This is a genomic window from Streptomyces sp. NBC_00287, from assembly GCF_036173105.1.
Lineage (GTDB): Bacteria > Actinomycetota > Actinomycetes > Streptomycetales > Streptomycetaceae > Streptomyces.
Genome location: NZ_CP108053.1, coordinates 7,239,594 through 8,162,339 on the forward strand (window position 1 = coordinate 7,239,594; position 922,746 = coordinate 8,162,339).

Consider the following 922,746-nt stretch of genomic DNA (forward strand, 5'->3'; position numbering starts at 1 on the left):
GTGCCGCTCGGACTCGGCTGGGGGGAGGCCGTGTTGACGTTCAGGTCCGGGCGGGGCTTGAGGACCAGGACGGGGGAGCCGGGCTGCGGCGGGGGCGGGGTGAGCTGGTCCTTCGGCAGCTTCGGGGGCGTCGTCTGCTGGAAGTTGATCTGGTCGTAGTTGACCAGGCCGGTCTTCTCCAGCACGGTGATGTGGTCCAGGACCGTGTCGTTGGCCAGGTCCGCCAGCTGCCGGACCAGTGTGTTCTGGGTGCTTGCGCGGATCTTGGCGATGACCGGGAAAATCTGGCCGTGGGTCACGCGCATGATGGTGACCGCGGTGGAGTCGAACTCCTTGCCGCTCTTGGAGTCCACGGTCGCCACGAACTGCTGCTGCTGCGGACTGGCCTGGTTGGGCAGCGTGACACCGAGCTCGGGCGCGATCTTGCGGCACAGCTCGTCGAGGCCCGAGTGCCCGACGATCAGATGCGCGCCCGCCTCCTTCATCGCCGCGCTGGTGCCACGCTGCATCGCCATCTCGCCGAGCGGGTACTCCCACAGTCCGGCCGCCCGCACCTTGACCACGAAGTCCCGGTCCGCCTCGGTCAGCGGCCCGTACTGGGTGTTGGCGATGATGCGGGACGTGTCGGACGAGGTGTTCTCCACCCCGAGCATCGCGGGGTACGCGAGAGCGGAGAGGGTGAGCACCAGGGCGCCGCCGACGAAGACGGTTCCCGCCGTGCTGCGCGAGATGCGCATCGGACCTCCTGAGGCGAACGGCTCGGACATCAGGAGATACGGGCGGGCTGCGCCAAACAATCATCGCCGCCGGTAAAACTTCCCGGCGCCAAGGGGTGTCGTACGTCACACCCGCGGCAAGCTCCGTGTCCTATCAGATGCCACGCGGCATACGCCCATTCCCGTTCGCCGTACGGCTGCTGCTGGTCAACCAGCTCGGCGTCAACACCGGCTTCTATCTCCTCGTCCCCTACCTCGCCACCCATCTCACCGACAACCTCGGTATGTCGGCGGCCAGGTCGAGTACGCGCATGAGCTCAACCCGACCACCGCCCGCGCCCACGAGGGCAAGGGACAGATCGAGATCGTGCGGCTGCGCAACAGCGCGATGCAGGCGTTCTGCATGAAGACCGATCGGCCGCCCTTCGACGACAAGCGGGTGCGCGAGGCCTTCTTCCTCATCGCCGACCGCAAGGAGCTCGTCGACGGCGCCCTGTCCGGCGCGGGCGAGATCGGCAACGACCTGTTCGGCAAGGGGTACGAGTACTACGCCGACAGCCTCCCGCAGCGCGAGCAGGACCTCGACCGGGCCAAGGCGCTGCTCAAGCAGGCCGGCGCCGAGAAGCTCAAGGTCACCCTGGACACCTCCGCCGTCGCCGCCGGGTTCACCGAGGCCGCGAGCATCTTCCGCGACCAGGCGGCCAAGGCGGGCGTCACGATCGACGTCAAGATGGGCAGCAAGGATTCCTACTGGGCCGACATCCTCGACTCCGGCACCCTGTGCTGCTACCGCTCCGGCGCCATGCCCAGCGAGGCGCACCTCTCCCAGCGGCTGCTCACCGAGTCCACCACCAACGCCACCCAGTGGCGGCACAAGGACTTCGACGCCCTCTACCAGCAGGCCCAGTCCACCCGCGACAAGGCCGAACGGTCCGCCGTCTACGAGCGGATGCAGCGCCGGCTGTACACCGAGGGCGGCTTCCTCATCTGGGGGTTCGCCGACTGGATCCTCGGAACGGCGAAGAACGTGAAGGGGGTCGAGGTCGACGCTCCCGCCAACACGCTCGACTGGGCACGCTTCGACAAGGTGTGGCTCGGGTGACGGGACTTCGTTCCGTCGTGCTGCTGGTCTTCGCGCTCACCGAGGCGCTGCCGGGCGACGCGGCGGTCGCGCTCGCCGGTGACCAGCCGGACCCCGCGCGGATCGCGGCGATCCGGGAGGCCATGGACCTGGACCGGCCTGCGCACGAGAGGCTGGCCGACTGGGCGACGGGCCTACTGCACGGCGACTTCGGCACCTCCCTCACCTCCGGCCGCCCGGTGACCGAGTACCTCACCGACGGCTTCGGGCCGACGCTGCTGCTCGCCGCGCTCACTCTCGCGCTGCTGATCCCGCTCGGCCTCGGCCTCGGCGTCGCCGGACGGTCGGGCAGCGGCAAGACCACTCTCGCTCGCTGTCTCGCGGGCCTGCACCGCGACCACGACGGCGAGATTCTGCTCGACGGCGCCGCACTGCCGCGCAGCCTGCGCCACCGCGACCGGGAACAGCTCGCCGCCGTCCAGTACGTGTTCCAGGACGCCCGCGCCGCCTTCGACGAGCACCGGCCCGTACTGGACCAGGTCGCCCGCACCGCTGTCCGGCTGCGGGGCGCGGCAAAGGAGGCCGCTCGGGCCGAGGCGCTGGCCGCGCTGGTCCGGCTCGGGCTCACGGACGACCAGGCGCACCGCCGCCCCGGCGCGCTGTCCGGCGGTGAGCTCCAGCGGGCCGCGCTCGCCCGCGCCCTGCTCGCCCGGCCCCGGATCCTGGTCTGCGACGAGATCACCTCGGGGCTCGACACCGTCACCCGGCGCTCCATCCTCGACCTGCTCGCCGGGCTGCCGGCCGACCGCGACGACCTGTCCCTCGTACTGATCACCCACGATCCGGAGACCGCACGGCTCGCGCACCGGACCGCCGTGGTGGACGCGGGCGAGGTCGTCGAGCGGGCTCCCAGCCCCCTTCACGGATTGTTGTGAGGTGAGTCACAAAGGGTCTAGGGTGAAATCGCCCGAGGGAAGTGAGCTCTTTGTCCGTCGCCTGGGACGACATCGGCGGACTCGTCGATGCCCATGAACGCTTCCTCGCCGGAGCCCGCGTCGACACGGACGTCCGGGACGCCGTGCTGGACTCCTGGAAGCGATGCCGCTCGGCGGGGCTCGAACCGGACCGGCTGTTCATCCCCTACGAGCCCGACGTGGTGCTCGGCGAGCGGTTCCTGCGCGCCGCCGAGCCCGTCCTGGGGCGGCTGACCCAGACCCTCGCCGGGATGGGCACGACCATCGCGCTGTGCGACGGGCACGGGCGGATGGTCCAGCGGCTGGGCGGTGAGCCCGCGCTGCTCGCCCGGCTCGACGCGGTGAGCTTCGCCCCCGGCTTCAACGCCTCCGAGCAGAACGCGGGCACCAATGGCGTGGGCACCGCGCTGGTCGAACGCGGACCCGTCCAGATCATCGGCCGCGAGCACTTCGCCGACTGTCTGCAGCCCTTCGCCTGCGTCGGCGCCCCGGTCCGCGACCCGCTCAGCGGGCGGATCGAGGCCGTCCTGGATCTGACCTGTCTGCGCGACGACGGCGACCCGATCATGCTCCGGCTGGTCCGGGAGGCCGCCCAGGCCATCGAGGGCCGGCTGCTGGACCAGGCCACCCAGCGGGAGCGGGCGCTGCTCGCGGCCTACCGGCGGGCCACCCACGAGGCGGGCCCGGAGACGGACGGCACCGGGCTCGGCCGGATCGATCTGGCCGTCCTGCGCGAGAAGGCCGAGGCGCTGCTCGCCTCGCCCCACCGCACCCTCGACGAGGTGAACCTGACCGGCGGCCGGATCGCCACCCTGCTGCGCCGCCAGGTCGTGGGCGCCGCCGGGGAGACCGGCGTGGTCGTCGAGGCCCGCATCCTGGGCCACCCGCGCCCGGTCGCCCTCACCCCACCCACGCCCCCTCCGACGACGGCCACCGCGACGCACGTGGTCACCGCCCCCGCCGTCACCGGCGACGGATCCGGCGGACGGCTGGTGCTCGTCGGGGAGCCCGGCGTCGGACGGCTCGCCCTGCTCGCGCGCAGGCGGCTGGAGTTGCTGCACGAGGCCGGGGTGCGGATCGGCGCCACCCTCGATGTCACCCGCACCGCCGAGGAGCTCGCCGAGGTCGTCGTGCCCCGCTTCGCCGACTTCGCCGCCGTCGACCTGCCCGACGCCGTACTGAACGGAGAGGAGCCCGAGCCGCTCGGGGCGGAGGCGCCGCTGCGCCGGGTCGCCCTGCGCAGCCGGAACGACGAGCCACGGCTCTACCACGTCGGTGACGGCTTCGCTTATGTCGGCTCCACCCCCCAGGCCCGCAGTCTGGAGAGCGGCCGGGCGGTGCTGGAGCCGGTGCTGTCCGAGGCGGGCGGCTGGTTCGCGCAGGATCCGGTACGTCTGGAGCGGGTGCTCGCGGCCGGGACGCACACCCTGATCACCGTGCCGCTCAGGGCCCGCGGCGCCACCCTCGGCGTAGTCAGCTTCTACCGCTGCGCCAACCCCGCCCCCTTCGAGGACGACGACCTCTCCCTCGCCCAGGAGCTGGGCGGACGCGCCGCGATGTGCATAGACAACGCCCGCCGTTTCACCCGCGAGCACAACACCGCCCTCGCCCTCCAGCGCAGCCTGCTGCCCCGGGGGCGGCCCGAGCAGAGCGCCGTCGAGGTCGCCTACCGTTATCTGCCCGCACAAGCCGACGTGGGCGGCGACTGGTTCGACGTCATCCCGCTCTCCGGCGCGCGGGTGGCGCTGGTCGTCGGCGATGTCGTCGGGCACGGGCTGCACGCCGCCGCCACGATGGGCCGGCTGCGGACGGCCGTGCACAACTTCTGCTCCCTTGACCTGGCGCCGGACGAACTCCTCACCCACCTCGACGACCTGGTGGGGCGTCTGGACCGGGGCGAGGGCTGGGCGAGGGAGAACGCACCCGCGGAGACCGGCGGCATCGGCGCCACCTGTCTGTTCGCGGTCTACGACCCGGTGTCCCGGCGCTGCACCCTCACCCGCGCCGGGCACCCCCTGCCCGCGGTCGTCCACCCCGACGGCTCGGTGGAGTTCGTCGACCTGCCGACCGCTCCGCCGCTCGGTCTCGGCGGGATGCCCTTCGAGACGGTGGAGCTCGAACTCGCGGAGGGCAGCCAGCTGGTGCTCTACACCGACGGTCTGGTCGAGGACCGCCACCAGGACATCGACACCGGCCTCGACCGGCTCCGCGAAGTCCTCACCCACGCCGGACGCGCCCCCGAGGACACCTGCGAGGCCGTCCTCGACGCGCTGCTCCCGGCCCGCCCCAGCGACGACGTGGCGCTGCTGGTCGCCCGCACCCATGTCCTCGGCCCCGACCGGGTCGCCCAGTGGGACCTGCCGAGCGATCCGGCGGTCGTCTCCCGCTCCCGCGCCGCGGTCACCGAACAACTCGCCGCCTGGGGCCTGGACGACCTGGCGTTCACCACCGAACTCGTCGCCAGCGAACTGGTCACCAACGCCATCCGGCACGCCACCGGACCCGTCCAACTCCGGCTGCTCCGCGACCGCGCCCTGATCTGCGAGGTCTCCGACGGCAGCGGCACCTCGCCGAGGCTGCGCCGGGCCCGCACCGAGGACGAGGGCGGCCGCGGGCTCTTCCTCGTCGCCCAGCTCACCGAGCGCTGGGGCACCCGCTACACCCCGCACGGCAAGGTCATCTGGACCGAGCAGCCCCTGCCGTGATCACCAGCCCGTCCACAGCAGATGGTTGACGAGCAGCGCGAGCACGGCCTGTACCGCGAGCCAGCCCCGCGGCCCGGTCAGGAACGCGCACGACGGCAGCAGCCAGAGCGCGAACGGCAGCCAGATCCGCTCGGTCTCCGCCTTGCTCATCCCCGACAGATCGGCGACGAGCATCGCGACCAGCGCGGCGAGCACCAGCACCCCGAGCCGGAAACCCGCCGCGCTCTCCCGCCGGATCACCGCCACCCCGGTCCGCCGCAGCCCCGCCGCCGTCGCGAGGCCCACCACGAGTACCTGGCAGGCGAGGTTGGCCCACACCCAGTAGGCCTGCGGGCGGGTGCCGCCGGCGCCCTGGTTGTAGCGGGTGACCAGCAGGTCGTACGCCTCCCACCAGTAGAAGCCCAGCGCCGTGAACACGATCGGGACCACCAGGAACCCGGCCACCGCGAAGAGGAGGGGACGCACCCGCTCCGAGCCCAGGAACAGCACGGCCGCCGCGATCACGACGTAGAGCGTCAGGCCGTACGACAGATAGACCGTCAGGCCGAACAGGAGGCCGGAGGCTAGGCCCGTCCAGCGTGGTCGCCGGCCCGTCACCGCGAGTGCCAGCAGGGCCACCGCCCAGGTGGCGACCGCCGCGAAGTAGCCGTCGGCGGAGGCGCCGAGCCACACCGCGCCCGGCGCCAGGACCAGGAAGGGCGCCGCGCGGCGGGCGAGTTTCTCGTCGGCCAGGGTGCGGATGGTGACGAGGATCGCGAGGGCGGCGGTGGCGCCCACGACGATGCACCACACGCCCGCCCAGGCGCCGCCGCCCAGGCCGATCCGGTCCAGGTACACGAAGGTGAGCGTGGCCCCCGGAGGGTGGCCGGCGATGTGCGCGGGCCAGTGGTCGGGGGAGCCGATGAGGATGTGGTCGGTGAAGTCCCGCAGGGTGGCCGGGATGTCGTGGAAGCGGTCGATGACCTGGAGGTACTCGTACCGGGTCGTCAGCCGGCGGGCGATGCCGCGCTGCCAGCCGTCGACCAGGGCCAGCGAGAAGGTCCACGCCATGCCCGCGCCCCACACGGTGAGCAGCAGTCCGCGCCAGGGGAGCCGGGCGGCGAGGGGTGGGCCGTACGCCACCACCGCCACTGCGACGACGATCGCCGCCGCGGTGCCGGGGCCGACGTGCGGGCCCCAGTCCGCCAGCAGGGGCGGCCAGTTGACGAAGAGGGTGCCGTCACGGTGCTCGATCGCGGTGCCGACCAGGGCGGCGGTCGCGAAGAGCAGTGCGGCGGCCGTGGCGGCGTACAGGTCGCGGCGCAGGTCTCGGGAGGGATCGCGGGTCACGTCTGCACGCTAGGGCGGCGGGCCTCGACCGGACGGCTGACAGGCGGCGACGTCAGAGTTTCGTCATGGTTCGTGACGCCTGCGCGAGGTGCTCGCGGCCTACGGTCGAGGCATGAATCGGCCTGAGAGACTCTCTCCCTTCTCGCCCGGCTTCTGGCGCAGTCCGCTGCGCGGCCCCTGGCTCACCTCGGTGCTCGGTGTGGTGCTGCTCGGCGGGATCACGGTGCTGTTCGTGACGGGTCTGGTGTCGTACGCGGCCTACAACCCGGATCTGTCGCCGGTGAACGACCAGACCCCGGACAAGGGGATCCTCGGCTTCTATCTGTTCTCCTGGCCGACCGATCCGCACTGGCTGTACCGGCTCAACCAGGGCATCCATGTCACCCTCGGCATCACCCTGATCCCGGTGCTGCTGGCCAAGCTGTGGTCGGTCGTACCGCGGCTGTTCACGCTGCCGCCCGCCCGTTCGCTGGCCCACGCGCTGGAGCGGATCTCGCTGCTGCTCCTGGTCGGCGGGGCGCTCTTCGAGTTCGTGACCGGAGTGCTCAACGTCCAGCTGGACTACATCTTCCCGGGCTCCTTCTACACGCTGCACTTCTACGGGGCGTGGGTGTTCTTCGCCGCGTTCGTCGCGCACGTCGCGCTGAAGACGCCGACGGTGCTGCGCAATCTGCGGCAGATGAAGGAGGAGAAGAACGACCTCGTCCCCACCGAACCCGCCGAGCCGACCGTCTCCCGGCGCGGCGCCCTGTGGTTCGTCGGGGGCGGCTCGGCGCTGCTGTTCGCCACGAGCGTCGGCCAGAACTTCGACGGACTGCGCTGGACAGCCCTTCTCGCTCCGCACGGCCCCGCCGAACCGGACGAGGGACCCAACGGCTTCCAGATCAACAAGACGGCCGCCTACGCGGGAATCCGCCCCGCGGACACGAGCGACGAGGCCTGGCGTCTTGTCGTCACCGGCCGCACCGGAACCGTCCGGCTCAGCCGCGCCGATCTGCTGCAACTCCCCATGCACAGCGCCGCGTTGCCCATCGCCTGCGTCGAGGGCTGGTCGACCTCCGACCAGTGGTGGCGTGGCGTACGGCTGCGGGACCTCGCCGCGCTCGTCGGGTACGACGATCCGCCGGACCTCTTCGTGGAGTCGCTGCAACAACGCGGTGCGTTCCGGCGGGCCGCCCTGCGTGCCAACCAGGTGGCCGACTCGCGTTCCCTGCTCGCCCTGTTCGTCAACGGCGAGGAGCTTTCCCCCGACCACGGCCACCCGGCGCGGGTCATCGTGCCCGCGGCACCTGGAGTGCTCAACACCAAATGGGTGGCCCGGATGACGTTCGGAGACCTGTGATGCGACTGCGGCTTCCCCTCGGCAGCCCGTTCCAAATCCTCCTGCTCGCCGCCTCGTTCGCGCTCGCCGGATACGCGGGTGTGCGGCTGCTGGACGGGGACTGGTTCGAGATCGTGCTGTGGTTCGTGGGCGCGGCCGTCGTCCACGACCTCGTCCTGGTGCCGCTGTACGCGGCGGCGGACCGGGCGCTCGGGGCGGCGGCGGGACGGCATGTGATGTACGTCCGGGTGCCCGCCGCCCTCTCCGCGCTGCTGCTGCTCGTGTGGTTCCCGCTGATCACCGGACGGGTGACGGACCGCTACGAATTCTCGACCGGACTGTCGGCGGACGACTTCTTCGCCCGCTGGCTGCTCATCACGGCCGTGCTGTTCGCCGGTTCGGCGCTCCTGTTCGTGCTGCGGCTGCGCAGGGCGGCGAAGGAACGCCCCCCGACCGCCCACTGACCCACGGCACGCCAGCCCGCGCGCTCCGCGAGGCGCAGCAGGGCCGGCGTGCCGAGCCGGGCCCAGGGGAACGGCGTTCCGGCGGTGCCCTGCGCGTCGGTGACATGCACCAGGACCCGCTCGTCGAGGTCGAGCCCCGGTACGGTCTCCACTATCAACAGGCCGCCGGTTGCGAGCAGTTGAGCCATCCGGTCGAGCAGGGCGCCCGGGTCGCCGCCGATGCCGACGTTGCCGTCGATCAGCAGGGCGGTGCCCCAACGGCCCTCGGCGGGCAGCGGTTCGAAGACCGACCGGCGCAGGGCCTGCCCGCCGAGCCGCAGGGTACGCGCCACGGCGGCCTCACTGACGTCGATGCCCAACGCCGGCCGCCCCTGCGCCCCCAACGCCGCCACCAGCCGCCCCGGACCGCACCCGACGTCCAGCACCGCACCCTCACACCGCCGCAACACCTCCAGATCCGCCGCATCGGCCGCCGCACACCACCGCTCCACGTCCAACGGCAACAGCCAGCCGTCGGCCCGCCGCAGGAAGAGGGGACCGCGGCCGGTGCGTACGGCGTCGGAGTAGGGGTCGGTGGACCATGGGCGGGGGTCGACCGGGGCGGGTGCCGTCGGTCGGCCGATTCGGGAGCCCGCCGCACGCGTAATGCCCCGCGTCGTCCGGCCCGTGCTCATCGGTGCCCCGTCGCGGTGAGTTCCGTCAGGCGGGTTGCGAAACGTCCTCCGGGCGCGGCCTCGGCGACCAGGTGGGCGTCGTGGGCCGTGTCCACGTCCCGCAGTACCGGCAGGTCCCGTACGCGTAGGCCCGTGAGGCGGGCGCGTTGTGCGGCGCCCGTGTGCGGGGTCGACATCGGGACGCCCCGGAGGATTGACGGGTCCGGTTCCGCCAGACCCAGGGCCCAGAAGCCGCCGTCCTCGGCGGGGCCGAAGTACGCGTCGCAGTCCGCGAAGTCGACGGTCAGCAGCTCCGGCGTCACCTGCGGGGTGTCCATGCCGATGAGCAGGGACGGGCCGGTGCAGGCCGCGAAGGCGGCGGCGAGGCGTTCGTCGAGGCCGCCCGCGCACTGCGGTACGACCTCGAACCCGGGCGGCAGCCAGGGGCCTGGCGTCCCGTCCAGTACCAGCACCCGGCGCCGCGCGGGCGTCCGGGCCACCGTGTCGAGGGTGTCCGCGAGGGCGGCCTCCGCCAGCGCCGCCGCCTCCTCGGGGGTGAAGGGCGGAGTCAGCCGGGTCTTGACCCGGCCCGGCCTGGGTTCCTTGGCGATGACGAGGAGAGTGGTCATGCGTGGGCCCCCTCCCGCTCCGACAGGACCCGGCTCATGTCCCGCACGGCTTGCCAGGTTCCGCGCCAGGTGCCGGTCACCTTGGAGGCACCGGTGCGCGGGCGGTACGGCACGTCGTACTCGGCGATCCGCCAGCCCGCGTCACAGGCGCGGACCACCATCTGGAGCGGATAGCCGCTGCGCCGGTCGGTGAGGCCGAGCGCGAGCAGCGGCTCGCGACGGGCGGCGCGCAGCGGGCCCAGGTCGTGCAGCCGAAGCCCGGTACGGCGGCGCAGCAGGTGGGAGAGCGCGAGGTTCCCGGCGCGGGCGTGCGCCGGCCAGGCGCCCCGGCCCTGTGGACGGCGCCGGCCGAGCACCAGGTCGGCCTCGCCGGACCGGATCCGGTCCACGAACGGCACCAGGTCGGAGGGGTCGAGGGAGGCGTCGCAGTCGCAGAAGCACACCACCTCGGCGGTGGCGGCGGTCAGGCCCGCGTGGCAGGCGGCGCCGAAACCGCGCCGCTCCTCACGCACCACGGTCGCGCCGAGCGCGCGGGCGACGGCGGCCGAGCCGTCGGTGGAGCCGTTGTCGACGACGAGCGCGCGCCAGCCCCGCGGGATGCGCTCCAGCACCCACGGCAGCGCCTCGGCCTCGTCGAGACAGGGGAGGACGACGTCGACCGACGCCGGGTCCGGTTCTGAAGCGGAAGAGGAGGTCACAGGGTTCACCCTACGAGCGCAAAAAGGGCATACCGGGCACCGGCTCCTTACGAAACAAGGACGTCAGCAGGGGACGGGAGCACATGCGCGCGCGAGGTGCGAGGCTTGCGGCATGGAACAGCAGCCGCCCCGGGTCCTCGTCGTGGATGACGACCCGACCGTCGCCGAGGTCGTCTCCGGCTACCTCGACCGCGCCGGATACGTCGTCGACCGCGCAGGTGACGGCCCCGACGCCCTCGCCCGGGCCGCCGAGCACTGGCCGGACCTCGTCGTCCTGGACCTGATGCTGCCCGGCATGGACGGACTCGAGGTGTGCCGCCGGATGCGGGGACAGGGGCCGGTGCCGGTCATCATGCTGACCGCGCGCGGCGACGAGGACGACCGTATCCTCGGCCTGGAGGTCGGCGCCGACGACTACGTCACCAAGCCCTTCAGCCCCCGCGAACTCGTCCTGCGCGTCGAGTCCGTACTGCGCCGCGTCCGCCCCGCACAGCCCGCGGGACTGCTGCGCGCCGGAGGCCTCTCGGTGGACCCGGCGGCCCGCCGCGCCGCCAAACAGGGCACTGAACTCGCCCTGACGATCCGCGAGTTCGATCTGCTCACCTTCTTCCTGCGGCATCCGGGGCGGGTGTTCAGCCGCGAGGACCTGATGCGTGAGGTGTGGGGCTGGGACTTCGGCGACCTGTCGACCGTCACCGTCCATGTGCGCCGGCTGCGCGGCAAGGTCGAGGACGATCCGGCCCGCCCCAAGCTGATCCAGACGGTGTGGGGCGTCGGCTACCGGTTCGAGGAGGCCTGACCGTGCAAGACGCGCTCCTCATCGCCCTGTTCGCCTTCCTCGGCGCCGCCGCGGCCGGGGTGCTCGGCGCGGGCGTTCTACGGCTGATCCGGCGCCGTTCGCTCGCCCTGCACCTCACGGTGGTCACCGCCGTCGCCGTTACCGCGATGCTCGCGGGCACCCTCGCGGTCGCGCAGGCGATGTTCCTGTCCGATCACGACCTGAAGGTGGTCACCCTGGTCGTCGCCATGGCCGCCGTGGTCTCCCTGGCCACCGCCCTGCTGCTGGGCCGCTGGGTCGTCGCCCGCAGCCGTGCCCTCGCCCTCGCCGCGCGTTCCTTCGGCGACGGTGGCGCCTTCACCTCGCCCGACGGTCCCGCGACCGCCGAACTGGCCGACCTGAGCCGTGAGTTGGAGGCCACCAGTGCCCGGCTCGCCGAGTCCCGCGAGCGTGAGCGCGCGCTGGAGTCCTCCCGCCGGGAGCTCGTCGCCTGGATCTCCCACGATCTGCGCACCCCGCTGGCCGGACTGCGCGCGATGTCCGAGGCGCTGGAGGACGGTGTGGCCGCCGATCCCGACCGGTATCTGAAGCAGATACGGACCGAGGTCGAGCGCCTCAACGCCATGGTCGGGGACCTCTTCGAGCTCTCGCGCATCCATGCGGGGGCGCTGGCGCTGAGCCCCAGCCGGATCTCGCTGTACGACCTCGTCGGGGATGCCCTTGCGGGTGCGGATCCTCTTGCGCGCGAGCATGGCGTACGGCTTGTCGGTGATCGTGTGGAGCCGGTGCCGGTCGAGGTGGACGGGAAGGAGATGAGCCGGGTCCTCGGCAATCTGCTCGTCAATGCCATTCGGCGTACGCCGGCGGACGGGACGGTTGCTGTGGCTGCCGAACGCTCGGTCGACGGTGTGGTGTTGTCGGTCACCGACGGCTGTGGGGGTATTCCTGAGGAGGATCTGCCGCGTGTGTTCGACACCGGGTGGCGGGGCAACGATGCGCGTACGCCTCCGGCGGGGGCGGGGCTCGGTCTGGCGATTGTGCGGGGGATTGTGGAGGCGCATCAGGGGCGGGCCGCGGTTCACAATGTGCCCGGTGGGTGTCGGTTCGAGGTGACGCTGCCGATGGTTGGGGGGTGACGGGCGGTTTTTTTCGCCCCCGCCGCCCCTACCCGTCCCATCCCTGGGGGCTCCGCCCCCAGACCCCCGCTCCTCAAACGCCGGAGGGGCTGATTTTCCGGCGAACGTCGGAGGGGCTGGTTTTCCGGCGAACGCCTGAGGGGCTGGCTATCAGGCGAACTCCCGCATTCCGGCCTCGAACCCCACCTCCGCCTTCCACCCCAACTCCGCCCGCAGTCGCGACGAGTCGGCCGTGATGTGTCGTACGTCCCCCAGGCGGTACTCCCCGGTCACCACCGGATCGGGGCCGCCGTACGCTGCCGCCAGGGCGTGGGCCATCTCGCCGACGGTGTGTGGGTCGCCGCTGCCGGTGTTGTAGGCGACGAGCGTGCCGGTGGGTGAACTCGCCTCCAGTGCTGCCAGGTTGGCCGCTGCCACATCCCGTACGTGTACGAAGTCCCGTCGCTGGCGGCCGTCCTCGAAGACACGGGGGGCCTCGCCGCGGGCGAGTGCGGAGCGGAAGAAGGAGGCGACTCCGGCGTACGGGGTGTTGCTCGGCATGCCCGGTCCGTACACGTTGTGATAGCGCAGCGACACCGCCTGAGCGTCCGTCACCCGAGCCCAGGCCGCCGCCAGATGCTCCTGGGCGAGCTTGGTCGTGGCGTACACGTTCCTCGGGTCGACCGGGGCGTCCTCCGCGACCAGCCCGGGCGACAGTTCGGCCCCGCACTCCGGGCAGCGCGGCTCGAAGCGCCCGGCGTCCAGGTCGGCCACGGCACGCGGTCCCGGACGGACGACACCGTGCCGGGCGCAGGTGTAGCGGCCCTCGCCGTAGACCACCATCGACCCGGCCAGCACCAGCCGCCGTACGCCCGCGTCCGCCATGGCGGTGAGCAGGACGGCGGTGCCCAGGTCGTTGCGGGAGACGTACTCCGCCGCGTCGGCGAAGCCGTTGCCGAGGCCGACCATCGCGGCCTGATGGCAGACCGCGTCCACGCCGGACAGGGCGCGAGTGACGGCGGCCCGGTCCCGGACGTCGGACGCCGGATCGGCGTGGACGTCGTACACCACCGGCTCGTGGCCGTGTTCCGCCAGTGTCTTCACGATGTGGGACCCGATGAACCCGGCACCGCCGGTGACCAGTACGCGCATGCGTCCACGCTATGGCCGAGGGCGGCCCTGACGACCGGGCCGCGCCCGTCACGTCATGGCTTCGTAAGACTCAGCGAGACCGTGAAGGTAGTCGAGCCCGGCTCGCCGGCCAGCTCGATCGTGCCGCCGTGCGCCCGGATCAGGGAGGCGGCCACGGCGAGGCCCAGGCCGCTGCCGCCGCGGTCTCGGCTGCGGGCCTTGTCGACGCGGTAGAAGCGGTCGAAGACGCGTTCGCGGTCGGCGGGTGGGATGCCGGGGCCCGCGTCGGCGACCCGGATCCGGGCCATGCCGCCCGAGACCGACAGTGTCACCGAGACCTCCGTGCCGGGCGGGGTGTGCATCGCCGCGTTGGTGAGGAGGTTGTCCAGGACCTGTCGGACGCGCTGTGGATCCACTCGCGCGGGCAGCGAGGGCGGGCCGGGCTCGACCGTCAGCGGATGGTCGGCGTGGCTCGCGCGGAAGGCGTCCGCGGCCTCCTCGACCAGTTCCACCAGGTCGGTCTCGCGGGGGCGCAGCGGGGTCTCGACCTCCGCCGCGTCGAGGCGGGCGAGCAGCAGGAGGTCGTCCAGGAGGAAGCCCATCCGGGCGGCCTCGGCGCGCAGCCGGGCCAGGTGCTTGTCGCGCTCCTCGGGGGCGTTGGCGGCCGCGTACTGGAAGAGGTCCGCATAGCCCCGTACCGACATCAAAGGGGTACGCAGCTCGTGCGAGGCGTCCGCGACGAAGCGGCGCAGTCGCTGCTCGGCCTCCGTGCGTACCGCGAGGGACTCGTCGATGTGCTCCAGCATCGTGTTGAACGCGGTCCGCAGCTCCTCGACCTCGGGCCCGCCGCTGCGCCCGTCGTGCCGCACCGGCAGCCGGGCCGAGTCCGTCAGATCGTGCGAGGTGATGCCCCGCGCGGTGTGCGCCATGTCGCTCAGCGGCTGCAGACCGCGCCGCAGCAGCGACCGCCCGGCCACCACCAGGGCCGCCAGCGCGAGCCCGAAGGTGACGGCCTGGATGGTGATCAGCTGACCCACGGTGTCGTCGATGTCGTCCATCGGCGCGGCACTGACCAGCACCACCCCGGGCTCCACCTCGCAGGCGCGCAGCCGGTACTCGCCCACGCCCTTGAGGTGCTCGGTGCGCAGGACCTCCGTGGACGCGGCGGTCTGCGCCCGGGCCAGGGCGGTGAAGTCGTCGACGTCCTCCGGCAGATCGGCGGGGTCCTCGGGCCTGCGCAGCACGGGCGCGCCGTCCGTCACGTCGTACACGGCGTAGAACCAGCTGTAGTACTTCTTGCCCGTGAGCGTGCCGTGGTCCTCGATGCTCTTGGACTGGGCGATCTGGCCCTGCGCAAGCTGGGTGTCCAGCTGGGCCGACAGATAGTCGCGCATATACGTCGTCAGCGCGGTGCCGACGACGGCGAACACCACCAGGGACAGCACGCCCAGGCCCAGTGCCAGCCGGGTGCCGAGCCGCAGTCTGCCGTACGCCCGCCGCAGTCGCCCGATCACTCCGCGGCCTGCCGGATGACGTACCCGAAGCCCCGCACGGTGTGGATCATCGGCCGGCCGGTGTCGTCGAGCTTGCGGCGCAACCTGCTGACGACCAGCTCGACGACGTTGGAGCGGCCGCCGAAGCCGTACTCCCACACATGGTCCAGGATCTGCGCCTTGGTCTGCACGGTCGGCGACTTGCGCATCAGGTAGCGCAGCACCTCGTACTCGGTCGGGGTGAGCGTGAGCAGCTTCTCGCCGCGGCGCACCTCGCGGGTGTCCTCGTCCATGGTCAGATCGCCGACCCGCAGCACCGAGCGCTGGAAGCCGGGCCCGGCGCTGCGCCGCAGCACGGTCCGCAGCCGGGCCATCAGCTCCTCCACCGCGAACGGCTTGACCAGGTAGTCGTCGCCGCCCCGGGTCAGCCCCGCCACCCGGTCGGCGACGCCGTCGCGGGCGGTGAGGAACACCACCGGCACCATCGTGCCGGAGCTGCGCAGCCGGTCGAGCACGCCGAAGCCGTCCACGTCCGGCAGCATCAGATCGAGCACGACGATGTCCGGATGGAACTCGGCGGCGCGGCGCAGCGCCTCCTCACCGGAGTTCGCGGTGACCGCTTCCCAGCCCTCGTACCGGGCGACCGTCGCGACGAGGTCGGCGATCGGCGGGTCGTCGTCCACAACGAGGAGTCGTACTTTTTCCACCCGCTCATAGTGCGTTATGCGGCCCTGGTCACCACAGGGGGTCCGGGCGTCCCTGTCACATCGATAACCACTTGAAAGATGTACGACAGGTGATCGACAGCTTTCCCCGGACAAGCTCGTTACCCCGGCACCGGACCCCAGCGAGGAGCTGCCGCCCGTGACGACCGTCCAATCACCCCCTGCGCCCCCCACGGCGATACGCCCCAGGGTGGTGGCCCGCACCGGCCTGTACGCCGTGCTGGCCGCGAACGTGGCCGTGGTGACCTACTTCTTCGTGGACGCCGGCTTCGGCGCCTCCAACGCGCTGCTCGTACTCGGCCGTCTCTGCGGCCTCTACGGCGCCCTGCTGATGGCGTTCCAGCTGCTGCTGGTGGCCCGGCTGCCCTGGCTGGACCGCCGGATCGGCATGGACCGGCTGACCTCCTGGCACCGCTGGACCGGCTTCGGCATCCTGTGGACCCTGCTCGGGCACGCCGTCTTCATCACCTTCGGCTACGCCGACTCCTCCGGCCTCGACCCGGTCAGCCAGCTCGTCGACCTCGCCGAGACCGTCGAGGGCGTACTGCGCGCCGTCGCCGCGCTGGTGATCATCCTCGTGGTCGGCGCGGTCTCCGGACGCTTCGCCCGCCGCCGGCTCGCGTACGAGACCTGGCACTTCATCCACCTGTACACCTACCTCGCCGTGGTGCTGGCCTTCACCCACCAGGTCGCGGTCGGTACGACCTTCACGGCGTCGTCGGCCGCCACCACCTACTGGTACGCCCTGTGGGGCGTCGCCCTCGGCTCGGTGCTTGTGGGCCGCCTGGTCCTGCCGCTCTGGCGGAACTGGCGCCACCAGCTCCGGGTCGAGGCGGTCGTCCCCGAGTCGGACAACGTCGTCTCCGTCTACATCACGGGCCGCGACCTGGACCGGCTGCCCGCCCGCGCCGGACAGTTCTTCCTGTGGCGGTTCCTGACGAAAGACCGCTGGTGGCAGGCGAACCCCTTCTCCCTGTCCGCCGCCCCCGACGGCCGCACGCTCCGGCTCACCGCCAAGGCGGCCGGCGACGGCAGCGCGGGCCTGCGCCACCTCAAGGTCGGCACCCGCGTCTTCGCCGAGGGCCCCTACGGCGCCTTCACCGCCCTGCACCGCACCCGCCCCGAGGCCGTGCTGATCGCCGGCGGCGTCGGCGTCACACCGATCCGGGCGCTGCTCGAGGAGCTGCACGGCCACGCCGTGGTCGTCTACCGCGTCGCCACCGACCGGGACGCGGTCCTCTACGACGAGCTGCGCGAGCTGGCTCTCGCCAAGGGCGCCGAGCTGCACCTGGTGACCGGCCCCGTCCACCCCGACAAGCTGGCGCCCGGCGAGCTGACCCGGATCGTCCCGGACATCGCCGACCGGGACGTCTTCCTGTGCGGACCGCCCCCGATGATGAACGCGGTGCTGCGCAGCCTGCGCGAGCTGGGCGTGCCCAAGCCGCAGATCCACTTCGAGCGTTTCAGCCTGGCGGGATGAGAGGGACACCGTGAAGCGAGCCATACCCGTCCTGGTCCTGACCGCCGTCGGTCTGGTCCCCCTGTGGCGCTACGAACCGTCGACGGACACGACGTCCACGACGGAGGCGGTCGCGCCCGCCCCTTCTGCGTCCTCCTCATCCTCTTCGTCCTCCTCGTCCGGCAGCTCCGCCCTGGTCGTCGAGGGCTCGGTGGTGAACACGGAGAAGGGCCCCGTGCAGGTCGAAGTGACCTTCGACGGCGACAAGATCGCCTCCGTACGGATGCTCCAGCAGCCGAATCATCCGCAGACGACGGCCGCGGTGCCGAAGCTGATCGAGTCGACGCTGGAGGCGCAGAGCGCGGACATCGACACGGTGTCGGGGGCGACGATCACGAGTGAGGGGTACAAGGAGTCGCTGCAGGCGGCTCTGGACGAGCAAGGGGCGGTGGCTTCGGCTTCGCCTTCCCCCACCTCCGAGGTCGTCGCCGGCTCCACCGTGAACACCGAGAAGGGTGCCGTGCAGGTGGAGGTGACGTTCGAGGGCGATGCCATCGCCTCCGTACGGATGCTGCAGCAGCCCGACCACCCGCAGACCACGGCCGCCGTGCCGAAGCTGATCGAGGCGACCCTCGAGGCCCAGAGCGCGGACATCGACACCGTGTCCGGCGCCACGATCACCAGCGACGGCTACAAGGAGTCCCTCCAGGCCGCCCTCGACGCGAAGGGTGCCTGAGGTGCGGCGCGTCGAGCATGTGATGGGGTTCCCGGTCTCGCTCCGGGTGGACGACGAGCAGGTCCCCGGTGCGGCCGTGGACGGCGTGTTCTCCTGGCTGCGCGAGGTCGACGAACGGTTCAGCCCGTTCAAGCCCGACAGCGAGGTGTCCCGGCTCGACCGGGGCGAGATCGGCCTCGGCGAGGTCAGTGCCGACCTCGCCGAGGTCCTCGGCCTGTGCGAGGAGTACCGGATCGCCACCGGCGGCGCCTTCGACGTACGGCTGCCCGGACGGGGCCTCGACCCCTGCGCGGTGGTCAAGGGCTGGTCGGTGCAGCGGGCGGCGGAGCTGCTGAAGGCGGCCGGGGTGCGGCGGTTCTGTCTGAACGCCGGGGGTGACGTGGTCGCCGCGGGCGGGCCCTGGCGGGTGGGGGTACGGCATCCCGAACAGGCCGACAAGCTGTGCACGGTGCTCGAGATCACCGACGGGGCGGTGGCGACCTCCGCCCTCTACGAGCGCGGCGCGCACATCCTCGACGGCCGCACCGGGCGTCCCGCGACCGGGCTGCTCAGCGTCACCGTCGTCGCGAACTCCCTGACAGAGGCCGACAGCACGGCCACGGCGGCGTTCGCGATGGGCGCGGAGGGCATCGCGTGGGCGTCCTCCCGACCCGGGTGCGAGGTGTTCGCGGTGGACGCGGAGCGGCGGGTGGTGCGGACGGAGGGGCTGCCGGTGGCGGTCGCCGTCACGGCTTGACCCCGCTCACCGACCAGGCCCTGGCCGACAGTTCGATGGAGCCGTCCGGATCCTGGGGGAGGGTCTCGGCGAGCGCGTCGCGCAGCCGGTCCCGGTCGTCGGGCGGTAGGTCGGCGACGTAGCCCGGGGCCGGGCCCTGGCCCGCGAGGAACGGGGTCCACAGGTCGGCGAGGTCGGTGAAGACGGTGCGGATGACGATCGGGGTGACCCAGACGTTCTCCAGACCGGCCGCGGTCCACAGCGCGTGCAGCGGGTCCGGTCGGCACATCGGGAACCGGCGTCCTTCGTCCAGCTCGGCCGCCGCCGCATCCAGCGCCGTGGCAGCGTCCCAGAACCGGCGCAGCAGCTCCATGCCCTCCGCGTAGTCCCAGACGTACGCGGTGACCTGCCCGCCGGGGCGGACCGCCCGGGCCATCTCGGCGACGCCCTCGGCGGGCTCGGGAAGGAAGTTCAGCGCGAGCCCGCTGACGGCGGCGTCGAAGGCGCCGTCCGGCACCGGCAGCGCCCTCGCGTCCGCGACGACGAACCGCACCGGACCGTATGCCGTGTCCCGCGCCGTCGCCAGAAGCTCCGCGGACCGGTCACAGCCCAGCACCAGTGCCGGCCGGCACCGGGCGGACAGCACCGCCGACAGCGCCCCGGTCCCGCACCCGACGTCCAGCCAGCGCAGCCCGTCCCGGTGGCCGGCCAGGGCGGTGAACCGCTCGGCGACCTTCCGGCTCCACCGGCCCATGTACCGCTCGTAGGCGGGGCCGGCCTGCCACACGTCGAACCGCTGCTGTTCGCTCATGACTCCACCTTGAGGGACGCGGACGGCTTCGGCCGACATCCGGGACGCCCACCGGAAAACGGGTCGTTCCGACGCTGCCCACCATGGTGAACTGCGGCCATGAGTCTGACCGTGGAGATCTTCCTCGTCCGGGCGGACGGCGAAGTCGAGGTCCAGCAGACACCCGAGGGCGTGCCGGACCTGGCGGGTCCCGAGAGCTGGCGCACCCTCGTCTGGGGCTCGCGGGCGATCCGTTCCTTCGGTGCGCGCTTCTTCCCGGCGATGGTCAGGGGCGACCTCGTCGCGCCCGACGAGGTACCGGCGTTCCTGGCCGAATGCGCCCTGGTCCGGGAGCATCTGGAGGAGCTCGCCACGCTCACCTGCCGACCGGACCGGACGGTCGAGCAGCACGCCGACCACATCGGGTCGCGGCTGGGATTCATCGAGGAGACCGCGGTGCGAGCGCGCGGAATGGGAGGCGGAGTTCTGATCTGGTGACCTGCACACACCCGCCAAGGGCCCGCAACAATAGCGGTCTAGACTCTCCCCGCAACGGCCTGCTCAACCCCGGTCGGAAGCGGGCGACTTCAGCCAGACCCGAAGGGTATTCGGCGTTTTGATACGGATAGATTCAGTCACCAAGCGGTACCCGGACGGCACGGTGGCGGTCGACCGGCTGTCGCTGGAGATACCCGACCGCTCGATCACGGTCCTCGTCGGACCCTCGGGCTGCGGTAAGACGACGACCCTGCGCATGATCAACCGGATGGTCGAGCCCAGCGAGGGCACCATCCTCCTCGACGGCAAGGACATCCAGCAGCAGCCCGTCAACACCCTGCGCCGGTCCATGGGTTACGTCATCCAGAACGCCGGTCTCTTCCAGCACCGCACGATCCTGGACAACATCGCCACCGTGCCCCGCATGCTCGGCTGGGGCAAGGAGAAGTCGCGGGCCCGGGCACGGGAGTTGATGGAGCGCGTCGGCCTCGACGGCGCCCTCGCCAAGCGGTACCCGTACCAGCTCTCCGGCGGACAGCAGCAGCGCGTCGGCGTGGCCCGGGCGCTCGCCGCCGATCCGCCGGTGCTGCTCATGGACGAGCCGTTCTCCGCCGTCGACCCGATCGTCCGCAAGGGACTCCAGGACGAACTCCTGCGCATCCAGGAAGAGCTGGGCAAGACCATCGTCTTCGTCACGCACGACATCGACGAGGCCGTGAAGCTCGGCACGATGGTCGCCGTGATGCGCACCGGCGGCCACCTCGCCCAGTTCGCCCCGCCCGCGGAACTGCTGACGAACCCCGCCGACTCCTTCGTCGAGGACTTCCTCGGCACGGACCGGGGCATCCGGCGGCTGTCCTTCTTCCCCTCCGCGGATCTGGAGTTGCTGACCGCCCCGATCGTCGCGAGCGACGCGACCAGCGAGCAGATCGCCGCCCGCGACTTGACCGACGCCCCCTATCTCCTCGTAACGGACCTGGACGGCAAGCCGCTTGGCTGGGCCGAGGCGGACGGGGAGATCGACACGGCTCGACTGCTGCCGTACGGCCGCCCGTTCGTGGCCGCTACGGACTCCCTGCGGGCCGCGCTCGACTGCGCCGTGCTCTCGCCGACCGGCTGGGCCGTCGCCGTGGACGGCGAGGGCCGGGCGACCGGGGTCGTCTCGCAGCAGACCATCGGCGAGGCGATCCGGGGCGCCCACGCGCAGAGCGCGCAGAGCGCGAGCAGCGCGGCGACCGAGAAGGTCGCGCCATGAGCGAGCTCTTCGACATGCCGAGCGACCTCCAGAACAGCTACCTCGGCCTGGTCGGCCTCCATCTGCGCGAGGCCCTGCTCCCGGTGCTGGCCGGACTGCTGCTGTCGCTGCCGATCGCCCAACTCTGCGTACGCCTGCGCTGGTTGTATCCGCCGATCCTGTGGGTGACGACGGTGCTCTACGCGATCCCGTCGCTGGCCTTCTTCGTGATCCTGATCGACTACACGGGCCTGTCCGAACTCACCGTGATGATCCCGCTGGCGGTCTACAGCCTGGTGGTACTGGTCCCGGCGATTGTCGACGGCGTCCGCTCGGTCCCGCAGGAGACCCTGGCCGCCGCGACCGCCATGGGCTTCGGCCCCGTACGCCGCTATCTCCAGGTCCAGTTGCCGATCGCCGCGCCCGCGATCATCGCCGGGCTCCGGGTGGCGTCGGTGTCGAGCATCTCCCTGGTCAGCGTGGGCATGCTGATCGGCAACCAGGGCGCCCTCGGCAACCTCCTCAACAGCGGCATGATCTACAACCAGCCCCGTCTGATCTGGCTCTCGGTCGTGGGCACCGCCGTCCTCGCCATCCTGGTGGACGCCGCACTGATCGCCGTACGGATCCTGCTCACCCCGTGGATGCCGCGCGGCACGAGTCGGCCGCTGCTGGCGAAGGAGGCCGCCCGGTGAACATCCTCAACTACATCGACGCCTTCTTCAGCGACACCGCCCACTGGGAGGGCTACGACGGCATCCCCACCCGCCTCGCCGAACACCTCGGCTACACGCTGATGGCGCTGGGCATAGCCGCCGCCATCGGCCTCCCGATCGGCCTGCTCACCGGCCACACCGGCCGCGGCGGCAACACCCTGGCCCTGATCGCCACGGCGGGCCGCGCACTGCCCAGCTTCGGCCTGATGGTCCTGATGTTCATCCTGCTGGGTCTGGGCATGGCCCCCGTCATGATCCCGCTGGTGGTCCTGGCGATCCCCCCGATCCTGGTCACGACCTACGAGGCGATGCGGTCCGTGGACCCGGCCCCGGTGGACGCGGCGCGAGGGATGGGCATGGCGGAGGCAGGGGTCCTGTTCCGGGTGGAACTCCCAGTGGCGCTCCCGCTGATCCTCAGCGGCCTGCGCTCAGCGGCGATCCAGATCGTCTCGACGGCGACGATCGCGGCGTACGTGAGCTTCGGCGGCCTGGGCCGCTACATAGTGGACGGCTTGTACCAGCGGGACTACGAGAAGGTGGTGGGCGGAGCAACGCTGGTGGCGGCGATGGCGCTGGCGACGCTGGGCTTGTTCTGGGCGGTGGGGAGACTCACGGTGTCTCGCGGAGTGCGCAGGGCGAGCGTCGGCTAGTCAGGCTTCGGTGCGGGCCAGGGCCTGCTCCAGGACGACCAGCAGCGCGTCCCGTACCGAGCCGCGCTCCCGCGCGTCGAACACGACGACCGGCACCCCTGCGCTCACGTCGAGCGCCCAGCGCACGTCGTCCAGCTCGTGCTCCACCTTCCCGTCGAACGCGTTCACAGCCACCGCGAACGGGATCTGCCGATGCTCGAAGTAGTCAACGGCCGCATAACAGTCATCGAGCCGCCGCGTATCGACAATCACCAGCCCACCCACCGCCCCCTCCACGATGTCGTCCCACATGAACCCGAACCGCTCCTGCCCGGGCGTACCGAACAGATAGAGCTTCAAGGTCGGGTCGATGGTGATGCACCCGAAGTCCATGGCGACGGTGGTGGTCGTCTTGTGCGGAGTATGGGTGAGATCGTCAACTCCGGCCGCAACCTCGGTAATCGCGGCCTCGGTGGTCAGCGGTTCGATCTCGGAGATGGACCCGACGGCCGTCGTCTTGCCCACCCCGAATCCCCCCGCGATCACCATCTTGACCGGCAGCGGCGGTCGTACGGCGGCGGCCGGTTCAGTCGGTGTCACGGAGTACCCCCCGGGAGTCGGGGATGGCGCGCAGGCCATCGATCACTCTTCGCAGTACGGATGAATCGTGGACGGCTTCGGAGTTCGGCACATGCACCGTCAGCCGCCCTTCGGCCCGCAGGTCCTCGGCGAGGACACGGACCACATTCAGATGCAGCCGCAGCCGTGCCGCGATCTCCGCGATGGACTGCGGCTGTCGGCACACGGCGACGATGTCGTGCTGCTCGAAGGAGAGCAGGGACAGCGCGTCGAGCCCCGAGGCGGTGGCCACCACCTGGGTCTCGACGGGCATCGTCCGGCCGGAAGCGCTCGGCGCCACCCGGCCGGCGGTGACCAGGAACGGCCGTACGGCGGGGGCGGGGCCGACCGGGTCGTCGCCCGGGGGTGGGGTGCCGTCCGCCATGAGGTCCGTACCGCCCGGTCAGCGCGCCGACGTGGTGCCGACGCTGTTCTTCAGCTCCAGCACCAGCTGGGGGCTGAGCGCGGCACCGGCGCGGTTGGCGAACAACGTCATCTCGTAGGCGATGTTGCCCAGTTTGGCCTCCTTGTCGGTGACCACGCCGAGCACGGCGCCGCTGCCGATCGCGGAGACCAGGACATGGCCGCCCTCCAGATCGATGATGACCTTGTTGAGGCCGCCCAGGCCGTAGTTGCCGGAGGCCCCGGCGGCCAGGCTGGTGATGCCGGAGACGATCGCGGCGAGGCGCTCGGAGTCGGCGTGCTCGCGCAGCTCGGAGACCGCGATCAGCAGCCCGTCGGAGGAGACGGCGATGGCGTCGACGACACCCGCGGTCTCCGTGGCGAAGCGATTCAGCAGCCAGGTGAAGTCGGCTGCGGCGGCCTGGAGTTCGGCCGGCGTGGTGCCTCCTGTGGACGTGCTCACTGCTCCGCTCCTTCCGGGAGGTGGTTCGGGTCCCGCTGTTCGGGGATCGGGTTCTGTTCGGTGGTGTCGCTGTCGCGGTGCGCCCGCTCCACGGCCGCCTCGAACTCCTCCAGCGCGGACCGTACGGCGTCCGCGTCGGTGGGGCGGGGAGCCTGGCGCAGGACCTGGTGGGCGCCGGTGTCCTCGGAGGTACGCAGGGTGGCACCGCGGACGCGGCGGCGCAGCGGGCGGGAGCCGTCGGCGTGGGCCCTGGTGGAGGCCTCGGGCCCGTCGGCACGAGCATGATCGGAGGGGGCGGCGCCCTCGCGCCGGGGGACCCGGCGGGGAAGGGGGCCGGAGTCGTCCTCCGCGGCGGCCGAGGGGAGCGGCCCGGACGCCGTGGCCGCGGGCAGCTCGGCAGGGACCGGCACCGGCTCCGCGGGCGCCGGAAGCAGCAGTGACGTCGGCACACTCACCTCCGCCGTGACACCCCCGCCCGGTGTCCGGGTCAGCGTCACGCCGATCTCCCAGCGGCGCGCCAGTGTGCCGACCACGAACAGGCCCAGCACCTTCGTCGGCATCAGGTCGAGGCGCTCGCGGCGGATCAGCCGGGCGTTCTCCTCGGCGAGCCGCTCGGCGCTCATACCGAGGCCGTGGTCGGCGATCACGATCGACGCGGTGTCGTCCTCGGCGGTCGCCACCGTCACCTCGACAGGGCTGCCCGCGGGCGAGAACGACACGGCGTTCTCCAGGAGTTCGGCCACCATCAGCGTCAGGTCACCGATGACGTCCGGTTCCACCGCGGCCTCGGAGCGCGCGGTCAGCCGTACCCGCTGGAAGCCCTCGATCTGGCCGAGCGCGGCGCGGACGACGTTGGTGAGCGCGAGCGGACCGGAGCCGAGGCCCGACTCGCGGATGCCTGCGAGCAGCATCAGGCTGTCGGCGTTACGGCGCAGCCGGACCGCGATGTGGTCGATGCTGTAGAGCCGTTCCAGCAGCTCGGGGTCGGTCTCGCCGCGCTCGACCGCGTCGATCAGGGCGAGCTGGCGGGTGGTGAGGTTGCTGACGCGGCGGCCGACGTTGCCGAACATCTCGGCGACATTGCGGCGGCTGAGCACCTGGCGTTCCAGGAGCGCCGCCGCGGTGGTCTGGACGCGGTTGAACGCGTCGGCGAGGTCGCCGATCTCGTCGCGCGCGGTGACCGGCACCTCGCGCAGCCGGGGCGGGCCGTCGTCCTCGGCGTCGTCGTCGGCGACCCGGGCCAGCTCGCGGTCGGCGACCTCGGCGACCTCGCGTGCGGCGCCGGTGAGGGCCTGCACGGGCCGTACCACCGAGCGGCGGACCGCGACGGAGAGGGCGAGCCACAGGGCGAAGCCGAACAGGGCGAGCGCGAGCAGCAGTCCGGCTCGCCAAGCGGCGTCGCTGGAGGCCTCGTCGGCGCGGTCGGCGATCTGGTCGATGAGGGAGGCGGTGATCCCGAGCCGGATCTCGGCCTGCTCGCGGTAGGCAGGGTACGACTCGAGCGCCGACCGGAACGCCTGCCGGATCTCGGCGGGCGAGTCGGCCTGGAGCGAGCTGGGGTCGATCTGCAGCTCCGCGTACTGGCGGCCGATGACGGCCTGCGGGGAGCTGTGCTCGATGCCGCGCAGCTCCTCGGCCTGCTCGGCGGTCGCGAACCGGGCGAACCGGTCGGCCTGGTAGGTGTACACCTCGTAGGAGCCGACCGCGCCGATGAACTCGATGAGCGCGTTGGAGTCGCCGGTCGCCGCCGAGAAGACCCCGGTCTCGAAGGCGCTGTGGGCGGCGTCGGCGCGCAGCAGCGAGTCGAGGAGGTTGCCGGTGAAGGTGGCCGCCAGGGAGGCGTTGCGGTCCAGGCCGAGGCCGTCGATGACGCCGTTGGCCGCGCTCATGTACGCCGGGTCGATGTTGTCGGCGGGCAGATAGCCCTGCTCGATGGTGTCGCGCAGGCTGCCGAGGGCGCTGATCTCCTTCAGGGCCCGCGCCTCGGTCTCCGGGAGCCGGTCGCCGAAGGTCTCGCGGACCTTTCTGACCTGGGAGTCCACCGCGGTCTGTGCCTTGTCGTAGGCGTCCGTGGAGGGCGGGGCGCCGCCGCCCGCCTCATGTCGTACCGACAGCAGGATCGCCTGCTGGTGCTCGGCCTCGAGACGGTCCACGAGGGTGGCGACCTCGGCGCTGTCCCGGACCAGACGGGCCGCGTCGGAGGCGGAGGAGGACTGGTCGAGCTGATCGGTGATGAGGTAGGTGAGCAGGACGGCCACGACGGCGAGCGGCACACCGACCAGGAGGTTGAGCTTGCGCCGGAAGGGCCAGCGGTCGGTGAGTCGCCGTATGCCGTGCGGGGAGCCGTCGGTCGCGGTGGACGCGTCCACCTCTTTCGTGGACACCTTTCCTCCTCAGCGCCCGGCATCAACTGCGGGGAGACTATCGCCTCTTGAGTGGTTCGTCTTCACATGCGATCACAACCGACTACTCATTGAGTCCAATCGGTGACCCGGATTCCCTTGACTGATCAAGAACCCGCTGGATTGGATCAGTTCGTGACTTCTACCGCCTCACGCAGCAGGTCCATCGTCGCGCTGGCCGCCACCGCGGCCCTGCTCGCGGGATGTGGCTCCTCCGACGACGAGAACGACAACCCCCTCGCGGGAGACAAGGCGAGCGGCGACACCGTCGTCGTCGGCTCCAACAACTTCGCCGAGTCCATCCTGCTCGCCGACATCTACGGCGAGGCCCTGAAGGCCAAGGGCATCAAGGTCACCTACAAGCCCAACATCGGCAGCCGCGAAACCACTTACGGCCTGCTGAAGAACGGCTCCATCACCGTGCTGCCGGAGTACAACGGCTCGCTGCTGGCGTACCTGGACCCGAAGGCGGCGCAGGAGTCCGCGGACGCCGTGAACGCGGCGGTGAAGACCAAGCTGGACAAGAAGCTGACGCTGCTGGAGGCCTCGCCCGCCGAGGACAAGGACTCCGTCAGCATCAACGCGGCGACCGCCAAGAAGTACAACCTCACCGGCGAGTCCACCCTCGCGGACCTCAAGGACATCGCCCCCGAGCTGGTCATCGGCGGTTCGCCCGAGTTCCAGACCCGGCAGCAGGGCCTGGTGGGCCTGAAGGACGTCTACGGCCTGGAGTTCAAGTCCTTCAAGGCGCTCGACGCCGGCGGCCCGCTGACCCAGGCGGCGCTGACGAAGAACACCGTGCAGGCCGCGGACATCTTCACCACGGACCCGACGATCACCAAGGAGAAGTTCGTCGTTCTCCAGGACCCGGAGAACCTCTTCGGCTTCGCCAATGTGACCCCGCTGGTCTACAAGTCGGGCATGCCGCAGGAGGGTGTCGACGCCCTCAACGCGGTCTCCGCCAAGCTCGACACCAAGACCCTGCTGGACCTTGACTCCCAGGTCCAGCTGGAGAACAAGGACCCGCTGGACGTGGCCAAGGAGTGGCTGAAGTCGGCCGGCCTGGGCTGACGAGGAGAGATCAGTACCCGACCTGGAACGTCGCGTCCTGCCGCTCCGTAGCCGTGGAGACCGGATCGATCCGCAGCGCATAGTTGTAGTGACGGATGTACCGGGTCGGGTTGTTGTACGACCGGAACGACGCCCAGGACGCGTCGGCGAGCCCCGCCGTACGGAAGAAGGTCGCGTCCCCGGCGAAGGCCGATGTGCCGTCGTTCACGTCGAGTTGCAGCGCGTAGCTGTAGTGCCGTAGATAGCGCGTCGGATAGTTGACCGACTGGAACGACACCCCGGACGAGTCCGCGAGCCCCGGCACCAGCTTCCACTGGGAGTCGGGGAACGGATCGAAGGGGTACGCGTCGATCCTTCCGGCGAAGCCGCTGTGCCGGACGTAACGGGCCGGGAAGTTGTACGACTTGAGCCGGTTCCAGGCGGGCGCGCCCCACTTCGCGAGCAGGTTGGTGTACTCGGTCGAGGTGATCGGGTGGATGCCGCAGTGCTTCGAGTTGAGGGGCTGGGTGTACAGCTTCTGGTCGACCGCGGTCCACGTCCCGGAGGCGAGATCGCTGGACTGCCAGGCGTAGAAGACACCGTTGGGCGTATATGTGTCGCCCCACAGATACCAGGTGTTGGACGTCAGCGACTTCACCACGGTCGGCGCCTCGGTGCCCCCGTGCGAAACGGCCGTACTGAACGGCGTGAAGCTCCCCGGATTCAGCGAGCCGGACCGCGCCCCGACCAGCGTCTGATCCCTCTTGTAGTAGAGGTAGTTGACCCCGTTCACGCCGATGGTGAGGTTGCCGTCGATGATGTCGTAGCCGGGGTCGAAGAAGACCTGGGGGCTGGTCGTGGTCCGGAAGTCGCTCGTATAGCTGACCATGATCACGTTGTGGCCGCTGCTGTTCACCGACGAGTAGAGGATGCCGTACTGCCCCCGCCCGGCGTCCCAGTAGGCCTCCGGCGCCCAGCTGTGGGTGGTGGTCATGTCGTGCAGCTTCAGCAGCCGGTAGCCGGTGAAGGTCCGCAGGTCGACCGAGTCCCAGACATGGATGTAGACGCTGGTACGGCTCCAGTCGGTGCCGCTCAGATCGGTCGCGATCACCACGAACGTGCCGTCCTGTTTGCGCAGCACGAACGGGTCGCGCAGCCCGCCGGCACCGAGGGTCGGGGTGACCACGGGGGCGTTCTGGTTGAGCGGCGTCCAGCGCAGTCCGTCGGTGCTGACGGCGAGGTGCAGGCCGTAGTTGGCCTCCAGCATGGTGGTGGACTCGGTGAAGTAGGCCATGACGTACGCCGAGTCGGCGGCGTGCGCGGTTCCGGCACCGAGCGTCAGCGCGCCGGTCGCGGCGAGCGGGGCGGTGGCGGCCAGACGGAGGAGCGTTCTGCGGGACGGGTGCGGGTTCGAGGTCATCTGGACTCCGTGGGCCGGGGGGCGGTGCGGGTCAGTGAACGAGATTTCGAACGAGGTTCGGCACTGCGGGCAAGAGCGGGGAAGCCCGGTTCAGGCGAGCTCCCCCGCCTCCCGCGTACTCGGCAGCAGCGTCGAGGAAGTTACTTGGGGTTACAACTGAGGGTCAAGGGGGTTGTAATAAAAGAGAGTTGAATGTGTGTCAGCTGTGAGGGCGCCGTAGTCGACGAGCCAGCGCGGCGCCTCCAATGAGTGCCAGCACCGCGGCGGCGCCGCCCGCGAGCAGCGGGGACGAGGGGCCCGAGTCCGAGCCGGCCGTGGAGGCCACCGGAGTCGCATCCGCCGTGGGCGGTGGCGGTGTCGTGCGGCGCTGCTCAGCCGGCGAAGGTGTCGGCGAGGCCGGTGAGGGTGTCGGCGAGGCCGGTGAAGGCGACGTCGGCTCCGCGCTCTCCTTCTCCGGGAACACCACGTCCGAGCAGGAGTAGTACGTATCCGGCGTGCTGCTGTTCTGCCACACCGTATACAGCACATGCCGCCCGGTCCGGTCCGTCGGCAGGGTCGCCCGGATCCGGTACGCCCCCTCCGTCAGCGCCGGGTCCCGTACCTCGGCGAACGGCTGCTCCGGCAGGTCGGACCAGGTGAGCGGCCGGGTCGGGTCGTAGCCCGGCTCGGTGAGATAGAGGCGGAACGTGCCGGTGTGCGGGATCGTCGAGACGTACCGCATGGTCAGGTTGGCCCCCGGGGTCAGACGGGTCGACGGCCAGTCGGGGCGGGCGAGGTCGAGGCCCCGGTAGGCGGGCAGTCCGCCGCTGCACAGCTGTCCGTCGGGGACGGTCTGCCGGTCCCGGCCGTTCACGTTCGCGATGCGCAGGTTGTCCCAGGCCGTGAACGGTGCGCCGTTCGTGGCGACGGCCGCCCGGCAGGCCGCCGATGCGGCGCTCTCGCCCTCGGGGGAGCAGGCCAGTACCCGGCTGACCGGATCCGTGGGCGCGCCGTGCGCGGCGGCTGGGGTCGCGGACCACAGGGCGAGCAGCAAAGGGGTCGCCGCTGCCGCGGTGGCGCGCCGGGCGCGGGTCCGGGTCATGTGAAGGGTCTCCTCGGCCGGTGCGGAGTGTCCAGGGCTGCTTCTGTCCAGTACGGGCCAGGGGGTCGATGCGTTCAGTGAGGTGCGAGCCCGTGCAAAAGGGGGCACAAGCGGTCAACTGAGCGACGGCGAGGGTTCGTTTCCGGCCGGATCGAGGGTTTCCCCTGTATCCCTATGACCTTCTGTTTGCCTATCGTTCCAGCACAGCCGACCCACAGGTAACCCCGGACGGGTCGGTCCCCACCGCGCCTGGCCGGCCACCGCGCACGCTTTTCGGTTTTCGGTTCACCCCCCTCCGCTTCGAGGACGAAGCGCATCGACCGCCGCTCCGCGCTGCCCGGAGTACGGCCACGAAAGGCCAAGCCCTTGCGTACCTCTCCCTCCGTAAGACGGAAGCTGATATCCGTCGCCGCTGTCTCCGCCGCGCTGTTCACGGCCGCTACCGCCACGGTCGCCGTCGCCCAGGAGTCCGCCGCTCCCCAGGAAGCCCCCGCCGCCACCACCGAGGCCGCCCCCGGCGCCCCGGCCGAACGGCTCATCGTCGGCTACAAGTCCGGCGCCGCCGAGGCGAAGTCGAACAAGGCCGCCGACGCGGACGCCGCCGCCAAGGGCAAGGAAGCCGGCGAGCAACTGGACTTCCAGCGCCGTCTCGGCACCGGCGCCGCCCTCGTGGACCTCGGTGAGGACCTCACCAAGGCGGATGTCGCCGACGTCATCGCCGAGTACCAGGCCGACCCGCAGGTCTCCTACGTCGTACCGGACCGTCTGAACAAGCCGCTGGCCACGCCGAACGACACCGAGTACAGCAAGCAGTGGGACCTGTTCGAGACCACCGCGGGCATGAACGTTCCGGGTGCCTGGGACCTCACCACCGGCACCGGTGTGACCGTCGCCGTGATCGACACCGGCTACGTCACCCACTCCGACCTCGCCGCGAACATCGTCGGCGGCTATGACTTCATCTCGGACGCCACCGTCGGCAACGACGGCAACGGGCGCGACAGCAACCCGGCCGACCCGGGCGACTGGACCGCCGCGAACGAGTGCCAGTCCGGCGACCCGGCCTACGACTCCTCCTGGCACGGCACCCACGTCGCCGGCACCATCGCCGCGGCGACCAACAACAGCAAGGGCGTCGCCGGTATCGCCTACGGCGCGAAGGTCTCCCCGCTGCGCGTCCTCGGCAAATGCGGTGGCTACGACTCCGACATCATCGACGCCATCACCTGGGCGTCCGGCGGTACGGTCTCCGGCGTTCCGGCCAACACCAATGTCGCCAAGGTCATCAACATGAGCCTCGGCGGTGGCGGCGCCTGCACCACCGCCACCCAGAACGCGATCAACGCCGCCGTGAACCACGGCACCACGGTCGTCGTCGCGGCGGGCAACAGCAACGCCAACGCGGCCAACTACTCGCCGGCCAGCTGCGCCAACGTCATCAGCGTCGCCGCCGCCGACCGTCAGGGCAACCGCTCCTACTACTCCAACTTCGGCACGGTCGTCGACATCGCGGCTCCGGGCGGAGAGACCAACTCCGTCACCGCGAACGGCATCCTGTCCACGCTGAACGCCGGTGCGGCGGGCCCGGGCGCCGAGAGCTACGAGTACTACCAGGGCACCAGCATGGCCGCCCCGCACATCGCGGGTCTCGCCGCGCTGATGAAGTCGAAGAACTCCGCGCTGACCCCGGCCCAGATCGAGTCCGCGATCAAGACCAACTCGCGTGCTCTGCCCGGTACTTGCTCCGGCGGCTGTGGTGCGGGTCTCGCGGACGCGGCCAAGACGGTGCAGGCGGTGAGCGGGTCCGGCGGCTCCACGGGGGGCACCACCTTCACCAGCACCTCGGCCGTAGCGGTCCCGGACAGCGGCACGATCGAGTCCCCGATCACCGTCTCGGGCCGCACCGGCAACGCCCCCTCGGCGCTCGCGGTCGGCGTGGACATCACGCACACCTACCGCGGTGACCTGGTCATCGACCTGATCGCCCCGGACGGTACGGCGTACCGACTGAAGTCCGCCAGCTCCTCGGACTCCGCGGACAACGTCATCGCCACCTACACGGTGAACGCCTCCAGCGAGGTCGCGAACGGCACCTGGAAGCTGCGGGTGCAGGACACGGCGGCGCAGGACACGGGCACCCTCAACAGCTGGAAGCTGACCTTCTGAGGGGTCTGTAGAGCGGACGGGTCGGCCGGTGCGGATGGGGCATCGGCCGGCCCGTCGTCATTCCTCGCTCTTCCTCGCTATGCCTCACTGCGGAACGCCTTCAGATGGTCCCGTGCCCACTGCCGATAACTCCTGGCGGGGCGGTCCAGCAGCCTGGCGACGGTGGGGTCCACCTCGGCCTTCGTCCCGGCCCGTCCGCGTGCCGAACTCTCCGCGAGCGCCTCGGCGATCGGGGCCGGATACCGGGCCCGCAAGCGCCGCAGCGCCTCGACCTCGCTCAACTCCTCGAAATGCAGCGGCCGTTCCAGCAACTCACCGAGGATCTTCGTCTGATCCACGGCACTGAGGGCCTCGGGGCCGGTGAGCGCGTATGCCCGCCCGGCGTGGGCATCGGGCGCCAGTAGCGTCAGCGCGGCGACGTCGGCGATGTCCCGTGGATCGACGGTGGCGTTGACCGCGGTTCCGCCCGCCGCCCTCACGACACCCTCCGCGCGGACGGAGATGGCCCAGCCGAGGGTGTTGGACATAAAGGCGCGAGGGCGCAGGAGGGTCCACAACAGGCCCGAGTCGCCCAGGAGTTGCTCGTTCTCGCGCTGCCAGCTCGTGATCAGGTCGGTGGCGTCGGGGTCGGTGACCGCGAGCGCCGACAGCTTCACGACATGCCGTACTCCGGATGCGCGCGCCGCCGCCAGGAAGTGCTCGTCATGGGCGTGCGTCAGCGGGTGCGCGGTGACCAGCAGGGCGGACGTCACACCGGTCAGTGCCCGCCGTAGACTCGCCGGATCGTCGAAGTCGCCGCTCGCCACCTCGACTTGGGGTCCGGTGAGGTCCGCGGCCCGGTCCGGTCGGCGGGTCAGCAGCCGCAGGGGAGTCGTGCCGCGCAGTCGGCGCGCGACCAGCCCGCCGACGTTTCCGGTCGCCCCGGTGAGCAGGATCACGGCTCGGCCCCCTGCATCAGCTGCGCGTCCTCATCGAGGGAGGCCAGGATGCGCGCACCCCGGTCCGGTGCGGTGTCCAGCCGGACCAGCAGCCCCGGTACCGCGATGCTCGGCAGGATGTGCGCCCACATCACCGAGATACGGTGGGCGAGATCCTCCCGCCCGGTCAGCGCCCGGGACATCAGCTGGATGCCGGCGAAGGAGCCGACCAGCAGCTCGACCGTATCTCTCGGCACGACCGTGGGCAGCAACTCACCCTGTTTCTCGGCCTGTTCCAGCAGTTCGACCAGATGGTCCGCCCACTGTCTGAACGGCCCGGAGTGATCGACCCCGGGCGGCGTGGCCTGGTCCACGGTCAGCCGCACACTGCCCTGCAGCAGCGGGTTGTGCAGCAGCCGCCGACTGTAGACGTAGCTGATGTCCACCATTTCCTGGAGCTTGCACGGATGCGGCGGCACCGCGCCGAGCGACACCTGCTCGTCCAGCACCGCCTGGGCGAGGGACTCCTTGGAAGGGAAGTGGAAATACAGGGCGCCCTTGGTGACTTCGGCCCGCTCCAGCACCATGGAGATGGTCGTCGAGGCGTAGCCGTGCTCGTCGAACACCGCGCCCGCGGCTTCCAGGATCGCTCTGCGCGTCCTGATGGCGCGCTCCTGCTTCGCCATAAGCGCCCCTCCGATGCGCCGAGTTGACCGGATGGCCCACAGTACGACGGCTCGGACGCGCGCCGATCCTGGTCACCCTGGTCTCATTGAAAACAAACCGGTCGGCTCGTACTGTAGCGCTCACGGCATGGGCACCTCGCCGTCCGTCAACACTGTCGGGGGAGCCAGGGAGAGACATGCCTGAATTGCCGCAACTCGCCGATTTCCCGGCAGTATCCGAGGCCCTCACAGCCACCGTGCCCCGTCAGCTGGTGCACCGCGCGGCCGTCGCCGAGACCCTCCTCACCGGCTGGCACCGGATCGGAACCGACCAGTTCAGGGTAGCCGCGCAATGGCCGCGAGCCCACCAGTTACACGTGTCGAGCGACCGTACGGCTTACGAGCCGCTGCTCGTCACCGAAACCGTCCGTCAGGCCGGAACGCTCCTCGCCCACACCGAGTACGACGTGCCGCTCGGGCACCGGTTCGTGCTCCAGGAGCTGAGCGTCAGCATCCGCCCCGAGCACCTCGCCGTGGGCCCCGTCCCCGCCGAACCCGCCCTCACCGTCAAGATATTCGACGTCCGCCACCGCGCGGGCCGCGTGGCCGCGTTCAGCCTCACCGCGGCCGTGACCATAGAGAACACACAGGTCGCGAGCGCATGCTTCGCCGCATCCTGGACCAGCGACTCCGTCTACCGCAGGCTGCGCGGCGGCCGTACACCCGCCACCGTCACCGCGCCGTCCCCGCCGCCCGGACTGCCGCCCGCTCTGGTGTACCGCACGGTCCCCGCCGATGTCGTGCTGGCCCGGCCGGACCGTTCAGGACGCTGGCAGTTGCGAGTAGATACCGCACATCCCGTTTTCTTCGACCATCCGCTCGACCATGTCCCCGGCATGCTGCTCCTGGAGGCGGCCGTCCAGGCCGCCCGGGTCGTGGACGGCGAGGCGGGTGCGCCGGCGTCGCTCCATGCGTCCTTCGACCGGTATGCCGAACTGGACCAGCCCACATGGATCGAGGCAGAGCCCGGTCCCGACGGTCAGGTCCAAGTCCTGGGCATCCAGGGGGACTCGGCAGTCTTCGGCTGCCGGGTAGGCATGGTTGCGCGGTGAGCTATTGTGTACGGGGAGTAAAAAACAAACGGCATGACCCGTTCTTTTCCGCCCCAGGAGAGTCCAGCCGATGGCGAGGCAGTTACGCGCTGAACAGACCCGCGCGACGATCATCACAGCTGCCGCTGACCTTTTCGATCGTCGCGGCTACGAGTCGACCAGTCTGAGCGACATCGTCGAGCACGCCCAAGTCACCAAGGGCGCCCTGTACTTCCACTTCGCGGCCAAGGAGGACCTGGCCCGCGCGATCATGGAGCTGCAGTCCCAGGCCTCCCGCCAGATAGCCGGGGAGATGGACGCCCGCGGCTACTCCTCGCTGGAAGCGCTGATGCGCACCACCTTCGGTGTCACCCGGCTGTCGGTCGAGGGACCGATCCCCCGGGCCGGACTCCGGCTGGCCACCGGGGGAGTGGCCGTGAAGGGGCCCCTGCAACACCCGTTCACGGAGTGGCTGGACATCGCCTCCCGCAAACTCCTTGGCGCGGTCAAGGAGTCGGACGTCCATCCCGACGTCGACGTCGATGCCGCGGCCCACTCCCTCGTCTGCTTCTTCGTCGGCACCCGAGTCGTCGGCCGCTCCCTGGAACCCGTCGCCCGTCAGCCCCGCCGGGTCGCCGAGATGTGGCACCTCCTCATCCGCGGCATGGTCCCGGTGCCCCGCCGCCCCCGCTATCTCACCCTCGCCACCCAGCTGGAGCGGGAGGTCAGAGTCGGCTGAAACCGCCCCTTCGCGCGATACGGTCGGCCGCATGCACGACACCCCGCCCGTGATCCTCGGCGACGAACCCGGCTCCTTCCCGTACAGCGTCCTTACCGAGCGGCACCCCGCGATCATCCGCCAGGTGCGCGAGGCCTTCCCGTACGGCCCCGAGCGGCAGGCCGCGCTCGACGCGCTCCTCGACGACTGCACCAAGGGCGTGATCGAACCCCTCACCGCCGACGCCCACGACCGGGACCGCTGGCAGGAGTGGGGCACCGCCGCCTACGCGGGCCGCCCCTGGACCGACGTACCGTGGCTGTGGTCGGAGAGCTATTTCTACCGCCGACTCATCGACGCCGTCGGCTACTTCACCCCCGGCACCTGGCAGGGCATCGACCCCTTCCGGCCCGCCAAGCTGGCCGAGCTGGACTCCGAGGAGACGGACGAGGAGCTGGCCGCGCTGGACGATCTGGCCCCGGGGGACGAGGACCGCGCCCTGCTGCACGGCTCCCTGTGGGGAAACCGCGCGGACCTCGGCTTCCGGCTGTCCGCCGCCGACGGTACGACCTCCGACGGCACCCCGCCCCTGGTCGCCGACGACAGTGAGGCGCTCTGGTCGCAGCTGCCGGCGCCCGTGCTGTGCCTGATCGCCGACAATGCGGGCCGCGAACTCATCCCCGACCTGCTCCTGATCGCCCACCTCCTGACCAGGGGGCGCGTCCAGCGGGCCGTCCTCCATGTGAAGCCGTACCCGTACTTCGTCTCCGACGCCACCCCCGCCGACGTACTCGACGCCCTGCGCCGGCTCAGGTCGGCACAGGGTGCGGCGCGGGCGTACGGCGATGCGCTGTGGGCGGCGCTGACCGACGGCCGGCTCACGGTCCGCGCCCACCCGTTCTCCTGCGCGCCCCTGCCGTACGAGCGGATGCCCGACGATCTCCGTGCCGAGTTCGAGGCGGCTTCCCTTACCGTGCTGAAGGGCGACCTCAACTACCGGCGCCTGGTGGGCGACCGCAAGTGGCCACCGACCACCGCCTTCGCCGACGTCACCGCCTACTTCCCCGGCCCGGTCGCCGCGTTGCGCACCCTGAAGTCCGAGGTGATCACCGGCCTCGATGCCGGGACGGAGGCCGCCCTGACCGCGGCCGAGGAGCAACGCTGGCGCACCAGCGGGACACATGCGCTGATCCAGGTCCGCCGCTGACTCAAGTCACCTGTACCGGCAGTGACTTGATCCCATTGATGAAGTTCGACACCAGCCGCCCCGGCGGACCCGCGGTACGCAGCACCGGCAGCGCCCGCATCGCCTCCCGGTACAGCACCCGCAGTTGCAGCCGGGCGAAGTGCGCGCCCAGGCAGACATGCGGGCCGTCGCCGAAGGAGACATGCGGGTTCGGCGTACGGGTCAGGTCCAGCCGGTCCGGCTCCGCGAAGACCCGTTCGTCGCGATTGGCGGCGGCATGGAAGACAACGACCTTGTCCCCGGCCCGGATCCGCCGCCCGGCGAGCTCGGTGTCGTGGTCGGCGGTACGGCGGAAGGTCAGCACCGGGGGATGCCAGCGCAGCAACTCATCGACGGCGGGCGCGAGTTCGGTCTCCCCGGCGCGCAGTCGCTCGTACGGCTCCGGGTGTTCGGCGAGTGCCAGCAGCCCGCCCGGTGCCGCGCCGCGCACGGTGTCGTTCCCGGCGATCGTGAGCAGGAAGAAGAACATCTCCAGCTCGGCGGCGGTGAGTTCGGCGTCGTGCGCGAGGATGGTGAGAACGTCGTCGGCCGGGTACCGCCTTTTGTACGCGGCCAGTTGGCGGGCGTACTCGAACATGTCCCGCAGCATGGCCGGGGACCGCGGATTGACCGGCTTGCCTGCCCGGTCGAGCACCGGCGGGCCCGCCTCGTCGGGATCCTGGTAGCCGATGACCCGCTGGGTCCAGTGCAGCAGCAGCCCGCGGTCCGGCTCCGGGACGCCGAGCAGGTCGGCCAGATTCAGCAGCGCGTAGTCGTCGGTGACGGTGGCGACGAGATCGACGGTGCCGTCCGCCTCGCGGGCCGCCTCCATGGCCCCCGCGAACAGGTCCTGGGCGCGCTTCTCGGCGACCGCGGTGAAACGGTCGACGCGTCCCGGGGTGAACGCCCGGCTCACCAGACGTCTCAAGCGGCCGTGTCCCGGCGGATCCTGATTGAGCATCATGCGCCGGATGAACGGCAGGTCCTCCGGGTCCGGATCCCGGATCTGGGTGGCGCCGAGCTGAGAGGAGTACGTCAGCGGGTCCTTGAGCACCCGGACCACGTCCGCGTGCCGGGTCACCGCCCAGAACCCGGGGCCGGCCGGCCAGCCCAGCACCTCGGGCTCGTCCTGCCAGGCCACCGGGTGATGGTCGCGCAGGACGCGGTAGGCGGCGTAGGGAACGCCGATGGCGTACTGGCGGGGATCGAAGACATCGGGGACGGGTGGGGACGGGCGGACGGTCACGCCTCCTCGCCCTCCGCCGTCCCGTCGGCGTCGTCCGCCTCGGCTGCCTCGTCTTCGTCTTCGTCATCGGCGTCGAGGAAGGCCTCCACCACCTGGATCAGCTCCAGCGGGGTCTCGTCCATGGCGTAGTGCCCGGCGCCGGACAGCTCCCGCACCTCGCCGTACGGATACCAGCGCCGCCAGGTCTTCCGCAGCAGCGCGGCCGACAGGGCCGGGTCCAGGCGGCCCGTGACCGCCAGGGCGGGCACCCGGACGCCCGCCACCTCCTCGTGGAAGTCCTCCCCGGCCCAGGAATCCAGCCAGGCGCGGAACGCCTTCGGGTCGCTCACCGCGAGGGAGCGCGCGACCATCCGCTCCAGCCAGGCGGCGGGGCGGACGCCGCCGGTGGTGAAGTCGATGATCGTACGGCGGTTCTCCGGCAGGTGCGCCGAGTCCGCGAAGAGCTCCCACTGGTCGGCCGGGAGCGGCAGCCCCGAGGCGGGCACCGGTGAGACGCCCACGATCCGGCGCAGCCGCCCGGGCGCCAGTCCCATCAGCCGCTGGGCCACCGACCCGCCCATCGAGTGACCCACCACCGAGAACCGCTCCCAGCCGAGCCGGTCGGCCAGCTCCAGGAGGTCCTGCGCCGCCTCGGCCGTCGAGTACCTGCCGACGGCGTCCTTCGCCTCGCCGTAGCCGCGCAGATCGACCAGCGCGTAGGTGAAGGACGTGATGTCGAGGTCGGGCAGGACGCTCGCGTACGCGGACCGGTCGGCGAACCAGCCGTGCACCGCGAACACCTTGTGGGCGCCGTCGCCGTGCAGCTCATGTGGGAGCGTGAAGGAGGTCATGCGCTTACGGTGGCGCCCCGGCCCTTGCTCGGCAAGAGCGCGCGGTTCAGTGGACGTACACGTCCTGCCACACCAGCCGGTGGTCCGACGTGGGGACGTTCGTCCCGCCGCCCACCAGTCGGTACAGCGGGTCGTCGGACGTCGGCCAGAAGACGCCGTTCGCACCCGCGGCCAGTCCGCGGGAGGGCAGGACGTAGTCGACGCGCAGATTGCCCGGGGCGTTGTCGTTGAAGTCCGCGGTGTCGTACGCCGGATCGCCGGTGTGCGAGGTGTTGGCGCCGCCCTGGAGCTGTGCCGCCTCGATCGCGCCCTTGCTGGACGGCGGGGTGGCGGGCGGGCGGACCTCTGGGTGGTCCAGCAGCAGCCGGATGGCGTCGTCGTAACTGTCGCCGTCGAACGGGTCGGCATTCTGGTCACCGGCCAGCACGAACCGCGACCCCGGCCGCAGTCCTCCGCGCACGCCCCGGTCGTCGTACAGATACGCGCCGCGCCTGCGACCGCCGATGTAGTCGGCCCACAGCCGGATCTCGTCGTGGTTGCGGCGGCCATTGCGGTCCTCGGGGCCGTCGAAGGTGGGCGGCGTGGGGTGCGACACCAGGAAGTGCACTGTGTCATGGCCGATCTTCACCGGCACGTCCCAGTGGCTCTTGGAGGACAGCCGGAAGACCGCCGTCGCCTCGGCGCTGTAGTAGCCCGGGGGCATGAGGTGGCCGGGCATGTCCTTCCACAGGAACCGCTGGAAGCTGCGCACCGCGCGGGTGGCGATCGGGTACTTGGACAGCACCACCATGCCGTACTGCCCCGGGAACCAGCCGTACCCGAAGGCGTCCTGCCCGTAGGCGTCCGAACCGGGCGTCGTCACCGCGCCGTTGCGGCCGTCGAGGTCGACCCCCGAGGCGACACCCGTGTTCACCGGCGCGGTGAAGTAGTACGGGTACCGGACCGGCTCGGCGCCACGCTGCCCCACGGCCAGGTAGTTGTCCAGGAAGAGGCGGACCGCGGTGCCGCCCGCGACGTAGTCGAACTCATTGATCAACAGCACATCGGGGTCGACCCGTTGGATCGTCTCCGCGACATTGCGCGCCTGGACGTTGTCCGGAGTGGACAGGTCGGCGACGAGCGCGCCCTCCGTCGAGCGGTTGAGGGAGGCGTTGAAAGTGGCGAACCGGACGGCGCGGCCGTGGCGTTCGGCCGCCGTGGCCTGCCCGGCGACGGTGCCGGCCAGCGCCGCTCCGGCGAGCGAGGCGAGGGCGGTACGGCGGGAAAGAGCTCTGGGCTGGTTCATCGCGACTCCGGTGAGGAGAGGGACAGTCCGGTGGGGAGAGGACACCCCTGTCGGGGAGGTCACCCCGTTGGGAGGGGACTCGAGAATCTCCGTAGTCTGCGCGCGTAGAGGTGAACGCCACAAGGGCCCTTGGGAATTCGCAGGTTCATCCCGGATTCACGCGATGGTGTGATCATGTCCCGGCCCGAGGATGGCCGAAGGGGGCGCCGGGTAGGGCCCGGCCATGACGCAGCCCTTCGAACTCCCGCACTTCTACATGCCGTATCCCGCGCGGCTCAACCCGCATCTCGACGGGGCCCGCGCCCACTCGACCGCGTGGGCCCGCGAGATGGGCATGCTGGAGGGATCCGGGATCTGGGAGCAGTCCGACCTCGAAGCGCACGACTACGGACTGCTCTGCGCCTATACCCACCCCGAATGCGACGGCCCCGCCCTCTCCCTGATCACCGACTGGTACGTGTGGGTCTTCTTCTTCGACGACCACTTCCTGGACATGTTCAAGCGCACCCAGGACCGCGCTGCCGGCAAGGCCCACCTCGACCGGCTCGCGCTGTTCATGCCGATGGATCTGTCGACGCCGATGCCCGAGCCCGAGAACCCGGTGGAAGCGGGCCTCGCCGACCTCTGGACGCGCACGGTCCCCGCGATGTCCGCCGACTGGCGCCGCCGCTTCGCCGTCGCCACCGAGCATCTGCTCAACGAGTCCATGTGGGAGCTGTCCAACATCAACGAGGGGCGGATCGCCAACCCCGTCGAGTACATCGAGATGCGCCGCAAGGTGGGCGGCGCCCCCTGGTCCGCGGGACTGGTGGAGTACGCGCGCGCCGAGGTTCCCGCCGCCGTCTCCGGGACCAGGCCCATGCGGGTGCTGATGGAGACCTTCTCCGACGCCGTGCACCTGCGCAACGACCTGTTCTCCTATCAGCGCGAGGTCGAGGACGAGGGCGAGCTCAGCAATGGCGTCCTGGTGCTGGAGACCTTCTTCGGCTGTACGACCCAGGAGGCCGCCGACACCGTCAACGACGTCCTCACCTCCCGGCTCCACCAGTTCGAGCACACCGCCCTCACCGAAGTCCCGGCGCTGGCCCTGGAACGGGGCCTCACCCCGGACGAGGTCGCCGCCGTCGCCGCCTACACGCAAGGACTCCAGGACTGGCAGTCCGGCGGCCACGAATGGCATATGCGCTCCAGCCGGTACATGAACGAGCACGCCCGCTCCACCAACCCCTGGCACGGCCTCACCGGATCCGGAACCTCCGCCGCCGACATCGGCGCCCTCCTCGCCTCGGCCGGCGCCGAGCGGCTGCGCGCCTACACGCATGTGCCGTACCAGAAGGTCGGACCGTCCCTGATCCCCGACCTCTACATGCCGTTCCAGGTGGAGCTGTGCCCGCATCTGCCGGGCGCTCGTCAGGGCCTCGTCGACTGGTGCCATCGCATGGGCGTGTTGGAGGAGGGCGTCTGGGACGAGGACAAGCTGGCCGCCGCCGACCTCGCGCTGTGCTCGGCGGGCCTGGACCCGGACGCGACCCCGGAGGCCCTCGACCTCAGCGCCCACTGGCTAGCCTGGGGCACCTACGGCGACGACTACTACCCCCTGGTCTTCGGCCACCGCCGCGACCTGGCCGCCGCCCGCCTCACCACCCAGCGCCTGGCGGCCTGCATGCCGGTCGACGGCGAGGAGGTCATCGTCGTCCCCGCCAACGCCATGGAACGCGCCCTCGTCGACCTGTGGGCGCGCACGACCGCCGAGATGACGACGGACCAGCGGCGCACCCTCAAGGACGCGGTGAACGTCATGACCGAGAGCTGGGTGTGGGAGCTGAACAACCAGCTCCAGAACCGCATCCCGGACCCGGTCGACTACCTGGAGATGCGCCGCGCCACCTTCGGCTCCGACCTCACCATGGCCCTGTGCCGGATGGGCCACGGTCCCTCGGTGCCGCCCGAGGTCTACCGCAGCGGCCCGGTGCGCTCGCTGGAGAACGCCGCTGTCGACTATGCCTGCCTCCTCAACGACGTCTTCTCGTACCAGAAGGAGATCGAGTACGAGGGCGAGATCCATAACTCGATCCTCGTCGTGCAGAACTTCTTCGGCTGCGACTACCCGACCGCCCTCGGCGTGGTGCACGACCTGACGACCCAGCGCATGCAGCAGTTCGAGCATGTCGTCGCGCATGAACTGCCGGTCGTGTACGACGACTTCGACCTCTCCGACGAGGCGCGCGACGCCATGCGGACCTATGTGTCCGACCTCCAGAACTGGATGGCCGGCATCCTGAACTGGCACCGCGAGGTCGACCGCTACAAGTCCGACTACCTGGCCCGCCGCGCCCACGGCTTCCTGCCTGACCGACCGCCCGCGGTCCCCGTCAGCTGAAGTCCCGCACCCGCTCGGCGGTCTCCTCGGCGAGCTCTCGGAGGCTCTTCATGCCGTTGTCCGAGAGCTCGCCGCTGCGTGTTCCACGGCGGCCCGGGCCCAGGCCTTGACGATCGGGTGCGGGCGCGAGCCGTCGCCGGACAGCTCCGGCTGGAAGAGCGAGGCCAGGAAGAAGGGGTGGCCGGGCAGTTCGGCGATCCGGACCTGGCCGTCCTCGTCGCGGCCGGAGAAGCGCAGGCCGTGCGCGGTCAGGGTGTCGAGGTGGCGGGAGGGGCCGTAGGCGCAGAAGTAGCGCTCGACCGTCCGCTCCGAGCCGATCACGGACTGCGCGAGCGAGTCCGGCTCGACGACGACCACAGCCTCGTGGCCCACCAGCGAACAGGCCAGCGGCTCGATGATCAGGTCCTCTGCGGCCGGGTCGTTCTCCGCGTGCGCCACGCCGGTGAGTCCGCAGACATGGCGAGCGTACTCGAGCACGGCGTGCTGGAACCCGGCGCACGTGCCCAGGAACGGGATGCCCTGCTCGCGTGCGGTACGGATCGCCGCGATCGCACCTGCCTCGCTGCGGTACGGGCTGCCCGGCACCACCCACACCGCGTCGAACCCGTCCACCGCGCCCGGCTCGCCCGCCTCCTCGGTCGGGATCCAGTACGCGTCGAGGACCAGCCGCTCACGGGCGGCGAGGGCGTCGAGCAGGAGGGGGATACGGGTGTGGGACACGACATTGGGGGAGCGGTCGCCGACCAGGGCGATCCGCGCTGGGGTCTCGGTCATGCCCTTCATCCTGGGCGCGAGGCCGAGTTCACGTCCAACGATGATCCCTGCTCCCTCGATAAGCAGAGCTGATGGGACCCTGGTGAGCATGGATCCGCATCTGCTGCGCACCTATGTCACCGTCGCCCGCCGCGCCTCCTTCTCCGAGGCCGCGCGTGAACTCGGCTACACCCAGTCGGCGGTGTCCCAGCACATCGCGGCGCTGGAACAGGACCTCGGCACCCCGCTGCTCACCCGCCGGCCCGTCGCCCCCACGGCGGCCGGCGAACGGCTGCTGGAGCACGCCGGGCCGCTGCTGCTGCGCCTGGACGCGGCCCGCGCGGAGGTCGTACGGATGGCCGCCGCGCCTGCCCACGGCCTGACGCTCGCCGCCGCACCGACCGCCCTCGGCCCCCGGGTCCTCGCCGCGCTCCCCGCCGCCGGGGTCACCCTCAAGGTCGCGCCCCGGGACGAGATCCCGGCGGCCGTCGCCACCGGCGCCGCCGACCTGGGCCTCGTCGACGGTCTGGCCGCCCCCAGCGACCCGCTGCGACTGCCCGACGTGGCACCGCTGACCACGCGCGGAGCGGGCGAGCAGCCGGTGTGTGTGCTGCTGCCGGACACGCATCCCCTGGCCCGGCGCCCCGGTCTGCGCCTCGGTGATCTCGTCGACGCCCGCTGGCTGGACGCCCCCGACGCGGGACTGTCGCTAGCCCAACTCCGCGCGGCGGGCGGCGGCCACGGCTTCCGCGCGTCCCTGCGCTACGAGGGCACGGACGTGCGCGGCCTGATCGCGCTGGCCGCCGCGGGGCACGGACTGACGCTGCTGCCCCGCTCGGTGGCGACGGGGGTGCTGGGCGGCGTCGCCGTACCGATCACCGCGCCACGGCTCGTGCACCGCACGGAACTGGTGCACGCGGGCTCGCTCCAGGGGGCGGCGCGGGAGTTGGCGGTCGCACTGACGTCCCGTGAGGAGTGACGTCCGGTGAGGAGCGACGTCCCATGAGGAGTGACGTCCGGTGAGAAGGGAGGCTTCCGCTCCTGACCACCGGTCAGTCTCACTCGTTCGTGGCACGTCGTGCGCCGGCGCCCCGGGTAGTCCTCCTGCCGGAGGCGATCCGTAGCCTCCAGCCGGAGGCAAGCCATGGAACAGACCGCGTTGCGTCCCAAGCCGATGCCCGGCCGGCAGCCCGGCGGCGGCAAGAGGCCGGCACCCGCCCGCCGCCCGCACGCCGCGCGCCGGAGCGGGCGCCGGCTCACCACCCTGCTGTTCGCGCTGTTCGTCGGCGCGATCCTGGTCCTGTCCGGCGTCGGACTCGGCACGGTCGGCGCCACGGTGATCGGCATGAGCAAACTCGCCGAACTCCAGAAGGCGGGTCCGGGCGCGCACGGCGCTCCGTCAGCCTCCGCGCAACCGAGCCCCACGCCGTCCGCGACGCCGAGCCCGACACCCAAGCCCGCCACCGCCACCCTCGGAGTGGAGGCCGTGGACGCCGAGAAGGCGGGCGCCCAGCTCGTCGGCGTCCATGTGCCAGGACCCGGCTACTCGGCGGGCCTGGTCCGCGGTGACGTCCTCCTCGTCTTCGGCACGACCCGCATCGACAACGCCGCCGACCTCGCCCGCGCGGTGGCCCAGGCCCGCCCGGGCACCGAGGTCACCTTGACGGTGCGTCATGAGAGCGGCGGCTATCAGCAGCTGACCGCCGTCCCAGGCTTCGTCACCTGACAGGTACCGGAAACCCTGTCACCCGACGGGTGGCGGAAAACCACTGTCCCCAGGACCGCGTCCCGGCCACGATGGCCCCATGCTGACCACTCTCGTCGCCTTCCTGGGGGCCTGCACCCTGGTGGCCGCCTCGCCCGGCCCCAGCACCGTCCTGATCATCCGGCAGTCGCTGCACAGCCGCCGCTCCGGCTTCCTGACCGTGCTCGGCAACGAGACCGGCGTCTTCGTCTGGGGCGTCGTCGCCGCTTTCGGCCTCACCGCCCTGCTGACGGCCTCGGAGATCGCGTACGACGTGATGCGCGTCGTCGGCGCGGTGGTCCTCGTCGGCTTCGGCATCCAGACGCTGCGGGCAGCGCGCCGCACGCGACACGAACCGGAGAGAGCGGCCGAGGAGGGCGGCGTCCGGAGCGGCTGGGCGTCCTACCGCGCGGGGCTGCTGCTCAACCTCGCCAACCCCAAGGCGGCCGCCTTCGCCCTGTCCTTCCTCCCGCAGTTCGTCCCCGACGGCGCCCCGCACCTGCCGGCCATGGTGGGCCTCGCCGCGCTGTGGGCGGTCTACGAGATCGGCTACTACGGCCTGTACGTATGGTTCGTCGGCCGGATGAAGAGCCTGCTGTCCCGCGCGGGAGTGCGCAGGCGGCTGGAACAGGTCTCCGGAGGCGTGCTGCTGCTTCTCGGCGTCCGCATGGCCCTCGAGGGCTGACACCGCGCCCGTGAAAGCCCCGTCGACCGGCTCGCGCCGCCCCCGCCGTCCGGGCAGGATGCTGCCCGTAGTCACCTTCACCCGCCCCGGGAGGCCCGGATGACCGCCCGTACGCCCGCTCCCTTCACCGCCGACGACTACCGCGCCCGCATGGAGCGCGCCGCACGGGCGGCCGCCGACGCCGGTCTCGCCGCGCTGCTCGTCGCGCCCGGCCCCGACCTGGTGTGGCTCACCGGCTACGCACCCCCCGTCACCGAACGGCTCACCCTGCTCGTCCTCGTCCCGGGACAGGACCCCGCCCTGATCGTCCCCGCCCTGGAGGCCCCCGACGCCGCGAAGGCGACCGGAGGTCCCGCGCTGACCCTGCGCGACTGGACCGACGGCAAGGACCCCTACGCCGCCACCGCGGCCCTGCTCGACTCGAGCGGCCGGTTCGGCATCAGCGACAACGCCTGGGCCATGCATCTGCTGGGCCTGGCGAAGACCCTGCCCGACTCCTCCTACGCCTCCCTCACCGAGGCGCTGCCGATGCTCCGTGCCGTCAAGGACGCGGCGGAACTGGAGCGGTTGGCAGCCGCGGGCGCGGCTGCGGACGCAACGTACGAGGAGATCCGGAAGGTTCCCTTCGCGGGCCGCAAGGAGTCCGAGGTTGCAGCCGACCTGGCCCGGCTGCTGCGGGAGTACGGGCACGAGACGGTCGACTTCACGATCGTCGCCTCCGGCCCGAACGGCGCCAACCCGCACCACGAGGCCGGGGACCGCGTCATCGAGCGCGGCGACATGGTCGTCCTCGACTTCGGCGGCCTCCTCGACGGCTACGGCTCCGACACCTCCCGCACGGTCCATGTCGGCGAGCCCACCGACGAGGAGCGCCGTATCCACGACATCGTGCGCGAGGCCCAGGAGGCGGGCTGCGGGGCCGTACGGCCCGGCGTCGCCTGCCAGGAGGTGGACCGGGCCGCCCGCGCGGTCATCACGGACGCCGGGTACGGCGAGTACTTCATCCACCGCACCGGCCATGGCATCGGCGTCACCACGCACGAGCCGCCGTACATGATCGAGGGCGAGGAACAGCCCCTCGTGCCCGGGATGTGCTTCTCCGTAGAGCCCGGCATCTACCTGCCGGGCCGGTTCGGGGTACGCATCGAGGACATCGTCACGGTCACCGAGGACGGCGGCCGGCGCCTCAACACAACGACCCGCGAGATGGTCATAGTGGACTGAACGGCCCCAGGAGTACCGGCACCCCTCTAGTGACAGACGGCGCGACCCATGACCCAGGCACCGACACCCACCGCGGACACCGTCCGCCGACTGGTCCGTTCCCTGCTCAAGGACGGTGCGGACGACACCGCCGGCCCCGAGGTCCGGCCCGTCGCCGAGGGCGGCGAGCCCGTCACCTGGTGGGTCGGCGCCCGCCATGTGCTGCGCCTCGCGCCCGACCGCGAGACCGCCGTCCGGCAGCGCCGCGAGCTGCGGCTGCGCGACCTCGTCCGCCCGCACCTGGCGGTCGCCGTGCCGACGAGCGTCGCGCACGGCGAGTGGGCGCCCGGGCTGACCTACACGCTGGACACCAAGGTGCCGGGCGGCTCGGCCGAGGAGCACGACGTGTCCGCCCTCGGCGAGGCCGATCTGGCCGGACTGCTCACCGGGCTGCGCGAGGTCCCCGCGCGGCAGGCCGAGGCGCTCGGCGTGCCGCGCACCGGCCCGCGCTCCCTGGAGGCGCTGCGTCGCCGTGCCGAACGCGCCGCGGGGCGCCTCGCCGCGGCCGACGAGTTCGATGCCGTCCGGATGCACCAGCTCACCCAGCCGGCCGCGGTCCAGCTCGCCGCCCAGCCCGCCGGAGCCGTCCTCGTCCACCACGGCCTGACCGGCGAGCACCTGGTGGTCAGCGCCGACGGCCGGGTGCGCGCCGTCCTCGGCTGGACCGACACCGTGGTCGGCGACCCGGCCGAGGACATCGCGGGCCTCGCCCGTGCCGTCGGCTCCCCGGCCGCCGTCCGCGCCGCCACCCTCGCCGGCTACGGCGCCCGCCCCTGTCTGCGCGGCCTGTGGCTGGCCCGCTGCGACACCGTGGTCCACCTGGCCGAAGCCCTCGACGCCGTGAGCCGCACCTCCCTGCCGCTGCTGCGACGGCAACTGGAGCTCGCCTGGGAGCCGATTCTGCTGGAGCGCGTCACCGAGCTGAGGGACGAGGAGTCCTAGCGCTCACTCCTGCGCTCACTCCTGGAGCAGCACCACACACGACTCCCCGGGCAGGTGCAGCACCCCGTCCTCGCCGGGCCCTTCCACGGGCTCCCACGCGGCCAGTACGCGCGCCTGACGGGGGCCCAGCGGGATCTGTGCCGGTTCCTTGGCGAGGTTGACGGCCACGCGTACGTCCCCGCGCCGGAAGGCGAGCCAGCGCTGCTGTTCCTCGTAGGCGACCTTGGTGTCGGCGAGGTCGGGGTCGGTGAGGTCCGGCTGCTCGTGGCGCAGGGCGATCAGCCGGCGGTACCAGGCCAGCACGCGCGCGTGGGGTTCACGCTCGGGCTCGGACCAGTCCAGACAGGAGCGGTCCCGGGTCGCCGGGTCCTGCGGGTCGGGTACGTCCTCCTCGGCCCAGCCGTGCGCGGCGAACTCCCGGCGTCTGCCGCGCCGTACCGCCTCGGCGAGCTCGGGGTCGGTGTGGTCGGTGAAGAACTGCCAGGGCGTGCCCGCCGCCCACTCCTCGCCCATGAACAGCATCGGCGTGAACGGAGCGGTCAGGGTCAGCGTGGCCGCGCAGGCCAGCAGGCCGGGGGAGAGGGAGGCGGCGAGCCGGTCGCCCTGGGCGCGATTGCCGACCTGGTCGTGGGTCTGGCTGTAGCCCAGCAGCCGGTGTCCGGCCACCCGCGAGCGGTCCAGCGCTCGCCCGTGGTGGCGGCCCCGGAAGCTGGAGTACGTGCCGTCGTGGAAGTACCCGCCGGTGAGCGTCTTGGCGACGGCCGCGAAGGGGGAGCGCCCGAAGTCGGCGTAGTAGCCCTGGGACTCGCCGGTCAGCGCGGTGTGCAGGGCGTGGTGGAAGTCGTCGTTCCACTGCGCCTGGAGCCCCAACCCGCCCTCCATGCGCGGGGTGATGATCCGCGGGTCGTTCAGGTCGGACTCGGCGATCAGGAACAGTGGACGGTCCAGATCGGCCGACAGCGAGTCCACCGCCGTCGACAGCTCCTCCAGGAAGTGGCACGCGCGCGTGTCCCGCAGCGCATGCACCGCGTCGAGGCGGAGTCCGTCGATCCGGTAGTCGCGCAGCCAGGCCAGCGCGCTGCCCACGAGGTAGTCGCGCACCTCGTCGGAGCCGGGCGCGTCCAGGTTGACGGCGGCGCCCCAGGGCGTGTGGTGGGTCTCGGTGAAGTACGGCCCGAAGGCGGGCAGATAGTTGCCCGACGGGCCGAGGTGGTTGTGCACCACGTCGAGGACGACACCGAGGCCGAGGTCGTGCGCCCGGTCGACAAACCGTTTCAGCGCCTCGGGACCGCCGTACGGCTCGTGCACCGCCCACAGCGACACCCCCTCGTACCCCCAGCCGTGCCGGCCGGGGAAGGGGCACAGCGGCATCAACCCGACGTGCGTGACGCCCAGTTCGACGAGGTGCCCGAGCCGCTCGGCGGCCGCGTCCAGGGTGCCCTCGCGCGTGTACGTGCCCACATGCAGCTCGTAGAGGACCGCCCCCGGCAGCGGACGCCCGGCCCATTCGGCGCGCCAGGTGTAGCGCCCGTGGTCCACGACGGCGCTGCGTCCGTCGGGTCCGTCGGGCTGACGGCGTGAGCGCGGGTCGGGCAGCACCGGCCCGTCGTCCAGCGCGTAGCCGTACCGGGTGCCGTCCTGCGCGTCCGCCTCCCCCTGCCACCAACCTTCTCGTTCCGGATCGCGCTCCAACGCGCGTGTGGCGTCCCCGTAATGGAGCGTCACACGGCCGGCCTGCGGTGCCCACACCTCGAACTGCACGGACGGTTCCCCTTCGTCTGCTCACCGTGATGTAGCCCGTCCATGGTGCTTCAAACGAGATCAATCCGCTTTTGAATCTTCCCTTTTGCGGCGGGTGTCGCCGGGTACGCACGCGTGGCGGGTGTTTTCCGGTTTTCTGGACACTCCGGCCCGGCTGTCCGACAATCACGAGCGTGACGTCGTCTTTCGAGTTCAACACGTACCCCGCGCGGCTTTCCGACGCGGAGCGCGACAAGGCGCTGAAGGTGCTCCGTGACGGCGTCGCCATGGGCCGTCTCTCGCATGACACGTTCATCCGGCGCATGGAGCTGGCCCTCGCCGCCCGCCGCGCCGACGAACTGCTCCTCCTCACCGCCGACCTGCCCCAGGAGAACCGGTTCTCCCGCCTGCTCTTCGGCACGGTCGAGGCGGTCTCCGGATTCGGCGTACGGCTGCGCAGGGCCTGGCAGGCCGAGCGGCTGCCCAAGCTGCTGCTGCCCCACCCCGGCGGCGGCCACCCGCTGCGCATCGGGCGCGATCCGGCCAACGGTCTGCGCCTGACCCACGAGACGGTCTCGCGGGTGCACGCCGAACTGACCCGCCACGGTGGCATGTGGGTGCTGCGGGACCTCGGCTCTACCAACGGCACCACGGTGAACGGCCGACGCGTCATCGGGGCGGCCGTCGTCCGCGAGGGCGATCAGGTCGGCTTCGGGCAGCTGGCGTTCCGGCTCGCCGTGAACTAAGCCGCACCTTAGCTCTGGCCTTGGCTTTACGGGGTGCGGTGGGGGAAATCCCTTTGCATACGCGGGTGTTGACGTACCTGCAGTAGTCGTGACTGACTGTGCGTACCCCATGCACATCAGGTGAATCGACGGCACCGGCTCGCGGAGGTGCGCCCTGCTGCCACTCCTCCGCTACCCGACCGTCGACGAGCTCGGCGCCCGGGCGGCCGCGTTCGTCACCCGCCATCCCTCGGACGCGCGGCTGCGCCGTGTCGGGACCTCCCGCGCGGGCAGCCCCCTGTGGCTGCTGTCCGTCGGCCAGGGCAGCCGCCATGTCCTCGTCGTCGCCGGACCGCACGCCAACGAACCCGTGGGCGGCGCCACCGCCCTCCGGCTCGCCGAACGCGTCCTCGCCGACCCCCGCCGCCACGAGGAAGCCGACGCCACCTGGAACTTCCTGCTCTGCCTCGACCCGGACGGCCTGCGTCGCAACGAGGGCTGGCTGCAGGGCCCGTACACCCTCGGCCGCTACTTCCGGAACTTCTTCCGCCCCGGCTTCCTGGAACAGCCCGAGTGGCTGCCCGACGGCGCGGACCACGCCGCGCTGCCCGAGACCCGCGCCCTGCTCGCCCTCCAGGACGAACTGCGGCCCTTCCTCCAATGCTCGCTGCACGGCGTCGACGTCGGCGGCGGCTTCGTCGAGCTCACCCACGACCTGCCCGGCTTCCCACGCCGCCTCGCGCACACCGCGGCCCGCCTCGGCATCCCCCGCGAACTCGGCCCGTACGACACCCTGTACTGGCCGCGCCTCGGGCCCGCCGTCTACCGGATCCCGCCGCCGCGCCGGGGCGACCTCGCCGCGGCCATCACCGAGGCCGCCGTGGAGTCGACATGGTTCCACCCCCACCGCTACGGCACGGTGACGGCGGTGGTCGAGGCACCCATGTGGGGCGTGGCCGCTGTGGAGGACGACACCACCCCCGCCGACGCCGCCGCCGTCCTGCGCACGGTCAGCCGCGCCCTGCGGCACGACTCCCGGCTGCTGGCACGGCTCCTCGCCCGGATCCGCCACCATCTGCCCCCCACTCCCGAGACCGCGCAACTGCTCGCCCCGGTCGACGACTATTTACTGGTCTGTCCAGGCCTCGCCGACGCGTGGGACCCCGACATGGTCACCGTCGACGCCCAGCCGCTGCCACCGCTCAGCACCGCCCATCTGGCCACCCTGCGCATCGCCGGGCGGCGTCTCGCGCTGCGCACGGCGGGGCTGCTGCACCGGCTGGTGACCGACTCGGGCCGCGACCCGGCCGGTGTGCTGCCGGAGCTGGACCGGCTCATCGACCTGTGGTGCGCCGACTACCGCGACGGCTGCGGGGCCCGGTGGATACCGGTCGCGCGCCAGGTCGAATACCAGTCCCGAGTGGTGCTCGCCGCGTTCGAGCCGGCCTCGCGGCACGCGCGCGCGTGCTCCCGTTCGGGTGAGCCGGGGTGGGGTTCCGAGGCCGCCGTGCCGATGCATCGGGAATGACACACTCCACCACAGTGAAGGCGGGACGGGCCGGTGTCCGGGGCGTCCTGCTTGCGGCCGCCTCGCTCCTCGTCCTCGCGACGGTTCCGGCGCAGGCCGCCGAGCGGGAGACCCTCCCGGGCAACTGGCTCTACCTCACGCTCACCACGGGCGACGCGCAGTCCAGCGACACCCGCGGCACGCTGCTGATGTGCAACCCGCCCCAGGGCCACGCGAGCGCGACCGAGGCCTGCGCGGAACTGGCGGCGGTCGACGGCGACATCGCCCGTATGACTCCGAAGGACAGGGTCTGCACGATGATCTACGCGCCGGTGTCCGCCAGGGCGAGCGGCCAGTGGAACGGCCGCCCGATCGAGTTCCGGCAGACCTTCGGCAACGCGTGCGAGATGGAGGCGCTGACGGGGGCGGTGTTCGCACTGGACGACTGACAGGCTGAGGGCCCTGCACGTGCGCGTGGCGGTTCACGCCGCCCTGTCGCGCGCGTGCAGGGCCGCCGCGACGACCGTGCGGGACTGGTGCTCGATCTGGTGCTCCAAGGGCACCCAGCGGGCCCGGAACCGGCGCTCGAAGGAACTGCTCCAGGACGCCACGAGCCGTTCCAGATCCGGCGCCGCACGGTCGTCGGTCTCCTGCAGCACCCGCAGCAGCATGGCCGCCGCCCGCAGCGGCAGCCGGCGCGCGAAGGCGTCCACACTGCCGATGTACGCGCGCGTGTTGTCCACCGGGACCGTGTGCGCCCAGTCCGCGGCCAGCCCCGGCACCAGCTCCAGCGCCCACCGCGAGGCCCGCAACAGCGGCCCGTCGGCCCCGTCCAGACGGGGCAGCACCTCGGTGAGCACCCGCTCCACCTCCAGCGCGTCCCGCACCAGCCGGCCCGAGAGCCGCCGCATCGCCGCCGCCGGCGCCGGATGCGGCACGGGGTCGTCGACCAGGTCGCTCGCCCACATCGGCACCTCCACGACCGCCGTCAGACCGCCGTACCGGTGGATGTGGTGCCAGGTGCTGTGCCGGGCGTCGTCGGGCATGCTCGGGTACGCAGCCCCCGCCCCCGGCGCCGGCATCACATGCACGCCGGGACCGGACGCGGGCCAGCCCGCGGCGTCCGAGGCGCCCGTCTCCACCGGGATGTTCAGCTCGGCCGCCGACTTGGCGAACGGCTCGGCAAGGCCGGGCAGGTCCTTCGTCAACTGCACCCAGCTGCCGCCCAGATCGGTGCCGTGCAGGGTCGCCTGGAGGTAGGGGCGCAGTTCGTCGATGACCCCGGTCAGGGCGCGAGTCTCCGGCGGCAGCCGGTCGGGCGGCAGTACGGCGGGCGACCACTCCGGCTGCTCGGGACCCGCCGGCCGGAAGAAGCCCAGGTGGTAGTCGAACAGGCTGCGCGGCGCCGGGGTGACATGCAGGCTCGCCCCGTCGGGATCAGCGCACAGCAGGAAGTGCCAAGAGGTGTCGGCCCGCAACGCCCGTTCGTGCACGACGCGTTCGGCGAGGGCGAGGAGGGTTGGGCCGCCGGTCGGTTCGTTGGCATGGGCACCCGCCACGACCAGCACGGCGGGCCGCGCACGGCCCACGGACAGCAGGTGGAGAGGACGGCCCGCTCGCGAGACACCCACCTGCCGCAGGGTGCACAGGCCCGGTCGTTGTGCCGCCAACGCCCGGGCCGCCGAGACGACTTCGGTCACCGTGGGGTAGCGCAGCTCCGGCAGGAGACTCACCCCCGTCACATCCGCCCGGCTTCGCAATCCGCAGTACCCCACGGTCGCATTGCACTGTCAAGGACACACAGGGGGAGGCTCCAGGGGGCGCCCAGGGGCATTTACCGCCAGCAGGTAGGGCGGTTGGTGCCAGCGGGAGTCATGGGAGGGGGACGGGGCCCGGGAGCCCCGGCGCGGACGAGAGCGGAGGCACTCGTCACCATGCGCCGGTCGCCGGGGGCGAGCCCCGGGAGCATGCGCGCGCACGAGCCGGTCGCAGGGCCCGCCCCACGGCGCACGACGCGGGCGGACGCGCCCCTCAGACCCGCTCCAACAGCACCACCGGGAGCCCCTCGAAGAGCTCCTCCACGCGTGCGTGCCCCGTGAACTCCCGTTCCGGTGCCAGGACGTCGGCCCACCGCCCCGGCGGCAGCTCCAACCGCGTCTCCCGCCAGCCGCCCGCCTCCATCAGCCGCAGCGACAGCCGGGTCACCGCGGTGACCACCTCCTGGGAGCGCGTGAACGCCACACAGTGCGCCGCCGCCGGACCCTGAGCGGTCAGCGGCGTATACGTAGCCGCGTCCCCGAAGACGGCCGGCCGGCGTGCGCGCAGCCGGAGCGCCGCCGTGGTCAGTGCGTTCTTCTCGTCGGCGGCCAGGGGCGGGAAGTGCACGGGCCGCCGGTTGTCCGGGTCCACCAAGGCCCGGTACTCGCCCTCCGTGCCCTGATACACGTCCGGCACGCCCGGCATCGTCAGCTGCACCAGGGCGGCGCCCAGCATGTTCGCCCGGATATGCGGCTCAAGACGGCTGCGCAGGGCGGCCACGTGGGCGCCCGGAGGGCCGCAGGGCCCCGCCTCGACGAAGGCCGCCACCGCCTCCTCGTACGGCGGTTCCTGCTCCGTCCAGCTCGTGTACAGCCCGGCCTCGCGCACATGCTTCAGCAGCGCCCCCTGCACCCGCCCCGGGTCCGAGGGACCGAGCCCGAACACCGTCTGCCAGGCGGCCCACGCCAGTTGCGCGTCCGGCACGCCCTCGCCGGTGCGGGTCACCTCGGCCAGGACGTCCGCCCAGCGCTCCGGGCACTCGGTGAGCACCGCCAGAGCGGCCCGTACATCGGCGCTGCGCTTGGTGTCGTGCGTCGACACGACCGTCCCCGTCGCCGGCCAGTCGCGCTGCACGCGCGCGCAATAGGCGTGGAAGTCCTCCGGGGACATCGCGGGACTGCCCGGGTTCCCGCCCACCTCGGTCGCCGACAGCAGCGGCACATAGCGGTAGAACGCCGTGTCCTCCACGGACTTGGCCCGCAGCGCCGAGGCCGTCTGCGCGAAGCGGGTACGGAACTCGGTCTGGTCGGGACCGTCCCCGGCACGCCCGAGCACCAGATCGCGTACGACGTCGACCACGCCGGCTTCTTCCGGGACTACGAAGGCGTGCCGGGCCTCGGCCGCCGCCTCCTCGGTGACGACGGCGGCCGGGTCACCGGAGGTGTAGGGCCGGTAGACCTCCAGACGGACCAGCAGCTCCTGGAGGGCGGTGCGCAGCGCCCAGGGTGCGCGGTCGCGCAGCGCGGGCTCCGGCGAGGTGGCGCACACCCGGTCGGCCACCCGGGTCAGCCGCTCGGTCTCCGCGGCCAGCTCGTGCGTGATGACCTTGTACGCGGCCCGCCGCACCGTCGCCTCCCACTGGCCTCCCCGGTCCGTCTGCGGGGCCGCGAACCGCCGGTACTGGCCGAGGAGTTCCCCATGACCCGCCGGGTCCGTGAAGAGGCCGTCGATGTGCCGCAGCGCGTCGTAGCCGGTGGTGCCGGCGACGGGCCAGGCGGCGGGCAGCTGCTCCCCGTCCGAGAGGATCTTCTCGACGACCGTCCAGCGGCCCCCGGTCGCCTCGTGCAGTCGCTGCAGATACGCGTCGGGGTCGGCGAGTCCGTCGGGATGGTCGACGCGCAGCCCGTCGATGACGCCCTCGTTCAGCAGCGCCAGGATCTTGTCGTGGGTGGCCTCGAAGACCTCCGGGTCCTCGACCCGCACCCCGATGAGCTCCGAGATGCTGAAGAACCGGCGGTAGTTCAGCTCGGTGCGGGCCAGCCGCCACCACGCGAGGCGGTACCACTGGGCGTCCAGAAGTTGGGGCAGTGGCAGGTCCTCGGTGCCCTCGCGCAGGGGGAACGTCTGGTCGTAGTAGCGCAGTACGCCGCCGTCGAGTTCCAGACGGCCGAGCTCCTGGCCGAGCGGACCGCCGAGCACCGGCAGCAGCAGCTGACCGCCCTGGGCCTCCCAGTCGATGTCGAACCAGCGCGCGTACGGCGACTTGGGGCCCTCGCGCAGCACCTCCCACAGGGCCCGGTTGTGGCGGGGCGCCATGGCCATGTGGTTGGGCACGATGTCCACGATCAGGCCGAGGCCGTGCTCCCGCGCGGTGCGTGCCAGCGCGCGCAGCCCTTCCTCGCCGCCCAGTTCCTCCCGTACGCGCGCGTGGTCGACGACGTCGTAGCCGTGCGTCGAGCCGGGCACTGCCTCCAGCACGGGGGACAGATGCAGATGCGAGACGCCGAGCGAGGCCAGATACGGCACCGCCTCGGCCGCGGCAGCGAACGGGAACTCGGGCTGCAGCTGCAGCCGGTACGTGGCCGTGGGCGCCACCGGGTCAGGTCGCTCAGGTGTCATGGAAACGTACGTACCCGCCCTGCCGCCCTTCGTGTCATCGTCCTCTCCACGTGCCCCCGCACGCGTGGCTAGCTTCGAGCGATGGGATCTCAGGGGCGCGGCGGCACACTGGACACGTACCGTGAGGTGATCGGCCTGACCGGGCCGCTGCTGCCGGGGTGTCGTTCCTCGGGCGGCTGCCCACGGCCACCATCCAGTTCGGCAGTGTGCTGCTGGTCGCCCGCACGAGCGGCTCCCTCGCCGCCGCCGGTCTGACCGGCGGTGCGCTGGCGATCGGGCAGGTGGTCTGCGGCCCGCTGGTGGGCCGGCTCGCGGACCGGCACGGGCAGCGCACCGTCGTGCTCGCCTGCTCCCTCGCCAACGCCCTCGCGATCACCGCGCTCGTGGCCGGGGCGCTCGCCGGACTCGGCACGCCCTGGCTCGCGCTCCTCGGAGCCTGCGCGGGCGCGAGCGTGCCGCTGATCGGCCCCCTGGCCCGGGCCCGGCTGATCGCCCTGGCCCGCCGGGACAAGGCGCCCGAGCCGGTGATCGGCGCCGCGCTCTCCCTCGAGAGCACCCTGGACGAGATCTCGTTCGTACTGGGCCCCGCCCTGGTCGGCCTGGCCGCGGTGGTCTCCCACCCCGCCCACGCCCTACTCACCGCCGCCCTCCTGGTGTCCCTGTGCGGCACCGCCTTCGCCCTCCACCCGACCGCCATGGCCACCCGACCGGCGGCCGAGGGCCGCGCAGTGGTCTCGGCACGCGAGGGCCGTGCAAGGATCCAGGGCCGCGCGGCCCGCGGAGGGCTCCGGGGGCTCCTGGCCCGCGCCAAGGCCCAGGGACGCATGGCACGCGCACAGGCCGACGGCCGCATGGCACGCGCACAGGCCGACGGCCGCACAGCCCGCGCACAGGCCGACGGCCGCATGGCAAGCGCAATGGCCCACGGACGCACGGCCCGCGCAAAGGTCCAGGGGCGAGCACCCCGCACCGAGGCACCCGGGCGCATGCCCCGCGCCGTCCACTCCCTGCGGGCCGCCCTCGCTCTCCAAGGGGCCATGTTCGGCGCCTGTCAGGCCGGGATCACCGCGCTCACGGAGCGGCTGGGGCGGCCGGAGCAGGCCGGGCTGGTGTATGCCGCCATGGGAGTCATGAGCGCCGTCGCGGGGCTCGCCATGGCTGCGGTGCCCGCGCGCGTGGGGCTCACGGCGCGTTGGCGGGCGGCCACCGGGGCCGCGTTCGTGCTCTCGCTGCCCCTCTTGTGGACGGGCAGCCTGGTCGGGCTGTACGCGGCGGTCACCGTCCTCGGTGTCGCCTACGCCCCGCATCTGATCACCGTGTTCGGGCTCACCGAGCGGGTGGTGCCGCCGGGGCGGCTGGCCGAGGCGATGGCCGTCGCGACCAGCGCCCTGGTCGGCGGCCAGGCCCTGGCGGTCGCCGTCACCGGCCGCCTCGCCGAGACATACGGCCCCACGGCGGCCTTCGGGGCGGCGAGCCTGGCCGCCGCCCTCGCCTGCGCCCTGGCGCTGACGGCGCCCGCGGGGTCGTACGCCTCGAAGAGCCACGCGCGCGTGCCCGTGAACACTCGCCCCTAGACGGGCCGCTGGAGCACCACCAGGCTGCGGTCCACCAGGGTCAGCCGGTCCCCGGCCTGCACCTTGGGACCCGTGCCCGGCGGAACGCCGTCCACGCGCGCGGTGTCCACGACCACCTGCCACTGCCGGCCGTGGTTGACCGGCACGACGAAGTCGAGGGTCTTCGGTGCGGCGTTGAACATCAGCAGGAACGAGTCGTCGCTGATGCGCTCCCCGCGCGGGCCGGGCTCGGAGATCGCGTTGCCGTTGAGGAACACCGTCAGCGCGGACGCCTGTGCCGAGTTCCAGTCCCGCTGGGTCATCTCCTTGCCCTGCGGGGTGAACCAGGCGATGTCCGACAGCTCGTCGTGCGTGCCCTCCACCGGCCGCCCGTGGAAGAAGCGGCGCCGGCGCAAGACCGGATGGTCCCGGCGCAGCCACACCATCGCGCGCGTGAAGTCCAGGAGCTCGCTGCCGTCCTCCGCCTCGGGGTCCGGCCACTTCAGCCAGGCCAGCTCGCTGTCCTGGCAGTAGGCGTTGTTGTTGCCCTTCTGGGTGCGCGCGAACTCGTCACCGTGGCTGATCATCGGCACGCCCTGGGAGAGCATCAGCGTCGCGATGAAGTTACGGATCTGGCGGGCCCGCAGCTCCAGCACCGCCGTATCGTCCGTCTCGCCCTCCGCGCCGCAGTTCCAGGACCGGTTGTGGCTCTCGCCGTCGCGGTTGTCCTCGCCGTTGGCCTGGTTGTGCTTGTGGTTGTACGAGACCAGGTCGTGCAGGGTGAAGCCGTCGTGGCAGGTGACGAAGTTGATGGAGGCCAGCGGGCGCCGCCCGTCGTCCTGGTACAGGTCGGAGGAGCCGGTCAGCCGGGAGGCGAACTCCGCGAGCGTGCGCGGCTCGCCGCGCCACATGTCCCGTACGGTGTCGCGGTACTTGCCGTTCCACTCGGTCCACAGCGGCGGGAAGTTGCCCACCTGGTAGCCGCCCTCGCCGACGTCCCAGGGCTCGGCGATCAGCTTGACCTGGGAGACCACCGGGTCCTGCTGCACCAGGTCGAAGAAGGACGACAGCCGGTCCACCTCGTGGAACTGCCGGGCGAGCGTGGCGGCGAGATCGAAGCGGAAGCCGTCGACGTGCATCTCGGTGACCCAGTACCGCAGCGAGTCCATGATCAGCTGAAGGACGTGCGGGGACCGCATGAGCAGGGAGTTCCCGGTGCCCGTGGTGTCCATGTAATAGCGGCGGTCGTCGGTGAGCCGGTAGTAGGAGAGATTGTCCAGGCCCCGGAAGGACAGCGTCGGACCCAGGTGATTGCCCTCGGCTGTGTGGTTGTAGACCACGTCCAGGATCACCTCGATACCGGCCTCGTGCAGCGCCTTCACCGCCGACTTGAACTCCAGGACCTGCTGGCCGCGGTCGCCCCAGGACGCGTAGGCGTTGTGCGGGGCGAAGAAGCCGATCGTGTTGTAGCCCCAGTAGTTGTTCAGGCCCATGTCCACCAGACGGTGGTCGTTCACGAACTGGTGTACGGGCATCAGCTCCAGCGCCGTCACGCCCAGTTCGGTCAGGTGCTCGATGAGCGCCGGGTGCGCGAGCGCCGCGTAGGTGCCGCGCAGCTCCTCGGGCAGTCCCGGGTGCCGCATGCTGAGGCCCTTGACATGGGCCTCGTAGATCACCGTGTGGTGGTACTCGGTGCGCGGGCGCCGGTCGTCGCCCCAGTCGAAGTACGGGTTCACCACGACCGACGACATGGTGTGCGGCGCCGAGTCCAGGTCGTTGCGCTTGTCGGGCGTGTCGAAGTGGTAGCCGTACACCTCCTCGCCCCAGCGGATCGAGCCGCTGACCGCCTTCGCGTATGGATCGAGGAGCAGCTTGGCGGAGTTGCAGCGCAGCCCGCGCTCGGGGGCGTACGGCCCGTGCACCCGGAATCCGTACCGCTGTCCCGGCATGACGCCCGGCACGTACGCGTGCCGCACGAACGCGTCGCTCTCCCGCAGTTCCACCGCCGTCTCCGAGCCGTCGTCGTGCAGCAGACACAGCTCTACTCGGTTCGCGGACTCCGTGAAGACCGCGAAATTCGTGCCGGCGCCGTCGTAGGTGGCACCGAGTGGATACGCCTCTCCAGGCCAGACCTGCATGGACACGACTCTTTCAGGTGGACCGCGCCATCGGGGGCGCCTTGGCTTCGAGTCTCCCCGAAAGTGATGGAACCACCTACGACTTACGTCCCTCTTACCGATCGACCAGGCATACCCGGTATGCCGAACCAGTGGGGCAATCGAATACTCCCGGGGACCCAGGGGGAGTAGGGGGAAAGACGTGCGCAAAGCAGTGCACCGCCATCTGGGCAAGGTGGTGGCCGGTGCGGCCATAGCGTTGGCAGGGACCGCGGCGATGGTCGCGATCACCCTGCCGGGCACGGCGGGGGCCGACGAAACGGGTGGCAAGAACACGGGGGCCCAGCAGGCCGCCGACGGACAGGCGCAGGGACAGACGCCGGGCCAGGGCCAGGACCAGGCCGTGGAGCCCGGAGTCGTCCAGCAGGCCCCGGCCGAGGGCGAGGAGGGCACCGGGCGCGACCCGCTCACCGACGACGAGCTGGCCAAGGTCGAGCAGATCGCCCTCAACCAGCAGCTGTTGCGGTCCAGCGAGGACGTCGACGGGGACCGCGGCCCGCAGCGCCTCGTCATCGACCTGGCCGAGCCGGAGGCCGACGAGCTCGACGACCCGTCCGCGCCCCGGCGCGCCGACGTGATGTTCTACGACTACAAGGACGACACGCTCGTCACCAAGACCGTGAACCTCGACACCGGCAAGGTCGAGCAGACCGGCACCCAGCGCGGCGTCCAGCCGCCGCTCAGCCGCACCGAGAACACCGAGGCCGCGAAGATCCTTCTGGCCAGCCCGCTCAGCGCGGGTCTGAAGGCCGACTACAAGGACGCCACCGGCAAGGAGCTCACCTCCCCGGACCAGCTGGAGCTCGACTCCATGGTCTTCCGGGGAGCTCCGGGCGCCCAGCCCGCCGTACTCGACAAGTGCGGCGAACACCGGTGCGCGCGGCTGTTCCCGAAGGCCCTCAACGGGCCGTGGATCGACATGCGGCATCTGGTGATCGACCTGAGCGCCCGCAAGGTCGCCGAGCTCGACCGCTGATCAGTTCACTTTTCCCACTTCACTCCTTATGCAAGGGAGTCATGTCTTCATGCGCGTCAACAGAGTGAGCCGTGCCCGCACGCGGACGGCCCTGGCCGCCTTCGCCGTGGCCGGACTGACGGCGGGCGCGGCCGCGGGCGCCGGACCGGCCGCCGCACAGCCCAAGGCGGCCCCGGCCGCCGCCCCCGACTGCAGCGCGGCCTTCCGTATCGAGCAGAAGCTCTCCAACGGCACGACCTGGCGCATGTGCTGGCGCCACGAGGCCATGGCCGGGATGATCCTGGAGGACATCACCTACCAGCCGCCCGGCGAGGCCAAGCCGATCAAGGTGCTCAACAGCTCCAAGCTCGCCCAGATTCACGTGCCCTACGACGACGGCTCGGAGGAGTACGAGGACCTGACGACGTACTACTTCGGCGACGGTCTGGAGAACCTGGCGGCGGGGGAGTGCCCGGGCGGCACCATCAGGACCGTCAAGGTCCGGGCGCCCGAGTCCACCGACACCCGTAACGTCAAGGGCCTGTGCACCACGACACGCGCGCGTGGGCACGCGTACCGCATGCTCAACCAGCCGCTGACCGGTGCCGAGAAGCTGTACCAGAAGCAGGGCAAGGACCTGCTCGTCTACGCCGTCAACAAGGTCAGCTGGTACGAGTACATCACCGAGTGGCGCTTCCAGGACGACGGCACCATCCACATGAACGTCGGTGCCACCGGCAGCCTCGCCCCGCAGGACTACGACGCGGCCGACGGCCGGGGCTGGCCGATAGGCAAGGGCCCCAGCGCCAAGGTGCTCAGCCACAGCCACAATGTGTTCTGGCGGCTCAACTTCGGTCTGGACGGCTCCTCCAAGGGCCGTATCGAGCAGTACGACTCGAAGGTCAGCCCGCAGGCCCCGGGTGACCGCGCGCCCACCAACAAGACCACCCGCACCAAGGTCACCAAGGAACTCGCGGGCGACGCCAAGAACATGCGCTGGTGGCGCGTGGTCAGCGCGACCGGCAAGAACAAGGACGGCCACCCGCGCTCCTACGAGCTCGTGCCCGGCCCCAACGCCAAGTACTCCGGCCGCGGATTCACCAAGCACGACATGTACTTCACGCAGTACAAGAAGTGCGAGCAGTACGCCAGTGGCAATCCGCTCAACTGCGGTACCGGGCAGCAGTCCAAGTCGATCGACAAGTGGGTCGACGGGGAAACCCTGAAGAACCCGGTGGTCTGGGTGAATGTGGGCTTCCACCACATCGCCCGGGACGAGGACCAGCAGCCGATGCCGGTCCACTGGCAGGGTCTTTCGATCGTCCCGCGTGACGTCACCGCTATGAATCCGCTCACTCCGGCCGAGCTCGCCGGCACGAACGGGATGCCTCGACAGGGGAGTTGAGAAACGACCTGTCCATCCGGCTGCACCGCCGACCGGTCCCGGAGTACCCTTCCTTGATCGTTGACACGGGGAGTGCTCGGGGGAGCGGAAGGCGGTGCGCGGGTGGGCTCGGGAGGGCTGGAGCTGCCCCCTGGTGACGAGGGTCACGAGGGGAACTCCACAGACGTCCCGCCCGGCACGGTGTCCTTGGCGCGCCCCATGGACGCCGGCGCCATCGGACCGGAGCTGGACTGGGACGCCGACGCCTGGCGCGAGGTACGGACCCGCGCTCAGCGGGCCGGCCGGGCCTACATCTGGCTGAACCTCGTCGAACAGCGGCTGCGCGCGGTCGTGGCCGCTGTTCTGCGTCCCATCTACGAACCCGTCCACGGCGACGAGTGGGTGGTGGCCGCGGCCGGACCCGCCGGGCAGGAGTGGGTGCAGCGCGCGGTCGCCGTACGCGAAGTCAGCCGCCGCAAGGGCTACTTGCTCGACCCGGCCGACGACAACGTCCTCAGCTTCCTGACGCTGCCGCAGCTGCGCGAGCTGATGGTGCAGCACTGGCCGTGCTTCGAGCCCTACGTCGACGAGCGCCGGGACGTCGAACTCGCCCTGGACGAGCTGGAAGTGACCCGGAACGTCGTCTCCCGCAACCGGGCGCTGTCCGAGGCGGTGCTCGGTCAGGCCGAGCGGGCCTCGGCGCGACTGCTGGAGATCCTCGGCGCGGGCGGGGACGTACCGTCCGCGCGCCGACTGCCCGTTGACGCGGTCGAGGATCTGGTCGGCGACCGGTACGGCGATGTCGTGGCCGTGCACCCCGACCGGGTGCGGCTGCTGCGGCAGTTCCCGGCCGAGGACATCTTCGGCGGGGCCCGCCGCCTCGATGCGATCGGCATCGGCCTCAATCTGTTGGTGCAGAACTTCTCCGGGCGCCGTCTGGTGCGTCTCGCCGAAGGGGGCTGCCGGGTGCGGCTGCTCTTCCTGAACCCGGCCTCCAGCGCGGTGAAGCGGCGGGAGCGGGAACTGGGCATCAAGCGCGGCGAGTTGAGCCGTTCGGTCGAGATGAACATCCTGCACATGCGCCGGGTCCGCTCCCGGCTGCGCGACCCCGGCGCCTTCGAGATCCAGGTCTACGACGAGACGCCGCGCTTCACTGCGTACCTGGTCGACGGCGACGGCTCGGACGGCATCGCGGTCCTGCAGTCCTATCTGCGCCGGACGCGAGGCATGGAGGCACCGGTGCTGGTGCTGCGCGGCGGGAACCGGGTGGTCAAGTCGGGCGATGTGGATGACAACGGGCTCTTTCCGACATACCGCGAGGAGTTCGAGGTGGCCTGGGCGGATTCGCGGCCGGTGTCCTGAGGTGCGTGGGCGATTCGGGCCGTCTGTCCGAAGTGCCCGACCGGCTAAGCGGAATGCGCTCCTCTGATTGTCAGTGGCTCATGGGAAGGTGGAGACCACTGGGGGAAAGCACCACCAAGAAGGGGGACCGCCCATGGGCTGGCACCGTGAGCTGCTGATCGGATTCGACCTGGAGACGACCGGGACGGATCCGTGCGAGGCGCGCATCGTCACAGGGGCCGTGATAGAGGTCAGGGGCGGACAGCCGCTGGGACGCCGGGAGTGGCTGGCGGACCCCGGCGTGGAGATCCCGGCGGACGCGGTGGCGGTGCACGGGATCAGCAATGAACGCGCGGCCACCGAGGGCCGCCCCGCCGACCAGGTGGCGGACGCCATCGCGGACGTCCTGGCGGGCTACTGGAAGACGGGCGTCCCGGTCGTCGCCTACAACGCCGCATTCGACCTGAGCCTGCTCTCCGCCGAACTGCGGCGGTACGGCCTGCCGTCGCTGCGCGACCGACTGGGCGGTGTGGAACCCGCCCCCGTCGTCGACCCGTACACCATCGACCGCTGGGTCGACCGCTACCGCCGCGGCAAGCGCAATCTGGAGGCGGTCTGCGCGGAGTACGGCGTCCCGCTCGACTCCGCCCACGACGCCTCGGCCGATGCCCTCGCCGCGGCCCGGCTCGCCTGCGCGATAGCCGACCGCCACCCCAAGATCGCCTCCCTCGGCCCGGCGGAACTGCACCTCCGCCAGATCGCGTGGTACGCCGAATGGGCGGCGGACTTCCAGAACTTCCTGCGCCGCAAGGGCGATCCGGAGGCGGTCGTGGACGGCGTCTGGCCGCTGCGGGAGCCGGCGGACGAGACGGTCTGAAGTCCCGGGGCTCTATGCGGGAGGACCGGCGATGCGTTCCACGCGTGGGTTCGCCACCCGAGCGTAATCGGCACCCGACATCAGCAGCGACCGGTCCAGTCGTGCCGCGTTGAAGTAGAGCTTCGGCTGCGCCACCACCTCGGGATCGGCGACGACTTCGAGCTCGGGGTCGAAGCTGAAGGGCAGGACCGTGCCGGGGACCGAGCGGGCCAGGCGCTCTGCGGTCTGAGCGTCGCTGAAGCCGACATAGCGCGCCGCGTACAGCTCCCGGACCGCGTCCAGGTCCACCCGGCGGTCGCCGGGGACGACCGCGAGGACATGCCGCGTGGTGCGGCGGTCGACCTTGACCCGGAGCACGATGCACTTCGCGGCCTGGGAGGCGGGGTGACCGCGCAGTACGCAGACGGCTTCGGTGGCGCCCTCGGGTTCGTGGTCGAGGAGTTGGTAGGGGACGGAGGAGGTGTCGAGCAGAGCGATCAGGTGCTCGTAGGTGTCGTGGTCGGGCATGCGAGGTCCTTTTCGGTGCGGGAGGGCAGCGGCGGCGGGAGCGGGAGCGGGAGCGCCGCACGGTGGGCGCGTTCCACGGTCTGGCCCCAGTAGGTGCCGGTGAGCATCAACGCGGCGCCGAGGCCGGTCAGTGCGGTCAGATGCTCGCCGCCGAGCGCGATACCCACCGCCACCGCCCACAGCGGCTCGGTGCCCAGCAACAGGCTCGCCCGGCTCGCGGACGTCCGCTGCACGGCCCAGGTCTGCGCCAGGAAGGCGAACACGCTGCAGAACAGGGCCAGATACACCAGCTGCGTCCAGGTCGCCGAGTCGGCGCGGGCCAGGGTCGGCAGCCCGGAGCCCGCGAGGGCGGGCAGGAACAGGGCCGTACCGACGAGGGTCTGCACCGTCGTCAGCTGCAGTGGACGGATCGCCCGGCCGACGGTGAGCCGTCCGACCAGGACGACATGTCCGGCCCGTATCAGCGCCGCGCCCAGCATCAGCAGGTCGCCGAGGCGGGGCGCGTGGAAGCCGTTGCCGGACATCAGCAGGGCCACGGCGAGGACGCATACGCCGGTGGCGGCGCAGAAGGCGGGCGGCAGTCCGCCGGAGCGCCCCGCGCGGTCGAGGAGGGGGGTGAGCACGATGGTCAGGCTGATGATGAGCCCGGCGTTGGCGGCGGTGGTGTGGGCGACGCCGTATGTCTCCACGACGAGCACCGCCGCCTGCGTCAGGCCCAGCGGCACCCCGGCGCGCAGCTCGTCCCGGGTCCAGCGGCGGGAGCCCCGTCGGGAGAGGACGAGACCGAGACAGGCGAACGCGGAGAGGAAGTAGCGGGCGAACAGCACCAGCAGGACGGGCAGGGCGGCGGTGGCCGTCTGGGCGGAGAGATAGCTGGATCCCCAGACGATCGCGACAAGGAGAAGTACCGCATCGGTACGGCGGACGTCGGACACATGCCTACGGTGCACCGGAACATCCCTGAAGCCCAGTATCAGTTTCTTAAACGATCTTTTAGCGCTCCTACACTGAGAGGATGGACGAACGGCAGCTGCGGATCCTGCGAGAGCTCGGCGAACTGGGCAGTGTCACGGCGGTCGCGGAGGCCCTGCTGGTGACGCCGTCGGCGATCTCCCAGCAGCTCAGGCTGCTCCAGCGGGCGATCCCGGTACCGCTCACCGAGCGGCAGGGCAGACGGCTGGTGCTGACCGACGCCGGGCAGGCGCTGGCGGGCGCGGCCGTGGAGGTGGAGACGGCGCTGGCGCGGGCCCGGGGCAGTGTCGAGGAGTTCGTGGGGCGGCCGGACGGGGAGGTGTCGGTGGCGGCGTTCCACAGCGCGGGCGGCTCCTTCTTCCCGCTCCTGCTGCGCGCCCTCGCCGGACCGGGCAAGCCGGTGCCGAGGCTCGCCGACGAGGATGTACCGCAGGAGGACTTCCCCCGCCTGACCAGGGAGTACGACATCGTCCTCGCCCACCGCCTGGACCACGCCCCGCCCTGGCCGGACACGGTCACGGTGGCCACGCTGCTGCGTGAGCCGCTGGATGTGGCCATGCCCAAGGACCACCCCCTGGCAGCGAAGCGCCGGGTCACCCCACGCGACGTGGCCGACGAACCGTGGATCACGGTCCACGACGGCTTCCCGGTGATGGCCACGATCGACGCCATCGCTGCAGCAGCGGGCCGCCGCCTCCATCTCGCCCACCGCATCAACGAGTTCGCGGTGGTGGCCGAGGCGGTAGCCGCCGGAGGAGGCATCGCCCTGATGCCCCGCTGGACCATGCGCCCCCACCCCGCCCTGACCCTGAGACCCCTCAGCGGAGTCCAGGCAAGACGCACCATCGATGCCCTGTACCGCCCGGAGCGGACGGCGAGAATGGCGGTCCGCACGGTACTGGCAGAACTGCGCAAGGCAGCAAGGTCAATTCAAGCGCCGTAGAGCCCAGGGCGCTCAGAACGGATACCAGCGCACTGTCTCGTCCCCGTCCCGCAACGAAGACACTCGGCGCCGGAACTCCCCCAGTGCCTTCGGGTTGGTCGGTGCGTGTTGGGCCACCCACGCACAGCTGGCCGTCTCCCGAGCCCCGCGCAGCACCGAGCACCCCTGCCACTCCCGTACATCCCACCCGTACACCGAGACGAACGAGTCGTAAGCCGCCGCAGGCAACCCGTATCGGTCGCGGGACAGGGCCATGACGACCAAGTCGTGCTCGCGGAAGTCGGAGGAGAAGGTCTCCAGATCGACCAGCACAGGCCCGTCGGGACCGACGTGCACATTCCGAGGCAGCGCGTCCCCATGAATCGGCCCCACCGGCAACCGCGGCGTCAAAAGTCGCGCCGACTCCGCGAAACCGTCCCGCCGCTCCCGCAGATACGCCGCGTCCGCCGGATCGATCGCGTCCCCCGCGAGCCGCAGCCAGCGTTCCACTCCGCCCAGCAGGTCGCGCGGGGGCAAGGAGAAGGGCGGTGCGGGCAGGGCGTGTACGACCCGTAGGAGTTCGGCCAAATCTCGTGGTTCCGCGGGGCGTACCGGATCGGGCAGGCGGTGCCACACCGTCACCGGGTGTCCCTCGACCAGGAGCGGCTCGGGCTCGGCCGCTCGGACCGCCGGGACGCCCGCCTTCGCCAGCCATACCGCGATGTCCAGTTCGCGCCGGGCGCGGTCCAGCAACTCCGCGTCGCGGCCCACCTTGACGACCAGGTCACCGGAGGCGAACACGGCGTTCTCGCCCAGGGCGAGGAGAGCCGCGTCCCGTGCCGGACCGGGCAGCACCCCCGCCGCGGCCAGTACCTCCCGGGCCCGCATCTCGTCCATCGTCCGCCTCCATGTCGCCCTCAGTGCGTGGTCATCCGTCGGCCAGTCTCGCATTCGCACAGGTCGGAACGTGTGCGCGGGCTCTTGACGGCGTACCCGCCTGTCACGACCATGACCAGGCCCAGTCCGAGATCGTCACGAGCCCGGCGAGGAGTCGATCACGTGACCCTGGTGACCGCGACGAGGCGGTCGAAGCAGCCGGTGCCGCTCGACCGCGGGGCCTGGTTCCTGGTGCTGCCCGCGCTGATCCCGATCCTGCTGCTCAGCGTCGGTCCGCTGCTGTACGGGATCCTGCTGGCGTTCACCGACTCGCAGTCGGGGCGCACCGAGCCCACCCAGTGGATCGGCGGTCTCAACTTCCGGGATCTGTTGCAGGACACCCTGTTCTGGGAGTCGTTCCGCATCGGCCTGGTCTGGGCCGTCGGAGTCACCGTGCCGCAGTTCCTGCTCGCGCTCGGGCTCGCCCTGCTGCTCAACCAGGACCTCAAGCTGCGCTGGGCGGCCCGCGCCCTCGCGATCGTCCCGTGGGCCATGCCGGAGGTCGTGGTCGGGGTGATGTGGCGGCTGGTCTACAACCCGGACGCCGGCATCCTCAATGAGACGCTCCGGGATCTGGGGTTCGGCGACGGCCGTGACTGGCTCGCCGGGCTCGCCACCGCCCTGCCCGCCGTCATCGTGGTCGGCGTCTGGGCGGGGATGCCGACCACGACCGTCGCCCTGCTCGCCGGCCTCCAGAACACACCGCGCGAACTCCACGAGGCCGCGGCCATGGACGGCGCCGGAGCCTGGCGCCGCTTCTGGACCGTCACCTGGCCCGCGCTCAGACCCGTCGCCCTCGCGATCACGGCGCTCAACCTGATCTGGAACTTCAACTCCTTCGCCCTGGTCTACGTCCTGACCAGCGGCGGTCCCGGCGGCCGCACCCGGCTGCCGATGCTCTTCGCCTACGAAGAGGCCTTCCGCTACGGGCAGTTCGGCTACGCCGCGGCGATGGGATGCGTGATGGTCGCCCTGATCTCGGTCCTGCTCGCCCTTTTCCTCGTCGGCCGGCTCAGGGGAGGGGACGAGTCATGAGGACCCGCACCACCGCCCGCATCGGCCAGTACGCCGCCCTGCTCACCTATCTCGTCTTCCTCGCCTTCCCCTTCCTCTGGCTGATCTCCACCGCCTTCAAACCGCCCCGCGAGCTCGGCAGCCTGCACCCCACCTGGATCCCCGAGAACCCCACCCTGGACAACTTCCGCCAGGCCTTCGACGAACAGCCGCTCCTGGAAGCCGCGTCGAACTCCCTGATCGCCGCCCTCTCGGCCGCGCTGATCGCCGTAGCCATCGCGACCCCCATGGCCTACGTCATGGCCCGGCACCGCACCCGCCTCGCGCGCGCCGCGACCGGCTGGGTCGTGGTCAGCCAGGCCTTCCCGCTGGTCCTGGTGATCATCCCGCTGTTCCTGGTGCTGAAGAACCTGCGGCTGATCGACTCGCTCCTCGGCCTGATCCTGGTGTACGTGGTGTGGGCGCTGCCGTTCGCGCTGTGGATGCTCGTCGGATACGTCCGGGCCGTGCCGACCGAACTGGAGGAGGCGGCGGCCGTCGACGGGGCCGGGCGGCTGCGCACGCTGGTCTCGGTGACCGCGCCCCTGCTCGCGCCGGGCATCGTGGCGACAGGCCTGTTCGCCTTCGTCACCGCCTGGAACGAGTTCTTCTTCGCGCTGGTCCTGCTGAAGACCCCGGAGAAACAGACCCTGCCGGTGATCCTCACCCACTTCATCGGCGCGGAGGGCGTCGCCGACCTCGGCCCGCTGGCCGCGGCCGCCTTCCTCGCCACCCTGCCCTCACTGGTCGTCTTCGCGATCGTCCAACGCCGCATCACGGGCGGCATGCTCGCCGGGGCGGTGAAGAACTGATGCGCGCACGCTGGATCGTCGTACTCCTACTGCTCCTCGCGGGCTGCACCGGCGGCGGTGACACCGACGACGGCCGGATCACCCTCCGCTTCCAGTCCCTCGCCTGGCAGGAGGAGTCCGTCGCGGCCAACAAGGAACTCGTCGAGGAGTGGAACGCCGGCCATCCCGAGGTCAAGGTCGAGTATGTCCAGGGCAGTTGGGACAGCGTTCACGACCAGTTGCTCACCTCCTTCGAGGGCGGCGAGGCACCGGACATCGTCCACGACGCCTCCGACGATCTCGCCGACTTCGCCTACGGCGGCCATCTCGCCGACCTGACCGACCTGCTGCCCGAGCGCCTCAAGTCGGACATCCCGCAGCGCAGTTGGCAGACGACGACCTTCGGCGACGGCATCTACGGCGTGCCGTTCCTCCAGGAGCCGCGCGTGCTCATCGCCAACGCCACCTGGCTGAAGGAGTCCGGCGTACGCATCCCCACGCCCGAACAGCCCTGGAGCTGGGGGGAGTTCCGGCAGATCACCGAGGAGTTGAGTGGTGACGGCAGGTACGGCGTGGCCTGGCCGCTGAAGGAACCCGTGTCCGCCACGCTCAACCTCTCCCTGTCGGCCGGCGGACAGCTCTTCCACCGGGATGCCGACGGCAAGGTCGAGATCCGCTTCGAGGGTCCCGACGAGGTGGTCCCGAAGACGATTCACGACCAGGTCAACACCGATGCCAGCGCGTCCGGTTCGACCCTCGGCAGCGGCGGCTCGGACACCCTGCCCGGCTTCTTCGGCGGCCGGTACGCGATGGTCCCGCTCGGCTTCTCCTACCGCCAGCAGATCGTGCAGCAGGCCCCGGAGGGCTTCGACTGGCAGGTGCTGCCCGCACCTGCGGGCGCGGACGGGCTCACCCAGGGCGTCAGCCCGCAGACGCTCTCCATCGCCGAGGACAGCCCGCACAAGAAGCAGGCGGCCGAGTTCATCGACTTCCTGCTGCGGCCCGAGAACATGGTCCGGCTCGCCCTCGGTGACTGGATGCTGCCCACCGGCACCGAGGCCCTCAAGGAGCCGGCCCTGCACACCGCCGAGCACGACTGGGCGACCGGCACGGCCCTCGCCGCCCATCTGCGCTCCGCGCCCGCCCAGTCCGTACGCGGCTACCCGGAGTGGAAGGACAAGGTCGCCACCCCCGCCCTCCAGGAGTACTACAGCGGGGCGATCGGACTCGACGAGCTGCGCGAGCGCCTTGAGGAGGACGGGAACCTGGTCCTCGCCCGCTACCAGCGGTGACGGGTTACTCGGGAGCCCCGTGGGCCGTACATAGATTTGAGTTGCACGAGACGTCTCGTCTCGCATAGTCTCGATCGTATGACCTCACCCGCGCATATCGCCATGTTCTCCATCGCCGCCCATGGCCACGTGAACCCGAGCCTCGAAGTGATCCGTGAACTCGTCGCGCGCGGGCACCGGGTCACCTACGCGATCCCGCCCGTGTTCGCCGACAAGGTCGCCGAGACCGGCGCCGAGCCGAAGCTGTGGAACTCCACCCTGCCCGGACCCGGCGCCGACCCGGAGGCCTGGGGCAGCACCCTGCTGGACAATGTCGAGCCGTTCCTCGCCGACGCCATCCAGGCGCTGCCCCAGCTCATCGAGGCCTACGACGGCGACGAACCGGACCTCGTCCTGCACGACATCACCGCCTACCCGGCCCGTGTCCTCGCCCACCGCTGGGGCGTGCCCTGTATCTCGCTCTCGCCGAACCTCGTCGCCTGGGAGGGCTATGAGGAGGAGGTCGCCGAGCCGATGTGGGCGGAGCCGAAGAAGACCGAGCGGGGGAAGGCCTACTACGCCCACTTCCAGGCCTGGTTGGCGGAGAACGGGATCACGCAGCATCCGGATTTGTTCGCGGGCCGCCCCGACCGCTCCCTGGTGCTGATTCCGAAGGTGTTGCAGCCGAACGCCGACCGGGTGGACGAGAGCGTGTACTCCTTCGTCGGCGCCTGCCAGGGCGACCGCAGCGCCGAGGGCGACTGGCAGCGGCCCGTCGGCGCCGAGAAGGTCGTGCTCGTCTCGCTCGGCTCGTCCTTCACCAAGCAGCCCGCCTTCTACCGGGAGTGCGTCAAGGCCTTCGGCGAGCTGCCGGGCTGGCATCTGGTGCTCCAGATCGGCAAGCAGGTGGACCCGGCCGAGCTGGGGGACGTACCGGCCAATGTCGAAGTGCGCTCCTGGGTACCGCAGTTGGCCGTTCTGAAGGAGGCCGACCTGTTCGTCACCCACGCCGGCGCGGGCGGCAGCCAGGAGGGGATGGCCACCGCCACCCCGATGATCGCCGTACCGCAGGCCGTGGACCAGTTCGGCAACGCGGATGTGCTCCAGGGGCTCGGTGTCGCCCGGCATCTGCCCACCGAGGAGGCCACCGCCGAGGCCCTGCGCGAGGCCGCGCTCGCTCTCGTCGACGACCCGGAGGTCGCCCGGCGCCTGAAGGAGATCCAGGCGGAAATGGCCGAGGAGGGCGGCACGCGGCGGGCGGCCGACCTCATCGAGGCCGAAATCCCGCTCCAGTAAAGGGACTTCCGCTTTCTGGAAAGAGTTGAGGGCCCGTCGGTTCCCCCGTGAACCGACGGGCCCTCGTGTCATGCGGTCAGAAACAGACCGGGGTCAGACGGGAACCCGCTCCCCCTCGTCGTCCCGCGCCTGCCGGGTGACCGCCTCCGGAGCCTCGTCGTGCGTGAGGTCCGGCAGTCGGTTCAGCCACTTCGGCAGATACCAGTTGCGCTCGCCCAGCAGCGCCATGACCGCCGGGAGCAGCACACCCCGGATGATCGTCGCGTCGATGAGCACCGCGGCCGCGAGGCCGACGCCCATCTGCTTCATCGACTGCATGGACAGCGTGCCGAAGATCGCGAACACGGCGACCATGATGACCGCGGCGCTGGTGACGACACCCGCGGTGGTGACCACCCCGTGCTTGATCGCCTCGTTCGTCGTACGGCCCTTCAGCCGCGCCTCGCGGATCCGGGAGACCACGAACACGTGGTAGTCCATCGACAGGCCGAACAGGATCACGAAGAGGAACAGCGGCAGCCAGCTGATGATGGCGCCGACGCCCTCCGCGCCCACCAGGGACGCGCCCCAGCCGTGCTGGAAGATCGCGACCAGGATGCCGTACGCAGCGGCCACCGAGAGCAGGTTGAGCGCGATCGAGGTGATCGCGATCGTCAGCGAGCGGAAGGACAGCAGCATCAGCAGGAAGGCGAAGACCACGACGAACGCGAAGACCGGGACGACCGCTCCGGCCAGCTGGTCGTTGAAGTCATGGCTGCCCGCGACCTGTCCGGTGATCGGCGCCTCGAGGCCGTCGACCTTGCCGAGGGTGGCCGGACGGACCTCGTCGCGCAGCTTCTCCAGGTTCTCGCCCGCCTTGTCGAGGTCGGAGCCGCCGACCAGCGGGACGTAGACGAAGGCGAGGTTCTGCGCGTCGTGCAGCTTGATCTCGACCGGGCCGCGCGAGGCACCCGAGTCCACGGCCTCCTTCTTGAAGTCGGCGAGGGCGCCCTGCACTTCGGCGGAGTTGATGTCGTCCGCCTTGACGACCACCTCGGCCGGCTCGGAGCCGCCGGGGAAGGCGTCGTTGACGCGGTTGTAGGTCTGCACGATGGGCAGCGAGTCGCCGAACTCCTGGTCCAGCGTGAGGTTCTGGGTCTTCATGCCGACCGCGGGCGCGGCGACCGCGAGCAGCACACCGGTCGCGACGAGCACCGAGACCATCGGCCGCTTCAGTACGGCGCCCAGCACGGCCGTCCACAGGCGGCTGTCCCGGTTGGCCTGAGCGCGCTTGCGGCGCAGCTTGCTCTCCGGGTGCAGGAAGGGGATACGGCCCTTCTCCACCCGGTGCCCCAGCAGCGACAGCACCGCGGGAAGCACGGTCACCGAACCGACCATGGCGACCGCCACGACGATCAGCGAGGCCAGGCCCATCGCCTCGAAGTCGGCGATCCCGGTGAACAGCATGCCCGCCATCGCCACACACACCGTGACACCGGAGACGACGATCGCCCGGCCACTGGTGGCGGCAGCGATCCGCAGCGCCGTCTGCGCGTCGCGCCCTGCGGCCCGCTCCTCACGCTCACGGCGCAGATAGAACAGGCAGTAGTCGACGCCGACGGCCAGACCGACCAGCAGCATCACCGAGTTGGCGACCTCGCCCATCGGCATCACATGGCTGACGATGCTCATCAGGCCCATCGTCGCCATGATCGCGGTGATCGCCAGGAGCACCGGCAGCAGCGCCGCGACGAGCGCGCCGAAGGCGATGAGCAGAATGCCGAGGGCCACGGGCACGGCCGAGTACTCGGCCTTCTTGAAGTCGTCCCCGAACGCGTCGTCGAACGTCTTCATCATGCTGGCGGCGCCGATCTGCTCGATCGTCAGCGCCGGATGGTCCTTCTGGACCTCCGCCACGGCGTCGAGCACCGGCTCGACCCGCTCGGCCGCCGTCTCCGCCTCACCGCGCATGTCGAACTGCACCAGCGCGCTGCGGCCGTCCTCCGAGACGGTGTCCGTGTCGTACGGCGAGGTGATGTCGGTGACCTTGCCGGTCTCCTCGACCGCGTCCATCACCGCGGTGACCGCGGCGCGGAACTCGGTGTCGGTGGCCTTGAGGCCATCGTCCTTCGCCTGGACCAGGACGGTCTCACCGGCCGGCTCTTCGATGCCGGCGTCGTCGATGATCTGCGCGGCGGTCTTCGTCTCGCCCTTCAGCGACTGGCTCTCGTCCACGTCCACGCGGCCCGCCGCCGACCCGAGCCCCATCGCCAGGACGACGAACAGCACCCAGATTCCGACGGCAGCCCATCGGTGCCGGGCACTCCAGCCGCCTGCCCGGGCGGCCAGACCCCGCACCCGTATGTCTCCGTTCCCCATGACGGGCTTGCCCCCTTGTGCGCGGTGACAGCCCCCTGCCGTCACCTTTCGTTTCGAAGGTATGGGCTGGATAAAGGCATCTCGTCGTGCTGATCGATGAGCTGAAGGCGGCGTGAATCATCCCCCTGGACCCCGGCTTCTCCCCACTGGGGAGGAGGCGGCCCCTTACATCTACTTGCGGCCTCTTTGTCATTACAAAACCTTGTTGAATAAGTCACAGGCGCGTGTAGCTGTTGATCGACACCCTTCCGATCGGCCAGAGTTCAGCGCAGTCCGCATCCGCGGACCCGGCCGTCGTGCCCACCCCCACGGGGCACGACGGCCGTCTTATGGTGTGCGGATGACGACGATGTATGCGGCGCTGCTGCGGGGGATCAACGTGGGCGGCGCCAAGAAGGTCCCGATGGCGGAGTTGCGCGTCCTGATGACCGGGCTCGGCCTCGACGACGTGCGCACCTACCTCCAGAGCGGCCAGGCCGTGTTCTCCGCCGACCGCGGGGGCGAGGAGTCATGGGCCGCGGAGATCGCCGGGGCGATCGAGAAGCGCTTCGGGTTCGCGGTCGACGTCATCGTCCGCGACCACGCCTATCTGGCGGCGACCGTCGAGGCCTGTCCGTTCCCGGCGGCGGAGCTGGAGGCCAAGCAGCTGCACGTCACGTACTTCTCCGAGCCGGTCGACGCCGAGCGCTTCGCCGAGATCGACCGGGCCGCCTTCCTGCCGGAGGAGTTCCGGCTCGGCGACCGCTGTCTGTACCTGTACGCCCCGAACGGCCTCGGCCGCTCCAAGCTCGCCGAGCAGCTCTCCAAGCCACGCCTGAACAAGGGCCTGATCGCCACCAGCCGGAACTGGAACACGGTGGTCAAGCTCAAGGAGATGACCGGCAGTTAGTCCAGCTCCTCCTCGCGAACTCCCGGACAATCGGCCCCGGTTGTCCCTAAAGTGAAATGCGCGAGACTTCGGCGACAGGGGGGCGGGTCACCGTGGCGGGAAGAGTCCTACCTTCGTTGCCGCAGTACCGCAAGGACGGTGTGACACGCCGGATCTGCGCCACGGTCCATCTCCATGACGATCTCGCCCGGGACATCGACCGCGACCTCACCGGCGACCGGCTCACCGCGATCGGGCTCACCCTCGGTATCAACTTCGTGGCGGTCGCCCGGCACGCGCGCGTGGCCGTCCGGCGCAGAGCCGCCCTCGACCGCCAACTCGCCGTGCTCGGCGCCCTGTTCCTCGCCTCGCTGCTGGTCGCCCTGTGGTCCCTGCTCGCCGGAGGCGCCTCCCTCGTCCTCCTCGCGGTCTACGGCCCCCTGGGCGTCCTCGTCGTCACCTGGGCCCTCGTCCATCACACCCAGGCCCGGGCCAGGGACGCGGCACAGCAGGTGTTCCGCGGCGCCGACCGGCCGGAGACGCTCGTCCCGCCCATCGAGCAGGCGGCGGAGACGCGGCTGCACGAACTGAAGCGCTCCAACGTCCTGCCGTACGCCGACGAGACGGCGCTCGTCAATCCGTTCGTCGGCAGCGGCAAGAGGCTCCAGGAAAGGGAAGTCATCTGGGGGCCCATGGACGTCAGTGAGCCGGCCGAGGGCCCGGGCGGCACCAAGCTCCCGATCACCGACTTCGACGCCATCGACCTCCACACCTACGTCGCCCGCCACATGGAGGGCATCTCCGGGCTCGACGGACTGCGCACCAGGAACCGGCTCTACGTCCTCGGCAGCAACGCCTATCTGCTCCCGGAGCTGGTCCCCGACCGCGCCGGGCGCCCGAACCCGCACGTCCCCAAGCAGCTCGTCCAGGCCGGACTGCAGCGGCCCGGCGCGGGCATGCGGACCCATCTGTGCCTGGAGCGGGTCGGTGAGGGCGGGCGGCTCATCGTCTCCATGTACCTGCGGGCGATACTCGCCCGGCCAAGCCTCAGCTGGGAGGTCGCCGCCTACGCGATCCCGCCGCTCGAAGCCCGCTTCCACGCGGTCGACACCCTCCCGCTGGCCCGCTTCGACCGCTGGTGGAGCCTCGTCAAGTACGCCACCGGCCACACCTGGTCCGAACTGAGCGGCGCCCCGGGCCGCATGCTGGAGCGCTCCCGATGGCGGCACGACAACGACCGGGCCCTGCGCAAACTACGCCGCAAGATCAAGAACCAGCACGTCATCGTCGACTACGGCGCCGCCACCAGCCTGCGTGAGCAGTACGGCGACTGGGACCAGGCGGGCTATGCGGAGCGCATGGACGCGCTCGACTATCTCGTCCGCCTTCAGCAGGGTGTGCTGACCGCGACCGAGCGCTTTCTGAAGGACCACAACGTCGACACGAGCTCCTTCGACAACGCGCAGAAGATCATCACGCAGAACTACCACGTCAACACCGTCAACGGGCCCAGCATCTTCGGCGCGGGCGGCACGATCCAGCAGAACAGCGGCCCCCAGGGCGGTGGGCCGCAGGGCGCCCAGGGCGGCGGTGGGAAACCAGCGCCCAAGCCCTGACGCGGGACGGAACAGGAGCCGATACATGAGCAGCAACTACCACATCAACAACGTCAACGGCCCGGCCATCCTGGGCGACAACGGCCGTATCGAGATCAACAACGGCACCGACCCCGCGGTCCTGCTGCGACTGGCCGACCAGCTCGTGGAGCGGCTGCGGGCGGAGAGCCCCGCGCTCGTCCCGCAGGCCCAGGTCGTCCAGGGTGAACTGGCCGACGCCGGACAGCAGGGGCGCCCCGCCGACCAGGGCCGGATCCGGGCCGCCCTGGAGACCATCGGCGCCGGGGTGGCGGCGGGCAGCGGCGGACTCGCCCTGGCCCAGGAGATCGGGCGCATGCTGGGTTTCTGACCGCCGCGGGCCTCCGCCCTACTTGGCGCGCACCACCGCCCGCACCCCACCCCCGAGGTCCAGTTCCAGACCCGAGCGCAGCGGTACGGTCTGGCCGGGGGCGATCTGTTGGGACGTACCGTCCGAGCGGGTGGCCGTCCAGGTCTCCTTCGAGCGGTTGGCGATGCCGAACCGGCCCGGTTTCGAGGGGTGTTCGACGAGTTCGGCCACCAGGCCGGCGTCGGAGCAGTCGTGGCGTGTCGGTTCCGGGAGCAGATGGTGCGTCTGGACCCGGGCAGCCCGGCGCAGCCGGATGTGGTGCTCGGCGCGAGGCGGCGGCGTGGTAACCGTCAGCCGGGGCGGCAGCACCAGCCGCTGTCCGCACCCCCAACAGGCGCGCGGGGGAGGGTTCTCGCCCGGTTCCGTCATGTTCTCCCGGCCGCAGGAGGCGCACTCCACCACCGAATCCAGCACCGCCCGCAGCGCGTTGCGCCACTCCGACTCGCGCACCCGGGCATGCGGATCGTGCAGACCGGTCGTGAAGCTGCGGCGGAACAGCTCCTGGAGGGTGCCGGCCGCCGCGGCCCAGGTCGCCAGGACCGTCGCGTGCTCCATCGGATCGGGCGCGTTGGAGGCGTCCGCCGGATCGAACACGAACAGCGGGCTCTTGCCGTACAGCCGCTTCTCCGCCGCCTCGTCGAAGCAGTGGATGCCCAACTCGCGCCTGCCCTCCAGTGGATGATGGTTCATCAGGAGCATGAACAGCAGCACGGCGAGCGAGTGCAGGTCGGTCTGGGTGCCGGGGCGTGCGTCGGGTTCGGCGCGCACCAGCTCCGGGGCCATGAACTTCATCGTCCCCGAGATACCGCTGGCGTCGCCCTCCACCACGGCGTTGTCGTTGTCGCAGATCAGTACGTCACCGGTGGACGGGTCGAAGAAGACGTTGCCCCAGGAGATGTCCCGGTAGGCGACACCCCGTGAGTGCAGCGCCTGGTACGCCTCCACGGTGTAGAGGCAGGCCGTCAGCAATGCCCGGGTGCTGGTGCGCAGTTGGCGGCGGAACAGGTCGGGCAGGCCCTTGAAGCGCTCCGGGCGCAGCCCCATCAGATAGCCGAACGAGCCCTTGTGCGCGGACACATACGCCTCGGGCCACAGGAACCGGTCGTCGTCGAAGTCGCGCTGCACCAGCTCCTGCACGATCGCCTGCTGCTCGGGCGTCGCACTCGTCGGGTAGTACCACTTCAGGGCCTTGTCCCCGGCCGCGGTCCGCACCCGGTACACCTCGCCCTGGCCACCCGCGCCGAGCATGCCGATGATCTCGGCCTCGTCGCCGTTCTCCACGGCCAGCAGCGTTCCACTGTCGAGCATGCCGCTCATCGCTCAACTCCCCGTCTTCTGTTCCGTTTCCAGTGCCCGGTGGACCGGCCGCAGCGCGGCCACCAGCGTCGTGTCGTCCCCGGAGTACTGCGCGGCCTGCCCCAGCCACTGAGGCAGCGCGGCCCGCACATCCGCGGCGCCCCGATCCGTCAGTCGTCCGTCCAGGCCCGTCACGAACTCCCGGTAGCCGTCGGCCGAGGCGAAGCTCTTCGACAGACCGTCCGTCGAGAGCACCACCAGACGCGGCCCGCGCTCCTCGTCGAACAGCGGCGCCCAGTGCGTCCGTACCGCACGCCAGGCCTGCGCGCCGCACAGCGACTCCGTCTCGTCGCCCAGGTCCTCCTCGGCGGGGGCCAGCGGCCGGCGCAGCTCCCCGTCGTGCTCGACCACCGCGAGATCGCCGTCGCCGATCTGCCACGCCACGAACAGCGACGGGGTGAGCACGGCGCCGATCAGCGTCGTGCCGTACAGCAGCAGCTTTGCGCCCGGCTCCGGCTCGGCCGCGCCGTCGTCGGCGACCGGGCGGTGCCGCTCCCAGTGGCCGAGCGCCACCGTCCGCCACTCCTGGACCAGGGCGCGCGGGAAGTCGTCCCGGGCGCAGGCCATCAGCCGGGACAGGCGCCCCGGTTCATGGCAGTCGCGGGCCGCGCGTCCGAAGGAGACGGCGAGCGCGGTGAAGCGGTCCACGGCGAACCGCGCCCCCAGCTCGCTGCGGGCGTGCGCCGCCGAGCCGTGTCCGTCGGCCACCGCCAGCACCAGCGGCTCGTCGAAGGAACCGCCGCCCTCACAGGTCCACCAGTCCTGGTTGCACCGCTTGCCGACGCCCTGGACGCTGTCGCCCAGCGTTTCCCAGCGCCGCACCCCGAGCGTCACCACACGTCGTCGTCATCGTCGTCGTCGAGGACCGGGGGCGCGTACGGCTGCTTCGCCAGCGGGTCCGACGACCCCGCGACCGGTTGCGAGGCGGCCTTCACGGCCGCGGTCGACGCCCAGCGGATCGCGGCCGCGAGCTGCTTGGGGCTGTTCGCGTCCAGCGGCTGGAGCTCGGGGTTGCCGAGGAAGTCCTGGAGCACCGTGCGGTCGGCGTCGGCGCCGATCGCGATGGCCACCCGGACCGCCTTACGGCCCCACGGCGTCGCGTCGATCGCCTTCAGCCCCGACTTCCAGTCGTCCGTGGGCACCCCGTCCGACACCAGCGCGAGCACCGGCTTCAGCGCCCGCTGCGGCATCGGCGGGCTCTGCAGCTCCCGCGAGACCAGGGTGAGCGCCTCACCGAGGTTGGTCATGCCGTCCACCTGGACGTCCTGCCAGGTGAAATCGTCGACCGGGACCGGCGTTTGATGGTGCCAGCGGGCCGACGTGGAGAAGGTGATGGTGCGCAGCAGGAGTTGGGCGGCCGGGTTGTCGTGCGCCACCGACCGCATCTCCGGGATCGCTTCTCTGATCGCGTAGTTGAGCTGGCCGATCTTCTCGCCCTGCATCGAGTACGAGCAGTCGAGCAGCCAGATGAAGTGGACCGGCCGGTTGGCCATGGGCCCGCCGGGAATGTCACTCACGCCATTTCCTTTCCGCTGGTCGTGGGGTTCAGGTCAGCAGCCATCGCGCCAGCGCGGCCAGGGCGAGCACGGTCAGGGCCAAGGAGGCCACGAACACGCCCGCCATGGCGCGCCGCCAGCGCCCGATGGACGGTGTCACCTGGGTCATGCCGGGGTGTACTTCCTCTCACGGTCGCCGGTCGCGCGCAGCCGGATCCGGCGCTCCTTGCCGCCGCCGGGACCGGACAGCGCGCCGGTGCCGAGCCCCGAGACGGCGAGCAGCCACAGCACCGGCTCGGCCGCCCTGCGCTGTTCGCTCTCCAACGGGCCGGTGCCGGTGGCCGCCTGCGCGCTGACGGCCCAGTAGCGGGCCGCCTTGAAGTCGTGCCCGAGGGCCCGGACCAGTGGGCCCAGGCCGATCCGGTCCAGCCAGACGTCGATCTCCGCGCCCGGCACCGGCAGGGTCGTCAGCCCGTCCAGGACGTCCCGCTTGGTGACGACGGTGGCCACGCACAGCCGTCCGCGCCGCCCGGTCAGCGCCTCCAGCTCACCCGTCAGCCGCTGGAACGTGTCCCAGGGGCCCTGCGGCGAGGGCCGGGCCGCCTTCGCCTTCGCGCTGTCGGCCGCGCCGAGCTGTCCGCGCACCTTGGGGTCGGCCAGCGCATCGGCGACCAGGACGACCCCGTTGGCGTGCTGCAAGTACTGCTGGGCGCGCACCCGGTCGGCCTCGCTCACCGACTCGCCCATCGGGTCGTACAGATAGAGCAGTCGGCGCCGGCGCCCACGGGTGACCGTCAGCATCAGCGCGCGCGGCTGGCCGCCGGTGGTGGCGCGGACCGAACCGGTCTGGCGCAGCTCCTGGTTGAGGTCGTTCGCGGTGGCGCGGTCGTCGTCCGAGGCGTACTCCACGGTCAGCTCGCCGCGCCTGGCCCAGGCGTGCAGCCCCTCCACCATGGCCGCCATCAGCATTGTCTTGCCGGAGGAGGTACCGCCGACCAGCGGCGCGTGCACCACCCGGGTGGTGCCGGTGATCTGCGGCAACTTCTTTTCGCAGTAAGGGCATTGGGTCGCGAGGGACCCGCGCTTGGCGAACCGGGTCGTCGGCAGGCGGCGCCCGCACAAGCACCCGTGCCACAGGACGCCGTAGCGCCCGGGCCGCAGTGAGGCATGTCCCTTGCCGCAGCCGGGGCAGTGGTGGACGGCGAGCGGTACCGGCCGATAGCAGCCGGGGTAGGGGCACTTGGTCCGCACCCCCCTGGCCAGGGTCCAGGCCCGCTCCGCGCCCCACAGCACCGGTGCGGCGGCCGCGCAGCCCAGCCAGATCAGGGCGAGCAGCAGCGCGAACATCACGAGGAACGCGCCGAGCAGCAGCGAGGCCAGGGCGGTGCCCAGGAGCGCGCCCGCCGCGGTGCCGGGAGCCACGAAGACGACCAGCAGCACCGCGCCGACGGGGTGGTCGGCGCGCAGTCCGTCGGGGAGGCGGCCGCGGAACAGGTTCTTGGCGATCCGCGCCAGCCACGGGTCGGCGAGCCGCGTCCACATAATCCGCATGCCGTAGCTCGAGGCCGTCGCCCCGTCGACCCACATCTGCTGCCACCAGTAGGCGAACGGGGCGGGCTCGGCGTCGCTGACGACGGCCGGGACGCGCTGGTCGGGGCTGCCGCTGCGCCAGGGCCCGAGTCCGCGCCAGACGCCGCCCACGCCGATCCCGAGGAACTCCCACAGCACTCGGCCGAGGCCCAGGCCGGCGGCGATCAGCCCGCACCAGGCGAAGTAGATGTACAGCGGCAGCATGGGGTTCATCGGGGGCCTCCCCGGTGCGGCGGCTCGAGATCCCCGGGCCACGGGGCGCCCTGCTCGCCGCGCCGTCCGCGTCCGGACAGCCGTCCCGCGAGCCGCCCCAGCTTGCCGGGCCGGTTCCAGGACCGGAAGGCGTCCAGCTTCCCCCGGCCCGCGCGGCCGAGCGCCGCCTCCACCTCGACGAGGTCCTCGGCGGGCAGCGCCTTCACGATCGGCCGCAGCACCTTCGTCAACAGCGCCGAACTCGTCTCGTCCCAGGCCGTACTGGTGCCCGGATAGGCGCTCCACGCGCAGAAGCAGGCGGCCAGGTACGTCGGCACGACCCGCAGCTGGTTGCCCACTTGGTCCGAGCGCCCGGCGCGCTCGTACGCCGCGAGCAGCCCGGGCTCCTGCGAGCGGGCGAGGGCGTACAGCTCGCTCTCGGGCGCGTCGGGCCGCATGAGCCGTCGGCCCAGGGCCTCGAAGACCCGTTCCGTGACCGGGTCCGGCACCGGTTCGCCCGCCCCCGTCCGCAGCGACAGCGCGCGGCCGACCCAGTCCTGGCCCTCGCCCGGCGTCCCCAGCAGGCCCGCGAACTCCAGCAGCAGCAGCGCCGCCCGCTGCCCGTGCCGCAGCTCCGTGCCGAAGCAGCGCAGCAGATGGGCGGCGAGCACCGGGACGTCGGGGTCGTCGGCCGGTGCGGCGAGCGCGGCGTCGATCAGCAGGTCCCGGGTACCGGCCGTCCGGTGCAGATCCGACCCCAGCTCGTTGAGGAGCAGACTCGCCTCCTGCCCCGTCGGCAGCTCCCCGGGCCACACCAGATCGAGCGCGGTCCGCAGCACCGTGGTGTCGGCGTGCGGGGAGACCCCGCCAGTGCGCAGCAGACCGTGGAACCGGCCGAGCCGATCGCCCTCGCCCGGCGGCCCCGTCAGCACGCACATCCGCAGATGCGGGAAGGTCGGCTGCAGATGGACGGGCAGCTCGGACCCGGCCAACGCCCGCGCGGCGCCTGCCGGATCGGCGGCGGCGAGCGCGTCCAGCGCGCCGAACAGCGCGATCCGCAGCGCCGGATGATCACCTACGGCGTCGAGCAGCGCCGGGGTGCGCACACCGGGCGCCGACGCCACGACCGCCTCGGGCGCCCGCCACGCGGGGTGCCCCACGGATTGCTCCTCCGCTACGGCCGCCTGCTCGTCCGGTGCCACGGCCACCAGGGCGCGGGCGAGCCGCTCCGCCAGCTCGGGGAGCAGATCCTGGCAGTCGACGTCGAGCAGATCGGCGACCCGCAGCAGGGCGAGCGGCCGTCCGTCGGCGGGCCTGCCGGTGTCCGCGACCCCGGCGCGCAGGGCGGGCGCGAGATCCCGGGCCAGCTCGGCGTGGACCTGCGGGGTGAGCGACCCGGCACGCAGCGCGGGCACCGGGCCCCCACCGCGGACGGCGGACGCGAGCACCCGCGCGGCGAGCGGTGCGGACACGGCCGTCGGCACCCGTCCGTCCAGCCGCTCCCACAGCGCGGCGAGCGCGGCGGCTTCGTCCTCGTCGCTCTCCCCGGCCGCGCACAGTCCGGCGATCAACGCGGTCAGGGTCGCTTCGGGCAGGGCATGCCCGGCCGCCCATCGGGCCGCGGCGGCCCGCGCGTCCGACCGCAGCTCGATGCCCGCCGTCAGCGCCGCCACCGTGAGCGGCCCGAGGCCCTCCCCCGGGTCGCGCAGCAGATCGGGCCGCGCCGCGAGCCAGATCCGGGCGCAGACCTCGGCCCAGGTGTCGGTGACCGGTTCTGACGGCGGCCGGCCGGTGCAGTCGTGCACCCGGTACCGATGATCGTGCGCCACCTGTTCCGACGACGGCAGCGCCCCCACGATCTGCTGGCGCGCCTGCTGAGGGCGCCGTGTGTAGGTGGTGAACGTCAGCCGGTGCGCCTGCTCCCTGGGCAGCACCGCGCAGGCGAGCACGATCCACTGGGCCACCTCCGCGCTGTCGTGCTCCACGAGCACGATCTGCCCGGCCCCCGGATCCTTCGCGACCGCGCGCAGGTCCGCGAAGAACGGGGCCAGCCACGCGGCCCGGGACACCGCGAACGCCACCAGCCCCTCGGGGCGCAGCAGTCCGGACGGCTCGAACCGGTCGATGGGCGCGGGCCGGCCGTCCAGGGGAGTGGTGTCGGACCAGCGCGGCGACTCCCAGGCGGTGATGGGCAGCGCGCCGTCCGGCAGCCGGGACCCGGGAGGCAGATGCAGGGCGTGCGCGTGGAAGTTGCCCCAGCGGCCGCTGTAGTCGACGCCCGTGTAGACCGAGCGGCTCAACAGGCGTCCGCCGTCGGACAGTTCGCTGAAGCTGAACGCCTTCGGAAAGCCCTTGAGCTGCTCGGTGTCGGGCCGGGCCGGGAAGTCCCGCGGCGGCTCGTAGCCGATGAGCTGCTCGGCCTCCCGCAGCACGCCCTGCGGCACCCCCGGGCTGACCGCAGTGAACCGGAAACCGGAACCGTCCGGCCCGGGCGGCGCGGACGTGTAGTGCAGTTGGCCCGGCGTCACTCGCCTCGCCCCTTCCCCGTCGTACGGACCGGCAGCACCCCGCGCCGGGCCAGCAGCCACAGCAGCGGATCCTCCACCCGTATCGGCTGCGGCCCCGACTTGGGCGCGTCCGCGGGCGAGTCGGCGGGCGGCGGCGCACCCAGCGCCGACAGCCCGAAGAGCGACAACTCCGCGAAGTCCAGCTCCAGTTGTCGCACCAGAGCGCCCGAGTCCCACTCCGCCATCAGCGCGCGGACCTCTTCGTGCGCGGCGAGCCGGTCGTCCTCGTCGAACTTCCCGTCCGGGTGGGCGGCGTTGCGCAGCAGCGGCGAGTGCGGATCGAGTAGCGGCTTGAGCATGTCCGTCTTGGTCACGGCCACCGCGATCGGTGTGGACACCCGCCCGCGCGATCCGCCCTTGCCGTGGGCGCGCAGCCGGCGTGCGAGGTCGGCGGCGATCTGCTGCGGCGGGGTCTCCACCACGGGCAGCGGGGGTCCGTCGTGGACGGGCAACCGGTCGCGTACGGAGCCGAGTTGGAGCGGGTCGACCAACAGGACGATGCCGTCCGCGGCGCTGAGATAGCGGGTATAACGGTCCATCGCCTCGGCGCCCGCGAGATCCTCGCCCGCCGCATCGAAGAACACCAGCGCGGTGTGCCGGGTGCCCGAGCCGAAGCGCCCGCGCCGGGGCACGCTGAGCCGGTACAGCAGCGGATCGTTGAAGCCGAGGGCGGCCGGTCTGGTGGCGTCCGGCAACCGCAGCCGCTCGTAGAGGTCCTCCGCCATCTCCCGGTCCCGCTGCTGGGTGCTCTGCCCCATGGCGGCCAGCGAGGCGTGGTAGGCCTGTCCGACGCGGTGGTTCAACTCGTTGACCAGGACCGCGGCGTAGGTGCTCTTGCCGGAGGCCTTCGCGCCGACCAGCGCGATGATCCGGCTGTCCTGGTCGCAGTAGTCGCTCGGCAGGTCGCTGTGGCAGGTCCCGCACACCCGGGTCGTGGTGCCCACCCCGCACCCCGGGCACGGCACACTGCTGCCCGCGCCGAACCGCCACCTGGCCCTGCGGTCCGGTATGAACACCGGCCCGCGCATCCGGGCGCCCGGCGGCACCCCCGGACCCATGAACCCGGCCCAGACGTCGTCGCGTTCGGGCCCGCAGGGCGTCCCGCCGCGCACCCCGGTCGGGCTCATCAGACAGCGGTACGGCAGCTTCGCGGCGGAGGAGCGGGCGAAGCAGTAGGGGCAGATCACAGTCGTCATGGCTCAGCGCACCACCAGGGTCGCGGGGGACGGTTCTTCAAGGCGTACGGCGGCCGCGTACTCGCCCAGCAGGAAGCCGCGCAGGGTGTACGGGACCGGGCAGGGCGCGGCCGGCAGCTCCTGCTCGACCGTGCCGTGCCGGGTCAGGTCGGCACCGGGGATGCGCAGCACCGTCGTCCCGTCGGTGGCGCTGCGCGGGCGCAGGGTGCCGCTGCGCGCGACGCACACGAACTCCGGGACGTCCGGGCCGTACTCCTCGGCGGGGGCGGAGAGGGTGACGCGTAGCAGCGTACGGCTCCCACCCTTGAACCGGCGCCGGTGGCGCACGAGTTGATACCCGATGGAGGTGTCGGGCGGCAGCGCGGTCTCGGCGCCGGCCGCCGCCACGACGACGGCTCCGGGCACCTGCGGCACGACCGCCGCGCGGATCCGCACCCCGCGCGGCCCGACCGGAAGCCGCAGCCCGCCGCGCCGGTACGCATGGGCGGTGACGGTCCGCTCACCGCCGCCGTCCGGGCCGTCCCACACGACCGTGAGATGACTCGTGCCGTCGGGCCAGTCCAGCGAGACCAGGGCGGCACCGTGGGGCAGCCGCCGGGCGGTGAGACCGGTCACCGGCGGGAGCACCTCGACATCGACTGTGGGTCCGGCCAGGGCACGGTCGCCCAGTACGGCGACGGCGGCCACGCGCGTGTGCCCGGCGGGCGGTACGAGGATCGCGGGCGGGAGCTCGGCGGTGCGCAACTCCGTCGCCGGCGGCGGTACCCGGCCCGGCCACACCACCAGGCGGACCTCGGCTTCCTGTCCCCCTCCGGTCCAGTCGAACCGTACGGTGTCGCCTTCGGGTGTGGCGGTGAGGGTGCGGACCGGCTCGGGCCAGGGGTGGACGGTGTGGGTGGCGGCGACGCCCGGAGAGGGCACCAACTGACCGTCGGGCGCCCGGTAGTGGCACACGACCCGGAACGTGTGGCGGCCGACCGGCAGCCCGGCCGCCGTGAAGCTGTCGGTGCGGGCCTCCACCCGAACGGTCGTACCGTCCGGACCCGTGCGGTCCACCGTCACCTCTTCGGCGCCCGGCGGCTTTCGCCAGGTCCCCCTGATCCGCTCCGGACCGTCGGTCAGCGTCAGCCCGGTCACCTCCGGTGCGTAGAGCACCCGGTGGGACACGAGCGGGGGCCCGGTCACGCGTCCGTTCTCCAGCGGCAGGGCGGCGTAGCGGACGGTCGTGCCCAGGGGGACGGCCGTGTCCTGCCGCTCGGGCACCTCGCGCACCCGGGCCGCGCCGTCCTCGGTGCGGTACAGACACAGCAGCCGCCAGTCGGTGTCGGCCCGCTCCCAGGTCAACTCGACGCCGTTCGAAGAGAGTTCGGTCCGCAGGAAGGCCGCCTGCTCCGGCCGGTGGACGCGCACCAGACCGCGCAGGGCCCGCCGGTCGTCCGCCGCGAGATCCAGCGCGAGCAGGTAGTGATCGCTCGCGGTGTCCGTCCCACCGCGCCCCTCCGCGCGCCGCGCCGCCGTCAGCGCGGTGTCGACCGCCGCCGCGCGCGCCGCCAGCGCGAGCCGCAGGCGCTCCACCTCCGGGTCGCCCTTCGGTAACCGCTCCAACAGGGCGCGCGCCCGGTGCATACGGCGGTGCTGCCAGGCATCGGCGAGGGATTCGGCGGCGTCGCGCTGCCGCCGGTCGAGGGTGGCCCGGTGGCGGGAGGCCGCGAGCAGTCCGGCCGTCTCGTCGGGGTGGACGCCCAGGTCCTGGACGGTGCCGGGTCCGTCCTGGAGCAGGCAGATCAGCTGGTAGAGCACGACCCGGCGGGGTGCCTGCGGATCACGTCGGTGCAGCGCCGCCAGGAGCCGGGCGACGGAGGCTCCGGAACGGGCGAGTTCGTCCAGCAGATGGCCGTCCACCCGGCGCCGGCCGCGTCCGGCGGGGACATAGAGACCGTCGAGGACCCGTAGGCCGCCGTCCGGGGCGAGGGCCTCGCCGAGGTGCCGTAACCCCGCCGCGTGCTGGGCGGCGGCGAGTTCGGCGTAGCCGGGCACGAGTGGTGCCAGCGGCAGCCCGGACAAGGCCTGCGGTAAGCCCAAGTGGTGCCCGAACTCACGACCAGCCACCGGTGCCGCTCTCCCCCCGCTCGTCTTCGGGGGACCATCCCAGCAGAACAGCCGGGCGGGAGGGAGACTTTTACCGAATCCACCCAGGCCCGTCAGGCACCGACCGCCGCCAGCACCGGCACACGGGCCTCGTCGTACCGCTCCAGCAGCACGCGTGCCACTTCCGGCGCCGGGCCGAGCACATCGGCCAGTACGTCGGCCTCGGTGGCGCCCCGCGCGATGCGGTCCGGCAGGAAGCCCGGCGCGAGGACGTACGGCGCGACGGCCACCCGCTCGCAGCCGAGGGCACGCAGTTCCCGTACCGCGTCCTCGGTGCGGGGCAGGGATGCGGAGGCGAACGCGGGCCGCACGGCGCACCAACCGGTGTGCCGCCACTCCCGCGCGATTGCTGCGATCACCGCGCTCGCCTCCGGGTCAGTGGACCCCGCCGAGGCCAGTACGACCCCGATCGAGGACTTGTCGGCGGGCGTGAGACCCGCCTCGTACAGCCGCCGCTCCAGCGCCGTGAGCAGCAGCGGGGAGGGGCCGAGCACCTCCGCCTGCTGGATCCTGAGCTGCGGGGGCGCGTCCCGCAGGACCGCGGGGATGTCCGCCTTGGCGTGGAAGGCGCGGGTCAGCAGCAGCGGCAGCGCCACGACATCGCGTACGCCCTGTGCCGCCAGCGATTCCAGCACGCCCTGCACCGAGGGGATGTTGAAGTCCAGGAAGCCGGTCTCCACCCGCAGTCCGGGCCGCATCGCGCGCACGCGCCGTACGAGGGCGTGCACGGTCGCGGCGTGCCGCGGGTCGCGGCTGCCGTGGGCGATGACGAGAAGAACCGGCATGAGGTACCTCAGCCCCTCGCCAGCAGACCGCGGCTGCGCAGCACCCACCGCTCCAGCGGGCTGAAGATCAGCAGGTCGATGGCGATGCCGACGAGCAGGATCAGGAAGATCGCCAGGAACACCTGGGACATGCTGGCGTTGTTGCGGCCGTTCTCCAGCAACTGGCCGAGGCCCACGCCCAGATCGGGGGAGGAGGCGATGATCTCGGCGGCCATCAGCGAGCGCCAGGAGAACGCCCAGCCCTGCTTCAGACCCGCCAGATAGCCCGGCAGCGCGCCCGGCATCACGATGTGCCAGGTGCCCTTCATACCGGTCGCGCCCAGCGTCCGCCCCGCACGCAGGAACAGCGGCGGGATCTGGTCGATGCCCGCGACCAGGCCGTTGGCGATGGAGGGGACCGCGCCGAGCAGGATGACGGCGTACATCATCGAGTTGTTCAGACCCAGCCACAGCACGGCCGGCGGCACCCAGGCCACCGACGGCAGCGACTGCAGACCGGAGAGGATCGGGCCTATCGCGGCCCGGATGAACTTCACCCGCGCGACCAGCAGACCCAGGGGCGTGCCGATGGCGAGGGCGAGGAGGAAGCCGAGCAGGCCGCGGCTGACGCTGGTCCAGATGTAGTCGAAGAGCGTGCCCTGGAGCCAGGCGGTGCGGACCTCGTCCCAGACGGCGGAGGGTGCGGGCAGCTTGTAGCTGGGGGCGACCTCGGCCCAGACCAGCACCTGCCACAGCACCAGCACGAGGGCGACGGCGGTGACCGGCGGCAGCACCCGGCGGACCAGCGTCTCGCGCAGGGGCGTGCGCGTGGTCTGGACCGTGTCGAGCGCGTCCAGGCCGGCTTCGAGCCCGGCGAGATCGGTGGTGTCAGTGCTGGCCATGGCGGCGGATCTCCCCACGCAGTTCTTCGGTGATCTCGACGGACAGCTCGGCGACCGCGCTGTCCTCGATACGGCGCGGATGCGGGATGCCGACGGTCCACTCCTTGGCGATGCGTCCGGGGCGGGAGGACAGCAGCACGACCCGCTGGGCGAGCCGTACGGCCTCGCGGACGTTGTGGGTCACGAACAGCACGGACAGGCCGGTCTCGCGCCAGATCCGGGTCAGCTCGTCATGCAGGACGTCCCGGGTGATCGCGTCCAGCGCCGCGAACGGCTCGTCCATCAGCAGCAGCTTGCTGTCCTGCGCCAACGCGCGGGCCAGCGCGACGCGCTGCCGCATACCGCCCGAGAGTTCGTGCACCCGCTTGCCGTATGCCCCGCCCAGCCGAACCAGGTCCAGCAGTTCCTCGGCACGGCCGCGCCGCTCGGCCTTGGGAACCCCCCGCAGCTTCAGGGCGAGTTCGATGTTCTTGCCCGCGGTCAGCCACGGGAACAGAGCGTGCTCCTGGAACATCAGCGCCGGGCGCCCGTCGGTCGTGATGGCGCCCGCGCTCGGCCTGTCCAGACCGGCGACCAGGTTGAGCAGCGTCGACTTGCCGCAGCCGGAGGCCCCGAGGAGCGTGACGAACTCGCCCGGCGCGACATCGAGAGTGATGTCGTCGAGGACGAGCTGCTGCCCGGCCGGGCCGGCGAAGGACTTCGATACGTGGTCGATGCGCGCGGCGTGCTCCACGGACGTATCCGTGTCGGCGGCCTTGGCGAGGGCGGTTGCCATGGTCGTCACCTCCTGGGAACTCATCTGGACTCGTGGCTCACTTGACGCCGAGGCCGGCGTCGTCGGCCTCGGGTGCGCCCTCGGCTTTGAGGACCCTGTTCAGCGGTGTCAGGTCGTAGATTCCGGTCAGGTCCGGCTGCTCCAGCAGGCCCGCCTTGACCGCGTGCTGCGCCTGCGCGTCGAGCGTGGCCGCCAGCGGATCGTCGGTGAACTCGATGGACGGCCAGGCCTGGTCGATGACCTCGGCGGGCAGCGCCTTGCCGGTGTCCGCCGCCAACTGCGCGTTGGCCGCGGCCTTCGCCTGCTGAGGATTGGTGTTGATCCACTTGTTGGCCTCGACGGAGGCCTTGAGCACGGCCTCGACGGCCTTCGGGTGCTCCTTGAGGAACTCCTGCCGGACGATGACGTTCGTGATCACGAACCTCTTGTCCGGCCACAGGGAGGCCTCGTCCAGCAGCACCTTGCCGCTCTCGGCGACCAGCTTCGACGCGGTCGGCTCCGGCACCCACGCGCCGTCGATCGAGCCGGACTGGTAGAGATCGGGCGTGACCTTGTTGTCGGAGCGGACGACGGACACATCACCCTCGCCGCTCTGCGCGTCGACCTTCCAGCCCTGCTCGGCGACCCAGTTGAGGAACGCCACGTCCTGCGTATTGCCGAGCTGCGGAGTGGCGATCCGCTTCCCCTTGACGTCCTTCAGGGACTTGATCTTCTCGGGGTTCACGACCAGCTTCACACCACCGGACGCGGACCCGGAGATGATCCGCAGGTTGGTGCCGTCCGCCTTGACGTACCCGTTGATCGCGGGCGAGGGCCCGATCCACCCGATGTCGACGGACCCCGAGTTCAGCGCCTCGATCTCGGAGGGACCGGCGTTGAACTCCGACCACTGCGCCTCCGTACCGCCCAGCTGCTTCTGGACGATCCCCTCGTGCCGACCCACCAGCGCGGTGGCATGCGTGAGGTTCCCGAAGTAGCCGATCCGCACCGAGTCCAGACCGTCGACCTTCGCCGCCCCCGGTATCGCGTGCTCGGTGTTCTCCACGGCCTGGGAGCCGTAGCCGCACGCGGCCGCGAGCGCCAGCAGCGGCAGCACGGCCAGTACCGCGAGGGTACGGCGCAGGGCGGGGATGGCAGGCACGGGAGGGGTTCCTCTCGGTGGCCCGGCTCTGACGCCCTTACCGAGCGTGGCCGGGAATACGGCAGATGTACGAGTACGGGGTCAGCGCGGACATCGCTGCACCCCGGCCTCCGAGGTCGAGTTCATGGTCAGAAGTCCCAACCGTCGTCCTCGGCCTCGTCCTTGACGGGCTCCGGGGAGGCGAAGGACTCGCCGACCATGCCGGCGGTGAGCGTCGTACCGTCGCTCGGGTCGATCAGGATGAACGAACCCGTGCGCCGCGAGTCGGCGTAGGAGTCGACCGGCAGCGGCTCGGCGGTACGGATCTTCACGCGGCCGATGTCGTTGGCGACGAGGTGTCCCGGGTGCGGATGCAGGGACAGGTCGTCCAGCGTGAGCCGGGACGGGATGTCCTTCACGATCGCCTTGACCGTGCGCGTGCCGTGCTTGAGCAGCACCCGGTGGCCGACGGTGAGCGGGGCGTCGGCGACATGGCAGACCGTCGCCTCGATGTCCTGCGTGGTCGCCGGGGCGTCCTTGGTCGGCACCAGCAGGTCGCCGCGCGAGATGTCGATGTCGTCCTCCAGCCGGACGGTCACCGACTGCGTGGTCCACGCGATGCCGACCGGCTTGCCGAGCAGATCGATGCCGGAGATCTTCGACGTACGGCCCGACGGCAGCACGGTCACCTGCTCGCCGACACGGAACGAACCGGCGGCGATCTGACCGGCGTAACCCCGGTAGTCGGGGTGCTCCGCGGTCTGCGGGCGGATCACGTACTGCACGGGCAGCCGCGCGTGGCAGTGGCTCAGATCGTGGATGACCGGGACGGTCTCCAGGTGCTCCAGCACCGTCGGGCCGCCGTACCAGTCCATGTTGGCGGACGGCTCCACGACGTTGTCACCGGCGAGCGCCGAGATCGGGATCGCGGTGACCTCCGGGACGCCCAGTTCGAGCGCGTACGCCGTGAACTCCTCGGCGATGGCGGCGAACACGGACTCCTGGTAGTCGACCAGGTCCATCTTGTTGACGGCGAGGACCACATGCGGGACGCGCAGCAGCGCGGCCAGCGCGGCATGCCGGCGGGTCTGCTCGACGACGCCGTTGCGGGCGTCGATCAGGATCACCGTCAGCTCGGCCGTGGAGGCGCCGGTGACCATGTTCCGCGTGTACTGCACATGCCCCGGGGTGTCGGCGAGGATGAACCGGCGCCGGGGGGTGGCGAAGTAGCGGTAGGCGACATCGATGGTGATGCCCTGCTCCCGCTCGGCGCGCAGACCGTCGGTCAGCAGCGCCAGGTCGGGGGCCTCCTGGCCGCGGTTGCGGGAGGCGTGCTCGACGGCCTCCAGCTGGTCGGTCAGCACCGACTTGGAGTCGTGCAGCAGCCGCCCGACGAGCGTGGACTTGCCGTCGTCGACGGAGCCCGCGGTGGCGAAACGCAGAAGGGTCGTCTCGGAGAGTTCCGTGGTCGTGCTCATGCTTAGAAGTACCCCTCGCGCTTACGGTCTTCCATCGCGGCCTCGGACATCTTGTCGTCGGCGCGGGTCGCACCCCGCTCGGTGAGCCGGGAGGCGGCGATCTCGGCGATGACGGCGTCCAGCGTGGTCGCGTCCGAGTCGACGGCCCCGGTGCAGGACATGTCGCCGACCGTGCGGTAGCGGATGAGCCGCTTCTCCACGGTCTCGCCGTCCTTCGGGCCGCCCCACTCGCCCGCCGTCAGCCACATGCCGCTGCGCGCGAACACCTCGCGCTCGTGCGCGAAGTAGATCTCCGGCAGCTCGATGCCCTCGCGGGCGATGTACTGCCAGACATCCAGCTCGGTCCAGTTGCTGAGCGGGAACACGCGGACGTGTTCGCCGGGAGCGTGGCGCCCGTTGTAGAGGTTCCACAGCTCGGGCCGCTGGCGGCGCGGGTCCCACTGCGAGAACTCGTCGCGCAGCGAGAACACCCGCTCCTTGGCGCGCGCCTTCTCCTCGTCCCGGCGTCCGCCGCCGAAGACCGCGTCGAACTTCTCCGCCTGGATCTTCTCCGTCAGCGGCAGCGTCTGCAGCGGGTTACGGGTGCCGTCGGGGCGCTCCTTGAGCACCCCGCGGTCGATGTAGTCCTGCACGGACGCGACATGCAGCCGCAGGCCGTGCTTGGCCACCGCCTGGTCCCGGTACTCGAGGACCTCGGGGAAGTTGTGCCCGGTGTCGACATGCAGCAGCGAGAACGGCACCGCCGCCGGCGCGAACGCCTTGAGCGCGAGGTGCAGCATGACGATGGAGTCCTTGCCGCCGGAGAAGAGAATCACCGGCCGCTCGAACTCGCCCGCCACCTCGCGGAAGATGTGCACCGCCTCGGACTCCAGGGAGTCCAGGTGGGAGAGGGCGTACGGGGTCTCCGTGCCCTCCTCGATCGAGGAGACGGTCGTCGTCATGCCAGGCCCCTTTCGCTGAGCAGGGCGTACACGGCCGCCGCGGACTCACCGACGGTCTGGTTCTGCGACTCGATGCGCAGGTCGGGCGAGTCGGGCTCCTCGTAGGGGTCGTCGACCCCGGTGAGCCCGGACAGCTCGCCCGCCGCCTGCTTGGCGTACAGGCCCTTCACATCGCGTACGGAGCACACCTCGACCGGAGTGGCCACGTGGATCTCCAGGTACGCCGCCCCGCTCTCCTGGTGGCGCTTGCGCACCGCCTCACGGCTGTCGGCGTACGGCGCGATCACCGGCACCAGCGCCTTGACGCCGTTGCGGGCGAGCAGGTCGGCGAGGAAGCCGATGCGCTGGACGTTGGTGTGCCGGTCCTCGCGGGTGAAGCCGAGGCCCGCGGAGATGAACTCGCGGATCTCGTCGCCGTCGAGCACCTCGACACGGTGGCCCTCCTCGCGCAGCCGGCCTGCCAGCTCGTACGCGATGGTGGTCTTGCCGGCACTCGGCAGACCCGTGAGCCAGACGGTGGCTCCGGTCGTCACGTGGTTCTCCTGGGGTGAGGGAAACGGGATCGTGGTCACAGATGCAGTCCGCACTCGGTCTTGGCGCGGCCCGCCCAGCGGCCGGCCCGCGCGTCCTCCCCCTCAAGGACGCGGCGGGTGCAGGGGGCGCAGCCGACGGAGGTGTAACCGTCCATCAGCAGCGGGTTGGTGAGGACCCCGTGCTCGGCGACGTAGGCGTCCACGTCGTCCTGGGTCCACTTGGCGATGGGCGAGATCTTGACCTTCTGCCGCTTCTCGTCCCAGCCGACGACCGGGGTGTTCGCCCGGGTCGGGGACTCGTCGCGGCGCAGGCCCGTCGCCCACGCCAGATAGCCCTTGAGGCCCTCCTCCAACGGCTGGACCTTGCGCAGCTTGCAGCACAGGTCCGGGTTGCGGTCGTGCAGCTTGGGGCCGTACTCCGCGTCCTGCTCGGCGACCGTCTGGCGCGGGGTGAGGGTGATGACGTTGACGTCCATCACCGCCTCCACCGCATCACGTGTACCAATGGTCTCGGGAAAGTGGTAGCCGGTGTCGAGGAACACCACGTCAACACCGGGCAACGCGCGGGAGGCGAGATGGGCGACCACCGCGTCCTCCATCGAGGAGGTCACACAGAAGCGCCGGCCGAAGGTGTCCGCCGCCCACTGGAGGATCTCCAGCGCGGAGGCGTCCTCGAGATCGCGGCCCGCCTGCTCGGCGAGAGCCTTCAAGTCGTCGGTGGTGCGGTCTTCCTGAGTGGTCGTCATATCTCGTCTCCCCCTGCTTCGGTCGGCTGAAGACCCCGGGCCAGCAGCCCGAGGAACTTCAACTGGAAGGCCCGGTTGCACGCCGCGCATTCCCACGCGCCGTGGCCCTGCTCGCTCGGACGCAAGTCCTCGTCGCCGCAGTAGGGGCAGTAGAAGGGGGCGGCCCGCTCGCTCATGAGAGGGCCTCCTCGGAAGCACGCGCGGCCCAGACGGCGAAGCGCTCGCCGTCCTCGCGCTCGGCCTGGAACCGCTTGAGGACCCGCTCGACGTAGTCGGGCAGTTCCTCCGACGTCACCTTCAGACCGCGTACCTTGCGGCCGAAGCCGGCCTCCAGGCCGAGCGCGCCGCCCAGGTGCACCTGGAAGCCCTCGACCTGCCGGCCCTGGTCGTCGAGGACCAGCTGGCCCTTGAGACCGATGTCCGCGACCTGGATACGGGCGCAGGCGTTCGGGCAGCCGTTGATGTTGATGGTGATCGGCTCGTCGAACTCCGGGATCCGGCGCTCCAGTTCGTCGATCAGGGAGGCGCCGCGCGCCTTGGTCTCGACGATGGCGAGCTTGCAGTACTCGATGCCGGTGCAGGCCATGGTGCCGCGCCGGAAGGGGGAGGGCTTGACCGTGAGGTCCAGCGCCTCCAGGCCCTCGACGAGCGAGTCGACCTGGTCCTGCTCGACGTCCAGCACGAGCATCTTCTGCTCGGCGGTGGTGCGCACCCGGCCCGAGCCGTGCGCCTCGGCCAGCTCGGCGATCTTCGTCAGGGTGGTGCCGTCCACGCGGCCCACGCGCGGGGCGAAGCCGACGTAGAAGCGGCCGTCGTTCTGCGGGTGGACACCCACGTGGTCGCGCCAGCGCTCGACGGGCTGGGCCGGAGCCGGGCCGTCGATCAGCTTGCGCTTGAGGTACTCGTTCTCCAGCACCTCACGGAACTTCTCCACGCCCCAGTCGGCGAGCAGGAACTTCAGGCGGGCGCGGGTGCGCAGGCGCCGGTAGCCGTAGTCGCGGAAGATCGAGATGACGCCTTCGTAGACGTCGGGGACCTCGTCCAGCGGGACCCAGGCGCCGAGGCGCTGGCCGATCTTCGGGTTGGTGGACAGACCGCCGCCGACCCAGACGTCGAAGCCGGGGCCGTGGTCGGGGTGGTTGACCCCGACGAAGGCGATGTCGTTGATCTCGTGCGCCACGTCCAGCAGCGGCGAGCCGGAGATCGCGGACTTGAACTTGCGGGGCAGGTTCGAGAAGTCCTTGTTGCCGATGATCCGGCGCTGGATCTCGTCGATCGCCGGGGTGCCGTCGATGATCTCGTCGGAGGCGATACCGGCGACGGGCGAGCCGAGGATCACACGCGGGGTGTCACCGCAGGCCTCGGTGGTGGACAGGCCGACCGCCTCCAGGCGGTTCCAGATCTCGGGCACGTCCTCGATCCGGATCCAGTGGTACTGGACGTTCTGCCGGTCGGTGATGTCGGCGGTGCCGCGCGCGAACTCCTGCGAGATCTCGCCGATGACGCGCAGCTGCTCGGTGCTGAGCCGGCCGCCGTCGATGCGGACACGCAGCATGAAGTGCTCGTCGTCCAGCTCCTCCGGCTCCAGGATCGCGGTCTTGCCGCCGTCGATCCCGGCCTTGCGCTGGGTGTACAGACCCCACCAGCGCATCCGGCCGCGCAGGTCGTTGGGGTCGATCGAGTCGAAGCCGCGCTTGGAGTAGATCGTCTCAATGCGTGTCCGCACATTGAGACCGTCGTCGTCCTTCTTGAACTGTTCGTTGCCGTTCAGCGGGGTGAAGTGCCCCGCGGCCCACTGGCCCTCGCCGCGGTGACGGCTCGCCTTGCGGCGGACAGGCGCGGCGGCGGGGTTCTCAGGGGTGGCGGCCATGGTTCTACGTCCTTCGGGACAGGCGGGAAAGCGGCTCTGGCCTGCGCATGCGCGCACGGCAACGGTGCGCGTCCTTGCGCGGGAAAGCAGGCAAAGGGGGATGTGTCGGGCGGTGCTGGAGTGCTCTCAGCGCGCCGGACAGATGGCGCTGGACATGCGGCCGAGGTCGACGTGCCGCCGACTCACCAAGGCAATTCCAGTTCCAGACATGACGGAAGCGTGGCACGACGATCTGGACACAGTCCAGCTTCGTCCGACATGTGGACACCCTTGTCCCGAGGAGCGAGACAAGGGTGTCCTTGGTCACATGGCGGAGAAATGCCGCCTTATGCAGGTCAAACGGGGTATGCCCCCGGCCACGGGCCCGGAGTGGCCACCTCCGCCTGCTCCTCGACCTTGGTGTCGAACAGCGTGAAGCCCCGGCGCTGGTAATTGTCCATCGCGTGCTCGCCGTCCAGGCTGCAGGTGTGCAGCCAGACCCGCTTGGTCCCCGGCAGGCCGGGCCAGCGGTCCGCGAGGTCCCAGGCGCGGGCGGCGCCGTACGAGAGCAGATGGCCGCCGATGCGGCGGCCCCGGAAGGCGGGGATCAGTCCGAAGTACTCGATCTCCACGACCCCGTCGTCCTGCGGGCTCAGCTCCACATACCCGGCGGGCGTGCCGTGGTCGTAGGCGACCCAGGTCTCCACGCCGGGGCGGCCCAGGTGCTCCTGCCACTGGGCGTAGCTCCAGCCCAGCCGGTCGATCCAGCGGATGTCGCCGCCGACGGAGGCGTACAGGAAGCGGCTGAACTCGGGGGAGGGGACCTCGGAGCGGACGATCCGCACATCCCCCTCGGGGGCGGCGGCCGACAGCAGGTCGGACGGGTCCGTCTGCTCCAGGGACCAGGTGGTCACGGGGATGTTGGGCATGTCGCCCAGGGAATCATCTACCCCAGCGATCTGTCGATCGTGTTCAGTGGCAGCGAAAACAGGGTCCGCCCCGACTGCGACCAGACCTCCCCGGTCTCCTCCCAGTAGGAGAGGGACACCGTCTCCTTGCTCCAGCACAGCCGCGTCTCGTCGGACCCGCAGCGCGTGGCCTCGGCCCCGCTCGCGCTCTGCCGCCACAGCATGCCGCGCTCCTCGGCCGACTGGGTCAGATACCAGCGGGAGCCGTACGACAGCACTCCGCCGGGCCCGTCCGCCTTCGTCGCGTACGCCTCGGTCGCGTTTCCGGTGGCGAGCAGCCCGGTGCGGCCCGGGTCCGTACTGAACGCGTACCGCCACAGCCGGTCGTCGCCGCGTGCCACCAGGCTGTCCGGCGAGGTGCCGCGGTCCAGCGAGAGGCCCACGGGGCGCTGTCCGGCCGTCCGGTACACACCGACGGCCGGCAGGACGAACCGGGAGCCGTCCGCACCGGTCGCGCGCTGGACGCGGTGCATGTCATAGACGTACAGCCCGTCCCGCGCGGTGACCAGCAGCTTGTCCTGGTACCAGACCATGCCCGAGACCGCCGAGCGCAGCGCGCGGTAGTCACGGCCGTCGTCGGTCGGGACGGCGAGCCGCACCCAGGTGTAGCGGAGGCGGTCGGTGTCGACGAACGCGACCCGGGAGGAGCGGCCGTCGCCGGACCAGGCGGACAGCACCACGCGCTGCTCGCCCCAGCGGCCGTCGTCGTCGGCGTCCCCGGAGGTGGTGAGCGCGCCGGAGCGCAGGCCGCGGGTGTCGGCGGCGTCCCAGCAGTACGCGCGCGTGGCCGCGGGCGCCACCGGCAGCGCCGCACGCTCGGCGGCCGTGCAGTGGGCCGAGTCGCGCAGCGTGCGGTCGGCGTCGTCGAGCACCGCGCCGACGCCGACGGGCGCGCCCAGCTTTTCGGCGAGCCGGTCGAGGGACCGCTCGGGCACGAGCTCCTCGCTCAGCCGCAGGGTGGTCAGCTCGGCGCGGGAGGTCAGGGGCTTCAGCGCCCCGGGATCGTGGTCGACCGTGGCCTGGGAGGCGCTGATCATGGTGGCGGCCGCGGTGAGCGCCAGGGCGGTTCCGGCCAGCACTCCACGCAGCGCGCGGCCCCGCTTGCGCCGACGGTGTCTCCCGCGATGCTTCGTCATGACGTCCTCCCGAGGACGAGCCAACTGCGCCTGTTGATCCGTGCGTTGACCAAGGAGCAGGTGGGGTGGCCCGTAGGGGGATGCTACGGCAGTGGAACGGGGGTGGGGACGAAGACCTCGCAAATATGCGGAAGATGACACCTTGGGGGCTTCAGACCGTACGGCCGTCGGCCACCCCCGGCGCCGTGGAGTGCGGCAACAGGTCACGCGGGTCCTCGGGGAGCAGCAGCTCGACCTCCACGTCTTCGCAGAAACGATACGGCCGGTGTTCCAGCAAACCTCCCAGATAGCGCCGTACCCGTGACATCTCGGCCCGGACCGTCACCGTGCGGGCCGCGTCGCCGAACATCTCCTCGGCCAGGCCCGCCGCGCTCAGGCCGTCCCGGTACAGGGCCAGCAGATAGAGCAACTCGGCGTGCCGGGGGCTCAGTTCATGGCTCCAGGTGCCCGCCGCTGAGGTCACCGTCATCGACCAGCGGCGCGGCTGCGACAGATCCAGCACGATCCGGGTGTCCCCGCGCGGCACCGGCTCGTCGGCGGGCCTGAGCAGCCAGCCGCCCGCCAGCGGCTCCACCGCGCACAGCCCGAGCGGCGGCAGCCACCGACGGCCCGCCGCAAGCGACTTGGGCAATGCGATCCGGTTCGTGTACGGCATCCCCGTCACCGCCGCGCACCAGCCGTCCCGGTCCACCACCAGCGCCCGCCCGGCGAGCCGGGACAGCACCGGCGCCGCCACCGCGCGCAGCCGCTCCAGCGAGCTCAGATGCAACTCCCGCAGCCGCGCCTCGGCGAGCTTGGCGACCGTGTCCACCCAGGCCAGGGTGGCCGGATGCATCGTCTCCAGCGGTCCGCTGACGTCCACCACGCCGATCAGCCGGCCGTCCCGCGGATCCGTGATGGGGGCGCCGGCGCAGGTCCAGGTGGCGTGTGTGCGCACGAAGTGCTCGGCGGCGAAGACCTGCACCGGCCGACGCACGACGGCCGGGGTGCCCACGCCGTTGGTGCCGACGATGTCCTCCCGCCAGTCCGCGCCGAGTTCGAAGCCGAGCCCGTCGGCCTTGCGCAGCACCGGTGCGCTGCCCTCCCGCCACAGCACCCGGCCGTCCTCGTCGGCGACGACCATGATGTGGTGGGCGATGTCCGCAACCGACAGCAGGCCCTCGCGCAGCACCGGCAGCACATGCCGCAGCGCACTGGTCTCCCGGCGCCGCTGCACCTCCTCGCGGGTCAGCAGCCCGGACCGGAAGTCATGGTCGGGATCGACCCCGCTGCGCAGCATCCGGCCCCAGGACTGCTCGATCACCGGCCGCGGCGCGACGGGCGCGCGCTGTCCGGAGAGCGTGGCCTTGCGCACGTCGTTCAGCACCCGCGCGGCGCGCGCCGCGTCGACGGCGGCCAGCTGCGTCACGTCCATCGGTGACAGCGCCACTGGTCCTCCCCGGGTATGTGCCGATTCCTGACCGGTCGTCTCATAGTGACGCCCATCCTCGGCGGAGGGACACAGTCCGTCCACAGGGGCCGACAAGTTGCAACCCCTTGCAACCCTGGTGGTCCGGCTTGGCCTGATTGAAACTTGAGCAACGCCGTCCCGAGCGGCGTTCGTGGCCTCGAACGGGCCAGTGCGGGGGTGGTGCCGTGTCGGCGCAGCACCACCCTCGCCATCCGGTGCGTTGGCGGTCAGGCCTGCGGCCTTGACCGGTCCACCACTGAGGCCAAGTTCAGTGTGGGCGGCAGTGTGCCGAACGTCGCGCCTCCGTCTTCGCCCAAGCGCGACGCGCAGAACGCGTCTGCCACCTCCGGTGGCGCGAAACGTACTAGTAGCGCTCCCTGGAGCACCAGCGCCAACCGCTCCGTCAGGCGCCTGGCCCGGCCCTCCACCCCCTCCAAATCGGCCAGTTCGGTCAAAAGGTTCTTGATCGCGGCGTCCAGGCGGTGGTCGGCGCCTCGGGATCGGCCGATTTCCTGGAGGTAGGCGTTGAGGGCGTCCGGTTCTCGGCGCAGCGCCCGGAGGACGTCCAGGGCCTGGACGTTGCCTGCGCCCTCCCAGATGGAGTTCAGCGGTGACTCCCGTACCAGGCGGGGCATTCCGGACTCCTCTACGTAGCCGTTGCCGCCGAGGCACTCGGACGCCTCGACCGTCACCGGCGTACAGCGTTTGGTCACCCAGTACTTGGCGGCGGGGACCGCGATCCGCAGCAGCGCCTTCTCCTGCTCGCCGCCGTCGTCGTAGGCCGCCGCGAGCCGTAGGGCGAGGGTGGTCGCCGCTTCGGACTCCAGGGCGAGGTCGGCCAGGACGTTGCGCATCAGCGGCTTGTCGATGAGCCTGCTGCCGAAGGCCTCGCGGTGGTCGCAGTGGTGGATCGCCTGGGCGACCGCCTGTCGCATCAGCCCCGCCGAGCCCAGCACACAGTCGAGACGGGTCGCCGCCACCATCTCGATGATGGTCCGCACCCCGCGGCCCTCGTCACCGACCCGGCGCGCCCAGGTCCCCGCGAACTCGACCTCCGCGGAGGCGTTGGACCGGTTGCCCAGCTTGTCCTTGAGCCGCTGGAGGTGGAAGGCGTTGCGGGTGCCGTCGTCCAGGACCCGGGGGACCAGGAAGCAGGTCAGACCGCCCGGAGCCTGGGCGAGCACCAGGAACCCGTCCGACATCGGCGCCGAACAGAACCACTTGTGCCCGGTGAGTTCGTAGGACTCCCCGTCGGGCAGCGGCCGCGCGGCCGTCGTGTTCGCCCGTACGTCGCTGCCGCCCTGCTTCTCCGTCATGGCCATTCCGAACAGCGCCCCGGCCTTCTGCCGGGCGGGCCGCAGCTCGCGCTCGTAGACCATGGAGGTCAGCCGGGGCTCCCACTCGGCGGCCAGGTCCGGATCGGTGCGCAGCGCGGGCACGGCGGCGTGGGTCATCGACAGCGGACAGCCGCTGCCGGCCTCGACCTGCGTCCACACCAGGAACCCGGCGGCCCGCCGCACATGCCCGCCCGGCCGGTTCCAGGCCGAGGTCAGCCCTGCGGCCACCCCCTTGCCGAGCAGCCGGTGCCAGGCCGGATGGAAGTCGACCTCGTCGACGCGGTTGCCGTAGCGATCGTGGGTGCGCAGCCGCGGCGGATGCTCATTGGCCTGCACCGCCCACTCCTGGAGCTGCGGCGCGCCTACCGAGCGCCCCAGCGCCGACAGCTCGTCGCGCGCCTCGTCGAGCAGCTCCGGATCGAGGTGCCGTTCGACCGCCGACGTCAATGCCCGGTCGGCGGTGTAGACGTCGTACCCGACGAGGGGCGGGGGCTGGTTCGTCACGGTGTGGGTAGTGCCGTCCATGGGCTGAACCTACTCCTCCGTATCGGAGCGGTCACCACACCGACGCGGCTGCCCGGGGCGGGACGGGAGCAGGGCGTACGGCGGATACCGTTAGGTCGTGCAGCCAGCAAGTGAATCCCCCCAGAGGCCCTCCGGCCGTCTCCACCGGGCGCGTGCCCTCTACCGGAACGTCTCGAAGCGCAGGACCGCCTGGCTGTTGCTCAAGGACACGGTCAACTCGTGCATCGAGTACCGGATCCTGGGGCTCGCGGCGGAGGCGGCCTTCTTCACGCTGCTCTCCGTCCCACCGCTGTTGCTGAGCATGATCGGACTGCTCGGTTACGTCGACGACTGGACCGGCACCGACACCATCAGCAGCCTGGAGGCGAACCTCCTGGAGGCCTCGCGCACGGTCCTGTCGGACAAGGGTGTCCGCCAGATCGCCCAGCCGATCCTGGACGACGTGATGAAGGGCGGCCGCCCCGACGTCATCTCCATCGGCTTCCTGTTCGCGCTGTGGTCGGGCTCCCGCGCGGTGAACGTCTTCATCGACACCATCACCGTCATGTACGGCCTCGACGGCGTCCGCGGCATCGTGAAGACACGTCTGGTCGCCTTCGTGCTCTTCCTGGTGGCCCTGATGATCGGCTCGGTCGCCCTGCCGCTGATGGTGGCGGGCCCGGATGCCGTACTGAACGTGCTGCCGTGGTCGGAGACGCTGGTCCAAGTTCTGTACTGGCCGGTGGTCATCCTGCTGTCCATCGCCTTCCTCACCACGCTGTACCACGTCTCCGTACCCGTCCGCTCCCCCTGGATCGAGGACGTCCCCGGCGCCCTGGTCGCCCTCGGCATGTGGGTCCTCGGCAGTTTCCTGCTGCGGATCTACCTCACCAACACGGTCGAGGGCGCCACGATCTACGGCTCCCTCGCCGCCGCGGTCGCCGTACTGCTGTGGATCGGGGTGTCCGCGTTCGCGGTGCTCGTCGGGGCCGCGGTCAACGCGGCGATCGACCGGGTCTGGCCGGCCGCCGCGACGGCCGCGGCCCGTGCCGCCAATGAGCGGCTGCGCGAGGCGCAGGTCGCCGAGTACGTGGCCCGTGCCGCGGCCCACCGCGAGGCCGCCCACGACGACCCGGACGACCCCGACATGCCCTCGGAGTTCCCGGAACGCTGGTCCCGCTTCCTGCCCCCCGAGGACGTCTCGTCCCGGCTGCGCACCCATGTGAAGAGCACCCACCCGCCGCACAAGCCGGACGGTCACTGAGCCGTCAGGCCTTCCAGGCGCCCGCCGCCGCGGCCTCCCGGGCGAAGTCCGCGAAGTCGCGCGGCCCACGGCCCAGGACCTGGTGGACGCCGTCGGTGGGACGAGCGTTACGGCCGTCCAGGAGCGTCTCGAAGATCTCCACCAGCAGGTCGGCCTCCTCCTTCGGGATCCCGAAGGAGGTCAGGTGCTCCCCGTACGCCCGCGCGGGCACGGGAATGTACGTCAGCTCGGCGCCCGAGGCCGCCGACACCTCCGCGACCGCCTGCCGGAAGGACAGCAGACGGGGCCCGGTGACTTCGAGGGTCTGTCCCACATACCGGTCCCCGGACGTCAGTACGGCCGCCACCACGTCCGCGATGTCCCGTAGGTCGATGAACGGCTCCTCGACCTCGCCCGCCGGGAAGACCAGCTCCCCGCCCTCGCGCAGCCCGTCCGCCAGCGGACCCTCGCTGAAGTTCTGGGCGAACCACGCGGCCCGTACGACCGTCCAGTCCGCGCCCGATGTCCTGAGTGCCTCCTCGGTCGGCAGCGCCTGGTCCTCGCCGCGCCCCGACAGCAGCACCAGCCGCCGTACGCCGAGCCCGACCGCCTCCCGGGCCAGCGCCCCGACGCCCTCGGCAGCGGCCGGGGAGCCGACGTCGGACGGGTACATCAGGTACGCGGCATCCGCACCGCGCAGGGTCGGCGCCCAGGTCGTCGGGTCCTCCCAGTCGAAGCCCCGGGACCGGGTCGCTTCCCGTACCTCCAGCCCGGCCGCGCGCACGGCCTGGGCCACCCGGCTGCCGGTACGGCCCGAGGCGCCGGTCACCATCACTGTCGTGTTCCGCGTGTTCGTCGTCATGCGTCCAGTCAACGGCCGCGGCCTCCAACAACCCATCGCTGAACGGCTCATTCCCATGCGCACGCGTCTACGCTGGCGCCATGGATGCCCTTGCCGGCCTTCTGGAGGGCCCACGCGCGCGTGGCGCCTTCATGATCCGCGCCTGCTTCGACCCACCGTGGGCCGTCCGTATCGAGGACCGCGCCCCGCTGACCGTGATGCTCATGGTCCGCGGCGAGGCGTGGATCATGCCGGACGGGGGCGAGCGGGTGCGGCTGCGCCCCGGCGATCTCGCGATCGCCCGCGGCCCCGACCCGTACACCTGCGCCGACGACCCCGATACGGCACCGCAGGCGCTGATCCTGCCCGGTGCGGAGTGCCGGTACCCCGACGGGCGCGAGCTCAACGGCTCCATGGACCTCGGCGTGCGGACCTGGGGCGACCGGCTCGACGGTTCGGCCGTGATGCTGATCGGCACCTATCTGTGGCAGGGGGAGGTGAGCGGGCGGCTGCTGGACGCGTTGCCGCCGCTGCTGACGCTCCCGGCCGAGGTGTGGGACTGCCCGCTCACGCCGTATCTGATGGAGGAGATCGTCCGCGACGAACCGGGCCAGGAGGTGGTCCTGGACCGGCTGCTGGATCTGCTGGTCATCGCGGCGCTGTGGGCCTGGTTCTCCCGGCCCGAGGCGGCGGCGCCCGCCTGGTACCGGGCGCTGGCGGATCCCGTGGTGGGGCGGGTGCTGCGGCTGGTGCAGGACGATCCGGCGCATCCCTGGACGGTGGCGTCGCTGGCGGCGAAGGCGGGGGTGTCGCGGGCGGCGCTCGCCCGACGGTTCACCGAACTCGTGGGGGAGCCGCCGATGACGTACCTCACCGGCTGGCGCCTGGCCCTCGCCGCGGACGCGCTGCGGGACACCGAGGACACGCTCGACGCGATTGCCCGGCGGGTGGGCTACGGCAGCGCGTTCGCGCTCTCCAGCGCCTTCAAGCGGGTCTACGGGGTGAGTCCGCAGGAGCATCGAAGCCGTGTATAGGGAACGGCCGTCCCGGCTTTCGGGTGCCGTCGTGTGGGCGAACACGGCGTCCGGGAGCGGGCTCGTCCTCCCCGACGGCTGCATGGATCTGCTCTGGCACGAAGGGCGGCTGATCGTCGCGGGCGCCGACACCCGGGCCCAGGTCACCGAAGGCGAGGAGGGCAGCTGGTACGGCGTGCGCTTCTACCCCGGTTCCGCGCCCGCGTTTCTGGGCGTGCCCGCGCACGAACTGCGGGACCGGCGTGTCGCCCTCGCCGAGCTGTGGCCGGCCTCGGAGGTACGGCGGCTGTCCGGCCGTATCGAAGGCGCGGCCGACCTCCCGACCGCGCTGGAAGAGGTCGTGCTGGAGCGTGCCGAGGCGCCCGATCCGCTGCTGCGACGGCTGGTGGGCGCCCTGGACGCGGGCCGGGCCGTCGGCGCCACCGCCGATGAACTCGGGTTCGGCACCCGGCAGTTGCACCGGCGGGCGCTGGACGCGTTCGGGTACGGGCCCAAGACGCTGGCCCGGGTGCTGCGCTTCCGGCGCGCGCTCGGCCTGGCCCGCGCCGGGGTGCCGTTCGCTCAGGCGGCGGCCCGCGCCGGGTATGCCGACCAGGCCCATCTGGCGCGGGACGTCAAGGAGTTGGCCGGGGTGCCGTTGGGCGAGCTACTCGGACGCCGCTAGCGGCGCGAACAGGTCGACGCCGTTGCCGTCCGGGTCGTGCACGACGGCGTACCGCTGGCCCCAGAAGGCGTCCCAGGGCTTGAGCTCACCGTGGTACCCGGCGCCGACCAGCTCCTCGTACACCGTGTCGACCTCGCCGGGGTTCTCGCAGAGCAGGGCCAGCGAGTGCCGGGCGCCGGAGGGCGGTTGCCAGCCGGGGTGGATGGAGCGGGCCATCTCCTCGGTGTCGAGCATCAGCCGTAGTCCGCCGGGCAGCCCGGCCTCGGCGTGCGGCTCTTTCTCGGCGCCTTCGGGGAAGGCGAACCCGAGGCGGCGGTAGAAGGTGACAGCGGCGGTCATGTCGGAGACCACCAGTCCGAAGGCATCGAATCGTGGAGTCATGCGGCCACCGTAGGCAGGGTGCGAGCGGCCGGTCTTGAAGGAAACGGACATGATCCGGGGTTCAGCCGAAGGCCACCGGGCCGTTCGGGGTGTCCAGCGTGAAGGAGATCCCCACCGGGCCCTCGGTGAGGTCCAGGCTGGTGCCCAGGGCGGCCAGCAGGGGGCGCAGCTCGTCCGGGTCGGGGGCGCTCGCGGCCATCGACCGCAGCGGCACGGTCGGCAGGCCCGATGCCGTCGGGTGCGTCGACGCGCCCCAGTCGATGAGGAACGGCACCAGACCGGACGGATGGGCGGCGGTGCCGTCGGTCAGCCGCCACTGCAGGAGCGTGCCGTCGGGTCTGCGGCGGCTCATCGGGTGCGCGGGGCCGGGGTCGTAGCCGTGGGCGCGGGCCTTGGCGATGGCCGCGTCCAGGTCCGGCGGGCTGATCGCCCAGGTGATCGTGCGCGGGCCGGTCAGTCCGTCGACGCCGAAGGGGCGTGGGTCGTCGGGCGCGGACTGTTCCGGGTCCGGGCCGATGATCTCCAGGTAGGCGGTGCCGCCCAGGCCCACCAGGTGGTTTCGCGTACCCAGGCCGACATGGGCGCCGCCCGGGGCGGGCGTCACATTGGTGCGCCGGGTGAAGTCGGCGACCGTCGCGGCCAGATCGGGGGTGGCGAGGACGAGGTGGTCCAGCAGGGCGGGAATCGTGTTCATCGACGACGAGGCTATGCGGATTCCCGGCTGTAATGGAACAGCTGTGCGGCAGGATGGGTGCATGATCAAGCAACGGGGTGTCCTGTCAGCGCTCTTCCTCATGTCCGTCCTGCTCACCGCCTGCGGCAGCGAGAAGTCGGCCGCCGACCCGGCCGAACTCGCCTCCCGGGCCGAGGCATTGGGCATCGCGCCCGAACACGTCTATGTCACCGAGGCGCCCGGCTTCACCCTCGCCCAGCAGTCCGTGGGCGTGATCGGCGGGGACGGGTTCTCCGCCGTGTACGTCGCCAAGGAGGGCGGCGCCCAGCTTCAGCTCTCCGTGGACCGCGGCACGATGACCGCCGACACCTGCGCCCAGGGGGCGACGGCGCCCTGCGAGCGCGAGGGGGACGCCTGGTACCGCGGTCAGGAGTACGCCATACCGAAGAAGGGGCATGTGGTGCGGGTCAGCGGGGAGGGGGTGCCGCGGGACGTGCTGAAGGAAGCCGCGCTCGCCGTGCACCGGCCGTCGGACGCCGAGCTCGACGCCCTGCTGCCGGCGGCCCCGGCGGGCGGCGGATCGGTCGAGCGGGGGGACCTGCCGCCGGAGGGGGACGGGGCACCCAACAACGAGGCGAACACGACCGGTTGACCGGCCGCCGGGCACCGAGGCGGACGCACCCGGCTGACCGTCGCCGTCAGTCTGGTGCGATCGTGCCGTGCTCGTCCATCGTCGGATGGATCTGCATGGGGCCGTACTCGTCGTGGTCCGAGGGGCGTGGGGGTTCGGGGCCGTCGAGGCCCATGCGGAGCATGCGGTCGACCCGGCAGATCCGGAAGTGGCGCTCGGCCACCGAGAACTCGTCGGCGCGGCCGAGCGCCCGGAACTCCTCGGCTGCCTTCGCGTACACGGCCCGCTTGGCGTCGTCGTACTGGTACAGCACGGCCCAGACCTCGGCCATCCCGTCGTACAGATGACGCCGGGCCTCATGCGGGGTCGCCGCCAGTCCGCCGGACGGTTCCCAGCCGCCGGTGCCGCGCTCCACCGCACCGAAGCAGGTCGGCAGCAGCACGATGTCCGGGTGGGAATCGACCGCCCGCTCGGAGTCGGCGCGCACCTCGGCGGGCACACGGGCGCCGCTGTACGCGAACTCCCGCAGCCCCAGCCGGGTCGCCCCGGCCATCGGGCCGTCGTCATGGGCCGGGTCGAGGACGAAGCCGACGTCCGGTCCTGGCGGGTACGTGCGGGGCCGCTCCCAGGACGGTTCGGCCGGCTGCGGATCCGTCGGCCGGGGCGGCTCGAGATTCTCGCCGTCGCCGCGGGAGAACTCGTCGGCGCGCACCACCCGGTAGCGCAGGCCGCACGCCTCGACCTCGTTCACCGGCTCCCGGTCCAGCACCGCCACCGCGGCCAGCAGTTCACGCCGTACGGCAGGGTCGTCGGCGCCGTCCTTCGCGGTGAACCACAGATGGGAGTTGAGGCCGTCCCGGGCCACCTGCGGCATGGGGTCCACCACGGGCTTCAGCAGCCGCCACCGCGACCCCGCCGCCGGGTCGAGCACCGCGACCCCGAACACCGGTCCGCGCAGGGCGAGATGGGGATAGCGCAGCGAGGCGTCCACTGCGTCGGCCTCGCGCACCCAGGCGGTGGGGTCGTCGCGGCGGATCAGCTCCTCCTGGAGCGCGTCGATCCGCTGCCGCCAGTCATCGGTCATGCACGCATTGTCGTGGACGCCGACCGGACGAGAAGCCCGAAGCAACCCAACCCCCCGGGTGGTTGACGCACAGGCCCTAGGCTCGTCGACCATGGGCCCACGACTCCTCGTCTACACCCGCACCACCGACTACCGGCACGATTCCATCCCGGCCGCCGTCGCCGCCCTGCGCACCCTCGGGGACTTCGAGATCGACCACAGCGAGGACCCGGCCGCGCTCACCGGGTCCCTGGAGCCCTACGCCGCCGTCGTCTTCCTCTCCACCAGCGGCGAGGTGCTGACCCCGGCCGGGCGGGAGCGGCTGGCCGGGTACATCGAGGCGGGCGGCGGGTTCGTCGGGGTGCACGCGGCGGCCTGCACCGAGTACGAATGGCCCTATTACGGCGAACTGTTGGGCGCCCGCTTCACCCGCCACCCCCGCTTCCAGCCGGGCCGCGCCCTCGTCGAGGACCACGACCACCCGGCCACCCGCCCGCTGCCGCTCGTCTGGGACTTCACCGACGAGTGGTACGACTTCGACGTCAACCCCCGTGCGACGGTACGGGTGTTGCTCTCCGCCGACGAGACGTCGTACGAAGGCGGCGGCATGGGCGCCGACCACCCCCTCGCCTGGTGCCGCGAACAGGGCGCCGGACGCGTCTTCTACACCGCCCTCGGCCACGCGGCGGAGGCCTACGACGACCCCGGCTTCCGTGCCCACCTGCGGGGCGGGATCACCTGGGCGGCGCGAGCCTGAACATCATCCCGCGCCAGGTCCACCCCGCGCCGAGGGCCGCCTCTCGCAAGGGGTCCTTGACCTCCCGGGAGTCGAAGCGGAACGTCTCGACCTTCTGCCGCCGCCCGTCCGGTCCCGGCTCGTACGCCCACTGCCGCTCCACCCAGTTCACCTGCCCGACGGAGTGCTGGCGCGACACCACCCAACGCGGCGGATTCCCCGCCCGCTTCACCTCCCACTGCTCGTCGACGCTGCGCACCTCGTACCGCTCCGGGACCAGCAGCATCCGTGTCTTCACGGTCCGTTCAAGACGACGGGAGACGGTCGCCGGGATCCGCCACTCCGCCACCAGGTCTGCCTTCTCCGCGGGCAGCGCCTCGCGGATGCGGTACGGCGCGTCCGGGCCGTTGAGCGCGAGCAGCGCGGTCCGGACGTCCGGCGCCGACAGCGGTACGACCCCGTCCTCGGGGTAGCGGGTGCCGGTCAGCTTGTCGATGAGACCCATCGGGTCAACCTATGAACGACTTACCGGACATGACAAACGCGGCACCGCCGTGCTCGCCCGCTCCACCAGCCGCGTCGACAGTTCCGTGCGGGTGCTCTCCGGGCGGTCCCCGGCCATCATGCGGACCAGCAGCCGCAGGGCCGTCGCCGCCATCTCGGACAGCGGCTGGCGGACCGTGGTGAGCGCCGGGGTGATCCAGCGGGACTCCGGCAGATCGTCGAAGCCCACGACGCTGATGTTGTCCGGGACGCTCAACTCCCGTTCGGACAGGGCCGCGTAGACGCCGTGCGCCATCCGGTCCGAGCAGACGAAGAACGCCGTCGGCGGCTCGGGCAGAGCCAGCAGCTCCAGGGTGCGGCGGCGGGCCATGCTGTCGTCCGAGCCCGCGTGCCGGACGTACTCGGGCCGGTGCCGTACGCCCGCCGAGGCGAGGGCCGAGCGGTAGCCGGCGATCCTGGCGTTGCCGGCCATCGTGTGCTGGTGCCCCGCGACCACGGCGATCCGCTCATGCCCCAGGGCCAGCAGATGCTCGGTCGCCGTGACCCCGCCCTGCCAGTTCGCCGCGCCCACCGACACCACGCCCGGTGGCGGTTCGAGCACCGGGTCGATCATCACGAACGGGATGCGGTGCTGATCGAGCCAGGTGAACTGGACGGCGGTCAGCTCGGTAAGGAAGAGCACCCCGGAGGAGCCGCGCGCCGTGAGCTTGTCCAGCCAGCCGCGCTCCGGACGGCCGCCGCCGCCCGCCCGGGGCAGCCCGGCCGAGACGACCACCTCCAGACCGGCGTCGTGCGCCGCCGCCTCCACCCCGTGCAGGACCGCGCCGGACCAGGAGGTGTCCAGCGAGTGCACCACCAGATCGATGAACCCGGGTGTCCTGACCGCGTCGAAGCGGGGTCTGCGGACATAGCCGAGCCGGTCGAGTGCCTCGGTGACCCGCCGCCGGGTCTCGGGCGCGACGTCCTCGCGGCCGTTGACGACCTTGGAGGCGGTGGGCACGGAGACCCCCGCCTCCCGGGCGACGACCGCAAGGGTCGGCCCGGCCGCCACGTTCGCACTCCCCGTACGGACCATCGGGAACCACCTCTCCGGCCCGCCCGAGGGCCATCGAAAGTTTGGACCAGCGCGATAGTAAGCGCTTCCTACCCTAGGTACGCAGCAAGACCTCGGGAAGAGGCCGGAGTTCGCAGGACTTCACGAGCTCCGGCTGTCGAAACCTCGAACGGGCGGGAGAGAGCTATCCGCAGGTGAGGCGGAACCCCGTGAAGTCGGCCGTGAGCGCCGCGTCGACGAGGTCCACGGCGTGGATGCCGGCCATCGCCCCGGTGAACCGCAGCCTGGACCCGTAGTCGTCGGAGAGCCTGGAGAGTTCCAGTGCGGGTCCGACCGGTGTCCGTGCACCGCCGTGGATGTACCAGAACCGCGCCTCGGGGCAGCCGTGCCTCGACGGTGACCTCCGCCTCCGCGCGGTGCTCGGTGATCCACTGGGCGAGCAGCCTGTGCGCCCAGCGCGACTCCGGCCCGTGCCGGCCGCGCAGCCGGATCCGACCGTCCTGCGCCTCCGCGCCGCCCCAGGACGGGTCGGGTGCGGCGCGCAGGCTGCTCCAGGGCCAGCCCAAAGGGTCGCCGGGGTCGGCGGGACGGGGCGCCGGTCGGCCGGTGGGCGCCGGTCGGGCGGGAGCGGCCGATCCGTTGGGTGGCGTCGGTCGGGGTGTGGGTGTGGGCCGGTCGGGAGGTGCCGGTCTGTCCGGGGCGGCCGATTCGTCGGGTGGCGTCGGTCGGGCTGTGGGTGTCGGCCGGTCGGGAGGTGCTGGTCCGTCCGGGGCGGCCGATTCGTCGGGTGGCGTCGGTCGGGCTGTGGGTGTCGGCCGGTCGGGAGGTGCTGGTCCGTCCGGAGCGGCCGATTCGTCGGGTGGCGTCGGTCGTACCAGTCGCCCGCGCGCACCATCGAGGGGTCGGGGGCGAAGCCGCGGATGACGGGGTTGTGCAGTCGGGTCACTTCAGCGCCCCCAGCGTCACGCCCGTGCGCCAGTAGCGGCGCATCGCGACCATCATGATCGCCATCGGGACGATGGACAGCAGGGCGCCGGTGAGGACGAGGCTGGTGAGGTCGACGCCGGACTCCAGGCGTTTGCCGGACCAGTTGTACAGGCCCAGGTTGAGGGTCCAGTTCTCCTCGCCGCGCAGCACAGTGAGGGGGAGGAAGAAGGCGTTCCAGGTGTTGACGAAGGCGAGCAGGAACACCGTGGCACCGCCGGTTGTCATCATCCGCAGCACGATGCTGAAGAAGATCCGCAGCTCGCCGGCGCCGTCGATCCGGGCGGCCTCCAGAAGCTCGTACGGGATCGTGGCTTCGGTGTACACCTTCGCCAGGTAGACGCTGAACGGGTTGATCAGACAGGGGATCAGCATCGCCCAGGGCGTGTCGACCAGACCGATCTCCGAGAACAGCAGATACAGCGGCAGCGTCAGCAGGGCGATCGGGATCAGGAACGAGCCGACCACGCACGCGAACACCAGGTTGCGGCCCGGGAACTGGAAGCGCGCGAGGCCGTAGCCCGTCGCCAGGGCGAGCAGGGTGCCGCCGAGGGAGCCGACACCGGCGTACAGGAAGGAGTTGGCGGTCCAGCGCAGGAAGATGCCGTCCTCGTAGGTGAACAGCTGCTCCAGGTTGTCCCACAGGTGCCAGCCGGAGAACCACAGGCCGTTGGACTGGTACAGGCCCGTGCGGTCCTTGGTCGAGGCGACGATCAGCCACCACACCGGGAACAGGCTGTACACGCTGGCCAGCGCAAGACCGACGAGCAGGAAGCGCTGGCCGCCGCGCGAACGAGCCGCGGGGTCGGGGCGGTTGAGACGATGAACTGTGCGTGCCTTCGCGCCGCGCTCTTCGGTGAGCGTCATCAGTCGGCCTCCCTCGAAGTGAGCCGGTAGAAGAGGAAGGAGGCGACACCGAGGATGAGGGCGAGCAGCACCGACAGGGTCGCGGCGTAGTGGTAGTTGCCGGCGTTGAACGCCTGGTTGTAGATGATCATGATCGGGGTGAAGCTGTCGTCGACCGTCTGCGGGGTGACGTTCCGGAACAGCGCCGGCTCGTTGAAGATCTGGAGCATCTGGATGATCGAGAGCATGCCGGTCAGCACCAACGCGCCCCGCACGAACGGAATCTTGATGCTGAGCGCGACCCGCAACTCGGAGGCGCCGTCCAGCCGGGCCGCCTCGAACAGCTCACGCGGCACACCTCGCAGCGCCGAGTAGATGATCACCATGTTGTAGCCGATGCCGTGCCAGGTCAGCAGGTTGCCGATGGACGGCCACACCATCGACGGCGCGAAGAAGTTCCAGTCGAAGCCGAAGAAGTCGCCGATCGGGGTCAGCGGACCGACGTCCGGGCTGTACAGGTTGAGCCACACGATGGCGGCGACCACCCCGGGGATCATGTACGGCACCAGCAGCACGATCCGGAACCGGCTCGCCGCCTTCGAGGTCAGCGCGTCCAGGAACAGCGCCAGCACCAGGCTGACGGCCAGCATCACGGGGATCTGCACACAGGCGAACAGCACCACCCGCAGCACGGAGCCCATGAACTTCGAGTCGGTCAGGCCCTGTTGGTAGTTGTCGAGCCCGACGAACTCCTCGGTGGCGCCGCCGAGCCCGAGACCGGACTGCTGCTCGTGATAGAGCGACTGATGGACGGCGTATCCGATGGGCAGCAGGTAGAGGAAGACGAAGCCGAGCTGGAAGGGCACCGTGAAGGCGGCACCCTTCCAGCGCAGAGAGCGAGTCATCGGGATCTGCCTCAGCCCTTGACGCTGATGCCGCGGGACTTCAGGTCCTCGACCGTCCACTCCTGCATGTGCGCCAGCAGCTCGGTGACGGTCTGCTCCTTGCTGACCACCTTGGCCCAACCGGCCTGCATCTCGGTGAACATGGCGGTCCAGTTGGGCCCGAAGGTCCAGTCGGTGGTGACCGTGTTCAGGCTGTCCTTCACGACGGTCTGCGCCGCGTCGTAGTTCTTCCCGAGCAGCTTCTCGGAGGTCGCCTCGGCGACGTAGGTGTCACTGTCCTTGAGCGCCGGCATCACACCGTTGCCGGTCTCCGGGCTGGCCATGGTCTTGACCGCACCGGGGTCGGTGGACATCCACAGCGCCGCCTCGGCGGCCTGCTGCTGGCTCTTGCAGTCCTTGGTCACCAGGGTCACGCTGCCGGTCAGGTTGGTGGGGGCCGGGGTCTTGGCCGCCTCGCCCGCGAACGTCGGCCAGGGCGAAAGCGCCCACTTGCCGAAGGACTTGGTGAAGTTCTGCACCATGCCGGCCTGTTGCCAGGTGGAGATCTGCCGGGTTGCGGTGCCGCCATTGTCGTAGTTGCGCTGCACGGCCGCGTAGTCGGCGAAGGACAGCTTGGAGTTCAGGTCGTTGTCTATGATCTCCTGGATCACCTTCGCGGCCTTCAGCGTGCCCTCGTCCTGGAAGTCCACCTTCCAGGAGTCGCCGTCGATGGTGTACCAGTGCGCGCCGGCCTGCATGGCGAGCACCTCCAGGGTGCTCGGGTCCTCACCGGCGTAGTTGGTGATCTTGATCCCGTGCTTCTTCAGCACCTTCCCCGCGGCGATGAAGTCGTCCCAGGTCTCGGGGGCCTCGATGCCGTACTTCTCGAAGAGGTCCGTGCGGTAGATGGTGAAGTTCGGCGCCGAGCTGGTGGGCACGCCGTACAGCTTGTCCTGGACCTGGGCGGTCGCCCAGGAACCGGCGTTGAACTGGTCCTTGCTGCCCTCGACGTACTGCGTGATGTCGGCGAGCGCGCCCTGCGAGACCCAACTCGTCACATACTCGCCGGTGTTCTGCACGAGGCAGGGCGCGTTGTCCGCCTTGACGGCGTTGGTCAGCTGCTTCTGCATGGTCAGCTGGTCCGTGACCTTCGTGTACTTCAGCTGGATGTCCTTGTGGGAGGCGTTGAACGCCTTGACGACCGCCTCCTGGCCGTTGGCCCACCCCCAGAAGTCGAGGGTGACCGGACCGGACGAGCCCGAGGCGTCGTCCTCGGAGTCGGATCCGCCGCAGGCGGCGAGCAGACCTGTCAGCGCGATTCCTGCGACGGCGGCGGAAGCGAACCTTCTCCGGGGGCTGGTGAAGTTCATCTGACCGTGATCCTTCGGAATGGGCGGCGTTCTTGCGGAACGGCGGCGGCTCGGGGGCGCTGGCCAGGAACGGCGGCCGGAAACCATCGGCACGCGGTTGCGGGGGATCGGCCAAGCAGAAGCTGTAGTAAGCGGTTGCAGGGACGGTAGGCCGATGCCTCTGCTCATAGCAAGAGGCAGGGGGCAAATTTGTTACGGCGGCTTATCCGGCGGGTTAGTGAGGATCGGACACCCGCAGGTCGCGCTCCGAAGCGCATATGCGCAGGCCAGCGAGGTGTGCCAGGGCATGATGCGGGCTCCGGGAGCGCTCTCGACGGGCGCGCCCGCAGCCGGGAAATCCCTACGGAAAACGCTTACGTAACAGTCATGCCGCACGGCGCTTTCCTGAGCGGACGCCTCAGCCGTGTCGCACCGGCGGCCGCACCGAGTTCCGTACGACGACATGGGTGCCCAGCACCAGATGCTCGCCGTCGCTGCCCTTGCGGCGCCCTGAGCCGCCCTCGCGCCGGTCCGCCACCGCGCGCAGCGCGACCCGGCCCATCTCCTCGTACGGCACGTGCACGGTGGTCAGTTGGGGCGTCAGCTGAGAGGCCAGGGGAATGTCGTCGTAGCCGACGATCGACACGTCCTCGGGCACCCGCAGCCCGGCCGCACGCAGCGCCTGCATGGCGCCCGCGGCGACCACATCCGTCCCGGCCAGCACGGCGGTGAAGTCCGGCGTCTCACGCAGGGCGGTCTCGACAGCCTCGTAGCCGTGCTCGTAGTCGTACGGGCCGTGCCGGACGAGTCCCGGCTCGAAGGGCACGCCGTACGCCTCGAAGGCGCGCCGTGCACCCCTCAACCGCCCATGGGCGGTGGTCAGTTCGGAATGCCCGGGGAGGACCAGCACCCTGCGGTGCCCGGCCGACAGCAGATGGCTGGCCATGGCATAGGCGCCGCTCTCGTTGTCGTAGTCCACCGTGGTGGCCGGTACGTCGCCCTCCAGCGGGGGCCTGCCCACCAGCACGAGATGGGATCCGGCCGCGTCCAGGGAGCGGGCGAAATGGGCCATGCGCAGCTGGTACTCGTCGTAGTCGTAGGCGCCGCCGAGCAGCACCACGGCCGCCACGCCCTGCTGGCGCATCAGGTTGACCAGCGCGAGTTCCCGCTCCGGGTCGTCGCCGGTGGTGCCCACCAGCGACAGCCAGCCCCGCAGCGTGGCGGCGCCCTCGACACCCTTCGCCACGTGGGCGAAGGCCGCGCCGGTGATGTTGTTGATCAGGATCGCCACCGTGGGCGTACCGCCGCCGGCCAGCGACCGGGCGTGGGCGTTGGTGACGTAGTCCAGGTCCCGGACGACCTTCATCACCTTGCGACGCAGGTCCTCGGACACCGGGTAGTTGCCGGACAGCACCCGCGAGACACTCGCCACGGACACGCCCGCCCGCTCGGCCACGTCCCGGATGGTGGCCCGCCCGATGTCCCCGGAGGCCTTGCGCTGACTCACCCTCGCGCTCCTTCTTGATTGGTCGGTCGCCTGCGGGGCGCTTTTTGCCGGTGTCGAGAGCACGATCGTGCTCAGCGCTTCGCGCCTCCGCGCGTTCGTGCTCTCGACACCGGCGCGCCCCTTCGGCTCCCTCCCGGCCGGTGGCCTGGGGAGAGTAGCTGTTGGTTGGCTTGTGCCCTTGGTCGGTGGGCGTTTGCCCTGGTGGGTCATGCCACTCTAGCCATGTCCGCATGCCGCACCTCATGAGCCAGGGGTGCCCCGGCCCCCAGGCGCTCCAGCTCCTCCACCACGATCCGCCCGAGTCTCTCCAGCTCGTTGCCGAGGGACCCCGCGATATGCGGTGTGAGGAACACATTGGGCAGCCGGTACAACGGCGACCCGGCGGGCAACGGCTCGGGCTCGGTGACATCGAGCACCGCGTGCAGGCGGCCCGAAACCAGCTCGTCGACCAGCGCGTCCGGGTCGACCAGTGCCCCTCGGGAGGTGTTGATCAGCACACCCCCGTCCGGCATCAGCGCGAGCTTCTCCCCGTCGAGCATCCGATACGTCTCAGGGATGTCCGGCGCATGCAGGCTCACGATGTCGCTGTGGCTCAACAGGTCCTCCAGCGCCATGAGTTGGGCCCCGAGCGACGCGGCCTCGGCGGCACTCACATAGGGGTCGTGCAGCAGCACCGTGAAGTCGAACGGCCGCAGCAGTTCCAGCACCCGCCGCCCGACCCGCGAGGCGCCGACGATGCCCACCCGCCGACCGACGTTCCCGGTGTGGGCCGTCTCCGCGGGTGACGGATACGCGTGCGTGCTGCGGAACCGCTCGCGATGGGTGAACGTGTCCTTCCCGGCGAGCAGGATCATCGCGAGCGTGTACTCCGCGACGGGCAGCGCGTTGCCGGTGACCGCGCTGGAAACGGTGATCCCGCGTTCCCACAGGGCCTCGCCGACCAGGGAGCGCACGGAGCCCGCGGCGTGCAGGACGGTGCGCAGCCGGGGGACAGCGGTGAGGACGCCGGCGTCCAGGTGGGGGCAGCCCCAGCCGGTGATCAGCACCTCGGCGTCGGCAAGCGCGTCGGCCTCCACCGGATCGGTGAAGTCCCGTACGACCAGGGCGGGGTCGAGGTCGGCCGCCTGGCGCAGCCGGGCCATGAGCGGCGGGGGAAACAGCAGGGGGAGGTGCACCGGATCCAACGCGAACACGGCCCGCGGCAGCTGGGGGCTGGGCATGACTCTCCTGACACGCAAAGTGGAAGCTGAGGGCGTAGAAACATTTTCAGAAAGCGTGTTCTACCGTAGATCTGCCGGGAAGCGGCGGTCAATCGGTACGGCGGAGCAGGTGTTGGCGGCTGCGATGCGGCAGGCTCGGCAGAAACCGGTTGCCGCAATCAGCGGAGCGTAAGCGCTCCGGTGCCCTCCGCACAGTGACACCGCAGTTTTCGAAAGTTCGTCAGGTCTCTTGACGCACGGTGCTCACGGGAAGAAGCTCCCCTCACCGCCTGTAGAAACCGGTTGCTGAAAATGCGCACGCCCTGCGCCAGCGATCCCCTTGGCATGCGTGCGTCCGTCACCTCAGTGAAGAGAGTGGGTAGTTCATGCACACCCAGGCCGGTGCTCCCCTGGGCCGCCGCCGATTCCTCGCCCTGTCGGCGGGCGGTGCCGCCGCGCTCAGCGGATGTGCGCTCAAGGTGTCCAACGGGGTGAGCCGTGGCGGCTCCGGGGAGACCGTCACGGCGATGGTCAACCTCGACGACATCTCCCCGGAGCTGGTCCAGCAGGCTCAGCAGGAACTCGGCATCAAGGTCAACGTCCTGGCGTACGACATCACCCGGCTGATCGCGATGCTCACCAGCGGCAACCCGCCGGACCTGGTGCGCGGGATCGGAGCGCTGGACACGCCGTATTACGTGGCCCGGGGTGTGGCCGAGAACCTGGACCCCTACTTCGCCAGGTCGACCGTCCTCAAGGTCGCCGACCTGGACCCGGCCAACGACGTGTGGCGGTTCGACGGGACCATCCAGGGCCAGGGCCCCCGCTACGGCATGGCGAAAGACTTCTCCCAGGACGCCATGTTCTGGTACAACACCGAGCTCTTCGACCAGGCGGGCGTCGAGTATCCCGACGACACCGAGCCCATCACCTATGAGGAGTGGCTGGAGAAGGCCGAGCGGCTGGTCCGGCGCAAGAACGGTCAGACCACCGTGTACGGCGGCAGTTACAACGGCCTCGGGCTCGGGATTCTGTTCACCAACCTGACGGCCGCCGCCGGAGGCAAGCTCTTCTCCGACGACTTCAGCCGGGTCGACTTCACCGCGCCGGAAGCCCGAACGGCTCTCGCCTGGTACGTCGACTACGCCAAGGCCAAGGTCGGGCCCAGCCTCATCCAGCCCAACCCCGATACCTGGGACGGGCCCACGTACGTCGCGAACCGGATGGCCATGTCCGGCAACGGCTACTGGCTCGGCGGCATGATCAACGCCGAGGCGAAGATCGCCGAGGTGTCGCGGCTCGCCCCGGCTCCCGTGTTCGAGGGCGGTCCGCGGCTCAGCTCCTGTCAGGGCGGGACCGGGATGTGGATGCCGGCGAAGGCGCGGAACAAGGACGCCGCCTGGCGGTTCTTCGAGTGGTTCTTCGGCGAGGCGCCGGCCAAGGCGCGCGCCGAGGGCGGCTGGGGGATCCCGAGCCTGAAGTCGCTCCGTCCGCTGATGCCGGCCAAGGAGGACTACCAGCAGCGGGTGCTGAAGGTGCAGGAGGACGAGCTGGAGCACTTCTCGGTGACTCCCTTCACCCCCTACGCCACCTACAACGCCATCGACGCCCTCATCAACCAGATCATTCCGGCCGCGATGAACGGACAGATGTCCGTGGACACGCTGGCCGGACGTCTCGACTCGGCGCTCAATGAGCAGCTGAAGCGCGGTAAGGAGCAGGTCGGATGACGGTCGGTCAGATACCCGAGGTCGTCGCCGAGCGGCCCTCTTCCGGTGTGGGGGCTGTTCGGTCCGAGCTGCCTCGTAGCTCCATGACCGCGCGCCGGCACCGGGCGTTCTACATGTTCACCTCGCCCTGGATCGTCGGCTTCCTGCTGCTGACCGTCGGGCCGATGGCGTATGCGCTGTGGCTGAGCTTCACTACGTTCGACGGGATCTCGCCCCACTGGCGTTACGTCGGGTTCGGCAACTACCGGGAACTGTTCTCGGATCCGGTGACCCGGGATTCCCTGGGGCGTGCCGGGCTGTTCGCCATCACCTCGGTGCCGCTGTCGATCATCGCTGGTATGGCGCTCGCCGTGCTGGTGAACCGGCCGTTGAAGGCGCGGGGGCTGTGGCGGACTCTGCTCTATCTGCCCGCTGTTGTGCCGCCCGTCGGCGCGGGTCTGGTGTTCAAGCAGCTCTTCAACCGGGACTCCGGCGCCGCCAACGGGGTGCTCAATGCCGTCGGGCTCGACGCCGTTGCCTGGCTCGATGATCCGTACGCCCGCTATGTGCTGCTGATGGCGGTGCTGTGGGCCGCCGGGAATATCATGATCATTTCGCTGGCGGGGCTTCAGGACGTGCCCCGGGAGCTGCATGAGGCCGCCCGTATCGACGGGGCGAGCGCCTGGCGGAGCTTCCGCAGCATCACTCTGCCGCTGCTGTCACCGGTGCTTCTCTTCCAAGCCGTCACCGGGATGATCGCCACGGTCCAGACCATCCTGCCGATGCTGCTCGCCGCGGATGCCACTCCCAAGGGCGTCACCGCGATCCCGCAGTCCAACTACCTGTACATGATGCACGTCTTCGCGCAGTACTTCGCCTTCGGCCGCTACGGCTACGCCTCCGCGCTCCTGTGGGTGCTCTTCGTCCTGATCCTCATCGCGACCGGTCTGATCTTCAAGTTCACGTCCGGAGTGGTGTTCTACAACGTCGACCCGGAGGCGAAGAAATGACCGCCGACACCGTGGGCCGGGTGCGGGTGCGCACCTCCCGGCTCGTCCTGTACGTCGTTCTCGTCGTCCTGACCGGGCTGCTGCTCGGACCCTTCGGCTGGCTCGTCATCACCGCGCTGAAGACCACACCCGAGCTCGCCGCCTCCCCGGTGCACTGGCTGCCGGAGAAGATCCAATGGCACAACTTCGCCGACGCCTTCACCTCGATCGACTTCCTGGGCTACGCCCGCAACTCGCTCGTCATCGCGCTGATCTACGCCACCCTCGTCACGCTGAGCTCCGCCTGGGTCGGATTCGGGTTCGCCCGGCTCTCCGCTCCGGGCAAGAAGGTGCTCTTCGGGGTACTGCTCGGCTCGATGATGCTCCCGCAGATGATCACGCTCTTCCCGACGTATCTGATCTTCGCAAAGCTCGGCATGGTCGACACCTACTGGCCCTGGGTGCTGTGGGGTCTGTCCGCCGCGCCCTATCTGGTCTTTCTCTTCCGGCAGTTCTTCGCCGGTATGCCGCGCGAGCTGGAGGAGGCCGCGATCGTCGACGGCTGCGGCTACGCCCGGATCTTCTGGCGGATCTTCCTGCCGCAGTCCTGGCCCGTGCTCTCCGCGAGCTTCGTCATCGCCTTCACCTGGACCTGGGGCGACTTCATCGCCCCGATGCTGCTGCTGTCCAACGACCGCACCACGCTCTCCGTGGCGATCATGACCTCCTATGTCACGGAGGGCGGCATGCCGGTCAACAACCTCCTGGCCGCCGGCTCCGTGATGTACGTGATCCCCATCCTGCTGATCTTCCTTGTCGCCCAGCGCGGTTTCGTCGCCGGGATGTCGACCACCGGCCTGAAGTAGCCACCGGTAAATCCCCTTCCTCATAAGGAATTTCCCCATGAACGACACTCAGAGCTCCGGCCTGTCCCGGCGCACCGTCATCCAGGCCGCGGGGGCCGCCGCTGCCGCCTACTCCCTGATCGGCACGGCCGCCGGCACCGCGTCGGCGGCGGACGAGAGACCGGAGGCCGCCGACCGGCTGGTGGTCCACTCGGTGCCGGGCGCCCTGCCGATCAACACCGACTATGTCGTCAAGGCCCGTACCCCCGGCGGCCAGTGGAAGCCGGTGCCGGTCCTGCGCGCCACCACCAAGACCATCAACGAGAGCACCGGCGGCGGCGTCATCCGCCCCACCTCGGTCGCCAATCTCGACTTCACCGGCACCGTGGAGGTGCAGGTCACCTGGTCCAAGGGCACCATCCCCTCGGCCCGCATTCGCCCGCTGTCGTACGCCGTCCCGCACGAGGTGAGCGGCGACACCCTCACCTTCAGCCTCTCCGAGCCGCGCAATCTCTCCATCGAGATCGACGGCGACATCTACGGCAACCTCCAACTGCACGCCAACCCCATCGAGAAGACCCGGCCGGAGCCCGCCGACCCCGACGTCCTCTATTACGGCCCCGGCCTCCACACTCCCACGGGCGGTGTGGTGAAGGTGCCCAGCGGCAAGACGGTCTACCTGGCCGGCGGCGCGGTCCTCAAGGCCCGCGTGGAGTTCATCAATGTGGAGAACGCCCGCCTGCTGGGCCGGGGCATCATCTGGGACTCCGACGCCGCCACGCTGGTGCAGTTCTCCAAGAACATCGAGATCGACGGCATCCTCGTCCTCAACCCGAAGTCCGGCTACTCCTGCACCGTCGGCCAGTCGAAGCAGGTCACCGTCCGCAACCTGCACTCCTACAGCTCCGGCCAGTGGGGCGACGGCATCGACGTGTTCAGCAGCGAGGACGTCCTGATCGAGGGCGTGTGGATGCGCAACAGCGACGACTGCATAGCCATCTACGCCCACCGCTGGGACTACTACGGCGACTGCCGCAACGTCACCGTCCGCGACTCCACGCTGTGGGCCGACGTCGCCCACCCCGTGAACATGGGCACCCACGGCAACCCCGAGAAGCCCGAGACCATCGAGAACATCGTCTTCAGCAACATCGATGTCCTCCAGCACCGCGAACCGCAGGTCCTCTACCAGGGCTGCTTCGCCCTGAACCCCGGCGACAGCAACCTCATCCGGAACGTGCGCATCCAGGACGTCCGGGTCGAGGACTTCACCTGGGGCCAGCTGTTCAACATGCGCGTCATGGCTAACCGCTACAACGCGACGCCCGGCCGCGGCATCGAGGACATCTACGTCCGCGACCTGACGTACAACGGCAAGAACGAGCACATGCCGATCATGGTCGGCTACGACGCGGACCGCGCCGTCAAGAGCGTCACCTTCCAGAACCTCGCCATCAACGGCACGGTCGTCCACCAGAAGATGCGCAAGCCGGGCTGGTACCTGATGACCGACATGGTGCCGATGTTCGCCAACGAGCATGTGAAGGACCTCCGCTTCCTGGACGCCGCCACCGAGGCCGGCGCCGCGCCCCCGGAGATCACCAGCGCCGGTGCGGCCACCGCCACCGCAAGGCAGGTCTTCAACCACCTCGTCACCGCCACCCAGCTGCCCGGGTCGTACGACGCCGAGGGGCTGCCCCCCGGCCTGACGGTCGACAAGGCCACGGGCCTGATCTCCGGCACCCCACGGGTGCCCGGCACCTACGAGGTCACCGTCTCGGCCACCAACGGTCTCGGCACCGCGACCAAGTCCCTCACGCTCACCGTGCAGCACCCGTAAGCCAGGAGTCACTTCCGTGCATGCCCTCAGCCGACGGACGTTCCTCGGCGCGGCGGGACTCGCGGGCGTGGCCGGGAGCGGACTGCTGTCCGCCCTCGCCGCCACGCCCGCGTGGGCCCAGCCCGCCGACGCGGCGTTCGCCTTCGCTCACCCCGGCCTCCTCCACTCCCGCGCCGACCTGGCCCGTATCAAGTCCGCCGTCGCGGTCGGCCGCGAACCCATCGCCGCCGGCTTCGCCGCGCTGGCCGCCGACTCCCGCTCGCCGCACACCTACGCCATCCGCAACACCGGACAGATCACCACGTGGGGCCGCGGCCCCACCAACTGGACCGGTGAGGCCGCCACCGACGCGGCCGCTGCTTACCAGAACGCCCTCATGTGGGCCGTCACCGGCGACATACGGCACGCCGACAAGGCCCGCGACATCCTCGACGTCTGGGCCGCCTCCCTCACCGGCATCACCGGCGCCGACGGCCAACTCGGCGCGGGCATCCAGGGGTTCAAGCTCGTCAACGCCGCCGAGATCCTCCGGCACACCGGCTACGACGGCTGGCCCGAGGACTCGATCCGCCGCTGCGAACGCTCCTTCACCGACGTCTGGTACCCGGCCCTGTCCGGCTACTGCCTCTACGCCAACGGCAACTGGGACCTCGCCGCCCTGCGCACTATCCTCGCCATCGCCGTCTTCACCGACAACCGCGTGATGTTCGAGGACGCGCTGCGCTTCGCGGCCGCCGGCTCCGGCAACGGCTCGGTGCTGCACCGTGTCGTCACCGCCGCGGGCCAGGGCCAGGAGTCCGGCCGCGACCAGGCCCACGAACAACTCGCCCTCGGCCTCTTCGCGGACGCCGCCGAGGTCGCCTGGCAGCAGGGCGTGGACCTGTACGGCTTCGCCGACGACCGTATCCTCGCCAACTTCGAGTACTTCGCCCGCTACAACCTGGGCGACGACTCCGTCCCCTTCACCCCCGACCTCGACCGCACCGGCAAATACATCAAGTCGACGGTGTCCGACCGGCAGCGTGGCGTGTACCGCCCGCTGTGGCAGATGGCGTACGCCCATTACACGGGCCGCCTCGGCAAGCCCGCCCCCTACACGGAGAAGGTCGTCTTCCGGGGCGCTGGCGGAGCACGCGTCGTGGAGGGCTTCCAGGAGGACCACCCCGGCTACGGCACCCTCACTTACGCCGGTACGGCAACGGCCGCGCCCACCGCGCCGACGGCCCCCGCCGGAACCACCTCGGCAGGCGACGACCGTGCCGTCACCGTGTCCTGGCTGCCGTCCGCCTGGGCGACCGGCTACACGGTCCACCGGTCCACCAGCCCCGACGGCGAGTACGAGCCGATCGCGACCGGCGTCGAGGCGCCCCGCTTCACCGACCACGACGTCCGCCCGGGCCGCACGTACTACTACACGGTCACCGCCACCAACTCCCTGGGCAGCAGCGCGAGTTCCGCCTGGACCGCGGCCACCGCCGGTCTGCCCGAACCCTGGTCGACCCAGGACCTCGGAGACGTGAAGCTCCCCGGCTCCGCCGCCTTCGACGGCGAGCGCTTCCTGCTGGAGGCGAGCGGCACCGCGCACACCTACCGGCTGGCACACCTGCCGCTGTACGGCGACGGCGTCGTCACCGCACGCGTCGTGTGGCCGCTCAGCTCCCAGTACTCCAAGATCGGCGTCACCGTCCGCGACTCCCTCGACCCGGCCGCCCCGCACGCCGCCATGCTGATCCAGGGGCTGCCACTGCACACCTGGAGCGGTGTGTGGAGCGTCCGCCCCTTTGCCGGGGCCGCCGTCTCCGGCACCGGCAGCACCCGCGTGCCGCCCGCCCAGCAGAAGGCGATCACCAGCAACGCGTCGTTCCCGATCTCCGACCTCGGTGAACTGCCCGAGTCGGCGACCCCCCTCGAAGCGCCGCACGTCGAGGGCGCGGGAGACGGCTACCGGCTGCGGACGCCGTACTGGGTGCGTGTGGAGCGCAAGGGCCGGCGCTGCACCGGCGCCATCTCCCCGGACGGCATCCACTGGACCGAAGTCGGCGCCACCGAGGTCGAGTTGGGCCGCGCCACGCACGCGGGCCTGGTCCTCACCTCCTGTCTCGGCGTCGACGAGGAGTACGCCGAGACCGGCACCGGCGCCTTCGACAACGTCAGCGTCCGCTCGTCCACCGGCGAGATCTGGCGCACCCCACGTCCCGCCCGCACCGCCACCGACCTGCGGGCCGTCACCGGCGCCGACGCCATCGAGCTGAGCTGGGCCGACCCGGACCTCTCGGCCACGTACACCGTGCTGCGGGCCACGGACCCGGCCGGCCCGTACGTCACGCTCGCGGGAGGCATCGCCCCGGTCGGCTTCGGCACCCGCCTCCGGTACGCGGACGCCACCGGCACGCCCGGCGCGACGTACCACTACCGCGTCGTCAAGACCAACACCGAAGGGCGCGGCCCGCGTTCCGCACCCGCCCACGCCCCGATGCCCACCCCCACGAAGCCGGAGTTCCGCTCCTCGGACACCGCGTTCGCGAACCGTGGCGTCGAGTTCGGCCATCTCCTCACGGCCACCCACCACCCCACCCGCTTCACCACCCGAGGCCTGCCCGACGGCCTGCGCCTCGACCCCCGCATCGGACTGATCGCCGGAACACCCACCGAGACAGGGGAGTTCACCGTCACCACCACCGCCGCCAACGCGGCGGGCACGGCCACCTCCACCCTCACCCTCACCGTCGGCACCCCGCCCCCCACCCCCTGGTCGTACGGCGACCTCGGCGATGTGGTGCTCGACGAACGCGCCCTCGGCGCCTACGGCGTCACGTACGTCGCCACCCCCGGCTCCACCGCCCACGAGGACGGGACCTTCGTCGTACGCGGCGCCGGGACCGACCTGAGCGTCAACAACCAAGGAATGACCGGCCAGTTCGTACGACGGCCGGTGACCGGCGACTGCGAGGTCACCGCCCGGCTGACCTCCCGTACCGGCGCCACCGCCGACCGGGTGGGCCTGCTGATGGCGAAGTCGCTTTCGCCGTTCGACCAGGCCGCCGGGACGATCGTCAGCGGCGGCGCCACCGCCCAGCTGATGCTCCGTACGAAGGTGGCCGGACGGTCCGCCTTCACCGGCAACGGCCCGGTCCAACTCCCTTGTCTGCTGCGGCTGAAGCGCGCTGGGACCGCCTTCACCGCCTCCGTCTCCACCGATGACGGCGCCACCTGGACCGCCCTCGCCTCCGGCGAGATCCCGGACTTCGGCGACGCCCCCTACTACGTGGGCCTCGTGGTCTGCTCCCGCGACCCCCTGGCCCGCTGCACCACCGAGTTCGACGAGGTGAGCATCGTTCCCCACTAGATCCCCACAGGGATTGGAGATGCACCAGCTATGAGCCGCACATCCCCCCACTTCGAGGTGAGCCGCCGCGGTCTGCTGAAGACCGCCGGTGGCCTCACCGCCGCCCTCGCGCTGGGCACCGCGTCCGCCTCTACGGCGGGCGCCGCCCCCGCGACCTTCACCCACCCCGGCATGCTGCACAACTGGGGTGACATCAACCGGGCCCGGGTCAGGGTCGCCGCTGGCAACGACCCCTGGCTGTCCGGCTGGAACCGGCTGACCGCAAACTCCCACTCCCAGTCCACCTGGACGCCCAATCCGCAGGCGACCGTCATCCGCGGCGGCACCGGCCAGAACTACGGCATCCTCTACAACGACATCGCCGCCGCCTACCAGAACGCCCTGCGCTGGCACATCGGCGGCACCGAGGCCAACGCCGCCTGCGCGGCAAGGATCCTGAACGCCTGGTCCTCGACGCTCACCACGGTCACCGGCAACGCCGACCGGTTCCTCGCGGCCGGCATCTACGGCTGGGAGTTCGCGAACGCCGCCGAACTCATGCGGGACTACGACGGCTTCGACCTCGCCCGCTTCCAGCAGATGATGGTGAACGTCTTCTACCCGCTCAACAACCAGTTCCTCACCGGCCACAACGACGCCTGCATCACCAACTATTGGGCCAACTGGGACCTGTGCAACATGGCCTCGATCCTGGCCATCGGGATCCTCACCGACGATGGCGCCAAGTACGACCAGGCGGTCACGTACTTCAAGTCCGGCGCGGGCAACGGCTCCATCCAGCACGCGGTGCCGTTCCTCCACACGGACACGGACGGCTACGCCCTCGGACAGTGGCAGGAGTCGGGCCGCGACCAGGGCCACACCGTCATGGGCATGGGCCAGATGGGCGCGATCTGCGAGATGGCCTGGAACCAGGGCGACGACCTGTACTCCTACGACGGCCGTCGCTTCATGAAGGCCGCCCAGTACGTGGCCAAGTACAACCTCGGCAGCGACGTGCCCTTCAGCACCTACACCTGGGGCACCGGGCAGAACTGCGCCCAGCAGTCCCACACCGTGATCTCCGCCGGGAGCCGCGGGCAGGTCCGGCCGGTGTGGGCGATGCTCCACTACCACTACAACCGGCGCCTGTACCTCGACGACAAGTACATCGCCCAGATGTGCTTCTCCGTCGCCCCCGAGGGCGGCGGCGGGGACTACGGCTCCACCAGCGGCGGCTACGACCAGCTGGGCCTCGGCACCCTGATGTACGCCAAGTAGCCGAGTCTTCACGCCCTGCACCGGAATACATCCGGGTGATGTGATGCTCTGATGTGAACGGTGCAGGAGCGTGGCGAAGGGCTGGTGGCCGGATGCCGACGGACTCGACGAACCCTGTGGTCAGCACCCCTTACGGGGCTGTACGTGGCAGATATGAGCAGGGAGTCGCCGTGTTCCGCGGCATCCCGTACGCGGCGCCCCCCTTCGGGCCCCGCCGGTTCCGGCCGCCGCTGCCGCCGGAGCGCTGGGACGGTGTGCGCGACGCCGGCGCCTTCGGGCCCACGGCGCCGAAACCGCCGTACTCCGAAGCCTTCGCGCAGTATTTGTCCGACCCGGTGGTGGCGGGGGACGACTGTCTCAACCTGAATGTGTGGACGCCCGAGCCCGGCCCCGGTGCGCGGCTGCCGGTCATGGTGTGGCTGCACGGGGGCGCTCTGACTCGCGGGTCGTCCGCCGTGCCCGTGTACGACGGGCGGCACTTCGCCCGTGACGGGGTCGTGCTGGTGTCGGTCAATTACCGGCTGGGGGTCGAGGGGTACGGGCTGTTCCCGGACGCGCCCGCCAACCCCGGGCTGCGGGACCAGCTCGCCGCCCTGGAGTGGGTGCGTGCCTCGATCGGGGCCTTCGGCGGCGACCCCGACCGGATCACCCTGTTCGGGCAGTCCGCCGGAGCCATCAGCGCAGGGGCCCTGCTCGCCGCCCCGCAGGCCCAGGGTCTGGTGCGGCGGGCGATCCTGCAGAGCGGGCCGCCCGAGGCGTCCGAGCGGGACAAGGTACGCAAGATGGTGCGCCGGATGGCCACCCGGCTGAAGATCCCCGCCACCGCCGCCGCCTTCGCCGAGGTCGACCGGGAGCTGCTGCTGCGCACCCAGGCCGAGGTCGGCAGGCTCAGCAGCCCGGTGCTCGGCGGGCCCGCCTTCGGGATCGTCGTCGACGGCGATCTCGTGCCGGGCGATCCGTTGGAGGCGCTGGTCGAGGGCGGCGCGGCGCAGGGCGTCGAGCTGATGACGGGCTGGACCAGTGACGAGTACCGGCTGTGGCTGGTGCCCGGCGGACTGGTGGAGCGCGTCGACCGGCTCGGCCCGGTCGCGCTGGCCGGAGCCATGGCCCGCTGCCGCTGCGGTCACGAGGTGCCCCGCGGCTATCGCACCCTGCACCCCGAGTCCGGCACCGCCGAGATCGTCGGCCAGATGGTCACCGACCACCTGCTGCGGATCCCGCTGCACTGCCTCGCCGACGCCCGCCCTGACACCTCGTACGTGTACGAGTTCGCCTGGCCGTCGGGCCGGCCCGGCCTCGGCGCCTGCCACGCCCTGGAGCTCGGCTTCGTCTTCGACACCGGCGCTGCCCCCGAGTCCGCGAAACTCGCCGGTGAGGGCGCCCCGGCCGAGCTCTCCGAGGCGATGCACCGCGCCTGGGTGCGGTTCGCCGAGGACGGGAACCCCGGCTGGCAGCACTGGGACGACACCCACCCGGTGCGCATCTTCGGCGACGGCGAGCCGCACACCGCGTACGGCCCCCGGGACCGCGAGCTGGCCCTGTGGGCCGCCGATGTCACTCCCGAGGTACCCACACCCGCATCGCCCCCGGCCGACGGTTCGCCCATGCGTGGTACGGAACTGCGGTCAGTCGTACGACGGCTTCGGCTCCCCGGCGCCGTCCGGCGGCAGTGACCACGCTCACCCCGCCCAGCAGCCCGGGTTCGTGCCGGACCGACAGTTCGGCGCCGTCGGGCAGGGTGAGCTCGTCGAAGGGCACGCCCGGCTCCTGGTCCACGCCCTCGAGACAGTGGACCAGCGGGCCGCGCTCGATTGCCAGGCAGCCCCGGACGGCGTCCACGCGTGGGTCGGGGCCGGTCAGGCGGGGGCTCAGGTCCAGGTTGACGGTGAGCGTGTCCCCGGGCGTCCAGCGGCGGCGCAGCCGTAGCCAGCCCGGGTCGTCCCCGGTGGGCGCGTCGCTGTTCGGCGCCGTGGCCGTGAAGCCGGTGCACCAGGACGGGATCCGCACGGACAGCGTCCAGTCCCGTTCCGGCGCCTCCTCCACCGTGATCTCGATCCGCCCGTCCCAGGGGTACTGGGTCGCCACCCGGACCCGGCCGCCGCCCGCCTCGTAGACGCCGGTCGCGTACTGGTGCAGTTGCAGCCCCTGTCCGTCGCCGCTCACCAGGTAGTGGGGGAGCGAGGCCAGCAGGCGCATCACGTTCGGCGGGCAGCAGGCGCAACGGAACCACGGGGTGCGGCGGGCCGCCTTGTCGGCCTCGTTCGCCCCTTCGTACTCCTCGCGGACCTGGAGCGGATTGACGTACAGCCAGCTGTCCCCGTCCAGGCCCACGCCGGACAGGAAGCCGTTGTAGAGGGTGCGTTCGATCAGGTCGGAGTACTTCGCCTCGCCGGTCAGGAGGGCCATCCGCCAGGACCACTGGATCGAGGCGATGGCCGCGCAGGTCTCGGCGTACGCCCGGTCCGGCGGCAGCTCGTAGGGCTCCCCGAAGGCCTCGCCCTCGTGGCGGGCGCCGACTCCGCCCGTGAGATACGTCTTGGTGGCCACCATGTGGTCCCACAGCCGTTCGGCCGTCGCGCGCAGCTCCGGGGCACCGGTCTCGGCGGCCAGATCCGCGACGCCCGCCAGCAGATACAGCTGCCGTACGGCGTGCCCGGCGACCGAGGTCGCCTCGCGCACCGGCGTGTGGTCCTGCCAATAGGCCCGGCCCAGATGGGGGTTGAGGTCGACGTTCAGCGCGCCGTGGCCGCGCCGGTCCACGAAGGCGGCGGCCAGCTCCAGCCAGCGGCGCTCGCCGGTCTCCCGGTACAGCTCCACCAGCGCGGTCTCGATCTCGGGGTGGCCACAGACGCCGTCGGCCCGCTGCGCGAAGACCTCGTGGATGTGTACGGCGAACCGCTCGGCCACATCGAGGAGTTGACGGTTCCCGGTGGTGCGGTGGAGGGCGATGGCCGCCTGGATCAGATGGCCCGCGCAGTACAGCTCGTGGCCCCAACCGAGCTCCTGCCAGCGCCGGTCCGGGCGGACGACCTGGTAGTAGGTCTGAAGGTAGCCGTCCGGGTCCTGGGCGGACGCGAGCAGCGCGGTCAACTCCTCGATGTGCGCCATAAGTTGGCCATCGCCCGGCTCTTCCGCGAGCTGCCAGGACGCCGCCTCCAGCCACTTGTGCACATCCGAGTCCTGGAAGGGGAAGTCCCCGGCGAACTCTCCCGAACCGGCCGCGGCCGCCCGGAGGTTGGCGAGGTTCCCGGCCCTCTCCAGCTGTGCCGGCCCCCGCGGGATGCTCACCTCCGAGTTGGTCCGGCGGCGGGTGGCCCAGAAGCCGTCGGTGATACGGGCCGCCGTGGCCGGGCGCAGGGCGGTGTGCGCGCGGTCGGTGAGTCGGATCGGGCCGCTGCGCATGCTGGACGCTCCAAGCCTTGGCGGGGAAGCCTTGGTTGAGAAACCGCTTACTGACCCCGTGAGCATAGGAAAGGGACGCCGCCGGGACAAGATCCGCTCAGGACACCGGTGCCACCGAGTTCCGGACCACCACATGCGTGCCCAGCAGCAGATGCTCGTCCGGGCTCTCCGGCGTCCGGCCCAGCACGGTGCGCACGGCGAGGCGGCCCAGCTCCTCGTAGGGGACGTGGACCGTGGTCAGCGCGGGGTGCAGATCGCGGGCGAAGGGAATGTCGTCGTAGCCGGCGAGTGAGATGTCGCCGGGCACGGCCAGGCCCGCCTCGTGCAGCGCGGTGAGCGCGCCCGCGGCGACCATGTCGGTGGCGGCGACCACCGCGGTGAACTCCAGTCCCTCCTTGAGGGCTTGGCGCATCAGCCGGTGGCCCGAGTCCCGGGTGAAGTTGCCGTGCAGCAGTAGCGCCGGGTCGGGTTCCAGACCGCGGGCGCGATGGGCGGCGAGATAACCCCGCTCGCGGCCCTGTGCCGTGGAGTGGTCCGGCTTGCCGCCGAGGAACAGCACCCGGCGGTGGCCCTGGGTGAGGACATGGGCGACCAGGGCATAGGCGCCGCCCTCGTTGTCGTACTCGATGACCGTCACCGGCGCGCCCGGGCCGAGCGGCGGGCGGCCGCACAGCACCAGCCGGGACCCCGCCGAGGCCAGCGAGTCGGCCATCCTGCGGGTGCGTTCGCGGTACTCGGGGGTGTCCGCGGAACCGCCGACCAGGATCACGGCGGCGGCCCGCTGGGCGCGCATCATCTCCACGAACTCCAGCTCGTGCCGGACGTCGCCCTCGGTGCTGCACACCAGGCACAGATGGCCGAACCGGGTCGCCTCCCGCTCCACGCCGTGCGCCATGTGCGCGAACGACGGTCCGGTGATGTCCTCCAGTACGAACGCCAGCGTGGGCGTGCCCACCCCGGCGATCGCCTTGGCGCGCGCGTCGGCGACGTAGTCCAGCTCGCGCACCACCCGCATCACGCGCGTACGGGTCGCCGAACTCACCGGGTACACCCCGCCGAGCACCCGGGACACCGTCGACGCGGACACCCCCGCCCGGGAAGCGACGTCCCGGATGGTGCTGCGGCCCGCGTCCTCGCTCTTCCTTGTCATCCCTGCCCCCACTCACCCCAGGGGAACTGCGGCAACACCGATGGCAACCGGTTCCCGGTGGGCGGAGGCTAGCAGTGCGGCCGGGCGGGTGGTCTAGGAAGTCCGCAAGGCACCCGAGATCCCCGAGATCGCCTCCGGCCCCACCCGGCAGCACCCCCCGATCAGCCGCGCCCCGGCGTCCCGCCAGGTACGCACCTGGGCCGGCGCGAAGCTGGACTGCCCGTGCCAGGCACGCGCCTGCGCGTCCCAGGCCTCCCCGCTGTTCGGGTACACCACCACCGGCTTGCCGGTGACCCGCGCCGCCGTCTCGATCGCCGCGTCCACATCCTCGGGCGCGCAGCAGTTCACGCCGACCGCGATCACCTCGTCCGCGTCGGCGGCGAGCGCGAACGCCTCCTGAAGCGGCTGGCCCGCGCGGGTCCGGTCGCCGGCCACGGAGTACGACAGCCAGGCCGGGACGCCCAGTCCGCGCACCGCCCGCAGCAGCGCCCGCGCCTCGTCGGCGTCCGGGACGGTCTCCAGGGCCAGGACATCGGGGCCCGCGGCGGCCAGCACCTCGAGCCGGGGCCGGTGGAAGCGCTCGAGTTCGTCGACGCTCAGCCCGTAGCGGCCGCGGTACTCGGAGCCGTCGGCGAGCATCGCGCCGTACGGGCCGACGGACGCCGCCACCCACAGCGGCCGATCCGTCTTCGCGCGCCGCGCGGCTTCCCGGGCCAGTTCCACGCTCAGCGCGAGCAGCTCGGCCGCCCGCTCCCGTCCGATCCCGCGTCCCGCGAAGCCCTCGAAGGTGGCCTGGTAGCTGGAGGTGATCGCCACGTCCGCGCCGGCCTCGAAGTAGGCGAGGTGCGCCTCGGTGATCGCCTCGGGCCGCTCGGCGAGCAGCCGGGCCGACCACAGCTCGTCGCTGAGATCGTGCCCGGCGGACTCCAGCTGGTTGGACATCCCGCCGTCGAGGACGACGGGACCGGCTGCGAGGGCTTGGGCGAGGGTGGTGTCGCTGGTCATGTCATGACGCTAGTCGAACAGTGGTCGAGCGGCCGGTTGTGTCCATTAGGTGGGCAAGGTGCCCATCATGTGGGATCAGGTGCCGGTGATCGCCTTGAGGGCTTCGCTCAGGACGGAATCGCCGGGCGGGCCGTCGTGCCAGCGGGCGGCGACATGGCCGTCGGGGCGGACGAGCAGCGCTCCGTGCGGGCCGAGCTCGCAGACCGCGGTGTGCTCCTCGGGCAGGGTCTCGATGTGCAGCGGCCAGGGTCCGGTGGTGTGCCGTTCCCAGGCGGCGGGGTCGGGGGTGAGCAGGGTGAACCACTCGCCGAGGATGTCGAGCGTGGAGTGGTCCGGGGCCAGCCACAGATGCGGCATACGGTGGCCGGGCCGCGTGCTGGGGACGTAGTCCGTGCCCGGCTCCGACGGCTCGTGCGGTGCGGCGCCGTCGGTGAGCACCGCGTCGGAGTCGTAGGCGTTGCCGAGCACGAGCCCGAGTTGCGCGAAGTACCGTTCCGACCACGGCAGTTCGATCTGCTCGGAGGCCGCCGCACCGGACTGGAGCTGTTCACGGCGCCGCGCCTGTACCTGGAACAGCAGCTCGGCGTTTGCCACGGCCTGGCCGAGCGTCCGGTGGGCCACGGGGTGCCGTTCCTTCTCGTAGCTGTCCAGCAGGCTCGGCGCGGCCCACCCCTGGAGGACGCCCGCGAGCTTCCAGCAGAGGTTGTGCACATCGGCGATCCCGGCGTTCATACCGAGGCCGCCGGTGACGGGGACCGCGTGTGCCGCGTCGCCGGTCAGCAGGATCCGGCCGTGGCCGAAGCGTTCGGCGACGAGAGCCTTCATCTCCCAGTGCTGTACCCGCAGTACATGCAGCGGTAGGTCGGGTCCGGTGCCGAGGGTGCGGGAGAGGAAGTCGGGCCAGTCGGCGTGTTCAGCGCCCTCGGGGGTGGGCCCGAGCCAGGCCCAGCCGCCTTCGGGGTAGAGCGGGATGAAGGATCCGTACGACAGGAAGTAGACCCCGGCCGGCTGCCGCGCGCACCAGTGGTCGAGGTCCGCGTCGAACACCACGGTGGTGATGTCGGCGATCTTCCCGGGTCCCGCGGTGCCGATTCCCAGCAGGCCGCGGACGGTGGAGTTCGCGCCGTCGGCGGCGAGCAGATATCGGGCACGCACGCGCGTACGCCGGTCCTGCTCGCGGTCGTCGAGCAGGGCCACGACGCCGTCGGCCTCCTCGGTCAGGTCGACGAGTTCGGTCCCGAACCGCACCGGTGCCTTCGCCGCGGCCAGCAAGTGGGGTTCGAGCCGGTCCTGCGAGGTGACCACGCCGAGCGCCGGGCTCTCGGGCACCGGCGAATTGACCCCGACCCATTTCGCCAGGGCGAAGTCAGGGCTGAGCAGGGTCTCCCGGAAGCGGATGGTGCCGAACTCCGGGGCGAAACCGGCGCCGGTGATCTTCTCGTCCAGCGCGAGTCCGCGGAAGATCTCCATCGACCGCACATTGACCAGCCGGGACCGGGGGAAGGGCGACAGCTCGGGATGCCTCTCGACCACCAGGACCCGTATGCCCCAACGCTCCAGTAACGCACGGGCGGTGAGCCCGACGGGCCCACCGCCTACGATCAACACCTCGACCTCGTCGTCCACGACGACGTTCTGATCCGTCATGCGATCAATCTTCCGCACCCAACGTGCGCTGCCGCAATGGTCCGTTCGGGACTATGCCGCGTGCCGGCCGCCCCGGCGCCGCCGCCCGTCGCCCCGGGTCGCCGGCACCATCAGCCCGCCCAGCAGCCCGAGCCCCAGCGCGTACGGCCACCAGCCGAAGGCCTCGCTCTCGGCGCTCGCGGTGCGGGTATCGGCGGGGGCGGCACCGGCCGCCGTGCGCGGGGCGACGCTCGGGGAGGGGCTGGTGGCGGTGGACGCGGTCAGGACGACGTCGTTGCCGTCGCCGCCGCGGTAGCTGATCCGGTACGTGGTGTCGGCGAGCTTCACCCGGGCGCCCTCCTTGAGGCCCTTGAACGCGCCCGTCGTCCTGGCCCGGCCCGTGTGCGAGAGTACGGTGATCTCGCGCGCTGCCGGTCCGGTCGCGGCGGACGCCAGGTCGAGATCACCGGCCAGCCGAACCGCGCCGGTCACCTTCAACGGCCGCTTGCCCAGAACCAGTTGGCCCCCAGCGCCCTGTGTGTAGTCACCCGCGACGGTCAAACCCCCGGCGACCACACCCTCGTTGGTCACCGCTCCCTTCACCGTGCCCTTGCCGCTCAGCGTGTTCGTCACCCGCAGCCCTGCCGTCCCCGCGTCGAGCCGTGCCGTCGACGAGGTGAGCCGGACGGCCCTGCTCTGAGCAAGGGTTGCCCCCGATCGCAGCGCCAGCGTGCCCTTCTTGACGGTCGTCCGGCCGGTGTACGTCACCGCCGTGCCCGTCAGCGTCGTCGTCGCGGACCCGGACTGGGTGAGCGACCCGCTGCCGCTGATCCGGGACAGGGAGAGGGACTTGCTGGTGTTGTTCAGCACCAGCGAGCCGTTGTTCACGACCTTGTAGAGGGCGCCCCGCGTGTACAGCCCGCCGTCGCCGCCCGTCTTGCCGCTGCCCAGGCGCAGCACCGCGCCCTTCTCGACCGTCGTCGAGCCGTCGTAGTACTGGACCGCGGCGAAGGTGACGTCGTTGCCCTTCGTGCCCTTGATCACGATGTCGCCGGCGCCGGGCGTGGACAGCGTGTCGTGGAACCGGCCGCCGCCGATGGGCGCGCCCAGCGTCACAGGCCCGTTGTAGTTGAACGTCAGCAGCGAACGGGACCGTGCCGCGAGGAGGTTGATGTAGACCGTCTCGGCCGTGCCCGGCATGAAGATCTTGTTCGTCGTTCCGTCGCCCCACTGGACGTTGGCGCCCTTGATGTTGGTGCCCCGCTTGTTGATGTTCTTGCGCGCGGGTGTCCAGTTGAGGGCGGGGTCGCTGAGCGAGGGGTCGGTGTCGCCGCCCTGGTTCGACCAGCTGTACTGGCCGGTGAGGATCACCTTGCTGCCGGGCCGGGACTGGACGTTGATGTCGCTGCCGTACTCCCGCTGGTAGAAGTCCATGCCCATGGTGACGGTCTGCCCTAGCGGGGTGTCCACGGTCCAGGTGCCCTGGTTGAGGACCTTGCGGACGCTTGGCAGTGAGGTCGCGAACTCGGGGCGCCCGGCGTTGACCTGGGTGCCGTTGTCGATCACCCCGGAGAAGGCATGGGCGCCAGACAGGTCCCAGGTGCCCCACAGGAAGCGCGGCTGGGTGATCAGGCCCGAGCCGCTGATCGTGCCGAGGTTGTAGGCGCTCTTCAGGGACAGCCTGAGGGTGCCGTCGACCCGGATGTTGTCCTGGTTGAGCCGGAACGCCGGTGTGTTGTAGGGGAAATGGCCGATCAGGCCGGTCGTGCCGCCGTTGCCGTACTGGAGCGTGGCGCCGCGCTCGACCGTGACCGCGGGTGGGTCGGGGTCGGTCGTGGTGACATACGGATGGTTGCCGCCCTGGGTGGTCACCCGTTGCCGCTGCCGGGACTCGGGCAGGGTGAAGTCGCTGTCCTTGGTGAGGACCAGGGTGCCGGTGCCGCGCACGGTGAGGGTGCCCTCGCCGCGGAAGACTCCGTCGTAGGTCGTCGTGCCCGGCGGCACGGTGACGGCGGTGTCCCCGGCGAGGGTCACGTCCCGGTCGGCGAGCACATCGGCGGTGGCGTCACGCGGGCCGTCCGCGGCGGACGACGGGGGCGTGGCGACGATGAGGGCGGCTAGGGCACCGACGGCCGCGGCTGTCTTGTGGGTATGGCTGCGCACGCCTTGGGGACGTATGGGGGCGGGGGCCGATAACAGAAAACCGGCCCGCGATTGTCAGGCGCTGCGCGGGAAGACCCGGAACGGTGTGTCACCGGTCCACTGGAACTCGCCCTCGGGCAGACAGTTCAGCTCGGGGTCGGTGCCGAGGCCGTCGCAGTGTTCCCCGCTCAGCCTGACGAAGACGACGACGGTGTGCTCGCCCACGCTGAGCGGGCGGAACGGAGGCGACACCGGGACGGAGAACGGCCGCCCGTTCTCGCCGACGAAGCCGGTCTGGAGGATTTCCGGGCCGTAAGTGAAGGTGCGTTCCTGGGCGGTGCCGCGGTCGATCACATAGCGGGCACCCCGGAATTTGGCGTTGAAGTCGTCGATCGGATCCGCCTCGGGGGCGTTGTAACCGTCCGGGTACACGGCGCTCTCGGCGTCAGGGGCCGTCTCCCAGCCCGGACCGGGACGCACCCACCGTTCGCCCGCGAACGCCTCCCGGCAGGGCGGCGGACCGATGATCCGCTCGGTGACTCCATGTGCTTCGTTGAGGTTCACCCCCTCGAAGATGCAGTTGTGATCGGGCGGCGGAACCGCCTGGGCCGCTGTGGCACCGGCCAGCGTGGCCGCCAGTACGACGGACACCACGGCGGCGCGGAACGGGGCTGGTCTCAAGGGACCCACCTTCCGTGCAGGAGTCGGACAGTGGTCCCAGCCGACCACGTGATCCGCCTGCCCTGCGCTCGTAGATGACCGTTCGAGTGAGGCGGTCCCCCATCCGGCGGCGCTTTGTCTCGCCGGACCCGTTGACCTCCCCGTAACACACCCTTACCTTTTCGGCGTTCGTGATTACAGATGCCGTTCGCAATATCGAACGGCCCGAGTGTCCCGAGGTCACCCCCACCCCCGAGAGGCAGTCCGTATGAGCCGCGAAGACGACGACCTGCCCCAGATCCCCAGTCGCCGACTGATGCTGAAGGGCGCCCTGGCCGCGGGCGCCCTCACCGCGACCCCCACCGTGGCCGGCGCCGCCCCGAGCCCGAAGAAGGCAGTCCCGTACGTGAATCCGCTTGTCCCGCACCGCGCCGACCCGCACATCCACCGCCACGCGGACGGCACCTACTACTTCACCGCCACCGCGCCGGAGTACGACCGCATCATCCTGCGCCGCTCACGCACCCTGGGCGGCCTCACCACCGCCGCCGAGTCCGTCATCTGGCGCAAGCACACCACCGGCAACATGGGCGCCCACATCTGGGCGCCGGAGATCCACCGCATCGGCGGCAAGTGGTACATCTACTTCGCCGCGGCGCCCGCCGAGGATGTGTGGGCCATCCGCATCTGGGTGCTGGAGAACTCCAACGCCGATCCCTTCAAGGGCACTTGGGTGGAGCGTGGTCAGCTGAAGACGCAGTGGGAGACCTTCTCCCTGGACGCCACCACCTTCACCCACCGCGGCACCCGCTATCTCTCCTGGGCCCAGCACGAGCCCGGCATGGCCAACAACACCGCCCTGTGGCTGTCGAAGATGGCCAACCCCTGGACCCTGACGGGCCCTCAAATCCGGTTGTCCACCCCCGAGTACGACTGGGAGTGCATCGGCTACAAAGTCAACGAGGGCCCCTCGGTCATCGCCCGCAACGGCCGGCTGTTCATGACGTACTCGGCCAGCGCCACCGACGCCAACTACTGCATGGGCCTGCTGACCATCGACGCGGACGCCGACCTGATGAACCCCGCGAACTGGGCCAAGTCCCCGGCCCCGGTGTTCACCAGCAACGACACGACCAAGCAGTACGGACCCGGCCACAACAGCTTCACCGTCGCCGAGGACGGCCGTACCGATGTCCTCGTCTACCACGCCCGCCAGTACAAGGAGATCGTCGGCGACCCGCTGAACGACCCCAACCGGCACACCCGCGTCCAGACCCTCGGCTGGAACCCCGACGGCACCCCGGACTTCGGTATACCCGTGGCCGACACAGCCAAGGAGAGTGCGTGAGATGAGACGTGCGTACGCGGTCCTGCTCGCCCTCTGTCTGGCGCTCGCGGGAGCCCTGGTCACCGCCGGGCCCGCCCAGGCCGCACCCCAGACGATCACCAACGGCACCCAGTTCACCGACACTTCGGGGAATCCGGTGCACGCCCACGGCGGCGGAGTCATCAAGGTCGGCGCGTACTACTACTGGTTCGGCGAGAACCGCAACGCCGACAACACCTTCCGGTATGTCTCCGCCTACCGTTCCACGGACCTGAAGAACTGGGAGTTCCGCAACCACGTCCTGACCGAGGCCACCGACCCCGAGCTGGCCACCGCCAACATCGAGCGGCCCAAGGTCATGTACAACGCGGCCACCGGCAAGTTCGTGATGTGGATGCACAAGGAGAACGGCGTCGACTACAGCGAGGCGCGCGCCGCGGTCGCCGTCTCCGACACCGTGGACGGCGACTACACCTGGCAGGGCAGCTTCCGCCCGCTCGGCCAGCACATGTCCCGGGACATCACGGTCTTCGTCGACACCGACGGCACCGGCTACATGGTCTCGGCCGCCCGGGAGAACTACGACCTGCACATCTACCGCCTGACCAGCGACTACACCGGTATCGCCGCCCTGGTCGCCGACCCCTGGCACGGCGGCCACCGCGAGGCACCGGCGCTGTTCAAACGTAACGGCGTCTACTTCATGCTCACTTCGGGCGCGACGGGCTGGAGCCCCAACCAGCAGCAGTACGCGACCGCCACCTCCCTGTCCGGCCCCTGGACCGCCATGACGAACATCGGCGACTCCACGGCGTACGGCTCGCAGACCGCGTACGTCCTTCCCGTGCAGGGGACTTCGGCCACCTCCTATCTCTACCTCGGCGACCGCTGGGGCAACTCCTTCGGCGGGACCGTCAATGACTCCCGCTACGTGTGGCTGCCGCTGACCTTCCCGAGCTCCACCACGATGTCCATGTCCTGGACTCCGGAGGTCACCGTCGACACGGCCACCGGGACGGTCAGCGGCACGAGCGCCACGTACAACACGCTGATCGCCCGCCACTCCGGCCGGTGCGCCGATGTGACCAGTCAGTCGCAGTGGCAGGGCGCCCAGCTCAAGCAGTACGACTGCAACGGCGGCACCCACCAGAAGTACTGGTTCAAGCCCGTCGGCGGCGGCTACTACCAGCTGATGGCCCGTCATAGCTCCCTCTGCGTCCGGGAGAACGCGAGCACGGTGACACAGGAGAACTGCAACGCCTCGGCGACGAACCAGCAGTGGTCGATGACCAGCACCGGCTCCTACGTCAACGTCGTCTCCCGCGCCACCGGCGAGTGCCTCGATGTGAACGGCGCGTCCACCGCCAACTCCGCCGCGATCATCACGTACACCTGCAACGGAGGTACGAATCAGCAGTGGACGCGGGGGAGTTGACCGACCTCAGGCCAGCAGGTCGATCGCGTCGATCGACGTGCCTGCGCTGAGATAGGACGTCGTCCCCGAACCGCTCACCACATTGATCCTCAGCGTGTTGTAGGCGCTGGTGTCCGTCAGCCAGGCGGACGCCGGGACGCTGTAGGTGAACGTGTGGTTGTTGCCGCGGTACGAACCGTTGGTCAGCGACCGCGTGTTCGGCTGTGTGGGCGGGGAGGGGATGGCGGACGTCCAGGTGTCGTTGACGACGACCTGCGGGCGGCCGTTGGCGTAGGCCGTCGTCACGCCGATGCGCAGGGTGTGCGCGGCGGCGGCCTGAGCGGCGGTGAGTCTGAAGTACACGACGATCCCGCTGTTGACGTCCTTCCAGAGGTAGCAGGGGAAGCCGGAGGTCTCGGTCCCGCTGCCGATCACCACGTTCCCGGTCCAGGCGGCGGCGCGGACGTCCGACGGATGCGCGTACGTCATCAGATCGGCGTTCTTGAAGCCCCTGGGCGTGCCGTTCCAGTCGCCGATACGCCAGATCGCGGTCGCGTTGGCGGGGTCGTTCGAGGAGGGGATCGCGATCGTGTTGAGGGTGGTCGTCGCGCCCGCCGTGACCGTCACCGAGCCGGTGTACACGGCGAGTTCGTCCTTGAAGACGGTGAGCGTGTACGTCCCCGGCAGGACGCCGGCGATGGAGAAGTAGCCGTCCGAGGCGCGCGCCGAACCCCAGTACTGCGCCGCCGAGTTGGCGAGGCCCACGGTGTAGGCGTACGCCGTGTTCCGCCCGGTGATCCCGACGCCGGCCACCCGGCCCCGGCCGCTCGCGCCGACGTAGCCGGACATCCCGAGGGAGTCCGCCCAGGAGGTGGTGAGGGTCCCCGGGTAGAGGGCGGAGGAGGGCGCGCCGCCGTCCGTGAGCGCGATGACGTACGGGCCCTGGAGGCCGAAGCGCTCCGACTCGGTCTGGTTCTGGCCGTAGTACAGGATCTCGTACAGGCCGCCGCCGTCCGCGCTCTGGTGGCGCAGGAGCGAGCGGTAGAAGGGGCCGCCCGAGGCCTTCTCGTGGTTGCTGCGCACGATCCACAGACCGACGCCACCGGCCGACCAGCCGACGTAGTTGTAGTCCATCACCCGCAGCTTGGAGTAGTGCTTGGAGCGGGTCTGGCCGTCGGACTTCGCGAAGACGTCGGAGGCCTCGATGGTGGTGGGGGCGTAGGTGTAGGAGTCGGGCTCGTCGTTGAGGAAGAGCCCCGCCTTCACGCGCAGGATGAAGCGGGTCGCGGAGACGGAGGTGTCGGCCTTGTTGGTCCACACGTAGATGTTGTTCTCGCCGCTGCGGGCCGCGTAGTAGTGCCGGAGCGTGCCGTAGGTGACCGACACCAGGATCGTCGAACCGGACTGCGTGATCGTCACGGTGGAGCTGCCGAGGCCGGACTCGATGTGCGAGTTCTTGCCGCCGTAGCCCTGGTACTCCACGCCCCGGTAGACCAGCGAGGAGAGATCGCCGTTGGACTTGCTGACCTTGAAGACCAGGTTGGCGCCGGTGTCGATGACGTAGTTCGTGCCGTCGTCGCTCCAGCCGAAGGCGGCGGCGGAGGCGGTGCCGCTCAGAGCCGCCGTGCTCACGGCGGCTGCGGTGCCGAGGACGAAGGTGCGGCGGCCGACCGTTCCGGAATCGGACATGGGGGACCTCCTTCGGGAGGTGTGGGGGTTGCGGGTGTGACCGAGGTTGACAGTTGAATCGTTTTTGCGAAAGGGCTTTCGCTGGCTGGGTGTTGGGAATCTTGTGAATTCGAGCCAAGGTCTAGAAAGCGCTTGCAGCTAGCGGTACGGTCCAGCGCCAGGCCTTGTTCACCGTGACGGAGGAGCCGCGAGTGAGACGTTCGAGCATCGCTGTACTGGCGGCGGTGACGCTGAGTACCGCGCTGAGTGCCGTGCCCGCGCAGGCGGGGGAGTCGGCGCCGGGCATGGCGAACTGCACCGCCACCGCCTGCCACTTCGACCTCCCGCCCGGCACCTACGACGTGAAGGTGCTGCTGGGCGGCTCAGCCGAGTCGAGCACGGCCATCACCGGCGAGACCCGGCGCGCCCTGCTCCCCGAGACGGCCGCACCCGCCGGCGAACGCGTCGCCCGCAGCTTCACCGTGAACGTCCGCACCCCCGAGGGCGAACCGACCGGCGCCACCGGAACTCCCGGCCTGGACCTGACGATCGGCGGCTCGGCCCCCGCCCTTGCCGACATCCGCGTGACCCCCGCCCGGCACGCCCGCCAGATCTTCCTCGTCGGCGACTCCACGGTCTGCGACCAGCCCGGTGACCCCTACTACGGCTGGGGCCAACAGCTCCCGCAGTACCTCCGCAAGGGTGTCTCGGTCGCCAACTACGCGGACTCCGGCGAGAGTACGGTCACCTATCTGGGGAACCCGCAGCTGTGGGCCACCGTTCAGCCGCAGATCCGCCGCGGCGACCTCGTGCTGATCCAGCTCGCGCACAACGACAAGACGACGGACGGGGCGACGTACCGCGCCAACCTGGAGACACTGGTGGCGGGCGTACGGGAGCAGGGCGGCGAACCCGTGCTCGTCACCCCGATCGTGCGCCGCTGGTTCAACTCCGACGGCACGCTCAACAACGGCACCGCACTGCTGGTGAACGGCCTGGGCGTGGACCATCCGGCGGTCGTCCGTTCGGTCGCCGCGGCCGAGGGTGTCCCGCTGATCGACCTGACCGCGGAGTCCAAGGCGCTGGTCGAGTCGCTCGGCGTGGAGGGCTCCAAGTCCCTTTACCTGTACAACGAGAAGCGCGACAACACCCACACCTCGGTACGCGGAGCCACGGCGTACGCGGAACTGGTCCGTGACGAACTACGGGCCCAGGGTCTGGTGCCCGAGGGCCTGGTGAGGGTGGGATGAACTCCTGGGGCGTCCCGACCGGAACCGGGGCGCCCCAGGCCCCTGTCGGAAGGAACCGCCGCTGATGGACCTGCCCCCGGACGACCGCACCCTCAGCCCCCGCACCGGCTACACCCGCGCCCACTGGGAGGCGGCCGCCGACGCCCTGCTGGCCGCGGTGGAGCCGTACGCGACCGAGGACCGCGCCCTCTACCACCTGCCCGGCGACCGGGAGAGCTGGTCCGGCCGTCTCTCCGACGGCCTTGAGGGCTATGCCCGTACGCTCCTGCTCGCGGCCTTCCGCCGGGACGAAACGGCCCTGGAGCGCTACGCCGAGGGCCTCGCGGCCGGCGTCTCGGGGGTCTGGCCCCGTGTCGAGCACCGCAGCCAGCCCCTGGTGGAGGCCGCGTCCATCGCTCTCGCCCTGCGCCTGACCCGCCCGCTGCTGTGGGACCGCCTGGACGACTCCGTACGACAGCGGGCGGCGGCCTGGCTGGGCGACGCCCTCACCGCCGAACCCTGGCCGTGCAACTGGGAGTTGTTCCCGGTGACGGTAGGAGGGTTCCTCCAGTCGATCGACTACGAGCCGGAGGCGTCCGGCAAGGCGATCGACCGAGGCCTGTCGCGCATCGAGCAGTGGTACCTGGGGGACGGCTGGTACACGGACGGCGACGGCCGCAAATTCGACTACTACAACGGCTGGGCGATGCACCTGTACCCGGTGCTGCACGCCTGGCTGGCCGACGACGCCGAGCTGCTGTCCCTGTACGGAGGCAGGCTCTCCCGCCACTTGGAGGACTACGCCCACCTGTTCGCCGCCGACGGCGCCCCCATGCACCAGGGCCGCTCCCTGACGTACCGCTTCGCGACCACGGCCCCACTGTGGCTGGGCGCGCTGACGGGGCATACGCCGCTGCCGCCGGGGGAGACGCGACGGCTGGCCTCGGGGGCGCTGCGGTACTTCATGGAGCGGGGTGCGGTGGACTCGCGCGGCCTGTTGACCCTGGGCTGGCACGGCCCGGACCCCGCCGTACTCCAGCATTACTCGGGCCCGGCTTCTCCGTACTGGGCGAGCAAGGCCTTTGTGAGCCTGCTCCTGCCACCGGACCACGAGGTGTGGACGGCGGTGGAGGAACCGGGCCCGGCGGAACGCTCGGACGCGGCGCACCCGGTGTCGCCGCCCAACTGGCTGCTCCAGTCCACGCGTTCGGACTGCCTGGTCCGCCTCCACAACCACGGCAGCGAGGACGTCCGCTACGACCCGTACTACACACGGCTCGCGTATTCGACGGCGACGGAGCCGTCATCGTCGTACGACAACAGTGTGTTCGTCGGGGAGGATCCGAGCCGGACGGAGATCGTGCCGTTGGGCGTGGGGGAGGGCTGGGCGGCCTCCGCCCACACCGTCGGGGACGGGATCCGGGTGACGAGTCTCGTCGTCGCCGAGGGTGCGGTGGAGGTGCGCGCCCACCTGGTGGCCGGGGCCGCGGCCGGTACACCGGTGCGGGTGACCGGGTGGCCGGTGACGGAGGGCCTGAGCGCCGAACTCCTGCCGGCCCACGGCCTCGACGACTCCCTCACCGGCACCCTCACCGACACCCCGGGCCTCTTCGTGGCCCTCGCCCGCCTCACCGCGGAGCCGGACCCCGTCCCGATTCCGGAACTGGTCTCGGTGGCGGTGGAAGGCGCCTACGAGCTGAGTGTGCGCTGGTCCAGTGGATCCGTCAGCCGGTTCCGCTTCACGGCGTCAGACGAGCGATCCGCAACGCCTTCGTGGTCGGTGACGCAGCGGTGAGCGGGTTCGCGTACGAGGGGGTCACCGGGACGTAGGCCCACGTCAGCGTCCCGTCCTTCTGGACCGCGATGTCGCCTGTGATGCGGGCGCTCACCACCTTGTCGGGGCTCTGGAACTTGCCGTTCCAGTCGATGAGGCGGAGGTGGGTGCCCGTGAAGGTGCCGGTGCAGGTGCCCGACTTGCACTTGGCGTTCTTCAGGGACTCCCAGGACAGCAGGAGGCGGTCCTTGCCGTACGGGGCCAGGCGGACGTTGACGTGTTCGGTGCCCTTGGCTTCGGTGAGGCGGAGCGCCTTGCCGGGGGCCGAGTTGCGGTTCTTCAGGAACGCGACCGCCACTTGGTGGGTGCTGGTCTTCGGTGTGACCGTCCAGCCTCGGCCGGAGGCGTCGTCGGGGTTCTTCTTGGCGGAGGCGGCGCCCCGGGAGGCGAAGGCGGTGGCGTAGCGGCCCGTCGAGGACTTCACCAGGTCGCCGGTGCGGCCGGGATACGTACCGCCGCAGTAGCCCGCCCAGCACTGTTCGCGCTGGACGACCGGAGCGTTGTCGGGGGCGCCGATCCCCGTCGACACGAACAGCCCCGAACGCCAGTCGTCGAAGCAGAGGGAGGTGAAGGCGCCGGCCTTCTCGGGGTGCAGGGCGATGCCCTCATTGTGGCTGCACCCCCAGCTCCAACCGCCGCTGAGCTTCTTGCCCTTGGCGCTGATGTACGACAGCTTGTCGCCGAAGTGTCCGTCGGCGAAGCCGCCCGCGCCGTGCACCACGAAGTACGCGCCGTACTTGGTGCCGTTCCAGGTGAGCCGGCCGTCCAGCAGCGGGGCGGTGTCGTGCGTGGCGGTGCCGGTGAGCTTGGTGCTCCAGATCTTCTTGCCGCCCGTGTAGCGGACGATCGCCGCCGCCGTCTCCTTCCACTTATTGGTGTCGGCGACCCGGGTCAGCAGCGCGAACCCGTCGTTGTGCGCGACCAGCCCGCCGACCTCCTTGGCCCCCTTGACGACCGTGTCCGCACCCGACCGCTTCCCGGCCGAGGTCAGCGGCGTCACGTGGATACCGTCCGAGGCGGGCCACGCGACGCGCAGCGTGCCGTTCGGCGCCACGGCCGTCGCCGTGCGCGTCCACTCGCGGGTGTTGTTGTAACCGGCCGAGAGATAAGGGAACTTGGCCGGAAGGGTCACGGAAGTGCTGGTGACGGCAAGCGTGGGGGATGTCGTCGCTGCCCCGGCGGTGGCGTACCACGCCCCGGCCAGCAGCCCGGCCGCCGCGAGCGCGCCTATGGCAGGCTTACGTGCGGCATGGATCCGGCGGTGACTGGTCGTCGTGCGTCGTGCAGATGTCATGCCTGGTGGTTGCCGCAGTGGGGCGGGAGGTTGCCGGGCAGTCTTGCAGCCCCCTGGAAACGAGTGCGCCCATGAGTGACGACATCCTCTCCGTGATACCGGCCGATCCGACCTGGCAGCCCGACCGGGCCGCGGGTGACCGCGCCGCGGCGATCGCGCTCGAGCTGGCTCCCGGGGTTCCCGATGGCGTGGACGTCGAGGTCGATGTCACCTGGCACGACACCATCACCGCCGTCCCGTGCGGGGAGAACCTGGAGAAGATCGGCTGTCCGCACTGCGGTGGGTCGATCGACATCGAGTGGTGGACCGAGCTCGTCGACGCGCACGAGGAGGACGGGTTCGCGAGCCTCGCGGTGGAGGTGCCCTGTTGCGGCGCGGCCACCTCGCTCGACGCACTGGACTACGACTGGCCCTGTGGCTTCGCCCGCTTCGAGATCGCCCTCTGGAATCCGGAGCGTTCCTGGTTCAGCCAGGAGGAACTGGGCGCGCTCGGGGCCGCACTCGGACATCCGGTACGGCAGGTCAGGGCCCACATCTGAGGATCGTTCGGCCGGCACCGAAACGACCCCCGCCTAGCGTGGCGGAATGACCCCCACCCCCTTCGCCCGCCTCCACCACCGCGACGAACCCCTTCTGCTGCCCAACGCCTGGGACCACGCCTCCGCCATGGCGCTCGCGGCGCAGGGTTTCCCGGCCGTCGGGACCACGAGTCTCGGGGTTGCCGCGGCTCTCGGCGTGCCCGACGGTGCCGCGGTGACCCGGGACGAGACGCTTCGGCTCGCGCTCACGCTGGGCAGGGGGCCGTTTCTGCTCTCCGTCGACGCGGAGGGCGGGTTCGGGCAGGATCCGGACGCGGTGGGGGAGTTCGCACGGCAGCTGGCCGTCGTCGGGGCCGTCGGGATCAATCTGGAGGACGGGGTGGGATCCGCCGCGCTGCACGCCGCGAAGATCGCCGCCGTGAAGAAGGCCGCACCGGACCTCTTCGTCAACGCCCGCACCGATACGTACTGGTTGGGAGACGGCGACGAGCGCGACACCCTGCGCCGACTCGACGCCTATCAACAGGCCGGCGCCGACTGCGTGTTCGTCCCGGGGCTGTCCGACCCCGTACGGATCGCGGCCCTCGTCGAGCGGCTCGACACCCCGCTCAACATCCTCTACTCCGCCTCCGGACCCACCCTTCCGCACCTCACCGACCTCGGCGTACGCCGTGTCAGCCTCGGTTCGCTGCTCTATCGGCGGGCGCTCGGCGCGGCCCTGGAGACGGTCGCCGATATCCGGGCGGGGCGGACACCTCGCGGTGAGACACCGCCGACGTACGACCACGTCCAGGGGCTAGTTGGCGGCAGCTGACTCGCGCAGGGTGCGGGCGAGTTGGTCGGCGAACTCCTTTGGATGTTCCAGGGCGCCCAGGTGGCCGCCGGGGAACTCGAGCAGATCGGCCTGCGCGTTCTTGGCGATGAACGCCGCGGTGCGGTGGAGGAGTTGGCCGTGTGTGTCGGTGCCCGCCGCGAGGGTCAGGCGGGTGGTGAGAGCCGTGAAGTCGGGGGTGTAGGACGTGAAGGGGAGCAGTACCCGGGTGAGGAACAGGGCCATGGGGCTCTCCAACTCCTCCTCGGGCGTCAGGGGTTGGGGAACAAGGGGGGTGGTGTCCGCCTCCCGTTCCTCCAGGCCCGCGGTCAGGAGGGCTGCCGCCGCTTCCAAGCCCGCGGTGCGGAAGACGTCGTGGACCTCCTGGAACATCGCCCGGTGCCGGGCCGCGTCGGGGAGCGGGCCTACGCACGGCGGCTCGTGCGCGATCACGTGCCGCAGGCGCTCCGGGTGCCGGGCGAGCAGGTCCAGGGCGGCGACGCCGCCGGCGCTGGTGCCGAAGACGTACGCCGACTCGCCCTCGGGGAGCACCGCGTCGAGGACCCGCCGCGCCCCGTCGCTCCAGTCGCTCACCCGCTGCCGCGGCACAGGCAGTCCGAGGCGGCCGTGGGCCAGGCCCAAGGGGTCGTAGGTGACGACCGTGAAGGTGTCCACGAGTGCGTCCGTCATACGGTCCAGGCCCATGGGGTGGCCCGCACCGCCGGGGATGATCAGCAGAACGGGGCCGGTGCCCCGTACGTCGTAGTGGTCGTGGTCCGGTTCAGTCATCGGTCCTCTCCTGCTTCGGCCAGTGCTCCAGCGCCACATGCAGCGCTTCGATCGCCCGGTCCCACGAGCGGCGTACGTCCCTGGGTACGCCGAAGGCGCCCGCGGACTCCAGGGCGCAGTAGCCGTGGAAGGTGCTGCGCAGCAGGCGTACCGCGTCGGTCAGGTCGGGTTCCTCCAGGCCGTAGGCGCGGAGCATGCCGTAGGTGATCTCGGCGGTGCGGCGCAGGGCGGGGGAGTCCGTCACCAGGGCCTGGTCCATGCGGATCTGGGTCGCCGCGTATCTGCCCGGGTGGTCCAGGGCGTACTCCCGGTAGGCGTTTGCGAAGGCCGTCAGCGCGTCCTTGCCGGCCCGGCCCGCGACCGCCAAGGCGATCCGGTCGATCATCTCCTCGCCCGCCAGCAGCGCGATCCGGGTCCTCAGGTCCTGGAGGTTCTTCACATGCGAGTACAGGCTCGCGTCCTTCACGCCGAAGTGCCGGGCCAGTGCCGAAAGACTGACCTTCTCGAAGCCGGCCTCGTCGGCCAGGTCGGCGGCGGCAGCGGTGATGCGGTCGGCGGTGAGACCCGCTCGGGGCATGGGGGACCTCCGTTCCTGTGGGTGCTAGCCTACAACCTAGGGACTCTAGGAAGCTCGGTTTCATCGCATCAGCGGCGGCAGTCCGGTCAACACACCCCAGCCCGCCGCGCCGGCCGTCAGCAGTGCCGTCGGCCAGCCCGCCCCGGCGGCGAGCGTGAGACCGCCGACGACAGCGGCGGTGAGCAGGGCGAGGGTGAGGACGACCAGAGTGCGGACGTCGAAGAGCGGCATGCTGTGTCCTTCCCGTACGTCCTGGGGCAGTTGCCCCGAGGATGCGTACGGCCAGCCTCCGGCCGAATGGCCCCATCCCGCGGCGACGGCGAACGACTCCGAACGACCACGAACGATCGACGCGATCCCCGAACATCCCTGCCTGGCTACGCTGATGACGGATCGTCGGAAACCGCGGGTCAGAGGAGACGTATGGCCACTCCACAGGGCGCCCCAGAACCGCTTCTCCGCTTCTGCGGCAGTCTGCGGGAACTGAAGTTCGTCTCGGGCGCGCCCTCACTCGGCGACCTGAAACGGCGGATGCCCTCACGCCCGGCCGCCAGCACGCTCAGCCCCCTGCTGGCCGGGAAGATCCGGCGCGCCCCGCGCTGGGAACTCGTGCGCGAACTCGTCGCCGCCTGCCAGGAGCACGCGACAGCGGTCGGCATCGACCTCCCCGAGGACCTCGGCTCCGTGCCGGTCTGGCGCCGGCGCCACGACGAACTGGTCCGGACCCTCGACGGTGCGGCACCCCGGCAGGCGCCCGGCGAACTCGGCGAGCTGCTGCGCCTCACGGCGTCCGGACAGCCACCCACTCTCGGTGAACTCACCGACACCGACCTGGGGGTGGCCCCGCGGCTGCCCGGCGCGGACGCCGGATACATAGCCCGGGGCGACTTCGACGAGGAGATGCGCAGCATGCTCGCCCTCGAAGGCCCGCCCCACCCGTTCGCCCTTGCGTACGGGGAGGACCGCGCGGGCAAGACCCGGTCGGCCGTCGAGGCGCTGCGCGCGGAGTTCGCGGCCGGCACGCCTGTGTTGATCCCGCACACGGTCGCCGCGGTGTCCCGGTTGCGCTCACACGCGGAGACGCTCGACCGCCTTCCGACACCGGTCGTGCTCTGGCTGGACGATCTGACGGAGGCCGACTTGGAGCGGCTGACGCCGGAGCTGCTGGAGTGGCTCTCCGGGTGGGCGGTGACCGCCGGAACGATCTCCGCGCGCCGGTGCGGGGCGATCCTTGAGGCGACCGGACCCAATGGGGCGGTCGCCCGGGCCGCGCTGAGCACCGCGTGCCTGGTGCATCTGCCGCTCGAACTCGACGAGGCCGAACGCGCCGAGGCCGCCTGGCACTTCGCGGGCGGTGCCGTGCCCAGGAGCTTCGCCGAGGTGGCCGAAGCCTCGCAGCCCCGCGAGATGCTGCTGCGGCTCAACACCGCCCGGTCCGCCAACCCGGTCGGCGTCGCCGTCGTCCGTGCCGCCGTGGACTGTCGGCGGGCGGGCCTGGACCGGGGGCTGACGCGCGACGAACTGCTCCGGCTGCTCCCGCCGTATCTGACCGCGCTCGGCGCTCGCAGGGCCACAAGGGACGCGTTCGAGCAAGGTCTGGCCTGGGCCCGGGACCCGGTCGTGGGTGGCCGTGCACTGCTTTCCGACACAGCCGAGGATGGCTGGCAGGCCGCGCCGGAGCTGGTCCGCGAGGCCGACTCCGGGCCGGTGCCCGGCTTCCTCTGGCCGGAGCTGCTGGACCTGGCCACGCCCGAAGAGGCCCTGGACATCGGCTACCAGGCCGGGAGGCGAGACGCACCCGTGTACGCGGCCGCCGCCTTCACCAAGGCCATGGAGGACGAGGAGAACCGGCCGGTCGCCCTGCTGTGGCTCGCGAAGGCGAAGTGGCTGCTCGGCGCGAACATCGGCGCCAAGGACGCCTTCCGGCAGCTTATCGAGACCGGGGACGCCGAGCACCGGGCACAAGCCGCCCTGGAACTCGGCGCGTTGCTGAAGTACGAAGGGGACATCGAGGGTGCCGAGGAGGCATGGCGCCTGGCGGCCGCGGACGGGGACGTGAAGCGCGTCGCACCTCAGGCCCGCTACCAGCTGGCCACCATGCTGGCGACCGAACGCCCGCACAGGGAGGAGGACTTCGAGGCCCTCTTCCGCGAGGTCGCCACCAGCGGACACGCCGATCTCGCCCCGAGGTCGTGGACCCTGCTCGCGGGGCTGTATCAGGACCGCGGTGATCTGCTGGGCGCCCTGGAGGCCTGGGAGCGGGCCGCGGAGTGGGACCACGCAGAGGCGACGGAGGTGATGGAGGCGATGGTCCCCGATCTCCACCAGCGCATCCTGGAGCTGGCGGAGGTGCACCACGGCGGGCCCGCGCCCCGGACCGCCGGGGAGCTGGTGGAACAGGCCGACCGGCTCGGGGAGCTGGGGGACTGGACGGGGGCGCTGGCGGCGTACGGCGCCGCCGCGGACTGCGAGGATCCGGAGCTACGGGCCCGCGCGCTGCTCGGCACGGCCCGGATCCTGCAGGGCCAGGGACACATCGGTCAGGCGTGTGAGGCCTGCGAGGCCGTCGCGGAGTGCGGTGTGCCCGACCACGCGGCCAAGGCGCTGCTGGAACTCGGGGTGATGCTGGACGAGGCGGGAGACGTGCCGGGGGCGTACCGGGCATGGTCGAGGGCCGTGGAGACGGGTGCGGCCGAGGAGGCGGACATCGCCGCGCTCAACCTCGGCGTGCTGGAGGTGGGGCGCGGGCGCGCCGACGCGGCGGAGCCGGCCTTCCGCCGAGCGGTGCGGTCACCGAACCAGCGGATCCGGGCGAAGGCCGCGCTGAACCTCGCGGTGCTGCACGAGGAGTACGGGGCCGAGGCGGACACGGTGGACGCCTGGTACCGCACGGCCATCGAGACCGAGGACCCGGAGTTCATGCCGCAGGCCGCCATCGCCCTGGGCGGCCGTCTGATCGGCCGGGGCCTGAGGGCCGAACCGAAGCGGCTGTTGGAGATGGCGATCGGGGCGGGCGACCCCGGTGAGAAGGCGCGGGCGACGATGTTCCTGGGGGCGGTCCATGACCTGGACGACGACGTGGACCGTGCCGCGGCCCTGTACCGCCGGGCCATCGAGCTGAAGCACCCGGACCATTCCGTGGAGGCCCAGCTGTACTTCGGGAAGCTCTGCCTGCGCACCCATCGCGACGACGCGGCCCGCTGGCACCTGCGGGCGGCCCTGGACGCGGGGCACGCCGAGCACTCACCCGAGGCGGGGCTGCTGCTCGCGCAGATCCACCAGGGATACGGCGAGCTCGACGAGGCGGAACTGCTGCTGGCGCAGCTCGTGGAGACAGGCCACGAGGAGGTTGCCCCCGAGGCCGGGGAGCTGCTCGGCGACGTACTGGCGGGCAGCGGCCGTATCGAGGAGGCGCGGCGGGTGTGGGCCTGGGTGGCAGCGCAGGGCCGGGAGCCGAACGCGGGAACCGCTCGCGCCAGGCTCGCGGAACTGGGCGACTGAAGCGACCGGCTCAGGGCGCTCCGGGCTTCACCAGGCCCGTTTCGTACGCCAGCACCACCGCCTGCGCCCGGTCGCGCAGCGTCAGCTTTGCGAAGATGCGCGCCACATGCGACTTCACCGTCGCCTCGCTGAGGGTCAGATGCGCGGCCAGTTCCGTGTTGGACAGGCCCCGGCCCAGCAGGGTCAGGACCTCCAGTTCCCGAGGCGTGAGCGACTCCAGGGAAGCGGGTGGGGCGGAGGGCGTCGAGTCCGCGAAGCGTTCCACCAGGCGGCGGGTGATGGAGGGGGCCAGGAGTGCGTCGCCGGTGCTGACCAGGCGTACCGCTGCCGCCAGGTGTTCCGGAGTCACGTCCTTCAGCAGGAAGCCGCTCGCCCCGATCGACAGGGCCGTATAGACGTAGTGGTCCAGGTCGAATGTCGTCAGCATCAACACCCGGCAGGAAGGCGACTGTCGGAGGATGCGGCGGGTGGCCTCCAGGCCGTCCATCGTCGGCATCCGGATGTCCATCAGGACCACGTCCGGCTTCAACTCGTGCGCCAGCGACACCGCTTCCGCGCCGTCCGCCGCCTCGCCGACCACTTCGATACCGCGCGCGGTCAGGATCAGCCGGAAACCGGTCCGGATCAGCGTCTGGTCGTCGACGACCAGCACCCGGGGCGCCATCACGGGCGGTCCAGCGGAATGCGGGCCCGGACCCGGTAACCCCCGCCGAGCCGCCGACGGGCGTCCAGATCACCGCCGTACACCGTGACCCGCTCCCGCAGCCCGAGCAGCCCGCGACCCGTCCCCTGGCGTGCCGGTCGCGGTGGAGCGTCTCCGGTCAGGACGCTCGGGCCGGTGCTCAGGATCTCCACGCGCAGTGCGTGCTCCGCGTACCGGACGGTGACCTCGGCCTTGCCGCCCTCCCCGTGGCGGAGGGCGTTGGTCAGCGCCTCCTGGACGATCCGGTACGCCGTCACGTCCACCCCCTGCGGCAGCGGGCACGGCTCGCCGGAGATCCGTACCTCCACCGGCAGTCCGGCGAAGGAGATCCGGTCGACGAGGGTGCCGAGGCGGTCGAGGCCCGGCTGTGGAGCGAGGCCCACCGCCTCCCCGGGCTCCTCGGCCGTCCCGGTCTCCACGCCGTCCGCCGACGGCGCCAGCACCCCCAGCAGATGCCGTAGGTCCGTCATCGCCCCCCGCCCCGCGTCCTCCACCGCGCGCAGAGCCGTCGCCGCCTCGTCCGGCATGGTGCCCAGCACCTCGCGCGCCGCCCCGGCCTGCACCACCATGAGGCTGACGTTGTGGCTCACGATGTCGTGCAACTCGCGGGCGATACGGTCCCGTTCGGCCGCGACCGCGGCCCGCGCCGCGTTCTCCCGCTCCCGCTCAAGAAGCCATCCCCGTTCCCCCACGGCCGCCCGCCACCGCAGCCGCGTCCGTACCAGCGCCACCGCCAGACAGACCACGGCCGCGCACGCCGCGACCAGCACCATCGTCTCCCACACGGGTTCACCTTGGCAGACGGCCGGCGGACGCGCATCGGCCCGGGGATGCAGCGGCTGCATCCCCGGGATGAGGAGCCCTCCCAGGTGCCATCCCGGGACGGATGTCCGCGCCCGCCGTCCGCCGTAGCGTCCTGGGCATGGTCAATCAGGAGAGCGGGGCCGTCGTACGACTCGACGGGGTGCGCAAGGAGTACGGCGAGACGACGGCGCTGGACGGGGTGTCGCTGCGGATCGGGGCGGGGGAGGCGGTCGCCGTGATGGGGCCTTCGGGGTGCGGCAAGTCCACCCTGCTCAACATGATCGCGGGCCTCGACCGGCCGACCGGCGGTTCCGTCGTCGTGCACGGCGAGAACGTGGGGGAGCTCTCCGAGAAGGGGCTCGCCCTGTACCGGCGGCGCCGGATCGGCATGATCTTCCAGTTCTTCAACCTGATCGACGACCTCTCGGCGCTCGACAACGTCGCCCTGGCTGCCCAGTTGACCGGCACCCCGGCCCGGCAGGCCCGCCGCCGCGCCCTGGAGCTCTTCGACGAACTCGGCATCGCCGACCGCCGTAACGCCTACCCGGCGGTGCTCAGCGGCGGCGAACGCCAACGCGTCGCCGTGGCCCGGGCGTTGATGAACCGTCCCGCCCTGCTGCTGGCCGACGAGCCGACCGGCGCCCTGGACAGCCGTTCCGGGGAGCAGGTGATGGACCTGTTGATCGACCTCAACCAGATCGGCCAGACCCTGATCCTGGTCACCCATGACGCACACCTGGCCCGACGCTGCGCGAGCCGGATCGTCGAGTTCGCCGACGGCCGGGTCACCGGCGAGCACACCCTGGAGCCGTCCGCATGAGGGCGGTGTGGCGGGCCGCCCGCGCGGCGGTACGGCGGCGCAGACTCCAGACCGTCGTGATCGCGTTGGTCACGCTGACCTCGACGGCGGCGCTGGTGGTGGCCCTCGGCCTGGTCGACGCCGCCTCCGCCCCCTTCGACAAGGCCTTCGGCAAGCAGCGCGGCCCGCATGTCGTCGCCGCCTTCGACCGTGGCGCGGTGTCGGACGCCGCACTCGAGCGGGCCGCCCGGCAGCCCGGAGTCGAGGCGGTCGCCGGTCCGTTCGCCCAGGCCACGGTCGAACTGCCCGAGAACTCCATGAACTTCGGCCTCGGCACGGAGATCACGGTCGTGGGCCGGGCCGCTCCGGACGCGCCCGTGGACCGGCTCGAGGTGTGGGCGGGACGCTGGGCCACCGGGCCCGGCGAGGTCGTCCTCAACCGGGATCCGGACTGGACCCCGGACGACCTCGGCAAGACGCTCCAGGTCCCCTCGGGGCCCACCCTCACCATCGTCGGATTCGCCTTCGACCTCAGCGGCACCGCCGACGCCTGGGTCACACCCCCACAGGCCGACGCCCTGGACCCCACGACCGCCCAGATGCTGTTCCGCTTCGCCGACGCCTCCTCCGAGGACCGGCTGCGCGACCAGCTCGCCACGGTGACCGAGGCACTCCCCGCCGACGCGCTGACCGCCTCCCGGTCGTACCTCACCCTCAAGGACCGGGTGAGCAGCTCGGCCCGCGCGTACACGCCCTATCTGATGGCCTTCGGCGTCCTCGGGATCGCGGTGGCCGTGCTGATCATCGCCAATGTCGTCAGCGGCGCCGTGATCTCCGGCTTCCGGCACATCGGGGTGCTCAAGGCGCTCGGGTTCACGCCGGGGCAGGTCGTCGCCGTCTACCTCATGATGATCTCCGTCCCGGCCTTCCTCGGCTGTGCGCTCGGCACGGCGACGGGCAACCTGCTGGCGCGGCCCTTCTTCGAGTTCGTGTTCTCGGGACCCGATGCCGGGATGTTCCACGGCAGCGTGTCGATCGCCACCTGGGTGAACCTCCTCGCCCTGCTCGGCATGCCCGTCGTGTGCGTCCTCGCCGCGCTCGCCCCGGCGCTGCGTGCCCACCGGATGTCCGCCGCGCGGGCGATCAGCGCGGGCAGTGCGCCGCGGGCCGGGCGGGCGCTGGGCCTTCAGCGCCGGCTCGCGGGCAGCGGACTGCCCCGGTCGGTGAGCCTCGGGATGGGGCTGCCGTTCGCCCGCCCGGGGCGCAGCGTGCTGACGCTGGCCGCGGTGGTCCTGGGGGCGGCGACCGTGACCTTCGCGACCGGACTCGCCACCACCATGGACCGATTCGGGAACGCGGGGCGGGACGCGTACCAAGTGACCGTGTACGTCGGCAACGTCAGGGACGGACGAGAGGTCCGGCCCGAGCGCTCGGACCGCGAACTCCACACCCTGCTCGCGGGGTTGACCGGGGCACGGGAAGTCACCGCGCGGGGGAACATCGACGTCCGGATGGCGGGCTCCTCGCACGAGGTGGTCCTCGAAGGCCGCCGGGGCGACCGGCCGCGGCTCGACAGCGTGCTGACCGACGGGCGATGGACCCGGGCCCCCGGCGAGATCGTCGCCGGGTCCGCCTTCCTGCGCCAGAACGGGCTGCGCGTCGGCGACCACATCCGCCTCGAAAAGGGCGGCCGGAGCGAGAAGTTGCGTGTCGTCGGGGAGGTGATGGAGAGCAACTCCCGGAGGGTCATAGCCGAGTGGCCGACGTTCACGGCGCTGGCACCCGGCGAGGAGCCCATCGCCTACCACGTGAAACTCCGCGAGGGAGCCGACCCGGAGGCCTACGCACGCGCCGCGCGTGCGGCCGACCCAGGTGTCTCCCCGTCCCCGACCGGCTCCAACTCCGTCACCCAGACCATCGTCGGCTCCGCCACCGCGCTCACCCTGATGCTCGCCCTCGTCGCCGGCCTCGGTGTCTTCAACACGGTCGTCCTCAACACCCGTGACCGGCGCCGGGACTTGGGCATGCTGAAGTCCATCGGCATGACCCCGGCCCAGGTCACGGTGATGACGGTGACCTCGATGGCGGTGCTCGGAGCGCTCGGCTCCCTGCTCGGGCTCCCGCTCGGGATCGCCGGGTACGACCTGGTCGTACCGCGGATGGCGGACGCGGTCGACATCACCCTGCCCACGTACATGACGGACGTCTGGCAGGCCCCGGCGCTGGCCGGCCTCGCCCTCGCCGGGATCGCCATCGCGGTGCTGGGCGCGCTCGTCCCGGCCCGGCGGGCGGCGAGGCTGACCGTCGCGGAGGTACTGCGCAACGAGTGAGAGGCCGGAGCCCTACGTCAGCCGATCGGCGCGTACAGCACGCCCAGCTTGTCGATCTCGGCGCCCGACCGCCCCGTGAAGCCGACGATCTGCCAGCCCGAGGGTGCGGTGAAGGTCTTCGCGTCGGAGGTCGCCGTACCGGCCGACAGGCTCCGGCCCTTGTCCGTGGTGAAGGCCGCGGAGAAGATCCGGGTACGGCCGTCCTTCTGACCCTGCGTCAGCTTCACCGAGGTGAGGTGCTCGCCGGAGGCCAGGGTCAGGGAGGTCGCGGTGCCGCCCGTGCCGCCGTGGGTCAGGGCCGTACCGCCGTCGTGCGTGAGCGATACGGCGTCCAGGCGGGAGGCGCCGCGCAGAGTGAGCGTACGGGGGGAGTCGGTGGCCGGCAGATCGTCGGCGTCGTTGAACGCCGTGCCGTGCGGGCCGCCGAAGAAGTCGCTCGCCTTGAGGGACGAGTTGAGGGTGTACGAGAAGCCGACCGTGTGCGGGAAGTGGTCGGAGAGGTGCTTGCCGTCGGAGCGTAGGAAGGACGCCCACTCGTTGTTGTACCGGGTGGCGTTCAGGGACATGAGGTCGCTGCCCCGGTAGAGGACCTTGTCGACCACCTCGCAGTCGTTCGTCGGCGCCGCCGAGTCGCAGACCAGGGCGTCACTGCCCTGCGCGGGCGCGGTACCGCCCTTGATCAGGTCGACCCACGGGTCCTTCAGGCCGTTCTCCGACAGCAGCGTGCGGATGTTGTCGCCCGCGCGCGTGTATCGGGTGTTGGTGTCGCCCATGACGATCACTGCGTTGCCGGAGGAGTTGGCCTGGATGAAGTCCGAGAGCTGCTCGATGTTGGCGCGGCGGGCGGCGAGGGCGGCGTCGTCGGAGTCGGCGTTGGTGTGGACGTTGTAGAGGTCCACGAAGACGCCCTCGGCGATCCGCACCCGGGCCAGCGTGAAGCCCTTCGGGGTCAGGCAGTTGGTGCCGGTGCAGTTGTTCCACTTCACCCGCTCGAAGTCCTCGAAGGAGTGGTCCGAGAGGGTGTTCAGGCCGTCGCCGATGGCCGCTCCGCCGCTGGTCGCGGTGCGGTACGGGTGGGTGTCGTTGGCGTACAGGGAGGCGTGGTAGTTGAAGTCCTCCTGCACGTTCACGATGTCGTACGGGCCGAGGCGCTGCCCGATCAGCGGGGTGTTCGTCTCCGGGTCGCTGTCGCCGAGGCCGAGGGGCAGGCCCGCGATGTTGTAGGTGAGCACGTCGAAGGAGCCGGAGGTGGCGGCCGTCGCGGGGGCGGCGCCGGTGGTGGCGATGCCGGTGAGGGCCAGCGCGGCGGCCGCGAGGGTGCCGAGGACTCGTCTCATGGTGGGGGTGTCTCCGTCGGGTGGGGGAGCGGGTGTCTACCCAAGGTGAAGGTGAACGGAGCTCAGGTTCGGTGTCAACTGGTGTGACGTGCAAGGTCGGTTGGGGAAACTGTGAGGGGTGTGGCGTTCCGCCGTGTGGGGGGCATCGGCCGTCCATGCATCGCTTGTTCAACGTTCATGTTTCACCTCGATCCTCCACACGCGGCGTGGTCTCGCCGCGGAAGGCAGCCGCAGAAGGCAGCGGCAACCGGGAGGGCGTCATGGGACACGGGCATCACCATCACCACGGACACGACCACGACCACAGCCACGCGGAGGGGACGGCGCTGCCCGCCGCCTTCGACGTCAACGTCCCCGACGAGGCGCTCACCCCCGAGCAGCAGTCGCGCCGCTCGCTGCTGCGCCGTGCGGGCCTGCTCGGCGCGGGTCTGGCCGCCGGCAGCGTCCTCGCCTCCCAGGCGACGCCCGCCGCGGCCGCCGCGGCCTCGGCCCCCGCGGGCCGTAGAACGAACGGCTTCCTGTGGCTGGCCGGTGACCACCACATCCACACCCAGTACAGCAGCGACGGCAAGTACCGGGTCGTCGACCAGGTCCGCCAGGGCGCCAAGCACGGCATGGACTGGCTGGTCATCACCGACCACGGCAGCACCACCCACGCCAAGATCGGCGTCGAGAAGGTCAACCCGGACATCAAGGAGGCGCGGGCCGCCTACGAGGACACCCTCGTCTTCCAGGGCCTGGAGTGGAACATCCCGGCCGCCGAGCACGGCACGGTCTTCGTCCACCCCGGCAAGAACGAGGTGTCCGTCCTCAAGCAGTTCGAGACGGACTACGACGGCAGCGTCAAGGGCGCCTCGGACTCCACGCCCGCCAACGAGGCCCTCGCCGTCGCGGGCCTCAACTTCCTTGCGGAGCAGGTGCAGCGGCGCAAGGTCAAGGACGCGCTGATGCTCGCCAACCACCCGGCGCGGCGCGGTGTCGACTCCCCGCACGAGATCCGCGGCTGGCGCGACGCGACCGGCGCCGACCGGCAGATCGCCGTCGGCTTCGAGGGCGCGCCCGGCCACCAGGCCGCCGGTATCCCGGCCCCGCTCGGCATGGCCCGCGCCCGCGGTATCTACGACAACAACCCCAGCGCCAACTCCTTCGCCGGGTACCCGCCGGAGAGCTACCGCACCTGGGGCGGCTTCGACTGGATGACCGCGACCGTCGGCGGGCTGTGGGACAGCCTCCTCGCCGAGGGCAAGCCCTGGTGGATCACCGCCAACTCCGACTCCCACCAGGTCTACGCCGACACCGCGGCGCGCGGCGGCGGTGACTTCAACACCAACGGCCGCTACGACGACCCCGTCTACGCCGGCAAGATCGACACCACCCAGGGCGACTACTGGCCCGGCCAGTACAGCCGCACCCACGTCGGCGCCGACGGCTTCTCCTACGCCGCCGTCATGGACGGCATCCGGGCCGGCCGGATCTGGGTCGACCACGGCCAGCTCATCGGCGGCCTCGACGTCCGCGTGTCCGGCGGCAGCCGCTGGGCCACGCTGGGCGGGGCGCTGCACGTGAAGAAGGGCACGCGAGTCACGCTGAGCGTGGACATCGCGCTGGCCGGCGGCCCCAACTGGGCCGGCTTCCTGCCGAAGTTGGCGCGCGTCGACGTCATCCAGGGCGACATGACGGGCGAGGCGGCGGACAAGGACACCCTTACGGCGCCCACGGCCAAGGTCGTCAAGTCGTACGAGGTCGACAAGGCGTCCGGCACGGTCCGCCTGACCTACGAACTCGGCCGTGTGGACCGCCCGTTGTACGTCCGCCTGCGCGGCACCGACGGCAACCGGTCCGCCGTGGGCGCGATGGGCGCGGCGGTCGACCCGGCGGGCCCGGCCATCGACGTCGTCGGTGACGCCGACCCGTGGGTGGACCTGTGGTTCTACTCCAACCCGGTGTGGGTCCTGCCGTCGTGACCCCGGGGTACGCCCTCACCGTCGACCCGGACCTGAGGGACCTGCGCGCGGCCGATCATCTGCTCCTGAAGCTGGCGGCCGAACTCGCCCTCCCCGAGGGCACGTTCGGCTGCACGCACCTGGTGCGCGACGACCGGCCACGCGTCGCCCTGTCCTTCACACTGCCGTCGGAGCCCCTCCTGCGCACCGCCCTGGAGGCACTCACCGGCCAGGGCTACGAGGTGACGCCCGGCCTGCCGGACACGGTCGGCCGAGCCGTGGCGTACCCCGGTTCCACGACACTCACCGGCACCCTGACGATCACGGACCTGCTCACCCGCTCCGCGATCGACAGAGTGACGGTCCTGGGCGCCACGGACCCCCCGGACCCCGGGACCCGGCTCATGACGCGCGACCATGTCCGCCCCCACTGGGATTCGGGCGCGCTGGTGCTGTCCGCGATGCCCGCGGTGGGCGGGGTCCTGGTGCCCTTCGAGGTACCGGATCCGACGCCGTGCTGTGCGGATCATTGAGCAAACGTGATATGTAACACACCGTCAAAGTGCCCACGCTGCTGTCACGTTCGCGCAAACGCTGTTCGGAGTTCTTCGGATTCGACGGAAGCCCAGCTCGGCGGGGTGTCGTGGTGAGCGGGAGCAAAGGTGTGGCTACCCAACAGTAGGCGGAGGGCTACCTTCCGTTAGAAAGATCTGTTCGAGGGGCTGCACGTTTGACGGGTGGGATCCGCTTATCTGTTTTCCAGAGCAACGAGGCTCTAGGTGTCCGGCCCGCAACGACACGGGGGACGGAGCGGTACGACACCGACGGAAAGCGAAGGAAAACAGCCACTGTGAACTACGACGGAGTCAGCCTTGTGCTGGCCATCGCCGCCGCGGCGCGGTCCTACGCGCCCGACGTGTGGTTCTTAGTGCGACGCCTTCTCGGCGCCGGAGTCCGTATCGGGGCCGCCGCCCTGAGCGACGAGCCCCAGTCCCCCGCGACACCCACCCCCACGGCCACCCGGACGCTGGGAGGCCGCCGATGACCAGTCCCACCCCCGACCCCGCGGGTCCCGTGATCCGCAGCCCCCGTTCCGTCATGCCGCCCGAGTTCTGGGCCTTCCAGGCCCGTTACGACCGGGCCTGTCTGGAGTACAGCCGGATCCACCTCGGCAACGCCGTCGCGGCCCGCCGGCTGGTGGAGAGCACCTTCGTCTACCTGGCCACCATCTGGGGGCGCCTGGAGACCATGGACAACCCCGGGGCGTACGCCTGGGCCCTGTTCAAGCAGCGGGTGCACGGCGAACTCGCCGCGCAGGGCCGTAGTCCCGCCACCACCGAGACCCTGGCCTTCGCCCGCGCCATCAGCGCCGCCACCGCACCCCTGCTCGGCGCCTTCCGCTCCACCTTCCACGCCGAATACGGCGAGGAGATCGCGGAGTTGGAGGAGGGCATGGGTCTGTACCGGGGCATGACCCGGCTCAGCGAGCGGCAGTTCGACGTGCTCGTGCTGCGCGACGCCCTCGGCTTCGACACCCGCGAGACCGCCCTGATCATGGGCATCAGCGAGGCCACCGTCCGCTCCACCCGCCGTACCGCCAAACATCGGCTCGCCGCCGCCATGGGCTACCGGACCGACGCCACCGCCGACGACGACAAGGAGTGATCCACGCATGAGCCGCACCCCACGCAGCATCGAGGAGGCCCTGCGCCGCGCTCGCGTCTTCCGGGGCGAGTACACCGACGCCGACCTGGAGTCCGCCCGGCACGGCCTCGCCCGTCAACTGCACGAGCTGCGCTGGGTGCGGTTCTTCTCCGCCCTGCCGACGAGCGCCGGACGGGCCGCCCACCCGATGCCCGCCGCGCTGCACGAACAGGCGGCGCACGATCTGCGTCTGCTGTGCCGCGGCGCCGTCCACCACGACGGCGCCGCCCGCCGCATCACCGCCTTCGACGTCAGCCGCGACCCGGACGGCGCCCTGCCCTTCGCCTGTCTGCTCCACCTCGCCGACCAGGAGGAGGGCGCCCAGTTCTGGTGGCAGTACGCCGCCGGCGCCGGCAGTGTCACCGCGGCCCTGTGTCTGTACCTGCTCCACCTCCGCCAGGGCGATATGCGCGACGCCCAGCACTGGGCCGACCAGATCCACCGCCTCAACGGCATCGACTGGAACGGCTACACCCCCGTCCCGCACCACGCGGCCACCGACGGCGGCCGCACCGTCCACTACACCCTCCCCGCCCCGCCCCCCGCCCTGAGCGAACGCGCGGTCAGGGCGGTGGTGCACGATCTCGACGCCCTCCACGACGGCGGCCTCGGCCCCGTCCCCCAGCCCATCCCCGCCCTCGCCGACCACTGGGCGGACCTCGTCACGACCTGACGCCGCACCCCGCCCGCAGCGCCTCCAGCGCCGACCAGGCCGCCGCCTCCCCCTCGTCCGCGTCGAACTCCAGCGGCGCGCCGGAGCCGTCGGGGGAGAAGACGACGTACGCCTGGGCGCGATGCGACAGCGCCCCCCACTCCTCCCACTCGTGCACCCGGGCCAGTACCCGACCGCACGGCGCGCAGGTGACCCACGGCACCAGCACCGCCCCCGTGGACGGGTGCCGCGGCAGCACGTCCCGCAGTGGAGTCGTCCCCTGCGCTCCGTCCTCGAACACCCGCAACCGCGCCGGCTGACCGGCACCGCACGGCAGCGCCGCGATGCCCGCCCCGAGGTGGTCCCACACGTCCCACTGTTCGGCCATCACGGCGAGCTCGGCCCGCGCGGACTCGCCCACGGTCAACTGCTGTTGCAGCAGCCGGTCCACCAGAACCTCCAGGCCCCCCTCCTGCTCCCCGATGTCCCAGCAGGCCTGCACCTCGTCGACGTCCTCGGCGTCCGGCAGCAGGCCGGCCAGCCGGGACCACACGACGCCCTCGGCGGCGTAAGCGTTCGCATGGTGATCGTTCATCGGGCCGAGCGTAGTCGGGACAGGCCCGTCACTCCGGCGGGTGGAAGTCTGCGGCCCACTGGGCCCACCGCCTGGCCAGCCCGGGATAAGCGTGCCTGGGATCCGGAAGCTGGGCGCATGTCCACACTTCTCTCCCGGCTGCGCCGCGCGGCCGTGTGCGCCTGCGCGCTGGTGGTCGCCGTGCCCGGGCCCGCGCTCGCCGCGCCCGGCGATCTCGACGCCTCCTTCGGCGACGGCGGCCAGGTCTATGTCCACAACGGCCTTGTCTCCGCCGGGTACGACCTCGCACTCCAGCCCGACGGCAAGATCGTCACCGTGGGTCTCAGCCAGGACGCTGGCTGGCTGACGACCGACTTCTCCCTGATGCGGCACCACACCGACGGCAGCATCGACACCTCCTTCGGCAACGGCGGCGAGGTGCTCACCGACTTCGACGGCGGCGAGGACTACGCGCACGCCGTCACGCTCCAGAGCGACGGCAAGATCGTCGTGGCGGGGCGCAGCGAACTGCCCGGCGAGGGCTGGCACTTCACCGTGGCCCGCTACGCCGCCGACGGCAGCCTGGACACCGGGTTCGGCGACGGCGGCCGGCTCCGCACCGAGTTCGGCAGCGCATCCGAGGCCCATGCCGTCGCGGTACAGAGCGACGGCAGGATCGTCGCCGCCGGAGAGGCGGGCGGCCGGTTCGCGCTCGTCCGCTACCTCGCCGACGGCACCCCCGACCCGGCGTTCGGCGACGCGGGCCGGGTGACCACCCCGTTCGAGGCGGGCGGGGCGTACGGCTACGACCTCGCCCTCCAGTCCGACGGCCGGGTCGTCGTCGCCGGCAGCGCGGGCAGCGGCGGCGCCGACTTCGCGTTGGCCCGCTACAACACCGACGGCAGTCTCGACGGCGGCTTCGGCAACGGCGGCCGGGTGACGACCGCGTTCGCCGGTGAGGACCTGGCACGGGGCGTGCAGGTGCAGCCCGACGGCCGTATCGTCGCCGCCGGACGCAGCGGCTTCGACATCGCGCTGGCCCGCTACAACACCGACGGCAGCCTGGACGCCGGCTTCGGCACCGGTGGCCGGGTGACCACCGACTTCGGCGGCACCCTGGAAGCGGCCCACGACCTCGTGCTCCAGCCCGACGGGAAGATCGTCACGGGCGGGGTGCGCAGCACCGACTTCACCGCCGTCCGCTACCGCACCGACGGCACGCTCGACAGCGGCTTCGGCACCGGCGGCCGTGCGAGCGCCGACTTCACCTACTACGACGAGGCCCACGCCATCGCCCTCCAGCCCGACGGCAACCTCGTCACCTTCGGCAGCAGCGGAGACGACCGCGCCCTGGTCCGCTTCCTCGGCGGCACCGCCACCCCGCCGCCTCCGCCGCCCACCGACCTCCTGTCGGTCACCAAGACCGGCCCCGCCACGGTCAGCATCGGCGACCGGGCCACCTACACCGTGACGGTCACCAACACCACTACGACCACCACGGCGACCGGCGTCTCCCTCACCGACACGCTCTCCGGCCCCGCGGGCACCGTCATCTCGGCCACGGCCTCCCAGGGAACCTGCACCACCGCCGTGAGCTGCTCCCTCGGCACCCTCGCCCCGGGCGCGCAGGCCACCGTGACCGTCGTTGCCGAGCCCCGCGCGACGGGCACCCTCACCGAACGGGCCACGGCCACCGCCACCCAGAGCGACCCCAACTCCGGCAACAACACGGCCACGGTCACCACCACCGTCAACAACGCCCGCGGCTGCACCCGCATCGGCACCAGCGGCAACGACACCCTCACCGGCACCTTCGGCACCGACGTCATCTGCGGCCTGGGCGGCGACGACACCATCAACGCCAGTTACGGCTCCGACACGGCGTACGGCGACTTCGGCAACGACCGCGTCGACGGCGGCTTCCAGAACGACACCCTGAGCGGCGGCCCCGGAAACGACAACCTGATCGGCAACAACGGCAACGACCGCCTCAACACCGTCGACAATGTCTCCGGCAACGACACCGCCAACGGCGGCTCCGGCTCGGATACTTGTACGACGGACGCGGGGGACACCCGGATCAGCTGCCCGTGAACACCCTGGGGGACGGCGGCCGTACTCGACCGCCGTCCCCGTCAGGGGTCAGATCCTGCGGGCGTAGAGCATCTTGTTGTCGAGGCCGTCGGGGATGTCGGGCAGCCGCTCGACCTCGATGCTGTAGCCCCTCGCCTCAAGTACCGCCACCACGCCGGCCAGTTGGTCCCGTGCCGCGTGGACTTCCATGACGATCTGCCGGATGCGAGGCCAGTCGGCGTCGGCGATGCCGTGCAGGGCCCGTACCTCGTCGCCCTCGATGTCCATCTTCAGCAGGTCCACCTCGCCGGAGACCGAGAACTCCGCCATGATCTCCGAGAGCCCGGCCACCGGTGCCCGTACCGTCTCATGGCGGAACACCTCCTCGGCGACCCGGCGTTCCGCATAGGTCGTCATGGTCTCCCGGTCCCTGAGCTTCTCGGCCAGGTGTGTGGTGGAGTTCCCCGGCATCGAGGGGAAGTAGTAGAACTCCCGCTGCTCGCTCTTGTCGGACAGGCCCTTCGGGCAGACGGTGACGCCGTCCACGCCGTGCAGCTCGAGATTGGCGCGCAGCGCCCGCAGGGTGTCCGGGATGGGTTCGATCGCCAGGACCCGGGCCTGCGGGTACCTCTGCTTGGTGAACACGGTGAAGAGGCCGATGTTGGCGCCGGCGTCGACGACGAGCCCGTCCGGCCTGACCGGTGCCATGTGGCGGAGATACGTGCCCGCGCGACAGCGTCTCCCTGAACACCATCGCCAGCATCGACAACCTCGACGAACTGCCCGAGATCGTGCGGCTCGCCGCCCGCCTGGACGTGGCCTCGGTCGTCGTCCATCCGATCGTCACCGGCCTCGACGACCCCTCCCACCTGCGCAACAACCTTGCGCGCACGCAGGAGGCCTACGAGGCGACGGCCCGAGCAGGGCGTGCGGAAGGCGTCGTGGTGCAGATCGGCGCCGCGCCCGACCCCTCCCTCGCCCTGCCGGACATGGTCCGCCGCCCCGCGTGCATGCACCCGTGGAGCTATGCGTACGTCCGCTACGACGGCGCCGTCGGGTTCTGTGACCATCTCATCGGCGGCGACGGCGAGTTCACCATGGGCTCGCTGCGAGAGAGCGGCTTCGAGGAGATCTGGAACGGCGAGAAGTGGCGGGCCCTGCGCCAGGCCCACCTCAGCGGGAACATCCCCGACGAGTATCTGCCCTGCCGCTACACCTACGCCCATCGCTACATCGACTTCGAGCATCTGGTCCACCCCGACCGGAAGTCGGGCCTGGTGACCAGCGAGACCCACGACGAGGTCACCCTCCGTCGTGATCCGGAGCTCGTGCCCTGGGCGCCCTGGAAGCAGGCAGAGCTCAACGCCGACGCCGGCGGGGTGTTGATCCCGGCGAGCGCCCTGACCCAGGGCCTGCGCGGCGACGCGAGCTGAGACCGGGGTCGGCCGTGGGCAGCCGGCCGACCCCGGGGCTTTCAGCGGGACGCCGAGAACACGAACGAGAACTCCGTCGGCTCCGCCCGCAGGAAGTACCGCGGCAGCGGGCCCGGGCCGCACGACTGGGAGCCGATGCCGTGCTGGCCGTGGTCGAGGTGGATCCACACCGTGTCGCCGGGCTTCAGGTCGGTGAGGTGTCGGGCCGCGTCCAGGTGTTCGGTCGTCCAGCGGCGCGCGGTGAACCAGAACTCCGGGTCGCCCTCGATCCGCAGACCGCCGAGCTCCACCCAGCGGACGTCGGCGCGGGCGCCGTTCTCCTGCGGGCGGACGTACGGGGTCTGGAGCTCGTCGACCGTGGAGTGCCAACGGCCCAACATGGAAGCCGACTTGGTGTCGGGGTAGGCCTCGCCGGGTCCGCCGCCGAACCACTTCACCGCGTCCGCCGCGGGGATCCCGAGCCGGATGCCGAGTCGGGGCAGCGGCACCGTCCAGTCGCCCTCCGGCGTCACCGACACCGTCAGCTTCAGGCGGTCGCCGTCGGAGGTCCAGCGGTAGACCGTGCGCAGGCCGATCTCCCATGCGGCGGGCGCGACCCGGGTGCGCACAGTCAGGGCGTTGTCGTCCAACTCGACGGCGTCCAGCCGGTGTTGCATCCGGTGCAGGCCGAACTTGCGCCACAGCGTCCCGTAGCGCGTGTCGGACTGCCACTCGGCGCCCTCGTCGTTGTCGGTGGGCGCCCGCCACACATCCAGCCGTGGCGCGGTCACCTCGATGCCGCCGACGGTCTTCAACGCACCGGTGCGCACGTCGAAGGAGGCCGGGCCGAGGTAGATGAGCCGGTCACTGGCGGTGGGGCGGTCGCTCGCCGTGACGGACGGCTTCACCCGTTCCGTCACGGGGAGCTGCGCCCAGGCCACCTCATGGTCCTTCCGGGCCCACCCGGTGTCGGCGGCCAGTAGTGCCCGTACCGTCCACTGCGCCTCCGAGCCCCGGCCGTCGGCGGGCGGCTCGGGCAGCTTCACATCGGCCGACTCGCCCGGCGCCAGCGCCGGTACCGACAGCGTGCCCGCCTCGACCGTCTCGCCGTCCACCTGGTACGACCATTCGAAGGCCAGCCCCGACAGGTCGGCGAAGTCGTACCGATTGATTACTCGTACGGTGCCGTCGGCGCCGTCGCCCTCGAAGCGGACCGGCTCGATGACCTTCTTGTACTCGATGAGCCCCGGCGACGGCGTCCGGTCCGGGAAGACCAGCCCGTCGCAGACGAAGTTGCCGTCGTGCAGCTCCTCCCCGAAGTCGCCGCCGTAGGCATAACCGAGCTCGGGGTGCTTGATGCCGTGGTCGATCCACTCCCAGATGAAACCGCCCTGGAGCCGCTCGTGCCGCTCGAACAGCTCCTGGTAGTCGGCGAGTCCGCCCGGCCCGTTGCCCATGGCGTGGGCGTACTCGCACTGGATGAAGGGGAGTTCACGCCTTTTGTGCGGACCGCCGTCGAGTCCGCGCCCGATCCGCTCGACCTCGTCGTGGAAGGCGTACATCCGCGAGTACACATCCGTGTCCCGGCAGTCCCAGTCGCCCTCGTAGTGCACCAGACGGTCCGGGTCGCGGCCTCGGATCCACTCGGCCATCGCGGTCAGACCGCGCCCGGTTCCGGCCTCGTTGCCCAACGACCAGAAGATCACCGACGGATGGTTCTTGTCCCGCTCGACCATCCGGGCCGCGCGGTCCAGCAGGGCCGGGGTCCAACGGTCGTCGTCGACGGGGTTGTCGCGCCAGTTCTGCTCGGTGAAGCCGTGGGTCTCGAGGTCGCACTCGTCGATGACCCAGAGGCCGTACTCGTCGCACAGTTCCAGGAACGCCGGATGCGGCGGGTAGTGGGAGGTGCGGACCGCGTTGAGGTTGTGCCGCTTCATCAGCAGCACGTCCTCGCGCATGGTCTCCAGGTCCAGCGCGCGGCCCCGCTCCGGGTGCCACTCGTGCCGGTTGACGCCCTTGAAGAGGATCGCCCTGCCATTGACCTTGATCAGGCCGTCTTCCAGCACGACGGTACGGAAGCCGATGCGCAGAGGGACATGCTCGCCGGGCGTGGCCAGCTCACCGTCGTACAGCCGCGGTGTCTCGGCGCTCCATGGCTCCACCGGGACCGTCACCGACTCGCCCGTCGCGGCGTCGATCCCCAAGGCGGGTACCGTCACCCGGCCCTCGACATCCGAGTCGACCCGCAGGGTGCCCTCACCCGTGACGTGGTCGTACGACGCGTGCACGAAGAAGTCGTCCACGGCGCCCGCCGGGCGGTGCAGCAGGGTGACGTCACGGAAGATGCCGGGCAGCCACCACTGGTCCTGGTCCTCCAGATAAGAGCCCGCGGACCACTGGTGGACGCGGACGGCGAGGACATTGCCGCCCGGCTGGAGCAGATGCCCGACCCTGAACTCGTGCGGCAGCCGCGAGCCCTTGAACTCGCCCAGCTCGGTGCCGTTCAGCCAGACCCGGGCGCAGGACTCGACGCCGTCGAAGCGCACCACGGCGTCCCCGTCCGCCGGCCAGTCCTCCGGCAGGTCGAAGACGTGCAGATGGTCGCCGGTCGGGTTCTCCGTCGGGACGTACGGCGGGTCCACCGGGAAGGGGTAGAGGTGGTTCGTATAGATGGGGGAGCCATGGCCCTGGAGGACCCAGTGGCCGGGGACCGTGACCCGGTCCCAGTCACCGGCGTGGTAGCCCTCGGCGGCAAAGGAGTCGGAGACGTCGGCGGTCGGCGACAGACGGAAGCGCCAACTTCCGTTCAGAGACAGGGACTTGGCGTCGGAGGACGCGTACCAGGCGCGGGGCGGCAGGACCCCGCTGCCCGGTGATACGTCCTCGACGTATGTGGTGGTGCGGAAGGACATCGGTCTCCTAGATCAGCCCTTGATGCCGGTCTGCGCGATCCCCTGCACCAGCCAGCGCTGGAGGAAGAGGAACACGAACACCAGGGGCAGGATGGAAATGGCGGTGGCCATGAAGATCAGATGGAAGTTGACGGTCTGGTTGGTCATGTACGAGGAGAGGGCCACCTGCACGGTCCAGGAGCTGGGGTCCTGGCCGATGACCAGCGGCCACAGGAAGGAGTTCCAGCCGCTGATGAAGGTGATCGTGGCCATGGCCGCGAAGAAGTTCAGCGAGTTCGGCACCACGACACGCCAGTACGCGCCCCAGTAGCCGAGCCCGTCCACGCGCGCCGCCTCCTCCAGTTCCTTCGGGAACCCCAGGAAGTACTGCCGGAACAGGAAGCAGGTGAAACCACTGAACAGGCCGGGGATGATCAGGCCGCGGTAGGTGTCCACCCAGCCCAGAGACGAGACCAGCACGAAGCTGGGTACGAAGGTGACCGCGGTCGGCACCATCAGGGTCACCAGAACGGCGTAGAAGACCTTGTTCGCGTGCCGGTAGGGGATCCGGGCCAGGCCGTAACCGGCGAGCGAGCAGACCAGCAGAGTGCCAAGCGTGTGCAGGACGCCGACGATCGCCGAGTTCCACAGGGAGCGGGCGAAGTCGACGGTCGGGTCGTCGAAGGGCTCGGTGAAGTTGCCCCACTGGATGTCGGTGGGGAAGAACTTCCAGTCCTCGCCGGTGATCTCCGGGTCCGTCATCAGGGCGTTGCGGACGATCAGATAGAAGGGGACGAGGAAGAGGAAGGCGGCGATGCCGGTGGCGATGTAGAGGCCGGTGGAGCCGAGGGCGCCACCTCGTTTGACCTTGCTCACTTGGACTCCTCCCCCCTTCCGAAGCCCAAGAACTTGCCCTGGAGCAGCGTGACGACACAGATCAGCAGCGTCAGGATCATCGCGCCCGCGCTGCCGGCGCCGTAGTCCTGGTTCTCGCCGAGGGCGATGTAGTACAGCTCGACCAGGGGTGGTCGGCCCCAGGTGGAGTTGGCGAGCAGGTTGAAGAACTCGTCGAAGGCCTGGTACGCCTGCACCAGGAGCAGCAGGATCACGGCCGTCGAGGTGGCCCTCAGCTGGGGCAGGGTGATGTACCAGAAGGTCTGCCGGCCGGGCTTGGCGCCGTCGATGGCGGCGGCCTCGTAGAGCTCCTGCGGGATGTTCTGCAGGGCCGCCAGGAACAGGATCATGAAGAACCCGGCCTGGAGCCAGAGCCGTACGGTGATGATGACCAGCCAGTACCAGGGCGGGTCGGGGCTGGCCAGCCAGGCGATGTTGTCGATGCCGAACCAGCCGATCACGGTGTTCATCAGGCCGAAGCGGACCCCGCTGAAGATCGACATCTTCCAGATCAGTGAGGCGGCGACATAACTCACCGCGGTCGGCAGGAAGAACACCGATCGGAAGAACGCCCGCATGAACCGCAGCCGGTTCACCAGCAGGGCGAGGCCGAGCGAGAACGCCCAGGTGGTGGGCACGATGAACGCGGCGAACACGGTGAAGACGACGAGCGAGCCGGTGAAGTCGGGGTTCGACAGCATGTAGCTGTAGTTGTCGAAGCCGATGAATTCGCTCGGCGTGACCGTGAAGCGGGCGTCGAAGAAGGAGAGCCAGAGGCTCCAGCCGATCGGAACGTAGACGAAGAGTGCGAGGCCGATCAGGAACGGGCCCGTGAAGAGCCAGAAGTTGACGGTGGGGTTGCCGCGCAGCCCGCGCCGCGGCCGGGTCCCGGAGGACTTGGCCGGGGCGGGGCGCGAGACACCGCTCTTGGTGAGGGTCGACATGTCGTGGATACCTGTCCGGCGGCCTATCCGAAGAGCTTCTTGAGCTCGCGGTTGACCTTGGTGTCGGCCTTGTCGAGAGCGCCCTCCGGGTCACCGTCCTGCCGGACACAGTCGGCGAGGACGTCCTCGATGGCGTCGAGCATGGCCTGGGTGAAGCCGATGTTGTCGAAGTGGCCGAACTCGTTGAAGAGCTTGACGCCCTCGGCGGGCAGCCCCGACTTGAGCTTGTCGGCGGACTGGGCGAGCGAGGCGCGCGGCGGGATGTGGAAGCCGTAGGAGAGCGACCAGTCCTCCTGGTACTCCTTCTGGTCGATCCACAGCCACTTCACATACTCCTTGGCCGCCTCGACGTTCTTGCTCTTGGCGTTGACGAACATCGACCAACCGCCGTTGTAGACGGAGGGCTTGCCCGCGTCCCCGACCTTCGGGAAGGGGAAGATCCCGAGGTCGTCGCCGAGCGCCTCCTGCATCTGCGGCATCGCCCACATGCCGCACCACTGGATGGCGGTCAGGCCCTGGTTGAGCGGGGACGGGTCCCAGAAGTCGGTCGGGGCGCCGAGCAGCAGATCGCCGCTCTTGAAGAGCCCGCGGAGCTGCGTCAGGCCGTCCTTGACCGCGTCGGTGTGGTAGGCGATCTCGTTCTTCTCGTCGAGGGTGTCGGCCCCGGCCGCCCAGATCAACGGCCGCATGATCGGGTCGAGTTCATTGCCGAGGAAGAGTCCCTTGACCTTGTCCGTGGTCAGCTTGGCGGCGGCCTCGATCAGCTCCTCGAGGGTCTCCGGCACCCCGACGCCCGCCTTCTCCAGCAGCGACTTGCGGTAGAAGAAGAACTGCGGGTCGTCGATCATCCGGACGCCGTATATCTTCCCGTCGACCGTGTGCGAGGCGATGTCGGCCTGGTTGAAGTCGTCCTTGACCGGGTCGATGATGTCGGTCAGATCGGCCACCTGGCCGCTGCGGATGAGCTGGATCTGCGGGTGGAACTCGAACAGGTCCGGGGCCTTGTCGGTGAGCAGCGCCGAGAAGAGCTTGCTCTCGAAGTTGTCGCCGGTGATCCACTGCGTGGTGACGTTGGCGCCCTCGTAGGCCTTCGCGTACTTCTTGATCGCCTGCTCGGTCCCGGCCTCGCCGTACGCGTGGAAGTACTGGACGAGGTTCTTGCCCGAACCGGAGCCGCCGTCACGGCCGTTGTTGCCGCCGCACGCGGCCAGTCCGCCTGCTGCGGCCAGGCCCATGGCGGCGCGCAGAACGGTGCGACGGTCCCAGTTGCTGTTCCTCAATGCCGACATCCTGACGTCCTTGTCTCTAGTGCGGCTGCGCTTGCGGTGCGGGACGTTAACCTTCGGCTAAGGCTTCGGCAAGGGGTTGGACGAAGTCTGTTCGAAGCGTTGCGTAGCGTTCGGAATTCCGGACGTGGCGGAGTGCGGGCCGCCGCACCAGCGGCCCGCAACTCCCTTTCAGGCGTTACCGATTACTGCCGGAACCATGCTTGGTTGGTCCCGCCGTTACAGGTCCACAGACCCACCTTGCTGCCGTCCGCGGTCGCCTGTCCGCCGACGTCCAGACACCGCCCCGAAGCCTCGCTGACGATCTGCCCGTTGGAGTTCAGCAGCCAGCGCTGAGAGGCGTCACCGCTGAAGTCGGAGCTCGTGCCGAGCCCCGAACTCCCGGCGGTCAGATAGCCGTTGGGGCCCTTGAGCGCGCCCTTCTTGTCATACGACCAGTGCTGGTCCGCGGAGCCCGTGCAGGTGCTGATCGTCACCGCCGCCGTCAGACACTTCCCGGACTGCTTCCCCTGCCAGGCACCCGTGACGGCCGAACTGCCCTCGCCCTTCTGGTCGAGGACATACGTCGTGATGGACCGCCCCGGCAGCGAGGCCGACACCGTGCCGCCGCTGACCGACGGCTTGGCGACGTGCGCCCAGTCCTCGGTCGCCGAGGTCCGCACGGCCTGCGTCGCCCTGAGCGGAGTGTCGCTGTTGAAGTGCAGGTCCAGCGAAGTGTCCGTCGCGTTGTGGTTGTTGACCACGACGATCCACTTGCCCTTGCGGTCGTAGGCGCTGACCTCGACGCCGTCCGGCACGCCGGTCACGTTGTGTGCGACCGAGCCCGGCTTGACGAACTTGCTGTACTGGCCGAGCGCGTAGTACCGCTTGGTGAAGTACAGGGTCTGGTTGCCGTTGGTGGCGTAGTCCGGGTCGTAGTAGATCAGGCCGTCGTTCCAGCCCGCGTCGTTCTTCGCGTACGGGTCGGTGCCGATCATCTCCGACAGGGCCACCCACCAGTGGAACGCGGAGTCATGGGCGACCGCGAAGTCCTTGTGGATGATCCGGGAGAGGTTCAGTCCGCCGTCGATGCTCGGGTCGTACTCCTGTGCCCAGCCCGTGCCGCCCTTGCCGAAGCAGCAGATCTCCGTGGACCAGGACTCGATGCCGACCTTCTTCGAGGTCTCGTAGACCTTCGCGCGGTTGGCGTCGCTGGGGTTGTCGTAGGTGTGGTGGGCCAGCTTGTCGACGTACTGGGCCGTGCCCGGCTGCGAGATCCACTGCGGGACCTCGTCGTTGAACTTCACCGTGCTGGTGGACTCGTCGGCGATGATGCCGGTCCGCTGCCCGCGCGCCTCCTGCTCGGCGCCGAGGGCGCGCACGATGTCGTCGCGCTGCGGGACATCGACGAGCATGCCCTCCTGGCCGCAGGAGTCGAAGCTGTTGGTGGGCTCGTTGAAGGGGCTGATGTAGTCGAACCGCGCGCCCTGGCGGGCGAAGTGGTCGGTGACATCGGCGATGTACTTGGCGAAGTCCTGCTCGTTCTCCGCCTTGAGATAGCCGCCGCAGCTCTTGCCGTTGGTCTTCCACTCGGCCGGCGCGCTGTTGACGAAGGCGACCAGGTCCTCGACGCCGTACTTCGCGGCGTAGGCGAGGAAGGTGCGGCCGCCCTTGTCCTTGGTCCAGTCGTAACTGCCGTCGTCGTTACGGAAGTCCTCCGGAGCGCGGGACGGGGTCGTGACCGCCGTACCGCCACCGCCGATGTTGTAGCGGTAGTTGCTGAGGTCCAGGCCCTCCGAGGAGAAGAGCAGCTTGGCGACCTTGGCCTGCACCTTGGGGTCGAAGTTCTTCAGGTCATTGACCCACCAGGCGCCGGAGGCACCGATGTTGTCGATGGTCTGGGCGGCGTACGGGGAGACCTCGGCCGCCATGGGGGTTGCGGCCGAAGCGGGCGGGGCGGATATGAGAGGGCCGGTGACAGCGAGTGCGGCTGCGGCTGTCAACAGGGCCGATCTCCGGGGGTGGGGCAGAGTCACGTGCATCCCTTCCGTCGTCATGAAGGTGGTGCGGTACGGCTCCTTGCTGCGGTGCTGTTTCGTGCGGTCCTCTGTCCGACCGACTGAAGTGCCCCTTCGAGCGCGAAAGTCGCCGCGCCCAGGCACACCGGGTCGGTCGGGATGGGGGAGAGGACGATCTCGGTGGCGGCCATGGGCCGCCTGAGCGCGTGCCGGGCGACGGCCTCGCGCACTTCTCTCAGCAGGGGTTCGCCGAGCGTGGCGGCGACCCAGCTGCTGAGGACGACCACTTCGGGGTTGAACAGATTGACCAGGTCGGCGATGCCGGCGCCCAGATAACGGGCCGTGTCCCGTACGACCTTGAGCGCGACCGGGTCGCCGGAGGCGATACCGCGGGCCAGCGCGTCGATGGTCGCGGTCTGGTCCTCGGGGTGCAGAAGGGAGCTTTGAGGGCTCAACTCCCGCAGATTCAGCATGATTCCGGGCGCGCCGACATACGTCTCCACACAGCCGTGGTTGCCGCAGTGGCACAGCCGCCCGTCCAGCACGAGCGTGGTGTGACCCCACTCGCCGGCGCTGTTGCTCACGCCCCGGTGGAGCCCGCCGCCGAGGACGATCCCCGCGCCCACCCCGGTGCCGAGGTTGACCACCACGGCGTCCCCGCGCCCGCGCGCCGCCCCGAACCACAGCTCGGCCACCGCGCTGGCGCGCAGCGGGTTGTCGAGGTACAGGGGGTAGGCGATGTGATCGGAGAGGAGGTCGAGGAGCGGCACGTCGTGCCAGTCCCAGTTGGGCGCGTACTCCGAGACACCGGTGTCGCGGTCCACCTGACCCGGCACGCTCACCCCGACGCCGAGCACCCGGGCGCCCTCCACCCCGGCCTGCGCCACCACCGAGCCGACGGCCGTGGCGACATGGCCGACGACCTGCTCGGGGCGGCTCTCGCCGGGGCGCATGTCCTCGTCGGCGCGGGCCAGGACGTTCAGCGCGAGATCGAACAGCTCGACCCTGACGTACGTCTCCGCGAGATCGACGCCGATCAGCGCGCCCCCGGAGGCGTTGACCGCGACGAGGCCGCGGGGTCGCCCGCCCGCGGAGTCCTCGAAGCCGACCTCGGTGATCATCCTCAGGTCGAGCAGCTCCCCGACGAGCGTGGCGACCGTGGCGAGGCTCAGCCCGGTGGCGGCCGCCAGCTCCTGCCGTGAGGTGGGCGACGCGGCGATGATCTGGCGCAGCACCTCGTAGCGGTTCGCGGTGCGGATGTCCCGTGATGTGCCGCGCTTCATCGAACTCCCCTCGCTGACGCCCCCTTGCGCGGCGCAAGGCTATGGGCTGCGAGGGACTTTCGACAAGGGGTTAGGAAAGGGGGTGTAGAAAGTCCCCGGCTCAGCCGCCCAGTACGTCCCGCACGAACGCGTTGGCGAACTTGCCGCCCGGGTCCAACGACCGCGCCAGCTCCCGGAAGTCACCGATCCGCGGATACCGCGCACGCAGTTCCCCGGCCGGCATGGTGAACACCTTCCCCCAGTGCGGCCGGGCCTCAAGACCCGCCAGCGCCTCCTCCACCCGCCGCACCACGGGAAGCACGGCCGCCGTGTCCTCGACCCAGGTGAAGTGCAGTGCCACCGTCTCCCGGCCGTACGACGGACTCAGCCACTGCTCGTCGGCGGCCACCGTCCGCACCTCGCAGGTCTGCAGCACCGGCGCCATGGTCGTACGGATCGCGTCCAGCGCGCGCAGCGCGTCCATGGCGTACGGCCGGGGCAGCAGGTACTCCGACTGGAGCTCGGCACCGCTGCTCGGGATGAACTCCGCCCGGAAGTGCGGCAGTCGCTCGTGCCAGGGCCCCGGGACGCCGAACTGCTCGGTGCAGTTGACCGCGGGCATGCCCGGCACCGGGTGCATCTTCTCGGTCGCGGACGCGGCCCACGGGAAGTCCGGCAGCGGCTGGTCGGTACGCCGCTTCAGCCACACCTGACGGAAGCCCGGCGCACCCCAGTCGGTGAACAGGCTGACGCTGTACGCCGCCCTGGCCACTGTCTCGAACTCCAGCCGTTCCAGCGGAAGTTCGGTGAAGACGTGCTGCTCGACCTCGAACGCCGGCTCCAGATCCAGGGTGAGCGCGGTGACCACGCCGAGCGCGCCGAGCGAGGTCACGGCCCCGCCGAACCGGGCTTCCTCGCGCCCGATGCGCAGGGTCGATCCGTCCGCGGTCACCAGCTCCACCTCGCGCACGGGCGCGGCCAGCGAGCCATTGGCCACCCCCGAGCCATGGGTGCCGGTCGCGAGCGACCCCGCCACCGAGATGTGCGGCAGCGACGCCATGTTGGGCAGGGCAAGCCCGTGCCCGTGCACCACCCGCGCGAGTTCCGCGTACCGCACCCCGCCACCGACCCGTACGGTTCGGGCGGCCGTGTCGACGTCGATCGGGGCAGGCAGCTCGGCGAGCGACACCAGAGCGCCCTCGGCCCCCGGCTCGGCGATCTCGTTGAAGGAGTGCCCACTGCCCAGCACCCGCACCCGGGCACTGTCGGCCACCAAGGCCCTGAGCGCGTCGAGCGAGTGCGGGCGGTGCAGTTCCTTCGTGGTGTAGGTGATGTTGCCGGCCCAGTTGGTGACCGTCTCCGTCATCCGTCGTCCCTCCCGGAGAGTGCGTGTGCGCCGAGCCTCTCATCCGCCCGGCCGAACCGTAGGCCATAGGGGACATATGGGGCAGATCTGCGGCATGAGGGGACCCGGCACGGTTCACGCGCAGGCAGGGGCATACCGTGAGGAGTCGAACGCCTGAGCCGGGAGGAGACACGGATGGGCAGCCGTACCGCGCTGGTCGAGGATCTGATGGAGCGCTTTCCGCATGTGCCGCGGGAGGCCGTCTTCAAGGAGGACCTGCTCCGGGGCGGTGTCGCCTTCGACCCGTCCGCGCTGAGCGACAACGAGTCCGGCGAGGTCAAGCCGAAGTCGTACTTCATCTTCTCCTTCGATCACGGCACCCTGCCGGAGCTCGGCGAGGCCGCGCTGCGGCGGCCCCCGGAGGAGATCATCCTGACCGGTGGGCCGTACGATCTGCGCCGCACCGTGGTCTCCGTGCGCGTGAACCCGTCCTCGCCCTACCGCGTGGCCGCCGACGAGCACGGCGTGCTCGGCCTCTACCTGGACGGCAAGCGGATCTCCGACGTCGGCGTCCCGCCGATGCCCGAGTACTACCGGCACACCCTCGCCAGCGGGAAGTCCGTCATGGAGGTCGCCCCGACCATCCAGTGGGGCTATCTGATCTACCTCACCGTCTTCCGCGTCTGCCAGTACTTCGGCGCCAAGGAGGAGTGCCAGTACTGCGACATCAACCACAACTGGCGCCAGCACAAGGCCGCCGGACGGCCGTACACCGGTGTGAAGGACGTCGAGGAGGTCCTCGAAGCCCTGGAGATCATCGACCGGTACGACACGCAGAAGGCGTCCACCGCGTACACGTTGACGGGCGGTGCGATCACGTCGAAGGTGGCGGGCCGCGACGAGGCCGACTTCTACGGCCACTACGCCAAGGCCATCGAGGAGCGCTTCCCGGGGCGGTGGATCGGCAAGGTCGTGGCCCAGGCACTGCCGCGCGACGATGTGCAGCGCTTCAAGGACTACGGCGTGCAGATCTACCACCCCAACTATGAGGTGTGGGACGAGTACCTCTTCAAGATGTACTGCCCGGGCAAGGAGCGCTACGTCGGCCGCGACGAGTGGCACAAGCGGATCCTGGACTCCGCGGAGATCTTCGGCGCGCGCAATGTGATCCCCAACTTCGTCGCGGGCGTGGAGATGGCCGAGCCCTTCGGCTTCACGACGGTCGACGAGGCGATCGAGTCGACCACCGAGGGCCTGCGCTTCTTCATGTCGCACGGCATCACGCCCCGCTTCACCACCTGGTGCCCGGAGCCCACGACCCCGCTCGGCAAGGCCAATCCGCAGGGCGCGCCGCTGGAGTACCACATCCGGCTGCTGCAGGCCTATCGTCAGACGATGGAGGACTTCGGGCTCTCCTCGCCTCCCGGCTACGGCCCGCCCGGGCCCGGCCGCGCGGTGTTCTCGGTCAGCTCCTTCATGGACAGCCTGCCCGCGGAGCAGCCGACCGCCGTGTGACATGAGTTGAGCAAGGGGCGCCCGGTATCCGTACCACTCGACGGAGTCGAGGGGGCGGACGGGCGCCCGTGGCATTTGAATAGCGCGCTTGTCAGTTGTGTCGAAGACGTGAAAGGCTCGTGTTCTGCCGCGAGGTTCCCCCCAACTCCATTGCCAATATGGTGAGTTGACCTCGCTCGTGGATGCAGGAGACCCATGCCCGACCTGCCGACCCCCCAGGACGCCACCGAGGCCGCGCTGTTCTCCGAGTGCTGGGACGCCGTGCTCTCGTACGCCGACCTGTGCACGGCCGGTTCGACCGCGGCCACCGAACTGGCCACGGAGGCGTTCTCGACCGGCATGCGCGAGGCCCGCGCCGCCGACTCGCACGGCACCCGGTACGCCGGCCGCCGCCCGCCCCGACTGCCCCGGATACCGCTGCTGTTGACCGCCGTACGCACCACCGCCGCCGACTGGGAAGTCACCGGCCGGGGCAACCGGCTCGCCCCCGATCTGCGCCTGTGGCTCAACTCCGACCAGGCCGCACGCTACGCCGGACCGCCACAGGGCCGCCCGCTCGCACTGCGCGGACTGCGCGACATGCAGCAGCCCGACGCCGAACTGCTGTGGCTGGCCGAGGTGGAGGCGCTGCCGCTGTCCACGGTGGCCCGCCGGCTCGGCCTGGACCCGGCCACCGTCTCCGACGAACTGGTCCAGGTGCGGGGCCTGTTCAGGGACCGCTGCCACCGCAACCACCTCGACGCGCCGAAGGCACCCGAATGCCGTGGCTACGTCCGGCTGCTCGACGCGGTGACCCGCTCACCCGTCGCCGACACCCCCGACGACCTCTCCCACCACCTCGCCCGCTGCGTGGACTGCGCCGAGGCCGCCGCCTGTCTGCGACTGCACGGCGTCGGACTGCCCGCCGCCCTCGCCGGCGGAGTCATCGGCTGGGGCGGACTCGCCTACCTGGAGCGCCGCCGGCGCGCCGCCGAGGTCCGCCTGGGCCCCGGACGCCCTTCGGCCTCGCCCTTGGACGGCCCCGACCCCGACCCCGCCGCGCAGAAGGCGAAGGCGGTACGGAGTGGGCTGATCGTGGCCGCCGTGCTGGTGTCGCTGCTGGCGCTCGCCGTGTCGATGATGCCGTTCGGCGGTTCCGGCTCCGGCGACGATTCGGCGGCGGGTGACTCCGGGGACCGTCAGCCGGTGGCGGACATCCCCGGACCGACGCTCGAACCGTCGGGGGAGGACGTGTCCGTACGCCCGTCCGCCACGAAGCCGTCCGCCGAGCGCCCTGAACCCACCCCGGAGAGCAAGGACGCCGATCCGGAGCCGCAGGGCACGTCCTCCACCACCGCGGGCAGCGGCGGCGAGGCGGACCCCGAGACCAGCTCGCCCGCGTCCTGCCGGGTCCGCTACGACCTGGTCAACCAGTGGCCCGACGGCTTCCAGGCCACCGTCACCGTCACCACCGAACAACCCCTGGAAACCTGGCGCGTCGCCTGGTCCTTCCGCGACGGCCAGCACGTCGGCCAGATGTGGGACGCGAGCTTCACCCAGAACGACTCCCGGGTCACGGCGACCGCCGCCGACTACAACAAGGCGGTCCCCGCCGACGGCACCCTGAGCTTCGGCTTCATCGCCTCCTGGCAGGGCAAGAACTCCCCGGCGCACGACTTCGCGCTGAACGGGCGGGAGTGCCGTACAAGCTGACGTAATTCGGTTGACGGGCCCGAGGGGGCCCCGGATACCGTGTGGTCGTTCGTTCCGAGCGTGCTGTGGAGGAGGTGTCGACCGATGGCTGTCATTGCGATGAGCGCTGCCCGCAAGCAGGAATCCATCAAGTCCACCTCCGTGGCCGCCGGCTGAACCCGACTTCCGTCGCCGGGGCCGCCCTTGTGAAGGGTCACCCTTGACTTCCACTTCTGTGTTCTCCGCCCTCGCTCCCTACGGCTGGGACGACGCCTGGGCGGAGGAGTTCCTCCCCTACGACGCCGAAGGGCTGCTGCCCGGCCGCGTCATCCGTGTCGACCGCGGGCAGTGCGACGTCGTCACCGCCGACGGGGTGCTGCGCGCCGACACCGCCTTCGTCACCCCGAACGACCCGATGCGGGTCGTGTGCACCGGTGACTGGGTCGCGGTCGAACCCGCGGGCAACCCGCGCTACGTACGGACGTATCTGCCGCGCCGTACCGCCTTTGTACGCTCCACCTCCTCCCAGCGGTCCGAGGGGCAGATCCTCGCGGCCAACGTCGACCACGCCGTCGTCGCCGTGTCGCTCGCCGTCGAACTCGACCTCGGACGGATCGAACGCTTCCTGGCGCTCGCCTGGGAATCGGGCGCGCAGCCCGTGGTCGTGCTCACCAAGGCGGATCTCGTGCCGGACGCGGTGACGCTCTCGCATCTCGTGGAGGACGTCGAGACGACGGCGCCCGGTGTGCCGGTGCTGACGGTCAGCGCCCATCTCGAGGAGGGGCTCGATGTTCTCTCCGCGGTCGTCGGGGGCGGTACGTCCGTGCTGCTCGGGCAGTCCGGCGCGGGCAAGTCGACCCTCGCGAACGCGTTGCTCGGCGCGGAGGTCATGGACGTACAGGCCATCCGTGACGTCGACGGCAAGGGGCGGCACACGACCACCACGCGGAATCTGCTGGCGCTGCCGGGCGGGGGTGTCCTGATCGACACACCCGGTCTGCGGGGCGTCGGGCTGTGGGACGCGGGGACCGGCGTCGGGCAGGTCTTCTCGGAGATCGAAGAGCTGTCCGCGCGCTGCCGCTTCCACGACTGCGCCCACGAGGCCGAGCCGGGGTGCGCGGTCCTCGCCGCGATCGACTCCGGGGAACTGCCCGAGCGGCGGCTCGACAGCTATCGGAAGCTGATGCGCGAGAACCAGCGCATCGTCGCCAAGACGGACGCCCGGCTGCGGGCCGAGATCAGGAAGGACTGGAAGCGGAAGGGGGCGCAGGGGAGAGCGGCGATGGAGGCGAAGCGCAACGGCTGGCGGTAGGGCTCGCTGTCCGAATCCCGCTAGCACCAGTTCTCGGCGTCGTCGAGACTGGATGGCGTGATGGACGAAGACAGCAGGTACGAAGCCGTGCGCAGCCGGGACGCCCGGTTCGACGGGGAGTTCTTCTTCGCCGTCGAGACCACCGGGATCTACTGCCGCCCCAGCTGCCCGGCCGTCACGCCGAAGCGGCGCAACGTCCACTTCTTCGCGACGGCCGCCGCCGCGCAGGGCTCGGGATTCCGGGCCTGCCGGCGGTGCCGTCCCGACGCCGTGCCCGGGTCCGCGGAGTGGAATGTGCGGGCCGATGTCGTGGGCCGGGCCATGCGGCTGATCGGCGACGGTGTCGTCGACCGGGAGGGCGTCACCGGCCTCGCCGACCGGCTGGGCTACAGCGCCAGGCAGGTCCAGCGCCAGCTCACCGCCGAGCTCGGCGCCGGGCCCGTCGCCCTTGCCCGGGCCCAGCGCTCGCACACCGCACGGGTCCTGCTCCAGACCACGGAGCTGCCGGTCACCCATATCGCCTTCGCGTCCGGGTTCGCCAGCGTGCGCCAGTTCAACGACACGATCCGCACCGTGTACGCCTCGACACCGAGCGAGCTGCGCGCCGCCGCACCCCGCTCCCGCCGTACGGCCACCCCGACGGCCGGCGTCCCGCTCCGGCTCGCCTACCGGGGCCCGTACGCCTCCGCCGCCGTCTTCGACGTACTGGAGGCCGAGGCCGTCCCCGGCGTCGAGGAGGTGAGCGGCCCGGCCGGGCGCCGCACCTACCGGCGCACCCTGCGGCTGCCGTACGGCAGTGGGATCGCCGCCGTCGAGGAGCGGCCGTGCGGGTGGCTCGACGCCCGGCTCCACCTCACCGACCTGCGGGATCTGACCACTGCTGTGCAGCGGCTGCGACGGCTGTTCGACCTGGACGCCGACCCCTACGCCGTCGACGAGCGGCTCGGCGCCGACGTCCGGCTCGGCCCGCTGGTCGCCGCACGCCCGGGGCTCCGGTCGCCCGGTGCCGCCGACCCCGAGGAACTCGCCGTACGGGCGCTGGTGGGGCCCGTCGGTGCCGAGCGGCTGGTGCGGCGGTACGGCAAGGCCCTGGACGCGCCCTGCGGGAGCCTCACCCACCTCTTCCCGGAACCGGCCGTCCTCGCCGAGGCCGAGCCGCACGGCACCCTGGGCGCGCTCACCGCCGCCCTCGCCGACGGCGCCGTACGCCTGGACCCGGGCGCCGACCGGGACGACGCCGAACAGGCACTGCTCGCCCTGCCCGGGCTGGATGCCCGTACCGTCGCCGTCGTGCGCACCCGCGCCCTCGGCGACCCGGATGTCGCGCCGCCCGGCGTCGACGTCCCCGACAGCTGGCGCCCCTGGCGCTCATACGCCCTGCAACACCTGCGCGCAGCAGGGGAGTTGGAGTAATCGTGACCATCCACTGGACTTCCCTCGACAGCCCCGTCGGTCGGCTTCTGCTCACCGCCGACCCGGAGACCGGCGCCCTGACCTCGCTGTCCGTGCCCGGGCAGAAGGGCGGCCGCAGTGTCCAGGACGGCTGGCGGCACGAGCCCGGCGCCTTCCGGGACGCCGAGGAGCAGCTCGCCGCCTACTTCGCCGGGGAGCTGAAGGAGTTCCGGCTGCCGCTGCGCGCCGAGGGCACCGAGTTCCGCGAGAAGGTGTGGAACGCCCTCGACACCGTGCCCTTCGGCGCGACCACCACGTACGGCGAGATCGCCGCGCGAATCGGTGCCTCCCGGGCCGCCGTCCGGGCGGTCGGCGGCGCGATCGGCGCCAATCCGCTGCTGATCGTCCGCCCCTGCCACCGAGTGATCGGCGCGGACGGCGCCCTCGCCGGCTATGCGGGCGGCCTGGAACGCAAGACGACCCTGCTGACGCTCGAAGGGGCCCTCTAGTCCTCCAGCCCCCAGCTGTGGATCCACGTGGGACGGATGCGGATCGTCTCCTCGCTGAAGTGCGGGCCCAGCTCGTTCGGGCCCGTCAGCAGCTCCGCCTCACCCCGGATCTCGACCCCCCGCACCTTCCACGGCCGCACACTGACCTGATCGTCGACGACCAGCGCGACCTTCGGGTTCTTCTGGAGATTGCGCCACTTCTTGGTGGTGCCCATCGCGCGGCCGCCGATGAGGATCGTGCCGTCGTCCTGCGGGAAGAAGCCGACCGGGTTGGCCTGCGGCTGTCCGTTCGGGTCGACGGTGGCCAGCCGTCCCAGCCGCTGCGTCTTCAGATACGCGCGCTCGGCCTCGCTGAATTCGCTCATGCGGCCAGCCAAGCACGGCCGCCCGTTCCCCACATCGGATACGCGCCGTAGGTCCCCGGCCCTACGTCACCCCCAGATCACCACGCCCAACCACGCCGCCGCGATCAGCTGGCAGGTGAACAGCTCCGCCAGCACGCTGGAGCCGCCCGAGTGCATCGCCGTGCGCAGGGCCGCCCTTGCCTGCGCGTGCCGGCCGAGGCGGAGGCGTTCCTCCAGGTAGATGCCGGCCATGAAACCGGGGATCGCGCCGACCACGGGTATCAGGAAGAAGCCCAGAAACGACCCCACACCGGCGTACACACCCATCCGGCGGGTGGCGCCGCTCGCGCGCAGCCGTCGCGGCGGCAGGGCCCAGCGGACCACCTGGGAGAGGAACAGCGCGACCGTCGCCCCGACGAGCAGCCACCAGGCCTCGGCGCGAGGATCCTTCAGCGCCCACCACATGACCGCGGCCCACACCAGCCAGGACCCCGGTACGCCGGGCACCAGTACTCCGCACAGGCCGAGCAGGATGACCATCCCGACCAGCAGGAGATCCCACACTCCCATCTGACCAGAGTGCCGGAGCCCGGATGAACCCGCAGATCAGCGCTCGCGAGCCACCCAGCCGCGCTCATATGCGTGCCAACCGAGCTGGAGCCGGGTCGTCACGCCGGTCAGCTCCATCAGCCGCTTCACCCGGCGCTGCACGGTCCGCAGCCCCAGGTCGAGCTGTTTGGCCACGCTCGCGTCGGTCAGCCCGGCCAGCAGCAGGGAGAGGACCTCCAGGTCGGTGGCGTCGGGCCCGTCCGGTTCCTGCTCGCTCACCCCGGACGTCCCGAGCTTCAACGGCAGCGCGTCCCGCCACACCGACTCGAAGAGCCCGGAGATCAGCTCCAGCAGCCCGCTCGCGTGCACGACCAGCGCTGCCGGTTCCGCGGTGTGCGAGACGAGCGGCACCAGGGCGAGCGTGCCGTCGGCGACCACCAGCTTGGTCGGCACCCGGTCCACCACCCGCACCTGCTCGTCCCGGCCGAGCGCGGCGGCCAGCTCGCTGATCCCGTGCGGCAGGTCGAACACCGAGCGCTCGACGACGACCCGGTAGCGCACCCCGCGGTCGGCGGCCCGCTCCTCGGCATCGTTGTCCATCCCGGACACCACGACCGGATTGCCGGTGACCAGGGCGCACACCTCCTGGCTCGCGCCGAGCTGGATCTGCAGAAAGCGCTGGGCGACCGCGTCCGCGCCGATCACCACCTCCACCAGATCGTGTACGGCGGGTTCGGTGGCGCTCGCCCGGTACTCCTCGGCGAGCAGCGCGGCCGCCAGTTCCGCCTTCTCCAGCTCGTGCCGCTGCTGGGCGAGCAGCGCCCCGAGCGCCACCCCGGGCGGCGCCGCGACCCAGCGCCCCGGGCGCGCCGAGGACTGGGCGGCGAGCCCGTGCCGCTCCAGCCGGCGCAGGGCGCGCTCGGTGTCCCCTTCGCCGAGCGTCAGCCGCCGCGCGAGATCGGAGACGTCCGCCGCGCCGACCGACACCAGCGCCCTGTACGCCGACTCGTGCGTCTCGTCCAGACCTATCGCTGCCAGCATCGCTCTCCCAGCTCTTCCGGCTCTGCCAGATCCCGCAAGGAGCTCCATGGCGGGAAACGGCCACGGCGGAAAACCGCCTCGGCACATCATCGCCGTACCGCCCGCCCCTCTGCCAAGGTGACGCCACCGCAGCATCAACCACCGCCCGCAATGCCCGACTTGGGCCTAAGCGACCCCGCTTTGGCCTGCGCGTTTCGCGTCCGGGTGCGCGGCAGCACCGGAAGAAGGCGACCTTGGGGAGAGCGATACCGAGGACGGTTCTCGGGGCGGCGACCGCCGCCGTCCTGGCCGTCACGACAGCCGTACCCACGCACGCGGCCGACGACGGGCCCACCGCGCCGACCGGCAGCCGGGCCGCCTCCGGGGCGGGGTCCGTCGTCACCCTCGTCACCGGCGACCGGGTCCTCGTCACGAAGGACGGGGCCGTTGCCCTGCCGGACAGCGACGGCCGGACCCCCTTCACCCAGACCCGCCAGTCGGGCGACGACCTGTACGTCTACCCCGAGAGCGCCGTCGAGGCCCTCGCCGCGGGCCGGGTCGACGAGGAACTGTTCAATGTCACCGGCCTGGTCCGCCAGGGCTACGACGACGCGCACCGCGACACGCTTCCGCTGATCGCCACCTACGAAGGCGCCGTGCCGCGCTCCGCCCCGCGCGGCGCCGAACGCGGCCTCGCCCTCGACGCCATCGACGGCGTCGCCCTGGAGGCCGACAAGGACAAGGCCGCCGATTTCTGGGCCGAGGTCACCAAGTCCCGCGGCCCGGTGGAGAAGCTGTGGCTCGACGCCAAGGTCGAGGCCACGCTGGACCGTTCGACGCGGCAGGTGAACGCTCCCGAGGCCTGGGCCGCCGGTTACGACGGCGAGGGCACCAAGGTCGCCGTCCTGGACACCGGTGTGGACGCCGAACACCCCGATCTCAAGGGCCGGATCGCCGCGTCGAAGAACTTCACCGACGCCGAGGACGCGGCCGATCGCGACGGCCACGGCACCCACACCACCTCCACCGTCGGCGGCACGGGCGCGGCGAGCGACGGCAGGAAGAAGGGCGTCGCGCCCGGCGCTGAGCTGCTCAACGGCAAGGTCCTCAACGACTACGGCTACGGCGAGACCTCCTGGATCATCGCCGGTATGCAGTGGGCGGTCGACGAGGGCGCCGACGTGGTCTCCATGAGCCTCGGCAACCCCGCCCGCACCGACTGCTCCGACCCGATGGCCCAGGCGGCCGAGGAACTCGCGAAGCAGAGCGAGAACACCCTCTTCGTCATCGCCGCGGGCAACACCGGACCCGGCAACAACACGGTCTCGTCCCCGGGTTGCGCCCCCAGCGTGCTCACCGTCGGCGCCGTCGACCGCGACGACTCCACGGCCTCCTTCTCCAGCCGCGGCCCCGTCTACGGCGCCCACACCCTCAAGCCCGAGATCACCGCCCCGGGCGTCGGCATCTCCGCCGCCAACGCGGGCGGACGGGGTGTCTACGCGTACCAATCCATGAGCGGTACGTCGATGGCGACCCCGCATGTCGCGGGCGCGGCCGCCATCGTTAAGCAACGGCGTCCCGACTGGAGCGCGGAGCGGATCAAGGCGGCCCTCGTCTCCTCCGCCGAGACCGGCATCCCCGGCGACGTTCGCGAGACCGGCGGCGGACGCCTGGACGTGCGGGCCGCCACGGAACAGACGGTCCTGGGCGCACCCGCCGTGCAGGCCGGCACCTTCAACTGGCCGCAGGACGCGAGCGACCGCACGACGGTCACCGTCCCCTACACCAACACCTCCGACGAGCCGGTGAAGTTGAGACTCTCGGTGACCGGCGTCACCGGCAACGACGGCTCCGCCGTTCGCTCGCCGCTCGCCCGCCTCACCGACCGGACGGTCACCGTCCCGGCCGGCGGTACCGCCGAGGTCCCGCTGACGATCGACCCGACGGCGACCCTCGCGCGCGCCCAGTACGGCGACCTCACCGGCCGGGTGCTCGCCACGGCCGACGGGGTGAGCGTCTCCACACCGTTCTCGCTGTACGTCCAGCCCGAGACGGTGACCCTGCGCGTCAAGCTGATCGACCGGCTCGGCAAACCCGCCGACGGCTCCTCGTCACTCGACCTGATCGGCACCGACGACGCGAGCGGGGAGCGCCGCTTCAACGAGGGCGCCACGGACCAGACGTACCGCGTCCGCCCCGGCAGCTACTTCCTCTCCTCCTTCATCACGACCCCCGAAGGGACGCTGGTCAACTCCCTTGCCTACATGGCCCGTCCGCAGATCGAGGTACGCGACGACACGACCGTCGTCCTCGACGCGCGCAAGGCGCACCGGCTCGCCGTCGACACCGACAAACCGTCCGAGGTCCGCAGCGCCACCCTCGGGTTCGCCCGTAGCTGGGACGACACCTGGCTGCACGCGGGCACGGCGGCGGGCGGCCGGACGGTGGGCGGCTACTACGCCTCGGTCGCCGGGCAGGCACGCGACGGCGACTTCGAGTTCGACAGCTTCTGGCGTGCTGCGGCTCCGCAGATCACCGAACTCGCCGTCATCGGCGGCCAGTCGCTGCACCCGACCACGGCCCACCTCGGCTCGGCCAACCTCGACGGCACCGGACAGGCGGCCCTCGTGGACGCCAAGTCCGGTACGGCGGAGGAACTTTCGGGCGCGAAGGGGAAGATCGCGCTCGTTCATCTGCCGGACGGTGAAGGCGCCTCGGCGGTCGCGACGCGAGCAAAGACAGCCGGCGCCTTGGCCCTCCTCGTGTACCGCGACGCACCCGGCCGCTGGTACCCGTCGGTCGGCTTCGTGGGCGGCCCGCTGCCCGTACTCGCGGTGCCCACCGAGGAGGCGGCGGCCCTGCTCACGGCAGGGGATGTGCAACTGCGCTGGAAGGCCACCGCCAAGAGCCCGTACGTCTACAGCCTCGCCTTCCCGGAGAGCGGCCCGATCCAGTCCGACCGCACCTATCGGGTGCGGGACACCCAACTGGCGGCGACCAGGGCGACGTACAACTCGATGGCGGGCACCGACACCGACCACCTCGATCTGGAGTCCCTGACCCGTCCGAACGGACTTGCCGCCTACTTCGGCCAGTTGGACACCGTCCCCGCGCCCTTCACCCGCACCGAGTACCACACGCCCGGCGACACCGTCTGGCGGCAGGACGTCTCCAGCAGCTTCCCCTGGGGCGAGTCCATGGTGGATCCGGCGCGCACCTACAAGAAGGGCGAGCACAGCGCCGAGGAGTGGTACGGCGGGATCCTCACGCCGGTCACCCCACTCGACGACAGCGGACGGCAGGCGCTCGCCGCCGAACGCCAGGGCGACCTGATCGGCGTCGCACCCGGGTTCTGGGGCGACAACGAGCACCAGGGAATCCAGGGCAGCTTCGGTGACATCGGTGGGATGGCGCTGAAGCGGAACGGGGAGTTGATCGGCGAAAGCCCGTATCCGTTCGGGGTGTTCGAGGTTCCGGCGGAGGAGGCGTCGTACGAACTGACCCTGAACACGGCGAAGTTCGGCCAGCCGGCGAGGGTGTGGAAGCGTTCGACGACCACATCGACGACATGGTCCTTCCGCTCGGAGCTCGACGAGGACGTGTACTCGCAGGGCATCCCGCTGCTGTTCCCGCGCTACGAGGTGCCGGAGGACGGGCTCAAGACGCTTCCGGCGGAGGACGGCCAGCGCGTATCCGTGACAGCGACGGGCCACGCGGGATATGAGCCCGGTGAGTTGACCGAGGCGCGGTTCTCCTGGTCGTACGACGAGGGAGCGACCTGGACCGAGGCGCGGACCGTCCGGCGCGACGGTGGGTGGGAGGCGATCGTCGACCACAGCGGGGCGACAGGGAAGCGGGTCACACTCAGGGCGGAGTTGACCGACGCCAACGGCAACTCGGTCAGCCAGACCGTGATCCGCGCGTACGACGTGCGCTGACGGGTCACCGAGAGGTCGCCGGGCGGTTCTCCCGTGGGGGGTGGAACCGTCCGGCGGCTCGTTTCTCCGGGTATCGCATCACCGTTCGATCCGTCACCCGATTTTCGGGATGCCCCGTTTTCATACGGCCCCTGAGGTGGACAATTAGGGGCATGAGCCAGCAGGGGGGAAGGCCCACCGGTCGGGAAGACGACTGGTGGATGCAGCTGTACGACGACGGGACCGAGGACACGGGTCCTACGGGGGCACCGGATTCGCTGGACGACAGGTTCGAGTCGGCGGCGGACACGGTGAACAAGCCGAGGGCCCCCTGGGAACCTCCGCCGACCGAGCCGGCGGGCACCCTGCCGGCGCAGGCCGGCGAGCCCGACCCCATCCCACCGCCGAGCACCGAACAACCCACGCCCGTCGACTATGTAGGCTCCGGCCCCCCTACCTACGAACCCGAACCCACCGCCCTCCCACCCGCGGACCCCGACGACCTGGACGACCTCGTCGCGGACACCGTCCTCGACGGTGCCCACTACGGGGCCTGCACCCTCCGCGCCGCCTCCGTCCGAGGCGACTCCGCCCGCTACCGGGGCGAACCCCGACGCGACTCACTGCTCACCGCCCGCTTCGGCACCGGCGACACCGCCCTCGTCCTCGTCGCCATGGCCACCGGCGCCCGCGCCACCCCCGGCGCCCACCGCGCCGCCGCGGAGGCCTGCCACTGGATCGGCAGGGCCGTCGGCCGCAGTCATGCACGGCTGGCCGAGGACATTCGGGCAGCGAGGCGCGGCGACCTCAAATCCGGCCTGCACCGCCTCACCGACCGCAGCCTCGGCAAACTCCGCGCCAGCGCCGCCGAACAGGGCGTCGACCCGGAGGAGTACGCGGCCACCCTGCGCTGCCTCCTCCTGCCCGCCGACCCCGACTGCCGTACCCGCGTCTTCTTCGGCGTCGGCGCCGGAGGTCTGTTCCGCCTGCGGGACGGCGAGTGGCAGGACATCGAACCGCGGGTCATGGACGTCGTCGGCGAGGCCGTCGTAGGGTTCGGCTCGCTGCCCTCCGAGACCCCCGAGGGCGACCGGCTCACCATGGACCTGGGCATCCCGAAGCCCCCGAGCCCGTACGAGCCCGCCCCGGAACCACCCCGAGAACCGTTCCGCTTCCGTGCCTCGGTCGCTCGTCCGGGTGACACGCTCCTGATGTGCACAGGCGGCCTCGCCGAACCCCTGCGCGGCGAGGCCGAACTCGCCCGCCACCTGACCGACCGATGGTCCGACCCCACCCCACCGGGCCTCGCCGCATTCCTCGCCGACACCCAGGTCCGGGTGAAGGGCTACGCCGACGACCGTACGGCCGCCGCCGTCTGGGAGGTCTGACCGAGCGAACCGCGCGGCCCTGTGCCTCCAATGGAACCCAGAGGGATCGAAGGAGACCGAAGGGGCACAGCGCAGCCATGGCCAAGCAGAACGTCGCGGAGCAGTTCGTCGACATCCTCGTCCGCGCCGGAGTCGAGCGCCTCTACGGCGTCGTCGGCGACAGCCTCAACCCCGTCGTGGACGCCGTACGCCGTAACTCCGGCATCGACTGGGTGCATGTGCGGCACGAGGAGACCGCCGCCTTCGCCGCCGGCGCGGAGGCCCAGATCACCGGGAAGCTGACCGCCTGCGCGGGCTCCTGCGGCCCCGGCAACCTCCACCTCATCAACGGCCTCTACGACGCCCACCGCTCCATGGCCCCCGTCCTCGCCCTCGCCTCGCACATCCCCTCCAGCGAGATCGGCCTCGGCTACTTCCAGGAGACACACCCGGACCAGCTGTTCCGCGAGTGCAGCCACTACAGCGAGCTGATCTCCAGCCCGCAGCAGATGCCCCGCCTGCTCCAGACCGCCATCCAGCACGCGGTCGGCCGCTCCGGCGTCAGCGTGGTCTCCCTCCCCGGCGACATCGCCGACCGGCCGGCCCCCGACAAGCCCCTCGAGACCGCCCTGGTCACCTCCCGCCCCACGGTCCGCCCCGGCGACGCCGAGATCGACCAGCTCGTCCGGATGATCGACGCCGCCGACAAGGTCACCCTGTTCTGCGGCAGCGGCACGGCGGGCGCGCACGCGGAGGTCATGGAGTTCGCGGAGAAGATCAAGTCTCCGGTGGGACATGCGCTGAGGGGGAAGGAACACATCCAGTACGACAACAAGTTCGATGTCGGCATGAGCGGTCTCCTCGGCTACGGCGCCGCCTACGAGGCCACCCACGAATGCGATCTGCTGATCCTGCTCGGCACCGACTTCCCGTACAACGCCTTCCTGCCCCACGACGTCAAGATCGCCCAGGTCGACGTCCGGCCCGAACACCTCGGCCGCCGCTCCAAGTTGGACCTCGCCGTGTGGGGCGATGTGCGCGAGACCCTGCGCTGTCTCATCCCGCGGGTGCGGACCAAGGAGAACCGGCGTTTCCTCGACAAGATGCTCAAGAAGCACGCCGACGCGCTGGAGGGAGTCGTCAAGGCGTACACCAGGAAGGTCGAGAAGCACGTCCCGATCCACCCCGAGTACGTCGCCGCGGTCCTGGACGAACTCGCCGACGACGACGCCGTGTTCACGGTCGATACCGGGATGTGCAATGTCTGGGCCGCCCGCTACATCACCCCGAACGGCCGCCGCCGGGTCATCGGCTCCTTCTCCCACGGCTCGATGGCGAACGCGCTGCCCATGGCGATCGGCGCCCAGTTCACCGACCGCCGCCGCCAGGTGGTGTCGATGTCAGGAGACGGCGGATTCGCCATGCTGATGGGCGACTTCCTCACGCTGGTGCAGCACGATCTGCCGGTGAAGGTGGTCCTGTTCAACAACTCCTCGCTGAGCATGGTCGAGTTGGAGATGCTGGTCGCCGGACTGCCCTCCTACGGCACCGAGAACAAGAACCCCGACTTCGCCGCCGTCGCCCAGGCCTGCGGCGCCTACGGCGTACGCGTGGAGAAGCCCAAGCAGCTCGCCGGCGCCCTCAAGGACGCCTTCAAGCACAAGGGCCCGGCCCTCGTCGACATCGTCACCGACCCCAACGCCCTGTCCATCCCACCGAAGATCAGCGCCGAGATGGTCACCGGCTTCGCCCTGTCCGCCTCGAAGATCGTCCTCGACGGCGGAGTGGGCCGCATGCTCCAGATGGCCCGCTCCAACCTCCGTAACGTGCCCCGCCCTTAGGAGACGTACGGCCCCCACTCCCGCGCGGACGTGTCGTACGCATACCGGGGCAGACCCTTGATGCCCGTCGTGCGGATCGGGCGGCCCTGGTCGTCGATGCGGACCGTGCCGGTGCGGCCCTGGGAGGACCAGTCGAGTTCGAGGTACCAGCGGCAGTCGCAGTTCTCGGTGCGCGCCGTGACGAGCAGGACCTCGGGGTCCTCGGCGGAGACCCGGTACGGCAGCCGCATGGCCGGGATCGTGGTGCCCGAATCATTGCCGTCGACCGGGCGGGCGATCGGCCGGTCCTTGTCCAGGTCGACATCGAAGTAGCGCGGGCTCACGGCCCCGCCGCAACCGTTGTCCATGGCATACGAGTTGCCCTCGAGGGGCGCCGCGCGGCCGACCACCCGGACCCGCAGGGCCTCCAGGACCACGGCCGTGGACGTCCGCCCCTGCACCGAGATCCGCACCATCGTCTCCCGCCCGTGCACCGCGCCCTCGGCTCCGGCCCAGGCCCTGGCGTCCTGCGGGGCCGGAGGCGGCGTGACCTGCGCGGGCGGCTTGCCGATGACGTAGTCGTGACCGCACCCCTGCGACCAGACATGGGAGTCGGCGGTCCAGGTGAGCGGCACCTCGTCTGTGGGCTCGTCGCCCTTCGCGGGCGGGGCGCCGGAGCTCTTCTCGGGGGCGGGCCGCGAGGGCTTTGCCGTACCGCTTCCGGAAGGGGACGGTGCGGTCGTCGTGGGGGTCGGGGACGGGCTCTTCGTCGCGCCGGGTGCGGTCGCACGGGGCTCGGCCCCACCCTGCGCCCGGTCGCCGCCGGTGTCGCCCCGGTCGGAGTCCAGGGCCGTGAGCGTGCCCAGGGTGGCGAGGAGCACTGAGGCCACGGCCGCGGCGACCGTGATCCGTCGGCGGCGGTACCAGGGGCGGCCCGATGGGGTGGGTTCCGGTTCCGGTGTCGCGTCCTCGGGTTCCTCCGGAGGGGCCTCCGGTGCCGCCGCGCCCCGGGGCCGCTGCCGCGCCGCCACCGCGAGCAGCCAGCGCCGGTGCAGCTCCATCCGTTCCTCCGCCGACGCCCCGCACAGCGCGGCGAAGCGCTCCACCGGGGCGAAGTCCTGGGGGACCGCGTCACCGGCGCAGTAGCGGTGCAGCGTGGAGGTGTTCATGCCGAGCCGGCGGGCCAGCGAGCCGTAACTGCGATCGGTCCGCTCCTTGAACTGCCGTAGCAGTGCGGCGAACTCCTCGACCTCGTCCTGTGCCGACACCCTTCCCCCGTGTTCTCCCGCCCGGGACGGCATCCCAGGCACCCCATATACCTGCACGTCAGACGGGATGGGATGGTTCCACCGCGGTGGAAGCGGCGTCCCCTGTTGCATCCGGGTCCTGTGACCGCTGATGCTCTTGGTGTCGCACCGACGACCGTGGGACCGACCAGCCCACGGCGCGGTGACGACGACCCACACCCACACTCGATCCACGGGGGACACCCATGCCCAAGCGCACCCGAGCAGGCGCGGTCACCGTACTCGCCGTCGCAGGCCTCACCGTCGGCGCGGCCCTCACCGTACCGGCCGGAGCCGCTCCGAGCGCGGCGAGCGCGCCCCGCTTCCTGGCCGCCTCCCAACTCCCGCCGCACCCCTCGTCCACCTGGACCGCCGGCAAGGTCACCGACGGCGTCCCGGACGAGATGCGGTTCTGCCTGGAGAAGGCGCTGCTCGCCTACGACTCCCGGTACCGCCCCTTCCACACGGACCTGGACGCCACCGCCCGGCAGTTGACGATCGTCGTCGGCACCGCAGCCAAGGCCAAGGCCCTGGCGAGCAGTCTCAACAAGGAGTTCAAGTCCTGCGCCGGGCGTATCGAGGCCGCCGACCCGGAGATCGAGGCCACGTACAAGTCGTACGGCTCGCTGCCCGTCGAGGAGGGCGCCCGCGTGCACGGTCTGCACACCGAGACCTCGTGGGGCGCAACCGACATCCGGCTGCTCTCCGTGGGCCGGGACGGCAGGACCGTCACGGTCGTGGACTGGTCGCAGATGGGCGACTTCTCGGACGCTCCGGTGTCCGCCTTCAAGAAGACCACCACCAAGGCGGTCAACAAGCTCTACTGACCACAGCACCGCCGGGGGGCCACGGGGCCGCCCTCTCGCCACGGGGGTCGGGAGGGCGGCCCCGCGCCGGTCGCATACGGCCGGATCGGCAGCCGGGAGTGGACAGTTCGGCCGATGTGGTCTCATCCCGTACCACCCCAAAAGCTCTGCTTCCGCCCGCCCGTGCCCGGGCGTTCACCCCGGTGCGGCCCTTTCGTGGCCGAACGCCCGGTCGTTGACAATTCGACATGACTGTCACGTGCCCGACGGGGCATGGTTCCCGTGAACGTGTTCGAGCAGGAGGGGAACGACATCGGCACGCGGGCGGGGGTCATGAAGAGGCAGGCACGAGGGGGCGGTCCCATCGCGATCGGGGCCTTCTCGACGGACACGGTGGAGGACAAGGCGGACGGCGTCGCGGAGCGGGCGCCGACGGGCCGACTCAGGCGCAGACTCGGGCGCGCCGACCTCAGGGCGGTGCCCGAGGCGCGCAGGGAACTGAGGGCGCTCTTACAGCACTGGGGCAGGCCCGGACGATCCGAGATAGCGGAGCTGCTGACCAGCGAACTCGTCACCAACGCCTTGGTCCACACCGACCACGACGCGGTCCTGACCGCCACCGTGGGACCGAGTGGACTACGGGTGGAGGTACGGGACTTCGTGGCCCGCAGGCCCAGAATGTGCGTACCGAACGCCGACGACGGTACGCACGGCAGGGGCCTGGTGCTGGTGGAGTCCCTGGCGGACGCCTGGGGCGTACAGCCGCACGGCGTGGGCAAGGCGGTGTGGTTCGAACTCGACCCGGAGGCCGCATGAATGGTGGGCCGCATGACGACGGGAGGGGGTACGGCCTGACGCCGTACCCCCTCCCGTGGTTCACCTGAGGAGAGCGGTTTTCAGCCGAACTGCTGCTCCAGATCCTTGAGCTTGCGCTCCAGGGAGTCCAGGCGCGGCAGTGCCATGGTGTCGTCTTCCGCGGTGAGGTCGACCACCGGGTCAGAGCCAGGGCGTACGGGCTGAAGGGAGGGCCGCGCGCGTACGGGCAGCTGCTCCGGCGATGATATGGCAGGCTCCGCGGTGACCCGGTCGGAGCCGCGCTCCACCGCCTGCACCTCGACCTCCACCTGCCGTCCGCCGCCACGGCCGACGAACCCACGGTGGCCCCGGCTGATGGCCTTCAACTGAGCGCGCTCCACGCGCTGCTGGTCGCGCCGCCGCAGTCGCTGCTCGTCCTTCTTGATCTTGTCCTCGCGCACTTCCTCGACCGCCTCGTCCAGGCTGCGCACACCCTCCAGGAGCATCAGGGACCAGGCTTTGTAGGTCTCCCGGGGGGCCCGCAGCCAGCGGACGATACGGATCTGCGGCAGCGGCCTCGGCACCAGACCCTGCTCGCGCAGGGCGGCCCGGCGGGTCTGCTTCAGCGCCCGGTCGAAGAGCACCGCAGCGGACAGGGACATGCCGGCGAAGAAGTGGGGGGCGCCGTCGTGGCCGATACCCCTGGGTGCGTGCACCCAGTTGAACCAGGCCGCGGCAGCCGCGAACGTCCACACGAGTATCCGGGAGCCGAGGGCCGCGTCACCGTGGCTGGCCTCCCGCACAGCGAGGACGGAGCAGAACATCGCCGCGCCGTCGAGGCCGAACGGCACGAGGTACTGCCAGCCGTTGTGGAGGCCGAGGTTCTGCTCACCGAATCCGACCAGGCCGTGGAACGAGAGCGCGGCGGCCACCGCCGCACAGCAGAACAGCAGCACATAAGAGGCGGTGCCGTATATGGCCTCCTTGCGCCTGCGGCGCTCTTCGCTGCGCTCCCACGAGTCGTCGGCACTCGTGTCCTTCCCCGAGGAGCGCTTTCCGCGCGTGAGCACCGCCACCGCCGCCAGCGTGCCCAGGAGCAGTACGGCGCCCGGAAGCAGCCAGTTCAGCGATATGTCGGTCAGTCTCATCTGGGGTCCCTTGCATTGGGATAGGGCGTAACGCCCGCCATAGTGGCCCAATCCCACTGGCCCTCAGGGGGTTTCGGGGCAAGAGGCCGCCAAGGAGGTGCAAGGGGATGCCCAGGGCGGCGTTCTGCTCGAACTGCCGCTTGAGGGGCGGGAGTTGAGTTCGAATAAGACTACCCGTACGGGTGGTTCCACGGAAAGTTCCCGCGACGAGTGAGGAAGTTGTGAAACGCCTGTAACCATGCGGGCGGTCCGCGGGAGTTGATCTTACGGGGGCGCGCGGGGTGCTGATGCCCGCGCGCGCGGTTCAACTCGCCGTCGCCAGCAGCTTGGTGACGCGATCCGTGTCGCAGGTGCGCGGGCAGGTGGCGCAGGTGTCCTCGGGGCGAAGTGTGTAGAACATGCAGCAGCTCACCCGGTCCCGGGTGGGCATCGGCTCGCCGTTCGGGCCGCTCAGCACGCGGAAGGCGGCGGAACCGGCGTACGGCTTGGTCGAGCCCGGCAGCAGCAGCTCCAGCTCGCGCATCGCGCGCTCCTCCTCGCCGAGGAGGCCGGCGATGTGCCAGAGGCTCTCGACGATCTCGTCGGTCGCCATGCCCCACAGGGCGCGGCCGCGGCGGCGCATCCGCGGGCCGAAACCGGCGAGCACGGGTTCGAGATGCTCGGCGACGGCGTCCCGGACCTCGGCGCGCAGGGCCTCCTCGTCGGGGACCACGCGGGCGCCGGGCAGCTCCGCCGCCGGGTCGCCGGGCAGACAGGCGAAGCCCGCGGTCGGGCGGACCGCCATCCGGCCGATGGCGAGACCGGGCGCGGTGCGGTCGTAGGAGACATGCGTCACGGGGAGGCGAGGGACGCGGCGGTGCAGAAACCAGGGGACGGTGATCAGGAGGCAGGCGGGCCAGGCGTAGCGGTGCAGGCCGAAGCTCGCGGTGACATCCGGGCGGGCCTGTTGGGCGTAGTCGCGCAGGATCTGCTCGTCGTCCCAGGCCAGGAAGGTGTCGAGGGGGGTGCCTCCGGCGGCGAGCTCGGCGGCGGAGACCCAGCCGGGGCCGGTGGGGGTGGGGTCCGTGGGACCGAGTTCGGTCACCGCGAGTGACGGGAAGACCTCGGTGAGCCGTATGTACGCGTCCGTGGTGGCCGAACGGGGCACAGGCATCCGGGACTCCCGATTCAGTGCGGTTTTCAGGTAAGCCTTACCTTACCCAAGATCGGGTGGATTTGAACTGACGGCCCGTGCGCTTATGGTGCTTGACGGACGAGTAACAACCCGCCGTAATGACCCCAAGACCGACACGTCCGGAGGAGGAGCCCGTGAACCAGGGTGCGCAGGGCTCCGCCGAGGCGCGGGCCGCCCAGATGCCGGGGACGCCGCAGGTCCGGGGCGAGGCGAGGGTGCCGGTCCAGCCCGGCGCCGCGGAGGTGGGCCGGGTCCGGGGCGAGCACACCCACAGCGAAGCGCCGATTCCGCGCCCTCGGGTGGCCGTTCAGCGTTCCTCGGTACGGGGTCAGATCCTGGACGCGCTGCGTACGGCGCTGGTGACGGGGGAGTTGACACCGGGCGAGGTGTACTCGGCCCCCGCGCTGGGTGAGCGTTTCGGCGTCTCCGCGACGCCGGTCCGTGAGGCGATGCAGCAGCTCGCCCTCGAGGGCGCCGTCGAGGTCGTACCGAACCGGGGCTTCCGGGTGGTGCGGCGCGGCGCCCGCGAACTGGCCGAGCTGGCCGAGGTTCGGGCCCTGATCGAGGTCCCGGTGATCCTGCGCCTGGCAAGGACGGTCCCGGCGGAACGCTGGGCCGACCTGCGCCCGCTGGCGGAAGCGACGGTACGGGCGGCCTCCAGCGGCTGCCGAGCGACCTACGCCGAAGCGGACCGAGCCTTCCACACGGCGGTCCTGTCCCTCGCGGGCAACGAACAACTGGCCCACATCGCCGAGGACTTGCACCGCCGCTCCCAGTGGCCGCTGGTCGGCACCCAACCCGGCCGCGCCCGCGCGGACCTGATCGCGGACGCGGCCGAACACGCGGCGCTGCTGGATGCGTTGATCGCCCGGGACCTGGACGTGGTTCGGGTATTGGTGGGCGAGCACTTCGCAGGGGCCTCGTAGGCCCCTCAGGTCAAGCCGTCGCCGCCCCCGTAGCCGGCGGCCCCTGTGCCAACTGCCGGGCCAGCCATGTCGGTACGCCGCCCAGCAGGCGGAACAGGCGGCGTGCTTCCTCCCGTAGGCGCGAGGCCTCCGGCTCCGGTTCCGTGTCCGCCAAAGACGCCAGCGCCGGAGCCGTGCCAACCAGGTAGCCCAACTCCTCCCTGATCCGCAGGGATTCGGAGAAGCCGTGCCGGGCCTCCGCCAACTCGCCGTCCCGCAAGGCCAGTCCCGCCAGATGGCGCCAGGTGAAGGACAGCAGCAGCGGATCCGCCTGCGCCGTCGCCGCCGCGTGCGCCCGGCGGTAAGCCGCCCGTGCCGCCTGCGGCGAGTGCGCCAGGTTCTCCGCCAGCAGACCCCGCCGATAGTCCAGCAGCGCCCGCCCCGGCGCCCCCGGAGGGATCAGCGCCGCCGCCCGCCCCAGCGCCGCCCGCGCCTCGTCCGCCCGGTCTCGGACCGTGTGCAGCGTGGCCGCATAGGCAAGTTGCCCGCGTTCACAAGCGGCCGCCCCCCGCTCCTCGTCGCTGTGCGCCACGGCCTCCGCCGTACGCAGCGCGTCCTCCGCGTCCTCCCAGCCCTGCTCGGTGTACAGACACCGTTCCACCAGCAGCGACGCCCGTTGGAGGGAGGCCGCCGGGGTCTCGGGCCGCAGCAGGGCCGCCGCGTCGGCCCAGCATGCCCGTGAGCGCAGCCGCCATACCGCGGTCTGGAGTGGATCGTCACCGGCGGTCGTTCCGTTACCAGACATGGCGGTATGCGCCACGTTGCCCTCCCCGAGCACGCCTTTGAGCTTTGAGTGGTGGCCGCATTTCAGCATCTGCGGACCATGCAGGCCAAGGGGTGTAGGTGAAGGATTTCACAAAGTCGTGGGACAGCGGCCCCGATCGGGCCCGCCCGCGTGACCTCAGCTCATCCGCAACGCCAGGAAGAAATCGAGCTTGTCCTCGAGTCGGGACAGGTCCCGGCTCGTCAACTGCTCGATTCTGCCCACCCGGTAGCGCAGTGTGTTGACGTGGAGATGGAGCCGGGTCGCACAGCGGGTCCAGGAGCCGTCACAGTCCAGGAACGCCTCCAGGGTGGGGATCAGCTCGGCCCGGTGGCGGCGGTCGTAGTCGCGCAGGGGGTCCAGCAGACGGGCCGTGAAGGCCCGGCGTACGTCGTCCGGGACGAACGGCAGCAGCAGGACGTGCGAGGCCAGCTCCTGGTGGCCCGCCGCGCACACGCGGCCGGGGCGCGCCGCCGCCACTCTGCGGGCGTGTCTCGCCTCCTCCAGCGCCCCGCGCAGGCCCTCCGCGGAGTGGACGGCCGCGCTGACGCCGAGGGTGACCCGGCCGTCGTCGTCGAGCCCTGCCGAGAGCGGGTCCCGTACCGACTCCAGGAGATGGTCGGCGAGGATGCCCTCCTCCGAGCCGTCGTGCTCGGAGGAGACGGCGGGCAGCGGGACCAGCGCGATGGCCTCGTCGCCGGTGTGCGCCACCGCGATACGGTCCGAGGGCTCGGGGCCCATGGCCAGGGGGTCGACCAGGATCTCCTCCAGCAGCGACTGGGCCACCGGACCGCACTCCACCTCGCCGCCCTCCCACTCGACGCGGGCCACGACGACCTGCCAGTGCGGGGCCGCCCCCAGACCGGGCAGCAGGACCGGGGCGGCCACCCTCAGACGGGCGGCGATCTCGGCGGGCGCGGCGCCCGTCTGGACCAGCTCCAGGACCTCCTGGGCCAGCCGGCGGCGCACCGTGCGGGCCGCGTCCCGGCGGTCCCGCTCGACCGCGATCAGCTGGGTGACGCCCTGGAGCAGGTCCAGCCGCTCCTCGGGCCAGTCCCCGGCGTCCGCCTCCACGGCCAGCAGCCAGTCCGACAGCACTGTCTCGCGCACATCGCGCGAGGCCTGCGGGGAGCGGCCGGTGCTGCGGATCGGGAAGAGCGAGTACGGCGTCGCGTCGAGCGTGAACCGGTGCGGGCCGCGCCGACCGGTGCGGGCCGCGGCCAGGTGCTCGGCGGCGAGCTTGGCGCACATATCGGCGGGCAGGACCGGGCCGCCCACCTTCGACCCGGCGATCAGCCGTCCGGTGGGGGAGAGCACCCAGGCACGCAGATCCAGGTCCGAGCCCAGGAGATCGAGGACGACATCCGGGCCGCCCCCCGCCGGGCCCGAGGTCATCATGCGGCGGTGCCGGTCCACGACCGCCGCGAGGTCCCCCGCGCGCTCGCCGGAGACCTGCCGTACGACATGCTCGGTGATCGTCGCGAAGGCCACCGACTCATGCACGGCGAACAGCGGCAGACGGTGCCGGGCGCAGGCCAGGACCAGGTCCTCGGGGACATCGCCCAGCTCGGCCTCACCGGCCGCGAGGGCGGCCACCCCGGCCTGCGCGAGGATCCGTACGAACGGCTCCGAGTCGTCGGCGTCCCGGCGCCAGGCCAGGCCCGTGAGCACCAGCTCGCCGCCCGACAGATAGCGGCTGGGGTCCCGCAGATCCGTGGTCATCACGCCGCGGACGGTGCGGTCGAGCTCCTCTTCGCCGCCGAGCAGCTTGAGGCCCAGCGCGTCCGTGTCGAGCAGTGCGCGCAGCCGCATTCTTGTCGCCGCCGTTCTTTGTCTCGAAATCTACGATGGATCTAGGTGGATGGTGGGGTCTCGGGCCCGTCCGGCGGGCCGGTGAGCGACGCTCGCCGTCGCGCGGGTCGCGTTTCGGCTGTGTCCCAGGTCACGTGGTGTGCGTCGCAGGTTTCCACAGGAGAACCAAGAGGTTACTGATGACCTCCGTTCATACGAATCTACAAGATGACCAGCCTGGCCAGCCAACTCCTTCATGGTTTCCGTGACTGACCCCGGTGTAGTAGAGGGCGGTGTACTGACACCACTCCGCGTTAACAGCACGTGAACGAGCCGGGCCCGCCGCACACGGATTGGCTCAATCTGTACGACTTCCAAGAGCACTGAGACGAAGAAGAGAGCCGGTCATGGACTTCCTTCGCCCCGCCAGCTGGGAGGAGGCGCTCGCCGCTAAGGCCGAGCACCCCACCGCTGTGCCGATTGCGGGTGGCACCGATGTGATGGTCGAGATCAACTTCGACCACCGCCGGCCCGAGTACCTCCTCGACCTCAATCGCATCGGCGACCTCTACGAGTGGGAGGTCGGCGAGGAGAGCGTGCGGCTCGGCGCCTCCGTCCCGTACACGCGGATCATGGAGGACCTCCGCGCCGAGCTCCCGGGTCTCGCCCTCGCCTCGCACACCGTCGCCTCCCCGCAGATCCGCAACCGCGGCGGCGTCGGCGGCAACCTCGGCACCGCCTCCCCGGCCGGCGACGCCCACCCCGCCCTGCTGGCGGCCGGCGCCGAGGTCGAGGTCGAGTCGGTGCGCGGCAGCCGCCGTATCGCGATCGACGAGTTCTACACCGGAGTGAAGCGCAACGCGCTGGCGCCGGACGAGCTGATCCGCGCGGTGCACATCCAGAAGGCGGACGGGCCGCAGCAGTACTCGAAGGTGGGTACGCGCAACGCCATGGTCATCGCCGTGTGCGCCTTCGGGCTTGCGCTGCACCCGAAGACCCGGACCGTCCGTACCGGCATCGGCTCGGCCGCGCCCACGCCCGTGCGGGCCAAGGCCGCCGAGGAGTTCCTGAACGCCGCTCTGGAAGAAGGCGGCTTCTGGGACAACGGCAAGATCATCACCCCGTCGGTCGCCAAGCAGTTCGCGGACCTGTGCTCCGCCGCCTGCAACCCGATCGACGACGTCCGGGGCACGGCGAGCTACCGCCGCCACGCGGTCGGCATCATGGCCCGCCGCACGCTGACCTGGACCTGGGAGTCGTACCGCGGCACCGCCGCCCACTCGGAGGGAGTCGCCTGATGCGAGTCAACTTCACTGTCAACGGACGTCCGCAGGAAGCCGACGACGTGTGGGAGGGCGAGTCCCTGCTGTACGTGCTGCGCGAGCGGCTCGGCCTGCCCGGTTCCAAGAACGCCTGCGAGCAGGGCGAGTGCGGGTCCTGCACGGTTCGCCTGGACGGCGTTCCGGTGTGTTCCTGTCTGGTCGCCGCGGGTCAGGTCGAGGGCCGTGAGGTCGTGACCGTCGAGGGGCTCGCCGACTTCGCCAAGCAGCGCGCCGAGGGCGGTTGCGCGACCGGGGCCTGTGGCACCGGGCTCGACGAGGCCAAGGACTGGCAGGCTGAGGGCCAGGACTCGCAGACCGGCGAGGGCACCGAACTCTCCCCCGTGCAGCAGGCGTTCATCGACGCCGGCGCCGTCCAGTGCGGCTTCTGCACCCCGGGTCTGCTGGTCGCCGCCGACGAGATGCTGGAGCGCAACCCCAACCCGAGCGACGCGGACATCCGCGAGGCGCTCTCGGGCAACCTGTGCCGCTGCACCGGCTACGAGAAGATCATGGACGCGGTCCGCCTGGCGGCCGCCCGGCAGGGAGAGGCGGTCTGACGATGCCCACCAACGGCGCTCCCCTTGGTGCTCCCACCAAGGTCACCCAGGGTTCCCCGACCAAGGGCGGCATCGGTGAGTCCACCCTCCGCCCCGACGGCACCCTCAAGGTCACCGGCGAGTTCGCGTACTCGTCCGACATGTGGCACGAGGACATGCTCTGGGGCCAGATCCTCAGATCAACGGTCGCCCACGCCGAGATCGTGTCCATCGACACGAGCCAGGCCCTCGCCATGCCGGGCGTCTACGCCGTCATGACCTACGACGATCTGCCGACCGAGGTGAAGCACTACGGCCTGGAGATCCAGGACACCCCGGTGCTCGCCCACGGCAAGGTACGTCACCACGGCGAGCCGGTGGCGATCGTCGCCGCCGACCACCCGGAGACCGCCCGCCGCGCCGCCGCGAAGATCCACGTCGAGTACCGCGAACTGCCGGTCATCACCGACGAGGCCTCCGCGACCGCGCCCGACGCGATCCTGGTGCACGAGAACCGCGACGACCACCACATCGGCCACGTCCCGCACCCCAACATCGTGCACCGCCAGCCGATCATCCGCGGCAACGCCGAAGAGGCCGCCAAGAAGGCCGATGTCATCGTCAAGGGCGAGTACACCTTCGGCATGCAGGACCAGGCCTTCCTCGGCCCGGAGTCCGGCCTCGCCGTGCCGGAGGAGGACGGCGGCGTCCACCTCTACATCGCCACCCAGTGGCTGCACTCCGACCTCAAGCAGATCGCGCCCGTCCTCGGCCTGCCCGAGAGCAAGGTCCGGATGACGCTGGCCGGTGTCGGCGGTGCGTTCGGCGGCCGCGAGGACCTGTCGATGCAGATCCACGCCTGTCTGCTGGCCATGCGCACCGGCAAGCCCGTCAAGATCGTCTACAACCGCTTCGAGTCCTTCTTCGGACACGTCCACCGCCACCCCGCCAAGCTCTACTACGAGCACGGGGCCACCAAGGACGGCAAGCTCACCCACCTGAAGTGCCGGATCGTTCTGGACGGCGGCGCCTACGCGTCGGCCTCCCCGGCGGTCGTCGGCAACGCCTCCTCGCTGAGCGTGGGGCCGTACATCGTCGACGACGTCGACATCGAGGCCATCGCCCTCTACTCCAACAACCCGCCCTGCGGCGCCATGCGCGGCTTCGGCGCGGTCCAGGCGTGCTTCGCCTACGAGGCGCAGATGGACAAGCTGGCGGCGAAGCTCGGTATGGACCCGGTGGAGTTCCGGCAGCTCAACGCCATGGAGCAGGGCACCATCATGCCGACGGGCCAGCCCGTCGACTCGCCGGCCCCGGTCGCCGAACTCCTGCGCCGCGTCAAGGCGATGCCGCTGCCGCCGGAGCGCGAGTGGGAGAGCTCCGAGGGCGTGGACGTACGGCAGCTGCCCGGCGGTCTGTCCAACACCACGCACGGTGAAGGCGTCGTGCGCGGTGTCGGCTACGCGGTCGGCATCAAGAACGTCGGCTTCTCGGAGGGCTTCGACGACTACTCCACCGCCAAGGTGCGCATGGAGGTCGTGGGCGGCGAGCCCGTCGCGACCGTGCACACCGCGATGGCGGAGGTCGGCCAGGGCGGAGTCACCGTCCACGCGCAGATCGCCCGCACCGAGCTGGGTGTCACCCAGGTGACCATCCACCCCGCCGACACCCAGGTGGGCAGCGCCGGTTCGACCTCCGCGTCGCGTCAGACGTACGTCACCGGCGGCGCCGTCAAGAACTCCTGCGAGCTCGTTCGCGAGAAGGTGCTGGAGATCGGTCGCCGCAAGTTCGGCTCCTACCACCCGGCTTGGGCGACGGCGGAGCTGCTGCTGGAGGGCGGCAAGGTCGTCACCGACGGCGGCGAGGTCCTCGCGGACCTGGTCGACGTACTGGAGGGCGAGTTCGTCGAGGTCGAGGCCGAGTGGCGGCACCGTCCCACCGAGGCCTTCGATCTGCGCACCGGCCAGGGCTTCGGACACGTCCAGTACAGCTTCGCGGCCCACCGCGCGGTCGTCGAGGTCGACACCGAGCTCGGCCTGGTCAAGGTCATCGAACTGGCCTGCGCCCAGGACGTCGGCAAGGCGCTCAACCCGCTCTCCGTCATCGGCCAGATCCAGGGTGGCACCATCCAGGGCATGGGCATCGCGGTGATGGAGGAGATCGTCGTCGACCCCAAGACCGCCAAGGTCAGGAACCCGTCCTTCACGGACTACCTCCTCCCCACGATCCTCGACACGCCGACCATCCCCGTCGACGTGCTCGAACTCGCCGACGACCACGCCCCGTACGGGCTGCGCGGCATCGGCGAGGCACCCACCCTGTCCTCGACTCCGGCCGTCCTCGCGGCGATCCGGAACGCGACCGGGCTGGAGCTCAACAGGACGCCGGTACGGCCGGAACACCTCACCGGTCAGGCGTAGCGAAACACCGCAAGTCTCTCCGGGCGGCGCCGGGAACGTCACACTTCGCCGCGCCGCCCGGAGTACCCACAGTTCGTTCGTCTCGGGCCGTCCCCCGGGTCGTGCGGCCGAAGCACCTTCCCAAATCCCGTAGCCGCGCCCGCGGTTCCCCATACGGGTGCCCCTGTGAACCTTGGGAGTAGGCCCACATGACCCAGCAGTCACTGGAGCCGAAGACCGTTGCCGACGACGCGGGTGAAGGCACCCTCGTCCCGGCCGGACGGTCTTGGCTCGACCGGTACTTTCACATATCCAAGAGAGGCTCCTCGGTCGCGCGCGAGGTGCGCGGCGGCGTCACGACCTTCATGGCGATGGCGTACATCCTTCTGCTCAACCCCCTGATCCTGTCCGGCAAGGACGCGGCGGGGGACACCCTCGCGCAGAAGGCCCTGATCACCGCGACCGCGTTCGCGGCCGCCTTCACCACGCTGCTGATGGGCTTCTTCGGCAAGGTGCCCCTGGCCCTCGCCGCCGGCCTCTCCGTCTCCGGCGTCCTCGCCTCACAGGTCGCCCCGCAGATGACCTGGCCGCAGGCCATGGGCATGTGCGTGATGTACGGCGTGGTCATCATGCTGCTGGTCGTCACCGGCCTGCGTGAGATGATCATGAATGCGATTCCGCTCGCGCTCAAGCACGCGATCACCATGGGCATCGGTCTGTTCGTCGCCCTGATCGGCTTCTACAAGGCCGGCTTCGTCCACCAGGGCGAGGGCACCCCGGTCACCCTCGGCCCGACGGGCGAACTGGCCGGCTGGCCCGTGCTGTTGTTCGCCGTGACCCTGCTGGCCATCTTCATGCTCCAGGCCCGCGGCGTCCCCGGCTCCATCCTGATCGGCATCATCGGCGGCACCGTACTGGCCGTCGCCCTCAACGCCTTCGATGTCATCGACCCCAAGCAGTGGGCGAGCGGCGCTCCCGAACTGCACGGCAGCGCGGTCTCCATGCCGGACTTCTCGATCTTCGGTGACGTCGAGTTCGGCGGCTGGGGCGAGGTCGGCGCGATGACGGTCGGCATGATCGTGTTCACGCTGGTGCTCGCCGGGTTCTTCGACGCGATGGCCACGATCATCGGCGTCGGCACCGAGGCCAAGCTCGCCGACGACAAGGGCCGGATGCCGGGCCTGTCCAAGGCGCTGTTCATTGACGGCGCGGGCGGCGCGATCGGCGGCGTCTCCGGCGCCTCCGGCCAGACCGTCTTCGTCGAATCGGCGACGGGCGTCGGCGAGGGAGCCCGTACCGGGCTGTCCTCGGTCGTCACCGGCCTGTTCTTCGCGGCCTGTCTCTTCTTCACCCCGCTCACGGCGATCGTGCCCGGCGAGGTCGCGGCCGCGGCCCTGGTCGTCATCGGCGCCATGATGATGATGAACGCCCGGCATGTGGACTGGGCCGACCGCGCCACCGCGATCCCGGTCTTCCTGACCGTCGTGATCATGCCGTTCACGTACTCCATCACCGCGGGTGTCGCCGCCGGCGTCATCTCCTACGTCGCCATCAAGACCGCCCAGGGCAAGGTCCGGGAGATCGGGGCGTTCATGTGGGCCCTGACGGTGATCTTCGTGGTGTTCTTCGCCCTCAACCCGATCGAGAGCTGGATGGGCGTGCATTAGCCGCTCGCCCTCCGCACAACCGCCTTAAGGAGACCGAGAGATGCTGGACATCGCCGAGGAACTGCACCGGTGGGTCGAGCAGGAGCGTGACTTCGCCGTGGCGACCGTGGTCGCGGTCGGCGGCAGCGCGCCCCGCCAGCCCGGCGCCGCGCTCGCGGTGGACACCGAGGGCACGGCGATCGGCTCGGTCTCCGGCGGCTGTGTGGAGGGGGCGGTCTACGAGCTGTGCCAACAGGCGTTGGAGGACGGCGAAACCGTCCTGGAGCGCTTCGGCTACAGCGACGAGGACGCCTTCGCGGTCGGACTGACCTGCGGCGGCATCATCGACATCCTGGTCACTCCGGTACGGGCCGCGGATCCGGCCCGCCCGGTGATCACGGCGGCGCTGGCCGTCGCCGCCCGTGGTGAGGCGGCGGCGGTGGCCCGGATCGTGTCGGGACCGGCGGAACTGATGGGGCGGGCGCTGCTCGTCCGGCCCGACAGCGGGTCCTACGACGGCGGCTTCGGCGCACATCCCGAGCTGGACCGCACGGTCGCCGCCGAGGCGGGCGCCTATCTGGACGCCGGCCGCACCGGCACCCTGGAGATCGGAGAGCAGGGCTCTCGCTGCGGAGCACCGCTCACGGTTCTCGTCGAGTCCTCGGTGCCGCCGCCCCGGATGATCGTCTTCGGCGCGATCGACTTCGCGTCGGCGCTGGTGCGCATCGGCAAGTTCCTGGGCTACCGGGTGACGGTGTGCGACGCCCGGCCCGTCTTCGCGACGAAGGCCCGCTTCCCCGAGGCCGACGAGATCGTCGTCGAGTGGCCGCACACCTACCTGGAGCGTACCCAGGTCGACGCCCGCACGGTCCTGTGCGTGCTGACCCACGACGCCAAGTTCGACGTACCCCTGCTCCAGCTCGCCCTACGCCTCCCCGTCGCCTACGTCGGCGCGATGGGATCGCGCCGCACCCACCTGGAGCGCAATGAGCGGCTGCGCGAAGTCGGCGTGACAGAGCTGGAGTTGGCGAGGCTCAGGTCCCCGATCGGGCTCGACCTCGGCGCCCGTACGCCCGAGGAGACCGCCCTGTCGATCGCCGCCGAGATCGTCGCGAACCGCCGTGGCGGCAGCGGGGTCTCACTGACCGGCGCCCATACGCCCATCCATCACGACGCGGCCTCGGCACCGGCCGGCCGGATCGGCTCGGTGGCCTGAGAGTCGGCCCGCCGCACCGCGGGCTGGTCCGGCCAGGCGAACGCGTAGTCCGGGGCGCCGCCCCGGCTCAGCCGTACCCAGCGCAGCAGTTCGCGCGCGATGCCCGCGTTGCCCATCGCCCAGCCCGTCTCCGGTTCCAGCTCGCTCGGGGTCGCCCGGTGCTCCACGTTCGACCAGCGGGCGCCGTCCGCGTCCCGGATCGCGTGCGCGGCGAGGTCCGCGACCAGGACCCGGGCGAAGTCCGGCGAGTCGCCCTGCTCGGCGATCCGGTCGCAGGCCAGCGCCAGCACGCCCGCCGTGCCGCAACAGCGGCCGTTGTTGTCCCAGAAGCCCGGGCTCAGCCGCTCGGGCAGCCCGCTGCGGGTGACGGTGTGCCAGCAGCGGTCGGCCAGGGCCGACCAGACGGAGTCGTCGAGGGCGTCCCGCAGCAGCCGGAACACCTGGGCGTCACCGGCCGGGCCGTGGCACCAGCCGTAGTTGTGGCGCGCGGTCAGCTCACCGCCGTGCCTGGGGTCGGAGTGCGGGACCAGGAAGCCGTCGGGGCCCGCCTCGTCGCGGGAGACGACATCCGCGGCGCCCGCAAGGGCCAGCTCGGTGAGGTCCGCGCGACCCGACGCGACGCCGATCGGCGCCAGCGCGATCACGATGCCGAGGGTGCCGTGCGAGATGTGGTGCATCCGCCCGGGCACACCGGGGCGGTGGGGCCACTGGACACCGGCCGCGGTCCGCTCCGCCGCGTCCAGGTACGGCTCCACGGCCCGTACGGCGAACTCCGTGTCCCCGAGCGCCAGCGCGCCGAGGCCGATCCCGGCGTTGCCGCCCATCAGCTCGAACAGCTCGCCCCAGCGCGTCCCGTCGAAGCGGGACCGCACCAGCGCCATCGCCCGTTCCGCGGCGGCACCGGCGTGGGCGTCGCCCAGCTGGTCGCGGACCGCGTGCAGCGCGAGCGCCATGCCGGTGAGGCCGAAGTACAGGGAGCTGTCCTCCGTCTCCTCGACGGCGGACGCGAGGCCGCGGGCGGCGCGCAGGGCGGTGTCGGCGTACCGGTCGTCGTCGAAGTGGCGCCAGGCCTCCAGCAGCGTCGGCACGATCCCGGCGGTGCCGTTGTAGTACATCGCCTCGGGCGCCGCGTCGGACGGCCGCTCGGGCCAGCCGAGGCCGCCGTCCCCGACGTCCCGCGCCTGGACGAGGAGCCGGCGCAGCGCGTCCGCCGCAAGTTCCTCGACCTCGTCAACCGCCGTGTTCTCGGCGTCCTTTGGGATCATGAGGCTCAGTTTGTCAGGCGGCTCTCAGCAGCCGGTTCACCGCCCGCCCGAACACGAACCGCGCCGCAGTCCGCAGCGGGCCGTCGAAGAACCCCGGCAGCAGCCGCACTCCGAGCTCCTCGCGCCACACGACCCGCGCCCGCCCACCCGGACCCGGACGCACCTCGATCTCCGCCCAGCCCAGCACCATCCGGCCCCGCTTCTCCAGTCGGCACAGACCGGGCGCGTCCTCGGTCGGCGGCCGCCACACGGTCACCTCCATCCGGTCGTCGAAGGAGAGCGGACCGAGGCCCGAACGCGCCACGAAGACCGTGCCCTCCCGGTTCGGCCCGGGTGTCTCCACGGTGACGCGGGTCAGCGGGACCACCTCCCCATGGCGGAGCCACTCGGTGAGGCGGCGCCAGGCCTCGTCCGGGGAGAGCGGCGCCGTGCGTTCGAGCTGAAAGTTGACCACCGCACGATCCTAAGGAATCCGGCCTGGTGGGCGGCGTGCTCGTATACGGCTCACACACACGGACCAACCCGCGGTCGACGCGGAGACGTACAGGTGGCGTGGGCCGGTGCGAAGCCGGTTCCCGGGGTGCGGATGCGCCCTACCCTTCCTGCATAGTCCAGGGGGAGTTGGTCTCATGCCACTGAAGTCCTACGGTGTCCTGATCGCACGGGCCGTCGACACCCGGCGCGAGGGCGCCACCGACACACCGCACTACCAGATCCATCTGACGGACGATCAAGGGACCAATTACCGCGCCGCGGTGAACGTCCTGTCCCAGCAACAGCCCTCTGAGCTGCTGTACTTCGTCGCCGACGACTTCCGCCACCCGGTCACCGACCGGCTCGCGGGACTGCCCGGCGGCTGGAACGTCCTGCCGTCCGGATCCGGCGGGGCGAACCTCGACTTCGTGCGCGGCAACCTCTTCGACCCGGCCGCGATGCGCAAGCTTCCGCCGGACCTCTCGGGGCCCGACAACGACCTCGCCGACCTCCTCGACCACTACGTACGACGCGCGGTCGACGACCCCGAGGCCCGGCTGTACGTCTTCGGCGAGCGCTGGGGTCCCGAAAACGGCGTACGGGACAAGGTGTTCGGCTTCCAGCCGGGCAACGGTGTTCACGACGTGCACATGAACCAGGGCAACAGCCGTCGCTTCCGCGGCGACGACGGAGTCTGGCAGGACGGCGGGATCCTGCTGCACTTCCCCGCTCAGGAGCGCTGGGTCGGGATCTTCCTCGCCTTCCAGAGCCAGTCCTGGCACACCGACGACATCACCGGGCACGCCCTCGACGCCGTGGACGGCACCCGCCCCGAGCCCGGCACCCTTCCGGTCCGGGTCGTCGCGGCCCTGGTCAACCCGCGCGGTCCGGCGCCCGAGGCGGAGACCGTGACCCTGATCAACGCCTCGCCCGAGGCCGTGGACCTGACGGGCTGGACCGTCGGCGGCCGGCAGGGCAAGCGGGCCCCGGTACCGACCGGACCGCTGGCCGCCGGCGCCTGTCTGCTGGTCCCGCTCGGCGAAGGGGCCGAACTCGGCAACAAGGGCGGCGAGATCAACCTCTTCGACCCCAAGGGCCTGAAGGTGCACGGGGTTTCGTACACGGCGCAACAGACGGGGCGGGAGGGCTGGTCGGTGGTCTTCTGACGGCCGGTTGCCGCCTATCAAACCCGCACACCTGTACGGCAGCATGAGCGCGACCGCCACCACCGGGCCGGAGGGCGTTCTCGTGGGCCGTGAACCGTACGGAAGACTGGACGAGTTGCAGCGCGACCCCTATCCGCACTACGCGCGCGCCCGCCACAGCGACGGGCTGACCCATGTCGCCGAACTCGACGCCTGGCTGGTCGCCCGGGACACCGACGTCCGTGAAGTGCTGCGCCGCCCCGAGGACTTCTCCTCGGCCAACGCGCTTCGGCCCGACGTGCTGCCCTCGCCGGCCGCGCTCGCCGTGCTCGGCCGGGGATTCGGCGGACGTCCCGTCGTCGTCACCGCCGACGGGGTGCTCCATCTGCGGCTGCGCACCCCGATCGTGCGGGGCCTGTCCCCGGCCCGGGTCGAGGCCGTGCTGCCGTATGCCGCCGAGCGCGCGGCGGCGCTGGTCGACGCGTTCGTCGAGGACGGCGCAGTGGAGTTCATGGCGGCCTACGCGCGGCGGCTGCCGGGCGAGGTGATGGGCCGGATCGTCGGCCTCGACCCCGCGGACGTGCCCGCCGTGGTGCACGGCGGACACCGCGCCGAGGAGCTGCTGTTCCGGCCGCTGGAGGAGGCCGAGCAGGTCGCGGCGGCCGAGGACGTGGTCGCCATGCAGCACCTCCTGGACCGCTGTGCACGGCAGCGGCACACCGACCCGCGCGAGGACCTGTGCAGCGAGCTCGTCGCGTCCGTGCTGCCGCCCGGGTCGGACGGACCGACCCTGGAGCAGCGCCACGAACTCGTCGCCCACCTGCAGAACCTGCTCCTCGCGGGCCATCTGACGACCACCGCCCTGCTCGGCACCACCGTGCTGCATCTGCTGCGCCACCCGGCCCAGTGGGAGCTGCTGTGCGCCGAGCCCGAGCGCATCCCGGCGGCGGTCGACGAGGCCGCCCGCTACGACAGCGCCCTCCAGGGCTTCCGCCGGGTCACCACCCGTCCGGTCACCCTGGCCGGCACCGAACTCCCCGCCGGGGCCGCGCTGTTCGTCGCCTTCGGCGGCGCCAATCGCGACCCCGAACGCCATCAGCGGCCCGACGCCTTCGACATCACCCGGTCCCCGGGCGGCCATCTCGCCTTCGGGCTCGGTGTGCACGGCTGTCCCGGATCACTGCTCGCGCGCGAGCAACTGCGTCTCACTCTGGAGGAGTTGACCCGCAGGCTGCCGGGCCTGAGGCTGGCGGAGGACGATCCGGTCACCATGCGGCCGACGATGATCCACCGCTCCCCGTACCGCCTCCGCCTCGCCTGGTGATTTCAGGCGCTCAGCGATAGACCTTCCCGGGCTCCGCCTTCCCCGGCGCCAGCAACTGCGGCACGGTCACGAACACATACCCCTGCTTCTTCAGGGCCTTGATGATCCCCGGCACCGCGGGCACCGTGCCCCGGTAGATGTCGTGCAGCAGGATGATCCCGTCCCGGGACGACTGCTCCAGGACCCGCTTCTTGATCAGGGCCGAGTCATTGGTCTTGTAGTCCTTCGCGGTCACGCTCCACAGCACCTCGGCGAGCCCCAGCTCCCGGCAGATCTTGTGCACGGTGTCGTCCGTACGGCCCTGGGGCGGGCGCATCAGCGTCGGGCGGCGCCCGATCAGGCGCTCTATCTCCTCGTTCGGCCGCTCCAGCTCCTCGCGTATCTCCTCCGGTTCGAGCTCGGTGAGGATCTTGTGGTCCCAGGTGTGGCTGGCCACCTCGTGACCCTCGTCGGCCATCTGTCTCACGAGCTCCGGGTATTTCTCTATGTGCCGCTTGCCGAGCAGGAAGAAGGTCGCCGGGACCTGCTCCTCCTTGAGGATGTCCAGCAGTCTCGGTGAGTTCTCGCTGGGTCCGGCATCGAAGGTCAGCGCGATGCACTTGACCTTCTCGCAGTCGACGGTGCCGGCCCGGGCCTGGACGTCGGTGGCGGCGCCGGCGCGGGCGTCGGCCGGTGAGGTGGTGTCGAGACGCGTGCATCCGCTCAGCGCCACGACGGCGGACAACATCGTGGCGGCGAGGAACGCGGCCCCCGTTTTCTTCATCTTCTTGGTCGGAGAAGGCATGCCGGGACTGTACATCGAGTGTATACACGGGGTTTATAGTGGGTCCCGACCAGGTCAACTCACGGGGATAGGGCGCTCAGTAGGCTCCGGGGGCGAGTTCCTGGAGGACCGCACGGCCCGCCGCTCGGTGCTCGGCCGCCCCCGCCGGATCCGTTCCGTCGAGCACGACCGCGATGCCTTCGTGGGCCAGCGCTTCCTCGTAGCGGTTGCCGAGCCGCGGACCCAGCTCCAGGGCCTGCCGGTGCAGTCGTAGGGCCTCGTCGGTGAGTCCGGCGAGCCGGCAGGTCTCGGCGTAGCCGTTGAGGAAATGGATCTTCCAGTGCTCCTCGAACAGCTCGTCGAGGAGTGCGAACGCCGCCCGGTGGCTGGCCAGCGCCTCGTCGTACCGGCCCATCTGGCGCAGTGCGACGCCCAGGCAGTTCAGGCACCAGGCCTGGTTGTGCAGATGCCCGTCCTCGCGGGCCGACTCCAGTGCCTGGCCCAGCTGCCGCGCGGCCTCGTCGGGGGTCTCGCGGGCGAGGGCCACGCCGAGGGTGATCCGGGCGGTCAGTGCGGGCGGCCACGCGGGGTCGGAGTGCGGGACGTCCAGCACCTGACGGGCCAGCCGTGCCGCCTCCTCCCGGTGGCCCAGTTGCAGCAGGGCCCAGGCCTCCGACGCGGCGGCGTGGGCCGAGCCCTCGGGGCAGTCTGCGTTCGCGTAAAGCTTCCCCGCCAGCCGGAAGAGTTCCAGTGGCTCCTCGACCTGCCCGGCGTCCCAGCCGAGATAGCCGCGGCGCAGGGTCAGCTCGGCCTCCAGTCGGGCGTCCCCCGTCTCGGACACCCGGAGTCCGGCCGCCTCGTAGGCCTCGGTGGCCTCCGCCATCCGGCCCGCGTTGTAGCGCGCGAAGCCCAGATCGCTGTACGCCTCGGCCAGCAGCAGCGGATCGCCCAGCCGCTCGGCGGCGGCCAGCGACCGCTCGAAGAGGACGTTGAGATGCGTGGTGCCGCAGCGCCGCGCGAAGTAGGCCCGCAGGAAGCGCGGCAGCTCGCAGACGTGGGCGTCGGCGCCGACGGCGGCGGCCGTCTCGAAGGCGGCGATGAGGTTGCCGTACTCCGAGACGAGCCAGCTCATGGCCGCGTTCTTGTCCGCGAACCGGGGCAGTTCCACCGGGGCCGGTCCCGCCGAGACCGCACGGGCCGGGGACACGAACGGCATCGCGGCGTCGGCGGCGGCCGCCGCGTGGACGTAGTAGTCCAGCACCCGGACCAGGGCCCGCTGCCGCTCGGCCGCCGGGTCCTGCTCCGCCGAGGCCCGGCGGGCGTGGTGGTGCACCAGGTCGTGCAGACGGTAGCCGTCCGGTGTCGGCTGCTGGACGAGGTGCGCGTCGACCAGGTCCTCCAGCATCGCCCGGGCGCCGCGCACCGGAACATCCGCCAGCGCCGCCACCAGGTACTCGTCGAAGGACTCCCCGGGCAGCAGGCCCAGCATCCGGAACAGCCGGGCGTGTTGGCGGTCCAACTGCCGTACCGACATGGCGAATGCCGTGTCGAACTCGTCGGTGCCCTCGGCCAGCCTTTCGACGAGGATGCCCACGGTCCAGCCCGGCCGGTGCCGCAGCCGGGCCCCGGCCAGCCGCAGGGCCAGCGGCAGCCGGCCGCACAGCCGCAGCACCTCGGCGGCGGAGTCCGGATCTCGGGCCAGCCTGCCCTCGGGGCCGCCCGGGTCGCCGCTGGCCAGGGCCAGCAGCTGCGCGCTCTCCTCGGGGCTCAGCACATCGAGCGAGACCGGAGGCACCTCGTCCAGACCGAGCAGCCGGTTCCGGCTGGTGATCAGGGCGACGGACTCACCGGCGCCGGGCAGCAGCGGGCGGACCTGCTCGGCGTCGGCCGCGTTGTCGAGGACGAGGACGACCCGGCGCCCGGCCAGCTCCGAGCGCCAGCAGGCGGCCAGTTGCTCCAGCCCCTCCTGCGGGACCCGCTCCGGGGGGACGTCCAGCGCGCCGAGCAGCATCCGCAGCGCCGAGTCGGGGTCGAGCGGAGGGCGGCCCTCGGTGAAGCCGTGCAGATCCACATAGAGCTGCGCGTCCGGGAAGTCGGCGGCCAGCCGGTGCGCCGCGTGCACCGCCAGGGAGGTCTTGCCGACGCCCGCCATACCGTCGACGGAGACCGCCCGATGGCTGTCGACCGCCGCGTACACGGCGGCCAGCGCCTCCTCGCGGCCGGTGAAGTCGGGCACATCGCGCGGCAGGGTGTTGCGGGGCTCCGGCCGGACCTGGCGACTGCTCTTCGGAGGCGCCGGAAGCGGGTTCGAGATGCGCTCCCACAGCGGACGCAGCGGCCGGGGGTCGCGCTTGACGAGGCGGCACAGGGCGACCACCGCGGGCCACGGCGGCACGGTCTGGCCATTGAGGTAGCGCGACAGTGACGAGGAGCTCAGTCCCGCGTCCCGCGCGAGCGCCCGTACGCCGAGCCCGGAGAGCTCCTGGAGCATGCGCAGCCGGGCCGCCAGCGCCTCCTGCGGATCGTTCTTCGCTGTGTCCATCGGTGTTCCCCCGTCTTTCCGTCCCGCTTGCGGAGAAGTCTTCCCAGCCGGTTCGTCGCAGGTCAAGGCCCATTCCGCTGTCCCACGGTGTCCCACCGCCATGGCCCGGGCGGGCGGGTCGGGCTGTTATGGAGTCACACCACAGGCCCGGAAGAGAAGGGAGAGCGAAGTGCGGTCCCGAATGCGGAACCCCGCCGACGTACTGTCCGGCGCGGCACAGACCCTCCAGGAGCTCCTCAAGACCGCGCACTCCGCGGGCGTGGAGGCGCAGACACTGGAGCTGGTGCACCTGCGGATCAGCCAGATCAACGGGTGCGCCGCCGATGTCGACGGGGGCGCCAGGTCGGCTCGCGAGGCCGGAGTGAGCGACGAACGACTGCTGACCCTCGCCGCCTGGCGGGATACCCCGTACTTCACCCCCGCGCAGCGGGCGGCCCTGGAACTGGCCGAGGCCGCCACGCGGATGGCCGACCGTCCCGACGCCGTCAGTGACGAGGTCTGGGACAGGGCCGCCACCCACTACGACGAGACACAGCTCGCCGCGATCGTCCTGATGACCGGCGTCACCAACCTGTTCAACCGGCTCGGCGCCACGACCCGCCAGAGCTCCACTCCGCAGACGTACACACCCGTGAGGAATCAGCCATGACGAAGACCCAGCAGTCCACGAAGAACACGGCGTCCGAGCAGTGGACGGACGAGGAGCGCGCCGCGATGAAGGAGCGCGCCCAGGAGGTCAAGGCATCCGCCCGCCGGGTATCGAAGGCCGACAAGGCCGCCCAGGACGAGGCCGCCGTGGTCGCGAAGATCGCCGAGATGCAGGACTCGGACCGGATCATGGCCGAGCGCATCCACGCCGTCGTCAGGGCGAGCGCCCCCGAGCTCGCGCCGAAGCTCTGGTACGGCATGCCCGCCTACGCCAAGAACGGCAAGGTCGTCTGCTTCTTCCAGAGCGCGCAGAAGTTCAACGCCCGGTACGCGACCTTCGGCTTCAACGACACCGCCAACCTCGACGAGGGCACCATGTGGCCGACCGCCTTCGCACTGACGCAGCTGACCGCGGCCGACGAGGCACGGATCGGGGAGCTCGTGGCGAAGGCGGTGAGCTGATACGGCAATTCACAGGCTGCGCCGGGAAGTTACCTCAGTTTCAACAGTTCCTGCTTCTTTCATTGACAGCGGAAAATAAGGGCCCTAGGTTCCCGGCCATGCAGTCGACCTCCCCGTCCGAGGCGTTCCCGGCGCAGACGCCGGCCGTCGCGCAGATCTTCACCACGGTGCTCTCGCACGGCCCCCTCACCCGCTCCGAGGTGGCCGAGCGCACCGGCCTGTCCGCCGCTGCGGTGACCAAGGCGGTACGGCCGCTGATCGAGGCCGGCTATCTGGTGGAGGACGCCGACGACACCCGCCGGGCGCTGGGGCGGCCCGCCAACCCGGTGCGGGTCGACGGCGGACGGGCCCTGTTCGTCGGGGTCAAGGCGACCGGGGACGAACTCATCGGCGTCCTCACCGACTTGTGCTGCCGGATCCGCGTGGCCCGGCACCTACCGCTCACGGACCCGGACCCCCGGCCGGTGCTGGCCGCGATCACGGAACTCGTGCAGGAACTGCTCACCGAGGCCGAGGGCTTCGGCGTCCCCGTGCTGGGCCTCGGCCTCGCCGTCTCCGGCGATGTGGACCGCGCCCAGGGGATCGTGCGGTACTCGCCGTTCCTCGGCTGGAGCGAGGTGCCGCTCGCCGAACTCGCGGTCATGACCTGCGGGTTGCCGGTCACCGTGGAGAACGACGTACGCGCCCTGACCGTCGCCGAGCAGTGGTTCGGCGCCGGGGTGGGGCTTTCCGACTTCGCCGTGGTCACCGTCGGCGCGGGCATCGGCTGCGGACTCGTGGTGCACGGCCAGGTGGTGGCCGGAGCGCATGGAGTGGCCGGGGAGATCGGGCATGTCGCCATCGACCCGGCGGGCCCCAAGTGCCGGTGCGGCAACCGGGGTTGTGTGGAGGCCATCGCCGCCGACGCGGCGATCCTCGACCGTATCCGCGAGGCGACGGGACTCGAAGTCGCCGACACCGCCCAGGCCGTGGACCTCGCCCGTCAAGGGCACCCGGGCGCGCGCGAGGTGTACGCCGCGGCCGGAGAGGCGATCGGCCGCGGAATCGCCACCGTGGCCAACCTGTTCGGCCCCCAGCGAGTGATCATCTCCGGCGAGGGCCTCGCCGCCTACGACCTCTTCGCCGAGCAGATCCGCGACACCTTCACCGCGTACGCCTTCGGCTCCGCCGCGCAGTGCGACGTACAGACCCGCCCGCTCCCCTTCGAGGAGTGGGCTCGCGGCGCTGCCGCCACCGCGATCCAGAGCTTCATCCGATCCGACTGAGCAGATCCGACTGAGCAGAACCGACCCTGGAGGTACGGCCCATGCGGTCATCCTCGTACTCCGCCCTGCCCGGACGCCGACTGAGAACCCTCGTCGTCCTCACCCTCACCGCCGCCCTCGCGACGGCCGCCCCCACCGCGCAGGCCGATACCACGGTGGCCAAGCCCTATATGGGCTGGACGAGTTGGAGCATGCAGTCGTCGAAGTATCCGGGCCTCAACCCGAACGGCGACTACAGCTATCTGACCGAGGCGAACATCACCAAGCAGACCGACGCCATGGCCGCCAAGCTGAAGAGCTTCGGCTACGAGTACATCAATATCGACGCCGGCTGGTGGATGGACTGGTCGTGGCAGCCGCAGTACGACGAGCACGGCCGCCAGAAGGCCGACCCGGAGCGCTTCCCGAGCGGGATGAAGGCGGTCGCCGACCGTATCCACGCCAAGGGCCTCAAGGCAGGTATCTACCTCCCGGTCGGCCTGGAGAAGCAGGCCTACGGCGATGGCAAGACTCCGATCTGGAACGCGGAGGGCTGCACCACCGGCGACATCGTCTATGCCGACCTGCGCACCACCAACGGCTGGGACAGCGCGTACAAGATCGACTTCTCGGATCCCTGCGCACAGAAGTACATCGACTCCCAGGCGCAGCTCTTCGCCGACTGGGGCTATGACTTCCTGAAACTCGACGGCGTCGGACCCGGCTCGTTCAAGAGCGGCGACAACTACGACAACGTTGCCGACGTGGCCGCCTGGCAGCAGGCCATCGAGTCCGCCGGCCGTCCGATCCATCTGGAGCTGTCCTGGTCCCTCGACTACGGACATGTCGAGGACTGGAAGAAGTACTCCGACGGCTGGCGCATCGACACCGATGTCGAGTGCTACTGCAACACCTTGGTGACCTGGGAGAACTCGGTCGACGACCGCTGGGACGACACCCCTGCCTGGACCCGGCACGCGGGCGCCGACGGCTGGAACGACCTCGACTCCCTCAATGTCGGCAACGGCGCGATGGACGGTCTGACCAAGGCCGAACGGCAGAGCTACGCCACCCTGTGGGCCATCGCCAAGTCCCCCCTCTACACCGGTGACGACCTCACGAGGCTCGACTCCTACGGCCTCTCCCTGCTGACCAACCGCGAGGTCATCGCCGTCAACCAGGGCAACACCCCGCCCGCCCAGCCGGTCACCGCCTCCGACCCGCAGCAGGTATGGGCCGCGAAGAACCCCAACGGCACTTACACAGTCGCCCTGTTCAACCTCTCCGACGCACCGGCCTCCGTGACCGCGAACTGGTCCACCCTCGGTTTCAAGGGCAAGGCCTCGGTCCGTGACCTGTGGAACAAGGAGAGCCTCGGCCCCCACACGGACAGGATCACGCAGGCCCTGCCCGCCCACGGCTCCCGCCTCTTCACCGTCACCCCACGCGGCACCACCCTCGCCTGGACCGGCTACGAAGCCGAAGCGGGCACCCTGAGCGGCAACGCCTCCGTCGCCGACTGCTCCGCCTGCTCCGACGGCCGCAAGGTCGGCAATCTGTACGACGGAGGCAAGCTCACCGTCAAGGACGTCGTGGTCGCCAAGGCCGGCACCTATCAGATCAAGGTCGCCTACGTCAGCGGTGACGCACGCTCGGTCGCCGTCTCCGCGAACGGCGGTGGTGTCACTTCGCACAAGTTCCCGTCCACGGGTGACTGGTCCACGGTGAACAGCGTCTATGTGCCGGTTTCACTCAAGGCGGGCGCCAACACGATCACCTTCGACAGCGGCTCCGGCGGCTACGCGCCGGACATCGACCGGATCGACGTACAGAAGTAAGGGATGTGGAGCCGCGATGAACCCCCGTCCGAGTGAGCCCAGCAGACGAACCCTGCTCACCCTCACCGCAGCCCTCAGCGCGCTGCCCACCTTCACCGCCACCGCCGCACCGGCCCGCCCCATGGAAACCCCACAGGTCTCCGGTTCCGCCCTGTGGTGGCGGGCCCCCGGAGACGAGGGATCCCTGATCGAACAGGGCCTCCCTCTCGGCAACGGCCGCATAGGCGCCCTGGCCGGCAACGACCCCGGCCGCGAGCTCCTGCTGATCACCGACGCGACGATGTGGACCGGCGGTCTCAACGACACCCTGGACGCGGACGGTCAATTCACCTACGGCCGGGCCGACTTCGGTTCCTTCACGCTGCTTGCCCGGCTCGTCGTCGACATCCCCGACCACGACCTGGGCGCCGTCACCGGTTACCGCCGCACCCTCGACCTCGCCCAGGGCCTGGTCACCAGCTCCTACGTCCGCTCGGGCGTCACCTACCGACGCGAGATGTACGCCAGCCACCCCGACGACGTGATCGTCCTGCACTTCACGCAGAGCGGCGGCGGCCGTTACACGGGCACGATCAGCCTCACCGGCACGCACGGCGAAAGTCCCACTTCAGCCGAGTCGTTCGGCGCGTCACTCGCCAACGGCATCCGCTACGGCGCCGCGATCAAGGCCTACGGCAGCGGCGGCAAGGTCACCGTCAACGGCACCCGGATCGACTTCTCCGGCTGCAGGGACCTGACGGTGCTGGTGAGCGGCGGCACGAACTACGCGCCCGACGCCGCCGCCGACTTCCGTGACCCCTCCCTGAATCCCGAGCAGTTGGCCCGTACGAAGGTCCGCGCCGCTGCCGCCGTATCGGCCGACGCCCTGCGGCGGACGCACATCGGCGATTACCGCTCCCTCTACGGTCAGTTGGACCTCTCGCTGGGCACCTCCACCGCCGCGCAACGGGAACTGGACACCTGGGAGCGCCTCAAGTCACGCGCCCGCGATCCGGAGCCTGACCCCGAACTCGAGGCGGCCTACCTCCAGTTCGGCCGCCATTTGATGATCTCCGGCTCGCGCGACAGTCTGCCGCTGAACCTCCAGGGCCTGTGGTTGGACGGCAACGACCCGGACTGGATGGGCGACTACCACACGGACATCAACCTCCAGATGAACTACTGGATGGCGGACCGGGCGGGCCTGCCCGGGTGCTTCGACGCCTTCACCGACTACTGCCTCGCCCAGCTCCCCTCCTGGACCGAGCTGACCCGACGGCTGTTCAACGACCCGCGCAACCGCTACCGCAACTCCACCGGCAAGATCGCCGGCTGGACCGTCGCGATCTCCACCAACCCCTATGGCGGAGGCGGCTGGTGGTGGCATCCGGCAGGAAACGCCTGGCTGTGCAACAGCCTGTACGAGCACTACGAGTACACCCAGTCACCTGCCTACCTCGCCAAGATCTACCCACTCCTCAAGGGCGCCTGCGAGTTCTGGGAGGCGCGGCTGCTGACCACGACCCTTCCCGGTACGACGAAGGAGGTGCTGATCGCGGACAGCGACTGGTCGCCGGAGCACGGCCCGCTCGACGCCAAGGGAATCACGTACGCCCAGGAGCTGGTGTGGGCGCTGTTCGGCAACTTCGCCGCCGCGGCAGCCGTATTGAAGAGGGACTCCGCCTACGCCGATACCGTCGCGGGCCTCCGTAAGCGCCTCCATCTGCCCCAGGTCAGCCCGAAGACGGGCTGGCTCGAGGAGTGGATGTCGCCCGAGAACCTCGGCGAGACCACCCACCGGCATCTGTCCGGTCTGGTCGGACTGTTCCCCGGCGACCGCATCCGCCCCGACGGCTCCACCCCGAAGGAGATCGTCGAGGGGGCCACCGCCCAGCTCACCGCACGCGGCATGAACAGCTTCGGCTGGGCCAACGCCTGGCGCGGACTGTCCTGGGCCCGGCTCAAGAACGCGGAGAAGGCGTACCAGTTGGTCGTGAACAACCTCCGCCCCTCCACCGGCGGCAGCAACGGCACCGCCTTCAACCTCTTCGACATCTACGAGGTGGAGAAGGGGCGCGGCATCTTCCAGATCGACGCCAACTTCGGTACGCCGGCCGCGATGCTGGAGATGCTTCTGTACTCCCGCCCGGGCCATCTGGAACTCCTCCCCGCACTGCCCGCCGCCTGGGCCGCGTCCGGGCATGTCACCGGCGTCCCCGCGCGCGGCGGCTTCGTCGTGGACCTGAAGTGGCGGGACGGAAAGCCGACTTCGGTGCGGATCCGCAGTGTCGGCGGGCGGACGACGACCGTGGTGTACGGCGGAACATCCCGGACGGTGAGTCTGCGGCCGGGACAGTCGGTGACGCTGTGATCGCCGGAGTCGTCTGCGCGCTGCTTCTGGCGGCTTCGGTCCCCGCCTCCTCCGAGGCGCGTCCGTCCGAGGCCGTCACCTGGGGTGCGAGCGCCGACCGACTGGGGGAGGGGGTCGCCGATCGCGGGTACCGGCTCGTCGTGCACACCAGCGCGGGCGGCACCGATCTGCGGATCAGGCTCTCCAACGCCTTCGGGGACCGGCCGATCACCTTCGACAGCGCCTATGCCGGGATCCGTCGGCAGGGCGCCGAACTGGTCAGCGGCAGCAACAGGCGGCTGACCTTCGCCGGCGCGCGGTCCGTCACGATCCCCGCCGGCGAGACCGTGCTCAGCGACCCGCTCCCCGGGAAGCTGCCCGCCGCGACCGACCTGGTGATCAGCATCCACTCGCCGGACGCGGCCGGCCCGGCGACCGGACACGGGATGGCGATGGCGACGTCGTACCTCACGCAGGGCGACCACACGGCGGAGGAGGGCGCCGCCAACTGGACGGCCACGACGGGCTCGTGGTTCTACCTCGACGCGGTCCAAGTCCGTACCTCCGCCGCCTCCGTCATCGCCCTCGGCGACTCCATCACCGACGGCTGGCAGTCCTCCACCGATCTGAACCGCCGGTGGCCCGACTACCTCGCCCGCCGCCTCCACCAGGCGGACACGGACGTCAAGGGCGTCGCCAACGAGGGCATCTCCGGCAACAAGGTGGTCGCCGACGGCGCCGGACAGAGTGCGCTGAACCGATTGGAGCGCGATGTGCTCTCCCATCCGGGGGTCAGGATCGTGTTCCTCTTCGAGGGCGTCAACGACATCAAGGCCGGAGCAGCCGCCCAGGACCTGATCACCGGGTACCGGGAGATCGTCGGCCGGGGCCACGCGGCCGGGAAATGCGTCGTCGGCGCCACGGTCGGCCCCTTCAAGGGCTGGCCCGAATGGAACCCGGCCGCCGAGACCGTACGACAGGAGGTCAACGCGTTCATCCGGGGCAGCGGCGAGTTCGACGCCGTGGCCGACTTCGACCGAGCGCTGCGCAGCCCCTACGACCCCGAGCGCATGCTCCCCTTCCTCGACAACGGCGACCACATCCACCCCAACGACAAGGGCATGCAGGCCATGGCCGACGCCGTGGATCTGGAGAGTCTGGAGTGTGCCTCGGGCTGAGGGAGGTGCCGCAGTGACCGCCCTCTCATGGACCTCCCTTCATATTTGCCCATCGATGTGCAAGTATCTTTGCTGTGCTCCTGGCCCGGGAAGGCGGCGCGTCATCGCCCCGTGCCCACGGCCCCGAACTCCGATCCTTGTGGAGAAGCGCAGTGAACCTCGGCGGACCAGACGACCTGACCTTCTCCCGGCCGAGCCCCGTGGCCCTCCTCGGCGGCCGGTACGAGCTGCGCCGGCTGCTCGGCTCCGGAGGGATGGCCGAGGTCCACCTCGCGCACGACCTGCGGCTCGACCGCGGCGTCGCCGTGAAGACCTTGCGCACCGACCTCGCCCATGAACCGGGGCTCCAGGAGCGGTTCCGGCGGGAGGCCCAATCCACGGCGACGCTCAACCATCCGGCCATCGCCGCCGTATACGACACGGGCGAACACCTCGCCTACGGGGCCCAGTTGCCGTATCTCGTGATGGAGTACGTCGACGGGACGACCCTGCGCGAGGCCCTGCATTCCGGGCCGCCGTTGACCGTGGACCGCGCCCTGGAGGTGACGGCCGGTGTGCTGCGGGCCCTCGACCACTCCCACCGGCACGGCATCGTGCACCGGGACATCAAGCCGGCCAACGTCATGCTGACCGCCGCCGGTCAGGTCAAGGTCATGGACTTCGGGATCTCCCGGGATGCGCGGGACGTCGGTATGACGCAGACGTCCGTCGTGATCGGGACCGCGCAGTACCTCTCGCCGGAACAGGCGCTGGGGCGGGACGTCGACGCCCGGTCCGACCTGTACTCGGTGGGCTGCCTGCTCTACGAACTGCTCACCTTCCGCACGCCGTTCACCGGCGAGACGCCGATGGCGGTGATGTACCAGCACATCCAGGAGGTGCCGCGCCCGCCGAGCCTGTTCAATCCCGAGGTGGTCCCGCAGGTGGACGGGATCGTGCTGCGCGCCCTGGAGAAGGATCCCGCGTACCGCTGTGCGTCGGCCGGGCACATGCTCGCCGATATCGAGGCGTACCTCGGGGCACCCGTGAGCGAACCCCCGTACGACGATGTCGAAGAGGAGGAGCCGCAGACGAGCGGGCGGCGCGGCGGCGGCGCGCTGCTCGCCGTGGGTGTCGGCGTCGTCGTCCTGGCGCTCGCGCTCGGCTGGTTCATGTTCGGCCGGGGCGCGGCCGACAACGGCAGGGCCGAGGTGCCCGACCTGGTCGGTCAGAGCCTGGAGGACGCCCGACGCAGGGCGGACAACGTCGGCCTCACGGTCACCGTCGACAAGCGGGAACCCTGTGCCGACCAGCCGAAGGGCCACATCTGCGAGCAGAGCCCTGAGGACGGCGAACTCGACAAGGGGGAGGCCGTCTCGGTCACCGTCTCCACGGGCGCGCCGAAGATCGAGGTGCCGGACGTCACGGACAAGGACGAGGGCGACGCCTCCCGGATTCTCGAGGACAAGGGCTTCAAGGTGAAGCTCCGGCGGGTCGAGTCCGAGGCGGACGCGGGCACGGTGCTCAGGCAGAACCCGGACGGCGGCGAGAAGGTGGAGAAGGGCAGCGAGATCACCCTCACGGTCGCCAAGGCGCCGGAGCGGGCCACGGTTCCGGACCTCACCGGCAGCACCGCGAGCGAGGCCCGGGAGCTGCTGACCGAGCAGGGACTGGAGTTGGGGGACACGACCGAGGTCGAGAGCGGCGCCGAGTCGGGGACCGTGGTCGGGCAGAGCGTCACCTCCGGTGAGAAGGTCGAACCGGGCACGGCGGTGGACATCGAGGTCGCCAAGGCGGTCGAGACCGTGCAGATTCCCACCGACATCGTCGGCAGGACGCTCACCGAGGTCCAGGCCGAACTGGGCGCGCTCGGGCTCCAGGTCACGGTCGCCTCCGGCTGCTCCCAGGCATCCGACGCCGTGGTGACATCGAGCACCCCGGCGGCCGGGAGCGAGGTCGCCGAGGGCAGCACGGTGGTCGTCGTCACCGAGGACCCGGCCGACGAGTCGACGGACGAGGAAACTCCCGCCGAGGACACGGCGACGGCGCCGGCGTCGACGGACGGAGTCGAGGTGACGATCGTCCGGCCGGGGCCGCTCAGTTGACGGCGGCGTCGAGGACGTCGAGGTCGGGCAGGTCGAGCGCGCAGATCCGTGCCGCCTCCTCGGCGTCCAGGCCGAAGTGGCGGAGCAGGCCGCGGACGACCAGGTCCGTGGAGGTGGCGTCGTCGCGGTCGGGCTGGGCGTGCAGCAGGGAACCCAGGGCCAGTTGGGCGCCGACGGTCATCGCCAGGGCGAGGTCCAGATCCGCCACCTCGAATCGCCTGGCGTCGGCCGCCGTGCGGATGTCGCGCCGTGCGCGGGGGGCCAGGCCGTGGTCGGAGTGGGCCACCTCGAGGCCGTGGTGCAGCAGGACGCGGCTGAGCTGTGGGTAGCGGCGGTGGAGGCGGCCCGTCATCCGGAAGCTCTGGGCGTAGGCGACCGCCGGGTCGTCGACGTCCTCGGTGAGCCGGTCCATGAGGCCGCCGACCCACTCCAGGGCGTCCTCGACCGCGACCCGGTAGAGGGCCTCCTTGGTGTCGAAGTGGTTGTAGAACGAGCCGACCCCGACATCGGCGAGCTCGGTGATCTCCTGCACCGCCACATCGGTCCGCCCCTCCGCCAGCAGCCGCTGTGCCGCGCACACCAGCGCCGCCCGCGTCCGTGCCCTGCGCTGGTCGGCGCGCCGGGGCGCGGTCCTGTCGGCCATGGAGTCCTCCGTCCACCCACTCACTTCGTTCGTTGCACTTTAGTCACCTCATCTGAAGGTTTCGTCAGTTCTATTGACTGACCTCTACCTACGCAGTGTCGAGCGTGACGGCTCCCGCGCGCAGGAAGGTCATCGCCGTATCGATGTCGGATTCCTGCGGGCGGTGGCAGACCTCGCTGATGACCGCCGCCGCTGCCGCGGCCACCATGCGGGGGCCGAAGTCGTCCGGGGCGACGCCCCGTTCCTCGGCGAAGATCCGCACGCCCTCCTGGATGACCTCCGCCAGGCGGGCGTTGGCGACGGCCCTGAGCTGGGGATTGAGGTCGAGCATCCGGTCCTCGAGGTCGTCCAGGTCGGTGCGCTCGGCGATCTCGCGGCGCAGCCAGAGCTCCAGCGCGTCCAGGGTCGTCCGTCCGTCCGGCCGCTCGCGCAGCGCCGCGCCCAGCCGGTCCGCGAACGCGTCGAAGTGGGAGGTCGCCAGCTCCAGCTTCGACGGGAAGTAGAGCGTGACGGTACGCGGCGACACCTCGGCCGCCGCCGCGATGTCCGCGATCGTCGTCGCCTCGAAGCCGCGCTCGGCGAACAGCTCGTACGCCGCCCGGAGGATCGCCTCCCTGCGCCGCGCCTTGGAACGTTCCCGCAGACCCTCGCTCATCATGACCGACACATTACCATCGGTGGTTAATTTACAGTCGACTGTAAAAATGCCGTACGGTGTAGCGAGTCGGGGTCGGAAGACCAGGATCGAGAGGGGAACGGACATGGCGTCACGCCTGTACACCTGGGGGCGGTGGGCGGTACGCCGTCGCGGCCGGGTCATCGCGGTCTGGCTGCTGCTGCTCGCTGTCGTGGGCGGCCTCGGGATCACCCTGCACGGCAAGGCGACCACCGAGTTCTCGGTGCCGGGCATCGAGTCGCAACAGGCGCAGGACCTGCTGGAGAAGGAGTTCCCCGAGGCCTCGGGCGGGGTGGCCCGGGTGGTGTTCGCGGCGCCCGAGGGGGGCGAGCTCAGCGAGCCGAAGACGACGGCGGCTCTTGAGGCGAGCCTGAAGAAGGCCGCCGAGGTGCCGGGTGTCGTGAACGTCTCCGCCCCGGTGAACAGCGCGAACCTGCGGATCGGCTACTCCGACGTCCAGTTCGAGCAGCAGGCCAGCGATGTGTCGGACGCCGCCAAGGACGCTCTGTCCGACGCGATGGCCCAGGCCCGGGAGGCCGGTCTGGAGGTCGAGTTCGGAGGCTCGGCCATGGAGCCCAAGACCGAGGTCGGCGGTCCGGCCGAGGTGGTCGGCGTCGTCATCGCCTTCGCCGTACTGGCCCTCGCCCTCGGCTCCCTCATAGCCGCCGGACTCCCGCTGCTGACCGCCCTCGTGGGCGTCGCGATCGGCGTCCTCGGCGTGCAGTTCGTGTCCCGCTTCATCGAGATGACCAGCACCGCCACCGTGCTCGCCCTGATGATCGGGTTGGCCGTGGGCATCGACTACGCGCTCTTCATCATCTCCCGCCACCGCGAGCAACTCGCCGACCCCGAACAGGACGTCGAGGACTCCATCGCCCGAGCCGTGGCCACCGCCGGTGGCGCGGTCGTCTTCGCCGGCGCGACCGTGATCATTGCGCTGGCGGCGCTCGCGGTCACCGGCATCCCCTTCCTCACGGTGATGGGCCTGGCCGCCGCGGCCACCGTGCTGCTGGCGGTCCTGGTCGCGATCACTCTCGTCCCCGCCGTACTCGCCCTGTTCGGAGAGCGGCTACGGCCACGCAGCCGCCGTAAGACCGAACGCGCCCCCGGCGCCTGGGGCCTGGCCTGGGGACGGGCGGTCACCCGCAAGCCCCTGCTCGTCCTGCTGGCCGGTGTCATCGGCCTGCTCGCGCTCGCCGTACCCGCCAAGGACCTGCGCCTCGGTCTGCCCAGCAATGCCTCGCAGCCGGTCGACAGCACCCAGCACAAGAGCTACGACCTGCTGACGGAGGGCTTCGGGCCCGGCTTCAACGCCACGCTGACGGCCGTGGTCGACCTGGACGGCATCCCCGCCGCCGACCGCACCGCGACCGTGACGGAACTGCGCACGGCCCTGGCGGGCGACCGCGGTGTGGCCGTCGCCGCCCCGCCGGTCACCAACGCCGACTCGACCCTCGCCGTCATCGCCGTCGTCCCGAAGACCGGGCCCGACGCCCAGGCCACCACCGACCTGGTGCACCGCCTGCGCGACAACGCGCCCACCGTCGACAAGGCGGGCGGCACCCTCTACATCGCGGGGACGACCGCCGCCGCGATCGACGTGGCAGGCAAACTCTCCGACGCGCTCCCGCTGTTCATCGCCATCATCGTGATCCTGGCCCTGATCCTGCTGACCATCGCCTTCCGGTCACTGCTGGTCCCGGTCAAGGCCGCCCTCGGCTTCCTGCTCTCGGTCGCCGCGTCCCTGGGCGCCACGGTCTGGGTCTTCCAGAACGGCAACCTCAACGGCATCCTCGACATCCCCTCGGCGGGCCCGGTCACCAGCTTCCTGCCCGTTCTGCTGATCGGCGTCCTCTTCGGACTCGCCATGGACTACGAGGTGTTCCTCGTCAGCCGGATGCGCGAGCACTACGAGCACACCGGCGACGCCGCCGAGGCCGTGACCCAGGGGATGGCCCGCAGCGGCCGGGTGGTCAGCGCCGCCGCGCTGATCATGGTCGCGGTCTTCGGCGGGTTCGTCTTCAACCACGACCCGATCATCAAGTCCATCGGTTTCGCCCTGGCGTTCGGTGTATTCGTCGACGCCTTCGTGGTCCGCATGACCCTGGTCCCGGCCGCCATGGCCCTGCTCGGCCGCCGCGCCTGGGGCCTGCCCGGCTGGCTCGACCGGATCACTCCGGACGTCGACATCGAAGGGGCAAAGCTCCCGGGACGCGAGGCAGCCGAGGCGGCCGAGGCGGAGCAGAAGGAGCGCGAGATGGCAGGGCGCTGAATCCCGCCGGGAGTTCAGCCCGCCGCCACCGCGTACGCCGCTGCCGCGAGGGCCAGCGCGGCGGCGGGCACCGCCCGTGCCGGAGGATCTCCATGGCGCAGGTGCACCACCGCCGCCGCGGTCATCAGCAGCGCGAGACCGATCGCGGCGGCCACCCCGAGTGGGGTCGAGGCCAGTCCCAGGAGTAGCCCGGCCGCCCCGGCGATCTCCAGGGCGCCGATGACCCGGTAGTGGCCGGGTGACATACCGAGGTGGGCCGCCGCCTGGCGCATGAACGGTACGGCGGCGATCTTCGCCAGGCCCAGGGGGAGGAAGACGCAGGACAGGGCGATGGCCAGTGCTGTCATCATGCCGATCCGTCCCGGCGCTCGGCGCCCAGACGGGCGTAGAACTCGATGAGCTCGGGGGCGTCCACGGCGGCCGGGTTGACGACCTGCTCGACCGGGGCGCCCTGGAGCAGGCGTTTGATCGGGACTTCGAGCTTCTTGCCGGTGCGGGTGTGTGGGATGCCCGGTACTTCGAGGATCTCGTCGGGGACGTGACGGGGGGAGGCGCCGGTGCGGATCGCCTCCTCGATCTGCTCGCGGAGAGCGTCGTCGAGGGTCACCCCGGCGGCGGGGACCACGAACAGGGGCATCCAGTAGCCGCCGTCCGGTTCCTCCGCGCCGATGACGAGGGCCTCGGTGATCTCGGGGAGGCGTTCGACCACGTCGTGGATGTCGGCGCTGCCCAGACGGACGCCGTTGCGGTTCAGCGTGCTGTCGGAGCGGCCGTGGACGATCACCGAGCCGTGTCCCGTGACCGTGATCCAGTCGCCGTGCCGCCACACGCCCGGGTAGGAGGAGAAGTACGCGTCGCAGTAGCGGCTGCCGTCGGGGTCGTTCCAGAAATACAGCGGCATCGACGGCATGGGGCGGGTGACGACCAGCTCGCCGACCTGATCCACGACCGGCTCGCCCCCGGCGTCGTACGAGGCCAGCGCCACGCCCAGATGCGGCGCGGACAACTCGCCCGCCCAGACGGGGGTGTTGGGCGCGCTGCCCGCGAAGCCGGACACCACGTCCGTGCCGCCGCTGATGGAGGCGAGCAGGACATGTTCGCCGACGTGGTCGCGGACCCAGGGATAGGCGGAGGCCGGCAGGGCGGAGCCGGTGCAGCCGACGACGCGGACGGACGACAGGTCGTGCCCGGAGGGGTCGATGCCGAACTTGGCCATGCCCAGCAGGTATTGGGGGCTGGTGCCGAAGACGGTCACCCGGTGCCCGGCGGCCAGCTCCCACAGCACGTCGAGCTTGGCGAAGGGCGCCGGGCTGCCGTCGTAGGTGCAGGTCGTGGCACCGGTCAGCAGCGTCGAGGCGACGAGGTTCCACATCATCCAGTGGGTGGTGGTGTACCAGAGCAGCCGGTCGCCGGGGCCCAGATCGGAGTGCAGGCCGAGCGTCTTCAGATGCTCCAGGACGACACCGCCGTGGCCGTGGACGATGCCCTTGGGCAGGCCCGTGGTGCCGGAGGAGAACACGACCCACAACGGGTGGTCGAACGGGACCGGTGTGCAGGTGAGTTCCTCGGTGCGGGTGGAGGCGTCCTCCCACGGGACCACCAGGGACGGGTAGGTGGCGTCGGGCCACGGCAGGCCCACGTGGTTCACCAGCAGCGTGGCCTTCAACGTCGGTAGCGCCTGGGCCAGTTCGAGGGCCGCGTCGCGGCGGTCGTGGGTGGTGCCGTTGAAGAGGTAGCCGTCGGCGGCGACCAGGACGGTGGGTTCCAGCTGGGCGAACCGGTCGGCGGCGGCCTTGGGCGCGTAGTCCTGCCCGCACACCGACCACACGGCGCCGAGACTCGCGGCGGCCAGGAACGCGACGATCGCGTGCGGGGTGTTGGGCAGATAGCCCACCACCCGGTCGCCCCGCCCCACTCCCAGGTCCCGCAGGGTCGCGGCCACCGAGGCGACCTGGGCGTGCAGCCGCCCGCCGCTCACCTCGTACCCGGAGCCGGTCTCGTCGAGGGCGAGGATCGCCGTGCCGTCGTCGGTGAGGTTGCGCAGGGCGTGGTGGGCGTAGTTGAGGGTGGCACCGGAGAACCAGCGGGCGCCCGGCATGGCCTCCTCGGCCAGGACCTGCTGGTACGGGGTGTCCGCGGCGATGCCGAAGTAGTCCCAGACCGCGCGCCAGAAGCCCTCCAGGTCGGTGACCGACCAGTGGTGCAGGGCGGTGTAGTCGGTGCCGTCCAGCCCGGCGTGGCGGGCGAAGTCGACGATGCGGCTGGACGCGGTGGTCTCCGGATCGGGCGTGAAAAATGGCGCTGTCATCGTGCGGAGCTCCTCAACAGGCTTTCGGCAACGTTCCGTGGGGAAAGTCGTGCGGTGTGCAGCAGGGATGCCCAGTCGGCCGTCGCCGTGAAGTCGTGGCGGCCGGAGGGGACCACATCCATGACGACCCGGTCCGGGCGCAGCAGTACGGCGTCCGCCCGCCCCTCGCGCATCCAGTCCGCGAGCCGGCCGTCGTCGCCGAGTCCGGCCACGAGGACGGTCCGGGCACCCAGTCCGTCGGCGACCGCCTGCGACGACGGTGACAGCGGTGCGGCCGTCAGCACGGCGAAGGAGTCGCCGAGCAGGTCGTCGAGGCGGACGCGGCGGCCCTCAAGGGTCACCCACGGCTGCGGGCAGAAGCGGCCCCCGAGACCGCGCCGCCGGTGGTGTACGAGCGGACCGGCGGCGAGGACCGGACTGAGGTTGCGCGCGACCCCCGTACTCAGCCCGGGAACCCGGACGGCCGCGCCCAGGAGCCCGCGCCGGACGGCGGCGGCACCGTCCTGGCCGCCGGTCATGGCCCAGCCCATGGCGACCGCGAGCCGGATCACATGGCGGGCGTGCGGCTTGCGTTCGCTCTCGTACGTGTCCAACAGCCGCTCCTCCGCGCCCTGTTGGAGGACCCAGGCGAGTTTCCAGGTCAGGTTGTACGCGTCGCGCATACCCGCGCACAGCCCCTGCCCGATGAACGGCGGAGTGAGGTGGGCCGCGTCGCCGAGGAGGAAGATGCGACCCCGGCGCCAGCGGTCCGCGATCCGTGCGCGGAAGGTGTACTGCGCCTGCCGCAGCACGTCGAAGTCGGCGCCGTGCGCGAGGTCCAGCCACGGGGCGACCAGCGCCCGCAGCCGCTCATGGTCGAGGGCGGAGTCGTCCTTCAGCCGGAACTCCCAGCGGTAGCGGTCCTCGCCGATCCGCATGAACGTCGCGGGGCGCCGCGGATCACAGATCTGCTCGACGCCTTCCCAGCAGCGGACCGGGAGGCTGGTGCGCACATCGATGACCGTCCAGCGCTCCTCGAAGCGCAGGTCCTCCCATCCGGCACCGATGGACTCGCGGACGAGGCTGCCCGCGCCGTCGCAGCCGAGGACGGCGTCCGCCCGCAGCCGGTGCTCGCCCGTGTCGTCGCGGTAGGTGACGCGGACCGGACCGGCGCCGTCCTGCTCGACGCCGACGACCTCCGCCCCACCGCGCAGCTCGCACTCCGGGGTACGGGCCAGGGCGTCCCGGAGCACCCGCTCCAGCTCGGGCTGGTCGAACATGCTGGTCTGCGGGAAGCCATGGGCCCCCTGCGCGGCGCGCGGGAACTCGGCCATCACCCGGTGCCGGGCGTCCAGCAGCCGCAGTCCCCGCGCGGGGCGGGCGATCGCGGCGAACTCCTCCTGGACCCCTGCGGCCTGGAGGATGCGGCGCACCTCGTCGTCGGTGGCGACGGCGCGCGGCAGGGGGTAGACGTCGTGGTGGCGTTCGAGGACGACGGTCCTCACCCCGCGCCGGGCCAGCAGGAGGGCGGCGGTCACACCCACCGGTCCGGCTCCGACGATCACCACGGGTACGTCTGCCGAGTTGTGCTCGACGGTCATGTGCGGCTCACTTCGGGTCTCAGTGCGCGTCGGCCACGGGCGTACGCTGCTCGCCCAGGTCGATCCGGCCGTCCGGGGTGGCGATGGTGGCGGTGATGACGTCGCCCTGGTGGAGGTAGTGCGGGTTCTTGGCCTGCGTCTTGAAGAACGCCTTCCACTTCACGGCGGGCGGCAGCAGCGCGCCGATCTTTTCGACGGCCTTCGGCGGGGCCTTCAGGGCGGTGCCGCCGGGGGTGCCGGTCAGCAGCAGGTCGCCGGGGTCGAGGGTCTGGAACCGGGCCAGCAGAGTCAGCGCCTGCGCCGGACGGACGATCATGTCGGCGAGGGTGCGGTCCTGACGCAGCTCGCCGTTGACCGACAACTTCAGCCGCAGATCGAGGAGATGGGCGAAGTCCTCCGGCTCCAGCAGGGCGAGGTACGGCCCGGCCGGGGTGAAGGTGGGGTACGACTTGCTCTCGTAGAACTGCGTCTTGGTCAGCTGTACGTCACGGGCGCTGACGTCGTTGGTGATCACGAGCCCGGCGACGTACGAGGGCAGGTCGCGCTCCTCGACGACGGTGCCGATGGGCAGCGGGGCGCCCATGACCAGGCCCAGTTCGATCTCGTAGTCGAGGAACTTCACATGCGCGGGCCGGACGATGCTCTCGTGCGGTCCGCTCACCGACCCGGAGGCCTTGCGGAAGAAGGCGGGCGGGATGTCGCCGGTGAAGCCCGAATCGCGGGCGTGGCTGCGGTAGTTGACCATCTGGGCGACCACCCGGCAGGGGGTGGTGACCGGGGAGAGGGCCACCAGGTCGGCGACGGGCGTGCCCGCTTCGTCCGACAGAGCCGCCTCCCGTACGGCGGCCCGGTCGGCGAGCAGCTCGCCGGTGGTGGCGGCCTTGGTGTCGACGGGGACGGCGCGCTCGCCGCGCACCACCCACCAGCCGTCGGCGGTACGCAGGACGTTGGTGCTCATGAGTTCATCGCTTTCATCAGGCCCAGCAGACGTGCGGGGTCGAGTTCGTTGTCACCGCGCAGGGCGTGCAGCACCTCGCGGACCTTGGCGGGGGACGGACTGGCGCCGAGGAAGTCCCGGGTGGCGGGCGGCCCCCACTGGGCCAGGCCGCTGGCCGACATGGGCGCCCAACCGGGTTCGACATCGCAGGAGAACAGGTCGCCGTCGGCGAAGTGCTCCAGCATGAAGTGGTCGGGGTCGCGCCAGTAGTCGAAGAGCTGGCTGCCCTGGATATGCCGACCGATGCCCCAACTGCGCTGGTAGCCCCGCTCGTTGAGGTACTCCCCGCCGGCGGCGATCGAGTCGAGGTCGGTCACCTGGTAGGCGGAGTGGACGTATCCCGTGCCCGGCCCCAGGTGCATGGCCAGGGTGTGATGGTCGGCCGGGGCGCTGCCGAGGTCGCAGCGGATGAACGCCATCGTCGGACCACGGCCCCGCTGCCCGTCCAGGAAGAGGAAGTCGGACACGATCATCCCGAGGGTGTCCAGGTACCAGTCCAGGGCCCGGCCGAACACGCGCGTCTCCAGCACCACATGACCGAGGCGCTGGATGCGGGACGGCTCGCGCGGCGGGCGCTGCGTGACGTTCGTACGACGGTGCTCCGCGCCGAAGTTGAGGAGCAGCGGCCGCTGCCCGGGCAGCTCGGGGAGCTGTTCGGCGCAGTGCACGACCCGCACCGGGAAGCCCGAGGGATCGAGCAGGCCGACCGCCTTGCCGCCGCCGGGCACGTCCGCGTCCCGCACGGCCGCCCCCGTCGCCCGGGCCAGCCGGTCCAGGTCGGCCCGCTCCGCCGCCCGGAACGCCGGGCCGATGAAACGCGACGTACGGCCGCGCCGGATCACCATGCAGGGCGAGCCCGCGAAGGTGCCGCGCAGCCACAGTTCCTGTTCCGTACGGGCGGCGATTCCGAAGCCGAAGTCCCGCGCGAAGACCTCCGCGCGGTCCAGGTCGGGCTTCTCGAACTCCAGCCAGGCCAGGTCCGCCACCTTGATCACGGGGTTCCGGGAGCGACCGGGGTGTTCGCCGCGCAGGGCGCCCTGCTCGCTGTGGAGGTCCTGATGAGCCGTCTTGGACATGACGTCCTCCAAGCAACATTGCTGTAATGAGGAAATCATCAGCTTTGAAATAACGATCGTCAATAGCTGATCCCAGTGAATCTGATGAAATCATCAAAACTGTGGAGGCGGGGTGATCGTTGCTAGACTCGCGCGTATGCCGACGTCAGCCCCGCCCAAGAACCGCTTCGAGCGACGCCGCGCCGAGACCCGTCAGGCGCTGGTCCGGGCGGCCCGGCAGATCCTCGCCGAGACCGGGGACACCAGTGCGAGCATCCAGACGATCGCGGAGCGCGCGGACGTCGGCTTCGGCACCTTCTACAACCACTTCGAGTCGAAGACGGAGCTGTTCGACGCGGCGGTGCGGGATGCCCTCGAAGAGTTCGGCCGGACCTTCGACGAGCAGTTGGAAGGCGTCGACGACCCGGCGGAACTCGTCGCGGCCGGCTTCCGGCTCAGCGCGCACCTGTCCGCTTCCCGGCCCGAGCTGATGAAGGTCCTGCGCCACCGCGGCCTCAGCCATATCTACTCGGACTCGGGCCTGGCCCCGCGTGCGGTGCGCGACCTGGAGGTCGGCATCGCCTCCGGCCGTTTCACCGTCGCCGACCCGACCGTGGCGCTGACCGCCCTCGGTGGCTCGCTGCTCGCGCTGGTGGAGCTGCGGTTCGCCCGGCCGGACCTCGACGGCGACGAGACCGCGTCGAACCTGGCCGAGATGCTGCTGCGCATGCTGGGCGTCCCGCCCGAGGACGCCTATGACGTCGCCCGGCGCCCGCTGCCCGACCGCGACTGAGAAGGGGCTGAGCCGCCGTGTCCAAACCCGTCGTCCGCGAACCCCTGCGTCGCAACTCCCGCTCCAACCGCGCCCGTATCCTCGCCACCGCCCGGCAGGAGCTCGGCCGGAACCCCGATACGACCCTGGAGGAGATCGCACGGGCCGCCGGAGTGGTCCGCCGTACGGTCTTCGGGCACTTCCCGGGCCGTGCGGCCCTGTTGGAGGCGCTCGCCGAGGAGGCGTCCGAGGCCCTGCGCGGCGTCGCGGGAGCGTCGGACGCGTCGGATGCGCCGGACGCCGAGGAGCCGCCCGAGCGAGCCCTGGCCCGGTTCGTCCTGTCGGTCTGGCCCGTCGGTGACCGCTACCGGCTGCTCCTCACCCTCGCCCGCCGGGACCTGGGCACGGAACGGGTCGCCGAGATCCTCGCCCCGGCCCGTCACCGGGCCACCGCCATCCTCGACCGGGGCGGGAGCGCGGGCGTGTTCCACGACCACCTGCCCGCGCCGGTGCTGAGCGCCGCCCTGGAAGCCCTCACCCTCTCCCTGCTGGAGAGCGTCAACACGGGGACGTGGGAGGACGACGGGACGCGGACCGCCGTGGCCACGCTGGTCGCGGCGGGTGTGCCGGAACCGACGGCGACCTCGGTCGTCGAGGGCGTGGCCGCGGAGCTGCGAGCGGGCTGACCGTTCACGCGGACGTCGAGTCGGGGTGGAAGGTGACCTCCGTGCCGGTGAAGCGGGCGTCGATGCCGTCCTCGGTGGTGGTGACCGACCGCAGGCTCAGCCCCTCGGGGACGTTCTGAACGGGGACCGGCGTCTCCATGGCCTGGTCCAGCAGCGCCTTCGCCGGAGGGATCAACTCGCCCTCGGTGACGCGGAGATCCGAGAAGACGATGCGGTTGCCGGAGGCCGCCGACACGTCCGCGCTCAACGTCACGTCACCGGCCAGCGGCAGGCTGACGCTCACGTCGACCCGACCGGCTTCATCGCCCCGTGAGACGTCCACGCCGAGTGCCTGCGACACGTCCTCGTACGACAGACGCGCGGTCGCCTCGACGCTGCGCGCATGGGCCGCGTCGGCGCTCCCGGACGTCTTCAGCCCGTCGATCCCGACGGTCAACTCGGTTACCGGTAGGGGCCGTTCCGTTCCCCTCGCGGGTATGTCGTGGGCGGTGATGTCGACGTGCCGAAGGCGGCCCTCGGCCAGCTGATTCAGCACGGGAAATCCACTGACGTGCACGTCAGGGCGCTCCGGCGTCCCCATGCCGTCCTGGAAGGCCTTCGCCGTACGGCTCTCCGCCCGGGCCGCGGCAACACGGTCGACGACGACGGCGCCGAGCAGCAGCGCGGCGAGGGAGACGACGGCGACGATTCGGCGCCGCCTGTGGGGAGTCGGCGGGCTCGCGTAGACGGCGGTGTGCTCGTACTCGGAGTGGTACATGGCGTTCCTCTCGGTGTTCTCGTCCTCAGGTGTTGACGGGCCCGGGGCGCCGGAGTTCGCCGATGAGCGCCGCGGCGAGGTCGCGGTCCGCGCCTACCGCGATCAGGGCGGCCGTCGCGCTGTGCGTGCCGTCGTCTGTCCAGCACTCGGCGTTCACGCATTCCAGGAGGGCCAGCAGCAGCCCTTCGACCGCCCTGCTGAGCGGCTCGGGGGGAACGCTGGTGTGGAAGACGCCCTGCCGCTGCCCGCGTTCGATGATCGCGGTCGCCAAGTCGCGGGCGGGGGCGAGGATTTCGTTCACGCGGTCCGGTCCGAGGTCCTGGGGCCCGAGCCGCAACAGCGTGCGGTAGCGGTCGCCGACGGGCCACAGGGCCAGGACGAAGCGCGCCATGGCGGTGACGGAGTCGGGATCGGGGACCGCCACCGCCGCCAGAGCCCGGCGCAGCGCCTCCGCGGCCTCCGCGGCGAGCCCTTCGACCAGCGCGGTCCGCCCGGCGAAGTGGTCGTACACGGTACGGCGCACCACACCGGCGGCCTCGGCGATGTCGGTGAGGCTGCTGTCGGGATCACGCCCGAGTTCCTGTCGTGCCGCTTCGAGGATGCGGGCCCGGGTGAGCTGTGTCTGACGGCGTGCGCCGCCTGTGACGTGGGGGTTTGTCATAGGGGGCCTCCGGTCGAGGGGGAGGGCGAGCTCGATACTTGCACACCAACGGGCAATAAACTAGTCTGCACATCGTTGGGCAATTAACTGCCGTGCGGTGCCCCTGTCCGCACCCCTACGGCTCCTGCCGCCCCCTCACCCCGCCGCCCCGAGGAGCTCCCGATGCCGCTGATAGCCACCACACCCGCCGAGAGGATGACCGGGCCCTATCCCCGCCGCTGGTGGGCCCTGCTGGTGCTCTGCCTCAGCCTGCTGATCGTCGTCATGGCGAACACATCGCTGATCGTGGCGGCGCCGGACATGACCAAGGACCTGGGCCTGACCAGCAGCGATCTGCAGTGGATCATCGACGGCTACACCGTCCCCTACGCCGCGCTGATGCTGGTCCTGGGCGCGATCGGCGACAAGTACAGCCGCCGGGGCGCGCTGATCCTCGGTCTGCTGATCTTCGCGGGCGGTTCGGTGATGGGCGGTCTGGTCGACGAGACCGGCCTGGTCATCGCCGCCCGCGCGATCATGGGCGTGGGCGCCGCCGTCGTCATGCCGGCCACCCTGTCCCTGCTGGTCGCGATGTTCCCGCGGGGCGAACGGGCCAAGGCCATCACCGCCTGGAGCGCGACCTCCGGCCTCGCCATCGCCGCGGGACCGCTCGCCGCCGGCTGGCTGCTGCAGGACCACGCCTGGGGCTCCACCTTCCTGATGAACGTCCCCATCGCGCTCCTCGCCGTCGTCGGCGCGCTGGTCCTGGTGCCGCCGTCGAAGGCGGAGAAGGCGGGCGCGATCGACTACGTCGGCGGCCTGCTCTCCATGGTCTCCATCGGCTCCCTGGTCTACGCCACCATCGAGGGCCCGCACTTCGGCTGGGGCGCCGGCCCGATCACCGCGGCCGTGGTCGCCGGTGTCGGCCTGCTGGCCTTCGTGGCCTGGGAGTTGAAGCACCCCAACCCCATGCTGGACGTGCGCAAGTTCAAGGAGCGCCCCTTCAGCGGGTCGATGCTCGCGGTGCTGTTCTTCTTCTTCGGCACCTTCGGCTCGCTCTACTACTCCACCCAGTTCCTGCAGTTCGTCCTCGGCTACGACGCGCTGGAGACCGGCATACGGCTGCTGCCGCTGGCCGGAGCCGTCTTCGCCGGCGCCGCGGTGACCGGGCGGGTGGCCCCGAAGCTGGGCGTGAAGCTGGTGGTGGGGGCCGGCATGGTGATCGGCACGGTGGGCGTCGTCCTGCTCACGCTGATCGAGTCGGGCTCGACGTACACCGACTTCGTGGCGCCGCTGCTCCTGCTCGGCTTCGCGATCGGCCTGAGCGTCGCCCCGGCCACCGACACCATCATGGGCTCCTTCCCCGAGTCGGAGCTGGGTGTCGGCGGCGGCGCCAACGACACCGCGCTGGAGCTCGGCGGTTCCCTGGGCATCGCCATCCTCGGCTCGCTCCTCGCCACGTCCTACAAGGACAAGCTGACCGACCTGATCGGCGGCCAACTCCCGGCCGCCGCGATGGACACCGCCAAGGACTCGGTGGGCGGCGGCCTCGCTGTCGCCGAGCAGGTCGGGCAGAACCCCCAGGGCGGAGCCCAGCAGGCCCAGGCCCTCATCGACGCCGTCCACGAGTCCTTCGCCCACTCGATCGCCCACACCAGCCTCATCGGCGCGATCATCATGGCCGCCGGAACCATGATCGTCATCGCGGTCCTGCCCGGCCGCAAGGCCGCCGGCAAGCACCGCCAGGCCGAGCCCGGGACGGCGGAGACCGAGCCGGACGAGGAGTACGCGGACACCGCGCGGTAATCCGCCCCGCATCCCCGCCCGGCCTCGTTCCGTCGAGGCCGGGCGGCCCTGCTCCGCCCACCTCGCCTGCTCGCCCGCACGGCGTAACGTCGATGTTGTGGACGTCACCGTGGACAGCCTCGTGGCCCAGGTCGCCCATGAGCTCAGGACGAGCGCGGACAGGCTGACCGGCGACATGACGGCGTTCCTGCGGCGTGAGGTCCCCGAGCTGTGGGCAGATCCGGACATGGCCCGGATGACCACGCAGAACATCGCCGAGCACACGGTCGCCGCGTTGACCGGCCTGGAGCACGGCATCGAGCCGGACCGGATCGAACTGCCCCCCGCCGACGTCGATCGCGTACGTCGCCTTGCCCGGCGCGGGATACCCGTCACCGCGATGCTGCGGGCTCACCGGCTGGCCCAGGGCATCGCCTTCGACCGGGCGCTCGTGGTGCTGCCCCGGCTGACCGACGACGCCGAACTGATCGGCGCCGTGGCGCGCAGACTGCTCGCGGCGACGACGGCCTACGTGGACCGCCTAGCCGAGCAGGGCGTCCTGGCCTACCAGGAGGAGCGGGAGCGCAGGCTGCGGTGGCGGCTGACGACGGTGACCGACGCCGGCATGCGCATCGGGACCACCCTGGACATCGCCCGCACCACCCGGGAGCTGGCGGACTTCGCCACCGAACACTTCGCGGACCGTGCCTCCGTCGACCTGCTCGACTCCCTGCTCCAAGGGCGGGACACACCGGCGGAGGAACCCCTCGTGCTGCGCCGGGTCGCCGAGGAACCGGCGAGCACCCCGGAGGGACTCCACACCTACCCGGACGGATCCCCGCAGGCCAGAGCCCTGACCACCGGCCACCCCGTACGCCACCACACCGACGCGCCCCCAGCACACTCCACGCTGGTCGTGCCCCTGCGCGCCCGCGGCACCACCCTGGGTGTCGCCCAGTTCTCCCGCCACCGCAACCCGGACCGCTACGACGACGAGGACCTGCTCCTCGCCCAGGAGATCGCCGCCAGGGCGGCCGTCGCCGTCGACAACGCCCGCCGCTACACCAACGCCCGCGCCACCGCCCTCAGCCTCCAGCGCAGCCTGCTCCCCTCGCGTACGCCCCCGCAGTCGGCCCTGGAGGTCGCGTGCCGCTACCTCCCGGCCGGTGACCGGCTCGGTGTGGGCGGCGACTGGTACGACGTCATCCCGCTGTCCGGGGCCCGGGTCGCCCTCGTGGTGGGCGACGTGGTCGGCCACGGCGTGCACGCCGCCGCCACCATGGGACGGCTGCGCACCGCCGTACGCACCCTGGCCGATATCGACCTGCCCCCCGACGAACTCCTCACCCACCTCGACGACGTCGTCCTGCGCCTGTCCGCCGAGGCCTCCACCCGCCCGGACGCCGAGTCCGCGGACATCGGCGCCACCTGCCTGTACGCGGTCTACGACCCCGTCAGCGGCTGCTGCACCATGGCCCGCGCGGGCCATGTGCTGCCGTCCCTGATGGCCCGGGACGGCACCGTCGACACCCTCGACCTGCCACCGGGCCCACCGCTCGGTCTCGGCGGCCTGCCCTTCGAGGCGACGGAGGTGGTCCTGCCCGAGGACACCCTCCTCGCCCTCTACACCGACGGCCTGCTCGAAGCCCGCGACCACGACATCGACACCGCCCTCGCCCTGCTCCACCAGGCGCTCGCCCAGCCCGCTCCCTCGCTGGAGACCGCCTGCGACACCGTGCTCGACACCCTGCTGCCGGCCCACCCGCCCGACGATGTGGCGCTCCTGCTGGCCCGCACCCGCACCCTCGGGGACGGACAGGTCGCGAGCTGGGACCTGGCGGCCGACCCGGCCGCGGTCTCAGTCGTCCGTTCACGCGTCTCCGAGCAACTGGGCGTCTGGGGCCTCGAGGACCTCGACTTCTCCACCGAGCTGGTCGTCAGCGAACTGGTCACCAACGCCATCCGCTACGGCCGGCCCCCCATCCGGCTGCGCCTCATCCACGACCGCTCCCTCCTGTGCGAGGTCTCCGACGCCAGCAGCACCACCCCGCACCAGCGCCGCGCCCGCACCGACGACGAGGGCGGACGCGGCCTGTTCCTGGTCGCCCAGCTCGCCGAGCACTGGGGCACCCGGCACGCCCGGCACGGCAAGACGGTGTGGGCGGAGCTGAACGACGGCCTCACATGTTGATCATGTGGCCCGCCAGACCGTGGACGGCCTCCTTGACGGCCTCGCTCAGGGTCGGGTGCGCATGCACATTGCGGGCGACCTCGTGCACGGTGAGATCCCACTGCTGAGCCAGGGTCAGCTCCGGCAGCAGTTCGGTGACGTCGGGGCCGATCAGATGGCCGCCGATGAGTTCGCCGTGCGTGGCATCGCTGATGAGCTTGACGAAGCCGGTGGTGTCACCGAGGCCGTGGGACTTGCCGTTCGCGGTGAACGGGAACTTGGCGACCTTGACGTCGTGGCCGAGCTCGCGGGCCTGCTCCTCGGTGTAGCCGAAGCTGGCGATCTGGGGCTGGCAGAAGGTGGCCCGCGGGATCATGGCGTAGTCGAGTTCCATCGTCTCGGCGTCGGCGATGGTCTCGGCGGCGATGACGCCCATGGCCTCGGCGGCGTGCGCGAGCATCAGCTTGGCGGTGACGTCGCCGATGGCGTAGAGGTGCGGGACGGAGGTGCGACAGCGGCCGTCGACGTCGATCGCTCCACGTTCGGTGAGCGTCACGCCCGTGTTCTCCAGCCCGTATCCGCTGATGTTCGGTGCGAAGCCGATGGCTTGGAGGACCTTGTCGGCCTCCAGGATCCGCGGGGTGCCGTCCTTGCCGGTGACCGTGACGCGGACCTGGGGCCCGGACTCGTCGATGGCGTCGACGCGGGTGGAGGCGAGGACGTCGATGCCCAGCTTGCGGTACTGGCGAGCGAGTTCGGCGGAGACCTCGGCGTCCTCCAGCGGGGCGACGCGGTCCAGGAACTCCACGATCGTGACCTTCACGCCGTAGTTGTGCAGCACATAGGCGAACTCGATACCGATCGCACCGGCGCCCGCGATGATGACCGACTGGGGGAGTTCCTCGGCGAGGATCTGTTCCTCGAAGGTCACCACGCGCGCGCTGCGCTTGGTGCCCGGCAGCAGTTTGGGGGTGGCGCCGGTGGCGATGATGCAGTGCTCGAAACCGATGGTCCGGGTGTTGCCGTCGTAGTCGGTGACCTGGAGCGTGTGCGGGTCGAGGAAGGTGCCGCGGCCGTCCACCTCGGTGATCTTGTTCTTCTTCATCAGATAGTGGACGCCCTTGACCCGGCCGTCGGCGACCTTGCGGCTGCGGCGGAAGGCCTCGCCGTAGTCGAAGGAGACCTGGCCGTCGACCTTGATGCCGAAGGTCTTCGCCTCATGGGTGAAGAGGTGGGCCAGTTCCGCGTTGCGCAGCAGGGCCTTGGTCGGGATGCAGCCCACGTTCAGGCAGACGCCACCCCAGTACTTCTCCTCGACGACCGCGACCCGCAGGCCCAGCTGGGCCGCCCGGACGGCCGCGACGTAGCCGCCGGGCCCGGCTCCGAGTACGACAACATCGAATCGCTCGTCCTGTTCGACCATGGGTCGTTCATCCTCCATCGCTTCAACTGCCGTTGCGTAACAGGGCCGTCGCCATGACACCCGAGTTCACCCGAGGTCAGAGCCAGTCCCGCCGTTTGAAGATCACGTACAGGCTCACGCAGACCAGGCCCATCAGGCCGACGGCGAAGGGGTACCCGAAGCTCCAGTCCAGCTCCGGCATGTTCTCGAAGTTCATGCCGTAGATCGTCCCGACCAGCGTCGGAGCGAACAGGATGGCCGCCCACGCCGAGATCTTCTTGATCTCCTCGTTCTGCTCGAACCCCGCCTCCGCCAACGCCCGCATCTCCGCGTTCTGTTGCTGGGTGACCAGGGTCGCGTTCACCGTGAGGATGTCGGTCAGGGCCTGGCGGAACCCGTCGACGCGTTCGCTGGTGTGGGTGACGTGGTCGGCGACGTCCCGGAGATAGCGCTGAAGCTCCTCGTCCGTGCCGTACTTCGCGAAGCCCGCCATCAGGCCGTGCAGCATGCCGACCAGCGGGCGCGTGGAGCGCTGGAACTCGACCATTTCCCGGGAGAGTTCATAGATACGGCGGGACACCTCCGGATCGCCCCGGAAGACCTCCGTCTCGATCTCGTCGACGTCGTTCTGGACGCCCGCGACGACCGGGGCGTAGCCGTCGACCACCGCGTCGAGGATCGCGTACAGCACCGCCTCAGGGCCCAGCTTCAGCAGCTCGGGCGACTCCTCCATACGGCGCCGGACCGCCGAGAGGTCGGGGGCCGCGCCATGGCGGACCGTGATCACGAAGTCGGGGCCGACGAAGACATGCAGCTCGCCGAAGTCGACCTCCTCCGGCGCGTCGAGATAGCGGGCCGCGCGCAGGACGACGAAGAGGGTCTCGCCGTAGCGCTCCAGCTTCGGGCGCTGATGGGCCTCCATCGCGTCCTCGATCGACAGCGGGTGCAGATCGAACTCGGCGGCCAGGGAGAGGAGTTCGGACTCGGTCGGGCGGGCGAGGCCGATCCACGCCATGCCGGAGGGCTGGTCGCGCAGCTCGCGGTAGGTGTCGGCGAGGGTGGCGGGGGAGGAGACGCGCACCCCGTCCCGGTACAGGGCGGCCTGGACGATGCTCGGCGGTTCCGTCTCGGGGGCGGACGGCTCGGCGTCCGCCGCAGTGGGCCGCGACGGCTCCGTCGCCGGCGTCAGGGCGCGGCGCCAGACGGATTTCCGGTTGTTCTTCGACATCGTGGCTGCCTCTCGGCCGACGCCAGGTGATCTCGGAGCAGGTTACCCGTCGACCGTTGCGGACCGTCGCTGTCCGCAAGCGGTACTAGCGTGCGGGGCATGACGAAGACGACGACCGCCCAGGGCCCCGTTCTCGGCACCCGCGCCCTCAACCGCGCGACCCTCGACCGGCAGCTGCTGCTGCGCCGCGCCCCGATGTCCGCGCAGACGGCCGTCGAGCATCTGGTCGGCCTCCAGGCCCAGGAGGTCAAGCCGCCGTACTACGCGCTCGCCGCCCGCCTCGACGGCTTCACGACCGAGGAGTTGGCGGGACTGCTGGAGCGGCGGGAAGCCTTGCGGATCGTCACCATGCGCTCGACGATCCATATGCACACCGCGGACGACAGCCTCAGCCTGCGGCCCCTGGTGCAGCCCGCCCGGGACCGCGAGATCAACTACTTCCGCAAGGGTCTGGTCGGCGTCGACCTGGACCGGCTCGCCGCCCTCGCCCGCGACCTCGTCGAGGAGGCGCCGCGCACCATGAAGCAGCTGCGGGAGGCGCTGAGCGCCGAGTGGCCGGACGCCGACCCGCAGTCGCTCGCCGTCGCCGCCCGCTGCAAACTGCCGCTGGTCCAGATCACCCCGCGCGGTGTGTGGGGCCGTAGCGCCCAGGTCTGTCTCACCACCGCCGAGCACTGGCTGGACCGCCCGGCCGAGCCCGCCGCGTCCGCCGATGCCACCGTCCTGCGCTATCTCGCCGCCTTCGGCCCGGCCTCGGTCAAGGACTTCCAGACCTGGTGCGGTCTGACCCGGATGCGCCCCGCCTTCGAACGGCTCCGCCCGCAGCTGGTCACCTTCCGCGACGAGAACGGCGTCGAACTCTTCGACCTCCCCGACGCCCCGCGCCCCGACCCGACTACCCCGGCGCCGCCCCGCTTCCTGCCCGAGTTCGACAACCTCCTGCTCTCCCACGCCGACCGCACCCGCGTGATCCCGCCCGCCAACAAGGGCCGCACCTGGCAGGTGAACACCGTCTACTGCCCGTTCCTCGTCGACGGCTTCCTCGCGGGCGTCTGGCGGATCATCGACGACGCCCTGGTCATCGAGCCGTTCGGGGACCTCACCAAGGCCCGGCGCGCCGAGGTCCTGGAGGAGGGCGCGTACATGCTGAACGTCATGCACCCGGAGTCGTCGTACGACATCCGCTTCGGGAAAGTCCTGCCCTAGGCATGGATCGGGGGCGTTGCGGGCCGCTCGTGGAGGCCCGCAACGCCCCCTGGTATTGCACCTGAGGGATACTCAGGAGTTCTTCCGGGTTACGAGTTGACCTGCGTGGTCACCAGGCTGGAGAAGGTGGTCAGCCGGGTGTAGACGCCCGGGTATCCGGCCGCCGCGCAGCCCTCGCCCCAGGAAGTGATCCCTGCCAGGACGCCCCCGACAAGCAGGGGACCGCCGCTGTCGCCCTGGCAGGTGTCGACGCCGCCGGAGGTGTATCCGGCGCAGACCATGTCGGACGAGATGAAGTCCGAACCGTAGGAGCTCGCACAGCTGGAGTTGGACACGATCGGCACGGTCGCCGTGCGCAGCTGGTTGGAGGAGCTGCCGTTGGAGGAGGTGGTGCCCCAGCCGAGGATGCGGGCGGTGGTGCCGGCCGCGTACACGCCCGTCTGCGAGGAGGAGACATAGGGCGCCGTGGTGTACGGCATCGACGTCGACAGCGTCAGCACCGCCACGTCGTCGCCGTTGGTGGCGTCCGTGTAGCTCGGGTGGATCCAGATCTTGCTGACCCGGCTGACCGTGCCGTTGGTGCCGTTGCGGTAGGTGCGGCCGCCGACGACTCTGACGCTGCTGGTGGTCTCGCCGACCATGCAGTGGGCCGCGGTGACGACCTTGGTGGCCGAGACGAGTGTGCCGCCGCAGAACTGGTTCTGCGAGGAGTCCGTGATCTGCATCATGAACGGGTACGACGTCGTGGTGGTCGTCGAACCGCCCACGATGGGCTGGGGAGCAGCGGCCGCGGTGGGGGCGAGGCCGATCAGTGCGGTGGCCGCCGCTGCGGCGGTGGCCGCGAGCACGGTGGCGGTCTTCTTGGCACGGGTGAGCCCGAACATGAGTCTCCTCATTGGGTTGCCGGTGGGGGGTCGCGCGGGTGTGGGGGTGAAGCACGGGGGTCTCGGGACAGACCCCCGTGTGCCCGGCGAGCGGCACGCCCCCTACGCTAGAGCCCGGAGATCCCCTTCCCAATGAGGGAACCCCCTAAGGGAGTTGGGCAGGGAAAACCCTCGGTCGGCCCCGGTCAAACCCCCGCTGCCGGTGAATCTCACGGGGTCTCAGTTGCCGGAACGGCCCGCCGCCAGTCTGACGATGTCGACGCGCGATCGGATCCCGAGCTTGCGGTAGACCCGGGTCAGGGTCGCCTCGACCGTCTTGACGCTGATGAACAGACGGGCCGCTATCTCCCGGTTCGTCGCGCCCTCCATCACCAGCGCCGCGACCTGACGCTCCATCGAGGCGAGGGAGTCCAGCGCGTCCAGGGCGGCTGTCGGCGCGGGTGCCGGTTCGGGGGCGGGCGCCGCCGCGGCCGACTCCACCTGCCGCAGCCACGGCAGCGCCCGGCAGCGTCGGAACAGCCTCGCTGCCTCGTCGTACGACGTCGGGCCCGGCCTGCGTGTGCGCAGCGCCGCCACCGCGAAGGCCGCCCTCGCCTCCTCCAGGCCGTAGCCGAGCTTGGCCAGCCGGTCCTGCACCGACGTCAACTGGACGGCGGCGGCCTCCCGTTCGCCGCGGGCCGCGCGCACCAGGGCCTCCGCGCGGTCCAGTACGGCGAGCACGCTCTCCCGGCCCAGGCGCAGGGCGCGGGCGCGGGTCGTGTCGATGACGTCCTGCGCCTCCTCGGTCTCGCCGATGCGGACCAGTGCCTCGGCGAGATCGCCGTGCCAGCGTCCGCGCGCGGGGTCGGTGATACCGAGGCCCTGCTCCAGCTCGCGCACCCGGCGCAGCGAGGCGACCGCCGCGGGCGCGTCCCCGGCTACCAGCTGGGCATGGCCGAGGGCGGCCAGGGCGCGGGAGACATACATCTGGTCGCCGTCCTGCTCGGCGTGGTCGAGCGCCTCCCGGGCCAGCGCCAGCGCCCGGTCCACCTCGCCGCCCGCGGCTTCCGTGAGCGAGGTGAGCACGGCCGAGGCGACCTCGCCGATCCCGGTGTCCCGGGCCAGCCGCAGGCTCTCCCGGGCGAGGTCGAGGGCACGGGCGCAGTGCCCGGTGCGCAGCTCGGTCTCGGCGAGACCGCGCAGGAAGTGCACCTCGCTCTCGACCGCCCCGTGCCGTCGCACCTCGCGCAGCAACGCGGTCACGGTGGCGCGCGCCTCGGGCAGCTGGTCGCTCATCACCAGCCAGCGGAACCGGGCGTACCCGGCGCCGTTGTGATGGCATGCCACCCGCGGGTCCTGGGGTTCCCTCAGCGCGCGTTTGATGGTCGCGGGCGCGTCCGGGTGGCCCATCAGGGTCTCGATCTGCGCCCGGAAGGCGAGCGCCATCAACTCGGTGTACCGGTCGCCGCCGCGCGCGGCCAGCTCCGCGGAGTACGCCGCCTCCTCCCGGGCCGGGTCGAAGTCCCCGTCCACCAGCAGCGCCCGCCAGGCCAGCTGGTAGTGGATCAGGGCGAGCAGCCTCGGGTCGTCGCCCGCGTCGGCCAGCGCCTGCGGGAAGACCGCGTCGACCTCGGTCATGGCGTGCCCCGCGGTCTCGATGACCACAATCCAGGCCCGCACCCGCTGCACAGGCACCGTCGACCCGGAGAGCACCTCGCGCGCAATGTCCCGGGCGAGATCCAACTCACCGGCAGTGATGGCGTCCTCGGCGGCCTGAAGGAGCAGGTCCTGGGGGCCGGGGGGTGTCCGGTCGGCGGGGGTGGTGTCGTGGGCTTGGGTCCGGGGGTCCCCCGAGGCTGCGGTGGTGCCCTGGGCGTGGGTTCGCGGGTCCCCCGAGGGCGCGCCGGTGTCGTGGGCCTGGGCACGTGCTTCGCCTGAGGCTGCGGTGGTGCCCTGGGCGTGGGTTCGCGGGTCCCCCGAGGGCGCGCCGGTGTCGTGGGCCTGGGCACGTGCTTCGCCCGAGGCTGCGGTGGTGTCGTAAGCCTGGGCGCGGGGTTCGCCCGAGGGCGCGCCCGTGTCGTGGGCCTGAGTCCGCGGCTCCCCCGAGGGCGCACCGGTGTCGGGGGCGTAGGCCCCTAGCTGCCCCCAGGGCGCGCCGGTGTCGTGGGCCGGCGTCCGCTGCTCCGCCGAAGCCGCGCCCCCCGCGGCGGCGTCGCCGGATTGCCGCACCCGCCTCGGCCCGAGCTCCGCCGGTGTGTGGCGGGCGGCCAGTCTGCCGAGGGAGGCTGCCACCGAGGGGGCCCCGCGGTCCCGGGCCAGGGCCGCGGCCTCGGCCAGCGCGGCGGCCACCTCCGGATCGGTGCCGGTGGTCGCCAGCGCCAGATGCCGGGCCCGTTCGATGGGGTCCGAGGCCGCCGTGGACAGCGCGGCATGCGCGGCGCGCCGCTCCTGCGCGGGCGCCTCCGCGTACAGCGCGGCCGAGATCAGCGGATGCGCGAAGCGTACGGCGGGACCCTCCGACTCCGTGGCGAGCAGCCCGAGTTCGGCTGCCCGGGCGGTCTCCGCCTCGGCGTCGGTGCGCCCGGCCGCGTGCAGGGTGGCCAGGGTGGGGCGGGCGCCGGCGCTGGCCACGAGGAGGGTGTGGCGGGCGTCGGGGGAGAGCATCCCGAGCCGGTTGAGCACGAGGGCACGCAGCGAGGTCGGCACCGGCAGCGGCTCGCCCGGCCGGGGCGGGGTGGGGTTCTCGGCGAGCGCGCGGCCCAGCTCCAGCGCGAACAGTGGGTTGCCGCCGCTGGTGCGGTGGATGTCGCGGACCGTGGAGCGGGACAGCCCGGTGTAGCCGCGGTGCTCGAGCAGGGCGGCGACCTGGGTGCGGGAGAGCGGGCCGAGACGCAGGGCGAGGGTGTCCGGCGGGGACGCGCGTAGATGGCGGTCGTACTCCTCGTCCTGGGTCCGGGCGGCGCACAGCATCCGCACGGGCGTGTCGCCGAGGCGCCGGGCGGCGAAGCCGAGGAGTTCGGCGCTGGCCGGGTCCAGCCACTGGAGGTCGTCGGCGACGATCAGGACCGGACCCTCGGCGGCGAGCGCACGCAGGGTGGACAGAACGGCCAGGCGCAGCGCGAGTCCGTCGCGCTGGAGCGTGGATTCGCCGCGGCCGGTGAGCGCCGATTCCAGCGCGGTGCGCTGGGCAGCGGGCAGCTTGTCGCAGACCTCGTCCAGGACCAGACCGAGGAGGTCGGCGAGGGCGAGGAAGGGGAGATGGGATTCGGACTCGGTCGCGGAGCAGCGCAACACGGTCCGTGCCGCTTCGCCGTATTCCGCGGCCAATGCCCGCAGGACGGTCGACTTTCCTATTCCGGCGGGCCCGTGGAGCAGGACGCTGCCGCCCCGGGCGAGCTGCTCACGCGCGGCCATGAACGGCTCGTCCCGGCCGATGACCAGGTCGGGGCGGGATCTGGCAGGCTCCGTGAAGTCCCGTGGCACGGTCACCGCTCCCCTCCGTGTGTCGTGTCCTGGCCAATATTAGGCAACGTGTCTTTGAATTACGGAGTGCCTGCCGGGTGAGGGAAATAACAGCGCGAGGGCATAGGGAAATTCAAGGCACGGATGAATGAATGGGGGAGCGACTGCCAGGACGGCCCGCAGACCGCTCAAGACGGCCCGCGGACCCCTAAGGGAGCAGCCCCGCCCGGCGCGCCGCGACCACGGCCTGCCCACGGGTGTGCGCCCCGAGCTTGCGCATCGCCGAGCGCAGATACCCCTTCACCGTCTCCGGCCGCAGCCCAAGCCGCTCGGCGGTGACGGCGTTGGTGGCGCCCGAGCCCACACACGCCAGCACATCCAGCTCACGGGGCGCGAGGCCGACGTATGACGACGGGCCCTCGGCGGTCAGCAGTCCGCACACCTCCAGCAGTTCCGCCCGCAGCCCCGGCTCGGCGATCCGGGGCGCCAGCGCCCGCAGCGCGGCGTGCGCCTCGCGCACCTGCTCCCACGCGGCCCCGTCCCCGCGCCGCTCCGGCTCCGGCCGCGCCGCGTTCAGCAGCTCGCGCGCCGACTCCTGGACGACCAGCGCCTGTTCCACGTCCCGCGCGGCATTCACGGCCGCCGTCAGCGTGCGGTCGCCGAGCGGCTGGGCGGTGCGCAGAGCGCCGTAGAGGACACCGCGCACCCGGCGCCGTACGACAACCGGCACCGCGAGGACCGAGCGCAGGCCCTCGGCGGCGACGGCGGTGTCGTACTCGTGGCTGATCTGCCGCGAGGAGGAGTAGTCCGTCACCGCGCAGGGGCGGGCCAGGGCGACCGCGCGGCCGCCGAGACCGGTGCCGGAGGTCACCGCGAGCCGGCTCAGCGAGCGCGTGGCGGTGCCGTTGAGTTCGCTGATGAGCATCTGTGGTCGGACGGACTCCACCAGACCGCCGAACGCGACCGGGAGTCCGGTCGAGCGCCGCAGCCGGACCAGCGCACCGCGGATCTCCGCGGCTCCTGCGACATCTGCTGCCAACTGCCCGCCCTTCCTGTGCGGCGTACACCCCCGTTCGGGGGTAGTGAGAGGTGCATCACGGATTACACGATGGCAGGGAGCCGCCCGGCAATGGTCCGGTGATGAGGAGGACGAATGACGGCGACCGAGGACTTCCGCAGGGCACGGGACTTTCTGCTGGAGCACCGCGAGGACTACGCCACCGCCTACGAAGGATTCGCCTGGCCCCGCCCCGAGCGATTCAACTGGGCGCTCGACTGGTTCGACGTCATCGCGGACGGCAATGACCGCACCGCCCTGCACATCGTCGAGGAGGACGGCACCGAGGCGCGGCTGACCTTCGCCGAGATGTCCGCCCGTTCCAACCGGGTTGCGAACTGGCTGCGCGCCCGGGGTATCGGGGCCGAGGACCGCGTCCTGGTCATGCTCGGCAACCAGACCGAGCTGTGGGAGACGGCGCTGGCCGCGATGAAGCTGCGCGCGGTCGTCATCCCGGCCACCCCGCTGCTCGGACCCGCCGATCTGCGCGACCGGGTGGAGCGCGGGCGGGTCCGGCAGGTGATCGTGCGGTCCGAGGACACCGGCAAGTTCGACGAGGTGCCCGGTGACTACACCCGCGTCGTCGTCGGCGGCGCGCGCGAGGGCTGGCAGACGTACGAGGACGCCTACGCGGCCCCCGCCGCCTTCACCCCGGACGGACCGACCCGCGCCGACGACCCGCTGATGCTCTACTTCACCTCCGGAACCACCGCCCGGCCCAAGCTCGTCGAGCACACCCACGTCTCGTACCCCGTCGGCCATCTCGCCACCATGTACTGGATCGGCCTCAAGCCCGGCGATGTGCACCTCAACATCTCCTCGCCGGGCTGGGCCAAGCACGCCTGGTCCAACCTGTTCGCACCGTGGAACGCCGAGGCGACCGTCTTCCTGCACAACTACACCCGCTTCGACCCGGCCCGGCTGATGGCGGAGATGGACCGGGCGGGCGTCACGACCTTCTGCGCCCCGCCGACGGTGTGGCGCATGCTCATCCAGGCCGATCTGACCGCGCTGCGCACGCCGCCGCGCGAGGCCGTGGCGGCGGGGGAGCCGCTGAACCCCGAGGTCATCGAGCAGGTCCGACGGGCCTGGGGCGTCACCATCCGGGACGGCTTCGGCCAGACCGAGACCGCCGTACAGGTGTCCAACAGCCCCGGCCAGCCCCTGAAGACGGGCTCCATGGGGCGGCCCAGCCCCGGCTACCGGGTCGAACTGCTGGACCCGGTCTCCGGCGCGCCCGGCGCGGCCGAGGGCGAGATCGCGCTCGACCTGTCGGCCCGCCCCGTCGGCCTGATGACCGGCTACCACGGCGACGCCGACCGTACGGCGGAGGCGATGGCGGGCGGCTACTACCGCACCGGAGACGTCGCGTCGAGAGACGAAGAGGGCTATCTGACCTACATCGGGCGCAGCGACGACGTCTTCAAGGCCTCCGACTACAAGATCAGCCCCTTCGAGCTGGAGAGCGCCCTGCTGGAGCACGAGGCGGTCGCCGAAGCCGCTGTCGTCCCCGCCCCCGACGAGCTGCGCCTCGCAGTCCCCAAGGCCTACGTCGTGCTCGCCGACGGCTGGGAGCCGGGACCCGACACCGCGAAGGTCCTCTTCGAGCACTCCCGTGAGGTCCTCGCCCCCTACAAGCGAGTCCGCCGACTCGAGTTCGCGCCCCTGCCCAAGACCGTCTCCGGCAAGATCCGCCGGATCGAACTCCGTGAGGCCACGGCGGCCGGCTCGGACAACGAGTACCGCGAGGAGGACTTCCGGTGACCGCACTGTCGTACACGCACGGAACCGGCGCGACCGCCCTCCTCGGCGACACGATCGGGGACAACCTGGCACGCACGGCCGCCACTTGGCCCGAGCGGGAGGCACTCGTCGACGTCCCCTCGGGGCGGCGCTGGACGTACGACCGACTCATGGCCGACGTCGACGAGTTGGCGTACGCGCTGCTCGCGAGCGGGATCGCCAAGGGTGACCGGGTCGGGATCTGGGCCGTCAACTGCCCCGAGTGGGTGCTCGTCCAGTACGCCACCGCCCGCATCGGCGCGATCATGGTCAACATCAACCCGGCGTACCGCGTGCACGAGGTCGAGTACGTGCTCAAGCAGGCCGGGATCTCCCTGCTCTTCGCCTCGCTCGGCCACAAGACCAGCGACTACCGGGCCATGGTCGACGAGGTGCGGGGCAACTGCCCCGACCTGCGCGAGGCCGTGTACTTCGGCGCCCCGAGCTGGGACGCGCTGCTCGCCCGCGCCACCCCGAGTGACCTGCCGACCGACCTGTCCTGCGACGACCCGGTCAACATCCAGTACACCTCGGGCACGACCGGCTTCCCCAAAGGGGCCACGCTCTCCCACCACAACATCCTCAACAACGGGTATTTCGTGGGGGAGTTGATCGCGTACACCGAACAGGACCGGGTGTGTCTGCCCGTGCCCTTCTACCACTGCTTCGGCATGGTCATGGGGAACCTGGCGGCCACGTCCCACGGCGCCTGCATCGTCATCCCGGCACCCTCCTTCGAACCCAAGGCCACCCTGGACGCCGTCCAGCAGGAGCGCTGCACTTCCCTGTACGGCGTACCGACCATGTTCATCGCGGAGTTGAACCACCCCGACTTCGCCTCGTACGACCTCTCCTCCCTGCGCACGGGCATCATGGCGGGCTCGCCCTGTCCGGTGGAGGTGATGAAGCGGGTGGTCAGCGAGATGAACATGGCCGAGGTGTCGATCTGTTACGGCATGACGGAGACCTCGCCCGTCTCCACGCAGACCCGGATGGACGACGACCTGGAACACCGCACCGGCACCGTCGGCCGCGTCCTGCCGCACGTCGAGGTGAAGATCGTCGACCCGGCGACCGGAGTGACCCAACCCCGGGGCAAGGCAGGCGAGTTGTGCACCCGCGGCTACAGCGTGATGCTCGGCTACTGGAACGAACCGGAGAAGACCGCCGAGGCCGTCGACCCCGCCCGCTGGATGCACACCGGCGACCTCGCGATGATGCGCGAGGACGGGTACGTCGAGATCGTCGGCCGGATCAAGGACATGATCATCCGGGGCGGCGAGAACATCTACCCCCGCGAGATCGAGGAGTTCCTCTACGCCCACCCGAAGATCGCCGACGTCCAGGTCATCGGCGTCCCGCACGAGCGCTACGGCGAGGAGGTCCTGGCCTGCGTCATCCCGCGCGACCCGGCCGACCCGCCGACGCTGGAGGACGTACGGGCCTTCTGCGAGGGGCAGTTGGCGCACTACAAGATCCCGGCCGGGGTGCGGGTGCTTGACTCGTTCCCGATGACGGTGTCCGGAAAGGTACGCAAGATCGAGCTGAGGGAGCGGTACTCGGCCTGACCGCCGCCGAAACATTCGATCACAGCGGGCCGCGGCCCGTAAGATCGGGTGCCTGGGGGTGGTTATGGGCAGGATGCGCCCTGGCTCGCCGACGCTGGAGGAAGTCGCGGCCCTCGCCGGTGTCGGGCGTGGCACCGTCTCGCGGGTCATCAACAACGCGGCGGGCGTGAAGGATTCGACGCGCCGTGCCGTTGAGCGGGCCATCGCCGAACTGGGCTATGTGCCCAATCTGGCCGCCCGCTCCCTGGCCGGGCGGCGCGCGGACGCCGTGGCGCTGGCGATGACGGAGCGGGACTGGCGGCTGTTCGGGGAGCCGTTCTTCTCGGAGATCGTTCGGTCGGTCGGCGACGCCCTCGCCGACACCTCGGTGCAACTGCTGCTCACCCTGGTCCGCACGGACGCCGAGCGGCGGCGCTTCGTCGAGTACGCGCGCGGCGGGCGGGTGGACGGGGTGCTGCTGATGTCCGTGCGGGCCGAGGACAAGCTGCCCGACATGCTGGCCGAGGCCGGGCTGCCCACCGTGCTGCTCGGCCGTCGCTCGGGCGACGAGCACGTCACCTACGTGGACGCAGACAACGTCGGCGGCGCCCGGGGCGCGGTCGAGCATCTGCTGCGCGGTGGGCGCAGGAGGATCGCCGCGGTCACAGGTCCGCTCGACATGTACGTCACCCAGTGCCGACTGCGCGGCTACCAGGAGGCGCTCGCCGACGCGGGCCTAGATCCGCTGCCCTCGCTGGTCGTCGAGGGGGACTTCACCGAGGACAGCGGGCGTCGGGCGACGGCCCAACTCCTCGAACGGCACCCGGACATGGACGCCGTCTTCGCCGCCTCGGACACCATGGCCGCCGGAGCGCTGGGCGTGCTGCGGGCCGCCGGACGCCGGGTGCCCGAGGACGTCGCGGTGATCGGCTTCGACGACTTCACGCTCGCCCAGCACACCGAACCCTCGCTGACGACGGTCCGTCAGCCGTTGGAGGAGATCGGGCGGACCATGGTGCGGCTGCTGCTCGAGGAGATGGAGCAGCCCGAGGTGGCCTGGCGGCACGTCATCCTGCGCACGCGGCTGGTGGTCCGCGACTCGGCCTGAAGCCGCCTTCTTCGCAGAAAGGCCCTTCGGGAGCGCTCCCAAATGCTGGGCCTCGCCCAGGTGTTGCTGGGCCACCCTGCTTGACCTGCCGCTTCGAAATCCATTCGACGCAATTCGCGCGCACAGGGTTGTCAGGGACATGGACGGACTCCTACAGTCCGGACCGAACCGGTGGGGTGGGAGCGCTCCCATCAGTGGGGAGTTGGGAGCGCTCCCGATCCGGCCCCCGATGAATCCGGAGCCATCTCCGAGAGAGGCACCCGCATGCGACCGTTACCGCACCGTCCCCGCACCGCGCGCGGCCTGTTCGCCGCGCTGCTCTCCGCTCTCGCCGCCGTCGCGGCCCTGCTCGTCGCGACACCGCCGGCCCAGGCCGACACCACGATCTGCGAGCAGTACGGCTCGGCCGTCATCCAGGGGCGCTACGTCGTCCAGAACAACCGCTGGGGCACCAGCGCCACCCAGTGCGTCACCGCCACCGACACCGGCTTCCGGGTCGCCCAGGCCGACGGCTCGGTACCCACCAACGGCGCCCCGAAGTCGTACCCGTCGATCTTCAACGGCTGCCATTACACGAACTGCTCGCCGGGCACCAGCCTTCCGGCGCAGGTCAGCACCGTCTCCAGCGCGCCCAGCAGCATCTCCTACGGCTATGTCTCGGGCGCCGTGTACAACGCCTCGTACGACATCTGGCTGGACCCGACGCCCCGCACCGACGGCGTCAACCGGACCGAGATCATGATCTGGTTCAACCGGGTGGGTCCGATCCAGCCGATCGGCTCGCCGGTGGGCAACGCCACCGTCGGCGGCCGCACTTGGGAGGTGTGGACCGGCAGCAACGGCTCCAACGACGTGATCTCCTTCGTCGCTCCCTCGGCGATCAGCAGCTGGAGCTTCGACGTCATGGACTTCGTCGACCAGGCCGTCGCCCGGGGCCTGGCGCAGAGCAACTGGTATCTGACCAGCGTCCAGGCCGGGTTCGAGCCGTGGCAGAACGGCGCCGGGCTCGCGGTGAACTCCTTCTCCTCCACCGTCAACACCGGCGGCGGCGACCCGGGCGGCCCCGGCGATCCGGCGACGGCCTGCCAGGTGACCTACGCCACCAATGTCTGGCAGGGCGGCTTCACCGCCAATGTCACGGTCAAGAACACCGGTTCCAGTGCTGTGGACACCTGGAAGCTCGGCTTCACCCTGCCCTCGGGGCAGCAGGTCACCAACTCCTGGAACGCCACCCTGTCCGGCTCCTCGGGCGCACTCACGGCCAGCGCCGTGGCACACAACGCGAAGATCGCCCCCGGCGCCAACCAGACCTTCGGCTTCCAGGGCACCTACAGCGGCACGTTCGCGCAGCCGGCCGGGTTCAGCCTCAACGGAACCGCCTGCGCCGGCGCCTGACCTCGCCCAGGGCCCGCCGAACGCGTACGTCCCCCACACCCCCTCGCCCGTCCGGAGCGTCGCCTTCCCGGGCGGGCGGGGGCTCCACAGCGGACAGCTACGACGAACGACAGGAGGCACCATGGTTCGACGCAGAAACCGGCTTCTCTCCTGGGCGGCAGTGCTGGCCACCCTGCTCAGCGGGCTGGGTCTTGCCTTGCTCGGGCAGGGCAGCGCGCAGGCGCACGGCGTGGCGATGATGCCCGGATCGCGGACCTACCTCTGCTATCTGGACGCCAAGACCACCACCGGCGCACTGGACCCGACGAACCCGGCGTGCAAGGCCGCGCTCGCCGAGAGCGGCGCCACGGCGCTGTACAACTGGTTCGCCGTGCTCGACTCCAACGCGGGCGGGCGCGGTCCGGGTTATGTACCGGACGGCAAGCTGTGCAGCGCGGGTGACCGTTCCCCGTACAACTTCACCGGCTACAACGCCGCCCGCGCCGACTGGCCCCGGACGCATCTGACCTCCGGGGCTTCGATGAAGGTCCGGTACAGCAACTGGGCGGCGCACCCGGGCGACTTCCGGGTGTATCTGTCCAAGCCGGGTTACTCGCCCGCCACCGAGTTGGGCTGGGACGATCTGGAGCTGATCCAGACGGTCACCAACCCGCCCCAGTCGGGCGGGCCGGGGAGCGAGTCCGGCCACTACTACTGGGACCTGAACCTGCCCGCGGGCCGCTCGGGCGACGCGGTGCTGTTCATCCAGTGGGTGCGGTCGGACAGCCAGGAGAACTTCTTCTCCTGCTCCGACATCGTCTTCGACGGCGGCAACGGCGAGGTGACGGGCATCCGTGACCCGGGCGGCACCCCCACGCCGACTCCCACCCCGACGCCGACGCCGACGCCCACCCCGACCGATCCGCACACCGGCTGTATGGCCGTGTACGCGGTGACGAACTCCTGGAGCGGCGGCTTCCAGGGCTCCGTCGAGGTCATGAACCACAACACGGCACCGCAGAACGGCTGGGCCGTGCGCTGGCAGCCGGGTGACGGCACCCGGATCAACAGTGTCTGGAACGGCGCGCTCAGTACCGGCTCCGACGGCACGGTCACGGTCAGGAACATGGACTACAACCGGACCATCGCCCCGGACGGCAGTGTCACCTTCGGCTTCACCGCCACCTCCACGGGCAACAACGTTCCGGTCGGCTCGATCGGCTGCGTCACCCCGTAACGGACCCTCGCGTCCCGGCAGCGCCGGCTCCCGTACCGCAGGGGGCCGGCGCGGTCGTGTCAGCCGGCGGAGGAGTCGAGTGCGTCGGCGTGGCTGTTGACCGGCTGCGGGGTGCCCGTGAGGTCCAGCACGAACAGGGGGACGCCGAGGGCGTCGGCCCTGGTGCGGGCCTGTGGGGCGTAACCGGCGAGGGAGAAGTAGGCGCAGTCGGACGACTCCGTCATGGCCGTCAGCCACAGGCACTCCACGTCCCGCACGGAGGCCGGGCGCACGGTCGGGTCGACCTGGGCCAGCAGGCCGCGGGCGGCGAGGCCGATGCCGTTCGGGGGCCGCTGGTCGGCGCGGCGGATGTCCCGGTAGCCGAGCCAGCGCAGATACAGCGCGGCGGCCGTGACCGCGTCCCGCGCGGTGCGGATCGTGACGGGCTGGAAGGCGGGCCGGTGCCGGGGGGCGGCCCCGCTCGTCCCCTCGGCGCCGGGCTCGGAGAGCGTGCCCGCCACGGGGATCCGCACCACCGTTCCGCATGGGCAGCCGAGCTCCGGATGCGGCCACTGGCTCTTGCGCCCGCAGGAGGCGCACTGCACGGTGACCCATTCCTCGGCCCAGACGCGATGCGTGACGGCGGACGGTGTGCCGCGCCGGTCGAGCGGCGGCGCGACGGGGGTGCCGCAGACGCACGGATAGGACGGAGCCGCGTACTGGTGCTCACGTCTGCAGGCCGGGCAGCACACCGCCACGCTCTGGGGCATGTCACCCATGGTGCTGCAGCGGGCCCCCGCTTGTCCGTCTCTTGACGGGCTTCGTCCCCCCACTTACATTGCTTCCAGATAGTAGAAATTACTTTCCGCAATACGGAAGAGCTCAACCGCGGGGCGCGACGGGGATGCGAATCCGACAGCCGAAGCAGGAGTACTCAATGGCTCGAATGACCGCTGCCCGAGCGGCAGTTGAGATCCTCAAGCGCGAGGGCGTCAGCAACGCGTTCGGTGTGCCGGGCGCGGCGATCAACCCGTTCTACGCGGCGCTCAAGGCGTCCGGGGGCATCAACCACACCCTCGCCCGCCATGTCGAGGGTGCCTCGCACATGGCCGAGGGCTACACCCGTACCCACGCGGGCAACATCGGCGTCTGCATCGGCACGTCCGGCCCCGCCGGCACCGACATGATCACCGGCCTGTACTCGGCCATCGGTGACTCGATCCCGATCCTGTGCATCACGGGCCAGGCGCCGACCGCCGTGATCCACAAAGAGGACTTCCAGGCCGTCGACATCGCCTCGATCGCCAAGCCGGTCACGAAAATGGCGGTGACCGTCCTGGAGGCCGCCCAGGTCCCCGGCGTCTTCCAGCAGGCCTTCCACCTGATGCGCTCCGGCCGTCCGGGCCCGGTCCTCATCGACCTGCCGATCGACGTCCAGCTCACCGAGATCGAGTTCGACCCGGAGACGTACGAGCCGCTCCCGGTCTACAAGCCCGCCGCGTCCCGCGCCCAGATCGAGAAGGCGATCGGGATGCTGAACGCGTCCGAGCGGCCGCTGATCGTCGCGGGCGGCGGTGTCATCAACGCCGACGCGGCCGAACTCCTCGTCGAATTCGCCGAGTTGACCGGCACCCCGGTTGTCCCGACCCTGATGGGCTGGGGCCTGCTGCCCGACGACCACGAGCTGAACGCCGGCATGGTGGGCCTGCAGACCTCGCACCGCTACGGCAACGCGACCTTCCTGGAGTCCGACTTCGTCCTCGGCATCGGCAACCGCTGGGCCAACCGCCACACCGGCAAGCTGGACGTCTACACGGCAGGCCGCAAGTTCGTCCACGTCGACGTCGAGCCCACCCAGATCGGCAAGATCTTCGCCCCGGACTACGGCATCGCCTCCGACGCGAAGGCCGCCCTGGAGCTGTTCGTCCAGGTGGCAAGGGAGCTGAAGGCCGAGGGCAAGCTCCCCGACCGCTCCGCGTGGGCGGCCTCCGCTCAGGAGCGGAAGGCGACCCTCCAGCGCCGTACGCACTTCGACGACATCCCGATCAAGCCGCAGCGCGTGTACGAGGAGATGAACAAGGTCTTCGGCCCGGAGACCCGGTACGTCTCCACCATCGGCCTCTCGCAGATCGCGGGCGCCCAGATGCTGCACGTGTTCAAGCCGCGGCACTGGATCAACTGCGGTCAGGCGGGCCCGCTGGGCTGGACGATCCCGGCCGCGCTGGGTGTCGCCAAGGCCGACCCGGAGGCTTCCGTGGTCGCGCTCTCCGGCGACTACGACTTCCAGTTCATGATCGAGGAGCTGGCGGTCGGGGCGCAGCACCGGATCCCGTACGTCCATGTGCTGGTGAACAACTCCTACCTGGGCCTGATCCGCCAGGCGCAGCGGACGTTCGAGATCGACTTCCAGGTCAACCTGGAGTTCGAGAACATCAACTCGCCCGAGCTGGGCGTCTACGGCGTCGACCACGTCAAGGTCGCCGAGGGCCTCGGCTGCAAGGCGATCCGGGTGACCGACCCGGCGGAGCTCGGCGCCGCCTTCGAGCAGGCCAAGAAGCTCGCGGCCGAGTTCCAGGTGCCGGTCGTCGTCGAGGCGATCCTGGAGCGCGTCACCAATATCTCCATGTCGACCACCAACGACATCAGCAATGTCGTGGAGTTCGAGGAGATCGCGACCGAGCCCGGCCATGCGCCGACGTCGATCAAGACGCTGAAGGTCTGACCCACAGGCCAGTCAGGGGCGGCCCGCCCGGGGGCCGCCCCTTCGGCGTGCCCGGGCTCAGTCTCCGCCGCCTCCACCACCCCCGCCGCAGCCGTACCCGCCTCCGCCGGAGTCCATCTCGTCGCGGAGGGCGCGACCCAGGCCGGTGACCCCGCTGACGGAGTGGCCTCCCTCGTCCACGCGCATGTCTCGGCCGCGGCCGACGAGCCCCGCCGACTCGGTGAAGCGGGGCAGGAACGCGGTCAGCGCCCGGTCGCCGTAGAGCGCGACCGCGAGCACCAGCTCCTCCCGCGGCAGCGCGTTCCCCTCGGCCGGAAGCGGGTGCAGCTGCCGCAGCTCCGCCAGCCGGCGGCGTCCGGCGCGGGTCAGAACCGGCAGGGCCGAGCGCAGCAGACCGGCTGTGGTGAGCTCGCGTCGCAGGCGGGTCAGGGCATGGTCTACGACCGTGCGGTCGAGCAACTCCCTTATTCCTGCGGGCCGGTAGAGCCCGGCGCGTACGGCCTTCTCCAGTGGATGCCAGGATTCCGTGGTGTCCGCGGTCGCCGCCCTGCGCAGGGTGCCGGGTCGGCCGGCCTCGACGATGCCCCGTAGTCGCAGCGCCACCACCGCGACGGTGACGGCGGCGCGGGGGCCGCCCCGCAGCAGGGCGATCCCGTAGGGCTCCAGGGGGTGGTCCGTACCGACGCTCATCACACACCCCCCGCCCCCGGCTTGAGGCCCGCCGCACACCCCCGTATCGGCGGGCCTCAAGCCGCCCCCGTCGTACCGGGCCGCCCGGACACCCCTGACCGGTGTGCGACCCGCGGGGCCCGCCGCCCCCGTGCCGACGGGCCCCGTGTTCCGAGAATGTGCCCCCGCCCGGGGGTAGTTGAAGCCCCCCGGCGCGGGTTCAGAGGTTGATTTGAGGGTTGCGTAGCCGGACTACGGACGGCGGCGTACGTGCTTCACGCCCCGTGTGACTCGTGGTGCTCCGAGAGACCCGGCCACTCGTCCGGGCCGCCGCCCTGCCATTCGATGAGGTCGGTCTCCGCGACATCGGTGACGTACAGGTCGGCCAGTCGCAGAAACTCGGCGACGTCGTCGACGTGCGAGGCGATGCCCAGCGTCTCGTCCCCCGCGGTGACCCGCCGGGAGCCGTCCAGGGCGGGGGAGTGGACCACGATGTGCGGTTGCTGCGTCGGTTGTGCCATGTCTTCAGGCTCCTGCGCGAGAGGCCGTTCCGCACCCCGGAACGCCGAGAAGCGCCGGATACGGGACCGTCCGTATCCGGCGCTCTCGGGGCCTCTACCGGGACCGCGGCGGTCGCGACGGAGCCTGAAACGCCCTTCCCTCAGGTCGAGAAGGGGGTTCGGGTCCTTCACCACCGCACTGGCTCGCACACCGCCGCGGTCCTCACCCTGACCCGCGCCCGAGACTGATCGACCACCCCTCATCCGGGTCGATCAGCGGTCGGACGCGGTCAGGGAGCTCTCAGTCCTCGCGCAGGGCGCGGACCGCCTCCTCCACGCGCTTGCCGTACTCCGGGTCGGCGGCGTGGAAGTGGGCCAGGTTCTTCTCGATCACGTCGTCACGGGAGACCTGGGAGAGGCCACCGGCGATGTTCGCGATCAGCCGGGACTTCTCCTCGGCGGACATCAGCCGGTACAGCTCGCCGGCCTGGAAGAAGTCGTCGTCCTTGGTGTGCTGCGGGGCCTCGTGGGTGCCGGTGTACCCGGTCACCGCGAGCGGGGCGGACAGCGGGCGGCCGGTCTCCGCCGGGCCGTCGTAGGAGTTCGGCTCGTAGTTCTTGGCGTACCGGCCCTGCGAGTTGGACGCCATGATGCCGTCGCGGCCGTAGTTCTGCGCGGTCGTCGCCCTGGGCGCGTTCACCGCGAGCTGGGTGTGGTTGACGCCCAGGCGGTAGCGGTGCGCGTCCGCGTAGGCGAACAGCCGGCCCTGGAGCATCTTGTCGGGGGAGGGGCCGATGCCCGGAACGAAGTTGTTCGGGGAGAACGCGGCCTGCTCGACCTCGGCGAAGACGTTGTCGGGGTTGCGGTCCAGGACCAGGCGGCCCACGCGCTGCAGCGGGTAGTCCTTGTGCGGCCACACCTTGGTGAGGTCGAACGGGTTGAAGCGGTAGTCGGCCGCGTCCGCCGCCGGCATGATCTGCACGTGCAGGGTCCAGGACGGGTTGACGCCCCGCTCGATGGCCTGGAGCAGGTCCGTCTGGTGCGAGCCCGGGTCCTTGCCCGCCTGCTCCGCGGCCTGCTCGGAGGACAGGCAGCGGATGCCCTGGTTCGTCTTGAAGTGGTACTTGACGAAGAAGGCCTCGCCCTCGGCGTTCGTCCACTGGTAGGTGTGCGAGCCGTAGCCGTTCATATGGCGGTACGACGCCGGGATGCCGCGGTCGCCCATCAGCCAGGTCACCTGGTGGGTGGCCTCGGGGGCGTGCGCCCAGAAGTCCCAGACGTTGTCCGGCTCCTGCTTCCCGGTGAACGGGTCGCGCTTCTGCGAGTGGATGAAGTCCGGGAACTTGATCGGGTCCTTGATGAAGAACACCGGGGTGTTGTTCCCGACGAGGTCGTAATTGCCCTCTTCCGTATAGAACTTGAGCGCGAAACCTCGCGGGTCACGGACCGCGTCCGCGCCGCCGAGGCTGTCGGCCACGGTCGAGAAGCGCAGGAACACCTCGGTGCGCTTGCCGACGGTGTTCAGGAAGTCGGCGTGGGTGAAGCCGGTGACGTCGTCGGTCACCTCGAAGTAGCCGTAGGCGCCGCTGCCACGGGCGTGCACCACGCGCTCCGGGATGCGCTCACGGTTGAACCGGGCGAGCTTCTCCAGGAGGTGCTGGTCCTGGAGGAGGAGCGGACCGCCGACGCCGGCGGAGGCGGAGTTCTGGTTGTCGGCGACCGGGGCGCCGGACTCGGTGGTGAGCACGCGCTTCGACATCGTGGACCTTCCGTGCGGGTGTCAGCGGAAAACTGTTTCCGCTTTGTGGAGCCTAGGAGGGGGCGAACTGGGCGTCAACAGTTTGTTGAAGATACTCAACGTCTTGTTGCAGTGTCTTGTTGCAGTGGATTCCGGGCGGCGCCGCCGCTTGGGCGCGACAGGACAGGTGTCAGCGGCGGCGCCGCCCGGAGGTCTGGGGGTCGTCAGACCTGCGCGCCGGAGAGGCGCTCGACCGCGCGCAGCAGCGCGGAGTGGTCCAGGCCGCCGTCACCCTGTGCACGCAGGGACGCGACGAGCTGGGCGACCACGGCACCGACGGGCAGGGCCGCGCCGACATTGCGGGCGGCGTCGGTGACGATGCCCATGTCCTTGTGGTGCAGATCGATACGGAAGCCCGGCTTGAAGTCGCGCTGCAGGAAGTTGTCCTTCTTGCGCGTCAGCACGGTGGAGCCCGCGAGGCCGCCGTTGAGGACGTCCAGCGCCGCCGTCAGGTCCACACCCGACTTCTCCAGGAAGACCACGGCCTCGGCGCACGCCTGGATGTTCACGGCGACGATCAGCTGGTTGGCGGCCTTCACGGTCTGGCCCGAGCCGTGCGGACCGCACAGCACGATGGTCTTGCCGAGGGCCTCGAGCACCGGCTTGGCCTCGTCGAAGTCGGCCTGCTCACCACCGACCATGATCGACAGTACGGCCTCGATGGCACCGGCCTCACCACCGGACACCGGGGCGTCCAGCACCCGGATGCCCTTGGCCCGGGCGGCCTTCGCCAGGTCGACGGAGGTCTGCGGGGTGATCGAGGACATGTCGATCAGCAGGGCGCCGGACCTGGCGTTCTCCAGGATGCCGTCGGGGCCGTAGGAGATGGCCTCGACCTGAGGGGAGGCGGGCACCATCGTGATGACGATGTCGGCGTCCTTGACGGCCTCGGCGATCGAACCGGCGGCCGCGCCGCCCGCCTTGGTCAGCCGGTCCAGCTTGTCCTGCTCCAGCGTGAACCCGGTGACGTCGTAACCGGCCTTGATCAGGTTCTCGGACATGGGGGAGCCCATGATGCCGAGGCCGATCCAGGCAATCGCCGGGCGGGTCGGGTGGGAAGAATCAGCAAGTGCGGTGGTCATGATGGGGTGCCTTTCGGTCAAGGGGGTCAGCGGGACAGCCAGTCGAAGGCCTCGGCGCTCGGGCGGTCGCCCGGCTTGTACTCGAGGCCGACCCAGCCGTCGTAACCCGCCTTCTTCAGCTGGTCGAGGAGGTCTTCGAGGGGCAGCGAGCCCGTACCCGGGGCGCCGCGGCCGGGGTTGTCGGCGATCTGCACGTGGCCGGTCTTGGCGGCGTACTGCTCGATCACCGCCGGCAGGTCCTCGCCGTTCATCGACAGGTGGTAGAGGTCCATGAGGAACTTCGCGTTGCCGAGGCCGGTCGCGTCGTTGACCTTGTCGACGATGCCGACCGCGGAAGGCGCCGACACCAGCGGGTACATCGGCGACTCGGGCTGGTTCAGCGCCTCGATCAGCAGGATCGCGCCGATCCGGTCGGCGGCCCGGGCCGCGAGGACGAGGTTCTCCAGCGCCAGCGCGTCCTGCTCGGCCGGGTCCACGCCCTCGACGCGGTTGCCGTACAGGGCGTTGAGCGCCTTGCAGCCCAGCGACTGGGCGAAGTCGGCGGCCACGTCGATGTTGGCGCGGAACTTCTCCGACTCCTCGCCCGGGATCGACAGGGCGCCGCGGTCCGGGCCTGGGAGCTGTCCCGCGTAGAAGTTCAGGCCCGTGAGCTGGACGCCCGCGTCCTCGATCGCCTTCTTCAGGGCGTCGAGCTCGGACCGCTCGGGGGTGGGGGAGTCGATCCAGGGCCACCACAGCTCGACCGCCGTGAAGCCGGCCGCGGCGGCTGCCGCGGGGCGCTCCAGGAGCGGGAGTTCCGTGAAGAGGATCGACAGGTTGACGTTGAAGCGCTGCTCTGCGAATCCCATCGGATCGGCGCTCCCTTCCGTTCGATCGATCGAGATTCCGTATTACGGAAGTTCGTTTCTGCTTAATGGAAGATTGCCTGCGAGCTGCGGCGGCTGTCAAGACCGACCGACGAAAAAGCGCCCCCGCGCGGGGGACGCGGGGGCGCTCGGGGGAGGGGCGGCTCAGAGGGCGTCGACGGCGCTCACCTTCCAGCCCTCGGACGTGCGGGTCATCGTCATCCGCACCCGGTTGAGATCCACCCGGGCACCGGTGACCCGGGTGCTCCGGGTCACCTGGTTGACGAAGAGCAGGACCACAGCCTCGTCCGCCGAGGCCGACACGACGGAGGCAGCGGGCGTGCCGCCTCCGGCCGGCTCCGCGACCGTCGCCTTCACCACCCCCTCGTACTTCCGCGCCGTCGGCCCGACCACGGCCCGCGTGGTCCTGCCGTACTCGTCGCGGAACGTCCCGGTGAGGTGGGCGCGCGCCGCGGCGAAGTCCCGGTCGAGGTGCCGGTGGTCGTACGAGAGCACGACGGGCGCCGCCTTCCGCGCCGCCGCGAGCGCCTGCGCGCGTGCCTGCTCGGCCCCCACACGGTCCCGGTAGTCCATGCCGAGCACGGCGACGGCGACCAGTCCCGCCACCACCAGCACGCACAGGACCGCGGTGAGCAGCCCTCTGCGGGAGCCGCGTACGGACGCCGCCGGGGCGTCCTCCTCGAAGTCCTCCGGCGCCGGCTCCGGCGGATCGTCCCAGCCCTCCGGGGGCTCGATGACCACGGTGCGTCCGGCGAGCGGCCTCGCCTCGGCCACGGCGGCCGCCGGGTCCCGCTCCGCGCGTTCCGCGCGCTTGGCCGCGGCGCGGGCCGCCGCCGTCATCGTGCGCCGGGCCGGGGAACCGGAGCCGACGGCCCGGGTGGTGGTCTTCGCCACGGTATTGCTCCTCACTGGGCGATACGGCAGGGGATCAGCCGACGAACTCGACATCGGAGGTCAGCCAGCGGCCGCCCTCGTGGACGAGGTCGAGCTGCAGCCGATAGGTGCGTGCCTCCCCCTGGGGCACGGCTGTGTTGGTCACCTTGCTGTCGGCGACCACGAGCACGCGGGCCGAGCGCTCGTCGGAGCGGACGATGCCCGCCTCGAGGACCTGGCCCTCGGACACCGATCTGTTCCGGTCCACGAGATCGGTCAGCTGCTCGGTCTGTGCGGCGAACTCCTTCTTGAAGTCGCCGGTGGCGCCCTTGAGCACGTTGGCGCTGTCGCGGTCGTAGCGCCGGTAGTCGAGCGAGGTGAAGTTCAGCGCCGACTGCCGGGCCGCCGCCTGGATGTCCTGCCGGCGCTGGTCCGCCTCACGCTGGTCGTGCAGCCGGCTGCTCAGCCAGAGCGCCGACGCGGTGCACAGGACGGTCGCCACGACGAGCCCCACCGACAGGGCCCGGTAGCTCGGGGCTCGGGCGATCAGGCCCCGGGTCGCCCGGACCACGAGCCCGTTCATGCCATCGGTCCGACGAGCAGCCATTGCCACGACTCCTTTCCGAAGACGGTCTGCTGGCCGCCCGTCGAGCCGATCTCGACGGGCGTTCCGTCCGGGCCGGCGAGCGCGCCGGTCTCCGGGTCGTACGGCGTGACGTACGCCGCCTGGTCGGCCCCGCCGCCGAAGGACGCGCCGGGGGCGTTCTGCGCGCCGCGCACCGAGGTGCCACTGCCCCGGGGGGCGGTGCAGCGCGCGTCGGTGTTCGCCTCGCGGGTGCTGGTGTCCGCCGGGTCGCGGCGGGCCGTGCCGTAGCCCTGGGTGCAGGGCGGCGGATCGTCGGCGTTCACCACCAGGCCGAAGTGGGTGGTGCCGTCGCCGGGGATCACCGTGTAACTGCCCGAGACCACCACCGGGAAGGTCACCAGGGCCTGCTCCACGCCGGGCAGCCGCGCGAGCGTGACCTGCCCGCCGCTGATCAGGTTGGCCAGCAGCACCGAGAGCCGTGGCTCGACCGACTTCAGCAGCGAGTTGAGCTCGACGGCCGCCGGTCGCGCGTTGCCGATGAGTTTGCGCAGATCCCCGTCGCTCGACTTCAACTCCGCGGTGAGCAGGGCGAGATCGCGTGAGAACGCCTTGATGGACGAGCCCTGGTCGGCCTGCGTCTTCAGCACCCTTCGCGAGTCCTCGATCAGCGAGATCGTCTCGGGCAGCGACTCGGACGCCGACTCGACGAGCGCGTTGCCCGAGTCGACCAGCTTGCTCAGATGCGGTCCGGTGCCGGAGAAGGCCTTGCCGAGCTCGTCGACGGTGACGCGCAGGTCGTCCTTGCCGACCGAGTTCACCAGCCGGTCGAGGCTGAGGACCAGGTCGGTCGTGGGCAGCGGCACACGCGTGCGGTCCCGGGGGATCGTGCTGCCCTGAAGCAGGTACGGCCCGTGGGAGGCGCGCGGCTGGAGATCGACGTACTGCTCGCCCACCGCCGAACGGTTCGCCACCACGGCAAGGGTGTCCGCCGGGATACGCGGCGCCCCGTCCTCGATGTCGAGCGAGACCGACACCCCGCCCGCACCGGTCAGCTTCAGCGCGCCGACCCGTCCCACGGGCACCCCGCGGTAGGTGACCTCGGCGCCGGTGAAGATGCCCCCGGAGTCGGCGAAGTCGGCCCGCACGGTGTATCCGCGGCCGAGGACAGCGTCCACCAGGCCCGTGTACTCGGCGCCGACATAGGACACGCCGACGGCGGTGACGGTGGCGAAGGCGAGCAACTGGGCCTTGACCGTACGTGTGATCACGGCTGTATCCCCTTCAGCATCAGCTCCGCGAGCGCGAGGTCGATCCCCGGCGGCAGGTCCCGGTGGGTGCCGTGGGCGGCGGTGCACACCGGCGGGCACAGCAGGTCGCCGCCCGACGGCGCGGAGGGGGTGGCGGGGGTGTCGGGCGTGTCGGGCAGACCGGGCGTCGGCACGCTCGGCAGGTCGGGGACATCCGGGACGTCGGGAAGATCCGGAAGACCGGGTGAGTCCGGAGTGCCGCCATCGTCCTTCGGCTCCTCCGCCAGGTTGCCGTAGAGGCTCGACAGATCGAGGTCCGCGGTGACGGCGAGATTGACGTAGTCGCCCTTGATGGCGTCGACCGCGTTGCGCGGGAAGGGGTAAGTGGTCAGCAGTTCCAGGGAGTTGGGCAGATCGTCGCCCGCCTTGTTCAGCTGCCGCAGGATCGGCCGCAGTTGCTTCAGGTTGGCGACCGTGTCGTCCCGGGAGGCCTTGACCACCTTCGTGCCCGTCCTGCCCAGCTTCGACAGGGCAGTGAGCATCTTGGTCAGGTCACGCCGCTGGTCCGCGAGGACCTTGAGCGCGGGCGGCATCGTCTCGACGGCCTTGGCGATCGTCTTCTTCTCCTTTCCGAGCCGCCCCGCGAGCCGGTCGACGGCCTTGATCGCGCGGACGATGTCCTCGCGCTGGTCGTCCAGGCCGCCGAGGAAGGTGTCCAGCTCCTTGAGCAGAGACCTGACCCGGCTCTCGCGGCCGTCCAGGGCCTTGTTGAGCTCCACGGTGATCGTCTTGAGCTGGGCCACCCCACCGCCGTTGAGCAGCGCGGACAGGGCGGAGAACACCTCCTCGATCTCCGGGTTACGGCCGCTTCGGCTCAGCGGGATGCGGTCGCCGTCGCGGAGCCGGCCCACGGGATCGGTGCCGGGCGGGGCGGACAGCGCCACGTACTTCTCGCCGAGCATGCTGGTCTGTCTCAGCTCGGCGACCGCGTTGGCGGGCAGCTTCACCGAGTCGGCGACCCGCAGCCGTACGCGCGCGTGCCAGCCGTCCAGCTCCACCTTCTCGACCGCGCCCACGGTCACGTTGTTGACCTTCACGGCCGACTGCGGCACCAGATCGAGGACATCGCGGAACTCGACGGTGACGCGGTACGCGCGGCCGTCCGAGGCCGCTCCTCCCGGCAGCTCGACGTCGTACCAGCCGTTGAACTCGCAGCCGGACAGCAGCAGCGAACCGATGGCCGCCCAGGCGAGCGCACCTGCCTTGCGGATCATGCGCGGCCCTCCAGGATTCCGCCGAGGGTCCGGTCGACCGTGCCGGGCGCGGCGGGCGCGGTCGGTACCTCGGGCAGGGAGTCGAAGAGCCTCTCCAGCTCCGCGCAGTCGGCCCTCTCGCCGGTGGTCTTCAGTACGGAGCACAGCAGCGCGGCCGGATCCTGCGGTGCCTGCGCGTTGTTGCGGGTGTCGAGGGTGCCGGAGGAGGCGTTGTAGGCGTTCTGGAGGTTCGAAAGGCCCGTGGGGGCGACCTCCAACAGCTCCTCCAGGGCGGCGCGTTGGGTGACGAGCACCTTGGTCACCTTGCTGAGGCCCTTCACGTTCGAGGTCAGCGACTTCTTGTTCTTCTTCACGAACGCGGACACATCGCCGAGCGCGGTGCCGAGGTTGCGCAGCGCCGCCGAGAGATCTTCCCGCTCCCCGGCGAGCTGCTCCGCGACCTCGGCGAGGCTCGTGTTGAACGACCGCACGCTCTTGTCGTCCGCCGCCAGGGCCGCCGTGAACACCTGGAGGTTGCGCACGGTGCCGAACAGGTCGCCACGGCCGTCGGACAGTGTGGTGACCGCCTCCGAGAGGTCCTTCACGGTCTGGTGGAGGTTCCCGCCCTGGCCCTCCAGGTTGTCCGCGCTCACCCCGAGCAGCCGCGACAGGGAGCCCTCCTTGTTGGCGCCCTCGGGGCCGAGCGCCTCGGCCGTGGTGTGCAGGCTGTCGAAGATCCGGTCCAGCTCGACCGGCACGGCCGTGCGCGACTCGGGGATGACGGCGCCGTCCCGGAGCACCGGGCCCTCCCGGTAGACGGGCAGCAGTTGCACGTAACGGTCGCTGACCACCGAGGAGTTGATGATCGCGGCCTGCGCGTCGGCCGGTACCTTGCGTCCCTCGTCGTACTCCAGCTCCACCCGCACCCGGCCGCCCTCTGGCGTGATCGTCCTCACCTCGCCGATGCGGACGCCGAGGACGCGGACGTCCGAGCCGGGGTAGATGCCGACCGTGCGCGGGAAGTACGCGGTGACACGCACCTTCTCGGGGCGCGGCCACAGCACGAAGGCCGCCGCGGCGACCAGGGTCAGGGCGAGGAGCAGGGCCAGCCGCCTCTTCATCGGGAGCCTCCCGTCCTGGGCGCCACCGGGGCGGCGACCAGGTTCTGGACGTAGGAGTCGAACCAGCGGCCGTTGCCGAGGGTGTTGGAGAAGACCCGGACGTAGGGGGCGAGCAGCTTGACGCTGCGGTCCAGGCTCGACTGGTTGCGTTCGAGCATCTCGACCACCTGGTTCAGGCCCTTGAGCGCGGGGCCGAGTTCCTTGGCGTTGTCCTCGACCAGGCCGGAGAGTTCGACGCCGAGCGCGGCGGAGGTCTTGAGCAGCTTGTGGATGGCCTTGCGCCGCTTGGTGATCTCCTTGAACAGCTCGTCGCCGTCCTTGACCAGGGCGGTGAAGTCCTCGGTGCGCTCGGCCAGTACGCCGCTCACGCCGTTGGCGTGGTCGAGGAGTTCGCCCAGCGCCTTGTCGCGCGTGGCCACCGTCCGGGAGATCTTCGACAGGCCCTTGATGGACGCCCGTACCTCGGCGGGCGAGTCCTGGAAGGTGGTGGAGATGGTGTCCAGGGCGGTCGCCAGCCGGTCGGTGTCCACCTCCTCCGTGGTGGTCGTCAGATCGCTGAAGGCCTGCACGACGTCGTAGGCGGGGACGGTCCGCGTCAGCGGGATCTCACTGCCGGGCTTCAACTGCCCCGGGCCCTTGGGGTGCAGGGCGAGGTACTTGGCGCCGAGGATCGTCTTGACCCGGATCGAGGCCCCGGTCGCGGTGCCGAACTCCGGCTCGCCCTTGATCTTGAAGGTGACCTTGACGTGGTCGCCGTCCAGGTCGACCTCCTCGACCTTGCCGACCTTGACCCCGGCGATCCGTACCTCGTCGCCGGGCTTGAGACCGCCCGCCTCCGCGAAGGCCGCGCTGTAGGTCTCGCCGTCGCCGATCACCGGAAGGGAGTCGGCGTTGAACGCGGCAACGGCGAGCAGCGCGAGGGTGGTCAGGCCGACGGCGCCGATCACCACCGGATTGCCCTCGCGGAAGGGCGGCAGGTGCGGGAGCCGGACGCGCGGCAGCCTCGGCGGGTCGATACGCACCTTGACCAGCGGCTGGGGCCTTGGTTTCCTTCGCAGGATCATCCCGCGCACCTCGCCCTCGCCACCTGCATCTCGGGAGTGATGACCTCGCGCGTCTTCGGCAGCACGATCCGCCCGTCGAAGTCGCAGAGGTAGAAGTTGAACCACGAGCCGTAGGACGCCGTCCCCGTCAGCTCGTTGAGTTTGTTCGGCAGCCGCTTCAGCACGCCCTCCACGGTCTTCTCGTTGTCATTGAGCGTTCCGGTGAGATCGGTCAGCTCGGCGATGTCGTCCTTCAGCGGCGGACGCGCGTCCCGCACCAGACCTGACGTCGCCTCCGTCAGGTCACCGATGCTGACCAGCGACTCACCGATCGGCTCGCGGTCGGCGGACAGCCCCGAGATCACCCGCCGCAACTGCTTGAGCAGCCCGGAGAAGCGGGCGCCGCGCTTGTCGAGCGTCTTCAGCACGGTGTTGAGGTGGTCGATGACGGAGCCGATCAGCTCGTCCCGGTCGGCCAGCGTCGTGGTGAGCGAAGCGGTGTGCGCGAGCAGGCTGTTGACGGTGCCGCCCTCGCCCTGAAGGGTCTTGATGATCTCGGTGGCGAGCTGGTTGACGTCCTTGGGGCTGAGCGCGGCGAACAGCGGCTTGAAGCCGCCCAGCAGCGCGTTCAGGTCCAGCGCGGGCTGCGTCCGCGACAGCGGGATCGTCGCGCCGGGACGCAGCCGGGTGCCGTCGCCCGCGCCCTCGGTCAGGGCGACGTACCGCTGCCCGACGAGGTTGCGGTAGCGGACGACCGCACCCGTGCCGGTGAGCAGCGGGCGGTCCTCGGTGACCGTGAAGGTGACCTCGGCGCGGGTCCGGTCCGTGATCCGGATGCCCTCGACCTCGCCGACCCGCACGCCGGCGACCCGGATGTCGTCGCCCTCCTCCAGGCCGGTGACATCGCTGAACACGGCGCGGTAGGTGTGCGTGGGGGTGAAGGAGATATTGACGATGGTCGCGGCGAGCAGGGCCGTCGCCAGGATCGTCACCAGCGCGAAGAGGCTGAACTTGATGAGCGGGGCGGCGGTCTGCCGGGCTGCTGTGGTCTTCACGCGACGCTCACCGCCGTCCCGCGGGCCATCGGCCCGAACAGCAGCGTGGCGACCGGCGGCACCTCGTCGGCGGGCACCCCCAGGACGGGGGCCACGAGGGAGCCGACGGCACGCTGTTCGGCGCGGGTGCCGGACACCTCCGACGTACCGTCATCGAGCTTGGTGTGCGGCGCGGGCACGCTCGGGTGCGGCAGGCCGCGGCAGTCCGGCCCCGACCGCTCGCCGTAGTGCGGCTCCTCACCGGGTTCGTACGCCGGCCGCTGCCGTACGACTTCCAGGGTGATCCGCATCCTCCCGCCCCGGAACGCCTCCTCCGAGGCCTTCTCCTGCCGGACCAGGCCTTCGAGGAGGCACGGGTACTCCGGCGAGTAGCGGGCGAAGAGATCGAGAGTCGGACGGGAGACCCGGCCCAGCGTGATCAGCCGGTCGCCGGTCCGGTCGAGGAAGCCGTCCGCCGTGTTCGCGGCGGTCGTGGTCGCGCCGAGCGCGGCGGCGAGCTGGTCCCGCTTCTCCACGAGCGTGCGGCTGGTGGTCACGGTGTTGCGCAGGATCCGCATCAGGTCGGGCGCCGCGTCGCCGTACACCTCGGCGACGTCCGCGAACCGCGCGATGTCCTCCTTCAGGGACGGCAGATGCGGGTTGAGCTTGCGCAAGTAGGCCTCCACGCGCGTGAGGTTGGCGCCGATCCGGTCGCCGCGCCCTTCGAGGGCGGTGGCGAACGCGGACAGCGTGGCGTTGAGCTCGCCGGGTCTGACGGTCCGCAGCAGGGGGAGCAGGTCGTTCATCAGCTGCTGGAGTTCGATGCCGACGTGGGTGCGGTCCTGGGAGATGACGTCTCCGGCGCGGATCGGCCGGGTGGAAGAGCGCGCGGGCACGACGAGATCGACGTACTTCTCGCCGAACAGCGTCTTGGGCAGCAGCCGCGCGTGCACATCGGCGGGGATGGACGACACGTGCTCCGGCTTGAGCGCGATGTCGAGCGTCGCCCTCGTCCCGTCCGCGCGCACCGAGCGCACCTCGCCCACCAGCAGTCCGCGCAGCTTGACGTCGGCCCGCCGGTCGAGCTGGTTGCCCAGACTGTCGGCCTCCAGCGTGATCCGCACGACCGGCGTGAACGCCTGCCGGTAGACGGCGACGGACAGCGACAGCAGCAGGGCCAGTACGGCGATGAAGACGACGCCGTACAACCGCAGCCTCACCACTCTCACCCGGCTCACCCCGCTATCCGTACGGTCGTGTTGGCGCCCCAGATCGCGAGGCTCAGGAAGAAATCGAGGACGTTGATCGCCACGATCGAGGTCCGCACGGCCCGCCCCACCGCGACGCCGACGCCCGCCGGACCGCCGCTCGCGTAGTAGCCGTGGAAGCAGTGCACCAGGATGATCACGACGGCGAAGACCAGCACCTTGCCGAAGGACCAGAGCACGTCGACCGGCGGCAGGTACTGCTGGAAGTAGTGGTCGTAGGTGCCCGCCGACTGCCCGTAGTAGCCGGTGGTGATGGTGCGGGCGGCGAAGTACGAGGACAGCAGCCCCACCACGTACAGCGGGATCACGGCGACGAATCCGGCGATCATCCGCGTCGTCACCAGGAACGGCAGCGAGGGCACGCCCATGACCTCCAGGGCGTCGGTCTCCTCGCTGATCCGCATCGCGCCGAGCTGCGCGGTGAACCCGGCGCCGACCGTCGCTGACAGCGCCAGCCCGGCCACCAGCGGGGCGATCTCCCGGGTGTTGAAGTACGCCGACAGGAACGCCACGAAGTTGGAGGTGCCGAGCTGGTTGAGCGCGGCGTAGCCCTGGAGACCCACTTCGGTGCCGGTGAAGAACGACAGGAAGGCGATCACGCCGACCGTGCCGCCCACGACGGCGAGGGCGCCCCGGCCGAAGCTGACCTCGGCGAGCAGCCGCAGGATCTCCTTCTTGTAGCGGCGCACGGTACGGCCGGTCCAGGCCAGCGAGCGGCCGTAGAAGGCGAGTTGGGCGCCCAGGTCCTCAAGGGACTTCAGAGGGCGGTCGAGAAGTCTCATCGCTCAGCCCCTCTGCGGGACGACCTGGAAGTACACCGCGGTCATCACGAAGTTCGTCACGAACAGCAACATGAAGGTGATCACCACCGACTGGTTCACCGCGTCGCCCACGCCCTTCGGGCCGCCCTTCGCGGTAAGTCCCTTGTACGAGGCGACGATCGCGGCGATCGCGCCGAAGACCAGTGCCTTGACCTCGGCCGCCCACAGGTCCGAGAGCTGCGCGAGGGTGGTGAAGGAAGCCAGGTACGCGCCCGGTGTGCCGTCCTGGAGGACGACGTTGAAGAAGTAGCCGCCCGCCACCCCGACCACCGACACCAGGCCGTTGAGCAGCACCGCCACCAACATCGAGGCCAGCACGCGCGGCACGACCAGACGGTGGATCGGGTCGATGCCCAGCACCTGCATCGCGTCGATCTCCTCGCGGATCTTCCGTGCCCCGAGGTCCGCACAGATCGCCGTGCCACCGGCGCCCGCGATCAGCAGGGCGGTCACGATGGGCGAGGCCTCCCGCAGTACCGCGAGCACGGAGGCCGCACCCGAGAAGGACTGGGCGCCGAGCTGCCGGGTGAGGCTGCCGATCTGGAGGGCGATGACCGCGCCGAAGGGGATGGAGACAAGGGCGGTCGGCAGGATCGTGACGCTGGCGATGAACCAGGCCTGCTGGATGAACTCCCGCACCTGGAAGGGCCGTTTGGGCACGGTCCGCACGACGTCCAGGGCCATCGCGAAGAGGCTGCCGGAGTGGCGCAGCGCGCCGACGGGGTTGATGCTCATGCGTGCGCCACCTCCTCCTCCCGCCGCGCGATGGCCTGCCAGCGTGGCGGCCGGGGGATGCCGGGGCTGGGCAGCAGCCGGGGTGTGAGGTGCTCGGGGTCCGTGCTCTCGCCGATCTCGGCCAGTTCCTGCTCGACCTGGGCGGCGTCCTTCTCCTCCGCCATGCCGATCGGCCCCTGCACCCTGCCGTTCAGGAACTGCCGTACGACCGGCTCGTCGCTGGTCAGGAGTTGGTCCCTGGGCCCGAACATCACCAGTTCGCGGCGGAACAGCAGCCCGATGTTGTCCGGGACCTGGCGGGCGGAGGCGATGTCGTGGGTGACGATGAGGAAGGTCGCGTCGATCTGGGCGTTGAGGTCGACGATGAGCTGGTTGAGATACGCGACGCGCACCGGGTCGAGCCCCGAGTCCGGCTCGTCGAACAGGATGATCTCCGGATCGAGTACCAGCGCCCGCGCCAGTCCGGCCCGTTTGCGCATACCGCCGGAGATCTCCCCGGGCAGCTTCTCCTCGGCACCGATCAGACCGACCATGTCCATCTTTTCGAGGACGATCCGCCGGATCTCGCTCTCCGGCTTACGGGTGTGCTCGCGCAACGGGAAGGCGATGTTGTCGTACAGGTTCATCGAGCCGAACAGCGCGCCGTCCTGGAACAGCACCCCGAACAGCTTCCGCACCTCGTACAGGTCGTGCTCGCGGAGCTCGGTGATGTCCCGGCCCTGGATCGTGATCGAGCCGCGCTCCGGCTTGAGCAGTCCGACGAGCGTCTTGAGGAACACCGACTTGCCCGTGCCCGAGGGGCCGAGCATGACCGAGACCTCCCCGGCGGGCAGCGTCAGCGAGACGTCCTGCCAGATGACCTGGTGACCGAAGGACTTGGTCAGTCCTTCCACACAGATCTCGACACCCATCCGGTCCACCCTTCAGCCCCTGGAGCAGCTCTGACATCTGCTCTACGGGGAGGGGCGGGGCGTCCGTCGCTACGGAAGCGAATTTTTTTGCGGACAGGTGGCGAGGGGGCTACGGCAGGGGCGCCGGCGTGGCCATCGGCGTCCGGCCGGGCCTTACGGCAGAGGGCTCACGGGTGCTGCCGGGGTATCCGGAGTCGTGGCGGTGTCCGGGAGCTCCGGAAGGTCCGGCGCGGTGAGCGGGAGCTTGCTTGTGTCCGGGGCTGTGGGGATGCCGGGCAGCTCGGGGACGTCGGGCACCGTCGGCACCTCGGGCGCAGGCAGCTCCGGCCCGGAGGACAGGGGAACCTCGGGCAACGACGGCACCGACAGCGGCAGCAGCGGACGGTCGGCCGGGGTCCGGGGCGCCGTCGGGGCGGCGGACGTCGAGGCGGCCGGCCGCTCGCGCGCGTCAGGGGAGGCCCCGCGGCCCTCGGTGTCCGGCCGCTGCCACGCCTCCGGGACCGGGGAGACGGAGGTCCGGGGCGCCGTGCCGGGCCCGCCCCCGGCGTCGGCGTACGGCAGGACGAACCCCGCCACCACCAGGGTCGCCGCCGTCGAGGCCAGCGCCACGGCCTGTGCCTGCGACGCCCCGCGCGGCCTGCCCCGGCCCCACAGGAACAGGGCGAGACCGAGCGTGCCGGCCAGCGAGTTGCGCAGCGTCCGGCGGGCCCGGGCCAGCAGCGACTCGACCGTCCGGTAGCTCAGGCCCATCTCCACGGCGACCTGGCTCACATCCAGGTCCTGCGACTTCAGCCGCAGCGCCTCGGCCTGGCGCGCGGGCAGCTCTCCGCTGCGCACCGCCAGCCAGCGGGCCTCCGCCCGGTCGCACACCGCCTCCTCGACCGGCACCGGTCCCGGTGCGACCAGCGTGGGGCTGGTGCGCACCTCGGCCTCGCGGTTGACCTGCCGGTACCGGTCGACACACAGCCGTATCGTCACCGTCGTCAGCCAGGCGGCCAGCCGCTCGTCGTCCAGGTCGGGGCGCTCCGCCGCGCGCAGCATCGCCTCGTGCACGGCGTCCTCGGCGTCCTCCAGGGACATCGACCTGCGGCGAGCCACCTTGAGCAGCTGCTCACGGTGGCTCCACATGCGCTCCCAGCGGTCGTGGGCCGCCTGTATCTCCGCGGGCATGTCCATCGCCATGAGGGCCCCTTCGCGCTCACCCGCCGGTCACGTGCGCCCGGCCGGGGGGCGACATTACCGCCCGGTAGCGGCGGTTGTGGAGGGGGTGGCGAGCATCGACTCGTCATCGTTGCCGGGCAGCACGTCGTCGCCGGGCAGGACGACTCCGGGGTCGGGCAGGGGGAGCGAGGGACCCGGCGACGGCTCGGCGGCCGGGGTGCTGTGCGTCGGCCGCGGGGCGGCCGGGGACGCGGACCGGGACGGGGACGGCGTACGGGATCCGGCGTCCGACGGGCGGGCGCTCGGCGTGGGGGACGGATCGCGCCGCGCCGGCTCGGAGCCCTCGGGTTCCGGACTCGAACCGCCCGCCGCCGAGAGGTCGGGCACGACCCGGTGTCCTGCCAGGAAGTACGCGAACCAGGCCCGGACCGTCCGCAGATACGCCGTCGAGTGGTTGTAGCCGAGGATCGCCGCGTCCAGGTCGCCCGGCACGGACAGATCGCGTCCGCCCGCGCACAGATAGCGTCCGGCGGCGAGCGCGGCGTCGAAGACGTTGTGCGGGTCGGCCCGCGCGTCGCCGTTGCCGTCCGCGCCCCAGACCGCCCAGGTCGACGGGATGAACTGCATCGGGCCCACCGCACGGTCGTACCCGGTGTCCCCGTCGTACGCCCCGCCGTCGCTGTCCCGGATCAGGGCGAAGCGGACGCCGTCAAGACGTGGGCCGAGGATCGGGGTCAGGGTCGTACCGTCCGCGGTCAGTCGTCCGCCGCCCGCCTGACCGGACTCCACCTGGCCGATCGCGGCCAGCAGCTGCCACCGCAGCCGGCAGCCGGGCGTGGAGCGGTGCAGGCGTGCCTCGGCCCGGCGGTAGGCGGCGAACACGCTCGCCGGCAGCGCACCGCCCGCCGGTGACGTCGCCGCCTGCCGCTCCCGGGCGGCTCGCAACGGCGGCAGATCGGTCCGGTACGGGGTGTCCCCGGACACGCTCGACCCCCGCCCGGCGGGTACGGCGGCCCGCGCCTCGCTGACCCCCGGTGCCTGGGACGCGGTCAGCGCCGCCATCGCCGCCGCCGCGACCGCCGTACCCCTGAGCCCTCTGCCCCTGTGTCCCGCCATGTCGTGATCCCCTCCCTGTCGCGCTCTCGTCGTCTGCTCTACGTGGTGGGGAGGCGGGTCCGTCGCGGAGATCCGGTGACCGCGCGGGCTGCCCGGAAATCCGTGCGGCGCGTTAGGTTGAGCGCGTGCGACTGAGAGTGGAATTCACGACCGAGCCCTTCGACCTCGACGAGGCCCCCGCGCACGCGGTTGTCGCCCGCCAGGTCATCGAGGCGGCCGAGCTGGACGCGGTGGACGTCGGCCCGTTCGGCAACACCGCCGAGGGCAGCGCCGACGCCGTCCTCACCGCCGTCGACGCGCTGCTGCGCAAGACCCTGGAGTCCGGCGCCACCCGCGTCTCGCTCCAGGTCAATGTGGTCGGGGAGGGGCAGCGGTGAACGAGGAGCCCTTCATCACGGCCGTGAAGCCGCTGGTCGACGCCATGGGCGGCGAAATGGTCCCACCCGACGAGGCGGGGCCCGACGATGTCGTGCTCACCTGGGAGGGCTCCGACGTCGTCGCCGTACGGCTGCCGCAGCTCGCGGACTCCCTGGACCACATCCTGGCCGCCATGGAGCGCAAGCAGGGCAAGCCCCTCGCCGACCTGGACCGCAAGGCCAAGCAGGAGGTCGTACGGATACTCGAGGCGCGCGGCGCCTTCTCCGTACGGCACGGCGTGGAGACCGTGGCCGGCGCCCTCGGCGTCAGCCGCTTCACCGTCTACAACTATCTGAACCGGGAGAAGGGGGCCTGAAGGCGTTGGGGGGCTCCCGGGTGGCCTGACGGGGTGCTCCCGGGTTTCGTTACCCGGAATTTTCAACAAAGTGTTGACGTGGGTTCGCGCAGGGCGTTAGCTATCGGCAGCCCGTTCAACACAAGGCCACGGAGGCTCCCGTGACGTCCACATCCACGCCGGGCCTGATCCGGTTCAACGCCCTGGAGCAGCACGCGGCCTTCGCAGCGCTCCACGAGGCGTGCGCCTCCCGGGCGTGGGCCGAGCGACTCCTCGCCGCTCGCCCGTACGCCACCGTCGAGGCCCTCTACAGCGCCAGCGACGCCGCCACGGCCGAGCTGACCGCCGCGGACCTCGACGAGGCGATGGCCGGCCACCCGCCGATCGGCCGCCCCAAGCCCGGCGACCCGACCTCGGCCCGCGAACAGCGCGGCATGGCCGGCGCCTCCGAGGAGCTCAAGGCCGAGATGCTCGAACTGAACCTGGCCTACCAGGACAAGTTCGGCCATGTCTTCCTGATCTGCGCCACCAGCCGGACCGGCGAGCAGATGCGCGACGCGGTCAAGGAGCGGATCGGTAACTCGCCGGAGCAGGAGCGCGAGATCGTCCGCACCGAGCTGGGCAAGATCAACCGCATCCGACTGGCCCGACTCGTCGAAGAGGAAGCCTGACACCATGAGCACCAGCACCACCGCTTCCGTGTCCACGCACATCCTGGACACCTCCGTCGGCCGCCCCGCCGAGGGCGTCGCCATCGAGCTCTCCGCCCGCAGCGGCCGGGAGGCCGATTGGCAGACGCTCGGCGGTTCCGCGACCGACGCGGACGGCCGGTGCAAGGACCTCCCGGCGCTGCCGGCGGGGACCACACACGTACGGCTCGACTTCGCCGTAGAGCCGTATTTCGAGAAGAAGCAAGCCGATGCGCAGCAGGACGCCCCCGCGAATCGGGACAGCGGTGCGTTTTTTCCAGAGGTAGCGATCACCTTCGCCGTCAAGCCCGGCGAGCACTACCACGTACCGCTGCTGCTCAACCCGTTCGGCTACTCCGTTTACCGAGGGAGCTAGCAGAAGATGCCCACGATCCTGGGACAGAACCAGTACGGCAAGGCCGAGAACCGAGTCGTAAAGATCACGCGGGACGGCGCCACCCATCACATCAAGGACCTCAATGTATCCGTGGCGCTGAGCGGCGACATGGAGGAGGTCCACTACTCCGGCTCCAACGCCAACGTCCTGCCGACCGACACCACCAAGAACACGGTGTACGCGTTCGCCAAGGAGTACGGCATCGAGTCCGCCGAGCAGTTCGGCATTCACCTCGCCCGGCACTTCGTGACCTCGCAGGAGCCGATCAAGACCGCGCGGATCCGTATCGAGGAGTACGCCTGGGAGCGGATCGAGACCTCCGACGCCAACTCCAAGTTCATCGGCGCCGACGAGGTCAAGCACTCCTTCGTACGCCAGGGCCAGGAGACCCGCGTCACCCAGATCACCTACGACGGCTCGTCGTGGGAGGTCATCTCGGGTCTGAAGGACCTGGTCGTGATGAACTCGACCAACTCCGAGTTCTGGGGCTACGTCAAGGACAAGTACACGACCCTCCAGGAGGCCTACGACCGGATCCTCGCGACCCAGGTCTCCGGCCGCTGGCGGTTCAACTGGACCGACGACGAGCAGAAGATGCCCAACTGGGAGAAGTCCTACGAGCAGGTGAAGAAGCACATGCTCCAGGCCTTCGCCGAGACGTACTCGCTCTCGCTCCAGCAGACGCTGTACCAGATGGGCTCGCGCATCATCAACAGCCGCAGCGAGATCGACGAGGTCCGCTTCTCGCTCCCGAACAAGCACCACTTCCTGGTGGACCTGGAGCCGTTCGGGCTCAAGAACGACAACGAGGTCTACTACGCCGCCGACCGCCCGTACGGCCTGATCGAGGCCACCATCCTGCGGGACGGCTGCGAGGCGAAGATCCCGGTGGATCTCACCAACCTCTGATCACCTCCATATTTCGGCACCCGCGGCCCGCAGGGGCGGGCCGCGGTACTCAAATCTCCCGGGTCCTGCCGTGCCCTCTCCACCGAAGCGCAAAGGACGAATCATGGCAGCAGACCAGCGCATCGTCATCGAGAACTGTGCGATCGCGACCGTCGACGCGAACGACACCGAGCACGCCTCGGGCTACGTCGTCCTGGGCGGCAACCGCATCGAGGCGCTGGGCGCCGGCAAGGCCCCCGAGGGCCTGGAGAACGTCGTACGGCGCATCGACGCCACCGGCCACCTCGTGACCCCCGGCCTGGTCAACACCCACCACCACTTCTACCAGTGGATCACCCGGGGCCTGGCCACCGACCACAACCTCTTCAACTGGCTCGTCGCCCTGTACCCGACCTGGGCACGCATCGACGAGCAGATGACCTACTCGGCCGCGCAGGGCTCGCTGGCCATGATGGCCCGCGGCGGTGTCACCACCGCCATGGACCACCACTACGTCTTCCCGCACGGCTCCGGCGACCTGTCCGGTTCGATCATCCGCGCCGCCCGCGAGATGGGTGTCCGCTTCACCCTCGCCCGCGGCTCGATGGACCGCAGCGAGAAGGACGGCGGTCTGCCCCCGGACTTCGCCGTCGAGACCCTGGACGGCGCGCTCGCCGCCACCGAGGCCACCGTCAAGGAGCACCACGACGCCTCCTTCGACGCGATGACCCAGGTCGCCGTCGCGCCCTGCTCGCCCTTCTCCGTCTCCACCGAACTGCTGCGCCAGGGCGCCGAACTCGCCCGCAGCCTCGGCGTACGGCTGCACACCCACGGCTCGGAGACGGTCGAGGAGGAGAAGTTCTGCCACGAGCTGTTCGGCATGGGCCCGACCGACTACTTCGAGTCCACCGGCTGGCTCGGTGAGGACGTGTGGATGGCGCACTGCGTCCACATGAACGACTCCGACATCGCCGCCTTCGCCCGTACGAAGACGGGTGTTGCCCACTGTCCCTCGTCGAACGCCCGTCTCGCGGCCGGCATCGCCCGCGTCCCCGACATGCTGGCGGCCGGCGTCCCGGTCGGCCTCGGCGTCGACGGTACGGCGTCCAACGAGTCCGGTGAGCTGCACACCGAACTGCGCAACGCCCTGCTCATCAACCGCCTCGGCGCGCACCGGGAAGCGGCGTTGAACGCCCGCCAGGCGCTGCGCCTCGGCACCTACGGCGGCGCCCAGGTCCTGGGCCGTTCCTCGCAGATCGGCTCCCTGGAGCCGGGCAAGCTCGCCGACCTGGTGCTGTGGAAGCTCGACACCCTGGCCCACGCCTCGATCGCCGACCCGGTGACCGCGCTGGTCTTCGGCGCGGCCGCCCCGGTCACCGCCTCCTTCGTCAACGGCGAGCAGATCGTGGAGAACAACCGACTGCTCCATGTCGACGAGGACACCATCGCCCGCTCCACGCGGGAGCAGGCCCAGCGCCTGGCGCGGATCGCCGCGCAGGGCTGACCAGTTGAAGATCTCCGGTCGAGGGGGACGGCCCTCGACCGGTGGCCGTGGACCCGAGCGGGGTCCATGGCGGCCGTCCCCGGGGCGTGCATGGACGTGTGCGCCCCGGGACGGTTAACCGTCGCCGCTTTATCGCTTTATCGCTTCAACGGTCCCGCACGACCGCGCATCACCTCCTTGAAACCCACGTCAGAGCCGACGTGCTGTTAACCGACCGGAGGAGCCGCCCGTGTCCGCCCACCCCGTCGACGAGAAACTGCCCGCCGCCAAAATGGCGACAACCGGCCTGCAACATGTGGCCGCCATGTACGCGGGCGTCGTCGCCCCACCCCTGATCGTCGGCGCGGCCATCGGCTTGTCCGGCACCGAACTGACCTTCCTCACCGGCGCCTGCCTCTTCACGGCGGGCCTCGCGACCTTCCTCCAGACCCTCGGCATCTGGAAGATCGGCGCCCGACTTCCCTTCGTCAACGGCGTCACCTTCGCCGGCGTCGCCCCCATGACCGCGATCGTCGCCTCCACCGACGACAAGTCCGACGCGCTGCCGATCATCTTCGGAGCGGTGATCGTCGCGGGCGTCCTGGGCTTCATAGCGGCCCCGTTCTTCAGCAAGATGGTCCGCTTCTTCCCACCGGTGGTCACCGGCACGGTGATCACCCTGATCGGCGTCTCGCTGCTCCCGGTGGCCTTCGGCTGGGCGCAGGGCCCCAACCCCGTGGCGGACGACTACGGTTCGAGCACCAACCTCGGCCTGGCGGCCGGGACGCTGCTGATCGTTCTGTTGCTACGCCGCTTCACGCGCGGCTTCGTCAAGCAGATCGCCGTACTGCTGGGCCTGGTGGCGGGCACCCTCCTCGCGATCCCCTTCGGTGTCACGGACTTCGGCCCGGTGGCGGACGCGGATGTGATCGGCTTCCCGACCCCGTTCCACTTCGGCGCACCGCAGTTCCAGATCGCCGCGATCGTCTCGATGATCGTGGTGATGGTGGTCTCGATGACCGAATCGACCGCGGACATGCTGGCGTTGGGCGAGATAGTGGACCGACCGGCGGACGAGAAGACGATCGCGGCCGGCCTGCGAGCGGACGCCCTGGGCTCGGCGATCAGCCCGCTGTTCAACGGCTTCATGTGCAGCGCCTTCGCGCAGAACATCGGCCTGGTCGCGATGACGAAGATCCGCAGCCGCTACGTCGTGGCAGCGGGCGGCGGCTTCCTCGTCCTGATGGGCCTGTGCCCGATGGCCGCCTCGCTGATCGCGGTCGTACCGCGCCCGGTGCTGGGCGGAGCGGGCGTGGTCCTGTTCGGCTCGGTGGCGGCGAGCGGTATCCAGACGCTGGTCCGGGCCGGACTGGAGAAGGACAACAACGTCCTGATCGTCGCCGTATCCCTGGCGGTGGGCATCATCCCGATCTCCGCCCCGGAGTTCTACCACTCCTTCCCGGAGACCGCCCGGATCGTCCTGGACTCCGGTATCTCGACGGGCTGTGTGGTGGCGGTCCTGCTGAACCTGGTCTTCAACCACCTGGGCACGGACCGCGACGCCGAGGATGTCACCCACCCGATGGAGGCGGGCGAGGAGCTCAGGACGGCCCCGGCCACGCCATGAGATTGGCGAACAGCTCGGCCTGTTCGATCGCGTCGTCCAGGGCGTGATGCGTGTGGCGCCGCCTGCTCAGCAGGTGGCGCGGCATCGTCCCCTTGGCGACGGCCCGCAGCGGCAGCCCGGCCTTGGTCGCGTAGAGCGTCTTCATGTCGAGGCATCCGGAGTGCCCGAAGGGACTCGACCCGGTGAACCGGATCAAGTACCAGTACAGAAAGGTCCAGTCGTACGAGGCCGGGTAGCCGCACATGACCGGCTGCGCGCCCTCGCTGACCTCCCCGACCCACCGGCCGAACTCCGCCAGGGCAACGGCCGGTTCACTCCCTTCCCTGCCGAGGCGCTCCCGGTCGAACCCACTGACCGCGAGCGCCTCCGGCACGAAGTCCTCGCTGATCGGCCGGAGTTCACGGTAGAAGGTGTGACGCTCGGGATCCTCCGCCGTGAACCTCTCGGCGTCCTGGCGCCCGGCGACGGCGGCACCGAGACTGAGCATGGAGTACGGCCCCGGAATGGGGCCGTCGGCCTCGATGTCGACGGAGATGTAGAGGCTGGGTTTGACGCGTCGTGCGGACATGGGACCGGAGCATCGCAGGCGGGAGTCCTCCGCCGCATCCGAATTCAGGGGCGAAGGCCGGCCTGGCAGGGCGTGGCCGCGGGCAGCCGGCCGGTGAAGTACGAGCGGGGCGGGACGCCCATCAGGGAGCGGAAGTCGGACGTCATGTGCGACTGGTCGTAGTAGCCGGTGGCGGCGGCGAGTTCGGCCCAGGGCGCGGACGTGGCGTGGGTGAGGACCGTGCGTACGCGGTTGATCCGGGCGTAGTGCTTGGGGGACAGGCCCACGCCCTCCGCGAAGAGGTTGCGCAACTGGCGCTCGCTGACCGCCAGTTCACGGGCCACCTCGCTGACCTGTCCCGGTGCGTGACCGATCCGTACCGACAGCGCGTCGACCCCGGCCCGCACCAGCTCGGAGCGGGTCCGGTCGGCGGCGGCCGTCAGCCGCTCGGGAAGGACGTCCGCCAGGTGGGCCACTGTCTCTTCCGGTGCCAACCACCGCAATTCGCGCTCCAGTTGATGTGCCGTGCTGCTCGGCAGCTCACCCAGTGGCACGACTTGCCCCACCAGCGCGACCGCCGGGATGCCCAGCAGGGGGCGGGCCGTGCCGGGTGCGAGCCGCATCTCCACGCAGGAGGCGAGGGCCTTGCGGTCGTGGTAGGAGGCCCGCACCCGTGGTCCGACGGCGAGGACGTCGCGGTGCCCCGTCACCCCCACCCGTACGACGACCTTCGTGCCCGCGTCCGGGAGGTGCACGAACGCCTCCTCGGGCGGGCCGACGGCGGACACGGCGCTGATTGTGGGGATCCAGGGACGCAGGGCCTCGGGCATGGGAAGGGCCTGCTCGGCACGTGCGTTCGTCACCCCTTCACCGTAGACGAGCCGCACGGCACGCGGGGCAGGCGAACCGTGCCGGAATTTCCAAGAGTTCGATGCCGCGACCGGCGCACCGTGGGTACATGATCCTCGTGACAGGTGCTACGGGCACCATCGGCAGTGAACTCGTACGACAGCTCGCGGCGCGCGGCGAGAAGGTGCGCGCCCTGACCCGGGAGCCGGCGAAGGCCCATATGCCCTCGGGGGTGGAGGTGGTGCGCGGGGACTACCTGGACCCGGGTTCCCTGGAGGGGGCGATGTCGGGGGTGACGGCCGCGTTCCTGCTGGGCGCACCCGGTCCGGATTCCCGGCACGACCAGCACCTGGTGGCGGCGGCAGTTGCGGCGGGCGTGCACCGGTTGGTGAAGCTCTCCGCGATCGGGACGGGTGATCCGGACGTCGGTCCTGGTGGCGCCTGGCACGTGCCCGGTGAGCAGGCGGTGCGGGACAGCGGCACCGAGTGGACCATCCTGCGGCCCTCGTCCTTCGCCTCGAACACGCTCAGCTGGGCGCAGGCCGTCAAGCAGGGCGAGCCGGTGCCGAACATGACCGGTGACGGGGTCTCGGGGGTGATCGATCCGCGGGACATCTCCGAGGTTGCGGCACGGATCCTCGTGGACGGGGGGCACGCGGGGCGGACGTACACCCTGACCGGGCCGGAGACGATCAGCGTCCCTGGACAGGCTGCCGTACTCGCTTCGGTCCTCGGCCGGACGATCACCACGCAGGACCTCTCGCCGGACGAGACACGCGACCACCTGCTCACCGTGTGGGGCTTCGACGAGGCCCAGGCGGCGGGCATCCTGTCCGGCACCGCCTTCGTCCGCGCCGGCGGCAACGCGATCGTCACCGAGGACGTACCCCAACTGCTGGGCAAGCGGGCTCGGACGTACCGGGAGTGGGCCGAGGAGCACAAGGAGGCGTTCGCGTAGCTGCGGGCAGTCGTGCCGCTGGGGCGGCACAGGTGTCAGTCCCGGGGCCGAAGGACAGCGGCCGCCAGCAGCAGCGCCCCCGCGGCCACGAGGGCAGCCATCCGGAAGGCCAGCTGGTACCCCTCAGCCGTGGCCGACAGCATCTCGGCACCGTCCGCCACGAGCCCCTCCGTGTGGCCGGCCGCCAGCACCGACAGCACCGCCAGCCCCAGCGAACCACCCACCACCTGCGTGGTGTTGAACAGTCCGGACGCAGCCCCCGCGTCCTCCTCCCGAGCCCCCGACATCGCCAGCCCCGTCAGCGCGGGCATCGCCGCCGCGAACCCGACCGACAGCAGGAGCATCGCCGGAAGGACGTCCACCGCGTACGAACCCCCCGCCGGCGCCCGCCCCAACAGCCCCATGCCCACGGTGATCAGCGCCAGCCCCACCAACAGCACCCGATACGCCCCGTACCGCCCCACAACCCGCGCCGACAACCCCAGCATCAGCACCCCGATCACGATCGGAGCCGGGAGAAACGCCGTCCCGGTCAGCAGCTCCCCGTACCCCAGCACCCGCTGGATGTACAGCGCCCCGATGAACTGGAAGCCGTACATCGTCGCGATCATCAGGATCTGGACCGCGTTCGCCCCGGCCAGGAGCCGAGACCCGAACAGCCGCAGTCGCAGCAACGGCCGAGCGGCCCGCGCCTGCCGGAGGGTGAATCCCAGGAACAGTGCCAGAGCCGGCAGCGCCATCAACAGCGTTTCGTTGAGCCCTCGTTCACCCGCCCCCACGATCACGTACACCGTCAGCATCAGCGCCCCCGTCACCAGCGCCGCCCCCGGATAGTCCGCGCCCTTCCCCAGCCCGGCCCCCGGCTCCCGGTCCAGCACCCGCACCGCGGCCACCCACGACACCACCCCGATCGGCAGGTTGATCAGAAAGATCCAGTGCCAGTTCAGCGCCTCGGTCAACGCCCCGCCGAGAAAGGTGCCGAGCGCCCCACCGGCCGCCCCCACCGCACTGAACACCGCGATGGCCCGGGCCTGTTCACGAGGCTCGGGGAACAACGACACCAGCATCCCCAGCACCACGGCGGTCGTCATCGCCCCGCCGACACCCTGCAACGCACGCGCGGCGATCAGCGCGCCCTGGGACGACGCCACCCCGCACCACACCGACGCCACCGTGAACACCGCAAGCCCGGCCGTGAACATCCGCTTGCGCCCGACCAGATCACCGAGCCGCCCCGCCAGCAGCAACAGCCCGCCGAAGGGGATCAGATAGGCGTTGACCACCCACGCAAGGCCCGACGCCGTAAAGCCGAGGTCGCTCTGGATGGCCGGCATCGCCACCGTCACGATGTTGCCGTCCAGGATGGTCATCAGCGTCCCCGCGCAGAGGATCATCAGGGACACCCAGCGGGAGTACGTGCGTTGCGTCGCCCGTGACCGGGACTCGATGATGGCCGTCATGACGGCATCGCCTCCGTGTTCTTCCAGGATTCCAAAGGTGCACGACTTGTAACGGGCAACATCGTGCGGAACCATGGAGGCCGGCGTAAGGAGGCAGTTGGATGTCCCAGAGGAACACCGGTGTTACCGCGCAGGTCGTGAACGCGCACGCCTGCCCCGTCCGGGAAGTTCTTGACAGGGTCGCCGGAAAATGGAGCGTGCAGATCCTGGTGGCCGCCGCCCACGGCCCCATCCGCTTCACGGAGTTGGAGCGCAGCATCGAGGGCATCAGCCGCCGCATGCTGACGCTCACCCTGCGCAATCTGGAGCGCGACGGCCTCGTCACGCGCACCGTGCACCCGACGGTGCCGCCGAAGGTGGAGTACGAACTCACCCCACAGGCCCGCGAGTTGCACGAGACCCTGCAACGCCTCACCGACTGGGCCGAGCGCAACCGGGTGTACATCGCCGAGTCGAGGGCGGCCTACGACGAGGAGCACACGCCGGAGCTGGTGTGATCCACAGAGCTCTACAGGCCGAACAGCGCGGGATCCGAGGCGAGTTCCTTGAAGTAGTCCTGCGGATCGGCGATCAGCTTGCGTGACGTGAGATCCAGCAGCCCGCCGACTGCCGTGATCTCCGCCGCCACCGTGCCGTCCGTCTTCGTGATCGTCTGCCGCATCCGGAAGGTCTTGCCCTCGCCCCACTCGAAGGCGCAGGTCACTTCGACCTCGTCCCCGGCGAGCAGCTCCCGCTGGTAGCGGATGGTCGTCTCCAGGGCGACCGGACCCACACCCTTGCCGATCAGTCCGGCCTGGGTGATACCGGCGGCCCGCAGCATCGACCAGCGGGCGTGCTCCGCGTAATTGAGGTACACGGCCTGGTTGAGATGCCCCTGCACATCCGTCTCGTACCCACGGACGGTCACCGGAACGGAGAACGGCTCGGTCACGATTTTCCTTTCGTGTGCCACGCTTCTCGGTCGCTCCGATCCTGACATGTGCCACCTACGTCCGGCGCGGGGAAGCCAGCAAATATCGCGCGCGCTTACGAGGATCCGTGTGCTCGCCGACCTGCCAGCCCGCCTTCTCCAGCGTCACCGCGCATGCGCGCAGGCCCTCGGCGTCCGGCTGGTGCACCGCCACCGCCTCCGGCTGCGGGGTCGCGCGCACCCGGTACCCGGCGCCGTCCGGCCCGTCCGGCGGGTGTCCGGCCGCCTCCAGCGCGAGTGCGGCGGCTTGCACCAGATGCGTCCGCTCCCACCCGCACGGCCGATCCGTCGCCCCGTCCGGATTGGTCATCCGGCGCAGCTCCACCAGCCCTTCCCAGGCGCTGCGCACCTCGCGCACCCGGGCCGGCCCGGCCGGAGGCGGCTCCTCCTCGCCGCCGATCCGGGCGGCGAACACCCCGGACTCGGACGCGGCGGCGGGCGGCTCCACGGCCGTGGCGCCCGCCGCCTCCCGTATCCGATGCCCCGCCGGAGTCAGAAAGTGATCGTGCGGCGGCCGTGGATGCCGGAAGGCGAGCCCCCGCTGCACCAGGGCCGCGAGCTGAGTCTCCGTACCACTGACGAGTCGCCCGGTGACCGGGTCGGCGGCGTCGATCACCCGCCGCTGTGCGGCGGTCGGCGGACGTGTCACGGCGGGCCCCCTTCCAGCAGACTTCCCACCGCTTCGAAGGCTACGACCCGGGTCTGACATTCCACCCCGCGATCACCGGCCGCCCGTGCTCGGTGCTCAGCCGGCACACGGTCCCGGTGGCCAGCTGGAACAGCGCCCCGTCCGCCGGCGGCAGCCCGAGCCGACGGGCGGTGAGCACCCGGAGAACATGGCCGTGGGCCACCAGGACCACGACCCCCTCCGTGTTGGCGAGCGCGGCGTCGACCTTGGCGAGCATCCGGTCGGCGCGCTCGCCCACCTGCTGCGGACTCTCGCCGGGATGCTCCGGCGGCCCCGGCGCGACCCCGTCGGTGAACAGGAACCAGCCGGGCCGCTCACGCTGGATCTCGACGGTGGTGACGCCCTCGTATCCGCCGTAGTCCCACTCCCGCAGATCCGGATCGATCCGCGTCTCCGTCAACCCGATCAGCAGGGCGGTCTCCCGCGCCCGCTGGAGCGGGCTGACGAACGCGGCCCCGATCCGGTGCGAGCGGATCAGCGGCACCAGCCGCCGCGCCTCCTCCCGCCCGTGCTCGGTCAGCGGCACGTCCGTCGACCCGGTGTGCCGCCCCGACCTGGACCAAGCGGTCTCACCGTGCCGCACGAGCAGAAGATCACCCATAGCTCACAGGCTAACTAGTCAGATTAGCGATCTGTAGTTGCCAAGTGACAGAGTGTCACATGCACGCCCGGCGCCCAGGCGACGTCGGGCACCCTCCTCGATGAGGCCGCGAGACCTCAACGACCAGCGTCCGGAGGGACGTGCCACGAGGGCTGGCGGCTCCCGCCGTTCAGTACCAGGGCATGAATGCGATTGGCTCATATCCCTGAGTAGCACTGGAGATCCCTAAGCCAATCAGAGACGTTATGGGCCCAGCGCTCCGAATTCGGCCCCGCGCAGTCTCCTGTGCGGGGCAGGCCGACCAGCCAGAAGGGCGTCGAGGGGGGCGGTCGCTCATGGGCGACGACCTACCCGCCCGCTACTGGCGGTATCCGCTCAGGAACCGCCCGATCCGGCCGATCGCCGCCTCCAGGTCCTCCGCGTGCGGAAGGGTGAGGATGCGGAAGTGGTCGGGAGTCGGCCAGTTGAAGCCGGTTCCCTGCACCACCTGGATCTTCTCCCGCAGCAGCAGGTCCAGGACGAACTTCTCGTCGTCGTGGATCTTGTGGACCTTGGGGTCGAGGCGCGGGAACGCGTACAGCGAGCCCTTCGGCTTCACGCACGACACCCCGGGGATCTCGTTGAGCTTCTCCCAGGCCACGTTGCGCTGTTCGTGCAGGCGCCCGCCCGGCGCGGTCAGCTCGTTGATGGACTGGCGGCCGCCGAGGGCGGCCTGGATGGCGTACTGCGCGGGCGCATTGGCGCACAGCCGCATGGAGGCCAGCATGGTCAGGCCCTCCAGGTAGTTCTTGGCGTGCTGCTTGGGGCCGGTCACTACCAGCCAGCCCGAGCGGAAGCCCGCCACCCGGTACGTCTTCGACAGACCGCAGAAGGTCAGCACGACCAGGTCGGGGGCGAGGGCCGCGGCCGAGTGGTGGACCGCGTCGTCGTACAGGATCTGGTCGTAGATCTCGTCCGCGAAGACCATCAGGCCGTGGCGGCGGGCGAGGTCGAGGATGCCCTCGATGATCTCCTTGGGGTAGACCGCGCCCGTGGGGTTGTTGGGGTTGATGATGACAACGGCCTTGGTGCGATCCGTGATCTTCGACGCCATGTCGTCCAGGTCCGGGTACCAGTCGGCCTGTTCGTCGCAGAGGTAGTGGACCGCCTTGCCGCCCGCGAGAGTTGTCACGGCCGTCCAGAGCGGGAAGTCCGGGGCCGGGATCAGGACCTCGTCGCCGTCCTCGACCAGCGCGGTCACCGCCATCGAGATCAGCTCGGAGATGCCGTTGCCGAGGAAGACGTCGTCGACGCCGACCTCCAGGCCCAGGGTCTGGTAGCGCCCCGCGACGGCCCGGCGGGCGGAGAGGATGCCCCGGGAGTCGGTGTAGCCGTGTGCCTGGGGGAGCATCCGGATCATGTCCTGGAGGATCTCCTCCGGCGCCTCGAAGCCGAAGAGCGCGGGGTTGCCGGTGTTCAGGCGCAGCACACTGTGGCCCGCCTTCTCCAGCGCGTCGGCGTGCTCGATCACCGGGCCGCGGATCTCGTAACAGACCTCGCTGAGCTTGTTCGACTGCCGGAACTCCATGCGCCCCTCCAGATATCTGGTGTTGCTTGGTTTTACCAAGTTCGAGCTTGGAAAGTCCAATGACATGTCTAGACTGCGTCCCATGTCACCACGCCGAAGCTACGACCAGTACTGTTCCGCCGCCCGCGCCCTCGATGTCGTCGGCGACCGCTGGACCCTGCTGATCGTCCGCGAACTGCTGGCAGGGCCGCGCCGCTACACCGACCTGCACGCGGATCTGCCGGGCGTGAGCACCGACGTACTCGCCTCACGGCTGAAGGACATGGAGCGCGACGGGCTGACGACGCGCCGCCGACTGCCGCCGCCCGGAGCGGCCTATGTCTACGAACTCACCGCACGTGGAAGGGAGTTGCTCCCGGTCCTCCAGGCGCTCGGGACATGGGGCCAGGCCGAGCTCGGCGAGCGCAGGCCGACCGACGCGGTGCGCGCACACTGGTTCGCGCTGCCGCTGCTGCGGGTTCTGGAGGGAGAGGGGCTCGTCGAAGTGCGGCTGGAGGAGGGGGAGTTCCATCTGTACGTCGGTGCGGAGGAGGGGCCCGTCTACGGCGACGGTCCCGCGCCCGGCGAGCCCGACGCCCGTCTTGCCCTGGACACCGACACCTGTACGGCCGTGGCGCGGGGGGAGTTGAGCGTGCCGGACGCGGTACGGGACGGGCGGATCACGGTGACCGGAGACGGGACGCTCGCCAAGGCGTTGCGGGAGGCATAGGGGAGGCATAGGGAAGGGCCCGCCGCACCGAAGCGCGACGGGCCCCTGCCCGAACGGATCAGACCCCCGGCGGTCGCCCCGACCCGCGCGTCAGCGCATACCCGCCGATGCCCGCCAGCGCGGCCAGCAGACCGCCCACCGCGGTCCACACCCAGCGGTCGGTCCACCAGCCGGACGACCAGCCGTCGTTCGGATCGATGCTGGAGAGCACGGCCGAACCCTCCTCCGAGTCCTCCGCCGAGTCCTCCGCCGAGTCCTCCGACGAGGACTTCATCGCGACACCCGGCACCAGCGGCTCCGCCAGCGAGCCGTCCACCGCAGCCGCGCCGCCGATGTCCTTGGAGTCGACCTGGACCGAGGCGTCCACCGGCAGGCCCAGGTCGGACGTCGCGAGGTTCACCACGGTCAGCCGGAGGTAATACGTCCCCGGCAGCGGGTCGTTGGCCCACGGCTCCGACCAGGCGCGGACCGTACGCATGACGCAGGTCAGCTCCACGGACGCGGCGTCCGCGGCGGCGGTGCGCGTCTGGGCGCCGTACTGGCAGGCCTGGCGGCGCCGCAGTCCGTCGTAGACGTCGATCTGCCAGGTCTCGGCGGCGTGGGTCTCGGGGAGCTTCACCGTCGCCTTGACGGTGGGGCGCTGTCCGGCGTCCGCCGGGAACGACCAGTACAGGTAGTCACCGGCCGAGCCGCCGGCGGTGGCCTCCTGGCCCTGCTCGATCTCCGTCGCCGTACGGAAGGAGGTGCCCGCCTCGGTCGGCGCTTCGGCCGCGAGGGCGGGAGCCGCCGCGAGCCCCAGCATCAGCAGGGCCGTGCTCAGCGTACGTGTGATCCGCATCAGTTGGTCCTCCAGACCGCGACCCGCCAGCGCGACACCCAGCCCCAGATCAGCCCGGCGAGGAAGCCGGTCAGGATCAGCGCGCCGAGCAGCCACCAGCCGCGCCCGAGCCCGAAGGAGGCCACATCGCTCGACTCCGACGGACCGTCGACGACATCCACGGTCAGCTCCAACGGCAGCCCCGGCGTGGTCTTCACACCCGAGGCCGCTGAGAAGGAGTGGGTGACTTGCAGGCACACAACCTCGGTCGAAGCCTCATCGCTGTCCGCCTTCGGATAGCGCACGCCGGTCGAGACCACGTCGGTACGGCCGTTGCCCGCCGCCTCGCCGCGTACGATCTCCCGGCCGTGCACGGTCACCGCCCGCAGCAGCACCCCGTACGACGGGTTCACCGCCCGGTCCGCGCCCACGCTCACCGAGGCGCGCAGCTCCTGCCCCGGCTCGACGTCCACCCGGTACCAGCGCTGCTGCCCGAACTCCTCGCGGTCGGTGTACAGACCGGACTTCAGCGTGGGCGCCTGCGCACACTGCGAAGCGCCCTCGGTCGCCACCGGCGTCACCACCGGATCGGCCGCCCGATCCACCAACTGGTTGACCCGGTCGGTGAGTTCATCGGTGTGCTCCACCGAGGTGTAGGTGCCGCCCGTCGCCTCCGCGATACAGCTCAACTGCTGCCGCATCTTGGTGTTCGGGACCAGACCGAGCGTGTCGATGGTCAGCCCGATGCCCTTGGCCGCGATCTCCCGGGCCACTTCGCACGGGTCCAGCGGGGCGCAGGTGTCCTCGCCGTCGCTGATCAGCACGATGCGCTTGGAGCCGGTGCCGCCGTCGAGGTCGTCGGCCGCCTTCAGCAGCGCCGGACCGATCGGGGTCCAGCCGGTGGGCGTGAGGGTCGCCACAGCCGTCTTGGCCTCGGTGCGGTCCAGCGGGCCGACCGGGTAGAGCTGCGCGGTGTCCTTGCAGCCCGTCTTCTGGTTGTCGCCCGGGTAGTTGGCGCCGAGGGTCCGGATGCCGAGCTGGACCTCCTCGGGCGTGGCGTCGAGCACCTCGTTGAAGGCCTGTTTCGCCGCCGCCATCCGGGACTGGCCGTCGATGTCCCGGGCCCGCATGGAACCGCTGACGTCGAGCACGAGGTTCACCTTCGGTGCGTCCTCGCCCGTGGGTTCGCCGGCCGCCGCCCCGGCCGGGAACGCCACCCCGGCCGTCAGCGCGGCGAGCAGGGCACAGGCCCCCGCCGCCAGCCGTGTTCTTGTGATCATCGGCGGATCTTATTGACCAGAGGTGTCCCACTCCAAAACGCCCCCTCACATCAGGGGGTTGGGCAGCAGCGCCCACTGGTCCCCGGGCGTCCGCGGTGACAGCCGCATCAGCGTCAGCGCCTTCGCCGGCAGCGGCTCCTCGCGCAGTACGGCGAGATCGGGCGTGCGCGGCAGATCCCGTACGGCCGTCTCCAGCGCCCCGCGCAGGGCCGGTGCCGACCCCGCCGTACCGGCGAGCGCGCCCGCCACCAGCGAGCCGAACAGCTTGCGGCGCAGGGTGGTCTCGTCGTCCGTGACGATCCGGCCGGTCAGCTCGGGCACCGGGATGCCGTGCCGGGCCAGCCGGGCCGGGCTGATCCGGATGTCGGCGAGGTCGCGGTAGACCAGGCGCAGCGGGGTGCCCTCGGCGTCCAGCACGACGAGCAGGTTCTGGCCGTGCGCCTCGAGGGCCACGCCCAGCTCCAGCAGCCGCAGCCCGACGGTGAGGGCGAGCCGCGCGAAGGAGGCCAGCCAGTCGGCGGAGGCGGGCAGTTCGGTGGTGGCGAGCGCGGCCACCGGAACCACGCGCTCACCCGGACCGGCGTACTCCTGCGGCGATTCACGCAGTACGGCCGCCAGGTCGGGGGAGTCGGCGGTCGCCGCGCCCAGGGTGCGGGTGATGTGCAGCAGCCCGTCCGTGTGCGCGGCGAGGGACTCCGCGAACGCGGACAGGGTCGCCGACATGGTGATGGAGTACACGGAGATGTCCCGCACCGAGGAGGTCAGCCGGGCGCTCAGGGCCGTCTTGACGTGCGGTCCGCCGGGCAGCGCCAGCGTGCGCAGGGACATCAGCGGATGCGCGCCGGAGATCCCGCGCTCGCAGGGCCGCTTGAGTACATGCGCCGCCTGCCAGGGATGCACGGGCAGCAACAGCCGTTCCCCGTCCCGCAGTTCCTCCGGCCAGGCGCCGGTCAGCAGACAGTCGGCCGCCGGTACGGGCCACAGGCCCAGCTTCACCAGCGGCCGGTGCTCGGGCCCGTAAGCGAGCTGCTCGGCCACCGAGAACCCGGGGCGGGAACGGCAGTTGGGGTGGTACGGATGTCCGTCCACCACCCGCTGCTCCCACTCCCAGTCGTTGACAGGCCACTCTTTCGTGGCATCCGGCTGCCCGGCCCTGGACAGCGCCAACGAGGCCACACTGTGCCCGAGTTCGGCCACGAACGCCGTACCGTCCGCCACGCCCAGGCCGTTCATCAGCCGCGCAGGATCGTCGTACACCGTCTCGTCCAGCCGTATGGCGGTGACATACGCGGCGGTGGCGTACGGGTCCGCGTGCGGGCCGTGCAGTCGGCGGCCGTCGGCCAGGCGAAGGGTGAGGCCCTCCCGGCCGCTCTCGCGGGTGGTGACCCACGGCAGTGGCTCATGGGCGAACGCCCGCCACAGCCGGGTCAGCACGGCCGCCCGGGCACCGGGCAGCTCGGCCGTGTACCGGGACGCCAGACCGGGGCGTACATCGGCCAACTCGGCCGCTACCTCGGCCTCGGCGGTGGGGGGACGGTGCACGGTCGGGCTCCTCGGGTACGAGTAGGACGTCAGGTCGGGCGACGAACGACAGACATACTGATCTTCTCCGCCCGAACGGACCGTAGAGAACGAGTGAAACGCGTGGACCTCATGCCCCCGCCCACCGACGCCGACGCCGAACCTCGCGCCGACGCCTTCGCGGCGGTGCCGCTGCTCAACTGCCTGCTGCGGGAGGTGGCGCAGCGGGTCGAACCCCATGTGTTCCGGCTGCCCAGCGGTCGCATGCTGCGCGTGCGCGGCGAGCGTCGCCCCGCCGACCCCGAGGTGCACGCGGACGGTGGCTGGCATCGCGTCGGCCACCCCGAACTGGTGAAACTCGTCACCGAGGAACTGCGTCGGCACACCGGCCTGGACAACCACGAACTGCCCGCCGAGATGGTCGACAGCCGGGACACGGTCGCCGCGCTGCTCACCGCGCGGGCCCGGGCCACACCGCCCGCCGACCCGTATCTGCTCTCCGAGCAGTCCCTCGTCACCGGCCACCCGCACCACCCGGCCCCGAAGGCGCGCGGCGGCGGCCCGGTCGCGGGCTGGCTGCCGTACGCGCCCGAGGCGCACGCCCGCTTCCCGCTGGTTCTGCTCGGGGTGCGCGAGGACACGGTCGTCGAGGAGGGTGACACCGCCGCCCTGGACGCCCTCGGCGAGGCCCCGCCCGGCTACCGGCTGCTGCCCGCCCACCCCTGGCAGCTCGACCTCGTGGACCTCGGCCGGGCCTTCGCCGACGGCCGTCTGATCCGGCTCGGCGCCACCGGCTTCGAGACCTGGCCCACGGCCGCGATCCGCACGGTGTACGCCCCCGAGCGCGATCTGTTCCTGAAGTTCAGCCTCGATGTGCGCATCACCAACGACATTCGCCGGCTCTGGCGTCACGACCTTCTGAAACTCCGGCGCACGGACGCGGCCGTCACCGCCGCCTTCGCGTCCGGTCCCGGCGCCTGGCTCAGCGACCGCGGCTACCGTACGGCCGACTTCGCCTTCGAGGAGCTGGCCGTCCTGGTCCGCGACGGCTTCCACGCCCACCTGCGCCCCGGAGCGACCCCGCTGCTCGCGGCGGGCCTCGTGGAAGGCTTCCCCGGCAGTCCGCTGGACACCGCGAAGGACCCGGCGGCCTGGTGGGACGCCTACCTGGGCGCGGTCGTACCGCCCGCCCTCACGGCCTTCGCAGAGCATGGCGTCGTACTGGAAGCGCACTTGCAGAACACCCTGGTCGCCATAGACGCCGACGGCACCCCGGTGCAGGCGCTGTTCCGGGACGCCGAGGGCGTGAAGCTGCTGGCGGACGTGGACCGGGCCGCCGGGTGGGAGCGGCTGGTGTACTGCCTGGTGGTGAACCACCTCTGGGAGATGGCCGCGGCCCTCGCCGAGCGGCACCCCGGCCTCGACCCCTGGCCCGCCGTACGCCGCGCCCTCGCCACCCACGACCTCCCCGAGATCCCCGCCCTGCTCACCGCCCCCACCCTCCCCGGCAAGACCAACCTGCTGCTGCGCTGGACCGGCGCCGACGGCGCCGCCGCCCGCTACCGGCCCCTGCCCAACCCACTGAGCTGATCTACCCTTGCCGGTGTGCTGCGCGATGTGACTGCTGTTCGATACGTGACCCCCCTGCGGTCCGGGGGCTCTGTGCCCGGCGTCGTCGAGGCCGACGACCTGGGCACCTACGTCGTCAAGTTCACCGGCTCCGCGCAGGGCCGCAAGGCGCTGGTCGCCGAGGTGATCGTCGGCGAGCTGGCGCGCGCCCTCGGGCTGCGCTTTCCCGAGCTGGTCCTCGTGCACTTCGACCCGGCGATCGCGGACAGCGAACCCCACCAGGAGGTGCGGGAACTCCACGGCGCCAGCGCGGGCGTCAACCTCGGGATGGACTATCTGCCGGGCGCGAAGGACTTCACGCCCGAGATCGCCAAGGTGTTCCCGGTCGACCCGCTGGAGGCGGGCCGGATCATCTGGCTGGACGCCCTCACCGTCAACGTCGACCGGACCGTGCACAGCTCGAACCTGATGGTCTGGCCCACCTTCGGCATCGCGCCCCCGCGCCTGTGGCTGATCGACCACGGCGCCGCCCTCGTCTTCCACCACCGCTGGGACACCTCCGACCCCGCGAAGGCCTACGACTTCCGCCACCACGCCCTCGGCCACTGCACGCCGGACACCCGCGCCGCCGACGCCGAGCTCGCGCCCAAGGTCACCGAGGAGCTGCTGCGTGCGATCACCGCCGAGGTGCCGGACGCCTGGCTGCTGGACGAGCCCGGCTTCACCACCGCCGAACAGGCCCGGGAGGCGTACGTCGGCTACCTCCACGCGCGCGTGCGGAACTCCGCGTCGTGGCTGCCCACGGATTTCCCCACTCGGGAGGAACTCGCCGCCGAGGAGGCCCTGCGCGCGGCGAAGACACAGGAAGGCCGGCCGAACTGGCTGAAGCGGGTGCCCGACCTGCACGGCAAACCGGCGGCGGAACAGGATTGGTCGGTGCACCTCGGATGAGCCCCGTCGTACAGATCGAGTACTGCACCCAGTGCCGCTGGCTGCCCCGCGCGGCGTGGCTGGCGCAGGAACTGCTCACCACCTTCGAGGCGGAGCTGGACGAGCTGTCCCTCAAGCCCGGCACCGGAGGCGTCTTCGTGGTCCGGGTCGACGACGAGGTCGTCTGGGACCGCCGTGAGCAGGGCTTTCCGGAACCGACGGCCGTGAAGCAGGCCGTACGCGACCGAGTGGCCCCGGGAAAGTCCCTGGGCCACTCGGACAAGCCTGCTTCCTAGGACTCAGCCCTTGAGCTGCTCGTACGCGGGCAGCGTCAGGAAGTCCGCGTAGTCGGCGTCGAGGGAGACCTGGAGCAGCAGGTCGTGCGCCTGCTGCCAGTGTCCGGCCGCGAAGGCCTCGTCGCCCAGCTCGCTCTTGATGTTCTGCAGCTCCTCGGCGGCGACCTTGCGGGCGAGTTCGGGCGTGGCCTTCTCGCCGTTCTCGAACTCGACCCCCGCATTGATCCACTGCCAGATCTGCGAGCGGGAGATCTCGGCGGTGGCCGCGTCCTCCATCAGGTTGAAGATGGCGACGGCGCCGAGCCCGCGCAGCCAGGCCTCGATGTAACGGATGCCCACCTGAACGGCGTTGACCAGTCCGTCGTACGTCGGCTTCGCCTTGAGCGAGTCGATCGCGATCAGGTCGGCCGCCTTGACGTCGACGTCCTCGCGCAGCCGGTCCTTCTGGTTGGGCTTGTCGCCGAGGACGGCGTCGAAGGAGGCCATGGCGATCGGGACGAGGTCGGGGTGGGCGACCCAGGAGCCGTCGAAACCGTCGTTCGCCTCGCGGTCCTTGTCCGCCTTCACCTTCTCGAAGGCGACCTTGTTGACCTCTTCGTCCCGGCGCGACGGGATGAAGGCCGCCATACCGCCGATCGCGTGCGCTCCGCGCTTGTGACAGGTGCGGACGAGGAGTTCGGTGTACGCGCGCATGAACGGTGCGGTCATGGTGACCAGGTTGCGGTCCGGGAGGACGAACTTGGCGCCGCCGTCACGGAAGTTCTTGACGATGGAGAACAGATAGTCCCAGCGGCCCGCGTTCAACCCCGAGGCGTGGTCGCGGAGTTCGTAGAGGATCTCCTCCATCTCGTACGCGGCCGTGATCGTCTCGATCAGCACGGTGGCGCGGACGGTGCCCTGCGGGATGCCGACGTAGTCCTGCGCGAAGACGAACACGTCGTTCCAGAGGCGGGCCTCCAGGTGCGACTCGGTCTTCGGGAGGTAGAAGTACGGGCCCTTGCCGAGGTCGAGGAGGCGCTGGGCGTTGTGGAAGAAGTAGAGGCCGAAGTCGACGAAGGCGCCGGGCACCTGCTGACCGTCGATCTGGAGATGACGCTCGTTCAGGTGCCAGCCACGCGGACGCATGACGACCGTGGCGAGGTCCTCATCGGACTTCAGGGCATACGACTTGCCCGACTTCGGGTCGGTGAAGTCGATGCTGCGGGTATAGGCGTCGATCAGGTTGAGCTGGCCGAGGATCACATTCTCCCAGGTGGGAGCCGAGGCGTCCTCGAAGTCGGCGAGCCAGACCTTGGCGCCCGAGTTCAGGGCGTTGATGGTCATCTTGCGGTCGGTGGGGCCGGTGATCTCCACACGCCGGTCGTTCAGGGCGGCGGGGGCCGGGGCCACCTTCCAGGAGTCGTCCGCGCGGATCGCGGCGGTCTCCGGGAGGAAATCAAGCGTGGAGGTGCGGGCGATCTCGGCGCGGCGCTCCGCACGGCGGGCGAGGAGTTCATCACGCCGGGGCGTGAACCGGCGGTGCAGCTCGGCCACGAAGGCGAGGGCCGCATCGGTGAGGACCTCCTCCTGCCGGGGCAGGGGCTCGGCGTCGACGATGGCCAGCGGGGACGGCGCTGGTGCGGACATGAGCTGTCACTTCCTTCAGCGGTGGCACCGGGTGCCAAGCGGCACGCATGGGGTGTGGAGCGCCCGCTGTGCGGTCGGACGCTTCTGAACAGTGGATAGTAGTTTCCTCATTGTGGAACTTCAATGGTTTGTTGATATCGAGATTCTCTGAGTCGACAGAAGGTGTCGCTCAGTGCCACCTCGCTCACTCAAGGTGGCTCAGGTCGGCCTCGGTGTCGATGTCGTACGGCTGGGCCACGTCCCCACACTCGACGAGCCGGACCTCCGCCGCGTGCTCCTTGAGGTAACCGCGCGCCCCCTGATCCCCGGTGGCGGCCCGGGCGATGCCCGCCCAGTGCCCGGCGCCGAACAGCACGGGATGCCCGCGTACGCCCTCATAGGCGGCGGAGACCAGCGACGACTCCCCGTCGTAGGCGGCGAGTACCCGGGCCACCGCCTCGATGCCGATCCCGGGCTGATCGACGAGCGAGACCAGCGCGGCGCGTGCGCCCGTTCCGGTGAGGGAGTCCAGCCCCGCCCGCAGCGAGGTCCCCATCCCCCGCTCCCAGTCGGGGTTGTCCACCAGTACACAGTCACCGAGCTCCGCGCGCTCCCGTACGACGGCGGCGCCGGCCCCGAGCACCACATGGACGCGGGTACAGCCGGCCGCGCGCAATACCCCGACCGCGTGTTCGACGAGCGGGCGTCCGCGGTGTTCGAGCAGGGCCTTGGGTCGCCCGCCGAGCCGGCGCCCCCCGCCCGCGGCGAGGACAAGACCGGCGACCTGCTGTTCCTTTTGCGTCATGCGTCCTGCATACCTGACGCCACGACGGCAGCGCGGTTTCCCGGGGCTGAATTTCGGTCCGCGCGGTGGCGCACGTCGCAGTGGTGGCGTTTACTGACCCGCGTCCCCACGGCGCCCGACCAACGCCATGGGGGTGCTCGGTGGGATCTCACTACGTGGACGTGCGACGCGCACAACGGCGTGCGCGGGGGGAGAGCTGTGTTGCGGAGCTTGGGGCAGAGGCCGGTGACCGGCAGCGACGAGGATCCGAGAGTGGCGGAACTGCGGACCGCGGTGTCCCGGCTGCGCCGCGAACTCGCCGCGCTCCCGGCCGAGTTCCCGGACCGGGGGATCGCGGAGGACGAACTCGCGGCGCTGGCCGCGATGACGATCAGCGGGGCGCCCGAAATCCCCCGGTTACAGCGGTCGTTGCTGCTGATCGCCGGTGCGATCGGCTCGGTGAGCGCACTGTCCCGGGGGCTGACGGACGTACGGAACGCGGTGGATCTGTTCGGGGAGCAGAGGCGCTAGTTACGCCGGGTTCTGGGTGGCCAGCGCCTCGGAGAGCTCCTGGGCGATCTGCTGGAGCACCGGCACGATCCGCTCGGTGGCGGCCTCGGTCACGCGGCCTGCCGGACCGGAGATGGAGATCGCGGCGGCGGTGGGGGAGTCGGGTACGGACACCGCGAGGCAACGGACCCCGATCTCCTGCTCGTTGTCGTCGACCGCGTACCCGGTGCGGCGTACGTCGTCCAGCGCCGCGAGGAAGCCGTCCGCGGTGGTGATCGTCTTCTCGGTGGCGGCCGGCATGCCGGTGCGGGAGAGCAGTGCGCGCACCTCGGCGTCCGGGGTGTTCGCGAGCAGGGCCTTGCCGACGCCCGTGGAGTGCGGCAGGACGCGCCGGCCCACCTCGGTGAACATCCGCATGGAGTGCTTGGACGGCACCTGGGCGACGTAGACGATCTCGTCCCCGTCGAGCAGCGCCATGTTGGCCGTCTCGCCGGTCTCCTCGACCAGACGGGCGAGATAGGGGCGCGCCCAGGTGCCGAGCAGCCGGGAGGCGGACTCGCCGAGACGGATCAGACGCGGGCCGAGGGCGTAGCGCCGGTTGGACTGCTGACGGACGTAACCGCAGGCCACGAGGGTGCGCATCAGGCGGTGGATGGTGGGCAGCGGCAGCCCGCTGCTGGCGGACAGCTCGCTCAGGCCCACCTCGCCGCCGGCATCCGCCATCCGCTCCAGCAGGTCGAAGGCGCGCTCGAGTGACTGGACGCCACCGCTGGCGGACTTGGCGGAGTCGGTGGTGCTGGCGCTGGACGTCGGCACGGCGCGTTCCTTTCGGGGCTGGCGGGAAGGGCAGAAGCCTACCCGGCAGTCGGTTGACTCCCCGCTTGTGCGTAGCTACGTTCTGCTTGCTGGAATTCTAATTCCGCTTTGTGGAAACGTCCAGAGTAGATGCGCGAGGGATGCTGGGAAGCAGTGTGCCCTTGACGGCGCGGGAGCGGGAGTGAAGACTCCTTCAACAGAACGTTGAATTCCGTAACGTGGAAGTTAACCGCGTTTCCTGGAAGTAAGACGGCGGCAGAAGAGAGGGGTCCCGGGTGTTCGACGTAGAACTGGTGCTGCGCTCGACGCGCGTCATCACCCCGGAGGGGACGCGGGCCGCTTCGGTCGCGGTCTCCGCCGGGAAGATCACGGCCGTTTTGCCTTACGACACTTCCGTCGAGGGCGCGCGTGTGGAGGACCTCGGCGACGACGTCCTGCTGCCCGGCCTGGTCGACACCCATGTGCACGTCAACGACCCGGGCCGCACCGAGTGGGAGGGCTTCTGGACCGCGACGCGCGCGGCGGCGGCCGGCGGTATCACCACCCTCGTCGACATGCCGCTCAACTCCCTCCCGCCGACGACGACGGTCGAGAACCTGCGCGTGAAGCAGCGGGTCGCCGCCGACAAGGCACACATCGACGTCGGCTTCTGGGGCGGCGCGCTGCCGGACAACGTCAAGGACCTGCGCCCGCTGCACGAGGCCGGGGTGTTCGGCTTCAAGGCGTTCCTGTCCCCGTCGGGCGTGGACGAGTTCCCGCACCTGGACCAGGAGCAACTCGCCCAGTCCCTGGCCGAGATCGCGTCCTTCGGCGGCCTGCTGATCGTGCACGCGGAGGACCCGCACCACTTGGAGGCGGCGCCGCAGCAGGGCGGTCCGAAGTACGCGGACTTCCTGGCCTCGCGCCCGCGTGACGCCGAGGACACGGCGATCGCCCAGCTGATCGCGCAGGCGAGGCGACTGGACGCGCGGGTGCACGTCCTGCACCTGTCCTCCTCCGACGCACTCCCGCTGATCGCCGCGGCGAAGGCGGAGGGCGTACGCGTGACGGTGGAGACCTGCCCGCACTACCTGACCCTCACCGCCGAGGAAGTCCCGGACGGGGCCAGCGAGTTCAAGTGCTGCCCGCCGATCCGTGAGTCCGCCAACCAGGATCTGCTGTGGCAGGCGCTGGCGGACGGCACGATCGACTGCGTGGTGACGGACCACTCGCCCTCCACGGCCGACCTCAAGACGGACGACTTCGCCACGGCCTGGGGCGGTATCTCCGGCCTGCAGCTGAGCCTGGCGGCGGTGTGGACGGAGGCGCGCAAGCGGGGGCACGGCCTCGAGGACGTGGTGCGCTGGATGTCTTCGCGTACGGCCGAACTGGTGGGGCTCTCCGCGCACAAGGGCGCTATCGAGGCCGGCCGCGACGCCGACTTCGCCGTCCTCGCCCCCGACGAGACGTTCACCGTCGACCCGGCCGACCTCCAGCACCGCAACCGGGTGACCGCGTATGCGGGCAAGACCCTGTACGGCGTAGTGAAGTCGACGTGGCTGCGCGGCGAACGCGTAGTGGCGGACGGCGAGTTCACGGAACCGAAGGGTCAACTGCTCGCCCGCCCCCAGTGACCATCTCCCCCCGCCCCGACTCCGAAAGGCACATGCAGTGACGGCGATTGTGAGTTTCACCGGCGACGCGAACCCGTACGGGGGCGGTGACCCCTACGCGGACTACCGCACCGCCGACTTCCCCTTCACCCAGTACGCCAACCTCGCCGACCGGCAGCTCGGGGCCGGTGTCATCGCCGCCAACGACGAGTTCTTCGCGCAGCGGGAGAACCTGCTGGTGCCCGAGCGGGCGGAGTTCGACCCCGAGCACTTCGGGCACAAGGGCAAGATCATGGACGGCTGGGAGACGCGGCGCCGGCGGGGGGCGTCGGCGGGGCATCCGTGGCCGACGGCGGAGGACCACGACTGGGCGCTGGTGCGTCTCGGGGCGCCGGGTGTGATCCGCGGGATCGTGGTGGACACGGCGCACTTCCGGGGGAACTACCCGCAGGCGGTGTCGATCGAGGGCACGTCGGTGGCGGGGTCTCCGTCCCCCGAGGAGCTGCTGGGCGATGACGTGAAGTGGACGACGCTGGTGCCTCGTACGCCGGTCGGCGGCCACGCGGCGAACGGCTTCGCGGTCTCGGTCGAGCAGCGCTTCACGCATCTGCGGGTCAACCAGCATCCCGACGGCGGTATCGCGCGTCTGCGGGTGTACGGGGAGGTCGTGCCGGATCCGGCCTGGCTGTCGGTGCTGGGCACCTTCGACGTGGTCGCGCTGGAGAACGGCGGCCAGGTGGAGGACGCGTCCAACCTCTTCTACTCCCCGGCCACGAACACGATTCAGCCGGGTCGTTCGCGGAAGATGGACGACGGGTGGGAGACGCGGCGGCGGCGGGATCAGGGCAATGACTGGATTCGGTACCGGCTGGTGTCCCAGGCCCACATCCGGGCGATCGAGATCGACACGGCGTATCTGAAGGGGAACAGCGCGGGGTGGGCGTCGGTGTCGGTTCGGGACGGGGAGTCCGGGGACTGGCGCGAGATCCTTCCGCGTACCCGGCTTCAGCCCGACACGAATCACCGGTTCGTCCTGCCGACTCCGGCGGTGGGTACCCACGCGCGGGTCGACATCTATCCGGACGGTGGAATCTCGCGGCTGCGGCTGTTCGGCTCTCTGACGGAGGAAGGGGCGTCGGGGGTGGCGGGGCGGCATCAGGAATTGGGGGGCTGAGCGCGGTGGGTGTGCGGCGGGGATTTTCTCGCCCCCGCCGCCCCTACGGGGCTGTTACGAGCCCGACATCGCGTCCCCGAACATCGGGTCGTTCCCCGACTTCCCGATACCCACGGACGACGCGCCGAAGTTCACCGCGCCGGTGGTCTTGATGCCTGTGGTGGAGCCGCGCAGGACCCAGACGGCGCCGTCGTCGCTGTTCTCGCCGGCCGCGGCCGCCGACAGATCGGCGCGGCCGTCCTTGTTGTGGTCGGCGACGTGGACGGCGCCGCCGAACAGATCCGAGGACTCGTTGGCGCCCGGGACACCCGAGGTGCCCTGGTTGAAGGACTGGGCGCCGGTCCCCGTCAGGCCGGAGGCGCCACCGCGCAGCACCCAGACGTTCCCCGTATGGCTCGCGGAGCCGATGCTCTCGAAGACCGCGCCGACGGCGAGGTCCGCGTAACCGTCGCCATTGACGTCGCCCGCGGCGAGTGTGGCACCGAACAAGTCGTCGGACTCGTCGGCTCCCGGCACACCCGCGGTGTCCTGGCTGAAGACGGCACTGCGCGTGGTGTCGACACCCGCCGTAGCGCCGTAGAACACGGTGGCGTAGCCGCCCTTCGCCGTCGGGTCCGTGATCGAGGTGGAGTCGGTGCCGACGACCAGGTCGTCATGCCCGTCGCGGTCGAAGTCGGCCACGGTGAGGGCGTCCGCGTACCCCGTGCCCGCCTCGGTCTGCAGCGTGAGCCCGGTCGTGGCGCCCAGGTAGACGAAGTTGCCCGCGGAGGACGCCACCACCACGTCGTCCGTCTTGTTGTTGTCGAAGTCCCCGGCGGCCAGCTGGACGGCGCCCCTGGGGTACGCGCCGGACTCGATCTGCGCGTCGAAGCGCAGCTTCCCGGCCGCGCCGGCGGACTTGGTGAAGCCGCCCTTGAAGATCCACACGTCCTTGCCGGTGGAACCGACCGCTAGGTCAGCCTTCCCGTCACCGGTGAAGTCACCGACCGCCAGGGACTGGCCGAACCGGTCGTGCCCCGACGCGTTGGGGTCGCTGATCGCCGTGCCGCCCGACAGGCCTGACGAGCTGCCCCACAGGATCGTGACCGAACCGCCGTCGACATCGCTGCCGACGTCCTCCAGCGGTGCGCCCACGACGAGATCGCCGTAGCCGTCCCTGTTGAGGTCACCGTGCGCGAGTTCGGTGCCGAAGCGGTCGGAGGTCTCCGAGGTGCCCGGCACGCCGGCGGAACTCTGCGAGGTGGTCTTGTGGCGCGCGGCGCTGATCCCGCTCGAGGAGCCGTAGTTGACGACCACGGCGCCCGCCTTCGCCTTCCCACCCGCGACAGCACCCGGGGCGCCGGTCGCCAGATCGCGGTAGCCGTCACCGTTGAAGTCGTCGGCGAGGCCCGACGCGGCGGCACTCGCGCCGCCGGGCAGGGTGATGAGCAGGCCACCGGCCAGGGCGGCCGCGACGACGGTGGCGCCCAGGACTACGGGACGCCGGGAACGCTTGTGGTGGGGGCGGGACATGGATTCCTCTCCAGGACATACGTACGAGTTCAGAGATGACCTCTGGGGAGCCTGCAGGGTTGTACGGGGAAGGAGAGGTTTTTGGTGCGGAGCCGGCCGGCTGTCTCCTGGTGGACATCTGGGAGGTGGGTAGGGGCGGCGGGGCGAAAACCCCGCCGCCCCTTCGGTCACGCCGCATGCCCCCCATCCACCGCGTACTCCGACCCCGTCACATACGCCGCCCCCGCCAGATGCACCACCGTCTCGGCCACCTCCCCCACCGTCCCGAACCGCCCCAGCGCCGTCATCGACGCCTGCCCGGCCGCATAAGGCCCATCGGCCGGATTCATGTCCGTGTCGATCGGCCCGGGGTGCACGATGTTCGCCGTGATCCCGCGACCCCCCAGCTCCCGCGCCAACGCCTTCGTCAGCCCCACCAGCGCGGACTTGCTCATCGCATAGAGCGTGCCGCCGGGACCGGGCACCCGCTGCGTCATACACGTGCCGATCGTGATGATCCGCCCGCCGTCGGACATCACCGAGGCCGCGGCCTGGGAGGCAAGAAACACGCTCCGCACATTCACCGCCAGCACCCGGTCCACATCGTCGAGCGACAGGGACGACAGGGGACCGAGAACCCCCACCCCCACGTTGTTCACCAGCACATCCAGCCCACCCAACGCGTCGGCCGTACGGGCCACCGCGCCCGCCGCCTCCCCGGCGTCCGCCGAGTCCGCACGCAGCGCCAGCCCCCGGCGCCCGAGCGCCTCGACGGCCCGTACGACGTCGTGGGCCGCCTCCTTGCCGTTCACGTAGGTGACGGCCACATCCGCGCCCGCCCGAGCCAGCCGTACCGCCGTCGCCGCACCGATACCCCGGCTGCCGCCGGTCACCAGGGCCACCTTGCCGTCAAGAGTTCCGTTGTCAGAAGTCATGCCTCCATCCCAGCGACCACGGCCCCCGCGCGCTGGCGGTGAACGGACATCGAGATCACCCGCACGACCCACTGCCGGAACTCTTCTTTCCACCTCCCACGTTCACCCCGTGTGACTCTTCAGCAAGAAATCGTCGGCAACGCCATGCAGATGGCGGTCGTCAGCCTTCAGCCCGGGCAGACGGTGTACTGCGAGGCGGGCAAGTTCCTCTTCAAGACCACCAACGTGACGATGGAGACCCGCCTGACGGGCCCGTCGAGCGGCGGGCAAGCGCAGGGCGGCCAGCAGGGCGGAGCCGGTGGCATGGGGGGCATGCTCCGTCAGGCCATGGGCACCGCCATGCAGGTCGGCCAGCGTGTCCTCGCCGGCGAGTCGATCGCGTTCCAGTACTTCACCTCCCAGGGCGGCGAAGGCACCGTCGGCTTCGCGGGCGTCCTCCCCGGCGAGATGCGCGCCCTGGAGCTGGACGGCACGCGCGCGTGGTTCGCCGAGAAGGACGCCTTCGTCGCGGCCGAGTCCACCGTCGACTTCGGCATCGCCTTCCAGGGTGGCAAGACCGGCATGAAGGGCGGCGAGGGCTTCGTCCTGGAGAAGTTCACCGGCCGCGGCACCGTGATCATCGCGGGCGCCGGCAACTTCATCGACCTCAACCCCGCCGAGTTCGGCGGCCGTATCGAGGTCGACACGGGCTGCGTCGTCGCCTTCGAGGAGGGCATCCAGTACGGCGTCCAGCGCGTCGGCGGCCTCAACCGCCAGGGCATGATGAACGCCGTCTTCGGCGGCGAGGGCCTCTCCCTGGCGACCCTGGAGGGCAACGGCCGGGTGATCCTGCAGTCCCTCACGATCGAGAGCCTCGCCAACGCCCTGAAGAAGGCCCAGGGCGGCGACAAGCAGGGCCCGACCGGCGGACTGTTCTCCAGCAACGCGGGGTGAGGACCGAGGCCCCGGCCGCCGGCCGATGAGTTGCGGGTGCCGGTGGGGTCTGCACTCATGACAGACAGACCCCACGGCCGGCAAGCGCGAAAGTAGGCACCCCTCATGGGCAAGCTCGTCTCCACCATCTTCGTCACCCTCGACGGCGTCTACCAGGCCCCGGGCGGTCCCCAGGAGGACACCCGTGACGGCTTCACCCAGGGCGGCTGGAGCTTCTGGTTCGCCGACGACGACTTCGGCCGGTTCATCAACGACGTCTTCGACCGCGCCGGCGCCTTCCTCCTCGGCCGCCGTACGTACGACATCTTCAGCTCCTATTGGCCCAAGGTGACCGACCCCGAGGACCCGGTTGCCTCACGGCTCAACGCCCTGCCCAAGTACGTCCCCTCCAACACCCTCACCGACCCGGACTGGGACGGCACCACGGTGATCAGCGGCGACCTGGCCAAGGAGATCACCGCGCTCAAGGAGCGCACGGACGGCGAGCTCCAGATCCACGGCAGCGGCGCGCTGGTCCACTCCCTGCTGGGCCTCGGCGTCCTGGACACGCTCCACCTGCTGACCTTCCCGGTCGTCCTGGGCTCGGGCCGCCGCCTCTTCACGGAGGGCACCGCCCCGACGGCCTTCCGGAACACCGGCGGCAGCGTCACCTCGAAGGGCGTCTCCATCCAGTCGTACGACCTGGCGGGCAAGCCGGAGTACGGGGAGTACAAACTCCCCGAGAACGCCTAGCGCGGCGCGTCAGGTTAACTCCCTGAAAACTCATGGGACTTGCAAGGAAATTCTCCGGGCTTGTCATTGACATGCCACGGTCTACGCGCGTCATCATGGGAGCCATGAGATTCCCCCCACGAATCACTCGCATCGGCGCCGCGGCCGCCGTCCTGTCCGCCCTCCTCGTCGGTGGCACCGTCACCGCCACCCCGGCCGCCGCCGCGGTCGGCAGCATCTGTTACAGCGACCTGCCCTCCCAGGCGCACGACACGCTGGATCTGATCGAGCAGGGCGGCCCCTACCCGTACCGGCAGGACGGCACGGTCTTCCAGAACCGGGAAGGCATCCTGCCCAGCCAGTCCACCGGGTACTACCACGAGTACACGGTCATCACGCCCGGTTCGTCCACGCGCGGAGCTCGCCGGATCGTCACCGGTGACGAGTACCAGGAGGACTACTACACGGCCGACCACTACGCCTCGTTCGACCTGGTCGACTACGACTGCTGAGGCTGCCGGACCAGCCGGAGGTCCGGTCCGCGTTCAGCCGGACTTCCGGCTCTCGGCGACGGCGAACAGCGCGAACGCCAGCACCAGCAGGGTGACGCTCGCGTAGGTCTCGTAGCCGTCGAAAAAGCCGAGCCGATGTACGAGGCCCCAGTCCAAGTCGGTGAACTCGGTCAGCAGCCCGGCGCCGCCCTGGATCAGGGCGAGGACACCGAGAAGTTCCAGCAATTCCTTCATGGCAAGACCCTCGCCCCGCGGACCCCCCACGCACATCGGCCGCGGGGCGAGACCGGCTCCGACGGAAGTCGCCGGACCCGGCGGCCCGCCGCGCCGAAAGTCTGCGGTGCCGCGACTTTGGTCGACGATCCCGCTCGGACAGGGGTGCCGCGGCGCGCGTCTGCGTAGATTTGTCGACCGTGAGTGGTGATATGCCGGGGCCCGAGTCGCAGCCCTTCGTCGAGCAGCGCTGGCTGCTGCCCTCGGCCGTGGTGAAGGAGCTCGACCCCGACGGCGAGCGCCCGGGGCGCCGGTACCGGCGTACCGCGCGTGACTGGGCGGTCGACTTCTCCTGCTTCCTGGTGGCCGTCTGCATCGGCCTGCTGGGCGCCGACGCCCTGGACCAGGAGGACCTCCCCCAGGCCGTGGCCGCCCTCGACCAGGTGCTCGGCGCGCTCGCCTGCGCGGCGGTCTGGCTGCGCCGCCGCTGGCCGCTCGGGCTCGCCGTGGCGATGCTCCCGGTCGGCCTCCTGTCCGCCACCGCGGGCGGCGCGGCCCTCGTCGCGACGTTCACACTCGCCGTGCACCGGCCCTTCCGGTACGTCGCCTGGGTGAGCGGAGCCGCGCTGGTGCTGATGCCGCTCTTCTACTGGTACCGGCCCGACCCCGAGATCCCGTACGGCTGGACGATCTTCATCGGCCTGGTGCTGACCGGCGCCGCCGTCGGCTGGGGCATGTTCGTCCGCTCCAAGCGCCAGCTCATGCTCAGCCTGCGCGACCGCGCCCGCCGCGCCGAGACCGAGGCGCAACTGCGCGCCGAGCAGGCCCAACGGCTGGCGCGCGAGGCCATCGCCCGGGAGATGCACGACGTCCTCGCCCATCGGCTGACCCTGCTGAGCGTGCACGCGGGCGCGCTGGAGTTCCGGCCCGACGCGCCCCAGGAGGAGATCGCGCGGGCCGCCGGGGTCATCCGGGAGAGCGCGCACGAGGCCCTCCAGGATTTGCGGGAGATCATCGGCGTACTGCGGGCGGGGGAGCGCGACGATTCGAGCCGGCCCCAGCCCACCCTCGGCGGTCTGGAGGCGCTGGTCGCCGAGTCCCGCGAGGCCGGCATGAAGGTCGCCTTCGACAACCGCGTGACCGAGCCCGCCGCCGTCCCCGCCTCCGTCGGCCGCACCGCGTACCGCATCGCCCAGGAGGGCCTCACCAACGCCCGCAAACACGCCCCCGGCACCGAGGTCACCCTCACGGTCACCGGCGGACCGGGCGAGGGCCTCGACATCCGCGTAAACAACCCGGCGCCGGAGCACGACGTACCGCATGTGCCCGGCTCCGGGCAGGGGCTGATCGGACTGACGGAACGGGCGACCCTGACCGGCGGTCACCTGGAGCACGGCCCCACGGCGGACGGGGGTTTCGAGGTGCGGGCGCGGCTGCCCTGGGGGTGAGACGGTCCCGACCCAACTGCGCCCCACCCTCGACCGGATGACGCCCTGTCAACAACTGCCCCAGCAACCTCCCCGCCCGCTAGCGTGGGCAGGCGGCGCGTGCCGTACGGCACTTGTGGCCGGTGCGGCGCGCCCACGATCATGGGCGTCATGTCCCCTGGTGCTGCGGAGTTCGAGGTCGCGTCGGTCCTCAGGGAGGTGAAGATGGTCCGGGTGGAGGGCCTGGTCCGGATCCGTGACCTGGACCTCCCGCTGCTGCGGCGCGCGGCCGCCCCGCACTCTGGCTCGGTCACCGACGCCTGGCCCGTCGAGGTCGAGAACCTGCTCCGCACGGCGGTGACCCGGCTCGGCGGGGGCTCCCTCCAGACGGCGGCCGAGTTCACGCTCGGCCTCGCCCCCGGAATGCGGGACCGTCCGGCGGCGGACCGGCGCAAACTCGCCGCACGTGTCTACAACGTCAGCGTCGAACGGTTTCGCAAGAGCCAGGAGGAGATGGTCCTCGCCCAGGTCGCCGAGCAGGTCTGCTGGCTCGCCGGCACCGGCGCGCGCCGCACCCCGGGCAGCCAACCCACCCTCCTCGCACCGCACTTGCAGCACCGCACGCTGCGCGTCGGACCGATCGGCGTGACGCTCCATGTGCACCCCGTGGAACTGGTCCGGAACGTGGATGTGATCGTCTCGCCCACCAACACCCATCTCGCCCTGCCCGAGATGTTCAAGGCCTCCGTACCGGCCGCGCTGCGCCGGGCCGGTGCCGTGCGCGACGCGCGGGGCGATGTGACCGCCGACCCGGTGCACGAGGAACTGGCCCGGTGGCGCCGGGAGAACGGCGTGGCCGGACGCCCGGTCCTCCCCGGCACCGTCGCGCCGACCGGGCCTGGCACCCTCGCCGCGCGCGGTGTCCGCCGTATCTACCACGCGGCCGTCACCGTCCCCCGACCCGGCACCAACGACTACGACGTCACCCCGCAGGACGTGGCCGGGGCCGCGACCCGCGCGCTGGCCCTGATGGACGAGGAACGCGAAGCCCTCGCCCCGCCGTTGCGCTCGATCTGCTTCCCCCTGCTCGGTGCGGGGCGCGGCGGGCTGCCGCCGGGGACCAGTGTGAGCGCCCTGTGGTCGGCGCTGTCCGCCGACTCCGCGCGGGACCGCGAACTGCACCTGGTCGTCCGCAGACCCCTGCTGGCCGAACTGATCGCCGACGTCCTCGGCGTGACCCAACACCGCCTTGCCCCAGGTGAGTTAGAAGACAGCGAGGAGAAAGGTCATCGTTGCGGGTGAACCCCTTCATGGTGCTCGCCGCGTTCGCGGCCGACTTCGCCAGACTGTCCCGGCTGCTCGACACCGACGCCCAGCGGACCCTCGGCGCCACGCTCGCCGAGCTGCGGGCCGCGGGCCCCGACCGGGAACCGGCCGCCGAGCGGGCGGCCCGGACCGTCCTCGACGCGCTCCCGGCCGAGGAGGCCGCCCGGCTGCGTCAGGACGGCGACCCGGGCCGGTACGCGGGCCCACCCGCCGCCGCGCTCCACGAGGGGTATGCAGCCGTCGACCTGTGCATGCTCGTGCTCGACGGCAACCCGATGGTCGGACCCGTCCTCGGCCCGGTACGTGAACGCCTGCTCGCGCAGCCCGCGTTGGAGTGGTGGCCGGGGGCAGAGCCGCTGCTGATCGTGCTGTCCGGCGAGGACGGCCGCAGACGGCTGCCGCTGTTCCAGTTCGAGGCCGGGACCCTGCCCTGGCGGATCGTGCCCGAGGTCAACTCGGTGCTGGGCGCGGAGACTGACCCCTGGGGCGCGGCCGACTGGTGGCTGTCCCGCACCACTTGGTGGGACGGCGCCCCGGCCGAGCTGCTGGGCCGCGGTCGGGACGCCGAACTGCTGGGCGCCGCACGGGCCTTGGCTGCCGTGGCCGACGGGGGAGGGGAGTAGCCGATGGGCAAGTACCCGCCCCCCGAGACCCTGCCGGGCGAACCAACCCGCGCCGTACTGCGCGCCGGTACGCCCGTCTACCGCGTCCACTCCACGCACCGCGCCCCGACCGCGTACAACACCCGCCCCTCGCACCCCTTCTACTACGGCGGCCGGTTCGACAGCACGCCCCACGACCCGTACGGCTACCTCTACGTCGGCTTCGGCGTGGGCGCCGCGGTGAGCGAGGTGCTGCTGCGCTCGCTGCCCTTCGACAGTGACGGAAGTCCGCGTCTGCTGCCGCGCGTCGCCTTCGAGCGGCGCACTCTGTCCTTCCTGCGGCTGACCGCCGATATCGAGGTCGTGTCGCTGATGTCCGGCGCGGACCTCGCGGCGGTGGCCCAGGACAGCTGGCTGGTGCACACCGAGGGCGCGGACTATCCGCAGACCCGCGACTGGGGGCACTGGATCCGCCGCCGGACGAAACCCTGGGCACAGGGCTTCGTCTGGCCGTCGAAACGCGAGCCCGCCGACCGGGTCGCCGTCCTCTTCGACGACCGGGGCGGGGGACCGGTCCTCGAAACCACGGGCGCACCCTCCGTCGACTTCGGGACGGACGAGGGCGAGCGCTGGCTCAACGGCGTGCTCGCGCCGTACAGGACACAGGCCGCGCCCCGGCGGCCGGAACGGGACTGGTGACGTGCCGCACAAGACCTACGACCTGCATGTGCTCCTCTACGAGATCCAACTCGGCGCACGCCAGGGGATGAACGACGCGCAGGACATGGTCCGGCTGACCTCCCTGGTCCTCGACCACCTGGGCTGCGCGAACGGGCGCGAGGCGTACGACATGCTGTACGAGGACTGGAAGGCCCTGCCGAAGGGCACCGTGATGTCCGGAACACGCGCGGGGCAGATCCTCAGCGTGCTGTCCCACCTGCTGTTCGACCAGCCGGTCGCCGACAACGGGCGGCAGGAGGAACTCCTGCGCGAGGCACGGCAGTACGGGCCCCAGGAGCAGTCCTGGCAGGCCGGCATCCTCGGCGCCAGCGGGATGCACTCCTTGCAGCAGCTGGGTGATCCCGCCGAGCTGGAGGCGGCGCTCGTCCGCCTGGAGGAAGCCCGCGCCATGATGCCCGTCGGCAGCCCCGAGCGGGACGCGATCGAGGTGTCCCACGCCGGCGTACGCCTCCATCTGGCCCAACTGGGCGGCGGCGAGGACGACTTCGACTCCGCGATCGAAGACCTGGCCCGGCACGCCGAGTCGCCCGCGTTCAACGAGCAGCAGCGCCTGGCCATGGCCGCGCAACTGGCCGGGTACCGCGCCCAGCAGGCCACACGACGGGAGGACGAGACGGAACTGGCCGTACAGATCCGGGAGATGGAGTCCGCACTGACGCGGATGTCGCCCGACCAGATGGACCGGCCCAACCTGGAGGCCTACCTCGACGCCGCCCGCAGCAATCTGGCGATTCTCCGCGCCCGTCGCACCGGCGGCGACCTCACCGCGGACGACTTCCCGGCCGCGACCCCCTTGGGCGAGATGCGACGGCAGGTCGAGATGCTTCCGCAGAACGCGCGGGCCGACCGGCTGAGCGACGTGGGGCTCACGCGGACGGCGCGCGCGATGTTCGCCAGGAACCACCGGGAGGCCATCGAGGCGCTCGGGCTCCTGGAGGAGGCCATGGACCTGCTGGAGCCGGACGACGAACGCTGGCTGCGCAACGCCGGGACCCTCGGCATGGCCCACTGCATGCTCGGCATCATGGCGATCGCCCCACGCCCCGACTGCCCTCACCACCTCGACCAGGGCATCGCGTGGCTGCGGCACGCCGTGCGGCTGTCCGGCGGACCGGAGCACCCGACGTGGGGCAACACCGGTATGTCGCTCGCCATGGCGTACCGGTTCCGCGGCGATCTGCTGCATCCCCGCGACCGCCAGGCCAAGCGCCGCCACCACGAGGAGTCCCGGCGCCTCGGCCTCGACTCCCTGCGGGCGGCGGCCTGGCAGGGCATCCTCCAGTCCGGTACCTCCCACGCCGCCGAGACCGCCCGGCGCGCGGGCGAGAACGCCCTCGACGTGGCCCGCTGGTGCATCGCCGACGGCGCCCACGCCGACGCGGTCCGCGCCCTGGACGCCGGACGCGGACTCGCCCTGCACGCGGCGACCGTGGCGACCACGGTGCCGGACCTGCTCTCCGCGCTGGGCCGGGACGACCTCGCGGACGAATGGCGGCGGGCCGGCGCGATGGCCGTACCGGAGCCGGACGCCGGCCTGTCGCTCACGCCGCAGGTGCCTGTCTCGGGACCGTCGAGCCGACTGCGCCGCCGGGCCCTGGAGGCCCTGGCCGCGTCCCCGCTGCGGCAGCGCCTCCTGGGGGCGCCGTCCCCCGAGGAGATCGGCGCCGCCCTGCGCGCCTTGGGCGCGACGGCCCTGGTCTACCTCGTCCCCGGCAGCACGGAGGAGCCGAGCCTGACGGACCGCATGTTCTTCGGCCGGCGCGCGGACGAGGGCCACGCGCTCATCGTGTCCGCCGACGGCAGCACGCGCGCGCTGCCGTTGCCCCGACTCCTCGTCGAGGCCCCCGAGTTGGCGTCCTACCGCGCCACCGGCACCCCCGGCCGCGACGCGGGCGGCCCGCCCACCGACCCCGGCTCCGCCCCACCGCCCCGCCCCGACGTCAGCCGGGCCGCGCTGGAGCGGCTGTGCGACTGGGCCGGTACGGCGGTGATGGAGCCGCTGCTGAAACACCTTCCGCGCGGCTACGGCCGGGTGCCCTCCGTCGTCCTGGTGCCCATGGCGGAGCTCGGTGCGGTGCCCTGGCACGCGGCCCGGCTGCCCGGACGGGGCCGCCGCCACGCCTGCCACGAGGCGGACATCTCCTACCTTCCCTCGGCCCGTCTGCTCTGCGAGGTCGCCGCACGGCCCGCCGCCGGAACCCGGCAGGCCCTGGTCGTCGGCAACCCCACCCGCGACCTCCACCACGCCGGCGAGGAGGCCGAGGCCATCCGCCGCGCCTTCCACCCGCACGGCGACCTGCTCGGCCCCGGCACCGCGACGCCCGCCGCCGTCACCGACTGGCTGCACCGGCAGCGCGGCGGACTGCTGCACCTGGCCTGCCACGGAGTGGTGCGCCAGGGGGAGCGGCACAGCGCCTATCTCGCCCTTTCCGGTGGGCAGTTGGCGGCCGAGCAGCTGACCGAGGGCGTCAGCCGCTTCCCGGAGCTGGAGCTGGTGGTCCTCGCCGCCTGCCGCACCAACGTGTCGGGACGCGGCTACGACGAGGCGTACAGCCTGTCCACCGCGTTCCTGGTGGCGGGCGCCCGCTCGGTGATCGGCTCCCTGTGGCCGGTGCCCGACGAGGCGACGTCCCTGCTGATGTACATGACCCACCACTTCATGAGCCACGACGGCCTGCCGCCCGGACCGGCCCTGCGCGGCGCACAGTTGTGGATGCTGGACGACCGCCGCCAGGCCCCGCCCGGGATGCCGGCCCAGCTCCAGGCACGCGTCGGACGGATCAGCGGGGGTGACTTGACCGCGTGGGCGGGGTTCACGCACCTGGGCTGGTGAGCGGGTCAGACGACCTCCGTACGCACCACGACCTGTGCCGTCCCCCAGCGGCCCACGTCGTGCGCCGGGCCGCCCGCGTCCCGCCCGTGTGTCGGAGTGCTGAGCCGCAGCAGCCCGCCATCGGCCGATTGCATGTGCTCGCGCGCCCCCTCGTCGGGGAGGTCCGGGGACCAGGCAGACAGCCGGAAGGGGGCCAGGTTCAGCTCGTTCTCCGTCACGATCACCTTCAGCCAGTCCCGGGTGAAGGCACCCCGTACCAGGGCTCGTCCCGGCGGCAGCCGCAGCCACACGGGCTCCCCACGCCGGGCCAGTCCCGCCCTGCCGGGCCCGACGAATTCGCCTTCGTACAGATGCGGGGAACATGCGTACCGATCCGTCATGTCCAGCAGAACGCACCACAGTTGACGGTTCGACATGTTGTGGATACGGACCATCACCTGTGGTTCCCGGCCGTCCGGGGTGTACGAGCAGACGATTTCGCCGTCCGCGCTGTGCGCGACCCGTCCCACCCGAGTCTCCTCGACGGTGATCCGGACCAGCGAGGACAGCCAAGGGTCGGGATTGGCGAGATCCCGGATGTGGTGCCAACGGGCGAGGTGAGCAAGGCAGTCGACGACCCGTGCCGCGTCCCCGGGCGTGCGCAGCGGCAGCTCGGGCAGGGGATGCCCGGTCCCGTCCGACACCCGGGCGCGTCGGCCGATGACCTCCACCCGCAGCGCCGGCCCGTCCCCGTCCGGTGCGAGTGCGGCGACACCCGCCATGGCCTGCCGGAGGAGGTCTACGGCATCAGGGGCGCCCGTCAGGCTCACGATAGCCGGTGTGAACGCCAGCGCGGTCGGCGTCACGGGATGTGCCGACTGACGTTCCGCCGTGGAGGGTTGCCAGCCCTCGGGCTCCACCAGGCATGATTCGGGGCGCACTTGACGTACAGCGACCTTGCGCGAGGCGGCTCCGTCGAGCAGCGTGAACTCGCCTCCGGCGGACCGCAGGCCGTGCGCCTGACCGCAGTTGATCTCCCACCCCGAGGTGGTGTGCCGGAGCAGGAAGGGCGAGTCGGTGACGGTGTCGCCGGAGAGGAACCGGCCGCTCTCCGGGCCGCGCAGCTCGGGATGCTGGAAGGGACTGCGGGTGCGCACCTCCTCCTCGGCCAGCGTATGCACCGCCCCGTACGCCGCCGCCGGGCCCAGCCGGTCGAGCGCGCCCAGCAGCGCGTGGCTGAAGTAGCCGCGGTACCGGCCGTCCAGCCAGTTCTCGTGGGCCCGCTCACGGGGACGGCAGGCGGCGAGCAGCACATGCCGTGCGGTCTCGGCGCCCTGTCCGCCGCCTTCGCGGTCGGTGCCCGGGAGCCGCCACCACGGCTGCCAGTCCACCCCCCGACCGATCGCCCCGGCCGGCAAGGCAACGCCCTCGCGGGACGCCCCGCCCGCATGACAGCAGTCGAGGACCGCGACGACATGGGTGCCGCGCGCCGCGATGTCGTCGAGCAGCGCCCCGAGTTCGGTGTCCTGGAGCAGCGGCTGTCCGCCAGGACCCAGGCTGTCGTGGCACACCAGCGCCTGCGCCCAGCCGGTGGCCTCGCGGGGATCGTCGGTGCGGTACTCGCTGCCGTGTCCGCTGAACCAGAACAGTGCGGTGTCGTCAGGCCCGCTCTGCCCGAGATGGTCACGGATGCCCGTCAGCACGGCCGCCCTGGAGGCCTCTCCATCGTGCAGGGTCCGGATGACGGGAGCGGGACCGCCCTGTCGGCGCAGCCAGCTCTCCGCCTCCCGTACGTCGTTGACGCAGCCGCGCAACCGGGCGCGGCTGTCGTAGTCGTCGATGCCCACGAACAGGGCGTACACGGTGCGCATGCGGCGATCTTGCCAGGATCGGTGGGGCGCGCACAGGGCGTGGTCCGGGCGTGTCTTCCGGAATGCCATGTCCTGCCACAGGGAAGCGAGTTGACTTGTGTGAACGCATGGCACAGTTTTGTGCAGCCCACCGTCCCACAGGCACCGGAAGGACACAGCAGCGTGAGCTTCGGGGGACCGTACAACCCGTACCCGCCACCGCCGGGACCGCAGAACGGCGGACCGTACCCGCCGCCGCCCCCGTACGTCCCGCCCCAGCCGCCGCCCCCGTACGGCTACCCGCCGCACCCGTCGCCGTACGGTCATCCGCCGCACGCCCCCTATGTGCCGCCGCAGCCCCAGCCGCCCACCACCCTGATGGGCTCGCTGAGGAGCCTGCGGGATGCCGAATGGCCGCCGCTGCACGTGCTGTTGCGCGCCGGGCGGGCCCGGATCCACGGCTGTGTCTGGGCGCTGGCGCTGTTCCCGTGCACAGCGATGATGACGTGGCCGCTGATGGCCGGCTACGTCTTCGCCCGCTCCGCGCGCAGCCAGGCGCACCGGCTCTTCCCGCCGCGTGGACACCGCCGTATCGAGGATCCGGATGTGGTGCGCGTGGCGCGGCTGCGGGCCTGGACGGCGGCCGTCATGTCGGTGCTGCTGCTGGTCATGTACGGCAAGCCGGAGGACTTCAGCGAGGCGCAGCAGCAGTACATGATGCGGATCGCGGTCACCCCGCCGCTGCTGCTTCTGAGCGCGCCGGTGGTGATCGCGTTCCTGTTCCGGATGGCCTCGCCGCAGACCAAGGCCCAGATGCGGCCCCGACTGCGCGCCGCCGGGCGGTCGGCGCTGTTCTACGTCGGCGCGGTGACCGCCGTACCGTTGCTCTTCGTCGCGATCACTCTTGCCGAGGACAACATGTCCACCAACCCCAATGGGGGCTTTCCCTGGGTGCAGTTGGCGCTGACCCTGCCGATTTTCTGGGTGCTGTTCTTCCTCGTGTTCGCCACCGGGCCCGCGGTGCGTACCGGGTTCAACTCCGCGGGCGTGCACGCGGCGCTGCCCGCCCTGCTCACCGGGGTGCTGGTCTGGGAGTTCGCGCTGATCAGCCTGGCGGCCGGCGGGCTGCCGCCAGGACCGCCCGTGGTGCAGATCCTCGCCGTCCTCGCCGGACCGGCCTCGGTCACCGCGGTGGTCCGCTGGGAACTGCACCGGCTGCGCACACGCTACGGCGTCGTCCTGCGGGCCTGAGGCGTCAGCGGACGCGGCGGGGCACCACGCGCTGTCCCGCCGCCCCGTAGACCCAGGGCGAGGTGCCGTCGATGAACTCGGCGGGGAAGCCGAGGCGGAAGCCGGTCGTCTCCTCCAGCCTCGTCACCACCTCGGCGGGCAGGGCCAGTTCGGCCGCACCCAGGTTGTCCACGAGCTGCTCCACCCGCCGTGCGCCCACGATCGGGTGTACGGCGTCGGAGCGGGCCATGGTCCAGGCGAGGGCGACCTGCGAGGGGGACGCACCGAGTTCGTCCGCCGCCGACTGCACGGCCCGCGCCACGGTGTGCTCCCGTTCGCCGATGGAGCCCGCGTCCAGCCGCGCGGGCTCGTCCCCGCCGACCCCGCCAGGACGCGTGTACTTGCCGGACAGGATCCCGCCCTGCAACGGGCTCCACGCCGCCACCGACATCCCGAACGCCTCGGCCATCGGCAGCAGTTCCCGCTCGATGTCCCGGTTCAGCAGGCTGTACGGCACCTGGATCGCGGCGAACTCGGTCCAACCGCGCAGCTCCGCAAGGGTGTTGGCACGGGACACCAGCCAGGCCGGGGCGTCCGAGATGCCGATGTAGAGCACCTTTCCGGAGCGGACGGCGTCGTCGAGGGCGCGCATCGTCTCCTCGATGGGCGTGTTGCGGTCCCAGATGTGCACCCAGTACACATCGATGTAGTCGGTGCCGAGCCTGCGCAGGCTGGTCTCCAGCGACAGCGTCAGGTTCTTGCGGTGGTTGCCCGCGGCGTTCGGGTCCGCGCCGTCGCGTGAGCAGGTGTACTTGGTGGACAGCACAAAACGGTCGCGGCGCCCCTTCAGCAGCTCGCCGACGATCGTCTCGCTCAGCCCGTCGCGGTAGTTGACGGCGGTGTCGATCACGTTCCCGCCGGCCTCGGCGTACGCGTCGAGGATGCGCGCGCACTCCTGAGGGGGCGTACCCACCCCGCCCTCCTCGCCGAACGTCATGGCGCCGAGGAACAGCTCGGACACCCGCAGGCCGGTGCGGCCCAGAAGCCGGTAACGCAAGGAATTCCCCCTACTTGGACGGTCCGCCGGGCAATCTAGCCGCACTGTGCGCATCCCGCCCCGGCAATCATGATTACGTAAGCTCCATGACAGCGATCAGACTGCTCCTCGTCGACGACGACCCGCTGGTCCGGGCCGGTCTGTCCCTGATGATGGGCGGCGCGGACGACATCGAGATCGTCGGCGAGGCCTCCGACGGCGCCGAGGTCGAGGAACTCGTCGAGCGCACCCACCCGGACGTGGTGCTGATGGACATCCGGATGCCCTCGGTGGACGGCCTCACCGCCACGGAACGCCTGCGCGGCCGCCCCGACGCCCCGCAGGTGGTCCTGCTCACCACCTTCCACGCCGACGAGCACGTCCTGCGCGCCCTCCGCGCGGGCGCCGCCGGATTCGTCCTCAAGGACACCCCGCCCGCCGAGATCGTCGACGCGGTACGGCGGGTCGCGGCGGGCGATCCCGTCCTGTCCCCCACCGTGACACGGCAGTTGATGGAGCACGCGGCGGGTGGCGCCGCCGATACCCGCCGTACACGCGCGCGTGTCCGTATCGCCGCCCTGAACGACCGCGAGAGCGAGGTCGCCGTCGCGGTGGGCCGCGGACTGTCCAACGCGGAGATCGCCACGACCCTGTTCATGAGCGTCGCGACGGTGAAGACCCATGTCTCCCGCATCCTGACCAAGCTCGATCTCAACAACCGGGTCCAGATCGCGCTGCTGGCCTATGACGCGGGACTGCTCGAAGAGGCCGACGAGGACGGGCACTAGCTCCGGACGCCGACCGTTGTGAAGGTGTCGCGGCGTTGTCCGAGGGGGAGTGGTGATGAGCGGATTCATCGATCTGGGCGAGTTCGGCGCGGAGTTCCGGCGCAATCCGCATCCGGTGTATGCGAGCCTGCGCGCCAAGGGGCCATTACACCGGGTCCGGCCGCCCGAATGGGAGACGGAGACCTGGCTGGTCGTCGGCCATGAGGAGGCGCGGGCGGCGCTGGCCGACCCCCGGCTGGCCAAGGACGGCGCCAAGATCGGCACACCGGCGCTGGACGAGGAACTGGTCGGCAAGACCCTGCTGAGCACCGACCCGCCCCAGCACACCCGGCTGCGTGGTCTGCTCTCTCGCTCCTTCACCATGCGTCGCGTGGAGGAACTGCGCCCGCGGATCCAGCAGATCACCGACGACCTGCTCGACACGATGCTGCCGTACGGCCGTGCAGACCTGGTGGCGTCCTTCGCGCTCCCGCTTCCGCTCACCGTCATCTGCGAACTGCTCGGTGCGCCCGAGATGTCCCGTGCCGAGTTCCGCAAGATGGCCACCGAGTCGATCGCGCCCAGCAGCCCGGCCGCCGCGCACGAGGCCTTCGCCGGCCTCGGCGCGTACTTCACCGAGCTCATCGAGGACAAGCGGGCCTCGGGCCCGAGCGACGACCTGCTCAGCGACCTCGTCCACACCAGCGCCGAGGACGGCGCCCCGATCTCCCCGGACGAACTGCGCGGCATGGCCTTCATCCTGCTGATCGCGGGCTACGAGAGCACGGTCAACCTCATCGCCAGCGGCGTCCACGCCCTGCTCACCCACCCCGACCAACTCGCCGCGCTCCGGGCCGACATGACCCTCATCGACGGCGCGGTCGAGGAGATGCTGCGCTTCGAGGGCCCGATCGAGAACGCGACGTTCCGGTATGCCGCCGAGCCGTTGGAGATAGGCGGCGTCCGGATAGAGGCGCACGAGCCGGTGATGATCTGCCTCGCCGCCGCGGACCGGGACGCGGACCGCTATCCCGACCCCGAACGCTTCGACATCCGCCGCGACAGCCGTGGCCATCTCGCCTTCGGCCACGGCATCCACTTCTGTGTGGGCGCCCCACTGGCCCGCATCGAGGCGCGCACGGCGATCCGCGCACTCCTGGAGCGCGCCCCCGACCTCGCTCTCGACGGCCCACCCGGCGACTGGCTGCCGGGCACGCTGATACGCGGCATGCGGAGCCTGCCGGTGCGGTGGTAAGTCATGCCAGGGGGCTGCCGACCGAGTCACACCGCCGCCGCGCTCCCGCCCGGGATCTCCGCCAGCCGTACGGGTCTTCGTTCGCGCCTGGACAGTTCGCACGCCTCGGCCACCCGCAGCGCCTGCAAGGCCTCGCGGCCGTCGCAGGGGTTGGCCCGCTCACCCCGGACCACCTCGACGAACGCCGCGAGCTCGGCCTCGTAGGCGGGCCCGAAGCGTTCCAGGAAGCCGGGCCAGGGCTTGTCCGCGGCCGGCGGTCCGCTCGGCTCGGTGGACGCGATCGGCGTCCGGTCGTCCAGGCCCACGACGATCGTGTCCCGCTCCCCGGCCAGCTCCATGCGCACGTCGTAGCCGGCGCCGTTCAGCCGCGTCGCCGTGGCCGTCGCGAGCGTGCCGTCGTCCAGGGTGAGCACCACCGCCGCGGTGTCCACGTCGTCCGCCGCACGGAACATCGCCCCACCGGCGTCGGACCCGGCCGCGTACACATCGACCACCTCGCGTCCGGTCACCCAGCGCAGCACATCGAAGTCATGGATCAGCGTGTCCCGGTACAGCCCGCCGGACAGCGGCAGATACTCGGCGGGCGGCGGCGCCTGGTCGCAGGTCAGCGCCCGTACGGTGTGCAGCCGTCCGAGCCGCCCCGCGCGCACCGCCTCCCGGGCCCCCGCATACCCCGCGTCGAAGCGGCGCTGGAAACCCATCTGAAGGATCGTTCCGGCGGTCTCCACCTCGCCGATCGCCTGCAGTGTGCCGGGCAGATCCAGCGCGATGGGCTTCTCGCAGAACACCGGAAGCCCCGAGCGCGCCGCCCGTCCGATCAGCTCGGCATGCGCCGACGTCGCCGTGGTGATCACCACGCCGTCCACGCCCCACTTGAAGATCTCGTCGACCCCCGGCGCCGCCGTCTCGCCGAGACGCAGCGCCAGCTCCGCCGCCCGCGCGGGATCGGCGTCCGTGAGGATCAACGAACCGACCTCCCGGTGCCGGCTCAATGTGTTGGCATGGATAGTGCCGATCCGACCCGTACCGATGACTCCGATGCGCATGGGAACAAAGTGCGGTCGCATCGGGCGCCCTGTCAATGCGTATGTCCGGACAATCGAACTACACGACTTCCCGTCAACCGGCCACGGAGCTACGCTCGCCCCGTGCCGAAACCAGAAGTGGACCCGACCGTGTCGCTCGACCTCAGTGTGGACCGGAGCAGCCCGGTGCCGTTGTACTTCCAGCTGTCCCAGCAGCTGGAGGCCGCGATCGAGCACGGAGCGCTCACCCCCGGCAGCCTGCTGGGCAACGAGATCGAACTCGCCGCACGGCTCGGCCTCTCCCGGCCCACCGTCCGCCAGGCCATCCAGTCGCTCGTCGACAAGGGCCTGCTGGTCCGTCGCCGCGGAGTCGGCACCCAGGTCGTGCACAGCCAGGTGAAGCGCCCCCTGGAGCTCAGCAGCCTCTACGACGACCTGGAGGCCGCGGGCCAGCGCCCCGCCACCAAGGTCCTGGTCAACACCGTCGTCGCGGCCTCCGCCGAAGTGGCGGCCGCGCTCGGCGTCGCCGAGGGCAGCGACGTACACCATGTGGAGCGGCTGCGCCTCGCGCACGGCGAGCCGATGGCGTACCTGTGCAACCACCTGCCCGGCGGACTGCTCGACCTGGACACCGCCCAGCTGGAGGCCACGGGCCTCTACCGGCTGATGCGCGCCGCCGGGATCACCCTGCACAGTGCCCGCCAGTCCATCGGCGCCCGTTCCGCCACCGCCGCCGAGGCCGAGCGGCTCACCGAGGACGAGGGTGCCCCGCTGCTCACCATGCAGCGCACCACCTTCGACGACACCGGCCGGGCGGTCGAGTTCGGCGACCACATCTACCGGCCGAGCCGCTATTCGTTCGAGTTCCAGCTCCTCGTAAGGCCGTAATCACCTGCTCCAAGGGGCCCGAGTTCGTCGCAATGTCCGGACAATGCGACCGACTCGCGCTCCCCGGTCACGCGACGCAGGATGCCTGTGTTCGATACTGGGGCGTTTGCGTCTGGTGAGATCACCGATGTCACCGGGCCCACGCGCACCACTGAACACAGCAAGAAGGGCACGTCCTCGTGGCACGGTTTCGGACCTGGGCAGGGATCGCGTTGGCGGGGGCACTCTGCGTCTCCCTCGCCGGATGCAGCAGCACCGGCGGCAAACGCGCCGAGGACGCTCGCAAGGCAGCGGCGGCCCAGGGGAAGGCGGCGGTGAACACCCCCCGCTGGACCTTCGCGATGATCACCCACTCGGGTGATGGCGACACCTTCTGGGACATCGTCCAGAACGGCGCCAAGCAGGCCGCCGTCAAGGACAACATCAACTTCCTGTACTCCCACGACGACGAGGCCCAGCAGCAGGCGCAGCTCGTCGACGCCGCCGTCGACAAGCAGGTCGACGGAATCATCGTCACCCTCGCCAAGCCCGACGCCATGAAGGCGGCCGTGGCACGCGCCCGCAAGGCCGGCATCCCGGTGATCACCGTGAACTCCGGCTCGGAGGAGTCCAAGGCGTTCGGCGCGCTCACCCACATCGGCCAGGACGAGACCATCGCCGGCGAGGCCGTCGGCGAGGAGCTGAACAAGCGCGGCCGCAAGAAGGCCGTCTGCGTCCTGCACGAGCAGGGCAACGTCGGCCACGAACAGCGCTGCGACGGCGTGAAGAACACCTTCGACGGCACCGTCCAGGACCTGTACGTCACCGGCACGAGCATGCCGGACGTGCAGTCCGCCATCGAGGCCAAGCTCCAGGCCGACAGCTCCATCGACTCGGTCGTCACGCTCGGTGCCCCGTACGCCGACACCGCTGTCAAGGCCAAGCAGGGCGCCGGCAGCGACGCCGAGATCGACACCTTCGACCTCAACGCCAAGGTGGCGGCCTCGCTCAAGGACGGCACCCTCGGCTTCGCCGTGGACCAGCAGCCGTACCTCCAGGGCTACGAGGCCGTGGACCTGCTGTGGCTGTACAAGTACAACGACGATGTCCTCGGCGGCGGCAAGCCGGTGCTCACCGGTCCCCAGATCATCACCAAGGACCAGGCCGCCGCGCTGGAGGAGTACACCGAGCGGGGCACCCGATGACCGCGACCACGGTGGACGAGCGACTCCTCGAAACCTCCCCCCTCCGCAAGCTGCTGAGCCGCCCCGAACTCGGCTCGGTCGTCGGCGCGATCGCCGTCTTCGTCTTCTTCGCGCTCGTCGCCGACGGCTTCCTGCGCGCCGCCAGCCTCAGCACGGTCCTGTACGCCTCCTCGACGATCGGCATCATGGCGGTCCCCGTCGCCCTGCTGATGATCGGCGGCGAGTTCGACCTGTCCGCGGGCGTCATGGTGACCTCGTCGGCCCTCGTGTCGTCGATGTTCAGCTACCAGATGACCGCCAACACCTGGGTCGGCGTAGGCGTCTCGCTGCTGGTCACCCTGGCCATCGGCGCCTTCAACGGCATCATGCTCACCCGCACCAAACTGCCGAGCTTCATCATCACGCTCGGCACCTTCCTGATGCTGACCGGCATAAACCTCGGCTTCACCAAGCTGATCGACGGCACGGTCTCGACCAAGTCGATCGCCGACATGGAGGGCTTCGAGAGCGCGCGCGACGTCTTCGCCTCGACGCTGACGATCGGCGACGTCGACTTCAAGATCACGATCCTGTGGTGGATCGGCCTGGTCGCCCTCGCCTCCTGGATCCTGCTGCGCACCCGCGCCGGCAACTGGATCTTCGCCGTCGGCGGCAACCAGGACGCGGCTCGCGCGGTCGGCGTCCCGGTGACCAAGACCAAGATCGGCCTCTACATGGGCGTCGGATTCGGCGCCTGGATCTCCGGCCAGCACCTGCTCTTCTCGTACGACGTCGTCCAGTCCGGCGAGGGCGTCGGCAACGAGCTGATCTACATCATCGCCGCCGTCATCGGCGGCTGTCTGATCACCGGCGGCTACGGCAGCGCGGTCGGTTCGGCGGTCGGCGCCTTCATCTTCGGCATGACCAGCAAGGGCATCGTCTTCGCCGAGTGGAACCCCGACTGGTTCAAGTTCTTCCTCGGAGCGATGCTGCTCCTCGCGACCCTGCTCAACGCCTGGGTCCGCAAGCGCGCGGAGGCCACCAAGTGACACTCGTCGAGCTGGCGGACGTCAGCAAGCACTACGGCAATATCCGCGCCCTCGAAGGGGTCTCCCTGGAGGTCAGGGCGGGCGAGATCACCTGCGTCCTCGGCGACAACGGCGCGGGCAAGTCCACCCTGATCAAGATCATCGCGGGTCTGCACCAGCACGACGGCGGCGTCCTGCGCCTCGACGGCGAGGAGACGAAGCTGTCCTCCCCGCGCGAGGCCCTGGACCGCGGCATCGCCACGGTCTACCAGGACCTGGCCGTCGTACCCCTGATGCCGGTCTGGCGGAACTTCTTCCTGGGCTCCGAACCCCGCAAGGGCGTGGGCCCCTTCAAGCGCATGGACGTCGACTTCATGAAGAGGGCGACCCACGCGGAACTGCTGCGCATGGGCATCGACCTCCGGGACGTCGACCAGCCCATCGGCACCCTGTCGGGCGGCGAACGCCAGTGCGTGGCCATCGCGCGAGCGGTCTACTTCGGCGCCAAGGTGCTGGTCCTCGACGAACCCACGGCGGCGCTGGGCGTGAAGCAGTCCGGGGTGGTCCTGAAGTACGTGGCGGCCGCGCGGGACGAGGGCCTGGGGGTTGTGTTCATCACACACAACCCGCACCACGCGTATATGGTCGGCGACCGCTTCGTCCTGCTGAAGAGGGGCGCGATGGTGGGGAATCACACGCGGGACGAGACCACACTGGACGAGCTGACGAGGCAGATGGCAGGCGGAAACGAGCTGGACGATCTACGCCATGAACTGAAACGTGCCTAGGGGCGCGGGGAACTGCGCGACCAGCCACATACGGCCTGTAGACGGCGTACACCATGAACCACCCCATTGTTTCCCTGTACAGCACCGGGGTCGGCGGTGAGGCAGAATCGGGCCTGATGAGCACCTACGGCACCTTCAACGCCCCCATCGGCTCCCGCCGCGCCCCGGCGCTCCGTACCGTCGGCACAAGGGAGCGGCGGTCACATCTGACCGCACCCCGCGTGCCTACGGTGGGCATCGACATCGGCGGCACCAAGGTGATGGCCGGCGTCGTCGACGCCGACGGCAACATCCTGGAGAAGCTCCGCGCGGAGACCCCGGACAAGTCCAAGAGCCCCAAGGTCGTCGAGGACACCATCGTCGAACTGGTCCTGGACCTGTCCGACCGCCACGACGTGCACGCCGTCGGCATCGGCGCGGCCGGCTGGGTCGACGCCGACCGCAACCGCGTCCTGTTCGCCCCGCACCTGTCCTGGCGCAACGAGCCGCTCAGGGACCGTCTCGCCGGGCGCCTGGCCGTCCCCGTGCTGGTCGACAACGACGCCAACACCGCCGCCTGGGCGGAGTGGCGGTTCGGCGCGGGCCGCGGCGAGGACCACCTGGTGATGATCACGCTGGGCACCGGTATCGGCGGCGCGATCCTGGAGGACGGGCAGGTCAAGCGCGGCAAGTTCGGCGTGGCCGGTGAGTTCGGCCATATGCAGGTCGTGCCCGGCGGCCACCGCTGCCCGTGCGGCAACCGCGGCTGCTGGGAGCAGTACAGCTCCGGCAACGCGCTGGTGCGCGAGGCACGTGAACTGGCGGCGGCCGACTCCCCGGTGGCGTACGGGATCATCGAGCACGTCAAGGGCAACATCTCCGACATCACCGGCCCGATGATCACCGAGCTGGCCCGCGAGGGCGACGCCATGTGCATCGAGCTGCTCCAGGACATCGGCCAGTGGCTCGGCGTCGGCATCGCCAACCTGGCGGCAGCCCTCGACCCGTCCTGCTTCGTCATCGGCGGAGGCGTCTCGGCCGCCGACGACCTGCTGATCGCCCCCGCGCGGGAGGCCTTCAAGCGCCATCTGACCGGCCGCGGCTACCGCCCCGAGGCCCGGATCGCGCGCGCCCAGCTCGGCCCCGAGGCCGGCATGGTCGGCGCCGCCGACCTCGCCCGGCTGGTCGCCCGCCGCTTCCGGCGCGCCAATCGGCGCCGGGTGGAGCGCCATGAGCGTTACGAGCGGTATGTGTCGTCCCGCCGTGCGTCGCAGGGGCCCGCGTGACCGCTGAACTGCCCCGTCAGGCCGACCCGGCGGACGAGCCGTCCCGGCCCGCCGAGGACCGGCGCCACAAGTTCCGCCGCAGGGCGCTCACCCTGCTCATCATCGGGCTGCTCATCGGCGTCCCGGCCGGCTACCTGGTGATCTCCGCCAACCAGAGCCGGGACAGCGGCAAGGACAAGGAGGCGAAGTACTCGGCGAGGGGACTCACCGAGGGCTGGCCGTCCAAGGTCCAGCGCCGCCTCTACCAGGTGCCGATCCCGCACCCCGCGAACCAGGTCGCGTACTACGAGACCAACAACTGGCGCACCAGCCGGCTCTACGTCCAGTTCCAGACCACGCACGCCGGTCTGGACACCTTCCTCGCCGGCCTCGGACTGAGCCGGGACGACCTGAAGCGGGACGACGTCACGATCGGCGCCCGCGACCAGAAGGTCACCGGCTGGAAGTTCACGGGCGAGGGCTCCCGGCCCGGCACCAACTTCGGAATCGTCCGCGAGCAGAAGAACCCAGCGCCCACCCAGGACATCGTGGTGAACACGGGCAACCCGACGTATCCCATGGTCTACGTCGTCTCCCGCACGGTTCCCTAGGGCCCCTCCCGGGCCGGTGGGCGGGGCCAATTGTCAGACCCCGCCCGTAGAGTCGAAGACGTCTGATCCGACTCAGGGGCGGGAGGTGGCAGGAAGTATGAGTCACACGGCTGAAGCAGGCGGTCTCCGTACGGCGGAGGCCGTCCCCGTGCGACTCGCCGCCGTCTTCCTGCCCGCGCCCCTCCCACGCGAGGGCCGGATCGCCTTCTGGGACCCCGAGGACGGCCCCCTGCCCGTGGGCCCGGAACCCACCGAGCTGACGGTCGTACGGCGACACGGCTCCGGTGTCCGCCGCAGGCCGGCCCCCGCGCTGACCCTCCCGCTCGACGCCGCGCTGCCCCTCCTCGTGCGCGCCCGCCGCGACCCCGCCGCCCACCCCGCCACCGCCGCCTGGGGCGCCGCCGCCCAGCACGCGCTACGGCTCACCGCGCGCGGTCGGCTCCTGCCCGGACTGACGCCGACCGGCCACGACGCCTGGCGGGCCGGACCCCTCGACCCGGACGACATCGCGCACCTGCGGGCCATCGCCGCCGCCCTGCCCCACGAAGGCCACGCGGTCCCGCTGCCGGGGCCGGGACCGCTCCGGCTGCCCGAGCCGGAAGCGCTGATGCGCTCCTTCCTGGACGCGGTCGCGGACACCCTGCCCCGCACCCCGGCCGCTCCCCACGCCTCCGGGAAGCCCTTCGCGGACCGCCGCCCGCAGCGCCTGCCCGAGGCCCACGACTGGGCCGCCGAGGTCGCCGCCGGGATGGACGCGGGCGTAAGGATCTCGCTGCGCCTGGATCTGTCGGCGCATGAGCTGTTCGACGCCGAGGAGGGCGTCCGCAGCGCGGGCGCGGCGATCGTCCAGGTACACAGCCTCGCCGACCCCACCCTGGTCGCCGACGCGGCGGCACTGTGGGCGGGCGCGGCGGACACCGCCTTCGGCCCCCGCGCGCGGGTCGACGCGGCACTCGCGGTGCGCCGCGCGGCCCGCGTCTGGCCGCCGCTCGACCGACTCGCCGAGCAGGACGTGCCCGACGTACTGGCCCTGTCCGACGAGGAGTTGGGCGATCTTCTGGGGGTGGCGGCGACCCGGCTCGCGGCGGCGGGCGTTGGCGTGCACTGGCCCCGGGACCTCGCCCAGGACCTGACCGCCGCCGCGGTGGTACGACCCGCCCCGGGCTCGGCGACCGACGGCACCGGCTTCTTCGAGAGCGAGGAACTGCTCCAGTTCCGCTGGCAGTTGGCGCTCGGCGGGGAACCGCTCAGCGAGGCCGAGATGGACGCGCTCGCCGAGGCGCACCGCCCGGTCGTCCGGCTGCGCGACCACTGGGTGCTGGTGGACCCGGCCCTCGTACGCAAGGCCCGTAAGCGCGAACTGGGCCTGCTCGACCCGGTCGACGCGCTCTCCGTCGCCCTCACCGGCACGGCGGAGGTCGACGGAGAGTCGGTGGAGGCGGTGCCCGTCGGCGCCCTCGCCGCCCTGCGCGACCGGCTGACGGCGGGCGTCCGCCCCGCCGCGCCGCCGCCGGGCCTGGACGCCACCCTGCGCGACTACCAACTCCGGGGCCTGGCCTGGCTGGACCTCATGACCTCCCTCGGCCTCGGCGGCTGCCTCGCCGACGACATGGGACTCGGCAAGACCATCACCCTCATCGCCCTGCACCTGAAGCGGGCCCGCAGCGAACCGACCCTGGTGGTCTGCCCGGCCTCCCTGCTCGGCAACTGGCAGCGCGAGATCATCCGCTTCGCGCCCGGCGTCCCCGTCCGCCGCTTCCACGGCCCCGACCGCACCCTGGACGACCTGGCCGGAGGCTTCGTCCTCACGACGTACGGCACCATGCGGTCGGCGGCGCCCGTCCTCGCCCAGCAGGCCTGGGGCATGGTCGTCGCGGACGAGGCACAGCACGTGAAGAACCCGTACTCGGCCACGGCGAAGGCACTGCGCACGATTGAGACCCCGGCGCGGGTGGCGCTCACCGGCACACCGGTGGAGAACAACCTCTCCGAGCTGTGGGCCCTGCTGGACTGGACGACCCCGGGACTGCTCGGCCCCCTGAAGTCCTTCCGCGCCCGGCACGCGCGTGCCGTGGAGAACGGCGAGGACGAGGAGGCGGTGGAGCGGCTGGCGCGACTGGTGCGGCCCTTCCTTCTGCGCCGCAAGAAGTCCGACCCCGGGATCGTCCCTGAGCTGCCGCCCAAGACGGAGACCGACCATCCGGTGCCGCTCACCCGCGAACAGGCCGCGCTGTACGAGGCGGTGGTGCGGGAGTCGATGCTCGCCATCGAGACGACGGAGGGCATCGCGCGCAGGGGCCTGGTCCTGAAGCTGCTCTCGGCGCTCAAGCAGATCTGCGACCACCCGGCGCTGTACCTGAAGGAACCCGCCGTGGCCGAGGCCCTGGTGACCCGCTCGGGCAAGCTGGCGTTGCTGGACGAACTCCTGGACACGCTGCTGTCGGAGGACGGCTCGGCGCTGGTCTTCACGCAGTACGTGGGGATGGCCCGTCTGATCACCTCCCACCTCGCCTCCCGCGCGGTCCCCGTGGACCTCCTGCACGGCGGCACACCGATCCCCGAGCGCGAACGCATGGTGGACCGCTTCCAGGCGGGCGAGACCCCGGTCCTGGTGCTCTCCCTGAAGGCGGCCGGCACCGGTCTGAACCTCACCCGAGCCGGTCATGTCGTCCACTTCGACCGCTGGTGGAACCCGGCCGTCGAGGAACAGGCCACCGACCGCGCCTACCGCATCGGCCAGACCCAGCCGGTCCAGGTCCACCGCCTCATCACGGAGGGCACGATCGAGGACCGGATCGCCGAGATGCTGGAGTCCAAGCGGGCTTTGGCCGACGCGATCCTGGGTTCCGGCGAATCGGCCCTCACGGAACTGACGGACCGTGAGCTGTCCGACCTGGTCTCCCTGCGGAGGACGTCATGACACCCCGCCCGTCGGAGGAGGCCCGACGCGCGTTGCGGGCGGCGCGGGAGCGAGCGGAAGCGCCGGAGGGGACGGGGTTGCAGCCGGCGGAGGGCGCGGGGGCGCCCGAGGCGACGGCCGAGAAGCAGGAGGCCCATCCGGCCGACGAGGCACGCGCGGCACTGCGGCGCGCCGCCACGCAGCACGCCGATACGTCTGCCGGGGCAGGCACGCCCGCACCCGCACAGGGCACGGGCCCTGCTGACCAACCCGCGGCGCGCCCCGCGGATGTCGCACGGGAGGCGCTGCGTGCCGCGCGCCGGGACAGGCGCCAGACCGAGCCGGACCCCGCGAACACGGGCGCCGGGCCGGCGCGTACTCCCCGCCGTCCCGCGCACCCGACGAGCAGTGACACGCCCGCAGTCCGGGCACGGGCCCTGCGGGAGCTGCTCACCGACGCCTTCCGGCTGCCCGCCGAGGCGGAGTTGCCGGAGGAGGAGCCCAGCGAGACCGGCTCCGCCGCGGGCGTCCTCCGGGACCGCGACGACCCTTCTCTGTCAGAGAGCCGCGCGGATCGGACGGCGGCCTCGGACGCCGGCCGGGCGGCCCCGCGTGGTGGCGGCTCGGTCTCAAGAGGTGGCCGGGGGAGGGCAGACAGCCCGGCCGACGACGCTTCCCCTTCGTCCGCTGCGGACGCGGCGCCCGGCCATGCACTCACCCCGCCCTTCAACACCTCCGACCGCGAGGACGCCAGGCCGACCGCCCCCCGCCTCCCCCGCACCATGGCCGCCCCCTCCCGGGACAGCGACCTCCGGCGTACCTTCCCCGCCTTTCCGCCCCGGGGGTCCGGCGACGTCGGGTTTGCCGAGACCTGGTGGGGCAATGCCTGGGTGGCGGCCCTGGAAGAAGGGGCGCTCGATGCCAAGCGGCTCGCGCGGGGGCGTGGGTATGCCGAGCAGGGGCATGTGGATGCCATCACCGTTACGCCCGGGCTGGTCCTCGCGTATGTGAAGGGCAGCCGACCTCGGCCGTACCGCGTGCAGGTGCGGTTGCGGACCCTCGACGACGCCGAGTGGGAGCGGTTCCTGGACGCCGCCGCCGATCGGCCGGGGCATATCGCCGCGCTGCTCGACAAGGAGATGCCGCACTCCCTCGCCGAGTGCGGGGTGCCTTTGCTGCCCGGGCCGCGGGATCTGGACCCCCGTTGCAGCTGCCCGGACTCCGGGCACCCCTGCAAGCACGCGGCCGCCCTCTGCTATCAGACGGCACGTCTGCTCGACGCCGACCCCTTCGTACTGCTCCTGCTGCGTGGCCGCGGTGAGCGTGAGCTGCTCGACGCGCTGTCCCGCCTCAGCGCCGCGAGGGCGGCCCGTGCCGCGCAGGACCAGGAGCCGGCGCCGCTGCCGGGCGTGCGGGCGAGCGAGGCTCTCGCGCCCCGCCAACTCCCGCCTCTCCCAACGCCGTTGCCCGTTCCGCCGTACCCCGAGCAGCCCCCGGTCTATCCGGCGGCGCCGGGCGGCCCGGACCCGTTCGCGCTGGACCAACTGGCCACCGACGCGGCCGCCCGCGCGCACGCGCTGCTCGGCACCGGACGTGACCCGCTCGCGGAGCTGACGCTGTGGCAGGACGCCGTAAGGCTCGCCGCGGCCCGCCCCGGTTCCGGCCTCACCGCAGGCACCCGCGCCCTGTACTCCTCGCTCGCCTCCGCCGCCGACCGCACGCCCGCCGAACTGGCCCGGGCGGTCGCCGCGTGGCGCCAGGGCGGCGCGGAGGGACTCGCCGTACTGGAAGAGGCGTGGGATCCGCCGGCCGGCCGCTTCGACCGGGCCCGCCCGCTCCTCCTCGCCGCCGATCTCCCCGCCTTCCGCCCCTGGCGCAACCGCCTCACCCACCCCCGCGGCCATGTCCAGCTCCGCCTCGGCCGCGACGGCCTCTGGTACGCCTACGAATCGGAACCGGGCCACGACGACTGGTGGCCCCGCGGCACCCCGGACCTGGACCCGGTCGGCGCCCTGACCGGCCTGGGCGGCCCCGTCGAACCATGAGCCCGCGGCGACGGCGCCCCGGTCCTCACCCTCCGTTTCAGCCGGAGGTCTCAGCCGAACCGCAGGATCCGCGGCGCGAAGGTGCCCTCGGGACCGTCCGCGCGGCCCACCGACCACACCGTTTCCGTGCCCGGCACCGGCGCCAGCCGCAGCACCGAGGAGTCACCCTCACCGACCACCGCCGGTTCGCTGTACTCGGTGAACGACTCTCCGTTCCAGGCAAGGAAATCCGGCCCGGCGACAAGCGGCGGAGAGCTGCCCGGCGGGCCCCACTTCAGCGAGCGGGCCACCGCGACCCAGCCCAGCTCGCCGGACGCGGTGGGCGACAGTGAGGTGATCCCGCCGAAGTCGGTGGGCAAGGACACCCGGCTCCACGCCTGCCCGTCGAAGCGGACCAGCAGCGGCGGAATCGGCCGGCCCACGGGGCCTCCGACAAACCCGGCCGTGCCACCCGCCCACACCTCCGTCGGCGAGACCGCCAGCACACTGCCCACGGCCGACCGAGGGAACCCATCCACGATCGTCTGCTGCCACGCTTGTCCGTCCCAGTGCGACACGGCCGCACCCGAGCCGGTGGCACCCGCGGCCCAGACGTCGTCGGCCGCCAGGATGTGCAAGCCGTACACGGATCCCGGTGGCACCGGCAGATCCCGCCAGCCGCGCCCGTCCCAGCGCAGCAACACCTGCGCGCCGTCCCGGGAACCGATCAGCCAGGTCTCACCGCCACCGGCGACGACTTCGGTCAGCGCCACACCGCGCGGCGCCCGGCTCTCGGACCAGGCGGTGCCGCCGTAGCGGAGCAGGTGGGCGCCGCCCGCCGAGTCACGGCCGACCGCCCAGACAGCGGTCGGTGAGGTCGCGGCGATGGACAGCAGCTCTCCCTGCCAGCCGACCCCGGGCAGGCTCTGGCGCTGCCACGCGGTTCCGTCCCAGCGCAGCATCAGCGGGAAGCCCGGCGCCTCGCGGCCGACGGCGTCGGCACCCACCGCCCACGCCCGGTCGGGACCGAACGCGACGGCCTCGTTCAGCGCGGCCTGGGGGCGTACCTGTGCCGGGACCGGAACGTGCTGCCAGGACACGGTTTCCGCCGCGGCCGAGGACATGATGGCGATGACGGTCATGGCGGCAGCGAGGGCCGCGACGAGAAGTCTGCGTGCCATGGTCAGCCTCCCAGCCGCTCGCTCATCAGGTTCGGTTTCGAGCCGTAGATCTCGACGGTTCCGAAGGACAGCAGGGAGGACCCGGTCCTCGCCAGTGCACGCGGTTTGACGTCGATGGCGTTCGTGCGCTCCGGGCCGTAGGAGAAGGTGGTGCGGCGGCCGTCCACGCGCGCGTACTTCGACTGGAACGCGCGATCGCTGCGCACCGGAAGCCACAGCGCGCCGTCCGGGCCGCGCACCATGGCCTCGGTGAAGGTGTCGCCCAGCGGTGGGTAACTGGTGTGCCAGGCATGCCCGTTGAAGGTCATCAGGTAGGTGCGGGCCACGCCGTCGGTGTACTGGCTGCCGCCGATCGTGACCCGGCCGGACGGTTCGAGCAGCAGCGTGTGCACGTTGCTGTTCGACGGCAGCGGCACCTTCGCGTCCCGCCATATCGTGCCGTCCCAGCGCAGGACGGTGGTCCCGGTCCCGGTGCTGGTGTCCGCCCACGCCCAGGCGTCGGTGGCCGTGCGCGCGGTGATCCCCATCAGGTACAGCACACCGTCCGGGGTGGCCTGCGTGGTCCAGCCGGAACCGTCGTAGTGCAACACCTTCAGTCCGGTGGCGTCCTCACCGACCACCCAGGCGGCACCCGGTACGGCGGTGAAGTCCTGGTAGGTCCACAGGGTCTGCGGCAGCGGGACGGCACTCCACCCGCCCGCCGACCGGCGCAGGATCTCTCCAACTCCCGCCCGGTTGTGGAAGATCCACACTTCCTCGCCGACGAACTGCACCTCGCCGAGCCAGCCCGGCTCACCGGCGCCGGGGAAGGTCGTGTCCCGGCTCCACGCCGTGCCGTCCCACCGGTACAGCATCGGCCGCAGTCCGTCGGCGGCGTGCTCGTACCCGCTGGCCCACGCCTCGCCCGGCCCACGGGCGGCGAGATCCTTTACTGTCACCGGCGGGGCCGCCGCAGGCACCGGCAGCGCCGACCAACTCGGCGTCACAGCAAGAGCGGGCGACACCATCGAGGCACACGCGATCACCAGGCACACAATGACCGCTCGGAGACCGTTCACGACACCGTTCACGAGACCCCCAGTACGCGAAGGTCGCAGAGCCTATTGGCCGCCCCCACCCGTGAACAGACGGCATTCCGCCGACCTCGGTGGAGACGTCACATCGAGGTGAGCAACTCCTCCAGCCCCCACAGGAACTCCTCCACCTCCGCTTTCGGGCCATCTTCCGCTGGCCCGCGCCAAGTGGACCACGACCGGCTGGGGGGTACTGGCTCAGGCCGTCTTCGCGGCCGGATTCGTCGGGGCCGTGGTGTACGCCGCGACGGACGGGACGGGTGCCTCGGACGTCCTGCTGGTCCTCGCGGCCGGGAGCCGACTGGCCGAGTACGTCAACAACACAGTGACGCAGACCCAGTTCTACCGATCGATCTGGCTGGACGTGTCGCGACGGCTGGCCTGGCTGGAGGACTTCGCCGAGGCGGACCGCGCCGAGGCCGGCCGGGCCGCGCCCGAACGCCTGGGCCGGGGGATCCAGTTGGAGAACGTCTCGTTCCGGTATCCCGGGAGCGAGAAGCCCGTTCTGGAGGACATCAGCCTCGACCTCCCCGCGGGCAAGGTGATCGCCCTGGTCGGTGAGAACGGGGCGGGCAAGAGCAGCCTGGTGAAGCTGCTGTGCCGGTTCTACGCACCGACCGCCGGCACCATCCGGGTGGACGGAACCGACCTCGCCGCACTCTCCTCGGCCGACTGGCGCGCCCGGGTCAGCGGGGCGTTCCAGGACTTCTTCCGCTTCGAGTACCCCGTGTACCAGTCGGTCGGCGTCGGTGACCTGCCGCGCCTGGACGACCCTGCGGCCACCCGTACCGCGCTGGTCCGGGCGGGCGCCGAGGACCTGGTGTCCGGGCTGCCGCACGGACTGGACACCCAGCTGGGCACGGCGTGGGAGAAAGGCGTGGACCTCTCCCACGGCCAGTGGCAGAAGATCGCCCTGGCCCGTGGCTTCGTCCGGGACACCCCGCTGCTGCTGGTGCTCGACGAGCCGACCTCGGCCCTCGACGCAGAAATGGAGCACGCGCTCTTCGAGCGGTACGCGCAGGCGGCCCGGGACGAGCGGCAGCGCGACTCCGGGCGGATCACGCTGCTGGTCTCGCACCGCTTCTCCACCATCCAGATGGCCGACTTGATCGTCGTCCTCGACGGTTCCCGACTGGTCGAGTACGGCACCCACGAGGAACTCGTGGCCCGCCGCGGCCAGTACCACGACCTCTACTCCCTCCAGGCCTCCTCGTACCGGGCAGGTGCCCGCCGATGAGCCGGACCCGTGGCACACCCGCGACCGACACAGCGGCACTGGGCGAGATCGTGGACCGGGTGCGGCGCGTCCCCGACCGGTACCGCGACTTCGGACAGACCTCCGCCGAGGCCGCCTGGCAGTACGGCATCGGCGCGGAGTTGCTGGACGCGCTGACCGAGCTGGGCCTGCCGCACCGTTCGGCCGCCGGCGCCCCCCGGTACGACACCCTGGACCTGGCCAACGTCTCGCTCGCCCTGCCCTCGCCGCGTTTCATGGCCATGCGCGGCTGGTCAGCGGCGTTCCGCTCGGCCGGGCGGGCCGCTTCGGCCACCGACTATGTCGTCGAGGTGGTGCCGAACTGTCCGCAGGGCCCGCACGATTCGACGTGCCGGCACGAGGCGTCCACCACGCTTCGCCAACTGCCCGGATTCACCGCCCCGGTGGACGGCCCCATCTCGCTGACCCGGCAGGTGCACTCACCGGGACCGCCTCGGCAGACGCCGGGCCACGCTCATCTTCGACCTGCTCGGCTGGTCGGTGCCGATGCTGCTGTGGGCGATCGCGGACAACTTCTGGATGTTCCTCGCGGGCTACGTCCTGGCGTCCTGCTCGGCCGTGGTCAACACGTCGTTCAGCCTGATGGCGACGGAGGACACACCGGAGGCCGACCGCCCCCGCGTCTTCGCCGCGATCAAGCTCATCATCACGGCGGCCGGTCTGCTCAGGCCCGTCGCGGGCGGACTGATCGACGAGCACGGCACCGTGCCGACGCTGCGGGTGATCTACTTCGTCGGCGCGATCACCATGACGATCCACTTCCTGTGGCGGCACTGGCTCACCCACGAGACAGCGGCTGGCCGGATCGCCATGCACAACCGCCGGTCCCTCGGCATGGCCCGCAGCGTCCGCCAGAACGTCCGGATCTTCGCCCGGCTGGCACGCGAGCGCCGTGTGTGGCCGCTGATCGGCCTGTACATCTCGACGAACCTGGCCGGGACCGTTCCGCTGCCGGGCGTGACGGACCTGCTCCGCAGGGCCGAGGAGTCGGGCCTGTCCTGTGCCGTGGCGTCCAGCTCCCGCCGGGAGTCGGTCGAGCCGTATCTCCACCAGTACGGCATCCACGAGAAGTTCCGGGCGATCGTGACCCGCGAGGACGCCGAGCACCCCAAGCCCGCACCGGATCTGTACCGCAACGCGTTGCGGATCCTCGCGGTACGACCCGACGAGGCCGTGGCCCTGGAGGATTCCCTGCCAGGGGCGAAGGCGGCTCTCGCCGCGGGGATGCGGTGCATCGGGGTGCCGAGCCTTTTGACCCGACACCTCGAGTTCCCCGGCGGAGTGACTTCCCTGAACTCGCTCGCCGAGCTTGACGTGGACCACCTCTGTAAGAAGGGATTCCCTCATGAGCAATGAAGTGAAGATTGCCGAGCTCCCGTTCGGCCTGGTCGCGCGGGGAGCCGGTGCATGGTCGACGGATACCGGACTCCGGCTGTCGGCAGCGGCGCGAACGGACCTGTTCTGCGACCCCGCGGTTGCGGAGACAGCCGATCCCGGTGACCCGGTCCGCCTCGTCGGCGAAGTCCGTGGCGACTTTCAGCTGAGCGCCCGCGTCGAGGTGGACTTCCGCGACACCTTCGACGCAGGTGTCCTCTTCCTCCAACTCGACGAAGACCGCTGGGCGAAGCTCTGCTTCGAATACACCCCGCAGGGCGAGCCCAGCGTCGTCTCCGTCGTCACCCGTGGCGACTCCGACGACGCCAACTCCCAGCTCGTGCCGGTCCGCCACACCTGGCTGCGTATCTCGCGCCTGGGACGGGCTTTCGCCTTCCACTCCTCCGACGACGGCGAGTACTGGCGAATGATCCGCTACTTCTCGCTGGGCGAGCTGTCCGCCGACGTCCCTGTCCGCGTGGGCTTCCTGGCACAGGCGCCGCACGGTGAAGGCTGTGAGGCGACGTTCTCGCAGATCGAGTTCCACCAGCGGACCCTCGCCGGGCTCCGCGACGGCAGCTGACGGCCCCCGCCCCGTCAGGAACGTCCTGACGGGGCTCGGCTTCTCCGGCATACCCCGTTGCTCGTGGGAACGGTGAGATGTGAGACCCGGCACGGCGTGAGTGAGAGCGTGACGAACACCCTGCAATACCGCTTCGACGGCCCGGAGGACGCCCCGGTCGGGGGTCTCCGCGTGCGGGGACGGGCCCGGTTGAGCGGTGGTCGACGGGGTTTGCTCTGCTTCGGTTAGCTGTTCTGGTCTGCGAACAAGGAAGGCTGTCGAGAACCCTGAGCGCGCGCCATCGAAGTTGAGCGGCATGCGGGTCAGCGCCCCCCATCAGGAGGTGGAGCAGTGTGGCCACGGTGACACCGACGACGAGGGCCGTGCCGAACGACGGGGGTTCATCGACGACTGGAATTCCGACAGAAAACCCAACCGGAACATGGATTCTTCTGAACTTGAGGCAAGCCGTCGCGCTTTCCGGCGGCCCGATCTGTCGACGGGGCAACACAGTGAATTCAGGAATGCGTGTGCTGTCGGAGGACTCTCGCCTCCGAGGTCGAGGTGCTCGCCCGGTCCGGGCGGGCCCTGGCGCTGCAGGCACTCGCGAGGTTCTCGCTGTCGCCCATCCCGCATCCTCTGCTTTCCGTGGGGCACCTACCCGTGGTCCGCTACCCGTGTCACCGCCCCGACCTGCACCTACACTGAGCCCACAAGGGACGTTCGTGACGTACCGGAACCACCATGCGCTATCAGCGGATGCTCGTACCGGCCCTCGCCCTGGTCCTCGTAACGGTGCCCGCGATCTCCGCGCGGGGACAGGGTGAGGAAGTCCCGCGCGGCCCAACGTTCGCCGCGCGCGCTCTGCAGGCGCTGATCGACGGTATTCAGTTCGGAGTGATCATCGCGATCACATCGGTCGGGCTCTCGCTGATCTTCGGCACCATCCACCTGATCAACTTCGCGCACGGTGAGTTCGTCACGATCGGCGCCACCTTCGCGTTCTTCCTCAACGTTTCCGCGGCCGGTCCGGGCTGGCATCTGATTCCCGCCGCCGTCGCCGCGGTGGTCTTCGGTGCCCTGCTGGGCGGGGCGGTTGATCGAGGTATCTGGCGCCCGCTGCGGGCTCGGGGTACCGGGCTGATCAACATGTTCATCGTGACCATCGGGCTCTCGCTGCTGCTGCGCCACGTCGTACTCGTGCTGTACGGAACCCGACCCGCCTCCTACGCGCAGTACGACATCCAGAGCACGATCGACCTGGGCCCGGCCGGCATCACCCCACGGGACCTCACGGTCACCCTGCTCGCCGTGCTGGTGCTGCTCGGCATCGCCGCGCTCCTGCAGAAGACGCGGATCGGCACGGCCGTGCGGGCCGTCTCCGCCAACCGTGACCTCGCGGAGGCGTCGGGCATCGACGTGCAGCGGGTGGTGCTGTTCGTGTGGATGCTTGCCGGCGGACTGGCCGCACTCGGTGGGGTCTTCTTCGGCCTGGTGGAGATCGTCACCTGGGACATGGGCTTCAAACTGCTGCTGCTGATGTTCGCGGGGATCATCCTGGGCGGCCTCGGCTCCGCCTACGGTGCGATGGTCGGCAGCCTCGTCATCGGCATCGTCGCCCAGATGTCCACGCTGTGGTTCCCGGTCGACCTGCAGTACGCCTGGGCGCTGCTCGTCCTCATCCTCGTCCTCCTCGTCCGGCCGCAGGGCATCCTCGGCCGGGCCGAACGCGTCGGGTGAGGGGTGCGCCATGGACTTCTCGGCCATCGTCTCCGACGCACTCCGCTCCGGAATCGGCCCCATCGCCGCCGTCTACGCCCTCGCCGCGATCGGGCTGAACCTGCACTTCGGTTACACGGGGCTGCTGAACTTCGGCCAGGTCGGATTCATGCTGGTCGGCGGTTACGGACTCGCCATCACCGTGTCCACGTACGACGGCCCGATGTGGCTCGGCCTCCTGGGCGGAATCGCCTGCGCGATCGTGCTGGCCCTGCTCCTCGGCCTGCCCACCCTGCGGCTGCGCGCCGATTATCTCGCCATCACCACGATCGCGGCGGGGGAGACGCTACGGCTGTTCTACCGCTCCAGCTGGGCAGAGCCGGTCACCGGCGGGGTGTTCGGGCTGCAGAGATTCGCGAACGACTTCTACGAACTCAGCCCCATCGAGCCCGGCACCTACGGCGTGTGGCTCGTGAGGTTCAGCTCCCGCGACCTCTGGGTGATGATCGTCGGATGGGCGCTGGTGCTCGTGACCGCAGGTCTGCTGGCCCTGCTGATCCACAGCCCGTGGGGCCGTGTCATCCGGTCGATCCGTGAGGACGAGGTCGCCGCGCGCAGCCTCGGCAAGAACGTCTACGCGTACAAGATGCAGAGCCTCGTGCTCGGCGGCGTCATCGGGGCGGTCGCAGGCATGATGCAGGCGATCCAGGTGCAGTCCGTGAACCCGGACAACTACGATCCGGGCGTCACGTTCTTCCTGTACACGCTGCTTATCCTCGGGGGTGCCGGGCGGATCCTCGGGCCGGTCGTCGGCTCGATCCTGTTCTGGTTCGTCCTCAGCTTCCTCGACAGCGCGCTCCGCCAGGCCATCGACGCCGAGTACATCTCGCCGGACCTCATCAGCACGTCGGAGGTCGGCGCGGTGCGCTTCGCCCTGGTCGGGGTCGCCCTGATCCTGCTGGTCGCGTTCAGGCCACAGGGCATTCTCGGCAGCCGGAAGGAGATGCTGCTCAGTGGCCGCTGACCCTGTCGTATCCCACCCGGGCCGGCTCTCTGCGATCGATCCCGAGCCGGGGGTACGCAAGCCCGATCCCCTGCTGGTCCTGGACCAGGTGACCCGAACCTTCGGCGGCCTCGTCGCCGTGCGGGTCGAGCACCTGGAGGTGCAGCGCGGGGCCATAACTGCGCTCATCGGACCCAACGGTGCCGGCAAGACCACGTTGTTCAACGTGGTGAGCGGGTTCGACCGGGCCGACGGCGGCCGGTGGTCGTTCGACGGACAGCCGTTCACCGGCGCCCCGGCATACCGGGTGGCGCAGCGGGGACTGGTCCGTACGTTCCAGCTCTCCAGGGCGCTCGCCCGGCTCACGGTGCTGGAGAACCTGCTGCTTGCCGCGCCCGGGCAACGCGGCGAGCGGGTGCTGCCCGCGCTGCTGCGACCGCTGTGGCGCGGGCAGGAACGGGAGTTCGAGCGCCGAGCCGACGAACTGCTGGACCGCTTCCGGCTCGGTCCGCTGCGCGACGACCATGCCGGCACGCTCTCCGGTGGTCAGCGCAAACTGCTGGAACTGGCCCGCGCGCTGATGGCCCGGCCGGTCATGCTCCTACTCGACGAGCCGATGGCCGGGGTGAACCCCGCGCTGACCCAGTCGCTGCTCGGACACATCACGCAGCTGCGCGACGAGGGGCTGACGGTGTGCTTCGTCGAGCACGACATGGACGTGGTGATGGGCATCAGCGACTGGGTGGCCGTTATGGCCGACGGCCGGCTGGTGGCCGAGGGCCCACCGCACACGATCGCCCGAAACCCCGCCGTCGTGGACGCCTACCTGGGCAAACGGCACGACGAACCGCAGGCGACCGAGCAGAAGGAGAAGGGGAGCGGGAACGAGAGGGAGGCGTAGCGATGTCCGCCGAAGAGCAGGCACCGGTGCTGGCGGCCGACGGCATCATCGCCGGCTACGTCCCCGGTGTGGACGTGCTGCGCGGATGCAGCATCGAGGTGCGTCCGGGCGAAGTGGTCGGAGTGATCGGCCCCAATGGCGCCGGCAAGTCGACGCTCGTCAAGGCCGTCTTCGGGCTGCTGCGGGTGCGCGGCGGGACCGTGCGGCTGCGCGGCGAGGACGTGACCGGCCGGCCCGCGCACGAGCTGGTCCGGCGGGGCGTGGGCTACGTACCGCAGCTGCAGAACGTATTCCCCACGCTGACCGTCGAGGAGAATCTGCGGATGGGCGTCTATCTTCGGCCCAGGGACTACGCACGGCGGGTCGCTGCGGTGGAGGAGCTCTTCCCCGTGCTGGCCGACCGCCGCAAGCAGAAGGCCGTCGCGATGTCCGGCGGCGAACGCCAGATGCTCGCGATGGCGCGCGCCCTGATGATGGAGCCGCAGCTGCTGCTGCTCGACGAGCCGTCGGCCGGCCTGTCACCGCTCCATCAAGACGATGTCTTCGACCGGTGCAGAACGATCAACAGCGCGGGCGTCGCCGTGCTCATGGTCGAGCAGAACGCCCGCAGGTGCCTGCAGTTCTGCGACCGCGGCTACGTACTCGACCAGGGCCGCAACGCGTACACCGGCACGGGTAAAGCACTGCTGCACGACGAGAAGGTGATCGAGCTCTACCTCGGCACGCTCGCCCGCACCCGTTGACTCCTGTCCCTGTCGCTCCTTTTGGTCACTCCTGTCCCACTTGCTCGCCTCGTCACTCCTGTGCCTTGCTGGTCTCGATACGCAGGGTCTGCAACTGCCCCTTGTCGTCGTAGCCGTACACCTCAATCGTCGCCTGGCCGGGTTCGCCCTTGTCGATGAAGTCGAGCGGGCCGCTCACACCCTGGTAGTCGATGTCCTTGCCGTCGGCGATCAGCTCTTTGCAGGCGGCGAACGAGTTGCACTTCTCGCCGTCCCTGGTGATCCCGTTCATCTCCTTCACGAACTCGCCCGGGTCGTCGGACTTCGCCTTCTCGGCGGCGAGCGCGATCGTCGTCACGCAGTCGAACGCCTGCGGTGCAAACTGCAGCTCCCTCAGCTCGGGCGCGAACTTCTTCAGATCGTTCACGTACTGCTCGTTCTCCGCCGAGGCCGGCGCGGTCCCCTTCATCCCGGAGAGCCGCTCGGGCTGGCCCGGGGCGACCAGCGAGGCCAGCTCCTCGCTGCGCAGTCCGTCGGCGCCGTAGACGCCGATCCGGTCGGGCCCGATTCCGGACTCGATCATGCCCTGGAGGATCTGGGTGCCCTCCTCGAACGCGATCACCACGGCGGCGTCCGGGCTGGAGTTCTCTATCCGCTGGACGACCTGGTCGAAGTTGCTCGCCTTCGGGTCGTACGTCTCGGCGAGCGTCACCGTCGCACCGCGGTCCTCGAGTACCTCCCGTGTGCTCTCCATGAGGCCGCGCCCGTAGTCGTCCGCCCGTGCGACCAGAGCCACCCGGTCGTGGCCGTCCTCGCGGACGACGTCCGCCAGGATGGGCCCCTGCAAGGCGTCGCTCGGCGCGGTACGGAAGTAGTACCCGTCGTCCTCGTAGTCGGTGAAGGTGGGTGCGGTGTTCGACGCGGAACACTGCACGACGCCCGCTCCGGTCACCCGGTCGATGAACGCCAGCGACATGCCGGAAGCCGCGGCGCCGATGACCGCGTCCACGCCCGACGCGAGGACCCGGTCCGCCGACTGCGCGGCAACGGCCTCCTGGCCCGCCTCGTCACTGGAGACCACAGTCGGCACCGGCTTGCCCAGTACCCCGCCGGCGTCGTTGATCGTCTGTATCGCGAACTTCACCGACTCGATCTGCGGCGGACCGAGGTAGGCCAGCTGTCCCGTCTCCGGCAGGACGTAGCCGAACTGGAGCTCACCATCGCCCGGGTCGGCCCGGGCTGTGCCCGTCGTACCGCAGACGGCTATCACAAGGGCAGCCGCGCTTGCGAAGATCGCGGACCGCCGTATCGACGCTTTCATCTCAGCCTCCGCTCGTTACAGCGGCGGTGGTCCACTGGCCGGCCATCCGCCCGCCATCTGTACATGAGGGTAGAACTCATTCAGTGCCCGGAAAAGCGCAAAACATTCACATTTGTGAGGTTGTGCTTCTCGCTTCGGCCGGTCAGTGCCGACGCCGAGTGGGGGCGGCAGGAGAGGAGCTTCCGAATACCTACGGGCAAGCGGCGTCGAAGGCGACCGGCACGCGACAGGCCGCGGTCGGCGCTCCTGGTTGAGTGCAGGAGCCGAGAGGGACAGGACAGTGCTCGTATTGAGCAGGTCAAGGGCAGAGGCGGCGGAGGGCAGCCGCACCAGCATCAGCGACAACAGGGGCATTGCTCCCCGTCGGGCCGCAGTGGCCAGATCGCGGAATCGCAGGTGGCGGCAGCTTCCGGCCCTCTTGGGATACGGCCTGCGTTGGTTAGAGCGCGGCTGGCACGAGAAGAACCAGACCCACGAAGGAAGCGCTGGGGAGAGCCGTTACTCGGCGGTTGGTGTATATCAATGCCGCTGCGCATGTGACCATTCCGCGGCGGGCACGCAAGGAAGGGCGGAAGAGGAAAGAGGAGGCGCTGCCCTGGAACGTCTACGAGGTTCAGAAGTTCATTCATGGCATTAGGGGAGAGCGTCTCTACGCCGCCCGGGTGAGCGGGAGCTGCCGCTGCCAGCACTGGTGCTGGGCGCCCTGAAGGCATTCCGCGCTCTCCAAGCCGAGGAGAGGCTCGCTCTGGGGGAGGCGTACCTGGCATCTGGCTACGTGCCGGAGACAGATCTTGTTCACTGCGTGTGGTGTCTGGGTGGGATTCCAGGAGGTCGCCAGGTGAGCCACGCCGGGACTCATCCGTGCCGCCACACTCGTGCTGACAGCCGAGGGGTGCCGTCTTGGGAGAGCCACGTCCCGCTACCTCTACCCCGGGGATGTGACATCTCGTGACAGATGAGAGGGTCAGGCGGGTGAGTGAGACACCGACTAACACCCTCCAATACCGCTTTGACGGGCCAGAAGACGCTCCTGTCCTGATCTTGGGTCCCTCACTGGGTACAACGTGGCACATGTGGGACCGCCAGGTTCCCGAGCTGACGCAGCAGTGGCGGGTCTTCCGGTTCGACCTGCCGGGACACGGCGGCGCACCGGCGTACCCCGCGGGCTCGGTCGCCGAGCTCGCCGTGCGGCTGCTCGGCACGCTGGACGGCCTCGGTGTGCAGCGCTTCGGGTACGCGGGCTGCGCGCTCGGCGGGGCGGTGGGCGTGGAGCTGGCCCTGCGCCACCCGGAGCGGCTCGCCTCGCTCGCCCTGATCGCCGCCTCGCCCCGCTTCGGCACGGCCGACGAGTTCCGCCAGCGCGGGGTGATCGTCCGGACGAACGGCCTCGACCCCATCGCCCGTACCTCGCCCGAGCGCTGGTTCACCCATGGCTTCGCCGCCGCCCAGCCGGCCATCACGGACTGGGCCGTACAGATGGTGCGCACCACCGACCCCGGCTGCTACATCGCCAGCTGCGAGGCGCTGGCCTCCTTCGACGTGCGCACCGAGCTCACCAGCGTCGGCGTCCCCACCCTCGTCCTGGTCGGCTCCGAGGACCAGGTCACTGGCCCCGCCGAGGCCCGCACCCTGGTCGCCGGCATCCCCGACGCCCGGCTCGCCGTGGTCCCCGGCGCCTCCCACCTCGTACCGGTGGAACAGCCGGCCGCCGTCACCGATCTGCTGGTCAGACACTTCTCCACGGCCTGGCAGCCCGCCTACGACTCGACCACCGGCCAGGTCGCCATCCCCGCGGCCCCCGTGAAGCCGGTCCTCACCACGGCCCCGGCACCCGCAGCCGCACCCCCGCAGCCCGCGCCCATCGCCGAGATCGCCCCCGCCCCCGTCCCGGCCCCCGTGGCGGGCGGTCGCCCCGACCCGTACGACGCCGGGATCAAGGTGCGCCGCGAGGTGCTCGGCGACGCGCATGTCGACCGGGCGCTGGCGCAGGCCGACGAGTTCTCGGGCGACTTCCAGGAGTTCGTCACCCGCTACGCCTGGGGCGAGATCTGGGACCGCCCCGGCCTCGACCGCCGCTCGCGCAGCTGCGTCACCCTCACCGCCCTGGTCGCCGGCGGCCACCTGGAGGAGCTCGCCTTCCACACTCGCGCCGCCCTGCGCAACGGCCTGACGCCCACCGAGATCAAGGAAGTGCTGCTGCAGGCCGCGGTCTACTGCGGCGTACCGGCGGCGAACAGCGCGTTCACGGTGGCTCAGCAGGTCATCCGCGAGGAGACCACGCCCACCGAATGACCTCGCCGCGGCGCGGGGGCACGATGGTGCCATGAGGTTCACGAAGAAGTCGCACGCCTGCGTCCGTCTGGAGAAGGACGGGCGCACGCTCGTCCTCGACCCCGGAGTTTTCAGCGAGGAGGACGCCGCCCTCGGCGCGGACGCGATCCTCGTCACGCACGAGCACCCCGACCACTTCGACGAAGAGCGGCTGCGCACCGCGATGGAGGCCGACCCGGCCGCCGAGATCTGGACCCTGAAGTCGGTCGCGGAGAAGATCTCGGCCGCCTTCCCGGGCCGGGTGCACACCGTCGGCCACGGCGACACCTTCACCGCCGCCGGCTTCGACGTCCAGGTCCACGGCGAACTGCACGCGGTCATCCACCCGGACATCCCCCGCATCACCAACGTCGGCTATCTCGTCGACGGCGGCCGCGTCTTCCACCCCGGCGACGCCCTCACCGTCCCCGACCACCCGGTCGAGACACTGATGCTCCCGGTCATGGCCCCCTGGAACAAGATCTCCGAGGTCATCGAGTACGTCCGTGAGGTCAAACCACAGCGCGCCTACGACATCCACGACGCCCTGCTCACCGACCTCGCCCGGCCGATCTACGACAACCAGATCGGCGCTCTCGGCGGCGCCGAGCACCTGCGCCTTGCGCCCGGGGAGAGCGCGGCTCTCTGATTGTCAGTGCCGCCGGGTAGGTTGTGAGTCATGCGTATCGCGACCTGGAACGTGAACTCGATCACCGCCCGCCTGCCGAGGCTCCTTGCCTGGCTGGAGAGCAGTGGCACCGACGTGCTCTGCCTCCAGGAGGCCAAGGTCGCCGAGGACGCCTTCCCGACGGAGCAACTGCGCGAGCTGGGCTACGAGTCGGCGGTCCACGCGACCGGCCGGTGGAACGGCGTGGCGGTGCTCTCCCGCGTCGGCATCGAGGACGTCGTCAAGGGCGTGCCCGGCGACCCCGGCTACGAAGGCTCGGTCGAGCCCCGCGCCATCGCCGCGACCTGCGGCCCGGTCCGCGTCTGGTCGGTGTACGTACCGAACGGCCGTGAGGTGGACCACCCCCACTACGCCTACAAGCTCCAGTGGTTCGAGGCCCTGAAGGCGGCCGTCGCGGGTGACGCGGGCGGCAGCCGCCCGTTCGCGGTGCTGGGCGACTACAACGTGGCGCCGACGGACGACGACGTCTACGACGTGGCGGCCTTCGAGGGTCTGACCCATGTCACCCCCGCCGAGCGCGCGGCCCTGGCGTCCCTCCGCGAGGCGGGCCTGTCCGATGTGGTCCCCCGCCCCCTGAAGTACGACCACCCCTTCACCTACTGGGACTACCGCCAGCTCTGCTTCCCCAAGAACCGCGGCATGCGCATCGACCTGGTCTACGGCAACGAGCCGTTCGCGACAGCGGCCAAGGACGCGTACGTGGACCGCGAGGAGCGCAAGGGCAAGGGCGCGTCGGACCATGCGCCGGTGGTGGTGGACCTTGATGTGTAGATCCTGACGATCAGGGCATCAACGCCCGCAGATCGACCGATGAGGCCAGCGCAGCGAGCCCCGCGTCGCCCGGATGCAGATGGTCGCCACTGTCGAACTCCGGAAGGATGCGCGCGGGATGCGCGGGATCCCGCAGGGCAGCGTCGAAGTCCAGGACGCCGTCGAAGGCCCCCGCGTCCCGGATCCACGCGTTCACCTCGACCCGCTCCGCGTCGGCGGCGGCCGTACACCGTGCCTCGCCCTCGCACGGCACGATCGTGGCGGCCAGCATCCGCAGCCCGCGCGCGTGTCCCCGGTCCGCGAGCTGACGCAGGCCCTCGATCACCTGCTCCGAGGTCGCGCCCCAGCGCACATCGTTGACGCCCTCGAACACCACCGCCGTACGCACCGACGGCTGGGCGAGGACATCCCGGTCGAAGCGGTTGAGGGCGTTCACCCCGGCCGTGTCGGTGGAGACACCGTCACCGGGGTAGCGGTCGGCGACCACACGGTTGCCGGAGATCCCCTGGTTGACCACGCCGTAGTGCGGAACCTCGTCCTGGCCGAGCAGCCGGGACGCCAGCACATTCGGCCAGCGCCGGTTCGCGTCGACCGTGGACTTGTCGCCGTCGGTGATCGAGTCCCCGAGCAGCACCACCGACCCGGGCCCACCGCTCACGTCCACGCCACCGAGCAGCGGCCAACTGGTCAGGGTCGAGGTGTACGCCGTAGCGGAGCCGTCGGCCGAGTGGTCACCCGGTTCGCTCACATACGACCGTTGCTGCGCGAGCCGGTGCACGGGTGCCGCCGACACCGTGCCGGGCAGATGGAAGCTGACCAGGAGGTTCGTGTCCGCGGGCACCGAGAAGCCCAGCGGGTCGCTGAACACCTGGGCGCCCGCCGGGATCTCGGTGCCCGCGGCACCGCCGAACGACAGCGGCACCGGCGTCCCCTGCGGTGTGGCGCCGGACGCCTGGACCGCCACCGTGGCGCTCCCGATCCGTACCGGCGCCGCCGCGAAGGTGTTGTCGAACCGGACGCGGACCTGCGGCCCGCCCGCCGAGGTGTGCACCACAAGACGCAGCGTCCGGTCGGTCCACGGGCCCACGGCCGCATAGCCGCCGGTCGCCGTGCCCCAACTTCCGCTCCAACCGAGGGTGTCGGTGCGCACCGACACGGCGAACACATGCAGTCCGGCCGCGCGCGGCAGCCGTACCGAGGCCACCTCGCGGCCCGCCGCGAGCGGCACCGTGACGACGTACAGCCGGGCCTTCTCGGGGAGTTGACCGCCCGGTGTGTTGACGTGGGGGAGGGCCAGAGCCTTGGTGGCGAGCGGGCCCGTGCGCCAGTCGGGGGCGGTCAGCCGGTACGGGGTGCGGCTGCCGTTCGCGTATGCGACCGTGCCGGTGCCGGTCACTTCCTCGCCGGTGGTGCCGGCGACGAGGAAGGCGAGGGCGTCACCCCGGCCGCGGACGCGGATGTTCTGGCCGTCGGCCAGGACGTTGTCCGGCTCGCCCGCGATGCGGCCCGGCCAGGTTAGGCGGGCGCCCTGCACGGTGAGCGTGCGGCCGGGGGTCCAGCCGGCGGCGGCCAGGTCCGCGGCCGACAGAGAGGCGCCGGTGCCGTCGAAGTCCGCCTCGGCGGGGCGGGAGTCGTCGCTGACCGCGGTGTTGTCGAAGAGCCGCTCCAGGGGGAGCGGTTCGGTCGCGGTCGTCGCGGAGGCGGTCGCGGACGACACGGGCAGCAGACCCGCGATCAGCGCGCACACGACCCCCGCGCCCCGAAGACTCAGCCGCACGTCCCGCCCCTCTCCTCGGCACAGCCCTTTGCTGACGTGATGTCAGGCGGGCACGAAGCTATGGACGTGGCGGGCGTGCGTCAACGAGGGCCGTGTGAACAGCCGACGAACTCACCCGTTCGTCACGGCTTGGCCGTCACGGGCAGCTCGGCGACCACGGCGTGGTCGGACTCGACGGGGCCGAGGTTCGCGGCGCCGCCCGGGGAGCCGAGCTCGGCGAAGAACTCCGTGTCGGCCCGGCGGAAGTCCGCCCACTCGCCCGGCACGTCGTCCTCGAAGAAGATCGCCTCGACCGGGCAGACAGGCTCGCAGGCGCCGCAGTCGACGCATTCGTCGGGGTTGATGTACATCTTCCGCTGGCCTTCGTAGATGCAGTCGACGGGGCACTCGTCGACGCAGGCCTTGTCCTTGAGGTCGACGCAGGGCTGGGCGATGACGTACGTCATGAGCGACTCTCCGTGGTCCAGATGGCGTTGCCGGGCTGGTGAGTTTGGCGAGGGTAGGTGCCGCGGCAGGAATCCCCGTGGATGTCGGATGGAGTCCGTCTCGAACTGCTGTGGCCCTGCGTTCGGTGCACGTCGGTCCTGGTTGCGGGCGATAATTCAGCGCCCGTAGACTTCAACGTAGGATGAAATATTTCGCTCCGTGCCCGGCGCGGTGAAAGGACGTACCACCGTGTTCTCGGTTCTGGTGCTCGGTACGACATCCGCGCTGGCGTACGCGGCCGCGGCGGTGGCGCAGCGGATGGCTGCCCTTCGGGCCGCCGGGCCACACGGGATCGGGCTGCGGCGGTCGGGGGCGTGGTGGGTCTCGGTGCTGCTGAACGCGTGCGGTGCGGTGCTGCATACGGCCGCGTTACGGTACGGCTCGCTCGTCGCCGTGCAAATGCTCGGGGTGCTCACCTTGGTCGCGGCGCCGTTGCTGTCGTCGGGTGTGCTGCGGCAGCGGATGACGTCGGCGCAGTGGTCGGGGACGGGGCTGACGGTGGCGGGGGTGGTGGGGCTGCTCGCGCTGGTGCCGTCCGCCGGGGAGAGTCGCACGCTGGACGCGGGGGAACTGGTCGGCGTGGTGGTGCTGACCGGGGTCGCGATGGGGGTGCCGGTGGTCGCGGCGGCGGTCGCTCGTGGTGTGACGGTGGCGAGTCTGTTGTACGCGGCTGCTGCGGGGGTCGCTTTTGCGGCGGCGAGTGCGCTGGCGCAGACGGCGGTGCTGCGGGTGACCGGTGCGGGTTCCGGGACCCTCGCGTCGACTGTGCTCGTGGCCGGTGGGGTGCTGTTTCTGGCGCCGGCCGGGTTGTTGCTGTGTCAACTCGCCTATCGGGGTGGGCTGGAGGCGCCGCTTGCCACGGTGACGTTGGTGAATCCGGTGTTCGCTGTGGTGATCGGGGTGGCGGTGCTGGGGGATCGGTACGCGACGGGGCTGATGACGGTGGGTGCCGGGCTTGTTGCGGCTGTTGCCGCCGGGCGGGGGGTGTTCATTCTGGCTCGCGCGGAGACGGATGGCGCGCCGGAGGGGTCTCGGCCTCAAGTCGCGGCGCCTGGGGGGCATTTCTGGGGGATACGACTGCGGAGGTCGGGGGCGGTGGTGGTGGGCGCGTCGGAATCCCACCGCTAGAAACGGCCTCGGCTCCGCCTTCGGTCCCTTCGGTTGTTCCCACCCGCACCACCCGTGCAGCCATCGTGGCCGGGTGCGGGTGGCCCCTGTGGGGCGGATTCGCCATCGGCGGCTGCGGGATCCCTCGGCGGATGGCCTGCGGGATCCTCGGCGGGAAGCGGGAAGCGGGAAGCGGGAAGCGGGAAGCGGGAAGCGGGAAGCGGGAAGCGGGAAGCGGGAAGCGGGAAGCGGGAAGCGCAGGGCTCGGTCACGGCTTCCTCTTCGGTCGTTTCGCTTCGCCAAGGCACGGCTGTGCTGCCGTCGTGGTCGGGCACGGGGGCCCCTGTGGGGCGGATTCGCCGCCGGCGGCTGCGGGATCCTCGGCGGTGGCCTGCCGGATCGTCGGCATGGAGCGGGGAGCGGGGAGCGCAGGGCTCGGTCGTATTGCTCCGCCCTGGCACGGCTGTGCTGCCGTCGTGGTTGGGCGTGGGTGGCCCCCGCGGCGCGAACTCGCCTTCGGCGGCTGCCGGTTCCTGGCGGTGGGTAGCCGCGATGGTCAGCCCGACGTCCGTGTTGCGGGCCGCGAGTCCCGCTCGAGGCGCACTGCGACCAGGAACCCCGCCCAGCACCGCCGGCGGTCAGCCGCGAGTCCTGCCCATCAACCACCGCCAGTTGTAGAACCCCGCCCACCCCCGCCAGTCAGAGAACCCCGCCCATCACCCACCGTTCGCCCAGCCCCGCCCACCCCCCACCGCCATCCATACAGCCCCACTCAAGCCCCACCCCAGCCCCCCTCGCGCCCCCGAACCACCGCCCTTGTCGCCGTTCCTGGCTCGTGTAAGGCTCGTCTGAGGTGAGTTCACCAGTTGTTGAGTTTCTTTTGCCGTGTTTGCGCGGCAGCACTCGTACACCACAGGGAGTTCGTATGAGCAGCACTGGTTCCGGTCTCACCGTTGCCGCGGAGGAGGCCGAGGCGTTGGCCTGGGTGATGTTGGCCGAGTTGTCGGGGACCGTGCCCGCGCCGCCGCCCGGGGAGCAGGTGGACGTGGTGGTGGGAGACGGCGGTGAGGGATGACCGCCGATGTGTCCGTCGGCGTCGTCCCGGCGCCGGAGGTGGGGGAAGGGGGCGTGCGCGGCGCTGCCCTTGCCTCCCGCGCCGCCGCCCGGCTGCTTGCCGGTACCTCCGGTGACGTACGGAATGCCGCACTGCTCGCCATCGCGCGGCGGCTGACCGTCGACCCCGCCGACATTCTCGCCGCCAATGAGCGGGACCTCGCCGCCGCCCGGGAACTCGGTCTCTCCGCGAGCGTGCTGGACCGGTTGACCCTCACTCGTGAGCTGCTCGACTCGCTCGCCGGCACCGTGCGTTTCCTCGCCGCCCTACCGGATCCCGTCGGTGCGAGCGTGGACGGCGCCGTCATGCCCAACGGGCTTGAGGTGCGGCGGATCACGGTGCCTCTGGGTGTGGTCGGGATGATCTACGAGGGGCGTCCGAATGTGACCGTCGACGCCGCCGCCCTCTGCCTCAAGAGCGCCAACTCCGCCCTGCTGCGCGGCTCTTCGACCGCCCGGCACACCAACGCCGCGCTCGTCGCCGCCATGCGCAAGGCGCTCGCGGACACCGGTCTGCCCATGGACGCCGTACAGATGGTGCCCGGCACCACGCATGCCGCCGTACGGGAACTGATGTCCCTGCGCGGCCTGGTGGACGTCCTCGTCCCGCGCGGCGGCGCCGAGCTCATCCGGACCACTGTGCGCGAGTCCGCCGTACCCGTGATCGAGACCGGGGTCGGCAACTGTCACGTCTACGTCGATGAACACGCCGACCTCGACAATGCGCTGGCGATCCTGCTCGACGCCAAGACCCAGCGGACGTCCGTCTGCAATGCCGCGGAGTCCCTCCTCGTCCATGAGGCCGTGGCGCCCGCCTTCCTGCCCCGCGCCCTGTCCGCGCTGATCGAGCGTGGTGTGGTCGTGCACGGCGACGCGGCGGCGCGGGCCTGCCATGACTCGGTCGTGCCCGCCACCGGCGAGGACTGGGGCCGCGAATACCTCGACCTGGAGATCTCCGCCGCGGTCGTCGGCTCGCTGGACGAGGCCGTGGAGCACATCCGGCGTCACGGCACCGGGCACACCGAGGCGATCGTCACCGACTCGCAGTCCGCCGCCCGTCGGTTCGTCGCCTCGCTGGACACCGCGGTGGTCGCCGTGAACGCCTCCACCCGGTTCGCCGACGGCGGCGAGATCGGCCTCGGCACCGAACTCGGCGTCTCCACCCAGAAGTTGCACGCGCGCGGCCCCATGGGTCTGACCGCGCTGACCACCACCAAATACGTCCTGGTGGGCGACGGGCACACCAGGGGCTCAGCAGCCGCCCCGCTGCCCTAGACGGGAGGTCCGTTCATGCAGATACGCATCATCACGAAGACGAAGCCGGCGGGCCGGCTCGTGTACCGGGACGATCTACGGCGGGTTCGTCGGCGCAATGTACCGGCGCCGCCGCTGGGGCTGGCCGGAGTGGACAACGACCCCGGCGAGTTTCACATCGTCCGCAGTATCGACTGACCGGCACTCGGTACCCACAGGGCGGCGCCCGTCGGATGACCCGACGGGCGCCGTCCTGTGTCCGAGCCTCAGAACCCGGGTCCGCCCGCGTCCCGTGCCGCGAACTCGCGGGCCGGCAGCACCCGTACGCTCACCTGTCGGCGCAGTTGCGACGGGAGCCCGGCGCGGGCGGCGGCCGGGAGCAGGACCAGGTCGTCCTGGTGCACCACCTCCCGGCCCGAACGGCCGCGCAGCAGCGACAGTTCCTGGAAGGCGAGCGAGGCAAGGCCGCGGGCGACCACCTGGCCCTCCTCGTCGAGGAGTTCCACCGGATCGCCCGCCACGAACTGACCCGCGACGCGGGTCACCCCCGTCGCGGGCAGCGCGCCACGGCCCTGCACAAGGGCGTTCACCGCGTCCGCGGTGAGCTGGACCGTGCCGCGCGGGCTGCTGGCGTGCTCCAGCCACAGCAGATGGTCGGAGTTGCGGTCACCCGTGCGGTGGAAGAGCGTGCCCGTCTCCCGGCCGGCCAGCGCGTCGGCGGCATGCCGGGCGGCGGTCAGGACCACCGGGACCCCCGCCCCGGTCGCGATCCGCGCCGCCTCCACCTTGGTCTTCATACCGCCGGTGCCGACGCCCGACCCCGCGCCGCCCAACTCCACGTCCGCCAGGTCCTGTTGGCCGTGGATGTCCTTCAGCCGCTGCGCCCCGGGCCGCCGGGGGTCGCCGTCGTACAGGCCGTCGATGTCGGACAGCAGCACCAGCAGATCGGCGCGGACGAGGTGGGAGACCAGCGCGGCGAGCCGGTCGTTGTCGCCGAAGCGGATCTCCGAAGTCGCCACCGTGTCGTTCTCGTTGACGATCGGCACGGCGCCCATGGACAGCACCTTGGCGAGGGCGCGGTAGGCGTTGCGGTACTGGGCGCGGCGGCCTATGTCGTCGGCGGTCAGCAGGACCTGTCCGACGCGCAGGCCGTAGCGGGCGAAGGAGGCGGTGTAGCGGGCCACCAGCAGGCCCTGGCCCACACAGGCCGCCGCCTGCTGCCCGGCCAGGTCCTGCGGGCGCTCGGCGAGGCCCAGTGGCGCGAGGCCGGCGGCGATGGCGCCCGAGGAGACGAGCACGATCTCGGTGCCGGTGGCGCGGGTGCGCGCGAGGACGTCGACGAGGGCGTCCACGCGGTCCGAGTCCAGACCGCCGACAGCGGTCGTCAGCGAGGACGAACCCACCTTCACCACGATCCGCCGCGCCCTCAGCACATCGGGCCGCAGGCCCTCAGCAGTAGTGGTCGGGTGCCCGGTCATCGTTCCGCTCCCGTTCCGAGGGCGAGTTCCCGAGGCTCACTCGGGGCTGGCTCGCGTCGGTCTCGTAGGTCGCGCAAGAGCGCGTGCACGGTCTCCACAACCAGCACGGGGCGCTCGTACGGCAGGTCATGGCCCTGTTTCGGCACGGTGTGCAGGGTCGCCCCCGGGATGTCGTCGGCCAGGCGCAGGGCCTGGGCGGGTGGTGTGTAGCTGTCCAGGGCGCCGACGAGGATCCGGGTCGGCACCCGGCCGAGCGCGCCGAGGCGCCCCGCGCAGTCGTGGGTGGTCAGCGCGGCGAAGAACTCGGCGACGGTCAGCGGCGGGATGGCGCGCAGCGCGTGCGCGTCGGCCCGGACGATGTCGGTCCCCGGGCTCCGCCCGAACAGGGCGTGCCAGATCGGGGCGGTGGAGGGGTGGGACAGCGGTCCGGTGAGCAGCCGGTGTACGGCCTTCGCCCAGCCCGGCGAGCGCAACAGGCCGTCGGCGACCAGCCGTTCGGCGTGCGCCCGCCGTTGCGCGGCCCGGTCCTGGGGCACGAAGGGAACCGCGCCCACGTCCTCCACACAGGTCGAGAACAGGGCGGCCCCGGACACCCAGGGCCCGAACAACTCGGGCCGGGCAGCGGCGAGTTGCTGTACGGCCATCCCTCCCATGGAGTGACCGACGAGCAGCACGGGTCCGTCCTCCGGCGCGGTCGCCCTTTGCAGTACGAGATCCAGGTCCCGCCCGAGCAACGCCATGTCCAACGGCGCCTGCCCCCGCGTCGACCGACCGTGCCCGCGCTGGTCGTAACTCACCGCCCGCAGCGCGGGAAACCCGGGCCGTGGCCGCGTCAACGCCTCGATGTGCGGCCGCCATTCGAGCGCCGACATGGTCCACCCGTGCGACAGCACGACGGTGGCCTCGGCGTCCGGGGACCCATGCGCGTATACGACGATCTCGGCGCCGTCCTCCGTGACGACGGTCCCGGCGAGCCGCCGGTCCTGCACCGTCCGCATGCCACTCATGACGCCCCTCGCCCACTGACTCCGGTCCCCGGAACGGGCCTGATGGTGATGGTGATCCGGGGACTGCCCGGGGCGACGAAGGTGCGCGCGGAACTGTTGGTGAGGGTGACCCGGGGCCGGGTGGGCAGACGACGCGCCATGGGCGCAAGACGGACCCGGGTACGGTCAGCACCGACCGCCCCCGAACCGCGCCGCGCCACGAAGGCGAGCGACTCCGGCGCACACTCCGCGGTCGGCGACCCTGCCGGTTCCCCAACCCCAGGCGGAACTTGGAGCCGCTGCGACCGCTCCGCCGCAAGCGGCGCCGACGTATGGCCGCCGGCCGCCCCTGGCTTGTCAGCCGCGACCGGCGCGCCACCCATCCTCGACCGGTCAGCCGCGAGTGGCGTCGGCGTTCGGCTGCGTCCCGCCCCTGGCTTGTCAGCCGGGACCGGCGCGCGGCCCATCCCCGGTTGGTCAGCTGCAAGTGGCGTCGGCGTTCGGCTGCGTCCCGCCCCTGGCTTGTCAGCCGGGACCGGCGCGCGGCCCATCCCCGGTTGGTCAGCTGCAAGTGGCGCCGCCGTTCGGCTGCGTCCCGCCCCTGGCTTGTCAGCCGGGACCGGCGCGCGGCCCATCCCCGGTTGGTCAGCTGCAAGTGGCGCCGCCGTTCGGCTGCGTCCCGCCCCTGGCTTGTCAGCCGGGACCGGCGCGCGGCCCATCCCCGGTTGGTCAGCTGCAAGTGGCGCCGCCGTTCGGCTGCGTCCCGCCCCTGGCTTGTCAGCCGGGACCGGCGCGCGGCCCATCCCCGGTTGGTCAGCTGCAAGTGGCGCCGCCGTTCGGCTGCGTCCCGCCCCTGGCTTGTCAGCCGGGACCGGCGCGCGGCCCATCCCCGGTTGGTCAGCTGCAAGTGGCGCCGCCGTTCGGCTGCGTCCCGCCCCTGGCTTGTCAGCCGGGACCGGCGCGCGGCCCATCCCCGGTTGGTCAGCTGCAAGTGGCGCCGCCGTTCGGCTGCGTCCCGCCCCCGGCCTGTCGGCCGCGACCGGCGCGCCACCCATCCTCGACCGGCCAGCCGCGAGCGGCGCCGGCGTTCGGCCGCCGTCCGCCCCTGGCTTGTCAGCCGGGAGTGGCGCGCGGCCCATCCCTGGTCGGCCAGCCGCGAGCGGTCCCGACGTTCGGCCGCCGCCCGCCCCCCGTCGGTCAGCCGCAACTGGCGCCGGCGTTCGGCTGCCGCCCATCCCCGGTCGGCCAGCCGCGAGCGGCCCCGGCGTGCCGCTGCCACTCACCCCCCGTCGGTCAGCCGCAAGCGCCCCCGGCGTACGGCCGCCACCTACCCCCGCTCCCCGCCTCTCACCCGCAACCGGCACCCCCCGCCGATCCGCGGGCACCGGCCCCGCCGGATGCCCCCCGCCGGTCGGAAGTTGAGGCCGTTTCGGGGTCGCGCTCCGCACGCCGTACCCGGTCAGCGGCGTTCGGCCCAGGGCCGTCACGCCGCCGCGTATCTCGGGGCGTTCGACGCCGACCACCCCCTGCCCACTCCCGCCGGACCGCCGTACCCGCTTTCTCGGCGCCCGGGGATTCGGCATGCCGCTCACCGGGCCGCGGGTGCACGAGGACGCCAACTCGGCTAGCTGCCAGGCCTGTTGGACCTGGCCGAAGCTGACGCCGAGGGCGCCCGCGATACGGCGCGGGGTCCAGCCGTGGCGGCGCAGGTACCACACGTACGCGGGCCGTTCCCGGGGCGACGCGCTCAGCCTGCGCCCGCCGCCCGCGAGGTACGCGGCCAGCTCCGCTGCCGTCGACTCCAACGTGCTGGCGATACGCAGCAGTTCACGCCGTTCCCGCGCGTTGAACCCGCCCCAGATCCCGGCACCCTCGTCGCGGACCAGAGCCTCGCGCAGACACTCCCGGGCCACCGGGCAGCGTCCGCACAGGCGCTTGGCGATGGCCTCCCGGTCGAGGCCGCCGGAGGCTCCGGGGAGCGGGAAGAAGATCTCGGGGTCGGTATCGCGGCAGGCAGCGCGTTCGGTCCAGGGGTCGGGGTCCGCGTGGTGCGGTGGTGCGTGCATGGCGGTCGGCCCTTTCTCGGTGTGATCCCGGTGGCCGGTGCTCTTGGCTGTCCTCCCGGATTGAATTCCATGCGCGTTGAATTTCGCTCTAGTTGTAGTCAACTCCCCTCTCATACCGTGATGTTCAGAGGCCGACCCTGAGGCTCACTCGGGAACACGGGGAGCCTCGGAGGCAAGTTTCTGGATCGTCGTGTGCCGGTGCGGGCTGCGCTGTTCGATGCGCGCTCGTCATTTCCGCCCGGCACAGCGCCCGCGAGGTAAAGCACCGTCAGACACCGGGGGGAGTGTTCGGCATGCGCAGATTCTCACGACGAGAGCAAAAGCCCGGCGGCGGCTGCGACGTCGCCCGGGCGCCAGACCACCGGGCCGGACGTGGTCGGTGCTCGTTCCTTCCGCAAGCAAGCCACCGCTTTGGAGGCGTCGTGCCAGTCGTCATTGCTCCAGCTGTCTCCCTGCCCGTCCACCAGGTCACCACGGACGAAGTCCTGGAACGCATCGCACAGATGTACCCGGATCACCCACAACTCGACCGCGTCTTCGACGTCATCGGCGCCACGACCGTACGGACGCGCTGGTACACCCGCCCCCTGGCCGAGCAGTTCGGGAACCACGGCACGCTCGCCGAGCGCACCCGCGAGCACTTGCGGGACTGTCTGGACCTCGCGGAGCGAGCGGCACGCGCGAGTCTGCGAGAGGCCGGTCTGGCGCCGGAGCAGATCACCGCCCTGGTGGTGACGAGCGCAACCGGACACTCCATGCCCGGGCTCGACGTCAAGCTCGTGGAGCGGCTGGGGCTGTCACCTTCGATACGGCGTATACCCGTGACCCAAATGGCCTGCGGCGGAGGGTCGTTCGCGATCTCGATGGCCGCGGAGTTGGTGGTCGCACGGCCGGAGGCCAAGGTGCTTGTGGTGTGCGCCGACGTTTTCAGCCACTACCTGCACGAGGGTGACACCGGAATGGACGGGATGATCTTCAAGGCGCTGCTCGGCGACGCGGCCGGAGCCTGTGTTGTCCGCGACCGTTCGAACGGGCGGCACATGGAGATCGTCAATTCGTTCAACTGCATGGATGTCACCGCTTGTGACGTGGTGGGCACCTACGTGGACAACGACGGGCTGCACACGCGCAACTCCCCGAAGCTGATGGGTGTGATCCGTGGCCTCCTCCCGGGGCTGAGGGAGTGGCTGGAGCACAACGCGCCCGCCGACAGTGACGGCAAGCCGGAGTTCATCGTCTCCCACACCGGCAGCCCGAGGGTCCTGGAGTGCTTCATCGAGGGTCTCGAATGTGCGCCGGAGCTCTTCGATCCGGCCCGCGACTCCCTGAGTGAACTGGGGAATCTGGGCTCTGTCTCACTGCTGGACGGGCTGGAGCGCACCTTCGCCAAGCCGCCCGAGTCGGGGGCGCACGGTGTCATCCTCGGTATCGGACCCGGGATCTTCATCACCGCAGTGAAGGCCATCTGGTGGGACGAGGTGTGACTCCCTGACACCGGGGGTTCCGGTACTTCAGGCGGGCAGGACCGTCCCGGTCCTGCCCGCCTGTCGCCGATGGCGCGTCGTTCGCTGTGCGCGTGCCGGGGTGCGGCTCAGCCCTCGTCGGGCTCGTCCTCCTCGTCGCGCCGCTGCAGTTCGGCGGACAGGCGCAGTTCCAGGGCCGGCATCACCCAGGCCATGAACTCGGGGAACTCCATGTCCGCCAGCGGCTGGACCCGGAGCACGTAGCGCAGGATGGCCAGCCCGGCGAGGTGGCCCGAGGCCAGGGCCGTACGGGTCTCGGCGTCCGGCATCCCCTTGTAACCCGACGCGTTCGCCCAGGCTTTGATGCTTTTCTCGATGCGGTGCTTGAGGACCTCTGAGGTGGCGCCGTCGGCGAGCCCCGCCCGGTAGATGGCCGTCATGGCGTAACGCGTCTTCTCGTTCTCCCAGAACCTGAAGTACGTCGTGGCGAGCCAGGCGGCCTGTGAGGTGGTGGACTCCGCCAGGGGCGCCTCTCCGACAGCCGACGAGACGCTGAGGGTCGAGTTGACCGCAGCGTCGAACACGCCTTCCTTGTTGGTGAAGAAGTGGTGCACCAGAGCCGGATCCACCCCGGCGTTCTCGGCGATGGCGCGGATCGTGGTGCGGGCGTAGCCGCGCTCGGCGAACAGATGCAGGGCTGATTGTAGGATCTGGTCCCGGGTGCCGCTCTCGCCCGGGCGGCGTCCACTGCGGGCCCGCTTCGGCCGACTTCCTCGTGCGGCCGGGGCGTCGGACCGGTCGGGGTCAGATGCGGAAGCGGAAGCGTCTGTGCGCCTGGATTTCATCAGCTCACTGCACTCTGGGTGGGGAATTCTGGAACAGTTAATTCACTGTACAGTGAAAATATCTTATCAGGTGAGACGCCCTGAGGCCATGAACATGCGGAGTCTTGGGTTCTTCCTTACTCTGACCGCATTTGTTCACTCCGCCGCCAGCACCGTCCGCAGCGAAGGCGCCACCAGATCGGCCAGCGCCGCCACCGGCAGATCGGCGATCGGCCGCAGCCGCAGGACGTACCGGGTGAACGCCACGCCCAGCAGTTGAGCCGCGAGTATCCCGCTGCACGCGGCCGCGCGCTCCGCCCCGAGGGCGCCGCGCAGACTGCTGGTGAACTGCTCGTGCAGCATCTGCCGCAGATGCTCCGCCGCCCGCTCGTTGGTCGCCGCGCTGCGCAGCAGCAGCCGCATCGAGCCCTCGTCGAGGTCGTCCTCCCACGGCGCGAGGAAATGCGTGATCAACGCGTGCGGCAGCAACTCCGGGGGCGTGCCCGTGAGGTCCGGTAAATGCAGATCGACGTCGAGCGCCGCGTCGAAGAGCTGCTCCTTGCTGCCGAAGTACCGCATGACCATGGACGGGTCGATGGAGGCGGTGGCCGCAATGGCTCTTATCGTCGACCGCTGGTACCCGTCGGCGGCGAAGTGCATCCGAGCCGCCCGCAGTATGGCCTCGCGGGTCCGCTGGGAACGCGCCGACATCAACTGCTGTGCCATGGCGACGTGCCTTTCTGCATCTGGTCCGCGCACGCCCCCGCGCGACGACGACGCGCCGCGCGGGAGGTAGGTCGAGGCAGGCGGCCGGACTGTGGTGGTCCTCCACGGTGTCCTCTTGTCACGTGCGGTCGGCGGGGGCCGGTTCCGTGTCGGGGGCCTCGGTCTGCTTCTGCTGGGCCGGGCGCGCGAGGGCCGCGGCTTCGGCGGTGGGGGCCGGGTGGCGTTGCGGGGTCGGGCCCTCGGTGCCGCACCAGCGGTGCAGGGCCTGACGTACGCGCCCTTCGCGGCCGGTGCTCGACGACGTGCTGTCCACCCAGGCAGCGTAGCCGTCCGGGCGGACCAATACCGCGCCGATGCCCGAGAGTTGGGGAACGGTACCGTCGACCCGGACCGGGCAGACCCGGGAGCCCCAGGCGTCGGCGACCGCGGCGGCCCCGCCGTCCTTGTGCAGGTCGAGCAGCAGGAACCGGCCGTCGCGCATCAGCTCGTACAGCCGTACCGGCGCTCCTTCCGCCTGCGGCACCGCCAGATCCGGCACGCGCTGGCCGGGGCGCAGCCGGGCGCCGCCGAGAGCGGCCGGGCGACCGCGGCCGCCGTAACCGGCCCGCAGTCCGGACAGCGCCTCGCCGGCGACCTTCTGGATCCGGCGCCGCCCGAGGAGCCGCGACAGCACGATCCGGCGCAGGCCCGACACCACCGGCGAGGGGTGGGTCGCCATCCGGGTGGCGTGGTCGGTGGCCTTGAGAATCTTCTGCGCCTGCGGCCGGCGCTCGCTCTGGTAGGTGTCGAGCAGCCCGGCCGGCGCCCAGCCCTGGAGCGTGGCGGCCAGCTTCCAGCCGAGGTTGACGGCGTCCTGAATACCGAGGTTCAGGCCCTGGCCGCCGAGCGGCGAGTGCAGATGCGCCGCGTCGCCCGCCAACAGCACCCGGCCGGTGCGGTACTGGTCGGCGAGCCGCTGGTGGATCTTGAACCGGGCCAGCCACTGCGGATCGTGCGGCTTCGGGTCGAAGCCGAGCACCTCCGTCAGCCGCTCGGCCAGCTCCTCCAGAGTCACCTCGTCCCGCGTCCACGGGTGGTTGCGGTGCCCCACCGCCACCCGGTACAGCCCGTCCCCGAAGGGCACGGACACCATCATCGCGCCGCCCCCGGAAAGGATCGACACATCGTCCGGCGGCGGCGTCTCCAGGTAGACGTCGGCGAGGATCGGCGCGATGTCGTACGTGTGGCCACGGAAGGCGATCCCCGACAGCTCGCGCACCGCGCTGTGCGCGCCGTCGCAGCCGACGACGTAGTCGGCGCTCTCCTCCCATTCGCCGGACTCGGTGCGCACCTGCAGCCGTACACCGGTGGCGTCCTGCTCAAGGCCGAAGACCTCCGCCCCGCGCTGCACGATGACCCCGAGGTCGATCGCGCGCTGCTGGAGCGCCTCCTCGGTGCGGCTCTGCGGGATCACATACAGCGCCGGGAAAGGGCTGTCGATCGCCGTGAAGTCGATCGCCGCGCCCGGCGCGGGCAGCATCCGGCCGACCGGCCGGCCCACGGCGGTGAGGGCATCGGCGTGCCCGCGCAGATCGAGCACCTCCATCGTCCTGGGGTACACGCCCATCGCACGGGACTGCGCGGACGGCGCCGTACGGCGTTCCAGGACGGTGCAGGCGACTCCGGCGGCGGCCAGCTCACAGGCCAGCGCTAATCCGGTGGGCCCTGCTCCGACGATGATGACGGACTGCTCAGGGGTGGGTGCCATGGGACTCTCCTTGGACATAGGTCAGCGAAACGGCGGGTGCGGGCTGCGCACCAAAAGCAGCGGAAGGCCGGCCGGCCCGCGCCGCCCAGGCACCGGAGCCGAGCGCCAGGGCACCGAGCAGCAGCCAGCCGACGGCCCCGCGCTGTACCACGAGGAACGTGACGACGAGCGGACCGTAGGTGTTGCGGGCGGCGTTGCCCAGGCTGAAGAAAGCCAGATAGACCTGGCGGCGGTCCGCGGGCGCGAGGTCGTAGGAGATCGCCCAGGCGCCCGCCTGCTGGTGCATCTCCGCGAACGCCTGGAAGGCCACGGCGCCGAGCAGCGCCACCACCGCCCAGGCCGTGGGCAGTTGGCCGGTGGCGGCCAGCGCGCAGCAGCCGGCGGCGAGCAGCAGTCCGCTCAGGCGCAGCGCGCGGCCGCCGTCCTCGGCGCTCTCGATGCCGCGTGTGGCCCGCACCTGGAACAGCACGACCACCACCGTGTTGAGCACCAGCGTCCAGGCGATCACGGACCTGGGCAGCTCGTCATGGGCGAGCACCCACAGCGGGATGCCGACCGTCAGCACCGTCACATGCAGGCTCACCACGGAGTTGAGGACGGTCAGCACGGTGAAGCGCCGGTCCCGGAACACCGCAAGGCGCCGCCGCCACGGCAGCGGCCGGCCCCCGCCGCCCCCGCCGGGCCGCAGCCGGGCCACGAGCGCGGCGGCGAGCACGAACGACAGCGCGTTGCCGAACACGACGGCCAGATACACCCCGTCGCTGTCCCACAGCAGCGCCCCGGCGGCCGCGAGACCGCCGAGCGAGAGGCCCAGGTTCTGCAGCGACCGGGCCATGCCCATCACCCGCACCCGCTGCCCGGCGGCCACGGCCGCCCCGAACATCCCCTGCACCAGCGGCGAGGCGGCACGGTCGGCCACCGCGAGCAGGGACACCACTAGCAGGAAGGGCACGAACCCGGACGCGAACGGGTAGCACGCCAGCAGCGCCGCCCGGGTCAGATGGGCGGCGATCAGCATGGTGCGCGGACCGACCCGGTCCGCCAGGATCCCGGTGGGCACCAGCAGCGCGAAGGACACCGCGCCCGCGACACCCAGACCGAGGCCCACCTCACTGCTGCCCAGGTCCAGATAGCGGGTGAGGAAGACGACGGAGACCGCCAGGTAGAGCCCGCTGCCGAGGGCGTCCACGAACACCGCGGCCAGCAGCGCCGACGCGGTGCGCGGCAGCCGCTCGCGCTCGGCGGACTTCTTCATGTCGGCTCCGATCGGCGGAGGTTCCAGTAGTGGTGCGGAGGTTCAGTAGTAGTCCCGCATCAGATCGTCGACCCACGCGGGCTGTACGACGTCCTCGCGCGGCCCGAACTGGGTGAGATACGGCTTGATGTCGAGCACCGGTGTGCCGTCCACGGCGTCGAGGCCGCGCACATGGACATCGAGCCCGTCCACCTTCAGCAGCTTGCAGCGCGAGACCCCGATGCGGTTGGGGCGGTTCTTCGCGCGCTGGGCGAAGATCCCGGCCCGCGGCCACTCGGGATTGCCCCGCGGATGCCGGGCCCCCGTGTGTGCCTTCTCCGGCGCCACCCGGTGGAAGTGGAAGACGACCTCCAGGTGGGAGAAACTGTCGAGACCGAGCAGCGCCTCGGAGGTGAACCGTTCGCCGTCCAGTCGGATCACCGAGGTGACATCGCCCCAGTCGTCGTCGGACAGGTCGCCGCGGTCGGTGTGGACGACTCCGATGGGCACCAGGTCGGTGACGGCGTCCGGCCGCGGCTCCTCCAGATGCGCGAACCACACCTCGTCCCGGACCAGTAACTCACCCGCGACGGCCCGCTGCACGGTCAGGAAGATCTCGTCCGCCGGAACGTCCAGCAGCTCCGCGAGCCGCGCCTGCAGCAGCCGGAGCAGCGCGCCCAACTCGTCTTTGTTGTAGCTCTCCTTGCACACCACGAAGCCGACCGGGGCCGGGCGAGTGTGCGTGGCGCGCCATTCGGGCCGGTGATAGGTGCCGGGCTCCAGACGGTGCCACCACACCCAGCAGTGACCGGCGGGCAGTCGGAGCAACTCGGTGACGTCGGCGGCCAGTTGCTCCAGGATGGCGGTGCCGGGGCCGGCGTCGGGGGAGAACAGCCTGATCACCGGCATGTCGGCGCACCTCCGCCCAAAGGCTTGACACCGATCACCAACCAGCGTGTGACCGGTAGGCCGGTACGGCTCTCCGGCTGACCGCCGCGGGCGGCCAGGACGCGAAGTCCCGTGCTCCGCAGGCGGCCGACCCACTCGGCGAGGGCGTGCCTGCGCGCCGAGTCCTGGTGGCTCTGCGGACCGATCACCGCGAGCCGCCCGCCAGGCCGCAGCAGCCGGGCCATCTCACCGACCGCTCTCGCCGCGTCCTGGAAGCGGTGCGGGACGAACAGCGACACCACCAGGTCGAACGAGGCGTCGGGGAAGGGCAGTTCCTCGGTGGCGGCCCGCGCGGTCTCCACCGAGACCGACCTCTCGGCGGCGAGCTTGCGGAAGGACTCCAGCATCGAGGGGTCCGCGTCGACGCCCACCAGCCGGGCCGGGTACTCGTCGGCGAAGGACAGCGCCAGGCTCCCCGCGCCACAGGCCACGTCGCAGATCGCGCTGCCCGTCTGCGGCCCGAGCGTCCGGTGCAGCACTTCGCCGGCGAAGAAGTCGTCGGCGATCCCGTCGAACCGTCGGCTGGAGAGAGTCTCACTCGCGGGCATGGCCTTCCCTTTCCTGTCGTGCTGTGAGCTGCGGTGACGCCATCAGGTGACGCCGACCAAGGTGGCGAGTGCTGGCAACGGATCGCGGGCGGGGCCTGGGCCGCACGGGTGCAGGGTGTGACCGAGTCCTTCGAGTACATGGACCCGGACCGCGGGTGAGTGCGGGCCGATGAGATGGCGGGCGGACCAGTCGGCGTACACGGCCGGCTCGAACACCGCGGGCGGCAGCTTGTCGTCGACCTCGTCGGCCAGATAGCCGACCAGGTCGAAGCCGCCGTAGACCAGCTCGATCAGGGCGATGCGGGAGGTGAGGAAGGCGTCCGTCTCCACCACCGTGCCGATGAGGACGACGCGGTCCGCGCGTGGCGGCGCGCCGGTCTCCAGCAGTCGCAGCAGCGCCTGGCCGCCGAGGGAGAAGCCCACCAGAGACAGGGAACCGGTCATCACGTGCCGGTTTCCGTCCAGCAGCGACCGCAGCCGTTCGGCGCGGATGCGCTCGTCCGCCGCCGAGGCGGGGGAGTTGCGGGCGCGGGCGGGCATGTCGCACTGCAACACTTGAGCACCGGAGGCCACCAGACGGGCCGTCAGTTTCTCCAGCAGCTCATGGTCCCGGCCCTCGCCGTCGAGGTCCGAGACGGTTCCGGGACCGGCGAGCAGCACGGTCGCGTTCGGCGGACCGGCCGGGAAGGACCGTTGGGCGCGGTAGGCCGTTCCGTCCGGATCCCGGCGCCACTGGACATGTCGGTGGACGCTCACGGCCGCCCCAACTCCTCGATGACCGGCGGAGCTGCGGTGCCGGCTGAAGCAACCGTCTCGCTCATCGCGACCTCGTCCTCCGTTCGGGCTCCCGCCCGGTTCCCCCGTCATGCCGCGCCGGACCGTCGCGCGGCCCTTCCCGGCCCGTCCCTCACGGGCCGGGAAGGCCGTGCAGCGCTCGCCCCCGATTCCGATCCCTCGGCGGTCCCGGGGGTCCCTCGAGCGCTCTTCCGCGAGCCCGTCCCTCTACGAGCCCGGGGGGTCGTGTTCTGCTCCGGTCCATGTCGCCACGGTGTGGGGTCAGACCTCGACCTCGATGACCGTGGCCTCGGTGATGTTGGTGGCCTCCAGCAGCAGGGTCTCGCTGTGCGCGGTGGCCGAGGCGGCGGCGACGGCGCTCAGGGTCACGCCGTCCTCGCCGGGCTCCAGGTGGATGCGGATGACCCGCGTCTCTTCGGGCATGTCCGAGTTCCCTTCGATGAGGGGCGGCAGCGGTCGCGCCGCCCACGGACGGGGCCGCTCACGATCTCGGGAGCGGTGGCGGTTGAGGCCCGACGGGTTCGACGGGAGCGGTCCCACGGCCGATCTTCCGCACGGGTCCCCGCCTCCCGGAAGGCCAAAGTCAACATTCGTTGAACTCATGACCTGATGAACTCTACGGAGGATGAATAAGCTTTGGCAAGAGGTATCCGGTCGGTCGGTTCCCGCGTGCCGGTGGTGCCGGTGGCATGGTCGGTGCGAGGCTGAGCTTATGAACATCCCTTTCCTGGGCGGCTGGCGTAAGCGGCGCGGTCCCGCCCTCGGCGTCGCTGTGTTCTCTGACGGTGACGACAGTCACGAGGGCATCGCCGAGCTGCTCTCCGAGTGCGATCTGCTCCGCTCCCAGGCGGCCCGGGAGGGGGTCCGGCTGGACGATTCGGCCACCTCGCTGGAGGCTCTCGACCAGCTGCTTCCGCGCTGGCGGGACGACGAGGAGGTGCTGCCCTGGCTCGGCAATGACGCGGGCCTCTACCTCGGCACGGTCATCGTGCGCACGGTCCCGGGCGCGCAGTGGGAGATCTGGCCCAACGGCCAGCCCGTCGTACGGCTCTCCTCGGGCCGTGAGTTCGACGTCGTCGCCTCCGGGCACGAGTGGGCCTCGAGTGGCGTGCCCGAGCTCTCGCAGCTCTACGGGGAGGTCGCCGAGGCGTGAATCCGTGGCCTGAGCTGCGGCTTAAATACGGGTAATGCCCGAAAAGTGCGTGTCGTGCATTAACTCCCGTTTTGTCTGGGTAGTTTGCGGCAACCACGACACAGCTGAGAGTGGGTAGGGCTGGGCATGGTCGTCGATCCGTTGATCGAGCTGCGAGACGTCAACAAGTACTACGGGGAGCTGCACGTCCTGCAGGACGTCAACCTCACCGTCGGCAAGGGGGAGGTGGTCGTGGTCATCGGCCCTTCGGGGTCGGGGAAGTCGACCCTGTGCAGGGCGATCAACAGGCTGGAGACGATCCGTTCCGGCACGATCCTGCTCGACGGACAGCCGCTGCCCGAGGAGGGCAAGGGCCTCGCGCGGCTCCGTGCCGATGTCGGCATGGTCTTCCAGTCCTTCAATCTCTTCGCCCACAAGACCGTTCTGCAGAACATCTCGCTGGCCCAGATCAGGGTCCGCGGACGCAAGAAGGACCAGGCGGACAAGCGCTCGCGGCAACTCCTCGACCGGGTGGGCCTCGCCGACCAGGCCGACAAGTTCCCCGCCCAGCTCTCCGGCGGGCAGCAGCAGCGGGTGGCGATCGCCCGCGCCCTCGCCATGGAGCCCAAGGCGCTGCTGTTCGACGAGCCGACCTCGGCGCTCGACCCCGAGATGATCAACGAGGTCCTCGAAGTCATGCGTCAACTGGCCCGCGAGGGCATGACGATGGTCGTCGTCACCCATGAAATGGGCTTCGCCCGGTCCGCCGCCAACCGCGTCGTCTTCATGTCCGACGGCCGTATCGTCGAGGACCGCGCGCCCGAGGAGTTCTTCACCGCCCCGGAGAGCGAGCGCGCCCGGGACTTCCTGTCCAAGATCCTCAAGCACTGAGCAGGGAGTGCGACCCATGCCGCGTACCACACGTGTGCCCTCGACGGCACCGGACTACGGATGCTCAAGCCCCGCCCACCGCCCGGGAAGTGCCTCGCGCCGAGCCTCGACTAGGATGGGCGGTTCGTCCCCCTAGCGGTAGCCATGGCCGGGACGCTGCTGCCGGGTGGGGATCCCCCCCACGGCCCCTCGACCGCAGGGGGCAGCAGACACAGAGCCATACCCGCCCGGCGGCAGCCGGAGATCACTGCTCGCGCAACGGGACCGACACGTAACTCGGGTCGTTCGCCGGCGAGGAGAAGGTCAGCTGCGCGCCGGTCGGGTTGTGCTCGATGTAGAGCGGGTCGACCGTGTCGACGACCAGGGCGAGACGATGCCCTGCCGGGACGTCGTAGGCCGTGGAGAACAGCTCCAGGTCGACACCGAACGGCTTTCCGGGCGTGCGTCCGTGGAAGGTGTACGGCGCGTTGCTGACCAGCTTGCCGAGGCCGAGCGGCCCCACGTCGTAGAGGTAGGCGACGAGGGTGCCGCTCTCCTCGGTCGGGGTGAGGGTGGTGTGCAGCCGGGCGGTGCCGCGCACTTGCTGGGCGCTCGGGTACTTCTCCGACTGCCATACGGCCGCCCAGCGGCGGGGGAGCAGGGGGATGGACGCGAGCGGGGGCAGCTTGGCGATCTGGTCGAGGAGACCGGTCAGCAGCACCAGCCCGCCGTCCGCACCGGAGTTGACGTTCGTGCGGATCGTGGTGGAGCCGGCGAGGGCGATCTTGCGGCTGGTCGCGCCGACCGACTTCCAGTCCGGGTAGCCCTCGTAGCCGCCCGTGGAGCGGGACTTGAGCTGGACCGGCTGCTCATGGTCGATGCCGTTGTGCTCGCCCTTCAGATAGCGGTCGAACCAGCGCTCGGTGTCGGTCCATACGTCGTTGGGCAGGCCGAGCAGTCCGGTGAGTTCGGCGGTGGCGTGGTCGCCGGGGCGGAACTGCAGGCGCTTGGGGCCGGTGAGCTTCTCGTAGAAGTCCGCGTACTGGTTGGGCGGGAAGATCGAGTCGCCCCAGGCATTGGCGAGCAGTACCGCGGGGGCGTTGTCGTTGAGCTGGTCGAGATAGGTCGTGGCTGAACGTTTCTTCCCCCAGGCGATCATGGTGTCCTCCTTGCTCAGGTCGGAGGACTGGAAGGCGTTGAAGATCTCCCGCAGTTCGGCGCTCTGGCGGCCGGTGACCAGGCTCGCCCCGTCCAGCAGCGCGGCCGCCTGGGTGTGCTGGGTGCGGCCCGAGTAGATCGAGTCGATGAGGTCCGCCCAGCCGCTCAGTGCCGCAACTGCCCTGACCCGTTCGTCCTGCGCGGCGGTGAGCAGGCTGATGCCGGCTCCGTACGACACGCCGCCCATGCCGATTCGGCCCGCGTCGGCCGGGGTGTTGGCGAGCGCCCAGTCGATCACCCGGGAGGCGTCGGCCACATCGGGCGGGCCCGCCACTTCTATCTCGCCGCCGGACTGCCAGAACCCGCGGACGTTGTAACTGACCACGACGTAACCGGAGTTCGCGAGCTTCTGGGCCTGGGCCAGATACTCGACCTGAGGTGTGCCCCAGCTCGTGGGGAACACCAACAGCGGGTAGCGGCGCGTGCCGTCGGCCCCGGCGGGGGTGATGACGTTCGCCTTGAGGGTCGTACCGCCGTCGCCGGTGATGTCGACGAAGCGGACGTCGCCCGTCGCCGCCGAGGCGACGGGGCCGACGCCGGCGATCAGGGTCGCCGAGACGATGCCCACGGCGGTCGCGCGCAGAGCCTTGCGAGGTCCCACAGGTCACTCCTCACTCGTGTCAGTGCAAAGTGACCCGACGGTAACCGCGGGCTCTTACCGTAGGTAACCCGTCGGTAAGTTACGTGGGAGTAACGATCGTTGAAATGTGCGCGACCTCAGGAGGCGCGGTGGGAATTACGGGGAGTCGCCGGGGCCGGCAGGGGTGTCTGTGCGGTCCGGGTGACATCGCCGACGAGCTCGACCACATCCGGTCCGTAGGCCTGGGAGTTGATGACCTTCAACAGCAGGACGAAGGAGTTGCTGCCGTACTTGCGGGTCAGCCGCTCGTGGTTGCGGGCCAGATAGCGGGTCGCGGCCTGGTTGGTGATGGCGCGCTGGCCGCAGAAGAGGAAGACCGGACGGCTCTCCTTCGGGTCGCCCGCGGTGAGCCGGGCCAGCAATACGTACTCGGCGACACCCGCCTCCAAGCGGTAGCGCTCGCTGCCGATCTGGAAGGCGCCCCGTTCCGGGCCGGGTTCGGGGTCGATGTTGATCCGTATCCCGGGCAGCATCGCGGACATATGGGCCAGCATGCGCCGGTTCGACCCCGGACCGCCCACACAGAACTCGGTGCGCTCACCGAAGCCCTGATGGACCGCGTCCTGCGTGACCACCTGGGTGTGCGCGCCGCAGTCCTTGATCAGCGCGGACAGCTCCAGGAGCGCGAACACGTCGAAGCGGTGCACCGCGGGTTCGGAGGTGGCCGGATCGCGGTTGACGACGAGCAGTGACTCCGAGTTCTCCGGCAGCCCGAAGAAAGCCTGTTTGCGGCGGAGCTTCCGCTTCCACACATAGGTCCGGGCCAGCCAGCCGAGCGCGGCACTGATGCCCGCGGCCACCACGCCGAGGACGATATTGCGTACGTCGTCATTCATGGGCGCGCATGGTAGCGGGTGCTCCTGACGGGGGCATGTCGATCCATTAGGCTGCGCGAACGGTCCCTGACTGGAGGTGCGGATGCGTCGTTCCGTCGCACGCAAGCTGTCGGTCCTGGCGGTCTCGGCCGCCGTGGTGTCGGTGGGGGCGGCGGCGCCTCCCACCGCTTCCGATACGGCCGTCGAGAAGGTCCCCGTCGCCGTCGGCTACGGCGGCGCGGTCGCGAGCGTCGACCCGGACGCCTCCGCCGCCGGTATCGAGGTGCTGCGTAAGGGCGGCAACGCCGTCGACGCGGCCGTCGCCACCGCCGCCGCACTGGGTGTCACCGAGCCCTACTCCGCGGGCATCGGCGGAGGCGGCTACTTCGTCTACTACGACGCCAGATCCCGTACGGTACGCACGATCGACGGCCGTGAGACCGCCCCGCTGAGCGCGGACTCCGGGCTGTTCCTGGAGAACGGCACGGCGATCCCCTTCGCCCAGGCCGTCAGCAGTGGCCTGAGCGTCGGCACCCCCGGCACGCCCGCCACCTGGCAGACGGCGCTGGACAAGTGGGGCAGCAAGAAGCTCGGGAGCCTGCTCGAGCCGGCCGAGCGCCTCGCCCGCGAGGGCTTCGTCGTCGACGACACCTTCCGCGCGCAGACCGCCGCGAACGAGACCCGGTTCCGCTACTTCCCCGACACGGCCGAGCTGTTCCTGCCCGGCGGGTCGCTCCCCGTCGTCGGCTCCACCTTCAAGAACCCCGATCTCGCCCGTACGTACGAGCAGTTGGGCCGTGAAGGGGTGCGCGCGCAGTACCGCGGCGACCTCGCCGAGGACATCGTGAACACGGTCAACAAGCCGCCCGTGGACCCCGCTTCGGGCTGGAACGCCCGCCCCGGCGACCTCACGGCCAAGGATCTCGCCGCCTACCGCACCAAGTCCCAGGCGCCCACGAAGACCTCCTACCGTGGCCTCGGCGTCTACTCCATGGCGCCCTCCTCCTCCGGTGGTACGACGGTCGGCGAGGCCCTCAACATCCTTGAGCGGACCGACCTTTCGAAGGCGAGCGAGGTCCAGTACCTGCACCGCTACATCGAGGCCAGCCGCATCGCGTTCGCCGACCGCGGGCGCTGGGTCGGCGACCCCGCCTTCGAGGACGTACCGACGAAGGAGTTGCTGTCGCAGCGGTACGCCGACTCCCGGGAGTGCCTGATCAAGGACGACGCGGTGCTGACGAGCCCGCTCGCGCCGGGGGACCCGCGTAACCCGGCCGTCTGCGACGCGAGTGGTACGGCGGCCCCGACGACGTACGAGGGCGACAGCACGACCCATCTCACGGTCGCCGACAAGTGGGGCAACGTCGTCTCGTACACGCTGACCATCGAGCAGACCGGCGGCAGCGGCATCACGGTCCCGGGCCGCGGCTTCATCCTCAACAACGAGCTGACGGACTTCTCCTTCGCCCCCGCCAACCCGGCCGTCCACGACCCGAACCTGCCGGGTCCGGGCAAGCGTCCGCGCTCCTCGATGTCCCCGACGATCGTTCTCGACCAGCACGGCAAGCCCGTCGTGGCGCTCGGTTCACCCGGTGGCGCCACCATCATCACGACGGTGCTGCAGACCCTGACCGGCTTCCTCGACCGCGGACTGCCGCTCGTCGACGCCATCGCCGCGCCGCGCGCCAGCCAGCGCAACCAGACCACCACCGAGCTCGAACCCGGGCTGTACGACAGCGCGTTGCGGGCACAGCTGGAGTCGATCGGGCACGGCTTCCGGCTCAATCCCGAGATCGGCGCGGCGACCGCCGTCCAGCGGCTGCCGAACGGCAAGTGGCTCGCCGCGGCCGAGAAGGTACGCCGGGGCGGCGGCTCGGCGATGGTGGTGCACCCGGCGCCGTAGTCACAACTCGGGGGCGGGCGCCTGCTCTTCCGTGCCTTCGGTGCGGAAGCCCAGGCGTCCGTTCTCGACGTCCACCGTCACCCGGCCGCCCTCCGTGACCCGGCCGTCCAGCAGCAGACGGGAGAGCTGGTTGTCGACCTCGCGCTGGATGGTGCGGCGCAGCGGGCGGGCGCCGTACTCGGGCTGATAGCCGCGCTCGGAGAGCCAGTCGACGGCCGCGCCGGTGAACTCGACCGTGACGTCCTGCGCCTGCATGAGGCGGCGCGTGCGGTCCAGCAGGAGGTTCGTGATCTGCCGCAGCTGGTCGGGGTCGAGCTGCTTGAACACCACGATCTCGTCGATGCGGTTGAGGAACTCGGGCCGGAAGTGGTCGCGCAGCGGCCGCATGATCCGCTCGCGCCGCGCCTCCTCGTCCGCCTCCTCACCGCCCGCGCCGAAGCCGATACCGGCACCGCCCCGGGTGATCGCCTCCGAGCCCAGATTGCTGGTCATGACGATGACGGTGTTGGTGAAGTCCACCGTGCGGCCCTGGGAATCGGTCAGCCGTCCGTCGTCCAGCACCTGGAGCAGGATGTTGAAGACGTCCGGGTGCGCCTTCTCCACCTCGTCCAGCAGGAGCAGCGAGTACGGGTGCCTGCGCACGACCTCGGTGAGCTGGCCCGCTTCCTCGTGGCCGACGTAGCCGGGCGGGGCGCCCACCAGACGGCTGACGGTGTGCCGCTCCTGGTACTCGCTCATGTCCAGGCGGACCATCCGCTCCTCGCTGCCGAACAGCGCCTCGGCGAGCGCCCGGGCCAGCTCGGTCTTGCCGACGCCGGTCGGGCCGAGGAAGAGGAAGCTGCCGATCGGCCGGTCGGGGCTCGCGAGCCCGGCCCGGGAGCGCAGCACCGCCTCGGAGACCACGCGCACGGCCTCGTCCTGGCCGACGACCCGCTCGTGCAGATGCTGCTCAAGACCCAGCAGCCGGTCCTTCTCCTCCTCGGTCAGGCTGGCCACCGGGATGTGGGTCAGCCGTGACACGACCTCCGCGACGGCCTCGGCGGTCACTTCGAGGTTCTGTCCCTCGTCGGCCGCGCCGTTGCCGTCGGCGTCCGCGATCCGCTGCTTCAACTCCACGATCCGGTCGCGCAGTTGGGTGGCCTGCTCGTATTGCTCGTCCGCGACGGCCTGGTCCTTGTCCCGGGCCAGCTGCTCGACCTCGCGCTCCATGGTCCGTACGTCCGTGCCCTTGGTGCGGGCCCGCAGCCGCACCCGGGCGCCGGCCTGGTCGATCAGATCGATCGCCTTGTCCGGAAGACGGCGGTCGGTGAGATAGCGGTCGGACAGCTCCACGGCGGCGACGAGCGCCTCGTCGCTGTAGCGGACCTGGTGGTGGGCCTCGTAGCGGTCCCTGAGGCCGCGCAGGATCTCGATGGCGTCCGCGGGGGTCGGCTCGGGCACCAGGATCGGCTGGAAGCGGCGGGAGAGGGCCGCGTCCTTCTCGATCCTGCGGTACTCCTCCAGCGTGGTGGCGCCCACGACATGCAGTTCGCCGCGGGCCAGGGCCGGCTTGAGGATGTTCCCGGCGTCCAGCGAACCGCCCTCGCCGCCGCCCCCGGCGCCGACGACGGTGTGCAGCTCGTCGATGAAGACGATCAGCCGGTCGGAGTGGGCGCGGATCTCGCCCACGATGTTGGTCATGCGCTCCTCGAAGTCGCCCCGGTACCGGGTGCCCGCGACGACCCCCGTCAGGTCGAGGGCGACCACCCGCCGCCCGCTCAGCACGTCCGGGACGTCCCCGTCGGCGATCCGCTGCGCCAGGCCCTCCACCACGGCGGTCTTGCCCACGCCCGCGTCGCCGATCAGCACGGGGTTGTTCTTGCCGCGCCGGGAGAGCACCTCGATGGTCTGCTCGATCTCCTCGTCCCGCCCGATCACCGGGTCGATCCGGCCCTGCCGGGCGAGCTCGGTGAGGTCACGGCCGTACTTGTCCAGGGTCGGCGTGTCCGCGGAGCGGGGCCGCTCGGGCCGCTGCGCGGTGTCCGGCGCCTCGGGGGGCAGGCCGGTTGAGCTGAAGCGCGCCGAGTTCAGGATGTGCCCGGCTGCGGAGTCCGGGTTCGCGGCGAGGGCGCTGAGCACATGCTCCGGGCCGATGTAACCGGCGCCGCGGGCCCTCGCCAGGTCGTGCGCGTCCAGCAGGGCGCGCTTGGCGGCCGGGGTGAGCGAGAGCGAGGTGGGCGGCGGGGCCTCGCCCGGCGGGTGCTGGACCGGGCCCGAGCGCTCGTCGATCTCCGTCGCCAGGGAGTCCGGGTCGGCCCCGGCCCGGCTGAGCAGACTCCTCGTCGGCTCGGCGGAGAGGGCCGCGCGGAGCAGGTGCTGGGTGTCCAGGTCCCGGCTGCCGTGTTCGGCGGCGTACTGGGCGGCGCCGCGGACGAGTTCCCTGGCCGGTTGGCTGAGCAGCTGGCCTATGTTGATCTGGCGGGGACCGGGGCGGGGGCCGCCGAAGAAGCGAGCGAGGAACTCGCCGAAGGGGTCGCCGTAGCCCTCCGGGCCGTTGAAGCCGTTGGTCATCGGTTTCGTACCTTCGTTGACGACGTACCGGAGTCGGGTAACCCGGACATGGTGCGTTTAAGCCACGATGGCACGAAGTGGGGCGGTGGGCATGTGCAGGAAAGGTCGATCACCTTGCCGTCAGGATCCTCGGGCCCTCGGTCGTAATCGCCACCGTGTGCTCCGCGTGTGCTGCTCTTGAGCCGTCGTTCGTCTTCAGCGTCCAGCCGTCCGGTGCCGCGTAGTAGCCGTCTTTTCCTCCCGCGATCAGCATGGGCTCGATCGCCAGGACCATGCCGTGGCGCAGCGGGAGGCCTCGGTGGGGGCGGCCCTCGTTGGGGACTCCGGGGTCCTCGTGCATATGGCGGCCGATGCCGTGGCCGCCGAAGCCGTCGGGGATGCCGTAGCCGGCCTCGCGGCAGACCGTGCCGATGGCGTGGGCAATGTCGCCGATGCGGTTGCCGACGACGGCTGCCTCGATGCCGGCGGCCAGGGCGCGCTCGGCCGTGGCGATCAGGCGCAGGTCCGCCGGGCGGGGCCTGCCCACCGTGAAGCTGATCGCCGAGTCGCCCGCCCAGCCGTCGAGTACGGCGCCGGTGTCGATGGAGACCAGGTCGCCGTCGCGCAGCCGGTACGTGGTCGGGATGCCGTGCACGATCGCGTCGTTCACCGAGGCGCAGATGACCGCCGGGAAGGGGGTGGGCGCGAAGGAGGGGCGGTAGCCGAGGAAGGGGGAGCTCGCGCCCGCCCCGCGCAGGACCTCGTGCGCCACCTCGTCCAGTTCCAGCAGGGAAACGCCCACGTCAGCGGCTTCTCTTACGGCGGTCAGGGCGCTCGCGACGACCTTGCCGGCCTCGTACATGGCATCGATCGATGTATCCGTCTTCAGTTCCACCATGCCAATTACTATACCGGTATTAGAATGGGGGCATGGTACGTAACCCACTGACCCCCGAAGAGCGCGAGCGCGGTGAGCGGCTCGGGCGGCTGCTCCGCGAGGCCCGCGGCGGCCGCAGCATGGCGGAGGTCGCGGCGAGCGCCGGTGTCTCCGCCGAGACACTGCGCAAGATCGAGACCGGGCGGGCGCCGACCCCGGCGTTCTTCACGGTGGCCGCGCTGGCGCGCGTGCTCGGTCTTTCCATGGACGAGCTGGCCGAGCTGTGTGCGCCGGTCGCTGCGTGAGGGTTCGCACGTCACGTTCCGGCGCGGCGGGCGTACTCTGCGTCCCGCTGGAAAACTCCCCGTAGCGTCCTCGTAACACGGCTGGTGTTGCCTTACGGACCGGAGTGCTCCGGTCTGGCGGGAGTTGGGCATGGCTGTGGAACAACTCCCGGCTCGGGTGCGGGAGTTCGCGAACTACCTGAACGGCCTGATGGCGCGCCTCGATCAGGGCGGCGGCTGGTGCGGGGTGTTCTGGCAGCGCGATCCGGACGGTATGCAGGCCTGCCTCGACGGGCGTGAAGTGCCGCCGTGGGACGTGGTGGAGGCGCTGCTGCAGGACCTCGCCTCGGAGTACGGCCCGGATGCCGCCCGCGCCGAGGCGGAGGGGGTACGTGCGCTGCACACCGCCGCGCTCCACGCCTACGACACCCGCCCCGGCGGCCGGGACGCCCTGGGCGACCGCCTGGACGTCATGCTCCGCGAGCAGCGGTACGCCGCGGAACGGCAGGCCGAGTTGGGCCGATCGCTGGCCGCGGCAACCACTCAGGATCACGCTGACGCCCTTCGCCTCGATCTCGCCTGGGCGCGTGACGATCACGCGCGAGCCACCGCTCGGTGCGCCGAACTGCGATCGCGAATGACGGAGTTGGACCGGAGGTCGGCGAGCGGGCAGGCGGCTGCCATACGGCGGGAGCGCACGGGGGAGGGGCCGGTGCTCGGGGTCGACCGGGGGATCCCGGTGCAGGGGGGCGCGGTGGGGGCGGGCTTCGCTGACGGGGGTGCGGCGACGCGGGCGTCCGGAGGACAGGCCCGGGGCGCCTTTGTTCAGGCGTCCGGTGCACAGGCCGGGGGCGCCTCCATGCAGGCGTCCGGAGCGCAGGCCGGGGAAGCCTCAACACGGGCGTTCGCCGATCACACCGACGGCGCCGGGTCGCGGGCAGTGGGCGCTCAGGCCGGGGGAGCCTGGGCGTCCGCCGATCACGCCGACGGCGCCGGGCCCCGCGCAGTCGGCACGCAGGCCGGGGAAGCCGCTGCCCAGGCACCCGCCACCTGGCCCACGGAAGCCCCGGCCCACACCGCCGAGCCCCAGCCGGAACCCCCCGCCCCCAAGCAACGCAAACGCCGACGCGGCGGCGCCCGATTCGCCGGCATCGTCGAGGAGGACGCCGCCCCCGTCGTCGTACCGCCCACGGCCGCCCCCGCCCTCCCCGAGCCCACGGCCGTCGGCCGCCGTACCCCCCGAGGCGCCCGCTTCGCCGGTGCCGCCGAGGCCGTAGAGCCGGCGGAGCCGCAGGTCGAGCCAGTGGACGGGGCGGACCGGCGGGAGGTTGTCGGGGCCGTCGAGAGGCTGGTGCGGCTGCGGCATGAGGGGCGCAGCGGTGAGGCGCATGCGCTGCTCGCCGAGATCGCCTACTCGTCCGCCGGACGGTATCCGCTGCTCGCTGTCGAGCTTCAGCGGGCCGGGCTCGGGGCGGACTGGGCCACCCTGCTGTGGGAGGCCGCTTCGCTGCCCGCCGACCGGCTGGTCGCGGCGGCGGACGCGCTCGTCGCCGCGGGGATGGGCGCCGACGCGGAGCAGATCCTGCGGCAAGGGGTCGTCCGGTCCGCCGACGAGATCGGGCAGGCCGTGCTGGGGCTGGCCCAGGAGGGGCGTCGGCGCGAGATCCGCGCCCTGCTGGACGCCTATGTCAGGGTCCGTACGCCGGAGGAGGCCGCCCGTAGCGTGGCCGTGGACCCGGGGACCCTCGTACCGTTGCTGCTGGAGGCCGCACGGGGTGTCTCGGACGAGCGCCACTGGGATCTCGTCCACGCGCTGAGGGTCGCCGGATTCGCCGCCTGACCGGCTGGGCCGATCACCCACAGGAGTGTGAAACCGGATCGACTCAGCGGGTTAACGACGATGGTCTTGGCAAGCCCGTCCGGGAGGCTTACGTTCGTGCCTCTACGGCCTGCATCTACGGGCGTAGAGGCTCTGACGTCCCGCCGAAGGAGCAGCTCATGGCCAACGTTGTACGCGCCGCTCTGGTCCAGGCCACCTGGACCGGCGACACCGAGTCCATGGTGGCGAAACACGAGGAGCACGCCCGCGAGGCGGCCCGCCGGGGCGCCAAGGTGATCGGGTTCCAGGAAGTCTTCAATGCCCCCTACTTCTGTCAGGTGCAGGAGCCGGAGCACTACCGCTGGGCCGAGCCCGTGCCCGACGGGCCGACCGTGCGTCGTATGCAGGAGCTCGCGCGCGAGACCGGCATGGTGATCGTCGTCCCGGTCTTCGAGATCGAGCAGTCCGGCTTCTACTACAACACCGCTGCCGTGATCGACGCCGACGGCTCCTATCTCGGCAAGTACCGCAAGCACCACATCCCGCAGGTCAAGGGCTTCTGGGAGAAGTACTACTTCAAACCCGGAAACGCCGGCTGGCCCGTCTTCGAGACGGCCGTGGGCAAGGTCGGCGTCTACATCTGCTACGACCGCCACTTCCCGGAGGGCTGGCGGCAACTCGGGCTCAACGGCGCCCAGTTGGTGTACAACCCGTCCGCCACGCACCGCGGTCTCTCCTCCCACCTGTGGCGTCTTGAGCAGCCAGCTGCGGCCGTCGCCAACGAGTACTTCGTCGCCGCCATCAACCGCGTCGGCGTCGAGGAGTACGGCGACAACGACTTCTACGGGACGAGCTACTTCGTCGACCCGCGCGGACAGTTCGTGGGGGAGGTCGCCAGCGACAGCAAGGAGGAACTCCTCGTCCGTGACCTCGACTTCGACCTCGTCGAAGAGGTGCGGCAGCAGTGGGCGTTCTACCGCGACCGCCGCCCCGACGCCTACGAAGGGCTGGTGCAGCCGTGACGGCCGACGATCTGCTGGGACGCCACCGCCGGGTGCTGCCGGACTGGCTCGCCCTCTACTACGAGGACCCGCTGGAGCTCACCCACGGCGAGGGCCGCCATGTCTGGGATGCCGAGGGCAACAAGTACCTCGACTTCTTCGGCGGCATCCTCACCACGATGACCGCGCACGCGCTGCCCGAGGTGACCAAGGCGGTGAGCGAACAGGCCGGGCGGATCATCCACTCCTCGACCTTGTATCTGAACCGCCCCATGGTCGAACTCGCCGAGCGCATCGCCCAGTTGTCCAGCATCCCGGACGCCCGCGTCTTCTTCACCACCTCCGGCACCGAGGCCAACGACACGGCCCTGCTGCTCGCGACGGCGTACCGGCAGAGCAACACGATCCTGGCGATGCGCAACAGCTACCACGGCCGCTCCTTCAGCGCGGTCGGCATCACCGGCAACCGCGGCTGGTCCCCGACCTCCCTGTCCCCTCTCCAGACGCTGTACGTCCACGGCGGCGTCCGCACCCGCGGCCCGTACGCCGATCTCAGCGACGCCGAGTTCATCGCCGCCTGCGTCGAGGACCTCAAGGACCTGCTGGGCCACACCCGGGCACCCGCGGCCCTGATCGCCGAGCCCATCCAGGGCGTCGGCGGTTTCACCTCCCCGCCGGACGGCCTGTACGCGGCCTTCCGCGAGGTGCTCGCCGAGCGCGGCATCCTCTGGATCGCCGACGAGGTGCAGACCGGCTGGGGCCGCACCGGCGAGCACTTCTGGGGCTGGCAGGCGCACGGCCGCAGCGGCACGCCGGACATCGTCACCTTCGCCAAGGGCATCGGCAACGGCATGTCCATCGGCGGGGTGATCGCCCGCGCCGAGATCATGAACTGCCTGGACGCCAACAGCATCTCGACGTTCGGCGGCACCCAGATCACCATGGCGGCGGGGCTCGCGAACCTGACGTATCTCCTGGAACACGATCTCCAGGGCAACGCCCGGCGGGTCGGCGGGCTGCTCATCGAGCGGCTGCGGGCGGTCGCCGCACACGTGCCGTACGTACGGGAGGTGCGCGGGCGCGGGCTGATGATCGGGATCGAGCTGGCCGAACCCGGCACGGACCGGGCGGCGCCCGAGGCGGCTTCCTCGGTGCTCGAGGCGGCCCGCGCGGAAGGACTCCTGATCGGCAAGGGCGGCGGACATGACACCTCCGCGCTGCGGGTCGCGCCGCCGCTGTCGCTGTCCGTCGCGGAGGCCGAGGAGGGTGCCGCGATCCTCGAACGCGCTCTGAGGAGCCTTCAGTAAGGGAACACCGCCATGACCACCACCCTGGAACCTGCCCTGTCGGTCCGTCAGGTCCTCACCCTGGAGCGGGTGCTGGCCGGGGAGCCCGAGGTGGTGGCCGGCGCCGGACAGCTCGACCGGCCGGTGCGCTGGGTGCATGTGGCCGAGGCCGCCGACGTCGGCGTGATGCTCAGTGGCGGCGAGATGGTGCTGACCACCGGGGTGCTGCTGGCCGGTGACGAGAGCGCCCAGGCCGAGTACATCCAGTCGCTGCACCGCGCGGAGGCCGCGGCCGTCGTCCTCGGACTCGGCCGCGCCTTCCCGGCCGCGCCGGACGTGATGCGCCGGGCGGCCGAGCGGTGCGGGCTGCCGATGGTCGTCCTGCACCGGCCCTTCCCCTTCGCCGAGTTGACCGAGGAGGTCCAATCCCGGCTGGTGCGCCGGAAGTTCGCCGCGGTGAGTCTCTCGGAGTCCGTACGGACCGCCCTCACCGGCCTGATCACCGCGGGCGCCCCGCTCCAGCGGCTGCTCGACGAGATCGCCCAGCACAGCGCCTGTCCGGTCGTCGTCACCAACCTCGCCCACCGCGTCCTGGCCACCGCGGGGGAGCGCCCTGCCGTGGACGACGTACTGCGCGACTGGGAACGCATCGCCCGGCAGGCCGGTGGCAGCGAGGGCGACGGCTGGATCCGCGCCGAACTCGGCGGCCGGGGCGAGCGCTGGGGTCAGATCGTCCTGTGCGGCCACCGCGGTGACACCGCCACCGGACGGCTGCTCGCCGACCGGGCCGCCGAGGCCCTCGTCCTGCACCGCATGCTCGGCGGCAACTCCGTCCACACCTGGGAGGAGCAGTCCGCGCAGAGCCTGCTGACCGACCTGGTCAGCGGGGTCGTACCGGCCAGGCAACTGCTGCCACGGGCGCGGGCGGCCGGACTGCCCGTCAACCGGCGGACGTTCGTGCCGTTGGTCGTCCGGGACGGCGACCCCGCACAACTCGACCGGGTGCTACGCATGTTGGGGCTCCCCGGAATCGTCGCCGAGCTCGCCGACTCGGTCACCGCCGTCCTGCTGAGCCTCGCCCGCGACCAGGACGCGGGTGTGCTCGCCGCCAACTTCGCCACCCGACTGCGCTCGGAGGCGCCCGGCACGGTCGTGGCCGCCGCCGACCCCCGCTCCGCCTGGGACGACGTACCCGCGGGCCTGCGCGAGGCGCAGCACGTCGCCGATGCCGTGTCCGACGTACTCGACGTTCCCGCTGTGGTACGCCTCAAGGATGTCCATCTGCGCGGCTTGATCCGGCTGTTGCGGGACGATCCGCAGGTGCAGTCCTTCGCGGAACGGGAGTTGGACGGGCTGCTGTGCGGACCGGAGGAGGATCTGCTGGCCGTGTTGCGCACCTATCTCGCCACCGGCCGCAACAAGTCCCGCACCGCCCAGCTCCACCATGTCTCCCGGCCCGCGCTCTACCGCCGGCTGGAGGCGATACAGGGCCGTCTCGGTGTGGACCTGGACGATTTCGAGCAGGCCGCCTCCGTGCACATCGCCCTGCTCGCACACGATGCGCAACAGGGCTGAAACATGCGACGACCTGGGAAAACGGCGGTGAAACATGGGTCCACGAACACGTGACACCGTGGCACGCCGGATGCCCGCAGACGTGACACCGTGCAACTCAAAGCCTGTTTTCGGACTTCCTAGTCTTCTCGCACACCGAGCGACCGGAGGTCCCGATGAGCAGAGTGATCCGAGCCGCCCTCTTCCAGACCGCGTGGACGGGCGACAAGGAATCGATGATCCAGGTACACGAGCAGGCGGCCCGCGACGCGGCCGCGCAAGGCGCTCAAGTCCTGTGCTTCCAGGAGCTGTTCTACGGACCGTACTTCTGCCAGGTGCAGGACAAGGCGTTCTACGAGTACGCCGAACAGATCCCCGAGGGCCCGACCGTACGGCGCTTCCAGGCGCTGGCGAAGGAGCTGGGCCTCGTCCTCGTCCTGCCGATGTACGAGGAGGAGCAGCCCGGGGTTCTGTACAACACCGCCGCCGTGATCGACGCCGACGGCTCCTACCTGGGCAAGTACCGCAAGACCCACATCCCCCAAGTGCAGGGATTCTGGGAGAAGTTCTACTTCCGCCCCGGCAACAGCGGCTGGCCCGTCTTCGAGACGGCCGTAGGCAAGATCGGCGTGTACATCTGCTACGACCGCCACTTCCCCGAGGGCTGGCGGGCGTTGGGCCTGGCCGGTGCCGAGATCGTCTTCAACCCCTCGGCCACCTCGCGCGGCCTGTCCCGCTACCTGTGGCAGTTGGAGCAGCCGGCGGCGGCCGTCGCCAACGAGTACTTCGTGGGCGCGATCAACCGGGTCGGCGTGGAGGACCTCGGCGACAACGACTTCTACGGCACCACGTACTTCGTGGACCCGGAGGCCCAGTTCGTCGGCGAGGTGGCGAGCGACAAGGAGACCGAACTCGTCGTCCGCGACCTGGACCTGGCCAAACTCCGCGAGGTCCGCGACCGCTGGCAGTTCTACCGCGACCGCGCACCGGGGGCCTACACGCCACTCGCTGCACCCTGATCGCACCGACCACCCCGTCCACCCTGGGAGGAGAGGGACCATGAGCAGCCGTACCGTCATCAGTGGCGGTCTCGTCATCACCGCGTCCGACGAGGTCCACGCCGACGTCCTGATCGAGGACGGCCGGGTCGCCGCCCTCGCCGTGCCCGGTACGCAGAGCTGGAGCGCGGACCGCACGATCGACGCCACCGGGAAGTACGTCATCCCGGGCGGTGTCGACGCCCACACCCACATGGAGCTGCCGTTCGGCGGCACCTTCGCCTCCGACACCTTCGAGACGGGAACCCGGGCCGCCGCCTGGGGCGGTACGACCACCATCGTGGACTTCGCCGTGCAGAGCGTCGGGCACACCCTGCGCGAGGGGCTCGACGCCTGGCACGCCAAGGCCGAGGGCAACTGCGCGATCGACTACGCCTTCCACATGATCGTCTCCGATGTGAACCAGGACACGCTCAAGGAGATGGACCTGCTGGTGGAGGAGGGCGTCACCTCCTTCAAGCAGTTCATGGCCTACCCCGGTGTCTTCTACAGCGACGACGGCCAGATCCTGCGCGCCATGCAGCGCTCCGCCGAGAACGGCGGCCTGATCATGATGCACGCCGAGAACGGCATCGCGATCGACGTGCTGGTGGAACAGGCGCTGGCCCGAGGGGAGACCGACCCCCGCTACCACGGCGAGGTCCGCAAGGCGCTCCTCGAAGCCGAGGCCACCCACCGCGCCATCAAGCTCGCCCAGGTCGCGGGCGCCCCGCTGTACGTCGTGCACGTCTCGGCGATGGAGGCAGTCGCCGAGCTGGCCAAGGCGCGCGACGAGGGGCTGAACGTCTTCGGCGAGACCTGCCCGCAGTATCTGTTCCTGTCCACCGACAACCTCGCCGAGCCCGACTTCGAGGGCGCGAAGTACGTCTGCTCCACGCCGCTGCGTCCCCAGGAGCACCAGGCGAAGCTGTGGCAGGGCCTCAGGACCAACGACCTCCAGGTCGTCTCCACCGACCACTGCCCCTTCTGCTTCGTCGGCCAGAAGGAACTGGGCCGGGGCGACTTCTCCAAGATCCCCAACGGTCTGCCGGGCGTGGAGAACCGCATGGACCTGCTCCACCAGGCCGTCGTCGACGGGCATATCTCGCGGCGCCGCTGGATCGAGATCGCCTGCGCGACCCCGGCCCGGATGTTCGGGATGTACCCGAAGAAGGGCACCATCGCGCCGGGCTCCGACGCCGACATCGTCATCTACGACCCGCACGCCGAGCAGGTCATGTCGGCCGTCACACACCACATGAACGTCGACTACTCGGCCTACGAGGGCAAGCAGACCACCGGCCGGGTGGAGACGGTCCTCTCCCGCGGCGAAGTCGTCATCAGCGAGCGGGAGTACACCGGCCGCGCCGGGCACGGGGTCTACACCCCCCGCTCCACCTGTCAGTACCTCAACTAGGAGCGGAGCACATGGACTTTGGACTCGTCCTGCAGACCGACCCGCCGGCCTCGAAGGTCGTCAGCCTGATGAAGCGGGCCGAGCGCAACGGATTCACCCACGGTTGGACCTTCGACTCGGCCGTGCTGTGGCAGGAACCGTTCGTGATCTACAGTCAGATCCTGGCCAACACCACGAAGTTGACGGTCGGCCCGATGGTCACCAACCCGGGCACCCGCACCTGGGAGGTGACCGCCTCCACCTTCGCCACCCTCAACGACATGTTCGGCAACCGCACGATCTGCGGTATCGGCCGCGGCGACTCCGCGATGCGGGTGGCCGGGCGCAAGCCCAACACCCTCGCCCGGATCAGCGAGGCCATGAAGGTCATCCGCGCCCTCGGCCGCGGCGGCGAGGCCGACCTCGGCGGCACAGTGATCAGGTTCCCGTGGATCAAGCCGGGCGCCGAACTCCCCGTCTGGATGGCCGCGTACGGCCCGAAGGCGCTGAAGATGACCGGCGAGGAGGCGGACGGCTTCATCCTCCAGCTCGCCGATCTGTATCTCACCGAATACATGGTCAAGGCGGTCAAGGAAGCGGCGGTCGCGGCCGGTCGAGACCCCTCCGAGGTCAAGATCTGCGTCGCCGCCCCGGCCTACGTCACCGAGGACGACTCGCCCGAGGCGCTCGCCCACGCACGCGAGCAGTGCCGCTGGTTCGGCGGGATGGTCGGCAACCATGTGGCCGACCTGGTGTCCAAGTACGGCGAGCACTCCGCCGCCGTACCCGATGAACTCACCGACTACATCAAGGCACGCGAGGGGTACGACTACTCCCACCACGGACGCGCCGACAACCCCGACACCGCCTTCGTGCCCGACGAGATCGTCGACCGGTTCTGCCTCATCGGCCCGGTCGAGAAGCACATCGAGAAGCTGAACGCACTGCGTGAGCTGGGCGTCGACCAGTTCGCCGTCTACGACATGCACGACGCCCAGGAAGCCGTCATCGACGCGTACGGGGCGCAGGTCATCCCCGCCCTCAACGGCTGAACTCCCCTCTGAGAACTCCCCCTTCCCGCCGTCCCGGGGAGGGGGCCCAGGGCGCTTTTCCCTCAGCGCACCCCCCATCGGCGCCACCCGCACGGCCTTTCCCGTCCCACCGTCCCTGATTGGCCTGCCCATGACCGACACCGCTCCCACGGCGATACCGCCGTCCTCCCAAGTCACCCTGGCCGACGGCCGGGTGGAGCTCGCCCCGGGGTCCCCGCCGCCCAGCGGTCCGTACGCCAACGACGACCTGCTCCCGGTCCCGGTGGAGAAGCGGACCTGGACCACGTACAACTTCTCCGCCTTGTGGGTCGGCATGGCCCACAACACCGCCTCCTGGACCCTTGCCTCCGGTCTGATCGCTGTCGGCATGGACTGGAAGCAGGCGGTGCTGACCATCGCGCTGGCCAATGTGATCGTGCTGGTGCCGATGCTGCTCACCGGGCACGCCGGGCCCAAGTACGGCATCCCCTTCCCGGTGTTCGCGCGGGCCTCCTTCGGTATCCGCGGCGCCAACCTGCCCGCCGTCGTACGGGCGTTGGTGGCGTGCGGCTGGTTCGGGATCCAGACCTGGATCGGCGGTGAGGCGATCTTCTTCCTGGCCGGGAAGCTGATCGGCGACGGCTGGGCGGACGCCGGGAAGATCGGCGGGTACGCCTGGACCATGTGGCTGTCGTTCGCGATCTTCTGGGCGATCCAGGTCGCGATCATCTACCGGGGCATGGAGACGATCCGCCGGTTCGAGAACTGGGCGGCGCCCTTCGTGCTGGTCGGCGCCTTCGTGATGCTGTGGTGGATGAGCGACAAGGCCGGCGGCTTCGGCCCGCTGCTGGACCAGCCCTCCAAGCTGGGCTGGGGCGAGGACTTCTGGAAGCTGTTCTGGCCGTCCCTCATGGGCATGATCGGCTTCTGGTCCACGCTCTCGCTGAACATCCCGGACTTCACCCGGTACGGAAAGAGCCAGAAGGCCCAGACCTGGGGCCAGGCACTCGGCCTGCCGACGACCATGACGCTGTTCGCGTTCCTGTCGGTGATGGTCACCTCCGGCTCGGCGGCGGTGTACGGCGAACCGATCTGGGATCCGGTGCAGTTGGCCGCCAAGACCGACAACGTGGTCGGACTGCTCTTCGCCCTGGTGACCGTGCTGGTGGCGACCCTGTCGGTGAACATCGCCGCCAACCTGGTCTCCCCGGCCTTCGACTTCTCCAACATCGCGCCCCGGAAGATCAGTTTCCGTACCGGCGCCCTCGCGACCTGCGTCCTCGGGGTGCTGATCTTCCCCTGGAAGCTGTACTCCGACCCGCAGGGCTACATCTTCACCTGGCTGGGACTGGTCGGCGGTCTGCTCGGCACGGTCGCCGGCATCCTCATCGCCGACTACTGGATCCTGCGCCGTGGCCGGCTGGATCTGACCGACCTGTATCGCACGGGCGGCCGTTACTGGTACGAGGGCGGCTGGAACTGGCGGGCCGTCGTGGCCTTCCTGGCCGGTGGCGTCCTGGCCATCGGCGGCGCGAACTTCGATCCGCTGATCGACGGCACGCCCATCCCGGCGCTGTCGTCGCTCGCCGATTACGGCTGGGCGGTCGGGCTCGGTACCTCGATGGTGCTGTACCTGGCGCTGATGCTGCCGCGCAAGCGAAACGTCTGAGGCACCCGCGGGAGGACGGTCAGGCCTTCTGGCCGTCCTCCAGCGCCGCCACCGCCTCCTTGGCGGCCTTGATGGCGCCCTTGTTGATCTCGTCCGAGCTCGGCGCCTGCTTCGACTCGAAGTCGCTGCCGTTGTACGTGACAACGACCAGCGCGTTGGAGACCCGGGCCACCACGACGCCCTCACGCGTCTCCTGCTTGTCCTCGGTGGTCAGGTTCACCACCGAATAGCCCGCGTCACCGAGGCCCGGTACATCCCCTCCGCCGCTTTTGTCCTCGACGCGTTCGTCGAACGACTTCTGCGCCGCCTCGTCCGATTCCTTGATCTCGAAAGAGACGTCGAGCCAGCGGTAGTCGTACCCCTTGAGGGCGTTCCAGGAGCAGGTGCGGCGCAGTTTGCTGTCCGTCGACGGGATCTCCTTGCCGGCGGCCTTGGCGCCCGGAACAAGCGATGTGACCGTTTTTCCGGCGATGCTTCCGCAGGGTGCGGGGGCGTTGGAGTACGTCTTCGACGCGGCCGAGGTCGAGGGTGCCGAGGCGGACTTGTTCTCCGTCTTCTCCTGCGCCTGGGGCTCGGCGTCCGGCGCCGCGGCGAACGGGCCGGACGTCAGCGCCCAGCCCGCTACGGCGAGCACCACGACGGGGGACAGGCGGGCGGTGAGGGCGATCGGGAGGGGGAAGGAACGCACGGCGCACTTTTCGTGGGGGACGGTGCGGAGGGAGTCCGCACTGCGGACGGGACGGCAGTTTCGCACGACTCCCTGTGGGGCGGAAGTGTCAACTCGCTCCGTGTGTGTGCGGTGACTGAGGTCCACCGCCCATGGGTTGTATGCCCTGTTATGTCCGCGCGATGGACCGGCTCATCGCGGACTCGATCCGGTCGACCGCCGTGAACGCCCCGTACGCCACAAGGTGCACCAGACAGTGGTCGGTGTGCTCAGGACGCCGCCAGGCCGCCACGTCCTCGTCCGTGATCCGGTACGGCGCGAGGGCCGCCAGCAGCGCAAGACGCGCCCCCGGCCGCTCCCGACGGTCCGGGAACCCCTCGAGCCCGAGCCCCGGGTGCCGCCCGTCCCAGTGCCACAGCTTCTCCAGTACGACGGCCTGGTCCTCGGCGTCGAGCAGATCGGCGCCCGCCATGGCCGCCCGGAGCAGCGCCGCGTACGCGGGTCCTACGGCGGTGTCGCCCGCCCACGCGGGTGCCTCGCCGGGGTCGGTCCGGTCGAGCAGTGTCAGCGCCTCCCCGGGCCGGGCGGGGCGGCGCACGGTCCGGGAGAGTGAGCGGCCCGCCAGGCTGCGTACCACCCTCAGGCGCTGGGCGTTCGCCGGCATCAGGTTCTCGGTGAGCAGGGCCGACACCATCCGATTGATGAAGTGGAAGGAGAGCGCGGTGCCGATGTATCCCGGGGCGTGCTCGCGGGGGAAGGGGTACGGCTGCGACGCCGGGCTCGGGACGCGCGTCCGCTTGCCCCAGTCCAGCACGCGTGCGTGCTCCTCGTCCTCCGGGCGCTCTCCCCGCGCGAGGCGCTCGGCGAGGGAGTGGTCACCGGTGGCGTGCAGCAGCACGGTGTGGGCGTCCACGCAGAACGGGCACTGGTTGGCCTGGGACACCCCGAACGCCGCGACCTCCTTGCCGGTACGACTGCCGGGGCCCGCGATCAGCGACTCGCGCATCAGCGCCCAGGCGGGGGCGAGGAGTTCCGGCGCGGAGGAGAGCACCACGAAGGTCACCGGCTCGTCGATGCCGAAGTCGCGGGAGAGCTGCTCGTACACCTCGGCGACGCGTCCGGTGGCCGACTTGGGCGGGAGGGGCTGGGTGTAGCGGAAGGGTGTGGTCATGGGCAGCAGCTTGCGTTCTGCGGGCGTCTGCGGTCGTCGTACAGCCGAAGGGAGTTGACGCTGCGTCCGCCGGGTGGCCCAGGACCGGGAAGTACTACGTCGGGAGTAGTCCTGGAGTTGTCCACAGGTCTGACGCCGGTGCCGGTGCCAGCGTCTAGTGTGCCGTCATGAGCGGGAACTCGGTCACACGCAGGCAACTCGCCGACGCGGCCCTGGCGGTCGTGGTCGGCGCACTGGTGCTGACCTCGGCCGCCTTCGACACGGACACGACCTTCGTCGACTTCGCGCTCATTGTCGTGGGGTGCGCGGCGCTGGGGTTCTACCGGGCGGCACCGCGGGCCGTGCTGGCCGTGGCGACCGTGAGCGGGGTCGCTTACGTGCTGCACGCCCAGCCGGGAACCACGGCCGCCCTGCCCGTGATCGCCGCCGTGCACACGGCGTCCAGGGTGGGACACAGAGGGCTGGCGGCCGAGAGCGGTGGGGTGTTCCTGGCTGCGTATGTCGTGGCCGACCCGGGCGCCCAGGACGTGGTGGAGAAGTCCGCCCTGCTCGCGGGCTGGTTCCTGTGCGCGGTGGTGACCGGGCTCGCCGACCGCAACTGGCAGGCGTATCTGCGCCAGACCGAGCAGCGCGCGCTGGAGGCGGAGCGCACCCGGGAGGAGGCCGCTCTGCGCCGGGCCGGTGAGGAACGGCTGCGCATAGCCCGGGAGTTGCACGACTCGCTCACCCACAGCATCTCGATCGTGAAGCTCCAGGCGGGCGTCGCCGTCCACCTGGCCCGTAAGCGGGGCGAGGAGGTGCCGCCCGCGCTGCTCGCCATCCAGGAGGCGAGCGGCGAGGCGATGCGTGAACTGCGCGCCACTTTGGAGGTGCTGCGCACGGACGAGCCGACCGGCACCCCGGCGCTGCTCGTGGAGCGGGCCCGGGCGGCGGGCCTCGCGGCCGAGCTGGCGGTGACCGGGGACGAACGCCCGCTGCCCGCGACCGTCGACCGGGCCATGTACCGCATCGTCCAGGAGGCGCTCACGAACGCGGCACGGCATGCGGGGCAGGCGAAGGTCTGTGTTGAACTCACTTACGGCCACGGGAAGTTGACGATCCGGGTGGACGACGACGGAAACGCCGTCCCGGACCGCCCGCCCGTGCCCGGCATCGGACTCACCGGCATGGGGGAGCGCGTCGCGGCCCTCGGCGGCACCCTGCACGCAGGCCCGCGCCCGGAGGGCGGCTTCTCGGTGTGCGCGCAGCTGCCGTTGGGGGAGGCGGGATGATCAGGGTGGCGCTGGTCGACGACCAGGCGCTGATGCGGGCCGGGTTCCGGGCCCTGCTGGATGCCGAGGACGGCATCGAGGTGGTCGGCGAGGCGGCCGACGGGGACCGGGGCGTGGCACTTGTGCGTGCCGAAGTCCCCGACATCGCGCTGATCGACGTACAGATGCCGGTGATGACGGGCATCGAGGCGACCCGCCTGATCGCCGCCGACCCCGCGCTCGTGGACGTCCGCGTGGTGATCCTCACCAACTACGGCCACGACGAGTACGTCTTCGAGGCCCTGCGCGCGGGCGCGAGCGGCTTTCTGCTGAAGGACACCGAACCGGCCGACCTGCTCCAGGCGATCGAGGTCGTGGCCCGCGGCGAGGCGCTGTTGTCCCCGTCGGTCACCCGCACCTTGATCGGCGAGTTCGTCGCCCGTCCTCCGGACCGGACCACCGCCCCCGGCCTGGAGGGTCTCACCCGCCGCGAACGCGAGGTGACGGCGCTGGCCGCCCGTGGCCTCAGCAACGAGGAGATCGCCGAGCACATGGTCATCAGCCCCTTCACGGCCAAGACCCACGTCAGCCGCGCCATGACCAAGCTGGGCGCCCGGGACCGCGCCCAACTGGTGGTGTTCGCCTATGAGTCGGGCCTGGTGACGGCACGCGGCGGAAACTGACCCCGCGTACGATCGCACGACCGCCGCCGCGCAGTGAGGAGCCCCCGCCCGTGTTCACCTCCCGCCCCACGCTCCAGGGCACCTTCGGCATGGTGTCCTCCACCCACTGGCTGGCCTCCCAGTCTGCGATGGCCGTCCTGGAGGACGGCGGCAACGCCTACGACGCCGCCGTGGCGGGAGCGTTCGTGCTGCACGTCGTCGAGCCGCACCTCAACGGACCGGCCGGCGAGGCGCCGATCCTGCTCGCCCCGGCGGGCGGCGCGGTACAGGTGCTGTGCGGACAAGGCGTCACCCCGGCCGGGGCGACCGTCGCGCACTACCGAGGGCTCGGCCTCGACCTGGTCCCCGGCACCGGCCCGCTCGCCGCCGCCGTGCCCGGTGCCTTCGACGCCTGGATGCTGCTCCTGAGGGACCACGGCACCAAGTCCCTCGCCGATGTGCTCAAGTACGCCGTCGGATACGCCGAACACGGGCACGCGCCCGTGGAGAACGTCGGCGCGACCGTCGAGACCGTGCGGGAGCTGTTCGAGACGGAGTGGTCGTCGTCGGCTCAGGTGTATCTGCCGGACGGGCAGTCACCGCGCCCCGGCCGGCTCTTCCGCAACCCCGCCCTCGCCGCCACCTGGAAGCGGCTGCTCGCCGAGGTGGCCGGGGCGGGGGACCGGGAAACGCAGATCGAGGCGGCCCGCGAGGTGTGGCGCACCGGATTCATCGCCGAGGCGCTCGTACGGCAGTCCCGGCGGCCCACCCTGGACACCAGCGGCGAGCGCCACACCGGCACCCTCACCGCCGCCGACCTCGCCGACTGGTCCGCGACATACGAAGCGCCGGTGACGTACGACTGGAACGGCTGGAACCTGTGCAAGGCCGGCCCCTGGAGCCAGGGCCCGGTGCTGCTCCAGCAACTCGCGCTGCTCCCCGCCGAGCTGCCGCCCTACGGCTCCGCCGAGTACGTCCACCAGCTGATCGAGGGCTGCAAGCTCGCCATGGCCGACCGGGAGGCCTGGTACGGGGACGCGGGCGAGGTGCCGCTCGGGGAGCTGCTGTCCGCCGAGTACAACGCGGGGCGGCGGGCGCTCGTGGGTGAGAAGGCTTCGTACGAGCTGTGGCCCGGCAGCCCCGGGGGCCGTACGCCACGCGTGTGCGGGCACGCGCGCGTGGTGGCCGACGACGAGCCGGCCGCCTTGGGAGCCGGTGAGCCGACGGTCGCCAAGCACACCACGTCACCTGTGCCGGGCGAGCCCCAGGTGGGCGGCGACGGGGCCACCCGCGGCGACACCTGTCACCTGGACATCGTCGACCGCTGGGGGAACATGGTCGCGGCCACGCCCAGCGGCGGCTGGCTCCAGTCCAACCCCGTCGTGCCCGAGCTGGGCTTCCCGCTCGGCACCCGGCTCCAGATGGCCTGGCTGGAGGAGGGGCTGCCGGCCTCGCTGACGCCCGGTCGCCGCCCGCGCACCACCCTCTCGCCCTCGCTCGCCCTGCGCGACGGGGAGCCGGTCATGGCGTTCGGCACACCCGGCGGGGACCAGCAGGACCAGTGGCAGCTGCACTTCTTCCTGGCCGTGGCGCTGCGCGAGCCGGTGCGCGGCGGCCTGGACCTCCAGGGCGCGATCGACGCCCCGAACTGGCACAACGACAGCTTCCCCGGCTCCTTCTACCCGCGCGGGATGCGGCCCGGGAGCGTGACGGTCGAGTCGCGCATGAGCGCGGACGTGATCGAGGAACTGGTCACGCGGGGGCACCGGGTGACGGTCGGCGAGCCGTGGTCGGAGGGGCGACTGTGCGCGGTCGCGCGGGATCCGCGGACCGGGGTGCTGTCGGCGGGGGCGAATCCGCGGGGGATGCAGGGATACGCCGTAGGACGGTGACGGGCCCTGGTGCGCCCGCCGCGAATCGGCCTATTCACGCCGATTCCACCCCGCATTTACTCGCCGGGCGGGGATTGTCAGTGCGGCATGCTCTCATGGAGACATGATCGTAGACACGGAAACCATCGACGAGTTTCTCGCTCGGCACGCCTCTGACGTGGAGGAAGCAGTCCGTCAGGCCGCCGCTCAGGAGATCATGCCGCGCTGGCGCAGGCTCGCCGCGCACGAGGTCGACCAGAAGAGCGGACCGCACGACCTGGTGACGGACGCGGACCGCAGGGCCGAGCAGTACCTCACCGAAGCGCTCGGCGCGCTGCTGCCCGGCTCCGTCGTGGTCGGCGAGGAGGCGGTGGACGCCGACCCCGCGACCTACGGGGCGATACAGGGCGCGGCGCCCGTCTGGATCGTCGACCCCGTCGACGGCACCCGTCAGTTCGTGCACGGCGAACCCGGATTCTGCACCCTGGTCGCGCTGGTGCAGCACGGCGCCCTGCTCGCCTCCTGGACCTACGCCCCGGCCCGCGAGCAACTCGCCACCGCGATACGCGGCCAGGGCGCCTTCCTCGACGGCGAGCGGCTGCACGCCGGTGCGCCGGACCCCGGCCGGGACCTCCGCGTGGCCACCTCCCACCCCGACTACACCACCGACGAGCAGAAGCACGCCCTGCTCGGCCTGTGGACGGACGGCGTCGCGCCGCGCGCCTGCGGCTCGGCGGGCCTGGAGTATCTCGCCGTCGCCCGGGGCGAGTTGGACGCCGTGGCGTTCAGTTGGGAGCTGGCCTGGGATCACGCCGCGGGCCTCCTGCTGGTCGAGGAGGCGGGCGGCGCCCACCTGACCCTCACCGGCGAACCGTTCCGCGTCACCGGCGGCAACGCCCTGCCGTTCACGGCGGCCCGAGACGCGGCCACCGCGAGTCGGATTCGGGATCTTCTCCAGCGAGCGGCGCCTTGACCCACCCAGGGGCGCGGGGCTGTATCGACATGCGGCTCCGCCGCGGGGGCGCGACAAGCCCCTCACGCCCCCGCACTCGCGATACAGACAGACTGGGCCGAGCTCCTGGGCGCACCCGGCATATCCTGACTCCGAGTGGCCATGGGCTGACGAAGGGGACCGAAACGTGCCGTCGATGCTCGATGCGGTCGTGGTGGGTGCGGGGCCGAACGGACTGACCGCTGCCGTGGAGCTGGCCCGGCGCGGCTTCTCCGTGGCCCTGTTCGAGGCGCGTGACACCGTCGGCGGGGGTGCCCGTACCGAGGAGCTCACCCTCCCGGGGTTCCGTCACGACCCGTGTTCGGCGGCGCATCCGCTCGGCATCAACTCCCCGGCGTTCCGCGCCCTCCCGCTGGAGCGGTACGGCCTGGAGTGGCTGCACGCCGAGCTGCCCATGGCGCACCCGTTCCCCGACGGCACCGCCGCCGTGCTGTCCCGCTCGGTCGGAGAGACGGCCGCCTCGCTGGGGGCGCGGGACGCGGGGGCGTACCGCAGGCTGGTGCAGCCCTTCCTGCACCGATGGGACACCCTGGCCCGGGACTTCATGTCCCTGCCGCTGACCGCGCTGCCCCGCGACCCAGTCACGCTCGCCCGCTTCGGCCTCGTCGGACTGCCTCCGTCGACCTGGCTGACCCGCCGCTTCCAGGACGACCGCGCCAAGACCCTGTTCGCCGGCCTCGTGGCCCACGTCATGGCCCCGCTCAACGGCTTCGCCACCGGCGCCGTGGGCCTGGTCTTCGCCCTGGCCGCGCACGCCCGAGGCTGGCCGGTGGCCAAGGGCGGCTCCCAGTCGATCTCGGACGCGCTGGCCGCGTATCTGAGGGATCTCGGCGGCGCGATCCACACCGACTACGAGGTCAAGCGCCTCGACGACCTGCCGCCCGCGCGCGCGTACATCTTCGACACTTCGCCCACGGCCCTGGCCCGGATCGCCGGCCTCGGCCGCTACTACGAGAACTACCGGTACGGCGCGGGCGTCTTCAAGATCGACTACGCGCTGGACGGACCCGTCCCCTGGACCGCGCCGGAGGCACACCGCGCGGGGACGGTGCAGATCGGCGCCGACAGCGCGGAGATCGGTACCGCGCTGCGCGCCGCGTCCCGGGAGGGCCGGGCGCCCGACCGGCCGTTCATGATCACGGTCCAGCCCAGTGTCGTCGACCCGAGCCGGGCGCCCGCGGGCCGACAGGTGTTCTGGACCTACGCCCATGTGCCCAACGGCTGGACCGGCGACCTCACGGACGCGATCGAACGCCAACTGGAGCGCTTCGCCCCGGGTTTCCGTGACCGTGTCCTCGCCCGTGCCACGGCGGGCCCGCCCGAACTCGCCGCCCGTAACGCCAACTACGTCGGCGGCGACATCGGCTCCGGCGCGGCCTCCGGACTCCAGCTGATGCTGCGCCCCAAGCTGTCCCTGTTCCCGTACAGCACTCCGCATCCGGCGGTCTTCATCTGTTCCTCCGCGACCCCGCCCGGACCCGGTGTGCACGGGATGTCGGGGCACAACGCGGCGAAGGCCGTCTGGAGAAGGCTGAGGCAGACATGACCACCATCACGCTCGCCCAGGGCGACATCACCCGCCGGACCGCCGACGCCATCGTCAACGCCGCCAACTCCTCACTGCTCGGCGGGGGCGGCGTGGACGGCGCCATCCACCGCCGGGGCGGCCCCGCGATCCTGGAGGAGTGCCGCAAGCTGCGCGCGTCCCAGTACGGCAAGGGCTTGCCCACGGGCAAGGCGGTCGCGACCACGGCCGGTGAACTGGACGCCCGCTGGGTGATTCACACCGTCGGCCCTGTCTTCAGCCAGAGCGAGGACCGCTCCGACCTCCTCGCCTCCTGTTACCGCGAATCCCTGCGCATGGCCGACGAGTTGGGCGCCCGCACGGTCGCCTTCCCGGCCATCTCCACCGGCGTCTACCGCTGGCCGATGGAGGATGCGGCCCGTATCGCGGTGGACGCCGTACGGACGGCGGAGACCTCGGTCGAAGAGGTGACCTTCGTTCTCTTCGACGAGCGGGCGTACCGGGCGTTCGCCGATCTCATTGGTTGAGAATTCACCTACCCGGGTGAACTTCGGTAAGCCTTGCCTTATATATTGGCGCGGTCCTGGTCGCCGTGTCGGTGCTCGGGGCGTGAACGACCCCACCGCACGACAGGACCCAGATGCGCACCACTTCCCGAGGGCTCCTCGCGACGCTCGCCCTCACCCCCCTGCTGGCCGGCTGTTTCGCCTCGACCGAGAACGCTGCGGGGGAGTCGGGCGGCCGGCTGCGGGTCGCGCTCGCCGTACCGCCGGTGCAGGCCCTGTCGCCGTACAGCAATGACGCGACCGTCCTGAGCAAGCTCTCCGTGGCCGAAGGCCTCACCGCGCTGGACGAGAACGGCTCCGCCGCCCCCGCCCTCGCCGAGTCCTGGACCCAGAAGAACGACACCACCTGGACGTTCGAGCTCCGCAAGGCCACCTTCCAGGACGGCACCGATGTCACCGCCGAGGCGGTCGTCACCGCGCTCGACCACGCCAACGCCGCCGAGACCAAGCCCCGCGTCCTCAGCGATGTGACGCTGACCGCCAAGGCCGAGGACGCCGACACCGTCACCCTCACCACCGAGACGGCCGACCCCGTGCTCCCGCTGCGCCTCGCCAGCCCCGCCCTCGGCATCCTCTCCGCGAAGGCCTACGCCAAGGACGGCACCGTCAGCCCGGTCGGCACCGGTACCGGCCCCTTCGAGATCACGAAGCTCACCGGCAAGACCAAGGCCGCCCTCGACCGCTACGACGGCTACTGGGGCGGCAAGGCCAAGGCGTCCGGCATCGACGTCACCTGGATCGCCGACGGCACCGCCCGCGCCAACGCCCTGCGCGGCGGCGACGTCGACATCGCCGAGTGGATCCCCACCGCCCAGGCGAAGCTGCTGGACGCGAAGACCCGCCACGAGGTGCCTTCCGTACGGACCGACAGTCTCGTACTCAACACCGGCAGCGGCATCTTCACCGACGCGTCCCTGCGCGCCGCCGCCCGCGAGGCCGTCGACGGCTCCGCCCTCGTCGACTCCGTCTTCGGCGGGTACGCCGACCCGGCCGAGGGCCTGTTCGGGCCCGCCGTCTCCTGGGCGGCCGACCAGCGCGTCGAGGTGACCGGGCGCGCCGAGGCCGCGACCTCCGCCCAGGTGAAGTCCAAGGCCAAGGGCAAGACCTTGCGCCTGGCCACCTACACCAACCGCGCCGAACTCCCCGAGGCCGCCAGCGTGCTGCAACAGCAGCTGGAGAAGGCCGGGTTCACGGTGAAGCAGGACGTGCGCGAGTACACGCAGATGGAGGCCGACCTTCTCGCGGGCAAGTACGACGCGCTCGTCTTCTCCCGGGTGACGCTCCTCGACACCGGTGACGCGGTCGCCTACCTCGCCAGCGACTACACCAGCGAGGGCGTCTACAACATCGCCGGTCTGAAGGACTCCGCGGTCGACAAGGCCATCAAGTCCGCCGCCGCGGAGGGCGACACCGAGCAGCGGCAGCGCAAGATCATGGCGGCCGAGGCGGAGATCCTGCGCACCGACGCCGTGGTGCCCCTGGTCCACGAGAAGGTGGTGCAGGGCATCGCCACCGATGTCGAGGGCGTGCTCCTCGACCCCCGTGAGCGCTCCCTGATCGACCTCGACACCCACCTGAAGTAACCGCGGATGACTGCCACTCACGGCCGTCCGTCCCCGTGGCGGACGGCCGCCGGCCGCATCGCCGCCGGAACCGCGCTGCTCGCGGCCGTGTCCCTGCTCCCCTGGCTGTCCGGGACCGACCCCGCGCTGACGGTCCTGCGGGCGCGTTCCGCCGACCAGGATCCGACCGCCGCCCAGTTGGCCGCCGTACGGGAGCAACTCGGGCTCGACGAGGGGCCGTTGGCGCATCTCGTGCACTGGCTCGGGGGACTGCCGCGCGGTGACGCGGGTACGTCCTGGGTGTCGGGGGAGGCCGTGCAGCCTCAGGTGACGGCCGCTTTCGCGGTGTCCGTCACGCTGATGCTCGGGGCCTTGGCGGTCACGGTCGCCGTGGCCGCGCTGCTCAGCGCCCGCACGCTGTACCTCGGATCCCGGCGCCGGCTGCGACGCCGGCGCTCCGGCACCGGTGCCGCCGTACTCGCCGCCCTGCCCAAGTTCCTGCTCGCCTCGCTGCTCGCCACCGTGTGCGGGGTGTGGCTCGGCTGGTTCCCGTCCAGCGGGTGGGAGGGTCCGGCCTCGATGGTGCTGCCCTCGCTCGCGCTCGGCGTGCCCTCGGGGGCGATGATCGGCGGACTGCTCGAACAGGCGCTGCCCGCCGCGTTCAACGAACCCTGGGCCCGGACCTGGTACGCCTACGGCCACGCGCCCGGCCGGATCGCCCGGCACGCGCTGCGCCGGGCGATGTCCGGAGTGCTCCCGCAACTCCTGCCGACCGTCGTTGCTTTGGTCGGCGGCGCGGTCGCGGTCGAGAAGATCTTCAACATCCCGGGCCTCGGCCGCCTCGCGCTCGACGCGGCGCTCGCCCAGGACCTCCCGCCGCTCCAGACGGCGACCCTGGTCCTCGTCCTGCTCGGCGTCGTCGCGGGCATCCTGATCCAGGCCCTGCGCCGGGCGCTGCTCGGTCCCGCCCTGCGCGACGGCGCCCTGCCCGCCCTGCACCCACCCGCCCTCGCACCCCGCCGCGCCACCCGCTGGATCGCCGCGTTCTGCGCCCTCGCCCTGCTCGGCCTGATCGGCGCCGGGCTGCTGCGTGACCCTCTGCAGGTAGATACGGCGGCCCGGTTGCTCGCGCCGTCCGCCGCCCACCCGTTGGGCACCGACTCACTCGGCCGCGATCTGCTCGCCCGGCTCGGCCACGGCGCCCTGCGCACGGCCGGACTCGCCCTCGCGGTGACCGCGGTCAGCGTCCTCGTCGGACTGCTGCTCGGCATCGCGGCACGGGTGAGCGCGGGCCTGACCGAAGTGGCCTCGACGCTCCCCGCCGTCCTCGCCGGTCTGCTCACCACGGCGGTGACCGGCCCGTCGGTCTGGGGTGTAGCGCTCGCGGTGTGCCTGGTCGGCTGGACGCCGTACGCCGCCCAGACCGCCGCCCTGCTCGAACAGGAACGGGCGAGCGGCCACATGATCGCGTCGCTCTCGTTCGGCGCGGGTCCGGGATACCTGCTGCGCCACCACTATCTGCCGGCCGTCCTCCCCGCCGTCCTGCGCAACGCGCTGCTACGGCTGCCCACCACCGTCCTCGTGCTCGCCTCGCTCGGCTTCCTCGGCCTCGGCGAACAGCCGCCCACACCGGAGTGGGGCCGCCTGCTCTCGGAGAACCAGCCGTACGTCGAACTCGCGCCCTGGACGGTCCTGGCCCCTGCCGGAGCGCTGGTCCTGCTCTCCGTGCTCGCGGTGTCGGCCACGGCGTCGGGACCGGGCAGGGCCCGACGCTCCTACTAGTCGCGCTCGGGCCAGATGGGGCCCTGATCGGTCCAGATGACACCCTTGTTGCGGCAGAGGCAGAAGGGGTGGCCGATGGGGTCGGTGTAGACGCGGAAGCCGTAGCCGTCGGGGCCGATGCAGTCCCGCTGCAGGGTCGCGCCGAGGTCCAGGACGCGGCGCTGTTCGGCCTCGATGTCGTCGACTTCGAAGTCGAGGTGGAACTGCTTGGGGTGCTCGCTGTCGGGCCACTGCGGGGCGCGGTAGTCCTCCACCTGGATGAAGGCCAGTTCGAGCTCGCCGAACTGGATACCCGCCCAGTGCTCGTTACTGCCCTCCTTGACCGGGAGCCCCATCACCTCGGAGTAGAAGGCCGCCAGCTTCATCGTGTCCGGGCAATCGATGATGAAGTCGGTTAGTCGTAGCATCCCGCGATCTTGCCACAAGATCAAAAGAGCCGGACCTTGACTCAGGCCCTAGCCGCCCAGCACCACCCCCGTGGCCAGCGCCGCCGTGACCGGATGCGACGGCTCGGTGAACAGCCGTACCGTCGGCCCGGATTCGACGACGTGACCCTCCGCCAGGACCAGGAGGTTGTCCGTTCGGTCGGCGACGAGACGCAGGTCGTGGCTGACCAGCACGAGGGCCAGCCCGCGGCGTTCACGCAGATCCGCCAGGAGGTCCATCACGGCCTCGGCTGTGTCCCCGTCGAGCGCGGAGGTGACCTCGTCGCAGATCAGCACATCGGGGTCGACCGCCAACGCCCTCGCGATCGAGGCGCGTTGACGCTGTCCGCCGGACAGCTCATGCGGATAACGGTCGGCGAAGGCGGCGGGCAGACCCACGCTCTCCAGGAGCTCCAGCACCCGCTCTGGCGCCTCGGCCTTGCTCACCCGGCGGTGCAGCAGCAGCGGACGGCGCAGCGTGGCCCCGATCGTGCGGCTCGGGTTGAGCGTGCCCAGCGGATCCTGCGGCACCAGTTGCAGACGGCGCCGCTGCTCCCGCGAGCGCCCGTGCGCGGAGGGACGCAGCCGCGTGCCGTCCAGGCTCACGGTGCCCTCGGTCGGCCGATGCAGCCCCACCAGGGTGCGCAGCAGCGTCGTCTTACCGGAACCGGACGCCCCGACCACCCCGAGGCTGCTCGCCGCGGCGAGGGCGAGATCGACCCCGTGCAACACGGGGGTACGGCGGCCACGGTGGGCGTACGCGGCGTGCAGGCCTGACACGGTGAGCGTGGGCGGGGGGCCGTCGGGCGCGGGGTGAGCCCCGGTCAGGTCCCCGACGTCGTCGGTGGGCCGGTCGACCAGTGCCGGGTCGCGCCGGGCCGTAGACGCCGCCCGAGCCCCGCTCAGGTCCACCACGTCGTCCGCGAGCCGTTCCACCAGCTCGGGGTCGTGGCAGGCCAGGGCGACGGCGAGGCGGTGGTTCTCGGCGAGGTGGCGGAGCAGGTCCGCGATCTCGTCGCGCAGCGCCGGGTCGAGGCCGGCGGTGGGTTCGTCCAGGAGCAGCACGGCGGGACGGCGGGCCAGCGCCCGGGCGAGCGCCACCCGGCGCTGCTGGCCGCCCGAGAGACCACCGATGCGCCGCTCCGCGAGGGCGCCGCCGGAGAGACCGGCGAGGCGTTGCTCCGAGGGGCTGCCGCCGGAGAGACCGGCGAGGCGTTGCTCCGAGGGGCTGCCGCCGGAGAGACCGGCGAGGCGTTGCTCCGAGGCGCCGCGGTCGCCCAACAGCCGGTCGAAGCGCGGCTCCACCGACCCGGCCTCGGTCGCAGGACGCACCTTCGCCGCCCCGCCCTCGACCGGCAGCCGCACCTCCGCCAGCAGCGCCCCGATCGCCTCCCTGCTCCGGTCCACGGCCACCTCGGCGAGCAGCCGCCGCACCTTCATCCGCGGGTTCAGCGCGGAGGCCGGGTCCTGGCCGACGTAGGCGAGGCGGTGGCGGCGCAGGGCGCGCAGTTCCGGGGCGGACAGGGTGAAGGGGTCCTGGCCGAGGACGGTGACGGTGCCGTCCGTGCGGTGGGCGCCGGGTGGCAGGGTGCCGGTGATGGCGCGCAGCAGGGTGGTCTTGCCGCAGCCGGAGGGTCCGGTCACGGCGGTGACTCGGCCGGGGCGGATCTCCAGGTCCGCGCCGTCCAGCAGGAGCCGCCCGTCGGGGGCGGACACGGTCAGGCCGGAGACCCGGACCGCCTGCTCACCGTCCGCGGCCTGACCCTCCGGATACCAGTCGGGCATGTGGTTCACAGTGCGGGTACCGCCTTCCGGCCGGTCGCGGGGACGAGGGCGGCGGCCGCCAGGTTGACGCTCATGGCGAGCAGCCCGATGCCGATGCTCGGCGCGAGCACGCCCCAGGGGTTGAGCAGGATGCCGCCCGAGTTCTCCCGGATCATCAACGCCCAGTCGGCGGCGGGCGGTTGGGGCCCGACCTGCAGGAAACCGGCGGTGGCGACCAGATATACGGCGGCCACGAACCGCAGCCCGAACAGCGCGAGCAGCGTCGCCCGCAGATTCGGCAGCACCTCCCGTACGACGAGGTAGCCGAGCCGTTCCCCGCCCACGGCCGCCGCCTCCACATACCCAGAGGCGGCCACCGGCGCGGCGGCGCCCGCGACCAGCCGGACGGCGTAGGGCACGCCGAGCACGACCGAGACGGTGACGACGGCGAGTCGTCCGCCGTCCGGCCAGGACAGGGTGACCAGCAGGATGCCGAGCACGGCCGGCAGCAGCATCAGCACATCGGCGGCGCGTTCGACGAACCGGCCGACAGCGGGCCGCAGCGCGCTCACCGCGCCGAGCAGCGCGGCCGTGACGGTGACGAGCAGCGCCACAAGCAGCGAGGTGACGACGAGTTCGCGCCCTCCGGCGAGCACCCGGCTCAGCACATCGCGCCCCAACTGGTCACCACCGAGCGGGGCATCGCCGCCCGGCTCCGCGTACGGCGCGGTCACCGGCGCGTCGATCGCCTCGGGCGCAAGCCACGGCCCAGCGAGCGCGAGCGCGGTGAGCAGCAGGGCGGGCAGCACGCGCAGCACGGTGCCTCGACGCGAACGCACGCCGAGCGGCGCCGACTTCAGAGTTACGGCGGTCATGTCCGGCCTCCCGAAGCCCACGCCCGTACAAGGTCCGCAAGCAGCAGCACCCCCGTGATCACCACACCCGTCACCGCCACCACCCCCGCGATGAGCGGACTGTCCCGATCAGCCACGGCGCCCGCCAACACGGCGCCGATACCCGGATAGTTGAAGATGGTCTCCACCACGACGGCACCCCCCAGCAGCATCCCGGTCGAGGTGGCGAGCCCCGCCGCGATCGTCGGCAGCGCCCCGGGCAGCAGATGGTGGGTGAAGATCCGGTGCCGGGGCAGCCCGTCCAGCACCGCGGTCTCGATGTGCGGCGCCTTGACCTCGTCGTCGAGCGCCGCCCGCACGATCCGGGTGTTCCAGCCGATCTGCGGGATGGCGAGGGCGAGCACGGGCAGGACGAGCATTTCCCAGGAGGCGGGGGAGCCGTCGGCGTCGGTGAGGGTGACGGCGGGCAGCCAGTCCGTCCACAGGGCGAAGACCAGCACCAGCGCCACCGCGACCACGAACTCGGGCAGCGCGAGCACTCCGGTGGCACTCGCCGACACCGAACGGTCCACCATCCCCCCGGGCTTGGCGGCGGCCCAGCAGCCGAGCGCGACGGAGGCCACCAGGGTGAGCAGCAGCGCAAGACCGCCGAGCAGCAGCGTGTTGGGGAACGGTCGGGAGAGCAGGTCGGCGACGGACTCGCCGCGGGCGGACGTACCGAGGTCCCCGGTCGGCAGCCCGGTCATCCACTCCCAGAACCGCTCCAGCACCGGCCGGTCCAGGCCCAGCAGCTGCCGCCGCTCGGCGATGTCGGCCGCGCTCTCCCCGCGTTCGGAGGTGGCGTTGGCCGCGTCACCGGGCAGCAACTCGACCGCGGCGAACACGAACGCCAGCAGCACCGCCAGCAACAGCGCCCGCCGCGCGAGCACCCCGGCGAGCCGGAGCGCGGCCCGCGCAACCGCCGGAACCGGCCGGGGACGCTTCAAAGAGTCCCCGGCCGGTTCGGGCCGTGTCGCCGGAATCAGCGAGCCAGCCATGCGCTCTCAAGCTGGACGCGTCCGTAACCGGGCAGCACGGGCAGGTCGCGCACGGCGGCACCGGCGAGGTCGATACCGTCGGCCATGCCCCACAGCAGGTAGCCGGACTCGTCGTACTCGATCTGCTGGAGCTCGCCCAGCACCTTCGCGCGCGCCGCCGCGTCCTTGGTCGCCATGGCCTTGCGGTACGTGTCGTCGAACTCGGTGTTCTTCCAGCCGGCCTCGTTCTGGCCGGAGTCGGACACCATCGTCTTGCTGGCGAAGAACACCACGGAGTCGTTGGTGCCCCAGTACGTGGTGTACAGGTCGCCCTTGAGCCAGGTCTTCTCCCAGAAGGTCGCCGACTCCTGCTTGACGACCTTCACCTTGACCCCGGCCTCGCGGACCTGGGAGGCGAACAGGGTGGCCGCCTCGGCGAGGCCCGGGATGTCCTCGGTGGTCAGCAGCTCGTACGTCTTCGACACATCGAACTTGGCCTCGGCGAGCAGTGACTTGGCCTTGGCGAGATCGCGGGTGCGCTGCGGGATGTCCTTGGCGAAGGCGGGGTCGCCGGTGCCGAGGATGTCGTTGGCGACGGTGCCGTAGCCGGACAGCACCTGCTTGACCATCGCCTCGCGGTCCACGGCCAGCCGCAGCGCCTCACGCACCTTCGCGTCCGCGAACGGACCGTCGGCGGTGCGCATCACGATCGGCATCGCCATGTCGTTGGGGCGCCGGACGATCTGGATGTCCTCGCGCTTCTCGGCCGTACGGGCCGCCACCGCGCCGACGTTGGAGGCGACGTCGATCTGCCCGGCGAGGAGCGCGTTGGCCATCGCCTGCGGGCTCTCGAAGATCTTCACCTCGATCGCGTCGAGGAGGACCTCCCCGCCGTACCAGTCCTCGTTGCGCACCAGGCGCGCGTTGCCGGAGCGGAACCAGTCCAGCTTGAACGGGCCGGTGCCGGGCGCCTTGTCCAGCTCCTTGTCCGAGGTGTCCTTCTTCAACACGAAGGTCGTCAGACGGGTCAGCAGCGGCAGTTCGGCATTGGCGTAGTCCGACACGAGTACGACGGTGTCGTCGCCCTCGGCCTTGATGTTCTCGGGCTTGATGCCGGGCAGGCGGGAGGCGCCGGCCGGGGTGTTGCGCAGCCGCTTCAGCGACCAGACGACATCCTCGGCGGTGACCGGGGAGCCGTCGTGGAACTTCGCACCCTTGGCGAGTGTGAACTTCCAGGTCTTGAGGTCGGCCGAGGGCTGCCAGCTCGCCGCGAGCCGCGGCTCGGTGTTGGGCTTGGTGCCCGGCACCGTGAGCGTGTCGTACACGAGCGAGATGATCAGGTAGTCGCTCTCGTTGGCCTGCGAGCCGTGCGGGTCGCGGGTGATGGCCGAGGCGCGGCCCAGGGCGCCGACCCGCAGGGTGCCGCCGCGCCGGGGCTTCTCGGAGCCCTTGGCGGGGGAGTTGGACGAGGTCTCGTCGTCGCCGCCGCATGCGGCGAGCAGCGCGGACGCCGCTATTCCGCCACCGGCCCACAGCACTTGGCGCCTGTTCAGGTTCACTTTCGACCTCGTTCCGCTGGAGTGATGCATTTTGCTTAGGTGTGCCTACCCTAAGAAGATCCTTAACGCAACCTGTGAGACGCGCTCGTTACCTCGCGCCGGGGGCGTCAACCCGGCGCACGGGTGCACGGATTGGCACGGAAGGCGTGGGTGGGGCCCAAAGGGAGCACTGGGGCCTAGTTAGGGTTGCCTTACCTAACTCGGATTGGTATACGTTTCAGGCCGCCGCTGCGCACAGCAGACTCACAGGCAGGCGTTCCGAGACCGCGCACCACGTCCCCCCGCACCCGCCTCCTCGAACGGACGACTCACCCATGCCCATGGGAGCCGCACCCCTGCGGCAGCTCGCCGCGCACGCCGTGGACGAGCTGACCGACGCCGCCCGGAAAATCCTTGCCGACCACGGTGGTTCGGCCGATCGGCCCGAACTCCTCAAAGACGTGGCCCAGGCCGCGAAGAATCTTGACGAAACGATTCACCACGCCTGTCGCCCCGTAGACACCGACGCCGGACTCTTCGTCCTTCGCGGACTTCCCGTCGACGACACCGAGATCGGCCCCACGCCCGCCAGTTGGGCCACCGCGGGCGACAGCGCCGCCGAATGGGACGTACGACTGCTGCTCCTCGCCACCCTGATGGGCCGGCCGATCGCCTGGGAGGGCCAGCAGGACGGCCGGTTCGTCCACAACATCGTGCCCTCGCCCGGCCATGAGCAGGCGCAGACCGGCGCCAGCAGCACGGTCCTGCTCAGCCCGCACACCGAGGACGCCTTCCACCCCGGCCGCGCCCATCTGCTGATGCTCGGCTGTCTGCGCAACCACGACGCCGTCGCCACCACCGCCGCGAGCATCCGCCAAGTCCGCCTGGACCCGGCCGATCTCGCACTGCTCTCGCGCCCGGTGCTCCCGATCCTCCCGGACGACGCCTACGCCGAGGCCCAGGGCTATTCCGGCCCGCCGCCGAGGATCCCCGCTCTGTGGGAGTCCGCCGACGGCCCCACCCTGCGCTACGACCCCGCCTACACCCCCCTCGACGAGGCGCCCGCCGACTACCGCGCCGCCTATGACCGCCTGACCGCCGAACTGGAGCGCGTCTCCGTCGCCGTCAGCCTGGACCCCGGTGACGTGCTGGTCGTCGACAACGACCTGGTCGTCCACGGCCGGGTCCCGTTCAAGGCCCGCTACGACGGCACCGACCGCTGGCTCAAGCGCGCCTCGGTCCGCGTCCCCGGCCGCCGCAGCCGCCCGCCGGCCGAGGCGGACGAGCACGGCTACGGGCAGGCCGCCCTCGTGGCCGACGTCTGATCACCCCGACCGTTCCCCCTACGAAGGGACCAGCAGTGACCGGCACACCCGCCGACGACAAGGCCCTGCGCATTCTGAGCACCAGCGACCTCGCGGGCATCGACATCACCCTCACCGACGTGGTCGACGTGGTCGAACAGGCCTACCGCACCCTCGCCGACGGCCAGTCCGCGAACCCGCGCAAACTCACCGTCAAGCCCGAGGACGGCCACTCCGTCTCCTACGCCATGCTCGGCCGGGACGGCGTCCGGGGCGTCGTCGCGGTCAAGACGTCGTACAAGCACGGCCTGGACAAGGGCCGTGACCAGCAGCACTACTATACGACCTTGAGCCTCTACGACGACACCACCGGACTGCCGGTCGCGCTGATGGACTGCGGGCGCGTCGGCTCGCTGCGCACCCCGGCCGTCTCCGCGCTGCTCGCCCGCGAGTGCGCCGCCCCCGGCAGCCGCACCGCCCTCGTCATCGGCACCGGCACCCAGGGCCGCCTCGCCCTGCCCTTCCTGCTCACCACCCTGCCCGACCTCGACCGCCTCATGGTGTACGGCACTCACCCCGAGGGTCTGGCCGCGGTACGCGAGCGGCTCCACCACTACTTCCCCGAGCGGGAGTTGGAGGTCGTCGAGGACGTACGGGCCGCAGCGGCCGAGGCCGATGTGGTGGTCGCCACCGCGGGCAACCACACCCCGGCCGCCGTGGAGTCCGACGATCTGAAGCCGGGCGCCGTCTCGATCCTGGTCGGCCATGGCATCGCCCCCTCCACCCTGCACCGGGCGGACCGGGTCATCGCCACCAGCGAGGCGCAGATGAAGGTCACCGGCACCGACATGGCGGACGCCGACGGCAACTTCCCCGCCGTGGACGCCGAGTTCCCCGAGGTGCTCGCGGGCCGGGCGCGTGGACGGCAGTCGGCCGAGGAGCGGATCTTCGCCTACAACAGCGGACTTGTCGTCACCGACATCGCGCTCGGCCACCGTTTCGCCCAACTCGCCATCGAGCAGGGGCTGGGAACGCGGGTGCCGCTGTGGCAGTGACCCACGTGGCGGCCCCGCCGCTGCCCGCCCACCACGATCCACACCTGGACGCGGTCCTGGCCGGCGGGCTGCCGTACGAGCTGTCGCACGCGCTCGGTGGCCCCTTCCACCTGCTCCTGCCGGACCGCTTCGACACCAACACGGCCGCCTTCCGTGCGGCGCTCGCCGAGGCGGGCGTCGAGGGCCAGGTGTATTACGCCAAGAAGGCCAACAAGGCCGCCGTATGGATCGAACGCTGTGCCGTGTCCGGTACGGGTGTCGACGTGGCCAGCGCCGGTGAGCTGCGCGACGCCCTCGGGCACGGGGTGCGCGGCGAGCACATCGTGGTCACCGGGCCCGCCAAGGCCGACCACCTGCTGCGCGTCGCCGTCCTCCAAGGCTGCCTCATCGCCGTCGACGCCCTCGACGAACTCGACCGAATCATCACCGAGGCACGGGCCGTGCGGCGCCAGGCCCGGGTCCTGCTCAGGCGGCTGTCGCCCGCCCAGCCGCACAGCCGGTTCGGACTCGACGGGGCGGAGGTCGAGGCTGCCCTGATTCAATGTCAGGAGGCGGGCGACTCCCTCGACATGGAGGGCTTCTCCTTCCATCTGTCCGGATACGACCCGCAGCTGCGTGCCGAACTGGCCGTCCAGCTCGTCGACTTGTGCCTGACAGCCCGCAAACTCGGCCTGCGGGCCGACCGGATCAGCATCGGCGGTGGCTTCGCCGTCGACTACACCGACGCCGCCCACTGGGAACGCTTCCTGCGCGACCAGCGCCCCGAGCACTACCACGCGGGCAAGTCGTTCACGGCGGCCGACTTCTACCCGTACCACTCGCCCATCGCGGGCGCCGACGCCCTGCGTGCCGTCCTCGCCGCGCACGGGCTCGCCGGGCGGCTGCGCGAGACGGAGGTACGGCTGCTCCTCGAACCCGGCCGGGCGCTGCTGGACCAGGCAGGCTGCACCGTCTTCCGCGTCCAGGGCGTCAAGGACCGGGACGGCTACGGCATCGTCACCGTGGACGGCAGCAGCCTGAGCCTGTCCGAGCAGTGGTTCGCCAGCGAGTACCTGCCCGATCCGGTGCTGCTCTCCCGCGGCGCGCCGGGCGAGCCGTACGCGGCCTGCGTCGGCGGGGCCACCTGTCTGGAGTCCGACATGGTCACCTGGCGCAAGGTCGCCCTGCCCGCCCGGCCCGCCCCCGGCGATCTGCTCGTCTACCCCAACACCGCCGGATACCAGATGGACTCCAACGAGTCGCCCTTCCACGAGCTCCCGCTCCCCCCGAAGGTCGTCCTCGACCCCGTCGGATGCGGCGCCGCGAACTGGCGCCTGGACCGCAACCACTGATTCGTCCCCAACCCAGGAGTCATCCGATGGACAAGGCGCTCACGCGTCCCGCCGTCGTCAGCCGGGTCTCCGACCTGATCGGTTACACCCCGCTGTTCGAGCTGTGCCGCACGGCCACCGGCAGCCGACTGCTGCTGAAACTGGAGCAGTTCAACCCGACCGGCACCGCGAAGATCCGCATGGCCCGCCAGATGGTCCTGGACGCCGAGGAGCGCGGGCTGCTGCGCCCCGGCGGCCGGATCGTCGAGTCCACCTCCGGCAACACCGGACTCGGCCTCGCCGTCGTCGCCGCCGAACGCGGCTACACCTTCACCGCGGTCGTCGACCATCACGCCGCCGCCGACAAACTCCGTGGCATGAAGGCCCTCGGCGCCGAACTCGTCTACATCGCCGACGAGGGCGACCAGGAACTGGCCACCGCGGCCCGCGAGGAGTTCGCCGAGAAGCTGGCCGCCGAGAGCGACAACGCCTACTTCACCGAGCAGCACAACAACCCGGCCAACGGCGACGGTTACCGTCCGGTGGCGCATGAACTCGACGCCGCCCTGGACGGCCGTATCGACATATTGATAGGTGCCGTCGGGACCGGCGGCGGGCTCTTCGGGTGCGGCGGGGAGCTGCGCAAGAGCGTGCCGGGGGTGCGGATCGTCGGCGTCGAACCCAAGGGGTCCATCGCCTTCGGGCCGCCCGCGCACGACTACTACCAGTCCGGCACGGGCACGCCCGAGGGCGCCACCATCGGTGCGATGGTCGACTACGACCTGCTGGACGAGGGCGTGAAGGTCGGCGACGTCGAGGCGTTCGCCACCGCACGCGCCCTCGCCCGCCGCCTCGGACTGCTCATCGGCGGCTCCGCGGGCGGCGTCGTGTACGAGGCCCTGACCCGCATGTCCGCCCTCCCGCCGGGCACGACTATGGTCGCCCTGGTCAATGACGGCGGGGAGAAGTACATGGACACCGTCTTCAACGACGACTGGATGACAGCCCGCTCGCTCCTCGACCCCGATGTGGAACGCGAGGTCGAGGGACTGCTGACGAAACTCCGCGAGAACTGAGCCCGATGCCGACACCGTTCACCACCCTGCTGCGCGAAAGCCGTGCCCTGGCCGCCCTGGCCGTGCCGCTCGCGCTGACCCAGCTCGCCCAGGTCGCCCTCACCACCACCGACACGGTGATGATGGGCCTGATGGGCACCGAGGCCCTCGCGGGCGGCGGCCTGGCGCTGGTCATCTTCAACCAGCTGCGCACCATGGGCGTCGGCATGGTCACCGCCGTCGGCAACCAGGTCTCCGCCGCCTCCGCGCACGCCGAGGACGCCGAACTCACCGAGGAGGCACGGCAAGAGGTACGGGACGTGGTCCGCGCCGCGCTGGCCCTGGCCACCCTCTCCGGGGTGGTCGGTGCCCTCGCCATCCTGCTGATCGGACAGGCCGTCGCCTTCCTCGGCCAGGACCCCGACGTGGTCGACACGGCGTGGCCGGTACTGCTCGCGCTCGCCCCGGGCCTCGTGCCCTGTCTGTGGTTCCAGGCGATCCGCCAGTTCACCGTCGGCATGCGTCGCCCGCAGGCCCTGCTCCAGATCACCATCGCCTCGGTGGCCGTCAACGCGGGCCTCAACTGGGTCCTGATTCACGGCACTTGGGGACTGCCGGAGCTGGGCCTGCCCGGCATCGGCATCGCGACGACCACGGTGTACGTCCTGACCTGCGTGGCCCTGTACGTCTCCGCGCGCCGCGACCCCCAGCTCGCGCCCCTGATGGACATCCGCATCTGGAAGACCCGCCCGGCCACCCTGCGCCGGCTGACCAACCTCGGTCTGCCCATCGCCGCCACCTACGGCTCCGAGGCCGGCTTCTTCTCCGTCGTCGCCCTGCTCATCGGCACCTTCGGCAGCGCCGCGCTGGCCGCCCACACCGCCGTCAACCAGCTGATCTACATCGTCTTCCAGATCGCCGTGGGCCTGTCCCACGCCGCCTCCATCAACGTCAGCCGGGAACTCGCCCTCGACCGGGTCGCCGCGGCGCAGCGCATCAAGAACACGGCGCTGGCGTGCGCGGGCGCCGTGATGGCGGTGGTCGGCGTGGTGTACCTGGCCGTTCCCGAGCTGGTGCTGCGTCCCTTCCTGGACGCGTCGTCCAGCGCCGAGCACATCGCCACGGACCTGCTGCTCGTCGCCGCGGTCCTGCAGTTCTTCGACTGCGCCCAGAACATCGGCGTGGGTCTGCTGCGCGGCCTCGACGACACCAAGAGCGGCTTCCGGATCACCCTCGTCGGCTACTGGCTGATCGGCCTGCCTGCGGCCTGGCTCTTCGGTGAGCTCGCGGGCTGGGACACCGTGGGGGTCTGGCTCGGCCTGCTCACCGGCCTCGCCGCGACGGCGGTCCTGCTGCTGCGTCGCTATCAGCGGGCCCTCTCGCTGCGCGCCGTACAGGAGCCGGCGACGGCCTGATCACCCGGACGGCCCGCCCGAGGTCGCCTCCCTCCCGCCCGCGGGGTCTGCTGGCTCCAGCGGAGCAGGAGGGAGCACGGCATGGCGGGTGACGGGGAACCCCCGGGCGCCGAGCAGGAGGAACTGGCGCGGCTACGGGCACGCGTCGCGGCCCTGGAGGCGGAGCGGACCGAACGGCCGAAACACCACCGGGCCCGGTCGGCGCTGGCCGCCGTGCTCATCGTCCTCGGCTGCATCCTGGCGCCGCTGGGCGCGGTCGCCGCGTGGACCGCCGACATCGCAGGGGACACCGACCGCTACGTCGACACGGTCGAACCCCTCGCCCGGGACCGGGACATCCAGAACGCCGTCGCGACCCGGGTCACCGACGCCGTGATGAGCCGCCTCGACCTGACCGCGCTGCTGTCCGAGACCCCGGCCGCGGACCGGCCGCTGGTGCAGAAGGCGCTCGGCAGACTGGGCCCCTCGCTGGAGAACGCGGTCGCCAGCTTCGTGCACGACAAGGCCCAGGCGGTCGTCGCCTCGGACGTCTTCGACAGGATCTGGACCGAGGCCAACCGCCGGGTCCATGACAACGTCGTGAAGGCACTGACCGGCGAAGGCGGCGGCGCCGTGAAGGTCGAGGACGACGCGGTGACCCTGGACCTCGGTCCGGTCGTCGAACGGGTCAAGGAGCGTCTCGTCGACGAGGGCATGACCGTGGCCGGGAAGATCCCCGAGATCCACACCGAGATCACGATCGTTCAGTCGGAGGACATCGGTCGGGCCCAGACGGGGTTCCGGCTGCTCCAGCTCATCGGATTCTGGCTCCCCGTCATCTCGGTCGTGCTGATCGCGGGTGGGGTGCTGCTCGCCGCGCACCGCCGCAAGGCGCTGGTCGCGGGCGCGCTCGGCTTCGCCTTCGCCGTAGGGCTGCTCGGCGTCGTCCTGACCGTCTTCCGCACGGTGTACCTCGACGCCCTGCCCTCCGGCGTCTCGCAGCCCGCCGCCGAGTCGGTGTACGACACCCTGGTCCGTTTCCTGCGCACCAGCGTGCGGGTGGCGGTCGTCCTCGGTGTGGTGGTCGCCCTCGCCGCCTGGCTCACCGGACCCGGCCGCCGGGCCGGGTTCGTACGGCAGATGTGGCACGCGGGCATCGGAGCCGTCCGCTCGACTGCCGAGCGGGCGGGTCTGCGCACCGGCCGGGTGGGCCGCTTCGTCCACCGGCACCGCACCTGGATCTCCTGGCTGCTGGTGGCCGCGGCGGTCCTGGCCTTCGTCCTGTGGCCGTACCCGACCGGCTGGGTCGTGGTCGGCCTGGCCCTCGCCCTGCTCTTCGCGCTCGCGGTCGTCGACTTCGTGGCGGAGGACGAGGCTACGACGGCGTAGACCTCACTCGGTCACGTCGCTGATCCCCAGCCGCAGATGCTCCACGTGATAGACGGCCTGGTCGAGGAGTTCGGCGACATGGTGGTCGTGCAGCGCGTACACCACCGACCGGCCGCGCCGCTCGCCCACCACCAGACCCAGATTGCGCAGCAATCGCAGTTGGTGCGAGCAGGCGGACTGCTCCATGCCCACCTCGGCGGCCAACTCGGTGGCCGGCAGCGGGCCTTCGCGCAGTCGCGCGAGGATCAGCAGGCGGGAGGGGGTGGACAGGGCCTGGAGGGTGGTCGCCACCTTCGCGACATTGTCCGCGTCCAGGCGTACGCGCTCTTCTGCGGTGGTGGTGACGGCTCCATGACCCATGGGCGTATCGTACTCACCACTACACATGAATAGATGAATGAGTCTTCATGTGTTCCTGTATGGTGCCACACGTGTCCACCACACTCGCCCCCGCCCATGCCCCCGCACCCGCCCCGACGGCCCCCCGCCGCCGCACCCGCATCCTCGCGCTGCCCGAGGCCCGCTGGGCGCTCGCCGCGACCGTCGCCTTCCTGCTGGGCCTCGCCCTCGACCTGACCGGCGCGCCCGCCTGGGCCTACGGCCCGCTGTACGCCGTCGCGTATGCCACCGGCGGCTGGGAACCCGCGCTCGAAGGGCTGCGGGCGCTGCGCGAGAAGACCCTCGACGTCGATCTGCTGATGATCGTCGCCGCCCTCGGCGCGGCCTCGATCGGTCAGGTCCTCGACGGCGCCCTGCTGATCGTCATCTTCGCCACCTCCGGCGCCCTGGAGGCCCTGGCCACCGCCCGCACCGCCGACTCCGTGCGCGGCCTGCTCGACCTCGCGCCCACCACCGCCACCCGGCTCACCGACGCCGCCGAGGAGACCGTACCGACCGCCGAACTCTCCGTCGGCGATGTGCTGTTGATCCGCCCCGGCGAGCGCATCGGCGCCGACGGGCAGGTCCTGGACGGCACCAGCGAGGCCGACGAAGCCACCATCACCGGTGAGCCCCTCCCGGTCGTCAAGCGCCCCGGCGACGAGGTCTTCGCGGGCACCCTCAACGGCGCCGGCGCCCTGCGCGTCCGCGTCGAGCGCGACCCCGCCGACTCGGTGATCGCCCGGATCGTCACCCTGGTCGAGGAGGCGTCCCGCACCAAGGCGCCGACGCAGCTGTTCATCGAGAAGATCGAGCAGCGGTACGCCGTCGGCATGGTGCTCGCCACCCTCGCGGTCTTCGGTGTGCCGATGGCGTTCGGTGCCGAGCTGGCCGACGCCCTGCTGCGTGCCATGACCTTCATGATCGTCGCCTCGCCCTGCGCGGTGGTCCTCGCGACCATGCCGCCCCTGCTGTCCGCCATCGCCAACGCCGGACGCCACGGCGTCCTGGTCAAGTCGGCCGTCGCCATGGAACGCCTCGGCGAGATCGACACCGCGGCCCTCGACAAGACCGGCACCCTCACCGAAGGCGCTCCCGAGGTGGCCGACGTACGCCCGCTGCCGGAGTCCGGTCTCGACGAGGACGCCCTCCTCGCCCTGGCCGCGGCCGCCGAGCACCCCAGCGAGCACCCGCTGGCCCGCGCGATCGTCGCCGCCGCCCGTACCCGCGGGCTCGCGCTCGCGCCCGCCGAGGACTTCACCGCCACCCCGGGTCAGGGCGTCACCGCCACCGTCGAGGGGCGCGAAGTGAGCGTGGGCCGCGCCGACGTCGACAGCGACGCCACCGTCGTCCAGGTGAGCCGGGACGGCAAGCCGGTCGGCACCCTCACCCTCACCGACCGCCTGCGCGCCGAGGCCCCCGCCACCACGGCCGCCCTCACCGCCCTGACCGGCTCCGCGCCCGTCCTCCTCACCGGCGACAACTCCGGCGCCGCCGCCCGAGTCGCCGAGGCCACCGGCCTGACCGACGTCCGGGCGGGGCTCCTCCCCGAGGACAAGGTCGACGCCGTACGCGCCCTCCAGGGCCAGGGCCGCAAGGTGCTCTTCGTCGGTGACGGCGTCAACGACGCCCCCGCCCTCGCCGCCGCCCACTCCGGCATCGCCATGGGTCGCGCGGGCTCCGACCTGGCCCTGGAGACGGCGGACGCGGTGATCGTGCGGGACGAGCTGACGACCGTCCCCGCGGTGGTACGGCTGTCCCGGGCCGCGCGTCGGCTGGTGCTGCAGAATCTGGTCATCGCGGGCGTCTTCATCACCGGGCTCGTGCTGTGGGACCTGATCGGACACCTTCCGCTGCCGCTCGGCGTGGCGGGCCACGAGGGCTCGACCGTGCTGGTCGGGCTCAATGGACTGCGGCTCCTGCGTGAATCGGCATGGTCCCAGGACCGCCGAGGTTGATGTCGGATTCTCGCCAGCCTTCCCCCGGCGCGTGCTCGATGCTGGACGCATGCAGAAGGGGATGCACACCGAGACCGAGCACTGCGTGCGGGCCGTCCAGGCCAAGGACGCGCGCTTCGACGGATGGTTCTACACAGCCGTCCTGACCACGGGGATCTACTGCCGGCCGAGCTGTCCGGTGGTCGCGCCCAAGCCCGAGAACATGGTGTTCCACCCGAGCGCGGCCGCCTGTCAGCAGGCCGGCTTCCGGGCCTGCAAGCGGTGCCGTCCGGACGCCAGCCCGGGCTCCCCGGAGTGGAACCAGCGCGCCGACCTCGTGGCCCGCGCCATGCGGCTGATCGCCGACGGTGTGGTCGACCGCGAGGGCGTGCCCGGCCTCGCCGCCCGCCTCGGCTACAGCACCCGGCAGGTCGAACGCCAGCTCCTCGCCGAACTGGGCGCGGGCCCGCTCGCGCTGGCCCGCGCCCAACGCGCCCAAACCGCCCGCTTGTTGATCGAGACGACCCCGCTGCCGATGGCGGAGATCGCCTTCGCCGCCGGCTTCTCCTCCATCCGCACCTTCAACGACACCGTGCGCGAGGTCTTCGCACTCGCGCCGAGCGAGCTACGGTCCCGCGCACCCCGCAAGGCCCCGGGCCACACCCCGGGAGTCCTCACCCTCCGCCTGCCGTTCCGCGCCCCCCTCAACCCCGACAACCTCTTCGGCCACCTCGCGGCGACCGCCGTACCCGGTGTGGAGGAGTGGCGGGACGGCGCCTACCGCCGCACGCTGCGCCTGCCGTACGGCCACGGCATCGTGTCCCTGACCCCGAAGCCCGACCACATCGCCTGCCGCCTCACCCTCAGCGACCTGCGCGACCTGACCGTCGCCATCAGCCGCTGCCGTCGGATGCTCGACCTGGACGCCGATCCGGTCGCCGTCGACGAGCAGCTCAGCACGGACGAGCTGCTCGCACCGCTGGTCGCCAAGGCCCCCGGCCGGCGTGTCCCGCGCACGGTCGACGAGGCGGAGTTCGCCGTACGGGCCGTGCTCGGCCAGCAGGTCTCCACGGCCGCTGCCCGCACCCACGCGGCCCGTCTGGTCACCGCACACGGCGAACCGGTCGACGACCCCGAGGGCGGCCTCACCCACCTCTTCCCGGCGCCCGAGGCACTGGCGGCGGTGGACCCGCAGTCACTGGCGATGCCACGCACCCGCCGTACGACCTTCACCAACCTCGTCGGCCAACTCGCCGACGGCAGCCTCCACTTGGGAGTGGAGAGCGACTGGGCCGAGGCCCGCTCCCGACTCCTCGCCCTCCCCGGCTTCGGCCCCTGGACGGTCGACGTGATCACCATGCGCGCCCTCGGCGACCCGGACGCCTTCCTCCCGACGGACCTCGGAATCCGCCGCGCGGCAGGGGAGTTGGGCCTGCCCTCCACTCCCGCCGCCCTCACGGCCCGCGCCGCCGCCTGGCGGCCCTGGCGGGCGTACGCCGTCCAGTATCTGTGGGCGACCGACAGCCACCCGATCAACTTCCTCCCGGTCTAAGGACGTTCCATGCCTAAGCACACCGTGATCGACAGCCCGTACGGCCCTCTCACCCTCGTCGCCGACGACGGCATCCTGTGCGGCCTCTACATGACCGAGCAGCGCCACCGACCACCGGAGGAGACGTTCGGCGCCCGCGACGACACCGTTTTCGGGGCCGCCGAGGAACAACTGGAGGCCTATTTCGCGGGCGAGTTGAAGGAGTTCACCCTCGAACTGCGCCTGAAAGGCACACCCTTCCAGCACAGCGTCTGGGACCAGCTCCGCCGGATCCCCTACGGCGAGACCCGCTCGTACGGCGATCTCGCCGACGCCCTCGGTAAACCGGGCGCCTCCCGTGCGGTCGGTCTCGCCAACGGCAAGAACCCGATCGGCATCATCGTCCCCTGCCACCGCGTCGTAGGAGCGGGCGGCAGCCTCACGGGGTACGGCGGCGGCCTCGACCGCAAGCAGCGGCTGCTGGAGTTCGAGGGCGGATCGGCGCTCTTCTAGGCCCCCGGCTCACCCGCCCGCTCCGCCGCACTGCGCTCCACGCAGAACTCGTTGCCCTCCGGATCGGCGAGGACCGCCCAGCCCTTGCCGTCCGGGGTGCGGCGGTCGTCGACGATCGTGGCGCCGAGGGCGAGGATCCGCTCGATCTCCTCGTCCCGGGTGCGGTCCTTGGGCTGAAGGTCCAGGTGCACGCGGTTCTTGACGGTCTTGGGCTCCGGGACGGTGACGAAGAGCAGGCCCGCGCCCTCGATCAGCGCGTCCTCGTCTCCCGGCTTGTCGTCCTCGTGCACGGGCAGGCCCAGCACCCGGGACCAGAATTCGGCGAGGCGGTAGGCGTCGGCGGAGTCGATCGTCACATGGCGGATTGCAGAGCTCATGATCGCATTCTGAGCTACTCGGCGAGCCCGCGCAGCAGCTGCGGCAGCGCGGTCCCGATCGGCTCCCGGATCACCTCGTCGGCGCGTTCGTCGTACGGCGTCGGCTCGGCGTTGACGATGACGAGCCGTGCGCCGTGGTCGGCGGCGACCCTGGCGAGGCCCGCCGCGGGCTGTACCTGCAGGCTGGTGCCGACCGCGATGAACACCTGGCACGCCTTGGTGATCGCGACCGCCTCCCCGAGCACGACCGGGTCGAGGCGCTCACCGAACATCACCGTGGCCGACTTCAGGATCCCGCCGCACTCCAGGCACAGCGGATCCTCCTCACCGGCCTCGACCCGGGCGATCGCGTCCTCCATCGGGCCGCGCGCATGGCAGCCGGTGCACACCACGCTGCGTGCGCTGCCGTGCAGTTCGAGCACCTTGCGGGCCGGCATCCCGGCGAGCTGGTGCAGCCCGTCCACGTTCTGCGTGATCACCCTGACCGGCACCCCGGAGCGCTCCAACTCGGCGACCGCGTGGTGCGCGGCGTTCGGCTCGGCCTTCAGGGTGCGGTTCTTGCGCCGCATCTGCCAGGAGCGGCGGCGGATCTCCGGATCGCCCATGTAGTACTCGTACGTCACCAGCTTCTCGGCGTCCGGGTCCCGCCGCCACAGACCGTTCGGCCCGCGGTAGTCGGGGATTCCGGAGTCCGTGCTGATACCGGCGCCGCTGAGGAGGGCGACGAGGGGCTTGGTCATGTCACCGAGGGTAGGCGGGGGGCCGCAGCTGCGGCGAACGGATATTCGGGTCGCGGGGCACGCGCCGGTGATAGCGTCCGCGCATGGCCAAGGTCACCGTCTCCCTCGACGCCGAACTCGTCGTCGAGGTCATGGTCCTCGCCGGCGTGGGCAGCCCCCAGGACGCCGTCGAGCTCGTCATCCGCGACTACATCGAGCGCGGTCACCGCACCGAGGCCCGCGTCGCCGAACGCGACGACGCGCTGCGCGAGATGGACGCCAAACCCAGGGACGTCGAGGGCTGAACCCTGCCGGGCCGGATCAGCCGACCCGGTGCCCGTTCTCCAGTTCCGCCGTGCCCCCGCCGTCCGCGAGGACGTCCAGCGCGACCAGCACCCGACGGCCCAGGGCGCCCGGCAGATACTCGGTGAGCTCCTCGCGCGGGACCAGACGCCACGACAGCAACTCCTCCTCCTGGAGCCGGATCGCCTTGAAGTCGTCCTCGCCGAGGACGCCACCGTCGTACAAATAGGCGACCAGGGGCGGCCGGGCCGTGCCGCGTACCCAGTCCACCGCGAGCAGCGGGCCGAGTTCCAGGTCGAGCCCGATCTCCTCGGCCGTCTCCCGGCGGGCCCCCTGACGCGGGGTCTCGCCGTCGTCGGACTCGACCGTACCGCCCGGAAGTGCCCAGCCCTCACGGTAGTTGGGCTCGACGAGCAGCACCCGCCCCTCCGCGTCCCGGAACAGGGCGGCGGCACCGGCGAGGACGCGGGGGAGTCCCGCGATATACGTGGCGAAGTCCTGAGTGGTCATCCAGGAAGGGTAACGAGCCGGGGACCCCTGGCACCCAACTGAGCAAACGATCGATTCGATCAATTCGACCGGATGTATTGAGCGTTTGCTTCGTCGGGTGCTAGAAAGCGCTCACATTGCAGCGGCAACGCCCCCCGGCCGCTCCCGTCTCTCTGCCCCCGGAGACTCCATGACGCCCCCCTGGTCCCGACGTCGCTTCCTCGCCGCCACCGGCGGTTCCACCTGCGCACTCGCTCTCGCGGGCGCGGCCACCGCCGCACCGCCCGCAGCCGCAGCCGAGCCGGACGAGTTCGCCACCCTGCGCGCGAAGTGGCGCACCCTCCTCCTCGGCGAAGGCTTCAGCCCGACCGCCGAACCCTTCAAGTCCAAGCTGACCGCACTCGGTTCGCTGGCCGCCCAGTACCAGGCGGCCATGGCCCCGGCCACCGGATTCCTGTGGCCCACGCTGGTCTTCGCCGACCCCGAACCCGACAAGGACACCGAGTCCTACGGCTACTCGGCGAACATCCAGAACAGCTACAACCGCCTCAAGACCATGGCGGAGGCCTACTGCCAGCCCGGCACCGGCGTCACCGGCGACGCACAGCTCAAGGCCGACATCCTCACCGGCCTCGACCACCTGAAAAGCCAGGTCTACAACGCAGGCCAGGCCGCCTACGGCAATTGGTACAACTGGCAGATCGGCGCCCCGCAGGCCCTGCTCGACATCTCCCTGATGATGTACGAGCACCTGACGGCCGACCGGATCGCCGCCACCGTCGCCGCGATCGACCACTTCGTCCCCGACTCCGCCGTCGCCTCCTACACCGGCACCAGCACCGGCGCCAACCGCATCGACCTGTGTCGGGTGCTCGCCCTGCGCGGCCTCCTCGACGGCACCGCCACCAAGATCGCCCTCGCCCGGGACGCCATCTCCCCGGTCTTCCCCTACGTCACCACCGGCGACGGCCTGTACGCCGACGGCTCGCTCATCCAGCACACCTGGGTGCCCTACACCGGCAGTTACGGCGCCGTCCTGATCGACGGCCTCAGCAAACTGTTCGCCCTGCTCGGCGGATCGGCCTGGGAGGTCACCGACCCGCAGCGCCAACTCTTCCTGGACTCGGTGGAGTCGGCGTACGCCCCCTTCCTGCACAACGGACTCATGATGGACGGCGTCTCGGGCCGCGCCATCAGCCGCGGCGTCTACGCGAGCAACCCCGCCGTCCAGCAGGACGACCACCTGCGAGGCCATGTCGTCGTCGCCCACATCCTGCTGCTCGGTCAGGGCGCGAGCGCCGCGGAGAACGCCCGCTGGAAGTCGCTGGCCAAGGGTTGGTACCAGCGGGACGCCCACTGCGATGTCACCGCGGGCAGCACACTCGGCGTGGCCCCGCTCTCCCGGGTCCTCGCGGTCCTCGACGACACCACGGTCGCCCCGCTGCCCGAACCGGCGGGCCACAAGGTCTTCCCCGGCATGGACCGGGCGGTGCACCGCGCCACCGGCTGGGCCGCCTCGGTCAGCATGGCCTCGGAGCGCATCACCTACTACGAGAACGGCAACGGCGAGAACCTCCGCGCCTGGCACACCGGTTCGGGGATGCTCTACTGGTGGGCCGACGGCGACGGCGGCCAGTACAGCGACGGCTACTGGCCGACCGTGGACCCCTACCGGCTGCCCGGCACCACCGCCTCCCTCAAGCCCCTGGCCGACGGCGAGGGCGGCATCTGGGGCGCGGCCCGGCCCGCGGCGGCGTGGGTGGGCGGCACGACGGACGGCACCTACGGCGTGACCGGCCAGCACCTGAAGGGGCTGTCCGCCACGCTCGAGGCCCGCAAGTCCTGGTTCTTCCTCGACGACGCCGTGGTCTGCCTGGGCGCGGGGATCAGCGCCTCCGACGGGACCGGCGTCGTCACGGTCGTCGACAACCGCAACCTCGGTGCGAACGGCACCGCCGCCCTGACGCTCGACGGCCGCACTCAGTCGTCCGACACCACGACCAAGGCCCACTGGGCCCACCTCGAAGGCCACGGCGGCTATGTCTTCCCCGGCGGCACGGACCTGACCACCCTGCGCGAAGAACGCACCGGCACCTGGAAGGCGATCAACACCGGCTGCTCCGACACCCCGGTCACCCGCCGCTACGCGACCCTGCTCGCCGACCACGGCACCGACCCCACGGACGCCTCCTACGCCTACGTGCTGCTGCCGGGCGCGAGCGCACGGCGCACCGCGGAACGGGCCGGCGACCGCGACTGGCTGGTCCCCCTCGCCAACTCCCCGCGCGCACAGGGCGTGCGGGTGCCCTCCCGGGGCTTCACCGGCGTCAACTTCTGGGAGCCCGGAACGGTCGGAAAGATTGCGGCGAGTGCCCCGGTGAGCGTGTTGATCAGAGAGCGCCGCGACGGTACGGCGGTGATCGCGGTGGCCGATCCGGCCCGCGAGGTGACCGGGCTGACCCTCACCTGGAAGCGGCCGGTCAAGTCGGTCGTATCGAAGGCGTCCGCGGTCACCTCGGTCGACACGGGCGCCGAACTGACCGTCACCTTCGGTGATCTGAGCAAGACGGTCGGCGCCACCCACAAGCTCACCGTCCGGCTCGTGTGAAGGGAGCAGTCATGCGTACCGGCCTGCATACCCTCTCCGTCCTCGCCGCCTGCGTCGTCCTGCTGACGGCGTCGCCCGCCTCCGCCGCCGTCACCTGGGACGGCGACGCGGCGGGCGGCACCGGGGTCTTCGCCGGGGTCGAGTGCGAGGACCCCGGCAGTGTCACCGTCGACGTCCGCGAGGACCGCGGCTCGATCTTCAAGTTCAACAAGCCCACCGGGCTGCGCCGTTGCGAGGCACGGGGCATCCGTGTCGACGGCTACGAGTACGTCTTCGAGAACAACACGACGTACTGGCTGGGCTGGGAGACGGCGACCAACACCGACGACGCGGCGACGATCTTCCAGTGGAAGTCGTATCCCAACAGCACCCAGAACTACCCGGTGCTGATGAAGGTCGAGGCCGGTCAGCTGCGGCTCTTCCACATCACGGCGGACGGAACCTGGGTCCTGCTGTGGAGCCAGGCGATCACCGTGAGCACCTGGAAGCACATCGCGCTCGGCATCCACAGCTCGGACTCGGCGTCCGCGGGCTGGATCGAGCTGTACTACAAGGGGGTCGGGCAGACATTCACCGACGGCTCCAGCCGCTACTACGGCCGCACCTGGGACACCCTGAACAAACCCAAGTGGGGCACGTACGGCGCCGAGATCGAGAACGCGGCGGCGATCAACTGGATCGACAGTCTGAAGGTCGGCACGACGTACGCGGACGTGGCGCCCTGACCGTCACTCACCGCCGATCAGCCGCACCGTCCGCTCCGCCAGCTCGCTGATCCGCACGCCGTCGAACCCGAACACGGCACTGCGCACCGTGTCCTCCAACGGGTCCCGCCACTGCGCGGGAATCGCCTCCGCCCCGGTCAGCACCCCGGCCACCGACCCGGCGGTGGCCCCGTTGGAGTCGGTGTCCAGACCACCGCGCACCGTCAGCGTGATGGTGCGGGTGAAGTCGCCGTCGCCGTACAGAAGTCCCGCGGTAAGGACGGCGGCGTTCGGGACAGTGTGGATCCAGCCGAGCCCCGCGGTCTCCTCGGACACCGTGGTGAGGGTGTCCTCCCAGGTCATCCGGGTGTCGTGGAGCGAGATCACCCGGCGCACGGTACGGGCGAGGCGGCTGCTCGCCGGGATGACGGCGAGGGCTTGGTCGAGGGCGTGCCGGACGGTGGGCGCGCCGAACGCCGCCGACACCAGCGCCGCCGCCCACATCGCGCCGTACACACCATTGCCGGTGTGCGACAGCACCGCGTCCCGGCGGGCCAGGGAGGCGGCGCGGCTCGGGGCGGCGGGGCAGGTCCAGCCGTAGATGTCGGCCCGGATCAGGGCGCCGATCCACTCCTGGTACGGATTGTCGTAGGTGGCCGTCAGCGGCGGCTTGAGCCCGTTGGCGAGGTTCCGGTACGCCGCCCGCTCGGCCGTGAAGGTCTGGAGGTACGGCAGCCGCAGCAGCCACAGGTCGCCGACCTGCTCGGTACTGAAGGCGAAGCCGTGCGTCTCGAGCAGGTCCAGTCCGAGGATGGCGTAATCGACGTCGTCGTCTCGGCAACTGCCATGGATCCGCCCGCGCACGCACTGCCGCCACTCGGGGCGCAGCTCGAAGACGTCGTCGTCGCCGGGCGGCGGCTCGGGCAGATAGTCGGTGAGCGGCAGCGCGGCGGCCCGCCGCAAGTATCGGTCGATCCGATCCCGCGTCCACAGGTCGCCCTGCTCGACCGGTTTCCCCAGCATGTTCCCAGCGATCCGGCCCAGCCAGCCTCCAAGAACGCGGTCGGCGAGCTCTGGCTCCGTACCCACAGGGGTCATACGACCGGTCTACCCGATTCCGAGGGGGGCGGACAGCGGGGCGGGGGTCGGGGTTCCCGGCGGGCCCGGACCTGGGGCGGCAGGTGGGTCCAGGGAGCGGGCGGGGCATGACGGGGAGGGTGTCCTGCGGTTAAGGTCGCAGCGGCGCGACTGGCCTTGACATGCGCGAGGCCCGGAGAGCAAGGGGATCACAGGTGACACAGCGCGTGCTCATCGCCGCGGACAAGTTCAAGGGCTCGCTGACGGCCGTACAGGTCGCCGAGCGGGTGACGGCCGGACTGCGGCAGGTCGTGCCCGACGTAGACGTCGAGGCGCTGCCCGTGGCCGACGGCGGCGACGGCACCGTGGACGCGGCGGTCGCGGCCGGATTCGAGCGGCGTGAGGTCCTCGTCGCCGGGCCGCTCGGTGACGAGGTCACGGCGGCGTTCGCGCTGCGCGGTGACACGGCCGTCGTCGAGATGGCCGAGGCCAGTGGGCTCCAGCGGCTCCCGGCGGGCGTCTTCGCGCCCCTCACGGCCTCCACCTACGGCTCGGGGGAGCTGCTGCGCGCCGCGCTGGACGCCGGTGCGCGGACGATCGTCTTCGGCGTCGGCGGCAGTGCTACGACGGACGGTGGCGCCGGGATGCTGTCCGCGCTGGGAGCGCGGTTCCTGGACGCGGACGGGGAGCCGGTGACGCCGGGTGGCGGGGGACTGGGTGACCTGGTCTCGGCGGATCTGTCGGGCCTGGACCCGCGTCTGTCCTCCGTCGAACTGGTGCTCGCGAGCGACGTGGACAACCCCCTGACCGGTCCGAAGGGCGCCCCGGCGGTGTACGGACCCCAGAAGGGTGCCTCACCGGATGACGTGGCGAGCCTGGACGCGGCGCTGGCGCACTTCGCGAAGGTGCTCGAGGGGGCGATCGGATCCAAGGCCGCCGAGTACGCGGCCTCGCCGGGCGCGGGGGCGGCCGGTGGCATCGGCTACGGCGCGCTGCTCCTCGGCGCCAGGTTCCGCCCCGGCATCGAGGTCATGCTCGACGTGCTGGGCTTCGCGCCGGCGCTGGAGCGGGTGGACCTGGTGATCACGGGTGAGGGCTCGCTGGACGAGCAGACGCTGCATGGCAAGGCGCCGGCAGGTGTCGCGGCGGCGGCGCGGGCGGCGGGCAAGGAGGTCGTGGCGGTGTGCGGCCGACTGGCACTCCCGCCGGAGGCGCTCGGCCGGGCCGGGATCCGCCGCGTGTACGCCCTGACGGAGATCGAGCCGGACGTCGCGAAGTGCATCGCGGACGCCGGGCCCATCCTGGAACGCTCGGCGGCCCGAATCGCCGAGGACTTCCTGCGCTGACCAGAGCGTTTCCTCGCTCCCGGGCGAAAAGCGAAAGGCCCCGAACCGTAACCGGTCCGGGGCCCCGCTCAGCGGAGCGCTACGGCAGTTGCGCCGCCCGCGCCTCACGCCGGTTGTCCCTGAAGTTGTTCACCCGGCGAGCCGTGGCGAACAGGGGAATCACCGCGCCCATGACCAGCTGCAGCGCACAGCCCGTCTGAAGGAGAAGCTGACCGCTCGGGGCATCGAACGCCCACGCCGTCAGCAGCCCCATCGAGAGCACGATCCACGCCAGCATCGCCACCGCGAGGCGCCCCCGCGGCTTCGGATACTCGACCCGGCTCACCATCAGCCACGCCGTACCCAGAATCGCCAGCAGCGTCGCCACGAAGGGCAGCTCGAGCAACACGATCGAGACGACCGTCAGTGCCCCGAACGGCGAGGGCATGCCCTGGAACATGCCGTTCGGCGGCGTCACACACGAGAACCGCGCAAGCCGCAGCACCACCGCCAGCAGCACCACGATCGCGCCGACCGCCGCCACTCTCTGATGCGCATCGTCCGCGACCATGCCGTAGACCAGGACGAAGTACGCCGGAGCCAGGCCGAAGCTGATCAGGTCGGAGAGGTTGTCCAGCTCCGCGCCCATGGGCGACGAGCGGAGCTTGCGCGCGACCAGGCCGTCGAACAGGTCGAAGACCGCTGCGCACAGCATCAGGATCACGGCGGTCGCCGCGCTGTGCCGGGCCATGCCCGACTCCTGGCTGCCGGTGAGGTGCGGGATCAAGATCCCCGTGGTGGTGAAGTACACCGCCATGAACCCGCACGTGGCATTGCCGAGGGTGAGGGTGTCCGCTATCGAGAGGCGGAGAGAGAGGGGCATCTCCTCCTCTTCGTCCACCTCGTCCGCCTCGGGCACCCAGCCCGTCTGTGTCTCCGGATCAATCACGGTCAATGCGAGTCACCCCAGCCACGGTCTTCTGCCCGACCTCGACCGCGACCTCCACGCCCTCGGGCAGGTAGATGTCGACACGCGAGCCGAAGCGGATCAGACCGATCCGGTCACCCTGCTCGACCTTCGTCCCCTGCGGGATGTACGGCACGATGCGACGGGCGACCGCGCCGGCGATCTGGATCATCTCGATGTCGCCGAGTTCGGTGTCGAAATGCCAGACTACGCGCTCGTTGTTCTCGCTCTCCTTGTTGAACGCCGGAACGAACCCACCCGGGATGTGCTCGACCGAGGTCACCGTGCCGGAGAGGGGCGCGCGGTTGACGTGGACGTTGAGCGGGCTCATGAAGATCGCGACGCGGGTGCGCCCGTCCTTCCACGGCATGATGCTCTGCACCACACCGTCGGCGGGCGAGATGACCCGGCCCTGGGCGATCTCGCGCTCGGGGTCGCGGAAGAACCACAGCATGCCCGCCGCGAGGGCGGTGGCGGGCACGGCCACGGCCTTGGCGGCGCCGGAGCGGCGGGCCTTGGCCAGGCTGAGGGCTGCGGTGGCGACGGTCGGGAGAAGCCACGGCGATGCTCCGCGCGCGAGGCGTACGCCGGCCCGGCTGTCGCGAGGTGCAGAGGTTTGGCTGTGGGGCATGGATGACCTTCGTAGCGGATGATGCCGCGCAGTGAGGGGGGACGGCGGCTTTCCCGGGATCGTACCGGTCGCGGGCCACAACTGGGCAAGCCAGGAAGCCGAGTCGGCAGCCGAAGAGTGTTGACGGGGTGTGATCTTCTTCTCGAAGAAAACACCCCGAACCCGGACATCTAGCCCTGGAATCGATACTCTTCGAGCAACCTGCGCCCGATGATCATTTTCTGGATCTCGGCGGTACCTTCACCGATCAGCAGCATCGGAGCCTCACGGTAGAGGCGCTCGATCTCGTACTCCTTGGAGAAGCCGTAGCCGCCGTGGATCCGGAAGGAGTCCTCCACGACCTCCTTGCAGTACTCGGAGGCGAGGTACTTCGCCATCCCAGCCTCAAGGTCGTTTCGTTCCCCGGAGTCCTTTTTGCGAGCCGCGTTCACCATCATCGCATGGGCGGCCTCGACCTTGGTAGCCATCTCGGCCAGCTTGAACTGGATCGCCTGGTGCTGAGCGATCGGCTTGCCGAAAGTGTGACGCTGCTGGGCGTACTGGACACCGAGTTCGAACGCACGCTGAGCGACACCGCAACCACGCGCCGCCACGTTGACGCGGCCGACTTCCACGCCGTCCATCATTTGGTAAAAACCTCGGCCGGTGACCCCGCCGAGCACCCGGTCGGCGGGAATCCGCAGGCCATCCATGATGAGTTCGGTGGTGTCCACCCCCTTGTACCCCATCTTGTCGATCTTGCCCGGAATGGTCAGGCCGGGGCGGACCTCACCGAAGCCGGGCTCCTTCTCGACGAGGAAGGTCGTCATCGACTTGTGGGGCTTGGCGGCTGCCTCCTCCGGAGAGAGACCTTCGTCACTTCGCACCAGAACGGCCACCAGAGACGACGTTCCGCCGTTCGTCAGCCACATCTTCTGACCGTTCAGGACGTACTCGTCGCCGTCCTTGACCGCCTTGGACGTGATCGCCGACACGTCCGAGCCCAGCGCGGGCTCCGACATCGAGAAGGCGCCGCGGATGTCGCCGGCCGCCATGCGCGGCAGGAAGTGGTCCTTCTGCTCCTGCGTGCCGTGCTGCTTGAGCATGTACGCCACGATGAAGTGGGTGTTGATGATGCCGGACACCGACATCCAGCCGCGGGCGATCTCCTCGACGCACAGGGCGTACGTCAGGAGCGACTCGCCCAGACCGCCGTACTCCTCCGGGATCATCAGGCCGAACAGGCCCAACTCCTTGAGGCCGTCGACGATCTGCTGCGGATACTCGTCGCGGTGCTCCAGCTCGGTCGCGACCGGAATGATCTCCTTGTCCACGAAGTCGCGGACGGTGGACAGGATCTCCTGCTGGATATCGGTCAGACCGGCGGTCTGGGCGAGTCGCGCCATGGCTACTTCTCCTGCTCCTTGAGCTCGGGGCGGCCCGGCTGCTCGCCGCCGCGCTCCTTGATGTACGTCTCGGTCGGCACCATCACCTTGCGGCGGAACACACAGACCAGCGTGCCGTCCTGCTTGTAGCCCTTGGTCTCGACGTAGACGATGCCGCGGTCGTTCTTCGACTTCGACGGCCACTTGTCGAGCACCGTCGTCTGGCCGTAGATGGTGTCGCCGTGGAAGGTCGGCGCCACATGCTTGAGCGACTCGATCTCCAGGTTGGCGATGGCCTTTCCGGAGATGTCCGGGACGGACATGCCGAGCAGCAGCGAGTAGATGTAGTTCCCGACGACGACGTTCTTGCCGAAGTCCGTCGTCTTCTCCGCATAGTTGGTGTCCATGTGGAGCGGGTGGTGGTTCATGGTGAGGAGACAGAACAGGTGGTCGTCGTACTCGGTGACCGTCTTTCCCGGCCAGTGCTTGTACGTCGCCCCGACCTCGAACTCCTCATACGTGCGTCCGAACTGCATCGCGCTCAGGCCTCCGGGATCTCGAACTTGGACGTGCGCTGCATGCCGGCGGCGCGGCCCTTGCCGGAGATGACGAGCGCCATCTTGCGGCTGGCCTCGTCGATCATCTCGTCGCCGAGCATCGCGGAGCCCTTCTTGCCGCCCGCCTCGGACGTGTAGTAGTCGTACGCGTCCAGGATCAGCTCGGCGTGGTCGAAGTCCTCCTGCGAGGGCGAGAAGATCTCGTTGGACGCCTCGACCTGGCCCGGGTGCAGCACCCACTTGCCGTCGAAGCCGAGCGCGGCGGCGCGCTGGGCGACCTCGCGGTAGCCGTCGATGTTGCGGATCTGGAGGTAGGGGCCGTCGATCGCCTGGAGGTTGTTGGCGCGGGCGGCCATCAGGATCTTCATCAGGATGTAGTGGTAGGCGTCCGCCGGGTAGCCGGGCGGCTGCTCACCGACGACCAGCGACTTCATGTTGATCGACGCCATGAAGTCGGCCGGGCCGAAGATGATCGTCTCGACGCGCTGGGAGGCCGTCGCGATCTCGTTGACGTTGTTCAGGCCCTGGGCGTTCTCGATCTGCGCCTCGATGCCGATCTTGCCGACCTCGAAGCCCATCGTCTTCTCGATCTGCGTCAGCAGCAGGTCGAGGGCGACGATCTGCTCGGCGGTCTGCACCTTCGGCAGCATGATGCAGTCGAGGTTCTGGCCCGCGCCCTCGACGACGGTCACGACATCGCGGTACGTCCACTCCGTCGTCCAGTCGTTGACGCGCACGACCCGCGTCTTGCCCGTCCAGTCGCCCTCGTTGAGGAACTTGACGATGGTGTGCCGCGCGCCGGGCTTGGCGAGCGGCGCGCATGCGTCCTCCAGGTCCAGGAAGACCTGGTCGGCCGGGAGGCCCTGGGCCTTCTCCAGGAAGCGCGGGTTCGAGCCCGGCACCGCCAGACAGGAACGCCGGGGGCGAAGGCGGTTGACCGTGGTCATGCGGGGACCTCCAGGGGGTTGAGCTTGTTCGCTGTGCGGATCTCATCGACGATGCGGCCGATGATTCCGGTGATGTCGAAGTCCTTCGGGGTGAAGACCGCGGCCACTCCGGCTGCCCTGAGCTGCTCGGCGTCTCCATTCGGGATGATGCCACCGGCGATCACCGGGATATCTGTGGCACCGGCCACACGGAGCCGTTCCAGGACGTCCGGCACCAGTTGGGCGTGCGAGCCGGACAGGATGGACAGGCCGACCGCGTGCACGTCCTCGGCGAGGGCCGCGTCCACGATCTGCTCGGGGGTGAGCCGGATGCCCTGGTACACCACCTCGAAACCGGCGTCACGCGCGCGTACGGCGATCTGCTCGGCGCCGTTGGAGTGTCCGTCCAGGCCCGGCTTGCCGACCAGGAAGCGGAGCTTGCCGACGCCGAGATCGCGGGCCGTCTCCGCCACCCGGTGGCGGACCAGCGCCATCGCGGTGCCCTCCTCGGCGGTCACCGCGACCGGCGCGGAGGACACGCCCGTCGGGGCCCGGAACTCGCCGAACACCTCGCGCAGGGCCCCGGACCACTCGCCGGTGGTGACGCCGGCGCGGGCGCACTCCAGGGTGGCCTCCATGAGGTTGGCGGTGCCCTTGGCGGCCTCCTTCAGCTTCTCCAGCGCCTTGCAGGGGCGCGGATGGTTGAAGGGCGGCTGATAGCGGGTGTCCCGCCAGTGCGTCAGGGCGTCCACGACGCGGGCCTCGACCGCGGGGTCGACCGTCTGGATCGCTGCGTCCAGGTCGGCCGTGAGCGGGTTCGGCTCGGTCGACTCGTAGATGTTGACGCCGACGATCTTCTCCTGGCCGGACTCGATCCGCGCGCGGCGCTCCGCGTGGGACGCCACGAGCTGCGACTTGAGGTAGCCGGACTCGACGGCGGCCATCGCGCCGCCCATCTCCTGGATCCGCTCGATCTCCGCGAGCGACTCCTCGATGAGCGCCTCGACCTTGGACTCGATCACCTTCGAGCCCTCGAAGATGTCCTCGTACTCCAGCAGATCGCTCTCATGGGCGAGCACCTGCTGAATGCGCAGCGACCACTGCTGGTCCCAGGGGCGGGGCAGGCCCAACGCCTCGTTCCAGGCGGGGAGCTGGACGGCACGCGCGCGTGCGTCCTTGGAGAGGGTCACGGCCAGCATCTCCAGCACGATCCGCTGGACGTTGTTCTCCGGCTGCGCCTCCGTCAGGCCCAGGGAGTTGACCTGGACGCCGTAGCGGAAGCGGCGCTGCTTGGCGTCCTGGATGCCGTAGCGCTCAAGGGTGATCTTCTCCCAGATGCGGCCGAAGGCGCGCATCTTGCACATCTCCTCGACGAAGCGGACACCCGCGTTCACGAAGAAGGAGATCCGGGCGACGACATCGCCCATGCGCTCCTCGGGGACCTGGCCGCTGTCGCGCACGGCGTCGAGGACCGCGATCGCCGTGGACATCGCGTACGCGATCTCCTGGACCGGCGTGGCCCCCGCCTCCTGCAGGTGGTAGCTGCAGATGTTGATCGGGTTCCACTTGGGGAGGTGGGAGACCGTGTACGCGATCATGTCCGTCGTCAGGCGGAGCGAAGGCCCGGGCGGGAACACATGGGTCCCTCGCGACAGGTACTCCTTGACGATGTCGTTCTGCGTCGTGCCCTGGAGCTTGGTGATGTCCGCACCCTGCTCCTCCGCGACGACCTGGTAGAGCGCCAGCAGCCACATGGCGGTGGCGTTGATGGTCATCGAGGTGTTCATCTGCTCCAGGGGGATGTCCTGGAACAGCCGGCGCATGTCACCGAGGTGCGAGACGGGCACCCCGACCCGGCCGACCTCGCCGCGGGCGAGGATGTGGTCCGGGTCGTAGCCGGTCTGCGTCGGCAGATCGAAGGCGACGGACAGACCCGTCTGGCCCTTGGCGAGGTTGCGCCGGTACAGCTCGTTGGACGCCTCGGCCGTGGAGTGACCGGCGTACGTGCGCATGAGCCACGGCCGGTCCTTCTGACGCTCGCTCATGTTGCCCTCAGATGTTGCGGAAGCGGTTGATGGCGTCGATGTGCTGGGCGCGCAGCTCCTCGTCGCGCACGCCCAGGCCCTCCTCGGGGGCCAGGCACAGCACGCCGACCTTGCCCTGGTGGAGGTTGCGGTGCACGTCGAACGCGGCCTGGCCGGTCTCCTCGAGCGAGTAGACCTTCGACAGCGTCGGGTGGATCTTGCCCTTCGCGATCAGCCGGTTGGCCTCCCAGGCCTCGCGGTAGTTGGCGAAGTGCGAGCCGATGATCCGCTTCAGCGACATCCACAGGTAGCGGTTGTCGTACTCGTGGTTGTAACCCGAGGTCGAGGCGCAGGTGACGATCGTGCCGCCCTTGCGGGTGACGTAGACCGAGGCGCCGAAGGTCTCGCGGCCCGGGTGCTCGAAGACGATGTCGACGTCCTCGCCGCCGGTGAGCTCACGGATGCGCTTGCCGAAGCGCTTCCACTCGCGCGGGTCCTGGTTGTGCTCGTCCTTCCAGAACTTGTAGCCCTCGGCGTTGCGGTCGATGATCGCCTCGGCGCCCATCGCGCGGCAGATCTCCGCCTTCTGAGGGCTGCTCACCACACAGATCGGGTTGGCGCCACCGGCCAGCGCGAACTGGGTGGCGTAACTGCCGAGCCCGCCACTCGCGCCCCAGATCAGGACGTTGTCGCCCTGCTTCATGCCGGCGCCGTTGCGGGAGACCAGCTGGCGGTAGGCGGTGGAGTTGACCAGGCCCGGGGCCGCGGCCTCCTCCCAGCTGAGGTGCTTGGGCTTCGGCATCAGCTGGTTGGACTTGACGAGCGCGATCTCGGCGAGGCCGCCGAAGTTCGTCTCGAAGCCCCAGATGCGCTGCTCCGGGTCGAGCATCGTGTCGTTGTGCCCGTCGGACGACTCCAGCTCGACCGAGAGACAGTGCGCGACGACCTCGTCACCGGGGTTCCAGGCGTTGACGCCAGGGCCGGTGCGCAGGACGACGCCCGCGAGGTCGGAGCCGATGATGTGGTACGGCAGATCGTGGCGCTTGGTGAGCTCGCTGAGCCGGCCGTAGCGCTCCAGGAACCCGAAGGTCGACAGCGGCTCGAAGATCGAGGTCCAGACCGAGTTGTAGTTCACCGAAGAGGCCATGACGGCCACCAGGGCCTCGCCCGGGCCGAGTTCCGGCACCGGCACGTCGTCCAGGTGGATCGACTTGCGGGGGTCCTTGTCGCGGGTTTCGAGGCCCGCGAACATCTCCGTCTCGTCCTTGTGCACGGTGATCGCGCGGTACGACTCGGGGAGCGGCAGAGCGGCGAAGTCGGCCGCCGTCGATTCCGGCGACTGGATCGCGTCCAGGATGTCCTTCACGGTCACGGTGTTGCCTCCGGCGATACGCGTCCTGAGGGAGGGACGCTGAGGGTTACGTCGGTGCTGCTGAGGGTGTGTTGCTGTGCCGTCGGTTCGGCGTGTGGTGCTGTTCGGCAGCGCTTTGTGGCGCGGGAGGGTGCCTGTGACGCAGGCGTCCGGCGCGCGAGCCGTTGGGCTCGTCGGGACAGGCCGGACACCTTCAACGTATGACACCGCGTGTCAGGTGGCAAGGCACTGAGTGCCAGGAGTTGCTCTCAAGTGAAATCTTTACGTAACAAATGAGCGATGATCGATCGAACAGGGGCTGAAAGATGCCGGAAAACCTGCCCTGACATGGCAAAACGGCCACCCCGTGGGGTGGCCGTCATCACAGTGGCGAAGGGTCCTGGAGACCGGCTTCAGCGCTCCTTGAGTGCCTCTTCGATGGTCCGCATCACCTGGTCCAGCGGTGCGTCCGTACGGGCGACCGTCACCAGCACCTCGCCCTGGGTGGAGACCGTCGCCGCGGTCGGCTGGGGCGTGGTGGACCGGCCGGCCCCGATGCCGGTGCCGAAGGTCTTGCGGACGATGGCGAAGGCGTGGTCCAGCTGCGTCTCCACATCGCCCTGGCCGCCCGCCCGCAGCCAGCGCCGCAGTACATGGTTGTGGGCGGTGACCACGGCGGACGCGGCGACCTCCGCCAGCAGCGGATCGTCGTTGGCGTCGTCGTCGTGCGCGTGCTCGTCGAAGTGGCCGAGGAGATAGCGGGTGAAGAGGCGCTCATAGCGGGCCACCGACGCGATCTCGGCCTCGCGCAGGGTGGGCACCTCGCGCGTGAGCTTGTAGCGGGCGACCGAGATCTCCGGGCGGGCCGCGTACATCCGCATGACTTCCTTGATGCCGCGGCACACCGTGTCGAGCGGATGCTCGTGCGCGGGGGCGGCGTTGAGCACCGCCTCGGCACGGATCAGGGTGTCGTCGTGATCGGGGAAGATCGCCTCTTCCTTGGAGCGGAAGTGGCGGAAGAAGGTACGGCGAGCGACCCCGGCCTGGGCCGCGATCTCGTCGACGGTGGTCGCCTCGTACCCCTTGGTCGCGAACAGCTCCATCGCCGCGGCCGCCAGTTCTCGGCGCATCTTGAGCCGCTGGGCGGCCGCGCGAGTGCCCGCGGCACTCTCCGGCGCGTCGGGCGTGGCTGGTGTACGGGAGGACTTGGCGGGCTGGGACATGACCCGAACGTACTGCATCTGTGCAGGATGGTGCGCATGTCCCGGGGTTCCCCCGCCCTGGGCGGGCGGGGGAGCGGCCGCGGGGTCGAGCAGTCCGCCCCAGTCCTCGCCTACGCGGAACCAGTCGCCTGGACGGTCACCGCCGGGCATATTCGCGGAAGCCGCGGCCCGTCTTGCGGCCGAGGCAGCCCGCGGCCACCAGGTGCTCCAGCAGGGGCGCCGGAGCCAGGCCCGGGTCACGGAACTCGCGGTGCAGGACCTTCTCGATGGCCAGCGAGACATCGAGCCCGACCACGTCCAGGAGTTCGAACGGGCCCATGGGGTAGCCGCCGCCCAGCTTCATCGCCGCGTCGATGTCGTCGAGCGAGGCGTAGTGCTCCTGCACCATCTTGATCGCGTTGTTCAGGTACGGGAACAGCAGGGCGTTGACGATGAATCCGGCCCGGTCGCCGCAGTCCACGGCGTGCTTCTTGATACGGCCGCAGACCTCACGGACCGTGGCGTGCACATCGTCGTCGGTCAGGACGGTACGGACGACCTCGACCAGCTTCATGGCCGGCGCCGGGTTGAAGAAGTGCATGCCGATCACGTCCTGCGGACGCGAGGTGGCGCGGGCACAGGCGACGACGGGCAGCGAGGAGGTCGTGGTGGCCAGCACCGCGCCCGGCTTGCAGACCTTGTCCAGCGTGGCGAACAGCTGCTGCTTGATCTCCAGGTCCTCGGCGACGGCCTCGACGGCCAGGTCGACCTCGGCGAAGGCGTCGTAGGAGCCCGCCGCGGTGATCCGGTCCAGGGTCTGGGCGGCGGCGTCCGCGGTCATCCGGCCCTTGTCGACGGAGCGGGCGAGCGACTTGCCGATCCGGGCCTTCGCGGCCTCGGCCTTCTCCTCGCTGCGGGCGGCGAGGACGACGTCGTAGCCGCCCTTGGCGAAGACCTCGGCGATGCCGGAGGCCATGGTGCCGGAACCGGCGACACCGACGGAGCGGACCTCACGGCCCGCGACCGGGACGGAGCCCTCCAGCGGCGTCAGGGCGTCCCGCACGACGACCGCGCTGCCCGGGGCCTCGTAGCTGTAGAAGCCGCGTCCCGACTTACGGCCCGTCAGGCCCGCCTCGCTGAGCTGCTTGAGGATCGGCGCGGGGGCGTGCAGCCGGTCGTGGGACTCGGCGTACATGGCGTCCAGGACGGTGCGCGCGGTGTCGATGCCGATGAGGTCGAGCAGGGCGAGCGGGCCCATGGGCAGTCCGCAGCCGAGCCGCATGGCGGCGTCGATGTCCTCGCGGGAGGCGTACTTGGCCTCGTACATCGCGGCGGCCTGGTTGAGGTAGCCGAACAGCAGCCCGTCGGCGACGAATCCGGGCCGGTCGCCCACCGCGACGGGCTCCTTGCCGAGGTCGAGGGCGAGGTTGGTGACGGCCGTGACGGCCGCGGGCGCGGTCAGCACCGAGGAGACGACCTCGACCAGACGCATCGCCGGAGCCGGGTTGAAGAAGTGCAGCCCGATCACCCGCTCGGGGCGCGCAGAGTCGGCGGCGAGCCGGGTGACGGACAGCGCGTTGGTCCCGGTGGCCAGGATCGTCTCGGGCCGCACGATCCCGTCCAGCGCACGGAAGATCTGCTGCTTGATCTCGTACGACTCCGGCGCCACCTCGATCACCAGGTCGGCGTCGGCCGCCGCGGCGAGGTCGGTGCCGGTGCGGACCCGGGCGAGGGCGTCCGTGCGCTCCTGCTCGGTGAGCTTGCCGCGCTCCACGGCGCGGGCGGTGGAGGCCTCCAGGGCGGCGGCCGACTGGGCTGCCGCGGCCTCGCTGATGTCGATGCCGATGACCTCGCGGCCGGCCTTGGCGAGGACCTCGGCGATGCCGGTGCCCATGGTGCCGAGGCCGATGACGGCGACGGTCCTGATCGGGGACAGAGGGGTGTCGGACAGGGGAGTGGCCATCGCGGGACTCCTGGCATGAGGGTGACGACTGGGAGTGCGCCCGAGTGCGCCGAAGGGGCGCACCGGGTGCCTGAGAAATGCGGGTGTATCCGGGCTGCGAGCGCACACGCCCGGGGCCGTCGATGCGGACGTGCACACGTCCGGCGAACGGTGATGGCCGACCGGCCCTGTCCCGTGGCCGAGTCGTACTGCGGTACTGAGTACCGAACCGACTGCTCGCGGCGGCTGCGTCACCAGGCCACCGCGGGTGAATCGCGAGGGGGTATCTCGCTCGTCTGAGCTTAACCCGCGGGTAACGAGCGCGCCAGTCCCCGTCCTTCACCGTCTTTGTGATGTAGGTCCCGAGGGGACGGGAGCGCCCATAGGCTCGAGGTCATGGACGAAGAGTTGCGATCACTCACGGAGCGCTTACGGCGGGAGTCGGGCGGGGGTGCGGGCTTCGAGCGGCTGGCGGGGACCGGAGACCTGGATGAGCTGGCCGATGCCCTCACCGCGCCGGGGCAGTCGCTGTGGGCCCGGGAGCTGGCCGCGTTCCGGCTCGGACTCGCGGGCGACCGACGGGCGTTCGAGGCACTCGTCCTGCTGCTGAACCACCGTGAACCGCAGCGCTGCGCGTCCGCCGCGTACGCCCTGGCCCGGCTCGGCGATCCGCGTACGGCGCGAGCGGCGGCGGCCCTCGCCACCAACGAACTGCGGGTCGCGTACGCCTTGCACCCGGTCCGGCTGCTGGTCGAACTGCGGGCCCCCGAGGCCGTCCCGGCCCTGATCACCACCCTGGAGCGACGGCTGCGCCCGCACGACCCCTACCGCCGGGTGGCGCTCGCCTGCGTCGACGGCCTCGGCGCACTCGGCGACGCCCGCGCCCGGACCGTCCTGAACGAGGCGCTGGCCCATCCGACCCTCGCCGAGGCCGCGGTGCGGGCGCTGGCGCGGATCCCTAGGCAGCGTTGAGCTCTCTGACGTACCGCACCTCCGAAACCGCCACACCGTCCACCTCGAAGGGCTCCTCGGCGCCGTCGGGTCGAAACCCCGCCTGCTCGTAGAAGCGACGCGCGCGGGCGTTCTCCTTCAGGACCCAGAGCAGCATGCGCGGGTGCCCGGCGGCCGTGCACCGGCGTATCGACTCCCGGAGCAGGGCCCGGCCGATGCCGGCGCCGTACTGCCCGGGGTCCACATAGAGCGCGTACAGCTCGGCGTCCTCGGTCCGGGTGTCGCCCTCGCGGTACGGACCGTGGCAGGCCCAGCCGACCGTGCCGCCGTTCCGCTCGGCGATCAGGTCCACGCGCGTGCCGTGGCCCTGCGTGAGGCGGGTGCGATGCCGCTCTGCGTCCTCCGTGACGCTGAGACCGTCGAGGTAGGGCTGGGGCATCAGCCCCCGGTAGGCGGAGCGCCAGCCGCCGACGCGAATCTCGGCGACGCGGTCGCAGTCGGCGAGACTCATCTGGCGGATCCGGAGGTTAACGTCGTCCATGGCGGCACCCTAGGGCGCGTCCGGCCCGGCGGGCGCCCGATTAATCGGGGAGCAGAAGGGGACGCGCCGCCTGTTCGGCCAGCACCGCGAACGCCTCGATCTCCATCCGGAACTCCGGCCGCACCAGGGCCGCCACCTGCACTGCCGACGCGGCCGGCAGACGGTCGTCCGGTATGTGCTCGGCGCGAGCTTCACGGATCGCTGGCAGGTCCGCCATGTCCGTGACGTAGAAGGTGAGTTTGACGACGTCGTCGAAGGTCGCCCCGGCGGCGGCCAGGCAGCGCCTGAGATTCTCGAAGACCTGACGGGCCTGCGCGGCCGGGTCGCCCTCGCCGACCAGCTCGCCCGACTCGTCGAGCGGGAGCTGGCCGGCGACGGCCACGAAGCGGCCGGTGCCCATGACCACATGGCTGTACTGCGGGGCGGCGGCCACCCCGGTGGGGGCGGGAATCCTGGTCAGCTCACTCATGCGTCCATGGTGGACCATGGGTCTGACAATGCCCGCCCCCCGAGGGTGCGCTCAGCCGCGGAAGCCGAGCAGCCCGTGCAGCGTCGTGCCTCGCGAGGAGGCCGACGACGTCGAGCTCAGCGGCTTCGGGTCGGGCAGCGCGTCACACACCGCGTCCACCTCGCCGCCGCTGCGCGGCACCGTGCCGTCGGCCAGATACTTCGCCAGATGCTTGTCCAGGCAGGCGTTCCCGCTCAGCGAGATGCCGTGGTTCTGGCCGCCCTGCTCGACCACCAGGCTGGAGTTGTGCAGCATCCGATGGACCGTCACGGCACCGTGGTACGGCGTGGCCGCGTCACCGGTCGCCTGGAACAGCAGCACCGGCGGCAGCTCGCCGTTGGCGACGTCCACCGGTTCCAGGGAGTCGGTCGGCCAGAACGCGCAGGGCGCGTTGTACCAGGCGTTGCTCCAGGTCATGAACGGCGCCTTCGCGTACACCGCCCAGTTGTCGTCACGCCACTGCTCCCAGTCGCGCGGCCAGTCCGCGTCCCGGCACTGGACGGACGTATAGATGCTGTAGCTGTTGTCGCCCGCGGCGTCCACGGCGGCGAAGTTGTCGTACGCCTCCACCAGCGGATCGGTGTTCTTGTCGCCCACGTACGCGGCGAAGGCCTCGGCGAGATAGGGCCAGTAGCCGTTGTAGTAGCCGCCGGGCAGGAAGGTGTCCTCCAGTTCGGCGGCGCCCACCTTGCCGCCGGCCGGCTTCTTCGCCAGCGCGGCCCGCATCGCGTACCACTTGGCCTCGATCTTCGCCGGATCGGTGCCCAGTTTGTAGGTCGCGTGGTGCTTGGCGACCCATGCCATGAAGGCGAGGTGACGGTCGTTGAAGGCGTAGTCCTGCGCGAGGTTGTCCTCGTACCAGACGCCCGTCGGGTCCACGACCGAGTCCAGGACCAGACGCCGCACCCGCTCCGGGAAGAGCTTGGCGTAGACCGCGCCGAGATAGGTGCCGTACGAGTAACCGAAGTAATTGATCCGCTGGGCGCCCAGCGCATGCCGGATCGAGTCCATGTCCTGCACGGCGCTGATCGTGTTGATGTACGGCAGCAGATCCGCGTACTTGTCGCCGCAGGCCTTGGCGAAGGACTTCGCGCGCTGGAGGTTGGCCTTCTCGATCGCCGGGGTGCTCGGCACCGAGTCCGGGCGCACCGGGTTGAAGTACCCGGGCTTGCAGGTGAGGGCGGGCTTGCTCTTGCCGACCCCGCGCGGGTCGAAGCCGATGACGTCGTACTGCGCCGCCACCTCCTTGGGCAGCGTGGAGGCGACGAAGCCGGCCAGCGTCAGACCGCTGCCGCCGGGTCCGCCGGGGTTGACCAGCAGCGGGCCCTGGTACTTTTTCGCGGTGTGCGGAACGCGGGAGAGCGCGAGCGTGATCTGCTGCCCGTGCGGATTCGTGTGGTCGAGCGGCACCTTGAGGGAAGCGCACTGGAGCGTCGGGTAATTGGTGGTGCCGCAGCCCTTCCAGGTGAGCTTCGGAGCCGAGTGCGGCGCGCTCGCCTCGGCGGGGACGGCCGTGAAGGTCCCGGCCACGATCACGGCGGCACCGCACAGCACGGCTGCGCGTTTTCTCATCGAGTCCTCCCAGGACGGAGGGTGTGCGGACCGCGAGGGTCACGGTCCACGCCGCATCGTCCCGGAAAGGCCGCCCGGAAGAACGTGTTCTGGCAATACTTGACCCAATTGGGTCGTGCGTTGCGCTCGAATGCTCTCAGATCAGCGAGAGTTGAACAGGCTCGGTCATCTGAGCCTCTGTCATCTGCGCCTCGGCCGGCTCCGGCTCACGGATCCGGCGCGGCATCCCCGCGCGCGTGGGGCCGATGCCGTACTCCTCGGCCAGCTCGTGCACCTGACGGGTGATCCGGCGCTGGTACCACTTCGGGGCGTAGGCGCCGTCCGCGTACAGCCGCTGGTAGCGGCGCACCAGGTACGGGTGGTGGTGTTCGAGCCAGGCCATGAACCACTCGCGGGCGCCGGGGCGCAGATGCAGCACCAGCGGGGTCACGGAGGTCGCGCCGGCCGCCGCTATCGCCCTTACGGTGGCCCGCAGTTGGGCCGGGCTGTCGCTCAGGAACGGGATCACCGGTGCCATCAGCACCCCGACCCCGATGCCGTGCTCGCCGAGGGTCTTCACGACGTCCAGGCGCCGCTCGGGGGCGGGCGTGCCCGGCTCCACGGTGCGCCAGAGCTCGGTGTCGGTGAAGCCGACCGAGACGGAGATACCGACGTCCGTCACCGCGGCCGCCTGCTTCAGCAGCTCCAGGTCGCGCAGGATGAGCGTGCCCTTGGTCAGGATCGAGAAGGGGTTGGCGTGGTCGCGCAGGGCGCCGATGATGCCCGGCATCAGCCGGTAGCGGCCCTCCGCCCGCTGATAGCAGTCGACGTTCGTGCCCATGGCGATGTGCTCGCCCTGCCAGCGCCGTGAGCCGAGCTGGCGGCGCAGCAGCTCCGGCGCGTTCACCTTGACCACGATCTGGGAGTCGAAGCCGAGGCCGGTGTCGAGGTCCAGATAGCTGTGTGTCTTGCGCGCGAAGCAGTACACGCACGCGTGCGAGCAGCCTCGGTAGGGATTGACCGTCCACTCGAAGGGCATGCGGGAAGCCCCCGGCACCCGGTTGATGATCGAGCGGGCCCGGATCTCGTGGAAGGTGATGCCACGGAACTCGGGGGTGTCGAAGGTACGGGTGGTCACCGCGTCGGCGCCGAACAGAGCGGCGTCGGCCCGGCTGTGGTCGGACTGGTCGGACTCCAGGGCGAGGTTCTCCCAGCGCATGAGGCCTCCTCGGTAGCACTGACCACAGAATAGAACACATGTTCCCTTGATCGTGCGACCCCGATTTGGGCGGCCGGGTCACCGGGTGGTTGGCTTGCCCCCAACCCCCGAGCAATTCAGGTCCTGGAGGAAGTCAATGGCGCAGGTCGAGGCCACTACGGAGCGGGTCGTCGCGGCGGACGCGGAGAAGGTGTTCGACGCCCTCGCCGACTACAGCGGCACCCGCGAGAAGCTGCTGCCCGAGCACTTCAGCGAGTACGAGGTGCGCGAGGGCGGCGACGGCGAGGGCACCCTCGTCCACTGGAAGCTCCAGGCCACCAGCAAGCGGGTGCGCGACTGTCTGCTGGAGGTCAGCGAGCCCACCGACGGCGAGCTCGTCGAAAAGGACCGCAACTCCTCCATGGTCACCACCTGGCGCGTCACCCCGGCGGGCGAGGGCAAGTCCCGGGTCGTCGTCACCACCACCTGGCAGGGCGCCGGCGGCGTCGGCGGCTTCTTCGAGAAGACCTTCGCCCCCAAGGGCCTCGGGCGGATCTACGACGCGCTGCTCGGCAAGCTCGCCGCCGAGGTCGAGAAGTAGGCTCCGGCCCTCAACGGGCTGATCCCCGGCGGTCGTTGGCCGCCTCACCGATTCGGGTGGATCTCCGGTCCGCCCATCGGTTTGCCGTAACTCGTCGCGCTTGCTGGCAGTTGTCGCTTTACGCGGGAATTGTGCGGTGGCGCGACGAGGGGAGCGGTACGTGGGCGGGATCACTCTGGAGCGGGACGAGACGGTCGCCGCGCCTGTTGTGCCGAAGCCGCCCCGGCAGGCCGAACTCAGCCCACGCCGGGTGCGGTTGGTCTTCATCGGGCTGATGCTCGCGCTGCTGCTGGCCGCGCTGGAGCAGATGATCGTCGCCACCGCGCTCCCGAAGATCGTCGGCGAGCTGCACGGCCTGGACAAGATGTCCTGGGCGATCACCGCCTACCTGCTCACCTCCACCATCGGCCTGCCGATCTACGGCAAACTCGGCGATCTGCTCGGCCGTAAAGGCGTCTTCCAGTTCGCGATCGTCGTCTTCGTCATCGGCTCCGCGCTCGCCGGGCGGGCCGAGACCATGGACCAGCTGATCGTCTACCGGGCCGTCCAGGGCGTCGGGGCGGGCGGCCTCATGATCGGCGTGCAGGCGATCATCGCCGACATCGTGCCGCCCCGGCAGCGCGGCCGCTACATGGGGCTGATCGGCGCCGTGTTCGGACTCGCCTCTGTCGCGGGGCCCCTGCTCGGCGGCTACTTCACCGACCATCTCTCCTGGCGCTGGTGCTTCTACATCAACGTCCCCTTCGGCATCGTCACCCTCGCCGTCGTCGCCGTCGTACTGAAGCTGCCGAAGCCCGAGACCAAGCCCCGGCTCGACATCCTCGGCGCGCTGCTGCTCGCCGCCGCCTCCACCTGCCTGGTGCTGCTGACCAGTTGGGGCGGCACCGAGTACGCCTGGGACTCGCACGTCATCCTCGGACTCGGCGCGGGCGCGGCGGCGGCCGCCGTGCTGTTTCTCGTAGCCGAGCACTTCGCCCCCGAACCCCTCATCCCGCTACGGCTGTTCAGGGACTCCGTCTTCAACATCACCGGCCTGGTGGGCCTGGTGATCGGCGTCGCCCTGTTCGGCGCCGCCAGCTATCTGCCGACCTTCTTGCAGATGGTCGACGGAGCGTCCGCCACCGAGTCCGGGCTGCTGATGCTGCCCATGATGGGCGGCATCGTCGGCGCCTCCATCGTCTCCGGACAGCTCATCAGCCACACCGGGCGCTACAAGATCTACCCGGTCCTCGGCGGTGCCCTCTCCGTCGTCGGCATGTGGCTGCTGTCCCGGCTCGACGCCGACACGCCCCGACTGCACTACAGCATCTGGATGGCCCTCCTCGGCGCCGGAATCGGCATGGTGATGCCGGTCCTGATCCTCGCCGTACAGAACTCCGTGCGCCCCGCCGACCTCGGCACCGCCACCAGCGCCAACAACTACTTCCGGCAGATCGGCGGCAGCGTCGGCGCCGCGATCTTCGGCACCCTCTTCGCCGACCGGCTCACCGACGCGCTCGCCGACCGGGTGCCCACGCGCGCGGGCGCCGAGCTGCCCGCCGCCGAGTCCATCACCCCGCAGGTCGTCCACGCGCTGCCGCCGGCCCTGCGCGACGACTACATCCAGGCCTACGCCGACGCCATGCCGAGGATCTTCCTCTACCTCGTGCCGGTGCTCGTCCTCGGCCTGCTCATCGCCTTCTTCCTCAAGGAGAAACCGCTGGTGTCCCACCCCACCGCCGAAACCGAGCCCGCCCCCGTCAACGCCCCCGTTCCGCATGCCCGTTCGCCCTACGCAGCCGGAATCCCCGTCTGCGGCACGGTGCAACACCCCGACGGAACCGTGGTCCCGCGCGCGGCCCTCACGCTCATCGACGCCGTCGGACAGCAGATCGGGCGGGGCGCCAGCGGCGAGGACGGACGGTACGCGCTCTCCACACCGGGATCGGGGTCGTACGTCCTCATCGCTGCCGCGGGCGGACACCAGCCGCAGGCCGTCTCCGTGACCGTAGGCGAACGCCCGGTCGAACTGGACGTGGTGCTCGGCGGCGCAGGGCGCCTCGCGGGCACCGTGGTGACCGCCGACGGCACCTCCGTACGGGACGCGACCGTCACCCTCACCAACGTCCACGGCGAGGTCGTCGCCAGCACCCGCAGCGGACGCGAGGGCGGCTATGTCATCACCGAACTGGTGGCCGGCGAGTACACCCTGGCCGCCAGCGCGCCCGCCTTCCGCCCGGCCGCGCTGCCCGTCACCGTGCAGGCCGCCCGGGAGACCCGGCAGGACATCGAACTGGCCGGGGGCGCCGTGCTGCGCGGGACGGTCCGGGCGAGCGGCGGCAGGCCCGTCGAGGACGCGCGCGTGACGCTGCTCGACGCGGCGGGCAACGTCGTCGACACGCTCACCACCGGCCCGGACGGGACGTTTCGGTTCGTCGATCTGTCCTCCGGCGAGTACACCGTGATCGCCGCGGGCTATCCGCCGGTCGCCACCGTGCTTCAAGTGGCCGGCGGCGGGCGCACGGAACGCGACCTTCAGCTGGGGCACGAGGACTGAGGAGCGCGGGTGCGCGCGCCGGGGCGTGGGCAGTTGCCAATTCCCGTATTGCCGCACATCACCACCGGCACTCGCCGTACCGTGGAGTCGGCGGCACAGATCTTGCCAAGCCGTGGGGAGAGAGGCCTTGGCCATGGACCGTGGCATCGAGAGGGACGCACCTCCCAGCCGCGGAGCTGGGATCGGCGCGACGGAAGGCGTCGCGAGCGGCCGTGTCCCGCTTGCCGTCGTCGTGATCGACCGCGAGGGATTGGTGTCCCACTGGAGCACCGGCGCCGGGCGGCTGTTCGGCGCCGCCAAGGAGGAGGCGATCGGACGGCCCGCCGCCGATCTGCTCCCCGTCTCCGGGGCGCTGCCAGAGGAGGCGGACGCCACCCCGTACGGGGCGTACACGGCCTACGACGGCCTCGGCCCCGACCTGGAGTCCTCCCTCGACGGACGGCTCAGCTTCCCCGCCGCGGGCCGCGCCCGGCTCACCGTGCCGGGCGACGAGCGCTCCGACGTCCTGTGGTGGGCGTACCCCCTGGTCGGCCCGGGGCGCGAGCGGTTACTGGTCCTCGCGGCCGACGCGGACGGACTCCAGCAGCGCGAGCCCGACGGCCTGGGCTTCGAGCGGATCGCGCCCGGGTTCGCCCTGCACACCGACTTCCCCGGCGCCGAGGAGCTGGCCCGCCGGCTGCCCGAGATCCTGCCCAGCATGAGCGTGGGCGAGAGCTCCCGCATCGTCGCGCAGATCCTCGAACTGGGCTATCCGGTCCTGGAGTTCAGCCAGAACGACCGGGTGCCCGTCACCCCCGACTGGGGTGTGCCGCGCCGCGCCGAGCGCAGGGCTCGCCGGGAGCAGGCCGCCCGTGCCGCTGTGCTCGGGCTTCCGGTGCCCGAGGAGGACACCGAGGAGAGCGTGGACCTCGAGTACGCGGCCGTACGAGAGCGCCTGGAGTTCCTCAACGAGGTCAGCGGTTGCATCGGCACCTCCCTCGATCTCTCGCGGACCATCATCGAGGTCAGCAAGGCCGTCGTGCCCCGCTTCACCGACGTCGCCGGCACCTATCTGCGCGAACAGGTCGTCGCGGGCGAGGGGTTCCCGGACGGCGTGCCGGACACCACCACCATGTGGCACCGGGTCGCCGTCGAGCACACCGACGAACCCGGCCGCTGGGACGATGTCGTGCCGGTCGGCGAGGCCATGCCGTTCCCGGCGCACACCCCGTTCTTCCAGTGCATGACCACCGGCGATCCCGTGCTGGTGCCGCGGATCAGCGAGGAGATGGGCCACGCCATCGCCTCCCAGTTCGAAAAGCGCGACATCCGGCCGCTCATCACCGGCCGCTCCATGCTCGTCGTGCCGCTCAAGGCCCGCAATGTGGTCCTCGGCTTCATGATCCTGCTGCGCCACCCCGAGCGGCCCGTCTTCAACGACATGGACCGGGTCACCGGCGCCGAACTCGCCGCCCGCGCGGGCCTCGTGCTCGACAACGCGCGCATGTACACCTTCCAGGAGAGCGTCGCCGAGACCCTCCAGGACAGCATGCTGCCGCACATCCCGCCGCGCATGGCGGGCTGCGACATCGCCACCCGCTATCTGCCCGGCACCCTGCTCGGCCGGGTCGGCGGCGACTGGTTCGACTCGGTGAAACTGCCCGGCGCCCGCACCGCCCTCGTCGTCGGCGACGTCATGGGCCACGGCCTCAACTCCGCCGCGATGATGGGCCAGTTGCGTACAGCCGTCCAGACCATGGCCGCCCTCGACCTGCCGCCCGCCCAACTCCTGCGCAACCTCGACGACCTCGCCCAGCGCCTCGGCGACACCTACCTCGCGACCTGTCTCTACGCCGTGTACGACCCGATCGCGAGCGAGTTGCACCTCGCCAACGCGGGCCATATCCCTCCCGTGCTGGTGCGGGCCGTGGACGGTCGCAGCGAACTGCTCGAGCTGCCCACGGGCGCGCCCATAGGCGTCGGCGGAGTGCCCTTCGAGGCGGTACGCGTGCGCGTGGAGCCCGGCGACCGGCTGGTGATGTGCACCGACGGGCTGGTTGAGGTGCGCGGCGAGGACATCGGCGTAGGACTGGCGACGCTGTGCGAGTCGGCCGCCCATCCGGCCGCGTCCATGGACGACGCCTGCGACACCATCATCCGGGCGCTCAACACGCGCGGCGGTCGCAAGGATGACGTCGCCCTGCTGATGGCACGGCTCAACGGCATCGGGCCGGAGGACGTCGCCGAGTGGCGGCTCGCCCTCGACCCCGTCGAGGGCGGCCGGGCCCGCGCGGTGGTCCGCGAGCAGCTGCACGACTGGGGTCTGGCGCGGCTGGTCGACCTCGCCGAGCTGCTGGTCAGCGAGCTCGTCACCAACGCCCTGCGGCACTCGCACAGCCGTCCCGTCGAGCTGCGGCTGGTCCGGGGCGACACCCTGCTGTGCGAGGTGGACGACGACGACCACGAGCTGCCCACCCTGATGAACGCCGGTCCCGGTGACGAACTCGGCCGGGGGCTGCGGCTGGTGAGCACCCTCGCACGCGAGTGGGGCACCAGCCGTACGAGTGCCGGAAAGACCGTCTGGTTCGAACTGACGCTCCCGCGACGCTGACCGGCCCCCGTGTTCCCGGGGGCGCACGAGGCGCGAGGGGGCGTACGCGGATCGAATGCGGCGTGAAGGATTGCGCCACGTGCTTGTAGCGCCGCCCGGGGCGCGATAGACCGTACTCGCCCGTCACTTCGTGGCGGGATGTCCGTCGCACCCTGGGGAGTTGGGCATGAGCGTGACGAGTCGGTACCGGGAGGCCTGGGAGGGCTTCTGGCGGGAGGCGCCCGAGGAACAGGGGGCGGTGTTCTGGGACGCGGAGCCGGCGCTGACCGTCGGTCCCCATCTGGCCCTGTTCGAACCGCACTTGACGGCGCCGACGCTGCCCATGGTTGACCTCGGCTGCGGCAATGGCACCCAGACCCGTTTCCTCGCCGACCGCTTCCCGCATGTGATCGGCGTCGACCTGTCCGGCGCGGCGATCGACCACGCCCGCCAGGCCGACCCCGCGGGTCTGGCCACCTACCGGGTCCTGGACGCCGGGGAGAAGGACGAGGCGCAGACGCTGCACGCGGAACTCGGCGACACCAACGTCTATATGCGGGGCGTGCTGCACCAGGCGGAGCCCGGTGACCGGCAGGCGCTGGTGGACGGCGTCGCCACCCTCATCGGCACCGGCGGCCGGGCCTTCCTGGTCGAACTGGCGGAGGCCGCCAAGCCCGTCCTGATGGGCCTCGCCCAGAGCCCCACGGGCCCGCCGCCGAAACTCGCCCCCGTCTTCCGGCACGGCATCGCGCCCGGTGAGGTCGCCGACGACGCGGTACTGGAGTACCTGCGCACGGCCGGGCTCTCCGTGGTGGCCTCGGGCGAACTGCCCCTCACCACCACGGAGTACACCCCGGACGGTGCCCGTATCGAACTGCCGTCGAAGTGGGTCGTCGTCGAACGCGCCTAGTTGACGGTACGGCCGCGGCGGTACGCCACCCAGCCGGTCGCCGTCAGCGCCGCCGCCAGCGCGGCCACGGTGCCGACGGCGACGCCGGTCGAGGCCAGACTGCCGCCGGTGGTGGAGGTGTTGGTGCCGGTACCGCCGGTGGAGCCTGAGCCTCCGGTGGTGCCTCCGGTACCGCCCGTGCCGCCGTTGCCGTCGTCCGTGTCCACCGGGTCCTGGCCGATGAAGCTCACCGGTACCTTGACGTCCTGGGTGCGGTCGCCGGAGAGCGTGTGGTCGGCGCGGGTGGCCAGGACGCACTTCGCCTTGAAGCAGTCCGTGAACTCGTCCTTGGCGTCCACGGTCAGCTCCACCTCGAAGGTGCCGCCGTTGCCGTACGGGATCGCCAGGTCCTCGCCGTAGTCCGGCGGGTTGGAGGAGATCCACGCGGAGGAGTGGGAGCCGCCGCTCATGTCGACGCCGCCGATGCAGGGCGTGGGCAGTTCGCCCGCGCCGTTGTCGACGCAGAGGGCGACATAGATGCCCTTGTCGACGTCGTAGCCGGAGCCGGTGACCTTCAGGGTCTGGTTCTCGGTGGCGAGGTGGTTGACCGGGGTGACGGTGAGCTTCTGGCCCTCGGGGCCGGTGACGGTGTGGGAGCCGGAGGGCTCTTCGGGGGTCTCCCCGTCGCCGTCTCCGTCGCCGCCCCCGTCGTCGGTCGCCTCGACCGTCAGGGTGATCGGCGAAGTGCGCGTCGTGCCGACCGAGTTGGTGAACTCGGCACGGTATTCGTAGCCGTCCTGCCCCGCCTTCGCGGTGAAGGAGTAGGCGTTCCGGGACGCGCCCTCGACCGTGGACCAGGTCTGGCCGCCGTCCGGGCTGACCTGCCAGCGCACGGTCGGCTCCGGGGTGCCCTCGGCCGCCGCGACGAACGTGACCTCGTCGCCGGGGGCCACGGTCTGGTCGGTGGGGGACTGGGTGACCTTGGGGGACACCCGCAGGTCGAGCTTGACGACCTCGCTCTCCGCCTGGTTGGTGACGTAGACGGAGGTGGCGCCCGGGGTGACGGCGACGCCCGCGTAGGCGCCGGTGAGGTTGCCCGGCAGTGGGACGGGCGTGGCGGCCTGCTGGAACGTCGTGCTGTCGAGGATCTCCAACGCGCCGGTGTTGTCCGTCGTGCCGTCGGCGGTGTCCTCGCGCAGCAGGAAGGCGCGGCCGGTGGTCTTGTCGAAGGCCAGCGCGGTCGGGCGGTCCTGACCGGTGAGAGTGGTCAGGAGCTCCGCGTCCTTGTCGAAGACCAGCACCGAAGTCCCGCTGCCCACCCAGACGTTGCCGGTCGCCGGGTCGGGCTCGACGAACGTGACGAAGTCCGCGGGGAGTTCGGCCGTGGCGGTGACCTCGAAGGTGGCGGTGTCGACGCGGTGCAGTACGCCGCCGGAGGCTCCGGCCGTCCAGGCCGCGCCGTGCGCGATGTCCACGCCGAGCTCGCTGCCGCCCTCGGCGGTCACCGTGCGCTTGACGGTCCCGGTGGCCGTCTCGATCTCGGAGAGATCGGCGCCCTGGGCGACCAGCACGGTGGAGGCGTCGCTGCCCGGACCGATCCCGGTGACCGCCGCGCCGCCGATCCAGACGCCCTTCGCGGTGGCGTCCCCGTCCTTGGCGGTGCCGATGCCGCGCAGCGGGTAGTGGAAGACGACCCCGTCCCCGGCCAGCGGTGCCGCGATCCGGCGGACCACGCGGTTCGCGAGGGCGCCGGTGGACCCGGGGGCCTGCGCGACATGGCTGAGGACCTTGCCGTCCTTGGGATCGAGGACGTACAGCCCCTGCTCGGCCACGTCCGCGGTGTCCGGGATGTTGTCCGAACCGACGTACAGCTTCCCGGAGTCGGGGTGCACCAGCAGGTCCAGCGGGCGACCCGCGGTGCCGAACTCGGCCGCCTTCGCATAGCTGACGGTGCCCGGCGGTACCTCCACACCGTCGCCGCCGTCTCCCTCACCGGGGTCCTGGCCCTCGAAGGTGAGCGGGATCCGGACGTCCTGGGAGCGGTCTCCGGCGGCGTTGTGGTCGACGCGGGTGACGACCGAGCAGGCGACCTCAAGGCAGTCGAGGCCGCCGTCCTTGGCCTTGATGGTCAGCTCGACGTCGAAGGTGCCGCCCTCGCCCCAGCGTTCGGCGACCGTGCCCGCGCCTTCGTCCGAGGCGTCCCTGGGAATGATCCACTTCGAGGCGCCGCTGTCGCCGCTCTGGTCGGCGCCGCCCAGACAGGGCGTGGGGATGCGGTTGTCGCCGTTGTCCTTGCATACGGCAACGTAGATGCCCTTGGTGTCGTCGTAGCCGTCGCCGGTGACCCGGAGGGTCTCGCCGTCCGGGTCGAGGTTCGCGGAGGCGGAGACGGTGAGTTTCTGGCCGTCCTTGCCGAACGCCGTCCTCGGGGTGTCGGCGGCCTGCGCGGACGAGCCGGCGGCGGAGGCGGCCACCAGCGCGGCGGCGCCGACGAACGCCGCCGGGCGTCTGAGATGCATCGGAGTTCCTCACTTGTCGGGTGCGCCCGGTCGGGCCGGGGGCCGGGCCCCCGGGTGGGGAGGGCCCGGCCTGCCGGGGGGCCTACTGGAAGGTGATCGGGATGTGCACGTCGTACTTGCGGTCGCCGCTGTCGAAGTGGTCGGCACGGGTGACGACGGCGCAGGTGACGTCCTCGCCGCAGACCTGGCCGTTGTCGAGGGTGGCCTTGACGTAGATGTTCACGCTGAAGGTGCCGCCGGTGCCGAACTTGGAGCTGTTGGCGAACATGCCGCCGAAGGTGTTGTTGACCCAGTGCGAGGCGCCGGTCGAGCCGTCCTCGTCCTGACCGCCCAGACACGGGGTGGGCTTGGCCGCGCCCGGGGCGCCGGTGACCGCGCACAGGCCGACGTAGATGCCCTGGCCGGTGTTGTAGCCCGAGCCCGAGACGGTGATGACCTGGCCCGTGGCGGCGGCCGTGTTCGGCGACGTCAGCGACAGGTTGTAGGTCGTGGAGCCGTCGATGACCGTGCGGGTCGAGGTGGCGGCAGAGGCCGAGGTCGCCAGGCCCAGGGTGAGGGCGGCGGAGGCGGCGACGGCGAGGCCCGCGCGGGCGGCGGTACGAACGACTCTCATCGAGAACCCTTCTTGGAGAGCGAGAAGTTACTTAGGTAAGGCAAACCTAAGTGAGAACTCCGGCTGTTTGTCAACATCAGGTGAAGGGCTTCAATCGCCCCTGAAACAACGGCACTTGGGCATACCGAGGGAGCGGACCGCATGGCCCGCTCCTCGATGGAAACGCCCTACGGTTTCCGCACACCGAAGCCCGCGGTGGCGTGGCGCTCGCCGGAGACGCTGTACAGCTCCACGGTGTGCTCGCCCTCGACCGCGGTCACGTACACCGGGAACTTGAGCGAGGCGCGGCCCTGTTCATCGGCGGTCACCTGGTACCGGGTGTCCTGGTCGATCGCGACGAGGATCACTTCGCCGGGCTGGAAGCCCTCGCCGGTGGCGGTCTGTTCGGAGCCCGCGGGGAGCTCGGGGCTCGTCACGGAGGCTTTTGGGGGCGCGACGGTCGCTGATTGTGTCTTCTGTGGCGCCGGAGTGGTCGCCGACGGCGTCGGTTCCGGCGTCTCGGTCGTCTCGGTGACTCCGGTCCCCACGGTCACATCGAGTCGCCCCAGTCCGTCGCCGGAGGCGAACTCCCGCCCGCTCCACTGCGAGAGCAGCGCCGCGCCCTCGTCGGTGAGCGTGGCCTCCAGGCCGGTCCAGGTCAGCCCGCCCGAGCGTACGACGGTCTCGCCCGGTTTCACTTCCGCCAGGGTGAGTTCGCGCGCCTGTCCGTCCACGGCCGTACGGGTGTGCAGCGCGCCCGAGTCGCCGTCCAGCCGCAGCCGCAGGCCGGCCAGGGTCAGCGGCGGCACGGTGTCGGTGCTCGGGACGAGTTGCGTCGTACCGCCCAATTCGATGTCCGCATCGCCGGTTTCGGGATCGGCGGAGCCGCTCGTGGCCTGGAACCAGGCCGGCCGCGCCGAACCCCCGAGCGTGAGCTCGCCACCGTCCAGTGTCCAGCTCGCATAGCCGCCGGACACCTGCGTCTCCTGTGCTTGCGCGGTGCCCTGGCCCAGCAGGGCGAGCAGCGCGCCGCCCGCCACCACGGCGGCGCCGGGTCTCTTCGCCATCTTCAAGTCTCCTCGGGATTACGAGAATGAGTGGGCGTCAGCCAGCGCTCGCCCGGCGCCGACGCGCCCAGAGCCAGGTCCAGGCCCCGGCACCGACCAGCGCCGCCGCGGTGAGCCCGACGGGGAGGGCGACGGAACCGGTGCTGGCCAGCGGGCCCTTGGGCTCCTCGTCGCTCGTGCCGGAGCCGCCGTTCGTGCTCGCGGGGGCGGAAGCCGCCGGAGTGGGCGAGGCGTCGGCGGTACCCCCACCGGTGCTCCCGCTCGCGCCCCCGAAGGACGCCGGGATCCGCACCGTCTGGCTCTGATCCCCGCCCCGCGTATGGTCGTTGCGGGTGATCACGGCACACTTCACGCCGGACTTGGTGCAGTCGGTGTTGGCGTCCTTCGCCCGCACCTTGATCTGCACGCTGAACGAGCCCTTGTGTCCGCTGCCTTGGTACGGCTTCGCCAGTCCCTCGCCGTACGACGGCGGATTCGACGACACCCATACCGACGCGCCGGACTCCCCGGACATGTCGACACCGCCCACGCAGGGCGTCGGGGTCTTGCCCGCGCCGTTGTCCACGCAGAAGGCGACATAGATGCCCTTCTCCGTGTTGTAACCGGAGCCGGTGACGGTCACCGTCTCGCCCGCCGGGTCGAGTCCTGACGACTTCGACACGGTGAGTTTCTGGCCGTCGGGGCCCGTCGCCGAGCCGCCCGCGGCGGACGCGGGAACAGCCGTCGGGAAAACGGCAACCGCGGCCGCCAATACGGCCGTCAAAGCAACTCTCCTGCCGCGCAGGCCACTTGGTGATGTCACAGCACACCCCCACCACGAGTTAATAAGGTAAACCTAACCTAAGCTATCGCTCAACTGTGGCGAACCAAGTGCCTGGAGGGGACCGCGATGAAATTGACCGGAACAGCACGGCGGCTCGGCCTGCCCCTGGTTCTCGCCGTGGTGCTGCTCACCGGCGCCTGCGGCGGCGGTACTTCGGGATCCGCCGAGTCGGAGGCCTCGCCCGCCTCCGCGAGCGAGCGTGCCGCGACCGCCGAGAAGCAGCTCGCGAAGAACACGCTCGTGCCGCTGGAGGGCAAGTCGCCGACGCCGGAGCTGCCGGTCACCGTCGACTCCTCCGACGGCCGGAAGGTGACCGTCGAGGACGCCTCGCGCATCCTGCCGCTCAACGGTGGGGTCGCGGAGATCGTGTTCACCCTCGGACTCGGTGACCGCGTCGTCGGGCGGGACATCACCGCCACCTTCGCCGAGGCGAAGGGCCTTCCGCAGGTCACCAAGGCGCACGACGTCAGCGCGGAGAGCGTGTTGTCGCTGAGGCCGACCGTGGTGCTCGCCGACACCGACACCGGGCCCAGCGAGGCCATCGAGCAGATCAGGGACGCCGGGGTGCCCGTCGTGGTGCTCGATCCGGCCACGGAACTCGCCGATGTCACCACCCGTACGACCCGGATCGCCGAGGCCCTCGGTGTGCCCGCAGCCGGAAAGGCGCTCAATGCGCGCATGAGCGACGAACTCGCCGCTGCCCGTGCCGCCGTGCCCAAGGGCAGCAAGCCGAGGGTCGCCTTCCTCTACATGCGCGGCAGCGCGGCCGTCTATCTGATCGGCGGCAAGGGATCCGGCGCCGACTCGCTCATCGAGGCCGCCGGAGCCGTCGACGCGGGCAAGGACGCCGGGTTCGACAAGCCGTTCACGCCCATCACCAGCGAGGCCCTGGTCCGCGCCCAGCCGGACGTGATCCTCATGATGACCAAGGGACTTGAATCCGTCGGAGGCATCGACGGACTCGTCGACATCCCCGGAATCGCCCAGACCCCGGCCGGGATGAACCGCCGGGTCGTGGACCTGGAGGACGGTGTCCTGCTCGGCTTTGGCCCGCGCACCCCCCTCGTCATCGACATCCTGGTGGACCGCCTGCACTAGGGTCTGTCCGGCGGATCAGGCCGGCTGCGAGAACGGTGCAGATGTGCGTGCCAGAACCCGCGACGCCGGCATGATCCGCCGGGCAGGCCCTAGAGCTGACGGCGCTTCCTGGCCGGGCCCGCTCGCGACGCGTAACGTGACAGGGCATGAAGATCCTCATCAGCGCCGACATGGAGGGCGCCACGGGGGTGACCTGGCCGGCCGACGTGCTGCCGGGCACCGCGCAGTGGGAGCGCTGCCGCTCGATGTTCACCTCGGACGTCAACGCCGCCGTCCTGGGCTTCTACGACGGTGGCGCCGACGAGGTCCTGATCAACGAGGCGCACTGGACCATGCGCAACCTCCTGCTCGAAAAGCTCGACGAACGGGCCGAGATGCTCACCGGGCGGCACAAGTCCCTGTCCATGGTGGAGGGTGTGCAGCACGGCGACGTCGACGGCATCGCCTTCATCGGCTACCACGCGGGCGCCGGCATGGAGGGCGTCCTCGCCCACACCTACCTCGCCAACTCCATCACCGGGGTGTGGCTCAACGACGTACGGGCGAGCGAGGGGCTGCTCAACGCCCATGTGGTCGCCGAGTACGGGGTACCGGTCGTGCTGGTCACCGGCGACGACCTGGCCTGCGAGGACGCGCTCGGCTATGCGCCCGAGGCGCCCAAGGTCGCCGTCAAGGACCATGTCTCGCGGTACGCCGCCATCTGCCGTACGCCGAACCGGACCTTCGCCGACATCCGGGGCGCCGCCAAGGAGGCGGCGGCTCTGGCGGTCCGGCACGAGCCGGTCAGGGGCGGGCCGTTCACCGTCGCCGTGGAGTTCGACGCCGAGCATCTGTCGATGGCCGCGACCGTGGTGCCCGGTGTGGAGCGGATCGGGGAGCGGAAGGTGGCGTACACCAGCGGGACCATGTACGAGGGGATCCGGACCTTCAAGACGGTCACCACGATCGTCTCGGCTGCGGTGGAGGAGCAGTATGGCTGACCGGCAGGCACTGGACGAGGTCGTGACGTTCACGTCCGAGCTCATCCGGATCGACACCACCAACCGGGGCGGGGGTGACTGCCAGGAGCGGCCCGCCGCCGAGTACGCCGCCGCCCGGCTGGCGGAGGTGGGGCTCACGCCCACCCTGCTGGAGCGCACCAAGGGCCGTACCAACGTCGTCGCCCGCATCGAGGGCAGCGACCCCTCCGCGGACGCGCTGCTGCTGCACGGTCATCTGGACGTGGTGCCCGCCGAGGCTCGGGACTGGAGCGTGCACCCCTTCTCGGGGGAAATCCGTGACGGGGTCGTCTGGGGGCGCGGGGCCGTCGACATGAAGAACATGGACGCGATGATCCTCGCCGTCGCCCGCTTCTGGGCCCGCCAAGGAGTGAAGCCCCGGCGGGACATCGTGATCGCGTTCACCGCGGACGAGGAGGCGAGCGCCGAGGACGGGTCCGGCTTTCTCGCCGACCGGCATCCCGGGTTGTTCGAGGGCTGCACCGAGGGCGTCAGCGAGTCCGGGGCGTTCACCTTCCACGACGGCTCCGGACGGGAGCTGTACCCGATCGCGGCCGGTGAGCGGGGGACCGGCTGGCTGAAGCTCACCGCGCGGGGGCGGGCCGGGCACGGTTCCAAGGTCAACCGGGACAACGCGGTGACCCGCCTCGCCGCCGCCATCGCCCGGATCGGCGACCACGAGTGGCCGCTCAGACTGACCCCGACCGTGCGAGCCGCGCTCACCGAACTCGCCGCCGTGTACCGCGTCGCGCCCGACCTGGACGACGTGGACGGGCTGCTGAAGAAGCTCGGCCCGGCCGCCTCCCTGGTCGAGGCCACCGTCCGCAACAGCGCCAACCCGACCATGCTGGACGCCGGTTACAAGGTGAACGTCATCCCGGGGGAGGCCGTCGCCTACGTCGACGGACGCTATCTGCACGGCGCCGAGGAGGAGTTCCGCACGACCCTTGACCTGCTCACCGGACCTGACGTGGAGTGGGAGTTCCACCATCGGGAGGTGGCCCTCCAGGCGCCGGTGGACTCGCCGACGTTCGCGAAAATGCGGGCCGCCGTGGAGGAGTTCGCGCCGCAGGGGCATGTCGTGCCCTACTGCATGTCCGGCGGCACCGACGCCAAGCAGTTCTCGCGCCTCGGCATCACCGGGTACGGTTTCGCGCCGCTGAAGCTGCCCGAGGGCTTCGACTACCAGGCCCTCTTCCACGGCGTCGACGAACGCGTCCCGGTCGAGGCACTGCACTTCGGCGTCCGGGTCCTGGACCGCTTCCTGCGGACGGCCTAGGCGAGTTGGGGGAGAACGTGCACAAGCTGCCGTACGGTTCCTGGCCCTCGCCCATCGACGCGGCCCTCGCCGCCGCGCACGACGGGCACCCCGAGTACGTGGGCTTCGTCGGGGACGAGGTGTGGTGGACCGAGCCACGCCCGACCGAGGGCGGCCGGCGCACCCTGGTCCGCCGCCGCGCCGACGGCACCCAGGAGTCGGTGCTGCCGCCACCGTGGAACGTACGCAGCCGGGTCATCGAGTACGGCGGTCAGCCCTGGGCCGGGGCCGAAGTGGACGGCGAACCGCTGGTGGTGTTCGTCGACTTCGCCGACCAGCGGCTGTACCGGTACCGGCCCGGCGGCGAACCCCGCCCGCTCACCCCGCTCTCCCCGGTGGGCGGCGGACTGCGCTGGGCCGACCCGCAGTTGCTGCTCGACCGGGGTGAAGTGTGGTGCGTACTGGAGGAGTTCACCGGCGACGGGCCGACCGATGTGCGGCGCGTCCTGGCCGCCGTACCGCTGGACGGGTCGGGTGCCGCGGACCGGGACGCCGTGCGTGAACTCAGCGACGATGCCCATCGGTTCGTCACCGGGCCGCGGCTCTCGCCGGATGGGCGGCGTGCGGCCTGGCTGGCCTGGGACCATCCTCGGATGCCGTGGGACGGGACCGAGCTGCTCGTCGCGGACGTCGGAGCCGGACTGTCCGGCGCGCGGACCGTCGCGGGCGGGCCCGAGGAGTCGATCGCCCAGGCCGACTGGGCGCCCGACGGCTCCCTGCTGTACGCCGGCGACCGCACCGGCTGGTGGAACCTGTACCGCGACGGCACGCCCCTGTGTCCGCGCGAGGAGGAGTTCGGCGGACCGCTCTGGAAGCTCGGCCACCGCTGGTTCGCCCCGCTGGACAACGGCCTGATCGCCGTCGTGCACGGCCGGGGTGCCACCGCGCTCGGGATACTGGACCCCGAGACCGGCGAGCTCGTCGACGCGGCCGGCCCCTGGACCGAGTTCACGCCCACCCTCGCGGTGCACGGCGAGCGCGTGGTCGCCGTCGGCGCCAGCCCACGCAGCGCCCACGAGGTGGTCGAGCTGGACACCCGGACCGGCCGGGCCCGGGTGATCGGCGCCGCGCACGACGACCCGGTGGACCCCGCCTACTATCCCGAGCCCCAGATCCGCACGTTCACCGGACCGGCCGGACGCGAGATCCACGCGCACGTCTACCCGCCCCACAACCCCGGCTGCGTCGCCCCCGACGGCCGGCCCGCGCCGTACGTCGTGTGGGCGCACGGTGGTCCAACCGGGCGGGCGCCGCTCGTACTGGACCTGGAGATCGCCTACTTCACCTCGCGCGGCATCGGTGTCGCCGAGGTCAACTACGGCGGCTCCACCGGATACGGCCGGGAGTACCGCGACCGGCTGCGCGAGCAGTGGGGCCTGGTCGACGTCGAGGACTGCGCGGCCGTCGCGCTGGCCCTCGCCGAGGAGGGCACGGCCGACCGGGACCGGCTCGCGGTGCGCGGCGGCAGCGCGGGCGGCTGGACCGCGGCGGCCTCGCTCGCCACCACCGACGTCTACGCCTGCGGCACGATCATCTACCCCATCCTCGACCTCGCCGCCTGGGCGGACGGCGAGACCCACGACTTCGAGTCGCAGTATCTGGAGAGCCTGGTCGGGCCGCGCGAGGAGGTGCCCGGGCGGTACGCGGAGCGCTCGCCGACCGAGCATGCCGAGCGGATCACCGCGCCGTTCCTGCTTCTCCAAGGCCTCGACGATGTGATCTGCCCGCCCGCGCAGTGCGAACGGTTCCTGGCCCGGATGGCCGGGCGGCGGGTACGGCACGCGTACTTCGCCTTCGAGGGGGAGGGGCACGGCTTCCGGCGGGCGGAGACCATGGTGCGGGTGCTGGAGTCCGAGCTGTCCCTCTACGCTCAGGTGTTCGGGCTCAACCCGCCCGGCATCCCGACTCTGGAGCTCGCCAAGTGAAACCCCTCCTGCGCCCGTCCCGGCTCGCCCCCGGCGCCCGTGTCGCCGTCGTCGCGACCAGCGGGCCGGTGCCCGAGGAGCGGCTCGAGGCCGGGCTCGATGTGCTGCGCGGCTGGGACCTCGACCCGGTGGTGGCACCCCATGTGCTGGACCGGCACCCCGAGTTCGGCTATCTCGCCGGGACGGACGCCGACCGGGCCGGCGACCTCCAGAACGCCTGGTGCGACCCGTCCGTCGACGCCGTGCTGTGCGCCCGCGGCGGTTACGGCGTGCAGCGGATCGTCGACCTGCTCGACTGGGAGGCGATGCGCGCGGCCGGGCCGAAGGTGTTCGTGGGCTTCAGCGATGTCACCGCGCTCCACGAGGCGTTCGCCCAGCGGCTCGGCCTCGCCACGCTGCACGGGCCGATGGCGGCGGGCGTCGACTTCATCAAGAGTCCACGGGCCCAGGAACACCTGAGGGCCACGCTGTTCGCCCCGGAGACGGTCCGCGAGATCGCCTCCGGCGGGCGGGCCCTGGTGCCGGGGCGGGCGCGCGGCGTGACTCTGGGCGGCTGTCTGTGCCTGCTCGCCGCGGAGGTGGGTGCCCCGCACGCCCGGCCGTCCGCGCGAGGCGGGCTGCTGTGCCTGGAGGACGTGGGGGAGGAGACGTACCGCATCGACCGGTACCTCACCCAACTCCTGCGCGCGGGCTGGTTCGACGGGGTGCGCGGGGTGCTGCTGGGCTCCTGGCAGGAGTGCGATCCCTATGAGCGGCTGCGCCCTTTGCTCGTCGACCGGCTCGGCGGGCTCGGTGTCCCCGTGGTGGAGGAGTTCGGGTTCGGGCACTGTGCCGACGCGTTGACGGTCCCGTTCGGGGCCATGGCCGAACTGGACGCCGACGCAGGCACATTGACCCTGGAGGAGCCGGCGCTGCGCTGAACTCCGGTCAAGAAACACCCTTCACGGTGATTGACCTCCTCTGACACGTGTCACACCATGACTTCCGGCCGGTACTTACCGGTCGGTAAGTCGGGTTGTCCTCAGTGTGGAGGTCTCGTGTCCCGTCGTGTGCTCGGATCCTGCGTCCCCCTCGCTCTCCTGCTCGGCGCCACGCTCACCCACCCCGCCACCGCGACCACGCAATACACCGTCACCGCGCTGAAGTTCACCGTTCAGACCGGCGGCCGCAGCTGCACCGTCGACGCCGACCTGTACCGCCCCTCCGGTGCGGGTCGCGCGCCCGCCGTGCTCGCCACCAACGGCTTCGGCGGCAGCAAGAACGACGGCTCCACCGACGCCATCGGCAAGGCCTTCGCCGAGCGCGGCTATGTCTCGCTCGTCTACTCCGGGCTCGGCTTCGGCCGCTCCGGCTGTCTGATCTCGCTCGACGACCCGACGATCGACGGCATAGCGGCCTCGCAGCTCATCGACTTCCTCGGCGGCAAACGCTCCGCCGACGACGGGACCACCGCCGACTTCGTCACCCTCGACTCCGCGGGCGACCCGCGCGTCGGCATGATCGGCGGTTCCTACGGCGGCGCCATCCAGCTGGCCACGGCCGCCGTCGACCGGCGGGTGGACGCCCTGGTGCCGATGATCACCTGGAACGACCTGGCGTACTCCCTCGACCCCAACAACGCCGTCGGCGCGAGCCAGGTGCCCGGCGCCTTCAAGTGGCAGTGGACGAACGGCTTCTACCTCATCGGCGAGGGCCAGACGCTGCTCGAGGCCAGTCTGGACCCGTCCCGGTTCAACTCCCTGACCTGTCTGCACTTCGTGTCCAAGGCCTGCGACACGATCCGCACCCTCAACTCCGGCAGCTACCCCGCGGACCGCACGACCGAGCTGCTCTCCTACGCCCGAAGCGTCTCGCCGGTCTCCTATCTGAGCCGGGTCAAGGCACCCACCCTCCTCGTCCAGGGCCAGGCAGACAGCCTCTTCAACCTCAACGAGGCGACGGCGACGTACAAGGCGCTGAAGGCGCAGGGCACGCAGGTCAAGATGGTCTGGCAGAACTGGGGCCACAGCGGCGGCATGGTCGCGGGTGAACTCAACCTGGCCCAGGGCAACTTGGAGACCAGCTACGTCGGCCGGCGCATCCTCGCCTGGTTCGACCGCTACCTCGGGAAGAAGAGCGTCGACACGGGCCCCGCCTTCGCCTACTACCGCGACTGGATCACCGACCCGAACGGCACCTACGCCACCGCCGACCGCCTCCCCTCCCTCAGCCAGAAGCTCTACCTCTCCGGTGACGGCAAGCTCGTCGACAACCGGGCCAAGGTGGCGCGCGGCAGCCGTACCTACACCAACTGGCTGGTCCCCACCAGTCACTCCGAGAGCTCGCTGGCCGGCATGATCGGGCTGCCCGACCCGGCGCCGTACGACACCGAGGGCACCTACCTCGGCTGGACCAGTGAGCCGCTCGCCCGCACCACCGACGTGGTCGGCGCGCCCCGCGCCACACTGAAGGTGGTCTCGCCGAAGGCCGAGCGGACGCAAGGATCCGGCGACGCCGCCGACAAGCTCGTGCTCTTCGCCAAGCTCTACGACATCGCGCCCGACGGCAGCAAAACGCTCGTGCACCGGCTGGTGGCGCCGGTGCGGGTGCCCGATGTGACCAAGCCCTTCACGGTGACCCTGCCCGGGATCGTGCACCGGTACGAGAAGGGGCACCGGCTGCGGTTCGTGGTCGCGGCGAGTGACGACGCCTACTTCGGCAACCGGGGGATCAAGCCGGTGACCGTGGTGAGCGCGTCCGAGGACACCGGGGTGCTGCGGCTGCCGGTCGTCTGAGGCACCCGGGCCGCGCTCCTCACCGTGCGTTAGCGCGGCATCGGGCGCACCCTGGTGGTATGAGCCCGAAGACCTCCGAGAGCCGCGTCAAGACCGGTCGGAAGGACGGCGGGCGGTACCCGGCAATCACACCCGGGCGCATCGCCGTGCTGGTGCTGGCCGTCCTTGGCCTGATCTTCATATTCGAGAACACCCAGGACACCGAGATCCGCTTGCTGATCCCCCTGGTCACCATGCCCCTGTGGACGGCGCTGCTGGGCACCGCCCTCATCGGTGCGGTGTGCGGTGCCTATTTCATGAGCAGGCGGCGCCGGTAGGCGGCCGTAAGCTGGCGGGATGCCGCACCTCGCATCCCGCTATCTGGCCGAAAGCCCACGCGTGGGCATACGCCACTTCAGTCACGACGACGCCGCCGAGTTCACCGTCCGGGCCCGGGAGAGCAAGGAGCTCCACCAGCCCTGGCTCTTCCCGCCGGACACCGCTTCCGCCTATGCCGCCTACGCGGGGCGGCTGATCGAGGACCCGACCAAGGCGGGCTTCCTGGTGTGCGAGAAGGACGACGACGGCTCGATCGCCGGGTTCATCAACATCAACAACATCGTCCGGGGCGCCTTCCAGTGCGGCGCCCTCGGCTACGGCGCCTTCGCGCACGCCGCCGGGCGGGGGCTGATGCGGGAGGCGCTGGGACTCGTCGTGGACCACGCGTTCGGGCCGCTCGGGCTGCACCGGCTGGAGATCAATGTGCAGCCCGCCAACACCGCCTCGATCGCCCTGGCCGGTTCCTGCGGCTTTCGCCTGGAGGGCTTCTCGCCGGGCATGCTGCATATCGACGGGGCCTGGCGCGACCACGAACGCTGGGCGCTCACCGCCGAGATGCGCGCCCGCGCACCGCGTCAGGACTGACGGTCCACGTACTCGTACACCGCGCCGTCCGGATGCATCGCGATCAGGTTGCGGCCCGCCGGGGTGGGCACCGGACCCGCGATCACCCGGGCACCCAGCTCGACGAGCGTGTCCCGGGCCTCCTCGACGTCCTTCACGGCGATGGTCGCGGCGACCTTGCGCAGCACTTCCAGCTCCGCCTGCGGGCCGCTCATCAGCAGGAAGCAGCCCACCGCGGCCACCTGCACACCGCCGCGCTCGAAGCGCAGGGCCTTGCCGCCCGCGAGCCGTTCGTAGAACGGGACCGCGGCCTCCAGGTCGTCGACGCAGACACGCAGCGTGGCTCCCAGAATCTCCATGGGAACGAGCCTAGTTGGGGTGCGGCGGGCGCGGAGATCGTTTCGCTCGATCTCCACAGGGCCCGCGTTACGCGCACCCCGGCCGGGGTACCCGGCGGCCATGGAGCGCTTGGATCACCTAGAGCATCTGGACAAGCATCTGGTCGACGAGCTGGCGCAGGTGGCGCGCGAGACGATCCGCGACGAACTGCGCGAGCAGACCCGCAGGCAGCGCCGTACGGCGATGCTGTACGCCGCCTCCGGCACCGTCGCCCTGTACGCGGGCGCGGCCCTCGCGCTCGCCCTCGGCCTGGCCCTGGCCGTCGCCCTGCCCGACTGGGCGGCGGCGCTGATCACCGCGGCGATCCTCGGCGTGGTGGCGTATGTGCTGCGCGGCGCGGCCCGGCCCAAGCACGCCGTCTCGCCGCCGGAACACGTGGTCGGCGGCACCCCGCCGGGCGCCCCGCCGAGCGGGCTCGGCATGCCGTATCCGCCGATGCCGTCCGGCGCGCCCGGGGCCCCCGCGGAGCCCGAGACGCCGCCGCACCCCGACGACATCGACCCCGAGCAGCCGCACCACCGGGCGTGACGCGCGGTGGCCAGGCCATGGGAGGTCACCTTGTCGGGGCGGCGCAGGGCCGTCGTGGTCACCGGGGCCAGCGGCGGCGTCGGCCGGGCCACGGCGGTGGCCTTCGCCGCGCGCGGCGACCGGGTCGCCCTGCTGGCCCGGGGACGCGAGGGCCTCGCCGCTGCGGCGGACGAGGTGCAGCGGGCGGGCGGTGAGGCGCTCGTCGTCAGCGTCGACATGGCCGACGCCAAGGCCGTCGACGACGCGGCACAGCGGGTCGCCGACGCTCCCCCACTGCCTTAAAGGCGTGGGGGGACCCCCAGGACGGATCGATGTGTGGGTCAACAACGCCTTCGCCGGGATCTACGCTCCGTTCACCGAGATCACCCCGGACGAGTTCCGGCGCGTGACCGAAGTGACGTATCTGGGCTATGTGTTCGGCACCCGGGCCGCGCTGCACCACATGCTGCCGCGTGACCGGGGCACGATCGTGCAGGTCGGCTCCGCGCTGGCGTACCGGGGGATTCCGCTGCAGTCCGCGTACTGCGGGGCCAAGCACGCGATCCAGGGGTTCAACGAGTCGCTGCGGTGCGAGCTGCTCGGCGAGGGCAGCCGAGTCCGTACGACGATGGTGCAGCTGCCCGCGGTCAACACCCCGCAGTTCGACTGGGTGTTGAACCGGCTGCCGGGCCGCGCGCGTCCGGTCGCGCCGGTGTACCAGCCGGAGGTGGCGGCGCGGGCGATCGTGCACGCGGCGGGGCACGGGCGGCGCAGGGAGTACTGGGTGGGCGGTTCCACGGCGGCGACCCTGATCGCCAATGCGGTCGTCCCCGGGTTCCTGGACCGCTACTTGGCGCGCACCGCCTTCGAGGCACAGCAGGACGAGGGGGAGCAGTCGGGGCCGGGGAACCTCTGGACTCCGGCGGACGGACCGCACGGTCGGGACTTCGGGGCGCACGGGCGCTTCGACGAGGAGTCGCACGCGGGGAGTTCGCAGGAGTGGGTGTCCCGTAACCGCGGGAGGATGGGCCGCGCGCTCACGGTCGGCGCAGGGGTGCTGGCCGCACGCCGGCTGACCCGACTGGCGCGCCGCTAACCGATTCGGAACTCCTGCACCTCCTCCGCCCTGAGCGTCAGGCCGTGTCCGACGCCGCTGAGGGGGCGTACCGTGCCGCCCGTCGGGTCCAGGGCGCCGTCGAAGAACATGTCCTCCAGGCGGACATGGTCGTGGAACCACTCGATGTGGCGGAGGTTGGGGATCGCGGCGGCGGCGGCCGCGTGGGCGTGCGGAGCGCAGTGGGCCGAGACCTCCAGGCCGTGGGCCTGGGCCAGGGCTGCCGCGCGGAGGAACTCGGTCAGACCACCGCAGCGGGTGGCGTCGATCTGGAGGCAGTCGACCGCTCCGGCCGTGATCATCCGGGCGAAGTACGGGAGGTCGTAGCCGTATTCGCCCGCCGTCACGTCGCACACCAGCGCGTCGCGGACCAGGCGCAGGCCCGTCAGATCGTCGGACGACACCGGCTCCTCGAACCAGCCCACCTCGTGCTCGGCGAGGGCCCGGCCCACCCGGATCGCCTGTTTGCGGGTGTAGGCGCCATTGGCGTCGACGTACAACTCTGCCTCGGAACCGATCACTTGGCGTGCGGCATGGACCCGGGACAGATCGCGGGGCACCGCGCGGCCCCGGTCCTCGCCGATCTTCATCTTCACGCGCGGGATGTGCTGTCCGTGCACCCAGCCGTTCAACTGCGCGGCCAGATGGGTGTTGTGGTACGTCGTGAAGCCTCCGCTGCCGTACACCGGGACGCGTTCCCGGCAGGTGCCCAGCAGTCGGGCGAGGGGGAGTTCCAGCAGGCGCGCCTTCAGGTCCCACAGGGCGATGTCCAGTGCGGAGATCGCGCACGCGGTGACTCCGGGGCGGCCCGCGTTGCGGATCGCCCGGCACATCGCCTCGTGCGCGCCGGGGATGTCCAGGGCGTCCCGGCCCTCGACCAGAAGTGCGAGCCGCTCACGCAGGAAGTCGCCGACCGCGGCCGGGCCGTACGTCCAGCCGGTGCCGGTCGCGTCGCCCGCCGTCACCTCGACGATCACCACGGTCGTGGAGTCCCAGGCCAGCGTGCCGTCGGCCTCCGGGGCGTCCGTCGGCACGGTGTAGACCGACACGACGGGCCGGTGGAGTTTCATCGCTCACCCTGCTGGAGCTGCGGCAGCACCTTGGAGCGGTAGAAGTCGAAGAAACCGCGCTGGTCGGGGCCGATCTGATTGACGTAGACCCGGTCGAAACCCGCGTCGGCGAACTCCGCCAGCGCCGCCAGATGCTCGTCCACGTCGTCTCCGCACACCGAGCCCCCGCTCACCGTCTCCTCGGTGATCAGCGGCTCCAACTGCTCGAAGTGCTTGGGCGAGGGCAGGGTCTGGCCCATCTCACCGGGCAGGAACTGGTTGGACCACAGCCGGTGCACCGTCCGTACCGCCTCGTCGCGGTCGGTCCCGTAGCAGACCTTCGTCCCGCCGCTGACAGGCTTCGCGCCTCCGCCGCCCTTGCGGAACTGGGCCACCATGTCCTCGTCCGGGGCCATCGTGATGTACCCGTCGCCCACCCGGGCCGCGAGCGCCGTCGCCGCCGGGCCGAAGCCGGAGATGTCGATCGGGACGGGCTCGTCGGGGACCGTGTAGAGGCGGGCGTTCTCGACCCGGTAGTGCGTGCCGTAGTGGCTGACCTCCTCGCCGGAGAACAGCCGGCGCATCACCTGGATCGCCTCCTCCAGCATCTCCATGCGCACCCGCGCGGGTGGCCAGACATGGCCGAGGATGTGTTCGTTGAGGGCCTCGCCGGTGCCGACGCCGAGCCGGAAGCGGCCGTTCGACATCACCGCTGCGGTGGCCGCGGCCTGGGCGATCACCGCTGGATGGATCCGTACGGTCGGGCAGGTCACGGCCGTCTCGACGGGCAGCGAGACCGCCTCCGAGATCGCGCCGATCACCGACCACACGAACGGGCTCTCGCCCTGCGCGTCGTTCCACGGGTGGTAGTGGTCCGAAATCCACAGCGACTGGAACCCGGCCTGTTCCGCCATCCTCGCCTGCTCGACGAGATCGGCGGGCCGGAACTCCTCGCACGACAGGAAGTAGCCGTACTCGGGCATAGGGGGACACCTCCGGGACTGCCGCGTGGGCGGCGGGACGGATCGCGGTCCGGGTACCCGGCGGCGGCACCGGAAACCGGGCTGCCCGCGGTGACGTTTGGCCGTCCTGACCAGGGGGACGCGGAAGGCTCCCGAGGTACGCCAGAGCGCCGGAGGCCCACTGTGAGTCGACCCCGCATCGTGATCGTCGGCGCCGGATTCGCCGGGTATCGGACGGCCCGTGTGCTGTCCCGGCTCACCCGGCACCGTGCGCGGATCACCCTGCTGAACCCGACCGACTACTTCCTGTATCTGCCCCTGCTGCCCCAGGTCGCCGCCGGCATTCTCGAACCGCGCCGGGTGACCGTCTCGCTCTCCGGCACCCTGCCCGACGTACGGCTGGTGCTCGGGGAGGCGGACGCCGTCGACCTCGAAGGGCACACCGTGCACTACAGCGGGCCCGAGGGCGATCGCGGCACGCTCCCCTTCGACCGGCTGGTGGTGGCCGCCGGCAGCGTCAACAAGCTGCTGCCCGTCCCCGGCGTCGCCGAGCACGCGCACGGCTTCCGCGGACTGCCCGAGGCGCTGTATCTGCGCGACCATGTGACCCGGCAGCTGGAGCTGGCCGCCGCCGAGGACGATCCGAAGAGCTGCTCGGCGCGCTGTACGTTCGTCGTGGTCGGCGCCGGATACACCGGCACCGAGGTCGCCGCCCAGGGACAGCTCTTCACCGAGGCCCAGACCCGGCGCCACCCCCTCACACCCCGCTGGCTGCTGCTCGACATCGCCGACCGGGTCCTGCCCGAACTGGACGAACGGCTCTCCCGCACCGCCGACAAGGTGCTCCGCGAGCGGGGCGTCGACGTCAGGACGGGCACCTCGGTGAAGGAGGCCACGCACGGCGGAGTGCTGCTGAGCGACGGCGAGTTCATCGACACCCGCACGCTGGTGTGGTGCGTGGGCGTACGGCCCGACCCGCTCGTCGAGTCGCTCGACCTGCCCATGGAGCGCGGCCGGCTGCTGGTCGACCCGCACCTCCAAGTGCCCGGCCGCCCCGAGCTGTTCGCCTGCGGAGACGCGGCGGCCGTACCGGATCTGGAGAAGCCCGGCTCGTACACCCCGATGACCGCACAGCACGCCTGGCGGCAGGGCAAGGTCGCCGCCCGCAATGTGGCCGCCTCGCTCGGGATCGGGGAACGCCGTGCCTACCGCCACCGCGATATGGGCTTCGCCGTCGACCTCGGCGGAGTGAAGGCCGCCGCCAACCCGCTCGGCCTGCCCCTGTCCGGCGTGGCCGCCGGTGCGGTCACCCGCGGCTACCACCTCGCGGCGATGCCCGGCAACCGCGTCCGCGTCGCCGCCGATTGGCTCCTGGACGCCGTACTCCCGCGCCAGGCCGTCCAGTTGGGGCTCGTGCGGTCGTGGTCGGTGCCGTTGGACACGGCGTCGCCGGAGCTGGCACGGGTGCCGGGGAGCCTGGAGAAACCGGAGAAACCGGTGGAGGACCAGATGAACGAGCCTGCCAAGAACCAGCCCGGCGGCGAGCCCGCGAAGAACCAGCCCGGCGGCGAACCGGCGAAGAACCAGCCCGGCGGCGAACCGGCGAAGAACCAGCCCGGTGGCGAACCGGCCAAGAACCAGCCCGGTGGGGAACACACCGAGCCCCCAGGCCCCGTCAAGCGCGAAGACATCCCGCCCGACCCGCGTCCCGACAGCTCCGCGGAAGGAGACTCATGAACACCGCCGAACTCGTCGAACTGGGGCAGCAGTTGCGGGTGGACAGCGTGCGCGCCTCCGACGCCGCGGGGTCGGGGCATCCGACCTCGTCGATGTCCGCCGCCGACCTGATGGCCGTACTCCTCGCGAACCACTTCCGTTACGACTTCGACCGCCCCGCCCACCCCGGCAACGACCGCTTCGTGCTGTCCAAGGGACACGCCTCGCCCCTGCTGTACTCCGCCTTCAAGGCGGCCGGTGTCGTCGAGGACGCCGAACTGCTCACCTTCCGCAAGCTGGGCAGCGCCCTGGAGGGGCATCCCACGCCGCGGCGGCTGGAGTGGGTCGAGACGGCCACCGGGTCCCTCGGACAGGGGCTGCCGGTCGGCGTCGGGATCGCGCTCGCGGGCAAGCGGCTCGACCGTAGCGGCTACCGGGTGTGGGTGCTGTGCGGGGACAGCGAGCTGGCCGAGGGCTCCGTGTGGGAGGCCGCCGAGCACGCGTCGTACGAGCATCTCGACAACCTCACCGCCGTCATCGACGTCAACCGGCTCGGCCAGCGCGGCCCCACCCGGCACGGCCATGACCTCGACGCCTACGCACGCCGCTTCCAGGCCTTCGGCTGGCACACGGTCGAGATCGACGGACATGACGTCGACGCGATCGACCGCGCCTACGGCGAGGCCAGGTCCACCACCGGACAGCCCACCGCGATCCTCGCCCGCACCCTCAAGGGCAAGGGCGTCGAGTCCGTCCAGGACCGCGAGGGCCTGCACGGCAAGCCGCTGAAGGACGCCGACGAGGCCGTCGCCGAACTCGGCGGCCGACGCGACAACGTGATCCGGGTGCACGAACCGCCCGCCGCCCGCATGCTGCACTCCGTACGCACCGGCCACTTCGAACTGCCCAGGTTCGACAAGGGAGACGAAGTACCGACGCGGGACGCCTACGGCAAGGCTCTCACCGCGCTCGGCTCCGGACGCGGCGATGTCGTCGCCCTGGACGGCGAGGTCGGCGACTCCACCCGCGCGGAACTGTTCGCCAAGGAACACCCCGACCGCTACTTCGAGTGCTACATCGCCGAGCAGCAGATGGTCGCCGCCGCGGTGGGACTCGCCGCGCGCGGCTGGGTGCCGTACGCCGCCACCTTCGCGGCCTTCCTCACGCGGGCGTACGACTTCGTCCGCATGGCCTCGATCAGCGGCTCCGGGATCAATCTCGTCGGCTCCCACGCGGGCGTCGCGATCGGCCAGGACGGGCCCTCGCAGATGGGCCTGGAGGATCTGGCGATGATGCGTGCGGTGTACGGCTCGACCGTCCTGTACCCGTGCGACGCCAACCAGACCGCCCGGCTCGTCGCCTCGATGGCCGGGCTCGAGGGCATCCGCTATCTGCGCACCTCGCGCGGTGCGAGCCCGGTGATCTACGGCCCCGACGAGGAGTTCCCGATCGGCGGCAGCAAGGTGCTGCGCGCCTCGGCCGCGGACCGGATGACCCTCGTCGCCGCGGGCGTCACCGTGCACGAGGCGCTGGCCGCCGCCGACGCGCTGGAGCGCGAGGGCATCGCCGCCCGGGTGATCGACCTGTACTCGGTCAAGCCCGTCGACCGGATCAACCTGCGCCGGGCCGCCGAGGAGACCGGCTGTCTGATCACGGTGGAGGACCACCACGAGGAGGGCGGCCTCGGCGACGCCGTCCTGGACGCCTTCCTCGACGGCCGCCCGGTGCCCCGGCTGGTGCGGCTCGCGGTCCGTACGATGCCCGGCTCGGCCTCCTCCGACGAGCAGTTGCACTCCGCGGGCATCGACGCCGAGTCGATCGCGGCGGCCGGCCGGCTGCTGGTCGCGGAGGCGATCGTGCCATGAGCGGAGACGACGACGTACGGACCGTGCGGGCCGGGCGGCGCACGGTCGAGGTGCACCGCTCCCAGAAGGTGCTCTTCCCCGGCGACGGCGGCACCAAGGAGTACACCAAGGGCGACCTGGTCGACTACTACCGGTCCGTCGCCCCCTTCATGCTGCCGCATCTGCGCGGCCGCCCCCTGATGCTGGAACGGCACCCGGACGGGCTCGGCGGGCCCAAGTTCATGCAGAAGAACACCCCCGACAGCTATCCCGACTGGGTCACCCGCGTGGAGGTGCCCAAGGAGGGCGGCACGGTCTGTCACACCGTATGCGACGACACCGCCACCCTCGTCCTCCTCGCCGACCAGGCCTCCCTCACCCTGCACCGCTGGCTCTCCCGCGTCGGCCGTCTCGACCGGCCCGACCGGATGGTCTTCGACCTGGACCCGGCCGAGGAGGACTTCGGGCAGGTGCGCGAGGCGGCCTGGCTGCTGGGCGAGCTGCTGGACGAACTGCAGCTGCCCTCGGCCCTGATGACGACCGGCTCACGCGGACTTCATGTGATCGTCCCGCTGAACGGCCATCACGACTTCGACGAGGTACGGGAGTTCGCCCGCGACGTCGCCGACGCCCTCGCCGCCGCCCACCCGGCCCGGCTCACCACCGCGGCCCGCAAGAAGGACCGCGGCGACCGCCTCTATCTCGACGTCCAGCGCAACGCCTACGCGCAGACCGCCGTCGTGCCCTTCACGGTCCGTGCCCGGCCCGGCGCCCCCGTGGCCGTCCCCATCGACTGGACCGAACTGGACGACCCGGATGTGGACGCCCGGCGATGGACCATCGTCGACGCCGTGGACCAGGCCCGCACCAACCCCTGGGCCGGGTTGCTGAGCCGGGGCCGCGCCCTCGGACCCGCCCGGCGCAGGCTCAACGCCCTCGATGGCAAGGGCACATAAAGTCACGGGTTTGGCCAACTCCCCTCGGGCCACTCGGCGTTCGAGGGGGACCATGACTGATTCACACCACACACACAAGAAATCCCAACAGGAGACGGGCGGATCCCAGAGCGAGCCGACCCCGATGGAAGTACTGCGCCAAGCGCGCGCCCAGCTCGCCGAACTCACCGGCATGACCGCCGAGACGGTCTCGTTCTTCGAACAGACCGAGAACGGCTGGACGTTGGAGATCGAGGTCCTGGAACTGGCCCGGGTGCCCGACACGATGAGCCTGCTGGCCGGCTACCAGGTCGACCTCGACCGGCAAGGACAGCTCACCGGCTACCGGCGTGTCCGCCGCTACGAACGCGGGCGATCCGACGCCCACAGGCCCGGCGGCCGCTAGGTCATCCGCCCAACTCACCATCCAGACAAGGAGGAACGGTCGGCATGACCGTTGTCCCGGCACAACAGACCGGCGGATCGGGCGGCACCAGCGGCCTGTACGACGTCCTGGAGCTCGTCCTCGACCGGGGGCTCGTCATCGACGCGTTCGTACGTGTCTCCCTGGTCGGCATCGAGATCCTCAAGATCGACGTCCGGGTCGTCGTCGCCAGCGTCGACACCTATCTCCGCTTCGCCGAAGCCTGCAACCGGCTCGACCTGGAGGCCGGTCCGCGCAAGAGCCCGGGCCTGCCCGATGTGGTCGGCCAGATCACCGAGTCCGGCGCCCGCGGCAAGTCCAAGGGGGCGCTGTCCGGCGCCGCGCAGACCGTGTCCGACGCCTTCCGGCAGGCCCGCGAGGAGGGCGAGGCCGAACCCAGGCCGCGCGCCCGCAAGTCCACCGCGGCGCGTAGGAAGGAGGAGCAGGAGTGAGCACGTATGTGTACGGCATCACCGCGAGCTCGCATCCCGCACTCCCCAAGGACATGACCGGCGTGGGCGAACCGCCGCGCCCGGTACGGGTGCTGACGCAGGGCGACCTGGCCGCCCTGGTCAGCGAGGCGCCCGAGGGGCTGCGCCCCAAGCGCCGGGACCTGCTCGCTCACCAGAACGTCCTCGCCGAGACCGGCGCCGCCGGTTGTGTGCTGCCCATGCGGTTCGGCAGCGTCGCCCCCGACGACGACTCCGTCACCGGCGTTCTCGCCGAGCGTGCGGAGCACTACAAGGAACGGCTGCGGGCGCTGGACGGCACGGTCGAGTACAACGTCAAGGCCACGCACGACGAAGAGGCCGTACTGCACCGCGTGATGTCGCAGAGCCCGGAGATCCGCGCCCTGACCGAGAGCAACCGGCAGGCGGGCGGCGGCAGTTACGAGCAGAAGCTGCAGCTCGGCGAGATGGTGGTGGCCGCCGTCAAGGCCCGCGAGGCCGAGGATGCCGTCGAGGTCCTGCATGCCCTGGAACCCGAGGCGGCGGCGGTGAGTGTGGGCCCCGAGTCCACCGGCTGGCTCGTCAATGTCTCCTTCCTGGTGAACCGGGACACCGCCGAGGTGTTCCTGGCTGCCGTCGACGGACTCCGCAAGAGCCGGCCGCACCTGGAGCTGCGCGTCAACGGCCCGCTGCCGCCGTACAGCTTCGTCGAGCCCGGCACCAAGGAGTGAGGGCGTGGGGCTGGTCGGCGAAGTGCTGCTGCTGCCGTTCGCCCCGGTGCGCGGCAGCGCGTGGGTGATCGGACAGGTGCTGCACGAAGCCGAGCGCATCTACTACGACCCCGCCACGGTGCGGGGCGAACTAGCCCGTCTGGAAGAGCAGTTGGAGACGGGAGAGATCGACGAGGAGGAGTTCGACCGCCGTGAGGACGAACTCCTCGACAGGCTGGAGACGCCACGATGAACAGAGCGGGACTGGGCCTCGCCGTAGGGGCCGGATACCTCCTCGGAAGGACGAGGAAGCTGAAACTGGCGTTCGCCGTCGGCACGCTCGTGGCCGGCAAGCGCCTGCACCTGAGCCCGCGGACGCTCGCGGACCTGGCCTCCCGGCAACTGCTGGAGAACCCGCAGTTCAAGGAGATCGGGGACCAGTTGCGCGAGGACCTGCGCGGAGTCGGCAAGGCCGCCACCGGTGCGATGGTCGAGCGGCAGCTGGACGCGTTCGCGGACCGTCTGCACGGGCGTACCGCCGAGGTGCGTGACCGGCTGGCGGGCGTGGTGCCGGAAGCCGGTTACGAGGAGTACGAGGAGGAGTACGCGAACGAGGCCGAGGCCGAGGAGTACGACGAGGACGAGGCGGCGGGGTACGACGCGGACGAGGCCGACGAGGAGGCCGCCGAGCCGGAGCGCCGGGCACCGCGGAAGAAGGCGGCGCCCGCGAAGAAGGCGGCGGCGAAGAAGGCGGCCCCGGTGAAGAAGGCGGCGAAGAAGGCGGCTCCCGCCAAGAAGAAGGCACCGGCCGCCAGGACCGCGTCCGGAGGAAAGAAGGCCGCCCGCAAGGCCGTGACCAAGAAGGCGACAGCCGCCCGCAGCGCCCGCTCCCGTCTCCCGAAGGGCGGTGACGGGCGATGACCGAGAACCTCGGACCCGCGAGTTCCCTGGCCCGCAGCGAGGCCGGTGAACGGCTCAAGGCGGAGCTTCAGGAGTATCTCGCCGTACAGGCCCAGCGCCTGCTGATCGGCGCCGGACGCAAGCTCGGCGAGACCACGCTGAAACTGAACGACATCGCCGAGGGCAAGAGCCCGGGCTTCGCCCGCCTCGCCCTCGACGGCGGCCGCAAGCTCGCGGAGGGCAAGGGGCCGCTGCGCAGCGCCCTGGAGATCGGCGCCTCACGCGCCAAGGAGAACGTGACCGAGGCGCTGCGCAACCTCGGCGGCAAGGGCGGGCGCAAGGGCGGGGCGGGCAAGAAGCCCACCGTCGTCATCGAGTACGCCGATGTCGGCGTACCGCTGCGCACCGCGTACGACCAGTGGACCCAGTACCAGGACTTCAGCTCCTTCGCCAAGGGCGTGCAGAGCGCGAACCGCGCCGACGACACCACCTCCGACTGGCGGCTGAAGATCTTCTGGTCCAGCCGCAGCTGGAAGGCACACACCACCGAACAGGTGCCGGACGACCGGATCGCCTGGACCTCGGAGGGCGCCAAGGGCACCACGAAGGGCGTCGTGTCCTTCCACCGGCTCGCCGACAACCTCACCCGCGTGCTGCTGGTGATCGAGTACTACCCCAAGGGGCTGTTCGAGAAGACCGGCAACCTCTGGCGCGCCCAGGGCCGCCGGGCCCGTCTGGACCTCAAGAACTACGTCCGGTACGTCACGCTGAAGGGCGAGGCCGAGGAGGGCTGGCGCGGCGAGATCCGTGACGGTGAGGTCGTCGTCAGCCACGGGGACGCGGTCGCCGAGGAGGAGGACGAGGCGGAGGACCGCTACGAGGACGACAATGAGGAAGAGGCGGAGGAAGAAGAACCGGAGGAAGAAGAGGCGGAGAACGAGTACGAGAGCGAACCGGAGGACGCGTATGCCGACACCGGGAGCCGCCGATGACGACCCCCGGCCGGCTCCCCGAGCCCTACGGTCAGGGTGGCGGCGCCAACCTCGCCGACATCCTGGAGCGCGTCCTCGACAAGGGCGTGATCATCGCGGGTGACATCCGGATCAACCTTCTCGACATCGAACTGCTCACCGTCAAACTGCGTCTGATCGTCGCCTCCGTCGACAAGGCGCGGGAGATGGGCATCGACTGGTGGGAGGACGATCCGGCGCTGTCCTCGCGGGCCCGGCGCGACGAACTCGCCCGGGAGAACGCCGAGTTGCGCGAGCGGCTGGCCCAACTGGAGCCCGGCCGCGCACAGGAGGAGGCCTGATGCCCGGACTGCGCTATGTGTACGCCGTCTGCCGCCCCTTCCGGTCGGCCCTCCAGTCCCAGCTCACCGGGGTCGGCGGACAGCCGCCTCGGCAGTTGACGCACCACGGTCTGATCGCCGTCTACAGCGTCGTACCGGAACGGGACTTCGCCGAGGAGCCGCTGCGCGCCCATCTGGAGGACCTGGACTGGCTCACCGCGACGGCCAGGGCCCACCAGGGCGTCATCGACGCGCTCACCGTCGTCACCACCCCCCTCCCGCTGCGGCTCGCCACCGTCTTCCGCGACGACAGCGCCCTGCGCACGATGATGGAGTCCCGCGAGGAGTACTTCCTGCGCACCCTCGACCGGCTGCAGGGCCGGGTGGAATGGGGCGTGAAGGTCTACGTCGAACCCCCACCCGAGGAGACCGAGCCCCCCGCCGGAAAACCCGCGTCGGGCCGGGACTATCTGCGCCGCCGGCGCCTGCGCGCCCGCAATCATGAGCACACCTGGCAGGAGGCGACGGAATTCGCGGGACGCCTGCATGCGACGCTTTCCTCCTACGCGGAGGATTCCCGGCTGCACAATCCGCAGAGCTCGGCGCTTTCCGGTGCAGCGGGGCAGAACGTGCTCAACGCCGCCTATCTCGTGCCGCGCGGCGATTCCGAGGAATTCGTGGAACTGGTGGACCGCACGAAGGACGAGGCCCAGGGAATGCGCGTGGAACTCACCGGCCCCTGGGCGGCCTACTCCTTCACCGGCGAGGACACGGACGAGGACACGGACGAGGACACGGACGAGGAGACGGGGGACAAGGGCCCGTGACCGTCATAGAACGCCGCGAGGTCGCCCTGGTGGACCTCCTGGACCGGCTGCTGGCCGGCGGGGTCGTCATCACCGGCGACATCACTTTGCGCATCGCAGACGTCGACCTCGTCCGCATCGACCTCAATGCGCTGATCAGCTCCGTGAACGCGAATGTCCCCTCGCCCTTCGGGGAGCCGATGTGAGCGCACGCAACCGGCTCGACCTCGACCCCGACACCGTGGAACGCGATCTCGTCAAGCTGGTCCTCACCGTGGTGGAACTGCTGCGCCAGCTCATGGAGCGCCAGGCGCTGCGCCGCTGCGACGAGGGCGGTCTCAGTGAGGAGCAGGAGGAGCGGATCGGGCTCACGCTGATGCTGCTCGACGAGCGGATGACCGAGTTGCGCGAGCGGTACGGACTGCGGCCCGAGGACCTCAATCTGGACCTCGGGCCGCTCGGACCGCTGCTGCCCCGGGACTGACATTCCCGGGCGCTCTCACCACCTGTACCAGCGGCCCCTGCCCCCGGCGGCCGTCGTGCCGCGCACCAGGAATCCCAGCAGCCACAGCACGAGAACTATCACCGCGATCCACCAGAGCAAATCCAACGCGAATCCGGCACCGAAGAGAATCAGCGCCAAAAGCAGTACCAGCAGAATAGGAACCATAGTGTGAGACCTCCTTTCGGCCGGGTTACCAGAAATCCGGATTTCAGCCGTCCTTACGGCACAGGATTTCCCCGTGCAGCACGCTGAACCAGCCGTCCTCCCGCGCGCCCCACTCCCGCCACGCGTCCGCCACCGCACGCAGTTGCTCCTCGGAGGCGTGACCGCCCTCGACGGCCCGCTCCGCGTACGCCGAGGCCAGGGTGCGGTCCGCCCACAGCCCGCTCCACCAGGCCCGCTCCTCGGCGGAGGCGAAGGTCCAGGTGGCCGAGGTGGCCGTGATGTCGGTCAGGCCCGCCTGGAGCGCCCAGGACTTCAGCCGCCGCCCGGCGTCCGGCTCACCGCCGTTGGCGCGGGCCACCCGCCGGTACAGGTCCAGCCAGTCGTCCATTCCCCGGGACGCCGGGTACCAGGTCATGGCCGCGTAGTCCGAGTCGCGGACCGCGATGAACCCGCCCGGCTTCGTCACCCGCCTCATCTCGCGCAGCGCCCGCACCGGGTCGCCGACGTGCTGGAGCACCTGGTGGGCGTGGACCACGCAGAAGGTGTCGTCCGGGAAGTCCAGCGCGTGCACGTCGGCGACCGCGAAGTCCACGTTGCCCAGGCCCCGTACGGCGGCCGTGGCGCGGGCCTGCTCCAGGATGCCCGGCGCGTGGTCGACTCCGGTGACATGGCCGTCCGGCACCAGCGCCGCCAGATCGGCGGTGATGGTGCCGGGCCCGCAGCCGATGTCCAGGATCCTCATGTGCGGCTCGAGCGAATCCAGCAGGTAGGCCGCGGAGTTGGCGGCGGTGCGCCAGGTGTGCGAGCGCAGCACCGACTCATGGTGTCCATGCGTGTATACGGCGGTCTCACGCGGCTTCGACATGGTGTTCCCCCTCGTCTCGTCGTGGTGGCGCCACCGTACGCCCGCATGTCGAATAATGAGACCCGTGTTTTACATTCTGGACTGACGGGGGGTCAGTGCCCGGGCAGTGGCCGGTAGACGGTCAGCGCCTCCGGCAGCTTCTCCAGCGTCACCTCGTCCTCCACCTCGGTGACTTCGCCGTCGTAGGCGAGCAGCGAGTGCGGGGCGACGCCGGTCAGGCGCAGTCGGCCGACCTGGACCGCCGCATGGGCGGGGGAGCGGGTCAGCGGGCCCGCGACGGCGGCCGCCAGCAGCCGGACCGCGGGGCGGCGGCCGCCGTGCACGACCCGTACGTCCAGGACGCCGTCGGCGAGGTCGACCCGGCGGCCGGGGGTCAGGCCCATCCGGTGGTAGGTGCCGTTCCCGGCGAACAGCAGCCAGAGCGGCCGGGTGGAGGTGCCCAGCCTCGCCTCCAGCGGATGCCCGTCGGTGCGCAGGACGCGCAGGGAGGCGAGCACGCCGGCCGGCCAGGCGCCGATCCGGTGCGACCAGCGGTCCCGCTCCCGCACCAGCTCCGGATACATGCCCATGCTGCACGTGTTGAGGAAGACGCCCCGCCGCACACCGCAGCGGAACTGGCCCACGTCCACCCGCACGGCATGCCCGCGCACCAGCGCCCGGGTCAGATCGCGTACGTCCTCCACGCCCAGGTCGTAGGCGAAGTGGTTGAGCGTGCCGCCGGGCAGGACCGCGAGCGGCAGCCCGTGCCGCAGGGCGACCTCGGCGCCGGTGTTCACCGTGCCGTCCCCGCCGCACACCCCGAGCACCCGCGCGCGGGCCGCCGCCTTCTCCAACTCCGCCCGCACCTCCCGGGGTTCGCACTCCACTACCTCGGCCTGCGGCAGTACGTCCAGCAGCGTGCGGACCCGGTCGGCGGTGCCCGAGGCGGTGTTCGCCACCAGGACCAGACCCTCGCCCTCGGTCAGCACCGGGACCTCGGCGCGCGGCCGGGCCGGCGGGCGGAGCTGGGCGCGGGTCGGCACCAGGCCCCGTACGGCGAACGCGGCGCCCGCGCCGAGGAGCGCACCCGCCAGTACATCGCTCGGGAAGTGGACGCCGGTGTAGACCCGGGACAGCGCCACCGACCAGGCGACCGGCGCCACCGCGGCCCCCCAGGCGGGCGACTCCAGCGCGACTCCGGTCGCGAACGCGGCCGCCGACGCGGAGTGACCGGACGGGAACGAGGTGGTGATCGGCTGCCGCTTCAGCTGCCGCACCAGCGGTACGGGGTCCAGGACCGGCCGGGGCCGGCGCACCGAGCGCTTGCCGAGCGTGTTGATCGTCAGTGAGGCGAGGCTGAGCGAGGCGAGGCCGCGGACGGCCGCCCGGCGGGCCCGCGGGGTACGGGTCACCGTCATGAAGGCGCCCGCCGCGAACCACAGCACGCCGTGGTTCGCGCTCCGGGTCAGCCGGGGCAGCACGCGCTCGGCGCCGGGCCAGTGCTGCTCGGCGGCGAACTCGAAGAGTCGGAAGTCGAGAGCGAGGAGCCGGTCCCGCAGCAGATGGCGGCCCGGCTTCGGCAGAGTGAGGTCCACATCAGGGCTCATAGGGTCACGGGTACCCTGAAGTGGCTGTTTCTTGTCCGGTCCCGTCCCCGGAGGGCCCTTGATGCGCCTGCTCCTCGTCCGCCACGGCCAGACCCCCACCAACGTCGACTACCTGCTGGACACCGCCGTCCCGGGACCAGGTCTGACCGAACTCGGCGAGGCCCAGGCGGCCGCGCTCCCCGAGGCGCTCACCGGCGAGGACATCGAGGCCCTGTACGTCTCCACCCTCCTGCGCACCCAGCTCACCGCCGCCCCGCTGGCCGCGGCGCGCGGACTCGACGTGATCGTGCGGGACGGCATCAGGGAGATCACCGCCGGGGACCTGGAGATGCTGCCCGGCGACACGGAGAAGGGCGAGCTGTACATGCGTACGGCGTTCTCCTGGGCGGCCGGTGACCACGAGCTGCGGATGCCCGGGGGCGAGAGCGGCGCGGAGTTCCTCGGCCGGTACGACGCGGTGATAGCGGAGGCCGCGAAGAGCGGCGTCGGCACGGTCGCGATGGTCAGCCACGGCGCGGCCATCCGTACCTGGACGGCGGCCCGCGCGGACAACGTGGACATCGCCTTCGCCGCCGCGCACCGGCTGGACAACACCGGTGTGGTGGTCCTGGAGGGCTCGCCGTCCGACGGCTTCAAGGCGCTGTCGTGGGCGGGCGCGAGCGTGGCGCCGGCGGGCGAGGGCGGCCCGACGGGCGAGCCGCTGGACGAAGCCGAATAACGGTTTGCCGCTTTCCCCGGCCGACCCGCAGAATGCCACCTCATGGGACATCTGGAAGCCGCGCACCTGGAGTACTACCTCCCCGACGGGAGGCCGCTGCTCGGCGATGTGTCCTTCCGGGTGGGCGAAGGGTCCGTGACGGCCCTGGTCGGCCCGAACGGCGCGGGCAAGACGACCCTGCTGCGGCTGATCTCCGGTGAGCTGAAACCGCACGGCGGATCGGTCACGGTCAGTGGCGGGCTCGGAGTGATGCGCCAGTTCGTCGGGTCCGTACGGGACGAGACGACCGTAAGAGATCTGCTGGTGTCGGTCGCGCCGCCGCGCATCCAGGAGGCCGCGCAGGCGGTCGACGCCGCCGAGCACGGGATCATGACGGTCGACGACGAGGCGGCCCAGCTGAAGTACGCGCAGGCGCTCGCCGACTGGGCCGAGGTGCGCGGGTACGAGTCGGAGACGCTGTGGGACATGTGCACCATGGCCGCGCTGGGCGTGCCGTACGAGAAGGCGCAGTTCCGGCAGGTGCGGACGCTGTCCGGCGGTGAGCAGAAGCGGCTGGTGCTGGAGGCGCTGCTGCGCGGCACCGACGAGGTGCTGCTGCTCGACGAGCCGGACAACTACCTGGACGTGCCGGGAAAGCGCTGGCTGGAGGAGCGCCTGAAGGAGACCCGTAAGACGGTCCTCTTCGTCTCCCACGACCGTGAACTCCTGGCCCGCGCCGCGGAGAAGATCGTCTCGGTCGAGCCCTCGCCGACGGGCGCGGACGCATGGATCCACGGCGGCGGCTTCGCCACGTACCACGAGGCGCGGCGGGAACGCTTCGCCCGCTTCGAGGAGTTGCGCAGGCGCTGGGACGAGAAACACGCCCAGCTGAAGAAGCTGGTGCTGAATCTGCGGCAGGCCGCCACCATCAGCCATGAGCTGGCCTCCCGTTACCAGGCCGCCCAGACCCGGCTGCGCAAGTTCGAGGAGGCGGGACCCCCGCCGGAGCCGCCGCGCGAGCAGGACATCAAGATGCGCCTGAAGGGCGGCCGGACGGGTATCCGCGCGGTCACCTGCGCGGGCCTGGAGCTGACAGGCCTGATGAAGCCGTTCGACCTGGAGGTCTTCTACGGCGAGCGAGTGGCGGTCCTCGGCTCGAACGGCTCGGGGAAGTCGCACTTCCTGAGGCTGCTGGCCGGGGAGGAGGTGGCGCACACGGGCGCGTGGAAGCTGGGCGCGCGGGTCGTACCGGGCCACTTCGCCCAGACCCACGCCCACCCGGAACTGGCGGCCCGCACCCTGCTGGACATCCTGTGGAAGGAACACGCCCAGGACCGCGGCGCGGCGATGTCCCGCCTGCGCCGCTACGAACTGACCCAACAGGCCGAACAGACCTTCGACCGCCTCTCGGGCGGCCAGCAGGCCCGCTTCCAGATCCTCCTCCTGGAACTGGAAGGCGCAACGGCCCTCCTCCTGGACGAGCCGACGGACAACCTGGACCTGGAATCGGCGGAAGCCCTCCAGGAGGGATTGGAGGCCTTCGAGGGAACGGTCCTGGCAGTCACCCACGACCGCTGGTTCGCCCGCACGTTCGACCGCTATCTGGTCTTCGGCAGCGACGGCCGAGTACGGGAGACCGCGGAGCCGGTGTGGGACGAGCGCAGGGTGGAACGGGCACGCTAGCGGGTCCGGGGGACCCGTAGCTCCCTACTGCCACCGCAGCAGCGCCCCCAGCCCACCCGCCGGAGCCTCCTGCGACCCCACGGACACGGCCCCCGCCCCTGTAGCCACCGCGCACCGCATCAACGCATCATCCGCCCGCGCAGCCCACGACCGCTGCTCCCCGAGAACCTTCAGATCCGTACGCCGCACCGCCACCTGGTCCGGATCCTCCCCGATCCACACCTCCCGATGCGCATCCGGCGCATCCAGCCGGATCAGCAACTCGTCGATCCGATGCTCCCGCGCCGCCTCGACCAGCGCCGGTACCCCCTCCACGGCCCTGGCCCGGCCACCCTCCCCCGGCTCCCGAGCCGCCAGGAACCGCGAAAGCTCCCGCTGAGCACGCTGCCGTACATGCTCCTCACGGATGGATTCCACGTCCTCGTCCAGCAGCCTGCTCTCACCGCCGTGCGGCGCCTCGGCCACCAGATCGTGCAGCCGCCGCGGCAGCCGTTCGTGCACGGCCCGCCGCTCCCGGTCCTCCCCGACCAGAATCAGCAGGTCGGCCTGGGTCTCCTCCTGGCAGACGGTGAGCGCGTCGGCGATCTCGGCCGCGTTGTGCTCCCAGGTGTTCTCCACCTTCAGCTGGAAGTGCCGCTCCGACCAGTCGGCCGTACTCGTCCGGTGCACCGGCCACTGCCGCCCGGTGACCCCACCGGCGTCCTGGCGCCCCAGCGCGGTGCGCAGCACGAAGTGGGCGCCCCTGCGGTCGACGTACGCCACCACGCACACGGGATCCTCCCCGGCCAGCTCCAGCAGCGGCGCGGTGTGCGGCAGCGGAGCCCAGTCGGCGCTGTCCCGCAGCGGGGACCGGGCGAGCGGCGGATCCAGTACGACCTCACCGACCCGCGCGAACAGGGCCCGGCCGTGCGGCTCCGAGGAGTGCTCCAGCTCCTCCAGCGCATGCCGTACAGCCCGGCAGGTCGCCTCGTCCGCGCCCTGCTCCGCGAGCTCGCGGGAGAGTGCCTGTGCCGTCAGGTGCCGCTCGTGCGGGGTGTCCTCCGTGTGGCGGGAGGTGTCGACGTACACGGAGGCCCATGGCCCCGGATGTTCGTAGAGTGGATGCAGAAAGGCGAGATCCATGGTCCCTCCCGGATGTCGCTCGGGGGTAGTGCTCACAGGGCGGGTACCCGGACCGCGGACACGGACACGAGACGGACACGACGAGCGGGGTACACGATGATGACCGGAGTCGACCCCAGCCGGCTGGACGACCAGCAGCTCATGAAGGAGCTGGAGACCATCCACCGCACGCGCCACGACGCGCTGCTGTACGGCTCGAACGACGCACTGCGGGCCCACAACGAACGCATGGCCCAGCTGGAGGGCGAGTACCTCCGCCGCAACCCACGCCGCCCGGTGGCCGCGGGCCGCACCCGCGAAGGCGCCCGGGAACGCGGCTCCGGCGAAGCCGCGACCCCGGGCACCTGATCCCAGCCCCCGTCAGTGGCGCAGCGGTGGCCGGTCCCAGTGCCGATGTGCCGCCACCGCCGTCACGAAGGCCCGGCAGAACTCCTCGCTCGCCGCACCCGGCGAGGTGTCCGTCACCACGCCCTGGTCGTCGACCACCCGGTGGAACTCGGTGGAGACATCGAGGCCCTCCGGCTCCAGCGCCGACAGGATCCCCACGCCCGAGCCGAGCGCGCCGACCGGCTTGCCGTGCCGGTAGGCGTCCCGCACGAAGCGCAGGACGTCCGGATCGGTCCCGCTCGCCGGGCCCCCGGGCAGCAGCACCGCGTCGTACAGCACCGACGCCATGGTCGGCAGCGCCCGGTCCACGGAGACCCGCTCGCCGTCCGCACCCGCGACGGTGCCGTCGGTGGGCGCCAGCGCCTCGACGACCGCACCCTCGGCGGCCAGACTCTCGCGCACCGACGTCAGTTGCTCGGCGTCCACACCGTCGCCGACGAGCGCCGCGATCCGCCGGGTGCGCACGGCACCGTCGCCGCGCAGTGACTCCAGGCTCAGCGCGGGGGAGAGCACCTTGTTGGTGGCCTCCGCGGCCCCGGACGGCTCCGGAACACCGACCCCGCGCGCCACCTCGGACGCCAACTCGCCGTTCACCTTGGCCAGTTGCTCCACCGTCCGGGTGCGCACCGCCATCGTCCCCACCTTGCCGAGCTCGAACCGGAAGGCCGCGACGATGTGCTGCCGCTCCCAGTCCGCCATGCTGTGCCAGAACAGCGCGGGCTGGCTGTAGTGGTCCTGGAAACTCGGGCTGCGCCGGCGGATCTTCGCGCCGTCCACGCGCTCGGCGAAGGGGGTGCCCCCGCGCGAGTCTGTTCGAGCGTGGGGGAGGGTGAAGGCGGTGCCGTCGACGCCCGCGTGAGCGGGGCAGCCGCCGCCGAGGGAGTTGGGGAAGTAGTTCGTGCCCCCGTGGATCGCGCTCTGGCCGTAGCCGTCGCGCTGGTTGGTGTGGACGGGGGCCACCGGCCGGTTCACCGGCAGCTGCGCGAAGTTCGGCCCGCCGAGCCTGATCAACTGCGTGTCCAGATAAGAGAAGTTACGGGCCTGGAGCAGCGGATCGTTGGTGAAGTCGATACCGGGGACGACATTGGCCGTGTGGAAGGCGACCTGCTCTGTCTCGGCGAAGAAGTTCTCCGGATTGCGGTCCAGCACCATCCGGCCGATCGGCCGCACCGGCACCTGCTCCTCCGGGATGATCTTCGTGGCGTCCAGCAGATCGAAGTCGAAGGCGAACTCGTCCTCCTCCGGCACGAGTTGGACGCCCAGCTCCCACTCCGGGTACTCGCCCGCTTCGATCGCGTCCGACAGATGAGAACGGGTAAGCTGTGCATCGTGCGTCGCGAGAACCAAGCGCGTACAACGTCAAACCGGGCAGGTTCCGTCCCGGCTGGTGTTGAGGGAGTAAGACCTCTCAGGTCGCTGACCTGCGGGGCTTCCTGAGCCAGGAATCCCTCTGCTGCAGCTGGGGGAGGGTTCAAGAACCGGAAGGTGTGCACGCTGCCCCAAAGCTGTGCGGAAGCCCCGGTCGGGATCTCGTTGTCCGGCTCGGGCTTCACCGCGTGCACGAAGTCCGGGAACTTGATGCCGTCCTGGATGAAGAACACCGGGAAGTTGTTCCCGACGAGGTCGTAATTGCCTTCCGAGGTATAGAACTTGGTGGCGAAGCCGCGCACATCACGTACGGTGTCCGCCGATCCGCGGGGCCCCTGCACGGTCGAGAACCGCACGAACACCGGGGTCCTCACGGACGGATCCTGGAGAAAGGCGGCGCGGGTGAACTCCGCGCAGGATTCGTGCGGTTCGAAATAGCCGTACGCGCCCGCGCCCCGCGCGTGCACCACCCGCTCCGGGATCCGCTCGTGGTCGAAGCGGGTGAGCTTCTCCCGGAAGTGGCCCCTTTTAATTGTCTTTTGGGGCCTCCATCAGGGTCGGCCCGCGCTCACCGGCCGCCAGCGAGTCGTCGGTGTGGTCGACCGTCACGCCCTGGTCGGTGGTGAGCGGCCCGCCCGTCGGGTCGTCCGCCCGGAACCTGTCGCGCTGTTCCTGCTTGCGGTCCGCCATCAGCCGGCCTCCTTCGCGAACACATCCAGGAAGGTCTCGCAGAACACCTTCAGATCACCCGGTTTCCGGCTGGTGATCAGCTTGTTGGGCCCGTGGTCGCACACCTTCACCTGCTCGTCGACCCAGGTGCCGCCGGCGTTGCGGATGTCGGTGCGCAGGCTCGGCCACGAGGTGAGCACCCGGCCCCGCACCACGTCCGCCTCCACCAGCGTCCACGGCGCGTGACAGATCGCGGCGACCGGACGTCCCTGCTCGAAGAAGGCGGCGACGAACGAGACGGCCTTGTCGTCCATCCGCAGGAAGTCCGGGTTGGCCACGCCGCCGGGCAGGACGAGTCCGCCATAGGAGTCGGCGGAGGTCTCGCCGACGACCTCCTGCACCGGGAAGGTGTCCGCCTTGTCGAGGTGGTGGAACGCCTGGATCTTCCCCGGCTTCGTCGACACCAGCACGGGTTCGTGACCGGCGTCCACCGCCGCCCGCCAGGGGTCGATGAGCTCGATCTGCTCGACGCCCTGGGGCGCGGTGAGAAATGCGATGCGCATGATGGTTCAGCTTCCTTTCTTCCTTGTGCGTCGCGCGGCCCGCCGGCACCGCACCAGCTCCTCGCCGTACGGCAGCAGCACACAGGTGCCGATCGCGGCCGTGAGGCCCGCGATGTACGCGGGGGACAGCGGGCGCCGGCGCGGCACCAGACGCCAGGCGTCCGGATCGCCCCGGCCGCCGCGCAGCAGCGACGTGACCTGGTCGGCGTGCAGACACATCAGCGAGGCCAGCGCCCCGAACGGCAGCGACTCCAGAAAGCTGTGGATGTGCTGCTCGATCGGCTTGACCTCACGGCCGCTGTCCTCGGCCGTGCGCACATCCCACAGCGCGGTCGCCTCATGGGCCGCGGTGCTGCCGAGCTGCACCGCGAGCAGCATCGGGTTGACCTCGTAGCGCAGGGTCAGCGCGATGGGCACGCCGACCTCGGCCATCATCAGGGAGTGGATCAGGGATTCCTTGGTGCCGGACGTCTCCTCGATACGGGTGCGCCGGGCATCGCCCAGTCGGCCAGACCGGGCAGAAACCAGCTCGGCAGCAGTCCGTACAGCAGATAGCGGACGGTCACTTCGCCGACGTCGACGGTGACGCCGGTGGCGTTGATCTCCGCGGCCTGGTCCCGCCCCATGCGGTCACCCGGCCGGCGCGGCACGGCTGATGTCGGCCAGCGTCGAGTCCGGGTCCTGGGCCTCGGCCAGATCGCCGAGGCTCAGCATGCCGACCGGCAGGCCGTTCTCGACGACCGGCAGTCGGCGTACGGCGTGCTGCCGCATCAGGGCCACGGCGGCCGGCACCGGGTCCTGTGGGGCGACCATCACCGGATCGTGCGTGCACACCGAGTCGGCGCTGACCGTCAGCGGGTCGACGCCCTCCGCGACCGCGCGCACCGCGATGTCACGGTCGGTGAGCACGCCGACGACCCGCTGGCCGTCGGCCACCAGCACATCGCCGATGTCCTGCGCGCGCATCAGCTGCGCCGCCTCCACCAGGGAGGCGTCCGGGCGGACGGCGACCACGCCCGCGGTCATCACATCCCGCACGAAATCAGCCATCACGGTCCTCTCTGGCTAGCGGCGGGTGAGGGCTTCGGCGAGCTCCTGGACCGTGGCGTAGCGCGCCGAGCGGGGCAGCCGCTCCAGCGGCTCCACCAGGGCGTCGGGCGCGTATCCGCGGCGCATGGCGCCCGCCAGCTCGCGCGGGCCCGCCGGGAACATGCTGCGGTTGAGATACCTGGCCAGCGCCTGGCGCACCGCCGCCAGGGAGGCCGTACCGCCGCCGGGTGCCACCGGACCACCCGCGACCTGCAGGTCGTCGTCGGCGCTCGGCTCGGGATCGTGCCACTCCTCGATCCGAGTCGGATGCCCGGACCTGAGCAGGCCCTGGAGTTCGTGTTTCATCTCGTCGTCGCGGTGGACGTTCAGCCGGTCGCTGCCTCGCTGCATGACTCCCTCCAGATCTTCGGGGGTGGGCACCGCGTACCCGAAGACCGGCCGCCGACACAGCCCCGGCGGGGTTTGCCCTGCGTGCGGAGGGAGACCCGGTCCGCACCCCCCGCGCTGCTCATCCGGGGAAGGACAGGCCATGGTTTTGCTCGCGGTGATCATTCCGTTGCTCATGCTCGGCGTACTGCTGGCTCTGGGCCGCTACGAGGAGCTCGTGCTCCCCAAGGAGCCGAGCGAAGCTACTTCTTCTCACGCCCCGGCAGGAACTCCTGCATCTTCGCCTTGAAGCCCTGCTTGATCATGGAGCCGCGGTCCGCGTCGCCCTTGAGGATCGAGGCGGCCGTGGCCTCCATCTGCTCCCAGGTGGCGTGCGGCGGGACCGGCGGGACCGCCGGGTCAGTGAGGAACTCGATCACCGCGGGCCCGTCCGCCTCCAGTCCTGCCCGCCAGCCCGCCTCCACGTCCTCCGGCTTCTCCACCCGGACTCCGGTCAGGCCCAGCGAGCGGGCGAAGGCGGCGTACTGCACATCCGGGATCTCCTGCGAGGGCAGGAAGGACGGGGCGCCCTCCATGGCCCGCATCTCCCAGGTGACCTGATTGAGATCGTGGTTGTTCCAGACCCCGACCACCAGCCGCGGATCCTCCCACTGATCGCGGTACTTCGCCGCCGTGATCAGCTCCGCCATCCCGTTCATCTGCATCGCCCCGTCCCCGACCAGCGCGATCGCCGGCCGGTCCGGATGCGCGAACTTCGCGCCGATGGCGTACGGCACTCCGCAGCCCATCGTGGCGAGCGTCCCGGAGAGCGAGGCGCGCATGCCGGGCCGCATCGTCAGATGCCGGGCGTACCAGTTCGCCGCCGAGCCAGAGTCCGAGCTGATGATGGCGTTGTCGGGCAGCAGCGGGCTCAGGACATGGGCGACGTACTCCGGATTGATCGGATCGGCCGACAGATTCGCCCGCCGCTCCATCACGTCCCGCCAGCGCATCACGTTGTCGCACACGGTGTCGTACCACTCGCGACCCCGCTCGGGGTCGATCATCGGGATCAGGCGCTCGAGGGTCGCCCGCGCGTCGCCGACGAGATTCACCTCGTACGGATACCGCATCCCGACCATGTGCGGATCGAGGTCGATCTGCACACCGCGCGCCGAGCCGAAGTCCGGCAGGAACTGCGTGTACGGGAAGGACGATCCGATCGTCAGCAGCGTGTCGCAGTCCCGCATCAGCTCGTACGAGGGACGCGTGCCCAGCAGGCCGATCGCGCCCGTGACATACGGCAGTTCATCGCTGAGGACGTCCTTGCCGAGCAGCGCCTTGGCGACCCCCGCGCCGAGCACCTCGGCCATCCGCTCCACCTCGGCCCGCGCCCCCGCGGCGCCCTGACCGACCAGGATCGCCACCTTGTCACCGGAGTTGAGGATCTCCGCGGCCCGTTCGATCGACTCCTGCGAGGGAATCGCCGTCCAGGAACTGCGGTCCAGGCTGGACGGCACCATCTTGAACTCGTGTGTGGGCGGCGTGTAGTCCAGCTCCTGCACATCGCCCGGGATGATGATCGCGGTCGGGCAGCGGCGGGCATACGCGGTGCGGATCGCTCGGTCCAGCACGTTCGGCAGCTGCTCGGGGACCGTCACCGTCTCCACGAAATCCGAGGCCACGTCCTTGAACAGGGTGTGCAGATCGACTTCCTGCTGGTACGAGCCGCCCATCGCCGTCCGATGCGTCTGACCGACGATCGCCAGCACCGGGACATGGTCCAGCTTGGCGTCGTACAGACCGTTCAGGACATGGATCGCGCCCGGCCCCGAGGTCGCCGCGCACACGCCGACACGGCCGCTGAACTTGGCGTATCCGACGGCCTGGAACGCCGACATCTCCTCGTGCCGGGACTGGATGAAACGCGGCCGGTTCTCCGCCCGGCCCCAGGCCGCGAGCAGGCCGTTGATGCCGTCGCCGGGATAGCCGAAGACATGCTCGACCCCCCACTCGCGCAGCCGCTGCAGTACATGATCGGAGACCTTGGTGCTCATGCCGGACCTCCCGGACGAGATGGATGGGCAGCAGCACTACGAGTCACCCTGCGCGCCCGCCGAAAACCTGAGCCGGTGTTTGCGCCCCGGGGTCAGGGGCAGGCGAATCCTCAGTGCTTCGGACAGGAGGCACGTCCGTGGGAGCGGCGAACCGTCGACACGGCTGCGTTCCGTCCGGTTCCACGCGCGCTCCCACGGTGACCGTCCAACCCAGAGCACAACCAAGGGAGTTGCATCGCACATGCCCACACGAGTGAGCGCGAAGCACCACCCGCACGATGACGCCCCCGACACAGCGGAGGCGTTCCGCAAGCTCCACACGCTGCCGGCCGGCCCACAGCGCGACACCCTCCGCGAGGAGATCGTCGAGGCCTGGCTGCCGATGGCGGACCGGCTCGCGGGACGGTTCCGCAGCCGCGGCGAGAGTTTCGAGGACCTCCGTCAGGTAGCGGCCCTCGGCCTGGTCAAGGCCGTCGACCGGTACGACCCCGAGCGCGGCAACGCGTTCGAGAGCTACGCCGTGCCGACCATCACCGGCGAGATCAAGCGGCACTTCCGGGACCACATGTGGACGCTGCATGTGCCGCGTCGGGTGCAGGATCTGCGGAACCGAGTGCGTTTTTCCGTACAGGATCTCCAGACCGTGTCAGGGCGCAGGCCCACCGTCGCGGAGATCGCCGAACACGCCGACATGAGTGAGGCAGACGTCCAGGTCGGTCTTGAGGCGCTGGAGAGTTTCACGGCGCTGTCCCTGGACGCGGAGCTGCCCGGCAGTGAGGACGGGTACTCCTTGAGCGACGCGCTGGGGTCCGCGGATCCGGCGCTGGACACGGTGGTGGACCGGGAGGCCGTGAAGCCGCGGCTCGCTGCGCTGCCTGAGCGGGAGCGGGCGATTCTCTATATGCGGTTCTTCGGGGACATGACGCAGAGTCGGATCGCCGAGCAGTTGGGGATCTCGCAGATGCATGTGTCTCGGCTGATCAGTCGGTGTTGCGGGCGGGTTCGGGAACAGGTGCTGCGGGACGTGGCGTAAGGGCGCCGTTGGGGTGCGGGTGATCTTGTGGCTGCTGCGCCGTCGTGGCTGGTCGCGCAGTTCCCCGCGCCCCTGACCGGCGTTTCCCTTCCCGAGTCCAGGAGTTCCCCCTGTCACCCGCATGGGCGGCCTCTTTCCCGCTAATGGGGTCCGGGCGCGCGCGGCGTGGCCTTCGGCGGGCTGTGATGGCTGCGTGTCCCGTAGTCGTCCGGCTAAGGAGCCCGCGCCATGCGCCGTCGCGTCCGTGTCCTGTCCGCTCTTGCCCTGGGGGGTGTCCTCCTGGGGTTTGCCGCCTCGTCGGCCTTTGCGGAGCCGGCCGCGGAGGTCAGTCCCAGTAGTACTCATCCGGGTGGGACCGTCACCGTCTCGGTTACCTGTGATCCCACCGGTGGGACCGCGCCCGCCACCCTGGATGCCACCTCGCAGGCCTTCGAAGAGGGCACCGTCGCCCTGCAACAGGTCGGCGGGCACGACGGCGGGCACGACAAGGGGGGCGCCGGGCCCGCCTACCGGGGTACCGCTCGGATCGCGTCCGCCGCTGAGCTCGAGGGCGGGGTCGAACCCGTGGGGCCCGACACCGCGTGGACCGTCGACGGGACCTGTCCGGCCGCGCCCGGTGGCCAGGGCAAGCAGTGGAGTGCGACCTTCACCGTCGCCAAGGGGAGTGGCACCAACCCGCGGCCGTGCATGACCGAGGAGCACCGGGAGTCCTGCCCGCCCGCGGTCGTCCAGAAGGGTGTACAGGCCGGTGAGGGAGGTACCTTCACCGATTCCGTGCCCGCACTGGTCGCCGGCGGGGTCTTCATCGCGGGGGCGCTCGGCGGTGCCGTGTACCGGCTGCGGCGCAAGGGATCAGCGGCCGGCAGCTGATCTCGTACCGTACGTACCAGGAGGGAGTCAGGGTGGCGCGGAGGTTTCCCGAGAGCCATGGCCCCGTCCGGTACGGGCCACCGCTGCCCGGGGACGGGCTGCCCGTGCTGCCCGAACTGTCCGCCGTGCTCGCCGCTGCCGCCGCCCGCGCCGAGAGCGAACCCGTCGGCGGGGGAGGGGCCCTGCTCGACGCCGCCTGCGGTCACTGGGACCGGCGTGGACTGCCCGCCGTGCCCGACCGTGTCGTCGCCGCCCCCGGCGCCCCCGCCCTGTTGCTCGCGCTGACCGCCGCGCTCGGCGGCGACGTCCTGGTGCCCCGGCCCTGCGCGGCCTGGTGGGCGCCGTACGCACGTCTGTTGGGAAGACCCGTCTTCCATGTCGCCACCCCGGCCGAGTGCGGCGGGGTGCCCGATCCGTACGCCCTGCTGGAGACCGTGCGCCGGGTCCGCGCCGAGGGCGGTGATCCGCGGCTGGTGGTGCTGTCGGTCGCCGACGATCCCACCGCCACCGTGGCGCCGCCCGAGGTGCTGCACGAGACCGTCGAGGCGGCCGCGGGCGAGGGCCTGCATCTGGTCAGCGACGAGACCTGGCGGGACACCCGGCACGCCCCGCACGACTCCGTGCTGCTCAGCCCCGCCGAGATGCTGCCGGAACGGGTCACCGTCGTCACCGACCTGGCCGGCGCCCTGTTGCCGCCCGGCTGGCCGGCCGCGATCGCCCGGTTCCCCCCGGGCGACGTCGGAGCGGGCCTCCACGCGCGCGTACTCGACGTACTCACCGCGCTCGGCGCCCGGGTCGCGGCCCCCGTCGCCGCCGCGGCCGGGTACGCCCTCACCGAACCCGAGCCGGTCACCGCCCGCCGGGTGGCCGCCGTACGCCTGCACGCGCGTGTGGCCGCCGCCCTGCACGCGACCGTCGTCGACGCGGGAGCCGTGGCCCGCCCGCCGCAGGCCGGCCGCCATCTCTACGTCGACCTGGGCCCCCTGCGCACCGCGCTCGGCGCGCACGGCGTCGGGGACGCCCAGGATCTGGAGGAATTCCTCACCACCCGGCTCGGCATGCCCGCGCCCGGCGGCCACCGCTTCGGCGACGACCTCGGCGCACCGCGCGTGCGGCTGTCCACCGGGGATCTGCTGGGTGGCACGGACGAGGAACGCGCGGAATGCCTCGATTCACCCGCGCCGTTGGAACTGCCACATGTGCACCGCGCGTTGATCCATGTGAAGTCGGTCTTCGACGATCTCCGCGACGACGCTCAGCGATGGGAGTCTCCTCGATGACGCAGCAGTCCGAGTCGACCACGAGGGAAGTCCACAGCTCCGGGGCCACCTCCCCCTTTCCGCCGCTCGCCGAACCCCGCCCGCCGGGCGAGCGGCGGGTGTGGCCGCGTACCTTCCACGACCGGTTGACCGCCCCGCTGCCCGGCCTGAAGGCCATGGCCCGGTTCGCCCGCGAGGGCGCCGTGCGGCCAGGCCGTGAGGGCCTCGCCGACATCCCCCTGCTGCCCTTCGAACCCGCCCCGGTGCCCCGCGTCGACGCCCGCACGGTCGCTGTCTCCTGGGCGGGACACGCCAGTTGGGTCGTCCGGATCGGCGGACTCACCGTCCTCACCGACCCGGTCTGGTCCCGTCGCATCATCGGCACCCCGGCCCGTATCACCCCGGTCGGCATCGACTGGGACACGCTCCCGCCCGTGGACGCGGTCGTCATCAGCCACAACCACTACGACCATCTCGACGCCCCCACCCTGGCCCGACTCCCGCGCGACACCCCGGTGTTCGCTCCGGCCGGACTCGCCCGCTGGTTCCTCCGCCGCCGCTTCACCACCGTCACCGAGCTGGACTGGTGGGAAGCGTCCGAACTGCACGGCGTCCGTTTCGACTTCGTCCCCGCCCACCACTGGTCCAAGCGCAGCCTCACCGACACCTGCCGCAGCCTGTGGGGTGGCTGGGTCCTCACGGCCCCCGACGGCCAACGCGTCTATTTCGCGGGCGACACGGGCTACGGCCACTGGTTCGCCCGCATCGGCCGCCGCTACCCCGGAATCGACCTCGCCCTGATGCCGATCGGCGCCTACGACCCCCGCTGGTGGCTGAGCGACGTCCACTGCGACCCGGAGGAAGCGGTAAGGGCCACACAGGACTTGGGCGCGCGAAGGATGGCCCCCATGCACTGGGGGACGTTCATCCTGTCGGCGGAGCCGGTACTGGAGCCGCTGCGCAGGGTGCGGGCGGCGTGGGAGGTGGCGGGCTTGGAGCGCGAGGACTTGTGGGACCTGCCGATTGGAGGCTCACGGATTCTGGGATGTTCCTAAGCGCGAATGCGTCGCCACACACCGGGTGTCACGCTGATGACCAACGTCAACGCCACCGCCGCCACAACCCCCTCCCACGGCTCCGGAAACAACGACCCCCCGAGAATCCCGATCAACTGATACGTAACAGCCCACGCAAGGCACGCCGGCAGGTTCCCCCGCGCAAACCTCCGCATCGGCCACTTCGCGACGAGACACGCCAGCATCACCGGAAGCCGCCCCGCCGGCATCAACCGGGACAGCACCAGCACCGCCACCCCGTGATCCGCGAGCTTTTGCTGGGCCTGTGCCAGCCGCTCCTCCGGTGCCCGCGACCGGATCGCCTCCAGCCACCGCGACCCGTTCTTCGACCCCATCCCACGCCGCCCGAGCCAGTACAGCGTCACATCGCCCAGAAACGCGGCCAGCGACGCCGTGACGAAGACCATCGCCAGCGCGAACGGCGCCGTCTGATGAAACGCCACCACCGCAGCCGTACTCACCAACGCCCCCGTCGGCACGACCGGAACCAGCGCCCCGAGCAGCACCAGCACGAACAACGTCGGATAGCCGATCGCCTGCTGCGTGGACTCGGTCGACACCGTCGACGACGCGGCGGCGAGCCAGCTCACGCGGCCACCCCCAGCCGTACGCTCTCGCCGTGCCCGAGCCGGTGCACGCCGACGTCCGGCGCACGCTCGGCGGCGAGCCGTACGAACTCCTCGCCCGGCGCGTGGAACTCGTGGGGGCGGACGGCGTCCATGCCGATGGGCCAGTACGTGCCGTAGTGCACGGGCACCGCGCTGCGCGGCGCCAGCCTGGCCAGGGCCTCCGCCGCACGCCTCGCGTCCAGGTGGCCCTCGCCGAGATACGGCCCCCAGCCGCCCACCGGCAGCAGCGCCACGTCCACCGGCCCGACTGCCTCCGCCATCTCGTCGAACAGGCCGGTGTCCCCGGCGAAGTAGGTGCGGGCCTCGCCCTCGATGACATAGCCGAGGGCGGGGGAGTGATGGCGTCCGACGGGCAGACGTCGGCCGTCGTGGCGGGCGGGAACGGCGCGTACCCGCAGAGCGCCCACCTCCGTCATGTCGCCGGGCTCCACCTCGGTGACCCGTAGATGGGTGAGCCGGCGCAGCCCCGGCACGGCTCGGGGCGCGCCCCGGGGCACGAGCAGGCGCGTGCCCTCGGTGAGGCGCGCCAGGGAGGGAACGTGCAGGTGGTCGGCGTGCAGATGAGAGACCAGCGCGAGGTCCGCCTGCCAGGCGCCGGGCGGGGGGAGCGCGCCCCGGCGCCGGCGCAGATGCGCGAGCCGGCGTGCGAACAGGGGGTCGGTGAGCACGCGTACGTCCGAGTCGGCGACCGTGCAGGTGGCGTGACCCCACCAGGTGATCTCCACGGGCACCTCTTTGCCTCCTTCGCGCGACTCCCCGAAGCCTACGGGCAGGAGTAGTCTCGGCGCCTGAAACCCGGAGGTGAGGGGGACGCCATGGGACCGGTGCGGGTCACGGCGATCGCGAGTCTGACGCCGCTCGAGGAACTGGACGCCGATCCCTTTCTGGTGGACTCCCGCAGCCAGCACGCGATCTGCGCGCGGTGGGCGGCGGAGCAGGGGTACACGGTCAGCCGGGAGCTGCTGGTCCGTAAGCTGCGGCCCGACCACTGCGTGCTGTGGGACGGCGTGCGGCCCGGCGTCGACCTGTTCGTGGTGCCGAGCCGACGGGTGCTGGAGAGCGCCCTGTCCTCCGCCGAGGAGTTCACCGCGGAGTGCGCGCGACGCGGGGTGCGGGTGGAGACGGTGGGCTGCGAGGAGCCCCGGTACGACTCCCAGATGAAGGCCCGGGTGCACCGGAGACTGTCGCTGCCGACGGCGGGGTACGACGGCCGCTAGGCCCGGGTTCCCGCACGTCCATATGACAAGGTGGAGACAGGCCCGCCTGACTGTCGGGTCGGGACGTGAGGTGTGCGGGGCGTGCTTGGGCGGCGTTGGCGGCGGGTTGCCAGTCAGGTCGGGCGCAGCGTCGCGGTGTGGGCGGTGTCGACGCTCACCATGCTGCTGCTCGCCGGGATCCTGCCGGACTTCCAGCTGCAGTCCGCGGACGGGGACAGCGCCACCCGGATCGCCGTCACCGCCGCGTTCGGCGCCGGTGCCTTCGGTGTGCTGTCGGCCCTCGTCTGGCCACTCCTGGTCCGGCTGCTGCTGCTCGTGCCCGCGCTCGTCCTCGGTCTGCTGGTCTTCTTCCTCAACGGCGCCCTCCTGCTGGTCGCCCTGCGGCTGAACCCCGCCGAGCGCGGCGGCGCCGCCTGGGAGACCGCCGTGGTGGTCGCCGCCGTGATGTCCGCGGTCGCCTCCGCCACCGGCGCCGCCCTCGCCGTACGCGACGACGACGCCTACCGTCGTCGGCTGTACCGCCTGGCCGACCGTCGGCGTGGCACCGGGCCGCCGTGTCCGTCCACTCCGGGCACCGTCTTCCTGCAGCTCGACGGGGTCGGGCACGACGTGTTGCGGGACGCCGTCGGCAAGGGACTGATGCCGACGCTCGCCCGTTGGACCGGCGGCGATCGCCCCACCCACCGGCTCACGGCCTGGCGCACCGACTGGTCGAGCCAGACCGGCGCCAGCCAGCTCGGCATCCTGCACGGCAGCAACCACGACGTCCCGGCGTTCCGCTGGTACGAGAAGGACAGCCGGGAGGTGATGGTCTGCAACCGCCCCACCAGCGCCGCCGAACTCCAGCGCCGTGCCGTCAGGGCGTCCGGCGACGGCGGACTGCTCACCGTGGACGGCGCCAGCCGCGGTAACCTGTTCAGCGGCGGCGCCGAGGAACAGGCCCTCGTACTGTCCATCACCACCAAGCGCCGCAGCCGCGAGAACCGCTCCCGCGCGGGCTACTTCGCCTACTTCTCCGACCCGGCCAACGCGGTGCGCACCGCGCTGTCGTTCATCGCCGAGGTCGGCCGGGAGATCGGCCAGTCCACCCGGGCCCGGCTGCGCAAGGCCCGCCCGCGGGTCTCGCGCGGCGGTCTCTACCCCTTCGTACGGGCCTTCGCGACCGTCGTCGAACGGGACGTCGTCGTCGCCGCGGTGATGGGCGACATGCTCGCCGGACGCACCGCCGTCTACGCCGACCTCGTCGCCTACGACGAGGTGGCCCACCACTCGGGCCCGGTGAGCCGGGACACGGAGAAGGTCCTCGAACGCCTCGACCGGGCGCTGGAACTCATCGAGAACGTCGCCGAGCACGCCCCGCGGCCGTACCGGATCGTGGTGCTCTCCGACCACGGGCAGAGCCCCGGCGAGACCTTCCGCTCCCGTTACGGCCTCACCCTCGGCGACCTGGTGCGGGCCGGCAGCGGGCTGCCCGTGCCGCGCAGGGCCCGGCGCACCCACAGCGGTGCCGAGGCCCGCGCGGCCGTGCGCGCCGCGCTGCGCATACCCGTCGAGGAGCGCGGCGAGAAGCACCGCCCCACCCGCCGCTCGGAGCCGATCGTGCTGGCCTCCGGCAATCTGGGCCTGATCTCCTTCCCGGACGTCTCCCACCGGATGACCAAGGAGGAGATCGACGCCCGCCACCCCGCACTGCTGACCACGCTCGCCAACCACCCCGGCATCGGCTTCCTGCTGGTCCGCAGCGAGCGGCACGGCGGGGTCGTACTCGGCCCGTTCGGCACCGAGATCCCGCTCGACCGGCTCGACCAGGAACTGGGCCCGCTCGCCCCCTTCGGACCCGGCGCCGCGGACGCCGTACGGCGCACGCACTCCTTCCCGCACACCGCCGACATCATGGTCAACTCCATGTACGACCCCGCCGACGGCGAAGTCCTCGCCTTCGAGGAGCAGATCGGCTCGCACGGCGGCCTCGGCGGCGCCCAGGGCAAACCCTTCCTGCTCTCGCCCCTCGCCCTGTCCGCGCCGGTGGAGGACGGGGCGGACCTGGTCGGCGCCGAGCAGATCTGCCGTGTGCTGCGCCGCTGGCTGGAGGAGTCGGGCGGGCCGCAGGTGCCGGTGCAGACGGAGGCCGAGGAGCGGGCGGCCTGAAAATCGGGTGCGTCAAAACGGTCGTACGCACACACTGTTCGCAGTCGAAATCGCTCGAACATCCTTGAGGAGCCCCTGCTTTGCAGGCTGCTGTCACCGTCACCCCTGCCCGTCTTCCGGAACTTCTCCTCGGTCTCGCCACCGTGCGGCCCGTGTTCGTCTGGGGTGCCCCCGGCATCGGAAAGTCCTCCCTGGTGCGGGACTTCGCCGAATCGCTGGGCCTTGAATGCGTGAGCCTGCTCGGCACCCAGCTGGCGCCCGAGGACCTGATCGGCGTACCGCAGATCCGGGACGGGCGGTCGGTGTTCTGTCCGCCGGAGACGATCGCCCGTGACGAGCCGTACTGTCTGTTCCTGGACGAGCTGAACGCGGCCACCCCGGATGTGCAGAAGGCGTTCTACTCGCTGATCCTGGACCGCCGTATCGGCAACTACGAGCTGCCCAAGGGGTCCATCGTCATCGGGGCCGGCAACCGCGCCACCGACAACGCGCTCGCCCGCCCGATCGCCTCCGCGCTCGTCAACCGCCTCACGCATGTGCATCTGGAGGCCTCGCCCAAGGACTGGCTGGTCTGGGCCGGGAACAACGGCGTCCACCCGTGGGTGGTGGACCACCTCACCGACCGCCCGGACCACCTGTGGTCCAAGCCGCCCAAGACCGAGGAGCCGTTCTCCACGCCCCGCTCCTGGCACATGCTCTCCGACGCGCTGCACTCCTTCGGGCACGGCCTGGACGAGGAGACGCTGAAGGTCCTCGCGCACGGCACGCTGACGCCCGCCCACGCGACCGCGTTCTGCGGCTACGTCAAGATCGTCCGCAGTCAGTTCGGCATCGAGGCGATCATCAAGGGCGACGCCCGCTGGCCGAACCGGCTCGAGGACCGCGATCTGCTCTACTACCTCGCCGACTCCTTCCGCGGCCGGCTGATCAAGGAACTGCCCGTCAGCAAGGAGCACATGTCGGCGAGCGGCCGTCAGACCGCCTACCGGGCCAAGTCGCTGCTCGTGCAGCTCGCGGAGATCTCCGTCGAGGTCGCCCAGACCGTCATCGCCTCCGACGCCGACGGCAATCCCGTACTGCCCTCGTGGTTCCTCGTCGAGGCGGCGCGGGACATGCCGCGTCTGGTGGAGGCGCGCCGGTGAGCCGTAACCGGCCCAAGAAGCGGGACCTCGCGGCGGAGGCCTTCGCCGAGGGGATGCGGCTGGTGAAGGCCAACCCGGCCCTTGCGGCCGTCGAGTTCGATGTCTGCCGCCACGAGGACTGCGCACTGGCCCCGCGCGAAGGACTCGTGCGCGTCACCTCCTCCGCCACTCTGCACGTCCACCCCGACCGCGTGGCCGACCCCGCCGCCTGGGCCTGGGCCCTCGCCCACGCGATCCTCCACCTCGGCTTCGGCCATGTTCCCGCGGCCAAGGGCGAGCGCGTGCAGCCCGACGCCTGTGACCTCGCCGCCCGCTGCGTCGTCGTCAACCGCTTCCTGCTCGGCTTCACCATCGGCAAGACCCCGGAGGACCTCCCCACCGCCTACCCCGACGGCGACGAGGAGCAGCTCGCCGCGCGCTGGCGCCGCGACGGCATCCCGCCCGTGTACGAGCGCTGCGGCACCGCGGGCGACGAGGCCGACCTGCTGCTCGTGGAGTGGCGCGGCTGGTACGGGCAGCCCCCGGACCACCAGCTGGCCTTCGCCACCGCGCTGACCCGGACCGTGTCCGCGGCGATGGACATGGCGGGCGGCCGCCGCGCCTTCCTGGCCGACGAACCGGTCCGGCAGCGCCCCTGGCAGCACGCCCTGAGCTGGTTCATCTCCTCCTACCCGCTGCTCGCCGGGATCGCGGCCGGCATCAAGCTGATCGCCGACGCCGAACTCGCCCGCGCCCACGGCATCTCCGTCGCCGCGGTGAACGCCGAGGCGGGCGAGATCTACATCAACCCGCTCTCCTCCTTCGAGGACGAGGAGTGGCGGTTCATCCTCGCCCACGAGATGCTGCACGCCGCCCTGCGCCACAGCGACCGTTGCGGCACCCGCGACCCCTACCTCTTCAACGTCGCCTGCGACTACGTCATCAACGGCTGGCTGAAGGAGATGGACGTAGGCACCATGCCCGAGGGGCTGTTGTACGACGCCCAGCTCGCGGGTCTGTCCGCCGAGGAGGTCTACGACCGTCTCGCCGGCGATCTGCGCCGGATGCGCCGACTGGCCACCCTGCGCGGCAAGGGCGTCGGCGACATCCTCGGCGGCCCGCTGTGCCCGCCGGGCGACTTCGTCGACCTCGACGAGTTCTACCGGCGCGGCCTGTACCAGGGCCTCGACCTGCACCAGCGGCAGGAACGCGGCTTCCTGCCCGGCGGACTGGTCGAGGAGATCCGCTCGCTCAGCCATCCGCCGGTGCCCTGGGACGCGCAACTGGCCCGCTGGTTCGACGAGTTCGTGCCCCGTCCGGAGCCGGTACGGACGTATGCGCGCCCGGCGCGCCGCCAGGCCTCCACGCCCGACATCCCGCGCGCGGGGCGGTACTTCCCGCCGGAGGAGATCGCGCGCTGCACCTTCGGCGTGGTCCTGGACACCTCCGGCTCCATGAACCGGATCCTGCTCGGCAAGGCGCTCGGCGCCATCGCCTCCTACGCCGAGGCCCGGGACGTCCCCGCCGCGCGGGTGGTGTTCTGCGACGCGGCCCCGCACGACGCGGGCTATGTGCCGGTCACCGAGATCGCGGGGAAGGTACGGGTGCACGGCCGGGGCGGCACCGTGCTCCAGCCGGGCATCGATCTGCTGCACCGCGCGGACGACTTCCCGCCCGGCGCGCCGATCCTGGTCATCACGGACGGCTGGTGCGATGTCCTGCGGGTGCGGCGCGAGCACGCCTATCTGATTCCGCAGGGGGCCCGGCTGCCGTTCACCGCACGCGGGCCGGTCTTCCGGGTGAGCTGAGCCGGAATGTGATCGGATGGTGCCCACGGACCCCGAACACGGGACCTCACCGAAGGGAATCATCGTGGCAACCACGCGCTCCGCACACACCGTGTGGGAAGGCAACCTGTTCCAGGGCAACGGCGTCGTCACCTTCGACTCCTCCGGCGCCATCGCCGCGCAGCCGGTGTCGTGGCCGTCGCGGGCCGAGGCGGCGAACGGCAAGACCAGCCCGGAGGAGCTGATCGCGGCCGCGCACTCCAGCTGCTACTGCATGGCCTTCTCCAACGGCCTGGACAAGAACGGCACCCCGCCCACCAAGCTGGTCACCTCCGCGGATGTGACCTTCCAGCCGGGTGAGGGCATCACCGGTATCCACCTCACCGTCGAGGGCACGGTGCCCGGCATCAGCGAGGAGGACTTCCTCGCCGCCGCCGAGGACGCCAAGGCCAACTGCCCGGTCAGCCAGGCCCTCAAGGCCGTCCCGATCACCCTCACCGCCAAGCTCGCCTGAGCCGCGAGAACAGCACGTCGCGCAGGCCGCCCACCCCGGGCGGCCTGCGCGACGTCGGTTCGGGGTATGACATGGACGCCGATGAGTCGGAAGGACTGTGATGGTGACGGGAACGGCAGGCAGCGCCACGGTGCTTGACTCCGCCACTCGGGAACTCACCCGTATTCTCCTGTTGTTCAGCCTGGGCTGCCGTGTCCGCCCGCCCGGCCCCGCCCCGGAGGGCCTCGTCGACCGGTTCCCCTTCGGCCGGTTCAGGCCGCATCTGGAGTCCGGCGAGGCGGTCCTGCCGGTACCGGTACTGACCGAGCGGATAGCCCCCGGCGACCTGAAGCTGCCCGACGGTGACCACGGCCTTACCCTTGCCTCCGTCGACCTTCTCGTCGTCGCCACCCCGCGCGGGGACGCCACACTGCTCCTGGACTGCGAGTTCGCGGGGGACACCGACCCGCTCGCCGTCGCCTCCTGGCTCGCCACCACCTGCTTCGAGCGCGAGCACCTGGAACTCGGCGACCGGCCGCTGCTGGAGGTGCTGAAGGAGCGGCTGGGCCTGACGGACCCCCTCACCTTCGGCCTCAACGTGCACCAACTCGTCTACCCCGGCGGCCGGTTACGCGAGGAACTGCTCGCCCACGCCGACGAGTCCCGCCGGTCCGCGCTGCTGAACAGGATCATCTACCGCGGCAAGATGCCGGCCGAGGCCGCTGATCGGCTCACGGTCAGCGTGCCGCCCAACCTCAAGAACCACGGCGTCACCCTCTCCGCCCACGGCCGCGGAGTCTCCGTCCAGGCGGGCTGGGCCACACACGTGGAGAACGGCCTGGCCGTCGTCGCCCTCGGCATGATCTCCGCGCTCGCCGTCCTGCAGCGCACCCGGCTAGCGGCCTTCGCGATGATGAAGCAGAACGAACAGGCCCTGACCGACTCGCCCTCCGAGATCCGCACCCTGATCTCCCGCCTGTCGGACGGCGTCAACGAGCTCCAGCTGGACCTCGCCTTCGGCGTCGAGGCGTACGTCGACAGCCTGCTGATCCCGGAGATGCTCACGGAGGGCTTCCAGTCGTCGCTGCGCGACACCCTCGGCATCCGCGACAGCCTCGACAACTCGGCGCGCATGGTCGAGCGCCTGACCTCCGTCATCAACGCCCGCTCGGCCGCCCTGGACGCAGCCCTCGCCGAACGCGACGAGCGGCAGAACCGCGTCATCTCCGCCCTGGTCGCCGCCGCCACCCTGATCGCCCTGCCGCCGACGCTGCTGCTGGCGTTCTTCGGCGTGAACGCCACGAACGTGGACGAGGGCCGATCCATCCTCGACCTCGGCCGGTACGGCGCCGCGTACGCTCTGGCCTGGCTGCCCTTCGTCGTTCTGGTCGTGATCGGATACTTCCTGCTCCGGAGGGTCAGCAGACGGCCCGGCACCCTGCTGCCCGCGTCCGACCCGCCGACCGCTCCGGTGCCCGCACCACGTACCTCGACCGGGAGTTGACCGATCATGCCGCGACGACCCGCCGTCTCCGCCCACCGCGGCGGCTCCGAACGCGCAGGGGCTGCCACCTGGGAGGCGTACGAGGACGCGCTGCTCAGTGGCGCGGAGTACGTCGAGTTCGACATCCGGCGGACCGCTGACGGGGTCCTCGTCGTCTACCACGACGCCCGGGCCGACCACACCGGGCCGCCGCTGTCGACGATCACCCACGCCGAGCTGAGCGAGCGCACCGGATACGCGGTGCCGGTCGTCGACGAGGTCATGGAGCTGATCGCGGGCAGGCTCGTCGGCCATCTGGACCTCAAGGAGGTCGGCTACGAGCGCGAGGTGATCGACCGGGCCGTCGCCCTGCTCGGCGAGGGCGGCTTCGTCGCCACCACCCTGGAGGACCGTTCCGTCGCGGCGATCTCCCGGGCGTTTCCCGGGGTGCGCACGGCCCTCTCGCTAGGCCGGAACCGCGATGAGATCGGCTGGGCCCGGCTCCCGGGGACCCGGCTCAGCGAGCTGCTGCCGATGCGGCGGGTGCGTGCCTGCGGGGCCGGCGGAGTCGCGGTGCACCAGCAGCTCGCCCGGGCCAGCGTGCTGCGGGAGGCGACCCGGAACGGCCTGTTCACCATGGTCTGGACCGTCAACGACGACACCCTGATGCGGACCTTCCTCGACCATCCCCGCGTCGACGTGCTGATCACCGACCGGCCCCGGCGGGCCGTGGCCCTGCGCGGCGAGCCCCGGGAGCCGGAGCGCGTGATCGGCTGAGCCTACGCACCCTGGGTACCCGCACCATTGACAAGAGCGCACTCAAGTTTTGTGCTGGAGTTCGGGTAGTGCCCTGGCGGAAGGGGACAGCGATGGGACGTGCGGTCGGTATCGATCTCGGGACCACGAACTCGGTGGTGGCCGTGCTGGAGGGCGGCGAACCCACCGTCGTCGCCAATGCGGAGGGGGCCAGGACCACACCGTCGGTCGTGGCCTTCGCCAAGAACGGCGAGGTGCTCGTCGGTGAGGTGGCCAAACGGCAGGCGGTGACCAACGTCGAGCGGACCGCCCGCTCGGTCAAGCGCCACATGGGCGACGGCGACTGGCGCTTCCCGCAGGAGGGCTCCATCGACGGCACCCGCTACCGTGCCCAGGAGCTGTCGGCGCGGGTGCTGCAGAAGCTGAAGCGGGATGCCGAATCCTATCTCGGCGAGGATGTCACCGACGCCGTGATCACCGTCCCGGCGTACTTCGACGACGCCCAGCGGCAGGCGACCAAGGAGGCCGGGGAGATCGCGGGCCTGAAGGTGCTGCGGATCATCAACGAGCCGACCGCCGCAGCCCTCGCCTACGGACTGGACCGGGGAGAGGAGCAGACCGTCCTCGTCTTCGACCTCGGCGGCGGCACCTTCGATGTCTCCCTGCTGGAGATCGGCGACGGAGTCATCGAGGTCAAGGCCACCAACGGCGACACCCACCTCGGTGGCGACGACTGGGACCAGCGGGTCGTCGAGCATCTGGTGAAGAAGTTCAAGGGGCAGTACGGCATCGATCTGGGCAACGACAAGATGGCCGTGCAGCGGCTGCGCGAGGGTGCCGAGAAGGCCAAGATCGAGCTGTCCAGCTCCTCGGAGACGACGATCAACCTCCCCTACATCACCGCCTCCGCCGAGGGTCCGCTGCATCTCGACGAGAAGATGACCCGCGCCCAGTTCCAGGAGCTCACCGCCGATCTCCTCGACCGCTGCAAGACCCCCTTCCACCAGGCGGTCAAGGACGCCGGGATCAAGCTCGCCGCGGTCGACCATGTGATCCTCGTCGGTGGCTCGACCCGGATGCCCGCCGTCACGGAACTGGTGAAGGAGCTGACCGGCAAGGACCCGCACAAGGGCGTCAACCCCGACGAGGTCGTGGCGGTCGGCGCCGCGCTGCAAGCGGGTGTGATCCGCGGTGACGTCAAGGATGTGCTGCTGCTCGACGTGACCCCGCTGTCCCTCGGGATCGAGACCAAGGGCGGCATCATGACCAAGCTGATCGAGCGCAACACCACGATCCCGACTCGGCGTTCGGAGATCTTCACGACGGCCACCGACAATCAGCCCTCGGTCGGCATCCAGGTCTACCAGGGCGAACGCGAGATCGCGGCCTACAACAAGAAGCTCGGCGTCTTCGACCTGACAGGGCTGCCGCCCGCGCCCCGAGGGGTTCCGCAGATCGAGGTCGCCTTCGACATCGACGCCAACGGCATCATGCACGTCTCCGCCAAGGATCTCGCCACGGGGCGCGAGCAGAAGATGACCGTCACCGGTGGCTCGGCGCTGCCCAAGGACGACATCGACCGGATGATGCGGGATGCCGAGCAGTACGCGGAGGAGGACCGCCAGCGGCGGGAGGCCGCCGAGACCCGCAACCAGGCCGAGCAACTCGTCTACCAGACCGAGAAGTTCGTCCGTGACAACGAGGACAAGGTGGCGGCCGACACCAAGTCCGAGGTGGAGTCCGCCGTTGCCGAGCTGAAGGGGCTGCTGGAACGGAACGCCGAGACCGGGGAGTTGCGCACCGGCGTCGAGAAACTCGCCACCGTCAGCCAGAAGATGGGGCAGGCGATGTATGCGCAGGCCCAGTCGGGGCCCACGGAGGAACAGCCTCCGGAGGAGGAAGGCGTGGTGGACGCGGAGATCGTCGACGACGAGAAGGACCAGAAGGGAGGGGCCGCCTAGTCAGGCCGGCCGTACTTGTTGCAGCGGTAGCGCCGGCGTGGTCATCAGCGCATCCCGGGGCGTGCGGTCGGCAGCGTGGCGCACACGGCGTCGAGGACGGCGGCGTACGGTGTGCCGAAGTCGGTGAGCCGGGAGCGGAGTTGCTCCAGACCGTCGCGGTGTTCGGTGAGCAGCTCGGTGTTGCCGGTGCGGGCGGCGAACTCCAGGACCGCGGGCAGGAAGTCGGGCAGCTCCTCGCCGCTGAACTCCAGGCCGTGCTCCCGGTAGACGTCCTTGAAGCGCACCAGCGACATCCCGCGCCGCCGGGTGTCCCCGTCCCGCCACCAGCTCAGATACAGGCTGTGCCGGTTCTTGAAGTCGAAGACCCGCACATAGTGCGCGGCCAGCTCCTGGGCGTCGGTCACCGCCGCGTGGTCGGTGAACTCCCTCAGCTGGGGAGCGGCTTCGCGCAGCAGCGGCAGCCGGGCGCGGAAGTCGTCGTCGGGGTAGGTCAGGCAGAGCGCAGCCGCCTGGTACAGCACCGCATCCGAGGGCATCAGGCCTCCTTCGCGTCGTCCGACATCTGCCTCTTGCGAACGGGCCATCGCCCCCATGCCGGGACCGTGTTCGTAGTCGAGGGAGCAGTCTGCGGCAGAGCCGACTCCTCAAGGTGTCGCGCGTCGCCGACGGCAGCGGTCGGGATCACATGCCGGTCCTCGTACTTGGCGATGGCCAGCAGTCCATCAAAGCGTCCGCCTCGCGCCCGCCGGTGATCTTGACGCTGTGCAGGTCCGGTGCGAACCCGGTGGGCGGTATCCGGGTGTCGGTCACGTGCGCTCCCTTGCTTGGCCGTGGCTTCGAACCTAGGGCGGAGCCGGGGAGCGCACCTGCTGACGGCACCCGTACGGGTCAGACCTTGCGGGCCACCCCCGCGTACACCGGCACGATGCCCTCGGCCCGGCGGCCACGTCCTCCGGGTCGGGGCGCCGGCCCGAGAACCGTGTCGGGGTCACGGACGTCCGCGTGCAGACAGTGCGTGGCGCCCCAGGTGGAGCTGATCCAGCAGCGCCTCGGCGTGCCGCAGCACGATCGGGTCGGTGTCGACGTACACGACCCTCGACTCCGCGGTGATCGACTGGGCCACCTGGTGCAGATTGGGCTCGGTCGGGGTACCGGTGCCGATGTCGAGGAACTGACGGATCCCGGCCGGTTGTCCTTGCCGCCCGGCCACCAGTCGTACACCCGGGCCGGATGCGGCCGGCTGGTGTCGATGTCCGTCAGGCGGTGTCGTCTCCCCGGGGCTCAGAAGTCCGCGCGGCGCTCCCTCAGGAGCTTCTTCGTGCGGTCCGCGGAGGCGGCGCCCGTGGACATGTGGTCCAGGACCTCCAGGTGGGCCGCGACCTCCGTGCGGGAGTCCAGGTACAGGGCGCCGGTCAGATACTCGGTGAAGACCATGTCGGGCAGCTCGGGCTCGGCGAAGCGGAAGAGGGTGAAGGGGGCGTAGGTGCCGGGGTGCGGGCCGCGGGCGAATTCGGCGACCTGGAGGGTGACGCGGTCGCGCTCGGCGAATTCCAGGAGCCTGTCGAGTTGCTCGCGCATCACCGAGGTGCGGTCGCTCACCGGCCGCCGCAGCACCGTCTCATCCATGATCACCCAGACGTGGGGGCGGTCCGGGCTGTCCAGCAGCCGCTGTCGCTCCATGCGCAGGGCCACATGGCGCTCGATCGCCGCGGGACCGGTCTGCCCTATCGTGCCCGCATCCAGCACGGCACGCGCGTAGTCCTCGGTCTGCAGCAGACCCGGCACGAAGTGCGGCTCGTAGGAGCGGATCATCCGCGCCGCGCCCTCCAGGCTCACATACAGGCTGAACCAGTCCGGCAGTACGTCGTGGTACCGCTGCCACCAGCCCGGCTGGTTCGCCTCCTCGGCCAGTGAGACGAACGCGGCCGCCTCCTCCTCGGGCACCCCGTACGTCTCCAACAGCACCTGTACGTAAGGGATCTTCAGGGAGACCTCGGCCATCTCCATCCGCCGTACCGTCGCCGAGGCCACGCGCAGGACCTTCGCGGCCTCCTCGCGCTTGAGCCCGGCCGCCTCCCGGAGCTCCTGCAAGCGCTTCCCGAGCACCACTTGCCCCACGGTCGGCGCGGGCCGCCGCTCACTCACGCCACGCCTCCCCTACGCGCCGAAGTACCCGTGCAGTGTGCCACGTTCCGCTTCCGCTCTCACCGGTTCGACGGTGAGGCGCTCGCCACTGCCCGCCCCGGCATTACCCGGGAGGTAATCGACCCTGTCCGGCAGGCGCGGGATCGTTGCCTCACCGGGCTCCGGATCGGCGCACTCCGATCCGGAACTCGGGTTCCGCTGCCGTAGATCAGACCCGACGGAGGGTGATTCGTCATGTCCGCGACCCAGCTTGCCGCGCTTGCCCGGACCTCGGAGCCGCAGGCCGTGCTCCGCCGGTTTCTCGCTCTCGACGCGGTGGTGACAGGCGCCAACGCCCTTGCCTACCTTGCCGCTTCCGGGCCGCTCGGGCGGCTGTTCGGGGTCGACTCGACGCTGCTGCTCGAACTCGGCGTGTTTCTCGCGGTGTACGCCGGCGGCGTCGGGTGGCTGGCCTCCCGCGCCCGGCCCGCCACCTTCCCGGTACGGGTCGTCATCGAGGCCAACTTCGCCTGGGCCGCGCTGAGTCTGCTCGCCCTCGCGGTGTGGCTGTCGCCGACCGCCACCGGCGCGGTGTGGACCGTGATGCAAGCGCTCACCGTCGCCGCGTTCGCCGCGCTTCAGCACATCGCGCTGAAGGGACGTCAGGGCATCAGTGACTGAAGGTACTTGACCGTCGCCGGGTCGGCCGGGAGCAGTGTCTCGATGGCCAGCTCGGCGACGGTCACGTCCATCGGGGTGTTGAAGGTGGAGATCGAGGAGATGAAGGACAGCGTCCGGCCCTCGTGCTCGATCTGGAGCGGGAGCGCGAAGTACGGGACCGGGACGGCCGGTTCCTCGCTCGGGTCCGCATCCGGCACGGGGTAGGCCGCGACCTCCTCGTACAGCTTCCGCAGCGGTTCCGAGCGGTGCAGGGCGATCTGCCGCTGCATCTGCTCCAGCAGATGGCCGCGCCACTCCCGGAGGTTGCGGATACGCGGTGCCAGGCCCTCGGGGTGCAGAGTCAGGCGCATCGCGTTCAACGGGGGAGCCAGCAGATGCTCGGGGATGCCGTCGAGCAGCATCAGGATGCCCCGGTTGGCCGCGAGGACGTTGTACATCGCGTCCACCACGATCGCCGGGTAGGGCTCGTACCCCTGGATCAGCCGCTCCATGCCCTGGCGTACGGCGTCCAACGCCGGGTCGTCCAGCGGGGTCTCCGGATAGTGCGGGGCGTAACCGGCGGCCAGCAGCAGGGCGTTGCGCTCGCGGACCGGCACGTCCAGGTGCTCGGCGAGCCGCAGCACCATCTCCTCGCTCGGCCGGGAACGGCCCGTCTCGATGAAGCTGATGTGCCGGGCGGAGGAGTCTGCGCGCAGCGCCAGCTCCAGCTGACTGACCCGGCGCTGCTCCCGCCAGGCCCGCAGCAGCGGCCCGACGCCCCGTTCGGTGGAAGTGGCGGTCATGGGACGACCGTAGACACGCACCGGCACGCAGGGGAAGCCACCCCTGCTGACCAGGGCTTCGGCAGTGTCTCTGTGGCAGTCTTGAAGGGCACCCGTCGATGTTGAGGCGCAGCCCAGGAAGGAGCGGCGTATGGCCGTGGAACCGCTGTCGCAGAAGGAGATCGAGGACCGCCTCGCGGAACTGCCGGGCTGGTCGCTCGACGGGGACCGCCTAGCGCGTTCCTACCGGCTGCCCTCGCACTTCTCGGCCACCGCGATGGTCGTCCACATCGCCCAGGTCCAGGAGGAGCTCGACCACCACTCCGACCTCACACTCGGTTACAACACCGTCTCCCTGACCGTGAACACGCACAGCGTGGGCGGCGCGGTCACCGAGAAGGACTTCGAGCTGGCACGAAGGGTCGAGGAGCTGGCTCCGGGGCACGGCGCCAAGACTCCGGGCCACGGCGCCAAGACTCCAGGGCACGGCGCCAAGGCTCCGGGTCACGGGGCCGAGTGAGGGGCGCGTGCTCGACTACGACAAGGAAGCCGACGCCTACGACTCCTCCCGCGGCGGTGAACCCCGGGCCGCGGCGGCTGCCGATGCGGTCCTCGGCCTGATCCCGGACAGTGCCGTGAGCCTCCTCGACCTGGCCTGCGGCACCGGCATCGTCACCCGGCGGCTCATGGCGGCGCGGCCCGCGCTGCGGGTGACCGGCGCGGATCTGACGTACGGCATGGCCCGGATGGCCGCGGCCCGGCTGCCCGGTGCGGTGGTGCTGGCGGACAGCCGGCGGCTGCCCTTCGCCGACGGGACCTTCGACGCGGTGACCAGTGTGTGGCTGTTGCATCTGCTGGACCGGGGCGATGATGTGGGCGCGGTCTTCGCCGAGTGCGCCCGGGTGCTGCGGCCCGGCGGGGTGTATGTGACCACCGTCGACAAGGCGGCCTCCCATGACGTCGGCAGCGACATCGATGCCGTGCTCCTACCGCGCCCGCGCCGCCCCGCCCCGGATGCGGCGGCCCGCGTCGAGGCCCGCGCCGCCGAGCACGGTCTGGACCTCGTCGGCAGCGCGAGCTTCCCCGGCCTCGGTCAGGGCCGCAGCCCCCGTGGCACCGCGGCCGACCTGCGCCGCGGCTGGTTCACCCAGCTCCCGCCCGGCGGCCCGCTCACCGAACGCTTCGCCACCGAGCTGGAAACCCTCCCGGACCAGGACCGGCGGCGACCCGACCCGGTGTTCAGCGTGCGGGCGTTCCGGAAGCCCGGGTGAACTCCATGACCCAGTTGGTCAGCCAGGACTCGCCGCCGTCGAGGGAGAAGGCCTGCTCCCAGCGGGCCGTGGTGGCGGAGACGCCGGACCAGACGAACCGCACGCGCACGTCCTTGCCGTCGTGCGTGTCGTCGCCGTAGAACTCGCCGCGCTCGCCCTCGAAGCGGCCGAACACGGGCGGGAACAGCTTGCCGCTGCGGTTGGAGGACCAGTTGAGGGACCACAGCCCGGTCTCGTGGTCGAACAGCCGCAGGGTGAGCCCCTTCGCCCCGAGGTGCGGCATGTCGATCTCGTCGATGTTCGCGGCGCCGTCGAACAGGCTCCAGCAGCGCGAGGTGCTCGGGAACTCCTCCCAGTCGCTGTCCGGGTCGAGGAAGTCGGTACGGCGGCGGTGGTGGGCGTCCCAGTCGCCGTGGAAGAAGTCGAAGTCGTGGGCCGTGCTCATGAGCGGTCTCCTGTGGTTCCTTCGGGCAGGGAATCGGCCAAGTAGGCCTCGATGTCGGGGGTTTCGGGCGCGAGTATGTGCCGTACCCAGGCGTCCCGTTCGTGCAGGATCGGCGGCAGCTCCCAGACGCAGCCGATCCAGGGCAGCTCCGGCGTGATGAAGTGCGCCGGGTCGCGGTCCGGGCAGCCGAGGACCGGCTGGCCCGCCGCCGCGCCCCGGAAGTGCAGCACGTTGTCCCACACCCAGCTGTAGGCGTTGAGATAGGCGCCGTCGTCGCCGCCCCGGTGCAGTACGACGAAGGTCGCCGGGGGTGTGCCGTCCGGCTCCGGCAGCAGCTTCGGCAGGATCGCGTACGCCGCCTCCGCCACCTCCGGCGCGATGCCGTCCGGGTCGGCGGTGACGTGGTAGCGCTTGATCCGCCGTCCCGCCACCTCGATCGGCGGCGGCACGGTCAGCAGTTTCTCCGTGAAGGGCATGCGGTGCACGTTAGGACCGCTTCACTGACATCCTGTGTCAGTGAAGTCCAGCCGACTCGTCTCGATCCTCCTGCTGCTCCAGACCCGCGGCCGGATGACCGCCGCCCAGCTCGCCGAGGAGCTGGAAGTCTCGGTGCGGACCGTCTACCGGGACGTGGAGGCGCTTGGCGCGGCCGGAGTCCCCCTGTACGGCGATGCCGGGCACGCCGGTGGCTACCGCCTCCTGGACGGCTACCGCACCCGGCTCACCGGACTGACCGCCGACGAGGCCGAGGCCCTCTTCCTCGCGGGCGTCCCCGGACCCGCCGCCGAACTGGGCCTCGGCTCGCTGCTGGCCGCCGCCGAGCTGAAGGTCCGGGCCGCCCTCCCCGTCCAGGCCGACCGGATCAGCGCCCGCTTCCACCTCGACGCCCCCGGCTGGTACACGGACGCGGAAGAGACCCCGTTCCTCCCGCAGGTCGCCGACGCCGTCTGGAACAGCCGCGTCCTGCACATCCTGCACCGCCGCTGGCGCGAGCCCACCGATGTGGAGCGCCGCCTCGAGCCGTACGGACTCGTCCTCAAGGCGGGCCGCTGGTATGTCGTGGCCGGACCGGGACCGCGTACCTTCCGGGTCGATCAGATACTCCAACTCGATGTCACAGAAGAGGAGTTCAGCCGCCCAGACGACTTCGACCTCGCCGCGTACTGGGCGGCGTACCAGCGTGACTTCCAGGACCGGCTGTACCGGAGCGAGGCGGTGGTACGGCTGGCGCCGGGGCGGACGCTTCCCAGAGCGAGCAACTTCCGTACAGAAGAGGGCGGTTGGACGAGGGTCACCGTCCCCATCGAGTCCGTCGACCACGCCCACGGGGAGTTCCTGCGCCTCGGTACGGATGTCGAGGTGCTCGAGCCCGCCGAACTGCGCGCGAAGATCGCCCGTACCGTCGCCGAACTGGCCGAGAAGTACGGCAACTTCACGGCCGACGGCGGCGACTGAAGGGGAACGGAACCCGTCCGTCCTCCCAGGAGGTACGTCTCGTGCAGCACCCGCACAAGCACCGCAGACGCAGGGTCGTCCTGTCCGCACTCGGCGCCACCGCGGCCCTGTTCGCCGCCGGGCTGACCGCGCTCACCGGCGCGGACGCCGCCGAGGCCGCCACCGCACGCCAGGTCGAGGCCCTCGACCGGGGTGTGGTGAGCGTGTACACCGGCAGCGGCAACCTGGTCAGCTGGCGCTGGCTCGGCACCGACCCCGACAGCGTCTCCTTCAACCTCTACCGCGCCGGTACCAAGGTCAACGCGACCCCGATCACCGGCTCCACCAACTACTTCCACTCCGGCGCCCCTTCGCACGCCGACTACACGGTCCGCGCGATCGTGAACGGCGTGGAGCAGGGCGACTCCGTCCACGCGATCCAGTTCCGCACCGGATACAAGGACGTCCCGATCAGCCCGCCGGCCGGGGGCACGACACCCGACGGGGTGGCGTACACCTACGAGGCCAATGACGCCTCCGTCGGCGACCTCGACGGCGACGGCGCCCTCGATCTGGTCCTGAAGTGGCAGCCCACCAACGCCAAGGACAACTCCCAGTCCGGCTACACCGGCAACACGATCGTCGACGGCATCAAGCTCGACGGCACCCGGCTGTGGCGGATCGACCTGGGCCGCAACATCCGCTCCGGCGCCCACTACACGCAGTTCCAGGTCTACGACTACGACGGCGACCGCAAGGCCGAGGTCGCCATGAAGACCGCCGACGGCACGGTCGACGGGGCGGGTACGGTGATCGGCAGCTCCTCGGCCGACTACCGCAACTCCAGCGGGTACGTCCTGTCCGGGCCCGAGTATCTGACCATGTTCAACGGGCAGACGGGACGGGCGATGCAGTCCGTCGACTACGTCCCGGCACGCGGCACGGTCTCCTCGTGGGGCGACTCCTACGGCAACCGGGTCGACCGCTTCCTCGCGGGTACGGCGTACCTGGACGGCTCCCGTCCCTCCCTGATCATGGCCCGCGGCTACTACACCCGTACGGTCATCGCGGCCTGGGACTGGCGGGGCGGCTCCTTCACCCGTCGCTGGACCTTCGACACCAACTCCTCCACCAACTCCGGCAAGGGGTACGACGGTCAGGGCTCCCACAGCCTGTCGGTGGGGGACGTCGACAACGACGGCAGGGACGAGATCGTCTACGGCTCGATGGCGGTGGACGACAACGGCAACGGCCTGTGGACCGCGAAGACGGGACACGGTGACGCTCAGCACCTGGGCGATCTGGACCCGTCGACCTCAGGTCTGGAGTACTTCAAGGTCTCCGAGTCGACGTCCCAGCCCGCCGAGGTGTACCTCAACCCCGCGAGCGGCGCGATCCGTTGGAGGCTCGCCGCCTGCTGCGACAACGGGCGGGGAGTGGCCGGGGACATCTACGCCGGGAACGACGGCGCGGAGGTCTGGTCGGCCTCCGACACGAGCATCCGGGACGAGGCCGGTGCCACCAAGGGCCGTGAGCCGTCCTCCGTCAACTTCCTGTCCTGGTGGGACGGGGACACGGTCCGTGAACTCCTCGACGGCACCAGGATCGACAAGTACGGCACCTCGTCGGACACCCGGCTGCTGACCGGCGCCTCGGTCCACTCCAACAACGGCACCAAGGCGACCCCGTCCCTGTCCGGCGACATCCTCGGCGACTGGCGCGAGGAGGTCATCTGGCCGACCAGCGGCAACACGGCCCTGCGGATCTACTCGACGCCGCATGAGACGAGCACCAGGATCACGACCCTGCTGCACGACACGATGTACCGCACGGGGCTCGCGTGGCAGAACACGGCCTACAACCAGCCGCCGCACCCGAGCTTCTTCCTCGGCAACGGCATGGCGACGGCGCCCCGGCCGGTGGTGTACGCGCCCTGAGCACATTTTTATCACAAGGGCTCCACATTTCATGACTCCCCAGGGAAGATTCGCTTCTAAGCACCACTTCCCTGGGGGGATCACGAGTCAGCAGTTCACGCCGCCGCCCATGCCCGGATACGGGCCGCCGATGGCGCCCCCGCCGCCGAAGGGACCCCGCACGGCCCTGATCGCGACGGCCGCCGCCGTGGTCGCCGCGGTGCTCGCCGCCGCCATCACGGCCGGGGTCACCGGCGGCGACAGCGAGGAGGCCAAGCCCGCGCCCACGGTCACCGTCACCGAGACGGCCCCGGCGGCCGATGAAGAGGCCGAGGCGGACACCGGATCCGAGCCCGCCGCCGAGGAGGCCGGCAGCGGCGACGCCTACAGCCTGACCGACACGGTGGCCTACGAGAACGACGTCGAGGTCAGCCTCTCCGGCTTCGGCCGCGGGGTGTCGAGCGAGTACGCGGCGCCCGAGAACACGCCGTACGTGAAGTTCACCATCAAGGTGGTCAACAACTCCGACGCGACCGTCGACGCCAACGAGATGACCGTCAACTGCGCCTACGGCGACGAGGGCAAGGAGGGCGAGGCCATCTACGACGACGGCCTCGACGGCCTCCCCGACACCCGCATCCTGGCCGGCCGCTCCCTCTCCGTGCCCTGGGCCTGCGAGCTGCCGAAGAAGGAGACCTTCCTCCAGGTCGAGGTCGCGCCCGACTGGGAGTCGGAGGAGTCCGTCTTCGCCGGCGATGTGAAGTGACGAAGAGGTGCGCGCGCCGACCATGGCACGCGCCCCTCGGGGTTCAGCTCACCGTGCAGTTCTGCTCACCGACCTTGAAGGCGGTCGGTTTGCCGTTCGTGCCAGTCCAGTTGCCGGTGAAGCCGAAGCTCACCGACGAACCGGCCGCCACATTGGCGTTCCAGCCCACGTTCTTGGCCGTGACCGAGGAACCCGACTGCGTGTGCTCGGCGTTCCAGATCTGTGAGATCGTCTGGCTGTTGGGGAAGGACCAGTTGAGGGCCCAGCCGGACCAGGCGCTCGTCCCGGTGTTGGTCAGCTGTACATCCGCCTGGAAACCGCCCTGCCACTGATTGGTGATCTTGTACGTCACCGCGCAGGCGCCCGTCGGAGTCGGGTCGGGTCCGGGATCCGTACCGCCGCCGCTGTCGGAGGAGTCGCCGTAGATGATCCCCCGGCCGTTGGTCGCGATGTAGACACGGCCGTAGACCCGAGGGTCACCGGTGATCGCCGCCCCGGTCCAACCCCACTGGTGGGCATCGTCGTTGATCCGGGTCCAGGTCGCGCCCTGGTCGGTGGAGCGGAAGATGCCGCGCACGCCGCCGATCTTCGCGCTGGTGTAGAGCGTCTGGTACGAGGCTCCCGTGGCCGCCTTGCCGAAGCCGATGGTGTCGGCCTGCTCGACGTTCGTCAGCTTGGTGAAGCTCGTGCCGCCGTTCGTCGAGTGCCACAGCCCGTACGCGCCGTCGCTCGCGCCGCCCGCCAGCCACACATCGCCCTTGGCGCCGGGCAGCGCCTTGAAGCGGACGCTGTCGCCGCTCGGCAGTCCGGTGGCGGCGGAGGCGGTGAAGGTGGCGCCGCCGTCCGTACTGACGTAGAACTTCCCGGACTTGAAGCCGTAGAAGACCTTCGGGTCGACGCGGTCGGACTCCACGATCGCGCCCGCCGGGATCCCGGACGAGGCCGACCAGGAGGTGCCGAAGCCGGTCGCGTAGTGCACGCCCGCGCCCTGCGGGCTCCAGACGAACCCGCTGCCGTCGGCCGCCGCCGCGACCGTGCCGCCGCCGCTGACGCCCGAAGGGTCGGTGCCCGCGAACCAGTTGGAGCCGTTGTCGGTGGAGAACGCGATGTGCGGGCCCGAGTCCAGGTTGCCGACCCGCACGACCGTGTTGGGGTTGGACTCCGCGAAGTCCAGACTGGTCGTCGAGGTGAAGTTCGGCTGGGTGTACATCATCGCCGGCACCTTGGTCAGATCCGTGTGCCGGAAGCCGCCGATGTCACCGAGGGCGCTCAGCAGCGGGGCGCCCGACGGGGGAGCGGCCAGGTCGTTGACCGCCGTCTCCTCCAGGCCCTGCACCATCGGCTTGATGGTGAAGGTGGATCCGCCGTCCCAGTTCGTGAGGTTCTCGGTGCCGTAGATCGTCGCGCCCGTGCCGTACATCATGCGATTGGAGTTGAAGGGGTCGATCTCCAACGCCTCGGTCATCCAGCCGAGTTTGGGTGTCTGCTCCGGCGGCGCCGGATTCGCGTTCCAGGTCAGCCAGGGCGAGGACGAGACGTCCATGGTGTAGCGGTTGGAGCGGTCGGGATACGACGTGTAGTCCCAGGCCTTCGTCCAGGTGGCGCCGCTGTCGGTGGAGCGGAAGATCTGGGTGTCCGGCCACCAGGAGCTGTACGCGGTCGCCATGACCGTGCCGGGATCCTGCCGGTCGACGGTGAGGCCGCTGAAGCCGTAGTAGGTGTCGGCCTCCGCCACCGGGCTGATGTTCGTCCAGGTGCCCGTCGCCGTCGCGTACCGCCACAACTGGCCCTTGCCGCCGTCGTAGGGGCCGCCCTTGTCGCTGTACGACAGATAGAGGTAGCCGTTCTCCGCGTCCAGGACGCCCTTGTGGGCGAGATACCCGGTCGGCTGCCCGGCGACGCGCGACCAGGTCGCGCCCCCGTCCGTCGAGCGGTACACCGCGTTGTCCTTGTCGGCGACCCCGACGTAGATCGTCTGCGTAGCGTTGCCCGAGGTGCCCGTGGACTCGTCGAAGGTGACCCAGACGATGCCCTGGTTGTCGGAGGCATAGCCGCTGGTGTCGCTCGGATCCTGGGCGTAATTGCCGACGTTGGGGAAGTTAGTCACCTGCGACCAGCTCGCGCCGGAGTCGGTCGACCGCCACAGACCCTTGCCGCTCGGCGCGCCCAGATAGAGCACGCTGTTCTTGTTCGGATCGATCGCGAGGCGCTCACCCATACCCCGGCCCGGCATGTTCCCGCCCAGCTTGAACGGCAGGTCCGCCTTCTGCCAGCTCGCGCCCCGGTCCGAGGAACGCAGCACGGCTCCATTGCCCGGGTCCCAGCTGTTGGTGTACGTCCCGACAGCCGCGTACACCTTGTTGGGGTCGACCGAGTCGGAGGCGAGGCTGACGACGCCGGTGTGACCCCAGTTGTCCCAGCCGACCGAGTCCAGCAGCGGTGTCCAGGTCTTCGACGAGTCCACCCAGCGGTAGGCGCCGCCGATGTCGGTGCGGGCGTAGGCGAGGTTCTTCTCGGTGCGGTTGAACACGATGCCGGGGACGAATCCGCCGCCGTCGATACGGGCGTTCTTCCAGGTGTAGGTGTCGGCCGTGATCGACACGGACTTCTCGGCGGGCTCGGTGGCGGCCAGCGCGGGGGAGGCGCCCGAGAGCAGCCCTGCCGCGAGCGCCAGGACGGCCGTGAGGATGCGGGTTCTTCGCACGGGGAGTCCTTTCCGGTGTGGGGATGGAAAGCGCTTTCTCATTCGAGCGAGATGTGCCGGGCGGCCCCCCGTGCGGGAGGGGACCGCCCGGCCGTCCGGCCTCGCCGTCAGGTGACGAGACCTGGTACCCGGAGCTCTTCGGGCGCCGTGGAGCGCCTGGCGGGGGCTGGGTTATTCGAGAAGCTCCGCGTACGAACCCATGGCCAAGGCGATGTCCGCCTGGGCCCAGAACCGGTGATACGTGAACGAGGGAACCGCGCCGCCCGCCAGATACGACTCGATCTTCGACCACGCCGGGTCGTCCTCGTAGAAGGAGCGGATCGAGTCGAACGTCGACGACGAGTTGATCGCGTCACCGTTCGGCATCGTCCCGGTCCAGCCGCTCGGGACGTAGACCGAGTCGTCGAAGCGGTTGTAATCCGCGCGGTTCTCCAGAACGGCGATGCCGAGGGCATCCTGGTGGTTGTCCCACATGCCGTCCAGCAGCGCCTTCGCCGTCGTCGCCGCCGCGGTGTCACCGGAGCGGTCGGCGTAGTACGTCAGGGTCTTGGCGTACGCGGCCGCCACACCGACGTCATTGGTGTAGTCGGCGACGGTGACGTGAAGTCCCGTATTGGCACCGGGGTTGGTGGCGTTCCAGGTGTCGGGCTGACCCGACCACTGGAGCGTCGACGGGATCCGGTACGTGCCGTCCGGGTTGACGGTCGTGTGCGCGATCGCCCAGTCGACCCACTTGTCGAGGACCGCCTTCGCCGCTGCGTTCCCCGTCTGCTGGTAGTACTCGGCCACCCGCTCCATCGACCACGCCTGGAAGCCGAACCACTGGTTGGACGGCGGGTCGTGGTAGACGGGCTGCTGGTCGTAGTACATGCCGTAGAAGGTCGACTTGCCGGCCGGCGGAGTCGCGTAGCGGCCCGCCCAGCTGTTGGTCGCGCCGCCCGCGATCGCGCCCTCGCTGGACTGGAGCCAGCGGTAGAACTCGATCTGTCGCTCCAGGGACTTGGCCCAGTCCGCCTGCCCCGTCGCCGACTTGGGCTTCAGGTCGGCATAGCTCGCGAGAGCGTACGCGGCCATCGGGTTCTGGTAGCCGCCGTGCGCATGGCTGGAGCCGATGCGCCAGGCCCAGCCCGCCGAGGTGTCGGTGGCACCGCCCCAGGCGTAGTACCAGGACAGCAGATAGTGCGAGGAGTCCTTGCCGGTGCCGGCCGGGCAGGCCGACGGTCCGACGCAGTTGCCCACCTTCTTGAAGTACTTGTCGTACATCGCGTACCGCAGATAGTCGCCCATCTTCGCGGCCTTGGCGACGGTCGCGGAGATCTCGCCGCCCTTGCCCTGCGCGTCGGCCCACTTGTCGGCCCAGTAGGCGGCCTGCACCGCACGCGCGTCGGCGTCCGGGGCGTTGGTGAACTTCCACTGCTTGGCGTAGGAGGCGTCACCCGTGAACAGGTCCAAGTACCCGTTCGTACCGCCGTACTTGAAGGCGTCACAGGTCGGTTGCGGCACCGTCTCCCACACCGACTCCTGCGCGCCGCGCTGGAAGGTGTTGATGTACGACGGACCGGTGTCCGAGGGGCCCGCCTCGCACTTGCCGGGCGAGTTGCCGTAGCCGTAGACGTTGTCGACGTCCTGGAGCCAGTGCATGCCGTAGACGTCGTCCGTGCCGTACGCGCTCTTCAGCTCCGCCGCGATCGGGTCGGATCCGACCGAGATCCCGGTGTCCAGCTTGGCCGGGTACTCGTTCGGGGTGTCCAGCTCGGGCGCGTAGGTCGCGGGCTTGGAGGCGTTGTAGAAGGAGTTGGTCGGCTGGTCGGCGTGGGTCGGGATCATGTACTTCTCCATGATCTCCCAGGCGCCGTTGAACTTGGTCCAGTCGCCCGTGACCTTGCCGTACATCGCCTGCAGCCACAGCAGATAGCTGTAGGCCTCCGACGTGGTCTCATGGCCGTGGTCCGGGGCCTCCACGATCAGCGTCTCGACCGAGTGGTAGGGGATGCCCTCGGGTGAGAAGTAGCCGTTCGCCGGGTTGGTGATCTTCCCGTACAGCTCCAGGAAGCGGGCGTCGTACTCACCCGACGCCTCGATCTGAGTGACCGTCACCGCAGCCTTCGCATGGCCGTTAGCGGTCGACTCGAAGGTCGCCGCACCCGTCCCGGAGGAGTCGGCGGTGATGGTCACGCGCTGTGCGGTGTTCCAGTTCGACGGGGTGAAGGTGAGCGAGGCCCCGCCCGTGACCGACAGACCCGAATTGCCGCTCGCGCGGGCGGTGGTGACGGTCACGTTGGCCGACGGCTGCGTGGACAGCTTGATGTCGTACGTGCCCGTCTCGCCCTGCTGCACGGCGAGTTGGTTGGTCGAGGCCACCACGGCGGGACCCGAGGCGACCGTGATACCGACCGGGGTCGACTCCGCGGACGCGCCCAGGCTGTCGTACGCCTTCGCCAGCAAGGAATGACTGCCCACGGTCAAACTGGAGACGGAGAGCGAGTAGGGCGCGCTCGTGTCCGTGCCCAGCAGCGTGGTGTCGTCGTAGAACTCGACCTTGCTGATCGTGGCGTTGTCGGCCGCCGCCGCGGTCGCCGCGAGCGGCACCGCGTCCCCTTGCGAGTAGACGGCACCCGCGGCCGGGCTGGTCAGCACCGTGATCGGGGGCTGATGGGTACCGGTGCAGGTGGTGCCGTTGATCGCGAAGGAGGCCGGGGCGGCATTGGTGCCGCTGTAGCTGAACTGCGCCCCGGTGGAGACCGCGGCGCCGGCCGCGATCCGTCCGTTGTACGAGGCGTTCTGCACGGTGATGTTCTGACCGGACTGCGACCAGGTCCCGTTCCAGCCGTTGCTGAGCTTCTGGTTGCCCGTGTAGGCGTACGTCAGGGTCCAGCCGTCGATCACATCCGTGCCGCGGTTGGTGATCGTCAGATCCGCGGTGAAGCCGGAGCCCCAGTCGTTGGTCTTGTAGTCGACGCTGCATTGCAGCGGCGCCGCCTGCGCGGGCGTCGTGCCCGTGGCGAGCAGGGTGAACGGAAGCGCCAGGGCAGCGACGACGGCCGTCCAGGCGCGCCGTACCACTCTTCGTCTCCGGGGTGGGGGATGCATGTGCTGGTTCCTCCTTGCGGCTCGGAGAAGTCAAGGCTTGAACCAGTGGGAGCGCTCCCATAGTGGGGACGAGGGTGCAAGGGGTCAAGACGCTTGAAGAGTCGAAAAGATTCGACGAACGGGGTTGAGTAAAAGTCAAGGAACTCCCCTGTCCTTTACTGTCACTTGGCGCTAGCTTCGTTGACACCAGTGGGAGCGGTTCCATCAGTCGACGCGTCCGTCACGACGCGCTGATCTGCAAGGAGTCGCTCATGCGACACCCCCCGCGTTCAGTACTTTTAGCCGCCGCCGGAGCGATCGCCCTTGTCACGGGCATGACCATTCCGGTCGTCACGGCGTCGGGAGCCACACCCGCGTGCACGGTGGAGTACTCCATCACCGGACAGTGGGACACCGGCTTCCAGGGCGCCGTGAAGATCACCAACAATGCGGCCGCGCTGAGCAGTTGGAGCCTCGGCTTCGACTTCCCGGCCGGCCAGAAGGTCAACCAGGGCTGGAACGCCAAGTGGTCCCAGTCCGGTACGACCGTGACGGCGGTGAACGAGAGCTACAACGGCACGCTCGGCACCGGCGCGAGCGTCAGCGCCGGGTTCCTCGCCTCGTGGGCGGGGAGCAACCCGGTACCAACCGCGTTCACGCTCAACGGTGTTGCCTGCAATGTCGACGCCGAGCCGACACCCACGCCTACGCCCACTGATCCACCCGACCCGGGCGCGGGCCCGCCCGCACTCCACGTCTCCGGCAACAAGCTCGTGGACGCCGACGGCACCACGCGTCGTCTGCTCGGCGTCAACCGTTCCGGCGGCGAGTTCATGTGCGTCCAAGGGCGCGGCATCTTCGACGGACCGGTCGACGACGCCTCGGTCGAGGCGATCGCCGACTGGAACGCCAACACGGTCCGCATCCCGCTGAACGAGGAGTGCTGGCTGGGCCTGGACAACATCGACGCCCGGTACCGCGGCAGCGCCTATATCGAGGCCGTCGAGGACCTGGTGGCCCGGGTGAAGGCGCACGGCATGACGCCGATGCTCGAACTGCACTGGTCCTGGGGGCAGTACACCGGCAACTCGGCGGGCTGCTCGGACGTACACGCGAGCTGCCAGAAGCCGATGCCCAACATGCAGTACACACCGGCGTTCTGGACGTCGGTGGCCAACACCTTCAAGGACGACCCGAGCGTCGTCTTCGATCTGTTCAACGAGCCCTACCCGGACCGCGCCACCACCACGACCACCCAGGCGTGGCAGTGCTGGCGGGACGGTGGCACCTGCCCCGGCATCGGCTACGAGGTGGCCGGGATGCAGGACCTGATCGACGCGGTGCGCTCGACCGGCGCCGAGAACGTGATCCTGGCCGGCGGGCTCGCCTACTCGAACGACCTGAGCCAGTGGCTGACGTACCGACCCACTGATCCCACCGGCAATCTCGCCGCGGCATGGCACGTCTACAACTTCAACTCCTGTGTGAACGAGAGCTGCTGGAACTCCACGCTCGCCCCCGTCGCGGCCCAAGTGCCGCTGGTGGCAGGGGAGATCGGAGAGAACACCTGCGGTCACTCCTTCATCGACCAGGTCATGAAGTGGTTCGACGACCGCGGCCTGTCCTACCTGGGCTGGACCTGGAACACCTGGGACTGCAACTCCGGTCCCGCGCTGATCACCTCCTACGACGGAACTCCCACGTCGTACGGGATCGGACTGCGCGACCACCTGCGCACCGTCAACCCCTAACCCCGTATCGGAAGAAGGACACCCGCACTCATGAGTCGTACCAGAACAGCGATGCTCGCCGCCCTGGCGCTGGTCGCCGGGGCCTCCGGGACGGCGCTGGCCGCCGTGCCCGACGAGATCGGCACCGCGGCCGTGCCCTGCACCGTCGACTACAAGGTGCAGAACCAGTGGGGCACCGGCTTCACCGCCGCCGTCACCGTCACCAACAACGGTGCTGCCAAGAGCAGTTGGGCGGTGAAGTGGTCGTACGCCGGTAACCAGCAGATCACCAACGGCTGGAACGCCAAGCTCAGCCAGAGCGGTACGGCCGTCACCGCCGCCAACGAGTCCTACAACGGCACCTTGGGCACCGGCGGTTCGGTCAGTTTCGGCTTCAACGCCTCCTACAGCGGCACCAACGCCATCCCGGCCACCTTCACGCTGGACGGCGTGACCTGCAACGTCGACGACGGAGGCGGCGGCACCGACCCGGACCCGGACCCGCAGCCGGGTAACCGCGTGGACAACCCGTACTCCGGCGCCAAGGTCTATGTGAACCCCGAGTGGGCCGCGAAGGCCGCCGCCGAGCCGGGCGGCAGCCGGATCTCCAACCAGCCGACGGGTGTGTGGCTGGACCGGATCGCCGCGATCAACGGCGTCAATGGCGGTATGGGGTTGCGCGACCACCTCGATGAGGCCCTGACGCAGAAGGGCAGCGGAGAGCTCGTCGTCCAGCTGGTGATCTACAACCTGCCCGGACGGGACTGCGCGGCCCTCGCCTCCAACGGTGAGCTCGGCCCGACGGAGATCGGCCGGTACAAGACCGAGTACATCGACCCGATCGCCGCGATCCTCGCCGACCCCAAGTACGCCGGGCTGCGGATCGTCACCACCGTCGAGATCGACTCGCTGCCCAACCTCGTCACCAACACCGGAAGCCGCCCGACGGCCACCCCGGAGTGCGATGTGATGAAGGCCAACGGCAACTACGTCAAGGGCGTCGGCTACGCGCTCAGCGAGCTCGGTGACGTGCCCAACGTCTACAACTACGTGGACGCCGGGCACCACGGCTGGATCGGCTGGGACGACAACTTCGCGCCGTCCGCCCAGCTCTTCAAGGAGGCGGCGACGGCCGAGGGCGCCACGGTCAACGACGTCCACGGCTTCATCACCAACACGGCCAACTACAGCGCCCTGAAGGAGAACAACTTCACCATCAACGACAACGTGGCCGGGAAGTCGGTCCGCGAGTCCAAGTGGGTCGACTGGAACCGGTATGTCGACGAGCTGTCCTTCGCCCAGGCCTTCCGCAACCAGCTGGTCTCGGTCGGCTTCAACTCCTCCATCGGCATGCTGATCGACACCTCCCGCAACGGCTGGGGCGGCACCGCACGGCCCACTGGACCGGGCGCGACGACCAGCGTCGACACGTACGTCGACGGCGGGCGCTATGACCGCCGCCTCAACACCGGCAACTGGTGCAACCAGTCCGGAGCCGGCCTCGGCGAGCGCCCGCAGGCCGCACCGGCCACCGGGATCGACGCCTACGTGTGGATGAAGCCGCCGGGTGAGTCCGACGGCTCCAGCAGCGCGATCCCGAACGACGAGGGCAAGGGCTTCGACCGGATGTGCGACCCGACCTACACGGGCAACCCGCGCAACAACAACAACATGTCCGGCGCCCTGCCGAACTCGCCGCTGTCCGGGCACTGGTTCTCCGCCCAGTTCCAGCAGCTGATGCAGAACGCCTACCCGCCGCTGCCGTAAGCGGCTGACCCCGCCGGGGCCCGGAAAGTACCGGGCCCCGGCGCAGGTCGTTTTTGCGGTTACGGCAACGTCGATTGCCTCCCGACGGTGCGTCGGCGCACGCTGGCGGCATCCGGAGGAGAGGCTGGCCACCATGGCGCACGATCACGCACACAAGCACGACCACACCGACATCGACTGGGCCGAGATGGCCGAGCACCTGGAGACGCAGGCCGAGCTGTACACGCCGCTGACCGAGCACGCGCTCGCCTGGCTGGGCGGAAAGCAGTCCGAGCCGGGCCTGATCGTCGACGCGGGCAGCGGCCCCGGCGTCGTCTCCTGCATGCTCGCCGACGCCTTCCCCGGCGCCCGGGTCGTCGCCGTCGACGGCTCCGAGCCGCTGCTGGAGCGGGCCCGCGCCCGCGCGGAACGGCTCGACGTCACGGACCGTTTCGGCACGCTGTGCGGTGAACTCCCCGATGTCATGGCCGACTTGGACTATCCCGCCGATCTGATCTGGGCCAGCTACAGCCTGCATCACCTCGGTGATCAGCAGGCCGCCCTTGCCGCGTATGCCTCGCGGCTGACCGTCGGTGGCACGTTGGCCCTCGTGGAGGGGGGTCTGCCCACTCGCTTTCTGCCGCGGGACTTCGGTATCGGGCGGCCGGGGCTTCAGGCGCGGCTCGATGCGGTGCAGGAGGATTGGTTCGCCTCGATGCGGGCGTCCCTGCCGGGGAGTGTGTCGGTGCCCGAGGACTGGCGGGCGCTTATGGCCGGCGCCGGGTTGAAGCCGACGGGTACGCGTACTTTCCTGCTCGATCTGCCTGCGCCGGCTCCTGACCGGGCGCGTGTTGTGGCCGCGGATACGTTCCGGCGGTTTCGGGAGGTCCTTGGGGACGCGCTCGATGCGGAGGATCTGGCTACGCTTGATCGGCTTCTTGATCCGGATGACAAGGCGAGTTTGCATCATCGGGCGGATCTGTTTGTTTTGGCTGCTCGGACTGTGCATACCGCTGTGCGGACTGGGTGAGTGGCCTGGTGCTGCGCCGTTGGGGCTGGTCGCGCCCACGCGGCGGAGCCGCATATCGACACAGCCCCGCGCCCCTGACGGGGCGCTCAGCATGCCCCTGGTTGGGCGTGCACGGTGATACTCGCGCCCTGGAGCTGCCGGGTGCTGCACTCCTCGAAGTAGCGGGCCAGCACCCGGCGCTTGGTGATCTCCTGGGCGGTCTGGTCTACGGGCTGCCCTGCGGGATCGCGTAGGGCTACGACGCGATCTGTCGCCAGGAGTCGGGCTCGGATCTCGGATGCGGGGACCTCCGTGCCGTACAGGGTGTGCGAGGCGGTCGGGGTGCCCTTCAGGGCCAGGTCGCGCAGGGAACTGGGGTGGGTGAGGGTCCACACACGGCGGCGGGACGGCATGAACACGATCGCGTCGGCGTCGGCCTCCCTGATGGCCTGGGCGATGGCGGTGACGTCGTCCGTGCGGCTTTCGGGTGTGCGCAGGTGCAGGGTGGTCGGCAGGAGTGCGGCTACGGCGGCCCCCGCGGCGATCAGCCACAGCGCGCGCCGTCTGCGGAGCAGGCGGTCCAGGGCCGCGCCCACCAGCAGGGCCGTGCCGAGGTGACCGTAGAGGACGTAACGGTCGACGTACAGCGGCTTGATCAGGGAGAGCAGCAGGAGCAGTAGGGCGGGCAGGACCAGCAGGGGTAGGGCGAGCCGGGGCAGGGGGCCCTTGAGGAGTACGGTGCAGCCGATTCCCAGCAGTGTTACCCCGGCGAACCCCAGCAGTGCCCCGGCGCCTATGCCGCCGATCCAGGCGACCTGCTCCGACTGGCCCATGCTCAGGACAGCCAGTGGGGTGAGGGCGGCTGCGACCGTGAGGGTTGCCGTCATGCCGGCCCGGCGGGCGCGCCGAGGGAGCGCCACCAGGTGCGCGACTGCCGCGAGCACCGCGAATTCGTGCAGCAGACACGCCGTCAGCAGCACCGCCCCGTACCCGGCCCAGGCCCGGCGGCGGCCCGAGCGCACCGCGCCGAGCAGCAGGTACGTCGCCCAGGCGACCAGCGCGCACACCAGCGCGTAGCTGCGGCCCTCCTGGGCGTACCGCTGGACCGGCGGCAGCAGTGCGAACACGAGCCCGGCGAGCAGACCGGCCCGCGGTCCGGCGAGGCGGTGCCCCAGCAGGGCGACGGACCCGCACGCCGCTGCGGCGGCGAGCACCGAGGGCAGCCGTAGCACCAGCAGCGGGTCCAGGTCCCCGGGCATCTGGAACAGGCCGTGCATGAGCAGGTAGTACAGGCCGTGCACGGCGTCGGCCTCGGCGAGCGTCGCCATGAGGTCGGGCAGCGGGCGCCGGGCCATGTCGTACGTCACCGCCTCGTCCCGCCACAGGCCGCCGCCGCGTCTTATGCCCCAGAGGCCGAGGACTAGGCAGAGGGCGACGGGCAGCAGGACCGCGGTGGCGGAGGTGCGCGGTGCGGGCCGTGCCACGCGGATGCGTGGGGGCCTGGTGGGCAGGAGGACGGGCTCGGGTATGTGTGCGGTGGCGATGGCGGGCTCCGGTGCGTGACGGGAGGGGTGTGCACCGTCGAGTCCAGACGTCGGCGGATTGTTGGGCAGCCCCGATCCGCGGTGCCCAACAATTCGCCGGGGGCCGGTTGTTAGCTTTGTTGGGCGAACGGGGGGAGACGTGAATGGGGCGCCGGGAGAAACCGCTGGACCCGGGGGCGGGTCCGGTCCAGCGGTTCGCTTACGAACTGCGCAAGCTGCGTGACGAGACGGGCGGTCTGACCTACCGCGCAATGGCGGAGCGCGCGGGCTACTCCGCGCCGACCCTGGCCGCGGCGGCGGGTGGGGAGCGGCTGCCCTCTCTTGCGGTGCTCACGGCGTATGTCACCGCGTGCGGCGGTGATCCGGAGGAGTGGGCGCGGCGGTTGCGGGAGGCGGTCGCCGAGACACACGCGCCGGACGAGGGCGTCGGTCCCTATCCGGGTCTGGCCCGCTTCGAGACCGGTGACGGCGAGCACTTCCACGGCCGGGACGACCTGATCGGCGAACTCGTCCGGCTCACCGGCCGTACCCGTTTCGCGGCCGTCGTGGGCGCGTCGGGCAGCGGCAAGTCCTCGCTGCTGCGGGCCGGTCTCGTCCCCGCCCTGCGCGGTACGGACGGCGAGAGGCCCGCCGTCATCCGGCTGCTGACCCCCGGCCCCCATCCCGCCAAGACCCACGAGGAGTTGTTCACCCCGCACGACGGATCCGGTGACACCCTCCTCGTCGTCGACCAGTTCGAGGAGCTCTTCACCCTCTGCACCGAACCCGGCGAACGCGACCGCTTCCTCGGGCAGTTGCTCGCCGCCACCGACCCCGCCTCCCGGTTGCGTGTGGTGATCGCCGTCCGCGCGGACTTCTACGGCCGCTGCGCCGAGCACGGTCCGCTCGCCGAGGCCCTGCGGGAGGCGGCGCTGCTGGTCGGGCCGTTGTCGCCGCGCGGGTTGCGCGAGGCCGTGGTCAGGCCCGCCGCCGCGCGTCGGCTGGTCGTCGAACGTGCGCTGACCGCCCGGATCGTCGCCGACGTCACCGGCGAGCCAGGCGGACTGCCGCTGATGGCACACGCCCTGCGCGAGGTCTGGCGCCGCCGCTCCGGCAAGGCCCTCACCCTGGCCGCCTACGAGGCCATCGGCGGAGTGCACGGCGCCGTGGCACATACCGCCGAGGCGGCCTACGCCCGCTGCACCCCCGCCGAGGCCGCCGCGGCCCGAGCCCTGCTGCTGCGGTTGGTACAGCCCGGCGACGGCACGGAGGACACTCGGCGGCCCCTGTCCCGCACCGAGCTGGACGCCGACGGTACGACCACGCAGGTGCTCGAACGCCTGGTCCGTGACCGCCTGTTGACCGTCGACGGCGACACCGTCGAACTCGCCCACGAGGCGCTGATCGGCGCCTGGCCCCGACTGCGGGGCTGGGTCGAGCAGGACCGCGAACGGCTGCGGTTGCATCGACGGCTCACCGAAGCGGCCCACGCCTGGGACGAGTTGGGGCGGGACGCGGGTGCGCTGTATCGGGGGATACGGCTGACGGAGGCAAGGGAGACCTTCGGTGACCGAGCTGCCGAACTCACCCGCCTGGAACATGACTTCCTCGGCGCCAGTGTCGCCGCCCACGAGGCTGCCCGGCGTTCGGCGGCCCGGGCGGCCCGTCGTCTGCGGGCGCTGACCGGTGCTCTCGCGGCGCTGCTCTGTCTGGCGTTGGCGGCCGGTGTGGCGGCCTGGCGGGAGAGCGGGGTCAGCTCGCGGCAGCGGGACGAGGCCGAGGCCCGTCGGGTCGCCGCGCTCGCGGACACCTTGCGCGCCACCGAACCGCGCACCGCCATGCGCCTGGCCCTCGCCGCCTGGCACACCGCCGATCTGCCGGAGACGCGCACGGCCCTGCGCACGGCCGCGGCCCAGAGCGAACTGGACGCCTTCGTCCAGCCCGAGGAGGGCGGCCGCGCCCTCAACGCCCCCGCGTGGCTCAGCAGTGACGGCCGGATCCTGACAACGGTCGTGCGGGACAAGGCCGTTCAGTGGGACGTGCCAGGCCACCGGCGGCTGCGGTCGGTGCGGCTCGAAGGGCTGTCCGAAGGTGTGGTCGACGTCAGCGACGACGGCCGCCTGGTCGCCTACCGCACCCCGGGCAGCCGGAACGGCCTGATCGTCGCCGGTCTGACGGACGGCAGCACACGCCGCCTCCCGACCGGCCCGTGGACCGACACCGACATGTCGTTCGGTCCCAGCGGCAGGACGCTCCTCCTGCGGCGGCTCGATCACGGCTCGTCCGACGGGCGGGCGAGCCTGGAGGTGTGGGACGTACGCCGGGAGCGGATCCTCATGCGCAACGAACGGGGCGACGACGACGGCGCCCTGCCGGTGCTGAGCGCGGATGACCGCCACCTCGCCTGGTGCGCCGAGGACGGGGAACGGCTGCGGATCCTCGACGTGGCCGAGCGGCGCCCCGTGCCCGCCGAGGCGCCCGGCGCGACCCAACGGACGCTGTGCCAGGGCGAACTCACCTTCACCGCCGACCAACGGGCCGTGGCGTCCGGCACCTCGGAGGGGATCGTCACCTGGGACTTCGAGGCCGACCGCGAGCGCCCCCGGCTGCCGATCGCGGGCGGCGCCAACCGAGTGGAGTTCGCGGGCGCCTACGCCCTGGCCTGGGGGCCGGGCAGCCTCACGGTATGGCGTACGGATCTTCCGGCGCCCACCGACGGCGGCCCTCGGGAACCGCTGCTCACCCTCGCTCCCGACAACTCGGCGATCAGCGACATCCGCCTCGACCTCGCGGGCGGAGTGCTGCGCTATCAGGAGGGCGGCCGCACCAGCGTCGTACGGACCGCCTCGCTGCACGGGCTGGCGGGCCGTACGTGGACGATCGCAGAGGCGGGAAGGGAAAGGACCCGTCAGAACCTGGCCGTCTCGGGGCGCACGGCCCTCACCGAGGAGGGAACGCTGGTCGATGCCGCAACGGGCAAGCGCATCAAGGGAGGAGTAAGCGGCGAGGATCTCCTGCGCTCCGCCGCCTTCAGCCCCGACGGCCGCCATCTCGCCGCCGAGGACAGCGTGGGCCGGCTGACTCTGTGGGACGTGCGCACCTGGCGCCGGGTCGCCGTCCTTCGGGCCGCGGCCTCCACCGTCCACCGTGCCGCCCTCGCGTTCTCCGCCGACGGTTCGCTGCTCGCGGCCGGCGCGCCCGATGGATCCGTGCAGGTGTGGGAGACGGCCACGCCCGCACTGAAGGCGGCCACGCTCCCGGCCGGTGACGGCCCGGCGGTCGGTCTCGGCTTCGCCTCCGGAGAGTTGCGTATCGCCAGCACCCATCTCCCTTCCAGATCACTCCCGTTGGCGCCCGAGCGGGCCGCGGCCGAAGTGTGTGCGCGGGCAGCGGGCGGGGCGAGCGAGGCGGAGTGGCGCCGGTACCTTCCCTCCGTGCCGTACCGCGTGACCTGCGACGAGGCTTGACTTGGAGAGCACTCCAACTGATGAACTCCCCCTCACCGAACAACAGGGGGTAACCATGAACGACTCTCCGGTCGCGCTCATCACCGGCGGCGGCAGCGGTATCGGCGCCGCGGTCGCGCGGCAGCTGCTGGACGCCGGGCACCGGGTGGCCGTCACCGGCCGTGGCGAGTCCCGGCTGCGCGGCTTCGCCGAGGAACTCGGGGATCCCGAGGGACTGTTGACGATCGTCGGTGACGCCTCGGACTACGAACAGATCAAGGGCGCGGTCGAGACCACGCTGAAGGAGTTCGGGCGCATCGACACGGTCGTCGCCAACGCCGGTGTCGCCACCCATGACTCGGTCGCCGAGGGCGATCCGGCCGGCTGGACCCAGATGGTCCTGACCAACGTCCTGGGCCCGGCGCTGCTCATCCGCGCCTCGATCGACGCCCTGAAGGAGACCCGGGGCCGGATCGTGCTGGTCGGCAGCGTCGCCGGGTTCGTGCCCACGGCGGGCAATATCTACGGCGCGACCAAGTGGGCGGTGACCGGGCTCGCCGAGAACACCCGCCGTGAGGTGACGGAGTGGGGCGTCGGCGTCACGCTGGTCGCGCCGGGCCGGGTGGAGACGCCGTTCTGGGACAGCTACGGAAGCCTGCCGCCCGGGCATCTGCTCACCGCCGACCAGCTCGCCGACTCGATCGTCTGGGCGATCCGCCAGCCGCACGGAGTCGACATCAACACCGTGGTCGTACGGCCGATCGGGCAGCCCAACTGACGTGCGCGGGCGGCCCGATGAGCCGGGCCGCCCGCGCAAGGCGTGTCAAAGGACTTGCGTCAGACGATGTCGAACGTCGCCGGGTCCGGGCCGATCCGGCGGTCCTCGTTGAGCGCGCTGATCGCCGCCAGGTCCTCGTCGTCCAGGCTGAAGTCGAACACGTCGATGTTCTCCCGGATCCGGGACGGCGTGACGGACTTCGGGATCACGACATTGCCGAGCTGGAGGTGCCAGCGCAGCACGATCTGGGCCGGGGTGCGGTTGTGCTTCTGGGCGATGGCCACGATCGCCGGGACCTCCAGCAGGCCCTTGCCCTGGCCCAGCGGCGACCAGGCCTCGGTCGCGATGCCCTGCTCCGCGTGGAACTCACGGGAGACGCGCTGCTGGAGATGCGGGTGCAGCTCGATCTGGTTGACGGCCGGGACGACGGACGTCTCGCCGATCAGCCGCTCAAGGTGCTCCGGCAGGAAGTTGGACACGCCGATCGCCTTGACGCGGCCGTCGGCGAGCAGCTTCTCGAACGCCTTGTAGCTGTCGACGTACTTGTCCTTGGACGGAAGGGGCCAGTGGATGAGGTACAGGTCGACGTAGTCAAGACCGAGCTTGGCCAGCGACACGTCGAAGGCACGCAGTGTGGCGTCGTACCCTTGGTCGGCGTTCCACAGCTTGGTGGTGACGAAGACGTCCTCGCGCGGGATGCCGGAGGTGGCGATGGCCTTGCCGGTGCCCTCCTCATTGCCGTAGATCGCCGCTGTGTCGATGCTGCGGTACCCGGCCTCCAGAGCCGTGCTGACCGCCTGCTCCGCCTCGTCGTCCGGCACCTGCCAGACGCCGAAGCCCAGCTGGGGCATCTCGACGCCGTTGTTGAGGATGATCGGGGGGACCTTGCTGCTCACGAGCTCTTGATCCTTACGGTTGTCGTCAGGTGGTACTCCCATCGTCAACGATCACGGGCCCGGATGCATTCCTGATCACGGAATCCGTGCGCGGTCCGGGATTGGCCGGAAACGGACCCTGCCGCTTCGGTCCGGACCATTGACCGTGACCCGTCATGCCGCGACCCTCATAGCGCGCCATCGGACGTGATGGTGAACGTCGTGCACTCATGTGAACGACCTGACCGCATTGAGGGAGCAGCCATGAACCCCACTCGCAGAACCCTGCTGGGCGCGACACTCGGCGGTGCCGCCGCCGCAGTCGGACTGCCCGCCACTCCGGCCCAAGCGGCCTCCTGGCAGCTGAAGTGGTCGCCGTCGACCAGCGCAGGGCTCGGCGCCTTCGAGACCGTCGAGGACGACCGCGCCGACTCGCACCCCGAGGGCCGGCCGCACATCCGCACCGAGGGCAACAACTGGCGGTTCACCATGCACACGGTGGACCGGGACACCTCGACCGACCGCCAGCGCCACGAGGTCACCGGCCTGCGCACCTCGTCGAGCAGCTATCTGCGCTGGCTGCCGGGGCAGACCTGGCGGATCACCTACTCGATGTACATCCCGAGCTCGCTGAAGGCCACCACCAGCTTCACGCACATCATGCAGATGAAGCAGCCCGGCACCGGCACCCAGCCGATCGTGGTGCAGTCGCTGCGCCGGGTCGACGGCGTCCAGACCATCGAACTCAAGCTGCACCTCGCGAACATCGTCGTCGGGCGCACCGCGCTCGCCCCGCTGCACAACACCTGGACCGACGTCGACTTCCAGATCAAGATCGGCGACGGTACGTCCGGGTCGGTGCGCTGGATCCTGCGCAACGGCGGCACCACGGTGATCGACAAAGCCAGGACCGGAGTGGACACGTTCCTGGCCGACCGGGTCCGGCCCAAGTGGGGCATCTACCGCTCCCTCGGCGACACTTCGGGCTCACTCCAGGACTGCCATCTGCTGCTGAGCAACTTCCGGGGCTACCAACTCGTGTGATCCGCCCTGGAGTTCGAGTATCTTCCTGCCGTTGAAAGTTAGGAAACTTTCCTAACATCCACTCACCCCTCTCGGAGGCCCCGTGCACCCCTTCGCACCGGCAAGCCGCCCACGCCCCGGCGTGCTCCTCACCGCCCTGTGCGGTCTGCTGCTCTCCTTGCTCGTCACCACCGCCCCGACCTCCCGTGCCGACGGCACGGCCCTCGAGTACCAGGCCGAGCACGCAACGCTGTCCCAGGCCGCGGTGGCGTCCAACCACGCGGGCTACACCGGCTCCGGCTTCGTCGACTACACCAACGTCACCGGTTCCTATGTGGAGTTCACGGTCGACGCGGCGACATCCGGCCGGACCGCTCTCACCTTCCGCTACGCCAACGGCACCGCCGCCGCCCGCCCGATGGACATCGTGGTGAACGGCACCGTCGTCGCCCCCGGCGTCTCCTTCACACCCACCACGAACTGGGCCACCTGGGCGACCAGAACCGTCGACGTCACCCTGAACGCGGGCAGCAACAAGGTCCGCGCCACCGCGACGTCCGCGAGCGGTGGACCCAACCTCGACCGGCTCACCCTCGCCACTCCGTCCACGGATGGACCGGCCGTCCCCTTCGGCAGCCACCAATTCCCCTACAAGTCCGGCACTTTGAAGCCGAGCGGCGCCCAAGCCACCCTCGACCAAGCCGTGATCAGCAAGTACAACGCCTGGAAGTCGGCGTTCGTACGGCAGAACTGCGGCAACGGCTGGTACCAGGTGATCTCCCCGGACGCCGACCACCCCTACGTCGCCGAGGCCCAGGGCTACGGCATGGTCGTCACCGCGCTGATGGCGGGCGCCGACCCGGACGCGAAGAAGATCTTCGACGGACTGGTCAAGTACATGCTCGCCCACCCGTCCGTGCACAACCCCGACCTGCTCGCCGCCGAACAGGACACCTCCTGCCGCAGCGTCAACGGCTCGGACTCGGCCACCGACGGCGACCTGGACGTGGCGTACGGATTGCTGCTCGCCGACAAGCAGTGGGGGAGCGCGGGGACGTACGACTACAAGAACCTTGCCGTGCGGCACATCAACGCCATCAAGGCCGACGAAGTGAACCCGAGCACGCATCTGATGAAGCTCGGCGACTGGTCCTCCTCCGGCGACCAGTACTTCTACATCAGCCGCTCCTCGGACTGGATGATCGACCACTTCCGCGCCTTCAAGCGGGCCACCGGCGACAGCGCCTGGGACACCATCCGCACCGCCCACCAGAACCTGATCACCGCACAGCAGGCCAACTACGCTTCCGGCACGGGCCTGTTGGCCGACTTCGTGGTCAATACCCACACCAGCCCGAGGCCGGCCGACGGACAGGTCCTGGAGAGCCCCAACGACGGTGACTACGGCTGGAACGCCTGCCGTGACCCCTGGCGCATCGGCACCGACGCCGTCACCAGCGGCGACTCCGCCTCCCTCGCCTCCGCCCGCAAGCTCAACTCCTGGATCAAGGCGAAGACGGGCGGCAACCCCGACAACATCGTCACCGGCTACCACCTGAACGGATCGGCGTTCGACAGCGGCAACGACATGGCGTTCACCGCGCCCTTCGCCGTCGCCGCGCTCACCGACCCCGGCTCCCAGGCCTGGCTGGACGCGCTGTGGAACAAGATGACGAGCACGCCCATCAACACGTCCACCTACTACGGCGGCAGCATCCAGCTCCAGTCGATGATCGTCGCCTCCGGGAACTACTGGGTCCCCTGAGCCGACCGGCCGTCAGGCCCGGTACAGCGCCTCCACCTCACCGGAGTAGGCGTTCTCGATCGCCTTGCGCTTCAGCTTGAGCGACGGCGTCAGCAGGCCGTGCTCCTCGGTGAAGGGCTGGGCGAGGATACGGAAGGTACGGATCGACTCGGCCTGTGAGACGAGGGTGTTCGCGGCGACCACCGCCCGCCGCACCTCCGTCTCCAGGTCGGCGTCGCGCACCAGCTGGGCCGGGGGCAGCTGCGGTTTGTCCCGCATGTTCAGCCAGTGCTCCACGGCCTCCTGGTCGAGGGTGACCAGGGCCGCGATGTAGGGGCGGTCATTGCCGACCACGATGCACTGCGCGACCAGCGGATGGTCCCGGACCCGCTCCTCCAGCACCCCGGGCGAGACGCTCTTGCCGCCCGAGGTCACCAGGATCTCCTTCTTGCGCCCGGTGATGGTGAGATAGCCGTCCTCGTCCAGCGAACCGAGGTCGCCGGTGGCCAGCCAGCCGTCGTGCAGGGTCTCGTCGGTGGCCTTCGGGTTGTTGAGGTAGCCCTGGAAGATGTTGCCGCCGTTGAGCCAGATCTCCCCGTCGTCCGCGATGTGCACGGTCATCCCGGGAATCGGCTGCCCGACCGAGCCGTAGCGGGTGCGCTCGGGCGGGTTGGCGGTGGCGGCCGCCGTGGACTCGGTCAGGCCGTAGCCCTCGTAGATGTGCACGCCCGCGCCCGCGAAGAACAGGCCGAGCCGGCGGTCCATCGCCGAGCCGCCGGACATCGCGTGCCGGATGCGGCCGCCCATCGCGGCGCGCATCTTGCCGTAGACGAGTTTGTCGAAGAGCTGGTGCTGCAGGCGCAGACCGGCCGAAGGGCCGGGCCCGATCCCCCAGGCCTTGGCCTCCATGGCGTCCGCGTACTTCACGGCGACCTCGACGGCCTTCTCGAAGGCGCCGGACCGGCCCTCCTTCTCGGCCTTGCGGCGGGCGGCGTTGAAGACCTTCTCGAAGATGTACGGCACGGCGAGGAAGAAGGTCGGCTTGAACGCGGCGAGGTCGGGCAGCAGGGCGGCGGCGTTCATCTGCGGCTGGTGGCCGAAGCGGACGCCCCCGCGGATCGCGGCGACCTGCACCATCCGGCCGAAGACATGCGCGAGCGGCAGGAAGAGCAGGGTCGCCGCCTCGTCGCCCTTCTTCGAGTGGAACACGGGCTCCCAGCGCTCGATGACCGTGTCCGCCTCGTACATGAAGTTGCCGTGCGTGATGACACAGCCCTTGGGGCGGCCGGTGGTGCCTGAGGTGTAGATGATGGTCGCGACCGAGTCGGGGGTGACCGCCTGGCGGTGCCGGTGCACCACCTCGTCGTCGAGGTGGGCGCCGGCGTCGTACAGCTCCTGGACGCAGCCCGCGTCCAGCTGCCACAGCTCGCGCAGTTGCGGCAGCCGGTCGATGACCGTGGCGATGGTCATCGCGTGGTCCTCGTGCTCGACGATCGCCGCCGTGACCTCGGCGTCGTACAGCATCCAGAAGCACTGCTCGGCCGAGGAGGTCGGATAGACCGGTACCACCTGGGCGCCGACGGTCCACAGGGCGTAGTCGAAGAGCGTCCACTCGTAGCGAGTGGGGGACATGATCGCGACGCGGTCGCCGAAGCGGATGCCCCGGGCGAGCAGGCCCTTGGCGAGGGCGAGCACCTCGTCGCGGAACTCGGCGGAGGTCACGTCCCGCCAGCGGCCCGCCTCGTCCTTGCGGCCGAGGGCCACATGCGCCGGGTTCTCCTGGGCACGCTGGAACACCACGTCGGCCAGTCCGCCCACCGGCGGTGCCAACGCCAACGGAGGGTTGGTGTACTCGCGCAAACCCCGCTCCCCGCTTCTTTTGACGCCCCGCGCAGGCCGTGAAAGTACCCCACCCTTCGGCACGGCGGGAGGGGGTGGAGAACCGGACGGGGCTCAGGTAGTCACTGGTCAGTCACAGAAAATGCCCTCACATGGGGAAGGGTCGGACAGAAAACCGACGGTTGAGTAAGTTTCGGCGCCGTAAATCTCCACCGAATCTGTACGACCGGCTAGCGGCGGTGCAGCCGCTCCCCGCCCGCGAGAATCGCCGCCGCCAACGCCTCCGCGGCCCCCTGCGCGGCCGTACGCCGCTGACCGTGAACCAGTACGAAGTCCACCCGCCCGAGCTCCGGCAACCCCGACCGCTCCGGCATCCGCACCAGCCCCGGAGGGATCAGCCCCCGCGAGTGCGCCATGACACCCAGCCCCGCCCGGGCCGCCGCGATCAGCCCGTTGAGGCTGCCGCTGGTGCAGACGATCCGCCACTCGCGCCCCTGGCGCTCCAGGGCCTCCAGGGCGAGGGCGCGGGTGATGCCCGGCGGCGGGAAGACGATCAGCGGAACCGGGCGTTCGGGGTCCAGGCGCAGCCGCTCCGCGCCGATCCACACCAGCCGGTCGTGCCAGACCAGCTCGCCCCGCGCATCCTCCGGACGGCGCTTGGCGAGGACCAAGTCCAGTTTCCCGGCGGCGAGCTGCTCGTGCAGGGTGCCCGAGAGCTCGACCGTCAGCTCCAGATCGACCTCCGGGTGCTCGTACCGGAAGCCCTCCAGGATCTCCGGCAGCCGGGTCAGGACGAAGTCCTCCGACGCGCCGAAGCGCAGCCGCCCCCGCAGCCGGGTCCCGGTGAAGAAGGCCGATGCCTGCTCGTGGACCTCCAGGATCCGGCGGGCGAAGCCGAGCATCGCCTCGCCGTCCTCGGTGAGCTCCACGGAGTGGGTGTCCCGGGCGAAGAGCTGCCGACCCGTCGCGTCCTCCAGGCGCCGTACATGCTGGCTGACCGTCGACTGCCGAAGACCGAGCCGCTTGGCGGCCTGGGTGAAGCTCAGGGTCTGGGCGACGGCCAGGAAGGTACGCAGCTGGGAAGGGTCGTACACGACGCCCAGCCTATCGCGGAACGTGATGACAGTCAGAGTGGTATGCCGGATTCCCGATCAGACGGCCGCGGAGGACGATGGAGAGGGCACGACCGTGCCCCCGGAACCGGACGTACAGCGAAGTAGTGGAGCACAGTGAAACGCCTGCGATGGCCGCGTTGGATGCCGATCGACCCGTACATCCTCCTGCTCCTCGGGACGGTCGGCATCGCCGCACTGCTACCGGTGCGCGGGACCGGCGCCGAGGTGGCCTCCGGCGCCTCCACGGCCGCCATCGCCCTCCTCTTCTTCCTCTACGGCGCCCGCCTCTCCACCCGAGAGGCGCTGGACGGGCTGCGCCACTGGCGCCTCCACATCGCGATCCTGGCCTGTACCTTCCTCGTCTTCCCGCTGCTGGGCCTGGCGGCCCGAGGCCTGGTCCCGGTGATCCTCACCGACCCCCTCTACCAGGGCCTGCTCTTCCTCACCCTGGTGCCCTCGACCGTGCAGTCGTCGATCGCGTTCACCTCGATCGCCCGCGGCAATGTGCCCGCCGCGATCTGCGCGGGCTCCTTCTCCTCCCTGGTCGGCATCGTCGCCACCCCCCTGCTGGCGGCCGGCCTGCTCGGCGGCACCGGCGGCGGCTTCTCCGCCGACTCCCTGCTGAACATCGTGCTGCAACTGCTGGTGCCCTTCCTCGCCGGGCAGATGCTGCGCCGCTGGGTAGGCGGCTTCATAGCCCGCCACAAGAAGATCCTCGGCCTGGTGGACCGCGGCTCGATCCTCCTCGTCGTCTACACGGCGTTCAGCGAGGGCATGGTCCAGGGCGTCTGGAACCAGGTCAGTCCCGCCCGGCTGGGCGGACTGCTCGCCGTAGAGGCCGTGCTGCTCGCCGTGATGCTCTCCCTGACCTGGTACGGCGCCAAGGCGCTGCGCTTCAACCGAGGGGACCGGATCGCCATCCAGTTCGCCGGCTCCAAGAAGTCCCTCGCCGCCGGACTTCCCATGGCCAGCGTCCTGTTCGGCGCCCAAGCCTCATTGGCCGTGCTGCCGCTGATGCTCTTCCACCAGATGCAGCTCATGGTGTGCGCGGTGATCGCCAAGCGGCGCTCGCACGATCCCGTCGAGGAAGTCACCCCCCGGGCGCCAGCCGCAGAGTCACGAACCGCGGTCGGTACAGGGACACGTTCCGGCTGAGGTTTGCCGCGGCGCCGTTGGTCTCCAGCCAGTTGACGTCGTAACTGAGCACCAGCCGCCCGTCCTCGCTCAGTTCGGGATGGGTCTGCGGGTTGTAAGCGGCCACCTGCCCCTCGGGCAGCGAGGGGCTGAAGTCCTTGGCTGGCCCGTGCCAGGGGCCGGTAGCCGAACAGGCCCAGTAGGAGGTCACTTTTGTGAGCCCGTCCGCACCCGCCGCCATGGTGAAGAGCACATACGTCCCCCCGTCGCGCACCACCGAGAAGGTACTGCCCACCCCCGTGCGCTGCTCGTCCCCCAGCACCGCGCGCGGGCGAACCCCCGCCGCCCACTCCTCCCCGTCCCAGTACTCCCAGGCGCCCGGATCGGCGAGCCCGCCCTCGGGCACCCGGGCCACGTACGCGTGGGAGGCCGGACGGGAGGCGGCCCGGCGGTCGTCGCCGCCGAAGACGTACGTGAAGCCGTCCTCCTCCACCAGCGTCGTGCCGAACAGCACCCGCCGGGACGGATCGGTGACGAGCTGCTGGTCGAACACCTTGTCCACCGACTCGACGCGCAGATCGGGCAGGGAGAGGGTGGCGACCTCCGTGGCCGTCGGGACGCCGTAGATCCACGGCGCCTGGCCGCTCGTCCGCACCCACAACAGCACCCGCAGCACCTGCTCCGAGGAGCCGGGGGAGCGGGGCTCCACACGGGCCGCGACCGGCCAGCGCCACTGCCCAGGCGCCGGATCGGGAAAGAGGGGAGCGGGCAAGGTGCTCTCCAACCGCCCGTCCCGCATGACCACCGCCGAATTGCGCACCATCGGGGCCGTGGTGTCCCGCCAGGCGTAGGACTCGCCGACCGGATTGGGCGGGGCGTACACCTGGCCCAGATACGTATCCGAGAACAGCCACAGCACCCGTCCGTCCGGCAGCCGCACCGAGTGGGTGCCGTCGCCGCCGGTCCAGTCGTCGGTACGGGAGGCGTCGTCGCCGTAGCGGGCGAACTCCGAGGTGAGCCGCTCATCGGCGGACCAGGCCCGAAGGGTACGGGGTGCGCAGGCGCCGGAGCCGGGGTCGTCCTCCGGGAGGGCGGTGAGCAGCACGGCCCCGAGAACCAGGGCCAGCAGCAGACCGAGCCCCGTTCCCGTCCGCTGTCGCGCGCGTGTGGAGTCGGGCACGCGACGGGACGTTAGTGGCAGGACGGCACCGGGTCCATGGGGCCTCAAAACAGGCCCAGGCGAGACTCACGAACGGACGGCACAGGCCCACCAAGCCAGCCTGCACCCAGGCCACCGGCCGGGAGGGAGCCGAAGGGCGCGCCGGTGTCGAGAGCCCGAACGCGCGGAGGCCCGAAGGGCTGAGCACGATCGGTCTCTCGACACCGGCACAAAGCGCCCGTAGGCGACCGACCCATAAAACAGCCGGCTGCAGGCCTTGCGGGGTGATCAAACGAAACAGCGGGACCCCAAGCAGCGCAGGGGGCGCTCCCCGCCGCTCGGGGCCCCCGCCGTCGTGTTCGCGGGGAACCGTTCAGCCCTGGGCGGCCGCGGTCCGCAGGGCGATGCGGTCCTCGCCCGCGTACACGTTCATGGAGCTGCCCCGCAGGAAGCCCACCAGGGTCAGGCCCGTCTCCGCCGCGAGGTCCACCGCCAGCGACGAGGGCGCCGAGACCGCCGCGAGCACCGGAATCCCCGCCATCACGGCCTTCTGCGCGAGCTCGAAGGAGGCTCGCCCCGAGACCAGCAGGATCGTCCGGGAGAGAGGCAGCCGACCGTCCTGGAGCGCCCGGCCCACCAGCTTGTCCACCGCGTTGTGCCGCCCCACGTCCTCCCGTATGTCCACCAGCTCCCCCTCCTCGGTGAACAGGGCCGCCGCATGCAGCCCCCCGGTCCGGTCGAAGACCCGCTGGGCGGCGCGCAGCCGGTCGGGGAGGCTCGCCAGCAGCTCGGGTTCGACGCGGACCGGGGGAGTGTCGGCGATGGGCCAGCGCGCGGTGGTCCGTACGGCGTCGAGGCTCGCCTTGCCGCACAGGCCGCAGGAGGACGTCGTATACACGTTGCGCTCCAAGGTGATGTCCGGGATCACCACCCCCTGCGCGGTCTTCACGTCCACCACGTTGTACGTGTTGGACCCATCCACCGTCGCCCCCGCGCAGTACACGATGTTCTGCAGATCCCCCTGCTCCGCAAGCACCCCCTCGCTCACCAGGAACCCCGCGGCCAGCGCGAAGTCGTCCCCCGGCGTCCGCATGGTGATCGCGAGCGGCTTGCCGTTCAGCCGGATCTCCAGAGGCTCCTCGGCGACGAGCGTGTCCGGTCGGGTGGAGACGGCTCCGTCCCGGATGCGGAGCACCTTGCGTCGTTCCGTGACTCGTCCCATGTCCCCATCAGCCCCGATCAGTTCCGGTTCTGGACGTGCTGGTAGCCGAAGCGGCCCTTGATGCACAGATTGCCGTGGGTCACCGGGTTGTCGTGCGGCGAGGTGACCTTCACGATCTCATTGTCCTGCACGTGAAGCGTGAGGTTGCAGCCCACTCCGCAGTACGCGCACACCGTGGTCGTCTCCGTCTGCTGGGTTTCGTCCCACGTACCCGCGGCCCGCATGTCGAACTCGGACTTGAAGGACAGGGCCCCCGTCGGGCACACCTCGATGCAGTTCCCGCAGTACACACACGCGGAATCAGTCAGCGGAGCATCGTGCTCCACCGCGATCCGCGCATCGAAGCCCCGCCCGGCCACCGAGATCGCGAAGGTGTTCTGCCACTGATCGCCACACGCGTCCACGCACTTGTAGCAGAGGATGCACTTGTCGTAGTCGCGCACATACAGATCGTTGTCGACCTTCGGCTCCTCGTTCAGCCGGGCCGCGTCCGGGCCGAAGCGGTCCGGCTTGGCCTCGTACTCCTTGATCCACTCGGCGACTTGGGGGGTGGTCGACAAGTCGACCGACGAGGCGAGCAGCTCCAGCACGACCTTCCGACTGTGCCGGGCCCGCTCGGTGTCGGTACGGACCTCCATGCCCGGCTCGGCCTTCCGCGAGCAGGCCGGGACCAGTGTCCGGGCCCCCTCGACCTCCACCACACACACGCGGCAGGCGTTCTTCGGCCTCAGGGTGTCCCCTTCGCACAGGGTCGGGACGTCCTTCCCGGCGGCCCGGCAGGCGTCGAGGATCGTCGAGCCCTCGGGCGCCCGCACCGGCTCCCCGTCGATCGTGAACTCCAGCAGTCGGCGGGGGATCCCCAGCGGTGTCACGGTCATTCGTACGCCCCCAGGCGGTCGATGGCGGATTCCACGGCGTTCCACGCGGTCTGTCCGAGACCGCAGATCGAGGCGTCCCGCATCGCGCGGCCGACCTCCCTGAGCAGGGCGATGTCATCGGCGGCCGCAGCGCCGGTGCGCTCGGCGATCCGGTGCAGCGCCTCCTCCTGGCGCACGGTCCCGACCCGGCACGGCACGCACTGTCCGCACGACTCGTCGCGGAAGAACTCGGCGATGCGCAGCAGCAGCCGGGGCAGCGGCACGGTGTCGTCGAAGGCCATGACCACACCCGAGCCGAGCGTGGTGCCCGCCTCCTGGGTGCCTTCGAAGGTGAGCGGGATGTCCATTTCATCGGGCCGTACGAAGCCGCCCGCGGCGCCGCCCAGCAGGACCGCCCGTAGGCCGTCGCGTACCCCGGCCAGCTCCAGCAGCTCGCCCAGCGTGGCGCCGAAGGGCAGCTCGTAGATCCCGGGCCGCTCCACACTCCCCGACACGCAGAACAGCTTCGGCCCGGTCGACTTCGCGGTGCCGATCGCCGCATACGCCGGGGCGCCCATGGTCAAGATCGGCAGGACGTTGACCAGCGTCTCTACGTTGTTCTCCACCGTCGGTTTGCCGAACAGGCCCTTCTCCACCGGGAACGGCGGCTTGGAGCGCGGCTCGCCGCGGTAGCCCTCGATGGAGTTGAAGAGCGCTGTCTCCTCACCGCAGATGTACGCGCCCGCGCCCCTGCGGATCTCGATGTCGAAGGCGTAGCCCTGGCCGAGGATGTCGTCCCCGAGCAGCCCACGCGCGCGTGCTTGCACCAGTGCATGCTCCAGACGCCGCAGCGCCCGCGGATACTCGCCGCGCAGGTACAGATAGCCCTTGTGCGCGCCCGTCGCATACGCCGCGATCGTCATCGCCTCGACCAGCGCGTACGGATCGCCCTCCATGATCACGCGGTCCTTGAAGGTGCCCGGCTCGGACTCGTCGGCGTTGCAGACGAGGTAGTGCGGATGGTCGGGCTGGGACGCCGTGGCCTGCCATTTGCGGCCGGTGGGGAAGGCGGCGCCACCACGCCCGACCAGGCCCGAGTCGGTCACCTCGCGGATGACGCCGGCCGGGCCGAGCTCGAAGGCCCGGCGCAGGGCGGTGTAGCCGCCGTGGGCGCGGTAGTCGTCGAGGGAGGACGGGTCGACCACGCCGACCCTTTTGAGGAGCGTCAGGTCGCCCGAACCCGCCTGGGGCACCGCCAGCGCCGCCGGGGGCTCGTCCGGCGCCGAGTCGGGCGAGGTCGCGGCGAGGACGGCGGCGTGCACGGTCGTCGGCGCCGACACGGCAGTACGCACCGGATCGCCCGCCTTGATCGCCAGGGCCGCCGGAGCGCGCTCGCACAGGCCAAGGCAGGGGCTGCGTTCGACGTGGAAGCCGGGGCCGAGGCTCGCCTCGACGCCCGCGCACAGCTCGGCCGCGCCCGCCGCCGCGCAGGCCAGGTCGGTGCAGATGTGGAGGACGGTGGCCGGTCGTGGCTTGACGGAGAACATGGCGTAGAAGGTGGCGACGCCGTACGCCTCCGCGGGCGGCACCGTGAGGCGCCGGCACAGGTAGTCGAGGGCGCCGTCGCTGATCCAGCCGATGCGGTCGTTGAGGGCGTGCAGCCCCGGCAACAGCAGGTCCCTGCGGTCCCGGGCCTCCCGTCCGCCGCGCGCCCACCTCAGGTCGGCGTCGGAACGGTCGGCGCCCTCCCAGGAGGACTCGGGGGGTCCCAACAAGGCGTCGACGGCCGCCCGTTCGTCGTCCGTCGGCTTGCTGTCGCCGAAGTGCAAGTCCACTTACGTCACCTCACGATGGTCGCGACGGGGAGCTTCTCGATCCTGATCGCCGACGCCTTGAACTCCGCCGTCCCCGCGATCGGGCAGTTCGCCTCGATCGTCAGCTGGTTGGTGTCCACCTCGTCGGGAAAATGCATGGTCATGAAGGCGAGCCCGGGCCTGAGGGCGGTGTCGATCCACACCGGCGCGACCACGGAACCCCGGCGCGAGGTCACCTGGACCTCCTCGCCCACCACGACCCCGTACCGCTCGGCATCCTCCGGGCACAGCTCGACATACTCGCCGCGCCGGAGCGGGGAGGCGAAACTCCCGCTCTGTACACCGGTGTTGTAGGAGTCGAGGCGTCGTCCGGTGGTGAGCCGGACCGGGTACTCCTCGTCGGTGAGGTCGACCGGCGGATCGTGCTGGACCAGGCCGAAGGGCGCCAAGCGGCCCCTGTTCGCGGGGTCGGGATCCCACAACCTGCCGTGCAGATAGGTGGGTTCGAGCTCTTCGGTGCTCGGACACGGCCACTGGATGCCCTGGTGCTCCTCCAGGCGCTCGTACGTCATCCCGTAGTGGTCCGGCGAGACCGACCTGAGCTCGTTCCAGACGGCCTCGGCGTCGGCGTACTTCCACTCGTGGCCGAGCCGTGCCGCCAGCTCGCAGATGATGTCGATGTCCTCGCGGGCCTCGCCGGGCGGGGTGACCGCCCTGCGTACGCGCTGAACCCGGCGCTCACTGTTGGTCGTTGTGCCGTCGGTCTCGGCCCAGCCGGCGGTCGCGGGCAGCACGACGTCCGCCAGCTCGGCCGTCTTGGTCAGGAAGATGTCCTGGACGACGAGGAAATCGAGGGCCCGCATGCGCCGTACCGCCTGCTCGCTGTCGGCCTCCGACTGCGCCGGGTTCTCGCCGATGCAGTAGACGGCCTTGAGCGTGCCCTCCTCCATCGCCTCGAACATCTCCGTCAGGGTCAGCCCGTAGTGCGGCTGGATGACGGTGTCCCACGCCGACTCGAACTTGAGCCGGGAGCCCGGGTCGAGAAGGTCCTGGAAGCCGGGGAGGCGGTTGGGGATCGCGCCCATGTCGCCGCCGCCCTGGACATTGTTCTGCCCGCGCAGGGGCTGCAACCCGCTGCCGTACCGTCCCACATGCCCGGTCAGCAGGGAGAGGTTGATCAGCGCGCGGACATTGTCGGTGCCGTTGTGGTGCTCGGTGATGCCGAGGGTCCAGCACAGCTGGGCGCGCTCGGCGCGGGCGAAGGCGTGAGCCAACTCCTTAATGGCCTGTGCGGGTACGCCCGTCACCTTCTCGGCGAGCGACAGCGTCCAGGGCTCGACGAGTGCCTGGTACTCCTCGTAGCCGCTGGTCGCCCGCTCGATGAACGCCTCGTTGGCGAGCCCCGCGTGGATGATCTCGCGGCCGATCGCGTGCGCCATCGGGATGTCGGTGCCGACGTTCAGCCCCATCCAGCTCTCCGCCCACTCGGCGGTGGAGGTGCGGCGCGGGTCGACGGCGTACATCCGGGCGCCGTTCCTGATCCCCTTCAGCACATGCTGGAAGAAGATCGGGTGCGCGAAGCGGGCGTTGGAGCCCCACATCACGATGACGTCGGTGTGCTCGATCTCCTCGTACGACGAGGTCCCGCCGCCGGAGCCGAAGGCCGCCGACAGGCCCGCCACGCTCGGGGCGTGGCAGGTGCGGTTGCAGGAGTCGACGTTGTTGGTGCCCATGACGACGCGGGCGAACTTCTGGGCGACGTAGTTCATTTCATTCGTGGCGCGGGCGCAGGAGAACATTCCGAAGGCGTCACGGTTGCGTTCCAGCCCCCGGGCCGCCCGCTCCAGGGCCTCCTCCCAACTCGCCTGCCGGAAGGGCTCGTCGCGGGAGTCCCTGATCAACGGATGGGTGAGCCGGGCGTATGTCTTCGGCTGGCGTTTCCTCATGCGGCGCTCCTCAGGGCGAGCAGGTCCGAGATGGCGTGCACGGTGCGCAGGGTGGGCACCTGGACGCCGGTGATCTCCGCCAACTCGACGACCGCCGCGAGGAGTACGTCGAGTTCGAGCGGCTTTCCGCGCTCCAGGTCCTGGAGCGTGGAGGTGCGGTGGTCGCCGACCTTCTCGGCTCCGGCCATCCGGCGCTCGATGGAGACGCCGACCTCGCAGCCGAGGGCCTCGGCGACGGCGAGCGTCTCGGCCATCATGGTCTCGATCACCTTGCGGGTGCCGCCGTGCAGACACATCTGCCGCATGGTGGCGCGGGCCAGCGCGCTGATCGGGTTGAAGGAGATATTGCCCAGCAGCTTGACCCAGATGTCGCCCCGCAGATCGGGCTCGACCGGGCACTTCAGGCCGCCGGCCTTCATGGCCTCGCTGAACGCCAGACAGCGCTTGGAGACACTGCGGTCGGGTTCGCCGATGGAGAACCGGGTGCCTTCCAAGTGCCGTACGACGCCCGGTCCTTCGAGCTCGGTGGCCGCGTAGACGACACAGCCGATCGCCCGCTCCGGCGCGAGCACCGCACTGACCGCGCCACCGGGGTCGACGCTCTCCACGCGATGGCCGTCGTGGGGGCCGCCGTGCCGGTGGAAGTACCACCAGGGGATGCCGTTCTGGGCGGCGATCACCGCCGTGGAGTCATGGAGCAGGGGCTCGATCAGCGGCCCGCACGCCGCGTACGAGTTGGCCTTCAGGCCCAGGAACACATAGTCGACCGGGCCGACTTCGGCCGGATCGTCGGTGGCATGGGCGCGGGCGGTGAAGTCACCGCGCGGGCTGACCACCCGCACGCCGTGCTGCCTCATGGCCGCGAGATGCGGTCCACGGGCGACGAGATGCACATCGGCACCCGCGCGGTGGAGCGCGGCACCGACATAGGCGCCGATCGCACCGGCGCCGAGGACTGCGACTTTCATACGGGGGAGCTCCGTTCGGTCGAGGGATACCGCGGAGACGGGGCACTGCCGAAACTCTGTCGACGAAATATTGTCTACAGTATGCCCGTTGGGCGGGCAAGGGTTCGCGCACGGGAAGCGGCGCTGGAAACCGGTCGGTTCGACCGTTCGTCGCGCATTGGATACCGCTCATCGCATACGGTCGACGCGTCGGCTTCTCAACTCCCCTTCGGGTTCCTACCGTTCGGGATCATGAGTCCACCGGTCGCACCCCCGGGTTGGAGCCGCTGGCTGGTTCCCCCCGCCGCTCTCTCGGTCCACCTCTCCATCGGGCAGGCGTATGCCTGGTCCGTGTTCAAGCCGCCCCTGGAATCCGCGCTCGGCCTCAGCGGCACGCAGAGTGCGCTCCCCTTCCAGTTGGGCATCGTCATGCTGGGCCTGTCGGCCGCGTTCGGCGGCACGCTCGTCGAGCGCAACGGCCCGCGCTGGGCCATGACCGTCGCCCTGTGCTGCTTCTCCTCCGGCTTTCTGCTCTCCGCGCTGGGCGCGGCCACCGAGCAGTACTGGCTGATCGTCCTCGGCTACGGCTTCGTCGGTGGGATCGGCCTCGGCATCGGCTACATCTCACCCGTCTCCACCCTGATCAAGTGGTTCCCGGACCGGCCGGGCATGGCCACCGGCATCGCCATCATGGGCTTCGGCGGCGGCGCGCTGATCGCCTCGCCGTGGTCCGCGCAGATGCTGGAGTCCTTCGGCTCCGACACCTCCGGGATCGCCCTCGCCTTCCTGGTGCACGGGCTGTCGTACGCGGTCTTCATGCTGCTGGGTGTCCTCTTGGTGCGGGTGCCGCGCACCGAGAAGCCGGTCAGCGGTGCGCCGAGCGTGCCCGCCGGGCCGCAGGTCTCGGCGAACCAGGCCGTCCGGACGCCGCAGTTCTGGTGTCTGTGGGTCGTGCTCTGCATGAACGTGACCGCGGGCATCGGCATCCTGGAGAAGGCCGCCCCGATGATCATGGACTTCTTCGCGGACACCTCGACAACGGTGTCGGCGACCGCCGCGGCCGGTTTCGTCGCCCTGCTGTCGGCCGCCAATATGGCCGGACGCATCGGCTGGTCGTCCACCTCCGACCTGATCGGGCGGAAGAACATCTACCGTCTCTACCTGGGCGTCGGCGCGCTGATGTACGCCTCCATCGCCCTGTTCGGCGACTCCTCCAAGCCGCTGTTCATCCTGTGCGCCCTGGTGATCCTCTCCTTCTACGGCGGCGGCTTCGCGACGATCCCCGCCTATCTGAAGGACCTCTTCGGCACCTACCAGGTCGGCGCGATCCACGGCCGTCTGCTCACCGCCTGGTCCCTGGCCGGTGTCCTCGGACCGCTGATCGTCAACTGGATCGCCGACCGGCAGGAGGAGGCGGGCAAGAGCGGTGCGTCCCTGTACGGGCTCTCCTTCGTCATCATGATCGGCCTGCTGGTCGTCGGCTTCATCGCCAATGAACTGGTCCGGCCCGTCCATCCCCGCCACCACATTCCGTCACCCAGGGAGGAGCACGTCGATGTCCAGCGACAGCAGTCAGAGTCCGCCTAGCCGACGCGGGCTGATCGCCTTCGCCTGGCTGTGGGTGGGGGCACCGCTCTGCTACGGGCTCTACGAACTCGTACAAAAGGCGACACAGCTGTTCACCGGGTGATCGTGTGCGGCTGGCCGTTCGAAAAGTGTTCGGGCGTCCGAGGGCCTGACAGAAGCCGACAACCCGGGCGCCCTATTCCTGTGGCATCACCTGCCGCCGTACTGGTGAGTCACTGATCAGACTGGTGGATCCCGCTACCCATGCAACGAGGGGGACCACCCGATGAACGGCTCGCGCATTGCCGCGGTAGGCCACTATCAGCCGGCCAAGGTGCTCACCAACGAGGACCTGGCCGGCCTCGTCGACACCAGTGACGAGTGGATCAGGTCCCGGGTGGGCATCCGCACACGCCATATCGCCGGACCCGACGAGCCCGTCGACGAGCTCGCCGGGCACGCCGCGGCCAAGGCGCTCGCGGCGGCCGGCCTCGCGCCGGGCGACATCGATCTGGTGCTGGTGGCCACCTCCACCGCCGTCGACCGCTCCCCGAACATGGCCGCGCGCGTCGCCGCCCGGCTGGGCATCCCCTCGCCCGCCGCGATGGACGTCAACGTCGTCTGCGCCGGTTTCACCCATGCGCTGGCCACCGCCGACCACGCCGTCCGGGCGGGCGCCGCCACCCGGGCCCTGGTGATCGGCGCCGACAAGATGTCCGATGTGACCGACTGGACCGACCGCACGACCTGTGTGCTCGTCGGCGACGGGGCGGGGGCCGCCGTGGTCGAGGCGTCTCAGGAGCCCGGCATCGGGCCCGTGCTGTGGGGGTCGGTGCCCGAGATGGGGCACGCCGTGCGGATCGAGGGGACGCCGTCGCGGTTCGCGCAGGAGGGGCAGAGCGTGTACCGCTGGGCCACCACCCAGCTGCCGTCCATCGCGCGGCAGGCGTGCGAGCGGTCCGGGCTCGCGCCCGCCGACCTCGCCGCGGTCGTGCTCCACCAGGCCAACCTGCGGATCATCGAACCCCTTGCCGAGAAGATCGGCGCGGTGAACGCCGTGGTTGCGAAGGACGTGTCCGACTCCGGGAACACCTCGGCGGCGAGCATCCCGCTGGCCTTCTCCAAGCTCGTGGAGCGCGGCGAGATCTCCGGCGGCGACCCGGTGCTGCTGTTCGGCTTCGGTGGGAATCTGTCGTACGCCGGGCAGGTCGTCCGCTGCCCCTGAGGCGGGATGTGACTTGATGCGGCGAGGCCGGCACTGATGTGACAAGGCCAAACGCCGATGTGACAAGGCCAACTCCCCCTCTCCCTGGCCTTTGTGCGCCGTAGACTGTAGACGAAAGACAATCAATACTTTGCTGTCCGACGGCTCTGGAGGGGGACCGCGATGTTGTCGACAGGACTTCCGCAGGGGGCGGTGCCCAAGCTCGAACGGCCCGGGCCGCTGCGGGACCGTGTCTACGAGGCCCTGCTCGAACTCATCACCACCCGCGCCCTGCGCCCGGGACAGCATCTGGTCGAGAGCGAACTCGCAGGTCATCTCGGCGTGTCCCGGCAGCCCGTGCGCGAGGCGCTGCAGCGCCTGAACACCGAGGGCTGGGTCGATCTGCGGCCCGCCCAGGGCGCGTTCGTGCACGAGCCCACCGAGGAGGAGGCCGATCAGCTCCTCACCGTGCGCACCCTGCTGGAGGCCGAGGCCGCCCGGCTCGCCGCCGCCAACACGGGAGCGGCCGGGATCACCGCCCTGGAGGAGCTGTGCGCCGAGGGCGAGCGCGCGGTGGAGGCGGACGACGTGGACGGCGCCGTGGCGATGAACGCCCGCTTCCACGCCAAGGTCATGGAGCTCGCGGGCAACGCCGTCCTCGCCGAACTCGCCGCACAGGTCGACCGTCGGGTGCGCTGGTACTACACGCCGGTGGCCCGGCAGCGCGGCCGGCAGTCCTGGATCGAGCACCGCCGGCTGATCGCGGCGATCTCCGACCGCGACCAGCAGCGCGCCACCGACCTCATGCGCGAACACACCGAGCACACCCGGACCTCGTACCACGCCCGCCAGCGCTCCTGACGCTCCGAGGCTCCCTCTCGGCATCGTGCCCATCCCGCGGGGCCGACGCCGACGACACCCGCCTTTGTCCTCTCAGTGGAAAAAGTCGTCGGTAATTCGTGCACAGATTCTTCCCAGCCACGGCAGCCGCTGCTACGTTCCCCTCGAAAGCCCGGCAACTGGTGGCCGAAACAGGCGGGGAGGGGCACGTGAGACGCATGACGGCACGACCCGCGAACGCCCATCAGGCCCGGCTGCTCAAGCTGTTGCGCGACGGGGGGCCCAACTCCCGGGCGCAACTGGGTGATCAGGTCGATCTCTCGCGGTCCAAGCTGGCCGTGGAGGTGGACCGGCTGCTGGAGACGGGCCTGGTCGTGGCCGACGGACTCGCCGCCTCGCGCGGCGGCCGGCGCTCCCACAACATCCGGCTCAACCCGGGGCTCCGCTTCCTCGGCGTCGACATCGGCGCGACCTCGGTCGACGTCGCCGTCACCAACGCCGAGCTGGAGATCCTCGGACACCTCAACCAACCCATGGACGTACGCGAGGGCCCGGTCGCGGTCTTCGAGCAAGTCCTCGCCATGGCCGCGAAGTTGAAGGCCTCGGGGCTCGCGGAGGGGTACGACGGCGCCGGTATCGGCGTCCCCGGCCCGGTCCGCTTCCCCGAGGGCGTCCCGGTCGCGCCGCCGATCATGCCGGGCTGGGACGGCTTCCCGGTACGGGAGGCGCTCAGCCAGGAACTCGGCTGCCCGGTCATGGTCGACAACGATGTGAACCTGATGGCGATGGGGGAGCAGCACGCGGGCGTGGCACGCTCCGTGGGCGACTTCCTCTGCGTGAAGATCGGCACCGGTATCGGCTGCGGCATCGTCGTCGGCGGTGGTGTCCACCGCGGTGTGACGGGCAGCGCCGGCGACATCGGGCACATCCAGGCCGTACCCGACGGCAGGCCCTGCGCCTGCGGCAACCGGGGCTGCCTGGAAGCCCACTTCAGCGGGGCGGCCCTCGCCCGGGACGCCGTGGAGGCGGCCCAGCAGGGGCGGTCTGCGGAACTCGCCGCACGTCTTGAGGCGAACGGCGGCCTCACCGCCGTCGACGTCGCCGCCGCGGCCGCCGCGGGCGATGCCACCGCCCTCGATCTGATCCGCGAGGGCGGCAACCGCACCGGCCAGGTCATCGCCGGCCTGGTCAGCTTCTTCAACCCGGGCCTGGTGGTGATCGGCGGCGGGGTGACCGGCCTCGGCCACACCCTGCTCGCCGCGATCCGCACCCAGGTCTACCGCCAGTCGCTGCCGCTGGCGACCGGCAACCTGCCCATTGTTCTCGGGGAGTTGGGTCCCACCGCCGGAGTGATCGGCGCGGCCCGACTGATCAGCGACCACCTGTTCTCACCCGCGTAAGCGACTTCGGTACGAGTCATCCAGTACGGCTCTCTGCTTCGCCCTGCCCTGAAACCGGCCCGCACGCCCGCCAAGGGGAGCCCATGGCACCAGAACCACCGCTGCTCAGCATGTCCGGCATCACCAAGTCCTTCCCCGGTGTCCGGGCCCTCGACGGAGTCGACCTCGACGTCCAGGCCGGCGAGGTGCACTGTCTGCTCGGCCAGAACGGCGCCGGGAAGTCCACCCTCATCAAGGTCCTGGCCGGCGCCCACCAGCCCGACACCGGCACCATCCGCTGGCGCGGCGAGGACGTCACCCTGCGCTCACCGATCGCCGCCATGCGCCTGGGCATCGCCACCATCTACCAGGAACTCGACCTGGTGGAGCACCTGTCGGTGGCCGAGAACGTCCACCTCGGCCATGAACCGACGGCCGCCGGTTTCGTCGTACGAAGGAAGACCGCGCGAGAGTCAACTGCCCAGCTTCTCAAGCGCCTTGGGCACCCGGAGATCGATCCCGCGCGGCTGGTCGGGGAGTTGTCGGCGGCCCAGCAGCAGATCGTCTCCATGGCGCGGGCGCTCTCCCATGACGTACGGCTGATCGTGATGGACGAGCCGTCCGCCGCGCTCGACCCGGACGAGGTCGACAACCTCTTCCGGATCGTCGGTGACCTGACCGCCGACGGGGTCGCCGTCGTCTACATCTCGCACCGTCTTGAGGAGATCCGGCGCATCGGCGACCGGGTGACCGTGCTCAAGGACGGCCGGGCCGTGGCGGTCGGGCTGCCCGCGAAGACGACGCCCACGCGGGATGTCGTGGCGCTGATGACGGGCCGCAATGTCGAGTACGTCTTTCCCGAGCGGCCCGGCACCGTGGTGGGAGGCGCGCCGGTGCTCCAGGTCCAAGGGCTTTCCCGCGACGGTGAGTTCGAGCCGCTGGACCTTGAGATCCGGCCCGGGGAGATCGTCGGGCTCGCCGGTCTTGTCGGCTCGGGGCGCTCCGAGATCCTGGAGACCATCTACGGGGCCCGGAAGCCTTCGTCGGGTCAAGTCATCGTCGAGGGGCGGGCGTTGCGGCCCGGCAGTGTGCGCGCCGCCGTCCGGGCCGGACTCGGGCTCGCCCCCGAGGAACGCAAGGCACAGGCCCTGCTGATGCTGGAGTCCGTCACCCGCAATGTCTCGGTCTCCTCCATGTCCCGCTTCTCGCAGGGCGGTTGGATCGACCGGGGCGCCGAACTCGGTGCCGCCCGCGCCGCCACCCGTGAGCTGTCGCTGCGGCCCGACAACCCCTCGGTGCCCGTGCGCACCCTGTCCGGCGGCAACCAGCAGAAGGCCGTCCTCGCCCGCTGGCTGCTGCGCGGCTGCCGGGTGCTGCTGCTCGACGAACCCACCCGCGGCGTCGATGTGGGCGCCCGCGCCGAGCTGTACGCGGTCGTGCGGCGCCTCGCCGACGAAGGCCTCGCCGTGCTGCTCGTCTCCAGCGAGGTGCCCGAGGTGCTCGGCCTCGCCGACCGCGTCCTGGTGCTGCGCGAGGGGCGCGTCGTCCACACCGCGCCCGCCCGCGACCTCGACGAACACCGTGTCCTCGACCTCGTCATGGAAGGAAGCCCGGCGTCATGACGCAGCACGCGTCCCCACCGAGGGACGGCACCGGCAAGACCGCACCCGTGGCCGAACCCCCCGCCTGGCGGGGCATGATGGCCCGCGCCGACGTACGCACCCTCTCCCTGCTCGGCGTGCTCGCCGCGCTGATCGTCATCGGCGGCATCACCAAGCCCGACGAGTTCCTCGACACCCGCAACCTCCAACTCGTCCTCACCCAGGCCTCCGTCATCGGCGTCGTCACCGTCGGCATGACCTTCGTCATCACCTCCGGCGGTATCGACCTGTCGGTCGGCGCGATCGTCGCCCTGGCCTCGGTATGGGCGACCACGGTCGCGACCCAGGACTACGGCTTCGGCGGCGTCCTGTTCACCTCGGTCCTCGTAGGCGTCGGTTGTGGCCTGGTCAACGGTCTGCTCATCGCGTACGGCGGGATGGTGCCGTTCATCGCGACGCTCGCCATGCTCGCCTCGGCGCGCGGCCTCGCGCTGCAGATCACCGACGGCAAGACGCAGATCGTCACCATCCCGAGCATCCTCGACCTCGGGGAGCGCGACGCCTACGTCCTCGGCATCCCACCGCTCGTCATGGTCTTCGCCGTGGTCACGGTCATCGGCTGGCTGATCCTGAACCGCACCACCTTCGGCCGCCGCACGGTCGCCGTCGGCGGCAACGCCGAGGCCGCCCGGCTCGCCGGCATCGACGTCCGCCGTCAGCGCCTCTACCTGTACCTGCTGTCCGGGCTGTGCTGCGGTATCGCCGCCTTCCTGCTGATCATCCTGTCCGGATCGGGTCAGAACACCAACGGCAACCTCTACGAACTCGACGCCATCGCCGCCGCGATCATCGGCGGCACCCTGCTCAGCGGCGGCCGGGGCACCATCACCGGCTCGGTGCTCGGCGTCCTGATCTTCACCACGATCACCAACATCTTCGCCCTGAACAACCTGCAGAGCGACGTCCAGCAGATCGCCAAGGGCGCGATCATCGTCGCCGCCGTGCTGGTCCAGCGCCGTACCGCAAGCACGACCTGAGGAAAGGGTTCACCGCCATGCCAGAATTCACGAGTCGCAGAGGGCTGCTGTTCGGATCCGCCGCCATAGGAGCGGGCGCCCTCCTCGCGGGTTGCACGAGTAACGAGTCCGACGACGAGCCCGCAGCCAACGACCAGCCGGCCGCCGACGACAAGCCCGGCAAGCCCGTCACCATCGGCTTCGCCGGACCCCAGGCCGACCACGGCTGGCTCAACGCCATCAACGACAACGCCAAGAACCGGGCGAAGAAGTACTCCGAGGTCACCCTGGAGATCACCGAGGGCTCCAACGACACCGCCGCCCAGATCGGCCAGATCGAGACGCTGATCAACAAGAAGGTCGACGTCCTGGTGATCCTGCCGGCCGACGGCAAGGCGCTCACCCAGGTCGGCCTGAAGGCGATGCGCGCGGGCATCCCGGTGATCAACCTGGACCGCATCTTCAACTCCCCGCAGGCGTACCGCTGCTGGATCGGCGGCGACAACTACGGCATGGGGCTGAACGCCGGGCACTACATCGGCGAGAAGCTCAAGGACAAGTCCGGTGCCCGGGTGATCGAGCTGGCGGGCCTGGACAACCTGGAGCTCACCCAGCAGCGCACCCAGGGCTTCGACGACGCCCTGAAGAACTACCCCAACATCAAGAAGGTCGCCCGTCAGGCCGCCGAGTTCACGGTCGAGTCGGGGCAGGCCAAGATGGCGCAACTGCTGCAGGCCCAGTCGAAGTTCGACGCACTGTGGAACCACGACGACGACCAGGGCGTGGGCGCGCTGCGCGCCATCGAGCAGGCCGGACGTGATGACTTCCTGATGGTCGGTGGCGCCGGCGCGCTCTCCGCATTCCAGGCCATCAAGCAGGACGACGGGGTGCTGAAGGCGACGGTGCTGTACCCGCCGACCATGGCCGCCTCCGCGATCGACCTCGCCCGCGCCCTCGGCCAGGGCAAGGGCGTCGGCGGCCTCGCCGAGTTCGAGATCCCGGCCTCGCTGACCCTGTACTCGGCCGTCGTCGACAAGGAGAACGTCGACCAGTACATGCCCACCGGCTTCAAGTAGGCCGTGCGGCGCCCGCACCCCCCACCGCGAAGGACGAGGAGGACATCCGCATGTCAGAAGGTGCTGAGACGGGGAAGCCGCCGCTGCGGGTCGGCATGGTCGGCTACGCCTTCATGGGCGCCGCCCACTCCCAGGGCTGGCGCACCGTGGGCCGCGTCTTCGACCTGCCCCGGCGACCCGTCCTGGCCGCGATCTGCGGACGGGACGCGGCCGCGGTGCGCGCGGCGGCCGACCGGCACGGCTGGGCGGCGGCCGAGACCGACTGGCGTGCGCTGGTCGCCCGGGACGACGTCGACCTCGTCGACATCTGCACCCCCGGCGACAGCCACGCCGAGATCGCCGTCGCCGCGCTGGCCGCCGGGAAGCACGTCCTGTGCGAGAAGCCCCTCGCGAATAGCGTCGAGGAGGCGGTGGCGATGGTTCGGGCGGCGGAGTCGGCCGCCGAAAGAGGCCAGTTGGCGATGGTCGGTTTCAACTACCGCCGGGTGCCCGCCACTGCGCTCGCCCGCCGGATGGTCGCCGAGGGTCGGCTCGGCAGGTTGCGACATGTGCGGGTGACGTACCTTCAGGACTGGCTCGTGGACCCGGAGTTCCCGCTGACCTGGCGGCTGCGCAGGGAGTACGCCGGTTCCGGCTCGCTCGGCGACCTCGGGGCGCACATCGTGGACCTCGCGCAGTATGTGGCGGGCGAGCAGCTGGCCGGGGTGTCGGCGCTGACGGAGACCTTCGTGCGGGAACGGCCGATGCCCAGCGCGCCGAGCAGCGGACTGTCCGCGGTGTCCAGTGCCGGGACCGGGGTCGTCACCGTGGACGACGCCGCCCTGTTCACCGCCCGCTTCCCCTCCGGCGCCCTCGCCTCCTTCGAGGCGACCCGCTACGCCACCGGCCGTAAGAACGCCCTGCGCCTCGAACTCAACGGCGAGCACGGCTCGTTGGCCTTCGACCTGGAGCGGCTCAACGAACTCTCCTACCACGACGGCACCGAGCCCGGAGCGCACGCCGGGTTCCGCCGCATCCTCGTCACCGAGCCCGACCACCCCTACCTGGACGCCTGGTGGCCGCCGGGCCACGGCCTCGGCTACGAGCACACCTTCGTCCACCAGGCCCGCGATCTGGTCCACGCCATCGCCGAGGGCCGGCAGCCCGACCCCTCCTTCGCCGACGGGCTCCAGGTGCAGCGCGTCCTCGCGGCGGTGGAGGAGAGCGCCGAGAAGAACTCCGTCTACACGCCCATAGCGGTCTGATATCGAGGAGCCCCCGACATGCCGCGCACCTTTACGCTCTTCACCGGTCAGTGGGCCGACCTCCCGCTCGAAGAGGTCTGCCGTCTCGCCCGCGACTTCGGCTACGACGGACTCGAACTCGCCTGCTGGGGCGATCACTTCGAGGTCGACAAGGCGCTGGCCGACCCCTCGTACATCGACTCCCGGCATCAGCTGCTGGAGAAGTACGGCCTCAAGTGCTGGGCGATCTCCAACCATCTGGTCGGCCAGGCGGTCTGCGACGCCATCATCGACGAACGCCACCAGGCCATCCTGCCCGGCGCGGTATGGGGCGACGGCGACGGCGAGGGGGTACGGCAGCGGGCGGCGGACCGGATGAAGGACACCGCGCGTGCCGCGGCCGCCTTCGGCGTCGACACCGTCATCGGCTTCACCGGCTCCGCCATCTGGCACCTGGTCGCGATGTTCCCGCCCGCCCCCGAGTCGATGATCGAACGCGGCTACGACGACTTCGCGACCCGCTGGAACCCGATCCTGGACGTCTTCGACGCCGAGGGCGTGCGCTTCGCCCACGAGGTCCATCCCAGCGAGATCGCCTACGACTACTGGACAACGCAGCGCGCGCTGAAGGCAGTTGGCAGGCGCGCCGCCTTCGGTCTGAACTTCGACCCCTCGCACTTCGTGTGGCAGGACCTCGACCCGGTGGGCTTCCTCTACGACTTCCGGGACCGGATCTACCACGTCGACTGCAAGGAGGCCCGCAAGCGCCTGGACGGCCGTAACGGCCGGCTCGGCTCCCATCTGCCCTGGGGTGACCCGCGGCGCGGCTGGGACTTCGTGTCCGCCGGCCACGGTGACGTCCCGTGGGAGGACGTCTTCCGGATGCTGCGCTCCATCGACTACCAGGGCCCGATCTCCGTGGAGTGGGAGGACGCCGGCATGGACCGCCTCCAAGGCGCTCCGGAGGCGCTGGCCCGCCTGAAGGCGTACGACTTCGAACCGCCGTCGGCCTCGTTCGACGCGGCGTTCGGCAACTGAGCTCTCTCCTCCTTTCTCCGAGCTCTCTCCTCTGTCTCCGGGGTGACGGCGCACCCCGGCGCAAGGCACCCGCATGTACAACCGGCCCCATTCTGGAGGCAATTCGTGCACGCGAAAGACCGCACCACCAGTACCGACAGAACCGAGACCCACAGACGACGCCTCACCTTCCGCAAGACGGTCGCGCTGCTCAGCGGCGCACTGCTGGCGGGTGCGTCGCTCACCCTCGCCGCGCCCCAGGCTGTCGCCGACGCCTCCGCGGCCGCCGAGGGCATCCAGGCCGCCGAGGACGTCCAGGCCGCTGAGGACTTCCAGCAGGTCACCCTCGCCAAGGGCGAGGCGGAGGTCGGCGAGCCCATGTCGCTCGCCGTCCTCCCGGACCGCTCCGTCCTGCACACCTCCCGCGACGGCGAACTGCGCCTGACCGACGCGGCGGGCAACACCAAGCTCGCGGGCAAGCTCGATGTGTACGCCCACGACGAGGAAGGCCTCCAGGGCATCGGCGTCGACCCCGGATTCGCCGACAACCGCTTCATCTACCTCTACTACGCACCCCCGCTCAACACCCCCGCCGGCGACGCCCCCGAAACCGGCACGGCGGCCGACTTCGCCCCCTTCGACGGCGTCAACCGCCTCTCCCGCTTCGTCCTGAAGACCGACGGCACACTCGACGCCGCCAGCGAGACGAAGATCCTCGATGTCCCCGCCTCCCGAGGCCTGTGCTGTCACGTGGGCGGTGACATCGACTTCGACGCGGCGGGCAATCTGTATCTCTCAACGGGCGACGACACCAATCCGTTCCAATCGGACGGCTTCTCGCCCATCGACGAGCGCGCGAACCGCAACCCTGCCTTCGACGCCCAGCGTTCGTCCGCCAACACCAACGATCTGCGCGGCAAGATCCTGCGTATCAAGGTCAACGCGGACGGCAGCTATGCGGTGCCCGAGGGCAACCTCTTCGCGCCCGGCACCGACAAGACGCGGCCCGAGATCTACGCCATGGGCTTCCGCAACCCGTTCCGCTTCAGCGTCGACAAGGAGACGGGTGTCCTGTACGTCGGCGACTACGGCCCCGACGCCGGCGCCGCGAATCCCTCCCGAGGACCGGCGGGCCAGGTTGAGTTCGCCCGCCTCACCGGCCCCGGCAACTTCGGCTGGCCGTACTGCACCGGCGACAACGACGCCTACGTCGACTACGACTTCGCCACCGGCCAGTCCGGCGCCGCCTTCGACTGCGCCGCCCCGAAGAACACCTCGCCCAACAACACTGGGCTGACCGATCTGCCCCCGGCGCAGGCGGCCTGGATCCCGTACGACGGCGGCTCGGTACCCGAGTTCGGCACCGGCTCCGAATCGCCGATGGGCGGCCCGGTCTACCACTACGACCCGAACCTCGACTCGCCGGTGAAGTTCCCCGAGGCCTACGACGGCGACTTCTTCGCCGGTGAGTTCGGCCGCCGCTGGATCAAGCGGATCACCAGCGACGCCGACGGCACCGTGCAGTCGATCAACAACGTGCCGTGGACCGGAACCCAGGTGATGGACATGGCCTTCGGCCCGGACGGAGCGCTGTACGTCCTCGACTACGGCGTCTCCTGGTTCGGCGGCGACGAGCACTCCGCCCTGTACCGCATCGAGAACGCCACCGACGGCCACTCCCCGGTCGCGCAGGCCTCGGCGAGCCGTACCTCCGGACAGGCGCCGCTGCGGGTGCAGTTCTCCTCCGAGGGCACGACCGACCAGGACGGCGACGCCCTCACGTACAGCTGGGACTTCGGCGACGGCAACACCTCCACCACGGCCGACCCCACGCACCGCTACCGCAAGAACGGCACCTACACCGCGACCCTGACCGCCAAGGACCCGTCCGGGCGGACCGGCAGTGCGAGCGTGCAGGTCGTGGTCGGCAACACCGCCCCCAAGGTGACGCTCGAACTCCCCCAGGACGGGCAGCTGTTCAGCTTCGGTGACGCCATTCCCTTCAAGGTGAAGGTCAGCGACCCCGAGGACCGGACCATCGACTGCGCCAAGGTCAAGGTCACCTTCATCCTCGGCCACGACAGCCACGGCCACCCGGTGACCTCGGCCAACGGCTGCACCGGCACCATCCAGACCAGCGCCGACGGCGGCCACGACGAGGACGCCAACATCTTCGGCGTGATGGACGCCGAGTACACCGACGGCGGAGGCGGCGGCCAGGCCCCGCTGACCACCCACGACCAGAGCGTCCTGCAGCCCAAGCACCGCCAGGCCGAGCACTTCGGCAACGGCTCCGGAGTCTCGGTCATCACCAAGACCCCGGCCCACGGCGGCAAGACCGTCGGCGACATCGACAACGGCGACTGGATCTCCTTCACGCCGTACGCCCTGAGTAATGCCAAGTCCCTTACGGCACGCATCTCGTCCGGCGGCGCGGGCGGCACGCTCGAGGTCCGTGCGGGGTCCTCGACCGGCCCCTTGCTCGGCAGGACGGCCGTACCGGTGACCGGCGGCTGGGAGACCTTCCAGGACGTCACGGCACAGCTGACCCGCGCCCCGCGCGGCACGACCATGCTCTACCTGGTCTTCAAGGGGGCCACCGGCTCGGGCGCGCTGTTCGACGTCGACGACTTCACGTTCACGACGGGCTGAGGAGGGATGTGCGCGATGCGATCAACTGTCCGAGTGCCAACCGTGGTTGTCGGTGCGGCCCTGCTCCTCGGCTGTATGTCGGGACCCGCCGTGTCCTCTGCGGAGGCTGAGGAGCGGGTGCTGGTCTTCTCCAAGACGGCAGGCTTCCGGCACGACTCGATCCCCGAGGGCGTGGCGGCGGTCAGGGAGCTGGGCGCCACGGCCGGCATCACGGTCGACGCCACCGAGGACGCCGGGGCGTTCACGCACGAAAACCTGCGCCGGTACGACGCCGTGGTGTTCCTGTCGACCACCGGCGATGTGCTCGACGGCGCGCAACAGCGCGCTTTCGAACGCTATGTGCGCCACGGCGGCGGCTTTATGGGTGTCCACGCGGCAGCCGACACCGAGTACGACTGGGCGTTCTACGGCGGGCTCGTCGGGGCGTATTTCCAGTCGCATCCGGCGATCCAGCCCGCCACGGTGGACATCGAGGACCACGCCCACGCGGCGACCTCGCATCTGCCGACGGCCTGGAACCGTACGGACGAGTGGTACAACTACCGCTCCAACCCCCGGGAACGGGTCCACGTCCTCGCCTCCCTCGACGAGTCGTCGTACACGGGCGGCACCATGAACGGCGATCACCCGATCGCCTGGTGCCACACCCACCAGGGCGGTCGCGCCTTCTACACCGGCGGCGGCCACACCAAGGAGTCCTACGCGGACCCCGCCTTCCGGCAGCACCTGCTGGGCGGGCTGCGCTGGACGACGGGCGCGGCGCAGGCCGACTGCCGCCCGGAGAACGGCTATCGCCCGCTCTTCGACGGCACGGCCTCGTCGCTCTCCGGGTGGCAGCAGGCGGGCCCCGGCTCGTTCGTCCTGGGCACCGACGGCACCCTCACCACCACCGGCGGCCTCGGCATGCTCTGGTACGCCGACCAGGGCTTCGACGCCTACTCGCTGAAGCTCGACTGGAAGGTCGACGGAGACGACAATTCCGGTGTATTCGTGGGATTTCCGCCCTCGGACGACCCGTGGTCGGCTGTCAACAACGGCTATGAGATCCAGATCGACGCCACGGACGTCCCCGAGAAGACGACGGGGTCCGTCTACGGCTTCCGCTCCGCCGACCTGGCGAGGCGCGACCGGGCGCTGAACCCGCCGGGGGAGTGGAACACGTACGAGATCCGAGTGGAGGGCGAACGCCTCCGCCTCTGGCTCAACGGCGTGAAGATCAACGATTTCACCAACACCGATCCGGCCCGGAGCCTGCGTGAGGGGCATGTCGGCATCCAGAACCACGGATCCGACGACCAGGTGTCCTTCCGGGACATCCGGATCAAGGAACTGCCCGTGAAGGGCGACTGAGCGGCGGCGGGCGGGGGACGCCGGACTCCCGCCCGCCGTCTTACCGGGTTTCCCGCACGACAAGGAGGCTGGCCCATGTCCGTGTCCCGTTCTGGATCCCGAGTCGGAGTGTGGCTGATCGGAGCGCGCGGTTCCGTCGCCACGACGGTGGTCGCGGGCTGCGCCGCGGTCTCCGCGGGCCTGCACCCGCCGACGGGCATGGTCACCGAAACCCCGCCCTTCGCCTCCTCGGGGCTACCGCCCCTTCCCTCCCTGGTCTTCGGCGGCCACGACACGGTGGACTGTCCGCTGCCCAAGCGCGCGGAAGAATTGGCGGCGGGCGGCGTGCTCCCGCCCGGCCTTCCGGCCGCCGTGGCATCCGAACTGGCCGCCGCGGACCGGGAGATCAGGCCGGGCGGCCCACACAGCGGCGACACCCGGGACCAGGAAGCGCTGATCTCCGCCTTCGCCGCTGACATCGAGGATTTCGTACGACGGCTGGGGCTGACCCGGGCGGTCGTGGTGAACGTGGCCTCGACCGAACCCCCGCCCACGGACGAGGCCCTCCCGCCCAGCACCCTGTATGCGGCGGCGGCCCTGCGCGCGGGCTGCCCCTACATCAACTTCACCCCCTCAACAGGCCTGCATCACCCGGAACTTGCCCCTTTGGCCGCCGAGTCCGGGCTCCCCTACGCGGGCCGTGACGGCAAGACCGGCCAGACCCTGCTCCGGGCAGCCCTGGGCCCGATGTTCACCCAGCGCGCCCTCGCGGTACGCGCCTGGTCCGGCACGAACCTGCTGGGCGGCGGCGACGGAGCCGCCCTCGCCGACCCGGCGGCGGCCGCCGCGAAGAACGCCGGCAAGGAACGAGTCCTCGCCGAAACCCTCGCCACCCCGCCCGAGGGCGAGGTCCACATCGACGACGTCCCCGCCCTCGGCGACTGGAAGACCGCCTGGGACCACGTGGCCTTCGACGGCTTCCTCGGCACCCGAATGATCCTCCAGACCATCTGGCAGGGCTGCGACTCGGCACTGGCAGCTCCGCTGATCCTGGACCTGGCCCGCCTGACGGCCCGAGCCCATGAGCGGGGCCTGTCCGGGCCCCTCCGCGAACTCGGCTTCTTTTTCAAGGATCCGGTGGGGGAGGGGCCGGCGGCGCTGGGGGAGCAGTATGCGGAGCTGGTGCGGTTTGGGGGGCGGTTGCGGGGTGGGGGAGTGGGCGCTGTGGGCGGCGCCGGTGGGATTGGGGTTTGTGGTGGGGGTGCGGGATCTGCCGGTGGCGCCGACGGCCTCGGGCTCTGCGGTGGTGAGGTGGAGGAGCGGCCGTTGCGGGGTGGGGGAGGCGGGTCTGTTGCCGGGGCCGATGACGTCGGGGTCTGCGGTGGCGGTGCGGGGGAGGGGCGGTGAGCGGGGGTGTTGCGGGCGCGGGAATGGTCGGCTCGGATGCGGCGGAGGTCAGGGCTGTGGTGGCGCCGGGTGCTGGCGGCAGCACGGCTCCGGGAACGGTCGATTCCGCTCGCCCGAAGCTGAAACTTCCCCTCGCCTGGGCCGAACTCCTGCGTCTCCCGGCCCTGTTCACCGTCCCCGGTGACGCCCTGGCCGGCGCGGCCGCCACCGGCGTACCCCACAACTCCCGCACCCTGCTCGCCATCGGCTCCTCCCTTTGCCTGTACGAGGCCGGCATGACCCTGAACGACTGGGCGGACCGTGAGGAAGACGCCGCCGAACGCCCCCACCGCCCCCTCCCTTCCGGCCGCGTCCGCCCCACCGCCGCGCTCAGAGCAGCCTGCGCCCTCACCGGCACCGGCCTGGCCCTGGCCGCCCGCGCCGGCCGCCCGGCCCTCTCCGTCGCCGTACCCCTGGCCGCCACGGTCTGGGCCTACGACCTCCACCTGAAGCACACCCCGGCGGGCCCGGCAGCGATGGCAACGGCCCGCGCCCTCGACCTCCTCCTCGGCGCCGCAGCCACGAGCGGCCGCACCCGCGAGGCCCTCCCGTCCGCGGCCCTCCTGGGCACCCACACCCTGGCGGTCACAACGGTCTCCCGCCACGAAACCCGGGGCGGCTCCCCTCTGGCACCGCTGGCGGCCCTGGCCACAACTGCCCTACTGACCGGCCTGATGACACGGGGCACCTTCTCCGCATCGACCAGCCGCCGAGATCCAACGGCCCACGCTCTGCCCGACACCGCCGACGCGACGAGCGCGCCGGGCCTCGCGGGTACCCCCAGCCCACAGGCCACCCCCAGCACGCAGAGGCACTCATCGGCCGCCCCCGACACCGTGCCCCACGTCGGCCACCTTCACCGGCCGCCGTTCCCGACCCCGAGTCCCATTGACGCTGCCCCGCCCCGCTCAGCCCTCCTCTCCCCGCTCCGCCAAGCCCTAGCCGCCACCTACGCCGCCACAGCCGCCCGCCCGTACTTCCACGCCACCCTCAACCCCTCACCCCCGCTCACCCAACGCGCCGTCGGCGCAGGCATCCGCGCCACGATCCCTCTCCAGGCCGCACTCGCAGCCCGCTCCGGCGCCACGGCAACCGCCCTGCTCGTCGCGGCCCTTGCTCCGCTGGGCCGTCGGTTCGGGAGGAAGGTGAGCATCACATGACGTCTGATGCGGGCCGCCCGCTCGCCGCCGCTGTCCCTCTCCGGGCCGCGCTCGTTGCACGGTCCGGTGCCACGGCAACCGCTCTGCTCGTCGCGACCCTCGCTCCACTGGGCCGCCGGTTCCAGAGGAAGGCGAGCATCACATGACCCCCGCCGCAGGCCACCCCCTCGCCGCCACTTCCCTCCGTTTCGGCTACGGCACCAACGGTCTCGCCGACCTCCGTCTGGACGATGCCCTCTCCCTCCTCGCCGACCTCGGCTACGACGGTGTCGGACTGACCCTCGACCACATGCACTTGGACCCGCTGGCCCCGGACCTCGCCGCCCGGGTCAGCCGAGTCGCGCACCGTCTGGACATCCTGGGACTGGGCGTCACCGTCGAAACCGGTGCCCGCTATGTGCTCGACCCGCGCCGCAAACACGGCCCCTCCCTGCTCGACCCCGACCCGGACGCCCGAGCCCGCCGCGTCGACCTCCTGGTCCGTGCCGTCCGAATCGCCGCCGACCTCGGTGCCCACGCCGTGCACTGCTTCAGCGGCATCACCCCGGACGGCACCGACCCGGACACCGCTTGGAAACGCCTGGCCGAGGCCCTCGCCCCCGTCCTGGACGCGGCCACGTCCGCCGGCGTCCCGCTCGCCGTCGAACCCGAGCCCGGTCACCTCCTCGCCACCCTCCCCGACTTCCACCACCTCCGCCGCATCCTGGGCGACCCGGAACCCCTCGGCCTCACCCTCGACATCGGCCACTGTCAGTGCCTCGAACCCGTCTCTCCCGCCGACTGCGTCCGCGCCGCCGCCCCTTGGCTGCGCCACGTCCAGATCGAGGACATGCGCCGCGGCGTCCATGAACATCTCCCCTTCGGAGACGGCGAGATCGACTTCCCGCCCGTCCTCGCGGCCCTCGCCGCCACCGGCTACCAGGGCCTGACCGTCGTGGAACTGCCCCGCCACTCCCACGCAGGCCCCCACTACGCCGAACTCTCCCTCCCGTTCCTCCGCAACGCCGCCGCCGGCGCCGCAGCGGGCACCACCAAGCCCCCGCACCCCGGCGAGCCCTCGGCCACCCCCGAAAGGAGCACCCCATGACCCACTTCCGCCCCACCACCACGGGCACTCCGGCGGCGGACAACCACGGCACCCACGACGACCAGAACTCTCGGACCACCAAGAGCTCTCGGACCACCGAGGATCCTGAGCCCACCCAGAGCCAGCCCGCCCAGAGCCAGCCCGCCCAGAGCCAGCCCGCTCAGAGCCAGCCGGCCCAGAGCCCCCAGTCCACCGGGAGCCCTCAGCCCGCCCAGGGACCTCACCCCACCGAGAGCCCTCACCCAACCCCCCTCCCTCTAACCCCACCCCCCACCCTCCACGCCCACCTCACCCCCCACCTCACCGGAGCCGCCCGCGCCTGGCTCGACCAGGCCCTCGACGAGGCCGCCGCCCACCCCGGCACCCACGGACCCATCTCCGTATGGGAGTTGCGCCTGGCCGAGGCCGGTCGCCGCTGTGGGGCCGAGTACGCCGACGCCGCCCGCGTCCTCATCCTGCACGCGGCCCGAGCCGACACCGACGCCCTCACCCGCGTCTACTTCCAGGGCACCGGCGCCGAACGCCGCGCCGTCCTGCACGCCCTGCCCCACCTCGTGCCGGGCCCGGACGCGCTCCCGCTGGTCGAGGACGCCCTGCGCGCCAACGACACCGGACTCGTAGCCGCCGCCGTCGGCCCGTACGCCGCGCGGCACCTGGACCCCCACCAGTGGCGGCACGCCGTCCTGAAGTGCCTGTTCACCGGTGTGTCCGTCAGCGCGGTGGCCGACCTGGAACGCCGCGCCCACGCCGACGCCGAACTCGCCCGCATGCTCGGCGACTACGCGGCCGAACGCACCGCCGCGGGCCGTCCCGTGCCCGAGGACCTGTACCGCGTCCTGGCCCTGACCGAATCCGGCCCCACACCCCCACCGCACGGCGACGTCCACCCCCACGGCAAGGAGTCCTGATGCGCATCTTCGACCCCCACATCCATATGACGTCCAGGACCACCGACGACTACGAGGCCATGCACGCCGCAGGCGTCCGCGCCGTCGTCGAGCCCTCCTTCTGGCTGGGCCAGCCCCGCACCTCGCCGGCCACGTTCTTCGACTACTTCGACTCCCTCCTCGGCTGGGAACCCTTCCGCGCCGCCCAGTACGGCATCGCCCACCACTGCACGCTCGCCCTCAACCCCAAAGAGGCCAACGACCCGCGCTGCACGCCCGTCCTGGACGAACTGCCCCGCTACCTCGTCAAGGACCAGGTCGTGGCCGTCGGCGAGATCGGCTATGACTCGATGACCCCCGCCGAGGACACCGCCCTCGCCGCCCAGCTCCAGCTCGCCGCCGACCACGAGCTGCCCGCCCTCGTGCACACCCCGCACCGCGACAAGGCGGCCGGTCTGCGCCGCACCCTCGACGTCGTCCGGGAGTCCGCGCTGCCCCCGGACCGCGTCCTGGTCGACCACCTCAACGAGACGACCGTCAAGGAGGCCAAGGACAGCGGCTGCTGGCTCGGCTTCTCCGTCTATCCCGACACCAAGATGGACGAGGAACGGATGGTCGCCATTCTGCGGTCCTATGGCCCCGAGCAGGTGCTGGTGAACTCCGCCGCCGACTGGGGCCGCAGCGACCCGCTCAAGACCCGCCGGGTCGGCGACCTGATGCTGGCCGAGGGCTTCACCGAGGACGAGGTCGACCGGGTCCTGTGGCGGAACCCCGTCGCCTTCTACGGGCTCAGCGGCCGGTTGAACCTGGACGTCGCGGCCACCGACGCCACCCACGAAGGCAACTCCATCCTCCGCGGCGGTGCGTGAGCCATGCGCTTCCGCCACCCCGACGGCTCCACCGTCCACCTCGCCTACTGCACCAACGTCCACCCCGCCGAGACCCTCGACGGCGTCCTCGCCCAGCTCCGGGACCACTGCGAACCCGTCCGCCGCCGCCTCGGCCGCGACCGCCTGGGCATCGGCCTGTGGCTCGCCCGGGACGCGGCCCATGCCCTCGTCACCGACCCGTCCGCCCTGCGCGGCCTGCGCTGCGAACTGGACCGGCGAGGCCTCGAAGTGGTCACCCTCAACGGCTTCCCCTATGAGGGCTTCGGCGCCGAAGAGGTCAAGTACCGCGTCTATCGGCCCGACTGGACCGACCCCGAGCGCCTCGACCACACCACCGCCCTCGCCCGCGTCCTCGCCGGACTGCTCCCCGACGACGTCGACGAGGGCAGCATCTCCACCCTCCCGCTCGCCTGGCGCACCCGGCCCACCGACACGGCCCACACCGCGCTGCGCATCCTCGGCGAACGGCTCGACGCGTTGGAGGAACTCACCGGCCGCTCCATCCGCATAGGCCTGGAGCCGGAACCCGGCTGTGTCATCGAGACCACCGGCGACGCCATCGCGCCGCTCACCGCGATCGATCACCCACGCATCGGCATCTGCGTCGACACCTGTCACCTCGCCACCTCCTTCGAAGATCCGCACACCGCCCTGGACGCCCTTGTCGAGTCCCACATACTTGTCGTGAAGTCCCAGCTCTCGGCAGCACTGCACGCCGAGCACCCTCACCTCCCCGAGGTCAGCGTGGCGCTCGCCGCCTTCGACGAACCCCGCTTTCTGCATCAGACCCGCACCCGAACCGCCGCCGGCCTACGCGGCACCGACGACCTCGGCGAGGCCCTCGGCGGCCAGGCGCTCCCCGACGCGGCGCCCTGGCGCGCCCACTTCCATGTCCCGCTGCACGCGGCCCCCGCCGCGCCTCTCACCTCCACGCTTCCTGTCCTGAAGGCCGCCCTTGCCCGGCTCGTCGGCGGCACGCACCCGCTCGCCCGCCATCTGGAGGTCGAGACCTACACCTGGCAGGCCCTCCCACCCGAGCTGCGCCCCAGCACCCGGACCCAGCTCGCCGACGGCATCGCCGCCGAACTCACCCTCGCCCGCGACCTGTTGACGGACCTCGGCCTCAAGGAGCTCCCATGAGCACGAGCACCCCACGGACCGCCCCGGGCACGGGTCCCACCCCGCTCCTCGTCCTCGACGTCGTCGGCCTCACCCCCCGTCTCCTCGACCACATGCCCCACCTCAAGCAGCTCGCCCAGTCCGGCTCCCGTGCCGCCCTCGGCACCGTGCTGCCCGCCGTCACCTGCGCCGCCCAGTCCACCTTCCTCACCGGCACTCACCCGTCTGAGCACGGGATCGTCGGCAACGGCTGGTACTTCCGCGAACTCGGCGACGTACTCCTGTGGCGCCAGCACAACGGCCTGGTCGCCGGCGACAAACTCTGGGACGCCGCCCGCCGCGCCCACCCCGGCTACACCGTCGCCAACATCTGCTGGTGGTACGCCATGGGCGCCGACACCGACTTCACCGTCACCCCCCGACCCGTCTACTACGCCGACGGCCGCAAGGAACCCGACTGCTACACGCGGCCGGCGGCCCTGCACGACGAACTCACCGAGAAACTGGGTACCTTCCCGCTCTTCCACTTCTGGGGCCCCGGCGCCGACCTGGTCTCCAGCCGCTGGATCATCGATGCGACCCGCCACATCATGGGCACCCGGCACCCTGACCTGACGCTCTGCTACCTCCCTCACCTCGACTACGACCTGCAGCGCTTCGGCCCCGACGACCCGCGCTCCCTGAAGGCGGCCGCCGATCTGGACACCGCCCTCGCCCCGCTTCTGGACGACGCCCGCGCGGAAGGCCGTACCGTCGTCGCCCTGTCCGAGTACGGCATCACCCGCGTGAGCCGCCCCGTCGACCTCAACCGCGCCCTGCGCCGCGCGGGTCTGCTGGAGGTGCACACACAGGACGGCATGGAGTACCTGGACGCGATGGCGTCCCGCGCCTTCGCCGTCGCCGATCACCAGATCGCCCATGTGTATGTGCGCCGCCCCGAGGACCTCGACGCGACCCGGGCCGCGCTCGACGGGCTGCCCGGCCTGGAGCAACTCCTCGACGACGAGGGCAAGAAGGCGCACCATCTCGACCATCCGCGCTCCGGCGAACTCGTCGCCGTCGCGGAGCCGGACGCCTGGTTCACGTACTACTACTGGCTCGACGACGACCGCGCGCCCGACTTCGCGCGACTGGTCGAGATCCACCGCAAACCCGGCTACGACCCGGTCGAACTCTTCATGGACCCGCTCGACCCGTACGTCAAGGTCAAGGCCGCCACCGCGCTGGCGCGCAAGAAACTCGGCATGCGCTACCGCATGGCGGTCGTGCCCCTGGATCCCTCACCTATTCGCGGCAGCCACGGGCGCCTTCCCGCGAGCGACGACGACGGTCCGCTCCTCATCTGCTCCACCCCCCGCGCTGTCGGCGACCGCCTCGCGGCCACCGACGTGAAGTCACTGCTGCTCCAACTCGCCGGTCTCACCTGAGGGATGAACCCACCAGGTCCGACTGGTCCCAAGTGAAGCACTCACCACTGACAACGCCCCGTGACCACGAGGAGTTCCAGCATGAGCCGCACCACTCAGACCGACCCCGAACTCACCCACCGCCTCAGCAGACGCGGCATGCTCGGCGTCGCCGCGGGGGCCACCGCCGCCGCCCTGCTCGGCGCGGCGGCGACCCCCGCCACCGCCGCCACCGACGCCGAGACCTCCGCCGCGGGCCGCGGCCGCCCCGTCCTGCCGCCCGGTCGGCTCGGCATCCAGCTCTACAGCCTGCGCGACAAGGTCTCCACCCTCGGCTTCGCCGCAGTCTTCGCCGAGCTGGAGAAGTACGGCTACGACGAGGTCGAGTTCGCCGGCTACAGCCAGGGTTCGGCAGGCGCGATCACCCTCGCCCAGCTCAAGCGGCTGGCCAGGAACCACGGTCTGAACCCGATCGGCAGCCATGTCGGCTACTACTCCAACGATCCGAACGCCTACACCTTCGCCACCAACCTCACCAAGGTCCTAACGACGCCCAGGCCCTTGGGCTCAAGCACATCGGTACCGCGTCCGGCCCGTTCCGCTACGGCTCGACCGTCGACGCCTGGAAGCGCGCCGCCGAGGAATTCAACACCTACGGCGCGGCGGCCAGGGCGCGCGGCATGAAGTTCTACCAGCACAACCACTCCGAGGAGTTCTCCTTCGCCACCGACAACCCCAAGGTCCGGCTCTACGACGTGCTGCTCGCCGAGACCGACCCCGACCTCGTCTTCCTGGAGATGGACATCTTCTGGGCGTACTCGGGCCAGTTCCGCTTCTCCAAGCGGCCGGACGGCACACCGGCCCCCTTCGACCCGCTCGACTACGTGCTCAAGCAGCCCCACCGCTACCCGCTGTTCCATGTGAAGGACGGCGTCAGCGACCCGGCGAACCAGTACGGCTACCGCATGGTCGACGTCGGCGACGGAGACATCGACTACCAGCGGTTCATCTCCGGCGTGACCCGGCTGCGCGGCGAGCGGCTCGCCCACCACTGGCAGGCCGAGCACGACAACCCGACGGAGTCCTTCACCTTCGCCCGGCGTTCCAGCGAGCATCTGCACTCACTGCGCGAGAAGTGCTGACGGCCGTAACCGTATGAGGAGGCCCTCCCCACCGCGGGGAGGGCCTCCTCATACATACGCTCAGGACATTGCTCACGTGGGACAGCGGTAGGGACGGTGTGCGGCGTCGTGCGGTGCGGACGAGCTGTCTGCTGCCTACGGATGTGCCGTCATCTCACGCCGTTTCCTCGCCGAGCGGTTGCGGGTTGGGGACGATGCGCTTCTTACTGTTGTCACGTCCCGGCGGACTGAGGAACAGCGCCACGAAGCCGGCGACGAACGAGATGGAGCCGGCCAGGATGAAGGCGCCGTTGAGTCCCCAGGCCCCCACGACGACGGCTCCCATGCCGGAACCGAGGCCGGAGACCAGCTTGGAGCTGTACACCATGCCGTAGTTGGTCGCGTTGTTGTTCTCACCGAAGTAGTCCGCGGTCATCGCGGCGAACATCGGGAAGATGGCACCGCCGCCGAAGCCGGAGACCGCGGAGAAGAACAGGAACAGCGGCAGGTTCTTGATCTCGGCCGACCAGATGATGCCGAACTGGGCGAGGCCCAGAATGACGCAGACGTACAGCAGGCACTTCTTGCGGCCGTAGAGGTCGGAGAGCCAGCCGATGACGCCGCGCCCGGTGCCGTTGACGATCGCCTTGAGCGACATGGCGGTGGCCACGATTCCGGCGGCGAATCCCGCGTGCTCGCCGATTTCGACCTGGAAGGCGATACCGAAGATGTTCACGCCCGACGTACAGGCGAGGCAGAACCACATGAGCGCCACTCGGCCGGTCTTCCAGGCCTCCGAGGGGCTGTACTGGTGGACGGCCGGCGGGTTCTTCTCCAGGGAGCGGCGTGCGCGCGGGTCGTCCGGCGGGTTGAGCGGGTCGATATTCGCGGGCCACCAGTTCTTCGGCGGGTCCTGGAAGTAGTAGCCGGCGACGGCCACGACAAGCGCGAGGAAGACGCCGACCGAGACCAGGACGACCTTGAAGTTGGAGATGTCCATCATGGTGGTGAACAGGAAGACGAAGGGCACCGAGCCATAGGCGAAGCCGCCGTTGACGAAGCCGGTCTTGCCGCCCTTTCGCTCCGGATACCACTTGCCGACCATGTTGACGCAGGTGGCGTACACCATGCCCGCGCCCATACCGCTGAACATGCCGAAGCCGATGAAGGCGAGCATGACGTGCGGAGCGTAGGCCAAAGACAGATAGCCCATCAGTGTGCCCAGCGCGCCCAGCATCATCGCCCAACGCGCGGGCAGCTTGCCGGTCTCACGCAGCCGCCCCGCCGGGAAGGCCACGGCGGCCTGGAAGAACACCCAGACGGTCAGCATCCAGAAGATGCTGCCTTCGGACCAGTGGTGTGCTTGGTGAATTGTCTCCTCGGCGGACGCGAACGCATATTCCGCGGAGGAGATGCCCATCATGCCCACCCAGGGCAGGATCACCATCCACTTGCGTTTGCGCCCCATGATGTCGATGTCGGACTCGCCCACTCGATAGACGCGTCCGTTCTTGTCGGTCACCTCCCGGTACGCGGTGACCTGAGGAACGTCTGTGGTTGTCACGGCTCGTTGCACCCCTTGCGTCGAAAGTTCTGGCCAGCGCCCCCTGTCCAATGCCTTTCGTGCGCGCACGGGTCCTGGGGTCGGCCGACGCGCACCGTCGGCCGACCCCGTTCCCACTCACCTCATGAACCGCCCCCCAACAGCCCCGCCGCCCGCGCCCAGCGGTACTTCGCCCCGAGCACGGCCACCGGCTTCTCCGTCGTGTACGGGTACGCCACGACCCCTCGCTCGTACAGGTACTGGCAGGCGTCCTCGACCTCGACGTCGCCCGCCAGCGACGCCACCACCGGCTTCTCGATCCCGCGCTCGCGGAACTCGGCCACCACGCGCGCGGTGAGCTCGGCGAAGACCATGGGGGGAGTGACGATGGTGTGCCAGTAGCCGAGGACCAGTGCGTGAATGCGAGGATCCTCAAGGCCGAGCCGGATCGTCGCCTCGTACGTCGACGGCGGCTCGCCCCCGGTGATGTCGACCGGGTTGCCCGCGGCCCCGAAAGGCGGGATGAACTTCCGGAAGGCCTCGTCCAGGTCGGGCGGGATCTCCATCAGGGACAGGCCGTTGTCGGTGACCGCGTCGGACAGCAGCACCCCGCTGCCGCCGGCCCCCGTGATGATCACGATGTTGTCGCCCTTGGGGGCGGGAAGTACCGGCAACGCGCGCGCGTACTCCAGCATGTCGTTGAGACCGGGCGCCCGGATGACCCCGGCCTGCCGCAGGATGTCGTCGTACACGGCGTCGTCGCCCGCGAGGGCCCCCGTGTGCGATCCGGCCGCCTTGGCTCCAGCGGCGGTCCGGCCGGCCTTGAGCACCACGACAGGCTTCTTCGGTACGGTCGCCCGAGCGGCCTCCACAAAGGCGCGCCCGTCCTTGAGGTCCTCCAGGTGCATCGCGATGCACTCGGTGTGCGGGTCCTCTCCGAACCAGGTCAGCAGGTCGTCCTCGTCCAGATCCGACTTGTTGCCGAGCCCGACGATCGCCGACACACCCGTCTTCGTGGTGCGGGCGAAGCCCAGGATGGCCATGCCGATGCCACCGGACTGCGAGGTCAGCGCCACGCCGCCCTTGACGTCGTAAGGCGTGCAGAATGTGGCGCACAGGTCTTGCCACGTCGAGTAGTAGCCGTAGATGTTCGGCCCGAGCAGCCGGACGCCGTGCCGCTCGGCGATGGCCACGATCTCGGCCTGGAGCTCGTGTTCCCCGGTCTCCGCGAATCCGGACGGGATCAGCACGGCGTTGGGGATCTTCTTACGTCCCACCTCCTCCAGGGCCGAGGCCACGAACTTGGCGGGGATAGCGAAGACCGCCACATCCACCTCACCGGGAACGTCCGTGACACTCTTGTACGCCTTGCGGCCCAGAATGTCATCGGCCTTGGGGTTCACCGGATGGATCTCCCCGGCGAAGCCGCCGTCGACGAGATTGCGCATCACCGAATTGCCGATCTTCCCCTGCTCGTTGGAGGCGCCGATCACGGCGACCGAGGAGGGCTGCATCAGACGGCGCATAGAGGTGAGGATCTCCTCGCGCGTGTACTTCCGGCGGGGCGGCGGCTGCTTCTCGGCGAGGATCACGCGGATGTCGGCGGCGACCGCGGCCTCCGGCGTGGCGATCACCGGGTTGAGATCCACTTCGGCGATCTCGGGGAAGTCCGCGACCAGTTGGGACACCCGGCGGATCTGCTCCGCGATCGCCCATCGGTCCACGGCTGCTTGGCCGCGCACGCCGCGCAGGATCTCCGCCGACCGGATCGAGTCCAGCATCGACAGCGCCTCGTCCGCGTCCAGGGGAGCGAGCCGGAAGGTGACGTCCTTGAGGACCTCGACCAGCACCCCGCCGAGCCCGAAGGCGACGACCTTGCCGAACGTCGGATCCGTCACCGCGCCGACGATGACCTCCTGCCCCTTCGGCAGCAGTTCCTGTACCTGGACGCCCTCGATGCGCGCGGACGCGTCGTACGCGCGCGCGTTGTCGATGATTTTGTGGAATGCCGCCCGTACGTCGACCGCACCCTCCACGCCGACGATCACTCCGCCGGCGTCGGTCTTGTGCAGGATGTCCGGAGAGACGATCTTCATCACCACGGGGCCGGCGAAGCGCGCCGCATACGCCACCGCCTCGTCGACGTCGGTGGCGAGTTCCTCCCCGGGTACGGCGATCCCGTACGCGTCGGCGATCACCTTGCCCTCGGGCGCGGTCAGCGCGGTGCGTCCCTCGGCCCGTACGGAGTCGAGGAGCGTGCGCACCCTCAGGACCCGGTCTTCGGCCATCACGTCAGATCACTCCGTTCGACTTGAGCAGGCGCAGTTCCTCGTCACCGAGGCCGAGCTCGCCGATGAAGACCTCTTCGTTGTGCTGGCCGAGCAGCGGTGAACTGGTCACCTCCACGGGGGAGTCGGACAGCTTCAGCGGGCTGCCGACGGTCACGAAATCGCCCCGCTCGGGGTGCGGCACGGTGACGACCATCTCGTTGGCGACCAGCGAGGAGTCCTCGATGATCTCCTTGGTGGAGAGGATCGGACCGCACGGGATGTTGTGCGCGTTGAGCTTCTCCAGCACCTCCCACTTGGGCAGGGTCGAGGACCACTCCTCGATCAGCTGGAACATCTTGTTCAGCTTGGGCAGCCGGGCCTCCGGCGTTGCCCACTCGGGGTCCTGGGCCAGTTCGGGCCGGCCGATGAGCTCGCTGAGCGGCTTCCAGCCGACGGGCTGCACGATGACGTACACGTAGTCGTTCGGGCCGCCCGGCGCGCACTTGACCGCCCAGCCCGGCTGGCCGCCGCCGGAGGCGTTTCCGGAGCGGGGAACCTCCGTGCCGAAGTCCTCGTTGGGATATTCAGCGAGTGGGCCATGGGTCAGGCGCTGCTGGTCGCGCAGCTTCACCCGGCAGAGGTTGAGCACCGCGTGCTGCATGGCCACGTTCACCCGCTGACCACGCCCGGTGGTCTCGCGCTGGAACAGCGCCGCGAGAATCCCCGCCACCGCGTGGACGCCCGTGCCCGAGTCCCCGATCTGGGCCCCCGTCGCCAGCGGCGGTCCGTCCTCGAAGCCGGTCGTCGACATCGACCCGCCCATGGCCTGCGCGACGACCTCGTACGCCTTGAAGTTGGTGTACGGGCCGTCCCCGAACCCCTTGATGGAGGCATAGACGATCCGTGGATTGATCTCCTGGATGCGGTCCCAGGTGAAGCCCATCCGGTCGACCGCGCCCGGACCGAAGTTCTCGACCATGACGTCGGAGCGCCGGATCAGCTCGGTGAGAAGCTCCTTGCCGCGCTCGGTCTTGGTGTTGAGGGTGATGCTCCGCTTGTTGCAGTTGAGCATCGTGAAGTAGAGGGAGTCCACTTCGGGGAGGTCACGCAGCTGCTTGCGCGTGATGTCGCCGGTCGGCGCCTCCAGCTTGACGACGTCCGCGCCGAGCCAGGCGAGCAGCTGGGTCGCGGAGGGACCGGACTGGACGTGCGTCATGTCCAGGACGCGGATGCCTTCGAGGGCCTTGGTAGGCGTTCCAGTCATGGGAGCCACCTCACTTGTACATGGTCTGGTTCATGGTTCCGGGGGCGTATGCGTCCGGGTCGACCCAGACGTTGATCAGCGAGGGCCTCCCAGACTCGCGGGCGCGCTGCAACGCGGGGCCGATGTCGGCGGGGTCGCGGACCTCCTCGCCGTAACCGCCCAGCATCTGCGCGAACTTGTCGTAGTGGACGTCGCCGAGGGTGTTGCCGACGCGCTCGCGTGCCTCGCCGTACTTGGCCTTCTGGCCGTAACGGATCTGGTTCATCGAGGAGTTGTTGCCGACGATGCCGACGAAGGGGAGGTTGTAGCGGACCAGGGTCTCGAAGTCCCAGCCGGTGAGGGAGAAGGCGCCGTCGCCGAAGAGGGCGACGACCTCCTTGTCCGGGCGTGCCTGCTTGGCCGCGAGGACGAAGGGGACGCCGACGCCGAGGGTGCCGAGCGGGCCCGGGTCCATCCAGTGGCCGGGCGACTTGGGCTGCACCACCTGACCGGAGAAGGTGACGATGTCCCCGCCGTCGCCGATGTAGATGGAGTCCTCGGTGAGGAAGTCGTTGATCTCGCTCACCAGTCGGTACGGGTGGATGGGGGAGGCGTCCGAGCGCAGGTGCGGCAGCCGCTTCTCGATCGCGGTCTGCTCGGCCGAGCGCAGCTCGTCCAGCCACTCCTTGCGCTTGGACGCGCCGCCGTTGAGGCGTCCGGAGGCGGCCTCGGTGACCGCCTTGAGCACCAGTCCCGCGTCGCCGACGATGCCGAGGTCGATGTCGCGGTTCTTGCCGACGGTCCGGTAGTCGAGGTCGATCTGTACGACGGTCGCGTCCGGCGACAGCCGCTTGCCGTAGCCCATGCGGAAGTCGAAGGGCGTACCGACGATGACGATGACGTCGGCGCCCGAGAAGGCGTACCGGCGTGAGAGCTGGAAGTGATGCGGGTCGCCGGGCGGCAGGGTGCCGCGTCCGGCGCCGTTCATGTACGCGGGGATGTTGAGGGTGCGGACCAGCTCGATGGCGGCCTCGGTGCCGCGGGTCGTCCACACCTGGCTGCCCAGCAGGATCGCGGGCTTCTCGGCGTGTACGAGCAGGTCGGCGAGCTTCTCGATCGCCTCGGGGTCGCCGGCGGAGCGGGTCGAGGCGCGGTAGGCGCCGGGCCGGGGCACGCGCGCCTTGGCCGTGGGCACCTTGGCGTCGAGGACGTCCCGGGGGATCTCCAGGAAGGAGGGCCCGGGCGCGCCGTGGTAGCACTCGCGGAACGCCATGGACACCATGTCCGCCGCGCGCGCCGTGTCCGGCACGGCCGCCGCGAACTTGGTGATCGGCGTCATCATGTCGACGTGCGGGAGGTCCTGCAGGGACCCCATCTTGTGCTGGGTGAGGGCCCCCTGGCCGCCGATCAGCAGCATCGGGGACTCGGCGCGGAAGGCGTTGGCGACGCCGGTGACCGCGTCGGTCGTACCGGGACCCGCGGTGACGACGGCGCAGCCGGGCTTGCCGGTGATGCGGGCGTAACCGTCGGCGGCGTGCGCGGCGACCTGCTCGTGGCGTACATCGACGACTTCGATGCCCTCGTCGACGCAGCCGTCGTAGATGTCGATGATGTGGCCGCCGCACAAGGTGTAGATGCGGTCGACCCCCTCGGCCTTCAAGGCCTTGGCTACGAGATGACCACCGGAAATGACGTCCTGGGTGTCGTCGGGCATGGCGAAGTCCTGTCCCTTCGTAGGGGGTTGGAGCGGCTCTCGCGGTACATTGCATACAGTCGACGAATACTGTATGAAGCTTGTTATCCCGCATCCGGTGGGTGGTGTCCAGGGGGCGTGCGGCACTTTTGAGTCAGGAGCCGGAATGGACTTGTACGAGCACCAGGCAAGGGAACTCTTCGAGGAACACGGCATCTTGGTGCCGAGAGCCGAGGTGACGGACTCGGCGAAGGAGGCGCGCGAGATCGCTCGCCGGCTCGGCGGACGTGTCGTCGTCAAGGCACAGGTGAAGACGGGCGGGCGCGGCAAGGCAGGCGGAGTCAAGCTCGCCGCGGACCCGGCCGCCGCCGAACTGACGGCCCGCCAGATCCTCGGCATGGACATCAAGGGCCATCTCGTCGGCAAGGTGATGCTGGCCCAACCCGTGGACATCGAGACGGAGTTCTACGTCTCCTACGTCCTCGACCGAGCCGCCGGCCGCTTCCTCGCCATCGCCTCCGCCGAAGGCGGCATGGAGATCGAGGAGGTCGCCGCCAGCAGGCCGGAGGCGGTGGCCCGCGTCCATATCGACCCGGCCGAGGGCGTCACCTCGGCGAAGGCGAGCGAGATCGCCGAGGCGGCCGGGCTCCCGCCACAGACCGTCGACGTCCTGGTACGGCTGTGGGAGGTGCTGGTCCGCGAGGACGCCGTGCTCGTCGAGGTCAACCCGCTCGTCCGTACCCGGCAGGGGCAGATCCTCGCCCTCGACGGCAAGGTCACTCTCGACGACAACGCCGGTTTCCGGCAGGCGCGTTGGGGCGCCGAGGGCGAGGCGCACGACGACCCGCTGGAGGCGGCCGCGGCGGCCAAGGGCCTCAACTACGTCAAGCTCGACGGCGAGGTGGGCATCATCGGCAACGGCGCGGGACTCGTCATGTCGACGCTCGACGTGGTCGCCGGCTGCGGTGCCCGCCCCGCCAACTTCCTCGACATCGGCGGCGGAGCCTCGGCCCAGATCATGGCCGACGGACTGTCCGTGATCCTCTCCGACCCGGCCGTGAAGTCGGTCTTCGTCAATGTCTTCGGCGGCATCACCGCCTGTGACGCGGTCGCCGACGGCATCGTAAAGGCCCTGGACGAGGTGCGGTTGACCAAGCCGCTCGTCGTGCGCCTCGACGGCAACAACGCGGCGCGCGGCCGCGCCATCCTCGACGAGCACGCCCACCCGCTGGTCGAGCAGGCCACCACCATGGACGGCGCCGCCCGTCGAGCCGCCCAACTCGCCACCTCAGCCTAAGGAGACGGGACACCATGGCGATCTACCTCACCAAGGAGAGCAAGGTCCTCGTCCAGGGCATGACCGGCGGCGAGGGCATGAAGCACACCCGGCGCATGCTCGCGGCCGGCACCAACGTCGTCGGCGGCGTCAACCCCCGCAAGGCGGGCCGCACCGTCGACTTCGACGACCGGGCCGTCCCCGTCTTCGGCTCGGTCGGCGAAGGCATGGCGGAGACCGGCGCGGACGTCAGCGTCGTCTTCGTGCCGCCCGCCTTCGCCAAGGCCGCCGTCGTCGAGGCAGCCGACGCCGGCATCGGCCTCGCGGTCGTCATCACCGAGGGCATCCCCGTGCACGACTCCGTCGCCTTCACGGCATACGCGAAGGACAAGGGCACGCGCGTCATCGGCCCCAACTGCCCCGGCCTGATCACCCCAGGGCAGTCCAACGCGGGCATCATCCCCGCCGACATCACCAAGCCGGGCCGTATCGGCCTGGTCTCCAAGTCCGGCACGCTCACCTACCAACTCATGTACGAACTCCGCGACATCGGCTTCTCGACCTGCGTCGGCATCGGCGGTGACCCGGTGATCGGGACCACCCACATCGACTGCCTCGCCGCCTTCCAGGACGACCCCGACACCGAACTCATCGTCGTCATCGGGGAGATCGGCGGCGATGCGGAGGAACGCGCTGCCGCGTACATCCGCGACCACGTCACCAAGCCCGTCGTCGGCTACATCGCCGGATTCACCGCCCCCGAAGGCAAGACCATGGGCCACGCCGGCGCCATCGTCTCCGGCTCCTCCGGTACGGCGGCGGCCAAGAAGGAGGCGCTGGAGGCGGCCGGGGTACGGGTGGGGAGCACGCCGACGGAGACGGCAAGGCTCGTGCTCGCGCGGCTCGAAGAACGGCGGTAGTCCAGCCGGCGCGGCTCGAAGAGCAGCGTCAGTCCACGTCGCGCAGCTCGAAGAGCAGCGGTAGTCCAGCTCAGGCGCCTCGACGAGCAGCCGCAGTCCAGGCGTACCAAACGCTCGCCCCCCGCCCCCGAATGTGCACCGAGAGCGGAGCAACCCCATGCCAACCTCCCTCACCCTCAAATCCGGCACCTCCTGGCCCGACGCCTGGCAGCGGTGTCTCGCCGTCGCCCCCGAGGCCTTCCGGGACGACCGTGTCCTCAACCTCTGGAACGGCACCTGGCAGGCGGACGGCCGTGCGCTGTCCGCCACCAGCCCCCTCGACGGCAGTCCCATCGCGGGCCCGCCCCGCCTGGACCGGGCCACCGCCCACCGGGCCGTACGCGCCTCGCTCGACCAGCACCGCGCCTGGCGGCACATCCCCCTCGACGAGCGCCGCGCCCGGGTCGCGGCCACCCTCGACGCCCTCACCCAGCACCGCGAACTCCTCGCCCTGTTGCTGGTCTGGGAGATCGGCAAGCCCTGGCGGCTCGCGCAGGCGGACGTCGACCGGGCGATCGACGGCGTGCGCTGGTACGTCGACGGCATCGAGCCGATGCTCGCCGGACGGGCCCCGCTGGACGGCCCGGTTTCCAACATCGCGAGCTGGAACTACCCGATGAGCGTGCTCGTTCACGCAGTACTGGTACAGGTATTGGCAGGCAACGCGGTCATCGCCAAGACCCCGACCGACGGCGGCGTTTCCTGTCTCACCCTGGCCTCGGCGCTGGCCGCCCGCGAAGGGATTCCCGTCACCCTCGTCAGCGGCAGTGGGGGCGAGCTGTCCCAGGCGCTGGTGCGGGCGCCCGAGATCGGCTGCGTCTCCTTTGTCGGCGGCCGTGACACCGGCGCCGCGGTGGCAACTGCCGTCGCCGACCTCGGCAAACGACATGTACTCGAACAGGAAGGACTCAACACCTGGGGCATCTGGAACTACACGGACTGGGACGCGCTCAAGGCGGTCGTGCCCAAGCTCTTCGACTACGGCAAACAGCGCTGCACGGCGTACCCGCGCTTCGTCGTCCAACGCACGCTGTTCGACGAGTTCCTGGCGGCGTACCTCCCGGCGGTGCGCACACTCAGGGTCGGCCACCCGCTGGCCGTCGAGCACCCCGACGACCCCTACCCGGCGCTGGACTTCGGTCCGGTGATCAACGCGGCCAAGGCCAAGGAGCTGCACGACCAGGTCGCCGAGGCCGTCGACCGGGGCGCCGTTCCGCTGCACCGCGGCAGCCTGGCCGACGCCCGCTTCCTGCCCGGCCAGGACACCGCGGCGTACGTCCAGCCCGTCACGCTGCTCAATCCGCCGCCGTCCTCGCCGCTGCATCACGCGGAGCCGTTCGGGCCGGTCGACACCATCGTCCTGGTCGACACCGAGGCCGAACTGCTGGCCGCCATGAACGCCTCCAACGGCGCCCTGGTCGCCACGCTGTCCACGGACGACCGGTCGGCCTTCGACCGCCTCGCCCCGCAGATCCGCGCCTTCAAGGTCGGCCACGGCACACCGCGCTCCCGCGGCGACCGCGACGAGCTGTTCGGCGGGTTCGGCGCGTCCTGGCGTGGCGCCTTCGTCGGCGGGGAGCTGCTGGTGCGAGCGGTGACGCGAGGGCCGGCGGGGGAGCGGTTGCCGGGGAACTTCCCGGAGTACCACCTCATGCCGTGAGACCGGAGTACCGCCGTAAGAGAGGGGATGCCGTCCTCATGCCGTAAGAAAGGGAGATGCCGTCGGAGGCGGCCGGAACGCTCGATGATCGGGTCGGGTGATGATCGGGTCTGTGCGGAAGCTGATCGCTACAGTCTGCGCATGGTTCGTGACAAGCCTCTCGCGTCCCCCGACCCACACCCCGGCGCCCGCCAGGACTCCCGTCTCGGCCACCTCCTCTGGCTCGCGCAGGTCAAGCTGGCGTCGAGCTCACGGACGCTGACCTGCGAGGATCACGCCACGAACACCCCAGGGTGAGCACTTCATCGCTCTTGGTGAAACCTTCCGCCGGAGGCTCCGGATGTGCCCCTCAGTCGACGGATATGCAGGTGAAGGGCGCTCCGAAACCTTGGTATTGTTGTCCCTGTCGCCGCGGGGAACACCCCCCGCAAGGCGACAGACACCTAGTCCGGGTGGCGGAATGGCAGACGCGCTAGCTTGAGGTGCTAGTGCCCTTTATCGGGCGTGGGGGTTCAAGTCCCCCCTCGGACACATCCCAGCTTGTGCGGATCGAGGCTCTCCTCGGTCCGCACAAGCTGTTTCTGCGTACGGGCGCCCCGGTCTACGACGTACGCCGCAGCCCGCCCCGTTTCGCCGACGGCAACCTCCAACGGAACCTGGCGATCGTGGCGCACCCGGCGGCAGCGGTACCTGGAGGAGAACCTCGCCGCCCTCGCCGTAGAACGGTCCCCCGACCAGCCTGACCTTCGTCAACGGCTGAGCGCGAGCCTCCTCTACGGCACCCCGAGCTCGAAGAGCACATACCCCGCGTACGACCCGGAGGCCGCCGCCGCGATGCCCAGGGGCCAGCACATCATCAGGGGGCTGAGGCGGCGCAGGGCGAAGGCGAGGGGAAGGAAGAGGGGGAACGCGGGGAGGAGGTAGCGGGAGACGTTGGCGAAGATCTGCTGGCTGCCGAGGATCAGGGCCAGGGTCAGGGCCGTGTAGACCACGAGTGGCGCCGGTGGACGGTGGCGGAAGAGCAGCCCGAGCATCGTGAAGGCGAGCACGACCGTGCCGACGCCGACGACATCCGCGAAGGGGTAGGCGAAGAGATAGTCGAAGTGGCCCACCGGGACGGAGGTGAGGACGTCCAGGGTCTGGTCGCCGTAGTCGAAGGTGTGCGCCCAGGCGCCGTCCTGGAGTTTGAAGTAGCCGCCGTAGTCGCCCATGCGGTGTCCGACCCAGGCCAGGTAGCCGAAGAGGCCGAGCGGTGCGATGGCCAGCGCGAGCAGCGGTCGTACGACGCCCTCCTCCCGTCGATGCCGGTGCAGGGCGAGGGCGACGGCGACGCCCAGGGCCGCGATCAGGGCGCCGGCGGTGGGGCGGTTGAGGCCGGCGAGGAAGGTGAGGAGGCCGGCGGTGAGCCAGTTGCGGATCAGCATGGTGTGACAGGCCCAGGCGGCCAGGGCGACGTAGAGGGAGTCGGAGTAGACCGCCCACTCGACGCCCGAGCCGGGCCATACGGCCCACAGTCCGGCCGCGGCCAGGCCGGTCCGTCGGCCGCCGAAGCGTTCGGCGACCGTGTAGATCCCGAGGGCCGCCGCGAAGGACGCGACGACGGAGACGAACAGGCCGGCGCCGTACGAACCCAGGCCGGTGGCCTCGGAGACCAGGCGCATCAGTGCTGGGTAGAGCGGGAAGAAGGCGGCCGAGTTGCCTTCGATGGTGATCATTCCGGTGGCGCCGGGGACCGGGACGAGTGCCGGGTCGTAGCCGTGCTGCGCGACCTGCTGGTACCACCAGCCGTCCCAAGTGGCGAGCACATCCCAGGGGTGTGCGCCGCCACCGAAGCGGGGGTGCTTCTCGCGGAAGTCGCCCGCGGAGTGCAGCAGGTAGAGGAAGACGGTGAAGCCGATCAGCTTCAGGGTGCCGTAGAGGGCGAGTACGGGGCCGTAGTGTGCGGCGGCCTTGCGCAGCGGGTGCGGTGGCTGGGCCTCGGTGAGGCGGGCGTTCCAGGTCGGTCTGGTGTCGGTGGCGTTCATCGGGCTCCCTTGCGGAACACCCAGGCGCGGAAGAGGAGGAACCGCAGCAGGGTCGCGGTGAGGTTGGCGGCGACGAGTACGGCCAGTTCCGTGCGCGGTGAGGCGTCGGGTGTCGCGAGGTGGAGCGCGGCGAGCGCGCCGGAGCTGAGCGTCAGGCCCAGGACGAAGACCAGCAGGCCGCGGGCCTGATGCCGGAGCGCCCCGTCCCGGCCGCGTACACCGAAGGCAAACCGGCGGTTCGCGGCCGTGTTGGCCACCGCGCACACCAGGAGCGCCAGCGCGTTGGCGGCCTGCGCTCCGGTCGCCGGGCGCAGGGCGGCGTAGAGCAGGAGGTGGGCGAGGGTGCTCAGGGCGCCGACGAGGGCGAAGCGCAGGAGTTGGGGGAGCAGTCCTGGGCGTGTTCCTTCGGAGGGCAGTCTGCCGCGGGCCAGTGACGTGCCGATACGGGCGATTCCGCGCAGGTCGGCGAGGGCGGTGGCGAGGATGTCGACGCGGCTGTCCGGGTCGTCCACCCAGTCGACCGGCACCTCGTGGATGCGCAGCCCGGCCCGTTCGGCGATCACCAGCAGCTCGGTGTCGAAGAACCACTCCTCGTCCCGCACCAACGGCACCAACTGCTCGGCGACATCGCGTCGTACCGCCTTGAACCCGCACTGCGCGTCGGAGAACCCGACGGCCAGGGTGGAGCGGAGCAGGGTGTTGTAGCCGCGGGAGATGAACTCCCGTTTGGGGCCCCGGATCACGCGGGAACCGGGCGCAAGCCGGGTCCCGATGGCGAGATCGGAGTGCCCGGAGATGAGGGGCGCGACGAGCGGGAGCAACGCGGCCAGTTCGGTCGACAGATCGACATCGACGTACGCCAGCACCGGCGCCGACGACCGCGACCAGGCCGCCCGCAAGGCTCGGCCGCGCCCCTTCTCCTCCAGCCGCAGCCACTGTGCCTCCGGCAGCTCGCGGGCGAGGCGAGCGGCGATGGCGGGTGTGGCGTCCGTGCTGGCGTTGTCGGCGACGGTGATGCGGAAGGGGTACGGGAAGCCCGCGCGGAGGTGGGCATGGAGCCGGCGCACGCTGCGTTCGAGCTCCGCCTCCTCGTTGAAGACGGGGACGACGAGGTCGAGAACGAGGGCGCGGGGGTCGACGTCTATGGGGCGCCGTGGTTTGAGCTGCTCCCGTTGCTTTGTCACTGTTCGTCCTTGTCTGTGCTCTGCCGTCGGGCATGCCGAAGCCGGCCGGGGCGGGGTGTTACGGGGGCGCGGGGTGCGGTCAGGGGGTGGTGGCCCCGGACGGCGTGGTGGTCTCTGACGGTTCGGTGGTCTCGGGCGGTGTGGTGGTCTCCGGCGGGGGGCCCGATGCCGATTCCGTGGCCGAGACCGGCGGCGAGGTGGGCTGGGAGGTGTCCGTGGGGGTGGATGTGGTGGTGGCCGTGTCAGTGGATGCGTCGGTGGACGCGGTTGTGGACGCGTCGGTGGACGTCGGCGTCGTGCTCGGCTGATCCGATGTCGGCGTCGAAGTCGGGCCCGGCACCGTGGAGCTGGGCGCGGGAGCCGGAGAGCTGGGCTCGACGTGCTCCGTCCCGCCGGGTCGCAGCAGCAGGGCGAGCGCGAGTACGGCGACCGCGAGCACCGATCCGGCGGCGTTACGGGCGGCACGGAGCCGACGACGGATCCGCACTGCGTCATGGAGTCGCTCCCGCTGCCGGGGCTCGAAGGGGGTGTACTCCTGGGAGGAGCGCATCAACTGCGCGAGCTGCTCTTCGAAGTGGTCCATGGCTCCTCCTTCACCCCACCGGCTCGATGACATCGGACAGGAGTTGCCGCAGCCGGGCGACTCCGCGGGAGGCGTGCGAGCGGGCGGTGCCCACCGGGCAGCCCAACACCTCCGCGACCTGCCGGTCGGGCAGGTCCTGGTAGTAGCGCAGCACCACGGCGGCCCGCTGCTGGGCGGACAACTGCGCGAGCGCGGTTTCGAGCCGTGACCGCTCGGCGACGGCCGCGGACACATCGCCCGGCAGCGCCACCTCGGGCACCTCGTCGACGGGCCGCTCGCCCCACCACCGCCGTCGCGCCGACCGCGCGGCGGCCCGTGCCATGACCTTGCGGACGTATGCCTCGGGCGCCTCCTCGCCGACCTTCGCCCAGACGAACCAGAGCTTGACCAAGGACTCCTGCAGCAGATCCTCGGCACGATGCCGATCCCCTCCGGTGAGCAGGCGTGCGAGATGGAGCAGCCCCGACCACCGGGCCGCCACAAAGCCGTCGAACTCACCGTCCCGAGCCCGCTGCATCCACACGTCCCTGCTGTCGCCGGTCACCTACACCTGTGAGAAGGCCCTGGCACCCCTGTGGCGCTGCACTCGCGACGAGTGATCTGGGCCACATCGCGCCGGAAGTCTGTCGAGGGACGGGACGAGCCCTCGCTCCGGAGTCGCTGTGGGGCGGGTCGGCGGTGATCACCACGTCGCCCTATTGCATATGATGTGCAAGTGCGTGACTACGACATCAGGGCGGCGGGCCCGGACGACATCGGTGGTGCCCGGGCCGTGATGCTCGACACCGTCTACCGCGACTTCGGCAGTGGCTATGTGCCCCGCTGGCACGGGGACATCATCGACCCTGCCGCCGCCTACCTCGCGGCCGACCGGCACACCCTCCTCGTCGCGCTCGACCCCGATGACGGAGACATCGTCGCCACCGCCGCCCTCGACTCCCGAGGCCCCGCTCACCCACCGAACCCGCGTGAGCTTGCCGAGCGGTACCCCTCGGGGGAGACCGCGCAGCTTCGGCGGGTCTATGTGCGGCCTGCGCATCGGCGGCGGGGGCTGGCTCGGCGGCTTGTTCGGGAGTTGGTGGACTTCGCTGTCGCGGACGGGGGGTATCGGGCCGTGTATCTGCATACCGATCCGGCAGTTGAAGGGGCCGAGGCGTTCTGGCGGTCGATCGGGAAGGTCGTGCATGACGAGCGGGGCGAGCCCGGTGGTGGGCAGGGGATCGTTCATTTCGAGATACCGATGGGGCGGTAGAACGACCGTGCGCCGACTGCGTCTGCTTCTTGCCCTCCTGCTCGCTCCCGTGCTCACCGGCTGCTTCGCCTCCTCCGGCAGCGGTTCCGCCGACGACGCCTCCGCCGGCTCACGGCTGCGCGTCGGGCTCGCCTTTCCGCCGGCCGAGAATCTGTCGCCGTACGGCGCCGACGCGACCATCCTCACCCGACTCGGCGTGACCGAGGGGCTGACCTCGCTCGATGCCAATGGCGCCGCCGCTCCCGCGCTGGCCGCTTCCTGGCGGCGGAAGGGGGAGCGTACGTGGGTGTTCAGCCTGCGGGAGGCCACCTTCCAGGACGGCACCGCCGTCACCCCGGCCGCCGTCGCCGCCTCCCTCACGCACGCCACCGAGGCCAAGCCCGCCCCCGCCGCCCTCGCCGGCGTCGGGCTCACCGCCAAGGCCGCCGGTGACACGGACGTACGGATCACCACCGACGATCCCGACCCCGTGCTGCCGCTGCGGCTGTCCAGTCCTTCACTGGCCGTTCTCGCCGCCAAGGCTTACGGCGCCGACGATCGCGTCGATCTCGTCGGTACCGCCACCGGGCCCTTCGAGCTGACCAAGGTCCTGGGCAGCACCGCCGCCACCCTCGACCGGTACGACGACTACTGGGGCGGTCGCGCCCAGGCGCCCGGGATCGACGTCAAGTTCATCCCGGACGGCACCGCCCGTACCAGTGCGCTGCGCACCGGGCAGATCGACCTCGCCGAGGCCGTTCCCGTCGCCCAGGCCGCCTCCCTCGACAAGGGCGTCCGCGAGGCCACCGCCACCACACGGACCACCAGCCTGCTGCTCAACTCCCGGTCCGGGCCCTTCAAGGACGCCGCGCTGCGAGCCGCCGCCCGGCAGGCCGTCGACACCTCCGTGCTCGCCGAGGATGTGTACGAGGGGTACGCCGACGCCGGTGCCGGGATCTACGGGCCCGCCGTCACCTGGGCCGAGGGCAAGCGGCAGCAGCCGGTGGGAAGGGCCGAGGCCGCCGAACCGGACGACAGGAAAATCACCCTCGCCACCTACGACAACCGGCCCGAACTCCCCGAAGTCGCCCAGGTGCTCAAGCAGCAGCTGGAGAAGGCCGGGTTCGACGTCACCCTCGAAGTGCGCGAGTACTCGCGGCTGGAGAGCGACGCCCTCGCGGGGAAGTTCGACGCCTTCGTCCTCGCCCGCAACACCCTCGTCGACACCGGCGACCCCGTGTCCGTGCTCGCGAGCGACTACACCTGCGACGGCGGCTACAACATCGCCCAGCTCTGCGACAAGGACGTCGACCGGGCCGTCGCGAAGGCCGAGGACGCCGTCGACACCGCCGAGCGACAGGACGCCGCGATGGCCGCCGAAGCGGAGATCCTCGGGACCGACGCCGTTGTACCGCTGGTGCATCAGCGGATCATCACCGGCGTCGGCACCTCGGTGCGCGGCGCCCTCCTCGACCCGTACGAGCGCACCCTCGTCGGCATGGGCACCCGGCGCTGAACCGTGCGTCGACAGGCAGGCGCCCTCCTGTGGCGGGCGGGGATCGCGGTCGCCCTGGTGTGCGCCATCGGTGTGCTGCCCTGGGTCTCGCACACCGACCCGGCGCTCACCGTGCTCAAGGCGCGCTCGGCGGACCGCGATCCCACGCCGCAGGCACTGGCGGACATCCGGGACCGGCTCGGCCTCGACGCAGGGCCCGTCCAGCTCCTCCAGCAGTGGGCGGGCGGGCTGTGGCGGGGTGATTTCGGGCGGTCCTGGCTCAGCGGCGGGGAAGTCGCCCCCGAGGTCTTCCAGGCCCTCGGTGTCTCGCTGTTGCTGATGGCGGTCGCTCTGCTCGCAGCCGTCGTCACCGCCGCACTGATCTGCGCCCGCACCCTCCGCCTGGGCGCCCGCCGTCGGCCCGCCGGGGGAACCGGCTCCGCCGTGCTCGCCGCGCTGCCCGAGTTCCTCACCGCCACCGTGCTCGCCACCGTCGTCGGCGTCCAGCTCGGCTGGCTCCCGGCCCTCGGCTGGTACGGGCCCCAGTACACGATCCTGCCCGCGCTCGCCCTCGGCCTGCCCGCCGGAGCCGTGCTCGGCCGCCTCCTCGACGACCTCCTGCCCGGCGCCTTCGCCGAACCCTGGGCGCCGGCCGCCGCCGCCCGCGGACTGCCCCGCCGGGCCGTCGCCCGCCAGGCGCTGCGCCGCAGTCTCCCCGGACTGCTGCCCAATACCGGCCTGTTCGTGGTCGGCCTGACCGGGGGCGCGGTCGCCGTGGAGCAGATCTTCGACATCCCGGGCCTCGGCCGTACGACCCTCCAGGCCGCCCTCGCCCAGGACCTGCCCGTCCTCCAGGCCGGCACCCTCCTGCTCGTGCTGCTCGCCGCGGCCGCCGCCGGACTCGCCCACCTCGGCACCCGCCTGCTCGTCGGCCCCGCCCTCCGCGACGACGCCCTGCCCTCCCTGCATCCGCCGACCCCACCGGCCGGCACCCTCCAACCGCTCCTCTACGCCGCAGCACTCCTCGGCGTCATCGCCCTCGGCCTGCCCCGCGACCCGCTCGCCCTCGACACCGGCGCCCGGCTCCAACCCCCTTCCCTCTCCCACCCGTTCGGCACCGACGCACTCGGCCGTGACCTGCTCGCCCGGGTCGCCCACGGCGCCCTCGACACCCTGCTCCTCGCCCTCGCGATCGGCGCGGTCACGCTCCTCACCGGCGTCCTGCTCGGTCTCGTACCCCGGCTGTCCGGGCCGCTCGTGGACACGGTCACCGCCCTGCCGCCCGTCCTCGTCGCCCTTCTCGTCACGGCCGTGGCCGGCAGCGGAGCCGCCACACCGGCGCTCGCCGTCGCGGCCGTCGCCTGGGCGCCGCTCGCCGCGCACACCTCCGCGCTGCTGCGCCAGGAACGCGCCGCGCTCCACATCACCGCCACCCGCGCGATGGGCGCGAGCCGCGGCTATCTGCTCCGGCACGAACTGCTGCCCGCGATCCTGCCGCCCGTCACCCGCCACGCCCTGCTGCGGCTGCCCGGCATCGCCCTGGCCCTCGCCTCGCTCGCCTTCCTCGGCCTCGGCGCCCAACCGCCGTCCCCCGAGTGGGGCCTGCTCCTCGCCGAGAACCAGCCCTACGCCGAACGCGCCCCCTGGGCCGTCCTCGCCCCCGCCGCCCTCCTCGCCCTGCTCGGCGCCCTGGCGGTGACGGCGGCAGGAGGCATACGCCTGCCCAGGCGCGCCCGCGAAATCCATCAGCCCTCAAGAACAAGGGAGTTGGCGGCACGCCGATGACCCTCACCCTGAACAAGCCGCCCCGGCACACAAGGCTCACCCCGCTCCTGCACCTCCTGATCCTCACTCAACTCGCCTTCAACATCGGCTTCTTCGCCGTCCTCCCCTTCCTCGCCGAACACCTCGGACAGGCCATCGGCATGGCGGGCTGGCTCGTCGGCTTCGTACTCGGGCTGCGGACCTTCAGTCAGCAAGGGCTGTTCGTGGTCGGCGGGGCGCTCGCCGACCGGTACGGCATCCGGCCCGTCGTACTCGCCGGGTGCGTGCTGCGGATCGCCGGGTTCGCCTGGCTGGGGTTCGCCGAGGAGACCTGGGCCGTCATCGGCGCCGTACTCCTGATCGGGTTCGCCGCCGCGCTGTTCTCGCCCGCGGTGGAGTCCGAGGTCGCCCGGCAGGCCGTCGTCCATGAGGAGCAGGGCGGCTCGCGCACCCGTGTGCTCGCGCTGTTCACCGTGGCGGGACAGGCCGGTGCGTTCGTCGGGCCGCTGCTCGGTGCGCTGTTGCTGTCCGTCGACTACCGCACGGTGTGTCTGGGCGGGGCCGGGGTCTTCGTACTCGTTCTCGCCGGACACGCCTGGCTGCTGCCGCAGCACATACCCGGGCGTCAGCGCGTCCAAGTCCGCGGCGGAGTGGGCCCGTTGCTGCGCAACCGGCGCTTTCTCGCGCTGTGCTGTGCGTACGGCGCCTATCTGCTCGCCTACAACCAGCTCTACCTCGCGCTGCCCGCCGAGGTGGAGCGAGTGACCGGCTCGCAGGCGCCGCTCGCCTGGCTGTTCGCGCTGTCCTCGCTGCTGGTGGTGACCGCCCAACTGCCCGTGACCCGCTGGGTGGGGGAGCGGCTCACCCTGCGCCGGTCGATGGGGGCCGGGCTGCTGCTCATCGCGGCCGGATTCGCGGTCGTGGCCGCGGTGCGCTCGGCCGGGCTGCTGCCCGCGGCCGGCTTCGTCGTCCTGCTCACGCTCGGCCAGATGCTCGTGGCGCCGGCCGCGCGGGCGTGGGTGCCGGATCTCGCGGAGGACAACAGGCTCGGCCTCTACACCGGGGCGCTCTCCTCGGTGTCCGGGCTGATCGTGCTGGTCGGCAGTTCGGCGACCGGTGCGCTGCTGAACAGCGGGCTCCCGGTGGCCGTGCCGTGGCTGGTCCTGGCCGCCGTACCGGTGGCGGCGGCGGTGCTGTTGCCGCGTCAGACGGAGACCAGATCCTCCGCCTCCGCCTCGACGACCTCCTGAACCCGCGAGGTCCGCCACAGCCACAGGATGTCCCGCCCGAACGACCACACCAGCGCCGCGAGCGCCGTGGCGACGACGCCGAACTCGACGAGGTGCGGCAGCAGACCCGAGGCGGCCAGCAGCAGGAACACGCCCTGGAGCGCGGCCACCGTCTTGCGGGCCGTGCTCGGCGGCAGCGGGGCGTTCAGCCACGGCCAGAAGCGGGCGGCGGCGACAAAGCCGTAGCGCATACCGCCGATCAGCAGCACCCACGGGCCCTGCGCCATCGAGACGTAGACGCTGAGCACCAGGATCAGAAACGCGTCGACCTCCATGTCGAAGCGGGCGCCCAGCGCGGTCGAGGTGCCGGTGCGGCGGGCGACCTTGCCGTCGACGCCGTCGAGGATCAGGGCAACCGCCGTCAGCCCGACCAGCAGTGTCAGCGGCGGCGGGCTCTGGAAGGAGTCCGCGACCAGCGCGGTGACGCCGCCGACCAGGATGGAGCGGCCCAGGGTGACCCGGTTGGCGGGGCCGAAGGAGCGCAGCCGGGAGCGGTGCAGGGCCCGGGAGAGTACCGCCCAGGTGGCGACGGCGAAGGCGAGTCCGGTCAGCCAGCCCGCGGGCCCCATGCCGATCGCCGTGCCGAGCAGCGCCAGCACCAGGATCTGGACGCCCGCTCCGAGCGCCGTCTCCTGCTGGACCAGCCTCGCGTCGTAAGTGTTGTTCAGGGCCACCGAACATCCTCCGGCCGTGTGACAGAGTCGATCAACGCCGCGTACTGTGCGCGGCCTGTGCACACCTCGGTACGTGAACTACTTCCCGATCGTTCAGGAGGATGCGGATGACGCCACCCGCACGCGCGTTCTGGCTCAGCAGTCCGGGTGAAGGCGAGATCAGGGAGGTCACCCTTCCGGTCCCGTCCGAGGGCGAGGTGCTCGTCCGCGCCCTGTACTCCGGAGTGAGCCGCGGCACCGAGACGCTCGTCTTCCGCGGCGGCGTCCCCGAGAGCCAGCACGCGGCCATGCGGGCGCCGTTCCAGGAGGGCGACTTCCCGGCGCCCGTGAAGTACGGCTACCTCAGCGTCGGAGAGGTCGAGGAAGGCCCGGCGGACCTCGTCGGCAGCACGGTCTTCTGCCTCTACCCGCATCAGACGCGCTACGTCGTCCCGGCCACCGCCGTGACCCGGGTACCCGCGAATGTGCCCGCCGAACGGGCCGTCCTTGCGGGCACGGTCGAGACCGCGGTCAACGCGCTCTGGGACGCGGCGCCCCTGGTCGGCGACCGGATCGCGGTGGTCGGCGGCGGCATGGTCGGTTGCTCGGTGGCCGCGCTTCTGGCCCGCTTCCCCGGCGTACGGGTCCAGTTGGTGGACGCCGATCCGGCGCGGGCGAAGACCGCCGAGGCGCTGGGCGTCGACTTCGCGCTGCCGCAGGACGCTCGCGGGGAGTGCGACCTCGTCGTGCACGCCAGCGCGACGGAGCAGGGCCTCGCCCGGTCACTCGAACTCCTGACCGCCGAGGGTACGGTCGTCGAACTGAGCTGGTACGGCGACCGGCAGGTCAGCCTCCCGCTCGGCGAGGCCTTCCACTCCCGGCGCCTCACCATCCGCAGCAGCCAGGTCGGCACCGTCTCCCCGTCCGGCCGCGCCGGCCGCACCTACGCCGACCGGCTCGCCCTCGCCCTCGAACTCCTCGCCGACCCGGCGCTCGACGCCCTGGTCACGGGGGAAAGCGCGTTCGAGGAGTTGCCGGAGGTGCTGCCGAGGCTCGCGTCGGGGGAGATTCCGGCCCTGTGCCACCGCGTGCGGTACGGGCAAGAGCGCCTGACCTGAGAAAAGAGTGAGAGACGGCTGAACAACGGGAAGCGAAGAGCCGTACTACTCCACATCCCCGGCAACGATCAGCCGGGGAGCAGACGCGCCGCACCTGGAGGGTCGTCCGTTGTTCAGCATCACCGTCCGCGATCACATCATGATCGCCCACAGCTTCCGCGGCGACGTCTTCGGGCCCGCGCAGCGCCTGCACGGAGCGACGTTCCTGGTGGACGCCATGTTCCGGCGCGAACAGCTGGACGAGGACAACATCGTCGTCGACATCGGACTCGCCACCCAGGAACTGGGCGCCGTCGTAGCCGAGTTGAACTACCGCAACCTCGACAACGAACCCGACTTCGCCGGGATCAACACCTCCACGGAGTTCCTGGCCAAGGTCATCGCCGACCGGCTCGCCGAGCGGGTGCACAAGGGGGCGCTCGGCGAGGGCGCCAAGGGTCTCGCCGGTCTCACGGTCACGCTGCACGAGTCGCATGTCGCCTGGGCGAGTTACGAGCGTGCCCTGTGACCGACCTGACCGCCGCGAGGGAGCCGCAGGGGCGCGCCGGTGTTGAGAGGCCGAGCGCGCGGAGGCCCGAAGGGCTGAGCACGGTCGGCCTCTCAACACCGGCAAAGAGCGTCCCGGAGGCGACCGGGCAATCCAGCCCGGACCGGGCGCGGCTGACCTATGTGCCCGTGCAGCACTCCGCCCTCAAGAACGCCGAGATCGTGCCCATGTCCCTGCGCTCCGTGCACTTCGTCATGCCGGGCGGCGTCGACGACCCGGCCATGCCGAGCGGCGGCAACGCCTATGACCGCAGGGTGAGTCTGGACCTGCCCGGCTTCGGCTGGCAGGTCCACAAGCACGCGGTGGCGGGGGAGTGGCCCCGGCCCGGAGAGGCGGCACGGGCGGAACTCGCGCGTACGCTCCGGGAGTTGCCGGACGACACGGTGGTGCTGCTCGACGGTCTCGTCGCGTGCGGGGTGCCCGAGATCGTCGTACCCGAGGCGGAGCGGCTGCGTCTCGCGGTGCTGGTGCATCTTCCGCTGGGTGACGAGACGGGGCTTTCGGCCGACGTGGCCGCGGAGTTGGACGCTCGGGAGCGTGCGGTGCTGCGGGCGGTTCCGGCCGTGATCGCGACCTCCGACTGGGCCGTCCGCCGCCTCGTCTCCCACCACGGCCTCGCCCCCGACCGGGTCCATGTCGCCGCCCCCGGCGCCGACATAGCACCCCTGGCCTCCGGCACCGACGGAGTCTCCCGGCTGCTGTGCGTCGCCGCCGTGACCCCGCGCAAGGGACAGCACCGGCTGGTCGAGGCGCTGGCCGCGGTGACCGACCTGCCGTGGAGCTGCGTCTGCGTGGGTGGACTCGGCCAGGACCCGGAGTATGTGGCCGGACTTCGGGCCCTGATCAGGACGTACGGCCTTGAGGACCGGCTGGTGCTGGCGGGACCGCAGGCCGGCGCCGAACTCGACGCCAGCTATGCCGCGGCCGACCTGATGGTGCTCACGTCCTACGCGGAGACGTACGGCATGGCGGTGACCGAGGCGCTCGCACGCGGCATTCCGGTGCTGGCGACGGACGTCGGCGGTCTGCCCGAGGCGGTCGGACGCGCCCCCGACGGCGGGGTGCCCGGCATCCTCGTCCCGCCGGAGGACCCTGCCGCCCTCGCCGCCGAACTGCGCGGCTGGTTCGGCGAGGCGGACATACGACGCCGGCTGAAGGCGGCCGCTCGGGGCCGCAGGGCCGCCCTCGACGGCTGGGCGACCACGGCCCGCAGCCTGGCCGGAGTACTGGGCCGACTGCCGAACGAACCCAGGAGGGCGGCATGAGGAAGACGGCGGAGACACAGGACACGGGGTGGATTCCGGCGCCGAGGGAGGCGACAGAAGTGGCCGACGATCTCGTCATTCCCGGTGCGGGACCCGCCCCCCGGCCCGGTGAGCGCCCGACGCTCAAGCTGCGCGAGCACGGGCCCGAAGACGCCCCGCGCTACGCCCCCGAGTGGCTGGAGCTGCGTGAAGGGCCCGACGGGGCCGCGCGGGCACCCGAGTTGCTCGATCCACTGCGGATCCGGCTCGCCAATCTGCCCGGCAAGGCCGATGGACTGGTCATCCACGACCTGGGCTGCGGCACCGGCTCGATGGGCCGCTGGCTGGCGCCCCGACTGGACGGCGCCCAGCACTGGATCCTGCACGACCGCGACCCCTACCTGTTGCACTTCGCCGCCGTCGCCTCTCCGCGCGCCGCCGCCGACGGCAGCCGGGTCAGCGTCGAGACCCGCCGTGGCGATATCGCCCGGCTCACCCCGGACGGCTTGTCCGGTGCCTCGCTGGTGACGGCCTCCGCGCTGCTCGACGTCCTCACCCGGGAGGAGATCGAGACCCTCGTCGCCGCCTGCACCGGCGCCGGCTGCCCGGCGCTGCTGACGCTGTCCGTCGCGGGCCGCGTGGAGTTCACCCCGTCCGACCCCCTCGACGACGAGATCGCCGAGGCGTTCAACGCCCACCAGCGGCGCACGGAGCTGCTCGGCCCGGACGCGATCACGGTGGCCTGCGAGGCGTTCTCCGCACGCGGGGCGACGGTACGGGTGCATCCGAGCCCCTGGAAGCTCGGCCCGGCCGACTCCGCGCTCACCGCACAGTGGCTGCGCGGCTGGGTCGGCGCGGCGGTGGAACAGCGCCCGGAGCTGCGCGCCCCTGCCGAACGCTATCTCCGCGAGCGCCTGGCGGCCTGCGAGGCGGGGGAGTTGCGCGTCGTGGTCCACCACAGCGACCTCCTGGCACTGTCCCGCCCGACGGACGGGGCGACGTCATGAGCGCGGAGACGGTGGGGGCGACGGCCGGACGGGTCGGTGGGCACATGCGCGCGTCGGCGGCGCCGGGGGCCAGGCGCGCCCACGTGCACCTGCGGACCTCGGTGGCGCGGGCGGCCCGGCAGCCCACCGCCCTCTCCGTCCCCGCAGCCGCCACCGTTCCTGAAGCCCCCGCCCCATCCCCCACCTCCGCCACAGCCACCGCCCCCGATAAGTCCCGCGCCAAAAGCCTCCGCACCCACCTCGGCACAGCCGCCGGCCTCGCCATCCTCGCCGTCCTCCTCTGGCGCCTCGGCACCGGAGTCTTCCTCGACGGCCTGCGGCGCATCGACGTCACAGCCGTGGTCGCGGCTGTCGGGATCGGGGTCGTCACCACCGTGTTCAGCGCCTGGCGCTGGCAGTTGGTGGCTCGAGGGCTGCGGATCCGGCTGCCGTTCGGCGCGGCCGTCGCCGACTATTACCGCGCGCTGTTTCTGAACGCGGCCCTTCCCGGTGGCGTCCTGGGTGATGTGCACCGTGCGGTCCGGCATGGACGGAGTGCCGGTGATCTCGGTCGGGGAGTGCGTTCCGTCGTGCTCGAACGGGCCGCGGGGCAGTTCGTGTTGGCCGTGGTCGGAGCCGTCGTCCTGCTGACCATGCCGTCGCCCGTGCGCGACGACGCCCGCCACCTCGCGCCGCTGCTCGCACTCGCCGCCCTCGGCGCATTCGCGGTCGTCCTCGCGCTACGGATGAGCCGAGTGCGCGCCTGGCTCGGAGGGCTGGCGTCGCTGCGCAACTGGCCCGGCGTCGCGGTGTCGTCGGTCGTCGTGCTGGCCGGACATCTCGCCACGTTCGTGCTCGCGGCCCGCGTCGCGGGCGCCAACGCCTCCGTCGCCGTACTCCTGCCGCTGGCCGTGCTCGCCCTGCTCGCGATGAGCCTGCCGCTGAACGTCGGCGGCTGGGGCCCCCGAGAGGGCGTCACCGCCTGGGCGTTCGGCGCCGCCGGGCTCGGCGCGGGCAGCGGACTCGCGGTCGCCGTCGTGTACGGCGTCCTGTGTCTTGCCGCGAGCCTGCCCGGTGTCCTGGTGCTGGTCGTCCGCCGCTGGGCGCCCTACTCTGCGCCCAGCACGGAGAAATACGCGGCGAAGGATTCCGAAAGGCTCACCAGTAGTTCCTTCCCCTTTTCCGCCGAGCCCAGGGAAGGGCGCCCGATGACACCCGAATCGGTATAGGCGGACATACCGAGGGAGAGCAGATGACGCCGGTCGTCCGCGACGAAATCGGAGGTCTCGTATCCGGGCCGCAGCATTTCCGGATGCGTATGCAGAAGGATGGAGGTCTCTATTTCCCCCGCGTGCATGTCGGTCAGCAGCGAGGTGGCGACCCCGGCCCGTTCCCGTGCCGATTCCCAGTCCTCCGCGGCCGGGAACAGCGCGATGCGCTCACCGCGCGCGGAGGATTCCTGAACGACGTTGCCCAGTACGTAGTTTCCGCCGTGGCCGTTGACCACCACCAGGGCCTCCACGCCCGAGCGGCGGAGCGATTCCGCTATGTCCCGTATCACCGCATGAAGGGTCACCGAGGAGATGCTGACGGTTCCCGGCCACGCCGCGTGCTCGTGCGAGCAGGAGATCGTCACCGGCGGAAGGAGGTGCACCGGGTACGCGGCGGCGATCTCCCGTGCGACCGCACAGGCGACGAGCGTATCCGTGGCGAGCGGCAGGAAGGGGCCGTGCTGTTCGAAGCTGCCGACGGGAAGGACGGCGACCTGCCGTGAGACGCCCGCCCCGCGCGTCCGCACATCTTCCGTGGTGTCCGCCGGCACCAGACCGTGCGCCCACCGCGTTCCCGAATCACTCATCTTTTCACGGCCTTTCGTCTCTGCTTAGGAACCAGATCATGACAGAAAAAGTTGGCGTACTCGGAAAGAAGTCGCACAAGAAGTCCCACCAGCGCACCGGCGTGGAACGCGTTGTGAATGCCCCGTTGCCCACGGTGTACGGGGAATTCCGCGCGGTCGGTTACATGGACCACGACCGCGGTGACGAGCAAGTGGCCCTGGTCCACGGTGACATCGGCACCGAGGACGTCCTCACGCGGCTGCATTCGGAGTGCCTGACCGGTGACGCGTTCGGCTCCCAGCACTGCGAGTGCGGCGATCAGCTGGCCTCCGCGCTGCGCGCGGTCGTCGCCGAAGGCCGCGGTGTCGTTGTCTACTTGAGAGGGCACGAGGGCCGCGGCATCGGACTGCTCGCCAAGCTGCGTGCGATGGCCCTGCAGGCGGAGGGCCTGGACACCGTGGAGGCGAACCTCGCCCTCGGACTGCCCGTGGACGCCCGGGACTACGGCGTCGCCGCCCGGATCCTGGACGACCTCGGGGTACGCAGTGTCCGCCTGATGTCCAACAACCCGCGCAAGCGGGAGGCGTTGCTGGAGCACGGCATCACGGTCGCCGAGCAGGTCCCGCTGCTCATCGAGCCGTGCGAGAACAACATCACCTATCTGCGTACCAAGCGGGAGCGTCTGGACCATCATCTGCCCCATCTGGACGCCGTGGCGCACTGGTCCTGATTCCCGTGGGGGCCGCCGGGACAGGAAGAGGGAATGACCGACGACGTCCTCTTCCTCTCCGGCGACCAGGTGACCCGACTGCTCTCCCTGGACGCGGCCATCGCCTCCCAGCGCGCCGCCTTCGTCGCCCTCGGCTCGAACGGCGCCGATCTGCCCGGGAAGATCATGCACCCGAGCCGCTTCGACGACAGCGTCATGTTCGCGTACCTCTCCCGGCTGTCCGCGGACACCGGGGCGGTCGCGAAGATCGGCAGCGTCAACCCGGGCAATGCGGCCGCCGGGCTGCCCACCGTGCACGCCGTCGTCACCGCGCTCGACCCGGTGACGGGCCGCCTGGTCGCGGTCATGGACGGCACCGCGCTCACCACCTTGCGCACAGCGGCGGCCAGCGCAGTAGCCGTCGACGCGCTGGCCGGCCCCGACAGCGCGGACCTCGCCGTCCTGGGCTCCGGCACCCAGGCCCTCGCCCACACCCGGGCCCTCGGACGGGTGCGGGACCTGAAGTCCGTACGACTGTGGAGCCCAACCGAGCGCAACCGCACCCGAGCGGCGCAAGCCCTGACGGCCGAACTGGGCCTCACCGTCGAGCCGGTCCGCACCGCCGAAGAGGCCGTGACCGGCGCCTCGCTCGTCGCCGCCTGTACCCTCAGCGCCACCCCGGTGGTGCGCGGCGAGTGGCTGGCGCCAGGCTGCACGGTGGTGAGCGTCGGCTCGTTCGAACCGACCCGCCGCGAGGTCGACGCGGAGGTGGTACGACGGTCCGCGGCCGTCGTCGTGGACGACCCGGAGACGGCGGCCCACCACGCGGGCCCGATCGTGGCCGCCCGGCTCGCGCCCGAGGACCTGATTCCCCTGGGCGGTGTCCTCACCGGCACCCACACCGCCCGTACCGGGCCCGGCGACATCGTCTACTACAACAGCGTCGGCCTCGGCATCCAGGACGCCGCGGCGGCCTGGGCCGTGATCGACGCGGCGCGGGAGGCGGGCCGGTGAAGGCGGAGGTGGTCGTCATCGGTGGCGGGGTGATGGGCGCGAGCATCGCCTGTCACCTGGCCCGCGCGGGTGTACGGGACGTCGTCCTCGTCGAACGCGACGAACTGGCCGCGGGCTCCACCTCCAAGGCGGCCGGCGGGGTGCGGGCGCAGTTCTCCGACGAGCTCAACATCCGGCTCGGCGCCCGCAGCCTGGAAGCCTTCGACCGGTTCGAGGCGGAGACCGGACAGGACATCGGGCTGCACAAGGTCGGCTATCTGTTCCTGCTGTCCACGCCCGAGGAGGTCGCCTCCTTCGAGGCGGGCGTACGGCTCCAGAACTCCCTCGGTGTGCCCAGCCGCATGCTCGACCCGGACGAGGCCCGCCGACTCTCCCCGCTGATCGTCACCGACGGCCTGCTGGCCGCCGCCTACTCACCCGACGACGGGCACTGCACGCCCGAGTCCGTCGTCCACGGCTACGCGGCCACCGCCCGCCGGTACGGCGCGACCGTGCTGCGGCACACCGAGGTCACCGGCATCGACCTGCACGGCGACACGATCACCGGAGTGCGCACCACCAAGGGCCGGATCGCCACCGGCACGGTGATCTGCGCGGCCGGTGCCTGGTCGCGGGCCGTCGGCGCGATGGCCGACGTCGAGCTGCCGGTGGAGCCGCTGCGCCGCCAGATCGCGGTCACCGAACCGGTCCCGGACCTGCCGCCCGACCTCCCCATGACCATCGACTTCACCACCAGCCTCTACTTCCATACCGAGGGCCCGGGACTCCTCGTCGGCATGTCCGACCCCGACGAGCGCCCCGGCTTCGACACCGGAACCCACGACCGCTGGATCCCCCGGCTGTACGAGGCCATGGAGCGCCGCGCCCCCAGCCTCCTCGACCTGCGCCGCACCGGCGGCTGGGCGGGCCTGTACGAGCTCACCCCGGACCACAACGCCCTGATCGGCGAGGCCGCTTCCCCCTCCCGCTTCCTCTACGCGACCGGTTTCTCCGGCCACGGCTTTCTTCAGGGACCGGCCGTCGGCGAGGTCGTCCGCGACCTGTACCTCGGCCGCGTACCCTTCGTGGACGTCAGCCCCTTGAGCGCCGACCGGTTCGCGGCCGACGCCCTGCGCCCGGAGGCCAACCGCGTATGACCGAACTCCATCTGTGGTTGCGACACGAGATCCGTTCCACCGAGCGCCGCACGCCGATCGTGCCCTCCGACGCACGGCGGCTGGTCGAGAACGGCGTCAAGGTGACCGTCGAGGAGTCCCCGCAGCGGATTTTCCCGGTCGAGGAGTACGAGAAGGCCGGCTGCCGGATTGCGAAGGCGGGCTCGTGGAGGTCGGCGCCGGGCGCCGCTGTCGTCGTAGGACTGAAGGAACTGCCGGATGAACCTTCGGAGTTGATCAACCGTCATGTCTTCTTCGGGCACGCCTACAAGCAGCAGCCGGGCGCCGCCGCGCTGCTTCGGCGGTTCGCCGCCGGGGGAGGGGCGCTGTACGACGTCGAGTATCTGGTGGACGAGGACGGGCGGCGGCTTGCCGCCTTCGGGTACTGGGCCGGGTATCTCGGTGCCGCTCTGGCTGTGCTTCAGCACCAGGGGCGGCTCGCGGCGCCGCTCGTGCCGACGACCAAGGAGGAGCTGGATGCCCGGCTCCCTGCCGAAGGGTTCACGGCGCTGGTGATCGGCGCCCTGGGCCGCAGCGGCCGGGGTGCCTGCGAGGCCTTCCGGGTGGCCGGGATCGAGCCGACCCGCTGGGACCTCGCCGAGACCCGCGAGCTGGACCGGCCGGCCCTCCTCGCGCACGACGTCATGGTCAACGCCGTCCTCGCCACCACCCCCGTCCCGCCCTTCCTCCGCGAAGAGGACCTCGACGACCCCGCCCGCCGACTGCGCACCCTCTGCGATGTCACCTGCGACGTCGGCTCGCCCCTCAATGTCCTGCCGGTCTACGACCGCACCACCGACTGGACGGCACCGGCCCGCCGACTGCGCGAGAAACCGCCCCTGGATCTCATCGCCATCGACAATCTGCCGTCCCTGCTGCCGAGGGAGTCCAGCACCGACTTCTCGGCGGCGCTGCTGCCCCAGCTGCTGGAGTTCGGGACCGGCGGGGCGTGGGTGCGCTGTCTGGGCAGGTTCCAGCAGGCCTGCCGTGAAGTCGGTATCGAAGAAGGGGAGTTCCGCCGTGTCTGACCTGTTTCCCGCGAGCGGCACCGTCCACTGGGTCGGCGCCGGATTGTCCACCGGCAGCGGTCTGGCCCGGCTGTGCGAGACAGCGGGGCGGGTACGGCTGTGGCACCGCACCGAGGAACGCGCCGCCGAGGCCCTCTCCGTGCGGGGCTTGACCGGGCGCGCCGAGCCACGCGCGTACACCCTGGAAGCGCTGACCGCCGAACTCGCGCCCGGCGATGTCGTCGTATCGATGCTGCCCGCGCCCGAACACGCCGGGCTGCTGGCCGTCTGCGTGACCCGGCGCGCCCACTTCGCGTGTTCCAGCTATGTGTCGGACGCCGTGCTGGAGCAGGTGCCGGCGGCCACCGAGGCCGGACTTGTGGTGCTCACCGAGGCGGGCCTGGACCCGGGCATCGACCACCTCTTCGCCCACTCCCTCGTCGCCCGCGCCCGAGAGGCGATCGGCGAGGGTACGGCGGCGTCGTACAGCCTGACCTCGTACTGCGGCGGGGTCCCCGCGGAGCCCAACGACTTCCGGTACCGCTTCAGCTGGGCGCCCGCCGGAGTCCTGGGCGCCCTGCGTTCGCCCGCCCGTTACATCGAGGACGGCGCCGAGACCACCGTCGACCGCCCCTGGGAAGTGACCCGGCGACACGTGGTCGAGGGGGAGGCCTTCGAGGTCTACCCCAACCGCGACAGTGTGCCCTTCGTCGCCCAGTACGAACTGCCGCCGGAGTGGAAGCCGCGTACCTTCGTCCGCGGCACCCTGCGTCTGGAGGGCTGGCTGCGTGCCTGGGAGCCGGTCTTCGAGGAGCTGAAGCGCGGCGACGACGAGCGGATCGCCGCCCTCGCCCAGGAGTTGGCGGCCGCCTATCCGACCACCGACGCCGACCGGGACCGGGTCGTCCTCGCCGTCTCCCTCGAAGTGAGCGGCGCGAACGGGCAGACCTGGACCGGCAGTTACCTGCTCGACCTGGTCGGCGACGAGGAGGAGAGCGCGATGGCCCGCTGTGTCTCCCGGCCCCTGGCACTGGGCGTCCGTCACATCCTGGACGGCTCCTTGCCGCCGGGGCTGAGCCGCGCGGCTGAGACGGCGGTACGGTCGTCGGAGTGGCTGCGCGAACTGGCCCTGGAGGGAGTGGAGTTCACGCTGCGCGTCAGTCGGTGACGGCCTCGTGCACCAGCCGCTTGAGGTCCGGGAACATCGTGTGTGACGTCTTGGGCCGGACCTGGGTCATGAACTGGACCGTCAGATCGCGGGTCGGGTCGACCCAGAAGGTCGTGGTCGCTACGCCGCTCCAGCCGTAGGTGCCAAGGCCCGCGGGCGCCCGGGTGCGGGACGGGTCGATGACGACGGAGACCCCGAGGCCGAAGCCGACGCCCTCGTTGCCGGGCTCGTCGTGGGCGGGGTGGCTGCCGAAGGAGCGCAGGTCGGCGCCGTCGGGGAGATGATTGGCAGTCATCAGGTCGACCGTCTCGGGGGCCAGCAGCCGGACGCCGTCGAGTTCGCCGCGGCGGCGCAGCAGCTCCATGAAGCGGTGGATGTCGTGGGCGGAGGCCGCCATACCGCCGCTGCCGGAGAGGAACCGGGGGCGGCCGTTCCGCAGCGGAAGTCCGGGGATCGGGGTTATCCGGCCGTCGTCGGTCTCGCCGTACAACTCGGCGAGCCTGTCCGCCTGTTGGTCCGTGACCTGGAAACCGGCGTCGGTCATGCCGAGCGGGCGGAAGACGCGCTCGGCGAGGAACGCGTCGAGCGGCTGCCCCGAGACGACCTCGATGACCCGGCCGAGGACATTGGTGGCGACCGAGTAGTTCCACTGCGTGCCCGGGTCGAACTGGAGCGGCAGGCTCGCGTACACATCGACCGTCTCGGCCAGATCCGAGCCGGGCAGCACCGCGGACTCCAGATTGGCGTCGCGATAGAGGGCGTCGACCGGGTGGCAGTGGTAGAAGGCGAAGGTCAGGCCCGCGGTGTGGGTCATCAGATGCCGGATCAGCAGGGGGCCCGCGGCCGGTCGGGTGCGTACGTCGGTGCCGGAGCCCTCGACGTACACCCGCGGCTCGGCGAAGGCCGGCAGATGGCGGCTCACCGGGTCGTCCAGCGCCAGCTTCCCCTCCTCCACCAGCAGCAACGCCGCGACGGAGGTGACCGGCTTGGTCATCGAGTAGATCCGCCAGAGAGTGTCCGCTTCCACGGGCAGTCCGGCGGCCACGTCACGGTGGCCGTGCGTGGTCAGGTGGGCGACGCGTCCGCCACGGGAGACGGCGACCAGGAAGCCGGGCAGCCGCCCTTCGTCGACGTAATGGGCGAAGTACTGGTCGAGGCGGTCCAGCGCCTTCGGATCCAGGCCCACCTCGCCCGGTTCGACCTGTTGTCGCAGCTGTGCCATCGCTCTCCTTACGAATGCAAGCGTCGAGGTGCTCCGGCCTACCCAGCCGCAGCGGCCTCCGATCTCATCGTCGCGCAGGAACAGGTGTGCGGTCCTGTGGATGGCCGTGCTCGTTGTCGATCGAGGCGAAACGTCCCGGCAGCGCACGGCCCGCCGCCATGCCCGTCAGAGCGAGCGCGGCCAAGGCGGTGAGCGGAAGCCCCGCACCCTCGCCCATGAGAGCGGTCGCCGCGGCCACACCCAGCACCGGCCCGACATTCATCGCGGTCTGCTGAAGCCCGCCCGCAACTCCGGCCGACTCGACGGCGGCCTCCCGTACGACGACATGCGTGGCGGCCACCATCACCGCGCCGAACCCGGCCCCCAGCAGGCCGAAACCGACGCAGAGCGTGAAGGTGTCCGACGCCCGGGAGAGCAACAGGATCCCGCCTGCGAGAACGCCGAGCGCGGTCATGGTGGTACGGCGGGCTCCGGCCCGGCGCAGAAGCCTCGGGCAGCTCAAGGCGGCGGCCACCATCAGCACCGCCAGCGGCAGACTGCGCAGCGCGCTCTGCATCGGGTCGAGGGCGAGGGCGTCCTGGAGGAGATAGGTGCCGACGAACAGGGCCCCGGACAGGGCGGCGGACGCGGCCACCAGCGCGCCGAGCGCGGCGCCGACGGCTCGGGTGCCGATGATGTCCGGCGGCAGCAAAGGGCTTGCCGTACGGCGTTCGTGGCGGACGAAGAGGGTTGCGGTGACCGCCGCGACGAGCAGCGCGGGTGCCTGGTCCGGCAGTGCGACGAGGGCGTGCACCAGGCAGGCCAGGGTTACGGCGAGCAGGAGAGCACCGGGCAGGTCGAGGCGGACCGCGGTGGTGGGCTGCGGGGTGCGTGCGGCGAGGGCCGGCACGCCGAACACGAGCGTGGGGAGCACGTTCAGGAGGAACACCGCCCGCCAGCCGGGCCCGGCCACCAGCGCCCCGCCCACGAGCGGACCTGCGGCGGCAGCCACCCCGATGGCCGCGGTGCGTACGGCGATCGGCGTCCGCAGCCGGTCCGGCGGGTACGCGGCGCGCAGCATGCCCAGCGTGGCCGGTTGCAGCAGGGCGCCGAACACGCCCTGCACGACCCGGAGTCCGATCACCCAGCCGATGCCGGACGCGAGGCCGATGCCCGCGGACGCGGTGCCGAACCCGAGCATGGCGATCGCGAACAGGCGCCGGTGCCCGAATCGGTCGCCGAGCCGTCCGCCGAACACCAACAGGCTTGCCACGGCGACGAGATAACCGGTGCTGGTCCACTGGACCTGCGCGTGGGACGCGCCCAGGTCGCGCTGGAGGGCGGGCTGCGCGATGGTCAGGACGGTGCCGTCGAGGGCGACGATCACCGCTCCGGCCACGCTCGCAGCGAGGGTGAGACGAGGGTTCACTCGCCTTCCGGCCCGAGGTAGATGTCCAGCACCGAGTCGACCATGCGGCCGAAGTCATCTGTCCCGACGGCGAGTTGAAGGCTTCCCCAGCCCCACAGCTGGCCGACGCCGTGCAGATTCGCCCACAGGGCACCGCCGACGACCCGGGCGTCGACATCGGGCCGGACCCGGCCGACCAGCTCCACCAGGCGCCCGAACAAGGGGAGGCTGTGGTCGCGCAGCCCCAAGTAGCCGCTCTTCAGGAGATCGTGACGGAACATCAGCTCATACATACCGGGGTTGTCCACCGCGAACCGAAGATAAGCGTCCGCCAGTGCCGCCAGCTGGGCGCGCGGGCCGCGGGGGTTCACGTCGACGGCCCGCGTCGCCCGGTCCGCGAGGTCGATGAAGCCGCGGCGCGCGATGGCCGACAGCAGCTCCAAATGCGTGGGGAAGTAGCGGCGCGGGGCCCCGTGCGAGACCCCCGCCCGGCGGGCGATCTCCCTCAGGGTGAGCGCCTGAACGCCCTCCTGGGCGACCAGTTCCACGCCCACGTCGACCAGTCGGTCACGTAGTCCTGCCTCGGATTCCTGCATGCGCTGTGTCTACCAGGCGAGGGTAGACACTGTCTACCGGCGGGTGCGGGAATGTCCGGCTCGGCCCTCCCGGTTATCGGGACATGACTGAAGAGGCATTGCTCCAGCTGCTCTCCGAGGGCCACGGCGGCGTACTGGTGACCCTCAAGCGCGACGGCCGCCCCCAGCTGTCGAACGTCAGCCACGCCTACTACCCCGACGAGCGGACCATCCGGATCTCGATCACGGACGACCGCGCCAAGACCCGCAATCTGCGCCGGGATCCCCGGGCGTCGTACCACGTGACCAGCTCCGACCGCTGGGCGTACACCGTCGCCGAGGGCACCGCCGACCTCACGCCGGTCGCGAAGGACCCGCACGACGAGACGGTCGAGGAACTCATCCGGCTGTACCGCGACGTCCAGGGCGAACACCCCGACTGGGACGACTTCCGCGCCGCGATGGTCCGGGACCGGCGGCTGGTGCTGCGGCTGCGGGTGGAGCGGGCGTACGGGGTGCCGAAGCGGGGCTGAGCCGGTCCGGCGGGGGAGCCCGTGCTTCGCGGCTGAGCTGCGGCTACCCGGGGAATCCGTGCTCCCGCGACCACCACACCACCGCGATCACCGGCACCAGCAGCACCAGCACACTCCACGGAAACGCGGTCGCGCCGAACAGGCCGAGCAACACCCCGCCGACGACTCCACCGCCGGCCATCGCCGCGTTCCACAGGGTGACCAGCATCGCCTGTGCCGCGTCCGCCTGCTCGCCACCCGCATCGGCCACCGCGGTCTGGAGCAGCGTGGGCGCGCCGCCCCAGCCGAGGCCCCACAGGGCTGCGGCACCGTAGACGAGGAGCGGCTGGTCGGCGAACCCGGCCAGCACGCCGGCGGCCCCGCCGACTAGCAGCACGCTCGTCATGGTGAGCACCCGCAGCCGCCGGTCGATCCCTGCGCCGACGATCCAGATGCTCAGCAGCGAGGCGCCACCGAACACCAGCAGCACCAGGTCCGTCGAGCCGCCCATGCCGTACCGGTCCAGGAAGGTGGCGATGTAGGCGTACAGGACGGTGTGCGCGAGCACGAACACCAAGGTGACGAAGAGGACGGGCGTGACGCCCGGGACGGTGAGTGCCTTGAGTACGGGGGCTCGGTCGCCGCGCTCCTGTCCCGGACGGTCGGGGACCCCGAGGGCGATCCAGCCGAGGAGCAGGGCGGTGACGGCGGTCATCAGCGCGAACGCGGTCCGCCAGCCCAGGGCTCCGCCCAGGTAGGTGCCCGCGGGCACGCCGATCGAGAGTGCCAACGGAACGCCCGCCATCACGACCGCGACCGCCCTGCCCTGTACGGCGGCGGGCACCAGCCGCCGGGCGTACCCGGCCAGCAGCGCCCAGGCCAGGCCCGCGGCGATACCCGCCACGAACCGGGCGGCCATGGTCAGCGGATAGCTCCCGGACACGGCCGTGACCGTGTTGGCCACGGCGAACCCCGCCATCGCCGCCAGGAGCAGCCGCTTGCGCCGCCAGTGCGCGGTGGCGGCGGACAGGGGGATGGCGGTGAGGGCCGTACCTATGGCGTAGACGGTCACGGCCTGGCCGGTCGCGGACTCGCTCACCCCGAGATCGGCGCTCATCGCGGGGAGCAGGCCCGCGGGGAGGGTCTCGGTGAGGCTGGTGACGAAGACGGCGGTGGCCAGGGCGAGGAGGGCGGGGAGGGGGAGGGTGGTGGGTGGGCGGAGGTCTTGGGCTGTGGTCATGGGGGGAGGGTCGGGGTTGACACCGGTGTCAGGTTCAAGGGCGGTCCGTGATCCGGCGTCATCTCACCTTCGCCGCACTAGAGTTGGGCTGACCTGGACGGGGGAGTGCGCGGGGCATGATGGATCTGATTTCGGTGGGTGCGATCAGCGCGGTGCTCGCGGCCGTCGGGACCGGGACGGCGAGCGAGGTCGGCAGGCGGGTCGCGGAGACGGCGGGCGGTCTGGTCCGCCGTATCGTGGGGCGCGAGGTGGCCGCCCCCACCACCCCCGGTCAACGGGACGCGGTGGCCCGGCTGGTGCATGAACGGGCCCAGGCCGACCCGCAACTCGCCGCCGAATGGCTCATGTTCGCGCGCGGCGTGCCGGCTCCCCGTGCAGTCCGGCCGAGTGCGCGACCCTGTCTGCCCACCGCCCCACGCTTCTTCACGGACCGTCAGCAAGCCATGAAACTCCTCGACAAGGAGGCATCACGCCCCCACGACGGGCGCCCACGGCTGGCCCAGCTCCACGGTCCTGAAGGCATCGGCACCACCACCCTCGCCTGCCACTGGGGCTGGCGACAGACCGCCCGCTTCCCCGACGGTCAGCTGTACGCCGATCTCGGCACCCTCCCGCCCGAGGTGGTCCTCGGCACTCTGCTGCGCCAACTCGGGCTGCCGGACGATGAGATACCCCCGGCGACCCACGACCGCGCCGACTTCTTCCGGGAGTGTCTGGCCGAACGGCGCGTCCTCCTTGTCCTCGACCACGTGGAGTCCGCCGCGCAGGTGCAGCCGTTGCTCTCCTCGGCACCGGATGTGTTCACGATCGTCGTCGCCCGCCGTCCGCTCGTCGGCCTGGGCGCCCTGCAGATCCCGATCGGGCCGCTGGCTCGGAGGGACGCGATGCAGATGCTGAGGAATCTCGTCGGGGAGCCCGCGGTCAACGCGGCCCGCCCCACCTTGCCCGGGGTGCTCGACCGCTGCGCCGGCCTCCCCTACGCCCTGCACGCCGCCGCACTCAGTCTCACGGTGCCACCCGAGCTTCCGGAGGACAACGCCGTGCCCGAGAGCGACCCGGTCCACGCCGCCGCCGAGGACTCGTACCGCCGACTGACGCCCGGCGCGGCCCGCCTCTACCGGCTCACCGGCCTGCGCGACTGGCCCGCCCTCGACACGACCGCGGCCGCACACGCGGCGGACCTCGACCGGTCCGAGGCCGCCGCTCACCTGGAGGAACTCGCCGAGGCCCTGCTCGTCGAGCGCACCGATGCCGGACGTTACCGCTACCGTCCCGCCCTCCGCTCCCACGCCGAGCGCAAGGCCGCCGCGGTCGACGGAATCGGCCCCTGCTCGGCGGCTGTCGCACGCGTCATCGCGGGCTACCGGGACCTGGCGGTCGGCGCTGCCCAGGCGGCCCTTCCACAGAGCTGGCGGGTCCCCTCGGCTCGTTCGCCGGTGAGCTACCCGGATCCGGGTACGGCCGTCGCGGCCCTCGCCGCGGAGGCGCCCAACCTCGTCGAGGCGGTACACGCAGCCGAGGAGTTCGGTGACCGGGACACCGCGACCCTGCTCTGCCGGGCCCTGTGGCCGCTCCAGCTCAAGGTCGGGCACCACGACGTCCTGCTGCCCGCGTTGCGTGCCGGCGTGCAGATCGCGGACGACCACTTCCCCGGCACCCTGACAGCCGGCGCCCTGCACTTCCAACTCGCCCACTGCCTGATGGAGTTGAGCCGCTGGGCGGAAGCGGAGCCCGAGTCCCTCGCCGCCGCGCGAGAGGAACAGGTGGCCGGACACGCGCGCGGCCACGCCTCCGCGGTCGAGCTGCGCGGCCTGCTGCGGATGCGGGAGTGGCGGTTCGAGGAGGCGTACGCCTGCTTCGAGGAGGCGGCCCGCGTCTACGACACCATCGGGCCCGGAGACGAGGGCAGCAACGATCTCCCGCGTGCCCGTGCCCTGTTGGCGCGTCACCGGGGCCGTGCCCTGGGCCACCTCGGACGCCGGGCGGAGGCGGTGGAGCACCTGAACCGAGCTCTGCGCTTCTTCCGGGACAGCGGCGAGGCCTACAACACCGCCCGCACCCTCACCGACCTCGCCGAAACCCACCTGGACGGCGGCGCGCCAGGCACCGCCCTGCCGTTGATCGACGAAGCACTCGCGGCACTCCAGCAGGAGCGGGCCGACCACCACGTGGCCTGGCTGCGGACGCTCCGGGAGCGATGCCTCAGAGCGGAGTGACGGTCACGGCGTGAGCCGCGTCCCCGGTGCGGACCGTCAGTCCCCGCCCGTACAGCTCCTCCGGCGACCTGCCGCAGGACACCCACGCGTGCAGCGCCGAAGCGTACGCGGCCGGGTCGGCGTCCGACGCGGAGTGCAGCCGTACCAGTACGCCGGCCCGGGTGCGCACCACGCAGGAACCGGCGCTGGTGACGTACGCGGCGAGGGAGCAGTGCGGGTGCCCGCGCAGAACCTCCGCCGTCCACTGGGCCGGTGAGCCGAACCGTGGGTCGTCGGGCTCGCCGTGCCGGAACACCACATCCGCCAGGGCCAGTTGATCCGTCTCGCGGGTGTCCTCGGATACGGCCGTATGGGCCTCGCCCGTCCCGTACGACGCCCGGTGCGGGCCCGCGTACCGGGTGACTGCGATCTCGCACGCCCCCTGGAGCTGGGTGAGAACAGTCAGCGGAACGGTATGCACGGCGGGTTCGTAGGGCGGCAGGGGCAGCGGTTCGAGTCGTGCGGGGTGATCGGGCTCGGGGATGCCCATGACGTCGTAGAAGAGGCGCCTGAGCCGGGCCGCCGACTCGCCGGGGGATGAGCTGACGAACTCGGATGGTTCCGGGGGCGGTTGATGCCGCGAGATAAGCCTCTCCACTTGCCCGCGCAGCGGCAGTGCGGGGTCCAGGCGCGGTGCCGTGCGGACGAAGGCGTGCACCGGGGCGTCCGGGGCCAGGCCGGACAGGGGTGCCGCGCCGAGGAGTACGGGGGTGCCGAGGGCGGCGGCGTAGTAGGTGACCGAGCCGTGGTCGCCGATCACCGCGTCGGCCGCGATCAGGGCCTGCCGCCAGCCGTGCAGGGGATCGACCAGCGCGAGTCCGGCACGCCGGGCCCGGTCGAGCCAGGCGCGGATCTGGCCGGGGCCGTGTCCGTGCCAGATGTTGGGGTGCAGTACGGCCGCCAGCCGGTACTCGTCCGCCGGGAACTCCGAGGTCAGCCGGGGCAGCAGGGAGGGCAGGACGTCATCGCCGCCGTCACCGAAGAGCGAGTCCGGATTCCAGGTGGAGTTGAGGACGACCAGACGTTGGCCCCGGCCCACACCCAGGGCGCGGCGGAAGCGGTCGCGGTACGGCCGAGCCGCCAACATGCGGTCCCAGCAAGGGTCTCCGGCGAGTACGGCGGTCGGCTCGGCCTCGGGGCAGGCGGCCCGCAGTCGCTCGTACTGCTCGGGGTGGGACAGCACCAGCGCGTCCGCGATCGGCTTCCCGAACTCGTCGAGCAGCCACTCCGGTGACAACCCGAAGACCGGTTCCGACACCGCGCGCCCCGCGCCGGGTGTCGGGTGTCGGGTGTCGGGTGTCGCCAGCCTCTTAGTGTATCCGGCGCCATGGGACAACACGGCCAACTGTCCAGAAAGCGACCGCAGTTGACCGCCAAAGCTCGCTGATATGGCCAACGCGACCGGAGTCCGTACCGCCTGCTCCCACGGCAGCACCGGCACCCCCGTCTGGGCCAGCACATCCCGCACACCGGCCTCGAACGCCGAAGACCCGGGGCACGTTGCCAGCAGCTGCACCCTGAAGTCGTCGTGGAAAAGGGGCAGTACGTCCAGCAGCCGAGTCGCCGCGGTCACGTTGTGGACGACGAGCAGCACCCGATGTCCCCGCCCCCGCGTGGCCCAGCGCGCCGAGTCATCGCCGACCGGCACCCGTATCCATCCGGCCCCCGCCACGCCCACGCCCTGCCCTTCGCCTCGCCCGGCCCTGTGATCGGGCAACCATAACCGCGGGCCGGAGTCCTAGGCCCCTCGGCGCAAGGCCGACGACCGATGGTCCGGCGGACAGGCGTTGCCTAGGCTGCCGAAGAGATCAGGCAGCCAGGAGAAGAGGACCCGATGCCCGTCAACGGCCACAGTCACATCCGTATCGCCCGTCCCTCCCGCGACCTGGCCGCCGCCGAGCGTTTCTGGGGCGAGGGGCTGGGGCTCGGCGTCGTATGGCGGGCGGAGGGTGGAGCGGAACCCGGCGAGCACGATCTGTTGATGCTCGGCTGGCCCGACGCCGACTGGCACCTCGAACTCGTCCACGAGCCCGCCCTGCCCGTCGAACCCAGGCCCACCGAGGAAGACCTGCTGGTGATCTATGTCGACGGGCCCGTGCCGGAGGATCTCGTCACGCGGCTCGAAGAGCACGGCGGCAAGCGCGTCCCGTCGCCGAATCCGTACTGGAACCAGTGGGGTGTCACGATCGAGGACCCCGACGGCTATCGCCTGGTCCTGTGCGAGCGGGGCTGGTCCAACGCCTGACCGCCTGACCGCGTGACCGCCCGAACCCCGGAGCCGCAGGGGCGTCCGGGGTTCGAGGTTCGAGCGAGAGCGCGAGGTCAGGCCGTCACTGTCTCCCGCTGGGCCGCCTCCTTGGGCGTGCGCTCGCCGAGCTGCTCCGTCGGGACCTTGTGGGTCTCGCGCGCCGTCAGTGCGGCGATCACCGGCGGGACGCACAGGGCCGCCGTGAAGAGCGCCACCGCCGACCAGTTGTCGCCGTTCGGTCCCGCGATCTGCGCCGCGAAGGTCACCGCGAAACCGGCGACCGCGAAGCCGATCTGCGTGCCGATCGCCATGCCGGACAGCCGGACCCGGGTCGAGAACATCTCGCCGTAGAAGGAGGGCCAGACGCCGTTCGCGGCGCTGTAGACGACACCGAAGGTCACGATGCCCAGGAGCAGGGTCAGCGGGTAGGAGCCCGTCGAGATCGACCACAGGTACAGGAACATCATCACCGCGCTGCCGGCCGCGCCGGCCAGGAACACGGGGCGGCGGCCGATGCGGTCCGAGAGCGTGGCCCACAGGGGGATCGCGGCGAGCGCGACGAGGTTCGCCAGGGCGCCCACCCACAGCATCGACGAGCGGCTCATGCCGACGGAGTCGCTCGTCGCGTACGACAGCGCCCACACCGTGAAGATCGTGCTCACCGAGGCGACCAGCGCGCCCGCGATCACTCGCAGCACATCCGCCCAGTGCTCGCGCATCAGCACCGCGAGCGGAAGCTTGACCACGCCCTCCGACGCGGCCTGCTGCTCGAAGGCCGGCGTCTCGTCCAGCTTGCGGCGGATGACATAGCCGACGACGGCGACCGCGATGCTCATCCAGAACGGCACCCGCCAGCCCCACGACAGCAGCTGCTCCTCGGGCAGCGCGGCGATCGGGATGAAGACGAGCGTGGCCAGCAGCTGGCCGCCCTGGGTGCCGCTGAGGGTGAAGCTGGTGAAGAAGCCGCGCCGGTTCGGTGGCGCGTGTTCCAGCGTCATCGAGTTTGCGCTCGCCTGCTCGCCGGCCGCGGAGATGCCCTGCAGGACACGGCAGAGCGCCAGCAGCACCGGGGCGAGCGTGCCGACCTGGTCCCGGGTGGGCAGACAGCCGATCAGGAACGTCGACAGACCCATGAGGATCAGCGTGAAGACCATGATCTTCTTACGGCCGACCCGGTCGCCGTAGTGGCCGAGGAAGAGCGCGCCGATCGGACGGGCGGCGTAGGCCACACCGAAGGTGGCCAGCGACAGCAGGGTCGCGGTGGCCGGGTCGGACTCGTCGAAGAAGACCTCGGGGAAGATCAGGGCGGCCGCGCTGCCGTAGATGAAGAAGTCGTAGTACTCCAGCGCGCTGCCGATCCACGCGGCGGTGGCGGCTTTCTTCGGCTGCCCGGGCGGGGCGGCGGGGGTGGGGACGGACACGGCGGCTCCTTTGAGGAAACTCCAACTTAAGGGGAGTGAGCGGCGGGGAGAAGGGCCGGATCTTCGGCTAATTAACCCACTGGATAGTTAGTCCCGGTGGGAAGGGATGTTGCGCCCGCGTTTCCCGCGTGTCAAGGGGTGGTGCCGTACGAGCTGCCGCGTGCCCGGTGTCCGGTCAGCCCGCCGCGCGCTCCGCCGTCAGATAGGCGATCACCATGTCGCCGAGCATCGTGCGGTAGTGCTCGCGCTGGGCGGGATCGACGAGGTCACGGCCGAACAGGGCGCCGAAGGTGTGCCGGTTGGCGACCCGGAAGAAGCAGAAGGAGCTGATCATCGCGTGCAGATCGACGGCGTCGACGTCGGCCGTGAACAGCCCGGACTCCTGGCCCGCCGCCAGGATGCGGCGGATCACGTCCAGCGCCGGTGAGCTGATCCTGCCCAGCTTCTCGGAGGCGGCGATGTGCTCGGCGCCGTGGATGTTCTCGATGCTGACCAGGCGGATGAAGTCGGGGTGCGCCTCATGGTGGTCGAAGGTCACCTCCGCCAGGCGCCGGATGGCCGCGACGGGGTCCAGATGCTCGACGTCGAGCTGCTGCTCGGCCTCGCGGATCACGCCGTACGCCCGCTCCAGGACGGCCGTGAACAGCTGCTCCTTGCCGCCGAAGTAGTAGTAGATCATCCGCTTCGTGGTGCGGGTGCGGGCCGCGATCTCGTCGACGCGGGCGCCGTCGTAGCCGGCGCGTGCGAACTCCTGGGTCGCCACGTCGAGGATCTCGGCCTGGGTGCGGGCGGCGTCACGGATGCGTCCGCCGTGCCGTGCCTGTTCGTCGACGCTGGTCATCGGGTTCCTTCGGGCGAGGGGCAGGTGTCGCGCTCGGTGTCGCGATTGTAAGAGCTCGGCTCGGACCACTTCCTCTGCCCGGGGAAGGAGTGCTATGACTAACGTACTAGTTCGTACATTAATTGCTCTGGAGGTCCGCGGTGCCCAAGGACTCGTTTCTCGTCGGACTGATCGGTTCCGGTATCGGGCCGTCCCTCAGCCCGGCCCTCCACGAGCGGGAGGCCGACCGGCAGGGGCTCAGGTATCTGTACCGGCTGATCGACATCGACGTCCTCGGCGTGCCGCCCGAGCGGGTCGGCGAGCTGGTGCGGGCCGCGCGTGATCTCGGCTTCGACGGGCTCAACATCACGCACCCGTGCAAGCAGCTCGTCATCGAGCACCTCGACGCGCTGTCCGCGCAGGCCCAGGCGCTCGGTGCGGTCAACACCGTCGTCTTCGAGGGCGGGCGGGCCGTCGGCCACAACACCGACGTCACCGGCTTCGCCGCGTCCTTCGCGCGCGGGCTGCCCGACGCGCCCCTGGAGCGGGTCGTCCAGCTCGGCGCGGGCGGCGCCGGTGCGGCCGTCGCGCACGCCACGCTCACCCTCGGCGCCGAGCGCGTCACCGTCGTCGACGCGCTGCCCGAGCGGGCCGCCGACCTCGCCGACTCCCTGAACCGGCACTTCGGCGAGGGCCGCGCCGCCACCGCTTCCCCGGACCGGCTGGCCGAGCTGCTCACCGAGGCCGACGGCATCGTGCACGCCACCCCGACCGGCATGGCCGCCCACCCCGGACTGCCCTTCCCGGCCGAGCTGCTGCACCCCGGGCTGTGGGTGGCCGAGGTGGTGTACCGGCCGCTGGAGACAGAACTGCTCCGCACCGCCCGGGAGTTGGGATGCGCCACCCTCGACGGCGGCGGCATGGCCGTGTTCCAGGCCGCCGACGCGTTCCGGCTGTTCACCGGCCGTGAGCCGGACAGCGCGCGGATGCTCGCGGACATCGCCGAGCTCGCGGACACCGTACCGGCCGTCCCCTAGGAGTCATCGACATGCGTACGTCCATCGCCACCGTCTGTCTGAGCGGATCCCTCACCGAGAAGCTCACGGCCGCGGCCCGGGCCGGCTTCGACGGGGTCGAGATCTTCGAGAACGACCTGCTGGCCAGCCCGCTCACCCCCGAGGAGATCCGCGCCCGCTGTGCGGACCTGGGTCTGAGCATCGACCTCTACCAGCCGATGCGGGACATCGAGGCCGTGCCCGAGGACGCCTTCGCCCGCAATCTGCGCAGGGCCCGGCACAAGTTCGAGCTGATGCGCCGCCTCGGCGCCGACACCGTGCTGGTCTGCTCCAGCGTCGACCCCCGGGCGATCGACGACGACGACCTCGCCGCCCGGCAGCTGAGCGAACTCGCCGATCAAGCACAGGAGTTCGGCATCCGCGTCGCCTACGAGGCGCTGGCCTGGGGCCGTCACGTCAGTACGTACGACCACGCCTGGCACATCGTCGAGACCGCCGACCACCCTGCGCTCGGCACCTGCCTGGACAGCTTCCACATCCTCTCCAGGGGGTCCGACCCCAAGGGCATCGAGGACATCCCCGGCGAGAAGATCTTCTTCCTGCAACTGGCAGACGCCCCGCTGCTCGGCATGGACGTCCTCCAGTGGAGCCGCCACCACCGCTGCTTCCCCGGCCAGGGCGGCTTCGATGTCGCCGGGCTCGTCCGGCACGTGCTGCGCACCGGATACGACGGCCCGCTGTCGCTGGAGGTCTTCAACGACGTCTTCCGGCAGGCCGAGGCGGGCCCCACCGCCGTGGACGGCCGGCGCTCCCTGCTGGTTCTGCAGGAGTCGGTGGGCCTCGCCGAACCGCCCGCCCCCGTCGTCCCCACCGGTGTCGCCTTCGCCGAACTCCTCACACCGGACGCCGAACCGGTCTCGACGGTGCTGTCCGCCCTGGGCTTCGCCCGCGCCGGGCGCCACCGCAGCAAGCCCGTCGACCTGTGGCAGCAGGGCGAGGTCCGGATCCTGGTCAACACCGGCGGGGCCGCGCGTCGCGAGAGCGTCCATCTCGCCGCCATCGGTCTGGAGTCACCGGACCCGGCGGGGGCGGCCCGTCGCGCGGAGACCTTGCTCGCGCCCGTCCTGCCGCGCCGCCGCGCTCCCGAGGACGCGCCGTTGGACGCCGTGGCCGCCCCCGACGGCACGGAACTGTTCTTCTGTACGAGCGAGTGGCGCGGCGATTTCGAGGACGTACTCCATCCGCCCGCCGCCACCGGTGTCACCGGCGTCGACCATCTCGCGCTCACCCAGCCCTGGCATCACTTCGACGAGGCGACCCTCTTCCACCGCAGCGTCCTGGGCCTGCACGCCCAGCCCAGCGTGGATGTCGCCGACCCCTACGGACTGCTGCGCAGCCGCGCCGTCACCAATGCCGACGGCAGCGTCCGGATCGCCCTCACCGTCGGCGCGGCGCCCGGGGACGACACGGTGCACGCCCAGCACATCGCGCTGGCCACAGATGATGTGGTTGTGGCGGCGCGGCGCTTCCGTGAAGCGGGCGGCCGACTGCTCCCGGTCCCCGCCAACTACTACGACGACCTGGCGGCCCGATTCGACTTCGCCGACGGCGAGTTGGAGACCTACCGCGAACTGGGCATCCTCTACGACCGGGACTCGGACGGCGCCTTCCGGCACTGCTACACGCAGACCGTGGGCCGCGTCTTCTTCGAACTCGTCCAGCGTGACGACGGCTATCGGGGCTACGGCGCCCAGAACGCGCCGGTGCGGTTGGCCGCGCAGCACGCCGTACGGGCGGTCACTGGCGGCTGACGGTGCGGGTGACACCGGCCAGGATCGTCGTGGCCAGGATCCAGCCCGCCAGCACCAGGACGTACGCCAGCCACTGCGCCCAGCCCTCCGGCGCGTAGGCCGCCTCCTGGCCGAAGGAGATCACCGGGACCAGCAGGTCCAGGGTGAAGAACACCGGGTTGAAGTCCGGTGCCTCGGCGGGTTTCAGCGCGGGCGGCGGGGCGAGCGCGTAGGCGACCGAGCCGATGGCGAGCAGCGACAGGAGCCAGCCGAAGGCGCGCAGGGGGCGGAAGCCGTAGCCGACGGCGGCGTCCTGGACGTGGCCCCACAGTCGGCCGTACCAGGAGAGCGTCGAGCGGTGGCGGCGCTGTTTGGCGAGCTGCACCAGGCGGGCGGCGTGGTCGTCGCCGCTGCGGCGGTAGGCGGCGGTCAACTGCTCGTAGCCGTGCGGGTCGAAGGCGTCGCCGTCCCGCTCCAGCATCGGCAGTCGGCGCTCGACCGGCTCGTGCGGGGTGAGGAAGGTGTACGTGAGGTCCAGCACCCGCACCTCGTCCGGCAGCATCTCCGGTTCCAGGTCGAGCTGTTCGAGCTGGGAGCGGCGCAGATTGATCCGGCCCACGACCGGCGGGCCGCCGCGCAGCCAGATCTCGGCGATCACGGAGCTGCTCGCCCGCAGCGCCGTGCCGCCCGGGTTCGACAGGCCGGCGCGCAGCAGGTCGAGGCGTCCCGGTATGCGGGCGCCGCGCAGATCGACCCGGCCCTCGGCACGCAGCCGCCGCCCGAGCAGATTGGCGCCGACCTCCAGGGACTCGGCGTCGAGGACGGTGCCGCCGGGGTGGCTCAGTGAGGCGTCCTCCAGATTGATCGTGCCGGCCACCCGGGCACCGTTCAGCTGGATCTCGCCCTCGGCGCGCAGCCCCGGCGCGCACAGGTCGTCCTCGATGGCGACCTGGTTGAGCCGCAGGGCGGGCCGGTCGGAGTCCGCGGCGGTGAGCCGCGCACGTTCCAGGAACAGCGCCCCGGAGATCTGGGCGCCGCCTAGATGGACCGGACCGCTGAACCGGCAGTCGCTCAGCCGCAGGCTGCCGTCCACCCGGATACGGGCCGCCGACAGACCGGGCAGCTCGGAGCCGCTGAGGTTGAGATAGCTCAGCTGGGCGCCGGAGAGGTCGGGGGCGGCGTCGAAGTGGCAGTCACTCAGCCGTACGACGCTCTCGACGGCCGCGTACTTCAGATTCAGGACTCCGGTGATGCGGGCGCCCGCGAGTTTCACGGCGGCGATCTCGCCGGGTTCGTGCGGCCCGTTCAGCAACAGGGCCCGCAACACCCCTGCACGCACGGTCGGTTCGGGGCTCGCCCCGTCCGGGTCGGTACGGAAGTCCACCGCCGTACCTGTGGCGAAGGCCCGCCAGACGCGCTGTTCGGCCGGTGTCAGATCGTTGATCTCCATCAGCCGCGACTCTGGCGGGCCTCCTGGCCGGTGTCAAACCTCTATGCCCGTACGTTCCATTCGGCGATGACCGGTCGCCCGTGCTCCGTCGACAGCCGGCTCACCGTGCCGGTCGCCAGCTGGAACAGCCGGCCCTCCGCCGGGGACAGCCCCAGCCGCCGTGCGGTCAGCACGCGCAGGAAGTGGCCGTGGGCCACGAGGACCACGTCCCCCTCAGCTTCGTCCACCCGGGCCAGCACGCGGTCGGCCCGCTGCCCCACCTGCTCGGGCGACTCACCGGGGTGCTCCTGCGGGCCGGGCGGGACGCCGTCGGTCCACAGGTACCAGTCCGGCCGGGTGCGGTGTATCTCGAGCGTCGTGATGCCTTCGTAGGCGCCGTAGTCCCACTCGTGGAGGTCGTCGCAGGGCAACGCCCCTGTCACGCCCGCGAGTTCGGCGGTGCGCCGCGCTCGGCCCAGTGGGCTGGTCAGGGCCAGGGAGAAGGTCCGGGACGAGAGGAGTGGAGCGAGCGACTTGGCCTGTTCCTCGCCGTGCCCGGTGAGGGGCAGGTCGGTCCAGCTGGTGTGCTGTCCCGACACGCTCCACTCCGTCTCGCCGTGGCGGACCAGCAGGAGATCCCCCACCGCCGGACCTACTTCGACTCGACGGCGTGGCCGCCGAACTGATTGCGCAGCGCCGCGATCATCTTCATCTGCGGGGAGTCCTCCTGGCGGGAGGCGAACCGGGCGAAGAGGGAGGCGGTGATCGCCGGGAGGGGTACGGCGTTGTCGATGGCCGCCTCGACGGTCCAGCGGCCCTCGCCGGAGTCCTCCGCGTAGCCGCGCAGCTTGTCCAGGTGCTCGTCCTCGTCGAGGGCGTTGACCGCGAGGTCCAGCAGCCAGGAACGGATGACCGTGCCCTCCTGCCAGGACCGGAAGACCTCCCGGACGTCCGTCACGGAGTCGACCTTCTCCAGCAGCTCCCAGCCCTCGGCGTAGGCCTGCATCATCGCGTACTCGATGCCGTTGTGGACCATCTTCGCGAAGTGCCCGGCGCCGACCTTGCCTGCGTGGACATAGCCGTACGGGCCCTCCGGCTTGAGCGCGTCGAAGAACGGCTGCACCTTCGCCACATGCTCGGCGTCGCCGCCGACCATCAGCGCGTAGCCGTTCTCCAGGCCCCAGACGCCGCCGGAGACACCGGCGTCGACAAAGCCGATGCCCTTCTCGCCGAGCTCCTTGGCGTGCTTCTCGTCGTCGGTCCAGCGGGAGTTGCCGCCGTCGACCACGATGTCACCGGGGGACAGGAGCTGCCCCAGTTCGTCCACGACGGACTGGGTGGCGGGCCCGGCCGGGACCATCACCCAGATCACGCGCGGTCCTTCGAGCCTGTCGACCAGTTCGGCGAGGGAGGCGACGTCGGCGAGGTCCGGGTTGCGGTCGTATCCGACGACGGTGTGGCCTGCGCGGCGGATCCGCTCGCGCATGTTGCCGCCCATCTTGCCGAGGCCGATGAGTCCGAGCTGCATGTCAGTGCACTTCCTTGAGTTCACGGTAAGCGGCTACGAGAGCCGAGGTGGAGGCGTCGAGGCCGGGGACGTCGGCGCCCTCGGTGAGGGCGGGCTCGACCCGCTTGGCGAGGACCTTGCCGAGCTCCACGCCCCACTGGTCGAAGGAGTCGATGTTCCAGACGGCGCCCTGGACGAACACCTTGTGCTCGTAGAGGGCGATGAGCTGGCCGAGCACCGACGGGGTCAGCTCACGGGCGAGGATCGTGGTCGTCGGGTGGTTGCCGCGGAAGGTGCGGTGCGGCACCTGCTCCTCGGCCACGCCCTCCGCACGGACCTCCTCGGCGGTCTTGCCGAAGGCGAGCGCCTGCCCCTGTGCGAACAGGTTGGCCATCAACAGGTCGTGCTGCGCCTTGAGTTCGTCACTCAGCTCGGCCACGGGCCGGGCGAAGCCGATCAGGTCGGCCGGGATCAGCTTGGTGCCCTGGTGGATCAACTGGTAGTAGGCGTGCTGCCCGTTGGTGCCGGGCGTACCCCACACCACCGGGCCGGTCTGCCAGTCCACCGGGTGTCCGTCGCGGTCCACCGACTTGCCGTTGGACTCCATGTCCAGCTGCTGGAGGTAGGCCGTGAACTTCGACAGGTAGTGGCTGTACGGCAGTACCGCGTGCGACTGGGCGTCGAAGAAATTGCCGTACCAGATGCCCAACAGGCCAAGAATCAGCGGGGCGTTGGCCTCGGCGGGGGCGCTCTTGAAGTGCTCGTCGACCAGCCGGAAACCGTCGAGCAGCTCGCGGAAGCGATCGGGGCCGATGGCGATCATCAGGGAGAGGCCGATCGCGGAGTCGAACGAGTAGCGGCCGCCGACCCAGTCCCAGAACTCGAACATGTTGTCCGGGTCGATACCGAACCCGGTGACCTTCTCCGCGTTCGTCGACAGGGCGACGAAGTGCTTGGCGACCGCCTTCTCCTCGCCGCCGAGCCCGGCCAGCAGCCAGGTGCGGGCCGAGGTGGCGTTGGTGATCGTCTCGATGGTGGTGAAGGTCTTCGAGGCGACGATGAAGAGGGTCTCCGCCGGATCGAGGTCGCGCACGGCCTCGTGCAGGTCCGCGCCGTCGACGTTCGAGACGAACCGGAAGGTCAACTCCCGGGCGGTGTACGGCCGCAGCACCTCGTACGCCATAGCCGGACCGAGGTCCGAGCCGCCGATGCCGATGTTGACGACGTTCCTGATGCGCTTGCCGGTGTGGCCGGTCCATTCGCCGGAGCGGACGCGCGAGGCGAAGTCGCTCATCCGGTCGAGGACGGTGTGCACCCCCGGCACCACGTTCTCGCCGTCCACCTCGACCACCGCGTCCCGCGGGGCGCGCAGCGCGGTGTGCAGCACCGCCCGGTCCTCGGTGATGTTGATCCGCTCGCCGCGGAACATGGCGTCGCGCAGCCCGAACACCTCGGTGGCGGCGGCCAGTTCCTGGAGCAGGGCGAGCGTCTCGTCGGTGATCAGGTGCTTGGAGTAGTCGATGCGCAGATCGCCCACGCGCACCACATACCGGTCCGCGCGCTCGGGGTCCGCGGCGAACAGGTCACGCAAGTGCGCGTGCCACTCGGCGCGGTGGTCCTCCAGGGCGCTCCACTGGGGCCGCCGGGTGAGCTTCGGGGAGTCAGACATGAGAGGGGGTCTCCTTGGCGACCTCGCCCCGCAGGGCGACGGCGTACATCTCGTCCGCGTCGAGGCGCCTGAGCTCCTCGGCGATCAGTTCGGAGGTGGAGCGGACCTTCAGCGCGAGGGTGCGCGACGGCTGGCCCGGCAGGGACAGCGTGGCCAGCGGGCCCTCGGGGCGGTCGATGACGATCTCGCCGTTCGCGGTGCCGAGCCGGACGGCCGTGACCACCGGACCCGCGGTGACGATCCGCTCGGCCTTCACCCCGAGCCGCGCCTCCAGCCAGCGGGCCAGCAGCTCGGCGCTCGGGTTCTCCGCCTCGCTCTCCACGGCCGCCGAGGTGATCTCCACCCGGGCCTGGTCCAGGGCCGCCGCGAGCATCGAGCGCCACGGGGTCAGCCGCGTCCAGGCGAGGTCGGTGTCGCCCGGCGCGTAGGCACGCACCCGGGTCTCCAGCGCCTCCAGGGGGCGCTCGACGGCGTACATGTCGGTGATCCGGCGCTGGGCGAGCGCGCCGAGCGGGTCCTTGGCGGGCACCTCGGGGGCGTTCACCGGCCACCACACGACCACCGGGGCGTCCGGCAGCAGCAGCGGCAGGACCACGGAGTCGGCGTGGTCGGAGACCTCGCCGTAGGTGCGCAGCACGACCGTCTCGCCGGTGCCCGCGTCGGCGCCCACCCGGACCTCGGCGTCGAGGCGGGAGGCGGTGCGGTCGCGGGGGGTGCGGGCGTGCCGCTTGATGACGACCAGGGTGCGTGAGGGGTGCTCGTGCGAGGCCTCCTCGGATGCCTTGATCGCGTCGTAGGCGTTCTCCTCGTCCGTGACGATCACCATCGTCAGGACCATGCCCACGGCGGGGGTGCCGATGGCGCGGCGACCCTGTACGAGGGCCTTGTTGATCTTGCTTGCCGTGGTGTCGGTCAGGTCGATCTTCATGGCCTGCGCCAGCTCCGTCCGTCTCGTGCGAGCATCTCGTCGGCTTCCTCGGGTCCCCAGCTGCCCGAGGCGTACTGCGCCGGCTTGCCGTGCCGCGCCCAGTACACCTCGATGGGGTCGAGGATCTTCCAGGACTCTTCCACTTCCTGGTGACGGGGGAACAAATTGGCGTCGCCGAGCAGGACGTCCAGGATGAGACGTTCGTACGCCTCCGGGCTGGACTCCGTGAACGACTCGCCGTAGGCGAAGTCCATCGTCACGTCCCGGATCTCCATGGAGGTGCCGGGCACCTTGGAGCCGAAGCGGACGGTGACGCCCTCGTCGGGCTGGACGCGGATGACGATCGCGTTCTTGCCCAGCTCCTCCGTGGCGGTGTGGTCGAAGGGGGAGTGCGGCGCCTGCTGGAAGACCACCGCGATCTCGGTGACGCGGCGGCCGAGCCGCTTGCCGGTGCGCAGGTAGAAGGGGACGCCCGCCCAGCGGCGGTTGTCGACCTGCAGCTTGATCGCGGCGTACGTGTCCGTCGTGGAGGCCGGATCGATGCCGTCCTCCTGGAGGTAGCCGCGGACCTTCTCGCCGCCCTGCCAGGCGGGCGCGTACTGCGCGCGCACGGTGTGCCGGCCCAGGTCCTCCGGAAGCTTCACGGCCTTGAGGACCTTCAGCTTCTCCATCAGCAGCGAACCGGCGTCGAAGGAGGCGGGCTCCTCCATCGCGGTGAGCGCCATCAACTGGAGCAGATGGTTCTGGATGACGTCACGGGCCGAGCCGATGCCGTCGTAGTAGCCCGCCCGGCCGCCGATGCCGATGTCCTCGGCCATCGTGATCTGGATGTGGTCGACATACGACCGGTTCCAGATCGGCTCGAACATCTGGTTGGCGAAGCGCAGCGCCAGGATGTTCTGGACGGTCTCCTTGCCCAGGTAGTGGTCGATCCGGAAGACCTGCTCCGGGTCGAACACGTCGTGGACGACCTTGTTGAGCTCCTCGGCCGACTTCAGATTGTGGCCGAACGGCTTCTCGATGACCGCACGGCGCCAGGAGCCCTTCGGCGCGTCGGCGAGGCCGTGCTTCTTCAGCTGCTGGACGACCTTCGGGAAGAACTTCGGCGGTACGGAGAGATAGAAGGCGTAGTTGCCGCTGGTGCCCCGGGAGGTGTCCAACTCGTCGACGGCGGCGCGCAGTTGCTTGAAAGCCTGGTCGTCGTCGAAGTCACCCGGGATGAACCGCATGCCCTCGGCGAGCTGCTGCCAGACCTCCTCGCGGAAGGGGGTGCGGGCGTGCTCCTTGACGGCGTCGTGCACGACCTGCGCGAAGTCCTGGTCCTCCCAGTCCCGGCGGGCGAACCCGACGAGGGAGAAGCCCGGCGGCAGCAGACCGCGGTTGGCGAGGTCGTAGACGGCCGGCATCAGCTTCTTGCGGGACAGGTCGCCGGTGACACCGAAGATGACGAGGCCCGAGGGTCCCGCGATCCGCGGGAGCCGCCGGTCGCGGGTGTCGCGCAGCGGGTTGGTCCAGTCGGTGGTCATTCCCCGTCGACCCCCTTGTTCTGCAGGGACTTCGTGACGGCGTCCAGCAGCTCCTGCCAGGCGGCCTCGAACTTGGCGACGCCCTCGTCCTCCAGCTTGGTGACGACCTCGTCGTAGGAGATGCCGAGGCGCTCCACGGCTTCCAGGTCGGCGCGGGCCTGGACATAGCCGCCGGTGACGGTGTCGCCGGTGATCCGGCCGTGGTCGGCGGTGGCGTTCAGGGTGCCCTCCGGCATGGTGTTGACCGTGCCGGGCGCGACGAGCTCGTCGACGTAGAGCGTGTCCTTGTACGCCGGGTCCTTCACCCCGGTCGACGCCCACAGCGGGCGCTGCTTGGTGGCCTTCGCGGTCGCCAGCTTCACCCAGCGGTCGGAGGAGAAGACCTCCTCGTACGCCTCGTAGGCGAGCCGGGCGTTGGCGAGGGCGGCGCGGCCCTTCAGCGCGAGGGCCTCGTCGGTGCCGAGGACGGTCAGCCGCTTGTCGATCTCGCTGTCGACGCGGGAGACGAAGAAGGAGGCCACGGAGTGGATGGCGGACAGGTCCAGGCCCCGCTCGGCGGCCTTCTCCAGGCCCAGCAGATAGGCGTCCATGACCTCGCGGTAGCGCTCCAGCGAGAAGATCAGCGTGACGTTGACGCTGATGCCCTCGGCGAGGACCGCGGTGATGGCCGGCAGGCCCGCCTTGGTCGCCGGGATCTTGATCATCACGTTGGGGCGGTCGACCAGCCAGGCGAGCTGCTTGGCCTCGGCGACGGTGGCCGCGGTGTCATGGGCGAGGCGCGGGTCCACCTCGATGGAGACCCGGCCGTCCCGGCCGCCGGTCGCGTCGTACACCGGACGCAGGACATCGGCGGCGGCGCGTACATCGGCCGTCGTCATCATCCGTACGGCCTCGTCGACCGTGACCCCGCGCACGGCGAGATCGGCGAGCTGCTCCTCGTAGCCGTCGCCGGAGCCGATGGCGGCCTGGAAGATGGACGGGTTGGTGGTGACGCCCACCACGTGCTTGGTGGCGATGAGTTCGGCGAGGTTGCCGGAGGCGATCCGCTTACGGGACAGGTCGTCCAGCCAGATGGAGACGCCCTCGTCGGACAGGCGCTTGAGGACGGGTACTTCGGTCATTTCGCGATCATCTTCTTTCTGGCGGTCGGATCAACCACGCGCGGCAGCGAGCGATTCCCGCGCGGCCGCGGCGACGTTCTCGGCGGTGAAGCCGTACTCGGCGAACAGGGTCTGGGCGTCGGCGGAGGCGCCGAAGTGTTCGAGGGAGACGATGCGTCCTGCGTCACCCACGAACCGGTACCACGTCAGACCGATCCCGGCTTCGACAGCGACGCGCGCTCGCACGGACGGCGGAATGACGGCGTCCCGGTACTCGCGCGGCTGCTGCTCGAACCACTCCACGGACGGCATCGACACCACCCGGGCGCCGATCCCCTCGGCTTCGAGCTGCTCGCGCGCGGCGACGGCGAGCTGGACCTCGGAGCCGGTAGCGACGATCACGACGTCCGGCGTCCCGGTCGAGGAGTCGCGCAGGACGTAACCGCCCTTGGCCGCGTCCTCGTTGCGCTCGTACGTCGGCACGCCCTGGCGGGTCAGCGCGAGGCCGTGCGGGGCCGGGTCGGAGGCGTGCCGGCGCAGGATCTCCTCCCAGGCGACGGCGGTCTCGTTGGCGTCGGCGGGCCGCACGATGTTCAGGCCCGGGATGGCGCGCAGCGAGGCGAGGTGCTCGACCGGCTGGTGGGTGGGTCCGTCCTCACCGAGGCCGACGGAGTCGTGCGTCCACACATAGGTGACGGGGAGCTGCATCAGCGCGGACATCCGGACGGCGTTGCGCATGTAGTCGGAGAACACCAGGAAGGTGCCGCCGTAGATGCGTGTGTTGCCGTGCAGGGCGATGCCGTTCATCTCCGCGGCCATGGAGAACTCGCGGATGCCGAAGTGGACGGTACGGCCGTAGGGGTCGGCCTCCGGCAGCGGGTTGCCCTTCGGCAGGAAGGAGCTGGTCTTGTCGATCGTGGTGTTGTTGGATCCGGCCAGGTCGGCGGAGCCGCCCCACAGCTCGGGCAGGACCGCGCCGAGTGCCTGGAGGACCTTGCCGGAGGCGGCGCGGGTGGCGACGGACTTGCCGGGCTCGAACACCGGGACCGCGGACTCCCAGCCCTCGGGAAGCTGACCGGCGACCACGCGGTCGAACAGCTTGGCGCGCTCCGGGTTCGCGGTGCGCCACTCGGCGATGCGCTTGTCCCAGGCGGCGTGCGCCTCGGCGCCCCGGTCGAGGGCGCGGCGGCTGTGGGCGAGGACCTCGTCGGCGACCTCGAAGGTGCGCGCGGGGTCGAAGCCGAGGACGCGCTTGGTGGCCGCGATCTCGTCCTCGCCGAGCGCGGAGCCGTGCGAGGCCTCGGTGTTCTGCGCGGTCGGGGCGGGCCAGGCGATGATCGTGCGCATCGCGATGATCGAGGGGCGCTCGGTCTCGTCCTGCGCGGCCTTGAGCGCCGCGTACAGGGCGTGGACGTCGACGTCGCCGTCCCCGGTGGGCTCGATGCGCTGGGTGTGCCAGCCGTAGGCCTCGTACCGCTTCAGCACGTCCTCGGAGAACGCGGTCGCGGTGTCGCCCTCGATGGAGATGTGGTTGTCGTCGTAGACGAAGACCAGGTTGCCCAGCTTCTGATGGCCGGCCAGCGAGGAGGCCTCGGCGGAGACGCCCTCCTCCAGGTCGCCGTCGGAGACGATCGCCCAGATGGTGTGGTCGAACGGGGACTCGCCCTCGGCGGCCTCGGGGTCGAACAGCCCGCGCTCGTAGCGGGCGGCCATCGCCATGCCTACGGCGTTCGCGACGCCCTGACCGAGCGGCCCGGTCGTGGTCTCCACGCCCGCGGTGTGGCCGTACTCCGGGTGACCGGGCGTCTTCGAACCCTGGGTGCGGAAGGCCTTGAGGTCGTCCAGCTCGACCTCGTACCCGGCGAGGAAGAGCTGGGTGTAGAGCGTCAGCGAGGTGTGGCCGGGGGAGAGGACGAAGCGGTCACGGCCGGTCCACTCGGGATCCGCGGGATCGTGCCGCATCACCTTCTGAAAGATCGTGTACGCGGCAGGCGCGAGGCTCATCGCGGTGCCGGGGTGGCCGTTGCCGACCTTCTGCACGGCATCCGCCGCCAGCAGGCGCGCGGTGTCGACGGCACGCCGGTCGAGTTCGGTCCATTCGAAGCTGTCCGGTGTCTGCGTGCTCATCTTCAAGAAGTCCTCGATGGGAGCGGGGTTCCTGCTCTGACGCGTTCAAAACTAAAAGTCAGACTTTTTCGAGGGAAGGTCACCGTGTGTCAGCCTGTGGTGAAAGTGGGACACGGGTACGAGACGCGGGCGGACATGGCGGACAGAACAGTGCAAGGCGGCGAGGACGGGATCAGAACCTTCCCCTTCCCGGTCGACCTGAGCGTGCTCGGTGTGGGCATGCAGGTCGGCCCGATGCGCCCCGACCGCGCCTGGCACGCCGATGTGCCGCTGGAGCGGGTGCACCGCATCGACTTCCATGTCGTGATGCTCTTCGACGAGGGGCCCGTCAGACACATGATCGACTTCACCGAGTACGAGGCGGGCGCCGGCGACCTGCTGTGGATCCGCCCGGGGCAGATCCACCGCTTCTCGACGACGAGCGAGTACCGGGGAACCGTCCTCACCATGCAGCCCGGCTTCCTGCCCCGGGCGACCGTGGAGGCGACCGGCCTCTACCGCTACGACCTACCGCCCCTGCTCCACCCCGACGAGCCGCAGCTCACCGCGCTGCGCTCGGCGCTCGGCCAGCTCCGCCGCGAGTACAAGGACACGACCACGCTTCCCCTGAGCCTGCACACCGCAGTCCTGCGCCACTCCCTGTCGGCGTTCCTGCTCCGCCTCGCACATCTCGCGGCGAGCTCCCAGGAGGCGGCCCGCCGCGACGCCGGCTCGACGTTCACCCTCTTCCGGGACGCGGTGGAACGCGGCTTCGCCACGAATCACAGCGTGAGCGCGTATGCGGATCAGCTCGGGTATTCGCGGCGCACGTTGGTGCGGGCGGTGCGGGCGGCTACGGGGGAGACGCCCAAGGGGTTTATCGACAAGCGGGTGGTGCTGGAGGCCAAGCGGTTGCTGGCCCATACGGATATGCCAATCGGGCGGGTGGGGGCGGCGGTGGGCTTTCCTGATGCCGCCAACTTCTCCAAGTTCTTTCACCAGCACACGGATATGACTCCGGCGGCGTTCAGGGCAGAGCTGCGCTAGACCGGCGGCTGTCCGCCGACTCCCATACGGCGGACTCCGCGTGGCGAGAGCGTCATCGGGCCCATCCAGCCCATGTGAACCAGGGCGACCTGGGACGGCAGCGGGGTCACCGGATCCACCGACCTGCCGTGCGACCAGTTCTGGAACAGGCCCTCCGTGGTCTCCACGGCGGACACCACCATGGTCACCTTCAGCTCCCCGTCACCCCAGGTGTGCCACAACGCCCAGCCCTCGGCGCGGGGTTGGACTCCGAACCGCGCGCAGAGCTCGTCGTACCCCTCCATGACCCCCGGCTTCAGTACCGCGGCACCGAACAGCCGGACCAGGGGGCGGTCCTCCTCCAGGCAGCCGTCGCCCTCGAAGTGGTAGTGGTGCAGCATCCTGGCCAGCGCGTTCACCCGGCGCTGGAGCGGTGTCGCGTCCTCGGGGTCCGCGTCCAGGGCAGGCCGGCCCTCGTCGTACGCCGCCGCCTTGATCTGGTGGGCGAGGCGCTCTATCTCGCGGAGGTAGTCAAGTTCACTGAGCATCTCGCGCAGTCTCGCACCACGGCCCGTGTCGGCGGTCCGAATTTCTCCTGGGCTCGGACCGCCGACACGCCTCACCGCTCCTCTCAGCGGCCGAAGTTGAACCAGTTCACGTTCACGAAGTCCGCCGGCTGCCCGCTGGTGAAGGTCAGATACACATCGTGCGTACCCGTCACCGCGCTGATGTTCGCCGGTATCGTCCGCCAGCTCTGCCAGCCGCCCGTGTTGGCCAGCGCGAAACTCCCGATGGGCGCGTTGCTACGGCTGTCCAGGCGCACCTCGACCAAGCCGCTCACGCCGGATCCGGCGCCGCTCGCGACCCGGGCGACGAACTGAGTGGCCGCCGAGGAGCCGAAGTTGACACCCCGGTACAACGCCCAGTCACCGTTGGCGAGCGCGCCGATGTTCTGGCCGCCGCCCGTGTCCGAGGTCGCCTCGGTGAACGTGCCCGACTGGCTGTCGTGGGACTCGGCCTGGATGGCGCTGTAGGCGTCGCGGTTGCCGGTCGGCGGGGGTGTGGTACCGCTCCCACTGGACAGCACCTGGACATAGTCGACGACCATCGAGTGACCGGGCACGGTCGCCGCGTCCGGGCCGCCGCCGAACGCGTCGACGAAACCGCCGCCCATCGCCACGTTCAGGATGATGAAGAAGCCGTGGTTGGTGGCGTTGTTCCAGGTCGTCGCGTCGACCTGATCGGCGCGCACGGTGTGGTAGTTGATGTCGTCGACGTAGAAGCGGATCTGCTCCGGGCTCGTCGAGCGGTCCCATTCCAGTGCGTACGTGTGGAAGCCGGCCTGGCAGGTCGCGCCGGGGCAGGCCCTCGAACCGCCGATGCCCGTCGTCTCGTTGCACGGACCGCCGGGGCTCGTACCGCAGTGCACCGTCGACCACACGGTGTTGAGGCCCTGGACGTTCTCCATGATGTCCAGCTCGCCGACGCTCGGCCAGTTCCACAGGTTGCCGCGGTAGGGCGTGCCCAGCATCCAGAACGCGGGCCAGTAGCCGCGGGCCGCGGCGCCGGTGACGTTGGGCATCTGGATACGGGACTGGACGCGCAGCTTGCCGCCCGCCGGGGGCTGGAAGTCGCCGCGGTTGGTCTCGATACGGCCGGACGTCCAGTTGCCGGACGCGTCGCGGCGCGGGGTGATGCGGAGGTTGCCGCTGCCGTCCAGGGCCACGTTGTTGGTGCTGGACGTCATGTTCTCGATCTCGCCGGTGCCCCAGTTGGCGGGGCCGCCGGGGTAGCCGTGGCCGGTCGCGTACTGCCAGTTGGCGGTGTTGACGCCGGTGCCCGCGGCGCCGTTGAAGTCGTCCACGAAGACCTGCGTCCAGCCCGACGGGGGCGGCGGAGCGGCGGCGTCCGCGGACGCGACGGCGGCCGCCGCCAGGCCCAGGGCGCTGAAGACTGCGACGAGTGCGCGCCGCAGCGGGCGCCGTCGTCTGTGGGGACTGCTCATGGGGATGCCTCTCGGTGGGGTGCGGGGAACCCTTTGAGAGCGCTCTCAAAGTGCCGCCAATGTGCTCCCCGGCACCCGGGTCGTCAAGAGGTGAAGCAGAGAAATCCCGTTCACGGAACGGGAGTTCACCCCGTGAATGCGCGGGACGCGCTACAGGGCACTCCCCGCCCGCCACTCTGCCCAGGACAGGTTCCAGCCGTTCAGCCCATTGGCCGGATCGACCGTCTCCTCCCCGGAGTTGGTCACGACCACCACATCACCGAGCATCGAGCTGTCGTAGAACTTGTAGCCGTCCACGGACTTGTCGCCCGCGCCCTTCGCGTCGTGCAGCCCGATACAGCCATGGCTGGTGTTCTCGCCGCCGAACACCGACGTGGACGCCCAGTAGTTGCCGTGGATGAAAGTGCCGGAGGTGGTCAGCCGCTGGGCGTGCGGGACGTCGGAGATGTCGTACTCGTCGCCGAGACCGACCGTGGAGGACTCCATCCGGGTCTCCTTGAACCGTTCGCTGATCACCATGATCCCGGACCAGGTGGTGTGGTCGGCGTCGCCGCCGGTGACCGGGTAGCCGGCGACCGTCTGCCCGTCCCGTACGACCGTCATCACCTTGCTGTCGAGATCGACCGTGCTGATCTGCTCGCGGCCGATGTGGAAGGTGACGTCCTTGGACTGGACGCCGTGGACACCGTCCGCGCCCTCGACGTCCTTCAGCCGCAGACCGAGCGTGACCGTGGTGCCGGCCGCCCAGTACGACTCGGGCCGGAAGTCGAGCCGGGTGTCGCTGAACCAGTGGCCGACCACCTCGACGGCCGGCTCCGCGGTCACCGTGATCGCCTTCTCGACCGCTGCCCGGTCGGTCACGGCGTGCGTGAAGTTGATCGACACGGGCATGCCGACGCCGGAGGTGGAGCCCGCCTCGGGGATGAAGTAGCCGACGAAGGTCTCGCCGGGGGACCTGGTGGTGAAGGTCGCGGTCTTCGTCGCGGCGCCGCCCTCCGCCTCGGCGGTGACCGTGTACTTCGTGCCGGAGTACGGGTTCTCCTTCGAGATCCACTTGGTCCGGGTGTCGTTGTAGGTGCCGGCCAGTGTGGACCCGTCGTTGCCGGTGACCTCCACGGACGCGAGCGTGCCGTCCGTCACCGTGACCTCGACGGGAGTGGTGAACGCGGCCTTCTTCGTCCCGTCGGCGGGAGTCACCGTGATCGTCGGCGGGAGCGTCGAGGCAGTCGTGGCCGTACCGGGCTCCGAGGCGTCCGCCGAGCCGCTGCACCCGGTCAGCACGGCGGCGGGGACCACACCGAGAACGGTGAGGACCCCGCGCCGTGACCACCCCCGCGACTGCTGCTCGGACCGGTTTGATATGTGCGAGACGCCCACGGCAGGCCTTCCTGGTATATCCACGTTTGCGCCTGCATCGTGCGCCTCGTACCTGGGGTGATCCTTTGAACCGGCGGTGCGCGGTATGAGATTCCGGTGATTCTCAGACCTTCGTCGGTACGGGCGGCTCGGGCGCCGTCGGCGCCTCCGTCAGCCCGAACCGGTCGTGGGCCCGGCGCAGCGGGCGTGGCGCCCACCAGGCGCGGCGGCCGAGCAGGGCCATCGTCGCCGGGACCAGCAGCATCCGTACGACGGTGGCGTCGATCAGCACCGCGAGGGTGAGCCCGAGGCCGATCTGCAGGATGGGCGAGAAGCCGCCCGTCATGAAGGCGCCGAAGACGACCGCGAGCAGCAGCGCGGCACAGGTGACCACCCGTCCGGAGCGGCGCAGCCCCGTCACCACGGCTTCTTGATCGTCCTCCCCGCGCTCCCGTGCCTCCCGCATCCGGGCCAGGATGAACAGCTCGTAGTCCATGGCGAGCCCGAAGGCGATGGCGACGATCAGTGGCGGCGCGGTGAGGCTCAGCGAGCCCAGGCCCTCGGCGCCCAGCAGTCCGGCCAGATGCCCGTCCTGGAAGACCCACACCACCACACCGAGCGCGGCGCCCAGGCTGAGCAGCGTGGTCGCGATGGTGCGCAGCGGGATCAGTACCGAGCCGGTGAAGGCGAACAGCAGTGCGAAGATTCCGGCCAGGACGGTCACGGCGGCCCAGGGTGCCCGTTCGGCGAGCATCTCCCGGAAGTCCACCAGTCGGGCCGCGACCCCGGTCACCTCGACGGGTTCGTCGCCGCGCAGGTCCCGTATCCGCTCGACCAGGTCCGTCGCGGCTTTGCCGTCGACGCTCCCGGGCGGCTGGATCTCCACCACCGTGGTGCCGCCCGGCAGTTGACGCGACTCGGCGCCGGACAGCGCGCTGATCCGCTCGGCGGTCGCCGGGTCGGTGCCGGGCTTGACGACGACGGTGATCGGGGAGACCCCGGTGCCGGGCGGGAAGTGCGCGTCGACGGTGTCGTACAGCTGCCGTGCCTCGGTGCTCGTGGGCAGTTGCTTGGCGTCGCCGATGTTGATCGTCATGCCGGTGACCGGCAGCGCCAGCACCAGGAGCACCGGTACGACGGTGGCCACCACGGCGATACGGCGGCGGGCGGCGAAGCGGGCCAGGCGGGCGAAGAGGCGGCCCTCCTCCCTGTCCGGCCGTACGCGCGCGGGTGGGATCTTCCCGCCGAACTTCGTCAGCAGCGCGGGCAGCAGGGTGACCGCGGCCAGCATGTCGATGACCACGACGGCGGCCACGGCCAGACCCATGCTGCGCAGGAACACGCTCGGGAAGACCAGCAGCCCCGTCAGACTGACGGCCACCGTGAGCCCGGAGAACAGCACGGTCCGCCCGGCCGCGGCGACCGTACGGTGCACGGCCGCCACGACGTCCTCGGTGTGCCGGCGCTCCTCACGGAACCGCACCAGCATCAACAGGGCGTAGTCCACGGCGAGTCCGAGCCCCAGCATGGTGGTGACCTGGATCGCGTACACCGAGATGTCGGTGACCTCGCTGAAGGCGAACAGCGCCAGGAACGCGCCGGCGATGCCACTGACGGCGATCACCAGAGGCAGGGCGGCGGCGCGCAGTCCGCCGAACACCACGAGCAGCAGGGCGAGTACGACGGGCAGGGAGATCAACTCGGCGTTCTTGACGTCCTCCTGCGCCCTTTCGCCGAGCTGCCTGCCGAGCAGTTCGCCACCGCTGACATGGACGTCGGGCGCCTCGATCTGCCGGATGCGTTCGGCGGCGGCGTCCGTCGCCTCCTCCTCGGCGTCGTCGTCCAGGCCGCCCTCGAAGGTGACCGGGATGATCAGGGCCTGTCCGTCCCGGGCGGTGAGTCCGGGCGTGGCGTACGGATCGGGTACGGCGGCCACTCCGGCGATCTCGCGGACCTCGGCGACGGCCCGTTCGACCTGGGCGCGCAGGGCGGCGTCGGAGACCGGCTCGCCCGCGACGACGGCGGTGACGGTCTCGCCGGTCGGGTCCAGGCCGGACAGATACTCCTCGGCCAGCTGCGACTCGGTGCCGGGCACGTCCGGCACATCGTCGGAGAGCCGCCCGAAGACGCCCGTGCCGAGCCCGAAGCCGAGCAGCAGGAAGAGCAGCCAGAGCAGGATGACGGTGAGCGGACGGCGCGTGGCAGTCCGGGCGAGCGTGGAGAGCACGGGGGCCTCCGGCGGTTGGACGGTGGACAAGTGCTCTCAGGTTCGTCCTGGGCCGGGGGTCACCGGATCGCCGGAGGGAGCGGTTTGTCGGGCTCGGTCGTACGGGGGAGAGGCGGGGTCGTATCACTCGCGTGGGGGAGGAATCAAAGGTGCCGGTTGGAGAGTTGACCAACGGCGACACTCACGATCTCCGAGGAGCACCCATGTCCGACGCACCAGCAGTCCGGGAACTCCGCCTTGTCGTCACGGCGGACGACTACGACGAGGCCTTGCGCTTCTACCGCGACGTCCTCGGTCTGCCCGAACGCGCTGCGTTCTCCTCCCCCGGAGGGCGGGTCACCATCCTGGAGGCGGGGCGCGCAACCCTGGAGCTGACCGACCCGAACCACGCCGCGTTCATCGACGAGGTCGAGGTCGGGCGTCGCGTCGCCGGACACATCCGGGTGGCCTTCGAGGTGGACGACTCCACGGCGGTGACGCGTGTGCTGGCGGGGGCCGGGGCCGAAGTTGTCGCCGAGCCGACTCGTACGCCCTGGAACTCCCTCAACTCCCGGCTGGAGGCACCGGGAGCCCTGCAGCTCACCCTCTTCACCGAGCTCGGGGAGGGTCAGGACTGACCGTCGCCGGGCGTCACCAGGCCCGTCTCGTACGCGCAGATCACCGCCTGCACCCGGTCCCGGAGCCCCAGCTTGCTCAGCACATTGCTGACGTGGGTCTTCACCGTGTGCTCGCTCACGAACAGGGCCGTCGCGATCTCCGCGTTGGACAGGCCCCGGGCGAGCATCCGCAGGGTCTCCGCCTCGCGGGCCGTCAGCACTTCCAGCCGCTGTGGGGTGACCTCCGCGGCTGCCTCCTGGCGACGGCGGCGCACGATGTCGGCGACCAGACGGCGGGTCACCGTAGGGGCGAGCAGGGAGTCCCCGGCCGCGACCACCCGGACCGCGTGCACCAGGTCGTCGCGGCGGACGTCCTTCAGCAGGAAGCCGCTGGCCCCCGCGTAGAGCGCGTCGTATACGTACTCGTCCAGGTCGAACGTGGTCAGCATGACCACCTTGCAGGCGGACTCCCCGCACACTCGCCGAGCCGCTTCCAGGCCGTCCATGACGGGCATCCGGATGTCGAGGAGCAGCACATCGGGCGTGTGGGCCCGGACCGCGGCGACCGCCTCCGCGCCGTCGCCGGCCTCGGCGACCACCTCGATGTCCGGCTGCGCCTCGAGGATCATGCTGAAGCCGCTGCGGACCAGTTCCTGGTCGTCGGCGACGACCACCCGGATGCTCACCCCAGCGCCGCCTGCCGGTCGTCGGCCGGAAGCCGTACGACGACCCGGAAACCGCCCTCCGGACCCCGCCCGGCACGGGCGCTGCCCCCGCAGGCGGCGGCCCGCTCACGGATGCCGATCAGTCCGTGCCCGCCGCCGGGGCCCGAGGGGCCGCGTCCGTCGTCCGTCACCGACAGTGTCAATTCGTCCTCCGCCCAGTCGAGAGCGACGGTAGCGGAGGAAGCGTACGCATGCTTCACGGTGTTGGTGAGCGCCTCCTGCGCGATACGGAAGGCGGCGACCTCGGTGTCCGGGGGCAGCGGGCGCGGCTTGCCGCTGGAGCGCAGCTCGACCCGCAGCCCGGTCGACTCGGTGACCTGCCGGACCAGGCCGGGCAGCGCCGCCACGCCCGGCTGCGGCAGCCGCCGCGCACCGCCCTCGCGCTCCTCCTCCTTCAGCACCCCGAGGATCCGCCGCAACTGCGCCATCGCGTCCCGGCCGGTCCCCGCGATGGCGTCGAAGGCGGCCTCCGCGCGCGCCGGATCGCTGCGCACGACGACCGGCCCGGCCTCGGCCTGCACCACCATCAGGCTCACCGCGTGGGCCAGGATGTCGTGCATGTCCCGGGCGATCCGGGCGCGCTCCTGCGCCGTCGCCCGGGCCGTGTCCGCGGCCCGCTCCCGCTCCAGGCGCCGGGCCCGGTCCACCAGGGCGGCGGTGTAGGCGCGCTGGACCCGGGAGAGCATCCCGAACCCGTACGCCCCGACCAGGCTGAGCAGTTGGAAGGCGTACTCGAAGGGCAGCGGCTCCTCTTTGTGCTGCATGGTGAGGACGACCCCGAGGATCCAGCCCGCCAGCATGAACCGGCGCTGCCAGACCCGGCCCTGGGCGGCCATCGTGTAGAGGACGACGAGACCGCCGTACACCACGTCCGGCGGCGGGGCGTGGTACAGGGCCATCGCGGGCGTGGCCATCGACACGGCGCACGCCGTGGCGAACGGCGCCCGGCGCCGCCACACCAGCGGCACCGCGGTGGCGGCGGCCAGCAGCCAGCCCTGCCAGGTGAGGCGGTCGTCCCCCTCGTCCGGGAAGATCCACTGGAGGGAGGCGGCGAACAGCACCAGCGCGGCGAGCGCGCCGTCGACGACGTACGGATTCGCCGTACGCAGCCTGGTGACGGCAGGGGTGAGCCAGGACGGCGGGGACATGGGCGGCTCCTCGGGGCAAGAGGCCCCTCCAGTATCGAAGGCCGGATGCGACGGCGTCCTCACCGGTGAGAGGGATATCGCGCCTCCGTTTGTGATCATTTCGATGCCGTGGAGAAGGAACCAGGGGTCGGGACTTTCCCTCTCAAAGGTCGAAACAGAGCGTTCACAGCGTATGCATGGTCCTGGACCGACGGCTGCGATCACCATCGTCTCCGGACCCCCTTCCCGTCGCCTCCCAGGAGACATGTATGCCGAGCCGCCGCCGCTTCCTCACCGCGGCCGCCGCAGTGCCGGTCGCGGCCACGGCGGTCACCGCGTGCGAGGAAGGCGACAAGGCGCTGCCGCCGCCGGACGGCAAGCACGCCTCCGCGGTGCCGGCCGTGCAGTCCGGCTCGGACCGGCTCAACTTCGTGGTGATCCTCGCCGACGACCTCGGCTACGGCGAACTCGGCTCCTACGGCCAGAAACTCATCCGCACCCCCCGCCTGGACGCCCTGGCCGCCGAGGGCCTGCGCTTCACCGACGCCTACGCCGCCGCCCCCGTCTGCGCGCCCTCACGCTGCTCGGTGCTCACCGGACTGCACGCAGGGCACGCCACCGTGCGGGAGAACCCCTGGGGCCCGGGCGGCCAAGGGGCGCTCACGGACCGGGACTTCACCTTCGCCGAGGCGCTCCGCTCGCTCGGCTACCGCACCGGCGTCTTCGGCAAGTGGGGCTTCGGCCCCGAGCAGCCGGACCAGCCGAGCCACCCCAACTCCCGGGGTTTCGAGGAGTTCTACGGCTACATCGGCCACCGCCATGCCCACGATTACTTCCCCGAGTACCTGTGGCACAACGGCAACCGCCAGGAGATCCCCGCCAACCGCGGCGACGCCCGCGAGGTCTACGCCCCCGATCTGCTGAAGGAACGCGCGCTGGCCTTCCTCGACGCGCACCGGGCCGAGCCGTTCCTGCTGTACCTCACCCCGACCCTGCCGCACGCCCCCAGCCAGACACCGGACGACGGCGAGTACGGCGACCGTCCCTGGCCCGGCCCCGACCGACGGCACGCCGCGCAGATCACCACCTTCGACTCGCTGGTCGGCGACGTCGTCGACCGCCTTACCCGACTCGGTGTGGCGGGCCGCACGCTCGTCCTGATCACCAGCGACAACGGCCCGCACGAGGAGGGCCGCACCAACCCCGAACTCTTCGACGCGAACGGCCCGTTGCGCGGCTACAAGCGCAACCTCTACGAGGGCGGCATCCGCGTCCCGCTCATCGCCTGGTCCCCGAGGCACATCCCGGCCGGCACGACGGACCGCCCGACGCCCCTGACGGACCTCCTGCCCACCCTGGCCGACCTGGCGGGGGCCCCGGCTCCCACGGACGTGGACGGCCTCTCACTGGCCCCCTTGTTGCGAGGATCGGGCCACACCGCCCGTCACAACAGCCTGTACTTCTACCGCAACCACAGCGGAGTCACCCCGCGCTCCGACGCGGCCGACCGGGGCCGGGGCCGACGCCTGGCGGAGGCGCTGCGACGCGGCGACCTGAAGGCGGTGCGCTTCGCGCCGGGCCAGGACCGGGGCGTCCCCGACGACGAGTGGGACGTAGAGCTGTACGACCTGTCCCGGGACCCCGGCGAGGAGCACGACCTGGCGTCGGCGCGCCCGGCCCAGGCGGACGTCCTGGTGAAGCTGATGCGCGACTCCTGGTCGCCGACCTACGCCCGCAAGCCCTTCGGCTTGACGCTGGAAGTAACCGGCCAGGCACCGGAGTTCACCCTGACCGCCACCCTCGCCAACGGCTCCGCCCGCCCCTGGACCGCCCCGCGCCTCACCCTCGGCGCCCCCGGCGGCTGGGACATACACGCCCTGGACCCCCTCACGGCCCCACTCCTGCGGGCGGGCGACGAACTGACGGTCCGCTGGCGCATCACTCCGGCGCAGGTCACCTCGGACACGACCCTCGCGTGCCGGGCGACGGCACGGCACGCCGGGGAGGAAGTGTCGTACCTGGCCCGCACGATGCTGGGCTGAACGAGGCGCGGAAACGGTCGGCGATTCATCATGCGCAACACCTTGACGACCGCTTCCCTCGAGTTTTAAATCACAACCTAAATTAAGTCATGAGACTTTACGGAACCGGCACCCCACCCTCCCTGCTCAAGGAGAGCCGCATGCCCACCCGTACCTCACGCATCCTCGTGACCGCTCTCGCCGCGGCGGCCGTGCTCACGGCGGGCCCCGCCTTCGCCGCCCCCGCGCCCGAGCAACTCGCGGCCGCCGTCGCCTGGGACACCGACCGCGCGTCAGCCGCGTACGCGGCGAACCCGGCCGGCGTCACCGCCTCCGGCAGCGAGAACGCGGGCCTCGCCCCCGGCCTCGCCTTCGACGACAACGGCGCGACCCGCTGGTCCAGCGACTTCGCCGACAACGCGTGGATCCGCCTGGACCTCGGCCAGACGATCCGCATCGACCGCGTCACCCTCGACTGGGAAGCCGCCTACGGCAAGCGCTACGTCCTGGAGGTCTCCAGAAACGGCACGGACTGGACCCCCTTCTACACGGAGACCGACGGCACCGGAGGCTCGGTCACGGCGCACACCTACCCCCAGGAGGTCACCGGCCGCTACGTCCGAATGCGCGGCATGGAGCGCGCCACCCCGTGGGGCTACTCCCTCTACTCGTTCAAGGTGTACGGCGGCGAACCGGCCCCCGCCTCCACGAGCCGCACCAACCTGGCCCTGAACCACCCGGCCTACACGAACTTCTACCAACACGCGGGCAACTCCCCGGCGTTCATCACCGACGGAGGCCGGCCCGCCGACCTGAAGGCGGACCAGACCCGCTGGTCCAGCGACTGGAACGCGGACCGCTGGGTCTCCGTCGACCTCGGCGCACCCTCGACGATCGACACGGTCGACCTCTACTGGGAGGCCGCGTTCGCCGTCGACTACGAGCTCCAGGTCTCCGACGACAACCGCACCTGGCGCACGGTGTACCGCCCTTCGGCCGCCGAAGTGGCGTCCCGCCGGGCGAACGTGAAGTCCCCGGCGGAGGCGGTGGGCCTGCACGACTCGATCCGCCTCCCGCAGCCGGCCACCGGCCGCTACGTCCGCATGCTCGGCAAGGAACGCCGCTCCTTCTACAACCCCGCCCCGGCGACGGCCCAGTTCGGCTACTCGCTCTACGAGTTCGAGGTCTGGGGCACCGGCGGCAGCGCGGCGGCGGCCTACCCGGCGCTCCCGGCGGACCAGTCGGGCACGTACCGCACCACCTTCTTCGACGACTTCACCACCGCCGCCCTGGACCGCGCCAAGTGGCGCGTGGTTCGCACCGGCACGGAGATGGGCTCGGTCAACGGCGAGTCCCAGGCGTATGTCGACTCCCCGGACAACATCCGCCAGGAGAACGGCCATCTGATCCTGGAGGCCAAGCACTGCAAGGGCTGCACCCAGGCGGGCGGCGGCACCTACGACTTCACCTCGGGCCGCATCGACACCAACACCAAGTTCGACTTCACCTACGGCCGGGTCAGCGCACGCATGAGGCTCCCGGTGGGCGACGGCTTCTGGCCCGCGTTCTGGCTGCTCGGCAGCAATGTCGACGACCCGTCGGTGTCCTGGCCGGCCTCCGGCGAGACCGACATCATGGAGAACATCGGCTACGGCGACTGGACCAGCACCGCCCTGCACGGCCCCGGCTACTCCGCCGACGGCAACATCGGCGCCCGCCAGATCTACCCGAACGGCGGCCGTGCCGACCAGTGGCACACCTACGCGGTGGAGTGGACCCCGGTCGGCATGCGCTTCTACGTCGACGACCGTCTGGTTCAGGAGACCTCCCGCAACAAGCTGGAGTCGACCCGGGGCCAGTGGGTCTTCGACCACAACCAGTACGTGATCCTCAACCTCGCTCTGGGCGGCGCCTACCCGGCCGGCTGGAACAAGGTCACGACCCCGTACTGGGGTCTCCCGCAGTCCAGCGTGGACCGCATCGCGGCCGGGGGAGTGCGGGCGGAGGTGGATTGGGTGCGGGTGGAGCAGAAGTGACCCGCACCTGACGCGAGCGTCGGGGTGGCTCAGCGTTCCGCCGGGAGCCACCCCAACCCGCGTGAGATCCCCCGCGCCGCGATCCGTACCGCCGGGGCCAACACCGGTACCTGGGCGTTGATTTGAGGCACGACCACCGACACGGCGGCAACCACTGCCCCTCCGGGTCCGCGGATCGGGGCGGCCACCGACAGGGCGTCGGCGGTGACCTGACGGCTGCTCACCGCCACGCCGATGCGCCGCACTTCGGCGAGTTCGCGGCGCAGGCGGGCGGGGTCGGTGATGGTGTAGGGCGTGAAGGACTCCAGCGGGCCCGCGCAGTACTCCTCCTGGTGGGCCGGGTCGTCGTGGGCCAGCAGAGCAAGGCCCACCCCGGTCGCGTGCAGCGGCCAGCGGGCGCCGACCCTGATGTGGACGCCCACTGCCGAACGGCCCGAGAGCCACTCGATGTAGACGACCTCGGCGCCGTCCCGCACCGCCAACTGCACGTTCTCATGGGTTGCTTCGTACAGGTCCTCCAGATACGGCAGCGCGACCTGCCGGAGGGCGAGGCCGCGCGGTGCCAGTGCCGCGAGCTCCCACAGCCTGAGTCCCACGTGGTAGACGCCGGCGGAGTCCCGCTCCAGCGCGCCCCATTCGGTGAGGGCGCCCACCAGGCGGTGCGCGGTGGTCAGGCTCAGTCCGGCCCGCCGGCTGAGGTCCGTCAGGCTCAGGGCCGGGTGCTCGTGGTCGAACGCGGCGAGCACGGACAGCAGCCGGTCGGGCGCGGAGCGAGGGGTCATGGCCGGGCGTCTCCCGGGTGGGCGAGGTCGTAGGGGCGGGGGTAGGGGGCGGGTTCGTACGCGGTATAGCGGGGCTCGGCGGTCGGATCCTCTTGCTGCGCACGGGAGTTGAGAGAACCCGGTGACGCGTCCCAGCGGCCCGTGTCCAGCCGGGACTCCAGGGTCCGCAGCGCGCCCACCATCTCGCCCGGGGTGAACGTGCAGTGGCCCGGCGCGTCAACATAGGCCTGCGCCAGCAGAGTGCCGGATCCTGCCGCTGTGGCGGCCCTGCGGTAGGCGCTCTCCGACTGTACGGGGATCAGCGTGTCGCCGGTGGTGTGGATGTTCAACTGGGGGTCCGAGAGGCGGCCCTTGAAGACGCTGGTGTCGCGCATCCACCGTACGGCCGAGGCGTCGGCGGAGATGCGGGGTGCGCGGTTGAGGGTCTTGAGGTCGGCGCGCAGGGAGACCCCGGCCTCCTTGTACAGCCCGGCCACCTCCTTGTAGAGCGGCGAGCGGTGGAGCATCGCCGTGTAGTCGACGCCCGTGTTCCAGGACGGGTTGCCACCCGCCCGGCTCTCCGCCTCCTGGCGCCAGCTGAAGGCGGGGAGTTGGATGAGTCCCGGTACGGCGTCGCCGGGGACGTTGTGCAGGGCTGCCGCGAGGGCGATGCGGGCGCGGCCCTGCGGGGTCCCCTGGGCGGCCGTGACGTCCGCGGTGAGCGTCTGCGCGGCGCCCTGTGCCTGCGCCTGGTCCGCGAATCCGGTGAGCCGGACGTCCGAGCCGAGCAGCGTGTTCAGCGCGAACACCGGGTCCAGGGTGCTGTTCCAGTTCGCCACTCCGCCCTGCACCAGACCGCACATGGACAGGGAGCCGTCGAAGCGGGCGGCGTGCCGTTCGGCGAGGGTCGTCGTGACCAGACCGCCGTAGGACGTGCCCCAGGCGAGGGTGCGGTCGGCCTTGCCGAACTTCTCCGTGAAGACGTCGAGCGTGGCGAGTTGGTCGGGTGCGGCGTCGGTCACGGCCCAGCCGGTGGTGGCGTAGGAGGAGCCGATGAGGGCGTATCCCTGGTCCAGGAGCTTGTCCCGGGTGGCTGAATCGGGCGCGTTCTGGGGCGGGTTGGGCCAGCCTGCGGCCCGGTAGCCGTGGCTGTACAGCAGGACCGTGCCGTTCCAGTCCGCGGGTGTGTCCATCAAGTAGGTGGCGCCCGAGGGGAGTTGACCCTCCAGGTGGGTGTCCGAGGCGGGCAGTGCGGCGGCTGTCGTGAGGGTGACGGCCAGCGCGACGGCGACGAGGGTTCTCAACGGGGTGTCCCTTCCGGGGCGGGCGTCGCGGCATGGGCCGGGGTGGGATTCAGTGTGTCGGTGTGTGTCTCGCGGAGTCGCCACACCGTCAGCGCGGTGATCGCCGCGCCGCCGCACAGCAACAGGGAGACGGGCGTGCTGCCGCCGCCGTTCGAGGCGAGCAGGCTGCTGGCGATCAGCGGGGAGAAGCCCGCGCCGAGCAGGGTGGCCGCCTGGTAGCCGAGGGAGGCGCCGGTGTAGCGGACCCGGGTGCCGAACATCTCGGTGAGCAGGGCGCCGAGCGGGCCGTACATCGTGGACTGGGCGACGCCGTGGCCGAGGGCCAGGGCGAGGATCAGCAGTCCTGGGGAGCCGGAGTTGACCAGGGTCAGGACCGGGAAGGCGAGCGCGGCGGAGGCGATCGCGCCGGTCAGGACCACGGGACGGCGGCCGATCCGGTCGGACAGGGCGGAGGCGGTGGGCAGCACCAGCAGGGCGACACCGGAGGCGACGGTCACGGCGGTGAGCACCTGCGAGCGGCTGTAGCCCTCGTCCACGGCGTACGTGATCATGAAGCTGGTCAGCAGTGACTGCGCGGTGAACGCGCCGATGCCGACGCAGGCCGCCAGCATCACCGGCTTGGGGCGCCGCAGCACCTCCAGCACGGGTGGCTTCTCGCTGGGCGCGGGCTTGGTGAACAGTGGGCTCTCGGCGACCCTGAGGCGGACGAACATACCGACGCCGAGCAGCACGACGCTCAGCAGGAACGGCACACGCCAGCCCCAGGAGCGGAAGTCGTCGTCGGGCAGCGTGGCGACCAGGGTGACGACTCCGGCCGAGAGCAAGGAGCCCAGCGGCGCGCCGAGTTGGGTGAAACTGGACCACAGTCCGCGCCGCCCGCTCTGGGTGTGCTCGGCGTGCTCGACGACCATGAGGGTGGCGCCGCCCCACTCACCGCCGATCGCGATGCCTTGCACGACCCGGAGCAGGACCAGCAGTACGGGCGCCCAGACGCCGATCGCGTCGTAGGTGGGGAGCAGACCTATCAGGAAACTGCCGCTGCCCATCAGGAGCATGGTCAGCAGCATCATCGACTTACGGCCGACCCGGTCGCCGAAGTGGCCGAAGAGGATGCCGCCGAGGGGCCGGGCCAGATAACCGGCGGCGAAGGTGCCGAAGGCGGCGATCGTGCCGACCGCGGGGTCGGCGTCGGGGAAGAACAGGTCGCCGAAGACAAGCGCGGCGACCGTGCCGTAGACGAGGAAGTCGTAGAACTCGACGGCGGTGCCGAGCAGGCCGGACAGGGCGACTCTGCGCAACTGCCGGGATTCTGGGGTGATGTGGGATGGCTGCACGGTGGGCTCCCTGGGGGACGGTGCCGATGCCTCCGTGAAGTTAGGCAGTTGCCGTGCAGCCGTCAATCATTTGCACAACATCAGTTCAGAGTCCGTCCTGCGCGATCCGCAGCAGCAGGGCGTGCAGGGTCTTGCGCTCGCCGGCGTCGAGCGGCTCCAGGAGTTCGTTGGTCACCTTCAGGCCCGCCTCGTCGGTATCGCGCAGAAAGGCGCGGCCGGCTTCGGCCAGTACGACGATCCGGCTGCGGCGGTCGTCGGGGGAGGGGCGGCGCTCGGCGAAGCCCGCCTTCTCCAGGTCGTCGACCAGGCCGACGATCGCGCTCGGGTCGTAGCCGAGGCGGGCGCTCAGCTCGCGCTGGAGGGCGCCTTCGCAGGTGGCGAGGTAGCGCAGCACCGCGTAGTGGCGCAGCCGCAGTCCGGACTCCTGGAGGCAGGAGTTGAACAGCTGCCCGGAGCGCAGGCCCAGCCGGTACAGCAGGTAGCCGGTGTCCGCGTGCAGCTCGCGCATCCAGGGCTCGTCCGCGTCGATCGGCGTCGTTTTCGTGTTCATGGCCCCAGTCTTTCGCAGCTTGCGGTCCGCGACAACTATTGACGTCACCAATTATTGCTCTTAGCTTCGATCTCCGTCACGTCAGCTCGTGAAGGGACTCAGCTGTGACCGGCATCGATCTCACCGGCAAGGCCGCCGTCGTCACCGGCAGTGGCCGGGGCCTCGGCCTCGCCTACGCGCACGCCCTGGCCGCCCATGGCGCCTCGGTGGTCGTCAACGACCTCGACGAGGCCCTCGCCGAACAGGCCGCGAAGTCGATCACCGAGGCGGGCGGCACGGCCGTCGCCGAGGCCGTCGCGGTCGGCACCACGGAAGCCGCCGAGCGGCTCGTGAACCGCGCGGTCGAGGCCTTCGGGCGGCTCGACATCCTGGTCACCAACGCCGGCATCCTGCGCGACAAGGTGCTGTGGAAGATGACCGACGACGACTTCGACGCCGTGGTCACGACCCACCTCAGGGGCACCTTCACCTGCGCCCGCGCCGCCGCCGTCCGGATGCGCGAGCAGGGCGAGGGCGGCAGCCTGATCCTGGTCGGCTCCCCGGCCGGGCAGCGCGGCAACTTCGGGCAGACCAACTACGCGGCGGCCAAGGCGGGCATCGCCGCCATGGCCCGCACCTGGTCGATGGAGCTGGCCCGCGCGAACATCACCGTCAACGCGATCGTGCCGGTCGCCGCGACCGCGATGACCGAGACGATCCCGGCCTTCGCGCCGTACATCGACGCTCTACGGGCCGGTGAGCCGCTCCCCGACTTCCTCCGCAAGGGCGAGGGCTTCGGCACCCCCGAGGACTGCGCGGCCCTCGTCCCCTTCCTCGCCTCCGCGGCGGCCCGCTCGGTGACCGGTCAGTGCATCGGCATCGGCGGCGACAAGGTGGCACTCTGGTCGCATCCGCAGGAGATCAGCACGGCCTACGCCGACGGCGGCTGGACCCCCGACACCCTGGCCGACGCCTGGCACACCTCGGCCGGCGCCGAACTCCAGACGGTCGGCATTCCGGCGCCGAAGCTCCCGGAGGCGTGATGGACCTGGACAAGCTGGTCGCCATCGACGTCCACACCCACGCGGAGGTCTCCTCCCAGGGCCACTCCTCCCTCGCCGACGATCTGCACGCCGCCTCCTCCGCCTACTTCAAGGTCGAGGGCAAGCGGAAGCCGACGCTCGAGGAGACCGCCGCCCATTACCGGGAGCGGAACATGGCCGCCGTGATCTTCACGGTGGACGCCGAGTCCGCGACCGGCACGGCACCGGTCCCGAACGAGGAGGTGGCGGAGGCCGCGGCGGCCAACTCCGATGTCCTCATCCCCTTCGCCTCCATCGACCCCTTCCGCGGCAAGGCGGGAATCAGGCAGGCCCGCCGTCTCGTCGAGGAGTACGGGGTGAAGGGGTTCAAGTTCCACCCCAGCATCCAGGGCTTCTTCCCGAACGACCGCTCGGTGGCGTACGGCCTCTACGAGGTGATCGAGGAGACGGGCACGATCGCCCTGTTCCACACGGGGCAGACGGGGATCGGCGCCGGAGTGCCGGGCGGCGGCGGTATCCGGCTGAAGTACTCGAATCCTCTGCATGTGGATGACGTCTCCGCCGACTTCCCGCACCTGAAGATCATCCTGGCGCACCCGTCGTTCCCCTGGCAGGACGAGGCCCTCGCCGTCGCCACCCACAAGCCGGGCGTGCACATCGATCTGTCCGGCTGGTCGCCGAAGTACTTCCCGCCGCAGCTCGTGCGGTACGCCAACACCCTGCTGAAGGACAAGGTCCTCTTCGGCTCGGACTTCCCCGTCCTCACCCCCGACCGCTGGCTCGCCGACTTCGCGAAGCTGGAGATCAAGGACGAGGTCCGGCCGAAGATCCTCAAGGAGAACGCCGCCCGTCTGCTCGGGCTGACCAAACCGTAAGGGGTGCCCGATGCGCAACGAGGGAACCGGGTCATGGCCCGCACGCCGGGCCCGCAAGACCCCGCACCGCACCGCCCTGATCCACGGCGACACAAGCTTCACGTACGCCGCCCTGTACGACCGCACCACCCGCCTCGCCCACGCCCTGCGCGCCCGCGGCATCAGACGCGGCGACCGGATCGCCTACCTCGGCCCCAACCACCCCTCCTACCTGGAGACCCTGTTCGCCGCGGGCACGCTCGGCGCGGTCTTCGTCCCGCTCAACACCCGCCTGGCCGGACCCGAGATCGCCTACCAGCTCGCCGACTCCGGCGCGAAGGCACTGATCCACGGCCCGTCGCACCTCGTGGCCGGCACGGACATCCGGCTGTACGTCGAAGTAGGCGCCGCATACGAGGAGTTGCTGGCGTCGGCCGACGCCGACCCCATCGACGAACCGGTCGGCCCGGACGACACCTGCATCATCATGTACACCTCGGGCACCACCGGCCGCCCCAAGGGCGCCATGCTCAGCCACGGCAACCTCACCTGGAACGCGGTCAACGTCCTCGTCGACACCGACCTCGTCACCGAGGAACGCGCCCTCGTCTCCGCCCCGTTGTTCCACACGGCGGGCCTGAACATGCTGACGCTGCCGGTGCTGCTCAAGGGCGGCACCTGCGTGCTGGTCGAGTCCTTCGACCCCGGCGCCACCTTCGACCTGGTCGAACGGCACCGGATCAGCTTCATGTTCGGGGTGCCCACGATGTTCGACCAGCTGGCCCGGCATCCGCGCTGGGCGGACGCAGACCTCTCCTCCCTGCGGATCCTGACCTGCGGCGGCTCCCCCGTGCCCACCCCGCTGATCGCCGCCTACCAGGAGCGCGGCCTGACCTTCCTCCAGGGCTACGGCATGACCGAGACCGCGCCCGGCGCGCTCTTCCTGGACGCCGAACACGCGGTGAGCAAGGCGGGGTCGGCGGGCGTGCCGCACTTCTTCAGCGATGTGCGGGTGGTGCGCCCCGATCTGACTCCGGCCGAGGTCGGCGAGACCGGGGAGGTGGTCGTGCGCGGGCCGCACGTCATGTCCGGCTACTGGGGACTGCCCGAGGAGACGGCCGCCTCCTTCGCGGACGGCTGGTTCCGCAGCGGGGACGCGGCCCGCATCGACGACGACGGCTATGTCTTCATCGTCGACCGCATCAAGGACATGATCATCTCCGGTGGGGAGAACATCTACCCCGCCGAGATCGAGGACCTGCTCCTCGCCCACCCGGACATCGTCGAGTGCGCGGTCATCGGCGTGCCCGACGACAAGTGGGGCGAGGTCCCGCGCGCGATCGTGGTGGCCCGCGAGGGCGCCGCGCTCGACCCCGACGACATCCTCGCCTCCCTCTCCGGCCGCCTCGCCAAGTACAAGATCCCCAAGTCGGTGGTGCTCGCGGACGAACTCCCGCGCACCGCCTCCGGAAAGCTCCTCAAGTCCCGTGTCCGCCATCGGTACGGCAACAACTAAGGAACCCCATGAGCATCACCGTGAACGGCCTCGACGAACTGAAGAAGCTGGCCGGCAGCGACCTCGGCACCAGCGAGTGGATCGAGGTCACCCAGGAGCGCATCGACACCTTCGCCGACGCGACCGGGGACCACCAGTGGATCCACGTGGATCCCGAGCGAGCGAAGGACGGCCCGTTCGGCGCGCCCATCGCCCACGGCTACCTCACCCTCTCCCTCTTCATCCCCCTCTTCACCGAGCTGCTCGACGTCCAGGGCGTCACCACGAAGGTCAACTACGGCCTGAACAAGGTGCGTTTCCCTTCGCCGGTGAAGGTCGGGTCGAGGATTCGGCTCGTCGGAAAGCTGGCTGATGTCGAGGAGGTGCCGGGCGGTGTGCAGATCACCGTCGACGGCGCGATCGAGATCGAGGGCGGGGCGAAGCCGGCGGCCGTGTTGCAGAGTCTGTCGCGGTTCTACGCCTGATCCTCGCGCACCGGCACCAGGTCCAGCAGACGTTCCGCGGCCTCCTGAGCGAGCGGCGTGAGCCGTTCATGGACGGCCCGGAACGTCTTCTCGGCCCGGTCCGCCGGCCAGTCCTCCGGCAGATGGCGGACCGGCAGCCGGGGGTCACGGCGGATCAGGCGCAGCCACTCCGCCTGCAAGAGCAGGCGCAGCGTGAGCGCGTCGTCGGCGTCGGGGGCTTCGGTCTCCCAGGGCTGCCAGCGCTGGACGAACGCCTCGTAACGGGCTGCCAGTTCGGACAGCTCCCAGGTCTCCTCGATCATCGCGCCGATGTCGGTGCCGGTGTCCGCGTGGGCGCGGAAGACCTTCACATGGGCGGACAGGCCGAGTTCGGCGACCAGTTCCGTCACATCGATCTGCCCCGGCGCGATCCACAGGCCGTTGAACAGCGGTCCGAAACCGCTCCAGGTCAGCTGGGAGCGCAGATCGTGGCGCTGGCGCTGCCAGGACTCGGGGAGCGAGAAGCCGAGCAGGGTCCAGGTCCCGTCCCACTGCCGGTTGACCGCGCCGGTGTGCCAGATCCTGCGCTCGCCGTCGCGCAGCACGGCCGTCGAGCGGTCCGTAAGACCGAAATACATCCGCCGGCCCTCGCGCTGGCGCCGCAGCAGACCGCGGTTGACCATCCGGGTCAGCGTCGAGCGCGTCGCCTGCTCGCCGATGCCCGCGCGGGCGAAGACATCGATGACGCTGCCCGAGTACACGCAGACGTCCCGGCCGAGCACCTGCTCGCCCAGGAACGTCAGCATGAGGGACTGGGGCCGCAGCGACTCTTCCGTGGTCACGCGGCCCACCGTAACCCGAGGTCGATCAGTTGGTGACCTGGTGGTACGAGTACACAGTCGTCGACACCGCGCACACGCCCGGCTGGATCACCTCGGCGCGCAGGGTGCCGCTGTGCACGTCGTAGTCCACGCCCTCCGTCTCGAAGGTGCCCGTGCAGATGCTGCGCTGCGGCAGGGCGAACAGGGCCTTCACGGCGCCGGTGATCGGCTGCCCGTCCAGCTTGCGCGGCAGATCGACCTGGAGGAGCGGGCGGATCTCCGGGAAGAGGGAGCCGGTGGCGTCGTTGGAGGCGCAGACCAGCCGGGTGTCCGTGATGAAGTCGCAGCCCTGGATGTCCCGTACCGGCTTGTCCAGGGTGATCTGCCAGGCCTCCTTCAGATCGCCGCCGGCCGGCGGGGTGGAGGGGTTCAGCAGCGGGGTGGGGAAGACCTGGAGGCGGTTCTGCTCGCCCCACTCGCCCGACACCATCCACTGTCCGTCCGGCGAGACGGTCGCGAAGGAGTTGTTCAGCTTCTCGCCCGGGTTGAGCTGATGCACGTACTCGTAGCGCTTCCCGGCCGGTGTGGTCACCGCGAACATCTTGGAGGTGGCCGTGTCCGGGCCCTGGTAGGCGTCGAAGACATGGCCCCGGGCGGTGTCCGGGTCGCCGACGTGGTTCCAGCCCTTGATCCGCAGCGACAGCGGTATGTCCACCAACCCCCGGTACAGCAGCGAGCCGTCGGCCCGGCTCGCGAGGCCCTGCCCGCCGCCCAGGGTGTCGGTGTATGCCGTGCCGGTCTCCTCCCAGCGCGGATCACCGGCCGCCGAGGCGGTGCCCGCGCCGAGCACGAACGCACCCAATAAGGCGGCCAGGGACACGAGTTGACGCTTCATCAAACACCCTTCACGTCGACGAATATCGGGTTGGAATAGAACCACGTATCGGCCCACGGGTCACCGTTGCCGGGCTCATGGACGATCGGCCCGTGCGGGTCGACCGACGCGCCGAGGTGCCCGGCGCCGTTCCGGTTGCCGTCGCTGCCGCGCAGCCGGACGTAGAAGGGCTCGTCCCCGGCGACCAGCGGGATGCGCAGGGTGTACGTCCCTTTGCGGCCGCTGACGTCCCTGGTGTGGACGACCTTGGTGTCGGGCGCCCGCCAGCTGTCCCGGTCGGCCGCCGGACCGCGCACCGCGCCCCGGATGACGTCCACATGCGCCAACTCCGGCAGGATTCCCTGGGGGTTGGGGCGGGAGGCGCTGGTCACCGTGACATCGAGGGTGAGCCGCTCGCCCTTGCGGACGCGGAGCCGGCCGCCCAGGGTGACACCCCGGCCGTGGTCGCAGTCCCGCTTCAGCCGGACCTCCAGCCCGTCCAGCAGATGCCCGTGGTCCAGCCAGACCCGGCCCGCGCGCAGGCCCGCCATCACCGAGCGGTAGCCGTAGCGGGTGACGCCGACGTGGGTGCGGGAGAACTGTCCCGGCCAGAAGTCGGAGCCGGGCTGCGGGGTGTCGGTGTTCACCGGGTCGGGCAGCCGGCCGGTGTTGTCGAAGGTCTGGCCCGGCAGCCAGTCGCCGTTCTTCCAGGTGTCGAAGACGATCCGGTGGGCGTCGGAGTTGGTGGTGATCGAGAACAGCCGGCCCTCCGCCAGCATCGCGTCCCACAGCCCGCCGACGGTTGCCGTCGCCCAGTCGAAACCGCCGTAGGTGCGGTACGCCTCCAGCGGATACCCGGGCCAGGACTGCGCCGACGGCTTGTTCTCGTATTCGCCGCGGATCCCGGTGGTGCCCCGCCAGCCGGGGATGGCGGCGCCCTGGGCGCCGGGCGCGCCCTCCATGCCGATCATGATCTCGGGGGCCGCGTCCCGCCAGTTGCGCATTTCGTGCGGGGAGTCGATGCCCAGACGCATCGGATGGTTGGCGAGGACCAGGACGTCGTCGACAAATCCGGTACGGCGCTGCTCGGCCAGCCACTGGATCGCCTTGACGGCGTGCGCCTCGTTGCGGGCGGTGTCCGCGGCGCCGACGGCGCCCTCGGTCCAGCCGAGCAGCTTGCCGTCGTAGGCGCTCTCGAACAGGGTGAGCAGCTCGACCTCGTTGGGGCCGGGCGCGGTGAACACCGTGCAGTGCTCGGCGGCCGGGATGTACCACTCCAGGCCCTGGAAGATCAGCTGGCGCGGGTTCTCGGCGCGGGCCTTGAGGATCTCCTCGTGCTCCAGCGGGGCGCCGTACTTGGCGTGCCCGAAGTTGGAGTGCTCGGTGAAAACCATCCAGTCCAGGCCGAACTTCGCGCCCGCGGCGGCCAGTTGGGAGAACGTGTACTTGGCGTCGTGGCTGTAGACGGTGTGGATGTGGTGGTCGCCGACGAGGTAGGAGAGGCGAGGATCGTCCCCGGATTCGGAGGCCGCGGCGGGTACGGCGGCCGAGCCGAGCGCGAAGGCGGCGCCGAACAGGCCCGCGCCGCGCAGGAGTCGGCGCCGGGACACGCCCTGCGGGTCGAGCGAGGCGGGGGAGACGGAGGGGTCGGCCCAGGCGGGCAGCTGCTGGTCGTTCACGGGAGGTCTCTTTCGCGGGAGTGTCAGTGGTTCATGAACGACGTGACCGGCAGCGCCCGTCCGACGATCCGGACGTCGCCGAGGCGGCCGTACAGGATCTGGTCGATCTTGCCGCCGTACTCGTAGCCGCCGAGCAGCCAGGGCAGGCCGACCGTGGTGAGGCCGATGGCGGGGGCATGTGGGTTGCGGGCGACCGGGCAGCCCTGGACGTACATCGTGGTGCGGGTGCCGTCGTTGACGACGGCGACGTGCCACCACTTCTCGCGGGCCGTCTCGTCGCCCCAGTTGGTGGCGATGCCCTGCTGGTTGAGCGGGCGCACGGCCCACTGCGGGCCGGGTCCGTCGGAGAGCGAGAGGGTGGCGAGCGGCTCGTCCGGGTCGCCCTCGGTCTTCCCGGCCGCCCCGCCGGTGCCGGTACGGCTGACCAGTCCGCCCCAGGCGTTGCGGGAGGCGGTCCAGTCGCCGGGGAGCCAGTAGAAGGCCTCGATGGTGTAACCGGCCTTGAAGGTGGCCGAGTTGAGGGGTGCCCCGTCGATCGTACGGAGGTAGGCGCCCTTCAGCGGCGGCTTGCCGCCCCGGAAGTACAGGCTGCCGTGGCCCGGCTGGTCGGGGTGGTGGGCCGTGGACCAGGTCAGGCCGGCGTCGCCGACCTTGACCACCGTCAGGTCGTTGCCGTTCCCGGACAGATCACGGACCCTGCCCTCGACCGGCGCGCCCTCCTCGTGTCCGTCGAACCGCCAGTACGCCAGCGTGCCGCGCACCAGCATCTTGGCGGCGGGGCGGGACGGCCGCTCGGGTATCGGCGCGAACCCGGCGAAGCGCTCGGCGAAGTCGATGTCGACGGAGAACCGGTCCGCGTCACCGGACAGCTCCATCTCCTCCCGCTCCAGCTCATTGAGCCCCTTCGCGGCCCGGCCCAGGATCCACGGCGACAGCGTCTCGACGTCGATGGTGTTCCGGTCCAGGTCGAAGTGGTAGAGGCGGATCATCGCCGCGCCGCCGTAGTAGCGGTTCTGATAGTTCGTCAGGTGCAGGTGGACGTCGTTCCCGGCGGTGTTCTTGCGGACCGCGCGGGCGGCCGGCCAGTAGTGGCCGTTGAGGGTGAGGAAGATCTGGTCGTGGTCCTTGACCAGCTTGTCCCACAGCTGCTGGCCGTAGGAGGACAACGCGTCGTCGCCGTAGACCAGTTCGTGCGTGGTGAGGATGACGGGCGTGCTCGGGTGCTGGGCGATGACGTCCTTCGCCCAGGCGTAGCCCTTGTCCGACAGCCGCCAGTCCAGGGCGAGGACGAGCCACTCGCGCCCGGCCGCCTTGAAGACGTGGAAGGTGTTGTAGCCGTCGGGCGAGGCCCCGCCGAAGGTCGGCTTACCGGCGAAGCGGTCCGGGCCGAAGGTGTCGAGGTACGGCGTCGCACCGCGCTGGTCGTTCGTCGAGGAGCGGACATCGTGGTTGCCGGCGAGGACGCTGTAGCCGACGCCGCGCCGGTCGAGCAGCTCGAACGCCTCGCCGATCGCGTCGCATTCGGCCTTGGCACCGTTCTCCGTGAGATCGCCCAGGTGGGAGAGGAAGACGATGTTGTCCTCCCGGCCGTGCTCCAGCAGATAGCGCAGCGAGGCCTCGACCGGCGCCGCGTTGATGCTCGGGCCGTCGAAGAGGTACTGGGTGTCGGGCATCACGGCGAACGTGAAGCGACGACTCTCGGTGTCGGGCCGCCGGCTGCGGTCAACTGCCGCCGCTTCAGCGATGGTTGGAAGGGTGACGGCGGTGGCCGCCGCGCCGATCAGCGCGGTGGCCCTGAGGAAATTGCGTCTGCCGGCGTCGGCGCAGGCAGACTCCTGCCCAGGCTCGTGCGAGGTGCACACATCGTCTCCGATGAGAGTTCAGATGAACGTGAAGGGAGGGGGTCAGAGGGCGCGCAGGGTCCAGGTCCAGCGGTGGATGCCCGTGGGGATCAGATAGGAGGCCGAGGTGTCCGGGCCGCACGAGGCGGTGCCCAGTCCCCGGTGAGCCGCGTCGATGTGCACCACGCACCCGGACCGCGGGATCAGCTCGTCATGGTGGGCGGCGGCGGTGAGGTCGGTGGCGCGGTATCGGGTGACCGAGATCTGCCGGGGCTCGTCGAGCCGTACCGCGAGACCCGTGGCGTCCGGCGCCGACAGCGTGAAGTGCCGTACACCGTGCCGGCCGCCGCTTTCCTGCGGGCGCAGATAGGGGGTGAACAGCTCGTCCACCGGCACCCGATGGTGCCCGACCGGAGCTCCCGCGCTGCGGTCCGGGTACGACTCCCAGGGGCCCTGCCCGAACCATTCCAGCAGGTCGAGCCCCGGTACCGTCTCGAAGACCGAGCCCACGCGGGCCACGTCGGCGAAGGCCTCGGGCAGCTCGGCGGACTCCTCGATCCGGACACCGCCCTCGACGGGAGTGAACCTCTGCACATGGCGGACGACGCCGACCGTGCCCGCGTACTCCGCGTGCACCGTTACTCGTCCGTCGTCCTCGTGTACCGCCACCACCTTGCGGACCAGTGCGTCGAGACCCCAGGTCCGCCAGCGCGGTGCCATGCCACCGAGCTCGTCGTTGTCGGTGGGCGCGCGCCAGAGGGACAGGGTGGGGGCGGCGGTCAGGAGCGGATGGACCAGCAGGCCCTCGGCGTCGACCTCGACGGGCGGACCGCTCGTGACGGTCGCGTCCCGTGGAGTCGGCGCCGCCGCCCGCAGCCGCAGTTGGGGCGCGCACACCTCGGTGCCACGCGGCCCCCACGGCTCGTCGTCCTTCGTGGTCACCCGTAGCGTGACCCAGGCTTCGCCACCGTCCTCGGGCAGCGCGAACGGCAGCGGCACCGCCGCCGTCTCGCCGGGCCGGAGATCCGGCAGCTCGGCGGGAGCGGTCAGGGTACGGCCGTCCGCCAGCGTCAGCTCCCAGCGAGCGGCCAGCCAGTCCAGGCCCCGGAAGCACTGGTGGTTCTGCACCACCAGACCCTCATGCCGGTAGGACTGCAATAGCACCGGCGCCGCGATCTCCCGGTGTTCGTACATCACGGGCTTGGGCGTGCGGTCGGGGAAGACGATCCCGTCGGCGATGAACGCGCCGTCGTGGACCGTCTCGCCGAAGTCGCCGCCGTACGCCCAGCGATAGCCGGGCGCGGCGACACCGTTGTCGTACAGCCCGGCGCCGGAGCGCCCGGCGGGTCTGCCGTCTGTCACGTGCTGCAGAATTCCGTGGTCCCAGAACTCCCAGATGAAGCCACCCTGAAGACCCGGCGTTGACTCGATGGCGGCCCAGTGGTCGGCCAGCGTGCCATTGCTGTTGCCCATGGCGTGCGAGTACTCGCACTGGATCAGCGGTCGCGTCTGCTCCCCGGAGAGCGCGTGCGCGACACAGTCCTCGATCGGCGCGTACATCGGGCAGGCGAGGTCCGAGGCGTCGTCCGTCGCCGCCCAGTCGAGCTTGGCCGCCCCCTCGTACTGGATCGGCCGCGTCGGATCGTGCCGGCGCACCCAGCCCGCCGCCGCGTCGTGGTTCGCCCCGTAGTCGGACTCGTTGCCCAGCGACCAGATGATGATCGAGGGGTGGTTCTTGTCCCGCAGCACCATCCGCGAGACCCGGTCCACGAAGGCGTTCAGATAGCGCGGGTCGTCGGCGATCTCATGGGCGTGGTCGTGCGACTCGATGTCCGCCTCGTCGACGACGTAGAAACCCAGCTCGTCCGCGAGGTCGTACAGCGCCGGGTCGTTCGGGTAGTGCGCGGTGCGGATCGCGTTGAAGCCGAAGCGCTTGAGCAGGACGAGGTCGGCGCGCATGTCGTGGTACGACACTGTCCGGCCGGTCAGTGGATGGAAGTCGTGCCGGTTCACGCCCCGGATGTAGATCCGCTCGCCGTTGACGAGCAGGTCCCGGCCGATGATCTCGACGTCACGGAAACCGATGCGGTGGTGCGAGGTGTCGGCGACCGTTCCGTCGGGGCGGTGGAGGCGGACCGTGAGGTCGTACAGCTCGGGGGTCTCGGCGGTCCAGCTGCGGACCTCGGGGACGGTGGCGAGGATCCGCGCCTCGCCGAGGAAGTCGGAGACGCGCTCGTCCTCGGCGTTGAGCCGGTCGAACTCGGGGTCCTGGGTGAGCGGCTCGCAGCCGTCCAGGTGGCCTGTGACATACCACCCGTCGGGCAGCGCACCGCCGCCATGGCGCACCTGGCAGTCGACGCGCAGCTCACCGTCGGCCCGAGAGCGCACGGTCACATCCGCCAGATACAGCGGATCCGTCGCGTACAACAGCACCGACCGCGTGATCCCGCCGTGCCACCACTGGTCCTGGTCCTCGATGTGCGAGGCGTCGGACCACTTGACGACGGTGAGCCGCACGGTCGCGGGCGAGCCGGGACGCACGAGAGGGGTCAGCTCGAACTCGGCCGCCAGATGGGAGTCCTTCGAGATCCCCACCGGCCGCCCGTCCACCTCCACCAGCAGCACGCTCTCCGCCGCGCCGACCTGGAGCACGATCCGCCGCCCGGCCCATTCGGCGGGCACGTCCACCTCACGCTCGTAGACACCCGTCGGGTTCTCGGACGGCGACGACGGCGGGTACTCGGCGAACGGCATACGGACGTTCGTGTACTGCGGGAGGTCACCGGTGTCCTGGAGGGTCCAGGCGCCGGGGACGTACGTGGAGGACCAGAGGTCGCTCAGGCTCGCGTCCGGCGACGGCAGCAGCTGAAAGCGCCACTCGCCGTCGAGTGACATGGCACCGGCCCGCCGGTCGACCGCGGACATCGGAAGCCGCCCCCAGGAGGTCACCTCGGGTGTCTCCCAGGGGCGGAGCGCCAGCAGGGCGTTCATCCGCGCACGGCCCCCTTGGCGAGGTCGCCGATGATCTGCCGGGCGCCGATGGCGAAGACGATCAGCAGTGGGACGAGGGCGAGGAGCGCGCCGGTCATCACCATGCCGTAGTCCGTCGTGCCGTGGGTGCCGTTGAGCTGGGAGAGGGCAACCTGCAAGGTCACATTGTCCGGGTTGGTCAGGGCGATCAGCGGCCAGGCGTAGTCGTTCCACTGGCCCATGAACGTGAAGATGCCGAGGAAGGCGAGCCCCGGCCGGACCACCGGGAGCGCCACATGCCAGTACTGGCGCAGGAAGTTGGCGCCGTCCAGCTTGGCGGCGTCCAGCAGCTCGTCGTGGATGGCGCTCTTCATGTACTGGCGCATCCAGAAGATGCCGAACGCGTTGGCCGCCGCGGGGACGATCAGCGCGGTCATGGAGCCGATCCAGCCGAGCTTGGCCATGATGACGAACTGCGGGATGGCGGCCAGCTGCGCCGGCACCATGAAGATCGCCATCATCAGCGCGAAGAGCAGCCGCCGCCCCGGGAACCGGAACTTGGCGAAGACGAACGCGGCCAGCGAGTCGAAGAACAGCACCAGAAAGGTGACCGAGGTCGCGACCAGCAGCGAGTTGAACATCGACCCGAAGAAGTCGATGTTGTCGAAGAGACTGCGGACGTTCTCCAGGAAGTGCGAGCCCGGCAGCAGCTTCGGCGGATAGGAGAAGATCTCGGTCGACGTGTGCGTCGACATGATCACGGCCCAGTAGAACGGGAAGGCCGACAGCAGCAGGCCGATGACGAGGACCGCATGGAGGGCGATGCCCCGGCGCCGGGAACCCTTGATGGATGCCATGGTGACCGGCCTTCCTATTCTTCGCCCCGGCGCTGCACCAGGCGCCAGTTGATGATCGAGAAGATGACGACGACGAGGAAGATGCCCCACGCCACGGCGGCGCCGTAGCCGAAGTCGTTGTTGTCGAAGGTCTGTTGGAAGAAGTAGAGGACCATGGTCCGCCCTGCGTGGTCGGGACCGCCCGAGAACGTCGACTCGTTGGCCGTGGTCTGCAGCAGCACCTGCGGCTCGGCGAAGCTCTGCAGTCCGGTGACCGTGGAGACGACGAGCACGAACAGCAGCGTCGGCCGCAGCAGCGGCAGCGTGACCCGGAAGAAGGTCTGCACGGGACCTGCGCCGTCCACCCGGGCCGCCTCGTACAGCTCGCCGGGGATCGTCTGCAGACCGGCGAGGAAGATGATCGCGTTGTAGCCGGTCCACTGCCAGGTCATCAGGGTGGCGATGGCGACCTTGATGCCCCACGGAGTGTTCAGCCAGGCCACCTGATCCAGGCCGACGGCCTGCAACAGGGCGTTCATCAGGCCGAAGTTGGTGGAGAAGATCGAGCCGAAGACGATCGCGATGGCCACGATCGAGGTGACGTTCGGCAGGAAGTACGCGAAGCGGTAGACGTTCTTGAAGCGGACGGCGGAGTTGAGCATGACGGCCGTGACCATCGCCAGGAAGATCATGGGGAAGGTCGCGAGCGCCCAGATGATCAGCGTGTTGCCGATCGAGGACCAGAAGTCGCTGTCGGACAGCAGGTATTGGTACTGCGACAAGCCCGCCCACTCCATGGAGCCGAGGCCGTCCCAGCGGTGGAAGGAGAGATAGAGCGAGAAGCCGACGGGGATCAGGCCGAAGGCGAGGAAGAGGAGATAGAAGGGAGAGATCGCCGCGTAGAGATGCCAGTACTTGCGGAAGCCCGACTTGGGCCGGATGGGGGCGGGCTGCGCCACCGCGGGCGGGGTCTGCTCGAGGACGGCCATCAGTGGCTCACCCCCAGGTGGTCCGCTATACGCCGGCACTTGCTCATGGCGTCACTCCAGGCCTTGTTCGGGTTCTTGCCGAGGACGCCGACGTTCTTGATCTCGTCCCGGATCGGCTGTCCGAGCGCGACGTCGTACGGGCTGTTGTAGGCGACCGGGATCTTCTCGGCCGCCGGGCCGTAGACATCCATCGTGATCTGGCCGCCGAAGAACTTGTCCGGCTCCCGCAGCTTGGCCATCTCGTACGAGGCCGGAGTCGACGGGAAGAGCCCGGCCTCGACGAAGCCCTGGGCCTGGTTGTCCGCGTTGAGCATCCAGGTGATGATCTCGAAGGCCCGCTCGGGCTCCCGGCACGCCTTGGTGATCGCAAGGAATGAGCCGCCGACGTTCGAAGGCCCGCCAGGACAGCCCGCGACCCGCCAGTCGCCCTCGGTCTTCGGGTACTGGAGCTTGAGGTCACCGGCCGCCCACGAGGCGTTCAACTGACTGGGCAGCTGCCCCTTCTCCGTGGCCGAGATCGAGTCGGGCGTGCCGGTCACGATGTCCGACACGATCCCGCGCCGCTTGGCCTCCACCGCCCGGTCCCAGCACGCGCGCACATGCGCCCCGTCACCGATGAAGTTGCGGTCCTTGTCGACGAATCGCGCGGTCCCCTGACCGATCGACATCTCGAAGACACTGCCGACGTCGGTCAGGATGTACGTCCCCGGGATCCGCTTCTTCAGCTGCTCGCCCGCCGCGAAGAACTTGTCCCATGTGTCCAGTTCCCTCGACACGTCGTCCGGCTCGTACGGCAGCCCGGCCTTCTCGAAGACGGCGGTCTGGTAGTAGTGCACGACCGGGCCCACGTCGATCGGGAACCCGATGAGGCTGCCGTCCGGGGCGACCGCCTGCTCCCACTTCCAGTCCAGATACTGGCTCTTGAGGTTGTCCGCGCCGAGCGTCCGCAGATCCACGAACTGGTCGGCGTTCGGGAGATACGAGGCCATGTCCTCACCCTTGAGCCCCGCTATGTCGGGGATATGGGCCCGTCCGGCCATCGTGGTGATCAGCTTCGACCGGTAGTAGCCGCCGATCTGCTGGGCCTTGAGGGTGACGGCGTCGTCGTAACGCGCCTTCGCGTTCTTGACGACCGTGTCGCTCAGGCCGCCGCTCCAGTACCACAGCACCATGTTCCGGCCGGTCGACCCGGTCGGTACGGCACAGCCGGTCGCCAGACCGCCGAGTGCCGTGGCGGCCGTACCGGCCAGGCCCGCGCGCAGCAGGCCTCTTCGTGAGAGCCGCACAGCTCCCACCGCCTTTCGGGGTTCACGTACCAAGGGGGATGTTCGGGGGAGTCACGGGGGCGTGCCGTACCGGCGGTCCCGGGTCCGGCGGCAGCCGGTCGGCGAGAAAGCCGTACGAGCGCCGCAGTCCGGGATCGTCGAGGGAGTGCCACCAGTGGTGGATGCCGTACCAGCCGGGCGCCGCAAGTGCCCCGCCGTGCCGCCGCACGGACAGACCGGCCGCCAGCACCGCGAACCGCAGCCGCTCCGCCAGCGGCCAGCCGCCGAGTGAGGCCGCGACGAAGCTCGCGCCGAAGACGTCACCGGCGCCGGTCGCGTCCAGGACATCGATGTCGAGGGCGGGGACCTCCGCGAACTCGCCCGTGGTCTGGTCGACGGCCATCGAGCCGTCGCCGCCGCGCGTGACCACGGCCACCGGCACCAGTTCGGCGAGCGTGCCGAGCGCCGCGCGGGCGCTGTCGGTGCGGGTGTAGGCCATCGCCTCGGTCTCGTTGGGGAGGAAGGCATGGCACAGGGAGAGCTGGTCGAGCAGGCTCGCCGACCACTGCTGGGTGGGGTCCCAGCCGACATCGGCGTAGACCAGCGTGCCGTTCGCGGCCGCCTTGCCGATCCACTCGCGCGGTTCGGCCTCCAGATGCACGAGTGCGGTGCGCGCCTCGGGCGGGTCGCCCATCAGCGCGTCCTGTGAGTACGGCGGCTCCTGGCCGTGGGTGACGAGGGCGCGGTCGGCGCCGTACGCGAGGGAGACGGTGACCGGGGTGGGCCGGCCGGGGGCGGTGCGTGAGAGCGCGAGGTCGATGCCCTCCTGGTCGGCGAGGACGGCACGGCAGTGGGTGCCGTAGAAGTCGTCGCCGAAGACCGTGGCCAGGGAGGTCTTCAGGCCGAACCGGGACGCGGCCACCGCCAGGTTGGCGATGCCGCCGGGGCTGCTGCCCATGCCCTCGGTCCAGATCTCCTCGCCGGGCGCCGGCGGCTTGCCGAGACCGGTCAGGACGAGGTCGTAGAAGAGCAGCCCGGTCAGCAGCACATCGGGCCTGTCGTCGTCCACGCGCACATCCCTTCGTCGGAAGCGGTGGGAGGTCGTCAAAACTCTTCATTTCGGTGACCGGAATCGTGCGCCGCTCGACGACATTGGTCAATACCCGAGCAGAACTGAGCATAGAAATGATTGAAGATGACGAGTAGTGTTCATGCCGTGCTGGCAGAACGACGACATCAACTCATCCTGCGGGCCCTGCGCTCCGGCGGTCCCGCGGCCGTGACCGATCTCTCCGAGCAGCTCGGGGTGAGCCCGGCCACCATCCGGCGTGACCTGCTCAAACTGGAGGAGGAGGGCCTGCTCACCCGGGTCCACGGCGGCGCGGTCGTGGACGAGGGCGACCAGCCGTTCGCGGAGGTCGCCGAGGTCCGCGTGGCCGAGAAGGACGCCATAGCGGAACGCGCCGCGGCGATGATCAAGGACGGTCAGTCGGTGCTGCTCGACATCGGCACCACCGCCTACCGCCTCGCCCGCCAGCTGCACGGCCGTCGGATCACGGTGATCACCAGCAATCTGGTGGTCTACGAGGAGCTCGCCGACGACGAGGGCATCGAGCTCGTCATCCTCGGCGGCATGGTCCGCCGCGAGTACCGCTCACTGGTCGGCTTCCTCACCGAGGACAATCTGCGCCAGCTGCACGCCGACTGGCTCTTCCTCGGCACCAGCGGAGTGCGCCCGGGCGGGCAGGTGATGGACACGACGGTGGTCGAGGTGCCGGTCAAGCGGGCCATGATCGCGGCGAGCGACAAGGTCGTCCTGCTGGCGGACTCGGCGAAGTTCCCGGGTACGGGTATGGCGAAGGTCTGCGGTCCCGAGGACCTGGACGTGGTGGTGACGAACGCTCCCGTGGACACGGCGACCCGGTCCGCCCTGGAGGAGGCCGACGTGGACGTGGTCATGGCAGGAAGGGTGCAAGCGTGAAGCTGACGATTCTGGGCGGCGGCGGATTCCGGGTGCCGCTCGTGTACGGGGCGCTGCTCGGCGACCGTGGCGAGGGGCGGGTGACCGAGGTCGTCCTGCACGACCTGGATCCGCAGCGGCTCGGCGCAGTGACCCGGGTACTGGCCGAACAGGCTGCCCAGGTCCCCGACGCGCCCGAGGTGACCGCCACCACCGACCTCGACGAGGCGCTGCGCGGCGCCGACTTCGTGTTCTCCGCGATCCGCGTCGGCGGTCTGGAGGGCCGCGCGAACGACGAGCGGGTGGCCCTCGCCGAGGGTGTCCTCGGACAGGAGACGGTGGGCGCAGGTGGTATTGCATACGGCCTGCGGACCGTGCCCGTCGCCGTCGACATCGCCCGGCGCGTGGCCCGGCTCGCCCCCGACGCCTGGGTCATCAACTTCACCAACCCCGCCGGCCTGGTCACCGAGGCCATGTCCCGCCACCTCGGCAACCGCGTCATCGGCATCTGCGACTCACCGGTCGGCCTCGGCCGTCGTATCGCCCGAGTCCTTGGCGTGAAGAACCCGGCGGAGGCATGGATCGACTACGTCGGCCTCAACCACCTCGGCTGGGTCCGCGGCCTGCGCGTCGCCGGCCGCGACGAACTCCCGCGGCTGCTCGCCGACCCCGCCCTGCTCGGCTCCTTCGAGGAGGGCAAGCTCTTCGGCCCCGACTGGCTCCAGTCCCTCGGCGCGATCCCGAACGAGTATCTGCACTACTACTACTTCAACCGCGAGGCCGTACACGCCTACCAGGAGGCCGAGCAGACCCGCGGCGCCTTCCTGCGCGACCAACAGGCGCGGTTCTACGACCGGATGACCGACCCGGACGCCGAAGCACTGGCCTCCTGGGACCGCACCCGCGCCGAGCGCGAGGCCACCTACATGGCCGAGAACCGGGAGACCGCGGGCGCCGGCGAGCGCGACGCCGACGACCTCTCCGGCGGGTACGAGAAGGTCGCCCTCGCGCTGATGCGGGCCATCGCCCGCGACGAGCGCACCACCCTGATCCTCAACGTGCGCAACCAGCACACCCTCTCCGCCCTCGACCACGACGCCGTCATCGAGGTCCCCTGTCTCGTCGACGCCAACGGCGCCCACCCCGTCGCCGTCGACCCGCTGCCCGATCACGCCACCGGACTCGTCTGCTCGGTCAAGGCGGTCGAGCGCGAAGTCCTCGCCGCCGCCGAGTCCGGCTCCCGTACGACGGCCGTGAAGGCCTTCGCCCTGCATCCGCTGGTCGACTCGGTGAATGTCGCCCGCCGGCTCGTCGAGGGCTACACCGCGGTCCATCCAGGCCTCGCGTACCTTGTGTAAGCGCTTTCCCCCGCTCGCTCCCTGGAGACTTTCATGCACGACGAACGCCGACGGATCGAGGAGCGCGTCGAGCGCCTCCACAACCAGCGCATCAAGCCCGCCCTCTACGCGGCCACTGCTCCCTTCGCGGTCGAGGCCTGGCAGGCGCCGGGCGAGCCGGTCCCCTTCGAGGAGGCGGCGGCAGCCTCCTACGCTCCCTTCGCGATGGACACCCCCTGGGGCCCGCCCTGGGGCACGACCTGGTTCCGGATGCGCGGACAGGTCCCCGCCGAGTGGGCGGGCAGGCGCGTCGAGGCGGTCATCGACCTCGGCTTCGTGGGGGACTGGCCCGGAAACCAGGCCGAGGCGCTGGTCCACCTCACCGACGGCACCCCGCTCAAGGCGGTCAACCCCCTCAACCAGTACGTCCCGATCGCCAACCCGGCGACCGGCGGCGAGCAGATCGACTACCTGGTCGAGGCGGCCTCCAACCCGGACATCCTCGCCAATGACTTCGCGGGCCCGACCCCGCTCGGCGACGTCCTGACCGCCGGCGACAGGCCGCTCTACACCTTCAAGCGCGCCGACCTCGCCGTCCTCGACGAGGAGGTCTTCCATCTCGACCTGGACATCCAGGTGCTGCGCGAACTGATGCTGGAGCTCGGCGAGCACGACCCGCGCCGGCACGAGATCATGCACGCCCTGGACCGGGCGATGGACCTGCTCGACCTGGACGACATCTCCGGCTCGGCGGCCGCGGTCCGCGAGGCCCTCAAGCCCGTACTGTCCAAGCCCGCCCACGCCAGCGCCCACATCGTCTCCGGCGTCGGCCACGCGCACATCGACTCCGCCTGGCTCTGGCCCATCCGCGAGACCAAGCGCAAGACGTCCCGGACCTTCTCCAATGTCACCGCGCTCGCCGAGGAGTACGACGACTTCGTCTTCGCCTGCTCGCAGGCCCAGCAGTACGAGTGGGTGCGCGACAACTACCCGAAGGTGTGGGCGCGTATCCAGGAGTCGGTGAAGAAGGGGCAGTGGGCGCCGGTCGGCGGCATGTGGGTGGAGGCCGACGGCAATCTGCCCGGCGGCGAGGCGGTCGCCCGGCAGTTCATCCACGGCAAGCGGTTCTTCATCGAGCACTTCGGCATCGAGACCAAGGGCGTGTGGCTGCCGGACTCCTTCGGCTACAACGCGGCCTACCCGCAGCTCGCCAAGCTCGCGGGCAACGAGTGGTTCCTCACCCAGAAGATCTCCTGGAACCAGACCAACAAGTTCCCCCACCACACCTTCTGGTGGGAGGGCATCGACGGCACCCGCATCTTCACCCACTTCCCGCCCGTCGACACCTACAACGCCCGCTTCAGCGGCGTGGAGATGGCCCGCGCGGTCCGCAACTACCAGGAGAAGGGCGGCGCCACCCGGTCCCTGGCCCCCTTCGGCTGGGGCGACGGCGGGGGCGGCCCCACCCGCGAGATCATGGAACGGGCAAGGCGTCTCAAGGACTTGGAAGGCTCGCCCAGGGTCGAGATCGAGCACCCCGACGCCTTCTTCGCCAAGGCCCGCGAGGAGTACCCCGACGCCCCGGTCTGGGTCGGCGAGCTCTATCTGGAGCTGCACCGCGCCACCTACACCACCCAGGCCCGCACCAAGCAGGGCAACCGGCGCAGCGAACACAAGCTCCGCGAGGCGGAGTTGTGGGCGACGACGGCCGCGTTGCACGCGCCGGGCTATGTGTACCCGTACGAGCAGTTGGACCGGCTGTGGAAGACGGTGCTGTTGCACCAGTTCCACGACATCCTGCCGGGGTCCTCGATTGCTTGGGTGCATCGGGAGGCGGAGGCCGAATACGCCAGGGTGGCAGGGGAGTTGGAGGCGCTGACGGCCGAGGCGGTCGGTGCGCTGGGGGCGGGGGAGACGCGGGTCTTCAACACCAGCCCGTTCGGGCGGCGCGAGGTGGTGCGCGACGGCGAGATCCGCTTCGTGGAGGTGTCGGCCGGGGCAAGCGCCCCCGTCTCCGACGCCTCCCCGAACGACCTCGTCATCGTCGAGGACCGCGCCCTGGACAACGGCATCGTCCGCGTCGAGCTGGCCGAGGACGGCACCCTGTCCTCCGTATACGACCGGCGCGCGGGGCGTGAAGTCCTCGCCGGCAAGGGCAACTTGCTCCGCCTCCACACCGACCTGCCCAACTACTGGGACGCCTGGGACGTCGACAAGCACTACAAGAACCGCTACACGGATCTGCTGGACGCCTCGGAGATCACGGTCGTCGAGCGGGATCCGCTGCTCGGCGCGATCCGGGTCGTGCGGTCCTTCGGCAAGGGCTCGAAGATCACCCAGACCATCACCCTGCGCGCCGACAGCCCCCGGATCGACTTCGAGACCGAGATCGACTGGCACGAGGCGGAGAAGTTCCTCAAGGCGGGCTTCCCGATCGACATCCGGGCCCCGCACTCCTCAGCCGAGATCGCGTACGGCCACATCCAGCGGCCCACGCACACCAACACCACCTGGGAGGCGGCCCGTTTCGAGGTCTCCGGCCACCGGTGGGTGCACATCGGCGAGCCTGGCTACGGCGTCGCCGTCATCAACGACTCCACCTACGGCCATGACATCTCCCGCACGGTCCGCGAGGACGGCGGTACGACCACCACGGTCCGCCTCAGCCTGGTCCGCGCCCCGCGCGTGCCCGACCCCGAGGCCGACCAGGGCAAGCACCGGTTCACGTACGCGCTGCTCCCCGGCGCGTCCATCGAGGACGCCGTCGCCGAGGGCTACGCCCTCAACCTGCCGCTGCGCGTGGCGGACGCGGCGGGTGCGCCCGAGCCCGTGGTCTCCGTGGACGGCGAGGGCGTGACGATCGAGGCGGTCAAGCTCGCCGACGACCGGTCCGGCGATGTCGTCGTACGGCTCTACGAGTCCCGCGGCGGCCGCGCCCAGGGCGTCCTGCGCCCCGGCTTCCCGCTGACCGGCGCCCAGGTCACCGATCTGCTCGAACGCCCCCTGTCGGAGGCGGAGCTCAACGACGGCGCCGTACGCGTCGAACTGCGCCCGTTCCAGATCCTGACCCTGCGTCTGGCGAGGAGCTGACGAGTGCCGATACAGCCCTGGTTCACCGACGCCAAGCTGGGGATCTTCGTCCACTGGGGGATCTACGCCGTCGACGGCGTCCAGGAGTCCTGGTCGTTCTACGACGACCACGTGCCCCACGACCGGTACCTCTCCCAGCTCGACCGCTTCACCGCCGAGCGGTACGACCCGCGCGCGTGGGCGAGGCTCTTCGCCCGCGCCGGCGCCCGTTACGCCGTGCTGACCAGCCGCCACCACGACGGAGTCGCCCTGTGGGACACCGCCCACGGCGACCTGAACGTGGGCCGCGACCTGATCGCCGGTTACGCCGACGCGCTGCGCGAGGAGGGCCTGAAGGTCGGCCTGTACTACTCGCATTCCGACTGGAGTCACCCCGACTACGCCTCCACGCGCAAGCCGGGCCGGCCGCCGGAGCAGGAGGACAACCGCTACTCGGAGGTCGCCGCCGAGTTCGAGGACCTGGCGGCCTGGGAGCGGTATCTCGCCTACCGGGACGGCCAGATCCGCGAGCTCACCTCCCGCTACCAGCCCGACCTGATGTGGTTCGACGGGGAGTGGGAGCGCAGCGAGGAGCAGTGGCGCATCCCCGAACTGGCCGCGCTGATCCGCTCCGAGGTGCCGGACGTCGTCTTCAACGCCCGCATGCTGAGCGAGGGCGACTACGCGACCCCCGAGCAGGGCGCTCCGGTGATCCCGCCGGACGGCCCCTGGGAGCTCTGTCTGACGATCAACGACTCCTGGGGTTTCCAGCACCACGACCACAACCACAAATCGCTCGGCCAGCTGGTCCGCTACTTCACCGAGACGATCGGGGGAGGCGGCAATCTCCTCCTCGACGTCGGTCCGCGCGAGGACGGCACCATCCCGGCCGAACAGGTGGAGCGTCTGGAAGGGCTCGGCGACTGGATCGGGCGGCACGCGGACGCCGTGTACGGCACCGCGCGCGGGCTGCCCGCCGGGCACCACTACGGGCCGAGCACCCTCTCGGCGGACCGGCGCACCCTGTATCTGACCCTGTTCGACATCCCGCGCGCCGAGATCGGGGTACGCGGACTGGTCAGCAAGGCGCGCCGGGTCACGGTCCTCGGCAGCGGACGGGAACTGCCCCACCGGGTCATCGGCGGACTGCACGAGGCGCCGGGCGTGCTGTGGATCGACCCGCCCGCCGCGGCGGACCTCGACCCGTACGCCACGGTCCTCGCCGTCGAGCTGGAGGGGGAGCTGGAGCTGTACCGGGGGTCCGGACGCTTCTGATCGTGCACAGGTTGTGCGGAAACTCCCAGGAAGATTTAAGGAACCGGCAAAGCGCCTGGTCGCACCCGGAATCGGGCCCTCCGTGACCATGGCGCTTTGCCTTGCGGACACCTGGAGTTTGCCTTCTGCCTCTGGGATGCGGAGGCAGGAGTAAGAGAGAGGTGTGACGGTGCGAGACTCGCGCAAGTCTGTGATCGGCAAGGGGCTCAGGCGTCGGGGCAGGCTGATGATTCAGGCGGTGAGCCCGCCGCGCCGCACGCTGGACGCCATTCCCGCGCCCCGGGCCGAGGCCCAGCCCAAGGAGCCGTCGTACGTCGCTCCGCGCGCCCCGCGCCTGGTGGACTCCCCGGTGTTCGTGCTCTCCTCGGTGCGCTCGGGATCGACCCTGCTGCGGGTGCTGCTGAACAGCCACAGCCGGATCCGCGCCCCGCACGAGATGCATCTGCGCACGGTCCATGTCCAGCTGGCCCGCAGCTTCACCGCGGACGCCATGAAGGCGCTGGAGCTGGACAGGATCGAGCTGGAACACCTGCTGTGGGACCGGGTGATGCACCTTGAACTCACCCGCAGCGGCAAGGACCTCATCGTCGACAAGACGCCGCCGAACACCCTCATCTGGCCCCGGCTGCACCGATGTTGGCCGGACGCCCGCTACATCCTGCTGCTGCGTCACCCGGGCGCGATCATCGCCTCCCTGACCGACCGCCGCAAGGACCCCGACCACGAGGAGATCCTGGCGGAGGTGCTGAACTACTCCGAGAAGCTGGAGGAGGCGCGCCGGACGCTGGACGCCCATGTGGTGACGTACGAGGAGCTCACCGCGGAACCGGAGAAGGCCACCCGCGCCATCTGCGAGTACCTCGGCGTCGAGTGGGAGAGCGGCATGCTCGACTACGGCAGCAAGGACCACGGCAAGTTCCGCCCGCAGCTCGGCGACTGGAGCAGCACCATCAAGTCGGGCCGCATCCAGGCCGCCCGCACCGCCGACCCGGCCGTCGAACTGCCGCCGCGTCTCAAGGAGATCGCGAGGGCGTGGGGGTACGAGGTCTAGGACCCGGTGGGGATACCCCCACGCCTGTCTTGCGTCAGCCGGTGAAGCCGGCCGTGATGGACGTGAACTGCCAGTTGCTCTGGCTGATGCCGGAGCAGTGGCTCACGACGCCCCCGCCCGGGCACGGCCGGTCGCGGTTGACCGACCAGAAGGCGAGCCGGGCGATGTGATGGGAGTTCGCCCAGTCACGGATCTGCGTCCAGGTGGCCGGCGAGGTGAGCTCCTGCTGATCGCTGAGCCCGTTCATGCCGGAGATCCCGATATGGGCGTAGGCCGTGGCGTCGTCCCACCCGAAGGTGGACTTCAGCTTGTTCTTCAGCCCCTCCGTCGCGTTCACGGTGTTGCCGTACATGTCGGCGCCGCCGCCGAAGTCGAACGGCATGATCGTGAACACATCGATATTGGCGTTCAGCGCCCTGGCCTGGTCGATGAGCCGGTTGCCCCAGTAGTTCGGGCCCGTGGTCGTCGTACCGAAGGTGATGATCGTGCGCAGGCCCGGGTTGTTGGCCTTGACGATCTTCAGGGCGTTGAGAATGCGATCCTGCACCACCGCGTTCTCGAACTCGTCGGTGTTCTCGATGTCGACGTCGATGGCCTTCAGCCCGTAGGCGTCGATCACCCGCTGGTAGGCCCCGGCCAGCGCCTCCGCCGTGGAGCAGTTGGGCCCGAGCTTGTTGCCGCTCCAGCCGCCGATCGACGGGACGATGTCACCGCCCGCCGCGCGGATCGAGTTGATCGTGGACTGGTCGACACCGCCGGTGAGCGGACGGCCCTGGTCCCAGACGGGGTTGCAGCCGCCGGAGGCCAGGATGAACGCCATCGTGAACCATTTGATGCCGGTCGCGCTCATCACCGAGGTCGCGCTCGGCGGATCGCCCCAGCCCAGGTACAGATAGGGCGCGGCCTGCTTGAACCCGGTGCCCGGGGTGCCTGGGTCGGTGGTGACGGACACGGAGTTGGAGGCCGCCGAGGCGTTCCCGGCCGCGTCCCGCGCCCGCACGGTGAAGGTGTAGGCCGTACTGGGCGAGAGCCCGCTCACCGTGGCGCTCGTACCGGAGACGCTGAGCACCTGGCTCGAGCCCCGGTAGATGTCGTACGAGGTGACGCCCACGTTGTCCGTCGAGGCGTTCCACGCCAGCGAGACGCTGGAGGACGTCTTGCCGGTGGAGCGGAGGTTCGAGGGTGCCGTCGGGGCCTGGGTGTCCGAGCCGCCGCCCGGGCCGTCGAGGCTGATGTCGTCGGCGTGGTAGGTGCCCTGCGCGTACCAGCCGTGCGTGTAGACGGTGGCCGAGGTCTGCGCGGCGCCCGTCGTGAACGACACGCTGAGCCTGCTGTACGCCGATGGCGACGTGGTCCAGGTGGAGGCGCCGCCGTCCACGCCGAGGTACACATAGCTGCCGCGCACCCAGCCGCTGAGCGAGTACGCGGTGTTGGGCTGGACGCGCACGGTCTGGCTGCACTTGGCGATGTCGCTCGAACTCACCGCGCCCGCAAGGGCTTTGGTGCCGCCGTGCACGGGCGAGGAGACCACCGAGCCGAGGTTGCCGGTGCAGGACCAAGGAGAGAGGGCGCCCGACTCGAAGCCGGGGTTGGAGAGGATGTTGGCCGCATGGGCCGTACCGGGAAGGGCCACGGCACCGCCGACCGCGAGGGCGGCGGCGCCGAGCAGGGCGAGAAGCCGACGTCTGGAACGTCTGAACAGTGAGGTGCGCACGCGAACTCCCTGAAGGAATGGGGGTGGTTCGGGAGGTGGTGCAGAAGAAGGGTGCGCAACCCAAATTGGTATGGACCAACGAACCTGTCAAGGAGCTGTGCGTCAATTGGTCCATACCGGTGAGCTTTTACAGCGGCAGAGCCTGACTCGCCCTCACCTCAACGGAGTTGACGGGGGCGGGCACGGCCGGAAGGGACTGCTGGTGCTCCTCCACCCGCTGCTGGGGCAGCGACACCGAACGCAGCGGCCGAGGGCCGGAGACGACCGTGTAGTCCTGCCCGAGGAACGGCGGCGCGATCTCGCCCGGGTCCTCGCCGAGCGCCAACTGCACTGCCGCCCAAGGGGCGTTGACCCCGCACAGCGACAGCTGATGCAGCCCGCCCGCCGGACGCGTGTTGACATCCATCAGCACCGGCCGGTCCCCGAACATCCGGAACTGGATGTTGGACAGATAGTGCAGCCCGAACCCCTCCGCGATCGCCCGCGCCGGCTCCAGCCACTGCTCGTGCAGCGTGAACCCCCGTCGGCGGCCGTTCTTCGTGCGGCCCACCGCCATCCGGATCCGGTTGTCGGGGCCGGTGAGACAGTCCACCGACACCTCCGGCTGTTCGAGGCGCGGCATGACCAGCCAGTCGACCTCTTCCTCGGCCTCCGCGAGAGCGTCCAGCACCAGATCCAGCGGTACGTACGGGCCCGGGAAGCCGTTGAGATGCATGAGTGAGAAGGGGGCGCGGGTGATCACGCGGAAGCCCACCCCGCCTGCCCCGGACGCCGGCTTGAAGCACGGCTTGTGCCCGCCCGCCTCCAGCTCCTCGACCGCGGCGACCAACTCCTCGGCGCTGCGCACCCGCCACCACGGCGGCACCGGCACCCCGATCGCCTGCACGGCCTCGTACGCGATCACCTTGTCGTGGAAGACGGCCACCGCCTCCGGCGGCGGCGCCAGCAGCGCCGTACCGACCGCCTCGAACTCCGCGCGGTGCGCGACGACCGCCGACTGGTGCAGCCGCGGCACGAACACATCGATCCCGCGTCGCGCGCACTGGTCGAGGGCGTACTCGACGTACGCGGCCGGGGACAGACCCTCCGGCTCCAGATCGGCGGTGTCGGCGGCGGCCAGTACGGGGGAGTCGGCGTCGCCGTGCGTCGCATGGATCTCGACGGCCCGGTCGCTGGGATTTCGCCGCAGCTGATCCATGAAGAACACGTTCTCCGCGTACGTGCGGTTGAGCCAGACGCGTACGCGAGAGACCATGCAGGCCGCCTTTCACGGTTCGCGGGCACGGCGAAGCAGGCCGGGCCCGGCCAAGGTGGTTGGAGGGACACCAAACCGCCCCGTGCGAAGGGAAGTTCATGGCGGTGGTGTTGGGGCGATCATACGGCTTTGCCGGGGCCCCGCGTGCAACGTCCGTGTTACGGATTTTCCGATCATGCACGGGTGGATCATGAGCCACCGCGCTCGGTTGTCCGACACGCACGCCGTGGGCGCGAACCCGCCTTGTACCGTAACCGTGAATGTGTTCTGGTGGTGGTTTCCACGTGCGGAGGGGGACAAGAGGTGGCGTCGACGGTCGGCGGTGCCGGACAGCTGCTGGCCATCAGTGACCTGCACATCGGCTACGAAGAGAACCGCGCCTTAGTCGAGAAGATGCGCCCGGAGACCGATGACGACTGGCTGGTGGTCGCCGGTGACGTCGCGGAGACCGTGGCCGACATCCGATGGGCCTTGCAAACGCTTTCCGGTCGTTTCAAGAAGGTCATCTGGGCCCCGGGCAACCATGAGCTGTGGACCCACCCGCGCGACCCCGTCACCCTGCGTGGCGTCGCCCGCTACGAGTATCTGATCGCCCTGTGCCGGGAACTCGGCGTGACCACCCCGGAGGACCCCTACCTCGTCTGGGACGGCGTCGGCGGCCCCGTCGCCGTCGCCCCGCTGTTCCTGCTGTACGACTACTCCTTCCTGCCCAAGGGCTGCGCGACCAAGGAACAGGGCCTGCAGTACGCACAGGGCACCGGCATCGTCTGCAACGACGAATACCTGCTGCACCCCGACCCCTACCCCTCCCGCGAGGCCTGGTGCCGGGCCCGGGTCGCCGAGACCGAGCGCCGCCTCGCCGCGATCCCCGACGAGCTGCCCACGGTCCTGATCAACCACTACCCGCTCGACCGGCACCCCATGGAGATCCTCTGGCACCCCGAGTTCGCCATGTGGTGCGGCACCGACCTCACCGCGGACTGGCACCGCAGGTTCCGGGTGGAGACCATGGTCTACGGCCACCTGCACATCCCGCGGACCACCTGGCACGACGGCGTCCGCTTCGAGGAGGTGTCGGTGGGCTACCCGCGCGAGTGGCGCAAGCGCCCGGAACCGCCGGGACGGCTGCGCCGCATACTGCCCAGGGAGGTCGGGGCCCCGTGATCGAGGAGCTGCTGCCGGACTCGGTGGTGACCGTGGAGTCGTACGGTGAGGAGGACGCCGGGCCCGCGCTGCTGTACCCCGAGGAGGCGGCCGTCGTCGCGCAGGCGGTGGACAAGCGCCGCCGTGAGTTCGCCGCCGTACGCGTCTGCGCTCGCCGGGCCATGGAGAAGCTCGGGGTGCAGCCGCAGCCGCTCGTGCCCGGCCACCGGGGCGCACCGCGCTGGCCCGAGGGTCTGACCGGCAGCATGACCCACTGCGACGGCTACTGCGCCGCCGCCCTGGTCCGCGCCGCCGACCTGGCCTCCCTCGGCATCGACGCCGAACCCAACGCACCGCTCCCGGACGGGGTGCTGGCCGCCGTCTCCCTGCCCGGTGAGGCCCAGCGGGTGCGCAGGCTGTCGTACGAACGGCCCGACATCCGCTGGGACCGGCTACTGTTCAGCGCCAAGGAGTCCGTCTACAAGGCGTGGTTCCCCCTCACCGGCAAGTGGCTGGAGTTCACCGAGGCCGACATCGACCTCTTCGCCGACGCGGACGGACGGACCGGCGGCGGCTTCAGCGCCACGCTCCTCGTACCGGGACCCCTGGTCGGCGGCCGGCGCGTCGGCGTCTTCGAGGGCCGCTGGAGCGTCGAGCGCGGTCTGGTCGCCACGGCGGTCACCGTGCCGCACAGCTGACAGGCGTCACGGCTCGGGGAACCAGCTCTGCAAGAGCCGGAAGAACTCCTCCTCATTGCCCGTGAGCCCGGCATCCGCCAGCGCCCGCTCCGCCTCCGCGAGCACGCTGGGCGGCACCACGGGTGGTCGTGCCTCACCGGGCGGGCCTCCGGCGGCATCGAAGGCGGCCCGCACGGTGTGCAGCAGCCGTAGATACGCCTGCACGGCGATGCGTTCGCGGTCGGTCAGTACGGCGGTGGGCATCGGTCGGCTCTCCCCAAAGTCGGCGTCGTCTCCCGCCCCGCAAATGAGGGCGCACCACCAGCTTGCCGTCCACCACTGACAATCGGGTCGGGCCACTCGCCGGTTCGCCCACTCAGCGCAGCCCAGGAGGGGCTCAGCCCTGCGGCCCCCGGTACCCCAGCGACGCCTCGATCCGGCCGGCCAGATGGTCCTTCTGGACCGGCCCCCGCAGCGACGAACCCGCGAGCCAGGTACGGCACTTGCTGGCCAGCAGCAGCCCGAAGCTCTCGGCCTCCTGCTCGTCGGTCAGATCGAAGCGGCTGCGCGCCGCCACCTGCCGTACCGTCGCCTCCAGCTGGGCGTCGTCCTGCAGCAGCCGCGCCGCCACCGCCGCGCCGTCGATGTGATGGCCGTGGTGCCCGGCCTTCATGTGCCACAACTCGTGACCGAGGATCACCAACTGATGGTCGGGGGCGGTGCGTTCCTCGATGACGACGAGGTCCTGGTCGGCCATGTCGAGCCACAGCCCGCTCGCGGTGCCGGGCGGGAAGGCGGCCGTACGGAAGCGGACCGGGCGGCCTCGGCGTCTGGCCATCGCCTCGCACAGCGCGCCGTACAGGTCCGCCGGGTGCGCCGGAGCGGGGAGCTCCAGCTCGCCGACCAGTTCGCCGCACAGGCGGTGCATGTCCCTACGGATGCCCACAGTTCTCCCCCGGGTCACGACTCGGGCCGCTTGACGCTTTCCAGGAGCATGTCCAGCCATTCGGCGACCTTGTCGCGATGCTGGTCGGTGGGCAGTTGCGCGGCCCGCCAGGCGATCCCGCGCACCCCGTGGTCCTGCAGCAGCCGCTCCAGCGGGTCCTCGGCCGCGGCGGCCGCCTCCCGCTCGGCGAGCTGCTGGAGGAGCTCCTGTTCCGTGCGCTGGAGGGCGCCCGCGAGCGCCTCGGGGTCCTCCGCGGTGAGGAAGCCCGCGTGCACTCTGAAGAAGCGCTGGATGGCGTCGCAGTGCTCCATCGTGGGGCGCCGGTCGCCGTTGATCAGGGCGCCCGCCTGCTGCCGTGACATGCCCGCGCCGTCGGCGATCTCCTGCTGGGTGTACTTGCGGCCGTTGGGCTTCAGCCGGGTGCGCCGCAGCAGGTCCAGGCGCTGCAGAAAGCGGGCCTGTACGTCGGGTTCGCCCGCGGGGCGGCCGCTGAGCAGCGCCTTGACCACGGGCTCGGGGACACCGGAGGCGACGGACAGCCGACCGGTGGCGAAGACCTCGGTGTGCGGCACGCCCAGCCGGTCGGCGAGCGCGGTCACGCGGACGACGACGGCCGGCAGTGCCGCCGTCCCCGTGGCGCCCGGACTCTCGAAGCCACCCGTCACCGACAGAACTCCTACGTCTCTCACCGACTTCTCACCAGCAGTACGCGCCGTGAACTTCCCGGAGAGTAGCGGGTGGTTCGAACTCGCATCCAGGTCTCGCCACAACTGTGGCCAATTTCAGCCGTCAACCGGCATGAAATGCCACGATAGTTGACACCGCTTGCATCGGGGCAGCAGGATCGGGGCGCCGCGTCAAGGCCGCACAGGCAAGAGGGGTGACCTCCCGATGGCATATCAGGCAGGAGGGCAGCGATCGGCACCGCGGCCCGTCCCCGAGAATCCCGAGGCCCAGGCCTATCTCCAGGACTACGCCAGCCTCCTGGAGGCCGTGTCGTTCCCCTCCGTCGTGCTCGACCACCGCTGGGACGTCGTCCTGGCCAACACCGCTTTCGCGTCACTTTTTGGTGGCGTGGGCCCGCATCCGACGGCCATGCCCGGTGACAACTTCCTGCGCTTCGTGCTGTTCCACCCCGACGCGAGCACCGTCCTCGGCGACCACGAGTCCAGCTGGTGCCTGCCGTTGCTGGCGAACTTCGCCGCCGCCGTGGAGCGGCACGGCCATGACCACGGCCTGCAGACCATCCGCCGGGACATCGCCCAGGACCCGATCATGGAGGCGGCCTACCGGCACGGCCTGCCGCACTGGATCCGCACGGTCGGCGAGCAGGCCCTCGCACACGACGGCGCCGTACGGCCGCTGCTGCACCCGGACCCCCGCTGGGGCGCCACCGACTGCCGGATCGTCGACGAGACCCCCGGCATCCTGAAGGACATGGGGTACACACGGATCACGCTGGTGCTGCGCGAGATGCGCCGCCCGGCGCACCCCTCGCGCAGAACGGGACGCCCACGGCGCACGGCGGCCCACCTGAGCGTGGTGCCCGCTCCCGAGGCCTGACGGGCACCGTCGGCGTTCAGGTCGCCGACGGCGCCTCGTCAGCGCCCGCCGGTCAGCCCGCGTACTTCCGCAGCCACGCCTCGACCTCGTCGGCGGAGCGCGGCAATGCCGCCGACAGGTTCTCGTGGCCGTCCTCCGTGACCAGCAGGTCGTCCTCGATACGGACGCCGATGCCCCGCCACTCCTCGGGGACCGTCAGGTCGTCGGGCTGGAAGTACAGGCCCGGCTCGACGGTGAGGCACATACCGGGCTCCAGGACACCGTCGACGTAGTCCTCGGTGCGGGCCCGGGCACAGTCGTGGACATCGAGGCCGAGCATGTGGCCGGTGCCGGCCATGGTGAACCGCCGCTGGAGGCCCAGCTCGTACGCCCGCTCGGCCGGGCCCTCGATGAAGCCCCACGCCACCAGCCGCTCGGCCAGCGACCGCTGGGCGGCCTCGTGGAAGTCGCGGTAGTGCGCGCCCGGCTTGACGGCGGCCATGCCCGCTTCCTGGGCCTCGAACACGGCGTCGTAGACCTCGCGTTGGAGGGGGCCGAAGGTGCCGTTGATCGGGAGCGTGCGGGTGACGTCGGCGGTGTAGAGGGTGCGGGTCTCGACACCCGCGTCCAGCAGCAGGAGTTCGCCGGGGCGGACCGGGCCGTCGTTGTGCTGCCAGTGCATGATCGTGGCGTGCTCGCCGGCCGCGCAGATCGAGCCATAGCCGACGTCGTTGCCCTCCAGCCGGGCGCGGCGGAAGAAGGTGCCCTCGATCCACCGCTCCGAGGTGGCGACCGCCTGCGACAACTCCCGTACGACGTCGGTGAATCCGCGGACCGTGGCGTCCACGGCGCGGCGCATCTCGCCGATCTCCCACTCGTCCTTGATCAACCGGAGGCCGGAGACGGCCTCTTCGAGCGCGTCGTCCCGGTCCTCGTCGGTGGTGAGCGCGGCCTCCAGGGCGGGGTCGATGCCGCGGACGATACGAGTGGGGGCGGGGGAGGACTTGGCGAGGTCCTCGGCGATCGTGCGTATGTCCCGGCACGGCAGCCCGAGCACCAGCTCCGCCTCGGCGAGCGTCGGGCGGCGGCCCATCCACAGCTCGGCGGTGTAGCCGGACCAGAACTCGTCGCTGTCCCGGCTGTCGCGGGGGAGTTGGTAGCAGTGGGCGTCGTGGCCGCCGTCGGGGCGGGGCTCCAGGACCAAGGCGCCGTTGCGGGCCTGATCGCCCGTCAGGTGGACGTAGCCCGAGTACGGACGGAACGGGTAGTGGCTGTCGTTGGAGCGGATCTTGAGACCGCCGGAGGGGATGACCAGCCGCTCGCCCGGGAAGCGGGCGGAGAGCGCGGCGCGGCGGCGGGCCGCGTGGGGCGCCTGCTCGGTCGGCTCCAGATCCCTGCGCTCGGTGTCGGCCCAGCCCGTGCGCATCAGCGCGGACAGCTCCTCGGAGATTCCTCGGTACAGACCGTTCTTTCGGCCCTTGGCCACGTCGGGCACCTCTTCCATGAGTGTGGTGGCGTTCCCAGCAAGAGAAGCATGTGACATAGTACTGCCGTGAGCAAGCGATTGACCTGCGATGTCGTGGTCGTCGGAGCCGGGATGGTGGGCGCGGCCTGCGCCCTGTACGCGGCCCGGGCGGGCCTCGACGTCATCGTGGTCGACCGCGGCCCGGTGGCCGGCGGCACGACCGGAGCGGGGGAGGGCAACCTCCTCGTCTCCGACAAGGAGCCGGGCCCGGAGCTGGACCTCGCGCTTCTGTCGGGGCGTCTGTGGGCGGACCTCGCCGAGGAATTCGGGGAGATCATCGAGTACGAGGCCAAGGGCGGCGTCGTCGTCGCCTCGACCCCGCAGGGGCTCGCGGCTCTGGAGCGGTTCGCCGACGGACAGAGCGCGGCCGGTGTTGTCGCCGAGACCGTGGAGGGCGACGGGCTGTACGACCTCGAACCGCACCTCGCCCCCGGGCTGGCGGGCGGCATGCACTACCCGCAGGACTGCCAGGTGATGCCCGCCCTGGCAGCCGCCCACCTGCTCCGCGCCTCCGGCGCCCGCCTGCTCACCGGCCGTACCGTCACCGGCATTCCACGCACCCCCGAGGGCGCGGTGCTCGGCGTCCGCACCGACCACGGCGACATCCACGCCCCGGCGGTCGTCAACGCCGCCGGGACCTGGGGCGGCGAACTGGCCGCGCTCGCCGACGCCCACCTGCCGGTCCTCCCGCGCCGAGGCTTCGTCCTCGTCACCGAACCCCTCCCGCGTCTGGTCCGCCACAAGGTCTACGCCGCCGACTACGTGGCCGACGTGGCCAGCGACTCGGCCGCGCTCCAGACCTCGCCGGTCGTGGAGGGCACGGCAGCGGGACCGGTACTGATCGGCGCCAGCCGCGAGCGCGTCGGCTTCGACCGGTCCTTCTCGCTGCCTGTCGTACGGGAGTTGGCGGCCGGCGCGACCCGGCTCTTCCCCTTCCTGGCGGACATCCGCGCCCAGCGCGCCTACCTCGGCTTCCGCCCCTACCTGCCCGACCACCTTCCCGCCATCGGCCCCGACCCGCGCGTCCCCGGCCTGCACCACGCCTGCGGGCACGAGGGCGCGGGCATCGGACTCGCCACCGGCACCGGCCACTTGATCGCGCAGACGCTGACCGAGAAGGCGCCCGAGCTGGACCTGGCGCCCTTCCGCCCCGACCGCTTCCCCACTGATGCGGAGGAGACCGCGTGAGAACCCCGCTCGACCTCGCCGACGCCCGGCCGGGACCGGCCTTCACGGTCACCCTCGACGGCCGCGAAATCGAGGCGTTGCCCGGGCAGACCGTCGCCGCCGCGCTCTGGTCGGCGGGCGTCACCTCATGGCGTACCACCCGGGGCGAGGGCCGTCCGCGCGGCATCTTCTGCGGCATCGGCGTCTGCTTCGACTGCCTGGTGACCGTCAACGACCGTCCGAACCAACGCGCTTGCCTGGTGCCATTGCACCCGGGTGACGCGATCCGTACGCAGGAGGGGACGGGCCATGATGCCTGAACTCGCCGTGATCGGAGCGGGTCCGGCCGGACTAGCCGCGGCCCTGGCGGCTGCCGCGCGGGGTGTACGCGTCACGTTCATCGACGCGGCGACGGAGGCGGGCGGGCAGTTCTACCGGCAGCCCGCAGCGGCCCTGAACGCCCGCAGGCCCCAGGCCCTGCACCACCAGTGGCGCACCTGGGAGCGGCTCAGGGACGGACTGCGGACCCACGTCGGAGCAGGTGTCGTAAGGCATTTGACGGACCATCACGTGTGGTTCGTGGAGCGGCGCACCGACGGCTTCACTGTGCATGCGCTGCTCGGACCGGAGCAGGAGAAGCCGGCCGAGGTACACGCCGACGCCGTACTCCTGGCCACCGGCGGCTACGAGAAGGTGCTGCCCTTCCCCGGCTGGACCCTCCCGGGCGTCGTCACCGCAGGCGGTGCCCAGGCCATGCTCAAGGGCGGCCTCGCGGTGTCCGGACGTACCGCCGTGGTCGCCGGGACCGGGCCTCTGCTGCTGCCGGTGGCGAGCGGGCTCGCCGCGGCGGGCGTCGAGGTGGCCGCGCTCGTGGAGTCGGCCGACCCGCCGGCCTTTGTACGCCGGTCCCGCGCGCTGGTCGTCCAGCCCGGCAAGGTTGCCGAAGGCGCCGGGTACGCGGCGCAGTTGCTCCGGCACCGGGTGCGGACCCTCGTCCACCACACCGTCGTCGAGGCGCACGGCACCGACCGCCTCGAGGCGGTCACCGTGGCCGCGCTCGACTATGACGGGCGGGTCAGGCCGGGCAGCGAACGCCGTATCCCCTGCGACACCCTCGCCGTCGGCCACGGCATGCTGCCGCACACCGACCTCGCCGAGACCCTCGGCTGCCGACTCGACGGTCTCGCCGTGCACGTCGACGACGAGCAGCGCACCGACGTACCCGGCGTCTGGGCCGCGGGCGAGACCACCGGCATCGGCGGCGCCGCGCTCTCCCTCGCCGAGGGTCACATCGCGGGCCGCTCCGCCGCCGCGCGACTGCACGGCACCGCACCCGACCCGCGCGCGTGGGCGGCGGCCGCGAAGACCCGTACCCGGCTGCGGGCCTTCTTCGCCGCGCTCGACACCGTCTATGCCCCGCCCGCGCACTGGACCGAGCAGATCACCGACGACACCGTCGTGTGCCGCTGTGAGGAGGTCACCGGCGGGGCTGTCCGCGAGGCCGTCGAGGAGCTCGGTGCCGGTGACGTACGGACCGTGAAGCTGCTGACCCGGGCCGGGATGGGCTGGTGCCAGGGGCGGGTGTGCGGACCGGCGGTCGCGGGACTCGCGGGGTGTGCGCTCACGCCGTCGCGGCGGCCGTTCGCCCGGCCCGTGCCGCTCGGCGTGCTGGCGCGGGCCGGGGAAGCCGACGGCGACTGACCACGCGTATCACTATGCGCATCTCCTTTCCCAACAGTAAAATGTCACACCGCATTGAGAGGGATCCACCCAGATGACTGCCACCGAGAACCACCCCTGGCGCGGCGTCCTCGTCGCCACGGCCCTCCCGCTCCGCGACGACCTCTCCGTCGACCACGCCAAGTACGCGGAACACTGCGCCTGGCTCGTCGAGAACGGCTGCGACGGCGTCGTGCCGAACGGCTCGCTCGGCGAGTACCAGGTCCTCACCCCCGAGGAGCGCGCCAAGGTCGTGGAGACGGCCGTCGCCGCCATCGGGGGCGAGCGGGTGATGCCCGGTGTCGCCGCGTACGGCTCCGCCGAGGCCCGTCGCTGGGCCGAGCAGGCGCGCGATGCGGGCTGTGCGTCCGTGATGCTGCTGCCTCCGAACGCGTACCGCGCCGACCAGCGGTCGGTGCTGTTGCACTACGCGGAGGTCGCGAAGGCGGGCGTGCCGGTCGTGGCGTACAACAACCCCATCGACACCAAGGTCGACCTGGTGCCGGAACTGCTCGCCGAGCTCCACGCCGAGGGCCATATCCACGCGGTGAAGGAGTTCTCCGGTGATGTCCGTCGCGCCTATCAGCTCGCGGAACTCGCCCCGGAACTGGACCTGTTGATCGGCGCCGACGACGTCCTGCTGGAGCTGGCGCTGGCCGGCGCCAAGGGCTGGGTGGCGGGCTACCCGAACGCGCTGCCCCGTGCGAGCGTCGAGCTCTACCGCGCGGCCGTCGCCGGTGACCTCGCCACGGCCAAGAAGCTGTACGAGCAGCTGCACCCGCTGCTGCGCTGGGACTCCAAGGTCGAGTTCGTGCAGGCCATCAAGTTGTCCATGGACCTCGTGGGCCGGCCCGGCGGTCCCGTGCGCCCACCGCGCGTCCCGCTGCTGCCCGAGCAGGAGGCGGCCGTCCGAGCCGCCACGGAGAAGGCCGTCGCGGCCGGATTGGCCTAGGGATCATGCGCAGCAAACTCGTCCTGCACGCCGTCGACTCGCACACCGAGGGCATGCCCACCCGCGTGATCACCGGCGGTATCGGCACGATCCCCGGCGCCACCATGAACGAGCGGCGGCTGTACTTCCGGGAGCACCGCGACGACATCAAGCAGCTCCTGATGAACGAGCCGCGCGGGCACTCGGCGATGAGCGGAGCGATCCTCCAGCCGCCCACCCGGCCCGACTGCGACTGGGGTGTCGTCTACATCGAGGTCTCCGGCTATCTGCCGATGTGCGGCCACGGCACCATCGGGGTGGCCACCGTGCTGGTGGAGACCGGCATGGTCGAGGTCGTCGAGCCGGTCACCACCATCCGGCTCGACACCCCGGCGGGCCTGGTCGTCGCCGAGGTCGCGGTGGAGAACGGCGCCGCGAAGGCCGTCACTCTCCAGAACGTGCCGTCCTTCTCCGTCGGCCTCGACCGCAAGATCACACTCGCCGACGGGCGCACGGTGACATATGACCTGGCCTACGGCGGCAACTTCTACGCCATCCTGCCGCTGGCGGAGTTCGGGCTGCCCTTCGACCGCACCCGCAAGGACGACATCCTCAAAGCGGGCCTGTCCCTCATGGAGGCGATCAACGCCGAGGTAGAGCCCGTCCATCCGGAGGACCCCTCGATCCACGGCTGCCACCACGTCCACCTGTACGCGCCCGGCGCGACAGCCCGTCACTCCCGGCATGCGATGGCCATCCACCCGGGCTGGTTCGACCGCTCACCCTGCGGCACCGGCACCAGCGCCCGCATGGCACAACTGCACGCGCGCGGTGAACTCCCCCTGCACACGGAGTTCGTGAACGAGTCCTTCATCGGGACGCAGTTCACCGGCCGCCTCCTCGGCACCACCGAGGTCGCAGGAATCCCCGCCGTCCTGCCGAGCTTCACCGGCCGGGCCTGGATCACCGGCACCGCCCAGTATCTGCTCGATCCCACCGACCCGTTCCCGGCCGGATTCATCCTCTAGACCCGGCGCCGGGCGCGGACACCGGACGCGTCCTCCGGGCCCCGCCGGGGCTGGGATAATGACCGGTGACGCGTGACATTGCACTCCCGAGGAGACACCCCTATGCCCGCCCAGCCCGTCGGCGCCCCCTCCCTCCCCACGCTGGGCGGCAAGAAGCGCAGCTACCGCGAGCGGGTCGCCGATGCCCTGCGGGCCGCGCTGATCGCCGGTGAACTGCTCCCGGGCGAGGTGTACTCGGCGCCGACCCTGGCCGCCCGTTTCGGCGTCTCGGCGACGCCGGTGCGCGAGGCCATGCTGGACCTCGTCAAGGAGGGCCTGGTCGACACCGTCCCCAACAAGGGTTTCCGGGTCACCGCGGTCTCCGAGAAGCAGCTCGACGAGTACACCCACATCCGCGCGCTCATCGAGATCCCCACCGTCGTCGAGCTGGCCAGGACCGCCGACCCGGTCTCCCTGGAGGCGCTGCGCCCGGCCGCCCGGGAGATCGTGCAGGCCGCGGCGGCCGGTGACCTCATCGCGTACGTCGAGGCCGACACCCGCTTCCACCTCGGTCTGCTCGCCCTGGCCGGCAATGCCCACCTCGTCGAGGTCGTCGGCGACCTGCGCGGCCGCTCCCGGCTCTACGGGCTCACCGCGCTGGTGAAGGCGGGCCGCCTGCTGGCTTCCGCCGAGGAGCACCTGGAACTCCTCGACGCCCTGCTGGATCGCGACGAGCAGGCTGTGCGAGAGGTCATGACCCGGCATCTCGGCCATGTCCGGGGGCTGTGGGCCGCGAAGTAGGCGGCCCGGCTCGACGAACCGATCCGCAATTCAACGCAAGCCATTTGCATTCCTTGCGCTATTCTTGCGTGCATGACGCGACGACTTGCTGAGGTGGCGAAGAAGGTCGGGGTCAGCGAGGCCACGGTCAGCCGGGTGCTCAACGGCAAGCCCGGAGTCTCCGAGGTCACCCGGCAGGCGGTGCTGTCCGCCCTGGACGTGCTCGGCTACGAGCGGCCCACGCAACTGCGCGGTGAGCGCGCCCGGCTCGTGGGCCTCGTGCTGCCCGAGCTGCAGAACCCGATCTTCCCGGCGTTCGCCGAGGTGATCGGCGGCGCGCTCGCCCAGCTCGGTCTGACTCCGGTGCTGTGCACCCAGACCAAGGGCGGCGTCTCAGAAGCGGACTACGTGGAACTGCTGCTCCAGCAGCAGGTCTCGGGTGTCGTCTTCGCCGGCGGCCTGTACGCCCAGGCCGACGCCCCGCACGACCACTACCGGCAGCTCGCGGACCGCAACATCCCGGTCGTCCTCGTCAACGCGTCCTTCGCCGACCTGGGCTTTCCCGGCGTGTCCTGCGACGACGCGGTGGCCGTCGAGCAGGCCTGGCGCCATCTCGCCTCCCTCGGCCACGAGCGCATCGGGCTGGTGCTGGGGCCGCAGGACCATGTGCCGTCGGCTCGGAAGCTGGCCGCGGCGCGGGCCGTGGGGGAGCTGCCCGATGAGCATGTCGCACGGGCCATGTTCTCCATCGAGGGCGGTCACGCGGCGGCCTCCCGGCTGATCGACCGCGGGGTCACCGGCATCATCTGCGCCAGCGATCCGCTCGCCCTCGGTGCCATCAGAGCCGCCCGCCGCAAGGGACTTGAGGTGCCGGGGCAGGTGTCGGTCGTCGGCTACGACGACTCCGCGTTCATGAACTGCACGGAACCCCCGCTGACCACCGTCCGCCAGCCCATCGAGGCCATGGGCAGGGCGGCCGTGGAACTGCTGAACGCGCAGATCGGCGGCGGTTCCGTGACCCCCGAGGAGTTGCTCTTCGAGCCCGAGCTGGTGGTCCGGGGGTCCACGGCACAAGCCCGTCGTAGCTGAGATCCACTCGACTGTCGAATAATTACAGATTCTGCGCGACATCTTGCGGACTGATGTCGCCGGTGCTTGAGTGTGCGGCGCGCCAGCACGGCGGGGCGCTCGCGCCCTCCGCCGTGCCTCCCTGCTCCTGCCCAGAGGGGTCCACCGATGAGAAGCACCGGGTTCCGCCGTACGTTCGTCGCGCTCAGCGCCTGCTCGCTCGTCCTCGCCGTCACCTCCTGTGGGTCCGATGACGACGACTCGGCGAGCGGCAAGACCCGCATCACGGTCAACTGCATGCCGCCCAAGAGCGCCAAGGTCGACCGCCAGTTCTTCGAGGACGACATCGCCTCCTTCGAGAAGCAGAACCCGGACATCGACGTCGTCCCGCACGACGCGTTCCCCTGCCAGGACCCGAAGACCTTCGACGCCAAGCTCGCCGGCGGGCAGATGGAGGACGTCTTCTACACGTACTTCACCGACGCCAAGCACGTCGTCGACATCAACCAGGCGGCCGATCTCACGCCGTACCTCAAGGAGTTGAAGATCTACGAGACCATCCAGCAGCAGCTGCGGGACATCTACACCGTCGACGGCAAGGTCTACGGCATCCCGCGCACCGGCTACTCGATGGGCCTGATCTACAACAAGCAACTCTTCGAGGAGGCGGGCCTCGACCCCGACCGGCCTCCGGCGACCTGGGCCGAACTCCGTGCCGCCGCGAAGAAGATCGCCGGGCTCGGTGACGGCGTCGTCGGATACGCCGACTACTCCGCCCAGAACCAGGGCGGTTGGCATTTCACGGCCGAGCTGTACTCGCAGGGCGGTGACGTGGTGAGCGCCGACGGCAAGAAGGCGACCATCGACACACCCGAGGGCCGGGCCGTGCTCCAGACGCTGCACGACATGCGCTGGACCGACAACTCCATGGGCAGCAAGCAGCTCCTCGTCATCAACGACGCCCAGCAGATGATGGGTTCGGGCAAGCTCGGCATGTACCTCTCCGCCCCGGACAACATCCCGATCCTGGTCAAGGAGAAGGGTGGCGACTACGAGGACCTCGCGCTCGCGCCCATGCCCGGCGGCGAGGGCACGCTGATCGGCGGCGACGGCTACATGTTCAACAAGAAGGCGAGCCGCGAGCAGATCAGGGCCGGCCTGAAGTGGCTCGACCACATGTTCCTCACCCCCGGAGACGGCTTCCTCGGCGACTACGCCCGCGCCAAGAAGGCCGACGCACCGGTGGGCCTGCCCGAGCCGCGCCTGTTCACCGGCGCCGCCGACGCCAAGGACCAGCAGGTCAAGAAGGCCAACGCCAATGTGCCGGTGGAGAACTACCAGGCCTTCCTCGACGGCAACCAGAGCCTGGAGATGAAGATCGAGCCGCCGAACGCCCAGCAGATCTACTCCGTCCTCGACGGAGTGGTCTCCGCCGTCCTCACCAAGAAGGACGCCGACATCGACCGGCTGCTGAAGGATGCCTCCGGCAAGATCGACGGCATCCTCGCCCGAGGCTGAGGCCGACCGAGATGCCCAAGACCGCCGCACGAGAGCCCGTCGGGGCGATCACGGTACGTCCGATGCAGGCGCCGCCCCCGGCAGGGGACCGGAGGCGGCGCCGCCTCACCGACCAACTGCGCGCCCACGCCTTCCTGATCGGCGGCCTGACCTGCTTCGCCCTGTTCTCCTGGTACCCGGCGATCCGCGCGGTCGTGATCGCCTTCCAGGAGTACACACCGGGCTCGGACCCCGAGTGGGTCGGCGTCGACAACTTCACCCGCGTCCTGGACGACCCGGAGTTCACGGCGGCCTGGCGCAACACCCTCACCTTCACCCTGCTCGCCCTGCTGATCGGCTTCGCGATCCCCTTCGTACTCGCCCTGGTCCTCAATGAGTTGAGGCACGCCAAGGCCTTCTTCCGGATCGTGGTCTATCTGCCGGTGATGATCCCGCCGGTGGTCAGCGCCCTGCTGTGGAAGTGGTTCTACGACCCCGGCGCCGGCCTCGCCAACGAGGCGCTGCGCTTCCTCCATCTGCCCACCTCGAACTGGTCCAACGGCGCCGACACCGCACTGATCTCCCTGGTGATCGTGGCCACTTGGGCCAACATGGGCGGCACCGTCCTGATCTATCTGGCCGCCCTTCAGTCCATCCCCGGAGAGCTGTACGAGGCGGCCGAACTGGACGGCGCGAACCTGCTCCAGCGCATCCGGCATGTGACGATCCCGCAGACCAGGTTCGTCATCCTCATGCTGATGCTGCTTCAGATCATCGCCACGATGCAGGTCTTCACCGAACCGTTCGTCATCACCGGCGGCGGTCCCGAGAACGCCACGGTCACCGTCCTCTACCTGATCTACAAGTACGCCTTCCTCTACAACGACTTCGGCGGCGCCTGCGCGCTCAGCGTGATGCTGTTGGTGTTCCTCGGCATCTTCTCCGCCGTCTATCTGCGGCTCACCCGCAGCGAAGGGGAGGAGACCGCATGAGCACCCGCACCCTCGTCTCCCCGGCCGCGCTCGCCCGGCCGCGTGGCAAGGCGGTCTACTGGACGGTCTTCACCGGGATCCTGCTGCTGTTCACGGCAGCCTTCCTCTTCCCCGTCTACTGGATGCTGACCGGCGCCGTGAAGTCACCGGACGAGGTGGCGCGGACGCCGCCCACGATCGTCCCGGAGGAGTGGCACCTCAGCGGCTACACCGACGCCTGGGAACTGATGCAGCTGCCGACCCATCTGTGGAACACGGTGGTCCAGGCGGCCGGCGCCTGGCTGTTCCAGATCGTCCTGTGCACGGCCGCCGCCTACGCGCTCTCCAAACTCAGGCCGGTCTTCGGCAAGGTCATCCTCGGCGGCATCCTCGCCACGCTGATGGTCCCGGCCCAGGCACTGGTCGTACCGAAGTATCTGACCGTGGCCGACCTGGGCCTGCTCAACGACCCTCTCGCGATCTGGCTCCCGGCGGTCGCCAACGCCTTCAACCTGTATCTGCTCAAGCGGTTCTTCGATCAGATCCCGCGCGATGTGCTGGAGGCCGCCGAGATCGACGGCGCGGGAAAGCTGCGCATCCTGTGGTCGATCGTGCTGCCGATGTCCCGGCCGGTGCTCGGCGTCGTGTCGATCTTCGCGCTGGTCGCGGTCTGGCAGGACTTCCTCTGGCCGCTGATGGTCTTCTCCGACACAGACAAACAGCCGATCAGCGTGGCACTCGTCCAGCTGTCGCAGAACATCCAACTGACCGTGCTCATCGCCGCGATGGTGATCGCCTCCCTCCCCATGGTCGCGATGTTCCTGATCTTCCAGCGGCACATCATCGCCGGGATCAGCGCGGGCAGCACGAAGGGCTGACACCGCACCCACCCAGAGAAAGGCAGGCACAGTGGCACAGCCCACGCACGCCCTCACGCAGACCGACTGGTGGCGCTCCGCCGTCATCTACCAGGTGTACGTCCGCAGTTTCGCGGACGGCGGCGGCGACGGCACCGGCGACCTCGCGGGCGTCCGCTCCCGGCTGCCGTATCTCGCCGAACTCGGCGTGGACGCCCTGTGGTTCAACCCCTGGTACCTGTCCCCGATGAAGGACGGCGGCTACGACGTCGCCGACTACCGCGCCATCGCCCCGGCGTTCGGCACGCTCGCCGAGGCGGAGAAGCTGATCGCCGAGGCGCGGGAGCTGGGCATCCGGACGATCGTCGACATCGTGCCGAACCATGTCTCGGACCAGCACCCCTGGTTCCGGGCGGCGCTCGCGGCCGGGCCGGGCAGCCCCGAGCGCGAGCTGTTCCACTTCCGTCCGGGGCGCGGCCCGCACGGCGAACTCCCGCCCAACGACTGGCCGTCCCAGTTCGTCGGCTCCGCCGAGCCGGTCTGGACCCGCCTGCCCGACGGCGACTGGTACCTCCACCTGTTCACCCCCGAACAGCCGGACCTCAACTGGGCCCATCCGGCCGTCCGCCGGGAGCACGAGGACATCCTGCGCTTCTGGTTCGAGCGCGGGGTCGAGGGCGTCCGCATCGACTCGGCCGCGCTGCTCGCCAAGGACCCGGCCCTGCCCGACCTCGTCGAAGGCGACCCGAACCCGTTCCTCGATCGCGACGAACTCCACGACATCTACCGCTCCTGGCGGGCGGTGGCCGACGAGTACGGCGGCATCTTCGTCGGCGAGGTCTGGCTCCCCGACCCCGAACGCTTCGCCCGCTATCTGCGCCCCGACGAGCTGCACACCGCCTTCAACTTCTCCTTCCTGTCCTGCCCTTGGGACGCGACAAGGCTGCGTACATCCATCGACGACACGCTCGCCGAGCACGCCCCCGTCGGCGCCCCGGCCACCTGGGTCCTGTGCAACCACGACGTCACCCGCACGGTCACCCGCTACGGCCGCACGGACACCGGCTTCGACTTCGCGGCCAAGGCCTTCGGCACCCCCACCGACCTCGCCCTCGGCACGCGGCGCGCCCGCGCCGCCGCACTGCTCTCACTGGCCCTGCCCGGAGCCGTCTACCTCTACCAGGGCGAGGAACTCGGCCTGCCCGAGGCGAACATCCCCCTCGACCGCATCGAGGACCCCATGCACTTCCGCTCCGGCGGCACCGACCCCGGCCGCGACGGCTGCCGGGTGCCACTGCCCTGGGCCGCCGAGGAGCCGTACGCCGGATTCGGCGGCGAGCCCTGGCTGCCGCAGCCCGGCGACTGGGCGTCGTACGCGGCCGACCGCCAGGCGGTGGACCCCGGCTCGATGCTCAGCCTCTACCGCCGGGCGATCCGCACCAGGCCCGTCTTCGGCGACGGCCCGCTCACCTGGCTGCCCGCCCCCGAAAGCGTCCTCGCCTTCACCCGGGCCGAGGGCGTGCTGTGCCTGGTGAACCTCGGCGACCAGCCGTTCGACCTGCCCGACCACTCCGAACTGCTCCTCAGCAGTGCTCCGTTGGACACCGAAGGGAGGCTGCCGAAGGACACCGCGGTCTGGCTGCGTGCCTGAGACCGTGCCCCCCACTCCGAAGGGATCAGCTCATGCATAGATCTGTCAGGCTCATGCCAGTTTCGCTGGTCGCCGCCTTAGCGGCGGGCCTGCTCACCGCCACCGCCCCCACGGCCCACGCCGCGGGCGCCACCCTCCCGTTCACCTCGGTGGAGGCGGAGTCCGCCACCACCACCGGCACCAGGATCGGCCCGGACTACACCCAGGGCACCCTCGCCTCCGAGGCCTCGGGCCGACAGGCCGTACGGCTCGGCTCTGGCCAGCGGGTCGAGTTCACGGTGCCCCGCGCGGCCAACGCCGTGAACGTCGCCTACAGCGTCCCCGACGGCCAGTCCGGCTCGCTGAACGTCTACGTCAACGGCACCCGGCTCGACCGGACCATCCCGGTGACGTCCAAGTACTCGTACGTCGACACCCCCTGGATCCCGGGCGCCAAGACCCACCACTTCTACGACAACGCCCGGCTGTTGCTCGGCCAGAACATCCAGGCCGGGGACAAGGTCGCGGTCGAGGCGAGCGGGGTCCAGGTCACCGTCGACGTGGCCGACTTCGAGCAGGCCGCCGGTCCCGCCGCGCAGCCCGCCGGTTCGGTCTCCGTCACCTCCAGGGGCGCCGACCCCAGTGGCCAGGGCGACTCCACGCAGGCCTTCCGGGACGCGATCTCCGCGGCCCAAGGGGGAGTCGTCTGGATCCCGCCGGGTCAGTACCGGCTGACATCCTCCCTGAGCGGCGTCCAGAACGTCACCCTCCAGGGCGCCGGGCACTGGCACTCGGTGGTGCGCAGCTCCCGCTTCATCGACCAGTCGAGCTCCTCCGGAGGCGTCCACATCAAGGACTTCGCGGTCATCGGCGAGGTCACCGAGCGCGTCGACTCCAACCCGGACAACTTCGTCAACGGGTCCCTGGGGCCGAACTCCAGCGTGTCCGGCATGTGGCTGCAGCACCTCAAGGTCGGCCTCTGGCTGATGGGCAACAACGACAACCTGGTCGTCGAGAACAGCCGCTTCCTCGACATGACCGCCGACGGCCTCAACCTCAACGGCAACGCCCGCGGGGTCAAGGTCCGCAACAACTTCCTGCGCAATCAGGGCGACGACGCGCTCGCCATGTGGTCGCTGTATGCCCCGGACACCAACAGCAGTTTCGAGAACAACACGATCACCCAGCCGAACCTCGCAAACGGCATCGCGATCTACGGCGGCACCGACATCACGGTCCGGGGAAACCTGATCTCCGACACCAACGCCCTCGGCAGCGGGATCGCGATCTCCAACCAGAAGTTCCTCGACCCCTTCCACCCGCTGGCCGGCACCATCACCGTCGACGGCAACACCCTGGTGCGCACCGGCGCGATGAACCCCAACTGGAACCACCCGATGGGCGCGCTCCGGGTCGACTCCTACGACAGTGCCATCGAGGCACAGGTGCGGATCACCAACACCACCATCACGGACAGCCCGTACAGCGCCTTCGAGTTCGTCTCCGGCAGCGGCCGTGGGTACGCGGCGAAGAACATCACCGTCGAGGGTGCGACCGTCCGCAACACCGGCACGGTCGTCGTCCAGGCGGAGGCGCCGGGTGCCGCGACCTTCCGTAACGTCACCGCGACGGCCGTAGGAGCCGCGGGAATCTACAACTGCCCCTATCCGTCCGGTTCCGGCACCTTCGCGCTGACCGACGGCGGCGGCAACTCCGGCTGGAGCAGCGTCTGGTCGGACTGCTCCACCTGGCCGCAGCCCGGGCAGGGCAACCCGGACCCCGATCCGAGCCGCAACCTCGCCAAGGGCCGCCCGGCCACGGCCACCGGATCGCAGGACGTCTACACGCCCGGCAAGGCGGTCGACGGCGACGCGAACAGCTACTGGGAGTCGGCCAACCACGCCTTCCCGCAGAGCTGGACCGTCGACCTCGGCAGCACCGAGCCGGTACGGCGTCTGGTGCTGAAGCTGCCACCGCCGAGCGCCTGGCAGGCCCGCACCCAGACCCTGTCCGTGCAGGGCAGCACCGACGGCTCCGGGTACTCCACGCTGGTCGCCTCCCGGGACTACCGCTTCGACCCGGCCACCGGGAACACGGTCACCGTCACCCTGCCCGGCACCGGCGTGCGCTACCTGCGCCTGCATGTGACCGCCAACACCGGCTGGCCCGCCGCCCAGTTCAGTGAAGTGGAGGCGTATCTGACTTCGTGACCGACACCCCGCGCTTCGCCGCCTGGATCTGCTCGTACACATGGGTCCGCAGTTCGGCGAAGCGCGGGGCCACACGTGTGTGCAACTGGTCCCGCTCGTCGGGCAGATCGACCTTCAGCTGCTCCTGGACGACCGTGGGGGAGGCGGACAGCACGACCACACGCTCGCCCAGATACACGGCCTCGTCGATGTCATGGGTGACGAACAGGATCGTGATGCCCCGCTCCCGCCACAACCGCCGTACGAGATCCTCCAGATCGGCGCGGGTCTGTGCGTCGACCGCCGCGAACGGCTCGTCCATCAGCAGGACGCGCGGCTCGTAGGCCAGTGCCCGGGCGATGGCGACCCGCTGCTGCATCCCGCCGGACAGCTGCCAGGGGTAGGCGTCGGCGGCGTCGGAGAGTCCCACGGACTCCAGCGCGTCCCGCACCAGCTCCCGGCGCCTGTTCCGGTCCAAGTCCTTCTGCTTCAGCGGGAGTTCGACATTGGCGCCGACCCGCATCCACGGGAACAGGCTGCGCCCGTACTCCTGGAACACGAACGCCATCCCGGGCGGTGGCCCGGTCACCTTCCGGCCCTCCAGCAGCACTTCGCCGCCCGTCGGCGCGAGCAGGCCGCCCATGCACTTCAGCAGGGTCGTCTTGCCGCAGCCCGACGGGCCGACGAGACAGACCAGTTCGCCCGCGTTGACAGTGAAGGTGAGATCGCGCACCGCCTCCACGCGGCGCCCGGATCCCTCGTACACCTTCTTCAGGCCGCGCACGTCGAGCATGGGTTGCCCTTTCAGGAGGCTCACGAGGACCGCCGGGTGGAGGCGCGCAGGCCGTGGTACCAGCCGAGGACACGCCGTTCGACGAGTTGGAAGACGACGGACAGCAGAAAGCCCAGCAGACCGAGGACCAGAATGCCGGTCCACATGTCGGGGATGGCGAAGCTGCGTTGGAACTGCACGATGGTGAAGCCGAGGCCGTTGCTGGCGGCGAACATCTCGCTGATGACCATCAGGATGATGCCGATGGACAGCGCCTGGCGCAGGCCCGCGAAGATCTGCGGACTCGCAGAGGGCAGCACTACATGCCGAAGGCGCGCCACGCCCGTGACGCCGTAACTGCGCGCGGTCTCCGCCATCACCGGGTCGACCGCCCGCACTCCCTCGACGGTGTTGAGCAGGATCGGCCAGACACAGCCGCTGGCGATCACGGTGACCTTCATGGTGTCGCCGATCCCCGCGAACAGCATGATGACCGGCACCAACACGGGCGGCGGCACCGCCCGCAGGAACTCCAGCACCGGCTCGCACACTGCCCGCACCCGCCGATAGGAGCCGATGACCGTGCCGAGCGCGACGCCCACCACGGCCGCGAGCGCGTAGCCGCCGGTGAGCCGCAGCACGCTGGGCGGGACGTCGTCCTTGAGGCGGTCGCCGGTCCAGACGTCCGGGAAGGTCTCCAGAATCGTCCGCAGCGGCGGCCAGTACACGTCCGTACTGCCGTCGGACGCCACCCACCACACGGCGACGAGCACGGCAGGCAGCGCGAACACGAAGGCGATCCGCAGAAACAGCAGCCTCACACCGCCACCTCCCCGCGCACCGACTGGTGCCAGGCCAGCGCCCGCCGCTCCACCGTCCGCGCGCCCACGTTGATCAGCAGCCCCAGCAGCCCGGTGACCACGATCAGCGCATACATCTCGGGCACCGCCTGCGAGGTCTGCGCGACCGCGATCCGGGCGCCCAACCCCGGGGCACCGATGACGAGTTCGGCGGTCACGGCGAGGATCAGCGCCACCGCGGCGGCGAGCCGGACCCCGGTCATGACGTACGGCAGCGCGGTCGGCCACAGCACATGCCGGATCCGCGCCCAGGTGCCGAGACCGTACGACCGCGCCGTCTCGTCGGCGACCGGGTCGACGTCCTGGACGCCGTACAGGACCTGGATCAACACCTGCCAGAACGAGGCGTACACGACCAGCAGGAGGACCGAGCGGAGTTCGGTGCCGTACAGGAGCACGGCCAGCGGGATCAGGGCGACCGAGGGGATCGGGCGGAGGAACTCGATGGTGGAGGCGGTGGTTTCGCGGAGGTACGGCACCACCGAGATCACCACTCCCGCCACGATCCCCGCGCAGGAGGCCAGGATCAGGCCCAGCGCCCAGCCGGTCAGGGTGTCGCCGAGGGCGCTCCAGAAGGCGGAGTCGGCCACCTCGTCCCAGAACGCCTCGGCGATCCGGCTGGTCGGCGGGAAGTACGCCTCCTTGACCAGGCCGAGCCGCGGCACCGCCTCACCCAGGGCGAGGAAGGCCGCGAGCCCGGCCGCACCGAGTACGGCGTTCTGGCCCCTCACGACAGCAGCTTGTCCAGGTCCGGGGCCGTCTTGAACAGGCCGTCGTCCTCACCGAGTTGCATCAGCTTCTCGATCGAGGCCCGGTTCGGGTCCGCCGGCCACTTCGGCAGCGTCACCTGCTCCAGCACCGCGGGCGGGATCTTGGTGTACGTCGTGACGATCTGGCGCACCTCGTCGGGGTGGGCGTCGGCGTAGGCGAGGGACTCGGCGGTGGCGTCCTGGAACTTCTTCACCAACTCCGGGTTCTCCTGCGCGTACTGCGTGGAGGTGAAGTACATCGCCACCGTGAGGTTCGGGGCCACGTCGACCAGGGACGAGGCGATCTCACGGGCGCCCTGGCTCTTGATCGTGGCCAACGCCGGCTCCACCACCATCGCCGCGTCGATCTGCCCGGCGTCGAGCGCTGCGGGCATCTGGTCGAAGGCGAGCTCGACGAACTGCACCTTGTCCGGGTCGCCGCCCGCCTTGCGCACCGACTCGCGCACCGCGGTCTCGTTGATGTTCTTCAGCGTGTTGACGGCGACCTTCTTGCCCTCCAGGTCCTTCGGCGACTTCACCGCGCTGTCCTGCTTCACGGTGAGCCCGCCGAAGTCCTTGCCGTCCTCGCCGGTTGAGGCGATGCCATTGGCGATCGCCTTCACGGGAACGTTGTTGGACTGGGCGATCATCAGCGAGGTCATATTGCTGAACCCGAACTGGTACTGCCCGCTGACGACAGCAGGCACGATCGCCGCGCCGCCCTGAGCGGTCGTCAACTTCAGCTTCAGGCCCTGCTTTTCGTAGAAGCCCTTCTCCTGACCGAGGTAGAGGGGCGCGACGTCGACGATGGGGATGAGCCCCACGGTGACCGTCGTGACACCGCCGGACGAACCCTTCCCGTCCGACGAACCACCGTCGTCGGACGAGCCGCAGGCCGTCACGGCGAACAGAAAAGTGCCGGCCGCGACAGCGGCGAGCAGACGACGCATGACTCCTCCTGTGCAGACAACGGTGTTCCGACAGGCTGTGCGCTGACCGCACAGTAGTGCTCAAGCGTGCTCAGCGGGAAGGTAGAGCCCCGTACCGATCGGGTCAACCAGTCCCGCCGGTTTCGCTGACAAAATTGTTGACACTCCAGGAGGCGATGATGCCCGAGCCGGACCGCGGACGCCACTTCGTGAACTCCTTCGCGCACGGACTCGCCGTCATCCGCTCCTTCGACGCCGAGCACCCGACCCGCACGCTCAGCGAGGTCGCCCGCGACTGCGAACTGACCCGCGCCGCCGCCCGCCGACTGCTGCTCACCCTGGCCGACCTCGGCTATGTCCACCAGGACGGACGCCAGTTCCGGCTCACCCCGCGGGTGCTGGAGCTGGGCTACTCCTACCTCTCCAGCTTCACGCTGCCCGAACTCGCCGAACCGCATCTCGAGCAACTCGTGGGCCGGATAAGGGAGTCGTCGTCCCTGTGCGTGCTGGACGGGGACGACATCGTCTACGTGGCCCGTGTGCCGACCAGTCGGATCATGACCGCGTCCATCACGGTGGGCACCCGCTTCCCGGCGCACGTGACCTCGGTCGGCCGGGTGATCCTCGCGCACCTGGCGGAGGAGGAGATCGAAACCCGGCTGGCGCGGGCGGACTTGAGCCCGCTGACCCCGCGCACCATGGTCGCGCCGGACGCGTTGCGGGCCGAACTGCGCCGGGTGCGCCGACAGGGGTACGCGATCGTCGACCAGGAACTGGAGTTGGGGCTCCGCTCGGTCGCCGCCCCGGTACGGGACCGGGGCGGCGAGGTGACGGCGGCCGTGAACATCGCGGTGCACGCGGGCCGCAACTCTCTGGAGTCCGTACGCCGTGATCTGCTGCCGCCGTTGCTGGACACGGTCGCCCGGATCGAGGCCGACCTCAGGATCACAGGTCCAGCACGAGCCGCTTCCCCCGGCACCGGGACACACAGATGAGCATGGTCTCCCCGGCTTCACGCTCGGCGTCGGTGAGGACCGAGTCCCGGTGGTCGGGGACGCCTTCGACGACATCCGTCTCGCACGTCCCGCAGGTGCCCTCGGTGCAGGAGTACAGCACCTCGACACCGGCGGCCCGCACGGTGTCGAGCACGGAGACGCCGGGTGGGACGGTGAGGGTACGGCCGCTCTGGGCGAGGACGAGCTCGAACTCGGCGTCCGTTCCCGCCGGTTGCTCCTTCGGCTGGAACCGCTCGATGTGGAGGAACCCGGCGGGGCTGAGTGCTTCCACGGCGTCCAGGAGCGGGCCCGGCCCGCAGCAGTAGACGAGGGTGCCGTCGGGAAGGTCGTCGAGGACGGGCGCCAGGTCCAGCAGCCCGGTCTCGTCCTGGGGTGCGAGGGTCACGCGGTCGCCGTAGCCGCGGAGTTCCTCGGTGAAGGCCATGGAGGCGCGGGTGCGGCCGCCGTACAAGAGGGTCCACTCGGCGCCCGCCGCCTCGGCCGCGGCGAGCATGGGGAGGATCGGGGTGATGCCGATTCCCCCGGCGATGAAGCGGTAGCGGGCAGCCGGCTGGAGCGCGAAGTGATTACGCGGACCGCGCACCTGGACCTTGTCGCCCTGCCCCAACTGCTCGTGAACGAAGGCCGATCCACCCCGCCCGTCCGGCTCCCGCAGCACCGCGATCCGCCAGGCGGAGCGGTCGCCGGGGTCGCCGCACAGGGAGTACTGCCGCTCCAGACCCGGACCGAGGAGGAGGTCGACATGGGCGCCGGGCTCCCAGGCCGGGAGCTGCTCGCCGAGAGGATGCCGGAGGGTCAGTTCGAGGACGTCGTGGGCCACGAAGTCCCTTTGCTGGACGACGAGTTCGATCATTGGTCGTGTCCTTCGGGGTGGCCGAGCATCCACTCCCACATCTCGACGGGGTCCTCGGCGGTGTGCTGGGCGCCGCAATGGCAGGTGCCGTGCAGGACGTCGGTGCCCGGCAGCCAGTCGATGCGGTAGATCTCGCCGGTCGGAGAAGTCACAGCACCTTCTCCACGGGCTTGTCGCCCTCCTCGACCAGCCGGGCGAGGATACGGCGGGCGGCCAGGCCGCCGGTGTCGATGTTGATGCTGAGCTCCTGGTAGCCGTGTCGCTCGGTGCCGAGCGTGCGCTGGAGCAGAGCGAGCGCGGTGACGTCCTGCATGACGACCGTGCGGTTGTTGCTCCGCAGAAACTCGGTGACCTCGGCGTCCTCCGTCGCCCAGTCCCGGGAGACCGCCCAGAAGTCGTACACCTTGCCGTCGGCGGACGGGGTGATGGCGTACGTGATCTCGGTGTGGAAGCCGCCCGGGTCGCTGCCGTCGGCCTCGGGCACGACCCCGACCGGAGCGACCCTGCTGTGCAGGAGGTAGAGACAGGGTGCGTGGTACTCGATGTCCTGCCAGCGCATGATCCGGCCGTTGATACCGGTCGACTTGGCGTAGAACGGCGGACACTCGGCGTCGTCCATGTGCCGGCTCACCCGCACGATCCCGGCCCCCTCGTCGACCTCCGTGGTGATCGGCGTCTCGGCGACCTCGGGGGTGCCGATGTAACCGCCGTGCAAGTAGGTCTCGTGGGAGAGGTCGAGGAGGTTGTCGACGAGGAGGCCGTAGTCGCAGTCGATGGGCTCCATGCCGCGGACGGTGGTCCAGCCGGGGGAGTCGAGATGCCGGGCCCGGGGGATGACCTGCGGATCGGCGAGCGCCGGGTCGCCGATCCACACCCATACCAGCGAGTCCTGCTCGACGACGGGATAGGAGGCGACGCGGGCGGTGCGCGGTACGCGCTTCTGGCCCGGCACATACACGCACGTGCCGGTCGTGTCGTACGTGAACCCGTGGTACCCGCAGACGATCCGGTCTCCGTCGAGCCGGGTCGGCGCCTCGGACAGCGGGTACCGGCGGTGCACACACCGGTCGTGCAGCACCACCGGCGTGCCGTCCTCCTCGGTCCGGTAGAGGACGAGCGGCTCCCCGAGAACCGTCCGTCCGAGCAAATCGCGGCCGACCTCATGGCTGTAGGCGGCGACATACCACTGGTTCCTGGCGAAGGCGGTGATGTGCGGCATCGTTGCGGCTCCCGTCTGTCTGCGGTGGTGGCATCGTCCGGAAGGGCGTCACAGCGCCGCAATAGCTCTTCCGTCTCACGGAAGTTCCCCGCTCCTGGTTCAGTGAACTCCCCTTGCGCGTACGGGGGTGGGTGGCGGCCATGCCGGAAGAGCGTCTCTGATCAGCTTGGTGATCCTATGCAAGACCTAGGGTCTGGCATGGCTTGTGCCCACTGTGGAGGGGTGGCGTGGGCGTGCAGGTGGAAGCCCGCGCCCAGTGCTGCTCCTCGTGACCGGTGTCGGCGGGTGGTGGGTGTGCTGATCGTCGTCACGCCCTGGTGCCGGTGGGCTGCGCGGGGCAGCCGTCTCCGGCCCGGTGGTGCGTGTCCCTCCGGACGCTTGCCCGCCGGACCCGAGGGTCTGGTGGGGGAGGGTGCCCTGCGTCGCCTGGGCGCGGGGCGTGCGTTTCGGCGCCGGGTGGGGCCGGCCTTGGACCGGTCGGCCCGGCTGTTCTGGGCGGTCGGGGTGATGACCGAGGCCGAACTGGCTCAGAAGATCGTGAACAGTGCGTACACCCAGGTGAGTTCGCGCTGACTCGGGCGGGCGTGCTCTTCATTCCCGATGCAACTCCCGTGCTCATGCAGCACACTTGACCCGAACACCGCATATCGGGGGAGGCGATGCGCCATGCAGGTACAGCTGCGACTGATCGACGAGACCGGGGCGGAGACGACAGGTGCCGATCTCGTCGCGATCCGCAAGCAGTTGACCGCGCGGCCCGAGCTGCGCGGTCAGGTGGACGTCGTGCGCGGTGACGCAGAAGAGGGCGAGATGGGCAGCGGTCTTGAGCTGCTCCTCGTCGGTCTCGGCAGCGGCGGTGCCATCACCGCGCTCATCACCACGCTTCCCGCGCTGCTCACGGCCCGGCGGTCGCCCACGTCCGTGGAGATCACACTGGCCGACGGACGCAGCGCCAAGATCACCGCGGACTCGGTCGAGGACGCGCGGACCTTGCTGGAGGAGGCGTTCCGGGACCATCTGAACCCGGCCCAGCCGCCTCAGCCGCCTCAGCCTCCTCAGCCATGAAGACCAGACTGCCGGACCCCCGAGGGTCGCGGGCGGTCCTGATCGGCACCTCCTCCTACGACAGCCCGGACCTCAAACCCCTCCTGGCCGTGCGCAACAACCTGGAGGTGCTGTCCGAGCTGCTCACCGCGGACAACGGCGCGTTCCTGCCGGGCCGCTGCACCGTCGTACAGGACTCCGCCGACCCGCGCGGAGTGTGCCGCACGATCCGGGAGGCGGCGGCCGACGCCCCCGACACGCTGCTCGTGTACTTCTCCGGGCACGGCATCCTCAACCACGACTACAGCGAGCTCCATCTGGCGCTGAGCGGGGCCGACCAGAACGATCTGCGCTGGACCACCGTGCCGTTCCAGGTGATCCGGGAGATCTTCGAGACGGCGTCCTGCCGGAACAAGATCCTGATCCTGGACTGCTGTCAGAGCGGCTGGGTGCTGGACTCGATGATGGGGGACAACAGTGGGGAAGCGCCGCTGGAGATCAGGGGGACGTACCTGCTGACTTCTTCCTCCGGCGACCTGAAGTCGTACGCGCCGCCCACGGATCGCTACACCGCCTTCACCGGGGAACTCATCCAGCTGCTGCGCGACGGCTTGCCCGGCGGCCCCGAACTGCTGCCGCTCAGCGCGCTGTTCGACCCTTTGGCCGAGGCGCTGGAAGGGCGGTCCATGCCGCGGCCGCAGCAGCAGGGGTCGGACGGGCATGCGGCGTTGGCGTTGGTGCGGAATCGGGCGGTGGGGGAGGGCGAAGCCGTCGACCGGCCTGTGGCCGTGAAGGACGCGGGCCCGGTCTCCATGACACGGTTGCGGCCCCAGGTCTGGCACCGGCGCCTCATGGAGGGGGCGATCGTCCTCCCGGCGTTGTTTGCCCTCCTCTGGGTCTTCGCGCGGTTCGGGCCGAAGGACGGGGAGCCGTCCGGGCCGGGCACCCCGGCCGGCACGGTCATGATCGGGGTGCTCGCGGCGCTGATCCTGCTCTTCGGCACGGTGGGCCGCGTCAGTCCCAGTGGCTATTCCCTGGCCATCGGTTCGGACGGGATCGAGGTCCGCTACGGCAAGGACCACCACTTCTACTACCCCTGGCACCGGGTCAGCCGGGTGTGGGTCGTCGCCCGTCCGGGCGGACGGCTGCGCGGCCCTCGGTACACCCTGATGCTGCGTCCCAAACCGGGCGTCCTGATCAAGACCGCCAGGCGTGGCGCGCCCGGCCCCAGCCTGGACCTTGGAACGGGCGCACTTCGCTTCGCGCGCCTGACCCATCTTGACTCACCGCCCTCCGTGGTGGAGAGAGCCCTCTCCCAGGCCGCGGGATCGGCGTGGACCCCCAGCAGTGGCCCGCTCGGGCAGGCCCCGCCGGACGAGGACGGCGCGGCGGTCCTTTCTGCGGAAAGGGGTTTCCTCGTCGTCGCAGCCCTGTTCGCCGCCCTGCTCGCGTACCTGCGCTTCCCCAAGGGGGCGCTGACCGACCCCATCCGTCTCTGGCTCGCCGTCCCGTCCCTGTTTCTGTCGTCCGTCGCCTGCGCGGTGCTGTGGCTCGCCCTCGCCCGGCTCGTGCACCCGGTCCGCCTGGTGATCAGTGCGGCCGGGGTGACGCTCACCCGGGCGGAGACCGAGATCGTGCACGCCTGGACCGAGATCGAGCGGATCGGCATCGTCCACTGGCGCCAAGGCACGGACAGAATCGGCTTGTTGGTCCTGCGGCCCGTCGACCGTGGCGCCCGCGACCCGGGCGACCGGGGAGTGAGGCGTCTGCCAAGATTCGGCGCCGGAACTGTCACCCTGTGCGCCGTCCCCGAAGTGACCCTGGATCCGGACGAGTTGCGCAGCGCGCTCGCCCGATTCGCCGCCCCGGATCAGCTTGCCCCGCCGGGGAACGGATGGCTGAAGTCCACCCCGGCCGAGCCCGTCCCGCCCGACGGGGGGACGACGTTCGAGGGCCGCAGATCCCAAGGCGCCGCGATGGCGCTCGGCGCACTGCTCGTCGCGCCCCTGGTCGCCTTCGCCCTCTCGACCGACGGCAGGGATGTGCCGATGCTCCTGTACGCACTCCAAGACCTCGTCCTCGCCCCGCTCCCTCTCTTCGGCTTCGCCTTCTACTTCCTGACGGGCCGCCACCGAGTAACTCTCCACGTGGGCGCCGCCGGCCTCACCGTCACCCTCTCCGCATCGCGCCCCCGCACCCTCCGCATCCCCTGGGGTGACATAGAGAGCGTCGGCATCATCGCGACCCAGCACCCCTCCACCCGCCACTCCTTGGTGATGTGGCTCAGACCGGGTGCCCGTCCCCCGCGCTTCCTCTGGTGGCCCTATCGCCAGGAGTACGGCGGCCTGCGCCTGATCTCCCTCGAGGGCAGCCGCCTGGACACCAGCCCCGAGGAACTCGACCGCGCCCTCGCCCACCACGCAGGCGGGCGACACTCCCGGATCCAGCGACTGACTCATCCCAGCCACTGACACCACCCGTACCGCCGACTTTCACACAGCCGCCACCAGACCCTTCCCTGACGTTTGGTGCTCTTGGAACACTCCTTCCGCGCACAATCGGTCAAACAGATCCGACCGGTCGAACACCCTCAAGGGGAGAGGTCCCTCACTCATGCCCGAAGTCAACCGGCGTAGATTCCTTCAACTCGCGGGCGCCACCTCGGCGTTCACCGCGCTGTCGAGCAGCATTCAGCGGGCCGCCGCCATCCCGGCGAACCACCGCACGGGGTCGATCGAGGACGTCGAGCACATCGTCGTCCTGATGCAGGAGAACCGTTCGTTCGACCACTACTTCGGCAAGCTGAAGGGCGTCCGCGGCTTCGGCGACCCGCACCCGGTGACGCTGGACAGCGGCAAGTCGGTGTGGCACCAGTCCGACGGCACCAAGGACCTGCTGCCCTTCCATCCCACCGCCGACGACCTCGGCATGCAGTTCCTGGAGGGCCTGCCGCACGGCTGGACCGACGGACAGGCCGCCTACAACAAGGGCAAGTACGACAAGTGGATCCCCGCCAAGGGCACCACGACGATGGCGTACCTTAACCGCGAGGACATCCCCTTCCACTACGCCCTCGCCGACGCCTTCACCATCTGCGACGCCTACCACTGCTCGTTCATCGGCTCCACCGACCCGAACCGCTACTACATGTGGTCGGGATACACGGGCAACGACGGACAGGGCGGCGGCCCGGTCCTCGGCAACGACGAGCTCGGCTACGGCTGGACGACCTACCCGGAGCGCCTGGAGGCGGCCGGGATCTCCTGGAAGATCTACCAGGACATCGGCGACGGTCTGGACGCGGCCGGCTCCTGGGGCTGGATCAACGACGCCTACCGTGGCAACTACGGCGACAACTCGCTGCTGTACTTCAACAAGTACCGCAACGCCCAGCCCGGCGAGCCCTGGTTCGACAAGGCCCGCACCGGCACCGACGTCAAGAACGGCGACGGCTACTTCGACCAGCTGAAGGCCGACGTCAAGGCCGGAAAGCTGCCGCAGATCTCCTGGATCGCCGCGCCCGAGGCCTTCAGCGAGCACTCCAACTGGCCCTCCAACTACGGCGCCTGGTACATAGCTCAGGTCCTGGACGCCCTCACCTCCAACCCGGAGGTCTGGTCGAAGACGGCCCTGTTCATCACGTACGACGAGAACGACGGCTTCTTCGACCACCTGGTGCCGCCGCTTCCGCCGAAGGACGCCTCCCAGGGCAAGTCCACCGTCGATGTCTCGCTCGACCTCTACCCAGGTGACAGCCGGCGCCCGGCCGGCCCCTACGGGCTCGGCCCGCGTGTGCCGATGCTGGTCGTCTCGCCGTGGAGCAAGGGCGGTTACGTCTGCTCCGAGACCCTCGACCACACCTCGATCCTGCAGTTCATGGAGCGCCGCTTCGGCGTGAAGGAGACCAACATCTCCCCGTGGCGCCGGACCGTGTGCGGCGACCTGACCTCGGCGTTCGACTTCTCCCGCAAGGACAGCCGCCCGGCGGCGCTGCCGGAGACCGACGAGTACGAGCCGCAGGACCGCGAGCGTCACCCCGACTACAAGCCGACGCCCCCGGCCGACCCGGACATGCCCCGCCAGGAGCGCGGTCTGCGCCCCGCCCGCCCGCTGAAGTACGCGCCCCATGTGGACGGCTCGGTGGACGCGGCGGCCGGCAAGTTCACGCTGACCTTCGCCTCCGGCGCCAAGGCGGGCGCCGCCTTCCTGGTGACGTCCGGCAACCGCACCGACGGGCCGTGGACGTACACCACCGAGGCCGGCAAGAGCCTCGCGGACACCTGGAACTCGGTGTACTCGAACGGCTCGTACGACCTGAAGGTGCACGGCCCGAACGGCTTCCTGCGCGTCTTCAAGGGCCCGAACAAGACCGCGGGCCCCGAGGTCACCGCGCGCCACACCGGTGACGCCGTCCAGCTCACCTTCACCAACAAGGGCTCCGGCACCGTCCGCCTCAAGGTCACCAGCGGCTACGGCGGCTCCGCACGGACCTTCACCGTGCGCCCCGGCGCCACCGTGCGGCACACCGCCGACCTGACGGCGAGCCGGCGCTGGTACGACCTGACCGTCACCTCCGACGCCGACCCGGCGTTCCTGCGCAGGTTCGCCGGCCACGTCGAGAACGGGCGTCCCGGGGTGAGCGACCCGGCGATGATCGTCGAGTAAGGCGAGTAAGGCGAGACGCCCGGCTCACAGCGGAGTGAGGTGCCCCGGCCCCGACGGCTGGGGCACCAGCCCCGACTCCGGCTGCCGCGGCACCAGCACCGGTTCCGCCGACGCCCGCCCGGGCGCCGGCACCACATCGGCCGAGGCAACGCCCGGCTCCAACGCCCGCACGGCGTGCCTCGGCTCCGGCCGCCTCAGCACGAGCCCCGGTTCAGCCGCCGCCGTCGCCGGCTCCAGCCCCTGTACGGCGTGCCTCGGCTCAGGGCGCCTCAGCACTAGCGCCGGTTCAGCCGACGCGGTAGCCGGCTCCAACTCCCGTACGGCCCGCCCCGGCTCCGACCGCCCGCGCACGAGCGCCGGTTCAGCCGACGCCGTCGCCTGCTCCAGCCCCCGTACGGCCCGCCCCACCTCCGGCCGCCTGGACACGAGCGCCGGTTCGACCGACGCCGTGCCCGGTTCCAGCGCCAGTACGGCGGCGACGGGGTGGTCCTCCTCGGGCTGGGCAGCCACCGGCTGGTGCTCGGGTGCGACTCGGGTGAGCAGGATCACGCCCCGGGCCGCGAGGCCCGCGCCCGCCAGTGCGAGCAGCATCCCGGGCACGCCGCCCTGGAGGCGCTCGCCGAGCAGGAGCAGGCCGATGAGTGCGGCGGCCACCGGGTTGGTCAGGGTCACCACCGCGAGGGGGGCGTCCAGACCGCCGCGGTAGGCGGTCTGCGACAGGAACAGCCCGCCCACCGCCAACGCCGCGACGAGCAGCGCCACCCCGATCACCTGCACGCTGAGCAGCGGACCCGAGCGGTCCGTCGCAGCCACCGTGACGGTCTGCGTGAGCGCCGAGGCGACTCCGGAGGCGAAGCCGGACGCGGTCGCGTGCCGCAGCCCCGGCCGGGTCCCGGGCCGCGCCAGCAGACCGATCAGCACGGCCGTGGTCCCGGCGACGCCCAGCGCCTCGGGGGTGCTGAGGACGTCGTCGGGGGCGGGCCCGGAGGCCGTGACGAGGATCGCGGCCAGACCGAGGAGCGTGAGCGCGGTGCCCCGCCACTCCACCGCGCTGACCTTCCGGCCCGCGACCCGCGCGCCGAGCGGCACGGCCGCGACCAGGGTGAGCGCGCCGAGCGGCTGGACGACCGTGAGCGGCCCGTACTTCAGCGCCACGACATGCAGCAGCGCGGCGGAGCCGTTGAGCCCCACGGAGGCCCACCAGGCGCCGGAGACCATCAGACGCACGAGCCCGGTCTCGGGGGCCCGGGAGGCGAGCCGCTCCTGGGCGACGGCGGCGGCCGCGTAGGCGACGGCTGAGAACAGGGACAGCACTACCGCGACGAGTGTGGCGTTCATCGGCCCGCTCCCACGAGAGTCGGTTCTTCGACGGGTACTTCGGCCGGTACGAGGCGTTCGGTGCCGCGTCCGGCGGTCGTGCGGGTGCGGTGCGGCAGGTGAATCACGGCGAGGGCGAGACCGAGCAGCGCGGCCGCCACCATCGCGTCGAGCCAGTAGTGGTTGGCCGTCCCCACGATCACCAGCAGGGTCAGCGTCGGGTGCAGCAGCCACAGCCAGCGCCAGGGCGACCGAGTGGCGACGATCAGCCCGATCGCCACCATCAGGGCCCAGCCGAAGTGCAGCGAGGGCATCGCGGCGAACTGGTTCGACAGCTGGTCGCTGGAGGGCGGGCCGTACACCGAGGGGCCGTAGACCCGGGCGGTGTCGATCAGGCCGGTCGCCTCGAGCATCCGCGGCGGGGCCAGCGGGAAGAGCAGATGGCCGACCAGGGCGACGGCGGTGACGGTGGCCAGGATCCGGCGGGCCCACACGTAGTGCGCGGGGCGGCGCAGATAGAGCCAGACCAGGAAGGCCGCGGTGGCCGGGAAGTGGACGGTCGCGTAGTAGGTGTTCGCGACATGGACCAGGGTGTCGCCGTGCAGCAGCACCGACTGCACCGCGCCCTCGCCGGGCAGATGGACGGCTCGTTCCAGGTCCCACACGCGGTGCGCGTTGTGGAAGGCCTCGCCGGTGTGGCCCGTGGCCAGCTGTCGGCCGAACTTGTAGACGAGGAAGAGCCCTGCGACAAGCAGGAGCTCACGGACGAGCGGCGGACGCGCTATCGCGTCCGACTCGCCTTCTGCAGGCTCGGTGCGGGCATTCATTCCCCCGGCCCTTTCGCTGACGGTGGTGCGTGGGTGGTGCGGACGGCGGCCCGCAGGGCTTGTGACCCCGCGGACGCGCCGAACTCATCGATACGGGTAGGTACCGAAACGACACTGTACCGATACGGCAGTGTACCGATACGGTCGGGTACCGGTACACTGGCGTACCGATAGACATAGGCCACACTGGGAAGCACGCACCCGCCGAGCGAGGAGAAGAGCCGATGACGTCGCAGGCCGCGGACGGACCGGAGACGGTCGCCGCCTCGCGCCGCTCCAAGATCACGCCCGAGCGTGAGAAGGAGTTCTTCGACGCCGTCCTCGACCAGATCCGTGAGTGCGGTTACGACGCCGTCACCATGGAGGGCATCGCCTCGAGCACGCGGTGCAGCAAGTCCACGCTCTACCGGCAGTGGAAGACCAAGCCCCAGTTCGTCGCGGCGGCACTGCGCTCCAGTCGCTGCCCGCGCTTCGCCGGCATCGACACCGGCACGCTCGCGGGCGACCTGCGCGCGGCCGGGCGGGCGGCGGGCGACGCGTACGGCGACACCACGATCCTGCTCCAGGCCTTCGGGCACGCGGTCACCCAGGACCCCGAGCTCCAGCAGGCCCTGCGCGAGGCGCTCGTCGAACCCGAGCTCGCCGCGCTCCGGGCGATCCTCCAGCGCGGGGTCGAGCGCGGTGAGATCGCCGCCGACCATCCCGCCCTGCCGTATGTCGCCGCGCAGATCTTCGGCGTACTGCGCGCCCGGCCGGTCCTGGAGGGCGAGTTCGCCGACCCCGACTACCTGCTCCGCTTCGTGGAGGCCGCCGTACTGCCCGCGCTGGGCCTGACATAAGAAGACTCAGGCCGCCGTCCACGGGATGACTGGACGGTGACCTGTAGGCGCCGCACCGTGGGGACGGGGGCGGCGCGCACCCCCCGGCCGGGTGGGGTCCCTCTTGAGCGGAGAGGTGCTCCACCCGGCCGTCTGCTGTGCGGGGGCCTCAGACGTCCTGGCCGTTGCCGCCGCCGGACGCCACCTCGATGCCCTTCGTGATCTCGTCGATCACGGACTGAGGCTCGCCGACGTCGACACCGAAGCGGACCACCACGATCTGGCCGGAGTCGGCGGGGGAGGGGAAGGCCAGCGACTCGACATAGCCGTCGGCGCCCTTGCTGGTGACCGCCTTCCAGCGCACCAGATAGCCCTTCTGCCCGGCGACGGTCACCGCCTTGGACGCCAGCACGTCGTGCGAGGTGATCTCGCCGTACCCCTCGCCGTAGGACTGCTGGGCGTTCGCCTCGATGTCCGCCTTCGCGACCTCCTCGGCGGTGGTGCCGGTGGTGCCGAGCACGCGCGCGGGGGCCGAGTAGGCGCCGCCCTTGGTGCAGTTCTGGGAGGTGTCCCCGGGGCACTTGTACGACTGCTCCGAGGTCACCGAGGCGCCCACGGTGATCTCCTGGCCGTACCAGCCGTCCGGCACCGGCAGGCTGATCCCGCTGATCGAGTCGGTCACCGAACCGCTCTCGATCCTCGGCGCCTCGGACTCCTCCGGGGACGGGGACTGGCCACCGGAACCACCGGAACCGCCCGAGCCACCGGAGCCGCCGTCGTCACCGAAGGGGCCGCCCGGTCCGCCCGTGTCGCCCTGATTGCCGGGCCCCGGCTGGGAGTTGGCGGTGCCGCTGTCCGAACCCCCGCTGTCGGCCAGCGCGTACACGCCCACACCGATGCTCGCGAGGACCGCGGCGGCCACCGCCACGGCTATGCCCGTCCGCAGTCCGCGCCGCTGACCGCCGGGCGGAGGCGTGGGATATGCCGGATAGGCCGGGTATGTCGACTGGGTCCCGGCGGCCGGCGACGGCGCCGGCGGACCCCATGCGGCGGCCGATCCCGCGGGGCGGGTCTGGTCCGTCCATGCTCTGCCGTCCCACCAGCGTTCGGTGGCGGGACCGTCATTTGTCTGCCCCGGGTCGGGGTACCACCCGGGAGGAGTCACCTGCGTCATGCCCCCACCGTATGAGGCAACGGTGAAAGCCGTATGAGAGGGACCCCGGCCACCGTCCTGTCATCCTGCCGAACGCACCGTCACCCATGTCGGCAACAGCTGACCGGACCGCCCTCCAAGCGGACGGCCGGAGGGCTACGCTCAATGCCTGTACGTCGTTCGGGCGACTTGGGGAGGTAGCGGGATGACGGAGGTACGGCCCACGGCGGCCGCCTCGGCTTCCCTGTGGGAGCGCGAGTCCGAAATCGCCGACGTCGTACGGGCGGTGGACACCTTGAGCGCCGACCGCGACTGCCCGGGCAGCCTGTTGGTGATCCGGGGCGAGGCAGGCTTCGGCAAGACCGCCCTGCTGGCCGAGACCCGGCGCATCGCCGAGGCCCGCGGCTGCCATGTGTGGTCGGCCCGCGGCGGCGAGGCCCTCAGGTCCGTCCCCTTCTACGTGGTACGGCAGTTGCTCCAGACCGCGCTGGTGGAGCTGTTGCCGGAGGAGGCCCGCGAGTACCTCGGTGACTGGTTCGACATCGCGGGCCCCGCGCTCGGCATAGCGGAACCGGCCGAGCGACGGCCCGACCCGCAGGGCGTGTGCGACGGCCTCGTCGCCGCCGTACGGCGCCTTGCGCGCCGCGACTGGCCGCTGGTGCTGCTCATCGACGACGCGCACTGGGCCGACCAGGAGACCCTGCGCTGGCTCGCCGCCTTCGCCGAACGCCTCGACGACCTGTCCGTACTGGTCGTGGTGGCCCGCAGGCCCGGGGACGTCCGGGGCGAGAGCGCCCGGCATCTCGACGCGGTGGCCGCCGCCGCGAGCAGCCCGGTCGCCAATCTGAGCGCCCTGAGCCCGGGGGCCACTGCTCAGCTGACCCGCGCCACCGTCGGGGGACACACCGACGCCGCGTTCTGCCGCGAGGTCTGGGCCGTCACCGCCGGAAACCCGTACGAGACCGTCGAGCTCCTCGCCAAGGTGCAGGACAGCGAGATGGAACCGGTCGAGTCCTCCGCGGCCGAACTGCGCGCCCTGAACCGCTCGGCCCGCGGCGGCGGACTCGTCGCCCGCCTGGAGGGACTCGGCATCGAGGCCACCCGGTTCGCCTGGGCGGCCGCCATCCTCGGCGCCGGTATCACCGTCGACCTGGTCGCCGAGCTCGCCACCATGGGCCACGACGACGCGGTCCGCTGCGCCGAACTCCTGCGCAACGCCCGTATCCTCACCACCCCCGACCCGGCCTCGGGGCCGGTGGAGGAGGGCGACCTGGAGTTCGTCCACCCGCTGATCGCCACCGCCGTCTACAACTCCATCCCGCCCGCCCTGTGCACCGCCATGCACGGCATCGCCGCCCGCGTGGTCACCGACTCCGGGCGCGGGGCCGCGGCCGCCTCCCGCCATCTGCTGGAGGTCCACCCGGACAACGACGTGGAACTCGTCGGACAACTACGCGAAGCCGCGGCCGAACACCTCGCCGTCGGCGCCCCGGACGCGGCCCGCCGCTGTCTGGAGCGAGCCCTGCGCGAACCGCCCCGGCCCGAGGTCCATCCGCACGTCCTGTACGAACTCGGCTGCGCCGCCCTGCTGACCGCACCCGCCACCACCATCAACCATCTGCGCAGCGCGCTCGCCATGCCCGGACTCGACGGCCCCGAACGGGTCGACGCCGTCTACCGCCTGTCCCAGGCGCTGCTCCACAACGACCAGATGGAAGAGGCGGTCCGTACGGTCGAGGCGGAGGCGGCCCGGCATGAATCCGGCCCCGCCAGGCTCCGGTTGCAGGCCGTGCAGTACATGTGGGAGAGCATCCACGCGGGCGAGGCCACCTCGCCCGAGAGGTCCGAGCGGCTCGCCGAACTCGCCCGCACCTGCACCGGCCGGGACAACTCCGAGCGCGCCGTCCTCATCCTGCGCGGCTTCGACGCGATGGCCCACGGCGAGAACGCCGAGGAGGTCGTCGAGCTGTGCGACCGCGCCCTCGTCAACGGCCGCCTCGCCCCCGGACTCGGCTGGACCGATCCGGAGTGGGGCATCGAGCTGCTGATGATGCTGGCCAACGCATACGCCTTCGCGGACCGCCTCGACCGCGCCGAGGCCCTCTACACGGAAGCCCTGCGCGCCTACGAGTCGGCCGGCTGGAGCGGCGGCCACCTCGCCCTGGCGCATGCCTACGTCGGCGTCGGACACCGCAGGCGGGGCCGGCTGCGCGAGGCGGAGAAGTCCCTGCGCGAATCACTGCGGCTCGCCGAGCGGGTCGGCCGCAGGCTGCCGCTGTACTGGTCCGCCACCTGCAACCTCGTCGACACCCTGCTCGCCCGCGGCCATGTCGAGGAGGCCTGGGAGGTCGCCGAACAGTACGGCTTCGCACCGCCGTACCCGTCCACCATCGTGCTGCCCGACCCGCGCTCGGTGCGCGGCCGACTGCTGCTCGCCGTCGGCCGTACCAAGGACGGCATCAATGAACTGGAGGAGGCCGAGAAGGCGGCCACCGCACGCGGCCACCACAACCCCATCATGGTGCCCTGGGCATTCGACCTCGCCCGGGCCCTCGCCACCGAGGACCCGGCGCGGGCCGCCCAACTCGTCGCCGACGTCCGCCGGCACGCCGAACGCTTCGGCACCGACACGGCCATCGGCGAGGCCCTGCGCTGCGCCGCCGCCCTGGAAACCGGACAGCGTGCGGTACGGCTCGCCGCGCAGGCGGTCACCTACCTCGACGCCTCGCCCTGCCAGTACGAACACGCGGCCGCCCGCATCGAGTACGGCATCGCGGCCCGCTCCACCGCGGAACTCAACCGGGGCCTGACGCTGGCCCGGCAGTGCGGCGCCGACGGTCTGGTGGCGAAGGCGGAGGAGATGCTGGCGACGGGAACCGGGCTGGATTAGCTCAGGTCGCTGTCTTTACACGGCCAGCAGTTGACCGGTCGCCGCCGACAGCCGCGCCCGCACCTCCGGGTCGTACGCTGCCTCGTGCGCCCGCGCCGGGGACGTGCCGTCGAAGTAGCCGCCGCTGCCCGCGTCCTGGGTGGCCAGGGCCAGCACCCCGGGCGCGCCGTCGGCGACCGTGTTCCAGGGCGTGATACCGCCCTCGCGGACCATCGCCGTGTCCATGAAGGTGGCCGGATGCAGCACGTTCACCGACACGCCGGTGCCCGCGAGCTCCTCGGCGAGCGTGAAGGTGTGGGCCGCGAGCGCGAACTTGCTGCGGCAGTACGCCGCGAAGCCCTCGTAGCCGCGCGTGAACTCGGGGTCGTCGAAGTCCAGGGGCTCCTGGCCGGCCGAGCCGACGTTGACGATCCGGGCGGGCGCGTTGGCGCGCAGGGTGGGCAGCAGGGCGCGGGTGAGCGCGACCGGCGCCAAGTAGTTGACCGCCAGCCGCAGTTCGTGCCCGTCGGCGCTCAGCTCCCGGCCCGAGCCGCTCTGCCCGCTGCCGACACCGGCGTTGTTCACCAGCACATCGAGGTCCGGACGGTCCGCGGCGACATGGGCCGCGAGCTCGCGCACCTGTTTCAGCGAGGCCAGGTCGGCGACGAACCCCTCCGCGTCGCCCTCGGTGCGCAGCTCCTCGACGAGCCGCTCGGTGCGCCCGGCGTCGCGGCCGTGGGCCAGGACGACATGTCCGGCGCGGACCAGCTGGAAGGCGACGTAGCGGCCGAGACCGGAGGTGGCGCCGGTGATCAGAATCGTGGACATGCCTCCACCGTAGGCACGCGACGGAGGAAACCGCGGCTTCCTGCTGAGGCTACGACCAGCAGGGTCACCCTTCGTCCTCCTCGGCTAGCACCCGCTGAGCGGCCGCGAACGCCGAGTTCGCCGCCGGCACCCCGCAGTACACGGCCGTCTGCAGCAGCACCGCGCCGATCTCCTCCGGGGTCAGACCGTTGCGCCGCGCCGCCCGTACGTGCATCGCCAGCTCGTCGTAGTGGCCGTGGGCGACCAGCGCGGTCAGGGTGATCATGCTGCGCTCGCGGCGGCTGAGCGTCGGGTCGGTCCAGATCTCGCCCCAGGCGTAGCGGGAGATGAAGTCCTGGAAGCGTGCGGTGAAGGGGGTCTGGCGGGTCTGAGCGCGGTCCACATGCGCGTCGCCGAGCACCTCCCGGCGCACCTCCATGCCGCGCAGGGCGCCGCCGTCGAGGTGGGCGCGCAGGGCGGTGAGGACGGCCTCCGGGCACTGCGCGGGCGCCAGATGGGAGGCGCCGGGGATCTCGACGAGCGCGGCGCCGGGCACCGAGTCGGCGATCTCCCGCAGATGGATCGGCGGGGTGGCCGGATCCTCCCGGCCCGCGATCAGCAGCGTCGGCGCGGAGATCTCCGCGAGCCGGTCGCGCAGATCGAACGCGGCCAGCGCGTCACAGCAGGCGGCATACGCCTCCGGGTCGGCGTCCCGATGGTCCTGGACGAGCCGCGGCACGGTGAACCCGGCAGTGAACCAGCGGGAGTCGGCCGTCCCGGCCAGCTCGGCGAGCCCCTTCGCGCGCACCAGCGCGGCCCGCTCCTCCCACGGCTTCGCCCCGTTGAAGTGGGCCGAGGAACAGATCACGGCGAGCGACGACACTCGCTCGGGATGGTCTACGGCCAGCTGCAGACCCACGGCACCACCGAGCGACACCCCGGCGTACGCGAACCGCTCGATGCCGAGCGAGTCGGCGAGCCGCAGCACCAGGTCGGCCAGGTCACCGACGGTGGCTCCGGGTCCGATCAGCTCCGCCGCCGAGCCCCCGTGTCCGGGCAGGTCCCAACGGATCACCCGATGCCCGATGGACAACTCGGGTGCGACCGCGTCCCACAGGGCGTACGAGGTGCCCAGCGACGGCCCGAGCAGCAACGGCGGAGCGGAAGCGGCGCCCTCGATACGGTGGTTGAGCAGAAGGTCGGTCAACGTCGCTCCAGAGCACGGTCGGTGAGGGCAGCGGCGCTGCCCGTGTAGCGGACGGGATCGGAGAGCTCGTCGAGGTCGACGTCCTTCAACTCGGGCTCTTCGGCGAGGAGTTCGGCAAGCGTCCGGCCCTCGGTGTGGGTGCGCCCGGCCAGCTCCGTGAGCAGCGACTTGGCGCGGGCGCGGCCCAGCACCGGGGCGAGCTCGGCGGACAGTCGCTCCGAGACGATCAACCCGTGGGTGAGATCCAGGTGCTCGCGCATCGCGTCCGCGTGGACCCTGAGTCCCTGGACGAGTTCGGCCGCGTCCCGGGCGGCCCCTCCGACCAGCCGGAGCAGCTCGCGCAGCGGCTCCCACTCGGCGTGCCAGGCACCGGCGGGGCGCTCGTCCTCGGCGGCCAGCGACCCGTACAGCGTGGCCGCGAGCTGCGGCGCCCGCCGGGCCGCGGCCGCGATCAGCGTGGACCGTACGGGATTCGCCTTGTGCGGCATGGCCGACGAACCGCCGCCGCTGCCCTCCGCGAGCTCCGCGATCTCGGTACGGGACAGCGTCAGCACATCCGCCGCGATCTTGCCGAGCGCCCCGGCCGTGAACGCCAGACACCCGGCCAGATCGGCGATCGGGGTGCGCAGGGTGTGCCAGGGCAGCGTCGGCGCCGCGAGCCCGGTCTCCCGGGCATAGGCCGCGACCAGCGCGGTCGCGTCCTCGGCGCCGTACGCCGTGAAGGCCGCCAAGGTCCCGGCCGCGCCGCCGAGTTGGGCGGGCAGCGACTCCCGTACGGCGATGACGCGGTCCCGTGCGTCCAGCACCAGCGAACGCCAGCCCGCCGCCTTCAACCCGAATGTCGTCGGTACGGCGTGCTGGGTGAGGGTGCGCCCGGGCAGCGCGGTGTCCCGGTGCTCGGCGGCCAGTCGCGCCAGCGCCGACTCGGTGCGGGCCAGGTCGGCGAGGAGCGGGTCCAGGGCGCGGTGCGCGACCAGCATCGTCGTGGTGTCCATGATGTCCTGGCTGGTCGCGCCCCGGTGGACGTACGGGCCGTACTCCTCGCCCACCGCCTTCGTCAGATCGGCGACGAGCGGGATGACCGGATTGCCGCCGGCGCGGGCGCGTCGCGCGATCGACGGCACGTCGAACCGTCCGGCCTCGGCCGCCTCGGTCACCGCCTCGCCCGCTTCGGCCGGGCCCTGGGCGCGGGTCAGCGCGGCCTCGGCGTCGAGCAGGGCCTGGAGATAGGCGGTGTCGCTCGTCGCGGAGGCGGCGGCGCAGTCCGCCCACCCGGGGCCGAGGAGGCTGTCGTCATCGGCAGAACTCACTGGAACTCCAGGAAGACCGTCTCGCCTTCGCCCTGAAGGCGGATGTCGAAACGGTAGGTGCCCTGCGGCTCCCGCGCGGCGATCAGCGTGGCGCGTCGCTCCGGATCCACCCGGGACAGCAGCGGATCCGCGGCCAGTGCCGCCTCGTCACCCGGCAGATAGATCCGTGTGTACAGGTGCACGAGCAGTCCGCGCGCGAACAGGCACACGCTCAGGTACGGCGCGCTCTGCCCGCGCGCCCCCGGCCGTAGCGTCCGCGCGGTCCAGTGGCCGTTGGCATCGGTCTGGACGCGCCCCCAGCCGGTGAACTCCACGCCGTTACGGCCCAGGAAGCCACCGCTCGCGGGATCGCGCCGCATGGAACCGTCGACCTGCGGCACATTCCCGTCCGGGTCAGGACCCCACAACTCCAGGAATGCGTCCGGCAGCGGATTGCCCTCGCCGTCGTAGACGTACCCCTGAAGGGCGATCGTGTCCGGGTGGCCGACCGGGGCGATGTCGCCGCCGCCAGGGAAGGGCAGGGCATGGCCGTAGAAGGGGCCGACCGTGTGGGACGGGGTCGGCAGGACGGTCTCCGGGCGACTGGTGTCGATCTTCGTCATGGCAGGTCAGCGCCCTTCTTCGATCCAGGTGGCGTTCGGGCCGTCGAGCACGATGTCCCAGTGGTAGCCCATCGAGAACTCCGGCACCGACAGACTGTGGTCGTAGGTCGCGATCAGCCGCTGGCGGGCCGCGTCGTCGGTGACGGACTGGATGATCGGGTCGTACGGGAACAGCGGGTCGCTGGGGAAGTACATCTGCGTCACCAGCCGCTGGGTGAACGCCGTACCGAAGACCGAGAAGTGGATGTGCGCGGGCCGCCAGGCATTGAGGTGCTGGCGCCAGGGATACGGGCCCGGCTGGATGGTGGTGAAGGTGTAGAAGCCGCTGTCGTCGGTGAGGGTGCGGCCGACGCCGGTGAAGTTCGGGTCCAGCGGGGCGTCGTGCTGCTCGCGCTGATGGGCGTAGCGGCCCGCCGAGTTGGCCTGCCAGATCTCGACGAGCTGGCCGCGGATCGGGCACCCGTTCCGGTCGAGGAGGCGGCCGGAGACCGTGATGCGCTCACCGATCGGCTCGCCGTTGTGCTGCCGGGTCAGATCGTTGTCGATCTCGGTGATGTCCCGCTCCCCGAAGGCGGGCGAGGACAGCTCCACCAGTTCCGGGTCCTTGCTCACGTCGATCGCGATCGGCGGCTGCTTGGGGTGGCGCAGGACGGAGGAGCGGTACGGCGCGTAGTCGCGGCGAGGATGATGCTCCACCGGCGCGCCGTCGGCGATCCGCTTCTCGTACTCGGCGTGCTCGGCCGCGATCTCCTGGTCGATGTCGTGCTGTGTGAGAGTCATGGGGTTTCCTCGGGGGGTCTTAACGTTCGAGGACGAGGGCGAGGCCCTGGCCGACGCCGATGCAGAGGGTGGCGACGCCGACTCCGCTGCCCTTGCGGGCGAGTTGGTGGGCGACGGTACCGGCGAGACGGGCGCCGGAGGCGCCGAGGGGATGGCCGAGGGCGATCGCGCCGCCTTGCGGGTTGAGGATCGTCGGGTCGAACTCGGGCCATTCGGCGACACAGCCCAGTACCTGGGCGGCGAAGGCCTCGTTCAGTTCGAGGACGTCCAGGTCGGCGAAGGTCTTGCGGGCCTTGGCGAGGGCGCGGTTGACGGCTTCGACCGGGGCGAGCCCGAAGTAGTGCGGGTCGAGGGCGTGGACGCCGGTGGCGGAGACGCGGGCGAGGGGCTCACGTCCGGTGGCCTTCAGGCCCTCCTCGTCGACCAACAGCAGGGCGGCGGCACCGTCGTTGAGCGGCGAGGCGTTGCCCGCGGTGACCGTGCCGTGCTCGGCACGGAAGGACGGCTTCAGCTTGGCCATCGCGGCAAGGGACGCATCGGGGCGTACGCATTCGTCGGCGGCGAAGACGACCGGGTCGCCCTTGCGCTGCGGGACGGGCACGGGTGCGAGCTCGGCGTCGAAGAGGCCCTCGGCCTGGGCCTTGGCCGCCTTGTGGTGGCTGTGCAGTGCGTACTCGTCCTGCTGCTCCCGGCTGATCTTGTGCTTGTCGGCGATCAGTTCGGCGGACTCGCCGAGCGGGATCGTCCACTGCGGCTCCATGGCCGGGTTGACCATGCGCCAGCCCAGGGTGGTGGAGTACAGCTCGGTGTGGGCGGCCGGGAACGGCCGGTCGTTCTTCGGCAGCACATACGGCGCCCGCGTCATGGACTCCACACCGCCTGCTACGGCGATGGAGGCGTCGCCTGCCGCGATGGCGCGGGCCGCCTGGATGACCGCCTCCAGGCCGGAGGCGCACAGGCGGTTGACGGTGACGCCCGGTACCGAGGTCGGCAGCCCTGCGAGCAGCGCGGCCATGCGGCCGACGTTGCGGTTCTCCTCGCCGGCGCCATTGGCGTTGCCGAAGTAGACGTCCTCGATGCGGGAGGGGTCCAAGTCCGGCGTACGGCCGATCAGTTCACGGATGGCATGGGCGGCGAGGTCGTCGGGCCTGACGCCGGAGAGGCCGCCGTTGTAACGGCCGATCGGGGTGCGCACCGCATCGACGATGTAAACCGGGTTCACAGCAGATCCTCCGCAATGGTCAGTTTCGCGTCGGTCTTCGCGATGATCTCGTCCACGCTCACCCCGGGGGCGGTCTCGATCAACAGCAGACCGTCCGACGCCACGTCGATCACACCGAGATCGGTGATGACTCGGTTCACACACGCCTTGCCCGTGAGCGGCAGCGCGCACTCCTTGAGGATCTTCGGTGAGCCGTCCTTCGCGGTGTGGGTCATCACCACGATCACGGTCCGGGCGCCGTGCACCAGATCCATCGCCCCGCCGATCCCGGTGATCAGCTTCCCCGGGATGGCCCAGTTCGCCAGATCCCCGCCCGTCGACACCTGCATGGCACCGAGCACCGCGACGTCTATGTGCCCGCCCCGGATCATCGAGAAGGAGAGCGCCGAGTCGAAGAAGGAGGCGCCCGGCAGCACGGTCACGGTCTCCTTCCCGGCGTTGATCAGATCAGGGTCGACCTGCTCGTCGGTCGGGTAGGGGCCGGTGCCCAGGATCCCGTTCTCCGACTCCAGGATCACCTCCACCCCCTCCGGCAGATAGTTGGGGATCAGCGTCGGCAGACCGATGCCGAGATTGACGTACTGACCGTCCTGAAGCTCATGCGCCGCCCGCGCGGCCATCTCTTCCCGCGTCCACGCCATCAGCTGCTCACCGTCCGCTGCTCGATCTTCTTGTCCGTCGCCTGCTCGGGCGTCAGCGCGATCACCCGCTGCACGAAGATCCCCGGCAGATGCACCGCGTCCGGGTCGATCTCGCCGGGCTCGACGAGTTCCTCCACCTCGGCGATCGTCACCCGCCCGGCCATCGCGGCCAGCGGATTGAAGTTCCGGGAGGACTTGTTGAAGACCAGATTGCCGTGCCGGTCGCCCTTGGCCGCCCGGACGAGGGCGAAGTCGGTACGGATCCCGTGCTCCAGCACGTACTCGGTGCCGTCGAAGTCGCGGACCTCCTTCGGCGGCGAGGCGAGAGCGACGCCGCCCTGTCCGTCGTAGCGCCAGGGCAGTCCGCCCTCGGCGACCTGCGTACCCACCCCGGCCGGGGTGTAGAAGGCGGGGATTCCGGCGCCACCGGCCCGCAGCCGCTCGGCGAGCGTGCCCTGGGGGATCATCTCGACCTCCAGCTCACCGGCCAGGTACTGCCGGGCGAACTCCTTGTTGGCGCCGATGTAGGAGCCTGTCACCCGCGCGATCCGTCCGGCGGCCAGGAGCACCGCCAGGCCCGACTCCATCGCCCCGCAGTTGTTGGAGACCACCGACAGACCGCCGATGCCCCGCTCGTACAGCGCCCCGATCAGCACATTCGGCACACCGCTCAGCCCGAATCCGCCCACCGCCAGCGATGCACCGTCCGGCACATCAGCCACCGCCTCGACGGCCGTGGCGACCACCTTGTCCATCCGTCCAGCCCCATCTCGTCCGAGCGCCCGGCCTGGAATTAGTCAGGGCACTGAGTATTTCAGCGACGTGTCCTTCACGCTGCCACCGGAGAGCCGAAGCGTCAAGACCTCAGGAAAACGGCAGGTCGCCGGTGCAGACGGTGCTCATCGATACGGGTATCGTTCAGTGCACCAACGAATTCGACGACGGGAGCGCACATGGCCGCGGTGGATCTGACCACCCACCCCGGGCACCTGGCCCGGCGGTTGCAGCAGGCGCACTACCTGCTGTGGAACACGATGGTCTCGGAGGAGATCACCTCACCGCAGTTCGCCGTGCTGAACGCGCTCGTCGCCGAGCCCGGTCTTGACCAGCGGACGGTGGGGGAGCGGGTGGGGCTCGACCGGTCCACCATCGCGGAGGTCATCAGCCGGCTCGGCCGCCGCGGGCTGCTGGACAAGGTCCGTGACCCCTCGGACGGCCGGCGCTTCCTGCTGCGGCTGACGGACGACGGGGTGCGCACCCACCGCAAGCTCACCGTGCGCACGGCCCGGATGAACCAGGTCTTCCTCGCCCCGCTCTCCGCCGAGGAACAGACCGTCTTCTTCGACCTCATCCGGCGGGTCGCGGACGCGGCCGAGGGGCTCCGCAATCCCGCGGAACCCCTCGTCGCACAAGGCTGACGGTGCTTTTCGGACCTCAGGCCGCCCTCGCGAACACCACCCACACCTGGCCCTCCGCGAAGTTCACCGGACTGCCGTCCGAGGTCGTGAACTCGGTGCCGTCCGCGGCCGTCGCGCGCTTCCAGTCGACGTCGTAGGCCCGTCCGTCGCGCAGCACCTTTGCCTTCCCCGAGCCCACCGTCTGGGTGTACGGCGTGTAGTTGCCGAGGGAGTCGTGGTACTCGGACTTGCGGATGTTCACGTACTGCACGACCACCGTCGCGGGCGCCACTCGCTTGCCGTCCGTCTGCACGGTCGGCGCGCCGTCCTGCGAGACCAGCCAGCGGTCCCGGCTCTCGGACCAGGAGAAGGTGAAGCTCGCGGCCGGGTACTGCACGGTCTCCGAGGTGTCCGCCGTACCGCCGGCGGGTGCGGTGCCGTAGCGGAAGCCGGTGGTCAGTGCGTCGGCGCCGGGAGCTGCGGGGATCAGGCGGTCGGGGCGCAGGTAGAGGTTGTGCGGGGAGGGCTTGTCGGTGCCGCGGAAGTAGGCGTCGGAGGTCTCGCCGGGTGGCTGCGGGTTGATCGGCGCCTGGTCGATCAGTGGCAGCAGCTTGCGCTGGGCGCCGGAGAAGGCGAGCGTCGGCTCGTCGAACTGGCGCAGCAGCTCCAGGTCGGACTCGCGTGCGCTGCGCACGGGGCCGATGACGTCGGGGAGCTTGGTGGCGTACACCGCCATCAGGCGGCTGAGGCCGCCCTCGACCTGCTCGACGTAGACGATGTCCGCGGAGTCGAGGCCCGTCTGAGGCTTGGCCTTGCGGACGTTGTCGATCTTCACGGCGAGGACCGAGTCCGTTGCCGTGGGGGTCTGTTCGGGGCTCTGTGTGCGTTCCCGCTCGGGTGCGCGCCCGTCGTCGCGCTTGTCGTCCGGCGTGCTGCAACCCGCTGCCAGGGAGATCGTCATCGCCGTGGCCAGCAGTACCGCGGTCGTCGCGACGCGTCTCGCACGCGTCCTGCGTCCCATGCCCACCGGTGCCACCCCGTTCTCTGTCATGATTGTGCGCTTATAAGTTCATTGATGGCCATACCCGCTCGAATCTGATTGCCCGCGCGCAATACACCGATCGGCGCACGGCACGGTTCACGGCAGTGGCCCCGGGTACCCGGGGCGCGGATCTGATGGAGGGAGCCGGTGGCGTGAAGGCTGTGACATGGCAGGGCAAGCGGGACGTCCGCGTGGAGAACGTGCCCGATCCGACCATCCAGGAGCCCACGGACGCCGTCGTCCGCATCACCTCCAGCGGGCTGTGCGGCTCCGACCTGCATCTCTACGAGGTGCTCACCCCGTTCATGACGCCGGGCGACATCCTCGGACATGAACCGATGGGCATCGTCGAGGAGGTCGGCGCGGGCGTCATGGACCTCATGGCGGGCGACCGGGTCGTGGTGCCGTTCCAGATCGCCTGCGGCGACTGCTGGATGTGCCTGAACGGACTGCCCACCCAGTGCGAGACCACCCAGTGCACCGGCGAGGGCATGGGGGCCGCCCTCTTCGGCTACACCCGGCTGTACGGCGCGGTGCCGGGCGGCCAGGCCGAGTATCTGCGGGTCCCGCAGGCGCAGTACGGCCCGATCAAGGTGCCCGAGGGCCCGCCCGACGACCGCTTCGTCTACCTCTCCGATGTGCTGCCCACCGCATGGCAGGCGGTCGCCTACGCCGGAGTCCCCGAGGGCGGCAGTGTCGCCGTGCTCGGACTCGGGCCGATCGGCGACATGGCCTGCCGGATCGCCCAGGTGCGCGGCGCCGGGAGCGTGTTCGGCGTGGACCTGGTCACCGAGCGGCTGCACCGGGTGCGGGAACGGGGTGTGGAGACGTTCGACCTGAGGGAATTCGACAGCGAGAAGGAACTGATCACCGCGATCCGCGACCGCACCGACGGCCGCGGACCCGACGCCGTGATCGACGCGGTCGGCACCGAGGCCCACGGCAGCGCGGCCGCCCGCCTCGCCCAGCAGGCAACCGGCCTGCTCCCGCGGGCGCTCAGCGGCCGGCTCGCCGAACGGTTCAGCATCGACCGGCTCGCCGCCCTGCACACCGCCATCGACCTGGTCCGCCGCGGCGGCACGCTGTCGCTGGTCGGCGTGTACGGCGGTACGACCGACCCGCTGCCGCTGCTGACGATGTTCGACAAGCAGCTCCAGATCCGCATGGGGCAGGCGAACGTACGCCGCTGGGCCGACGAGATCATGCCGTACCTGACGGACGAGGACCCGCTCGGCGTCGACGACTTCGCCACCCACCGCGTCCCGCTGACCGATGCGCCGCACGCGTACGAGATGTTCCAGCGCAAGCAGGAAGGCGCGGTCAAGGTGCTGATGCGGCCCTGATCCCGATCAGCCGCATCCTGCCGCTTCCTGATCAGCCGCTTCCTGATCAGCCGCTTCCTGATCAGGCGCCGAGGATCTCGTCCAGGTCGTACCGGACCGGCTCCTCCAGCTGGGCGTAGGTACAGCTCTCCGGGGTCCGGTCCGGGCGCCAGCGGCGGAACCGGGCGGTGTGCCGGAACCGTTGCCCGTTCTCCATGTGGTCGTAGGCCACCTCGCACACCCGCTCCGGTCTCAGCGGCACCCAGGACAGGTCCTTCTTGCCCGACCAGCGGCTCGGCGCCCCCGGCAGCCGGGCCGTCTCGTGCGCCGCCTCCTCGGCCCAGGCCGCCCAGGGATGTCCCGTGACCTCGTCCATGCGCAGCGGCTCCAGCTCCTCGACCAGCTCGGCGCGCACCTTCATGGAGAAGGCGGCGGACACCCCGACATGCTGGAGGGCGCCCCGGTCGTCGTAGAGCCCGAGCAGCAGCGAGCCGACGACGGGCCCGCTCTTGTGCAGCCGGTACCCGGCCACGACCACATCGGCCGTCCGCTCGTGCTTGATCTTGAACATGGCCCGCTGGTCCTGCAGATACCGGGAGGCGAGCGGCTTGGCGATCACCCCGTCGAGCCCGGCCCCCTCGAACTCCTGGAACCACTGCTCGGCGACCTCGACATCGGTCGTCGCGGGCGCCACATGCACGGGCGGCGTCGCCCCGGCCAGCGCCCTGGTCAGCAGCTCCCGCCGGTCGCTCAGCGGCACGTCCAGCAGCGACTCGTCGGCCAGGGCGAGCAGATCGAAGACGACGAAGGACGCCGGGGTCCGCTCGGCGAGCGTCCGCACCCGGGAGGCCGCCGGATGGATCCGCTCGGTGAGCGCATCGAAGTCCAGCCGCCCCTCCCGAGCGATCACGATCTCCCCGTCCAGCACACACCGCTCGGGCACCCGCTCCTTGAGCGCCACCACCAGCTCGGGAAAATACCTGGTCAACGGCTTGGTGGTACGACTCCCCAGCTCCACCTCGTCGCCATCCCGGAACACAATCGCCCGAAACCCGTCCCACTTCGCCTCGTACTGCATCCCCACCGGAATCTTCGCCACCGACTTGGCGAGCATCGGCTTCACGGGGGGCATCACCGGGAGGTCCATGCATCCGATTCTGCGCGTAGACGCAGGGCTCTGCCCGGTGTGCGAGGTGCAGGAGGGGCGCCTACCGTGGCTCGCATGGGTGAAGCGGTGGAGTTGGAGGCGGGCGGGCGTACGGTGCGGCTGTCCAGTCCGGGCAAGGTCTTCTTTCCTGAGCGTGGTTTCACCAAGCTGGATCTCGCCCGGTACTACCAGGCCGTCGGCCCCGGCATCCTGCGTGCCCTGCGGAATCGGCCCACCACCTTGGAGCGCTATCCGGACGGGGTCAACGGCGAGAACTTCTTCCAGAAGCGGGCGCCGAAGAACATGCCCGACTGGATTCCGACCGCCCACATCACCTTCCCCAGTGGCCGCAGCGCCGACGAGATGTGCCCTACCGAGGAGGCGGCCGTGCTGTGGGCCGCCCAGTACGGCACGCTCACCTTCCACCCCTGGCCGGTGCGCCGCGACGACGTCGACAGTCCCGACGAACTCCGCATCGACCTCGATCCGCAGCCCGGCACCGACTATGACGACGCGGTCCGTGCAGCCCACGAACTCAGAGCCGTTCTCGACGAGTTCGGTGGCCTGAAGGGCTTTCCCAAGACCTCCGGCGGACGCGGACTGCATGTCTTCGTGCCGATCGAACCGCGCTGGACGTTCACCCAGGTCCGCCGCGCCGCGATCGCCGTCGGGCGGGAGATGGAGCGCCGGATGCCGGAGCAGGTGACCATCAAGTGGTGGAAGGAGGAGCGGGGCGAGCGCATCTTCATCGACTACAACCAGACCGCCCGCGACCGCACCATCGCCTCCGCCTACTCCGTACGCCCCCGCCCGCACGCCCCCGTCTCCGCACCCCTGCGCTGGGACGAGGTCGGCATCGCCCACCCCCGCGACTTCGACCTGGCGACCATGCCGGTGCGCTTCGCCGAACTCGGCGATGTACACGCGGACATGGACGACCAGCGCTACTCGCTGGACGTGTTGCTGGAGCTCGCGCGCCGCGACGAGCACGACCACGGGCTCGGCGATCTGCCGTACCCGCCGGAGTATCCGAAGATGCCGGGGGAGCCCACGCGGGTCCAGCCGAGCCGGGCGAAGAAGGAGCCGGGCGGGACGTGAGGTCCTGGGATCAGGCCTCCAGTGCTGTCACCAGCCGACGGCAGTCCTTCAGCAACCCCTCGTCCGCGGCGACGTCGTAACGGATCTTCAGGCCGGAACTGTCGTCGTCACGGCGGTCGTTGTTGTGGCGGCGTGGCGAGGACAGCTCCGCGCGCATCAGGGGAAGGGCCGGTGCGGCTGCGGGACCCATGTCGATCAGGCAGGTAGTAATGGCCGGTCGGGATCTCGGGAGGGTCGTCCACTTGTCGAGCAGTATCGGCAGCAGTCCGTCCACGTCCCGCGTGGTCTTCCACAGCGCCACGAGTATGTCCGTGTGCGCGTCGTGTCCCGCGAGCAGCTCCCGCAGCCGCGGAGCCAGCGGCGCACCGGCAGGGCCCAGTGAAGCCGTGGCTTTCAGGGCGGCGGACAGCGCCGGCCAATGGTCTGCTTCCAGGCCGTCCCGGACCAGGGGCAGGATGCGGTCGGCCTCGCCGGTCAGCGCCATCAGTGTCCCTGCCGCGTTCAGTCGGATTTCGATCGGCATGGAGGTCTCCGCGGCCAACTCCCGCAGCCGCGGGGCGGCTTCGGCCGCCGCCGGTCCGTACCGGGCGAGGGCACGCAGCAGATGCCACATCCACATGCGCCCGCCGCCCGGCTCGGCCAACTCGACGAGGAGCGGCAGGGACTCGGCGTGGGCGAGCACGCCGAGCGCGTCGACCAGCCGCTCCTGGGAGGGGGTGCGGCGGTCGGACGGCGCTGCGGTGAGCCGGCGGTGCAGCACGGGCCCCAGCGGGGCCGCGGCCTCGGGGCCGATCCTCTCGACCCAAGTGCCCAGGTACTCCGGGACGGTGCCCTCCTGCGCCAGCACCTCGGCCAGCGCGGGTACGGCCCGCTCGTCGCCCTGAAGCGCCAGCGCCTCCAGTGCCTTGCCGAAGAGAGTGCCCTCCCAGTCGCCCGGCGTCCAGGTGTCGTCCCACTCCCGCACACACACCGCGAGGACGTCCGAGACGGCGTGGGCGATCGGAGCCACGTTGCACAGCTCGGTCAGGGCCCGCCGGGAGAGCCGGGGCTCGTGCTCGGCCAACTGGTGGGCGAGGAGGGCGACCGGCAGGTCGTTCGGTGCCCGCCAGCCCGTCAGCAGGGCGCCCGCCATGTCGACCGCGGCCATGCGCTGTCCCCAGTCCGGGCTCTGCAACTGCCCGGCGAGCAGCTCGAACCGCGGATCCGTGCGATCGCCCAGCGCGCCGTGCAGCGCTTCCAGAAGGTCACCGGCCGTCGAGGCGTCGACGCTCCGGCGCTGTGTGGCCTCGAGCTCCCGCAGATACGACACCATCGTGTCCGTGCGAGGCCGCTGCTCTTCGGGCACCTTCTGCTCGTAAGCGAGCCGCATGATGTCCAGGACGCTCTCCACCAGGTCCTCGGGCAGCGACGCGGGTCCGCAGCGCGCCAGTTGGACCAGCCCCGCCAGGCGCTGCTCGGGATGCGACGCGACGGAGACGACCTCCCGCAACACCGCCCCGGCCTCGGCCCCCAGCGCCTCCCGGTGCGTGGTGCCCAGCCTGCCGATCGCATGGACGAGCGCGCCCATGGCCTGCGGATCCCGCTCGACGACCAGCCGCTCCCGCAGTGCGCCGAGGACCCGGGCCGGATCCGGGTGCACATGGGCCGACGCCGCCGCGGCCGCCGTGCGCACCTCGGCGTCCGGATCGGAGAGCAGGCCGAGGAAGACGTCCGCGTGTCCCCGGACCGCGGCCCAGGCGTCCAGGAAGGGCTGGACGAACGCGGCGTCCTCCTCCTCGTCCTCGAAGAGGCCGCCGATCTCCTCCGGGTCGGGCTCCCGCTCACCGGCGATGCTGCACAGCAGGTGGACGACCGTGTCCCGGTCGGCGATCGCCGGTGTGGTCGCGAGTTCGAAGAGGAACGGTATGCAGGCGACCGTGCTGTCGTAGACATCGCCCTGGTGGTGCACTGCCCCGTACATGCCGTCCAGGGCGATCTCCCGGCCGGCCGGGTCGTCGGATGCCAGGCCGCGCAGCAGCTCGGGCACGTCCGAAGCGTCGCCGTAGGCGTGGTGCAGGGACGCCCAGTCGACGTCCTCGATCCCCGTGAACACGCGTCTTGCCCCCGTTCGTCCGTGGCGTGCGACCGCCACTGATCACAGCATGCCGCACGCCACTGACAATCGATCACGTGCCCTCGGGGACGGTCCTCACAGCTCCTTGATCCGGATGTCCCGGTACGACACGACGTCCGTCGTGCCGTGGACCTGGAGCCCCAGGTAGCCGGAGGCGAACCGGCGTCCGTCCGTGCCCGGGTCGTCCGAGCGGGGCGGGGTGAAGTCCTGGCCGCCGAGGTTGTCGAACTCGTTGATCAGTACGCCGTTGCGGTAGACCGAGTAGTGCTGGTCCACCACCCGGATCTCGTAGTCGTTCCAGGTTGCCTTCTCGGTCACGCCCGCGCCGGCCAGGCCGACCCGGTCGAAGCCGTAGATCGAGCCCGTCTTGTACATGTCGCCGTCGGGACGGTCGAGCACCTGCACCTCGTGCCCGTACTTGATGGCGACCCATTCGGGGCGGGCCTCCTCCGGGTGGTCGTGGACCCAGGGGAACCGCACGAACACACCGGAGTTGGCGTTCCCGGTGCCCGGAGCGTCGTCACGCCACTGCAGGCGCAGCGAGAAGTCGCCGTACTTGCGCTCGGGGAACCACAGCATGCCGAGCCCGGCCTTCGTGGTGTCGCTGGTCATCGACCCGTCGGCGTTGAGGCCGAACGAACCGCCACCCACATGCTGCCACTTGGCGAAGGAGCCCGAGCTGCCGTCGAAGATCGTGCGGTAGCCCTCGGTCTGCCCCGGTTTGCCGATGCCGGACTGGCGGGCGGCCTTGGTGATGGCGTTGTACTCACGCTGGTCGACGACGCCTTCCTTCAGCAGCCGGTCGAGGACCGTCTTCACATGCTTGAGGAACAGCGCGTGGGACGTCCACTCCTTCTCGTCCTCGATCAACTCATTGATCCGGCAACGGTTGTTGGTGAGCCGGTTCGGCACTCCGGAGTCGACCGTGCCGACGATCACCGTCAGCCGCTCGTCGTACTCCGGGCAGGGCGGCGCCGGCACCCCGCCCGGCACGACCGTGAAGCTCACCGTCCGGGCCGCGGCGGTGTTGCCCGCCTTGTCGGTCGCCCGGTACGCGAGCGTGTGCGCGCCCGCGCGGTCGACGATCACAGGTGCGGTGTACGTGAGATAGGGCCCGCCGTCGAGCGAGTACTCGATGGTCGCGATCCCTCCCGCGTCGGTCGCGCTGACCGTGACCTTGGCGTTCGCCACATACGCGCCGTCGGAGTTGCGCGTGCCCTCCACGGTCACGCCCGTCACCGGCGGGGTCGTGTCCTGCGGCGGCGCGGCGACCACCGTGAACTCCACGCTCTTCTCCGCCGCCACGTTTCCCGCCTTGTCGGTGGCGCGGAACCGGACGGTGTGCGTGCCCACCTGATGCACCATCACCGGGTTGGTGTACGGCTGCCAGGCGCCGGAGTCGCCGATCGCGTACTCGATGGTGTTGACGCCCGAGCCGGTGTCGGACGCGGTGACGGTCACCGTGGCCATGTCGATGTACGTGCCGTCGGGATTGCGCTCACCGCTCACCGTCGCCGAGGTCTCCGGCGGAGTCTTGTCCTCGGTGGGCGGCGCGACGACCGTGAACTCGGCGCTCTTCTCGGCGGAGACGTTCCCCGCCTTGTCCGTGGCCCGGTAGCGCACCTTGTGACTGCCGACCTGATCCACCACGACCGGTGTGGTGTACGGCTGCCAGGCGCCCGCGTCGCCGATCGCGTACTCGATCCGGTCCACCCCGGAGCCGCCCTCATCCGTGGCGTGGATCATCACGCTCGCCGAACCGACGTACTGGCCCTGGGAGTTCTGTGTCCCGGTGACGTGGGCGGAGGTCTCGGGCGGGGTCGTGTCCTCGCCGGTGCCCTCGGTGACGACCAGGATGCCCTGCATTTGGCCATGCCCCGGGATCGTGCACGAATAGAAGTAGCGGCCCGGGGTGAGCGTGACCTCGGCGGTGTGGCGGCCGCCCTGGTCGTCGCTCGGGGTCGCGAGGATGTTGAGCTGGACATCGCTGTTGAACTCGGGGTCGTTGGTGGCGAACGTCAGCGTGTGCGGCATGCCGGTGGTGTTGCCGGTCGCCGCGCTGTTCTCGAAGACGATCGTCGCCGTGCCCGCCACCGCCGTGGTGGGCGCCGAGTTGTACTTGGTGATGTCGTCGCCCGCGGTCCAGGTGAGCACCTGGTCGGCGGCAGTCTGCTCGGTCCGCGCGGTGGATGGCGCGGCCTGCAGCCCGAGCATGATCAGTACGGCGGCCAACAGGGCGGTCCAGAGTCTTCGTTGCCGCATCATTGCACTCCTCTCGCCAGCTGGTCGGTGGTCGGCGTCGGCCCGCCGCCCGAGTAAGTGACCCGCCACAGCGCCGACTTGGCGTCCGAGGTGAAGAAGCCGCGGCCGTAGTCGAGGACGTAGAGCGCGCCGTCCGCACCGAACTTCCAGTCCATGAGGTTCTTGATGCCGTCGTTGCCGATGGGCACGATCTTCTTCAACGACTCCGAGTGCACCGGGAGTCCGCCCTCCCCGTGGTTCCTCGGGTCGGTGATGACCGCGTTGCGAGGCTGGTCGGCGTCGTAGAAGTCGCCGACGAACCACTTGCCGTCCCAGTACGCGGGCCACTTGGTGGTGCTGGTGCTCGCCGAGTCGTAGCGGTAGACGGGTCCGTTCATCGCTGCCTGGCCACCGCCCTTGAGCCACGGCAGCAGATACTTGGACTCCTCCTGCTTGTACGACGGGATCCCGTTCACGTCACGTGGGAAGTCCGGGGCGCCGCCCTGGGGCGAGTACCAGATGTTGTTGCCGGTCACCGGCGGCAGGTTGACCAGGCCGTCGTTGTTCGGCGACTCGTTCTTCGGGTGATCGCAGTCGTACCAGCCGAGCGGCTTGGTCGGATCCGGCAGATTGCGGTCCCGGTAGGGCTGCTTGTTGCCCATGCAGTACGGCCAACCCCGGTTGCCCGCCTTGGTGATGACGGCGAAGGTGTCGTACTTGGCCGGACCCCAGGTTGTCGAGGGCGCGCCGGCGTCCGGGCCGACCCAGCCGGCGTAGAGGATGTCGGTCGACTTGTCGACGAAGATACGGGCCGGGTTCCTGACCCCCATCACATAGATCTCGCCGCGCGTCTTGCCGCCGCCCTCGTCGGGCTCCCGGCCGGTGAACAGGTTCCCCTCCGGCAGGGTGTACGTCCCGTCCGGCTCCGGATGGATGCGCAGGATCTTGCCGTTGAGGTTGTTGGTGTTGCCGGCGGTCCGGCGCGCATCGGCGAAGGAGACGCCCTTGTAGTCGGGCTCCGGGTTGTTGCCCGAGTAACCGTCGCTGAATCGGCTGGAGTTGTTGTCGCCGGTCGCGATGTACAGGTTGCCCTTGGAGTCCCAGGCCATCCCGCCGCCCGCATGGCAGCAACTGTGGATCTGCACCGGCCATTTGAGCAGCACCTTCTCGCTGCTCAGGTCGAGCTTGTTGGTGGCGAGGTCGAGCGTGAAGCGGGAGACGCGCCGCTCGGCCATCCGGGTGTCACGGTTGATCCGGGAGTGCGGGGTGTAGTGCAGATACACCCACCCGTTCTCCTGGAAGCGCGGGTCGAGCTCGATACCGAGCAACCCCTCCTCGACCTTGACCAGTTCGTCGCCGCCGCCCTTGTTGCCGAAGACCGTGAGGGCGCCCGCGAGGGTGACCTTCTCGGTCTTCGGGTCGTAGACGTGGATCTCGCCCTTGCCCTTGCCGATGTCCGGGTTGTTCCAGTCGGTGATCACCGGCTGGGAGGAGTCGGCGCCGCCGCGCCCGATGTAGAGCACGCGCCCGTCGGGGGCGGTGACCAGGCCGTGCGGTTCGCCGATCTGGTCGTTCTGGCCCGGCTGGTTGGGCTGGGTGAGCCGCTTGGCCGTGTAGTTCCCGGTGATGGTGGCCGTGCAGTCCGCCTGCACCAGCCGGGTCGTCCACAGCAGGGCGCCGCGCAGATGGGCGCGGAAGTCCGTCTCGTCGTACGAGGAGACCGTGCCGCCCATGCCGGTGTAGAAGGACCGGCCGCCGTCGTAGTCCCGGCACCAACTCACTGGGTGGTCCCAGCCGTTGGCGCCGGCGCCGGGCTGATAGGTCGACTCGCGCACGCGGGCGACGGTGTGCACGGCGCCGGTGGGATTCTTGGTCCAATTCAGCCATCGGTCGGGACGCTTCCACTGCACCGGCAGATCCTTGGAGGCCGGATGCTTGCGGTCGCCGACCTCAACGGTCGCCCGCTGCACGGTGCTTGGGCTGGTAGCGGCCGGCCGGGCTCCGATCAGCCCGGTGAACCACTCCGAGTACGGCTCCGCGCGCGCCGCGTCGTGCAGGCCGACGAAACCGCCGCCTGCTTCCATGTAGGCCTCAAGTCCCGCTTCCTGCTCGGGATCGAGGACATCGCCGCCGCCGGTCGGGAACACGATGGCGTTGTAACGGCCCAGCTCGGCCTCGTCGGTGAAGACCGAGGCGTCGTCGGTCGCCTCGACCTTGAAGCGCTGGTTCACCGGGCCCGAAAGACCGATCTTCTCGATCGCCTCGATCCCCGCGTTCACCAGAGGTGACTCGTCACCTGCGGCGGCAGAGCCGTAGAAGATCAGCACCCGTACGTTCGCGCCGCCCGGTGGCGACTTGATGGACATCGTTGTCAGGGACGGATCCGGGGCCGGACGCGCACTCGCGGGCGGGCCCGACATCAGTCCGGCGGCGACGGCCCCGGCCGCTACGGCCGCCGCCCAGCCGCGTCTTCTTGTGCTCAACCCTCGTAAGTGCATGGGCACCTCCTCGGTCACAGCAATAGCGCCATGGAAGCTAGACCTCTTTGCATCACTCGCCAATACCTATGGCCGTAATGGAACGAACTTTGTCCTGAGTGTGGATAAACCACTCCAGTCCCGCTACTGTCTCGAACTCCGTACCGGAACAGGGGAGTTCGGCATGGACAGACGCGGCTTCAACCGGCGGGTACTCCTGGGCGGAGCGGCCCTCACGACATCGTTGTCCCTGGCGCCGGAGGCGATCGGCGCCGACCGACCGGCGCGGGCGGCAGCCGCCGGAGGCGAGGTCAGACACATCAAGCTGTACGCCGAGAAGCTCGCCGACGGGCAGATGGGCTACGGCTTCGAGAAGGGCAGGGCGACCGTCCCCGGCCCGCTGATCGAGCTCAACGAGGGCGACACCCTGCACATCGAGTTCGAGAACACCATGGACGTGGCGGCGAGCCTCCATGTGCACGGCCTGGACTACGAAATCTCCAGCGACGGCACCAAGTTGAACAAGAGCGACGTCGAACCCGGCGGCACCCGCACCTACACCTGGCGCACCCATGCCCCCGGCCGCCGCAAGGACGGCACCTGGCGGGCGGGCAGCGCGGGGTACTGGCACTACCACGACCATGTGGTCGGCACGGAACACGGAACGGGCGGGATCAGGAAGGGCCTGTACGGCCCGGTGATCGTGCGGCGCGCGGGCGATGTCCTGCCGGACATGACGTACACGATCGTCTTCAACGACATGCTGATCAACAACAAGCCGGCGCACTCCGGGCCCAACTTCGAGGCCACCGTGGGTGATCGGGTCGAGTTTGTGATGATCACCCACGGCGAGTACTACCACACCTTCCATATGCACGGTCACCGCTGGGCGGACAACCGCACGGGCATGCTCACCGGGCCCGACGATCCCAGTCAGGTCATCGACAACAAGATCGTGGGCCCGGCGGACTCGTTCGGCTTCCAGGTGATCGCGGGGGAGGGGGTCGGCGCGGGCGCGTGGATGTACCACTGCCATGTGCAGAGCCACTCCGACATGGGGATGGTGGGGCTGTTCCTCGTGAAGAAGACGGACGGGACGATTCCGGGGTACGAGCCGCACGAGCATGTGCACTGAGCGGGTCGCCGCAGTGCGGCGAGAGCGCTCTCACCAGCGCGGGGCGCCCGGGCTATCCTGATCCGATGAGGAGCCCGACATGACCGCGCCGCGCCCCACGCTGGAGGCCGTGGCCGCACGGGCCGGTGTCTCCCGGGCCACCGTGTCCCGGGTGGTCAACGGCGGGGACGGGGTCCGGGAACCCCTCGTCGAGCGGGTGCGGCGGGCGGTGGAGGAACTCGGGTACGTGCCCAATCAGGCGGCCCGCAGTCTGGTGACCCGGCGGCATGACGCGGTGGCCGTCGTCGTGGCCGAGCCGGAGAGCCGGGTCTTCGCCGACCCGTTCTTCGCGCTGCAACTGAGGGGCATCAGCAAGGAGTTGACCGCCCACGACAACCAGCTCGTCCTGCTGCTCACCGAGGGCCGCGACGATCATGCCCGGGTCGCCCGCTACCTCGCCGGCGGACATGTAGACGGCGCCCTGGTCTTCTCCCTGCACCTCGACGACCCGCTGCCCGGGCTGATCCAACAGGCCCGGATCCCGACGGTGTTCGGGGGGCGGCCCGGGTGGAACGGTGACCGCAGCGATGTGGTCTACGTCGACAGCGACAACCGGGGTGGGGCGCGGGAGGCCGTACGCCATGTCGTGGGGCTCGGCCGGAGTCGGGTCGCGCACATCACCGGTGCGCTTGATCAGACTTCGGCGGTGGACCGGCTGGACGGGTACCGGGATGTCATGGGGGACGCCGATCCGCGGTGGATCGCCGAGGGGGACTTCACGCCGGGTGGGGGCGAGCGGGCGATGCGCGAACTCCTCGACCGGTGCCCGGACTTGGATGCCGTGTTCGCCGCGAACGACCTGACTGCGTCCGGGGCCCTGCGGGTGTTGCGGGAGCGTGGGCGGCGGGTGCCGGAGGACGTTGCCGTGATCGGGTTCGACGACATGTTGCCGGTGGCGGAGCAGACGGATCCGCCGTTGACGACGGTGCGTCAGGACATCGAGGAGATGGGGCGGTTGATGGCTCGGTTGCTGTTGCGGGGGCTGGAGGGGGAGCCGTCGAGTGTGGTGTTGCCGACCACGCTGGTGCGGCGGGGCTCGGCCTAGGCGGGGGTGCGGAGCGTCTCCAGGGCCTTCTCCAGCAGCTCTGCGCGGTCCTCGGGGTCCGGGTAGAGGTCGTCGTCGCAGGGCAGCTCGGGCCACTCGTTCCGGCCGAGGCGCTCCAGGAGTCGCGTCAGTTCCGCGCGGATCTCATCGGTGGCGCCGCTGTTTTGGAGGCCGCAGATGAAGTGGGCGACTTCGACGAACGCGGGCTCCACATCGGGCCGTTCGAGCTCCGCGGTCAGACGCGCGAAGCCTCCGGCCTCGTTCCGGAAGAGCGCCCCTTCAACGCTCGACGCACGCACGCGTGCGTCCACCGCGTCGGCCTTGAGGGCCAGTGCTGCCGACGCCGCAAGGGTGTTGGCCTCCTCGGAGCACACGATCAGCGCGAGGGAGTTCGCGGCGGAGCGCACGACGGCGATGTCAGGATCGTGGTCCATGGTGTCGATCAGCGCGGCCACGGCCCGCGCCTCCTGAGGCAGTCCGCCGCTCGCGTCAAGGCCGAAAGCGGCGGCGGCCCGCACACGGCCGTCCGGATGGCTCAGAGACGTAAGGAAGAGGTCGACCGGGGGGTCGGCAATCGCCCGTTCGTTCTGCAGCTGGGAATAGCAGCGCAGCACCCTGGCGAGAGCGTGGGGCGGCTGGTCCTGTGCGCAGAGCCGGTCGAGGGTCTCCCGGACTGCGGCGCGCTTCAGGGTGTCCTCGTAGACGAGCAGGTACTCCAGCGCCTCGAGCCCCAGGGCAGCCCGGTTCGGTTCGGCGCTCCGGCACAGGGCGAGGACCTCCTCGATGCGCAGCGTGGCCAGGGAACGGTCCGTCCATGATTCGGGGTCGGGGCGTTCGCAGAGGTCGAGCAGGATGTCGCCGCGCTCGTCGCTGTCCGCCGGGTGGGGGAGGGCCCGCTCGAGGGCGTCCCGGGCCTGCGCTCGGGCGCGCTCGGCCTCCTCGGCGGACAGGGGAGCCGTGCGGCGGATCGCGTCGTGCAGCACCTCGACAGCCGTGCCGAAGGCGACCATGTACTCGAAGGCGTCCGGCCGCATCCGCGCCAGCTCATGGGGGCGCCAGCCCTGCTCCCGCAGCCGTTCGAGCCTCCCGCGCACCTCGTCGGCGAGATCGTCGTCGACCGACTCCATGGCCGCACCGACTCCGTACTCCGCCAGGAACGCGGTCCAGTCCCGCACCAGGCCGACGGGGTCGTCGACACGCGACGCGAACATGTGCTCGACACGCCGCCGCGTGTCCCGGTCCCGGTACAGGACGTCACCGAACGGCCCCGCGATGGCGTCGAAGGTCTCCGGCGTCGGCTCCCGGTCGAGCGCCAGCGCCAGCTCCCGCACCGCCCACTCCCAGTCGCGCTCCTCGGCGATCTCCTGGGCCGCGGCCGCCCGGACCTCCTCCTCGGGTGAACCCAGCCGTTCGGACAGGCCCTGCTGCCGCTCCCGCGCCCCGCGCCCCCTGAAGAACATCCGGACAGCCTAGGACGCGCTCCGACGGCGATTGTCAGTGGGCGGTGGAAGACTCGGCAGAGCAGGCAACGGGATCCCTCAGAGGAGGGCATCATGCTCACCACCCGTTTTGTTCAGGGCGCTCCCAACTGGGTCGATGTCGGCACCACCGACATCGAGGGCGCCGCCTCCTTCTACCGCGCCCTGTTCGGCTGGGAGTTCCGGTCGGCGGGGCCCGAGGCCGGTGGCTACGGCTTCTTCCAGCTCGACGGGAAGACCGCCGCCGCCGGCATGCAGACCACGCCCGAGCAGGGCCCGCCCGCGTGGAACGTGTACTTCCAGAGCCGGGACGCGGACGCCACCGCGAAGGCGGTCGAGCAGGCCGGAGGCCGGGTGCTCGTGCCGCCCGACGACGTGATGGGCCAGGGCCGGCTGGCCATCTTCGCCGACCACGCGGGCGTGTCCTTCGGCGTCTGGCAGCCCGCCGCCCTCAAGGGCCTCGAGATCGTGGGCGACCCCGGCTCGCTGTGCTGGCTGGAGCTGTACACGCAGGACATGGCCCGGGAGGCCGCCTTCTTCGACGCCGTGTTCGGCTGGGAGACCTCGGCGATGCCCTTCCCCGGCGGTGTGTACACCTGCATCAACCCTGCCGGCGAGGGCGAGGACGCCATGTTCGGCGGCCTGGTCGCCCTGGCCGACGTCCCCCCGGGGACCGAGACCGAGCCGTACTGGCTGCCCTACTTCGAGGTCGGGGACACCGATGCCGCCGTCAGCAAGGCGCAGGAGCTGGGCGGCAAGGTCCGGATGGCCGCCACCGACGTGGAGAGCGTCGGCCGGATGGCCAAGCTGGAGGACCCGTATGGCGCACGCTTCGCGGTGATCAAGAGCGCCGCCCCGCAGGAGGGCTGAGACCGCCGAGAAACCCGTCGGCCGTACCGCGCGCCGCCGTGCGTCCGCGCGACCGGCGGGGCCATCATCGTGCGGTCACTCCAGGGGGCTTCCGCGCCGCGTTGATCCGGCGTTGATCGAACGTTTTTCGCCGCCGGGCACGCTTCGGGCCATGTTCATCGACACAGTCACCATGCCCGACCTCGCCTGGCAGCAGGAGGCGTTGTGCGCGCAGACCGGGGCGGACTTCTTCTTCCCCGAGCCGGGCAGCTCCGTACGGGAGGCGAAGCGGATCTGCGGCCTGTGCCCGATCCGCTCCGCCTGCCTGGAGTACGCCCTGGACAACGACGAGCGTTTCGGCGTCTGGGGCGGGCTGTCGGAGAAGGAACGCCTGGCCCTCAGGCGTACGTCAGACTGAATCGCCGCGTCCCGGCCGGCACCCGCACGTCCCGGCCCGTGACCGGCAGCTCCCGCCCGTCCGCGTGCACGGACCGCACCTCACCGAACGCGCACGGATAGACGAACCGCACCCCCTCCGGCGCCTCGGTGATCTCCACCGTCACCGTCCGCTCCGCCGGGTCGTGCCCGAGCCGGTACCCGAAGGGCGACCCGAAGAGGGTGGGCGCCGCGTCCACACCGACCCGTTCGCCGCCGGGCACCCAGTGCGGCCGTACCCCTGGCGCGATGTACAGATGCCGGTCGCGGTCCTCGTCGGCCTCGAAGAAGAGGATGTCGCGGATCAGCAGCAGATACTCGGCCGCCGCCCAGCCGTGCGGGATGTCTCCCATGTACCAGCGCGAGTACGGCACTTCGGCGAAGTCGGACGCCACCGGGTACGCATGCTGCTCGTTCCAGGCGCCCAGCGCCGCCGAACGACCGGCCACTTCCGGGAAGCCGGCGCCGACCGTCCAGCCGAGCAGCGCGTCCATCCGCTCCGGATTCCCGGCGAGCAGGTAGGCGTGCGCCAACTGCATGGTCAGATACGGCCCGTAGGCGTACCAGGCCGCGTCGTGCCGGAAGCCGCCGGTGACGAAGTGCGCGTACATCGTGTCCAGCGTGAAGCGGGCCGCGAGGTCGATGTCGTCGCCCAGCTTGCTGCCCATGTGCAGGCGCAGCGGATGGAAGTAGGCGGCCGCACCGATCATCGTCGAGTCCAGCCGTCCCACATCCGCGGGCCCGGTCGGGATGTACGTCTCCCAGGCGCCGCGCCTGCGCTGCTCGCCCAGCACCCAGCGGACCGAGTCACCGGTGGCCCGCTTGACGTCGTCGAATGCGCCCCAGAGTTCGGGGACTTCGGGCGCCCCGATCCGCTCGGCAAGGCGCGCCGCCTCGTACAGTCCGGCCAGCGCCCACAGGTCGTCCCAGTAGTGCGGCTTGTCGCGCTCGCCGAGGTGCTCGGCGCTCCAGCCGCTGTGCAGCAGGCCGTACGGGTCGCGGTTGTCGCGGATCCAGCGGGCGGCGTCGAGGACGTAGGGGACGTACAGCTTGGCGCCGAAGGCCGTGCGCGGGCCGCTGGTGCGGTCGTAGCGGCCGATCGCCCACAGGGCCTGGCCGTTGCTGTCCCACTCGCGGTCGTCCTTCTCGTGCGGACCGCCGTAGAAGCCGTATTCGGCGCACGGCCCGATGCGTCCCGTGCCGCGGTTGAACCTGAGCGGGTAGTGAGTGCCCAACTGCCGTTCGGCCAGGGCCGCGTCGCCGACGAGTGAGCATGCCGTCGCCTCGACGGAGGAGTCGCGGATCCAGAAGGAGTCGTAGACGGTGGGGCCGGGGTGGATCTCGCCGTGGTCGGAGAGGATCAGCAGCTGCGAGCGCGCCTGCCGGAACAGGTCCGTCAGATGCGCGACCGGGCGCGGCAACTCCGGTTGCAGCCCCTGTTCGAGGAGCTTCGCCGACCAGAACTCCCCGTTCGTGGCCTCCAGTTCGGCCGTCGGTGTCCCCCGCAGCTCGGCCAGGTCGCCCGGGCCGTCGAACCCGTCCACCGGGATCCGTACGGCGATCTCGAAGACCTCGTCCTCCGCCACCCGGAACGGCCAGGCGAACACCGCGCTGCACAGGCCCGCCACCTGGTCCTGCGCCTCCAGCGCACCGTTCAGCTTGCCGCCCACTACCAGGTCGTGGAACGGGCTGCGGGTCAGATACGCGTCCGGGTCCAAGGTGAAGTCCGGGTTGCCGTACACCCCGAACTGCTCGGGAGCGGTGTCGAAGACCGGGCCCCAGCCCGTGTTGGTCTCCACCCGCTGCTCGTTCGGCAGATGGCGCAGGAAGGTCAGCCGCCGGTCGGTGATGTGACGGCCGTTGCGGTCGTGCCGCTGGAAGCCGCTCGGCCCGGCCGGCAGCACCGCCGCGCACAACAGCCCTTCGCGGAGCTGCCCCGTGGGACTGCCCACGGTCACCCGGGTGACGACCAGGTCCCGTTGCCGGGGCCCGACCGGGACGGCGAAGGTGCGCTGCACGAACTCGACGTCCTCCGGAGTGCGGAACGTCGTCAGCGCGACCGGCAGATGCGGCGCCTCCATGCGCTGCTCCACCCGCCCGCCCTCCGGGAGCTGGGGCAGGCGCAAGGTGCCGGTCGCCGGGTCGTGCAGGAAGAACGACAGACAGTACTTGTCGTAGACCGGCTCGATCTCGCCGGCCTGTCCGATCAGGGATTCCTGACGGTGGTCCTTCACCCCGACCATGTGCCAGTAGCGGTACAGGGCGTTGGAGGCGAGGGCCGCCTCCTTGGATTCGTAGGTGCCGGAGTCGAAGTCGTCGCTCCAGCGGCGGAAGGCCTGCTGCGCCCACCAGGGCACGGGATACGGGACCCGGTCCCGCCCTGTCCAGCCGCGCCACATGACCTCGTAGAACATCCACTCATGGGTCTGGGCCATGGTGTTCACCCCCTGCGGGCACCGTTGCACCGCGGGGGCCGCCCGTAAATCGGTGCTACCGGCCGTTCGCGGTGCGGTTAGGATCCGGGGGCGCCCGGACGTGGAGCAGAGGCAGACTCGCCGCCCTCTCAAGGCGGATACGCCGGTTCGAATCCGGTCGTCCGGGACGCGCGGGGGTCGGTAGCGCAGAGGCAGGCGCACCTCTATGGCATGGAGGAAACGCCGGTTCGAATCCGGCCCGGCCCACGGCACAGTACGAACAGGCGGGGACGGATGGGCGACGGCATCGACGAGGAGGAGCTGGCTGCCTTCCACCGTACGGTCGGCAAGCTGCGGGCCCTGCCCGTCGACGACCCGGTACGGCTGCGGGCCGAGCAGGTGGCGGCCTCCTTCGCCCGGGACGGGCGGCTGCGGCGCCGTAAGACCCGCGGCGCGGAGGCATCCGCGGCCGACGCGGCGGCGATGGCGGCGACGGCGACCGGGGCCGTGGACCGGCGCGAGGACGCGCCGCTGGCCGATCCGGGCGTCTCGGGGGCCTTCCGTAAACCGCGCAGTTGCTATGTCTGCAAGTCCCCCTATCGACAGGTCGATGCCTTCTACCACCGGCTCTGTCCCGACTGCGCCGCCGACAACCGCTCCCGCCGCGCCCTGAGCACCGACCTCAGCGGGCGCCGGGCGCTGCTCACCGGTGGTCGGGTGAAGATCGGTTTCCAGCTCGCGCTGATGATGCTGCGGGACGGCGCCGAACTCCTGGTGACCAGCCGCTTCCCGCACGACACCGTGCGCCGCTTCCGGGCCGAGCCGGGCAGCGAGAAGTGGCTCGACCGGCTGACCGTCCTCGCCGTCGATCTGCGCGACCCGCGCCAGGTGCTGGGCCTGTGCGAGGAACTGCGGGCCGAGGGCGAGCCGCTGGACATCCTCGTCAACAACGCCGCGCAGACGGTACGGCGGCCCCCGGAGTCGTACGCGCTGCTGGCCGCCGGGGAGTACGACGCGCTGCCCGAGGGGGCCCGGCAGGCGCCCGGCTTCACGCCGATGCGGATGCTGTCGAGCGGCGCCGCCGCGCTGCCCGCCGCACTGCGCGAGGCCGACGAGGCGGGGCTGCTGCCCGACCCCTCCCCGGAGAACTCCTGGTCGGCACAGCTCGGCGCCCTCGACCCGGCGGAGGTTCTGGAGACTCAGCTCGTCAACGCCCTCGCCCCGGCCCTGCTCTGCGACCGGCTGCTGCCCCTGCTGCTCGCCTCCCCGCACGCGCGCCGGTATGTCGTCAACGTGACCGCGGTCGAGGGCCGGTTCGCCGTCCGCAACAAGATGGCAGGCCACCCGCACACCAACATGGCCAAGGCCGCCCTCAACATGCTCACCCGCACCAGCGCCGCCGAACTCGCCGCCCAGGGCGTCCACATGTGCGCCGTCGACACCGGCTGGATCACCGACGAGAACCCGGCACCCAAGAAGGCCCGCATGGCCGGGGCGGGCTTCCGGACACCGCTGGACATCGTGGACGGGGCGGCCCGCGTGTACGACCCGATCGTGCGGGGCGAGGCGGGGGATCCGGTGTCCGGGGTGTTCCTGAAGGACTACCGGGAGGCGGAGTGGTGAGCGACGAGGGCTCGCCGGAGGGCGGCTGACCTCACCGCCGCATCCCCATGAACACCTCCGTCCAGAACCGCTGTTGCTGCTGCGACGCCCCCACCAGATACGTCGCCCGCAGCTTCGCCGGCAGCAGGGCGACCAGGCGGGTCACCACCGTCCGATGCTTCTTCAGCTGGGACAGCTCCGCGTTGGCCAGGATCTGGTGGACCACGTCGCTGTCGTTCGCGCCTTCGTCGCCGGCCTGCGCCGCGCGGCGCAGGCGTGCCTCCCACGCGTCGGCGTCGCGGGCGAGCTCGCGCAGGCCTGTGACCGGGCGGCCCTTCAGCCGGTCGATCAGGGCCGTGAGCGGGACGGGCGCGTACTCGCCGTCGCCGAGGTAGACCGTCGCCATCTCCAGCGGCAGTCCCCGTCGGTGCAGCTTGATCAGCCGCTCCAGGGTGCGCTTGGTGATCCAGGCCCGGCCCTCGTCGTCGATGTCGTGCTTCCACCACTCCAGCACGGTCTCGGCGTCCTGGCCGTAGCGCGCGAGCAGCCACTCGTTGGCCGGGATGTCCTCCGGCTCCACCTGGAGCGAGGCCGTGAACCGGGTCGCCTGCGCGATGTTGTTCCGCGCGACCAGCAGCTTGCGGCCCAGGTGGTACGGCGGGTTCTGGACCGCTATCTGGGCGCGCAGGTTCTCGATCGGCCGGCCCGCCAGCGACCACTCCTGGGTGACCTCCATCAGTTTGGCGAACGCGGCCTTGTCCTTGGGCCGGTTGTACTCGTCCCACACGATCGCCTTGGGCTCGGGCCCGGTGAACTTCGCGGCCAGCAGATTGTCCAGGGTGCCGTCGGCCGAGGGGATCGGTGCGCAGAGATCCTCGACATTGGTCACCGGCAGCGAGAAGTACAGCGCCTCCCGGCCGAGGCCCTCCCGCAGCGTCTGCCGTACCAGCTCCGTCTTTCCGCACCCCGGTGGCCCCTGGAGCAGTACCGTCCAGCGGTTGCGCAGCGCGGCCCGCACCACCTGGCGCACCGGGTCCGGGATCGTGGACGGATTGGGCACGCCCACCGACTTGGCGATCCGGTCCAGGATCTCGGCCGTCCGGTTCTGCCCGGGCTTTCCGTCCGGTCCGGGCTCCGCGAGGCGCAGCCGCTCGCCGTCGACCAGGGGCAGCCCCCAGCGCAGCGGGAAGCCCTCGCGCGCGTTGGCCAGGACATGGTCGAGGGTGCGCGGGGACAGCCGCTCACGCAGCGCCGGTGACAGCGAGGCCCACAGGGAGAAGACCTCACGCAGATCCCACGGGCGGTACTTGGCCGCCAGATGCTTCCGCCAGGACGTGTCGTTCGCCGTGATCCGGATCGTCACCATGCGGTCCAGCAGCGCGAGATCGCCGCGCCGCGCCGAGGTCTCGGCCAGCGACTCGTTGTCGGTGAGGAAGACACCCACGCAGCCGAGCGCGCGCAGATCGTGCTCGCCCAGCGTCCAGTTGCAGGCGATCTGCATCAGCTGCGACTGGATCGTGTCGCCCGCCTGGAGCGAGTCGTCGATGAGCAGCACGAAGGGCCGGCCTGGTTTCAGCTGGCTCATCACCAGCTGGCGCAGCACCAGTTCACCGGTGCCCGCGTCGCGCACCGGCGCGTTGACGAGCAGATCGTCCGGGGTGAGGTTCGCCGCAGGGACGTACACCAGTGCTGTGTCCGGGTGCGCCCGGGCGATGTGTGAGAAGAACGTCGCCGTCTTGCCGATGCCGTGCTCGCCGAAGATCTGCCCCGTCTGCCCCATGTCGATCATCGCGTCGATGAAGGACTCCAGGCGAGAAAGGGTCGGCTGCTTCACTTCCGTGGTCATTACCCTGATCCTGTGGTGACGCGATGGCAGTCCATCGCGGGGGTGTGCCTCTCGGGCCATTCGTCGCCGCCCTCGGTGATCAGCCAGATCCATTTGTCCGGCTCGGCGGGCGTGATCGGCGGCGCGTATCCGTCGGTGAGCATGACGACGGCGTCCGGTATCTCCTCGAAACGGCGCCCGTTCACCTCCGTACGCCCCTCCACGTACTCCGCGACCACCTGGAAGCTGGTGCCGCCCCCGCCGTAAACCCGCTCACCGGGGACGAAGGGCATCACCACCGCGTCGAAGGACAGCCAGTGCGCCTGAACCCCGTCTATCCGGCCGACGAGTTCCGTGAGCCAGGTGATCACACGGCTCGGCATCGAGCCCGAGGTGTCGTAGGCGATGACGAGGACCTTGTCCCGGACCGGACCGCGGCGTGAGAGCACCGGGTCCTGGCCGAGCGCGGCCAGCAGCGCGCCGCGCTTCTTGGGGTACACCAGCCGCTCCCCCTCGCGCAGTTTCGAGGCGAGCACGTCGACCAGCCAGCGCTGCCACCAGTCGACGGTACGCGTACGCGTGGTCTCGCCGCGCAGGATGCCCGCGCCGAGGTTTCCCCAGAGCTTGGCCGCACGCGCGTTGCCGTCCTCGGTGCGGCCCATCAGGTCCAGCAGCTCCGCCTCCGCGCCCGCGTGCCCCCGCCGCGCCGCCAGCAGGGAGTTGAGCAGCGCGGAGGAGGCAACCAGGTCGACGGTCTCCTGGTCGGCCGGGACCGCGTCCGCCACCAGGTGCACGCACAGCCGCCGTTCGGGTACCGGCGGGCGGTGCATGCGCTTCAGCTCGCCGTAGACCCGCATGTCGGTCGCCACGAACCCCTCGTACTCCAGCGGCTCCAGACCGTGCGCCGTCAGATCCGCGCGGTACAGCTCGTACACCTCGCGCGGGTTCACCCCCGTCGGCCTGCCGTCCAGCACCGGCAGCTCCTGTCTGCCGAGCCGGATCAGCGCCACATGATTGATGGACACTTCGGAGGCCAGCTCGAAGACCGGGTCGGCGCGCAGCTCCGGGTCGGCGAACAGGTGCCGGTGGACCAGATGCCGGGCCTCGTGGAAGAGCACGAACTTCACGCCGTCCAGGCCAAGGCCGACGAAGAAGTCCGGGTTGTACAGCAGCAGACAGGAGCCGTCCCCGGAGGCCACCACGGCGGCCGTGTCCACCGCCGTCGTCGGGATCTGGTGATGGCACTTCGCATACAGCCACGACGCCACGGCCGACTCGGTGAGCCCGAAGTCCAGCAGCGCGGCCTCCTTCAGCCGCCGCGCCTCCTCGATCACCTCGGAATCCGCCGGGCGGTACCGCTCCAGCGCCCTGCGGTCCGCGAGATCGACCACCGGGGCGCGCCGCCCCCGCTCCCCGTACGCCATGTGCCGCCCCCCGTACTGGATTTCCCCCGTGGATCATTGGTACCAGGGCCCACTGACAACGGGCCATGGCATTACGATCTGCCCCAAGGGCGGGGTCGTAGCGCAGAGGCAGGCGCACCGGTCTCCAAAACCAGAACACGCCGGTTCGAATCCGGCCGCCCCGCCCCCCTTCGGCCGCCCCGCACTCTTCTCAGCGCCGGTCAGGCGATGGCACCCGCGGTGACGACCAGCTCGGGCGCGGTCCCGTGGAACGTCTCCATCAGCTGCGCCAGCACCGCCCACGCCTCCTCACGGTCGCCCAAGTGCTCCCGGACGAGCGGTCGCAGCGCGTCCTCGGCCTCCGGCACCCGCCGGGGGAAGAGCACCTGCCCCATCGCCAGCACCTCAAGCACGCTGACGGCGGGGTCGTACGACAGCGCGAAGTCGGCCGGTCCCTCCAGCACGCCGGCCTGCCGCACCCGGTGCGTGAACTTGGCGTGCGAGCCGAACCCGGCGCGCACGGAGGGCGGGCAGTCAGGGCGCACGGACAGCGCCCAGCGCGTGTAGCCGGGCAGCGGAGCCTCGCCGTCCGCCTCGGCGACCGTGGTCCAGTCGGCGCGGGTGAGGACCATGGACGCGGCGGCGCGGCCCTCGCTCATCGAGGTGACCGCGCGCAGACAGCCGACGAGGCCATGGCGGACGTAACTCTTCGGGACCTCGGGCTCCTGGCCGACGAGCAGGGGGTCGACCCGGACCGGTTCGGTGCGGCCGGGACCGAACGGGATGCCGCGGACGACGGCGCGGCGCAGACCGGCGTCCGTCTCCAGGTGGCGCCACACCACGGCGTTGAGCGTCGGGTCGTCGTTCTCCAGGATCCAGAGTGCGAGGGAGACCGGCAGCAGCAGCCGCGACCACGTCCACGCGCGCTGGAGCCGCCGTACGGACGCTTCGGGGGCCTCGGGCCCGGGCAGGCCGGTGCGGGCCCGGACCCGGGCGGCGGTCTCCTCGTCGACCAGGCCGAGCAGAAACCCGACCGCCTGCTGCGACCTGCTGTTCTCACCCATGGCTTGCATGATGCCGCAGGCCCGCGATCTTCCCCAGGGAAATACCGGGAGGGCGTCAGCCCGCCGCGCGTGCCGCCATGCGGGCCTTGCGTGCGGCCAGCTTCTCGTCGAACTTCAGGGCCTCGGCGTCCAGGCCGCCCATGAACAGGCCGAGTTCCTCCTGGGCCTTGAGGCCCTCGGGGCCGAGCCCGTCGATCTCCAGGACCCTCAGGTGGCGCAGCACCGGCTGGAGCACGTCGTCGTGGTGGATACGCATGTTGTAGACCTCGCCGATCGCCATCTGCGCGGCGAACCGCTCGAAGCCGGGCATGCCGTGGCCGGGCATCCGGAAGTTGACGATCACGTCCCGGACCGCCTGCATGGTCAGGTCGGGCGCGAGTTCGAAGGCGGCCTTCAGCAGGTTCCGGTAGAAGACCATGTGCAGGTTCTCGTCGGTCGCGATGCGGGCCAGCATGCGGTCGCAGACCGGGTCGCCCGACTGGTGGCCGGTGTTGCGGTGCGAGACGCGGGTGGCCAGCTCCTGGAAGGCGACGTAGGCCACCGAGTGCAGCATCGAGTGCCGGTTGTCCGACTCGAAGCCCTCGCTCATGTGGGCCATACGGAAGGCTTCCAGCTTGTCCGGGTCCACCGCGCGGGAGGCGAGGAGGTAGTCGCGCATCACGATGCCGTGGCGGCCCTCCTCGGCGGTCCAGCGGTGCACCCAGGTGCCCCAGGCGCCGTCCCGGCCGAAGAGCGAGGCGATCTCGTGGTGGTAGCTGGGGAGGTTGTCCTCGGTCAGCAGGTTCACGACGAGCGCGATCCGGCCGATCTCGGTGACCTTGGACTGCTCCTTGTCCCAGGCCTCGCCGTCCTCGAAGAAGCCGGGGAAGTTACGGCCGTCGGACCACGGCACGTACTCGTGCGGCATCCAGTCCTTGGCGACCTTCAGATGACGGTTCAGCTCCGTCTCGACCACTTCCTCCAGCGCGTAGAGCAGCCGGGCGTCGGTCCAGGCGGAGGACGGGCTACCGAGGTGCGGGGAAGTGATCGTCACGGGAACTCCAGGGGGACGTAACACGAGCGGAAGCGGACCGGCGAGCGGTCAGTGGAACCTACGGAATCGTAGGCTACGAATCCGTAGGTTACGTAGCCGTAGGTTAAGAGCGGTGTAAAGACTGCTGATCAGACCGGGTTCGGACCGGGTTCCCAAGGACGTTCAGGGCATGCCAAACAGCCCCGGGAATTGCAGGTCCCGGGGCTGGGGGGAGTGGCTCGTTCACTCGTCAGGCATACAACTCGCGCATCCGCACCGAGAGACATGTCACACATCCTTCGAGCTTCTCGAACTCGCTGATGTCGACCACGACCGGCTCATGGCCGAGGTCGGCCAGTAGCTCCGCCGTCTTCGGCGCGCTCGCGGAGATCAGCAGCTTGTGGCCGCCGAGCAGCACCACATGGCCGCCGGCCTCCTCGGGCACCGACAGGAAACGCGGGAAGAGCGCCGGCCGGTCGACCTTGGGGATATGTCCGATCACCGTGCCGTCGGGCAGCGCCGTGACCGCGGACTTCAGATGCAGCACCTTGCTCACCGGTACGGCGACCACCCGCGCCCCGAGCGGTTCGAAGGCGGCCCGCACCTGCTGGACGCCGGCCGCGTTGGTGCGCCCGCCGCGGCCCACGTAGATCGTGTCGCCGACCTTCAGCACATCGCCGCCGTCCAGGGTGCCGGGCTCCCAGATCCAGTTCACCGAGCAGCCGAGTGAGGCGACGGCCTCCTCGACGCCGATGGTCTCGGCGCGGCGGGCCTGGGCGCCGGGGCGGGTGATCAGCGCGACGTTCTTGTACATGACGACCGTGTCCTCGACGAACACCGAGTCCGGGCAGTCGTCGGCCGGATCCACCTCGACCGTCTCCCAGCCGTGCGCGCGCAGGGCCTCGACGTACGCCTCCCACTGCTCCGTCGCACGGTCGACGTCGACCTTCTCCCGCTCGATATGCGTCACCAGCCCCTCGGCGAGACGCGGGCTGGGGCGGCGGACGAGGGCCTTCTTGCTGGGCACGAGGTTCTCCGAATCGGCGGCAGTTCCGGCGCCCATCATCCGGCACCGGTCCGCCATCATGCAGGCCGGGTCGACCCCGGCAAAACCCTCGTCACCAGGCTGTGGCCCTCCTGAGATGCTCCGCGGTGAAGGAGTCCGGGACGTCGAGGAGCTGCCGCGGAGTACCGGTGAAGATCACGTCCCCACCGTCGCGTCCGCCGTCCGGACCGAGGTCGACGATCCAGTCGGCGTGCGCCACGACGTCCAGGTGGTGCTCGACGACCACGACCGTGTTGCCCGCATCGACGAGCCGGTCCAGCAGGGCGAGCAGCGCGTCGACATCGGACAGGTGCAGGCCGGTCGTCGGCTCGTCCAGGACGTACAGCGCCCCTTTGAGGTGCAGCCGGGTCGCCAGCTTGATGCGCTGACGTTCGCCGCCGGAGAGCGTGGACAGCGGTTGGCCGAGGGTGAGGTAGGTGAGGCCGACATCGCGAAGGGCGAGCAGCCTTCGCCGTACGCCTGTGTCGGTGAAGAAGTCGAGCGCCTGCCCCGCCGTCATCTCCAGGACGTCCGCGATGGAGCGGCCGTCGACGGTCAGCCGCAGCACCTCGTCCTTGAAGCGTCGCCCCTCGCAGTCGTGGCAGGTCGTGGTCACCGGGTCCATGAAGGCAAGGTCGGTGTAAATGATGCCGCGGCCCTCACAAGTGCCGCATGCGCCCGAGGAGTTGAAACTGAACAGCCCCGCCTCCGCGCCCGTCTCCCGGGCGAAGATCTTCCGGACGCTGTCCATGATCCCCAGATAGGTCGCGGGAGTTGACCGCGCCGAGATCCCGATCGACGACTGGTCCACGACCACCGCGTCCGGGTGCGCCCCGGTCAACTCCGCGACCAGCGTGCTCTTCCCCGACCCGGCCACCCCCGTCACCACGGTCAGCACCCCGGTCGGGAACTCCACCGTGACATCCCGCAGATTGTGCCGGTCCGCACCTTTCACCCACAGCCCGCCCGTCGCCTCCCGCACGGCCTCCTTCACGGTGGTACGACGGCCCAGACAGCGCCCGGTCAGCGTCCCGGAGGCGGCGAGACCGTCCGGCGTGCCCTCGAACACCACCCGTCCGCCTTCTGCGCCGGCCCGCGGACCCATGTCGACCACATGGTCCGCGAGCGCGATGACATCCCGGTCGTGCTCGACGACAAGCACGGTGTTCCCCTTGTCCCGCAGCCGCAGCAGCAGATCACCGAGCCGCCCGACGTCCCGCGGGTGCAGTCCGACGCTGGGCTCGTCGAAGATGTACGTCATCCCGGTCAGGCTGGAGCCGAGGTGCCGCACCGTCTTCAGCCGCTGCCCCTCGCCGCCGGAGAGCGTGGTGGTCTCCCGGTCCAGGCTGAGATAGCCGAGCCCGATCGCGTCGATCCGCTCCAGCGCCGCCGCCGCGGCCCCGGCGATCGGCCGGGCCACCGGGTCGTCGATCTCCTTCAGTACGGCGATCAGGTCGGTGACCTGCATGTGCGTGCAGTCGGCGATGGTCCGGCCGTTGATCCGGGTGGCGAGGGCCGCCGCGTTGAGACGGGCGCCGTGGCAGGACGGGCAGACGCCGTCCACCATGAAGTCCCGTACCAGATCACGGGTCTTCTGGCTCATCGCCGACAAGTCCCGCTTCAGATACAGCCGTTCGAAACGGTCGGCGAGCCCCTCGTACTCCGTGGTCCAGGTGCCGCCCGAGCCTTTGACGGTGACCTTGCTGCCGGGCTTGCCGTGCATCAGGAACTCCCGCTCGGCGGCGGTGAATCGGCGTACCGGCTTGTGCGGGTCCAGGTCGTCGGAGTTGGTGTACGCCTGCCCCTGCCAGGTGCCCGCGGCGAACGGCGGGAAGCGGACCGCGCCGTCGGCCAGCGACCGCTCCTCGTCCAGGATGCGGCCCCAGTCCGGCCGTACCGCCCGCCCGAGACCGTCGCACTCCGGGCACATGCCCGAGGGGTCGTTGAAGGAGTACGCGGTCGCGGGACCGGCGCTCGGGGTGCCGTGCCGGGAGAACAGCACCCGGATCACCGAGTAGACGTCCGTCATCGTGCCGACCGTGGAGCGCGAGTGGCCGCCGATCGGGCGCTGGTCCACGACGATCGCGGGGGAGAGGTCCTCCAGCGTCTCCGCGTGCGGCCGCTCGTACTTGGGCAGCCGGTTGCGCACGAACCAGGTGAAGGTCTCGTTCAGTTGCCGTTGCGACTCGACCGCGATCGTGTCGAAGACGACCGAGGACTTCCCCGATCCCGAAACGCCGGTGAACACGGTCAGCCGGCCTTTCGGGATGCGGAGCGTGACGTCCTTGAGGTTGTTCTCCCTGGCTCCGGTGATGGTGATGAACTCGCTCATGCCCTCGAAGCTAGGCGGGATACCCGACAGCCTCTGGCGTGATTTCCTTCAGTTCTCCGTCGAGCAGCAGCCAGCGGGTGATGCCGATCGACTCCAGGAACGGCAGGTCGTGGCTGGCCACGATCAGTGCCCCCTCGTACGACTCCAGGGCCGTGGTGAGCTGTCGTACGCTCGCCATGTCGAGGTTGTTCGTCGGTTCGTCCAGCATCAGCAGCTGCGGCGCGGGCTCGGCCAGCATCAGCGCGGCCAGCGCCGCCCGGAAGCGTTCGCCGCCGGAAAGCGTCGCCGCCTTCTGGTCGGCGCGGGCGCCCCGGAACAGGAAGCGGGCGAGCCGCGCCCGGACCCGGTTGTTGGTGGCGCCCGGCGCGAACCGGGCCACGTTCTCGGCGACGGTCCGCTCGTCGTCGAGCACATCGAGCCGCTGCGGCAGGAAGCGCATCGGCACATGCGTCCGCGCCTCGCCCGAGACCGGCTGCAGCTCCCCGGCGATCGTGCGCAGCAGCGTGGTCTTGCCCGCGCCGTTGCGCCCGATCAGCGCGATCCGCTCAGGACCGCGCAGATCGAAACCACCGGCCACACGCGCGCCGTAGGCGAGCTCCAGATCCAGGAGCGTGAGGACCTCGCGGCCCGGCGGTACGGCCGTGTGCGGCAGATCGACGCGGATCACGTCGTCGTCCCGTACGGCCTCCACCGCCTCGTCCAGCCGCTCCTTGGCCTCGACGAGCTTCTCCTCGTGCATGATCCGGTGCTTGCCCGCGGACTCCTGCGCCGCCCGCTTGCGCGCCCCCATGACGATCTTCGGCTCGCGTTTTTGGTCCCACATCTTCTGGCCGTACCGCTTGCGGCGGGCCAACTTGACCTGGGCGTCGACCAGTTCGCGTTTCTGCTTCTTGAGATCGGCCTCGGCGACCCGCACCATGCGCTCGGCCGCCTCCTGTTCCACGGCGAGCGCCTCCTCGTACGCCGAGTAGTTGCCGCCGTACCAGGTGATCTCCCCGGAGCGCAGATCGGCGATCTGGTCGACGAGGTCGAGGAGTTCACGGTCGTGGCTGACCACGACCAGGACGCCCGGCCAGGAGGAGACCGCGTTGTACAGCCGCCGACGCGCGTACAGGTCGAGATTGTTGGTCGGCTCGTCCAGGAGCAGGACGTCCGGCCTTCGCAGCAGCAGCGCGGCGAGCCGCAGCAGCACCGATTCACCGCCCGACACCTCGCCGACGGTGCGGTCCAACTGGATGTGTCCGAGGCCGAGTTCGCCGAGGGTGGCGAGGGCTCGCTCTTCCACGTCCCAGTCGTCGCCGACGGTCTCGAAGTGCTCCTCGGCCACGTCGCCGGCCTCGATGGCGTGCAGGGCGGCCCGCTGGGCGGCGATGCCGAGCGCCTCGTCGACGCGCAGCGCGGTGTCGAGCGTGACGTTCTGCGGGAGCCAGCCGACCTCGCCGGTGACGCGGACGGCGCCGTCGGCGGGGGTGAGTTCACCGGCGATGAGCTTCAACAGGGTTGATTTTCCCGACCCGTTCACCCCGACGAGCCCGGTGCGGCCGGGGCCGAAGGCGGTGTCGAGGCCCTCGAAGACGGGGGTGCCGTCGGGCCAGGTGAAGGAAAGGGACGTGCAGGTGATGGAACTTGACATGCGGGCCTCCGCGGTTGCTCGAAGCGATCAAGGGCAAACGCGTATCGAGACACCTGCGACCCGCGGGGAGGCCTCGGCGGGGCATGAGAAAAGCCCTGTACCGGAGGACGGCTCGAACACCGAGGTCGCACGCGGCAGCCACACCTCAGGGGTGTGACAGCGGTGTCTCAGGACCTCAGACGAGCAACGTCCTTCTCCAATCGACGGCAACAGGACCGATATACACCGTAGGAGGGGCCCGGGAGGCTGTCAACGGAATTAAAACGGCGGCCGTCGGGATTAAGTGGCCCGCCGTCGGGGGCCGCCTTCCGCTAGCAGGCGTCCCGCATCAGTTCGGCCAGGTCGTGGTCCAGGTCGAGCTGGAGGTGCTCCAGGCCGACCGGCACCAGTTCGCCGGTGGCGTCCAGGAAGCGGCGGATCTCGCTGCTGCGGACATGGACGACGGCCGTGCCTTCGGGGGCGTGGAACTCCAGGACCGTGCGGTCGTAGCCGTAGGGCCGGACGCGGACGTCGCCGTGGCCGACGCTCTCCCGCTGGCCCTCGGTGAGGAGTTCGCGGCTGAAGGTCCAGCAGACCTCCACGCCCTCCAGGGTGGCCGGGGCCGGGAAGGTCATGCGGACGGCGAACGGGTCGCGCCGGTCGTAGTGCAGCGTGGCGGGAATGCTCGGCATCCGCGGCGCGGCGGCGACGAGACGGGCCTCTACGGGCTGCTCGATGACGTAGGACAACGCCTTGCTCCCTTGCGACGGCTGGACGTGGCTCCGGGCGGATGAGGCCGGGCACTGTAAGAGACGACGGAATCGACGAATCCGTGCACACGGAGGGCGAGTGACCTCGGTCACCGCCTTTCATGCACGGGAGTGACGTGGTTGGCCTCCTGGTCTTGTTCAGGCCGTATGAGGCGGTCTGGACGGCGCTGTGGGGGTGGGCTAGCTTCGCCCGCCATGAGGGCCTTGGGGAACACGCGACGGTGGGGACGCACGTTTCGTACGACGGCCGCGGGGGTGGTGTGCGCGGCGGCGCTGGCCGCGCTGACGGCCGTACCCGCGCAGGCGCACGAGCCCGCGCACTGGGAACCGAAGGACACCGGCAGCCCGACGGTACGGTTCCGCGGGCTCGCGGCCGTCGACCGGGACACCGCCTGGTTGGCCGGGAGCGCCGGCACGGTCCTGCGGACGACGGACGGCGGGGCGAGCTGGCGGAACGTCTCTCCGCCGGGCGCCGGGGAGCTCCAGTTCCGGGACGTCGAGGCGTTCGACGCGCGTCGGGCCGTCGTGCTCGCCATCGGCGAGGGCGAGGCGTCCCGGGTGTACCGCACCGAGGACGGCGGAGCGACCTGGACCGAGGCCTTCCGCAACACCGATCCGCGCGCCTTCTACGACTGCATGGCCTTCTTCGACCGCCGCCACGGCCTCGCGATGAGCGACCCGGTGGACGGCAGGTTCCGCATCCTGTCGACCGCCGACGGCGGCCGCTCCTGGACGGTTCTGCCCAGCGAGGGGATGCCCGCAGCGCTGGACGGCGAGGCCGGGTTCGCGGCCAGTGGCCAGTGCCTGGTGACTGCCGGGCCGAAGGACGTCTGGCTGGCCACCGGCGGCGCCGCACGCGCGCGTGTGCTGCACTCCGCCGACCGCGGACGGACCTGGACGGCCGCCGACACCCCGATCCCGGCCGGCGACCCCGCCCGGGGCGTGTTCGCCCTTGCCTTCCGCGACCGGGCCCACGGCCTCGCCGTCGGCGGCGACTACCGCCCGGACCAGACCTCCCCGAGCGCGGCGGCCCGCAGCACGGACGGCGGCGCGGGATGGCGGCCGGCCACTACCCCGGTGCCGGCCTACCGCTCCGGCGTCGCCTGGCTCCCGCACAGCCGCACCGCCGCCCTCGCGGTCGGCCCCACCGGCACGGACCTGACGACCGACGGCGGCCGCAACTGGCGGACCGTCGACACCGGCTCGTACGACACCGTCGACTGCACCGCCGACGGGGCCTGCTGGGCCGCGGGCGAGAAGGGGCGCGTGGCACGCCTCGCGAGGTGATCCCGGAATGTGGGTACTCGGCCGCTGACCGTGAGAGGAGTGAGCGCACATGCCACGCGGTTCGAGCCCCAAGCGGGAGCGGCAGTACGAGCACATCAAGGAGAGCGCGCAGGAGCGCGGCGAGAGCACCGAGCGGGCCAAGGAGATCGCCTCGCGCACGGTGAACAAGGAACGCGCCCGCTCCGGCGAGTCCAAGACGGCCAGCCGCACCTCGACCGAGGACATGTCGTCCGGCAAGCGGGGCGGCCAGCGGTCCGGCCAGGGCTCCCAGGGCCCTACGTACGACCAGCTCTACGAGGAGGCCAAGCGCCGTAACATCCAGGGCCGTTCGGACATGAACAAGAGCCAGCTCAAGCGTGCCCTGGGTGGGAAGAGCTGACACCGGGGCCCGTACGCTCGTCCGCATCATGACGACCGTACGCATCCCCGCGGGCTGGCCCGCCACCGAGGAAGACGCCCGCGCCGTCCAGGACGAGCTACGCGCACGCGTGGTGCTCGACGAGCCGGGCCCACCGCCCGGCACCGGGCATGTCACCGGCGTCGACGTGGCCTACGACGACGAGCTGGACGTCGTGGCGGCAGCGGCAGTCGTCCTGGACGCGGCCACGCTGGAGGTGGTCGCGGAGGCGACGGCCGTCGGCCGGATCTCCTTCCCGTACGTGCCGGGCCTGCTCGCCTTCCGGGAGATCCCCACGGTCCTGGCCGCCCTGGACGCCCTGCCGTGCCCGCCGGGCCTTGTGGTCTGCGACGGCTACGGCCTCGCCCACCCCCGCCGCTTCGGCCTCGCCAGCCACCTCGGCGTCCTCACCGGGCTGCCCACCATCGGCGTCGCCAAGAACCCCTTCACCTTCTCCTACGACGAGCCGGACGCAGCGCGAGGAGCCTCGTCCCCGCTGGTCTCCGGCACCGAGGAGGTAGGCCGCGCCCTGCGCACCCGGGACGCCGTCAAGCCGGTCTTCGTATCGGTCGGCCACCGCATCACCCTCAACAACGCCTGCACCCACACCCTCGCCCTCACCCCGACCTACCGCCTCCCGGAGACGACACGCAGAGCGGACGCGCTGTGCAGGCGGGCGCTGCGCGAGGCGACGGCTCCGAACGAACGACTCGCCGCACAAGCGCGGGCGGACAAGCGCCGGTCATGGGGGCGCACCCTCTTCGAGGCCCAGCGCAACCCGGTGGCCTGGGCGGGCCGTGTGCTCGAAGCGGCCGTCGCGGAGGGGGACCGGACACCGGAACTCGATGCCGTGCTGGCCATGGCGGCCGACCGGGACGAGTGGAGCCGTGGCAGCGAGCTCTTCGGACGGGTACGGGGCGCCGGAATCGACGCCGAGAACCAGCTGGTGTTCCGGCTCGCGGAGCTGGTGGGCAAGCTCGCCCACAACGCGGCAGGTCCTCCGCCGTACTTCGACTATCACGCGGGCTGGGAGATCGGTCCGCTCGCCTGCCGGCTCGCGGCCGCGTCGGAAGATCCCGCTCTCCGGGACCGCCTCGAAGCCGCGCTGGGGGACTGGCCCCCGTCCGAGTCAGTCTGAGTACGTCGTCTGAGTACCCGTACGGATGTCCGCGCCCGGTTCGCTCGACAGGCTGGGCGCATGACGTCCCACCGTATGACCTCCCAACGCTCCCCGAAGCCCCTTGCCGACCCCAACCGCCCCGTCGAGCGGGCCGTGACGGCCGCGCTCGTCCTTGCCGTGCTTGCGGGGCTGGCCTGGATCTGCGGGATGATCTACACCGTGGCTCAGTGGCCGCTGTAGGGACCTACCGGCTCGCGGCTACCCGGAACACGATCCCCGCGCGCTGGAGCCGTTCCGTCAGCGCGTCGCCCATGGCCACGGCTGTGGTGATCTGCCCGGCCGTGGGCGGCAGTTCGTCGAAGGCCAGGCAGAGCGCCGACTCGGCGAGCATCTTCGCCGTCTCGTCATAGCCGGGGTCGCCGCCCGAGACCTCGGTGAAGACCCGGCGGCCACCGCCCTGTCCGACGAAACGCACCGAGAACCAGCTCTTCGCCCGCTTCTCCGGGCTCGGGCCGTCCCCGGGCCTGAGCCGGTCCGACAGCCACCGGCGGGCGGGCGGCAGTTGGGCGGCGGCGGCGAGGCCGCCCACGCCCACCACACCGGCCACCGCGACGGGCAGATGCCGTACGGCCGCGTAGTGCCGATACCGGAAGTCGGGACCGTAGCGCTCCAGGGCCTTCGCCGAGCGGCGCACGATCTGCGGGTCGATGGTCGGCAGCGGCAGGGCCCAGGCGCCGACCTCCCCGGCGTACCGGGGCGCGCCGGTCAGGGCGAGGGCCCGGCGGCCGACAAGGCGCGGCTCGTGCCGGTGACGGTCCCGCGCGGCGGCGATCATCTGGCGTCCGCGCGCAAACTGGCCCAGCGCCGAGGCGAACGTCCCGCCCGAGAACATGGCGTTGGCGGTCACGAACCCGTCCACCGACAACGGCACGCCCTCCGGCAACTGCCGGACCGTGAAGTACACGCCCAGATCGTGCGGCACGGAGTCGAACCCTGCCGCGTGGACGATCCGGGCGCCGGTCTCACGCGCGCGTGCGTCATGGCGGACGTACATCAGGTCCACGAACTCCGGCTCACCGCTGAGGTCGAGATAGTCCGTGCCGCTGTCCGCGCAGGCGGCGACGAGCTCCTCGCCGTACTTCACATAGGGGCCCACCGTCGTGGCCACCACGCGCGCGTGCCGGGCGAGTTCCCACAGCGAGGCGGGGTCCGCGACGTCCGCGCGCAGGACGCCGACCCGCTCGCCGCCGGGCAGCCGTTCGCGCAGCCGCTCCAGCTTCGTCTCGTCGCGGCCCGCGATCGCCCAGCGCAGCCCGTCGGGCGCATGCGCCGCGAGGTACTCCGCGGTGAGCGCCCCGGCGAAGCCGGTGGCTCCGAAGAGCACGATGTCGTAGGGACGGTCCGTCTTGCTCAGCCTGCTCATGACACCTCTCGGTCCCGCACCACGCGCCGTTGTCGGTGGCCGAGGCTAGCGTGAGGAGTGCGGAGCCCGACGACGAGCCCTGGAGGCAGCGGATGGCCGTGGACCGGAACGCCCTGAAGAAGTGGGAGAAAGTACGCCAGTTCGCCCTGGGCATGCCCGGCGCGACCGAGGAGTTCCCCTGGGGCGAGACCGTCGCGAAGGTCAACAAGAAGGTGTTCGTCTTCCTCGGCGTCGACGACGGCAGCTATCCGCTGGGCCTCACCGTGAAGCTCAAGGACGAGGCGGCCCACGCCCACGCGCTGACCTGCCCCGGCGCCGAACCGGCCGGCTACGGCCTCGGCAAGTCCGGCTGGGTGAGCATCCCGCTGGAGCAGAAGGGCGCCCCGACGGCCGAGCTGCTGTGCGACTGGGTGGAGGAGAGCTACCGCACCATCGCGCCGAAGCGGCTCATAGCGGAACTGGACGGCGGCTGAGCGGGCGCCGAAACTTTCACTAAGCGCTTGCTCGCCCAGGTCTTGTGCTCACTGGAACAAGTTCCTAACATCCTTGGTGTTACATCAGTAGTGTCACACCAACCCTGGGGACCGGATGGCAAAGACGCCAGGAGACGGCCCGCTCACCGGCGTGCGCGTCGTGGAGCTGGCCGGTATCGGGCCCGGCCCGTTCGCCGCGATGCTCCTCGCCGACCTCGGCGCCGATGTCGTCCGCGTGGACCGGCCCGGGGGCCCCGGACTCGCGATCGATCCCGCGTACGACGTCACCAACCGCAACAAGCGCTCGGTGATCGTCGACCTGAAGGCCCCCGAAGGCCCCGCGCGCGTGCTCGACCTCGCCGCCCGCGCCGACATCCTGATCGAGGGCTACCGCCCCGGCGTCGCCGAACGCCTCGGCGTGGGCCCCGAGGACTGCCGGGCCCGCAACCCACGGCTCGTCTACGGCCGGATGACCGGCTGGGGCCAGGACGGCCCCCTCGCTCAGCGCGCCGGCCACGACATCGCATACATCGCGCTCACCGGCACCCTCGGCATGATCGGCGCCCCCGACGAACCCCCGCCCGCCCCGGCGAACCTCCTCGGCGACTACGCGGGCGGCTCCCTCTATCTCGTCGTCGGCGTCCTCGCCGCCCTGCACCACGCGCGCGCGACCGGCGCCGGCCAGGTCGTGGACGCCGCGATCGTGGACGGCACCGCCCATCTCGCTGCGATGATCCACGGCATGCTCGCCGCCGGCGGCTGGCAGGACCGCCGCGCCGCCAACCTCCTCGACGGCGGCTGCCCGTACTACGGCACGTACGAGACCGCCGACGGCAAGTACATGGCGGTCGGCGCCCTGGAGCCGCAGTTCTACGCCGAGTTCGTGCGCCTGCTCGGCATCGAGGACCAGGCGCCGGCACGCAAGGACTGGACGCGCTGGGGCGAGCTGCGCGAGGCGGTCGCCGCCCGCTTCAAGAGCCGTACCAGAGACGAGTGGACGACCGTTTTCGAGGGCTCCGACGCCTGCGTGGCGCCCGTCCTCTCGCTGACCGAGGCCCCGCACGATCCGCATCTGGCCGCCCGTGGCACCTTCACCGACCACGGCGGCATCACCCAGCCCGCCCCCGCGCCCCGCTTCTCCGCTACCCCCACCGCCGTCCGCTCAGGGCCCGCGCAGCCCGGCGCCGACACCGCGGACGTGGCGCGCGACTGGGACGTACCCGACCTGATGAAGGGCCTCGAATGAAGCGGCGGATCTTCTCCGACGAGCACGACGCGTTCCGCGAGACCGTGCGCAGCTTCCTCGCCAAAGAGGTGCTGCCGTTCTACGAGCAGTGGGAGAAGGACGGCATCGCCTCCCGCGACGCCTGGCGCGCGGCCGGAAAGCAGGGTCTGCTCGGCCTCGCCGTGCCCGAGGAGTACGGGGGCGGCGGCACCGCCGACTTCCGCTACAGCGCCGTACTCGCCGAGGAGTTCACGCGCGCGGGCGCTCCCGGGCTCGCGCTCGGCCTGCACAACGACATCATCGGCCCGTATCTGACCGGCCTCGCCACCGAGGAGCAGAGGCGCCGCTGGCTGCCCGGCTTCTGCGACGGCTCGCTGATCACGGCCATCGCCATGACCGAACCCGGCGCCGGATCCGACCTCCAGGGCATCCGGACGCACGCCGAGGACCGCGGCGACCACTGGCTGCTCAACGGCTCGAAGACGTTCATCTCCAACGGCATCCTTGCCGACCTGGTGATCGTGGTGGCGAAGACGACTCCGGAGGGCGGTGCGCACGGATTGTCCCTGCTGGTCGTCGAACGCGGCATGGAGGGCTTCGAGCGCGGCCGCAACCTCGACAAGATCGGCCAGAAGGCGCAGGACACGGCCGAGTTGTTCTTCCATGACGTGCGCGTGCCCAAGGAGAACCTCCTCGGCGAGCTCAACGGCGCGTTCGTGCACCTGATGACGAACCTCGCCCAGGAGCGCCTGAGCATCGCCGTCTCCGCGATCGCCGCCGCCGAACACCTGCTGGAGATCACCACGGAGTACGTCAAGGAGCGCGAGGCCTTCGGCCGGCCCCTGGCGACCAAGCAGCACATCCGGTTCGAGATCGCGGAGATGGCCACCGAGTGCGCCGTCACCCGCACCTTCCTCGACCGCTGTATCGAGGACCACTCGGCCGCGGAGCTCGACGCTGTGCACGCCTCCATGGCGAAGTGGTGGGCGACCGAACTCCAGAAGCGGGTCGCCGACCGCTGTCTGCAACTGCACGGCGGCTACGGCTATATGAGCGAATACCCCGTCGCCCGGGCCTTCACCGACGGACGCATCCAGACCATCTACGGCGGGACGACCGAGATCATGAAGGAGATCATCGGCCGTTCCCTGCTGGGCTGACCCTCACCGAAAGGCTTCCCTGTGAGCACCGAAGCGTATGTGTACGACGCGATCCGCACCCCGCGCGGGCGCGGCAAGGCGAACGGCGCCCTGCACGGCACCAAGCCCATCGACCTGGTTGTCGGACTCATCCACGAGATCCGCGACCGCTTCCCCGGCCTGGACCCGGCGGCCGTCGACGACATCGTGCTGGGCGTCGTCGGCCCGGTCGGCGACCAGGGCTCCGACATCGCCCGGATCGCCGCCGTCGCCGCCGGACTTCCGGACACGGTGGCCGGCGTACAGGAGAACCGCTTCTGTGCGTCGGGCCTCGAGGCCGTCAACATGGCCGCGATGAAGGTCCGTTCGGGCTGGGAGGACCTCGTCCTCGCGGGCGGTGTGGAGTCCATGTCCCGGGTGCCGATGGCCTCGGACGGCGGCGCCTGGTTCAACGACCCGATGACCAACCTCGCCGTCAACTTCGTGCCGCAGGGCATCGGCGCCGACCTGATCGCCACCATCGAGGGATTCTCCCGGCGGGACGTCGACGAGTACGCGGCCCTCTCGCAGGAGCGGGCGGCGACGGCCTGGAAGGAGGGCCGCTTCGAGAAGTCGCTCGTCCCGGTGAAGGACCGCAGCGGCCTGGTCGTCCTCGACCACGACGAGCACATGCGTCCCGGCACCACGGCCGACTCCCTGGCCAAGCTGAAGCCGTCCTTCGCGGACATCGGCGACCTGGGCGGCTTCGACGCGGTGGCGCTGCAGAAGTACCACTGGGTCGAGAAGATCGACCACGTCCACCACGCGGGCAACTCCTCCGGCATCGTGGACGGCGCCGCGCTGGTCGCCATCGGCTCCAAGGAGGTCGGCGAGCGCTACGGACTCACCCCGCGCGCGCGGATCGTGTCCGCCGCGGTCTCCGGCTCCGAGCCCACGATCATGCTCACCGGCCCGGCCCCGGCCACCCGCAAGGCCCTGGCGAAGGCCGGGCTGACCATCGACGACATCGACCTCGTCGAGATCAACGAGGCTTTCGCGGCGGTCGTCCTGCGCTTCGTCAAGGACATGGGCCTGTCGCTGGACAAGGTCAACGTCAACGGCGGCGCCATCGCCCTCGGCCACCCGCTCGGCGCCACCGGCGCGATGATCCTCGGTTCGCTCGTCGACGAACTGGAGCGCCAGGACAAGCGCTACGGCCTCGCCACCCTCTGCGTGGGCGGTGGCATGGGCATCGCCACCATCGTCGAACGCATCTGAAGACCCCAGCGGCCACACGAGACTTCTACGGAGATCCCCTCATGACTTCCACCATCCGCTGGGAACAGGACCGCGCCGGGGTCGTCACCCTCGTCATCGACGACCCCAACCAGTCCGCCAACACCATGAACCAGGCCTTCCGCGACTCCCTCGCGCAGGTCACCGATCGCCTGGAGGCCGAGAAGGACACCATCCGCGGTGTCATCATCACCTCCGCCAAGAAGACCTTCTTCGCCGGCGGCGACCTGCGCGATCTGATCCGGGTCACCCCCGAGACCGCGCAGGAGCTGTTCGACGGCGGCATGGCGATCAAGCGCAATCTGCGCCGGATCGAGACCCTCGGCAAGCCGGTCGTCGCCGCTCTCAACGGCGCGGCCCTCGGCGGCGGTTACGAGATCGCGCTCGCCTGTCACCACCGCATTGCCCTCGACGCGCCCGGCTCGAAGATCGGCTGCCCCGAGGTCACCCTCGGCCTGCTCCCGGGCGGAGGCGGCGTGGTCCGCACCGTCCGCCTGCTCGGCATCGCCGACGCGCTCCTCAAGGTGCTGCTCCAGGGCACGCAGTACAACCCGCAGCGCGCCCTCCAGAACGGCCTCGTCGACGACGTGGCCGCCACCCAGGAGGAGCTGCTCGCCAAGGCCCGCGCCTTCATCGAGGCCAACCCCGAGTCCCAGCAGCCCTGGGACAGGCCCGGCTACCGCATCCCCGGCGGCACCCCCGCGAACCCCAAGTTCGCGGCCAACCTGCCCGCCTTCCCGGCCAGTCTGCGCAAGCAGACCAACGGCGCCCCCTACCCGGCCCCGCGCAACATCCTCGCGGCGGCCGTGGAGGGCTCCCAGGTCGACTTCGAGACCGCGCAGGTCATCGAGGCGCGCTACTTCGTCGAACTGGCCGCCGGGCAGACCTCGAAGAACATGATCCAGGCGTTCTTCTTCGACCTCCAGGCCGTCAACTCCGGCGCCAACCGCCCCAAGGGCATCGAACCGCGCCAGGTCCGCAAGGTCGCCGTGCTGGGCGCCGGGATGATGGGCGCGGGCATCGCGTACTCGTGCGCCCGCGCGGGCATCGAGGTGGTCCTCAAGGACGTGTCGCCGGAAGCGGCGACCAAGGGCAAGGCCTACTCCGAGAAGCTGTGCGCGAAGGCGGTGAGCAGGGGTCGTACGACCCAGGAGAAGGCGGACGAGCTGCTGGCCCGCATCAAGCCGACGGCCGACCCGCAGGACGTGGCGGGCTGTGACGCGGTGATCGAGGCGGTCTTCGAGAACCCGGAGCTCAAGCACAAGGTCTTCCAGGAGATCCAGCACATCGTCGAGCCGGACGCCCTGCTGTGCTCCAACACGTCCACTCTCCCCATCACGGTCCTGGCCGAAGGCGTGGAACGCCAGTCGGACTTCATCGGCCTGCACTTCTTCTCGCCGGTCGACAAGATGCCGCTGGTCGAGATCATCAAGGGTGAGCGGACCGGCCAGGAGGCGCTGGCCAGGGCCTTCGACCTGGTGCGCCAGATCAAGAAGACCCCGATCGTGGTCAACGACTCACGCGGCTTCTTCACCTCCCGGGTGATCGGCCACTTCATCAACGAGGGCGTGGCGATGGTGGGCGAGGGCATCGAGCCGGCCTCCGTCGAACAGGCGGCGGCCCAGGCGGGCTACCCGGCGAAGGTCCTCTCCCTCATGGACGAGCTGACGCTCACCCTCCCGCGCAAGATCCGCAACGAGTCCAAGCGAGCCGTCGAGGAAGCGGGCGGCACCTGGCCGACGCACCCCGCGGAGGCCGTGATCGACCGCATGGTCGACGAGTTCGACAGGCCGGGCCGCAGCGGGGGAGCGGGCTTCTACGACTACGACGAGGAAGGCAAGCGAGCGGGCCTCTGGCCGGGCCTGCGCGAACACTTCACGCGCGAGGGCACCGAGATCCCCTTCAAGGACATGCAGGAACGCATGCTCTTCTCGGAGGCCCTGGACACGGTCCGCCTCCTGGAGGAGAAGGTCCTGACCTCGGTGGCGGACGCCAACATCGGCTCCATCTTCGGCATCGGCTTCCCCGGCTGGACGGGCGGCGTCCTCCAGTACATCAACGGCTACGAGGGCGGCCTGCCGGGCTTCGTGGCACGCGCGCGTGAACTGGCGGAGGCCTACGGCGACCGCTTCACACCGCCGACGCTGCTGGTGGAGATGGCGGAGAAGGGGGAGCGGTTCCGGGACGCGTGATCGGGGACGCGTGAGGGGAGTCGTACCGCTGAGCGACACGCACGGCTTGCTCCTCACGCGACCGCTCACCGACGCTGACCGCGAAGCGATCCCGTCCCGAGGAGCCCCGCATGGGAACCCGTCCCGCCCTCGCCCTCCTGGAGATCCTCCAAGGCGAGGGCGTGGACCGCATCTTCGGCAACCCCGGCACCACGGAACTACCGTTCCTGGCCGCCCTGTCGGCCGCAAAAGATCCGCCCGAATACATCCTCGGCGTCCACGAGGGCGCCGTAGTCGCCATGGCCGACGGATACGCCCGCGCCACCGCCCGCCCCGCCTTCGTCAGCCTGCACATAGCCGCCGGCCTGGCCAACGGCCTGATCGGCCTCCTCAACGCCCGCCGCTCCCGCACCCCCCTCGTGGTCACCGCAGGCCAACAGGACCGCAGACACCTCCAACAGGACCCCATGCTCTCCGCCGACCTCATCGCCCTGGCGGCCCCCGCGGTGAAGGCGGCGTACGACATCCAGCACGCCCGAGACCTCCCCCTGGCGTTACGCCGGGCCTTCGCCCTCGCCACCCGCCCACCCGCAGGCCCCGTGTTCCTCTCCATCCCCATGGACCTGCTCACCGAGAACACCGAGGTGGACGTCCCACCCCGCACCCCCACCCCACCCCAGGGCCCCGCACCGGGCCTGGAACGCGCCGCCCACCTGCTGGCCGGAGCCGCCCGCCCGGTGATCGTCGCAGGGGACGGCGTAGGCCGAGAGGGCGCCCTGGACGCACTGGTACGCGTGGCCGAGACCTGCGGCGCCCCCGTGCACCACCAGCCGATGGCCGACTGCCTCGACTTCCCGACGACGCACCCCCTGTACGCCGGCATGCTCCCCCCACGCCACGAAGCCATCCGGGAGACCCTGGCCCCGCACGACGCGGTCCTCATCGCCGGCGCCCACGCCTTCACCCCCCACCACTACAGCCCGGGCCCCGCGCTCCCACCCCACCTCACCGTCGTCCAACTCGACTCCGACCCCGACGAGATCGGCCGCAACTTCCCCGCCGAGACCGGCCACGTAGGAGCCCTGAAACCCTCCCTGACCCACCTGGCCGAGCTGCTGCGCGACCGAGTCCCCGCACACACGGCCAAAACCCGCGTCCTGCGCGCAGGCGACCGCCACACCGCCGACCGCGACAGAGCCGATGCCGCCGCCCGCGCCGCCTACTCCAAGGCCCCCCTCGCACCCTGGGCCGCGGCCCACGCCGTCGCCCGCGCACTCCCCCCGGACTCCGTGGTCGTCGAAGAGGCCATCACCGTGGGTCTGCTCCTGAGAAGGCTCGTACGACTCACCCGCCCCGGCAGCTACACCCACACCGTCGGCGGCGGCCTCGGCTGGGGCATCGGCGCCGCGGTCGGCCGAGCCCTCGCCGAACCGCACCGTCCCGTGGTCGCCGTACTGGGCGACGGCAGCGCCCTGTTCGGCCTCCAGGGCCTGTGGAGCGCGGCCCGCCTGAAGACCCCCGTCCTGTTCGTCGTCCTGGGCAACGGCGCCTACCGCACCCTCCAGGACACTTACGCGGCGATGGGCGGCCAGGGCAGCTGCCCCGGCACGGAACTCGGGCAACTGGACTTCACCCGGGCGGCAGGCTTCTTCGGGGTCGACGCGGTACGCGCCGAGAGTGCCGACCATTTACGTGAACTGGTGGCAGGCGCAGCGAAGTTGACGGGCCCGCTGCTGATCGACGTACCCCTCGGGCCATAGGGGACTCACAGCGCCGCGCATCTTGTCACCCCGCCCTCCGACCCCGACCATCGGTCCATGACGGACCGTCCGCCGCCCAAGTCGGTGCTCGCGCGCGGGGCGGCGTTACTGCGCGCCTGCGGGGACTCCGGTACGCCACTCACCCTCGCCGAACTGGCCCTGCGCACCGGCCTGCCCAAGCCCACCGCCCACCGGCTCCTCGGTGAACTGGTCCGGCTCGGGCTGATGGAGCGTACGGCGGAGGGCAGTTACCGCATCGGCCTCGGCCTCTTCGTGCTGGGCCAGTCCGCCCTGTCCGTGTGCGAGTTGAGGGACGCGGCCCTGCCCTACCTCGGCGATCTGCACGAGGCCACGCACGAGAATGTGCACCTCGCCGTCCCCGACGGCACCGACACCCTCTTCCTGGAGAAGGTCACCGGCCGCCGCGCCACCCCGATCGTCTCGCGCACCGGAGGCCGGCTGCCCGCCCACTGCACGGCCACCGGCAAGGTGTTCCTCGCCCTGGACCCCCGCCCGCCGCGCCGCGTGCTGCCCCGGCTGACCCCGCGCACCCTGGTGCTCCCCGGCCAGCTCGCCCGCGACCTCGCCCTGACCCGGGCCCGTGGCTACGGCGTCAACCTGGAGGAGGCCGAGATCGGCGTCTCCGCTGTCGCGGCCCCCGTCTACGCCCACGGTCCGGGCTCCCGCCCGATCGCCGCGATCTCCGTCACCGGCGGCACCCGGCGCCTCGACGTCGACCGCGTGGGGGCGAGGGTGTGCGCGGCGGCGCGCGCACTCACCCGAGCCCTGTCATCGTGACGTCGGCAAACCCTGCTGCATCGCCACCGCCAGACCGTGCTCCGTCAGCCGCTCCCCACGCACCTCACCCACGACCCGCCCGCGCACGAACACCAGCACCCGGTCGCACACCTCGGTCAGCTCCGCGAGATCGGTGGAGGCGAGCAGCACGGCAGCTCCGCCGGACGCCAACTCCCCGATGATCGTGTGCATTTCGGACCGCACCCCGACATCGACCCCTCGCGTCGGATCGTCCAGCACGACGATCCTCGGCTCGGTCGCGAGCCACTTGGCGAAGACGACCTTCTGCTGGTTCCCCCCGGACAGCCGCGCCACCGGATCGTACGGTCCACCTCGCAGTCGCAGACGCTCCGTCAGCTCCATGGTCCGCCGTACCAGTTCGGCGCGCGAGGGAGCGATTCCGCCGCGCCCGAGTGCCAGCCAGCTCACCGCGGTGGCGTTCTCCCACACCGTCCGGTCGACCATCAGCCCGTACCGCTTGCGGTCGCTGGGCACAAAGGCGAGCCCCGCGCGGACGGCGTCCCGCAGCGAGCGAGGCCGCCCGCGCCCGCCGACGTCCACCCGGCCCGCCGAGACCGCCGTACGACCGCACACCACCTCCAACGCGGCCAGATGCCCCGCCCCTTGCAACCCCGCGACCCCGACCACCTCGCCCGCCCGCACACTGAAGGTCACGTCCGCGAGCCGCCCCGGCACACACACCCCGGACAGCACCACCGGTGGCGGCAGATCGACCGCGGTCCGGGTCCGCCGTACCGGAGGCTCGGGGCTGCCGCCCAGCATCGCCGTCACCAGCTCGGGCACGTCGACGTCGGCCCGGCGCGCCCCGGGCAGCGCCACCCGCCCGTCCCGCAGGACCGTCACCCGCTGCGCGAAGCGCATCACCTCCGCCAGGAAGTGGGTGACGTACAGGACGGCGATGCCCCGCCCGGTGAGCGTGCGCAGCACCCGCTCCAGTCGGTCGACGGCCGCGGCGGGCAGCGCCGACGTCGGTTCGTCGAGGATCAGCAGCTGCGGGTCGAGCAGCAGGGCGCGGGCGATCTCCGTCAACTGCTGGTCGGTCAGCGGGAGTTCGCCGAGCCTCGCGCCCAGGTCCACGTCCAGGCCCAGTTCGGCGAGGACCGGCTTGGACGAACGGTCCATCGCGCCTCGGTCGAGCAGGCCGAGGCGGGTGCGGGGAGGCCGCATGGGGAAGAGGTTCTCCCGCACGGTCAAGTCGGGAAACAGGCTCAACTCCTGTGAGACGACGGCGATCCGCGTGCCCGGCTCCGTCCGCACCTCCCCGGCGTCCGCCGCCGCCGTCCCCGACACGATCCGCACCAGCGTCGACTTGCCCGCGCCGTTCTCCCCGACCAGCGCATGCACCTCGCCGCCGCGCAGCCGCAGGCCCACGTCGTCCAACGCCCGTACTCCGCCGTACGACTTGACCAGTCCCCGCGCCACCAGCACATCGCCCATGTCAGCGCGCTTCCTCGAGCGGGCGCAGCTGGGCCTCCTGGTCGCCGAGCAGCTTGTCGATGGTCGGCTGGTACCAGTCGTAGGCGGCCTCGGCGGACTTCTGCCGGGTGATGATCTCGTCGATGTTGGAGGAGTCCACGACCCCGCCGGGCGACAGGAACCAGCCATCCGGCAGCTTCCCGCCCTTCTCGCGCACAGCCTCGATCAGCATCGCCGTGGAGAGGTAGCCCTTGAGGAAGTGCTGGGGGTCGATGGTGACGAAGTTGGAGCCGTCCTTGACCGCGTCCAGGGTCTTGGGGTCGACGTCGAAGCCGGCCGAGAGCCACTCGCCCTTCCGGGACTTCTTGATCTTGGCGAGGTTGTAGCTGTCGGCGTCGCCGACGCCGAGGAAGGCGAGGGCGTCGGGGTGCGCGTTCACCTGCGAGGACCAGGAGTTGTAGTTCTGGCCGGGGTCGCTGTACGTCTGGAAGGGACCGAGCACCTTGACGCCGGGCGCCTGCTTCGAGAACGTGTCGGCGATGCCCTCGGCCCGGTTGTCGAGCACCGGCGTGCCGGGGTTGGGCACTCCGATGACGATCTCGCCCTTCGGGTCCTCGCCCAGCCGTTTCAGCGCCTCCTTCGCCATCAACTCGCCCAGCGCGTAATTGTCGTTGCCGACATAGAAGGTGACCTTGCTGCCGTCGGTGGGGGAGGTGTCGAGGGCGACGATCGGGATGCCCTGGTCCACGGCCCGGGCGGCGGGGCGGGTGAAGATCGGCGGATCGAGGTTCTCCAGCACGATGCCGTCCTTGGCGCGGGTGGTGAGGTTCTGGAAGAGCTGCACCTCGGCGGGCCCGTCCGTGTTCGGCGGTCCCACGGCCTTGAAGTCGACGTCCCCGGCCTGCTCGGCCGCGCTCTCGGCGCCGAGGACCATCTCGTGGGCGAAGTTCAGCGAGATATTGGCCACGGCGATGCCCATGTTCAGCTCACCGCTCTTGCCGGGGCCGCTGTCGCCGCAGCCGACGGCGGTGAACAACACCAGCGCGGCGGCGGCCACCGTACGGAATCGGGGGTGCATCACGGCCTCCAAGGCTCACTCACGGCGGCGTCCGGTGCGCCGCAGCGCGCTGTCCGCCGCGACCGCGACGAGGATCACCCCGCCGGTCGCGAACGACGTCCAGTTGATGGGGACTTCGAAGAACACCAGTCCGGCGGCCACGACCGAGAGGATCATCGCGCCGGCCACCGCGCCGACCACCGAGCCGCGGCCCCCGGCCAGCGGGGTGCCGCCGATGATGCAGGCGGCGATGGCCTGGAGCTCGTAGCCCTGGCCGAGGGTCGGATCGCCCGCGCCGTAGAAAGCGAGTGCCAGCGCGGCGGCGCACGCCGTGGTGAGGCCGGACAGGGCGAGGGCCTGGACGCGGGTGCGGACGACGGGGATACCGCTGAACGCGGCGGCGTCGGGATTGGAGCCGATCGCCCGCACCCGGGCCCCGAACCGGGTGCGGGCCAGCACCACGGCGAGCACGGCCACCACCGCGAGCAGCACCCACAGAGCGAACGGCACGCCGCCCGGGTCGCCGCCCGCGAAGGTGAAGAAGGAGTCGTCCAGGGGCAGATCGGTGATCTGCTTGCCGTCGGCGAGCGCAAGGCCGATCCCCCGGTACAGCATCAGCGTGCCCAGCGTCACGATGAACGACGGCAGCCCTAGCAGCGTCGTCACCAGCGCGTTGAACACGCCCAGCACGGCGCCGGTGACCAGCACGACCGGCACCGCCAGCCAGGGCGCCATACCGTCCCGCACCAGCAACGCCCCGACCACCAGGCACATCGCGTAGGTGCCGCCCACCGACAGATCGACCTCGCGCATGGCGAGCGCGAACACCATCCCGCACGCCATCAGCGAGATGTAGACCGAGTTGTGCGCGGTGGACAGCAGATTGCCGGTGTCCAGGAAGTCCGGGTACGGGATGCCGATCGCGGCGATCAGCAACCCCAGGACCAGCAGCACGCCCAGCTCGTCCCGCACCAGCCGGCGCGGCGCCAACCACCGTGTCCCGCCCGGGTGTTCACGGGCGCGCTCGGCGTCGTCCACGGCACGCTCGGTCTCGGTCATCGGACACGGCTCCCGTACGGCGGTGCTGGGGTCGGGGGGTCGCCCCGCAGCGTCGGCCCGTGCGGCGTGGGCGGCAACTGCGGCGTTCCGGCGAGTGAAATGGGCACCCTTGCCCAGCGCCTGACGCCTCGTCACACTCGCCGCATGGAGACGCGCAGCGCCCTGGTGACCGGAGCGGCACAGGGCCTTGGACAGGAGTTCGCCGTCGCGCTCGCCGGGCGCGGTTACCGAGTGGCCGGGCTGGATCTCGTGCCCCAGCCGGAGACCGCGGGGAGGGTCCTGGACTACGTCGAGCTGGTCGCCGACGTCACCGACGAGGCGCAGATATCGGCAAGTCTGGAACGTGTCATCGATCAGTTCGGCGCCCTGCATGTCGTCGTCAACAACGCCGGTGTCTACCCCGCGAAGCGCTTCGAGGAGACGACGGCCGAGGACTGGCGGCGGATCATGCGGGTCAACCTGGAGGCGCCGTTCCTGGTCGTCCGGGCAGCGCTGCCGTATCTGAAGGCCGCCGGGTGGGGCCGGATCGTCAACATCGCCTCGTCGGCCGTGTTCACCGCACCGCCCCTGATGGTGCCGTACGTCGCCTCCAAGGCGGGCCTCATCGGCTTCACCCGCGCCCTGGCCTCGGCGCTCGCCCCGTACGACATCACCGTCAACGCCATCGCGCCCAGCATGGTCCGCACCGCCACGGCCGAGCGGACGGTCGGCGCGGACGGCGGCTTCGAGCAGGTCCGCGCGGGACAGGCGATCCAGCGCACGCAGGAACCGTCGGACCTGGTGTCGACCCTGCTCTACGTCGTCGACGAGGGCAGCGGCTTCCTCACCGGGCAGACGCTCAATGTGTCAGGCGGATCCGCCTACGTCTGACCCGCCTACGTCTGACTGGGCCCATTCCCGCAGCTCCTCCTTGAGGGAGCGCTGGAACGACGTCAACAGGGCCTGTACGACGAGCGGTTGCATATCGGAGGAGAGCGACTTCACATCGGGGGCCGCGCGCTCGGACACCTCGCCACGGAACAGTTGCGCCAGCTCATGGGCGGCCGCCCGCGAGTGCTCGATCAACACCTTGCGCGCGGCGAGGATCGCCTCCTGCGACAGCGGCATGTCGAGCAGCCGCACCCCGAGCCGCAGCAGCCCGATGTCCACCCGGAACTCCTCGCCGTCGGCCCCGATCACGCCCATCGCGGCCAGCCGCTCCACGTCCTCGTCGGCCAGCTCCCGCCCGGCCCGCCGCTCCAGCTCCGCGCGCGGCACCGTCTCCACGGCGTCCGGGGCCCAGGAGGCCACCACGGCCCGGTGGATGGCGAGATCGTCGGGACTCAGCCCGGGGGGCAGGCGCTGCATGTACCGCTCGATCGCCGCCAGCGTCATCCCCTGCTGCTGAAGCTCCTCGATCAGCGCCAGCCGCGCCAGATGATCCCGGCCGTAGTGCCCCACCCGACGCGGACCGATCACCGGCGGCGGCAGCAGCCCCTTGGTGCCGTAGAACCGCACGGTGCGGACCGTGACGCCCGCCCGCGCGGCCAGCTCGTCGATGGTGAGGGTCGGGTCCTCGGCGTCGGTCTTCATGTGCAGCAGTATCGCTGTCTCACCACTGCTGTGAAACCTGTCCGGGCACCCGGAGATGATCACGAGGAGTTACTCGGAAGTTCATGTGCCGATCATGTGAGATGTTCCGCTCTGTGACGTCCGCCACCGCGTGATCGACCGCCGGTAGGGGAAGGTGACGCCTTGGTCTGCGCTCTTACCGAGGGCGCGGGCCATACGTACGTCCGGACACCCGAGCGCGATCCGCTCGGGCGCACCAGAGAGTGGTACCACCCGTGAGCAAGGACGCCGTGGACACGGCACAGGCCGCATCCCCCACCGTGGCGGCCCAGACGCCCGCGGATGCGGGCGACGCCGGTTACAGCAAGGACCTCAAGGCCCGCCACGTCAACATGATCGCCATCGGCGGCGCGATCGGCACCGGACTCTTCCTGGGCGCCGGAGGACGCCTCCACAACGCCGGACCTGCGCTGGCCATCGCCTACCTGATCTGTGGCATCTTCGCCTTCTTCGTCGTACGAGCCCTCGGCGAGCTGGTCCTGTACCGGCCCTCCTCCGGTTCCTTCGTGTCGTACGCGCGCGAGTTCCTCGGCGAGAAGGGCGCCTACGTTGCCGGCTGGATGTACTTCCTGAACTGGTCCACGACAGGTATCGCCGACATCACCGCCATCGCGCTCTACACGCACTACTGGAGCGCCTTCACCGACATCCCGCAGTGGGTGCTCGCCCTGATCGCCCTCGCGGTGGTGCTGGCCGTGAACCTGATCTCGGTGAAGATCTTCGGCGAGATGGAGTTCTGGTTCGCGATCATCAAGGTCGCCACCCTGGTGGCCTTCATGTTCGTCGGCATCTTCCTGCTGGCCACCCAGCACGAGGTGGGCGGCACGACGCCCGGCCTGGGCGTGGTCACCGACAACGGCGGTGTCCTCCCGCACGGCCTGATGCCGGTCGTCCTGGTCATGCAGGGCGTGATCTTCGCGTACGCCGCCCTGGAGCTGGTCGGCGTCGCCGCCGGCGAGACCGCCGAGCCGGAGAAGGTCGTCCCGCGCGCGGTGAACTCGATCATGTGGCGCGTGGGCCTGTTCTACGTCGGCTCGGTCGTCCTGCTCGCCCTGCTGCTCCCCGGCTCGGTGTACTCCGCCGACGAGAGCCCCTTCGTCACCGTCCTGTCGAAGATCGGCGTCGAGGGCGCCGGCGATGTGATGAACCTGGTGGTCCTCACGGCCGCCATGTCCTCGCTCAACTCCGGCCTGTACTCCACCGGCCGCATCCTGCGCTCCATGGCCATGGCGGGTTCCGCCCCCAAGTTCACCGCCCGGATGAACCGCAGCCAGGTGCCCTACGGCGGCATCCTGCTGACCTGCGCGGTGTGTGTGCTCGGCGTCGGCCTGAACTTCCTGATGCCGAGCCAGGCCTTCGAGATCGTGCTGAACGTCGCCTCCCTCGGCATCATCAGCACCTGGGTGATCATCATGATCTGCCATCTGATGTTCGTCCGCCGCGCCAAGGCCGGTCTGGTCGCCCGCCCCTCCTTCCGCCTCCCCGGCAGCCCGGTCACGGAGATCGTCACGATCGTCTTCCTGCTCGCCGTGCTCGGCCTGATGTGGAACGACCCCGAGGTCGGCCGCAAGACCCTGCTGCTCATCCCGGTCATCGCCGTGATGCTGGTCGTGGGCTGGTTCGGCGTCCGGCGCCGGGTGGCGAAGACGCAGGAACAGGAGCTGGCCGAGCTCACCAAGTAGCCCGCCCCCAAATCCAGAGGCCACTGTCAGTGGCAGCGCCTACGGTGGCGTCATGTCGGAGATCACTTACATCCGGGGTGACGCCACCGTGCCGTCGGTGAAGGGCGTCAAGGTGATCGCCCATGTCTGCAACGACATCGGGGGATGGGGAAAGGGCTTCGTGCTCGCCGTGTCGCGCCGCTGGCCGGAGCCGGAGAAGGCGTACCGCGCCTGGCACCGCGACCGCGCCGGGAACGACTTCGGCCTGGGCGCCGTCCAGTTCATCCAGGTCGAGCCGTACGTCTGGGTGGCCAACATGGTCGGCCAGCGCGGCATACGCACCGGCAGCAAGGGCGTCCCCGTCCGCTACGAGGCGATCGACGCGGCGCTGGAACGACTGGCGGCCAAGGCGACCGAGCTGGGCGCGTCCGTGCACATGCCGCGCATAGGGTGCGGGCTGGCGGGCGGCAAGTGGTCCCGCGTCGAGCCGCTGATCACTGACCGGCTGGCGCGGAGGGGGATATCGGTCACGGTCTACGACCATGAGTGACCGGGCGGGGTGGCCCAGGCCCGATGTACCCGGGCCACCCACAGCCTCCTAGTGGTCGTGCACGTCGCCCGTCGCCGTGAGCTTCTTCCACGACTTCGGCTGCTCCGGAGCACCCGATTCCCGCGCGATGGACGCCTCGCGCGCGTCAGGCGCGGCGGGCTTCGACGGCTGGAACAGCCAGGTGTCGAAGAACGTCCCCAGCGGCTGCCCGGACACCTGCTCGGCGTACGCCTGGAAGTCGGCCACGGTCGCGTTGCCGTAGGCGTACTTGTTCGTCCAGCCCTTCAGGATCGCGAAGAAGTCCTCGTCGCCGATCTCGTTCCGCAGCGCCTGGAGCGCCAGCGCGCCCCGGTCGTAGACCGCGATGTGGAACTGGTTGTCCGGCCCCGGATCACCGGGCCGCACCGTCCAGAACGGATCCTCGGCCGCGCGTGAGGCGTACACGTAGTCGGCGATCTCCTGCGCCGTCCCCTCGCCCTCGTGCTCGGACCACAGCCACTCCGAGTAGCGCGCGAAGCCCTCGTTGATCCAGATGTCCTTCCACCCGGCCACCGACACGAGGTTGCCGTACCACTGGTGCGCGAGCTCGTGCACGACCAGGTAGGTGTTGGTCCCGTTCGCGAACCGGGACGGGCTGTAGAAGGGCCGGGTCTGCGTCTCCAGCGCGTACCGGGTGGTGGTGTTGGGCACATACCCGCCGAGCGCGTTGTAGGGATACGGCCCGAAGTACTCGCTCAGCCAGTCGGCGATCTCCCCGGACCGCTCGATGCTCGCGCGCGCCGCGTTGTAGTTGTCGCCCAGGTCCTTGCTGTAGGCGTTGACGACCGGGATGCCGCTCTCGGTCGTCCCCGTGGTGATGTCGAACTTGCCGACCGCGAGCGTGGCGAGATAGGTCGCCTGCGGCTTGTTGGACCGCCAGTTGTAGCGGGTCCAGCCGAGCCGTGAACTCGTCGACTGGAGCGTGCCGTTGGAGATGGCCTGGGTGCCGTCCGGGACCTGCACCGACACATCGTAGGTGGCCTTGTCGAGCGGGTGGTCGTTGCTCGGGAACCACCACCAGGCGGCCTCGGGCTCGTTGGCGGCGACCCCGCCGTCCGCGGTGCGGTGCCAGCTGGTGAAGCCGTACGCCTTCTCACTGGACGGCACCCCGCTGTAGCGCACCACGACGGTGACCGGGGTGTTCTTGGCGAGCGGCTGCTTCGGGGTGATCTCCAGCTCGTGCTCGCCGGAGGTCGTGAACGACGCCTTCACGCCGTTGACCCGCACCTCGCCGACGTCCAGCAGGAAGTCCAGGTTGAACCGCGACAGGTCCTGGGTGGTGCGGGCCAGCAGGGTCGCCGTGCCCTCCAGACGGTCGGTCGCGGGCTGGTACTTCAGTCGCAGGTCGTAGTGCGAGACGTCGTAGCCGCCGTTGCCGTAGGCCGGGTAGTAGGGATCGCCGATGCCCGGGGCGCCGGGGGCGGAACTCGCGGCCGATGCCGGGATCGCCAGCAGTACGGAGGCGGCCACGAGCGCGCCCGGCGCGAAGAATCTGCGGTGCACGAAAGCTCCAAGTCGTAGGGGACCGAAGGCTGTTCGAACCCTATTCACTCCCTGTGTCCCGCGCGTGTCCACAGGCCCGGCTGTCACACGATCGCCATTCGGCCGACACGAGCCAACAGCTCCCTTGGACCACGGCCGCGTCCGGTTGCCCTCTTCTGCACGGGAGTTGACCGATGTACCGTCCCGCGCATGCCGATACGCACGCGCTTCACGATCTGGAGACCGCTCGCGACGGCGGCCACGGCCGCCCTGATGGCCACCTTCCTCACCCCCGCCACGGCCGCCCAGGCCGGCCCGCGCACCAGCGAACCCGTCTACTCCTACGACTCCGCCATCCGCGAGGCCGTGTGGGTCGACACCGGACTCGACGGCGACGCCGACGGCCGCACCGACCGGGTCGCCGTCGACATCGTCCGCCCCCGCGAACCCGCCCAACAGGGCCGCAAGATACCCGTCATCATGGACGCCAGCCCCTACTACTCCTGCTGCGGCCGGGGCAACGAGAGCCAGCGGAAGACGTACGACGCGGACGGCGACGTCGTCCAGATGCCGCTCTTCTACGACAACTACTTCGTGCCCCGCGGCTACGCCTTCGTCGGCGTCGACCTCGCCGGCACCAACCGCTCCGACGGCTGCGTCGATGTCGGCGGACGCTCCGACATCCAGTCCGCCAAGGCCGTCGTCGACTGGCTGAACGGCCGCGGCAAGGCCTACACCACGCGCACCGGCACCACCCGCGCCAAGGCCACGAGCTGGACCAACGGCAAGACCGGCATGATCGGCAAGAGCTACGACGGCACCATCGCCAACGGCGTCGCCGCGACCGGAGTCGAGGGCCTGGAGACGATCGTCCCCATCGGCGCCATCTCCTCCTGGTACGACTACTACTTCGCCCAGGGCGCCCAGCTGTTCGACTCGGGCCCCGACTGGCTGTCGAACTACGTCGAGAGCCCCGACGCCCGCGCCCGCTGTGCCGCCGTACAGCAGAGGATCGTCGACGGCGCCCCGCGCACCGGCGCCTGGACGCCGCTGTGGAGCGAGCGGAACTATGTGCCGGACGCCGACGAGGTCGAGGCCAGCGTCTTCGTGATCCACGGCATGCAGGACCTCAACGTCCGCGCCAAGCACTTCGGCCAGTGGTGGGACGCCCTCGCGAAGAACGGCGTCGAGCGCAAGATCTGGCTCTCCCAGGTCGGCCACGTCGACCCCTTCGACTTCCGGCGCGCCGAATGGGTGGACACCCTGCACCGCTGGTTCGACCACGAACTCCTGGGCTACGACAACGGCATCGACGACGAACCGATGGCCGACATCGAACGCCACCCCGACCAGTGGGTCACCTCACAGGTCTGGCCGCCACGAGGCACCGACAAGACCACCCTGCGCCCCGCCGAAGGAGCCCAGGAAGGCGTCGGCACCCTCGGCCCGACCCCCGGCACCGGCACCGAGACCTTCACCGACAACCCGGAGCACGACGAGACCGACTGGGCCGCCCACATCGACCAGCCCACCCCCGACAAGGCGGGCTTCGCGACCGGACCGCTCACCCGCGACCTGCGTCTTTCCGGCTCCTCGAAGGTCACCGTCACCGCGACCCCGACCACCTCCACGGCCCACCTCTCGGCCGTCCTCGTGGACCTCGGCCCCGACACCATCCGCGACTACGCCACCGCGGGCGAGGGCATCACGACCCTCACCGAGCGCACCTGCTGGGGCGCGAGCAGCACCGGCGACAGCGCCTGCTTCAAGGAGACCGCGGCCAAGACGGCGGACGTCGACTACACGATCCTCAGCCGCGGCTGGGCCGACCTCGCCTCGACCGGGGGAGCGCCGCTCACGCCCGGTAAGCCGTACAGCCTCACCCTCGACCTGGCCGCCACCGACCATGTCGTCCCGGCCGGACACCGGCTCGCGCTGATCGTCGCGGGCACCGACAAGGACCTCATCGAACCGCCGTCCACCAAGCCGACCCTGACGCTCGATCTGTCCCGCACCTCGGCCCGGGTGCCGCTGGTCGGCGGCGCCGAGGCCCTCCGCAAGGCCACCTCGGGCGCGACCGCCGTACCCGGCGAGGCCGTCCTCGACGGCGTCCGCGAGCCGCGTACCGCCCAGCGTGTCCCGGAGGCCTCGTGAAGTCCCGTATCGCCGCGGTGATCGCGGCCGCCCTCGCCGCACCCCTGCTGTCGATCCCGGCGCACGCGGCGGACACCCCGCCCCGCACCGGCTTCGAGGAGTCGGGCGGCGCCCGCTGGACCAGCCAGCCCGAGGAACAGGACTTCCTCGCCACCGTCGACGAGGCGAGCGACCGAGTGTCGATGAGCCGGATCGGCACGACGAAACAGGACCGCCCGCTCCAACTCGTCCGCATCGGCACCCGACCGACCACCCGCACGGTCCTGCTGGTGTGCAGCCAGCACGGCGACGAGCCCTCGGGCCGCGAGGCGTGCCTGACCACGATCCGCGATCTGGCCTACGGCGACGACGAGCGGACTCGGCGGCTGCTGAGGACCACGACGGTGCTCGTCGTGCCTACCGCCAACCCCGACGGCCGCGCCGCGAACACCCGCGGCAACAGCGACGGCGTCGACATCAACCGCGACCACATCGCCCTGCAGACCGCCGAGGGCCGGGCGCTGGCCGCGGTGATCCGCGACCGTAAGCCGGACGTGGTCTACGACCTGCACGAGTACGGCGGCACACCCCCGTACTACGAGAAGGACCTGTTCGACCTGTGGCCGCGCAACCTCAACACGGCCCCGGACGTACATGAGGAGGCGCAGAGCCTGTCGTTGGACTACGTGCGGCCCGCGGCCGAGGCGGACGGCTACACGACCGGCACGTACGGCATCTGGACCGATCCCGTCACCGGTGATCCCATCCGACAGGTCGCCGGGGACGGCCAGGAGCGCATCCTGCGGAACATGTCCGGAATCAAACACACCGTCGGCCTGCTCATCGAAAGCCGCGTGGAACCCCTGACCGAGGTGCCGGAGCCGATCAACAACCTGCGCCGGGTGAACTCCCAACTCTCCGCACTGGAGGGCCTGTTCGCCTTCGCGGGGGAGCGGGGACGGCAGGTCGACGCGGCCACCTCCGCCGCCAGGATCGCCGGCTGGCGCGACACCGGACCGGTCTACGTCGGCGGCGCCGACAACGACCCGCCCGAGCCCGCCGAAGTGATCCAGGACCCGCCCTGCGGCTACCGGCTGACGGACGAACAGTACGCGCAGCTCAAGGACGAACTCGCCCTGCACGGAGTGCGGACGCAGGGCACCTACGTCCCGCTCCGCCAGTCCCTGCGCGCCCTGGTCCCGCTGCTCCTCGACGAACGCGCCCCGTACCACCTCACGGTCGCGGAGCCCGACACCGACTGCTGAAACAGCTTCGACCGGCGGCACCTGTGGTACTCCGTAGCAATGCTTTACGGGAGAAGGTGCCGCAAATGACGGAAGACCTGAAGAAAAGGGGTGGCTGGGAGGGTCTGCCGGACGTTCCCAGCCACCAGCCCACGGACCGTGTGGTCTTCGGCGTCACCGCCGTCATCACCGTGGCCTTCGTGATCTGGGGCTCGGTGGCGACGGACTCGCTGGAGAGCGTCTCCAGCAAGATGCTCAACGGCCTGATCCACAACGGCGGCTGGGCCTTCATTCTGGCCGCCTCCTGCTTCGTCGTCTTCGCCCTGTGGCTCGCGATCAGCCGCTACGGCCGCATCCACCTCGGCGCCGAGGGCGAGGAGCCCGAGTTCCGCACGGTGTCCTGGGTCGCGATGATGTTCAGCGCGGGCATGGGCATCGGCCTGATGTTCTACGGCGTGAGCGAACCGCTCTCGCACTACACGACCCCGCCACCGGGCACCGACCCCGCCGACTCCGCGGAACGCATGGAGACGGCGATGGCGACCACCCTCTTCCACTGGACGCTGCACCCCTGGGCGATCTACGCGGTCGTCGGACTCGCCATCGCCTACAGCACCTTCCGCAGGCGCCGCCGCCAGACCATCAGCGCCGTCTTCACCCCGCTCATCGGGGAGAAGCACGCGAACGGCACCGGCGGACGGGTCATCGACATGCTCGCGATCATCGCCACTGTCTTCGGCTCCGCGGCCTCCCTCGGCCTCGGCGCCCTGCAGATCGGCTCCGGTTTCCAGGAGCTGGACTGGATGGACGAGGTCAGCGAGGGTCTGCTCGTCGCCATCATCGCCGTACTGACCCTGGCCTTCGTCGCCTCGGCCGTCTCCGGCGTCGAGCGGGGTATCCAGTGGCTGTCCAACACCAACATGGTGCTCGCCCTGATCCTCGCCCTGTTCGTGTTCATCGCGGGCCCCACGATCATCGTGCTCGATCTGCTGCCCACCTCGATCTTCTCCTACCTCGGCGATCTGCCCCAGCTCGCGGGCCGCACCGAGGCCAGCGGCGGCGAGGGAGTCGCGGACTGGCTCGGCAGCTGGACCGTCTTCTACTGGGCCTGGTGGATCTCCTGGACGCCCTTCGTCGGCATGTTCATCGCCCGGATCAGCCGCGGGCGCACCATCCGGCAGTTCGTCGGCGGTGTGATCCTCGTGCCCAGCACCGTGAGCCTCGTCTGGTTCGCGATCTTCGGCGGCTCGGCGATGAAGCTGAAGGAGGGCGGCGCGCTGGCCGGCGAGGACACCCCCGAGGGCCAACTCTTCGGTCTGCTCCAGGAGTTCCCCATCGCCACCGCCACCAGCGTGCTGGTGATGATCCTGGTCGGCATCTTCTTCGTCTCGGGCGCCGACGCCGCGTCCATCGTGATGGGCACGCTCTCCCAGAAGGGCGCGCTCGAACCCGGCCGGCTCGTCGTGGTGTTCTGGGGCGTGGTGACCGGAGCCGTCGCCGCCATCATGCTGCTCGTCGGCAGCGGGCAGGGCGACGCGCTCACCGGCCTGCAGAACCTCACGATCCTGGCCGCCGCGCCCTTCGTCCTGGTGATGATCGGCATGTGCGTCGCCCTCATGCGCGATCTGCGCCAGGACCCCGTCATCGTGCGCGGCGCGATGGGCAACGAGGCCGTCGAACTGGCCGTGATCGCGGGCCACCGCAAGTACGACGGCGACTTCGCCATCAAGATCGGCCCGGGCCCCGGCACCGAGACGGAGGGCGACCCCCTGGGCCACGACCACGTCTGAGAGCCTGGGCGCGCTCAGGGGGAGGTGAGGGCGGCCGCCTCCTCCGCGCAGCCCCAGGCCACTGTCACTCCGGCGCCGCCATGGCCGTAGTTGTGCACCAGGACCCGTCCGTCCGGCAGGAGTTCCCGCTCGAGACGGACCGCGTCCCGCACCGGCCGCAGCCCCACACGGTGGTCCAGGACCCGCGCCCCGGCGATCTCCGGCCGCAGCTCGGCACACCGCCCCACGATCGCCTCGGCCACCTTCGGATCGGGCTCCAGCGACCACGCGTCCTCGACCGCGGTCCCACCGAGCAGCAGCCGCCCGGGCTGCGGAAAGAAGTACGCCATCTCCCCGGAGGCGTCACTGGAGGTGAGCCAGGTGTCGATGCCCGGGTTCTCCACGACCACCAACTGCCCCCGCACGGGCCGCACCGACGGATCCGGCACCAGCTCCCGCGCGCCGAGCCCCGTGCAGTTGACCACGACCGGCGCCTCCGCCTCGGCGAGCGCCGACACCTCACGCGTCTCGATCGACCCACCCGCGCTGAGGAACCGTTCCCTCAGCCACGGCAGATGAGTCGACATGTCGATGAGCGGCAGCCGGGCCGACAGCCCCACCCCGCCGTGCTCGTCGGCTGTCGCCGCCCGCAGCCCCGGCACCCGCCCCGCCGCCCAGGCGTCCGCCCCGTCCAGGTCCCCTTCGCCCAGTACCCCTTCGACCATGCGTACGCCCGTGGCCTCGGAGCGCTCCGCGAGCTCCGTGTACACATCGAAGGACCGCAGCGCCCAGTCCCGGGCCAGGGCGACGGGTTCGATCTTGTACGGCCACCACAGCGCGCCCGCGACCGCCGAGGTGGTCCGCTCGACGGGGTCCCGCGTCCACACCCGCACCCGACGGCCGCTCTCGGCCAGGACCAGGGCCGTGGTCAGGCCGATGACCCCGCCTCCGACCACGATGACTTCGTCGTTCCGCCGCTTCTCCACCCAGGGACGGTAGCGGAATGTGCCATGCCGTGCTCACATCACCCCCGCGCTGGGGATACTCACAGCATGTCTGCCGAGTACGCGACCTTCGGCCTGGCACCGGCGATGCGTGCCGGTGGAGTCCTCGCCAACGGTGACTACCAAGTCCACCGGGACTTCGTGGACTTCATCGTCGACGGGCGCCCGCTGCTGTTCCAGCTCTCCGACCTCGACGCCGTCTCCCCACTAGCCTCCGACGTCCCACCCGCGATCTTCACCGCCCAGGTCCAGAGCCTGCTGCTGGAGGCGGACCCACCGCTTCCGGACGGCCGGTACGTCATCTATGGCTGCCCCGAGTGCGAGAGCCTGGCGTGCGGCGCGGTCACCGCCGCCATCGACAGAGACGGCGACGACTTCATCTGGCGGGACTTCGCCTGGCAGACCGACGAACACGCCGATCTGGAGCTCAACGGCTATCACGGCATAGGGCCCTTCCGCTTTGAGGGCGCCGAGTACCGTGCCGCGCTGGCCTCCCTCCTCGACGAGGCGCCCGTCGGCTACCGCCGCCGCGTCCTGCTGATCGGCGCCCGGGTCGCCGTGCTGGCCAAGCTCGCCGCCGCCCTGCGCACCATCGGCATCGGCGCCGACATCGCCGCCGACGCCGAGGGCGTCCCCGCCGACGAACTGCGCGCCTACGGCGCCGTCGCCTTCGGCCGCGCCGTCGGCCAGGAGGAACGTGCCGCCGTACGCCGCGCCTTCGACCGCGCCGGTGTCGAGGTGGCCTGCGTCGACGGCCTGGCCCCGATCGTCCCGCTGCTGGTCGCCCAGATAGAGAACGCCCTGGACCGCAGCCCGGTACAGCAGCGCCGGCTGACCCGTCTGGTCGCGGTGGACGGCGAGGCGGGCGTGGAGGTCACCTCGCCGTGCCGGGTCCGCCTGACCGCGTACCGACTGGACCGCCTGTACCGTACCCACGCCCATGAGGTCTTCGACGGCATCCTGGAGCCCGGCCGCCATCGCATCGCCCTGGACGCCAAGGCGGTGAAGGGGGAGGCGTATGTGGTGGCGCGGACCTCGGGAAGCGTGCTGGTGGAGGCGATGGCCCGGTGAGACAGCGGAATGAAGCCACCGGGCCGGGGCCATTAGGATCGGGGCCTGATGACTGCCACCCTCGTCGTGAAGAACCTCGCCGCCGGCCACGGCGACCGCGCCCTGTTCAGCGGGCTCGACCTCGTCGTCGCGCCCGGAGATGTGATCGGCCTGGTCGGCGCCAACGGTGCCGGAAAGTCCACGCTGCTCAGGATGCTCGCCGGCCTGCTCGCGCCGGAGGAGGGCGAGCTGCGCCTCTCCCCGCCGACCGCGACCATCGGCCACCTCCCGCAGGAGCCGGAGCGGCGGCCCGGCGAGACCGTCCGCGAGTTCCTCGCCCGGCGCACCGGCGTCGCCGAGGCCCAGCGCACCATGGACGAGGCCACCCAGGCCCTGGTCGACGGGGCGCCCGGCGCCGACGACGCCTATGCGACGAGCCTGGAGCGCTGGCTGGACCTGGGCGGCGCCGACCTCGACGAGCGCGCCGAGGAGATCGCCGACTCCCTGGGCCTGGCCGTGGACCTGGACCAGCCGATGACCTCCCTCTCGGGCGGCCAGGCGGCGCGGGCCGGTCTCGCCTCACTGCTCCTGTCCCGCTACGACGTCTTCCTCCTCGACGAGCCCACCAACGATCTCGACCTGGACGGCCTGGAGCGCCTGGAGCGCTTCGTGAGCGGCCTGCGCGCCGGCACCGTCGTCGTCAGCCACGACCGCGAGTTCCTCACCCGCACGGTCACCAAGGTCCTCGAACTCGACCTCGCCCAGCAGCAGATCAACCTCTACGGCGGCGGCTACGCGGCTTACCTGGAGGAGCGCGACGTCGCCCGCCGACACGCACGCGAGGACTACGAGGAGTACGCCGACAAGAAGTCCGCCCTCCAGGACCGCGCCCAGATGCAGCGCTCCTGGATGGACAAAGGCGTAAAGAACGCGCGCCGTAAGTCGGGCAACGACAACGACAAGATCGGCCGCAAGTTCCGCAGCGAGGCCAGCGAGAAGCAGGCCGCCAAGGCCCGCCAGACCCAGCGCATGATCGAACGCCTTGATGTAGTCGAGGAGCCGCGCAAGGAGTGGGATCTGCGCATGGAGATCGCCTCGGCCCCGCGCTCGGGAGCGGTTGTCGCGACCCTGCGCGACGCGGAGGTCCGCCGAGGCGACTTCACCCTCGGCCCGGTCTCCCTCCAGATCGACTGGGCGGACCGGGTGGCGGTCACCGGCGCCAATGGCGCGGGCAAGTCGACCCTGCTCGGGGCCCTGCTCGGCCGTATCCCCCTCACCGCGGGACAGTCGACGCTCGGCTCTGGCGTGCTGATCGGCGAGGTCGACCAGGCCCGCAAGCTCTTCCACGGCGAGGAGGCACTGCTGGACGCCTTCTCGGCCGCGGTCCCGGACACGGAACCGGTCGAGGTGCGCACCCTCCTGGCCAAGTTCGGTCTGAAGTCGGACCATGTGCTGCGCCCGGCGGCCACGCTCTCACCCGGCGAGCGTACGAGGGCCGCCCTGGCCCTGCTCCAGGGCCGGGGCGTCAACCTGCTCGTCCTCGACGAGCCGACGAACCACCTCGACCTCCCGGCCATCGAACAGCTGGAGTCGGCGCTCGACTCCTACGAGGGCACGCTGCTCCTGGTGACCCACGACCGGCGCATGCTGGACGCGGTGCATGTCACCCGGCGCCTGGAGGTCGCCGACGGCAAGGTGACCGAGCGCTAGCTCTTGCCCTTCAGCAGGGCGCAGACGAAGTTCTCCTGGACGGCACGCAGTTGGCGCAGGAGATCGGGCTTGAGGGCCTGGTTGATCTGTGTCGTGGTGGAGAAGGTCAGGGACTTGCGCCCGTCCGGGGTCGCCGCGACCAGCTGGGTGTAGCCGGCCGTGTTGCCGGTGTGGCCCAGGACCACACCGCAGCGGGTCGTGTACCGGAAGATGCCGAGCCCCGCCTTGTTCCGGCCGGGACCGGCGGGCTGGGAGGCGCCCTCGATCCAGTCGCGCTGCTGCTGGACGACGTCGTCGCCGTAGAGCTCGCCCCCGGCGTAGCCGCGGATGAAACGGGTCATGTCGGCGGGGGTGGAGACGATGCCGCCCGAGGCCCAGACGCCGGACATGCCGATGAGCTCGCTCACGTCCTCCGGCGGCTCGGGAGGGGACACGTCGTAGCCGTGCAGATAGGGCTCCGGCATCTGATAGCCCTGCGGCAGGCTGGTGCGGTCCAGGCCCAGCGGCCGGTACACCAGCTCCTCCAGCAGCCGCTCGTACCGGGCGCCGGTGGCCGCCTCGGCCATCAGGGCCACGGCGATGTTGTCGGAGTTGGAGTACTGGTACCGGGTGCCCGCCGGGAAGCGCAGGGAGCGGTTGACCACGTAGTTGAGCAGCTTGCGCGAGTCGAAGCGGTGCCTGGGGTTGGCGAGCAGGGTCTCCCGGAACTCCCGCGACTCGGAGTAGTCGGGCAGGCCGCTGGTGTGGTTCAGCAGTTGGCGCAGCGTTACGGCGCCCCAGGCGTCCGGCAGGTTCGGCAGCCGCTCGCCCAGGGTGTCGTCCAGGCTCAGGTCGCCGAGGCGGACGAGGGACAGCGCCACCGCTCCGCTGAAGGCCTTGGCCGCGCTGGCGATGCGCATGTGGTCGTGCGGCCTGAGCTTGCGCCCGGTTTCAAGGTCGGCGACTCCGGCCGTCACGACCTGGGTCTTGCGGCCGTCCTTCAGCACGGCGATGACACCGGGCGGACCGCCGGGACTGCGGACCAGGGCTTCCAACTGGCGTTGGAGAGCGGGGTCGGTGTCCGGCTTTGGATGCGTGGCGGCGCCCGCGGCGGCGGGGGACAGCGTGGTCAGACAGACCGCGACGAGGGAGACCGTACCCAGACGGGGTCGGCACAGGACACGGCGGCGGATCGGCATGGGCACTCCCGGGAGGTGCTGGCTGGTCGCGGTCCAGCCTGATGCCCCGCGCGCCCGAGGGCCGCTCGTGTTGCTGCACACGGCCCAACCGGCCTCCCCGTCGTGGCGGGGAGGCCGGTTGGGCCGTCCGTCAGCGCTTGCCCTTCTTCGGGTCCAGCAGTCCCGCACGGCGCAGCGCGTCGGCCATCGCGCTGTTCGCGGGCGGCGCCGCCTGGCGCGAGCCGCCGCCACCGCCGCCACGCCCCTGCCGCTGCTGCGGCGGACGCCCGCCGCGCTGCTGACGGCGCTCGCCGCCGCCGGACGGGCCCTGCGGGGCGGCCTCGTCGTCCAGCCGCAGCGTCAGCGAGATCCGCTTGCGCGGGATGTCGACGTCGAGGACCTTCACCTTGACGATGTCACCCGGCTTGACGACGTCCCGCGGATCCTTGACGAACGTCTTCGACAGCGCGGAGACGTGCGCGAGACCGTCCTGGTGGACACCGACGTCGATGAACGCCCCGAACGCCGCCACGTTCGTCACGACGCCCTCCAGGACCATCCCGGACGACAGATCGGAGATCTTCTCGACGCCCTCCTTGAAGGTGGCCGTCTTGAAGGCGGGTCGCGGGTCGCGCCCGGGCTTCTCCAGCTCCTTGAGGATGTCGGTGACGGTCGGCAGACCGAACGTCTCGTCCACGAACTCCTGCGGCTTCAGCGACCGCAGTACACCGGTGTTCCCGATGAGGGACGCCACTTCCTGGCCGGAGGTCTTCACCATCCGCCGGACCACCGGGTAGGCCTCCGGGTGCACGCTGGAGGCGTCCAGCGGGTCGTCGCCGCCCCGGATCCGCAGGAAGCCCGCGCACTGCTCGTACGCCTTCGGGCCGAGCCGGGCGACCTTCTTCAGCTCGGAGCGGGACTTGAACGGACCGTTGGAGTCGCGGTGCGCCACGATGTTCTCGGCGAGTCCGGAGGTGATGCCGGAGACGCGGGAGAGCAGCGGGGCGGACGCGGTGTTCACGTCGACGCCGACGCCGTTCACACAGTCCTCCACCACCGCGTCCAGCGACCGCGACAGCTTCACCTCGGACAGGTCGTGCTGGTACTGGCCGACGCCGATCGACTTCGGGTCGATCTTCACCAGCTCGGCGAGGGGGTCCTGGAGCCGGCGCGCGATGGAGACGGCGCCGCGCAGCGACACGTCCATGTCGGGCAGCTCCTGCGAGGCGAACGCGGAGGCCGAGTACACGGAGGCGCCCGCCTCGGACACCATCACCTTGGTGAGCTTCAACTCCGGGTGCTTGGTGATGAGTTCACCGGCGAGCTTGTCGGTCTCCCGGGAGGCGGTGCCGTTGCCGATCGCGATCAGCTCGACCGCGTGCTCCTTGGCGAGCCGGGCCAGCTTGGCGATGGCCTCGTCCCACTTGTTGGCCGGGACATGCGGGTAGATGACATCGGTCGCGACGACCTTGCCGGTCGCGTCGATCACGGCGACCTTCACGCCCGTACGGAATCCGGGGTCCAGGCCCAGCGTCGCGCGCGTGCCGGCCGGCGCGGCGAGCAGCAGGTCCCGCAGGTTCGCCGCGAAGACATTGACCGCCTCGTCCTCGGCGGCCGTACGCAGCCGCAGCCTGAGGTCGATGCCGAGATGCACCAGGATCCGGGTCCGCCAGGCCCAGCGGACGGTGTCCTTCAGCCACTTGTCGGCCGGGCGGCCGCGGTCGGTGATCCGGAACTTCGAGGCGACGATGCCCTCGTACGAGGACGGCCCCTCCGTCGGCTCCTCCGGCTCGAGATTGAGGTCGAGGACCTCCTCCTTCTCGCCGCGCAGCATGGCGAGGATCCGGTGCGAGGGGAGCGCGGTGAACGGCTCGGCGAAGTCGAAGTAGTCCGCGAACTTGGCGCCCGCCTCCTCCTTGCCCTCGCGCACCTTGGCGGCCAGCCGCCCGCGCACCCACATGCGCTCACGCAGCTCGCCGATCAGGTCGGCGTCCTCCGAGAACCGCTCGGTGAGGATCGCCCGGGCGCCGTCGAGGGCGGCCTGCGGATCGGCCACGCCCTTGTCGGCGTCGACGAACGCGGCGGCCGCGGCCAGCGGTTCCACGCCCGGATCGGCGAGCAGCCCCTCGGCGAGCGGCTCGAGGCCCGCCTCGCGCGCGATCTGCGCCTTGGTCCGCCGCTTCGGCTTGTACGGCAGATAAATGTCCTCCAGGCGCGCCTTGGTCTCGGCGCCCCGGATCCGAGCCTCCAGCTCGTCGGTGAGCTTGCCCTGCTCGCGCACCGACTCCAGGATCGCCGTCCGCCGCTCCTCCAGCTCCCGCAGATAGCGCAGCCGCTCCTCGATCGTGCGCAGCTGCGCATCGTCGAGCATCTCGGTCGCTTCCTTGCGGTAGCGGGCGATGAAGGGCACCGTCGAACCGCCGTCGAGCAGCTCGACGGCAGCCTTCACCTGCCGCTCCCGTACGCCGAGTTCCTCGGCGATCCTGCCTTCGATGGACCCTGTTGCCATGGATCCGCTGGACCCGGGTGTCGTCACGATCCCGTACCGCCTTCTCACTGAGGTTGCGCGGCAATTGTGGCAGGTGACACCGACAGCCGGGGATCAGGGCGGGTCCGAGTCAGGCCCTGCGCCGTCGCGCGCCGCCGGACGCGCCGCTGAAGAGCCGGGCGAGCGCCCGGAACGGCAGCGTCACGACGGTCGCCACGGCCGAGCCGATCTGTCGCAGAACGTCTGCAATGGCACGGAACACGAGCGTCCCCTTTCCTCTCCGGCCAGGTCGGCCGGTGAGCACCGGGTACCTCGCCCGTACTCCGGCATGCGCGGACGATCAGGCCTTGCCGATCAGATCCGCGGGGAACGCGCCCGCGGCCAGTGCCGTACGGACGAAGCCCGAGCCGAGTTCCGTCAGCCGGGCCACGCCTTCCGCGCCCAGGTGCTCATAGGGCGCGCGGTCCAGGCGGTCGGTCTCTCGTTCGATCTCGTCGCGCAGGGCGATGCCCTGTTCGGTCAGTTCGCCCGAGTCGTCCAGCAGGCCGCGCTCGCGCAGCCGGGCGCAGGCCGCGTCCCACTCCTCCTGGTTCCAGCCACGGGTGACGAGCTGCCACCTCGGGGTGAAGCCCCGGCCGGTCGCGGTGTGCGTCACCAGCGCCTCCAGGCCGTCCAGTTCAGCGGACATCAGCGCGGCGAGGTGCCCGTCGCCCCGGTGTTCGCGCAGCAGCGTGGCGGCGTGGAAGTACGCCAGGTGCGGCTCCTCGGGAACCGGCAGGTCCGCGTGGGCGGCGTACAGCGGCCGCGCGTGGCGCGCGCACGCCTCGGTGGCCCGCAGCGCCAGTTCCGCGGCCTCGGCCAGCTCGGCGGAGGCGATGACCTCCTCGCCCAGCAGCCGCCGCAGCATGGCGTCGACGGCACGCGCGCGTGCCGCGAGCACCTGCTCCGGCGTGGCGGTCTGCCACACGGCGGGGACATGCCGGGCCACGGCCTCGTACTTGTAGTTGTAGAAGGTGGCCGTGACCGTGCCGGGCCCGACGGCGCCGAGGGCGGCGGACCGCACCGCGAAGTTCACGGCCTTGGGGTGGGTGATCCCCAGCGCGCCCGCTTCCTTGCCGAGTTCGGGCGCGAAGTAGTGCATGGAGTGCAGCGTGTTGAGCGCGTTGTGGCAGCGGCGGCCCGCGCGCGGGTCCAGGGCGGCTGTAGTCATGCCGGGCAGGTTACCGACCGCTTGGTATCCCAGGTCCAGAAGGGTGCAGGGAGGTGGCAGAAAAGGTGGGGAACTCGTCATTGCGGCCATGAGCGCGCCCGCCAAGAATCGTGGGCATGGCGCAGCGAACGGTTCTCCTGGTCCTCTTCGACGGTGTGCAGAGCCTCGATGTCACCGGCCCGCTGGAGGTCTTCACGGGCGCGGAGAACCAGGCGCCGGGCAGCTACCGCCTCCGCACGGCCTCCCTGGACGGCGCCCCCGTCCGAACCTCCAGCGGCCTGACCCTCGTACCGGACACATCCCTCGCCGACGCACCCGCCCCGCACACCCTCCTCGTCCCGGGCGGCCAGGGCACCCGCGGCCCGGACCCGGGGCTGGCCGCCTGGCTGCGCGCTCACGGACCGCGCGCCGAGCGCCTCGTCTCCGTCTGCACCGGAGCGATCCTGCTCGCCGAGGCGGGTCTCCTGGACGGCCGCCGGGTGACGACCCACTGGGCGTACTGCGCCAAGCTCGCCCGCGACCACCCGGCCGTCCGGGTCGACCCCGATCCCATCTACGTCCGCGACGGCCATGTCTCCACCTCCGCCGGTGTCACCGCCGGCATCGACCTCGCGCTGGCCCTGGTCGAGGAGGACCTGGGCCGGGACACCGCCCTGACCATCGCCCGCTACCTGGTCGTCTTTCTGCGCCGACCGGGCAACCAGGCCCAGTTCAGCGCGCAGCTAGCCGCCCAGACGGCCCTGCGCGAACCGCTCCGGGACGTTCAGCAGTGGATCACCGAGCACCCGGCCGAGGACCTCGGCGTCGAGTCGCTCGCCGCCCGCGCGGGACTCTCCCCGCGCCACTTCGCCCGGGCCTTCCGCGCCGAGACCGGCACGACTCCCGGCCGCTATGTCGACCAAGTCCGCCTGGAACACGCCCGCCGTCTCCTGGAGGACACCGCCGGGGGCGTCGAGGAGATCTCCCGCGCCAGCGGCTACGGCACCCCCGAGGCCATGCGCCGAGCCTTCCTGAAAGCCCTCGGCACGGCCCCGGCGGAGTACCGCCGCCGCTTCCACCCAGCCCCGTCCATCTGAAAGGCCCTCGATGCAGATCGCCATCGTCCTCTTCGACCGCTTCACCGCCCTCGACGCCGTGGGCCCCTACGAGACCCTTGGCCGCCTCCCGGACGCGGAGACCGTGTTCGTGGCCGAGCGGACCGGACCCGTCCGCACCGACACCGGAAACCTCGCGCTCACCGCCGACCGGACCCTGGCCGAGGTGCCGAGCCCGGACATCGTGATTGTGCCGGGCGGCCCCGGCCAGACCCCGCAGATGGAGAACGCGGCGCTCCTGGACTGGCTGCGCGCCGCCGACGCCACCAGCATCTGGACGACGTCCGTGTGCACCGGCTCCCTGCTGCTGGCCGCTGCGGGGCTCCTGAAGGGGCGCCGGGCGACATCGCACTGGCTGGCCCTGGACTTCCTGAAGCAGTTCGGTGCCGAGCCCACGGGGGAGCGGGTGGTCACGGACGGCAAGTACGTCACCGCGGCCGGCGTCTCCTCCGGCATCGACATGGGTCTGACGCTCCTCGGGCGCATCGCGGGCGACGAACACGCCCAGGCCGTACAGCTGTTGACGGAGTACGACCCGCAGCCGCCCTACGACGCAGGCTCCCCCGAGAAGGCGCCCGCGCACCTCGTCGCGGAGTTCCGCACGAAGAGCCGCTTCATCCTGACGTAGGAACGCTCCAGGTGAAGTGCGGCTTCCGACGCTGAAGGAACGCGGCGACGCCCTCCGCGAGGTCGTCACTGCCGCGCGCCTGCTCGCTCCAGTGGGCGTCGCGGTCGAGGCGGCCGTTCGCGAACTCCTTGGCCGCCGCCTGGGTCAGCTGTGAGCGGCCGACCAGGATCCGGGTGAACTCCGCCACCCGCTTGCCCAGTTCGCCCGCGGGCAGCACCTCGTCGACCAGACCCGTGCGCAGCGCCCGCGCGGAGTCGATCAACTCGCCCGAGAACAGCAGGTACTTGGCGGCGGCCGGGCCCGTCAGCGCCACCAGCCGCCGGGTGGAGGAGGCCGGGTACACGATGCCCAGCTTCGCCGGGGTCACCCCGAACAGCGCGCCCTCCTCGGCGAACCGCAGATCGCAGGCCGCCGCGAGCTGAGTCCCGCCGCCCACACAGTGCCCGCGCACGGCGGCCAGCGTCGGCTTGGGGAATGCCCCGAGCGCGTCCTCGGCGCGCTTGGCGAGGCCCTGCGCCTCCTCGGGCGTGTCCTGGAGCGCGCCGATGTCCGCCCCCGCGCAGAAAGTGCCGCCCGCCCCGGTCAGCACCAGCGCCCGCACCTGCGGATCGGCGGCCAGCGTGCCGAGCAGCGGCGGCAGCGCGGCCCACATCGCCGACGTCATCGCGTTGCGCTTCTCGGGGTGGTGGATGACGACGGTGGCCACCGAGTCGGTGACGCTGTGCAGCAGCTGCGGCTCCATGCGCCGGATGCTATCCGGCCCGCCGGACGGCCGATCAGGAAGGGCGGCGCCGAGAGTTACGGCACAGGCTGCACAGGGGACCCGGAGAAGCAGGATCGATCGAGGAGGCGCTGATGGCCGACTCCACCCAGCAGCTGCGCCGCGGTTTCGGCTGGCTCGCCGCGCTCGGCGTGCTGCTCGTCCTCGCCGGGCTCGTCGGCCTGATCTACACCGCGGCCGCCACCCTCACCTCGATGCTGCTGTTCGGCTGGCTCCTGCTGATCGGCGGTGCCGTCGGCCTGCTGCACGCGATCCAGGCGCGCGGGACCAACTTCTTCTGGCTCGGTGTGGTGGTCGCGGCGCTGAACATCGCGGCCGGTGTGGTGATCATCGCCAAGCCCGAGGCGACGGCCGAGGCGCTGACCATGTTCGCCGCGCTGCTGTTCCTCACCGGCGGGGTGTTCCGGCTGGTCGGCAGTGCGGTCGTACGCGGCCCCCAGTTCGGCTGGACACTGCTCCAGGGCACCTTCGACCTGCTGCTGGGCATCCTGGTGCTGGCCTCCTGGCCGAGCGACAGCAAGTACGTCATCGGCACCTTCATCGCGCTCGCGCTGCTCTTCGACGGGCTCGGACTGATCGCGACGGGCTACGGCGGGCGGCGCGTGGTGGGCATGGTCTCCGACGCGATGGGCGCCGAGACCAAGGCCGCCGCGGCCTCCGTACCCGACACCACCAAACCCGTACAACCCGAATAGTTCGTAAAGTCGGCACAGGTGGGACAGGACCGGTCCCGCACATGACCATGTCATGCGTCATCGATCAGAAAGTGCTCGAAAATAGCTGACTTGTGTTCAGTTCCATGGACCGGAGCGGCGCGTTACCAACACTCGACTCGTGGTGACAATCGAGCGCAAGGGTGGCGACCGGACGATGGAGAACCACGGGCGCGGGCCCGCCCCACGCCCAACAGGCGACCCACTGCCCTACGAGGGTGTGTGGCGGTTCACCGCCTCGGCCGTCGACGCGTCCGTCCCGCAGGCGCGGCACGCCGTACGGGATCTGCTGTACCGACAGGGGGTGCCGCTGACGGACGATCAGGTGCACGCCCTGCTGCTGATCGTCTCGGAGCTGGTCACGAACGCCGTCCGGCACGCGGCGCTGCTGTCGCCGATGCTCGCCGTGGAGGTCGCCGTCGGTGCCGAGTGGGTGCGGGTGTCCGTGGAGGACAACCACCCCTACCGCCCGACCGCCCTGGAGGCCGACCACGGCCAGACCGGCGGGCGCGGGCTGCTGCTGGTGCGGGAGGTCACCCGGGAGGCGGGCGGCGCCTGCGATGTCGAGCACACCGCGAGCGGCGGCAAGGTGATCTGGGCCGCCCTGCCGCTCAAGCCCGCGCACGTGGTGCCGTAGCGCTCACCAGCCGGCGGTCGGGCCCGTCAGCTCGCGCACCGCGGGGCGGGCCGCGTCCAGCACGGTCATGAACCAGGACGAGAAGGTGTCCTTAGCGTGCCGCTCCGCCAGTTCCTCGGGCGTGACGAACGCGGTGTCGCCGACCTCCTCCGGGTCCGGGCGCAGCGGGGACTGCACCAGGCCCACGAAGAGGTGGTTGTACTCCTGCTCCACCAGGCCCGAGTCCGGGTCCGGGTGGTTGTAGCGGACCGTGCCCGCCTGGGCCATCAGCGACGGCGAGACCCCGAGCTCCTCGTACGTCCGCCGGGCCGCCGCCGCGAAGGGCGCCTCACCGGGGTAGGGGTGGCCGCAGCAGGTGTTGGACCACACACCGGGGGAGTGGTACTTGCCCAGCGCCCGCTGCTGGAGCAGCAGCCGGCCCCGCTCGTCGAAGAGGAAGACGGAGAAGGCGCGGTGCAGCTGCCCCGGCGGCTGGTGGGCGGCGAGCTTTTCCGCGGTGCCGATCGTCACACCGTTCTCGTCGACCAGTTCGAGCAAAATCTCGTCTGCGGAGCCGTTCGACGGAGTGTGCGTCGCGGCGGCAGGTGTGATCGGCATACCCATCCTTCACATCGGTTGTGCGCCCCAAGTGTGCCGCACGAATCCGGCACTCCCGGCAGTTGATCGTGCCCGGCGCGGCGAAGGCGGAACCCTGGCGGCGCCCCGCTGTGGGAGTGAAGACGCCGTCGCGCGCCGGACCGCTGCGCTCCGTCGCGGACCCATTTCAGTGGCAGAGCTTCGCCTCGTGTTCGGCGTGCCCGGAGGGCTCCAGCTGGAAGGTGCAGTGCTCCACGTCGAAGTGGTCGCCGAGGCAGCCCTGGAGCTCGTGGAGCATCTTCTCGTGCCCGATCGCGCTGAGCGCCTCGGAGCTGACGACCACATGCGCGGAGAGCACCGGCATACCGGAGGTGATGGTCCAGGCATGCAGGTCGTGGACGTCCTCGACGCCGTCCAGGGCAAGTATGTGGGCGCGCACCTCGGTCATGTCGACGCCCTTGGGGGCCGCCTCCAGCAGGACGTCGAGGGTCTCGCGGAGCAGCTTGACGGTGCGGGGCACGATCATCAGGCCGATGACGAGCGAGGCGATCGGGTCGGCCGCCTGCCAGCCGGTCGTCAGGATCACCACCGCGGAGATCAGCACCGCCACTGAGCCCAGCGCGTCCGCGGCCACCTCCAGGAACGCCCCGCGTACGTTCAGGCTCTCCTTCTGGCCGCGCATCAGCACCGCGAGCGAGATCATGTTCGCGATCAGACCGATCGCGCCGAACACAATGGTCAGCCCGCCCTCGGTGTCGGCCGGCGTGATGAACCGCTGGATCGCCTCGTACAGGACGTAGCTGCCGACGCCGAGCAGCAGGAGACAGTTGGCGAGCGCGGCGAGGATCTCGGCGCGGGCGTACCCGAAAGTGCGGTTGCCGGTCGCCGGGCGGCTCGCGAAGTGGATCGCCAGCAGCGCCATCGCGAGCCCCACCGCGTCGGTCGCCATGTGCGCGGCGTCCGCGACCAGCGCGAGCGAGTCGGCGACCACACCGCCGATGATCTCCACCACCATCACGGTGAGCGTGATCGACAGCGCGATGCGCAGCCTGCCGCGGTACGCCGAGGTCGCCGTACCGCCGGCGTGACCGCCGTGCGCATGTCCGTGGTCGTGCCCAGCCCCCATGGAAAGCCGCCTCCTGTCATCGCTTCCGGATCACAGTGAACTACGGGTGGGGGGTATCGGGCAACGCGGCACTGAACACCGTTGTCATATGCCCTGACCTGCAGAAACGATGCGCAGGTCAGGGCGCTGCGCGATCATCCCCCGTGGTGCAGCAGCCATCCGCGCCAGGCCGAGTCGACCATCTCGCGCACTGAGCGGGAGGCGGTCCAGCCGAGCTCCTCGGCGGCTCGCGCGGCCGAGGCGACGGCCCGCGGCGCGTCCCCGGGGCGGCGGCCCTCCATCACCGGCGGCCGGGCGTCGCCGGTGACCTCGCCGATGACATCGATCAGCTCGCGCACTGAAACACCCTCGCCGCGGCCGATGTTGACCGTCAGATCGCCGCTCGGGTCGGCGAGCCGGCGGGCGGCGGTGAGATGGGCCTCGGCGAGGTCGGCGACATGGATGTAGTCACGGACACAGGTGCCGTCCGGCGTCGGGTAGTCGTCGCCGAAGATCCGGGGGGCCTCGCCCCGGGTCAGCCGGTCGAAGACCATGGGCACGATGTTGAAGACGCCGGTGTCGGCGAGTTCGGGCGCGGCGGCTCCGGCCACGTTGAAATACCGCAGACAGACCGTGGAGATTCCGTGTGCCTGTCCGGCGGCCCGGACCAGCCACTCGCCGGTGAGTTTTGTCTCGCCGTACGGATTCACCGGCGCGCACGGGGTGTCCTCCGTGATGAGGTCCACATCCGGGTTGCCGTAGACGGCGGCCGAGGAGGAGAAGACGAACCGCCGGACGCCGGCCTCGGCCACCGCGTCCAGGAGCGTGACCAGACCGCCCACGTTCTCCCGGTAGTAGCGGGTGGGCTGCGCCACGGACTCGGCGACCTGCTTGCGTGCGGCGAGATGCACCACACCCGTCACCTCGTGCTCCGCCAGCACCCGCTTGAGCAGGTCGCCGTCGAGGGAGGAGCCCTGGATCAGCGGCACCCCGGTGGGCAGCCGCGCGGGCACCCCGGCCGAGAGGTCGTCCAGCGCCAGCACGCGCTCACCGGCCTCGGTCATGGCCCGCGCCACGTGTGCCCCGATGTACCCCGCCCCGCCTGTGATCAGCCATGTCATGGTCGCCCACCCTATGCTCAGCCCCCGCGACCGTAGAAAATGCGGCAAATGTCCGCTCTGGAAGCGCAGTTTGTGGGCCGGGCCCCGTTTCCCCGATGATGATCGCGGCAAGGCGTGTGCGAACCACGTCGATCGGGCCGTGAAACGGGCGGTGAACGCCACGTTCCCGGTATCCGATAGCCTCTGCCGACATGCCGCCCGGGTGTCACGGACCAGGGGCGCCCCACCATGTCAATGACCGGCGCCCGCGCGTCGGCACCCAGGGAGTGAGTTCGGTTGTCGACCGCCATCCTCACCGGCCAGCCGGTCCCCGGATCGTCGATCGAGGGCGATCTGCGCTCCCTCGGCTTCGATGTCCGGACCGCCGCCGACGCCGCGGAGGCCGAGACGCTGCTGGCCCGGGTGCCGGGCCAGGAGCGGGTCGCCGTGGTCGACGCCCGCTTCGTCGGCCATGTGCACGCGCTGCGCCTCGGCCTGACCGACCCCCGCTTCCCGCTCGCCGCGATCCCCGGTGCCGTGACGGCCCAGCCCGCCGCCCGCCAGGCCCTGACCCGCGCACTGGCCCGCGAGAACTCCGCCGGCGGCACCACCCTCGTGGACAGCCTCGCCGACCGCCTGGTCGAGGCGCTCGATGCCGAGGTGCACCGCCCCGAACTCGGCAGCCTTGTCGCGGAGGTCCCCGCCGACCCCCAGGCCCGCAACGAGGCGCGGCAGTCCGTCGCCGCTGTCGACGACGAGGCCGTACGCCTGAAGTCGGCCGTGAAGGCCCGGGACGGCTTCTTCACCACCTACTGCATCAGCCCCTACTCCCGCTACCTCGCGCGCTGGTGCGCCCGCCGGGGCCTGACCCCGAACCAGGTCACCACCGCCTCCCTGCTCACCGCGCTCATAGCAGCGGCCTGCGCGGCCACCGGCACCCGCGGAGGCTTCGTCGCTGCCGGTGTGCTGCTGCTCTTCTCCTTCGTGCTGGACTGCACCGACGGCCAGCTCGCCCGCTACTCGCTGCAGTACTCCACCCTCGGCGCCTGGCTGGACGCCACCTTCGACCGGGCCAAGGAGTACGCCTACTACGCGGGCCTCGCCCTCGGAGCCGCCCGGGGTGGCGACGACGTATGGGCGCTCGCCCTCGGCGCGATGGTCCTGCAGACCTGCCGCCATGTCGTGGACTTCTCCTTCAACGAGGCGAACCACGACGCCACCGCCAACACCAGCCCCACCGCCGCCCTCTCCGACAAGCTCGACAGCGTCGGCTGGACGGTCTGGGTGCGCCGCATGATCGTGCTCCCCATCGGCGAGCGCTGGGCGATGATCGCCGTCCTGACCGCGCTCACCACACCGCGGATCACCTTCTACGCCCTGCTCATCGGATGTGCCTTCGCCGCCACGTACACCACGGCGGGCCGCGTGCTGCGCTCCCTGACCCGCAAGGCAAACCGCACGGACCGGGCCGCGCAGGCGCTGGCCGACCTCGCCGACTCCGGCCCGCTGGCTCAGGGCCTCGCCGAGGCGTTCAAGAACCCCGCGCGGAGGCTGCCGGGCTTCACCGCCCCCGCCGTGGCCCTGCTCGGCGGTCTCGCGGTCGTCGCCACCGCCGCACTCACCGACTTCGGCGGACCGTGGCCCGTCGTCGCCGCCCTCTTCTATGCGGCGACCTCGGCCCTCGCCGTCGCCCGCCCCCTCAAGGGCGCCCTCGACTGGCTGGTCCCGCCGTTCTTCCGGGCCGCGGAGTACGGCACCGTGCTCGCCCTCGGAGTTAAAGCCGGGGTAAACGGAGCCCTTCCTGCGGCTTTCGGCCTGGTGGCCGCTGTCGCCTACCATCACTACGACACGGTCTATCGCATCCGCGGCAACGCGGGCGCGCCCCCGCACTGGCTGGTGCGGGCGATCGGGGGGCACGAGGGCCGGACGCTGATGGTCACGGTGCTGGCCGTGCTGTTCACCGCCGCACAGTTCAAGGTCGCGCTCACGGCGCTCGCCGTGGCCGTGGCCCTGGTGGTGCTCGTCGAGAGCATCCGCTTCTGGGTCTCCGCTGGAGCCCCTGCCGTACACGATGAAGGAGAACCCGCATGATCGGCCTCGTGCTGGCGGCCGGCGCCGGACGGCGTCTGCGCCCCTACACCGACAGCCTTCCCAAGGCTCTGGTGCCGGTGGGCCCCGCGGGCATAGAGGGCGAACCGACGGTTCTGGACCTGACGCTCGGCAACTTCGCCGAGATCGGTCTGACCGAGGTCGCGATCATCGTCGGCTACCGCAAGGAGGCCGTGTACGAGCGCAAGGAAGCCCTTGAGCAGAAGTACGGCCTCAAGCTCACCCTCATCGACAACGACAAGGCCGAGGAGTGGAACAACGCCTACTCCCTGTGGTGCGGCCGTGACGCCCTCAAGGACGGTGTGATCCTCGCCAACGGCGACACCGTCCACCCGGTCTCCGTCGAGGAGACGCTGCTCGCCGCCCGCGGTGACGGCAAGAAGATCATCCTCGCCCTCGACACTGTGAAGTCGCTCGCGGACGAGGAGATGAAGGTCGTCGTGGACCCCGCCAAGGGCGTCACGAAGATCACCAAGCTGATGGACCCGTCCGAGGCCACCGGCGAGTACATCGGCGTCACCCTGATCGAGGGAGACGCCGCCCCCGAGCTGGCCGACGCCCTGAAGACGGTCTGGGAGACCGACCCGCAGCAGTTCTACGAGCACGGCTACCAGGAGCTCGTGAACCGCGGCTTCACGATCGACACGGCGCCGATCGGCGACGTCAAGTGGGTCGAGATCGACAATCACGACGATCTCGCCCGCGGACGGGAGATCGCGTGCCAGTACTGACCCGGCTGATTCCCTCCCCCGTCGTCGTCGACATCCGCCCGGGTGCCCTCGACGACCTGGGCTGTGTCCTCGCCGACCAGCGCATCTCCCACTCCGGCAAGCTCGCCGTCGCCGTCAGCGGCGGCTCCGGCGCCAAGCTGCGTGAGCGGCTGGAGCCGAGTCTGCCCGGTGCGACCTGGTACGAGGTCGGCGGCGGCACCCTCGACGACGCGGTGCGGCTGGCCGGCGACATAAAGGCCGGCCACTACGACGCGGTCGTCGGGCTCGGCGGCGGCAAGATCATCGACTGCGCCAAGTTCGCCGCGGCACGGGTCGGCCTCCCGCTGGTCGCCGTACCGACGAACCTCGCGCACGACGGTCTCTGCTCGCCGGTCGCCACCCTCGACAATGACGCGGGCCGCGGCTCCTACGGTGTGCCGAACCCCATCGCGGTCGTCATCGACCTCGACGTCATCCGCGAGGCCCCGGTGCGCTTCGTGCGCGCCGGGATCGGGGACGCCGTCTCCAACATCTCCGCCATCGCGGATTGGGAGCTGGCCAACCGCGTCAAGGGCGAGAAGATCGACGGTCTGGCGGCCGCCATCGCCCGGCAGGCCGGCGAGGCGGTGCTGAGGCACCCGGGGGGCATCGGGGACACCGACTTCCTCCAGGTGCTCGCCGAGGCGCTGGTGCTCAGCGGTATCGCCATGTCGGTGTCGGGCGACTCCCGCCCGTCCTCCGGCGCCTGCCACGAGATCAACCACGCGTTCGACCTGCTCTACCCGAGGCGGGCCGCCGCCCACGGTGAGCAGTGCGGACTGGGCGCGGCCTTCGCGATGTATCTGCGCGGCGCCCACGAGGAGTCGGCCTACATGGCCGAGGTGCTGCGCCGGCACGGGCTTCCGGTGCTGCCGGAGGAGATCGGCTTCAGCACGGACGAGTTCGTCCGGGCCGTGGAGTTCGCCCCTCAGACCCGGCCAGGGCGCTACACGATCCTCGAACACCTCGACCTGAAAACCGACCAGATCAAGGACATCTACGCCGACTATGTCAAGGCCATCGGTAGCTGAACTCCGTCCGGTCGTCCACCCCGCGGGGGTGAAGGACCGGCGCAGCGGTGAGCACTGGATGGGACGCCTCTACATGCGTGAGGTGTCCCTGCGGGTCGACCGCTACCTGGTCAACACCAGGGTGACGCCCAACCAGCTCACGTACCTGATGACCGTCTTCGGTGTGCTCGCGGCCCCGGCACTGCTCGTGCCGGGGATCCCGGGCGCCCTGCTCGGCGTGGTCTGCGTCCAGCTGTATCTGCTGCTGGACTGCGTCGACGGCGAGATCGCCCGCTGGAAGAAGCAGTACTCGCTCAACGGCGTCTACCTCGACCGCGTCGGCGCCTACCTCACCGACGCCGCCGTGCTCGTCGGCTTCGGACTGCGCGCCGCCGACCTGTGGGGCAGCGGCCGTATCGACTGGCTGTGGGCCTTCCTCGGCACGCTGGCCGCGCTCGGCGCCATCCTGATCAAGGCCGAGACCGACCTGGTCGGTGTCGCCCGGCACCAGGGCGGGCTGCCGCCGGTCAAGGAGGCCGCCGCCGAGATGCGCTCCTCCGGCATGGCGCTGGCCCGCCGGGCCGCCGCCGCGCTGAAGTTCCACCGGCTGATCCTCGGCATCGAGGCGTCCCTGCTGATCCTGGTGCTGGCGATCGTCGACCAGATGCGCGGCGACCTGTTCTACACGCGGCTCGGCGTGGCGGTGATGGCCGGCATCGCCCTCCTGCAGACCCTGCTGCACCTGGTCTCCATCCTCGCGTCGAGCAGGCTGAAGTGAGCGCGCCGATGAAGGTCGGCGCGGTCATCATCACGATGGGCAACCGCCCCGACGAGCTACGAGCCCTTCTCGACTCGGTCGCCAAGCAGGACGGCGACCGCGTCGAGGTGGTCGTGGTCGGCAACGGCTCGCCGGTGCCCGATGTCCCCGAGGGCGTCCGGACGATCGAGCTCTCGGACAACCTCGGCATCCCCGGCGGGCGCAACGTCGGCATCGAGGCCTTCGGCCCCAGCGGCCGCGACGTCGACATATTGCTCTTCCTCGACGACGACGGACTTCTCGCCCAGCACGACACCGCAGAGCTCTGCCGGCAGGCCTTCGCCGCCGACCCCAAGCTCGGCATCGTCAGCTTCCGCATCGCCGACCCGGACACCGGCGAGACCCAGCGCCGCCACGTCCCCCGGCTGCGCGCCGCCGACCCGATGCGCTCCTCCCGGGTCACCACCTTCCTCGGCGGCGCCAATGCCGTCCGTACCCAGGTCTTCGCCGAAGTCGGCAGCCTCCCGGACGAATTCTTTTACGCACACGAGGAAACCGACCTGGCATGGCGGGCCCTCGACGCGGGCTGGATGATCGACTACCGGTCCGACATGGTGCTGAACCACCCCACGACCGCTCCCTCCCGGCACGCGGTCTACCACCGCATGGTCGCCCGCAACCGCGTCTGGCTCGCCCGCCGCAACCTCCCCGCGCTGCTGATCCCGGTCTACCTGGGCGTCTGGCTGCTGCTCACCCTGTTGCGCCGCCCCTCGCGGCCCGCGCTCAGGGCGTGGTTCGGCGGCTTCCGGGAAGGCTGGACGAGCCCGTGCGGCCCCCGCCGGCCCATGAAGTGGCGTACGGTGTGGCGGCTGACCCGGCTGGGCCGTCCTCCTGTGATCTGACAAGCTTCACTGAACGCACAGGAGGTCCACACAAGGGCCTCAGGCCCACGGCATGCCCGCACAGGCTGCGCATCCCGAAGACGAAAGTTTCCACTAGTGAGTGAGACAACGCACGACGGACAGGTCGCGGTGACCGCGCCTCCGTCGCCCGACGAGGGACTCACGGCGGCCGACCTGGCCGCCAAGTACGGGCTGAGCGTGAGCGGCGCCCGCCCCTCGCTCGTCGAGTACGTCCGCCAGCTCTGGGACCGGCGTCACTTCATCCTCGCCTTCTCGCGGGCGAAGCTGACCGCCCAGTACAGCCAGGCCAAGCTCGGCCAGCTCTGGCAGGTGGTGACACCGCTGCTGAACGCGGCCGTGTACTTCTTCATCTTCGGCGTCATCCTGGAAGCCGACCGGGGCATGTCCCGCGAGGTGTACATCCCGTTCCTGGTCACGGGCGTGTTCGTGTTCACCTTCACGCAGAGCTCGGTGATGGCGGGCGTCCGCGCGATCTCCGGCAACCTCGGCCTGGTCCGCGCGCTGCACTTCCCGCGCGCCGCGCTGCCGGTCTCCTTCGCACTGCAGCAGCTTCAGCAACTGCTCTTCTCGATGATCGTGCTGTTCGCGGTGACCGTCGCCTTCGGCAGTATTCCGGACCTGTCCTGGCTGCTGATCGTTCCGGCGCTGGGCCTGCAGTTCTGCTTCAACACCGGACTCGCGCTGATCATGGCCCGGGCCGGCGCCAAGACACCCGACCTGGCGCAGCTGATGCCGTTTGTGATGCGTACCTGGATGTACGCGTCCGGGGTCATGTACTCCATCCCGATCATGCTCGCCGACAAGCCCCAGTGGATCGCCGACGTCCTGCAGTGGAACCCGGCGGCCATCTACATGGACCTGGTCCGCTTCGCCCTGATCGACGACTACGGCTCCGAGTGGCTCCCCAACCATGTGTGGGCGGCCGCGGCCGGCTGGGCCCTGCTCTTCCTCGTCGGCGGCTTCGTGTACTTCTGGAAGGCGGAGGAGAGGTACGGCCGTGGCTGACACCCGAGTTCCCACCGTCATCGCCGACGAGCTGCACATCGTCTACCGCGTCAACGGCGCCAAGACCGGCAAGGGCAGCGCCACCGCCGCGCTCAGCCGCATACTCAAGCGCGGCGAGGAACGGGGTGTGCGCAAGGTGCACGCCGTCCGCGGTGTGTCCTTCACCGCCTACCGCGGCGAGGCCATCGGCCTGATCGGCTCCAACGGCTCCGGCAAGTCCACCCTGCTGCGCGCCATCGCAGGGCTGCTCCCGGCGGAGAAGGGCAAGGTCTACACCGACGGCCAGCCCTCCCTGCTGGGTGTGAACGCGGCCCTGATGAACGACCTGACCGGCGAGCGGAACGTCATCCTGGGCGGGCTCGCGATGGGCATGACCCGTGAGCAGATCAAGGCGCGCTACCAGGAGATCGTCGACTTCTCCGGCATCAACGAGAAGGGCGACTTCATCACCCTGCCGATGCGCACCTACTCCTCCGGCATGGCGGCCCGACTCCGGTTCTCCATCGCCGCCGCCAAGGACCACGACGTCCTGATGATCGACGAGGCGCTGGCCACCGGCGACCGCAAGTTCCAGAAGCGCTCCGAGCAGCGCATCCGGGAGCTGCGCAAGGAGGCCGGCACGGTGTTTCTCGTCAGTCACAACAACAAGTCGATCCGAGACACCTGCGACCGTGTGCTGTGGCTGGAACGCGGCGAGCTGCGCATGGACGGCCCGACCGACGAGGTCCTCAAGGAGTACGAGAAGTTCACGGGCAAGTAGTCCACCCCGGACCGGCTCACCCGGCCCACCCCGCTTCCCACGGCCCCGCCGGAACCCTTCCGGCGGGGCTCCGCGTCTGCAAAGGAGACGTCAACTTCGGCTGGCGTCAGGAATCTTGGGACCAATCGGTGTGTTCTTGTGATGCGCAGGACACCCCGGCGAACCACCGTGCGTTGTACAACGTAAGCTGTACCGGTCCCCAATCGCGGCAAGTGGGGCCATAATGCCCCACACCCTCTGCGGGGAAGCCGCGCGGACGGCCGGGCGGCGTGTCCGAAATAGTGTGCATTGGGTCGGCGGTGTAGAACGGGAGATGTGACGGCAATGGCTACGGAAACTCCCCAGCTCAACGCAGCATGTGCCGTCCCCGCCCCGGGCAGTCCGCGGTGACGGGATCCGGCATGTCGCACGCCGGTGACGCGGAGCGCGGCACGCTCGAGAAGGCCGCGCACGAGAACTTCCCCGTGGCCCCGTTCTTCCTGCCCCGGGCCTGGCGCACCGACCTCATGGCCGTCTACGGCTTCGCCCGCCTCGTCGACGACATCGGCGACGGCGATCTGGCCCCCGGTGGCGCCGACGCCCGGCTGCTCGGCGTTTCGGCCACGGACGCCGACGACCGCCTGCTGATGCTGGACGCCTTCGAGGCCGACCTTAGACGCGTGTTCGAGTCGACTCCGCGCCACCCACTGCTGCGCCGCCTGCAGCCCACGGTCCGCCGCTGCTCGCTGACCCCCGAGCCGTTTCTCGGCCTGATCGAGGCCAACCGCCAGGACCAGCTCGTCAGCCGCTACGAGACCTACGACGACCTGCTTGCCTACTGCGAACTGTCCGCCAACCCCGTCGGGCATCTCGTCCTCGCCGTCACCGGCACCGCCACCCCCGAGCGGATCCGCCGCTCCGATGCGATCTGCACCGCCCTCCAGATCGTCGAGCACCTCCAGGACGTCGCCGAGGACCTCGGCCGCGACCGCATCTACCTGCCCGCCCAGGACATGAAGCGCTTTCACGTCCAGGAGGCGGATCTCGCCACGAAAACCGCGGGCGCCTCGGTGCGTGCACTGGTTGCATACGAAGCACAACGCGCCCGCGATCTCCTGAATGAAGGCGCCCCTCTGGTGGGTAGCGTCCACGGCAGGCTGAGACTGCTGCTCGCGGGGTTCGTGGCGGGGGGAAGGGCGGCGATCCACGCGATCGCCGCCGCCGAATACGACGTACTTCCCGGCCCGCCCAAGCCCGGCAAGATGCAGTTGCTGCGCGAGGTGGGCGTGACTCTGCGAGGAGAGGGGTGATCCGGACCGTGGAGTTCGCACCACACGCGTCCGCACCGGTACTCGCCGCGTACAGCTATTGCGAGGCCGTCACCGGACAGCAGGCACGCAACTTCGCGTACGGCATCCGGCTGCTGCCGACGCCGAAGCGCCGTGCGATGTCGGCGCTGTACGCGTTCTCGCGCCGTGTCGACGACATCGGTGACGGGGCGCTGGCAGGCGAGGTCAAGGTCGCCAGACTCGAGGACACCCGGGCGCTGCTCACCCGGGTACGGGACGGCGCGGTCGACGAGGACGACACCGACCCGGTCGCGGTCGCCCTCGCCCATGCCGCCGAGGTCTTCCCGATCCCGCTCGACGGCCTGGACGAGCTGATCGACGGCGTGCTGATGGACGTACGCGGAGAGACCTACGAGACCTGGGACGACCTGAAGGTCTACTGCCGCTGTGTGGCGGGCGCCATCGGGCGGCTCTCGCTCGGGGTGTTCGGCACCGAACCGGGGGCGCGCGGTGCCGAGCGCGCGCCGGAGTATGCCGACACGCTCGGGCTCGCGCTGCAACTCACCAACATCCTGAGGGACGTGCGCGAGGACGCCGAGGGGGGCCGCACCTATCTGCCCGCCGACGACCTCGCCAAGTTCGGCTGCTCGGCCGGGTTCGCCGGGCCGACCGCCCCGGAGGGCGCCGACTTCGCGGGCCTCGTGCACTTCGAAGTGCGTCGGGCCCGCGCCCTTTTCGCCGAGGGCTACCGGCTGCTCCCGATGCTCGACCGGCGCAGCGGCGCCTGTGTCGCCGCCATGGCCGGTATTTACCGCCGCCTCCTGGATCGCATCGAGCGCGAGCCGGAGGCGGTGTTGCGCGGGCGTGTCTCGCTGCCGGGACGCGAGAAGGCGTACGTCGCCGTACGCGGTCTGTCGGGTCTGGACACCCGGCATGTGTCGCGGCGGACCCTCAGGAGGCGAGCCTGATGGACAATTCGGTCCAAGGTGATGCCACCGGCGAAAAGTGGCAGGCAACCCTCCGCGGTGAAGCGGCGTCCCTGACTGAGACGGCCGACCGTGCATCGTTCAAACACCGCGGCGGCCGTTCGGGGGAGGGCACACGATGACCGACGGCATCACAACCGGAGGCGACGCCGTCGTGGTCGGCGGCGGACTCGCCGGCATCACCGCGGCGCTGGCGCTCGCCGACGCCGGAGTACGCGTGACCCTCCTGGAGGGCCGGCCCCGCCTCGGCGGACTCGCCTTCTCCTTCCAGCGCGGCGACCTCACCGTCGACAACGGCCAGCACGTGTATCTGCGCTGCTGCACCGCCTACCGCTGGTTCCTCGACCGTATCGAGGGCACCGCGCTCGCACCGCTGCAGGATCGTCTCGACGTGCCCGTACTCGACCTGGCCAAGCCCGAGGGGCGGCGTCTTGGCAGGATCCAGCGCGATCCGCTGCCCGTGCCGCTGCATCTGGGGCGCAGCCTCGCCACCTACCCGCACCTCTCCCTCACCGAGCGTGCCGCCGTCGGGCGTGCCGCGCTCGCGCTGATGGGGCTCGACCTCGCCGATCCGGCCCTGGACGCACAGAACTTCGGCACCTGGCTGGCCGCGCACGGCCAGTCCCCACGTGCCGTCCAGGCCCTGTGGAACCTGGTCGGGATCGCCACCCTCAACGCGGTCGCCGAGGACTCCTCACTGGGGCTCGCCGCGATGGTGTTCAAGACCGGTCTGCTGTCCGACCCGGGCGCGGCCGACATCGGATGGGCGCATGTCCCGCTGGGCGAACTGCACGACCGGCTGGCCCGCAAGGCGCTCGAGTCCGCGGGCGTGCGTACCGAGGTCCGTACACGCGTCACCTCCATCTCCACTGAGGACAACGGCCGTTGGAGCGTCCAGGTTCCCGGCGAGACACTCCGGGCGGACGCCGTCGTTCTCGCCGTACCGCAGAGCGAGGCCCACGACCTGCTGCCCGACGGCGCCCTGGACGACCCCGGACGGCTGCTTCGGATCGGCACCGCGCCGATCCTGAACGTCCATGTCGTCTACGACCGCCCGGTGCTCAGCACCCCCTTCTTCGCCGCCCTCGGCACTCCGGTGCAGTGGGTGTTCGACCGGACCGACTCCTCCGGGCTGCGCGAGGGGCAGTACCTCGCGCTGTCCCAGTCGGCCGCGCACCACGAGATCGACGCGCCGGTGGCCCAGCTGCGTGACAAGTACCTGCCGGAGCTGGCCCGGCTGCTGCCGCTGGCCCGGAAGGCCGAGGTGAAGGACTTCTTCGTGACCCGGGAGCGCACGGCGACGTTCGCCCCCACCCCCGGTGTCGGGCGGCTGCGGCCCGGCACCCGTACCAAGGCCCCCGGCCTCTATCTGGCCGGAGCGTGGACCGCCACAGGGTGGCCCGCGACCATGGAGAGTGCGGTCCGCAGCGGTGTGAGCGCGGCCGACGCCGCGCTGAGCGCCCTGGGTCGGCCCCGCCCGAGTCACCTCTTCGAAGTGGAGGAGGCGGCATGATGCTCGATCAGCACCCGGCGGCAGGCCCCCGCACCCCCGGTACCGCAACAAGAGGAGAGACTGTGCCCACTGTGCCCCCGGCCTCGAAGGCCGCTGGAGCGACCGCGGTGGACGTGACCGCGCTCCTGGAGCGCGGCCGGACCCTGGCCACACCGGTACTGCGGGCGGCGATCGACCGCCTGGCGTCTCCCATGGACACCGTTTCCGCCTACCACTTCGGCTGGATCGACGCCCAGGGCAGGCCCACGGCCGGGGACGGCGGCAAGGCCGTGCGCCCCGCCCTCGCCGTGCTCTCCGCCGAGGTGACCGGCGCCGCGCCCGAGGTCGGCATCCCCGGCGCGGTGGCCGTCGAACTGGTCCACAACTTCTCGCTCCTGCACGACGACCTGATGGACGGCGACGAGCAGCGCCGGCACCGCGACACGGTGTGGAAGGTGCACGGCCCCGCCCAGGCCATCCTGGTCGGCGACGCCCTGTTCGCCCTCGCCAACGAGCTGCTCCTGGAGCTCGGCACCGTCGAGGCCGGCCGCGCCACCCGCCGGCTGACCACCGCCACCCGGGCCCTGATCGACGGACAGGCCCAGGACATCTCCTACGAGCACCGCGACCGCGTCAGCGTCGAGGAGTGCCTGGAGATGGAGGGCAACAAGACCGGCGCCCTGCTGGCCTGCGCCAGCTCCATCGGCGCCGTGCTCGGCGGCGCGAACGACCGCACCGCCGACACGCTGGAGAAGTACGGCTACCACCTCGGCCTCGCCTTCCAGGCCGTCGACGACCTCCTCGGCATCTGGGGCGACCCGGTCTCCACCGGCAAGCAGACCTGGAGCGATCTGCGCCAGCGCAAGAAGTCCCTGCCGGTCGTGGCCGCGCTCGCGGCGGGCGGCGCCGCCTCCGAGCAGCTCGGCAAGCTGCTCGCCGCCGACGCCAAGAGCAGCGACTTCGAGAACTTCTCCGAGCAGGAGTTCGCCGCCCGCGCCGCCCTCATCGAGGAGGCCGGCGGCCGCGAGTGGACCGCCCAAGAGGCACGCCGTCAGCACACCATCGCCATCGAAGCCCTGGACGCCGTCGACATGCCCGACCGGGTGCGGGACCAGTTCGCGGCGCTCGCCGACTTCGTCGTCGTACGAAAGAGATGATCACTATCGGTCGAATAGCCCTCGCGTAGTCGCCGGCCGGTGTCGCGGGTACATGCGCACCGGCCGACGGCGGACCCACAGCAGACGCACCATTTGCACACTGCACGAAGGGGAAGCCATGACAGCGACGACCGACGGAAGCACCGGGGCCCTGCAGCCCCGCGCTGCCGCGGCCAGCGAAACCGACAGCACCACCCCCGCGGCGGCGGGGGTTCATGACGCCGCCGAGCGTGCCGTGCGGCGTGCCACCGACTTCCTGCTGTCCCGGCAGGACGCCCAGGGCTGGTGGAAGGGCGACCTGGAGACCAACGTCACCATGGACGCCGAGGACCTGCTGCTCCGTCAGTTCCTGGGGATCCGGGACGAGTCCACCACCCACGCCGCCGGCCTGTTCATCCGCGGCGAGCAGCGCGAGGACGGCACCTGGGCCACCTTCTACGGCGGACCGGGCGACCTCTCCGCCACCATCGAGGCCTACGTCGCCCTCCGCCTGGCCGGCGACACCCCCGACGCACCGCACATGGCGAAGGCGGCGGAGTGGATCAGGGCCCAGGGAGGCATCGCCGCAGCCCGGGTCTTCACCCGGATCTGGCTGGCCCTGTTCGGCTGGTGGAAGTGGGAGGACCTGCCCGAACTCCCGCCCGAGCTCATCTACTTCCCGACCTGGGTGCCGCTCAACATCTACGACTTCGGCTGCTGGGCCCGCCAGACCATCGTCCCGCTGACGATCGTCTCGGCCAAGCGGCCGGTACGGCCCGCACCCTTCCCGCTGGACGAACTGCACACCGACCCGGCGAACCCCAACCCGGCCAAGCCCCTTGCTCCGGCGGCGAGTTGGGACGGCGCATTCCAGCGGCTCGACAAGGCGCTGCACCAACTGCGCAAGGTCGCCCCGCGCAGGCTGCGCCGGGCCGCGATGAACAGCGCCGCCCGCTGGATCATCGAGCGGCAGGAGAACGACGGCTGCTGGGGCGGTATCCAGCCGCCTGCGATGTACTCGATCATCGCTCTGCATCTGCTCGGCTACGACCTCGAACACCCCGTGATCCGCGAGGGTTTGGCCTCGCTGGACCGTTTCGCCGTCTGGCGCGAGGACGGGGCCCGCATGATCGAGGCCTGCCAGTCCCCGGTGTGGGACACCTGCCTCGCCACCATCGCGCTCGCCGACGCCGGGGTGCCCGCCGACCATCCTCAACTGGTCAAGGCGGCCGACTGGATGCTCGGCGAGGAGATCGTCCGGCCCGGCGACTGGGCCGTGAAGCGGCCGGGGCTGCCGCCGGGCGGCTGGGCGTTCGAGTTCCACAACGACAACTACCCCGACATCGACGACACCGCCGAGGTGGTCCTGGCGCTGCGCCGGGTCAGGCACCACGACCCGGAGCGCGTGGAGAAGGCGATCGGGCGCGGGGTGCGCTGGAACCTCGGGATGCAGTCGAAGAACGGCGCTTGGGGCGCCTTCGACGTCGACAACACCAGTCCCTTCCCCAACCGGCTGCCGTTCTGCGACTTCGGTGAGGTCATCGACCCGCCGTCGGCCGATGTCACCGCGCACGTCGTCGAGATGCTCGCGGTCGAGGGCCTCGCCCACGACCCGCGCACCCGGCGGGGCATCCAGTGGCTGCTGGCCGAACAGGAGCCGGACGGCTCGTGGTTCGGACGCTGGGGCGTCAACTACGTCTACGGCACCGGGTCCGTCGTACCCGCCCTCACCGCCGCCGGAATCCCCGCCTCGCACCCGGCGATCCGCCGGGCCGTGGTCTGGCTGGAGTCCGTCCAGAACGACGACGGCGGCTGGGGCGAGGACCTGCGGTCGTACAAGGACGTCAAGGGCTTCAGCGGCCGGGGCGCCTCCACCGCCTCGCAGACCGCGTGGGCCCTGATGGCGCTGCTCGCCGCGGGGGAGAAGGACTCCAAGGCCGTGGAGCGCGGCGTCGAGTGGCTCGCGGCCACCCAGCGCGCGGACGGCTCCTGGGACGAGCCGTACTTCACCGGCACCGGGTTCCCCTGGGACTTCTCCATCAACTACCACCTCTACCGGCAGGTGTTCCCGCTCACCGCGCTCGGCCGGTACGTGCACGGCGAGCCCTTCGCCGGATCCCAGGGGGGCTGATGAGCACACAGCCCGCTCCGGCGCCGCTGCTGATCGCCTGCGCGCTCGGCATCGAGCACTTCGCCCTGCGCACCGGCGGTCACAGCGAGGCCGGCGGGCCGGTCACCGTCCTGCGGACCGGTATGGGACCCAAGGCGGCCGAGCGGTCCGTCACCCGGGTCCTGGCCGACCCGGCGCTCGCCGGGGCCGCCGTGCTCGCCACCGGCTTCTGCGCGGGGCTCGCCCCCGGGATGCACCCCGGTGACCTGGTCGTCGCCGAGGAGACCCGTGATCCGCGCGGGACCACCGAGTGCGTCGCGACCGAGCTGCTCGTCAAGGAACTCACCCGCGCAGTACCGGGGCGCACCGTCCACACCGGACCGCTCACCGGCTCTGATCATGTGGTCCGTGGTCAGGAACGGTCCGATCTGCTCTCGACCGGCGCAATCGCGGTCGACATGGAGTCGGCGGCGACGCTCCTGAGCGCCGTGCGCGCGGGTGAGCGCCCCGTTGCGGCCGTACGGGTGGTCGTGGACGCTCCAGAACATGAACTCGTCCGGATCGGCACGGTGCGCGGGGGAATATCAGCGTTCCGTGTCCTTAGGTCGGTCCTTCCCGCTTTCTTCGAATGGCACCGTTCTTTGCTGCTCCCCAGGAGGTGAGCCAGATGGCCATGCCGCTGCGTCAGTCCATCAAGGTCGCTACTTACTTGGTCGAACAAAAGCTCCGCAAGCGCGACAAGTTCCCGCTGATCGTCGAGCTGGAACCGCTGTTCGCGTGCAACCTCAAGTGCGAGGGTTGCGGCAAGATCCAGCATCCGGCGGGGGTGCTCAAGCAGCGCATGCCGGTCGCACAGGCCGTGGGAGCGGTGCTCGAATCCGGCGCGCCGATGGTGTCCATCGCCGGCGGTGAGCCCCTGATGCACCCTCAGATCGACGAGATCGTGCGACAGTTGGTGGCAAGGCGGAAATACGTCTTCCTGTGCACCAATGCCATGCTGCTGCGCAAGAAGATGGACAAGTTCAAGCCCTCGCCCTACTTCGCCTTCGCCGTGCACATCGACGGCCTGCGCGAGCGCCACGACGAGTCGGTGGCGAAGGAAGGCGTGTTCGACGAGGCCGTAGAGGCCATCAAGGAAGCCAAGAAGTGCGGCTTCCGGGTGACCACCAACTCGACCTTCTTCAACACCGACACCCCGCAGACCATCATCGAGGTCCTCAACTTCCTCAACGACGACCTGAAGGTCGACGAGATGATGATCTCCCCCGCCTACGCCTACGAGAAGGCGCCCGACCAGGAGCACTTCCTCGGTGTCGAGCAGACCCGCGAGCTGTTCAAGAAGGCCTTCGCGGGCGGCAACCGGCGCAAGTGGCGGCTCAACCACTCCCCGCTCTTCCTGGACTTCCTGGAGGGCAAGGTCGACTTCCCGTGCACCGCGTGGGCGATCCCGAACTACTCCCTCTTCGGCTGGCAGCGCCCCTGCTACCTGATGAGCGACGGGTATGTGCCGACGTACCGCGAACTCATCGAGGAGACCGACTGGGACAAGTACGGCCGCGGCAAGGACCCGCGCTGCGCCAACTGCATGGCGCACTGCGGCTACGAGCCCACCGCTGTCCTCGCCACCATGGGCTCCCTCAAGGAGTCGCTGCGCGCCATGCGCGAGACGGTCAACGGAAACCGGGAGTGACGTCATGACCGCCATCTCCTTGGGCGTCCCCGAGGTACCGGTCCGGCCGATCGCCGAGCGGCGCGTGTCGCGGCGGATCCAGGTCGGGCCGGTGGCGGTCGGGGGCGGGGCCCCGGTGTCGGTGCAGTCGATGACGACGACCCGTACGTCCGACATCGGTGCCACCTTGCAGCAGATCGCCGAACTCACCGCGTCCGGCTGCCAGATCGTCCGCGTCGCCTGCCCCACGCAGGACGACGCGGACGCCCTGGCGACCATCGCGCGCAAGTCGCAGATCCCGGTGATCGCGGACATCCACTTCCAGCCCAAGTACGTCTTCGCCGCGATCGAGGCCGGCTGTGCCGCCGTACGCGTCAATCCCGGCAACATCAAGCAGTTCGACGACAAGGTGAAGGAGATCGCGCGGGCCGCGTCCGATCACGGCACGCCTATCCGGATCGGGGTCAACGCGGGGTCGCTGGACCGGAGGCTGCTGCAGAAGTACGGCAAGGCGACGCCGGAGGCGCTGGTCGAGAGCGCGCTGTGGGAGGCGTCGCTCTTCGAGGAGCACGGGTTCCGGGACATCAAGATCTCGGTGAAGCACAACGATCCCGTGGTCATGGTCAGCGCGTACCAGCAGTTGGCCGAACAGTGCGACTATCCGCTGCACTTGGGCGTCACCGAGGCCGGTCCGGCCTTCCAGGGGACGATCAAGTCGGCGGTGGCCTTCGGGGCGCTGCTGTCGCGGGGCATCGGCGACACGATCCGCGTCTCGCTGAGCGCCCCGCCCGCCGAGGAGGTCAAGGTCGGCATCCAGATCCTGGAGTCGCTGGGGCTCAGGCAGCGGCGGCTGGAGATCGTCTCGTGCCCGTCCTGCGGGCGCGCCCAGGTCGACGTCTACAAGCTCGCCGACGAGGTCACGGCCGGCCTGGAGGGCATGGAAGTGCCCCTGCGGGTGGCCGTCATGGGGTGTGTGGTCAACGGTCCCGGCGAGGCCCGGGAGGCGGACCTCGGGGTCGCCTCCGGCAACGGCAAGGGGCAGATCTTCGTGAAGGGCGAGGTCATCAAGACCGTGCCCGAGTCGAAGATCGTGGAGACCCTCATCGAGGAGGCGATGAAGATCGCCGAGCAGATGGAGCAGGACGGCGTCGAGTCGGGGGAGCCGGCCGTCACCGTGAGTTGAGCAGCACGGACCGAAGGGGGCCCGACGTGACGATTCTGGAGAACATCCGGGGACCACGCGATCTGAAGGCGCTGTCCGAGGCGGAACTCGGGGAACTGTCCGACGAGATCAGGGAGTTCCTGGTGCACGCGGTCGCGAGGACCGGCGGTCATCTCGGGCCCAATCTGGGGGTGGTGGAACTCTCCATCGCGCTCCACCGGGTCTTCGAGTCGCCGGTCGACCGGATCGTGTGGGACACCGGCCATCAGAGCTACGTACACAAGTTGTTGACGGGGCGTCAGGACTTCTCCAAGCTGCGTGGCAAGGGCGGCCTGTCCGGCTACCCCTCGCGCGAGGAGTCCGAGCACGACATCGTCGAGAACAGCCATGCCTCCACGGCGCTCGGCTGGGCCGACGGGCTCGCCAAGGCCCGCCAGGTGCAGGGCGAGAAGGGACATGTCGTCGCGGTGATCGGTGACGGCGCGCTCACCGGCGGCATGGCCTGGGAGGCGCTGAACAACATCGCCGCCGCCAAGGACCGGCCGCTGATCATCGTCGTCAACGACAACGAGCGCTCCTACGCGCCGACCATCGGGGGGCTCGCCAACCACCTCGCCACCCTGCGCACCACCGACGGCTACGAGAAGGTGCTGGCCTGGGGCAAGGACGTCCTGCTGCGCACACCTGTGGTCGGCCACACCGTCTACGAGGCCCTGCACGGCGCCAAGAAGGGTTTCAAGGACGCCTTCGCCCCGCAGGGCCTGTTCGAGGACCTGGGCCTGAAGTACGTCGGACCCATCGACGGACACGACATCGGCGCCGTCGAGTCCGCGCTGCGCCGCGCGAAACGCTTCCACGGGCCCGTCCTGGTCCACTGCCTCACCGAGAAGGGCCGCGGCTACGAACCCGCCCTCGCCCACGAGGAGGACCACTTCCACACCGTCGGCGTGATGGACCCGCTCACCTGTGAGCCGCTCGCGCCGTCCAACGGGCCTTCCTGGACCTCGGTGTTCGGCGACGAGATCGTGCGGATCGGGGAGGAGCGCGAGGACGTCGTCGCGATCACGGCGGCCATGCTGCACCCGGTGGGTCTTGGCAAGTTCGCTCAGAGGTTCCCGGACCGGGTCTGGGATGTCGGCATCGCCGAGCAGCATGCCGCGGTGTCCGCCGCGGGGCTCGCCACCGGCGGTGTCCATCCCGTCGTCGCCGTCTACGCCACCTTCCTCAACCGGGCCTTCGACCAGCTCCTGATGGACGTCGCCCTGCACAACTGCGGGGTCACCTTCGTTCTGGACCGGGCCGGTGTCACCGGCGTCGACGGCGCCTCCCACAACGGCATGTGGGACCTGTCGATCCTCCAGGTCGTCCCCGGCCTCAGGATTGCCGCGCCGCGCGACGCCGACCAACTGCGGGCGCAGCTACGGGAAGCGGTCGCCGTGGACGACGCGCCGACGCTCATCCGGTTCCCGAAGGAGTCCGTCGGCCCGGCGGTTCCGGCGGTGGACCGGATCGGCGGACTGGATGTGCTGCACCTTGGGGAACGGCCCGAGGTCCTCCTGGTCGCGGTCGGCGTCATGGCTCCCGTCTGCCTCCAGGCGGCCGAGCTGCTGGAGGCGCGGGGCGTCAACTGCACGGTCGTAGACCCGCGTTGGGTCAAGCCCGTCGACCCCGCGCTGCCCGGACTCGCCGCCGGACACCGGCTGGTGGCCGTCGTCGAGGACAACAGCCGGGCCGCCGGGGTGGGCGCCGCCGTGGCGCTGGCCCTCGGTGACGCCGATGTCGACGTCCCGGTACGGCGGTTCGGGATCCCCGAGCAGTTCCTCGCCCACGCCAAACGCGGCGAGGTGCTGGCCGACATCGGGCTCACGCCCGTCGAGGTCGCCGGACGGATCAGCGCGAGCCTGGCCGTCCAGGAGCCAGTCAAGGAGACAGCGGAATGACCACGGAGTTCGACCTCGGCGCGCTACTGGCCGAGCGCGGAGCCGAGCGCTACGAGCTGCACGGCAAGTATCTGAACCACCAGCTCCCGCGCATGCTGCACACCATCGGCTTCGACAAGGTCTACGAGCGGGCCGAGGGCGCCCACTTCTGGGACGCGGACGGCAACGACTACCTGGACATGCTCGCCGGGTTCGGGGTGATGGGCCTGGGCCGCCACCACCCCGTCGTCCGCAAGGCGCTGCACGACGTCCTCGACGCCCAGCTCGCCGACCTCACCCGCTTCGACTGCCAGCCCCTGCCCGGGCTGCTCGCCGAGAAGCTCCTCGCGCACAGCCCGCACCTGGACCGGGCGTTCTTCGGCAACAGCGGAACGGAGGCGGTAGAGACCGCGCTGAAGTTCGCCCGCCGGGCGACGGGCAAGCCGCGGATCCTCTACTGCGACCACGCCTTCCACGGGCTGACCACCGGCTCCCTGTCCGTCAACGGCGAGGACGGCTTCCGGGACGGCTTCGCCCCGCTGCTGCCCGACACGGCCCTACCCCTCGGTGATCTCGACGCCCTGGCACGGGAGTTGAAGAAGGGCGACGTCGCCGCCCTGATCGTCGAGCCGATCCAGGGCAAGGGCGTGCACGAGGCCCCGCCCGGCTATCTGCGGGCCGCCCAGGAACTGCTGCACAAGCACAAGGCGCTGCTCATCGCCGACGAGGTGCAGACCGGGCTCGGCCGGACCGGGGACTTCTACGCCTACCAGCACGATGACGGCGTGGAGCCGGACCTGGTGTGCGTGGCCAAGGCGCTTTCCGGCGGCTATGTGCCGGTCGGCGCCACTCTGGGCAAGGACTGGATCTTCAAGAAGGTCTACTCGTCGATGGACCGGGTGCTGGTGCACTCGGCGAGCTTCGGGTCCAACGCGCAGGCCATGGCGGCCGGGCTCGCCGTGCTGGCGGTCATGGAGAACGAGCAGATCGTCGCGAACGCCCGCGCCACCGGCGAGCTGCTGAAGTCCCGGCTCGCCGCACTGGTCGACAAGTACGAGCTGCTCGCCGACGTACGCGGCCGGGGCCTGATGATCGGCATCGAGTTCGGCAGGCCCTCCTCGCTGAAACTGCGCAGCCGGTGGGCCATGCTCCAGGCGGCCCGCAAGGGTCTGTTCGCGCAGATGGTCGTCGTACCCCTGCTTCAGAGGCACCGGATCCTCACCCAGGTCTCGGGCGACCATCTGGAGGTGATCAAGCTGATTCCGCCGCTGATCGTCGGGGAGCGGGAGGTGGAGCGGTTCGTCGAGGCCTTCACCGAGGTGATGGACGACGCGCACAGCGGGGGCGGGCTGATGTGGGACTTCGGGAAGACGCTGGTGAAGCAGGCCGTCGCCAACCGATAGCGCCTTGCCTCTGGCCGTATTGCCTCTGAGGCAAGAAATTTGCCGCAGAGGCAAACCTTCGGCTGAATGGAGAGCATGAGCTCTCCCGAGACCGGGCCGGTCGACGACCTGCCCCTGGTGGCGCCGCAGCTCCGTGCCCTGCGACGCCGGGCCGCCCTCACCCTGGAGGCCGCGGCCCGCTCCGCCGGTCTGTCGCCGGCCGCGCCTGACGGAGCGGAAACCAGTCGTATCGCTCCGTGACGCACCTGATACGCTCGGTGGCCCATTGGGGGTGACAGCCAAGTCCCCAATGATCCGAGTGAGTCCCGTACTTGCTCCGGCGGCCGGAAGGGTCGTCGTCGGACAGGATGACCTGTCAAACTCCCCGGAGTGATCCAGGGGAGAATCTCCCGGCTCAGTCGGGAGAGAACTTCAAGGTACGACCGTCTCGGAGCCGATGAGACAGTTGCCGACGGGGACGCGGCGCGCAGGCGCTGCCCGTCCGCGTCCCGTCCGGCACCGGGCGACAGCGCCCACTTCGACTCGCTCACCCCGCACCGCATCGCCGCCCTCGACGCGGACGGGGTCGAGCTCCTGTTCGTCCACACCCTGCTGCAGAGCCCCACGGCCGCACTGTGCCTGGGCCCGACCCCTGGAGAGCTGCCATGAGCGACATGGAGGAGAAGTTCCCGCGCGCCCTGTGGGTTCGGCTGATCATCTACCTGGCGGTGGGACACGCCTTCGCCGCGTTCATCTACCTGCTGTTCGAGCTCGGCGCCAAGCAGTAGCCGCTGGGCTCAGTCGAGCAGCCGGTCCCGCAGCCGCTCGCGGATCTCGGGGGTGAGCCCCAGCGCCTGCTCCAGGTAGGTGTCGACGTTGCCCCAGGTCGCCTCGATGGTGTCGAAGGCCGCCGTGAGGTACTCGGCGCGCGCGTCGAACAGAGGGCTGAGCAGCTCCATGACCTCGGGGGTGTAGGTGTTGTTGCGCTGCACCTTGTAGCGACGGTGCTTGGCGTTCGACTCCAGGTAGTCGGCGAGGATCGCCTCGCGCTCGACGCCCAGGGCGAGCAGCGTCACCGCGATGGACAGGCCGGCCCGGTCCTTGCCGGCCGCGCAGTGCATCAGGGCCGGGACGCTGTCCTCGGCGAGGGAGTGCAGCACCTGGGAGTGCTCGGCGGTGCGCTCCTTGACGATCGTGCGATATGACTCGATCATCCGGTTCGCGGCTTTGCCGTCGTCCAGGATCTCCCGCAGCTGCTCGATCTCGCCGTCGCGGACCATCTTCCAGAACTCGGCGCCGTCCGCGGGGTCGGTCAGCGGGAGGTTCACATTCCGGACACCCGGCAGCTCGACGTCGGGGCCCTCCAGCTTCTGGTCCGCTGCGTTGCGGAAGTCGAAGATCGTGTGCAGGCCGAGGGAGTCGAGGAACGCCGCGTCCTGTTCGGTCGCGTGCGCGAGGTGGCCGCTGCGGAACAGCACTCCGTGCCGCACCCGCCGTCCGTCCGTGGTCGGCAGCCCGCCCACATCACGGAAGTTGCGCACTGCGGCCAGCTCGGGCTCGGTCGACGGGACCTGCTGCGTCACTTGGGCTCCTCCCACCGGATCCCGCCGACTCGGCTCGCCGACGGGCACGCCTCGACGATACGACATGAGTACTGGCCGGCCATTGAATGAGGCAAAACGGGCGAACAACGTTGAAACCCTGCTGATTCATCGCGGGTTTACTGGTCGACCTTGATGTGACACTTCGCCGCCTGCGTCGCTTCTGAGTGTTCTGTCCGAATTGCAGCCTTCATTCCAACTCGCTCTGGAATAAAGGAGTGTGGAGCATCGTCACGTGAGCAGCGTCATATTCGTGACCGAGCGTCGCCCGTCATGTTCACGTAATTCAGGCGGTTTTCAAGGGCATTTGCCGGAACCGGGCATGCCTTAATGCACAGAAAGTGACTGGGAATTCTCACAAGGGATCAAGAGGTATGCCTTCGGGTGGAACCTTCTGCTTGTCCCTTTGCGTCTTGGTCGCTTACGTTCGCCACCAATCCGAGCGGACGCCGAATCCTGCCACTGCTCGGAATCCGCACACACTCACCCGTACATGGCAGGAGCGGGGGACCCACAGGCACCACCGCCTGGTCCGGTCTCCGGAACAGGCTTGGGGTCAAGTCGCGCCCAGCGCGCGGCCGGACATCTCCAGTCCGAACCCGACAGCTCACCTCGTAGGCGCCGGAGAGGAATTCGCCATGCCCGCGAAGGGTAAGCACCGCCGTCCCAAGACCTTGCGCTTCACCCGCTCGATCGCCGTCGCCGGAACCGGTGGCGCCGCGCTCGCCCTCCCGTTCCTGGGAGCCACCGGCGCCCACGCGGCCCCGTCGCAGTCCGTTTCGGAAAAGGCCGTTCAGTCGGTCCAGTCGGCTCAGACCGCGGACAAGAAGGCGGCCGAGAAGAAGGCCACCAAGAAGAAGGCAGTCGCGAAGACGTACACGGTGCGGTCGGGGGACTACCTTTCGAAGATCGCGAACGAGCAGAACGTCAGCGGTGGCTGGGAGAAGCTCTACCAGGACAACCGTGAGGCCGTCGGCGACGACCCGGCGCTGATCCACCCCGGCCTGAAGTTGTCGATCGGCAAGAAGGCCGCGACGACGGACACCGCCGAGAAGCCGGCTGCCAAGTCCTCCGCGAAGTCCTCTTCGAACTCCGCCAAGTCATCGGAGGCTTCGCAGTCCGCCGAGTCCAAGGCGACCACCACCACGCAGGCCGCCCAGTCCTCCGCCAGTGGCTTCACCGCTCCGGTCTCCGGCTCCGGCGTCGGCACCGCTTACAAGGTCGCGGGCAGCATGTGGTCCAGCGGCTACCACACCGGCGTCGACTTCGTCGTCCCGAGCGGTACCTCCCTGAAGGCCGTGGGCGCGGGCACCGTCGTCTCGGCCGGCTGGGCGGGCGCGTACGGCAACCAGGTCGTCATCCAGCTCGCCGACGGCCACTATGCGCAGTACGCCCACCTGTCCTCGCTGTCCGTCTCCAGCGGTCAGTCGGTGACGGCGGGCCAGCAGGTCGGTCTCTCCGGTTCGACCGGCAACTCGACCGGCCCGCACCTGCACTTCGAGATCCGCACCACGCCGGACTACGGCTCGGACGTCGACCCGGTCGCCTACCTCAGCTCCAAGGGCGTCTCCGTCGGCTGACGGACGTATCGCTGAAGAACCACCTGCCTGACACGCCTCCGAAGGCCGGACCCCCGATCCCCGGGTCCGGCCTTCGGTGTTGTCCGGCCCTCCGAGGGGTAAGCGCTTTCTGTCGCTGATCACCCGAAGGAGCCGTGTCCCATGACGACCACACGTAGAGCATTCGGTGCCCTGGCCGCCGGAGCCGCCCTGGCGGCCCTCGCCCCGGCGGCCGCGAGCGCGTCGCCCCGCCACCGCCGCCTCCTCGCCCGCGACGACTTCCACCATGGCCTCCGTCAATGGGCCGTGGAACTGGAGAAGGGCGGCAGTGTCACCGCCGCCCGCGGCACCCTGGAGGTCGACGTGCCCGCGGGGGCGACGATCTGGTTCCGGGAGCGGTTCGAAGGCCCGTACGTCCTGGAGTACACCGCCACACCCGTCTCCGAGGGCGGGGTCAACGACCGGGTCTCCGACCTCAACAACTTCTGGAACGCCGTCGACGTCCGTTCCCCCGACGACCTCTTCGCCACACCGAGGGGCGGGGCGCTGGCCGAGTACGACTACCTCAAGACGTACTACTCCGGCTACGGCGCCAACTACAACACCACGACGCGGCTGCGCCGGTACGTCGGCGAGGCCGGGGTGCGTCCGCTGCTCTACGACTACACCGAGCCGCTGCTGGTGCCGAACGAGCCGAACCGGGTCCGGATCGTCTCCGACGGCCCGACCGTCCAGTGGTGGAACAACGGGCGGCTCGTCTTCGACTACACCGACCCCGAGCCGTACACGGGCGGGCACTTCGCCTTCCGTACCACCTGGAGTCATTTCCGGATCACTGACTTCCGGGTGCGGCGATTGACTCCGTCTGGCGATTGACGCCTCAACAGCCCTGATCCGAGGTCTATTCCGGAATTGGTGAAGGCTTTAGGAGTGGCTTATCTCACCGCCCGTCAACCCCTGCCTACGGTCGCGTAGGTCACATTCGAAGGTGAATCATGAGCCGATGTGGCAGACGATTCGAAGAGTGACAACAGAGCAGTGATCGGGTCGTACGTGGCGGTGGGGGACAGCTTCACCGAGGGCGTCGGTGACCCCGGCCCGGACGGGGCGTTCGTCGGCTGGGCCGACCGGTTCGCGGTGCTGCTCGCGGACCGCCGGCCCGAGGGCGACTTCAGTTATACGAACCTGGCTGTACGCGGCAAGCTGCTGGACCAGATCGTGGCGGACCAACTGCCGAGGGCCCTTGAACTCGCCCCGGACCTGGTCTCGTTCTGCGCCGGCGGCAACGACATCATCCGGCCCGGCACCGATCCCGACGAAGTCGCCGAGCGCTTCGAGCGGGCCATCGCCCGGCTCACCGAGTCCGTCGGCACCGTCATGGTGACGACCGGCTTCGACACCCGTGGTGTGCCGGTGCTGAAGCATCTGCGCGGCAAGATCGCCACGTACAACCTCCATGTGCGGGCCATTGCCGACCGGTACGGCTGCCCGGTGCTCGACCTGTGGTCCCTCAAGACCGTGCAGGACCGGCGCGCCTGGGACGACGACCGGCTGCATCTCTCTCCCGAGGGGCACACGCGCGTGGCGCTGCGCGCGGGCCAGGTCCTCGGCATGGAGGTGCCGGCCGACCCGGACCAGCCATGGCCACCGCTGCCGCCGCGCGGCACGTTGGAGGTTCGGCGGGACGATGTGCACTGGGCGCGCGAGTATCTGGTGCCGTGGATCGGGCGGCGGCTGCGTGGGGAGTCGTCGGGGGACCATGTGACGGCCAAGGGCAGCTTGTCGCCGGACGACATCAAGATGCGGATCGAGTCGGCGGTGTGAGGGTGCGTGGAGCGTGGGTGTGGCTCTGTCGGTAAAGGCGGCGGCCTGAGGTTCCCCGCTGCCGCGTCCGGCGTGCTCGACCAGTGAGGTGACCGCGGGGGAGTGGTGCACGCGTGCGTGCGGGGCCCGGTGCTGGGATGGGCGCGAACCGTCCCCGACGTCCGGAAGGTCGGCACCGTATGTCCGCACCGCTGCCCCGCACCACCGCCACGCTCGCCGTCGCCCTCCTCGCCCTCGGCCTGCCGGTCCTCGCCGCCGCTCCGGCGACCGCGCTGACCGCATCCGCCGCCCCGGTCGTACGCAACGCGCCGGCACCGTCGACCGTCACCGTGACCGGTGTCGGCTCCGCGACCGCCGCCCCCGATCTGGCGCTCGTCAGCGTCGGCGTGGAGGCCGTCGGCAAGACCGCGCAGGCCGCGCAGGTCGCCCAGAGCAAGGCCGCGAACGCCCTGCTGGCCGCGGTGCGTGAGCGCGGCGTGGCCGAGCAGGATGTCCGTACCGAGGGGCTGTCCCTCACGCCCGTGTACAAGTACCAGGACGGCAACTCCACGCTGACCGGGTATCAGGCCGCGCAGAACTTCACGCTCAAGGTCCGCACGGTCGCCCGGACGGGCGAGATCCTCCAGTCCGTCACGGACGCCACGGGCGACGCGGGCCGTATCCACGGGGTCGTCTTCGATGTCGCCGACCGCACCGAACTACGGGCACGCGCGCGTGAGGCCGCGCACAAGGACGCGCATGCGAAAGCACTCCAGTACGCCCGGCTGAGCGGACGGCACCTGGGCCGACTGATCTCGCTCACCGAGGGCGCGTCCGGTGGCCCTTCCCCGGTCCCGGCTCCCGCGGACGTCGCGGGCGGCGGGGCGGGCGTGCCGATCGCGCCGGGTGAGATCCAGGACGACGTCAGGGTTACGGCCGTGTACGAACTGGTCTGATCCTCGGGCGGCGGCTCAGCGGGCCGACGCGGTCAACGCCCCGCGCTGCACTCCCAGTTCGCGCGCCAGTGCCTCGTCGGCCCACTCCTGGGCACGCGCGTGTGACAGTGCGCCCGGGTAGGACGTCAGCTGGACGGCGAGGCCGTCGAGCAGCGCCGTCAGGCGCAGGGCGGCGCCCTGAGGGTCGGGGCAGTGGAACTCGCCCGCGGCAACCCCTTCGGCGATGACCTCGGCGATGGCCGCCTTCCACTCCGTGTCGAGGGCCTGGGTGACCTCGCGCAGCGCGGGTTCGCGCAGCGCCGCCGCCCAGCCCTCGATCCACAGCCGCCAGCCCTTGGCCTGGCCGGTGGGCGCGTACCAGCGCACGGCGGTGCGCAGTCGGCGCAGCGCGGTCGTGCGGCGGCCGAGCAGCTTGCGCAGATGGGCGAGGTCGTCCTCGGCGGCGTGGGCGAAGGCGGCTGCGACCAGCTTCTCCTTGGTGGAGAAGTGGTAGAGCACCAGGGCGTTGCTCACGCCGAGCGCCGAGGCCACGTCGGCGATCCTGACCGCCGCTACGCCCCGCGCCTCGATCTGCTCGATGGCGGCCCGCAGCAACTCCTCACGCCGCTCCGCCACACTCAACCGCACCCTCGCCACGCGGCTCACCCTACCGTCGGGGGTGGAGTCGCCTTGGGGGGCACGGGGTCAGCGGCCACCGGTCGGCGGGTGACAGCCAGCGCTCGGGCGAGCGCGTCCCGGGTTCGCGCCGATCGGCGGGACGGGTTCATCGGTGGCGGCCGGGCGGCTCAACTCCCGTCCTTCGGGCAGGCCCTTCCTGGTCTCGCGCCGATCGGCGGGACGGGTTCATCGGTGGCGGCCGGGCGGCTCAACCTCGGCCCTCTGGCCAGCCTTCCCGGGTTCGCGCCGATCGGTGGCACGCGCTCACCTGTGGCGGCGGGGCGGCTCAACTCCATGCTCGGGCCAGCCCCTCCCCGGTTCGCGCCGACCGGCAGCACGCGCTCACCGGTATCGCCCGTACCGCTCCGCGATCACCGGCAGCTGGTCCGCGGCGATGGCGTGGGCTGCCGCGCGTGGGGTCGTTCCGTCGGTTTCCGCGCGGGTCAGCATGCGGTCGGTCAGGGCCCGCATCGAGTGGCGCGTGTGGGTGAAGGCCTCGGTCGGGTCGGGGCCGATGTCGCCGAAGAGGGTCCACCACCACCAGGCGTTCGTCCCGGAGTTGACGACGACGTCGGGCAGCACGGTGATGCCCCGCGCGGCCAGCAGTGCCTCGGCCTCGGGAAGTACCGGCATGTTGGCCGCCTCGACGATCCAGCGGGCGGTGATCCGCTCCTGGTTCACGGTGTCGACGGCGTAGGACACGGCCGCCGGCACCAGCACCTCCGCGTCCACCGACAGCCAGGCGTCGCCCGGCAGTTCACGGTCCCCGGGGCGCAGCGCGGCGCGGTCCACGGTGCCGTACGCGTCCCGCGCGGCGAGCAGGCTCTCGATGTCCAGGCCCGCCGGGTTGGCGACGGTGCCCTTGAGGTCGGCCACGGCCACCACCGTCAGCCCCGCGCGCGTGAGGAACCGTGCCGTGGCCCCGCCCATGGTGCCGAGCCCCTGCACGGCCACGCGCGTGCCCGCGTACGGCATCCCGGCCCGGTCCAGGGCCGTGAGCACGGACTCCGCCACCCCGCAGCCGCCGACCAGTTCGTCGAGCCCGATGCCGTCCACCTCCACGGCGAAGGCGTCGGCCAGCCGCCGCCGGGCGGCGGCCTCGTCGTCGAGCAGGGGATACACGGCCTGGATCGACGACACCAGGCCCGCCTCGGTCGCCGCCCGGTCCACCAGGTCCTGGCTGAGCCCGAGGTCCTCACCGGTGGCCCAGAAGCTCGCGATGTACGGCCGTACGGCCCGCAGATAGCGCACGAGCAAGTCGTACGCCGCCGGATCCCGCGGATCGCAGTCGATGCCGCCCTTGGCGCCGCCGAGGGGGATGTAGCGGCCGTCCGGGTCGTAGTGCAGCGCTTCCTTCATGGACATGCCGCGGGCGAGCCCCGTGACCTCGTCGAGAGTGCAGCCCTCGCGCATCCGCAGACCGCCGCTGCACACCCCGCGCACCAGCCCGTCGATCACGAGAAAGCCCTGGCGGCCGGTGACGTCATCGGCCCAGGTGAGCGACAGGAAGGGGGTGGTCATGGGGACTCCTTACTGAATCGCGAGTCAGTATCTTGAACGGGCTCCCGCACTGTCAATGTGCTGAACCGATCTTCAGCAAGGAGCGGGCGGCGGTCGTTGTCGGAGGGGCCGACCATAATGGGATGCCTCGACGACTCCACATGGAGGTACCGTGACCGGTTTCCGTTCCCTGAGCTCCGTGCTCCGCGCGCTGGAGCCGGCGGCCTTCGGCGCGGAGCCGACCGGCGAGCGCATGGCGCGCATCCGTAGATCGCCCCATTTCAAGGACGGCGTCTTCCAGAACCCCGGAGGGGTCGCCCGGACCCGGCCCTCCGGCTCGATGCTGGAGTTCGCGAAGGTCTTCTTCGCCAAGGACGAGCGACCGCGCAGATCCCCCCGGGGCACCGTCCCCGTGCACGCCACCACGCTTGCCGACCTCGCGCATCCGCCCGCCACCGGATTGCGGATCACCTGGATGGGGCACTCCAGCGTGCTCGCGGAGATCGACGGGCACCGAGTGCTCTTCGACCCCGTGTGGGGCGAGCGCTGCTCCCCGTTCTCCTTCGCCGGGCCCAAGCGACTGCACCCGGTGCCGCTGCCGCTGGCCGCGCTCGGCCCGGTGGACGTCGTCGTGATCTCGCACGACCACTACGACCACCTGGACCTGCCCTCGATCAAGGCGCTGGCCGGCACGGACACCGTGTTCGCGGTGCCGCTCGGCGTCGGCGCCCACCTGGAGCACTGGGGCGTCTCCGCCGACCGGCTGCGCGAGCTGGACTGGCACGAGTCGACCAAGATCGGCGGGCTCACCCTCACCGCCACCCCGGCCCGGCACTTCTGCGGCCGCGGCCTGCGCAACACCCAGCACACGCTGTGGGCCTCCTGGTCCGTCGCCGGATCCGAGCACCGGATCTACCACAGCGGCGACACCGGATACTTCGAGGGCTTCAAGGGCATCGGCGCCGAGTACGGCCCGTTCGACACGACGATGATCCAGCTCGGCGCGTACAGCGACTTCTGGCCGGACATCCATATGACGCCCGAGGAGGCCATGCGCGCCCACCTCGACCTGCAGGGCGGCAAGCCGCACGGCGTGCTGCTGCCGATCCACTGGGCCACCTTCAACCTCGCCACGCACGCGTGGGCGGAGCCGGGGGAGTGGACCCGGGACGCCGCCGACGAGGTCGGCCAGGCGGCCGCCTTCCCCCGGCCCGGCGAGCCGTTCGAGCCCGCCGGACTGCTGCCCGTCCAGCCCTGGTGGCGAGCCGCCTCCGCACCCATTCCCCACCCCTGGCGCGGCCCGGAGCCGGTGGCGACGCCCGAGGAGAGCCCCAGGAGCGACCTGGATCTGGCGGGCGACCGCTGAAGCGGGGCACAGCGGCGCCGACACGGCGGGTGACGGTCGGGCCAGAACCCCCGAGAGTGTGAAAACGGCATTGGCGGGTTGACCGCAGTCGGAGAAAAGACGAACGGCGAGGGCCGGGGCGCGAGTGGCGCCCCGGCCCTCGCCGTTCGTCCGCGACCGCTTCCGACCAGGTGTGATCGATGCCGTGTCGTTCGGGAGCGAAGTCTGCTGTCAGCTGTCGATCTCCCGTACGAGCCCTCATACCAGAGCCGGACGGTCCGCGTGCGAGTTTGTCAACTGCCCACCGCACATGATGCGTTGCCGACTACTGTCAGTGTCCGTCGGGCGACGCAGGGCCGATTTTTTCGGCGCTCTCGACCGACACCGCGATGGCGCACGCCCGACGCGCAGACCGAGCCGGGCGTCGTGTGAAACAGGCCGCCCCCCGCCCACGCTCCGGCCCGGCGGCACGCCCGACGGACAGTACGAGGACCCCCGATGTCTCACCTCCGCGCACCGGCCGCACGCGCAGACCGCCGTGAAGGCGGGCGGCACGGTCGGCCGGTCGCCCGCCCCACCTCCGCGCTGCCCGAGACGCACATACGGCCGCAGCTCCTGCGACTCGCCGTGCTGCCCCCGGTCGCGGTCGCCCTCGCCGCCTGCGCCGCCGTGCTGTTCACCATCCGCACCACCGGCGCGCGCCCCAGCCTCACCCTGTGGGGCATGCTCGCCGGCGCCGTCGCGGTGGCCTTCACGGCCATCGTGATCGCCGCCGTGGTCGCCGACCGCACCGCCGGATCCGTGAGCGAGCGCATCGGCGCCCTGCGCCGCAGCAGCGCCTGCGGGGAGGCCGACCTGCGGGCCCTCGTCGAATCGCTGCGCCGAGGTGACGGCCCGCCCCGGCGCAAACCCCGCAGCGGCCCGCCCGAGGACGCCGACGACTTCGAGCTGCTCGCCGCCGACCTGGCCCGCGCCCACGACGGGGCCGTCACCGCCGTCGTCCAGGCCGCCCAGCTGTCCAGCCAGGCCGGCAGCGAACAGAAGCTGGAAGTCTTCGTCAACCTCGCGCGGCGCCTGCAATCGCTGGTGCACCGCGAGATCTCGATCCTCGACGAGCTGGAGAACGAGATCGAGGACCCCGACCTGCTCAAGGGCCTCTTCCACGTCGACCACCTCGCCACCCGGATCCGCCGCCACGCGGAGAACCTCGCCGTCCTCGGCGGCGCCGTCTCGCGCCGTCAGTGGAGCAACCCGGTCTCCATGACCGAGGTGCTGCGCTCGGCCATCGCCGAGGTCGAGCAGTACTCCCGGGTCAAGCTCGTACCGCCCATCGACGGCACCCTGCGCGGACACGCCGTCGCCGACGTCATCCACCTGCTCGCCGAACTCGTCGAGAACGCCACCGTGTTCTCCGCCCCGCACACCCAAGTCCTGCTCCGGGCCAACCTCGTCACCTCCGGGCTCGCCGTCGAGGTCGAGGACCGCGGACTCGGCATGCCCGTCGGAGAACAGGAGCGGATGAACGCCCTGCTCGCCGACCCCGACCAGGTCAATGTCGCCAGCCTGCTGGCGGACGGCCGCATCGGACTGTTCGTGGTCTCCCAACTCGCCCGGCGGCACGGCATCAACGTCCGGCTGCAGACCAACATCTACGGCGGAGTGCAGGCCGTCCTCGTCGTACCGCAGGGGCTGCTGGGCACCGTGCCGGGCCCCGCGGCGGCCGGCGGCGCCGGGACGGCCGTAGCGCAGCAGCCGCCGCAGGCGCAGTCGGCCGCGCGGCCTCCCGCACAGGCGGCACCGCAGCGGCCCGCGCAGAACGGCAGACCAGTACCGCTGCCCGTGCGCGGAGCCCATGAGGAGCGGCGCAATATCGCGGAGGCCGTGCCCGGCATCCGGCCCGAGGACCGGACGACCGTCGCGGAGCACACCCTCGCGCCGCCCGTCCCGCGCTCCAGTGCCGTGCGCGGCACCATGGGCAAGCCCCAGCTGCCCCGGCGCCGCGCCCAGGAACACATCGCGCCCCAACTGCGCGACGGCCCCGCCCCGCGCCAGGAACCCGAGCACCTCGCCGGACACGACCCCGGACTGATGGCCGCCTTCCAACGCGGCATCGGCCTCGCCGAGGCCCAGCAGCACCTGGAGTCGGAGCACCTGGACCAGCTGGGCTCCGACGCCCTCACCGCGGACTTCATGGAGGCGGACGTGACCACGGTGCGCATAACCGAGGCGCGCCCCGCGCATCTGTCCCGCCCCGAGCACACCAACCGGCACGACGGGAGCGCATCAGCCGGATGACCACGCATGCACCCACCCCCACGCCCAGCGCTCCCGCAGACCTTCGTACCTCAAGGAGTCGATCCCCCATGGCGAGCGAAGCGCCAACCGGCCATGCATCCGATCTCGACTGGCTGATGAGCGGCCTCGTGCAGCGCGTACCGCACACGAGCAGTGCGGTGCTCCTCTCCTGCGACGGGCTGGTGAAGTCGGTTCACGGCCTCGACCCGGACAGCGCCGACCACATGGCGGCGCTGGCCTCCGGCCTCTACTCCCTCGGCCGCAGCGCCGGGGTCCGCTTCGGTGACGGCGGAGACGTCCGCCAGGTCGTCGTCGAACTCGACTCGACCCTGCTCTTCGTGACCACCGCCGGATCGGGCACCTGCCTCGCCGTGCTGGCCGGACGCGAGGCCGACGCCGCGGTGCTCGGCTACGAGATGGCGATGCTGGTCAAGAGCGTCCGCCCCTATCTGGTGACCGCGCCCCGGCAGCACACCGTCGAACCGTCGGCGTCGAGGCCTTGAGCGTGGCCGCGGCCGGCGACGGGCCCTGGCTCGACGACGCGGCCGGACGGCTGGTGCGCCCCTTCACGGTCAGCAACGGCCGGACCCGGCCCACCGTCGCCCTCGACCTGATCTCCCAGGTGATGGCCACCGGGGCGACCCCCCTCGGCTATCTGGGCCCCGAACACACGGAGGCGCTCCAACTGTGCCGCGCCCCCGTCTCGGTCGCCGAGGTCGCGGCCCACCTGAAGCTGCCGGCGGCGGTGACCAAGGTGCTGCTGTCGGACCTCGTCGACTGCGGGGCGCTCACCACCAAGCCCCCCGAGTTCCACCACAACCCCACTGACCGGGCCCTTCTGGAGGCAGTGCTCGATGGACTACGACGACAGCTCTGACTACGACGGCGGCGCCGACCCGTTCCCCACCGCGCTGAAGATCTTGGTGGCGGGAGGATTCGGGGTCGGCAAGACGACCTTCGTCGGCGCCGTCAGCGAAATCGCACCGCTCAGCACCGAGGAACTGCTCACCACGGTCAGTGCCGCGACCGACAATCTCGACGGCATCGAGAACAAGGTCGAGACCACGGTCGCCATGGACTTCGGCCGTATCACCCTCGACCCCCAACATGTGCTGTACCTGTTCGGTACGCCAGGACAGGAGCGGTTCTGGTTCATGTGGGACGAGCTCTGCGAGGGCGCGCTCGGCGCGGTCATCCTCGCCGACACCCGGCGCCTGGAGGACTGCTTCGCCGCCGTCGACTTCTTCGAACAGCGGGGCCTCGGCTTCATCCTCGCGATCAACGAGTTCGACGGCTCCTACCGCTACGACCCCGAGGAGGTCCGCGCCGCCATCGACCTCGACCCCGGAATCCCCGTCGTGCGCTGCGACGCCCGGATCTCCAGCTCGGGCGTCCAGACCCTGCTGACCCTGGTCAAGCACCTCATCGCGCACACCCCGGCCCCCGCGACCGGGTACGGCGCCCATATGTGATCCCCGCACACCCAACGGAGCCCGCCTATGCCATACGCCCACATCGACGGAGTGCGCCGATGAGCTACGACCCGCCCCGCACGGCCGGTCGACTGCTGCTCACGCCCGAGGACAAGGAGGCACCAGCCCGAGCGGACCGGCTGCGCCGACTCGGTCTCGGGGAGCGGACGGAACCCGTCCTCGACGCCTACGCCGACGGTCTCGCCGAGGTGACCGGAGCGCCGTACGCCATGGTCAACTTCATTGACGAGAACCGGCAGTTCTTCGCGGGCCTGCACCTTCCGGCGGCAAGTCTGTTCGTGAAGGGCGACGGCACCAGTCCGCAAGTCGGCCGCACCCTTCCGCGCGACCATGGGTTCTGCCCCCATGTGGTGGTCCGGCGCAAGGCGCTCGTCCTGGAGGACGTCTGCGACTATCCGCGGTTCGCGGGCAATCCGGTCGTCGACGAGTTCGGCATCCGCTCCTATCTGGGCGCACCACTGATCGACGCTACGGGGATGGTGCTCGGCACCGTGTGCGTCGTCGATGTGGAGCCGCGGCCGTGGGGGAGGCCGGGCCTGGAGACCATCAAGGCGTCGGCCGCGGATCTGGTCGCCCGGCTGGAGCGGCGGGCGGCGGACGGGCTGCCGTTGCCCTGACGGCAGATCTAGAACCCTCGCCACACATTGTCGAACGCCGCGTTCTCGATCAACCGCCGCTGCCGTACCGCCTCCAGTTCCATCACCGCGTCGCCGACGGCGGCCAGTACGGTCGTGACGGTGTCGTCGGTGAGGTTCTCGGGGGTCTCGGCCGGCTGCTCCTCGATGCCCGCGGCTGCGACAAGCGCGGTCAGGACGGGCTCGCCGGACGCCCGGCGCGCCTCGGCGCTGCTGCGCGCCGGCGACTCGACCGGCACCGTCTTTCCGGTCCGCAACGGGAAACGGGGGCCGCGTCGACGGGTGGTCAGCCCGATCTTCTCCAGATCGTCGACGTAGGCCGAGGAGAGCTCGCTGCCCCGGCGCCACAGCCAGTCCTCGATCGTCTCGAAGGGCTCCTGCCGGACCAGCGACGCCGCGGCCTCGTCCAGCAGGCGGTCACCCGTCGCCGACTGCGTACCCGGTACGAGGCGGTCGTCGTCCAGTGTGAGCGCCCCGGCCTCGACCAGGTCCAGCACCTCGGCTCCCGCGAGCGCGAGCGAGAGGTCGCCCTGCTCCAGGGAGCGGCCGGGCGGCACGTCCAGGGCGACGATCGCGAGGTCCCGTGCGGTGTTCATGAGCGGCTCCAGGTCGGTCGGCCGGGGCGGTGTCCCCCGTTGATTGTTGCTGGTGTCGCGGGGGCGTGTGCGGTCTTACGGCAGGACGCCCGGCCCCGGCGTGAAGGAGAGCTGCGGCGCCGCTTAAGAAATCCTCGATGGACCGGGGGTGGCGTCGTAGGGCAGATTGCTGAGCGATTCCACCCCTCTCCCCGGATACGGGCGCTTCGGCATGCCCGGGCCCGGGGTCGCACCCACAGGAGCCGTACGCGTGAAGGCGCTGGTCAAGGAGAAGGCGGAGCCCGGGCTCTGGCTCGCGGACGTCCCCGAGCCCGCCGTCGGACCCGGCGACGTACTCATCAAGGTGCTGCGCACCGGCATCTGCGGCACCGATCTGCACATCCGGAACTGGGACGGCTGGGCGCAGCAGGCCATCCGCACCCCGCTCGTGCTCGGCCACGAGTTCGTCGGCGAGGTCGTCGAGACCGGCCGCGACGTCACCGACATCAGGCCCGGCGACCGGGTCAGCGGTGAGGGCCATCTGGTGTGCGGCAAGTGCCGCAACTGCCAGGCCGGACGCCGGCATTTGTGCCGGGCGACGGTGGGACTCGGGGTCGGCCGCGACGGCGCGTTCGCCGAGTACGTCGCCCTGCCCGCCGCCAATGTCTGGGTGCACCGGGTCCCCGTCGACCTCGATGTCGCCGCGATCTTCGACCCGTTCGGCAACGCCGTGCACACCGCGCTGTCCTTCCCGCTGGTCGGCGAGGACGTCCTGATCACCGGCGCGGGCCCGATCGGTCTGATGGCCGCCGCGGTCGCCCGGCACGCGGGTGCCCGCAACGTCGTGATCACCGACGTCAGCGAGGAGCGCCTCGACCTCGCCCGCAAGATAGGCGTGAGCCTGGCGCTGAATGTGTCGGAGACTCAGATCGCTGATGGGCAGCGGGAGTTGGGGCTGCGCGAGGGCTTCGACATCGGCCTGGAGATGTCCGGCCGCCCCGAGGCCATGCGCGACATGATCGCCAACATGACGCACGGCGGCCGGATCGCCATGCTCGGCCTGCCCGCCCAGGAGTTCGCGGTCGACTGGGCCCGCATCGTCACCTCGATGATCACCATCAAGGGCATCTACGGCCGCGAGATGTTCGAGACCTGGTACGCGATGTCGGTCCTCCTGGAGGGCGGCCTCGACCTCACCCCCGTGATCACCGGCCGGTACGGCTACCGCGACTACGAGGCGGCCTTCGCCGACGCGGCGAGCGGCCGCGGCGGCAAGGTCATCCTCGACTGGAACGCGTAACTCTTAGGAGCTTCTTCGATGTTCGACTCCGTGCGCGACGATCTGCGCGCCACCCTCGACGAGATCCGTGCCGCCGGGCTGCACAAGCCCGAGCGGGTCATCGGCACCCCGCAGTCCGCGACCGTCAACGTCACCGCGGGCGGCCGTCCCGGCGAGGTCCTCAACTTCTGCGCCAACAACTACCTCGGCCTCGCCGACCACCCCGAGGTGATCGCAGCCGCCCACGAGGCGCTGGACCGCTGGGGCTACGGCATGGCCTCCGTGCGCTTCATCTGCGGTACGCAGGAGGTGCACAAGGAGTTGGAGGCGCGGCTTTCCGCCTTCCTCGGCCAGGAGGACACGATCCTGTACTCCTCCTGCTTCGACGCCAACGGCGGTGTCTTCGAGACCCTGCTCGGCCCCGAGGACGCGGTGATCTCCGACGCCCTCAACCACGCCTCGATCATCGACGGCATCCGGCTGTCCAAGGCCCGCCGTTTCCGCTACGCCAACCGCGACATGGCCGACCTGGAGCGGCAGTTGAAGGAAGCGTCCGGTGCGGGCAGGAAGCTCATCGTCACCGACGGCGTCTTCTCCATGGACGGCTATGTGGCGCCCCTTGCCGAGATCTGCGACCTCGCCGACCGCTACGGCGCCATGGTCATGGTCGACGACTCGCACGCGGTCGGTTTCGTCGGCCCCGGCGGCCGCGGCACCCCCGAGCTGCACGGTGTGATGGACCGCGTCGACATCATCACCGGCACCCTCGGCAAGGCGCTCGGCGGAGCCTCCGGCGGCTATGTCGCGGCCCGCGCGGAGATCGTCGCCCTGCTCCGGCAGCGGTCCCGTCCCTACCTCTTCTCCAACACCCTCGCCCCGGTGATCGCCGCGGCCTCGCTGAAGGTGCTCGACCTGCTGGAGTCGGCGGACGACCTGCGTATCCGGCTGAACGAGAACACCGCGCTGTTCCGCCGCCGGATGACCGATGAGGGCTTCGACATCCTCCCCGGCGACCACGCCATCGCACCCGTGATGATCGGCGACGCCTCACAGGCCGGCCGGATGGCGGAGCTGCTGCTGGAGCGCGGTGTGTACGTGATCGGCTTCTCCTACCCGGTGGTGCCGCAGGGCCAGGCCCGCATCCGGGTGCAGCTGTCCGCCGCGCACTCCACCGAGGACGTGAACCGGGCCGTGGACGCCTTCGTCGCCGCACGGGCGGAGCTGGCCGGCTGACCTGAGAGAATCGATCCGTGATCGAAGCGCGGCGGCTCCACATCCTCCGTGCGGTGGCCGACCATCGCACGGTGACGGCGGCTGCCGCCGCGCTGTATCTCACGCCCTCGGCCGTATCGCAGCAGCTCACCGCGTTGGAGCAGGAGACCGGCCACCGCCTGGTGGAGCGGGGCGCCAAGGGTGTACGGCTGACTCCGGCCGGTGAGATCCTGCTCAGCCACGCCAACGCCGTCCTCGCTCAACTGGAGCGCGCCGAGGCGGAGCTGGCCGCCTACGGCTCCGGCGCGGCCGGCACGGTCACCGTCGCCGCCTTCGCGACCGGCATTGCCCAGGTCGTCGCCCCGGCCGTGGCCCGCCTCGCCGAATCGGCGCCCGGCATCAGGATCCGCGTCCAGGACGCCGAGGGCGACGCCAGCCTGCCGATGGTGCTGGACCGGCAGGTCGACATCGCGGTCGCCGTCGAGTACCGCGGGGCCCCGCCCGCCGACGACCCCCGGCTGAGCCATGTCCCGCTGTATGCCGAGCCCTTCGACGCGGTGGTGCCGATGACGCACCGGCTGGCCGATACGGCCGAGGTGCCGCTGGGGGAGCTGGCCAAGGACCCGTGGATCGGGCCGTACCCCGGCAATCCCTGCCATGACGTGGTCGTCCTCGCCTGCGAGAGCGCCGGATTCCAGCCACGTCTCGAACACTCCTCGGACGACTTCCGCGCGGTCGTGGCGCTGGCCTCGGCGGATGCGGGCGTCGCCCTGGTCCCACGCTCGGCGCTGCGCGGCATGGACCTCACCGGGGTGGTCGTCCGCCCGGTCGACGGGGTCGCGCCCACGCGCCGGGTCTTCGCGGCCGTACGCCGTGGCGCCGAGGAGCATCCACTGATCCGTCCGGTGCTGGACGCCTTGCAGGCGGCGGCCGAAGGGTAATCGCTGGACTGTGTGACGCTGTTGCGGATCTGGGATATCGTCCCAGATATGAAGCAGAGCGTGGACGTGGACCCCGTCGACGCCCGGCTCGGTGCCCGGCTGGCCGAGTTGCGGGCCGAGCGCGGGTGGTCGCTGGGTGAGGTGGCGGAGCGCAGCGGGGTCAGCAAGTCGACCCTGTCCCGGGCAGAGCGGGCGGAGATCAGCCCCACCGCCTCGCTGCTGAACCGGCTGTGCGGGGTCTATGGGCGGACCATGTCCCAGCTGCTGAGCGAGGTGGAGTCCGAGCCGGCGCTGCTCGTACGCGCCGCCGAGCAGCAGGTCTGGGAGGACCGGGCCTCGGGGTTCGTACGGCGATCCGTGTCGCCGCCGCATCCCGGACTGCGCGGCGAGCTGGTCGAGGGGCGGCTCGCGCCGGGTGCCGACATCGCCTACGACCGGCCGCCCGTGCCCGGTCTGGAACAGCACATCTGGGTGCTTGAGGGGGCGCTCGACATCACGGCTCAGGACGCCGAGCACCACCTGGACGCCGGGGACTGTCTGCGACTGCGGGTGTGGGGGCCGACGCGGTTCCGGTGTGGTGGGCCGGATGAGGTGCGGTATGTGCTGGCGGTGGTGCTGCCGTGATCGTGTCGCGACTGGACCCTGGGCAACTGCTGGACCGTACCGGCGAGTTGGCGGAGTTGCTGGTGGACACCGTCGACGGGGGCGCTTCCATCGGCTTCCTCGCGCCCCTGGACCGTGCCGAGGCGGAGGCGTGGTGGAAGGAGCGGGCGGCGGGGCCGTTCGCGGTGTGGGTGGCGCTCGACGGCGGGCGGATCGTCGGCACCGTCAGCCTGGCCTTCCCCGACAAGCCCAACAGCCGCCACCGCGCCGAGCTGGTCAAGCTGATGGTGCACCGGGACGCCCGTGGGCGCGGCCTCGGCCGTACGCTCCTGACCACCGCCGAGGAGGCGGCCGCCGCCGCGGGCATCACCCTCCTCCACCTGGACACCGAGACCGACAGCCCCGCCGAGCACCTCTACCGCTCGGCCGGCTGGACCCGGGCCGGAATGATCCCCGACTATGCCGCCGACCCCGGCGGGGTGCTGCGCGGGACGACTCTCTACTACAAGCACGTGGGCTGACTGTCAGTGCAAACGGCTACGGTGCCTGCCATGCAGGATGCCGAAGACGTACGCCGTGTCGCCCTGTCCCTGCCGGACACGACGGAGAAGATTGCCTGGAGCATGCCCACGTTCCGGGTGGCGGGGAAGATGTTCGCGACTTTGCCCGAGGACGAGACCTCCATCGCGGTGCGCTGCCCCAAGGAGGAGCGCGACGAACTGGTGCTGGCCGAGCCGGGGAAGTTCTGGATCGCCGACCACGAGGCGCAGTTCGCCTGGGTGCGGGTCCGGCTAGCGGAGCTGGAGGACGAGGACGAGCTGCGGGACATCCTCGCCGATTCCTGGCGGCAGGCGGCGCCCACCCGACTGCTCGACGCCTACCCGGAGTTGGGGCTGCCGACCGGGGAATGAAAACCCCTCTGGCGTTGTCAGTGCTGCGTGGCATGATCCGGAGGCGAGCGTGGGAGCCGGGGCGGAGGGGGCCTCGGCTCCCGCGGAAACGCATGTGAACCGGGGGGTTCGCGGGGTGCGTCGGGGAGGGGAGCGCGGGAATGGCAAGGGGGCTGTCGAAGCCGAAGCTGAAGCCGGAGGGCGCCGGCGGTGTCTGGTCACGTGACTTCGCCCTGTTCTTCGTCGCCCGTGCCGTCGCCCGGCTCGGCGACACCATGCTGCCGGTGGCCCTCGCGGCCGGACTGCTCCAGCACGGGTACGGCGCGGGCGCGGTCGGCCTTGCCATGGCCGCTACGGCAGCCGCCTTCGCCGGGTTCGTCGTCTTCGGGGGAGTGATCGCCGACCGCTTCAGCACACGCAGGTTGATGATCGGCGCGGACCTGGTGCGCCTGGGCACCCAGGCCCTCGCCGCGGCCCTGTTCTTCAGCGGCCGTGTGGTCCTGTGGGAGATCTGCGCGATCGGTTTCGTCAACGGCGTCGCGGGCGCCGTCTTCCAGCCCGGCGTCGCGAGCACGACACCCCGGCTCGCCACCGACGTCCAGGGCGCGAACGGCGCCATACGCATCGCGGAATCCGCAGCCCAGCTCGCCGGGCCCGCGCTCGCCGGTCTCCTGGTGGGCCTCGCTTCACCGGGCGGCGTCTTCGTGGCCCACGCGGCGACGTACGCGGTGAGCGCCCTGTGCCTCCTACTGCTCCGCCTGCCCCCGCTCGCCTCCGGCAGCACACCGATACCCAGCACCTTCCGGGCCGACCTGGTCGAGGGCTGGCGCGAGTTCCGGGCCCGCACCTGGCTCTGGGGAGTCATAGCCGTCTGGTGCCTGTACATGCTCATGGTCTGGGGCCCGACGCTCCCCCTGGTGGCAACCGAGGTGGTCCAGGACCACGGCCCCGGCGCCTACGGCCTGATCAACTCCGCCCTGGGCGCAGGCACGGTGGTCGGCGGCCTCCTCGCCCTGCGCCTGCGCCCCCGCCGTATGCTCCGCGCCGGCGCGATCGGCCTCTTCGCCTTCGTCGGCTTCCCGGTGACGGTGGGCCTGGGCCTCGACGTACCGGCGATGGCGGCGGGCGCCGCCGTGGCCGGGGCGGGCATGTCCTTCTGGGGCGTGATGTGGGCGACCACGGTCCAGACCCAGGTCCCCCCGGACGTCCTCAACCGCATCCACGCCTACGACGTGGCAGGCTCCCTCGCGATGATGCCGGTGGGCCAGGCCCTGGCGGGCCCGTCCGCGTCGGCCCTGGGCGCCGAGAACGTGCTCATGGTCGCGGGCGTGATGAGCCTGGTCGTCGCTGCGATCCTGCTCGCCGTACGACCGATCCGGGACCTGGAGCGGGCCGATGTGCCGACCGCCGGATCGGTACCCGCGGGGGAGCCGGAGCGGGCGCGCGCCGAATAACCGGTGCGCGCCCACGGACCCGAGTGCGGTATTGTTTCCATGTTCGTTCGGCCCGGGGAAAGCCCAGGTCAGGCGGGCATCGGGACGTGGCGCAGCTTGGTAGCGCACTTGACTGGGGGTCAAGGGGTCGCAGGTTCAAATCCTGTCGTCCCGACCAGCTTCACGCAGGTCGGAGGCCGTCTTCTCACGATGAGAGGACGGCCTTTGTCGTATCCGGAAGGCCTACAGCCGGACCGCCGGCTCTACAGACGGCCGGGCCGGCCGACGGGTGTGTCGGCCGGCCCGGGTGTCAGGGCTGTGTCGCTCAGACCAGGTCGAAGCGGTCCAGGTCCATGACCTTGGTCCACGCGGCGACGAAGTCCTTCACGAACTTCTCCTTCGCGTCGTCGCTCGCGTAGACCTCCGCGAGCGCCCGCAGCTCGGAGTTGGAGCCGAAGACCAGGTCGGCGCGGGTGCCGGTCCACTTGACCTCGCCCGAGGCCAGGTCACGGCCCTCGAAGGTGGTCTGGTCGGCGGACGTCGACTTCCACTCCGTGCCCAGGTCGAGCAGGTTGGCGAAGAAGTCGTTGGTCAGCTTGCCCGGCGTCTCGGTGAGGACACCGTGCTTGGAGCCGTTGTGGTTGGCGCCCAGGACACGCAGACCACCGACGAGAACGGTCATCTCGGGGGCGCTCAGCGTGAGCAGGTTCGCCCGGTCCAGCAGCAGGTACTCGGCCGGCAGGCGGTTGCCCTTGCCGAGGTAGTTGCGGAAGCCGTCCGAGGTCGGCTCCAGCGCGGCGAAGGACTCCGCGTCGGTGTGCTCCTCGGTCGCGTCCACACGGCCCGCCGTGAAGGGGACCTCCACGGCGACGCCGGCGTCCTTGGCGGCCTTCTCCACGGCGGCGGAGCCACCGAGGACGATCAGGTCGGCCAGGGAGACCTTCTTGGCGCCGGAGTTGAACTCGCCCTGGATGCCCTCAAGGGTGCGCAGCACCTGAGCGAGCTCGTCGGGGTTGTTGACCTCCCAGCCGCGCTGCGGCTCCAGGCGGATTCGGGCACCGTTGGCGCCACCGCGCTTGTCGCTGCCGCGGAACGTCGAGGCCGACGCCCACGCGGCGGAGACCAGCTGCGAGACGGTCAGACCCGAGTCGAGGATCTTGGCCTTGAGGGCCGTGACGTCGGCGGCGTCGATGGCCTCACCCTCGGCCTGCGGCAGCGGGTCCTGCCACAGCAGCGTCTCCGCGGGGACCTCCGGGCCGAGGTACAGCGACTTCGGGCCCATGTCACGGTGGGTCAGCTTGTACCAGGCGCGGGCGAAGGCGTCCGCGAACTCCTGCGGGTTCTCGTGGAAGCGCTTCGAGATCGGGCCGTAGATCGGGTCGAAGCGCAGCGAGAGGTCGGTGGTGAGCATCGTGGGCAGACGCTTCTTCGACGAGTCGTGCGCGTCGGGGATGATCGCCTCGGCGTCCTTGGCCACCCACTGGTTGGCGCCGGCCGGGGACTGGGTCAGCTCCCACTCGTAGCCGAAGAGGATGCTGAAGAAGTCGTTGCTCCACTGGGTCGGCTTGGTGGTCCAGGTGACCTCGAGACCGGAGGTGATGGCGTCGCCGCCCTTGCCGGTGCCGTAGGTGGACTTCCAGCCCAGGCCCTGCTGCTCCATGTCGGCGGCCTCGGGGTCGTTGCCGACCGCGTCGGCCGGGCCGGCGCCGTGGGTCTTGCCGAAGGTGTGGCCACCGGCGATGAGGGCGACGGTCTCCTCGTCGTTCATCGCCATGCGGCGGAACGTCTCACGGATGTCGCGGGCCGCGGCGATCGGGTCCGGGTTGCCGTTCGGGCCCTCCGGGTTGACGTAGATGAGGCCCATCTGGACGGCGCCGAGCGGGTTCTCCAGCTCGCGGTCGCCGCTGTAGCGCTGGTCGTCGAGCCACGTGGTCTCGGGACCCCAGTAGACGTCCTCGTCGGCCTCCCAGACGTCGGCGCGGCCGCCGCCGAAGCCGAAGGTCTCGAAGCCCATCTGCTCCAGCGCGACATTGCCCGTGAGGATCATGAGGTCGGCCCAGGAGATGGACTGGCCGTACTTCTTCTTGACCGGCCACAGCAGACGGCGGGCCTTGTCGAGGTTGCCGTTGTCCGGCCAGCTGTTCAGCGGCGCGAAGCGCTGCTGGCCGCGGCCGCCACCACCGCGGCCGTCGCTGATGCGGTAGGTGCCGGCGCTGTGCCAGGCCATACGGATCATCAGCGGGCCGTAGTTGCCGAAGTCGGCGGGCCACCAGTCCTGCGAGGTGGTCAGCACCTCGGCGATGTCCTGTTTCACGGCCGCCAGGTCGAGGCCCTGGAACGCCTCGGCGTAGTCGAACTCCGCACCGAGCGGGTTCGCGACAACAGGGTCCTTGGCAAGGATCTTCAGGTTGAGCCGCTCCGGCCACCACTGACGGTTTCCGCCACCCTGGGTCGGGTGCGCGGCTCGCCCGTGCGCGACGGGGCAGCCCCCCGTCCCCTCCTCCGTCTTGGGGTCGGTGACGATTGCGTCGGGGTTCTCAGCCATGGCAAATCCTTCCGGGCTTGGTGGATCGGGTGCTCAAAGAATTTGGGGGGTCGAGCAGTCGGGGCACACGCCCCAGTAGATGACCTCGGCCTCGTCGATCGCGAAGCCGTGGTCGTCGGAGGCGGTCAGACAGGGCGCGTCGCCCACCGCGCAGTCGACGTCGGCGACAACACCGCACGACCGGCACAGGACGTGGTGGTGGTTGTCCCCGACGCGTCCCTCGAACCGGGCCGGGCTGCCGGCCGGCTCGATACGGCGTATGAGTCCTGCAGTGGTGAGGGCGTGCAGACCCTCGTACACGGCTTGCAGGGAGATATGGCCCACGCGGTCCCGCACCCCGGAGGCAATGGCCTCGACGCCCAGGTGGTCGCCGTCCCGGACGGTCTCCAGCAGCGCGACCCGGGCGGCCGTCACCCGCAGGCCCGCGCCGCGCAGCTCCTCGGCGGTGGTCGGGGTTCCGGATGAGCTCATGCGCCGAACCTACCCTCAAAAACACGAACGATTCAAGAAAACGAACGGTTCAAATTTGGTGGCGCTCAGGCGTCGCGGGGAGGGCCGGTCCGCGAGGTCTTGTCACTCGTACGGCAGCACCCTCCCGTAAACGCCTCCATTCCGCCTCGAGGCCCGAACGAGAAACAGTCCGTGACCGTCAGATCACACAGCCGACATGGGCCAGCGCCTGCTTCAGCAGCACTCCGTGGCCGCCCGGCATCTCGCTCTGCACCGCGGGGGACAGGGCCTCCTGCGGGCTGAACCACACCAGGTCGAGGGCGTCCTGGCGGGGGCGGCAGTCACCGGCCACCGGCACCACATAGGCGAGGGAGACCGCGTGCTGGCGCGGGTCGTGGTACGCCGTGACGCCCTGTGTCGGGAAGTACTCCGCGACCGTGAAGGGTTGCAGAGAGGCCGGGACCCGGGGCAGCGCGACCGGGCCGAGGTCCTTCTCCAGGTGCCGAAGGAGGGCGTCGCGCACCCGCTCGTGGTGCAGCACCCGGCCGGAGACCAGGGTCCGGCTGACCGTTCCGTCCGGTCCGATGCGCAGCAGCAGGCCGATGCTGGTGACCTCGCCGCTGTCGTCGACGCGCACGGGCACGGCCTCCACATAGAGGATCGGCATGCGGGCGCGAGCCATCTCCAGCTCGTCGGAGGTCAGCCAACCGGGCGTGGTTTCGGTCATATCAGACATTGCTTGATCATACTTTCCGGGATCGACGCGCGCTCAGTCGCGGCGGGGGACGGTTGCGGAGGGAAGTCCGTACAGGCGGCGGGCGTTGGCGGAGCCGGCCCACTCGGCGATCCGTAACGCGTCCGGCAGGCTCAGTTCGTCGGCGTCGACGCGGGCCTGCAGCAGCGCGCCGAGACCCTGCCGGAAGGACAGCGCGCCGAGCGGATAGAACTCGGCCAGACCATAGGCGTCGGAGCTGTACAGCAGCTTGCGGAACGGGGTGATCTCCAGCGCCTCCTCCAGGACCGCACGCGCGCGGGCGGGGCCGACGTGGTGCAGGGTCAGGCCCACATCGAGGTACACCTGCTCGAACACGGCGGCCAGATAGGCGGCCTGGCGCTGATAGGGCCAGCAGTGCAGGAGCAGGACGGGGATCGTGCCGGCCGTCAGATGCAGCCAGTCCGTGAGGTGGGCCGGGTCCACGCGGTGCAGCCGGATGTCGTTGTCGCCGAACCCGGTGTGCAGTTGGAGGGGCAGACCCAGATCGACGGCCGTCCACAGCAGATGCCGTACCAGCACCGGATCGGCGAGGCGGCCGCCCGTCGTGAGCCAGCGCCGGGCCGCCTCGGTGACCTCCGCGTCCGTGGGGCGGGCCGGGTCCAGCTCGAAGCCGGTCCGGTAGGCGGCGACGGACTTCACCGCCACCACGCCGGGCTGTCGTACGGCGTCCTCGGCGGCCTTGCGGAAGGTGGCGCCGTACGCGTCCGGCTCGACTCCGGCCCGTGCGGTCGACTCGGCGACGTTCTCCAGTCGTACGACCTCGAAGGCGCTGCCTCCGGCCGCCTCGGCCAGTTGGTGCGGAGCGGTGAGGGGGTGCGGGGTGTAGCCGGTGTCGACGCAGAAGACGTCGGTGCCGGCGGCGGTGAGGAAGCGGCGGTTCACCTCGTCGGGGCCGAGTTCGGCGCGCCGGGCCAGGTACTCCTCGGCGGGCGCGTGCCGGGGCAGGTCCAGCAGGGGTGCGCAGTGGCGGCGTACGGCCACGCCCACCGGGGTGTCGAAGGGGGAGATCCCGGGCCAGGCCGCGCCCTCGGTGAGCAGGGACTCGAAGCCCGGCCGGTCCAGGGTGTCGGTGACCACGCCGTGGCAGTGGTGGTCGATCAGTCGGTGGGCGGCGAGGGTCTCGTGGACCGCGGTGGCCGTCACCTCAGTACCGCCAGCGGTACGCCGCCGCGATCCGTGCGTCGTCGAGCCCGTCGACCGCGGCGATCTCCCCTTGTCGTACGGCGATCACCGCGTCGGCGAGCACCGGGCCGAGCGCGCTGCGCAGCACCTCGTCACCGCGGAACGCGTCCACGGCTTCGCCGAGTGAGGTCGGCAGCCGGCGCACACCACGGGCGCGAGCCTCCTCGGCGCCGAGCGCGGCCGGATCGCCGGTGATCTCCTCAGGCAGCGGCGTGGACTTGGCGATGCCCTCGAGGCCGGCGGCGAGGACACAGCCGAGGGCGAGGTAGGGGTTGGCGGCCAGGTCGACCGGCTTGATCTCGATGTTCGCCGCCTGGTCCTGGAGGCCAGCGGTGCCGGTGACCACCCGCACGGCCGCCTCGCGGGTCTCGCGGCCCCAGGCCGTGAACACCCCCGCCCACTGGGACGGCTTGAGCCGCAGATAGCTGGCGGGACTGGGTGCGGTCACCGCCGTGAGGGCCGGGAGGCGGGTGAGGATTCCGGCCGTGAAGGACTCGGCGTCGGCCGTCATACCGTGGCGGCGATCGCCACCCGCGTGGAGGTTGGTGCCGTCGCGCCAGGCGGAGAGGTGGAGGTGGCCGCCGTTGCCGACGCCCTCGGCGAAGACCGCCGGGGCGAAGGAGACCACCAGGCCGTGGCGCTGGGCCACCGCGCGGATCGTCTGGCGGACCAGCACACTGCGGTCGGCCGCCGCCACCGGGTCCAGCGCGCCCACCGACAGTTCGAACTGCCCTGCCGCGTACTCGGGATGGATCTGGTCGACGTCCACGCCCTGCTCGGCGAGCGCGGCCAACAGGTCGGCGGTGCAGTCGCTCAGCTCGATCTGCCGGGTGGCGCCGTACGCCGGACCGGTCACCGCGGGTCTGAACTCGCCCTCGGCCGCGGGGCCGTGGCCGACGGCCCACTCGATCTCGATCGACGCCCGGAAGGTCAGGCCTTGGCGGGCCGCCTCGGTGACGAGGTGCCGCAGGAAGGTGCGGCTGCAGCCCGGATGCGGGTCGCCCTCCTGGGTGATCCGGTCCACGGGAGCCCACGCCCAGCCGGGCTGTGCGGACAGCACCACCAGCCGGTCCAGGTCGGGGTAGAGACGCAGATCGCCGTCCGGGGAGCCGAGGACGTCGGTGGTGACGATGGAGTCGTTCGCCAGGAATGTGTCGAACACCGGGGACATCCCGACGCCCCAGGCCGCCGCCGAGGCCAGCTTCGCCGTCGGGATCGCCTTCACCCTGCCGATCCCGGAGGTGTCCACATAGGCCAGCACGATTCCGTGCACACCCCGCCCGGACAGCTCCCCGCTCAGCGCGGTGGCCCGCTCGATGTCACCGGGACGCCCTCCGGGCACGGGATCGGCAAGGGTGGTCATGCGTTCTCCTCGTCGAGCTGGGCCGCCGCGCAACACGCTGTGCGCGTCAGGGTTTCACGGCCACCGCGCCGTACTGCGGCACCGCGACGGGAGAGTCGGACCCGGACCGCCACACCGAGCAGGACACCAGGCCCGGTTCGAGCAGCTCCAGGCCATCGAAGAACGCGGCGATGTCCGCGCCGCTGCGGGCGGTGATCGGCGGCGTGGCGTTCTCGTTCCAGAACTCCATCGCCGGGATCTGGCCCGCGCCGCCGACCTCGTCGTCGAAGGTGGGGTGGGTCAGGACCAGGAAGCTGCCGGAGGGGACCGAGGCCATCACCCGGCGGGCGATGTCCCGGGCCTTGTCGGCGTCGAGGACGAAGTTGAGGATGCCCAGCATCATCACCGCGACCGGCTGGGTGAAGTCCAGGGTGCCCGCGGCGCGTTCGAGGATCGCCTCCGGGTCGTGCACATCGGCGTCGATGTAGTCGGTGACGCCCTCGGAGGTGCCGGTGAGCAGGGTGCGGGCGTGCAGGAGGACGATCGGGTCGTTGTCGACGTAGACGATCCGCGCGTCCGGGGCGACGCGCTGGGCGATCTCGTGGGTGTTGTCCGCCGTCGGCAGACCGGTGCCGATGTCCAGGAACTGCCGCACCCCGTGCTCCTCGGCGAGGAAGCGCACCGCCCGCCCGAGGAACTCGCGGTCCGCGCGGGCGATGTCCCGGATGATCGGGAACATCCCGGCGACGTGTTCGCCGACCTGCTGGTCGATCTCGTAGTTGTCCTTGCCGCCGATCCAGTAGTTCCACACGCGCGCGTTGTGCGCCACACCGGTGTTCAGCTTCGCCGGCCCGTCCGCCGGGGTGTGGCCTTCGGTCACGACTCGTTCCTCTCCTCGCACGAACGGCCGAACCCGGCCGTAGGAGCCATTGTGCCGTCCCTTGATCACTCTGTCTCCGGAATCGGCACAGGACCAGCGGCGCGCGCGTGCCCGTGCTGCCAGGCCCAGGCCGCGATCTCGACGCGGTTCCGGGCGGCCGCCTTCCGGGTCGTCCAGGGACGGTCACGGGTGGGAAGTGCGGGGGAGGTCAGGGTTTGATGCCGACACCGCCGTAGAGGGAGACCGGCGCGTCCCCGATCGGGGCCTCGTCCTGCGCGAGGTCGGGGCGCCAGTCCTTCACCGACACGATCCCCGGCTCGATCAGCTCAAGTCCCTTGAAGAAACCGCCCACTTCGGCGTGCGAGCGGGCGACGAGCGTCACTCCGCCCGCCGAGTACCGCTCGATGCCCTGCCGGACGTTCTCCGGCTCGAAGTCGGCGGTCATGCACGACAGGACCAGACAACTGCCCGGCGCCAGCGCTTCGACGAGGGTGTCCACCAGGTCGTACGCGCCGTCCTCGTCCGCGACGAAGTGCAGCAGGGCGATCAGCGACAGGGCGATCGGGCGGTCGAAGTCGAGGACGCGGGCGGCCTGTTCGAGGATCGCGCCCGGCTCACGGGCGTCGGCCTGGACGTACTCCGTCACGCCCTCCGGGGTGCCGCGCAGCAGCGCCTCCGCGTGGGCCAGGACGATGGGGTCGTTGTCGACGTAGACCACGCGCGCGTCCGGTGCGAAGGACTGGGCGATCTGGTGGAGGTTGGGCTCGGTGGGTATGCCGGTGCCGATGTCCAGGAACTGGCGGATTCCCGTCGCTCCGGCGAGCCGGCGGGTGGCCCGCTGCATGAACCAGCGGTTGCTGCGCGCGGCCCGTGGCGCTCCCGTGTCGATCGCCATGATCTGCCGGCCGAGCGCCTCGTCGACCGGGTAGTTGTCCTTGCCGCCGAGGTACCAGTCGTACACCCGGGCCGGATGGGGCCGGGTCGTGTCGATACGGAGGGCCGGCTCGGTCCCGGTCACACGGTGCTCCTCTGCTCGCTCGCCAAGGTCTGCGCTGCGGGCAGTCTTTCACGATCATCCGGCGCGACGGAGACTGTCTTCGGCCACCTCCGGGCACGTCAACGCCCGTGCGGGCGCGGCCGGTTCGGGGTTCACGGTTTCAGCGGGTCGTGGCCCAGTGACATCAGCTGGTGCCTGCGGGAGGAGTCCTCCGCCTCGGGTTCGTTCTCCACGTCCGCCTGTTCGGCGACCTTGTCGACCACCTCGTACATCACCTGGATGTCGTCGTCGGTGAGGTCCGTGCGGCGCTTCTGCAGGATCGCCAGGACATGCTGTCCCGTCGGTGTGCCCGCGTGCTCGGGCAGGGGTTCGCTCTCCTCGGAGGCGTCGCTGACCCGTAGCCAGGCGGCCAGTTCCTGCGAGGTCATGTTCACGGCGCGGTGGAAGTCCTCCCACAGGGCGTCGAGTTCGAGTGGGTCGGTCATGACGCGCTTCTCTTTCTCATGCGTTGCGTGGACGTGCGGAGCAGTACGGCGCGTTCCTCCTCGCAGGTCCCGCCCCATACACCCGAGGCCTGTCCGCTGTGCAGCGCGAAGGCCAGACACTGGGTGATCACCGGGCAGCGGGCGCACACGCGTTTCGCGGCCGCGACCTCCCGCAGCGCCGGCCCCCTCGTGCCCACGGGAAAGAACAACTCGGGGTCCTCACCCACGCAGGCCGCTCTCCGCAACCACTCCATGCGGGCGCGGGTGCCCAGGTCGTACTGGTGCAAACGCGGCGATCCGCCGTCTCACCTTTTGAGTACGTCGTCCAGGAAGCGGACCAGGTCCTCGAAGACCTCGGCCTTGTTCGTCTCGTGGAACACCTCGTGCCGGGCGCCCGGATAGATGTGCTCGGTCAGCCGGTCGCCGCGCAACTCCTGTACGCCGGCCCGGCTTCCGGTGAGCGGCACCAGACGGTCCTCGTCGCCGTGCAGCCACAGCAGCGGCAGCGGTCCCACGTCCCCGCCCTTGGACACGGTGTCCAGCGCCCGCGTGAAGGCCTCCACGGTCGGCCGCTTCATCGGGCCGTGCCAGACCAGCGGATCCTCCGCGTACGACGACCCCACCTCCGGGTCGCGGGAGAGCGCGCCCGGACTGATCGGGGTGTCCGGGATCTCGTCCAGGGCGAGCAGCCGGCGCGGCAGCGCCCAGTCGCCGATCACCGGCCCGGACAGCACGAGGGCGGTGAGCTCGTCGCCGTAGCGCTGTGCGAAACGGGCCGAGATCAGGCCGCCCATCGAGTGCCCGACCATGACCAGCGGGACATCGGGGTGGGCGGCCCGGGCGAGTTCCGCCACCGCGTGCACATCGGTGACGACGTCCTCGAAGTCCTCGATCACGACCCGCTCGCCCGAGGACTTCCCGTGCCCCGTGTGATCGGGAGCGAACACGGCCGCGCCGTGCGCATTGAGGACCCCGGCCACCTCCTCGTACCGACCGGAGTGCTCCCCGTAGCCGTGCACCACGAGCGCGAGGTAGTGCGGCTCCCGCCGGTGCCACTCGCGTACGACGATCGGGCCGTGGGTTGCGGCGAGGATGTGTTCGCGGGTGTCGGCCATGTCTCCTCCGGCTGCGTCGGTGAGGGTCCTCGGGGATCTTCCCAGGGGGACGGTCGGCGGTCTATAGTCCAAAACTAGCGGTGCTAATTAAGAGGCCCGCTGGTCATGGCCGGTCATGAGACCGCCGGCGCCGTCGGTCAGGAGTCCTTCTCGTGCGTCCCGTCCACTTCGCGGCCGCCCGCCGCACGCCCATCGGCAAACTGCGCGGCGCCCTGTCCTCCGTACGGCCCGACGATCTCGCGGCGGCCGTGATCAGGGGTCTTGTCGCCGAGGTGCCCGCGCTTGATCCGGCGCGGATCGACGATGTGTACTGGGGCGCAGCGAACCAGGCGGGCGAGGACAACCGCAATGTCGCCCGCATGGCCGCGCTGCTCGCCGGGCTCCCCGAGTCGGTGCCCGGCGCCACGGTGAACCGGCTGTGCGCCTCCGGCCTGGAGGCCGTCACCACCGCGGCCCGTACCATCGCCGCAGGCGAGGCCGACATCGTCCTCGCGGGCGGTTCCGAGTCGATGAGCCGCGCGCCCTTCGTCCTGGCCCGGCCCGACGAGGCGCTGCCGCACCGCATCGAGACCGTCGACACCCGGCTCGGCTGGCGGCTGGTCAACCCGGCGATGAAGGAACTCCACGGCCTGCTGTCCATGGGGGAGACCGCGGAGGAGGTCGCCTCTCGGTACGGGGTCGCGCGTGAGCGGCAGGACGAGTTCGCGCTGCGCAGCCACCAGTTGGCCGCCGAGGCCCGTAAGAACGGCCACTTCGACGACGAACTGCTGCCGGTGGAACGGCCGGACGGCGTGGTCGTCGACCGTGACGAGTGCGTGCGCGAGGACACCTCGTACGAGAAGCTCGCGCGGCTCAGGCCCGTTTTCCGGGAGGGTGGCACGGTCACCGCGGGCAATGCCTCGCCGATGAACGACGGTGCGGCGGGGCTGCTTCTGGTCAGCGAGGAGGCGCTCAACGAGCTCGGTCTCGAGTCGCTCGGGCGGTATGTCGCCGGTGCGTCCGCGGGGGTGCATCCGGATGTGATGGGGATCGGGCCGGTTCCGGCCACGCAGAAGGTGCTCGCCCGCGCGCAGTGGGGCGTGGCGGACATCCAGGAGGCCGAGTTCAACGAGGCGTTCGCGGCGCAGGCGTTGGCCTGTGTCGACCGGCTGGGGATCGATCCGGAGCTGGTGAACCCGAGCGGCGGGGCGATCGCGCTGGGGCATCCGCTGGGCTGCTCGGGTGCGCGGATCCTGACGACGCTGCTGCACCGGATGCGGCGCACGGGCGCCGAGCGTGGACTCGCCACGATGTGCGTGGGCGTCGGACAGGGCAGCGCGGTGCTCGTGGAGCGCCACTGACCCGATGCCATCACCATCTGGTGAGACGGTGCTGACGGCGTTGGTTGAATGTGCATACCATCGGTCTCCGCATGGACACGATGACGTTGTGGCACATCACCGGCTGGGAGTTCGCCGCGCTCGCCTTCGCGGCGCTGCTCGTCGGATTTTCGAAGACCGCTGTGAGCGGGGCCAATACGGTCAGTCTGGCGGTCTTCGCCGCGGTGCTGCCCGCCCGAGCCTCGACGGGTGTGCTGCTTCCGGTGCTGATCGCCGGGGATGTGCTCGCCGTGCTCACCTACCGGCGGCACGCCCACTGGCCCACGCTGTGGCGGCTGTTCCCCGCCGTCGCGGGCGGTGTGGTCGCGGGCACCGTGTTCCTGATGTGGGCCGACGACGGCATCGTCCGGACGTCGATCGGCGCGATCCTGCTGCTGATGGCCGCCGTGACGGTGTGGCGGCGCCGGGCCGCCGACGCCGAGCGGGATCCGGACGCGGTGGTGACCCGCGGTGGCCGGATCCAGGCCCGTTCCTACGGCGTCCTCGGGGGGTTCACCACCATGGTCGCCAACGCCGGTGGCCCGGTGATGTCGATGTATCTGCTCGCGGCGGGCTTCCGGAAGCTCGGCTTCCTGGGCACTTCGGCCTTCTTCTTCCTGATCGTCAATGTCTCGAAGGTGCCGTTCAGCGTCGGCCTCGGCCTGATCGACGGCCGCTCGCTGCTCCTTGACGCGGCGCTCGTGGCGTTTGTCGTGCCGGGTGCGTTGATCGGCAAATGGGCTGTGAACCGGATCAACCAGCGGCTGTTCGAGCAGCTCGTCATCGCGGCGACCGTGGTGGGCGGCGTCCAGCTACTGCTGCCCTGAGCCGCGCAGCAGCGCCGGCAGATCGGCGAAGGAGTCGATCACATGGTCGGGACGGCCGCTCGCCTCGCGCAGGGTCTCCGGGAGGAACTTGCCGGTCCTGACCAGCACCCCGGTGACCCCGGCCCGCTGCGCCGCCAGTACGTCCGACTCCACGTCGTCCCCGACCATCAGCGCCTGGTCCGCGCCGACGCCGAGCCGGGCCAGCGCCGCCTCGAAGAACGCGGCCGACGGCTTCCCCGTCACCTCGGCCTCGGTACGCGCGGCCCGCTCAAGACCGACCAGGAAGGCCCCGGAGTCGAGCTGCAGCCCGTCCTCGGTACGCCAGTACAGATTCCGGTGCATGGCGATCAGCCGCGCCCCGCGCTGGAGATACCCGAAGGCCCGGTTCAGCGCCGCGTACCCGAACTCCTCCCCGGCGCCCCCGACGATCACGACATCAGGAGCCTCGTCGACAAGGTCGACGCCTTCCAGATCCTCCGCCACGTCCCCACTGTTCAGCAGCGCACACCGCGCCCCGGGAAAGTGCTCGGCGAGATGGGCCGCCGTAACCGAAGGCGCGGTCAGGATGTCCTCCGCCGACACCGCGAACCCCGCGTCCGCCAGCACCCCGGCGATCGACGCCCGCGTCCGCGAGGTCGTGTTGGTGACCAGCGCGACCCCGAGCCCGGCCTCGCGGATCTCCCGCAACGCCTCGACCGCACCGGGGAGCGGCTGCCAGGAGACGGTGAGTACACCGTCGATGTCGATGAGCACGCCACGCACGGATTCCATGCCCGGACGATAGCGACCGGGCCGCCTCGGGGCGCGATCCCGACCCCCGCGACACGGCCCCACCCGCCTCCTGAGCGGCCGACATCCCCGGCCACCGCAGCCCGCCCGGACGGCCGTAGGCTCACCCCATGTCCCCGCACGTCCTGATCCTCGGAGGCACCACCGAGGCCCGTGAACTCGCCGCCGCGCTCACCGCGCTGCCCGGCATCCGCGTCACCACCTCGCTCGCGGGCCGCGTCAAACGGCCCGGCACCGTCACCGGGGACGTGCGCATCGGGGGGTTCGGCGGTGTGGAGGGGCTCGCGAACTGGCTCCGCGAGGAGCGCGTGGACGCCCTCGTCGACGCCACCCACCCCTTCGCCGCGTCGATCACGGCAAACGCGGCCCGCGCCGCCGCGACGACCGGCGTCCCGGCGGTCGTGCTGCGCCGCCCCGGCTGGCGGCCCGGACCCGAGGACCGCTGGCACTCGGTCCCCTCCCTGGACGCGGCCGCCGACCTGCTCCCGAGCCTGGGCCGCCGGGTCTTCCTGACCACGGGGCGCCTGGGCCTCGCCGCCTTCGCCCATCTGACGGATCTGCACTTCGTCGTACGGTCCGTGGAGCCGCCCGAGCCGCCGCTCCCGCCGCGCACCGAAGTCCTGCTGGCACGCGGCCCGTTCACGGTGGCCGACGAGACCGCCCTGCTCTCCGGTCACTGCGTCGACGTCCTGGTGACCAAGGACAGCGGCGGAGAGGCCACGGCGGCGAAACTCACGGCCGCGCGCCATCTCGCGTTGCCCGTGGTGGTCGTACGGCGGCCTCCGCTGCCCGAGGACGTGGTGGCGGTGCCGGATGTGGCCGGCGTACTGGAGCGGCTGGGCCTCAGCCCTCGATGACGGCTCGGCCTCAGCCCTCGATGACCGAGGCCCGCATCCGGTCGATGCGGCGCAGCACCTCGGTACGGTTCTTGGCGCTCTTGATCCAGGCGGGGAGTCTGCCGACGAGGGTCATCTTCCGGCCGTGCTCGTACCAGGGATCCCGCTCCCGCAGGTCCGCCGCGACGAACCGGCGGATCAGATCCAGGTGTTCGAGGTTGTACGCCCACAGCACACCGTGCCGGGTCTCCGTCCGGAGCCACAGCGTCGGCCAGGTGCACTGGGCGGCGGGGCCGCACAGCCCGCAGGACCGGCAGATCACCCTGCCCGGCTTGGAGAAGTGGGCGATCCGGTCGCAGCGTGGACAGCGGACCAGCACCGAGGCGCGGAACGGGTGGGTGGTCGTGCCCGGATCGTGGAAGCGGACCGGTGCGGGAGACATGGCTCGATCATGACGGTGACCGGCGCCGCGGAGCAATCGGCTTTCAGCGGGCGGTGGCCGTCGCCGGTTCCTTGAGGCGGGCCGGCAGGCCGTTGCTGAGGTCCTCCACCAGCAGCCGCTTGGCGATCGTGTCCACGGCGGCGCGCAGGGCCGTGCCCGAGGGGCGGCCGATGTCCTGTTCCACCCGTTCCTCGAGCCAGGTAGCCCAGGAACGGCTGATGACCTCGGCCTCGCGGGCGCCCGCCTGGGTGTGCGTGAGCAGCGAGCCGTCGCGGGTCAGATACCCCTCGTCGACCATCCGGTCGAAGACCGGCAGCAGCACTTCCGGCGGCATATGGCGGCGGGCGGCGATCAGCCCGAGGCTGGCATGCCCGACCACCCGGGTGAGCAGCTCCACCTGCATCACCGCCCAGGCGCCGGCCACGTCGAGGCGGGTGTCGGAGGCCCGCACCAGCCGGCGTGCGGTGTCCAGGTCGGTACTGCCGATGATCTTCGCGACGGACGCTTCGAGCACCGCTTGCGAGTCCGCGGAGCGCGGCTGCGCGAACCCCTCTCCCATGTCCGTCGACCCCATCCGGGCGCTGTCGCGCAGTTCGACCTGCTTGAGGAAGAGCGCGACGACGAAGCCGAGGGCCGCGACCGGCACCGTCCACAGGAACACGGTCTGGATCGTGTCCGCGTAGGCGTCGATGATCGGGGCGGCCACGTTGGAGGGCAGCTCGTGCACGCCCTCCGGGCTGGTCGCCGCCTGGGCGACGGTCGCCGGATCGGCTCCGGGGACGGCGGAGGCCGCGGCGATTCCCTCCCGAAGGTTGGGCGCGAGGCTGTTGGTGTAGATGGTGCCGAAGACGGCCGTACCGAAGGAACTGCCCAGCGTGCGGAAGAAGGTGACGCCCGAGGTGGCGGTGCCGAGATCGGCGTACTCGACGGTGTTCTGCACCGCGATCGTCAGCACCTGCATGCCCAGGCCGATGCCGGTGCCGAGCACGAACATGTACAGCGACTCCAGCCAGGTCCCCGTCGACGGCCCCATCAGGGACATCAGATACAGGCCGAGGGCCATCACCAGGGAGCCGATGATCGGGAACAGGCGGTACTTGCCGGTCTTGCTGACCACATTGCCGCTGAAGATCGACGCGATGAGCAGACCGATCACCATCGGCAGCGTCCGTACGCCGGAGACCGTGGCCGAGTCGCCGTCGACGTACTGGAGATAGGTCGGCAGAAAGGTCATCGCGCCGAGCATGGCGAAGCCGACGATGAAGCTGAGGATCGAGCAGACCGTGAAGACCGGGTTGCGGAACAGCCGCATGGGCAGCATCGGTTCGGGCGCGCGGGTCTCCACCCAGCAGAACAGTCCGAGCGCGATCAGTCCGCCGACGAACAGGCCGATGATGACGCCCGAACCCCATGCGTACTCGTTGCCGCCCCAGCTCGTCGCGAGGATCAGCGCGCTGGCGCCGATCGCGACGAAGGCGATGCCGAGGTAGTCGATGATGGGCCGGGCGGCTGACTTGACCACGGGGATGGTGCGGGCGGCGGCGAAGACGACGACGATCGCGATGGGGACGTTGATGTAGAACGCCCAGCGCCACGAGAGGTGGTCGGTGAACAGGCCGCCCAGCAGCGGCCCGATGACCGTGGCGACCCCGAACACGGCGCCGATCGCGCCCTGGTACTTGCCGCGCTCGCGCAGCGGGATCACATCGGCGATCAGCGCCATCGACGTGACCATGAGCCCGCCCGCGCCGATGCCCTGCATCGCCCGCCACAGGATCAGCAGCGTCATATTGTCGGCGAGGCCGCACAGGAACGAGCCCGTGATGAAGATGATCGCCGAGACCTGGAAGACCACCTTGCGGCCGAACATGTCGCCGAACTTGCCGACCAGCACCGTCGCGACGGTCTCGGCGAGCAGGTACGACGTCACCACCCACGACATGTGCTCGGCGCCGCCGAGGTCCGACACGATCGTCGGCAGGGCGGTGCCGACGATCGTCTGGTCCAGGGCGGCCAGCAGCATGCCGAGCATGATCGTCACGAAGACGATGTTGCGGCGGCGTGCGTCCAGCACGGGGGGTTCGGCGGCGGGCGGCCGCGCGGCTTCCTCGGCGACTGTCACGACGTCACGATCACATCGGAGCCCCGCCCGCGCACGCGGGGCGGTCCGCCCGGGTGCCTCAGGTGCTCTTCGGGTTGCGCCGCAGCAGATACGTGTCCATGATCCAGCCCTTGCGCTCCCGGGCCTCCGCGCGCAGCCGCTCGATACGGGGCGCGGCCTCGGCGATCGGTCCCGAGGCGAGGATCTCGTCCGGGGTGCCTATGTAGGCGCCCCAGTAGATGTCGATGTCCTGGTCGGCGTACTGCCGGAAGGTCTGGTGCGCGTCGAGCATCACCACCACGTCGTCCACGCCCTCGGGGAACCCCTCGGCGAGCCGCCGCCCGGTGGTGATCTGCACGGGCCGGGCGACCCGGTTGAGCCCGGTCCGATGGCGGGCGACGAGCGCGGAGACGCTGCTGATGCCGGGGATGACGTCGTACTCGAAGGCCACGGCCCCCTTGTGGAGCACCTCCTCCAGGATCCCCAGCGTGCTGTCGTACAGCGCCGGATCGCCCCAGACCAGGAACGCGCCGGTCTCGTCCTCCCCGAGCTCCTCGCTGATCATCCGCTCGTAGATGCCGGCGCGGGCGCTGCGCCAGTCGCCGACGGCGGGGGAGTAGGCGGAGCCGCCCGCCGAGCGGTCCCGCTCCGGGTCGCGCGCCTCGACGACGCGGTACGTCCCCTCCGGCACATGTGCGTCGAGCATGTCCCGGCGCAGCTGCGTGAGGTCCGACTTCACCTCGCCCTTGTCCAGGACGAAGAACACGTCCGTGCTCCGCAGCGCCCTGACCGCCTGCAGGGTCAGCTGGTCGGGGTCGCCCGCGCCGATACCGATGACATGAATCTTTCGCACGCCCCGAGTCTGCCGCACCCCACGGACAGCGCCGACACCGCCTGCGCCAGGGCCCGTCCGGCGGACGGGTCGGCTGCCAGAAAGGGCGTATATCAGCGCAGATGCCAACGCCGGGCCCAGCCCAGCGACGCCGACACGGCCCCCCTTAACGCAGCCGCGGCGCGGACTCCGCGGCGTCGATCACCGCCGAGCCGCTCTCCACGGTCTCCGCCAGCCGCCGCGCCCAGGCGGTCACCCCCGCCAGATCCATCCCGTACGGCCGCTGCAGCCCGGAGCCCCTCGCCCACTCCTCCACCGCACCGGCCCCACGCCGGAGCAGGCGGGCGCCGCCGGTGACGTTCCCGCGAGCGGCGTGGGTGAGCCCCACGGCGAGCTGGGCCAGCCCCCGCCACAGCCCGCTCTCCTCCTCCGGCCCCGACTTCCAGGCGTCCTCGAAGACCTCGTGCGCGTGGAAGGGCCGCCCCGCGTCCAGCAGCTCCTGCGCCTCGGCGACGGTCTGCTCCGGCGTGCGGACGACACCCTCGGGCTGGCGGGCCACGCCGTCCGCGCCGTACGGCAGCGGCCGCCCGAGCCCGTCCCGGGGCCGCGCGTTGCGCGCCCGCCCTTCGCCGTCCCTGTCCCGTGCCTTCGACGATGTGCTGCCCATACGCCGATTGTCCCGCGCCCGGTGCCCCCTTCGAAGCCGCCCCCGGCGTGGGGTAAAGTTCTGTTCGCGCGATCACACATCTCACCGTGTGTGAGCGCACCGGGACGTGGCGCAGCTTGGTAGCGCACTTGACTGGGGGTCAAGGGGTCGCAGGTTCAAATCCTGTCGTCCCGACGGTGTTCACCAGCGGGTCTGCCGGAAACGGCAGGCCCGCTGAGTGCGTTCCGTGGGTCAAGGGCGGCGGAGTTCTTCGGCCGCGGTGCGCAGGTGTGCGGCGAGCCGGGTGCCGAGGGCTTCGGCGGGGCTGGGCGCTGCGGCGTACTGCCGGCGCAGCCCGGCGGCGTCGGCCCGGGCCTGCTTCCGTACCTCGGCGTCGTCGGACACCGTCCGGCGGGCCAGGTCGGCCGCCTCACGGACGGCTTGCGCCAGGGTGTTCAGCGCCGCTGTCGGGGAGGCGGTCAGCTCGCGGGGATCCTTGCCGGTGCGCTCCGCGAGCCATGCCATGCCGGGGCCAGGTGAGTCGTTCACTTCTCCTCCTTCGCTCGCGATCGCCTCACCAGCCGACCACGTCGAGTGCCCTTTCGAAGTCCCGGATGATGTCGACATAGTTACCGCCCTGGACTGCCGCGAGATCGGCGAAGGTGAGGTCGGCGACCCGACCGACACCTTGGAGGCGGTACCAGACGCCGATCGGGTCGTCGAGATGCTCGGCGGGGATCCCCGCCTTGTTTCCGTTCCAGACCCACTTGTCGAAGTCGGTCATCACGGCGATCGCGAAGGCGTACGGCCCGTCGTTCCTGTGCTGGCGGTAGAGCACCCGCAACCAGTCATGGAACGCCTTTGACAGGGCGGTACCCGCGCTGTGCCTGCCCCGTTCGTCCGTGCTGAAGGAACCGACGTGTCCGGCGGGCGCGGGGTCGAAGTGCCACAGCACGTAATTGGTCTCGCTGCGTAGTTCGTACTGGAACTCGATCCACTTGACCGCGAGGGCGAGGGCGGCTGGATGGAGGTTCGCGTCGAAGGCCTCGCGCAGCAGTTCCGGAAGGAGGTTGGTGGGAATCCACTCGTGCATGCCTTTGATGCGGAAGTGCCGGTTGAGCCATTCCTTCGTGGGCTTGTCGGTCCAGGCCCACTGGAGACGGACAGCGCTGTAGTCGTTGAAGGAACGGTTTCGGGCCATCCCGAGGAGGAACGACCTGATGTCCTGGGCGCGCTCGACGAGGGCCTGGTCGGGCTCGCCTCCGCGCCCCGGCAGAGGGTCGAACGCGCCATAGGGCCGCGTGCCGCTCTTGTACTCGACCGATGCGACTGTCTGGGACAGCTTGGAGTCGACCGGGTCGATGTTCTGCGGCGGGCGGGAAGCCATCTCGCTCCGGTACGCCTCCCCGAGCGTGGTGAGGAAGCCCTGCCGGACCGGATGGCTCTGCCCGGTTTCGACGAGGGCGTAGTCGCCGAAAGCTCCGGTGCCGGCGCGTCGATCGGTCTTTCCGCCAGTCGTGAAGTAGGGCAGGAGCTCGCGCTGGATGTCCTGTCGCCCCAGGTATTCCTGGCCTGCGGCGATGGTGGGCCCGGCCAGTTCTGCCGGGTTCCACACCGCGGCTGGCGCGGAGGCGTTGAGCGGGACGTAGAGCGGGGGGCCCGAGTAGCGCCGTGCCCACAGGTCGGTCACATCGCCCGCCCTGGCCCTGCCGTGCACGGGCAGGTTGGCGGCGATGTCCGCGAGGTAGGTCTCCTCCGAGCCGCGTTCGTCGAAGATCTCGAAGAGTTCGCGGAGCATGCCTGCCACGGCGCGTTCCCGCGCTTCCAGAGCGCTGTCGTTCGGCGGTTTCACGGAGTCGTTCGGATCGCGGTTCGCCTCGAGGAACTCTCGCGCGAGCACGTCGCCCTCGGCGTTGGCTTCATCTGCAACGGCCGCGAGGGCGTCGAGTTTCGTGGCCGTGGAACCCCGCTGTTCCTCGTCGAGCTGGTCGAGCCTGCCGCGCCACTCGGCGATCTTGCTCTCGATCGGCTGTGGTGCCGAGGCGACCATGAGCGCCGAGTCGTCGCCGGCGACCTTGAAGAAGAGCCGGTGGCTGTCGTGCGCGGCGGAGAAGCGCACTGTTGTACCGAGCTCGTTGTCTCCGCCGCCCTCGGTGTCCTCCTTGGCGCCGATACCCAGCCGCTCGAGCAGCGCGATCGCTTTGGCTGCCAAGAAGCCCACGATGCGCTCCATCGCGGCGTACACCACCTCTTGGAGGCGGGTGATGACCTCGGCCACCTCGGTCGGGAGTTCGCCGAGGTGGAGCAGGCCGGCGAGGAAGTCGATGACCGGGGGGATCAGTGAGGCCAGCGCCTTCTCCACGGATGTGGCCAGGCCGGCGATGTTGCCCGCCACGACGTCGGCCAGTCCGTTGACGATCGCCTCGACGAAGCGGAAGATCCTGGCGGCGTTGCGGAAGATCCATGCGCACACCTGGTAGATCAGGTCGATCGCCTGGGCGATGGCTCCCACCGGGTTGAGGAGCCCGACGATCCGGACGACCACCTGCTCGATCAGCGTCTCGACCAGGTAGTCGACCGCCGCCTCCAGGATCAGTCCGACGATGTTCTCCGGGGTCAGCTGCTCCTTGACGAGCTCGACCAGCCCCTCAGGACCTTTCTCGATCAGTACGGAGACCAGCTGCCAGGCCGTCTCGACGACCTCGACCGCGGTGGGACCGATATGGCGTACGAGGATCTCCCGCACCCGCGGCCAGGTGATGCCCATGAGCTGCAGGGCGAAGGTGAACAGGGACTTCGCGGAGAGATCGCGCGGCATGGGGACGGGGGTCTTGAGGCCCGAGAACAACCAGTCCCAGAAGCCCTGCAGGACGTGGGTGCCGAAGTTGTCGAAGAACTGCTCGAAGCCCTGCTTGACGCCTGCCACGAGGTTGTTGACGAAGTTCTCCGGATCATCGGCGATGTCCGAGATGACCTGCTCGATCTTGGCGACCAAGGCCCAGAACGCGGCGGGCGGGATGCCGACCAGCCGCAGCAGCCCGTTGATGATGGCCCGGACCGGGTCGTCGATGAACTCCTCGATCGCCGCGACCACGCGCCCGATCAGCCCGCCGGCCTCCTCACGCAGCGCCTGCGCCTCCGCGTGCACCTGGTTGACGGCCGTGACGGCACGCTGGGAGACATCGCGGACGAAACCGCTCTGCGCCTCGCTGACCCGCCGGTTCAGGCCGTCCAGCATGCCGCCGAACCGGGCCCGCTCCTGCGCCGCCCACTCGGGGAACTCCGCTTCCATCGCCTGGAACACGCCGTCGATGTCGGTGCGGGCGTGCTGGACGACGGCCTGCGCCGCCGCGATGACCCCGTTCACATCGCTGGAGATGTTCGTCAGCAGTTCGCAGACGCCGTCTCCGAAGGTGCGTTCGGCGCGGTTGTACTCGTCCGTGACCCAGTCCGGCAGGCCGCTGATGTAGTCACCGATCGCGAGGAGGGTGCCGCCGACGCCGGAGTGCCGCTCGTCGATCCAGCGCTTGACCCGGGCGAGCGCATCGTGGAACTCCTGCGACAGACGGGTCAGGCCCGCCTCCCAGCGCGCGATCGCCGTTCGGGTCAGCGGCTGCAGCAGCGCGTCGACCTGCTTCTGGGCGTCGTCGTAGATCTGCTGCGCGCGGCGCGAGACCGATTCTCGCGTGCGTTCCTCCGAGGCCACGGCCGCGCTCTGGCCGCCGCCGACCGTCTTGACGGTCCCCGACCGGGCGCCGCGCAGGGCCGCGACGGCCTGCTGCTGGAGCTGGGCCATGTCGGCCTGGGCCGAGTCGATGGCTTGCTGCTGCTCGGCCTGGATCTGCTGCGGAGTGCGTTCGGCGGCCTCGCCGAGACCCGCACGGGCGTCCCGCGCCGCGGCGAACGGGCCGTCCGGGATCTCCCGGGTCACCCGGGTGTCGATGCCGGAGTCGGCGATCTTCTGATCGGTCGCGGCGACGTCGGCGTCGAGGGTGGTGTGCTCGGGCGGGATCGGATCGGGGGCGGCCGAGCCGGCGTCGACGCCCATGCCCGGGGAGGTGGGGGACGGCTTGTCGAGCGGATCCGGTGTCAGGGCGGGCGTCCCGGGCGGCGGCGCGGCCATGGCGTCGTAGCTGCTGCCGACCTGCTGGACCTGGCCCTCGACCGAGCCGGTGATGGTGGATCCGGCCTGCTGCGCCTCCTTCGTCGGGTCGGACTCCAGGAGCTCGTCCTCGTCCTCGGGCCGGTTCGAGCGGATCGCCGTGCGGATGCGTTCGCACAGCTCGACGATCTCCGGGCTCGGTGCGGGCCGCGCGCCGAGCTCGGCGGCGAGCTCCTCACGGGCCCGCGCGGCGGTCTCGGCGGCCGGCTCGGTGACGGCCGCCCGGGAGTCGGCGACCGTGGCCTCGGCGGAGGGCAGATCGCGGGCGGCCCGTGCAGCTCCGCCCGCCCCACCCTTGACCGCCTTGCCCCGGGCCGCCGCTGCCGGAGTCAGATCGGTGGGCGGCTCCGGCATGATCAGCTGGACGGGGGGAGGCGTCGGGGCCTCGGCGGAGGGTTCTTCCGGTACGGCTTTGGCCGCGCCGCCTTCCGTGACGGGAGCGGTCTCCGGCGGGGCCGTCTCCGCGTTCTCCGCACCGGTCCGCTCCGTGGGTCCGGTCGGCGCTTCCGGCACGCTCGCCGGGACGACGGTTGTCTCTGCCGGAGGCGACTTCGTCCCGGCCGGTGAGCGCAGCACCACCGGCGCGGGCTCCCCGCCGACCGCGCCCAGCAGACCGGTCAACGCCGCCCGGACCGCGGCGTCCAGGACCCGCAGAGCCTCCGGGCTGTCCACCCCGTGGATCCCCGGCGCGAGGAACAGGTTCTGGTCGGTGACGAAGGCCGGAGCTCCGCCGACCGGGGTGTCCGGATGCACCCGCAGCCGCGAGACATCGAGTCCGAGACCGCGGTAGACCTCCGCCACGCGAGGGCTCAAGGGCAGTCCCGGGGACATGGCGTCGCCCGGCAGGTGGACGACGACCCGGTCGCCGCGGCGGGGGGCGTCGATGCCGGCCGGGGCCTTCCAGGCCGCGCCCTGCGGCAGCGGCCCCAGGTCCACGGCGAGGGTGCCGCCGCGCAAGGTGACCGTGGGGATGGCCAGCGGCGCCTCGGGGCTCCAGTCGTCGACCGTCCACGACAACTCGCCCAGATCGAGGCCCAGGAATCCCACCCTGGTCCGCATGCGCACGACGCCGTCGAGAGAGCCGTCGGAGCGGAAACCCGCCCTGCCCGTGACGTCCGCGAACGGGGTGGTGCCCGTGAGTACCACCACTCCGCCGTCCACACCCCACTCGGCGTGAAGCGCCGTCAGCCCGCCCGCGACGAGCGGTCCGAGATCCACGACGGTCGCCTCGCCCTCGGGCCTCGGGACCTTCGTGAGGGACGGGTTCGCCTCGGCGACGACCGGCGAGGACGCCGCAGCCGTCCGCTCGGGCTGTGCCCGCTCGGCGACCCGACTCACGCCGGCACCGACCTTCCGGACTTCTCGTACTGGCGGCGGATTCCGGTCAGGAGGTGCTCACCGGTGACGACACGGCCGTCGGCGGCTGCCAGATAGGCGGCCTCCAGGGTCGCCTCGCGGATCTGCGCCCCGGTCAGCGGATAGCGCTGCGCCAGTGCCTTCAGGTCGACGCCCCCGTCCACCGGCAGCCGGGAGGGGGCGACCGTGGACCACAGCCGTGCCCGCTCGCCCGGCCCCGGTTCGGGAAACTCCACCAGCACATGGATCCGGCGCTGGAACGCCGTGTCGATATTGGCCATCAGATTGGTCGTCAGGATGACGATCCCGGGATGCTGCTCGATACGCGACAGGAGGTAGGACACCTCCTGGTTGGCGTACCGGTCGTGGGCGTCGTCGATCTCCGTGCGGGCGCCGAAGACCGCGTCGGCCTCGTCGAAGACGAGGACGCAGCGCTCCCGGGCCGCCCGGTCGAACACCTTGGCCAGCGACTTCTCGGTCTCCCCGATGTACTTCGAGACCAGCGCCGACAGATCCACCAGGTAGGCGGGCAGGCCGACCGTCCGGGCGATCGTCGCCGCGGTCATCGTCTTGCCGGTGCCGGGCGGGCCGTGGAAGAGCGCGATCAGCCCCGCGGCGTTGTCGTGGTGCTCCCCGAAACCCCATTGCTCCACGACGACGTCACGGTGTGCGATCCGCTCCGTCAAGTCGTCGATGCGGGCCCGGGCGGTCGTGGGCAGGACGACGTCATCCAGGGTGTGCACCGTGGTCAGCGGCCGGGCCGGGAAGTCGGACGTCGCGACGCCCGGCTTCGACGGCTGCCCCAGGAGCCAGGCGAGCACCTGCGGGTCCGGCCGCAGCACCCCCGACAGGTCGCCCGGCGGGTCCAGCGACAGCAGGCCGTGTGTCTGCAGCCGCCCCTGCGCCGACAGCATGACCGCCGCGTCCAGCCGGCCCCGGAACGAGCGCGCGGCCAGCGTCCGGGCCACCTCCCCGGTCAGCGCCGAGACACCGGGGCGGTCGGTGAGCATGCCGTAGAGGGCATCGAACCGTTCGTCGACGCAGGGGGCGACGGCTGCCGTGAGGACGACGGCCTCGGCCGCCGAGAGGCCCGCGGCGGTGACGATCTCCGCGAGCGGGCCGAAACCGGCGAAGCGCCGGACGTCGGGCAGCCCCTCTGTGTCGTCGTCGATGCTCAGCCGCCGCCCGCAGGGCCCGCCGCGGCGCTCCTCCAGCCGTACCTGGATCAGGGCGTCGAGCATCTCCAGGGCGGCACGCAGCTCGGCGACGGGCGCGGGGACCGCGGTCATGGCCGGAACCGCACGGTCAGCGGCGGCGACCACGGCAGCTTGATCAGGCCCACGGGGTACGGCAGTTGCGTCAGCACGACGTCGAGTGGACGGGTGGCCGCGGTGAGCAGTACGGGATCGCGATCGCGGTCGACAACGCCGAGGCGGGTGATCCAGGAGCCGCGGACGTAGGCGGGCGAGGAGCGCTCGAACCCCGGCAGCAGGGCGGCGAACGAGGCCAGCACGTGTACGGCCGACTCGGCCACCTCGGCCTGCCGGGGCAACGGCACCCGCGGCGCGTCCGGTTCGGGGGAGGTGCGCCCGGCCAGCAGGCCGATGAGCGGGTCGTTCGCGAGGGCGGGATCGTCCGGGTCGACGAGGGCGGCCAGGGCGGCTTCCCGGACCGCCAGGGCGTCCAGGCCCGGATGGAGGTCCTCGGCCCGGCGGCAGTGCTCGGCCAGCCATGGGTACAGCAGGACCAGGCCAGCGCCGCGCGTGATGGCCGCGGTGTCCACGGCAGCCGTCGACTCGTCCACCAGCTGCGACAGTTCGGCGAGGACGTCGAGGACTTCGCCCAGCCTGAAGGGGAGTTGGGCTCTCGCCGGGAGGGAGTCCGCCTCGTCGGCCGACCGCTGCTCCGTGCCTGCCCCCTCGGGCGCGGCAGATGGGAGCGCAGGCCGGGGTACAGGGACTTGAGCCGGTGCTGCCCAGCCGGTTGCCGGGGCCGGATCCGGCACCGGCAGCCGTAGTGCGCGGGAGAGTCTGTGCAGCAGGGACGCCCACCCGTCGGCGCCGAGTTCTTCGGCGACAGCTCGCGCCGTCCCGGAGTCGGCGAGATCCAGGACGGCCCGGGGCATAGGGGTGCCCGGTTTCGCATCCGGCGTGCAGAGTGCGTGCACGGCGGCGAGTACATCCCGCGGCCCGGGCACGCATCCGCCCGCCGGATCGCCGGCCGACGGCCGAGGGACGATCGGCGCGGACTCCCGCCGTACGGCGGTCAGTTGGGCGCGGATGGCGTCGGCCCACAACACGGCGAGGGTCTCGTCGTCGTGGGCCGTCACGTCCACGTCGAGCCGCACCACGAGGTTGTCCACCTGAACATCGCCGACGTCCGCCAGGGCGCGTTCGAGGGCGGCGGGCAGCGCGCGTGCGGCGACGCCCGCCAGACGCCGCGCATGCGGGCCGCGCAGGCGTACGGTGTCCACCGCGATGTCGGTCATGTGATCAGCCCGCCGAGGTTCCGCAGCTGTGTGTCGAGTTCGCGTCCGTGTTCCGCGGCGACCCCGGAGGCCTTGACCATCGTGCGGACGCTGCCCAGGACGGCGAGCGTGGCCTCGGTGATGCGCTCGGGGTCGGCTGCCTCGATCGCGGCATCCAGCTCGGCGCGGGCCCGTTCGGCCTCGGCGGTGTACCGAGGGAAGTTGGTGTTGGGCACATCCGTCAGCGACCGCATCGCGGCCACGGTGGCCTGGGCGAAACCGGAGATGCCCTTGCCGAGATTCCGGTCGACGACCTTCTCCCTGGGCACCTTGGCCAGGACGTCCACCTTGCCCTCGACCAGGGAGATACGGCGCTGGACCTCCTGGAAGTGCGTCAACTGCGCCTCGGCGGCGGCGATCCGGACGCCGTAGCCGCTGGTGTCGAAGGCTCCGCCCTTGTAGGACTGGAAATCGCCCCGGAGCGTGCTGAATTCATGCTTGAGGCCGGAGAAGTCCGCCTCGGCCGTGTCGATACGGGTCACCACCGTCGCGGTGAGGCCGCGCAGTTCGGTGGCGGCGGCCTTGGCGTCGGTGGCGGCGGCCACTGCCTTGGGCAGCTGGGCGCCGACTTCGCGTGTGTTGCGCACGGCGGGGACGCGGCCGGTCGCGACGACCTTCCCGGCTGTGTTCTTGGTGAGCACGATCGTGTCCGACGGGCTGAAGCCGCCCGACGGCAGATAGCCCTTCAGGGTGTCGACGGCACCGATGTCGACCACCTGGACGTCCGCCACGCCGCCCTTGTCCTCGATGAACTGCTTCAGCACGTCCTTGACGGTGTCGGCCGGCCGCCCCAGATAGTCGGTGGCGCCGATGACCCCGTCCTCGAAGAAGTCCCAGCCGTCGGTCTCGTAGATCTTCCACGGCTGCTTCCACTTCTCCTCGAAGGGCGGATACCAGATCGGATCGCGCGGGTGGAGCTTCCAGGAGTCGGCCCACTTGTCCGGGAGCCGCACGGGAGGGAGGAAGATGTTGACGCACTTGCCCCGGACGAGGATCGAGCCTTTCGGGCAGAACACCGGGGGCTTGACCTCGCCCTGTGGCAGCGGATCCGGTGGTGCGAAGCCCGCGAGCAGTGCCTCCAGTTCGTCCCGGAGCGGGGATGTCGGGTCACCGCACGTCCCCCCGTAGATCGCCTCGGTCAGCCCCCTCGGCGGCTCCCAGGCATGCCGGTAGGCGCACTCGAACTCCCAGACGCCGCCGACCTGGTGGACCCAGCCGAGCACCACGCCGGGGCGCGTGGTCGTCCGGTCGCAGCCGAGGCGCAGCAGGGCCCTGGCCCTGAGCAGGTCGAGGGTGGCGAACAGCACCATGTTCAGCCAGCCGCTCTTGTAGCCCTTGACTCCGGGCGAGTCCGCGGCCGTGATGGAGGTCGCCTTCAGCTTCGCGATCAGGGCGGCGTCGACAAGCGGTTCGGTGCCGTTGGTGAGCCGGTCCGTGACCTTGTCACGCAGCGCCGTGTAGGAGTTGAGCGGCGTCGAGTCCAGGGCCAGGCGGATCGGCTCGGCCGTCAGCAGCTCGTCCTCGGAGAAGTCCATGCGGGTACCGGTGACCCGGCCGGCGACGGCGTGCAGCGCGACGTCGACGGTGTGCAGCGTCGCATGCCCGGCACAGTCGTTCTCGCCGCAGTCCGGGACGTCGTCCGGTACGTCCGTCGCCTCCAGCACGACGCTGAAGCCGCCGGGAGCGGGGTCGATGAAGTCGTACGACGATGTCGCCGCCGCGGGATCGAAGGTGACCGGCCGTGCGGTGGGCAGCACGAGCGGTTCGCCCCGCTGGTCCACGGCCAGCCCCGGCTCGACGGTCACCGTGGTGCCCGAGGCGCTGCCGCCGAGGCCGCAGTTGACCCCGAAGCCGGTCATCCGCCCGACCAGGCGGTCCCGGGCGTGCTGGAATTCCCGGACCATGTTGAGGTCGGCGGCGGTGAGGGTCTGACCGCTCTCGAAGAACGGGTACTGGTTCGCGGTCATACGATTCTCTCCTTGACTGCCTGCGGGCCGTCACGTCGTGGGCAGGCGTCCGACCCCGAGCCGGTCGTGAGGGCGGCCCTCGTCGATGCATGCGTGGATGTGGATGCCGTTCTTGTGGTCGATCTCCGACACCGTCGAGCACAGCAGCGCGTTGAGTTCCTGCTGGTGCGTGGCGACCGCGTCGGCGTAGGCCTGCAGCTCCGCCTCGGTGGGGGAGTCGGGCAGCACCGGCGGGTTGCTCAGCGGTGGTTGTGCGAACCGGTCGGGATCCACGAAGCAGACCCGCATGCTCACGTGGGCGGGCGCGTAGCGGTACACGAAGTCGACCGCCTCCTGACGCCGGGCCCATTCGGTGAAGCGCGGGGCGGGGACGAAGAGCGTCGCCGTGTACGGCGCCAAGGTCGCGACGTTGCCCGGCGTCTTGTAGTGCTCCAGCAGGTAGGGCAGCCGGTCCACGCCGGCCAGGCCGAAGTACAGGGCGAACCAACTGAGGAATCCGCGGGGTGTGCCCCGTCGGCGCCACAGCCGGGCCGACCGCGCGAGGAACTGGCGGCGCCGGGCCAGCCCCGCCTCTGTCCTCGGCCAGCTCTCCGGGAACACGAAACCGGTCCAGGCCGCCACCTCGTCGTAGGTCGCGAGGTAGGAGCGCAGCAGGGCGTCGGCCCCGGCGTCCAGCGGTACATCGGCGGGCCAGCGCAGCACGGCGTCCGGGCCGAGGCCGGTCAGCAGGTCCTCCAGCCGCTCGACGATCGCCCGGTTCAGTTCGTCGGCCAGTCCGAGATAGGCGTCCACCTGGGCGAAGGACACCGGGTTCTGCTGGTAGACGGCCGGCAGCTGGGTGGCGAGCCGGGTGTAGTCGGGGCTACGCATTTCCGCACTCCGTGACGAGGGCGAACCGCACTCGCAGACAGTCCGCTTCGGCCAGCTTCGGCACGGCGTTGGCGGGAAGATCGAGGCTGCCGTGGGCCACCGTGCGGAACTCGGCCCCGTCTTCGATCTTCATCTCCAGGTCCGCGACACCCTGTACCGCGGTCTCGGCCACGATCGCCTCGACCACCTCGCTGAACCGGATCGGGGCGCCGGGAATCCAGCCCTCGGCCGGCTGGTCGCTGCGCGGCCACGGGCCTTCTACGGTCCGCTCGGATGCGGGCGCCCGTGATTCCGGCCGGCCCGCGGCGAAGAACGCGGAGATCCGCGCCAGCACGGCCCTGACCAGCGCGGACCGGTCGACCCCGACGCCCGTGATGAGCGTGCCCTTGACCAGGATCTTCCGCTCCTCCAGCAGGCCCGCACCGACCTCGTCGCAGATGACACGGCGAGGCCCGATGGCGTTCACGCCCGTGCGCCAGTCGGGGAAGGGCGTACCCGCTTCCGGGCCGATCGCCGTCCGCAGCACGGCACGCAGGAAGGCGTCGCCGTCGGTCGGATGCTTGTCCTTGGGCTCCACCACCAGCGTGATCGCCGGCGCCTCCGGGTCCACGGGGACGGCCGGCGACGCCCCGGTGGGCAGGCCGTTCCAGGCGATGCCCTTGAGCCTGCCGCGAACCGCCCAGGCCCGGCGGACCCCCCGGTGCGCCCGGGCCCGCCGCGCGTAGTCCTCCGCGGTCACCGGTTCGCAGGTCAGCGTCTGGATCGGGTGCGGCGGCCAGACATGGGTGCGGCCCCCGGCGTCCTCCAGGTCCTCCGGCACCAGGTCGGGCGGCTGGGGGCCGGCGGCCATCGCGATCTTCACCTCGGCCGGGTCGAGACCGTCCCGGGTGAGCGCGGCCCGGGTCGCGGGGGCGGTGTCCGTCGTGGCCGCGCGGACCTCGGCCAGCCGGGCGACGAGCGCCTCCTGGGTCAGTCGGCGCCGCTCCCGGCGTACCAGGGCGACGATCTCCTCGTCCCACAGCGGCAGCATGCCGGTCAGCTCGGCGGCGGCCCGCGCGTCCCGGACGGTGACATGATCGGTCGAACCCCGCTGCGCGGCGACGGCCTCGGCGACGATATGGGCCTGCTCCTGCGCCACTTGGCGGACCAGCCGGGCCCGCATCAGCGCGATCACGGCCGGGCGCCGGCTCGCGGCGAACGCCTTGCTCCACGGCTTCGTCGACAGCAGGGCGCCGGCGTCCACCGCCGACCGACAGGCGCGGATCCTGGGTTCGAGTACGGCGGCCGAGGTGGGCCCGGACGAGGCCAGGGCGGCCGCGAGCGCCGTCAGCGAGCCCTGGGGGAGCGTCGCGTGCCAGGACCGGTCGGCGTCCGGCTCCCAGCCCCGTACCTCCAACGGCCAGGCGTCGAAGTGCCGTTCGGCGACCCGGTAGTGCAGGTCGGCCAGGCCGAACGCGGCCGCTTCGACCAGGGTGACGCCCGGATCCACCGGGTTGTGGTCGCTCCACGCGTCCGGGACGGCGCGGGCGAGTCCGTCCATCACGCGTGCCCGGACGGTCTCCCAGTCGGCGTCCGGCTCGACGGGGACGAACGGCACGAGCGGTGTCGTCTGCTGCGGGGTCACAGTTGCTCCTCACACGTCAGCACATGAGCCCCGGACGAGCAGTACAGTCCGCGGCACCGGTCCACCTCGACCACCTCGACCGGCGTCCCCTCGGCGTCGCGCAGCTGGAACGCTGTGACGACGTCGATGTCCGGCCGGCGCTCCAGGAACGCGATCAGCGTCGACGCGTACAGGGACTGCCCCCATCGCGTGGGGACGGTGCTCCCCGGATGGAGCAGCGCCTCCAGTGCGGCCGTGATCGACTCCTTGCCGGTCAGGGCGTCGATGCCGCGGCGCAGGGTGATCGTCGCGACGACGGTGACGGGGGCGTAGCTCGGGCAGAGCACCGCCACCTCGGCGCCCAGCGGGCGGGCCGGGGCGACGGCGTCCATGATGTTCGCGGCGAGGCTCACCGAGGGGCGCGGTGCCGGGTCCGAAGGGCGGTCCGGCAGGACGACCAGAGCGACCTTCCCGCCTTCCCGGGCGCCGTCCCGGTCGGTGTGCGGCAGGCACCGGACGGCGGCGACCTCGGGGAAGGCCTGCGCCACCTGCTGTTCGTAGTCCCAGGGCAGCACCGCACGGTCACGGTGACGAGTGCGCGCGGACGCCCTGGCGCGGTAGGCCGGATCGGGCTCCGGGCCCCGGCCGGGCAGCGAGGCCAGGTTGGTCACCTTCCTGACCCCGCGCAGCGGCGAGAGGGTGCCCTTGATCGTCCCCGGCGGCAGTGCGTGGGCCGTACTCGGGTCGGCGCCCGGATCGGGGGCCGCGGAGACGAACTCGGCCACCACGGCGTCGACATGCACGCCCTGGATCGTGCCGAGCCGCTCGGGCGCGGTCGTCACCAGGCGGAACCAGCGGCCCGTCGCCGCGCCCAGGTCGGCGCAGCCCGTCGCAGAGCCGGCCGGGACGACGAAGCGCAGCAGGCCGGACTCGCGCAGCTGCCGGGATCCGTCCGCGACGGGGAGGTCGTGCCAGATCGTGCCGTCCCAGCACTCCCACCGCGCGGCCACCGGGTCGGCGGCGCCGCAGGGCGCGGCCGAGTCGACGTCGAAGTACAGCGAGACACTGGACCCCGCGGCCGACGCGGGCAGGTCGAGACCGATCGCCACCATGCCGGTGGCGCCCGTGTCCGAGACCGCGCGGCGGAACGGCCGGAACACCCCGCCGTCCTGCTGGACCGTGTGCCGCCACCCGCTGCGGGACTCCACCCGGGTGGCCGCGACCGGCATGGTCGTGTAGGAGATCGTCACGCCGGAGGCGACCGGCGGCACGGGGGGCGTCGGCATCGTGGGCTTCGGCGTCGTACCGGCCACCGCCCTGGTGGCGAACGCGGCGATGGCCTCCTGGTAGGCCGTCCACCCGAAGTCGCCCTCGGACAGGAAGGCCCGCACATAGTGCCCCGGCTGTCCCGCGACGGCGAACCGCTCGGACCCGAGGGCGCCGGACACGTCGGCGCTGACCGTACCGAACCGGTCGCCGGCGTCGCCGATCTGCCGCCACTGCCCCTCCACACGGCGCTGCCACACCACCGTGGGGTCGCCCCGGTCCGCGAGGAAGTCGAAGATGACGCCGAAGTGCTTGGTGTGGGCCGCGCCCACCTCCGCCTGAACGGTCGAGAGCCGGTCCCTGAGGAAGTCCGCCGTGACCGCCGGGATACCGCTGCCGCCGGCCGAGGCCGAGAGGATCCCACCGGCCGCCTGCATCAGGGAGACCGTGACGGTCAGCTGCCGCAGTGCCTTCGAGAACGCTTCGTCCGAGCGCAGATAGAAGGCGTCACCGCGCTTGGCCACGGCGCCGAACGGCTGGAACTCCTTGGTGACGTCCACAGCGCCGTCGTTGTGGAAGGCGGCCTGCGGCACGAACGGCGTCCGCCCGGCCACCGCGACCTCCACCGTGGCGAACGCCAGCTCCTCCGGCACGGGCACCGTGGCCGGGACGACGCACTCGAGCCACGGGGTCTGCCCCTCGGGAGCCCCGCATCCGTCCGACAGCGTGACCGTGATGGTTGCGCCGGAGACCGTCCCCGTCGTGGTCGGACCGACCCCGCCGTCCGCCGTGGAGCACCGCCACACGGCAGGGGCCAGCAGATGCACACCGATGCCGTCGCCGAAGGTCAGTTCGGCGATGAGGTCGCCGCTCTCGAAGGCCAGTGCCGGGGAGTACACGCGCAGCGTGTGGACGGCGTCAGGCCCGGTGAAGGGGGTGAGCGGAAACTCCGGCGCCTCGTTCGCGATGCCCGGCCGTCCGGGCTCGGTCCCGCCGGGGTGCAGTGTGCGGACGGCGACCAGGGGCGCGCCGTGGGCGGTGAGACTGTCGAGGGTGGCGTAGTGCCGTTCGTTGCCGAAGGCGTCCTTGCCACCGCGCAGCAGGGTGCCGCGCGGGACGACGGCCGGCGCGAGTCCGGGCTCGACGGTGACGTGGGCGATCACCCGGTCGGGCAGGGCCGGCAGCCGGGGGATGCCGAGGAGTTGCTCCAGCCAGGCCACGTGGGTGCGGGCCGACAGGGTGGCGGCGTGCCGGTCGAGTGCGGCGTACTCGCGGGCCAGCACGGAGAGCAGGGCCTGGTCCGGCTGTTCGGGCCGCGCGAGGACGTCCGTGTCCTCGTCGTCCGCGCGTGTGAACAGCACGTCGTACCAGACGGTGTTGTCGTCGAACGGGGCGAGCCGGGCCGCGGCCGCCAGTGCCGAGACGATGTCTTCCGGGGGCCGGGTCATCGCGCACCTGCCAGGTAGAACGGGACGACGAGGTTGTTCGGGCGGCGATGGCGGTCGATGCGGTAGGAGACGATCACGTCGACCCGGTCGTCGGCCTCCTCGGACGGCACCGCTTGCACGGAGTCGACGATGACCCGGGGTTCGCCGAGCAGGAGTGCCCGGCGCACGTCGTCCGCGAGCCGGTGGCAGGCGTCGGGGGTGCGGGGCTCGAAGACGTACCGGTCCACACCGGCGCCGAAGTCCGGCCGCATGACCCTGCTGCCCGGCATGGTGTGGAGCAGGACGACAAGGGCGTCGGCCAGGTGGTCCTTGCCCTCCTCCGTCACCAGGGACACCGGCCCGTTCACCGGGTCGGACTTCGGGCGGGCCCACGTCGGCGGGAAGGCCCAACCTCGGCCCACATGGGGGTAGTCGCCGCTCATCCGATCACCACCGTGGGGTGGCCGACGGCCACCGATGCCCCGCAGGCACAGGAGTCGCCTGCGCGCAGCGCGGGCCGGCCCTGGATCAGTACCGTGGCCGAACCTGCGAGGAACGGCGTCGACGGAGGGTGCGGCGGGGGCGAGGGGATCACGCAGACGTGCATGTCCCCCAGCACCGCTGCGGGCATTCCGCCGATCAGCACACCGGCGACCCCCGGTCCGACGACCGTGCCCCCGTGCACCGTGGTGTCTCCGACCCGAGCGGCCGCAGGCATGGCGATCTCCCCAGTTGCTAGTTGATGGTGACGAGTGAGCCGTTGAGCGCGAGCGACCCCGACGCCTTGAGGCCGAAGGTCGCGGAGGTCTCGATGGTGGACGGTCCCGAGGCCTTCGCCCGGAGCCTGAGCGAGTCGAGCGTGATGCTCCCGGCCGCCGACGACAGCTTGATGTCGCCCTGCTTCGCGACCAGTTCGATGCCGTCCCCGGACAACCGGACGGCGTTGCCCGACTCGGCGTGGGTGAGGACGACCGCGGAGTCCGTGTCGTCGAGTACGAGGCTGTGGCCCTTGCCGGACAGCAGCTTTGCCGCCGCCGATGCGCCGTCCTCCAGGCGCAGGGCATGGCCCTCCGGGGTCGTCAGGGCTCGGACGGCGTTGGTGTCGGCGTCCACCACGACCGGCGGTCGCTGCGTGCCGTTGTAGAGGGACCCGAGGACGACGGGTGTGGCCGGGTCACCGTCGACGAACCCGACGAGGACCTCCTGTCCGACGTTCGGGACCACGACGGCGCCGTATCCGTCGCCGGCGTCGAGGTTGGCCGTACGGGCCCAGACACCGTCTCCGCCGTCCGCCCGCCAGGGCAGCCGGACCCGCACCCGGTTCAGCGACTCCGGGTCGTCGAGCGCCTCCACGACACCCAGTACGAGTCCGCGCTCGCCGGTCCTCGACGGCGGGACCAGGGCGGGTGGCGACCCCACTTGGAACTCCGTCAGATAGCCGCCGGCGGTGAAGCGGTGCCGGGCGGCGGTGACGTAGTGCGGTCCGGACATCCGGGTGCCGACACCGGCGATCGACACCCAGCCGTCGCACCGCAGCGCCGGATCGCCGTGTACGACACCGGAGCCGAAGCAGTGCGCCAGCGCGGCCCTTCGCTGTACGGCGACGGCGCGGGCGTCGGCCTCGTCCGAGCCGGCGACGGCCGGGGAGGCGCATCGCTCGTCCCGCGCCGGCCAGCCGGAGTCGGCCGCGGCGGTGTCGTGCGCGGTGCGCTCACCGACGTCGATGCCCGCCGCGGTGGCGCTCTGCTCGGACTCGGCGGCCTCCAGCGAGGCCACGTCCCAGGCCACGCCGACGGCCGAACCGATGGCGCGCGTCAGGTCCTGGGTCAGATGCAGCTCGACGAGGTCGCGGGTGTAGTCCAGCGCGATCGGCTGCTGTTTCGGCGCGGGCGGGCGCAGGACGAGCGTGCCGCCGCGGACGTAGGTGACCCAGCCCAGCTCGGCCGCGCGGCGCTTGAGCAACTCCCAGTCGCCGATCCGGTCGCTGACCACGAAGGGACGGTGGACGCCGTCGGCGGCGTCCGTGGTGAGCGCGTAGTCGGCGGCGATGGCCGAGGCGACATCCGCGTCGGAGACCTCGGCCAACTGGCGGGAGCGGGGCGGGTGTTCCAGCAGGATCGACCTGCTGCGCCCCTCGACGCGCAGCACGGGGCGGCCGCCGCGCGGGAAGTGCGTGGTCAGGGATGCGATGACGCCGTCGAACACGGTGGTGAGCCGGGAGTGGTAGCCGAGCGAGACCGCGATCGCCGCCCCGGGTTCGAACGGGCCGTCGTCGCTGTGCCGCACGCCGCGTCGGTCCGCGTCCCAGTTCTGGACGATCAGGCTCAGCCGGCCGTGCCGGTTCACCTCCTCGGAGATGTCCAGTTCGACGATGTCCGCGGTCACCAGAGGCTGCAGCGCCGTACCGGCCACGCGCACCTCGAAGGCGGGCCGGTCCCGCTCCGCCGGGCTCATCGTCCGGCCGCCAGCGGCGGGAGGACGAGCAGCTGACCCGTGCGCAGACCGCGCGGGTTGGCCAGACGGTTCGCCGAGGCCAGCGGACGCCAGTAGGCCGGGTCCCCGTACACCCGGGCGGCGATGGCATCGAGGGTCTCGCCGTCCTCGACCAGCCAGGTCTGGCGCAGGTCGGGGGAGGTCGGGCGGTCCTGCGCGGCCGTCTCCTCGACCGACAGTGCCTCCTTCAGCGACAGTTTGACGGTAGCCCGCAGCGGTTCGCCCGCCCGGTCGAACAGCTTGTACGTGACATCGGCCTGGGTGAGGATCCCGCGGAACGAGAATCGCCCCCAGTGGGCGTGCACGTAGTACGGCTGGTGGGTGTCGCCCTGGAACCGGGTCAGTTCCAGCAGGGCGTCGAGCAGGGGGCCGATGCTCCCGGGCTCGCCGACCACTCCGGTGCCGTCCAGCAGCAGGTCGATCTGGACCTGGTCGGGCTCGCCGCCGCTGAACGACTGCTGCGGGGCGGAAGTCCCCGCGGACTGTGTGGCCTGGTACAGGTTCTTGCGGGAGAAGGACAGCTCGGTGGGGTTGAGCAGGGCCTGCCAGCGGATTCCGGTGGGCTGCTGGAACTTGATGTCCGCGTAGGCGTCGATGGTCAGCTTGGCGAGTTGGGTCGCGGTCAGATTCACAGGTCCCACTCCCGGCGGAGGATCTCCAGCACACGCTCGGCGGCCCGGCGCACGATCACGTCCATGTCCGCATCGCCCCGGGGCTCGCCGGGCGGCGGCACCTCGGCCGATGCGGGGGCGAGCACGGTCTCGGTGACGATCTGTCCGATCACGACGGCCATGTCAGAGCACCTTCTTGAGGGAGAGCCCGTGGTGGGCGATCTCGATGACGTCGATGGCCGCCGCGGACGACTGCGCGTCCAGGTCGGGTCCGGTCAGCTTGGCGGGCCAGCCCCTTGTGAACGCCCACACCCGGACCGGGGCGATCGCCCCTTCGACGGAGCTCATCAGGACGACGCTGCCGTCCCGCGGCGCGACCAGCCCGCTGACGTGGAACTCGGCGAACCAGTCCCACAACTCCCCTACTGGCCCCGCGCCCTGACTGAGCACCAGGTTCGGGAACGAGGCCCGGCTGGGAAAACGGTGGGCGAACCGGTTCTCACCGCCCTCCTGGTACTCCTCCACGCCGACCTCCCCGGCCAGGCCGGTGCACTTGGCGAAGCTCACCGACGCCAGGCCGTCGATGGCCAGGACGAAATGGGCCGTGGTGAACGGCCTGACGAGGGGCGAGGCCAGCGGCAGCATCAGGTCACCGGGTCTCGATCAGGATGCCTTCGCAGGCGAACTCGACCGACTCGATGGCGACGTCGGTGCCCGTGGACTTCAGGCCCGGGCCTTCGAGCTTGACCGGCCAGGCCTCCCTGATCTTCCAGGTCATCACCGGGTCCCGCTCCTCGTTGAGGAGACTGACCGTGACATCACGGCGGTCCACCGAGCCGATCGTGATCGAGTTGTACCACTCGAAAAGACCGTTCCCGGCCTCCGTCGGGGCGATGCCCCGCTTCATCGTGACGTTCGAGAACTTGCGCAGCCCCGGCTGTTTGCGCGTGGAGAACTGCGGGTCGGCGCCCCCGCGGTACTCGATGACCTCGGCTTCCATCGTCAGACCGCTGACCTCGGAGAAGCTGGAGGTCTGCTGTGTGTCCCCCCAGCTCACCGCGAAGTGCAGGGTGGTCATGGGATACATGCGTCAACTCCTACTCGGACAGCCGCTTGTGGCTGAAGCGGACGACGACGAACTCGGCGGGTTTGGCGGGGGCGATCGCGACCTCGGTGATCACGAGCCCCAGATCGATGTCGGCCTCGGTCATGGTTTCGCCGAGTCCGACCCGTACCCGGTAGGCCTGCTCGGGTTTGGTCCCGGCGAGAGCTCCGGCCCGCCACTGCTGGTCGAGGAAGTTCTCCACCGAGACCTTGATCCGGATCCAGGTCTGGGCGGTGTTCGGTTCGAAGACGACCCACTGCAGGGCCCGGTCGACCGAGGTCTCGATCATGTTGAACAGCCGGCGGACATTGATGTAGCGCCAGGCGGTGTCGTCCGTGGCGTTGCGGGCGCCCCACAGCCGGGTGCCGCGTCCGGGGAAGGCGCGGATGAGGTTGACGCCGGCCGGGTTGAGCAGGTCCTGCCGGCGCTGGGTGTAGGTCTGGGTCAGCCCGATGGCGCCGGTGACGATCTCGTTGCCCGGAGCCTTGTGGACACCGCGCAGCCGGTCGGTCCGCGCGATGACACCGGCCACGAAGCCCGACGGCGGCACGGTGGTGAACCTGTCCGGCGAGTCGGGATCGATGGTGACGATCCTCAGGTGCGGTGCGTAGGCGGCCGCGTAGGTGGACGACAGGGTGGTGTCACGCCACTTGACGAGATCCGCGTCGACGTCCGTGCCCGGACCGCCGGTCAGGTCCGGGGTGTCGATCACGGCGAACCGGCGGAAGTTCTCGCAGTGGGTGACGACCTGACCCACGAGGTCGGCCTGCAGCTGTGAGTCTTCCACGGTGACCAGGTCCGGGCAGATCACCATCGCGGGCTCGTCCACCTCCTCCAGCCGCACCAGGCCCTCGCGGAAGTCGTCGTTGGTCGCGGGCTTGTCCGCGCCGATGTTGTCCGCGGCGGCATAGAACGGTGCGGAAGCCTGTGACACGGCGGGGGCCGCGCTGTCCCGGGGAGCGACGGTGACGAGCCCCGAAACTCCGTTCACCACGCCGTCCTTGGCGAAGTACGAGGGGTGCTCGGGGCTGAGGGACAGTCCGCGGAAGGTCTCGGCGGCGGTGCCGTCCACCGTGACGGAGAGCGCGAACCGCTCGGCCGCAACCGAAGCGCTCTCCACCGCGAACAGCCCGAACCGGGTCTGGCCCGTGTCCCCGACCGCCGTTCCGGTGGCGAAGCTCAGCACGTAGATGTCGCCGCCCGCGGCGTCGACACCGGTGATCGGTGCGAAGGCCGTGTGGATCGCGAGGCGGTCCCCGACCCGTGGCTTGACGGCACAGCGGACGGCGATGCCGGTGTTCGCGTTTGCCTGCAGGGTGAAGGAGGCCTCGGTGTAGGTGTGCGCGTCGTTGGGCGTTGGTACCAGGTCGAAGCCGGAGTCCGTGCGGGTGGCTTCGATCGAGGGCACGCCGGTGCCGCCCTTGTACGTGACCTTCGCACCCTTGGGCAGGAAGCCGTAGGAGGCGGAGACGTCGGCCTGGGCGAGCTTCGTGATGCTCAACCCCGTATCGGCCAGGAGCACCGCGGACACGGGCGCGTTCACCGTGACGGGCCCGCTCGGTGGTGGTGTGGTGCCCGCGATCTCGAAGCGGTTGCCGCCCGTCCACTCGCCGGTGCGCCCGTCGGCCATCGTGATCCGGGCGGCGGCGCTCTGCGGCGCGGTGGCCGACAGGTCGGAGGCGGCGGGTGCGGTCAGGGGACGCTCGAAGCTCAGGGCCGACATGGGCACGTTGGTCGTGGGCGGTGTGCCCGACGGTGTGTTGGTGAACATCGCGCGAGCCGGGAAGTCGGCCCGGCGGAGCACGAACGCGGCCCCGAAAACGGCGCCCGGTGCGGCGGCCAGGGTGAGCGTTACCGAAGTCCGGGCGGCGACGACATCCGTCACCTGCGCGCCGGTACGTGCGCCGTTCGGCGCCGTCGTCACGACCACGTCTCCCTTGTGGAATCCCTTGCCCGACGGCAGGAACAGCGTGGTGCTGTTGTTCGCCAGCGCACCCGCGACGATCGAACCGGGAGCCATCGTTGCCGCGCCGCTCGCGGTCACCACGACAGTGCTGGACGTCACCGAGTCGACGGTCGCGGTCACCGGTGGGGCCACGCTTCCCGAGTCGGGGATCGGCACGAGCACGAGGGCGTCACCGGGCCGTAGACCGGTCGTGGACGGCACCTGCAGGGTGGCGGGGGTGCCTGCCGCCACCGTGACCGCGGTGACCGTTTCCGCCCGGTAGAAGGCCCCGGAAGCTCCCCCGGTGTCGGGCCGGACGCCGATGCCCAACGACGTCGCCCAGGCCCCCGGCGAACCGGCGGTGACGGCGAAGCTCTTCCTCGCGGACGCGTCGAAGACCTGCCAGGACGCCGCGGTCGAGGGATCCACCCGGATCACCCAGGCCGCCGGCCCGCCGTTCTCGAAGTAGCCGAAGACGGACTCCCCGGTGAAACCGCGCGAGGAGGGAGCACCGAACGTCCGGACGTAGTCCCCCCAGCCGGTGACGCGGGTCGGCTTGAGCGGCGGCCCCTTACGCGTCGTGCCGAGGATCGCCACCACACTGGTCGGCGCGGCGGCGATCGGCTGCGGCCCGGACGGAACCTCCTCGATGTACACGCCGGGCGATAGATACGTCACGCGTCCTCCTCAGCTGATGGTTCATGTCGTGTCGACCAGTCGGATCCGGGTCGCCACGGACAACCCGTTCACGGAGACGGTGCGCAGCAGGCTTCCGTCGACCAGGAGTTCCGCCGGGGTGAAGGCGGCCGTCCACTCGGTCGGGGCCGAGGCGTAGACGCCGGGCGCCACTTCGGGCAACGCGATCTCGGGCTTCGGGCTCGGGCCCTTCGTGGCCCGGGCGGTGACCGTGCGCCCCGTGCGGAGAGCGCCCGTGGTCGGCGTCACGAGCGTCACGCTCAGGGTCATCGGGACGGGGTGCAGCGGCTGCTCGATCTCGGTTGCGTTCAGCTCGACCAGCAGGGTGTACGGCGGCCAGTCCGGCTCCGGAGCGAACACGAGCAGCCGGGCCAGGGCACCGTCCGTGACGGTGATGGCGAGGTGCGGGGGAGTGGACGGGGCGGCGACGTCCGTGCGCGCGGTGACGACGACGCCGTCGGGCACCGTCCGGACGGCCCATCCGTGCCGTGCTGCGGTGAGCCGGGCGGTGAGCGGGCCGACCGATGCGCCCGTGGAGGCGTGCACCAGGCGTACGTGGTGCCGTAGGAGGGTGGTGCTCGTCGCGATGCTCACGGCGCCCTCACATAGTCGACGCGGTGCTCGACCACCCGGCCCGCTCCGTCCTGCTGGAGCACCGGGACGGGCGCGACGTCCACTTCGTAGAAGAGGGCGAGCCGACCGGGTCGGCCGAGCGCGCCCCAGATCTGGTTGCGCTGGTCGTGGGTGGGGCCGACCAGCCGGATCGTGAGGGTCTCGACCTCGTCGGCCAGCGGGAGCTTGAGCATGTGCCGGCGCAGGATCGGCGTGGTGTGGAAGGCCTGGACGATACGGGCCAGCCGGCGCTGTGTCTCGTCGTGGTCGCCCATGAAGGTGGCCACGTAGTGCAGTTTCAGGGCCAGCGGTGCGCGGACCAGCCCGGCCGCACCTTCGGTGAGGGGGAGATTGCGCAGGTGCTCGTGCTCCTCCAGGGCGATGAGCGCGAGGACCCCCTTCGCGTCGGGCAGCGGTGACTTGTCGGCCTGGGAGAGGGAGTGCAGGACCATCCAGAGACCGTGCTCGGGAGTTGCCTGGTGGATGACGTCGCACAGGGCCTCGCTGACCTCGGTGATCACGAGCACCCCCTTTCTCGCGTGGATTCAGCGTGGTGTTGGGCACTCACGGGAGAACCACGGGTGAATCACGGGCCCGTCACCGTGGCGTTCGGTGCGGAGGGTCCGCTGACAACCAGCGGATTCCTCATGATTCATGGACACCCTGCGTGATCAGGGCGACGAAAGGTCCTCGTGCCGGGTGTCTCCTTCGTACGGGGGAGACGGACCGGTCGACTGGGCGAAGGCCGGGCATACGAACGCCATCACTCAGGACATGCCGCGGAGCTGGTCGAGTGCTCGGTCCATGGCGGTGGCCAGGCGCCCGACGTCCCGCCGGGCTCGTTCGAACTCGGTGATCAGCGCGGCCACGGCCCGCGATCGGCTGCTGCCTCCGGTGTGCAGCCGCGCGTAGGTGGCGACCGTCTCGGGCATGGGATCGACGCCCAGTTCTTCGAGCAGGACGGCACGGCACCGTTCGAACTGCCGCTCCGCCAGATCCAGTCGACCGGCGGTGCCGTACGCGCGGATCAGATGCCGGTGCAAGTCCTCGCGGAGCGGCTCCAGTTCCAGGGCGCGTTCGCCGTACGTGGTGATCGCCGGGACGTCACGGCGTGCGCCGTAGTGCTGGATCAAGTGGTCGAGTGCGGCGAGGTAGAGGGTGTCGATCCGGCATCGGGCGGTCATGACCCAGTGGTCGTCGCAGGTCTCGACGAGCCGGCCCCTGCGCAGCAGCACGGCGCTGTGCAGTCGGGCGACGTCCGCCTCGTCCAGGTCGGCCGGTGGCACGCGGAGGACCGACTCGACCAGGCCCTGGAACCTGGCCGCGTCCGTGGCGACGCCGACATCGGGACTCAGAGCCACCGTGCGCCAACTGTCGCAGGCCACGATCTCCAGGCCCGTGCCGGACCGGACTTCGCACCTGAGGCGCCACAGTGCGGTGTTGAGACGTCGACGGGCCAGGCGCTCGGAGCAGTCCTCGAAGAGGTGGGCGGCGGCGACGGAACGTGGCCGGCCCTCCGGCGGTGCGAGCGCGAGGTAGGCGCAGAGGGTGGTGGCGCCCGGCGAGAGTCGGACAGGCTCGCCCTCGAAGGACACGCTGGGCGGTCCGAGCAGCTTGAGGCTCAGCGTGGGCGGTGGGGAGAGCTGGGCAGAGGGCACCAGGAGCGCCCCCTGAGGCGGGCCGGTGTGCTTGGGCGTCGCTGGTCCTTCAGGCGTCATCCATGGCCTCCCCCTGGCCGGTGGGCGCAACCGCAAGTTACTCCGAATTCGTGCGTGGGGGGACCTAATTGGTGGAAACGTGACAGGGCGCGACAACCTGAGGCGGCGCCCTCCGCGTAGGTGTCATGAGTGCGTCAGGAAGGGCTCTTCTTCCAGCTGAGCCCCCGGCGTGTATCGATCCCGTGCCCCTGGGTACGCGGACCCCGCGGCACGGGAATGGGGTGACGACCATGACGCTGTTCCGTGATCGTGGGCATGCCGGACGGGAGCTGGCCCAGGAGCTGCGGAGCCGACACGAGAAGCGGGCCTTCGAGGATCCTGTCGTCCTCGCTCTCCCCCGCGGCGGTGTGACCGTCGCCCAGGAGGTAGCCCGCGCGCTGGACGCCCCGCTCGATGTGCTGGTCGCACGTAAGATCGGCGCGCCCTTCCAGGAGGAGTTCGGCGTCGGCGCGATCTGCGGCGACGACCCTCCGGTCTTCGACGACTGGGCCCTGGGCCGGCTCGGCCTCACCCCGACCACGCTGGCACCGGTCGTGGCCCGGGAGCGCGCGGAACTCCATCGCCGCGAGGAGCTCTACCGGCACGGCCGTCCCGCCCTCGACCTGCGCGGACGTACCGTGATCGTGGTCGACGACGGACTGGCGACGGGAGCGACCGCCCGGGCCGCGCTGCGCTGGATCCGGGGCCGCTCGCCGGAGCGGGTACTGCTGGCGGTGCCGGTCGGCTCGCCCGAGGGCGTGGAGCTGATGAGCCGGGAGGCCGACGAGGTGGTCTGTCTGCACCGGCCGGTCGACTTCATGGCCGTCGGGCTCTGGTACGACGATTTCCAGCAGCTGACGGACGCCGATGTGCTGGCCGCGCTGCACACCGACGCGTGAGGGCAGACGCTGGACATCGACGCGTGATGGTAGAAGCGGAGCATGACTCCATCTCTTGTGCCCGGAATCGACACCCCCGACCGCCGCGGCCGTACCGGACTCGACCGGACCGGCCTGGACCTGACCGGCAACCCGCGCGTGAAGGTGCGGGACGTGAAGCTGCTCTCCAGCCACTGGTACATCGAGCGGACCACGACCTTCGACTTCCGGCATGCCGACGGCACCTGGAGCACCCAGGAGCGCGAGACCCACGACCGCGGCAACGGCGCCACGATGCTGCTGTACGACGCCGAACGCCAAACCGTGCTGCTCACCCGCCAGTTCCGCTTCCCGGTGTATGTCAACGGCCACCCCGACGGGATGCTCGTGGAGACCCCGGGCGGGCTCCTCGACGAGGACGACGAGCACCCCGAGATCGCCGTGCGCCGCGAGGTGGTGGAGGAGACCGGCCACACCATCGGGGCCGTACAGCATGTGTTCGACGTCTATATGAGCCCGGGTTCGGTCACCGAGCGGGTGAGCTTCTACGCGGCGGAGTACGGGCCGTCCACCCGAACCCATGAGGGCGGTGGTCTGGACGAGGAGGGCGAGGACATCGAGATCCTCGAACTGCCCTTCCGCCGGGCGCTGGAGATGATCCGGACCGGCGAGATCGCCGACGCCAAGACCATCATGCTGCTCCAGTGGGCGGCGCTGGAGGGCCCGTTCGCCAAGTAGCTTGACTTGAAGTGCGCTTCAAGCTGAAGACTCCCCCTCACGCACCCAACGGGAGGGATTTCCGCATGAAGTACCGCACGATCGGCACCGACCCACAGCACCGCCGCGAGGTCAGCGTTCTCGCGCTCGGCGCGATGCTGTTCGGCTCACGCACCGACGAGGAGACGTCCTTCGCCGTACTCGACCGCTATGTCGAGGCCGGCGGGAACTTCATCGACACGTCCGACAACTACGCCTTCTGGGAGGACGGCGGCCAGGGCGGCCAGAGCGAGGAACTGCTCGGCCGGTGGCGGCGCAGCCGGGGCGTCGGCGACGAGATCGTCATCGCCACCAAGCTCGGCGCCCGCCCCCTGGCCCCCGGCACCGGCTACGTCGACAACCCGGAGGGCCTGTCGGCGAAGGTGATCCGGGAAGCCGCCGAGCGCAGCCGGGAACGGCTCGGGGTGGAGAAGATCGATCTCCTCTACGCCCACATCGAGGACCAGCGGGTGCCGCTCGCCGAGACCGTCGAGGGATTCGGCGCGCTGGTCGCCGAGGGCACCGTCGGCCTGCTGGGCGTCAGCAACCACGCCGTGTGGCGGGTGGAACGGGCCCGCGCGCTGGCGGCTGCCGCCGGACTGCCCGGCTACCAGGTGCTCCAGTACCAGCACAGCCATCTGCGCCCGCGCTTCGACATGCCGAGCGACCTCTTCCCCGACGGCAGCCTCGGCCACGCCGGCGCCGAACTCCTCGGCTATCTGCGCGCCGAGCCCGATCTCACCCTGGTCGCCTACTCGCCGCTGCTCGCCGGCGCCTACACCCGGCAGGACAAGCCGCTGCCACCGGACTACGACCACCCGGGCACCCCGGCCCGCCTGAAGGTGCTGCGGGAGGTCGCCCGGGAGGCCGATGCGACCGTCAACCAGGTGGTGCTGGCCTGGCAGATCGGCGCGGAGCTGCCGGTGATCCCGCTGGCCGGGGCGTCCTCGGTGGCGCAGCTGGAGGAGAACCTGGCGGCGGTGGAGCTGGAGCTGACGGGGGAGCAGCGGGCCAGGCTGGATGCCGCTCACTGAGAACGGGGCCGCAGTAGGCTCCGAGATGGAGCCGAAGGAGAGTGGATCATGCCTCTGTTCCCCACTGAGCGGTCCGTCCGTACCACCCCCGAAGGCCTGCTGTGGGAGCCCTGCGAGCGCTGGGTGCGCGGGGTGAAGGGCGAGGTCACCGTCGTCGACAGCCGACACCCCGTCCTCGTCTGGGAGCCCGAGGGGATCCCCGTCCCGCGCTACGCCTTCCCGCGCGAGGAGGTCCGCACCGACCTCCTGCGCCCGGCGGAGAAACCCCCGACGGGCACCCACACCGGCTCGACGATCTTCTACGACCTCGAAGTCGACGGAGCGCGCATGGCGAACGCCGCGTGGACGTTCCCCGCCGCCGATCTGGCCGGACACATCGCCTTCGAGTGGTTCCTGCGCCGGGACGACGGCCTGGACCACTGGTACGAGGAGGAAGAGGAGATCTTCGTCCACCCGCGCGACCCGCACAAACGCGTGGACGCGGTGCGCAGCAGCCGGCATGTCCAGGTGGAGATCGACGGCACCGTGGTCGCGGACACTCGCCGCCCGGTGCTGGTCTTCGAGACCGGACTGCCGACGCGCTACTACGTCCCCGTCGAGGACGTCCGCCTGGACCTGTTCGAGCCGACCGAGCACCGAACGTCCTGCCCGTACAAGGGCACAGCCCGCTACTGGACCTTCGCGGGCAGGGCCGACGTCCCGCGGAACATCGTCTGGAGCTACCCGGAGCCACTGCCCGCGGTCGGCGCCATCGAGGGATATCTGGCGTTCTTCAACGAGGCCGTCGACCTCGTCGTGGACGGCGAACGCCTGGAACGTCCGGTCACGCTCTTCAGCAAGTCGCTCACGAAGTGAACCGGTCGAGCAGGGCGTCCAGACCGGCCGCGAGGCCCTCCGGACCGCCCCGCTCGGCCAGTGCCGGGGCCGCCTCGCGCAGCCGGGGCAGCTCCTGGGGCGGCATCCGGTGCAGCCCCAGCCGGAACGCGGGATCGGGCTCGTCCGGGTTGTCCACCATCTGCCGCAGCTCCACCGACACATAGCCGAGCAGCCAGGCGGTGTAGGCACGGAACACGGCCGTGGCGCGCTCCTCGTCGAACCCGGCCTCCCTCAGCAGCGCCAGCACCCGCTCGTGATCCTTCAGTACGGCCAGCGGGCGGCGGGCCAAGGGCACCGCGAGCATGCGCGTGGACAGCAGCGGCACCGCCTGCGGATGGGCGAGGCAGACGTCATACATGGCCCGGGCGATCCGGTGCAGGCGCGCCCGCCACTCGGTCGTCTCGGGCCCGGCGGCCAGGCGCTCCTCCAGCTCCAGATAGAGGGCCTCGACCAGGCCGTCCAGCAGGGCGTCCTTGCTGGACGCGTACCGGTACAGCGCCATCGCCTCCACGCCGAGCTCTCCGCCGAGCCGCCGCATGCTCAGCGCCGACAGGCCCTCCCGGTCCACCAGCTCAAGGGCGCTGGCCAGCACCCGCTCCCGGCTCAGTCGGCCGTAGCGGCCCCGGTCTCCAGCACGTCTGCCGGGCGCAGGCTTCTTGTCACTCGCCATGTTCGCGACCTCGGGTCTCTGTCAGGCAAACGGCGTGCACGTACGGAGGAAGCGTACAGAGTATTCCGGGCGCCGTCAGCGCTTGCACGCCTTCATTTACGGCCTTAGATTGGTATTATATTTAATCGTTAGGGGCTGATCGTGAACTCGGAAAAGGGAGCGCCCATCACGGTCATCGGTGCAGGGCCGTACGGCCTCGCTGTGGCCGCCCATTTGAAGGCGCAAGGAATTCCGTTCAGGATTTTTGGCGAGCCGATGGAAGGCTGGCTCTCCCATATGCCGAAGGGCATGTATCTGAAATCCTCTCCATTCTCGTCATTCATTTCCGCCCCGATACCCGGCTGGAGACTTGCGGATTACCGTGTCTCAGAAGGTAGGGCTTCCGGTGACGAGCGGGATCCGGTACACATTTCCGAGTTCGTGCGGTACGGACTCTGGTTTCAGCAGCACTGGGCACCCGAACTCGAACAGGTGACAGTCCGCCGAGTGGAAACGGGGCGTGGCAGAGGTTTTTGGATCACCCTGGATTCTGGTGAGGGGTTCGAAAGCCGAGCCGTGGTCCTTGGCGTGGGAATTGTGCGATTCGCCAATGTGCCGCCCGTGCTGGCCCATATGGTGGACGACGGTCTTGTCTCCCATACGGCGGAGCACGTGGACCTGTCGGGGTTCGCCGGACAGCGTGTGGCCGTAGTGGGGGCGGGACAATCGGCGCTGGAGAGCGCCGCTCTGCTGCACGAGTCGGGTGCGCAGCCCACGGTCCTCGCTCGTGCCGGCTCGCTGGTCTTCGGTCCTCCACCGCAAACCGAGCGCCCTGTGGAACGTTCGGTACGGGTGCGGCTGATGTACCCCAATTCCCTGCTGGGTGATGGATGGCCGCTCGTGGCGTGCAGCAGCGGGCCCGCCGTCTATCGGCATCTGCCCGACCGGGTTCGCGCCCGGCTGCTGCGGACCATTCTCGGACCATACGGTGCGTGGTGGCTCCGGGACCGGGTCGAGGGGCGCGTGCCGGTGCGGTGCGGCGTCCGCATCGGCTCGGCGAAGCCCGACCTCGCCGGGGGCGTACTGCTTGAGCTGGAAGGCCCGGACGGAGACCGGCAGACGCTGGAGGCCGACCATGTCATCGCCGGCACCGGTTACCGTGTGGATGTCGACCGTCTGGAGCTGCTGAGCGCCGAACTGCGCCGCGAGGTCGTCAAGAACGCCGGTGCCCCTCGGCTCTCGGCCGATTTCGAGTCCTCGGTTCCGGGTCTCTTCTTCACCGGGCTGGCCGCGGCTCCCACGTTCGGACCGCTCCTGCGGTTCGTCTCCGGATCCGGATTCGCCGCCCGGCGTATCAGCCGTGCGGACGCAGTGGCTTGGTGAGACGCCGCCCGACCGTGCCTCCGAAGCGGACCGATTCGGCAACCGCCGGCCAAGGGTCATCCCAGCTCAGCCATGCTCGTTCGGTGCCGCGGCGGGGCAGTACCGCGGGCGGGACGCGCCGTTCCTGCCAGGCGTCGATGGTGGCCGACAGAAGATCCAGCTGACCGACGACGAACATCCGGCCGTAGGTCTGCTCCGCGCGGGGAATCTGCTGCCCCGTCAGGTCCAGGTACATCGCCCGGACCACATCGACGCCCTGCCCGGACTCGAAGAGCCGGAACTGTGCCCCGATACGGGGGTTGAAGTCGACCAGCTTGTAGAGGCCGTCCCGCCGGTCGAATCGCCAGTCGAGATCGGCCACGCCGCTGTACCCGATCCGTCGGCACAGTTCCGCGGCGAGTCGGGCGAGCCCCGGGTTGGGCCGCGCCCACGCCCTCGTGGTCGCTCCGCTGCGCACGGGCCAGGACCGGACCTTGTACCCCGTGAAAACGGCCCGGGGTGCGCCTCGCGCTCCGCAGTAGAGGTGGGTGATCCAGTCCTCGGCATCGGCGGGCGGGATGTACTCCTGCATCAGGACCGAGGGAGTTTCGCGTGGCCCGATGAGGGCGAGCAGTTCATCCTCGTTGTGCACGACGGTCGTGTGTGTCACGACGGGCGAGCGCACCCGGGTGTAGGCCTCCAGGTTCTTCAGCACCAACGGATAGCCCAAGTCGCGGGCGTAGGCGAGGAGTTGTGTGCGATCGGCGGGCGCGTGGGCCCGTGGCGTGGGCACGTGGTGCTCGGTGCAGACGCGGCGCAGGCCCTCCTTGCTCGCCAGTGCGCGGGGCAGCGCGGAGGGCACCGGCGGCAGCACAAACCATTCGGCGAGGGCTTCCGCGTGCTCCGCCAGCAGTACGGCGGATTCGTCGTCGGTCGGCACGGCGACGGTCCTGCGGCCGATCGTACGGCCGAGGCGCAGCAGCGCGGAGACGAGTGTCCGGGGCTCCTCCAGACCCGTCGTCGGTACGACGAACCGGTCGGCGAGATGGCGGGACACGGCGCACGGGGTGAACCGGTCCTCGACCATGGCGTACACGGGCACGCCCGCCCTGCCCAGGCTTCGCAGCGCGCCGAGGCAGCCGTGGTTCTGCGGGGAGGGGCCCACTTTCACGAGCAGCGCAGGCACATCGTGGTTCATGGCGGCCCCGGCCCTTCGTCAGTACGCCCCGGTCCCGCGGATTACCGCGCCCGGGGTGCGTGCCAGGATGCGCAGGTCCAGCGCGGTCGACCAGTTCTCCACATAGCTCAGGTCGAGGCGCACCCGTTCCTCCAGCGGAAGCTCGGAGCGTCCGCTCACTTGCCACAGTCCGCTCAGTCCGGGCTTCACCAGCAGGCGGAGCCGTCTGATGTCCTCGGGCAGTGCGAACGTCTCGTCCGGGGTCAGCGGCCGTGGGCCGACGAGGGACATCCGGCCCGTCACCACGTTCAGAAGCTGGGGGAGTTCATCCAGCGACCAATGACGGAGGAACGCTCCCACCCGGGTGATCCGGGGATCATCGACGATCTTGAACAGTGCGCCGTCGCCGTACTGGTTGAGTGCGGAGAATTCGGCCCTGCGGCGCTCGGCGTCCTGGTACATGGTCCGGAATTTCAGCACGGTGAACTCCTGGCCGCGCAGCCCGATCCGGCAGTGCCTGAACAGGGCGGAGCCGGGGCTGTCGAGCCGTATCAGGGCGGCGACGGCCAGCATCAGCGGGGCGAGGAGGACGAGGCCGGCAGCGGCGAACGCCCGGTCCGTGAGTTCCTTGGGGATGCGGGGGAACCGGGAGAGGGTCGGCGCGTGAAGCTCCATCAGCGGGAGCCCCGCGAACGGCGTCACTGCCACCCGGGCGGCCGCCACATCGGCCAGTACCGGTGCGAGCAAGAGCTCTGCTCCGGCTGCTTGGAGCTGCCAGGAGAGCCTCCGGAGCTCATCGGCCTCCAGCCCGGGGCTCGGCAGGGCGATCACCGCGTCGCAGCCGCTCTGCCGTACCGCCGCGGCCGTGTCGTCCACGCCGCCGTACGAAGGCACCCCGTCGGGCACGACACGGCCGGCGTGGGCGGGATCGGTCAGGCAGACGCCGACGATCTTGAGTCCGCAGTCGCTGTTCCGGTGCAGCAGGGAGATCAGGTCGGCGGCCGAGGAGGCGGGTCCGACCACCACCGCCCGCTCGAGGTTCCGTCCGTGGTGCCAGGCCGCGCGCATCCGCAGTCGCCGGGCCTGGCGCAGCAGGAGCGTGGCCGCCACGGTGAGGGGCAGCGCGAAGAGCGTGTCATGCAGCGGGCCGGCCTCGGGCACGAACCACCAGGCCGCGCTCGCCCCCACGGCGATCAGTCCCGCGGCACGCAGCACCCGGCGGAACTCCTGTGTCCCTTCACGCAAGCAGTGCTGCTGGTAAGCCCCATGCAGGGCGAGGCCGAGGACCCATGCGGCAGGCAGCGCGGCGAGGACGAACCACCGGTCGAAGAGGAGCAGGACGGTGACGGAAGCCGCGAGTGCGGCGGTCAGGTCCGTGGCCATGAACGGGATCGTCGGCACATGACAGCCGCCGGTCCGGTGTGGTGTGTCGGGGACCGCTCGCTTCACTCGCCGCGGCGTGTCCCTTCGGGCTGTCCAGAGCGTGCTCATCGGGTAGCGCCCCTCGGAACTACGGTTCCCCCCTATGTATATTTACGTTGTAAATATACATATTCTCCCCAGGTGCTGGTCGAGGTCAAGTGCTGGGCTTGACGCGACGGAGCTGTGGCGCGGAGAGTGTATGTATACGACGTAAACCAGGCGTCCGTGTCCGGGGAGGCCGTTGACATGTCGACGATGCCGAGCAGCCGGAGCATCCTGCACATCGCGCAGTCGAGCGACGGGGGTGTCGCCACCGTGGTCGCCGGTCTGGTCGGCGGGCAGTGTGCCAGGGGCGACCGAGTCGTCGTCGCGTGCCTGCCGGGGAGCCGGCTGGCCGCGCGAGCCGCGGGGGCCGGTGCCGAGGTCCTGGCGTGGGAGGCCCGCCGAGCCCCGGGTCCTTGGCTGCTCCGCGAGGTGGACGCGCTGCGGGGCGTCGTGGACTCGGCCCGCCCGGACGTCGTCCATCTGCACAGTTCCAAGGCGGGTCTGGCCGGGCGGATGGCTCTTCGTGGGCGTCTGCCCACGGTGTTTCAGCCCCACGCGTGGGCCTTCGATGCCGTGACAGGGCTCTTGCGCCTGGCCACCGTTCGGTGGGAAAGGACCGGGGCTCGGTGGACGCACCGGCTGGTGTGCGTCAGCGAGGGGGAACGCGCGCAGGGCGAGGCCGCCGGAGTCCGGGCTCCGTATGTGGTGATTCCCAACGGGGTGGACCTCGATCACTTCGATGACCCGGGCGGCTCGACACGCGCGGCGGCCAGACGTCGCCTGGGCGTGGCCCTCTCGGCACCGCTCGCGGTGTGCGTCGGGCGACTGTGCCGACAGAAGGGTCAGGACGTGCTGCTCGGGAGCTGGGGCGGAGTCGTCGACCGTATCCCCGACGTGCGACTCGCCCTGGTCGGTGACGGGCCGGACCGGGAGATGCTGGAGGAGCGGGCATCCGCGGCGGTGGTCTTCGCGGGAGCGGTGGAGGACCCCCGGGACTGGTATCTCGCGGCGGATCTCGTGGTGCTTCCTTCGCGCTGGGAAGGGATGGCACTCGCACCGCTGGAGGCCATGGCGGCGAGCCGTCCGGTGGTGGTGACCGACGTGGCGGGCGCACGCGAAGCGCTTCCGCCGGGCCACGCCTCGCGCTCAGTGGTGCCGCCGGACGATCCGCGGGCCCTCTGTGACGCGGTGGCCTCCCTGCTGTCGGACCGCGCGACCTGTGCGGCGCTGGGCCGGCAGGCCCGCACCCATGTGCGCCGACACCACAGCGTGGACCAAGTCGTCGAGCACATGTACACGGTGTACGAAGCTGCCTGCGGCACCTGGGACATGAGCAAAGGCCGCTCGCCGAGAGCCCCTGCCGCTCACCGTGTACCGAGGACCGGACGGAGAGTCGGCGGCTGAGAGCCGCGTCGGACCTCCGGCCCGCTCAGTGCCGGCGATCCTTCATCCGCAGGGTCAGTCCGTGGACCGCCCCCGCTGTCTTGGCGAGATCACGTACGGCCGTGACCAGGGGGATGACGGGCACGGCGGACCAGTGCCGCCCGCGCACGGCCCGCGCCACCGGCAGCGACAGGTAGGTGAGGGCCGCGGCGGCCGCGAGGGCCCGGGCACCAGGGCCTCGCCGTACCGCGGCAGGGGCCGCGAGGTAGGCGACCGCTCTCAGGATGTCGCGGCCCAGCAGTCGGCCGTCGGCCAACTGCCCGTTGCCCTGGCCGTACCGGTAGTACATCACCGCGGTCCTGCGCATGGTGGGCCGCTGCGCCCAGTCCACTTCGGCGGACGCGACCAGTGCCGCACGACGGCCTGCCGCAAGGACATCCCGGGCGAACGCCAAGTCCTCGGCTGTCTTGAGGTGTTCGGAGAACCCGTCGGCGTCCTGCCACGCCGCGCGGGTGAAAGCCATCGAACGACCGCTGGGCGTCGACGCGTCGAACGCCCGGCCGAAAAGGCGGGTGTACACGCGCGTCCAGGGTCCCGGATGGCGGACCTCTTCCGGCACCGGGTACCCCACCAGGGCCATGGCCTCGGCCGACACCCCGTCACTGCTCACTCGGTACGCGCCCGTCAGCAGGTCCGCGGGGAGCGGTTCGGCCCATGCCGCGCGCAACCGGGCCAGCCAGTCCGGAGCAGGGACGCAGCCGGCGTCGGTGCAGGCGATGAGGGAGTTGCGGACCGCACGGACGCCGACGTTGCGCGTCGCGGGGAGACCTTGATGGGGGCATCCGAGGACGCGCACCCTGGAGTCGCGGGCGGCCCAGGCGGTGGCTCGATCCGCGGTGTCGTCGGTGGAACCGTCGTCCACCACCACGATCTCGTCGCCGTCCACGGTCAGTTGCGGCAGCAGCAGTTCCAGGAGCCGATCGACAGCCTCCCCCTCGTTCCAGAAACAGGTCATGACCGAGACCGGAGCCGTCCCGGTCAGCCCGGCGCCGGACAGCCGCGCGGCCTCGGCCAGAGCCTGCGCCAACAGGTCCGCGCACGAAGGGAGACCGGGACGAGCGGCGGTCGCAGACGGCACGGCCCCGCCCGCCTCCGCGGGGCCGCCATGCGCCGAGAGCCGATGCAACGCCGCCGCGAGTGCGGCCGGTTCCGCGGGCGGCACCGTGACGACGACCGGTTCTCCCGGCCCCCGGGTCCGGTCGGCGGCCGGATCCGGGACCGTGGTGATCACGGGAACGCCGAAGGCCATCGCCGCGCTCGCGACCGGCCCCGGACCGACCGGCTTGGGCCCGTCGCCCTGTGGCGTCCTCGGCAGTACTGCGACCGCGTCGGCGGCGGACAGCAGGCACCCCATGTCGGACCTCCGGCTGGTGAAGTCCACCCGGTCGGCCAAGCCCAGGTTGTTCGCCAACGCCACAAGCCGCCTGCGCTCGTCCGGTCCGGCAGGATCGGGGGGACCGATCACGGCCAGCCTCCAGCGCGACAGTCCGGGCTCGGCGAGAGCCGTGATGGCGTCGTCCACACCACTGTTGCTCACCGTGTGCGCTGCCGTGAGCAGCAGCAGTTCGTCCTTGCCGAGTCGTACGCCGTGCCGGACCAGTTCCGCACGCGCGATCTCGGGGGCCGGCCCGGCACGGTCCGAGGCGGGACAAGGCACCAGCGTCGCCTCGGGATGCTTCGAGGCGTGCACCAGGGCGGGGGCGGTCGCGACACAGCCGTCGGTCAGCGCGGCCAACAACGCCATGACAGGTCCGTCGAATGTGTGGTCGTGCTTGACCCACACGCACCGAACCCCGGCGAGCCATGCTGCCGGAGCGGCGATCAACGACGCCCCGACTCCGTTGGCGAGGAGCACATCAGGGGGGTTCGCGCGCAGATGCCGTATCAGCCACAGGGTCGTGGTGCCGAGAGCCGTGACGGAATCGCCGGTGGCACGCACGAAGCTCGGTATCCCTCGGTGCGTGAACTCGTCCCGCAGGGGCCCGTCCGTCGGCAGCACCGCCTCGACCGCCAGCCGGTCCGTGGCATCCAGCAGGGAGAGCAGCCAGGTCTCGGCCGCACCGACGACACCGGTGGGTGTCACCACGGTGACGCGCAACTGATCCGTCATGGGGAATCACTCTCATCCATCGTTGCCTGGGACCTGGTCACGTCCGGCCGGCCCGGCCGACGAGGGAGTGCAGGGCCGGACGCAGCCCGGGGACCCGCCCGGACATCCGCCGTAGCGTCGAGTAGCCGGGGCGTGTCTTCATCCGGAAGGTGGTGTCCGTGTCCACGGCGTTGACATCGACACGGGGCTCGGCGAACCGCCCCGCCTTCTCGTAGATACTGAACGCGACGTCGAAGCCCGCCTCGGCGACGGCTGCGCGCGCGGTGCCGTCATGTTCCCCGTACGGGTAGGCGAACGCGCGAGGCCGGCGCCCCGTGAGTTCGGCCAGCGCCCGGGCGGCGTCCGTGACATTGCGGTTGAGCGTCTCGGTATCCGTGCCCGGCAGATGGCTGTGGTCCCATCCATGGCTTTCGACGTCCAGCCCCGCGCCGACCATCTCCCGCACCCCGTCGGCGTCCACGAGGAGCTCGTCAGGCATGTCGGCCATCCAGCGGGACCTGCCACCGAGCAACCCGCTGAGCACGAAGACGGTGGCGGGCACAGCCAGCTCCCGCAGCACGGGCAGCCCTTCTTCCAGGAACGACTGATAGCCGTCGTCGAAGGTGAGCAGCACACTGCGCCTCGGGGCATCACCACGCAGGTACGCGTCGAGAGTCAAGGGTGTCCAGCCGCGCTCCAGCAGCATGCCGAGCTGTCTGCGCAGCCGCCCCGGCGGAACGAACAGATTGTGGGGATCACGCTGCGTACTGCGCGAGCCGATCGCGTGATACATCAGCACCAGTGCGTCACTCATCAGGTCTCCTTGGCAGCTCGTCGATCGAGGTGCCGGACCCCGAAGGCCACCCAGCCGCCGATCAGTACGGCCGCGATGACCGCCACGGTCAGCAGCAGCGTGCGTGAAGGAGTGTGATGCGCGGCATCCGGATCGGCGGGAGCGGTCACCTCGCCAAGGATCAGCGCATCGTTGTCGGTCGCCCGGGCGACGGAGGAAGCGATGGCGTTGGCTGCTGCTGCGCCCTGCTCGGCGTCCGCGTCCTCCACCTCGATGTCAACGTTGGCGGTGCCCTGTGGCACCGTCACCGAGAGGTGGTCCCGGAGCTGAGTGCTGGTCATGGCGCTGCGATCGGCCGCGAAGTCCAACGTCGACCGCGCCCCCGCCGTCACCGCGTACTTGGTGGCGGCCAACTGCACGATTTCCGCGCTGACATTGGGCTGCGAGCGAGATGCGAAGGAGACCGTACTGGTCACCGCGTAGCGGTCGGGCTGCAGTTCGATCACGGTCACGCCGATGCCGAGCACGACCAGCCCCGCGATCAGCCCGGCCAGGAGCGGGCGCCGGTAGGTAGGGGCGGGGGCTGACGGTGTCTTTCGCTTCATGTTCGGCCACCTTCGGGATCAACATCGTCGGGCATGGTCGACCGGGTTCTGGCACATGCTGCGAGCAGGCCGATGAGCAGCCAGGTCATCGTTCCCAGTACGGGATTGCGCAGGGAGTAGTCGACGACCCCCTGGGCGCTGACGGCCGCGAGAGCCGCGGCCGCCGCGGCCGAGACACCGCTGTACGCCGGTTCAGGCGGAGCGGACGCGGAGTCGCCGCTGCCGCTCGTGGAGTGCGTGACCGCAGCGCGGTTGCGCAGGGCTTCCCGCGCGCCGACACCGATCGTGGTGACGAGCGCCGCGACCCCCAGCGCCCCCTGTTCCGCGCCCACGGTGAGGTACAGGACGTGGGCATGATCGACCTGGCGCACATCGGTGAACTGGGCCACCCCCTGCGCGGCCGCTGCCTGATAGGCGGCGGGGCCGCTGCCCAGCAACGGGCTCTGACCCATCTGCTGCACGGCCCCGGCCCAGGCCGCCGGGCGCTCGTCGTAGGGACTGCGCTCGCCCGTGAAGATCGAGGAGAGGCGGTCGGCGAAAATGGACGAGCCCGAGGTCGCGGGTGCGGCGAGCACGAACACCACCGCCGTCACGCTCACCGCCGTCAGGCAGATCAGCAGTGGCCGACGCGCCCCCCGCAGCAGTGCGATCAGGACGGCCAGGCCGACGATGCCACCGATCCAGGCACCACGGGAGAGGCTGAGCACGAGGGCCACCAGCGCCAGGGCCGAGGCGACCGCGCACACCACGCTCAGCGCGGTGCGCCGCCGACGCCACATGACGATGGCCATGGCCAGGCTGAAACACAGAATCATCGCCGCGCACAGGCCAAGCTCGTTGGGCTGCGCGAAGGTTCCCACGGGCCGGTTGTCGACCAGGGTCGCGTGGTAGCGGGCCTCCAGGTTCGGAACCGAGGTGAGGACGGCGCCGCACAGCCCCGCCCCTCCGACGACGAGACCCATCGCCGCCACCAGAAGGTCGGAGCGCCGCGCCGTGGCCGCGACGACGGCTGCCGCCAGGGCCAGCCCGACCAGATAGTTCACGCACATCGTCAGCGAGCGGCTCAGGGCGAAGCTGGTGAGCGAGGACAGAAGCGCGGACACCACGAGGAGCACCGAGGCCGCGAGCAGCGGAGACCAGCCGATGGCCCGCCCCCGGCCGCTGATCCGGGCCGCGAGCACGGCCATGGCGGTCAAGGCGGCAAGGACCTGCACGAGGTTCATCGCCATGGGCAGCGCGATGCCCCCGGCCGGAAGGAGTACGGCGAAAGCGGCCACGGCCACCACAGGTCGGCGGAGGGCGGCGGCCGTCAGCAGGATCAGCACCGGCACGCCGAGCAGAAGGCCGAGGCCGAGCGGCAGGCTCCGTCCGGAGACCCAGATACCGACGGCGGCGAACAGGACCGCGCCCGCGATCCCGAGAGCCCTGTGCCGCTCCAGCGCCATCGCCCCCGTCATGAGGCCCCGCCTCCCTCGGAGGCGTACGACTGCGCGTTCCTCCCGGCGCGGCCGACCAGCCCGCGCAGGGCCCCCGCGGCGCGGGCCGTCATGAGAGCGCCCACGACCACCGGAACCGCGGGCAACGCGGCCCAGCTGCCACGGCGCACGGCCCTGGCGACGGGGAGGGAGAGGTAGGCGCCGACCCCGGCGGCCGCGACACCCCGGTGGGTGCGCGCCAGGGCCAGTGCGCCCGCATACCCGACCGCCCGGACGGCTCCACCGGTCAGCTGCCTGCGGTTCGCCGGGCGACCCAGCTCCACACCGTGCCGGAAAGCCTGGCGAACCGCCTCCGTCCACGGCGTCGGCACTTCCTGGCCGACCTCGGCGGAGCCCACTACGACCGTGCGGCGGTCCGTTTCCGCCCCCGTCCGCACGAAGAGCACCTCGGCGTCCGGCGCGGGCCCTTCGCGGGAGCCGTCGAGGCGGGTGAAGGCGAGCGCACCTCCGGACGATCCGGTGGTGCTGAGCCCCGGACCGAAGAGCAGCCGGTGCGTCCGCGTCCATGGCCCCGGACCGCGCCGGGACTCTTCGGGGAGCGGATGCATCAGGGCCGCGGCGTTCGAGAAAGCCCCGTGACCTGTCACCCGGCAGACCCCGACCAGTAGGTCGGCCGCCTCCGACTCGTCGGCCGCGGCACGCATCCGGGCCAGCCAGTCCGGCGCGGGCGCGCAGTCCGCGTCGATACAGGCGACCAGCGCGTTGACCGACGCCCCGACCCCGGCATTCCGCCCCGCGGCGGCACTCGCGCAGGGGTGGACGAGCGGCCGGATCCGGGCGTCCTGGGACGCCCGGTCGACCACGCGCCGGGCGGTGTCGTCGGTCGAGCCGCGATCCACCACCACCAATTCGTCACCGTCCACGGTGAGCTGGCGAAGCAGCGACGCGAGGAGCCCGTCGATCGCCTCGCCCCGGTTCACCACCGTGACCGCGACCGACGCCGGTGCCGTCCCCGCCAGGCCCGCGCCGGGCAGTCGCGCGGCCCTGGACAGTGTCCGGGCGAGGAGGCGGGCACATTCCTCCGGACCGGGGTTGGCGGCCGTCCTGCGGAGTCCGGCCCGGCCCATGGCCGTCCGGGTGTCCGGGTCGGCAAGCCGGCCCAGGGCCTCGGCCACCTTGTCGGGGTCGGCGGGAGGCACGGCGATCCCGCCGGGAGGCGCCGGCGCCGGACCGGCCACCCGGTCGGCGACCGAACCCGGCCCAGTGGTGATCACCGGTACGCCGTTGAGCATGGCTTCGACGGCGGTCCCGCCGAACGCCTCCTGCCCCGGACCCGTTCCGTCGGGCTTGGTGAGCACGGCGACGGAGTCGGCCGCCGGGATGACGCGCCAGGCCTCCTCGATCCAGCCGGCGAAATCCACCCGGTCCGCCACTCCGAGCTCCTCGGCCAGCCGTGTCAGCCGCCGCCGCTCGCCCGGATCGCTCGGATCTTCGGGGCCGACCACGGCGAGCCGCCAGTGTTCACCGCCGGGCCGCGCGAGGGCTGTGACCGCGTCGTCCACGCCCTTGTAGGAGACCAGCCGGCTGATGGTGAGCAGCAGTCGCTCGTCGTCCCCGAGCCGTGCCCCGCGCCGGATCAGCTCCTCCCGGGCCGCCGTACGGCGAAGGGCCGTTCCGCTCGGTGCGGGAACCGGTACCAGCGAGGGCCGAGGGTGCTGGGAGGCGGCGATCAGGCCGGGCTCGGTGCCGATGCACATGTCGGTGACCGTCGCCAGGGCCCTGGTCAGGAGGCCGTCGTAGGAGTGGTCGTGCTTGGCCCAGACGCAGGGCACTCCGGCGAGCCAGGCGGCCGGGGCGGCCGCCGCCGCGGCCTTGACACCGTTGGCGAGGACCACGTCGGGTCTCGCGGTACGCAGTTGGGGCAGCAGCCATGCGGCGGTGCCCGCGATGGCGGCGGCGGAGCGGCCCGTGGGACGCACGGCAACCGGGATGTCCCGTCGGGCGAACTCGTCCCGCAGCGGACCGTCGGCCAGCAGTACGGCATTCACATCGAGGCGGTCGGTGACATCCAGGAGGGAGAGCAGCCAGAGTTCGGCGCCTCCGACCACCCCGTAGGGCGCCACGACGGTGACCCGCAACGGACAGCTCATGTGATCCTCCCGCGTCGGAGCATCCTGCGCAGGACCTGCACCTGATGGGGATCGATGCGGTGTGTGACCAGCAGCCAGGTCGGTACGTAAAGGACCGTGGCAGCGATCAGGGCCGGTAGGAACGGCCATGGCGCCAGCAGCGGTCCGGCGGCGACGGCGGATGCCACGGTGGCGGGCAGCATGGCCCGCGGCAGCCTGGGCATTCCCGCTCGGGCTCGCCCCAACAGGATCAGGGCAGCCGCGTAGATCGCGTAGGACAGTGAAGTGGTGAACGCGGCCGCGAGGCCCCCGTAGCTCGGGATGAGGGCGAAGTTCAGGCCCAGGTTGATCGCCAGCGCGATCAGGGAACCGGTGAGGGCGCGCAGGGTCGGACCGGCCGCGACGATGGCGTACGAAGCCAGATAGGACAGGCCGTAGAGAAAGGGGGCGGGAGCCAGCCAGGCCAGCATGCCGGTCCCCTCGTCGGCGAACTGCCGGCCGTACAGGATGTCCAGCACGCTGTGCCCCCGGCACCACAGGAGCACCATGTACGGCAGGAAGACCGCCGCCATCATGCTGATGCCCTGCTCGCTGTACCGCTGGATCCGCTCGGGCTCGGGGGTGCTCGCCATCAGGGGGAAGATGGTCCGGGCGGCCACGAAGCTGACGAACAGCGTGGTTTCGAGCAGTCGGTAGACGGCGGCGTAGATACCGACCTCGCGGGTCCCCGCGAACCAGCCGATCATCAGCGTGTCGATCCGGAACAGCACGATCAGCACCACGGAAGCGACACCGATCATCCAGGTTCCCCGGTTCAGGTCCATCAGCCCCGCCCAGGAGACGCTTCTCCAGTCGGGCCCGAAGCCGGTGCGGCGCATCAACACCGCGGCCGTCACCGGCCCGAAGAGGGTTCCGGCGAAGAAGGCCACGGCCAGCCCGGTGAGTCCGGTGTCGGCGAACAGCGCCAGCAGGGCCGCACCGGCGGTCAGCAGCCGCTGCACCAGGTGGACGACAGCCATGATGTTCTGCCGCTGCAGCGCGGCGGTGGCGGAGCGGTACGCCTCCGTGTACGTGTCCATCAGGACGGCGGCGACGATGAGCAGTCCGACCGCCGTTTCATTGCCGCCCGAGAGCGAGGTGAGCCCGGACAGTCCGCCGACGATCGCGAAGATCAGGACGACGAGGAGCGTACGCATGACCAGGAGTTCGGCGAGCAGTTCCCGCAGGCGCGTCCGCTCGGCGCTGGCTCGCTGGATCACCGTCACGTCGTAACCCCACTGGGGCACCACCGCCACGAGCGTGCCGACCGCCAGCGCGTAGGAGAAGGCGCCGAAGTCGGCCACGCCCAGCATCCGAGCGGCGCCCACGGTGAGGATCAGCATGGACAGCTTGCCGATGATCTCGGCGACCCCGAGCACCAGCGCGGTGCGGGCTGTGTGCACCGGTCTGTCCCGCACGAGCCTTTGGCCGTCGGGCTCCTCCTGCCCGCCGGTCCGCCGCGGCCCGCGCGGGGAATCCCCGCGGGGGCACATCAGCCCCAGGCCCCACCGCGAGCCGAGGGTGGCGGGGGACCCCGTGGCGAGGCATCCCACGGGTGCAGAGAGAAGGGGCGCCCCTACCCGCGCGGAGGCGGCAGGAACGCAGCGGTTCCCCTGCAGATGGTCCGCCATCGAACACCCTGAGTTCGGTTCCCCGAGTCACTCACGATCAATGCTTGCCCATCCGTCCCACCCGTGCCAGCGGAGGATCCCTGCCCCACCGGGAACAGATCGGCGGCACTTCAGGGTCGGTCGCCGTGCGCGGCAATGGCGCCACGCAGCGCCTCGAAGGCGGGCTTGGCGCTGCCGTCGGCGCGGCGCAGGCCGAAGAAGTTCTCCCGCGACGATGTGTCGGTGCTCTGATCGCGGTCGGTGTACCAGATCAGCGCTCTCACGCGCGGGGTCCTGGCGGCCATGGGCACCGCGTCCGCGGCGATCGCGGCCTGCTGTTTCTCGGTCACATGAGTCGTCGTCGCTCCGGTCGCCCCGCGCCGTCCGTCCGAAGCCCTGCCCGGGCCGTTGGTCGGGGCGCCGAACTCGGTGATCCACACGGGCAGATCGGGCGTGCCGTGCGCGGACAGGATGCCGTGCAGGCTGTCCTGCGAAGCGTCGATTCCCTGCCAGGCCGTGGCCGACGACGACGGGGCGCTCGCGAGCTGCGGATACGTGTAGGGGTGATAGCCGACGGCGTCGACGAGCCGGTTGCCGCCCCGCGCCGCCACGGCCGCGAGGAAGTCCGCGGGTGAGATGTCCCCGTTCCTCGTGTTCGCCACGGCGAGCCCGCCGAGGATGACGTAGGCCGACGGGTCCACCTGCCGCAGTGCCCGGCTCGTCGTCCGAAGGAGCGTCGTATAGGCGGTGGCGTCGGGTGCGGGCCGCCAGAAGTCCTGGATGTTGGGTTCGTTCCAGATCTCCCAGGTGTGGATGCCCTCCGGCGCGTATCGTGTCGCGGCCTTGGCGACGAAGGCGGCGAACGCCTCGGGATCGGCGGGTGCGCAGTTGTCGCCGGCGCAGCCCGCGGGCCGCGCCCATTTCGGCGTGTAGGCGAGCACGGGCAGGACGGACAAGCTGCGTTCGGAGGCCGCCCTGACGACACGGTCGAACACGTACCACCTGTGGCGGTCCGGCCCGTCCGGCTGGATGTCCCCCCAGGCCAGGTCCGCCCGCACCCACCGTGCGCCCACCGCGACGGCGTCGTCGAGGGCCGCGGCGAGATCCTCGTCGGACATCCCGACGAGCCGGTTGCCGTACGCGATGCCGAAGGAGGGGGAGGGGGCGGTGGACTGCGGCTCGTGCGAGGTGCAGCTGGTGGCCAGGAGCACCAAGGCCACCAGCACGATCAGCGCCGTCCATGCCCGCGCGGCTGCCGCGGGCGGGCTCGGTGGACTGGCGGTGTTGACGGTGCGCACCTGCCGTCGCATGGTGTAAGTATACGTCGTACATATACGTCATGGCGGGTGGCGCGGGCCGTCATTCCCCAGGCGTGGGCCCGGGAGTTCGATATGACCGTGCGAGACCCGTGGCCACAGTGGGAAACGAGGCGGAGAAGCGGGCGCAGGCATCACCTCCTGCGCACCCTGCTGGTCCTCGGCCTGGCCACCGTTCTCGCCCTGGCCGGTCTCGCTGCCGGAGCCGTGTGGTGGGGCACCAACCACTACGGCGACCAGGTCACCCGCATTCCCGACGCCTTTCCCACCGGCCAGCGTCCGCCCAGGCCCGCGGACCACGACGGCGGTACGACCTTCCTGCTCGCCGGTGTCGACAGCCGCTCGAAACAGCCGACCACGGGCAGTGACGCGACGGCGCGACTGTGGACGTACGGCGCGCAGCGCAGCGACACGCTGATGCTGGTGCATCTCAGTGGCGACGAACGTGCCGTGCACCTGATGTCCATCCCGAGGGACAGCTGGGTGCCCATCCCCGGCCATGGCTCGGCGAAGATCAACGCCGCGTTCTCCTGGGGCGGTCCACCCCTCATGATCCGGACGGTGGAGCAGCTCGTCGGGACCCGCGTCGACCACTTCGGCGTCATCGACTGGCATGGCTTCAGGGCTCTCACCGATGCCGTCGGCGGCGTGTCCGTGACCGTGCCCGCGGACTCCTACGATCCGGTGCGACAGCAGCACTTCACGGCCGGAACTCAGGTCATGCACGGCGAAGAGGCGCTCGCGTACGTCGGCCAGCGCAAGGGACTGCCCGGCGGCGAGCTGGACCGGATCAAGCGTCAGCAGCAGTTCCTGCACAGCGTGGTCGACGAGATACGCGGCGAGGTCCGCCTCACCGACCCGCTCGGCGGCGCCAGGACGCTCGACGCGATCACACGCACGGTGAGCGTGGACGACCGGATGTCAAACGGCGGCCTGCGCAACCTGGTGTTCGGTCTGCGGCACCTGGAGGCGTCGGACGCCCGGTTCACCACGGCGCCGATCGTCCGGTCGGAGATGATCCGCGGGCGGTACGCCCTGATCCTGGACCGGTCGGAGCTGCGGGAGCGGTGGCATGCGGTCGAGGCGGGTCGGAGCGGATGACCGGTGTGGGGAGCCGGGGAAGCTTGACCTGGTGAGTTCCATGGGGTGATGATGAACGTATACGTCGTAAATATACGACTGAAGTGATCGATGATCATGAACGCGCCCATCGAGGACTACGCCCTCCTCAGCGATCTGGAGACCGCCGCCATGGTCGGCCGGGACGGTTCCGTCGACTGGCTGTGTCTGCCCCGCTTCGACTCGCCCGCCTGCCTCGCCGCCCTGCTCGGCACGGCGGACAACGGCTTCTGGCGCCTCGCGCCCGTCGCCGCCCGGGGCCCCTGCACGAGCAGGGCCTACCGGCACGACACCCTCGTCCTGGACTCCTACTGGGCGACCGCGACCGGAACCGTACGCGTCACCGACTTCATGCCGCCACGCACCCAACTGCCGTGCCTGATCCGGATCGTCGAGGGACTGTCGGGTTCGGTGACCCTGCGCAGCGAGCTGCGGCTGCGCTTCCATCAGGGCCGGGTCGTGCCCTGGGCCCGGACCGACGCCGACGGCACGGTGGCGGTCGCGGGACCCGACGCGGTGTGGGTGAGCACCGACGGACCCGTGCGGGTGCTGGGCGGGGAGCCGTCCACCGTCGCCGAGTTCACCGTCACCGCCGGACACCGGCAGGCGCTGACCCTCGCCTGGTCGCCCTCGCACCTGCCGGGCCCGCCCGCGCCGCTCGCGGTCCCGGCCGAGACGGTTCTCAAGGAGACCGTCGACTACTGGCGGCGCTGGACCGGCCGCTGCCGCTACGACGGACCCTGGCGGGACGCCGTCGTACGCTCCCTGATCACCCTGAAAGCCCTCACCTACGCCCCCACCGGCGGCATCGTCGCCGCCCCCACCACCTCGCTGCCGGGCTGCCTCGGTGGCGAGCGCAACTGGGATCAGCGCTACTGCTGGCTGCGCGACTCCACCCTCGCCCTGTCCTGTCTGCTGCGCTGCGGCTACCGGGAGGAGGCGACGGCCTGGCTGGACTGGCTGGTGCGGGCCATCGCGGGCGACCCGGCCGATCTGCAGACCGTGTACGGCGTGGGCGGACAGCGCCTGCTGCCGGAGACCGAGGCACCCTGGCTGCCCGGCTACGAGGACTCGCGGCCGGTGCGGTTCGGCAACTCGGCGGTCGGCCAGTTCCAGCTCGACGTCTACGGCGAGGTCCTGGACACGCTCTGTCTGTCCCTGCTCGCCGGCATCCCCATGCCCGCCCATGTGTGGAACCTGGTCGAGTCGATGATGGGCTTCCTGCAACGGCACTGGCGCGAACCGGACCGGGGACTGTGGCAGGTGCGCGGACCGCGCCGGCAGTTCGTGCACTCCAAGGTCATGACCTGGGTGGCCGCCGACCGCGCCCTGCGCATGGGCGAACTCCTCGGCCGCAACGGCTCCTCGGACCGCTGGCGGGCGATGCGCGACGAGGTCCGCCGCCAGGTCTGCCGCAAGGGCTGGGACCCGGCACAGCGCTCCTTCGTCCAGGCCTACGGCTCACCGGCCCTGGACGCCTCCGCCCTGCTGCTGCCCAAGGTCGGCTTCCTGCCCGCCGGGGACGCGCGGGTGCGCGGGACCGTCCACGCGATGAGCGGGCTCGCCGAGGGCGGGTTCCTGCGGCGGTACGCGCATGGCGGCCCGGGCATGCACGAGGTGGACGGACTGCCGGGCCACGAGGGCACGTTCGTGTCCTGCTCCCTGTGGTACGCCGACGCCCTCGCCGCGACCGGCCGTGCCGCCGAGGCCCGGGAGACCTTCGAACGCGTCCTCGCCGTCCGCAACGACGTGGGGCTGCTCTCGGAACAGTGGGATCCGGCGGCCGGACGGCAACTGGGCAACGCTCCCCAGGCGTTCAGCCACCTCGCCCTCGCGGAGACCGCGTTCGCGCTCGCAGGGATCGGCAACCCTACGGCTTCTGCCCCCGCGCGGACCCCGCGTACCCGAGCGGGTTGAGCTGCTGGAAGCGCCAGCTGTCCCGGCACATGTCGGCGAGATCCCGAGTGGGCCGCCAGCCCCAGGCCCGGTCCACCGCACTCGCGTCGGCGACCAGCTCGGCCACGTCACCGGGACGGCGCGCCGTCACCTCGTAGGGCACCGGCCGGCCGCATGCCCTGGAGTACTCGGCGACCACGTCGAGCACCGAACTGCCCTGGCCGAGCCCGAGGTTGAACACATGCATGCCCGGTGCGTCGGCGAGATGGTCCAGCGCGACGCGGTGCGCGTCGACCGTGTCCATCACATGCAGATAGTCGCGGACCGCCGTCCCGTCCCCGGTTGGATAGTCGCCGCCGAAGACCTTGAGCCGAGGGTGCCGCCCGACGGCCGCCTGCGCCAAATACGGCATCAGATTGTCGGGCGTGCCCTGCGGGTCCTCGCCGAGCAGTCCGCTCGGATGGGCGCCGGCCGGGTTGAAGCAGCGCAGACACAGCACGGTGTACTCGGGGCAGCGGCGGCACACATCGGCGAGGATCTGCTCGCAGGCCCACTTGGAGGCCGCGTAGGGATGGACGGGCCGCGGGGGCGTGGCCTCGCCGAGCGGTCCCGGACCGGCGTCGCCGTAGACCGAGCAGGACGAGGAGTACACCAGCTGATGCACCCCGTGCTCGTGCATGGCACCCAGCAGGGCCGTCGTACCGCCGACGTTGACGTCGTAGTACGCGACCGGCGCCCGCAGCGACCCGGACCCCGACTTCATGCCCGCGAAGTGCAGTACGGCGTCCACAGTGTGCCGGTCGAAGACGGCCGACAGGGCGTGCCGGTCCCGGATGTCCAGGTCGTAGACGGCACCGACGAAGCGGCCCGCGATGCGTTCGACGCGCGCGAAGACCTGCGGGGAGCTGTTGCTGTAATTGTCGACCACGATCACTTCGTAGCCGTGGTCGAGCAGCTCCACGCAGGCGTGGCTCCCGATGAATCCGCCCCCGCCGGTCACGAGGACGGTTGACGGTGCGCTCATGGGCCCGGCTCGCCTTCTCGTGACCGGGAAACACCGTATGTTTACGACGTATATCTTCGACTCTGCTCCCCTTGGCCCCGACAGTCAAGGGCTCAGTTCCGGACCAGCAGCTGGAAGTCGAACGCGTAGCGCGAGGCGCGGTAGATGTGGGTGCCGTACTCGACCGCGCGGCCCGAGTCGTCGTACGCAGTGCGCTGCATGGTGAGCAGGGCGGCGCCCTTCTTCTCGTCCAGCCGGGCCGCCTCCTCGGCGGTGGCGCAGCGGGCGCCGATGGTCTGGCGGGCGCTGTGCAGGGTGAGGCCGGCCGAGCGCATCATCCGGTACAGGCCGGTCGACTCCAGGCGGGCCGTGTCCAGCTCCAGGAGGGTGGCGGGCAGGTAGTTGCACAGCAGTGCCACCGGCTGGCCGTGGGTGGAGCGAAGTCGCTCCAGAAGTGTCACCTCGGCGCCCTCCGCGAGGCCGAGGGCGGCGGCGACGTCGGCTGCGGCCGGGACGGTCTCGTTGCGTACGACCTGCGTGGTCGGGCCCTGTCCGGCCGCCTCCAGGTCGTCGTAGAGGCTGCTCAGTTCCAGCGGTCGCTTGACCTGGCTGTGCACCACCTGGGTGCCGACCCCGCGCCGCCTGACCAGGAGCCCCTTGTCGACGAGGGACTGGATGGCCTGGCGGACCGTGGGCCGGGACAGGCCGAGCCGGGTGGAGAGGTCGATCTCGTTGCCGAGGAGGTTGCCGGGGGCGAGCTGCCCGTGCTCGATAGCCGCCTCCAGCTGCTGGGCGAGCTGGTAGTACAGCGGTACCGGACTGTTGCGGTCGAGGGCGAAGTGCAGGGCGTCGAGCGTGGCGCGGTTCCGGGGCTTCGCCATCGACGTACCTGCCTTTCGTGGTGGCGGCTTCAGGGGTACGGCCGACCGCAGCGGGTAGAGATCGTCCTCGTCGCCTCCCAGGTGTAGGCCCTGGGTCCCGGGCCTGTCAATGGTTTGTACTTACATTCGGACCTGAGAGTGAAATGATGTCTTAACAAAGTATTGACAGCGGGCTCATCAAGGGATTGGATCCGGGACCAACGCATCAGCCGCGTTTCTTTCCCGTCGTTCCCCCGTCGCACAGTGAGGTGCAGGAAAGATGGACCGCTCTTCGCACTCCCGCTCCCGCAGAATGACGCCCCTGGTGGCCCTGGCCGCTGCGGCAGCACTGACCCTCGCAGGCTGCTCCAGCAGCTCCGGCGGCAAGAAGGCCGAGGAAAGCGCGGAAGGCGCCTCCGCGGGCAAGGCCAACACACCGCGGATGACGGTCGCCCTCGTCACCCACCAGTCGCCGGGCGACACCTTCTGGGACATCGTCCGCAAGGGCGCCGAGGCCGCCGCGGCCAAGGACAACATCAAGCTCATCTACTCCAACGACCCGAGCGCGGGCGTCCAGGCCAACCTCGTGCAGAACGCCATCGACCAGAAGGTCGACGGCATCGCCGTCACCCTCGCCAAGCCGGACGCCCTCAAGGACGTCATAGCCGCGGCGAAGGCGGCGAACATACCCGTGGTCGGCCTCAACTCCGGGGTCAGCGAATGGCAGAAGCTCGGCCTGATGGAGTTCTTCGGCCAGGACGAGACCGTCGCCGGCGAGGCGCTCGGCAAGCGACTGAACGAGGCCGGCGCCAAGAAGGCCGTCTGTGTCATCCAGGAGCAGGGCAACATCGGCCTCACCCAGCGCTGCGACGGCGTAGAGAAGACCTTCTCCGGTTCGGTCGAGACGCTGAACGTCAACGGCACCGACATGCCGTCCGTGAAGTCGACGATCACCGCCAAGCTCGCCGAGGACAAGGCGATCGACTACGTGGTCACGCTGGGCGCACCCTTCGCGCTCACCGCCGCGCAGTCGGTGTCGGAGTCGGGCAGCGAGGCGAAGGTCGCCACCTTCGACCTCAACAAGGACCTGACCGGAGCCATCAGCAAGGGCACCATCGAGTTCGCCGTCGACCAGCAGCCCTACCTCCAGGGCTACTTGGCCATCGACTCGCTGTGGCTCTACAAGAACAACGGCAACTACATGGGCGGCGGTGAGCAGCCGGTGCTGACCGGCCCGGCCTTCGTCGACAAGTCCAACGTCGAGGCGGTCGCGGCCTTCGCCGCGAAGGGCACCCGGTGATGAGCATGACCCAGCATGCCGAGCCGGCGGTGACCTCACCGCCGGCCCCCGGCCCCAAGGGCACCGACGGGCGGACCGCCGAGCGGCCGCTGGCGCTGCGGCTGCTCGCCCGGCCCGAAGTGGGCGTGTTCCTGGGCGCCGTAGCGGTGTTGGTCTTCTTCCTCATCGCCGCCCCGCCGGTGCGCGACGGCGACTCGATGGCCAACATCCTGTACCAGTCGTCGACCATCGGGATCATGGCGCTGCCCGTGGCCCTGCTGATGATCGGCGGCGAGTTCGACCTGTCGGCCGGTGTCGCGGTGATCGCCTCGGCCCTGACCGCCAGCATGACCGCCTACCAGCTGAGCATGAACGTGTGGGTCGGCGTGATCGTCGCGCTCGTCGTGTCGCTCGCGGTCGGGCTGTTCAACGGCTGGATGCTGGTCAAGACCGGCCTGCCGAGCTTCCTGGTCACCCTCGGCACCTTCCTGATCCTGCAGGGCGCGAACCTGGCGATCACCAAGCTGGTCACCGGCAACGTCGCCACCGACGACATCAGCAACATGGACGGCTTCGACCAGGCCAAGGCCGTGTTCGCCTCCTCCTTCGACGTCGGCGGCGTCCAGGTGAAGATCACCATCGTGTGGTGGCTGGTCTTCGCCGCGCTCGCCACCTGGGTGCTGCTGCGCACCAAGTACGGCAACTGGATCTTCGCGGTCGGCGGCAACAAGGAGTCCGCGCGGGCCGTCGGTGTGCCGGTGACCTTCACCAAGATCTCGCTGTTCATGCTGGTCGGCTTCGGCGCCTGGTTCGTCGGCATGCACCAGCTGTTCTCCTTCAACACCGTGCAGTCCGGGGAGGGCGTCGGCCAGGAGCTCATCTACATCGCCGCTGCCGTCATCGGCGGCTGTCTGCTGACCGGTGGTTACGGCTCGGCGATCGGCCCGGTCTTCGGCGCGTTCATGTTCGGCATGGTCCAGCAGGGCATCGTCTACGCCGGCTGGAACCCCGACTGGTTCAAGGCGTTCCTGGGCGTGATGCTCCTCGGCGCCACGCTCATCAATCTGTGGGTCCGCCGGACGGCGACCCGGAGGTGACCGCAATGACGACCCCTCACGGAGCCATTCTCAAGGACACGGTCCCCGAGGAGGACCGGCCCATCGTCGAACTGCGGCAAGCGGGCAAGTCCTACGGCAACATCCGCGCCCTGCACGGCGTGAGCCTCGCCGTCCACCCCGGCAAGGTGACCTGTGTGCTCGGCGACAACGGCGCCGGAAAGTCCACCCTCATCAAAATCATCTCGGGGCTGCATCAGCACACCGAGGGCGAGTTCCTCGTCGACGGCGAACCGGTCCGCTTCACCACCCCCCGCGAGGCCCTCGACCGAGGCATCGCCACCGTCTACCAGGACCTGGCGACCGTCCCGCTGATGCCGGTGTGGCGGAACTTCTTCCTCGGCTCCGAGATGACCAAGGGCCCCTGGCCCGTCCGCCGCCTCGACATCGCCGCGATGAAGCGGACCGCCGATCACCAACTGCGCGAGATGGGCATCGTCCTCGACGACCTGGAACAGCCCATCGGCACCCTCTCCGGAGGCCAGCGCCAGTGCGTGGCCATCGCACGCGCCGTCTACTTCGGCGCCCGGGTGCTGATTCTGGACGAGCCGACCGCCGCCCTCGGCGTCAAGCAGTCCGGTGTGGTCCTGAAGTACATCGCCGCCGCCCGCGACCGCGGCCTCGGCGTCATCTTCATCACCCACAATCCGCACCACGCCTATATGGTCGGAGACCACTTCAGCGTGCTGCGGCTCGGCACCCTGGAGCTGTCCGCCTCCCGCGACCAGGTCAGCCTGGAAGAACTCACCAACCACATGGCGGGCGGCACTGAACTCGCCGCCCTCAAGCACGAGCTGTCGCAGGTGCGCGGCGTCGACGTCGAGGAACTCCCCGAAGAGGAAGACCTCACCGCACCCGTGGCCGGTACCCCCGAAGGAAAGGCGTGAACATGGCGGCACTCGACCGCATCCGGGTCGGCTCGGCCCCGGACTCCTGGGGCGTGTGGTTCCCCGACGACCCCCAGCAGGTGCCCTGGACACGCTTCCTGGACGAGGTCGCCGAGGCCGGATACCAGTGGATCGAACTCGGCCCGTACGGCTATCTCCCCACCGACCCCGCCCGGCTCACCGACGAGGTCGCCCGCCGCAACCTCAAGGTGTCCGCCGGCACGGTCTTCACCGGTCTGCACCGCGGCCCGTCCGTCTGGGAGTCCACCTGGGAGCACGTCAGCCAGGTCGCCGCGCTCACCCAGGCGATGGGCGCCCGGCACCTCGTCGTCATCCCCTCCTTCTGGCGCGACGACAAGACCGCCGAGATCCTGGAACCGCCGGAGCTGACCGGCGAGCAGTGGGCCCACCTCACCAAGGGCATGGAGCGGCTCGGCCATGAGGTCAAGGAGGCCTACGGCCTCGACATCGTCGTCCACCCGCATGCCGACACCCATATCGACACCGAGGACCATGTGGAGCGCTTCCTCGACTCCACCGACTCCGACCTCGTCAACCTCTGCCTGGACACCGGGCACTACGCCTACTGCGGCGGCGACAGCGTCAAGCTGATCGAGACCTACGGCGAGCGCATCGGCTATCTGCACCTCAAGCAGGTCGACCCGGAGATCCTCGCGGACGTCGTGAAGAACGAGGTCCCGTTCGGTCCCGCCGTCCAGCGCGGTGTGATGTGCGAACCGCCCTCCGGCGTCCCGGAGCTGGAGCCGGTTCTGGTGGCGGCGCAGCGGCTCGGAGTCGAGCTGTTCGCCATCGTCGAGCAGGACATGTACCCCTGTGAGCCGGACAAGCCGCTGCCGATCGCGGTGCGCACCCGGAAGTTCCTGAGGTCCTGTGGTGCCTGAGGCCGCACCCCTGGGAGTGGCCGTCATCGGCACCGGCCGCATGGGCGCCGACCATGTCCGCCGTATCCAGGAGGTCATCAGCGGGGCCCGGGTCACCGCCGTGGTGGACGTCGACGCGGAGCGGGCCAAGGCCGTGGCCGCCCGCGTCGACGGCTGCGCCGTGCACACCGACCCGGCCGCGGCGATGGCGTCGCCGGACGTCGACGCTGTCCTCGTCGCCTCCCCGGGCCCGGCGCACGAGGCGGCGCTCATGGCCGCCTTCGCGCACGACCTGCCCGTGCTGTGCGAGAAGCCCCTCACCCCCGACGCGGCCTCCGCGCTGCGCCTCGTCGAGGCCGAACAGGCCCTCGGCCGGCGACGTGTCCAGGTCGGCTTCATGCGCCGCTACGACCCCGAGTACGCGCGGCTCAAGGCGCTGCTGGAGACCGGGCAACTGGGCCGCCCGCTGATGCTGCACCAGCGCCACCGCAATGTGGCCAGCCCGGCCTTCTTCACCTCCGACATGCTGATCACCGACTCCGTGGCCCACGAGGTCGACGTGACCCGCTGGCTGCTCGGCCAGGAGATCACGGCGGTCACGGTGCTGCGCCCGACGGCCTCGGCCGGCGCACCCGAGGGACTGCTCGACCCCCAGTTCGTCGTCCTGGAGACCGCGGGCGGCGCCCTCGCGGACGTGGAGATCTTCGTCAACTGCGGCTTCGGCTACCAGGTCCAGGCCGAGGCGGTCTGCGAACGCGGCACCGCGCGCGTGGGCGACGGCCACGCCCTGGTCACCAATATGGCGGGCCGCTGGGGCGGCAGCATCGCCCAGGACTGGACCGAGCGGTTCGCCGACGCCTACGACCGGGAGGTCCAGGCCTGGGTCGACGCCACCAGCCGCGGCGAGGTCACCGGACCGAGCACCTGGGACGGCTACGCCGCGGCGGCCGTCTGCGAGGCAGGCGTACGGGCGCTGCGGGACGGCGGCCGGGTCGAGGTGGAGCTGGTCGAACGGCCGTCGCTCTACGACTGAGCGCTCGACAGGCCATTGTCAGTGCCGCGCGTTAGCGTGCACAGCAGTGACCGTTCCCGCTCCGGGAGGCTTTTGATGGCTTCGCGACTCAACCCCTACCTCACCTTCGCCGGCACCGCCCGGCAGGCCATGGAGTTCTACAAGGAGGTCTTCGGCGGCAAGCTGGACCTGAACTCCTACGGCGACTTCGGCCAGAAGGACAGCCCGATGGCCGACAAGATCATGCACGGCATGCTGGAGACCCCGAGCGGCTTCACCCTCATGGGCGCCGACAACCCGGAGGGGACCGACAAGCAGGGCGAGCACAAGTTCGCCGTGAGCCTCAGCGGCGACGACGACGCCGAGCTGCGTGGCTACTGGGAGAAGCTGTCCGCGGGCGGCCAGGTGTCCGTGCCGTTGGAGAAGCAGATGTGGGGCGATGTCTTCGGCATGTGCACCGACCGCTTCGGCGTGCCGTGGATGGTCAACATCAGCGAGTCGGCGGGCTGACCGTCGTGCGCGGCCGGGGCTCGAACCCGGCCGCGCGATAGCTCGCGTCGATCAGCGTCATCGTCGCCAGCGCGTCGTCCGCGTCCAGCGGCAGCGGCGCCCCCTCGCGCACCCGCGCCGCAAACGCCTCCAGCTGGTAGGTGTACGAGGAGCGGGTGCCGAGCTGTTCGGTGCGCTCGCCGTCGGGGGTGCGGACGACGACCCGGTCGTCCAGATGCGGCAGCACGAAGTTCGGCGCGTACGCCTCACCCCGGGTGCCGACGATCCGGCAGCTCATCTCCAGGCCGTCGTACGCCATGTGGCAGCGCGCCGATGCGCTGGCCCCGCCCGGGAACTCCAGGTCGGCGTCGAGCCATTCGTCGACGCCGGGTGCGCCGGCGCGTTCACCGCCCCGGGCGTCGGTGAGGCGGGGCGCGCCGCCCGCCCAGCGGGCGAGGGACCGTACGGCATGCAGGCTGTAACAGCCGAGGTCCATGAGCGCCCCGCCCGCCAGCGGCAGCGACCAGCGCGGGTCGCCCGCGTCGGGCGCGGGGATCGCGACCAGCGCCTCCACGCGCTGGAGCGCGCCGAGTTCGCCGCTTTCCAGCAGCTCGTGCAGACGCCGAGTGACCGGGTGGAAGAGGTAGTGGAAGCCCTCCATGAAGACCGTCCCGGCCCGCGCCGCCGCCTCCCGTACCTCGGCGGCCTCCTCGGCGTTGCTCGCCGACGGCTTCTCCGACAGCACATGCTTGCCCGCCGCGAGGGCGGCGAGGTTCCACGGCCCGTGCAGGCCATTGGCGAGCGGGTTGTAGACGACCTCGACCTCGGGGTCGTCGAGCAGATCGGCGTAGGAGTCCGCGACCAGCTCCACGCCGTGCGCCGCGGCGAACGCCTCGGCGCGGGACCGGTCGCGGGCGGCCACCGTCACCAGACGGTGGCCGGTGGCCCGGGCCGGGTCGACGAGGGCGCGTTCGGTGATACGCGCCGCGCCCAGTATCCCGATGCGCAGTGGTTCCCGGCCCGGTTCGCTCATGCCTGCCGTACCTCCTCGATCGTGACGGGGCGGTGCTCGTGCAGCGACAGTGTGCACGCCTCGGCGATCCAGCCTGCCTCCAGGGCGTCCGCGACCGTGCACGGGGAGGTCCGGGTGCCCGCCACGAGCTCGGTGAACGCGGTGAGTTCGGCGCGGTAGGCGGCGGTGAAGCGGTCCATGAAGAAGTCGTGCGGGGTGCCGGAGGGGAAGGTCACCCCGGGTTCGACCGAGCGCAGCGGCAGCTTGTCCTCGAGGCCCACGGCGATCGAGTCCGTGAAGCCGTGGATCTCCATGCGGACGTCGTAACCGCGGGCGTTGTGGCGGGAGTTGGAGACCACCGCGATGGTGTCGTCGTCCAGGGTGAGGATCGCGCCCGTGGTGTCGGCGTCGCCCGCTTCCTGGATGAAGTCGGCGCCCCGGTTGCCGCCGACGGCGTACACCTCGGTCACCTCGCGCCCTGTCACCCAGCGGATGATGTCGAAGTCGTGCACCGAGCAGTCCCGGAAGATGCCTCCGGAGGCGGCGATGTACGCGGCCGGCGGCGGCGCGGGGTCCAGCGTGGTCGACCGTACGGTGTGCAGCTTGCCCAGCTCTCCGGCCTGCACGGCGGTGCGGGCGGCGACGAAACCGGCGTCGAAGCGGCGGTTGAAGCCGATCTGGATCGGCACGCCGGAGCCCTCGACGGCCTTGAGTACCTGGACGCCCGCGGCCATGGTCTTGGCTACGGGCTTCTCGCAGAAGACGGGGACACCGGCCTCGACCCCGGCCAGGATCAGCTCGGGATGGGCGTCGGTGGCCGCCGCGACGACGATGCCGTCCACCCCGGCGGCCAGCAGGGCCTCGGGCGAGTCCACGACCTCGCCACCGAACCGCTCGGCGGCGGACTTGGCCGCGTCCGCGAACGGGTCGGTCAGGACGAGGGAGTCGACGGCGTCGAGTCCGGAGAGGGTCTCGGCGTGAAAGGCGCCGATGCGGCCGAGGCCGAGGATTCCGATACGCATGGTGGTGCAGCTCCTGGATGAGGGTTTCAGTCGAGTCCGCCGAGCACGTTCTGGTCCCAGTCGATCACCGATCCGGTGACCACCCCGGAGCGATCCGAGAGCAGGAACACCACGAAGTCGGCGATCTCGTCCGGTTGGCCGAGCTTGCCCATCGGCAGCCGGGCGGCGGCACGCTCGCGCCAGTCGTCCCCGGCGCCGTGGAAGGTCCGCTGGGTCGCGTCCTCGCCCTCGGTCTGAGTCCAGCCGATGTTGAGGCCGTTGATCCGGATCCGGTCGAAGCGGTGGGCGTGGGCGGCGTTGCGGGTCAGCCCGATCAGTCCGGCCTTGGCGGAGACGTACGGCGCGAGGAACGGCTGTCCGCCGTGTGCCGAGGACGTGATGATGTTGACGATCGTGCCGGGCGCCTCCCGGGCCACCATGTCCGCGACCGCGGCCTGCATGGCGAAGAAGGGCGCCTTGAGGTTGATCGCGATGTGCTGGTCGAACAGCTCGGGCGTGGTGTCCAGCAGCGTGCCCCGGGAGGTGAGCCCCGCCGCGTTCACCAGGCAGTCGATCCGGCCGTGGGCCGCCACGACCTCGGCGACGGAGGCCTTCGCCTGCTCGGCGTCCGCCAGATCGGCCCGGACGAAGAGTGCCTTGCCGCCGACGGCGTTCAGCTCCGCCACCAGTGCCTCACCGGGCTCGGCGCGCCGACCGGTGACGGCCACCGTCGCTCCCTCGCGCACGGCCGCCCGCGCGACGGCGGCACCGACGCCCTGGGTACCGCCGTTGACGAGGGCGACCTTGTCGTCGAGAAGTCCCATGTCGTTCCGGGTCCTTTCAGCTCTGGCGCCGCGCGGCGCCGGCCCTCAGTTCGAGGCGCAGGGCCTCGGGGGTCCAGGCCTCGCGCAGCGCGCGCCGTACGACGTCCGCCTGTGAGGGCGGGGCGAGTCCGTCGACGGGCGGGTCGTTGTCGAGGTTGGTGGGGAAGGGGTAGCCCTCGGCGCTCGCGGCGATCACGTTCTCCAGCCGGGCCTCGGCCACACCCTCGGCCCGGCGCTCCAGCAGCACGGGGTAGACGGTGTTCACGATCGCCCTGCGGTCCACGGTCTCCATCGCTCGCCCGAACGCGGAGGACACCTGGAGGAGGTTGGCGATGCGCCGCACGTCCGTCGAGCGGTTGGTGCCGGCGGCGTGGAACAGGGCCGGGTTGAAGAAGGCCGCGTCGCCCTTCGCCAGAGGCAGTTGGACGTGGTGGGCGTCGAAGTACTTCTGGAACTCCGGCCGCCGCCAGGCCAGATAGCCCGGCTCGTAAGTCTGCGAGTACGGCAGGTACATCGTCGGTCCCGACTCCACCGGCATGTCGCCGTGCGCGACGGCGCCCTGGAGGGTCAGCACGGGGGAGAGGCGGTGTACGTGCGCCGGATAGGCGGCCGCCGTCTCGTCCGAGAGGAAGCCGAGGTGGTAGTCGCGGTGCGCGGTCTGGGCGGCGCCGCCCGGGTTGACGACGTTGACCTGTGAGGTGACCTGGTAGCCGGGACCGAGCCAGGCCCGGGACACCAGCGCAAGGACGTCGTTGGCGTAGTAGTCGGCGAAGGCCTCCGGGTCGTGGAGGGCCGCCTTCTCCAGGGCGTTCCAGATCCGGTCGTTGGACCCGGGTTTGGCGAAGTGGTCTCCGGCGTTCGCACCCGAGGCGCGCTGCTCGGCGATCAGGGCCTCGAACACTCCGGTGAGCCGGTCGACCACCGCCGGGTCCGGGAAGGCGCCCCGGAAGACCACGACACCAGGACCGTCGGTGAGGGCGCGGATCAGCTCGTCACCGGGCGCGGTCCCGTCGTAGACGAGCACATTGCGCTCGACGGCGACGGCGTGCGGGTAGTCGGCGGGGTCGGTGGTCCGCTCGACCAGCGCCCGGAAGGCGTCCAGGTCGCAGTCCTCGGCGGACAGCCAGGAGGTGAAGGACATCGGTGTCCTCTCGGTGACAGGAGTGCGGCAGCGCTGTCATTCTTGTCAGGACAAAGCCGTCGAACAACCAGCAGGCAGCCATCAAAAACCCCTCAAGGAGCAGCGGTATGGGCCACCCCTTCCCGATCCGCGAGATCGCACGTCAGGCGGGTCTGAGCGAGGCCACCGTGGACCGGGTGCTCAATGGCAGGGGAGGGGTGCGGGAGAGCACCGAGCGCGAGGTCCGCCAGGCCATCGCCGACCTGGACCGGCAGCGCACCCAGGTCCGGCTGGTCGGCCGTACCTTCATGGTCGACATCGTGATGCAGACCCCGGAGCGCTTCTCCACCGCCGTGCGGGCCGCGCTGGAGGCCGAACTGCCCTCCCTGCACCCGGCGGTGGTGCGCTCGCGCTTCCACTTCCGGGAGACGGGCCCGGTGGCGGAGCTCACCCGGACGCTGGACCGGATCGCCCGGCGCGGCTCGCAGGGCGTGATCCTCAAGGCGCCCGACGTCCCCGAGGTCACGGCCGCCGTCGGACGGCTGACGGAGGCCGGGATTCCGGTGGTGACGCTGGTGACCGACCTGCCCTCCACCCCGCGCCTCGCCTATGTCGGCATCGACAACCGGGCGGCCGGCGCGACCGCCGCGTACCTCATGGGCCAATGGCTCGGGGATCGTCCCGGGAATGTGCTGACCAGCCTCTCCAGCGGCTTCTTCCGCAATGAGGAGGAGCGCGAGATGGGCTTCCGCAGCGCCATGCGCGCCCGCCACCCCGAGCGCACGCTGGTGGAGATCGCCGAGGGCCAGGGCCTGGACGCCACCCAGTACGACCTCGTCCGGGCCGCCGTCGAACGCGACCCCGGCATCCGCGCCGTCTACTCCATCGGCGGCGGCAACATCGCCACGCTGAGGGCCTTCGAGGACCTGGGCCGTGAGTGCGCGGTGTTCGTCGCGCACGACCTCGACCACGACAACACCCGGCTGCTGCGCGAGCACCGGCTGTCCGTCGTCCTCCACCACGACTTGCGCCAGGACCTGCGCGAGGCCTGCCACCACGTCATGCGGGCGCACGGCGCGCTGCCGCCCGCGGGGCCCTGGCAGCCGTCCGCGATTCAGGTGGTGACGCCTTACAACATGCCTGCGGCTTGAGGCAGTTCGACCCAGGCGCCGGTCTCCGCCGAGCGCGTCATCGCGTCGAGCGCGGTCGCGCTGTGCACGGCGTCCGTGAGCGTGGCGCCGTACGCCTTGTCCTCGGCGATCGAGCGCAGAAAGCGGTAGGCCTCTACGACCTTCAGGTCGTCGTAGCCCATGGCGTTCGCGGCGCCGGGCTGGAAGGCGCCGAACTCGCCGTCGCCCGGGCCGACGTAGACCGTGCTGACGGGCTGGTCCTGGTAGGTGGTGCCGCGGCTGATGCCGAGCTCGTTCATACGGCGGAAGTCCCAGAAGACGGCGCCCTGGGTGCCGTGCACCTCGAAGCCGTAGGAGTTCTGCTCGCCGACCGAGACCCGGCAGGCCTCCAGGACGCCTCGGGCGCCGGAGGCGAAGCGGAGCAGGCAGCTGACGTAGTCCTCGTTCTCGACCGGGGCCAACTCGCCGCCCGAGGCGCGGGAGTGGCCCGCGGTGGCGCCGGTCGGCCGCGCCCGCTCCGGCACGAAGACCGCCGTGTCGGCGGTGAGGGACGTGATGTCGCCGAGCAGATACCGGGCCAGGTCCACACCGTGCGAGGCGAGGTCGCCGAGGACTCCGCTGCCGCCGCGTTCCCGCTCGTAGCGCCACGTCAACGCGCCCTCCGGATGGGCGGCGTAGTCGCTGAACAGCCGCACGCGCGCGTGCGTGACCGTGCCGATCTCCCCGGCGGCGATCAGGTCGCGCGCCTTCTCCACCGCGGGCGCATTGCGGTAGTTGAAGCCGACCGCGCTGCGCACCCCGGCCTTCGCGACGGCGTCGGCGACCGCGCGGGCGTCCTCGGCGGTCAGGCCCACCGGCTTCTCGATCCACAGGTGCTTGCCCGCCTCGGCCATCGCGACGCCGATCTCGCGGTGCAGGAAGTTCGGGGCGGTGATGCTGACCGCCCGCACCCGGGGGTCGGCGGCCACCTCGCGCCAGTCGCGGGTCGTCGAGGCGAAGCCGAACTGCGCGGCGGCCTCCTCGGCCCGCCCCGGTACCTCCTCGGCGACGGTGATCAGCTCCGGGCGCAGTGGCAGGTGCGGATAGTGGTGGCGGACGCGGGCGTAGGCCTGGGTGTGCACCCGTCCCATCCAGCCGAATCCGACGACGGCGACACCGAGCGCATCCACCATGACAGCCCCTCTTTGGACCGGTCCAGAACCTGTCCAACCCACACTGGGCGGGATTTGCGGCCGATGTCAACCCTTTGACAAGGTCACCGGGCCCATGGAACGGTCCATGTCATGAGACCGCCGACGATCCGTGACGTGGCCGACCGGGCCGGCGTCTCCAAGTCCCTGGTCTCGCTGGTGCTGCGCGGCTCCGAGCAGGTGCGGCCCGAGAAGCGGGAGGCCGTGCTGCGGGCCGTGCGCGAACTCGGCTACCGGCCGAACACCGCCGCGCGCAGCCTCAGCGAACGGCGCACCCGGACCGTCGGTGTCCTCCTGAACGACCTGCGCAACCCCTGGTTCGTGGACCTGCTCGACGGGCTGAACTCACTCCTGCACGACAACGGCCTGCACATGCTGCTCGCCGACGCCCGGCTCAATCGCCGCACCGGACAGGACCCGGCCGACCCCTTCCTCGACCTGCGCGTCGACGGCCTGGTCGTGGTCGGCACCCTGCCCGACCCGGCCGCGCTCGGGGCGGTCGCCGCGCGGATGCCGGTGGTCGTGGCGGGCGCTCGTGAGGCGGTGCCGCCGCGCGTGGACGTCGTCGCGGGGGACGACGAGCAGGGCGCGCGGCTGGTCACCGAGCACCTCATCGGCCTCGGCCACCGCCGGATCGCGCACATCGCGGGCTACGGCGCGGTCGGCGAACTGCGCCGCCGCAGCTTCGAGGCGACGATGCGGGCGCACGGACTCGCGGACCACGCGCGCGTGGCGCCCAGCGACATGACCGAGGAGGGCGGCTACCGCACGATGGTGCGGCTGCTGGGCCGCCCCGACCGGCCGACCGCCGTGTTCGCCGTCAACGACATCGCCTGCGTCGGCGCGCTGTCGGCGGCCGAGGAACTCGGCCTCGAAGTACCGCGCGACCTGTCCGTCGTCGGCTACGACAACACCAGCATCTCCCGGCTGCGGCACCTGTGGCTGACCACCGTGGACGGCGGCGGCCATGACGTCGGCCGGCGCGCCGCCCGCTGCCTCCTCGACCGCTTCGACCGCCCCGAGGCACCGGGCCGCGTCCATCTGGCCGCCCCCGCGCTGGAGATCCGGGGCACCACGGCCCCGCCGCTCACAGATTGATCGCGTACGCCTTGCGCAGCGTCTCGTGCACCGTCCAGGTCGTACGGTCGCCCTCGCGCAGCACCGCCAGATCGCCGGGCCCCACCTTCAGCGTCGGCCCGCCCTCGACCTCGATGGTGGCCGACCCGCTGATCACCACGAACAGCTCGTCCGCCTCGGTGTCGGTGACGACGCCCGGGGTGATCTGCCAGACCCCGCGGATCCGGCGGCCGTCCTCCGACTCCCAGACCACCTTCCCGGTCACCTCCGGTGTGCCGGAGACGATCTGCTCCGGGGCGAGGGGCTCGGGTTCGAGCTCGGCGTCGGGGACGTGCACAACGAAACTGTGGCTCATGCCCGGACCCTATCCAGCGGGAGTGGATCTCGGCCGTGGACAGAGTGTGGGGTATCGGCCCAGGTGGGAGGACACTTCGTCGCGACTGGCGGGGTGGCCGGGGCCGGGTGATCGTGGAGGGCATGGCGCAGGAGACCACGGTCGCCATCGCACAGCCGCGTCGGCACGACACCCGCGAGGCCGTCCTGTTCGGCGGTGTCTACGGCTCCGTCCTCGCGTGCTCGATGGTCGCGGCCCTCACCCAGTACGGCCACTCCTCCCAGGCCAGCCGCCGCTACGACGCCCTGTGGCTGCTGATCACCGCGCTGGCCTCCGCCCTCGCCCACGGCTATGCCCACTACATCGCCGAGCGCTCGCCGCACAGCCGCTGGGGCGCGCTGCGCGCCCTCGGCGACGAGTGGCCGCTGGTCCTGGCCGTGCTGCCGACGGTCGTGATCCTCGCCGGGGCGGGCTGGGGCTGGTGGCCGGCGAGCCGAGTGGAGTACCCCGCCTTCACCCTGAACATCGCCCTGCTGTTCACCCTGGGCCTGGTCACCGCCCGCTGGTCGCACCGCTCGTGGTTCGTCGCGGTGCTGATCGGCGTGGTGGATGCGCTTCTGGGGGTAGGCGTAGTGGTGGCGAACGCGTTCATCAAGTGACGCGGCAGGTGTCGTACACCAGTGACCACCAGTGACCTCGCCGGACCGACAAGTGACGCGCCACGACCTCGTACGGGAGCGATCGTGAAGGACAAGGACCCCCTCGCATTCATCCACGAGTCCCCGCCCGTGCGGACCGTCCTGCGCCCCGGCGCCGCCACCGCCGCGACCCCCGAGGAGGCCCGGCGGCTGGGCCTGCGACGGCTGCTCGTGCTCTCCGGCCCGCGCGGCGCCGACACCGCGCGGGCCGTCGCGGACTCCCTCGGCCCGCTCTGCGCGGCTGTGCACACCGAGGCGCGGATGCATGTGCCCGTGGAGGTGGCCGACCATGCCGTCGAGGCGGCGCGCGCGGCGGGCGCCGACGGGTGCGTCGCCGTCGGCGGCGGCTCCGCGATCGGCCTCGGCAAGGCCGTGGCCCTGCGCACCGGCCTGCCGCTGATCGCGGTGCCGTCCACCTACTCCGGCTCGGAGATGACCCCGGTCTGGGGCCTGACCGAACACGGCGTGAAACGCACCGGCCGCGACCCCGTCGTACAGCCGCGCAGTGTCGTCTACGACCCGGAACTGACCCTCTCCCTGCCGGTTCCGCTCTCCGTGACCAGCGGTGTCAACGCCATCGCGCACGCCGTTGAGGCCCTGTACGCGCAGGACGCCTCGCCCCTGACCCGGCTGACGGCCGAGGAGGGCGCCAGGGTGATGGCCGCCGCGCTGCCCGCGGTGGCCGACGACCCCGAGTCGCTGGATGCCCGCAGCCGCGCCCTCTACGGGGCCTGGCTGTGCGGGGCGAGCCTGGGCGCCGCCACCATGGGCCTGCATCACAAGCTGTGCCATGTCCTCGGCGGCTCCTTCGACCTGCCGCACGCCGAGACGCACACGCTGGTGCTGCCGCACGTCCTCGCCTTCAACACCCCGGCCGCCCCCGAAGCCGCCGCGGCCGTCGCCCGCGCCCTGAACACGGACGACGCCCCGCGCGCCCTGTGGGAGCTGCCCAGGCGCCTCGGCGCACCGCGCTCTCTCGCCGAACTAGGCCTGTCCGACGCCGACTTGGCGCTCGCGGCGGCACAGACCACGGGCGAGGTGTCCGTCAACCCCCGCCCGGTGACGGCGGACGGGGTGCTGCACGTGCTGCGCGGGGCATACGAGGGTGCGCCGCCGGCGTCGTACGAAACGCTCTGATCCTCAGTCTCGGTCGTCGAAGGTCACGACCACCTTCTCCGCCGCCCCCGGCGTCATCGCGAGCGCGAAGGCCTGCTCCGCCTCGGCGAACGGGACGCGGTGGCTGATCAGCCGGGCGAACCGCTCCTGGTGCTCGATGAGTTGGGGGGTGACCTCGAAGATCTCGGTGGGGTAGCCCTGGGAGGCGATCAGGGTGAGCTCGCTGCGGAGCATGCCGCCGAGGTCGATGGCGTCGGACTTCTTCTGTACGGCGACCATGACCATCTTCGCGCCCCACTTGGCGGAGTCGATGACGGCGTTGAAGACGGCGGGGGCACCGGCGGCGTCGATGTAGATGTCGGTGCCGGCGCGGGGCTGGCCGAGGGCGTTGGCGGCCTCGCCGTGCAGCTCGGTCAGCCGCTCGGTGACGTTCTCCGTCGCGGAGTTGACGACCGCGTCGGCGCCGACCGCGAGCGCGGTCTCCAGGCGCTCCGGGATGACATCGGCGACGACCACATGCTCGACGCCGCGCAGCTTCAGCCAGATCGTGGCGCCCAGACCGATGGGCCCGGCGCCGAAGACGACGACCTTGTCGGACGGCTTCGCCCCCGAGCGGTTGACGCAGTGCAGGGCGACCGCCATGGGCTCGTTGAGCGCGGCCACGTCGAAGGGGACATGGTCCGGGAAGACGGCGACACTTCTGCCGACCTCGGCGTTCTCGATGAGCAGATACTCACTCAGGCCGCCGAGCGGTCCGCCGCAGCCGATGATCCCGGACGGCGCGCCCTGCGGATTGACCACGACCCGGTCGCCGGCCTTCAGTCCCGAGACCTCGGCGCCGACCTCGACGATCTCACCGGCCGGTTCATGCCCGAGGGGGAGGGAGGTCATCGATCCGCCGGGGCCGAAGGGGCCACCGCCCAGGTGCAGGAAGAAGGTGTCGGTGCCGCAGATGCCGCAGGCGCGGATCCGGACGAGGGCGTCCTTGGGGCCGGGCGCGGGACGCTCGGTCTCGATCACGTCGATCTGGTTCTGCGGGCCGGTCTTGACGGACTTCATCGTGGCCATGGGATGACTCGCTTTCCTTTGCTTGCTTTAGGCAAGCATGCGCGGATTGATTAAGTCAAGCAACTGACTGACTCTCCCTTGGGTGAGGCAATACCTCGGACAAAATTGTTGACAATTCTGTTTGGCTAGATTTAGGTTCGACAGGCACTCACTCAGGGAGGGCAACGATGCCGAATGAAGCCCGTCCGAGCACCGGGGAGCAGGCCAAACAGCACGCGCTCGCGCGGCTGCGGCAGGCGATCCTGCACGGCGAGATGGCACCGGCACAGCGGCTGGTGGAGAACGAACTCGCCGAGCAGTTCGGTGTGACACGGGCGAGCATCCGTGCCGCGCTCATCGATCTGGAGGCCCAGGGCCTCGTCGAGCGGATCCGCAATCGCGGTTCGCGGGTGCGGGTGGTGACGGTGGAGGAAGCGGTCGCGATCACCGAGTGCCGCATGGTCCTCGAAGGGCTGTGCGCGGCGAAGGCGGCCGTCGCGGCGAGCGATGAGCAGCTGGCCGAACTCACCGAGCTGGGCACGGCGATGACCAAGGCCGTGGCCGACGGTGAACCGGTCACCTACTCCGACCTCAACCACGAACTGCACACCAGGATCCGGGAGTTCTCCGGCCAGCAGACCGCGCTGGAGCTGCTGGAGCGGCTCAACGCCCAACTGGTGCGCCACCGGTTCCAGTTGGCACTGAGGCCCGGGCGTCCGCAGCAGTCCCTGAGTGAGCATCTGGCGATGATCGAGGCGATCAGGGCCAGGGACCCCGAGGCGGCCGAGGCGGCCGTCCGCGCCCACCTCGGCAGCGTGATCGAGGCGCTGCGCGACTGAACCTCGCGCGAGGCGGGCGCCCACCTGTCATCAAGGAGTTCGCAATCATGACTCAGGCCAACGCGCCCGCCCCGCCACGTTCGACGCTCGTCGTCACCGCGCATGCCGGGGACTTCGTGTGGCGGGCGGGCGGTGCCATCGCCCTGGCCGCCGCCCGCGGGGAGAAGGTCACCGTCGCCTGTCTGACCTTCGGTGAGCGCGGCGAGTCCGCCAAGGCGTGGCGCGAGGGGAAGAAGCTGGCGGAGATCAAGGCGATACGGCGGGACGAGGCCGAGCGGGCCGCCGCCACCCTCGGCGCCGAGGTCCGCTTCTTCGACGCCGGCGACTACCCGCTGATCGCTACGCCGGAGCTGACCGACCAGCTCGTCGAGGTCTACCGCGAAACTCAGCCGGAGGTCGTCCTCACCCACCCCACCGAGGACCCGTACAACCGCGACCACCCCGCCGCCAACCGCATGGCCCTGGAGGCCCGGGTGCTCGCCCAGGCCATCGGCTACCCGGGCAAGGGCGAGATCATCGGCGCCCCGCCGGTCTTCTTCTTCGAGCCCCACCAGCCCGAGATGAGCGGCTTCAAGCCCGAGGTACTCCTCGACATCACCGAGGCCTGGGAAACCAAGCGCAAGGCCATGGAGTGCCTCGGCGCCCAGCAGCATCTGTGGGACTACTACACCGACCTCGCCGTCCGGCGCGGCGTCCAGCTCAAGCGCAATGCCGGACCCAATCTGGGTCTCGCCCACAAGACCATGGCCGAGGCGTACATGCGTCCTTACCCGCAGATCGCGAAGGAGCTGGCATGAGCGGCGTCATCGTCACCGGCCCGCCCAAGGCGGACGCGAAGGATGTCGAGGCGCTCGCCGGGTTCGGGGTGGCCACCGTCAGTGAGGCGATGGGGCGAACGGGCCTGCTCGGTCCGGGAATTCGCCCGATCCAGCAGGGCGTACGGGTCGCCGGTACCGCGGTGACCGTGCTCAGCTGGCCCGGCGACAACCTCATGATCCACGCCGCCGTGGAGCAGTGCGGCGAGGGGGACGTCCTGGTCGTCACCACCACATCGCCCTCCACGGACGGCATGTTCGGCGAGCTGTTCGCGACCGCGCTCCAACAGCGGGGCGTCAAGGGGCTCGTGATCAACGCGGGCATCCGGGACACCCAGGAGCTGCGCGAGATGGACTTCCCGGCCTGGTCCCGTGCGGTCTCGGCGCAGGGCACGGTTAAGGCGACCGGCGGCTCAGTCAATGTCCCCGTCGCCATCGACGGCCAGATGATCCGCCCCGGCGATGTGATCCTCGCCGACGACGACGGCGTGGTCGTCGTTCCCCGCGAACGCGCCCGGGAGACGGCCGAGAAGTCCGAGGCCCGCGAGGCCAAGGAGGAGAGGTCGCGGGCGGCGTTCCTGGACGGCCAACTGGGCCTGGACCGTTATGGGTTGCGGGAGACGCTGGTTCGGCTGGGCGTGACATACCAGTCGTACGAGGAGTACGCGGGAGAGCGACCGTGAGCTCTCTGCCCGACGGGCTGCCCTGTCTGCTGATGCGCGGCGGGACCTCCAAGGGCGCCTACTTCCTCGCCGGTGACCTGCCCGCCGAACCGGCCGCCCGGGACGAGCTGCTGCTGCGGATCATGGGCAGTCCGGATGCGCGTCAGATCGACGGGCTCGGCGGAGCCCACCCGCTCACCAGCAAGGTGGCCGTGGTGTCGCCGTCGGCCGACCCGCACGCCGATGTCGACTACCTCTTCCTCCAAGTGGCCGTCGACAGACCCGAGGTGAGTGACCGTCAGAACTGCGGGAACATCTTCGCCGGGATCGGCCCCTTTGCCGTGGAGCGGGGGCTCGTCGCGGCGGGGGAGCGGGAGACCGTCGTCCGTATCCGCATGGTCAACTCCGGTGACTACGCGACGGCGACCTTCCCGACGCCGGGCGGCCGGGTCGACTACACGGGGGATGCCGAGATCTCGGGCGTGCCCGGGACGGCCGCGCCCGTGGTGATCGAGTTCCCGCCGGGCGCCTCGGCCCTGCTGCCCACCGGACACGTCCGGGACGAGATCGACGGCGTGCAGGTGACCTGCGTGGACAACGGTATGCCGACGGTTCTCATGGCGGCCACCGCGCTCAAGGTCACCGGGTACGAGTCACCCGAGGACCTGGAGGAGGACACCGAACTCGCGGCCCGACTACGGGCGATCCGGCTGAAGGCGGGCCGCCTCATGGGCCTCGGTGATGTGTCCGAGACCACCGTCCCGAAGCTGACGCTGCTCGCCCCGCCCCGCCACGGCGGTGCCGTCACCACGCGCACCTTCATCCCCGTACGCTGCCACACCTCGATCGGGGTGCTGGGCGCGGCCAGTGTGGCCGCGGGCCTGCGGATCGACCGAGGCGTGGGCGCCGACCTGGCTCGGCTCGACCCCGGCTGCGACCGCGTCCGTATCGAACACCCCACGGGCTTCCTGGACATCGAGAGCAGCCTCGGCACCGATGCCGAAGGACGGCCGTCCGCCCGCCGTACCGCCGTGGTCCGCACGGCTCGCAAGATCTTCGACGGCACCGTCTTCCCCAGGGCCGCCGCCGCACAACCCCTTGGAGGTCCCCGATGACTCCGCCGCTCGGCGACATCGCCCACATCGGCCATGCCCAACTCTTCACCCCCGACCTGGACGCCGGCGTCGCCTTCTTCACCGACTATCTGGGCCTGACGGTCAATCACCAGCAAGGCGACAACGTCTACTTGCGGACCTTCGACGACTACGAGCACCACAGCCTGGTCCTCACCGCCCGCGACCGGCCCGGCCTCGGCCGACTCGCCCTGCGCACCTCGAGCGAAGAGGCACTGCACCGTCGTATCAAGGCAGTTGAGGAGTCGGGCGGCTCCGGACACTGGGTCGAGGACCAGCCCGGCCTCGGCAAGCTGTATGTCACCACCGACCCCGACGGCCATGAACACGCCCTGTACTGGGAGAGCGAACACTACGAGGCGCCCGAGGAGTTGAGGCCTGCGCTGAAGAACCAGCCGCAGGCCAAACCGAATCGGGGCGTGGGCGTACGACGGCTCGACCACATCAACTTCCTCGCCGCCGACGTGCTCGCCAACGCCGAGTTCCAGCAACGCGTGCTCGGCGCCCGGCCGACGGAACAGATCCGGCTCGACAGCGGGAAGATCGCGGCGCGCTGGCTGACGTACACGAACAAGTCGTACGACGTCGTCTACACCTCGGACTGGACCGGCAGCGCGGGGCGGCTGCACCACATCGCCTTCGCCACCGACACCCGCGAGGACATCCTGCGCGCCGCCGATCTCGCCATCGACAGCGGGGTGTTCATCGAGACGGGACCGCACAAGCACGCCATCCAGCAGACGTTCTTCCTCTACGTCTACGAGCCGGGCGGCAACCGGATCGAGCTGTGCAATCCGCTCACCCGGCTGGTGCTGGCGCCCGACTGGCCGCTGATCACCTGGACCGAGGAGGAGCGGAAGAAGGGACAGGCCTGGGGCCTGAAGACCATCGAGTCCTTCCATACGCACGGGACGCCACCGGTCGCGTAGCGCGATCGCGTCAGGGCCGTACCGGTCGGGCGGCGAGATTGTCGATGAGATTGTTGACAAAAACGTTGACTCTTTCGTACGGCTCCAGCATGCTGGTCGGCGCCCTGACCGCCGGTACCGTCGCGGACCGGATCGGGCGCAAGAAGCTGATGGTCTCCTGCGTGGTCCTGTTCTCGCTGGCCTCGGGCGGGTGCGCGATCGCCGACTCCGTCGCGGTCTTCGGCCTCGGCCGGACGCTGGCGGGCGTCGGCCTCGGTGGGCTGCTCCCCACCGCGATCAGCATGGTCTCCGACTACGCTCCGCGCGGCCGCGGCGCGATCATCATCGGCCTGCTGATGACCGCCCACCACGCGGGCGGCATCCCCTCCGCCTACGTCGCCAAGTGGCTCATCGAGCCGGCCGGCTGGCGCGCCGCCTTCTGGGTCTGTGTGCTCCCGCTGCTCTTCGCCCCCGTGCTCGCCAAGTTCCTGCCCGAGTCCCTGAGCTTCCTTCTCGCCAAGGGCCGCACCGAGGAGGCCCGCGCCCTGGCCGTCCGCTACGACGTCGAACTCCCCGCAGCCAAGACCGACAAGCCGGGCTCCGCCGACCGCTGGGCCAACCTCGTGGGCCTGTTCCGCGGCGGCGAGTGGATGCAGACCCTGCTGTACTGGCTCGCCTCCTTCGGCGGACTGCTGCTGGTCTACGGCGTCGCCACCTGGCTGCCCACCCTGATGCGCGCCGAGGGCTACGAGCTGGGCTCCGCGCTGACCTTCGTCGTCGTCTTCAACCTCGGCGGCATCGTGGGCATGCTGGTGGCCGGCCGCGCCGCCGACCGCTTCGGCGCCCCGCGTATCTCCGCGATCTGGTTCGCGCTGACCGCGGCCGGGGTGTTCCTGCTCAGCGTCCATATGCCGCTCGGGGTGACCATGACGGTCGTCTTCCTCACCGGGGTGTTCCTCAACAGCGCCCAGACGATGATCTACGCGACGGTCTCGATCCGCTCGACCCCCGAGAACCGCGCCACCGCCGTCGGCTGGACCTCCGGCATGGGCCGCTTCGGCGCCGTCTTCGGACCGTGGCTCGGCGGCCAGCTGCTCGCCGCGAACAACGGGGATTGGGGCTTCACCGCCTTCGCGCTCGCCGGTCTGTCGTCCATGGTCTTCATCGGGATCGCCGCGCTGCGGGGCGGGCGCAAGACCACCTCCGACAGCACTCCGCAGGAGCTGGTCACCACGCACTGAGCAGGCGTGACGCCGGCCACCGCGTGAAGAGGCGGGGCCGGCGTCGTCGTAAGGTCTGCACCTATGCATGACGAAAGAGACCCGCGGATCGGGCGAGCCGCACTGATCGGTGCCGTCGTCGGTGCGCTGCTCTGCGGTGCGATCGCCTTGGGCGGCCTGGCCAAGCTCCACGCGCCGGGGTGGGCTGGGGCGATCGGGGTCCTCATGATCCTGGGGCTCGGCGCCTGGACCGGCACGAGCATCGGCCGCCGGCGTGGCGTACGCGACGCGGTTCTCGAACCGGGGGAGGAAGTGCTCGGCACCTACACGGTCCGGCCCCCGTATGCCGAACACACCCCGCCCGATCTCCACAACGGCCCGCAGTACGCGGTGCGGGTGACCACGCTTGGCATCCAGCTGTGGGAGCGCTCGGTGCTGCTGTGGCGGTACCCGTGGCCGGAACTGCGCGTCCTCGTCGACGGTCCGCGGCTGCGGCTGCACCGCGAGGGTGAGGAGGTCGGGACCCTGCTGCTGGAGCCGCCCGGCAGCGTGCACGAGATCGTGGCGGCCGCCCGGCGATACGGGACCGGCTGAGTTCCGGGCCCCTTACGCACATTCGCGGCCACCGAGGTGTGGACGGATGTCTTGAGGGCCGCGGTCTGGATGATCTCCGAGCCTCGGCGACGACCGTACGGGCCGCCCGAGTACGCGCCGGTCAAGAGCAAGGCGGCCGGCAATTACATGATCGGCACGGTCAGCAAGAACGAGGCCCTGCGCGCCGGTTTCGA

Annotated in this window: 796 protein-coding genes, 6 tRNA genes, 15 pseudogenes and 1 riboswitch (2 of these 818 running past the window's edge); of the genes and pseudogenes, 429 read left to right on the forward strand and 388 right to left on the reverse strand. The window is 70.8% G+C overall.

The features are described 5' to 3' along the window. On the reverse strand, positions 1–737 hold the 5' portion of the coding sequence (locus tag OHT76_RS32930; RefSeq protein ID WP_328874484.1) for a DUF4142 domain-containing protein. 10 nt of this gene lie to the left of the window's left edge; the window shows 737 of its 747 coding nt (coding positions 1–737); its start codon is at positions 735–737; its stop codon lies off the left edge, out of view. Positions 738–874: 137 nt separating this feature from the next. On the opposite strand from OHT76_RS32930, the pseudogene OHT76_RS32935 reads away from it, so the two are divergent. From OHT76_RS32935 to OHT76_RS32950, 4 genes and pseudogenes are all read left to right on the forward strand, one after another. Then, positions 875–1,012, forward strand: a pseudogene (locus OHT76_RS32935) (MFS transporter); the annotation flags it as partial. After that, positions 1,003–1,818 (forward strand): annotated as a pseudogene (locus tag OHT76_RS32940) (ABC transporter substrate-binding protein); the annotation flags it as partial. The pseudogenes OHT76_RS32935 and OHT76_RS32940, both read left to right, overlap by 10 nt. Next, on the forward strand, positions 1,815–2,732 hold the full coding sequence (locus OHT76_RS32945; RefSeq protein ID WP_328874485.1) for an ATP-binding cassette domain-containing protein: 918 nt from the start codon (positions 1,815–1,817) through the stop codon (positions 2,730–2,732). The pseudogene OHT76_RS32940 and the gene OHT76_RS32945, both read left to right, overlap by 4 nt. Before the next feature lie 50 nt (positions 2,733–2,782). Further along, positions 2,783–5,476 (forward strand): SpoIIE family protein phosphatase, encoded by a 2,694-nt coding sequence (locus tag OHT76_RS32950; RefSeq protein WP_443049939.1) that lies wholly within the window; start codon positions 2,783–2,785, stop codon positions 5,474–5,476. On the opposite strand, the gene OHT76_RS32955 is transcribed toward OHT76_RS32950, so the two are convergent. Then, a complete protein-coding gene (locus OHT76_RS32955; protein WP_328874487.1) occupies positions 5,477–6,805 on the reverse strand; it encodes a hypothetical protein in 1,329 nt (442 codons plus the stop codon). 112 nt (positions 6,806–6,917) lie between these two features. Here OHT76_RS32955 and OHT76_RS32960 point away from each other — a divergent pair, with 112 nt between their 5' ends. Continuing rightward, positions 6,918–8,147: a molybdopterin-dependent oxidoreductase gene (locus OHT76_RS32960; RefSeq protein WP_328874488.1), complete on the forward strand. Its 1,230-nt coding sequence runs from the start codon at positions 6,918–6,920 to the stop codon at positions 8,145–8,147. Positions 8,148–8,445: 298 nt separating this feature from the next. On the opposite strand, the gene OHT76_RS32965 is transcribed toward OHT76_RS32960, so the two are convergent. Genes OHT76_RS32965 through OHT76_RS32975 form a run of 3 tightly spaced genes read right to left on the reverse strand, consistent with a single transcriptional unit; the run spans position 8,446 to position 10,570 of the window. After that, positions 8,446–9,264: a class I SAM-dependent methyltransferase gene (locus OHT76_RS32965; RefSeq protein ID WP_328874489.1), complete on the reverse strand. Its 819-nt coding sequence runs from the start codon at positions 9,262–9,264 to the stop codon at positions 8,446–8,448. Beyond that, positions 9,261–9,872: a TIGR04282 family arsenosugar biosynthesis glycosyltransferase gene (locus OHT76_RS32970; RefSeq protein WP_328874490.1), complete on the reverse strand. Its 612-nt coding sequence runs from the start codon at positions 9,870–9,872 to the stop codon at positions 9,261–9,263. The genes OHT76_RS32965 and OHT76_RS32970 overlap by 4 nt, the downstream gene beginning before the upstream one ends. After that, on the reverse strand, positions 9,869–10,570 hold the full coding sequence (locus OHT76_RS32975) for a glycosyltransferase family 2 protein (RefSeq protein WP_443049860.1): 702 nt from the start codon (positions 10,568–10,570) through the stop codon (positions 9,869–9,871). The genes OHT76_RS32970 and OHT76_RS32975 overlap by 4 nt, the downstream gene beginning before the upstream one ends. A gap of 112 nt (positions 10,571–10,682) precedes the next feature. Between OHT76_RS32975 and OHT76_RS32980 the strand changes: the two genes are divergently transcribed. Both OHT76_RS32980 and OHT76_RS32985 read left to right on the forward strand, forming a co-directional pair. Further along, entirely contained in the window at positions 10,683–11,369 is a 687-nt protein-coding gene (locus OHT76_RS32980) for a response regulator transcription factor (protein ID WP_328874492.1), read from the forward strand. 2 nt (positions 11,370–11,371) lie between these two features. Next, a complete protein-coding gene (locus OHT76_RS32985) occupies positions 11,372–12,484 on the forward strand; it encodes a sensor histidine kinase (RefSeq protein WP_328874493.1) in 1,113 nt (370 codons plus the stop codon). Positions 12,485–12,634: 150 nt separating this feature from the next. On the opposite strand, the gene OHT76_RS32990 is transcribed toward OHT76_RS32985, so the two are convergent. The 3 genes from OHT76_RS32990 to OHT76_RS33000 are packed head-to-tail and all read right to left on the reverse strand — an operon-like array spanning position 12,635 to position 15,794. Further along, a complete protein-coding gene (locus OHT76_RS32990; RefSeq protein WP_328874494.1) occupies positions 12,635–13,615 on the reverse strand; it encodes an NAD-dependent epimerase/dehydratase family protein in 981 nt (326 codons plus the stop codon). Between the two features lie 53 nt (positions 13,616–13,668). After that, a complete protein-coding gene (locus OHT76_RS32995; protein WP_328874495.1) occupies positions 13,669–15,108 on the reverse strand; it encodes a sensor histidine kinase in 1,440 nt (479 codons plus the stop codon). Beyond that, entirely contained in the window at positions 15,105–15,794 is a 690-nt protein-coding gene (locus tag OHT76_RS33000) for a response regulator transcription factor (protein ID WP_328874496.1), read from the reverse strand. Before OHT76_RS33000 ends, OHT76_RS32995 begins: the two co-directional genes overlap by 4 nt. 157 nt (positions 15,795–15,951) lie before the next feature. Between OHT76_RS33000 and OHT76_RS33005 the strand changes: the two genes are divergently transcribed. From OHT76_RS33005 to OHT76_RS33015, 3 genes are read left to right on the forward strand one after another with little or no spacing between them, the layout of a single operon-like run. After that, positions 15,952–17,292: a ferredoxin reductase family protein gene (locus OHT76_RS33005; protein WP_328874497.1), complete on the forward strand. Its 1,341-nt coding sequence runs from the start codon at positions 15,952–15,954 to the stop codon at positions 17,290–17,292. Between the two features lie 10 nt (positions 17,293–17,302). Then, on the forward strand, positions 17,303–18,007 hold the full coding sequence (locus OHT76_RS33010; protein WP_328874498.1) for an FMN-binding protein: 705 nt from the start codon (positions 17,303–17,305) through the stop codon (positions 18,005–18,007). 1 nt (position 18,008) lies between these two features. Next, positions 18,009–18,743 (forward strand): FAD:protein FMN transferase, encoded by a 735-nt coding sequence (locus OHT76_RS33015; protein WP_328874499.1) that lies wholly within the window; start codon positions 18,009–18,011, stop codon positions 18,741–18,743. Here OHT76_RS33015 and OHT76_RS33020 read toward each other — a convergent pair. Next, positions 18,733–19,533, reverse strand: a complete 801-nt coding sequence (locus OHT76_RS33020) for a class I SAM-dependent methyltransferase (protein WP_328874500.1) — start codon at positions 19,531–19,533, stop codon at positions 18,733–18,735. The two genes, OHT76_RS33015 and OHT76_RS33020, sit on opposite strands and share 11 nt — an antisense overlap. Positions 19,534–19,632: 99 nt before the next feature. On the opposite strand from OHT76_RS33020, the gene OHT76_RS33025 reads away from it, so the two are divergent. From OHT76_RS33025 to OHT76_RS33040, 4 genes are all read left to right on the forward strand, one after another. After that, entirely contained in the window at positions 19,633–20,010 is a 378-nt protein-coding gene (locus OHT76_RS33025; RefSeq protein ID WP_328874501.1) for a hypothetical protein, read from the forward strand. Between the two features lie 118 nt (positions 20,011–20,128). Further along, positions 20,129–21,265 carry an ABC transporter ATP-binding protein gene (locus OHT76_RS33030; RefSeq protein ID WP_328874502.1) on the forward strand — a complete coding sequence of 379 codons (1,137 nt, stop codon included), beginning with the start codon at positions 20,129–20,131 and terminating at the stop codon, positions 21,263–21,265. Continuing rightward, positions 21,262–21,939 (forward strand): ABC transporter permease, encoded by a 678-nt coding sequence (locus OHT76_RS33035; protein ID WP_328874503.1) that lies wholly within the window; start codon positions 21,262–21,264, stop codon positions 21,937–21,939. The genes OHT76_RS33030 and OHT76_RS33035 overlap by 4 nt, the downstream gene beginning before the upstream one ends. After that, positions 21,936–22,610 carry an ABC transporter permease gene (locus OHT76_RS33040; RefSeq protein ID WP_328874504.1) on the forward strand — a complete coding sequence of 225 codons (675 nt, stop codon included), beginning with the start codon at positions 21,936–21,938 and terminating at the stop codon, positions 22,608–22,610. Before OHT76_RS33035 ends, OHT76_RS33040 begins: the two co-directional genes overlap by 4 nt. On the opposite strand, the gene OHT76_RS33045 is transcribed toward OHT76_RS33040, so the two are convergent. The 4 genes from OHT76_RS33045 to OHT76_RS33060 are packed head-to-tail and all read right to left on the reverse strand — an operon-like array spanning position 22,611 to position 26,456. Then, positions 22,611–23,189, reverse strand: coding sequence for a GTP-binding protein (locus tag OHT76_RS33045; protein ID WP_443049861.1), 579 nt, complete (start codon positions 23,187–23,189; stop codon positions 22,611–22,613). Next, on the reverse strand, positions 23,176–23,592 hold the full coding sequence (locus tag OHT76_RS33050) for a DUF742 domain-containing protein (RefSeq protein ID WP_315882413.1): 417 nt from the start codon (positions 23,590–23,592) through the stop codon (positions 23,176–23,178). The genes OHT76_RS33045 and OHT76_RS33050 overlap by 14 nt, the downstream gene beginning before the upstream one ends. Positions 23,593–23,610: 18 nt before the next feature. Continuing rightward, positions 23,611–24,072: a roadblock/LC7 domain-containing protein gene (locus OHT76_RS33055; RefSeq protein ID WP_328874506.1), complete on the reverse strand. Its 462-nt coding sequence runs from the start codon at positions 24,070–24,072 to the stop codon at positions 23,611–23,613. After that, the gene (locus tag OHT76_RS33060) at positions 24,069–26,456 is read right to left on the reverse strand and encodes a sensor histidine kinase (RefSeq protein ID WP_328874507.1); all 2,388 of its coding nucleotides are present in this window, start codon (positions 26,454–26,456) and stop codon (positions 24,069–24,071) included. The genes OHT76_RS33055 and OHT76_RS33060 overlap by 4 nt, the downstream gene beginning before the upstream one ends. 153 nt (positions 26,457–26,609) lie before the next feature. On the opposite strand from OHT76_RS33060, the gene OHT76_RS33065 reads away from it, so the two are divergent. After that, positions 26,610–27,545 (forward strand): ABC transporter substrate-binding protein, encoded by a 936-nt coding sequence (locus OHT76_RS33065; protein WP_328874508.1) that lies wholly within the window; start codon positions 26,610–26,612, stop codon positions 27,543–27,545. 10 nt (positions 27,546–27,555) lie between these two features. Here the strand turns inward: OHT76_RS33065 and OHT76_RS33070 are convergent, their stop codons facing one another. Both OHT76_RS33070 and OHT76_RS33075 read right to left on the reverse strand, forming a co-directional pair. Further along, positions 27,556–28,944 carry a glycoside hydrolase family 43 protein gene (locus tag OHT76_RS33070; protein ID WP_328874509.1) on the reverse strand — a complete coding sequence of 463 codons (1,389 nt, stop codon included), beginning with the start codon at positions 28,942–28,944 and terminating at the stop codon, positions 27,556–27,558. 199 nt (positions 28,945–29,143) lie between these two features. Further along, positions 29,144–30,025 carry a lytic polysaccharide monooxygenase auxiliary activity family 9 protein gene (locus OHT76_RS33075; protein ID WP_328874510.1) on the reverse strand — a complete coding sequence of 294 codons (882 nt, stop codon included), beginning with the start codon at positions 30,023–30,025 and terminating at the stop codon, positions 29,144–29,146. A gap of 366 nt (positions 30,026–30,391) precedes the next feature. On the opposite strand from OHT76_RS33075, the gene OHT76_RS33080 reads away from it, so the two are divergent. After that, complete coding sequence (locus OHT76_RS33080) at positions 30,392–32,191, forward strand: S8 family peptidase (RefSeq protein ID WP_328874511.1); 1,800 nt, start codon at positions 30,392–30,394, stop codon at positions 32,189–32,191. A gap of 77 nt (positions 32,192–32,268) precedes the next feature. On the opposite strand, the gene OHT76_RS33085 is transcribed toward OHT76_RS33080, so the two are convergent. Together OHT76_RS33085 and OHT76_RS33090 are read right to left on the reverse strand one after the other, a co-directional pair. Next, the gene (locus tag OHT76_RS33085) at positions 32,269–33,129 is read right to left on the reverse strand and encodes an NAD(P)H-binding protein (protein WP_328874512.1); all 861 of its coding nucleotides are present in this window, start codon (positions 33,127–33,129) and stop codon (positions 32,269–32,271) included. Next, entirely contained in the window at positions 33,126–33,794 is a 669-nt protein-coding gene (locus OHT76_RS33090; RefSeq protein ID WP_328874513.1) for a ScbR family autoregulator-binding transcription factor, read from the reverse strand. Before OHT76_RS33090 ends, OHT76_RS33085 begins: the two co-directional genes overlap by 4 nt. Before the next feature lie 176 nt (positions 33,795–33,970). Here OHT76_RS33090 and OHT76_RS33095 point away from each other — a divergent pair, with 176 nt between their 5' ends. The 3 genes from OHT76_RS33095 to OHT76_RS33105 all read left to right on the forward strand — a co-directional run bounded on the left by OHT76_RS33095 (position 33,971) and on the right by OHT76_RS33105 (position 36,789). Beyond that, a complete protein-coding gene (locus OHT76_RS33095) occupies positions 33,971–34,885 on the forward strand; it encodes a ScbA/BarX family gamma-butyrolactone biosynthesis protein (RefSeq protein WP_328874514.1) in 915 nt (304 codons plus the stop codon). Positions 34,886–34,955: 70 nt separating this feature from the next. Beyond that, positions 34,956–35,603, forward strand: coding sequence for a ScbR family autoregulator-binding transcription factor (locus OHT76_RS33100; protein ID WP_328874515.1), 648 nt, complete (start codon positions 34,956–34,958; stop codon positions 35,601–35,603). A gap of 31 nt (positions 35,604–35,634) precedes the next feature. After that, the gene (locus OHT76_RS33105; RefSeq protein WP_328874516.1) at positions 35,635–36,789 is read left to right on the forward strand and encodes a damage-control phosphatase ARMT1 family protein; all 1,155 of its coding nucleotides are present in this window, start codon (positions 35,635–35,637) and stop codon (positions 36,787–36,789) included. A gap of 1 nt (position 36,790) precedes the next feature. Here the strand turns inward: OHT76_RS33105 and OHT76_RS33110 are convergent, their stop codons facing one another. From OHT76_RS33110 to OHT76_RS33120, 3 genes are read right to left on the reverse strand one after another with little or no spacing between them, the layout of a single operon-like run. After that, on the reverse strand, positions 36,791–38,053 hold the full coding sequence (locus tag OHT76_RS33110; RefSeq protein WP_328874517.1) for a cytochrome P450: 1,263 nt from the start codon (positions 38,051–38,053) through the stop codon (positions 36,791–36,793). Next, complete coding sequence (locus OHT76_RS33115; protein ID WP_328874518.1) at positions 38,050–38,883, reverse strand: alpha/beta fold hydrolase; 834 nt, start codon at positions 38,881–38,883, stop codon at positions 38,050–38,052. Before OHT76_RS33115 ends, OHT76_RS33110 begins: the two co-directional genes overlap by 4 nt. Before the next feature lie 46 nt (positions 38,884–38,929). After that, positions 38,930–40,168, reverse strand: coding sequence for an endonuclease/exonuclease/phosphatase family protein (locus tag OHT76_RS33120; protein ID WP_328874519.1), 1,239 nt, complete (start codon positions 40,166–40,168; stop codon positions 38,930–38,932). Between the two features lie 223 nt (positions 40,169–40,391). On the opposite strand from OHT76_RS33120, the gene cyc2 reads away from it, so the two are divergent. Beyond that, positions 40,392–42,548: a germacradienol/geosmin synthase Cyc2 gene (gene cyc2, locus OHT76_RS33125; protein ID WP_328874520.1), complete on the forward strand. Its 2,157-nt coding sequence runs from the start codon at positions 40,392–40,394 to the stop codon at positions 42,546–42,548. 48 nt (positions 42,549–42,596) lie between these two features. On the opposite strand, the gene OHT76_RS33130 is transcribed toward cyc2, so the two are convergent. Continuing rightward, entirely contained in the window at positions 42,597–43,322 is a 726-nt protein-coding gene (locus OHT76_RS33130) for a CTP synthase C-terminal region-related (seleno)protein (RefSeq protein ID WP_328874521.1), read from the reverse strand. Between the two features lie 88 nt (positions 43,323–43,410). On the opposite strand from OHT76_RS33130, the gene OHT76_RS33135 reads away from it, so the two are divergent. From OHT76_RS33135 to OHT76_RS33155, 5 genes are all read left to right on the forward strand, one after another. Then, positions 43,411–44,280, forward strand: a complete 870-nt coding sequence (locus OHT76_RS33135) for a LysR family transcriptional regulator (protein ID WP_328874522.1) — start codon at positions 43,411–43,413, stop codon at positions 44,278–44,280. A gap of 165 nt (positions 44,281–44,445) precedes the next feature. After that, positions 44,446–45,027: a PDZ domain-containing protein gene (locus OHT76_RS33140; protein ID WP_328874523.1), complete on the forward strand. Its 582-nt coding sequence runs from the start codon at positions 44,446–44,448 to the stop codon at positions 45,025–45,027. Positions 45,028–45,106: 79 nt separating this feature from the next. Further along, the gene (locus OHT76_RS33145) at positions 45,107–45,730 is read left to right on the forward strand and encodes a LysE family translocator (RefSeq protein ID WP_328874524.1); all 624 of its coding nucleotides are present in this window, start codon (positions 45,107–45,109) and stop codon (positions 45,728–45,730) included. A 99-nt stretch (positions 45,731–45,829) separates the two neighbouring features. Continuing rightward, on the forward strand, positions 45,830–46,954 hold the full coding sequence (locus OHT76_RS33150) for an aminopeptidase P family protein (protein ID WP_328874525.1): 1,125 nt from the start codon (positions 45,830–45,832) through the stop codon (positions 46,952–46,954). A gap of 48 nt (positions 46,955–47,002) precedes the next feature. Further along, the gene (locus OHT76_RS33155) at positions 47,003–47,935 is read left to right on the forward strand and encodes an aminoglycoside phosphotransferase family protein (RefSeq protein WP_328874526.1); all 933 of its coding nucleotides are present in this window, start codon (positions 47,003–47,005) and stop codon (positions 47,933–47,935) included. 15 nt (positions 47,936–47,950) lie between these two features. On the opposite strand, the gene treZ is transcribed toward OHT76_RS33155, so the two are convergent. Beyond that, a complete protein-coding gene (gene treZ, locus OHT76_RS33160; RefSeq protein WP_328874527.1) occupies positions 47,951–49,696 on the reverse strand; it encodes a malto-oligosyltrehalose trehalohydrolase in 1,746 nt (581 codons plus the stop codon). A gap of 173 nt (positions 49,697–49,869) precedes the next feature. On the opposite strand from treZ, the gene OHT76_RS33165 reads away from it, so the two are divergent. The 3 genes from OHT76_RS33165 (at position 49,870) to OHT76_RS33175 (ending at position 52,356) form a co-directional block, all read left to right on the forward strand. Then, positions 49,870–50,421, forward strand: a complete 552-nt coding sequence (locus OHT76_RS33165; RefSeq protein WP_328874528.1) for a DUF1707 and FHA domain-containing protein — start codon at positions 49,870–49,872, stop codon at positions 50,419–50,421. Positions 50,422–50,575: 154 nt separating this feature from the next. Continuing rightward, the gene (locus tag OHT76_RS33170; RefSeq protein ID WP_443049940.1) at positions 50,576–51,928 is read left to right on the forward strand and encodes a M14 family zinc carboxypeptidase; all 1,353 of its coding nucleotides are present in this window, start codon (positions 50,576–50,578) and stop codon (positions 51,926–51,928) included. Next, positions 51,925–52,356, forward strand: coding sequence for an SSI family serine proteinase inhibitor (locus OHT76_RS33175; protein WP_328874529.1), 432 nt, complete (start codon positions 51,925–51,927; stop codon positions 52,354–52,356). The genes OHT76_RS33170 and OHT76_RS33175 overlap by 4 nt, the downstream gene beginning before the upstream one ends. A gap of 33 nt (positions 52,357–52,389) precedes the next feature. On the opposite strand, the gene OHT76_RS33180 is transcribed toward OHT76_RS33175, so the two are convergent. After that, entirely contained in the window at positions 52,390–53,640 is a 1,251-nt protein-coding gene (locus OHT76_RS33180) for a M14 family zinc carboxypeptidase (RefSeq protein ID WP_328874530.1), read from the reverse strand. A 298-nt stretch (positions 53,641–53,938) separates the two neighbouring features. Then, positions 53,939–56,284: a malto-oligosyltrehalose synthase gene (gene treY, locus OHT76_RS33185; protein ID WP_328874531.1), complete on the reverse strand. Its 2,346-nt coding sequence runs from the start codon at positions 56,282–56,284 to the stop codon at positions 53,939–53,941. Positions 56,285–56,442: 158 nt separating this feature from the next. Here treY and OHT76_RS33190 point away from each other — a divergent pair, with 158 nt between their 5' ends. Beyond that, positions 56,443–57,858 (forward strand): MFS transporter, encoded by a 1,416-nt coding sequence (locus OHT76_RS33190; protein ID WP_328874532.1) that lies wholly within the window; start codon positions 56,443–56,445, stop codon positions 57,856–57,858. Here OHT76_RS33190 and glgX read toward each other — a convergent pair. Beyond that, positions 57,855–59,975 (reverse strand): glycogen debranching protein GlgX, encoded by a 2,121-nt coding sequence (gene glgX / locus OHT76_RS33195; protein ID WP_328874533.1) that lies wholly within the window; start codon positions 59,973–59,975, stop codon positions 57,855–57,857. The genes OHT76_RS33190 and glgX overlap by 4 nt on opposite strands. Before the next feature lie 181 nt (positions 59,976–60,156). On the opposite strand from glgX, the gene OHT76_RS33200 reads away from it, so the two are divergent. From OHT76_RS33200 to OHT76_RS33215, 4 genes are all read left to right on the forward strand, one after another. Then, complete coding sequence (locus OHT76_RS33200) at positions 60,157–60,990, forward strand: Tat pathway signal sequence domain protein (RefSeq protein WP_328874534.1); 834 nt, start codon at positions 60,157–60,159, stop codon at positions 60,988–60,990. Between the two features lie 49 nt (positions 60,991–61,039). Continuing rightward, a complete protein-coding gene (locus OHT76_RS33205; protein WP_328874535.1) occupies positions 61,040–62,374 on the forward strand; it encodes a copper amine oxidase in 1,335 nt (444 codons plus the stop codon). 102 nt (positions 62,375–62,476) lie between these two features. Beyond that, entirely contained in the window at positions 62,477–63,715 is a 1,239-nt protein-coding gene (locus OHT76_RS33210) for an SAV2148 family HEPN domain-containing protein (protein WP_328874536.1), read from the forward strand. Positions 63,716–63,848: 133 nt separating this feature from the next. Continuing rightward, entirely contained in the window at positions 63,849–64,571 is a 723-nt protein-coding gene (locus OHT76_RS33215; RefSeq protein ID WP_328874537.1) for a 3'-5' exonuclease, read from the forward strand. Between the two features lie 12 nt (positions 64,572–64,583). Here OHT76_RS33215 and OHT76_RS33220 read toward each other — a convergent pair whose 3' ends face one another. Beyond that, the gene (locus OHT76_RS33220) at positions 64,584–65,078 is read right to left on the reverse strand and encodes a YbaK/EbsC family protein (RefSeq protein WP_328874538.1); all 495 of its coding nucleotides are present in this window, start codon (positions 65,076–65,078) and stop codon (positions 64,584–64,586) included. After that, entirely contained in the window at positions 65,048–66,013 is a 966-nt protein-coding gene (locus tag OHT76_RS33225; protein WP_328874539.1) for a DMT family transporter, read from the reverse strand. The genes OHT76_RS33220 and OHT76_RS33225 overlap by 31 nt, the downstream gene beginning before the upstream one ends. 80 nt (positions 66,014–66,093) lie before the next feature. On the opposite strand from OHT76_RS33225, the gene OHT76_RS33230 reads away from it, so the two are divergent. Further along, positions 66,094–66,993 (forward strand): LysR family transcriptional regulator, encoded by a 900-nt coding sequence (locus tag OHT76_RS33230; RefSeq protein WP_328874540.1) that lies wholly within the window; start codon positions 66,094–66,096, stop codon positions 66,991–66,993. A gap of 12 nt (positions 66,994–67,005) precedes the next feature. Here OHT76_RS33230 and OHT76_RS33235 read toward each other — a convergent pair whose 3' ends face one another. Beyond that, a complete protein-coding gene (locus OHT76_RS33235; protein ID WP_328874541.1) occupies positions 67,006–67,869 on the reverse strand; it encodes a phosphotransferase enzyme family protein in 864 nt (287 codons plus the stop codon). A gap of 162 nt (positions 67,870–68,031) precedes the next feature. Here OHT76_RS33235 and OHT76_RS33240 point away from each other — a divergent pair, with 162 nt between their 5' ends. The 4 genes and pseudogenes from OHT76_RS33240 to mgt all read left to right on the forward strand — a co-directional run bounded on the left by OHT76_RS33240 (position 68,032) and on the right by mgt (position 72,319). Then, complete coding sequence (locus OHT76_RS33240; RefSeq protein ID WP_328874542.1) at positions 68,032–68,943, forward strand: carbohydrate ABC transporter permease; 912 nt, start codon at positions 68,032–68,034, stop codon at positions 68,941–68,943. Then, entirely contained in the window at positions 68,940–69,773 is an 834-nt protein-coding gene (locus OHT76_RS33245; RefSeq protein ID WP_328874543.1) for a carbohydrate ABC transporter permease, read from the forward strand. Before OHT76_RS33240 ends, OHT76_RS33245 begins: the two co-directional genes overlap by 4 nt. Beyond that, the gene (locus OHT76_RS33250; RefSeq protein ID WP_328874544.1) at positions 69,773–71,044 is read left to right on the forward strand and encodes an ABC transporter substrate-binding protein; all 1,272 of its coding nucleotides are present in this window, start codon (positions 69,773–69,775) and stop codon (positions 71,042–71,044) included. The genes OHT76_RS33245 and OHT76_RS33250 overlap by 1 nt, the downstream gene beginning before the upstream one ends. After that, positions 71,041–72,319 (forward strand): annotated as a pseudogene (mgt, locus tag OHT76_RS33255) (macrolide-inactivating glycosyltransferase). Before OHT76_RS33250 ends, mgt begins: the two are co-directional and overlap by 4 nt. Before the next feature lie 93 nt (positions 72,320–72,412). On the opposite strand, the gene OHT76_RS33260 reads toward mgt, so the two are convergent. After that, positions 72,413–74,677 (reverse strand): MMPL family transporter, encoded by a 2,265-nt coding sequence (locus OHT76_RS33260; protein ID WP_328874545.1) that lies wholly within the window; start codon positions 74,675–74,677, stop codon positions 72,413–72,415. Between the two features lie 340 nt (positions 74,678–75,017). Between OHT76_RS33260 and OHT76_RS33265 the strand changes: the two genes are divergently transcribed. The 3 genes from OHT76_RS33265 to OHT76_RS33275 all read left to right on the forward strand — a co-directional run bounded on the left by OHT76_RS33265 (position 75,018) and on the right by OHT76_RS33275 (position 77,510). Continuing rightward, a complete protein-coding gene (locus OHT76_RS33265; protein WP_328874546.1) occupies positions 75,018–75,566 on the forward strand; it encodes a DUF1697 domain-containing protein in 549 nt (182 codons plus the stop codon). A gap of 92 nt (positions 75,567–75,658) precedes the next feature. Then, positions 75,659–77,161: a hypothetical protein gene (locus tag OHT76_RS33270; RefSeq protein ID WP_328874547.1), complete on the forward strand. Its 1,503-nt coding sequence runs from the start codon at positions 75,659–75,661 to the stop codon at positions 77,159–77,161. A gap of 25 nt (positions 77,162–77,186) precedes the next feature. After that, positions 77,187–77,510 carry a hypothetical protein gene (locus OHT76_RS33275; RefSeq protein WP_328874548.1) on the forward strand — a complete coding sequence of 108 codons (324 nt, stop codon included), beginning with the start codon at positions 77,187–77,189 and terminating at the stop codon, positions 77,508–77,510. A gap of 18 nt (positions 77,511–77,528) precedes the next feature. Here the strand turns inward: OHT76_RS33275 and OHT76_RS33280 are convergent, their stop codons facing one another. The 22 genes from OHT76_RS33280 to OHT76_RS33380 form a co-directional block, all read right to left on the reverse strand. After that, positions 77,529–78,866, reverse strand: a complete 1,338-nt coding sequence (locus OHT76_RS33280) for a protein kinase domain-containing protein (protein ID WP_328874549.1) — start codon at positions 78,864–78,866, stop codon at positions 77,529–77,531. 3 nt (positions 78,867–78,869) lie between these two features. Beyond that, positions 78,870–79,742, reverse strand: coding sequence for a protein phosphatase 2C domain-containing protein (locus OHT76_RS33285; protein ID WP_328874550.1), 873 nt, complete (start codon positions 79,740–79,742; stop codon positions 78,870–78,872). Next, positions 79,736–80,398: a vWA domain-containing protein gene (locus OHT76_RS33290; protein WP_328876683.1), complete on the reverse strand. Its 663-nt coding sequence runs from the start codon at positions 80,396–80,398 to the stop codon at positions 79,736–79,738. The genes OHT76_RS33285 and OHT76_RS33290 overlap by 7 nt, the downstream gene beginning before the upstream one ends. A gap of 168 nt (positions 80,399–80,566) precedes the next feature. Further along, positions 80,567–82,204 carry a TRAFAC clade GTPase domain-containing protein gene (locus OHT76_RS33295; RefSeq protein ID WP_328874551.1) on the reverse strand — a complete coding sequence of 546 codons (1,638 nt, stop codon included), beginning with the start codon at positions 82,202–82,204 and terminating at the stop codon, positions 80,567–80,569. Beyond that, positions 82,201–84,711 carry a GTPase-associated protein 1-related protein gene (locus OHT76_RS33300; RefSeq protein WP_328874552.1) on the reverse strand — a complete coding sequence of 837 codons (2,511 nt, stop codon included), beginning with the start codon at positions 84,709–84,711 and terminating at the stop codon, positions 82,201–82,203. The genes OHT76_RS33295 and OHT76_RS33300 overlap by 4 nt, the downstream gene beginning before the upstream one ends. Further along, positions 84,708–85,946, reverse strand: a complete 1,239-nt coding sequence (locus OHT76_RS33305; protein ID WP_328874553.1) for a TRAFAC clade GTPase domain-containing protein — start codon at positions 85,944–85,946, stop codon at positions 84,708–84,710. Before OHT76_RS33305 ends, OHT76_RS33300 begins: the two co-directional genes overlap by 4 nt. Positions 85,947–85,949: 3 nt before the next feature. Beyond that, a complete protein-coding gene (locus OHT76_RS33310; protein WP_328874554.1) occupies positions 85,950–88,055 on the reverse strand; it encodes a hypothetical protein in 2,106 nt (701 codons plus the stop codon). Positions 88,056–88,147: 92 nt separating this feature from the next. Further along, complete coding sequence (locus OHT76_RS33315) at positions 88,148–88,879, reverse strand: sirohydrochlorin chelatase (protein ID WP_328874555.1); 732 nt, start codon at positions 88,877–88,879, stop codon at positions 88,148–88,150. Positions 88,880–88,887: 8 nt separating this feature from the next. Continuing rightward, entirely contained in the window at positions 88,888–89,760 is an 873-nt protein-coding gene (locus tag OHT76_RS33320) for an ABC transporter permease (RefSeq protein ID WP_328874556.1), read from the reverse strand. Beyond that, positions 89,747–90,535: an ABC transporter ATP-binding protein gene (locus OHT76_RS33325; protein ID WP_328874557.1), complete on the reverse strand. Its 789-nt coding sequence runs from the start codon at positions 90,533–90,535 to the stop codon at positions 89,747–89,749. Before OHT76_RS33325 ends, OHT76_RS33320 begins: the two co-directional genes overlap by 14 nt. Positions 90,536–90,572: 37 nt before the next feature. After that, positions 90,573–91,676: an aliphatic sulfonate ABC transporter substrate-binding protein gene (locus OHT76_RS33330; protein WP_328874558.1), complete on the reverse strand. Its 1,104-nt coding sequence runs from the start codon at positions 91,674–91,676 to the stop codon at positions 90,573–90,575. A 128-nt stretch (positions 91,677–91,804) separates the two neighbouring features. Further along, the gene (locus OHT76_RS33335; RefSeq protein WP_328874559.1) at positions 91,805–93,133 is read right to left on the reverse strand and encodes a sulfate adenylyltransferase subunit 1; all 1,329 of its coding nucleotides are present in this window, start codon (positions 93,131–93,133) and stop codon (positions 91,805–91,807) included. Between the two features lie 2 nt (positions 93,134–93,135). Beyond that, positions 93,136–94,074: a sulfate adenylyltransferase subunit CysD gene (gene cysD, locus OHT76_RS33340; protein WP_328874560.1), complete on the reverse strand. Its 939-nt coding sequence runs from the start codon at positions 94,072–94,074 to the stop codon at positions 93,136–93,138. Then, the gene (gene cysC / locus OHT76_RS33345; RefSeq protein WP_328874561.1) at positions 94,071–94,607 is read right to left on the reverse strand and encodes an adenylyl-sulfate kinase; all 537 of its coding nucleotides are present in this window, start codon (positions 94,605–94,607) and stop codon (positions 94,071–94,073) included. Before cysC ends, cysD begins: the two co-directional genes overlap by 4 nt. A 35-nt stretch (positions 94,608–94,642) precedes the next feature. Further along, entirely contained in the window at positions 94,643–95,353 is a 711-nt protein-coding gene (locus OHT76_RS33350) for a phosphoadenylyl-sulfate reductase (protein WP_328874562.1), read from the reverse strand. Beyond that, positions 95,350–95,529, reverse strand: coding sequence for a hypothetical protein (locus OHT76_RS33355; protein WP_315885857.1), 180 nt, complete (start codon positions 95,527–95,529; stop codon positions 95,350–95,352). The genes OHT76_RS33350 and OHT76_RS33355 overlap by 4 nt, the downstream gene beginning before the upstream one ends. Beyond that, positions 95,526–97,223, reverse strand: coding sequence for a nitrite/sulfite reductase (locus OHT76_RS33360; protein WP_328874563.1), 1,698 nt, complete (start codon positions 97,221–97,223; stop codon positions 95,526–95,528). The genes OHT76_RS33355 and OHT76_RS33360 overlap by 4 nt, the downstream gene beginning before the upstream one ends. Positions 97,224–97,349: 126 nt before the next feature. Beyond that, entirely contained in the window at positions 97,350–97,433 is an 84-nt protein-coding gene (locus OHT76_RS44200) for a putative leader peptide (RefSeq protein ID WP_310591794.1), read from the reverse strand. 125 nt (positions 97,434–97,558) lie between these two features. Beyond that, on the reverse strand, positions 97,559–98,131 hold the full coding sequence (locus OHT76_RS33365) for a GNAT family N-acetyltransferase (RefSeq protein WP_328874564.1): 573 nt from the start codon (positions 98,129–98,131) through the stop codon (positions 97,559–97,561). Positions 98,132–98,148: 17 nt separating this feature from the next. Continuing rightward, positions 98,149–99,306: a hypothetical protein gene (locus OHT76_RS33370; protein WP_328874565.1), complete on the reverse strand. Its 1,158-nt coding sequence runs from the start codon at positions 99,304–99,306 to the stop codon at positions 98,149–98,151. 151 nt (positions 99,307–99,457) lie between these two features. After that, on the reverse strand, positions 99,458–100,735 hold the full coding sequence (locus tag OHT76_RS33375) for a GAF domain-containing protein (protein WP_328874566.1): 1,278 nt from the start codon (positions 100,733–100,735) through the stop codon (positions 99,458–99,460). A 248-nt stretch (positions 100,736–100,983) separates the two neighbouring features. Then, a complete protein-coding gene (locus OHT76_RS33380; protein WP_328874567.1) occupies positions 100,984–102,618 on the reverse strand; it encodes an acyl-CoA dehydrogenase family protein in 1,635 nt (544 codons plus the stop codon). 97 nt (positions 102,619–102,715) lie between these two features. On the opposite strand from OHT76_RS33380, the gene OHT76_RS33385 reads away from it, so the two are divergent. Beyond that, complete coding sequence (locus OHT76_RS33385; RefSeq protein ID WP_328874568.1) at positions 102,716–103,861, forward strand: YihY/virulence factor BrkB family protein; 1,146 nt, start codon at positions 102,716–102,718, stop codon at positions 103,859–103,861. 4 nt (positions 103,862–103,865) lie between these two features. On the opposite strand, the gene OHT76_RS33390 is transcribed toward OHT76_RS33385, so the two are convergent. Continuing rightward, positions 103,866–104,702, reverse strand: coding sequence for an NmrA family NAD(P)-binding protein (locus OHT76_RS33390; RefSeq protein ID WP_328874569.1), 837 nt, complete (start codon positions 104,700–104,702; stop codon positions 103,866–103,868). Positions 104,703–104,782: 80 nt separating this feature from the next. On the opposite strand from OHT76_RS33390, the gene OHT76_RS33395 reads away from it, so the two are divergent. Further along, positions 104,783–105,715 (forward strand): AraC family transcriptional regulator, encoded by a 933-nt coding sequence (locus tag OHT76_RS33395; RefSeq protein WP_328874570.1) that lies wholly within the window; start codon positions 104,783–104,785, stop codon positions 105,713–105,715. Further along, positions 105,708–106,379, forward strand: a complete 672-nt coding sequence (locus OHT76_RS33400; RefSeq protein WP_328874571.1) for a DUF6597 domain-containing transcriptional factor — start codon at positions 105,708–105,710, stop codon at positions 106,377–106,379. The genes OHT76_RS33395 and OHT76_RS33400 overlap by 8 nt, the downstream gene beginning before the upstream one ends. Here OHT76_RS33400 and OHT76_RS33405 read toward each other — a convergent pair. Both OHT76_RS33405 and OHT76_RS33410 read right to left on the reverse strand, forming a co-directional pair. Next, positions 106,362–106,811: a VOC family protein gene (locus OHT76_RS33405; protein ID WP_443049862.1), complete on the reverse strand. Its 450-nt coding sequence runs from the start codon at positions 106,809–106,811 to the stop codon at positions 106,362–106,364. The two genes, OHT76_RS33400 and OHT76_RS33405, sit on opposite strands and share 18 nt — an antisense overlap. 10 nt (positions 106,812–106,821) lie before the next feature. After that, on the reverse strand, positions 106,822–107,454 hold the full coding sequence (locus tag OHT76_RS33410; protein WP_328874573.1) for a VOC family protein: 633 nt from the start codon (positions 107,452–107,454) through the stop codon (positions 106,822–106,824). A 61-nt stretch (positions 107,455–107,515) separates the two neighbouring features. Here OHT76_RS33410 and OHT76_RS33415 point away from each other — a divergent pair, with 61 nt between their 5' ends. After that, complete coding sequence (locus OHT76_RS33415) at positions 107,516–108,085, forward strand: hypothetical protein (RefSeq protein WP_328874574.1); 570 nt, start codon at positions 107,516–107,518, stop codon at positions 108,083–108,085. 46 nt (positions 108,086–108,131) lie between these two features. Here OHT76_RS33415 and OHT76_RS33420 read toward each other — a convergent pair whose 3' ends face one another. Continuing rightward, on the reverse strand, positions 108,132–109,148 hold the full coding sequence (locus tag OHT76_RS33420) for a DUF5954 family protein (protein WP_328874575.1): 1,017 nt from the start codon (positions 109,146–109,148) through the stop codon (positions 108,132–108,134). Between the two features lie 91 nt (positions 109,149–109,239). Between OHT76_RS33420 and OHT76_RS33425 the strand changes: the two genes are divergently transcribed. Continuing rightward, positions 109,240–109,884, forward strand: coding sequence for a ThuA domain-containing protein (locus OHT76_RS33425; RefSeq protein ID WP_328874576.1), 645 nt, complete (start codon positions 109,240–109,242; stop codon positions 109,882–109,884). On the opposite strand, the gene OHT76_RS33430 is transcribed toward OHT76_RS33425, so the two are convergent. The 7 genes from OHT76_RS33430 to OHT76_RS33465 all read right to left on the reverse strand — a co-directional run bounded on the left by OHT76_RS33430 (position 109,862) and on the right by OHT76_RS33465 (position 118,211). Continuing rightward, complete coding sequence (locus OHT76_RS33430; RefSeq protein ID WP_328874577.1) at positions 109,862–110,368, reverse strand: hypothetical protein; 507 nt, start codon at positions 110,366–110,368, stop codon at positions 109,862–109,864. The two genes, OHT76_RS33425 and OHT76_RS33430, sit on opposite strands and share 23 nt — an antisense overlap. A 9-nt stretch (positions 110,369–110,377) precedes the next feature. Then, on the reverse strand, positions 110,378–111,442 hold the full coding sequence (locus OHT76_RS33435; protein ID WP_328874578.1) for a LacI family DNA-binding transcriptional regulator: 1,065 nt from the start codon (positions 111,440–111,442) through the stop codon (positions 110,378–110,380). A 921-nt stretch (positions 111,443–112,363) separates the two neighbouring features. After that, complete coding sequence (locus OHT76_RS33445) at positions 112,364–113,272, reverse strand: carbohydrate ABC transporter permease (RefSeq protein WP_328874579.1); 909 nt, start codon at positions 113,270–113,272, stop codon at positions 112,364–112,366. After that, positions 113,272–114,156 carry a carbohydrate ABC transporter permease gene (locus OHT76_RS33450; protein ID WP_328874580.1) on the reverse strand — a complete coding sequence of 295 codons (885 nt, stop codon included), beginning with the start codon at positions 114,154–114,156 and terminating at the stop codon, positions 113,272–113,274. Before OHT76_RS33450 ends, OHT76_RS33445 begins: the two co-directional genes overlap by 1 nt. Positions 114,157–114,167: 11 nt before the next feature. After that, entirely contained in the window at positions 114,168–115,505 is a 1,338-nt protein-coding gene (locus OHT76_RS33455) for an ABC transporter substrate-binding protein (RefSeq protein ID WP_328874581.1), read from the reverse strand. Positions 115,506–115,902: 397 nt separating this feature from the next. Beyond that, positions 115,903–116,991 (reverse strand): LacI family DNA-binding transcriptional regulator, encoded by a 1,089-nt coding sequence (locus OHT76_RS33460; RefSeq protein WP_328874582.1) that lies wholly within the window; start codon positions 116,989–116,991, stop codon positions 115,903–115,905. 206 nt (positions 116,992–117,197) lie between these two features. Further along, the gene (locus tag OHT76_RS33465; protein WP_328874583.1) at positions 117,198–118,211 is read right to left on the reverse strand and encodes a hydroxyacid dehydrogenase; all 1,014 of its coding nucleotides are present in this window, start codon (positions 118,209–118,211) and stop codon (positions 117,198–117,200) included. 365 nt (positions 118,212–118,576) lie between these two features. On the opposite strand from OHT76_RS33465, the gene OHT76_RS33470 reads away from it, so the two are divergent. The 7 genes from OHT76_RS33470 (at position 118,577) to OHT76_RS33500 (ending at position 129,852) form a co-directional block, all read left to right on the forward strand. Then, positions 118,577–119,920, forward strand: a complete 1,344-nt coding sequence (locus OHT76_RS33470; RefSeq protein WP_328874584.1) for an extracellular solute-binding protein — start codon at positions 118,577–118,579, stop codon at positions 119,918–119,920. Further along, positions 119,917–120,909 (forward strand): carbohydrate ABC transporter permease, encoded by a 993-nt coding sequence (locus tag OHT76_RS33475; RefSeq protein WP_328874585.1) that lies wholly within the window; start codon positions 119,917–119,919, stop codon positions 120,907–120,909. Before OHT76_RS33470 ends, OHT76_RS33475 begins: the two co-directional genes overlap by 4 nt. Further along, positions 120,906–121,754 carry a carbohydrate ABC transporter permease gene (locus OHT76_RS33480; RefSeq protein WP_328874586.1) on the forward strand — a complete coding sequence of 283 codons (849 nt, stop codon included), beginning with the start codon at positions 120,906–120,908 and terminating at the stop codon, positions 121,752–121,754. Before OHT76_RS33475 ends, OHT76_RS33480 begins: the two co-directional genes overlap by 4 nt. Positions 121,755–121,791: 37 nt before the next feature. Further along, on the forward strand, positions 121,792–123,573 hold the full coding sequence (locus OHT76_RS33485; RefSeq protein ID WP_328874587.1) for a putative Ig domain-containing protein: 1,782 nt from the start codon (positions 121,792–121,794) through the stop codon (positions 123,571–123,573). A 16-nt stretch (positions 123,574–123,589) separates the two neighbouring features. After that, positions 123,590–126,919 carry an alginate lyase family protein gene (locus OHT76_RS33490; RefSeq protein ID WP_328874588.1) on the forward strand — a complete coding sequence of 1,110 codons (3,330 nt, stop codon included), beginning with the start codon at positions 123,590–123,592 and terminating at the stop codon, positions 126,917–126,919. A gap of 30 nt (positions 126,920–126,949) precedes the next feature. Beyond that, on the forward strand, positions 126,950–128,179 hold the full coding sequence (locus OHT76_RS33495; protein WP_328874589.1) for an alginate lyase family protein: 1,230 nt from the start codon (positions 126,950–126,952) through the stop codon (positions 128,177–128,179). A 92-nt stretch (positions 128,180–128,271) separates the two neighbouring features. Continuing rightward, positions 128,272–129,852 carry a carboxylesterase/lipase family protein gene (locus OHT76_RS33500; protein ID WP_328874590.1) on the forward strand — a complete coding sequence of 527 codons (1,581 nt, stop codon included), beginning with the start codon at positions 128,272–128,274 and terminating at the stop codon, positions 129,850–129,852. Here the strand turns inward: OHT76_RS33500 and OHT76_RS33505 are convergent. The 6 genes from OHT76_RS33505 to OHT76_RS33530 all read right to left on the reverse strand — a co-directional run bounded on the left by OHT76_RS33505 (position 129,734) and on the right by OHT76_RS33530 (position 138,185). After that, positions 129,734–131,581, reverse strand: a complete 1,848-nt coding sequence (locus OHT76_RS33505) for a glycoside hydrolase family 127 protein (protein ID WP_328874591.1) — start codon at positions 131,579–131,581, stop codon at positions 129,734–129,736. The two genes, OHT76_RS33500 and OHT76_RS33505, sit on opposite strands and share 119 nt — an antisense overlap. A gap of 97 nt (positions 131,582–131,678) precedes the next feature. Then, entirely contained in the window at positions 131,679–132,731 is a 1,053-nt protein-coding gene (locus OHT76_RS33510; RefSeq protein ID WP_328874592.1) for a LacI family DNA-binding transcriptional regulator, read from the reverse strand. Positions 132,732–132,824: 93 nt separating this feature from the next. Next, positions 132,825–133,736: a homocysteine S-methyltransferase gene (gene mmuM, locus OHT76_RS33515; protein WP_328874593.1), complete on the reverse strand. Its 912-nt coding sequence runs from the start codon at positions 133,734–133,736 to the stop codon at positions 132,825–132,827. A gap of 75 nt (positions 133,737–133,811) precedes the next feature. Then, on the reverse strand, positions 133,812–135,383 hold the full coding sequence (locus OHT76_RS33520) for an FAD-dependent monooxygenase (protein WP_328874594.1): 1,572 nt from the start codon (positions 135,381–135,383) through the stop codon (positions 133,812–133,814). A gap of 51 nt (positions 135,384–135,434) precedes the next feature. After that, positions 135,435–137,525, reverse strand: coding sequence for an autotransporter-associated beta strand repeat-containing protein (locus tag OHT76_RS33525; protein WP_328874595.1), 2,091 nt, complete (start codon positions 137,523–137,525; stop codon positions 135,435–135,437). 54 nt (positions 137,526–137,579) lie between these two features. After that, positions 137,580–138,185 carry a hypothetical protein gene (locus OHT76_RS33530; RefSeq protein WP_328874596.1) on the reverse strand — a complete coding sequence of 202 codons (606 nt, stop codon included), beginning with the start codon at positions 138,183–138,185 and terminating at the stop codon, positions 137,580–137,582. A gap of 247 nt (positions 138,186–138,432) precedes the next feature. On the opposite strand from OHT76_RS33530, the gene OHT76_RS33535 reads away from it, so the two are divergent. Then, complete coding sequence (locus tag OHT76_RS33535) at positions 138,433–139,512, forward strand: glycoside hydrolase family 43 protein (RefSeq protein ID WP_328874597.1); 1,080 nt, start codon at positions 138,433–138,435, stop codon at positions 139,510–139,512. Between the two features lies 1 nt (position 139,513). Next, positions 139,514–140,926 (forward strand): RICIN domain-containing protein, encoded by a 1,413-nt coding sequence (locus OHT76_RS33540; protein ID WP_328874598.1) that lies wholly within the window; start codon positions 139,514–139,516, stop codon positions 140,924–140,926. 6 nt (positions 140,927–140,932) lie between these two features. Here OHT76_RS33540 and OHT76_RS33545 read toward each other — a convergent pair whose 3' ends face one another. Beyond that, a complete protein-coding gene (locus OHT76_RS33545; RefSeq protein ID WP_328874599.1) occupies positions 140,933–142,594 on the reverse strand; it encodes a rhamnogalacturonan lyase B N-terminal domain-containing protein in 1,662 nt (553 codons plus the stop codon). A gap of 191 nt (positions 142,595–142,785) precedes the next feature. On the opposite strand from OHT76_RS33545, the gene OHT76_RS33550 reads away from it, so the two are divergent. Continuing rightward, positions 142,786–143,823, forward strand: a complete 1,038-nt coding sequence (locus OHT76_RS33550; RefSeq protein WP_328874600.1) for a rhamnogalacturonan acetylesterase — start codon at positions 142,786–142,788, stop codon at positions 143,821–143,823. Between the two features lie 64 nt (positions 143,824–143,887). Beyond that, on the forward strand, positions 143,888–145,597 hold the full coding sequence (locus OHT76_RS33555) for a DUF2264 domain-containing protein (protein ID WP_328874601.1): 1,710 nt from the start codon (positions 143,888–143,890) through the stop codon (positions 145,595–145,597). Here OHT76_RS33555 and OHT76_RS33560 read toward each other — a convergent pair. Continuing rightward, positions 145,542–146,930, reverse strand: coding sequence for a hypothetical protein (locus OHT76_RS33560; protein WP_328874602.1), 1,389 nt, complete (start codon positions 146,928–146,930; stop codon positions 145,542–145,544). The two genes, OHT76_RS33555 and OHT76_RS33560, sit on opposite strands and share 56 nt — an antisense overlap. A gap of 71 nt (positions 146,931–147,001) precedes the next feature. Here OHT76_RS33560 and OHT76_RS33565 point away from each other — a divergent pair, with 71 nt between their 5' ends. After that, complete coding sequence (locus tag OHT76_RS33565) at positions 147,002–147,469, forward strand: hypothetical protein (RefSeq protein WP_328874603.1); 468 nt, start codon at positions 147,002–147,004, stop codon at positions 147,467–147,469. A gap of 46 nt (positions 147,470–147,515) precedes the next feature. Further along, positions 147,516–148,283, forward strand: coding sequence for an isocitrate lyase/PEP mutase family protein (locus OHT76_RS33570; protein WP_328874604.1), 768 nt, complete (start codon positions 147,516–147,518; stop codon positions 148,281–148,283). On the opposite strand, the gene OHT76_RS33575 is transcribed toward OHT76_RS33570, so the two are convergent. Genes OHT76_RS33575 through OHT76_RS33585 form a run of 3 tightly spaced genes read right to left on the reverse strand, consistent with a single transcriptional unit; the run spans position 148,266 to position 149,877 of the window. Further along, positions 148,266–149,069 (reverse strand): alpha/beta fold hydrolase, encoded by an 804-nt coding sequence (locus OHT76_RS33575; protein ID WP_328874605.1) that lies wholly within the window; start codon positions 149,067–149,069, stop codon positions 148,266–148,268. The genes OHT76_RS33570 and OHT76_RS33575 overlap by 18 nt on opposite strands. Continuing rightward, on the reverse strand, positions 149,062–149,646 hold the full coding sequence (locus tag OHT76_RS33580) for a TetR/AcrR family transcriptional regulator (protein WP_328874606.1): 585 nt from the start codon (positions 149,644–149,646) through the stop codon (positions 149,062–149,064). Before OHT76_RS33580 ends, OHT76_RS33575 begins: the two co-directional genes overlap by 8 nt. 60 nt (positions 149,647–149,706) lie before the next feature. Next, positions 149,707–149,877 (reverse strand): hypothetical protein, encoded by a 171-nt coding sequence (locus OHT76_RS33585; protein WP_328874607.1) that lies wholly within the window; start codon positions 149,875–149,877, stop codon positions 149,707–149,709. Positions 149,878–150,069: 192 nt separating this feature from the next. Between OHT76_RS33585 and OHT76_RS33590 the strand changes: the two genes are divergently transcribed. After that, the gene (locus OHT76_RS33590; protein WP_328874608.1) at positions 150,070–153,147 is read left to right on the forward strand and encodes a tetratricopeptide repeat protein; all 3,078 of its coding nucleotides are present in this window, start codon (positions 150,070–150,072) and stop codon (positions 153,145–153,147) included. 10 nt (positions 153,148–153,157) lie between these two features. Here the strand turns inward: OHT76_RS33590 and OHT76_RS33595 are convergent, their stop codons facing one another. After that, entirely contained in the window at positions 153,158–153,811 is a 654-nt protein-coding gene (locus tag OHT76_RS33595) for a response regulator transcription factor (RefSeq protein WP_328876684.1), read from the reverse strand. After that, positions 153,811–154,635, reverse strand: coding sequence for a sensor histidine kinase (locus OHT76_RS33600; protein WP_328874609.1), 825 nt, complete (start codon positions 154,633–154,635; stop codon positions 153,811–153,813). Before OHT76_RS33600 ends, OHT76_RS33595 begins: the two co-directional genes overlap by 1 nt. A 101-nt stretch (positions 154,636–154,736) precedes the next feature. Between OHT76_RS33600 and OHT76_RS33605 the strand changes: the two genes are divergently transcribed. Continuing rightward, positions 154,737–155,474, forward strand: a complete 738-nt coding sequence (locus tag OHT76_RS33605; protein ID WP_328874610.1) for an ABC transporter ATP-binding protein — start codon at positions 154,737–154,739, stop codon at positions 155,472–155,474. Then, positions 155,471–157,783, forward strand: coding sequence for an ABC transporter permease (locus OHT76_RS33610; RefSeq protein WP_328874611.1), 2,313 nt, complete (start codon positions 155,471–155,473; stop codon positions 157,781–157,783). Before OHT76_RS33605 ends, OHT76_RS33610 begins: the two co-directional genes overlap by 4 nt. 17 nt (positions 157,784–157,800) lie before the next feature. Here OHT76_RS33610 and OHT76_RS33615 read toward each other — a convergent pair whose 3' ends face one another. Then, positions 157,801–159,120: a jacalin-like lectin gene (locus OHT76_RS33615; RefSeq protein WP_328874612.1), complete on the reverse strand. Its 1,320-nt coding sequence runs from the start codon at positions 159,118–159,120 to the stop codon at positions 157,801–157,803. Positions 159,121–159,380: 260 nt separating this feature from the next. Between OHT76_RS33615 and OHT76_RS33620 the strand changes: the two genes are divergently transcribed. The 5 genes from OHT76_RS33620 to OHT76_RS33640 all read left to right on the forward strand — a co-directional run bounded on the left by OHT76_RS33620 (position 159,381) and on the right by OHT76_RS33640 (position 163,440). After that, entirely contained in the window at positions 159,381–161,084 is a 1,704-nt protein-coding gene (locus OHT76_RS33620; protein ID WP_328874613.1) for a PHP domain-containing protein, read from the forward strand. Next, entirely contained in the window at positions 161,081–161,596 is a 516-nt protein-coding gene (locus tag OHT76_RS33625) for a hypothetical protein (protein WP_328874614.1), read from the forward strand. The genes OHT76_RS33620 and OHT76_RS33625 overlap by 4 nt, the downstream gene beginning before the upstream one ends. 317 nt (positions 161,597–161,913) lie before the next feature. Next, complete coding sequence (locus tag OHT76_RS33630; protein ID WP_328874615.1) at positions 161,914–162,108, forward strand: hypothetical protein; 195 nt, start codon at positions 161,914–161,916, stop codon at positions 162,106–162,108. Then, entirely contained in the window at positions 162,105–162,728 is a 624-nt protein-coding gene (locus OHT76_RS33635; RefSeq protein WP_328874616.1) for a sigma-70 family RNA polymerase sigma factor, read from the forward strand. Before OHT76_RS33630 ends, OHT76_RS33635 begins: the two co-directional genes overlap by 4 nt. Positions 162,729–162,735: 7 nt before the next feature. Then, on the forward strand, positions 162,736–163,440 hold the full coding sequence (locus OHT76_RS33640; protein ID WP_328874617.1) for a hypothetical protein: 705 nt from the start codon (positions 162,736–162,738) through the stop codon (positions 163,438–163,440). Here OHT76_RS33640 and OHT76_RS33645 read toward each other — a convergent pair. Further along, positions 163,430–164,014: a hypothetical protein gene (locus OHT76_RS33645; RefSeq protein ID WP_328874618.1), complete on the reverse strand. Its 585-nt coding sequence runs from the start codon at positions 164,012–164,014 to the stop codon at positions 163,430–163,432. The two genes, OHT76_RS33640 and OHT76_RS33645, sit on opposite strands and share 11 nt — an antisense overlap. 117 nt (positions 164,015–164,131) lie before the next feature. Between OHT76_RS33645 and OHT76_RS33650 the strand changes: the two genes are divergently transcribed. Then, entirely contained in the window at positions 164,132–166,087 is a 1,956-nt protein-coding gene (locus OHT76_RS33650) for a calcium-binding protein (RefSeq protein WP_328874619.1), read from the forward strand. A 48-nt stretch (positions 166,088–166,135) separates the two neighbouring features. Here OHT76_RS33650 and OHT76_RS33655 read toward each other — a convergent pair whose 3' ends face one another. Continuing rightward, entirely contained in the window at positions 166,136–166,774 is a 639-nt protein-coding gene (locus tag OHT76_RS33655; RefSeq protein WP_328874620.1) for an FkbM family methyltransferase, read from the reverse strand. Between OHT76_RS33655 and OHT76_RS33660 the strand changes: the two genes are divergently transcribed. Beyond that, entirely contained in the window at positions 166,768–167,499 is a 732-nt protein-coding gene (locus tag OHT76_RS33660; protein WP_328874621.1) for an SPASM domain-containing protein, read from the forward strand. The genes OHT76_RS33655 and OHT76_RS33660 overlap by 7 nt on opposite strands. A 41-nt stretch (positions 167,500–167,540) precedes the next feature. Here OHT76_RS33660 and OHT76_RS33665 read toward each other — a convergent pair whose 3' ends face one another. From OHT76_RS33665 to OHT76_RS33695, 7 genes are all read right to left on the reverse strand, one after another. Then, positions 167,541–170,390 (reverse strand): glycoside hydrolase family 2 TIM barrel-domain containing protein, encoded by a 2,850-nt coding sequence (locus tag OHT76_RS33665; RefSeq protein WP_328874622.1) that lies wholly within the window; start codon positions 170,388–170,390, stop codon positions 167,541–167,543. A 12-nt stretch (positions 170,391–170,402) separates the two neighbouring features. Beyond that, complete coding sequence (locus OHT76_RS33670) at positions 170,403–171,245, reverse strand: carbohydrate ABC transporter permease (protein ID WP_328874623.1); 843 nt, start codon at positions 171,243–171,245, stop codon at positions 170,403–170,405. Beyond that, on the reverse strand, positions 171,242–172,207 hold the full coding sequence (locus OHT76_RS33675; protein WP_328874624.1) for a carbohydrate ABC transporter permease: 966 nt from the start codon (positions 172,205–172,207) through the stop codon (positions 171,242–171,244). The genes OHT76_RS33670 and OHT76_RS33675 overlap by 4 nt, the downstream gene beginning before the upstream one ends. Positions 172,208–172,230: 23 nt before the next feature. Next, positions 172,231–173,496, reverse strand: coding sequence for an ABC transporter substrate-binding protein (locus OHT76_RS33680; protein ID WP_328874625.1), 1,266 nt, complete (start codon positions 173,494–173,496; stop codon positions 172,231–172,233). A gap of 182 nt (positions 173,497–173,678) precedes the next feature. Next, on the reverse strand, positions 173,679–175,514 hold the full coding sequence (locus OHT76_RS33685; RefSeq protein WP_328874626.1) for a glycoside hydrolase: 1,836 nt from the start codon (positions 175,512–175,514) through the stop codon (positions 173,679–173,681). A gap of 11 nt (positions 175,515–175,525) precedes the next feature. Then, positions 175,526–176,773, reverse strand: coding sequence for an ROK family transcriptional regulator (locus tag OHT76_RS33690; protein WP_328874627.1), 1,248 nt, complete (start codon positions 176,771–176,773; stop codon positions 175,526–175,528). A gap of 100 nt (positions 176,774–176,873) precedes the next feature. Beyond that, positions 176,874–178,118: a D-arabinono-1,4-lactone oxidase gene (locus tag OHT76_RS33695; RefSeq protein WP_328874628.1), complete on the reverse strand. Its 1,245-nt coding sequence runs from the start codon at positions 178,116–178,118 to the stop codon at positions 176,874–176,876. A gap of 174 nt (positions 178,119–178,292) precedes the next feature. Here OHT76_RS33695 and OHT76_RS33700 point away from each other — a divergent pair, with 174 nt between their 5' ends. The 5 genes from OHT76_RS33700 (at position 178,293) to OHT76_RS33720 (ending at position 184,496) form a co-directional block, all read left to right on the forward strand. Beyond that, positions 178,293–179,612 carry a radical SAM protein gene (locus OHT76_RS33700; RefSeq protein WP_328874629.1) on the forward strand — a complete coding sequence of 440 codons (1,320 nt, stop codon included), beginning with the start codon at positions 178,293–178,295 and terminating at the stop codon, positions 179,610–179,612. A gap of 195 nt (positions 179,613–179,807) precedes the next feature. Continuing rightward, a complete protein-coding gene (locus OHT76_RS33705) occupies positions 179,808–181,304 on the forward strand; it encodes a cellulose-binding domain-containing protein (protein WP_328874630.1) in 1,497 nt (498 codons plus the stop codon). 199 nt (positions 181,305–181,503) lie between these two features. Continuing rightward, a complete protein-coding gene (gene rsgA / locus OHT76_RS33710) occupies positions 181,504–182,595 on the forward strand; it encodes a ribosome small subunit-dependent GTPase A (protein WP_328874631.1) in 1,092 nt (363 codons plus the stop codon). A gap of 60 nt (positions 182,596–182,655) precedes the next feature. Beyond that, entirely contained in the window at positions 182,656–184,008 is a 1,353-nt protein-coding gene (locus OHT76_RS33715; protein ID WP_328876685.1) for a DNA-3-methyladenine glycosylase 2 family protein, read from the forward strand. A gap of 2 nt (positions 184,009–184,010) precedes the next feature. Beyond that, positions 184,011–184,496 carry a methylated-DNA--[protein]-cysteine S-methyltransferase gene (locus OHT76_RS33720; RefSeq protein WP_328874632.1) on the forward strand — a complete coding sequence of 162 codons (486 nt, stop codon included), beginning with the start codon at positions 184,011–184,013 and terminating at the stop codon, positions 184,494–184,496. Here OHT76_RS33720 and OHT76_RS33725 read toward each other — a convergent pair. From OHT76_RS33725 to OHT76_RS33735, 3 genes are all read right to left on the reverse strand, one after another. Then, complete coding sequence (locus OHT76_RS33725; protein ID WP_328874633.1) at positions 184,493–184,861, reverse strand: PPOX class F420-dependent oxidoreductase; 369 nt, start codon at positions 184,859–184,861, stop codon at positions 184,493–184,495. The genes OHT76_RS33720 and OHT76_RS33725 overlap by 4 nt on opposite strands. 66 nt (positions 184,862–184,927) lie before the next feature. Beyond that, positions 184,928–185,410 carry a DUF456 domain-containing protein gene (locus OHT76_RS33730; protein ID WP_328874634.1) on the reverse strand — a complete coding sequence of 161 codons (483 nt, stop codon included), beginning with the start codon at positions 185,408–185,410 and terminating at the stop codon, positions 184,928–184,930. A gap of 36 nt (positions 185,411–185,446) precedes the next feature. Beyond that, a complete protein-coding gene (locus tag OHT76_RS33735; RefSeq protein WP_328874635.1) occupies positions 185,447–186,430 on the reverse strand; it encodes a helix-turn-helix domain-containing protein in 984 nt (327 codons plus the stop codon). 233 nt (positions 186,431–186,663) lie between these two features. Here OHT76_RS33735 and OHT76_RS33740 point away from each other — a divergent pair, with 233 nt between their 5' ends. From OHT76_RS33740 to OHT76_RS33750, 3 genes are all read left to right on the forward strand, one after another. Next, entirely contained in the window at positions 186,664–190,347 is a 3,684-nt protein-coding gene (locus OHT76_RS33740) for a S8 family peptidase (protein WP_328874636.1), read from the forward strand. A 152-nt stretch (positions 190,348–190,499) separates the two neighbouring features. Beyond that, positions 190,500–191,714 (forward strand): PP2C family serine/threonine-protein phosphatase, encoded by a 1,215-nt coding sequence (locus tag OHT76_RS33745; RefSeq protein WP_328874637.1) that lies wholly within the window; start codon positions 190,500–190,502, stop codon positions 191,712–191,714. Between the two features lie 77 nt (positions 191,715–191,791). Beyond that, entirely contained in the window at positions 191,792–193,534 is a 1,743-nt protein-coding gene (locus OHT76_RS33750; protein ID WP_328874638.1) for a pyruvate dehydrogenase, read from the forward strand. Here the strand turns inward: OHT76_RS33750 and OHT76_RS33755 are convergent. Then, positions 193,531–194,814, reverse strand: coding sequence for a helix-turn-helix domain-containing protein (locus OHT76_RS33755; protein WP_443049863.1), 1,284 nt, complete (start codon positions 194,812–194,814; stop codon positions 193,531–193,533). The two genes, OHT76_RS33750 and OHT76_RS33755, sit on opposite strands and share 4 nt — an antisense overlap. 191 nt (positions 194,815–195,005) lie before the next feature. On the opposite strand from OHT76_RS33755, the gene OHT76_RS33760 reads away from it, so the two are divergent. Next, positions 195,006–195,626 carry a hypothetical protein gene (locus OHT76_RS33760; protein ID WP_328874640.1) on the forward strand — a complete coding sequence of 207 codons (621 nt, stop codon included), beginning with the start codon at positions 195,006–195,008 and terminating at the stop codon, positions 195,624–195,626. A gap of 312 nt (positions 195,627–195,938) precedes the next feature. Beyond that, positions 195,939–196,421: an ATP-binding protein gene (locus OHT76_RS33765; protein WP_328876686.1), complete on the forward strand. Its 483-nt coding sequence runs from the start codon at positions 195,939–195,941 to the stop codon at positions 196,419–196,421. Between the two features lie 80 nt (positions 196,422–196,501). Here the strand turns inward: OHT76_RS33765 and OHT76_RS33770 are convergent, their stop codons facing one another. Together OHT76_RS33770 and OHT76_RS33775 are read right to left on the reverse strand one after the other, a co-directional pair. Then, positions 196,502–197,548, reverse strand: a complete 1,047-nt coding sequence (locus OHT76_RS33770) for a DUF2637 domain-containing protein (protein WP_328874641.1) — start codon at positions 197,546–197,548, stop codon at positions 196,502–196,504. A gap of 304 nt (positions 197,549–197,852) precedes the next feature. Next, entirely contained in the window at positions 197,853–198,701 is an 849-nt protein-coding gene (locus tag OHT76_RS33775) for a (2Fe-2S)-binding protein (protein WP_328874642.1), read from the reverse strand. Between the two features lie 155 nt (positions 198,702–198,856). On the opposite strand from OHT76_RS33775, the gene OHT76_RS33780 reads away from it, so the two are divergent. Next, a complete protein-coding gene (locus OHT76_RS33780; RefSeq protein WP_328874643.1) occupies positions 198,857–199,648 on the forward strand; it encodes a GntR family transcriptional regulator in 792 nt (263 codons plus the stop codon). A 10-nt stretch (positions 199,649–199,658) separates the two neighbouring features. Here the strand turns inward: OHT76_RS33780 and OHT76_RS33785 are convergent, their stop codons facing one another. Together OHT76_RS33785 and OHT76_RS33790 are read right to left on the reverse strand one after the other, a co-directional pair. After that, positions 199,659–200,447 (reverse strand): hypothetical protein, encoded by a 789-nt coding sequence (locus tag OHT76_RS33785; RefSeq protein WP_328874644.1) that lies wholly within the window; start codon positions 200,445–200,447, stop codon positions 199,659–199,661. A 141-nt stretch (positions 200,448–200,588) separates the two neighbouring features. Then, positions 200,589–202,262, reverse strand: coding sequence for a PucR family transcriptional regulator (locus OHT76_RS33790; protein ID WP_328874645.1), 1,674 nt, complete (start codon positions 202,260–202,262; stop codon positions 200,589–200,591). A 386-nt stretch (positions 202,263–202,648) separates the two neighbouring features. Here OHT76_RS33790 and OHT76_RS33795 point away from each other — a divergent pair, with 386 nt between their 5' ends. From OHT76_RS33795 to OHT76_RS33815, 5 genes are all read left to right on the forward strand, one after another. Continuing rightward, the gene (locus tag OHT76_RS33795) at positions 202,649–203,539 is read left to right on the forward strand and encodes an FAD binding domain-containing protein (RefSeq protein ID WP_328874646.1); all 891 of its coding nucleotides are present in this window, start codon (positions 202,649–202,651) and stop codon (positions 203,537–203,539) included. After that, positions 203,539–204,120 (forward strand): (2Fe-2S)-binding protein, encoded by a 582-nt coding sequence (locus OHT76_RS33800; RefSeq protein WP_328874647.1) that lies wholly within the window; start codon positions 203,539–203,541, stop codon positions 204,118–204,120. The genes OHT76_RS33795 and OHT76_RS33800 overlap by 1 nt, the downstream gene beginning before the upstream one ends. A 2-nt stretch (positions 204,121–204,122) precedes the next feature. Continuing rightward, positions 204,123–206,519, forward strand: coding sequence for a xanthine dehydrogenase family protein molybdopterin-binding subunit (locus OHT76_RS33805; RefSeq protein ID WP_328874648.1), 2,397 nt, complete (start codon positions 204,123–204,125; stop codon positions 206,517–206,519). 188 nt (positions 206,520–206,707) lie between these two features. Further along, the gene (locus OHT76_RS33810; protein ID WP_328874649.1) at positions 206,708–208,165 is read left to right on the forward strand and encodes an NCS2 family permease; all 1,458 of its coding nucleotides are present in this window, start codon (positions 206,708–206,710) and stop codon (positions 208,163–208,165) included. Positions 208,166–208,205: 40 nt separating this feature from the next. After that, positions 208,206–209,360, forward strand: a complete 1,155-nt coding sequence (locus tag OHT76_RS33815) for an XdhC family protein (RefSeq protein ID WP_328874650.1) — start codon at positions 208,206–208,208, stop codon at positions 209,358–209,360. Here the strand turns inward: OHT76_RS33815 and OHT76_RS33820 are convergent. Together OHT76_RS33820 and OHT76_RS33825 are read right to left on the reverse strand one after the other, a co-directional pair. Beyond that, positions 209,312–210,625: a lanthionine synthetase LanC family protein gene (locus OHT76_RS33820; RefSeq protein ID WP_328874651.1), complete on the reverse strand. Its 1,314-nt coding sequence runs from the start codon at positions 210,623–210,625 to the stop codon at positions 209,312–209,314. The genes OHT76_RS33815 and OHT76_RS33820 overlap by 49 nt on opposite strands. Positions 210,626–210,638: 13 nt before the next feature. Continuing rightward, positions 210,639–211,079 carry an SRPBCC family protein gene (locus OHT76_RS33825; protein WP_328874652.1) on the reverse strand — a complete coding sequence of 147 codons (441 nt, stop codon included), beginning with the start codon at positions 211,077–211,079 and terminating at the stop codon, positions 210,639–210,641. A gap of 175 nt (positions 211,080–211,254) precedes the next feature. On the opposite strand from OHT76_RS33825, the gene OHT76_RS33830 reads away from it, so the two are divergent. Next, on the forward strand, positions 211,255–212,265 hold the full coding sequence (locus OHT76_RS33830; RefSeq protein WP_328874653.1) for a DUF2278 family protein: 1,011 nt from the start codon (positions 211,255–211,257) through the stop codon (positions 212,263–212,265). Positions 212,266–212,308: 43 nt separating this feature from the next. Then, positions 212,309–213,568: a cytochrome P450 gene (locus tag OHT76_RS33835; RefSeq protein WP_443049864.1), complete on the forward strand. Its 1,260-nt coding sequence runs from the start codon at positions 212,309–212,311 to the stop codon at positions 213,566–213,568. A 10-nt stretch (positions 213,569–213,578) separates the two neighbouring features. Here OHT76_RS33835 and OHT76_RS33840 read toward each other — a convergent pair whose 3' ends face one another. Together OHT76_RS33840 and OHT76_RS33845 are read right to left on the reverse strand one after the other, a co-directional pair. Continuing rightward, positions 213,579–214,352 carry a polysaccharide deacetylase family protein gene (locus OHT76_RS33840; RefSeq protein ID WP_328874654.1) on the reverse strand — a complete coding sequence of 258 codons (774 nt, stop codon included), beginning with the start codon at positions 214,350–214,352 and terminating at the stop codon, positions 213,579–213,581. A gap of 76 nt (positions 214,353–214,428) precedes the next feature. Then, positions 214,429–216,873, reverse strand: a complete 2,445-nt coding sequence (locus OHT76_RS33845; RefSeq protein WP_328874655.1) for an ATP-binding protein — start codon at positions 216,871–216,873, stop codon at positions 214,429–214,431. 169 nt (positions 216,874–217,042) lie between these two features. On the opposite strand from OHT76_RS33845, the gene OHT76_RS33850 reads away from it, so the two are divergent. The 7 genes from OHT76_RS33850 (at position 217,043) to OHT76_RS33880 (ending at position 226,656) form a co-directional block, all read left to right on the forward strand. Beyond that, the gene (locus OHT76_RS33850) at positions 217,043–217,522 is read left to right on the forward strand and encodes a carboxymuconolactone decarboxylase family protein (protein ID WP_328874656.1); all 480 of its coding nucleotides are present in this window, start codon (positions 217,043–217,045) and stop codon (positions 217,520–217,522) included. Continuing rightward, positions 217,519–217,983, forward strand: coding sequence for an iron chaperone (locus OHT76_RS33855; RefSeq protein ID WP_328874657.1), 465 nt, complete (start codon positions 217,519–217,521; stop codon positions 217,981–217,983). Before OHT76_RS33850 ends, OHT76_RS33855 begins: the two co-directional genes overlap by 4 nt. 98 nt (positions 217,984–218,081) lie before the next feature. Then, positions 218,082–219,248 carry an ROK family transcriptional regulator gene (locus OHT76_RS33860; protein WP_328874658.1) on the forward strand — a complete coding sequence of 389 codons (1,167 nt, stop codon included), beginning with the start codon at positions 218,082–218,084 and terminating at the stop codon, positions 219,246–219,248. Between the two features lie 41 nt (positions 219,249–219,289). Next, positions 219,290–221,065 (forward strand): alpha-galactosidase D, encoded by a 1,776-nt coding sequence (locus OHT76_RS33865; RefSeq protein WP_328874659.1) that lies wholly within the window; start codon positions 219,290–219,292, stop codon positions 221,063–221,065. Between the two features lie 16 nt (positions 221,066–221,081). Then, complete coding sequence (locus tag OHT76_RS33870) at positions 221,082–223,415, forward strand: glycosyl hydrolase family 95 catalytic domain-containing protein (protein ID WP_328874660.1); 2,334 nt, start codon at positions 221,082–221,084, stop codon at positions 223,413–223,415. Then, on the forward strand, positions 223,412–224,572 hold the full coding sequence (locus tag OHT76_RS33875) for an SGNH/GDSL hydrolase family protein (protein WP_443049865.1): 1,161 nt from the start codon (positions 223,412–223,414) through the stop codon (positions 224,570–224,572). The genes OHT76_RS33870 and OHT76_RS33875 overlap by 4 nt, the downstream gene beginning before the upstream one ends. Before the next feature lie 152 nt (positions 224,573–224,724). Continuing rightward, entirely contained in the window at positions 224,725–226,656 is a 1,932-nt protein-coding gene (locus tag OHT76_RS33880) for a Stk1 family PASTA domain-containing Ser/Thr kinase (RefSeq protein WP_328874661.1), read from the forward strand. Here the strand turns inward: OHT76_RS33880 and OHT76_RS33885 are convergent. Both OHT76_RS33885 and OHT76_RS33890 read right to left on the reverse strand, forming a co-directional pair. After that, positions 226,649–227,299, reverse strand: a complete 651-nt coding sequence (locus OHT76_RS33885; protein ID WP_328874662.1) for a TetR/AcrR family transcriptional regulator — start codon at positions 227,297–227,299, stop codon at positions 226,649–226,651. The genes OHT76_RS33880 and OHT76_RS33885 overlap by 8 nt on opposite strands. A gap of 88 nt (positions 227,300–227,387) precedes the next feature. Beyond that, entirely contained in the window at positions 227,388–227,957 is a 570-nt protein-coding gene (locus OHT76_RS33890; RefSeq protein WP_328874663.1) for a TetR/AcrR family transcriptional regulator, read from the reverse strand. 103 nt (positions 227,958–228,060) lie between these two features. On the opposite strand from OHT76_RS33890, the gene OHT76_RS33895 reads away from it, so the two are divergent. Beyond that, positions 228,061–230,247, forward strand: coding sequence for an MMPL family transporter (locus tag OHT76_RS33895; protein ID WP_328874664.1), 2,187 nt, complete (start codon positions 228,061–228,063; stop codon positions 230,245–230,247). Positions 230,248–230,261: 14 nt separating this feature from the next. Here the strand turns inward: OHT76_RS33895 and OHT76_RS33900 are convergent, their stop codons facing one another. From OHT76_RS33900 to OHT76_RS33920, 5 genes are read right to left on the reverse strand one after another with little or no spacing between them, the layout of a single operon-like run. Next, positions 230,262–230,597: a DoxX family protein gene (locus OHT76_RS33900; protein WP_328874665.1), complete on the reverse strand. Its 336-nt coding sequence runs from the start codon at positions 230,595–230,597 to the stop codon at positions 230,262–230,264. Continuing rightward, positions 230,594–232,555, reverse strand: a complete 1,962-nt coding sequence (locus tag OHT76_RS33905) for an acetoacetate--CoA ligase (protein WP_328874666.1) — start codon at positions 232,553–232,555, stop codon at positions 230,594–230,596. Before OHT76_RS33905 ends, OHT76_RS33900 begins: the two co-directional genes overlap by 4 nt. Continuing rightward, positions 232,552–234,135: a bifunctional 3-(3-hydroxy-phenyl)propionate/3-hydroxycinnamic acid hydroxylase MhpA gene (gene mhpA, locus OHT76_RS33910; protein ID WP_328874667.1), complete on the reverse strand. Its 1,584-nt coding sequence runs from the start codon at positions 234,133–234,135 to the stop codon at positions 232,552–232,554. Before mhpA ends, OHT76_RS33905 begins: the two co-directional genes overlap by 4 nt. 19 nt (positions 234,136–234,154) lie before the next feature. Continuing rightward, positions 234,155–235,093, reverse strand: coding sequence for a fumarylacetoacetate hydrolase family protein (locus OHT76_RS33915; RefSeq protein ID WP_328874668.1), 939 nt, complete (start codon positions 235,091–235,093; stop codon positions 234,155–234,157). Beyond that, positions 235,090–236,208, reverse strand: coding sequence for a VOC family protein (locus tag OHT76_RS33920; protein WP_328874669.1), 1,119 nt, complete (start codon positions 236,206–236,208; stop codon positions 235,090–235,092). Before OHT76_RS33920 ends, OHT76_RS33915 begins: the two co-directional genes overlap by 4 nt. 136 nt (positions 236,209–236,344) lie before the next feature. On the opposite strand from OHT76_RS33920, the gene OHT76_RS33925 reads away from it, so the two are divergent. Beyond that, positions 236,345–236,980, forward strand: a complete 636-nt coding sequence (locus tag OHT76_RS33925; RefSeq protein WP_328874670.1) for a TetR/AcrR family transcriptional regulator — start codon at positions 236,345–236,347, stop codon at positions 236,978–236,980. Positions 236,981–236,997: 17 nt separating this feature from the next. Beyond that, positions 236,998–237,645, forward strand: a complete 648-nt coding sequence (locus OHT76_RS33930; protein ID WP_328874671.1) for a TetR/AcrR family transcriptional regulator — start codon at positions 236,998–237,000, stop codon at positions 237,643–237,645. Positions 237,646–237,649: 4 nt separating this feature from the next. On the opposite strand, the gene OHT76_RS33935 is transcribed toward OHT76_RS33930, so the two are convergent. Next, a complete protein-coding gene (locus tag OHT76_RS33935) occupies positions 237,650–238,402 on the reverse strand; it encodes an LmeA family phospholipid-binding protein (protein WP_328874672.1) in 753 nt (250 codons plus the stop codon). Positions 238,403–238,427: 25 nt separating this feature from the next. Continuing rightward, positions 238,428–239,063 carry a TetR/AcrR family transcriptional regulator gene (locus tag OHT76_RS33940; protein WP_328874673.1) on the reverse strand — a complete coding sequence of 212 codons (636 nt, stop codon included), beginning with the start codon at positions 239,061–239,063 and terminating at the stop codon, positions 238,428–238,430. Between the two features lie 162 nt (positions 239,064–239,225). On the opposite strand from OHT76_RS33940, the gene OHT76_RS33945 reads away from it, so the two are divergent. Both OHT76_RS33945 and OHT76_RS33950 read left to right on the forward strand, forming a co-directional pair. Next, positions 239,226–240,848 carry an MFS transporter gene (locus OHT76_RS33945; protein WP_328874674.1) on the forward strand — a complete coding sequence of 541 codons (1,623 nt, stop codon included), beginning with the start codon at positions 239,226–239,228 and terminating at the stop codon, positions 240,846–240,848. A gap of 97 nt (positions 240,849–240,945) precedes the next feature. Continuing rightward, positions 240,946–243,018, forward strand: a complete 2,073-nt coding sequence (locus OHT76_RS33950) for an ATP-binding SpoIIE family protein phosphatase (protein WP_328874675.1) — start codon at positions 240,946–240,948, stop codon at positions 243,016–243,018. On the opposite strand, the gene lpdA is transcribed toward OHT76_RS33950, so the two are convergent. Both lpdA and OHT76_RS33960 read right to left on the reverse strand, forming a co-directional pair. Continuing rightward, positions 243,008–244,420: a dihydrolipoyl dehydrogenase gene (gene lpdA, locus OHT76_RS33955; RefSeq protein ID WP_328874676.1), complete on the reverse strand. Its 1,413-nt coding sequence runs from the start codon at positions 244,418–244,420 to the stop codon at positions 243,008–243,010. The two genes, OHT76_RS33950 and lpdA, sit on opposite strands and share 11 nt — an antisense overlap. Positions 244,421–244,496: 76 nt before the next feature. Then, positions 244,497–245,627: a magnesium and cobalt transport protein CorA gene (locus OHT76_RS33960; protein WP_328874677.1), complete on the reverse strand. Its 1,131-nt coding sequence runs from the start codon at positions 245,625–245,627 to the stop codon at positions 244,497–244,499. A 99-nt stretch (positions 245,628–245,726) separates the two neighbouring features. On the opposite strand from OHT76_RS33960, the gene OHT76_RS33965 reads away from it, so the two are divergent. Beyond that, positions 245,727–246,833, forward strand: coding sequence for a winged helix DNA-binding domain-containing protein (locus tag OHT76_RS33965; RefSeq protein ID WP_328874678.1), 1,107 nt, complete (start codon positions 245,727–245,729; stop codon positions 246,831–246,833). 89 nt (positions 246,834–246,922) lie between these two features. Here the strand turns inward: OHT76_RS33965 and OHT76_RS33970 are convergent, their stop codons facing one another. From OHT76_RS33970 to OHT76_RS33980, 3 genes are all read right to left on the reverse strand, one after another. Beyond that, positions 246,923–247,717 carry a S1 family peptidase gene (locus tag OHT76_RS33970; protein WP_328874679.1) on the reverse strand — a complete coding sequence of 265 codons (795 nt, stop codon included), beginning with the start codon at positions 247,715–247,717 and terminating at the stop codon, positions 246,923–246,925. 219 nt (positions 247,718–247,936) lie between these two features. Next, positions 247,937–251,185 carry a helix-turn-helix transcriptional regulator gene (locus OHT76_RS33975; RefSeq protein WP_328874680.1) on the reverse strand — a complete coding sequence of 1,083 codons (3,249 nt, stop codon included), beginning with the start codon at positions 251,183–251,185 and terminating at the stop codon, positions 247,937–247,939. Positions 251,186–251,366: 181 nt separating this feature from the next. Beyond that, complete coding sequence (locus tag OHT76_RS33980; RefSeq protein ID WP_328874681.1) at positions 251,367–252,197, reverse strand: helix-turn-helix transcriptional regulator; 831 nt, start codon at positions 252,195–252,197, stop codon at positions 251,367–251,369. Between the two features lie 114 nt (positions 252,198–252,311). On the opposite strand from OHT76_RS33980, the gene OHT76_RS33985 reads away from it, so the two are divergent. The 5 genes from OHT76_RS33985 to OHT76_RS34005 all read left to right on the forward strand — a co-directional run bounded on the left by OHT76_RS33985 (position 252,312) and on the right by OHT76_RS34005 (position 259,263). Then, a complete protein-coding gene (locus tag OHT76_RS33985; RefSeq protein WP_328874682.1) occupies positions 252,312–253,979 on the forward strand; it encodes an AMP-binding protein in 1,668 nt (555 codons plus the stop codon). After that, positions 253,976–255,565 carry an AMP-binding protein gene (locus OHT76_RS33990; protein WP_328874683.1) on the forward strand — a complete coding sequence of 530 codons (1,590 nt, stop codon included), beginning with the start codon at positions 253,976–253,978 and terminating at the stop codon, positions 255,563–255,565. Before OHT76_RS33985 ends, OHT76_RS33990 begins: the two co-directional genes overlap by 4 nt. A 64-nt stretch (positions 255,566–255,629) precedes the next feature. Beyond that, entirely contained in the window at positions 255,630–256,652 is a 1,023-nt protein-coding gene (locus tag OHT76_RS33995; RefSeq protein WP_328874684.1) for a LacI family DNA-binding transcriptional regulator, read from the forward strand. A 264-nt stretch (positions 256,653–256,916) separates the two neighbouring features. Beyond that, positions 256,917–258,047, forward strand: a complete 1,131-nt coding sequence (locus OHT76_RS34000) for a GH12 family glycosyl hydrolase domain-containing protein (protein WP_328874685.1) — start codon at positions 256,917–256,919, stop codon at positions 258,045–258,047. A gap of 121 nt (positions 258,048–258,168) precedes the next feature. Then, positions 258,169–259,263, forward strand: a complete 1,095-nt coding sequence (locus OHT76_RS34005) for a lytic polysaccharide monooxygenase auxiliary activity family 9 protein (RefSeq protein WP_328874686.1) — start codon at positions 258,169–258,171, stop codon at positions 259,261–259,263. Positions 259,264–259,322: 59 nt separating this feature from the next. On the opposite strand, the gene OHT76_RS34010 is transcribed toward OHT76_RS34005, so the two are convergent. Further along, the gene (locus OHT76_RS34010) at positions 259,323–260,021 is read right to left on the reverse strand and encodes a hypothetical protein (RefSeq protein WP_328874687.1); all 699 of its coding nucleotides are present in this window, start codon (positions 260,019–260,021) and stop codon (positions 259,323–259,325) included. Positions 260,022–260,179: 158 nt separating this feature from the next. Here OHT76_RS34010 and gcl point away from each other — a divergent pair, with 158 nt between their 5' ends. Continuing rightward, complete coding sequence (gene gcl, locus OHT76_RS34015; RefSeq protein ID WP_328874688.1) at positions 260,180–261,964, forward strand: glyoxylate carboligase; 1,785 nt, start codon at positions 260,180–260,182, stop codon at positions 261,962–261,964. Between the two features lie 57 nt (positions 261,965–262,021). Here the strand turns inward: gcl and OHT76_RS34020 are convergent, their stop codons facing one another. The 18 genes from OHT76_RS34020 to OHT76_RS34105 form a co-directional block, all read right to left on the reverse strand. Further along, positions 262,022–262,654 carry a TIGR04222 domain-containing membrane protein gene (locus OHT76_RS34020; protein WP_328874689.1) on the reverse strand — a complete coding sequence of 211 codons (633 nt, stop codon included), beginning with the start codon at positions 262,652–262,654 and terminating at the stop codon, positions 262,022–262,024. Between the two features lie 254 nt (positions 262,655–262,908). Then, positions 262,909–263,154, reverse strand: a complete 246-nt coding sequence (locus tag OHT76_RS34025; RefSeq protein WP_328874690.1) for a hypothetical protein — start codon at positions 263,152–263,154, stop codon at positions 262,909–262,911. A 280-nt stretch (positions 263,155–263,434) separates the two neighbouring features. After that, positions 263,435–264,892 carry a catalase gene (locus OHT76_RS34030; protein WP_328874691.1) on the reverse strand — a complete coding sequence of 486 codons (1,458 nt, stop codon included), beginning with the start codon at positions 264,890–264,892 and terminating at the stop codon, positions 263,435–263,437. 203 nt (positions 264,893–265,095) lie between these two features. Further along, the gene (locus tag OHT76_RS34035; protein ID WP_328874692.1) at positions 265,096–266,013 is read right to left on the reverse strand and encodes a 2-hydroxy-3-oxopropionate reductase; all 918 of its coding nucleotides are present in this window, start codon (positions 266,011–266,013) and stop codon (positions 265,096–265,098) included. 26 nt (positions 266,014–266,039) lie between these two features. Then, positions 266,040–266,861, reverse strand: coding sequence for a TIM barrel protein (locus tag OHT76_RS34040; RefSeq protein WP_328874693.1), 822 nt, complete (start codon positions 266,859–266,861; stop codon positions 266,040–266,042). A gap of 162 nt (positions 266,862–267,023) precedes the next feature. Beyond that, complete coding sequence (locus OHT76_RS34045; protein WP_328874694.1) at positions 267,024–267,773, reverse strand: hypothetical protein; 750 nt, start codon at positions 267,771–267,773, stop codon at positions 267,024–267,026. 34 nt (positions 267,774–267,807) lie between these two features. Further along, positions 267,808–268,359 (reverse strand): hypothetical protein, encoded by a 552-nt coding sequence (locus tag OHT76_RS34050; protein WP_443049866.1) that lies wholly within the window; start codon positions 268,357–268,359, stop codon positions 267,808–267,810. Further along, entirely contained in the window at positions 268,332–269,606 is a 1,275-nt protein-coding gene (locus OHT76_RS34055; RefSeq protein ID WP_328874696.1) for an MlaD family protein, read from the reverse strand. Before OHT76_RS34055 ends, OHT76_RS34050 begins: the two co-directional genes overlap by 28 nt. Further along, the gene (locus OHT76_RS34060) at positions 269,603–270,859 is read right to left on the reverse strand and encodes an MCE family protein (protein ID WP_328874697.1); all 1,257 of its coding nucleotides are present in this window, start codon (positions 270,857–270,859) and stop codon (positions 269,603–269,605) included. Before OHT76_RS34060 ends, OHT76_RS34055 begins: the two co-directional genes overlap by 4 nt. Continuing rightward, entirely contained in the window at positions 270,856–271,959 is a 1,104-nt protein-coding gene (locus OHT76_RS34065) for an MCE family protein (protein ID WP_328874698.1), read from the reverse strand. The genes OHT76_RS34060 and OHT76_RS34065 overlap by 4 nt, the downstream gene beginning before the upstream one ends. Further along, positions 271,956–273,023: an MCE family protein gene (locus tag OHT76_RS34070; protein WP_443049867.1), complete on the reverse strand. Its 1,068-nt coding sequence runs from the start codon at positions 273,021–273,023 to the stop codon at positions 271,956–271,958. The genes OHT76_RS34065 and OHT76_RS34070 overlap by 4 nt, the downstream gene beginning before the upstream one ends. After that, complete coding sequence (locus OHT76_RS34075; RefSeq protein ID WP_328874699.1) at positions 273,020–274,057, reverse strand: MlaD family protein; 1,038 nt, start codon at positions 274,055–274,057, stop codon at positions 273,020–273,022. The genes OHT76_RS34070 and OHT76_RS34075 overlap by 4 nt, the downstream gene beginning before the upstream one ends. Beyond that, positions 274,054–275,265 (reverse strand): MCE family protein, encoded by a 1,212-nt coding sequence (locus tag OHT76_RS34080; protein ID WP_328874700.1) that lies wholly within the window; start codon positions 275,263–275,265, stop codon positions 274,054–274,056. The genes OHT76_RS34075 and OHT76_RS34080 overlap by 4 nt, the downstream gene beginning before the upstream one ends. 5 nt (positions 275,266–275,270) lie before the next feature. Further along, complete coding sequence (locus tag OHT76_RS34085) at positions 275,271–276,086, reverse strand: MlaE family ABC transporter permease (protein WP_328874701.1); 816 nt, start codon at positions 276,084–276,086, stop codon at positions 275,271–275,273. A 3-nt stretch (positions 276,087–276,089) separates the two neighbouring features. Beyond that, positions 276,090–276,860 carry an MlaE family ABC transporter permease gene (locus OHT76_RS34090; RefSeq protein ID WP_328874702.1) on the reverse strand — a complete coding sequence of 257 codons (771 nt, stop codon included), beginning with the start codon at positions 276,858–276,860 and terminating at the stop codon, positions 276,090–276,092. Next, positions 276,857–277,771, reverse strand: coding sequence for an ABC transporter ATP-binding protein (locus OHT76_RS34095; protein ID WP_328874703.1), 915 nt, complete (start codon positions 277,769–277,771; stop codon positions 276,857–276,859). Before OHT76_RS34095 ends, OHT76_RS34090 begins: the two co-directional genes overlap by 4 nt. A gap of 153 nt (positions 277,772–277,924) precedes the next feature. Then, positions 277,925–278,953: an RNA polymerase sigma factor gene (locus tag OHT76_RS34100; protein WP_328874704.1), complete on the reverse strand. Its 1,029-nt coding sequence runs from the start codon at positions 278,951–278,953 to the stop codon at positions 277,925–277,927. 54 nt (positions 278,954–279,007) lie between these two features. Further along, on the reverse strand, positions 279,008–280,048 hold the full coding sequence (locus OHT76_RS34105) for a lytic transglycosylase domain-containing protein (RefSeq protein ID WP_328874705.1): 1,041 nt from the start codon (positions 280,046–280,048) through the stop codon (positions 279,008–279,010). A gap of 125 nt (positions 280,049–280,173) precedes the next feature. Between OHT76_RS34105 and OHT76_RS34110 the strand changes: the two genes are divergently transcribed. From OHT76_RS34110 to OHT76_RS34140, 7 genes are all read left to right on the forward strand, one after another. After that, complete coding sequence (locus tag OHT76_RS34110; RefSeq protein ID WP_328874706.1) at positions 280,174–280,425, forward strand: thiamine-binding protein; 252 nt, start codon at positions 280,174–280,176, stop codon at positions 280,423–280,425. Between the two features lie 44 nt (positions 280,426–280,469). Beyond that, a complete protein-coding gene (locus OHT76_RS34115; RefSeq protein WP_328876690.1) occupies positions 280,470–280,781 on the forward strand; it encodes a helix-turn-helix domain-containing protein in 312 nt (103 codons plus the stop codon). Positions 280,782–280,921: 140 nt separating this feature from the next. Further along, complete coding sequence (gene uraD / locus OHT76_RS34120) at positions 280,922–281,431, forward strand: 2-oxo-4-hydroxy-4-carboxy-5-ureidoimidazoline decarboxylase (protein WP_328874707.1); 510 nt, start codon at positions 280,922–280,924, stop codon at positions 281,429–281,431. A gap of 4 nt (positions 281,432–281,435) precedes the next feature. Beyond that, a complete protein-coding gene (gene uraH, locus OHT76_RS34125; RefSeq protein WP_328874708.1) occupies positions 281,436–281,825 on the forward strand; it encodes a hydroxyisourate hydrolase in 390 nt (129 codons plus the stop codon). Between the two features lie 6 nt (positions 281,826–281,831). Then, positions 281,832–282,755: a factor-independent urate hydroxylase gene (pucL, locus tag OHT76_RS34130; RefSeq protein WP_328874709.1), complete on the forward strand. Its 924-nt coding sequence runs from the start codon at positions 281,832–281,834 to the stop codon at positions 282,753–282,755. 103 nt (positions 282,756–282,858) lie between these two features. After that, a complete protein-coding gene (locus tag OHT76_RS34135) occupies positions 282,859–284,238 on the forward strand; it encodes an 8-oxoguanine deaminase (RefSeq protein WP_328874710.1) in 1,380 nt (459 codons plus the stop codon). A 229-nt stretch (positions 284,239–284,467) separates the two neighbouring features. Then, positions 284,468–285,844 (forward strand): nucleobase:cation symporter-2 family protein, encoded by a 1,377-nt coding sequence (locus tag OHT76_RS34140; protein WP_328874711.1) that lies wholly within the window; start codon positions 284,468–284,470, stop codon positions 285,842–285,844. On the opposite strand, the gene OHT76_RS34145 is transcribed toward OHT76_RS34140, so the two are convergent. Both OHT76_RS34145 and OHT76_RS34150 read right to left on the reverse strand, forming a co-directional pair. After that, the gene (locus OHT76_RS34145; protein ID WP_328874712.1) at positions 285,819–286,412 is read right to left on the reverse strand and encodes a 3'-5' exonuclease; all 594 of its coding nucleotides are present in this window, start codon (positions 286,410–286,412) and stop codon (positions 285,819–285,821) included. The two genes, OHT76_RS34140 and OHT76_RS34145, sit on opposite strands and share 26 nt — an antisense overlap. A gap of 44 nt (positions 286,413–286,456) precedes the next feature. Continuing rightward, entirely contained in the window at positions 286,457–287,254 is a 798-nt protein-coding gene (locus OHT76_RS34150; RefSeq protein WP_328874713.1) for an AraC family transcriptional regulator, read from the reverse strand. 95 nt (positions 287,255–287,349) lie between these two features. Between OHT76_RS34150 and OHT76_RS34155 the strand changes: the two genes are divergently transcribed. Further along, positions 287,350–288,198 (forward strand): NAD(P)H-binding protein, encoded by an 849-nt coding sequence (locus tag OHT76_RS34155; protein ID WP_328874714.1) that lies wholly within the window; start codon positions 287,350–287,352, stop codon positions 288,196–288,198. Between the two features lie 35 nt (positions 288,199–288,233). Here the strand turns inward: OHT76_RS34155 and OHT76_RS34160 are convergent, their stop codons facing one another. Continuing rightward, positions 288,234–289,658, reverse strand: coding sequence for an MFS transporter (locus tag OHT76_RS34160; protein WP_328874715.1), 1,425 nt, complete (start codon positions 289,656–289,658; stop codon positions 288,234–288,236). Positions 289,659–289,759: 101 nt separating this feature from the next. On the opposite strand from OHT76_RS34160, the gene OHT76_RS34165 reads away from it, so the two are divergent. After that, positions 289,760–290,155, forward strand: coding sequence for a winged helix-turn-helix transcriptional regulator (locus OHT76_RS34165; RefSeq protein ID WP_328874716.1), 396 nt, complete (start codon positions 289,760–289,762; stop codon positions 290,153–290,155). Positions 290,156–290,166: 11 nt separating this feature from the next. Here OHT76_RS34165 and OHT76_RS34170 read toward each other — a convergent pair whose 3' ends face one another. The 4 genes from OHT76_RS34170 to OHT76_RS34185 all read right to left on the reverse strand — a co-directional run bounded on the left by OHT76_RS34170 (position 290,167) and on the right by OHT76_RS34185 (position 293,484). Beyond that, entirely contained in the window at positions 290,167–290,589 is a 423-nt protein-coding gene (locus tag OHT76_RS34170) for an acyl-CoA thioesterase (RefSeq protein ID WP_328874717.1), read from the reverse strand. Positions 290,590–290,644: 55 nt separating this feature from the next. Beyond that, positions 290,645–291,277, reverse strand: coding sequence for a hypothetical protein (locus OHT76_RS34175; protein WP_328874718.1), 633 nt, complete (start codon positions 291,275–291,277; stop codon positions 290,645–290,647). Between the two features lie 40 nt (positions 291,278–291,317). Next, positions 291,318–291,917: a histidine phosphatase family protein gene (locus OHT76_RS34180; protein WP_328874719.1), complete on the reverse strand. Its 600-nt coding sequence runs from the start codon at positions 291,915–291,917 to the stop codon at positions 291,318–291,320. A gap of 358 nt (positions 291,918–292,275) precedes the next feature. Further along, complete coding sequence (locus OHT76_RS34185) at positions 292,276–293,484, reverse strand: pyridoxal phosphate-dependent aminotransferase (protein WP_328874720.1); 1,209 nt, start codon at positions 293,482–293,484, stop codon at positions 292,276–292,278. Between the two features lie 82 nt (positions 293,485–293,566). Between OHT76_RS34185 and OHT76_RS34190 the strand changes: the two genes are divergently transcribed. Then, the gene (locus OHT76_RS34190; protein ID WP_328874721.1) at positions 293,567–294,193 is read left to right on the forward strand and encodes a winged helix-turn-helix transcriptional regulator; all 627 of its coding nucleotides are present in this window, start codon (positions 293,567–293,569) and stop codon (positions 294,191–294,193) included. A gap of 58 nt (positions 294,194–294,251) precedes the next feature. Here OHT76_RS34190 and OHT76_RS34195 read toward each other — a convergent pair whose 3' ends face one another. Genes OHT76_RS34195 through OHT76_RS34205 form a run of 3 tightly spaced genes read right to left on the reverse strand, consistent with a single transcriptional unit; the run spans position 294,252 to position 297,832 of the window. After that, the gene (locus OHT76_RS34195) at positions 294,252–295,031 is read right to left on the reverse strand and encodes a hypothetical protein (RefSeq protein WP_328874722.1); all 780 of its coding nucleotides are present in this window, start codon (positions 295,029–295,031) and stop codon (positions 294,252–294,254) included. Continuing rightward, positions 295,031–296,290: a VWA domain-containing protein gene (locus OHT76_RS34200; protein ID WP_328874723.1), complete on the reverse strand. Its 1,260-nt coding sequence runs from the start codon at positions 296,288–296,290 to the stop codon at positions 295,031–295,033. The genes OHT76_RS34195 and OHT76_RS34200 overlap by 1 nt, the downstream gene beginning before the upstream one ends. A gap of 45 nt (positions 296,291–296,335) precedes the next feature. Further along, positions 296,336–297,832 (reverse strand): IucA/IucC family protein, encoded by a 1,497-nt coding sequence (locus tag OHT76_RS34205; protein ID WP_328874724.1) that lies wholly within the window; start codon positions 297,830–297,832, stop codon positions 296,336–296,338. Positions 297,833–297,925: 93 nt separating this feature from the next. Here OHT76_RS34205 and OHT76_RS34210 point away from each other — a divergent pair, with 93 nt between their 5' ends. The 3 genes from OHT76_RS34210 to OHT76_RS34220 are packed head-to-tail and all read left to right on the forward strand — an operon-like array spanning position 297,926 to position 300,606. Then, positions 297,926–299,401 carry an IucA/IucC family protein gene (locus tag OHT76_RS34210; RefSeq protein ID WP_443049868.1) on the forward strand — a complete coding sequence of 492 codons (1,476 nt, stop codon included), beginning with the start codon at positions 297,926–297,928 and terminating at the stop codon, positions 299,399–299,401. Between the two features lie 15 nt (positions 299,402–299,416). Beyond that, positions 299,417–300,331 (forward strand): HipA family kinase, encoded by a 915-nt coding sequence (locus OHT76_RS34215; RefSeq protein ID WP_328874725.1) that lies wholly within the window; start codon positions 299,417–299,419, stop codon positions 300,329–300,331. Next, positions 300,328–300,606 carry a SelT/SelW/SelH family protein gene (locus tag OHT76_RS34220; RefSeq protein WP_328874726.1) on the forward strand — a complete coding sequence of 93 codons (279 nt, stop codon included), beginning with the start codon at positions 300,328–300,330 and terminating at the stop codon, positions 300,604–300,606. The genes OHT76_RS34215 and OHT76_RS34220 overlap by 4 nt, the downstream gene beginning before the upstream one ends. Before the next feature lie 3 nt (positions 300,607–300,609). On the opposite strand, the gene aceB is transcribed toward OHT76_RS34220, so the two are convergent. Both aceB and OHT76_RS34230 read right to left on the reverse strand, forming a co-directional pair. Beyond that, positions 300,610–302,232, reverse strand: coding sequence for a malate synthase A (gene aceB / locus OHT76_RS34225; protein ID WP_328874727.1), 1,623 nt, complete (start codon positions 302,230–302,232; stop codon positions 300,610–300,612). A gap of 184 nt (positions 302,233–302,416) precedes the next feature. Further along, a complete protein-coding gene (locus OHT76_RS34230) occupies positions 302,417–303,016 on the reverse strand; it encodes a nucleotidyltransferase family protein (protein ID WP_328874728.1) in 600 nt (199 codons plus the stop codon). A gap of 225 nt (positions 303,017–303,241) precedes the next feature. On the opposite strand from OHT76_RS34230, the gene OHT76_RS34235 reads away from it, so the two are divergent. Continuing rightward, a complete protein-coding gene (locus OHT76_RS34235) occupies positions 303,242–303,526 on the forward strand; it encodes a DUF5955 family protein (protein WP_328874729.1) in 285 nt (94 codons plus the stop codon). Here the strand turns inward: OHT76_RS34235 and OHT76_RS34240 are convergent, their stop codons facing one another. After that, positions 303,527–304,321, reverse strand: a complete 795-nt coding sequence (locus OHT76_RS34240) for an IclR family transcriptional regulator (protein WP_328874730.1) — start codon at positions 304,319–304,321, stop codon at positions 303,527–303,529. It lies immediately after the preceding gene. 275 nt (positions 304,322–304,596) lie between these two features. Between OHT76_RS34240 and allB the strand changes: the two genes are divergently transcribed. Together allB and alc are read left to right on the forward strand one after the other, a co-directional pair. Then, complete coding sequence (gene allB, locus OHT76_RS34245; RefSeq protein ID WP_328874731.1) at positions 304,597–305,934, forward strand: allantoinase AllB; 1,338 nt, start codon at positions 304,597–304,599, stop codon at positions 305,932–305,934. A 37-nt stretch (positions 305,935–305,971) separates the two neighbouring features. Then, a complete protein-coding gene (gene alc, locus OHT76_RS34250; RefSeq protein ID WP_328874732.1) occupies positions 305,972–307,087 on the forward strand; it encodes an allantoicase in 1,116 nt (371 codons plus the stop codon). 54 nt (positions 307,088–307,141) lie between these two features. On the opposite strand, the gene OHT76_RS34255 is transcribed toward alc, so the two are convergent. Together OHT76_RS34255 and OHT76_RS34260 are read right to left on the reverse strand one after the other, a co-directional pair. Further along, positions 307,142–308,599: an FG-GAP-like repeat-containing protein gene (locus OHT76_RS34255; protein ID WP_328874733.1), complete on the reverse strand. Its 1,458-nt coding sequence runs from the start codon at positions 308,597–308,599 to the stop codon at positions 307,142–307,144. A gap of 167 nt (positions 308,600–308,766) precedes the next feature. Further along, positions 308,767–309,513 (reverse strand): SDR family oxidoreductase, encoded by a 747-nt coding sequence (locus tag OHT76_RS34260; protein ID WP_328874734.1) that lies wholly within the window; start codon positions 309,511–309,513, stop codon positions 308,767–308,769. 111 nt (positions 309,514–309,624) lie between these two features. On the opposite strand from OHT76_RS34260, the gene OHT76_RS34265 reads away from it, so the two are divergent. The 3 genes from OHT76_RS34265 (at position 309,625) to OHT76_RS34275 (ending at position 311,669) form a co-directional block, all read left to right on the forward strand. Further along, a complete protein-coding gene (locus tag OHT76_RS34265) occupies positions 309,625–310,446 on the forward strand; it encodes an AIM24 family protein (RefSeq protein WP_328874735.1) in 822 nt (273 codons plus the stop codon). A 105-nt stretch (positions 310,447–310,551) separates the two neighbouring features. Next, positions 310,552–311,178, forward strand: a complete 627-nt coding sequence (locus OHT76_RS34270) for a dihydrofolate reductase family protein (RefSeq protein ID WP_328874736.1) — start codon at positions 310,552–310,554, stop codon at positions 311,176–311,178. A gap of 104 nt (positions 311,179–311,282) precedes the next feature. After that, complete coding sequence (locus OHT76_RS34275) at positions 311,283–311,669, forward strand: ribonuclease domain-containing protein (protein ID WP_328874737.1); 387 nt, start codon at positions 311,283–311,285, stop codon at positions 311,667–311,669. Positions 311,670–311,702: 33 nt separating this feature from the next. Here the strand turns inward: OHT76_RS34275 and OHT76_RS34280 are convergent, their stop codons facing one another. Then, positions 311,703–311,903 carry a hypothetical protein gene (locus OHT76_RS34280; protein ID WP_328874738.1) on the reverse strand — a complete coding sequence of 67 codons (201 nt, stop codon included), beginning with the start codon at positions 311,901–311,903 and terminating at the stop codon, positions 311,703–311,705. 191 nt (positions 311,904–312,094) lie between these two features. Between OHT76_RS34280 and OHT76_RS34285 the strand changes: the two genes are divergently transcribed. The 5 genes from OHT76_RS34285 (at position 312,095) to OHT76_RS34305 (ending at position 318,811) form a co-directional block, all read left to right on the forward strand. Then, on the forward strand, positions 312,095–313,330 hold the full coding sequence (locus OHT76_RS34285; RefSeq protein WP_328876692.1) for a sensor histidine kinase: 1,236 nt from the start codon (positions 312,095–312,097) through the stop codon (positions 313,328–313,330). Between the two features lie 150 nt (positions 313,331–313,480). Continuing rightward, positions 313,481–314,611: a macro domain-containing protein gene (locus OHT76_RS34290; RefSeq protein WP_328874739.1), complete on the forward strand. Its 1,131-nt coding sequence runs from the start codon at positions 313,481–313,483 to the stop codon at positions 314,609–314,611. Then, entirely contained in the window at positions 314,608–315,258 is a 651-nt protein-coding gene (locus tag OHT76_RS34295) for a hypothetical protein (RefSeq protein WP_328876693.1), read from the forward strand. The genes OHT76_RS34290 and OHT76_RS34295 overlap by 4 nt, the downstream gene beginning before the upstream one ends. Before the next feature lie 3 nt (positions 315,259–315,261). Beyond that, positions 315,262–315,936, forward strand: a complete 675-nt coding sequence (locus OHT76_RS34300; protein ID WP_328874740.1) for an RES family NAD+ phosphorylase — start codon at positions 315,262–315,264, stop codon at positions 315,934–315,936. A gap of 1 nt (position 315,937) precedes the next feature. Beyond that, positions 315,938–318,811 (forward strand): CHAT domain-containing protein, encoded by a 2,874-nt coding sequence (locus OHT76_RS34305; protein WP_328874741.1) that lies wholly within the window; start codon positions 315,938–315,940, stop codon positions 318,809–318,811. A 5-nt stretch (positions 318,812–318,816) separates the two neighbouring features. On the opposite strand, the gene OHT76_RS34310 is transcribed toward OHT76_RS34305, so the two are convergent. Beyond that, positions 318,817–320,661, reverse strand: a complete 1,845-nt coding sequence (locus OHT76_RS34310) for a caspase family protein (protein ID WP_328874742.1) — start codon at positions 320,659–320,661, stop codon at positions 318,817–318,819. Positions 320,662–320,823: 162 nt separating this feature from the next. Between OHT76_RS34310 and OHT76_RS34315 the strand changes: the two genes are divergently transcribed. After that, complete coding sequence (locus tag OHT76_RS34315) at positions 320,824–321,891, forward strand: hypothetical protein (RefSeq protein ID WP_328874743.1); 1,068 nt, start codon at positions 320,824–320,826, stop codon at positions 321,889–321,891. Between the two features lie 4 nt (positions 321,892–321,895). On the opposite strand, the gene OHT76_RS34320 is transcribed toward OHT76_RS34315, so the two are convergent. Continuing rightward, on the reverse strand, positions 321,896–322,927 hold the full coding sequence (locus OHT76_RS34320) for an aldo/keto reductase (RefSeq protein WP_328874744.1): 1,032 nt from the start codon (positions 322,925–322,927) through the stop codon (positions 321,896–321,898). Positions 322,928–323,013: 86 nt separating this feature from the next. Here OHT76_RS34320 and OHT76_RS34325 point away from each other — a divergent pair, with 86 nt between their 5' ends. Then, a complete protein-coding gene (locus OHT76_RS34325; RefSeq protein WP_328874745.1) occupies positions 323,014–323,694 on the forward strand; it encodes a response regulator transcription factor in 681 nt (226 codons plus the stop codon). Positions 323,695–323,749: 55 nt separating this feature from the next. Beyond that, positions 323,750–324,928, forward strand: coding sequence for a cytochrome P450 family protein (locus OHT76_RS34330; RefSeq protein ID WP_328874746.1), 1,179 nt, complete (start codon positions 323,750–323,752; stop codon positions 324,926–324,928). 26 nt (positions 324,929–324,954) lie between these two features. Here the strand turns inward: OHT76_RS34330 and OHT76_RS34335 are convergent, their stop codons facing one another. Next, positions 324,955–325,974: a Gfo/Idh/MocA family oxidoreductase gene (locus OHT76_RS34335; RefSeq protein ID WP_328874747.1), complete on the reverse strand. Its 1,020-nt coding sequence runs from the start codon at positions 325,972–325,974 to the stop codon at positions 324,955–324,957. 129 nt (positions 325,975–326,103) lie between these two features. Between OHT76_RS34335 and OHT76_RS34340 the strand changes: the two genes are divergently transcribed. The 8 genes from OHT76_RS34340 (at position 326,104) to OHT76_RS34375 (ending at position 336,619) form a co-directional block, all read left to right on the forward strand. After that, complete coding sequence (locus tag OHT76_RS34340; protein WP_328876694.1) at positions 326,104–326,841, forward strand: GntR family transcriptional regulator; 738 nt, start codon at positions 326,104–326,106, stop codon at positions 326,839–326,841. 179 nt (positions 326,842–327,020) lie between these two features. Next, a complete protein-coding gene (locus OHT76_RS34345; RefSeq protein ID WP_328874748.1) occupies positions 327,021–328,025 on the forward strand; it encodes a sugar ABC transporter substrate-binding protein in 1,005 nt (334 codons plus the stop codon). After that, complete coding sequence (locus tag OHT76_RS34350; protein WP_328874749.1) at positions 328,022–329,053, forward strand: ABC transporter permease; 1,032 nt, start codon at positions 328,022–328,024, stop codon at positions 329,051–329,053. Before OHT76_RS34345 ends, OHT76_RS34350 begins: the two co-directional genes overlap by 4 nt. Further along, positions 329,050–329,820, forward strand: coding sequence for an ATP-binding cassette domain-containing protein (locus tag OHT76_RS34355; RefSeq protein ID WP_328874750.1), 771 nt, complete (start codon positions 329,050–329,052; stop codon positions 329,818–329,820). The genes OHT76_RS34350 and OHT76_RS34355 overlap by 4 nt, the downstream gene beginning before the upstream one ends. A gap of 116 nt (positions 329,821–329,936) precedes the next feature. After that, the gene (locus OHT76_RS34360; RefSeq protein WP_328876695.1) at positions 329,937–331,085 is read left to right on the forward strand and encodes an ROK family glucokinase; all 1,149 of its coding nucleotides are present in this window, start codon (positions 329,937–329,939) and stop codon (positions 331,083–331,085) included. Then, the gene (locus tag OHT76_RS34365) at positions 331,082–331,675 is read left to right on the forward strand and encodes a sugar kinase (RefSeq protein WP_328874751.1); all 594 of its coding nucleotides are present in this window, start codon (positions 331,082–331,084) and stop codon (positions 331,673–331,675) included. The genes OHT76_RS34360 and OHT76_RS34365 overlap by 4 nt, the downstream gene beginning before the upstream one ends. A gap of 97 nt (positions 331,676–331,772) precedes the next feature. Beyond that, complete coding sequence (locus OHT76_RS34370) at positions 331,773–334,595, forward strand: DEAD/DEAH box helicase (RefSeq protein ID WP_328874752.1); 2,823 nt, start codon at positions 331,773–331,775, stop codon at positions 334,593–334,595. Then, positions 334,592–336,619: an SWIM zinc finger family protein gene (locus tag OHT76_RS34375; RefSeq protein WP_328874753.1), complete on the forward strand. Its 2,028-nt coding sequence runs from the start codon at positions 334,592–334,594 to the stop codon at positions 336,617–336,619. Before OHT76_RS34370 ends, OHT76_RS34375 begins: the two co-directional genes overlap by 4 nt. Positions 336,620–336,669: 50 nt before the next feature. On the opposite strand, the gene OHT76_RS34380 is transcribed toward OHT76_RS34375, so the two are convergent. Together OHT76_RS34380 and OHT76_RS34385 are read right to left on the reverse strand one after the other, a co-directional pair. Next, positions 336,670–337,779, reverse strand: coding sequence for a hypothetical protein (locus tag OHT76_RS34380; RefSeq protein WP_328874754.1), 1,110 nt, complete (start codon positions 337,777–337,779; stop codon positions 336,670–336,672). Positions 337,780–337,781: 2 nt separating this feature from the next. Continuing rightward, positions 337,782–338,837: a hypothetical protein gene (locus tag OHT76_RS34385; RefSeq protein ID WP_328874755.1), complete on the reverse strand. Its 1,056-nt coding sequence runs from the start codon at positions 338,835–338,837 to the stop codon at positions 337,782–337,784. A gap of 247 nt (positions 338,838–339,084) precedes the next feature. Here OHT76_RS34385 and OHT76_RS34390 point away from each other — a divergent pair, with 247 nt between their 5' ends. From OHT76_RS34390 to OHT76_RS34425, 8 genes and pseudogenes are all read left to right on the forward strand, one after another. Next, the gene (locus OHT76_RS34390; RefSeq protein WP_328874756.1) at positions 339,085–340,089 is read left to right on the forward strand and encodes an ABC transporter ATP-binding protein; all 1,005 of its coding nucleotides are present in this window, start codon (positions 339,085–339,087) and stop codon (positions 340,087–340,089) included. A gap of 477 nt (positions 340,090–340,566) precedes the next feature. After that, positions 340,567–341,046: pseudogene (locus tag OHT76_RS34395) on the forward strand (MFS transporter); the annotation flags it as partial. Then, on the forward strand, positions 341,023–341,484 hold the full coding sequence (locus OHT76_RS34400; protein WP_328876696.1) for an HAD family hydrolase: 462 nt from the start codon (positions 341,023–341,025) through the stop codon (positions 341,482–341,484). The pseudogene OHT76_RS34395 and the gene OHT76_RS34400, both read left to right, overlap by 24 nt. Next, a complete protein-coding gene (locus OHT76_RS34405; protein ID WP_328874757.1) occupies positions 341,474–342,085 on the forward strand; it encodes a DUF1349 domain-containing protein in 612 nt (203 codons plus the stop codon). The genes OHT76_RS34400 and OHT76_RS34405 overlap by 11 nt, the downstream gene beginning before the upstream one ends. A 723-nt stretch (positions 342,086–342,808) precedes the next feature. Then, a complete protein-coding gene (locus OHT76_RS34410; RefSeq protein ID WP_328874758.1) occupies positions 342,809–343,804 on the forward strand; it encodes a branched-chain amino acid ABC transporter permease in 996 nt (331 codons plus the stop codon). Positions 343,805–343,814: 10 nt separating this feature from the next. Then, positions 343,815–344,807, forward strand: a complete 993-nt coding sequence (locus OHT76_RS34415) for a branched-chain amino acid ABC transporter permease (RefSeq protein ID WP_328874759.1) — start codon at positions 343,815–343,817, stop codon at positions 344,805–344,807. Continuing rightward, positions 344,797–345,687, forward strand: a complete 891-nt coding sequence (locus tag OHT76_RS34420) for an ABC transporter ATP-binding protein (RefSeq protein ID WP_328874760.1) — start codon at positions 344,797–344,799, stop codon at positions 345,685–345,687. Before OHT76_RS34415 ends, OHT76_RS34420 begins: the two co-directional genes overlap by 11 nt. A gap of 2 nt (positions 345,688–345,689) precedes the next feature. Then, the gene (locus OHT76_RS34425) at positions 345,690–346,430 is read left to right on the forward strand and encodes an ABC transporter ATP-binding protein (protein ID WP_328874761.1); all 741 of its coding nucleotides are present in this window, start codon (positions 345,690–345,692) and stop codon (positions 346,428–346,430) included. Positions 346,431–346,482: 52 nt separating this feature from the next. Here OHT76_RS34425 and OHT76_RS34430 read toward each other — a convergent pair whose 3' ends face one another. Further along, on the reverse strand, positions 346,483–347,730 hold the full coding sequence (locus OHT76_RS34430; RefSeq protein ID WP_328874762.1) for an ABC transporter substrate-binding protein: 1,248 nt from the start codon (positions 347,728–347,730) through the stop codon (positions 346,483–346,485). A gap of 972 nt (positions 347,731–348,702) precedes the next feature. On the opposite strand from OHT76_RS34430, the gene pcaDC (OHT76_RS34435) reads away from it, so the two are divergent. Genes pcaDC (OHT76_RS34435) through OHT76_RS34445 form a run of 3 tightly spaced genes read left to right on the forward strand, consistent with a single transcriptional unit; the run spans position 348,703 to position 351,499 of the window. Beyond that, entirely contained in the window at positions 348,703–350,022 is a 1,320-nt protein-coding gene (pcaDC, locus tag OHT76_RS34435; RefSeq protein ID WP_328874763.1) for a bifunctional 3-oxoadipate enol-lactonase/4-carboxymuconolactone decarboxylase PcaDC, read from the forward strand. 31 nt (positions 350,023–350,053) lie between these two features. Further along, positions 350,054–350,689 (forward strand): MBL fold metallo-hydrolase, encoded by a 636-nt coding sequence (locus tag OHT76_RS34440; RefSeq protein WP_328874764.1) that lies wholly within the window; start codon positions 350,054–350,056, stop codon positions 350,687–350,689. Between the two features lie 30 nt (positions 350,690–350,719). Beyond that, on the forward strand, positions 350,720–351,499 hold the full coding sequence (locus OHT76_RS34445; RefSeq protein ID WP_328874765.1) for an exodeoxyribonuclease III: 780 nt from the start codon (positions 350,720–350,722) through the stop codon (positions 351,497–351,499). A gap of 10 nt (positions 351,500–351,509) precedes the next feature. Here the strand turns inward: OHT76_RS34445 and OHT76_RS34450 are convergent, their stop codons facing one another. Continuing rightward, a complete protein-coding gene (locus OHT76_RS34450; RefSeq protein ID WP_443049869.1) occupies positions 351,510–353,276 on the reverse strand; it encodes an SGNH/GDSL hydrolase family protein in 1,767 nt (588 codons plus the stop codon). Positions 353,277–353,398: 122 nt separating this feature from the next. After that, positions 353,399–353,722, reverse strand: a complete 324-nt coding sequence (fdxA, locus tag OHT76_RS34455; RefSeq protein WP_328874766.1) for a ferredoxin — start codon at positions 353,720–353,722, stop codon at positions 353,399–353,401. A gap of 229 nt (positions 353,723–353,951) precedes the next feature. Here fdxA and OHT76_RS34460 point away from each other — a divergent pair, with 229 nt between their 5' ends. From OHT76_RS34460 to OHT76_RS34475, 4 genes are all read left to right on the forward strand, one after another. Beyond that, positions 353,952–354,890 (forward strand): DMT family transporter, encoded by a 939-nt coding sequence (locus OHT76_RS34460; RefSeq protein WP_328874767.1) that lies wholly within the window; start codon positions 353,952–353,954, stop codon positions 354,888–354,890. Positions 354,891–355,794: 904 nt separating this feature from the next. After that, positions 355,795–355,944 carry a hypothetical protein gene (locus OHT76_RS34465; protein WP_328874768.1) on the forward strand — a complete coding sequence of 50 codons (150 nt, stop codon included), beginning with the start codon at positions 355,795–355,797 and terminating at the stop codon, positions 355,942–355,944. Continuing rightward, positions 355,941–357,257, forward strand: a complete 1,317-nt coding sequence (locus tag OHT76_RS34470) for a glutamate-5-semialdehyde dehydrogenase (RefSeq protein ID WP_328874769.1) — start codon at positions 355,941–355,943, stop codon at positions 357,255–357,257. The genes OHT76_RS34465 and OHT76_RS34470 overlap by 4 nt, the downstream gene beginning before the upstream one ends. A 15-nt stretch (positions 357,258–357,272) precedes the next feature. Next, positions 357,273–357,434, forward strand: a complete 162-nt coding sequence (locus OHT76_RS34475; RefSeq protein ID WP_328874770.1) for a hypothetical protein — start codon at positions 357,273–357,275, stop codon at positions 357,432–357,434. A gap of 68 nt (positions 357,435–357,502) precedes the next feature. Here OHT76_RS34475 and proB read toward each other — a convergent pair whose 3' ends face one another. Genes proB through OHT76_RS34490 form a run of 3 tightly spaced genes read right to left on the reverse strand, consistent with a single transcriptional unit; the run spans position 357,503 to position 361,880 of the window. Continuing rightward, positions 357,503–358,714, reverse strand: a complete 1,212-nt coding sequence (proB, locus tag OHT76_RS34480) for a glutamate 5-kinase (protein ID WP_328874771.1) — start codon at positions 358,712–358,714, stop codon at positions 357,503–357,505. Next, positions 358,711–359,721 (reverse strand): alpha/beta fold hydrolase, encoded by a 1,011-nt coding sequence (locus OHT76_RS34485; protein WP_328874772.1) that lies wholly within the window; start codon positions 359,719–359,721, stop codon positions 358,711–358,713. The genes proB and OHT76_RS34485 overlap by 4 nt, the downstream gene beginning before the upstream one ends. Then, positions 359,718–361,880 carry a WhiB family transcriptional regulator gene (locus OHT76_RS34490; protein ID WP_328874773.1) on the reverse strand — a complete coding sequence of 721 codons (2,163 nt, stop codon included), beginning with the start codon at positions 361,878–361,880 and terminating at the stop codon, positions 359,718–359,720. Before OHT76_RS34490 ends, OHT76_RS34485 begins: the two co-directional genes overlap by 4 nt. Positions 361,881–362,188: 308 nt before the next feature. Between OHT76_RS34490 and OHT76_RS34495 the strand changes: the two genes are divergently transcribed. Beyond that, on the forward strand, positions 362,189–363,250 hold the full coding sequence (locus OHT76_RS34495; RefSeq protein ID WP_328874774.1) for a PhlD: 1,062 nt from the start codon (positions 362,189–362,191) through the stop codon (positions 363,248–363,250). 107 nt (positions 363,251–363,357) lie between these two features. On the opposite strand, the gene OHT76_RS34500 is transcribed toward OHT76_RS34495, so the two are convergent. The 8 genes from OHT76_RS34500 to OHT76_RS34535 form a co-directional block, all read right to left on the reverse strand. Next, positions 363,358–364,074, reverse strand: coding sequence for a TetR/AcrR family transcriptional regulator (locus OHT76_RS34500; protein WP_328874775.1), 717 nt, complete (start codon positions 364,072–364,074; stop codon positions 363,358–363,360). A gap of 135 nt (positions 364,075–364,209) precedes the next feature. Next, positions 364,210–364,779, reverse strand: a complete 570-nt coding sequence (locus OHT76_RS34505) for a TetR/AcrR family transcriptional regulator (RefSeq protein WP_328874776.1) — start codon at positions 364,777–364,779, stop codon at positions 364,210–364,212. Between the two features lie 118 nt (positions 364,780–364,897). Then, a complete protein-coding gene (locus OHT76_RS34510; protein ID WP_328874777.1) occupies positions 364,898–366,526 on the reverse strand; it encodes an FAD-dependent oxidoreductase in 1,629 nt (542 codons plus the stop codon). Continuing rightward, positions 366,510–367,781 (reverse strand): MFS transporter, encoded by a 1,272-nt coding sequence (locus OHT76_RS34515; RefSeq protein WP_328874778.1) that lies wholly within the window; start codon positions 367,779–367,781, stop codon positions 366,510–366,512. The genes OHT76_RS34510 and OHT76_RS34515 overlap by 17 nt, the downstream gene beginning before the upstream one ends. Before the next feature lie 42 nt (positions 367,782–367,823). Further along, positions 367,824–368,669, reverse strand: a complete 846-nt coding sequence (locus OHT76_RS34520; RefSeq protein WP_328874779.1) for an SAM-dependent methyltransferase — start codon at positions 368,667–368,669, stop codon at positions 367,824–367,826. Beyond that, positions 368,660–369,256: a class I SAM-dependent methyltransferase gene (locus OHT76_RS34525; RefSeq protein ID WP_328874780.1), complete on the reverse strand. Its 597-nt coding sequence runs from the start codon at positions 369,254–369,256 to the stop codon at positions 368,660–368,662. The genes OHT76_RS34520 and OHT76_RS34525 overlap by 10 nt, the downstream gene beginning before the upstream one ends. Positions 369,257–369,298: 42 nt before the next feature. Then, positions 369,299–370,012 (reverse strand): hypothetical protein, encoded by a 714-nt coding sequence (locus OHT76_RS34530; RefSeq protein ID WP_328874781.1) that lies wholly within the window; start codon positions 370,010–370,012, stop codon positions 369,299–369,301. A gap of 300 nt (positions 370,013–370,312) precedes the next feature. After that, positions 370,313–370,474: a hypothetical protein gene (locus OHT76_RS34535; RefSeq protein ID WP_328874782.1), complete on the reverse strand. Its 162-nt coding sequence runs from the start codon at positions 370,472–370,474 to the stop codon at positions 370,313–370,315. Positions 370,475–370,763: 289 nt separating this feature from the next. On the opposite strand from OHT76_RS34535, the gene OHT76_RS34540 reads away from it, so the two are divergent. Both OHT76_RS34540 and OHT76_RS34545 read left to right on the forward strand, forming a co-directional pair. Beyond that, positions 370,764–371,204, forward strand: coding sequence for a DUF6278 family protein (locus tag OHT76_RS34540; RefSeq protein ID WP_328874783.1), 441 nt, complete (start codon positions 370,764–370,766; stop codon positions 371,202–371,204). A gap of 126 nt (positions 371,205–371,330) precedes the next feature. Next, the gene (locus tag OHT76_RS34545) at positions 371,331–372,074 is read left to right on the forward strand and encodes an amino acid ABC transporter ATP-binding protein (protein WP_328874784.1); all 744 of its coding nucleotides are present in this window, start codon (positions 371,331–371,333) and stop codon (positions 372,072–372,074) included. 244 nt (positions 372,075–372,318) lie between these two features. On the opposite strand, the gene OHT76_RS34550 is transcribed toward OHT76_RS34545, so the two are convergent. Both OHT76_RS34550 and OHT76_RS34555 read right to left on the reverse strand, forming a co-directional pair. Next, complete coding sequence (locus OHT76_RS34550; protein WP_328874785.1) at positions 372,319–373,872, reverse strand: CocE/NonD family hydrolase; 1,554 nt, start codon at positions 373,870–373,872, stop codon at positions 372,319–372,321. Positions 373,873–373,988: 116 nt separating this feature from the next. Next, positions 373,989–374,747: a hypothetical protein gene (locus OHT76_RS34555; protein ID WP_328874786.1), complete on the reverse strand. Its 759-nt coding sequence runs from the start codon at positions 374,745–374,747 to the stop codon at positions 373,989–373,991. 82 nt (positions 374,748–374,829) lie between these two features. On the opposite strand from OHT76_RS34555, the gene ggt reads away from it, so the two are divergent. Further along, positions 374,830–376,629 carry a gamma-glutamyltransferase gene (ggt, locus tag OHT76_RS34560; RefSeq protein ID WP_328874787.1) on the forward strand — a complete coding sequence of 600 codons (1,800 nt, stop codon included), beginning with the start codon at positions 374,830–374,832 and terminating at the stop codon, positions 376,627–376,629. On the opposite strand, the gene OHT76_RS34565 is transcribed toward ggt, so the two are convergent. Then, the gene (locus tag OHT76_RS34565) at positions 376,630–379,179 is read right to left on the reverse strand and encodes an ATP-dependent Clp protease ATP-binding subunit (RefSeq protein WP_328874788.1); all 2,550 of its coding nucleotides are present in this window, start codon (positions 379,177–379,179) and stop codon (positions 376,630–376,632) included. It abuts the gene before it with no gap. Between the two features lie 109 nt (positions 379,180–379,288). Beyond that, positions 379,289–380,056 (reverse strand): type I methionyl aminopeptidase, encoded by a 768-nt coding sequence (map, locus tag OHT76_RS34570; RefSeq protein ID WP_328874789.1) that lies wholly within the window; start codon positions 380,054–380,056, stop codon positions 379,289–379,291. 32 nt (positions 380,057–380,088) lie between these two features. On the opposite strand from map, the gene OHT76_RS34575 reads away from it, so the two are divergent. The 9 genes from OHT76_RS34575 to OHT76_RS34615 all read left to right on the forward strand — a co-directional run bounded on the left by OHT76_RS34575 (position 380,089) and on the right by OHT76_RS34615 (position 391,112). Continuing rightward, on the forward strand, positions 380,089–380,340 hold the full coding sequence (locus OHT76_RS34575; protein ID WP_328874790.1) for a helix-turn-helix domain-containing protein: 252 nt from the start codon (positions 380,089–380,091) through the stop codon (positions 380,338–380,340). Positions 380,341–380,470: 130 nt separating this feature from the next. Next, positions 380,471–382,159, forward strand: a complete 1,689-nt coding sequence (locus OHT76_RS34580) for a hypothetical protein (RefSeq protein ID WP_328874791.1) — start codon at positions 380,471–380,473, stop codon at positions 382,157–382,159. A 158-nt stretch (positions 382,160–382,317) separates the two neighbouring features. Further along, positions 382,318–383,160, forward strand: coding sequence for a nitrilase-related carbon-nitrogen hydrolase (locus tag OHT76_RS34585; protein ID WP_328874792.1), 843 nt, complete (start codon positions 382,318–382,320; stop codon positions 383,158–383,160). Next, on the forward strand, positions 383,157–384,446 hold the full coding sequence (locus OHT76_RS34590; protein ID WP_328874793.1) for an aspartate aminotransferase family protein: 1,290 nt from the start codon (positions 383,157–383,159) through the stop codon (positions 384,444–384,446). Before OHT76_RS34585 ends, OHT76_RS34590 begins: the two co-directional genes overlap by 4 nt. Before the next feature lie 12 nt (positions 384,447–384,458). Beyond that, positions 384,459–386,000, forward strand: coding sequence for a PucR family transcriptional regulator (locus OHT76_RS34595; RefSeq protein ID WP_328874794.1), 1,542 nt, complete (start codon positions 384,459–384,461; stop codon positions 385,998–386,000). Between the two features lie 155 nt (positions 386,001–386,155). Beyond that, complete coding sequence (locus OHT76_RS34600) at positions 386,156–386,998, forward strand: nitrilase-related carbon-nitrogen hydrolase (RefSeq protein WP_328874795.1); 843 nt, start codon at positions 386,156–386,158, stop codon at positions 386,996–386,998. 40 nt (positions 386,999–387,038) lie between these two features. Next, positions 387,039–388,433, forward strand: a complete 1,395-nt coding sequence (gene hydA, locus OHT76_RS34605) for a dihydropyrimidinase (RefSeq protein ID WP_328874796.1) — start codon at positions 387,039–387,041, stop codon at positions 388,431–388,433. 11 nt (positions 388,434–388,444) lie between these two features. Next, on the forward strand, positions 388,445–389,464 hold the full coding sequence (locus tag OHT76_RS34610) for a TIGR03842 family LLM class F420-dependent oxidoreductase (protein WP_328874797.1): 1,020 nt from the start codon (positions 388,445–388,447) through the stop codon (positions 389,462–389,464). Positions 389,465–389,594: 130 nt separating this feature from the next. Continuing rightward, a complete protein-coding gene (locus OHT76_RS34615) occupies positions 389,595–391,112 on the forward strand; it encodes an NCS1 family nucleobase:cation symporter-1 (RefSeq protein WP_328874798.1) in 1,518 nt (505 codons plus the stop codon). A 19-nt stretch (positions 391,113–391,131) separates the two neighbouring features. On the opposite strand, the gene OHT76_RS34620 is transcribed toward OHT76_RS34615, so the two are convergent. Then, positions 391,132–391,800, reverse strand: a complete 669-nt coding sequence (locus tag OHT76_RS34620) for a hypothetical protein (RefSeq protein ID WP_328874799.1) — start codon at positions 391,798–391,800, stop codon at positions 391,132–391,134. 148 nt (positions 391,801–391,948) lie between these two features. Then, complete coding sequence (locus OHT76_RS34625; RefSeq protein WP_328874800.1) at positions 391,949–392,950, reverse strand: carboxymuconolactone decarboxylase family protein; 1,002 nt, start codon at positions 392,948–392,950, stop codon at positions 391,949–391,951. A gap of 167 nt (positions 392,951–393,117) precedes the next feature. On the opposite strand from OHT76_RS34625, the gene OHT76_RS34630 reads away from it, so the two are divergent. From OHT76_RS34630 to OHT76_RS34665, 8 genes are all read left to right on the forward strand, one after another. Further along, positions 393,118–394,221, forward strand: a complete 1,104-nt coding sequence (locus OHT76_RS34630; RefSeq protein ID WP_328874801.1) for a sensor histidine kinase — start codon at positions 393,118–393,120, stop codon at positions 394,219–394,221. Next, positions 394,218–394,883: a response regulator transcription factor gene (locus OHT76_RS34635; RefSeq protein WP_328874802.1), complete on the forward strand. Its 666-nt coding sequence runs from the start codon at positions 394,218–394,220 to the stop codon at positions 394,881–394,883. Before OHT76_RS34630 ends, OHT76_RS34635 begins: the two co-directional genes overlap by 4 nt. A 50-nt stretch (positions 394,884–394,933) precedes the next feature. Next, complete coding sequence (locus OHT76_RS34640; protein WP_328874803.1) at positions 394,934–396,754, forward strand: gamma-glutamyltransferase family protein; 1,821 nt, start codon at positions 394,934–394,936, stop codon at positions 396,752–396,754. A gap of 103 nt (positions 396,755–396,857) precedes the next feature. Further along, positions 396,858–397,706 (forward strand): inositol monophosphatase family protein, encoded by an 849-nt coding sequence (locus OHT76_RS34645; protein WP_328874804.1) that lies wholly within the window; start codon positions 396,858–396,860, stop codon positions 397,704–397,706. A gap of 175 nt (positions 397,707–397,881) precedes the next feature. Beyond that, positions 397,882–399,291: a phytoene desaturase family protein gene (locus OHT76_RS34650; RefSeq protein WP_328876698.1), complete on the forward strand. Its 1,410-nt coding sequence runs from the start codon at positions 397,882–397,884 to the stop codon at positions 399,289–399,291. After that, positions 399,288–399,797, forward strand: a complete 510-nt coding sequence (locus OHT76_RS34655) for an O-acetyl-ADP-ribose deacetylase (RefSeq protein ID WP_328874805.1) — start codon at positions 399,288–399,290, stop codon at positions 399,795–399,797. The genes OHT76_RS34650 and OHT76_RS34655 overlap by 4 nt, the downstream gene beginning before the upstream one ends. Positions 399,798–399,910: 113 nt before the next feature. Then, positions 399,911–401,419 carry an ABC transporter substrate-binding protein gene (locus OHT76_RS34660; RefSeq protein WP_328874806.1) on the forward strand — a complete coding sequence of 503 codons (1,509 nt, stop codon included), beginning with the start codon at positions 399,911–399,913 and terminating at the stop codon, positions 401,417–401,419. Between the two features lie 6 nt (positions 401,420–401,425). Continuing rightward, complete coding sequence (locus OHT76_RS34665) at positions 401,426–403,180, forward strand: ABC transporter permease subunit (protein WP_328874807.1); 1,755 nt, start codon at positions 401,426–401,428, stop codon at positions 403,178–403,180. Here the strand turns inward: OHT76_RS34665 and OHT76_RS34670 are convergent. The 5 genes from OHT76_RS34670 to OHT76_RS34690 are packed head-to-tail and all read right to left on the reverse strand — an operon-like array spanning position 403,177 to position 408,798. Next, positions 403,177–403,587 (reverse strand): VOC family protein, encoded by a 411-nt coding sequence (locus OHT76_RS34670; protein ID WP_328874808.1) that lies wholly within the window; start codon positions 403,585–403,587, stop codon positions 403,177–403,179. The genes OHT76_RS34665 and OHT76_RS34670 overlap by 4 nt on opposite strands. Positions 403,588–403,635: 48 nt before the next feature. Then, complete coding sequence (locus OHT76_RS34675) at positions 403,636–405,399, reverse strand: ABC transporter ATP-binding protein (protein ID WP_328874809.1); 1,764 nt, start codon at positions 405,397–405,399, stop codon at positions 403,636–403,638. Beyond that, a complete protein-coding gene (locus tag OHT76_RS34680; protein ID WP_328874810.1) occupies positions 405,396–406,244 on the reverse strand; it encodes an ABC transporter permease in 849 nt (282 codons plus the stop codon). The genes OHT76_RS34675 and OHT76_RS34680 overlap by 4 nt, the downstream gene beginning before the upstream one ends. After that, positions 406,241–407,260, reverse strand: coding sequence for an ABC transporter permease (locus OHT76_RS34685; protein ID WP_328874811.1), 1,020 nt, complete (start codon positions 407,258–407,260; stop codon positions 406,241–406,243). The genes OHT76_RS34680 and OHT76_RS34685 overlap by 4 nt, the downstream gene beginning before the upstream one ends. Beyond that, positions 407,245–408,798, reverse strand: coding sequence for an ABC transporter substrate-binding protein (locus tag OHT76_RS34690; protein ID WP_328874812.1), 1,554 nt, complete (start codon positions 408,796–408,798; stop codon positions 407,245–407,247). Before OHT76_RS34690 ends, OHT76_RS34685 begins: the two co-directional genes overlap by 16 nt. A gap of 314 nt (positions 408,799–409,112) precedes the next feature. On the opposite strand from OHT76_RS34690, the gene OHT76_RS34695 reads away from it, so the two are divergent. From OHT76_RS34695 to OHT76_RS34720, 6 genes are all read left to right on the forward strand, one after another. Beyond that, positions 409,113–410,102 carry a TauD/TfdA family dioxygenase gene (locus tag OHT76_RS34695; protein ID WP_328874813.1) on the forward strand — a complete coding sequence of 330 codons (990 nt, stop codon included), beginning with the start codon at positions 409,113–409,115 and terminating at the stop codon, positions 410,100–410,102. 35 nt (positions 410,103–410,137) lie between these two features. Beyond that, positions 410,138–411,136 carry an ornithine cyclodeaminase family protein gene (locus OHT76_RS34700; RefSeq protein ID WP_328874814.1) on the forward strand — a complete coding sequence of 333 codons (999 nt, stop codon included), beginning with the start codon at positions 410,138–410,140 and terminating at the stop codon, positions 411,134–411,136. Then, positions 411,127–412,467: an alanine racemase gene (locus OHT76_RS34705; RefSeq protein ID WP_328874815.1), complete on the forward strand. Its 1,341-nt coding sequence runs from the start codon at positions 411,127–411,129 to the stop codon at positions 412,465–412,467. The genes OHT76_RS34700 and OHT76_RS34705 overlap by 10 nt, the downstream gene beginning before the upstream one ends. A 26-nt stretch (positions 412,468–412,493) precedes the next feature. After that, positions 412,494–413,522 carry a cysteine synthase family protein gene (locus tag OHT76_RS34710; protein ID WP_328874816.1) on the forward strand — a complete coding sequence of 343 codons (1,029 nt, stop codon included), beginning with the start codon at positions 412,494–412,496 and terminating at the stop codon, positions 413,520–413,522. A gap of 5 nt (positions 413,523–413,527) precedes the next feature. Then, positions 413,528–414,916 carry an MATE family efflux transporter gene (locus OHT76_RS34715; RefSeq protein ID WP_328874817.1) on the forward strand — a complete coding sequence of 463 codons (1,389 nt, stop codon included), beginning with the start codon at positions 413,528–413,530 and terminating at the stop codon, positions 414,914–414,916. An 81-nt stretch (positions 414,917–414,997) separates the two neighbouring features. Next, positions 414,998–416,284 (forward strand): hypothetical protein, encoded by a 1,287-nt coding sequence (locus OHT76_RS34720; RefSeq protein WP_328874818.1) that lies wholly within the window; start codon positions 414,998–415,000, stop codon positions 416,282–416,284. A 3-nt stretch (positions 416,285–416,287) separates the two neighbouring features. Here OHT76_RS34720 and OHT76_RS34725 read toward each other — a convergent pair whose 3' ends face one another. Then, complete coding sequence (locus OHT76_RS34725) at positions 416,288–416,644, reverse strand: ArsR/SmtB family transcription factor (protein ID WP_328874819.1); 357 nt, start codon at positions 416,642–416,644, stop codon at positions 416,288–416,290. A gap of 59 nt (positions 416,645–416,703) precedes the next feature. Between OHT76_RS34725 and OHT76_RS34730 the strand changes: the two genes are divergently transcribed. Genes OHT76_RS34730 through OHT76_RS34740 form a run of 3 tightly spaced genes read left to right on the forward strand, consistent with a single transcriptional unit; the run spans position 416,704 to position 420,643 of the window. After that, positions 416,704–418,620, forward strand: coding sequence for a heavy metal translocating P-type ATPase (locus tag OHT76_RS34730; protein WP_328874820.1), 1,917 nt, complete (start codon positions 416,704–416,706; stop codon positions 418,618–418,620). 49 nt (positions 418,621–418,669) lie between these two features. After that, a complete protein-coding gene (locus tag OHT76_RS34735) occupies positions 418,670–420,151 on the forward strand; it encodes an AlkA N-terminal domain-containing protein (protein WP_328874821.1) in 1,482 nt (493 codons plus the stop codon). 9 nt (positions 420,152–420,160) lie between these two features. After that, complete coding sequence (locus tag OHT76_RS34740) at positions 420,161–420,643, forward strand: methylated-DNA--[protein]-cysteine S-methyltransferase (protein ID WP_328874822.1); 483 nt, start codon at positions 420,161–420,163, stop codon at positions 420,641–420,643. Here the strand turns inward: OHT76_RS34740 and OHT76_RS34745 are convergent. After that, positions 420,640–421,020 (reverse strand): VOC family protein, encoded by a 381-nt coding sequence (locus OHT76_RS34745; protein WP_328874823.1) that lies wholly within the window; start codon positions 421,018–421,020, stop codon positions 420,640–420,642. The two genes, OHT76_RS34740 and OHT76_RS34745, sit on opposite strands and share 4 nt — an antisense overlap. Positions 421,021–421,034: 14 nt before the next feature. Continuing rightward, a complete protein-coding gene (locus OHT76_RS34750; protein ID WP_328874824.1) occupies positions 421,035–421,760 on the reverse strand; it encodes an SIR2 family NAD-dependent protein deacylase in 726 nt (241 codons plus the stop codon). A gap of 83 nt (positions 421,761–421,843) precedes the next feature. On the opposite strand from OHT76_RS34750, the gene OHT76_RS34755 reads away from it, so the two are divergent. Further along, positions 421,844–422,044 (forward strand): type II toxin-antitoxin system VapB family antitoxin, encoded by a 201-nt coding sequence (locus OHT76_RS34755; protein WP_328874825.1) that lies wholly within the window; start codon positions 421,844–421,846, stop codon positions 422,042–422,044. Positions 422,045–422,060: 16 nt separating this feature from the next. On the opposite strand, the gene OHT76_RS34760 is transcribed toward OHT76_RS34755, so the two are convergent. Further along, complete coding sequence (locus OHT76_RS34760; RefSeq protein ID WP_328874826.1) at positions 422,061–422,552, reverse strand: NUDIX hydrolase; 492 nt, start codon at positions 422,550–422,552, stop codon at positions 422,061–422,063. A gap of 169 nt (positions 422,553–422,721) precedes the next feature. Here OHT76_RS34760 and OHT76_RS34765 point away from each other — a divergent pair, with 169 nt between their 5' ends. Then, positions 422,722–425,139 carry a polysaccharide lyase 8 family protein gene (locus OHT76_RS34765; protein WP_328874827.1) on the forward strand — a complete coding sequence of 806 codons (2,418 nt, stop codon included), beginning with the start codon at positions 422,722–422,724 and terminating at the stop codon, positions 425,137–425,139. Positions 425,140–425,150: 11 nt separating this feature from the next. Beyond that, positions 425,151–425,864 carry a hypothetical protein gene (locus OHT76_RS34770; protein WP_328874828.1) on the forward strand — a complete coding sequence of 238 codons (714 nt, stop codon included), beginning with the start codon at positions 425,151–425,153 and terminating at the stop codon, positions 425,862–425,864. Positions 425,865–425,867: 3 nt separating this feature from the next. Here the strand turns inward: OHT76_RS34770 and OHT76_RS34775 are convergent, their stop codons facing one another. Beyond that, positions 425,868–426,941: an ADP-ribosylglycohydrolase family protein gene (locus OHT76_RS34775; RefSeq protein WP_328874829.1), complete on the reverse strand. Its 1,074-nt coding sequence runs from the start codon at positions 426,939–426,941 to the stop codon at positions 425,868–425,870. A 206-nt stretch (positions 426,942–427,147) separates the two neighbouring features. Here OHT76_RS34775 and OHT76_RS34780 point away from each other — a divergent pair, with 206 nt between their 5' ends. Beyond that, positions 427,148–428,266 carry a glycerate kinase gene (locus OHT76_RS34780; protein WP_328876699.1) on the forward strand — a complete coding sequence of 373 codons (1,119 nt, stop codon included), beginning with the start codon at positions 427,148–427,150 and terminating at the stop codon, positions 428,264–428,266. 79 nt (positions 428,267–428,345) lie between these two features. Here the strand turns inward: OHT76_RS34780 and pssA are convergent, their stop codons facing one another. The 9 genes from pssA to OHT76_RS34825 all read right to left on the reverse strand — a co-directional run bounded on the left by pssA (position 428,346) and on the right by OHT76_RS34825 (position 439,230). Then, on the reverse strand, positions 428,346–429,164 hold the full coding sequence (pssA, locus tag OHT76_RS34785) for a CDP-diacylglycerol--serine O-phosphatidyltransferase (protein WP_328876700.1): 819 nt from the start codon (positions 429,162–429,164) through the stop codon (positions 428,346–428,348). 22 nt (positions 429,165–429,186) lie between these two features. Beyond that, positions 429,187–429,843 carry a phosphatidylserine decarboxylase gene (locus tag OHT76_RS34790; RefSeq protein WP_250077252.1) on the reverse strand — a complete coding sequence of 219 codons (657 nt, stop codon included), beginning with the start codon at positions 429,841–429,843 and terminating at the stop codon, positions 429,187–429,189. Positions 429,844–430,013: 170 nt separating this feature from the next. Further along, complete coding sequence (locus tag OHT76_RS34795) at positions 430,014–431,228, reverse strand: acyl-CoA dehydrogenase family protein (RefSeq protein ID WP_328874830.1); 1,215 nt, start codon at positions 431,226–431,228, stop codon at positions 430,014–430,016. Between the two features lie 2 nt (positions 431,229–431,230). Further along, positions 431,231–431,743: a MaoC family dehydratase gene (locus tag OHT76_RS34800; RefSeq protein ID WP_030948303.1), complete on the reverse strand. Its 513-nt coding sequence runs from the start codon at positions 431,741–431,743 to the stop codon at positions 431,231–431,233. 5 nt (positions 431,744–431,748) lie between these two features. Beyond that, the gene (locus OHT76_RS34805) at positions 431,749–432,711 is read right to left on the reverse strand and encodes an HpcH/HpaI aldolase/citrate lyase family protein (protein WP_328874831.1); all 963 of its coding nucleotides are present in this window, start codon (positions 432,709–432,711) and stop codon (positions 431,749–431,751) included. Further along, on the reverse strand, positions 432,708–434,735 hold the full coding sequence (locus tag OHT76_RS34810) for a protein meaA (RefSeq protein WP_328874832.1): 2,028 nt from the start codon (positions 434,733–434,735) through the stop codon (positions 432,708–432,710). The genes OHT76_RS34805 and OHT76_RS34810 overlap by 4 nt, the downstream gene beginning before the upstream one ends. A gap of 7 nt (positions 434,736–434,742) precedes the next feature. Next, positions 434,743–436,080, reverse strand: coding sequence for a crotonyl-CoA carboxylase/reductase (ccrA, locus tag OHT76_RS34815; protein ID WP_328876701.1), 1,338 nt, complete (start codon positions 436,078–436,080; stop codon positions 434,743–434,745). A gap of 398 nt (positions 436,081–436,478) precedes the next feature. Further along, the gene (locus tag OHT76_RS34820) at positions 436,479–437,288 is read right to left on the reverse strand and encodes a TetR family transcriptional regulator (RefSeq protein WP_328874833.1); all 810 of its coding nucleotides are present in this window, start codon (positions 437,286–437,288) and stop codon (positions 436,479–436,481) included. A 136-nt stretch (positions 437,289–437,424) separates the two neighbouring features. Continuing rightward, entirely contained in the window at positions 437,425–439,230 is a 1,806-nt protein-coding gene (locus OHT76_RS34825; protein ID WP_328874834.1) for a 3-hydroxyacyl-CoA dehydrogenase family protein, read from the reverse strand. A 375-nt stretch (positions 439,231–439,605) separates the two neighbouring features. Here OHT76_RS34825 and OHT76_RS34830 point away from each other — a divergent pair, with 375 nt between their 5' ends. Continuing rightward, on the forward strand, positions 439,606–440,181 hold the full coding sequence (locus tag OHT76_RS34830; protein WP_328874835.1) for an adenylosuccinate lyase: 576 nt from the start codon (positions 439,606–439,608) through the stop codon (positions 440,179–440,181). Here OHT76_RS34830 and OHT76_RS34835 read toward each other — a convergent pair. The 4 genes from OHT76_RS34835 to OHT76_RS34850 form a co-directional block, all read right to left on the reverse strand. Beyond that, entirely contained in the window at positions 440,168–440,701 is a 534-nt protein-coding gene (locus OHT76_RS34835) for a GNAT family N-acetyltransferase (RefSeq protein ID WP_328874836.1), read from the reverse strand. The genes OHT76_RS34830 and OHT76_RS34835 overlap by 14 nt on opposite strands. Before the next feature lie 40 nt (positions 440,702–440,741). Then, on the reverse strand, positions 440,742–441,170 hold the full coding sequence (locus OHT76_RS34840; RefSeq protein WP_328874837.1) for a RidA family protein: 429 nt from the start codon (positions 441,168–441,170) through the stop codon (positions 440,742–440,744). A gap of 51 nt (positions 441,171–441,221) precedes the next feature. After that, on the reverse strand, positions 441,222–442,781 hold the full coding sequence (locus OHT76_RS34845) for an alpha/beta hydrolase (protein ID WP_328874838.1): 1,560 nt from the start codon (positions 442,779–442,781) through the stop codon (positions 441,222–441,224). A gap of 136 nt (positions 442,782–442,917) precedes the next feature. Beyond that, on the reverse strand, positions 442,918–443,979 hold the full coding sequence (locus OHT76_RS34850) for an Rv2578c family radical SAM protein (protein ID WP_328874839.1): 1,062 nt from the start codon (positions 443,977–443,979) through the stop codon (positions 442,918–442,920). Positions 443,980–444,115: 136 nt separating this feature from the next. On the opposite strand from OHT76_RS34850, the gene OHT76_RS34855 reads away from it, so the two are divergent. From OHT76_RS34855 to OHT76_RS34870, 4 genes are all read left to right on the forward strand, one after another. Then, a complete protein-coding gene (locus OHT76_RS34855) occupies positions 444,116–444,559 on the forward strand; it encodes an SRPBCC family protein (RefSeq protein WP_328874840.1) in 444 nt (147 codons plus the stop codon). 160 nt (positions 444,560–444,719) lie between these two features. Then, the gene (locus OHT76_RS34860) at positions 444,720–447,095 is read left to right on the forward strand and encodes an MFS transporter (protein WP_328874841.1); all 2,376 of its coding nucleotides are present in this window, start codon (positions 444,720–444,722) and stop codon (positions 447,093–447,095) included. Positions 447,096–447,228: 133 nt separating this feature from the next. Then, a complete protein-coding gene (locus OHT76_RS34865) occupies positions 447,229–449,685 on the forward strand; it encodes an ATP-binding SpoIIE family protein phosphatase (protein WP_328874842.1) in 2,457 nt (818 codons plus the stop codon). Between the two features lie 166 nt (positions 449,686–449,851). Next, positions 449,852–450,574 (forward strand): class I SAM-dependent methyltransferase, encoded by a 723-nt coding sequence (locus tag OHT76_RS34870; RefSeq protein ID WP_328874843.1) that lies wholly within the window; start codon positions 449,852–449,854, stop codon positions 450,572–450,574. Here the strand turns inward: OHT76_RS34870 and OHT76_RS34875 are convergent. From OHT76_RS34875 to OHT76_RS34890, 4 genes are all read right to left on the reverse strand, one after another. Then, positions 450,571–453,072 (reverse strand): immunoglobulin I-set domain protein, encoded by a 2,502-nt coding sequence (locus OHT76_RS34875; RefSeq protein ID WP_328874844.1) that lies wholly within the window; start codon positions 453,070–453,072, stop codon positions 450,571–450,573. The two genes, OHT76_RS34870 and OHT76_RS34875, sit on opposite strands and share 4 nt — an antisense overlap. A gap of 82 nt (positions 453,073–453,154) precedes the next feature. After that, a complete protein-coding gene (locus tag OHT76_RS34880) occupies positions 453,155–453,685 on the reverse strand; it encodes a hypothetical protein (RefSeq protein WP_328874845.1) in 531 nt (176 codons plus the stop codon). Positions 453,686–453,852: 167 nt separating this feature from the next. Then, positions 453,853–454,731: an HtaA domain-containing protein gene (locus tag OHT76_RS34885; protein ID WP_328874846.1), complete on the reverse strand. Its 879-nt coding sequence runs from the start codon at positions 454,729–454,731 to the stop codon at positions 453,853–453,855. Positions 454,732–454,768: 37 nt separating this feature from the next. Beyond that, positions 454,769–455,494, reverse strand: a complete 726-nt coding sequence (locus OHT76_RS34890) for a hypothetical protein (protein ID WP_328874847.1) — start codon at positions 455,492–455,494, stop codon at positions 454,769–454,771. Positions 455,495–455,620: 126 nt separating this feature from the next. Between OHT76_RS34890 and OHT76_RS34895 the strand changes: the two genes are divergently transcribed. From OHT76_RS34895 to OHT76_RS34930, 8 genes are all read left to right on the forward strand, one after another. Next, a complete protein-coding gene (locus OHT76_RS34895) occupies positions 455,621–456,652 on the forward strand; it encodes a heme/hemin ABC transporter substrate-binding protein (RefSeq protein ID WP_328874848.1) in 1,032 nt (343 codons plus the stop codon). 146 nt (positions 456,653–456,798) lie between these two features. Then, positions 456,799–457,632, forward strand: coding sequence for a M55 family metallopeptidase (locus OHT76_RS34900; protein ID WP_328874849.1), 834 nt, complete (start codon positions 456,799–456,801; stop codon positions 457,630–457,632). Continuing rightward, complete coding sequence (locus OHT76_RS34905) at positions 457,625–458,929, forward strand: M20/M25/M40 family metallo-hydrolase (protein WP_328874850.1); 1,305 nt, start codon at positions 457,625–457,627, stop codon at positions 458,927–458,929. Before OHT76_RS34900 ends, OHT76_RS34905 begins: the two co-directional genes overlap by 8 nt. Before the next feature lie 5 nt (positions 458,930–458,934). Next, positions 458,935–460,893: a prolyl oligopeptidase family serine peptidase gene (locus OHT76_RS34910; RefSeq protein WP_328874851.1), complete on the forward strand. Its 1,959-nt coding sequence runs from the start codon at positions 458,935–458,937 to the stop codon at positions 460,891–460,893. Beyond that, entirely contained in the window at positions 460,890–461,813 is a 924-nt protein-coding gene (locus OHT76_RS34915) for a S66 peptidase family protein (protein WP_328874852.1), read from the forward strand. The genes OHT76_RS34910 and OHT76_RS34915 overlap by 4 nt, the downstream gene beginning before the upstream one ends. Before the next feature lie 57 nt (positions 461,814–461,870). Beyond that, positions 461,871–463,667, forward strand: a complete 1,797-nt coding sequence (locus OHT76_RS34920; RefSeq protein ID WP_443049870.1) for a CocE/NonD family hydrolase — start codon at positions 461,871–461,873, stop codon at positions 463,665–463,667. Positions 463,668–463,726: 59 nt separating this feature from the next. Continuing rightward, the gene (locus OHT76_RS34925; RefSeq protein WP_328874853.1) at positions 463,727–463,984 is read left to right on the forward strand and encodes a LapA family protein; all 258 of its coding nucleotides are present in this window, start codon (positions 463,727–463,729) and stop codon (positions 463,982–463,984) included. Positions 463,985–464,003: 19 nt separating this feature from the next. Continuing rightward, positions 464,004–464,570, forward strand: coding sequence for a GNAT family N-acetyltransferase (locus OHT76_RS34930; RefSeq protein ID WP_328874854.1), 567 nt, complete (start codon positions 464,004–464,006; stop codon positions 464,568–464,570). Here OHT76_RS34930 and OHT76_RS34935 read toward each other — a convergent pair. Then, on the reverse strand, positions 464,561–464,908 hold the full coding sequence (locus tag OHT76_RS34935; RefSeq protein ID WP_328874855.1) for a VOC family protein: 348 nt from the start codon (positions 464,906–464,908) through the stop codon (positions 464,561–464,563). The two genes, OHT76_RS34930 and OHT76_RS34935, sit on opposite strands and share 10 nt — an antisense overlap. Positions 464,909–465,008: 100 nt before the next feature. Between OHT76_RS34935 and OHT76_RS34940 the strand changes: the two genes are divergently transcribed. Both OHT76_RS34940 and OHT76_RS34945 read left to right on the forward strand, forming a co-directional pair. Beyond that, on the forward strand, positions 465,009–465,476 hold the full coding sequence (locus OHT76_RS34940; RefSeq protein ID WP_328874856.1) for a phage holin family protein: 468 nt from the start codon (positions 465,009–465,011) through the stop codon (positions 465,474–465,476). A 6-nt stretch (positions 465,477–465,482) separates the two neighbouring features. Continuing rightward, positions 465,483–466,551: pseudogene (locus OHT76_RS34945) on the forward strand (SDR family oxidoreductase). Here OHT76_RS34945 and OHT76_RS34950 read toward each other — a convergent pair. Next, the gene (locus OHT76_RS34950) at positions 466,548–467,639 is read right to left on the reverse strand and encodes an enolase C-terminal domain-like protein (RefSeq protein ID WP_328874857.1); all 1,092 of its coding nucleotides are present in this window, start codon (positions 467,637–467,639) and stop codon (positions 466,548–466,550) included. The pseudogene OHT76_RS34945 and the gene OHT76_RS34950 sit on opposite strands and share 4 nt — an antisense overlap. Continuing rightward, positions 467,636–468,601 carry a TIGR03557 family F420-dependent LLM class oxidoreductase gene (locus tag OHT76_RS34955; protein WP_328874858.1) on the reverse strand — a complete coding sequence of 322 codons (966 nt, stop codon included), beginning with the start codon at positions 468,599–468,601 and terminating at the stop codon, positions 467,636–467,638. Before OHT76_RS34955 ends, OHT76_RS34950 begins: the two co-directional genes overlap by 4 nt. 162 nt (positions 468,602–468,763) lie before the next feature. On the opposite strand from OHT76_RS34955, the gene OHT76_RS34960 reads away from it, so the two are divergent. Genes OHT76_RS34960 through OHT76_RS35020 form a run of 13 tightly spaced genes read left to right on the forward strand, consistent with a single transcriptional unit; the run spans position 468,764 to position 478,139 of the window. Then, positions 468,764–470,317: an NAD(P)/FAD-dependent oxidoreductase gene (locus tag OHT76_RS34960; RefSeq protein ID WP_328874859.1), complete on the forward strand. Its 1,554-nt coding sequence runs from the start codon at positions 468,764–468,766 to the stop codon at positions 470,315–470,317. Further along, the gene (locus tag OHT76_RS34965; protein WP_328874860.1) at positions 470,314–472,161 is read left to right on the forward strand and encodes a transketolase; all 1,848 of its coding nucleotides are present in this window, start codon (positions 470,314–470,316) and stop codon (positions 472,159–472,161) included. The genes OHT76_RS34960 and OHT76_RS34965 overlap by 4 nt, the downstream gene beginning before the upstream one ends. Next, on the forward strand, positions 472,158–473,096 hold the full coding sequence (gene ligD, locus OHT76_RS34970; RefSeq protein WP_328874861.1) for a non-homologous end-joining DNA ligase: 939 nt from the start codon (positions 472,158–472,160) through the stop codon (positions 473,094–473,096). Before OHT76_RS34965 ends, ligD (OHT76_RS34970) begins: the two co-directional genes overlap by 4 nt. Positions 473,097–473,148: 52 nt before the next feature. After that, positions 473,149–473,481, forward strand: a complete 333-nt coding sequence (locus tag OHT76_RS34975) for a gas vesicle protein GvpO (protein ID WP_328874862.1) — start codon at positions 473,149–473,151, stop codon at positions 473,479–473,481. Between the two features lie 44 nt (positions 473,482–473,525). After that, complete coding sequence (locus OHT76_RS34980; protein ID WP_328874863.1) at positions 473,526–473,951, forward strand: gas vesicle structural protein GvpA; 426 nt, start codon at positions 473,526–473,528, stop codon at positions 473,949–473,951. After that, on the forward strand, positions 473,948–474,679 hold the full coding sequence (locus tag OHT76_RS34985; RefSeq protein ID WP_328874864.1) for a GvpL/GvpF family gas vesicle protein: 732 nt from the start codon (positions 473,948–473,950) through the stop codon (positions 474,677–474,679). Before OHT76_RS34980 ends, OHT76_RS34985 begins: the two co-directional genes overlap by 4 nt. Positions 474,680–474,683: 4 nt before the next feature. Continuing rightward, complete coding sequence (locus OHT76_RS34990; RefSeq protein WP_328874865.1) at positions 474,684–474,911, forward strand: gas vesicle protein GvpG; 228 nt, start codon at positions 474,684–474,686, stop codon at positions 474,909–474,911. After that, the gene (locus OHT76_RS34995) at positions 474,908–475,579 is read left to right on the forward strand and encodes a DNA primase (protein ID WP_328874866.1); all 672 of its coding nucleotides are present in this window, start codon (positions 474,908–474,910) and stop codon (positions 475,577–475,579) included. Before OHT76_RS34990 ends, OHT76_RS34995 begins: the two co-directional genes overlap by 4 nt. Continuing rightward, positions 475,576–476,550 (forward strand): SRPBCC family protein, encoded by a 975-nt coding sequence (locus OHT76_RS35000; protein ID WP_328874867.1) that lies wholly within the window; start codon positions 475,576–475,578, stop codon positions 476,548–476,550. The genes OHT76_RS34995 and OHT76_RS35000 overlap by 4 nt, the downstream gene beginning before the upstream one ends. Then, complete coding sequence (locus tag OHT76_RS35005) at positions 476,547–476,870, forward strand: gas vesicle protein (RefSeq protein WP_328874868.1); 324 nt, start codon at positions 476,547–476,549, stop codon at positions 476,868–476,870. Before OHT76_RS35000 ends, OHT76_RS35005 begins: the two co-directional genes overlap by 4 nt. Continuing rightward, positions 476,870–477,676 (forward strand): GvpL/GvpF family gas vesicle protein, encoded by an 807-nt coding sequence (locus OHT76_RS35010; protein WP_328874869.1) that lies wholly within the window; start codon positions 476,870–476,872, stop codon positions 477,674–477,676. Before OHT76_RS35005 ends, OHT76_RS35010 begins: the two co-directional genes overlap by 1 nt. Then, a complete protein-coding gene (locus OHT76_RS35015) occupies positions 477,673–477,861 on the forward strand; it encodes a gas vesicle protein (protein WP_328874870.1) in 189 nt (62 codons plus the stop codon). Before OHT76_RS35010 ends, OHT76_RS35015 begins: the two co-directional genes overlap by 4 nt. After that, a complete protein-coding gene (locus tag OHT76_RS35020) occupies positions 477,858–478,139 on the forward strand; it encodes a gas vesicle protein K (protein ID WP_328874871.1) in 282 nt (93 codons plus the stop codon). Before OHT76_RS35015 ends, OHT76_RS35020 begins: the two co-directional genes overlap by 4 nt. A gap of 15 nt (positions 478,140–478,154) precedes the next feature. Here the strand turns inward: OHT76_RS35020 and OHT76_RS35025 are convergent, their stop codons facing one another. The 3 genes from OHT76_RS35025 to OHT76_RS35035 form a co-directional block, all read right to left on the reverse strand. Then, positions 478,155–478,325, reverse strand: a complete 171-nt coding sequence (locus OHT76_RS35025; protein ID WP_328874872.1) for a hydrophobic protein — start codon at positions 478,323–478,325, stop codon at positions 478,155–478,157. Positions 478,326–478,368: 43 nt separating this feature from the next. Then, positions 478,369–479,190 (reverse strand): methyltransferase domain-containing protein, encoded by an 822-nt coding sequence (locus tag OHT76_RS35030; RefSeq protein ID WP_328874873.1) that lies wholly within the window; start codon positions 479,188–479,190, stop codon positions 478,369–478,371. A 92-nt stretch (positions 479,191–479,282) separates the two neighbouring features. Beyond that, complete coding sequence (locus tag OHT76_RS35035) at positions 479,283–480,776, reverse strand: bifunctional phosphatase PAP2/diacylglycerol kinase family protein (RefSeq protein WP_328874874.1); 1,494 nt, start codon at positions 480,774–480,776, stop codon at positions 479,283–479,285. A 61-nt stretch (positions 480,777–480,837) separates the two neighbouring features. Between OHT76_RS35035 and OHT76_RS35040 the strand changes: the two genes are divergently transcribed. Then, the gene (locus OHT76_RS35040; protein WP_328874875.1) at positions 480,838–481,494 is read left to right on the forward strand and encodes a histidine phosphatase family protein; all 657 of its coding nucleotides are present in this window, start codon (positions 480,838–480,840) and stop codon (positions 481,492–481,494) included. Between the two features lie 42 nt (positions 481,495–481,536). Next, positions 481,537–483,156, forward strand: a complete 1,620-nt coding sequence (locus OHT76_RS35045; RefSeq protein WP_328874876.1) for an ABC-F family ATP-binding cassette domain-containing protein — start codon at positions 481,537–481,539, stop codon at positions 483,154–483,156. Positions 483,157–483,180: 24 nt separating this feature from the next. Here OHT76_RS35045 and OHT76_RS35050 read toward each other — a convergent pair whose 3' ends face one another. Next, entirely contained in the window at positions 483,181–484,278 is a 1,098-nt protein-coding gene (locus tag OHT76_RS35050) for a baeRF2 domain-containing protein (protein WP_328874877.1), read from the reverse strand. 28 nt (positions 484,279–484,306) lie between these two features. Between OHT76_RS35050 and OHT76_RS35055 the strand changes: the two are divergent. Beyond that, a pseudogene (locus OHT76_RS35055) lies at positions 484,307–484,626 on the forward strand (DUF6158 family protein). A 12-nt stretch (positions 484,627–484,638) separates the two neighbouring features. Here OHT76_RS35055 and OHT76_RS35060 read toward each other — a convergent pair. The 8 genes and pseudogenes from OHT76_RS35060 to OHT76_RS35090 form a co-directional block, all read right to left on the reverse strand. After that, positions 484,639–486,012: a catalase gene (locus OHT76_RS35060; RefSeq protein WP_328874878.1), complete on the reverse strand. Its 1,374-nt coding sequence runs from the start codon at positions 486,010–486,012 to the stop codon at positions 484,639–484,641. Between the two features lie 151 nt (positions 486,013–486,163). Beyond that, a pseudogene (locus OHT76_RS35065) lies at positions 486,164–486,723 on the reverse strand (catalase); the annotation flags it as partial. Then, positions 486,723–487,265, reverse strand: coding sequence for a type 1 glutamine amidotransferase domain-containing protein (locus tag OHT76_RS35070; protein ID WP_328874879.1), 543 nt, complete (start codon positions 487,263–487,265; stop codon positions 486,723–486,725). The gene OHT76_RS35070 and the pseudogene OHT76_RS35065, both read right to left, overlap by 1 nt. A gap of 6 nt (positions 487,266–487,271) precedes the next feature. Next, positions 487,272–487,700 (reverse strand): hypothetical protein, encoded by a 429-nt coding sequence (locus tag OHT76_RS35075; RefSeq protein WP_443049871.1) that lies wholly within the window; start codon positions 487,698–487,700, stop codon positions 487,272–487,274. A gap of 11 nt (positions 487,701–487,711) precedes the next feature. Then, a complete protein-coding gene (locus OHT76_RS44205; RefSeq protein ID WP_443049872.1) occupies positions 487,712–487,891 on the reverse strand; it encodes a hypothetical protein in 180 nt (59 codons plus the stop codon). A gap of 4 nt (positions 487,892–487,895) precedes the next feature. Then, on the reverse strand, positions 487,896–488,315 hold the full coding sequence (locus tag OHT76_RS35080) for a CBS domain-containing protein (RefSeq protein WP_328874880.1): 420 nt from the start codon (positions 488,313–488,315) through the stop codon (positions 487,896–487,898). Between the two features lie 15 nt (positions 488,316–488,330). Further along, the gene (locus OHT76_RS35085; RefSeq protein ID WP_328874881.1) at positions 488,331–488,705 is read right to left on the reverse strand and encodes a DUF2795 domain-containing protein; all 375 of its coding nucleotides are present in this window, start codon (positions 488,703–488,705) and stop codon (positions 488,331–488,333) included. Positions 488,706–488,944: 239 nt separating this feature from the next. Further along, positions 488,945–490,738: a thiamine pyrophosphate-requiring protein gene (locus OHT76_RS35090; protein WP_328874882.1), complete on the reverse strand. Its 1,794-nt coding sequence runs from the start codon at positions 490,736–490,738 to the stop codon at positions 488,945–488,947. A 241-nt stretch (positions 490,739–490,979) separates the two neighbouring features. Here OHT76_RS35090 and OHT76_RS35095 point away from each other — a divergent pair, with 241 nt between their 5' ends. The 4 genes from OHT76_RS35095 (at position 490,980) to OHT76_RS35110 (ending at position 494,955) form a co-directional block, all read left to right on the forward strand. Continuing rightward, the gene (locus tag OHT76_RS35095) at positions 490,980–491,771 is read left to right on the forward strand and encodes an RNA polymerase sigma factor SigF (protein ID WP_328874883.1); all 792 of its coding nucleotides are present in this window, start codon (positions 490,980–490,982) and stop codon (positions 491,769–491,771) included. 228 nt (positions 491,772–491,999) lie between these two features. After that, entirely contained in the window at positions 492,000–492,641 is a 642-nt protein-coding gene (locus OHT76_RS35100) for a hypothetical protein (protein ID WP_328874884.1), read from the forward strand. A 32-nt stretch (positions 492,642–492,673) separates the two neighbouring features. Continuing rightward, positions 492,674–493,921 (forward strand): aminotransferase class I/II-fold pyridoxal phosphate-dependent enzyme, encoded by a 1,248-nt coding sequence (locus OHT76_RS35105; RefSeq protein ID WP_328874885.1) that lies wholly within the window; start codon positions 492,674–492,676, stop codon positions 493,919–493,921. Then, positions 493,918–494,955 (forward strand): MBL fold metallo-hydrolase, encoded by a 1,038-nt coding sequence (locus OHT76_RS35110; protein ID WP_328874886.1) that lies wholly within the window; start codon positions 493,918–493,920, stop codon positions 494,953–494,955. The genes OHT76_RS35105 and OHT76_RS35110 overlap by 4 nt, the downstream gene beginning before the upstream one ends. Here the strand turns inward: OHT76_RS35110 and OHT76_RS35115 are convergent. Together OHT76_RS35115 and OHT76_RS35120 are read right to left on the reverse strand one after the other, a co-directional pair. Then, the gene (locus OHT76_RS35115) at positions 494,952–495,566 is read right to left on the reverse strand and encodes a DedA family protein (protein ID WP_328874887.1); all 615 of its coding nucleotides are present in this window, start codon (positions 495,564–495,566) and stop codon (positions 494,952–494,954) included. The two genes, OHT76_RS35110 and OHT76_RS35115, sit on opposite strands and share 4 nt — an antisense overlap. Next, positions 495,563–496,336, reverse strand: coding sequence for an MBL fold metallo-hydrolase (locus OHT76_RS35120; RefSeq protein ID WP_328874888.1), 774 nt, complete (start codon positions 496,334–496,336; stop codon positions 495,563–495,565). The genes OHT76_RS35115 and OHT76_RS35120 overlap by 4 nt, the downstream gene beginning before the upstream one ends. A gap of 84 nt (positions 496,337–496,420) precedes the next feature. Between OHT76_RS35120 and OHT76_RS35125 the strand changes: the two genes are divergently transcribed. The 8 genes from OHT76_RS35125 (at position 496,421) to dnaK (ending at position 506,571) form a co-directional block, all read left to right on the forward strand. Next, entirely contained in the window at positions 496,421–496,822 is a 402-nt protein-coding gene (locus OHT76_RS35125) for a hypothetical protein (protein WP_328874889.1), read from the forward strand. A gap of 81 nt (positions 496,823–496,903) precedes the next feature. Further along, positions 496,904–498,970 (forward strand): alkaline phosphatase family protein, encoded by a 2,067-nt coding sequence (locus OHT76_RS35130; protein ID WP_443049873.1) that lies wholly within the window; start codon positions 496,904–496,906, stop codon positions 498,968–498,970. A gap of 80 nt (positions 498,971–499,050) precedes the next feature. Continuing rightward, a complete protein-coding gene (locus OHT76_RS35135) occupies positions 499,051–500,112 on the forward strand; it encodes an ATP-binding protein (RefSeq protein ID WP_328874891.1) in 1,062 nt (353 codons plus the stop codon). A gap of 53 nt (positions 500,113–500,165) precedes the next feature. Beyond that, positions 500,166–501,899, forward strand: coding sequence for a vWA domain-containing protein (locus tag OHT76_RS35140; protein WP_328876703.1), 1,734 nt, complete (start codon positions 500,166–500,168; stop codon positions 501,897–501,899). Between the two features lie 64 nt (positions 501,900–501,963). Next, complete coding sequence (locus tag OHT76_RS35145) at positions 501,964–502,392, forward strand: OsmC family protein (RefSeq protein ID WP_328874892.1); 429 nt, start codon at positions 501,964–501,966, stop codon at positions 502,390–502,392. A gap of 100 nt (positions 502,393–502,492) precedes the next feature. Continuing rightward, positions 502,493–503,875, forward strand: a complete 1,383-nt coding sequence (locus OHT76_RS35150; protein ID WP_328874893.1) for a CorA family divalent cation transporter — start codon at positions 502,493–502,495, stop codon at positions 503,873–503,875. 6 nt (positions 503,876–503,881) lie between these two features. Further along, the gene (locus OHT76_RS35155) at positions 503,882–504,631 is read left to right on the forward strand and encodes a glycerophosphodiester phosphodiesterase family protein (RefSeq protein WP_328874894.1); all 750 of its coding nucleotides are present in this window, start codon (positions 503,882–503,884) and stop codon (positions 504,629–504,631) included. A 92-nt stretch (positions 504,632–504,723) separates the two neighbouring features. Then, complete coding sequence (dnaK, locus tag OHT76_RS35160; RefSeq protein ID WP_328874895.1) at positions 504,724–506,571, forward strand: molecular chaperone DnaK; 1,848 nt, start codon at positions 504,724–504,726, stop codon at positions 506,569–506,571. A gap of 44 nt (positions 506,572–506,615) precedes the next feature. Here the strand turns inward: dnaK and narJ are convergent, their stop codons facing one another. The 3 genes and pseudogenes from narJ to OHT76_RS35175 all read right to left on the reverse strand — a co-directional run bounded on the left by narJ (position 506,616) and on the right by OHT76_RS35175 (position 508,716). Next, positions 506,616–507,107: a nitrate reductase molybdenum cofactor assembly chaperone gene (gene narJ / locus OHT76_RS35165; protein WP_328874896.1), complete on the reverse strand. Its 492-nt coding sequence runs from the start codon at positions 507,105–507,107 to the stop codon at positions 506,616–506,618. 436 nt (positions 507,108–507,543) lie between these two features. Next, positions 507,544–507,831 (reverse strand): annotated as a pseudogene (locus tag OHT76_RS35170) (SAM-dependent methyltransferase); the annotation flags it as partial. A gap of 21 nt (positions 507,832–507,852) precedes the next feature. Next, the gene (locus OHT76_RS35175; RefSeq protein ID WP_328874897.1) at positions 507,853–508,716 is read right to left on the reverse strand and encodes a helix-turn-helix domain-containing protein; all 864 of its coding nucleotides are present in this window, start codon (positions 508,714–508,716) and stop codon (positions 507,853–507,855) included. A gap of 234 nt (positions 508,717–508,950) precedes the next feature. Here OHT76_RS35175 and OHT76_RS35180 point away from each other — a divergent pair, with 234 nt between their 5' ends. Beyond that, a complete protein-coding gene (locus OHT76_RS35180) occupies positions 508,951–509,376 on the forward strand; it encodes a hypothetical protein (protein WP_328874898.1) in 426 nt (141 codons plus the stop codon). Here OHT76_RS35180 and OHT76_RS35185 read toward each other — a convergent pair. After that, complete coding sequence (locus OHT76_RS35185) at positions 509,358–510,158, reverse strand: helix-turn-helix domain-containing protein (RefSeq protein WP_328874899.1); 801 nt, start codon at positions 510,156–510,158, stop codon at positions 509,358–509,360. The genes OHT76_RS35180 and OHT76_RS35185 overlap by 19 nt on opposite strands. Before the next feature lie 130 nt (positions 510,159–510,288). Between OHT76_RS35185 and OHT76_RS35190 the strand changes: the two are divergent. Both OHT76_RS35190 and OHT76_RS35195 read left to right on the forward strand, forming a co-directional pair. Further along, positions 510,289–510,588 (forward strand): annotated as a pseudogene (locus tag OHT76_RS35190) (4a-hydroxytetrahydrobiopterin dehydratase); the annotation flags it as partial. 76 nt (positions 510,589–510,664) lie between these two features. Next, entirely contained in the window at positions 510,665–511,408 is a 744-nt protein-coding gene (locus tag OHT76_RS35195) for a class I SAM-dependent methyltransferase (protein ID WP_328874900.1), read from the forward strand. Here the strand turns inward: OHT76_RS35195 and OHT76_RS35200 are convergent. Both OHT76_RS35200 and OHT76_RS35205 read right to left on the reverse strand, forming a co-directional pair. Beyond that, positions 511,377–511,853 (reverse strand): hypothetical protein, encoded by a 477-nt coding sequence (locus OHT76_RS35200; RefSeq protein WP_328874901.1) that lies wholly within the window; start codon positions 511,851–511,853, stop codon positions 511,377–511,379. The two genes, OHT76_RS35195 and OHT76_RS35200, sit on opposite strands and share 32 nt — an antisense overlap. Beyond that, positions 511,850–512,329, reverse strand: a complete 480-nt coding sequence (locus OHT76_RS35205; RefSeq protein WP_328874902.1) for a hypothetical protein — start codon at positions 512,327–512,329, stop codon at positions 511,850–511,852. The genes OHT76_RS35200 and OHT76_RS35205 overlap by 4 nt, the downstream gene beginning before the upstream one ends. 40 nt (positions 512,330–512,369) lie before the next feature. Here OHT76_RS35205 and OHT76_RS35210 point away from each other — a divergent pair, with 40 nt between their 5' ends. From OHT76_RS35210 to OHT76_RS35220, 3 genes are all read left to right on the forward strand, one after another. After that, entirely contained in the window at positions 512,370–513,308 is a 939-nt protein-coding gene (locus OHT76_RS35210; protein ID WP_328874903.1) for a helix-turn-helix transcriptional regulator, read from the forward strand. Positions 513,309–513,349: 41 nt separating this feature from the next. After that, positions 513,350–515,224, forward strand: a complete 1,875-nt coding sequence (locus OHT76_RS35215; protein ID WP_328874904.1) for a rhamnogalacturonan lyase — start codon at positions 513,350–513,352, stop codon at positions 515,222–515,224. A 109-nt stretch (positions 515,225–515,333) separates the two neighbouring features. Beyond that, positions 515,334–515,969, forward strand: a complete 636-nt coding sequence (locus OHT76_RS35220) for a hypothetical protein (protein ID WP_328874905.1) — start codon at positions 515,334–515,336, stop codon at positions 515,967–515,969. Between the two features lie 43 nt (positions 515,970–516,012). On the opposite strand, the gene OHT76_RS35225 is transcribed toward OHT76_RS35220, so the two are convergent. Together OHT76_RS35225 and OHT76_RS35230 are read right to left on the reverse strand one after the other, a co-directional pair. Continuing rightward, the gene (locus OHT76_RS35225) at positions 516,013–518,673 is read right to left on the reverse strand and encodes a cellulose binding domain-containing protein (protein ID WP_328874906.1); all 2,661 of its coding nucleotides are present in this window, start codon (positions 518,671–518,673) and stop codon (positions 516,013–516,015) included. Positions 518,674–518,844: 171 nt separating this feature from the next. Beyond that, positions 518,845–521,763, reverse strand: coding sequence for a glycoside hydrolase family 48 protein (locus OHT76_RS35230; RefSeq protein WP_328874907.1), 2,919 nt, complete (start codon positions 521,761–521,763; stop codon positions 518,845–518,847). A gap of 251 nt (positions 521,764–522,014) precedes the next feature. Between OHT76_RS35230 and OHT76_RS35235 the strand changes: the two genes are divergently transcribed. The 3 genes from OHT76_RS35235 to OHT76_RS35245 all read left to right on the forward strand — a co-directional run bounded on the left by OHT76_RS35235 (position 522,015) and on the right by OHT76_RS35245 (position 526,248). Continuing rightward, positions 522,015–523,493: a cellulase family glycosylhydrolase gene (locus OHT76_RS35235; RefSeq protein WP_328874908.1), complete on the forward strand. Its 1,479-nt coding sequence runs from the start codon at positions 522,015–522,017 to the stop codon at positions 523,491–523,493. 30 nt (positions 523,494–523,523) lie between these two features. Further along, positions 523,524–525,239: a glycoside hydrolase family 6 protein gene (locus OHT76_RS35240; RefSeq protein ID WP_328874909.1), complete on the forward strand. Its 1,716-nt coding sequence runs from the start codon at positions 523,524–523,526 to the stop codon at positions 525,237–525,239. A 133-nt stretch (positions 525,240–525,372) separates the two neighbouring features. Next, positions 525,373–526,248, forward strand: a complete 876-nt coding sequence (locus OHT76_RS35245) for a class I SAM-dependent methyltransferase (RefSeq protein ID WP_328874910.1) — start codon at positions 525,373–525,375, stop codon at positions 526,246–526,248. Between the two features lie 86 nt (positions 526,249–526,334). Here the strand turns inward: OHT76_RS35245 and OHT76_RS35250 are convergent, their stop codons facing one another. Continuing rightward, entirely contained in the window at positions 526,335–527,711 is a 1,377-nt protein-coding gene (locus OHT76_RS35250) for a glycosyltransferase family 39 protein (RefSeq protein WP_328874911.1), read from the reverse strand. A 203-nt stretch (positions 527,712–527,914) separates the two neighbouring features. Between OHT76_RS35250 and OHT76_RS35255 the strand changes: the two genes are divergently transcribed. After that, on the forward strand, positions 527,915–531,217 hold the full coding sequence (locus tag OHT76_RS35255) for an nSTAND1 domain-containing NTPase (protein ID WP_328874912.1): 3,303 nt from the start codon (positions 527,915–527,917) through the stop codon (positions 531,215–531,217). Positions 531,218–531,272: 55 nt separating this feature from the next. After that, positions 531,273–531,974 carry an SDR family oxidoreductase gene (locus OHT76_RS35260; protein WP_328874913.1) on the forward strand — a complete coding sequence of 234 codons (702 nt, stop codon included), beginning with the start codon at positions 531,273–531,275 and terminating at the stop codon, positions 531,972–531,974. A 59-nt stretch (positions 531,975–532,033) separates the two neighbouring features. Here the strand turns inward: OHT76_RS35260 and OHT76_RS35265 are convergent, their stop codons facing one another. Next, positions 532,034–532,870 (reverse strand): aldo/keto reductase, encoded by an 837-nt coding sequence (locus OHT76_RS35265; protein ID WP_328874914.1) that lies wholly within the window; start codon positions 532,868–532,870, stop codon positions 532,034–532,036. Positions 532,871–533,113: 243 nt separating this feature from the next. On the opposite strand from OHT76_RS35265, the gene OHT76_RS35270 reads away from it, so the two are divergent. Then, positions 533,114–533,893 carry a Tat pathway signal sequence domain protein gene (locus tag OHT76_RS35270; protein WP_328874915.1) on the forward strand — a complete coding sequence of 260 codons (780 nt, stop codon included), beginning with the start codon at positions 533,114–533,116 and terminating at the stop codon, positions 533,891–533,893. A gap of 82 nt (positions 533,894–533,975) precedes the next feature. Further along, positions 533,976–535,637 (forward strand): glycosyl hydrolase family 8, encoded by a 1,662-nt coding sequence (locus OHT76_RS35275; protein WP_443049874.1) that lies wholly within the window; start codon positions 533,976–533,978, stop codon positions 535,635–535,637. A gap of 12 nt (positions 535,638–535,649) precedes the next feature. Here OHT76_RS35275 and OHT76_RS35280 read toward each other — a convergent pair whose 3' ends face one another. Then, on the reverse strand, positions 535,650–537,476 hold the full coding sequence (locus tag OHT76_RS35280; RefSeq protein WP_328874916.1) for an AMP-dependent synthetase/ligase: 1,827 nt from the start codon (positions 537,474–537,476) through the stop codon (positions 535,650–535,652). 209 nt (positions 537,477–537,685) lie between these two features. Then, positions 537,686–538,549 (reverse strand): LysR substrate-binding domain-containing protein, encoded by an 864-nt coding sequence (locus tag OHT76_RS35285; protein WP_328874917.1) that lies wholly within the window; start codon positions 538,547–538,549, stop codon positions 537,686–537,688. A gap of 162 nt (positions 538,550–538,711) precedes the next feature. Between OHT76_RS35285 and OHT76_RS35290 the strand changes: the two genes are divergently transcribed. Beyond that, positions 538,712–539,725, forward strand: a complete 1,014-nt coding sequence (locus OHT76_RS35290; RefSeq protein WP_328874918.1) for a bile acid:sodium symporter family protein — start codon at positions 538,712–538,714, stop codon at positions 539,723–539,725. Here OHT76_RS35290 and OHT76_RS35295 read toward each other — a convergent pair. The 6 genes from OHT76_RS35295 to OHT76_RS35320 form a co-directional block, all read right to left on the reverse strand. Further along, positions 539,661–540,884 carry a DUF4185 domain-containing protein gene (locus OHT76_RS35295; RefSeq protein WP_328874919.1) on the reverse strand — a complete coding sequence of 408 codons (1,224 nt, stop codon included), beginning with the start codon at positions 540,882–540,884 and terminating at the stop codon, positions 539,661–539,663. The genes OHT76_RS35290 and OHT76_RS35295 overlap by 65 nt on opposite strands. Before the next feature lie 352 nt (positions 540,885–541,236). Then, entirely contained in the window at positions 541,237–542,085 is an 849-nt protein-coding gene (gene fdhD / locus OHT76_RS35300; protein ID WP_328874920.1) for a formate dehydrogenase accessory sulfurtransferase FdhD, read from the reverse strand. Between the two features lie 17 nt (positions 542,086–542,102). Then, positions 542,103–542,963: a 2Fe-2S iron-sulfur cluster-binding protein gene (locus tag OHT76_RS35305; RefSeq protein WP_328874921.1), complete on the reverse strand. Its 861-nt coding sequence runs from the start codon at positions 542,961–542,963 to the stop codon at positions 542,103–542,105. Then, positions 542,960–544,777: an NADH-ubiquinone oxidoreductase-F iron-sulfur binding region domain-containing protein gene (locus tag OHT76_RS35310; RefSeq protein ID WP_328874922.1), complete on the reverse strand. Its 1,818-nt coding sequence runs from the start codon at positions 544,775–544,777 to the stop codon at positions 542,960–542,962. The genes OHT76_RS35305 and OHT76_RS35310 overlap by 4 nt, the downstream gene beginning before the upstream one ends. 5 nt (positions 544,778–544,782) lie before the next feature. Further along, entirely contained in the window at positions 544,783–546,702 is a 1,920-nt protein-coding gene (locus OHT76_RS35315) for a molybdopterin oxidoreductase family protein (RefSeq protein ID WP_328874923.1), read from the reverse strand. Beyond that, the gene (locus OHT76_RS35320; RefSeq protein ID WP_328874924.1) at positions 546,699–547,670 is read right to left on the reverse strand and encodes a 2-dehydropantoate 2-reductase; all 972 of its coding nucleotides are present in this window, start codon (positions 547,668–547,670) and stop codon (positions 546,699–546,701) included. Before OHT76_RS35320 ends, OHT76_RS35315 begins: the two co-directional genes overlap by 4 nt. 231 nt (positions 547,671–547,901) lie before the next feature. On the opposite strand from OHT76_RS35320, the gene OHT76_RS35325 reads away from it, so the two are divergent. From OHT76_RS35325 to OHT76_RS35420, 20 genes and pseudogenes are all read left to right on the forward strand, one after another. Next, positions 547,902–549,236: an OFA family MFS transporter gene (locus OHT76_RS35325; RefSeq protein WP_328874925.1), complete on the forward strand. Its 1,335-nt coding sequence runs from the start codon at positions 547,902–547,904 to the stop codon at positions 549,234–549,236. Next, on the forward strand, positions 549,205–549,339 hold the full coding sequence (locus OHT76_RS35330; RefSeq protein ID WP_315882816.1) for an MFS transporter small subunit: 135 nt from the start codon (positions 549,205–549,207) through the stop codon (positions 549,337–549,339). The genes OHT76_RS35325 and OHT76_RS35330 overlap by 32 nt, the downstream gene beginning before the upstream one ends. Before the next feature lie 162 nt (positions 549,340–549,501). After that, positions 549,502–550,440 (forward strand): beta-ketoacyl-ACP synthase III, encoded by a 939-nt coding sequence (locus OHT76_RS35335; protein ID WP_328874926.1) that lies wholly within the window; start codon positions 549,502–549,504, stop codon positions 550,438–550,440. A gap of 162 nt (positions 550,441–550,602) precedes the next feature. Next, positions 550,603–551,280 carry a GntR family transcriptional regulator gene (locus OHT76_RS35340; protein ID WP_328874927.1) on the forward strand — a complete coding sequence of 226 codons (678 nt, stop codon included), beginning with the start codon at positions 550,603–550,605 and terminating at the stop codon, positions 551,278–551,280. 197 nt (positions 551,281–551,477) lie between these two features. Further along, entirely contained in the window at positions 551,478–552,659 is a 1,182-nt protein-coding gene (locus OHT76_RS35345; RefSeq protein ID WP_328874928.1) for an ROK family transcriptional regulator, read from the forward strand. An 83-nt stretch (positions 552,660–552,742) separates the two neighbouring features. Continuing rightward, entirely contained in the window at positions 552,743–554,260 is a 1,518-nt protein-coding gene (locus OHT76_RS35350) for a sugar ABC transporter ATP-binding protein (RefSeq protein WP_328874929.1), read from the forward strand. Then, positions 554,257–555,276: an ABC transporter permease gene (locus tag OHT76_RS35355; protein ID WP_328874930.1), complete on the forward strand. Its 1,020-nt coding sequence runs from the start codon at positions 554,257–554,259 to the stop codon at positions 555,274–555,276. Before OHT76_RS35350 ends, OHT76_RS35355 begins: the two co-directional genes overlap by 4 nt. Before the next feature lie 17 nt (positions 555,277–555,293). Continuing rightward, positions 555,294–556,331, forward strand: coding sequence for a substrate-binding domain-containing protein (locus tag OHT76_RS35360; protein ID WP_328874931.1), 1,038 nt, complete (start codon positions 555,294–555,296; stop codon positions 556,329–556,331). A gap of 50 nt (positions 556,332–556,381) precedes the next feature. Further along, a complete protein-coding gene (locus tag OHT76_RS35365; RefSeq protein WP_328874932.1) occupies positions 556,382–557,575 on the forward strand; it encodes a Gfo/Idh/MocA family protein in 1,194 nt (397 codons plus the stop codon). 18 nt (positions 557,576–557,593) lie between these two features. After that, the gene (locus OHT76_RS35370; protein WP_328874933.1) at positions 557,594–558,592 is read left to right on the forward strand and encodes a sugar phosphate isomerase/epimerase family protein; all 999 of its coding nucleotides are present in this window, start codon (positions 557,594–557,596) and stop codon (positions 558,590–558,592) included. Positions 558,593–558,697: 105 nt separating this feature from the next. After that, positions 558,698–561,223 carry a PQQ-dependent sugar dehydrogenase gene (locus tag OHT76_RS35375; protein ID WP_328874934.1) on the forward strand — a complete coding sequence of 842 codons (2,526 nt, stop codon included), beginning with the start codon at positions 558,698–558,700 and terminating at the stop codon, positions 561,221–561,223. Between the two features lie 15 nt (positions 561,224–561,238). Then, on the forward strand, positions 561,239–562,573 hold the full coding sequence (locus OHT76_RS35380) for a ThuA domain-containing protein (RefSeq protein ID WP_328874935.1): 1,335 nt from the start codon (positions 561,239–561,241) through the stop codon (positions 562,571–562,573). A gap of 75 nt (positions 562,574–562,648) precedes the next feature. Continuing rightward, on the forward strand, positions 562,649–563,959 hold the full coding sequence (locus tag OHT76_RS35385; protein ID WP_328874936.1) for an inositol-3-phosphate synthase: 1,311 nt from the start codon (positions 562,649–562,651) through the stop codon (positions 563,957–563,959). Positions 563,960–563,982: 23 nt separating this feature from the next. Then, positions 563,983–565,158: an SCO3242 family prenyltransferase gene (locus OHT76_RS35390; protein ID WP_443049942.1), complete on the forward strand. Its 1,176-nt coding sequence runs from the start codon at positions 563,983–563,985 to the stop codon at positions 565,156–565,158. Positions 565,159–565,300: 142 nt separating this feature from the next. Further along, complete coding sequence (locus tag OHT76_RS35395) at positions 565,301–566,245, forward strand: sugar phosphate isomerase/epimerase family protein (RefSeq protein WP_328874938.1); 945 nt, start codon at positions 565,301–565,303, stop codon at positions 566,243–566,245. Then, positions 566,242–567,153: an EboA domain-containing protein gene (locus tag OHT76_RS35400; RefSeq protein ID WP_328874939.1), complete on the forward strand. Its 912-nt coding sequence runs from the start codon at positions 566,242–566,244 to the stop codon at positions 567,151–567,153. Before OHT76_RS35395 ends, OHT76_RS35400 begins: the two co-directional genes overlap by 4 nt. After that, positions 567,153–568,001, forward strand: a complete 849-nt coding sequence (locus OHT76_RS35405) for a TatD family hydrolase (protein ID WP_328874940.1) — start codon at positions 567,153–567,155, stop codon at positions 567,999–568,001. Before OHT76_RS35400 ends, OHT76_RS35405 begins: the two co-directional genes overlap by 1 nt. Before the next feature lie 3 nt (positions 568,002–568,004). Continuing rightward, positions 568,005–569,162 carry a metabolite traffic protein EboE gene (eboE, locus tag OHT76_RS35410; protein ID WP_328874941.1) on the forward strand — a complete coding sequence of 386 codons (1,158 nt, stop codon included), beginning with the start codon at positions 568,005–568,007 and terminating at the stop codon, positions 569,160–569,162. Further along, on the forward strand, positions 569,159–570,568 hold the full coding sequence (locus OHT76_RS35415; RefSeq protein ID WP_328874942.1) for a nucleotide pyrophosphatase/phosphodiesterase family protein: 1,410 nt from the start codon (positions 569,159–569,161) through the stop codon (positions 570,566–570,568). Before eboE ends, OHT76_RS35415 begins: the two co-directional genes overlap by 4 nt. A gap of 81 nt (positions 570,569–570,649) precedes the next feature. Continuing rightward, positions 570,650–571,689, forward strand: a pseudogene (locus tag OHT76_RS35420) (sugar phosphate isomerase/epimerase family protein). A gap of 154 nt (positions 571,690–571,843) precedes the next feature. On the opposite strand, the gene OHT76_RS35425 reads toward OHT76_RS35420, so the two are convergent. From OHT76_RS35425 to OHT76_RS35440, 4 genes are all read right to left on the reverse strand, one after another. Beyond that, on the reverse strand, positions 571,844–573,232 hold the full coding sequence (locus OHT76_RS35425) for an OFA family MFS transporter (protein WP_328874943.1): 1,389 nt from the start codon (positions 573,230–573,232) through the stop codon (positions 571,844–571,846). A 122-nt stretch (positions 573,233–573,354) separates the two neighbouring features. After that, positions 573,355–575,499 carry an acetate--CoA ligase family protein gene (locus OHT76_RS35430; RefSeq protein WP_328876705.1) on the reverse strand — a complete coding sequence of 715 codons (2,145 nt, stop codon included), beginning with the start codon at positions 575,497–575,499 and terminating at the stop codon, positions 573,355–573,357. 4 nt (positions 575,500–575,503) lie between these two features. Next, positions 575,504–576,745, reverse strand: a complete 1,242-nt coding sequence (frc, locus tag OHT76_RS35435; protein WP_328874944.1) for a formyl-CoA transferase — start codon at positions 576,743–576,745, stop codon at positions 575,504–575,506. A gap of 10 nt (positions 576,746–576,755) precedes the next feature. Beyond that, the gene (locus OHT76_RS35440; protein WP_328874945.1) at positions 576,756–578,438 is read right to left on the reverse strand and encodes a thiamine pyrophosphate-binding protein; all 1,683 of its coding nucleotides are present in this window, start codon (positions 578,436–578,438) and stop codon (positions 576,756–576,758) included. A 145-nt stretch (positions 578,439–578,583) separates the two neighbouring features. Between OHT76_RS35440 and sucC the strand changes: the two genes are divergently transcribed. The 6 genes and pseudogenes from sucC to OHT76_RS35470 all read left to right on the forward strand — a co-directional run. Then, complete coding sequence (gene sucC, locus OHT76_RS35445; RefSeq protein ID WP_328874946.1) at positions 578,584–579,714, forward strand: ADP-forming succinate--CoA ligase subunit beta; 1,131 nt, start codon at positions 578,584–578,586, stop codon at positions 579,712–579,714. A 14-nt stretch (positions 579,715–579,728) separates the two neighbouring features. After that, on the forward strand, positions 579,729–580,613 hold the full coding sequence (gene sucD, locus OHT76_RS35450) for a succinate--CoA ligase subunit alpha (protein ID WP_328874947.1): 885 nt from the start codon (positions 579,729–579,731) through the stop codon (positions 580,611–580,613). Positions 580,614–580,770: 157 nt separating this feature from the next. Continuing rightward, the gene (locus OHT76_RS35455) at positions 580,771–582,312 is read left to right on the forward strand and encodes an aldehyde dehydrogenase family protein (protein WP_328874948.1); all 1,542 of its coding nucleotides are present in this window, start codon (positions 580,771–580,773) and stop codon (positions 582,310–582,312) included. Between the two features lie 141 nt (positions 582,313–582,453). After that, positions 582,454–582,609 (forward strand): hypothetical protein, encoded by a 156-nt coding sequence (locus OHT76_RS35460; RefSeq protein ID WP_328874949.1) that lies wholly within the window; start codon positions 582,454–582,456, stop codon positions 582,607–582,609. Positions 582,610–582,758: 149 nt separating this feature from the next. Next, positions 582,759–582,843 (forward strand) — tRNA-Leu (locus tag OHT76_RS35465). 74 nt (positions 582,844–582,917) lie between these two features. After that, a pseudogene (locus OHT76_RS35470) lies at positions 582,918–583,050 on the forward strand (aldo/keto reductase); the annotation flags it as partial. 35 nt (positions 583,051–583,085) lie between these two features. Here the strand turns inward: OHT76_RS35470 and OHT76_RS35475 are convergent. The 4 genes from OHT76_RS35475 to OHT76_RS35490 all read right to left on the reverse strand — a co-directional run bounded on the left by OHT76_RS35475 (position 583,086) and on the right by OHT76_RS35490 (position 586,620). Then, a complete protein-coding gene (locus tag OHT76_RS35475) occupies positions 583,086–584,336 on the reverse strand; it encodes a glycosyltransferase family 39 protein (RefSeq protein ID WP_328874950.1) in 1,251 nt (416 codons plus the stop codon). Next, complete coding sequence (locus tag OHT76_RS35480) at positions 584,333–585,520, reverse strand: glycosyltransferase (protein ID WP_443049875.1); 1,188 nt, start codon at positions 585,518–585,520, stop codon at positions 584,333–584,335. Before OHT76_RS35480 ends, OHT76_RS35475 begins: the two co-directional genes overlap by 4 nt. Positions 585,521–585,599: 79 nt before the next feature. Next, on the reverse strand, positions 585,600–586,103 hold the full coding sequence (locus OHT76_RS35485; protein ID WP_328874951.1) for a hypothetical protein: 504 nt from the start codon (positions 586,101–586,103) through the stop codon (positions 585,600–585,602). 10 nt (positions 586,104–586,113) lie between these two features. Next, positions 586,114–586,620 (reverse strand): SigE family RNA polymerase sigma factor, encoded by a 507-nt coding sequence (locus OHT76_RS35490; RefSeq protein ID WP_328876707.1) that lies wholly within the window; start codon positions 586,618–586,620, stop codon positions 586,114–586,116. Between the two features lie 198 nt (positions 586,621–586,818). Here OHT76_RS35490 and OHT76_RS35495 point away from each other — a divergent pair, with 198 nt between their 5' ends. Genes OHT76_RS35495 through OHT76_RS35510 form a run of 4 tightly spaced genes read left to right on the forward strand, consistent with a single transcriptional unit; the run spans position 586,819 to position 591,843 of the window. Beyond that, positions 586,819–587,355 (forward strand): GNAT family N-acetyltransferase, encoded by a 537-nt coding sequence (locus OHT76_RS35495; RefSeq protein ID WP_328874952.1) that lies wholly within the window; start codon positions 586,819–586,821, stop codon positions 587,353–587,355. A gap of 7 nt (positions 587,356–587,362) precedes the next feature. Continuing rightward, on the forward strand, positions 587,363–588,850 hold the full coding sequence (locus OHT76_RS35500; RefSeq protein ID WP_328874953.1) for an ABC transporter substrate-binding protein: 1,488 nt from the start codon (positions 587,363–587,365) through the stop codon (positions 588,848–588,850). A 3-nt stretch (positions 588,851–588,853) separates the two neighbouring features. Beyond that, entirely contained in the window at positions 588,854–590,614 is a 1,761-nt protein-coding gene (locus tag OHT76_RS35505; protein WP_328874954.1) for an ABC transporter permease subunit, read from the forward strand. Continuing rightward, positions 590,611–591,843, forward strand: a complete 1,233-nt coding sequence (locus OHT76_RS35510) for an MDR family MFS transporter (protein ID WP_328874955.1) — start codon at positions 590,611–590,613, stop codon at positions 591,841–591,843. Before OHT76_RS35505 ends, OHT76_RS35510 begins: the two co-directional genes overlap by 4 nt. Here the strand turns inward: OHT76_RS35510 and OHT76_RS35515 are convergent. Beyond that, positions 591,798–592,556 (reverse strand): CDP-alcohol phosphatidyltransferase family protein, encoded by a 759-nt coding sequence (locus tag OHT76_RS35515; protein WP_328874956.1) that lies wholly within the window; start codon positions 592,554–592,556, stop codon positions 591,798–591,800. The genes OHT76_RS35510 and OHT76_RS35515 overlap by 46 nt on opposite strands. 107 nt (positions 592,557–592,663) lie before the next feature. On the opposite strand from OHT76_RS35515, the gene OHT76_RS35520 reads away from it, so the two are divergent. The 5 genes and pseudogenes from OHT76_RS35520 to OHT76_RS35540 all read left to right on the forward strand — a co-directional run. After that, on the forward strand, positions 592,664–593,653 hold the full coding sequence (locus OHT76_RS35520) for a zinc-dependent alcohol dehydrogenase (protein ID WP_328874957.1): 990 nt from the start codon (positions 592,664–592,666) through the stop codon (positions 593,651–593,653). Positions 593,654–593,762: 109 nt separating this feature from the next. Then, positions 593,763–594,161 (forward strand): 6-pyruvoyl trahydropterin synthase family protein, encoded by a 399-nt coding sequence (locus OHT76_RS35525; RefSeq protein WP_328874958.1) that lies wholly within the window; start codon positions 593,763–593,765, stop codon positions 594,159–594,161. A 152-nt stretch (positions 594,162–594,313) separates the two neighbouring features. Continuing rightward, positions 594,314–595,465: a glycosyltransferase family 4 protein gene (locus OHT76_RS35530; protein ID WP_328876708.1), complete on the forward strand. Its 1,152-nt coding sequence runs from the start codon at positions 594,314–594,316 to the stop codon at positions 595,463–595,465. Further along, a complete protein-coding gene (locus OHT76_RS35535; protein ID WP_328874959.1) occupies positions 595,462–596,451 on the forward strand; it encodes a class I SAM-dependent methyltransferase in 990 nt (329 codons plus the stop codon). Before OHT76_RS35530 ends, OHT76_RS35535 begins: the two co-directional genes overlap by 4 nt. Positions 596,452–596,495: 44 nt before the next feature. Then, positions 596,496–597,476: pseudogene (locus OHT76_RS35540) on the forward strand (lysylphosphatidylglycerol synthase transmembrane domain-containing protein); the annotation flags it as partial. Positions 597,477–597,538: 62 nt separating this feature from the next. Here OHT76_RS35540 and OHT76_RS35545 read toward each other — a convergent pair. Beyond that, on the reverse strand, positions 597,539–598,288 hold the full coding sequence (locus tag OHT76_RS35545; protein WP_328874960.1) for a creatininase family protein: 750 nt from the start codon (positions 598,286–598,288) through the stop codon (positions 597,539–597,541). A 38-nt stretch (positions 598,289–598,326) separates the two neighbouring features. Here OHT76_RS35545 and ribA point away from each other — a divergent pair, with 38 nt between their 5' ends. From ribA to OHT76_RS35570, 5 genes are read left to right on the forward strand one after another with little or no spacing between them, the layout of a single operon-like run. Next, positions 598,327–598,998 (forward strand): GTP cyclohydrolase II, encoded by a 672-nt coding sequence (ribA, locus tag OHT76_RS35550; protein ID WP_328874961.1) that lies wholly within the window; start codon positions 598,327–598,329, stop codon positions 598,996–598,998. Between the two features lie 33 nt (positions 598,999–599,031). After that, positions 599,032–599,991, forward strand: a complete 960-nt coding sequence (locus OHT76_RS35555) for an ornithine cyclodeaminase family protein (protein ID WP_328874962.1) — start codon at positions 599,032–599,034, stop codon at positions 599,989–599,991. Next, on the forward strand, positions 599,988–601,127 hold the full coding sequence (locus OHT76_RS35560) for an NAD(P)/FAD-dependent oxidoreductase (protein ID WP_328874963.1): 1,140 nt from the start codon (positions 599,988–599,990) through the stop codon (positions 601,125–601,127). The genes OHT76_RS35555 and OHT76_RS35560 overlap by 4 nt, the downstream gene beginning before the upstream one ends. Next, positions 601,124–602,173, forward strand: a complete 1,050-nt coding sequence (locus tag OHT76_RS35565; RefSeq protein WP_328874964.1) for a saccharopine dehydrogenase — start codon at positions 601,124–601,126, stop codon at positions 602,171–602,173. Before OHT76_RS35560 ends, OHT76_RS35565 begins: the two co-directional genes overlap by 4 nt. Beyond that, positions 602,166–603,320, forward strand: a complete 1,155-nt coding sequence (locus tag OHT76_RS35570; protein ID WP_328874965.1) for a saccharopine dehydrogenase family protein — start codon at positions 602,166–602,168, stop codon at positions 603,318–603,320. The genes OHT76_RS35565 and OHT76_RS35570 overlap by 8 nt, the downstream gene beginning before the upstream one ends. Here the strand turns inward: OHT76_RS35570 and OHT76_RS35575 are convergent. The 3 genes from OHT76_RS35575 to OHT76_RS35585 form a co-directional block, all read right to left on the reverse strand. Continuing rightward, a complete protein-coding gene (locus tag OHT76_RS35575) occupies positions 603,310–604,542 on the reverse strand; it encodes a serine hydrolase domain-containing protein (RefSeq protein ID WP_328874966.1) in 1,233 nt (410 codons plus the stop codon). The two genes, OHT76_RS35570 and OHT76_RS35575, sit on opposite strands and share 11 nt — an antisense overlap. Positions 604,543–604,606: 64 nt before the next feature. Beyond that, a complete protein-coding gene (locus OHT76_RS35580; RefSeq protein ID WP_328874967.1) occupies positions 604,607–605,950 on the reverse strand; it encodes an MFS transporter in 1,344 nt (447 codons plus the stop codon). After that, on the reverse strand, positions 605,947–606,525 hold the full coding sequence (locus OHT76_RS35585) for a TetR/AcrR family transcriptional regulator (RefSeq protein ID WP_328874968.1): 579 nt from the start codon (positions 606,523–606,525) through the stop codon (positions 605,947–605,949). Before OHT76_RS35585 ends, OHT76_RS35580 begins: the two co-directional genes overlap by 4 nt. Before the next feature lie 83 nt (positions 606,526–606,608). On the opposite strand from OHT76_RS35585, the gene OHT76_RS35590 reads away from it, so the two are divergent. Further along, the gene (locus tag OHT76_RS35590; RefSeq protein ID WP_328874969.1) at positions 606,609–607,037 is read left to right on the forward strand and encodes a PPOX class F420-dependent oxidoreductase; all 429 of its coding nucleotides are present in this window, start codon (positions 606,609–606,611) and stop codon (positions 607,035–607,037) included. 43 nt (positions 607,038–607,080) lie between these two features. Here the strand turns inward: OHT76_RS35590 and OHT76_RS35595 are convergent, their stop codons facing one another. Then, complete coding sequence (locus OHT76_RS35595) at positions 607,081–608,256, reverse strand: MFS transporter (protein ID WP_328874970.1); 1,176 nt, start codon at positions 608,254–608,256, stop codon at positions 607,081–607,083. A gap of 116 nt (positions 608,257–608,372) precedes the next feature. Here OHT76_RS35595 and OHT76_RS35600 point away from each other — a divergent pair, with 116 nt between their 5' ends. Next, positions 608,373–610,472 carry a tetratricopeptide repeat protein gene (locus OHT76_RS35600; protein ID WP_328874971.1) on the forward strand — a complete coding sequence of 700 codons (2,100 nt, stop codon included), beginning with the start codon at positions 608,373–608,375 and terminating at the stop codon, positions 610,470–610,472. On the opposite strand, the gene OHT76_RS35605 is transcribed toward OHT76_RS35600, so the two are convergent. Then, positions 610,459–612,183, reverse strand: a complete 1,725-nt coding sequence (locus tag OHT76_RS35605; protein WP_328874972.1) for a hypothetical protein — start codon at positions 612,181–612,183, stop codon at positions 610,459–610,461. The two genes, OHT76_RS35600 and OHT76_RS35605, sit on opposite strands and share 14 nt — an antisense overlap. Before the next feature lie 162 nt (positions 612,184–612,345). On the opposite strand from OHT76_RS35605, the gene OHT76_RS35610 reads away from it, so the two are divergent. Next, positions 612,346–612,756 (forward strand): VOC family protein, encoded by a 411-nt coding sequence (locus tag OHT76_RS35610; RefSeq protein WP_328874973.1) that lies wholly within the window; start codon positions 612,346–612,348, stop codon positions 612,754–612,756. Between the two features lie 77 nt (positions 612,757–612,833). Here OHT76_RS35610 and OHT76_RS35615 read toward each other — a convergent pair whose 3' ends face one another. Beyond that, positions 612,834–614,180 carry an MFS transporter gene (locus tag OHT76_RS35615; protein ID WP_328874974.1) on the reverse strand — a complete coding sequence of 449 codons (1,347 nt, stop codon included), beginning with the start codon at positions 614,178–614,180 and terminating at the stop codon, positions 612,834–612,836. Positions 614,181–614,355: 175 nt separating this feature from the next. Further along, positions 614,356–615,021 (reverse strand): TetR/AcrR family transcriptional regulator, encoded by a 666-nt coding sequence (locus OHT76_RS35620; protein WP_328874975.1) that lies wholly within the window; start codon positions 615,019–615,021, stop codon positions 614,356–614,358. A gap of 140 nt (positions 615,022–615,161) precedes the next feature. Between OHT76_RS35620 and OHT76_RS35625 the strand changes: the two genes are divergently transcribed. Then, positions 615,162–616,037 carry a shikimate dehydrogenase gene (locus OHT76_RS35625; protein ID WP_328874976.1) on the forward strand — a complete coding sequence of 292 codons (876 nt, stop codon included), beginning with the start codon at positions 615,162–615,164 and terminating at the stop codon, positions 616,035–616,037. 11 nt (positions 616,038–616,048) lie between these two features. Then, positions 616,049–617,827 carry a bifunctional sugar phosphate isomerase/epimerase/4-hydroxyphenylpyruvate dioxygenase family protein gene (locus OHT76_RS35630; protein ID WP_328874977.1) on the forward strand — a complete coding sequence of 593 codons (1,779 nt, stop codon included), beginning with the start codon at positions 616,049–616,051 and terminating at the stop codon, positions 617,825–617,827. Here the strand turns inward: OHT76_RS35630 and OHT76_RS35635 are convergent. The 8 genes from OHT76_RS35635 to tkt are packed head-to-tail and all read right to left on the reverse strand — an operon-like array spanning position 617,814 to position 628,092. Further along, positions 617,814–619,256 carry a pentapeptide repeat-containing protein gene (locus tag OHT76_RS35635; protein WP_328874978.1) on the reverse strand — a complete coding sequence of 481 codons (1,443 nt, stop codon included), beginning with the start codon at positions 619,254–619,256 and terminating at the stop codon, positions 617,814–617,816. The genes OHT76_RS35630 and OHT76_RS35635 overlap by 14 nt on opposite strands. Positions 619,257–619,297: 41 nt before the next feature. Beyond that, positions 619,298–619,879: a histidine phosphatase family protein gene (locus tag OHT76_RS35640; RefSeq protein ID WP_328874979.1), complete on the reverse strand. Its 582-nt coding sequence runs from the start codon at positions 619,877–619,879 to the stop codon at positions 619,298–619,300. Between the two features lie 8 nt (positions 619,880–619,887). Next, on the reverse strand, positions 619,888–620,763 hold the full coding sequence (gnd, locus tag OHT76_RS35645; protein ID WP_328874980.1) for a phosphogluconate dehydrogenase (NAD(+)-dependent, decarboxylating): 876 nt from the start codon (positions 620,761–620,763) through the stop codon (positions 619,888–619,890). Position 620,764: 1 nt separating this feature from the next. After that, on the reverse strand, positions 620,765–622,411 hold the full coding sequence (gene pgi / locus OHT76_RS35650) for a glucose-6-phosphate isomerase (protein WP_328874981.1): 1,647 nt from the start codon (positions 622,409–622,411) through the stop codon (positions 620,765–620,767). Beyond that, positions 622,404–623,339, reverse strand: coding sequence for a glucose-6-phosphate dehydrogenase assembly protein OpcA (gene opcA, locus OHT76_RS35655; RefSeq protein ID WP_328874982.1), 936 nt, complete (start codon positions 623,337–623,339; stop codon positions 622,404–622,406). Before opcA ends, pgi begins: the two co-directional genes overlap by 8 nt. Continuing rightward, positions 623,336–624,865, reverse strand: coding sequence for a glucose-6-phosphate dehydrogenase (gene zwf / locus OHT76_RS35660; RefSeq protein WP_328874983.1), 1,530 nt, complete (start codon positions 624,863–624,865; stop codon positions 623,336–623,338). The genes opcA and zwf overlap by 4 nt, the downstream gene beginning before the upstream one ends. Continuing rightward, positions 624,862–625,986 (reverse strand): transaldolase, encoded by a 1,125-nt coding sequence (tal, locus tag OHT76_RS35665; protein ID WP_328874984.1) that lies wholly within the window; start codon positions 625,984–625,986, stop codon positions 624,862–624,864. Before tal ends, zwf begins: the two co-directional genes overlap by 4 nt. A 30-nt stretch (positions 625,987–626,016) precedes the next feature. Then, positions 626,017–628,092, reverse strand: a complete 2,076-nt coding sequence (tkt, locus tag OHT76_RS35670) for a transketolase (protein ID WP_328874985.1) — start codon at positions 628,090–628,092, stop codon at positions 626,017–626,019. 135 nt (positions 628,093–628,227) lie between these two features. Between tkt and OHT76_RS35675 the strand changes: the two genes are divergently transcribed. After that, positions 628,228–629,118 (forward strand): helix-turn-helix domain-containing protein, encoded by an 891-nt coding sequence (locus OHT76_RS35675; protein WP_328874986.1) that lies wholly within the window; start codon positions 628,228–628,230, stop codon positions 629,116–629,118. On the opposite strand, the gene OHT76_RS35680 is transcribed toward OHT76_RS35675, so the two are convergent. From OHT76_RS35680 to OHT76_RS35695, 4 genes are all read right to left on the reverse strand, one after another. After that, positions 629,115–629,645: a hypothetical protein gene (locus OHT76_RS35680; protein ID WP_328874987.1), complete on the reverse strand. Its 531-nt coding sequence runs from the start codon at positions 629,643–629,645 to the stop codon at positions 629,115–629,117. The two genes, OHT76_RS35675 and OHT76_RS35680, sit on opposite strands and share 4 nt — an antisense overlap. Before the next feature lie 83 nt (positions 629,646–629,728). Then, the gene (locus tag OHT76_RS35685; protein ID WP_328874988.1) at positions 629,729–631,102 is read right to left on the reverse strand and encodes a glycoside hydrolase family 16 protein; all 1,374 of its coding nucleotides are present in this window, start codon (positions 631,100–631,102) and stop codon (positions 629,729–629,731) included. Positions 631,103–631,252: 150 nt separating this feature from the next. Beyond that, complete coding sequence (locus tag OHT76_RS35690; protein WP_328874989.1) at positions 631,253–632,479, reverse strand: L,D-transpeptidase; 1,227 nt, start codon at positions 632,477–632,479, stop codon at positions 631,253–631,255. A gap of 103 nt (positions 632,480–632,582) precedes the next feature. Beyond that, on the reverse strand, positions 632,583–634,685 hold the full coding sequence (locus OHT76_RS35695) for an MMPL family transporter (protein ID WP_328876709.1): 2,103 nt from the start codon (positions 634,683–634,685) through the stop codon (positions 632,583–632,585). 203 nt (positions 634,686–634,888) lie between these two features. Between OHT76_RS35695 and OHT76_RS35700 the strand changes: the two genes are divergently transcribed. Continuing rightward, entirely contained in the window at positions 634,889–635,302 is a 414-nt protein-coding gene (locus OHT76_RS35700) for a VOC family protein (protein ID WP_328874990.1), read from the forward strand. Here the strand turns inward: OHT76_RS35700 and OHT76_RS35705 are convergent. Further along, positions 635,293–635,967 (reverse strand): response regulator transcription factor, encoded by a 675-nt coding sequence (locus OHT76_RS35705; protein WP_328874991.1) that lies wholly within the window; start codon positions 635,965–635,967, stop codon positions 635,293–635,295. The genes OHT76_RS35700 and OHT76_RS35705 overlap by 10 nt on opposite strands. Further along, a complete protein-coding gene (locus tag OHT76_RS35710) occupies positions 635,964–637,154 on the reverse strand; it encodes a sensor histidine kinase (RefSeq protein WP_328874992.1) in 1,191 nt (396 codons plus the stop codon). The genes OHT76_RS35705 and OHT76_RS35710 overlap by 4 nt, the downstream gene beginning before the upstream one ends. 248 nt (positions 637,155–637,402) lie before the next feature. Here OHT76_RS35710 and OHT76_RS35715 point away from each other — a divergent pair, with 248 nt between their 5' ends. Continuing rightward, positions 637,403–639,175 (forward strand): sulfatase-like hydrolase/transferase, encoded by a 1,773-nt coding sequence (locus OHT76_RS35715; protein ID WP_328874993.1) that lies wholly within the window; start codon positions 637,403–637,405, stop codon positions 639,173–639,175. Between the two features lie 140 nt (positions 639,176–639,315). Beyond that, positions 639,316–641,190 (forward strand): discoidin domain-containing protein, encoded by a 1,875-nt coding sequence (locus tag OHT76_RS35720; protein ID WP_328874994.1) that lies wholly within the window; start codon positions 639,316–639,318, stop codon positions 641,188–641,190. A gap of 29 nt (positions 641,191–641,219) precedes the next feature. Here the strand turns inward: OHT76_RS35720 and OHT76_RS35725 are convergent, their stop codons facing one another. The 4 genes from OHT76_RS35725 to OHT76_RS35740 all read right to left on the reverse strand — a co-directional run bounded on the left by OHT76_RS35725 (position 641,220) and on the right by OHT76_RS35740 (position 645,139). Then, complete coding sequence (locus OHT76_RS35725) at positions 641,220–641,972, reverse strand: IclR family transcriptional regulator (RefSeq protein ID WP_328874995.1); 753 nt, start codon at positions 641,970–641,972, stop codon at positions 641,220–641,222. Continuing rightward, complete coding sequence (locus tag OHT76_RS35730) at positions 641,969–643,255, reverse strand: alpha/beta hydrolase family protein (protein ID WP_328874996.1); 1,287 nt, start codon at positions 643,253–643,255, stop codon at positions 641,969–641,971. The genes OHT76_RS35725 and OHT76_RS35730 overlap by 4 nt, the downstream gene beginning before the upstream one ends. Further along, positions 643,252–644,589, reverse strand: a complete 1,338-nt coding sequence (locus OHT76_RS35735; RefSeq protein ID WP_328874997.1) for an MFS transporter — start codon at positions 644,587–644,589, stop codon at positions 643,252–643,254. Before OHT76_RS35735 ends, OHT76_RS35730 begins: the two co-directional genes overlap by 4 nt. Positions 644,590–644,674: 85 nt before the next feature. After that, entirely contained in the window at positions 644,675–645,139 is a 465-nt protein-coding gene (locus OHT76_RS35740) for a MarR family winged helix-turn-helix transcriptional regulator (protein ID WP_328874998.1), read from the reverse strand. A 104-nt stretch (positions 645,140–645,243) separates the two neighbouring features. Between OHT76_RS35740 and OHT76_RS35745 the strand changes: the two genes are divergently transcribed. The 4 genes from OHT76_RS35745 to OHT76_RS35760 are packed head-to-tail and all read left to right on the forward strand — an operon-like array spanning position 645,244 to position 648,995. After that, a complete protein-coding gene (locus tag OHT76_RS35745) occupies positions 645,244–646,161 on the forward strand; it encodes an SDR family NAD(P)-dependent oxidoreductase (protein WP_328874999.1) in 918 nt (305 codons plus the stop codon). Then, positions 646,161–647,036, forward strand: a complete 876-nt coding sequence (locus tag OHT76_RS35750) for an amidohydrolase family protein (RefSeq protein WP_328875000.1) — start codon at positions 646,161–646,163, stop codon at positions 647,034–647,036. The genes OHT76_RS35745 and OHT76_RS35750 overlap by 1 nt, the downstream gene beginning before the upstream one ends. Before the next feature lie 10 nt (positions 647,037–647,046). Beyond that, positions 647,047–648,531 carry an o-succinylbenzoate--CoA ligase gene (gene menE / locus OHT76_RS35755; protein ID WP_328875001.1) on the forward strand — a complete coding sequence of 495 codons (1,485 nt, stop codon included), beginning with the start codon at positions 647,047–647,049 and terminating at the stop codon, positions 648,529–648,531. 8 nt (positions 648,532–648,539) lie between these two features. Next, the gene (locus OHT76_RS35760; protein ID WP_328875002.1) at positions 648,540–648,995 is read left to right on the forward strand and encodes a MaoC family dehydratase; all 456 of its coding nucleotides are present in this window, start codon (positions 648,540–648,542) and stop codon (positions 648,993–648,995) included. Here OHT76_RS35760 and OHT76_RS35765 read toward each other — a convergent pair. Genes OHT76_RS35765 through OHT76_RS35805 form a run of 9 tightly spaced genes read right to left on the reverse strand, consistent with a single transcriptional unit; the run spans position 648,986 to position 661,318 of the window. Beyond that, entirely contained in the window at positions 648,986–649,816 is an 831-nt protein-coding gene (locus tag OHT76_RS35765) for a PaaX family transcriptional regulator (protein ID WP_328875003.1), read from the reverse strand. The two genes, OHT76_RS35760 and OHT76_RS35765, sit on opposite strands and share 10 nt — an antisense overlap. Before the next feature lie 25 nt (positions 649,817–649,841). Further along, a complete protein-coding gene (locus tag OHT76_RS35770; protein ID WP_328875004.1) occupies positions 649,842–650,690 on the reverse strand; it encodes a hypothetical protein in 849 nt (282 codons plus the stop codon). Then, positions 650,690–652,348, reverse strand: a complete 1,659-nt coding sequence (locus tag OHT76_RS35775; RefSeq protein WP_328875005.1) for a PHP domain-containing protein — start codon at positions 652,346–652,348, stop codon at positions 650,690–650,692. Before OHT76_RS35775 ends, OHT76_RS35770 begins: the two co-directional genes overlap by 1 nt. A 23-nt stretch (positions 652,349–652,371) precedes the next feature. Next, positions 652,372–654,210: a LamG-like jellyroll fold domain-containing protein gene (locus OHT76_RS35780; protein ID WP_328875006.1), complete on the reverse strand. Its 1,839-nt coding sequence runs from the start codon at positions 654,208–654,210 to the stop codon at positions 652,372–652,374. A gap of 42 nt (positions 654,211–654,252) precedes the next feature. Further along, complete coding sequence (locus OHT76_RS35785; RefSeq protein ID WP_328875007.1) at positions 654,253–657,180, reverse strand: glycoside hydrolase family 2 TIM barrel-domain containing protein; 2,928 nt, start codon at positions 657,178–657,180, stop codon at positions 654,253–654,255. Next, a complete protein-coding gene (locus OHT76_RS35790) occupies positions 657,177–658,016 on the reverse strand; it encodes a carbohydrate ABC transporter permease (protein WP_328875008.1) in 840 nt (279 codons plus the stop codon). Before OHT76_RS35790 ends, OHT76_RS35785 begins: the two co-directional genes overlap by 4 nt. 14 nt (positions 658,017–658,030) lie before the next feature. Then, the gene (locus tag OHT76_RS35795; RefSeq protein ID WP_328875009.1) at positions 658,031–658,984 is read right to left on the reverse strand and encodes a carbohydrate ABC transporter permease; all 954 of its coding nucleotides are present in this window, start codon (positions 658,982–658,984) and stop codon (positions 658,031–658,033) included. Beyond that, positions 658,984–660,270, reverse strand: a complete 1,287-nt coding sequence (locus tag OHT76_RS35800; RefSeq protein WP_328875010.1) for an ABC transporter substrate-binding protein — start codon at positions 660,268–660,270, stop codon at positions 658,984–658,986. Before OHT76_RS35800 ends, OHT76_RS35795 begins: the two co-directional genes overlap by 1 nt. Positions 660,271–660,292: 22 nt before the next feature. Beyond that, on the reverse strand, positions 660,293–661,318 hold the full coding sequence (locus OHT76_RS35805) for a carbohydrate kinase family protein (protein WP_328875011.1): 1,026 nt from the start codon (positions 661,316–661,318) through the stop codon (positions 660,293–660,295). 147 nt (positions 661,319–661,465) lie between these two features. Between OHT76_RS35805 and OHT76_RS35810 the strand changes: the two genes are divergently transcribed. The 5 genes from OHT76_RS35810 to OHT76_RS35830 all read left to right on the forward strand — a co-directional run bounded on the left by OHT76_RS35810 (position 661,466) and on the right by OHT76_RS35830 (position 668,941). Further along, positions 661,466–662,230 carry a DeoR/GlpR family DNA-binding transcription regulator gene (locus OHT76_RS35810; protein WP_328875012.1) on the forward strand — a complete coding sequence of 255 codons (765 nt, stop codon included), beginning with the start codon at positions 661,466–661,468 and terminating at the stop codon, positions 662,228–662,230. Beyond that, complete coding sequence (locus OHT76_RS35815; protein WP_328875013.1) at positions 662,227–663,567, forward strand: 6-phospho-beta-glucosidase; 1,341 nt, start codon at positions 662,227–662,229, stop codon at positions 663,565–663,567. The genes OHT76_RS35810 and OHT76_RS35815 overlap by 4 nt, the downstream gene beginning before the upstream one ends. Before the next feature lie 33 nt (positions 663,568–663,600). Continuing rightward, entirely contained in the window at positions 663,601–666,636 is a 3,036-nt protein-coding gene (locus OHT76_RS35820; RefSeq protein ID WP_328875014.1) for an alpha-mannosidase, read from the forward strand. A 3-nt stretch (positions 666,637–666,639) separates the two neighbouring features. Beyond that, positions 666,640–667,890, forward strand: a complete 1,251-nt coding sequence (locus OHT76_RS35825; protein ID WP_328875015.1) for an alpha-L-fucosidase — start codon at positions 666,640–666,642, stop codon at positions 667,888–667,890. A gap of 169 nt (positions 667,891–668,059) precedes the next feature. Continuing rightward, entirely contained in the window at positions 668,060–668,941 is an 882-nt protein-coding gene (locus tag OHT76_RS35830) for a sulfotransferase family protein (RefSeq protein ID WP_443049876.1), read from the forward strand. A gap of 34 nt (positions 668,942–668,975) precedes the next feature. Here the strand turns inward: OHT76_RS35830 and OHT76_RS35835 are convergent, their stop codons facing one another. Beyond that, on the reverse strand, positions 668,976–670,655 hold the full coding sequence (locus tag OHT76_RS35835) for a carbohydrate binding domain-containing protein (protein WP_328875017.1): 1,680 nt from the start codon (positions 670,653–670,655) through the stop codon (positions 668,976–668,978). A gap of 127 nt (positions 670,656–670,782) precedes the next feature. Beyond that, on the reverse strand, positions 670,783–671,910 hold the full coding sequence (locus OHT76_RS35840) for an ATP-grasp domain-containing protein (RefSeq protein WP_328875018.1): 1,128 nt from the start codon (positions 671,908–671,910) through the stop codon (positions 670,783–670,785). 303 nt (positions 671,911–672,213) lie between these two features. Here OHT76_RS35840 and OHT76_RS35845 point away from each other — a divergent pair, with 303 nt between their 5' ends. After that, complete coding sequence (locus OHT76_RS35845; protein WP_328875019.1) at positions 672,214–673,074, forward strand: metallophosphoesterase family protein; 861 nt, start codon at positions 672,214–672,216, stop codon at positions 673,072–673,074. After that, positions 673,071–673,751, forward strand: coding sequence for a 4'-phosphopantetheinyl transferase family protein (locus OHT76_RS35850; RefSeq protein WP_328875020.1), 681 nt, complete (start codon positions 673,071–673,073; stop codon positions 673,749–673,751). Before OHT76_RS35845 ends, OHT76_RS35850 begins: the two co-directional genes overlap by 4 nt. 6 nt (positions 673,752–673,757) lie before the next feature. On the opposite strand, the gene OHT76_RS35855 is transcribed toward OHT76_RS35850, so the two are convergent. From OHT76_RS35855 to OHT76_RS35865, 3 genes are all read right to left on the reverse strand, one after another. Beyond that, a complete protein-coding gene (locus OHT76_RS35855; RefSeq protein ID WP_328875021.1) occupies positions 673,758–673,994 on the reverse strand; it encodes a hypothetical protein in 237 nt (78 codons plus the stop codon). Positions 673,995–674,127: 133 nt separating this feature from the next. Next, positions 674,128–674,658 (reverse strand): toxin-antitoxin system, toxin component, encoded by a 531-nt coding sequence (locus OHT76_RS35860; protein ID WP_328876710.1) that lies wholly within the window; start codon positions 674,656–674,658, stop codon positions 674,128–674,130. A gap of 32 nt (positions 674,659–674,690) precedes the next feature. Continuing rightward, positions 674,691–675,341, reverse strand: a complete 651-nt coding sequence (locus OHT76_RS35865) for a helix-turn-helix domain-containing protein (protein ID WP_328875022.1) — start codon at positions 675,339–675,341, stop codon at positions 674,691–674,693. 226 nt (positions 675,342–675,567) lie between these two features. Here OHT76_RS35865 and OHT76_RS35870 point away from each other — a divergent pair, with 226 nt between their 5' ends. Beyond that, positions 675,568–676,239 carry an MmyB family transcriptional regulator gene (locus OHT76_RS35870; RefSeq protein ID WP_328875023.1) on the forward strand — a complete coding sequence of 224 codons (672 nt, stop codon included), beginning with the start codon at positions 675,568–675,570 and terminating at the stop codon, positions 676,237–676,239. A gap of 52 nt (positions 676,240–676,291) precedes the next feature. On the opposite strand, the gene OHT76_RS35875 is transcribed toward OHT76_RS35870, so the two are convergent. Next, entirely contained in the window at positions 676,292–677,704 is a 1,413-nt protein-coding gene (locus OHT76_RS35875) for an aminopeptidase P family protein (protein WP_328875024.1), read from the reverse strand. A 66-nt stretch (positions 677,705–677,770) separates the two neighbouring features. Here OHT76_RS35875 and OHT76_RS35880 point away from each other — a divergent pair, with 66 nt between their 5' ends. The 12 genes from OHT76_RS35880 to OHT76_RS35935 all read left to right on the forward strand — a co-directional run bounded on the left by OHT76_RS35880 (position 677,771) and on the right by OHT76_RS35935 (position 691,580). Then, the gene (locus tag OHT76_RS35880) at positions 677,771–678,931 is read left to right on the forward strand and encodes an NAD(P)/FAD-dependent oxidoreductase (RefSeq protein ID WP_328875025.1); all 1,161 of its coding nucleotides are present in this window, start codon (positions 677,771–677,773) and stop codon (positions 678,929–678,931) included. After that, positions 678,928–679,230 carry a (2Fe-2S)-binding protein gene (locus OHT76_RS35885; protein ID WP_328875026.1) on the forward strand — a complete coding sequence of 101 codons (303 nt, stop codon included), beginning with the start codon at positions 678,928–678,930 and terminating at the stop codon, positions 679,228–679,230. Before OHT76_RS35880 ends, OHT76_RS35885 begins: the two co-directional genes overlap by 4 nt. Further along, entirely contained in the window at positions 679,220–680,611 is a 1,392-nt protein-coding gene (locus tag OHT76_RS35890; RefSeq protein ID WP_328875027.1) for an NAD(P)/FAD-dependent oxidoreductase, read from the forward strand. Before OHT76_RS35885 ends, OHT76_RS35890 begins: the two co-directional genes overlap by 11 nt. A 73-nt stretch (positions 680,612–680,684) precedes the next feature. Beyond that, positions 680,685–681,581 carry a dihydrodipicolinate synthase family protein gene (locus tag OHT76_RS35895; RefSeq protein ID WP_328875028.1) on the forward strand — a complete coding sequence of 299 codons (897 nt, stop codon included), beginning with the start codon at positions 680,685–680,687 and terminating at the stop codon, positions 681,579–681,581. A gap of 5 nt (positions 681,582–681,586) precedes the next feature. Continuing rightward, positions 681,587–682,588 carry a proline racemase family protein gene (locus OHT76_RS35900; RefSeq protein ID WP_328875029.1) on the forward strand — a complete coding sequence of 334 codons (1,002 nt, stop codon included), beginning with the start codon at positions 681,587–681,589 and terminating at the stop codon, positions 682,586–682,588. Between the two features lie 102 nt (positions 682,589–682,690). After that, positions 682,691–683,368 carry a GntR family transcriptional regulator gene (locus OHT76_RS35905; RefSeq protein WP_328875030.1) on the forward strand — a complete coding sequence of 226 codons (678 nt, stop codon included), beginning with the start codon at positions 682,691–682,693 and terminating at the stop codon, positions 683,366–683,368. A 72-nt stretch (positions 683,369–683,440) separates the two neighbouring features. Then, on the forward strand, positions 683,441–684,436 hold the full coding sequence (locus OHT76_RS35910) for a LacI family DNA-binding transcriptional regulator (protein ID WP_328875031.1): 996 nt from the start codon (positions 683,441–683,443) through the stop codon (positions 684,434–684,436). Positions 684,437–684,583: 147 nt separating this feature from the next. Further along, positions 684,584–685,933 carry an ABC transporter substrate-binding protein gene (locus tag OHT76_RS35915; protein ID WP_328875032.1) on the forward strand — a complete coding sequence of 450 codons (1,350 nt, stop codon included), beginning with the start codon at positions 684,584–684,586 and terminating at the stop codon, positions 685,931–685,933. Between the two features lie 11 nt (positions 685,934–685,944). After that, a complete protein-coding gene (locus tag OHT76_RS35920) occupies positions 685,945–686,904 on the forward strand; it encodes a carbohydrate ABC transporter permease (RefSeq protein WP_328875033.1) in 960 nt (319 codons plus the stop codon). Continuing rightward, on the forward strand, positions 686,901–687,761 hold the full coding sequence (locus OHT76_RS35925; RefSeq protein ID WP_328875034.1) for a carbohydrate ABC transporter permease: 861 nt from the start codon (positions 686,901–686,903) through the stop codon (positions 687,759–687,761). Before OHT76_RS35920 ends, OHT76_RS35925 begins: the two co-directional genes overlap by 4 nt. A 31-nt stretch (positions 687,762–687,792) precedes the next feature. After that, positions 687,793–689,391: a glycoside hydrolase family 13 protein gene (locus tag OHT76_RS35930; protein ID WP_328875035.1), complete on the forward strand. Its 1,599-nt coding sequence runs from the start codon at positions 687,793–687,795 to the stop codon at positions 689,389–689,391. Positions 689,392–689,444: 53 nt separating this feature from the next. Further along, positions 689,445–691,580 (forward strand): galactose-binding domain-containing protein, encoded by a 2,136-nt coding sequence (locus OHT76_RS35935; protein WP_443049877.1) that lies wholly within the window; start codon positions 689,445–689,447, stop codon positions 691,578–691,580. On the opposite strand, the gene OHT76_RS35940 is transcribed toward OHT76_RS35935, so the two are convergent. The 4 genes from OHT76_RS35940 to OHT76_RS35955 are packed head-to-tail and all read right to left on the reverse strand — an operon-like array spanning position 691,549 to position 694,890. Then, complete coding sequence (locus OHT76_RS35940; RefSeq protein ID WP_328875037.1) at positions 691,549–692,352, reverse strand: ABC transporter ATP-binding protein; 804 nt, start codon at positions 692,350–692,352, stop codon at positions 691,549–691,551. The genes OHT76_RS35935 and OHT76_RS35940 overlap by 32 nt on opposite strands. Positions 692,353–692,372: 20 nt before the next feature. After that, positions 692,373–693,152, reverse strand: coding sequence for an ABC transporter permease (locus OHT76_RS35945; RefSeq protein WP_328875038.1), 780 nt, complete (start codon positions 693,150–693,152; stop codon positions 692,373–692,375). Continuing rightward, complete coding sequence (locus OHT76_RS35950) at positions 693,149–693,922, reverse strand: ABC transporter permease (protein WP_328875039.1); 774 nt, start codon at positions 693,920–693,922, stop codon at positions 693,149–693,151. The genes OHT76_RS35945 and OHT76_RS35950 overlap by 4 nt, the downstream gene beginning before the upstream one ends. Beyond that, on the reverse strand, positions 693,919–694,890 hold the full coding sequence (locus OHT76_RS35955; protein ID WP_328875040.1) for an ABC transporter substrate-binding protein: 972 nt from the start codon (positions 694,888–694,890) through the stop codon (positions 693,919–693,921). The genes OHT76_RS35950 and OHT76_RS35955 overlap by 4 nt, the downstream gene beginning before the upstream one ends. 158 nt (positions 694,891–695,048) lie before the next feature. On the opposite strand from OHT76_RS35955, the gene OHT76_RS35960 reads away from it, so the two are divergent. Further along, the gene (locus tag OHT76_RS35960; RefSeq protein ID WP_328875041.1) at positions 695,049–695,864 is read left to right on the forward strand and encodes an IclR family transcriptional regulator domain-containing protein; all 816 of its coding nucleotides are present in this window, start codon (positions 695,049–695,051) and stop codon (positions 695,862–695,864) included. Here OHT76_RS35960 and OHT76_RS35965 read toward each other — a convergent pair. From OHT76_RS35965 to OHT76_RS35975, 3 genes are read right to left on the reverse strand one after another with little or no spacing between them, the layout of a single operon-like run. Next, positions 695,815–696,738: a PDR/VanB family oxidoreductase gene (locus OHT76_RS35965; RefSeq protein ID WP_328875042.1), complete on the reverse strand. Its 924-nt coding sequence runs from the start codon at positions 696,736–696,738 to the stop codon at positions 695,815–695,817. The two genes, OHT76_RS35960 and OHT76_RS35965, sit on opposite strands and share 50 nt — an antisense overlap. Further along, on the reverse strand, positions 696,735–696,890 hold the full coding sequence (locus tag OHT76_RS35970) for a hypothetical protein (RefSeq protein WP_328875043.1): 156 nt from the start codon (positions 696,888–696,890) through the stop codon (positions 696,735–696,737). The genes OHT76_RS35965 and OHT76_RS35970 overlap by 4 nt, the downstream gene beginning before the upstream one ends. Then, positions 696,887–697,957 carry an aromatic ring-hydroxylating dioxygenase subunit alpha gene (locus OHT76_RS35975; protein ID WP_328875044.1) on the reverse strand — a complete coding sequence of 357 codons (1,071 nt, stop codon included), beginning with the start codon at positions 697,955–697,957 and terminating at the stop codon, positions 696,887–696,889. The genes OHT76_RS35970 and OHT76_RS35975 overlap by 4 nt, the downstream gene beginning before the upstream one ends. Positions 697,958–698,335: 378 nt before the next feature. On the opposite strand from OHT76_RS35975, the gene OHT76_RS35980 reads away from it, so the two are divergent. The 4 genes from OHT76_RS35980 (at position 698,336) to OHT76_RS35995 (ending at position 703,666) form a co-directional block, all read left to right on the forward strand. After that, on the forward strand, positions 698,336–698,530 hold the full coding sequence (locus OHT76_RS35980) for a hypothetical protein (RefSeq protein ID WP_328875045.1): 195 nt from the start codon (positions 698,336–698,338) through the stop codon (positions 698,528–698,530). Positions 698,531–698,623: 93 nt separating this feature from the next. After that, entirely contained in the window at positions 698,624–699,022 is a 399-nt protein-coding gene (locus tag OHT76_RS35985) for an effector-associated constant component EACC1 (protein WP_328875046.1), read from the forward strand. Then, a complete protein-coding gene (locus OHT76_RS35990; RefSeq protein ID WP_328875047.1) occupies positions 699,019–701,472 on the forward strand; it encodes a caspase, EACC1-associated type in 2,454 nt (817 codons plus the stop codon). Before OHT76_RS35985 ends, OHT76_RS35990 begins: the two co-directional genes overlap by 4 nt. Positions 701,473–701,614: 142 nt before the next feature. Continuing rightward, complete coding sequence (locus tag OHT76_RS35995; RefSeq protein ID WP_328875048.1) at positions 701,615–703,666, forward strand: phosphocholine-specific phospholipase C; 2,052 nt, start codon at positions 701,615–701,617, stop codon at positions 703,664–703,666. 408 nt (positions 703,667–704,074) lie between these two features. Here OHT76_RS35995 and OHT76_RS36000 read toward each other — a convergent pair. Together OHT76_RS36000 and OHT76_RS36005 are read right to left on the reverse strand one after the other, a co-directional pair. Then, a pseudogene (locus OHT76_RS36000) lies at positions 704,075–705,004 on the reverse strand (hypothetical protein); the annotation flags it as partial. After that, the gene (locus OHT76_RS36005; protein ID WP_328875049.1) at positions 705,001–705,810 is read right to left on the reverse strand and encodes a phosphatase PAP2 family protein; all 810 of its coding nucleotides are present in this window, start codon (positions 705,808–705,810) and stop codon (positions 705,001–705,003) included. The pseudogene OHT76_RS36000 and the gene OHT76_RS36005, both read right to left, overlap by 4 nt. A gap of 224 nt (positions 705,811–706,034) precedes the next feature. Here OHT76_RS36005 and OHT76_RS36010 point away from each other — a divergent pair, with 224 nt between their 5' ends. Further along, a complete protein-coding gene (locus tag OHT76_RS36010) occupies positions 706,035–706,649 on the forward strand; it encodes a TetR/AcrR family transcriptional regulator (protein ID WP_328875050.1) in 615 nt (204 codons plus the stop codon). A 148-nt stretch (positions 706,650–706,797) separates the two neighbouring features. Here OHT76_RS36010 and OHT76_RS36015 read toward each other — a convergent pair whose 3' ends face one another. Continuing rightward, positions 706,798–707,802, reverse strand: coding sequence for a DUF2510 domain-containing protein (locus OHT76_RS36015; protein ID WP_328875051.1), 1,005 nt, complete (start codon positions 707,800–707,802; stop codon positions 706,798–706,800). Positions 707,803–707,986: 184 nt separating this feature from the next. Between OHT76_RS36015 and OHT76_RS36020 the strand changes: the two genes are divergently transcribed. Continuing rightward, complete coding sequence (locus tag OHT76_RS36020) at positions 707,987–710,671, forward strand: ATP-binding protein (protein ID WP_328875052.1); 2,685 nt, start codon at positions 707,987–707,989, stop codon at positions 710,669–710,671. A gap of 15 nt (positions 710,672–710,686) precedes the next feature. On the opposite strand, the gene OHT76_RS36025 is transcribed toward OHT76_RS36020, so the two are convergent. The 8 genes from OHT76_RS36025 to OHT76_RS36060 form a co-directional block, all read right to left on the reverse strand. Next, a complete protein-coding gene (locus OHT76_RS36025; protein WP_328875053.1) occupies positions 710,687–711,478 on the reverse strand; it encodes an SDR family NAD(P)-dependent oxidoreductase in 792 nt (263 codons plus the stop codon). Between the two features lie 64 nt (positions 711,479–711,542). Beyond that, complete coding sequence (gene pcaDC, locus OHT76_RS36030) at positions 711,543–712,664, reverse strand: bifunctional 3-oxoadipate enol-lactonase/4-carboxymuconolactone decarboxylase PcaDC (protein ID WP_328875054.1); 1,122 nt, start codon at positions 712,662–712,664, stop codon at positions 711,543–711,545. Then, complete coding sequence (gene pcaB / locus OHT76_RS36035) at positions 712,661–713,974, reverse strand: 3-carboxy-cis,cis-muconate cycloisomerase (protein WP_328875055.1); 1,314 nt, start codon at positions 713,972–713,974, stop codon at positions 712,661–712,663. The genes pcaDC (OHT76_RS36030) and pcaB overlap by 4 nt, the downstream gene beginning before the upstream one ends. Continuing rightward, positions 713,971–714,576, reverse strand: coding sequence for a protocatechuate 3,4-dioxygenase subunit alpha (gene pcaG, locus OHT76_RS36040; protein ID WP_328875056.1), 606 nt, complete (start codon positions 714,574–714,576; stop codon positions 713,971–713,973). Before pcaG ends, pcaB begins: the two co-directional genes overlap by 4 nt. A gap of 6 nt (positions 714,577–714,582) precedes the next feature. After that, positions 714,583–715,356 carry a protocatechuate 3,4-dioxygenase subunit beta gene (gene pcaH, locus OHT76_RS36045; protein ID WP_328875057.1) on the reverse strand — a complete coding sequence of 258 codons (774 nt, stop codon included), beginning with the start codon at positions 715,354–715,356 and terminating at the stop codon, positions 714,583–714,585. A 19-nt stretch (positions 715,357–715,375) separates the two neighbouring features. Next, positions 715,376–716,578, reverse strand: coding sequence for a thiolase family protein (locus tag OHT76_RS36050; protein WP_328875058.1), 1,203 nt, complete (start codon positions 716,576–716,578; stop codon positions 715,376–715,378). After that, positions 716,575–717,219 (reverse strand): CoA transferase subunit B, encoded by a 645-nt coding sequence (locus OHT76_RS36055; RefSeq protein ID WP_328875059.1) that lies wholly within the window; start codon positions 717,217–717,219, stop codon positions 716,575–716,577. Before OHT76_RS36055 ends, OHT76_RS36050 begins: the two co-directional genes overlap by 4 nt. Beyond that, on the reverse strand, positions 717,219–717,974 hold the full coding sequence (locus OHT76_RS36060; RefSeq protein ID WP_328875060.1) for a CoA transferase subunit A: 756 nt from the start codon (positions 717,972–717,974) through the stop codon (positions 717,219–717,221). The genes OHT76_RS36055 and OHT76_RS36060 overlap by 1 nt, the downstream gene beginning before the upstream one ends. A 198-nt stretch (positions 717,975–718,172) precedes the next feature. On the opposite strand from OHT76_RS36060, the gene OHT76_RS36065 reads away from it, so the two are divergent. Further along, positions 718,173–718,637: a MarR family winged helix-turn-helix transcriptional regulator gene (locus OHT76_RS36065; RefSeq protein WP_315882210.1), complete on the forward strand. Its 465-nt coding sequence runs from the start codon at positions 718,173–718,175 to the stop codon at positions 718,635–718,637. Between the two features lie 16 nt (positions 718,638–718,653). Here the strand turns inward: OHT76_RS36065 and OHT76_RS36070 are convergent, their stop codons facing one another. Next, positions 718,654–719,667: a DUF3048 domain-containing protein gene (locus OHT76_RS36070; RefSeq protein WP_443049878.1), complete on the reverse strand. Its 1,014-nt coding sequence runs from the start codon at positions 719,665–719,667 to the stop codon at positions 718,654–718,656. Positions 719,668–719,810: 143 nt separating this feature from the next. Between OHT76_RS36070 and OHT76_RS36075 the strand changes: the two genes are divergently transcribed. Further along, entirely contained in the window at positions 719,811–721,001 is a 1,191-nt protein-coding gene (locus OHT76_RS36075; RefSeq protein WP_328875061.1) for a zinc-dependent alcohol dehydrogenase, read from the forward strand. Positions 721,002–721,062: 61 nt separating this feature from the next. On the opposite strand, the gene OHT76_RS36080 is transcribed toward OHT76_RS36075, so the two are convergent. After that, the gene (locus OHT76_RS36080) at positions 721,063–722,127 is read right to left on the reverse strand and encodes an ATP-dependent DNA ligase (RefSeq protein WP_328875062.1); all 1,065 of its coding nucleotides are present in this window, start codon (positions 722,125–722,127) and stop codon (positions 721,063–721,065) included. A gap of 75 nt (positions 722,128–722,202) precedes the next feature. Between OHT76_RS36080 and ligD (OHT76_RS36085) the strand changes: the two genes are divergently transcribed. Further along, complete coding sequence (ligD, locus tag OHT76_RS36085; RefSeq protein ID WP_328875063.1) at positions 722,203–723,225, forward strand: non-homologous end-joining DNA ligase; 1,023 nt, start codon at positions 722,203–722,205, stop codon at positions 723,223–723,225. A gap of 10 nt (positions 723,226–723,235) precedes the next feature. On the opposite strand, the gene OHT76_RS36090 is transcribed toward ligD (OHT76_RS36085), so the two are convergent. The 3 genes from OHT76_RS36090 to OHT76_RS36100 form a co-directional block, all read right to left on the reverse strand. Continuing rightward, positions 723,236–725,317: a HEAT repeat domain-containing protein gene (locus tag OHT76_RS36090; RefSeq protein ID WP_328875064.1), complete on the reverse strand. Its 2,082-nt coding sequence runs from the start codon at positions 725,315–725,317 to the stop codon at positions 723,236–723,238. A 96-nt stretch (positions 725,318–725,413) separates the two neighbouring features. Continuing rightward, complete coding sequence (locus OHT76_RS36095; RefSeq protein ID WP_328875065.1) at positions 725,414–727,603, reverse strand: OmpL47-type beta-barrel domain-containing protein; 2,190 nt, start codon at positions 727,601–727,603, stop codon at positions 725,414–725,416. Then, entirely contained in the window at positions 727,600–730,077 is a 2,478-nt protein-coding gene (locus OHT76_RS36100; RefSeq protein ID WP_328875066.1) for a ThuA domain-containing protein, read from the reverse strand. The genes OHT76_RS36095 and OHT76_RS36100 overlap by 4 nt, the downstream gene beginning before the upstream one ends. A gap of 163 nt (positions 730,078–730,240) precedes the next feature. Between OHT76_RS36100 and OHT76_RS36105 the strand changes: the two genes are divergently transcribed. Further along, positions 730,241–731,191, forward strand: coding sequence for a multicopper oxidase domain-containing protein (locus tag OHT76_RS36105; RefSeq protein ID WP_328875067.1), 951 nt, complete (start codon positions 730,241–730,243; stop codon positions 731,189–731,191). A 79-nt stretch (positions 731,192–731,270) separates the two neighbouring features. Further along, positions 731,271–732,275: a LacI family DNA-binding transcriptional regulator gene (locus OHT76_RS36110; RefSeq protein ID WP_328875068.1), complete on the forward strand. Its 1,005-nt coding sequence runs from the start codon at positions 731,271–731,273 to the stop codon at positions 732,273–732,275. Here the strand turns inward: OHT76_RS36110 and OHT76_RS36115 are convergent. Next, the gene (locus tag OHT76_RS36115; RefSeq protein ID WP_328875069.1) at positions 732,272–733,735 is read right to left on the reverse strand and encodes a hypothetical protein; all 1,464 of its coding nucleotides are present in this window, start codon (positions 733,733–733,735) and stop codon (positions 732,272–732,274) included. The two genes, OHT76_RS36110 and OHT76_RS36115, sit on opposite strands and share 4 nt — an antisense overlap. 93 nt (positions 733,736–733,828) lie before the next feature. On the opposite strand from OHT76_RS36115, the gene OHT76_RS36120 reads away from it, so the two are divergent. Beyond that, positions 733,829–734,623: a VOC family protein gene (locus tag OHT76_RS36120; RefSeq protein ID WP_328875070.1), complete on the forward strand. Its 795-nt coding sequence runs from the start codon at positions 733,829–733,831 to the stop codon at positions 734,621–734,623. Between the two features lie 151 nt (positions 734,624–734,774). Next, positions 734,775–735,020: a WhiB family transcriptional regulator gene (locus tag OHT76_RS36125; protein ID WP_328875071.1), complete on the forward strand. Its 246-nt coding sequence runs from the start codon at positions 734,775–734,777 to the stop codon at positions 735,018–735,020. Here the strand turns inward: OHT76_RS36125 and OHT76_RS36130 are convergent. Continuing rightward, the gene (locus tag OHT76_RS36130; protein ID WP_328875072.1) at positions 735,001–737,472 is read right to left on the reverse strand and encodes a hypothetical protein; all 2,472 of its coding nucleotides are present in this window, start codon (positions 737,470–737,472) and stop codon (positions 735,001–735,003) included. The two genes, OHT76_RS36125 and OHT76_RS36130, sit on opposite strands and share 20 nt — an antisense overlap. Positions 737,473–737,566: 94 nt before the next feature. On the opposite strand from OHT76_RS36130, the gene OHT76_RS36135 reads away from it, so the two are divergent. From OHT76_RS36135 to OHT76_RS36145, 3 genes are all read left to right on the forward strand, one after another. Further along, a tRNA-Glu gene (locus OHT76_RS36135) sits at positions 737,567–737,638 on the forward strand. Between the two features lie 8 nt (positions 737,639–737,646). After that, positions 737,647–737,718: transfer RNA gene (locus OHT76_RS36140), tRNA-Ala, on the forward strand. 27 nt (positions 737,719–737,745) lie between these two features. Beyond that, positions 737,746–739,074, forward strand: coding sequence for an SDR family oxidoreductase (locus tag OHT76_RS36145; protein WP_328875073.1), 1,329 nt, complete (start codon positions 737,746–737,748; stop codon positions 739,072–739,074). 31 nt (positions 739,075–739,105) lie between these two features. Here OHT76_RS36145 and OHT76_RS36150 read toward each other — a convergent pair whose 3' ends face one another. After that, entirely contained in the window at positions 739,106–740,899 is a 1,794-nt protein-coding gene (locus OHT76_RS36150) for an AAA family ATPase (RefSeq protein ID WP_328875074.1), read from the reverse strand. Continuing rightward, the gene (locus OHT76_RS36155) at positions 740,899–742,302 is read right to left on the reverse strand and encodes a DUF2201 family putative metallopeptidase (RefSeq protein WP_328875075.1); all 1,404 of its coding nucleotides are present in this window, start codon (positions 742,300–742,302) and stop codon (positions 740,899–740,901) included. Before OHT76_RS36155 ends, OHT76_RS36150 begins: the two co-directional genes overlap by 1 nt. A gap of 89 nt (positions 742,303–742,391) precedes the next feature. Between OHT76_RS36155 and OHT76_RS36160 the strand changes: the two genes are divergently transcribed. Further along, positions 742,392–742,467 (forward strand) — tRNA-Trp (locus OHT76_RS36160). 35 nt (positions 742,468–742,502) lie between these two features. On the opposite strand, the gene OHT76_RS36165 is transcribed toward OHT76_RS36160, so the two are convergent. The 6 genes from OHT76_RS36165 to OHT76_RS36190 all read right to left on the reverse strand — a co-directional run bounded on the left by OHT76_RS36165 (position 742,503) and on the right by OHT76_RS36190 (position 750,095). After that, entirely contained in the window at positions 742,503–743,345 is an 843-nt protein-coding gene (locus OHT76_RS36165) for a hypothetical protein (RefSeq protein WP_328875076.1), read from the reverse strand. Positions 743,346–743,400: 55 nt separating this feature from the next. Further along, a complete protein-coding gene (locus tag OHT76_RS36170) occupies positions 743,401–744,378 on the reverse strand; it encodes an acyl-ACP desaturase (RefSeq protein WP_328875077.1) in 978 nt (325 codons plus the stop codon). A gap of 229 nt (positions 744,379–744,607) precedes the next feature. Continuing rightward, positions 744,608–745,384, reverse strand: a complete 777-nt coding sequence (gene ddaH, locus OHT76_RS36175; RefSeq protein ID WP_328875078.1) for a dimethylargininase — start codon at positions 745,382–745,384, stop codon at positions 744,608–744,610. A 91-nt stretch (positions 745,385–745,475) separates the two neighbouring features. Further along, positions 745,476–747,734 (reverse strand): excinuclease ABC subunit UvrA, encoded by a 2,259-nt coding sequence (locus OHT76_RS36180; protein WP_328875079.1) that lies wholly within the window; start codon positions 747,732–747,734, stop codon positions 745,476–745,478. Positions 747,735–747,744: 10 nt separating this feature from the next. Then, on the reverse strand, positions 747,745–749,367 hold the full coding sequence (locus tag OHT76_RS36185; protein WP_328875080.1) for an ABC-F family ATP-binding cassette domain-containing protein: 1,623 nt from the start codon (positions 749,365–749,367) through the stop codon (positions 747,745–747,747). A gap of 311 nt (positions 749,368–749,678) precedes the next feature. Beyond that, complete coding sequence (locus tag OHT76_RS36190; RefSeq protein WP_328875081.1) at positions 749,679–750,095, reverse strand: SsgA family sporulation/cell division regulator; 417 nt, start codon at positions 750,093–750,095, stop codon at positions 749,679–749,681. Between the two features lie 216 nt (positions 750,096–750,311). On the opposite strand from OHT76_RS36190, the gene OHT76_RS36195 reads away from it, so the two are divergent. The 4 genes and pseudogenes from OHT76_RS36195 (at position 750,312) to mmpA (ending at position 753,160) form a co-directional block, all read left to right on the forward strand. Then, positions 750,312–751,403: a WD40/YVTN/BNR-like repeat-containing protein gene (locus OHT76_RS36195; RefSeq protein WP_328875082.1), complete on the forward strand. Its 1,092-nt coding sequence runs from the start codon at positions 750,312–750,314 to the stop codon at positions 751,401–751,403. A 49-nt stretch (positions 751,404–751,452) separates the two neighbouring features. Next, complete coding sequence (locus OHT76_RS36200; protein ID WP_328875083.1) at positions 751,453–751,782, forward strand: plasmid stabilization protein; 330 nt, start codon at positions 751,453–751,455, stop codon at positions 751,780–751,782. Between the two features lie 28 nt (positions 751,783–751,810). After that, positions 751,811–752,494 (forward strand): annotated as a pseudogene (locus OHT76_RS36205) (endonuclease V); the annotation flags it as partial. 519 nt (positions 752,495–753,013) lie between these two features. After that, positions 753,014–753,160: a morphogenic membrane protein MmpA gene (gene mmpA, locus OHT76_RS36210; protein WP_443049943.1), complete on the forward strand. Its 147-nt coding sequence runs from the start codon at positions 753,014–753,016 to the stop codon at positions 753,158–753,160. 4 nt (positions 753,161–753,164) lie between these two features. Here the strand turns inward: mmpA and OHT76_RS36215 are convergent, their stop codons facing one another. Further along, positions 753,165–754,343: a saccharopine dehydrogenase family protein gene (locus OHT76_RS36215; RefSeq protein ID WP_328875085.1), complete on the reverse strand. Its 1,179-nt coding sequence runs from the start codon at positions 754,341–754,343 to the stop codon at positions 753,165–753,167. Between the two features lie 92 nt (positions 754,344–754,435). Here OHT76_RS36215 and OHT76_RS36220 point away from each other — a divergent pair, with 92 nt between their 5' ends. The 7 genes from OHT76_RS36220 to OHT76_RS36250 all read left to right on the forward strand — a co-directional run bounded on the left by OHT76_RS36220 (position 754,436) and on the right by OHT76_RS36250 (position 763,184). Then, positions 754,436–754,816, forward strand: coding sequence for an MmcQ/YjbR family DNA-binding protein (locus OHT76_RS36220; protein WP_328875086.1), 381 nt, complete (start codon positions 754,436–754,438; stop codon positions 754,814–754,816). A gap of 115 nt (positions 754,817–754,931) precedes the next feature. Next, positions 754,932–756,062: a CaiB/BaiF CoA transferase family protein gene (locus tag OHT76_RS36225; protein WP_328875087.1), complete on the forward strand. Its 1,131-nt coding sequence runs from the start codon at positions 754,932–754,934 to the stop codon at positions 756,060–756,062. Continuing rightward, positions 756,059–757,201, forward strand: coding sequence for an acyl-CoA dehydrogenase family protein (locus tag OHT76_RS36230; protein ID WP_328875088.1), 1,143 nt, complete (start codon positions 756,059–756,061; stop codon positions 757,199–757,201). Before OHT76_RS36225 ends, OHT76_RS36230 begins: the two co-directional genes overlap by 4 nt. A 21-nt stretch (positions 757,202–757,222) precedes the next feature. Further along, entirely contained in the window at positions 757,223–758,437 is a 1,215-nt protein-coding gene (locus OHT76_RS36235; RefSeq protein ID WP_328875089.1) for an acetyl-CoA C-acetyltransferase, read from the forward strand. Between the two features lie 41 nt (positions 758,438–758,478). Further along, positions 758,479–760,647: a 3-hydroxyacyl-CoA dehydrogenase NAD-binding domain-containing protein gene (locus tag OHT76_RS36240; protein WP_328875090.1), complete on the forward strand. Its 2,169-nt coding sequence runs from the start codon at positions 758,479–758,481 to the stop codon at positions 760,645–760,647. 110 nt (positions 760,648–760,757) lie between these two features. Then, on the forward strand, positions 760,758–762,386 hold the full coding sequence (locus OHT76_RS36245) for a thiamine pyrophosphate-binding protein (protein ID WP_328875091.1): 1,629 nt from the start codon (positions 760,758–760,760) through the stop codon (positions 762,384–762,386). A gap of 57 nt (positions 762,387–762,443) precedes the next feature. Continuing rightward, positions 762,444–763,184: an IclR family transcriptional regulator gene (locus OHT76_RS36250; protein WP_328875092.1), complete on the forward strand. Its 741-nt coding sequence runs from the start codon at positions 762,444–762,446 to the stop codon at positions 763,182–763,184. Here the strand turns inward: OHT76_RS36250 and OHT76_RS36255 are convergent. The 3 genes from OHT76_RS36255 to OHT76_RS36265 are packed head-to-tail and all read right to left on the reverse strand — an operon-like array spanning position 763,176 to position 766,737. Further along, positions 763,176–764,642 (reverse strand): sugar ABC transporter ATP-binding protein, encoded by a 1,467-nt coding sequence (locus OHT76_RS36255; RefSeq protein ID WP_328875093.1) that lies wholly within the window; start codon positions 764,640–764,642, stop codon positions 763,176–763,178. The genes OHT76_RS36250 and OHT76_RS36255 overlap by 9 nt on opposite strands. Position 764,643: 1 nt before the next feature. Then, entirely contained in the window at positions 764,644–765,699 is a 1,056-nt protein-coding gene (locus tag OHT76_RS36260; protein ID WP_328875094.1) for a sugar ABC transporter substrate-binding protein, read from the reverse strand. 15 nt (positions 765,700–765,714) lie between these two features. Further along, positions 765,715–766,737, reverse strand: coding sequence for an ABC transporter permease (locus tag OHT76_RS36265; RefSeq protein ID WP_328875095.1), 1,023 nt, complete (start codon positions 766,735–766,737; stop codon positions 765,715–765,717). Between the two features lie 144 nt (positions 766,738–766,881). On the opposite strand from OHT76_RS36265, the gene OHT76_RS36270 reads away from it, so the two are divergent. After that, positions 766,882–767,607, forward strand: coding sequence for an SDR family NAD(P)-dependent oxidoreductase (locus OHT76_RS36270; RefSeq protein ID WP_328875096.1), 726 nt, complete (start codon positions 766,882–766,884; stop codon positions 767,605–767,607). On the opposite strand, the gene OHT76_RS36275 is transcribed toward OHT76_RS36270, so the two are convergent. After that, entirely contained in the window at positions 767,584–768,309 is a 726-nt protein-coding gene (locus OHT76_RS36275; RefSeq protein ID WP_328875097.1) for a MerR family transcriptional regulator, read from the reverse strand. The genes OHT76_RS36270 and OHT76_RS36275 overlap by 24 nt on opposite strands. A 254-nt stretch (positions 768,310–768,563) precedes the next feature. Between OHT76_RS36275 and OHT76_RS36280 the strand changes: the two genes are divergently transcribed. Beyond that, entirely contained in the window at positions 768,564–770,030 is a 1,467-nt protein-coding gene (locus OHT76_RS36280; protein ID WP_328875098.1) for an amino acid permease, read from the forward strand. Between the two features lie 52 nt (positions 770,031–770,082). Further along, positions 770,083–770,559, forward strand: coding sequence for a macro domain-containing protein (locus OHT76_RS36285; RefSeq protein WP_328875099.1), 477 nt, complete (start codon positions 770,083–770,085; stop codon positions 770,557–770,559). A gap of 48 nt (positions 770,560–770,607) precedes the next feature. Here the strand turns inward: OHT76_RS36285 and OHT76_RS36290 are convergent, their stop codons facing one another. Continuing rightward, the gene (locus tag OHT76_RS36290; RefSeq protein ID WP_328875100.1) at positions 770,608–772,101 is read right to left on the reverse strand and encodes a M1 family metallopeptidase; all 1,494 of its coding nucleotides are present in this window, start codon (positions 772,099–772,101) and stop codon (positions 770,608–770,610) included. 189 nt (positions 772,102–772,290) lie between these two features. On the opposite strand from OHT76_RS36290, the gene OHT76_RS36295 reads away from it, so the two are divergent. The 3 genes from OHT76_RS36295 to OHT76_RS36305 all read left to right on the forward strand — a co-directional run bounded on the left by OHT76_RS36295 (position 772,291) and on the right by OHT76_RS36305 (position 777,247). Further along, positions 772,291–774,234, forward strand: coding sequence for a Xaa-Pro dipeptidyl-peptidase (locus OHT76_RS36295; RefSeq protein WP_328875101.1), 1,944 nt, complete (start codon positions 772,291–772,293; stop codon positions 774,232–774,234). Continuing rightward, complete coding sequence (locus OHT76_RS36300) at positions 774,231–775,478, forward strand: M14 family metallopeptidase (protein ID WP_328875102.1); 1,248 nt, start codon at positions 774,231–774,233, stop codon at positions 775,476–775,478. The genes OHT76_RS36295 and OHT76_RS36300 overlap by 4 nt, the downstream gene beginning before the upstream one ends. A 65-nt stretch (positions 775,479–775,543) precedes the next feature. Then, complete coding sequence (locus OHT76_RS36305) at positions 775,544–777,247, forward strand: BCCT family transporter (protein ID WP_328875103.1); 1,704 nt, start codon at positions 775,544–775,546, stop codon at positions 777,245–777,247. Positions 777,248–777,261: 14 nt separating this feature from the next. On the opposite strand, the gene OHT76_RS36310 is transcribed toward OHT76_RS36305, so the two are convergent. Continuing rightward, positions 777,262–778,212, reverse strand: coding sequence for an FAD-dependent oxidoreductase (locus OHT76_RS36310; protein ID WP_328875104.1), 951 nt, complete (start codon positions 778,210–778,212; stop codon positions 777,262–777,264). Between the two features lie 66 nt (positions 778,213–778,278). Here OHT76_RS36310 and OHT76_RS36315 point away from each other — a divergent pair, with 66 nt between their 5' ends. Together OHT76_RS36315 and OHT76_RS36320 are read left to right on the forward strand one after the other, a co-directional pair. Then, positions 778,279–779,301 (forward strand): oxidoreductase, encoded by a 1,023-nt coding sequence (locus OHT76_RS36315; RefSeq protein WP_328875105.1) that lies wholly within the window; start codon positions 778,279–778,281, stop codon positions 779,299–779,301. 48 nt (positions 779,302–779,349) lie between these two features. Next, positions 779,350–780,990 (forward strand): ABC-F family ATP-binding cassette domain-containing protein, encoded by a 1,641-nt coding sequence (locus OHT76_RS36320; RefSeq protein ID WP_328875106.1) that lies wholly within the window; start codon positions 779,350–779,352, stop codon positions 780,988–780,990. Here the strand turns inward: OHT76_RS36320 and OHT76_RS36325 are convergent. The 4 genes from OHT76_RS36325 to OHT76_RS36340 form a co-directional block, all read right to left on the reverse strand. Next, a complete protein-coding gene (locus OHT76_RS36325) occupies positions 780,987–782,168 on the reverse strand; it encodes a serine hydrolase domain-containing protein (RefSeq protein ID WP_328875107.1) in 1,182 nt (393 codons plus the stop codon). The two genes, OHT76_RS36320 and OHT76_RS36325, sit on opposite strands and share 4 nt — an antisense overlap. Positions 782,169–782,298: 130 nt before the next feature. Next, entirely contained in the window at positions 782,299–784,656 is a 2,358-nt protein-coding gene (locus OHT76_RS36330; RefSeq protein WP_328875108.1) for a Tex family protein, read from the reverse strand. 109 nt (positions 784,657–784,765) lie between these two features. Then, entirely contained in the window at positions 784,766–784,897 is a 132-nt protein-coding gene (locus tag OHT76_RS36335) for an LPFR motif small protein (protein ID WP_328875109.1), read from the reverse strand. 78 nt (positions 784,898–784,975) lie between these two features. Then, the gene (locus OHT76_RS36340) at positions 784,976–785,845 is read right to left on the reverse strand and encodes an SCO6745 family protein (protein WP_328875110.1); all 870 of its coding nucleotides are present in this window, start codon (positions 785,843–785,845) and stop codon (positions 784,976–784,978) included. A gap of 116 nt (positions 785,846–785,961) precedes the next feature. Here OHT76_RS36340 and OHT76_RS36345 point away from each other — a divergent pair, with 116 nt between their 5' ends. Beyond that, positions 785,962–786,921: a GlxA family transcriptional regulator gene (locus tag OHT76_RS36345; RefSeq protein ID WP_328875111.1), complete on the forward strand. Its 960-nt coding sequence runs from the start codon at positions 785,962–785,964 to the stop codon at positions 786,919–786,921. Positions 786,922–786,931: 10 nt separating this feature from the next. Beyond that, positions 786,932–787,567, forward strand: coding sequence for a DJ-1/PfpI family protein (locus OHT76_RS36350; protein ID WP_328875112.1), 636 nt, complete (start codon positions 786,932–786,934; stop codon positions 787,565–787,567). Here the strand turns inward: OHT76_RS36350 and OHT76_RS36355 are convergent. Then, a complete protein-coding gene (locus tag OHT76_RS36355) occupies positions 787,554–788,309 on the reverse strand; it encodes an enoyl-CoA hydratase/isomerase family protein (protein ID WP_328875113.1) in 756 nt (251 codons plus the stop codon). The two genes, OHT76_RS36350 and OHT76_RS36355, sit on opposite strands and share 14 nt — an antisense overlap. Before the next feature lie 113 nt (positions 788,310–788,422). On the opposite strand from OHT76_RS36355, the gene OHT76_RS36360 reads away from it, so the two are divergent. Beyond that, positions 788,423–789,043, forward strand: coding sequence for an HdeD family acid-resistance protein (locus OHT76_RS36360; protein WP_328875114.1), 621 nt, complete (start codon positions 788,423–788,425; stop codon positions 789,041–789,043). Positions 789,044–789,218: 175 nt separating this feature from the next. Then, entirely contained in the window at positions 789,219–789,698 is a 480-nt protein-coding gene (locus OHT76_RS36365) for an ATP-binding protein (RefSeq protein ID WP_328876712.1), read from the forward strand. A gap of 3 nt (positions 789,699–789,701) precedes the next feature. On the opposite strand, the gene idi is transcribed toward OHT76_RS36365, so the two are convergent. The 3 genes from idi to galE (OHT76_RS36380) form a co-directional block, all read right to left on the reverse strand. Beyond that, a complete protein-coding gene (gene idi, locus OHT76_RS36370) occupies positions 789,702–790,295 on the reverse strand; it encodes an isopentenyl-diphosphate Delta-isomerase (RefSeq protein ID WP_328875115.1) in 594 nt (197 codons plus the stop codon). Between the two features lie 166 nt (positions 790,296–790,461). Further along, on the reverse strand, positions 790,462–791,400 hold the full coding sequence (locus tag OHT76_RS36375; RefSeq protein ID WP_328875116.1) for a cation diffusion facilitator family transporter: 939 nt from the start codon (positions 791,398–791,400) through the stop codon (positions 790,462–790,464). Between the two features lie 134 nt (positions 791,401–791,534). Further along, positions 791,535–792,500: a UDP-glucose 4-epimerase GalE gene (galE, locus tag OHT76_RS36380; protein WP_328875117.1), complete on the reverse strand. Its 966-nt coding sequence runs from the start codon at positions 792,498–792,500 to the stop codon at positions 791,535–791,537. Positions 792,501–792,776: 276 nt separating this feature from the next. Between galE (OHT76_RS36380) and OHT76_RS36385 the strand changes: the two genes are divergently transcribed. From OHT76_RS36385 to OHT76_RS36480, 20 genes and pseudogenes are all read left to right on the forward strand, one after another. Continuing rightward, positions 792,777–794,570, forward strand: a complete 1,794-nt coding sequence (locus OHT76_RS36385) for a DUF5941 domain-containing protein (protein ID WP_328875118.1) — start codon at positions 792,777–792,779, stop codon at positions 794,568–794,570. Continuing rightward, on the forward strand, positions 794,567–795,319 hold the full coding sequence (locus tag OHT76_RS36390; protein WP_328875119.1) for a phosphocholine cytidylyltransferase family protein: 753 nt from the start codon (positions 794,567–794,569) through the stop codon (positions 795,317–795,319). The genes OHT76_RS36385 and OHT76_RS36390 overlap by 4 nt, the downstream gene beginning before the upstream one ends. Further along, the gene (locus OHT76_RS36395; RefSeq protein ID WP_328875120.1) at positions 795,307–796,368 is read left to right on the forward strand and encodes an iron-containing alcohol dehydrogenase family protein; all 1,062 of its coding nucleotides are present in this window, start codon (positions 795,307–795,309) and stop codon (positions 796,366–796,368) included. The genes OHT76_RS36390 and OHT76_RS36395 overlap by 13 nt, the downstream gene beginning before the upstream one ends. Then, on the forward strand, positions 796,346–797,125 hold the full coding sequence (locus tag OHT76_RS36400) for a CDP-alcohol phosphatidyltransferase family protein (RefSeq protein WP_328875121.1): 780 nt from the start codon (positions 796,346–796,348) through the stop codon (positions 797,123–797,125). The genes OHT76_RS36395 and OHT76_RS36400 overlap by 23 nt, the downstream gene beginning before the upstream one ends. Continuing rightward, positions 797,122–798,006: a glycosyltransferase family 2 protein gene (locus tag OHT76_RS36405; RefSeq protein ID WP_328875122.1), complete on the forward strand. Its 885-nt coding sequence runs from the start codon at positions 797,122–797,124 to the stop codon at positions 798,004–798,006. The genes OHT76_RS36400 and OHT76_RS36405 overlap by 4 nt, the downstream gene beginning before the upstream one ends. A 96-nt stretch (positions 798,007–798,102) precedes the next feature. After that, a complete protein-coding gene (locus tag OHT76_RS36410; RefSeq protein WP_328875123.1) occupies positions 798,103–799,032 on the forward strand; it encodes an ABC transporter permease in 930 nt (309 codons plus the stop codon). Further along, positions 799,025–799,792, forward strand: coding sequence for an ABC transporter ATP-binding protein (locus tag OHT76_RS36415; RefSeq protein ID WP_328875124.1), 768 nt, complete (start codon positions 799,025–799,027; stop codon positions 799,790–799,792). The genes OHT76_RS36410 and OHT76_RS36415 overlap by 8 nt, the downstream gene beginning before the upstream one ends. Positions 799,793–800,193: 401 nt before the next feature. Next, complete coding sequence (hpnC, locus tag OHT76_RS36420) at positions 800,194–801,081, forward strand: squalene synthase HpnC (protein WP_443049879.1); 888 nt, start codon at positions 800,194–800,196, stop codon at positions 801,079–801,081. After that, positions 801,078–802,028, forward strand: coding sequence for a presqualene diphosphate synthase HpnD (hpnD, locus tag OHT76_RS36425; RefSeq protein ID WP_328875126.1), 951 nt, complete (start codon positions 801,078–801,080; stop codon positions 802,026–802,028). Before hpnC ends, hpnD begins: the two co-directional genes overlap by 4 nt. Further along, positions 802,028–802,168 (forward strand): DUF6380 family protein, encoded by a 141-nt coding sequence (locus OHT76_RS36430; protein WP_328875127.1) that lies wholly within the window; start codon positions 802,028–802,030, stop codon positions 802,166–802,168. The genes hpnD and OHT76_RS36430 overlap by 1 nt, the downstream gene beginning before the upstream one ends. Further along, positions 802,165–803,559, forward strand: coding sequence for a hydroxysqualene dehydroxylase HpnE (gene hpnE, locus OHT76_RS36435; RefSeq protein WP_328875128.1), 1,395 nt, complete (start codon positions 802,165–802,167; stop codon positions 803,557–803,559). Before OHT76_RS36430 ends, hpnE begins: the two co-directional genes overlap by 4 nt. Positions 803,560–803,621: 62 nt before the next feature. Further along, on the forward strand, positions 803,622–804,695 hold the full coding sequence (locus OHT76_RS36440; RefSeq protein WP_328875129.1) for a polyprenyl synthetase family protein: 1,074 nt from the start codon (positions 803,622–803,624) through the stop codon (positions 804,693–804,695). Between the two features lie 118 nt (positions 804,696–804,813). After that, positions 804,814–806,805 carry a squalene--hopene cyclase gene (gene shc / locus OHT76_RS36445; RefSeq protein ID WP_328875130.1) on the forward strand — a complete coding sequence of 664 codons (1,992 nt, stop codon included), beginning with the start codon at positions 804,814–804,816 and terminating at the stop codon, positions 806,803–806,805. After that, on the forward strand, positions 806,805–807,446 hold the full coding sequence (locus OHT76_RS36450) for a phosphorylase family protein (protein ID WP_328875131.1): 642 nt from the start codon (positions 806,805–806,807) through the stop codon (positions 807,444–807,446). The genes shc and OHT76_RS36450 overlap by 1 nt, the downstream gene beginning before the upstream one ends. A 5-nt stretch (positions 807,447–807,451) precedes the next feature. Then, positions 807,452–808,474, forward strand: a complete 1,023-nt coding sequence (hpnH, locus tag OHT76_RS36455) for an adenosyl-hopene transferase HpnH (protein WP_328875132.1) — start codon at positions 807,452–807,454, stop codon at positions 808,472–808,474. A gap of 4 nt (positions 808,475–808,478) precedes the next feature. Further along, positions 808,479–809,636 (forward strand): flavodoxin-dependent (E)-4-hydroxy-3-methylbut-2-enyl-diphosphate synthase, encoded by a 1,158-nt coding sequence (ispG, locus tag OHT76_RS36460; RefSeq protein ID WP_328875133.1) that lies wholly within the window; start codon positions 808,479–808,481, stop codon positions 809,634–809,636. Between the two features lie 26 nt (positions 809,637–809,662). Next, positions 809,663–811,555 carry a 1-deoxy-D-xylulose-5-phosphate synthase gene (dxs, locus tag OHT76_RS36465; RefSeq protein WP_328875134.1) on the forward strand — a complete coding sequence of 631 codons (1,893 nt, stop codon included), beginning with the start codon at positions 809,663–809,665 and terminating at the stop codon, positions 811,553–811,555. Further along, complete coding sequence (locus OHT76_RS36470) at positions 811,552–812,937, forward strand: aspartate aminotransferase family protein (RefSeq protein ID WP_328875135.1); 1,386 nt, start codon at positions 811,552–811,554, stop codon at positions 812,935–812,937. Before dxs ends, OHT76_RS36470 begins: the two co-directional genes overlap by 4 nt. Before the next feature lie 75 nt (positions 812,938–813,012). After that, positions 813,013–813,585 (forward strand): annotated as a pseudogene (locus OHT76_RS36475) (XRE family transcriptional regulator). After that, a complete protein-coding gene (locus OHT76_RS36480) occupies positions 813,582–813,704 on the forward strand; it encodes a DUF6126 family protein (RefSeq protein ID WP_328875136.1) in 123 nt (40 codons plus the stop codon). The pseudogene OHT76_RS36475 and the gene OHT76_RS36480 overlap by 4 nt, the downstream one beginning before the upstream one ends. A gap of 9 nt (positions 813,705–813,713) precedes the next feature. Here OHT76_RS36480 and OHT76_RS36485 read toward each other — a convergent pair whose 3' ends face one another. Then, complete coding sequence (locus OHT76_RS36485; protein ID WP_328875137.1) at positions 813,714–814,499, reverse strand: tyrosine-protein phosphatase; 786 nt, start codon at positions 814,497–814,499, stop codon at positions 813,714–813,716. Positions 814,500–814,987: 488 nt separating this feature from the next. Beyond that, positions 814,988–815,151: riboswitch (cyclic di-AMP (ydaO/yuaA leader) on the forward strand. A 4-nt stretch (positions 815,152–815,155) separates the two neighbouring features. Here OHT76_RS36485 and OHT76_RS36490 point away from each other — a divergent pair. The 4 genes from OHT76_RS36490 to OHT76_RS36505 all read left to right on the forward strand — a co-directional run bounded on the left by OHT76_RS36490 (position 815,156) and on the right by OHT76_RS36505 (position 818,835). Further along, positions 815,156–816,097 carry a LysM peptidoglycan-binding domain-containing M23 family metallopeptidase gene (locus OHT76_RS36490; RefSeq protein WP_328875138.1) on the forward strand — a complete coding sequence of 314 codons (942 nt, stop codon included), beginning with the start codon at positions 815,156–815,158 and terminating at the stop codon, positions 816,095–816,097. A gap of 141 nt (positions 816,098–816,238) precedes the next feature. After that, a complete protein-coding gene (locus tag OHT76_RS36495) occupies positions 816,239–816,952 on the forward strand; it encodes a DUF6250 domain-containing protein (RefSeq protein ID WP_328875139.1) in 714 nt (237 codons plus the stop codon). 162 nt (positions 816,953–817,114) lie between these two features. After that, a complete protein-coding gene (locus tag OHT76_RS36500; protein ID WP_328876713.1) occupies positions 817,115–817,900 on the forward strand; it encodes an SGNH/GDSL hydrolase family protein in 786 nt (261 codons plus the stop codon). A 179-nt stretch (positions 817,901–818,079) separates the two neighbouring features. Then, positions 818,080–818,835, forward strand: coding sequence for an SIMPL domain-containing protein (locus tag OHT76_RS36505; protein WP_328875140.1), 756 nt, complete (start codon positions 818,080–818,082; stop codon positions 818,833–818,835). Between the two features lie 15 nt (positions 818,836–818,850). On the opposite strand, the gene OHT76_RS36510 is transcribed toward OHT76_RS36505, so the two are convergent. Together OHT76_RS36510 and OHT76_RS36515 are read right to left on the reverse strand one after the other, a co-directional pair. Continuing rightward, positions 818,851–819,471 (reverse strand): TetR/AcrR family transcriptional regulator, encoded by a 621-nt coding sequence (locus OHT76_RS36510; protein WP_328875141.1) that lies wholly within the window; start codon positions 819,469–819,471, stop codon positions 818,851–818,853. 363 nt (positions 819,472–819,834) lie between these two features. Continuing rightward, entirely contained in the window at positions 819,835–821,013 is a 1,179-nt protein-coding gene (locus OHT76_RS36515) for a Glu/Leu/Phe/Val dehydrogenase dimerization domain-containing protein (RefSeq protein ID WP_328875142.1), read from the reverse strand. A gap of 151 nt (positions 821,014–821,164) precedes the next feature. Here OHT76_RS36515 and OHT76_RS36520 point away from each other — a divergent pair, with 151 nt between their 5' ends. The 6 genes from OHT76_RS36520 (at position 821,165) to OHT76_RS36545 (ending at position 826,742) form a co-directional block, all read left to right on the forward strand. Continuing rightward, the gene (locus OHT76_RS36520; RefSeq protein WP_328875143.1) at positions 821,165–822,358 is read left to right on the forward strand and encodes an MBL fold metallo-hydrolase; all 1,194 of its coding nucleotides are present in this window, start codon (positions 821,165–821,167) and stop codon (positions 822,356–822,358) included. A gap of 477 nt (positions 822,359–822,835) precedes the next feature. After that, positions 822,836–824,632: a sensor histidine kinase gene (locus OHT76_RS36525; RefSeq protein WP_328875144.1), complete on the forward strand. Its 1,797-nt coding sequence runs from the start codon at positions 822,836–822,838 to the stop codon at positions 824,630–824,632. Between the two features lie 68 nt (positions 824,633–824,700). Further along, on the forward strand, positions 824,701–825,135 hold the full coding sequence (locus tag OHT76_RS36530) for a roadblock/LC7 domain-containing protein (protein WP_328875145.1): 435 nt from the start codon (positions 824,701–824,703) through the stop codon (positions 825,133–825,135). 2 nt (positions 825,136–825,137) lie between these two features. Then, a complete protein-coding gene (locus OHT76_RS36535; RefSeq protein WP_328875146.1) occupies positions 825,138–825,509 on the forward strand; it encodes a DUF742 domain-containing protein in 372 nt (123 codons plus the stop codon). Further along, complete coding sequence (locus OHT76_RS36540; RefSeq protein ID WP_328875147.1) at positions 825,487–826,104, forward strand: GTP-binding protein; 618 nt, start codon at positions 825,487–825,489, stop codon at positions 826,102–826,104. The genes OHT76_RS36535 and OHT76_RS36540 overlap by 23 nt, the downstream gene beginning before the upstream one ends. A gap of 59 nt (positions 826,105–826,163) precedes the next feature. Next, the gene (locus tag OHT76_RS36545; RefSeq protein WP_328875148.1) at positions 826,164–826,742 is read left to right on the forward strand and encodes a GAF domain-containing protein; all 579 of its coding nucleotides are present in this window, start codon (positions 826,164–826,166) and stop codon (positions 826,740–826,742) included. An 8-nt stretch (positions 826,743–826,750) separates the two neighbouring features. On the opposite strand, the gene OHT76_RS36550 is transcribed toward OHT76_RS36545, so the two are convergent. Beyond that, complete coding sequence (locus OHT76_RS36550) at positions 826,751–827,356, reverse strand: GOLPH3/VPS74 family protein (RefSeq protein ID WP_328875149.1); 606 nt, start codon at positions 827,354–827,356, stop codon at positions 826,751–826,753. Between the two features lie 250 nt (positions 827,357–827,606). Between OHT76_RS36550 and tdh the strand changes: the two genes are divergently transcribed. The 8 genes from tdh to OHT76_RS36590 all read left to right on the forward strand — a co-directional run bounded on the left by tdh (position 827,607) and on the right by OHT76_RS36590 (position 833,871). Next, complete coding sequence (tdh, locus tag OHT76_RS36555) at positions 827,607–828,635, forward strand: L-threonine 3-dehydrogenase (protein ID WP_328875150.1); 1,029 nt, start codon at positions 827,607–827,609, stop codon at positions 828,633–828,635. An 18-nt stretch (positions 828,636–828,653) separates the two neighbouring features. Continuing rightward, positions 828,654–829,847: a glycine C-acetyltransferase gene (locus tag OHT76_RS36560; RefSeq protein WP_328875151.1), complete on the forward strand. Its 1,194-nt coding sequence runs from the start codon at positions 828,654–828,656 to the stop codon at positions 829,845–829,847. 17 nt (positions 829,848–829,864) lie between these two features. Further along, the gene (locus OHT76_RS36565; RefSeq protein WP_328875152.1) at positions 829,865–830,767 is read left to right on the forward strand and encodes a LysR family transcriptional regulator; all 903 of its coding nucleotides are present in this window, start codon (positions 829,865–829,867) and stop codon (positions 830,765–830,767) included. 48 nt (positions 830,768–830,815) lie between these two features. Continuing rightward, positions 830,816–831,391 carry a helix-turn-helix domain-containing protein gene (locus tag OHT76_RS36570; RefSeq protein ID WP_328875153.1) on the forward strand — a complete coding sequence of 192 codons (576 nt, stop codon included), beginning with the start codon at positions 830,816–830,818 and terminating at the stop codon, positions 831,389–831,391. Then, a complete protein-coding gene (locus tag OHT76_RS36575) occupies positions 831,388–831,891 on the forward strand; it encodes a GNAT family N-acetyltransferase (RefSeq protein WP_328875154.1) in 504 nt (167 codons plus the stop codon). Before OHT76_RS36570 ends, OHT76_RS36575 begins: the two co-directional genes overlap by 4 nt. A gap of 30 nt (positions 831,892–831,921) precedes the next feature. Beyond that, the gene (locus OHT76_RS36580; protein ID WP_328875155.1) at positions 831,922–832,281 is read left to right on the forward strand and encodes an MmcQ/YjbR family DNA-binding protein; all 360 of its coding nucleotides are present in this window, start codon (positions 831,922–831,924) and stop codon (positions 832,279–832,281) included. Positions 832,282–832,421: 140 nt separating this feature from the next. After that, entirely contained in the window at positions 832,422–833,714 is a 1,293-nt protein-coding gene (locus tag OHT76_RS36585) for an MFS transporter (protein WP_328875156.1), read from the forward strand. 80 nt (positions 833,715–833,794) lie between these two features. After that, positions 833,795–833,871, forward strand: a tRNA-Pro gene (locus tag OHT76_RS36590). Positions 833,872–834,018: 147 nt separating this feature from the next. Here OHT76_RS36590 and katG read toward each other — a convergent pair. From katG to OHT76_RS36640, 10 genes are all read right to left on the reverse strand, one after another. Further along, positions 834,019–836,238 (reverse strand): catalase/peroxidase HPI, encoded by a 2,220-nt coding sequence (katG, locus tag OHT76_RS36595; RefSeq protein ID WP_328875157.1) that lies wholly within the window; start codon positions 836,236–836,238, stop codon positions 834,019–834,021. Between the two features lie 33 nt (positions 836,239–836,271). Further along, positions 836,272–836,709 carry a Fur family transcriptional regulator gene (locus OHT76_RS36600; protein ID WP_328875158.1) on the reverse strand — a complete coding sequence of 146 codons (438 nt, stop codon included), beginning with the start codon at positions 836,707–836,709 and terminating at the stop codon, positions 836,272–836,274. A gap of 178 nt (positions 836,710–836,887) precedes the next feature. Beyond that, on the reverse strand, positions 836,888–837,415 hold the full coding sequence (locus OHT76_RS36605) for an NUDIX hydrolase family protein (protein WP_328876714.1): 528 nt from the start codon (positions 837,413–837,415) through the stop codon (positions 836,888–836,890). A gap of 42 nt (positions 837,416–837,457) precedes the next feature. Next, positions 837,458–838,606, reverse strand: coding sequence for an amidohydrolase family protein (locus tag OHT76_RS36610; protein ID WP_328875159.1), 1,149 nt, complete (start codon positions 838,604–838,606; stop codon positions 837,458–837,460). A gap of 1 nt (position 838,607) precedes the next feature. After that, entirely contained in the window at positions 838,608–840,008 is a 1,401-nt protein-coding gene (locus OHT76_RS36615) for a glutamine synthetase family protein (protein WP_328875160.1), read from the reverse strand. 46 nt (positions 840,009–840,054) lie between these two features. Next, complete coding sequence (locus tag OHT76_RS36620; protein WP_328875161.1) at positions 840,055–840,867, reverse strand: SAM-dependent methyltransferase; 813 nt, start codon at positions 840,865–840,867, stop codon at positions 840,055–840,057. Between the two features lie 208 nt (positions 840,868–841,075). Next, on the reverse strand, positions 841,076–841,885 hold the full coding sequence (locus OHT76_RS36625; RefSeq protein ID WP_328875162.1) for an SAM-dependent methyltransferase: 810 nt from the start codon (positions 841,883–841,885) through the stop codon (positions 841,076–841,078). Between the two features lie 131 nt (positions 841,886–842,016). After that, positions 842,017–842,349 carry a DUF3140 domain-containing protein gene (locus OHT76_RS36630; RefSeq protein ID WP_328875163.1) on the reverse strand — a complete coding sequence of 111 codons (333 nt, stop codon included), beginning with the start codon at positions 842,347–842,349 and terminating at the stop codon, positions 842,017–842,019. Then, the gene (locus OHT76_RS36635; protein WP_328876715.1) at positions 842,346–842,603 is read right to left on the reverse strand and encodes a WhiB family transcriptional regulator; all 258 of its coding nucleotides are present in this window, start codon (positions 842,601–842,603) and stop codon (positions 842,346–842,348) included. The genes OHT76_RS36630 and OHT76_RS36635 overlap by 4 nt, the downstream gene beginning before the upstream one ends. Before the next feature lie 51 nt (positions 842,604–842,654). Beyond that, a complete protein-coding gene (locus tag OHT76_RS36640; RefSeq protein ID WP_328875164.1) occupies positions 842,655–843,464 on the reverse strand; it encodes an alpha/beta hydrolase in 810 nt (269 codons plus the stop codon). A 152-nt stretch (positions 843,465–843,616) separates the two neighbouring features. On the opposite strand from OHT76_RS36640, the gene OHT76_RS36645 reads away from it, so the two are divergent. Beyond that, positions 843,617–844,804, forward strand: coding sequence for a thiolase family protein (locus tag OHT76_RS36645; RefSeq protein WP_328875165.1), 1,188 nt, complete (start codon positions 843,617–843,619; stop codon positions 844,802–844,804). A 71-nt stretch (positions 844,805–844,875) separates the two neighbouring features. After that, the gene (locus tag OHT76_RS36650) at positions 844,876–845,649 is read left to right on the forward strand and encodes a sulfite exporter TauE/SafE family protein (protein WP_328875166.1); all 774 of its coding nucleotides are present in this window, start codon (positions 844,876–844,878) and stop codon (positions 845,647–845,649) included. Here the strand turns inward: OHT76_RS36650 and OHT76_RS36655 are convergent. Further along, positions 845,635–846,420 (reverse strand): TIGR01458 family HAD-type hydrolase, encoded by a 786-nt coding sequence (locus tag OHT76_RS36655; RefSeq protein WP_328875167.1) that lies wholly within the window; start codon positions 846,418–846,420, stop codon positions 845,635–845,637. The genes OHT76_RS36650 and OHT76_RS36655 overlap by 15 nt on opposite strands. A 128-nt stretch (positions 846,421–846,548) precedes the next feature. Between OHT76_RS36655 and OHT76_RS36660 the strand changes: the two genes are divergently transcribed. After that, a complete protein-coding gene (locus tag OHT76_RS36660; RefSeq protein WP_328875168.1) occupies positions 846,549–847,295 on the forward strand; it encodes a cobalt-precorrin-6A reductase in 747 nt (248 codons plus the stop codon). Positions 847,296–847,305: 10 nt separating this feature from the next. Here the strand turns inward: OHT76_RS36660 and OHT76_RS36665 are convergent, their stop codons facing one another. From OHT76_RS36665 to OHT76_RS36680, 4 genes are all read right to left on the reverse strand, one after another. After that, positions 847,306–847,716 carry a hypothetical protein gene (locus OHT76_RS36665; protein WP_328875169.1) on the reverse strand — a complete coding sequence of 137 codons (411 nt, stop codon included), beginning with the start codon at positions 847,714–847,716 and terminating at the stop codon, positions 847,306–847,308. A gap of 43 nt (positions 847,717–847,759) precedes the next feature. Next, positions 847,760–849,838 carry an MDR family MFS transporter gene (locus tag OHT76_RS36670; protein WP_328875170.1) on the reverse strand — a complete coding sequence of 693 codons (2,079 nt, stop codon included), beginning with the start codon at positions 849,836–849,838 and terminating at the stop codon, positions 847,760–847,762. A 58-nt stretch (positions 849,839–849,896) separates the two neighbouring features. After that, entirely contained in the window at positions 849,897–850,670 is a 774-nt protein-coding gene (cobF, locus tag OHT76_RS36675; protein ID WP_328875171.1) for a precorrin-6A synthase (deacetylating), read from the reverse strand. 145 nt (positions 850,671–850,815) lie between these two features. Next, positions 850,816–851,316 (reverse strand): DUF309 domain-containing protein, encoded by a 501-nt coding sequence (locus OHT76_RS36680; RefSeq protein ID WP_328875172.1) that lies wholly within the window; start codon positions 851,314–851,316, stop codon positions 850,816–850,818. A 100-nt stretch (positions 851,317–851,416) separates the two neighbouring features. Here OHT76_RS36680 and OHT76_RS36685 point away from each other — a divergent pair. Then, positions 851,417–851,490: transfer RNA gene (locus tag OHT76_RS36685), tRNA-Pro, on the forward strand. A gap of 57 nt (positions 851,491–851,547) precedes the next feature. Here OHT76_RS36685 and OHT76_RS36690 read toward each other — a convergent pair. The 19 genes from OHT76_RS36690 to OHT76_RS36780 form a co-directional block, all read right to left on the reverse strand. Further along, positions 851,548–851,844 carry a hypothetical protein gene (locus tag OHT76_RS36690; RefSeq protein ID WP_328875173.1) on the reverse strand — a complete coding sequence of 99 codons (297 nt, stop codon included), beginning with the start codon at positions 851,842–851,844 and terminating at the stop codon, positions 851,548–851,550. Between the two features lie 25 nt (positions 851,845–851,869). Then, on the reverse strand, positions 851,870–856,795 hold the full coding sequence (locus tag OHT76_RS36695; RefSeq protein ID WP_328875174.1) for a phage tail protein: 4,926 nt from the start codon (positions 856,793–856,795) through the stop codon (positions 851,870–851,872). Next, positions 856,792–858,102, reverse strand: a complete 1,311-nt coding sequence (locus OHT76_RS36700; protein ID WP_328875175.1) for an ATP-binding protein — start codon at positions 858,100–858,102, stop codon at positions 856,792–856,794. The genes OHT76_RS36695 and OHT76_RS36700 overlap by 4 nt, the downstream gene beginning before the upstream one ends. Next, positions 858,099–859,301, reverse strand: coding sequence for a contractile injection system tape measure protein (locus tag OHT76_RS36705; RefSeq protein ID WP_328875176.1), 1,203 nt, complete (start codon positions 859,299–859,301; stop codon positions 858,099–858,101). Before OHT76_RS36705 ends, OHT76_RS36700 begins: the two co-directional genes overlap by 4 nt. Beyond that, positions 859,298–861,307: a hypothetical protein gene (locus OHT76_RS36710; RefSeq protein ID WP_328875177.1), complete on the reverse strand. Its 2,010-nt coding sequence runs from the start codon at positions 861,305–861,307 to the stop codon at positions 859,298–859,300. Before OHT76_RS36710 ends, OHT76_RS36705 begins: the two co-directional genes overlap by 4 nt. 30 nt (positions 861,308–861,337) lie before the next feature. After that, positions 861,338–862,177: a hypothetical protein gene (locus OHT76_RS36715; RefSeq protein ID WP_328875178.1), complete on the reverse strand. Its 840-nt coding sequence runs from the start codon at positions 862,175–862,177 to the stop codon at positions 861,338–861,340. Further along, on the reverse strand, positions 862,170–863,801 hold the full coding sequence (locus OHT76_RS36720) for a hypothetical protein (protein ID WP_328875179.1): 1,632 nt from the start codon (positions 863,799–863,801) through the stop codon (positions 862,170–862,172). Before OHT76_RS36720 ends, OHT76_RS36715 begins: the two co-directional genes overlap by 8 nt. After that, entirely contained in the window at positions 863,798–866,494 is a 2,697-nt protein-coding gene (locus OHT76_RS36725) for a baseplate J/gp47 family protein (RefSeq protein WP_328875180.1), read from the reverse strand. The genes OHT76_RS36720 and OHT76_RS36725 overlap by 4 nt, the downstream gene beginning before the upstream one ends. Further along, a complete protein-coding gene (locus tag OHT76_RS36730; RefSeq protein WP_328875181.1) occupies positions 866,491–866,916 on the reverse strand; it encodes a GPW/gp25 family protein in 426 nt (141 codons plus the stop codon). Before OHT76_RS36730 ends, OHT76_RS36725 begins: the two co-directional genes overlap by 4 nt. Further along, on the reverse strand, positions 866,913–867,191 hold the full coding sequence (locus OHT76_RS36735) for a PAAR domain-containing protein (RefSeq protein ID WP_328875182.1): 279 nt from the start codon (positions 867,189–867,191) through the stop codon (positions 866,913–866,915). The genes OHT76_RS36730 and OHT76_RS36735 overlap by 4 nt, the downstream gene beginning before the upstream one ends. Before the next feature lie 17 nt (positions 867,192–867,208). Beyond that, positions 867,209–868,927, reverse strand: coding sequence for a phage baseplate assembly protein V (locus tag OHT76_RS36740; protein WP_328875183.1), 1,719 nt, complete (start codon positions 868,925–868,927; stop codon positions 867,209–867,211). Then, positions 868,924–869,598 carry a CIS tube protein gene (locus OHT76_RS36745; protein WP_328875184.1) on the reverse strand — a complete coding sequence of 225 codons (675 nt, stop codon included), beginning with the start codon at positions 869,596–869,598 and terminating at the stop codon, positions 868,924–868,926. Before OHT76_RS36745 ends, OHT76_RS36740 begins: the two co-directional genes overlap by 4 nt. Then, the gene (locus tag OHT76_RS36750) at positions 869,595–869,759 is read right to left on the reverse strand and encodes a hypothetical protein (protein ID WP_328875185.1); all 165 of its coding nucleotides are present in this window, start codon (positions 869,757–869,759) and stop codon (positions 869,595–869,597) included. The genes OHT76_RS36745 and OHT76_RS36750 overlap by 4 nt, the downstream gene beginning before the upstream one ends. A 1-nt stretch (position 869,760) precedes the next feature. Next, positions 869,761–870,222: a phage tail protein gene (locus OHT76_RS36755; protein WP_328875186.1), complete on the reverse strand. Its 462-nt coding sequence runs from the start codon at positions 870,220–870,222 to the stop codon at positions 869,761–869,763. 4 nt (positions 870,223–870,226) lie between these two features. Continuing rightward, the gene (locus OHT76_RS36760) at positions 870,227–870,664 is read right to left on the reverse strand and encodes a phage tail protein (RefSeq protein ID WP_315882318.1); all 438 of its coding nucleotides are present in this window, start codon (positions 870,662–870,664) and stop codon (positions 870,227–870,229) included. 10 nt (positions 870,665–870,674) lie between these two features. Beyond that, complete coding sequence (locus OHT76_RS36765; RefSeq protein WP_328875187.1) at positions 870,675–873,305, reverse strand: phage tail sheath family protein; 2,631 nt, start codon at positions 873,303–873,305, stop codon at positions 870,675–870,677. 21 nt (positions 873,306–873,326) lie between these two features. Continuing rightward, positions 873,327–873,917, reverse strand: coding sequence for a hypothetical protein (locus tag OHT76_RS36770; RefSeq protein ID WP_328875188.1), 591 nt, complete (start codon positions 873,915–873,917; stop codon positions 873,327–873,329). Next, complete coding sequence (locus OHT76_RS36775) at positions 873,914–874,456, reverse strand: Pvc16 family protein (RefSeq protein ID WP_328875189.1); 543 nt, start codon at positions 874,454–874,456, stop codon at positions 873,914–873,916. The genes OHT76_RS36770 and OHT76_RS36775 overlap by 4 nt, the downstream gene beginning before the upstream one ends. A gap of 246 nt (positions 874,457–874,702) precedes the next feature. After that, positions 874,703–875,653 (reverse strand): AfsR/SARP family transcriptional regulator, encoded by a 951-nt coding sequence (locus OHT76_RS36780; RefSeq protein WP_328875190.1) that lies wholly within the window; start codon positions 875,651–875,653, stop codon positions 874,703–874,705. Positions 875,654–875,883: 230 nt separating this feature from the next. On the opposite strand from OHT76_RS36780, the gene OHT76_RS36785 reads away from it, so the two are divergent. The 4 genes from OHT76_RS36785 (at position 875,884) to OHT76_RS36800 (ending at position 879,155) form a co-directional block, all read left to right on the forward strand. Further along, entirely contained in the window at positions 875,884–876,531 is a 648-nt protein-coding gene (locus OHT76_RS36785; RefSeq protein WP_328875191.1) for a phosphoribosyltransferase, read from the forward strand. Positions 876,532–876,573: 42 nt separating this feature from the next. Beyond that, positions 876,574–877,248: an NUDIX domain-containing protein gene (locus OHT76_RS36790; RefSeq protein WP_328875192.1), complete on the forward strand. Its 675-nt coding sequence runs from the start codon at positions 876,574–876,576 to the stop codon at positions 877,246–877,248. Between the two features lie 65 nt (positions 877,249–877,313). Beyond that, positions 877,314–878,300, forward strand: coding sequence for an aldo/keto reductase (locus tag OHT76_RS36795; protein WP_328875193.1), 987 nt, complete (start codon positions 877,314–877,316; stop codon positions 878,298–878,300). 48 nt (positions 878,301–878,348) lie between these two features. Next, on the forward strand, positions 878,349–879,155 hold the full coding sequence (locus OHT76_RS36800) for a DUF427 domain-containing protein (protein WP_328875194.1): 807 nt from the start codon (positions 878,349–878,351) through the stop codon (positions 879,153–879,155). Here the strand turns inward: OHT76_RS36800 and OHT76_RS36805 are convergent. After that, the gene (locus tag OHT76_RS36805; protein ID WP_328875195.1) at positions 879,145–879,846 is read right to left on the reverse strand and encodes a TetR/AcrR family transcriptional regulator; all 702 of its coding nucleotides are present in this window, start codon (positions 879,844–879,846) and stop codon (positions 879,145–879,147) included. The genes OHT76_RS36800 and OHT76_RS36805 overlap by 11 nt on opposite strands. A 141-nt stretch (positions 879,847–879,987) precedes the next feature. Here OHT76_RS36805 and OHT76_RS36810 point away from each other — a divergent pair, with 141 nt between their 5' ends. Beyond that, complete coding sequence (locus OHT76_RS36810) at positions 879,988–881,208, forward strand: NAD(P)-binding domain-containing protein (protein WP_328875196.1); 1,221 nt, start codon at positions 879,988–879,990, stop codon at positions 881,206–881,208. Here OHT76_RS36810 and OHT76_RS36815 read toward each other — a convergent pair. Together OHT76_RS36815 and OHT76_RS36820 are read right to left on the reverse strand one after the other, a co-directional pair. Further along, positions 881,180–882,385: a carboxylate--amine ligase gene (locus OHT76_RS36815; protein ID WP_328875197.1), complete on the reverse strand. Its 1,206-nt coding sequence runs from the start codon at positions 882,383–882,385 to the stop codon at positions 881,180–881,182. The two genes, OHT76_RS36810 and OHT76_RS36815, sit on opposite strands and share 29 nt — an antisense overlap. A gap of 18 nt (positions 882,386–882,403) precedes the next feature. Beyond that, a complete protein-coding gene (locus OHT76_RS36820) occupies positions 882,404–883,747 on the reverse strand; it encodes a sugar transferase (protein ID WP_328875198.1) in 1,344 nt (447 codons plus the stop codon). Between the two features lie 285 nt (positions 883,748–884,032). Between OHT76_RS36820 and OHT76_RS36825 the strand changes: the two genes are divergently transcribed. Continuing rightward, positions 884,033–885,235 (forward strand): glycosyltransferase family 4 protein, encoded by a 1,203-nt coding sequence (locus OHT76_RS36825; RefSeq protein WP_328875199.1) that lies wholly within the window; start codon positions 884,033–884,035, stop codon positions 885,233–885,235. Between the two features lie 25 nt (positions 885,236–885,260). Here OHT76_RS36825 and OHT76_RS36830 read toward each other — a convergent pair whose 3' ends face one another. The 7 genes from OHT76_RS36830 to OHT76_RS36860 form a co-directional block, all read right to left on the reverse strand. Continuing rightward, a complete protein-coding gene (locus OHT76_RS36830) occupies positions 885,261–887,384 on the reverse strand; it encodes a glycosyltransferase (RefSeq protein ID WP_328875200.1) in 2,124 nt (707 codons plus the stop codon). A gap of 37 nt (positions 887,385–887,421) precedes the next feature. Beyond that, positions 887,422–888,177, reverse strand: coding sequence for a polysaccharide deacetylase family protein (locus OHT76_RS36835; RefSeq protein ID WP_328875201.1), 756 nt, complete (start codon positions 888,175–888,177; stop codon positions 887,422–887,424). Then, a complete protein-coding gene (locus tag OHT76_RS36840; protein WP_328875202.1) occupies positions 888,177–888,761 on the reverse strand; it encodes a hypothetical protein in 585 nt (194 codons plus the stop codon). Before OHT76_RS36840 ends, OHT76_RS36835 begins: the two co-directional genes overlap by 1 nt. Then, entirely contained in the window at positions 888,758–890,218 is a 1,461-nt protein-coding gene (locus OHT76_RS36845) for an O-antigen ligase family protein (protein WP_328875203.1), read from the reverse strand. The genes OHT76_RS36840 and OHT76_RS36845 overlap by 4 nt, the downstream gene beginning before the upstream one ends. Continuing rightward, the gene (locus OHT76_RS36850; RefSeq protein ID WP_328875204.1) at positions 890,215–892,347 is read right to left on the reverse strand and encodes a glycosyltransferase; all 2,133 of its coding nucleotides are present in this window, start codon (positions 892,345–892,347) and stop codon (positions 890,215–890,217) included. Before OHT76_RS36850 ends, OHT76_RS36845 begins: the two co-directional genes overlap by 4 nt. Then, positions 892,344–893,768: a flippase gene (locus OHT76_RS36855; RefSeq protein WP_328875205.1), complete on the reverse strand. Its 1,425-nt coding sequence runs from the start codon at positions 893,766–893,768 to the stop codon at positions 892,344–892,346. Before OHT76_RS36855 ends, OHT76_RS36850 begins: the two co-directional genes overlap by 4 nt. A 338-nt stretch (positions 893,769–894,106) precedes the next feature. Beyond that, positions 894,107–895,285, reverse strand: a complete 1,179-nt coding sequence (locus tag OHT76_RS36860) for a cellulase family glycosylhydrolase (RefSeq protein WP_328875206.1) — start codon at positions 895,283–895,285, stop codon at positions 894,107–894,109. Positions 895,286–895,366: 81 nt separating this feature from the next. On the opposite strand from OHT76_RS36860, the gene OHT76_RS36865 reads away from it, so the two are divergent. Further along, positions 895,367–896,392, forward strand: coding sequence for an LCP family protein (locus OHT76_RS36865; protein ID WP_328875207.1), 1,026 nt, complete (start codon positions 895,367–895,369; stop codon positions 896,390–896,392). A gap of 96 nt (positions 896,393–896,488) precedes the next feature. Beyond that, positions 896,489–898,327, forward strand: a complete 1,839-nt coding sequence (locus tag OHT76_RS36870; protein WP_328875208.1) for a glycoside hydrolase family 15 protein — start codon at positions 896,489–896,491, stop codon at positions 898,325–898,327. On the opposite strand, the gene galE (OHT76_RS36875) is transcribed toward OHT76_RS36870, so the two are convergent. After that, positions 898,281–899,330 (reverse strand): UDP-glucose 4-epimerase GalE, encoded by a 1,050-nt coding sequence (galE, locus tag OHT76_RS36875; protein WP_328875209.1) that lies wholly within the window; start codon positions 899,328–899,330, stop codon positions 898,281–898,283. The two genes, OHT76_RS36870 and galE (OHT76_RS36875), sit on opposite strands and share 47 nt — an antisense overlap. Before the next feature lie 92 nt (positions 899,331–899,422). Further along, positions 899,423–900,190 (reverse strand): GntR family transcriptional regulator, encoded by a 768-nt coding sequence (locus OHT76_RS36880; RefSeq protein ID WP_328875210.1) that lies wholly within the window; start codon positions 900,188–900,190, stop codon positions 899,423–899,425. A gap of 259 nt (positions 900,191–900,449) precedes the next feature. On the opposite strand from OHT76_RS36880, the gene OHT76_RS36885 reads away from it, so the two are divergent. The 6 genes from OHT76_RS36885 to OHT76_RS36910 all read left to right on the forward strand — a co-directional run bounded on the left by OHT76_RS36885 (position 900,450) and on the right by OHT76_RS36910 (position 905,853). After that, complete coding sequence (locus OHT76_RS36885) at positions 900,450–901,469, forward strand: sugar ABC transporter substrate-binding protein (RefSeq protein ID WP_328875211.1); 1,020 nt, start codon at positions 900,450–900,452, stop codon at positions 901,467–901,469. Beyond that, positions 901,469–902,545 carry an ABC transporter permease gene (locus OHT76_RS36890; protein WP_328875212.1) on the forward strand — a complete coding sequence of 359 codons (1,077 nt, stop codon included), beginning with the start codon at positions 901,469–901,471 and terminating at the stop codon, positions 902,543–902,545. The genes OHT76_RS36885 and OHT76_RS36890 overlap by 1 nt, the downstream gene beginning before the upstream one ends. Before the next feature lie 5 nt (positions 902,546–902,550). Next, positions 902,551–903,450, forward strand: coding sequence for an ATP-binding cassette domain-containing protein (locus OHT76_RS36895; RefSeq protein ID WP_328875213.1), 900 nt, complete (start codon positions 902,551–902,553; stop codon positions 903,448–903,450). Positions 903,451–903,452: 2 nt separating this feature from the next. After that, entirely contained in the window at positions 903,453–904,352 is a 900-nt protein-coding gene (locus OHT76_RS36900; RefSeq protein WP_328875214.1) for a sugar phosphate isomerase/epimerase family protein, read from the forward strand. Continuing rightward, complete coding sequence (locus OHT76_RS36905) at positions 904,345–905,364, forward strand: Gfo/Idh/MocA family protein (RefSeq protein ID WP_328875215.1); 1,020 nt, start codon at positions 904,345–904,347, stop codon at positions 905,362–905,364. Before OHT76_RS36900 ends, OHT76_RS36905 begins: the two co-directional genes overlap by 8 nt. 75 nt (positions 905,365–905,439) lie before the next feature. Further along, positions 905,440–905,853, forward strand: coding sequence for a VOC family protein (locus tag OHT76_RS36910; protein ID WP_328875216.1), 414 nt, complete (start codon positions 905,440–905,442; stop codon positions 905,851–905,853). On the opposite strand, the gene OHT76_RS36915 is transcribed toward OHT76_RS36910, so the two are convergent. The 4 genes from OHT76_RS36915 to OHT76_RS36930 are packed head-to-tail and all read right to left on the reverse strand — an operon-like array spanning position 905,834 to position 909,810. Continuing rightward, entirely contained in the window at positions 905,834–906,865 is a 1,032-nt protein-coding gene (locus tag OHT76_RS36915) for a Gfo/Idh/MocA family protein (protein ID WP_328875217.1), read from the reverse strand. The genes OHT76_RS36910 and OHT76_RS36915 overlap by 20 nt on opposite strands. Continuing rightward, a complete protein-coding gene (locus tag OHT76_RS36920; RefSeq protein WP_328875218.1) occupies positions 906,862–907,866 on the reverse strand; it encodes a Gfo/Idh/MocA family protein in 1,005 nt (334 codons plus the stop codon). Before OHT76_RS36920 ends, OHT76_RS36915 begins: the two co-directional genes overlap by 4 nt. 26 nt (positions 907,867–907,892) lie before the next feature. Beyond that, positions 907,893–908,669 (reverse strand): SDR family oxidoreductase, encoded by a 777-nt coding sequence (locus tag OHT76_RS36925; RefSeq protein WP_328875219.1) that lies wholly within the window; start codon positions 908,667–908,669, stop codon positions 907,893–907,895. 16 nt (positions 908,670–908,685) lie between these two features. After that, a complete protein-coding gene (locus tag OHT76_RS36930) occupies positions 908,686–909,810 on the reverse strand; it encodes a phytanoyl-CoA dioxygenase family protein (protein ID WP_328875220.1) in 1,125 nt (374 codons plus the stop codon). Positions 909,811–909,917: 107 nt separating this feature from the next. Between OHT76_RS36930 and OHT76_RS36935 the strand changes: the two genes are divergently transcribed. Continuing rightward, the gene (locus tag OHT76_RS36935) at positions 909,918–910,940 is read left to right on the forward strand and encodes a LacI family DNA-binding transcriptional regulator (RefSeq protein ID WP_328875221.1); all 1,023 of its coding nucleotides are present in this window, start codon (positions 909,918–909,920) and stop codon (positions 910,938–910,940) included. On the opposite strand, the gene OHT76_RS36940 is transcribed toward OHT76_RS36935, so the two are convergent. After that, the gene (locus OHT76_RS36940; RefSeq protein ID WP_328875222.1) at positions 910,919–912,091 is read right to left on the reverse strand and encodes a Gfo/Idh/MocA family protein; all 1,173 of its coding nucleotides are present in this window, start codon (positions 912,089–912,091) and stop codon (positions 910,919–910,921) included. The two genes, OHT76_RS36935 and OHT76_RS36940, sit on opposite strands and share 22 nt — an antisense overlap. Positions 912,092–912,202: 111 nt before the next feature. Here OHT76_RS36940 and OHT76_RS36945 point away from each other — a divergent pair, with 111 nt between their 5' ends. Continuing rightward, complete coding sequence (locus OHT76_RS36945) at positions 912,203–913,207, forward strand: LacI family DNA-binding transcriptional regulator (RefSeq protein ID WP_328875223.1); 1,005 nt, start codon at positions 912,203–912,205, stop codon at positions 913,205–913,207. Here OHT76_RS36945 and OHT76_RS36950 read toward each other — a convergent pair. Continuing rightward, a complete protein-coding gene (locus OHT76_RS36950; protein ID WP_328875224.1) occupies positions 913,197–913,541 on the reverse strand; it encodes a cupin domain-containing protein in 345 nt (114 codons plus the stop codon). The genes OHT76_RS36945 and OHT76_RS36950 overlap by 11 nt on opposite strands. A 122-nt stretch (positions 913,542–913,663) precedes the next feature. Here OHT76_RS36950 and OHT76_RS36955 point away from each other — a divergent pair, with 122 nt between their 5' ends. Further along, positions 913,664–914,179, forward strand: coding sequence for a hypothetical protein (locus OHT76_RS36955; protein ID WP_328875225.1), 516 nt, complete (start codon positions 913,664–913,666; stop codon positions 914,177–914,179). An 84-nt stretch (positions 914,180–914,263) separates the two neighbouring features. After that, a complete protein-coding gene (locus OHT76_RS36960) occupies positions 914,264–915,355 on the forward strand; it encodes a maleylacetate reductase (protein ID WP_328875226.1) in 1,092 nt (363 codons plus the stop codon). 3 nt (positions 915,356–915,358) lie between these two features. Here the strand turns inward: OHT76_RS36960 and OHT76_RS36965 are convergent, their stop codons facing one another. Beyond that, positions 915,359–916,402: a zinc-dependent alcohol dehydrogenase gene (locus OHT76_RS36965; RefSeq protein ID WP_328875227.1), complete on the reverse strand. Its 1,044-nt coding sequence runs from the start codon at positions 916,400–916,402 to the stop codon at positions 915,359–915,361. Between the two features lie 167 nt (positions 916,403–916,569). Here OHT76_RS36965 and OHT76_RS36970 point away from each other — a divergent pair, with 167 nt between their 5' ends. The 8 genes from OHT76_RS36970 to OHT76_RS37005 form a co-directional block, all read left to right on the forward strand. Then, a complete protein-coding gene (locus OHT76_RS36970) occupies positions 916,570–917,220 on the forward strand; it encodes a GntR family transcriptional regulator (RefSeq protein WP_328875228.1) in 651 nt (216 codons plus the stop codon). Positions 917,221–917,267: 47 nt separating this feature from the next. Further along, the gene (locus tag OHT76_RS36975) at positions 917,268–918,017 is read left to right on the forward strand and encodes a PIG-L deacetylase family protein (protein WP_328875229.1); all 750 of its coding nucleotides are present in this window, start codon (positions 917,268–917,270) and stop codon (positions 918,015–918,017) included. Continuing rightward, the gene (locus OHT76_RS36980) at positions 918,014–918,718 is read left to right on the forward strand and encodes a 4-carboxy-4-hydroxy-2-oxoadipate aldolase/oxaloacetate decarboxylase (RefSeq protein WP_328875230.1); all 705 of its coding nucleotides are present in this window, start codon (positions 918,014–918,016) and stop codon (positions 918,716–918,718) included. Before OHT76_RS36975 ends, OHT76_RS36980 begins: the two co-directional genes overlap by 4 nt. A gap of 32 nt (positions 918,719–918,750) precedes the next feature. Further along, positions 918,751–919,812, forward strand: coding sequence for a 4-oxalomesaconate tautomerase (locus OHT76_RS36985; RefSeq protein WP_443049944.1), 1,062 nt, complete (start codon positions 918,751–918,753; stop codon positions 919,810–919,812). Then, the gene (locus OHT76_RS36990) at positions 919,809–920,759 is read left to right on the forward strand and encodes a catechol 2,3-dioxygenase (RefSeq protein WP_328875232.1); all 951 of its coding nucleotides are present in this window, start codon (positions 919,809–919,811) and stop codon (positions 920,757–920,759) included. Before OHT76_RS36985 ends, OHT76_RS36990 begins: the two co-directional genes overlap by 4 nt. Before the next feature lie 44 nt (positions 920,760–920,803). Further along, a complete protein-coding gene (locus OHT76_RS36995) occupies positions 920,804–921,979 on the forward strand; it encodes an MFS transporter (protein ID WP_443049880.1) in 1,176 nt (391 codons plus the stop codon). 63 nt (positions 921,980–922,042) lie between these two features. Continuing rightward, positions 922,043–922,552 (forward strand): hypothetical protein, encoded by a 510-nt coding sequence (locus OHT76_RS37000; protein ID WP_328875233.1) that lies wholly within the window; start codon positions 922,043–922,045, stop codon positions 922,550–922,552. A 69-nt stretch (positions 922,553–922,621) separates the two neighbouring features. Beyond that, positions 922,622–922,746, forward strand: partial view of a hypothetical protein gene (locus OHT76_RS37005; protein ID WP_328875234.1) — the 5' portion only. 151 nt of this gene lie beyond the right edge of the window; the window shows 125 of its 276 coding nt (coding positions 1–125); its start codon is at positions 922,622–922,624; its stop codon lies beyond the right edge, outside the window.

Excerpts from the sequence above, each read along its gene's own strand:
- cyc2 (WP_328874520.1), top strand. The coding sequence starts at position 40,392 with ATGACGCAGCCCTTCGAACTCCCGCACTTCTACATGCCGTATCCCGCG.
- OHT76_RS36935 (WP_328875221.1), top strand. The coding sequence starts at position 909,918 with ATGGGCCACCCCTTCCCGATCCGCGAGATCGCACGTCAGGCGGGTCTG.
- OHT76_RS34260 (WP_328874734.1), bottom strand. The coding sequence starts at position 309,513 with ATGACTTCTGACAACGGAACTCTTGACGGCAAGGTGGCCCTGGTGACC.
- OHT76_RS33555 (WP_328874601.1), top strand. The coding sequence starts at position 143,888 with ATGGACCTGCCCCCGGACGACCGCACCCTCAGCCCCCGCACCGGCTAC.
- OHT76_RS36055 (WP_328875059.1), bottom strand. The coding sequence starts at position 717,219 with ATGGCGTGGACGCGGGAAGAGATGGCCGCGCGGGCGGCGCATGAGCTT.
- OHT76_RS34090 (WP_328874702.1), bottom strand. The coding sequence starts at position 276,860 with ATGAGCATCAACCCCGTCGGCGCGCTGCGCCACTCCGGCAGCCTCTTC.
- OHT76_RS33965 (WP_328874678.1), top strand. The coding sequence starts at position 245,727 with ATGACGAAGACGACGACCGCCCAGGGCCCCGTTCTCGGCACCCGCGCC.
- OHT76_RS34880 (WP_328874845.1), bottom strand. The coding sequence starts at position 453,685 with ATGAGAGTCGTTCGTACCGCCGCCCGCGCGGGCCTCGCCGTCGCCGCC.
- OHT76_RS35770 (WP_328875004.1), bottom strand. The coding sequence starts at position 650,690 with ATGAAGCGTCAACTCGTGTCCCTGGCCGCCTTATTGGGTGCGTTCGTG.
- OHT76_RS33215 (WP_328874537.1), top strand. The coding sequence starts at position 63,849 with ATGGGCTGGCACCGTGAGCTGCTGATCGGATTCGACCTGGAGACGACC.
- OHT76_RS35925 (WP_328875034.1), top strand. The coding sequence starts at position 686,901 with ATGAGCACCCGCACCCTCGTCTCCCCGGCCGCGCTCGCCCGGCCGCGT.
- OHT76_RS35025 (WP_328874872.1), bottom strand. The coding sequence starts at position 478,325 with ATGGTTCCTATTCTGCTGGTACTGCTTTTGGCGCTGATTCTCTTCGGT.
- lpdA (WP_328874676.1), bottom strand. The coding sequence starts at position 244,420 with ATGGTCGAACAGGACGAGCGATTCGATGTTGTCGTACTCGGAGCCGGG.
- OHT76_RS33920 (WP_328874669.1), bottom strand. The coding sequence starts at position 236,208 with ATGTCCAAGACGGCTCATCAGGACCTCCACAGCGAGCAGGGCGCCCTG.
- OHT76_RS33755 (WP_443049863.1), bottom strand. The coding sequence starts at position 194,814 with ATGCCGTCCCGGGCGGGAGAACACGGGGGAAGGGTGTCGGCACAGGAC.
- OHT76_RS35760 (WP_328875002.1), top strand. The coding sequence starts at position 648,540 with ATGAGCATCACCGTGAACGGCCTCGACGAACTGAAGAAGCTGGCCGGC.
- OHT76_RS35090 (WP_328874882.1), bottom strand. The coding sequence starts at position 490,738 with ATGAGCACCAAGGTCTCCGATCATGTACTGCAGCGGCTGCGCGAGTGG.
- OHT76_RS35110 (WP_328874886.1), top strand. The coding sequence starts at position 493,918 with ATGACGCAGCAGTCCGAGTCGACCACGAGGGAAGTCCACAGCTCCGGG.
- OHT76_RS35595 (WP_328874970.1), bottom strand. The coding sequence starts at position 608,256 with ATGACCACAGCCCAAGACCTCCGCCCACCCACCACCCTCCCCCTCCCC.
- OHT76_RS34775 (WP_328874829.1), bottom strand. The coding sequence starts at position 426,941 with ATGACCCCTGTGGGTACGGAGCCAGAGCTCGCCGACCGCGTTCTTGGA.
- OHT76_RS33305 (WP_328874553.1), bottom strand. The coding sequence starts at position 85,946 with ATGACGACTGTGATCTGCCCCTACTGCTTCGCCCGCTCCTCCGCCGCG.
- gcl (WP_328874688.1), top strand. The coding sequence starts at position 260,180 with ATGGCTCGAATGACCGCTGCCCGAGCGGCAGTTGAGATCCTCAAGCGC.
- OHT76_RS36025 (WP_328875053.1), bottom strand. The coding sequence starts at position 711,478 with ATGTCCACGATTCTGATCACCGGCGCCACCTCCGGTCTCGGCCGCTAC.
- OHT76_RS34715 (WP_328874817.1), top strand. The coding sequence starts at position 413,528 with ATGCCGACACCGTTCACCACCCTGCTGCGCGAAAGCCGTGCCCTGGCC.
- OHT76_RS36570 (WP_328875153.1), top strand. The coding sequence starts at position 830,816 with ATGAAGCAGAGCGTGGACGTGGACCCCGTCGACGCCCGGCTCGGTGCC.
- OHT76_RS35710 (WP_328874992.1), bottom strand. The coding sequence starts at position 637,154 with ATGTCCCCGCCGTCCTGGCTCACCCCTGCCGTCACCAGGCTGCGTACG.
- OHT76_RS33175 (WP_328874529.1), top strand. The coding sequence starts at position 51,925 with ATGACACACTCCACCACAGTGAAGGCGGGACGGGCCGGTGTCCGGGGC.
- OHT76_RS34790 (WP_250077252.1), bottom strand. The coding sequence starts at position 429,843 with ATGCCCCACAGCCAAACCTCTGCACCTCGCGACAGCCGGGCCGGCGTA.
- OHT76_RS34895 (WP_328874848.1), top strand. The coding sequence starts at position 455,621 with ATGAAATTGACCGGAACAGCACGGCGGCTCGGCCTGCCCCTGGTTCTC.
- OHT76_RS35440 (WP_328874945.1), bottom strand. The coding sequence starts at position 578,438 with ATGCCCGACGACACCCAGGACGTCATTTCCGGTGGTCATCTCGTAGCC.
- OHT76_RS34770 (WP_328874828.1), top strand. The coding sequence starts at position 425,151 with ATGCGTACCGGCCTGCATACCCTCTCCGTCCTCGCCGCCTGCGTCGTC.
- OHT76_RS36525 (WP_328875144.1), top strand. The coding sequence starts at position 822,836 with ATGTCTCACCTCCGCGCACCGGCCGCACGCGCAGACCGCCGTGAAGGC.
- OHT76_RS34615 (WP_328874798.1), top strand. The coding sequence starts at position 389,595 with ATGACCGACACCGCTCCCACGGCGATACCGCCGTCCTCCCAAGTCACC.
- ggt (WP_328874787.1), top strand. The coding sequence starts at position 374,830 with ATGCGTCGTTCCGTCGCACGCAAGCTGTCGGTCCTGGCGGTCTCGGCC.
- OHT76_RS34500 (WP_328874775.1), bottom strand. The coding sequence starts at position 364,074 with ATGAAATCCAGGCGCACAGACGCTTCCGCTTCCGCATCTGACCCCGAC.
- OHT76_RS36365 (WP_328876712.1), top strand. The coding sequence starts at position 789,219 with ATGGAGAACCACGGGCGCGGGCCCGCCCCACGCCCAACAGGCGACCCA.
- OHT76_RS35100 (WP_328874884.1), top strand. The coding sequence starts at position 492,000 with ATGCGCCGTCGCGTCCGTGTCCTGTCCGCTCTTGCCCTGGGGGGTGTC.
- OHT76_RS34220 (WP_328874726.1), top strand. The coding sequence starts at position 300,328 with ATGAGCCCCGTCGTACAGATCGAGTACTGCACCCAGTGCCGCTGGCTG.
- OHT76_RS33560 (WP_328874602.1), bottom strand. The coding sequence starts at position 146,930 with ATGACATCTGCACGACGCACGACGACCAGTCACCGCCGGATCCATGCC.
- OHT76_RS34485 (WP_328874772.1), bottom strand. The coding sequence starts at position 359,721 with ATGAGTGGCATGCGGACGGTGCAGGACCGGCGGCTCGCCGGGACCGTC.
- OHT76_RS33575 (WP_328874605.1), bottom strand. The coding sequence starts at position 149,069 with ATGACTGAACCGGACCACGACCACTACGACGTACGGGGCACCGGCCCC.
- OHT76_RS33945 (WP_328874674.1), top strand. The coding sequence starts at position 239,226 with ATGCCGCTGATAGCCACCACACCCGCCGAGAGGATGACCGGGCCCTAT.
- fdhD (WP_328874920.1), bottom strand. The coding sequence starts at position 542,085 with ATGGGACGAGTCACGGAACGACGCAAGGTGCTCCGCATCCGGGACGGA.
- OHT76_RS33645 (WP_328874618.1), bottom strand. The coding sequence starts at position 164,014 with ATGAACGATCACCATGCGAACGCTTACGCCGCCGAGGGCGTCGTGTGG.
- OHT76_RS33585 (WP_328874607.1), bottom strand. The coding sequence starts at position 149,877 with ATGCCGCTCTTCGACGTCCGCACTCTGGTCGTCCTCACCCTCGCCCTG.
- ispG (WP_328875133.1), top strand. The coding sequence starts at position 808,479 with ATGACCGCCATCTCCTTGGGCGTCCCCGAGGTACCGGTCCGGCCGATC.
- OHT76_RS36495 (WP_328875139.1), top strand. The coding sequence starts at position 816,239 with ATGACGACCACACGTAGAGCATTCGGTGCCCTGGCCGCCGGAGCCGCC.
- OHT76_RS33760 (WP_328874640.1), top strand. The coding sequence starts at position 195,006 with ATGCCCAAGCGCACCCGAGCAGGCGCGGTCACCGTACTCGCCGTCGCA.
- OHT76_RS33390 (WP_328874569.1), bottom strand. The coding sequence starts at position 104,702 with ATGACGACGAACACGCGGAACACGACAGTGATGGTGACCGGCGCCTCG.
- OHT76_RS35940 (WP_328875037.1), bottom strand. The coding sequence starts at position 692,352 with ATGCTCGACGTGCGCGGCCTGAAGAAGGTGTACGAGGGATCCGGGCGC.
- sucD (WP_328874947.1), top strand. The coding sequence starts at position 579,729 with ATGGCGATCTACCTCACCAAGGAGAGCAAGGTCCTCGTCCAGGGCATG.
- OHT76_RS35535 (WP_328874959.1), top strand. The coding sequence starts at position 595,462 with ATGAGGAAGACGGCGGAGACACAGGACACGGGGTGGATTCCGGCGCCG.
- OHT76_RS36680 (WP_328875172.1), bottom strand. The coding sequence starts at position 851,316 with ATGGGCAGCACATCGTCGAAGGCACGGGACAGGGACGGCGAAGGGCGG.
- OHT76_RS34185 (WP_328874720.1), bottom strand. The coding sequence starts at position 293,484 with ATGGAGTTCCGGCAGTCGAACAAGCTCAGCGAGGTCTGTTACGAGATC.
- OHT76_RS33485 (WP_328874587.1), top strand. The coding sequence starts at position 121,792 with ATGAACGACACTCAGAGCTCCGGCCTGTCCCGGCGCACCGTCATCCAG.
- OHT76_RS34950 (WP_328874857.1), bottom strand. The coding sequence starts at position 467,639 with ATGAAACTCCACCGGCCCGTCGTGTCGGTCTACACCGTGCCGACGGAC.
- OHT76_RS35620 (WP_328874975.1), bottom strand. The coding sequence starts at position 615,021 with ATGACCAGCGTCGACGAACAGGCACGGCACGGCGGACGCATCCGTGAC.
- OHT76_RS35140 (WP_328876703.1), top strand. The coding sequence starts at position 500,166 with ATGCGGCTGGTGAAGGCCAACCCGGCCCTTGCGGCCGTCGAGTTCGAT.
- OHT76_RS35355 (WP_328874930.1), top strand. The coding sequence starts at position 554,257 with ATGACGCAGCACGCGTCCCCACCGAGGGACGGCACCGGCAAGACCGCA.
- OHT76_RS35030 (WP_328874873.1), bottom strand. The coding sequence starts at position 479,190 with ATGTCGAAGCCGCGTGAGACCGCCGTATACACGCATGGACACCATGAG.
- OHT76_RS34430 (WP_328874762.1), bottom strand. The coding sequence starts at position 347,730 with ATGAAAGCGTCGATACGGCGGTCCGCGATCTTCGCAAGCGCGGCTGCC.
- OHT76_RS33840 (WP_328874654.1), bottom strand. The coding sequence starts at position 214,352 with ATGCCTTCTCCGACCAAGAAGATGAAGAAAACGGGGGCCGCGTTCCTC.
- OHT76_RS34145 (WP_328874712.1), bottom strand. The coding sequence starts at position 286,412 with ATGTCCGCACGACGCGTCAAACCCAGCCTCTACATCTCCGTCGACATC.
- OHT76_RS34490 (WP_328874773.1), bottom strand. The coding sequence starts at position 361,880 with ATGAGAGGGGAGTTGACTACAACTAGAGCGAAATTCAACGCGCATGGA.
- OHT76_RS34465 (WP_328874768.1), top strand. The coding sequence starts at position 355,795 with ATGAGCAGCACTGGTTCCGGTCTCACCGTTGCCGCGGAGGAGGCCGAG.
- OHT76_RS36545 (WP_328875148.1), top strand. The coding sequence starts at position 826,164 with ATGAGCTACGACCCGCCCCGCACGGCCGGTCGACTGCTGCTCACGCCC.
- OHT76_RS35035 (WP_328874874.1), bottom strand. The coding sequence starts at position 480,776 with ATGAGCCCTGATGTGGACCTCACTCTGCCGAAGCCGGGCCGCCATCTG.
- OHT76_RS36480 (WP_328875136.1), top strand. The coding sequence starts at position 813,582 with ATGAGCGACATGGAGGAGAAGTTCCCGCGCGCCCTGTGGGTTCGGCTG.
- OHT76_RS35180 (WP_328874898.1), top strand. The coding sequence starts at position 508,951 with ATGTCCGCGACCCAGCTTGCCGCGCTTGCCCGGACCTCGGAGCCGCAG.
- OHT76_RS34475 (WP_328874770.1), top strand. The coding sequence starts at position 357,273 with ATGCAGATACGCATCATCACGAAGACGAAGCCGGCGGGCCGGCTCGTG.
- OHT76_RS34845 (WP_328874838.1), bottom strand. The coding sequence starts at position 442,781 with ATGAGAAAACGCGCAGCCGTGCTGTGCGGTGCCGCCGTGATCGTGGCC.
- OHT76_RS36840 (WP_328875202.1), bottom strand. The coding sequence starts at position 888,761 with ATGAAGCGAAAGACACCGTCAGCCCCCGCCCCTACCTACCGGCGCCCG.
- OHT76_RS33680 (WP_328874625.1), bottom strand. The coding sequence starts at position 173,496 with ATGTCGGCATTGAGGAACAGCAACTGGGACCGTCGCACCGTTCTGCGC.
- OHT76_RS33895 (WP_328874664.1), top strand. The coding sequence starts at position 228,061 with ATGGCGTCACGCCTGTACACCTGGGGGCGGTGGGCGGTACGCCGTCGC.
- OHT76_RS33810 (WP_328874649.1), top strand. The coding sequence starts at position 206,708 with ATGACCCAGCAGTCACTGGAGCCGAAGACCGTTGCCGACGACGCGGGT.
- glgX (WP_328874533.1), bottom strand. The coding sequence starts at position 59,975 with ATGCAGGTCTGGCCTGGAGAGGCGTATCCACTCGGTGCCACCTACGAC.
- OHT76_RS35260 (WP_328874913.1), top strand. The coding sequence starts at position 531,273 with ATGAACGACTCTCCGGTCGCGCTCATCACCGGCGGCGGCAGCGGTATC.
- OHT76_RS36070 (WP_443049878.1), bottom strand. The coding sequence starts at position 719,667 with ATGACAGAGAACGGGGTGGCACCGGTGGGCATGGGACGCAGGACGCGT.
- proB (WP_328874771.1), bottom strand. The coding sequence starts at position 358,714 with ATGACCGGGCACCCGACCACTACTGCTGAGGGCCTGCGGCCCGATGTG.
- OHT76_RS33470 (WP_328874584.1), top strand. The coding sequence starts at position 118,577 with ATGCACACCCAGGCCGGTGCTCCCCTGGGCCGCCGCCGATTCCTCGCC.
- OHT76_RS35785 (WP_328875007.1), bottom strand. The coding sequence starts at position 657,180 with ATGAACGCCCTGCTGGCGCTCCGCCCCTGGGAGACACCCGAGGTGACC.
- OHT76_RS35795 (WP_328875009.1), bottom strand. The coding sequence starts at position 658,984 with ATGGCCGTCCTCGAGCAGACCCCGCCCGCGGTGGCGCAGCCCGCCCCC.
- OHT76_RS36260 (WP_328875094.1), bottom strand. The coding sequence starts at position 765,699 with ATGCACCCCCGATTCCGTACGGTGGCCGCCGCCGCGCTGGTGTTGTTC.
- OHT76_RS34280 (WP_328874738.1), bottom strand. The coding sequence starts at position 311,903 with ATGAAGGAATTGCTGGAACTTCTCGGTGTCCTCGCCCTGATCCAGGGC.
- OHT76_RS36585 (WP_328875156.1), top strand. The coding sequence starts at position 832,422 with ATGGCAAGGGGGCTGTCGAAGCCGAAGCTGAAGCCGGAGGGCGCCGGC.
- OHT76_RS33115 (WP_328874518.1), bottom strand. The coding sequence starts at position 38,883 with ATGACCTCCTTCACGCTCCCACATGAGCTGCACGGCGACGGCGCCCAC.
- OHT76_RS35990 (WP_328875047.1), top strand. The coding sequence starts at position 699,019 with ATGAAGACCAGACTGCCGGACCCCCGAGGGTCGCGGGCGGTCCTGATC.
- OHT76_RS33700 (WP_328874629.1), top strand. The coding sequence starts at position 178,293 with ATGGGCAGCCGTACCGCGCTGGTCGAGGATCTGATGGAGCGCTTTCCG.
- OHT76_RS34555 (WP_328874786.1), bottom strand. The coding sequence starts at position 374,747 with ATGAATGACGACGTACGCAATATCGTCCTCGGCGTGGTGGCCGCGGGC.
- OHT76_RS35220 (WP_328874905.1), top strand. The coding sequence starts at position 515,334 with ATGCCCGGATACGGGCCGCCGATGGCGCCCCCGCCGCCGAAGGGACCC.
- OHT76_RS34085 (WP_328874701.1), bottom strand. The coding sequence starts at position 276,086 with ATGAGACTTCTCGACCGCCCTCTGAAGTCCCTTGAGGACCTGGGCGCC.
- OHT76_RS34610 (WP_328874797.1), top strand. The coding sequence starts at position 388,445 with ATGGACTTTGGACTCGTCCTGCAGACCGACCCGCCGGCCTCGAAGGTC.
- OHT76_RS33885 (WP_328874662.1), bottom strand. The coding sequence starts at position 227,299 with ATGGCCGACAGGACCGCGCCCCGGCGCGCCGACCAGCGCAGGGCACGG.
- OHT76_RS36920 (WP_328875218.1), bottom strand. The coding sequence starts at position 907,866 with ATGCGTATCGGAATCCTCGGCCTCGGCCGCATCGGCGCCTTTCACGCC.
- OHT76_RS36800 (WP_328875194.1), top strand. The coding sequence starts at position 878,349 with ATGCCTCTGTTCCCCACTGAGCGGTCCGTCCGTACCACCCCCGAAGGC.
- OHT76_RS33855 (WP_328874657.1), top strand. The coding sequence starts at position 217,519 with ATGACGAAGACCCAGCAGTCCACGAAGAACACGGCGTCCGAGCAGTGG.
- OHT76_RS36900 (WP_328875214.1), top strand. The coding sequence starts at position 903,453 with ATGGCGGCACTCGACCGCATCCGGGTCGGCTCGGCCCCGGACTCCTGG.
- OHT76_RS35485 (WP_328874951.1), bottom strand. The coding sequence starts at position 586,103 with ATGGACCACTTCGAAGAGCAGCTCGCGCAGTTGATGCGCTCCTCCCAG.
- OHT76_RS36100 (WP_328875066.1), bottom strand. The coding sequence starts at position 730,077 with ATGCACTTACGAGGGTTGAGCACAAGAAGACGCGGCTGGGCGGCGGCC.
- OHT76_RS34070 (WP_443049867.1), bottom strand. The coding sequence starts at position 273,023 with ATGATCCTGCGAAGGAAACCAAGGCCCCAGCCGCTGGTCAAGGTGCGT.
- OHT76_RS36630 (WP_328875163.1), bottom strand. The coding sequence starts at position 842,349 with ATGACCGACCCACTCGAACTCGACGCCCTGTGGGAGGACTTCCACCGC.
- OHT76_RS35545 (WP_328874960.1), bottom strand. The coding sequence starts at position 598,288 with ATGAGTGATTCGGGAACGCGGTGGGCGCACGGTCTGGTGCCGGCGGAC.
- OHT76_RS36945 (WP_328875223.1), top strand. The coding sequence starts at position 912,203 with ATGAGACCGCCGACGATCCGTGACGTGGCCGACCGGGCCGGCGTCTCC.
- OHT76_RS36615 (WP_328875160.1), bottom strand. The coding sequence starts at position 840,008 with ATGACCACCCTTGCCGATCCCGTGCCCGGAGGGCGTCCCGGTGACATC.
- OHT76_RS36665 (WP_328875169.1), bottom strand. The coding sequence starts at position 847,716 with ATGTCTCCCGCACCGGTCCGCTTCCACGATCCGGGCACGACCACCCAC.
- OHT76_RS36990 (WP_328875232.1), top strand. The coding sequence starts at position 919,809 with ATGACTCCGCCGCTCGGCGACATCGCCCACATCGGCCATGCCCAACTC.
- OHT76_RS36470 (WP_328875135.1), top strand. The coding sequence starts at position 811,552 with ATGACCACGGAGTTCGACCTCGGCGCGCTACTGGCCGAGCGCGGAGCC.
- OHT76_RS33450 (WP_328874580.1), bottom strand. The coding sequence starts at position 114,156 with ATGACTCGCTCTCTGCGCTGGAAGGGTGCCGCCTTCACGGTGCCCTTC.
- OHT76_RS33415 (WP_328874574.1), top strand. The coding sequence starts at position 107,516 with ATGATCAAGCAACGGGGTGTCCTGTCAGCGCTCTTCCTCATGTCCGTC.
- eboE (WP_328874941.1), top strand. The coding sequence starts at position 568,005 with ATGCGCTTCCGCCACCCCGACGGCTCCACCGTCCACCTCGCCTACTGC.
- OHT76_RS33480 (WP_328874586.1), top strand. The coding sequence starts at position 120,906 with ATGACCGCCGACACCGTGGGCCGGGTGCGGGTGCGCACCTCCCGGCTC.
- OHT76_RS34830 (WP_328874835.1), top strand. The coding sequence starts at position 439,606 with ATGGACGAAGAGTTGCGATCACTCACGGAGCGCTTACGGCGGGAGTCG.
- OHT76_RS36060 (WP_328875060.1), bottom strand. The coding sequence starts at position 717,974 with ATGGACAAGGTGGTCGCCACGGCCGTCGAGGCGGTGGCTGATGTGCCG.
- OHT76_RS35555 (WP_328874962.1), top strand. The coding sequence starts at position 599,032 with ATGACCGACGACGTCCTCTTCCTCTCCGGCGACCAGGTGACCCGACTG.
- OHT76_RS35380 (WP_328874935.1), top strand. The coding sequence starts at position 561,239 with ATGCGATCAACTGTCCGAGTGCCAACCGTGGTTGTCGGTGCGGCCCTG.
- OHT76_RS34875 (WP_328874844.1), bottom strand. The coding sequence starts at position 453,072 with ATGCATCTCAGACGCCCGGCGGCGTTCGTCGGCGCCGCCGCGCTGGTG.
- OHT76_RS36360 (WP_328875114.1), top strand. The coding sequence starts at position 788,423 with ATGGCCGACTCCACCCAGCAGCTGCGCCGCGGTTTCGGCTGGCTCGCC.
- OHT76_RS34595 (WP_328874794.1), top strand. The coding sequence starts at position 384,459 with ATGACCACCACCCTGGAACCTGCCCTGTCGGTCCGTCAGGTCCTCACC.
- OHT76_RS34900 (WP_328874849.1), top strand. The coding sequence starts at position 456,799 with ATGAAGATCCTCATCAGCGCCGACATGGAGGGCGCCACGGGGGTGACC.
- OHT76_RS36560 (WP_328875151.1), top strand. The coding sequence starts at position 828,654 with ATGTTCGACTCCGTGCGCGACGATCTGCGCGCCACCCTCGACGAGATC.
- OHT76_RS36795 (WP_328875193.1), top strand. The coding sequence starts at position 877,314 with ATGAAGTACCGCACGATCGGCACCGACCCACAGCACCGCCGCGAGGTC.
- OHT76_RS34330 (WP_328874746.1), top strand. The coding sequence starts at position 323,750 with ATGAGCGGATTCATCGATCTGGGCGAGTTCGGCGCGGAGTTCCGGCGC.
- mhpA (WP_328874667.1), bottom strand. The coding sequence starts at position 234,135 with ATGACCGTCGAGCACAACTCGGCAGACGTACCCGTGGTGATCGTCGGA.
- OHT76_RS33230 (WP_328874540.1), top strand. The coding sequence starts at position 66,094 with ATGGACGAACGGCAGCTGCGGATCCTGCGAGAGCTCGGCGAACTGGGC.
- OHT76_RS33100 (WP_328874515.1), top strand. The coding sequence starts at position 34,956 with ATGGCGAGGCAGTTACGCGCTGAACAGACCCGCGCGACGATCATCACA.
- frc (WP_328874944.1), bottom strand. The coding sequence starts at position 576,745 with ATGACTGGAACGCCTACCAAGGCCCTCGAAGGCATCCGCGTCCTGGAC.
- OHT76_RS35290 (WP_328874918.1), top strand. The coding sequence starts at position 538,712 with ATGCCGATCGACCCGTACATCCTCCTGCTCCTCGGGACGGTCGGCATC.
- OHT76_RS35510 (WP_328874955.1), top strand. The coding sequence starts at position 590,611 with ATGACCCTCACCCTGAACAAGCCGCCCCGGCACACAAGGCTCACCCCG.
- OHT76_RS34155 (WP_328874714.1), top strand. The coding sequence starts at position 287,350 with ATGATCCTCGTGACAGGTGCTACGGGCACCATCGGCAGTGAACTCGTA.
- OHT76_RS35675 (WP_328874986.1), top strand. The coding sequence starts at position 628,228 with ATGGCGGACAGAACAGTGCAAGGCGGCGAGGACGGGATCAGAACCTTC.
- OHT76_RS36110 (WP_328875068.1), top strand. The coding sequence starts at position 731,271 with ATGACCGCGCCGCGCCCCACGCTGGAGGCCGTGGCCGCACGGGCCGGT.
- OHT76_RS33750 (WP_328874638.1), top strand. The coding sequence starts at position 191,792 with ATGGCCAAGCAGAACGTCGCGGAGCAGTTCGTCGACATCCTCGTCCGC.
- OHT76_RS34905 (WP_328874850.1), top strand. The coding sequence starts at position 457,625 with ATGGCTGACCGGCAGGCACTGGACGAGGTCGTGACGTTCACGTCCGAG.
- OHT76_RS33565 (WP_328874603.1), top strand. The coding sequence starts at position 147,002 with ATGAGTGACGACATCCTCTCCGTGATACCGGCCGATCCGACCTGGCAG.
- OHT76_RS34515 (WP_328874778.1), bottom strand. The coding sequence starts at position 367,781 with ATGAAGAAGTCCGCCGAGCGCGAGCGGCTGCCGCGCACCGCGTCGGCG.
- OHT76_RS34160 (WP_328874715.1), bottom strand. The coding sequence starts at position 289,658 with ATGACGGCCATCATCGAGTCCCGGTCACGGGCGACGCAACGCACGTAC.
- OHT76_RS33130 (WP_328874521.1), bottom strand. The coding sequence starts at position 43,322 with ATGACCGAGACCCCAGCGCGGATCGCCCTGGTCGGCGACCGCTCCCCC.
- OHT76_RS35245 (WP_328874910.1), top strand. The coding sequence starts at position 525,373 with ATGGCGCACGATCACGCACACAAGCACGACCACACCGACATCGACTGG.
- OHT76_RS34795 (WP_328874830.1), bottom strand. The coding sequence starts at position 431,228 with ATGGCGCGACTCGCCCAGACCGCCGGTCTGACCGATATCCAGCAGGAG.
- aceB (WP_328874727.1), bottom strand. The coding sequence starts at position 302,232 with ATGTCCGCACCAGCGCCGTCCCCGCTGGCCATCGTCGACGCCGAGCCC.
- OHT76_RS34805 (WP_328874831.1), bottom strand. The coding sequence starts at position 432,711 with ATGACCACGGTCAACCGCCTTCGCCCCCGGCGTTCCTGTCTGGCGGTG.
- OHT76_RS33025 (WP_328874501.1), top strand. The coding sequence starts at position 19,633 with ATGAGTCTGACCGTGGAGATCTTCCTCGTCCGGGCGGACGGCGAAGTC.
- OHT76_RS33995 (WP_328874684.1), top strand. The coding sequence starts at position 255,630 with ATGGGCAGGATGCGCCCTGGCTCGCCGACGCTGGAGGAAGTCGCGGCC.
- OHT76_RS33370 (WP_328874565.1), bottom strand. The coding sequence starts at position 99,306 with ATGACGAAGCATCGCGGGAGACACCGTCGGCGCAAGCGGGGCCGCGCG.
- OHT76_RS34275 (WP_328874737.1), top strand. The coding sequence starts at position 311,283 with ATGAGATTCCCCCCACGAATCACTCGCATCGGCGCCGCGGCCGCCGTC.
- OHT76_RS35590 (WP_328874969.1), top strand. The coding sequence starts at position 606,609 with ATGACTGAAGAGGCATTGCTCCAGCTGCTCTCCGAGGGCCACGGCGGC.
- OHT76_RS36750 (WP_328875185.1), bottom strand. The coding sequence starts at position 869,759 with ATGGCCGTCGTGATCGGACAGATCGTCACCGAGACCGTGCTCGCCCCC.
- treY (WP_328874531.1), bottom strand. The coding sequence starts at position 56,284 with ATGACACCTGAGCGACCTGACCCGGTGGCGCCCACGGCCACGTACCGG.
- OHT76_RS35320 (WP_328874924.1), bottom strand. The coding sequence starts at position 547,670 with ATGAAAGTCGCAGTCCTCGGCGCCGGTGCGATCGGCGCCTATGTCGGT.
- OHT76_RS34835 (WP_328874836.1), bottom strand. The coding sequence starts at position 440,701 with ATGGACGACGTTAACCTCCGGATCCGCCAGATGAGTCTCGCCGACTGC.
- OHT76_RS35205 (WP_328874902.1), bottom strand. The coding sequence starts at position 512,329 with ATGCCCTTCACGGAGAAACTGCTGACCGTGCCGCCGCCGATCGAGGTG.
- OHT76_RS33610 (WP_328874611.1), top strand. The coding sequence starts at position 155,471 with ATGAGGGCGGTGTGGCGGGCCGCCCGCGCGGCGGTACGGCGGCGCAGA.
- OHT76_RS35045 (WP_328874876.1), top strand. The coding sequence starts at position 481,537 with ATGGGACATCTGGAAGCCGCGCACCTGGAGTACTACCTCCCCGACGGG.
- OHT76_RS33865 (WP_328874659.1), top strand. The coding sequence starts at position 219,290 with ATGCGGTCATCCTCGTACTCCGCCCTGCCCGGACGCCGACTGAGAACC.
- OHT76_RS34635 (WP_328874802.1), top strand. The coding sequence starts at position 394,218 with ATGATCAGGGTGGCGCTGGTCGACGACCAGGCGCTGATGCGGGCCGGG.
- OHT76_RS33325 (WP_328874557.1), bottom strand. The coding sequence starts at position 90,535 with ATGGCAACCGCCCTCGCCAAGGCCGCCGACACGGATACGTCCGTGGAG.
- OHT76_RS34335 (WP_328874747.1), bottom strand. The coding sequence starts at position 325,974 with ATGCGCATCGGAGTCATCGGTACGGGTCGGATCGGCACTATCCATGCC.
- OHT76_RS33410 (WP_328874573.1), bottom strand. The coding sequence starts at position 107,454 with ATGAACACGATTCCCGCCCTGCTGGACCACCTCGTCCTCGCCACCCCC.
- OHT76_RS35240 (WP_328874909.1), top strand. The coding sequence starts at position 523,524 with ATGAGTCGTACCAGAACAGCGATGCTCGCCGCCCTGGCGCTGGTCGCC.
- OHT76_RS36845 (WP_328875203.1), bottom strand. The coding sequence starts at position 890,218 with ATGACGGGGGCGATGGCGCTGGAGCGGCACAGGGCTCTCGGGATCGCG.
- OHT76_RS36390 (WP_328875119.1), top strand. The coding sequence starts at position 794,567 with ATGATCGGCCTCGTGCTGGCGGCCGGCGCCGGACGGCGTCTGCGCCCC.
- OHT76_RS35995 (WP_328875048.1), top strand. The coding sequence starts at position 701,615 with ATGCCCGAAGTCAACCGGCGTAGATTCCTTCAACTCGCGGGCGCCACC.
- OHT76_RS35415 (WP_328874942.1), top strand. The coding sequence starts at position 569,159 with ATGAGCACGAGCACCCCACGGACCGCCCCGGGCACGGGTCCCACCCCG.
- OHT76_RS36010 (WP_328875050.1), top strand. The coding sequence starts at position 706,035 with ATGACGTCGCAGGCCGCGGACGGACCGGAGACGGTCGCCGCCTCGCGC.
- OHT76_RS36285 (WP_328875099.1), top strand. The coding sequence starts at position 770,083 with ATGTCGGAGATCACTTACATCCGGGGTGACGCCACCGTGCCGTCGGTG.
- OHT76_RS44200 (WP_310591794.1), bottom strand. The coding sequence starts at position 97,433 with ATGTCTGGAACTGGAATTGCCTTGGTGAGTCGGCGGCACGTCGACCTC.
- OHT76_RS34405 (WP_328874757.1), top strand. The coding sequence starts at position 341,474 with ATGAGCAATGAAGTGAAGATTGCCGAGCTCCCGTTCGGCCTGGTCGCG.
- OHT76_RS34975 (WP_328874862.1), top strand. The coding sequence starts at position 473,149 with ATGACTGATTCACACCACACACACAAGAAATCCCAACAGGAGACGGGC.
- OHT76_RS36330 (WP_328875108.1), bottom strand. The coding sequence starts at position 784,656 with ATGGCAACAGGGTCCATCGAAGGCAGGATCGCCGAGGAACTCGGCGTA.
- OHT76_RS35370 (WP_328874933.1), top strand. The coding sequence starts at position 557,594 with ATGCCGCGCACCTTTACGCTCTTCACCGGTCAGTGGGCCGACCTCCCG.
- OHT76_RS36730 (WP_328875181.1), bottom strand. The coding sequence starts at position 866,916 with ATGAGCGGCGACTACCCCCATGTGGGCCGAGGTTGGGCCTTCCCGCCG.
- OHT76_RS34935 (WP_328874855.1), bottom strand. The coding sequence starts at position 464,908 with ATGGAGATTCTGGGAGCCACGCTGCGTGTCTGCGTCGACGACCTGGAG.
- OHT76_RS33985 (WP_328874682.1), top strand. The coding sequence starts at position 252,312 with ATGACGGCGACCGAGGACTTCCGCAGGGCACGGGACTTTCTGCTGGAG.
- OHT76_RS33155 (WP_328874526.1), top strand. The coding sequence starts at position 47,003 with ATGACCCAGGCACCGACACCCACCGCGGACACCGTCCGCCGACTGGTC.
- OHT76_RS36815 (WP_328875197.1), bottom strand. The coding sequence starts at position 882,385 with ATGAACCACGATGTGCCTGCGCTGCTCGTGAAAGTGGGCCCCTCCCCG.
- OHT76_RS34370 (WP_328874752.1), top strand. The coding sequence starts at position 331,773 with ATGAGTCACACGGCTGAAGCAGGCGGTCTCCGTACGGCGGAGGCCGTC.
- OHT76_RS33070 (WP_328874509.1), bottom strand. The coding sequence starts at position 28,944 with ATGACCTCGAACCCGCACCCGTCCCGCAGAACGCTCCTCCGTCTGGCC.
- OHT76_RS36375 (WP_328875116.1), bottom strand. The coding sequence starts at position 791,400 with ATGGGGGCTGGGCACGACCACGGACATGCGCACGGCGGTCACGCCGGC.
- OHT76_RS34200 (WP_328874723.1), bottom strand. The coding sequence starts at position 296,290 with ATGATCACAAGAACACGGCTGGCGGCGGGGGCCTGTGCCCTGCTCGCC.
- OHT76_RS36180 (WP_328875079.1), bottom strand. The coding sequence starts at position 747,734 with ATGAGCGAGTTCATCACCATCACCGGAGCCAGGGAGAACAACCTCAAG.
- OHT76_RS33675 (WP_328874624.1), bottom strand. The coding sequence starts at position 172,207 with ATGTCGACCCTCACCAAGAGCGGTGTCTCGCGCCCCGCCCCGGCCAAG.
- OHT76_RS36970 (WP_328875228.1), top strand. The coding sequence starts at position 916,570 with ATGCCGAATGAAGCCCGTCCGAGCACCGGGGAGCAGGCCAAACAGCAC.
- OHT76_RS34955 (WP_328874858.1), bottom strand. The coding sequence starts at position 468,601 with ATGCCCGAGTACGGCTACTTCCTGTCGTGCGAGGAGTTCCGGCCCGCC.
- OHT76_RS35255 (WP_328874912.1), top strand. The coding sequence starts at position 527,915 with ATGGGGCGCCGGGAGAAACCGCTGGACCCGGGGGCGGGTCCGGTCCAG.
- OHT76_RS34180 (WP_328874719.1), bottom strand. The coding sequence starts at position 291,917 with ATGGGTGATCTTCTGCTCGTGCGGCACGGTGAGACCGCTTGGTCCAGG.
- OHT76_RS36950 (WP_328875224.1), bottom strand. The coding sequence starts at position 913,541 with ATGAGCCACAGTTTCGTTGTGCACGTCCCCGACGCCGAGCTCGAACCC.
- map (WP_328874789.1), bottom strand. The coding sequence starts at position 380,056 with ATGGTGGAACTGAAGACGGATACATCGATCGATGCCATGTACGAGGCC.
- hpnE (WP_328875128.1), top strand. The coding sequence starts at position 802,165 with ATGACCGACGGCATCACAACCGGAGGCGACGCCGTCGTGGTCGGCGGC.
- OHT76_RS33545 (WP_328874599.1), bottom strand. The coding sequence starts at position 142,594 with ATGTCCGATTCCGGAACGGTCGGCCGCCGCACCTTCGTCCTCGGCACC.
- OHT76_RS35935 (WP_443049877.1), top strand. The coding sequence starts at position 689,445 with ATGCCAGTTTCGCTGGTCGCCGCCTTAGCGGCGGGCCTGCTCACCGCC.
- OHT76_RS35095 (WP_328874883.1), top strand. The coding sequence starts at position 490,980 with ATGCCCACACGAGTGAGCGCGAAGCACCACCCGCACGATGACGCCCCC.
- OHT76_RS35520 (WP_328874957.1), top strand. The coding sequence starts at position 592,664 with ATGACGCCACCCGCACGCGCGTTCTGGCTCAGCAGTCCGGGTGAAGGC.
- OHT76_RS36120 (WP_328875070.1), top strand. The coding sequence starts at position 733,829 with ATGCTCACCACCCGTTTTGTTCAGGGCGCTCCCAACTGGGTCGATGTC.
- hydA (WP_328874796.1), top strand. The coding sequence starts at position 387,039 with ATGAGCAGCCGTACCGTCATCAGTGGCGGTCTCGTCATCACCGCGTCC.
- OHT76_RS33510 (WP_328874592.1), bottom strand. The coding sequence starts at position 132,731 with ATGACAAGGAAGAGCGAGGACGCGGGCCGCAGCACCATCCGGGACGTC.
- OHT76_RS35340 (WP_328874927.1), top strand. The coding sequence starts at position 550,603 with ATGTTGTCGACAGGACTTCCGCAGGGGGCGGTGCCCAAGCTCGAACGG.
- OHT76_RS32990 (WP_328874494.1), bottom strand. The coding sequence starts at position 13,615 with ATGCGCGTACTGGTCACCGGCGGTGCCGGGTTCATCGGGTCCCACATC.
- OHT76_RS33020 (WP_328874500.1), bottom strand. The coding sequence starts at position 19,533 with ATGAGCGAACAGCAGCGGTTCGACGTGTGGCAGGCCGGCCCCGCCTAC.
- OHT76_RS35975 (WP_328875044.1), bottom strand. The coding sequence starts at position 697,957 with ATGCCGCACATCACCGCCTTCGCCAGGAACCAGTGGTATGTCGCCGCC.
- OHT76_RS36325 (WP_328875107.1), bottom strand. The coding sequence starts at position 782,168 with ATGCCGATCCGCCGCCGTGTCCTGTGCCGACCCCGTCTGGGTACGGTC.
- sucC (WP_328874946.1), top strand. The coding sequence starts at position 578,584 with ATGGACTTGTACGAGCACCAGGCAAGGGAACTCTTCGAGGAACACGGC.
- OHT76_RS35680 (WP_328874987.1), bottom strand. The coding sequence starts at position 629,645 with ATGCTCAGTGAACTTGACTACCTCCGCGAGATAGAGCGCCTCGCCCAC.
- OHT76_RS35390 (WP_443049942.1), top strand. The coding sequence starts at position 563,983 with ATGGTCGGCTCGGATGCGGCGGAGGTCAGGGCTGTGGTGGCGCCGGGT.
- OHT76_RS36925 (WP_328875219.1), bottom strand. The coding sequence starts at position 908,669 with ATGGGACTTCTCGACGACAAGGTCGCCCTCGTCAACGGCGGTACCCAG.
- OHT76_RS34105 (WP_328874705.1), bottom strand. The coding sequence starts at position 280,048 with ATGGCGGGACACAGGGGCAGAGGGCTCAGGGGTACGGCGGTCGCGGCG.
- OHT76_RS33820 (WP_328874651.1), bottom strand. The coding sequence starts at position 210,625 with ATGATCCCAAAGGACGCCGAGAACACGGCGGTTGACGAGGTCGAGGAA.
- OHT76_RS34940 (WP_328874856.1), top strand. The coding sequence starts at position 465,009 with ATGGAGCGCTTGGATCACCTAGAGCATCTGGACAAGCATCTGGTCGAC.
- OHT76_RS35910 (WP_328875031.1), top strand. The coding sequence starts at position 683,441 with ATGACGCGACGACTTGCTGAGGTGGCGAAGAAGGTCGGGGTCAGCGAG.
- OHT76_RS35895 (WP_328875028.1), top strand. The coding sequence starts at position 680,685 with ATGACTGCCACCGAGAACCACCCCTGGCGCGGCGTCCTCGTCGCCACG.
- uraH (WP_328874708.1), top strand. The coding sequence starts at position 281,436 with ATGAGCACCAGCACCACCGCTTCCGTGTCCACGCACATCCTGGACACC.
- OHT76_RS36710 (WP_328875177.1), bottom strand. The coding sequence starts at position 861,307 with ATGACCGCGAACCAGTACCCGTTCTTCGAGAGCGGTCAGACCCTCACC.
- OHT76_RS35325 (WP_328874925.1), top strand. The coding sequence starts at position 547,902 with ATGAGTCCACCGGTCGCACCCCCGGGTTGGAGCCGCTGGCTGGTTCCC.
- OHT76_RS36850 (WP_328875204.1), bottom strand. The coding sequence starts at position 892,347 with ATGAGCTGTCCGTTGCGGGTCACCGTCGTGGCGCCCTACGGGGTGGTC.
- OHT76_RS33590 (WP_328874608.1), top strand. The coding sequence starts at position 150,070 with ATGGCCACTCCACAGGGCGCCCCAGAACCGCTTCTCCGCTTCTGCGGC.
- OHT76_RS33935 (WP_328874672.1), bottom strand. The coding sequence starts at position 238,402 with ATGTACCACTCCGAGTACGAGCACACCGCCGTCTACGCGAGCCCGCCG.
- OHT76_RS33320 (WP_328874556.1), bottom strand. The coding sequence starts at position 89,760 with ATGGCCAGCACTGACACCACCGATCTCGCCGGGCTCGAAGCCGGCCTG.
- OHT76_RS33355 (WP_315885857.1), bottom strand. The coding sequence starts at position 95,529 with ATGAGCGAGCGGGCCGCCCCCTTCTACTGCCCCTACTGCGGCGACGAG.
- gnd (WP_328874980.1), bottom strand. The coding sequence starts at position 620,763 with ATGCAGCTCGGACTCATCGGCCTCGGCAAGATGGGCGGCAACATGCGC.
- OHT76_RS33715 (WP_328876685.1), top strand. The coding sequence starts at position 182,656 with ATGGACGAAGACAGCAGGTACGAAGCCGTGCGCAGCCGGGACGCCCGG.
- OHT76_RS36400 (WP_328875121.1), top strand. The coding sequence starts at position 796,346 with ATGTCAAGGCCATCGGTAGCTGAACTCCGTCCGGTCGTCCACCCCGCG.
- OHT76_RS35840 (WP_328875018.1), bottom strand. The coding sequence starts at position 671,910 with ATGGTCTCTCGCGTACGCGTCTGGCTCAACCGCACGTACGCGGAGAAC.
- OHT76_RS34630 (WP_328874801.1), top strand. The coding sequence starts at position 393,118 with ATGAGCGGGAACTCGGTCACACGCAGGCAACTCGCCGACGCGGCCCTG.
- OHT76_RS36975 (WP_328875229.1), top strand. The coding sequence starts at position 917,268 with ATGACTCAGGCCAACGCGCCCGCCCCGCCACGTTCGACGCTCGTCGTC.
- OHT76_RS33730 (WP_328874634.1), bottom strand. The coding sequence starts at position 185,410 with ATGGGAGTGTGGGATCTCCTGCTGGTCGGGATGGTCATCCTGCTCGGC.
- OHT76_RS33090 (WP_328874513.1), bottom strand. The coding sequence starts at position 33,794 with ATGGCGAAGCAGGAGCGCGCCATCAGGACGCGCAGAGCGATCCTGGAA.
- OHT76_RS34100 (WP_328874704.1), bottom strand. The coding sequence starts at position 278,953 with ATGGCGATGGACATGCCCGCGGAGATACAGGCGGCCCACGACCGCTGG.
- OHT76_RS32960 (WP_328874488.1), top strand. The coding sequence starts at position 6,918 with ATGAATCGGCCTGAGAGACTCTCTCCCTTCTCGCCCGGCTTCTGGCGC.
- OHT76_RS36080 (WP_328875062.1), bottom strand. The coding sequence starts at position 722,127 with ATGGACCTCCCGGTGATGCCCCCCGTGAAGCCGATGCTCGCCAAGTCG.
- OHT76_RS36880 (WP_328875210.1), bottom strand. The coding sequence starts at position 900,190 with ATGGCGAAGCCCCGGAACCGCGCCACGCTCGACGCCCTGCACTTCGCC.
- OHT76_RS33495 (WP_328874589.1), top strand. The coding sequence starts at position 126,950 with ATGAGCCGCACATCCCCCCACTTCGAGGTGAGCCGCCGCGGTCTGCTG.
- OHT76_RS33735 (WP_328874635.1), bottom strand. The coding sequence starts at position 186,430 with ATGCTGGCAGCGATAGGTCTGGACGAGACGCACGAGTCGGCGTACAGG.
- OHT76_RS34965 (WP_328874860.1), top strand. The coding sequence starts at position 470,314 with ATGAACACCGCCGAACTCGTCGAACTGGGGCAGCAGTTGCGGGTGGAC.
- pcaH (WP_328875057.1), bottom strand. The coding sequence starts at position 715,356 with ATGACTCTCACACAGCACGACATCGACCAGGAGATCGCGGCCGAGCAC.
- OHT76_RS35965 (WP_328875042.1), bottom strand. The coding sequence starts at position 696,738 with ATGATCGAACTCGTCGTCCAGCAAAGGGACTTCGTGGCCCACGACGTC.
- OHT76_RS36265 (WP_328875095.1), bottom strand. The coding sequence starts at position 766,737 with ATGACCGAGACCGAGCGTGCCGTGGACGACGCCGAGCGCGCCCGTGAA.
- OHT76_RS35005 (WP_328874868.1), top strand. The coding sequence starts at position 476,547 with ATGACGACCCCCGGCCGGCTCCCCGAGCCCTACGGTCAGGGTGGCGGC.
- OHT76_RS34040 (WP_328874693.1), bottom strand. The coding sequence starts at position 266,861 with ATGGGATTCGCAGAGCAGCGCTTCAACGTCAACCTGTCGATCCTCTTC.
- OHT76_RS35070 (WP_328874879.1), bottom strand. The coding sequence starts at position 487,265 with ATGCGCATCGCATTTCTCACCGCGCCCCAGGGCGTCGAGCAGATCGAG.
- OHT76_RS35365 (WP_328874932.1), top strand. The coding sequence starts at position 556,382 with ATGTCAGAAGGTGCTGAGACGGGGAAGCCGCCGCTGCGGGTCGGCATG.
- OHT76_RS35585 (WP_328874968.1), bottom strand. The coding sequence starts at position 606,525 with ATGCAGGAATCCGAGGCAGGACTACGTGACCGACTGGTCGACGTGGGC.
- OHT76_RS33790 (WP_328874645.1), bottom strand. The coding sequence starts at position 202,262 with ATGCGGCTGCGCGCACTGCTCGACACGGACGCGCTGGGCCTCAAGCTG.
- OHT76_RS33445 (WP_328874579.1), bottom strand. The coding sequence starts at position 113,272 with ATGACGCTCACCGAAGAGCGCGGCGCGAAGGCACGCACAGTTCATCGT.
- OHT76_RS35600 (WP_328874971.1), top strand. The coding sequence starts at position 608,373 with ATGATGGATCTGATTTCGGTGGGTGCGATCAGCGCGGTGCTCGCGGCC.
- OHT76_RS36355 (WP_328875113.1), bottom strand. The coding sequence starts at position 788,309 with ATGGAGCCGCAGCTGCTGCACAGCGTCACCGACTCGGTGGCCACCGTC.
- OHT76_RS33120 (WP_328874519.1), bottom strand. The coding sequence starts at position 40,168 with ATGAACCAGCCCAGAGCTCTTTCCCGCCGTACCGCCCTCGCCTCGCTC.
- idi (WP_328875115.1), bottom strand. The coding sequence starts at position 790,295 with ATGCCGATCACACCTGCCGCCGCGACGCACACTCCGTCGAACGGCTCC.
- OHT76_RS33520 (WP_328874594.1), bottom strand. The coding sequence starts at position 135,383 with ATGACGGATCAGAACGTCGTCGTGGACGACGAGGTCGAGGTGTTGATC.
- OHT76_RS34585 (WP_328874792.1), top strand. The coding sequence starts at position 382,318 with ATGGCCAACGTTGTACGCGCCGCTCTGGTCCAGGCCACCTGGACCGGC.
- katG (WP_328875157.1), bottom strand. The coding sequence starts at position 836,238 with ATGGCTGAGAACCCCGACGCAATCGTCACCGACCCCAAGACGGAGGAG.
- OHT76_RS35010 (WP_328874869.1), top strand. The coding sequence starts at position 476,870 with ATGCCCGGACTGCGCTATGTGTACGCCGTCTGCCGCCCCTTCCGGTCG.
- OHT76_RS36835 (WP_328875201.1), bottom strand. The coding sequence starts at position 888,177 with ATGAGTGACGCACTGGTGCTGATGTATCACGCGATCGGCTCGCGCAGT.
- OHT76_RS32970 (WP_328874490.1), bottom strand. The coding sequence starts at position 9,872 with ATGACCACTCTCCTCGTCATCGCCAAGGAACCCAGGCCGGGCCGGGTC.
- OHT76_RS36105 (WP_328875067.1), top strand. The coding sequence starts at position 730,241 with ATGGACAGACGCGGCTTCAACCGGCGGGTACTCCTGGGCGGAGCGGCC.
- OHT76_RS34325 (WP_328874745.1), top strand. The coding sequence starts at position 323,014 with ATGACAGCGATCAGACTGCTCCTCGTCGACGACGACCCGCTGGTCCGG.
- OHT76_RS35855 (WP_328875021.1), bottom strand. The coding sequence starts at position 673,994 with ATGCCCACCGCCGTACTGACCGACCGCGAACGCATCGCCGTGCAGGCG.
- OHT76_RS34520 (WP_328874779.1), bottom strand. The coding sequence starts at position 368,669 with ATGCCGGTGATCAGGCTGTTCTCCCCCGACGCCGGCCCCGGCACCGCC.
- OHT76_RS34195 (WP_328874722.1), bottom strand. The coding sequence starts at position 295,031 with ATGCGGATCACACGTACGCTGAGCACGGCCCTGCTGATGCTGGGGCTC.
- OHT76_RS33405 (WP_443049862.1), bottom strand. The coding sequence starts at position 106,811 with ATGTCCGTTTCCTTCAAGACCGGCCGCTCGCACCCTGCCTACGGTGGC.
- OHT76_RS34285 (WP_328876692.1), top strand. The coding sequence starts at position 312,095 with ATGCCGGGGCCCGAGTCGCAGCCCTTCGTCGAGCAGCGCTGGCTGCTG.
- OHT76_RS34645 (WP_328874804.1), top strand. The coding sequence starts at position 396,858 with ATGATCGTAGACACGGAAACCATCGACGAGTTTCTCGCTCGGCACGCC.
- OHT76_RS34865 (WP_328874842.1), top strand. The coding sequence starts at position 447,229 with ATGGACCGTGGCATCGAGAGGGACGCACCTCCCAGCCGCGGAGCTGGG.
- OHT76_RS36965 (WP_328875227.1), bottom strand. The coding sequence starts at position 916,402 with ATGGCCACGATGAAGTCCGTCAAGACCGGCCCGCAGAACCAGATCGAC.
- shc (WP_328875130.1), top strand. The coding sequence starts at position 804,814 with ATGACAGCGACGACCGACGGAAGCACCGGGGCCCTGCAGCCCCGCGCT.
- OHT76_RS34290 (WP_328874739.1), top strand. The coding sequence starts at position 313,481 with ATGTCCCCTGGTGCTGCGGAGTTCGAGGTCGCGTCGGTCCTCAGGGAG.
- OHT76_RS33835 (WP_443049864.1), top strand. The coding sequence starts at position 212,309 with ATGAGCGCGACCGCCACCACCGGGCCGGAGGGCGTTCTCGTGGGCCGT.
- OHT76_RS33830 (WP_328874653.1), top strand. The coding sequence starts at position 211,255 with ATGCCACTGAAGTCCTACGGTGTCCTGATCGCACGGGCCGTCGACACC.
- OHT76_RS33925 (WP_328874670.1), top strand. The coding sequence starts at position 236,345 with ATGCCGACGTCAGCCCCGCCCAAGAACCGCTTCGAGCGACGCCGCGCC.
- OHT76_RS34375 (WP_328874753.1), top strand. The coding sequence starts at position 334,592 with ATGACACCCCGCCCGTCGGAGGAGGCCCGACGCGCGTTGCGGGCGGCG.
- OHT76_RS34685 (WP_328874811.1), bottom strand. The coding sequence starts at position 407,260 with ATGGCTGGCTCGCTGATTCCGGCGACACGGCCCGAACCGGCCGGGGAC.
- OHT76_RS36605 (WP_328876714.1), bottom strand. The coding sequence starts at position 837,415 with ATGACCGAAACCACGCCCGGTTGGCTGACCTCCGACGAGCTGGAGATG.
- OHT76_RS35185 (WP_328874899.1), bottom strand. The coding sequence starts at position 510,158 with ATGACCGCCACTTCCACCGAACGGGGCGTCGGGCCGCTGCTGCGGGCC.
- mmuM (WP_328874593.1), bottom strand. The coding sequence starts at position 133,736 with ATGACCAGCGACACCACCCTCGCCCAAGCCCTCGCAGCCGGTCCCGTC.
- OHT76_RS33150 (WP_328874525.1), top strand. The coding sequence starts at position 45,830 with ATGACCGCCCGTACGCCCGCTCCCTTCACCGCCGACGACTACCGCGCC.
- OHT76_RS36600 (WP_328875158.1), bottom strand. The coding sequence starts at position 836,709 with ATGAGCTCATCCGGAACCCCGACCACCGCCGAGGAGCTGCGCGGCGCG.
- OHT76_RS33455 (WP_328874581.1), bottom strand. The coding sequence starts at position 115,505 with ATGAACTTCACCAGCCCCCGGAGAAGGTTCGCTTCCGCCGCCGTCGCA.
- OHT76_RS33970 (WP_328874679.1), bottom strand. The coding sequence starts at position 247,717 with ATGTTCGGGCTCACCCGTGCCAAGAAGACCGCCACCGTGCTCGCGGCC.
- OHT76_RS36005 (WP_328875049.1), bottom strand. The coding sequence starts at position 705,810 with ATGAATGCCCGCACCGAGCCTGCAGAAGGCGAGTCGGACGCGATAGCG.
- OHT76_RS33295 (WP_328874551.1), bottom strand. The coding sequence starts at position 82,204 with ATGAACCCCATGCTGCCGCTGTACATCTACTTCGCCTGGTGCGGGCTG.
- OHT76_RS33430 (WP_328874577.1), bottom strand. The coding sequence starts at position 110,368 with ATGGGTCTCATCGACAAGCTGACCGGCACCCGCTACCCCGAGGACGGG.
- OHT76_RS34660 (WP_328874806.1), top strand. The coding sequence starts at position 399,911 with ATGCGCACCACTTCCCGAGGGCTCCTCGCGACGCTCGCCCTCACCCCC.
- OHT76_RS36305 (WP_328875103.1), top strand. The coding sequence starts at position 775,544 with ATGACGGAAGACCTGAAGAAAAGGGGTGGCTGGGAGGGTCTGCCGGAC.
- OHT76_RS33105 (WP_328874516.1), top strand. The coding sequence starts at position 35,635 with ATGCACGACACCCCGCCCGTGATCCTCGGCGACGAACCCGGCTCCTTC.
- OHT76_RS35725 (WP_328874995.1), bottom strand. The coding sequence starts at position 641,972 with ATGACCCCTCGCTCCGCGCCCGACCGGCTGCTGTCCGTGCTCGCCGCG.
- OHT76_RS35740 (WP_328874998.1), bottom strand. The coding sequence starts at position 645,139 with ATGAACACGAAAACGACGCCGATCGACGCGGACGAGCCCTGGATGCGC.
- OHT76_RS33805 (WP_328874648.1), top strand. The coding sequence starts at position 204,123 with ATGCCCACCAACGGCGCTCCCCTTGGTGCTCCCACCAAGGTCACCCAG.
- OHT76_RS36760 (WP_315882318.1), bottom strand. The coding sequence starts at position 870,664 with ATGTATCCCATGACCACCCTGCACTTCGCGGTGAGCTGGGGGGACACA.
- pucL (WP_328874709.1), top strand. The coding sequence starts at position 281,832 with ATGCCCACGATCCTGGGACAGAACCAGTACGGCAAGGCCGAGAACCGA.
- OHT76_RS35490 (WP_328876707.1), bottom strand. The coding sequence starts at position 586,620 with ATGCAGCGGGCTCGGGACGGTGAGTTCGACGGCTTTGTGGCGGCCCGG.
- OHT76_RS35330 (WP_315882816.1), top strand. The coding sequence starts at position 549,205 with ATGTCCAGCGACAGCAGTCAGAGTCCGCCTAGCCGACGCGGGCTGATC.
- OHT76_RS36215 (WP_328875085.1), bottom strand. The coding sequence starts at position 754,343 with ATGAGCAGGCTGAGCAAGACGGACCGTCCCTACGACATCGTGCTCTTC.
- OHT76_RS34505 (WP_328874776.1), bottom strand. The coding sequence starts at position 364,779 with ATGGCACAGCAGTTGATGTCGGCGCGTTCCCAGCGGACCCGCGAGGCC.
- OHT76_RS33685 (WP_328874626.1), bottom strand. The coding sequence starts at position 175,514 with ATGCACGTGACTCTGCCCCACCCCCGGAGATCGGCCCTGTTGACAGCC.
- OHT76_RS33475 (WP_328874585.1), top strand. The coding sequence starts at position 119,917 with ATGACGGTCGGTCAGATACCCGAGGTCGTCGCCGAGCGGCCCTCTTCC.
- OHT76_RS35860 (WP_328876710.1), bottom strand. The coding sequence starts at position 674,658 with ATGCACCGCCTGTGCGGCGAACTGGTCGGCGAGCTGGAGCTCCCCGCT.
- OHT76_RS34680 (WP_328874810.1), bottom strand. The coding sequence starts at position 406,244 with ATGACCGCCGTAACTCTGAAGTCGGCGCCGCTCGGCGTGCGTTCGCGT.
- OHT76_RS33095 (WP_328874514.1), top strand. The coding sequence starts at position 33,971 with ATGCCTGAATTGCCGCAACTCGCCGATTTCCCGGCAGTATCCGAGGCC.
- menE (WP_328875001.1), top strand. The coding sequence starts at position 647,047 with ATGCGCAACGAGGGAACCGGGTCATGGCCCGCACGCCGGGCCCGCAAG.
- OHT76_RS34980 (WP_328874863.1), top strand. The coding sequence starts at position 473,526 with ATGACCGTTGTCCCGGCACAACAGACCGGCGGATCGGGCGGCACCAGC.
- OHT76_RS37000 (WP_328875233.1), top strand. The coding sequence starts at position 922,043 with ATGCATGACGAAAGAGACCCGCGGATCGGGCGAGCCGCACTGATCGGT.
- OHT76_RS35230 (WP_328874907.1), bottom strand. The coding sequence starts at position 521,763 with ATGCATCCCCCACCCCGGAGACGAAGAGTGGTACGGCGCGCCTGGACG.
- OHT76_RS35040 (WP_328874875.1), top strand. The coding sequence starts at position 480,838 with ATGCGCCTGCTCCTCGTCCGCCACGGCCAGACCCCCACCAACGTCGAC.
- OHT76_RS34885 (WP_328874846.1), bottom strand. The coding sequence starts at position 454,731 with ATGGCGAAGAGACCCGGCGCCGCCGTGGTGGCGGGCGGCGCGCTGCTC.
- OHT76_RS33245 (WP_328874543.1), top strand. The coding sequence starts at position 68,940 with ATGAGGACCCGCACCACCGCCCGCATCGGCCAGTACGCCGCCCTGCTC.
- OHT76_RS34920 (WP_443049870.1), top strand. The coding sequence starts at position 461,871 with ATGACTTCCGGCCGGTACTTACCGGTCGGTAAGTCGGGTTGTCCTCAG.
- OHT76_RS36020 (WP_328875052.1), top strand. The coding sequence starts at position 707,987 with ATGACGGAGGTACGGCCCACGGCGGCCGCCTCGGCTTCCCTGTGGGAG.
- OHT76_RS33360 (WP_328874563.1), bottom strand. The coding sequence starts at position 97,223 with ATGGCCGCCACCCCTGAGAACCCCGCCGCCGCGCCTGTCCGCCGCAAG.
- OHT76_RS33315 (WP_328874555.1), bottom strand. The coding sequence starts at position 88,879 with ATGCCGGTTCTTCTCGTCATCGCCCACGGCAGCCGCGACCCGCGGCAC.
- OHT76_RS36735 (WP_328875182.1), bottom strand. The coding sequence starts at position 867,191 with ATGCCTGCGGCCGCTCGGGTCGGAGACACCACGGTGCACGGGGGCACG.
- OHT76_RS36195 (WP_328875082.1), top strand. The coding sequence starts at position 750,312 with ATGAGGGCCTTGGGGAACACGCGACGGTGGGGACGCACGTTTCGTACG.
- ribA (WP_328874961.1), top strand. The coding sequence starts at position 598,327 with ATGACAGAAAAAGTTGGCGTACTCGGAAAGAAGTCGCACAAGAAGTCC.
- tkt (WP_328874985.1), bottom strand. The coding sequence starts at position 628,092 with ATGAGCACGCAGACACCGGACAGCTTCGAATGGACCGAACTCGACCGG.
- OHT76_RS36865 (WP_328875207.1), top strand. The coding sequence starts at position 895,367 with ATGACCGTGCGAGACCCGTGGCCACAGTGGGAAACGAGGCGGAGAAGC.
- OHT76_RS35890 (WP_328875027.1), top strand. The coding sequence starts at position 679,220 with ATGATGCCTGAACTCGCCGTGATCGGAGCGGGTCCGGCCGGACTAGCC.
- OHT76_RS33365 (WP_328874564.1), bottom strand. The coding sequence starts at position 98,131 with ATGCCCAACATCCCCGTGACCACCTGGTCCCTGGAGCAGACGGACCCG.
- OHT76_RS33205 (WP_328874535.1), top strand. The coding sequence starts at position 61,040 with ATGCGCGTCAACAGAGTGAGCCGTGCCCGCACGCGGACGGCCCTGGCC.
- OHT76_RS34300 (WP_328874740.1), top strand. The coding sequence starts at position 315,262 with ATGGGCAAGTACCCGCCCCCCGAGACCCTGCCGGGCGAACCAACCCGC.
- galE (WP_328875209.1), bottom strand. The coding sequence starts at position 899,330 with ATGAGCGCACCGTCAACCGTCCTCGTGACCGGCGGGGGCGGATTCATC.
- OHT76_RS34995 (WP_328874866.1), top strand. The coding sequence starts at position 474,908 with ATGAACAGAGCGGGACTGGGCCTCGCCGTAGGGGCCGGATACCTCCTC.
- OHT76_RS36580 (WP_328875155.1), top strand. The coding sequence starts at position 831,922 with ATGCAGGATGCCGAAGACGTACGCCGTGTCGCCCTGTCCCTGCCGGAC.
- OHT76_RS33425 (WP_328874576.1), top strand. The coding sequence starts at position 109,240 with ATGGGCCCACGACTCCTCGTCTACACCCGCACCACCGACTACCGGCAC.
- OHT76_RS35715 (WP_328874993.1), top strand. The coding sequence starts at position 637,403 with ATGCCGAGCCGCCGCCGCTTCCTCACCGCGGCCGCCGCAGTGCCGGTC.
- OHT76_RS34380 (WP_328874754.1), bottom strand. The coding sequence starts at position 337,779 with ATGGCACGCAGACTTCTCGTCGCGGCCCTCGCTGCCGCCATGACCGTC.
- OHT76_RS33135 (WP_328874522.1), top strand. The coding sequence starts at position 43,411 with ATGGATCCGCATCTGCTGCGCACCTATGTCACCGTCGCCCGCCGCGCC.
- OHT76_RS36065 (WP_315882210.1), top strand. The coding sequence starts at position 718,173 with ATGGCCGCGGTGGATCTGACCACCCACCCCGGGCACCTGGCCCGGCGG.
- OHT76_RS33900 (WP_328874665.1), bottom strand. The coding sequence starts at position 230,597 with ATGATGACAGCACTGGCCATCGCCCTGTCCTGCGTCTTCCTCCCCCTG.
- OHT76_RS36125 (WP_328875071.1), top strand. The coding sequence starts at position 734,775 with ATGTTCATCGACACAGTCACCATGCCCGACCTCGCCTGGCAGCAGGAG.
- OHT76_RS36780 (WP_328875190.1), bottom strand. The coding sequence starts at position 875,653 with ATGACGCCTGAAGGACCAGCGACGCCCAAGCACACCGGCCCGCCTCAG.
- OHT76_RS36270 (WP_328875096.1), top strand. The coding sequence starts at position 766,882 with ATGGAGACGCGCAGCGCCCTGGTGACCGGAGCGGCACAGGGCCTTGGA.
- OHT76_RS34470 (WP_328874769.1), top strand. The coding sequence starts at position 355,941 with ATGACCGCCGATGTGTCCGTCGGCGTCGTCCCGGCGCCGGAGGTGGGG.
- OHT76_RS34230 (WP_328874728.1), bottom strand. The coding sequence starts at position 303,016 with ATGACGCAAAAGGAACAGCAGGTCGCCGGTCTTGTCCTCGCCGCGGGC.
- OHT76_RS34060 (WP_328874697.1), bottom strand. The coding sequence starts at position 270,859 with ATGATCCGCAAGGCAGGTGCGCTCGCCTGGGCGGCCATCGGTTCGCTG.
- OHT76_RS33145 (WP_328874524.1), top strand. The coding sequence starts at position 45,107 with ATGCTGACCACTCTCGTCGCCTTCCTGGGGGCCTGCACCCTGGTGGCC.
- OHT76_RS33620 (WP_328874613.1), top strand. The coding sequence starts at position 159,381 with ATGGGACACGGGCATCACCATCACCACGGACACGACCACGACCACAGC.
- OHT76_RS36635 (WP_328876715.1), bottom strand. The coding sequence starts at position 842,603 with ATGGAGTGGTTGCGGAGAGCGGCCTGCGTGGGTGAGGACCCCGAGTTG.
- OHT76_RS36550 (WP_328875149.1), bottom strand. The coding sequence starts at position 827,356 with ATGAACACCGCACGGGACCTCGCGATCGTCGCCCTGGACGTGCCGCCC.
- OHT76_RS36340 (WP_328875110.1), bottom strand. The coding sequence starts at position 785,845 with ATGACTACAGCCGCCCTGGACCCGCGCGCGGGCCGCCGCTGCCACAAC.
- OHT76_RS36145 (WP_328875073.1), top strand. The coding sequence starts at position 737,746 with ATGGGCGACGGCATCGACGAGGAGGAGCTGGCTGCCTTCCACCGTACG.
- OHT76_RS35955 (WP_328875040.1), bottom strand. The coding sequence starts at position 694,890 with ATGCGTCGTCTGCTCGCCGCTGTCGCGGCCGGCACTTTTCTGTTCGCC.
- OHT76_RS35315 (WP_328874923.1), bottom strand. The coding sequence starts at position 546,702 with ATGAGGAAACGCCAGCCGAAGACATACGCCCGGCTCACCCATCCGTTG.
- OHT76_RS35270 (WP_328874915.1), top strand. The coding sequence starts at position 533,114 with ATGAACCCCACTCGCAGAACCCTGCTGGGCGCGACACTCGGCGGTGCC.
- OHT76_RS34425 (WP_328874761.1), top strand. The coding sequence starts at position 345,690 with ATGTCCGCCGAAGAGCAGGCACCGGTGCTGGCGGCCGACGGCATCATC.
- OHT76_RS36345 (WP_328875111.1), top strand. The coding sequence starts at position 785,962 with ATGGCGCAGCGAACGGTTCTCCTGGTCCTCTTCGACGGTGTGCAGAGC.
- OHT76_RS34840 (WP_328874837.1), bottom strand. The coding sequence starts at position 441,170 with ATGAGTGAGCTGACCAGGATTCCCGCCCCCACCGGGGTGGCCGCCGCC.
- OHT76_RS33695 (WP_328874628.1), bottom strand. The coding sequence starts at position 178,118 with ATGACGGAGACGGTCACCAACTGGGCCGGCAACATCACCTACACCACG.
- OHT76_RS33035 (WP_328874503.1), top strand. The coding sequence starts at position 21,262 with ATGAGCGAGCTCTTCGACATGCCGAGCGACCTCCAGAACAGCTACCTC.
- OHT76_RS35635 (WP_328874978.1), bottom strand. The coding sequence starts at position 619,256 with ATGGAGATCAACGATCTGACACCGGCCGAACAGCGCGTCTGGCGGGCC.
- OHT76_RS36895 (WP_328875213.1), top strand. The coding sequence starts at position 902,551 with ATGACGACCCCTCACGGAGCCATTCTCAAGGACACGGTCCCCGAGGAG.
- OHT76_RS36245 (WP_328875091.1), top strand. The coding sequence starts at position 760,758 with ATGGGAACCCGTCCCGCCCTCGCCCTCCTGGAGATCCTCCAAGGCGAG.
- OHT76_RS34190 (WP_328874721.1), top strand. The coding sequence starts at position 293,567 with ATGTCACCACGCCGAAGCTACGACCAGTACTGTTCCGCCGCCCGCGCC.
- OHT76_RS34670 (WP_328874808.1), bottom strand. The coding sequence starts at position 403,587 with ATGCTACGACTAACCGACTTCATCATCGATTGCCCGGACACGATGAAG.
- OHT76_RS34440 (WP_328874764.1), top strand. The coding sequence starts at position 350,054 with ATGAGGTTCACGAAGAAGTCGCACGCCTGCGTCCGTCTGGAGAAGGAC.
- OHT76_RS36150 (WP_328875074.1), bottom strand. The coding sequence starts at position 740,899 with ATGACCACGGAAGTGAAGCAGCCGACCCTTTCTCGCCTGGAGTCCTTC.
- OHT76_RS33775 (WP_328874642.1), bottom strand. The coding sequence starts at position 198,701 with ATGCCTGTGCCCCGTTCGGCCACCACGGACGCGTACATACGGCTCACC.
- OHT76_RS36740 (WP_328875183.1), bottom strand. The coding sequence starts at position 868,927 with ATGAGCCCGGCGGAGCGGGACCGGCCCGCCTTCGAGGTGCGCGTGGCC.
- OHT76_RS36705 (WP_328875176.1), bottom strand. The coding sequence starts at position 859,301 with ATGACCGACATCGCGGTGGACACCGTACGCCTGCGCGGCCCGCATGCG.
- OHT76_RS34580 (WP_328874791.1), top strand. The coding sequence starts at position 380,471 with ATGGCTGTGGAACAACTCCCGGCTCGGGTGCGGGAGTTCGCGAACTAC.
- OHT76_RS36530 (WP_328875145.1), top strand. The coding sequence starts at position 824,701 with ATGGCGAGCGAAGCGCCAACCGGCCATGCATCCGATCTCGACTGGCTG.
- OHT76_RS36115 (WP_328875069.1), bottom strand. The coding sequence starts at position 733,735 with ATGTTCTTCAGGGGGCGCGGGGCGCGGGAGCGGCAGCAGGGCCTGTCC.
- OHT76_RS33580 (WP_328874606.1), bottom strand. The coding sequence starts at position 149,646 with ATGCCCCGAGCGGGTCTCACCGCCGACCGCATCACCGCTGCCGCCGCC.
- zwf (WP_328874983.1), bottom strand. The coding sequence starts at position 624,865 with ATGACCACCGACTGGACCAACCCGCTGCGCGACACCCGCGACCGGCGG.
- OHT76_RS34050 (WP_443049866.1), bottom strand. The coding sequence starts at position 268,359 with ATGGCTGCTCGTCGGACCGATGGCATGAACGGGCTCGTGGTCCGGGCG.
- OHT76_RS36155 (WP_328875075.1), bottom strand. The coding sequence starts at position 742,302 with ATGGCGTACGGGGAGCGGGGGCGGCGCGCCCCGGTGGTCGATCTCGCG.
- OHT76_RS33615 (WP_328874612.1), bottom strand. The coding sequence starts at position 159,120 with ATGAGACGAGTCCTCGGCACCCTCGCGGCCGCCGCGCTGGCCCTCACC.
- OHT76_RS36540 (WP_328875147.1), top strand. The coding sequence starts at position 825,487 with ATGGACTACGACGACAGCTCTGACTACGACGGCGGCGCCGACCCGTTC.
- OHT76_RS34010 (WP_328874687.1), bottom strand. The coding sequence starts at position 260,021 with ATGGGTGACATGCCCCAGAGCGTGGCGGTGTGCTGCCCGGCCTGCAGA.
- OHT76_RS33260 (WP_328874545.1), bottom strand. The coding sequence starts at position 74,677 with ATGGGGAACGGAGACATACGGGTGCGGGGTCTGGCCGCCCGGGCAGGC.
- OHT76_RS36985 (WP_443049944.1), top strand. The coding sequence starts at position 918,751 with ATGCGCGGCGGGACCTCCAAGGGCGCCTACTTCCTCGCCGGTGACCTG.
- OHT76_RS34445 (WP_328874765.1), top strand. The coding sequence starts at position 350,720 with ATGCGTATCGCGACCTGGAACGTGAACTCGATCACCGCCCGCCTGCCG.
- OHT76_RS35125 (WP_328874889.1), top strand. The coding sequence starts at position 496,421 with ATGGGACCGGTGCGGGTCACGGCGATCGCGAGTCTGACGCCGCTCGAG.
- OHT76_RS35360 (WP_328874931.1), top strand. The coding sequence starts at position 555,294 with ATGCCAGAATTCACGAGTCGCAGAGGGCTGCTGTTCGGATCCGCCGCC.
- OHT76_RS35630 (WP_328874977.1), top strand. The coding sequence starts at position 616,049 with ATGCGTACGTCCATCGCCACCGTCTGTCTGAGCGGATCCCTCACCGAG.
- OHT76_RS34650 (WP_328876698.1), top strand. The coding sequence starts at position 397,882 with ATGCTCGATGCGGTCGTGGTGGGTGCGGGGCCGAACGGACTGACCGCT.
- OHT76_RS36230 (WP_328875088.1), top strand. The coding sequence starts at position 756,059 with ATGAAGCGGCGGATCTTCTCCGACGAGCACGACGCGTTCCGCGAGACC.
- OHT76_RS35960 (WP_328875041.1), top strand. The coding sequence starts at position 695,049 with ATGCCCGAGCCGGACCGCGGACGCCACTTCGTGAACTCCTTCGCGCAC.
- OHT76_RS34765 (WP_328874827.1), top strand. The coding sequence starts at position 422,722 with ATGACGCCCCCCTGGTCCCGACGTCGCTTCCTCGCCGCCACCGGCGGT.
- opcA (WP_328874982.1), bottom strand. The coding sequence starts at position 623,339 with ATGAAGATCGACCTGACCGACACCACGGCAAGCAAGATCAACAAGGCC.
- OHT76_RS33705 (WP_328874630.1), top strand. The coding sequence starts at position 179,808 with ATGCCCGACCTGCCGACCCCCCAGGACGCCACCGAGGCCGCGCTGTTC.
- pcaG (WP_328875056.1), bottom strand. The coding sequence starts at position 714,576 with ATGACGAAGATCGACACCAGTCGCCCGGAGACCGTCCTGCCGACCCCG.
- OHT76_RS35610 (WP_328874973.1), top strand. The coding sequence starts at position 612,346 with ATGCCCGTCAACGGCCACAGTCACATCCGTATCGCCCGTCCCTCCCGC.
- OHT76_RS33940 (WP_328874673.1), bottom strand. The coding sequence starts at position 239,063 with ATGACAAACCCCCACGTCACAGGCGGCGCACGCCGTCAGACACAGCTC.
- OHT76_RS36220 (WP_328875086.1), top strand. The coding sequence starts at position 754,436 with ATGGCCGTGGACCGGAACGCCCTGAAGAAGTGGGAGAAAGTACGCCAG.
- cysD (WP_328874560.1), bottom strand. The coding sequence starts at position 94,074 with ATGACGACGACCGTCTCCTCGATCGAGGAGGGCACGGAGACCCCGTAC.
- OHT76_RS33335 (WP_328874559.1), bottom strand. The coding sequence starts at position 93,133 with ATGAGCACGACCACGGAACTCTCCGAGACGACCCTTCTGCGTTTCGCC.
- OHT76_RS35405 (WP_328874940.1), top strand. The coding sequence starts at position 567,153 with ATGCGCATCTTCGACCCCCACATCCATATGACGTCCAGGACCACCGAC.
- OHT76_RS34025 (WP_328874690.1), bottom strand. The coding sequence starts at position 263,154 with ATGGCACAACCGACGCAGCAACCGCACATCGTGGTCCACTCCCCCGCC.
- OHT76_RS35720 (WP_328874994.1), top strand. The coding sequence starts at position 639,316 with ATGCCCACCCGTACCTCACGCATCCTCGTGACCGCTCTCGCCGCGGCG.
- OHT76_RS34350 (WP_328874749.1), top strand. The coding sequence starts at position 328,022 with ATGACCGCGACCACGGTGGACGAGCGACTCCTCGAAACCTCCCCCCTC.
- OHT76_RS36225 (WP_328875087.1), top strand. The coding sequence starts at position 754,932 with ATGGCAAAGACGCCAGGAGACGGCCCGCTCACCGGCGTGCGCGTCGTG.
- OHT76_RS33500 (WP_328874590.1), top strand. The coding sequence starts at position 128,272 with ATGCCGACGGACTCGACGAACCCTGTGGTCAGCACCCCTTACGGGGCT.
- OHT76_RS34825 (WP_328874834.1), bottom strand. The coding sequence starts at position 439,230 with ATGGCCACTCCCCTGTCCGACACCCCTCTGTCCCCGATCAGGACCGTC.
- OHT76_RS35900 (WP_328875029.1), top strand. The coding sequence starts at position 681,587 with ATGCGCAGCAAACTCGTCCTGCACGCCGTCGACTCGCACACCGAGGGC.
- OHT76_RS36825 (WP_328875199.1), top strand. The coding sequence starts at position 884,033 with ATGTCGACGATGCCGAGCAGCCGGAGCATCCTGCACATCGCGCAGTCG.
- OHT76_RS34525 (WP_328874780.1), bottom strand. The coding sequence starts at position 369,256 with ATGCCCGCGAGTGAGACTCTCTCCAGCCGACGGTTCGACGGGATCGCC.
- OHT76_RS36250 (WP_328875092.1), top strand. The coding sequence starts at position 762,444 with ATGACGGACCGTCCGCCGCCCAAGTCGGTGCTCGCGCGCGGGGCGGCG.
- OHT76_RS36870 (WP_328875208.1), top strand. The coding sequence starts at position 896,489 with ATGAACGCGCCCATCGAGGACTACGCCCTCCTCAGCGATCTGGAGACC.
- OHT76_RS34415 (WP_328874759.1), top strand. The coding sequence starts at position 343,815 with ATGGACTTCTCGGCCATCGTCTCCGACGCACTCCGCTCCGGAATCGGC.
- OHT76_RS36450 (WP_328875131.1), top strand. The coding sequence starts at position 806,805 with ATGAGCACACAGCCCGCTCCGGCGCCGCTGCTGATCGCCTGCGCGCTC.
- OHT76_RS34270 (WP_328874736.1), top strand. The coding sequence starts at position 310,552 with ATGGGCAAGCTCGTCTCCACCATCTTCGTCACCCTCGACGGCGTCTAC.
- dnaK (WP_328874895.1), top strand. The coding sequence starts at position 504,724 with ATGGGACGTGCGGTCGGTATCGATCTCGGGACCACGAACTCGGTGGTG.
- OHT76_RS34540 (WP_328874783.1), top strand. The coding sequence starts at position 370,764 with ATGAACATCCCTTTCCTGGGCGGCTGGCGTAAGCGGCGCGGTCCCGCC.
- OHT76_RS34410 (WP_328874758.1), top strand. The coding sequence starts at position 342,809 with ATGCGCTATCAGCGGATGCTCGTACCGGCCCTCGCCCTGGTCCTCGTA.
- OHT76_RS33870 (WP_328874660.1), top strand. The coding sequence starts at position 221,082 with ATGAACCCCCGTCCGAGTGAGCCCAGCAGACGAACCCTGCTCACCCTC.
- OHT76_RS34930 (WP_328874854.1), top strand. The coding sequence starts at position 464,004 with ATGCCGCACCTCGCATCCCGCTATCTGGCCGAAAGCCCACGCGTGGGC.
- mmpA (WP_443049943.1), top strand. The coding sequence starts at position 753,014 with ATGACCTCCCAACGCTCCCCGAAGCCCCTTGCCGACCCCAACCGCCCC.
- OHT76_RS35400 (WP_328874939.1), top strand. The coding sequence starts at position 566,242 with ATGACCCACTTCCGCCCCACCACCACGGGCACTCCGGCGGCGGACAAC.
- OHT76_RS36095 (WP_328875065.1), bottom strand. The coding sequence starts at position 727,603 with ATGATGCGGCAACGAAGACTCTGGACCGCCCTGTTGGCCGCCGTACTG.
- OHT76_RS34000 (WP_328874685.1), top strand. The coding sequence starts at position 256,917 with ATGCGACCGTTACCGCACCGTCCCCGCACCGCGCGCGGCCTGTTCGCC.
- OHT76_RS34750 (WP_328874824.1), bottom strand. The coding sequence starts at position 421,760 with ATGACCAAGCCCCTCGTCGCCCTCCTCAGCGGCGCCGGTATCAGCACG.
- OHT76_RS34600 (WP_328874795.1), top strand. The coding sequence starts at position 386,156 with ATGAGCAGAGTGATCCGAGCCGCCCTCTTCCAGACCGCGTGGACGGGC.
- OHT76_RS33800 (WP_328874647.1), top strand. The coding sequence starts at position 203,539 with ATGCGAGTCAACTTCACTGTCAACGGACGTCCGCAGGAAGCCGACGAC.
- OHT76_RS34165 (WP_328874716.1), top strand. The coding sequence starts at position 289,760 with ATGTCCCAGAGGAACACCGGTGTTACCGCGCAGGTCGTGAACGCGCAC.
- galE (WP_328875117.1), bottom strand. The coding sequence starts at position 792,500 with ATGACATGGCTGATCACAGGCGGGGCGGGGTACATCGGGGCACACGTG.
- OHT76_RS36980 (WP_328875230.1), top strand. The coding sequence starts at position 918,014 with ATGAGCGGCGTCATCGTCACCGGCCCGCCCAAGGCGGACGCGAAGGAT.
- OHT76_RS33690 (WP_328874627.1), bottom strand. The coding sequence starts at position 176,773 with ATGAAGCGCGGCACATCACGGGACATCCGCACCGCGAACCGCTACGAG.
- OHT76_RS36910 (WP_328875216.1), top strand. The coding sequence starts at position 905,440 with ATGGCTTCGCGACTCAACCCCTACCTCACCTTCGCCGGCACCGCCCGG.
- OHT76_RS33725 (WP_328874633.1), bottom strand. The coding sequence starts at position 184,861 with ATGAGCGAATTCAGCGAGGCCGAGCGCGCGTATCTGAAGACGCAGCGG.
- OHT76_RS35395 (WP_328874938.1), top strand. The coding sequence starts at position 565,301 with ATGACCCCCGCCGCAGGCCACCCCCTCGCCGCCACTTCCCTCCGTTTC.
- OHT76_RS34755 (WP_328874825.1), top strand. The coding sequence starts at position 421,844 with ATGGCCAAGGTCACCGTCTCCCTCGACGCCGAACTCGTCGTCGAGGTC.
- OHT76_RS35565 (WP_328874964.1), top strand. The coding sequence starts at position 601,124 with ATGACCGAACTCCATCTGTGGTTGCGACACGAGATCCGTTCCACCGAG.
- OHT76_RS33845 (WP_328874655.1), bottom strand. The coding sequence starts at position 216,873 with ATGGACACAGCGAAGAACGATCCGCAGGAGGCGCTGGCGGCCCGGCTG.
- OHT76_RS36295 (WP_328875101.1), top strand. The coding sequence starts at position 772,291 with ATGCCGATACGCACGCGCTTCACGATCTGGAGACCGCTCGCGACGGCG.
- OHT76_RS36165 (WP_328875076.1), bottom strand. The coding sequence starts at position 743,345 with ATGGGTGAGAACAGCAGGTCGCAGCAGGCGGTCGGGTTTCTGCTCGGC.
- OHT76_RS36725 (WP_328875180.1), bottom strand. The coding sequence starts at position 866,494 with ATGACCCGGCCCCCGGAAGACATCGTCTCGGCACTGGCGGCCGCGGCC.
- OHT76_RS33350 (WP_328874562.1), bottom strand. The coding sequence starts at position 95,353 with ATGACGACCACTCAGGAAGACCGCACCACCGACGACTTGAAGGCTCTC.
- narJ (WP_328874896.1), bottom strand. The coding sequence starts at position 507,107 with ATGCCCTCGGATGCGGTGCTGTACCAGGCGGCTGCGCTCTGCCTGACC.
- OHT76_RS36755 (WP_328875186.1), bottom strand. The coding sequence starts at position 870,222 with ATGCTGCCGCTGGCCTCGCCCCTCGTCAGGCCGTTCACCACGGCCCAT.
- OHT76_RS33655 (WP_328874620.1), bottom strand. The coding sequence starts at position 166,774 with ATGGCACCGGTCAGGCCGGACGGGCTCGTCGTCGACGCCGGCGCCAAC.
- OHT76_RS34095 (WP_328874703.1), bottom strand. The coding sequence starts at position 277,771 with ATGGGTGTCGAGATCTGTGTGGAAGGACTGACCAAGTCCTTCGGTCAC.
- OHT76_RS34735 (WP_328874821.1), top strand. The coding sequence starts at position 418,670 with ATGCAGAAGGGGATGCACACCGAGACCGAGCACTGCGTGCGGGCCGTC.
- OHT76_RS35430 (WP_328876705.1), bottom strand. The coding sequence starts at position 575,499 with ATGGCCGAAGACCGGGTCCTGAGGGTGCGCACGCTCCTCGACTCCGTA.
- OHT76_RS33915 (WP_328874668.1), bottom strand. The coding sequence starts at position 235,093 with ATGAGCACCAACGTCCTGCGTACCGCCGACGGCTGGTGGGTGGTGCGC.
- OHT76_RS35200 (WP_328874901.1), bottom strand. The coding sequence starts at position 511,853 with ATGAGCACGGCCCACGACTTCGACTTCTTCCACGGCGACTGGGACGCC.
- OHT76_RS36955 (WP_328875225.1), top strand. The coding sequence starts at position 913,664 with ATGGCGCAGGAGACCACGGTCGCCATCGCACAGCCGCGTCGGCACGAC.
- OHT76_RS36130 (WP_328875072.1), bottom strand. The coding sequence starts at position 737,472 with ATGGCCCAGACCCATGAGTGGATGTTCTACGAGGTCATGTGGCGCGGC.
- OHT76_RS34255 (WP_328874733.1), bottom strand. The coding sequence starts at position 308,599 with ATGTCCCGCCCCCACCACAAGCGTTCCCGGCGTCCCGTAGTCCTGGGC.
- OHT76_RS36515 (WP_328875142.1), bottom strand. The coding sequence starts at position 821,013 with ATGACCACCCCCTTCCTGTCGCTCACCTGGGCCGATGACGTCACCGGC.
- OHT76_RS35475 (WP_328874950.1), bottom strand. The coding sequence starts at position 584,336 with ATGAACGCCACCGACACCAGACCGACCTGGAACGCCCGCCTCACCGAG.
- OHT76_RS34310 (WP_328874742.1), bottom strand. The coding sequence starts at position 320,661 with ATGCGCACCGTGTACGCCCTGTTCGTGGGCATCGACGACTACGACAGC.
- OHT76_RS32965 (WP_328874489.1), bottom strand. The coding sequence starts at position 9,264 with ATGAGCACGGGCCGGACGACGCGGGGCATTACGCGTGCGGCGGGCTCC.
- OHT76_RS33815 (WP_328874650.1), top strand. The coding sequence starts at position 208,206 with ATGCTGGACATCGCCGAGGAACTGCACCGGTGGGTCGAGCAGGAGCGT.
- OHT76_RS36275 (WP_328875097.1), bottom strand. The coding sequence starts at position 768,309 with ATGAAGACCGACGCCGAGGACCCGACCCTCACCATCGACGAGCTGGCC.
- OHT76_RS36505 (WP_328875140.1), top strand. The coding sequence starts at position 818,080 with ATGTCCGCACCGCTGCCCCGCACCACCGCCACGCTCGCCGTCGCCCTC.
- OHT76_RS33420 (WP_328874575.1), bottom strand. The coding sequence starts at position 109,148 with ATGACCGATGACTGGCGGCAGCGGATCGACGCGCTCCAGGAGGAGCTG.
- OHT76_RS35350 (WP_328874929.1), top strand. The coding sequence starts at position 552,743 with ATGGCACCAGAACCACCGCTGCTCAGCATGTCCGGCATCACCAAGTCC.
- OHT76_RS35455 (WP_328874948.1), top strand. The coding sequence starts at position 580,771 with ATGCCAACCTCCCTCACCCTCAAATCCGGCACCTCCTGGCCCGACGCC.
- OHT76_RS33765 (WP_328876686.1), top strand. The coding sequence starts at position 195,939 with ATGAAGAGGCAGGCACGAGGGGGCGGTCCCATCGCGATCGGGGCCTTC.
- OHT76_RS36185 (WP_328875080.1), bottom strand. The coding sequence starts at position 749,367 with ATGTCAAGTTCCATCACCTGCACGTCCCTTTCCTTCACCTGGCCCGAC.
- OHT76_RS35050 (WP_328874877.1), bottom strand. The coding sequence starts at position 484,278 with ATGGATCTCGCCTTTCTGCATCCACTCTACGAACATCCGGGGCCATGG.
- OHT76_RS35750 (WP_328875000.1), top strand. The coding sequence starts at position 646,161 with ATGGACCTGGACAAGCTGGTCGCCATCGACGTCCACACCCACGCGGAG.
- OHT76_RS33505 (WP_328874591.1), bottom strand. The coding sequence starts at position 131,581 with ATGCGCAGCGGCCCGATCCGACTCACCGACCGCGCGCACACCGCCCTG.
- OHT76_RS34115 (WP_328876690.1), top strand. The coding sequence starts at position 280,470 with ATGGGCGGCGAAATGGTCCCACCCGACGAGGCGGGGCCCGACGATGTC.
- OHT76_RS35685 (WP_328874988.1), bottom strand. The coding sequence starts at position 631,102 with ATGAGCAGTCCCCACAGACGACGGCGCCCGCTGCGGCGCGCACTCGTC.
- OHT76_RS34760 (WP_328874826.1), bottom strand. The coding sequence starts at position 422,552 with ATGACCACTCAGGACTTCGCCACGTATATCGCGGGACTCCCCCGCGTC.
- OHT76_RS35790 (WP_328875008.1), bottom strand. The coding sequence starts at position 658,016 with ATGGCATCCATCAAGGGTTCCCGGCGCCGGGGCATCGCCCTCCATGCG.
- OHT76_RS34925 (WP_328874853.1), top strand. The coding sequence starts at position 463,727 with ATGAGCCCGAAGACCTCCGAGAGCCGCGTCAAGACCGGTCGGAAGGAC.
- OHT76_RS35700 (WP_328874990.1), top strand. The coding sequence starts at position 634,889 with ATGTCCGACGCACCAGCAGTCCGGGAACTCCGCCTTGTCGTCACGGCG.
- OHT76_RS36320 (WP_328875106.1), top strand. The coding sequence starts at position 779,350 with ATGACTGCCACCCTCGTCGTGAAGAACCTCGCCGCCGGCCACGGCGAC.
- OHT76_RS36700 (WP_328875175.1), bottom strand. The coding sequence starts at position 858,102 with ATGACCGCGGTCCCCGCGCCCGTCGCCGAGCTGCGTGCCGCCCTGGAG.
- OHT76_RS34820 (WP_328874833.1), bottom strand. The coding sequence starts at position 437,288 with ATGTCCCAGCCCGCCAAGTCCTCCCGTACACCAGCCACGCCCGACGCG.
- OHT76_RS35150 (WP_328874893.1), top strand. The coding sequence starts at position 502,493 with ATGGTGACGGGAACGGCAGGCAGCGCCACGGTGCTTGACTCCGCCACT.
- OHT76_RS36430 (WP_328875127.1), top strand. The coding sequence starts at position 802,028 with ATGGACAATTCGGTCCAAGGTGATGCCACCGGCGAAAAGTGGCAGGCA.
- OHT76_RS34695 (WP_328874813.1), top strand. The coding sequence starts at position 409,113 with ATGCCCATGGGAGCCGCACCCCTGCGGCAGCTCGCCGCGCACGCCGTG.
- OHT76_RS33535 (WP_328874597.1), top strand. The coding sequence starts at position 138,433 with ATGAGCCGCGAAGACGACGACCTGCCCCAGATCCCCAGTCGCCGACTG.
- fdxA (WP_328874766.1), bottom strand. The coding sequence starts at position 353,722 with ATGACGTACGTCATCGCCCAGCCCTGCGTCGACCTCAAGGACAAGGCC.
- OHT76_RS33890 (WP_328874663.1), bottom strand. The coding sequence starts at position 227,957 with ATGATGAGCGAGGGTCTGCGGGAACGTTCCAAGGCGCGGCGCAGGGAG.
- OHT76_RS34005 (WP_328874686.1), top strand. The coding sequence starts at position 258,169 with ATGGTTCGACGCAGAAACCGGCTTCTCTCCTGGGCGGCAGTGCTGGCC.
- OHT76_RS33770 (WP_328874641.1), bottom strand. The coding sequence starts at position 197,548 with ATGAGACTGACCGACATATCGCTGAACTGGCTGCTTCCGGGCGCCGTA.
- hpnC (WP_443049879.1), top strand. The coding sequence starts at position 800,194 with ATGTCGCACGCCGGTGACGCGGAGCGCGGCACGCTCGAGAAGGCCGCG.
- OHT76_RS35385 (WP_328874936.1), top strand. The coding sequence starts at position 562,649 with ATGTCCGTGTCCCGTTCTGGATCCCGAGTCGGAGTGTGGCTGATCGGA.
- OHT76_RS36255 (WP_328875093.1), bottom strand. The coding sequence starts at position 764,642 with ATGGGCGATGTGCTGGTGGCGCGGGGACTGGTCAAGTCGTACGGCGGA.
- OHT76_RS35075 (WP_443049871.1), bottom strand. The coding sequence starts at position 487,700 with ATGATGGCCGAGGTCGGCGTGCCCATCGCGCTGACCCTGCGCTACGAG.
- OHT76_RS36650 (WP_328875166.1), top strand. The coding sequence starts at position 844,876 with ATGGACACGATGACGTTGTGGCACATCACCGGCTGGGAGTTCGCCGCG.
- OHT76_RS34710 (WP_328874816.1), top strand. The coding sequence starts at position 412,494 with ATGGACAAGGCGCTCACGCGTCCCGCCGTCGTCAGCCGGGTCTCCGAC.
- OHT76_RS34730 (WP_328874820.1), top strand. The coding sequence starts at position 416,704 with ATGGTGCCACACGTGTCCACCACACTCGCCCCCGCCCATGCCCCCGCA.
- OHT76_RS36350 (WP_328875112.1), top strand. The coding sequence starts at position 786,932 with ATGCAGATCGCCATCGTCCTCTTCGACCGCTTCACCGCCCTCGACGCC.
- OHT76_RS36015 (WP_328875051.1), bottom strand. The coding sequence starts at position 707,802 with ATGACGCAGGTGACTCCTCCCGGGTGGTACCCCGACCCGGGGCAGACA.
- OHT76_RS34855 (WP_328874840.1), top strand. The coding sequence starts at position 444,116 with ATGGCGCAGGTCGAGGCCACTACGGAGCGGGTCGTCGCGGCGGACGCG.
- OHT76_RS33290 (WP_328876683.1), bottom strand. The coding sequence starts at position 80,398 with ATGGCCAACCGGCCGGTCCACTTCATCTGGCTGCTCGACTGCTCGTAC.
- OHT76_RS34810 (WP_328874832.1), bottom strand. The coding sequence starts at position 434,735 with ATGAGCGAGCGTCAGAAGGACCGGCCGTGGCTCATGCGCACGTACGCC.
- OHT76_RS36660 (WP_328875168.1), top strand. The coding sequence starts at position 846,549 with ATGTCCCCGCACGTCCTGATCCTCGGAGGCACCACCGAGGCCCGTGAA.
- ligD (WP_328875063.1), top strand. The coding sequence starts at position 722,203 with ATGGGTGAAGCGGTGGAGTTGGAGGCGGGCGGGCGTACGGTGCGGCTG.
- OHT76_RS33220 (WP_328874538.1), bottom strand. The coding sequence starts at position 65,078 with ATGCCCGACCACGACACCTACGAGCACCTGATCGCTCTGCTCGACACC.
- OHT76_RS35080 (WP_328874880.1), bottom strand. The coding sequence starts at position 488,315 with ATGGCTGATTTCGTGCGGGATGTGATGACCGCGGGCGTGGTCGCCGTC.
- OHT76_RS35905 (WP_328875030.1), top strand. The coding sequence starts at position 682,691 with ATGCCCGCCCAGCCCGTCGGCGCCCCCTCCCTCCCCACGCTGGGCGGC.
- OHT76_RS33795 (WP_328874646.1), top strand. The coding sequence starts at position 202,649 with ATGGACTTCCTTCGCCCCGCCAGCTGGGAGGAGGCGCTCGCCGCTAAG.
- OHT76_RS34740 (WP_328874822.1), top strand. The coding sequence starts at position 420,161 with ATGCCTAAGCACACCGTGATCGACAGCCCGTACGGCCCTCTCACCCTC.
- OHT76_RS36860 (WP_328875206.1), bottom strand. The coding sequence starts at position 895,285 with ATGCGACGGCAGGTGCGCACCGTCAACACCGCCAGTCCACCGAGCCCG.
- OHT76_RS34800 (WP_030948303.1), bottom strand. The coding sequence starts at position 431,743 with ATGCAGTTCGGACGCACGTATGAGGAGTTCGAGGTCGGGGCGACGTAC.
- OHT76_RS34665 (WP_328874807.1), top strand. The coding sequence starts at position 401,426 with ATGACTGCCACTCACGGCCGTCCGTCCCCGTGGCGGACGGCCGCCGGC.
- OHT76_RS33665 (WP_328874622.1), bottom strand. The coding sequence starts at position 170,390 with ATGTCCTTCCGCACCACCACATACGTCGAGGACGTATCACCGGGCAGC.
- tal (WP_328874984.1), bottom strand. The coding sequence starts at position 625,986 with ATGACCGAAGTACCCGTCCTCAAGCGCCTGTCCGACGAGGGCGTCTCC.
- OHT76_RS34720 (WP_328874818.1), top strand. The coding sequence starts at position 414,998 with ATGGCGGGTGACGGGGAACCCCCGGGCGCCGAGCAGGAGGAACTGGCG.
- OHT76_RS35235 (WP_328874908.1), top strand. The coding sequence starts at position 522,015 with ATGCGACACCCCCCGCGTTCAGTACTTTTAGCCGCCGCCGGAGCGATC.
- OHT76_RS33235 (WP_328874541.1), bottom strand. The coding sequence starts at position 67,869 with ATGGACGAGATGCGGGCCCGGGAGGTACTGGCCGCGGCGGGGGTGCTG.
- OHT76_RS36820 (WP_328875198.1), bottom strand. The coding sequence starts at position 883,747 with ATGGCCACGGACCTGACCGCCGCACTCGCGGCTTCCGTCACCGTCCTG.
- OHT76_RS35870 (WP_328875023.1), top strand. The coding sequence starts at position 675,568 with ATGGCATATCAGGCAGGAGGGCAGCGATCGGCACCGCGGCCCGTCCCC.
- OHT76_RS36830 (WP_328875200.1), bottom strand. The coding sequence starts at position 887,384 with ATGACGGATCAGTTGCGCGTCACCGTGGTGACACCCACCGGTGTCGTC.
- OHT76_RS35345 (WP_328874928.1), top strand. The coding sequence starts at position 551,478 with ATGACGGCACGACCCGCGAACGCCCATCAGGCCCGGCTGCTCAAGCTG.
- OHT76_RS33605 (WP_328874610.1), top strand. The coding sequence starts at position 154,737 with ATGTCCGCGCCCGCCGTCCGCCGTAGCGTCCTGGGCATGGTCAATCAG.
- OHT76_RS35915 (WP_328875032.1), top strand. The coding sequence starts at position 684,584 with ATGAGAAGCACCGGGTTCCGCCGTACGTTCGTCGCGCTCAGCGCCTGC.
- OHT76_RS34020 (WP_328874689.1), bottom strand. The coding sequence starts at position 262,654 with ATGAGCGTCGGTACGGACCACCCCCTGGAGCCCTACGGGATCGCCCTG.
- OHT76_RS34725 (WP_328874819.1), bottom strand. The coding sequence starts at position 416,644 with ATGGGTCATGGAGCCGTCACCACCACCGCAGAAGAGCGCGTACGCCTG.
- OHT76_RS33540 (WP_328874598.1), top strand. The coding sequence starts at position 139,514 with ATGAGACGTGCGTACGCGGTCCTGCTCGCCCTCTGTCTGGCGCTCGCG.
- OHT76_RS36940 (WP_328875222.1), bottom strand. The coding sequence starts at position 912,091 with ATGGTGGATGCGCTCGGTGTCGCCGTCGTCGGATTCGGCTGGATGGGA.
- OHT76_RS36790 (WP_328875192.1), top strand. The coding sequence starts at position 876,574 with ATGACTCCATCTCTTGTGCCCGGAATCGACACCCCCGACCGCCGCGGC.
- OHT76_RS34360 (WP_328876695.1), top strand. The coding sequence starts at position 329,937 with ATGAGCACCTACGGCACCTTCAACGCCCCCATCGGCTCCCGCCGCGCC.
- hpnH (WP_328875132.1), top strand. The coding sequence starts at position 807,452 with ATGGCCATGCCGCTGCGTCAGTCCATCAAGGTCGCTACTTACTTGGTC.
- OHT76_RS34745 (WP_328874823.1), bottom strand. The coding sequence starts at position 421,020 with ATGAGCTCTGCAATCCGCCATGTGACGATCGACTCCGCCGACGCCTAC.
- OHT76_RS36200 (WP_328875083.1), top strand. The coding sequence starts at position 751,453 with ATGCCACGCGGTTCGAGCCCCAAGCGGGAGCGGCAGTACGAGCACATC.
- OHT76_RS36490 (WP_328875138.1), top strand. The coding sequence starts at position 815,156 with ATGCCCGCGAAGGGTAAGCACCGCCGTCCCAAGACCTTGCGCTTCACC.
- OHT76_RS36885 (WP_328875211.1), top strand. The coding sequence starts at position 900,450 with ATGGACCGCTCTTCGCACTCCCGCTCCCGCAGAATGACGCCCCTGGTG.
- OHT76_RS33075 (WP_328874510.1), bottom strand. The coding sequence starts at position 30,025 with ATGACCCGGACCCGCGCCCGGCGCGCCACCGCGGCAGCGGCGACCCCT.
- OHT76_RS33635 (WP_328874616.1), top strand. The coding sequence starts at position 162,105 with ATGACCAGTCCCACCCCCGACCCCGCGGGTCCCGTGATCCGCAGCCCC.
- OHT76_RS36915 (WP_328875217.1), bottom strand. The coding sequence starts at position 906,865 with ATGAGCGAACCGGGCCGGGAACCACTGCGCATCGGGATACTGGGCGCG.
- ligD (WP_328874861.1), top strand. The coding sequence starts at position 472,158 with ATGAGCGGAGACGACGACGTACGGACCGTGCGGGCCGGGCGGCGCACG.
- OHT76_RS34035 (WP_328874692.1), bottom strand. The coding sequence starts at position 266,013 with ATGACCACCGCACTTGCTGATTCTTCCCACCCGACCCGCCCGGCGATT.
- OHT76_RS33050 (WP_315882413.1), bottom strand. The coding sequence starts at position 23,592 with ATGGCGGACGGCACCCCACCCCCGGGCGACGACCCGGTCGGCCCCGCC.
- OHT76_RS36315 (WP_328875105.1), top strand. The coding sequence starts at position 778,279 with ATGTCTGCCGAGTACGCGACCTTCGGCCTGGCACCGGCGATGCGTGCC.
- OHT76_RS34655 (WP_328874805.1), top strand. The coding sequence starts at position 399,288 with ATGACCACCATCACGCTCGCCCAGGGCGACATCACCCGCCGGACCGCC.
- OHT76_RS36995 (WP_443049880.1), top strand. The coding sequence starts at position 920,804 with ATGAGATTGTTGACAAAAACGTTGACTCTTTCGTACGGCTCCAGCATG.
- OHT76_RS33380 (WP_328874567.1), bottom strand. The coding sequence starts at position 102,618 with ATGGACGGCACTACCCACACCGTGACGAACCAGCCCCCGCCCCTCGTC.
- OHT76_RS33265 (WP_328874546.1), top strand. The coding sequence starts at position 75,018 with ATGACGACGATGTATGCGGCGCTGCTGCGGGGGATCAACGTGGGCGGC.
- OHT76_RS34625 (WP_328874800.1), bottom strand. The coding sequence starts at position 392,950 with ATGACCACACCCTTCCGCTACACCCAGCCCCTCCCGCCCAAGTCGGCC.
- OHT76_RS35000 (WP_328874867.1), top strand. The coding sequence starts at position 475,576 with ATGACCGAGAACCTCGGACCCGCGAGTTCCCTGGCCCGCAGCGAGGCC.
- OHT76_RS35460 (WP_328874949.1), top strand. The coding sequence starts at position 582,454 with ATGGTTCGTGACAAGCCTCTCGCGTCCCCCGACCCACACCCCGGCGCC.
- OHT76_RS34575 (WP_328874790.1), top strand. The coding sequence starts at position 380,089 with ATGGTACGTAACCCACTGACCCCCGAAGAGCGCGAGCGCGGTGAGCGG.
- OHT76_RS34850 (WP_328874839.1), bottom strand. The coding sequence starts at position 443,979 with ATGCGCTGGGAGAACCTCGCCCTGGAGTCCGACCAGTCCGACCACAGC.
- OHT76_RS34545 (WP_328874784.1), top strand. The coding sequence starts at position 371,331 with ATGGTCGTCGATCCGTTGATCGAGCTGCGAGACGTCAACAAGTACTAC.
- OHT76_RS36640 (WP_328875164.1), bottom strand. The coding sequence starts at position 843,464 with ATGGCCGACACCCGCGAACACATCCTCGCCGCAACCCACGGCCCGATC.
- OHT76_RS36655 (WP_328875167.1), bottom strand. The coding sequence starts at position 846,420 with ATGGAATCCGTGCGTGGCGTGCTCATCGACATCGACGGTGTACTCACC.
- OHT76_RS35305 (WP_328874921.1), bottom strand. The coding sequence starts at position 542,963 with ATGACCGTGACACCGCTGGGGATCCCCCGCCGACTGCTGGAGTTCACG.
- OHT76_RS36715 (WP_328875178.1), bottom strand. The coding sequence starts at position 862,177 with ATGCGTAGCCCCGACTACACCCGGCTCGCCACCCAGCTGCCGGCCGTC.
- OHT76_RS35985 (WP_328875046.1), top strand. The coding sequence starts at position 698,624 with ATGCAGGTACAGCTGCGACTGATCGACGAGACCGGGGCGGAGACGACA.
- OHT76_RS35155 (WP_328874894.1), top strand. The coding sequence starts at position 503,882 with ATGCCGCGACGACCCGCCGTCTCCGCCCACCGCGGCGGCTCCGAACGC.
- OHT76_RS33905 (WP_328874666.1), bottom strand. The coding sequence starts at position 232,555 with ATGACAGCGCCATTTTTCACGCCCGATCCGGAGACCACCGCGTCCAGC.
- OHT76_RS34065 (WP_328874698.1), bottom strand. The coding sequence starts at position 271,959 with ATGAAGAGGCGGCTGGCCCTGCTCCTCGCCCTGACCCTGGTCGCCGCG.
- OHT76_RS32980 (WP_328874492.1), top strand. The coding sequence starts at position 10,683 with ATGGAACAGCAGCCGCCCCGGGTCCTCGTCGTGGATGACGACCCGACC.
- OHT76_RS44205 (WP_443049872.1), bottom strand. The coding sequence starts at position 487,891 with ATGGGGCGGGACCAGGCCGCGGAGATCAACGCCACCGGCGTCACCGTC.
- OHT76_RS33570 (WP_328874604.1), top strand. The coding sequence starts at position 147,516 with ATGACCCCCACCCCCTTCGCCCGCCTCCACCACCGCGACGAACCCCTT.
- OHT76_RS35820 (WP_328875014.1), top strand. The coding sequence starts at position 663,601 with ATGCACGACGAACGCCGACGGATCGAGGAGCGCGTCGAGCGCCTCCAC.
- OHT76_RS33640 (WP_328874617.1), top strand. The coding sequence starts at position 162,736 with ATGAGCCGCACCCCACGCAGCATCGAGGAGGCCCTGCGCCGCGCTCGC.
- OHT76_RS33435 (WP_328874578.1), bottom strand. The coding sequence starts at position 111,442 with ATGGTCCGTACGGGGAGTGCGAACGTGGCGGCCGGGCCGACCCTTGCG.
- OHT76_RS36890 (WP_328875212.1), top strand. The coding sequence starts at position 901,469 with ATGAGCATGACCCAGCATGCCGAGCCGGCGGTGACCTCACCGCCGGCC.
- OHT76_RS33860 (WP_328874658.1), top strand. The coding sequence starts at position 218,082 with ATGCAGTCGACCTCCCCGTCCGAGGCGTTCCCGGCGCAGACGCCGGCC.
- OHT76_RS35085 (WP_328874881.1), bottom strand. The coding sequence starts at position 488,705 with ATGCAGCGAGGCAGCGACCGGCTGAACGTCCACCGCGACGACGAGATG.
- OHT76_RS34135 (WP_328874710.1), top strand. The coding sequence starts at position 282,859 with ATGGCAGCAGACCAGCGCATCGTCATCGAGAACTGTGCGATCGCGACC.
- OHT76_RS36240 (WP_328875090.1), top strand. The coding sequence starts at position 758,479 with ATGACTTCCACCATCCGCTGGGAACAGGACCGCGCCGGGGTCGTCACC.
- OHT76_RS36930 (WP_328875220.1), bottom strand. The coding sequence starts at position 909,810 with ATGTCCTTCACCTCCTGGCTGTCCGCCGAGGACTGCGACCTGGACGCC.
- OHT76_RS34535 (WP_328874782.1), bottom strand. The coding sequence starts at position 370,474 with ATGCCCGAAGAGACGCGGGTCATCCGCATCCACCTGGAGCCCGGCGAG.
- OHT76_RS33275 (WP_328874548.1), top strand. The coding sequence starts at position 77,187 with ATGAGCAGCAACTACCACATCAACAACGTCAACGGCCCGGCCATCCTG.
- OHT76_RS36805 (WP_328875195.1), bottom strand. The coding sequence starts at position 879,846 with ATGGCGAGTGACAAGAAGCCTGCGCCCGGCAGACGTGCTGGAGACCGG.
- OHT76_RS33595 (WP_328876684.1), bottom strand. The coding sequence starts at position 153,811 with ATGGCGCCCCGGGTGCTGGTCGTCGACGACCAGACGCTGATCCGGACC.
- OHT76_RS35335 (WP_328874926.1), top strand. The coding sequence starts at position 549,502 with ATGAACGGCTCGCGCATTGCCGCGGTAGGCCACTATCAGCCGGCCAAG.
- OHT76_RS36785 (WP_328875191.1), top strand. The coding sequence starts at position 875,884 with ATGACGCTGTTCCGTGATCGTGGGCATGCCGGACGGGAGCTGGCCCAG.
- OHT76_RS34565 (WP_328874788.1), bottom strand. The coding sequence starts at position 379,179 with ATGACCAACGGCTTCAACGGCCCGGAGGGCTACGGCGACCCCTTCGGC.
- OHT76_RS33250 (WP_328874544.1), top strand. The coding sequence starts at position 69,773 with ATGCGCGCACGCTGGATCGTCGTACTCCTACTGCTCCTCGCGGGCTGC.
- OHT76_RS34870 (WP_328874843.1), top strand. The coding sequence starts at position 449,852 with ATGAGCGTGACGAGTCGGTACCGGGAGGCCTGGGAGGGCTTCTGGCGG.
- pgi (WP_328874981.1), bottom strand. The coding sequence starts at position 622,411 with ATGTCTGACTCCCCGAAGCTCACCCGGCGGCCCCAGTGGAGCGCCCTG.
- OHT76_RS34030 (WP_328874691.1), bottom strand. The coding sequence starts at position 264,892 with ATGTCGAAGCGCGTGCTCACCACCGAGTCCGGCGCCCCGGTCGCCGAC.
- OHT76_RS33650 (WP_328874619.1), top strand. The coding sequence starts at position 164,132 with ATGTCCACACTTCTCTCCCGGCTGCGCCGCGCGGCCGTGTGCGCCTGC.
- OHT76_RS34510 (WP_328874777.1), bottom strand. The coding sequence starts at position 366,526 with ATGGCACCCACCCCTGAGCAGTCCGTCATCATCGTCGGAGCAGGGCCC.
- OHT76_RS33280 (WP_328874549.1), bottom strand. The coding sequence starts at position 78,866 with ATGAGCGGCATGCTCGACAGTGGAACGCTGCTGGCCGTGGAGAACGGC.
- OHT76_RS33960 (WP_328874677.1), bottom strand. The coding sequence starts at position 245,627 with ATGTCGAAGAACAACCGGAAATCCGTCTGGCGCCGCGCCCTGACGCCG.
- OHT76_RS33395 (WP_328874570.1), top strand. The coding sequence starts at position 104,783 with ATGGATGCCCTTGCCGGCCTTCTGGAGGGCCCACGCGCGCGTGGCGCC.
- OHT76_RS35575 (WP_328874966.1), bottom strand. The coding sequence starts at position 604,542 with ATGGCACAGCTGCGACAACAGGTCGAACCGGGCGAGGTGGGCCTGGAT.
- OHT76_RS33465 (WP_328874583.1), bottom strand. The coding sequence starts at position 118,211 with ATGCCCAGCCCCCAGCTGCCGCGGGCCGTGTTCGCGTTGGATCCGGTG.
- OHT76_RS33140 (WP_328874523.1), top strand. The coding sequence starts at position 44,446 with ATGGAACAGACCGCGTTGCGTCCCAAGCCGATGCCCGGCCGGCAGCCC.
- OHT76_RS35920 (WP_328875033.1), top strand. The coding sequence starts at position 685,945 with ATGCCCAAGACCGCCGCACGAGAGCCCGTCGGGGCGATCACGGTACGT.
- OHT76_RS33745 (WP_328874637.1), top strand. The coding sequence starts at position 190,500 with ATGAGCCAGCAGGGGGGAAGGCCCACCGGTCGGGAAGACGACTGGTGG.